At 62.7% G+C, this 917702-nt stretch carries 852 protein-coding genes, 6 tRNA genes, 1 other RNA gene, 12 pseudogenes and 2 riboswitches (2 of these 873 cut by a window edge); of the genes and pseudogenes, 423 read left to right on the top strand and 448 right to left on the bottom strand.

Translation table 11 applies throughout. The features are described from left to right. The 7 genes and pseudogenes from OHD62_RS06500 to OHD62_RS06470 all read left to right on the top strand — a co-directional run. Positions 1-112, top strand: partial view of a UPF0262 family protein gene (locus OHD62_RS06500; protein WP_263781644.1) — the 3' end only. The gene continues 374 nt to the left of window position 1, outside the view; only the last 112 of its 486 coding nucleotides appear in the window; its start codon lies off the left edge, out of view; it ends in the stop codon at positions 110-112. 48 nt (positions 113-160) lie between these two features. Further along, positions 161-571: a low molecular weight phosphatase family protein gene (locus tag OHD62_RS06495; protein ID WP_263781643.1), complete on the top strand. Its 411-nt coding sequence runs from the start codon at positions 161-163 to the stop codon at positions 569-571. Between the two features lie 200 nt (positions 572-771). Beyond that, complete coding sequence (gene infA / locus OHD62_RS06490) at positions 772-990, top strand: translation initiation factor IF-1 (protein WP_006329283.1); 219 nt, start codon at positions 772-774, stop codon at positions 988-990. A 90-nt stretch (positions 991-1080) separates the two neighbouring features. Further along, a complete protein-coding gene (locus tag OHD62_RS06485; protein WP_263781640.1) occupies positions 1081-1707 on the top strand; it encodes a Maf-like protein in 627 nt (208 codons plus the stop codon). A gap of 72 nt (positions 1708-1779) precedes the next feature. Next, positions 1780-1971 (top strand): DNA gyrase inhibitor YacG, encoded by a 192-nt coding sequence (gene yacG / locus OHD62_RS06480; RefSeq protein WP_263781639.1) that lies wholly within the window; start codon positions 1780-1782, stop codon positions 1969-1971. A 228-nt stretch (positions 1972-2199) separates the two neighbouring features. Further along, positions 2200-2275 (top strand) — tRNA-Phe (locus OHD62_RS06475). Between the two features lie 210 nt (positions 2276-2485). Then, positions 2486-3058 (top strand): annotated as a pseudogene (locus tag OHD62_RS06470) (tyrosine-type recombinase/integrase); the annotation flags it as partial. Here the strand turns inward: OHD62_RS06470 and OHD62_RS06465 are convergent. From OHD62_RS06465 to OHD62_RS06420, 10 genes and pseudogenes are all read right to left on the bottom strand, one after another. Further along, entirely contained in the window at positions 3009-3461 is a 453-nt protein-coding gene (locus OHD62_RS06465; protein ID WP_318528580.1) for a transporter substrate-binding protein, read from the bottom strand. The pseudogene OHD62_RS06470 and the gene OHD62_RS06465 overlap by 50 nt on opposite strands. 268 nt (positions 3462-3729) lie before the next feature. Continuing rightward, positions 3730-4437, bottom strand: coding sequence for an SDR family oxidoreductase (locus OHD62_RS06460; RefSeq protein WP_263781637.1), 708 nt, complete (start codon positions 4435-4437; stop codon positions 3730-3732). Positions 4438-4450: 13 nt separating this feature from the next. Then, positions 4451-5635, bottom strand: coding sequence for an MFS transporter (locus OHD62_RS06455; protein ID WP_263781636.1), 1185 nt, complete (start codon positions 5633-5635; stop codon positions 4451-4453). 107 nt (positions 5636-5742) lie between these two features. Then, complete coding sequence (locus tag OHD62_RS06450; protein ID WP_263781635.1) at positions 5743-6186, bottom strand: MarR family winged helix-turn-helix transcriptional regulator; 444 nt, start codon at positions 6184-6186, stop codon at positions 5743-5745. A 277-nt stretch (positions 6187-6463) separates the two neighbouring features. After that, a pseudogene (locus tag OHD62_RS06445) lies at positions 6464-6766 on the bottom strand (VOC family protein); the annotation flags it as partial. Positions 6767-7255: 489 nt separating this feature from the next. Then, positions 7256-7630 carry a hypothetical protein gene (locus OHD62_RS06440; protein WP_263781632.1) on the bottom strand — a complete coding sequence of 125 codons (375 nt, stop codon included), beginning with the start codon at positions 7628-7630 and terminating at the stop codon, positions 7256-7258. A gap of 235 nt (positions 7631-7865) precedes the next feature. Continuing rightward, positions 7866-8372 (bottom strand): ester cyclase, encoded by a 507-nt coding sequence (locus tag OHD62_RS06435; protein WP_263781631.1) that lies wholly within the window; start codon positions 8370-8372, stop codon positions 7866-7868. Positions 8373-8497: 125 nt separating this feature from the next. Beyond that, positions 8498-8971 carry a nuclear transport factor 2 family protein gene (locus OHD62_RS06430; protein ID WP_263781630.1) on the bottom strand — a complete coding sequence of 158 codons (474 nt, stop codon included), beginning with the start codon at positions 8969-8971 and terminating at the stop codon, positions 8498-8500. Positions 8972-9072: 101 nt separating this feature from the next. Next, positions 9073-9855, bottom strand: coding sequence for an SDR family oxidoreductase (locus tag OHD62_RS06425; RefSeq protein ID WP_263781629.1), 783 nt, complete (start codon positions 9853-9855; stop codon positions 9073-9075). After that, positions 9852-10178 carry a nuclear transport factor 2 family protein gene (locus tag OHD62_RS06420; RefSeq protein WP_263781628.1) on the bottom strand — a complete coding sequence of 109 codons (327 nt, stop codon included), beginning with the start codon at positions 10176-10178 and terminating at the stop codon, positions 9852-9854. The genes OHD62_RS06425 and OHD62_RS06420 overlap by 4 nt, the downstream gene beginning before the upstream one ends. 84 nt (positions 10179-10262) lie before the next feature. Here OHD62_RS06420 and OHD62_RS06415 point away from each other — a divergent pair. After that, positions 10263-10646, top strand: a pseudogene (locus OHD62_RS06415) (winged helix-turn-helix transcriptional regulator). Positions 10647-10702: 56 nt separating this feature from the next. After that, positions 10703-11074: pseudogene (locus tag OHD62_RS35695) on the top strand (alpha/beta fold hydrolase); the annotation flags it as partial. A gap of 282 nt (positions 11075-11356) precedes the next feature. Here the strand turns inward: OHD62_RS35695 and OHD62_RS06410 are convergent. The 10 genes from OHD62_RS06410 to OHD62_RS06365 all read right to left on the bottom strand — a co-directional run bounded on the left by OHD62_RS06410 (position 11357) and on the right by OHD62_RS06365 (position 23315). Further along, entirely contained in the window at positions 11357-12403 is a 1047-nt protein-coding gene (locus tag OHD62_RS06410) for an NAD(P)-dependent alcohol dehydrogenase (protein ID WP_263781627.1), read from the bottom strand. A gap of 168 nt (positions 12404-12571) precedes the next feature. Further along, a complete protein-coding gene (locus OHD62_RS06405) occupies positions 12572-13975 on the bottom strand; it encodes an FAD-binding oxidoreductase (protein WP_263781626.1) in 1404 nt (467 codons plus the stop codon). A gap of 32 nt (positions 13976-14007) precedes the next feature. Beyond that, positions 14008-15012, bottom strand: coding sequence for an ABC transporter permease (locus tag OHD62_RS06400; RefSeq protein WP_263781625.1), 1005 nt, complete (start codon positions 15010-15012; stop codon positions 14008-14010). Positions 15013-15037: 25 nt separating this feature from the next. After that, positions 15038-16564, bottom strand: coding sequence for a sugar ABC transporter ATP-binding protein (locus OHD62_RS06395; protein ID WP_263781624.1), 1527 nt, complete (start codon positions 16562-16564; stop codon positions 15038-15040). A gap of 110 nt (positions 16565-16674) precedes the next feature. Next, entirely contained in the window at positions 16675-17769 is a 1095-nt protein-coding gene (locus OHD62_RS06390; protein ID WP_263781623.1) for a substrate-binding domain-containing protein, read from the bottom strand. A 259-nt stretch (positions 17770-18028) separates the two neighbouring features. Beyond that, on the bottom strand, positions 18029-18739 hold the full coding sequence (gene rpiA, locus OHD62_RS06385; protein ID WP_263781622.1) for a ribose-5-phosphate isomerase RpiA: 711 nt from the start codon (positions 18737-18739) through the stop codon (positions 18029-18031). A 38-nt stretch (positions 18740-18777) separates the two neighbouring features. Further along, a complete protein-coding gene (locus OHD62_RS06380; RefSeq protein ID WP_263781621.1) occupies positions 18778-19611 on the bottom strand; it encodes a MurR/RpiR family transcriptional regulator in 834 nt (277 codons plus the stop codon). Positions 19612-19625: 14 nt separating this feature from the next. Further along, entirely contained in the window at positions 19626-20306 is a 681-nt protein-coding gene (locus OHD62_RS06375; RefSeq protein WP_263781620.1) for an HAD family hydrolase, read from the bottom strand. A gap of 19 nt (positions 20307-20325) precedes the next feature. Next, the gene (xylB, locus tag OHD62_RS06370; RefSeq protein WP_263781619.1) at positions 20326-21846 is read right to left on the bottom strand and encodes a xylulokinase; all 1521 of its coding nucleotides are present in this window, start codon (positions 21844-21846) and stop codon (positions 20326-20328) included. Between the two features lie 5 nt (positions 21847-21851). Further along, entirely contained in the window at positions 21852-23315 is a 1464-nt protein-coding gene (locus tag OHD62_RS06365) for an aldehyde dehydrogenase family protein (protein WP_263781618.1), read from the bottom strand. 295 nt (positions 23316-23610) lie between these two features. On the opposite strand from OHD62_RS06365, the gene OHD62_RS06360 reads away from it, so the two are divergent. Together OHD62_RS06360 and OHD62_RS06355 are read left to right on the top strand one after the other, a co-directional pair. Next, complete coding sequence (locus tag OHD62_RS06360; RefSeq protein ID WP_263781617.1) at positions 23611-24384, top strand: SDR family NAD(P)-dependent oxidoreductase; 774 nt, start codon at positions 23611-23613, stop codon at positions 24382-24384. A 126-nt stretch (positions 24385-24510) separates the two neighbouring features. Beyond that, positions 24511-24753 (top strand): creatininase family protein, encoded by a 243-nt coding sequence (locus OHD62_RS06355; protein WP_263781616.1) that lies wholly within the window; start codon positions 24511-24513, stop codon positions 24751-24753. Positions 24754-24879: 126 nt separating this feature from the next. Here the strand turns inward: OHD62_RS06355 and OHD62_RS06350 are convergent, their stop codons facing one another. Next, positions 24880-25341, bottom strand: coding sequence for an RrF2 family transcriptional regulator (locus OHD62_RS06350; RefSeq protein WP_263781615.1), 462 nt, complete (start codon positions 25339-25341; stop codon positions 24880-24882). A 114-nt stretch (positions 25342-25455) separates the two neighbouring features. Here OHD62_RS06350 and OHD62_RS06345 point away from each other — a divergent pair, with 114 nt between their 5' ends. The 4 genes from OHD62_RS06345 to fabF all read left to right on the top strand — a co-directional run bounded on the left by OHD62_RS06345 (position 25456) and on the right by fabF (position 30252). Next, on the top strand, positions 25456-26568 hold the full coding sequence (locus OHD62_RS06345) for an epoxide hydrolase family protein (RefSeq protein ID WP_263781614.1): 1113 nt from the start codon (positions 25456-25458) through the stop codon (positions 26566-26568). 198 nt (positions 26569-26766) lie between these two features. Continuing rightward, the gene (locus OHD62_RS06340) at positions 26767-27312 is read left to right on the top strand and encodes an MFS transporter (RefSeq protein ID WP_263781613.1); all 546 of its coding nucleotides are present in this window, start codon (positions 26767-26769) and stop codon (positions 27310-27312) included. Between the two features lie 403 nt (positions 27313-27715). After that, positions 27716-28909 carry an acetyl-CoA C-acyltransferase gene (locus OHD62_RS06335; protein ID WP_263782305.1) on the top strand — a complete coding sequence of 398 codons (1194 nt, stop codon included), beginning with the start codon at positions 27716-27718 and terminating at the stop codon, positions 28907-28909. Positions 28910-28947: 38 nt separating this feature from the next. Next, positions 28948-30252 (top strand): beta-ketoacyl-ACP synthase II, encoded by a 1305-nt coding sequence (gene fabF / locus OHD62_RS06330; protein WP_263782304.1) that lies wholly within the window; start codon positions 28948-28950, stop codon positions 30250-30252. 220 nt (positions 30253-30472) lie between these two features. On the opposite strand, the gene OHD62_RS06325 is transcribed toward fabF, so the two are convergent. The 6 genes from OHD62_RS06325 to OHD62_RS06300 all read right to left on the bottom strand — a co-directional run bounded on the left by OHD62_RS06325 (position 30473) and on the right by OHD62_RS06300 (position 36991). Next, positions 30473-31570, bottom strand: a complete 1098-nt coding sequence (locus OHD62_RS06325; protein WP_263781612.1) for an ABC transporter substrate-binding protein — start codon at positions 31568-31570, stop codon at positions 30473-30475. A 98-nt stretch (positions 31571-31668) separates the two neighbouring features. Next, complete coding sequence (locus OHD62_RS06320; protein ID WP_263781611.1) at positions 31669-32301, bottom strand: EthD domain-containing protein; 633 nt, start codon at positions 32299-32301, stop codon at positions 31669-31671. Positions 32302-32349: 48 nt separating this feature from the next. After that, on the bottom strand, positions 32350-33480 hold the full coding sequence (locus OHD62_RS06315; RefSeq protein ID WP_263781610.1) for an ABC transporter ATP-binding protein: 1131 nt from the start codon (positions 33478-33480) through the stop codon (positions 32350-32352). 1 nt (position 33481) lies between these two features. Further along, positions 33482-35215 carry an ABC transporter permease gene (locus OHD62_RS06310; RefSeq protein WP_263781609.1) on the bottom strand — a complete coding sequence of 578 codons (1734 nt, stop codon included), beginning with the start codon at positions 35213-35215 and terminating at the stop codon, positions 33482-33484. 64 nt (positions 35216-35279) lie between these two features. Beyond that, positions 35280-36305: an ABC transporter substrate-binding protein gene (locus OHD62_RS06305; protein ID WP_263781608.1), complete on the bottom strand. Its 1026-nt coding sequence runs from the start codon at positions 36303-36305 to the stop codon at positions 35280-35282. Between the two features lie 68 nt (positions 36306-36373). Further along, a complete protein-coding gene (locus OHD62_RS06300) occupies positions 36374-36991 on the bottom strand; it encodes a hypothetical protein (RefSeq protein ID WP_263781607.1) in 618 nt (205 codons plus the stop codon). A gap of 301 nt (positions 36992-37292) precedes the next feature. On the opposite strand from OHD62_RS06300, the gene OHD62_RS06295 reads away from it, so the two are divergent. Then, a complete protein-coding gene (locus OHD62_RS06295) occupies positions 37293-38342 on the top strand; it encodes a LacI family DNA-binding transcriptional regulator (protein ID WP_263781605.1) in 1050 nt (349 codons plus the stop codon). Between the two features lie 222 nt (positions 38343-38564). On the opposite strand, the gene OHD62_RS06290 is transcribed toward OHD62_RS06295, so the two are convergent. The 10 genes from OHD62_RS06290 to OHD62_RS06245 form a co-directional block, all read right to left on the bottom strand. Beyond that, positions 38565-39473: a 3-keto-5-aminohexanoate cleavage protein gene (locus tag OHD62_RS06290; protein ID WP_263781604.1), complete on the bottom strand. Its 909-nt coding sequence runs from the start codon at positions 39471-39473 to the stop codon at positions 38565-38567. A 32-nt stretch (positions 39474-39505) separates the two neighbouring features. Then, positions 39506-40378 carry an MBL fold metallo-hydrolase gene (locus OHD62_RS06285; protein WP_263781603.1) on the bottom strand — a complete coding sequence of 291 codons (873 nt, stop codon included), beginning with the start codon at positions 40376-40378 and terminating at the stop codon, positions 39506-39508. After that, positions 40375-41211 (bottom strand): alpha/beta fold hydrolase, encoded by an 837-nt coding sequence (locus tag OHD62_RS06280; protein ID WP_263781602.1) that lies wholly within the window; start codon positions 41209-41211, stop codon positions 40375-40377. The genes OHD62_RS06285 and OHD62_RS06280 overlap by 4 nt, the downstream gene beginning before the upstream one ends. 83 nt (positions 41212-41294) lie before the next feature. Next, positions 41295-41909, bottom strand: coding sequence for a glutathione S-transferase family protein (locus OHD62_RS06275; RefSeq protein WP_263781601.1), 615 nt, complete (start codon positions 41907-41909; stop codon positions 41295-41297). Next, positions 41906-43039, bottom strand: a complete 1134-nt coding sequence (locus tag OHD62_RS06270; protein ID WP_263781600.1) for an iron-containing alcohol dehydrogenase — start codon at positions 43037-43039, stop codon at positions 41906-41908. Before OHD62_RS06270 ends, OHD62_RS06275 begins: the two co-directional genes overlap by 4 nt. A 30-nt stretch (positions 43040-43069) precedes the next feature. Beyond that, complete coding sequence (locus OHD62_RS06265; protein ID WP_263781599.1) at positions 43070-43768, bottom strand: ATP-binding cassette domain-containing protein; 699 nt, start codon at positions 43766-43768, stop codon at positions 43070-43072. Further along, the gene (locus OHD62_RS06260) at positions 43765-44532 is read right to left on the bottom strand and encodes an ABC transporter ATP-binding protein (protein WP_263781598.1); all 768 of its coding nucleotides are present in this window, start codon (positions 44530-44532) and stop codon (positions 43765-43767) included. The genes OHD62_RS06265 and OHD62_RS06260 overlap by 4 nt, the downstream gene beginning before the upstream one ends. Next, entirely contained in the window at positions 44532-45392 is an 861-nt protein-coding gene (locus tag OHD62_RS06255; protein WP_263781597.1) for a branched-chain amino acid ABC transporter permease, read from the bottom strand. Before OHD62_RS06255 ends, OHD62_RS06260 begins: the two co-directional genes overlap by 1 nt. Positions 45393-45402: 10 nt before the next feature. Next, positions 45403-46278 (bottom strand): branched-chain amino acid ABC transporter permease, encoded by an 876-nt coding sequence (locus OHD62_RS06250; protein WP_263781596.1) that lies wholly within the window; start codon positions 46276-46278, stop codon positions 45403-45405. A gap of 21 nt (positions 46279-46299) precedes the next feature. Then, entirely contained in the window at positions 46300-47406 is a 1107-nt protein-coding gene (locus OHD62_RS06245) for an ABC transporter substrate-binding protein (RefSeq protein WP_263781595.1), read from the bottom strand. An 802-nt stretch (positions 47407-48208) separates the two neighbouring features. Here OHD62_RS06245 and OHD62_RS06240 point away from each other — a divergent pair. Further along, positions 48209-49276 carry a pyridoxal phosphate-dependent aminotransferase gene (locus tag OHD62_RS06240; protein WP_263781594.1) on the top strand — a complete coding sequence of 356 codons (1068 nt, stop codon included), beginning with the start codon at positions 48209-48211 and terminating at the stop codon, positions 49274-49276. Between the two features lie 47 nt (positions 49277-49323). Then, positions 49324-50229, top strand: a complete 906-nt coding sequence (locus tag OHD62_RS06235; RefSeq protein WP_263781593.1) for an allantoinase PuuE — start codon at positions 49324-49326, stop codon at positions 50227-50229. 35 nt (positions 50230-50264) lie between these two features. Here the strand turns inward: OHD62_RS06235 and OHD62_RS06230 are convergent, their stop codons facing one another. The 4 genes from OHD62_RS06230 to OHD62_RS06215 all read right to left on the bottom strand — a co-directional run bounded on the left by OHD62_RS06230 (position 50265) and on the right by OHD62_RS06215 (position 56564). After that, positions 50265-51167 carry an SMP-30/gluconolactonase/LRE family protein gene (locus tag OHD62_RS06230; protein WP_263781592.1) on the bottom strand — a complete coding sequence of 301 codons (903 nt, stop codon included), beginning with the start codon at positions 51165-51167 and terminating at the stop codon, positions 50265-50267. Between the two features lie 116 nt (positions 51168-51283). After that, positions 51284-53704, bottom strand: a complete 2421-nt coding sequence (locus tag OHD62_RS06225) for a GcvT family protein (RefSeq protein ID WP_263781591.1) — start codon at positions 53702-53704, stop codon at positions 51284-51286. A gap of 126 nt (positions 53705-53830) precedes the next feature. Then, complete coding sequence (locus tag OHD62_RS06220; protein ID WP_263781590.1) at positions 53831-55486, bottom strand: ABC transporter substrate-binding protein; 1656 nt, start codon at positions 55484-55486, stop codon at positions 53831-53833. A 190-nt stretch (positions 55487-55676) separates the two neighbouring features. Continuing rightward, positions 55677-56564, bottom strand: coding sequence for a LysR substrate-binding domain-containing protein (locus OHD62_RS06215; RefSeq protein WP_263781589.1), 888 nt, complete (start codon positions 56562-56564; stop codon positions 55677-55679). A gap of 171 nt (positions 56565-56735) precedes the next feature. Between OHD62_RS06215 and OHD62_RS06210 the strand changes: the two genes are divergently transcribed. From OHD62_RS06210 to OHD62_RS06170, 9 genes are read left to right on the top strand one after another with little or no spacing between them, the layout of a single operon-like run. Further along, positions 56736-58154, top strand: a complete 1419-nt coding sequence (locus tag OHD62_RS06210; protein WP_263781588.1) for an MmgE/PrpD family protein — start codon at positions 56736-56738, stop codon at positions 58152-58154. 7 nt (positions 58155-58161) lie between these two features. Then, positions 58162-59403, top strand: coding sequence for an FAD-dependent oxidoreductase (locus OHD62_RS06205; protein ID WP_263781587.1), 1242 nt, complete (start codon positions 58162-58164; stop codon positions 59401-59403). A 2-nt stretch (positions 59404-59405) separates the two neighbouring features. Further along, positions 59406-59672, top strand: a complete 267-nt coding sequence (locus OHD62_RS06200) for a sarcosine oxidase subunit delta (RefSeq protein ID WP_263781586.1) — start codon at positions 59406-59408, stop codon at positions 59670-59672. Then, positions 59669-62527 (top strand): 2Fe-2S iron-sulfur cluster-binding protein, encoded by a 2859-nt coding sequence (locus OHD62_RS06195; protein WP_263781585.1) that lies wholly within the window; start codon positions 59669-59671, stop codon positions 62525-62527. Before OHD62_RS06200 ends, OHD62_RS06195 begins: the two co-directional genes overlap by 4 nt. After that, positions 62528-63112 carry a hypothetical protein gene (locus OHD62_RS06190; protein WP_263781584.1) on the top strand — a complete coding sequence of 195 codons (585 nt, stop codon included), beginning with the start codon at positions 62528-62530 and terminating at the stop codon, positions 63110-63112. Further along, positions 63109-64017 (top strand): dihydrodipicolinate synthase family protein, encoded by a 909-nt coding sequence (locus tag OHD62_RS06185; RefSeq protein ID WP_263781583.1) that lies wholly within the window; start codon positions 63109-63111, stop codon positions 64015-64017. The genes OHD62_RS06190 and OHD62_RS06185 overlap by 4 nt, the downstream gene beginning before the upstream one ends. 10 nt (positions 64018-64027) lie before the next feature. After that, complete coding sequence (locus OHD62_RS06180; RefSeq protein WP_263781582.1) at positions 64028-64996, top strand: D-2-hydroxyacid dehydrogenase; 969 nt, start codon at positions 64028-64030, stop codon at positions 64994-64996. Positions 64997-65018: 22 nt separating this feature from the next. Next, entirely contained in the window at positions 65019-66560 is a 1542-nt protein-coding gene (locus tag OHD62_RS06175; RefSeq protein WP_263781581.1) for a trimethylamine methyltransferase family protein, read from the top strand. An 8-nt stretch (positions 66561-66568) separates the two neighbouring features. Then, the gene (locus tag OHD62_RS06170; protein WP_263781580.1) at positions 66569-68056 is read left to right on the top strand and encodes an N-acyl-D-amino-acid deacylase family protein; all 1488 of its coding nucleotides are present in this window, start codon (positions 66569-66571) and stop codon (positions 68054-68056) included. On the opposite strand, the gene OHD62_RS06165 is transcribed toward OHD62_RS06170, so the two are convergent. From OHD62_RS06165 to OHD62_RS06135, 7 genes are read right to left on the bottom strand one after another with little or no spacing between them, the layout of a single operon-like run. Continuing rightward, positions 68041-68706 carry a cysteine hydrolase family protein gene (locus tag OHD62_RS06165; protein WP_263781579.1) on the bottom strand — a complete coding sequence of 222 codons (666 nt, stop codon included), beginning with the start codon at positions 68704-68706 and terminating at the stop codon, positions 68041-68043. The two genes, OHD62_RS06170 and OHD62_RS06165, sit on opposite strands and share 16 nt — an antisense overlap. Then, complete coding sequence (locus OHD62_RS06160; protein ID WP_263781578.1) at positions 68703-69986, bottom strand: Zn-dependent hydrolase; 1284 nt, start codon at positions 69984-69986, stop codon at positions 68703-68705. The genes OHD62_RS06165 and OHD62_RS06160 overlap by 4 nt, the downstream gene beginning before the upstream one ends. Beyond that, entirely contained in the window at positions 69983-71149 is a 1167-nt protein-coding gene (locus OHD62_RS06155; RefSeq protein ID WP_263781577.1) for an NAD(P)/FAD-dependent oxidoreductase, read from the bottom strand. Before OHD62_RS06155 ends, OHD62_RS06160 begins: the two co-directional genes overlap by 4 nt. A 13-nt stretch (positions 71150-71162) precedes the next feature. Then, positions 71163-72473 (bottom strand): Coenzyme F420 hydrogenase/dehydrogenase, beta subunit C-terminal domain, encoded by a 1311-nt coding sequence (locus tag OHD62_RS06150; RefSeq protein ID WP_263781576.1) that lies wholly within the window; start codon positions 72471-72473, stop codon positions 71163-71165. An 11-nt stretch (positions 72474-72484) separates the two neighbouring features. Further along, positions 72485-73399 (bottom strand): nitrilase-related carbon-nitrogen hydrolase, encoded by a 915-nt coding sequence (locus tag OHD62_RS06145; protein WP_263781575.1) that lies wholly within the window; start codon positions 73397-73399, stop codon positions 72485-72487. Beyond that, the gene (hydA, locus tag OHD62_RS06140; RefSeq protein ID WP_263781574.1) at positions 73384-74814 is read right to left on the bottom strand and encodes a dihydropyrimidinase; all 1431 of its coding nucleotides are present in this window, start codon (positions 74812-74814) and stop codon (positions 73384-73386) included. The genes OHD62_RS06145 and hydA overlap by 16 nt, the downstream gene beginning before the upstream one ends. Before the next feature lie 24 nt (positions 74815-74838). Then, positions 74839-75189 carry a RidA family protein gene (locus OHD62_RS06135; protein ID WP_263781573.1) on the bottom strand — a complete coding sequence of 117 codons (351 nt, stop codon included), beginning with the start codon at positions 75187-75189 and terminating at the stop codon, positions 74839-74841. A 250-nt stretch (positions 75190-75439) separates the two neighbouring features. Between OHD62_RS06135 and OHD62_RS06130 the strand changes: the two genes are divergently transcribed. The 6 genes from OHD62_RS06130 to OHD62_RS06105 are packed head-to-tail and all read left to right on the top strand — an operon-like array spanning position 75440 to position 81640. Continuing rightward, entirely contained in the window at positions 75440-76747 is a 1308-nt protein-coding gene (locus OHD62_RS06130) for an MFS transporter (protein ID WP_318528581.1), read from the top strand. 10 nt (positions 76748-76757) lie between these two features. After that, positions 76758-77507 (top strand): SDR family NAD(P)-dependent oxidoreductase, encoded by a 750-nt coding sequence (locus OHD62_RS06125; protein ID WP_263781572.1) that lies wholly within the window; start codon positions 76758-76760, stop codon positions 77505-77507. A gap of 30 nt (positions 77508-77537) precedes the next feature. Then, the gene (locus OHD62_RS06120; RefSeq protein WP_263781571.1) at positions 77538-78563 is read left to right on the top strand and encodes an NAD-dependent epimerase/dehydratase family protein; all 1026 of its coding nucleotides are present in this window, start codon (positions 77538-77540) and stop codon (positions 78561-78563) included. Between the two features lie 12 nt (positions 78564-78575). Next, a complete protein-coding gene (locus tag OHD62_RS06115) occupies positions 78576-79511 on the top strand; it encodes a polysaccharide deacetylase family protein (RefSeq protein ID WP_263781570.1) in 936 nt (311 codons plus the stop codon). Between the two features lie 15 nt (positions 79512-79526). Further along, positions 79527-80861 carry a dihydroorotase gene (locus OHD62_RS06110; protein ID WP_263781569.1) on the top strand — a complete coding sequence of 445 codons (1335 nt, stop codon included), beginning with the start codon at positions 79527-79529 and terminating at the stop codon, positions 80859-80861. Between the two features lie 5 nt (positions 80862-80866). Next, positions 80867-81640 (top strand): SDR family NAD(P)-dependent oxidoreductase, encoded by a 774-nt coding sequence (locus tag OHD62_RS06105; RefSeq protein ID WP_263781568.1) that lies wholly within the window; start codon positions 80867-80869, stop codon positions 81638-81640. Between the two features lie 455 nt (positions 81641-82095). Here the strand turns inward: OHD62_RS06105 and OHD62_RS06100 are convergent, their stop codons facing one another. From OHD62_RS06100 to OHD62_RS06090, 3 genes are all read right to left on the bottom strand, one after another. Next, on the bottom strand, positions 82096-82437 hold the full coding sequence (locus OHD62_RS06100; protein ID WP_263781567.1) for a hypothetical protein: 342 nt from the start codon (positions 82435-82437) through the stop codon (positions 82096-82098). Positions 82438-82557: 120 nt separating this feature from the next. Next, on the bottom strand, positions 82558-84012 hold the full coding sequence (locus tag OHD62_RS06095; protein ID WP_263781566.1) for an NAD-dependent succinate-semialdehyde dehydrogenase: 1455 nt from the start codon (positions 84010-84012) through the stop codon (positions 82558-82560). Continuing rightward, on the bottom strand, positions 84009-84674 hold the full coding sequence (locus tag OHD62_RS06090; RefSeq protein WP_263781565.1) for an aminotransferase class III-fold pyridoxal phosphate-dependent enzyme: 666 nt from the start codon (positions 84672-84674) through the stop codon (positions 84009-84011). The genes OHD62_RS06095 and OHD62_RS06090 overlap by 4 nt, the downstream gene beginning before the upstream one ends. 257 nt (positions 84675-84931) lie before the next feature. Here OHD62_RS06090 and OHD62_RS06085 point away from each other — a divergent pair, with 257 nt between their 5' ends. The 5 genes from OHD62_RS06085 to OHD62_RS06065 all read left to right on the top strand — a co-directional run bounded on the left by OHD62_RS06085 (position 84932) and on the right by OHD62_RS06065 (position 89049). Beyond that, positions 84932-85621 carry an isochorismatase family cysteine hydrolase gene (locus OHD62_RS06085; protein ID WP_263781564.1) on the top strand — a complete coding sequence of 230 codons (690 nt, stop codon included), beginning with the start codon at positions 84932-84934 and terminating at the stop codon, positions 85619-85621. A gap of 136 nt (positions 85622-85757) precedes the next feature. Then, complete coding sequence (locus OHD62_RS06080; RefSeq protein WP_263781563.1) at positions 85758-86546, top strand: type 1 glutamine amidotransferase domain-containing protein; 789 nt, start codon at positions 85758-85760, stop codon at positions 86544-86546. Positions 86547-86587: 41 nt separating this feature from the next. Then, positions 86588-87064 (top strand): DUF4437 domain-containing protein, encoded by a 477-nt coding sequence (locus tag OHD62_RS06075; RefSeq protein WP_263781562.1) that lies wholly within the window; start codon positions 86588-86590, stop codon positions 87062-87064. A 219-nt stretch (positions 87065-87283) separates the two neighbouring features. Then, positions 87284-87676 carry an ester cyclase gene (locus tag OHD62_RS06070; protein WP_263781561.1) on the top strand — a complete coding sequence of 131 codons (393 nt, stop codon included), beginning with the start codon at positions 87284-87286 and terminating at the stop codon, positions 87674-87676. 65 nt (positions 87677-87741) lie between these two features. Beyond that, on the top strand, positions 87742-89049 hold the full coding sequence (locus tag OHD62_RS06065; RefSeq protein ID WP_263781560.1) for an MFS transporter: 1308 nt from the start codon (positions 87742-87744) through the stop codon (positions 89047-89049). A gap of 225 nt (positions 89050-89274) precedes the next feature. Here OHD62_RS06065 and OHD62_RS06060 read toward each other — a convergent pair whose 3' ends face one another. Next, positions 89275-89904 carry a TetR/AcrR family transcriptional regulator gene (locus tag OHD62_RS06060; protein WP_263781559.1) on the bottom strand — a complete coding sequence of 210 codons (630 nt, stop codon included), beginning with the start codon at positions 89902-89904 and terminating at the stop codon, positions 89275-89277. Positions 89905-90033: 129 nt separating this feature from the next. On the opposite strand from OHD62_RS06060, the gene OHD62_RS06055 reads away from it, so the two are divergent. The 3 genes from OHD62_RS06055 (at position 90034) to OHD62_RS06045 (ending at position 94954) form a co-directional block, all read left to right on the top strand. Further along, complete coding sequence (locus tag OHD62_RS06055) at positions 90034-91278, top strand: efflux RND transporter periplasmic adaptor subunit (protein WP_263781558.1); 1245 nt, start codon at positions 90034-90036, stop codon at positions 91276-91278. 293 nt (positions 91279-91571) lie between these two features. Then, positions 91572-94742, top strand: a complete 3171-nt coding sequence (locus OHD62_RS06050) for an efflux RND transporter permease subunit (RefSeq protein ID WP_263781557.1) — start codon at positions 91572-91574, stop codon at positions 94740-94742. Between the two features lie 26 nt (positions 94743-94768). After that, a complete protein-coding gene (locus OHD62_RS06045; RefSeq protein ID WP_263781556.1) occupies positions 94769-94954 on the top strand; it encodes a hypothetical protein in 186 nt (61 codons plus the stop codon). Here OHD62_RS06045 and OHD62_RS35690 read toward each other — a convergent pair. Beyond that, complete coding sequence (locus tag OHD62_RS35690) at positions 94917-95051, bottom strand: DUF1272 domain-containing protein (RefSeq protein WP_412177355.1); 135 nt, start codon at positions 95049-95051, stop codon at positions 94917-94919. The two genes, OHD62_RS06045 and OHD62_RS35690, sit on opposite strands and share 38 nt — an antisense overlap. A gap of 175 nt (positions 95052-95226) precedes the next feature. Here OHD62_RS35690 and OHD62_RS06040 point away from each other — a divergent pair, with 175 nt between their 5' ends. Together OHD62_RS06040 and OHD62_RS06035 are read left to right on the top strand one after the other, a co-directional pair. Next, positions 95227-96555 (top strand): LLM class flavin-dependent oxidoreductase, encoded by a 1329-nt coding sequence (locus OHD62_RS06040; RefSeq protein WP_263781555.1) that lies wholly within the window; start codon positions 95227-95229, stop codon positions 96553-96555. A 151-nt stretch (positions 96556-96706) separates the two neighbouring features. Next, positions 96707-98197, top strand: coding sequence for a DHA2 family efflux MFS transporter permease subunit (locus OHD62_RS06035; protein ID WP_263781554.1), 1491 nt, complete (start codon positions 96707-96709; stop codon positions 98195-98197). A gap of 64 nt (positions 98198-98261) precedes the next feature. On the opposite strand, the pseudogene OHD62_RS06030 reads toward OHD62_RS06035, so the two are convergent. From OHD62_RS06030 to OHD62_RS06020, 3 genes and pseudogenes are all read right to left on the bottom strand, one after another. Then, positions 98262-98706 (bottom strand): annotated as a pseudogene (locus OHD62_RS06030) (GNAT family N-acetyltransferase). Between the two features lie 100 nt (positions 98707-98806). Further along, a complete protein-coding gene (locus tag OHD62_RS06025) occupies positions 98807-99916 on the bottom strand; it encodes a PA0069 family radical SAM protein (protein WP_263781553.1) in 1110 nt (369 codons plus the stop codon). A gap of 99 nt (positions 99917-100015) precedes the next feature. Then, positions 100016-100291 (bottom strand): hypothetical protein, encoded by a 276-nt coding sequence (locus OHD62_RS06020; protein WP_263781552.1) that lies wholly within the window; start codon positions 100289-100291, stop codon positions 100016-100018. 221 nt (positions 100292-100512) lie between these two features. On the opposite strand from OHD62_RS06020, the gene OHD62_RS06015 reads away from it, so the two are divergent. Beyond that, complete coding sequence (locus OHD62_RS06015; RefSeq protein WP_263781551.1) at positions 100513-101286, top strand: SDR family NAD(P)-dependent oxidoreductase; 774 nt, start codon at positions 100513-100515, stop codon at positions 101284-101286. Positions 101287-101313: 27 nt separating this feature from the next. Beyond that, a pseudogene (locus OHD62_RS06010) lies at positions 101314-102088 on the top strand (hypothetical protein). On the opposite strand, the gene OHD62_RS06005 reads toward OHD62_RS06010, so the two are convergent. From OHD62_RS06005 to OHD62_RS05985, 5 genes are all read right to left on the bottom strand, one after another. Next, entirely contained in the window at positions 102019-102765 is a 747-nt protein-coding gene (locus OHD62_RS06005; protein WP_263781550.1) for an isocitrate lyase/PEP mutase family protein, read from the bottom strand. The pseudogene OHD62_RS06010 and the gene OHD62_RS06005 overlap by 70 nt on opposite strands. Positions 102766-103153: 388 nt before the next feature. Beyond that, on the bottom strand, positions 103154-103444 hold the full coding sequence (locus OHD62_RS06000; protein ID WP_263781549.1) for a putative quinol monooxygenase: 291 nt from the start codon (positions 103442-103444) through the stop codon (positions 103154-103156). 341 nt (positions 103445-103785) lie between these two features. Then, positions 103786-103932, bottom strand: a complete 147-nt coding sequence (locus tag OHD62_RS05995; protein WP_263781547.1) for an autoinducer binding domain-containing protein — start codon at positions 103930-103932, stop codon at positions 103786-103788. Continuing rightward, complete coding sequence (locus OHD62_RS05990) at positions 103933-104472, bottom strand: TetR/AcrR family transcriptional regulator (RefSeq protein ID WP_263781546.1); 540 nt, start codon at positions 104470-104472, stop codon at positions 103933-103935. 135 nt (positions 104473-104607) lie between these two features. Beyond that, entirely contained in the window at positions 104608-105159 is a 552-nt protein-coding gene (locus tag OHD62_RS05985; RefSeq protein WP_263781545.1) for a TetR/AcrR family transcriptional regulator, read from the bottom strand. Positions 105160-105376: 217 nt separating this feature from the next. On the opposite strand from OHD62_RS05985, the gene OHD62_RS05980 reads away from it, so the two are divergent. Beyond that, positions 105377-106045: an antibiotic biosynthesis monooxygenase family protein gene (locus tag OHD62_RS05980; RefSeq protein WP_263781544.1), complete on the top strand. Its 669-nt coding sequence runs from the start codon at positions 105377-105379 to the stop codon at positions 106043-106045. Between the two features lie 116 nt (positions 106046-106161). On the opposite strand, the gene OHD62_RS35685 is transcribed toward OHD62_RS05980, so the two are convergent. Next, the gene (locus OHD62_RS35685; RefSeq protein WP_412177345.1) at positions 106162-106500 is read right to left on the bottom strand and encodes a DUF7002 family protein; all 339 of its coding nucleotides are present in this window, start codon (positions 106498-106500) and stop codon (positions 106162-106164) included. Positions 106501-106601: 101 nt separating this feature from the next. On the opposite strand from OHD62_RS35685, the gene OHD62_RS05975 reads away from it, so the two are divergent. Next, positions 106602-106748 carry a hypothetical protein gene (locus OHD62_RS05975; protein ID WP_263781543.1) on the top strand — a complete coding sequence of 49 codons (147 nt, stop codon included), beginning with the start codon at positions 106602-106604 and terminating at the stop codon, positions 106746-106748. 122 nt (positions 106749-106870) lie between these two features. Further along, entirely contained in the window at positions 106871-107776 is a 906-nt protein-coding gene (locus OHD62_RS05970) for a LysR family transcriptional regulator (RefSeq protein ID WP_263781542.1), read from the top strand. On the opposite strand, the gene OHD62_RS05965 is transcribed toward OHD62_RS05970, so the two are convergent. From OHD62_RS05965 to OHD62_RS05945, 5 genes are all read right to left on the bottom strand, one after another. Beyond that, positions 107760-108464 (bottom strand): peroxiredoxin-like family protein, encoded by a 705-nt coding sequence (locus tag OHD62_RS05965; RefSeq protein WP_263781541.1) that lies wholly within the window; start codon positions 108462-108464, stop codon positions 107760-107762. The genes OHD62_RS05970 and OHD62_RS05965 overlap by 17 nt on opposite strands. 92 nt (positions 108465-108556) lie before the next feature. Then, positions 108557-109951 (bottom strand): dihydrolipoyl dehydrogenase family protein, encoded by a 1395-nt coding sequence (locus tag OHD62_RS05960; RefSeq protein ID WP_263781540.1) that lies wholly within the window; start codon positions 109949-109951, stop codon positions 108557-108559. 18 nt (positions 109952-109969) lie between these two features. Beyond that, positions 109970-111364, bottom strand: a complete 1395-nt coding sequence (locus tag OHD62_RS05955; protein ID WP_263781539.1) for an NAD(P)/FAD-dependent oxidoreductase — start codon at positions 111362-111364, stop codon at positions 109970-109972. A 34-nt stretch (positions 111365-111398) separates the two neighbouring features. Beyond that, a complete protein-coding gene (locus OHD62_RS05950) occupies positions 111399-112556 on the bottom strand; it encodes a patatin-like phospholipase family protein (protein WP_263781538.1) in 1158 nt (385 codons plus the stop codon). A 26-nt stretch (positions 112557-112582) separates the two neighbouring features. Beyond that, a complete protein-coding gene (locus OHD62_RS05945; RefSeq protein ID WP_318528582.1) occupies positions 112583-113365 on the bottom strand; it encodes a 3-hydroxybutyrate dehydrogenase in 783 nt (260 codons plus the stop codon). 271 nt (positions 113366-113636) lie between these two features. Between OHD62_RS05945 and OHD62_RS05940 the strand changes: the two genes are divergently transcribed. Continuing rightward, positions 113637-114548 (top strand): LysR family transcriptional regulator, encoded by a 912-nt coding sequence (locus tag OHD62_RS05940; RefSeq protein ID WP_263781536.1) that lies wholly within the window; start codon positions 113637-113639, stop codon positions 114546-114548. A 63-nt stretch (positions 114549-114611) separates the two neighbouring features. On the opposite strand, the gene OHD62_RS05935 is transcribed toward OHD62_RS05940, so the two are convergent. The 4 genes from OHD62_RS05935 to OHD62_RS05920 all read right to left on the bottom strand — a co-directional run bounded on the left by OHD62_RS05935 (position 114612) and on the right by OHD62_RS05920 (position 118023). Next, entirely contained in the window at positions 114612-115076 is a 465-nt protein-coding gene (locus OHD62_RS05935) for a DUF302 domain-containing protein (protein ID WP_263781535.1), read from the bottom strand. A gap of 44 nt (positions 115077-115120) precedes the next feature. Then, on the bottom strand, positions 115121-116323 hold the full coding sequence (locus tag OHD62_RS05930) for an MFS transporter (protein WP_263781534.1): 1203 nt from the start codon (positions 116321-116323) through the stop codon (positions 115121-115123). A gap of 93 nt (positions 116324-116416) precedes the next feature. Next, positions 116417-116917: a cupin gene (locus OHD62_RS05925; protein ID WP_263781533.1), complete on the bottom strand. Its 501-nt coding sequence runs from the start codon at positions 116915-116917 to the stop codon at positions 116417-116419. 191 nt (positions 116918-117108) lie between these two features. Next, entirely contained in the window at positions 117109-118023 is a 915-nt protein-coding gene (locus OHD62_RS05920; RefSeq protein WP_263781532.1) for a LysR family transcriptional regulator, read from the bottom strand. On the opposite strand from OHD62_RS05920, the gene OHD62_RS05915 reads away from it, so the two are divergent. The 5 genes from OHD62_RS05915 (at position 118016) to OHD62_RS05895 (ending at position 122103) form a co-directional block, all read left to right on the top strand. Then, positions 118016-119263 (top strand): patatin-like phospholipase family protein, encoded by a 1248-nt coding sequence (locus OHD62_RS05915; RefSeq protein ID WP_263781531.1) that lies wholly within the window; start codon positions 118016-118018, stop codon positions 119261-119263. The two genes, OHD62_RS05920 and OHD62_RS05915, sit on opposite strands and share 8 nt — an antisense overlap. Positions 119264-119492: 229 nt before the next feature. After that, positions 119493-119762 (top strand): DUF2282 domain-containing protein, encoded by a 270-nt coding sequence (locus OHD62_RS05910; RefSeq protein WP_263781530.1) that lies wholly within the window; start codon positions 119493-119495, stop codon positions 119760-119762. Between the two features lie 118 nt (positions 119763-119880). Beyond that, entirely contained in the window at positions 119881-120831 is a 951-nt protein-coding gene (locus OHD62_RS05905) for a DUF692 domain-containing protein (protein WP_412177344.1), read from the top strand. Continuing rightward, positions 120818-121603 (top strand): DNA-binding domain-containing protein, encoded by a 786-nt coding sequence (locus OHD62_RS05900; protein ID WP_263781528.1) that lies wholly within the window; start codon positions 120818-120820, stop codon positions 121601-121603. The genes OHD62_RS05905 and OHD62_RS05900 overlap by 14 nt, the downstream gene beginning before the upstream one ends. Before the next feature lie 11 nt (positions 121604-121614). Further along, positions 121615-122103 (top strand): DoxX family protein, encoded by a 489-nt coding sequence (locus tag OHD62_RS05895; RefSeq protein ID WP_263781527.1) that lies wholly within the window; start codon positions 121615-121617, stop codon positions 122101-122103. Positions 122104-122141: 38 nt separating this feature from the next. On the opposite strand, the pseudogene OHD62_RS05890 reads toward OHD62_RS05895, so the two are convergent. The 3 genes and pseudogenes from OHD62_RS05890 to OHD62_RS05880 all read right to left on the bottom strand — a co-directional run bounded on the left by OHD62_RS05890 (position 122142) and on the right by OHD62_RS05880 (position 125017). Beyond that, positions 122142-123487: pseudogene (locus OHD62_RS05890) on the bottom strand (chloride channel protein). 190 nt (positions 123488-123677) lie between these two features. Then, positions 123678-123977, bottom strand: a complete 300-nt coding sequence (locus OHD62_RS05885; protein ID WP_263781526.1) for a hypothetical protein — start codon at positions 123975-123977, stop codon at positions 123678-123680. A 134-nt stretch (positions 123978-124111) separates the two neighbouring features. Further along, the gene (locus OHD62_RS05880; RefSeq protein WP_263781525.1) at positions 124112-125017 is read right to left on the bottom strand and encodes a LysR family transcriptional regulator; all 906 of its coding nucleotides are present in this window, start codon (positions 125015-125017) and stop codon (positions 124112-124114) included. 172 nt (positions 125018-125189) lie between these two features. On the opposite strand from OHD62_RS05880, the gene OHD62_RS05875 reads away from it, so the two are divergent. Further along, the gene (locus OHD62_RS05875) at positions 125190-126266 is read left to right on the top strand and encodes a class I SAM-dependent methyltransferase (protein ID WP_263781524.1); all 1077 of its coding nucleotides are present in this window, start codon (positions 125190-125192) and stop codon (positions 126264-126266) included. A 48-nt stretch (positions 126267-126314) separates the two neighbouring features. On the opposite strand, the gene OHD62_RS05870 is transcribed toward OHD62_RS05875, so the two are convergent. Continuing rightward, on the bottom strand, positions 126315-126458 hold the full coding sequence (locus tag OHD62_RS05870; protein ID WP_263781523.1) for a hypothetical protein: 144 nt from the start codon (positions 126456-126458) through the stop codon (positions 126315-126317). A gap of 275 nt (positions 126459-126733) precedes the next feature. On the opposite strand from OHD62_RS05870, the gene OHD62_RS05865 reads away from it, so the two are divergent. The 3 genes from OHD62_RS05865 to OHD62_RS05855 all read left to right on the top strand — a co-directional run bounded on the left by OHD62_RS05865 (position 126734) and on the right by OHD62_RS05855 (position 129804). Beyond that, the gene (locus OHD62_RS05865; protein WP_263781522.1) at positions 126734-127372 is read left to right on the top strand and encodes a DUF1326 domain-containing protein; all 639 of its coding nucleotides are present in this window, start codon (positions 126734-126736) and stop codon (positions 127370-127372) included. A gap of 9 nt (positions 127373-127381) precedes the next feature. Beyond that, positions 127382-128245, top strand: coding sequence for a DUF2182 domain-containing protein (locus OHD62_RS05860; protein WP_263781521.1), 864 nt, complete (start codon positions 127382-127384; stop codon positions 128243-128245). Between the two features lie 113 nt (positions 128246-128358). Beyond that, the gene (locus OHD62_RS05855) at positions 128359-129804 is read left to right on the top strand and encodes an adenylate/guanylate cyclase domain-containing protein (protein ID WP_263781520.1); all 1446 of its coding nucleotides are present in this window, start codon (positions 128359-128361) and stop codon (positions 129802-129804) included. 329 nt (positions 129805-130133) lie between these two features. On the opposite strand, the gene OHD62_RS05850 is transcribed toward OHD62_RS05855, so the two are convergent. Both OHD62_RS05850 and OHD62_RS05845 read right to left on the bottom strand, forming a co-directional pair. Next, a complete protein-coding gene (locus OHD62_RS05850) occupies positions 130134-130388 on the bottom strand; it encodes a hypothetical protein (protein WP_263781519.1) in 255 nt (84 codons plus the stop codon). A gap of 136 nt (positions 130389-130524) precedes the next feature. Continuing rightward, a pseudogene (locus tag OHD62_RS05845) lies at positions 130525-130779 on the bottom strand (Ohr family peroxiredoxin); the annotation flags it as partial. On the opposite strand from OHD62_RS05845, the gene OHD62_RS05840 reads away from it, so the two are divergent. Further along, positions 130703-131140, top strand: coding sequence for a hypothetical protein (locus tag OHD62_RS05840; RefSeq protein WP_263782342.1), 438 nt, complete (start codon positions 130703-130705; stop codon positions 131138-131140). The pseudogene OHD62_RS05845 and the gene OHD62_RS05840 overlap by 77 nt on opposite strands. Positions 131141-131250: 110 nt before the next feature. Here OHD62_RS05840 and OHD62_RS05835 read toward each other — a convergent pair whose 3' ends face one another. The 3 genes from OHD62_RS05835 to OHD62_RS05825 are packed head-to-tail and all read right to left on the bottom strand — an operon-like array spanning position 131251 to position 135089. Continuing rightward, positions 131251-132153 (bottom strand): alpha/beta hydrolase, encoded by a 903-nt coding sequence (locus OHD62_RS05835; protein WP_263781518.1) that lies wholly within the window; start codon positions 132151-132153, stop codon positions 131251-131253. A gap of 22 nt (positions 132154-132175) precedes the next feature. Continuing rightward, complete coding sequence (gene fhuB, locus OHD62_RS05830) at positions 132176-134221, bottom strand: Fe(3+)-hydroxamate ABC transporter permease FhuB (RefSeq protein ID WP_263781517.1); 2046 nt, start codon at positions 134219-134221, stop codon at positions 132176-132178. Further along, positions 134214-135089 (bottom strand): ABC transporter substrate-binding protein, encoded by an 876-nt coding sequence (locus tag OHD62_RS05825; RefSeq protein WP_412177354.1) that lies wholly within the window; start codon positions 135087-135089, stop codon positions 134214-134216. The genes fhuB and OHD62_RS05825 overlap by 8 nt, the downstream gene beginning before the upstream one ends. Before the next feature lie 228 nt (positions 135090-135317). Between OHD62_RS05825 and OHD62_RS05820 the strand changes: the two genes are divergently transcribed. After that, entirely contained in the window at positions 135318-137474 is a 2157-nt protein-coding gene (locus tag OHD62_RS05820) for a TonB-dependent siderophore receptor (protein WP_263781515.1), read from the top strand. 686 nt (positions 137475-138160) lie between these two features. Here the strand turns inward: OHD62_RS05820 and OHD62_RS05815 are convergent. After that, positions 138161-139027 carry an alpha/beta fold hydrolase gene (locus OHD62_RS05815; protein ID WP_263781514.1) on the bottom strand — a complete coding sequence of 289 codons (867 nt, stop codon included), beginning with the start codon at positions 139025-139027 and terminating at the stop codon, positions 138161-138163. Further along, the gene (locus tag OHD62_RS05810; protein WP_263781513.1) at positions 139024-139440 is read right to left on the bottom strand and encodes a helix-turn-helix domain-containing protein; all 417 of its coding nucleotides are present in this window, start codon (positions 139438-139440) and stop codon (positions 139024-139026) included. The genes OHD62_RS05815 and OHD62_RS05810 overlap by 4 nt, the downstream gene beginning before the upstream one ends. A 113-nt stretch (positions 139441-139553) precedes the next feature. Here OHD62_RS05810 and OHD62_RS05805 point away from each other — a divergent pair, with 113 nt between their 5' ends. Further along, positions 139554-139910, top strand: a complete 357-nt coding sequence (locus OHD62_RS05805) for a hypothetical protein (RefSeq protein ID WP_263781512.1) — start codon at positions 139554-139556, stop codon at positions 139908-139910. A gap of 86 nt (positions 139911-139996) precedes the next feature. On the opposite strand, the gene OHD62_RS05800 is transcribed toward OHD62_RS05805, so the two are convergent. From OHD62_RS05800 to OHD62_RS05780, 5 genes are all read right to left on the bottom strand, one after another. Further along, positions 139997-141052 (bottom strand): ABC transporter ATP-binding protein, encoded by a 1056-nt coding sequence (locus tag OHD62_RS05800; protein WP_263781511.1) that lies wholly within the window; start codon positions 141050-141052, stop codon positions 139997-139999. Between the two features lie 26 nt (positions 141053-141078). Further along, positions 141079-141819, bottom strand: a complete 741-nt coding sequence (locus tag OHD62_RS05795) for a ribonuclease activity regulator RraA (RefSeq protein ID WP_412177353.1) — start codon at positions 141817-141819, stop codon at positions 141079-141081. Between the two features lie 90 nt (positions 141820-141909). Then, positions 141910-142788 (bottom strand): carbohydrate ABC transporter permease, encoded by an 879-nt coding sequence (locus OHD62_RS05790; protein WP_263781509.1) that lies wholly within the window; start codon positions 142786-142788, stop codon positions 141910-141912. Further along, on the bottom strand, positions 142785-143708 hold the full coding sequence (locus OHD62_RS05785; protein WP_263781508.1) for a carbohydrate ABC transporter permease: 924 nt from the start codon (positions 143706-143708) through the stop codon (positions 142785-142787). Before OHD62_RS05785 ends, OHD62_RS05790 begins: the two co-directional genes overlap by 4 nt. Before the next feature lie 2 nt (positions 143709-143710). Continuing rightward, on the bottom strand, positions 143711-144991 hold the full coding sequence (locus OHD62_RS05780) for an ABC transporter substrate-binding protein (protein WP_263781507.1): 1281 nt from the start codon (positions 144989-144991) through the stop codon (positions 143711-143713). A 348-nt stretch (positions 144992-145339) separates the two neighbouring features. On the opposite strand from OHD62_RS05780, the gene OHD62_RS05775 reads away from it, so the two are divergent. Further along, positions 145340-146044, top strand: coding sequence for a FadR/GntR family transcriptional regulator (locus OHD62_RS05775; RefSeq protein ID WP_245437190.1), 705 nt, complete (start codon positions 145340-145342; stop codon positions 146042-146044). An 83-nt stretch (positions 146045-146127) separates the two neighbouring features. Here OHD62_RS05775 and OHD62_RS05770 read toward each other — a convergent pair whose 3' ends face one another. Next, positions 146128-147114 carry an aldo/keto reductase gene (locus tag OHD62_RS05770; RefSeq protein ID WP_263781506.1) on the bottom strand — a complete coding sequence of 329 codons (987 nt, stop codon included), beginning with the start codon at positions 147112-147114 and terminating at the stop codon, positions 146128-146130. A gap of 290 nt (positions 147115-147404) precedes the next feature. Between OHD62_RS05770 and OHD62_RS05765 the strand changes: the two genes are divergently transcribed. Together OHD62_RS05765 and OHD62_RS05760 are read left to right on the top strand one after the other, a co-directional pair. Continuing rightward, complete coding sequence (locus OHD62_RS05765) at positions 147405-148562, top strand: mandelate racemase/muconate lactonizing enzyme family protein (RefSeq protein WP_263781505.1); 1158 nt, start codon at positions 147405-147407, stop codon at positions 148560-148562. An 86-nt stretch (positions 148563-148648) separates the two neighbouring features. Continuing rightward, complete coding sequence (locus OHD62_RS05760) at positions 148649-149545, top strand: NAD-dependent epimerase/dehydratase family protein (protein WP_263781504.1); 897 nt, start codon at positions 148649-148651, stop codon at positions 149543-149545. Between the two features lie 100 nt (positions 149546-149645). Here OHD62_RS05760 and OHD62_RS05755 read toward each other — a convergent pair whose 3' ends face one another. Beyond that, positions 149646-150239 carry a DJ-1/PfpI family protein gene (locus tag OHD62_RS05755; protein ID WP_263781503.1) on the bottom strand — a complete coding sequence of 198 codons (594 nt, stop codon included), beginning with the start codon at positions 150237-150239 and terminating at the stop codon, positions 149646-149648. Positions 150240-150405: 166 nt separating this feature from the next. Next, on the bottom strand, positions 150406-151104 hold the full coding sequence (locus tag OHD62_RS05750; RefSeq protein WP_263781502.1) for a GntR family transcriptional regulator: 699 nt from the start codon (positions 151102-151104) through the stop codon (positions 150406-150408). Positions 151105-151263: 159 nt separating this feature from the next. On the opposite strand from OHD62_RS05750, the gene OHD62_RS05745 reads away from it, so the two are divergent. The 3 genes from OHD62_RS05745 to OHD62_RS05735 are packed head-to-tail and all read left to right on the top strand — an operon-like array spanning position 151264 to position 154819. Beyond that, positions 151264-152511, top strand: a complete 1248-nt coding sequence (locus OHD62_RS05745) for an iron-containing alcohol dehydrogenase (protein ID WP_263781500.1) — start codon at positions 151264-151266, stop codon at positions 152509-152511. After that, the gene (locus tag OHD62_RS05740) at positions 152508-153995 is read left to right on the top strand and encodes an NAD-dependent succinate-semialdehyde dehydrogenase (RefSeq protein ID WP_263781499.1); all 1488 of its coding nucleotides are present in this window, start codon (positions 152508-152510) and stop codon (positions 153993-153995) included. The genes OHD62_RS05745 and OHD62_RS05740 overlap by 4 nt, the downstream gene beginning before the upstream one ends. Next, positions 153992-154819, top strand: coding sequence for an alpha/beta hydrolase (locus tag OHD62_RS05735; RefSeq protein ID WP_263781498.1), 828 nt, complete (start codon positions 153992-153994; stop codon positions 154817-154819). Before OHD62_RS05740 ends, OHD62_RS05735 begins: the two co-directional genes overlap by 4 nt. A 182-nt stretch (positions 154820-155001) precedes the next feature. On the opposite strand, the gene OHD62_RS05730 is transcribed toward OHD62_RS05735, so the two are convergent. From OHD62_RS05730 to OHD62_RS05705, 6 genes are all read right to left on the bottom strand, one after another. After that, positions 155002-155751 (bottom strand): ribonuclease activity regulator RraA, encoded by a 750-nt coding sequence (locus OHD62_RS05730; protein WP_263781497.1) that lies wholly within the window; start codon positions 155749-155751, stop codon positions 155002-155004. 22 nt (positions 155752-155773) lie between these two features. Continuing rightward, on the bottom strand, positions 155774-156937 hold the full coding sequence (locus OHD62_RS05725; protein ID WP_263781496.1) for a mandelate racemase/muconate lactonizing enzyme family protein: 1164 nt from the start codon (positions 156935-156937) through the stop codon (positions 155774-155776). Between the two features lie 33 nt (positions 156938-156970). Next, positions 156971-158068: an ABC transporter ATP-binding protein gene (locus OHD62_RS05720; RefSeq protein WP_263781495.1), complete on the bottom strand. Its 1098-nt coding sequence runs from the start codon at positions 158066-158068 to the stop codon at positions 156971-156973. A 10-nt stretch (positions 158069-158078) separates the two neighbouring features. Continuing rightward, a complete protein-coding gene (locus OHD62_RS05715) occupies positions 158079-158969 on the bottom strand; it encodes a carbohydrate ABC transporter permease (protein ID WP_263781494.1) in 891 nt (296 codons plus the stop codon). Further along, positions 158966-159925 carry a carbohydrate ABC transporter permease gene (locus tag OHD62_RS05710; RefSeq protein ID WP_263781493.1) on the bottom strand — a complete coding sequence of 320 codons (960 nt, stop codon included), beginning with the start codon at positions 159923-159925 and terminating at the stop codon, positions 158966-158968. The genes OHD62_RS05715 and OHD62_RS05710 overlap by 4 nt, the downstream gene beginning before the upstream one ends. Before the next feature lie 77 nt (positions 159926-160002). After that, complete coding sequence (locus tag OHD62_RS05705) at positions 160003-161484, bottom strand: ABC transporter substrate-binding protein (protein ID WP_263781492.1); 1482 nt, start codon at positions 161482-161484, stop codon at positions 160003-160005. Positions 161485-161695: 211 nt separating this feature from the next. Between OHD62_RS05705 and OHD62_RS05700 the strand changes: the two genes are divergently transcribed. The 5 genes from OHD62_RS05700 to OHD62_RS05680 all read left to right on the top strand — a co-directional run bounded on the left by OHD62_RS05700 (position 161696) and on the right by OHD62_RS05680 (position 166683). Then, the gene (locus OHD62_RS05700) at positions 161696-162406 is read left to right on the top strand and encodes a GntR family transcriptional regulator (RefSeq protein WP_263781491.1); all 711 of its coding nucleotides are present in this window, start codon (positions 161696-161698) and stop codon (positions 162404-162406) included. A gap of 50 nt (positions 162407-162456) precedes the next feature. After that, on the top strand, positions 162457-163623 hold the full coding sequence (locus OHD62_RS05695; RefSeq protein WP_263781490.1) for a mandelate racemase/muconate lactonizing enzyme family protein: 1167 nt from the start codon (positions 162457-162459) through the stop codon (positions 163621-163623). Positions 163624-163686: 63 nt separating this feature from the next. After that, positions 163687-165045: a mandelate racemase/muconate lactonizing enzyme family protein gene (locus tag OHD62_RS05690; protein ID WP_263781489.1), complete on the top strand. Its 1359-nt coding sequence runs from the start codon at positions 163687-163689 to the stop codon at positions 165043-165045. A gap of 102 nt (positions 165046-165147) precedes the next feature. Next, on the top strand, positions 165148-165474 hold the full coding sequence (locus tag OHD62_RS05685; RefSeq protein ID WP_095486584.1) for an NIPSNAP family protein: 327 nt from the start codon (positions 165148-165150) through the stop codon (positions 165472-165474). A gap of 9 nt (positions 165475-165483) precedes the next feature. Next, a complete protein-coding gene (locus OHD62_RS05680) occupies positions 165484-166683 on the top strand; it encodes a mandelate racemase/muconate lactonizing enzyme family protein (RefSeq protein WP_263781488.1) in 1200 nt (399 codons plus the stop codon). A gap of 128 nt (positions 166684-166811) precedes the next feature. Here OHD62_RS05680 and OHD62_RS05675 read toward each other — a convergent pair whose 3' ends face one another. Beyond that, entirely contained in the window at positions 166812-167765 is a 954-nt protein-coding gene (locus tag OHD62_RS05675) for a DMT family transporter (RefSeq protein WP_263781487.1), read from the bottom strand. Positions 167766-167858: 93 nt separating this feature from the next. Here OHD62_RS05675 and OHD62_RS05670 point away from each other — a divergent pair, with 93 nt between their 5' ends. Beyond that, a complete protein-coding gene (locus OHD62_RS05670) occupies positions 167859-168725 on the top strand; it encodes a LysR substrate-binding domain-containing protein (protein WP_263781486.1) in 867 nt (288 codons plus the stop codon). A gap of 333 nt (positions 168726-169058) precedes the next feature. Here OHD62_RS05670 and OHD62_RS05665 read toward each other — a convergent pair whose 3' ends face one another. Beyond that, positions 169059-169442, bottom strand: coding sequence for a hypothetical protein (locus tag OHD62_RS05665; protein ID WP_263781485.1), 384 nt, complete (start codon positions 169440-169442; stop codon positions 169059-169061). A 442-nt stretch (positions 169443-169884) separates the two neighbouring features. On the opposite strand from OHD62_RS05665, the gene OHD62_RS05660 reads away from it, so the two are divergent. After that, on the top strand, positions 169885-170229 hold the full coding sequence (locus tag OHD62_RS05660) for a hypothetical protein (protein ID WP_263781484.1): 345 nt from the start codon (positions 169885-169887) through the stop codon (positions 170227-170229). 73 nt (positions 170230-170302) lie between these two features. On the opposite strand, the gene OHD62_RS05655 is transcribed toward OHD62_RS05660, so the two are convergent. The 3 genes from OHD62_RS05655 to OHD62_RS05645 all read right to left on the bottom strand — a co-directional run bounded on the left by OHD62_RS05655 (position 170303) and on the right by OHD62_RS05645 (position 174838). Then, positions 170303-171025 (bottom strand): phytochelatin synthase family protein, encoded by a 723-nt coding sequence (locus tag OHD62_RS05655; RefSeq protein ID WP_263781483.1) that lies wholly within the window; start codon positions 171023-171025, stop codon positions 170303-170305. Positions 171026-171334: 309 nt separating this feature from the next. Next, entirely contained in the window at positions 171335-172627 is a 1293-nt protein-coding gene (gene rhaI / locus OHD62_RS05650; protein WP_263781482.1) for an L-rhamnose catabolism isomerase, read from the bottom strand. A 108-nt stretch (positions 172628-172735) separates the two neighbouring features. Further along, positions 172736-174838, bottom strand: a complete 2103-nt coding sequence (locus tag OHD62_RS05645) for a bifunctional rhamnulose-1-phosphate aldolase/short-chain dehydrogenase (protein ID WP_263781481.1) — start codon at positions 174836-174838, stop codon at positions 172736-172738. 209 nt (positions 174839-175047) lie between these two features. Here OHD62_RS05645 and OHD62_RS05640 point away from each other — a divergent pair, with 209 nt between their 5' ends. The 7 genes from OHD62_RS05640 to OHD62_RS05610 all read left to right on the top strand — a co-directional run bounded on the left by OHD62_RS05640 (position 175048) and on the right by OHD62_RS05610 (position 182184). Next, positions 175048-175851 carry a DeoR/GlpR family DNA-binding transcription regulator gene (locus OHD62_RS05640; RefSeq protein ID WP_263781480.1) on the top strand — a complete coding sequence of 268 codons (804 nt, stop codon included), beginning with the start codon at positions 175048-175050 and terminating at the stop codon, positions 175849-175851. Between the two features lie 55 nt (positions 175852-175906). Beyond that, a complete protein-coding gene (gene rhaS, locus OHD62_RS05635; RefSeq protein ID WP_263781479.1) occupies positions 175907-176902 on the top strand; it encodes a rhamnose ABC transporter substrate-binding protein in 996 nt (331 codons plus the stop codon). Between the two features lie 84 nt (positions 176903-176986). Beyond that, complete coding sequence (locus tag OHD62_RS05630) at positions 176987-178528, top strand: sugar ABC transporter ATP-binding protein (RefSeq protein WP_263781478.1); 1542 nt, start codon at positions 176987-176989, stop codon at positions 178526-178528. Further along, positions 178525-179502 (top strand): ABC transporter permease, encoded by a 978-nt coding sequence (locus OHD62_RS05625; protein WP_263781477.1) that lies wholly within the window; start codon positions 178525-178527, stop codon positions 179500-179502. The genes OHD62_RS05630 and OHD62_RS05625 overlap by 4 nt, the downstream gene beginning before the upstream one ends. After that, the gene (locus tag OHD62_RS05620) at positions 179499-180494 is read left to right on the top strand and encodes an ABC transporter permease (protein ID WP_263781475.1); all 996 of its coding nucleotides are present in this window, start codon (positions 179499-179501) and stop codon (positions 180492-180494) included. Before OHD62_RS05625 ends, OHD62_RS05620 begins: the two co-directional genes overlap by 4 nt. Further along, a complete protein-coding gene (gene rhaM / locus OHD62_RS05615) occupies positions 180494-180811 on the top strand; it encodes an L-rhamnose mutarotase (protein ID WP_263781474.1) in 318 nt (105 codons plus the stop codon). Before OHD62_RS05620 ends, rhaM begins: the two co-directional genes overlap by 1 nt. Further along, the gene (locus OHD62_RS05610) at positions 180808-182184 is read left to right on the top strand and encodes an FGGY-family carbohydrate kinase (protein WP_263781473.1); all 1377 of its coding nucleotides are present in this window, start codon (positions 180808-180810) and stop codon (positions 182182-182184) included. The genes rhaM and OHD62_RS05610 overlap by 4 nt, the downstream gene beginning before the upstream one ends. Here the strand turns inward: OHD62_RS05610 and OHD62_RS05605 are convergent. The 3 genes from OHD62_RS05605 to galE all read right to left on the bottom strand — a co-directional run bounded on the left by OHD62_RS05605 (position 182181) and on the right by galE (position 186367). Further along, a complete protein-coding gene (locus OHD62_RS05605) occupies positions 182181-184007 on the bottom strand; it encodes an alanine racemase (protein WP_263781472.1) in 1827 nt (608 codons plus the stop codon). The two genes, OHD62_RS05610 and OHD62_RS05605, sit on opposite strands and share 4 nt — an antisense overlap. A gap of 3 nt (positions 184008-184010) precedes the next feature. Next, positions 184011-185261 carry a D-amino acid dehydrogenase gene (locus tag OHD62_RS05600; RefSeq protein WP_263781471.1) on the bottom strand — a complete coding sequence of 417 codons (1251 nt, stop codon included), beginning with the start codon at positions 185259-185261 and terminating at the stop codon, positions 184011-184013. Between the two features lie 110 nt (positions 185262-185371). Next, entirely contained in the window at positions 185372-186367 is a 996-nt protein-coding gene (gene galE, locus OHD62_RS05595; RefSeq protein ID WP_263781470.1) for a UDP-glucose 4-epimerase GalE, read from the bottom strand. A gap of 277 nt (positions 186368-186644) precedes the next feature. Between galE and hemA the strand changes: the two genes are divergently transcribed. Beyond that, entirely contained in the window at positions 186645-187922 is a 1278-nt protein-coding gene (hemA, locus tag OHD62_RS05590; protein WP_263781469.1) for a 5-aminolevulinate synthase, read from the top strand. 27 nt (positions 187923-187949) lie between these two features. Here hemA and OHD62_RS05585 read toward each other — a convergent pair whose 3' ends face one another. Beyond that, positions 187950-189116 (bottom strand): pyridoxal phosphate-dependent aminotransferase, encoded by a 1167-nt coding sequence (locus OHD62_RS05585; RefSeq protein WP_263781468.1) that lies wholly within the window; start codon positions 189114-189116, stop codon positions 187950-187952. Positions 189117-189225: 109 nt separating this feature from the next. Beyond that, complete coding sequence (gene mscL / locus OHD62_RS05580; RefSeq protein WP_263781467.1) at positions 189226-189648, bottom strand: large conductance mechanosensitive channel protein MscL; 423 nt, start codon at positions 189646-189648, stop codon at positions 189226-189228. Between the two features lie 241 nt (positions 189649-189889). Here mscL and OHD62_RS05575 point away from each other — a divergent pair, with 241 nt between their 5' ends. Continuing rightward, positions 189890-193378, top strand: a complete 3489-nt coding sequence (locus OHD62_RS05575; protein WP_263781466.1) for a PAS domain-containing hybrid sensor histidine kinase/response regulator — start codon at positions 189890-189892, stop codon at positions 193376-193378. A 3-nt stretch (positions 193379-193381) separates the two neighbouring features. Here the strand turns inward: OHD62_RS05575 and OHD62_RS05570 are convergent, their stop codons facing one another. Both OHD62_RS05570 and OHD62_RS05565 read right to left on the bottom strand, forming a co-directional pair. After that, positions 193382-194041, bottom strand: coding sequence for a response regulator transcription factor (locus OHD62_RS05570; protein WP_263782301.1), 660 nt, complete (start codon positions 194039-194041; stop codon positions 193382-193384). A 156-nt stretch (positions 194042-194197) separates the two neighbouring features. Continuing rightward, entirely contained in the window at positions 194198-194635 is a 438-nt protein-coding gene (locus tag OHD62_RS05565) for a hypothetical protein (RefSeq protein WP_263781465.1), read from the bottom strand. Positions 194636-194745: 110 nt separating this feature from the next. On the opposite strand from OHD62_RS05565, the gene OHD62_RS05560 reads away from it, so the two are divergent. Both OHD62_RS05560 and OHD62_RS05555 read left to right on the top strand, forming a co-directional pair. Further along, a complete protein-coding gene (locus OHD62_RS05560; protein ID WP_263781464.1) occupies positions 194746-195096 on the top strand; it encodes a DUF952 domain-containing protein in 351 nt (116 codons plus the stop codon). After that, complete coding sequence (locus OHD62_RS05555; protein WP_263781463.1) at positions 195093-196169, top strand: quinone-dependent dihydroorotate dehydrogenase; 1077 nt, start codon at positions 195093-195095, stop codon at positions 196167-196169. Before OHD62_RS05560 ends, OHD62_RS05555 begins: the two co-directional genes overlap by 4 nt. Before the next feature lie 21 nt (positions 196170-196190). On the opposite strand, the gene OHD62_RS05550 is transcribed toward OHD62_RS05555, so the two are convergent. Together OHD62_RS05550 and OHD62_RS05545 are read right to left on the bottom strand one after the other, a co-directional pair. After that, a complete protein-coding gene (locus OHD62_RS05550) occupies positions 196191-196439 on the bottom strand; it encodes a hypothetical protein (protein ID WP_263782341.1) in 249 nt (82 codons plus the stop codon). A gap of 3 nt (positions 196440-196442) precedes the next feature. After that, entirely contained in the window at positions 196443-197801 is a 1359-nt protein-coding gene (locus OHD62_RS05545) for an MATE family efflux transporter (RefSeq protein WP_412177343.1), read from the bottom strand. 104 nt (positions 197802-197905) lie between these two features. Between OHD62_RS05545 and OHD62_RS05540 the strand changes: the two genes are divergently transcribed. Further along, positions 197906-198805, top strand: coding sequence for a histone deacetylase (locus tag OHD62_RS05540; RefSeq protein ID WP_263781461.1), 900 nt, complete (start codon positions 197906-197908; stop codon positions 198803-198805). Between the two features lie 103 nt (positions 198806-198908). Here OHD62_RS05540 and OHD62_RS05535 read toward each other — a convergent pair whose 3' ends face one another. Next, the gene (locus OHD62_RS05535) at positions 198909-199172 is read right to left on the bottom strand and encodes a DUF6460 domain-containing protein (protein ID WP_263781460.1); all 264 of its coding nucleotides are present in this window, start codon (positions 199170-199172) and stop codon (positions 198909-198911) included. Between the two features lie 283 nt (positions 199173-199455). Here OHD62_RS05535 and OHD62_RS05530 point away from each other — a divergent pair, with 283 nt between their 5' ends. The 4 genes from OHD62_RS05530 to OHD62_RS05515 all read left to right on the top strand — a co-directional run bounded on the left by OHD62_RS05530 (position 199456) and on the right by OHD62_RS05515 (position 203368). Then, on the top strand, positions 199456-201327 hold the full coding sequence (locus tag OHD62_RS05530) for an acyltransferase family protein (protein WP_263781457.1): 1872 nt from the start codon (positions 199456-199458) through the stop codon (positions 201325-201327). Positions 201328-201406: 79 nt separating this feature from the next. Continuing rightward, positions 201407-201480 (top strand) — tRNA-Gly (locus OHD62_RS05525). 327 nt (positions 201481-201807) lie between these two features. Then, the gene (locus OHD62_RS05520) at positions 201808-202635 is read left to right on the top strand and encodes an MBL fold metallo-hydrolase (protein ID WP_263781456.1); all 828 of its coding nucleotides are present in this window, start codon (positions 201808-201810) and stop codon (positions 202633-202635) included. Positions 202636-203071: 436 nt separating this feature from the next. After that, on the top strand, positions 203072-203368 hold the full coding sequence (locus OHD62_RS05515) for a hypothetical protein (protein WP_263781455.1): 297 nt from the start codon (positions 203072-203074) through the stop codon (positions 203366-203368). A 419-nt stretch (positions 203369-203787) separates the two neighbouring features. Here the strand turns inward: OHD62_RS05515 and OHD62_RS05510 are convergent, their stop codons facing one another. After that, positions 203788-204777 (bottom strand): LysR family transcriptional regulator, encoded by a 990-nt coding sequence (locus tag OHD62_RS05510; RefSeq protein ID WP_263781454.1) that lies wholly within the window; start codon positions 204775-204777, stop codon positions 203788-203790. A gap of 290 nt (positions 204778-205067) precedes the next feature. On the opposite strand from OHD62_RS05510, the gene chvE reads away from it, so the two are divergent. The 4 genes from chvE (at position 205068) to araD1 (ending at position 210260) form a co-directional block, all read left to right on the top strand. Further along, a complete protein-coding gene (gene chvE / locus OHD62_RS05505) occupies positions 205068-206132 on the top strand; it encodes a multiple monosaccharide ABC transporter substrate-binding protein (protein WP_263781453.1) in 1065 nt (354 codons plus the stop codon). 99 nt (positions 206133-206231) lie between these two features. Then, positions 206232-207764 (top strand): multiple monosaccharide ABC transporter ATP-binding protein, encoded by a 1533-nt coding sequence (gene mmsA, locus OHD62_RS05500; RefSeq protein WP_263781452.1) that lies wholly within the window; start codon positions 206232-206234, stop codon positions 207762-207764. Beyond that, on the top strand, positions 207761-209053 hold the full coding sequence (gene mmsB / locus OHD62_RS05495) for a multiple monosaccharide ABC transporter permease (RefSeq protein WP_263781451.1): 1293 nt from the start codon (positions 207761-207763) through the stop codon (positions 209051-209053). Before mmsA ends, mmsB begins: the two co-directional genes overlap by 4 nt. A gap of 214 nt (positions 209054-209267) precedes the next feature. Beyond that, a complete protein-coding gene (gene araD1 / locus OHD62_RS05490) occupies positions 209268-210260 on the top strand; it encodes an AraD1 family protein (protein WP_263781450.1) in 993 nt (330 codons plus the stop codon). 172 nt (positions 210261-210432) lie between these two features. On the opposite strand, the gene OHD62_RS05485 is transcribed toward araD1, so the two are convergent. Together OHD62_RS05485 and OHD62_RS05480 are read right to left on the bottom strand one after the other, a co-directional pair. After that, complete coding sequence (locus OHD62_RS05485) at positions 210433-211206, bottom strand: ABC transporter substrate-binding protein (protein ID WP_263781449.1); 774 nt, start codon at positions 211204-211206, stop codon at positions 210433-210435. Positions 211207-211288: 82 nt separating this feature from the next. Further along, a complete protein-coding gene (locus OHD62_RS05480; RefSeq protein WP_263781448.1) occupies positions 211289-212380 on the bottom strand; it encodes a 2'-deoxycytidine 5'-triphosphate deaminase in 1092 nt (363 codons plus the stop codon). A 79-nt stretch (positions 212381-212459) separates the two neighbouring features. Next, positions 212460-212537, top strand: a riboswitch (SAM riboswitch). 56 nt (positions 212538-212593) lie between these two features. Here OHD62_RS05480 and OHD62_RS05475 point away from each other — a divergent pair. Then, positions 212594-213784 (top strand): O-succinylhomoserine sulfhydrylase, encoded by a 1191-nt coding sequence (locus OHD62_RS05475; RefSeq protein ID WP_263781447.1) that lies wholly within the window; start codon positions 212594-212596, stop codon positions 213782-213784. A 21-nt stretch (positions 213785-213805) separates the two neighbouring features. On the opposite strand, the gene OHD62_RS05470 is transcribed toward OHD62_RS05475, so the two are convergent. After that, positions 213806-214963 (bottom strand): ceramide glucosyltransferase, encoded by a 1158-nt coding sequence (locus tag OHD62_RS05470; protein WP_263781446.1) that lies wholly within the window; start codon positions 214961-214963, stop codon positions 213806-213808. Positions 214964-215193: 230 nt separating this feature from the next. Here OHD62_RS05470 and apaG point away from each other — a divergent pair, with 230 nt between their 5' ends. Beyond that, complete coding sequence (gene apaG / locus OHD62_RS05465; protein WP_263781444.1) at positions 215194-215586, top strand: Co2+/Mg2+ efflux protein ApaG; 393 nt, start codon at positions 215194-215196, stop codon at positions 215584-215586. 72 nt (positions 215587-215658) lie between these two features. Here the strand turns inward: apaG and OHD62_RS05460 are convergent, their stop codons facing one another. The 3 genes from OHD62_RS05460 to OHD62_RS05450 form a co-directional block, all read right to left on the bottom strand. Continuing rightward, positions 215659-216693 (bottom strand): Hsp33 family molecular chaperone, encoded by a 1035-nt coding sequence (locus tag OHD62_RS05460; protein WP_263781443.1) that lies wholly within the window; start codon positions 216691-216693, stop codon positions 215659-215661. A 108-nt stretch (positions 216694-216801) separates the two neighbouring features. After that, entirely contained in the window at positions 216802-217713 is a 912-nt protein-coding gene (argF, locus tag OHD62_RS05455; protein WP_263781442.1) for an ornithine carbamoyltransferase, read from the bottom strand. Positions 217714-217730: 17 nt separating this feature from the next. Beyond that, complete coding sequence (locus OHD62_RS05450) at positions 217731-218930, bottom strand: aspartate aminotransferase family protein (RefSeq protein WP_263781441.1); 1200 nt, start codon at positions 218928-218930, stop codon at positions 217731-217733. Positions 218931-219288: 358 nt separating this feature from the next. On the opposite strand from OHD62_RS05450, the gene OHD62_RS05445 reads away from it, so the two are divergent. Further along, positions 219289-219807: a GcrA family cell cycle regulator gene (locus OHD62_RS05445; protein WP_263781440.1), complete on the top strand. Its 519-nt coding sequence runs from the start codon at positions 219289-219291 to the stop codon at positions 219805-219807. A 117-nt stretch (positions 219808-219924) separates the two neighbouring features. Here the strand turns inward: OHD62_RS05445 and OHD62_RS05440 are convergent, their stop codons facing one another. The 3 genes from OHD62_RS05440 to OHD62_RS05430 all read right to left on the bottom strand — a co-directional run bounded on the left by OHD62_RS05440 (position 219925) and on the right by OHD62_RS05430 (position 223267). After that, a complete protein-coding gene (locus OHD62_RS05440; RefSeq protein ID WP_263781439.1) occupies positions 219925-220932 on the bottom strand; it encodes a magnesium and cobalt transport protein CorA in 1008 nt (335 codons plus the stop codon). A 170-nt stretch (positions 220933-221102) separates the two neighbouring features. After that, complete coding sequence (phoU, locus tag OHD62_RS05435; protein ID WP_263781438.1) at positions 221103-221828, bottom strand: phosphate signaling complex protein PhoU; 726 nt, start codon at positions 221826-221828, stop codon at positions 221103-221105. Between the two features lie 173 nt (positions 221829-222001). Next, the gene (locus OHD62_RS05430) at positions 222002-223267 is read right to left on the bottom strand and encodes an ATP-binding protein (RefSeq protein WP_263781435.1); all 1266 of its coding nucleotides are present in this window, start codon (positions 223265-223267) and stop codon (positions 222002-222004) included. Positions 223268-223392: 125 nt separating this feature from the next. Between OHD62_RS05430 and ppk2 the strand changes: the two genes are divergently transcribed. Continuing rightward, a complete protein-coding gene (ppk2, locus tag OHD62_RS05425; RefSeq protein WP_263781434.1) occupies positions 223393-224301 on the top strand; it encodes a polyphosphate kinase 2 in 909 nt (302 codons plus the stop codon). Positions 224302-224367: 66 nt separating this feature from the next. On the opposite strand, the gene OHD62_RS05420 is transcribed toward ppk2, so the two are convergent. From OHD62_RS05420 to OHD62_RS05410, 3 genes are all read right to left on the bottom strand, one after another. Then, a complete protein-coding gene (locus OHD62_RS05420; protein WP_263781433.1) occupies positions 224368-225117 on the bottom strand; it encodes an enoyl-CoA hydratase-related protein in 750 nt (249 codons plus the stop codon). Between the two features lie 11 nt (positions 225118-225128). Next, positions 225129-225767, bottom strand: coding sequence for an acyl-homoserine-lactone synthase (locus OHD62_RS05415; RefSeq protein WP_097572863.1), 639 nt, complete (start codon positions 225765-225767; stop codon positions 225129-225131). A gap of 97 nt (positions 225768-225864) precedes the next feature. Continuing rightward, positions 225865-226596 (bottom strand): helix-turn-helix transcriptional regulator, encoded by a 732-nt coding sequence (locus OHD62_RS05410; RefSeq protein ID WP_263781432.1) that lies wholly within the window; start codon positions 226594-226596, stop codon positions 225865-225867. A 249-nt stretch (positions 226597-226845) separates the two neighbouring features. Here OHD62_RS05410 and OHD62_RS05405 point away from each other — a divergent pair, with 249 nt between their 5' ends. Further along, positions 226846-227691 (top strand): transporter substrate-binding domain-containing protein, encoded by an 846-nt coding sequence (locus OHD62_RS05405; protein WP_412177342.1) that lies wholly within the window; start codon positions 226846-226848, stop codon positions 227689-227691. 64 nt (positions 227692-227755) lie between these two features. On the opposite strand, the gene OHD62_RS05400 is transcribed toward OHD62_RS05405, so the two are convergent. After that, positions 227756-228169, bottom strand: a complete 414-nt coding sequence (locus tag OHD62_RS05400) for a tellurite resistance TerB family protein (protein WP_263781431.1) — start codon at positions 228167-228169, stop codon at positions 227756-227758. A gap of 167 nt (positions 228170-228336) precedes the next feature. On the opposite strand from OHD62_RS05400, the gene OHD62_RS05395 reads away from it, so the two are divergent. Then, a complete protein-coding gene (locus tag OHD62_RS05395; RefSeq protein ID WP_263781430.1) occupies positions 228337-229986 on the top strand; it encodes a lysine--tRNA ligase in 1650 nt (549 codons plus the stop codon). On the opposite strand, the gene OHD62_RS05390 is transcribed toward OHD62_RS05395, so the two are convergent. From OHD62_RS05390 to OHD62_RS05355, 8 genes are all read right to left on the bottom strand, one after another. After that, a complete protein-coding gene (locus OHD62_RS05390; RefSeq protein ID WP_263781429.1) occupies positions 229949-230788 on the bottom strand; it encodes a thermonuclease family protein in 840 nt (279 codons plus the stop codon). The genes OHD62_RS05395 and OHD62_RS05390 overlap by 38 nt on opposite strands. A gap of 10 nt (positions 230789-230798) precedes the next feature. Further along, positions 230799-231449 carry a helix-turn-helix transcriptional regulator gene (locus OHD62_RS05385; protein WP_263781427.1) on the bottom strand — a complete coding sequence of 217 codons (651 nt, stop codon included), beginning with the start codon at positions 231447-231449 and terminating at the stop codon, positions 230799-230801. 192 nt (positions 231450-231641) lie between these two features. After that, on the bottom strand, positions 231642-232316 hold the full coding sequence (locus tag OHD62_RS05380; protein ID WP_263781425.1) for a methyltransferase family protein: 675 nt from the start codon (positions 232314-232316) through the stop codon (positions 231642-231644). 132 nt (positions 232317-232448) lie between these two features. Continuing rightward, a complete protein-coding gene (locus OHD62_RS05375) occupies positions 232449-234668 on the bottom strand; it encodes a 3-hydroxyacyl-CoA dehydrogenase NAD-binding domain-containing protein (protein WP_263781423.1) in 2220 nt (739 codons plus the stop codon). A gap of 14 nt (positions 234669-234682) precedes the next feature. After that, positions 234683-235891, bottom strand: coding sequence for an acetyl-CoA C-acetyltransferase (locus OHD62_RS05370; RefSeq protein WP_263781422.1), 1209 nt, complete (start codon positions 235889-235891; stop codon positions 234683-234685). A 33-nt stretch (positions 235892-235924) separates the two neighbouring features. Next, positions 235925-237094 carry an acyl-CoA dehydrogenase family protein gene (locus OHD62_RS05365; RefSeq protein WP_263781420.1) on the bottom strand — a complete coding sequence of 390 codons (1170 nt, stop codon included), beginning with the start codon at positions 237092-237094 and terminating at the stop codon, positions 235925-235927. A 213-nt stretch (positions 237095-237307) separates the two neighbouring features. Beyond that, complete coding sequence (locus tag OHD62_RS05360; RefSeq protein WP_263781417.1) at positions 237308-239104, bottom strand: acyl-CoA dehydrogenase; 1797 nt, start codon at positions 239102-239104, stop codon at positions 237308-237310. 291 nt (positions 239105-239395) lie between these two features. Further along, a complete protein-coding gene (locus OHD62_RS05355; protein ID WP_263782299.1) occupies positions 239396-239854 on the bottom strand; it encodes a MerR family transcriptional regulator in 459 nt (152 codons plus the stop codon). Positions 239855-240331: 477 nt separating this feature from the next. On the opposite strand from OHD62_RS05355, the gene OHD62_RS05350 reads away from it, so the two are divergent. From OHD62_RS05350 to OHD62_RS05335, 4 genes are all read left to right on the top strand, one after another. Continuing rightward, positions 240332-244297 (top strand): peptidoglycan-binding protein, encoded by a 3966-nt coding sequence (locus OHD62_RS05350; protein ID WP_263781416.1) that lies wholly within the window; start codon positions 240332-240334, stop codon positions 244295-244297. Between the two features lie 192 nt (positions 244298-244489). Further along, positions 244490-245413 (top strand): sulfite exporter TauE/SafE family protein, encoded by a 924-nt coding sequence (locus OHD62_RS05345; RefSeq protein WP_263781414.1) that lies wholly within the window; start codon positions 244490-244492, stop codon positions 245411-245413. After that, positions 245413-246204: a TIGR02186 family protein gene (locus tag OHD62_RS05340; RefSeq protein WP_263781413.1), complete on the top strand. Its 792-nt coding sequence runs from the start codon at positions 245413-245415 to the stop codon at positions 246202-246204. The genes OHD62_RS05345 and OHD62_RS05340 overlap by 1 nt, the downstream gene beginning before the upstream one ends. Before the next feature lie 110 nt (positions 246205-246314). Next, positions 246315-247571 carry an Hsp70 family protein gene (locus OHD62_RS05335; RefSeq protein ID WP_263781411.1) on the top strand — a complete coding sequence of 419 codons (1257 nt, stop codon included), beginning with the start codon at positions 246315-246317 and terminating at the stop codon, positions 247569-247571. Positions 247572-247576: 5 nt separating this feature from the next. On the opposite strand, the gene OHD62_RS05330 is transcribed toward OHD62_RS05335, so the two are convergent. Continuing rightward, entirely contained in the window at positions 247577-248473 is an 897-nt protein-coding gene (locus OHD62_RS05330) for a LysR family transcriptional regulator (protein ID WP_263781410.1), read from the bottom strand. Between the two features lie 274 nt (positions 248474-248747). Between OHD62_RS05330 and OHD62_RS05325 the strand changes: the two genes are divergently transcribed. From OHD62_RS05325 to OHD62_RS05315, 3 genes are read left to right on the top strand one after another with little or no spacing between them, the layout of a single operon-like run. Beyond that, entirely contained in the window at positions 248748-251678 is a 2931-nt protein-coding gene (locus OHD62_RS05325) for a molybdopterin oxidoreductase family protein (RefSeq protein ID WP_263781409.1), read from the top strand. Beyond that, entirely contained in the window at positions 251675-252409 is a 735-nt protein-coding gene (locus OHD62_RS05320; protein ID WP_263781408.1) for a 4Fe-4S dicluster domain-containing protein, read from the top strand. The genes OHD62_RS05325 and OHD62_RS05320 overlap by 4 nt, the downstream gene beginning before the upstream one ends. Before the next feature lie 5 nt (positions 252410-252414). Next, the gene (locus OHD62_RS05315; RefSeq protein WP_263781406.1) at positions 252415-253350 is read left to right on the top strand and encodes a dimethyl sulfoxide reductase anchor subunit family protein; all 936 of its coding nucleotides are present in this window, start codon (positions 252415-252417) and stop codon (positions 253348-253350) included. A 13-nt stretch (positions 253351-253363) separates the two neighbouring features. Here OHD62_RS05315 and OHD62_RS05310 read toward each other — a convergent pair whose 3' ends face one another. Further along, positions 253364-254242, bottom strand: a complete 879-nt coding sequence (locus OHD62_RS05310; protein ID WP_263781405.1) for a LysR substrate-binding domain-containing protein — start codon at positions 254240-254242, stop codon at positions 253364-253366. 40 nt (positions 254243-254282) lie between these two features. On the opposite strand from OHD62_RS05310, the gene OHD62_RS05305 reads away from it, so the two are divergent. Next, positions 254283-255311 (top strand): quinone oxidoreductase family protein, encoded by a 1029-nt coding sequence (locus OHD62_RS05305; RefSeq protein WP_263781404.1) that lies wholly within the window; start codon positions 254283-254285, stop codon positions 255309-255311. 3 nt (positions 255312-255314) lie between these two features. Here OHD62_RS05305 and pdeM read toward each other — a convergent pair whose 3' ends face one another. From pdeM to OHD62_RS05280, 5 genes are all read right to left on the bottom strand, one after another. Then, positions 255315-256031, bottom strand: coding sequence for a ligase-associated DNA damage response endonuclease PdeM (gene pdeM / locus OHD62_RS05300; RefSeq protein WP_263781402.1), 717 nt, complete (start codon positions 256029-256031; stop codon positions 255315-255317). A gap of 100 nt (positions 256032-256131) precedes the next feature. Then, positions 256132-258666 (bottom strand): ligase-associated DNA damage response DEXH box helicase, encoded by a 2535-nt coding sequence (locus OHD62_RS05295; protein ID WP_263781401.1) that lies wholly within the window; start codon positions 258664-258666, stop codon positions 256132-256134. Positions 258667-258767: 101 nt separating this feature from the next. After that, positions 258768-259628: an NlpC/P60 family protein gene (locus OHD62_RS05290; protein WP_263781399.1), complete on the bottom strand. Its 861-nt coding sequence runs from the start codon at positions 259626-259628 to the stop codon at positions 258768-258770. Between the two features lie 40 nt (positions 259629-259668). Further along, the gene (locus OHD62_RS05285; RefSeq protein ID WP_263781397.1) at positions 259669-260019 is read right to left on the bottom strand and encodes a MarR family winged helix-turn-helix transcriptional regulator; all 351 of its coding nucleotides are present in this window, start codon (positions 260017-260019) and stop codon (positions 259669-259671) included. A 57-nt stretch (positions 260020-260076) separates the two neighbouring features. Next, positions 260077-261444 (bottom strand): leucyl aminopeptidase family protein, encoded by a 1368-nt coding sequence (locus OHD62_RS05280; protein WP_263781395.1) that lies wholly within the window; start codon positions 261442-261444, stop codon positions 260077-260079. A 118-nt stretch (positions 261445-261562) separates the two neighbouring features. Between OHD62_RS05280 and OHD62_RS05275 the strand changes: the two genes are divergently transcribed. Continuing rightward, a complete protein-coding gene (locus tag OHD62_RS05275; RefSeq protein WP_263782298.1) occupies positions 261563-262384 on the top strand; it encodes a tetratricopeptide repeat protein in 822 nt (273 codons plus the stop codon). A 122-nt stretch (positions 262385-262506) separates the two neighbouring features. Here the strand turns inward: OHD62_RS05275 and OHD62_RS05270 are convergent, their stop codons facing one another. The 9 genes from OHD62_RS05270 to OHD62_RS05230 all read right to left on the bottom strand — a co-directional run bounded on the left by OHD62_RS05270 (position 262507) and on the right by OHD62_RS05230 (position 271582). Beyond that, on the bottom strand, positions 262507-263523 hold the full coding sequence (locus tag OHD62_RS05270) for a type II secretion system F family protein (protein WP_263781394.1): 1017 nt from the start codon (positions 263521-263523) through the stop codon (positions 262507-262509). 12 nt (positions 263524-263535) lie between these two features. Then, positions 263536-264549, bottom strand: a complete 1014-nt coding sequence (locus OHD62_RS05265) for a type II secretion system F family protein (RefSeq protein WP_263781392.1) — start codon at positions 264547-264549, stop codon at positions 263536-263538. Between the two features lie 23 nt (positions 264550-264572). Then, positions 264573-266087 carry a CpaF family protein gene (locus tag OHD62_RS05260; protein WP_263781390.1) on the bottom strand — a complete coding sequence of 505 codons (1515 nt, stop codon included), beginning with the start codon at positions 266085-266087 and terminating at the stop codon, positions 264573-264575. A 29-nt stretch (positions 266088-266116) separates the two neighbouring features. Further along, a complete protein-coding gene (locus OHD62_RS05255) occupies positions 266117-267400 on the bottom strand; it encodes an AAA family ATPase (RefSeq protein WP_263781388.1) in 1284 nt (427 codons plus the stop codon). Positions 267401-267425: 25 nt separating this feature from the next. Then, a complete protein-coding gene (locus tag OHD62_RS05250; protein WP_263781386.1) occupies positions 267426-268166 on the bottom strand; it encodes a CpaD family pilus assembly protein in 741 nt (246 codons plus the stop codon). A gap of 14 nt (positions 268167-268180) precedes the next feature. Then, entirely contained in the window at positions 268181-269719 is a 1539-nt protein-coding gene (locus OHD62_RS05245; RefSeq protein WP_263781385.1) for a type II and III secretion system protein family protein, read from the bottom strand. Next, a complete protein-coding gene (gene cpaB / locus OHD62_RS05240; RefSeq protein ID WP_263781384.1) occupies positions 269716-270528 on the bottom strand; it encodes a Flp pilus assembly protein CpaB in 813 nt (270 codons plus the stop codon). The genes OHD62_RS05245 and cpaB overlap by 4 nt, the downstream gene beginning before the upstream one ends. Before the next feature lie 186 nt (positions 270529-270714). Then, positions 270715-271233, bottom strand: coding sequence for a prepilin peptidase (locus tag OHD62_RS05235; protein WP_263781383.1), 519 nt, complete (start codon positions 271231-271233; stop codon positions 270715-270717). A 169-nt stretch (positions 271234-271402) separates the two neighbouring features. Continuing rightward, positions 271403-271582 carry a Flp family type IVb pilin gene (locus tag OHD62_RS05230; RefSeq protein ID WP_263781381.1) on the bottom strand — a complete coding sequence of 60 codons (180 nt, stop codon included), beginning with the start codon at positions 271580-271582 and terminating at the stop codon, positions 271403-271405. 355 nt (positions 271583-271937) lie between these two features. On the opposite strand from OHD62_RS05230, the gene OHD62_RS05225 reads away from it, so the two are divergent. The 3 genes from OHD62_RS05225 to OHD62_RS05215 all read left to right on the top strand — a co-directional run bounded on the left by OHD62_RS05225 (position 271938) and on the right by OHD62_RS05215 (position 273735). Next, on the top strand, positions 271938-272360 hold the full coding sequence (locus OHD62_RS05225) for a pilus assembly protein N-terminal domain-containing protein (RefSeq protein WP_263781379.1): 423 nt from the start codon (positions 271938-271940) through the stop codon (positions 272358-272360). A gap of 159 nt (positions 272361-272519) precedes the next feature. Continuing rightward, positions 272520-273077, top strand: coding sequence for a TadE/TadG family type IV pilus assembly protein (locus OHD62_RS05220; RefSeq protein ID WP_263781378.1), 558 nt, complete (start codon positions 272520-272522; stop codon positions 273075-273077). A gap of 37 nt (positions 273078-273114) precedes the next feature. After that, positions 273115-273735 carry a TadE/TadG family type IV pilus assembly protein gene (locus OHD62_RS05215; RefSeq protein ID WP_263781376.1) on the top strand — a complete coding sequence of 207 codons (621 nt, stop codon included), beginning with the start codon at positions 273115-273117 and terminating at the stop codon, positions 273733-273735. 118 nt (positions 273736-273853) lie between these two features. On the opposite strand, the gene OHD62_RS05210 is transcribed toward OHD62_RS05215, so the two are convergent. After that, entirely contained in the window at positions 273854-274777 is a 924-nt protein-coding gene (locus OHD62_RS05210) for a phosphate/phosphite/phosphonate ABC transporter substrate-binding protein (protein WP_263781374.1), read from the bottom strand. 151 nt (positions 274778-274928) lie between these two features. On the opposite strand from OHD62_RS05210, the gene OHD62_RS05205 reads away from it, so the two are divergent. From OHD62_RS05205 to OHD62_RS05165, 9 genes are all read left to right on the top strand, one after another. Beyond that, positions 274929-276167 (top strand): phosphopentomutase, encoded by a 1239-nt coding sequence (locus tag OHD62_RS05205; protein WP_263781373.1) that lies wholly within the window; start codon positions 274929-274931, stop codon positions 276165-276167. Next, positions 276160-277050: a bifunctional DNA-formamidopyrimidine glycosylase/DNA-(apurinic or apyrimidinic site) lyase gene (mutM, locus tag OHD62_RS05200; RefSeq protein WP_263781372.1), complete on the top strand. Its 891-nt coding sequence runs from the start codon at positions 276160-276162 to the stop codon at positions 277048-277050. The genes OHD62_RS05205 and mutM overlap by 8 nt, the downstream gene beginning before the upstream one ends. 154 nt (positions 277051-277204) lie before the next feature. Continuing rightward, a complete protein-coding gene (locus OHD62_RS05195; RefSeq protein ID WP_263781371.1) occupies positions 277205-277978 on the top strand; it encodes an enoyl-CoA hydratase in 774 nt (257 codons plus the stop codon). Between the two features lie 279 nt (positions 277979-278257). After that, positions 278258-278524, top strand: coding sequence for a 30S ribosomal protein S20 (rpsT, locus tag OHD62_RS05190; protein ID WP_008872206.1), 267 nt, complete (start codon positions 278258-278260; stop codon positions 278522-278524). Positions 278525-279444: 920 nt separating this feature from the next. Further along, positions 279445-280917: a chromosomal replication initiator protein DnaA gene (gene dnaA / locus OHD62_RS05185; protein WP_263781370.1), complete on the top strand. Its 1473-nt coding sequence runs from the start codon at positions 279445-279447 to the stop codon at positions 280915-280917. Positions 280918-281117: 200 nt separating this feature from the next. Further along, positions 281118-282236: a DNA polymerase III subunit beta gene (gene dnaN, locus OHD62_RS05180; RefSeq protein ID WP_263781369.1), complete on the top strand. Its 1119-nt coding sequence runs from the start codon at positions 281118-281120 to the stop codon at positions 282234-282236. A gap of 188 nt (positions 282237-282424) precedes the next feature. Further along, positions 282425-283564, top strand: a complete 1140-nt coding sequence (recF, locus tag OHD62_RS05175) for a DNA replication/repair protein RecF (RefSeq protein WP_263781368.1) — start codon at positions 282425-282427, stop codon at positions 283562-283564. A 193-nt stretch (positions 283565-283757) separates the two neighbouring features. Continuing rightward, positions 283758-284513 (top strand): molybdopterin-synthase adenylyltransferase MoeB, encoded by a 756-nt coding sequence (locus OHD62_RS05170; protein ID WP_263781367.1) that lies wholly within the window; start codon positions 283758-283760, stop codon positions 284511-284513. Beyond that, positions 284467-285006: a GNAT family N-acetyltransferase gene (locus tag OHD62_RS05165; RefSeq protein ID WP_412177352.1), complete on the top strand. Its 540-nt coding sequence runs from the start codon at positions 284467-284469 to the stop codon at positions 285004-285006. The genes OHD62_RS05170 and OHD62_RS05165 overlap by 47 nt, the downstream gene beginning before the upstream one ends. Positions 285007-285050: 44 nt before the next feature. Here OHD62_RS05165 and OHD62_RS05160 read toward each other — a convergent pair whose 3' ends face one another. Further along, positions 285051-286052, bottom strand: coding sequence for a 2-hydroxyacid dehydrogenase (locus tag OHD62_RS05160; RefSeq protein WP_263781365.1), 1002 nt, complete (start codon positions 286050-286052; stop codon positions 285051-285053). A 158-nt stretch (positions 286053-286210) separates the two neighbouring features. On the opposite strand from OHD62_RS05160, the gene OHD62_RS05155 reads away from it, so the two are divergent. After that, positions 286211-286768 carry an SH3 domain-containing protein gene (locus tag OHD62_RS05155; protein WP_263781364.1) on the top strand — a complete coding sequence of 186 codons (558 nt, stop codon included), beginning with the start codon at positions 286211-286213 and terminating at the stop codon, positions 286766-286768. 80 nt (positions 286769-286848) lie between these two features. On the opposite strand, the gene irrA is transcribed toward OHD62_RS05155, so the two are convergent. Beyond that, positions 286849-287280, bottom strand: coding sequence for an iron response transcriptional regulator IrrA (gene irrA / locus OHD62_RS05150; protein ID WP_006337949.1), 432 nt, complete (start codon positions 287278-287280; stop codon positions 286849-286851). Between the two features lie 241 nt (positions 287281-287521). Between irrA and fabA the strand changes: the two genes are divergently transcribed. From fabA to OHD62_RS05130, 4 genes are all read left to right on the top strand, one after another. Continuing rightward, complete coding sequence (gene fabA, locus OHD62_RS05145; RefSeq protein WP_006337950.1) at positions 287522-288040, top strand: 3-hydroxyacyl-[acyl-carrier-protein] dehydratase FabA; 519 nt, start codon at positions 287522-287524, stop codon at positions 288038-288040. Positions 288041-288071: 31 nt separating this feature from the next. Further along, positions 288072-289292 carry a beta-ketoacyl-ACP synthase I gene (gene fabB, locus OHD62_RS05140; RefSeq protein WP_263781363.1) on the top strand — a complete coding sequence of 407 codons (1221 nt, stop codon included), beginning with the start codon at positions 288072-288074 and terminating at the stop codon, positions 289290-289292. Positions 289293-289307: 15 nt separating this feature from the next. Beyond that, positions 289308-290120, top strand: coding sequence for an enoyl-ACP reductase FabI (fabI, locus tag OHD62_RS05135; RefSeq protein ID WP_263781362.1), 813 nt, complete (start codon positions 289308-289310; stop codon positions 290118-290120). Between the two features lie 84 nt (positions 290121-290204). Further along, the gene (locus OHD62_RS05130) at positions 290205-291749 is read left to right on the top strand and encodes a putative bifunctional diguanylate cyclase/phosphodiesterase (RefSeq protein ID WP_263781361.1); all 1545 of its coding nucleotides are present in this window, start codon (positions 290205-290207) and stop codon (positions 291747-291749) included. 47 nt (positions 291750-291796) lie between these two features. On the opposite strand, the gene OHD62_RS05125 is transcribed toward OHD62_RS05130, so the two are convergent. The 11 genes and pseudogenes from OHD62_RS05125 to rimP form a co-directional block, all read right to left on the bottom strand. Next, positions 291797-292810, bottom strand: a complete 1014-nt coding sequence (locus OHD62_RS05125; protein WP_263781360.1) for a class I SAM-dependent methyltransferase — start codon at positions 292808-292810, stop codon at positions 291797-291799. 69 nt (positions 292811-292879) lie between these two features. Beyond that, on the bottom strand, positions 292880-295027 hold the full coding sequence (pnp, locus tag OHD62_RS05120) for a polyribonucleotide nucleotidyltransferase (protein WP_263781359.1): 2148 nt from the start codon (positions 295025-295027) through the stop codon (positions 292880-292882). A 279-nt stretch (positions 295028-295306) separates the two neighbouring features. Then, positions 295307-295618 (bottom strand): 30S ribosomal protein S15, encoded by a 312-nt coding sequence (rpsO, locus tag OHD62_RS05115; protein ID WP_274609724.1) that lies wholly within the window; start codon positions 295616-295618, stop codon positions 295307-295309. 151 nt (positions 295619-295769) lie between these two features. Next, positions 295770-296864, bottom strand: a complete 1095-nt coding sequence (corA, locus tag OHD62_RS05110) for a magnesium/cobalt transporter CorA (protein WP_263781348.1) — start codon at positions 296862-296864, stop codon at positions 295770-295772. 44 nt (positions 296865-296908) lie between these two features. Continuing rightward, positions 296909-297148, bottom strand: a pseudogene (gene truB, locus OHD62_RS35680) (tRNA pseudouridine(55) synthase TruB); the annotation flags it as partial. Between the two features lie 72 nt (positions 297149-297220). After that, positions 297221-297889: pseudogene (gene truB / locus OHD62_RS05105) on the bottom strand (tRNA pseudouridine(55) synthase TruB); the annotation flags it as partial. Beyond that, the gene (gene rbfA, locus OHD62_RS05100; RefSeq protein WP_263781346.1) at positions 297889-298317 is read right to left on the bottom strand and encodes a 30S ribosome-binding factor RbfA; all 429 of its coding nucleotides are present in this window, start codon (positions 298315-298317) and stop codon (positions 297889-297891) included. The gene rbfA and the pseudogene truB (OHD62_RS05105), both read right to left, overlap by 1 nt. A 111-nt stretch (positions 298318-298428) precedes the next feature. Then, positions 298429-300999, bottom strand: coding sequence for a translation initiation factor IF-2 (gene infB / locus OHD62_RS05095; RefSeq protein WP_263781345.1), 2571 nt, complete (start codon positions 300997-300999; stop codon positions 298429-298431). Then, positions 300996-301646, bottom strand: a complete 651-nt coding sequence (locus OHD62_RS05090; protein WP_263781344.1) for an RNA-binding protein — start codon at positions 301644-301646, stop codon at positions 300996-300998. The genes infB and OHD62_RS05090 overlap by 4 nt, the downstream gene beginning before the upstream one ends. Positions 301647-301684: 38 nt before the next feature. Then, positions 301685-303280 (bottom strand): transcription termination factor NusA, encoded by a 1596-nt coding sequence (nusA, locus tag OHD62_RS05085; protein WP_263781343.1) that lies wholly within the window; start codon positions 303278-303280, stop codon positions 301685-301687. Positions 303281-303329: 49 nt separating this feature from the next. After that, the gene (gene rimP, locus OHD62_RS05080) at positions 303330-303977 is read right to left on the bottom strand and encodes a ribosome maturation factor RimP (protein ID WP_263781342.1); all 648 of its coding nucleotides are present in this window, start codon (positions 303975-303977) and stop codon (positions 303330-303332) included. Between the two features lie 438 nt (positions 303978-304415). Here rimP and OHD62_RS05075 point away from each other — a divergent pair, with 438 nt between their 5' ends. Continuing rightward, on the top strand, positions 304416-304580 hold the full coding sequence (locus OHD62_RS05075) for a hypothetical protein (RefSeq protein ID WP_263781341.1): 165 nt from the start codon (positions 304416-304418) through the stop codon (positions 304578-304580). Between the two features lie 131 nt (positions 304581-304711). Here the strand turns inward: OHD62_RS05075 and trmB are convergent, their stop codons facing one another. From trmB to OHD62_RS04985, 18 genes are all read right to left on the bottom strand, one after another. Further along, complete coding sequence (gene trmB / locus OHD62_RS05070) at positions 304712-305443, bottom strand: tRNA (guanine(46)-N(7))-methyltransferase TrmB (protein ID WP_263781340.1); 732 nt, start codon at positions 305441-305443, stop codon at positions 304712-304714. An 11-nt stretch (positions 305444-305454) separates the two neighbouring features. Further along, complete coding sequence (gene metK, locus OHD62_RS05065) at positions 305455-306732, bottom strand: methionine adenosyltransferase (RefSeq protein ID WP_263781339.1); 1278 nt, start codon at positions 306730-306732, stop codon at positions 305455-305457. Between the two features lie 331 nt (positions 306733-307063). Then, entirely contained in the window at positions 307064-307483 is a 420-nt protein-coding gene (locus OHD62_RS05060; protein ID WP_006337983.1) for a helix-turn-helix domain-containing protein, read from the bottom strand. A gap of 139 nt (positions 307484-307622) precedes the next feature. Beyond that, positions 307623-309215 (bottom strand): apolipoprotein N-acyltransferase, encoded by a 1593-nt coding sequence (gene lnt / locus OHD62_RS05055; RefSeq protein ID WP_263781338.1) that lies wholly within the window; start codon positions 309213-309215, stop codon positions 307623-307625. A gap of 645 nt (positions 309216-309860) precedes the next feature. Further along, entirely contained in the window at positions 309861-310331 is a 471-nt protein-coding gene (locus OHD62_RS05050; RefSeq protein ID WP_263781337.1) for a VOC family protein, read from the bottom strand. Between the two features lie 12 nt (positions 310332-310343). After that, entirely contained in the window at positions 310344-311417 is a 1074-nt protein-coding gene (locus OHD62_RS05045; RefSeq protein ID WP_006337986.1) for a hemolysin family protein, read from the bottom strand. 27 nt (positions 311418-311444) lie between these two features. Next, positions 311445-311951, bottom strand: a complete 507-nt coding sequence (gene ybeY, locus OHD62_RS05040) for an rRNA maturation RNase YbeY (protein WP_263781336.1) — start codon at positions 311949-311951, stop codon at positions 311445-311447. A gap of 12 nt (positions 311952-311963) precedes the next feature. Continuing rightward, positions 311964-312956: a PhoH family protein gene (locus OHD62_RS05035; RefSeq protein WP_245437063.1), complete on the bottom strand. Its 993-nt coding sequence runs from the start codon at positions 312954-312956 to the stop codon at positions 311964-311966. Between the two features lie 83 nt (positions 312957-313039). Beyond that, positions 313040-314392 (bottom strand): tRNA (N6-isopentenyl adenosine(37)-C2)-methylthiotransferase MiaB, encoded by a 1353-nt coding sequence (gene miaB, locus OHD62_RS05030; protein ID WP_263782297.1) that lies wholly within the window; start codon positions 314390-314392, stop codon positions 313040-313042. A gap of 120 nt (positions 314393-314512) precedes the next feature. Next, positions 314513-315313 (bottom strand): lysophospholipid acyltransferase family protein, encoded by an 801-nt coding sequence (locus OHD62_RS05025; protein ID WP_263781335.1) that lies wholly within the window; start codon positions 315311-315313, stop codon positions 314513-314515. A gap of 184 nt (positions 315314-315497) precedes the next feature. Then, positions 315498-315992, bottom strand: a complete 495-nt coding sequence (rimI, locus tag OHD62_RS05020) for a ribosomal protein S18-alanine N-acetyltransferase (protein WP_263781334.1) — start codon at positions 315990-315992, stop codon at positions 315498-315500. Continuing rightward, entirely contained in the window at positions 315992-316669 is a 678-nt protein-coding gene (tsaB, locus tag OHD62_RS05015) for a tRNA (adenosine(37)-N6)-threonylcarbamoyltransferase complex dimerization subunit type 1 TsaB (protein ID WP_263781333.1), read from the bottom strand. Before tsaB ends, rimI begins: the two co-directional genes overlap by 1 nt. Positions 316670-316827: 158 nt before the next feature. After that, on the bottom strand, positions 316828-317934 hold the full coding sequence (locus tag OHD62_RS05010) for a DUF1513 domain-containing protein (protein ID WP_263781332.1): 1107 nt from the start codon (positions 317932-317934) through the stop codon (positions 316828-316830). Positions 317935-318382: 448 nt separating this feature from the next. Next, complete coding sequence (locus tag OHD62_RS05005; RefSeq protein ID WP_263781331.1) at positions 318383-319462, bottom strand: imelysin family protein; 1080 nt, start codon at positions 319460-319462, stop codon at positions 318383-318385. Continuing rightward, positions 319462-321069, bottom strand: a complete 1608-nt coding sequence (locus OHD62_RS05000) for a di-heme oxidoredictase family protein (protein WP_263781330.1) — start codon at positions 321067-321069, stop codon at positions 319462-319464. The genes OHD62_RS05005 and OHD62_RS05000 overlap by 1 nt, the downstream gene beginning before the upstream one ends. A 12-nt stretch (positions 321070-321081) precedes the next feature. Beyond that, positions 321082-321567 (bottom strand): bacterioferritin, encoded by a 486-nt coding sequence (gene bfr / locus OHD62_RS04995; protein ID WP_006338009.1) that lies wholly within the window; start codon positions 321565-321567, stop codon positions 321082-321084. Beyond that, complete coding sequence (locus OHD62_RS04990) at positions 321533-321844, bottom strand: (2Fe-2S)-binding protein (RefSeq protein ID WP_006338010.1); 312 nt, start codon at positions 321842-321844, stop codon at positions 321533-321535. The genes bfr and OHD62_RS04990 overlap by 35 nt, the downstream gene beginning before the upstream one ends. Before the next feature lie 59 nt (positions 321845-321903). Beyond that, positions 321904-323193 carry an imelysin family protein gene (locus tag OHD62_RS04985; RefSeq protein WP_263781327.1) on the bottom strand — a complete coding sequence of 430 codons (1290 nt, stop codon included), beginning with the start codon at positions 323191-323193 and terminating at the stop codon, positions 321904-321906. 436 nt (positions 323194-323629) lie between these two features. On the opposite strand from OHD62_RS04985, the gene OHD62_RS04980 reads away from it, so the two are divergent. Next, positions 323630-324883, top strand: a complete 1254-nt coding sequence (locus OHD62_RS04980; protein WP_263781326.1) for an NAD(P)/FAD-dependent oxidoreductase — start codon at positions 323630-323632, stop codon at positions 324881-324883. A 4-nt stretch (positions 324884-324887) separates the two neighbouring features. Here the strand turns inward: OHD62_RS04980 and OHD62_RS04975 are convergent, their stop codons facing one another. The 13 genes from OHD62_RS04975 to ffs all read right to left on the bottom strand — a co-directional run bounded on the left by OHD62_RS04975 (position 324888) and on the right by ffs (position 337762). Then, positions 324888-326165 carry a 4-aminobutyrate--2-oxoglutarate transaminase gene (locus OHD62_RS04975; protein WP_263781325.1) on the bottom strand — a complete coding sequence of 426 codons (1278 nt, stop codon included), beginning with the start codon at positions 326163-326165 and terminating at the stop codon, positions 324888-324890. Between the two features lie 172 nt (positions 326166-326337). Beyond that, a complete protein-coding gene (locus tag OHD62_RS04970) occupies positions 326338-327096 on the bottom strand; it encodes an ABC transporter ATP-binding protein (protein WP_263781324.1) in 759 nt (252 codons plus the stop codon). Next, on the bottom strand, positions 327093-327932 hold the full coding sequence (locus OHD62_RS04965) for an ABC transporter ATP-binding protein (RefSeq protein ID WP_263781323.1): 840 nt from the start codon (positions 327930-327932) through the stop codon (positions 327093-327095). Before OHD62_RS04965 ends, OHD62_RS04970 begins: the two co-directional genes overlap by 4 nt. After that, positions 327929-328849, bottom strand: coding sequence for a nickel transporter permease (nikC, locus tag OHD62_RS04960; protein WP_263781322.1), 921 nt, complete (start codon positions 328847-328849; stop codon positions 327929-327931). Before nikC ends, OHD62_RS04965 begins: the two co-directional genes overlap by 4 nt. Then, positions 328846-329913 carry an ABC transporter permease gene (locus OHD62_RS04955; RefSeq protein ID WP_263781320.1) on the bottom strand — a complete coding sequence of 356 codons (1068 nt, stop codon included), beginning with the start codon at positions 329911-329913 and terminating at the stop codon, positions 328846-328848. Before OHD62_RS04955 ends, nikC begins: the two co-directional genes overlap by 4 nt. A gap of 18 nt (positions 329914-329931) precedes the next feature. Next, positions 329932-331575, bottom strand: a complete 1644-nt coding sequence (locus tag OHD62_RS04950; RefSeq protein ID WP_263781318.1) for an ABC transporter substrate-binding protein — start codon at positions 331573-331575, stop codon at positions 329932-329934. Between the two features lie 252 nt (positions 331576-331827). Next, entirely contained in the window at positions 331828-333075 is a 1248-nt protein-coding gene (locus tag OHD62_RS04945) for a lytic murein transglycosylase (RefSeq protein WP_263781317.1), read from the bottom strand. A 29-nt stretch (positions 333076-333104) separates the two neighbouring features. Then, a complete protein-coding gene (recR, locus tag OHD62_RS04940; protein WP_263781316.1) occupies positions 333105-333710 on the bottom strand; it encodes a recombination mediator RecR in 606 nt (201 codons plus the stop codon). Positions 333711-333815: 105 nt separating this feature from the next. Then, positions 333816-334805, bottom strand: coding sequence for a cell wall hydrolase (locus OHD62_RS04935; protein WP_263781315.1), 990 nt, complete (start codon positions 334803-334805; stop codon positions 333816-333818). A 131-nt stretch (positions 334806-334936) separates the two neighbouring features. Continuing rightward, positions 334937-335356 (bottom strand): hypothetical protein, encoded by a 420-nt coding sequence (locus OHD62_RS04930; protein WP_263781314.1) that lies wholly within the window; start codon positions 335354-335356, stop codon positions 334937-334939. A gap of 15 nt (positions 335357-335371) precedes the next feature. After that, positions 335372-335695, bottom strand: a complete 324-nt coding sequence (locus tag OHD62_RS04925) for a YbaB/EbfC family nucleoid-associated protein (RefSeq protein WP_006199387.1) — start codon at positions 335693-335695, stop codon at positions 335372-335374. A 31-nt stretch (positions 335696-335726) separates the two neighbouring features. Continuing rightward, positions 335727-337559 carry a DNA polymerase III subunit gamma/tau gene (locus OHD62_RS04920; protein WP_263781313.1) on the bottom strand — a complete coding sequence of 611 codons (1833 nt, stop codon included), beginning with the start codon at positions 337557-337559 and terminating at the stop codon, positions 335727-335729. 106 nt (positions 337560-337665) lie between these two features. Next, positions 337666-337762, bottom strand: an RNA gene (ffs, locus tag OHD62_RS04915) — signal recognition particle sRNA small type. Between the two features lie 158 nt (positions 337763-337920). On the opposite strand from ffs, the gene OHD62_RS04910 reads away from it, so the two are divergent. From OHD62_RS04910 to OHD62_RS04900, 3 genes are read left to right on the top strand one after another with little or no spacing between them, the layout of a single operon-like run. Beyond that, positions 337921-338340, top strand: coding sequence for an HIT domain-containing protein (locus OHD62_RS04910; RefSeq protein ID WP_263781312.1), 420 nt, complete (start codon positions 337921-337923; stop codon positions 338338-338340). Positions 338341-338381: 41 nt separating this feature from the next. Beyond that, entirely contained in the window at positions 338382-339323 is a 942-nt protein-coding gene (gene nudC, locus OHD62_RS04905; protein WP_263781311.1) for an NAD(+) diphosphatase, read from the top strand. A gap of 25 nt (positions 339324-339348) precedes the next feature. Next, positions 339349-339651: a Dabb family protein gene (locus tag OHD62_RS04900; protein WP_263781310.1), complete on the top strand. Its 303-nt coding sequence runs from the start codon at positions 339349-339351 to the stop codon at positions 339649-339651. A gap of 43 nt (positions 339652-339694) precedes the next feature. Here OHD62_RS04900 and OHD62_RS04895 read toward each other — a convergent pair whose 3' ends face one another. Both OHD62_RS04895 and OHD62_RS04890 read right to left on the bottom strand, forming a co-directional pair. Further along, positions 339695-340558: a prephenate dehydratase gene (locus OHD62_RS04895; protein ID WP_263781309.1), complete on the bottom strand. Its 864-nt coding sequence runs from the start codon at positions 340556-340558 to the stop codon at positions 339695-339697. A gap of 24 nt (positions 340559-340582) precedes the next feature. After that, positions 340583-341311, bottom strand: a complete 729-nt coding sequence (locus OHD62_RS04890) for a 3-deoxy-manno-octulosonate cytidylyltransferase (RefSeq protein ID WP_263781308.1) — start codon at positions 341309-341311, stop codon at positions 340583-340585. 192 nt (positions 341312-341503) lie between these two features. Between OHD62_RS04890 and OHD62_RS04885 the strand changes: the two genes are divergently transcribed. From OHD62_RS04885 to OHD62_RS04850, 8 genes are all read left to right on the top strand, one after another. Continuing rightward, positions 341504-342178 (top strand): c-type cytochrome, encoded by a 675-nt coding sequence (locus tag OHD62_RS04885; protein ID WP_263781307.1) that lies wholly within the window; start codon positions 341504-341506, stop codon positions 342176-342178. A gap of 649 nt (positions 342179-342827) precedes the next feature. Then, complete coding sequence (locus OHD62_RS04880; RefSeq protein ID WP_263781306.1) at positions 342828-343466, top strand: hypothetical protein; 639 nt, start codon at positions 342828-342830, stop codon at positions 343464-343466. A gap of 463 nt (positions 343467-343929) precedes the next feature. Beyond that, complete coding sequence (locus OHD62_RS04875; RefSeq protein ID WP_263781305.1) at positions 343930-345807, top strand: extracellular solute-binding protein; 1878 nt, start codon at positions 343930-343932, stop codon at positions 345805-345807. Between the two features lie 14 nt (positions 345808-345821). Beyond that, on the top strand, positions 345822-347699 hold the full coding sequence (locus tag OHD62_RS04870) for an extracellular solute-binding protein (RefSeq protein ID WP_263781304.1): 1878 nt from the start codon (positions 345822-345824) through the stop codon (positions 347697-347699). Positions 347700-347729: 30 nt separating this feature from the next. Next, positions 347730-348827, top strand: a complete 1098-nt coding sequence (locus OHD62_RS04865) for a microcin C ABC transporter permease YejB (protein WP_263781303.1) — start codon at positions 347730-347732, stop codon at positions 348825-348827. Further along, a complete protein-coding gene (locus OHD62_RS04860) occupies positions 348827-349966 on the top strand; it encodes an ABC transporter permease (protein WP_263781302.1) in 1140 nt (379 codons plus the stop codon). Before OHD62_RS04865 ends, OHD62_RS04860 begins: the two co-directional genes overlap by 1 nt. Continuing rightward, positions 349963-351594: an ABC transporter ATP-binding protein gene (locus OHD62_RS04855; RefSeq protein ID WP_263781301.1), complete on the top strand. Its 1632-nt coding sequence runs from the start codon at positions 349963-349965 to the stop codon at positions 351592-351594. Before OHD62_RS04860 ends, OHD62_RS04855 begins: the two co-directional genes overlap by 4 nt. 38 nt (positions 351595-351632) lie before the next feature. Continuing rightward, a complete protein-coding gene (locus OHD62_RS04850; RefSeq protein WP_263781300.1) occupies positions 351633-352574 on the top strand; it encodes a 2-hydroxyacid dehydrogenase in 942 nt (313 codons plus the stop codon). Here the strand turns inward: OHD62_RS04850 and OHD62_RS04845 are convergent. Both OHD62_RS04845 and OHD62_RS04840 read right to left on the bottom strand, forming a co-directional pair. After that, positions 352571-352930, bottom strand: a complete 360-nt coding sequence (locus tag OHD62_RS04845) for a hypothetical protein (RefSeq protein ID WP_263781299.1) — start codon at positions 352928-352930, stop codon at positions 352571-352573. The two genes, OHD62_RS04850 and OHD62_RS04845, sit on opposite strands and share 4 nt — an antisense overlap. Before the next feature lie 98 nt (positions 352931-353028). Beyond that, positions 353029-353955 (bottom strand): methyltransferase domain-containing protein, encoded by a 927-nt coding sequence (locus OHD62_RS04840; RefSeq protein ID WP_263781298.1) that lies wholly within the window; start codon positions 353953-353955, stop codon positions 353029-353031. A gap of 104 nt (positions 353956-354059) precedes the next feature. On the opposite strand from OHD62_RS04840, the gene OHD62_RS04835 reads away from it, so the two are divergent. Continuing rightward, positions 354060-355070 (top strand): ligase-associated DNA damage response exonuclease, encoded by a 1011-nt coding sequence (locus OHD62_RS04835; RefSeq protein WP_263782295.1) that lies wholly within the window; start codon positions 354060-354062, stop codon positions 355068-355070. 1 nt (position 355071) lies between these two features. Next, the gene (locus OHD62_RS04830; protein WP_263781297.1) at positions 355072-356670 is read left to right on the top strand and encodes a cisplatin damage response ATP-dependent DNA ligase; all 1599 of its coding nucleotides are present in this window, start codon (positions 355072-355074) and stop codon (positions 356668-356670) included. A gap of 58 nt (positions 356671-356728) precedes the next feature. Here OHD62_RS04830 and OHD62_RS04825 read toward each other — a convergent pair whose 3' ends face one another. Then, positions 356729-357919, bottom strand: a complete 1191-nt coding sequence (locus OHD62_RS04825) for a hypothetical protein (protein ID WP_263781296.1) — start codon at positions 357917-357919, stop codon at positions 356729-356731. Positions 357920-358273: 354 nt separating this feature from the next. Here OHD62_RS04825 and OHD62_RS04820 point away from each other — a divergent pair. The 3 genes from OHD62_RS04820 to OHD62_RS04810 all read left to right on the top strand — a co-directional run bounded on the left by OHD62_RS04820 (position 358274) and on the right by OHD62_RS04810 (position 359675). After that, a tRNA-Thr gene (locus tag OHD62_RS04820) sits at positions 358274-358349 on the top strand. A gap of 91 nt (positions 358350-358440) precedes the next feature. Then, a complete protein-coding gene (locus OHD62_RS04815) occupies positions 358441-358599 on the top strand; it encodes a hypothetical protein (RefSeq protein WP_263781295.1) in 159 nt (52 codons plus the stop codon). A gap of 281 nt (positions 358600-358880) precedes the next feature. Continuing rightward, positions 358881-359675, top strand: a complete 795-nt coding sequence (locus tag OHD62_RS04810; RefSeq protein ID WP_263781294.1) for an FkbM family methyltransferase — start codon at positions 358881-358883, stop codon at positions 359673-359675. A gap of 289 nt (positions 359676-359964) precedes the next feature. Here the strand turns inward: OHD62_RS04810 and OHD62_RS04805 are convergent, their stop codons facing one another. The 6 genes from OHD62_RS04805 to OHD62_RS04780 all read right to left on the bottom strand — a co-directional run bounded on the left by OHD62_RS04805 (position 359965) and on the right by OHD62_RS04780 (position 367042). Then, positions 359965-360258, bottom strand: coding sequence for a GYD domain-containing protein (locus tag OHD62_RS04805; protein WP_263781293.1), 294 nt, complete (start codon positions 360256-360258; stop codon positions 359965-359967). Between the two features lie 162 nt (positions 360259-360420). Next, the gene (locus OHD62_RS04800; RefSeq protein WP_263781292.1) at positions 360421-361992 is read right to left on the bottom strand and encodes an indolepyruvate oxidoreductase subunit beta family protein; all 1572 of its coding nucleotides are present in this window, start codon (positions 361990-361992) and stop codon (positions 360421-360423) included. After that, positions 361985-364138, bottom strand: a complete 2154-nt coding sequence (locus tag OHD62_RS04795; RefSeq protein WP_263781291.1) for an indolepyruvate ferredoxin oxidoreductase subunit alpha — start codon at positions 364136-364138, stop codon at positions 361985-361987. Before OHD62_RS04795 ends, OHD62_RS04800 begins: the two co-directional genes overlap by 8 nt. Positions 364139-364180: 42 nt before the next feature. Continuing rightward, positions 364181-364663, bottom strand: coding sequence for a MarR family winged helix-turn-helix transcriptional regulator (locus OHD62_RS04790; RefSeq protein ID WP_263781290.1), 483 nt, complete (start codon positions 364661-364663; stop codon positions 364181-364183). Then, positions 364663-366234, bottom strand: coding sequence for a phytoene desaturase family protein (locus OHD62_RS04785; protein ID WP_263781289.1), 1572 nt, complete (start codon positions 366232-366234; stop codon positions 364663-364665). Before OHD62_RS04785 ends, OHD62_RS04790 begins: the two co-directional genes overlap by 1 nt. A 16-nt stretch (positions 366235-366250) precedes the next feature. After that, a complete protein-coding gene (locus tag OHD62_RS04780) occupies positions 366251-367042 on the bottom strand; it encodes a cyclase family protein (RefSeq protein ID WP_263781288.1) in 792 nt (263 codons plus the stop codon). Positions 367043-367163: 121 nt separating this feature from the next. Here OHD62_RS04780 and OHD62_RS04775 point away from each other — a divergent pair, with 121 nt between their 5' ends. The 20 genes from OHD62_RS04775 (at position 367164) to OHD62_RS04680 (ending at position 388552) form a co-directional block, all read left to right on the top strand. Continuing rightward, positions 367164-368738, top strand: coding sequence for a phytoene desaturase family protein (locus OHD62_RS04775; RefSeq protein WP_263781287.1), 1575 nt, complete (start codon positions 367164-367166; stop codon positions 368736-368738). Positions 368739-368853: 115 nt separating this feature from the next. After that, positions 368854-370380 carry an ABC transporter substrate-binding protein gene (locus OHD62_RS04770; RefSeq protein ID WP_263781286.1) on the top strand — a complete coding sequence of 509 codons (1527 nt, stop codon included), beginning with the start codon at positions 368854-368856 and terminating at the stop codon, positions 370378-370380. Between the two features lie 208 nt (positions 370381-370588). Continuing rightward, positions 370589-371596 carry an ABC transporter permease gene (locus OHD62_RS04765; RefSeq protein WP_263781285.1) on the top strand — a complete coding sequence of 336 codons (1008 nt, stop codon included), beginning with the start codon at positions 370589-370591 and terminating at the stop codon, positions 371594-371596. Beyond that, entirely contained in the window at positions 371589-372437 is an 849-nt protein-coding gene (locus OHD62_RS04760; protein ID WP_263781284.1) for an ABC transporter permease, read from the top strand. The genes OHD62_RS04765 and OHD62_RS04760 overlap by 8 nt, the downstream gene beginning before the upstream one ends. Further along, a complete protein-coding gene (locus OHD62_RS04755) occupies positions 372434-373315 on the top strand; it encodes an ABC transporter ATP-binding protein (protein ID WP_263781283.1) in 882 nt (293 codons plus the stop codon). The genes OHD62_RS04760 and OHD62_RS04755 overlap by 4 nt, the downstream gene beginning before the upstream one ends. Then, positions 373308-374138 carry an ATP-binding cassette domain-containing protein gene (locus OHD62_RS04750; RefSeq protein WP_263781282.1) on the top strand — a complete coding sequence of 277 codons (831 nt, stop codon included), beginning with the start codon at positions 373308-373310 and terminating at the stop codon, positions 374136-374138. Before OHD62_RS04755 ends, OHD62_RS04750 begins: the two co-directional genes overlap by 8 nt. Positions 374139-374223: 85 nt before the next feature. Beyond that, on the top strand, positions 374224-374823 hold the full coding sequence (locus tag OHD62_RS04745) for a VOC family protein (protein WP_263781281.1): 600 nt from the start codon (positions 374224-374226) through the stop codon (positions 374821-374823). Between the two features lie 166 nt (positions 374824-374989). Then, positions 374990-377284 carry a bifunctional salicylyl-CoA 5-hydroxylase/oxidoreductase gene (locus tag OHD62_RS04740; protein WP_263781280.1) on the top strand — a complete coding sequence of 765 codons (2295 nt, stop codon included), beginning with the start codon at positions 374990-374992 and terminating at the stop codon, positions 377282-377284. Then, entirely contained in the window at positions 377281-378054 is a 774-nt protein-coding gene (locus tag OHD62_RS04735; RefSeq protein ID WP_263781279.1) for an SDR family NAD(P)-dependent oxidoreductase, read from the top strand. The genes OHD62_RS04740 and OHD62_RS04735 overlap by 4 nt, the downstream gene beginning before the upstream one ends. Beyond that, positions 378048-378518, top strand: coding sequence for a MarR family winged helix-turn-helix transcriptional regulator (locus OHD62_RS04730; RefSeq protein WP_263781278.1), 471 nt, complete (start codon positions 378048-378050; stop codon positions 378516-378518). Before OHD62_RS04735 ends, OHD62_RS04730 begins: the two co-directional genes overlap by 7 nt. Then, positions 378515-379327: an enoyl-CoA hydratase family protein gene (locus tag OHD62_RS04725; protein ID WP_263781277.1), complete on the top strand. Its 813-nt coding sequence runs from the start codon at positions 378515-378517 to the stop codon at positions 379325-379327. Before OHD62_RS04730 ends, OHD62_RS04725 begins: the two co-directional genes overlap by 4 nt. Positions 379328-379536: 209 nt before the next feature. Beyond that, on the top strand, positions 379537-380685 hold the full coding sequence (locus tag OHD62_RS04720) for an acyl-CoA dehydrogenase family protein (protein WP_263781276.1): 1149 nt from the start codon (positions 379537-379539) through the stop codon (positions 380683-380685). 78 nt (positions 380686-380763) lie between these two features. Continuing rightward, positions 380764-381159, top strand: coding sequence for a RidA family protein (locus tag OHD62_RS04715; protein ID WP_263781274.1), 396 nt, complete (start codon positions 380764-380766; stop codon positions 381157-381159). Between the two features lie 414 nt (positions 381160-381573). Then, the gene (locus tag OHD62_RS04710; protein WP_263781273.1) at positions 381574-382302 is read left to right on the top strand and encodes a GntR family transcriptional regulator; all 729 of its coding nucleotides are present in this window, start codon (positions 381574-381576) and stop codon (positions 382300-382302) included. A gap of 169 nt (positions 382303-382471) precedes the next feature. Further along, positions 382472-383611: an aminotransferase class V-fold PLP-dependent enzyme gene (locus OHD62_RS04705; RefSeq protein ID WP_263781272.1), complete on the top strand. Its 1140-nt coding sequence runs from the start codon at positions 382472-382474 to the stop codon at positions 383609-383611. A 100-nt stretch (positions 383612-383711) separates the two neighbouring features. Continuing rightward, on the top strand, positions 383712-384503 hold the full coding sequence (locus OHD62_RS04700; RefSeq protein WP_263781271.1) for an ABC transporter substrate-binding protein: 792 nt from the start codon (positions 383712-383714) through the stop codon (positions 384501-384503). A 99-nt stretch (positions 384504-384602) separates the two neighbouring features. Continuing rightward, a complete protein-coding gene (locus OHD62_RS04695) occupies positions 384603-385280 on the top strand; it encodes an amino acid ABC transporter permease (protein WP_263781270.1) in 678 nt (225 codons plus the stop codon). Positions 385281-385327: 47 nt separating this feature from the next. Beyond that, complete coding sequence (locus OHD62_RS04690) at positions 385328-386605, top strand: cysteine desulfurase-like protein (RefSeq protein WP_263781269.1); 1278 nt, start codon at positions 385328-385330, stop codon at positions 386603-386605. Positions 386606-386826: 221 nt separating this feature from the next. Further along, positions 386827-387723: an ROK family protein gene (locus OHD62_RS04685; RefSeq protein WP_263781268.1), complete on the top strand. Its 897-nt coding sequence runs from the start codon at positions 386827-386829 to the stop codon at positions 387721-387723. 37 nt (positions 387724-387760) lie between these two features. Continuing rightward, complete coding sequence (locus OHD62_RS04680) at positions 387761-388552, top strand: inositol monophosphatase family protein (RefSeq protein WP_263781267.1); 792 nt, start codon at positions 387761-387763, stop codon at positions 388550-388552. 60 nt (positions 388553-388612) lie between these two features. Here OHD62_RS04680 and OHD62_RS04675 read toward each other — a convergent pair whose 3' ends face one another. Genes OHD62_RS04675 through OHD62_RS04655 form a run of 5 tightly spaced genes read right to left on the bottom strand, consistent with a single transcriptional unit; the run spans position 388613 to position 393899 of the window. Continuing rightward, entirely contained in the window at positions 388613-389443 is an 831-nt protein-coding gene (locus tag OHD62_RS04675; RefSeq protein WP_263781266.1) for a dipeptide ABC transporter ATP-binding protein, read from the bottom strand. Next, entirely contained in the window at positions 389440-390315 is an 876-nt protein-coding gene (locus OHD62_RS04670) for an ABC transporter ATP-binding protein (RefSeq protein ID WP_263782293.1), read from the bottom strand. The genes OHD62_RS04675 and OHD62_RS04670 overlap by 4 nt, the downstream gene beginning before the upstream one ends. A gap of 5 nt (positions 390316-390320) precedes the next feature. After that, positions 390321-391238, bottom strand: a complete 918-nt coding sequence (locus OHD62_RS04665) for an ABC transporter permease subunit (protein WP_263781265.1) — start codon at positions 391236-391238, stop codon at positions 390321-390323. 1 nt (position 391239) lies between these two features. Continuing rightward, positions 391240-392247 (bottom strand): ABC transporter permease subunit, encoded by a 1008-nt coding sequence (locus OHD62_RS04660; RefSeq protein WP_263781264.1) that lies wholly within the window; start codon positions 392245-392247, stop codon positions 391240-391242. Between the two features lie 59 nt (positions 392248-392306). After that, positions 392307-393899, bottom strand: a complete 1593-nt coding sequence (locus OHD62_RS04655; RefSeq protein ID WP_263781263.1) for an ABC transporter substrate-binding protein — start codon at positions 393897-393899, stop codon at positions 392307-392309. Between the two features lie 472 nt (positions 393900-394371). Between OHD62_RS04655 and OHD62_RS04650 the strand changes: the two genes are divergently transcribed. Together OHD62_RS04650 and OHD62_RS04645 are read left to right on the top strand one after the other, a co-directional pair. Then, a complete protein-coding gene (locus OHD62_RS04650) occupies positions 394372-396315 on the top strand; it encodes a long-chain fatty acid--CoA ligase (RefSeq protein ID WP_263781262.1) in 1944 nt (647 codons plus the stop codon). Between the two features lie 8 nt (positions 396316-396323). Beyond that, a complete protein-coding gene (locus OHD62_RS04645) occupies positions 396324-397037 on the top strand; it encodes a class I SAM-dependent methyltransferase (RefSeq protein ID WP_263781261.1) in 714 nt (237 codons plus the stop codon). Positions 397038-397096: 59 nt separating this feature from the next. Here the strand turns inward: OHD62_RS04645 and OHD62_RS04640 are convergent, their stop codons facing one another. After that, complete coding sequence (locus OHD62_RS04640; RefSeq protein WP_263781260.1) at positions 397097-397819, bottom strand: HAD family hydrolase; 723 nt, start codon at positions 397817-397819, stop codon at positions 397097-397099. Between the two features lie 4 nt (positions 397820-397823). Continuing rightward, on the bottom strand, positions 397824-399467 hold the full coding sequence (gene pgi / locus OHD62_RS04635; RefSeq protein ID WP_263781259.1) for a glucose-6-phosphate isomerase: 1644 nt from the start codon (positions 399465-399467) through the stop codon (positions 397824-397826). Positions 399468-399744: 277 nt separating this feature from the next. Here pgi and OHD62_RS04630 point away from each other — a divergent pair, with 277 nt between their 5' ends. Together OHD62_RS04630 and OHD62_RS04625 are read left to right on the top strand one after the other, a co-directional pair. After that, positions 399745-401238, top strand: a complete 1494-nt coding sequence (locus tag OHD62_RS04630) for a PLP-dependent aminotransferase family protein (protein WP_097574782.1) — start codon at positions 399745-399747, stop codon at positions 401236-401238. 198 nt (positions 401239-401436) lie between these two features. Then, positions 401437-403026: a trimethylamine methyltransferase family protein gene (locus OHD62_RS04625; protein WP_107649350.1), complete on the top strand. Its 1590-nt coding sequence runs from the start codon at positions 401437-401439 to the stop codon at positions 403024-403026. Positions 403027-403045: 19 nt separating this feature from the next. Here OHD62_RS04625 and OHD62_RS04620 read toward each other — a convergent pair whose 3' ends face one another. From OHD62_RS04620 to OHD62_RS04610, 3 genes are all read right to left on the bottom strand, one after another. Continuing rightward, a complete protein-coding gene (locus OHD62_RS04620; protein WP_263781257.1) occupies positions 403046-403444 on the bottom strand; it encodes a hypothetical protein in 399 nt (132 codons plus the stop codon). Positions 403445-403525: 81 nt separating this feature from the next. Next, the gene (chrA, locus tag OHD62_RS04615; protein WP_263781256.1) at positions 403526-404917 is read right to left on the bottom strand and encodes a chromate efflux transporter; all 1392 of its coding nucleotides are present in this window, start codon (positions 404915-404917) and stop codon (positions 403526-403528) included. Beyond that, positions 404914-405732, bottom strand: a complete 819-nt coding sequence (locus OHD62_RS04610; protein ID WP_263781255.1) for a sulfurtransferase/chromate resistance protein — start codon at positions 405730-405732, stop codon at positions 404914-404916. Before OHD62_RS04610 ends, chrA begins: the two co-directional genes overlap by 4 nt. A 270-nt stretch (positions 405733-406002) precedes the next feature. Here OHD62_RS04610 and OHD62_RS04605 point away from each other — a divergent pair, with 270 nt between their 5' ends. The 3 genes from OHD62_RS04605 (at position 406003) to OHD62_RS04595 (ending at position 407284) form a co-directional block, all read left to right on the top strand. Beyond that, positions 406003-406347: an ArsR/SmtB family transcription factor gene (locus OHD62_RS04605; RefSeq protein ID WP_263782292.1), complete on the top strand. Its 345-nt coding sequence runs from the start codon at positions 406003-406005 to the stop codon at positions 406345-406347. Next, entirely contained in the window at positions 406331-406798 is a 468-nt protein-coding gene (locus OHD62_RS04600; protein WP_263781254.1) for an SRPBCC family protein, read from the top strand. Before OHD62_RS04605 ends, OHD62_RS04600 begins: the two co-directional genes overlap by 17 nt. A 66-nt stretch (positions 406799-406864) precedes the next feature. Beyond that, positions 406865-407284, top strand: coding sequence for a GFA family protein (locus OHD62_RS04595; protein ID WP_263781253.1), 420 nt, complete (start codon positions 406865-406867; stop codon positions 407282-407284). A gap of 71 nt (positions 407285-407355) precedes the next feature. On the opposite strand, the gene OHD62_RS04590 is transcribed toward OHD62_RS04595, so the two are convergent. Beyond that, the gene (locus tag OHD62_RS04590; protein ID WP_263781252.1) at positions 407356-409161 is read right to left on the bottom strand and encodes an IlvD/Edd family dehydratase; all 1806 of its coding nucleotides are present in this window, start codon (positions 409159-409161) and stop codon (positions 407356-407358) included. 150 nt (positions 409162-409311) lie between these two features. Between OHD62_RS04590 and OHD62_RS04585 the strand changes: the two genes are divergently transcribed. Beyond that, positions 409312-409761 (top strand): SRPBCC family protein, encoded by a 450-nt coding sequence (locus tag OHD62_RS04585; RefSeq protein ID WP_263781251.1) that lies wholly within the window; start codon positions 409312-409314, stop codon positions 409759-409761. Between the two features lie 15 nt (positions 409762-409776). On the opposite strand, the gene OHD62_RS04580 is transcribed toward OHD62_RS04585, so the two are convergent. Then, positions 409777-410961 carry an Mrp/NBP35 family ATP-binding protein gene (locus tag OHD62_RS04580; protein ID WP_263781250.1) on the bottom strand — a complete coding sequence of 395 codons (1185 nt, stop codon included), beginning with the start codon at positions 410959-410961 and terminating at the stop codon, positions 409777-409779. A gap of 239 nt (positions 410962-411200) precedes the next feature. On the opposite strand from OHD62_RS04580, the gene OHD62_RS04575 reads away from it, so the two are divergent. After that, entirely contained in the window at positions 411201-411578 is a 378-nt protein-coding gene (locus OHD62_RS04575; protein ID WP_263781249.1) for a VOC family protein, read from the top strand. Positions 411579-411588: 10 nt separating this feature from the next. On the opposite strand, the gene OHD62_RS04570 is transcribed toward OHD62_RS04575, so the two are convergent. Beyond that, positions 411589-412593, bottom strand: coding sequence for an inorganic phosphate transporter (locus tag OHD62_RS04570; protein ID WP_263781248.1), 1005 nt, complete (start codon positions 412591-412593; stop codon positions 411589-411591). A gap of 3 nt (positions 412594-412596) precedes the next feature. Beyond that, positions 412597-413238 (bottom strand): DUF47 domain-containing protein, encoded by a 642-nt coding sequence (locus tag OHD62_RS04565; protein WP_263781247.1) that lies wholly within the window; start codon positions 413236-413238, stop codon positions 412597-412599. A 157-nt stretch (positions 413239-413395) separates the two neighbouring features. On the opposite strand from OHD62_RS04565, the gene OHD62_RS04560 reads away from it, so the two are divergent. From OHD62_RS04560 to OHD62_RS04520, 9 genes are all read left to right on the top strand, one after another. After that, positions 413396-414295, top strand: coding sequence for a LysR family transcriptional regulator (locus tag OHD62_RS04560; RefSeq protein ID WP_263781246.1), 900 nt, complete (start codon positions 413396-413398; stop codon positions 414293-414295). Between the two features lie 134 nt (positions 414296-414429). Next, positions 414430-414909: a formate dehydrogenase subunit gamma gene (locus OHD62_RS04555; RefSeq protein ID WP_263781245.1), complete on the top strand. Its 480-nt coding sequence runs from the start codon at positions 414430-414432 to the stop codon at positions 414907-414909. Continuing rightward, entirely contained in the window at positions 414906-416462 is a 1557-nt protein-coding gene (locus tag OHD62_RS04550; protein ID WP_263781244.1) for a formate dehydrogenase beta subunit, read from the top strand. Before OHD62_RS04555 ends, OHD62_RS04550 begins: the two co-directional genes overlap by 4 nt. A gap of 10 nt (positions 416463-416472) precedes the next feature. Continuing rightward, positions 416473-419385 carry a formate dehydrogenase subunit alpha gene (gene fdhF, locus OHD62_RS04545; RefSeq protein ID WP_263781243.1) on the top strand — a complete coding sequence of 971 codons (2913 nt, stop codon included), beginning with the start codon at positions 416473-416475 and terminating at the stop codon, positions 419383-419385. Between the two features lie 2 nt (positions 419386-419387). Then, positions 419388-420218 (top strand): formate dehydrogenase accessory sulfurtransferase FdhD, encoded by an 831-nt coding sequence (fdhD, locus tag OHD62_RS04540; protein WP_263781242.1) that lies wholly within the window; start codon positions 419388-419390, stop codon positions 420216-420218. Next, complete coding sequence (locus OHD62_RS04535; RefSeq protein ID WP_263781241.1) at positions 420208-420522, top strand: formate dehydrogenase subunit delta; 315 nt, start codon at positions 420208-420210, stop codon at positions 420520-420522. The genes fdhD and OHD62_RS04535 overlap by 11 nt, the downstream gene beginning before the upstream one ends. A gap of 111 nt (positions 420523-420633) precedes the next feature. After that, a complete protein-coding gene (locus tag OHD62_RS04530; RefSeq protein WP_263781240.1) occupies positions 420634-422187 on the top strand; it encodes an alpha/beta fold hydrolase in 1554 nt (517 codons plus the stop codon). 113 nt (positions 422188-422300) lie between these two features. Beyond that, entirely contained in the window at positions 422301-422663 is a 363-nt protein-coding gene (locus tag OHD62_RS04525) for a nuclear transport factor 2 family protein (RefSeq protein ID WP_263781239.1), read from the top strand. A gap of 41 nt (positions 422664-422704) precedes the next feature. Then, positions 422705-423019, top strand: coding sequence for a hypothetical protein (locus OHD62_RS04520; RefSeq protein ID WP_263781238.1), 315 nt, complete (start codon positions 422705-422707; stop codon positions 423017-423019). A gap of 45 nt (positions 423020-423064) precedes the next feature. Here OHD62_RS04520 and OHD62_RS04515 read toward each other — a convergent pair whose 3' ends face one another. From OHD62_RS04515 to OHD62_RS04485, 7 genes are all read right to left on the bottom strand, one after another. Continuing rightward, entirely contained in the window at positions 423065-424492 is a 1428-nt protein-coding gene (locus tag OHD62_RS04515; protein WP_263781237.1) for a gamma-aminobutyraldehyde dehydrogenase, read from the bottom strand. A gap of 41 nt (positions 424493-424533) precedes the next feature. Continuing rightward, complete coding sequence (locus OHD62_RS04510; RefSeq protein ID WP_263781235.1) at positions 424534-425349, bottom strand: ABC transporter permease; 816 nt, start codon at positions 425347-425349, stop codon at positions 424534-424536. Beyond that, on the bottom strand, positions 425339-426304 hold the full coding sequence (locus OHD62_RS04505) for an ABC transporter permease (protein WP_263781234.1): 966 nt from the start codon (positions 426302-426304) through the stop codon (positions 425339-425341). The genes OHD62_RS04510 and OHD62_RS04505 overlap by 11 nt, the downstream gene beginning before the upstream one ends. Beyond that, positions 426301-426537 carry a hypothetical protein gene (locus tag OHD62_RS04500; RefSeq protein WP_263781233.1) on the bottom strand — a complete coding sequence of 79 codons (237 nt, stop codon included), beginning with the start codon at positions 426535-426537 and terminating at the stop codon, positions 426301-426303. Before OHD62_RS04500 ends, OHD62_RS04505 begins: the two co-directional genes overlap by 4 nt. After that, positions 426534-427532 (bottom strand): ABC transporter ATP-binding protein, encoded by a 999-nt coding sequence (locus OHD62_RS04495; RefSeq protein ID WP_263781232.1) that lies wholly within the window; start codon positions 427530-427532, stop codon positions 426534-426536. Before OHD62_RS04495 ends, OHD62_RS04500 begins: the two co-directional genes overlap by 4 nt. 174 nt (positions 427533-427706) lie before the next feature. Further along, a complete protein-coding gene (locus OHD62_RS04490; RefSeq protein ID WP_263781231.1) occupies positions 427707-428861 on the bottom strand; it encodes an ABC transporter substrate-binding protein in 1155 nt (384 codons plus the stop codon). Between the two features lie 127 nt (positions 428862-428988). Then, positions 428989-429915: a LysR substrate-binding domain-containing protein gene (locus OHD62_RS04485; protein WP_263781230.1), complete on the bottom strand. Its 927-nt coding sequence runs from the start codon at positions 429913-429915 to the stop codon at positions 428989-428991. 89 nt (positions 429916-430004) lie between these two features. Here OHD62_RS04485 and OHD62_RS04480 point away from each other — a divergent pair, with 89 nt between their 5' ends. Together OHD62_RS04480 and OHD62_RS04475 are read left to right on the top strand one after the other, a co-directional pair. Then, positions 430005-430454, top strand: coding sequence for an RrF2 family transcriptional regulator (locus OHD62_RS04480; RefSeq protein WP_263781229.1), 450 nt, complete (start codon positions 430005-430007; stop codon positions 430452-430454). After that, on the top strand, positions 430444-431361 hold the full coding sequence (locus OHD62_RS04475; RefSeq protein WP_263781227.1) for an NAD(P)/FAD-dependent oxidoreductase: 918 nt from the start codon (positions 430444-430446) through the stop codon (positions 431359-431361). Before OHD62_RS04480 ends, OHD62_RS04475 begins: the two co-directional genes overlap by 11 nt. Here the strand turns inward: OHD62_RS04475 and OHD62_RS04470 are convergent. Then, the gene (locus OHD62_RS04470) at positions 431358-432134 is read right to left on the bottom strand and encodes a DeoR/GlpR family DNA-binding transcription regulator (RefSeq protein WP_263781226.1); all 777 of its coding nucleotides are present in this window, start codon (positions 432132-432134) and stop codon (positions 431358-431360) included. The two genes, OHD62_RS04475 and OHD62_RS04470, sit on opposite strands and share 4 nt — an antisense overlap. 436 nt (positions 432135-432570) lie before the next feature. Between OHD62_RS04470 and OHD62_RS04465 the strand changes: the two genes are divergently transcribed. Both OHD62_RS04465 and OHD62_RS04460 read left to right on the top strand, forming a co-directional pair. Continuing rightward, on the top strand, positions 432571-433458 hold the full coding sequence (locus OHD62_RS04465) for a phosphotransferase family protein (RefSeq protein ID WP_263781225.1): 888 nt from the start codon (positions 432571-432573) through the stop codon (positions 433456-433458). Next, positions 433455-435908, top strand: coding sequence for a GcvT family protein (locus OHD62_RS04460; protein WP_263781224.1), 2454 nt, complete (start codon positions 433455-433457; stop codon positions 435906-435908). Before OHD62_RS04465 ends, OHD62_RS04460 begins: the two co-directional genes overlap by 4 nt. Before the next feature lie 2 nt (positions 435909-435910). Here the strand turns inward: OHD62_RS04460 and OHD62_RS04455 are convergent, their stop codons facing one another. Beyond that, entirely contained in the window at positions 435911-436543 is a 633-nt protein-coding gene (locus tag OHD62_RS04455) for a class I SAM-dependent DNA methyltransferase (protein ID WP_263781223.1), read from the bottom strand. Positions 436544-436657: 114 nt separating this feature from the next. Here OHD62_RS04455 and OHD62_RS04450 point away from each other — a divergent pair, with 114 nt between their 5' ends. After that, the gene (locus OHD62_RS04450; RefSeq protein ID WP_263781222.1) at positions 436658-437575 is read left to right on the top strand and encodes a phosphotransferase family protein; all 918 of its coding nucleotides are present in this window, start codon (positions 436658-436660) and stop codon (positions 437573-437575) included. A gap of 112 nt (positions 437576-437687) precedes the next feature. On the opposite strand, the gene OHD62_RS04445 is transcribed toward OHD62_RS04450, so the two are convergent. From OHD62_RS04445 to OHD62_RS04430, 4 genes are all read right to left on the bottom strand, one after another. Continuing rightward, positions 437688-438161, bottom strand: coding sequence for a DUF805 domain-containing protein (locus OHD62_RS04445; protein WP_263781220.1), 474 nt, complete (start codon positions 438159-438161; stop codon positions 437688-437690). A 267-nt stretch (positions 438162-438428) separates the two neighbouring features. Then, positions 438429-439352 (bottom strand): DMT family transporter, encoded by a 924-nt coding sequence (locus OHD62_RS04440; protein WP_263781217.1) that lies wholly within the window; start codon positions 439350-439352, stop codon positions 438429-438431. A gap of 160 nt (positions 439353-439512) precedes the next feature. Further along, positions 439513-439767, bottom strand: a complete 255-nt coding sequence (locus OHD62_RS04435) for a hypothetical protein (RefSeq protein ID WP_263781216.1) — start codon at positions 439765-439767, stop codon at positions 439513-439515. A 116-nt stretch (positions 439768-439883) separates the two neighbouring features. Further along, a complete protein-coding gene (locus OHD62_RS04430; protein WP_263781215.1) occupies positions 439884-441176 on the bottom strand; it encodes an amidohydrolase family protein in 1293 nt (430 codons plus the stop codon). A 176-nt stretch (positions 441177-441352) separates the two neighbouring features. Between OHD62_RS04430 and OHD62_RS04425 the strand changes: the two genes are divergently transcribed. Then, a complete protein-coding gene (locus tag OHD62_RS04425; RefSeq protein ID WP_263781213.1) occupies positions 441353-443107 on the top strand; it encodes an ABC transporter ATP-binding protein in 1755 nt (584 codons plus the stop codon). Positions 443108-443267: 160 nt separating this feature from the next. On the opposite strand, the gene ilvD is transcribed toward OHD62_RS04425, so the two are convergent. Then, positions 443268-445112 (bottom strand): dihydroxy-acid dehydratase, encoded by a 1845-nt coding sequence (gene ilvD, locus OHD62_RS04420; protein ID WP_263781212.1) that lies wholly within the window; start codon positions 445110-445112, stop codon positions 443268-443270. A gap of 248 nt (positions 445113-445360) precedes the next feature. Here ilvD and OHD62_RS04415 point away from each other — a divergent pair, with 248 nt between their 5' ends. After that, complete coding sequence (locus OHD62_RS04415; RefSeq protein ID WP_263781210.1) at positions 445361-445834, top strand: VOC family protein; 474 nt, start codon at positions 445361-445363, stop codon at positions 445832-445834. Between the two features lie 45 nt (positions 445835-445879). On the opposite strand, the gene OHD62_RS04410 is transcribed toward OHD62_RS04415, so the two are convergent. Further along, a complete protein-coding gene (locus OHD62_RS04410) occupies positions 445880-447472 on the bottom strand; it encodes a peptide chain release factor 3 (RefSeq protein WP_263781209.1) in 1593 nt (530 codons plus the stop codon). Between the two features lie 142 nt (positions 447473-447614). Here OHD62_RS04410 and OHD62_RS04405 point away from each other — a divergent pair, with 142 nt between their 5' ends. Continuing rightward, entirely contained in the window at positions 447615-448682 is a 1068-nt protein-coding gene (locus tag OHD62_RS04405; protein ID WP_263781208.1) for an NAD(P)/FAD-dependent oxidoreductase, read from the top strand. 97 nt (positions 448683-448779) lie between these two features. Here OHD62_RS04405 and OHD62_RS04400 read toward each other — a convergent pair whose 3' ends face one another. The 3 genes from OHD62_RS04400 to OHD62_RS04390 form a co-directional block, all read right to left on the bottom strand. Further along, positions 448780-450153, bottom strand: a complete 1374-nt coding sequence (locus OHD62_RS04400) for an amidase (RefSeq protein ID WP_263781207.1) — start codon at positions 450151-450153, stop codon at positions 448780-448782. 111 nt (positions 450154-450264) lie between these two features. Beyond that, complete coding sequence (locus OHD62_RS04395) at positions 450265-451062, bottom strand: class II glutamine amidotransferase (RefSeq protein ID WP_263781205.1); 798 nt, start codon at positions 451060-451062, stop codon at positions 450265-450267. Positions 451063-451079: 17 nt separating this feature from the next. Further along, complete coding sequence (locus OHD62_RS04390; protein WP_263781203.1) at positions 451080-451334, bottom strand: DUF6356 family protein; 255 nt, start codon at positions 451332-451334, stop codon at positions 451080-451082. Positions 451335-451448: 114 nt separating this feature from the next. Here OHD62_RS04390 and OHD62_RS04385 point away from each other — a divergent pair, with 114 nt between their 5' ends. The 6 genes from OHD62_RS04385 to OHD62_RS04360 all read left to right on the top strand — a co-directional run bounded on the left by OHD62_RS04385 (position 451449) and on the right by OHD62_RS04360 (position 455958). Continuing rightward, a complete protein-coding gene (locus OHD62_RS04385) occupies positions 451449-451919 on the top strand; it encodes an Lrp/AsnC family transcriptional regulator (protein ID WP_263781201.1) in 471 nt (156 codons plus the stop codon). 84 nt (positions 451920-452003) lie between these two features. Beyond that, positions 452004-452489 (top strand): dUTP diphosphatase, encoded by a 486-nt coding sequence (dut, locus tag OHD62_RS04380; RefSeq protein ID WP_263781199.1) that lies wholly within the window; start codon positions 452004-452006, stop codon positions 452487-452489. Positions 452490-452502: 13 nt separating this feature from the next. Further along, positions 452503-453159 (top strand): HAD family hydrolase, encoded by a 657-nt coding sequence (locus OHD62_RS04375; protein ID WP_263781198.1) that lies wholly within the window; start codon positions 452503-452505, stop codon positions 453157-453159. Positions 453160-453230: 71 nt separating this feature from the next. Next, complete coding sequence (locus OHD62_RS04370; RefSeq protein WP_263781196.1) at positions 453231-454085, top strand: hypothetical protein; 855 nt, start codon at positions 453231-453233, stop codon at positions 454083-454085. Between the two features lie 80 nt (positions 454086-454165). Next, positions 454166-454963: an isocitrate lyase/PEP mutase family protein gene (locus tag OHD62_RS04365; protein ID WP_263781194.1), complete on the top strand. Its 798-nt coding sequence runs from the start codon at positions 454166-454168 to the stop codon at positions 454961-454963. Beyond that, positions 454960-455958, top strand: a complete 999-nt coding sequence (locus tag OHD62_RS04360; RefSeq protein ID WP_263781192.1) for a proline racemase family protein — start codon at positions 454960-454962, stop codon at positions 455956-455958. Before OHD62_RS04365 ends, OHD62_RS04360 begins: the two co-directional genes overlap by 4 nt. On the opposite strand, the gene OHD62_RS04355 is transcribed toward OHD62_RS04360, so the two are convergent. Together OHD62_RS04355 and OHD62_RS04350 are read right to left on the bottom strand one after the other, a co-directional pair. Next, entirely contained in the window at positions 455889-456659 is a 771-nt protein-coding gene (locus OHD62_RS04355; protein ID WP_263781190.1) for a sulfate transporter family protein, read from the bottom strand. The two genes, OHD62_RS04360 and OHD62_RS04355, sit on opposite strands and share 70 nt — an antisense overlap. Before the next feature lie 69 nt (positions 456660-456728). Further along, positions 456729-457631, bottom strand: coding sequence for a DMT family transporter (locus OHD62_RS04350; RefSeq protein WP_263781188.1), 903 nt, complete (start codon positions 457629-457631; stop codon positions 456729-456731). A 315-nt stretch (positions 457632-457946) separates the two neighbouring features. Here OHD62_RS04350 and OHD62_RS04345 point away from each other — a divergent pair, with 315 nt between their 5' ends. Next, a complete protein-coding gene (locus OHD62_RS04345) occupies positions 457947-458939 on the top strand; it encodes an adenosine kinase (RefSeq protein WP_263781187.1) in 993 nt (330 codons plus the stop codon). Positions 458940-459151: 212 nt separating this feature from the next. Next, entirely contained in the window at positions 459152-459829 is a 678-nt protein-coding gene (locus OHD62_RS04340; RefSeq protein ID WP_263781186.1) for a hypothetical protein, read from the top strand. A 75-nt stretch (positions 459830-459904) separates the two neighbouring features. Here the strand turns inward: OHD62_RS04340 and OHD62_RS04335 are convergent, their stop codons facing one another. Next, the gene (locus OHD62_RS04335; RefSeq protein WP_263781185.1) at positions 459905-462184 is read right to left on the bottom strand and encodes an NADP-dependent malic enzyme; all 2280 of its coding nucleotides are present in this window, start codon (positions 462182-462184) and stop codon (positions 459905-459907) included. Positions 462185-462317: 133 nt separating this feature from the next. Beyond that, positions 462318-463505, bottom strand: coding sequence for a glycosyltransferase (locus OHD62_RS04330; RefSeq protein ID WP_263781184.1), 1188 nt, complete (start codon positions 463503-463505; stop codon positions 462318-462320). A 158-nt stretch (positions 463506-463663) separates the two neighbouring features. Here OHD62_RS04330 and mutS point away from each other — a divergent pair, with 158 nt between their 5' ends. The 3 genes from mutS (at position 463664) to OHD62_RS04315 (ending at position 467509) form a co-directional block, all read left to right on the top strand. After that, positions 463664-466396, top strand: a complete 2733-nt coding sequence (mutS, locus tag OHD62_RS04325; protein WP_263781182.1) for a DNA mismatch repair protein MutS — start codon at positions 463664-463666, stop codon at positions 466394-466396. A gap of 86 nt (positions 466397-466482) precedes the next feature. After that, positions 466483-466947, top strand: coding sequence for a nuclear transport factor 2 family protein (locus OHD62_RS04320; RefSeq protein WP_263781181.1), 465 nt, complete (start codon positions 466483-466485; stop codon positions 466945-466947). A gap of 7 nt (positions 466948-466954) precedes the next feature. Beyond that, entirely contained in the window at positions 466955-467509 is a 555-nt protein-coding gene (locus tag OHD62_RS04315; protein ID WP_263781179.1) for a TetR/AcrR family transcriptional regulator, read from the top strand. A 6-nt stretch (positions 467510-467515) separates the two neighbouring features. Here the strand turns inward: OHD62_RS04315 and OHD62_RS04310 are convergent, their stop codons facing one another. The 4 genes from OHD62_RS04310 to OHD62_RS04295 form a co-directional block, all read right to left on the bottom strand. Beyond that, positions 467516-468274 carry an MBL fold metallo-hydrolase gene (locus OHD62_RS04310; protein WP_263781178.1) on the bottom strand — a complete coding sequence of 253 codons (759 nt, stop codon included), beginning with the start codon at positions 468272-468274 and terminating at the stop codon, positions 467516-467518. Between the two features lie 97 nt (positions 468275-468371). Continuing rightward, complete coding sequence (locus tag OHD62_RS04305; RefSeq protein ID WP_263781177.1) at positions 468372-469217, bottom strand: aldo/keto reductase; 846 nt, start codon at positions 469215-469217, stop codon at positions 468372-468374. Positions 469218-469308: 91 nt separating this feature from the next. Continuing rightward, a complete protein-coding gene (locus OHD62_RS04300; protein WP_263781176.1) occupies positions 469309-469701 on the bottom strand; it encodes a DUF305 domain-containing protein in 393 nt (130 codons plus the stop codon). Between the two features lie 42 nt (positions 469702-469743). After that, positions 469744-472248, bottom strand: a complete 2505-nt coding sequence (locus OHD62_RS04295; protein ID WP_263781174.1) for a heavy metal translocating P-type ATPase — start codon at positions 472246-472248, stop codon at positions 469744-469746. Positions 472249-472453: 205 nt separating this feature from the next. Here OHD62_RS04295 and OHD62_RS04290 point away from each other — a divergent pair, with 205 nt between their 5' ends. The 3 genes from OHD62_RS04290 (at position 472454) to murJ (ending at position 477887) form a co-directional block, all read left to right on the top strand. Next, positions 472454-473305, top strand: coding sequence for a glycosyltransferase family 25 protein (locus OHD62_RS04290; protein WP_263781173.1), 852 nt, complete (start codon positions 472454-472456; stop codon positions 473303-473305). A gap of 33 nt (positions 473306-473338) precedes the next feature. Next, positions 473339-476140 carry a [protein-PII] uridylyltransferase gene (locus tag OHD62_RS04285; RefSeq protein ID WP_263781172.1) on the top strand — a complete coding sequence of 934 codons (2802 nt, stop codon included), beginning with the start codon at positions 473339-473341 and terminating at the stop codon, positions 476138-476140. Between the two features lie 148 nt (positions 476141-476288). Beyond that, on the top strand, positions 476289-477887 hold the full coding sequence (murJ, locus tag OHD62_RS04280) for a murein biosynthesis integral membrane protein MurJ (RefSeq protein WP_263781170.1): 1599 nt from the start codon (positions 476289-476291) through the stop codon (positions 477885-477887). Positions 477888-477902: 15 nt separating this feature from the next. Here murJ and OHD62_RS04275 read toward each other — a convergent pair whose 3' ends face one another. Continuing rightward, the gene (locus tag OHD62_RS04275) at positions 477903-478070 is read right to left on the bottom strand and encodes a hypothetical protein (protein WP_263781169.1); all 168 of its coding nucleotides are present in this window, start codon (positions 478068-478070) and stop codon (positions 477903-477905) included. Between the two features lie 482 nt (positions 478071-478552). On the opposite strand from OHD62_RS04275, the gene trpS reads away from it, so the two are divergent. From trpS to OHD62_RS04260, 3 genes are all read left to right on the top strand, one after another. Further along, positions 478553-479620, top strand: coding sequence for a tryptophan--tRNA ligase (gene trpS, locus OHD62_RS04270; RefSeq protein ID WP_263781168.1), 1068 nt, complete (start codon positions 478553-478555; stop codon positions 479618-479620). 106 nt (positions 479621-479726) lie between these two features. Then, positions 479727-480218: a universal stress protein gene (locus OHD62_RS04265; protein ID WP_107649287.1), complete on the top strand. Its 492-nt coding sequence runs from the start codon at positions 479727-479729 to the stop codon at positions 480216-480218. Between the two features lie 153 nt (positions 480219-480371). Next, the gene (locus tag OHD62_RS04260; RefSeq protein WP_263781167.1) at positions 480372-480941 is read left to right on the top strand and encodes a NifU family protein; all 570 of its coding nucleotides are present in this window, start codon (positions 480372-480374) and stop codon (positions 480939-480941) included. 109 nt (positions 480942-481050) lie between these two features. On the opposite strand, the gene OHD62_RS04255 is transcribed toward OHD62_RS04260, so the two are convergent. After that, on the bottom strand, positions 481051-481668 hold the full coding sequence (locus OHD62_RS04255) for a L,D-transpeptidase (RefSeq protein ID WP_263781166.1): 618 nt from the start codon (positions 481666-481668) through the stop codon (positions 481051-481053). A gap of 226 nt (positions 481669-481894) precedes the next feature. On the opposite strand from OHD62_RS04255, the pseudogene OHD62_RS04250 reads away from it, so the two are divergent. The 6 genes and pseudogenes from OHD62_RS04250 to OHD62_RS04225 all read left to right on the top strand — a co-directional run bounded on the left by OHD62_RS04250 (position 481895) and on the right by OHD62_RS04225 (position 485639). Then, positions 481895-482259 (top strand): annotated as a pseudogene (locus tag OHD62_RS04250) (MerR family transcriptional regulator). Positions 482260-482319: 60 nt separating this feature from the next. After that, positions 482320-482727 (top strand): OsmC family protein, encoded by a 408-nt coding sequence (locus OHD62_RS04245; RefSeq protein WP_263781164.1) that lies wholly within the window; start codon positions 482320-482322, stop codon positions 482725-482727. A gap of 151 nt (positions 482728-482878) precedes the next feature. After that, positions 482879-482952, top strand: a tRNA-Cys gene (locus tag OHD62_RS04240). A gap of 138 nt (positions 482953-483090) precedes the next feature. After that, positions 483091-483591, top strand: coding sequence for an MmcB family DNA repair protein (locus OHD62_RS04235; protein ID WP_263781162.1), 501 nt, complete (start codon positions 483091-483093; stop codon positions 483589-483591). 236 nt (positions 483592-483827) lie between these two features. Beyond that, positions 483828-484574: an SDR family NAD(P)-dependent oxidoreductase gene (locus OHD62_RS04230; protein ID WP_263781161.1), complete on the top strand. Its 747-nt coding sequence runs from the start codon at positions 483828-483830 to the stop codon at positions 484572-484574. A 42-nt stretch (positions 484575-484616) separates the two neighbouring features. Further along, the gene (locus tag OHD62_RS04225) at positions 484617-485639 is read left to right on the top strand and encodes an RNA polymerase subunit sigma-70 (RefSeq protein ID WP_263781160.1); all 1023 of its coding nucleotides are present in this window, start codon (positions 484617-484619) and stop codon (positions 485637-485639) included. A gap of 100 nt (positions 485640-485739) precedes the next feature. Here the strand turns inward: OHD62_RS04225 and nhaA are convergent, their stop codons facing one another. The 5 genes from nhaA to OHD62_RS04200 form a co-directional block, all read right to left on the bottom strand. Beyond that, positions 485740-486924, bottom strand: a complete 1185-nt coding sequence (gene nhaA, locus OHD62_RS04220) for a Na+/H+ antiporter NhaA (RefSeq protein WP_263781158.1) — start codon at positions 486922-486924, stop codon at positions 485740-485742. 326 nt (positions 486925-487250) lie between these two features. Further along, on the bottom strand, positions 487251-487814 hold the full coding sequence (locus OHD62_RS04215) for an ActR/PrrA/RegA family redox response regulator transcription factor (RefSeq protein ID WP_263781157.1): 564 nt from the start codon (positions 487812-487814) through the stop codon (positions 487251-487253). A gap of 76 nt (positions 487815-487890) precedes the next feature. Then, positions 487891-489216 carry an ActS/PrrB/RegB family redox-sensitive histidine kinase gene (locus tag OHD62_RS04210; RefSeq protein ID WP_263781156.1) on the bottom strand — a complete coding sequence of 442 codons (1326 nt, stop codon included), beginning with the start codon at positions 489214-489216 and terminating at the stop codon, positions 487891-487893. Positions 489217-489279: 63 nt separating this feature from the next. Continuing rightward, positions 489280-491856 (bottom strand): ATP-dependent helicase HrpB, encoded by a 2577-nt coding sequence (gene hrpB / locus OHD62_RS04205; protein WP_263781155.1) that lies wholly within the window; start codon positions 491854-491856, stop codon positions 489280-489282. Positions 491857-491905: 49 nt separating this feature from the next. Beyond that, on the bottom strand, positions 491906-492796 hold the full coding sequence (locus OHD62_RS04200) for a DMT family transporter (protein WP_263781154.1): 891 nt from the start codon (positions 492794-492796) through the stop codon (positions 491906-491908). A gap of 26 nt (positions 492797-492822) precedes the next feature. Here OHD62_RS04200 and OHD62_RS04195 point away from each other — a divergent pair, with 26 nt between their 5' ends. Further along, the gene (locus OHD62_RS04195; RefSeq protein ID WP_263781153.1) at positions 492823-493512 is read left to right on the top strand and encodes a PIG-L deacetylase family protein; all 690 of its coding nucleotides are present in this window, start codon (positions 492823-492825) and stop codon (positions 493510-493512) included. Between the two features lie 121 nt (positions 493513-493633). Here the strand turns inward: OHD62_RS04195 and OHD62_RS04190 are convergent, their stop codons facing one another. Further along, positions 493634-494596 (bottom strand): PLP-dependent cysteine synthase family protein, encoded by a 963-nt coding sequence (locus OHD62_RS04190; protein WP_263781152.1) that lies wholly within the window; start codon positions 494594-494596, stop codon positions 493634-493636. A 349-nt stretch (positions 494597-494945) separates the two neighbouring features. On the opposite strand from OHD62_RS04190, the gene OHD62_RS04185 reads away from it, so the two are divergent. The 13 genes from OHD62_RS04185 (at position 494946) to OHD62_RS04125 (ending at position 506205) form a co-directional block, all read left to right on the top strand. After that, positions 494946-496277 (top strand): ABC transporter substrate-binding protein, encoded by a 1332-nt coding sequence (locus OHD62_RS04185; RefSeq protein WP_263781151.1) that lies wholly within the window; start codon positions 494946-494948, stop codon positions 496275-496277. Positions 496278-496507: 230 nt separating this feature from the next. After that, positions 496508-497455 carry a carbohydrate ABC transporter permease gene (locus OHD62_RS04180; protein WP_263782291.1) on the top strand — a complete coding sequence of 316 codons (948 nt, stop codon included), beginning with the start codon at positions 496508-496510 and terminating at the stop codon, positions 497453-497455. Beyond that, positions 497452-498402: a carbohydrate ABC transporter permease gene (locus OHD62_RS04175; RefSeq protein ID WP_263781150.1), complete on the top strand. Its 951-nt coding sequence runs from the start codon at positions 497452-497454 to the stop codon at positions 498400-498402. The genes OHD62_RS04180 and OHD62_RS04175 overlap by 4 nt, the downstream gene beginning before the upstream one ends. Then, positions 498399-498605 (top strand): hypothetical protein, encoded by a 207-nt coding sequence (locus OHD62_RS04170; protein ID WP_263781149.1) that lies wholly within the window; start codon positions 498399-498401, stop codon positions 498603-498605. Before OHD62_RS04175 ends, OHD62_RS04170 begins: the two co-directional genes overlap by 4 nt. 3 nt (positions 498606-498608) lie before the next feature. Further along, positions 498609-499715: an ABC transporter ATP-binding protein gene (locus tag OHD62_RS04165; RefSeq protein WP_263781147.1), complete on the top strand. Its 1107-nt coding sequence runs from the start codon at positions 498609-498611 to the stop codon at positions 499713-499715. Next, a complete protein-coding gene (locus OHD62_RS04160; RefSeq protein WP_263781146.1) occupies positions 499708-500727 on the top strand; it encodes an ABC transporter ATP-binding protein in 1020 nt (339 codons plus the stop codon). The genes OHD62_RS04165 and OHD62_RS04160 overlap by 8 nt, the downstream gene beginning before the upstream one ends. Positions 500728-500738: 11 nt before the next feature. Continuing rightward, the gene (gene dhaL, locus OHD62_RS04155) at positions 500739-501341 is read left to right on the top strand and encodes a dihydroxyacetone kinase subunit DhaL (RefSeq protein WP_263781144.1); all 603 of its coding nucleotides are present in this window, start codon (positions 500739-500741) and stop codon (positions 501339-501341) included. Continuing rightward, the gene (gene dhaM / locus OHD62_RS04150; RefSeq protein ID WP_263781143.1) at positions 501338-501727 is read left to right on the top strand and encodes a dihydroxyacetone kinase phosphoryl donor subunit DhaM; all 390 of its coding nucleotides are present in this window, start codon (positions 501338-501340) and stop codon (positions 501725-501727) included. Before dhaL (OHD62_RS04155) ends, dhaM begins: the two co-directional genes overlap by 4 nt. Positions 501728-501748: 21 nt before the next feature. Beyond that, entirely contained in the window at positions 501749-502051 is a 303-nt protein-coding gene (locus OHD62_RS04145) for an HPr family phosphocarrier protein (protein ID WP_263781141.1), read from the top strand. Next, positions 502035-503621: a phosphoenolpyruvate--protein phosphotransferase gene (gene ptsP, locus OHD62_RS04140; protein WP_263781140.1), complete on the top strand. Its 1587-nt coding sequence runs from the start codon at positions 502035-502037 to the stop codon at positions 503619-503621. The genes OHD62_RS04145 and ptsP overlap by 17 nt, the downstream gene beginning before the upstream one ends. Before the next feature lie 8 nt (positions 503622-503629). Continuing rightward, the gene (locus OHD62_RS04135; RefSeq protein WP_263781138.1) at positions 503630-504055 is read left to right on the top strand and encodes a hypothetical protein; all 426 of its coding nucleotides are present in this window, start codon (positions 503630-503632) and stop codon (positions 504053-504055) included. A 33-nt stretch (positions 504056-504088) separates the two neighbouring features. Then, the gene (dhaK, locus tag OHD62_RS04130) at positions 504089-505075 is read left to right on the top strand and encodes a dihydroxyacetone kinase subunit DhaK (protein ID WP_263781136.1); all 987 of its coding nucleotides are present in this window, start codon (positions 504089-504091) and stop codon (positions 505073-505075) included. A 110-nt stretch (positions 505076-505185) separates the two neighbouring features. Further along, positions 505186-506205: a nucleotidyltransferase family protein gene (locus tag OHD62_RS04125; protein WP_263781134.1), complete on the top strand. Its 1020-nt coding sequence runs from the start codon at positions 505186-505188 to the stop codon at positions 506203-506205. Positions 506206-506231: 26 nt separating this feature from the next. Here OHD62_RS04125 and OHD62_RS04120 read toward each other — a convergent pair whose 3' ends face one another. From OHD62_RS04120 to OHD62_RS04110, 3 genes are read right to left on the bottom strand one after another with little or no spacing between them, the layout of a single operon-like run. Then, on the bottom strand, positions 506232-507221 hold the full coding sequence (locus tag OHD62_RS04120) for a serine kinase (RefSeq protein WP_263781133.1): 990 nt from the start codon (positions 507219-507221) through the stop codon (positions 506232-506234). Then, the gene (locus tag OHD62_RS04115; protein WP_263781131.1) at positions 507218-507652 is read right to left on the bottom strand and encodes a lasso peptide biosynthesis B2 protein; all 435 of its coding nucleotides are present in this window, start codon (positions 507650-507652) and stop codon (positions 507218-507220) included. Before OHD62_RS04115 ends, OHD62_RS04120 begins: the two co-directional genes overlap by 4 nt. Next, on the bottom strand, positions 507652-507939 hold the full coding sequence (locus OHD62_RS04110; protein ID WP_006325244.1) for a PqqD family protein: 288 nt from the start codon (positions 507937-507939) through the stop codon (positions 507652-507654). The genes OHD62_RS04115 and OHD62_RS04110 overlap by 1 nt, the downstream gene beginning before the upstream one ends. A gap of 527 nt (positions 507940-508466) precedes the next feature. Between OHD62_RS04110 and OHD62_RS04105 the strand changes: the two genes are divergently transcribed. Both OHD62_RS04105 and OHD62_RS04100 read left to right on the top strand, forming a co-directional pair. Then, entirely contained in the window at positions 508467-510374 is a 1908-nt protein-coding gene (locus OHD62_RS04105) for a propionyl-CoA synthetase (RefSeq protein ID WP_263781129.1), read from the top strand. 134 nt (positions 510375-510508) lie between these two features. After that, entirely contained in the window at positions 510509-511591 is a 1083-nt protein-coding gene (locus tag OHD62_RS04100) for an acyltransferase family protein (protein ID WP_263781128.1), read from the top strand. Positions 511592-511648: 57 nt separating this feature from the next. Here OHD62_RS04100 and OHD62_RS04095 read toward each other — a convergent pair whose 3' ends face one another. The 6 genes from OHD62_RS04095 to OHD62_RS04070 all read right to left on the bottom strand — a co-directional run bounded on the left by OHD62_RS04095 (position 511649) and on the right by OHD62_RS04070 (position 519256). Continuing rightward, positions 511649-514048, bottom strand: a complete 2400-nt coding sequence (locus OHD62_RS04095; protein ID WP_263781127.1) for a polysaccharide biosynthesis tyrosine autokinase — start codon at positions 514046-514048, stop codon at positions 511649-511651. Positions 514049-514199: 151 nt separating this feature from the next. After that, positions 514200-515096, bottom strand: coding sequence for a UTP--glucose-1-phosphate uridylyltransferase (locus OHD62_RS04090; RefSeq protein WP_263781125.1), 897 nt, complete (start codon positions 515094-515096; stop codon positions 514200-514202). Between the two features lie 58 nt (positions 515097-515154). Further along, positions 515155-516123: a glycosyltransferase family 2 protein gene (locus OHD62_RS04085; RefSeq protein WP_263781124.1), complete on the bottom strand. Its 969-nt coding sequence runs from the start codon at positions 516121-516123 to the stop codon at positions 515155-515157. After that, positions 516113-517063, bottom strand: a complete 951-nt coding sequence (locus OHD62_RS04080; protein ID WP_263781123.1) for a glycosyltransferase — start codon at positions 517061-517063, stop codon at positions 516113-516115. The genes OHD62_RS04085 and OHD62_RS04080 overlap by 11 nt, the downstream gene beginning before the upstream one ends. After that, positions 517063-518058, bottom strand: a complete 996-nt coding sequence (locus tag OHD62_RS04075) for a glycosyltransferase family 2 protein (RefSeq protein ID WP_263781122.1) — start codon at positions 518056-518058, stop codon at positions 517063-517065. The genes OHD62_RS04080 and OHD62_RS04075 overlap by 1 nt, the downstream gene beginning before the upstream one ends. Before the next feature lie 25 nt (positions 518059-518083). Continuing rightward, positions 518084-519256, bottom strand: coding sequence for a glycosyltransferase (locus OHD62_RS04070; protein ID WP_263781121.1), 1173 nt, complete (start codon positions 519254-519256; stop codon positions 518084-518086). A gap of 164 nt (positions 519257-519420) precedes the next feature. Between OHD62_RS04070 and OHD62_RS04065 the strand changes: the two genes are divergently transcribed. From OHD62_RS04065 to OHD62_RS04045, 5 genes are all read left to right on the top strand, one after another. Then, positions 519421-520917: a lipopolysaccharide biosynthesis protein gene (locus OHD62_RS04065; RefSeq protein WP_318528585.1), complete on the top strand. Its 1497-nt coding sequence runs from the start codon at positions 519421-519423 to the stop codon at positions 520915-520917. A gap of 37 nt (positions 520918-520954) precedes the next feature. Then, positions 520955-521977: a phosphoribosyltransferase gene (locus OHD62_RS04060; protein ID WP_318528586.1), complete on the top strand. Its 1023-nt coding sequence runs from the start codon at positions 520955-520957 to the stop codon at positions 521975-521977. Positions 521978-522016: 39 nt separating this feature from the next. Next, the gene (locus OHD62_RS04055; RefSeq protein WP_263781117.1) at positions 522017-523096 is read left to right on the top strand and encodes a glycosyltransferase; all 1080 of its coding nucleotides are present in this window, start codon (positions 522017-522019) and stop codon (positions 523094-523096) included. A gap of 69 nt (positions 523097-523165) precedes the next feature. Continuing rightward, positions 523166-524608 (top strand): GMC oxidoreductase, encoded by a 1443-nt coding sequence (locus tag OHD62_RS04050; RefSeq protein WP_263781116.1) that lies wholly within the window; start codon positions 523166-523168, stop codon positions 524606-524608. Positions 524609-524621: 13 nt separating this feature from the next. Then, the gene (locus OHD62_RS04045) at positions 524622-525071 is read left to right on the top strand and encodes a hypothetical protein (RefSeq protein ID WP_263781114.1); all 450 of its coding nucleotides are present in this window, start codon (positions 524622-524624) and stop codon (positions 525069-525071) included. Between the two features lie 115 nt (positions 525072-525186). Here the strand turns inward: OHD62_RS04045 and OHD62_RS04040 are convergent, their stop codons facing one another. From OHD62_RS04040 to OHD62_RS04020, 5 genes are all read right to left on the bottom strand, one after another. After that, entirely contained in the window at positions 525187-526518 is a 1332-nt protein-coding gene (locus tag OHD62_RS04040) for a UDP-glucose dehydrogenase family protein (RefSeq protein ID WP_263781112.1), read from the bottom strand. Positions 526519-526600: 82 nt separating this feature from the next. Continuing rightward, positions 526601-527482 carry a family 16 glycosylhydrolase gene (locus OHD62_RS04035; RefSeq protein WP_263781111.1) on the bottom strand — a complete coding sequence of 294 codons (882 nt, stop codon included), beginning with the start codon at positions 527480-527482 and terminating at the stop codon, positions 526601-526603. A 154-nt stretch (positions 527483-527636) separates the two neighbouring features. Continuing rightward, positions 527637-528035 carry a hypothetical protein gene (locus OHD62_RS04030; protein WP_263781110.1) on the bottom strand — a complete coding sequence of 133 codons (399 nt, stop codon included), beginning with the start codon at positions 528033-528035 and terminating at the stop codon, positions 527637-527639. Between the two features lie 287 nt (positions 528036-528322). Next, on the bottom strand, positions 528323-529339 hold the full coding sequence (locus OHD62_RS04025; RefSeq protein WP_263781109.1) for a glycosyltransferase family 2 protein: 1017 nt from the start codon (positions 529337-529339) through the stop codon (positions 528323-528325). A 108-nt stretch (positions 529340-529447) separates the two neighbouring features. Beyond that, positions 529448-530635 carry a nucleotidyltransferase family protein gene (locus OHD62_RS04020; RefSeq protein WP_263781108.1) on the bottom strand — a complete coding sequence of 396 codons (1188 nt, stop codon included), beginning with the start codon at positions 530633-530635 and terminating at the stop codon, positions 529448-529450. Positions 530636-531117: 482 nt separating this feature from the next. On the opposite strand from OHD62_RS04020, the gene OHD62_RS04015 reads away from it, so the two are divergent. The 6 genes from OHD62_RS04015 to OHD62_RS03990 all read left to right on the top strand — a co-directional run bounded on the left by OHD62_RS04015 (position 531118) and on the right by OHD62_RS03990 (position 536995). After that, positions 531118-531270, top strand: coding sequence for a lasso peptide (locus tag OHD62_RS04015; RefSeq protein WP_263781107.1), 153 nt, complete (start codon positions 531118-531120; stop codon positions 531268-531270). A 170-nt stretch (positions 531271-531440) separates the two neighbouring features. Next, positions 531441-531740, top strand: a complete 300-nt coding sequence (locus OHD62_RS04010) for a PqqD family protein (RefSeq protein WP_263781106.1) — start codon at positions 531441-531443, stop codon at positions 531738-531740. 116 nt (positions 531741-531856) lie between these two features. Continuing rightward, positions 531857-532219 carry a lasso peptide biosynthesis B2 protein gene (locus OHD62_RS04005; RefSeq protein WP_263781105.1) on the top strand — a complete coding sequence of 121 codons (363 nt, stop codon included), beginning with the start codon at positions 531857-531859 and terminating at the stop codon, positions 532217-532219. A gap of 3 nt (positions 532220-532222) precedes the next feature. After that, a complete protein-coding gene (locus OHD62_RS04000; protein WP_263781103.1) occupies positions 532223-534145 on the top strand; it encodes a lasso peptide isopeptide bond-forming cyclase in 1923 nt (640 codons plus the stop codon). After that, a complete protein-coding gene (locus OHD62_RS03995) occupies positions 534142-535143 on the top strand; it encodes a serine kinase (RefSeq protein ID WP_263781102.1) in 1002 nt (333 codons plus the stop codon). The genes OHD62_RS04000 and OHD62_RS03995 overlap by 4 nt, the downstream gene beginning before the upstream one ends. Positions 535144-535150: 7 nt before the next feature. After that, positions 535151-536995 (top strand): ABC transporter ATP-binding protein, encoded by a 1845-nt coding sequence (locus OHD62_RS03990; RefSeq protein ID WP_263781101.1) that lies wholly within the window; start codon positions 535151-535153, stop codon positions 536993-536995. Between the two features lie 31 nt (positions 536996-537026). On the opposite strand, the gene OHD62_RS03985 is transcribed toward OHD62_RS03990, so the two are convergent. Continuing rightward, positions 537027-537422, bottom strand: coding sequence for a hypothetical protein (locus OHD62_RS03985; protein ID WP_263781100.1), 396 nt, complete (start codon positions 537420-537422; stop codon positions 537027-537029). A 481-nt stretch (positions 537423-537903) separates the two neighbouring features. On the opposite strand from OHD62_RS03985, the gene OHD62_RS03980 reads away from it, so the two are divergent. From OHD62_RS03980 to OHD62_RS03970, 3 genes are all read left to right on the top strand, one after another. After that, positions 537904-538581 carry a sugar transferase gene (locus OHD62_RS03980; protein ID WP_263781099.1) on the top strand — a complete coding sequence of 226 codons (678 nt, stop codon included), beginning with the start codon at positions 537904-537906 and terminating at the stop codon, positions 538579-538581. Between the two features lie 160 nt (positions 538582-538741). After that, complete coding sequence (locus tag OHD62_RS03975) at positions 538742-539950, top strand: polysaccharide biosynthesis/export family protein (RefSeq protein WP_263781098.1); 1209 nt, start codon at positions 538742-538744, stop codon at positions 539948-539950. A gap of 91 nt (positions 539951-540041) precedes the next feature. After that, positions 540042-540800, top strand: a complete 759-nt coding sequence (locus tag OHD62_RS03970; protein WP_107649203.1) for a class I SAM-dependent methyltransferase — start codon at positions 540042-540044, stop codon at positions 540798-540800. Here the strand turns inward: OHD62_RS03970 and OHD62_RS03965 are convergent. Next, a complete protein-coding gene (locus OHD62_RS03965) occupies positions 540790-542067 on the bottom strand; it encodes an O-antigen ligase family protein (protein ID WP_263781097.1) in 1278 nt (425 codons plus the stop codon). The two genes, OHD62_RS03970 and OHD62_RS03965, sit on opposite strands and share 11 nt — an antisense overlap. A 247-nt stretch (positions 542068-542314) precedes the next feature. On the opposite strand from OHD62_RS03965, the gene OHD62_RS03960 reads away from it, so the two are divergent. The 3 genes from OHD62_RS03960 to OHD62_RS03950 all read left to right on the top strand — a co-directional run bounded on the left by OHD62_RS03960 (position 542315) and on the right by OHD62_RS03950 (position 545580). Continuing rightward, positions 542315-543244, top strand: a complete 930-nt coding sequence (locus OHD62_RS03960) for a nucleotide-binding protein (RefSeq protein ID WP_263781096.1) — start codon at positions 542315-542317, stop codon at positions 543242-543244. Between the two features lie 180 nt (positions 543245-543424). Then, on the top strand, positions 543425-544177 hold the full coding sequence (locus OHD62_RS03955) for an SDR family NAD(P)-dependent oxidoreductase (protein ID WP_263781095.1): 753 nt from the start codon (positions 543425-543427) through the stop codon (positions 544175-544177). A 59-nt stretch (positions 544178-544236) separates the two neighbouring features. Next, positions 544237-545580 (top strand): glucoamylase family protein, encoded by a 1344-nt coding sequence (locus OHD62_RS03950; RefSeq protein WP_263781094.1) that lies wholly within the window; start codon positions 544237-544239, stop codon positions 545578-545580. Between the two features lie 143 nt (positions 545581-545723). On the opposite strand, the gene OHD62_RS03945 is transcribed toward OHD62_RS03950, so the two are convergent. The 7 genes from OHD62_RS03945 to OHD62_RS03915 all read right to left on the bottom strand — a co-directional run bounded on the left by OHD62_RS03945 (position 545724) and on the right by OHD62_RS03915 (position 553797). After that, a complete protein-coding gene (locus OHD62_RS03945) occupies positions 545724-547163 on the bottom strand; it encodes an aldehyde dehydrogenase family protein (protein ID WP_263781092.1) in 1440 nt (479 codons plus the stop codon). A 183-nt stretch (positions 547164-547346) separates the two neighbouring features. Then, complete coding sequence (locus OHD62_RS03940; protein WP_263781090.1) at positions 547347-547832, bottom strand: hypothetical protein; 486 nt, start codon at positions 547830-547832, stop codon at positions 547347-547349. A gap of 211 nt (positions 547833-548043) precedes the next feature. After that, positions 548044-548925: an ABC transporter permease gene (locus OHD62_RS03935; RefSeq protein WP_263781088.1), complete on the bottom strand. Its 882-nt coding sequence runs from the start codon at positions 548923-548925 to the stop codon at positions 548044-548046. After that, complete coding sequence (locus OHD62_RS03930; RefSeq protein ID WP_263781087.1) at positions 548922-549881, bottom strand: ABC transporter permease; 960 nt, start codon at positions 549879-549881, stop codon at positions 548922-548924. Before OHD62_RS03930 ends, OHD62_RS03935 begins: the two co-directional genes overlap by 4 nt. Before the next feature lie 76 nt (positions 549882-549957). After that, entirely contained in the window at positions 549958-551601 is a 1644-nt protein-coding gene (locus tag OHD62_RS03925; protein WP_263781085.1) for an ABC transporter substrate-binding protein, read from the bottom strand. A gap of 39 nt (positions 551602-551640) precedes the next feature. Beyond that, the gene (locus tag OHD62_RS03920; protein WP_263781083.1) at positions 551641-552417 is read right to left on the bottom strand and encodes a DUF427 domain-containing protein; all 777 of its coding nucleotides are present in this window, start codon (positions 552415-552417) and stop codon (positions 551641-551643) included. 21 nt (positions 552418-552438) lie between these two features. Next, positions 552439-553797 carry an LLM class flavin-dependent oxidoreductase gene (locus OHD62_RS03915; RefSeq protein ID WP_263781082.1) on the bottom strand — a complete coding sequence of 453 codons (1359 nt, stop codon included), beginning with the start codon at positions 553795-553797 and terminating at the stop codon, positions 552439-552441. 195 nt (positions 553798-553992) lie between these two features. On the opposite strand from OHD62_RS03915, the gene OHD62_RS03910 reads away from it, so the two are divergent. Next, entirely contained in the window at positions 553993-555807 is a 1815-nt protein-coding gene (locus tag OHD62_RS03910) for an ABC transporter ATP-binding protein (RefSeq protein ID WP_263781081.1), read from the top strand. A gap of 39 nt (positions 555808-555846) precedes the next feature. Here OHD62_RS03910 and OHD62_RS03905 read toward each other — a convergent pair whose 3' ends face one another. The 8 genes from OHD62_RS03905 to OHD62_RS03870 form a co-directional block, all read right to left on the bottom strand. Beyond that, positions 555847-558801 (bottom strand): nitrate reductase, encoded by a 2955-nt coding sequence (locus OHD62_RS03905; RefSeq protein WP_263781080.1) that lies wholly within the window; start codon positions 558799-558801, stop codon positions 555847-555849. 2 nt (positions 558802-558803) lie between these two features. Next, positions 558804-559133 (bottom strand): nitrite reductase small subunit NirD, encoded by a 330-nt coding sequence (gene nirD / locus OHD62_RS03900; RefSeq protein ID WP_263781079.1) that lies wholly within the window; start codon positions 559131-559133, stop codon positions 558804-558806. 5 nt (positions 559134-559138) lie between these two features. Beyond that, complete coding sequence (gene nirB, locus OHD62_RS03895) at positions 559139-561589, bottom strand: nitrite reductase large subunit NirB (RefSeq protein ID WP_263781077.1); 2451 nt, start codon at positions 561587-561589, stop codon at positions 559139-559141. Between the two features lie 15 nt (positions 561590-561604). Then, positions 561605-562846 (bottom strand): MFS transporter, encoded by a 1242-nt coding sequence (locus OHD62_RS03890; protein WP_263782290.1) that lies wholly within the window; start codon positions 562844-562846, stop codon positions 561605-561607. A 115-nt stretch (positions 562847-562961) separates the two neighbouring features. Then, positions 562962-563153, bottom strand: a complete 192-nt coding sequence (locus OHD62_RS03885) for a hypothetical protein (protein WP_263781075.1) — start codon at positions 563151-563153, stop codon at positions 562962-562964. A gap of 397 nt (positions 563154-563550) precedes the next feature. Continuing rightward, positions 563551-564348 carry an ABC transporter ATP-binding protein gene (locus OHD62_RS03880; protein WP_263781073.1) on the bottom strand — a complete coding sequence of 266 codons (798 nt, stop codon included), beginning with the start codon at positions 564346-564348 and terminating at the stop codon, positions 563551-563553. A gap of 10 nt (positions 564349-564358) precedes the next feature. Continuing rightward, a complete protein-coding gene (ntrB, locus tag OHD62_RS03875; protein WP_263781072.1) occupies positions 564359-565255 on the bottom strand; it encodes a nitrate ABC transporter permease in 897 nt (298 codons plus the stop codon). A 110-nt stretch (positions 565256-565365) separates the two neighbouring features. Continuing rightward, the gene (locus OHD62_RS03870) at positions 565366-566682 is read right to left on the bottom strand and encodes a CmpA/NrtA family ABC transporter substrate-binding protein (protein WP_263781071.1); all 1317 of its coding nucleotides are present in this window, start codon (positions 566680-566682) and stop codon (positions 565366-565368) included. Between OHD62_RS03870 and OHD62_RS03865 the strand changes: the two genes are divergently transcribed. Then, positions 566669-566800: a hypothetical protein gene (locus tag OHD62_RS03865; RefSeq protein WP_263781070.1), complete on the top strand. Its 132-nt coding sequence runs from the start codon at positions 566669-566671 to the stop codon at positions 566798-566800. The genes OHD62_RS03870 and OHD62_RS03865 overlap by 14 nt on opposite strands. Before the next feature lie 598 nt (positions 566801-567398). Here OHD62_RS03865 and OHD62_RS03860 read toward each other — a convergent pair. The 4 genes from OHD62_RS03860 to OHD62_RS03845 all read right to left on the bottom strand — a co-directional run bounded on the left by OHD62_RS03860 (position 567399) and on the right by OHD62_RS03845 (position 573504). Then, complete coding sequence (locus OHD62_RS03860; protein WP_263781069.1) at positions 567399-568289, bottom strand: adenylate/guanylate cyclase domain-containing protein; 891 nt, start codon at positions 568287-568289, stop codon at positions 567399-567401. A gap of 105 nt (positions 568290-568394) precedes the next feature. Next, positions 568395-569636: a CmpA/NrtA family ABC transporter substrate-binding protein gene (locus tag OHD62_RS03855; protein WP_263781068.1), complete on the bottom strand. Its 1242-nt coding sequence runs from the start codon at positions 569634-569636 to the stop codon at positions 568395-568397. Continuing rightward, positions 569633-570235, bottom strand: a complete 603-nt coding sequence (locus OHD62_RS03850; RefSeq protein ID WP_263781067.1) for an ANTAR domain-containing response regulator — start codon at positions 570233-570235, stop codon at positions 569633-569635. Before OHD62_RS03850 ends, OHD62_RS03855 begins: the two co-directional genes overlap by 4 nt. A gap of 392 nt (positions 570236-570627) precedes the next feature. Next, positions 570628-573504, bottom strand: a complete 2877-nt coding sequence (locus OHD62_RS03845; protein WP_263781066.1) for an ATP-binding protein — start codon at positions 573502-573504, stop codon at positions 570628-570630. Positions 573505-573895: 391 nt separating this feature from the next. On the opposite strand from OHD62_RS03845, the gene OHD62_RS03840 reads away from it, so the two are divergent. From OHD62_RS03840 to OHD62_RS03815, 6 genes are all read left to right on the top strand, one after another. Continuing rightward, positions 573896-575143 (top strand): ABC transporter substrate-binding protein, encoded by a 1248-nt coding sequence (locus OHD62_RS03840; protein ID WP_263781065.1) that lies wholly within the window; start codon positions 573896-573898, stop codon positions 575141-575143. 150 nt (positions 575144-575293) lie between these two features. Next, positions 575294-576163: a branched-chain amino acid ABC transporter permease gene (locus OHD62_RS03835; RefSeq protein ID WP_263781064.1), complete on the top strand. Its 870-nt coding sequence runs from the start codon at positions 575294-575296 to the stop codon at positions 576161-576163. Beyond that, positions 576160-577086: a branched-chain amino acid ABC transporter permease gene (locus tag OHD62_RS03830; RefSeq protein WP_263781062.1), complete on the top strand. Its 927-nt coding sequence runs from the start codon at positions 576160-576162 to the stop codon at positions 577084-577086. Before OHD62_RS03835 ends, OHD62_RS03830 begins: the two co-directional genes overlap by 4 nt. Further along, entirely contained in the window at positions 577083-577874 is a 792-nt protein-coding gene (locus OHD62_RS03825) for an ABC transporter ATP-binding protein (protein ID WP_263781060.1), read from the top strand. Before OHD62_RS03830 ends, OHD62_RS03825 begins: the two co-directional genes overlap by 4 nt. Then, a complete protein-coding gene (locus OHD62_RS03820; RefSeq protein ID WP_263781059.1) occupies positions 577871-578596 on the top strand; it encodes an ABC transporter ATP-binding protein in 726 nt (241 codons plus the stop codon). The genes OHD62_RS03825 and OHD62_RS03820 overlap by 4 nt, the downstream gene beginning before the upstream one ends. A gap of 127 nt (positions 578597-578723) precedes the next feature. Continuing rightward, on the top strand, positions 578724-578975 hold the full coding sequence (locus OHD62_RS03815; protein ID WP_263781058.1) for a hypothetical protein: 252 nt from the start codon (positions 578724-578726) through the stop codon (positions 578973-578975). A gap of 143 nt (positions 578976-579118) precedes the next feature. On the opposite strand, the gene OHD62_RS03810 is transcribed toward OHD62_RS03815, so the two are convergent. Then, on the bottom strand, positions 579119-580552 hold the full coding sequence (locus OHD62_RS03810) for an aldehyde dehydrogenase family protein (RefSeq protein WP_263781057.1): 1434 nt from the start codon (positions 580550-580552) through the stop codon (positions 579119-579121). A 219-nt stretch (positions 580553-580771) separates the two neighbouring features. Further along, positions 580772-582997: a diguanylate cyclase gene (locus OHD62_RS03805; RefSeq protein ID WP_263781056.1), complete on the bottom strand. Its 2226-nt coding sequence runs from the start codon at positions 582995-582997 to the stop codon at positions 580772-580774. 235 nt (positions 582998-583232) lie between these two features. Between OHD62_RS03805 and OHD62_RS03800 the strand changes: the two genes are divergently transcribed. After that, positions 583233-583757: an MgtC/SapB family protein gene (locus tag OHD62_RS03800; protein WP_263781055.1), complete on the top strand. Its 525-nt coding sequence runs from the start codon at positions 583233-583235 to the stop codon at positions 583755-583757. 22 nt (positions 583758-583779) lie between these two features. On the opposite strand, the gene betI is transcribed toward OHD62_RS03800, so the two are convergent. Next, positions 583780-584484: a transcriptional regulator BetI gene (gene betI / locus OHD62_RS03795; RefSeq protein ID WP_263781054.1), complete on the bottom strand. Its 705-nt coding sequence runs from the start codon at positions 584482-584484 to the stop codon at positions 583780-583782. A 46-nt stretch (positions 584485-584530) separates the two neighbouring features. Between betI and choX the strand changes: the two genes are divergently transcribed. Together choX and OHD62_RS03785 are read left to right on the top strand one after the other, a co-directional pair. After that, complete coding sequence (gene choX, locus OHD62_RS03790; protein ID WP_263781053.1) at positions 584531-585460, top strand: choline ABC transporter substrate-binding protein; 930 nt, start codon at positions 584531-584533, stop codon at positions 585458-585460. Next, a complete protein-coding gene (locus tag OHD62_RS03785; protein WP_263781051.1) occupies positions 585461-586534 on the top strand; it encodes an alcohol dehydrogenase catalytic domain-containing protein in 1074 nt (357 codons plus the stop codon). Between the two features lie 30 nt (positions 586535-586564). On the opposite strand, the gene OHD62_RS03780 is transcribed toward OHD62_RS03785, so the two are convergent. Genes OHD62_RS03780 through OHD62_RS03770 form a run of 3 tightly spaced genes read right to left on the bottom strand, consistent with a single transcriptional unit; the run spans position 586565 to position 589677 of the window. Next, the gene (locus OHD62_RS03780) at positions 586565-587440 is read right to left on the bottom strand and encodes a carbohydrate ABC transporter permease (RefSeq protein WP_263781050.1); all 876 of its coding nucleotides are present in this window, start codon (positions 587438-587440) and stop codon (positions 586565-586567) included. After that, on the bottom strand, positions 587437-588327 hold the full coding sequence (locus OHD62_RS03775) for a carbohydrate ABC transporter permease (protein WP_263781049.1): 891 nt from the start codon (positions 588325-588327) through the stop codon (positions 587437-587439). The genes OHD62_RS03780 and OHD62_RS03775 overlap by 4 nt, the downstream gene beginning before the upstream one ends. 57 nt (positions 588328-588384) lie before the next feature. Then, entirely contained in the window at positions 588385-589677 is a 1293-nt protein-coding gene (locus OHD62_RS03770; RefSeq protein WP_263781048.1) for an ABC transporter substrate-binding protein, read from the bottom strand. A gap of 321 nt (positions 589678-589998) precedes the next feature. Here OHD62_RS03770 and OHD62_RS03765 point away from each other — a divergent pair, with 321 nt between their 5' ends. Genes OHD62_RS03765 through OHD62_RS03735 form a run of 7 tightly spaced genes read left to right on the top strand, consistent with a single transcriptional unit; the run spans position 589999 to position 596337 of the window. Continuing rightward, on the top strand, positions 589999-591270 hold the full coding sequence (locus tag OHD62_RS03765) for an extracellular solute-binding protein (protein WP_263781047.1): 1272 nt from the start codon (positions 589999-590001) through the stop codon (positions 591268-591270). A gap of 45 nt (positions 591271-591315) precedes the next feature. Continuing rightward, on the top strand, positions 591316-592248 hold the full coding sequence (locus OHD62_RS03760) for a carbohydrate ABC transporter permease (RefSeq protein WP_263781046.1): 933 nt from the start codon (positions 591316-591318) through the stop codon (positions 592246-592248). Beyond that, positions 592245-593114, top strand: coding sequence for a carbohydrate ABC transporter permease (locus tag OHD62_RS03755; RefSeq protein ID WP_263781045.1), 870 nt, complete (start codon positions 592245-592247; stop codon positions 593112-593114). The genes OHD62_RS03760 and OHD62_RS03755 overlap by 4 nt, the downstream gene beginning before the upstream one ends. After that, complete coding sequence (locus tag OHD62_RS03750; RefSeq protein WP_263781044.1) at positions 593111-593851, top strand: PIG-L deacetylase family protein; 741 nt, start codon at positions 593111-593113, stop codon at positions 593849-593851. Before OHD62_RS03755 ends, OHD62_RS03750 begins: the two co-directional genes overlap by 4 nt. Continuing rightward, entirely contained in the window at positions 593848-594723 is an 876-nt protein-coding gene (locus OHD62_RS03745) for an ROK family protein (RefSeq protein ID WP_263781041.1), read from the top strand. Before OHD62_RS03750 ends, OHD62_RS03745 begins: the two co-directional genes overlap by 4 nt. Further along, positions 594720-595490: a GntR family transcriptional regulator gene (locus OHD62_RS03740; protein WP_263781040.1), complete on the top strand. Its 771-nt coding sequence runs from the start codon at positions 594720-594722 to the stop codon at positions 595488-595490. The genes OHD62_RS03745 and OHD62_RS03740 overlap by 4 nt, the downstream gene beginning before the upstream one ends. A gap of 55 nt (positions 595491-595545) precedes the next feature. After that, positions 595546-596337: a sugar isomerase domain-containing protein gene (locus OHD62_RS03735; RefSeq protein WP_263781038.1), complete on the top strand. Its 792-nt coding sequence runs from the start codon at positions 595546-595548 to the stop codon at positions 596335-596337. A gap of 135 nt (positions 596338-596472) precedes the next feature. Here OHD62_RS03735 and OHD62_RS03730 read toward each other — a convergent pair whose 3' ends face one another. Beyond that, positions 596473-597123, bottom strand: coding sequence for a LysE family translocator (locus tag OHD62_RS03730; protein ID WP_412177341.1), 651 nt, complete (start codon positions 597121-597123; stop codon positions 596473-596475). A 266-nt stretch (positions 597124-597389) separates the two neighbouring features. On the opposite strand from OHD62_RS03730, the gene OHD62_RS03725 reads away from it, so the two are divergent. Genes OHD62_RS03725 through OHD62_RS03715 form a run of 3 tightly spaced genes read left to right on the top strand, consistent with a single transcriptional unit; the run spans position 597390 to position 599046 of the window. Beyond that, positions 597390-597923, top strand: coding sequence for a hypothetical protein (locus OHD62_RS03725; protein ID WP_263781036.1), 534 nt, complete (start codon positions 597390-597392; stop codon positions 597921-597923). Continuing rightward, the gene (locus OHD62_RS03720) at positions 597920-598513 is read left to right on the top strand and encodes a hypothetical protein (RefSeq protein ID WP_263781035.1); all 594 of its coding nucleotides are present in this window, start codon (positions 597920-597922) and stop codon (positions 598511-598513) included. The genes OHD62_RS03725 and OHD62_RS03720 overlap by 4 nt, the downstream gene beginning before the upstream one ends. Continuing rightward, positions 598489-599046 carry a hypothetical protein gene (locus tag OHD62_RS03715; protein ID WP_263781033.1) on the top strand — a complete coding sequence of 186 codons (558 nt, stop codon included), beginning with the start codon at positions 598489-598491 and terminating at the stop codon, positions 599044-599046. The genes OHD62_RS03720 and OHD62_RS03715 overlap by 25 nt, the downstream gene beginning before the upstream one ends. On the opposite strand, the gene OHD62_RS03710 is transcribed toward OHD62_RS03715, so the two are convergent. Next, the gene (locus OHD62_RS03710) at positions 599027-600277 is read right to left on the bottom strand and encodes a hypothetical protein (protein ID WP_263781030.1); all 1251 of its coding nucleotides are present in this window, start codon (positions 600275-600277) and stop codon (positions 599027-599029) included. The genes OHD62_RS03715 and OHD62_RS03710 overlap by 20 nt on opposite strands. A 909-nt stretch (positions 600278-601186) precedes the next feature. Here OHD62_RS03710 and OHD62_RS03705 point away from each other — a divergent pair. The 5 genes from OHD62_RS03705 to OHD62_RS03685 all read left to right on the top strand — a co-directional run bounded on the left by OHD62_RS03705 (position 601187) and on the right by OHD62_RS03685 (position 603946). Beyond that, positions 601187-601444, top strand: a complete 258-nt coding sequence (locus tag OHD62_RS03705; protein ID WP_263781029.1) for a hypothetical protein — start codon at positions 601187-601189, stop codon at positions 601442-601444. Positions 601445-601595: 151 nt separating this feature from the next. Then, the gene (locus OHD62_RS03700; RefSeq protein WP_263781027.1) at positions 601596-601883 is read left to right on the top strand and encodes a hypothetical protein; all 288 of its coding nucleotides are present in this window, start codon (positions 601596-601598) and stop codon (positions 601881-601883) included. Between the two features lie 185 nt (positions 601884-602068). Then, entirely contained in the window at positions 602069-602785 is a 717-nt protein-coding gene (locus OHD62_RS03695) for a pentapeptide repeat-containing protein (RefSeq protein ID WP_263781026.1), read from the top strand. A gap of 442 nt (positions 602786-603227) precedes the next feature. Next, positions 603228-603533 carry a hypothetical protein gene (locus OHD62_RS03690; protein WP_263781025.1) on the top strand — a complete coding sequence of 102 codons (306 nt, stop codon included), beginning with the start codon at positions 603228-603230 and terminating at the stop codon, positions 603531-603533. A 149-nt stretch (positions 603534-603682) separates the two neighbouring features. Then, positions 603683-603946 carry a DUF982 domain-containing protein gene (locus OHD62_RS03685; protein WP_263781022.1) on the top strand — a complete coding sequence of 88 codons (264 nt, stop codon included), beginning with the start codon at positions 603683-603685 and terminating at the stop codon, positions 603944-603946. A gap of 169 nt (positions 603947-604115) precedes the next feature. Here OHD62_RS03685 and OHD62_RS03680 read toward each other — a convergent pair whose 3' ends face one another. The 3 genes from OHD62_RS03680 to OHD62_RS03670 all read right to left on the bottom strand — a co-directional run bounded on the left by OHD62_RS03680 (position 604116) and on the right by OHD62_RS03670 (position 605818). Further along, positions 604116-604808 carry an SOS response-associated peptidase gene (locus OHD62_RS03680; RefSeq protein WP_263781021.1) on the bottom strand — a complete coding sequence of 231 codons (693 nt, stop codon included), beginning with the start codon at positions 604806-604808 and terminating at the stop codon, positions 604116-604118. Between the two features lie 9 nt (positions 604809-604817). Next, positions 604818-605129, bottom strand: a complete 312-nt coding sequence (locus OHD62_RS03675; RefSeq protein ID WP_263781020.1) for a hypothetical protein — start codon at positions 605127-605129, stop codon at positions 604818-604820. Positions 605130-605191: 62 nt separating this feature from the next. Further along, a complete protein-coding gene (locus OHD62_RS03670) occupies positions 605192-605818 on the bottom strand; it encodes a hypothetical protein (RefSeq protein ID WP_263781018.1) in 627 nt (208 codons plus the stop codon). Positions 605819-605990: 172 nt separating this feature from the next. Between OHD62_RS03670 and OHD62_RS03665 the strand changes: the two genes are divergently transcribed. Continuing rightward, the gene (locus OHD62_RS03665; RefSeq protein WP_263781017.1) at positions 605991-606338 is read left to right on the top strand and encodes a hypothetical protein; all 348 of its coding nucleotides are present in this window, start codon (positions 605991-605993) and stop codon (positions 606336-606338) included. A gap of 222 nt (positions 606339-606560) precedes the next feature. Here the strand turns inward: OHD62_RS03665 and OHD62_RS03660 are convergent. Together OHD62_RS03660 and OHD62_RS03655 are read right to left on the bottom strand one after the other, a co-directional pair. Then, positions 606561-606636: transfer RNA gene (locus tag OHD62_RS03660), tRNA-Ala, on the bottom strand. A gap of 180 nt (positions 606637-606816) precedes the next feature. After that, positions 606817-607206: a TIGR02300 family protein gene (locus OHD62_RS03655; protein ID WP_263781016.1), complete on the bottom strand. Its 390-nt coding sequence runs from the start codon at positions 607204-607206 to the stop codon at positions 606817-606819. A gap of 193 nt (positions 607207-607399) precedes the next feature. On the opposite strand from OHD62_RS03655, the gene aroA reads away from it, so the two are divergent. From aroA to rpsA, 5 genes are all read left to right on the top strand, one after another. Then, positions 607400-608758, top strand: a complete 1359-nt coding sequence (aroA, locus tag OHD62_RS03650; protein WP_263781014.1) for a 3-phosphoshikimate 1-carboxyvinyltransferase — start codon at positions 607400-607402, stop codon at positions 608756-608758. A gap of 86 nt (positions 608759-608844) precedes the next feature. Continuing rightward, the gene (locus OHD62_RS03645) at positions 608845-609207 is read left to right on the top strand and encodes a hypothetical protein (protein ID WP_263781013.1); all 363 of its coding nucleotides are present in this window, start codon (positions 608845-608847) and stop codon (positions 609205-609207) included. Between the two features lie 24 nt (positions 609208-609231). After that, entirely contained in the window at positions 609232-609846 is a 615-nt protein-coding gene (locus tag OHD62_RS03640) for a hypothetical protein (protein ID WP_263781012.1), read from the top strand. A gap of 36 nt (positions 609847-609882) precedes the next feature. Beyond that, positions 609883-610530 (top strand): (d)CMP kinase, encoded by a 648-nt coding sequence (gene cmk / locus OHD62_RS03635; protein ID WP_263781010.1) that lies wholly within the window; start codon positions 609883-609885, stop codon positions 610528-610530. Positions 610531-610737: 207 nt separating this feature from the next. After that, on the top strand, positions 610738-612435 hold the full coding sequence (gene rpsA, locus OHD62_RS03630; RefSeq protein WP_263781009.1) for a 30S ribosomal protein S1: 1698 nt from the start codon (positions 610738-610740) through the stop codon (positions 612433-612435). Between the two features lie 108 nt (positions 612436-612543). Here the strand turns inward: rpsA and OHD62_RS03625 are convergent, their stop codons facing one another. From OHD62_RS03625 to OHD62_RS03615, 3 genes are all read right to left on the bottom strand, one after another. Next, a complete protein-coding gene (locus OHD62_RS03625) occupies positions 612544-613251 on the bottom strand; it encodes an SDR family NAD(P)-dependent oxidoreductase (RefSeq protein WP_263781008.1) in 708 nt (235 codons plus the stop codon). Positions 613252-613362: 111 nt separating this feature from the next. After that, complete coding sequence (locus OHD62_RS03620) at positions 613363-614154, bottom strand: capsular polysaccharide synthesis protein (protein WP_263781007.1); 792 nt, start codon at positions 614152-614154, stop codon at positions 613363-613365. Between the two features lie 154 nt (positions 614155-614308). Further along, positions 614309-615886 (bottom strand): 5-guanidino-2-oxopentanoate decarboxylase, encoded by a 1578-nt coding sequence (locus OHD62_RS03615; RefSeq protein ID WP_263781005.1) that lies wholly within the window; start codon positions 615884-615886, stop codon positions 614309-614311. Positions 615887-616117: 231 nt separating this feature from the next. On the opposite strand from OHD62_RS03615, the gene OHD62_RS03610 reads away from it, so the two are divergent. From OHD62_RS03610 to OHD62_RS03580, 7 genes are all read left to right on the top strand, one after another. Next, the gene (locus OHD62_RS03610) at positions 616118-616930 is read left to right on the top strand and encodes an ABC transporter ATP-binding protein (protein WP_318528590.1); all 813 of its coding nucleotides are present in this window, start codon (positions 616118-616120) and stop codon (positions 616928-616930) included. A gap of 49 nt (positions 616931-616979) precedes the next feature. Continuing rightward, the gene (locus tag OHD62_RS03605) at positions 616980-617774 is read left to right on the top strand and encodes a transporter substrate-binding domain-containing protein (protein WP_263781004.1); all 795 of its coding nucleotides are present in this window, start codon (positions 616980-616982) and stop codon (positions 617772-617774) included. Between the two features lie 208 nt (positions 617775-617982). Beyond that, entirely contained in the window at positions 617983-618648 is a 666-nt protein-coding gene (locus OHD62_RS03600; protein WP_263781003.1) for an ABC transporter permease, read from the top strand. Continuing rightward, on the top strand, positions 618648-619457 hold the full coding sequence (locus OHD62_RS03595; protein ID WP_263781002.1) for an ABC transporter permease: 810 nt from the start codon (positions 618648-618650) through the stop codon (positions 619455-619457). The genes OHD62_RS03600 and OHD62_RS03595 overlap by 1 nt, the downstream gene beginning before the upstream one ends. Before the next feature lie 92 nt (positions 619458-619549). Beyond that, complete coding sequence (locus OHD62_RS03590; protein ID WP_263781001.1) at positions 619550-620551, top strand: Ldh family oxidoreductase; 1002 nt, start codon at positions 619550-619552, stop codon at positions 620549-620551. 431 nt (positions 620552-620982) lie between these two features. Continuing rightward, positions 620983-621435 carry a DoxX family protein gene (locus tag OHD62_RS03585; protein WP_263781000.1) on the top strand — a complete coding sequence of 151 codons (453 nt, stop codon included), beginning with the start codon at positions 620983-620985 and terminating at the stop codon, positions 621433-621435. A gap of 190 nt (positions 621436-621625) precedes the next feature. Then, the gene (locus OHD62_RS03580) at positions 621626-622600 is read left to right on the top strand and encodes a complex I NDUFA9 subunit family protein (RefSeq protein WP_263780999.1); all 975 of its coding nucleotides are present in this window, start codon (positions 621626-621628) and stop codon (positions 622598-622600) included. A gap of 6 nt (positions 622601-622606) precedes the next feature. Here the strand turns inward: OHD62_RS03580 and OHD62_RS03575 are convergent, their stop codons facing one another. Both OHD62_RS03575 and OHD62_RS03570 read right to left on the bottom strand, forming a co-directional pair. Next, entirely contained in the window at positions 622607-623980 is a 1374-nt protein-coding gene (locus tag OHD62_RS03575) for a cytochrome P450 (protein WP_263780998.1), read from the bottom strand. Between the two features lie 70 nt (positions 623981-624050). After that, entirely contained in the window at positions 624051-624353 is a 303-nt protein-coding gene (locus OHD62_RS03570; RefSeq protein WP_263780997.1) for a hypothetical protein, read from the bottom strand. Positions 624354-624503: 150 nt separating this feature from the next. Between OHD62_RS03570 and gyrB the strand changes: the two genes are divergently transcribed. Next, positions 624504-626975 (top strand): DNA topoisomerase (ATP-hydrolyzing) subunit B, encoded by a 2472-nt coding sequence (gyrB, locus tag OHD62_RS03565; protein ID WP_263780996.1) that lies wholly within the window; start codon positions 624504-624506, stop codon positions 626973-626975. Between the two features lie 73 nt (positions 626976-627048). Here gyrB and OHD62_RS03560 read toward each other — a convergent pair whose 3' ends face one another. The 7 genes from OHD62_RS03560 to OHD62_RS03530 all read right to left on the bottom strand — a co-directional run bounded on the left by OHD62_RS03560 (position 627049) and on the right by OHD62_RS03530 (position 634708). Beyond that, on the bottom strand, positions 627049-627789 hold the full coding sequence (locus OHD62_RS03560; RefSeq protein WP_263780995.1) for an ATP-binding cassette domain-containing protein: 741 nt from the start codon (positions 627787-627789) through the stop codon (positions 627049-627051). A gap of 10 nt (positions 627790-627799) precedes the next feature. Then, positions 627800-628999, bottom strand: coding sequence for an alanine racemase (locus OHD62_RS03555; protein ID WP_263780994.1), 1200 nt, complete (start codon positions 628997-628999; stop codon positions 627800-627802). Positions 629000-629012: 13 nt separating this feature from the next. Next, the gene (locus OHD62_RS03550) at positions 629013-629981 is read right to left on the bottom strand and encodes an ABC transporter permease (RefSeq protein ID WP_263780993.1); all 969 of its coding nucleotides are present in this window, start codon (positions 629979-629981) and stop codon (positions 629013-629015) included. A gap of 41 nt (positions 629982-630022) precedes the next feature. After that, positions 630023-631084: a substrate-binding domain-containing protein gene (locus OHD62_RS03545; RefSeq protein ID WP_263780992.1), complete on the bottom strand. Its 1062-nt coding sequence runs from the start codon at positions 631082-631084 to the stop codon at positions 630023-630025. 65 nt (positions 631085-631149) lie between these two features. Continuing rightward, positions 631150-632211: a substrate-binding domain-containing protein gene (locus OHD62_RS03540; protein WP_263780990.1), complete on the bottom strand. Its 1062-nt coding sequence runs from the start codon at positions 632209-632211 to the stop codon at positions 631150-631152. A 32-nt stretch (positions 632212-632243) separates the two neighbouring features. Continuing rightward, positions 632244-633497 carry a M20 family metallopeptidase gene (locus tag OHD62_RS03535; RefSeq protein WP_263780989.1) on the bottom strand — a complete coding sequence of 418 codons (1254 nt, stop codon included), beginning with the start codon at positions 633495-633497 and terminating at the stop codon, positions 632244-632246. Further along, positions 633494-634708 (bottom strand): ROK family transcriptional regulator, encoded by a 1215-nt coding sequence (locus OHD62_RS03530; RefSeq protein WP_263780988.1) that lies wholly within the window; start codon positions 634706-634708, stop codon positions 633494-633496. Before OHD62_RS03530 ends, OHD62_RS03535 begins: the two co-directional genes overlap by 4 nt. Positions 634709-635050: 342 nt before the next feature. Here OHD62_RS03530 and OHD62_RS03525 point away from each other — a divergent pair, with 342 nt between their 5' ends. Further along, on the top strand, positions 635051-635962 hold the full coding sequence (locus tag OHD62_RS03525) for a hypothetical protein (protein WP_263780987.1): 912 nt from the start codon (positions 635051-635053) through the stop codon (positions 635960-635962). 71 nt (positions 635963-636033) lie between these two features. Here the strand turns inward: OHD62_RS03525 and OHD62_RS03520 are convergent, their stop codons facing one another. The 13 genes from OHD62_RS03520 to OHD62_RS03460 all read right to left on the bottom strand — a co-directional run bounded on the left by OHD62_RS03520 (position 636034) and on the right by OHD62_RS03460 (position 650940). Next, complete coding sequence (locus tag OHD62_RS03520; protein WP_263780986.1) at positions 636034-637554, bottom strand: hypothetical protein; 1521 nt, start codon at positions 637552-637554, stop codon at positions 636034-636036. Positions 637555-637750: 196 nt separating this feature from the next. Further along, positions 637751-638350: a short chain dehydrogenase gene (locus OHD62_RS03515; protein WP_263780985.1), complete on the bottom strand. Its 600-nt coding sequence runs from the start codon at positions 638348-638350 to the stop codon at positions 637751-637753. Next, on the bottom strand, positions 638325-638708 hold the full coding sequence (locus OHD62_RS03510; RefSeq protein WP_263780984.1) for a MerR family transcriptional regulator: 384 nt from the start codon (positions 638706-638708) through the stop codon (positions 638325-638327). The genes OHD62_RS03515 and OHD62_RS03510 overlap by 26 nt, the downstream gene beginning before the upstream one ends. A gap of 181 nt (positions 638709-638889) precedes the next feature. Next, on the bottom strand, positions 638890-640287 hold the full coding sequence (locus OHD62_RS03505) for an NAD(P)(+) transhydrogenase (Re/Si-specific) subunit beta (protein WP_263780983.1): 1398 nt from the start codon (positions 640285-640287) through the stop codon (positions 638890-638892). A 6-nt stretch (positions 640288-640293) separates the two neighbouring features. Then, positions 640294-640719: an NAD(P) transhydrogenase subunit alpha gene (locus OHD62_RS03500; protein WP_412177340.1), complete on the bottom strand. Its 426-nt coding sequence runs from the start codon at positions 640717-640719 to the stop codon at positions 640294-640296. Next, entirely contained in the window at positions 640719-641999 is a 1281-nt protein-coding gene (locus tag OHD62_RS03495; protein ID WP_263780980.1) for a Re/Si-specific NAD(P)(+) transhydrogenase subunit alpha, read from the bottom strand. The genes OHD62_RS03500 and OHD62_RS03495 overlap by 1 nt, the downstream gene beginning before the upstream one ends. A gap of 85 nt (positions 642000-642084) precedes the next feature. Then, on the bottom strand, positions 642085-642309 hold the full coding sequence (locus OHD62_RS03490) for an aa3-type cytochrome c oxidase subunit IV (RefSeq protein ID WP_263780978.1): 225 nt from the start codon (positions 642307-642309) through the stop codon (positions 642085-642087). A gap of 146 nt (positions 642310-642455) precedes the next feature. Further along, the gene (locus OHD62_RS03485) at positions 642456-642605 is read right to left on the bottom strand and encodes a DUF3096 domain-containing protein (RefSeq protein WP_097574483.1); all 150 of its coding nucleotides are present in this window, start codon (positions 642603-642605) and stop codon (positions 642456-642458) included. Positions 642606-642718: 113 nt separating this feature from the next. After that, on the bottom strand, positions 642719-643498 hold the full coding sequence (locus OHD62_RS03480; protein ID WP_263780976.1) for an N-acyl amino acid synthase FeeM domain-containing protein: 780 nt from the start codon (positions 643496-643498) through the stop codon (positions 642719-642721). Between the two features lie 148 nt (positions 643499-643646). Further along, positions 643647-645959, bottom strand: coding sequence for a putative bifunctional diguanylate cyclase/phosphodiesterase (locus OHD62_RS03475; RefSeq protein ID WP_263780975.1), 2313 nt, complete (start codon positions 645957-645959; stop codon positions 643647-643649). 143 nt (positions 645960-646102) lie between these two features. Further along, the gene (locus tag OHD62_RS03470; protein ID WP_263780974.1) at positions 646103-649582 is read right to left on the bottom strand and encodes an indolepyruvate ferredoxin oxidoreductase family protein; all 3480 of its coding nucleotides are present in this window, start codon (positions 649580-649582) and stop codon (positions 646103-646105) included. Between the two features lie 220 nt (positions 649583-649802). Then, entirely contained in the window at positions 649803-650348 is a 546-nt protein-coding gene (locus OHD62_RS03465) for a hypothetical protein (RefSeq protein ID WP_263780972.1), read from the bottom strand. Beyond that, the gene (locus OHD62_RS03460; protein ID WP_263780971.1) at positions 650329-650940 is read right to left on the bottom strand and encodes a CGNR zinc finger domain-containing protein; all 612 of its coding nucleotides are present in this window, start codon (positions 650938-650940) and stop codon (positions 650329-650331) included. Before OHD62_RS03460 ends, OHD62_RS03465 begins: the two co-directional genes overlap by 20 nt. A gap of 154 nt (positions 650941-651094) precedes the next feature. Between OHD62_RS03460 and OHD62_RS03455 the strand changes: the two genes are divergently transcribed. The 4 genes from OHD62_RS03455 (at position 651095) to OHD62_RS03440 (ending at position 655619) form a co-directional block, all read left to right on the top strand. Beyond that, positions 651095-652000 (top strand): branched-chain amino acid ABC transporter permease, encoded by a 906-nt coding sequence (locus tag OHD62_RS03455; RefSeq protein WP_263780970.1) that lies wholly within the window; start codon positions 651095-651097, stop codon positions 651998-652000. A 193-nt stretch (positions 652001-652193) separates the two neighbouring features. Then, positions 652194-652799: a TRAP transporter small permease subunit gene (locus tag OHD62_RS03450; RefSeq protein ID WP_263780968.1), complete on the top strand. Its 606-nt coding sequence runs from the start codon at positions 652194-652196 to the stop codon at positions 652797-652799. Then, positions 652796-654577: a TRAP transporter large permease gene (locus OHD62_RS03445; RefSeq protein WP_263780966.1), complete on the top strand. Its 1782-nt coding sequence runs from the start codon at positions 652796-652798 to the stop codon at positions 654575-654577. The genes OHD62_RS03450 and OHD62_RS03445 overlap by 4 nt, the downstream gene beginning before the upstream one ends. Before the next feature lie 19 nt (positions 654578-654596). Next, positions 654597-655619, top strand: coding sequence for a zinc-dependent alcohol dehydrogenase family protein (locus OHD62_RS03440; RefSeq protein ID WP_263780965.1), 1023 nt, complete (start codon positions 654597-654599; stop codon positions 655617-655619). A 153-nt stretch (positions 655620-655772) separates the two neighbouring features. Here the strand turns inward: OHD62_RS03440 and OHD62_RS03435 are convergent, their stop codons facing one another. Continuing rightward, positions 655773-656882, bottom strand: coding sequence for a TRAP transporter substrate-binding protein (locus OHD62_RS03435; protein ID WP_263780964.1), 1110 nt, complete (start codon positions 656880-656882; stop codon positions 655773-655775). 392 nt (positions 656883-657274) lie between these two features. Here OHD62_RS03435 and OHD62_RS03430 point away from each other — a divergent pair, with 392 nt between their 5' ends. Continuing rightward, positions 657275-658048, top strand: coding sequence for a gamma-glutamyl-gamma-aminobutyrate hydrolase family protein (locus tag OHD62_RS03430; RefSeq protein WP_263780962.1), 774 nt, complete (start codon positions 657275-657277; stop codon positions 658046-658048). A 19-nt stretch (positions 658049-658067) separates the two neighbouring features. Here the strand turns inward: OHD62_RS03430 and OHD62_RS03425 are convergent, their stop codons facing one another. The 5 genes from OHD62_RS03425 to OHD62_RS03405 form a co-directional block, all read right to left on the bottom strand. Continuing rightward, a complete protein-coding gene (locus OHD62_RS03425) occupies positions 658068-658463 on the bottom strand; it encodes a hypothetical protein (protein ID WP_263780960.1) in 396 nt (131 codons plus the stop codon). 83 nt (positions 658464-658546) lie between these two features. Next, entirely contained in the window at positions 658547-659533 is a 987-nt protein-coding gene (locus tag OHD62_RS03420; protein ID WP_263780959.1) for a 2-hydroxyacid dehydrogenase, read from the bottom strand. Then, a complete protein-coding gene (locus OHD62_RS03415; RefSeq protein WP_263782285.1) occupies positions 659530-660552 on the bottom strand; it encodes a LacI family DNA-binding transcriptional regulator in 1023 nt (340 codons plus the stop codon). Before OHD62_RS03415 ends, OHD62_RS03420 begins: the two co-directional genes overlap by 4 nt. Positions 660553-660619: 67 nt before the next feature. Beyond that, positions 660620-661504 (bottom strand): DMT family transporter, encoded by an 885-nt coding sequence (locus OHD62_RS03410; RefSeq protein WP_263780958.1) that lies wholly within the window; start codon positions 661502-661504, stop codon positions 660620-660622. A gap of 220 nt (positions 661505-661724) precedes the next feature. Next, the gene (locus tag OHD62_RS03405) at positions 661725-662132 is read right to left on the bottom strand and encodes a DUF2000 family protein (RefSeq protein ID WP_263780957.1); all 408 of its coding nucleotides are present in this window, start codon (positions 662130-662132) and stop codon (positions 661725-661727) included. Positions 662133-662161: 29 nt separating this feature from the next. On the opposite strand from OHD62_RS03405, the gene OHD62_RS03400 reads away from it, so the two are divergent. Continuing rightward, the gene (locus tag OHD62_RS03400; protein ID WP_263780956.1) at positions 662162-663019 is read left to right on the top strand and encodes an AraC family transcriptional regulator; all 858 of its coding nucleotides are present in this window, start codon (positions 662162-662164) and stop codon (positions 663017-663019) included. Between the two features lie 37 nt (positions 663020-663056). Here OHD62_RS03400 and OHD62_RS03395 read toward each other — a convergent pair whose 3' ends face one another. After that, the gene (locus OHD62_RS03395; protein ID WP_263780955.1) at positions 663057-663527 is read right to left on the bottom strand and encodes a MarR family winged helix-turn-helix transcriptional regulator; all 471 of its coding nucleotides are present in this window, start codon (positions 663525-663527) and stop codon (positions 663057-663059) included. A 220-nt stretch (positions 663528-663747) separates the two neighbouring features. After that, positions 663748-664482: an intradiol ring-cleavage dioxygenase gene (locus OHD62_RS03390; RefSeq protein ID WP_263780954.1), complete on the bottom strand. Its 735-nt coding sequence runs from the start codon at positions 664480-664482 to the stop codon at positions 663748-663750. 119 nt (positions 664483-664601) lie between these two features. Here OHD62_RS03390 and OHD62_RS03385 point away from each other — a divergent pair, with 119 nt between their 5' ends. The 3 genes from OHD62_RS03385 (at position 664602) to OHD62_RS03375 (ending at position 667001) form a co-directional block, all read left to right on the top strand. Beyond that, the gene (locus OHD62_RS03385) at positions 664602-665678 is read left to right on the top strand and encodes a CobW family GTP-binding protein (RefSeq protein ID WP_263780953.1); all 1077 of its coding nucleotides are present in this window, start codon (positions 664602-664604) and stop codon (positions 665676-665678) included. A gap of 29 nt (positions 665679-665707) precedes the next feature. Then, positions 665708-665884: a DUF1778 domain-containing protein gene (locus tag OHD62_RS03380; RefSeq protein WP_263780952.1), complete on the top strand. Its 177-nt coding sequence runs from the start codon at positions 665708-665710 to the stop codon at positions 665882-665884. Positions 665885-666026: 142 nt separating this feature from the next. Continuing rightward, positions 666027-667001, top strand: coding sequence for a WD40 repeat domain-containing protein (locus tag OHD62_RS03375; RefSeq protein WP_263780951.1), 975 nt, complete (start codon positions 666027-666029; stop codon positions 666999-667001). 11 nt (positions 667002-667012) lie between these two features. On the opposite strand, the gene OHD62_RS03370 is transcribed toward OHD62_RS03375, so the two are convergent. Beyond that, entirely contained in the window at positions 667013-667465 is a 453-nt protein-coding gene (locus tag OHD62_RS03370) for a hypothetical protein (RefSeq protein WP_263780950.1), read from the bottom strand. A gap of 158 nt (positions 667466-667623) precedes the next feature. Between OHD62_RS03370 and OHD62_RS03365 the strand changes: the two genes are divergently transcribed. Continuing rightward, positions 667624-669006, top strand: coding sequence for an aspartate aminotransferase family protein (locus OHD62_RS03365; protein ID WP_263780949.1), 1383 nt, complete (start codon positions 667624-667626; stop codon positions 669004-669006). A gap of 14 nt (positions 669007-669020) precedes the next feature. After that, positions 669021-670442, top strand: a complete 1422-nt coding sequence (locus OHD62_RS03360) for a glutamine synthetase family protein (protein ID WP_263780948.1) — start codon at positions 669021-669023, stop codon at positions 670440-670442. Positions 670443-670459: 17 nt separating this feature from the next. On the opposite strand, the gene OHD62_RS03355 is transcribed toward OHD62_RS03360, so the two are convergent. The 4 genes from OHD62_RS03355 to OHD62_RS03340 all read right to left on the bottom strand — a co-directional run bounded on the left by OHD62_RS03355 (position 670460) and on the right by OHD62_RS03340 (position 674833). After that, complete coding sequence (locus OHD62_RS03355) at positions 670460-671725, bottom strand: glycerate kinase (RefSeq protein WP_263780947.1); 1266 nt, start codon at positions 671723-671725, stop codon at positions 670460-670462. Then, positions 671722-672225, bottom strand: a complete 504-nt coding sequence (locus OHD62_RS03350; RefSeq protein ID WP_263780946.1) for a heme-degrading domain-containing protein — start codon at positions 672223-672225, stop codon at positions 671722-671724. Before OHD62_RS03350 ends, OHD62_RS03355 begins: the two co-directional genes overlap by 4 nt. 75 nt (positions 672226-672300) lie before the next feature. Next, positions 672301-673614, bottom strand: coding sequence for a guanine deaminase (guaD, locus tag OHD62_RS03345; RefSeq protein WP_263780945.1), 1314 nt, complete (start codon positions 673612-673614; stop codon positions 672301-672303). 1 nt (position 673615) lies between these two features. Further along, positions 673616-674833, bottom strand: a complete 1218-nt coding sequence (locus tag OHD62_RS03340; RefSeq protein WP_263780944.1) for a urate hydroxylase PuuD — start codon at positions 674831-674833, stop codon at positions 673616-673618. 137 nt (positions 674834-674970) lie between these two features. Between OHD62_RS03340 and OHD62_RS03335 the strand changes: the two genes are divergently transcribed. From OHD62_RS03335 to OHD62_RS03325, 3 genes are all read left to right on the top strand, one after another. Further along, positions 674971-675891 (top strand): LysR family transcriptional regulator, encoded by a 921-nt coding sequence (locus tag OHD62_RS03335; RefSeq protein ID WP_008872565.1) that lies wholly within the window; start codon positions 674971-674973, stop codon positions 675889-675891. A 123-nt stretch (positions 675892-676014) separates the two neighbouring features. Then, a complete protein-coding gene (locus OHD62_RS03330; RefSeq protein WP_263780943.1) occupies positions 676015-676959 on the top strand; it encodes an LLM class flavin-dependent oxidoreductase in 945 nt (314 codons plus the stop codon). Continuing rightward, positions 676956-678215 carry an LLM class flavin-dependent oxidoreductase gene (locus OHD62_RS03325; RefSeq protein WP_263780942.1) on the top strand — a complete coding sequence of 420 codons (1260 nt, stop codon included), beginning with the start codon at positions 676956-676958 and terminating at the stop codon, positions 678213-678215. Before OHD62_RS03330 ends, OHD62_RS03325 begins: the two co-directional genes overlap by 4 nt. Before the next feature lie 64 nt (positions 678216-678279). Here the strand turns inward: OHD62_RS03325 and xdhC are convergent, their stop codons facing one another. The 4 genes from xdhC to uraH form a co-directional block, all read right to left on the bottom strand. Continuing rightward, positions 678280-679257, bottom strand: a complete 978-nt coding sequence (gene xdhC / locus OHD62_RS03320) for a xanthine dehydrogenase accessory protein XdhC (protein ID WP_263782283.1) — start codon at positions 679255-679257, stop codon at positions 678280-678282. 72 nt (positions 679258-679329) lie between these two features. Further along, positions 679330-681666 carry a xanthine dehydrogenase molybdopterin binding subunit gene (gene xdhB, locus OHD62_RS03315; protein WP_263780941.1) on the bottom strand — a complete coding sequence of 779 codons (2337 nt, stop codon included), beginning with the start codon at positions 681664-681666 and terminating at the stop codon, positions 679330-679332. Between the two features lie 36 nt (positions 681667-681702). Then, the gene (gene xdhA / locus OHD62_RS03310) at positions 681703-683184 is read right to left on the bottom strand and encodes a xanthine dehydrogenase small subunit (protein WP_263780940.1); all 1482 of its coding nucleotides are present in this window, start codon (positions 683182-683184) and stop codon (positions 681703-681705) included. A gap of 3 nt (positions 683185-683187) precedes the next feature. After that, positions 683188-683562 (bottom strand): hydroxyisourate hydrolase, encoded by a 375-nt coding sequence (gene uraH / locus OHD62_RS03305; protein ID WP_263780939.1) that lies wholly within the window; start codon positions 683560-683562, stop codon positions 683188-683190. Positions 683563-683736: 174 nt separating this feature from the next. Between uraH and puuE the strand changes: the two genes are divergently transcribed. The 12 genes from puuE (at position 683737) to OHD62_RS03245 (ending at position 696135) form a co-directional block, all read left to right on the top strand. Further along, entirely contained in the window at positions 683737-685161 is a 1425-nt protein-coding gene (gene puuE, locus OHD62_RS03300; protein ID WP_263780938.1) for an allantoinase PuuE, read from the top strand. 10 nt (positions 685162-685171) lie between these two features. Next, complete coding sequence (locus tag OHD62_RS03295; RefSeq protein ID WP_263780937.1) at positions 685172-686035, top strand: bifunctional allantoicase/(S)-ureidoglycine aminohydrolase; 864 nt, start codon at positions 685172-685174, stop codon at positions 686033-686035. Beyond that, positions 686032-686535: an ureidoglycolate lyase gene (locus tag OHD62_RS03290; protein WP_263780936.1), complete on the top strand. Its 504-nt coding sequence runs from the start codon at positions 686032-686034 to the stop codon at positions 686533-686535. Before OHD62_RS03295 ends, OHD62_RS03290 begins: the two co-directional genes overlap by 4 nt. After that, positions 686535-687128 (top strand): nucleoside deaminase, encoded by a 594-nt coding sequence (locus OHD62_RS03285; protein ID WP_263780935.1) that lies wholly within the window; start codon positions 686535-686537, stop codon positions 687126-687128. The genes OHD62_RS03290 and OHD62_RS03285 overlap by 1 nt, the downstream gene beginning before the upstream one ends. A 64-nt stretch (positions 687129-687192) precedes the next feature. Next, positions 687193-687498, top strand: a complete 306-nt coding sequence (locus OHD62_RS03280; RefSeq protein ID WP_263782281.1) for a type II toxin-antitoxin system MqsR family toxin — start codon at positions 687193-687195, stop codon at positions 687496-687498. Between the two features lie 2 nt (positions 687499-687500). Next, the gene (locus OHD62_RS03275; RefSeq protein WP_263780934.1) at positions 687501-687920 is read left to right on the top strand and encodes a type II toxin-antitoxin system MqsA family antitoxin; all 420 of its coding nucleotides are present in this window, start codon (positions 687501-687503) and stop codon (positions 687918-687920) included. A gap of 89 nt (positions 687921-688009) precedes the next feature. Continuing rightward, complete coding sequence (locus OHD62_RS03270) at positions 688010-689995, top strand: CocE/NonD family hydrolase (protein ID WP_263780933.1); 1986 nt, start codon at positions 688010-688012, stop codon at positions 689993-689995. Positions 689996-690150: 155 nt separating this feature from the next. After that, positions 690151-691737, top strand: coding sequence for an ABC transporter substrate-binding protein (locus tag OHD62_RS03265; protein ID WP_263780932.1), 1587 nt, complete (start codon positions 690151-690153; stop codon positions 691735-691737). A gap of 16 nt (positions 691738-691753) precedes the next feature. Next, on the top strand, positions 691754-692713 hold the full coding sequence (locus OHD62_RS03260) for an ABC transporter permease (protein WP_263780931.1): 960 nt from the start codon (positions 691754-691756) through the stop codon (positions 692711-692713). 10 nt (positions 692714-692723) lie between these two features. Next, positions 692724-693548 carry an ABC transporter permease gene (locus tag OHD62_RS03255; RefSeq protein ID WP_263780930.1) on the top strand — a complete coding sequence of 275 codons (825 nt, stop codon included), beginning with the start codon at positions 692724-692726 and terminating at the stop codon, positions 693546-693548. After that, complete coding sequence (locus OHD62_RS03250; protein ID WP_263780929.1) at positions 693548-695203, top strand: ABC transporter ATP-binding protein; 1656 nt, start codon at positions 693548-693550, stop codon at positions 695201-695203. Before OHD62_RS03255 ends, OHD62_RS03250 begins: the two co-directional genes overlap by 1 nt. Before the next feature lie 92 nt (positions 695204-695295). Further along, entirely contained in the window at positions 695296-696135 is an 840-nt protein-coding gene (locus OHD62_RS03245; RefSeq protein WP_263780928.1) for an alkaline phosphatase family protein, read from the top strand. Between the two features lie 54 nt (positions 696136-696189). Here OHD62_RS03245 and OHD62_RS03240 read toward each other — a convergent pair whose 3' ends face one another. Continuing rightward, positions 696190-697194 (bottom strand): zinc-dependent alcohol dehydrogenase family protein, encoded by a 1005-nt coding sequence (locus OHD62_RS03240; RefSeq protein ID WP_263780927.1) that lies wholly within the window; start codon positions 697192-697194, stop codon positions 696190-696192. Between the two features lie 84 nt (positions 697195-697278). Further along, on the bottom strand, positions 697279-697725 hold the full coding sequence (locus tag OHD62_RS03235) for an SRPBCC family protein (RefSeq protein WP_263780926.1): 447 nt from the start codon (positions 697723-697725) through the stop codon (positions 697279-697281). Between the two features lie 260 nt (positions 697726-697985). Between OHD62_RS03235 and OHD62_RS03230 the strand changes: the two genes are divergently transcribed. Genes OHD62_RS03230 through OHD62_RS03220 form a run of 3 tightly spaced genes read left to right on the top strand, consistent with a single transcriptional unit; the run spans position 697986 to position 700655 of the window. Continuing rightward, on the top strand, positions 697986-698552 hold the full coding sequence (locus tag OHD62_RS03230; protein WP_263780925.1) for a sigma-70 family RNA polymerase sigma factor: 567 nt from the start codon (positions 697986-697988) through the stop codon (positions 698550-698552). Continuing rightward, positions 698549-699217 (top strand): anti-sigma factor, encoded by a 669-nt coding sequence (locus OHD62_RS03225; RefSeq protein ID WP_263780924.1) that lies wholly within the window; start codon positions 698549-698551, stop codon positions 699215-699217. Before OHD62_RS03230 ends, OHD62_RS03225 begins: the two co-directional genes overlap by 4 nt. Further along, positions 699207-700655, top strand: a complete 1449-nt coding sequence (locus tag OHD62_RS03220) for a S8 family serine peptidase (protein ID WP_263780923.1) — start codon at positions 699207-699209, stop codon at positions 700653-700655. Before OHD62_RS03225 ends, OHD62_RS03220 begins: the two co-directional genes overlap by 11 nt. Before the next feature lie 210 nt (positions 700656-700865). Here the strand turns inward: OHD62_RS03220 and OHD62_RS03215 are convergent, their stop codons facing one another. Further along, on the bottom strand, positions 700866-701888 hold the full coding sequence (locus OHD62_RS03215; protein ID WP_263780922.1) for a substrate-binding domain-containing protein: 1023 nt from the start codon (positions 701886-701888) through the stop codon (positions 700866-700868). 362 nt (positions 701889-702250) lie between these two features. Between OHD62_RS03215 and OHD62_RS03210 the strand changes: the two genes are divergently transcribed. The 5 genes from OHD62_RS03210 to OHD62_RS03190 all read left to right on the top strand — a co-directional run bounded on the left by OHD62_RS03210 (position 702251) and on the right by OHD62_RS03190 (position 708810). Beyond that, positions 702251-703606, top strand: a complete 1356-nt coding sequence (locus tag OHD62_RS03210; RefSeq protein ID WP_263780921.1) for an ABC transporter substrate-binding protein — start codon at positions 702251-702253, stop codon at positions 703604-703606. A 226-nt stretch (positions 703607-703832) separates the two neighbouring features. Then, positions 703833-704846, top strand: a complete 1014-nt coding sequence (locus OHD62_RS03205; RefSeq protein WP_263780920.1) for a carbohydrate ABC transporter permease — start codon at positions 703833-703835, stop codon at positions 704844-704846. Position 704847: 1 nt separating this feature from the next. Beyond that, the gene (locus OHD62_RS03200; RefSeq protein WP_263780919.1) at positions 704848-706002 is read left to right on the top strand and encodes a carbohydrate ABC transporter permease; all 1155 of its coding nucleotides are present in this window, start codon (positions 704848-704850) and stop codon (positions 706000-706002) included. A 4-nt stretch (positions 706003-706006) separates the two neighbouring features. Continuing rightward, positions 706007-707671 carry an alpha-glucosidase gene (locus OHD62_RS03195; protein ID WP_263780918.1) on the top strand — a complete coding sequence of 555 codons (1665 nt, stop codon included), beginning with the start codon at positions 706007-706009 and terminating at the stop codon, positions 707669-707671. A gap of 26 nt (positions 707672-707697) precedes the next feature. Beyond that, on the top strand, positions 707698-708810 hold the full coding sequence (locus OHD62_RS03190) for an ABC transporter ATP-binding protein (RefSeq protein WP_263780917.1): 1113 nt from the start codon (positions 707698-707700) through the stop codon (positions 708808-708810). A gap of 77 nt (positions 708811-708887) precedes the next feature. Here the strand turns inward: OHD62_RS03190 and OHD62_RS03185 are convergent, their stop codons facing one another. The 3 genes from OHD62_RS03185 to OHD62_RS03175 all read right to left on the bottom strand — a co-directional run bounded on the left by OHD62_RS03185 (position 708888) and on the right by OHD62_RS03175 (position 709731). Beyond that, complete coding sequence (locus OHD62_RS03185) at positions 708888-709133, bottom strand: DUF680 domain-containing protein (RefSeq protein ID WP_263780916.1); 246 nt, start codon at positions 709131-709133, stop codon at positions 708888-708890. Positions 709134-709245: 112 nt separating this feature from the next. After that, complete coding sequence (locus tag OHD62_RS03180; protein WP_263780914.1) at positions 709246-709452, bottom strand: DUF680 domain-containing protein; 207 nt, start codon at positions 709450-709452, stop codon at positions 709246-709248. Between the two features lie 72 nt (positions 709453-709524). After that, on the bottom strand, positions 709525-709731 hold the full coding sequence (locus OHD62_RS03175; protein WP_263780913.1) for a DUF680 domain-containing protein: 207 nt from the start codon (positions 709729-709731) through the stop codon (positions 709525-709527). A gap of 512 nt (positions 709732-710243) precedes the next feature. After that, positions 710244-710449, top strand: a riboswitch (cobalamin riboswitch). 113 nt (positions 710450-710562) lie between these two features. Between OHD62_RS03175 and OHD62_RS03170 the strand changes: the two genes are divergently transcribed. From OHD62_RS03170 to dhaL (OHD62_RS03100), 15 genes are all read left to right on the top strand, one after another. Beyond that, positions 710563-711810, top strand: coding sequence for an aromatic ring-hydroxylating oxygenase subunit alpha (locus tag OHD62_RS03170; protein WP_263780912.1), 1248 nt, complete (start codon positions 710563-710565; stop codon positions 711808-711810). A 77-nt stretch (positions 711811-711887) separates the two neighbouring features. Beyond that, positions 711888-712988, top strand: a complete 1101-nt coding sequence (locus OHD62_RS03165; protein ID WP_263780911.1) for a hybrid-cluster NAD(P)-dependent oxidoreductase — start codon at positions 711888-711890, stop codon at positions 712986-712988. 153 nt (positions 712989-713141) lie between these two features. Then, positions 713142-713570, top strand: a complete 429-nt coding sequence (locus OHD62_RS03160) for a PqqD family protein (RefSeq protein ID WP_263780910.1) — start codon at positions 713142-713144, stop codon at positions 713568-713570. Positions 713571-713631: 61 nt separating this feature from the next. After that, complete coding sequence (locus OHD62_RS03155) at positions 713632-714681, top strand: serine kinase (protein ID WP_263780909.1); 1050 nt, start codon at positions 713632-713634, stop codon at positions 714679-714681. Then, positions 714678-715430 carry a glycosyltransferase family 2 protein gene (locus OHD62_RS03150; protein ID WP_263780908.1) on the top strand — a complete coding sequence of 251 codons (753 nt, stop codon included), beginning with the start codon at positions 714678-714680 and terminating at the stop codon, positions 715428-715430. Before OHD62_RS03155 ends, OHD62_RS03150 begins: the two co-directional genes overlap by 4 nt. Continuing rightward, entirely contained in the window at positions 715430-716107 is a 678-nt protein-coding gene (locus OHD62_RS03145; protein ID WP_263780907.1) for a glycosyltransferase family 2 protein, read from the top strand. Before OHD62_RS03150 ends, OHD62_RS03145 begins: the two co-directional genes overlap by 1 nt. Beyond that, positions 716107-717597 (top strand): nucleotidyltransferase family protein, encoded by a 1491-nt coding sequence (locus tag OHD62_RS03140; protein ID WP_263780906.1) that lies wholly within the window; start codon positions 716107-716109, stop codon positions 717595-717597. The genes OHD62_RS03145 and OHD62_RS03140 overlap by 1 nt, the downstream gene beginning before the upstream one ends. Before the next feature lie 349 nt (positions 717598-717946). After that, complete coding sequence (locus OHD62_RS03135) at positions 717947-719425, top strand: sugar ABC transporter ATP-binding protein (RefSeq protein ID WP_263780905.1); 1479 nt, start codon at positions 717947-717949, stop codon at positions 719423-719425. Between the two features lie 22 nt (positions 719426-719447). Further along, the gene (locus OHD62_RS03130; protein ID WP_412177339.1) at positions 719448-720470 is read left to right on the top strand and encodes an ABC transporter permease; all 1023 of its coding nucleotides are present in this window, start codon (positions 719448-719450) and stop codon (positions 720468-720470) included. Positions 720471-720570: 100 nt separating this feature from the next. Continuing rightward, positions 720571-721557, top strand: coding sequence for a substrate-binding domain-containing protein (locus tag OHD62_RS03125; protein ID WP_263780904.1), 987 nt, complete (start codon positions 720571-720573; stop codon positions 721555-721557). A 57-nt stretch (positions 721558-721614) separates the two neighbouring features. Next, positions 721615-722385, top strand: coding sequence for an SDR family oxidoreductase (locus tag OHD62_RS03120; RefSeq protein ID WP_263780903.1), 771 nt, complete (start codon positions 721615-721617; stop codon positions 722383-722385). 22 nt (positions 722386-722407) lie between these two features. Then, a complete protein-coding gene (locus tag OHD62_RS03115) occupies positions 722408-723400 on the top strand; it encodes a dihydroxyacetone kinase subunit DhaK (RefSeq protein ID WP_263780902.1) in 993 nt (330 codons plus the stop codon). Between the two features lie 11 nt (positions 723401-723411). Then, positions 723412-724074 (top strand): dihydroxyacetone kinase subunit DhaL, encoded by a 663-nt coding sequence (dhaL, locus tag OHD62_RS03110; RefSeq protein WP_263780901.1) that lies wholly within the window; start codon positions 723412-723414, stop codon positions 724072-724074. A gap of 223 nt (positions 724075-724297) precedes the next feature. After that, positions 724298-726388 (top strand): bifunctional sugar-binding transcriptional regulator/dihydroxyacetone kinase subunit DhaK, encoded by a 2091-nt coding sequence (locus OHD62_RS03105; RefSeq protein ID WP_263780900.1) that lies wholly within the window; start codon positions 724298-724300, stop codon positions 726386-726388. A gap of 62 nt (positions 726389-726450) precedes the next feature. Then, on the top strand, positions 726451-727119 hold the full coding sequence (gene dhaL, locus OHD62_RS03100; protein WP_263780899.1) for a dihydroxyacetone kinase subunit DhaL: 669 nt from the start codon (positions 726451-726453) through the stop codon (positions 727117-727119). A 31-nt stretch (positions 727120-727150) separates the two neighbouring features. On the opposite strand, the gene OHD62_RS03095 is transcribed toward dhaL (OHD62_RS03100), so the two are convergent. The 6 genes from OHD62_RS03095 to OHD62_RS03070 form a co-directional block, all read right to left on the bottom strand. Next, complete coding sequence (locus OHD62_RS03095) at positions 727151-727897, bottom strand: FAD-binding oxidoreductase (RefSeq protein ID WP_263780898.1); 747 nt, start codon at positions 727895-727897, stop codon at positions 727151-727153. Next, the gene (locus tag OHD62_RS03090) at positions 727894-728505 is read right to left on the bottom strand and encodes a molybdopterin-dependent oxidoreductase (protein ID WP_263780897.1); all 612 of its coding nucleotides are present in this window, start codon (positions 728503-728505) and stop codon (positions 727894-727896) included. Before OHD62_RS03090 ends, OHD62_RS03095 begins: the two co-directional genes overlap by 4 nt. Positions 728506-728608: 103 nt before the next feature. Continuing rightward, complete coding sequence (locus tag OHD62_RS03085) at positions 728609-730147, bottom strand: DegQ family serine endoprotease (protein ID WP_263780896.1); 1539 nt, start codon at positions 730145-730147, stop codon at positions 728609-728611. Positions 730148-730345: 198 nt separating this feature from the next. After that, positions 730346-731065, bottom strand: a complete 720-nt coding sequence (locus OHD62_RS03080) for an MBL fold metallo-hydrolase (RefSeq protein WP_263780895.1) — start codon at positions 731063-731065, stop codon at positions 730346-730348. Further along, positions 731065-732231 (bottom strand): diphosphate--fructose-6-phosphate 1-phosphotransferase, encoded by a 1167-nt coding sequence (locus tag OHD62_RS03075; RefSeq protein ID WP_263780894.1) that lies wholly within the window; start codon positions 732229-732231, stop codon positions 731065-731067. Before OHD62_RS03075 ends, OHD62_RS03080 begins: the two co-directional genes overlap by 1 nt. 98 nt (positions 732232-732329) lie before the next feature. Next, positions 732330-733091, bottom strand: coding sequence for a L,D-transpeptidase (locus OHD62_RS03070; RefSeq protein ID WP_263780893.1), 762 nt, complete (start codon positions 733089-733091; stop codon positions 732330-732332). Positions 733092-733319: 228 nt separating this feature from the next. Here OHD62_RS03070 and OHD62_RS03065 point away from each other — a divergent pair, with 228 nt between their 5' ends. Beyond that, positions 733320-733943, top strand: a complete 624-nt coding sequence (locus OHD62_RS03065) for a LysE family translocator (RefSeq protein WP_263780892.1) — start codon at positions 733320-733322, stop codon at positions 733941-733943. 69 nt (positions 733944-734012) lie between these two features. On the opposite strand, the gene OHD62_RS03060 is transcribed toward OHD62_RS03065, so the two are convergent. Next, on the bottom strand, positions 734013-736853 hold the full coding sequence (locus OHD62_RS03060) for an autotransporter outer membrane beta-barrel domain-containing protein (protein WP_263780891.1): 2841 nt from the start codon (positions 736851-736853) through the stop codon (positions 734013-734015). Between the two features lie 341 nt (positions 736854-737194). On the opposite strand from OHD62_RS03060, the gene OHD62_RS03055 reads away from it, so the two are divergent. Together OHD62_RS03055 and xylB (OHD62_RS03050) are read left to right on the top strand one after the other, a co-directional pair. Next, positions 737195-738517 carry a tetratricopeptide repeat protein gene (locus OHD62_RS03055; protein WP_263780890.1) on the top strand — a complete coding sequence of 441 codons (1323 nt, stop codon included), beginning with the start codon at positions 737195-737197 and terminating at the stop codon, positions 738515-738517. An 81-nt stretch (positions 738518-738598) separates the two neighbouring features. Then, complete coding sequence (xylB, locus tag OHD62_RS03050; RefSeq protein WP_263780889.1) at positions 738599-740053, top strand: xylulokinase; 1455 nt, start codon at positions 738599-738601, stop codon at positions 740051-740053. Positions 740054-740085: 32 nt separating this feature from the next. Here xylB (OHD62_RS03050) and OHD62_RS03045 read toward each other — a convergent pair whose 3' ends face one another. Further along, positions 740086-740448: a nuclear transport factor 2 family protein gene (locus tag OHD62_RS03045; RefSeq protein WP_263780888.1), complete on the bottom strand. Its 363-nt coding sequence runs from the start codon at positions 740446-740448 to the stop codon at positions 740086-740088. Between the two features lie 111 nt (positions 740449-740559). On the opposite strand from OHD62_RS03045, the gene xylA reads away from it, so the two are divergent. Together xylA and OHD62_RS03035 are read left to right on the top strand one after the other, a co-directional pair. After that, positions 740560-741885 (top strand): xylose isomerase, encoded by a 1326-nt coding sequence (gene xylA / locus OHD62_RS03040; RefSeq protein ID WP_263780887.1) that lies wholly within the window; start codon positions 740560-740562, stop codon positions 741883-741885. A 202-nt stretch (positions 741886-742087) separates the two neighbouring features. Continuing rightward, entirely contained in the window at positions 742088-742297 is a 210-nt protein-coding gene (locus OHD62_RS03035; RefSeq protein ID WP_263780886.1) for a hypothetical protein, read from the top strand. A gap of 6 nt (positions 742298-742303) precedes the next feature. Here the strand turns inward: OHD62_RS03035 and OHD62_RS03030 are convergent, their stop codons facing one another. Continuing rightward, complete coding sequence (locus OHD62_RS03030; protein WP_263780884.1) at positions 742304-743284, bottom strand: GlxA family transcriptional regulator; 981 nt, start codon at positions 743282-743284, stop codon at positions 742304-742306. Between the two features lie 77 nt (positions 743285-743361). On the opposite strand from OHD62_RS03030, the gene OHD62_RS03025 reads away from it, so the two are divergent. The 7 genes from OHD62_RS03025 to OHD62_RS02995 all read left to right on the top strand — a co-directional run bounded on the left by OHD62_RS03025 (position 743362) and on the right by OHD62_RS02995 (position 751085). After that, positions 743362-744273: a 3-keto-5-aminohexanoate cleavage protein gene (locus tag OHD62_RS03025; RefSeq protein ID WP_263780882.1), complete on the top strand. Its 912-nt coding sequence runs from the start codon at positions 743362-743364 to the stop codon at positions 744271-744273. A gap of 37 nt (positions 744274-744310) precedes the next feature. Beyond that, entirely contained in the window at positions 744311-744940 is a 630-nt protein-coding gene (locus OHD62_RS03020; protein ID WP_263780881.1) for an HD domain-containing protein, read from the top strand. Further along, the gene (locus tag OHD62_RS03015) at positions 744937-746040 is read left to right on the top strand and encodes a carnitine 3-dehydrogenase (protein WP_263780880.1); all 1104 of its coding nucleotides are present in this window, start codon (positions 744937-744939) and stop codon (positions 746038-746040) included. Before OHD62_RS03020 ends, OHD62_RS03015 begins: the two co-directional genes overlap by 4 nt. 4 nt (positions 746041-746044) lie before the next feature. Then, complete coding sequence (locus OHD62_RS03010) at positions 746045-747208, top strand: acyl-CoA dehydrogenase family protein (protein ID WP_263780879.1); 1164 nt, start codon at positions 746045-746047, stop codon at positions 747206-747208. Between the two features lie 64 nt (positions 747209-747272). Next, a complete protein-coding gene (locus tag OHD62_RS03005) occupies positions 747273-749351 on the top strand; it encodes an acetate--CoA ligase family protein (RefSeq protein ID WP_263780878.1) in 2079 nt (692 codons plus the stop codon). Continuing rightward, the gene (locus OHD62_RS03000; protein ID WP_263780877.1) at positions 749344-750126 is read left to right on the top strand and encodes a carnitinyl-CoA dehydratase; all 783 of its coding nucleotides are present in this window, start codon (positions 749344-749346) and stop codon (positions 750124-750126) included. Before OHD62_RS03005 ends, OHD62_RS03000 begins: the two co-directional genes overlap by 8 nt. Positions 750127-750143: 17 nt before the next feature. Continuing rightward, positions 750144-751085 (top strand): alpha/beta hydrolase, encoded by a 942-nt coding sequence (locus OHD62_RS02995; protein WP_263782279.1) that lies wholly within the window; start codon positions 750144-750146, stop codon positions 751083-751085. Positions 751086-751089: 4 nt separating this feature from the next. Here the strand turns inward: OHD62_RS02995 and OHD62_RS02990 are convergent, their stop codons facing one another. The 5 genes from OHD62_RS02990 to OHD62_RS02970 form a co-directional block, all read right to left on the bottom strand. Next, complete coding sequence (locus OHD62_RS02990) at positions 751090-752748, bottom strand: FAD-binding dehydrogenase (protein ID WP_263780876.1); 1659 nt, start codon at positions 752746-752748, stop codon at positions 751090-751092. A gap of 17 nt (positions 752749-752765) precedes the next feature. Further along, the gene (locus tag OHD62_RS02985; protein WP_263780874.1) at positions 752766-753752 is read right to left on the bottom strand and encodes a Gfo/Idh/MocA family protein; all 987 of its coding nucleotides are present in this window, start codon (positions 753750-753752) and stop codon (positions 752766-752768) included. Positions 753753-753868: 116 nt separating this feature from the next. After that, on the bottom strand, positions 753869-754444 hold the full coding sequence (locus OHD62_RS02980; protein ID WP_263780873.1) for a YceI family protein: 576 nt from the start codon (positions 754442-754444) through the stop codon (positions 753869-753871). Between the two features lie 68 nt (positions 754445-754512). Then, positions 754513-755091, bottom strand: coding sequence for a cytochrome b (locus OHD62_RS02975; RefSeq protein WP_263780872.1), 579 nt, complete (start codon positions 755089-755091; stop codon positions 754513-754515). A 28-nt stretch (positions 755092-755119) separates the two neighbouring features. Beyond that, positions 755120-756010 (bottom strand): LysR family transcriptional regulator, encoded by an 891-nt coding sequence (locus tag OHD62_RS02970; protein ID WP_263780871.1) that lies wholly within the window; start codon positions 756008-756010, stop codon positions 755120-755122. 96 nt (positions 756011-756106) lie between these two features. On the opposite strand from OHD62_RS02970, the gene OHD62_RS02965 reads away from it, so the two are divergent. After that, positions 756107-757102, top strand: a complete 996-nt coding sequence (locus tag OHD62_RS02965) for an aldo/keto reductase (RefSeq protein ID WP_263780870.1) — start codon at positions 756107-756109, stop codon at positions 757100-757102. A gap of 57 nt (positions 757103-757159) precedes the next feature. On the opposite strand, the gene OHD62_RS02960 is transcribed toward OHD62_RS02965, so the two are convergent. From OHD62_RS02960 to infC, 8 genes are all read right to left on the bottom strand, one after another. After that, the gene (locus tag OHD62_RS02960) at positions 757160-757762 is read right to left on the bottom strand and encodes a nucleotidyltransferase family protein (protein ID WP_263780868.1); all 603 of its coding nucleotides are present in this window, start codon (positions 757760-757762) and stop codon (positions 757160-757162) included. Positions 757763-757801: 39 nt separating this feature from the next. Beyond that, a complete protein-coding gene (gene pheT, locus OHD62_RS02955; protein WP_263780866.1) occupies positions 757802-760210 on the bottom strand; it encodes a phenylalanine--tRNA ligase subunit beta in 2409 nt (802 codons plus the stop codon). Continuing rightward, positions 760207-760641, bottom strand: coding sequence for a GFA family protein (locus OHD62_RS02950; RefSeq protein WP_263780865.1), 435 nt, complete (start codon positions 760639-760641; stop codon positions 760207-760209). Before OHD62_RS02950 ends, pheT begins: the two co-directional genes overlap by 4 nt. Then, positions 760638-761723, bottom strand: coding sequence for a phenylalanine--tRNA ligase subunit alpha (pheS, locus tag OHD62_RS02945; RefSeq protein ID WP_263780864.1), 1086 nt, complete (start codon positions 761721-761723; stop codon positions 760638-760640). Before pheS ends, OHD62_RS02950 begins: the two co-directional genes overlap by 4 nt. Positions 761724-761819: 96 nt before the next feature. Next, complete coding sequence (gene rplT / locus OHD62_RS02940) at positions 761820-762221, bottom strand: 50S ribosomal protein L20 (RefSeq protein ID WP_263780863.1); 402 nt, start codon at positions 762219-762221, stop codon at positions 761820-761822. 93 nt (positions 762222-762314) lie between these two features. Continuing rightward, positions 762315-762518 (bottom strand): 50S ribosomal protein L35, encoded by a 204-nt coding sequence (rpmI, locus tag OHD62_RS02935; protein WP_006201248.1) that lies wholly within the window; start codon positions 762516-762518, stop codon positions 762315-762317. Between the two features lie 164 nt (positions 762519-762682). Beyond that, positions 762683-763324, bottom strand: a complete 642-nt coding sequence (locus OHD62_RS02930; protein ID WP_263780796.1) for a methyltransferase family protein — start codon at positions 763322-763324, stop codon at positions 762683-762685. A 149-nt stretch (positions 763325-763473) separates the two neighbouring features. Further along, positions 763474-764010, bottom strand: a complete 537-nt coding sequence (gene infC / locus OHD62_RS02925) for a translation initiation factor IF-3 (RefSeq protein WP_081482097.1) — start codon at positions 764008-764010, stop codon at positions 763474-763476. A 207-nt stretch (positions 764011-764217) separates the two neighbouring features. Between infC and OHD62_RS02920 the strand changes: the two genes are divergently transcribed. Further along, positions 764218-764982 (top strand): alpha/beta hydrolase, encoded by a 765-nt coding sequence (locus tag OHD62_RS02920; protein ID WP_263780795.1) that lies wholly within the window; start codon positions 764218-764220, stop codon positions 764980-764982. 48 nt (positions 764983-765030) lie between these two features. Here the strand turns inward: OHD62_RS02920 and OHD62_RS02915 are convergent, their stop codons facing one another. Further along, the gene (locus tag OHD62_RS02915) at positions 765031-766044 is read right to left on the bottom strand and encodes a 1-aminocyclopropane-1-carboxylate deaminase (RefSeq protein WP_263780794.1); all 1014 of its coding nucleotides are present in this window, start codon (positions 766042-766044) and stop codon (positions 765031-765033) included. A gap of 169 nt (positions 766045-766213) precedes the next feature. Between OHD62_RS02915 and OHD62_RS02910 the strand changes: the two genes are divergently transcribed. From OHD62_RS02910 to OHD62_RS02900, 3 genes are all read left to right on the top strand, one after another. Beyond that, positions 766214-766678 (top strand): Lrp/AsnC family transcriptional regulator, encoded by a 465-nt coding sequence (locus OHD62_RS02910; RefSeq protein WP_263780793.1) that lies wholly within the window; start codon positions 766214-766216, stop codon positions 766676-766678. Positions 766679-766870: 192 nt separating this feature from the next. Beyond that, positions 766871-767353 (top strand): DUF2852 domain-containing protein, encoded by a 483-nt coding sequence (locus tag OHD62_RS02905; protein ID WP_263780792.1) that lies wholly within the window; start codon positions 766871-766873, stop codon positions 767351-767353. 119 nt (positions 767354-767472) lie between these two features. After that, entirely contained in the window at positions 767473-768231 is a 759-nt protein-coding gene (locus OHD62_RS02900; RefSeq protein WP_263780791.1) for a M48 family metallopeptidase, read from the top strand. 245 nt (positions 768232-768476) lie between these two features. On the opposite strand, the gene OHD62_RS02895 is transcribed toward OHD62_RS02900, so the two are convergent. Further along, on the bottom strand, positions 768477-768695 hold the full coding sequence (locus tag OHD62_RS02895; RefSeq protein WP_263780790.1) for a hypothetical protein: 219 nt from the start codon (positions 768693-768695) through the stop codon (positions 768477-768479). Between the two features lie 111 nt (positions 768696-768806). Between OHD62_RS02895 and OHD62_RS02890 the strand changes: the two genes are divergently transcribed. The 6 genes from OHD62_RS02890 (at position 768807) to OHD62_RS02865 (ending at position 774517) form a co-directional block, all read left to right on the top strand. Continuing rightward, positions 768807-769466, top strand: a complete 660-nt coding sequence (locus OHD62_RS02890; RefSeq protein WP_263780789.1) for a phosphoribosylanthranilate isomerase — start codon at positions 768807-768809, stop codon at positions 769464-769466. An 87-nt stretch (positions 769467-769553) separates the two neighbouring features. Then, positions 769554-770804 carry a tryptophan synthase subunit beta gene (gene trpB, locus OHD62_RS02885; protein WP_263780788.1) on the top strand — a complete coding sequence of 417 codons (1251 nt, stop codon included), beginning with the start codon at positions 769554-769556 and terminating at the stop codon, positions 770802-770804. Position 770805: 1 nt separating this feature from the next. Further along, positions 770806-771645: a tryptophan synthase subunit alpha gene (gene trpA / locus OHD62_RS02880; RefSeq protein ID WP_263780787.1), complete on the top strand. Its 840-nt coding sequence runs from the start codon at positions 770806-770808 to the stop codon at positions 771643-771645. Positions 771646-771743: 98 nt separating this feature from the next. Beyond that, on the top strand, positions 771744-772670 hold the full coding sequence (gene accD / locus OHD62_RS02875) for an acetyl-CoA carboxylase, carboxyltransferase subunit beta (RefSeq protein WP_263780785.1): 927 nt from the start codon (positions 771744-771746) through the stop codon (positions 772668-772670). Between the two features lie 63 nt (positions 772671-772733). After that, entirely contained in the window at positions 772734-774059 is a 1326-nt protein-coding gene (locus OHD62_RS02870; protein WP_263780784.1) for a bifunctional folylpolyglutamate synthase/dihydrofolate synthase, read from the top strand. Positions 774060-774097: 38 nt separating this feature from the next. After that, a complete protein-coding gene (locus tag OHD62_RS02865) occupies positions 774098-774517 on the top strand; it encodes a VOC family protein (protein WP_263780783.1) in 420 nt (139 codons plus the stop codon). Between the two features lie 24 nt (positions 774518-774541). On the opposite strand, the gene OHD62_RS02860 is transcribed toward OHD62_RS02865, so the two are convergent. The 13 genes from OHD62_RS02860 to OHD62_RS02800 form a co-directional block, all read right to left on the bottom strand. Beyond that, on the bottom strand, positions 774542-774823 hold the full coding sequence (locus OHD62_RS02860; protein ID WP_263780782.1) for a cupin domain-containing protein: 282 nt from the start codon (positions 774821-774823) through the stop codon (positions 774542-774544). A gap of 130 nt (positions 774824-774953) precedes the next feature. Then, positions 774954-775277, bottom strand: coding sequence for a thioredoxin (gene trxA, locus OHD62_RS02855; RefSeq protein WP_263780781.1), 324 nt, complete (start codon positions 775275-775277; stop codon positions 774954-774956). 73 nt (positions 775278-775350) lie between these two features. Next, a complete protein-coding gene (gene addA / locus OHD62_RS02850) occupies positions 775351-778863 on the bottom strand; it encodes a double-strand break repair helicase AddA (RefSeq protein WP_263780780.1) in 3513 nt (1170 codons plus the stop codon). Then, positions 778860-781982: a double-strand break repair protein AddB gene (gene addB, locus OHD62_RS02845; protein WP_263780778.1), complete on the bottom strand. Its 3123-nt coding sequence runs from the start codon at positions 781980-781982 to the stop codon at positions 778860-778862. The genes addA and addB overlap by 4 nt, the downstream gene beginning before the upstream one ends. Beyond that, positions 781979-782683, bottom strand: a complete 705-nt coding sequence (locus OHD62_RS02840; protein ID WP_263782276.1) for a nucleotidyltransferase family protein — start codon at positions 782681-782683, stop codon at positions 781979-781981. Before OHD62_RS02840 ends, addB begins: the two co-directional genes overlap by 4 nt. Positions 782684-782703: 20 nt before the next feature. Then, positions 782704-784215, bottom strand: coding sequence for a tRNA (adenosine(37)-N6)-threonylcarbamoyltransferase complex ATPase subunit type 1 TsaE (gene tsaE, locus OHD62_RS02835; RefSeq protein WP_263780777.1), 1512 nt, complete (start codon positions 784213-784215; stop codon positions 782704-782706). An 8-nt stretch (positions 784216-784223) separates the two neighbouring features. Beyond that, the gene (locus OHD62_RS02830; RefSeq protein ID WP_263780776.1) at positions 784224-786788 is read right to left on the bottom strand and encodes a sensor histidine kinase; all 2565 of its coding nucleotides are present in this window, start codon (positions 786786-786788) and stop codon (positions 784224-784226) included. Between the two features lie 177 nt (positions 786789-786965). Beyond that, positions 786966-788366 carry an adenosylhomocysteinase gene (ahcY, locus tag OHD62_RS02825; protein WP_107649037.1) on the bottom strand — a complete coding sequence of 467 codons (1401 nt, stop codon included), beginning with the start codon at positions 788364-788366 and terminating at the stop codon, positions 786966-786968. A gap of 140 nt (positions 788367-788506) precedes the next feature. Beyond that, the gene (locus OHD62_RS02820) at positions 788507-788803 is read right to left on the bottom strand and encodes an HPr family phosphocarrier protein (protein WP_263780774.1); all 297 of its coding nucleotides are present in this window, start codon (positions 788801-788803) and stop codon (positions 788507-788509) included. Then, positions 788800-789201 (bottom strand): PTS sugar transporter subunit IIA, encoded by a 402-nt coding sequence (locus OHD62_RS02815; RefSeq protein ID WP_006325638.1) that lies wholly within the window; start codon positions 789199-789201, stop codon positions 788800-788802. The genes OHD62_RS02820 and OHD62_RS02815 overlap by 4 nt, the downstream gene beginning before the upstream one ends. Before the next feature lie 164 nt (positions 789202-789365). Beyond that, positions 789366-789812 carry an HPr kinase/phosphorylase gene (locus OHD62_RS02810; RefSeq protein ID WP_263780773.1) on the bottom strand — a complete coding sequence of 149 codons (447 nt, stop codon included), beginning with the start codon at positions 789810-789812 and terminating at the stop codon, positions 789366-789368. Positions 789813-789871: 59 nt separating this feature from the next. Continuing rightward, positions 789872-791656 carry a sensor histidine kinase gene (locus OHD62_RS02805; RefSeq protein WP_318528587.1) on the bottom strand — a complete coding sequence of 595 codons (1785 nt, stop codon included), beginning with the start codon at positions 791654-791656 and terminating at the stop codon, positions 789872-789874. 150 nt (positions 791657-791806) lie between these two features. Continuing rightward, positions 791807-792508, bottom strand: a complete 702-nt coding sequence (locus tag OHD62_RS02800) for a response regulator transcription factor (RefSeq protein ID WP_081609615.1) — start codon at positions 792506-792508, stop codon at positions 791807-791809. A gap of 341 nt (positions 792509-792849) precedes the next feature. Here OHD62_RS02800 and OHD62_RS02795 point away from each other — a divergent pair, with 341 nt between their 5' ends. The 4 genes from OHD62_RS02795 to OHD62_RS02780 all read left to right on the top strand — a co-directional run bounded on the left by OHD62_RS02795 (position 792850) and on the right by OHD62_RS02780 (position 796500). Further along, a complete protein-coding gene (locus tag OHD62_RS02795) occupies positions 792850-794460 on the top strand; it encodes a phosphoenolpyruvate carboxykinase (RefSeq protein WP_263780771.1) in 1611 nt (536 codons plus the stop codon). Positions 794461-794547: 87 nt separating this feature from the next. Continuing rightward, positions 794548-794985: an alternative ribosome rescue aminoacyl-tRNA hydrolase ArfB gene (gene arfB, locus OHD62_RS02790; RefSeq protein WP_263780770.1), complete on the top strand. Its 438-nt coding sequence runs from the start codon at positions 794548-794550 to the stop codon at positions 794983-794985. A 79-nt stretch (positions 794986-795064) separates the two neighbouring features. Next, the gene (lysM, locus tag OHD62_RS02785) at positions 795065-795538 is read left to right on the top strand and encodes a peptidoglycan-binding protein LysM (RefSeq protein WP_263780769.1); all 474 of its coding nucleotides are present in this window, start codon (positions 795065-795067) and stop codon (positions 795536-795538) included. Positions 795539-795882: 344 nt separating this feature from the next. Next, the gene (locus tag OHD62_RS02780) at positions 795883-796500 is read left to right on the top strand and encodes an alpha-ketoglutarate-dependent dioxygenase AlkB family protein (protein ID WP_263780768.1); all 618 of its coding nucleotides are present in this window, start codon (positions 795883-795885) and stop codon (positions 796498-796500) included. Positions 796501-796514: 14 nt separating this feature from the next. Here OHD62_RS02780 and OHD62_RS02775 read toward each other — a convergent pair whose 3' ends face one another. From OHD62_RS02775 to hisB, 10 genes are all read right to left on the bottom strand, one after another. Next, complete coding sequence (locus OHD62_RS02775; RefSeq protein WP_263780767.1) at positions 796515-796964, bottom strand: GtrA family protein; 450 nt, start codon at positions 796962-796964, stop codon at positions 796515-796517. A gap of 67 nt (positions 796965-797031) precedes the next feature. Further along, positions 797032-797991, bottom strand: a complete 960-nt coding sequence (coaA, locus tag OHD62_RS02770) for a type I pantothenate kinase (protein WP_263780766.1) — start codon at positions 797989-797991, stop codon at positions 797032-797034. A 24-nt stretch (positions 797992-798015) separates the two neighbouring features. Then, positions 798016-798342, bottom strand: a complete 327-nt coding sequence (locus OHD62_RS02765) for a phosphoribosyl-ATP diphosphatase (RefSeq protein WP_263780765.1) — start codon at positions 798340-798342, stop codon at positions 798016-798018. Between the two features lie 70 nt (positions 798343-798412). After that, positions 798413-799204, bottom strand: a complete 792-nt coding sequence (gene hisF, locus OHD62_RS02760) for an imidazole glycerol phosphate synthase subunit HisF (RefSeq protein WP_263780764.1) — start codon at positions 799202-799204, stop codon at positions 798413-798415. After that, positions 799204-800040 carry an arginase family protein gene (locus OHD62_RS02755; RefSeq protein ID WP_263780763.1) on the bottom strand — a complete coding sequence of 279 codons (837 nt, stop codon included), beginning with the start codon at positions 800038-800040 and terminating at the stop codon, positions 799204-799206. The genes hisF and OHD62_RS02755 overlap by 1 nt, the downstream gene beginning before the upstream one ends. Beyond that, entirely contained in the window at positions 800037-800786 is a 750-nt protein-coding gene (hisA, locus tag OHD62_RS02750) for a 1-(5-phosphoribosyl)-5-[(5-phosphoribosylamino)methylideneamino]imidazole-4-carboxamide isomerase (protein ID WP_263780762.1), read from the bottom strand. The genes OHD62_RS02755 and hisA overlap by 4 nt, the downstream gene beginning before the upstream one ends. Positions 800787-800788: 2 nt before the next feature. Then, positions 800789-801079: a DUF1330 domain-containing protein gene (locus OHD62_RS02745; RefSeq protein ID WP_263780761.1), complete on the bottom strand. Its 291-nt coding sequence runs from the start codon at positions 801077-801079 to the stop codon at positions 800789-800791. A gap of 11 nt (positions 801080-801090) precedes the next feature. Then, positions 801091-801741 carry an imidazole glycerol phosphate synthase subunit HisH gene (gene hisH, locus OHD62_RS02740; RefSeq protein WP_263780760.1) on the bottom strand — a complete coding sequence of 217 codons (651 nt, stop codon included), beginning with the start codon at positions 801739-801741 and terminating at the stop codon, positions 801091-801093. 1 nt (position 801742) lies between these two features. Then, complete coding sequence (locus OHD62_RS02735) at positions 801743-802216, bottom strand: DUF2628 domain-containing protein (RefSeq protein WP_263780759.1); 474 nt, start codon at positions 802214-802216, stop codon at positions 801743-801745. Between the two features lie 4 nt (positions 802217-802220). Continuing rightward, a complete protein-coding gene (hisB, locus tag OHD62_RS02730) occupies positions 802221-802820 on the bottom strand; it encodes an imidazoleglycerol-phosphate dehydratase HisB (protein ID WP_263780758.1) in 600 nt (199 codons plus the stop codon). A 227-nt stretch (positions 802821-803047) separates the two neighbouring features. On the opposite strand from hisB, the gene hslV reads away from it, so the two are divergent. From hslV to OHD62_RS02705, 5 genes are all read left to right on the top strand, one after another. Then, on the top strand, positions 803048-803599 hold the full coding sequence (gene hslV / locus OHD62_RS02725; protein ID WP_263780757.1) for an ATP-dependent protease subunit HslV: 552 nt from the start codon (positions 803048-803050) through the stop codon (positions 803597-803599). A gap of 71 nt (positions 803600-803670) precedes the next feature. Continuing rightward, on the top strand, positions 803671-804210 hold the full coding sequence (locus OHD62_RS02720) for a GNAT family N-acetyltransferase (RefSeq protein ID WP_263780756.1): 540 nt from the start codon (positions 803671-803673) through the stop codon (positions 804208-804210). 4 nt (positions 804211-804214) lie between these two features. Beyond that, positions 804215-804814 carry a DUF2585 domain-containing protein gene (locus OHD62_RS02715; RefSeq protein WP_412177338.1) on the top strand — a complete coding sequence of 200 codons (600 nt, stop codon included), beginning with the start codon at positions 804215-804217 and terminating at the stop codon, positions 804812-804814. 5 nt (positions 804815-804819) lie between these two features. Beyond that, positions 804820-806133 (top strand): ATP-dependent protease ATPase subunit HslU, encoded by a 1314-nt coding sequence (gene hslU, locus OHD62_RS02710; protein ID WP_263780755.1) that lies wholly within the window; start codon positions 804820-804822, stop codon positions 806131-806133. A 304-nt stretch (positions 806134-806437) separates the two neighbouring features. After that, a complete protein-coding gene (locus OHD62_RS02705) occupies positions 806438-807397 on the top strand; it encodes a DUF1402 family protein (protein WP_263780754.1) in 960 nt (319 codons plus the stop codon). A 9-nt stretch (positions 807398-807406) separates the two neighbouring features. On the opposite strand, the gene OHD62_RS02700 is transcribed toward OHD62_RS02705, so the two are convergent. From OHD62_RS02700 to OHD62_RS02690, 3 genes are read right to left on the bottom strand one after another with little or no spacing between them, the layout of a single operon-like run. Beyond that, the gene (locus OHD62_RS02700) at positions 807407-808642 is read right to left on the bottom strand and encodes an NAD(P)/FAD-dependent oxidoreductase (RefSeq protein WP_263780753.1); all 1236 of its coding nucleotides are present in this window, start codon (positions 808640-808642) and stop codon (positions 807407-807409) included. Continuing rightward, on the bottom strand, positions 808642-808956 hold the full coding sequence (locus tag OHD62_RS02695) for a MocE family 2Fe-2S type ferredoxin (RefSeq protein WP_263780752.1): 315 nt from the start codon (positions 808954-808956) through the stop codon (positions 808642-808644). The genes OHD62_RS02700 and OHD62_RS02695 overlap by 1 nt, the downstream gene beginning before the upstream one ends. Positions 808957-809008: 52 nt before the next feature. Next, positions 809009-810118, bottom strand: coding sequence for a fatty acid desaturase family protein (locus OHD62_RS02690; RefSeq protein ID WP_263780750.1), 1110 nt, complete (start codon positions 810116-810118; stop codon positions 809009-809011). Between the two features lie 174 nt (positions 810119-810292). On the opposite strand from OHD62_RS02690, the gene OHD62_RS02685 reads away from it, so the two are divergent. The 8 genes from OHD62_RS02685 to OHD62_RS02650 all read left to right on the top strand — a co-directional run bounded on the left by OHD62_RS02685 (position 810293) and on the right by OHD62_RS02650 (position 818362). Next, positions 810293-811324, top strand: coding sequence for a LacI family DNA-binding transcriptional regulator (locus tag OHD62_RS02685; RefSeq protein WP_263780749.1), 1032 nt, complete (start codon positions 810293-810295; stop codon positions 811322-811324). Between the two features lie 463 nt (positions 811325-811787). After that, a complete protein-coding gene (locus tag OHD62_RS02680) occupies positions 811788-812729 on the top strand; it encodes a sugar ABC transporter substrate-binding protein (protein WP_263780748.1) in 942 nt (313 codons plus the stop codon). A 210-nt stretch (positions 812730-812939) separates the two neighbouring features. Continuing rightward, complete coding sequence (locus OHD62_RS02675; protein WP_263780746.1) at positions 812940-814016, top strand: ABC transporter permease; 1077 nt, start codon at positions 812940-812942, stop codon at positions 814014-814016. Between the two features lie 2 nt (positions 814017-814018). Beyond that, positions 814019-814786: an ATP-binding cassette domain-containing protein gene (locus tag OHD62_RS02670; RefSeq protein ID WP_263780744.1), complete on the top strand. Its 768-nt coding sequence runs from the start codon at positions 814019-814021 to the stop codon at positions 814784-814786. Between the two features lie 81 nt (positions 814787-814867). Continuing rightward, a complete protein-coding gene (iolG, locus tag OHD62_RS02665; protein WP_263780743.1) occupies positions 814868-815869 on the top strand; it encodes an inositol 2-dehydrogenase in 1002 nt (333 codons plus the stop codon). 25 nt (positions 815870-815894) lie between these two features. Then, the gene (locus OHD62_RS02660; RefSeq protein ID WP_263780742.1) at positions 815895-816689 is read left to right on the top strand and encodes an SDR family oxidoreductase; all 795 of its coding nucleotides are present in this window, start codon (positions 815895-815897) and stop codon (positions 816687-816689) included. A gap of 107 nt (positions 816690-816796) precedes the next feature. Then, positions 816797-817030, top strand: coding sequence for a type II toxin-antitoxin system prevent-host-death family antitoxin (locus tag OHD62_RS02655; RefSeq protein ID WP_263780741.1), 234 nt, complete (start codon positions 816797-816799; stop codon positions 817028-817030). Positions 817031-817270: 240 nt separating this feature from the next. Then, positions 817271-818362 carry a 3-deoxy-7-phosphoheptulonate synthase gene (locus tag OHD62_RS02650; protein WP_263780740.1) on the top strand — a complete coding sequence of 364 codons (1092 nt, stop codon included), beginning with the start codon at positions 817271-817273 and terminating at the stop codon, positions 818360-818362. A gap of 10 nt (positions 818363-818372) precedes the next feature. On the opposite strand, the gene OHD62_RS02645 is transcribed toward OHD62_RS02650, so the two are convergent. Beyond that, entirely contained in the window at positions 818373-819482 is a 1110-nt protein-coding gene (locus OHD62_RS02645; RefSeq protein WP_263780739.1) for a Gfo/Idh/MocA family protein, read from the bottom strand. Positions 819483-819640: 158 nt separating this feature from the next. Here OHD62_RS02645 and OHD62_RS02640 point away from each other — a divergent pair, with 158 nt between their 5' ends. Continuing rightward, a complete protein-coding gene (locus OHD62_RS02640; protein ID WP_263780738.1) occupies positions 819641-820486 on the top strand; it encodes a MurR/RpiR family transcriptional regulator in 846 nt (281 codons plus the stop codon). Here the strand turns inward: OHD62_RS02640 and OHD62_RS02635 are convergent. Next, a complete protein-coding gene (locus OHD62_RS02635) occupies positions 820483-821373 on the bottom strand; it encodes an AraC family transcriptional regulator (protein ID WP_263782273.1) in 891 nt (296 codons plus the stop codon). The genes OHD62_RS02640 and OHD62_RS02635 overlap by 4 nt on opposite strands. Positions 821374-821511: 138 nt before the next feature. On the opposite strand from OHD62_RS02635, the gene OHD62_RS02630 reads away from it, so the two are divergent. The 9 genes from OHD62_RS02630 (at position 821512) to phnN (ending at position 831414) form a co-directional block, all read left to right on the top strand. Further along, positions 821512-822240: an SDR family NAD(P)-dependent oxidoreductase gene (locus tag OHD62_RS02630; protein ID WP_263780737.1), complete on the top strand. Its 729-nt coding sequence runs from the start codon at positions 821512-821514 to the stop codon at positions 822238-822240. A 211-nt stretch (positions 822241-822451) separates the two neighbouring features. Continuing rightward, positions 822452-824386: a bifunctional 5-dehydro-2-deoxygluconokinase/5-dehydro-2-deoxyphosphogluconate aldolase gene (locus OHD62_RS02625; protein ID WP_263780736.1), complete on the top strand. Its 1935-nt coding sequence runs from the start codon at positions 822452-822454 to the stop codon at positions 824384-824386. 35 nt (positions 824387-824421) lie between these two features. Continuing rightward, positions 824422-826266 carry a 3D-(3,5/4)-trihydroxycyclohexane-1,2-dione acylhydrolase (decyclizing) gene (gene iolD, locus OHD62_RS02620; protein WP_263780734.1) on the top strand — a complete coding sequence of 615 codons (1845 nt, stop codon included), beginning with the start codon at positions 824422-824424 and terminating at the stop codon, positions 826264-826266. A 42-nt stretch (positions 826267-826308) separates the two neighbouring features. After that, the gene (iolE, locus tag OHD62_RS02615) at positions 826309-827226 is read left to right on the top strand and encodes a myo-inosose-2 dehydratase (RefSeq protein ID WP_263780732.1); all 918 of its coding nucleotides are present in this window, start codon (positions 826309-826311) and stop codon (positions 827224-827226) included. Positions 827227-827291: 65 nt separating this feature from the next. Continuing rightward, a complete protein-coding gene (locus OHD62_RS02610) occupies positions 827292-827504 on the top strand; it encodes a DUF3329 domain-containing protein (protein WP_263780731.1) in 213 nt (70 codons plus the stop codon). 399 nt (positions 827505-827903) lie between these two features. Further along, positions 827904-828716, top strand: a complete 813-nt coding sequence (gene iolB, locus OHD62_RS02605) for a 5-deoxy-glucuronate isomerase (RefSeq protein WP_263780730.1) — start codon at positions 827904-827906, stop codon at positions 828714-828716. Between the two features lie 152 nt (positions 828717-828868). Further along, on the top strand, positions 828869-829576 hold the full coding sequence (locus tag OHD62_RS02600; RefSeq protein WP_263780728.1) for a DUF1045 domain-containing protein: 708 nt from the start codon (positions 828869-828871) through the stop codon (positions 829574-829576). 72 nt (positions 829577-829648) lie between these two features. Further along, positions 829649-830788 (top strand): alpha-D-ribose 1-methylphosphonate 5-triphosphate diphosphatase, encoded by a 1140-nt coding sequence (locus tag OHD62_RS02595; protein WP_263780727.1) that lies wholly within the window; start codon positions 829649-829651, stop codon positions 830786-830788. Next, entirely contained in the window at positions 830785-831414 is a 630-nt protein-coding gene (gene phnN / locus OHD62_RS02590; RefSeq protein ID WP_263780725.1) for a phosphonate metabolism protein/1,5-bisphosphokinase (PRPP-forming) PhnN, read from the top strand. Before OHD62_RS02595 ends, phnN begins: the two co-directional genes overlap by 4 nt. A 105-nt stretch (positions 831415-831519) precedes the next feature. On the opposite strand, the gene OHD62_RS02585 is transcribed toward phnN, so the two are convergent. The 3 genes from OHD62_RS02585 to OHD62_RS02575 all read right to left on the bottom strand — a co-directional run bounded on the left by OHD62_RS02585 (position 831520) and on the right by OHD62_RS02575 (position 835220). Next, positions 831520-832515: an ABC transporter permease gene (locus OHD62_RS02585; RefSeq protein WP_263780724.1), complete on the bottom strand. Its 996-nt coding sequence runs from the start codon at positions 832513-832515 to the stop codon at positions 831520-831522. Positions 832516-832590: 75 nt separating this feature from the next. Further along, positions 832591-834135, bottom strand: coding sequence for a sugar ABC transporter ATP-binding protein (locus OHD62_RS02580; protein ID WP_263780723.1), 1545 nt, complete (start codon positions 834133-834135; stop codon positions 832591-832593). Positions 834136-834257: 122 nt separating this feature from the next. Next, positions 834258-835220, bottom strand: coding sequence for a sugar-binding protein (locus OHD62_RS02575; protein ID WP_263780722.1), 963 nt, complete (start codon positions 835218-835220; stop codon positions 834258-834260). Between the two features lie 570 nt (positions 835221-835790). Here OHD62_RS02575 and OHD62_RS02570 point away from each other — a divergent pair. Together OHD62_RS02570 and OHD62_RS02565 are read left to right on the top strand one after the other, a co-directional pair. Then, positions 835791-836891, top strand: a complete 1101-nt coding sequence (locus OHD62_RS02570; protein WP_263780721.1) for a LacI family DNA-binding transcriptional regulator — start codon at positions 835791-835793, stop codon at positions 836889-836891. 293 nt (positions 836892-837184) lie between these two features. Beyond that, positions 837185-837430, top strand: a complete 246-nt coding sequence (locus OHD62_RS02565; protein ID WP_263780720.1) for a hypothetical protein — start codon at positions 837185-837187, stop codon at positions 837428-837430. Positions 837431-838798: 1368 nt separating this feature from the next. On the opposite strand, the gene OHD62_RS02560 is transcribed toward OHD62_RS02565, so the two are convergent. Beyond that, complete coding sequence (locus tag OHD62_RS02560) at positions 838799-839329, bottom strand: dihydrofolate reductase family protein (RefSeq protein WP_263780719.1); 531 nt, start codon at positions 839327-839329, stop codon at positions 838799-838801. A 108-nt stretch (positions 839330-839437) separates the two neighbouring features. Between OHD62_RS02560 and OHD62_RS35675 the strand changes: the two are divergent. From OHD62_RS35675 to OHD62_RS02545, 4 genes and pseudogenes are all read left to right on the top strand, one after another. Beyond that, a pseudogene (locus tag OHD62_RS35675) lies at positions 839438-839521 on the top strand (transcriptional regulator); the annotation flags it as partial. A gap of 263 nt (positions 839522-839784) precedes the next feature. Beyond that, the gene (locus tag OHD62_RS02555; protein WP_263780718.1) at positions 839785-841041 is read left to right on the top strand and encodes a flavin-containing monooxygenase; all 1257 of its coding nucleotides are present in this window, start codon (positions 839785-839787) and stop codon (positions 841039-841041) included. A 386-nt stretch (positions 841042-841427) separates the two neighbouring features. Continuing rightward, entirely contained in the window at positions 841428-843173 is a 1746-nt protein-coding gene (locus OHD62_RS02550; protein WP_263780717.1) for an adenylate/guanylate cyclase domain-containing protein, read from the top strand. A 317-nt stretch (positions 843174-843490) separates the two neighbouring features. Then, positions 843491-843637, top strand: coding sequence for a hypothetical protein (locus OHD62_RS02545; RefSeq protein ID WP_263780716.1), 147 nt, complete (start codon positions 843491-843493; stop codon positions 843635-843637). A gap of 22 nt (positions 843638-843659) precedes the next feature. On the opposite strand, the gene OHD62_RS02540 is transcribed toward OHD62_RS02545, so the two are convergent. After that, on the bottom strand, positions 843660-845531 hold the full coding sequence (locus tag OHD62_RS02540; RefSeq protein WP_263780715.1) for an adenylate/guanylate cyclase domain-containing protein: 1872 nt from the start codon (positions 845529-845531) through the stop codon (positions 843660-843662). Positions 845532-846244: 713 nt separating this feature from the next. Here OHD62_RS02540 and OHD62_RS02535 point away from each other — a divergent pair. Further along, the gene (locus OHD62_RS02535) at positions 846245-846703 is read left to right on the top strand and encodes a YHS domain-containing (seleno)protein (protein WP_263780714.1); all 459 of its coding nucleotides are present in this window, start codon (positions 846245-846247) and stop codon (positions 846701-846703) included. On the opposite strand, the gene OHD62_RS02530 is transcribed toward OHD62_RS02535, so the two are convergent. The 3 genes from OHD62_RS02530 to OHD62_RS02520 form a co-directional block, all read right to left on the bottom strand. Beyond that, positions 846700-848613 carry an adenylate/guanylate cyclase domain-containing protein gene (locus OHD62_RS02530; RefSeq protein WP_263782272.1) on the bottom strand — a complete coding sequence of 638 codons (1914 nt, stop codon included), beginning with the start codon at positions 848611-848613 and terminating at the stop codon, positions 846700-846702. The two genes, OHD62_RS02535 and OHD62_RS02530, sit on opposite strands and share 4 nt — an antisense overlap. A gap of 417 nt (positions 848614-849030) precedes the next feature. Beyond that, a tRNA-Arg gene (locus OHD62_RS02525) sits at positions 849031-849107 on the bottom strand. A 216-nt stretch (positions 849108-849323) separates the two neighbouring features. Continuing rightward, the gene (locus OHD62_RS02520; RefSeq protein WP_263780713.1) at positions 849324-850835 is read right to left on the bottom strand and encodes an ATP-binding protein; all 1512 of its coding nucleotides are present in this window, start codon (positions 850833-850835) and stop codon (positions 849324-849326) included. Positions 850836-851115: 280 nt separating this feature from the next. On the opposite strand from OHD62_RS02520, the gene rpmH reads away from it, so the two are divergent. From rpmH to yidC, 3 genes are read left to right on the top strand one after another with little or no spacing between them, the layout of a single operon-like run. Further along, positions 851116-851250, top strand: a complete 135-nt coding sequence (rpmH, locus tag OHD62_RS02515; protein ID WP_008833937.1) for a 50S ribosomal protein L34 — start codon at positions 851116-851118, stop codon at positions 851248-851250. Positions 851251-851266: 16 nt separating this feature from the next. Beyond that, positions 851267-851620 carry a ribonuclease P protein component gene (gene rnpA / locus OHD62_RS02510; RefSeq protein ID WP_263780649.1) on the top strand — a complete coding sequence of 118 codons (354 nt, stop codon included), beginning with the start codon at positions 851267-851269 and terminating at the stop codon, positions 851618-851620. 14 nt (positions 851621-851634) lie between these two features. Then, complete coding sequence (yidC, locus tag OHD62_RS02505) at positions 851635-853449, top strand: membrane protein insertase YidC (protein ID WP_263780648.1); 1815 nt, start codon at positions 851635-851637, stop codon at positions 853447-853449. A gap of 294 nt (positions 853450-853743) precedes the next feature. Here yidC and OHD62_RS02500 read toward each other — a convergent pair whose 3' ends face one another. Beyond that, positions 853744-855291: a DHA2 family efflux MFS transporter permease subunit gene (locus OHD62_RS02500; protein WP_263780647.1), complete on the bottom strand. Its 1548-nt coding sequence runs from the start codon at positions 855289-855291 to the stop codon at positions 853744-853746. After that, positions 855288-856577, bottom strand: coding sequence for an HlyD family secretion protein (locus OHD62_RS02495; RefSeq protein WP_263780646.1), 1290 nt, complete (start codon positions 856575-856577; stop codon positions 855288-855290). Before OHD62_RS02495 ends, OHD62_RS02500 begins: the two co-directional genes overlap by 4 nt. Here OHD62_RS02495 and OHD62_RS02490 point away from each other — a divergent pair. The 4 genes from OHD62_RS02490 to yihA all read left to right on the top strand — a co-directional run bounded on the left by OHD62_RS02490 (position 856576) and on the right by yihA (position 858692). Further along, the gene (locus tag OHD62_RS02490; RefSeq protein WP_263780645.1) at positions 856576-856854 is read left to right on the top strand and encodes a hypothetical protein; all 279 of its coding nucleotides are present in this window, start codon (positions 856576-856578) and stop codon (positions 856852-856854) included. The two genes, OHD62_RS02495 and OHD62_RS02490, sit on opposite strands and share 2 nt — an antisense overlap. A gap of 90 nt (positions 856855-856944) precedes the next feature. Next, the gene (locus OHD62_RS02485) at positions 856945-857259 is read left to right on the top strand and encodes a hypothetical protein (protein WP_263780644.1); all 315 of its coding nucleotides are present in this window, start codon (positions 856945-856947) and stop codon (positions 857257-857259) included. Between the two features lie 123 nt (positions 857260-857382). After that, a complete protein-coding gene (locus OHD62_RS02480; RefSeq protein WP_263780643.1) occupies positions 857383-858021 on the top strand; it encodes a CatB-related O-acetyltransferase in 639 nt (212 codons plus the stop codon). Beyond that, entirely contained in the window at positions 858018-858692 is a 675-nt protein-coding gene (gene yihA, locus OHD62_RS02475) for a ribosome biogenesis GTP-binding protein YihA/YsxC (RefSeq protein WP_412177337.1), read from the top strand. Before OHD62_RS02480 ends, yihA begins: the two co-directional genes overlap by 4 nt. A 115-nt stretch (positions 858693-858807) precedes the next feature. Here yihA and OHD62_RS02470 read toward each other — a convergent pair whose 3' ends face one another. Next, a complete protein-coding gene (locus OHD62_RS02470; RefSeq protein ID WP_263780642.1) occupies positions 858808-859539 on the bottom strand; it encodes a TetR/AcrR family transcriptional regulator in 732 nt (243 codons plus the stop codon). A gap of 145 nt (positions 859540-859684) precedes the next feature. On the opposite strand from OHD62_RS02470, the gene OHD62_RS02465 reads away from it, so the two are divergent. Beyond that, positions 859685-860869 carry an HlyD family secretion protein gene (locus OHD62_RS02465; protein WP_263780641.1) on the top strand — a complete coding sequence of 395 codons (1185 nt, stop codon included), beginning with the start codon at positions 859685-859687 and terminating at the stop codon, positions 860867-860869. 129 nt (positions 860870-860998) lie between these two features. Continuing rightward, positions 860999-862594: a DHA2 family efflux MFS transporter permease subunit gene (locus OHD62_RS02460; RefSeq protein WP_263780640.1), complete on the top strand. Its 1596-nt coding sequence runs from the start codon at positions 860999-861001 to the stop codon at positions 862592-862594. 125 nt (positions 862595-862719) lie between these two features. Here the strand turns inward: OHD62_RS02460 and msrB are convergent, their stop codons facing one another. From msrB to OHD62_RS02440, 4 genes are all read right to left on the bottom strand, one after another. Beyond that, on the bottom strand, positions 862720-863223 hold the full coding sequence (gene msrB, locus OHD62_RS02455; RefSeq protein WP_263780639.1) for a peptide-methionine (R)-S-oxide reductase MsrB: 504 nt from the start codon (positions 863221-863223) through the stop codon (positions 862720-862722). 270 nt (positions 863224-863493) lie between these two features. Next, entirely contained in the window at positions 863494-864051 is a 558-nt protein-coding gene (locus OHD62_RS02450) for a fasciclin domain-containing protein (protein WP_263780638.1), read from the bottom strand. Between the two features lie 223 nt (positions 864052-864274). Then, positions 864275-864991, bottom strand: coding sequence for an anti-sigma factor domain-containing protein (locus tag OHD62_RS02445; RefSeq protein ID WP_263782270.1), 717 nt, complete (start codon positions 864989-864991; stop codon positions 864275-864277). Beyond that, positions 864988-865527 (bottom strand): sigma-70 family RNA polymerase sigma factor, encoded by a 540-nt coding sequence (locus OHD62_RS02440; protein WP_263780636.1) that lies wholly within the window; start codon positions 865525-865527, stop codon positions 864988-864990. The genes OHD62_RS02445 and OHD62_RS02440 overlap by 4 nt, the downstream gene beginning before the upstream one ends. A 125-nt stretch (positions 865528-865652) precedes the next feature. On the opposite strand from OHD62_RS02440, the gene OHD62_RS02435 reads away from it, so the two are divergent. Continuing rightward, positions 865653-867149 carry an amidase gene (locus tag OHD62_RS02435; protein WP_263780635.1) on the top strand — a complete coding sequence of 499 codons (1497 nt, stop codon included), beginning with the start codon at positions 865653-865655 and terminating at the stop codon, positions 867147-867149. 102 nt (positions 867150-867251) lie between these two features. Further along, positions 867252-868145 (top strand): acetylglutamate kinase, encoded by an 894-nt coding sequence (argB, locus tag OHD62_RS02430; RefSeq protein ID WP_008872872.1) that lies wholly within the window; start codon positions 867252-867254, stop codon positions 868143-868145. A 37-nt stretch (positions 868146-868182) separates the two neighbouring features. On the opposite strand, the gene OHD62_RS02425 is transcribed toward argB, so the two are convergent. The 3 genes from OHD62_RS02425 to OHD62_RS02415 all read right to left on the bottom strand — a co-directional run bounded on the left by OHD62_RS02425 (position 868183) and on the right by OHD62_RS02415 (position 870853). After that, on the bottom strand, positions 868183-868581 hold the full coding sequence (locus OHD62_RS02425) for a RidA family protein (protein WP_263780634.1): 399 nt from the start codon (positions 868579-868581) through the stop codon (positions 868183-868185). A 133-nt stretch (positions 868582-868714) separates the two neighbouring features. After that, complete coding sequence (bchE, locus tag OHD62_RS02420; RefSeq protein WP_263780633.1) at positions 868715-870262, bottom strand: magnesium-protoporphyrin IX monomethyl ester anaerobic oxidative cyclase; 1548 nt, start codon at positions 870260-870262, stop codon at positions 868715-868717. Positions 870263-870376: 114 nt separating this feature from the next. Further along, on the bottom strand, positions 870377-870853 hold the full coding sequence (locus OHD62_RS02415; protein WP_107649228.1) for an Lrp/AsnC family transcriptional regulator: 477 nt from the start codon (positions 870851-870853) through the stop codon (positions 870377-870379). Between the two features lie 141 nt (positions 870854-870994). Between OHD62_RS02415 and phhA the strand changes: the two genes are divergently transcribed. Further along, positions 870995-871828 carry a phenylalanine 4-monooxygenase gene (phhA, locus tag OHD62_RS02410; protein WP_263780632.1) on the top strand — a complete coding sequence of 278 codons (834 nt, stop codon included), beginning with the start codon at positions 870995-870997 and terminating at the stop codon, positions 871826-871828. A 146-nt stretch (positions 871829-871974) separates the two neighbouring features. Here phhA and OHD62_RS02405 read toward each other — a convergent pair whose 3' ends face one another. From OHD62_RS02405 to OHD62_RS02395, 3 genes are all read right to left on the bottom strand, one after another. After that, positions 871975-873414 (bottom strand): GMC oxidoreductase, encoded by a 1440-nt coding sequence (locus OHD62_RS02405; RefSeq protein WP_263780631.1) that lies wholly within the window; start codon positions 873412-873414, stop codon positions 871975-871977. Further along, on the bottom strand, positions 873411-873581 hold the full coding sequence (locus tag OHD62_RS02400) for a hypothetical protein (RefSeq protein WP_263780630.1): 171 nt from the start codon (positions 873579-873581) through the stop codon (positions 873411-873413). The genes OHD62_RS02405 and OHD62_RS02400 overlap by 4 nt, the downstream gene beginning before the upstream one ends. A gap of 162 nt (positions 873582-873743) precedes the next feature. Then, positions 873744-874499 (bottom strand): GGDEF domain-containing protein, encoded by a 756-nt coding sequence (locus OHD62_RS02395; protein ID WP_263780629.1) that lies wholly within the window; start codon positions 874497-874499, stop codon positions 873744-873746. Positions 874500-874660: 161 nt separating this feature from the next. Between OHD62_RS02395 and OHD62_RS02390 the strand changes: the two genes are divergently transcribed. Next, positions 874661-875368, top strand: coding sequence for a pyrimidine 5'-nucleotidase (locus OHD62_RS02390; protein WP_263780628.1), 708 nt, complete (start codon positions 874661-874663; stop codon positions 875366-875368). A gap of 12 nt (positions 875369-875380) precedes the next feature. Here the strand turns inward: OHD62_RS02390 and OHD62_RS02385 are convergent, their stop codons facing one another. Continuing rightward, positions 875381-876220 carry an LOG family protein gene (locus OHD62_RS02385; RefSeq protein WP_263780627.1) on the bottom strand — a complete coding sequence of 280 codons (840 nt, stop codon included), beginning with the start codon at positions 876218-876220 and terminating at the stop codon, positions 875381-875383. Positions 876221-876454: 234 nt separating this feature from the next. Here OHD62_RS02385 and dapD point away from each other — a divergent pair, with 234 nt between their 5' ends. The 4 genes from dapD (at position 876455) to OHD62_RS02365 (ending at position 879739) form a co-directional block, all read left to right on the top strand. Further along, the gene (dapD, locus tag OHD62_RS02380) at positions 876455-877309 is read left to right on the top strand and encodes a 2,3,4,5-tetrahydropyridine-2,6-dicarboxylate N-succinyltransferase (RefSeq protein WP_263780626.1); all 855 of its coding nucleotides are present in this window, start codon (positions 876455-876457) and stop codon (positions 877307-877309) included. After that, positions 877254-877706 (top strand): DUF805 domain-containing protein, encoded by a 453-nt coding sequence (locus OHD62_RS02375; RefSeq protein ID WP_263780625.1) that lies wholly within the window; start codon positions 877254-877256, stop codon positions 877704-877706. Before dapD ends, OHD62_RS02375 begins: the two co-directional genes overlap by 56 nt. Positions 877707-877744: 38 nt before the next feature. Continuing rightward, the gene (locus OHD62_RS02370; RefSeq protein WP_263780624.1) at positions 877745-878488 is read left to right on the top strand and encodes a hypothetical protein; all 744 of its coding nucleotides are present in this window, start codon (positions 877745-877747) and stop codon (positions 878486-878488) included. A 153-nt stretch (positions 878489-878641) separates the two neighbouring features. After that, positions 878642-879739 carry a sensor domain-containing diguanylate cyclase gene (locus OHD62_RS02365; protein WP_263780623.1) on the top strand — a complete coding sequence of 366 codons (1098 nt, stop codon included), beginning with the start codon at positions 878642-878644 and terminating at the stop codon, positions 879737-879739. 3 nt (positions 879740-879742) lie between these two features. Here the strand turns inward: OHD62_RS02365 and OHD62_RS02360 are convergent, their stop codons facing one another. Further along, positions 879743-880783: a 2-dehydropantoate 2-reductase gene (locus OHD62_RS02360; protein WP_263780622.1), complete on the bottom strand. Its 1041-nt coding sequence runs from the start codon at positions 880781-880783 to the stop codon at positions 879743-879745. A gap of 129 nt (positions 880784-880912) precedes the next feature. Here OHD62_RS02360 and dapE point away from each other — a divergent pair, with 129 nt between their 5' ends. Both dapE and OHD62_RS02350 read left to right on the top strand, forming a co-directional pair. Further along, positions 880913-882112, top strand: coding sequence for a succinyl-diaminopimelate desuccinylase (dapE, locus tag OHD62_RS02355; protein WP_263780621.1), 1200 nt, complete (start codon positions 880913-880915; stop codon positions 882110-882112). 2 nt (positions 882113-882114) lie between these two features. Beyond that, complete coding sequence (locus OHD62_RS02350; RefSeq protein ID WP_263780620.1) at positions 882115-882708, top strand: transporter; 594 nt, start codon at positions 882115-882117, stop codon at positions 882706-882708. Here the strand turns inward: OHD62_RS02350 and truA are convergent. From truA to def, 6 genes are all read right to left on the bottom strand, one after another. Next, positions 882705-883460 carry a tRNA pseudouridine(38-40) synthase TruA gene (gene truA / locus OHD62_RS02345; protein WP_263780619.1) on the bottom strand — a complete coding sequence of 252 codons (756 nt, stop codon included), beginning with the start codon at positions 883458-883460 and terminating at the stop codon, positions 882705-882707. The two genes, OHD62_RS02350 and truA, sit on opposite strands and share 4 nt — an antisense overlap. Positions 883461-883479: 19 nt before the next feature. Beyond that, complete coding sequence (locus OHD62_RS02340) at positions 883480-883986, bottom strand: GNAT family N-acetyltransferase (RefSeq protein WP_263780618.1); 507 nt, start codon at positions 883984-883986, stop codon at positions 883480-883482. Continuing rightward, positions 883983-884918 carry a methionyl-tRNA formyltransferase gene (gene fmt, locus OHD62_RS02335; RefSeq protein WP_263780617.1) on the bottom strand — a complete coding sequence of 312 codons (936 nt, stop codon included), beginning with the start codon at positions 884916-884918 and terminating at the stop codon, positions 883983-883985. The genes OHD62_RS02340 and fmt overlap by 4 nt, the downstream gene beginning before the upstream one ends. A gap of 41 nt (positions 884919-884959) precedes the next feature. Further along, the gene (locus OHD62_RS02330; RefSeq protein ID WP_263780616.1) at positions 884960-885385 is read right to left on the bottom strand and encodes a type II toxin-antitoxin system VapC family toxin; all 426 of its coding nucleotides are present in this window, start codon (positions 885383-885385) and stop codon (positions 884960-884962) included. Continuing rightward, complete coding sequence (locus OHD62_RS02325; protein ID WP_263780615.1) at positions 885382-885669, bottom strand: plasmid stabilization protein; 288 nt, start codon at positions 885667-885669, stop codon at positions 885382-885384. Before OHD62_RS02325 ends, OHD62_RS02330 begins: the two co-directional genes overlap by 4 nt. 83 nt (positions 885670-885752) lie before the next feature. Next, positions 885753-886283, bottom strand: a complete 531-nt coding sequence (gene def, locus OHD62_RS02320) for a peptide deformylase (protein ID WP_263780614.1) — start codon at positions 886281-886283, stop codon at positions 885753-885755. A 104-nt stretch (positions 886284-886387) separates the two neighbouring features. Between def and OHD62_RS02315 the strand changes: the two genes are divergently transcribed. Next, positions 886388-887659: a DNA recombination protein RmuC gene (locus OHD62_RS02315; RefSeq protein ID WP_263780613.1), complete on the top strand. Its 1272-nt coding sequence runs from the start codon at positions 886388-886390 to the stop codon at positions 887657-887659. A 13-nt stretch (positions 887660-887672) separates the two neighbouring features. Here the strand turns inward: OHD62_RS02315 and OHD62_RS02310 are convergent, their stop codons facing one another. Together OHD62_RS02310 and OHD62_RS02305 are read right to left on the bottom strand one after the other, a co-directional pair. Next, positions 887673-888077, bottom strand: coding sequence for a GFA family protein (locus tag OHD62_RS02310; protein ID WP_263780612.1), 405 nt, complete (start codon positions 888075-888077; stop codon positions 887673-887675). 184 nt (positions 888078-888261) lie between these two features. Continuing rightward, entirely contained in the window at positions 888262-889071 is an 810-nt protein-coding gene (locus OHD62_RS02305) for a transglutaminase-like domain-containing protein (protein WP_263780611.1), read from the bottom strand. Positions 889072-889282: 211 nt separating this feature from the next. Between OHD62_RS02305 and OHD62_RS02300 the strand changes: the two genes are divergently transcribed. Together OHD62_RS02300 and sugE are read left to right on the top strand one after the other, a co-directional pair. Beyond that, positions 889283-889408 (top strand): hypothetical protein, encoded by a 126-nt coding sequence (locus tag OHD62_RS02300; RefSeq protein WP_263780610.1) that lies wholly within the window; start codon positions 889283-889285, stop codon positions 889406-889408. A 230-nt stretch (positions 889409-889638) separates the two neighbouring features. Then, the gene (sugE, locus tag OHD62_RS02295; protein ID WP_263780609.1) at positions 889639-889953 is read left to right on the top strand and encodes a quaternary ammonium compound efflux SMR transporter SugE; all 315 of its coding nucleotides are present in this window, start codon (positions 889639-889641) and stop codon (positions 889951-889953) included. A gap of 85 nt (positions 889954-890038) precedes the next feature. Here the strand turns inward: sugE and OHD62_RS02290 are convergent, their stop codons facing one another. After that, positions 890039-890467 carry a DUF6481 family protein gene (locus OHD62_RS02290; RefSeq protein ID WP_263780608.1) on the bottom strand — a complete coding sequence of 143 codons (429 nt, stop codon included), beginning with the start codon at positions 890465-890467 and terminating at the stop codon, positions 890039-890041. A 216-nt stretch (positions 890468-890683) separates the two neighbouring features. On the opposite strand from OHD62_RS02290, the gene OHD62_RS02285 reads away from it, so the two are divergent. Then, positions 890684-891739 (top strand): LLM class flavin-dependent oxidoreductase, encoded by a 1056-nt coding sequence (locus OHD62_RS02285; protein ID WP_263780607.1) that lies wholly within the window; start codon positions 890684-890686, stop codon positions 891737-891739. Positions 891740-891753: 14 nt separating this feature from the next. Here OHD62_RS02285 and OHD62_RS02280 read toward each other — a convergent pair whose 3' ends face one another. Together OHD62_RS02280 and OHD62_RS02275 are read right to left on the bottom strand one after the other, a co-directional pair. Further along, on the bottom strand, positions 891754-892611 hold the full coding sequence (locus tag OHD62_RS02280; protein WP_263780605.1) for a helix-turn-helix domain-containing protein: 858 nt from the start codon (positions 892609-892611) through the stop codon (positions 891754-891756). Between the two features lie 81 nt (positions 892612-892692). Next, positions 892693-893247, bottom strand: a complete 555-nt coding sequence (locus OHD62_RS02275; protein ID WP_263780604.1) for a carboxymuconolactone decarboxylase family protein — start codon at positions 893245-893247, stop codon at positions 892693-892695. A gap of 301 nt (positions 893248-893548) precedes the next feature. On the opposite strand from OHD62_RS02275, the gene OHD62_RS02270 reads away from it, so the two are divergent. Together OHD62_RS02270 and OHD62_RS02265 are read left to right on the top strand one after the other, a co-directional pair. Further along, complete coding sequence (locus OHD62_RS02270; protein WP_263780603.1) at positions 893549-894718, top strand: AI-2E family transporter; 1170 nt, start codon at positions 893549-893551, stop codon at positions 894716-894718. A 67-nt stretch (positions 894719-894785) separates the two neighbouring features. Further along, the gene (locus OHD62_RS02265; protein ID WP_263780602.1) at positions 894786-895787 is read left to right on the top strand and encodes an LLM class flavin-dependent oxidoreductase; all 1002 of its coding nucleotides are present in this window, start codon (positions 894786-894788) and stop codon (positions 895785-895787) included. A gap of 38 nt (positions 895788-895825) precedes the next feature. Here the strand turns inward: OHD62_RS02265 and OHD62_RS02260 are convergent, their stop codons facing one another. Then, positions 895826-896845: a LacI family DNA-binding transcriptional regulator gene (locus OHD62_RS02260; protein WP_263780601.1), complete on the bottom strand. Its 1020-nt coding sequence runs from the start codon at positions 896843-896845 to the stop codon at positions 895826-895828. Positions 896846-897063: 218 nt separating this feature from the next. Here OHD62_RS02260 and OHD62_RS02255 point away from each other — a divergent pair, with 218 nt between their 5' ends. The 3 genes from OHD62_RS02255 to OHD62_RS02245 are packed head-to-tail and all read left to right on the top strand — an operon-like array spanning position 897064 to position 900943. Continuing rightward, positions 897064-898650 (top strand): sugar ABC transporter ATP-binding protein, encoded by a 1587-nt coding sequence (locus tag OHD62_RS02255; protein ID WP_263780600.1) that lies wholly within the window; start codon positions 897064-897066, stop codon positions 898648-898650. After that, positions 898647-899978 carry an ABC transporter permease gene (locus tag OHD62_RS02250; RefSeq protein WP_263780599.1) on the top strand — a complete coding sequence of 444 codons (1332 nt, stop codon included), beginning with the start codon at positions 898647-898649 and terminating at the stop codon, positions 899976-899978. The genes OHD62_RS02255 and OHD62_RS02250 overlap by 4 nt, the downstream gene beginning before the upstream one ends. Continuing rightward, positions 899975-900943 (top strand): substrate-binding domain-containing protein, encoded by a 969-nt coding sequence (locus OHD62_RS02245; RefSeq protein WP_263780598.1) that lies wholly within the window; start codon positions 899975-899977, stop codon positions 900941-900943. The genes OHD62_RS02250 and OHD62_RS02245 overlap by 4 nt, the downstream gene beginning before the upstream one ends. A gap of 75 nt (positions 900944-901018) precedes the next feature. On the opposite strand, the gene OHD62_RS02240 is transcribed toward OHD62_RS02245, so the two are convergent. The 5 genes from OHD62_RS02240 to OHD62_RS02220 all read right to left on the bottom strand — a co-directional run bounded on the left by OHD62_RS02240 (position 901019) and on the right by OHD62_RS02220 (position 907675). Next, complete coding sequence (locus tag OHD62_RS02240) at positions 901019-901474, bottom strand: MarR family winged helix-turn-helix transcriptional regulator (RefSeq protein ID WP_263780597.1); 456 nt, start codon at positions 901472-901474, stop codon at positions 901019-901021. A gap of 93 nt (positions 901475-901567) precedes the next feature. Further along, positions 901568-902449 carry a UPF0280 family protein gene (locus OHD62_RS02235; protein ID WP_263780596.1) on the bottom strand — a complete coding sequence of 294 codons (882 nt, stop codon included), beginning with the start codon at positions 902447-902449 and terminating at the stop codon, positions 901568-901570. Continuing rightward, a complete protein-coding gene (locus OHD62_RS02230; RefSeq protein ID WP_263780595.1) occupies positions 902449-903990 on the bottom strand; it encodes a 6-hydroxynicotinate reductase in 1542 nt (513 codons plus the stop codon). The genes OHD62_RS02235 and OHD62_RS02230 overlap by 1 nt, the downstream gene beginning before the upstream one ends. After that, complete coding sequence (locus tag OHD62_RS02225; protein ID WP_263780594.1) at positions 903987-906782, bottom strand: molybdopterin-dependent oxidoreductase; 2796 nt, start codon at positions 906780-906782, stop codon at positions 903987-903989. The genes OHD62_RS02230 and OHD62_RS02225 overlap by 4 nt, the downstream gene beginning before the upstream one ends. A gap of 38 nt (positions 906783-906820) precedes the next feature. Further along, complete coding sequence (locus OHD62_RS02220) at positions 906821-907675, bottom strand: FAD binding domain-containing protein (RefSeq protein WP_263780593.1); 855 nt, start codon at positions 907673-907675, stop codon at positions 906821-906823. A gap of 290 nt (positions 907676-907965) precedes the next feature. On the opposite strand from OHD62_RS02220, the gene pncA reads away from it, so the two are divergent. Continuing rightward, a complete protein-coding gene (pncA, locus tag OHD62_RS02215) occupies positions 907966-908580 on the top strand; it encodes a bifunctional nicotinamidase/pyrazinamidase (RefSeq protein ID WP_263780592.1) in 615 nt (204 codons plus the stop codon). Positions 908581-908650: 70 nt separating this feature from the next. Further along, positions 908651-910033: a sodium:proton antiporter gene (locus OHD62_RS02210; protein WP_263782269.1), complete on the top strand. Its 1383-nt coding sequence runs from the start codon at positions 908651-908653 to the stop codon at positions 910031-910033. Here the strand turns inward: OHD62_RS02210 and OHD62_RS02205 are convergent, their stop codons facing one another. The 7 genes from OHD62_RS02205 to pncB form a co-directional block, all read right to left on the bottom strand. Next, positions 910034-910753, bottom strand: coding sequence for an ABC transporter ATP-binding protein (locus tag OHD62_RS02205; RefSeq protein ID WP_263780591.1), 720 nt, complete (start codon positions 910751-910753; stop codon positions 910034-910036). Next, the gene (locus OHD62_RS02200; protein ID WP_263780590.1) at positions 910746-911474 is read right to left on the bottom strand and encodes an ABC transporter ATP-binding protein; all 729 of its coding nucleotides are present in this window, start codon (positions 911472-911474) and stop codon (positions 910746-910748) included. The genes OHD62_RS02205 and OHD62_RS02200 overlap by 8 nt, the downstream gene beginning before the upstream one ends. Then, a complete protein-coding gene (locus OHD62_RS02195) occupies positions 911471-912433 on the bottom strand; it encodes a branched-chain amino acid ABC transporter permease (protein ID WP_263780589.1) in 963 nt (320 codons plus the stop codon). The genes OHD62_RS02200 and OHD62_RS02195 overlap by 4 nt, the downstream gene beginning before the upstream one ends. Continuing rightward, complete coding sequence (locus OHD62_RS02190) at positions 912430-913311, bottom strand: branched-chain amino acid ABC transporter permease (protein WP_263780588.1); 882 nt, start codon at positions 913309-913311, stop codon at positions 912430-912432. The genes OHD62_RS02195 and OHD62_RS02190 overlap by 4 nt, the downstream gene beginning before the upstream one ends. 218 nt (positions 913312-913529) lie before the next feature. Next, positions 913530-914831, bottom strand: coding sequence for an ABC transporter substrate-binding protein (locus OHD62_RS02185; protein WP_412177336.1), 1302 nt, complete (start codon positions 914829-914831; stop codon positions 913530-913532). A 153-nt stretch (positions 914832-914984) separates the two neighbouring features. Continuing rightward, positions 914985-916445, bottom strand: coding sequence for a hypothetical protein (locus OHD62_RS02180; protein ID WP_263780587.1), 1461 nt, complete (start codon positions 916443-916445; stop codon positions 914985-914987). 193 nt (positions 916446-916638) lie between these two features. After that, positions 916639-917702 carry the 3' portion of a nicotinate phosphoribosyltransferase gene (gene pncB, locus OHD62_RS02175; RefSeq protein WP_263780586.1) on the bottom strand. The gene runs 241 nt beyond the window's last position, so the window shows 1064 of its 1305 coding nt (coding positions 242-1305); the start codon falls outside the window, past its right edge; its stop codon occupies positions 916639-916641.

Genomic DNA, 917702 nt, shown 5'->3' with positions numbered 1-917702 from the left:
CAATGAAGGCTCGCAGACGCTGATGGACCGGCTTGCCGGCAAGATCGATATCGACTTCGATACGGCGCGCCGGCTGTTCACGCTGGTCTGCGTGCTGCACTGGCGGGGTTAGACCCTGGCCGCCGGCCCCGCGCCCCGCTCGATCCTGTTCGTGTGCGGCATGAATGCCGTGCGCTCGCCAATGGCCGAGTTGCTGGCGCGCCAGGCGCTTCCGGCCACGATCTTCGTCGCCTCGGCCGGGGTGCGCGCCGGTGAGCGCGACCCGTTCGTCGACGCCGTGCTTGCCGAGGACGGCCTGTCGCTGGGCGAGCGTCACCCCAGAACCCTGGACGATCTCGAGGACGACTATTTCGACCTGATCATCACGCTGGCGCCGGAGGCGCATCACGCCGCGCTCGAACTCACCCGCTCGCTCGCCGTCGACGTCGAATACTGGCCGACGCCGGACCCGACAAATGCCAGTGGCACGCGCGAGCAGGTCATGGCCGCCTATCGCGACGTGCGCGAGCGGCTGAGGGCACGGATATCCGGCCGTTTTCTGAAACCCGAGGCCAAAAACGCCACGGATTAAGCATGTTCACAAGCGAGCGATTATCATATAGGTTCCGCCCGAATTCCGGCTAGAGTCGGATGATTTCAGGTCTGTTCGACCTGAAATCTGAATCCGCCTCTAAATCAAAGAAGTAGAGCATGATGTCGTCCGAAAACCGATTCACACTTTTCGGCATCATGCTCTAGGCGCTGGAACTGCCATCCAAGCAAAGGTATCGAATGCCGAAGGAAGAAGTCCTCGAGTTTCCGGGTATCGTCACGGAATTGTTGCCCAACGCGATGTTCAGGGTGAAGCTTGAAAACGAACACGAAATCATCGCTCACACGGCCGGCCGCATGCGCAAGAACCGCATCCGCGTGCTGACCGGCGACAAGGTCCTGGTCGAGATGACGCCCTACGACCTGACCAAAGGCCGCATCACCTACCGTTTCAAGTAAGAGCGCCAGAGCATCGGACCGAAAAGTGCGCAGCGGTTTTCGGAAAAGTCCAATGCTCAAACGAAGAGATAGAGCCCGGCCGAAATCACGATGAGCATTTTGCAGAAGCTGGTGCTTGCTTCGGGTTCGCCGCGCCGGATCGAGCTCTTGCAGCAGGCCGGCATCGAGCCGGACCGCGTCCTGCCGGCCGATGTCGACGAGACGCCGTTGCGCGCCGAGCATCCGCGTTCGCTGGCCAAGCGCCTGTCGAAGGAAAAGGCCGAGAAGGCGCTGGCCTCGCTGAGCACCGAAGACGACTATGCGCCCGGTTTCGTGTTGGCCGCCGACACGGTGGTCGCCGTCGGCCGGCGTATCCTGCCCAAGGCTGAAACGCTCGACGACGCCTCCAACTGCCTCGGGCTGTTGTCCGGCCGTTCGCACCGGGTCTATTCCGGCATCTGCCTGATCACGCCGGGCGGCAAAGTGCGCCAGCGGCTGGTCGAGACCAGGGTGCGCTTCAAGCGGCTGCCGCGCGACGAGATCAACGCCTATGTCGCCTCGGGCGAATGGCGCGGCAAGGCCGGTGGCTATGCCGTCCAGGGGTTGGCCGGATCCTTCGTCGTCAAGCTCGTCGGCTCCTACACCAATGTCGTCGGCCTGCCGCTCTACGAGACGGTGGCGCTGCTCAGCGGCGAGGGGTTCAAGGTGCACGCCAACTGGATGTCGGCCCGGCCATGAGTTGGGAGGTGGCAATGAGTTTGGGGGCGGCAACAAGTTCGAGGCGGCCATGAATTCGAGGCGAGTACGAGTATGAGCCCGGACGACAAGGTGACGCCACTGCGCCCCAGGCGCCCCTGCCCCGAATGCGGCAAGGCGTCGGTGCGCGAAACCTATCCATTCTGCTCGACGCGCTGCAAGGACATCGACCTGAACCGCTGGCTGAAGGGCGCCTATGTCATTTCGGCCCGCGACGACGAGGAAGACACCGACGGCGAGAAATGAGGCTGTTTAGGCAGGCTTGCAGGGCTCCTGTCCGACCACGATCCCGTCCGAAAACCGGATGCCACTTTTCCGGATCATGGTCTGATGGGGCCGCCGATCTTTCCCGCCTGAAATCAACGTCTAAGCGCTGGACAGGCCGAATTCCCGTGCTATAACCCACGCGCTTTCAAGGGGCGCCCATGGCGCTTTCAAGAAATCCGGTGTGCGAGTCTTCGTTAGCCGGAACAGGCCCAGATAGCTCAGTTGGTAGAGCAGCGGACTGAAAATCCGCGTGTCGGTGGTTCGAATCCGCCTCTGGGCACCATCCCCTCCTCTCCCCATGCTCCCCTTTGCCAAAGCTTCTACGCTTCCATCTATGCAAACCATTGAAATCGTTATTTTTTCGAAGTGCATGGCGCACTTGGACGCGTCTCGACGGTTTTCAGCGTATTTGGTCCAACGGGGCGCGGGGATGGTATTTTCGTTGGTATTCGGCATCTTGATGGTATCGAAACAGCCAAAGGAGACGTGTCGAATGGCCCTTTCCGACGTGAAATGCCGAAACGCTCGCCCGGGTCCCAAACTCGTGAAACTGTCTGACGGCGCCGGTCTCCAGCTATGGGTGCAGCCCACAGGATCTCGCCTTTGGCGGCTCGCCTACCGCTTTGACGGCAAGCAGAAACTTTTGGCGTTGGGCAGCTATCCCCTTATCTCTTTAGCCGAGGCACGCGAGGCGCGCGATGATGCTAAACGTCTCCTGCTGACTGGCGTCGACCCTGGGCAGGAACGCAGTTTGCGCAAGGCCGGTTCGGCAAAAGACTCCTTTCGGGCAACCGCTGATGAATACGTTGACAAGCTGAAAAAGGAGGGGCGTGCCGACCGAACGATTACCAAGGTCAAATGGCTGCTCGACTTTGCCTATCCAGCCATCGGCGACAAGTGCATTCGGGAGATCGATACGGCCACCATCCTTACCGCCCTACGCCGCGTAGAGGTTCGCGGTCGATATGAGTCGGCTCGGCGACTGCGCTCTACCATCGGCAGCGTGTTTCGATACGCTATAGCGACCGCCCGCGCCGAGGCAGATCCGACGATCGCCCTGAGGGGGCGCTCATCAGTCCGGTGCAGATGACGTTGGGCGAGAACTCGATCCCCTCATAGGGCGTCGGATACCACAGCAGGCCGTTCAGCCGCTCGACCACCGGCAGGACCGCTTTTCTGCAATCGGATGTGTAGCAGCCGAATATGGTGGTCGCGCCGTCTTCGACCATCAGTTTCTTGGCGTACTGGCCATACGCCTTCGCATCGGAGCCTGGATCGTATACGACAGGCTGGATCGGACGGCCGTTCACGCCGCCATTCTGGTTGATCTCCTCGATGGCGATCAACGTGCCGCGCAATTGCGCCTGTTCGGATACGGATGTGAAGCCCGTCTGCGAGAAAAGGACTCCCACCAGCCACGGTTCGGATGTGTGGTCGGATTTCACGATTTTCACCCCATTGAGAAGCATGCACTCGTTCCCGACGGTGGTGCGGGGCCGCTATGCTTTGCGGTCCTGCTGACTCTTGCCTTTCTCAATCGAAGAAAATCGATCCCTGCCATTGACATGGAAAGACGATCGGCCGTGCCAGAGAAAAGGAGGGCACGGCCAATGGTCATGATTGGCGAGGATGTTGCTGGTGCTGTCGAACTTGAAGGTGCCTTGACGGCGCTTCATGAACTTTGCCGATCAGGCCGAATACCTCATCACGGCCCAGATACCGCCGGTTCCCGATAAATTAGCCCTCAGGATAGATGTACTCGGGCCGAGCGGCCGAGAGCGAAGCTTTGAGTTTGACGGTCCCTTCGTCTGCCAGCACTTCGGCGCCGCCGGCCTCCAGCACATCGTAGCTCTTGCGAGCAACATCGCGTGGATTGCTCTTGGGAACATCAACGCCTGCGGTCAGGTCGGTGTCGACAAAACCGACATGCAATCCAACGACCGCCGTGTTCTGCTCCTTCAGAGCAATGCGAGCATGATTTGTGTAGCTCCAGGCTGCCGCTTTGGACGCCGAATAGGGCGTCAAGATCGATGTGGCCTTCCACGACACATCCGATAGCACATTGAGAACCGCAGACTGAGGCTTTTCTGCCAAGACAGGCGCGAACGCTTGCGTGACGCGGACGATCCCGAAGAAGTTGACCTCCAACATCGTCCTGGTCACCGCCTCAACACGGTCGTCAAGTGCGTCGGATACGAGTTCCACGATACCAGCGTTGTTAACGAGGATCGACACGTCGGCACACTGGGCGGCAGCGCGGCGGATGCTCTCGGCATTCGTGACGTCAATCTGGACCGGGATTACCCCCGGCTCCGAGAACCCATCGAGCTTGCGCGTCCCCGCATAGACCTTGGCGGCGCCCCTCGCGAGCGCTTCTCTTGCGAGGGCAAGACCTATACCGCGATTGGCGCCGGTAATGAATACGGTTGCACCTTTAATCTTCATTTTGATACTCCTGTTATGTTGATTGAGTTGCAGTTCGGATGGGGCGGCCAGCGAGTCCGAATACGGGAATGGCGAGCCCGCTTACGGCAGCTGCAACAAGGAAGGTCGTGGTCAGGCCCTGTGTGTCCAAGATCACACCGCCGGCGAGCGGACCAAGCGCTATTCCAACCTGGAGGAAGGCAACCATCATGGCTGCGCCGCTCTCATAGCCATTGGGAGCGGCCTCATACATCCAGATCTGGCTGACGACGGGAACGCCGCCGAAAACGACGCCCCAGAGAAGCGCCCAGAGAAAGACCAAGGACAACGCCGAGCCCGTCATGGCCAGAAGCGCGATGACCAGAGCCTGCATCACGCAGAAGATCAGCATCGCACGCACATAGCCGGTTCGAGCGGTCCATTCTGCGATAAAGCCCCCTGCCAAACCACCGACGGCGTAGACAATCAGGACCGAGGAAAGCAGCCCGCTATCAGTTCGCGTGACCTGCGTAAGAAATATTTCGAGGAACGTGTAGGCGAGGAAATGGCCGCCCGCGAGAATGGTTATGCCTGCCAATCCGATGCGCGCCCGCGCCACCCGCAAAAGCGCCATGAATTCCGTGAGCGGTGCTGGCCGCTCGGTGGGGAGCTTGGGAAGCAACGCCATTTGGGCGATCAGAACCAGAATGCCGAAGACGGCCGCGCCCGCGAAAGCCAGCCGCCATCCGAAGATGCCGCCCAGATAGGCGCCAACCGGAACACCGACCACCGTGCCGACACCGATGCCGGCCGATATGATGGCCGTCGCCTTCCCGCCATGCACTTGTGCGACGAGGCGTCGTCCGGCGGCGATACCGATCGCCCAAAGACCACCGACCGCGATGCCGAGAAGAAAACGGGCGGCAAGGAATATGATGAAGTTCGAGGAAAGTGCGACAATGACGTTCGAGACAACGATCGCAGCTGTCAGAACCCAAAGCAGCAACCGTCGATCGAGTTGTCGGCTGCCGAGCAGCACCAAAGGTGCAGAACACGCCGCCACCGCACCGGGCACGGCCACTGCGAGCCCCGCTTGCCCCTCCGAGACACCCATGGCCAAGGCGATTTCCGTGAGCAATGCAACCGGCAGAAATTCAGTCGTCACGAGAAGGAAGGTGCCCGCAGCGACCGAGCCGACGGCGAGCCAGGCCGAGCGGGAGGTTGTTTCAGATGTTTGCATAGGAGGGTCCACGCAACTTCCTTCCAAATGACCCAAGAGATCCTCATAGAGTCACAATTGTGTAATTGCACATTTTTGGTCGCGACTATTACGATCACGGGTGCCGTTCAGTCCTCGGTATGAGAGAAGGACGTTACCGCCAAGCTTCTAAGTTGAACCGCGGCCTCTTTGCTGACCTGCCGCTCGAACGCTTCCTGTGCCGCCATCCACATGGGGCGACCTTGATCGAGTTTTTCGAGGCCGCGCCGCGAGATGCCGAGGACGACAGCCCGACCGATCTTCTCAGATCCATCTTCGATCCAGCCCGCGTCCTTCATAGGCTTAATGGTACGGACCAGCGTGGTTCGCTCCATTTCCATCGCGTTCGCCAGTTCCGCCACTGTCATCTCCGGTTTGTGATAAAGGAACGAGAGAATGGAAAACTGAGAAGACGTCATGCCCGACGGCGCAAGGTGCCGCTCGTAGAGACGAGTCAGATGCCGGGCACTACGACGGCTCGCCAGACAGTAGCATTGATTTGGACCGGTCAATTCAGTCATTTTGGCCGTCATTCGTCTCTCCAACCGGCAAGGAACAAACCGCAAGCTTGCAGCGCCGCCATATCCCAAAGTCCTGTTTTGATGACTCCAGCCTAAGCAGCGAGACCGATCCCGCGAGCGGATCGATACGGGGCACTCGCCAATTATCCGCTTTGAGCATTATTGCCTGCCCCGCCTGCCTCCATATTGTGCAATTACACAATAGCTATTCGACAGTGTCGTTTCAATAGCTTCGCACAGATATTTTTGTTGTCGCGGCGTGCCAAGCGCTGGGAGACTTGCATTGCCATCAGTCGGGTGTTGCGTTGTGGCACACGACTTCGATGTTGTGTCCGTCAGGATCAAGCACGTATGCGCCGTAATAGTTGGGGTGATATTGCGGCCGCAGCCCCGGCCTTCCATTATCTCTACCGCCAGCCTTGATAGCGGCCTCATAGAAGGCATCTACCTGGGGGCGACTTTCGGCTCTAAATGCAACATGCAGGCGCGGCTCATTGGGAACACCCTGGACGATCCATAGGCCAGGGGTTCCGTTTGGGCCGAGGCCTGCAAACTCCAGCCCTCCAGTTTCCTCCGCCGAGAACTCCTTCAGCCGTTGATGCAAAGGCCCTGTTTTAAACAAGTCGACCGGTCATATTGAGAATCGCGCATGATCTGGACCTGCCGCCGACCGGTAGCGGCAAGCCCGATCTCCACAAATCGGAGAGCGACAGCCTTCCGAAACTGCGTGCGATTGCGGTGCTTCATGCCCAGCACGGCTACCTCCCAGGTATTGACCACCAACGGCGCCACAAGCGAAACGTCGGTGCCTCGGGAGGTTCGCCACCCTGGATTGCCTCCTGCAGCACAGCGTGCGCCAGGCTCGGTCCTGTGAAAGCGTCCGCCAATGTTTGGCCACGCCATACGCAACGGCAGTGGCGTGGTCGATTCGTCGACAAGTCGACGCGTACGGTGATAGATCTTAGCGTTGGACATTATCGCCCTGGTCGACGGATGGCACGGTCTTCATTCCTGCGGTCAGACAGCGATGTATCCGTGTAATTACACATTAATGCGCGAGCGAACCTTTAAAATTGATCCCTTAGAGGAAGTGGTCGCCGCCAAGATCCTGTCCGATCTGAGTCCCGAGCTGCGCCGAGAGGGAGAGAACGGAAGCAAGTGGACTCATGGAGACGTTCACGCGCGGAACGCTGCCGTCATCATTGCGCTCGATCACGGCCACAGCCTGAAGCGACAGCCCGTTGCGGAGCATAGCGTCGTACTGGACGAATGTTCGACCCTGGACACTAGCGAGAAATGTCCCGGTCTGCGACGAGTATAGCTTCCCCACTGCCTCGACGACACGGCGAACGTTTTCCCTACCCCGAACGGACTTCCGCAGAACCGTGCCCGTGAGCTCCGCCTCAGATGTAAGGTCGTCCAGAAACGGGTGACGCGTGGTGTCGGTGCCGGACATGCAATGCTCCCTTCGCCATGATGAATGTTCTGCACTGGCCGAATAGCCTGCCAGAAGTGCATTGTCATATGTGTGTAATTGCACACATGTCAAGTCGATCTTGGGGGGCGACTTCTCTTTTTTCAGCTAGCCACACATCGCGACAGAATCGCGGGCAGCGCGATCCTGTCGCACAAGGAGGCGCTCGAAAGCCTTGAGATTGTTTATAACCCGCCGCCGAAATAATGCCCTTGAGCTAGTTCGCGGTCAATTGGCGCAGACCCGTTGCCCAGTCTTCCAGATGAAAGGTCCGTGCCACCCGGCCATCCTCGACGCTGTGAATGTCGATCGACATCACCTTGAACGCCTTCCCTGAGGGATCGACGCCAACGAATGGCTTGGCCGGCGTACCGGTGGCTTCCCCTCGCACGACGATTTGGTCGCCAGCGACCAGAATATCGCGAACCGCCCACTGCAGGTCCGGCACGATCTCACCCAATGCCTTGAACCCCGCAATGGCAGTATCGCGATCCACACAGTTGTCTTCCCCCGTGCAGGATCTGAAATCGGGGCTGGTGGTCTTCGTGAGCAGACTCTCGACGTCTTTCTTTGCCGGCTCGTTCAGCGCCTCGTACAGCGGCGCGACGATCGCACGCGCCTGGTCGAGCGACAGGGAGGATGATCCCTCAGAGGAGGTCTCTGCCGGCGCAGACCCCGCGAAGTAGAAGGTGAGGATAGCTGTCCAAATGGGAAGTCGGCACATTGTTGGAGACCTCGACAATTGTTGATGAGAAAATAAGACGATCCGAGCATGAAGCGGTAGCGGGGCGCCCTGACGCCACGACCCTGTCGGGAACCTCCATCGGCCGGAGCCTGCGGAAGCCTCGCTTAAGAGGCGCGAACCTTCGGACCCTTCAGTTGCTCCAGGACGGGATCGAGGCTGCCTATCGCATCGATAACAGCGAGCTGGTTCCAGTAGTCGCGCCAATTGACGATCTTCCGGTCCCTTACTGTCACAACGGATATGTAGCGATTGGCATATACTTTCCCGGTCTTCACACCCCTGCCATGCGATGCATATTCGAGGATGACCAGACCTTCCGTGGTCTGATGCACAATCAAACCACTCATTGAATCGATAAAGAGCCTGTCGCCGTAGTTGGAGAGGTAAGAGATGAAGGCGGAACGGCCATCTATCCTGTGAGGACCCATCGGGAACGCGCAGGGATACTCGAACGTGGCATCCTCCGCGAACATGTCCAGATAGTGCTGCCCTTCGGCAAAGGGAGCAAGCGCGCTCCTCATCAAGTCGAAGAAGGAATCCAGTGCTTCAAAGTTCTTGTACTTTCTCTCTTCGGACATACATTCCCACCTTATTCGAAGATTTGCGTTGAAAATCCGGGAGATTAAGCCCGCAGAAAATGACTATCGTGTCATGGTCCTATGGGTTTGCGACCGTGTCGCTACGCAGTTGGTACAGTTCCCCCATCGATGACATATTCGGTCCCGGTAATCGATCCGGCTCTGGGAGACACCAGGAAGGTGATCAGGTCCGCGACTTCTTGAGGACGGGACGGACGGCCAAGCGGCACGCCGCCCAGCGAATCCATGATGATCTTCTTGACGCCCTCGTAGTCCGTCTTCTGCTGCTCGGCGAGCCTCTCGGCAAAACGGACGGCCGCCTCGGTCTCGATCCATCCCGGCGACACCCTGACGACGCGCACACCTTTGGGTGTCACTTCCTTCGACAGGCTCTTGCTATAGGTCGAAAGTGCCGCCTTGGCGGCCGCGTAAGCTGTGGTCGATTCCGGAAGCGGCAGCTGGTGCTGAATGGAAGTTACATGGATAATGACGCCCGAACCCTGCGCCAGCATCGCGGGAAGCAGCGCACGATCTACCCGCACGGCGGTCATCAGATTCAGATTTATCGCAGCATCCCACAACTCGTCGCTCAACATCGCGTGGCCACCCGGAGGCGCTTCCGATCCGCCAACAACGTTGACGACAATGTCGATACCTCCGAGACGGTCCAAAGCGGCGTCCGCTGCGATCCGGCAGCCTTCAGCAGTCGTCAGGTCCGCTGCGACATAGCTGACGCCGTCGGGAGATGAGTCGGCAACGGAACGCGCCGTTGCAACAACCCTCGCCCCGGCATTGCGCAGCGCCTCGACAACCGCCGCCCCCACCCCTTTGGTGCCGCCTGTCACAAGCGCGCGACATCCGGCAAGCGCAAGGTCAAAGCTCACAGCGTGATCTCCAACGATGCGATCTTGTCGCCCCTGAGAGTGAAGGCGTATCTCAAGTCCAACGGATTTCCCGGAAAATCGCCAATCAGGTGAGCGGTTACAATGGTCCGCACACCTTCTTCCTCGATTGCGAAGGGGTTTGCGGTATAGGTGTACTTTTTTGTCGAATTTTCTTTCCATTGTTGAGTGGATTTTCGGCCGATGTAAGTATTCCCTTCATCAACAACGACCGCATCGTCGGTAAAACACTCATCTACCCTGCTCCTGTCGTTCTTGTCCGCCTCGTAGTACGCCGATATTTGCTTTGGTATTTCTATTGTCATTCGGTACGCCCTCTCTATCGATCCGAACAGTGGACTCTTCCTGCTTTGTTGTGTCAGCCATAGAATTAGTTGTATGCTCTCTGAATGACAAGAACATACAAAAAAGTAAGGTACTTACCTTCAAGTAAGGGAGAGCACACCCCGACGTCCGCTGCGAGGGGCGTTGAGCAGTCACTCAAGATCCTTGAGGGGCGCTGGAAGCTGGTTATTCTCTTCCATCTTTTTGGGGGCAAGATTTTGCGGTTTTCCGATCTTGAGCGCGCGATACCAGGCGTTTCGCAGAAATGCTCATTCAGCAGTTGCGGCAGCTGGAAGCAGATGGCGTAGTCCGCCGTATCGTTCATCACCAAGTTCCGCCAAAGGTCGAGTACTGCCTGACCGCGTGGGGGGCAGCATCTCTGTCCGGCGCTCGACGCCCTGCTAACATGGGCGACCAAACGGGACGGTGATCTGGGCGAAGAGAATTAACGCACAGCCAAGCGGGACGGCTTGATCGTTACCGCGTCAACGACCGCTCAGCTCGCAGAAGCATGGAACGGTGGACCGCGGACGCGGGCAGCGAAAGCCGTTACCGCGGACCGGTAGTTGTTGTCAGGGGTGAGGCGGACCCCTTCGTGACGGCGGAAATAGCAGCGGCGGTCGCCGCGCGATTCAACAACTCTATCGTCGAGACGGTGGCTGGCGCCGGTCACTGGTCGCATTTTGAATGCAGCTGGAGAAGTCGCGAATCTGATTCTCGACTTCGCTGCCCAGAAGGCTTGGCCATCGACCGCCTCCGACTGGAAGAACGCTTTTGCGGAGAAAATCGGCGTCGGCGTTCGGAGAGTCCTTTGCAGAAGCCGTTGTTCTGGAGGCGGCGACGAGCATATATCTGCAATACAAACTGCGCACTCTGAGCGGCGTTAGACAAGATGCTCGACATTCGAGCGACTGGCGGCGCATTCGAAAATGTTGCCTCTCGGCGCTGGCGGGGTCGTGCTGCGCTTCTTACACGACGGGCTGCATGGACTGGCAGGCGCTGTCCCGGCGGCAAGCCAACCTATGAGGGCATGAAGCTGGCAAGCTCCGCCTAACCGCTGGCGGCGGAGCATCGCACCCAATTTTGCCGCTCGTTCATGGACAAGCCCCGGGACGAGTGACAGCCGGCAAATGCGATCGTCGCGCCCCGCCGGGACAGACTATTCCGGCAACTTGATCTGCAGCTTCACATCGACCGGCCGTGCTTCGACCGCACGGTCGAAAGCCACGATCGTCTCCTCGAACGGGAAGGTGGCTGATATCAGCGGCTTCAGATCCACACGGCCCGATCCCATCAGCACGATGGCGCGGTCATATTGGTGGGCATAGCGGAACACCGTCTCGATGCGGATTTCCCTGGTCGAAGCGGTCGAGACGTCGAACGGGATCGGCACCACCGGCAGGCCGACCGCCACCACGACACCTCCCGGCCGCGGCAGTTCGAGCAGGCTTTCCCAGGCCTTGGGCGAGCCGGAGCATTCGAACACGATGTCGGCGCCCCATCCGTCGGTCAGGCGCTTGACTTCTTCGGCAAGATTCTTCTCGCGAATGTTAATGGGGATGACACCCTGATAGCCGGCGGCGATGTCGAGCTTGGGCTGTGCGAGGTCGGCGACAATGACGCGTGCACAGCCGCCGGCAAGCGCGGCGATGGCGACCATGGTGCCAATCGGCCCGGCGCCCAGCACGACGGCAGTGTCGCCGGGCACTATCTTCGCTTTGGCGGCCGCCTGCATGCCGACGGCAAAAGGTTCCACCATCGCGCCTTCTGCAAAACTGACATTGTCGGGCAACTTGAACGTGTAGTTGGCCGGGTGCACGACATAAGGCGTCAGCACGCCATGGACCGGCGGCGTCGCCCAAAACGTTACCGCCGGATCGATATTGTAGAGGCCGAGCCGGCTCGCGCGCGAATTCGGATCCGGAATGCCGGGCTCCATGCACACCCGGTCGCCGACCCTCAGGTTCGCGACACCCTCGCCAACCTCGACGACGGTCCCTGCGGCTTCATGGCCAAGCACCATGGGCGCGTTGACGACAAAAGGACCGATACGGCCGTGCGTATAATAGTGCACGTCCGAACCGCATATCCCGACGGTGTGAATCTTGATCTTGACGTCACCAGGTCCGACGTCCTGCGGTAGATCAATGTCGCGCATGGTGAGTTCGTGCTGACGTTCAAGGACGAGCGCGCGGACATCGGCCATTGTTCCAATCCTTTCCAAACTATTGTCGGTTAGCGTTGTGTTCGCGGTCCTCACGGCGAAATACAAGCACTCCCTCAGCCAAGGCAAGGACGTGGACGCGCATCGCTAAGCTCCCTGGGTCAGGCCACCGACGTATGCGCGTGCATTCCGGGGGGCTAAGCTGCAATATCAATCGGACACCAGACATCCCGGATTCATGATTCCCAGCGGATCGAAGGCAGCCTTGACCGCGGCAGCAGTCTTCTGCTGCTCCGGCGTCAGCCACTCCCAGTAGACCGCACGGCGGCTCCGGCCGACACCATGCTCGGCGCTGAAGGAGCCACCGAAGCCGCGAACGAGGCCGTAGAGGCCGTCCAGCAGCTCCGTGCCCCGTTCGCGCACCTCCCCGGCCGACAGGCCCGTCGGCGGCATGACGTTGAAGTGGATGTTGCCGTCGCCGGCATGGCCATAGGCGACAGGCTCCCAGCCGGGCCAGTTCGACAGAACGTAAGTGCGGGCGCTCTCGATCATCCGCGCCACGTCGCTCAGGCGCACGGACAGATCGGTGCGGATGTGCCGGCTGCGCTTTGCCTGCCCTTCCACAAGGTCTTCGCGGATCGCCCAGAAGGCGCGCGCATGGGCACGGCTCTGCGCGATCGTGCCGTCGCCGAGCAGGCCGGCCTCGAAAGCCTCGCCAAGCAGCGCCTCGATCAGCGCCCGGCCGTCGATGGCGGAACTGCAGCCAAGCTCCATGAGGACATGCACCGGCCACTCGCCTTCCAGCGGCACCCGCGTTTCGGGATTGCTCAAGGTGGCGAGCGCGATGCATTCGGAGCCGATCACCTCGAAAGCTGTCAAAAGGTCGGAGCAGACGCGGCGCGCCATGCCGAACAGCGCCATGGCGTCGGCGAAGGAACCGACGCCGAGATAGGCCGTCTCCACATTGGCTGGCCGCGGGAAGAGTTTCACTTCGACGCCCGTTACGATGCCCAGCGTTCCTTCCGACCCGATCAGAAGTTGCTTCAGATCGTAGCCGCGATTGTCCTTGCGCAGTCCGGTCATGCCTTCCCACAGGCTGCCGTCGGGCAGGACGGCTTCGAGCCCCAGCACGAGATCGCGCGTCATGCCGTAGCGCAGCACGTTGATGCCGCCGGCGTTCGTGGCCACATTGCCACCGATCTGGCATGAACCCTGCGCACCCAGCGCCAGCGGAAAGAGCATGTCCTCGGATTCGGCTGCATCCTTCAGCGCCTGCAGCACTGCCCCGGCATCGACCCGCAGCGTGAAGTTCACGGCGTCGATGCCGCGGATGCGGTTGAGCCGCTCGAGCGAGACCACGACGACGCTTGGCGGGCCATCAACGATGGCGCCGGCGACAAGCCCCGTATTGCCGCCTTGTGGGACGATCGGAACGCGGTGCTTGGCGCAGATGCGCACCAGCGCTTGCACCTCCTCGACCGATCTCGGCCGCAGCACGGCAAGGGCCGCGCCCTGATAGTCGTCCGTCCAGTCGCGCAGGTAGCGCTCGGCTTCCGGCGCCGTTCCGTCGATGAAGCCTGCGGCACCCAGAACGGAGCGAAGGGCTTCGAGCACGGAGCTGGTGGCCGATGGTGCGGCGGGCGGCATCAGCCGAAGTAGCGTACGCGGATCGCGTCGATGGCGACGGCGATAAAGATCATGAAGCCCCCGATCATGCCGACATAGAAGGACGGCACGGAGATGATGGCCAGGCCGACCTGGATGACGGTGAGCAGCAGCACGCCACCCAGCACGCCGATAATGTTGCCGCGCCCGCCAAACACGCTCACGCCGCCGATTATCGGCGCGGCGATGGCGTAAAGCAGGTAGCTGGAACCTTGGTTGGAGGTGATGGCCATCTGCCATGAGGCGAGCAGGAAGCCCGCGACCCCGGCGAGGAATCCGGCGATGGTGAAGGTGATGATCTTGATCCGGTCGACGCGGATGCCGGCCGAATTCGAAGCGACGGGATTGCCGCCAACCGCATAGATGCTGCGGCCGAGCACGGTGTTGCGCAGCAGCACGGCCATGGCGACGAGCGTGATGATGAAGACGACCGGCATGATGGGCCAGCCGCCGCCGATTGCGGCCTGGCCGATCCACACATAGGCGTCCGGCAGGTTGGTGATGGTGCGGCCCTGGGTCAGCGCCAGAAGAGCGCCCTGCAGGATGATCATCATCGACAGGGTCTGGATCAGCGACACCATCTTGAGCTTGGTGATGCAGAGGCCGTTGAAGAAGCCGATCAACGTGGCAACCGCGATCCCCACCAGCATCGCCAGCAGCCACGGCAGGCCGAGATCGGAATAGGCCATGGCACCGATCGCCGAGGAGAAGCCGAGGTTCGCGGGAAGCGAAAGGTCGATCTCGGCGACCAGCAGCGGGAGCGCGACCGCAAGCCCGATCATGCCGAGCACGGTGGCCTGCACCATGATGTTTTGCAGATTGAAGGTGGTGAAGAAGAACTCGTTGAACAGACCGAAGATGACGACCAGCGCGATCAGCCAGATCCACACGACGTTGTGCAGCACCCAGCCCAGCGTCGACTTCCCGCCTTGCCGCGGGGCGGCGGCCGTGGTCGGCTTTGCAACGGCTGTGGTCGTTTGGCTCATTGTGTCTTTCCTTGTCCGGCGGCTGTCATCCATCCGCCCGCTCTTTGGCTCCCTGGCGCAGGCGCTCGCTGGAGATCGCCTCGCCTGAAAATTCTTCGCGGATCGCGCCGTCCTCGAACACGCAGACTCGGTCGACGGCGCGCACGATCTCGTCGGTGTCGGTCGAGACGATAATGACGGACACGCCGGTGCGGGCAAGCTCGTCAATGATGCGCAGTACATCCTGCTTGACGCCTATGTCGATGCCGCGCGTCGGCTCGTCGAGGATGAGTAGGCGCGGCTTTGTGGCCAGCACTCGGCCAAGGCAGACCTTCTGCTGGTTGCCGCCGCTTAGCGTGTTGACCACCGCCGCGGGGCCAGCGGCCTTGATTCCCATGGCGCGGAAATAGCGGTCCGAAAGCAGCTTCTCTGCCTCGGGCCGCAGAAAACCGGCGCGCGCCACGACCGAAAGCGACGACAGCGAGATGTTTTCCCCGATCGTCATCTGCGCCACGAGACCGTCGCGATGCCGGTCGTCGGAGAGAAAGGCGATGCCCATGTCGAAGGCGTCACGCGGGGTGGCGGGCAGCGGGCGCTGCGTTTCCGTTCCGAACGCAATGGTTCCGGACTGGGTGGGCGCGAGCCCGAAGATTGCGCGCGCCAGTTCCTTGGCCCCTGCCCCCGGCAGTCCGGTGAAGCCGACGATTTCGCCGGGACGCAGGTCGAACGCCTTGACGCCGATCTTGCCGCTGGCCACGTCGCGCAGTCGCACCGCCGGCTCCTCGGCCGCGAATGCGTGGCGTTCGCGCTGAAACAGCACGAGGCCCCGGCCAAGCACCAGCTCCGAAAGCTGCTCGGACGTCAGGCTGCCGACATCCTCCGTGCCGCCGGCCAGCGCCCCGTCGCGCAGCACCGAGCAGGCGTCGCAGATCTCGAGAATCTCGTCATTGTAGTGCGAGATGAAGATGAAGGTGACGCCCTGCGCCTTCAGTTCGCGCATGAAGGTGAAGAGCTGGGCGCGGTCCTCGACGGTAAGTGCTGCGGTCGGCTCGTCGAGGATGATCACCTTGCCGCCGCTGAACATGGCGCGCAGGATGTTGAGCTTGCGGCGGGCAACCGCGTCCAGACCGCCAGCCATCGCCTGCGGGTCGATGCCCGTGCCCGCCAACATGCGTGAGGCATCGGCCCTGAGCTTGCGCCAGTTCACGAAACCGCCTTTGCTCGGCCAGATGCCGAGCATAAGGTTTTCCGCCGCCGTGACGTGATCGATGATCATCGGCTCCTGGGTAACCAGGAACACGCCGGCCTTTTCCATCTCCTTCACGTCGACATTCTCGATCGGCCGGCCGTCGAGATAGATGGTGCCGCTGGATGGGACGCGTTGACCGGATATCAGTCCGACCAGGGTGGACTTGCCGGCACCGTTCTCACCCAGAAGCCCGTGGATCATGCCGCGCCGGATTCCGAGCGACACATCGCGCAACGCCAGGGTTGAACCATAGCGCTTACTGAGGTTCTCGACCCTGAAGATAAACGGGTCTTCGCTGGGCTGTCTGGCGGATTCGGCTGTCAATTACGAACTCCCGATCGGTCGGGCTGCTATCATGCGGAGCGATCCCTCACGCCACAAGTGCCACGCCGGCGGGACCGGCGTGGCACGGGAGGACATCTTTGCGCGGATGATCAAGTGTAGGGAATGCCCCATTCCTTTTCGGAAATCGCACCCCAGTGACGCGCGTCACCGGAATTGGACCCGTCGATGACGAAGGGCGGGATGATGAGCGTCGGACCGGTCGCGCCGGCGACGATCTCGCCCTTCTCCCAAAAGTACTTCTTGTTCTCGTATGTGCCGATCGGAACGGCTTCGCCCTTCAGGGAGTGCTTGACGAGCATCTCGACCGCGATTTCGCCGTAGGCGATCGGGTCCTGCGAGACGCAGGCGTCCATGAAGCCTTGCTGGATCCACTTCAGCGCCACCGGTTCGCCATCGATGTTGACGAAGATGACGTGACCGTCTTCGCCGACCTTCTTCCAGCGGCCTTTCTGCTGGAGCGCGGTGACGATGCCGCGCGACGGCGAGTCCGACGGCGCATGGACAGCATCGAGATCGGGAAATTCGGAGAGCGTCGAAAGGGTCACGGCCAGCATCTGATCGAGCTGTCCTTCGGTCGGACGCGCCAGATACTTGATGTCGGGGTATTTCGCGAATTCCGCGTCCATGCCTTCCTTGCGCAGACGCCAGGCCACGCTCTGGAGCGCGCCGAAGCAGTTGAGCACGGTGCCCTTCGGGCTGCCATGCCTTTCGGTCAAGCGCTTGATGATCTGCTGTGCGGCCATGACGCCGCCGAGCTTGTTGTCGAAGCTGACTGTGATCGCCACGTCGCCGCCATCGGACGGGGTGTCGATGATCGCAACGGGTATCTTTTTCTGATTGTAGCGGCGGATGGCCGAGACGATCGCCTGGCTGTCGATCGGATCCGACACGATCGCCGAAGGCTGTTTCAGCATGAGGCTCTGCCACTGCTCGAGCTGACGCGTATTGTCGAAGCTGGCGTTAGTTGCCTGGAACTTCATCTTGTTCGCCCCGACAGCGCGTTTCACAGCCTCTTCCTGGATGACGAAGAAGTAGTAGTCGAGGCTCTTGTTGCTAAACGGGATGAAGCCGGTTTCCTGCGCCCAGGCAGGCTTGCCCACGAGAGCGCTCGCACCCATAGCCACACCCAGTGCGCCGCCCGCCTTCAGCAAGCCGCGCCGCGTCAGTCCGTTTAATCGATCCATCTGTTTTCCTCCCAGGATGTGATTTAGCTAGCAATACTAGCTTTGTGGAACCAAGGCAAGAGGGCAAGCTAGCCCTATCTCCAGGGATCTTCGATACATGAATTTGGCATCGATGGTTCCGGTGGTCTATAAAAATTGCATTGTTTTCATAGCATTAAGCCATAATCAAAAACGACCCGGCCCCTGCTTAGCTGATCACACCCTGATCCGGCGCCGGTCGATGGTATTGATCTAAGGATTGATCAAAATATAGACTTCACTACGCGTGACGCAAAGATACGTAGGTCGTACCGTCGAGGCGGCCGACCACCATTCCTCGCGACTCGCGTGTGAACAGGCCGTTCTCCACCACGCCGGGAATTCGGTTCAATTCCGTCTCCAGTTTGGCCGGCGACGGGATGACACCGCAGCGGCAATCAAGAATGAAGTTGCCGCTGTCGGTCACCACCGGCTGCCCGTCGCGCATGCGGCGTTCGATGATCGCATTCTTGATGCGGTGGTCTGTGAGCGCCTCGGCGACCATGCGTTCGGTTTGCTTCCAGGCGAACTGCACCACCTCCACAGGCAACGGGAAGCCGCCGAGCCGCTCCACGATCTTGGTTTCATCGCAGATGGTGATCATGCGCACGGACGCATGGGCAATGATCTTCTCCCACAGCAGGCAGGCCCCGCCGCCCTTGATCATGTTGAATTCGTGATCGATCTCGTCGGGGCCGTCGATCGTGAGGTCGAGCTCGCCGATCTCGTTGGGGTCGGTAAGCGCGATACCGACCTGGCGGGCGACGTCATTGGTAGAGCGCGAGGTGGTCGTGCAGGTGAGTTTCAGGCCGTTCGCGACATGCTTGCCAAGCTCGCGAACGAAGAAATGCGAGGTCGTACCGGAGCCGAGGCCGAGCTTCATGCCATCCCTGACGAATTCCTCGATCACACGGCGTCCGGCCGCCTTCTTGGCTTCGTCCTGTGCGCTCATAGTCGTCTTCCTTTCGGCGGCTCGCATGCGGGCAGTGTTCAGATCTTGTCTGTCTGCCAGGAATCGAGAGCCGGCAGCTGGTCAGGGAATTCGCTGCCGCTCGTCATGGCGATCGCCGTCACCAGCATGTTGACGACGAGGTGGTGGTTGAGGCGCGACGCAAGCGGCGTCATGATCTCGGTCCGGTCGTAGGGCAGCACCGCAATCAGCACGTCCGATACATGCGCGAGCGGGCTCCCCGCGGCGGTGACCGACAGCACGCGCGCGCCCCTGGCGCGCGATGCCGTCGCAACGTCAACCATCTGCTTGGTATGCCCCGACTGGGAAAAGATCAGCGCGACCTCATCCGGCCGCGAGGTCTCCGCATGCAGCCATTGCTTCTTGCGCCCGATGAGGGCCGCGCAACGCATGCCGAGGCGCTGGAACTTGTGCTCGGCATCGAGCGCCGTGATCTCGGAAATGCCGCTGGCATAGATGCCAACCCACGACACAGCGGACAGCAGCCTCGCACCGGCTTCGACCTCGCCGGGATTGAGATCTTCCAGCAGCCGCTGAATGGCGTTCAGCGAGTTGCGCGCCGTCTTTCGCACGACATTCTGGATCGAATCGCCTGGAACAATCTGCTCGTAGGCGAAGGGCGCGGACGGCACCAGGCTCTGGGCGAGGTTGAGCTTGAAGTCCTGGTAACCCTGGAAGCCGAAGCGTCGGCAGAAGCGCATAATGGTCGGATCGCTTACCGCGCACTGCTCCGAAAGGCGCGCCATGCTCATATGGATGACGTCGCCCGGATTGGCACTGACGAAGTTGGCCACCCTGCGCTCGGCCGAGCCCATCTCCCCACTCTCCTGCACGATGCGTTGCAACAGGCTCATCGCCACCGGCCTCCCTACCTGCCCTGAACAAGTCCGGAATTGGCTGCCAGATCGATCAGGCGGTCAAGGCGCCACTCGGACTCCACAGCCACCTTTCCGCCGCATCCCCAGGAAACCGCATAAAACGGCACGCGAGCCGCAGTAGCGGTCGCCTGATCGACGGCGGTGTCGCCGACATAGGCCCAGACGTCGCCAGTGATGCCCATGCGCTCGGCGACCGCGAGCAGATGGCTTGGGTGCGGTTTGCAAACGGGCGCCGCATCCGCGCCCACGACCGCGTCGAACAGCGGCGCGACGCCCAAGATTTCGAGTACCTTCAGCGACAGCCCTTGCGGCTTGTTGGTGCAGATGCCGAGGCGCACGCCAGCGCCGTGGAGCGCCTCCAGGTCCTCGCGGACATGCGGATAGAACAGTGTGCGTTCGGCAGGCTCCCGGTTGTAATTGTCGAGGTACTCCTTCACCGCCTCGTCCACCGTCGCATCGTCGCTCGGCAGGCCGAGAGCCACGAACATGTCGAGCAGCAATCTGCGCGGCCCAAAACCGATGAACGTCTCGATGAAGGCGACGCTCTGCGTCGGCCAGGCGCGACGTTCCAGCACCTTGTTCACGGCGGCGGCGATGTCGGGCGCGCTGTCGATAAGCGTGCCGTCAAGGTCGAAGACAAGCGCCTTGTAACTGTCCTTGCGTAGGCTCATGCGACGCCTCCCTCTGCCATCAACGGTCGAGTCCAGCCTTGCCGATCGCGGCAAAGCTTGGGGCCAGCGCGCCATAGAGGCCGCCATAAATCTTGAAGGCCTTGCGCAGCAATTCGCCCGCGGCCGCATCCGCTGTCTCGCGGGTGACGGGACGACACACCCGTGCCGCCTCGATTGCGCTCGGCCAGACCCCCACCCCGACGCCCGCGATCAGCGCCGCTCCAAAGGCGCCGCCTTCCGCCGCCCCTTCCGTCGTCACCACATCGCAGCCGAAGAGATCCGCCTGCATCTGTCGCCACAACGCCGAGCGTGCGCCGCCGCCGGAGGCCTTGATCACGGCCCGGCCGATGCCGACCTTCTCCATCAGCGCGTAGATGTCGAACAGCGAATGGGTCACGCCCTCCATGACGCTGCGGGCCATGTCCGCCGCGCCGTGGCGTGCGGTCAGCCCGACGAAACTGCCACGCGCGGAAGGGTCTGGATGCGGACACCGCTCACCGTTGAGATAGGGCAGGAAAAGCAGCCCCCGCGCGCCGGCCGGCGCGCCGGCCGCAATCGTTACCATCCGCTCGGCGGAAGGTGTATCGCCGCCAGCGAAGCCGCCGAGCAACATTCGCAGCCACTCCATCGCGCCGCCGGCGTTGAGCGAGACGCCCATGCAGTGCCACTTGTCCGGCGCCACGTTGCAGAAGACCTGCAGCCGGCCGTCCGGATTGGCCACCGGCTCGTCAAGCGCTGCCGCGAGGATGCCTGCCGTGCCGATCGTGGTCTGCAACTCACCCGGCGCGATAACCCCCGAACCGATTGTCTGGATGACGCTGTCCCCGCCACCGCCAACCACCGGCGTGCCGGCCGGGAGCCCGAACAGTGCCGCGCCGGACTTGCTGACACGCCCGCTGACGACATGCGACTCGTGGCACGGCGGCAGCAGCGACGGGTCGATGTCGAGCAGACCGAGCAGGCCGGTTGCCCAGACGCGCTTGCGGGTGTCGAACAGGCCGGTGCCCGACGCATCCGAAACCTCGGTCGCGAGTTCTCCCGTAAGCACCAGGCGGAGGTAGTCCTTGGGGTTCAGGACGTGACGCAGCCGGCCGAACAGTTCCGGCTCGTGGTTGCGCATCCACAGGATCTTGCCGCCGGTGTAGCCGACCAGCATGCGGTTGTTGGTGCGCGCCAGCAATCCCTCGAGCCCGCCCGCCCGCTGGTTGATCTCGTCGCACTCGGCCCCGTTGCGCTGGTCGTTCCACAGGATCGCCGGACGCAGAACCTTGTGCGCCGCATCGAGTGGGGTCAGGCCGTGCATCTGGCCGGAGAGACCGACGGCCGTGATCCCGACGTCCGGCCGCCGTGCGAGGATGCCGGCGACGGCCGCCCGCGCGCCCTCGACCCACAGCTGCGGATCCTGCTCCGTCCAGCCGGGATGCGGCTGCGACAGCCCATAGGTCTCGGTGCAGCTCGCCAGCACCTTGCCGTCCGCGTCGATGAGCAGCGCCTTGCAGCCTGACGTGCCGATGTCGATGCCGAGGAGGGCCTGCGTCACCACGCTCACCTCCCCTTCGGCTCGTCGTAGCGGATACGCACGTGCTTGAAGTTGAGGTATTCGAGCATGCCTTCGCGGCCGTGCTCATAGCCGACGCCGCTCTGCTTGCGCCCGCCATAGGGCGCGTTCATGATGCCGGCGTCGACATTGTTGACGGCCACGTTGCCGTAGTCGAGCCGGCTCGACAAATAGCGGATCTCGTCCATGTCCTTGGCATAGACGTAGGAGGCGAGGCCGAAGGGCGTGTCATTGGCGAGTTCCACCGCCTCGTCAAGCCCATCGAAGGCCATCACGCCGACGAGCGGCCCGAAGGTCTCCTCGGTCATCACCTTCATGCCGTGGGTGCATCCGGCAACCACGGTCGGCCGGAAGAAATAGCCGCTGGCGAAGGCGTCGCCCTCCGGCGCACTGCCGCCGGCGATGAGCTTCGCGCCCTTGGCAAGCGCGTCGGCCAGATGTTCCTTCGTCTTGTTGAGCGGCTCGGCGGAAGCCATCGCACCGACATCGGCATCCGGCCTTTCAATGCCATTGCCGATGACCAACCTGTCAGCCGCCTCTCCCAGGCGATCCACGAACGCGTCCGCGATCGGCCGCGCGACATAGATGCGATTGATGGCGATGCAGATCTGGCCCATGTTGCGGAACGAGCGGCGGACCGCGCCCTTCACCGCCGCATCGAGATCGGCCGAAGCCGTCACGATGAGGGGACAGTTTCCGCCGAGTTCCAGCGACAGCCGCTTAATGGTGGTGCACGACCGCTGGATGTGAAGGCCCACGGCACTGGAGCCGGTGAACGCGATCTTGTCCACCCCGGGGTGCTCCACAAGTGCCTGACCGACCTTGGACCCAGGACCAGTGACGACGTTGACGACGCCAGGCGGAATCCTGGCCTTCTCGACCATGCTGGAGATGGCAAGTGCTGTAAACGGCGTCAGTTCGGCCGGCTTGATGACGATGGTGCAGCCAGCGGCGAGCGCCCCGCACAGTTTCCAGCCGACCAGTTCCGCCGGGTAGTTCCAGGGCGTGATGGCGCCGACCACGCCGATCGGCTCGCGCACGACGAGGCTGTCGATGTCTGTCGTGCTGTTCGGGACGATCTCGCCATGGATGCGCACCGCTTCTTCCGCATAGAAATGACAGGCTTCGGCAAGCTTGACGATTTCACCCCTGGCCTCGTTGAGCGGCTTGCCCTGCTCGAGCGTCATGATGCGGGCCATGACGTTCGCCTCGGCAAGGATGATGTCGCCCAGGCTATGGAGTGCCTTCGAGCGCTCGACCGGAGCGACGCGCGACCAGTTCCTGAAAGCCTTGCGGGCAGCCGCGACAGCCAGGTCGACCTCAGCCGGCGTCGCGGCGGCGATATGGGCGAGCACCTCGCCCGTCGCCGGATTCTCAACCGGAATCCGAGCCCCTTCGCCCGCCTTCCAGGCACCGTCTATGAAAAGCTTCCCGGCAAGTTCCGTTATCAAGGACGGCTTCCTCTACCTGCCCCGCGCCTCCGGGGTCTGATCCACTGATCCTCATAAACTAGATTTACTAGTTAGCGCAACCTTCTTCCCGGCTACAGCTGAGATCAATCACCAGATGTTGTCTCTCTTCTCCTAAGCCTTTGCTTTTGATATGTGAATCAATTACGCTCCCAGCGATTGGCCAGGATTTCACTGTGTTTTCGGTTCTGTGATCGCTTTGCCAGAGGGCCAAAGCCATAACAACGCTGGCGAAAATGGTAGTTCTACTACTATGAGCAGGACCAAACGACGAAATATGGAGGAACCCTTGTCATACACATCCAAATTCGATCTGACGGGTCGAATCGCGCTGGTAACGGGAGCGGGCCAGGGGATCGGCGAGGCCTGCGCTACGGCTCTGGCGGAAGCCGGGGCCATTGTCCATGTCACCGACCTCGACGGCGCGCGCGCAAGGACGGTCGCGGAAAAGCTCGTAGTCCGTGGCCTAAAGGCCGAGGCGCATGAACTGGACGTCACGAAGAGTGAAGCCCTCCGCGCACTCGCCGACTTGCTGCCGCCCCTCGACGTGCTCGTCTCCAATGCTGGTGTCGTCTCCAACATACCAGCCGAGGATCTGACCGACGAGGAATGGGACCGAGTCATTGGCGTCAACCTGACCGGCGTCTTCAAGTGCTGCCGCGCCTTCGGGCGCAAGATGCTCCAGGCCGGCCGCGGTTCGATCGTCAACATCGGCTCGATGTCGGCCGACATCGTCAACACCCCGCAGCCCCAATGCCACTACAACGCCTCCAAGGCCGGCGTGCACCACCTGACTCGGTCGCTGGCCGTCGAATGGGCACGGCGCGGCGTGCGCGTGAACGCGGTGGCGCCGACCTATATCGAAACGCCGTTGCTCGCGGGCGTGGAGCAGGGCGATGGCACGGTCGATCGCTGGATCGACCTCACCCCGATGAAACGATTCGGCAGACCGGACGAGATCGCCTCCGTTGTCCTTTTCCTAGGGTCCGACGCATCGAGCCTGATGACCGGCAGCATCGTTTCGGCAGACGCGGGCTACACATCGATCTGAGCGGAGGCGCTTTCTAGCGTGGGTGCGCAACGACGGTATTCGAAAACTGCTGATGTTCTCCGGTCATGCGACCAACGATCCCTCGCTCCGCAGCGCGATCCCACAGTTGCGATACGAGTTTCCCGAATGCCGCTATGCGACGATGGGGTTATGGTATCCCGCCGAGCCCGCGACCTTTACCTGCGTGATGGTGAGGACATCCATGCCAATCGCGGCGAAACCTCGATTCTTATGCATCTGCGGCCGGAAATGGTCCGCCCGGAAAAAACCGAAGACGTCAGCGACATTACTCCGGCCGGCTTTTCTCCTCGCGATGCCAGCGACCACACCAAACGGCGTCGTTGGACGTCCTTCGGAAGCAACGGCTGATGACGGCGCGATGATGGTAGACACGCTGGTCCAGGATCTGGAGGCATGGATCGAAAGGCACTGGCAGAAGGTTGGCCCGAATTACCCGAAGCCCGAGCACACTCGGAAACCACCGGTCGCACGTGATCAACTGGCCTGGCGTGCTACCTGCTGTCGGCGGGCATCCAGCGCTCGAAGTTGGGCAAGACCATCAGCAAGCGTGCTTTGGCCAAGCTTCGCCATTGTAGCCTCCTGAGCCGAGGCAGAGATAGCCGAGAAGTACTCGCCAGCATTGCTGCTAACCATGCATACGCTAGGCACACCCTCTCTGGGAGCCCAGAGAGGCTTGTCCTTTGTCACTGCTTGATAGACGTCCCGCAGCGTGATTGCTGCCGCGGGTCTCGTCAGCCGCACTCCTCCAGTGTTTCCGCGCGCGGCTTCAGCAAGACCGGCATCGCTAAGCAGCACTAGCATCTTCCGGACGAAGCTCGGATTGGCGCCGAGGCTTCGCGCAAGCTGGCTGGAACTCAGCAGCCCCTCTCCTCGCTCCTGCGCGAGGGCGAGGCTCAGCATCATCTGCAGCGCGGTCGGAAAGCGAACGTCAATCATCGCCTCATTCAGTCTGAAAACTACCTTTCGCGCAATATGCAATTTTCATGGTTGCATTTAGTATGGCAATATGTGTCTATCATAGACACATATTGCCAAGAGAGATCGAGAACCATGGCCGAAGCATCCGGTGCCGAACAAAGTGATGAAAGTGTGCGGCCTTTCCGCATCGGCATATCGGACGAGGCGATCGGCGACCTGAAACGTCGTCTGGCGAATATCCGCTGGCCTCACAAGGAAACGGCGGATGGTTGGGTACAAGGCGTCCCCTTGCACAAGGCCCGCGAGGTCGCGGACTATTGGCTCAATCACTACGATTGGCGGCGCTTCGAGGCGCGAGCCAACTCCCACCCCCAATACATTACTCGCATCGACAACCCCGACGTTCATTTCTTTCATGTGCCTTCGAAGCATTCCGACGCCATACCGGTCCTGCTCATGCATGGATGGCCAGGCTCGATCGTGGAGTTCATCCGGCTGATCGAGCCGCTGGTCGATCCCGAGGCTTACGGTGGACGTGCGGAGGATGCATTCCACGTAGTCCTGCCGTCACTGCCCGGATGGGGCTTCACGGAGCCGCCGCGGGAGCAAGGCTGGACACACGCGCGCACCGCGCGGATGTGCGCGGCCCTGATGGTCCGCCTCGGCTACGGCAAGTGGGTCGCGCAGGGCGGGGACTACGGCGCGCACGTTCTGTCGGATCTCGCCGAGCACCCGCCGGAAGGACTGGCCGCGATCCACCTGAATTTGCTGTTTGCCATTCCGCGTGAGCTTGGCGAACATGCAACGGAGGAGGAACGGGAGGCGTTCGAGGCTTTCCGCTGGACACAACTCGAAGAAGGCGGCTTCTCGCGCTTCCAAAAAACGCGGCCGCAAACCCTCGGTTATAGCCTGACCGACTCACCTATCGGACAAGCGATGTGGATTTATGAAAAATTCCACCGCTGGACGGACAATACCGGGAATCCGGAAGACGCAATCGGCATCGACGACATGCTGGATAACATCTCGCTGCACCTGGTTCACCCAAAGCGGCGTCCTGTCCGCTCGCGCATTTTGGGAAGCGCGGAACTCAACTTTTGGTGGTGCGCCCATCAAATTGCCGGTGGCAGCCACTGTATTCAAAAACGATATCTTCAAATCTCCCCGCTCATGGGCGGAACAACGCTATCCGAATTTGATCTATTGGAACGTGCTGGAGAAAGGCGCGCACTTTGGCACGCTTGAGGCTCCGGATGCGATGGTCCGGGAAATGCGGGCTGCATTTGCAGGAATGCGTGGCTGAGGTCTAGCGGCCCGCCACACATTCTCCGCCGGTCTCCATCTGCAACCCTCACCTCACAATTAAAGACCCTAGTATGTGTTCCGAGAACTCAAGTATTTTCGCTGCATTGGCTTCATCGCAGCGTGCATTGCGGTGCGATCGTGAGCGATGATATCGCGTCGAAAGGCACACATCCGAAGGCGACCAGTCGCGCCTTATCGGGCGACATTGTGTTCCTGCTGGCCGGCCTGGCGGCACTCGGGTCCTTGTCGACCAACATCATCCCACCCGCGTTTCAAACAATCGGAGAGACGCTTGGTGTGTCGACGCCCGAATTGGGGCCGACCCTTAGCGGCTTCTTCATCGCATTCGCGCTTGGCCAGCTTGTCGTGGGGCCGCTAGCCGACCGTTTCGGTCGTGAGCGGCTCGTCCTCGGCAGCCTCACGGTGTTCGTCGCCGGCTGCCTTATATCCAGTGTCGCAAGCACTTTGTCCCATCTGATCTTGGGGCGGATTATCCAGGCGCTTGGCGCCTGCGGGCTGTCGGTCCTGTCGCGTGCGATCGCGCGCGATGTATTCGAGGGGGCTTCGCTCGCGAGAGCCCTTGCGGTTGTTATGACCGCAACAGCGGCAGCTCCCGGTTTTTCGCCGTTGGTCGGAAGCGTGCTGAACAGCCTGGCCTCCCATCACCCTGTCTTCGGTAGTTAACGTCAAAGTGTGCAATTACACATATACAAACAGCGCGGGCGTTGCAATGGCCTTCGGCAAAATGTCTCTCATGAATGTCAGCGCTTGCCTTGGCCGGTCGTTGACGACAACGCCCTAATGAAGTGTCGCTTAGATTGTGGTCAGCGAGAAGTTGAGCCTAAGCGGAGGCGCTACGCCAGACGGCTGACACTGACGGGGATAAGGCATTTGACAAAATGTGTAATTGCACTTATGCAGAATGCACTTGTGAGCGCTGCTCTCATGTGGCGGCAACCAAAGTAGCCTCGAACTCTACGCTCATGTCTGAAAGGCATGGTCGACGGCAGCCCCCCATGGCCCAGGTGCCACCGCTGGCGGCGTCGAAACCCGAACCCATAGGAAGCCTACCCTTATGTCCTCATCTATGTCCTCATCGCTCGATCCGGTCGTCATTGTGTCGGCGGTGCGCTCTCCTCTGGGGCGCTTTCTCGGCGATCTTTCTCCTCTGGTGGCTCACGCACTGGGCTCCCATGTGATCAGGGCGGCCTTGGATAGAGCGGGCGTTCCCATCGATCGAGTTGACGAAGTGTTTATGGGTTGCGTCCTCCCAGCTGGCCAAGGGCAGGCGCCGGCACGGCAGGCTGCGCGGGGCGCAACACTGCCCGACGCAGTTGGAGCGACTACGATCAACAAAGTCTGTGGATCGGGAATGAAGGCGACCATGTTAGCCCATGACCTGATTAGGGCAGGCTCGGCCGAGATGGTTGTGGCTGGCGGCATGGAATCCATGTCCAACGCACCATACCTACTCGCGAAGGCCCGTGGCGGTTATCGGGCCGGGCACAACCAGATTTTCGACCACATGATGCTCGACGGGCTTGAAGATGCCTATGAGCAAGGCCGTCCTATGGGCGATTTCGGCGAAGCCGCGGCCGAGGCATACCAGTTTTCACGCGCGGATCAGGACGCTTACGCCATCGAGACACTGACGCGCGCTCGAACGGCAATCAACACCGGTGCCTTCAAGGACGAGATCGCTCCGGTCTTGGTGCCAGCCAAGGATGGCAGCAAGTTTATCAACACCGACGAGCATCCCCTCAAAGTTTCGCCGGAGAAGATACCGTCACTCAAGCCTGCGTTTCGTCAGAATGGCACCATTACCGCCGCAAGCGCCTCGGCAAATGCCGATGGCGCTGCCGCCCTTATCCTGACACGCGGTTCCATTGCGGTGAGTGAGGGATTACCCATCCTTGCTGAAATCAAGGGCCATGCAACTCACAGCCAAGAGCCGGCGTGGTACACCACGGCCCCAATCCCGGCAATCCGGAAACTCCTCCAGAAAACCGGCTGGGATGTCAGCAATGTCGATCTCTTCGAGATCAACGAAGCATTTGCGGTAGTCGCAATGGCCGCAGCGAAGGACCTTTCAATACCTTGGGACAAACTGAATGTGAATGGTGGCGCGTGCGCGCTCGGGCACCCGATTGGAGCGACCGGCGCGCGTCTCATCGTCACACTGCTTCATGCCTTGCAGCGCCGCAACCTTTCACGCGGCATAGCTGCCCTATGCATCGGGGGTGGAGAGGCGACGGCAATTGCCATCGAGCGTCCGCGATAGACTTGCGATTCGCTGCAAAAGGAAAAGCTGGAGTGAAGATGCGGCGCATAGTTGTCACCGGTATGGGAGCGGTTAGCCCTCTTGCAGCCAATGTGGAAACGTCCTGGTCGCGGCTTCTCGCCGGCCATTCGGGCCTCAGAAGGCTTCCGGTCGAGATGGTCGCCGATCTGCCGGCGAAGGTCGGGGGCGTTGTTCCCACGCTGGAGGAGTCTGCGCGAGAAGGCTTCGACCCCGGCACCATCCTCGCTCCCAAGGACCAGCGAAAGGTGGACCGCTTCATCGTGTTCGGGTTAGCCGCGGCGGAAGAAGCGCTGGCCCAGGCGGGATGGAAACCGCTCTCGGAGGATGAACGTCTGCGTACCGCCGCGATCATCGCCTCCGGTATCGGCGGCTTTCCCGCCATTACCGAAGCGGTACGGATGGTCGACCAACACGGTGTTCGCCGCCTTTCACCCTTCACCGTCCCATCGTTTCTCGTGAACCTGGCGGCGGGACAGATATCGATCCGCCACGGTTTCAAGGGGCCGCTGGGAGCACCTGTTACGGCCTGCGCGGCGGGCGTGCAGGCCATCGGCGATGCAGCCCGTCTGATCCGCAACGACGAGGCCGATATTGCCGTTTGCGGGGGAACCGAAGCCTGCATCCATACTGTCAGTCTCGGCGGCTTCAGCGCAGCGCGCTCGCTTTCGACAAACTTCAACAACACGCCGACCGAGGCTTCGCGTCCGTTCGACACGCAGCGCGATGGCTTCGTTATGGGAGAAGGTGCGGGTGTTCTGGTGATCGAGGCTCTCGACCACGCGCTTGCACGTGGCGCTCAGCCGATCGCGGAACTGGTGGGCTACGGCACAACGGCCGACGCCCATCACATCACGTCCGGTCCAGATGATGGGGATGGTGCGCGGCGGGCAATCGAAATTGCCATTGCACAAGCCGGCGTAACCGCGAGCGACATACGCCACCTCAACGCCCACGCCACGTCCACGCAGGTGGGAGACCGGGCCGAGCTCGCAGCGATCAAACGGGTGTTCGGCGCAACCGGTGGCATCGCGGTCAGTGCGACGAAATCGGCGACCGGCCATCTGCTTGGAGCGGCCGGCGGCCTTGAAGCGATCTTCACGATCCTCGCGCTCAGAGATCAAGTCGCGCCGCCGACCTTGAACCTGAACGACCCCGACCCGGCTGGCGACGGAATAGATTTCGTGGCGAAGGAGGCTCGTCCGCTGGAAATGGACTATGCGATTTCCAACGCATTCGGCTTTGGCGGCGTCAATGCAAGCGTGGTGTTTCGGCGTTGGCACGACGGACCCATAGGTGAACGTGCAGGAGACTCTCGTGCTTGAAAACCGCGCTTTGGTTACCGGTGCCGAAAAATGCGCCGCCTGGCTTGGGGCGGCCGCGAAAGCCGCGCGGGATGCAAGCCGCACGCTCAGCCGCACTTCCGACGACAAGAGGACGACCGGCTTACGCTTGAACCTGACGCAAAAGGACTTCGTCACGTTCCTCAAATTCGAATCGTTGGCGAGCACCAGATCCCGTTTGACCAAGATCCCTCTTTCGCTGTTATGGGGTGAAATCGACCACGATCCTTTCATCCTTGCCGTTCTGCTCGATAGCGATGGGACGCTTTGCGGTGTTACTACCCTCGAAGGTGATATCGGCAATGTCCGACTTGAATGTGCCGATGGCCAGGATCGCATCGCGTAAGTTCGTGCCATTGACCTCTTTGCCCTCTTCCAGGACCTTCTTCATGGCATCAGCGATGATGAAGACCGAATTGTAGTATTCCCGCGACTGGACCTCGAAAAAGTCCACCTTGTATTCGGCCTTAAACTCATCGGCCAATGCCAGCGGAGTCTTCGAGACGACAGTGGTGTTGTACCAGCCTTCCGCGCCTGGCTTGCCGAAGAACGGCGTCGAGTAGGTATTGCCGACCACGGCGGGAAAATCCGGAATCAGGCTTATCTGCTCCGCGATAGCCGCAAAGTTCTGTGTCACCGCGATGTAGAGGACCTGCGCCCCGGAAGCCTTTATGGCAAGCAGTGGCGGCCGGTAGTTCGTCTGGCCGAATTCGGTTGGTTCATCGGCAACGATCTTGCCGCCCAGCGCCTCGAATGCCTTGGCGAAATCATCCCGGCCGGAGCGCCCCGCCGCCGCATTTTCATAGAGCAGCGCCGCGCTGGTGCCCAGCTTCTGCTTCGCGAACTGCGCCAGAAACTCGGCCTCGCCCTGGATCTGCGGAATGGTGTTGATGAGATACGGGCTGGCAGTTGCCAGTTGGTCGGATTGCGCACCCGCATTGACCAGCAGCACCTGCTTGCGGGCCGCCAGAGGGTCGACCGCAAGCGTCACCGATGAATATGCCGACATGACCACGGGGACGTTGTTGAGGTCGGTCAGGCGGTTGAAGCCCAGCACCGCCTGATCGGGACGGCCTGTGCTGTCCTCCACCACCGCCTTCAGCATCCTGCCATTGATGCCACCCTTGGCATTGATGTGCTTGATGGCAAGATCGATGCCGTTCTGCTGCTCGGTTCCGGTGGCCGAACCCGGTCCTGTCAGCGGCAGGAGCGTGCCGATCAGCAAGTCCTCCGCATAGGATTTCGTCGCGGCGCCGGCCACCAGCAGTGTGGCGGCAAGCGCTAAAGCAATCTTCTTCATGTCATTCCTCCCTTGGTTTGCACTTGCTGTGCGGAGGCAGACCCCTGCCTGCGCTGTAGAATTTTTCCGCGTAATGAACCGGTTCATTCATTGGCCGATCAAATGAGATAGTGCTCCGTGCTGTCGAATACCGCGATGGAATCGCCCCCACCCGCGATCACGACGTCATGGGCGCGATCGAGTATCCCGGGATCGTTGGCGGTGACGGTGACGATGCGCGAGACCTTGATCTGCACTGCTTCCCGCTCCTGCGTCGGCTCGGCGCCGGGCTTGGTCACAACATGATCGGTGACACCGATAACCCCCGGGAAGCCCGCAATCGCCTTGAAGATATCGCCGAGGTCGCGCGGATCGTCGCCGGTGAACAGAAACACCCTTTCGCCCCTGGCCGGCTCCCGCGGCCGGATGACAGGCGTCACGTCTGTAACGACGCGGGCGCTGGCCCCGATAAACAGCAGGGAGTCCACGTCGCAGACCTTTTCCTGTTTGGAATCGTAGCAGATCTGCCGGTCCGTCTCGTTCTCGAACCACATCTCGGCAAGCCCGTTCAAGTTCAGGCTGCGTGCCAGGTCGTTGGTGTGGGGCGAGTCGACGATGAAATGGTTTTGCAGATAGCGATTCACGCCGTGGAGTTGCGCGGCTAGTGGGCCGTGCACATTCAGCCAGTGGCTGTAGAAGGCGGCATCGCTGTGTTGCGATTTCTTCCGCAGGAAAGAACAGGCTCCGATCATTCGATTCTCCGTCATATTCAAGTGCAATGTCCGGCAGGACGGTGATCATCATCCGGCTGGCCGCGTGAACAACACCACCGAGGCCGGGTCGAAGCGCAACGCAACCGCATCGCCGAGCTTGAAGCCGGCCTTGGGGCTGCCATAAACCTGGAATGTCGCGTCGCTCGCCTGCACCTGGTAGCGGGTCAGGCTGCCGTTGAAGCCGCAGAACACGATCCGTCCGGCGATCTCGTTCAGTCCGGGAGCCGGCGCTGCGTTTTCCGGCGCGATTTCCACCACCTCGGGACGGACAGCCAGGCTGACCTTGTCGCCTGGCGAATAGCTGGCCGTCGCTGCGCATTCCACGCGCGATCCGGCATCGGTCTTGACCACGATCCTGTCGCCGGACACCCGTTCGACTTCGCCCCTGATCCAGTTGGTGGTGCCGACAAAACCGGCAGCAAACTCATCGACGGGATTGAAGTAGATAGTGCGCGGCGTATCGATCTGGACGATGCGGCCCGCATTCATCACCGCGATGCTGTCGGAAAGTTCGAGCGCTTCCGACTGGTCATGCGTCACATAGACCGTCGTCAGCCCCATCTGCTGCTGCAGGCGGCGCAATTCGTTGCGCATCTCCTCGCGCAGCGCCGCGTCAAGGTTTGACAGCGGCTCGTCTAGCAACAGGAGATCTGGCCTGCGCACGATTGCCCGCGCCAGCGCGACCCGCTGCTGCTGGCCGCCGGAAAGCCGCGTGGCATGACGCTCGGCGAGGCCGCCGAGACCTACTGTATCCAGCGCCTCCCCTACTGCCTTCCTAATCTCGTTCGCACTGAAGCGGCGGTCCTTCGAGACGCGCAGCGGAAAAGCCACGTTCTCGAATACATTCATGTGCGGCCAGATGGCGTAGGACTGGAACACCATTCCGAACTGGCGCCGGTCCATCGACACGTCGATGCCGGCGTCTGAATCGAAGACAAGCTTGTCGCCGACACGGATCGTGCCCTTGTCCGGACGCTCCAGTCCGGCGATGCAACGCAGCGTGGTCGTCTTGCCGCAGCCGCTGGGGCCGAGCAGCGTGAAGAACGCGGATTTCGGCAGCTGGAAGGATGTCGGTTGCAAGCCGATCCTGTTCGCACCAAGGACGCCGTAGACCTTCTCGAGGCCGGACACCGATAGGAAATTGCTGGGTTCTGCCACGCTAAACTCCAAACGTCATCGAGGTCTGGCGACGGCTGATCACGAAGAAAGCCACGCCGAACAATGTCATCAAAACAGCCCAGAGCAGCCCGAGCGCGGCGACCTCGCCGATCTGCCCGTTGCCCCACAGATCAAACATGGCCACCGAGATCGTCTGCGAGGACGGGCCGGCCAGCAACAGCGGCAACGACATTTCCTTCGACGCCAGCAGGAAGATGAACAGCCAGCCGGACGCCAGTGCGGGAGCCAGCAACGGAACAAGGATGCGCGACAGGATGGACCACCCCCGCGCGCCGGAAACGCGCGCCGCCTGCTCCAGCTCGGGATGTATCTGCAGCACGCCGGCATAGGTGTAGCGCATGCCGAACGGCATGTAGTGGATGATGAAGGCGAGCACGATCAGCCACATGGTGCCGTAAAGGGGGAACGGCAGCCGCAACGCCACTTCCAGCAACGCAACGCCCAGCACCACGCCGGGAAAGATCAACGGTATGACCACGAGCTGGTCGATCGCCTGTCCGCCCGGCGCACGGCGAGCGGCCAGCCAGCCGGCCAGCAGCGTGATGATCATCGTGACGGTAGCGCTGACCGCCGCAACGATCAGCGTCGTGGTGACCAGCGACAGATAGTATCGCGAGGTCAGCACCGTGCCGAAATTCTGCAGCGTGGCAAAGCTCAGCGCATGCAGCCGCATGGGCTGGACATAGGGCATGACCGACATCCAGATCATTGCAATCAGCGGCAGGAGCAGGGTCACCGCGAAGTTGAGCAGAATGATCGCGGAAAAGGCCCAGCGTGCGCGACCGAGCGCTATGGGGCGCGGGCGATAACCCTTGCCCGTGATGGTCGCGAAGCGCTCCGCATAGCGTGAGATGCGGCCGTAGAAGTAGAGCAGCGCGGAAATGATGAAGAGCATCACCACCGAAAACGCGCTTGCGAAGCCCACGCGGGGCGGCATCTCCTTGACCGCCTGGTAGACGTCTGTCGTCAGGACATTGACCCTGCCCGGCATGCCAATGAGAGCCGGAACCTCGAACGCCTCGAGGTTCAGGATAAAGGCGAACAGCGAGAATGCCAGGATCGCTGGAAAGGCCAGCTTCAGCGAAATGCGCATGATCGTCTGGATAACCGTGGCGCCCGACATGCGCGCCGCCTCTTCCATCTCCGCATTGGCCGCGCGGAATGTCGCCGAAAGCAGCAGGAAAGCGAGCGGCGCCCAGATGAACCCCTCGATGACAATCATGCCCGAAAGCGTGTTGACCTCGAAGAGCGTCTCGCTGCTGCCGGTCACGAAGCGGTAGATGTCGTTGAGCGGCCCCGCGCGGCCGAGGATATAGCTCCAGGCCGTGACATAGAGAATGAAGGGCGTGCCGAGCGACACGATGGTGGTGAACCAGGCCAGCCGCTTGAACGGCACGTCGGTGCGCTCGACCAACCAGGCAACCGCTCCCCCGAGAAACAGTGAAACCAGGGTCGAGGCCAGTGAAAAGACGATCGAGTTGAAGGCGGAAGTGAAGAACCGCCCTTCGCTCAGCAACAGGGCGTAGTTGTTGAGGGTGAAGAACTCCGTGCCGTCCGGCAGGCGTTCGGAAAAGCTGGAGCGCAGCAGCGTCCACACCGGCGGAAGCACCAGAAGCGCGATCAATCCGATGAACAGCCAGACAAGCACGCGGCCCGCCTCAAGGCGACGCCCCTGCGGCCGTTCACTTGCCGTGGTGGACAATGTACTCGTCATTTTCCTGCTTCGTCTCGAGATGTTGCGCCGGGTTCCGCAGCCGGGGAAACCCGGCGGGGCGCGTTTACTTGAACAGCTTGCGATAGATGCCGACCCACTTGTCCTTGTTCTCCGCAAACGTCTCGGACGAAATGACGGTCACCGCGAACTTGCCCTCCTCGGGCTTCAGCGTCGGATCCTTGGCCTTTACCCGCGGGCTTGCCGGGATATAGCCGGCATCCGCGATGACCTGCTGACCCTCGTCGGAGAGCAGGAATTCAAGGAACAGCTTGGCCGCGTTGGGATGCGGCGCGTTCTTCAGCATCTGCACCGTGCCGAACGTGAAGACGGAGGATTCCAGCTTGAGCCATTCGACCGGAGCACCCTGCGCAGCACTGATGGCGGCATGGTAATTCAGGATCGACAGCACCAGCGGATACTGCCCGGCAATGCCTTGATCGAGCACCACCCGCATATTGCTGGGCACGTTGGCGATCTGCTGCTGCGACAGCTTCTCCAGATAGGCCATGCCCTTCTCTTCGCCCATATAGCTCAGCACATTGCCGATGAAGCCGGGAGGTCCGGCAATCTCTTCCGAGCTCGACCAGGCCATCTTGCCCTTCCACTTCGGATCGAGCAGATCCTCGAAGGTCTTGGGTGCATCGGCGGCGCTCACCAGGCCGGTGTTGATGGCCGGTGAGGTCACCTGAACGATCTGACCGGTCCAGTAACCATTGGGGTCCTTCAACTCTGCCGGATAATCCGCCGCCTCCTGCGGCACGTATTGCCCGACAAGGCCGGCCTCCATGGCTGCCGAAAGCGGCGCCGTACCGTCGAAGACGTCGCCCTGGATATTGTTTGCCCGGCCCTCGTTCAGGATTCGCAGAGCCGCCTCCTGCGAGGCCATGGACACGGAATTGACGGTGATGCCGTACTTCTTTTCGAACGCCTCCTTGATGGGCGTCACGACCTGGCGAACGATCAGCCCGCTGTACCAGACGACCTGACCTTCCGCCTTGGCCGCGTCGATCAGAGCCTGATCCTCGGCCTTGGCCGTCATGGTCGCGGCCAGCAGGCCTGCGACGACAACGAGATTGTGCATGAACTTCATTGTTTTCTCCTCCACAAAATTCCCGTTATTTGACGCGCGGCGCCGCCTCCCGCCGCATGGATCGGGCGTCAGATCCAGCGCTCCCATGTCGTCCCGAACAGATGCGGGACGAATTCCTCCACGAGCCGCAAATGCCTGATAGGCGCTCCTATCGGATCTTCGACGGCAAGATGCGCGACGCGCACGCTCGACCCGACCAGGGCGAGATGATCGACGCCGCCGTTTTCCTTCTTCTCGGCAAAGATCCGCAACTGAAGGACGCCATCACGGCCTTCAAAGGCCTTCACCAGCCCCGCGACAAGGTCGGTCTGGATGTCCCCCGTGCCGAAAAAGCGCAGCAGGGTCAGGAACGGCGACGGCTCGATCGGCGCGCCCACCGGATGAATCTGCTCGGCAAGGATTCTCGCACGCGGAATCCTGCGCATCAGCCTTCTCGTCCAGGGCGTGAAGTTTTCCCGGGAAAGCCGGTGATATTCCGGCGTGTCGAGAACATCGACCGACGCCAGGTCATAGAGTGTCAGGAACCCCGGCTGCTCACCGCTGACCGACTGGAACCGGTTGCCAGAAAGGAACCCCGGCGCGGACATGCGGTCCTGCAGATGTTCGGTGTCATACCATTCGTTGAATTCTTCGATGAGCGGCGCCGACGGGCGCATCATGACGAAAAGAAGTCCGCCGGCGTTCATTATCGTCTCCTCCGCAAATGAACCGGTTCATTATATGAATGCGATATCGGTTTGGCAATGCAGGAGCGACAATATACCTTCGATAATTTGAAGCGACGATATCGAGACGACAAACCAAAGCAGATTCATAGGCTTGCCATGGCACGGCAGATCGCTTTGTAGCGTTAGCGCCGTTCGGCAATTTCATTTGCCGGCAGGCCGAAGCCTCACAAGGAGTGAAAATAATTGTACCCTTTCAAATAGCTGTTGCTTGCCGCTGGCGTTTGCGTACAACAATAGTGTGAAATGAGGCGACATACCCTTGACCGGCAACAGAGAACGGACGCTCCGGCCCAATCTTCAGGCAGACCGCAAGGCCACCATAGGCGATGTCGCAGCCCTTGCCGGCGTTTCGGTGGGCACCGTTTCCAATGTCATCAACGGCCGCGCCAAGGTCAGCGCGAAGCGCAAGGAGAAGGTTGAGGAGGCCATCAAGACGCTGTCGTTCAGCGGCAGCCTGCTTGCCAAGGGCATGCGCAGCCAACGCTATCCGGTCGTCGGGCTCTGCGTGCCCAACATGACGTCATCGAATTTCGTGCATATGTCCGACGCGCTGGAAGCCCACGCCACCGCCGCGGGGTTTGAGCTTGTCCATGTCATCACCCGGCACGATCCGGCCCGCGAAGAGGCGCGCATCGAACGCCTCATTGCCTCCCGGGCAAGCGGCGTCCTGATCCTGCCGACCCGACGTGGCGACATTCCCCTCGCCAAACTGGCCGCCTCTGCGATGCCCACGGTGATAATTAACCGTTTCGTCGAAAGTGAACTGGGGGCCGACCAGGTGCTCGTGGATCACAGGTCGGCGTTCCGACGGGCAGCCCTGAACCTTATCGAATGGGGCTATGAGCGGCTCATCGTGGCGACGCAGTTTCCGAACTTTGCAGTTGTCCAGCAGAATATTGCGGGAATGCGGGACGCCATTGCCGAAAGCAAACGTCCAGTCGCGCTCGAGATCATGAAATGCGGAAAGACCTCGGAAGAATTCCGGGATTTGCTGGCCGATGCATTGCCCAAGGCTGACCCGCGCTGCGCTCTGGTGGCCAGCGGCAGCCTGCTCGCGGCATGGGCGATCGAATCCATGCGCACGCTTGGCCTGCGCTACCCCGACGACGTAGGGCTCTTGTGCGCGGAAGAGCCGGATTGGGCGCAGGCGCTTTGGCCGACGCTGTCCTGCGTGCAACAGCCAACGCGCGACCTCGCGCAAATCGCCTGGGATCTTCTCGCGCGGCGCATGAGTGGCGAAGGCGAAGCTCCAATCACCATCCGATGCGATGCACGCATCAATTTTCGCGGCTCCGTGAAGTCGCGCTAGCTGCGATCTCACGGCAGGGCCATCCGACTGTTCGGGAAGCCGCTTCTTGCCGCTTTCAATGGCTTCAGAATTTGCGTCACAGTTATTGAGCCGTTTCAAGATCGTTCAGCCCTGAACAGCCGTTCGTCGTGTAATTCCGGACCTCGCCGCGCGCCTGGGACGGCGGCGAGGGCAACGGGCAAGCAGGCACAGTGCCTTGCGCGGGCGAAGGCGCCTTGCTTTTTATTGCAGGTGCAGGATCTGCTTGGCTTCGGCGGGTGTCGCCATCTCTATGCCGAACTCCTTGAAAATCCGGCCCATCTTGTTGATCTGCGCAGCGTTCGAGGCAAACGGCACGCCTGGGAACTCGAACAGATTGTCCTCCTGGCCCACCCGGATGTGTGTTCCCATCAGCGCCCCGTAGCTTGCGGCGCGAATGTTTCCGATGCCGGTCCCATGCGTAAACAATATGAGATCATCGCCGAACAGACGCTCCGCCGTACGCTTCATATACAGCAGGTGATCGATGTCCGACGGGATGCCGCCCAGAATGCCCGTCAGGAACTGCACGATGATCGGCTTCTTCACGTTCTTGGTGTTCAGGTGGCGTTCGAGGATGTAGAGATGGCCGACGTCGTAGCACTCGAACTCCATCGCAATATCGTTATCGATCAGGATGTCGATCATCCGTGCGATCTTCGCGAAGCTGTTGGACGTGATGATCTCGTAGCTCTTCGGACCGAAGGCGTCGCGTTCCCACTCCGTGTCGAATTTGGAGACGCCCTGGTTCTCCGCCTTGCGGAACAGGCCGTAGTTCATCGAGCCGACGATGACGGTGGCAATGTCCGGGCGAAGGTCAAGCACCGCCTCCAGGCGGGATTCCGCTGTCGTGCCGAGTGAAGCGGACATGTTGATGACGGCGTCGGTGTTTTCGCGGATGTGCGGCACGAACTCACGCCACGCCGAAATCGCGTTGGTCGGTCTGCCATCCGGTTCGCGGGCGTGCAGGTGAACGATGGCCGCCCCTGCCTTTATCGCATCGACGGATTGCGTTCGCATTTCCTCGCCTGTGACCGGCAACGCTTTCGACATGGAAGGTGTCAGAGACGCTCCGGTTATTGCGCAGGTAACGATGGTCTTGGTGTTTGCCATGGGACTTCTTCTCTCTTCTGAAAATACTTGGCTCAAGAGGCCGGCTCATAGGCGAAGCCATCGCCCTGACGTCGGATGAAACCGCAATGCGGCGGGGGGAAATGGCAGGGCATGACCAGCGCGCTGGCCTTGCTTGCTTCGTCGAGGAATCGCAGGCGCGTCGACTTGGCCTCGTCGGCGAGCACGCAGAATGCTGTGTTCCATGCCGGATTGAGGATCTGCACCGGGTGATGGAAAATGTCGGCGGAGAACACGCCGGCCTCCCCGCCCGAGCGCAGCCAGTAATTCAACTGACCTGGTGTGTGCCCGATCGCATCGGTCACCCTCAGGCAATCGGCCACTTCGGTCTGCCCGTCGATGAAGTCGGCAAGGCTGGCCTGCACGATGGGAAGCACGCTGTCGGCAAAGGACGAATCCCCGGCCCGTCCACTCTTGCTGAGATCCTTGAAATAATCGAAATCGCGCCTCGGCATCACGTAGCGCGCATTGGGGAAGGTCGGAGCCCAGCGGCCATCCTGGAGAAAGGTATTCCAGCCCACATGGTCTCCATGGAGATGCGTCATCACCACATGGGTGACTTTCTCGGCCTTGACGCCGGCGGCCTCGAGCCAGAGCGGAACCAGTGTGTTGAGCTGGTTCATGCGCGCCGCCGACCGGGGCTTGTGGTTACCCACCCCGGTATCGACCACGATGATGTTGGGGGGCGCGAAGACCACCCAGAGCTGGATGCCGATGACCAGCCTGTTCATGTCGGGATACCAATGCTGCGGTGGCAGCTCATTCTCGCGACGCGCGAAAACGGTGCGATCGAATTCCGGGAACACGATCTCCGGCTGATGCGTCGGTCCGTAGTATTCGACGATGTTGGCGACCTCGATGTCGCCGATGCGCCAGCGTCCGATCATGCCGCTTCTCCCGCCTGCAATCCTGGCAGCCGCGGTGCAAAAGATGCAATTTCCCGCGCTACGGCTTCCGGTGCCTGGTCCGGCATGTGATGCCCGGCGTCGATCACCACGAGCCGCGCGTCCACAACAGGGTCGAGCAGTTCCTGCACATAACTGGTCGTGCGCAAGGGATCCAAGCGGCCGCTGATGGCGAGAACCGGACAGCCGACCTCCGCGAGGTCCGCCCGCAGGTCCATTTCGGCCAGCATCAGGAAATGCGCACGAAGGCTTTCCGGATCGTTCGCCAGCCAGCGAGCCCGGAAGAGATCGAAATGTGCGTGATCCTGTGCGCGCAGCGATTCCGGATAGCCGCTCGCCAGGGATTCCTCGACAATGCCGTGGGTTCCGGCCTGTCGAAGCAGCTCCGCGCGAGCCTGCAATCCCGGCAGATTCTCGGGCGTCACGTTGAGCGCAGGGTTCATGAGGACAAGGCCGGCGCAGCGCTCGGGGTGCCTTGTCGCGAAGCTTAGCGCCACCGCCGCCCCGACCGCGCAGCCGGCCACGAGGGCCTTCTCCCCGATGCCAACGGCATCGAGCAAGGCGGCCAGGTCGTCCGCAAGCTGGTCGACGCGAATGCCCTCCTTCACCTTCTCTGACATGCCCGCCCCACGCATGTCGAAACGGAAGATCCGGAAGCGCTCCCGAAGCAACGGAACCACGCGATCCCACGACTCGATCATTCCGCCCATCTCGTGGACGAGGATCAGCAGCGGGCCGCCCGCGCCGTCAAACCTGTAGCGGAGAGCTACACCAGCCGCCTCGCACCAACTCCCAGTCATTTCAATTCCTTGCATTTACCTGAACCGGTTCATCTGTATTTTGGAAACTTGCATTGGTCTACAATCCCAAACCATGTTTCGATGAAGCGCCACGCTGCTCAGTAGATGTCGGCGAAGGCCGTCTCGATGAATGAAGGCCGCTTGGAAAATTCCTCGAACCAGACCGCCAGCCGGGGACGACCCTCGCGCCAGCCGAGCGTACCGAAGCGAAAATCCAGATAGGCCAGGGCACTCGCGGCAGCGACATGGGATAGCGTCAGTGCGCCTTCATGCAAGCCGGTGTTACGTTCCAGCGCGTCCAGCCCCGATGTTGCGCGCAGAGCGCTGGCCTGAATGACTTCCTCATCCCTGCGCCCGTCCGCCTTGCCGCGCTCGGTGTTCCACATCACGCAGGTTTCGATCAAGGCGTCGATCATCGAGTGCCGGGTCAGCACCTGCCAGCGCGTGGCGCCTGACGCCGGCACCAACGCGCCTTCACCGAATTCCGCGTCGAGGTATTCGCAGATCACTCGGGAGTCGTAGATAACCTGCCCATCATCGAGGATGAGCGCCGGTATCTTGCTCAACGGGTGAAACCTCATCACCTCGGCATTCGGCTTCGCGGGGTGCACCACCATCCGTACGCGCTCGATCCGGCCGGCGATCCCCAGCTCGTGAGCAACGATCATCACCTTCCGGACAAAGGGCGAGCGAGTTGACCAGAACAGCTTCATGTCAGCCGCGCCTCGCTGATCGCGCCCATCCAGACCGTGACCGCTGCAGCGCCAGCATCCGGCGAGCCTGTAGCGCGATCACCCAGATAAGACGCCCGGCCCACCCGAGGATACATCCCGGCGGTCTGCTGCGCACCGGTTTCAGCGGCCTGAACGGCCTCCCGCCAGGTCCCGTCCCGCCACGCGTGACAGGCAGGGATCAAGGCATCGAGCATGGTCCGATCACCGGCTTTCGCACCTCCAAGTTCGCCGATAGCCGCAACGCCCGCTTCGAAAGTGGCGCGCCACTGTTGCTCGTCAGGCTCGGCGACGCCGGAAAGGCTTTTCGACGCACGCAACAGCGCGGTGGCATAGAACGGGCCGGAGCTTCCGGCTATTGCGCGGCGAGTTCCGATCAGCCCGTTGAGCGCCTGGTTAGCCGCCCACATGACAGTCTCGCGTGTCTCGTCGCTGTCTTCCGCGATGAGCCGAGGGCCCCATTCGAACAGAGCCTGCAACAACACCTCGCTGTAGCCGATCTGGATCGGGGCGTTGCCGGGCCGTGTCACGTACTGCTCGAGGACATGCGTGACGGAATCGACCACCCCGTTTTCCAGCTGCCGGCGGTTAAGGCTTTTCATCGTCGACGGGTCGAGGATCGCGAACACCGGAAAAGGCACCTTGAGCGCACGCTCCCTGCGCGAAATGACGGAGACCGGGTTGCTCTCGTAGCCCGTCGCCGGGAGCGTGAGCACCGCACCATTGGGCACGACTTGCACGGGCTCCTCGCCGCCCATGAAGCGGTCCCAGGGATCCGCGTCCTTCATCGGAATGATCGCGGCCACGAACTTGGAGGCGTCGATCACCGAGCCGCCGCCCACGCCCAGCACAAAATCGCAGCTCTTTTCCCGGGCCAGACGGACAGCGGCCATTGCCGTCTCGTATTCGGGGTTTGCCTCCACCCCGCCGAACTCGTGAACCTCAAGCCCCGACAGCGCATCGAGCACCTGCGCATGCACCCCGTTGGCCTTGATGCTGCCGCCGCCATACATCAGCAGGATGCGCGAATAGCCCTGCACCAGATCGCCAAGCCGGGCGATCTCGCCCACGCCGAAGACGATACCTGGTGTGTTCCGCAAATCGAATTTCACAGCAACCTCCCCGGCGCACCCGCGCCCTGTTCAGAAATAGCTCCAGAGATTGATCGTCTCGGCCTCGGCCTTGCTGCCGTTGAAGACCAGCCGGCCGCTGTTGATGATCATGACATGATCGGCAATGGCCATGGCGGAGGCGATCTTGTGTTCGATCAGGATGGCCGAGACACCGAGCCTCGCGCAGATCTCGCGAATCTTGCCGAACAGATCCTCCACGAGGTCGGGCTGCAAGCCTACCGACGGCTCTTCCAGCAGGATGCAGCGCGGCGAGCCGAGCAGGGCAAGCGCGAAGGCGAGGATCTGCTGCTGTCCGCCGCTCATTTCGCCCGCGATCGAGTTCCTGAGCCTGGCGAGGTTCGGCAGCAATTCGTAGACGTCGTCCTTCTTGATCTTGCTGCCGCCAGGCGTGCAGTTGCGCTGCGCCACGATGTCGATGCTGTCCTTGACGCTGAGGTCCGGGAAAATACCGCGCCCCTCGGGAAGCAGCTTGATGCCGCGGTCGAGCCGGGCCGCTATCGGAAGTTTGTCGATGCGTTCGCCGTCGAGCAGGAGTTCGCCCTCCTGCACGGGGATCAGCCCGATGACGGCCTTCAGGGTGGTCGACTTGCCCGCCCCGTTATGTCCGAAGAAGGCCAGGATCTCGCCGTCATTGAGCGTGAAAGATACCTTGTCCAGGATGGATTTGTCGCCGTAGCCGGCGACGAGATTGCGCGCTTCGAGCGTCACTTGCCGGCTCCTTTCCCGAAATAGATTCGGCCGAGTTCCTCATTCGCGACGATTTCCGCCGGCGTCCCCTGCGCCATCAAATGCCCACGATGGAAGAACAGCACCTCGTCGGCGATGCGCTGGACAATCTGCGTGTTGTGCTCGACGACGAGCAGGGTCTTCTTCTGCTCCTTCAGCTTGTGGATCAGTTCGACCATGGCATCGAGCGCTCCCGCCGCCAGACCGGAAGTCGGCTCGTCGAGCAGCACGAGCTCGGCGTTGGTGGCCAGCACGCGCGCTATGCAGAGCAACTTCTTCTGCCCGTAGCTGAGGCTCGATGCGGCTGCATCCAGCTTGTGCCCCAGGCCGACCTGCTCCAGAAGCGCCGCCGCCTCAGCCGTCTTGCGGCGCAGCACGGCATTGGTGTGAAACGGCCTGAAGATCGCGGTCAGGGGATCGTTGGCGCTTTCGTCCTTGAGGCAGACGAGCACGTTTTCCAGCGCAGTCAGTTCCTCGAACAGTTGCAGGTTCTGGAACGTTCGGGCTATCCCCCGCCCGACGCGCTCGTGACGGGTCGCCAGGGTGATGTCCTCTCCCTTGAAGACCACGGAGCCGGTATCCGGTTTGATGAAGCCGGTGATCACGTTGAAGATCGAGGTCTTGCCGGCGCCGTTGGGGCCAACCACGCAGCTTGTCCGCAGCGGCTCGATGGCGAAGCTGCAATCGTCGAGCGCCACGAGGCCGCCGAAACGCTTGGTGACATTGGAAACGCTGAAATAGGTCATCAGAGCTTCCTCCCCGCTATGCCTTGCGGCCGCCACAGCATGAAGGCGATCAGGATCACCCCGTAGAAAAGCTGCCGCACGGGTCCGACGACGGTCGACGGGATGTCGACAAGGGCGAGAAGCTGCGGGATCGCGAGGAGCAGGAACGGACCGATGATCGAGCCCGCCAGCGTCCGTGCACCGCCCACGACCAGCATCGTGACCAGCAGCACCGACACGTGAATGTCGAACGACACCGGGTCGATGAAAGAGATGTAGGTCGCATAAAGCGCGCCGGCGACACCGGCATAGGCGCCGGAAACAGCCGCGACACCGACCTTGGCCCTCAGCACCTTGCGGCCCGCAGCCACCGCCGCGATCTCGTTCAGGCGGATCGCATGCAGGAGCTTGCCATGGGGCGAGCGCATCAGAAGCCAGAAGCTGGTCGCCACGATGATCAGGATGACCGTGACCAGAAGCGCGAACTGCTGCGACGAGGCGAAGCTGTAGCCTGCTATCTCTGCGATCGGAATGCCCATGAGGCCCGTAGCGCCGCCCGTGAGATCCTGCCAGTTGATGAAGACCGCGGTTGCGACCAGCTGGGTTCCGAAGGAGGTGATGATGAAATAGTCGCCTGCAAGCCGCAGCGAAGGGAGAGAGGACAGTACGTTGATGGCGGCGCATGTCAGGACCGCCGCCAGCAGAGCGAGGGGGAACGGTACGCCCGCCATCATCAGGAGAGCAGCCGTGTAGGCACCTACCCCCATGATAGCGGCCTGCGCGACCGAGAAGATGCCGATGACGCCGATCAGCAGATTGGTCGAAAGCGCCGCGATCGAGAAGATTTCGGCAAGGATGAGGAAGCTGAGAAAGTAATTCATCGTTTCGACCTCAGAACGCGCGGCTGAAACGGCTGCGGAACAGGCCTTCGGGCCTGAACAGGATGAACACGATAAAAATGCCGAAGACGGCGGCGACGCTCCAGCGGCCCGGCATGAAGGCCACCGACATCGACTGCACGACGGCGAGCAGGATCGACATGCAGAAGGCGCCCCGCAGGCTGCCGATACCGCCGGCGATCATCGCGATCACCGCGGTGAGTAGCACCAGCAGCGAGGTATAGGGCTGCAGGGCCTGGTCGACGCCGATCAGCACGCCCGGTACCGCGACGATGGCCGAGCTTATCGCCAGCACTATGGCAAAGACCTGCTTCGGAGCCAGACGCGTGATCTCGGCGAGGTCCGGATTTGAGGTCACCGCACGAATGCGCTTGCCGAGCGCCGAGTGGCGCGAGAACAGGATAAGCGCGGTGACGATTACAAGGCTTGAAACCAGGATCAGCGCCTGCGGGTAGCTCAGCGAGATGCCGCCGAGGCTGAGATGAGACAGGCGCCATGTCAGGTCGAACTGGACGATGTTCGGGGTGAACAGGATCGCCACGACGTTCTGCAGCACCGTGAGCAGGCCGATCGACGCGATCATCATCACCAGGGGCGATGCCGTGTTTCGGGCAAGTCGCTCATAGAGCAGCCGCTGCGTGAGATATCCGGCAACGCCCCCAAGGGCGACCGCCAGCGCGAGCGCGCCGAAGAATGGCACGCCGACGCCGACCAGCCACCATGCGAAATAGGCGCTGAACGTATAGATCCCGGCATGGGCGACGTGAAACGTTCCTGTCGTGGCGTAGAAATAGGAAAAGCTCACGGAGACAAGCCCGATGGCGCATCCGCTGACCACGCCATCGATGAACAACTGCAGATAAAGCATTGGCGGCGATTCCGTCTACACTCAGTCCGCAGACCGGGCTGTTTCAACGATGACGCGCTCCTTGCCCTTGTACTGAAGGATTTCGACCGGCCTGGATGCCGTGTTGCTTTCGAAAGTAACGTCGGCGACGGGCGATTCGAAGGTGCGTATGGCCAGAACGGCGTCGCGCAGAGCCGGCCCCGTTATGTCCCCGCCGTCGGCGATAACCTTCTTGGCCGCCTTCAGGATGATGTTGGTCGAGTTGAAATATTCACGCGCAAAGAAACCCATATCCTCGGCGTTGAACTGCTTCTTGAAGGCAGCCACCGTGGCTTCGTCCGGATAGCCGGACTGGATAGCCGTCTGGTACCAACCTTCAGTCGACGCATGGCCGAAAAACGGACGCGAGAACGTATTGCCGATCCCAGTAGGGAAATCTGGTATTTGGCCAACCTGATCGGCCATGGCCTCATGGCTCTGCGTAATGGCGATGTAGACGAAATCGGGCTTGGCGGCGGCGATCTTCAGCAAGGTCGAGCGATAGTTGGTCTGCCCGAACTCGACAGGCTCCTCCGCGATGATCTCGCCGCCAGCTTCCTGGAAATACTTGCGGAAGTCCGTGCTGCCATCGATGCCTGCCGCGGCATTCTCGTAGATGATCGCTGCCTTCTTGCCGACGTGCTCGATCGCATATTTGGCCAACACGCTCGCCTCCTGCCGCACCAGCGGAATGGTGTTGACCAGGAATGGCGACGCGTTTTCCAGCTTGTCGGTCTGGGCGGCGGGGTTGACGACGAGAACCTCGCGCCGGGTAGCCAGCGGCGCGATCGCCAGCGAAATCGACGAAAATGCGGTCAGAAGCGCCGGCACGCCGTTCAGATCGATCATGCGATTGAAGGCGAGCACGGCCTGGTCCGGCTTTCCCTGGCTGTCGTCGAACAGAATCTTGACCGGCACCCCGTTGATGCCGCCCCGGGCGTTGATCTGGTCGATCGCAAACTGGACGCCCTGCTGTTCCTCAATGCCTATCGGCGCGGCCGGCCCCGTCAAGGGCAACAGCGCCCCGAGCAGGACTTCCTTCGGTTGAGCAATGGCTGAAGCGCTGAAAGCGAGCAGCGCGCTGAAAGCGGTGACAATAAATTTGCGCATTATCTCCTCCATAAAATGACACTGGCAAAGCACGCCTGCACCACGAGGTCCCAGACGCCTGGGATCGCCGCCCGGGGGAGCCTCCCGCCCCGCGCGACAGCCATTCGAAGCTTCGGGGCAGACATTGATTGAATGATCGTGGACTGTCAATGAACCGTTTCAAAAAACTTAAAAAAGTCATACTAGAAGCTAAGGTCCGATGTCCAGGATAGCGTGAGCGCACAAATTCAGGTCCAAAATGGAACTTCCGGCGTAGAATTCATTGCAAAACGGCGGCCCTCAGCCGACAGGCGAGGGCCTCGCTTTCATATGTTCCGTCCAAAAAGGAACAGAATGAACGGTTTCAACGTGATACTTTTTTTGGACGTCTGCTTGTTGGCGGCCGGCTTTCGATCGCGTTGGATTCTTCTACCAGGGACAAATCCATGAGCTAGGTACACCTGAGCAGATTTTCGACAGCCCGCAAAAAGTCCGAGACGGCCGACTTCCTGCGTTCGGTGCTATGAAGTTGAATTTTAGGGCGACTTAAGAGCGTTTCGTCAGCTGGCCGACATGGCGGCGCCGTTCAGAGCACCCGTTGCATTGATAATACTCCAAGTGGCTAGATAGGGTCATGAGCCTCCCTCAAGTCTTCAAGTTAGACGGGAGGGCAGTTCGATTCCTTCACGAGGGCCAGAATTTCGGAGCCATTGCGCGGTTAGTTTTTGCTTGTGCATGCGCTGGCGGATTGTAGCTTGCTCTTGACTCGTTCAGCAGGGGTAGCTCGCGAGGTAACCGCCAGCATGTTTCCCAAGGACTAATCATGACTCTGAAGGCAGCGGCCCATGTGAAGGCAATGTCCGCTTTTGCCTTGGCAAATTTCGGCGGCTACGATCGGACCACCCTTGCACAGAACGAGAGCGCTTTTCCGCCCAGCCCTAGAGCGATTGCTGCCGGCAGAGACGCGATGGCTCGCAGCCATCTCTATCCTGACCCGGATTGGACGGAATTACGCGAAGCGATTGCGCAAGCCTATGGTGTCGAGCCGAATTTGACCTTGTGCGGTGCCGGTTCGATGGATCTAATAAGCTGTACCATCGCGGCCTTATCGGGATCGGGTAACGAGGTGCTAGGCACCTCTTACGCTTATAACTTCGTGGCCTCCGCCGTTGCGCGTGTCGATGCGCTCTATGTTAAGGCCCCTGAACGGGATTTCGCCGTTTCGGTTGACAACATTCTGACGACCGTCACGCCGGCAACGCGGATCGTCTTCGTCTGCAATCCCGGAAATCCGACCGGCACTGTCATTCGGAACGCTGAACTGCAGCGCTTGCGCGCCGGCTTGCCGGGGGATGTGCTGCTGGTTATCGACCAGGCATATGGCGAGTTCGATGATCAGGATCCACAACCTGTCTTTGCGCTTGTCGCGCGTGGCGATACCGTCGTGTTGCGCACGCTTTCCAAGGCCTATGGCCTAGCTGGCGCTCGCGTCGGCTGGGGATTGTTTCCGCCTTCGGTCGCGGCCGAGGTGCGCAAAATGCAGAATTCGAACCAGGTCACGACGCCAAGCCTCGCAATGGCCGTGGCGGCCATGCAGGACCAGGCCTATATGCGCGAAACCGTGGCCCAGACGGCCGGAATTCGCGATCGGTTTGCGCATGATCTGCGGTCTGCCGGCTACCGTGTTCCCGAAAGCCGAACGAATTTCGTGCTGATTGGCTTCTCCAGCACAGCCGCCGCGGAGGCAGCCGAGAGGACCTTGCGCGGCGCCGGTATCATCGTCCGCAGCTTGGGCGGTTACGGCCTCTCGGACTGTTTACGCGCGACGGTCGGTCCCCAAGAGATGATGGACAAGGCGCTGCGCATACTGATCGACATGCGCGGCGAATAGATCCGGCGACCGCATTTTTTGCGACTGCATCCTGAGGAGATTCGCGAATGCCGTACCTGCCCGTCCGTGATTTCATCGGCTATGGCGACAAGCCTCCGGCCGCTGAGTGGCCGGGCGGCGCCAAGCTGGCACTCAACATCGTCGTCAACTATGAGGAAGGCGCCGAATACAGCATCGGCGAGGGCGACAGCGTCTCCGAGGCGATCCTGTCGGACCTTGCCGTGTCCCCAGCGGTACCGGGCCTGCGCAACCGCAACATGGAATCGCTCTACGAATACGGCTCACGCGTCGGCGTCTGGCGGCTGGCCTCGCTGTTCCGGGAAAAGAACATCATTCCGACCTTCTACGTCGTCGGGCGAGCGCTGGAACTCAATCCAGCGGCTGGCAAGGCAATCGCGGCGCTTGGCAGCGATATCGTCTGCCATGGCTGGCGGTGGATCGATTATGCGCCGCTAAGCGAGGCCGAGGAGCGGAAGCATATCGCGATGACCGTCGACACCGTGCAACGGATCACCGGCATCCGTCCACTCGGCTGGTACACCGGCCGACCCAGTCTCAACACGCGGCGGCTGGTGGTGGAGCACGGCGGTTTCCTGTTCGACTGCGACGACTACAATGACGACCTGCCCTATTTTGTCGACGTCGATGCCAAGCGGCATCTGGTCGTGCCGCACAGCTTCGACAACAATGACAGCCGGTTCTCGCGCGGCTCCGGTCTGGAGACAGGCAGCCAGTTCTTCGAATATGTCAGCGATGGGGTGGACTGGCTGCTGGCCGAAGGCGGGCGCACGCCTCGCATGATGACCGTCTCGCTGCACTGCAGGCTGGCGGCCCGGCCGGGCCGGATGATCGGGCTCGCCCGCTTCCTCGACAAGATCAGGGCCAATCCCGACATCTGGATCTGCCGCCGCTCCGACCTTGCCCAACACTGGCTGGATCGGTTCGGCGGCTGAGACGATGTGCAACCGCTTTGGCCGCCGGCAACACCTTACTTGTTCGGAACCTCGTAAACCTTGCCGTGCCACGGAGCTGCATCGATCTGGTCGAGCGCCATCACGTAGAGCACCTTCTCATCCGGTCCAAAGGCGAAGTTCGGCATGGATGGTGACGGCACCGAAAGCGTGCGAAGCAGCTTCGCGTTCTTGTCGACGACGATGATCTTGCCTGGCGCGTCGAGCGAGCGCGGGCTCTGACCGATATACATCTCGCCGGCCTTGTCCATCTTGATGCCGTCAGGCCAGATATGCGGCTGGTTCGGGAACAGATCGTCGAGGCGCAGGAAGACACGGCGGTTGGTCAGGCTGTGGTCGGACTGGACGTCGAACTCGATGATCCTGTTATCCTCGGTCTCGACCAGGTACAGGTCTTTCCCGTCGTTCGACATGACCAGACCATTGGCATTGTGCAGGTCGCCGGCAACCTTCCTCACGCTGCCGTCCTTGCCGATATAGTAGGCCGAGGCATCGATTAGCGGTCCGCCCTTGCCGGACCCGGTGAAATAAATGCCGCCATCCCTGTCGGGTGCAAAATCATTCGGTCCGCTGAACGGATTGCCGTCCGTGTCCTTGTCGTAGGCTGGCAGCGTCTTGCCGTCGGCGGAGATGCGGCCGATCGAGTTGCTGTCGTAGCAAGTGACAAGAAACTCGCCAGTGGTCGTCGGCAACACCGCTGAAGGGCCACAACCGTCCATCTTCCAGAAGATTTCGTTCTTCTTGCCGTCCCACACGGTCACCGTTCCGCGGCCATATTCGACGTAGAAGAGCTTGCCCTGATACCAGATCGGACCTTCGGCGAACCACGCGTCTTCATTGATGACCTTGACGTCTCCCGCATGCGCGGAGGATGTGAGGGCCAGGGCAAACATGGTGCCCAGCAGATGCCGTTTGATCATGCGATTCCCCTTTGTTGGCAGGCGGTCGAAATCTTCCTTCTCCAGCCTCGCCGGCGTTTCCGGCCGGCTAACGGTTTTCGTCAGTTGATTCACCGGGCGAACGGATGGCCTAGCTTCTACGAGCGCAGCCGCTTGCCTTCGGGATCGAATGGCGGATGCGGCAGGAGGATCGCCTCATGCGGCTTTCCCAGTATGGCGACCGAGACCTTGTCGCCGGCCCTGGCCGAGCCTGCCTTGACATAGCCGAGCGCCAGGGACTGCTCGACGAAATAGCCGTAGGCGCCCGAAGACACCTGGCCGATCGGCGTGCCGTCGGCGAGGAAAATCGGTTCGCCGCCGGTCGCGTCGGCATCTCTGGCGTCGATCGCCAGCATGATCAGTTCGTCGCGTGCCGGCTTTTCGGCAATGGCGGCATAGGCATCGCGGTTGAGGAACGCGCCCTTGTCCATTTTGACAAGGCGATCGAATTTGACCTCCTGCGGCCAATATTCGGGCGAGTATTCGCGGCTCCAGCTGCCATAGCCTTTTTCGACGCGAAGCGACATCAGCGCGCGCGATCCAACCGGTCCGGCGCCGACCTCGTCGCCGGCCTTGAGCAGCGCGTCGTAAAGCTCGACCTGGTCGGCGGCCTTGCAATGCAGTTCCCAGCCAAGGTCGCCGGTGAAGGACACCCTGAGCGCCACCACATCGATGCCGGCAACGGTGATCCGGCGCGACCGCATGAAGGGGAATGCCTCGTTTGACAGATCCTCATTGGTCAGGCGCAGCAGCAGGTCGCGCGAACTCGGTCCCGCCACGTTGAAGCCGCAAAGGTCCTCGGTGCGCGAGCGGAAGGTCGTGCCCTCCGGCAACGGGACGGCCTTGAAGAACCTTTGGTGGAAGCGTTCTGCCATGCCGGAGCCGATGACCATGAATTCGTCGTCGGCGAGCCTGGTCACGGTGAAGTCGCCGGCAATGCCGCCGCGCTTGCCGATCAGCGGCGTGAGGCAGGAGCGGCCGATCCTTGTCGGCATGCGGTTGGCGAACAGCGCATTGAGCCAGGCCTCGGCACCAGTGCCCTTGACCTCGTATTTGGCGAAATTGGAGATGTCGATGATGCCGGCGCGTTCGCGCAGCATGCGCGCCTCGCGGCCCACCGGTCCCCACCAGTTCTGCCGGGTGAAGCCGATCGTCTCCTCGCGCGGCTCGCCCTCGGCGGCGAACCACAGCGGGTGCTCCCAGCCGAAATTGAGGCCGAAAACAGCGTTCATCGCCTTTTGTCTGTCGTAGGCAGGCCGGATCCGCACGGGCCGTCCAGCGGTGCGTTCCTCGTTGGGGAAATGGATCTTGAAGCGATGGCTGTACTGATCCTCGACGCGGGCCTTGGTGAAGGCCTTCCCGGCCCAGTGACCGAAGCGCGCCATGTCCCAAGCGAACATGTCGAGCGAAGGCTCGCCCTCGATCATCCACTCGGCTGCCAGCTTGCCCATCCCGCCCGACTGCGAGAAGCCGGGAATGATGCCGTTGCAGCAGAAATAATTGCTGAGTTCGGGCACCGGCCCGAACAGGACCGCGCTGTCCGGCGACCAGATCATCGGTCCGTTGATCACCTTTTTGACGCCGGCAGTGCCGACCGCCGGGACGCGCGCGATCGCGCGCAGCATGTTCTCTTCGATACGGTCGAGATCGTCAGGAAACAGTTCATGGCCGAAGTCCAGCGGCGTGCCGTCCTCGGCCCAGAACTTCATCTTGCGCTCGTAGGCGCCGATGAGCAGCCCCAGCCCTTCCTGGCGCAGATAGTACTCGCCGTCGCGATCGGCGACCGAGGGCAAGCGGCGGCCCATGGCGGCGATTTCCGGGATGGTCTCGGTAACGAAATACTGGTGCTCGGTCGGGATCAGCGGCAGTTGCAGGCCAGCCATCGCAGCGACCTCCCTGCCCCACAGGCCGGCGGCATTGACCACCCATTGCGTTTGGATGTCGCCCTTCGGCGTGCGTACGATCCAGCTGCCGTCGGGTTGCGCTTCGGTGGCGGTGACTGGCGTGAAGCGATGGATCTCGGCGCCGCGCTGGCGCGCGCCGGCGGCGTAGGCGGCGGTGACGCCGGACGGATCGACATTGCCGCCTTCCGGCTCGTACATGATGCAGCGTATGCCGTCGAAGTCGACCAGCGGGTGCAGGCGCTCCGCCTCGTCACGCGCGACTTCGTAGAAATTCATCTTGTAGCGCCGCGCCTTGGCTTCCTGGAGCCTCAGCTGATGCTCGCGCGCTTCGGTTTGGGCGAGGTAGAGGGAGCCGGGCTGGAAGATACCGCAGCCCTGCCCGGTCTCGCTTTCCAGTTCCTTATAGAGCGCCATGGTGTAATGCTGCAGGCGGCTGATGTTGGTGGAATCATGCAGGCCGTGGATGTTGGCTGCCGCATGCCAGGTGGAGCCGGAGGTCAATTCGCTGCGCTCCAAGAGAACGACATCCGTCCAGCCGAACTTGGCAAGGTGATAAAGGATCGAGCAGCCGATCAGACCACCGCCGATGACGACGGCTTGTGCATGGGTACGCATGTTTCTTCCCTTGTTCGGCGACTTTTATCTTGGCGTTTGATTTAGCTGACGGGGTCAATCGCAGTCGCCCGGCGAGTTCAGGGGCGCAACATGCGCCCCTGAGATATTTGCTGTGTCCGGCCCGGCCTAGGCCTTGTCGAGCCAGACCTTGTCCAGCTGCAGTTCGAATGTCTGATGCATGCCGAGGTTCTTCACATAGGGGGCGTGGTGCCGGTAGAGCGAACGCCAGAACGCCTGGATGAGGATGCCGGAGTCCTGTAGGATGAACTCGACGTCCTTCATCAGTTCCTTGCGCTTGTCGACATCCGGCATGGCCAGCGCCGCGTTGAGCTTCTTGTCGAATTCCGGGTTGGCGTAGCCCGACTCGTTCCAGGCCTCGCCGCTGCGATAGGCGATCGCCAGCACCTGGACGCCCAGCGGCCGCATGCCCCAATCGGTGGTCGACCACGGGTATTTCGTCCAGTCGTTCCAGAACGACGAGCCCGGAATGATGGTCCGCTTGACCTTGACACCAGCCTCGCGCATCTGCGCGGCAACGACGTCGGCGGGGTCCTTCACATAGTCCGCATCGTAGGAGATCAGCTCGAACTCGTGATCCATCTGACCGGCCTCGGTCATCAGCGCCTTGGCCTTGGCAATGTCGCGCGGCACTTTCGGCAGCTCATAATATTCCGGATGGATCGGGCAGACATGGTGGTTTTCCGCGACCTGTCCGAGGCCGCTGTAGCCGAGCTTCAGCACCGTCTCATTGTCGACCGCGAGCTGCATGGCGTTGCGCACGCGTTTGTCGTCATACGGCTTGTTGGTCACGTTGGTGCGCAGCACGATGGTTCCGGCCGTGACGACCGGCTCCTTGACCAGTCCCATGCTGTCATAGAGGTCGACCGTGCCGCCGACCGTCTGGTAGTTGCAATCGATCTCACCGGCCTCGAAGGCGCTGGCGATGGCGGGGTTGGACGCGTCCGATCCGTAGTCGGTCCAGTCGACGCCATCGAGATAGGGGTCGCCGCCGAACCAGGTGAAGTCCTTGCGCCGCCGCACCGAGGCCGACTCGCCGACCTTGTACGAGATCAGCTCATAGGGACCGGTGCCGGGCGTCTTGAGCATATCGGCGCCGTTCTTGTCGAAGTCGCGATGGACGATGATCGCCGGATAGTCGGCAAAGCCTGGAATGATGGTGACGTCGGACTGTTGGCATTTCAGTTTCACTGTGTGGTCGTCGACCTTGGTGATGGCACCGGCCGCCGCCTTCTTGGTGGCGGGATCGATGAGGGAGTTCATGCGACCGGCCATCGAATTGCCTTCGGCCGCCTTGTCGCACCAGCGCTCGATATTGTGGACGATGTCGTCGGCGTTGAAGTCGTCGCCATTCGACCACTTCACGCCCTTGCGCAGATGCAGTGTATATTCGATAGCGTCGTCGCTCACCTCCCAGCTTTCGACCAGATGGCCCTCGAAGGTGAAGTCGGTGGTATAGCGGATCATGTAGTCGTTGCACTGGCGCATGACATTGGCGATCTCGGACCAGTCCCAGGAGCGCGGATCCTTCATTTCCTTGATGATCATCTGCATCTTCAGGATGCCGCCCTTCTTGCCCGGCTCCAGGGCGGCGGCCTGCGCCGGCGACGAGCCGATCATTGAATAGGCGAACGCCGTGGAGGCGCCCATCGCGCTCGCCATGGCAAGAAACTCGCGGCGATCCATGCCGCCCTTCCTGACTTCGTCTGCGTAGCTTTCGATGACGGCCGGGACGCGGTCACCGTTGCTCTTGAAAATCGTCATTGTGATTCTCCGGTTTGGGCTTTCCGCCCGTTACATTCCCCTTGCGTGGAAGATGTTAGAGGCGATGCAAAAATCCCGGAAGGGCTTGAGCCCGGGCAAACCGCGGAATCCCGGCTTCTGAGGCCTAAAAAAACGATGCCATTGACCTGTCAAATTTTGAGTTTGGAAAGTCCCCAGCTGCGAAACAGCTTTAGGCGCTGTCTTCCTGTGCCCGCAGAAGAATCCATTCCCGCACCGTGCGCGCGATGTTTCCCTTCGAAAGCTGGTTCTCGGTAAGATAGTAATTCCAGGGACTCGCGGGTCGGATCGCGAAGGGTTCGACGAGCAGCCCTCGTCGCAGATACGCATGGGCAAGCGAACGCTGGGTCGCGACGAGCCCTGCCCCCATGGCGGCCAGTTCGAGCGCGATGTTGGACGCGTTGGTTGTCAGACCCTTGTCGTAATCCGTCATATCGACGCCAAGCGCTGAGGTGACAACCTGCCAGTATTCCTGGCGGCCATGCACGAAGATCCAGTCCACCTTGAGAATATCCTCAGGTGCCTTCAAGGCATTCTCTCCATCCAGCAATGCTGGGGCGCACAGCAAAACCAGTTCATCGTTCCAGAGCGGGACGCCGGCGGGCGGGCGGTCGTCGAAACGCCGTGTGGAAATCGTTATGTCGGCGATCTGCTCGGTGAGATCCTCCCAGATCGTGCCATGGAGCACGATCTCGATTTCGGGGTGCTTCTTTCGAAAGACCGCCATGCAACCGGCCAGCCAGTTTTCCGCCAGGCTCATCGGGCAGGAGACGACCACCGTGCGATTGCGCGACGAGGTCACGATCGCCTCCGTCGCCTGGTCGATCTGGTCGAGTGCCTGACGCAACGTCGGCAGGAACGCCTCGCCCATTTCGGTGAGCTTGAGGCTGCGCGGATAGCGGATGAACAACTGCCGGCCGATATAGTGCTCGAGCGAGCGAACATGTGTGCTGACCGCAGCCTGCGTATAGCCAAGTTCCTTGGCAGCCAGGGTGAAGCTGAGATGACGGGCCGAACTCTCAAAGGACCTGATATAGTTCAAAGGGGGCGGCGGCTTCATCGCAAACTCCTGCAACACGCATGGGACACGCTATCGCACGGGCAGGCAGCCGTTCAATTGCGAGAAAGCGTCAAGACATAGATATTTTTGGCCAAAGCCGCCAAACTAATCACGTGAAAGCTCGATGGACCCAATTTATTGATGTTGTGACTGCAGAGGGGAGTAATGCAAGTGGCTGTGCCGTCGCATCGGCGTGAAGGGCCTGACACGAGTACCAGCGTTGCCATTCGCCTGGCCGATTTCGTGTTGCGGCGCCCGCCGGCCGTATTCCCCGCACCTGTCCTGGAACAGGCACGCTATCTCCTGCTTGATACGCTCGGAATTGCCATTGCGGCCGGTCCGATGGAAGCAGGCCGGATTGCCCGCGACACCGCCGCGCTTCTCTACGGCTCGACCGACCCGCTGCATTCGGCACGCATGCTTTTCGACGGTCGCCGCGCCAGCATCGCCGGGGCCGCTTATGCAGCCGCGACGCAGATCGACAATCTGGACGGCCACGACGGATACAGTCCGACCAAGGGCCATATCGGAGTCGCTGTCGTACCGGCGCTGGCGGCGCTTGCGGAAGCGCGCCCCGATCTCGAGGGGCCGGAGGCGCTGGCATCTCTGGTGGTCGGCTACGAAATTGCCGGCCGTGCCGGCATCGCGCTGCATGCGACGGTCTCGGACTATCATACGTCTGGTGCATGGAATGCGCTCGGCGTGGCCGCGGTGGCGGCGCGCCTGCGGCGGTTCAACGACGGACAATTGCGCGAGACCCTCGGCATTGCCGAATATCATGGCCCGCGCAGCCAGATGATGCGCGAGATCGCCACTCCAACGATGCTGCATGACGGCTCCGGCGTCGGTGCGTTGACGGGCCTGTCGGCCGCAGTGCTCGCAGAACGCGGCTTCACCGGCGCGCCGGCGATCACCGTCGAAGCGCCCCAAGTCGCTCCGCATTGGCAGGATCTCGGCGCCTTCTGGCAGGTACTGCACCAGTATGTGAAGCCGTACCCGATCTGCCGCTGGGCGCATGCAGCGATTGACGCGACGCGCGGGATCTGCCTGGCGCATCATCTGATGCCAGCCGACATCAGGCACGTTCAGGTCAACAGTTTTCACTACGCCGCCACGCTGTTCGACGGCATGCCGGACACGACATCGAAAGCCCAATACAGCCTGCGCTTCGCCGTCGCGACCTTCATCATGCATGGCCGCATCGGGCTGGAGCACATTTCCGGCAGTGGACTGGATGACGGTGCGGTCGCCGAAATGCTGAAGCGCATCACCGTCTCGGAATCGGAACGCCATAGCGCCCGCTTCCCGGCCGGCCGCTGGGCCGATGTTGTGATCTCGACGACCGACGGCCGTTTGCTCGTTTCAGGTGATGTCCACGCGCGCGGCGGACCGGAGGCGCCGCTGACGGATCTGGAAATCGAGGCCAAGTACATGGAATTCGCGACGCCGGTGCTTGGACAGGGCCGCGCCGCGGCGATCCGCGACAAAGTGCTCTCGCTCAACGACCGCGACAGTCTCTTTTCCGATCTCTCGGCGTTGCTCTACGATCCTCCAGTGATCACCAAGATGCTCCAGCGGCCGGCCTGGTAGTCCCAAGATGCCGCTCAGGCTCCTGAAATACGGCCTCAGCCGGGACTATCCGGTCAGCGGCGACATTCCCGCAACGCCGGACCTCAAGCCCTCCTACGATGTGGTCATCGTCGGTGGCGGCGGCCACGGACTGTCATGCGCGCATCACCTTGCGAAATACCATGGCATAAGCAGTGTCGCGGTGATCGAGAAGGGTTACCTTGCCGGCGGTAACACCGCGCGTAACACCACGACGATCCGCTCGAACTACATCACCCCCGAAGGCATCGCCTTCTACAAGGAAGGCGTCGAGCTGTTCGAGACCCTGTCGCAGGAACTCGACTTCAACGTCATGTTCTCGCAACGCGGCCAGTTGACGCTGGCACACACGGAGGCGACCTTGCGCAGCTTTCATGCGCGCGCCGAGATGGGCAAGCATCTGGGTACGCGCACCGAAGTTGTCGACCAGAAGGCGGTCGAGGAACTCGTCCCAACCCTGAACATGGATTATGGCGGTTCGCTCGAAATCCTCGGCGGGCTTTGGCATGCCGACGGCGGTACCGCCAGGCATGATGCCGTTGCCTGGGGCTATGCCGCGCAGGCGTCGCGTCGCGGCGTCGAGATCCACCAGCGGACCGAAGTGGAAGGCTTCGAGGTCGTCGGCGACCGGGTCCAGGCCGTAAAGACGAACAGGGGCCGTATCGCCTGCGGTCAGGTGCTGATTGCGACCGGCGGGATGAACTACGACGTGGCGCTGATGGCCGGCGTCGAGCTTCCCATCCGCTGCTATCCGCTGCAGGCCATGGTGACGCAGCCGCTCAAGCCGTGGCTGCACACGCTGGTCTCTTCCGTCTCATTGCACACCTATCTGGTGCAGTCGTCGCGCGGCGAGGTCGTCATCGGCGGCGGGTCCGATCCCTACCAGCTCTACTCGACGCGCTCGACGCTGGACATGAAGGAACACCTCGCCGGGGGCGCAGTGCACCTCTTCCCGTTCCTGCAAGGCGTGCGGCTGCTCAGGCAATGGGCCGGGATCACCGACATGACGCCGGACTACAGCCCGATCATGGGTGCCAGCCCACTCGCCAATCTGTGGCTCGATTGCGGATGGGGGACATGGGGGTTCAAGGCGACGCCCGTCGCCGGCAAACGCATGGCGGAGACGATCGCCAAGGGGTGCATGCCCGACATCTTGAAGCCCTTCGCGCTCGAGCGGTTCGAAACCTTCCAGCTGCTCAACGAAATGGGCGCAACGGCGGCGAGCCACTGACCATGAAACTGCTGATTTGCCCGATGAACGGCCCGCGCAACATAGACGAGTTCCAGTCGTTCGGACCCGTCCGCGCCGAGCCGGACCCGGACCGAACCGCCGATGCCGACTGGTCGCGGCATCTGTTCCGCGCCGAGAACCGCAGGGGCATCGTGGTCGAGTGGTGGCGCCACGTGCCAAGCAATTACTTTTTTCTGGCCGAGCGCGATCTCGTCACCAATGAAGTCATCCGGACATTCGATCCGTCCGAACGCCGGGACCAATCATGAACCGGCTGCCTGCGCCCTGGGGAAGCCGGATCGATCGAAGCCGTCCCCTACGCTTCAGCTTCGAAGGCAAGGACTTCGAGGGTTATGCCGGCGACAGCATCGCCAGCGCGCTCGCAGCCTCCGGACAATGGGTGCTGTCGCGCTCCTTCAAGTATCATCGACCGCGCGGCATCCTCTCAATGACCGGCGCCGACGCCAACACGCTGGTGCAATTGCCGTTCGAGCCGAACGTCGCCGCAGATCGCACGCCGATCAGCGAAGGGTTGCGGGTCAGCGCGCAGAACGTCAACGGCACGCTCGAACGCGACGGCGACGCGATCATCGACAGGCTGGGACGCTTTCTACCGGTCGGCTTCTACTACCGCACCTTCATGGGGCCGCGCCGCGACAGCTGGCTGAAATTCTGGGAACCGATGATCCGCCGCAAGGCCGGACTGGGCGTGGTCGATACCACGGCCCCGCACCGGCATTTCGACAAATCGCACCTGCATTGCGACATGCTCGTGGTCGGCGCCGGTCCGGCCGGGCTGAATGCGGCAATCGCTGCCGCCGAGGCGGGCGCGGATGTCGTGCTCTGCGACGAGAACCCGGAAATCGGCGGATCGCTGACCTATGGCCGGCATGATCCGGCCATGCTTGCCGACCTGTCTTCCAGGCTGCGGGCATTGCCCAATCTGCACCTGCTGACCGGGACTGTCTGCAACGGATGGTACGAGGACAACTGGCTGCCGCTGATCCAGGGGGACCGGCTCTATCGCACCCGCGCCCGCACCGTGATCCTGGCCACCGGCTCGATCGAACAGCCTGCCATCTTCCGCAACAACGACCTGCCGGGGATCATGCTCGGTGGCTCGGCGCAGCGGCTGATCCGCCATTACGGCGTGCGCCCGGGACAAAAGGCCGTGGTGCTGGCCACCGGCGATGAGGGCTATTGCGTCGCGCTCGATCTGGTTGAGGCCGGCGTCTCGGTCATACTGGTCGCCGATCCGAGATCCGGCGGCGAGACAGGCACCTTCGAAGCCGAGTTGCACGGCAAGGGCGTGGCCATCCGGAAGGCCGTGACGATCGAAGCCGCCCAGGGGACCGCGGGAAATCGTCACCTTGCGCGGGTCCGTGTCGGCGGGCGCTGGATCGAGTGCGACCTGCTGGCTGTCTCGGCTGGCCAGGTGCCCGCCTGGCAGCTGCCTTGTCAGAGTGGAGCAAAAGTCGGCTATGACGCCGCTAGCGGATCGATGATGCTCAGCTTGCCGAAAACGCCGGTCCACCTTGCCGGCTCTGTCGCTGGAGACAGCGATCTACAGGGCGCGATTGCCGGCGGCCACCGCGCGGCCGTGGCCGCACTTTTGGGGCTCGGCCATGCTGTTGTAGAGGACAAAATATTCACCAGGCCTATGGCTACCAGCCCGGTCCATGTGCTGCCGATCGTTGCCGATCCGAAGGGCCGCGACTTCGTCGATTTCGACGAAGATCTGCAGGTCAAGGATCTCCAGAACGCGGTCAAGGAGGGTTATCGCGAGATCGAACTGGTCAAGCGCTTCAGCACCGTCGGCATGGGCCCGAGTCAGGGGCGCCATTCCGCGCTGGCAACAGCGAGGATCGTTGCCGAGGCGACCGACCGCACGGTGGCCGAAGTCGGCATCACCACTGCCCGCCCGCCGGTCGGACCGGAGACGCTTGGCGTGCTTGCCGGCCACCATGAACCGCTCGAGCGACGCACCGCACTGCATGCCAGGCATTTGGCGCTGAACGCCGTGATGAAGCCGGTAGGCGCGTGGTGGCGGCCGTATTTCTATGGCGATGCCGGCGCGGCCGAAAAGATGATCCGCGACGAGATCACGGCGGTGCGGCAAGGGGTTGGCCTGCTCGACGTGTCGACGCTCGGCAAGCTGGAACTGCGCGGGCCCGATGCCGGCGAATTCCTCGACCGGCTTTACACCATGGCGCATGCCAACCAGCCGGTCGGGCGTGTGCGCTATTGCCTGATGCTCAACGAGATGGGCTCGGTGGTCGACGACGGCGTCGCCTACCGCATGGCGGACGACCGGTTCTATGTGACCGCCACCACGGGCGCGGTGGCGCGTGTCTATGCCGACATGCTGTTCTGGAACGCGCAATGGCGCTTGCGGGTCGATGTCCTCAACCTCACCGGCGCGTTCTGCGGCCTGAATGTCACCGGGCCGAAAGCCCGGGCGGTGCTTGAGGCGCTGGAGAGCGACATCGATTTCGGGCGCGAGGCATTCCCCTATCTCAGCGGCCGCGAAGGCGTCATCGCCGGCGTGCCGGTGCGCGTCATGCGGATCGGTTTCACCGGCGAGCTGAGCTACGAACTGCATAGCCCATCCAGCCTCGCACCCGCCCTCTGGGACGCGGTGATGACTGCCGGCAAACCGTACGGCTTGAAGCCTTACGGTCTCGAAGCCTCGCGCATCCTTCGCCTGGAGAAGGGGCACATTCTGATCGGCCAGGACACCGATGCGATCACCACGCCGGACGAGCTCGGCTTTGGCTGGGCGGTCTCGAAGAAGAAGCCGTTCTTCGTCGGCAAACGATCGATCGAGTTGCGCGCAAGGCTGGGCCAGTCGCGCAAGCTCGTCGGCCTCCGATTTCCGGCCGATGCCATGGATCTACCCGGCGAAAGCTGCCTCATACTGCGCGGCAATGCTCCCGTCGGACAGATCACCTCGATCGGCTTCTCGCCGACGCTCGGCTGTACCATCGCGCTCGCCTACGTCCATGTCGACGACTCCACGGAAGGAAGCCTGGTGATGGTGAAGTGCCGGAACGGCAATCTGGTCGATGGGCCGGTGGTTGCTCACGCTTTCTTCGATCCCGCCAATGCACGGCAGGAGATGTAGATGGCGGCAAGTGCGGTGTTTCCCTTCATGGCCGGCGGCGCGGCGGACGGCACGAAGCTGCCCGCTGGTGCGTTGGCGCTGAGCGACCTGACGGCCAGTCCGCGTTTTGGCTTGAAGGGCGGCGGCAGCGCTGCCTGGCTCACGGCGCACGGCATCTCCTTGCCTGCGGTCAATCACATCGGCGCGTATCACGGCATGCGGATCTTGCGTCTCGGCAACGAGGACATCCTGCTGCTTGCCGAAGGTGCCGGCGAAGCGCTTGCCGAACTCAAAGCCGCCTGGGCGAACGAGCCGAAAGGCTATTCATCATGGCGCGAGGAAGGCTGGGCATGGCTGCGCATCTCTGGCCCGCACGCGCCGCAAGCGATGAGCCGGCTATGCGCGTTTGATCTCAGAGCCGATAGATTCGGTGTCGACGACATTGCGCAAACACGCGTCGGCCACATCGAGGCCGTCACATTCCGCTCGCAAGCAGGTTTCGATGTACTGTTCGACGTCACCGCATCGGCCTACTTCGCCAGGACGGCAGCCGCGGCGGCCAGACACTGCACAGATTTGCTGATCGATACGGAAGGACGCCCATGATCCGCCCGCAAGGAACCATCGCACCGATCCTGACGCCGTTCGAGGGCGATGGCCGCATCGCGCGTGACCTCTGGATAGGTCACGCCAAATGGGTGCTGGGCCAAGGGGCACATTTCCTGTCTCCCTTCGGCACCACCGGTGAGGCGCTGTCGCTCTCGCTCAATGAACGCACCCAGGCGCTGGAGTGGCTGGTCGAAGCCGGCATTTCGCCAAGCCGGCTGATGCCCGGTACCGGCGTTACCGCGCTGCCCGAAACCGTCGAACTGTCGGCGCACGCGGTAGGGCTCGGCTGCGCCGGCGTGATGGTGCTGCCTTCATTCTTTTACACCGCCGTCGGCGACGATGGCCAGAAACGCTACTACAGCGAACTGATCGAGCGGATTGCGAATCCGGCAATGAAGATGATCCTCTACCATATCCCGCAGAACTCCGGCGTGGCGGTGAGCCCGGGCTTGACGGCGCTTTTGAGCGAAACCTTTCCTGACACCGTCGTCGCCTACAAGGACAGCGCCGGCGACTGGAACAACACGGCGGCGGTGATTGCAGCGGCGCCAAAGGTTGCGGTGTTCCCCAGCTCTGAAGCGCAATTGACCAAGGGCCTGGCCAATGGCGCGGCAGGCTGCATCTCGGCCACCGTCAACCTCAACGCCGCGGCCATCCGCTCCCTCTATGATCGTACGCTGGCAGGAGAGGACGTCGCCGAGGCGGATGCAGCGATCAAGGCGTTCCGCAAGATCATCCAGGATGCCGGCCTGATCCCGGCGATGAAGGCCGTCATGGCGGTGCGCTCGGGCGACAGGCGATGGCTGAACCTGCGCGCTCCACATGAGAACGCGACGCTCGAGAGCGGCGAGAAACTGCTCGCAGCGCTCGGGCCTTCGGCCGATCACATTGGCCGGAGCTGAGACCGGCATCATGTCCCCTCGCCCAACCGTCATCCTGCACACCGACAAGCCGGCCGGCGCGTTGGCCGTGCTCGTGGAGACGCACCCGGACCTGCCGGTCCATCCCTGCGAGAGCTACGCGGCGCTTCCCGAGTTGATCGAGCGCGTGGCGGCGGAAGTGGTCTATTCCATCCGCTTCGATGGTACGCCGCGCTATCCACGCCAGGCCCTCGTCGAAAGCCCGACCGTAAAATGGGTGTCCATCGGCGGCTCCGGCACGGATCATCTGGGTCGCTGGGATCCGACGCGCGTTACGGTGACCAATTCCGCAGGCGTCGCCGCCGGCATGCTGGCGGAATATGTGTTCGGCGCCATGCTCTCCTTTTCGCTCGACCTGCGCGGCTTCGAACGCCGCCAGCAGGCTCGCCGGTGGGGCGGCGGCCGTGTCGAGCCGATCGAGGGCAAGACCGTGCTCATCATTGGCCTCGGCAAGACCGGTGAGGCCATCGCCAAGCGAGCACAGGCAATGGGCATGCACACACTTGGCATTCGCGCACGCCCCAAGCCGATGCCTTGCGTCGACGAGGTGCATGGTCCGGACGCGCTTCTGCCGCTGATTGGCCGCGCCGATTTCATCGTCTGCTGCGTGCCGTTGCTGTCCAGCACGCGCGGCCTGGTCGGTGAGGCGGCCTTCGCCGCGATGAAGCCGTCCGCCGTGCTCATCGACATTTCGCGCGGCGGCGTCGTCGAGGAAGCAGCACTTCTGGCCGCGCTCGACGTCAAACGGATCAAGGGCGCGGCGCTCGATGTCTTTGCGACCGAGCCGCTGCCCACAGAGCATCCGCTTTGGGGCTACGACAACGTCGCCATCACGCCGCATTGCGCGGCGGTCTATGACGGCTGGGACATCAAGTCGGTGCGCATGTTCGCCGACAATCTGGCGCGTTATCGCCGTGGCGAGCCGCTGGAGAATGTGGTCAGTCCGGAGCGCGGCTATTGAAGGCCGGGAAGGAATAAATTCGATGTCACAGGACAGGCGCGGCGGCGGCCGCAGATCGAAGCTGGGACGCAGCGGCGGCGGTATCGCGCAACTGCCCTGGCAACATGTGGAGAACCCCTACCCGCCGATGCAGTTGCTCGACGAAGAGCGGATGGAGCGGCTGCACGACACCTCGATGCGTATCCTGTCTGAACTCGGCATCCGCGTCATGAGCGAGCGCGTGATGGATCTGTTCGCTTCCGCCGGCGCCATCGTCGACCGCGAGGAAAAGACTATCCGTATCGACGAGAGCCTGGTGAACGAGGCGCTGCGTGCGGTGCCGTCCTCCTTCACGCTGACCAGCCGCAATCCTGAGAAGCAGGTGCACCTCGGCGGCAATTCGCTGGTCTTCGGCCTAGTGGCGGGTCCGCCCAATGTGCACGACCGCATCAACGGCCGCCGTCAGGGCAATCTTGACGATTACCAGAACTTCATCAAGCTGGCGCACCACTTCAATGCCATCCACATCATCGGCAACCAGGTGGTGGCACCGATGGAGCTGCCGGCCAATTCCCGCCATCTCGACACCTACCATGCCAATCTGACGCTGAGCGATCTCTCCTTCCACTGCACGGCGATCGGCCGCGCGAGGGCAATGGACGGAATCAATATGATGGCGATCGCGCGCGGCATCTCCGTCGAGGAGTTGCGCGCCTCGCCCGGCGTGACCACGATCATCTCGATCAACTCACCGCGCCTGTTCGACGACGCCATGGCCGAGGGACTGATCGCGATGGCCGAACATGGCCAACCGGTGACCGTCACGCCTTTCACCCTGATGGGCGCGATGACGCCGGTGACGCTTGCCGCAGCGCTTTGCCAGCAGAATGCCGAGGCGTTGTTCGGTGTGGTGCTGACCCAGCTCGTCAATCCCGGCACGCCGGTGATGTACGGCGCCTTCACCTCCAATGTCGACATGAAGTCGGGAGCGCCGGCCTTCGGCACACCGGAAAATGCCAAGGCCAACATCATCGCCGGCCAGTTGGCGCGACGCTACAATCTGCCCTACCGTACCTCCAACGCGAATGCCTCCAACGTCGTCGACCTGCAGGCCGCCTACGAGACAGAAATGGCGACGTGGGGCGCGGTGCTGGGTGGCGCCAATCTGATCTACCATGCGGCCGGCTGGCTCGAGGGCGGGCTCACCGCGTCCTATGAAAAGCTCGTGCTCGATGTCGAGATTCTGCAGAACATGATGGAGTTCCTGCGGCCGCTGCCGTTCCAGGAGGAGGATCTCGGTTTCGAGGCCATCAAATCGGTGCCAGCCGGCGGCCATTTCTTCGGCGCCGAGCACACAATGTCGCGCTACACCACCGCCTTCTACCAGCCCATGCTTTCCAACTGGCAGAACCACGGCGCCTGGGAGGAAGCCGGCGGCAAGGATGCGCTGGAGCGGGCGACGGAGCTCTGGCAGCAGGCCCTTCACGACTACGAAGAACCGGTGATGGACCCCGCGATCCGCGAGGAGCTCGACGCCTACGTCGCGCGCCGCCGCGAGGAGATCGCCGCCAATCCGGAAGGTTAGGACCTCCGATGCCCTATGATCTCGTCATCCGCCACGCGACGCTGATCGCCGGCGACGGCTCGAAACCTTTCGAGGCCGACATCGCCGTCACCGGCGACAGGATCGCCACCATCGGTCGGCTGGACGACGCGCAGGGCAGCGAGGAGATCGACGCCAAGGGCAAGGTGGTGGCACCCGGCTTCATCGACGTGCACACCCATGACGACGGCGCGCTTTTGGCGCCACGCGGCATGGACCCGAAGATCAGCCAGGGTGTGACGACGGCGATCGCCGGCAATTGCGGCGTCAGCCTTGCGCCGCTGCTGCTCGACAAGACGCCGCCACCGCCCTTCACGCTGGTCGGCGGCCGCGAGAATTTCCATTTCGATCGTTTTGCCGACTATGTCGCCGAGCTCAAACGGCGCGGCATCGCCACGAACGCGGCCCTGCTCGTCGGCCACACCACTTTGCGCCAGCGCTGCATGCCGGTGACCGACCGTCCGGCCAACGAGGCGGAGACGGTGGCGATGCAGGAAGCCGTGGAGCAGGCGATGGCCGAGGGCGCGTTCGGGCTCAGCACCGGGCTCGACTATCCGCCGGCGGTCAACTCCTCGACCGAAGAGGTCAAGGCGCTCGCCGCCACGGCGGCAAGCCTCGGCGGCCCTTATGTCACCCACACACGCAATTATTTCGAGACGATGGACGAGGCGATCGAGGAAGCCATCGACATTGCCGATCATGCCGGCGGCAAGCTGTTCATCTCACACCACCAGTGCACAGGCCGCGCCAATTTCGGCAAGAGCCGTCCGTCCCTGGAAAGGATCGACCGGGCGCGCGAGACGATGGACATCGGCATGGATGTCTATCCCTATGCCGCGAGCTCGACCGTGCTACGCCTGGAGCGCTGCGACACGGGCCTGAAGATCCTCGTCACATGGTCCGATCCGCATCCGGAGATGGCCAGGCGCGAGATCGCCGACATCGCGCGCGAATGGAACTGCAGTGAGCGCGAGGCGGGCCAGCGCCTGCTGCCGGCTGGTGCTGTCTATTTCCAGCTCGACGAGACGGATGTGCGCACCATCATCGCGCATCCGCGCACCATGATCGGCTCGGATGGCCTGCCGCACGACATCCATCCACATCCGCGCCTATGGGGCACGTTTCCGCGTGTACTCGGTCACTATGCCAGGGATGTCGGGCTGTTCAGCCTGGAGGAGGCTGTGTTCCGCATGACCGGTCTGCCCGCAAGGGAATTCGGCATCCAGCAGCGCGGGCTCCTGACTGAAGGCAATTTCGCCGACCTTGTCATTTTCGATCCGGCGACGATCATCGACACCGCCACCTTCGAGGAGCCGCGCCGGCCCGCTACCGGCATCGAGCATGTCTTCGTCAATGGCATATCCGTCTGGCGGGGCGGCAGGGCGACCGGAGCATTGCCGGGCGCGGTTCTCAAGCCCTCGGCCTCAAAGGTTGTCAGAGGCGCATGTGGCTGCGGCGTCGATCACAGAGCCTCGTAAATCCGGTCGACGGTTTCCAGCGTGTAGACAAATTCCACCGGCCGCGTGCAGCGCCAGCCGTCGAAAGGCTGGCCGGCGAGCGCCTTCAGCGCCTCGGGCAGGCGCAGGATGCCGCCGCCATAGAGCCGGTTGGCCATGTCGAGCATGCCGGTGCGGTGCATGGCCTCGCTCATGCTGCCGCAGGCCTCCTTGACCAGCCAGACGCGAAACCCCTGATAGACTGCGTCGAACACGCTCTCGGTCACGCAGCTGTCGGTCAGCACGCCGGTCACGATCAGGTTCTCGACCTTGAGATCGGCAAGCCGTTTTGAAAGGTCGGTTCGGCGAAAGGCGCTCGGCCAGTGCTTGTGGATGACGATGTCGCCGGGCAGCGCCGCCACCTCGGCGCAGATCGCGGCGCCATCGCTGCCGGCCACGGCGGAGCGGAATTCCTCGGTCAGGATTTCCTCCTGCCTAGCATAGCCGTCGCGTTCCTCCGGCGTCACCCAGGCCTGGGCATGGATGACCGGCACGCCCGCCGCGCGGGCGGCTTCGATCAGCGCGGCGGTGTTGGCGAGGACCGCGTCATAGTCGATCACCGGCCAGGCGGCACCGGGGCGGTACTCGTTCTGCAAGTCGATGACGAGCAAGGCGGTCGCGGCAAGGTTCATGGCTGTCCCAGGGGATTGTCGAAGTCGGTGACGAAGCGAAGAAGGAGACGGATCGCCTGATCGAGATCGGCGATCTCCATCGCTTCATGCGGGTTGTGGCTGCCGTTCTCGTTGCGCACGAAGATCATGATGGTCGCAATGTCGGCGCCGGCAAAGGTGGCCGCGTCATGCCCCGCCCCGCTCGGCACATGTGGCGCCCGCATTTGAAGTTCGGTGGCAGCGCGGTCCAGCCTCGCGATCAGCGCCCGCGACATGGTCGCCGGCTCCCAGGTGAAGCGTGGTCCGGCCTCGAAGCTGACGCCGCGTTTCGCGCCGACTTCGGCGAAGAGCGCGTGCAGCCTCGCCTCGATCCGTTCCAGGACAGCGGCCTCGGCGCTGCGCACATCGAGCGTGAAGCGAAGTTCGCCCAGGACGCGGCTGCCGCCGTGCTGGCTCGGATCGGATTCCACCCGACCGAAGGTGATGGTGGCTTCGTGACCTTCGCGCTCCAGCGCGTCCCATTCCGCTTCAAGGCCGGCGACCAGATCGGCAAACCCAAGCACACTGTCATGCCGGGCAAAGCGCGGCTCGGCGCCGGAATGGCCATAGGTCCCCAAGCATTTCGCGTCGACATAGCGGAAGCCGCCGGCAATGCCGGTGACGATACCGGCCGGCGCACCGGATGCGACAAGGCGCGGTCCCTGCTCGATATGCACTTCGATGAAAGCCGCGATCCGGCCGGCATCGATGCCCGGCACGCCGCGTCGCACGGCATCGGGGTCGAAACCCTCTTCCAACATGTGGTCGGCGAGCGTGCGTCCGCTGTCCGACCGCTTTACTTCGAGCGCCGCCGGCTGCAGCAGGCCAAGTGCGGCCTGGCTGCCGGGATAGGACAGCGGAAACCACACCGCTTCCTCGGCGCGCGTCGCCAGCACGATCAGGTCGCGCGGCAATTGGATGCCTTGCCCGAGCAGTTCGGCCATTACCGCCAGCCCGGCCACGACACCCGCGGCGCCATCGAAATTGCCGCCATGCGGCACGCTGTCGAGATGCGAGCCGATGACGATCGCCGGCAAATCCGGATTGCGGCCCTTCAGCGTCAAATAGAGATTGCCGGCCGCATCGACACGCGCCGTGGCGCCGAGCTTTTCCGCTTCATCGCGCACGAGATCATGCGCAAAACGCTCGCCAGCTCCGTAGGCGATGCGCGTGATCCCTGGCGCGTCAGTGGTGGCCTGCGCCAGCCTCTCCAGCAGATGCCCGGCCAACGTGCCGCCGGCTGTGAGGGTGCCATCGCTCATGAAGCAACCTGCCTGGTTTGAGACTCGTCGCCGCGCAGCCGATGTGGCGTGAGATCGTCCAACGACACACCCTGCCTTGCGACATCGTCTGGAAAGCCCTTGCCCGCGATCAGGCTGGCGCAGACGCGCGACAGCGCCGGCGAAGTCTTGATGCCGTAGCCGCCCTGCCCGACCAGCCAGACGAAATCCGGCACCTCGTCATCCGGTCCGACGACCGGCGAGCCGTCGGCAACGAAGGTCCGCAAGCCCGCCCATGAGCGCGACACCCGCTGCACATCGATCGTGGTCGCCCTTTCAAGACGCTCGGCGCCGATCGCGACGTCGATATCTTCAGCATAGGCATCCATCGGCTGAGAAAGCGTCGCATCGGCAGGCGAGACGAAGAGCTGTCCGGCATCGGGCTTGAAATAGAATTCGGCGCCGACGTCGTTGACCAGCGGCCACTCTGATATGTCGATACCGGCGGGCGCCGGGATATTGAAGGCCGTGCGGCGCTTAGGCTGCAGGCCGAGCGGGCGCACGCCCGCCATCAAAGCGATCTCGTCGCCCCAGGCACCGGCGGCATTGACGAGCGTTGGCGCAAGGAATGTTCCCGCCGGGGTTTCGACCCGCCACTGGCCGCCTCGCCGGTCGATCGCCTTGACGCCGGCATTGGTGACGATGCGCACGCCACGCGCACGGGCGCCGCGCAGATAGCCTTGATGCAGGCCGTTCACATCGATGTCCATCGAATGCGGTTCGACATAGGCGCCGGCGAGGTAATCCGCGCGCAGCACCGGCACGCGCGCAATCGCCTCGGCTTGTGTCATGGCGACAATCGAGGGCACCAAAGCCTGCGCGGCCTCGAGATCCTCGCGCAGGAGGTCGAGCTGATCGGCGCGCGCCACGGTGATCATGCCGCGCTTGCTGAGCAGCGGGTAATCGCAGAAGCCGGCTGGAGGTTCGGTCAGGAAAGCCCGGCTTGCCAGCACGATGCGGCGGATGATGCCGTTGCCGTAGTTCTCGGTAAAGCTCGCTGCCGAGCGGCCGGTGGTGTGGTAGCCGCAATGGCTTTCCCGCTCGAGCACGACCACCTTGGAAGTGCGGGACATCTCGAAGGCGGCGCCGGCGCCGGCAATGCCGCCGCCAATGATGATGATTTCGGTCTGCTCGGCGGCACTCATATCAGCCCATCCTTCAACATGACTGCCCAACCTTGCTTTCGCGCGGCACGGCAGGCGGCTCACCCAGGCGACCGCGGTGAGCGCGGCCGCGAGCGCCGCGCCCCTCGGCCAGGTTCTCCGCCAGCGAATTCTGCAGGGCGCAATCTTCAAGTGCGAGGTCGGTGACAAACGGCACCGGCTTGCCGGCGATCGCCATGCCTTTCAGCCGCGCCCAGACAGCGCGCCGCTTGCGCACCTGGTGCGACTGCAATTCGCTGATCTCGGCAATGCCGGTCTCGCGCTTGATCTCCAGCGCGCCGGTTTCGACTGCCGCGTCGAACAGTTCAAGGCCGCGCCTGGTGCGCACGATGATGCCGTTGAGCGCCTCGTCCTCGGCTGCCGGCCCACCATTCAGCCAGGCATCCGAAACGGCAATGTCCGCCACCTGGCCGATCGCGTCGGGACAGATCTTGCAGCGCGGCTGGATCATCCATTTGTCCTCGTCCTCCCACAGCTGCCGATAGGTAAGCTCGAAGGCGCGGCCGTCTCTGGTTTCGATCCGGTTGAGGCCGGGATTGCCGTAACCGCGATAACGGAACAACGCCAGTTCGTCCTCGGCGAGGCCAAAACGCTGCAGCACCTGTTCCGATTTCGACAGGTCCGATGCGCCGCCGCAAACGAAGGCCAAGGCACAGCGCATGTATTTGTCGACGCGCGGATCGAGCCGCGCCAGGTTGCGAACGGCGGTGATGTCGCAAGGCTTGGCAATCAGCGCGAAGGGTTCGCCGCGATCGAGGATGTCGCCGAAATCCGCCAAGGTCGCGGCCGGGCCGTAGCGCGAGCCCGCGCCCTCGAGCATCGAAGCAGCATCGAAGCTCAGCCGCCGTTCGCTGCGCATCGGCTGGGAACGCGATGCCGCGACATGCAGCACGAATTTGACACGCCCGGAGCTCAGCAGAAACTGGCCGAGCGCTGTCAGCACCCCGCCTCCAGAACCGATAAACCGCACGGTCGGATCTCCGGCGCGGCCGAGCACAAGCCTCTCGACCGGTCCCCAGACCGTGTCCATTAACGCGGTTTCGCCTGATTGGGCTTGCGGCGGACCTGCGATGCGCGTTCCCGGACAGACGGCGTTGATCCGCATCAGCGTCGGCCTGTCCAGCGCCTGCCTAGCCACCGGCCGCTCGCGGCCCTCCGGCGTCATCACCATTTCGATGGCATTAGGCGTGGCTATAGAACGGCAGAGGCCACAGCCGATGCAGAGCCCATTCTCGACGATCTCGCCGAGTGACAGCGGATCGGCCGCGCGCGGCATCGTGTCCTGACTGGCTTCGATGAGGCCCATCTCGCTCGATCTCAGACCGGTTCCGAAATGCGCCGGTACTGGTCGGGGCGGCGATAGAGCGCGAAGTTGAAATTCACCTTCCGGCAGGTCTCGATCAGATCGAGATCGGCGCGATGGACGATGATCTCGTCGTCGAGCGACATCGCTTGCGCGGCGATCTCACCGGTCGGCGCGATGATGCAGGATCCGCCTATCAGCGCCTGGCCGTCTTCAAGCCCGGCCTTGGCGGCGGCCGCCACCCACAGCGTGTTCTGGTAGGCCCCGGCCTGCATCGGAAGATGATTGTGGAACATGCGCAGATGCGCCAGCGCCGGCGCCTCGTCGAGCAGCAGCGGCGTGTTGTAGCCGATGAGCACGACCTCGGCGCCATTGAGGCACAGCATGCGGTAAGTCTCCGGCCAGCGTCGGTCGTTGCAGATCGCCATGCCGACACGGACGCCGCGATAGTCGAAGACGGGAAAGCCGAGATTGCCGGGTTCGAAATAGCGGCGTTCGAGATGCGTGGTGATGCCCTCCTGCGGCTCACTCGACCCCGGCACATGCATCTTGCGGTAGCGGCCAATGAAGCGCCCGTCCGGGCCGACAAGGTCCATGGTGTTGAAATGGCGCGTCCGGCCGTCTTCCCTGGCGATCTCGCAATAGCCGAGCGCGAGGCCGACCTTGAGGCGCGCGGCGGCATCGTAGAGGCGCTGCGTTTCGGGGCCTGGCATCGACTGTTCGAAGAAGGCGTCGATCTCCGCCTGATCGTCAATGCGCCAGCGCGGAAAGAAAGTGGTCAGCGCCATCTCGGGAAATACAGCAATCTCCGCACCTGCGGCGGTGGCCTGTTCCAGCAGATGGACGAGGCGATCGACTGTTTCGGCACGCGAGACGCTGCGCTGGATGGGTCCGGTCTGGGCAACCGCAATAGTCAGGCATCGAGCCATGGCGTCGTCTCCTCGATTGGTTTTCCGGAAAGAGTCGGATCGGCGGCGGTGCACGCTACGAATTGTCCGAACCCCGGCCGCACCTGCAGCTTGCCATCCACGACCACCGGCACGCCGCGCACCAGCACGGTGGTCGGCTTGCCGGTCACGCTCCTGCCCTCATAGGGCGTGAAGTCGACGCGCGAATGCAGCACCTGGTGCCCGAGCGTCCAGGTCGCCATGGGATCCCACAGCGCCAGATCGGCATCGAGGCCGACCGCTATCCGCCCCTTGGCATGGGCCAGACCATAGATCGCGGCGGCATTGCGAGAGGTGAGATCGAGATATCGGTCCAGCGTCAGCCGGCCGGTGAGCAGCCCTTCCGAGAAGAGCAACGGCAGGCGAGTCTCGATGCCAGGAATGCCGCTCAGCGTGGTGGTGAAGCCGGGCGTCCGCGATCTCGCGATCTTATCGGCGAAGAAATAGGGCGAATGGTCGGAGGACCAGAGATCGATGCCGCCTTCGATCAGCGCCTGCCACAGATGCTGATGGCTGCGCGGCGAACGCGGCGGCGGCGAAAAGACAAAACGCGCCGCATCGATGGCCGGGCGGTCGAGGTCGGCTGCGCCGATGAACAGATATTGCGGGCAGGTTTCGGCGATAGCGTCGACGCCGCGCGTCCTCGCTCGCGCCACCTCCTCGGCCGACTGCCAGGACGAGACGTGGACGATGGTCATACGCGCGCCTGTCATTTCGGCGAAGGCCAGCGCACGATGCGTTGCCTCGCGCTCCATCGTCTCGCTGTGGGCAACGACATGGTAGCGGATATCGGTGCGGCCGAGATCGATCAGCCGCTGGCGCGTGCGCCTTATCGCAGCATCGTTCTCGGCATGGACCATGACGATCCAGCCAAGCCTGTGGGCAGTATCGAGCACCCTGAAGAAGAGATCGTCGTCGACGGCAAAACCCTGATAGGTCATGAACAGCTTGACCGAGGCGATGCCGCGACCGGCGAGTTGCGAAAGCTGTTGCTCTACATCCGGGCCGGTGCCCATGGTCACCACGGCGTGCAGCCCATAGTCGATCACCGCGCGGCCTTTGGCGCGATCGAGCGCTCGATCAATGGCGCCGACAGTGCTCATCTTCCGACCCGGCATTCCGAACGGGACGATGCATGTCGTGCCCCCGAAGGCCGCCGAGATGGTGCCGGACTCGAAATCGTCCGCATTGCCGGCCCCGCCCCAGACCGGCTGGTCGAGATGGCAATGGGCGTCGATGCCGCCGGGCATGACCCAACGACCGCCGGCGCCGATCACGGATTTACCGGCCAGGCTGGTGCCAATGGCGGCGATGCGGCCGTCGTCGATGGCGATCTCGCATTCGGCCCACCCGTCGTCGAGCGCAACGCGTCCGCCTTTGATCACCAGCTCATGCATTTGGTTTTCCCACCCCAATCGGCGTCAGCCGACCGCCGCTGTAACCATGATCTCGACGCGATACTGGTCGCCGGCAAGTCGCGCCTCCACCGTCGCGCGCACCGGCATGGCGCTGCGATCGATCCAGGCATCCCAAGCCGTATTCATCATGTCGAAGTCGGCGATGTCGCGCAGCCAGATCTGGGCGCTGAGAAGTTTCGACTTGTCGCTGCCGGCCTTGGCCAGAAGTGTATCGATCTTGGCGAGGATCTGCCTGGTCTGCGCGGTGGTGTCGCCGGAAAGGTCGTCCGCCGTCAGGCCGGAGACATAGACGGTACCGCTATAGCGCAGCACCCGGCAGAAGCGTTGGCCATTATCAAGGCGTTCAATCGTCATCTCCTGGTCTCCTCTCGATCTTCGGCAGGCGACCCATCGTAGGGAGCGTGCAAAAGGACTGTAAAGCCTGTCGCACGGCACAACGCTGTTTTCCGCAACTGGGATGGCCAAAAAAAATGACGCCATAGCCGTGTCAATCTTCGCTTGTGGCATGCATCGCGAGGTGTAGCTTCCATCAGGGAGAGCAGCCGCCGGCCAGCGTGACTGCCAAGGGGAGCCGTCGCAATGCGTAAAAATCCGGCGTCGGTCAGTGATCCTGCTTGCGATCTCCGGCGCCCGTCCTAGCCGGCCGACGGCTGCATTCATGGGGTCGATCGCTCAATCCGCGATGCGCCTGTGGCGGAACGCCGAGCGCTCCCGCGCCACGCTGCCGATCATGGCAAGCGTCTGTCTCGCCTGTATCGGCAGCGCCATGCTGACGACTGCCGTCTCGTTCCACCTCGGCGAACCCGGCGTCGACCCCGACATCGTGCAGATCGTGCTGACCGCCTATCCGGTCGGCTTCCTGATCGGATGCCTGATGACGCGTCCATTGGTCGCCCGCTACGGGCATGAGCGGACCTTCCTTCTGATCCTGACAACAGCGCTGCTGTCGACTCTGGGCTTCGTCTTCACCGACTTCATGCCGGGCTGGTTCTGCTTCCGGCTGCTCGGCGGCATGTCGATGGCCTCTATGTTCGTCGTCTGCGAGAGCTGGATCAATCTCTATGCCGAACAGCACAATCGCGGCGCGCTGTTCTCGATCTACATGCTGACGACGGCGATCGCCGTGCTGCTCGGCCAGATCCTCGTCGCGCTGGTCGGCCCGCAATCTCCGCATCTGTTTCTGGTCGCGGCAGCGACGGTGCTTCTGGCCTTCGCGCCAAAGTTCGCTGGGTCGCGCTGGCCGACGCTGCCTTCGGTGCCGGCCGATCCGGTGCCGGCGCCCGGAGCGAAGGCGGACAGGCGACTCGGACCGCTGGCGCTTTTCAGGCTGGCGCCGGTGACGGTCGTCGCCATTTTCCAGGCCGGCATCACCAACATGAACATCTTCGTATTGACGCCTCTCTACGGCACGCAGATCGGACTATCGGCGGCGGCCACGGTCTGGCTGGTGACCACGATAAGCATCGCCGGCATGCTCGCGCAGACCCCGGTCGGCTGGCTGTCGGACCGGTTCGACCGCCGCCTGATGCTGCTGGCGCAAGGGCTGGTTTCGGTGACGACCTGCGCCGCGATCGCATGGGTCGGCACCCTTTCGGTGCCGCTGCTGTTCGTGCTGTTCTTCCTCTATGGTGCCACGGCGCTGACGATCTATCCGGTGGCGATGGCCTTTGGCGCGTCTCAGCTTCATAGCCGGCACATGGTCGCCGCCTCCGGGACGCTGCTTCTGCTCTACTCGATCGGCAATGTGGCAACGCCGGGTGTCGCAGCAGGGTTGATGGCGCATCTTGGGCCTCCCGCCATGTTCCTGTTGCTCGGCGGCGGCGCTGCCTTGGTCACGCTCGCAGCCTGCTACAATCTGTTGCGCCGGCCGGTCACGGCGCCGGTCATGCAAAGTGTCGAGGAACGGGTTTGAGGTCGCCGTGATGAACCGGCTTAAAGGCAGCGTTGTCCTGATCGCGGGTGCCGCAAGCGGCATTGGCGCCGCCATTGCCCGGCGCTGCGTTGCGGAAGGCGCCAGCGTGATCTGTGCCGACCATGATCCGGCGGCCGCGCAGGCACTTGCCGATGGGCTTGGCGCCGGGGCGGCCGCCTGCCGCTGCGATGTGACCAATGCGGAGTCGGCCAGGGATGCCGTCGACATGGCGAAGCAGCGCTTCGGCCGGCTCGACGGGTTGGTGCACAACGCCGCCGCACCATCGACGAACGCCACCGTCGTCGATCTCGACGAACAGTCCTGGCGCCGCGAGCTCGATGTCAGCCTGACCGGCGCGTTCCTGATGAGCAAGTACGCGGTGCCGTTGATCGCCGCGGGTGGCGGCGGTTCGGTGGTGTTCATCGGCTCGCAGTTCGGGCGGGTCGCGACCACCAGGGCCGTCGCCTATTGCGCCGCCAAGGCGGGACTGATCCATCTTGCCAAGGCCATGGCGGTCGACCATGCACCGGACGAGGTGCGCGTCAACAGCCTGTCGCCGGGCGCGGTAGCGACGACGCGCCTGCTGCGCAGATTTCCGGACTTCGAGGCGGCCAATGCAGGTCTTGGACCGGCCCATCTGCTCGGCCGCATCGCGGAGCCGGATGAGATCGCCGCGGCGGCGGCTTTCCTTTTGTCATCGGACGCGTCCTTCGTCACCGGATCCGACATGCTCGTGGACGGCGGTTATGCGACGCGCTGACCCTCTTCCATCCAAATCAAAGGAGTTCGCATGACGTTGCTCGTCACCGGAGGCACCGGCTTTGTCATGAGCGTGGTCGCGCGCGCGTGGCTCGACCGCGACCCGCAAGCCCGGGCCGTGATCCTCGACCGGTCCGGCCTCGACGCGGCGGCCGAAAGGCATTTCGCCCGGGTCCGAGACCGGCTCACAGTGATCGCCGCCGATGTCCTCGACCCGAAGGCCTGGTCCGCGACACTCGACAAGCATGGCATCACGGCAATCGTGCATGGCGCGACCATCACGCCAATCTCGCGCGGCAGCGCCTCGGAGGCAAAACGCCAGCCAGAGGCGGAAGACCCTGCCCGCATCGTCGATGTCAATCTGATGGGCACCGTGCGGATGCTGGACTGGGCGCGCGCGAGACCAGGTCTCAAGCGCTTCGTCTATGTCAGTTCCGGCTCCGTCTACCGTCACAATGGGCCCGACTGGGGTGGCGAGCCGCTGCCGGAAGACGGCTATGTCGCGCCGTTGACGCTCTACGGCATCTCGAAATTCGCCTCCGAGATGGTGACCAACCGCTATGCCGACCTGTTCGGCCTGTCGGCCGTCTCGGTGCGGCTTGCTTCGGTCTACGGCCCGATGGACCGCGCGACCGAGAGCCGCAACTTTCGCCATGTTCCCAACCGCGTCGCGCATATGGCTCTGGCCGGCGAGACGATCAGGCCGAACAGCCTGGAGCCCGTCGGCGACTATGTCGCCTCGACCGACGTTGCCGCCGCGATCCTTGCGCTGATCGATGCGCCGCGCCTCAATTACCGCCACTACAACATCGGCTCCGGATCCAGCCAGACCATCGGCGAGATCATCGGCTGGGCAAGGGAACGCGTGCCCGGACTGACGGCCGAGGTGACATCAGGAGAAGACGCCAATGTCGTCCAGGATGTGAGACTGAAAGGCGGCATGTGGGGGGCGTATGACATCGCTCGCATCCTACGCGACACCACATGGCGGCCGCGCCCCGGCAAGGAAGCCTTCCACGCTTACATGGACTGGATAGAAGCCAACGAAACGAGCTGAGAGGAACTTGCCATGACGCCGAGCGCTGCCTCGCAACCGCCCCAGTCGAGGGACTTCGTCGGCTATGGTCCGCATCCGCCCTTCGTCGTCTGGCCCGACGGCGTCAAGCTCGCCATCAACCTCGTGCTCAACTACGAGGAAGGTTCGGAATATTCCTGGCTCGAAGACGGCCGCAACGACAATTGGGGCGAGTACAATCTCACCTCCAGCCCGCCGGTGCGCGACCTCGGCACCGAGACGCATTTCGAATATGGCAGCCGCGCCGGTGTCTGGCGGCTGGCACGGCTCTTCGATCGCTACGACATCCCGATCACCATCTCCGCTTGCGCGGTGGCGCTGGAGCGCAACCCGCCCTTCGTCGAATGGATGAAGGCACGACGGCATGACCTGCTTGGCCACGGCCTGCGCTGGGTCGACTACACAACCATGGAGCGCGGCGAGGAAAAGCGTCATCTGCATGAAGCGATCGCGCTTTACGAGAAACTGCTGGAAAGACGGCCCCTCGGCTGGAACTGCCGCTCGCTGCCCAGCGTCAGCACGCGCGACCTTTTGGTCGAGGAAGGCGGCTTCCTCTATCACTCCGATCCCTGCAACGACGACCTGCCCTACTTCCTCAATCATAGGGGTACCGAAATCCTCGTCGTGCCCTATTCCAAGACGCTCAACGACAGTCGCTATCTGGTGGCGCCGGGCTACAGCAATCCGCGCGACTTCGCCGAGGATTGCCGCTCAGCGATTGACTACATGCTCGACGAAGCGGAAGAGACCGGCGGCCGCATGCTGACTATCGGCATCCATGCGCGCTGGATGGGCCAGCCCAACCGGGCGTCCGGGCTGCGCGAGGTGATCGAGCATGTGAAGAAAAAGCCAGCCGCTGCCTTTATGCGCCGCGAGGACATTGCCCGGTTCTGGCTGGAAAATCATGCCGGCTTCGAGCGGCGCAGCTGACGGAAGCAAGGCGGCATGTTCGAAACGCTGATCCGGGGAGCCACCATCGTCAACGCCGAAGGGTTCGAGCGGCGCGATGTCGGCATCACCGACGGCCGTATCGCAGCGCTTGTACAGCCTGGCGAGACGGCTTCGGCGAGAACCGTTTTCGATGCATCCGGTGCCTATTTGCTGCCCGGCCTGGTCGACGCGCACGCACATCTGCGCGAGCCCGGACTGACGCACAAGGAGGACTTTTCCTCCGGCACGCATGCCGCGGCCCTTGGCGGTGTGACGACGGTGCTGGACATGCCGACCGACGAGCCTTGGACGGCCACGGCTGAGCAGCTTATCGACAAGATGGCGATGACCGAAGACCGCATCCATGTCGATGTGGGCCTGCAGAGCGTCGTCAGCCGCGACCTGTCGCACATCCCTGCCCTGCTCGATCTCGCACCGGTCTCGTTCGAACTCTTCACCGCCGATGTGCCCGATGGCTTCCTCTTCGCGACGCTAGACGCCGTGGCCGAAGCGTTGAAGGCTTTCGCCGGCACCGAAACTTTGATCGGCATCTCGCCCGGCGATCAATCGATCCTGACCGGCAGCACAATGCGTGACGGCTCTGGCTCCATTGGCGCCTTTCAGGCCAGCCGGCCGCCGCTGGCCGAAGCCAACGGCATCGCCCGGGCGCTAATCGCCGCCGCCTCGGCCGAGACCAGAATTCATGTCCGCCAGATCAATTCCGAACTCGGCGTCGAGACGTGGAGCCGGCTGCGCGGCATGGCCGACGCCAGCGTCGAAACCACGCCGCAGAACCTGTTCTTCACCGCCGCGGATTACGAGGCGCGAGGCGGTAATCTAAAGGCTTCGCCGCCGTTGCGCGCGCCGCATGATGTGGATGCGCTGCGCGCCGCGCTGAGGGCGGGACTGATCGACATCGTCGCCACCGATCATGCCCCACACGCGCCGGCCGAAAAGGCGGCGCCCTACGCGGTTTTCGCCGACATTCCGGGCGGCATGCCGGGGTTGCAAACGCTGCTGCAGGCGATGTTGAAGCTGGTTGACGACGGTCTGATAAGATTGCCCGAGCTGGTGCGCCTGTGCGCCCGCAATCCGGCCGAGCGCTTTGGCCTCGGCCGGCGCAAGGGGAGGATCGCCACCGGCCATGACGCAGATATCCTCATCCTCGATCCGCGCCAGTCCAGCACGATCGCCAATGCCGACCAGGTGTCGCGAGCGGGCTACACGCCGTTCGACGGTTGGACCGTCGAATGGCGGCTGACAAGCGTCTTCCTGCGCGGTCGCGAGATCGTGCGCGAGGGAAAATTGATCGGCCCGAAAGTCGGACACATCGTCACCCGGGAAAGCTGAGGACCATGCCCCTGCTCACAGACAAGACCGCCGTCGTTACCGGAGGCAGTTCCGGCATCGGCCGCGCAATCGCGCTGAAATTCGCGGCCGAGGGCGCGAGCGTCGTCATCGCCGACACGGTCGAGCAGCCGATCGAGGGCGGTGAGAGCACCGTGGAGTTGATACGCTCGGCCGGCGGAGCTGCCGTTTACATCCGGACCGACATCTCCGACTGGAGCGCCGTTGATGGGCTGGTCGGTGCGACGGTCACGCAGTTCGGACGGCTCGACGTGATGGTCAACAACGCCGCGATCTACACCAGCACCAATCTGATCGACACCACGCCGGAACAATGGCAGCGCGTCATCGGCGTCAACCTGACCGGATTCTTCTACTGCTCTAAACGGGCGGTGATGCAGATGCGCGCCCAAGCGCCTGTCAACGATGTACGCGGCCGCATCATCAACATCTCCTCGCAGCACGGCATGGTGGCCTGCCCGGGCGACTTCCCCTATTCGGTGAGCAAGGGCGGCATCGTGCAGATGACACGGCAGATCGCCGTCGACCACGCCGACGACCTGATCGTGTGCAACGCCATCGCACCCGGCAAGATCATCACCGGCAAACCAGGCGTTGCCAACGACCCTGGCGCGCTCGACTATTCACACCGCCGCACGCCTTGGCCACGGCTCGGGCATCCGAATGACGTGGCAGGGGCCGCACTGTTCCTTGCCAGCGACATGGCAAGCTACGTCACCGGCATCAACCTGATGGTGGACGGCGGCTGGACAGCGGGCTGACCGAGGAGGACTACGTCCGCCCGTACCAGAGGGCGCATTCGATCGCCTGACTGGCAAAGCGAAGGCTGGGCGTCGAGGCGGCACAGGCAACTGGCATGAATGGCTTGGACGTCACGGGATCGAGGGTTTCGCCCAGTTAACACGGTTAGTTCCCAATGGCGGCAACACCACAGCCAGGTGCCGACCTTCGGGCAGCATAATCCCGAGACTGTAGTCCGCCGCTAGCTTCATGGCACCGAGGGCAGTCCCGTCATCCCCAGCGAACTAAAGCGGGATTTGTTAGCCACGCAAGCTCTGCCGCTACGCGCTCGACGATTTGCTCATCAGCGGATTCTTTCCGACGCCGCCCCCCAAATACGATCAGATCAGGATCAAGCATGCCAATGCAGCCGGCCGCCAGCCTGCCAATATCGGCGGCATGGCGTGCGACCGCCGCCATCGCCGGCAGTGAGCTTTCAAAGCATGCGCGAACAGATCCTTGGCCGAGTCTGAGGGGCGCCTTCCCCGACTGGCCAATCGACACGGCAACGCTCGATCAGCACCCGCGAGCCGAAGTTATATTCAAGCCCTTCACGAGAGGTTGACTCGCTACCCGACCACGGAAACGGCATGCGGCCGATCTCGCCGGTAGCACCGCCTGCGCCGCGATAGAAGCGCCCTTCGGTGATGAAGCGGAGGCCGACCTGCGCTCCAACCTGCAGAAAGGCAAAGGTCTGTTGGCATTGAGCGGCACCAAAATGCATCTCAAATGGCCGCGCAGTTGACGGTGTTTTCCACGGTGACGCCAAGCGGATCATCTTGACTCATGATGTCGCAGGCCGTTCAGGCCTCACCCGTTGCGTATCTAAGAATCGGGCGCTGGCTCGGTTGCGTACAGCAGGGCCAGCTCCTGTCTCGCGAATGATACGCGTCAAGCTTCACCCCACCTTCAGCCCGCCGAAGCAGGCATATTTCAGCTCCACATATTCCTCGATGCCGTACTTGGAGCCTTCGCGGCCGAAACCACTTTCCTTGATGCCGCCAAAGGGAGCAAGCTCGGTGGAGATCAGGCCTTCGTTGATGCCCACCATGCCGAATTGCAACTCTTCGAGGACGTGCCAGATGCGGTTGACGTCACGGGCGTAGAAATAGGCCATCAGGCCGTAGCGCGTGTCGTTGGCGAGGCGGATGACTTCCGCTTCGTCCTTGAAGCGAAAGACCGGGGCGATCGGACCGAAGGCTTCTTCCTGTGCCAGCCGCATCGGTGCCTGCATTCCGCTCAGCACGGTCGGTTCGAACCAGGTGCCGCCGAGGGCATGCGGCTTGCCGCCAGTCTCGATGCGCGCGCCGCGGTCCACGGCGTCGCCGACAAGCTCCGCCACTTTCGCCACGGCTTTCGCGTTGATGAGCGGCCCCTGCACGACCTCCGGCGCGCCGCCGTCGCCGACTTTCAGGCTGGCAACCTGCTCAGTCAGCTTTGCCACGAAGGCAGCGTGGATGCCGTCCTGCACATAGATGCGGTTGGTGCAGACGCAGGTCTGGCCGGAATTGCGGAATTTCGAGGCGATGGCACCGGCGACGGCGAGATCGAGGTCGGCGTCGTCGAAGACGATGAACGGCGCATTGCCGCCGAGTTCCAGCGACAGTTTCTTGAGCGTATCGGCGCACTGCCGCATCAACAGCTTGCCGACGGCTGTCGAGCCCGTGAAGGAGAGTTTTCGGATCACCGGGTGCTCGCAGAGCAGGCGTCCGATGCCGGCGGCATCCTTCGACGGCACAAGGTTGAGCACGCCGGCCGGAATGCCGGCCTGCCGGGCAAGCTCGGCCATCGCGAGCGCCGTCAGCGGCGTTTCCTCGGAGGGTTTGACGACCATGGTGCAGCCGGCGGCGAGTGCCGCCGCCGCCTTGCGGGTAATCATCGCCAGCGGGAAGTTCCAGGGCGTGATGGCGGCGCAAACGCCGATCGGCTGTTTCAACACGATGAAACGCCGGTCGCGACCGGCCGACGGGATGACGTCGCCATAGACCCGCTTGGCTTCTTCCGAGAACCAGTCGACGAAGGAGGCGCCGAAGGCGACCTCGCCGCGCGCCTCGTAGAGCGGCTTGCCCTGCTCGGCCGTGATCAGCCGGGCAAGGTCCTCGGTATGGGCGGTGATCAGGTCGAACCATGCGCGCAGCAGCTTGGCCCGTTCCTTGGCCGGGCGCTGGCGCCAGTCCACAAGCGCGCGCTCGGCCGCAAGGATCGCCCGCTCGACATCGACGGCGGCAAGATCGGCGACGCGGGCGAGAACCGCGCCCGTCGCCGGATTGGGAACCTCGAAGGTCGCGCCCGTATCCGCCCCGGCCCAGGCGCCATCGATGAAGGCCCGGTCGTGAAGCAGCGCGAGCGTCATTGTCCCCTCTCCACCTTTTCCAGTGCCGCCCGTAGGCTGTCCTTGAGGATGGCAATGCCTTCGTCGAGATGGTTGAAGGGGATGGTCAGCGGCGTCAGCACACGCACGACATTGCCATGCACGCCGCAGGAGAGCAGCAGCAGGCCCTTTTCGGCAGCGGTGTGCGTGATGGCTTTCACCAGTTCCGGCCAAGGCTGGCGTGTCTCGCGGTCACGCACGAATTCGATCGCCACCATGGCGCCAAGGCCACGCACTTCGCCGATGCAGGTGACGTCGACTGAAAGCGAGAGCGTCACGCCATCCTTCTCGTCGAGATGCTCGGGCCTGATGCCAAGCGTGACGGCCCGGCCGTTCTCCAACTTCGTTGCCAGATGCGTTATGTCCACCCTCGCCTCGCCGGCGAGCAGTGCCTTGCCGTCATCCGCCACAGTCGCCTTGAGGAAATTCATGCGCGGCGTGCCGATGAAGCCGGCGACGAAGGCATTGTCTGGATCGTCGTAGAGTGAGAGTGGCGTGCCGGTCTGCTCGATCTTGCCTGCCTTCAGCTCGACGATCTTGTCAGCCAGCGTCAACGCCTCGGTCTGATCATGCGTGACATAGACCATGGTGCGGCGGATCGACTGGTGCAACCGCTTGATCTCGGCGCGGAGGTCGGTACGCAAGGCGGCGTACCGACCGGCGCAGGTCTCCGGAAGTTCTATCTACCGATAGGGGTGAGGCGACCATGGCCGCAAAGCGAGCGGCGCGACCAGGGGTACCCACCTTCTCGGTCAATCCAAAGCGTCGCCGGTCTATCGATAGATAGATATTGACTCGGCGATGTGCCTCCGTTAGCTATCTATCGGTAGATAGCGTCCGACTATCTTTACAGACCATACGCTGCGCAGCCAGCGCTCGCCAAATCGCAAGGAGCTTTCAAATGTTCTTCGAACACAAGGTCAAAATGGAGATCAGCAGCAATCGGACCGCGCTCGTGCTTGTCGATATCCAGAACGACTTCCTCACTGACGGCGGCAAGTATTTCGTCATGATCGAGGAGCTGATGAAGAAGAACAACGTGAATGCCAACCTTGAGGCATTGCTTCGGGCTGCCAAGGACCACGGCTATCCGGTGTTCATGTCGCCTCATTACTTCTTTCCGCATGATCACAAAGGCAAGACCCGCCTGAGCCCCATGGAAGACCTTGCTCTTCACGGCGGCGTCGTAGCGCGCGAGAGCCCGCTTCACACGCACGACCTCCCGGGTAGCGGTGCGGACATTCCTGACCGATTCAAGCCATACATGGAAGACGAGAATACGACAGTCGTATCGCGCCACGTCACCTACGCGCCCACGAGCGACCTCGCCTATATGCTCCGTCGACGGAAGATCGAGACGGTTATCATGGCCGGTCCCGTAGCGAATCTCTGCCTCGAAGATCATATGCGCAACCTCATTCGGGACGGCTTCGAGACCGTGATGGTCCGTGACGCAGTCGCCGCAGCGGCGAACGAAGAAGGCTCCGGCCTCGACGCAGCCATGATCAACTGGCGCTTCATGGCCAACGCGGTGTGGACCACGGAAGAGGCCGTGCGCCGGATGGCCGAGGCGACCAAGGCGACCGCCTGAACTGATACGGCTCGCGCAGGCCGACACCGAAGAAACGACCATCGAACATGGCTCGCAGTCGAGACTTTGAGTTGCGCGTCCACCCGGCACTACCCGCAAGCAGACACCGTCAACTTTTCGACCACAGGAGATTCAAATGGGTAAAGGCACTATCCTCGTCATCGGTTCGAACGGGACCGAACTTGAAGCTAAGGGCGGCGGCACGATCACGATCGGTCAGTTCCTGAACGAAACCGCCGTCCCGCTGATGACTCTCGTCGCCGCCGGCTACGATTTCGTCCTCGCCACCCCGACCGGAGAGAAGCCGCATATGGACAAGGATTCCGATGCGCTGATCTACTTTGCCCAGGACAACGCGGCCCGGACGAAGGCTCGCGATTTCTTCAGCAACGATCCTGCCATGAACGACGTCCGCACGATCCGCTCCGTGATCGATGCCGGGCTTGAACGATTCGCCGGCGTCTTCTTCCCGGGTGGTCACGCGCCTATCGTGGATGTGATGCAGGACCCCGACGCCGGCGAAGTGCTGCGCTACTTCCATGGTGCCAACAAGCCCACCGCCGCGATCTGCCATGGCCCGATCAGCGTCTTGGCTGCGCTCGACAAGGCGCGCGAGTTCCGCGCGGCCCTGATCGATGGCAACGAGCTGAAGGCGCGCGAGCTGGGCAAGGACTGGCAGTACGCCGGTTATCGCATGACCGTCTTCTCGCGCAGCGAGGAGGAATATGCCGAAGAGAACGTCTTCCACAAGAAGCTGATCTTCAACATGCCCGACGCGCTCGAAGCTGCCGGCGCTAAGGTCGAGAACGCCGACAACTTCACCTCGTTCGTCGTTGTCGACCGCGAGCTGATCACCGCCCAGAACCCGATGTCGGACCACGAACTCGCCGCGAAGTTTATCGAGGCCCTCGAGAAGGCGGCCTGACACCACATCGCCGGCAGCAAACAATGCTCAGGAGAAATATTATGAAAACGTCACTTGTGGCCGCCACCCTCGCGGCGCTCGCATTCACGACGGCCGCCCAGGCGCAGGACACCTCTTCCTTTCCGCCAGCCAACGGGGGCACGTCGGTCTCCAACCCGGCCAGCCACTACTCCTTCACCGACACCGGCGCGAGGGGCGTGAACCCCAAGGCGGGCATCCAGGTCGCCAACGTCTGGGGTGATGTGACCAAGGGCGCTCACGGTGCTTTCTTCCGGTTCGATCCGGGGTTCGTGAGCAAGCTCCACACCCACACCTACGACTACTACGCGGTCGTCATCAAAGGGCAGCTGGAGAATTATCAGCCAGGACAGAAGCACGAGAAGCTTGGACCCGGCTCGTACTGGTATCAGCGCGGCAAAGAGGCTCACACGACCGCGTGCGTCTCCAAGCAGCCGTGCCAGATCTACATCGTCCAGCAGAACAAGTTCGACGCGCAGATTCCGCCCCAGACCGAATAAGGGACGCGCAATCCGCCAAACGTCTCCCGCCGCTTGGCCGGGGGCTCCACGCGGCGCGTTGCAACCCCCCATGGCACTGCGCCGTGTGCCGAATATGCCGGCGTGTCAGCGACCAACCCGGCCATCGCGCGAGTGATCGATCGTTGCGTTCGCCGGCATTCGATAAGCCTTCATCCGCAACGGCCAACGCCGACGGCAACACACGATTGGAATGAAATCATGACCGCCGAGAGCCTTTCCGAACGGAACAAGAGGACCGTCCTGGCGTTCTACAAGGAAGCGCACTTCGACGGTGACGTCGACGGCGCTATTACCCGCTATGTCGGGGACACCTACACCCAGCACACTGCCGGCTCCGAAGACGGCGTCGAGGGGCTGCGTGCCTTCATCAACGGCTTCCTGACCGCCTTCCCCAACGCCAAGGGCGATATCCGCCGCGTGCTCGCCGATGGCGACCTCGTCGCGGTCCACGCACATTGGACCGGCCTGGTCAGCGAGAACGGCGATGTCGGCATCGACATGTTTCGCGTCGAGAATGGCAAGCTCGTCGAGCATTGGGACGTGTTCGCCCCCGTCCCCACCACGTCCAAGAACGGCAACACCGTCTACTGACGCTCCGGTGAGGGCCGCTTCGGCGGCCCGCGACGCGGGCGTGCAGACGCGTAGGAGACAACAGCGTGGCCAATCGCAACACCAATTTGACCAACCCGCCGGTGGATGCAGTGGTCGACGCGATCAGCGCCGCGCCCGGCTTCTTCGGCTGGCGGGTCGTTGCCGCAGCTTTCACCGTCGCGGTGTTCGGTTGGGGCACCGGGTTTTATGGTCCACCCGTCTATCTCGAGGTCGTGCACCAAACGCGAGGCTGGTCGATCGCGCTCATCTCAGGCGCCGTGACCCTGCATTTCCTGGTCGGCCTCGCCCTCATCCCGAACTTGCCCGGCCTCTATCGGCGCTTCGGACTGCCGATCGTCACCTTCGCTGGCGGTGTCATCATGGCGCTCGGCGTCCTGGGCTGGGCCCTTGCGAACACGCCGTGGCAGCTCTACGCGGCCGCGGTCTTGTCCGGTATCGGATGGTCCGTCCTCGGCGCGGTTGCTATCAACGCTATCGTCTCCCCGTGGTTCGCCGCCAAACGCCCCTTGGCGCTCGGTGTCGCATTCAACGGGGGCAGCGTCGGAGGCGTGATCTTCTCTCCCTTCTGGGTCGCATTGATCGATAGGGTTGGCTTCCCTGCCGCGGCACTTGTGGTTAGCGCGGCGATGCTCGCCACTCTCGGCGCGCTGGCAGGTCTTGTGCTGACGCGGACGCCCGAGAGCCTGAACCAGGTCCCCGATGGCAGCCCGTCGACCGCTTCGGCCCTGCGCTCCGGCGCGACCGTTGAGACTTCCATGGCGGCCCCCCGATTCAACCTTTTCCGCGATCGCGCCTTTCTTACACTGTGCATCGGAATGACCTTGGCCCTGTTCGCACAAACCGGGCTCGTTGCGCACCTCGTCTCGGTGCTCGCACCCACGCTCGGAAGGCAGGGCGCTGGTCTTGCCGCCGGCGCCTCTGGCGTTGCTGCCGTCATCGGCCGGGTCGCCATCGGCTGGCGCGCATCGAGCACCTCGAACTGGCGCGCCATCGCGTCGTACAGCCTTGTTGCGCAAACGCTGGGATGCGGCGTTCTCCTTCTCGCTGACAGCCCAGCGCTTCTCGTGGTCGGCGTCGTGCTCTTCGGCCTTGGCGTCGGTAACGCCATCTCCGTTCCGCCGGTGATCGCCAATCTCGAATTTTCCAAGGAAGACGCTGCGCGGGCGGTGGCGCTGATCGTCGCCATCTCGCAGGGTGCTTATGCCATCGCTCCCGCCGTGTTCGGTCTCTTCCGCGAGCTTTGGTCCGACCAGATCATTTTCGTCGCGTCGGTCGCCATTCAGGTCGCCGCGATTGCCGCCTACCTCTTAGGCGCCGGGCGCGCCGCATCGCCGCACGACGCCATCGACTAGCAGCGCGGATCAGACGGGGAGCGGCGACGGCTGGCCGCGATCTCGGACCAGGGCGCGTGGATGTTGTCGCCAGCGCATGCCTGGCTGCGTCCCGCGTTACGCGCACGACCACCCTTCTTTGCCTCTCGGAGCATCGATCTTGAAAGGGCCTTTCGCGCCTGGTGCGTGGCCTGAAGGAGCACGCCACGCGACGTCCGTCGCGCGCAAACCAGCTCCGAAATCGTGTCAGGCCGCCACCCTTCTCGCTTCTGGCCAAGCTTCCATCGCAACCCGGCCGATGTTCTCAAGCTTTGCGCGGCTTGCTCCATCCCGGGCCTGAACGGCCATTCCGCGAACGATGGCGTGGATGAAGGCCGCAAGCGCATCGACGTCGATCGTGCTTGGCATGTCACCCTCCCTAATTCCCTTTCGGATGCGGTCGGCGAGGTAGATCTCGGATGCCGCGCGATACTCGACCATCATGTCACGGATCGGCATGAGGTCGGGCGCCTGATGCGTGCCCGACAAGGAGACCATGCAGCCGCGTGGCAAGTCCTCGCGTGTGAACTGTTCGGCGGCCGACTCGAGGAGATGCGCAAAGGCTTGCCGCGTCGTCACTCCGTCTTCCGACAGCGCGCTCTGGATCCACGTCTGCGCATAATCCATGAAGTTCTCGGTTGCCTCGCGGTAGAGGCGCTCCTTGCTGCCGAACGAGTTATAAAAGGTCGACGGGCTGATGCTCATCTTGGAGATGAGCTCCTCGAAGGTCGTGCCCTCGTAGCCATTGTCCCAAAACAGCTTCATCGCCTCGCGCAACACTGAAGGGCGGTCGAATGTGGACGGCCGACCGCGGCCGCGTTTTTGTGTCTCTGACATTTTTGGTGCTTTCACTCCAAAATTCGCTTGACTTGGTTTGGGCTCTCGCCATATTGGTGATTATAGGAGCAGTTACTCCAAAAATAAAGACCCCAGTTGAAATTCCTCGAACCACACGGCAGGCACACCATGAGCGACATTCTTTTGAAAACCCCGGTCGACAGCGCAGCGACCAATAAATCCAGCCACCGCAAGAGCTTGCGCTGGCAGCTCCCGCTTCTCACCGTACTCGTCGCCGGGGGTGTGGGCGGGTTCGCCTATTTCAGCCAGGACGTCTCCCAGGCCTCGGTCCCTCCCGCGGCTCCACTCGCGGCGGTGACCGTCAGCAACCCCCTGCAGCGGGACGTCGAAACCCGCCTCGGAGCGATCGGCCAGTTCTCGGCCATCAATCGGGTCGAGCTGCGCGCCCAGGTCGGCGGCACACTCTCCGAGATCCACTTTGAAGACGGGCAGATCGTGCGTGAGGGCGACCTGCTGTTTGTCGTCGATCCTCGGCCCTATGAGATTAAGCTCGGCCAGGCGAAGGCCGCACTCGAATCGGCCAAGTCGCGGTACAGCCTCGCGACCAACCAGCTGGAGCGGGTGCAAGCTCTCCTCAAGACCGGCAACTCGACCCGGGAAATCTATGACCAGCGCATTGCCGAGCAGCAGGCCGCACAAGCCGCGATCGACGACGCTCAATCGCGCATCCGCGACGCACAGCTCGACCTCGAATACACCAGGGTAACGGCACCATTCACCGGACGCATCGGCGCGCGGCAAGTCTCGATCGGCGGCCTGGTTGCGGGCAGCCGCGCCGCCACCAGCCCCACGACGCTGCTTGCGACGCTCGTCTCGCTCGACCCGATCTATCTCGACTTCGATATGAGTGAGCAGGACTACCTGACGTTCCAGCGCCAGCGCCAGAAGCAGGCCGGCCCGCTCGACAACAAGGTTGAGGCATCGCTGAGCGATGAAACCAGCTATGGCCTTCAAGGCGCGCTCAACTTCCTCGACAACACGGTCAACCGCTCGAGCGGCACGATCCACGCCCGCGCGACGTTCAAGAACCCAGACCTCTTCCTGGCGCCGGGACAGTTTGCCCGTGTTCGTATCGGCTTGACCGCTCCGGCTCCCGCGCTCCTCGTGCCCGACGCCTCGGTTCTTGCCGATCAGTCGTCGCATATCGTCCTCACCGTCAGCGACAAGAACGTGGTTGTGCCGAAGCCCGTGGAGCTCGGTGACTTGCGCGGCGGCCTGCGTGTCGTCCGCTCGGGCCTCGCTCCCACTGATAGGGTGATCGTCGACGGTATCCCGACGGCTCGTCCGGGCTCGGTTGTCGACCCGCGCGTCGAGTCGTCCAAGGTCGCCTGGAACAAGACCGCGACCGAATGAGGCCGCTGTGCAGCCGACAGGAGGCTGCACCGGGAAAGACAGTCTCGGCTCGTTCCGAGCTCTTTCAAGACGGAGGAACGTAGATCGCTCCTCCGCTTCCAATTTTCAAATCAGAGGAAAGCTCGCCGGCGTACAGCTCTATCGATAGATAGAGGATTGACACGCCTCCACTGACCCCTCTAATTGTCCCGGCAATCTATCGATAGATAGTTACGGTTTGGACTTCACGCGGTGTCGCCCGTGGTTGAACTTGCTCAAGCCTCGTCTATCCAACATCCAGGCTGAGTCAAACCATGAAGCTCGCGCATTTCTTCATCGATCATCCACGCTTCGCGACGGTGATCAATATCTTCTTCGTGCTGATCGGTCTGGCGATGCTGACGTCGCTGCCAGTCGCGCAATACCCCAACATCGTTCCGCCGACAGTGCAGATCACGACCGCCTACCCTGGCGCTTCCGGCCAGACCGTGGCGCGCACGGTCGCCACCCCGCTTGAGCAGGCGGTGAACGGCGTCGAGAACATGGATTACATCACCAGCCAGTCGACCGGGAACGGCCTCTTGACCATCACGGTCATCTTCAAGGTCGGCACCGATCCCAACACGGCGCTGATGTTGACTCGAAACCGGGTCCAGGACACGCTTTCACGACTGCCGCAGGAAGTGCAGCTCCAGGGCGTGCAGGTCAAGAAAACCATCCCAGCGCTCTTGCTCGGCGTGCATCCTTACTCGCCCGATGGTTCTCGCAGCGCCGAATATATCTCGAACTACTTCATCCTCCACGTCAAAGACGAGATTTCCCGACTGCCGGGCGTTGCAGACCTGTGGAATCTCGGCGAACGGCAATATGCCATGCGGATCTGGGTCGATCCCGACAAGGCCGCCTCCTCCAACATCAGTGCAAAAGAAATCCTGAGCGCGTTGCGCGCCCAGAACGCCCAGGTCTCGGCAGGCGTCCTCAACAAGCCGCCTGTGGCGAATCCAGCGGCCTATGAGATCAGCGTCGAGGCGCTCGGCCGTCTGACGACGCCCGAACAGTTCGGCGACGTCATCGTCAAGTCGGACACGCAAGGCCGGGTGACGCGGATCCGTGATATCGCCCGCGTCGAGCTTGGCGCGGCCGACTACGGCTCGAAAGCCTATGCCGACCGTTTCGACTCATCGCCGTTCTGGGTCATCGCTCAGCCCGGCGCAAACGTCGTCCAGGTCGAGAAAGCGGTGTGGGACAAGATGGCGGAGCTGAAGAAGAGCTTCCCGCCCGGCCTTGACTACATTAACATCTATGACCCGACGACTTTCGTCAGCCAGTCAATCGACGAAGTCGTGCACACGATCTTCGAAGCGATCGTCCTCGTCGTGATCGTGGTGTTCGTATTCCTGCAAAACTGGCGGGCGACGATCATCCCGGTGTTGGCCATCCCGATTTCGCTGATCGGCACGTTCACGATCCTCGCCGCCTTCGGGGTCTCGATCAATAATTTGTCGCTGTTCGGTCTGGTTCTCGCGGTCGGCATCGTCGTCGACGACGCAATCGTCGTGGTCGAAAATGTTGAACGCAACATGCAAGCGGGTATGTCGCCGCGCGAAGCCGCGCACCAGACCATGACCGACGTTTCGACGGCGCTGATCGCTATCGCACTGACACTCTGCGCAGTCTTCGTTCCGGCTGCATTCATTTCCGGGATCGGCGGCCTGTTCTTCAAGCAGTTCGCAATCACGATCTCGGCCTCGACCGTGATCTCCTGCTTCGTGTCTCTGACGCTGAGCCCCGCTTTGTGCGCCGTCCTGCTGAAGCCGCATCCGACCGGCGAGCACGCCAAGCCGCGTGGTCTTCGCCGGATCATGCCCGCCATATTCGGGCGGTTCAACCACGGCTTCGATTGGCTTTCGTCCGCCTACGGCAAGATGACGGCGCGCTTCGTCCGCGTCACCGCCATCATCGGCCTCGTGTACCTCGCGATGATCGGTCTTACGGGTTTCCAGATGTCGCGGATGCCAACGGGCTTCATCCCCGAGCAGGACATTGGATACCTAGTCGTAGTCATTCAGCTTCCACCTGGCTCAAGCCTTGCTCGCACGGATGAAGTTGTCCGGCAGGTGAACGATATCGCTCTCAACATCAAGGGTATGGAGCATACCTCGCCGGTGACCGGCTTCGACGTGACGACCAACACCGTCGCGCCCAACGCAGGTACGATCTTCGTCGCGCTGCCTTCGCTCTATGGAAAGAACATTCCGGGCGTGAACGCTGCGGCCATGCTCAAGATCCTTCGCGAAAAGGTCGCCGTCGTGAAGGACGCCTATGTTATCACGGTCATGCCGCCGCCCGTTCAGGGTCTCGGCTCAGCCGGCGGTTTCAAGCTGATGCTCGAAGATCGCGGCGGCCTTGGGCCACAGGCGCTTGCCAAAGCCGCCAACGATCTCGTGGCGGCCGCCAACAAGGACCCGGCATTCGGGGGCGTATTCACCCTCTACAATGCAGGCTCGCCGTCGCTGTTTGCCGACATCGATCGGTTAAAGGCAGAGAAAGTCGGTTTGACGCCGGCCGACGTGTTTTCGACGCTGCAGCTCTATATCGGCTCGCAGTACGTCAACGACTTCAACTACCTCGGCCGGACCTTCCAGGTCATCGCGCAGGCCGATGGACAGTTCCGCGGAACGCCGGACGACGTCGCCCATCTAAAAGTGCGCAACACCGCCGGCGAAATGGTCCCGATCGGTTCGGTCGCGACCTTCCGCAGCGAGACCGCGCCGTACCGCGTGCCGCGCCACAACCTCTATCCAGCAGCCGAGATCATGGGCGCGGCTGGAGCGGGCATCTCCTCGGGCACCGCGATGACGCGAATGGAAGATCTCGCCAAGCAGGTGCTTCCATCGGGTGTCGGGTTCGAGTGGACCGAGCTGTCGTATCAGGAGAAACAGCAGGGCACGCCTACGATCCTCGTCTTCGCAGCCGCCGCGTTGTTCGTCTTCCTCGTGCTTGCCGCACAGTATGAAAGCTGGAAAACACCGCTGTCGATCGTGCTCATCCTGCCCATGTGCCTTCTCACTGCAACCGCCGGCTTACAGCTACGCGGCATGCCGATCGACATCCTCGCGCAGATCGGCTTCATCGTGCTCGTTGGCCTCGCCGCAAAGAACGCAATCCTGATCGTCGAATTTGCCCGGCAAGAAGAGGCGCGGGGCGAATCGCCAGAACAGGCGGCGGTCGGCGCGGCGAAGACACGACTTCGTCCGATCCTGATGACCTCGTTTGCCTTCATCCTGGGTGTGTTGCCGCTTGTGACCGCGACCGGCGCCGGAGCCGAGATGCGGCAATCGCTTGGGACCGCCGTCTTCTTCGGTATGCTGGGCGTGACGATCTTCGGGCTCCTCTTCACGCCGGCCTTCTACGTGATGATCCAACGTTTCCGGGCAAACAATGCAGATGCGGTGGAGGAAGCCTCGGTTTCCCATTCCCCTTGACCTCGACCGGGACGGAGATCGGCGCGTTGCCGGTCTCTGTTACGGTGCTGGCCGCCGACGAGGCCGCCGCGCGGATTTCGGGCGAGTATTTCTACCATATGGAGCGCCGGGGCCCGAACTCGGAAACCCATGATCCCGCGCTTCAGGAACAGCTTCTCAGCCGCTATGCGAAACTCACCACCCTCCCCTTTCCATCCGAGATCGACCGATAACCGAAGACAGAGACATGGTGCACGCGAATAAGCAAATCAACGCCTCGCCATTGTCGAGCGAGAGGTCGCGATCGCAACACCCACATCCAGGTTTCATCACCAGCATACATCTCCCTCTTGTTCGCGCGGCCCGTCGCCCGCGCCTATCTTCCGATAGATATTGACAGACGATAGCGCCGCGCTTTAACAAAATGCACAGGTCTATCTATCGAGAGGTAGACAAAGAGCGTTGAGGGAGCGGTCGTCCGGCCGCGAGGAGGATTGGTCGCTGCATGAAACGAATGATCTTGAGTGCCTTCTTTTTCAATCCTCAGGGCGATCACCGAATTTCCTGGCGGCATCCCAATGCGCCGTCACGCGAGATCTACGACCTTCCCTATTTCCAGTCCCTCGCTGCAGTGAGCGAAGCGGCGAAGCTCGACGCGATTTTCGTCGCCGATCATGTCGGTATGTGGGACACGTACGAAAGCAACATCGCCCATTACGCCAATCCGCGCCTTGAGCCGATCACGCTGCTGTCGGCGCTTTCAGCAGTAACATCGCATATCGGGCTCCTTGCGACGGCCTCGGCTTCCTATACCGAGCCCTACAATCTGGCGCGCATGTTCGCTTCGCTCGATCATCTCAGTCATGGTCGCGCCGGCTGGAATGTCGTGACCTCGTCGATGGCTGAAGAGGCGATGAATTTTGGCCATGACGGCAACATCGACCACGCCAATCGCTATGAGCGCGCGGGCGAGTATGTCGACGTCGTCAAAGCCCTTTGGGACAGCATCGAGGACGACGCTATTTTGCTCGATCGTGAGTCTGGTCTTTTCGCCGATCCCCGCCGGATCCACCGGATCAACCACGCAGCCAAATATCTCAAGGTCCGTGGCCCCTTGAATGTGCCGCGCCCACCGCAGGGCCATCCCGTCATCGTCCAGGCGGGTTCGTCGGACGATGGCAAGAATCTCGCCGCACGACATGCCGACGTTCATTTTGCCGTCATACGGTCGGTCGAAGAAGGCCAGAAATATCGAGCTGATTTCGACACGCGGCTGGAACGTGCGGGCCGTGTGCCCGAGGATCTCAAGATCCTGCCGGGAATTCATCCCGTCGTCGCTTCATCGCGCGACGAGGCGAGGGAAAAGGAGGAATTTCTCCAGACCCTTGTTCCCGAGCGGATCGGCGTCGATCTCGTTTCGAGCTGGTGTGGAATCGACGTGTCGGGTTTTCCGATCGACGGTCCCCTGCCCCCATTGCCCGATATCGAGAGCTATGATGGCCAACGCTCCAATCTCGAACGGATGAAGGCATTCGCCGCGCAAGGCCTGAGCATCCGAGACGTCGCCCACCGTCTCATCAATGCCGGCGCGGTGCCATCGGTTACCGGCACACCAGCCGACGTCGCCGACCAGCTCGAGGAATGGTTCACGGCAGGCGCCGGCGACGGATTCAATCTGATGTTTCCCTTGCTTCCGGAGGATCTCGTGCAGTTCTGCACGCAGGTTGTTCCCGAGCTGCAGCGACGCGGCCTGGCGCAGTCGGAGTATGCGGGCGCCACGCTGCGTGACCGTCTGGGGTTGAGGAGGCCGCCAAATCGGTTCGATCGCGCGTGAGGTCGGCGTCGTTCATCCGGGAAGGATGGGGCGAGCGCCTCGACGCCATGGCGCCCTTCAGTGCGGACAATGTCGAATTGCAGGTGGCTGACGCCGACATGCCTGCGCTCCGTGTGGCGACTTGAGTAGCTGCGCGCCCGCCCCGCCGGACATGCCCGCCGCAGGTGCCCAAGCGCCCGTTGAGCGACAATTCTGTCCGGCCGAGAGCAGAAAGTTCGTCCTCATAGCGGCAATCCTGGCGTCGGCAATGGGCTTCATCGACACCACCGTTGTGGCGCTCGCAACGCCGGCGATCCGCGTCGACCTCGGCGCATCGCTCGTCGACGCGCAATGGATATCGAGCAGCTACATGTTGTTTCTGTCGGCTCTTGTCCTGCTCGGCGGTGCTGCCGGGGACGTCTTCGGTGCGCGCAATACATTCGCCTTCGGCATCGCCGTTTTCGCCGTTTCGTCGCTTGCCTGCGCCGCAGCCCCGGACGCATTGTCGCTCATCCTGGTGCGGGCAGCACAAGGCTTTGGTGCAGCCTTCATGGTCCCCGGCAGCCTGGCGGTCATCGCAAGGGCTTACCCGCCCAAGGAGCGAGGCGCCGCGATCGGAATATGGGCGGCGGCCTCGTCGCTGACCACGGCGGTTGGACCGCTGATCGGCGGCATGGTTCTTTCGCTCGACTCAAGTTGGGCATGGCGATCGATTTTTGCGTTGAACATCCCGATCGGCGCGCTCGCGCTCGTCATATTGCTCAGCCGTGTCCCCAGCGATGCCCGGCGCGACCGCCAGCGACTCGATCTGGTGGGCACCGTCCTAGTGACCGTCGCCCTCGGCGCGCTCGCCTGGGGCTTGACGGCGTCTGGGCCTGCCGGCGCCCCAGACTTGCTTGCCTGGCTGTCTCTCGGCGGCGGAGCGCTGATTTTTGCAATCTTCATCTGGTGGGAGCGGCGGGTGAAGGCGCCGCTCGTGAAGATCGGGCTCTTTTCCTCGCGCGCGTTCGCCGGAGCAAACCTCTACACGCTGGCTGTTTTCATCGCCCTCAATGCATTGCTCTTCTTCCTTCCGATGACCGTCATTTCCGCGTGGAACGTGCCCGAGTGGCAGGCGAGCCTGCTGTTCCTCCCGCTTGCGCTCGCCATTGGGGTCCTGTCGGGAACCGCCGGGCGGCTGGCGGATCGCATAGGGCCTCGTCTGCCCATGACCGTCGGCGCGGCGATCGTCGGTGTCGCCTTCGTGGGGGTTGCGATCAGCATGCCTTACAGAGAGTTCTGGATCCTGACCCTGCCTCTGCTGTCGGTGATGGGGCTCGGCATGGCCGCGCTCGTTTCGCCGCTCTCAACGGCGGCATTGGCGGCCGCTCCGGACGACGATTCCGGATTGGCTTCGGGCATCAACAACGCGGTGGCTCGAGCCGGCGGCCTCATTGCGGTCGCCGCGCTCGGCGCTGTGGCGTCTGCCGCTTATATGCGTTCTTCCGCCAGCGCTGGGGTCCCTGGCGATTTTGGCGTACGTCCGGTCGTGGCGCTTGAGCCGCTCGCGGAAGCCACCCGCGTTGCGGCTACGACGGTCGCGTTTCAATGGATCGCGGCGATCTGCGCGGCGCTTTGCTTTGCGGCGGCCGCGCTCGCGTGGATGACGCAGCCGCAGCGCTGAGCGCGAATTGCAGTTACGATGCTTTGAAAAGCGATAGTCTTGCGCCGAAGGTGTTCGCCTTGGGTCATTGAAGATCGTATTCGCTGAATCCGGTCAGCCGAGCGACGCGATCATAGAGGCGCCGTGCCGTCGCGTTCGTTTCGTGCGTCATGCAATAGACATTGGTGACGCCGATCTTCGCTGCTTCATCCTGCACCGCCTTGATCAGCGCGGTCCCTACCCTTTGCCGCGCGCGTCCGGGTCGGCGAACAGATCCTGAAGGTAGCAATTGTTCACAAGCGACCAGCAGCTGCGGTGATAGGGTAATGGACGAGCCCGATCGGCTTTTCGTCGATGATGGCGAGCAATCCCTTGGGTTCGAACTCGCCGTCGCTGAACAGCCGCCTCCAGGTCGTCTCATAGACCTCTTCGGACACGGTCGCCTTGTAGAAGTTCAGATATGCAGTCCATGGCCGGCGCCATTCGGAATGATCGGCTTGTTCGAACGGGCGGACGATCGTTGCGGACATATGTCTTCTCCTGTGATGAGTGTTGGGCGATCAGGCGCCCGCTCTTGCGGCAGGCCGAACCAAACCGGTCGACGCAACGCGGCTTGCTTGCGAGCCTTGATCAGAAGAGAGCGAGTTGGTCTCCCGCTTTCGGCGGCGGCTTGAAGAGATCAACGCGAAGCGGGCCAATCTTGCGATCGAGTCCGAACCTGCGGCGCGCCAGTCGAAATCGATCGACCAGCATGTTGGCCACCGGGCCCTCGCCGACCATGCGCAGGCCGAAGCGGGTGTCGTTTTCCTTCCCACCTCTCGATTGGCGCACAAGCGACATGACGCGTTCGGCGCGATCGGGCCGTTCGGCCGCGAGCCACTGCTTGAAGAGATCCTTCAACTCATGCGACAGGCGCAGCATCGAATAATGCGCATATCGGGCGCCGGCGTCGGCCGAGGCCTCTAGGATGCCCTCGATCTCGTGATCGGTGAGGCCGGGAATGATCGGCGCCACGCTCACGATAACGGGAATGCCGGCGCTTGAGAGCGCGCGAATGGCATCGAGGCGCCGGCCCGGCGTCGACGCCCGCGGCTCCATGGCCCGCGCCAGCTGACGATCGAGCGTCGTTATCGAGATCACCACGACGCTCAAGCCCCTCTCGGCCATCGGAGCAAGCAAGTCGATGTCCCGGGTGACGAGATGGTTTTTCGTGGTGATGCCGAGCGGATGCTGGAATTCGGCGAGCACCTCGATGACGCCGCGTGTGATCCGAAGGCGCTTCTCGATCGGCTGGTAGCAGTCGGTGTTCGCGCCGAGCTGGACGCGATCCGGCACGTAGCCGGGCTTCGAGAGCTCGGTCCGCAGAAGCGTCGCGGCTTGAGGCTTGAAGAACAGCTTGGTCTCGAAATCCAGGCCGGGCGACAAACCGAGATAGGCGTGCGTCGGGCGAGCGAAGCAGTAGATGCAGCCATGCTCGCAGCCACGATAAGGATTGACCGAGCGATCGAAGCCGATGTCGGGACTGTCGTTGCGTGACAGGATCGTCTTGGCGTTCTCGGCGGTCAGCGTCGTCTCGACACGCTCGTTCTCGTCCTCGTCGGCATATGTCCACCCGTCATCGACGCGTTCGCGCTGATACGGCTCGAACCGGCCGGACCCGTTCGAGCGCGACGAGCGGCCCCGCACCTCAATCTGATCACCGCGCAGCCCCGGGGTTGCCTGTTTGTTCTTGCCGCTCATTGACCCTCCGGAGCTCGATCTTCTCTCTGGTTGGAGTTTATCCGGGCCGACGCTGACTGCCGTCGGCGAGGCCGAAGGAACGGTCCGCTCAAGACGCTCTCAGCTTGTACCCTTGGCGTCGAGATCTTCCAATCGCACTCTCGCAAGGCGATCCTTGGCAGCGGTGAAGACGAGGTCGATCACCTTGCTGTCGTGGCCAAGCCTGAAGCACTCGACGACGACGCCGACCAGAACGCTTTCGCAGATGACCAGAAGGTCCGAATAGGAGCCGCCCGCCGCCTTGGTCTCGTTGATGATCTGTGCGACCACCTGCCGAGCGACCCGATTGTGCAGTTCGGTCCCCGCCTCGGCGGACAGCTCAGAATTCTTGGTCATTTCGGCTTCCCTCTCGCCCGGTCGAGGCAACTGCGCGTAACAGTGGCGGCTGTGGTGCACCAACCGACCGCTCTGCTTGATCCAGACCGCCGCGCGCTACCCGCCGGCAACATATTTCTATTCTCTCTATCGATAGATAGAGCTTGACGACGAATATTTCCAGCGATTAATCTTGGTGGTTCAATCGATCTATCGATAGGTAGATATTCAGGAGAGTTTTCATGCGCTTTCAGGATAAAGTCGCGATCATCACAGGTGGTAGCTCGGGCATCGGCAAGGAGGTTGCGACCCGGTTCGTCGCCGAGGGCGGCTCCGTGGTCGTCAACGGCCGAGACGCCAGGAAGGCAGCAATCGCCGCTCAGGAAATCGACCCGAGCGGCAAGCGTGCCGTCGTCCAGGTCGGTGATATCGCGCTCCCCGGCACCGGCGAAGCCATGGTAAAGGTCGCGCTCGAACGCTTTGGGCGACTCGACGTCCTGTTCAACAATGCCGGCATCTTCGGCCCCAAGCCGTTCCTAGAACTCACCGAAGTCGAATACGACCGCTTCATCGACACGATCCTGAAGGGCAAGTTCTTCGCCGCGCAGGCCGCCGCGAAGGCGATGAAGGACGCCGGCCATGGCGGCGCGATCGTGCATACGGGCTCGATGTGGGCCCTCCAGGCGATCGGCGCCACGCCGTCATCAGCGTATTCCGCCGCGAACGGCGGCGTCCATGCGCTCGTCAAAAACCTCGCGATCGAGCTGGCGCCTTACAAGATCCGCGTGAACGCGATCGCGCCGGGGGTGATCGAAACCCCGGTCTACAACACCTTCCTGACGCCGGAGCAGGTCAAGGCCGTCCTGCCGACCTTCAATGCGTTGCATCCGCTCGGACGCAACGGCCAGCCGGCTGACGCAGCCGAAGCGCTCCTCTTCCTCGCTTCTGGCCAGGCGAGCTTCATCACCGGCGTCATCCTTCCGGTCGACGGCGGCATCATGGCTGGCCGGCAGTGACCCGCACCCCCTACCTGCCCAAAGCCAATGCGTCCCGCGCGTGAACGCGGGACGCAGCACATCAACTCGCGCCCACGGAGCGCAGCCTCAATACGACGGAGAATTCCGATGGATAAGGTCGCCGAAAAGAAACTATTTACGCCCGTGCAGGTCGGACCGCTCACGCTGAAGCATCGCGTGGTGATGCCGCCGCTGAGCCGGCTGCGCGCGCAGCCGGGAACCGGCATACCGAGCGACCTGCAGCTTGAATATTACACGCAGCGTGCATCAGACGGCGGCTTGATCGTCACCGAGGCGACCGCGATCGCACCGTCGGCGCGCGGCTGTTACCACGCCCGGCCTCTACACGGACGAGCAAATCGCGGGTTGGAAGCGCATCACCGATGCGGTTCACGCCAAGGGCGCCTATTTCTTCAAGCAACTTTGGCCTGCCGGTCGCACCAAGCACATCGCGATTACGGGGTCGCAGCCGGTGACCGCTTCGGTCGATCCCGCTTACTGGAACGATACGAGCTTCGTCGTCGACACGCCGAACGGATTTGAACATCGCCGGCGTCGCCGGTCTCTGCGCGGTCCTCGCCGGCGTCGCGAAAGCCCATCTGCGCAAGCTCGGGACCTTTCGAGCAGGATCGGCGGACCGGACGAAGCCAAATTTGATTGTCGAGATCATGCGATCCCGGCGACCACTGGTCGGCTAGCCAAAGACCAGACGTTTTTCGACATCGCAATGAACTACGAAAAGACTTTGGCCACCTTCTTCTGGAGCGCTTCCATCGCCTCGATATACGGGATCGGTCCGTAACTCACGCGAGCGACGCCCAGTTTCGCGAGCTTGTCGTTGGACGGCACGCCTTCCATCACCATGACATTGACCGGCAGCGTCGCTTCGCTCGCGATCCGCTTGATCTGATCGGCGTCCGTCAGGCCGGGAATGAAGAAGCCGGACGCGCCGGCGGTCGCATAGGCCTTTTCACGTTGCAGGGCATCTTCGACATCGGCGCTGTTCCCGAGAAAGACGTCGGTGCGAGCGTTGATGAAGAATGGGATGCCCTTGTGCTCGGCCGCGCGACGGATTGCGGCGATGCGCTTGGCCTGCCGGTCGATGTCGTAAAGGCCTTTGCCTTTCACAACGCGGTCCTCGAAGTTGATGCCGATCACCCCGAGATCGAGAAGCTTCGAGATATTGGATGCGAGCTTTTGATCGTCGTCGCTGTAACCGCCTTCGAAGTCTACGGTGACGGGCACATTGACGCTCGAAGCGATCTGGCCGGCGACCTGTTCGGCAATCGCGATCGGAAGATCTTCGCCATCACCGTATCCCTGCGCGGCCGCGACAGACCAGCTGCTCGTCGCGATCGCCTTCGCTCCCGCTTCGACGATCGCTTTGGCGCTCCCCGCATCCCAGGCATTGTACAGAATCACCGGATTGCCTTTGACGTGAAGGGTGGCAAACTCCTTGGCTTTCTTGGCTTGGCTCACTGTGGTTCTCCTATCCTAGACCTCGCCAACCCGCGTGGGCGACACGCCCCATGCGCCGTGGCACACCGAATTCGTTTTGCCGAACCCCGCCGGCTGCGCCCTATCTATCGATAGATTGCCAATTGAGATTCTTTACGGACGGGCGGCCTTACTGTCAATCTCTATCTACTGGTAGAGCAGGTCCATGGCCGGCCTTTCAGATCCGCCGGCCTTGAATGAGACGATCAATCGATTATGCACCGGCGGTGAAGCTTTCACGAAACCGCTGGTGCCGCCCTCGAGGACCACGCCTCCACGCGGAGCTCGAGCAACGGGCTCGCGTCGCCGCGGACCTCGATGCAATCGTGGACGTCAAAATCTGCCTCGCCGACACGATCCTCGAACACGATCAAACCAAGATCCTGTACGGCACACGTTCTCTGCTCTCGAGCAATGGTACCGCGCGTTGGAGGACCAGCTCTTTGAAATGCGGTGTCGCCTGGTGATCGGCGAAGTCCTTTTCCTCGCCATAGTGTTCGTACAAGAAAAACTCGCCCGGCCGCTCGACAGACTGGTGCGCAATGAAGCCTCGGCAGCCAGGCTCGGCACGGCACTGCGGTACGAGCTCCTGCAGGATGTTCTCGATTTCGCTTTGATGTTCTTTTCTTGCGACCCAGCGTGCCACAACAATATAACTCATTTATTCGATCCTCCTGGCTTTACCATCTTGCCTTCAGCCCCCAATGGTTTCTCGCGTCGCAAGGTATTCACCTAATCATTTTTCGCCGCATTGCTTTTACAACGGTGCGGGTGCGGTTCGCGGCATCTAGTTTGTCTCGCGCCGGTCGAAGATGTTTCAGAACTTTCGAGCGCGTAATTCCCGATATCGCGGCGATGTCGAGATCCCTTTTCCTTCCGCGGCCCAAAGCGGACAATCCGCCTCACGCGGTGTAAGATGGACGTCGCCGTCAAGCGTGGCGCGGGGACATGCAGGAGCCGGCCGACAGCGTGGCCTGCCGCAAATGTGAGAGTATCCTTTGCCTATTTGCTGCACTCCGGATCCTGCCCACCAAACGAGATGGCGGCCATCTTTCCGTCGAGCGTCGGCACGGGAACGACATGGCCATGCAAGAGGCCGAACTCACGCGCTTCACCGCGAATTAGCCGCGCGGTGTTTGTGTCGCGCATTTAGCATGTCGATTCGATTGTTGAAGAGCTCAGCGCGGATGTCGCCTGATCGAAGGCGCCGATGTCGCCATAGGCACGAGCAAGAATCAACCCGCCCTCCAGTGTGGCGATGACGTGGTGAGCCCGCGCGGTCGCGCCAGGACCTCCAACGCGGCCTGCGAGATCCTCGATGCAGCGGCGGAAGAACGACTGCACCTCGGCCGTCACCTCCGGTGTCAGCGCGCCGGCCTCGGCGCCCAGAATGCCGCAGAGGCACATGCGCCCGTCGTGCTCGATCGTCTTTCTGACCGCTGCACGATAAGCGCTGATCGCATCTTCAGGGCTCTCATCGGGTTTTGCCTCGACAGACGCGAGGAATCGCTTCGCGTAGCGGCGGGCCACGGCCGCCGCCATTTTCGCCTTGGTCGGGAAGTGGTGATGGACACTCGCGCTCTTGATGCCGACCTCAGCCGCCAGGTCGCGGAAACTAAAACCGGCATACCCGCGATCTCGAATGTGGGCTTCGGCGAAATCCATCAAACGTTCGGCCGTTCCGCTCACGAAACCCTCCTGTCTATCGATAGATAGATCACTTGGGCGCGATTGGCTAGAGAAATTTGTCTCGTGAGACCCTATTGGAAGCGAACAACGCGCGTCATGGTTCGGGAAACGCCCCTGTTTCGGGTGCCGATTCGGCTACTTGAGACGCCGCGCCGCCGCCTTCACCGGGGCAGGCTTCCTGCTCCTGGTGAATTCCCTTGTGGCGTTGTCGTAGACACTGAAATCGTTCACCGCGTTGGCGACCACGAGGGCGCCGGTGATTGTGGAAAGCAACTGAGACGCCTCGTCCGGCGGCAAGCCTTCCTCGACAAGCTTGTCGTGGCACATCTTGAAGAAGCGCTTGACTTCGGCGGCCACCTCCGGGGGCAGATCCTGCGATGAAGCTCCGAGCACTGCGCACGGGCACATCCGATCCTGCGAGTGAAGCGTTCCGCGAAACGCCTTCACCCAGACTTTGATCGGGTTACTCTCCTTGACGAGTTCGCGCTCGATCAGTTCCGCTGTCTCGGCGGTGTAGCGCTTGATGACAGCTGCAGCGAGATCATCCTTGGTCGGGAAGTGGTAATGCACGCTCGAACTTTTCACGCCGACATCCGCGGCGATCTCGCGAAAACTGAAACCGTTGAAGCCGCCTCTCCGCATCCGCCGCTCGGCGGCGTCCATGATGGCGGCAGCGACATCACTCATCAGGCCTACTCCCATGGCTATCTCTCGATAGGTAGGGCTTTGAGAAACCAGAAACAACAACTTTAATCTATCTATCGATAGGACGTTGTGCTAGGGGCGATTCGGTCAGCATTCGAATGAGGAACGGTTCTGCCTAGCCAAGGGGTTGCGGACCGTGATCCGCCGGGACGGCGGCGTCTGTCCCCGATTGAAACTCCAAGCGAACGGGTTCAGCAGAATGTTCTCTGTTATTTTCGAGGTCCACCCAAAGCGCAGTGAATTCGAGCTTTACCTGGCTCTCGCCAAAGACCTGAAGCCAATCCTTGAGGGGATCGACGGTTTCATTGACAACGAACGGTTTGAGAGCAAGCGCCGGCCAGGGTGGATTCTCTCACATTCGACCTGGCGCGACGAAAAGTCCGTCGTTCGATGGCGCACAATCGCCAAGCACCACGAGACGCAACAACGCGGCCGCGACGAGGTTTTTCAGGACTACCACCTGCGTGTCGGCGAGGTCGTGTCCGATTCAAGGCCGCCGGACGGGGTAAAGCTCGTCGAGCAGCGACTGGACGAGACCGAGGTCGGCGCCGCAAAATTTGCTGCGCTGACTGAAATCTCTCCCGCCGGCCACCCCGTCCCCGAGAACCTCGCAGAGCTACTGGCGCTCGATCGACACCGCCCGGCCCTGCTGGACCATGACGTCGTCGCGAGCATCTACAACGAGGGGAAATTGGCGCTCCTTACGTCGTGGCGCGACCGCCGATCGGCGAAGGCGTTCGACGTCAGTCCTGCCGCGAGCGCTGGTGTGGTCAGGCATCGCGTCGTGCGCATCGTGCGCGACTACGGTATGTTCGATCGACGCGAGAGCCCGCAATACTACCCGGAGATTGCGCGCGTAGCTCAATAGGGCTTCCCTGGCGGCACCCGGAGACATCGGCCGGCGCAACGGCTTTTCGGCGCTCGTTCTTCAGGTGACGCCGTGCTCGCGACGGTCGCTTGCCGATGCCAATCCCAACGGATCGATTAGACGTCTCGCATCTCCAATAAGTAAGGAGTCTTGACGGGAATCGTGGTTCGGAAAAGAAGCTCCACCGGCGGACGACGGCGCGTTCCGGCAGGCCATCCGCACTCCAGCCAGGTGCCGTACGGCATCAATGTACCACGTCCGCGAGGCGCCGGTCGTCGGCGGGCGTTACCGCTATTTATGGGAGAGACAAAAGCTTCGGCGCCAAACCGGCCGAGCAGCGAGCTCGCGTCGAACGTCAGCAGGGCTTGCGGGCGATCACCGCATGCACGGCGCTGGCGCTCTATGGGCGATATCGACGCGCGACATGGCCGCCATGTCTGCAACCGAAAACTCACTATCCAGAGTGTGCAATTGTCCCGTCCGGCGATAGTAGCGGACCATCTCGCCGTCGACCTGCCCGAGCAGGCCGAAATCCGCAGGCTGAAAGGCGTATCTGATGCTCGCGGAGTTCACGAAGACGCTGACGACGCATGATGTCGAAAACGAAATCGTTCGTGCGCCGACGCATGACATCAGGCCGAGAGCGCTTCTTCAACCCATCGCGATCATCGACTTGATTTGGACCAAAGCAGACATTGACTAGCCATGCAACATAGCGTTCGGCCCCCATTGACGTTGCCACGCTTTGCCGAAACGGGTGCAATGCGCTAGCCTGCAAACATGCGCAGTCGCTGATAGATCATTTCGCTGAGGGGGCGAAAATTCATGGAGATGCAGCAGGTCCGCTATTTTCTGGCCCTGTCCAACACGCTTAATTTCACCCGAGCAGCGGAAGAGTGCAATGTCACGCAGCCGGCACTGACGCGCGCAATCAAGACCCTCGAAGACGAGTTGGGCGGGGAGTTGCTTCGGCGCGAGCGCCAGCACTCCCATCTCACCGAGCTTGGCCGGCGTATGCTGCCCCTGCTGCAACAATGTTACGATGCTGCCACCTCGGCCAAATCTCTTGCCAAGGCTGTGCAAAGCAGTGACGTCGCTCCGCTCAACGTCACCATTTCCAACAGCGTCAACATAGCGCTGCTGGTTTCGCCATTCACAGAGCTTTTCCGAGCCTACCCAGGCGTGCATCTTAAGATCAGTCGCGGTTCGCCGACCACTGTCATCGAAGCCCTCAAGAACGGCGAGGTCGAACTGGCGGTTGCCGGCCCGCTGGGACAGGCTTGGGATCGGCTCGACACATGGCCGCTTTTCCAGGAAGGGATAGAGCTCGTCGTGAATTCCGAACACCCACTTGCCCGTCGCAACGAGGCCGATGTCGCATTAAGCCAGTTAGCCGCGGAACCCGTGCTCAGCCGGATCGACTGGGAAACGAGCGAGGAGCTGTCGCGTTGCCTTTCAGAGAAAGGCCTGACACCGCGGACCGCGCATGAAGTCGAGACTGACCACGATTTGCTGGCACTGCTGGAGGCCAACGCCGGTGTTGGCTTCGTCTCAGTAACCGCACCGCGGTCGCCGAATATCCGTAGACTTAAACTGCGAGATGTCGATATCTCCCGAGTCGTAGCCGTCTACGCGGTCGCCGGCCGACATCGCTCCCCTGTGGCCACAACGCTACTCAACCTGCTGCGGTCGACCGACTGGTCGTCTTTTGGCGTCAGCGAGCCCGCCTGAGCGCCGCGATCAGATCTTCGATGCCCATCCGCCGACGGTAGTCGGGATCGACGAAGCGATCAGTGATGATCCCGTCGGTCCCAACGATGAAGGTTGCCGGGATCGGCAGGAACCAGCTGGCATTGCCCTGGTAGTTGGGGAGATCGAGGCCTAGCCCCATCAGCCGCTCCATCTCCGCCCCGACCCAGATCGCAAGATTGAGAGACAGGGCGTAGCCATTGTCCATATCGGTCAGGAAGGGAAAGGTGGCCCCGACCGCTGCCTTCATCGCCTTCGCGAATTTGCGCCGCTCGGGCATGATCACCACGACCTGGCCGCCCAGGGCCGCAATCTCTTGCTGAGCTTCGACAATGCCGATCGCGTTCAGACGGCAATAGGGGCACCAATGCCCACGTTGAAAGGTGAGCACGGCGGGGCCTCGCAGCAGCACGTCGCCCAGACTAACCAGTTTGCCCTCGTCGTCAGGCAGCAGAAACGCTGGCATGACATCACCGGGCACGGGCGCCATGGCGCCTGCCCCCTGTTTCTCCAGGCGCGCCACCAGGCGGTCAACCGCATCGGCGAAATTCGCGTCCAGGCGCCGCACCACCGCGGCAATCACCGCCAGCCGCTCGTTCAGAGAAGCATCAAGTTCAATGGCAGCCTGGATGGACTGTTCAAATGTCATTGCCTGGTCGTCGGTGGCCATTTCTGCACTTTCATCGATCTGACGCAGCCTATCATCGATGCCCCTCGGCCACGGCCATGCTTTTCCTGCATGGTTTTGATGCCTTGCGAGCATCAAGGCAGGCGAGGTTCGTATTCTGTTCGCCGCCTGACCTCAATTCGTAACAACATGTTCCTGATATCCAAAGAGAAGGTCAGGAAACCGTAGAACATGTCGGCAAGCTGCGATGCCGTGATGGCGTGCTTCATGGCAAGCGCAAAAAGATGGATCAGCTCTTCGCCGGCATGGCCGACAATATGGGCGCCAACGATCTTGTCCGTGGATTCCTCGACGATGATCTTCGACCACGCCACGGTCTCGGCATAAGTCCTCGCGGAGAGCCAGCCTTGCATGTTGTTAACATGGACCTTCACGCCAAGCCCTAGCTCTTTCGCCTTGGCCTCGGAGAGCCCGACACTGGCCAAGGCCGGCACCGTGTAAACAGATGCCGGTATCTGGCTGTACTGCGGCCGGTGTGTTGGCCCATCGACGATGTTGCGGCCAACGATGCCGCCCTCATAGGTCGCTACCGGCGAAAGCTGGGGAGAATTCCACACCGCGTCACCGCAGACATAGACGTCCGGATTCGAGCGCGAGCGCAGATGATCGTCTATTTCGATGCGGCCTTCGCAATGCACGATGACGCCGGCCCCGAGGTCGAGCCCCTCGACATTGGCCACGCGTCCGGCACAATTCACAACCCTGTCCGCGTCCACGGTGCACTCCGCGCCATCGGTGACAAGGCGACGCGCAACCGTCCGTCGACCTTCTCGATCTTCTTGACCCAGGCCAGGGTGCGGACATGCATGCCTATTTCGTTCGCTTTCGCCAACGATCTGAGCGACAGCATCGGCATCGAATGCCGCCAGGATATGTGGCAGCGCCTCCAGGATGGCCACATCGACGCCGGCGCGCGCATAGACTTGGCCCAGTTCGAAAGCGATGACGCCGCCGCCGATGAGGACGACCACACGGGGCAGCACCGGGTCGTTCAAGACATCGTCTGAAATCGTCAGATGCTCGGCGCCCGGAATTGGCAGCGAGCGCGGCTTCGAGCCGGTGGCGATGACAATGTTCCTGGCCTCGAGTTCGCGGCCATCGACTCGGATGGCATTGCTGCCGACGAATGCAGCCTCGCCGTCGATGACATCGACGCCTCGCATGGTCATCAATCCGAACAGACGAGATGGAATGTCCTTGATTATGTCCTTTTCCCGTTCGATCAGGGCTCGCCAGTCGAGCCTCGGCGTATCGACAGTGATCGCGTGCCGATCGGCCCGTTCGATCTCACCGAGCACATGGGCCGCAGCGACGAGCACCTTCTTCGGCGTGCAGCCGCGATTGGGACAGGTGCCGCCGAGGTCGCGGGCTTCTATCATCGCGACGGAAAGACCTGCGGCGCGCGGCGCGACCGTGACACCCATTCCGGCATTGCCGCCGCCAAGGATCACCACATCATACTTTTCCATCGCCCCGCCTCTGCCGTGCTAGTGAAGCTTGATCCGAGGTCTGGCGCGCCTGGCTATCATCTCGCCGATCGATGCAAGCGCAGTCTTGGCCGGACCGTGCACCGCATTGAGATGCATTTTGTGGAGCGAGCGATAGACGAGCCTTGCAAGCAGGCCTTCGATCTTCAGCCCGCCGATCAGGCTGCCGAACCCACCGTAGTCGGCCAGCGAGATGAGGGAGCCGTAGTCGCGGTAGCGGAATGCCGGCGCGGCCCGTCCCGTGAGACGCGCGGCAACCACCCTCACCAGATGATCAGCCTGCTGGTGGGCTGTCTGGGCCCGCGGCGGCAGGGCGAAGTCATGACCCGGCAGGACGCAGCCCGCGCAGTCTCCAATCGCAAACACATTGTCGTCTCCGACAGCCCGCAAGGTCTCGTCCACCATCAGGCGGTTGATGCGATCGGTCTCGAGGCCATCGAGCCCTTTCAGGAAATCCGGCGCCTTGATCCCGGCCGCCCAGACCACCAGCTCAGCAGGCACGAACAGTTTTTCACCGAGCCTGATGCCATCCTCCGTCACCTCGCTGACCCTGATGCCGCACCGTATCTGGACGCCGAGCTTGACCAGCAGGCGTGCCGAAGCACGCGCTATGTGCTCCGGCAGGGCCGGAAGGATCCGTGGCCCAGCTTCGACGATGGTGATGCGGATCAATCTTTCGAAGTCGACGTTGTCAAGATTGTGCGATGCAATCTCCCGCATCGACTTGTGCAGTTCGGCGGCGAGCTCGACGCCTGTAGCCCCGGCGCCGACGATGACGCAATGGAGCTGACCGGGCGAAAGCTGCTCGTATTGCGCGTTGGCGCGCAGACACGCGTCTAACATGCGCTTGTTGAGCCGGGCTGCCTGCTCCGCAGTATCCAGCGAAATGGCGTGACGCGCGGCGCCCGGCGTGCCGAAATCGTTGCTGACGCTGCCGACGGCCATGACCAGAGTGTCGTAGCCCAGCACACGCGGTGGGATGACCTGCCGACCGTCATCGTCGAAGCTGGGCGCGACAAAGACCTGGCGTTTGGCACGGTCGATGCCGACGACCTCGCCGATGCGGTATCGGTAGTTGTGCTTGCTGGCATGGGCGATGTATTCGACAGCGTCATGCGACGCGTTCAAGGCGCCGGATGCCACCTCATGCAGCAGCGGCTTCCAGATATGGGTGCGGTTGCGGTCGACGAGCGTGACGGAAAGCCGTCGCTTGCCGAACTTGCGGCCAAGACGCGTCGCCAGCTCCAGCCCACCCGCGCCGCCGCCGACGATGACCACGCGATGCAGCGACGTGTCCGCATGGGAAGGCGTCTCCGGAATCGTGCGGAACAGGGCGGCGTTGTTGGCAAGCACCGCCTCAGGGATCAGCCGCATGCCGGGGGTGATAATCTGCATCGGTATTCTCCATCGTTTTCGAGGCGCTGGTCCGTCACTCTTGCGATTCGTGGATAACGATGCCCTGCAGCATGTCGACTTCGCACTCCCACGGCTTTTCCGAGAGAACGCGCTGGCCATGTTCGTATCCCGCCTGCCAGCGCGTTCGGATTCCGGCGCGGGTGAAGTCGATGTCCTTGGTGTGGTCCTCGCCGTCCAGGCGTGGCGAAAGCAGCCGAACGAGATGCATGACAGAGGGGCAGCCATAGGATGCGAGTTCCTTGAACATCGGATCCTCGCGCCGTTCCTCGGGAACCAACTTGCCCATTTCGCGCACGACGTGGCGCAGACGATGCAGTTGCTCCTGGCGGGCAACGTGGCTTCTGCCGCGGCTGGCGTATTGGAGATCCTTCTGTCGTCCCATGACCTGCCAGATCGATTTCGGCTCCGTCGCGCGCGGCTGCCACATGTTTACGGCAAAGATCAGCGCGTCGCGCCGCGGACGCTCGTCCAGCACGACCTCGATGGGCGTGTTCGAATAGATGCCGCCATCCCAATAGGGCTCGCCGTCGATGCAGACCGCCGGGAAGGCCGGCGGCAAGGCGCCCGACGCCATGATGTGCGCCGCCGATAGCGGCATCAGACTGCTATCGAAATACTTGAGCTCGCTGGTGTTGACGTTGACCGCGCCGACCGTCAGCCGCGTATGGCGGCGGTTGAGGCAATCGAAATCGATCAGGTTGTCCAGCGTCCGCTTGAGGGGATCGGTGGTGTAGTAGGAGGCATTCTCCACACCGACTTCGCGATTGACCCCGAACATGGCGCTTGGGTTCGGTTCGAAGAAACCCGGTATGCCGCGCATCACCGTGCCCATATTGGCAAAGACGTTGCTCGGAACCGTCATCCGGAAGAACTCGTCGAGTGGGCTGCTGCGGCTGACGCCGTCCCAGAATTCGCGCAGCCTCGGCAGGCGGTTCTGCGGTTGGTTTCCAGCGATCAGCGCCGCGTTGATGGCGCCGATCGAGGTGCCGATCACCCAGTCCGGTTCGATCCCGCCCTCGACGAGCGCCTGGTAGACGCCGGCCTGATAGGCTCCGAGAGCACCACCGCCCTGCAGCACCAACACGGTCTGTCGCTTCACCGAACCGTCGGCCATATGGCCGGCCTCCGGCAAGGGTTCCGACGTCGAGGGATTTCGGGTGATCTTGTTCATGGCGTTTGCGCTCCTCGCTGCCGGTTTCAGTGGGCGGTCCAGCCGCCTTCGATCGGCATGATGGCGCCGGTGATCGAGGCCGCATCGTCCGAGGCCAAAAACACGCAGAGCGACGCAACCTGCTCGACCGTTACGAACTGCTTGGTCGGCTGTGCGGCCAAAAGCACATCCTTGATCACCTGCTGCTCGGTGATCCCGCGCGCCTTGGCCGTGTCCGGTATCTGCTTTTCGACCAGCGGGGTGAGCACGTAGCCGGGGCAAACCGCATTGACCGTAATGCCTTGTTCGGCGACTTCGAGCGCGACCGTCTTGGTAAGGCCTGCGACGCCGTGCTTGGCGGCGACGTAGGCGGATTTGTATGGCGAAGCGACGAGGGCGTGGGCCGAGGCGACATTGATGATGCGGCCCCATTTGCGTTCTTTCATCGCCTGCAGGGCGCGCCGGATCGTGTAGAAAGACGACATCAGATCGATCGCCACGACGGCCTCCCATTTCTCGATCGGAAAGTCGTCGATCGGCGCCACATGCTGGATGCCAGCATTGTTGACCAGGATGTCGATAGCCCCGAACTCGGCGATGGCCTTGTCCATCATGGCGGTGATCGCGCCGCCCTTGCTCATGTCCGCATTGTCGTAACGAATGGTCACTCCGTGGTCGGCGGCCAGTTTCGCCCGCAGGTGTTCGATCTCATCGGCATCGCCGAAGCCATTGAGAACGATGTTGCAGCCCTTGGCCGCGAAGGCTTCGGCAATGCCTTGGCCGATGCCGCTAGTCGAGCCTGTTATCAGAGCCGTCTTTCCTCTGAGCATCGTCATTTCCTTCTGTTGAGGCCGTGACCGAATTGACCAGCAAACGGCTGCGAGCACGGGCTTGCGCGCCCAGGTCTGAAATTCTGATCAAGTATGGCGAGCCGCCCAATGCAGCGGAAATGCCGTTGAGACATGGATTCGATAGCCGACGGTCTGACCGGTGCGGCGACGATGTCGCTCAGCAGGCCGGGTTGTTTGACGTAGGGGCAGCTAGTAAGATCGCACCGCAACACGGGTCGCGCCGTATGCCCGCCCGCCGAGGGGAGTTGCCGTGGAGATCAGCCAGGTCAGATATTTCTTGGCCGTTGCCAAGGAGCTGAATTTCACCAGGGCCGCCGAGCAGTGCAACGTCACCCAGCCGGCACTCTCGCGCGCCATAAAACTGCTCGAGGACGAATTCGGCGGGGCGCTTTTCCACCGCGAGCGCCGCTTCACCCATCTCACCGAGCTCGGACGCATGGTCGAGACCTATCTCGAAGGCGTCTTCGAGAACTCCCGCCAGGCCAAGCAGATTGCCGAGCAGTATGTGCATCTGAAGAAGACGCCGCTCAGGGTCGGTATCATGAGCACAATCGCTCCGGACGAGATCATAGAGCTGATAGCGGCCGTCCGTGGGCATCACCCCGGCGTGGAGCTTCACCTTTGCGATTCAGACGCCAAGAGCTTGCGGCGACGACTGCTCGAAGGCGACCTCGAGGCCGCCATCTATGCCTTGCCGTCGAACGTGCCCGATGAGGAAGTGCACTCACTTCCACTTTTTCAGGAGCAGATGGTGATGGCTGTCCATCTGAACCATCGCCTCGCCAACCAGCGCAGCGTGCGGGTGAAGGATATGAGCAATGAGAGCTACATCCACCGCAACAATTGTGAGTTTGCCGGCTACGCGGATGCCATTCTCGCCGAGCAGGGCGTCACCGTCAGCCCTGTCTACTGGAGCGATCGTGACGATTGGACACTCGCGATGATCGCCGCCGGGCTTGGCTTCGGTTTCATGCCCGAACATACCGCTAAGCACCCGGGCGTGGTGCCCTTGCCGATCACCGAGCCGGAATTCTGGCGCGAGGTCAATCTCGTCACCGTGCGCGGCCGCAGGCATTCGCCGGCAGTTGGCGCGCTGGTGCGCGAGGCCACACAGAAGAAGTGGTTCGGCGAGCGGGCAAAGGCACTATCCGCCGCCGAGTAGCATCGCTGCGCGAAACAACCCGCACCGCATGCCGAGCGGCAGAACTCCAGCCCATATCCGCACTCAGTTCTTCTTGATCGTCGAGGTCACGGACTGGATGACTTCGGTCGCCATTTTGAACTGGGCCTCGCGGTCGGCAATGCCATGGCGCTTGGCGATCCAGTCGAAGTCACTGTAAGCGGCATAAACCGCGCCATCCGCGGTCTGGTAGACCAGCACGCGCACCGGCCAGTCGAGACCGGCTTCGGGATTGGACGTGATGAAGGTCGTGCCAAGCGCGGGATTGCCGAACATTACCAGTCGCGACGGCCTGACATCGTTGCCCGCGTTGTTGCCAAGCTTTGCCTGGTCGATGACGCCGAAGAGCTTGATGCCCTTCTTGAGGACGTCCTTCTTGATGCGGGCGACGGTTTCCGCGACGGAATAGTCGCTCTTGACGGTGACGACACCATCCGAAGCGGCCGCCGGGGCGACGACAGCCATCAGCATAGCGGCGCCGGCAATCATGGTTTTCACGTAGCTGTTCATGTCAGTCTCCTTTGTTGGATTGCCTAGTTTTGATCTTTAAAGTCTCAGGTCTTTGGGGTTTGCAGCACGTGCGCCACCGCGATGGCGCAAGCGAGGACTGCGGCGAGCACAGCCACGCATGCGGTCCAGCCGATCCGGTCGTGGACCTGTCCGACGACGAAGCTGCCGACGAGCCCGCCCGCATAGTAGGAGGCGAGGTAGATGCCGCTGGCGGCGGCGCGGTCGCGCGACGCGGTCCGGCTGACATGGCCGGTGGCGATTGCCTGCGCCAGGAAGGTGCCGATGGCGACCAGCGCCATCCCGGTAAGCACCACCGGCAGGCTGCTCACCAGAAGCAGAATCAAACCCAGGATCGCCAGTGCGAGCGTTAAGCCGATCCCGATCCTTGGTCCGAGCCCCGTAGCAACCCGCCCGGCGAGCGGTGTGGTCAGCATGGATGGCAGAAAGACGAAATACACCAGTCCCAGCGCCATCGGCGACAGCGACAGTGGCGCGGCGACGAGTTGAAAGTTCACATAGGTGAAGGTGCCGATGAAGACGAAGAGGATCAGGAAGCCGACGGTGAAACAGGCGCGCAGCTCGGCGTTTTTCACAAGGCCCTTCCAGGCGGCGCGGGCAGGCTCGCTCTTGGCGTCAGCGCGCATCATTGCCGAGGTCTTCTGCAAGGTGAGCCAGACGAGGGCCGCGCCAATCAGATTGAGGGCCGCGAACGTCAGGAAGTTGGTGGAGATGCCAAACGTGTCGGCGACGGCAGCCGACATCAGCCGTCCGAAGAAGTTGCTGGCGACATTGCCGGTCACATAGGCAGCAAGTGCACTGGTCGTCTGCCGCGCGGAAAAGTGTTCGGCCAGATAGGCCATTGTCAGCGTGAATGCAGTCGACATGCACAGGCCTTGGGCGACTCGCAGCAGGGCAAAGATCACGATGCTGTCGGTGAGCGACAAGAACGTCGTCGGTATCGCCAGCATCGCAAGGCTGATCCAGATGCCATTGCGCCGATCGATGCCGCGCCCGAAGAGAGCGACCGCGATCCCAGCCGCCGCCATGCCGAACGTGCTGGCATTGACCGCGAAACCCATGGTCGCTCGACTGACGCCGAATTTTGTCACCAGCGAAGGCAGGATGGCCTGGGTGGCGAACAGATCGACAAGCGTGAGAAACGCGATCAGCGCTATCAGGCCGAAGCGCCAGCTGTCCGCGGCAACCATGCGAAGCCGCGTCGGTTCGGTGTGTTCGCTTGTCGTCATGGCAGGGAGCTCCCGTTGCGCACGTCCCCGGGCGATCACCCGAGGACGTGCTTTCAGATGCCGGTCATGAAAAGATCGCTGTAGAGTGGAGGATCACATCATGTGATCGTCGTGCATCGCAGGCGGCAGAACGTCGGCCGAATACAGCACAGCCGGAACCTTGCCGTTGTTCTTCCACCAATGGGCAAGCTGGCCAAATTCGGCTGTTACGTCGCCGGCCGGATGTTCGATGCCGACCTTGCAGGTGCTGCGATATTCGGTGATTGAGCCTTCGACGATCAGAATGTTGGCCGGGCGGACATTGTGCTCATGCCACGGCACGACGCCGCCGGGCTGAACGACGAGCTTGCGCAGGCGCAGCATGTTGCCTTTCCAGGCCTCGCCCTTGCTGCTCAGGTCGATCGCGGAGAGAACCGTGTCGACGACGCCGACCGGCTTGCTGGGATGTTCCTGGATGTCGGTCGTCGCGGCTTGGCCGGCAGGGCAGTCGCCGGCGAAAACCGGGGCCACAGAAAACGCAGCGGTCGCGGTAAGCAGTCCGAGTGTCAGCGCCAGATTCAGCGGCGCCCGCAATGCAAAAGTCTTGGAAGCCATGTTATTTCTCCTTTGTCAGTGCCCAATCGCATAGGCGGGGCATGAGTGGAGAGTGACGGCAGCCTAAAAGAAAGAGAAATGCTGACTGGCTCTTAAATCGATACCTGAAAATTATCATCGGCTGTCGCGAGTGCACCAAAAGGCGCACGACAGGACTTGTAGCGCGCCGCCACCATTTCTACAGTCTTTCTTCAGGCTGCCGTCTTGCGGAGCGCCTGAGGGATGGCGCTCTCCGGCCAGCCATGCGCCTTGACGCTGTTGACGAAGGCAGATGTCGCCGGCGAGAACCTGCGCCCGGCCACGACCACTAGAGAGACTTCCCGCCAGACTTCTGGGTCGATGACCGGCCTGACCTGCAAGCCCGGGATCACCGCGCTGAACTCCGGGATGAAGCAGATCCCTAGACCCCCGGAAACCATGTTCTGGATCCAGTCCTCGCGCTCGCTGGCGTAGGAGATCCTGAGCTTCACACCTCGATCTGTGCACAGACCCGCGAGGTGATCGCGATACTCGCAATTGAGCCGCCTGAGATAATTTTCACCATCGAGTTCGGAGATGGCCACGTTGTCATTGCGGGCCAGCCGATGGCCATTCGGGAACGCCAGGACGAAGCGCTCGCGGTAGAGCGGCGTGACATCGAACCGTTCCGGAAAACTGTTGCTGGACGCCATGATGGCGACGTCGATTTCACCGGATTCGAGCAGTTGCGAAAGCGAGGCGGGCACACCTTCCACAAGCTGCAATTGGATACCTTGCTGGCGCCTGTTGAAATCGGCCAGCAGGCCGGTGAAGCGGCGCGGTCCGATGGTGCACATGACGCCAACCTTGAGGTTGGCATTTTCCAGGCACAAGAATCTCGAGGCCTCCTGCCGCACTCCGGTCAATTCGTCGAGAATCTGCTGAAACCGAGGGCGCAGCAGCGCGCCTAGGTCGGTCAGGTGAGTCAGGTTTCGCTCGCGGCGAAACAGCAGGCCGCCGACCTCGTCCTCGAGCTGCTGGATCGCGCGCGACAGCGCCGGCTGGGTGACATTGCACCTTTCGCCGGCGCGCGTGAAGTTTCGCGTCTCGCACACGGCTAGGAAGTAGCGGATGTGATGAATGTCCATGCCGATTTGTCCCGAATTGCAAACGAGGCTTTTCGTAGCTTCGGAGCCTGCCGCAAAGCTTGTCTCGACGCCAATGCACTGCCGCTATGAAGTCGATAGCGGTCCGTCATGGCGTATTGAGAACGCGCGGCACGCCTCGTGTGCAGGAGGTGGTTCATCATATATCTCCTGGTTCCAGGCCGCGGTTCTGGCGACGGTGCGAAAGCAAGCGACACGCATCGCCTGGCCTAATCGGGCGAAGGATGCTGCGCGCGAATACTGTCAGCCAATGCAATCTGCCTATGGACTTCATGCCAGCTTGGCATTTCGTTCAAAGAAGAGGATGCGGCAGTCTCTCCACAAGTCGCCCTGCCGGCGAACTTGGGATGGAGATCAAGAGATGCACGCCCAGTTCGAGACGTATACTGACAAGGCCATCATTTCCGGGACCAGTTACCGACCGGAAGACCGCCAGTCCGTCGAGATTCTCGTTTCAACCGACGCACATGGCGCTTTCGTCTGGGGCGTGCTCGACCGGCTGCTGGACGAGCCGAACTGCACCTTCAACGCAGTCACCGCGTCCGGCTTTGGAGCGGTTGAAGCGGCGGTCTTTGCCTATGGCCTGGGACTCGGCGGCCGGCGCGGGGCGCGGACTGCACTCGCCAATTTCTGGCGGCGCGTCAGCCACGCCTCAATTTTCGTCATCGACAGAGCCAACCTCCTTCGATCGATACTGGAACAGTCAATCGAAATCGAGCAAATCCGCGACGAACGCTGCCCGGTGAAACTCGGCGTCCTGGCCGTTAGCGCCCGCACCGACGCCGTGAAGATTTTCACCGGTGAACAGTTGTCGATCAACGCGATCGTGGCGGCAGCCACTGTCCCCTTCCTCTCCTCGCCTATCGAAATCGACGGCGATACCTATTGGGGTGATGGCGAGCTCTCGCAGTCGCCGCCGGTTCGATCAACCGAAGCCCGCCATCGCCTGATCATCGCCGGCAGGCCTTCGGTGTTCGCGACGCCATGTCCGGATCGCAGCTTCGCAGCGAACCACTGCGCGACCAAATGCGCGCCAGTTCACACCATATTTGACAGTCGACATCATGCCGGGGCTCCGCTGCTTATGAGGCCCTGGATCGACTGGGGTGAGTTGACCGACATGCGCGACAGAGGGCGGCAGCGTGCAGCAGACTGGCTTGCGGCCGACCCTCTCCGCACTGATGAACTCCCGGCCATCAACTGCGAAAACCGATACGTCTAGGCGCCTCCCTCCGCCTAGCCGCGCCTGCTTCGCATACTCCCGAACGCAGGCGCCAAGCCCTCCGTGCCCCCGCCGGAGGGCTTTTTGCGTGCGGCCTCTTCAACATAGTGGCCGCGTATCAAATCCATGCCGAGACAGCATTTCAGCTCGGCATTCGGATCGGGGACACTGCTTGCAGACAGGTCGCAAGGCCAGTCTTTCCCTTGAAACGCAACCAGGAGATACGACTGTGATCAACACCAAGACCCTCATCGGATCGGCCCTCGCCACCGCCACTTCGCTCGCCGCCACAGCGGCCTATAGTGGCCCCGCCGCCCAGCCCAGTTTCTCGTTCGAGAAATGCTACGGCGTGGTCAAGGCCGGCCAGAACGACTGTCAGACCGCGACGCATTCCTGTGCCGGCACGGCCACAGCCGACAACCAGCCTGATTCCTGGCTCTACGTGCCCGCCGGCAGCTGCGCCAAGATTGCCGGCGGCAGCGACAAGCCGAAAGCCTGAACCATCCAGACTTAGAGCCAACCCTCTAGAAAGGAGCAGACCGATGTCCCGTGCGTTTCAGCCCCTCGCGATCCCCGCATCAGCGGGCATCGGTCTTCGCTCGCCTCACATCAGAGAAATGCTGACGCGAAGACCTTCCGCCGGCTGGCTCGAGGTTCATGCCGAGAACTACATGGGGGACGGCCCCAGCACCGAGGCGCTGGAACGGCTGCGCCAGATCTATCCGCTATCGGTGCATGGCGTTGGCTTGTCGTTGGGCAGTGCTAGAGGAGTTGACCGTGATCATCTGGAGCGACTGCGCAGGGTTTGTGAGCGCTTCCAGCCCGATCTGGTTTCCGAGCATCTCGCCTGGAGTGTCGCGGACGGTGCCTATCTGAACGATCTGCTGCCGCTACGCTATGACGAAGAGGCGCTGGGGATCGTGGCACGCAATGTCGCGGCGGTCCAGGACACGCTGAAGCGGCAGGTGCTGATCGAAAATCTGTCTGCTTATGTCGCCTTTGCGGACTCCTCGATGAACGAGGCCGAATTCCTGGCCGAGCTCGTAGCACGGACCGGCTGCGGTCTGCTGCTGGACGTCAACAACGTCCAGGTCTCGGCGCACAATTTGCAATATGACGCCAAAGCCTTCGTCGATGCGCTGCCAGCCGCGGCAATCGGCGAGATCCATCTTGCCGGTCACGCAACCAATCAGGTCGGAGCCGACACTGTGCTCATCGACGATCATGGCTCGCGCGTGCCGCCTGTCGTCTGGGCGCTCTATCAGCATGCCATAAGCCGGCTCGGACCGCGTCCCACGCTGATCGAATGGGACACCGATGTCCCGGTTCTCGATGTGCTCCTTGGCGAAGCCATGTGGGCCGACATGCTCACCGCTTCGATCATATTCAACCGCAAGCAGGCTGCGAGACAAGCCGAGGCAGCCAAACCCCGACCGATGTCCCTCACCCCCTTCGAAAGCGTGGGGACCAGCATGCCAGTGCTAGCAGCATTCGCTGCCGCCAAGGCCGGAGCAGCCATACCGGTAGCGTTGACGCCAATGGAAGGAGGATACGATGTTGCCGCTTGAAAACCTGCAGACCACCATTGCGCGCTCGGTGCTTGCCATGGAACCAATGGTCTCCGCGAAAACGCTGACCGCCGGCAAAGCCGATCCACTGGCCCGCCTGCGCATCTACCAAAACAACACGCGCAGTTCGCTCACCGCGGCGCTGATGGCGGTGTTTCCCGTCACCGTCCGGCTGATAGACGAACGCTTCTTCCGTTACGTGGCGAGCGAGTTCATTCGAAGCCATCCGCCGGTTGAATCGCGTCTTTCGCGCTATGGGGCCGGCTTCCCGCGCTACCTGAAGACGATCGACACGCTGTCCGACATGCCGATCGTCGCCGAAACGGCGCGGCTCGAATGGACCATAGCGGAGGCGCTCGATACAGCTTCGCTGCCGCCCCGCAGCCTCGCAGAATACGACAACACCGACCTTGGGCTGTCGCCGGATATCCTGCTCCAGCCCTCACTGCGACTGATCGTCTCGCACTGGTCGATCCTGTCGGTATGGATGGCGCATCAACAGGAGACGGTGGTCGACGAAAACATCACCTGGACAAGACGCCCCGAGCGCGTGGCGTTGTGGCGATCGGGGAACTACGTGCGGCTTTTTCTGCTCGACCGCGCGAGCTTCGCCTTCTGGCATTCGCTGAAGCACGGTTTTGGCCTCGAGCATGCCACTGGCCGGGCCTTGGCGCTCGACCCGGCCTTCGACCTAGTTTCAGCCCTTGTGCGTCTGTTCCGCGACAGGCTCGTCACCAACGTGCGGGTCGCCGCGAATTCCCCCTTAAACTGACGGAGACAGTCATGACCGCAATATCGGAGCAATCCTTGTCCAACCCGGCCGCCTTTGTCGGCCTCTACAAGCGTATTATCAGGCAACCCGAACACATTCCGTTTTCTCTGATCCAGTCCGCCGCACGTGTCGCGGTCGCACATGTCTTCTGGCAATCAGCGCAGTCGAAGCTGGCATCCTGGCCGGTGACGCTGCAGCTGTTCGCCAACGAATACAATCTGCCGCTCATCGATCCATCGATCGCGGCGCCTTTGGCGACGGCAGCCGAACTTACGGGCTCGGTCCTAATCTTCCTTGGACTGTTCTCACGCCTTGCGGCCCTCATGTTGCTCGGCGTCGTCTCTGTCATCCAGATCTTCGTCTATCCGGAAAACTGGGCAGAGCACCTGCTGTGGGCGTCGCTGTTGCTGCTTGTGCTGACGCGCGGGGCTGGCGTCCTCTCGCTTGATCGTCTGGCTGAACGCCTCTTCGACCGCGGGAGCGCCGGTTCAGAACGTTAGAAGCCGCGTGCTTCTGCGGCCGACCTTCCCAGCAGCGGCTACGAGCCCGCTAGGGCATCAACGCCTGCTCTGCGTCGTCGGATCGCCTCGGCGATGAACACACGCGAGAGTGCATGGTAAAGCGGCTCGCGCGAAACCAGTCGCGCCGTGCCATAGCCCAGCATCGCCGCGCACATCAGCGCAATGACATTGTCGTGGTTGCCGGTCATTTCGAGGATGATGACGAAGGCCGTCATCGGAGCCTGGACAACGCCGGCAAAATAGCCGGCCATTCCAAGCAGCGCAGCGGTGCCAGTGGCGGCGCTGAGGATTAGGCCAAGTGTGCTGCCAAGGCCGGCTCCTACGGCCAGCGATGGCGCGAAGATGCCGCCCGGAATGCCCGAAACCATCGAAAGGAGGCCAGCCGCGAATTTCTCAGCTGAGAAGAATGCCGGCAGCGGCATGCCTTCGATGGCTCCGCGCGCCTGCGCATAGCCGGTGCCGAAGGTGAGGCCATTCGAGGCTATCCCGATGGCGGCCACCGCCAGCCCGCAAATGCTTGCCACAACCAGTGTGCGCCAGAGCGGCTGCAACGCGTTCCAGCGCCGGATGCGGCGCAACGCCTTCAGCGCCAGCAGCGAAAACATCGCCCCCACGCCGCCGCCGATGATGCCGCAGGCAAGCACCAGCGGCCAGTCGCTGGCAAAGGCCACTGTTTCTTTGGCTACGCCGAAGTAAGTGTAGTTTCCGACCAGGCCCAACGAGGCGAGTCCGGCGAGGCCATTAACACCAGCCCATTGGTGCGGGATTCATAGGCGCGGCCCATCTCCTCGATAGCGAAGACAATGCCGGCAAGCGGTGTGTTGAAGGCCGCCGCTATGCCGGCCGCCGACCCGGCCAGGATCAGCCCGCGCGCCTGCGCTACGCCGCCCCAGCGCGCGACCTGCAGCATCAAGGAGGCGCCGACCTGCACTGTCGGTCCCTCCCGGCCAATCGAGGCCCCGCAGCCGAGACCGATGACGGTGAGCGCGATCTTGCCCACCATCAGCCGCAACGACAGGATGTGGCTGCGGTCATCGTCATCGCGCAGATGGCGCGCGGCGATAGCCTGCGGAATTCCGCTGCCCTGCGAGCGTGGAAAGAAGGAATGCGCAAGCCAGGCGCAAAGAACGAAGCCGAGCGGCGTCATGACCAGCGGCAGGTAAAAGCGCCAGCCGCCACCGCTGCCGATGACGGTATGGAACAGCGCCTGAGCCTGGTCGGCAAGCACGGCGAACAGCACGCTGATCAGTCCGATCGAAATGGCGCCTGCCCAAAAGACAATACGCGGCTGCCACACGCGTCGCGAAACCCACATCGCCTGCGAGCGCCGCAGCATCGGATGTCGTCGCGATTTACGTGCCATGCTGGATCCCTTGGTAATAGACCCGGCCTAACACACCCACCAAGCCGATCAACCTTGCTAAGCAGTAGCTAGGGCTGGCGAGGATCAGCAACCAGCGTAGTGACATGATTTCGATAGCGCAGGATCGATGGGACATCCAGCTGGCGCGCGGGCCGGCGGGATGGAAGCATTGACTGGGCGCGATGACTCCTCACATCGCCATTTTTTCACACTCGGCCTGGGCCTTCTTGGTCGATGTATCGACCATGTAGGTTTTGCCCTTGGCGTCGGTCATCATCATCATGCAATGCTTGATCGGCTTGGCCATTTTCATCATTTCGGCGCTCATCTTGGCGTCCGGCATCATGGTGCCCATATGCCCATCGGGCATGACGGCTGTCACTTGCCCGCCCTTCATCATGGACATCGTGCCCATTGTGTCTTCGGCAAATGCCTGCGAGGCGCAAAGAGTGGCAATGCTGACGGCGACAAAGATCTTGAACGAATACATTCGGAATACTCCCATTTTTTGAGGGGCACAGTTGCCCCATTCGAGGCTTCGCTGGAAATTAGGGTCAGTTACGTCGACACGAAGATGTGATCGTATGGCGCCTGTTTGCTGACGCTGAAGGCGGGACTGTGGACTTAAAGACCAGTCGATTCCGCTGTCATCGGTATGTGCCAGTCATACTCCATCACCGCCTTAGCAAATGCGGAGATGGCGGGCGAAGGCAGGCGATCCGCGACGGAGACCAGTGACACCTCGCGCACGATCTCTGGGTCGACGACCAGCCTGTGGCAGACGCCCGGCTGGCTGGCGGAGAATTCCGCGATGAAGCAGACGCCCATTCCCGCGGCTACCATAGCCAGGATCCAGTCCTCACGCTCGCTGCGATAGGCGCTCTTGATCTCGAAGCCGAGGTTTTGGCAGAGCTCGTCTATATGGTTGCCGTATTCACAGTTGATGCGCTCGAGATAGGGCTCGCTGCGCACGTCCGCGAGTTGTAGCGTGTTGCGCGTCTCGAATGGATGCCCTGTTGAAAAGGCAAGCCCGAAGCGCTCCGCATAGACCGGCTCCGCCTTCAACCGGTGGTCGAAGGGCTCGGGCCGTGCCAACAGCGCAATGTCCAGCTTGCCCTTCAGCAGAAGATCGGTGAGGTGGTCGGCGGCGCCCTCAATCACGGTCACCTCAATGCCCGGAAAGCGCTCGCGAAACGCGTTGAGGAAACCGATAAAGCGCAGCGGGCCGATGGTGCACATCACGCCCAGCGTCACCGGCGCTGTCTCAAGCGACAGGAAGTTTCTGGCGGTGCGTTTGGCGTGCTCCGAACGCTGCGCGATCTCGTCGAGGTGGCTTCGCATCAGCCTGCCGAAATCGCTTAGTTGGACATGGCTCTTGTCGCGATGGAAGAGCAGGCCGCCGAGTTCCGCTTCCAGCTTCTGTATGGCGCGGGTGAGCGCAGGCTGAGTGATATGCACCAGGTCCGCCGCCTGGCGAAAGTTGAGCGTCTGGCAGGCGGCCAGAAAATAACGAATTTCGTGCATTTCCATGACACATCCCCGCTGATGCCCGGCTTGCATCGCCGCAATCAGAACTCGGCATTATCGGCAGGTGCTATCCTTAGGTAAACTTTCTCCGCTGTCCATGGCGAGCCCATCCCGGCGGCGGGATCAGGCGTGCAGCCTTGGGCCGATATTTGGGATCGGGCCGGAGGAAAAGCCGATGCTGGAGCGCAACAAGGACAAGCAGCCCGACCAGGAAAAGCTGGAGGCCCTGCTGGGAAAGATGGTCGGCGATCTCGGTGCCATCACCACGGGGGCGGCCGTGCTGCTGGGAGACAGGCTCGGGCTGTTCTCGGCGATGAGCGAGGGCGGCAAGATGACCGCCGGGCAGCTTGCCGCAAACACCGGCACGCAGGAGCGGCTGGTCCGCGAATGGCTTTCGGCGCAGGCGGCCGCCGGCTATGTCGAATACGACGAGGCCAGCGACAGCTTCTACCTCAGCCCCGAGCAGGAACAGGTCTTCGTCAACGAGGACAGCCCCGCCTTCATGGCCGGCGCCTTCGAGGTCGTCTCGACGCTATGGCTTGACGAAGAAAAGGTGCGGCAGGCGTTTCGCACCGGCAAAGGGCTTGGCTGGCACGATCACAGCGCCTGCCTGTTTCGCGGCACGGAACGGTTCTTCCGCCCGGGCTACAACGCCAATCTGATCGGCTCCTGGCTGCCGGCGCTCGATGGCGTGGCCGAGAAGCTCGAGCAGGGCATAGACGTCGCCGACGTCGGCTGCGGCCACGGCGCCTCGACCGTGCTCATGGCCAAGGCATTTCCGAATTCGCGCTTCACCGGCTTCGACTATCATGCCCCATCAGTCGAACGGGCGCGCGCCGCAGCCAGAGAGGCCGGCGTCGCCGGCAACACCCGCTTCGAAGTGGCGGCGGCCAAGGACTTTCCGGGCACCTACGATCTCGTCGCCTTCTTCGACTGCCTGCATGACATGGGCGATCCGGAGGGTGCTGCCAGGCATGTGCACAAGGCGCTGAAGCCGGACGGCACCTGGATGATCGTCGAACCCTTCGCTCACGACAAGCTTTCAGCGAACCTCAATCCGGTTGGCCGCATCTATTACGCCGCCTCGACCTTCATCTGCACACCTGCCTCGCTGTCGCAGGAGGTTGGCCTCGGGCTCGGCGCCCAGGCGGGCGAGACCAGGCTGCGCAAGGTGGTTATCGGCGGCGGCTTCCGCCGCTTCCGCCGCGCCACCGAGACGCCGTTCAACATGGTTCTGGAGGCTCGCCCGTAGCCTGGTCAATCATCAATTTCCCTTTGGATTGGAGGAAGGCATGACCGCTTAAATGTCGTTCGGTTTCGCACCAAGCCCGGCAAGGAACAGGCATTCATCGGCGCGCGTAAGAAGGCGACGCTCGACGTCAAGGGCTTCCGCAAAGCCTCGCTCGTCAGGACCGGCGACCGAACTTTCTGCGTCGTCGGACATGGACAGTCTCGCCGCGGCCCCAGATGATCGGCCTTCTCGATACGATGCGCGATATGCTGGAGCATCTCGGCGGCGACCTCGGGATGACTGATCCCGTCTCCGGCACGTCCGTCGTCGAGATCCGGACCTGAAGCGGCCCAGCTGCAGGTTTGGTGTGCACCGCTCGGGCACCAGTGTGGGAGCCAGTCCATCAAAGTCAGCGGGGCGACGCACGAACTGCTGGAGCGCGACCAGTCTTCGACGTATAAGTAGACCCAATCTCCGGAGGATGAGCCATGAATGTAGTGCCTCAATGGCGGCTCGCAGGCGACTGGTTCGACATCTGCAGCTGCGACATCCCTTGCCCTTGCGAGTTCGCCCAGCGGCCAACGGGCAATCATTGCCAGGGCGTGCTCGCCTGGCATATGCGTGAGGGTCAGTATGGCGGCGTGAAGCTCGACGACCTGACGCTGGTGGCGCTCGGCGAGTTCGAAGGCAATCTATGGGCTGGCGAGGCAAAGGCCGTGATGGGCATGTATCTCGACGAGAAGGCGGATGAGCAGCAGCGCGAAGCCCTGCAGGTGATCTTCGGCGGCCACGCCGGCGGCTGGCCGGCGGGCTTTGCCGCTAATATCGGCGAGATGCGCGGCATTGAGTTCGTGCCAATCACTTTCGAGGTGGCGGGCGACCTGGCCACCTGGCGAGTCGAAATTCCTGGCCTGGTCGTTGGGCGCGCCGAGGCACTTTCCGGTCCCACCACACTACCTGGCAAGCGGGTGCAGACGATCAACCCGCCGGGTTCGGAGGTCGGCCCGGGCCAGGTTGCCACCTGGGGGCGTTCTGTCGAGGTGAGCACCAGAGGGTTCGGGCTCGACTGGACTGGCACGGCCCGCTCGAGCAAGCACATTCCGTTCGACTGGACCGGCCCGAACTAGGGCGTGACGATGGCTGAGGCGTTCCCCGGGAAATCGCGGCGGTTCACCCGGAATTTGCGCGGCATCCCGCTCGGTCTACTCGCATCGCTCGTCGGGCTTACCGCAGCGGCGTGGACGCTCACCCTCTACCAGACCTTCAGCATGGATATGCCCATGGGCATTGCCGTGCGCGGCGGTATGGAGGGTATGGAAGGCATGGCAGGCATGGCGATGGCCGGAATTGCCGCCGACGACTGGTCATTTGCCGGCGCCGCCGCTTTTCTCGCTGTGTGGACTGTGATGATGGCGGCCATGATGCTCCCAGCTGCGGCGCCCATGATATTTATGTTCGCGGCGGCGCAGGCTAGGCGCGAACAGCATGTGGCCATCCCGACGTGGACCTTCGTCGCGGGCTATCTGCTCGTTTGGGCAGCGGTGGGCCTTGTCGTATATGTCTTGGTCCAGCTCGGCAGCGACGTTGCAACGAGCCTCGATCCACCCCAGCGTTCGAAATGGGCACCGCTCGCACTAGGCGCCACGCTTGGCGTCGCCGGGCTCTACCAATTCACGACCCTCAAGCACATTTGCCTCAGCCATTGCCGTTCGCCGCTCGCTTTCGTTGTGCAGCACTGGCGCGACGGGCGTGTTGGCGCGCTCGAGATGGGGCTACGCCACGGTCTCTATTGCTTTGGCTGCTGCTGGGCGCTGTTTGCCGTGCTGGTCGCGACCGGCGTCATGAGCGTCGCCTGGATGCTGCTTTTGACGCTGCTCGTCTTCGTCGAGAAGCTGCTGCCCCGTGGCCGCCGCTTCGAAGGTAGTTTGGGCGTTGCTTTGGTGGCCCTCGGGATCGTTGTATCGCTAGGGGCGATCGATATGCCTTGGATGGGCGGCTAGACGAGCAGGAGCATAAGCATCTCTGCTGTGCCGGCAGACACTTTCGACGGCAATCCATTCGCATCGCGCTGGTTTTTTAGTAGGCTGTCGCGCGGCAAGGTTGAGGGTCCGGCGTGACGGTAGTCGACGATCGTCTTCTCGAAAGCAGGATGACCAAGGTGGAGCAGGCTCGAGCCTGGAGCCCACGCGTCATCTCGAAATTCGAGACGCTGATCAGAAGCGGCGACGACCACGCACTGTATCGGGTTAATCCGCTGAGCTTTGCTCGCGAACGCGCAATCGCCGAGCCTGAAGCAATAGACCTCTTCCTTCATGCCGCCCGCTGCGGCCTGTTCGACATGAGCTGGGATGTGCTGTGTCCCCAGTCCGGGATGGTGCTCGATAGTTTCGGCGCCCTGCGCACGCTCAAGACCCACTATGTCTGTGGCTTGTGCGATGTATCGGGCGACACCGACTTGGACGACTTCATCGAGGTCACCTTCTCGGTATCGCCGAAATTACGGCGCCTGCCGCACCACGATCCCGAGTCGCTCCCTGTCGAGGATTTTCACTGGAAGCTCCACTTCGGACATGACGGGCGGCTACCGGGGCAAGACGTTCGCTTTCTTGACATTCTGCGCGGCTTCGTTCGTGGCATGACGTTTCTGCCGCCCGGCACCGCCACAGTGCTCCGGGCCGACCTGGGTCCGGGCGCCCTTTCGGGCGTCAACGTGCAGACGCAGGCTGCATTCGCCGTGCCAATATCAGGTGATCCGGTGTCGGCACCGACAGTTCTGAAGATCGACTATGACGGCAAACGCTTCCTGCCGGCATTACCCGCCGTTCCACCCGGGCCGATCGTCATAGAGGTGGCGAATAGGGGGCCAGTGCGAGGTTCGTTGCTTGCCATCAACTGGCCGCCCGAGCTTGTCGCGTTGACCACCAAGCCTGCCCTCGATTTCGACCCCTATGTTTCCGGTGGGGCGCTGCTTGCGCGGCAAACCTTCCGCCAGCTCTTCCGGTCCGAACGCGTCGACGAGAAGGAGGGGCTCGGCATCCGGCAGATCACCTTCCTGTTTACGGACCTCAAGGGTTCGACCGCCCTGTATGAGCGCCTTGGTGACCTCAACGCCTATGCTTTGGTCCGCGAGCATTTCGCTCTGGTCAACGCGGCGGTTCAGCAACATTGCGGTGCGGTGGTCAAGACGATTGGCGATGCGGTGATGGCTGTATTCTCGCAGCCGTCAGATGCGATTTCGGCTGCACTCCACATCTTTGAAGAAATCGATCGCTTCAACGGCGACCATGACGGGCCGGGGATCATTCTCAAGATCGGCGCCCATTGTGGACCATCGATCGCCGTAACGCTCAACGACAACCTCGACTATTTCGGTCAGACCGTGAATGTCGCCGCACGCGTGCAGTCCCTGGCAAAAGCCGGACAGATCTGCATTTCCGAAGCGCTCTATTCCGCTGCTGGGGTCAGCGACATGCTTGCCGGCCATCGCGTCGAGGCTTTTGACGCGCCTCTTCGAGGTGTGGAGGGTGATGCAACTGTCTATCGCATTATGCGGGGATAGACACGATTGCGTGCCAACTCCCAAGGATCTGCTCGACCAATTTTGAGTAGATTCAAATCGCGGGCCTTGCGCTGAACAACCATTGCATTCGGCCGGTTTCGAACGTTCGCAACATCATGGCTCATCAACGATTTCGAGCACCTACGGGGCACATTCATGACTGACCGATGCCGGCCTGCTCGCCTGGAGGCTGGGGGAGGAGCGGCCCGGGGAGTCTCTGGGCCGGCATCGGTCACCGTCGGCACTATGTTGCCGGCGGGAGCTGCGAGTAGCTTGATGGGTACCGTTTGCCCACCATCGTCGTCAAACTACGCGGCGCCGTGAACGACTTACTGCATTCCGCGAAGGGCATTCACGTCGGCGCAGAACTCGGCGTAGGGTTTGCTCATCGCCGCGTCGTTGCGCATGGGCTTTGGCTTGGCCATGAAGGCCGCATTGAACTCGGGCATGGGCTTCAGGGTCTTCATCGACGCATCGGTGTAAAATGGTGCGAGGTTGTCTACGACATCGAGCGCGCCGGCAACTGCCGTTCTACCGAGAGCGCAGACGGCAAAGGCACCGAGACAGATCGCTTTGATATTCATGGTTTAGTCCTTCTCCTGGGTTGCACAGCTGTCCCATCGATAGCTGCTGGTAATTGTTCAGATTGATCGGAGATCGGCCGCAGCCGTGCCAACCGAAGCCGGCGTTGCTGCGAGACTGTTGGTGAGGCCAGGCCTCAACCACGGTGATGATGACGTCGATGTTTCCTCGCGTGGCCTTGGAGTACGGGCACGTCTGATGAGCCGCATCCGCCAGGGCTTGGGCAACGTCGCGCTCCAATCCTGGCAGGCTCACATTGAGGCGAGCCTGAAGGGAATAGGAGCCATTCTCCAGGCAAAGATCCACCTCGGCATCGATGGCCAGATCCGCAGGAAGAGCGACCTTCATCTTGCGGGCAGCAATTCCCATTGCTCCCTCGAAGCATGCCGACCAGGCTGGGTCCATTCTGTTCTTCTACAAGGGGGCCTCGAAGGAATTGCCATCCCAAGCCATGACAGCCATTGGGGTTCTTGAAAGCGTGGAGCAGGCCAGATCAACCCGCGACCTGATGCAGCTTACGGGCGGTCGTTCTGTCTACAGCGAAGAAGAGCTGGCCGCATGGAAAGCAACACCGGAGGCCCCGGTGAAGGTGATCAATTACTTGCTTGTCGCCTATATCGATCCGCCGATAAATATCAACGAGCTACGTGCTCTCGGAGTGGTGAAGCGCAACCCGCAACAGTCGATCTATGCACTAAGTAGCGACCTGCTACGGTGCTTGGTCAACCGGGCAAATCTCGGGTTCGATACGTAGTTGGGCATAGCCGGACTGGCTGCGTCGAACGCCGTGCTACCCCCGAGTGCAATCCGCCTCTGGGCACCATTTTCCAAAACTTTCCAAGCCTTCCCTGCGCCTTCAGCAAATCATCGCGACACGCCTTTGGCCGGAACGCTGGCGGGCGCCTTTCTCCTCACCGCAAATGCCGCCTGCACAGCACGGTTGACCGTGACCGGCAGGATCGACATGTGATTTTCGCCGGCATGCAGCTCGAAGCCGGCGCTCAGGCCGGGGATGGCGTTGAGACGCTCCGCCATCTGCTGCGCGAATTCGTCGGTGCGTGTCACCTTCTTCTGCTCGAGGCGTTTTGCCTCGTCCTCGGCACCAACCTGAAACGGCGCGAGCTTTTCGGTCTCGTATTCGCCGGCCGACAGGATCACGTTGGCCCGCAAGCCATCCGGCACCTCGAACGCTTCCAGGAAGCGGTCTATGGCGCGGTCCTCCCAGTAGATGGCGGGGCTGGCCGCAATCCAGGTCCGGAAGGCGAGCGGGCGCGTGAACAGGGCGTAGAGCGCGAAGAGACCGCCGAAAGAATGGCCGTAGAGCGCCTGCCGGCCGGTGTCGATCCTGGCGCGGCCCGCTACCCAGGGCTTCAATTCGTCCTCGATGAAGGCAAGGAATTTTTCCGCCCCGCCGGTCCTGACGTCCGGGCCGCCGTCATGGAAGGGCGGATAGGTCTTGCCCGGTGGCGGGCCGAGATCCCAGGAGCGCCTGAGCGGATCATAGGCGCCGGCGACGGGATAGCCGATGGCGACGATGACGCCCCAGCCGACATTTGTGCCCGAGGGATAGAAGGCCTGCGCACGCATGGCGTCCACCGCAGTGCCGATCACGGCATTGCCGTCGGTCATGTAGAGCACCGGCCAGCCGGCCTCGGGTGCCGGCCCCGGCGGCACATACAGGAAGACCCGCCAGGGTTCGCCGCCTTCGGCGGAAGCAAAATCGTGGATCGTGGTGTCGGCGATCAGCGCCGTCATCGACTTGGACATGGATATCTCCACAGGGACAGAGTCAGCGGCGGCGCAGCAGCCACATCAGCACCGGACCGCCGATCAGTGTGGCGACGAGCCCGGCCGGGATCTGGCGCGGGAAGATGGCGGTGCGGCCGATCCAGTCGGCGCAGACCATGATCAGCGCGCCGGCTAGCACGGCGCCTGCGGCTTGCGGCAGCGCGCGGGCCAGCCCGAGGCGCCGGGCGAGATGCGGCGCCATCAGGCCAATGAAGGTCAGCGGCCCGACGATCAGAGTCGAAGCGGCCGTGAGCGCCGCCACCATCAGCAGCACAAGCAGCCGGGTTTTGCGCACATCGATGCCAAGCGCCTGAACCGCGGAGGGGCCGAGCGGCAGCACATCCAGCCAGCGCATGAAGAGCGGGGCGAGAAGCAACAGGACAATGGCGATGCCGCCAGTCAGAAGGGCGGCATTCGCATCGACGCCATAGGTCGAGCCAGTGAGCCAGTTGAGCAGCAGCATGGCGCGCGGGTCGCCAGTGGCGGTCAGCACCAGGATCAGCGCGTCGAACAGCGCCGTGAGCGCAACGCCGGCCAGCAGCAGGCGTTCCGGCGCATAGGCGGCGCGACGTCCGATTGCCAGCGTCACCAGCAGCGCAGCGAAGGCGCCGACAGTCGCCGCCGCGGTCTGGACCAGACGCCCCGCGTCGGAGAAGGAAAACAGCGCCACCATCATGCCGAGCGCCGCCCCGGCGCTGATGCCCATCACCTCGGGGCTCGCCATCGGATTGCCGGTCAGCCGCTGCATCATCAGCCCGGCAAGCGCCAGCATCGCGCCGGCGACAAGCGCGGCCGACACACGGGGCCAGCGCCACGACAGCAGGGGCTGCAGCTGGTCGCCGAAGCCGACCGTCCAGCCATGCGGCCCCGGCCCGCAAAGCAAGGCAAGCCCGAGCAGCAGAAGCAGGGAGACACCGATTGCCGCCAGCACGAGGCCGGGCTGGCCTGTTCTGGGCAGGCGCTCGGCGGTGAGCGCCGGGACCTCCCAGCCCAAGGCAAGGCGCGGCAGCAGCCAGAGCAGCAGCGGGGCGCCGAGAAGGGCCGTGATCGCGCCGGTCGGCAGCAGATCGCCCTGCGGCCCGGTCGCCACTTGCACCGCCTGGTCGGCGGCCCACAGCAGGGACGCGCCGATCAGGGGGGCCATGATCAGCCTCTGGCTCAGCCGGCGCGCACCGCCGATGCGGGCAAGAGTGGCGGCGGCCAGGCCAACGAAACCGATCACGCCGACGGCGGCAACGACGAAGGCGGTGAGCGCGACGGCCGCAACCAGTCCGGCGAAGCGGTAGACACCCAGCGGCACGCCAAGGCTGCGCGCGCCTTCGTCGTCGAGGCCCAGCAAGGTCAGCGGTCGCACCATCAGGCCGATCGTCAGCGCCGCTGCGCCAGCGCGCGGCAACAGCCAGAGCGTGGTTTTCCAATCCTGCTGGCCGAGCGAACCGGCGCCCCAGATAAACAGGCTGGCCAGCCATTCGTGCCGCAGCACGATAAGAGCCGCGCCGATCGCACCGGCATAGAGGCTGACAACCAGCCCCGCCAGCACCACGGAAAGCGGCGACAGGCCCTTGTGCCAGGAAAGCGCGAAGACAGCGGCAAGGGCGATGAAGGCGCCGGCCAGCGCCACCCATTCGCGGCCGAAAGCGAGCAGCGAGGGCGCCAGAAGCGAGGCCAGCGCCAGCGCCAGATAGGCGCCGGCCGAAACGCCGATCGTTTCGGGCGAGGCGAGCGGGTTGCGCAAGACTTGCTGCAGAACCGTGCCGGCAAGCCCGAGGGCCGCGCCGCACAACAGGCTGACGACAAGCCTGGGCAAGAAGGCATAGTGGACGAGCACCTGCCGCATATCGTCGATGTCGGGGGCGATGAGCGATCGCAGCCAAAGTGCCGACGGCAGCTGTACGGTGAGATTGGAGACAGTTGCCGCCATCGCTGCCGTCGACAGCACCATACAGAGCAGGATCGCGCTCACCGGCTGATTGGCGAACATGCCGCGCTTCCACGTCCGGCCGGCCAGCTTGCCGTGCTCCGCCAAGGTCGCGGCGTCCTCAGCCACGGGCAGCCTCCCCGGTCATCGCCTTGGCCAGGACCCGTGCGAAGCGGCTGGCTGAAGGAAGCGCGCCGAACATCAGGACGGCGGGAAGACGCATGATCGAGCGGTTGCGCACGAAGGGCATGGCGTTCCAGACCGGGCTCTCGGTCAGCGTGCCACCGGCGCCCTCGGGCAAGGGTTCGAGATAGGCCAGGCGCGCATCGCTCGATGTCGCCAGCCCGTCGATGCCGACCGTCGAAAAACCCCAATAATTGGTCTCGCCCGTCCAGGCGTTGCTGAGCCCGATGCGATCGAACACGTCCTGAAACAGGCTCTTCTTGCCATAGACGCGCACATTGCGCGGATCCATGAAGTTGACGACATAGACGGGCCGCGCCGAAAGCGGCGCCAATTCCTGGCGAATTCCCAAAAGGGACGCATCCGTCGCTGCAATCAGCGCCTCGCCCTCCGCCTCCTTGCCGACAAGCCGGGCGAGCTGGCGCGTCGCCTCGATGGCGCGTCGATAAGGTTGCCCGTCCTCGGTGTAGATGCCGATCGTCGTCACCGGCGCGACGCGCTCGAGCAGGGGCTTGATGCCGTCGAGATACGGAATGGCAAGGATGATGTCGGGTCTGAGCTGCTGCAGGAATTCGAGATTGGGTTCGAGCAGCGTGCCGACATCGGCGACCTCCGCCGGCAGCGGCGGCTCGACCACCCATTTTTCCCAGACCTCGCGATCGGCGATCGCGACCGGCCTGACACCGAGCATCAGCAAGGTCTCGGTCAGTCCATCGTCGAGGCAGACGATGCGCAGCGGCTTCGCTTCGAGCGCCGAGCACGCAAGGCCGGTGAAGGGCAATACGAAAAGCCCGAGCGCGCCGCGCCGGGTCATTCGGCTGCGGGCGCGGAAGGCCGTCTTGATATGGCTCTCGGGCACGGTCCTTGGCCTCTCTCCAACTTCGGTCGGGCGTTCCAGAAACTGGCAGACGACGGCCGATGCCCGGTTGACTATGAAACATGAGTTTACTAGTCAACATTGAAGATGACAAAAAAAGTCAACAATTCGTCGCGCCGGCAGAGAACGATGCCGCGCGCTTCGCAGGCAGTGAGGATGATCGAGATGAGGTTGAGTGCAGTTCGTGCGGCAGATCGGCGCGATAGGGTTCCAAGCCGAGGTTTTCTGGCCGCAGCGACGTGCCTCTCGACCTTGCTTTGCGCACCCGGTTACGGCCTCGCGCAAGAAACCGCGACCGAGCTCAGCCCCATTGTGGTCGAAGGGCAGACCGACAGCCCGGTCGGCCCGGACGATGGCTACATCGCCAAGAACACCACCACCGGTTCGAAGACCGACACGCCGCTGAAAGAAATTCCGCAGTCGGTGTCGGTGGTGACCCGTAAGCAGCTCGACGATCGCCAGCCGGCGCAACTCGAGGATACGCTGTCCTATCTGGCCGGCGTCACCGCCTCCCCTTGGGGCGTCGACAACCGCTTCGACCAGTGCCTAATCCGCGGCTTCGACCTCTGCACATACGTGATCTACCGTGACGGGCTGCCGCAGAAGGCGATCGACTTCTCGGGTTTCAAGATCGAGCCCTACGGGCTGGAGCGCGTCGAAGTGCTGAAGGGACCGTCCTCGGTGCTCTATGGCGAGAACGAGGCCGGCGGCATGATCAATGCCATCAGCAAGCGGCCGACGGAGACGCCGATCTATGACGGCTACCTCAGCTACGGCAGCTTCAACACCGTCGAGGCCGGGCTCGATATCGGCGGCCCGATCGACGATGCCGGCGTGTGGACCTATCGCCTGACCGGGCTGGTGCGCAACGGCGAGATCGAAACCGACTATTCCCGCAACGACCGCATCTTCGTCGCGCCGGCGCTCAAATGGCAGCCGGACGCGCAGACCTCGCTCACCATCCTGGCCAACTACCAGTGGGACAGGCTGGCGCCGAACGCCTTTCTTCCGGTGGCCGGCGAACAGTATCCGGCGGAGTACGGCAAGCTGCCGCGGAATTTTTTCACCGGCTCACCCGGCTTCGACCGTTACGACGCCAACCATGGCTCGATCGGCTATCAGTTCAGCCATGAATTCGATGACAATTGGACGGTGCGGCAGAATTTGCGCTACTCCAGGCAGGATACCGACTACCGGCAGCTATACTACAGCGGCATGATCGACGATCGCACGATGGCGCGCACCGCCTTCACCGTGGACGAGACCGCGACCATCTTCAGTGTCGACAACCAGGCCGAGTACGACCGGACTTTCGGCGCGGTGCAGAACAAGCTCCTCGTCGGTCTCGACTACAATCGCTTCTCGGTCGACGGGCAAAACCATTACGGGGCGGGTCCGGATCTGGACATACTGAACCCCGACTACTCCCAGCCGATCACCATTCCCGACATCTGGGTCGATCGCACCCAGACGATCGGCCAGATCGGCCTCTATGCACAGAACCAATCCAAGATCGCCGATCACTGGCTGCTGACTCTCGGGGGCCGCCAGTCCTGGATCGACAACACCAATTCGGACCGGCTCGACAGTGCGGGCAGCTATAGACAGAAGGACCATGCCTTCACCGGCAATGTCGGCATCGGCTATCTCTTCGACAATGGCCTGACGCCCTATGTCAGCTATGCTGAATCCTTCACCACCAATATCGGCCAGACGCAGTCCGGAGCCGCGTTCCAGCCTTCGTCTGGAAAGCAATATGAGGTTGGCGTGAAGTACGAGCCGACCTTTTTTCCCGGATTCATCACCGCTTCGCTGTTCGACCTGCGCAAGACCAACATCGTCACCTATGCCGGCGGCCCCTTCCAGATACAGACAGGTGAGGTACGCCATCGCGGTCTCGAGATCGAGGCCAATGCCGATCTCGCGTCCGGCCTGAGCATGACCGCTGCCTATACCTATCTCGACGCTGAGATTACTAGGGATGATCCCTTGGTCATCGGCAACCGCCCATCGCTTGTGCCGGAGCATCAGGCCTCGCTGTGGGCCAATTACGAGGTCGGCCACGGCATGCTTGAAGGCCTAAGCGCCGGCGCCGGCGTGCGCTACATCGGCGCAAGCTTCGGCGACAACGCGAACACCGTGAACGTGCCCAGCTATACGCTGGTCGACGCCGCGCTGCGCTATAAGAAGAACGGCTGGCAGGCCGCGCTCAATGTCTCCAACCTGTTCGACAAGACCTATTATTCGACCTGCTATCCCGGGTCCGGCTGCATCTATGGCGAAGGCCGCGTCATCAAGGGCAGTCTCAGCATGAAATTCTAGGAACTGCGGTGGTTAGAATCCGCCTCTGAGCGCCATCACTTTCTCTTGTGATATCAATTGTTTACTGGATCGGTCTCGGCGCCCATACGAGGCTCCATGTCGCATTCATGTTGCAATAGCTCCCAAATTGGCGAGGCAAGGATGCGGCCTTCATTAAGTGGAACGGGACCGGGCCGGTGCAGACACCGCCGGGACTGTGTCTGAAATATCGAGATGGTGGCTGACTGATCCCTGCGCGCTATATAGGGCGGTATGGATACGATCTATACCTTGCTGCTCTTCGCTGCGGTCATTGCAATCATCTATCTAGCCGGCAGGTGGAACACGTCGGACGCCGACCACTATATGGGATTCGATAACCTGCGTCCGACCCGCAGGCGGAAAGCTCAGAACAGCGACAAGAACGCCAAAACGCAATGAGGCGGCGCCGGTCGACGAAGGTCAGATGCGCGGGTCACGCTCGACCAGTCGGCCATTCCCCGATCATGATGCTATCCTCTCATTTCGCTTGTTGAGGCACGCCGAGCGCGATGGGTCTCCTCCTGGCTGGCAATGACCCCGCACAGGAACGCGCGGACTGCGAAAAGCCGTTTCGGCTAAGGACACCTTTCGCTCAATCTCCGAGGAATAGGCTGACAAACTGAATCCTAGGGATCGGCGAGAACTCCGTTTGGCGGCTATCATTCTCAAACCCGATGAACACTCCTCTCCAGGAAATCCATGACGCGCGGCGCCTGATCTGGCAGAAAATGATAGCCGTCTTCGATAAGGCAGATCTCTGCATGGGGAGCTGCGCATTGCAGCCGTGCCCGCGTCTCCGCAGAATCAAGAAGGACATCCCGCCCGCCAATGACAGCAAGTATCGGTATCTTGAGCCGACCGAGCTGCTCGTCCGTCAGCCGGGGAATACTCACCACTCGCGGCCTGATCGCCCCAGCAACGGTTTCCATCAGTTCCGCCAGCGGTCGCATCACCTCCGGAAGCTCCTTTGGCGCGGGGCCAAACACCTGCTCTCGCATCTTGCGTTTTCCCCACGAGCCGAGAAGCAGGAGCGGCAGCGCCTTCAAAAGGAAGTTCTTCTGACGACCGATTCCAGCTGGGCTGATCAGCGCCAGTGCCTGAACAGCTCCGGGTCTCCGGCTCGCATAGTCGAGCGCAAGCCAACCGCCCAGGGAAGTGCCGACGATGCCGGCACGCTTTAGACCCAGGCCATTGAATACATCATCTAGCCACAAGGCGTGCGTATCACCGGTGAGGTTCGGCCTGACCCGAGCGCTCAAGCCAGCTTCGCCGATCATATCGACAGCAAACAGCCGGAACTCGGAAGACCATAGCGCAACATCAGGCATCCAGGATGCCGAATTAGCCTGAGAGCCATGAAGTAGCACAACCGGAGGAGCACCATCCGGTCCGCTCACCAGGACAAATGTTGAGCCAGCGCATGTCGGCAAATGCAGTTCGATTTTCGGGACCGGCCACTGCCTCAGAGTTTCCCTATATTTCTGCTCGACGGTCATTGCCGCCTTGTCACTCCGAAAGACGACGTCGTTCATGAGCGGCCGCCCAATTGCAGTTGCAGCATCTCCAGCAATTTGGCCGTGTCGGACGGACTACCGATCAAAACGACCTTCAGAGTCTTAGCGAGTGGGTCGAACGCTGTGTTGATGTGCAGCGGCGCCGTGCCGCCGGCCATCGCAGCTGAATTGAGAAACGCTGCCGTCCGCTCCGCACGTTCCGGCGACGTGTGGGGGATATCGACGATGCACGTTGTGCGTACATCCTTCACCTCACTGGAATGGCCGCTCTCGGTACCGGCAAAAGCGTCAAGTTCAGCCCGGGCTATGCGATAGGATTTCCCAATCCGCGTGGCCTGCAATCGGCCGTCGCGGATGTAACGGAGCACGGTCTTCGGGTGCAGGACCAGCTGTTCCGCCACCTGCTCCACTGTGAAAAGGGGGCTCGACATAACGTAGAAATCCTCTCATTGATTCCCTAATCATGCTACATCAAGGCGTGATATGGAACAATAGAGAATATTACGCCCTCGATGATTTCGGTTTGCAAAGGAGGTACGGGCAAATGTTGGAAGATGGCGGAACACGCGTGAAATCTCGTCTCCGTTCGGACTTGCGAACGGCGATGAAGTCCAGGCGAAAAGGCGAAGCCGCGCTTATTCGAGAGCTTGTCGCTGCGCTCGACAGTGCCGAAGCGGTTCCCGGCTCTGCCGAACTGACATCTCTGGTTCGCCATGAATTTCGCAGCGGATCGGCAGAGGTCGAAAGGCTTGTCCTGAACGACGACCATGTGCGCGATCTCCTTTTGATGGAAATCCAGAAGCGCGAACAAGCAGCCGCCGAGATGGAACGGTTAGGCGAAGTTAGGCGCGCACACACGCTTCGGACCGAAGCAATGATGGTGAAGCGGTATGTTGAGTGAACAGATACGCCGCAATTGGCGCGGTGCTCCGCGGGACGAAGGAGCACGCCCTTGGCGAGGGTGGCAGTATCGAGACGACAAGCGCTCTAGTTTATCCTGGTGCCGGTCTGGGCGTCGAAGAGATGCACCTTATGCATCATAATCTCCAACGTCACCTCTTGATCAGGTTTGAAGGGTGGCTGGTCCCGGATTTCGGCAATCAGATCGACGCCATTCGCACTTAAGGTAAGTTCCTGGGCCTCGCCGGTCGGCTCTACTACCTGAACCCTTGCGCTTGCGTGGTTCCCGCCGACAGCAATGTGCTGAGGGCGAATCCCGTATACTACCCCTTCCCTGTCACTTATCCGAGCGTCCTCGGACAAGGGCAAGCGCAGGCCCTGCTCGGCGGCGAAGGCGCCATTGTCAATTCGGCCCTTGACCAGGTTCATCTCCGGAGAGCCGATAAAGCTCGCAACGAAAAGGTTGGCAGGGTTCTCGTAGAGCTCGGAAGGGGTACCGATCTGCTCAACCTGGCCTCGGTTCAGCACCACTATGCGGTCGGCAAGCGTCATCGCCTCGGTCTGGTCGTGCGTGACGTAGATGCTGGTGCGCCCGAGCCGTTGGTGCAGTTTCTTGATCTCGGCACGCATCTTGACACGCAACTTTGCATCAAGATTGCTGAGCGGCTCGTCGAACAGGAAAGCAGCCGGGTCGCGCACGATCGCGCGGCCCATGGCGACACGCTGGCGCTGGCCTCCGGACAACTGGCGCGGCATGCGGCGCAGCAGATCCTGCAGGCCGAGGATTTCGGCCGCTGCCTTCACCCTCGAGACGATCTCTTCTCTGGGAACCTTGGCCAACCGAAGTGCGAAGCTCATATTGTCCGCCACGGTCATATGCGGATAGAGCGCGTAGCTCTGGAAGACCATCGCTATATCGCGCGACTTTGCGGGCATCTCGTCGACGACACGTCCGCCTATGCGGATCTCGCCCGTCGTCTGTTCTTCCAGCCCGGCGATCATACGCAGAAGAGTCGACTTGCCGCAGCCCGAGGGGCCGACAAGGACCACAAACTCGCCGCTGGCGATTTCAATGTTCACGTCGCGCAGAACTTCCACGGCGCCGAAGCTCTTGCCGAGCTGCTCTATCTCAATTGCAGACACCTATTTTCCTCCCGTGCCGGCCCTACTCATTTGCGCTGAGCGTGCCGCCATGCGCGGTATTCGGCCTCGCCCTCCGGGCTCAACGGGTAGTATTTCCGCAAATCCCCTCCTTCGGCCAAGCGCTTGCGGGAAAATTCTTCCCACTCGATATGCTCGCCGGCGAGCGCGACCAGCTTAGGCGCAAGGGCGATCGGCACGACGACCACGCCGTCGTCGTCAGCCACGATGACGTCGCCGGGTATGACGAGCACGTTCGAGCACGCGATGGGGACGTTGACGGCGAAGGGGACAATGTTGGTCTGGGCGTGGAAATTCGGCGTCACCTCCCTGACCCAGATGCCGATGTCCAAGGCCGCGGCCTGTGCAGAATCGCGGATGCAGCCGTCGACGACCACCCCGGCTCCGCCGCGGCCGGCGAAATAGGTGAGCATCATCTCGCCGAAGATGCCGCTGCCCAGATCGCCGCGCGCATCGACCACCACCATGTCGCCTGGCTGCGTGGGATAGAGAACGTGGCGATGGAGCTGGCGCTCCGGCTCCTCATACTCTGTTTCGTTATAGAGATCTTCGCGCTTCGGCATGCACTGGAGCGTGAGGGCGGGCCCTGCCGCCGTGCGGCCGTGCCTCAACGGCCGCGGGCCCCGGATATGCGGATCACGAATTCCCATCTTGTGATAGAGTTCGCTGGCCAGAGTCGCCGAACCGATCGCCGCAAGCGCGTCGACCAATTGCTTTGATGGCCGGGAAATGTCCTTTATCGCTGGTATTTGATCCGCTTCCACTCGTCATCCTCCGTTAGCTTGCTGAGGTCGCAGGAACTGGTCGCCGCAATTTTCATGGTCCTCCCTGCGCGCCGCTCAGCCGCGGACCGCACCAGTCGTCAGGCCTTTGACCAATAAGCCTTGGGCAAACCAGACAAACACCAAAGTCGGAATAACCATGAGGACGCCGGCCGCCGACATGGCTCCCCAGTTGATGCCGAACTGCGAAACGAAGTTGGTGAGCCCGACCGGCAGGGTCTGCGCGGCCTTGCTCGACGTCAGGGTCAGTGCCAGCAGCAAATCGTTCCAGGTGAAAAGGAAGGTGATCACCGCACTGGCCCCGATGCCAGGCGCGATCAGCGGCGTGACAATCTGGACCAGCGTGCGCATCGTGCCGGCGCCATCCGACTGGGCAGCTTCCTCGATCTCTTTGGGGACATCATGGATGAAGCCCAGCAGAAGCCAGATGGCGACAGGCAGTTTGGCAGCTGTATGGGCGAGGATCAGCGCCCAAATCGTGTCCAGCATTCCCATCGCCGCGAACACGGCGAAGAGCGGAATGGCGAGCGCGATGACCGGGATCATGCGCATGATCAAGAGGAGGCCGAAGATGAGCATGACGCCCGGCATCCTGAAGCGCGACAGGGCGTAGGCGCAGGGTATGGCCAGCAGATGGACGAGGATGACCGTCGCCACAGAAACGATCACGGTGTTCCAGACATAACCCATCGTGTCGTACTCCGTGAAAACGGAGACGTACTGCGTCATGGTCGCGGTCACAGGAATGATGTGCACCGGGACGGAGAAGATGTCGGCTGAACTGCGGATCGAGGTCAGGAACAACCATGCCAGCGGAAAGACGGTGAGAGCGACGGTCAGAGCCAGCGCCAGGTACTGACCAGTGACGCCAGCGGTGAGCCGGCGGCGGCGGCGCTTTGGCTTGGAACGCGCGCTGACGGTCGCGGCTTCGGTCATATCGCCCTCCGTTTTGCAAGCAGCCACGGCACTCCGTACAGGAGGCCGAGCACGAACAGCGACATCCCAAGCGCGATGTAGGAAACCGCCGCCGCGTGTCCGAAATCCACCGCCTGGAATGCCAGCAGGTAGGCATAGACGGTAAGCAGGTTGGTGGCGCCTCCCGGCCCGCCCTGCGTCATCAGCCAGACGACGTCGAAGGTACGGAACGTGTCTATGATACGCAACATCAGCGCGATCATGATGACCGGACGCATCAAAGGCAGAACAATGTGCCAGAAGCGCTGCCACGGCCCAGCGCCGTCCACCGTGGCGGCTTCGAGCGGCTCTTGGGGCAAGGATTGCAGGCCAGCCAAGAACAGCAGAACCATCAGGGGAGTGTTCTGCCAGACATCGGCGATAATGACCGAGACAAGAGCCCATGTCGGATCGTTGAGCCATGGGATATTGGGTAGATTGAACATGCGGAGCAAAGCGTCCACGAGGCCATACTGCGTGTTGAAAAGCCAACGAAAATTGAGGCCAACGACGGCGGGAGCGATCATCGGTGGCACCAGCAACAAGGTGCGAGCGAGCCGCATGCCTCGCAATTTTCCGTTGACCAGCACAGCGATCGCCATTCCAGCGACCACCTCGACCGTGATGGAGACGACGCTGAAGACGATCTGGTTACGGAGGGCTTGGTTGAACTGGCGGCCAGACAGTTCGTCTGTGTAATTTCCTGTCCCAATGAACGGCGCGGAGCCGCTCAAATCCCACCGGAAGAAACTCATGAGAAACGAGTATCCCAACGGATAGACGAAGATGGCGAGCATGACGATGAACGCCGGGGCGGCAAGAAGGTACCCTCTCTGCCAGGTGTAGGGCAGCGGCGAACGGCGCCGACGCCCCGACACCCGGTTTTGTGCGACAGACGACATCCTCAGTCGTAGGCTCCCGCCCGACGCATGGTGTCCTCTGCTTCCGCGGCAGCCTGATTGAGCGAATCGCTTGGAGAAAGCTGGTCCGTGAGCGCCTGTTCGATGGCCGAGAACATCAGGGTGCAGACTTTTGAGAAGCCAGCCAGCTTGGGCCATTCCTTGCCGTTCGCGATCGTCGTCTCGAGCTGCTGCAGCCATGTGGCCTGTGGCCCCTTGGCCGCCGCAATCACCTCCTTGGCGATAGCCTGACTGCTGGGGAAGTTGGTGAACTGGTCGAACTGCAGGCGCTGCGCCTCAGGGCCGACTGTATACCTGATGAACTCGACGGCGGGATCCTTGCGCCCAGACTGTCCGTTGAGGGCCATAGCGTGCGAGATAGCGCAGGAAATTGCCGCTTTGTCCCGCACGTAGGGCGCGGTCGACCACTTGCCGACGACGCGCGAGGTCTCCGGATTGGACAGGGTCGCGAATGCGCCCGGCCAATCAAAATTGGCGTAGACCGTGCCCGACGAGAATTCGGTCGAGTTTTCGTTCCACTGATATCCGACCGCGTCCGGCGGCACGATTTTGTGCTTCTGGATGAGGTCGCGGTAGAATGTGAGCGCCTTGATGCCGGCTTCGGAATTGAAAGCCGGTTTGTTGGCCTGATCGACCCAATCCCCGCCAGCCTGCCACAGGAGATCGCTGAAGGTGCGCTGGGCCGGATCACCCTGCCCCGGCACCACCAATCCATAGTGGCCATTGCCGGTGAGTTTCAGGCCGACATCGACGAGTTCTTCCCAGGTCTCGGCCGGCTTCAGGCCTTTCTCCTGGTAGATATCGCTGCGGTAATACTGAACGCGCGCATCCATGTTGCGCGGAATGGCCGCCAGATTGCCGGTCTTGGGATCGCGCAGATACTTGACCGCAACCGGATAAAAGTCGGCCAATTCGGACTCGCTGAAATAGCTGTTCAGCGGCGCAAAATGGTTGAAATAGGAATCTATCTGCGCCGTGTGGGTGCTGTAGACGTCGTATTGGCTCGATCGCGCGGCGCTCAGCGTGACGACTTTCGATGTCAGCGGCGTGAATTCCAGCAGGTCATAGCGAACCTTGATGCCGGTCTTTGCCGTGAAATCCTGGACAACCTTCTCCCAGTATTTGGGGTAAAGCGGGCCACCGGTGATCAGCAGCGCGGTAATCTCGTTCGCCTGCGCCCTGGCGACCCACGGCGCGGCGAGCGAGCCGGCCGTCACGGCGGCACTGGCCGCCAGGAACTTGCGCCTCGATACGTTTCCGGACATCACAATCTCCTCCTTGTTTGCGACTGGTCAGCCCTTCCGAGGGCCGGCCGATGACTTCCAACCTTTCTGGCAAATCCGCGGCGGCTTGCTCCTCCCGCAGCGAGACTGCCTGGATTACTCCCCGAACGACCCTTGCGAGCCTGCCGGGCGATTAGGCACCTTTGTTCCAACGCGCCTCGCGCGTCTGCGAAGCATATCGATCTCGGACGACCGAAGCCGGGGATGTGACGGTTGGACCCCCGCCATTCGATCCTCCCTTCACGCAGGCCGAGTTATAGGCTAGTGAGCACTATGGGATAAGTTGACTGCATATCTAGCTATCAGCCTATAAGCTTATCGGACAAGTGGATGTTAATGATGGATGCCATGGAGGTCAAGCTTCAAACTTTGCCCAGGCAAGTGGCGGGCGTGCTAGCACGTCGCATCGCCAGCAGCGGTGTCACCGGCGGCCAAGGACCGTCGGAGCAGCAGATCCTTCAGGAGTTCGGGGTTTCGCGCGCGGTGGCGCGGGAAGCGCTGAAGATCCTGGCGTCTCTCGACATGATCGAGATCGCGCAGGGACGGCGCGTGGTGCTGCGTCCGGCCGAAGAATGGGACTATCTCAGCCCATTGCTCATTGACTGGCTGCCACCCGAGCAGATGCGCGAGATATTGGCAGAGGCTCACGCGACGCGGATAATCATCGAGCCTGCCATCGCCGCCATCGCGGCCAAGCACATGACCAAGGAGAATCTTGAGCGTCTTGGCACTCTGCTGGCGGCGATGTCCGCCAGCGAGGACAATGCGGACGCCTATCTGAAGCTCGACCTGGATTTCCACATGGAGATTTGCCGGGCGGCCCAGAACAGGATCCTCGACCGCTTCATGTACTCGTCCCGGTGGTGGCAGATGGCGAGCAGACGCATCAGCAACCAGATGCCTCATGCCTTGCCCTCCGCGACTGAGATGCATAGGGCGATCTACGAGGCGCTCCTGGCGCGCGATGCAAAACGGGCGGAAGAGGCGATGCGCCGGCATCTGAAGATCACCACCGCTGTTGGCCTGCCTCCATAAGAAATCGCCAGCCGATGCTCCCGAGCGGCGCAGCCAGCAATCGGCTGGCCGCGCCGCTGCGCGCCGGGAGGACGCGGCCGATATCAGGCGCTTTTCGCTTGCTGTTCCTGACGCTGGCGCGCGCGGAAACCGAACATGTCGCCCTTGTCCTTGATTTCCGCCCAGACCGGTGCGGTGATCTTGTCTATGGCCGCGATGTCCGCGTCTGAAATCGTCCAGCCAACGCTCTCGACGTTTTCCTCCAGTTCCTTGACTGTGCGCGCGCCGACCAGCGGCGAGCTGACGCCAGGCCTGCTGGTAAGCCACTGGATCGCAAGCTGCGGAACCGTCTTGCCGTAGCGCGCCGCAATCGGCTTGAGGGTGTCGACGGCGTTAACCGCGCGCTCGTAGGTGCCCGGCTGGAACAGAACGGTGGTGCGGCGCTCATCGCCTTCGACGAATTTGGTGTCCGGCGACAGCAGCCCCGTGAGCAAGCCTTGGGCGAGACCGCTATAGGGCATCACGCCGATATTATGCTTGCGGCAATAGGGCAGAGTCTCAGCCTCAACCTCGCGCCACAGCATGTTGTAAGGCGGTTGGAGCACGTCGATGACGCCATGCTGGCGAGCGCTGTCCATGTCGGCGGTGCTGAAATTCGAAACGCCGACCGCCTTGATGCGGCCTGACGACCGCAACCGCTCCATCATCTCCATAGTCGGGCCGATCGGAAAATCCGAGTTCGGCCAGTGGACAAAATAGACGTCGACATAGTCCGTTTGCATCCGCTTCAGCGAACCGTCGAGCGCCGCCTCTATCGCCGCGGGTTCGAGATGGTTTGGCGCAACCTTGGTCGCAATGACCGCCTTGTCGCGGCTGCCGGCCAACGCCTTGCCGACGACTTCCTCGGCGTGGCCATGCCCATAGGCTTCCGCCGTGTCGATCAGCGTGATGCCAAGCTCCAGGGCGCGTCTGATCACCCGGATCGATTCCTCGTCGTCGGCCGCGCCCCAAAAGGCGCCGGACATACCCCAAGTCCCCAGACCGATCTCCGATACCTTGACCGGCGACGATCCTAACTGTCGCTGTTGCATCCTCTTCCTCCTGATTGGCGGCATGTACGGGCTGGCGCCCTGCTGGCATACAATTTATACGCTTATATACTCGTCTAACAAGTAGGCTCTGGCTATTTGTGCCGGTTGAGTGAGAATGCGAATTCCCCAGTTGATTCAATGGTATCTGTAATTTCAAGGCGGCATTCACGCAAAATCACGTTAAGGGGGTTTACGCTTCGTGCTCTTATCTTGTATGCTTATTGGACAAGTTTATTCAAGCGTGAGGCCGTGAATTTGAAGGCGTCGCGGGCCATCAAGGGGAGGGTTCGATGAAGATCGTGGACATCAAGACGGCGGTCGTTGCCTACCACGGCAAGGCGACCCTGATCCGTATCGATACCGACGCCGGCATCTCGGGCTATGGGGAGGCAAATCCCGACGCGGGCGCGGCCGCGATCGTCGGCCTTATTTCGGAATTGAAGTCGGAACTCATCGGACAGGATCCCCGCAACGTCGAATATTGCTGGGACAAGATCCGCCGCGACCATGTGTTTTCCGGTGCGCAGGCTGGCGTCTTTCTGATCGCGCTGACCGGGCTTGAAATGGCGCTGTGGGATGTAGCGGCGAAAGCCGCTGGGCAGCCGCTCTATCGCATGTTCGGCGGCAAGTTTCGCGACCGGATAAGGCTTTACGCCGATTGCGGCGACGGCGATGACGAATCGGGATCGCCGCAGGGGTGCGCGGCGCGTGCCCGCCGTATGGTGGCCGAGGGCTTCACGGCGGTGAAATTCGACATCGACAATCTGCGCCATCCGGCAAAGTTCGATGCAGTGAACCACACCATCAACGGCGCGGAGTTACGCTCCATGGTCGAGCGCGTTGCGACGGTGCGTGACGCGATCGGTCCGGACGTCGATCTCTGCATCGACCTGCACGCGCGCTATGACGTGCTCAGCGCCAGCCGCATAGCGTCGGAGATGGAGCGGTTCAATCTTCTATGGCTGGAAGAGCCTATTCCGGCTGAGAACGTCGAGGCCCTGAAACAGATCCGCATGCGGACCAAGACGCCGATCTGCGTTGGTGAAAACCTTTACCTGCGCTGGGGTTTCCGCGAGTTGTTGCAGAATTATGGCGCCGACGTCATCATGCCCGACGTACCGAAATGCGGCGGCCTCGCGGAAAGCCGCAAGATCGCGAATCTCGCTGAAATTTATTATGTGCCATTCGCACCGCATCTTGTGTCGACACCGCTCGGCACGATGGCAACATGCCATGTCTGCGCGAGCGTTCCGAACTTCCTCGTGCTGGAGTGGCACGCCCTCGAAGAGCGGGACGCGTGGGATGGTTATGTGCGCCTGCCGAATGGCGCCAGATCGATCGTCCAGGATGGCCACGTCGTCGTACCCGACACGCCAGGCATCGGCGTCGAGCTCAACATGGACGGCGTGCACAAACACGCCGTGCCTGGTTTCGGCATCTTTGAATAGCGGATGACCGGATAGCGTGCGCTGGGCGGAAATGCCTTTTGGCGAAGTTTCTGCCGCTCGACGCATAAGGCCGTTGGGAGGAAACCATGGGCAAGCGGATCGTCTTCACTGGTGGCAGCGGCAAGATCGGCCGCCACGTCATACCCTACCTGCTCGAACGCGGGCATCGGGTTTTGAACCTCGACCTGACGCCTCTCGATATGCCCGGTGTGGACACTGTCATCACCAACCTTGCGGATGCCGGCGAGACCTACAATGCGCTGACGCTGCATTTCGGATTCAACGAATATTTCGGCGGAAAGGGCCGCGGCCCGGTCGACGCCGTGGTTCATTTCGCGGCCCTTCCGCGGATATTCCTGCGGCCGGACAACGCCATGTTCGCCGCCAATGTGCAGTCGACCTACAATGTGATCGAGGCCGCCACCAAACTCGGCATCCGCAAGATCGTCACGGCTTCCAGCGAAACGGTCTATGGCGTGTGCTTTGCCGAAGGCGAACGCAACTTCACGTCATTTCCAGTGGAGGAGGACTACGATACCGATCCGACCGACAGCTATGGCCTTTCCAAAGTCCTAGGCGAGAAGATAGCGCGTTCCTTCGCTTCCCGCACGGGAAGCGATATCTACACTCTGAGGATCGGCGGCGTTGTCGAACCGCAGGACTACATCAGGTTTCCGGAGTTCCTGGCGGACGCCTCAAAACGGCGGCGCGACGGCTGGACATATATGGACGCGCGCGATCTCGGTCAGATCGTGCATCTGTGCATCGAGAGGGACGGTTTGGGGTTCCAGATCTTCAACGCCGTCAACGACAACATCGTTGCCGACACGCCAACGGCAGAGTTTCTCAAGAAGCATGCGCCCGGCACGCCAATTACGCGCTCCATGGATGTGTTCGAGGGGCCAATCTCAAATCGAAAACTGCGCGAGGTCCTGGGGTTCAGGCAGGAACATGATTGGCGAACGCGCCCAGCGGATTCATGACAGCGCAACGGTCGCCGATCGGGACTTGATGAATCGCGGAAATCGACGCGCTGTTGAGGGAACCGACGCATCCCCTCAGGGATGCGTCGAGGCAAAAGGTTCAAGCGTGGCGAATTTCCGTTCCCAGCACCTTCAGGCATTCGCGAATGAACGCCGCAAGCGCCGTCCAACCTTTGGCCGAAACCATCGTCCCATCCACATAGGCATCGGTGGGAGATAGATCGATGTAAGTGCCGCCAGCAAGCGTCACCTCCGGCTCGCAAGCCGCCAGCGCAGCCACCTTCTTGCCGCGGACGACGCCGTCGACTGCAATTAGAATCTGGACGCCATGGCAGATCGTGAAGATCGGCTTCTTGGTGTCGTGGAAATGACGCACCATCGCTTGCACGCGCTTGTCGGTGCGGATGTATTCGGGGCCACGGCCACCTGCGCAGTAGACAGCGTCGTATTGGCTCAGCTGCTTCTCAGCGTCGGAAAAGGTTTTGTTGATCAGCGCATTGTGACCGGGCTTTTCGGTGTAGGTCTGATCGCCCTCAAAATCGTGCAGCGATGTTTTAATCATGTCTCCGGCGCTCTTGTCGGGGCACACAACATGAACGGTGTGCCCCACCGCTTCCATTGCCTGCTGGTAGACGAAGATTTCATATTCCTCGGTGAATTCACCGGTCAGCATCAGGATCTTTTTACCTGGCATGGCTCTTCCTCTCGGTTTGTGACGGGGCAAGGCGCACTTCGCGTCTCGCCTTCTAGGGGATCGAAATCGGTGCAGAACGGGGACTCGGGGAGATAATATTCCTTGGCGTTGGCCTGGGTGATTAGCGACGCGTCGAGCTTGTCCCGGACAAGCGACATCGCAATGGCTACTCGAACGCAGGCAGGAGCCGGTCCCGCGAATTCTCGATGTGCACACGCATGGCTTTTTCGGCGGCGCCCGGATCACCCGCGGAAAAGGCGGCGAGAATCGCCTCGTGCTCGTCGAGCGCCTCTTCGGTCACCCGCGAGTGATACATCAGGCGGAAGATGTGGAAGTGGGTATGCTGGTGATTCAGTGTCTCGCGAATGAGCTCGTTCTGGGCAAACTCCACGATCTTGTCGTGGAAGATCGCATCCTGACGGGCGAAGTTCGAATAACGCAGGCGCTCGTCTTTCCCCACCCGCCGGGCCATGACGCCGGCCGCCGCCTGCAGCACGGCAAGGCGCTCGTCGTCCAGTGTTGCGGTGGCTTTGGCCGCGGCAGCGGGTTCAAGCAGAAGGCGCAACTCGTAAAGCTCGTCAAAGCGGCGGCGGGTGATTTGCGGGGCGGCCCGATAGCCGATCAAGTGGGTCTTCACCACCAGGCCCTCGCCCTCCAACCGGCCAAGCGCTTCACGAATGGGAGTATGCGAGACATCGAATTCCTTGACGAGATTGTCGACGGTGATGCGCGATCCCGGAGCAATTCTCAAAGACATCAGTTGTGCGAATATTGCCTCGTAAACGTCGCCGGCGAGGCTGTTGGCGCGCTGAATGCGGCCGGGCGGGCGGGCTTCATTATCAACCGTCAGGTCCGGGTTCTGCATGGTTTGCCTCTTGACAGAAGCACCCACTAGCATGATGCTCCGCGCAATTCAATACTATATCCTATACGATTTTATAAGGATGCACCGGAGCATGAAGGCCTTTCTCTGGAACAAAATTCATTCTCTTAGCTCCCAATTCGTCGTCGAAGGATCCTGTGCATGACGTTGTTCGCTGCCGCGCGCCTGCCGCGCGAGATTCTGTTCGGCAAAGGCCAGCGCCATGTGCTGCCTGCCGTTGCCACCAGGTATGGACGGCGCGCGTTTGTCTGCACCGATGAGCGTTTCGCGACGACAACGGAGTTCGCCGAGATTATTGCTGGCTTGCGCGCCGCCGCGGTGGAGACGCTGGTCTACGACCGAACGCTGCCGGATGTGCCTCGCGACAGCGTCGCCCACTGCATTGCGGAGGCGAAAGATTTCAAGCCGGACATGGTGATCGGGATCGGCGGCGGCAGTTGCTTGGACATGGCGAAATGCGCCGCGCTCTTGCTTAGCCATGGCGGCCGGCTTCAGGACTACTATGGCGAGTTCAAGGTACCAGGCCCTACCCTCCCCGTGATCGCAGTGCCGACAACGGCTGGAACCGGCTCAGAGGTGACCCCCGTCGCCGTGATATCCGATCCGGAGCGAACGCTGAAAGTGGGCATCTCGAGTCCTCATCTCATCGCCGCGGTGGCACTTTGCGACCCGGATCTGACGGCTACGTGTCCACCTTCCCTGACGGCGATCGCCGGTGCCGACGCGCTGACGCATGCAATCGAGGCCTTCACAGCGGCCAAGCGCGGCTCCGATCCTAATTTGCCGCAACAGCATGTCTTCGTCGGCAAGAGCGCCCTCACCGATCACTTCGCGCTTCTGGCCATCAGATTGCTGGGCCGCAGTCTGGAGAAGGCATATCGCGACGGATCGGACGAGAATGCGCGCGCCGACGTCATGATGGGAGCGCTGGCCGCCGGTTGCGCCTTCGGCACGGCCGGGACGGCCGCCGCGCATGCGGTGCAGTATCCGGCCGGCGCTCTCACCCACACTCCGCATGGGCTCGGCGTCGCCACCATGCTGCCCTATGTGATGACATACAATCTTGCGGCAGCAGCCCCCGAGATTGCTGAAGTCGGCACCGCCCTCGGACTGTCCGATCGGAGCAGCAGCGGACCTGATGCGCAGGCGCACGCCACCATAAGAGAGGTGAGCCGGCTGTTTGGTGCCATCGGCATCACGCCGACATTGGCTAAACTTGGCCTTCCTGAGGACAGGATCGACTGGACGGCCGAGCAGGCGCTCGGCATCGACCGGCTGATCAAGAACAATCCCCGCCCATTCGACCTCACCGCGATGCGACGACTGATCAGAGCCGCTTACGACGGCGACATGTCTGCAGCCGCGATGCGACAGGAGCTCGTCCAATGAACATTTCCGCAGATATATTCGACGAGGATGAAGGTGTGTCCGACTACGCCACGTTTTCTCATGGTCTCTACGTTGGTGGTCGTTGGCAGCCCTCGTCGGATGGCCGAGTCATCGAAGTGACCGATCCATCCACCGAGGCGGTGATCGCGGCGGTTCCCGACGCCACACTCGCCGATGCTGCCCTCGCCGTCGACGCGGCTGCGGAGGCAGCGGTCGGTTGGCGCGAAACTCCGCCACGCAGGCGTTCGGAAATCCTGCGGCGCTGCTTCGAACTGATGGGCGAACGAGCGGAGACGTTGGCAGCGCTGATCTCGCTGGAGAACGGCAAGGCGCTGCGCGATGCGCGCGGCGAAGTCGCTTACGCAGCGGAGTTTTTTCGCTGGAACGCCGAGGAGGCGGTCCGCATCAGCGGCGAGTTCGGCCTCGCACCCTCTGGCACAAACCGGATCATCGTTGATTACCAGCCTATTGGCATCTGCGTGCTTATCACGCCATGGAATTTTCCCGCCGCCATGGCGACACGCAAAATCGCGCCGGCGCTCGCAGCAGGCTGCACCGTGATCCTGAAGCCCGCCAGCGAGACGCCACTGACGGCCTATGCACTTGCAGCGCTCTATGAGGAAGCCGGCGTGCCGCCTGGTGTCGTCAATGTCCTGACGACCTCGAAGCCCGGGCCGGTGACGGCCGCCATGCTGGCCGACCCGCGAGTGCGAAAACTGTCATTCACCGGCTCGACCGGCATTGGCCGCATGCTCCTGGCCGAAGCCGCAAAACACGTCGTCTCGTGTTCCATGGAACTTGGCGGCAACGCACCCTTCATCGTCTTCGACGACGCCGACCTGGAGGCAGCGCTCGACGGTGCGATGGTTGCCAAGATGCGCAATGCCGGCGAAGCCTGCACGGCCGCCAACCGGCTTTACGTGCAGGCCGGCATCCATGATGCTTTCACGGATGGATTGCGCAAACGCATGGCTGCCCTCCACGTCGGCCCCGGCACACACCCGGAAACCGAATGCGGCCCGATGATCACCAGGAAGGCGGTGGACAAGATCGATCGGCTCGTCCAGGACGCAGTTGCCCGTGGCGCCAAGGTTCTGTGCGGAGGGGCGATCGCCGAAGGCAAAGGCTACTTTTACCCGCCGACGGTGCTTCGCGACGTGTCCCCTGACGCCATCATGGCCCACGAGGAGATATTTGGTCCGGTGGCTCCGATCATGCGCTTCGAGCGCGAGGCGGAAGTGATCTCGAAGGCCAATGACACCGAATATGGTCTCGCGGCGTACATCTATACTCGCGACCTGGCCAGGGGAATGCGTGTGGCATCGAAGATCGAGTCGGGCATGATCGCTCTGAACCGCGGCCTGATGTCGGATCCCGCGGCGCCTTTTGGCGGGGTCAAGCAGAGCGGACTGGGCCGCGAAGGCGGTCAGAAGCACGGCATTGCCGAGTTCATGGAGGCGAAGTACATCGCCGTGACACTGTGAACGGACCCAGGCCAAAGGATCCGTTTCGCATTCGCGATCATGTCGTCGAATTCGACGACATCGTCGCCGAGATCGTTCGCCGCAGCACTGAAACCAGGGCGAACATACCCATGGTCGCAGACGTAGCCTATGGACCTGATGCAACTGAAACCGTTGACCTGTTCTTCCCGAAAGGCAACAGCCACCGCCTGCCGGTGCATATGTTCATCCACGGTGGCTACTGGAGGATGTTCTCCAAGCGCGACTATTCCTATGTCGCCGAGACCGTTATCAACGCAGGTGCGATAGCGGTCATTGTCGACTACGCCCTCATGCCTGCCGTTAGGATGGCGACGATCGTGCACCAGGTACGCCGCGCCAAGCAGTGGGTGGCCGACCACATCGCGAACTACGGAGGCGATCCCGGCCTGTTGACCGTTAGCGGTCATTCAGCCGGAGCGCATCTGGCAACAATGCTTTTTGACGACGATAGCCGGCCATCTGGCATCAAAGCCGCACTGCTGCTTGGGGGCCTTTATGACTTGAAACCATTGCAGACCTCATTCCTTGCCAGCGAAATTGCGATCACAGACGAAGACGTCCGGCGGTTTTCGCCTATCAACCAAACCTGCGATCCATCAGTGGCTGTTGAAATCTCGGTCGGAGCCGATGAGACGCCACCCTTCCACAGCCAGGCCGCAATCTTCACGGACCACCTGAAAAAACAAGGACTGGATGTTTCACGCACGACCCTTGCGGCGGCCAACCACATGAGCAGCGTCCGCGACCTTGGCTTGGCTGGCACCGATGCTGCGTCATTGTTGGCCCGCCTCGTGGCCGTCTAAGACCTCGGTCGGTCAGGGTCGCGGCAGAACTTGATATCCGCAATGGCGATTGGGTCATCGCATCGAGGCGCGGCAGAGGCGGGCAGCCTGCCTGCGCACCGTCCGCACTGCGCTGAGCGCGTCGGCCAAAGGCTCCTTTGTCGGTTTTCTTGAGCCAGATCCCGCCGCGGGTAATCCATGCGCTAACTTGGGTTCTCCAGGCGGTTTGTTTTGCGCCACTCCTCGTACTCCCCGCGCGCATCGTCATGCAGCGGATAATAGCGTTGCAACGGCGCGCCCTGCATCAGCCTCTCTCGCGAGAACTCCTCCCAATCGTGATGCTTCTGTGACTCTTCGATTACCTTCGGGGCCATTGCGACGGGAAGCACCACCACGCCGTCGTCGTCGGCGACGATGATGTCGCCGGGGATCACCGTGACACCGCCGCAGGCAATCGGAACGTTGACGGCATTGGGATAGATGCTGGTCTGTACATGATAATTTGGCGTCCAGCCGCGCAGCCATAGGGGCAGATCGAGCTTTTCAACATTGGGCCGATCACGCATGCATCCATCGATGACGATGCCCGCACCGCCTCTGCCCTTGAAATACGTCGACATCATATCGCCGAAGACGCCCGAGCTCATGTCACCGCGCGCGTCGACCACGACCACATCGCCCTCCTGGGCGTGATAGAGCACGTGCCGGTGCAGTTGCGTCTCCGGATCGGCATATTCTCCCTCGTTGAAGAGGTCGGGCCGTTGCGGCAGGAACTGCAGCGTCAGCGCCGGCCCGACGATCGACTTCCCGTGGTTCTGCGCCACCGGTCCGACCATGTGCGGATTGCGGAAACCCATGTGGCCAAGCGTGCCGGCAACCGTCGCGGCGCCGATCTCCCTCAGCGCGTCGATCAGGTCTTTTGGCGGCCGCGTAATGTCGGGAGCATGTGTCATCGTGGACTCCGGTTGAAAGGAACTACCAGTTGGTAACGGAACCGTCGCGGCGCTTGAGGTGAGGCGCTTCCCAAAAACGAAAGCTCTCCGCCTGGACCGCCTCTTCGTTGACCTCAACGCCGAGCCCCGGCAGATCGCTGACCGGATAGTCGGGACCGTCGAGCCGTGGTTGCACGGGGAAGAAGTCGGAATTGTCAAAACCCAGCTTTCTTTCGGGCGCCCTGGTCTCGAGCCACGCAAAATTCGGGACCGCGGCGGCGAGATGCATGGTCGCGGCCGTGCACACTGGACCAAGGGGATTGTGCGGCATCAGGTCGACATAGTGCGCCTCGCTCCAGCCGGCGACTTTCATCGCCTCGGTGAACCCGCCGACATTGCAAATATCCAGCCGGTTGAACTGATGGATGCCGCGCTCGATGTAGGGCAGGAATTGCCACTTGCTGGCGAATTCCTCGCCGATGGCAAAAGGAATGTCGGTCATCCTACGCAGGGATTCGTAGGCCTCCGGTGTCTCGTCGCGTATCGGCTCCTCGAGGAAATCAAGCACGCCACGGCCGAGCTTGTTGCAGAAGCTCGCCGCCTCGGCCACCGACAGCCGATGGTGATAGTCGATGCCAAGGACGACGTCGTCGCCCAGCGCCGCGCGCGCCTTGTTTAGCATAGTTGCGGTGGCGCCGATCGACTCGCGCGGCTCGAAGATGTCCCTGCTGTTTTGCCCGACGGGAAAGAAGCGAATCGCCTGCCACCCCTGTGTACGCAGTTCGCGGGCTCGTTCGATGGCAACACCGCCCTCGGCTTCGTCTCCGGTCGAGGCGAAGGTGGGGATGCGGTCGCGCTGCTTGCCGCCCAGCAACTCGTATACCGGCACCCCCAGCGCCTTGCCCTTGATGTCGTGCAGCGCGATGTCGATGGCGGAAATCGCTGCCTGCAGAACGCGCCCGCCTTCGAAATACTGGCTGCGATAAACCTCCTGCCAGATGCGGCCAATCTGCATCGGGTCGCGGCCGATGAGAAACTCGCGATAGTGCTCGACCGCACCGGCCACGGCCCTCTCGCGACCACTCAAGCCGCTCTCGCCCCAGCCAAAGATGCCCTGGTCGGTCTCGACCTTGACGAGCATCTGGTTGCGCGTTCCTACCCACACTGGATAGGGCTTGATCGCGATGATCTTAAGCTTCGTAGTCATCCACGCCCACGTTCCACGCGCATCCGCCCTGTCTCAGTTGGCCTTGAGGGCCATTTCAGTTTCGCCGTCGAACAGATGCATCCGCTCCTGGTCGAACTCGAGCCAGATCTGCTCGTCAGGCGCGACGGCAATGTTCGGTGGCACGCTGACGTTGACGATGGCGCCGGAGAGGAACGCCTGCACGAAAGTGACGTCTCCGGTCGGTTCCACCGTATAGGCCTTGGCCGGAATGGCGCCAGGGACCGCGCTCTTGTGCAGCTTGATCGTCGAGTGTCGTGCACCGAGCACGACCTTCTTGGTCGTCGCTCTCTGGACCTTGCGGGCATTGGGTTGCGACAGCTGGAGGGTCCAGCCTTCCGCGCTCGTCAGAACGGTGTCGCCGTTTGCCGTCGATGCCTCCAGCGGAATAAGGCTCATCGCCGGGCTGCCGACGAAGCTCGCGACGAACATATTGGCGGGATGTGCGAAAACTTGCGCCGGCGAATCGTATTGCTGCAGATAGCCGCCGTTCATTACAGCCATCCTGTCTGCCATGGTCACGGCCTCGAGCTGGTCGTGCGTCACATAGATAATCGTCGCCTTCAGGTCCTGATGGAACCGCTTGATTTCGGACCGCATCTGCACGCGCAGCTTTGCGTCGAGATTGGAAAGCGGTTCGTCCATCAGAAACACCGCCGGATCTCGAACGAGGGCGCGGCCCAGGGCCACGCGCTGCTGTTGACCGCCTGAAAGTTCGCGCGGCTTGCGCTCGAGCAACTGCGTCATGTCGAGCACTCGCGCCGCTTCCCTGACCTTCTTGTCGATCTCCTGCTTGGGCAGCTTGCGCATCTGCAGCGGGAAGGCGAGGTTCATATAGACCGACTTTTGCGGATACAGCGCGTAGTTCTGGAACACCATTGCGATGTCCCGGTCCTTTGGGTCGAGGTCGTTGACGACCCGGTCGCCGATGAATATGTCGCCCGATGTAATCGGGATCAGCCCCGCGACGAGATTGAGCGTGGTTGTCTTGCCGCAACCTGAGGGACCGACGAGCGCAACGAACTCGCCGTCATTGACCTTCAGCGAAACGTCGTTGACAGCTTTGAAGCTGCCATAGGTCTTGACGAGATCTTTGAGGACCACGTGGGCCATCGGCAACTCCCTAGTGCTTGACCGCGCCTTCTGTAAGGGCGCGTACGAAGTATCGTTGCAGGACGAGGAACAGCACCACGACAGGCACGCTCATCATGAAGCTGGCCGCCATCAGACCTGGAAAGTCGGTCGTGTTTTCCGAGAAGAAGCGCTGGATGCCGACCGGCAGTGTCAGCTGGTCGTTCTTGGAGAGGAAGGTGTAGGCGTAGATGTACTCGTTCCACGCGCCGATGAAGGAATAGATCGCGGTGGCGATGATTCCGGGCGCCGAGAGCGGCATGACGATCAGGATAAAGGCCTGGAACCGCGTTGCCCCATCGATCCGCGCCGCCTGCTCGAGTTGTATCGGGATGTTGTCGTAAAAGCCCTTGAGCAGCCAGATCGCCAGCGGCAGGCCGAAGGTGAGATAGGTGAGAACCAGCGAGCCATGCGTGTTCACCAGCCCGATCGCCCGCATCAGGATGAACAGCGGCACGAGAAAGATCACCGCGGGGAACATGTTGCGCAGCAGCACAGCGAAGAACAGGAAGTTCCGGCCCGGGAAGGTGAAGCGCGAAAACGCGTAGGCCGCGGGGACTGCCACGATCACCGAAAGGATGGTCGTGGCGGTCGAGACGAAAAGGCTGTTCCAGAAAAAGCGGAGGAAGTCCTGGCCGACGCTGTTCTGCGGATCGAGCAGTTTCTGGTAGCTGGCAAGGGTAGGCTCGTCGGGCCACCATTGCGGCGGGAATTGCATTGCCGCGAAGCCGGACTTGATCGAGGTGAGCAGCATCCAGATCATCGGCAACGCGGTGTAAAGCAGCATGAACACAAGGAAGATTCGCCCGCCCCACCGCCATCCGTCGACGCGCATACGGCGACGGGCCTGGCTTCGAGGGGCTGGCTCGGCAATCGTGCTCATGCGCTCCCGTCCTTCCGCTCGTTGCCGCTCAGCGCACGGACGTAGAAGTAGCCGAGCGACATCAGGATGAGGAACAGAAGCACCGAATAGGCCGATGCCACCCCCCAGCGCTGGCGGCCAAAGGCGAGCTCATAAATGTGGGTGATCCAGATATGGGATGCGTTGGACGGCCCGCCGCCGGTCATGATCCAGGGGATGATGAAGGAATTGAAGTTGGCCACCGCCAGCAGCAGGATCGTCACCGTGGAGACGTTTCTCAAGTGCGGGAAGGTGACGTGCCAGAAGCGCTGCCATGCATTGGCTCCGTCGACTTTCGCGGCGCGCAGCAACTGGTCCGGGACTGTCTGCAGGCCGGCCATCATCATGATCATGGCGAACGGAAACTCGCGCCAGATATTGACGACGATCAGCGAGGGCAGCACCGTGCTGACGCTGTCGATGAAATTCGGTGGCCGGTCGGCCAATCCAAGTTGGACCAGCACCGCGCCGATGATGCCAAAGTCCGAATGGTAGATCCACTTCCAGATATAGGAAGCGGCGACTGCACTGATGACCCAGGGAATGATCAGGATGGCGCGCAGGACGCCACGGCCGATAAAGTCGCGATGGAGCGCCAGCGCGGTGGCAAACCCCAGGACAAAGGAGATGAAAGTCGATCCCAGCGTCCAGATAAGGGTGTTCCAGGTGACCTTCCAGAACACCTCACTGGTGAGGATCGCCGTGTAGTTGTCAATGCCGATGAAGTTCTTGTCGCGGAGCTGCAGGCCAGGCGGCGTGTTAAAGAACGACAGCTCAACTGTGTAGTAGATCGGATAGGCGATGACGATGAGCATCACGGCAATCGCAGGAAGCACGTACGCATAGTCAGCGCGATGCTCCCATATCTTGCGCAGCATACCGGACCTACCAGTTTGCAAACTTCGGCGAGCCTCGGCCTTCCCGGTCACGATCGTCACTTTGGCGTGCCCTTGTTCTTCGGAACGAACCGGCTGCACTTTCGGCGCAGCCGGTGAGATCGCGGGTCAGGTTTCGGTTAGAGTCCGCCGCCCATCAGCTCTTTGACCTTCTTGGCCGCGTCGTCGGCTGCCTGGTCGACGGTCATCGCTCCGGTCAGGGCATTCTGCAGCATGTCCGGGACGATGATGTTCATGATCTCGGGGGACTGCGGCAGCGCTGGGAACGGAATGCCGTATGGCAGCATCGAGGTGGTGACGTCGAGGAACTTGATGCTGTCCAGACGTTCCTTCATCCATTTGGTCTTGAAGCCGTTAAGGTTGCCCGGGTTCGAGCCGGCATAGGCCATCTTCAGAGACCATTCGGGGCTGGTCCACATGCAGATAATGGCCTTCGCAGCCGGTTCGTCCACCTTGCCGCCCTCGACATATTCGGGCTTCAGGATGTGGATGTTCGAACCGCCGAACACGACGGCGCGCTTGCCGTCGGGGCCGGTCGGAATCAGGCCGTAGCGCATATTGTCGATGACGGTCTGCGCCTTGTCCTTGTCGGTGCCCGTCGCCTTTTTCTGCAGGTCGAGCATGACGTTGTAGTCGGACGGGTGCGAGATCATCATGCCGAGCTGGCCGGCGAGGAACAGCGGCTGGTTGTCGGCCTGCTGGTTGGTGAGTGCCGAAACCGGAACCGACTTGTCGCGGACGTACATGTCGTAAGAGGCTTGCAGCGCGGCCTTGCTCTGCGGGCTGGCGAGCTCGATCTGCTTATAGGTCGGGTTCGCGGCGGCTTCGTCGAAGACGCCGCCGCCATAGGCCCACAGCTGAGGCATGAAGCGGTACGGCGTATTGCCGGCATTCTTGCGAGCCACGAGGCCGTAACCGGCAATGCCGAGCTTGTCATGGATTTGCTTGGAATACTTGACGACGTCGTCCCAGGTTGCCGGAGCCTTGTCGGGATCGAGGCCTGCACGCTTGAAGATGTCGGCGTTCCAGATGAACGCCATCGTCTCGTTGTTGGTCGGAATGCCGTAGGTCGTCCCGTCCCAGGTCACCGCCTTCATGGCGCCGGGCCAGAAGTCCTCGGTCGAATACCCCACGTCCTCGGGCTTGAGCGGCTCCAGATAGCCCTTTGAGGCGAACTCGGTGCCACCCAGGATTTGCAGGCGGACCGCCATCGGCGCGGCATTGCCAAGGAGCGCCGTGCGGAACTTGTCAAGAAGGTCGTTATAGGTGAGGGCTTGTTCCTCGAGCTGGATGTTCGGATAGGTCTTGCGGAAGGTCTCGAAGAAATCCTTGTAGTACTGGCGCAGGAGGTCGGGGTCGCCCTCGAACACGCCCTGATACCAGAAAGTCAGTCGCCCCTTGTAGTCGAGCGGGGTGACCTTGCCGCAATCGGCCGCCGTATCAAAATCCTGTGTGCCTGCAATGGAGCGCACATATTCCGGCGACCACTTGCTCAAGTCGACCGGCGCCGCACCGAGCGCCGATGCCGACATCAAAGATGCCATTAAAGCAGCGGAGACAGTGCCGCGCAGGACGGCACCGCCGAGTGTAATCCTCGTCATAGGTATCCTCCAGGTTTCTCTCCCATGCCGCTCTGCATCGAGGCGAGCGGTCTTTTGCTCGTCGGCTGCGAGACAGCTATTAAATGTATCCCTTCGAGCGCTTTGTACGTTTTCAGATCGTAGATTGTCTGTCAACGCGATAAATCGTACATTGTTTATGGAAACCGTGCGTGATATTGACAAAATTGTGTATCGATTGGGGGAGCCGGCCTTGGCCGAGACAAGTGATTTTAAAGCAGAGCCACCCGAAGGGATTGACCCTCTCGGGGCCTCCAGCGAGGGCGCCTCGCTTTATGAACTGATCAGGGAAGACATCATCGAAGGGCGGCTCGTCGCCAACGAACGGCTTGTGGTAACCGATCTCGCCCGGCGTCATGGCACCTCGACCAACCCCGTGCGCGAGGCTCTGCAGCTGTTGCGCGGCGAGGGCTTTGTCACCTTCGTTCCAAACCGCGGGGCGCGCGTCCGACCCATAGATCAGGACTTTGTCCGGGATATCTACGAGATCGGAGTCCTGATCGAGCCGGCCCTTACGCGATGGTTCGTGAATATGGCCACCGTCGAGGACATCGCCGAACTCGAACGTCTCCAGGGCCTGATTGAAGAGAACAACTTTGCCGACACATTCAGGCACAGTGAGCTGGATACCGCTTTCCACACCGTGATGTACCAGCGGCACTATAACCGCCATGCCGCCGAGCTTTGGTGGAAGCATCGTGAAGTGCTGCGAGCCGTGAGCCGGCGTTTCAATTTCACGCTCGCGCGGCGTGCCGCGATCATTCGCGAGCACCGCGAACTCATCGCGCACGTAAAAGCGGGAAATGCCGACGAGGCGGCCGAACTCATTGCGCGCCATGTCGAGGGTTCCGGCCGGCATGTCCTCGAACACATGCGCGCGCGCAACGCCGCTCGGGCTGGATAGAATCCAATCTGGAACATCGTTAGCCTGACCATCAGATAGAGGTAGTTGAGATGAAAATCACGAGCGTTCGGCCGTGGCTGATCAAATCCGATGCTTCTTATTGGGGAGAGTACCTGTTTGTCGAAGTGACGACCGATGAGGGGGTGAGTGGCTGGGGAGAGATCACAACCACTACCAGGCTCGCCAACCGCGCCCTCTGCACGATCCTTCGGCAGATCGGTGTCGCCGTGACCGGCGAGGATCCAGCGCGGATCGAGCATCTGTGGCACAAGATTTTCCGCAGCTTCACCTACATGGGCAGCCGCGGCGCCGCCGTCGAATGCGTGAGCGCCATCGATATCGCCCTCTGGGACATCCGGGGCAAAGTCCTTGGTAAGCCGATTTACGAGCTGCTGGGCGGACCGGTGCGCGATGAAATCGCGCTCTATACCCATCCCAACCAGGCCAAATTTACCAGTAAGGAGGCTGTGGTCCGCGAAATTCGCGACATCGTCGAGTCCGGACACACTGCGCTCAAGTTTGATCCTTTCCCCCACCAGGGCCACACCGCCGATGGCCTGTCCCGCGAACAGCGGGACGGCTACCTCGATGGCAGCATGACCCGCAAGGACGAGCGCAAGGCGGCCGAACTCACGGCGCTGATCCGCGAAACAGCGGGCCCCGACGTCGACATTCTCATCGATGCGCATGGCCGCTTCGACGTTCCCACCGCCATTCGCCTCTGTCGGAGCCTCGAGGAAGCCGGCCAGATTGACTGGTTTGAGGAGCCTTGCCCGCCCGAGAGCCTCAATGCCCTCAAGCAGGTGCGCGAGAAGGTCAGTGCCGCTATCTCGTGGGGCGAGCGCGGCCACACGAAGTGGGATTTCGTGCCGGTGCTCGAGAACAAGCTCGCTGACTACATCATGCCTGACGTCACCTGGACCGGCGGCATTACCGAACTCAAGAAGATTTCCGCCCTATGCGAAGCCTACTACATCCCGGTCTCGCCGCATGACGCCGCGGGGCCGATCAACGTGGTTGCGGGAGCGCAGGTGATGATGACCGTTCCCAACTTCTACAAGCTCGAAACGTCGGAGTGGAACCTGGGCAAATACGATCACCTCATCGACAGACCGCTCGACGTTTCGAACGGCAGCCTCAAGCTGACGTCGAAACCTGGTCTCGGTGTTGAGATGAACCGCGACTACCTGCAGGCCCACGAGATTGAGCTGGGCTAGCAACGCTTTATGCCGGCCCAGCGTGCGGGCGACAGGCCGCGCCGACTAGAACGAGGATAAGTCATGCCAAAGACGGGTGGAGCCGACGAGGCGCTCAATCGGGTGAACACGAACTCCAAGCCGTCCGACCTTCGCATCATCGACATGCGGGTCGCCGAAATCGTCGGCGCGCCATTCACCTCAGCGCTGCTCAAGATTTACACCAATCAGGGCATCGTGGGGCTTGGCGAGGTGCGCGACGGCGCCAGCGCCACCTATGCATTGATGCTGAAAAGCCGGCTGCTTGGCGAGAACCCTTGCGACATCGATCGCCTGTTTCGCCGCATCAAGCAATTCGGCGGGCACGGCCGGCAAGGCGGCGGCGTCTCGGCGGTCGAAATCGCGCTGTGGGATCTCGCCGGCAAGGCCTATGGCGTCCCCATCTACCAGATGCTCGGCGGCAAGTTTCGCGATCACGTGCGCGTCTATTGCGATACCGATGCCGAGAAACCGAGCGGCACCGAAACCGGAAAGCGTCTCAAGGAGCGCATGAACCGCGGTTTCACCTTCCTCAAGATGGACCTGGGCTTGATGCAGATCGCCCATGTCCCGGGCGCCGTGGCCGCGCCCGCCGGCGCGCTCGAAGGGTTTCACGCCAATCCACGCGGCCGTGGCGGCGCGCTCGAGGAGCGCAAGGCACGCAATCTCGCCTACGATGCGCAGAACGTGCAGCACCCGTTCACGGGCCTGCATTTCACCGAAAAGGGGATCGACCTGCTCGAGCAGTATATCCACGAGGTTCGCGAGGTGATCGGATACGAGATCCCGCTCGCCATCGACCATGTCGGCCACATCTCGCTGCAGGACGGCATACGCCTGTCGCGTCGTATCGAGAAATACGTTCCGGCCTGGCTCGAGGATGTGATCCCGTGGCAGTACACCGAACAGTATCGACGGCTGCAGGAGTCGACCACGGTGCCGATCTGCACCGGTGAGGACATCTATCTCAAAGAGGGCTTCGAGCCTCTGCTCAAGAGCGGCGGCCTCTCCGTTATCCACCCGGACCTGCTCACCAGCGGCGGCATCCTCGAGACCAAGAAGATCGGCGACATGGCGCAGGACCATGGGGTCGCCATGGCGATCCACATGGCCGAAAGTCCGATCGCGGCAATGGCTGCCGCACATGTCGCGACCGCAACCGAAAACTTCATGGCGCTCGAATACCACTCCGCCGATGTCGACTGGTGGGACGATATCGTCACCGGCCTTCCCAGACCGCTTGTGAAGGACGGCTTCATCACCGTTCCGGACAAGTCGGGTCTGGGGATCGACGATGTCGTCGACGAGGTGATCGCGCAGCATCTGCAGCCGGGTGTCACGGGGATATGGCAATCCACCGAGCATTGGGACAATGAATATAGCTGGGACCGGACCTGGAGTTAGCCCAGACCCCCTTCCCTCATTCCCCTAGGCTCACAGGGCCAACGACCGACCATTCGTGTCGACCTCTCCCAAGGGAGAGGCGAAGAAAGAACGGACGAAACCATGATCTACGAACTGCGTATCTATGACTGCCTGCCGGGCAGGCTGCCGGCTTTGCTCAAGCGCTTTTCCGACCAAACGCTGGCCATCTGGGAGAGGCATGGCATCCGCCAAGCCGGGTTTTTCACCACGGCGATCGGCGAAAACAGCAATCGCCTCACCTATTTCCTCGCCTGGGAATCGCTGGCCGAGCGTGAGGCGAAATGGGCGGCTTTCGTCACCGATCCGGCATGGCACAGGGCCCGGGACGAGTCTGAGCGCGACGGGCAGATCATTGCCAATATCAGCAGCCAGCTGCTCACGCCGACAGCTTTCTCGTCTGTGAAATAGGACTGCGCCATGAAGATCACCGACCTGCGCTGTGCCGTTATCGGCAAACACCCCATCGTCCGCATCGTTACCGACGAGGGCCTCTATGGTTTGGGCGAGGTCGAGTTCACCAAGACCTATCTCAAGCCCTTTGTGCTGCATTTCCGCGAGGCGCTGCTCGGCGAGGACCCGACGGACGTCGAGCGCGTGATGCTGAATATCCGCCAACGCGGCTCCTTCAAGCCCTATGGCGCGGCGGTTAGCGCTATCGAGCATGCGCTGTGGGACATTGCCGGCAAGGCCGCAGGCGTGCCGGCCTACAAACTGCTCGGCGGCAAGGTGCGCGACAAGGTGCGCGTCTATAACGGCTCGATCCGCCAGAAACGGACGGGCGACCGGCCGGAGGACTACGCCGCCGACGTCAAATGGATGATGGAGCAGCCGCAGAACTTCTTCATGATCAAGCAAGGAATCTCGTTCCACTCCAACATGAAGGACACCGTCGACGGCTTCCATTACGGCGTGACGCAGAAGAAGGCAGGCTATCACGGCGCCATGGATCAGGGCATGATCAGCGAGCGCGGTTTCAACCACATGCTCGACTGCGTGACCGCGATGAAGGAAGTGCTGGGCGACAAGGTCAGCCTAGCGCTCGACTGCGGCCCAGGTTGGATGCTGCCCGATGCTATCAAGTTCGCTCGCGCGGTCGAGAAGTACAATTTGATGTGGCTGGAGGACATGCTGACCGGCGACTATGTGCCGTGGGTCAATCCGCAGGCGTATCGGGAATTGACCACCTCCACGTCGACGCCAATCCATACCGGCGAGCAGATCTACCTGCGGCACAATTTCAAGGAGCTGATCGAGACGCAGGCGGTGCGCGTCATCGGCCCCGATCCGGCTGACGTCGGCGGCATTGCCGAGCTCAAATGGGTCGCCGAGCACGCCTATATGCATTCGATCCTGATGGCGCCACACGGCACCGCGAACGGTCTCCTAGGCCTCGGCGCGCTGATCAATGTGTGCGCCACCTTGCCCGCCAATTACGTGGCGTTCGAATATCCCAGCGCCTCCGATCCCTGGTGGGAGGACCTCGTAATTGGCCTGCCGTCGCAGATCGTGAAGGACAGCATGGTGGACCTGCTGGAAGCGCCGGGGCTGGGCCTCGATATCGATGCTGAAGCAGCCGGGAAACATCTCAGGGAAGAGGATGCGGGCTTCTTCGACTGAACCATCCTTCTTTGGCTACCCCGCCGCACGCGAACCGCTTCACGCAAATTGGCATCCGGAATGATCGCTTCGGGCCGAGAGCAGGCCGGCAGCTTCGGGCCGCGAGTGCACCGCGGCCCGGTGAAGGCTTATTCCTGGCGCTGTTCGCTTCGGTCGGCGTTGCTCCCGGTTACAGCTGCGGCGTGTGCTGATCGTCGGATCACAAGGCCACGCCACCCAACTGCTCCTGATGCGACTCCTATTCCGACCAGGACTGCCATGAGCCCGATGATCAGGTTCGCGCTAACCGGTTCGCCCAGGAAGACGACGCCGAAGATTGATGCTGTCACTGGATTAACGGCGACAGAGACGGCGACCAGTGTCGGCGCTGCGCGTCCAAGCGCGAACGCCCAGAGGAAGAAGATGAAAGCCCCGCAAACTATGGCCAGATAGCCGCTCGCAATCCACTGGAGTGCGCTGAGCACAACAAGTTGCGCGAAGCCCCCATTCCAAGCCGCGAGGATCGAAAGGCAGACTGCACCGATGCCCATGCCAAACGCCGCGAACGAGATCGGCGCGGAGCGGGACAGAAATGGTCGGGACCAGACATTGTAGAGCGCCATGCAGAATGCCGCCGCGATCATGAGGAGGTCTCCGCGCCATGCGCCTTGGGGAGCAGACGTCAGGCTCATGCCGAGAGCGGTCACCACTCCCGCCATTGCGATCAAGACGCCGGCGATCTTGCGCATCGTCGGCGGCTCAACCCTTAGAACAGCCCCTGCAATCATGGTGAGCAAAGGCAGTGTCGATAGCGCCAAGGCTCCGCGCGCCGCTGTCGTATAGATAAGAGCGCCATTGAAGAGCACGGGAAACAGGCCGAAGAACAGCAGACCCATGGCGGCGGCGCCGGGCCAGTCGCTTTTCGTCGGCCACCTGTCTCGTCGCCAAAGCGCCACGGCGACCAAGACCAGAAAGCCACCGCCGAATCGAACGGCTCCGATGGTGAGCGGATCGAGCGTGCCTGTGAGATATCGTGTTGCGCCGACCGCGGTGCCGCCAAGGGCACTGGAGAGAACCGCCGCCAGCACTCCCAGAATTTCCATTGCTGCCTGACCTCGTGGGCTCGAAGCCAGGGATAGCGGGCCGGCGCGCTAAAAGGAATCGAATAAGCTCAATAAGCTTGATAACGTTCCGTTATGAGCACCCCGAGTCTCGACCCAGAGCTTCTACGGGCTTTTGTCGCCGTTGCCGAGCACCTCTCGTTCACACGGGCAGCCGCGCAGCTCAACCGAACGCAGGCCACTGTCAGCTTGCAGGTGAGACGTCTTGAGGAGCGCCTCGAGGTCGCGTTGTTCCGCCGCTCGACTGCTCGCGTTGAACTCACGGTCGCCGGGGACGGCTTTCTGATCGATGCACGCCGCATTCTTGCCCTTAATGAACATGCGATTGCCCGTGTTTCCAATCAGAGAGTGGCTGGGCGCGTTCGCATCGGGGTCATGGAAGATTATGGCACCAAGGTTCTGCCGCGCCTCCTCGCCGATATTGCTGAGCTATTTCCGCTTGTGCAGGTCGAAATGGAAATCGGCCTCACCGCTCGGCTCCTGAAAAGGCTCGGCTCATCGTTCGATGCGGTCATGGCCATGCATGCGGAAGGTGCAACCAAAGGCGATCTGATATGCCGCGAAAGGGCGATTTGGGCAGCAGCGGACGGCCATGCTGTGGAAGAGCTCGATCCTCTGCCTGTAGCGCTATCGAATCCTGATTGCTTATTTCGCTCTTGGGCCGTCGAGGCGCTCAACAAGGCAGGTCTGCCGTGGCGATTGGCCTATGTCAGTCAGAGCCTGTCAGCCATAGAGGCCATCGTTGAGCAAGGCCTGGCGATAACCGTCGTCAAAGGCAGCATGCTCGCGCCTGGCTTACGCAGCATACATCCAGGCCGGCATATGCCGCCGCTGCCCGGAGCCGAGATTCGTCTTCATCGGTCCGAAACGTCCCCTGCCAGCGCCACACTGGTCGTCGATCATCTCGCGCATCGCCTCCGCTCAATGGCCTTGGGTTCATAATAAGCTTTGGTTCCCATGCGAAACTTTGGCTGAATTGCCTCGTACCTATCTGGAGGGAGTCCAGATGGTAATCTTAAGCTGGCTTGGCGTGCTGATAATTTTGTATGCCGTGACTATCGTCCCGCTGCCGTCGACGAATGAGTACCGATATCGAACGCAGGCGAGCGTGCCTGATCCAAAGGACAGGCATCTCCAGCGATTTGGCATTCTCCTCGCGTTGGGTAACGGGGTTTTGCTTTACGGGCTTTTTGGCGCGGAAGGGTTGTAGGTTCGGCGGCCAGATCAATTGGGACGCCGGATCACTCGGCGCCGACGTTCGACGGGCTCGCCCAGCTACGACCACACAGACAAAACACCAAGCGCAAGCCCGATGACGCCGAGGATGAATGAGACCACCGCGATGTGTGTGGGGACGCGGGTCGCAGGATCCGTTGCGTTCCAGTACCACCGAAGCTTCCCGAACCAGATGCGGCGGAGTTCGAATTCATAGGTTTCGCCAGGAAGGACCCGCAAGTCATCGCGGGCGTCGACGTCGATGTTGACGACGCCTGGCTCGTCATTGCCTCGGATGGCAACTATAGCGCTGCGGCCATTGACCTCGACTGAAACGATGTCATGACGCGAGATGCCGTGAGGTCTGTCGGCGTGGTTGATCCGCAAAATGTCACGGCCAATATCGCCTGTGGCCGCCTTTCCAACCATCAGCCTGATCGTCATGCCACGCCCGCCGTCTCTGGCCCCGCGTCTTCGTCGCCGACACATGACGCGGATCAAGAATTAGATATCGCTAATTCGTGGCGAAAATCCGCGTGTCGGTGATTCGAATCCGGCTCCGGACATCATTTTTCTTCCACGAATGCGCTGCATTCTGAAGCACTCAGACTGGCGATTCCGATGGGACAAGTCGCCTGGAGCAACGGTACGATTGAGGCGCAGATCAGAAAACGGTGTCAAGCCGACGTTAGAGCGACATGCGTCCACTTGGATGCACAAAGTACGCTCTAACACCTTGAATCTACGCATCGTGCTTTCCGAAAATCGATTCCGATTTTCGGGCCGATGCGGTAGAAGGTGTTGAGCACCGTGCCGGTCGCATTCGGCGCGCGACCGGTTGCGCTCGGCGAGGCTTGATGATTTGTTGCCACCATATGGAGAGCGAATGATGCGAGAGCCTGCCGGCCAAGACGAATATGGGTCGACCAACCCCTTCGACCCGGACGACTTTTCGACGTTGAACACGATGGGGCCTGCTGTGGGCAGCAACGACTTCGAGAAATACGCTGTCGCCGTGATCATCGTGTTCGGCGCACTTATCATCGGCGGGCTGATGGCCGCGGCGATGACTTTCGGCCACCGCAACGGCTTCCTTTTCGCGCTTGGCGGCGCAACGTCCGCCTGGATATCCGGCAACGCGCTGCTGCTCGACCGGCCCCGTATCTACGCCCTGTTCGTCGGCATTGCGGCGCTGATGCTGGTGGCATCCACCCTGACGCTGGTCATCTGACTCGACCGAAAGAAATTCAGTAGTCTATGGCCGGCACCGCCGGCGCAAAGACAGGCCCGAATACCTGCCGCCATCAGGGCTTGGCAGCAATCAGAACATAACCCCGCGTACGGTTGGCATTGTCCGAGTCTTGCGTGTTCATCGCGTTAAACAGGTCGGCTGTCGTCACCCAGACGGGGGGATATTTGTACCGAGCAACGTCGAGGATGAGGAAACGGTCGGTCTCGGCATCATAGGCGGCCAAGGGTGAGATGTGGCCACCTTTTTCCTGGCCCATGGCTTTGCGCAAGTAATTTGCGATGACAAACTGCCTTTTGGTCGCGAGATAGCTTCGGGCTTCCTTGCGGAAGGTGTCCAGGCTGCTGTCAGCAGCATGTCGCACTTCAACCTGCACGGGCTGCAACGCAAGAAGGCCACCCAATTCATCCAGGGTCATGCCCTGCTTCTTGATTGTCTCAACCGGAATGACCTGCTCGCTGCGGGCATTCAGAAGATTGTCCTGAGTGAAGGTGCTGTAGGGGTCATACTCGGGCACTGGTGGGGCTGGAACGCCAATGGCATTCAGAACCATGACACTGCTGGCCACCCCACAAAAAGCTTGGTTCTTCTGGGTGACGAAATTTATGGCCAGCGGAAAATAGGCTTCCCGGGCGTCGGCCTCGATCAGGAGCGTTTCACCGGCATCGGAAGCCGCCCCGATGAGATTTGCCGGCAGTGGCAACGTCTCGGCCCTGGCCTCCAGCGAGGCCAGTAACGTGGCAAACAATGCGAGTCGAATGACATGCTTCATGAACATCGTCGCGCTCCTAATGCATGTCGCGCAAAAGTGGCAGCGGTTTTGCGATAACGACATGCATGAAAACTAGAACTTAAAGCGCGGCGCATGAATCCTTTAAAACGCGGCGCGCCTTAGGCTGATCACCCATCGGCCTGACAGAACTTGCGCCCACGTTTGGCAACTGTCCAGAGGAGCTTCGGCGCAATGAGAGCCATCTGTGACCTCCTGACGTGACTAGGGCCGGACACCGCCTTTTTTGCACGGTAAAGGGGCTCGAGCGCCCATCCTTGAAGCGGATGGTCATGAAGCCTTCTCTAAATCTGGATATCAAACAATCCCGCCGCTCCCGCCGGCAACCGCCGGCCGTTCGGCCGCGACCTTGGCCCGATAGCCGGCGGCCCGATAGGCGGCGACCGGATCGATGGCGCCGCCCGTCTTCAGCCGCGCCATGGCAAGGATCGGCTCGACATCGGTGCGGTAGGCCACTTTCAGCGTCTGCGTCGCCATCAGTGCGTCGTTGGCGTCCTGGAACCCTTCCAGCGCCTTGCGATCGACCAGCAGCGCCTGCGCATAGGCGCGCTGCACCTCGACCGCCGAAAGCATCAGGCTTTCGATCGGATCGGTGACATTGTGGCTCTGGTCGAGCATGTGCGCGGGATCGAAGCCCTTTGCACCCGAAAGCTCGGCATCGACCAATTCGTTGAAGACGAGGAACAGCCGGTAAGGATCGATCGAGCCGGCGTCGAGATCGTCGTCGCCATATTTCGAATCGTTGAAATGGAAGCCGCCAAGTTTTTTGAACTGGATCAGACGTGACACGATCATCTCGATGTTGACGTTGGGCGCATGATGGCCAAGGTCGACCAGGCAGAACGCCTTGTCGCCTAATTCCCTAGCGATCATGTAGTTGGTGCCCCAGTCCTGCACGACCGTCGAATAGAAGGCCGGCTCGTACATTTTGTGCTCGGTGAACAGCTTCCAGTCCTCCGGCAGACCGGCATAGATTTCCCTCATGGCGTCGAGATAGCGCTCGAAGGCTCTCGCGAAATTGACCTGACCGGGAAAGTTCGAGCCGTCGCCGATCCACACCGTCAGCGCCTTGGAGCCCAGCGTCCTGCCGATCTCGATGCATTCGAGATTGTGCTCGACCGCCTGGCGGCGCGTTGCGGCATCGGCATGCGACAGCGAGCCGAATTTGTAGGAAAGCGTCTGGTCTTTCGCGTCGGAGAAGGTGTTGGAATTCATGGCGTCGAAGCCGAGGCCGAAGCGCGATGCGGCCTGCTTCAACCGGTTTGGGTCGGCCTTGTCCCAGGGAATGTGCAGCGAGACGGTAGGGGTCGCCCGCGTCAATTGCTGGATAACGGCGCAGTCCTCGATCTTGTCGAAGATGTCGCGCGGCTCGCCGGCGCCGGGAAAGCGGGCAAAGCGGGTGCCGCCCGTGCCGACGCCCCAGGAAGGGATGGCGACTGCGAATTTCTCGACCTTGTCGCGGATGGCATCGATGGCGATGCCGCGGCCGTCGAGCCGCTCGCCGAGCGAGGCGTAATCGCGCTCGAGGTTGGCCTTGCGCGCCGCGTTATTCTTCTCGACGACATCGGCGGAGATGATGGTTTCGGACAAGTGCTATTCCTCCCAAATGCGTTCCGTCAGCGCTGCCCCTCATCCGGCCCTTCGGGCCACCTTCTCCCCGTACAGTGACGGGGAGAAGGGAAGCGCTCCGCAGCTAGCTCATCGCGTAAAGCTCTGGGCGTTGCCGGCGTCGACATTGATGATGTTGCCGGTCGACTTGGCCGACATGTCGGAGGCGAAGAAATAGATCGCCTCGGCGATGTCCTCGGGGAACACCGAGCGCTTCAGCATAGAACGCGAACGGTAGTGTTCCTCCAGGTCGTCGGTCGACATCTTGTAGGCGGCGGCGCGCTGTTCTTTCCACTCGCCCGTCCAGATCTTCGATCCGCGCAGCACTGCGTCGGGATTGACGACATTGACTCTGATCTGCGCTTCCGCGCCTTCCAGCGCCAGGCAGCGGGCGAGATGGATCTCGGCCGCCTTGGCCGTGCAATAGGCCGCCGCATTGGGTGACGCGGCGAGACCGTTCTTGGAGGCGACGAAGACGACATTGCCGCCGATGTTCTGGGCGCGGAACAGCCGGAAGGCTTCGCGCGACACCAGGAAATAGCCGGTCGACAAGATGTCCATGTTCTTGTTCCACAGCGCCAGCGTCGTCTCCTCGATCGGCGCCGCGGACGCCAGGCCGGCATTGGAGACCAGAATGTCGATGCCGCCGAACTCGACCGAGGTTTCGGCAAAGCCCGAGATCACCTGCTCCTCCGAGGTGACGTTGATCAGCACCGGCCGGACGAAATCCTTGCCATAGGCCTTGGCCAGCTCGTCATTGGCGCTGGCGAGCGCGGTCTCGTCGATATCGGCCAGCACCACGCATGCGCCCTCGCGCAGCAGCCGGTTGGCTGTCGCCCGGCCGATGCCGCCAGCGCCGCCGGTGACCAGTGCGATCTGACCGGCCAGCGCCTTCGGTTTCGGCAGGCGCTGCAGCTTTGCTTCCTCGAGCAGCCAGTATTCGATGTCGAAAGCCTCCTGATCGGGCAGGCCGACATAGGAAGACACCGTCGAGGCGCCGCGCATGACATTAATGGCGTTGACGTAGAACTCGCCTGAGATGCGCGCCGTCGCCTTGTCGCCGGCGAAGGTGAACATGCCGACGCCGGGCATCAGATAGACCACCGCATTGGGATCGCGCACGGGGGGCGAATCCGCATGCTTGCACTTGTCGTAATAGGCCTGGTAGCCGACGCGATAGGCGGCCACATCATCGGCAAGACGCACGATGACGGCATCGACATCCGGATTGGCCGGATCGAACTCGATGACCAGCGGCCGGATCTTGGTGCGCAGGAAATGATCCGGACAGGAGGTGCCAAGCGCTGCCAGCGGCCGCAGATCCCTGGAATTGACGAATTCGAGCACGGCGGGTGAATCGTCGAAGTGACCGAGCTTGTGGCTCTTTTCCGAGATCAAACCGCGGATCCTCGGCATCAGCTTTGCGGCGACAGTGCGACGCGCCGTGGCATCGAGCGACTTGACGACTTCGCCGCCGAAGATCGCCACGCCTTCGGACCGGCGCTCGAACCACGCAATCGCCTGGTTGATCACCGAGATCGTCGTTTCGTAGCATTCCTTCGGGGTGTCGCCCCAGGTGAACAGGCCGTGGCTTGCCAGCACGACCCCCTTGGCCTCGGGGTTTTCGAGGCAGAATTTCTCCAGCCACAGGCCGAGCTCGAAGCCAGGCCGCTTCCACGGCAGCCAGCCGATGGCGTCGCCGAAGATCTCCCTGGTCAGCGCCTGCGAATCCTTGGCCGCGGCAATGGCGATAATGGCGTCGGGATGCATATGGTCGACGCAAGGCTTTGGCACGAAAGCGTGCAGCGGCGTGTCGATCGAAGCCGCGCGCGGATTGAGGTTGAAGGTGCAGTGGGGCAGATAGCCGACCATCTCGTCCTCATGGTCAAGGCCGCGATAAAGACCTTTCAGCGCCCGCAATTTGTCCATGTAGAGCGTGGCGAAACCGTCTGTTTTAATCGAGGCGCTGTCGCCGCCCGAGCCCTTGACCCACAGCACTTCCACGCTCTCGCCGGTCAGCGGATCCTTTTGCCAAATCTTGGAGGAGGTGTTGCCGCCGCCATAATTGGTGACGCGCTTGTCTGAGCCGAGCACGTTCGAGCGATAGACGAGAAGCTCCGGGTCGCTCATCCCCAAGGCTTTCGCATCATCCCAAAGATTGGCGAGGCGCGAGCCGGAGCGCTTGTCGAGCATTTGAATATCCTCCCGTGAGACGCGCAAATGATGCGGTCGATTGCCACCGCATAGCGGGTCAGTTGTAGACGAATGTCCACGGAAGCACCTGGCTTGTCAATCACAAACGATCAATATCGATCATATTGCACTGCACAATGAAATTACCTGATCGGAAATGATTGACACTGCGCGTTTTGGGTGCCTAGATGATCAGGCAGGGAGGAACCATGCACGAAAAAGAGCGCCACAGGATCATTCTGTCCGCCGTCCAGGAAAAGCCTGTGGTGACGGTGCAGGAGATGGTCAACCTGACGGACTCCTCCGAGGCGACGATCCGGCGCGATATCGCCGCACTTCATGTGCAAAAGCGGCTGCGCCGGGTGCGTGGCGGCGCCGAAGCAATCGCGCCGCCGCAGTTCATTGGCCTTGCCGGCAGGCCCTTCTCCGTCAACGAAACGCTCAATGCTTCGCAGAAGCGGGCGATCGCACGCGAAGCGGTGGAACTGTGCAAGGACGGCGAGCCGATCATCATCAATGGCGGCACCACGACCTTCCAGATGGTGCATTTCCTGACGGGCCGTCGCATGCCTATCTTCACCAATTCCTTCCCGATCGCCGAACATCTGCTCAAGCATTCGAAGAACACGGTGATGCTGTCGGGGGGCACCATTTACCGCGAGCAGAACATCATCCTGTCGCCCTTCGACAATGACGTGACGCGCAATTTCTATGCGCGCCGCATGTTCATGGGCGCGCAAGGTCTGGGGCCGCTCGGCCTGATGGAAGGCGACCCGCTGCTGATCCAGGCCGAACAGAAGCTGATCGATCAGGCCGACGAACTGGTGGTGCTGGTCGATTCCTCGAAGTTCCGCAAACGCTCCAGCCTGATCCTGTGTGGTCTGTCGCGCATCGCCACCGTCATCACCGACGACGGCATCGAGGATCGCGAAGCCAAGATGCTGGAGACCGCCGGGGTGGCGTTGATCGTCGCCGGCAAGACCGCGAAGGAAGAATCTTCACTGCAGGCCTGAGACACCCTCACGCCCGCAGCGGCGATGGAATGCAACGCTCAAGGGAGGATATTCGATGAGCTTTCTTAGGAAACTGATGGTTACGGCGGCATTTTCGGCCGCCATGTTTGTGAATGCCGCCTATGCCGAGAACGTCAAGATCGCGCTGGTGGTAAAGTCGCTCGGCAACGGCTTCTTCGACGCCGCCAACAAGGGCGCCGAAGAAGCGGCCAAGGAACTCGGCGATGTCGAGATCATCTACACCGGCCCAACCAAGGCGACCGCCGAAGCGCAGATCGAAGTGGTCAATTCGCTGATCGCCCAGAAGGTCAACGCCATCGCCATTTCGGCCAATGACGCCGATGCACTGGTGCCGGCGCTGAAGAAGGCGATGGAACGCGGCATCACCGTCATCTCGTGGGATTCGGGCGTCGCGCCGGAAGGGCGCCAGCTTCACCTCAACCCGTCCGACACCGGCCTGATCGGCGAGACCATCATCAAGCTCGCCGCTGACTACCTGCCGGAAGGCGGCGACGTCGCCATCCTGTCGGCGTCGTCCACCGCGACCAACCAGAATGCCTGGATCGAAGCGGCCAAGAAGGTGCTGCCGGAGAAGTTCCCCAAGATCAACCTCGTCGCCACCGTCTATGGCGATGACGATTCAGCCAAGAGCACGGACGAAGCCAAGGGTTTGTTGAAGTCCTACCCGAACCTCAAGGCGATCATCGCGCCGACCACGGTCGGCGTCGTTGCCGCCGCCCAGGTGGTGACCGACGAGAACCTGATCGGCAAGGTCAATGTCACCGGCCTGGCGCTGCCGTCGGAGTTCAAGAAGTTCATCGACAATGGCGCCAGCCAGGCGGTAGCACTGTGGAACCCGATCGACCTCGGCTATTCGGCCGTCTACCTCGCCCATGACCTGGCGGTGAAGAAGGAAGAAGCCAAACCGGGTGCGACGCTGTCGATCGGCCGCGTCGGCAAGGTGACGCTCGACGACACCAATTCGGCTGCGATGGCTCCGCCCTTCCAGTTCGACAAGACCAACATCGAAAAGTTCTCCAAGATCTATTGATCCTGGCGCTCTTTGACCTGGCGCGGCGGGAGCAAAATCCCGCCGCGGCTTTAAACCGACCTTGTTTCAGGGCTTGATACGGATATGGACACGACAGCCCAACCTAAATTGGCGAAGGAAGCACCTTTGCCTGCCGGCCCTCGGCTGACGCTGTCCGGCATTTCGAAGAGTTTTCCCGGCGTGCGCGCGCTGCATGAGGTCAGCCTGTCGCTCTATCCCGGCCAGGCGACCGCATTGATCGGCGAGAACGGCGCCGGCAAATCGACGCTGGTCAAGATCATGACCGGCATCTATCAGCCCGACGCCGGCACCATCAGCATCGACGGCCAGGCCATCACCTTGCCCAGCGCGCATGCGGCCTTCGGCCATGGCATCACCGCCATCCACCAGGAAACCGTGCTGTTCGACGACCTTTCGGTCGCCGAAAACATCTTCCTCGGCCATGCACCGCGCACTCGCTTCAAGACCATCGACTGGCGCACCATGCGCAAGAACGCGAAGGAAGTGCTGGAGACGATGGGCGCCGGCCATATCGATGCCGACACGCGCCTGAAGGATCTCGGCATCGCCAACAAGCATCTGGTCGCGGTTGCCCGCGCCATGTCGATCGACGCCCGTATCGTCATCATGGACGAGCCGACGGCGGCGCTGTCGATGAAGGAGATTGAGGAGCTCTTTCTGCTCATCGAATTCCTGAAGAGCGAAGGCAAGGCGATCCTGTTCATCAGCCACAAGTTCGACGAGATCTACCGCATCGCCGACCGTTACACGGTGTTCCGCGACGGCGAGATGGTCGGCGAAGGCCTGATCAAGGATGCCGGCCAGAGCCAGATCGTGCGCATGATGGTCGGCCGCAACGTCGACCACATCTTTCCGCAGCGCAAGGCCACGATCGGCGCGCCGGTGCTCACTGTCTCCGGCCTGTCGCATCCGACCGAATTCGACGACATCGGCTTCGAGTTGCACAGAGGCGAAATCCTCGGCTTCTACGGCCTTGTCGGCGCCGGTCGCAGCGAGGTGATGCAGGCGATATCGGGCATCACCCGCACCAGCAAGGGCACGATCGCCCTGGAGGGCAAAAACATCACGCCGAAATCGGCGGCGGATTCAATCGACGCCGGCATCGTCTATGTGCCGGAAGAGCGCGGCAAGCAGGGCGTGGTGATCGGCCTGCCGATCTTCCAGAATGTCTCGCTGCCGTCGCTGAAGCGCACCTCCAAATCGGGCATATTGCGGCTGGCGGAAGAGTTCGCGCTGGCCCGCGCCTTCACCGAGCGGCTCGACCTGCGCGCCTCCTCGCTCAGCCAGGACGTCGGCACGCTGTCGGGCGGCAACCAGCAGAAGATCGTTATCGCCAAATGGCTGGCGACCGCGCCCAAGGTGATCATCCTCGACGAGCCGACCAAGGGCATCGATATCGGCTCCAAGGCCGCCGTGCATGGTTTCATGGCCGAACTCGTCGCGCAGGGCCTGTCGGTGATCATGGTGTCGTCCGAACTGCCCGAAATCCTCGGCATGTCCGACCGCGTCGTCGTCATGCGCGAGGGCCGCATCGCCTCGGTCTACGACAATAAGGGGCTCGACGCCGAAACGCTGGTCAGGACAGCAGCGGGGATCGCGGCATGAAGAATTTGCTCAGATATCGCGAGATCTGGCTGCTGGCGGCAATCGCCGTGCTGATCGGGCTGATCTCGATGCGCTTCCCGGGTTTTGCCGATCCGGCCAATCTGCGTCAGGTGTTCAACGACACCTCGATCCTGATGATCCTGGCGCTGGGGCAGATGGTGGTGATCCTGACTCGCTCCATCGATCTGTCGATGGCATCCAACCTCTGCTTCACCGGCATGGTGGTGGCGATGCTGAATGCCGCGTACCCGGCCATCCCCATCCCGCTGCTGATCGTCGTGGCGCTGCTCGTCGGGCTGGTGCTCGGCGCCATCAACGGGTTTTTGGTGTGGCGGCTGAACATCCCCTCGATCGTGGTGACGCTGGGCACGCTCACCATCTACCGGGGCGCTACCTTCGTCATCTCCGGCGGCGCCTGGGTCAATGCGGACCAGATGAGCCCCGCCTTTATCGGCCTGCAGCGCGCGGCGTTCCTCGGCATTCCGGTCCTGTCATGGATCGCGCTGCTGGTCATCGCGCTGTTCTTCCTGTTGATGACGCGCACGGCGCTGGGCCGCTCGATCTACGCCATCGGCGTCAACCCGACCGCGTCGGTCTATGCCGGCATCGATGTCGGCCGGACAAAATTCATCGTCTTCTGCATTTCAGGCATGATCGGCGGGCTCGCCGGCTATCTCTGGATCTCGCGCTACGTCATCGCCTCCGTCGAGGTCGCCAACGGCTATGAGCTCAACATCATCGCCGCCTGCGTCATCGGCGGCATCTCGATCGCCGGCGGCATCGGCTCGGTCGGCGGCGCGGTGCTCGGCGCTCTGTTCCTCGGCATCATCTCCAACGCGCTGCCGGTCATCAACATCTCGCCCTTCTGGCAGATGGCGATCTCGGGCAGCGCCATCATCCTGGCAGTGGTGCTCAACGCGCGCGGCGAACGCCGGCAGGGCCGCATCATCCTGAAGAAGGCGGAAGCGGCATGACCGATACCCCTGCCCCGCGCCACATACCGGACCGGCTGGACAAGCCGCTCTCTTCAGCGATCTTTTCCTGGGAGGCGCTGCTGGTCGTGGTCGCGGTGGCGATCTTCGCGGTCAACAGCTTCGCCTCGCCCTATTTCCTCGACCCATGGTCGCTGTCGGACCTGACCTTCAACTTCACGGAAAAGGCGCTGATCGCTTTCGCCATGGCGCTGCTGATCATTTCCGGCGAGATCGACCTGTCGGTGGCAGCCATTATCGCGCTGGCGTCGACCATGATGGGCATGGCGGTGCAGGCCGGCGCAGGCACCCCGGTGCTGGTGGCGATCGGCATCCTCGTCGGGCTCGGCTGCGGCGCCTTCAACGGCCTGCTGGTGACACGGCTGGGACTTCCATCCATCGTCGTCACCATCGGCACGATGAGCCTGTTTCGCGGCATTGCCTTCATCATCCTCGGTGACCAGGCCTACAAGGGCTATCCCGCTAGCTTCGCCTTTTTCGGCCAGGGCTATGTCTGGTGGGTGGTGTCGTTCGAACTGGTGCTGTTCCTTGTCGCGGCCATCATCTACTGGTTCGTGCTGCACCGGACGAGCTTTGGCCGCCGTGTCTTTGCCATCGGCAACAACCCTATCGCGGCGCAATTCTCCGGTGTGCGCGTCGACCGCATCAAGTTCATCCTGTTTTGCCTGACCGGGCTGATGTCGGGCATCGCCTCGGTGCTGATCACCTCGCGGCTCGGCTCGACACGCCCTTCGATCGCGCAAGGCTACGAGCTGGAAGCCATCACCATGGTGGTGCTCGGCGGCGTCAGCATTCTGGGCGGCGCCGGCAGCATCCTCGGCGTCGTGCTTGCCGCCTTCATCATGGGGCTGGTCACTTTTGGCCTGGGGCTGCTCAACGTGCCCGGCATCGTCATGTCGATCTTCATCGGCCTACTGCTGATCATCGTCATCGCGTTGCCGATCCTCTGGCGGCGGCTGCGCGGGGGACGCTGATGCCTGAGAAATACGCGTTCAAGATGAAGCTCAAACCCGGCATGAAGGCCGAGTACAAGAAGCGTCACGACGAGATCTGGCCGTCGCTGATCGAACTGCTCAAACAGGCCGGCATTTCCGACTATTCGATCCATCTCGACGAAGATACAAACACCTTGTTCGGCGTGTTGTGGCGGCGCGATGACCACGGCATGGACGATCTGCCGAAGCATCCGGTAATGCAGCGCTGGTGGGCGCATATGGCCGATGTCATGGAAACCAGGGCCGACAACGAGCCGGTGGCGGTGCCGCTGGAAACCATGTTCCATATGGAATGACTGCTCTTCGCCACATCGCCGTCATCGATATCGGCAAGACCAACGCCAAGGTGGCGCTGGTCGATCTCGCCACATCAAGCGAAGTGACGCTGCGCCGTGTGGCCAATGTTGCTTCCGCCGATGGTCCCTACCCGCATCATGATGTCGAGGCCCTGTGGGCTTTCATCCTGGACAGCCTCGCCGCGATCCATCGTGAGCAGCGCATCAACGCCATATCGATCACCACCCATGGGGCGACGGGGGTGCTGGTCGACGCCGAGGGCGGCCTGGCGCTGCCAGTGCTCGACTATGAATTCGCCGGGCCTGACACACTCGCCCAAGATTATGATGCGATGCGTCCGCCTTTTGCCGAAACGGGAACGCCGCGCCTGCCGGCCGGCCTCAACATAGGCGCGCAGCTTTTCTGGCAGCAAAAGCTGTTCCCGGCCGAATTCGCCCGGACAGCCGCGATCCTTATGTACCCGCAATACTGGGCCTTGCGGCTGACCGGTGTCGCCGCCAATGAGGTGACCTCGCTCGGCTGCCACACCGATCTGTGGAACCCATGGCAAGCCGACTTTTCGTCACTGGTCGACAAGATGGACTGGCGTCGGCTGATGGCGCCGGTGCGACCGGCGAAGGACCGGCTCGGCCCGATCCTGCCTGCCCTTGCGCAACAGACCGGGCTCGATCCGCAAACGCCGGTATTTTGCGGCCTGCACGATTCCAACGCCTCGCTGCTGCCGCATCTCATCGCCGACCAACCGCCCTTCTCGGTCGTCTCGACGGGGACCTGGGTTGTGTCGATGGCGGTCGGCGGTACCAAGGTCGTGCTCGATGCGGCGCGCGACACGCTGGTCAATGTCAATGCGCTTGGCGATCCGGTGCCTTCGGCCCGCTTCATGGGCGGGCGCGAGTTTTCCCTACTGACCGACGGCAAGCCGCAGGACTGGAGCGATGCCGATGTCGCCGCCATGCTGGCGCGGAAGACGTTGCTGCTGCCGTCGACCCAGCAGGGCTCGGGGCCCTATCCGCGCCATGCCGCCCAATGGCTCGATGCCGAAGACATGACCAGCGCTCAGCGCTTCGTCGCCATCTCGTTCTATCTGGCGCTGATGACCGCGACCTGCCTCGAGCTGATCGGCGCCAACGGGCCGACGACAGTCGAAGGCCCCTTTGCCCGCAACAGGCTTTTTACCCGGATGCTGGCGGCCGCCACGGCACGCATCGTCATTGCGTCCGAAGCCGCAACCGGCACCAGCATCGGCGCCGCCTTGCTGGCGTCGGACCATGGCGTGGTCGGGAGCAAAGGCGAAAGGACCGGACCGCCTGACGACCCGGCTTGGATCGACTATGTTCGCTCCTGGCGGGCAGCGGTCGATGGGAGCTATTAGAGTATTCGCTTGCCGAATGCCGACATGACAAAGTTGACGGCGTCTTTGGCGATCCGTGGCTCGAACTCGGCCGTCAGCCCGGACACATCCATCGACAACAACCCGCCGGACAGCGCGATCGCTTCCATCGCCTGATGCGTCTCGCGCACGGTGAGGCCGCCGGACCCTGCTGCCCAGCCGGGAAACTCGGTGGCCGTGGGCGAATAGCTGACATGGAAGCCTTGCGTGCCGGAGGTGGCGATGCGGATCGCCTCGTGCATCAGGTCGCGCATGCCCGTGGCGTCGATATCGGTCATGGTGAAGGCAGAGACGCGCGAATCCTTCAGCACCCGGGCCTCGGCCGGATCGGCATGGCGCAGCCCGACGATGACGACGTTTTCCGGCGACAGTTGCGGCTGCAGCGCGCCGGGCTTGTGATCGAGGCCGAGCGCCCGCGCCAGCACCGAGCCTTCCGGCAGGTCGATGCCGTCCTCGTCTTCAGGCATCAGCGCGGCGATGGAATCGATCCAGATCAGGCCGAAGGAATGCGTGGCGCGTGCCGTCGCCGCCAGCGCCTTGTGGGCGATGCGGCGGTCATTGCCGACGGTCAGCCGGATCAGCCCGGATGGCGGCCGCTCGATATCGGCCAGTTCGACGACATCTAAATTCATCGCCTCCAGCCGCGCGCCGGTCGCTTCCCGGGCGAGGATGCCGGCTGCCGCGGGCTCTGCCGATATCGACACCATCTTGCGGCCGGAAAAATCCTCGACATCGTGCATCGGCGCCTTTTCGACATATTCCGAGGTCATCGCCAGCAGCATGGCGCCGTAGCTCATGCGAAAGGCCACGCGGTCGCCGACAGTGGGCTGCGGATCGGCGTCGGTTACGTCGAGAAGCAAATGGTCGCTGGAGGCGCCAAGCACCCGCACCCCCTTGGCGATCGGCGTCAGCCCCTCGATCAGCACGTCCTCGCGGCCGATATTGGCGATGGCGCGCAGTCTGTCGCCCTCGTCGGGAAACACCGGCTGGTTGCCGAAAGCGTCGTAGCCGGACTGGCCGATCGGCCGCGACGGCTTCAGCTTGACCTCGATGATGTCGCTGGTCAGGCGGCAGGCGTCGGGTTCGAGTTCATCCCAAGGTGTGTCGCGAAAGGTTTCGACGCCGCCCTGCAGGATCGCCTCGCCGACCCTGAGATTGTTGATGCCGGCGGGGAGCCTGCCTTCGAGCAACAGCGTCAGCGACGACGACGCTCCGCCCGAGATCCAGTCCAGCCTGGTCCCGGACAGACGCTCGGTTTTGTAGGCGTGGGCGACGAGCTGGCCGAGGTTTTCTTCCGTCGGCATGATGGCGCCGAAGCAGCCGAGATTGGTGCCGATGCCGGCGATGCGCACGCCCTTGAGCGCCAGGATCTGCTCGACGGTCGGCACGAGATCGTTCGGCCAGATGCCTTCCCTGAGGTCGCCGAGGTCGATCATCAGCGTGATGTCGTGGACGCGGCCCATGCGCTCGGCGATGCGCGATATCTCGCGTATGGTGGCGAGTTCGGATTGCAGGCTGATGTCGACGGTGCGCACCACCTCCTCGACGCGCGCGATCGGCGGGCTGCGCAGCAGCATGATCGGGGCGTTGATGCCGCTGTCGCGCAGCCTTCGGATGTTTTCGAAACGCGATTCGGCGATGCCGGCGACGCCGCCGCGCAGCATGGCGCGCGCAACCTGCGGCATGCCGCATGTGCCCTTGGTGACGCCGAAGACCTTGATGCCCGACAGGGCGCAGCGTTCGACGATCGTGCGCGCATTGCGCTCGATGCGGCCAAGGTCGATGGCGACTTGCGGTCCCGACATTGCCTAGTTCCTATACACCAGCCCTTGCGGGTCGATCTCCGGCTTGCGGCCGGCGACCAGATCGGCCAGGAATTTCCCTGAGCCGCAAGCCATGGTCCAGCCGACATGGCCGTGGCCGGTGTCGAGATAGAGGTTCCTGTAGCGCGCCTGGCCGATGATCGGCACCGAGTTGGGCATCATCGGCCTAAGGCCGGCCCAGAGTACGGCCTTCTTCTCGTCGAAGGCGCCGGGGAAAAGATCATTGCCGGTCCTGAACATGGCGGCAAAATCGCTCGGTCTGTGCGTTCGATCAAAGCCGGTGAACTCGGCGGTGGAGGCGAGTCTCAGACGATTGCCGAGCCTGGAATAGGCGATCAATTGGTCCTCATCGGCGCCGCCCATGGTCGGTCCCTTGCTCTCGTCGTCCAGCGGGACGGTCGCGGTGTAACCCTTCACGGGATAGACCGGCAGGTCGATGCCGTAGCGGCGGCCGAGCAGACCGCTTTCCGGCCCCATCGAGATCACCACGGCATCGCAGGCGACCGGGCCAGTTGGCGTCATCACCGCGCGCACGCGGTCGCCCTCGATGTCGAGACCTTCGACGGTGGTGTCATACAGAAATTTCACGCCGAGTTCCTCGGCGGCATGAGCGGCGAGGTTCTGGGTGAACAGGCTGGAATCGCCGGTCTGGTCGATCGGCGAATAGACGCCGCCAGCGATCTTCTCCTTCACGCCGGCAAGGCCCGGTTCCAGTTCGACCAGCCGGTCGCGGCCTACGATCTCGATCGGCAGGCCATGCTCGGCGAGATAGCGATAATTGTCGGTGCCGGTGTCGAGGCTGTGCTGCGAACGGAAAAAATAAAGGATGCCCTTCTTGCGCTCGTCATAGTGAATGCCGGTGTCGGCGGAGATGGCATTGATACAATCGCGCGAATAGAGCGCCAGGCGCAGCTTGACCCGGCTGTTGGCGCGCAGCCGCGCCTGCGTGCACTGCCTGAGGAAGCGCAGGCTCCAGGCGAGAAAATAGGGGTCGAAGCGCAGCCGGACCTTGATGCCGAGATCGTGGTTGTAGAGCGCGCGCAGGAACGTCTTCAGCGCGGCAGGCGAGGCCCAGGCGGTGGCATCGCCGGGCGATACCAGCCCGGCATTCGACTGGCTGGTGCCCCGCGCCGCCGCCTGATGGCGCTCGATGACGGTGACGTAGTGGCCATCGCTCGCCAGATAATAGGCGGCCGCCGTGCCGACCACGCCGGCCCCTAGCACCAGGATCTTCATGCTATCCCCCAAGGCTGGACGCGATGCAGCGCCTCCGCGCTCCGCCGCGAAGCCCATTCATAGCGCGTCCACGGCCAGCTTTCGAGCCCGCTGCCGAAGAACCAGCGGGGTCAGGCCCGCGCCGAGTTCTTGCCGGTCAGTATGCGCTCCCAGGCCAACGCGTCGGAAACAATCAGGTCGAGATCGTCGCGCTGTGGGGTCCAGCCGAGCTCACGGCGCGCCAGCTCCGAATTGGCGACCACCGCGGCGGCGTCGCCCGGGCGGCGTTCGCCCATCCGCACGTCGAAATCATGGCCGAAGACGCGGCGCACGCTGTCGATGACCTCAAGCACCGAATAGCCGTGGCTGTAGCCGCAATTGGCGACGAGGCTGGTACCGCCGGCGCGCAGCCGCTCGAGCGCCAGCCGATGCGCCGCCGCGAGGTCGCTCACATGGATGTAGTCGCGCATGCAGGTGCCGTCCGGCGTCGGATAGTCGGTGCCGAACACCTGCATGAAGGGGCGCTTGCCGAGCGCCGTCTCGCAGGCGACCTTGATCAGATGCGTGGCGCCCGGCGTCGACTGGCCGGTGCGGCCCCTGGGATCGGCGCCGGCGACGTTGAAGTAGCGCAGCGCCGTATAGCGCAAGCCGTAGGCGGCTGCCGCATCGCGCAGCATCCATTCGCTCATCAGCTTGGACAGGCCGTAGGGCGATTCCGGCGCCAGACGCGCATCCTCACGTACGGGTTCCAGCCCGGCGCCGCCATAGACGGCGGCGGTCGAGGAAAAGATGAAATGGGGCACGCCTTCGCGCACCGCAGTCTCGATCAGCGTGCGGGTCTTGCAGGTGTTGTTCTCGTAATAGCCAAGCGGATCGGCGACCGATTCGGGGACGACGATCGAGCCGGCGAAATGGATGATGGCGTCAATTTGATTGTCGCGGATGATCGAACCGACCAGCTCCTTGTCGGCGACATCGCCGACGACCAGCTTCGCCTCTGGCGCCACCGCCCATTCGAAGCCGGTCGAAAGCCGGTCGAGAACGACGACGCTCTCGCCCGCATCCAGAAGCTCCCAGACCATGTGGCTACCGATATAGCCGGCTCCGCCAGTCACCAAAACCGTCATCCCATGTCCTCGCATCTCAAGATTTATCGGAAACTGTCTCAACCACCGCCTTACTGGAAAGCCTGCCGCATGGCCATTAGAACCCTGGACGTTAAATCGGTAACAGTCGCTCCGGCCCGCGGCATGATACCGAAACAAAATTGATCCACATCAAGGGAATAGGCCACGATCCGTGGTCGTTAGGAACAGGTCCGGGGCGTGGCATTTTGACCAAACAGGTCCGGTGGACGCCGAATGGGGCAATGATTATTATCCCGCGCAAAATTGGGAAGCCGACATGAACTATCAGCGGTTCTTCGAGGAAGCGATCGATCAGCTCCATGCGGAGCGGCGCTACCGCGTCTTCGCCGATCTTGAGCGGATCGCGGGCAAGTTTCCGCGCGCCATCTGGCGTGCCAATGGCCGCGCCGAGGAAATTACCGTCTGGTGCTCCAACGACTATCTCGGCATGGGCCAGCATCCCGCTGTCATCGCCGCCTTCCAGAAGGCGGCCGGGAAGATGGGATCGGGCGCCGGCGGCACCCGCAACATTTCCGGCACCAGCAACCCGCTGGTTGCACTGGAATTGGAGCTGGCCGACCTGCACGACAAGGAAGCCGCGCTGGTCTTCACGTCCGGCTTCGTCTCCAACGAAGCGTCGATCTCGACCATCGCGAAGCTCCTGCCCAATTGCCTGGTGCTTTCGGACGAGCTGAACCACGCCTCGATGATCGAAGGCGTGCGGCGCTCGGGTGCGGAGAAGAAGATCTTCCGCCACAACGATGTCGCACATCTGGAAAGCCTGCTGCAGGCGGCCGGCCGCGAGCGGGCCAAGCTGATCGTTTTCGAAAGCGTCTATTCGATGGATGGCGATATCGCACCGATCAAGCAGATCGTCGATCTCGCAGAGCGCTACAATGCCATGACCTATATCGACGAGGTCCATGCCGTCGGCATGTATGGACCGCGCGGCGGCGGCATCACCGAGCGCGAAGGCCTGGCCGACCGTATCGACATTATCGAGGGGACGCTTGCCAAGGCTTTCGGCACGCTTGGCGGCTATATCACTGGCACAAGTGCTGTGATCGATGCCGTGCGCTCCTATGCGCCGGGTTTCATTTTCACCACGGCGCTGCCGCCGGCCATCGCCGCGGCCGCCACCACCTCGATCCGCCATCTCAAGCGCTCGCAGGCCGAGCGCGACGCACAGTCGCGCCAGGCGACGCGGACCAAGCAGGTTCTTGCCGCCGCCGGCCTGCCGGTGATGGAGTCCGCCACCCATATCGTGCCGCTGCTGGTCGGCGATCCCGAACTCTGCAAGATGGCCAGCGACCGCCTGCTCGGCGTCCACGGCATCTACATCCAGCCGATCAACTATCCGACCGTGCCGCGCGGCACCGAGCGGCTGCGCATCACGCCGACGCCGTTCCACTCCGACGCGCTGATCGCGGCACTGCAGGACGCCCTGGTCGAGACCTGGGATGCGTTGGGCATTCCCTACGGCTCGGCGGGCCGGCCTGCGGTGGCCACGAGCGACCGGATCATACCGCTCCTGGTGCCTAAGTCAGGCGGATAAAGTCAGGCGGCTGAAGCCGCCGCCTGCTCAAACCATCTTCATCCACTTTGCCAGCCGGTGCGCCGCTTCCTCGAGCTGATCGAGGCGGCGGTGGAAGCATAGCCTGAGGAAGGCTTCGCCACCGGGGCCGAAGGCGGTGCCGGGCGCCAGGCCGACATTGGCCTTGTCGACAATGTCGAAAGCGGCGGTGCGTGAATCGGTGATACCGTCAACAGTGAAGAACAGATAGAACGCGCCCTGCGGTACCGTGAACCGCGCTTTGCCGGTTGCACCAAGAATGTCGCATACGAGATCGCGCGCTGCCCGCGCCCGCTCCACCTGTTGGGCAATGAAGGCGTCGCCCTCATCGAGCGCAGCGACCGCGCCGCGCTGCATGAACTGGGCGACGCCCGAGGTCGAATACTGGATCAGGTTCTCGAACACCTGCTGCAGCGCGGGATGCGTCTTGATCCAGCCGACGCGCCAGCCGGTCATCGCCCAGTTCTTGGAGAAGCTGTTGACGAACAGGATACGGTCTTCCCCCGTCGCGATATCGAGGAAGGACGGAGCACGACCGTGACCATAGTGGAACAGCGAATAGATCTCGTCGGCAATGATCCAAAGGTTGCTGGCGCGGGCAAGATCGAGGATCGCCCGCAGGGTCTCATGATCGGCGGTCCAGCCGGCCGGGTTCGAGGGCGTGTTGATGAACAGCGCCTTTGTGCGCGGCGTAATTGCGGCCGCGATTTTCTCGACGTCGCAGGACCAGCCATTGCCGGAATGATCGAGCGTAACCGGTACCGGCACGGCTCCCGATATCGCCGCCGCAGCCTCGAAATTCGGCCAGGCCGGTGACAAATAGACAACCTCGTCACCCGCGCCAGCGAGCGCGGCGAGCGCCAACTGGATGGCATGCATGCCGGACCCGGTGACGATGAATTCCTCTTCGGGGAAAGTCCTGCCGAAATGCCTGGCATAGTAGCGGGCAAGCGCCTGCCTGAGATCAGGGATGCCCTTTTGCCAGGTGTAGAATGTCTCGCCTCCGGCCAATGCCTTCGATGCGGCGTCGGTAATGAATGCGGGCGTCGGCAGATCACCCTCGCCGGCCCAGAGCGGGATCATCCCCTCGCGCAGACGGCCGTAGTTGACGACGGCGACAATGCCGCTTTCGGGCGCGGCGCGGGCTTCGGCGCGCAAGCTCTCGATCAAGGTCATGGATGGATCCGGTTTCGTCTTCTGGACTGCTAGCGTGTTTTGCGGCAGCCGAAAACAGAAAACCCCGGCCGCGGGCGGCCAGGGTTTTGGTCCAGAAATCCGCCCGGCGCTATTTCCTGGCGAGCAGATCGCGAATTTCGGTGAGCAGCGCGACATCGGCCGGCGGCGGACCGGCCGGAGCAGCGGGCTTCTCACGCTCCAGCCGCCTGCGCAGATTGTTTACCGCCTTGACCATGAGGAAGATGATGAAGGCGAGGATGACGAAGTTCAGCACCACGGTGATGAAGCTGCCATAGGCGAAGACGGCGCCTTCGGTCTTGGCCGCCGCCAGCGAGTTGGAGTGAACGTTCGGGGAAAGTCCGAAGAAGTAGTTGTTGAAATCCAGGCCACCGAAAATCGCGCCGACGATCGGCATGATGATGTCGCCGACCAGCGAATCGACGATCTTGGAGAAGGCGGCGCCGATGATGACGCCGACGGCCAAGTCCATAACATTGCCCCGGGAAATGAATTCCTGGAATTCTTTCAGCATTCGACCCTCCTTGCCATGACCGGCCGTACTGCCGCCCCCACCCGCTTCGTCCGGCGCCGACCCATGGTCACCATAACAAAAACCTGCGGTTGCAACATGGGCAAAAGACCGGTTTCCACCGGCCAGGTTGTGCCCGAAACCGCTGATGTCATGCACCGAAAGCGGTGATGGACTTGCCCTTCAAGCTGTGATTGCCTCTCGATAGGCCGGAGGAAAACCGGCAAGGGAGGATTTCTGGGCCGTGCAGGGCTGGTTCATCGTCATCATCGCGATCGCCTATGTGACGTTGCTCTTCGCCATCGCCAGCCTCGGCGACCGGCGCTCGACGATGTCCAGGCCCGACCGGGCCCGACCGTTCATCTATGCGCTCAGCCTGGCGATCTACTGCACCTCCTGGACATTCTTCGGCTCGGTCGGCCTTTCCTCCGAACGCGGCCTCGAATTCCTCGGCATCTATATCGGTCCGGTGCTGGTCTTCGTGTTCGGCTTTCCGCTGCTGCAACGCATTGTCAGGCTGGCCAAGACCGAAAAGATCACCTCGATCGCCGATTTCCTCGGCGCCCGCTACGGCAAGAGCTTTGCGGTCGCGGCGATCGCCACGCTGATCGCGACGATCGGCGCGGTGCCTTACATCGCGCTGCAGTTGAAGGCGATTTCCGGTTCGGTCAGCCTGATGGTCGAGCACTACACCGGCTCGCCGCCCTCCTTCGATCCCTTCGTCAGCGACATCTCGCTGGTCGTCGCCATGCTGCTGGCGCTGTTTGCGGTGCTGTTCGGCACGCGCCACGCCGACGCCACCGAGCATCAGGACGGGCTGGTGCTGGCGGTCGCGGTCGAAACCGTGGTCAAGCTTGCCGCCTTCCTGGCGATCGGCCTGATGGTGACGTTCCTGATCTTCGGCGGCCCGGGCGACATGATCGACAAGCTCGCGCAGAATGAGCAAGTGCGTCACGCGATGAGCTACAACACCTCGCTCGCCACCTGGCTGGTGCTGACCGGCCTCAGCGGCTTCGCCATCATCATGCTGCCGCGCCAGTTCTACGTCACCATCGTCGAGAACCGCAGCGAGGCCGAGCTGCGCACCGCGACATGGGTGTTTCCGCTCTATCTGGTGGCGATCAACCTGTTCGTGCTGCCGATCGCGCTGGCCGGACTGTCGCTGGTCGGCAGCAGGACCAGCAGCGATCTCTACGTTTTGTCGCTGCCGCTGCTTAACGGCCACGACGTGCTGGCCATGGCAGCCTTCATCGGCGGCCTGTCGGCGGCAACCGCGATGGTGATCGTCGAGAGCGTCGCGCTCTCGATCATGATCTCCAACGACCTGGTCATCCCGCTCTTCGTGCGCCGCCTGCTCAAAACCACGACTTCGCAGAACGAGGACTGGTCGACGCTCATCCTCAATGTTCGGCGCGGCGCGATCTTCATCATGCTGTTCATCGCCTTCCTCTATTACCGCGAGAGCACCAACAACGCGCGGCTCTCCTCCATCGGCCTGATGTCGTTTGCAGCCATTGCCCAGTTCGCGCCGGCGCTGATCGGCGGGCTGGTCTGGCGCGGCGCCAATGGCAGGGGTGCTGCACTCGGCATGGTCGCCGGCATCCTCGTCTGGTTCTATACGCTGCTGCTGCCGTCGCTGGCCGCACCCGATACCGGTATAGTCGTCCATGGCCTGCTCGGTTTCGAAGCGTTGCGGCCGCAGGCTCTGTTCGGCACCGTCGCCGAGCCGCTGAACCACGGCGTCTTGTGGAGCCTGTCGATCAACACGCTGTTTTTCGTGCTCGGCTCGCTGTCGCGCGCGTCGGTGCCGCTGGAACGCATCCAGGCGGCGATCTTCGTGCCGCGCGATGCCGGTCCGATGCCCAGCCTGCGCCGCTTCCGCACCACCGTCACCGTCAACAACCTCAAGGACACCATTGCGCGCTACCTCGGCGTCGAACGCACCGAGCGCTCCTTTCAGTCGTTCGAAAAGAGCAGCGGCACCTCACTGCACGGCAACGAGCAGGCGAGCATGGATGTCATCCGCTTCTCCGAGCAGCTTTTGGCGAGCGCCGTCGGCTCGTCGTCGGCGCGGCTTATCCTGTCGTTGCTTTTGCGCCGCAACGATCGCGAATCCAAGGATGCCTTCCGCCTGCTCGATGACGCCACCGAGGCGCTGCAGCACAATCGCGACCTGTTGCAGATCGCGCTCGACCAGATGGAACAGGGCATTACCGTCTTCGACCGGGATTTCCGGCTGATCTGCTGGAACCGCCAGTACCGGGCACTGTTCGACCTGCCCGACGAGATGGGCCAGGTCGGGGTCTCGCTCGACCGCATATTGCACCACCTCGCCCAGCGCGGCGACATTCCGGCGGACCAGCGGGTGGCGATGCTCAACCGGCTGACCAGTTTCGTCAGCCCGTGGCAGATGGAGCTGAAGACCAGCGGCCGCATCCTTGAGTTGCGCTCCAATCCGATGCCGGATGGTGGCATCGTCGCCACCTATGCCGACATTTCCGGCCGCGTCGAGCAGGATCTGGCGCTCAAGCGCGCAAATGAATCGTTGGAACAGCGCGTCAAGGACCGTACCGTCGAACTGACCCGCGTCAACGAGGAGCTGGCGCAGGCGCAGATGCTGGCCGAGGAGGCCAATCTCGGCAAGACGCGCTTTCTTGCCGCCGCCGGCCACGACATCCTGCAGCCGCTGAACGCCGCCCGGCTCTATTGCTCGTCGCTGATCGAAAAGGCCGGCAAGGGACCTGCCGGCAAAGCCGCGATCAACATCGAATCCTCGCTGGAATCGGTCGAGACCATTCTCGGCGCCGTGCTCGACATTTCCCGCCTCGACGCCGGCGCGATGAAGCCGGACGATACCGCCTTCAGCCTCGACGGAATGCTGCGCCAGATCGGCAATGATTTTCGACCGCTGGCGGCAGAGAAAAGGCTCGACCTGACGATCATGCCGTCGTCGCTCAGCGTGATGACGGACCGCAATCTGTTGCGCCGCCTGATCCAGAATCTGGTGTCCAACGCCATCAAATATACCCGCCACGGCCGCATCCTGGTCGGGGTCAGGCGGCGCGGCGAACTGGCGGAGATTCAGGTGATCGATACCGGTATCGGCATTGCCGGCGACAAGCTGAACACGGTTTTTCACGAATTCACCCGGCTCGATGAAGGCGCGCGCGAGGCCGAAGGTCTGGGTCTCGGCCTCTCCATCGTCGACCGCATCGCCCGTGTCCTGCGCCTCGAGATCCGTATCTTCTCCGATCCGGGCAAGGGCACGCGCTTTTCCGTCATTCTGCCGGTCGCGGCCGTCGAGGCGCCACGCCGCGCCGTCGAGGCCAAACCGCCAATCCGTGCCGCTGCCTCGCTTGCAGGGCTGCATGTGTTCTGCATCGACAACGACGCCCGCATCCTCGATGGCATGCGGCTGCTTCTCGAAGGCTGGGGCTGCGACGTCGAACTTTTTTCCGGTTCGGAGGATTTCGAGGGATCGGGCCTGCGCCGGCCCGACATCGTGCTTGCCGACTACCATCTCGACGGCAAGACCGGCCTCGACGTAATCACGAGATTGCGCGCGATCCATGGTCAGGACATGCCGGCCGTGCTGGTCACCGCCGACCGCTCCAGCCAGGTTCGTACGGCCGCCGCCGGGCTGGACGTGCCGGTGGTCAACAAGCCGCTGAAACCAGCGGTGCTGCGTTCGATGATGGCCAGGGTCAGGCCATTGGCGTCAGCGGCAGAGTAAGCGTTAGCCGGCAGCTTGCAGCGGATCGCTGCCGATCTTGGAGAGCTGGATCACCGCCTGGGTGCGGCTGTCGACGCCAAGCTTCTGCAGGATCGCCGAGACATGCGCCTTGATCGTCGCTTCGGAGACGCCGAGTTCGTAGGCGATCTGCTTGTTGAGCAGCCCTTCGGCCAGCATGCCGAGTACGCGCGTCTGCTGCGGCGTCAGCGCCTGCAGCCGCTTGATCAGGTCGGAGATCTCGGGATCGCGCTCGACGCCGAGATCGATGCCGACGGGAGCGGCGATGTCGCCGGCCAGCACCAACTGCACGGCACTACGGATCTCCTCCATGCTGGCCGATTTGGAGATGAATCCGGACGCGCCGAGATCGAGCGCACGGCGGATCGTCACCGGGTCGTCATGCGCCGACACCACCACCAGCGGCACCGCCGGATGGATGCCGCGCAGCGAGATCAGACCGGAAAGGCCGCTGGCACCCGGCATCGACAGGTCGAGCAGCACCAGATCGACGTCCTCATTGGCCACGACCAGCGCCTTGGTGCTTTCGAAATCGCCGGCCTCGTGAATGGCGGCGACGTTGCCGATGCCGGCCAGCGCCTCCCTAAGGGCGCCGCGGAAAAGCGGATGATCGTCGGCAATGACGAACGTGTAGCCCGACGGCAAATGTCCCTCCCCGAATCCCATCGATGATTTTCTGCTTTTTCGGGACCAGTCGAACAATTATGCGGTGATGTCAGCTGTTTTCAAGCGGCAAAGGTCAAGCGCGGATTTTTCCCCAGACCAGCACAATCGCCAATCGGCGATTTTGGCCCAGCAGCTTCAGGTCTTTTGTGAATTGAGCTTGGCGCCATCGTCGCCATTGTCCTTGTCCATATCCTTGACGATGTCCATGAAGCCGCGCAGGAAACGCTCCATATAGCTCATCGTCTTGTTGAAATCCTCCTCGCTGGGCAGCGTAGATTCGAGGCGGGCGGACAGCGAGTTTTCGAGCTTGGCCACGCGCTCATCCAGCGCCTTCACCGAGCCTTGCAGCCGGTCGATCTCGTCCTGGAAGGCGGCGCGTTCATCGGCGGCCACCTTGCAGACGAGCTGGCCGGAGCGTTCCTCGCAGATCGACATCGCGCCGGTCTGTGTATCCATGCGGACATAGCCATTGGCCGACTTTTCCAGCTTGTAGCGATCGGTTTCCTCGGAAAAGGCTGATGCCGCGACGAGCGAAACGAGTGCTGCCGGGATCAAGACGTGCTGCAGACGCATGTTGTCCTCCATGGGCCAATCGGCGCAATCTATCACATGTTTGCGCCGGAAATGGGGAAGATCTCTGGCTCGCCCTTCCCCGCCTGGTCTGTTCGGACTATAGCGCAACCATGTCTCAGATTATCTACAAGATAGTGCCTGAAGCGCTTTGGCGCGAGGCCGAAAGAAACGGGAGCTTCACCGGCGCGCCGATCGATCTCGCCGATGGCTTCATCCATTTTTCCACCGCCGGGCAAGCCAGGGAAACGGCGGCAAAGCACTTTGCCGGCCAGAACGGGCTGCTGCTGGTCGCCATCGACGGCGCGCGCCTGGGTGAAGCGCTGAGATACGAGGTCTCGCGCGGTGGCGCGCTGTTCCCGCATCTCTACGGTCCGCTCGACCTCAAGGCCGTCGTCTGGGTGCAGCCATTGACGCTCGGCGCCGATGGCGCGCACCAGTTTCCCGCGCTGGAGGGCGAATGAGCGTGCTCGACCGGATCGGCCAGAAGCTCCTGTTCACGCTCGATCCGGAAGCCGCGCATGGGCTTTCGATCGCGGCGCTGAAATGCGGCCTGCCGGTTGCCGACCGCCCACCGCGCGACGCCAGGCTGAAGGTCAGCCTTTGCGGCATCGATTTTCCCAATCCGCTGGGCATGGCCGCCGGCTACGACAAGAATGCCGAGGTGCCGGACGCGCTGCTTGGCCTCGGCTTCGGTTTCGCCGAGGTCGGCACCGTCACGCCACTGCCGCAGGCGGGCAATCCGAAGCCGCGTATTTTCCGGCTGACGGCCGACGAAGCGGTGATCAACCGGCTGGGCTTCAACAATGAGGGTCACGAGGCCGCTGAACGACGCCTTGCCGCCCGCAGCGGCCGCGCCGGTATCGTTGGTGTCAATATCGGCGCCAACAAGGACAGCGCCGACCGCGTCAGCGATTATGAGCGCGGCATCGTCACATTCGCCAAATACGCCAGCTATCTGACGGTCAACATCTCCTCGCCGAATACGCCTGGCCTGCGCAACATGCAGGCGCGCGAGCAGCTCGGCGAGCTTTTGTCCCGGGTCATCGGCGCGCGGTCGGCAGCCGCAGTGCAGCCGCCCGTCTTCCTCAAGATCGCGCCGGATCTGGTCGAGGCCGAATTGGAGGACATCGCCGCCGAGGTCACCGAGAAGCAGATAGACGGCGTCATCGTCTCCAACACCACCATTTCGCGACTGAGCCTGCGCAGCGCCGGTGTTGCCGGCGAGACCGGCGGGCTCTCGGGGAAACCTTTGTTCGAACGCTCGACCATCGTGCTGGCAAAGATGCGCAAACTGCTTGGTCCGGACCGCGCCATCATCGGCGTCGGTGGTGTCTCTACCGCCGAGACGGCGCTGGAAAAAATCCGCGCCGGCGCCGATCTCGTCCAGCTCTACACCGGCATGATCTATGCTGGGCCTGCGCTGCCGGGCCGCATTCTTTCCGGAATGATCCGTTTCGTGGACAAAGAGCGACTCAAATCCATCCGCGATCTACGTGACAGCCGGCTCGACTTCTGGGCGTCGAAGCAACTCTAAACTGCGCTAAAAAGCTCAGTGTCAATTGCGACCGACGATCCGTTCGCAGACGGTGCCGCCGATAGCAGGAAACAACCCAAAAAGAAGCAACTGGGGAATTCCGCCGACGCCAAGAATTGCGGAGAGGATGAACGCGACGAGCAGTCCCAGCGCCGCGCCCAGGATATATGGCAGGTAACTTCGCACAGGCTTCCCCTGAACAAATTGGAGGGTCAGGCTGCTGGAAAACGTAACGAAATCGACCCGAAGTGCAAGCACCGCCGAGGACACTGCCTAAAACGCCGTCCGCACCCGCAGCCGCAGAATGGCGAGCAGGCTGAAGCCGCGTACCAGCAGGAAGACATGCAGCGACGCCCACAGGCCGTGATTGCCGAAGGCCGGCGCCAAGGTGAGCAGCGCGGCGCTGAAGACGAGGAAGGACAAAAGCATCATGTTGCGCATGTCGCGCGACCAGGTTGCGCCAATGAAGACGCCGTCCATCTGAAACGCCAGCACGCCGCTCAGCGCGGTGAATGCGGCCCAGGGCAGATAGATGTCGGCAACGGCGCGAACGTCCTCAGACGTCGTGATCAGGGCGACGAGATCGGTGCCGCCCCGCAAAAGGATCAAGGTCGCGGCGCCTGCCAGTCCAAACCCCCAGAACAGGGTCAGCTTGACGGCCTGGCGGAACGGCGGGGCGGCACGCGCGCCGATGGCGCGGCCGGCAAGCTGTTCGGCGGCGGTCGCGAAACCATCGAGGAAATAGCCGGCGATGAGGAAGAAATTCATCAGCACTGCGTTGGCGGCCAGCATCACCGTGCCAAATTGCGCGCCCTGGCGGGTGAACAGCGCGAAGGCCGCGAGCAGTGAGAACGAACGGATCATGATGTCGCGATTGAGCGACAACATGCGCAGGAAGGCAGCCATGTCGAGCAGGCGATGGCGCGGCAAAGCCGGGGCTGCGCGGAAACGCCTGACGACGATCGCGAGGCCAAGCAGCATGGCGACGAATTCGCCGGTGACGGTCGCCCAGGCGACGCCAGCGACGCCCCAGCCCAGCTCCAATCCGAGCAGGATGCAGAGCGCGATGTTGATGCCGTTGAGCACGAGCTGCAGCATCAGCCCGAGCCCGCCCTCGCCGCGGCCCAGCACATAGCCGAGGATGGCGTAGTTGATCAGCGAGAAGGGCGCGGCCAGCAATCTGATGCGGATGTAGACGCCCATCGCCTCTCTGACGCGCGGATCAGCGGCCATGAACCATTGCCCGGCAATGGCTAGTAATGGCGCAAGCGCGGCAAGCACGATACCGGCGACGATCGCAATCAGCACTGCGCGCCAGAACACCGCCTGCTCTTCCAGTTCATCGCCGCGGCCGAACGCCTGGGCGACAAGGCCGGTGGTGCCGGAGCGCAGGAAATTGAAGGTAGTGAAGACGACATCGAAGATCAGCGCACCCGCCGCCAGGCCGCCGAGAAGGGCGGCGTCACCGAACTGGCCGACCACCGCCGTGTCGACGATGCCGAGCAGCGGTGTCGTCAGATAGGCAAGCGTCATCGGCACCGCGATAGTGAGCACCGAGCGATTGGTGACGACGAAGGTTCTGGCGGTTGCTGTTGACGCCTGATCCAAGGAACCTCTTTCCTGCGGGAGCATCTTGATCGACCCGCCGATGTGCCCCAGTTTTGTCCTTCCGCGCAACCATCCACCCGCCATGGTCAACCGAAACCCGCCTGTGGCGCATCGCCGTAACCCATTCCATGCTTCCGATCGTCCATCACCCCGACTATGACGCTGGCTTCGCCGTCAATCATCGCTTCCCGATGAGCAAATATCCGCTGCTGATGGAAGCCTTGAGCGCGCGCGGGCTGGCCGGACCTGCCGCGCTCAACGTGCCGGAGGCAGCGCCGGCGTCATGGCTGAGGCTTGCCCATGCCGCCTCCTATGTCGATCAGGTGCTGGCCTGTGAGGTGCCTGCAAAGATCGAGCGCGAGATCGGCTTTCCGGTCGGACCGCGCGTTTCGCTGCGAGCCCAGCTTGCAACCGGCGGCACGGTGCTGGCGGCGCGGCTGGCGTTGCTGAACGGCATCGCTTGCAACACTGCCGGCGGCAGCCATCACGCACGGCGCGCGCAAGGCGCCGGTTTCTGCACCTTCAACGATGTCGCTGTCGCCTCGCTTGTGCTGCTCGCCGAAGGTGCCGCCCAAAACATCCTGATCGTCGATCTCGACGTGCATCAGGGCGACGGCACGGCGGACATCCTGAGGGATGAACCCCGCGCGTTCACCTTTTCCATGCATGGCGAGCGCAACTATCCGGTGCGCAAGATCGCCTCCGACCTCGATGTCGCCCTGCCCGACGGCACTGGTGACGTGGCCTATCTCGAAAGTCTCAGCGGTCTTCTGCCGGAATTGCCCGCCAGGGCGCGCTGGGACATTGTCTTCTACAATGCCGGGGTCGATGTCCATGCCGAGGATCGGCTGGGCAGGCTGTCGCTGTCGAACGAAGGCCTGCGCGCCCGCGACGACATGGTGATCCGCCATTTCCGGGCACTTGGCATCCCGATATGCGGCGTCATCGGCGGCGGCTATGCGACAGATGTGGCGGCACTTGCCGCGCGCCATGCCATCCTGTTCGAGGTGGCTTCGCGCTACGCCTGAAGTCTTTTTGGTTTGAGCATGATCTTTTCCGAACCGCAGGTCAGCGAAGCAAAAACCGGTTTCCACTTTTGGCTGACGCGGACCTTCGGTTCGGGATCAAGCTCTATTTCCTGTAGTTGGCGATCCGCAGCAAGATGAAGGCCGGAACGACGATCGCAGCACCCAAGAGTATATAGCCGAGGAAACGGTCGACGGCGTGGAAACCCAGGTTCCAGAGATCGAGGAAGAATTTTTGGATGCCGTAGAGCACATCCATTGGCGACCAGCCGAAGGCGTTCATGACGAGGCCGACGAGAAACGACACGACCAGCAGCTTCAGGAGCACCCGGAGCGGCGTGTCGCCGAGAAAGCGGTTCAGTGCGGACAAGGCCCGTCTCCAGATTCGGTTGCACCGATTCGCGTACAAGTGCAGAAATACGCAGTTGTGGCGCCAGCATCAAGCCGGGCGCTCAAATCCAGTTGTTGCCCGGACGGCAGCATGCCGGATTTGCCTGCTCGCTAGTCTTGACACCTATGTTGCAGTGCAGCAAAATCAGGTGTCAGAGGGTAGCCAGTTGATATCGATCAGCCAGACTCACTCGTATCGCCCGGCAATGGACGGACTGCGCTGTCTCGCCGTAACCTGCGAAAACCGCGAGTGGACTCCCTGAATGAAGTACAGGCGCGATATCGATGGCCTGCGGGCTGTTGCGGTTCTGCCGGTCGTCCTTTTCCACTTCGGAGTCACGGCAATTCCCGGCGGCTTTACCGGCGTCGATATCTTCTTCGTCATATCCGGCTACCTGATCAGCGGAAGCCTCCTGGACGACCTCGAACGGGGTCAGTTTTCGATCGTCAGCTTCTACTGGCGCCGTGCCCGGCGCATCCTGCCGGCTCTGGTCTTTGTCACGCTTCTCGCATGCATTGCGGCGCTGTTCATTCTTCTACCGTCGGACCTGCACGAATTCAGTCTCAGCGTGATAGCGGCTTCGACTTTCTGGTCGAACGTCTATTTTTGGAAAACGACAAACTACTTCTCCATCGATGCGGAACTGCGACCGCTGCTGCATACGTGGTCGCTTTCGGTCGAGGAGCAGTACTATATCTTTGCTCCGATCCTGATGTTCCTGATCTATCGCTATTTTGCGAAGCGCTGGCTGACGATACTGCTGCCGATCATTCTCGGCAGTTTCGTGCTGGCGGTCATGGCGACGTCGATGGCGCCAACCGCGGGATTCTACCTGCTGCCGACGCGAATGTGGGAACTCATGCTGGGCGCCGTGCTCATGCTGAAACGGCCGCCAGCCCTGGGCAGCCGATTGCTCATGGAACTCGTTGGATTGGCTGGATTTGGCCTTGTCGCCGTCGGATTCTTGACAATTTCGGAGAGCGACCCGTTCCCAGGCTACAACGCCCTGTATCCGTGCCTGGGGGCGGCCCTCCTCATCTACGCCGGGCAAAACGACCCGGCGACGATCGCTACCCGGATACTCGAAGTCCGACCGCTGGTCTGGATCGGTCTCATCTCGTATTCGCTGTATCTCGTTCACTGGCCAATCAATTCGTTCGTTCACTACCTTTCTTTGCGAAGTGTCGACTTGCCGACGGCAGCAGCGATGATGGTCGCAAGCCTCGCACTGGCTGCTTTTTCCTGGAAATATGTCGAGCAGCCGTTTCGGCAGAAAAGGACCTTCACCGCCCCGGTGCCCATCTTTGCCTTCTCGGCGGGCGCGATCGCGCTTCTTTGCGTCGGCGGCGCGGCCGGCGTAATCGGCAATGGCTTTCCGCAACGGTTTCCAGACTATGCCCAGCAGCGGATTCCTGTCGGGGACTGGCGAAATGGCACCTGCTTCAACGAGGGCTCCAGCCAGATAGAAAACTGGAACATCGAGGATTGCACGCGCACCCGAGGTTTCACCACCACTGTCTTGTTGTGGGGCGACTCGTTCGCCGCCCACTATGTTTCAGGCCTGGACGCCAACGCAAATAAAATTCAAGCCAACATCGTGGAATATACCTATGCCGGCTGTCCGCCGATCCTCTCCTATTTCTCCTATGCCCGTCCAAACTGCACGCGATTCAATCAACGTGCCTTGAAGGTCATTGGGGATGCCGGCATCCGGACGGTCATACTCAGCGGCCGGTGGACCGACTACGAGGCCAGAAGTTTCGATGGTCTCCAACAAACGATCGATACGCTTCGCGGCCTGGGTGTGCGCGTGTTCGTCATCGGCCAGTCTCCGGAATTCATAGCTGACGTCCGGAAAATCGCCTTCTTCGCAAAGCGCGGAAATCTCAGCGATACGTCCTGGCCGATGGCCATGGATCCCGACATCAACAACCGCGTGCGCCCCTTTACCAAAGGCGCCACCTTCATCGATCCGCTGACATTCCTTTGCAGCGCAGGACGTTGCTCCTACGCCGACGCAGGCCAGTTCCTCTATTTCGACTATGGCCATTTCTCGACAACCGGGGCCACGCTGGCAATTTCGAAATACTGGCCGACCTTTGCCGTGAACAACGCCCTTGCCACGGCGAAGTAACGATCGATCGGCTGGCAAAGCACGAGTGCACGCTTAACGATTGCCCAAGCGCTGGCTTGCGTGGTAACGAGGCTGCTATGCGGGTATGATGTAATGGTAGCTTGTCAGCTTCCCAAGCTGAACGCGCGGGTTCGATTCCCGCTACCCGCTCCACCTTGTGCTACAAGGGTTTGCGCCTGATTTTCAGGATAGTGAAGGCCTGTGGTTTTACGGGCTTTCGTCCTCTGTCTGGATCGTCGCCAGTGTGAAATGGTGGGGGATGGCTGGCGCCGCTTGGGAGATCTCCTGAAATTATGCGTCGGCCAGGCGGGTATTCTTGTCCGCAGCGCCTTGGTGATAACTGAGTCGCGGTTTCGGTGTGCATGGCCGGACGGCCAGCCGCTCCGGCGCTCGCGAAAACGTGACTGTCTCACCGATAGCCATCATAATCGCTAGCGCTATCGTGGCATGAGCGCGCCAATCCTGCCACGGGAAACAGCCATGCTCCGCCTATCCGCAGCCGCTCTGCTGACCCTGGCTTTCTGGCCGCTCGCCGCTTCGGCCCAGGAAGAGCCGCCACCGTCGAGATGCGTTGCGATCGCCGAAGCGCTGCCATCGGCCACCTATGCCAGCTTCACAGCGCCAAAGGCACAGACGCCTACACTAGCCCAGGCCTTCGTCGACGGCGACGTTACGATCACCTATGCCGGCCATTCGACCTACATCATCGAGACGCCCGCTGGCGTCAGGATCGCCACCGACTTTTCCGGCGTCTACGGCGCTGATCCGCTGCCGCGCGTGGTGACCATGAACAAGGCCCACCGCACCCATTATTCGGACCTTCCGGATCCCGCTATCGAATATGTGCTGCGCGGTTGGAATCCGGACGGCGGTCCGGCGCGCCACGCCATTGTCGTGGACGATGTCTACATCCGCAACGTGCCGACGGATATCCGCAATGGCGGCGATCTCGGCAAGGACGGCAATTCCATCTTCATCTTCGAAGTGGCGGGACTCTGCATCGGCCATCTCGGCCATCTGCACCATCGGCTGGAGGACGCGCATTACGGCGCCATCGGCCGGCTCGACATCCTTATGGTGCCTATCGACGGCGGCATGACGCTGTCGCTCGACCGGATGACCGAAATCACCACGCGGCTCTATTCCTCGATGATCCTGCCGATGCATCGCCATGCGACCCCGATCGGCGAATTCACAGGCAGGATGGGCGACGATTTCGCGGTGGAATTCCGCTCCAGCCGGTCGCTGTCGGTTTCGCTGAAGTCCCTGCCCGACCGGCCGACGATCATCATCCTCGACGGGGTTTGATGCCCTTCAGCCCGATTTTACAGCCAAGTCATTGGATTTAAATCGAAAGGACCAGCTTACCAAGCTGACCGCGGGTTCGATTCCCCCTACCCGCCCCAGCTTGTGCCACAAGGCTTTGCGCCTGATTTTGTGATCGCTGAAAAGATGGCCGGCGCTAGCGTGGGTTGGTAGACGTGACAGCAAGCCCTGGCGGCCAGCAGACGCTCCGGCACTAACGCCGGAAGCATTGTCCTTCATCCGTTCGACCGATGCGCGTAGTCGTTGAAAAATGAAACTTACAATTGCCGGGCGTAGCCGAGGGCCTGAATTTTGAGATGAAAAGCAGACACAATCTTTGCCGCACGTAGGACAACATAGGGTCGCTGCTAAGACCGCTTTTCTGGCCACGCTGACTTTCGTTCTCCTGCTAACACTTTCGCCTCCGTGGCTGTTGCAGATGGCTGGCATCGCCATCTCTCTCGGCCATGACAAGCTTGATCATGCCGTTGCGTTCGCCGTGCTGGTGACCATCGGATATTTTGCCTGGCCGAAGCATAGGGGAAAGCTGACGTTTCTCCTCATTCTGACTGGCGCCGCAATCGAAGTCGTTCAAGGGCTTCAAATGATTGGGCGCGATCGTGATGCCTGGGATTGGGCTGCCGACTGTGTCGGTATGGGTGTTGGTCTGCAAATAGGGAGCTGGATAAGCAACTTCACCGTCGCCCTGAGATACGACGAGCGAAAATCCTTGTAGCTCGGGAACGAGCCGCGGCACGGCCAATGTTTCGTAGTCGATCGATCCGCGAAACGCATTGGAAACGATGCCTGGTAACGGTTGCTTCAACCGCTTCTGGTAGATAGAAAGTGGCGGCTCCGGCCAGGGGTAGGGGTTGCCTGAAAAGCCGGAGCCGCCTGCGCGGCCACTGCGACAGAGACCGCGCTGTCCTATTCTGAGACAGCGCGGTCTACAATTAGTTAAAGCTAATGGGCTTGCCGCGCGACATCACTCCCCTGCTGACCTGTCAATCACACCAGATTCAACGCGTCGCAGCGGATGCGCCCCAGCCCTATCGCTGTGTTCAGCGATGGCCTACAACACTGCGGTGAACGCGACCGACGACGAAGAAAGTGCGGCGGCGTATCGCTACCGCGGCGGCTTTTCGCGCCGGCGCTTCATCCCACCTCGCGCAAAATAAAGTCGTGCAGCATCTTGGCCGCCGGCGACAGCACGCGGTTCTTCACGGTGATCAGGCTGTAGGGCCTGACCTCGATGTCGAACTCGGTCTGGACGACGTCGATGGCGCCGGCCAGTCCCTCGGGGTTCTGGATGAATTTCGCCACCTGGATCGACACCGGCGCGATGGCGTCGGACTGGGCGACCATGACCAGGGTCAGGAGCAGCGAGCTGGTGTTGAGGATGCGGTCCGGCAAGGCGATGTTGCGGTTCAGGAAATTGCTTTCCATCGCCTGGCGCAACGGCGAGCCGCCCGACTGGAAGACCCAGTCATAGGCGGCGGTCTCTTCCAAGCGCACCGCCTTGCCTTTGCTCAGCGGGTGACCGCGGCGCACGATCAGGCAGGCTTTCTCGACACCGATGACGCGGGACTCGAACAGCCGCGGATTGAGGTCGTCGGGGATGCGCGCGATGATGAAATCGTGCCGCGTGGCGATCAGCTCGCGCGCCAACACGTTGGAGGTCTCGACCTGCATGGTGATCTCGATGCGCGGATAGATGCGGCGGATTTCGCGAATCGCCGGCACCGCCAGCTCGATCGCCGGCGCCGTCACCGCGCCGAGAAACACCGAGCCGCCCTTGCCGGCCTTGAGCTCTGAAATTTCGCGGTCGACCTCGCGCATCTCGAGCAGGATCGAGCGCGCGCGCCTGGCCAATGCCTTGCCATAGGGCGTCAGCGTGATGCCGCGCGGCAGCCTTTCGCACAGCTTGACGTCGAGCACCGCTTCCATCTCGGCGATCATGCGCGAGGCGGCGGGCTGCGAGATGTTCAACACCTGCGCCGCGGCACTCACCCGGCCGTGATCGTCGAGTGCGACGATCATGCGCATGTGGCGCAGGCTGAGGCCGCTGCGCAACAAGGTTTCGCCGTCGCCCGGAACGTCGTCGTAACCGCCTGAAATTCCTTGCGGATTCCGCAATGCCGCCATGATCTTCGCCAGCTCCCGCCGATGCCCGGTCTGCTCCATTCATATACCAGTTTCGATATAGCAACCATCAGAGATCGCATTTGACAGTTATGTCAAAGGGACACACCCTTCGCACGTCCCGAGACGTGTCAGTCGATGACGAGAAAAATCGTATCGATTGAAATAAGCGTACCGGGGCCGATTGGGAGGATACCGGAGATCGATAGACGACAGCGGCGCTCGCGCTTCTGCTCGACTGCGCGGCCCGCGAAGCCCCGAGGTGTCGCGTCCATCAACCAGGGAGAGTTACTGTGAAAATCATCAAGACACTGGCCGCCGTGGCGGCCCTTGGTATCGCGGCCATGACGCTGCCGGCGCAGGCAGGCGAAGGCCTGGTCGGCGTGCTGATGCCGACCAAGACCTCGCAGCGCTGGATCAACGACGGCGACGCCGTCAAGTCCCAGCTCGAGGCTCTCGGCTACACCGTCGACCTGCAATACGCCCAGGACGACATTCCGAACCAGCTCAGCCAGCTGGAAAACGAAATCACCAAGGGCCCGAAGGCGCTGATCATCGCCTCGATCGATGGCACCACCATGTCGGACGCGCTGCAGAAGGCCGCTGACGCCGGTGTCGTCGTCGTTGCCTATGACCGCCTGATCAAGAAGACGGCCAATGTCGACTACTACACCACCTTCGACAATTTCGGCGTCGGCGTCATCCAGGCCAAATCGCTGCTCAAGGGTCTCGGCTATCCGGAAAAGAAGGGTCCGTTCAACATCGAGCTGTTCGGCGGTTCGCCGGACGACAACAACGCCTTCTTCTTCTACAACGGCGCCATGTCGGTGCTGCAGCCGCTTATCGATGACAAGACGCTGGTGGTGAAGTCCGGCCAGATGGGCATGGACAAGGTCGGCACGCTGCGTTGGCTGGCCGCGACCGCCCAGGCTCGCATGGACAATCTGCTCTCCGCCAACTACTCGGATGGCAGCCGCGTCGATGGCGTGCTGTCGCCCTATGACGGCCTGTCGCGCGGCATCATCGCCTCGCTGCGCGCTGTCGGCTACGGCACCGCCGACCAGCCGTGGCCCATCGTGACCGGCCAGGACGCCGAGACCGCTTCGGTCAAGGCGATCATCGCCGGCGAGCAGTATTCGACCGTGTTCAAGGACACCCGCGAACTGGCCAAGGCGACGGTCGAACTCGTCGACAAGGTGCTCTCGGGCGGCAAGCCAGACGGCCTCGACACCACGACCTACAACAACGACGTCAAGGTCGTTCCCTCGATCCTGTTGACGCCGCATGATGTCGACAAGTCGAACTACCAGGCGCTGGTGGTCGACTCCGGCTACATCAAGGCCGACGAGCTGAAGTAATCCCGGTTGCAAAGTCTGGGGTCCTGCGCAACGCAGGGCCCCTTTTCGTTAACCAGCGAGCCCGGTATGTTTGCCGATCTCGGAGGAGCTTAATTCCTGATGACCTCGACGATTTTGGAGATGCGCGACATCACCAAGACGTTTCCCGGCGTGAAGGCGCTGTCCAACGTCAATTTGCGCGTCGAAGAAGGCGAGATCCATGCCGTGGTCGGAGAGAACGGCGCCGGCAAGTCGACGCTGATGAAGGTGCTGTCGGGCGTTTATGCGTCCGGCACCTATGACGGCGCGATCGTCTACCGTGGCGAAGAATGCCATTTCAAAGGCATCCACGACAGCGAACACAAGGGCATCGTCATCATCCACCAGGAACTTGCGCTGGTGCCGATGCTGTCGATCACGGAAAACATTTTCCTTGGCAACGAACACGCCAGATATGGCGTCATCGACTGGGATGCCAACGAGACACGCACCAGCGCCCTGCTCAAGAAGGTGGGCCTCAAGGAGGACCCCAAGACGTTGATCACCAATATCGGTGTCGGCAAGCAGCAGCTGGTCGAGATCGCCAAGGCGCTCAGCAAGGAAGTGAAGCTGCTGATCCTCGACGAGCCAACCGCGAGCCTGTCTGAAAAGGACAGCCAGGCGCTGCTTGATCTATTGCTCGAATTCAAGCGGCAAGGCATCACCTCGATCCTGATCTCGCACAAGCTCAACGAGGTCAACCGGGTCGCCGACAAGGTCACCATCATCCGCGACGGGCGGACGATCGAGACACTCGCCAAGAAAGACATTTCGGAAGACCGCATCATCACCTCGATGGTCGGCCGCTCGCTCGACGACCGCTATCCGCCGCGCGAGCCCAAGATCGGTGAGGTCGTGCTCCAGGTGAAGAACTGGTCGGTCTATCATCCGATCCATGCCGAGCGGCAAGTGATCAAGGGTATCGACATCGACGTGCGCAAGGGCGAGGTGGTCGGCATCGCCGGGCTGATGGGCGCCGGACGCACCGAATTCGCCATGAGCCTGTTCGGCCGCTCCTACGGCCGCCACATCAGCGGCGAGGTGCTGCTCAAGGGCAAGCCGATCGATGTCTCCTCGGTGAGCAAGGCGGTGGAACACGGCATCGCCTACGTCACCGAGGACCGCAAGACCTACGGCCTCAACCTGATCGATCATATCAAGCACAACATCACGCTGGCCAATCTCGGCGGTGTGTCGCGCCATAGCGTGATCGACGATATGCGCGAACTCGCCGTCGCCAACGAATACAAGGCCAAGACCAACATCCGTTCGTCCAGCGTCTACCAGATGACGGGCAACCTGTCGGGCGGCAATCAACAGAAGGTGGTGCTGTCGAAGTGGCTGTTCGCCAATCCGGAAGTGCTGATCCTCGACGAGCCGACGCGTGGCATCGACGTCGGCGCCAAATATGAGATCTATACGATCATCGCGCGTCTCGCCTCTGAAGGTAAGGCGATCATCGTCATTTCGTCGGAAATGCCCGAACTGCTCGGCATCACCGACCGCATCTACGTCATGAATGAAGGACGCATCGTGGGAGAAATGGCGGCAAGCGACGCAAGTCAGGAAAAAATCATGCGCGCCATCGTCCGCGGAGAAGGAAAAGCATCATGAGCACCGAAAGCGCTCCCGGGCCGCAGAGCGGCGTCGCCCAAGATCTGCAACAGACACCTCGCGTTGCCGTCTCGGCGCTGGTCACCAATCTGCGCGAATACGGCCTGATCCTGGCGCTGATCGCCATCATGGTGTTCTTCCAGTTCACGACATCCGGAACGTTGTTCAAGCCGGTGAATTTGAGCAATCTGGTGCAGCAGAACAGCTTCATCATCGTGATGGCGCTGGGCATGCTTCTGGTGATCGTCTCTGGCCATATCGACCTCAGCGTCGGCTCCGTCGCCGGCTTCATCGGCGCGCTGGCGGCGATGATGATGGTAATCTGGCCGCTCGGCCCTTTGAGCAATCCGCTGGTGGTGTCGATCATCTGCCTGATCGTGGGCGGCGCGATCGGCGCGGCTCAAGGCTACTGGATTGCCTATCACCGAATACCGAGCTTCATCGTCACGCTGGCGGGGATGCTGATCTTCCGCGGCATCTGCCAAGCGCTGCTGGGTGGCGGGTCTTCCGTGGGGCCGCTTCCAGACGGCTTCAAGGCGCTCAGCTCAGGCTTCATTCCGGACGTGATCGGTTCGCTGACGCTGATCCCGCCGGTCGTGAACGCCGCCGGCAAGACTATCGTCGGCAGCGGGCTGACGCTGCATATGACAACGATCGTGATCGGCCTCGTCGCCGTGCTCGTCTATGCCTATTTCGGGCTCCGGGCACGGCGCAGCCGCGAGCGGCATGGCTACGAAGCCGAACCCTTCTCGCTGTTCGTCATCAAGACCCTGGTGACCAGCGCGCTGGCGCTGTTTCTGGTCTACCAGTTCGCCACCTATAGAGGCCTGCCAATCGTCCTCATGGTGATGGGCGTGCTGATTGCCCTGTTCGTCTTCGTCACCAAACGCATGACGATCGGTCGCCGCATCTACGCGATGGGCGGCAATGCCAAGGCGGCGCAGCTGTCGGGCATCAAGACCGAACGGCTGACCTTGATGGTGTTCATCAATATGGGCGTGCTGTCGGCGCTTGGCGGCCTGATCATCGCGGCGCGCCTGGGGCAGGCTGTGCCGGCGGCGGGGCTGGGCAGCGAGCTCGACGTCATTGCCGCCGTGTTCATCGGTGGCGCTTCGGCCATGGGCGGCGTCGGCCAGGTCATCGGCGCGGTGGTCGGCGGCTTCATCATGGGCGTCATGAACAACGGCATGTCGATCATGGGCGTCAATGTCGACTGGCAGCAGGTTGTGAAAGGCCTGGTGCTGCTCGGCGCCGTGGTCTTCGACGTCTACAACAAGAACAAGGGTTGAGCCGGGAAAAACCTGGCCGGACGAGGAAACCATACGGGTCACATCGCGGCTGCCGGCAAGAGGTCGGTGCGAAGAAGTCTCCTCAGAGACCAGGCCAGCGAGCGCAATCCGGACGAAGAATTTCACCCGTGGCGCGGACCTGGTCCGGGTCGCGCTTGGAAGCGCTTTGCCAAACCGGCAGGCCGCCAAGGCAAATGAGAGAGGGTACATCATCATGCTGATCTCCCAGATCCTCGACGACGCCGAGACGATCCGCGTCGTTGCCCGCAATGGCGGCAAGACCCGGATCATCAACGGCGCCCGCAGCGTCTATTCGCTGGCGATGGAGGCCGCCCGCACCGGCACCGGCCTCGAAGCGCTCATCGAACGCAAGGGCTACGGCGAGACGGTCGATCTCGATACCATCTACAAGAAGGGACGACTGGTATCGCCGATCAACCATCCCGATCCCGCGCATCTCCATCTCACCGGTACGGGCTTGACGCATCTCGGCTCCGCGGCGACTCGCGATTCCATGCACAAGAAGCTCAGCACCGACGGCGAGGAACAGCTCACCGATTCCATGAAGATGTTCCGCATGGGGCTGGAGGGCGGCAAGCCGGCCAAGGGCCAGACAGGCGTGCAGCCGGAATGGTTCTACAAGGGCAATGGCACGATGGCGGTGGCGCCGGGCGCGGCACTGATGTCGCCGGCCTTCGCGCAGGACGCCGGCGAGGAACCGGAAATCGCCGGCATCTACGTCATCGGCGACGACGGCGCACCGTTCCGCGTCGGCTTCACCCTGTCAAACGAGTTTTCAGACCATGTCACCGAGCGCGTGAACTATCTGTTCCTCGCGCATTCCAAGCTGCGCAACGCCTCGTTCGGACCGGAGATCCTGATCGGCGACCTGCCATCCGACATCAGGGGCTCCTCGCGCATCCTTCGCGACGGCAAACTGCTTTGGGAAAAGCCGTTCCTGTCGGGCGAGGCGAACATGTCGCACACCATCGCCAATCTCGAGCACCACCATTTCAAATACTCTGCCTTCCGCCAGCCGGGCGACGTGCATGTGCACATGTTCGGCACGGCGACGCTGTCCTTTGCCGACGGCATCCGGACCGAAGCCGGCGACGTCTTCGAGATCGAGGCCGGGGATTTCGGCCTGCCGCTGCGCAATCCGCTGGAGATAGAAAAGCCAGTGAAGGTGGCTGTGAAGGCGCTTTGAGTGGGTAATCTCCCCCCTTGAGGGGGAGATGTCGCCGAGGGCGACAGAGGGGGTCGTCTCGCGTAGAGCGCCGGCCTCCTGCGTCTGCGATAAAGAGCCGAGCCCGGCCGGACCGACTCCCTCTGGCCTGCCGGCCATCTCCCCCTCGAGGGGGGAGATGGCCGTTCCAACCTCAATAAATATCGAAGTCGAAGTACTTGGCCTGGATCTTCTTGTAGGTGCCGTCGGCGACGATGGCGTCGATGGCCGCGTTGAGCTTTTCGCGCAGCGCATTGTCTTCCTTGCGCACGGCGATGCCGGCTTCCGTCTCGGTGCCCTTGACGTCGCCGACCATCTTGCAGCAGCCGTCGCTCGCCTTCTTCATCCAGTCCATCAGCACGAACTTGTCCGAAAGGACGGCGTCGAGACGGCCATTCATGAGGTCGGTGATCGCCTCTTCCTGGGTCGGGTAGAGCTTTGCCTCGGCGCCGGCCTTGCCATAGACGTTCTGGGCATAGTCGGCCTGGGTCGTGGAGGCCTGCGCCCCCACCGTCTTGCCGGCGAGCGCCGCGGCTTCGGTCGAGTCGATGTCAGTGTCCTTCAGCGCCACCAGTGACAGCGGCGTGGTGTAATATTTGTTGGTGAAGGAGACCTGCTTCTTGCGCTCCTCGGTGATGCTCATCGAGGCGATGATGGCATCGAATTTCTTGGCCTGGAGCGCCGGAATCATGCCGTCCCAGTCCTGAGTGACGAGCTCGCATTCGACCTTCATCTGAGCGCAAAGTGCATCGGCGATATCGATATCGAAGCCGACCAGCTTGCCGTCCGCGGTGATGGTGTTGAACGGCGGATAGGCACCCTCGGTGCCGATCTTCAGTTTTTCCTGTGCCTGGGCCGACGACAAGCCAGCGCCGGCCACCAGCATGGCAGCAGCCGCTGCCGATATGATCCATCTCGAAATCTGCATTTTTGTTCCCCTTGTTCCAGGCTGAGCCACAGCCAAGCACGGCTCGCGGGATCAGGCAAGCACGGTATGGCTATGACGAGGATCAGCGCGCGGCGCGGAAATGCTTGGACAATTTCAGGCCTTGCGCCTGGTAGTTCGAGCCGAGATCGGTGCCGTAGAGCGCCTGCGGCCGCTTCAGCATATGCTCGTAGACCAGGCGCCCGACGATCTGGCCGTGATCGAGAATGAACGGCACTTCATGGCTGCGCACTTCGAGCACCGCCCGGCTGCCGGTGCCGCCGGCCGCCGAATGGCCGAAGCCCGGATCGAAGAAACCGGCATAGTGGACACGGAATTCGCCGACCAGCGGATCGAAGGGCGTCATCTCGGCGGCGTAGAGCGGCGGCACATGCACCGCCTCCTGGCTGACAAGGATATAGAATTCGTCCGGATCGAGCACGAGCTCGCCGGCGCCGCTTTTGTAGAGTGGTTCCCAGAAGTCGACGACATCCTGCGCGGCGCGCTTGTCGACATCGACCAGCCCGGTGTGATGCTTGCCGCGGTAGCCGACCAGCCCGTCCTTGTCGCCATTGAGATCGATCGACAGTGCGATGCCGCCGCCGGAAATGTTGGGCGGATCGGTCGCGACCAGCGTCTCGGCGCGATGCAGTTTGTGCAGCTCGCTTTCCGACAGCAGCGCGTTGCCGGTGCGGAACCGGATCTGCGACAGCCGCGAGCCGGTGCGGACCACGATTGGGAAGGTGCGCGGGCTGACCTCCAGATAGAGCGGGCCGGTGTAGCCGGCGGCGATCTTGTCGAACTCGTGGCCGCGATCGGTCATGACGCGGGTGAAGATGTCGAGCCGTCCGGTCGAGCTCTTCGGGTTGGCCGAGGCCGAAATGTTTTCAGGCAGCGCCAAGCTTTCGAGCAGCGGCACGATATAGACGCAGCCGGTTTCGAGCACGGCGCCCTCTGCCAGATTGATCTCGTGCAGCTTAAGCCGATCGAGCTTTTCGGCGACCTTGTGGTTCGGGCCCGGCAGGAAGGAGGCGCGCACTCGCCAGGCCTTGTCGCCGAGCCTAAGGTCGAGGCTGGCCGGCTGGATCTGATCGGCATCGAGCGCAGGCGCCTTCAGCGCGCCGGACTGGAACAGCGCGGAAATGTCCTGATCGGGAAGAATGCCTGTCTGCCGCAAAGGCTGCTCCAAGGGGCCGCTGGTACAAACCTCTTAATCATGCCGGCAATTGACGCAAGCGCGGCGCGGGTCTAAAGGGTCGTTATCCCGTGGTGATTTGGCCGGTCGGCTTGCAGCCACGTTAAACAAGTCGCTAAAGGACCGTCGGGCCGCAAGGCCGTATGGACCGGTTGCGACTTTCGCGGCCGGTTTTTTTGTGTCTGGAACCAAACGATGAGCACCAAGAAGCGTAACTGGAAGCCTCAAACCGCACTCGTGCATGGCGGGACGCTGCGTTCTGGCTTCGGCGAGACCTCCGAGGCGATGTACCTCACCCAGGGCTATGTCTACGAGACGGCACAGGCGGCGGAAGCCCGCTTCAAGGGCGAGGAACCGGGCTTCATCTATTCACGCTACGCCAATCCCACGGTCGACATGTTCGAAAAACGCATGTGCGCGCTGGAAGGTGCGGAAGACGCGCGCGCCACCGCATCCGGCATGGCGGCGGTGACCGCGGCCCTTCTGTGCAGCGCCAGGGCCGGCGACCATATCGTGGCGGCGCGCGCGCTGTTCGGCTCTTGCCGCTGGGTGGTCGAGACGCTGGCGCCGAAATACGGCATCGAGGCGACGCTGGTCGACGGCACCGACATCGCCAACTGGGAAAAGGCGATCAGGCCAAACACCAAGCTGTTCTTCCTGGAAAGCCCGACCAATCCGACGCTGGAGGTGGTCGACATCGCGGCCGTCGCAACGCTTGCCAACTCGATCGGGGCGCGGCTGATCGTCGACAATGTCTTTGCCACCCCCTTACAGCAGAAGCCCTTGCAGCTCGGCGCTCACATCGTCGTCTATTCGGCGACCAAGCATATTGACGGCCAGGGGCGGTGTCTGGGCGGCGTTATCCTGTCGGACAAGAAGTGGATCGACGAGAATTTGCACGACTATTTCCGCCACACCGGCCCCAGCCTGTCGCCGTTCAATGCCTGGACGCTGCTGAAGGGCCTGGAGACGCTGCCGCTGCGCGTACGCCAGCAGACGGAAAGCGCCGGGAAAATCGCGGATTTCCTCGCTGGGCGGCATGAGATCGCCCGCGTCATCTATCCTGGCCGCGCCGATCACCCGCAGGCGGCCGTCGTCAAAAAGCAGATGACGGGCGGCTCGACGCTGATCTGCCTCGACGTCAAGGGCGGCAAGCCGGCAGCCTTCGCCTTTCAGAACGCTCTCGACATCGTGCTGATCTCCAACAATCTTGGTGACGCAAAGAGCCTGATCACCCATCCGGCGACGACGACGCACAAGAATCTGAGCGACGAGGCGCGCGCCGAACTCGGCATCGGACCGGGCACGCTGAGGCTGTCCGTCGGCCTGGAAGATACGGACGATCTGCTCGCGGATGTCGAGCAGGCGCTGAAGGCCGCCAAATAGGGATCAGGGGCGGTTCGCCGGTCAGGCGCCTGACGGCGTCTCTTCCAGCTCGGTCAAATCCTTGGTCCGGATCGTCATCGCATTGCCGCGCCAGTCGACCGCGCCGCCCAGCCAGCCGCGCGCCCATATCGCGGGCAGCATGGCGTCACGCACGATCATCGCCGCGACCATGCGTGGCGACAGGTACCAGCCCTTGGCCCATGCTAGCGTGCATTCCGGCACATAGGCGACCGCCAGCACGCAGAGCGCGGTGGCAGGCAGGCTGATCCCGGCTTGAGCCGCCGCAAACAGCGCCAATAGCAGCGGCAGTGCCGCGCCGGTCAGGATTTCCGGCGCGAAGAATAGCGGGAAGGTGACGCGGCGCAGGCGCGCCCAGCGCGCCTGGCGCGACCAGATCTCGCCAAAGGCGCGCTGACCGAGCGGCTGCTCGAATGGCGAGGCGACAAGATTGACGCGCAATCCGAGCCCGTTGACCAGCTTGGTCGCGGCGGCGTCCTCGGCGATCTCGGCGGCAAGCGCGCGGATGCCGCCATTGGCGTCGAGCATCGGTTTCTTCCACAGCATGCTCTTGCCTTGGGCGAAGCCGAGGCCGAGCGCCTCGCCGGCATATTGCCAGCGCGCCTGCAGCGTGTTGAGGAAGGCGCATTCGACCTCCGCCCAGAAGCCGTCCGGCCGCGAGCCGATCGGCGTCGAGCAGACCAGGCCGGTGTCGGGCCGCCATGCGGCCATCAGGTGCTGGACATAGTCCCTCGGCATCAGGACATTGGAATCGGCAAGGATGACCCAGTGGTGGCGGGCCGCCTCCCAGCCCTTGACGCAATTGTTGAGCTTCGGATTGGCGCTGATGCGGTCGTCGCCGACCAGCAGCCGCGCCGGCACCTTGGGAAACCGGGCAATCGCCCTGTTTATCAGTTTGACCACCGGATCATCGGCATTAGCGACACAGAAGATGAGTTCGTAACGCGACCAGTCGAGCGAGAAGGCACGCGCAAGCGTTTCTTCGGTGAATGGCTCGACGCCGCGCGAGGGAATGACGATCGACACCGGCGGCGCCTTGCCGGCGGGCCGTGCGAGGGTGCGCGGCGGCTTCAGCCGGAAAGCGGCGAGCAGGATGCTTGCGAGATTTGAAAGAAGCAGGACGGTCGAAAACAGGGCGGCGGCTATGACGATCAGTTCCATCGAGATCTGGTCTTTCCGGAAAAGCCGGCCGGAAGGTGGCCGTTTTGAACAGGTCGACAGAGCGCCCGAGTCGCCCGGCACGGTTCGTGCACACCATCATTGTCATGTGTCACTTAAATGACATTGTTTGCCGGCACGTGCGCATAAAACCGGAAGGGACAGGCACCGCGCGCCGTTAACCTTATAAAGGAGCGCGTCGAAACTTCCGCTGGGACTGTTTGGAGTAGCTCATGTACCGCGCCGTCACGCGCAACATCGAAGTGCAAGTCAGGCCGTTCTATCTGGAGGATCGCTCGGACCCGTCGGAGAACCGCTATGTCTGGGGTTACCAGGTGACCATCGACAATCAGTCGGCCGAGTTCGTGCAGCTTCTGTCGCGCTATTGGCACATCACGGACGGCGCCGGTCGCGTCGAGGAAGTGCGCGGCGCCGGGGTCGTCGGCGACCAGCCCGAACTCAACCCCGGCGACAGCTATCAATATACGTCCGGCTGCCCGTTGCCGACGCCGTCCGGCATCATGGTCGGCCACTACACCATGCGCAACGCGCGGGGCGAGACGTTCAACATCGCCATCCCCGCCTTCTCGCTCGATTTGCCAGGGACCAAGCGAACGGTGAACTGAAACGGAAGTTCGTGCTGCCCCTCATCCGCCTGCCGGCACCTTCTCCCCGTGAGCGGGGAGAAGGAAGGTATTTCATTGAGCCGCAGCGAACTCCGCCGGGTCGAAGTCATACTGCTTCGAGCAGAATTCGCAGGCGACGTGAATGCCGCCATCCTCGGTGCTGTCCCTGATCTCGTCGGCGGAAAAACCTTCAAGAATACCGCGGATCTTATCCCTCGAGCATGAGCACTGGTCGGCGACCGGCACGCCGCCGAAGACACGGACGCCGTGCTCGTGGAACAGGCGATAGAGCAGCCGCTCGGCGCCGATCGTCGGATCGATCAGTTCGGTCGGCTCGATGGTGCCGAGCAGTGCCAGCAGTTCGCGCCAGGAATTGTCGGCCGGATCGTGGATTTCCTCGCGCGGATCACCATCGCCGCCCGGCAGGTCGGGCACGCGCATGCGTTCGGGCGACTGCGGCAGGAACTGCGCCAGGATACCGCCAGCGCGCCACTGCTCGCGGGCAGCGCCGTTACCGGGCGTCAACAGCTTGGCCACTGAAAGCCGGAGATCGGTCGGGATCTGTTCCGACTGACGGAAATAGGTGCGCGCCGCCTCCTCCAGCGTCTCGCCATCAAGCTGGACGATGCCCTGATAGCGCTGCGTATGGGCGCCCTGGTCGATGGTCAGCGCCAGCACGCCGCTGCCGAGTAGCGTCTGCTGCGACGTCTCGCCGGCGGCCGTCAGCGCCTCCAGCCGGTCGGCATCGAAACGCGCATAGGCCCGCAGTGCGGACGGCGTGGAAAAATCCGCGACCAGCATGTCGACCGGCCCATCGGTGCGGGTCTGCAGGATGAACTTGCCCTCGAACTTGAGCGAGGTGCCAAGCAGCACCGTCAGCACGCAGGCTTCCGCCAGCAGGCGGGCGACCGGCTCGGGATAGTCGTGACGGGAAAGGATCGCGTCGAGCATCGGCCCGAGCTGGACGGTGCGGCCGCGCACATCGAGCGGGCCGACCTCGAAGGGCACGACATGATCGTCGCCGGCGTAGCCGAATTCGCCGAGTTTGGGTTGATATTCAGTCAACTGACGGGTTTCCAACATGACAAAGCTCCGGGGCGCGGCCATGCCGCCCTCCGGGGCGCATGCGTCGAAACGCGCTCATTTTGCGTGATGCGCCTGAGATAGGCACCACGCATCCCCGGATCAAGGCGGGCCGGATCAAGGTGGCCGGGATCAAGCGCCCAGACACCAGGCCAGAACCGCCTTCTGGGCGTGGAGCCGGTTCTCGGCCTCGTCGAACACCACCGAATGCGGCCCGTCTATGACCTCGTCGGTGACCTCCTCGCCGCGATGCGCCGGCAGGCAGTGCATGAAGAGCGCATCGGGCTTGGCCTTCGCCATCAGCGCCGCATTGACCTGGTAGGGCAGGAAAACGTTGTGGCCACGGGCGCGGTGTTCCTGGCCCATCGACACCCAGCAGTCGGTGACGACGCAGTCGGCCTCGTGGACCGCCTCCTCGGGCGAGCGGGTGAAGTTCAGCTTGCCGCCATGCCGCTTCGACCAGTCGACATGCTTCTCGCCCGGCTCACTGCCTTCAGGCACCGCGACATTGAGGTTGAAGGCGAACCGGGCCGACGCTTCCAGCAGGGAATGCAGCACGTTATTGCCGTCGCCGGTCCAGGCGATTGTCTTGCCGGCCACCGGACCACGATGTTCCTCGAAGGTCATGATGTCGGCCATCAATTGGCAGGGATGGGTGTCATCGGTCAGCCCGTTGATGACGGGTATGGTGGCATTCTCGGTCAGCTCCAGCAGCCGCTCATGCGAGGTGGTGCGGATCATGATCGCATCGACATAGCGCGACAGCACCTTGGCGGTGTCGGCGATGGTTTCGGAGCGGCCGAGCTGCATCTCAGTGCCGGTCAGCATGATGGTTTCGCCGCCGAGCTGGCGCATGCCGACATCGAAAGAGACGCGCGTACGCGTCGACGGCTTGTCGAAGATCATCGCCAGCACCTTGCCTTCAAGTGGCTTCGTCCGCTCGCCGGCCTTGAGGCGCGCCTTTCGCACCACCGCATCGTCCAGCATGAAGCGCAGGTCGCTTGCGGAAACGGCGGAGAGATCGGTGAAATGGCGAAGTGACATCAGGACTGGTTCCAGGATTACTTCGCGGCAGCCGCGGCGATGGCGTCAGCCAGACCCCGGGCACCGGCGCGGATGCGGTCGAGCGCCTCATGGATCTCGGCATCGGTGACGGTGAGCGGCGGCAGCAGGCGGATAACGTTGTCGCCCGCCGGAACCGCCAACAGATGCTGGTCGCGCAGCGCCATGTTCACCTTGGTGTTGGGCATGACGCATTTGAGGCCGAGCATCAGGCCAGTGCCCCGGATGCCTTCAATGACGTCGGGAAACTCATCGGCGACACCCGCCAGGCCCTGCTTCAGCAACAACGCCTTGCGCTGGACATCCTCCAGGAAGCCGTCTTCCAGCACCACGTCAAGCACGGCGTTGCCGACCGCCATCGCCAGCGGATTGCCACCGAAGGTGGTGCCATGCACGCCGGCGGTCATGCCAACCGCTGCCTCGTCGGTGGCAAGACAGGCGCCCATTGGAAAGCCACCGCCAATGCCCTTGGCGATCGCCATGATATCGGGCGCAACACCGGACCATTCATGCGCGAACAGCTTTCCGGTGCGGCCGATACCGCACTGGACCTCGTCGTAGATCAGGAGCAGACCATGCTGGTCGCAGAGCTGCCTGAGCCGCTTCAACGACTGCGTCGGCACCGGACGGATACCGCCTTCTCCCTGTACAGGCTCGACCAGGATCGCGGCTGTCTCCGGCGTGACCGCCTTTTCGGCGGCATCGATGTCATCGAAACCGACCTGATCGAAGCCTTCGACCTTGGGTCCGAACCCTTCAAGATATTTGTATTGGCCGCCTGCCGCTATCGTCGCCAGGGTGCGGCCATGAAAGGCGCCTTCGAAGGTGACAATACGAAAGCGCTCGGGATGGCCCTTGACGAAATGGTAGCGCCGCGCCGTCTTGATCGCGCATTCCAGCGCCTCGGCGCCCGAATTGGTAAAGAACACCTTGTCGGCAAAGGTGGCTTCGGCCAGCCGCTCGCCGAGCCGTGTCTGCCCCGGGATCTCATAGAGGTTGGAGACGTGCCAGAGCTTGGCCGCCTGCTCGGTGAGCGCGGCAACCAGATGCGGATGGCCGTGGCCCAGCGAGTTTACGGCGATGCCGCCGGCGAAATCGAGATATCGCTCGCCCTTGTCGGTAACCAGCCAAGTGCCTTCCCCATGGTCGAAAGCCAGGGGTGCGCGGGTAAAGGTCTCGAAAAGCGCCGAACCGCTCATTATATGCGTCTCCGGAACCGGAAAATCAAAAAAGCCGCCAAAGCGGCGGCCTTTGCGGCTTATCGTGTTTTTCGGCCATGAAGTCAACGAAAACGTCGCGCAAGGACGCGCGGCAAGCCCCTCAGCGAGACGCCGGCTCATAAGCGACCGGGCAAGTTGGGGAAAACCGAAAAAACCGATTCGTGTTGCCCTCGGGACTCTTGTCACCGAGTCAGCGCATAAGGTATTTGTAGTCGAGAAATAACTAGATTTCGTGCGGCGGACCTAATCACCCGGTATATGTGGTGTTGTTTGCCCGGCGGGAGCCGGGTCGGGAAAGGATTCCGATCGCCGCACGCCTCAGCAGGAGCGCGGTCTCATGAACTGGACTGACGAGCGGGTCGAACTTCTTAGAAAACTATGGTCGGAAGGACTGAGCGCAAGCCAGATCGCCGCACAGCTCGGTGGTGTCAGCCGCAATGCGGTCATCGGCAAGGTGCACCGGCTGAAACTGTCGGGCCGCGGTCGATCGACGGCCACGCCGGCACGCCAGAAGAAGAGCGTACAGGGATCGAGCGTGCAGAAATCGGTGTCACGGGCGGCAAGCGCGGCGCGGCATATGACCACGTCGATCGGAGCGACCGCGTTGCAGGCGCAATTCGACGCCGAACCGGTGGCACGACATTACATCCGCCCGGTCGAGAACGTCGTCGTACCGATCTCGCGGCATCTGCAGCTCGTCGAATTGAACGAGCGGACCTGCAAATGGCCGAATGGCGATCCGCTTTCGGAGGACTTCCATTTCTGCGGCAATGATGCCGCCGAGACCGGGCCTTATTGCAAGTACCACTCCCGCATCGCGTTCCAGCCGGCTTCGGAGCGGCGGCGGCATAGATAGGCGATAGGCAGTGGGGAATAGGGAGTAGGGGAAAGACAGCGCTTCACAAGCGTCGTTTCGCCGATAACTCACTCCGTATTGCCTATTCCCTACTGGCTACTGCCTATTCCCTTACCCTCACAGCCAGCCATTCTTGCGAAAACGCCAGTAGAGAAAAGAGCAGATCGTGGCGATCGACACCAGCACGACCGGGTAGCCGTATTCCATCCTCAGTTCCGGCATATCATTGAAATTCATGCCGTAGATGCCGGCGAGCGCCGTCGGAACCGCCAATATGGCGGCCCATGAGGCGAGCTTCTTGGTGTTCGCCGTTTCCTGGCTCTGGCCCACCAGAAGGCTGGCTTCGAAGGCGAAGGCAAGCACTTCCCGCAGACTGTCGATCTTCTCCTGGACGGTGCGGATATGGTCGGTGACGTCGCGAAACAGCGGGTGCATGGCCGCATGGATCTGCGGCAGGTCGGCGCTGGTCAGCCGGCGGCAGACCTCCACCAGCGGCAGCGCCGCATTGCGCAAGCGCAACAGGTCGCGGCGCAGCATGTAGAGCCGCTCTATATCGGGGCCGGTCATCGGCCTTAGCAGGACCTTGTCCTCGATCGCCTCGACCTCGTCCTCGATCTGCTCGAGCACCGGCATGTAGTTGTCGACGATGAAATCGAGGATGGCATAGAGCACGAAGTCCTCGCCCTTGGCCAGCGAGTGCGGGCAGCTTTCCCAGTGCTGGCGCACTGCGGCATAAGAGGTCGATGGACCGTGCCTGACGCTGACGATGTAGCCGGCGCCGACGAACAGATGCGTCTCGCCGAAGGTGACGCGGCCGTCGATCAGTTGAGCCGTGCGGGCAACGATGAACAAGGCATCGCCATATTGTTCGATCTTCGGCCTTTGATGCGGATGCTCGGCGTCCTCGATCGCCAGCTCATGCAGATGGAATTGCGCCTGGACGCGGAGCAACAGGTTGCGGTCGGGCTCCAGCAGCCCGATCCAGACGACATGGCCGGGCTTTCCAGCCCAGTCGCCTGCTTCCTCGATCGGAATGTCGGCGATGCGCCGGCCGGCCGTATAGACGCTGGAAGCAATGATGCCCGATGTCGGCGGGGCCGGAGTCAGATTCCGAACGTTTTCCATCGCTACCTCCTGGAGGCATGGCCTCGGGTCAGGGCCAGGAACGTTCGGAGAAGCTTAGCTTAAAGCGCATCGCTTTTGAAAGGATTCATGCGACGTGCTTTAAGTTCTTGTTTTTATTCATGTCGTTATCGCAAAACCGCTGCACGCCCTCGGGGCAAACCCTAAGGCGTTCACTTCGCCGGCAGCGTTGCGGGAAGAACGACCTTGTCGGTCTTGTCGCCCTTTGGCCGGTCGGCCGGCATCTGGTCACCGGTGACGATGTAATAGATCGTCTCGGCGATGTTGGTGGCGTGGTCGCCGATCCGCTCAATGTTCTTGGCGCAAAACAGGAGATGCGTGCAAGGCGTGATGTTGCGCGGATCTTCCATCATATAGGTCAGCAATTCGCGAAACAGCGAGGTGTACATGGCGTCGATCTGGTCGTCGCGGTCACGCACGAAGCCGATCTTTTCCACCGAGCGCGACGCGTAGACGTCGAGCACTTCCTTGAGTTGCGTCAATGCCAGGTCGGCCAGTGCCTCTAGGCCACGGAACAGGCTGGTCGGCTGGCGCCCTTCGATGACGGCAACCACCCGCTTGGCGACATTCTTGCCAAGGTCGCCGACCCGTTCGAGGTCGGCCGAAATGCGGATCGCGCCGACGATCTCGCGCAAATCCGTCGCCATCGGCTGACGCTTGGCGATGATGACGATCGCCTTGTCGTCAATCTCGCGCTGTCCCTCGTCCAGAACCAGGTCGTCACGGATGACCTTCTGGGCGAGGCCTGGATCGGCGTTGACCAGGGCGGCGATTGCCTGTTCGACCATGCGCTCGGCATGCCCGCCCATCGCGGCGATGCGCTTCGACAGGTATTTCAATTCCTCGTCATAGGCGCTGACGATGTGCACGGACTGCATGGATGAAATGCCTTCCCATGGTCTTCTGGTTTCGAGTCGTTTCCTCGAATCCCCGCTGATACGCTAGCGGGATGACAGAAAAAAGAAAAAGACTGTTTAAGCAACGCGCTTAGCTGGACGTACAAAGCACGCCCCAACACCTTTTTCGAGCCTATGCAGTAGATAGTGCGGCGTCAGCGCGTCGGCAAATGGACCGAGAAGGCCGCGCCCTTGCCGACCTCCGACCTGATCGAGAGTTTAGCGTTGTGGCGCGTCAGTATATGCTTAACGATGGACAGGCCAAGGCCGGTGCCTTTCTGGGTCCGGCTGTTCTCGACATCGACGCGGTAGAAGCGTTCGGTGATGCGCGGGATATGCTCCTCGGCAATGCCGGGACCGAAATCCCTGATGGTGACGTCGATGCCCGGTTCGGGAGCGGCATCGCCGTGGGCGATCGACACCACGACGCGTCCGCCCGACTGTCCGTATTTGCAGGCGTTTTCCAGCAGGTTTTCGAAAACCTGGAAGAGTTCGTCCCGATCCCCCGGCACATCGAGCGGTCCTTCGGCGAAATCCCGCTCGATGGTGACGCCGTTTTCCCTGGCAAGCGGCCCAAGCGAATCGATGACGCTGTCCAGGATCTGGCGAAGATCGACCTCGGTTCCCGGCTTCAGATAGGGCTTCATCTCCAGCCGCGATAGCGACAAGAGATCGTCGATCAGCCGCGCCATGCGGCCGGTCTGGTTCTGCATTATCTGCAGGAACTGTTCGCGCGCCGCCGGATCGTTGCGGGCCGGCCCGCGCAGCGTCTCGATGAAGCCTGATATCGAAGCCAGCGGGGTGCGCAGTTCGTGACTGGCATTGGCGATGAAATCGGCGCGCATCCGGTCGATCCGGCGCGCCTCGCTCTGGTCCTTGAATACCAGCACATATAGATGGGTGCCGTGACCGACCGAAGAGGCGCTCACCCGGTAGGCCCGTTCGACCGGCAGCTTTTCGGTATAGTCGACGACATCCGAAGCGACATTTCCCGACAGGATGCTGTCCAGCAGAGCCTGCATTTCGGGCGCGCGGAATTTGAGCGACAGCGAAAGGCCCGGCGCAATGCCGCCAAAGGCGGCAAAGGCAGCAGCGTTGGCATGGACGATCACCGCTGTCCGATCGAAAATGATCAGCGGATCGGCAACGGCGGCCGCCAGATATTCGCCCGACAGCCGCTGCAGGCCGCTGGCCTCGATCGCCCCGGCGCTCTCGGCGGACTGACGCGCGACGTCGGTTTGCAGCATCGCGGCGGCAAGCAGTACCGCACAAGCCAGCAGCACCACATAGCCGGACATGCCTGCGAACCAATAGACCGACAGAACCGCGACGATGCCGGCAGCAAGCAGCCAGCGGCTGTTCCACAGCCGGATAGCGACGGTTTGCGCCACGCCTTGCTGCTCCGCGCCCATCTCAGCCATTGTCAGCCATACGCGTGCACCTCGTGCCCTGGCATCCTGTCGATCGGCCGGCCGGAAAACTTCCCGCTGGACCGCTATCGAAGCCCCCAATAGCATGAGTCCGGAAGCTGGAAAGGTTCGTTTCGATGAAAAAACCCAAGGAAAGTCCCGCAACATCAGCGTCCGGTCCGCTGACGATCAGGATCGACGGCAAGGAACGGGAGTTCGACATCGAGAATCCGGAGCTTCCCGACTGGGTCGAGGACAGCAAGCTGACAGCCGGCGGCTATCCCTACGACAAGAAAATGAAGAGCGAGGATTATGACGAGACGCTCGAGCGGTTGCAGATCGAGTTGGTCAAGGCGCAGGCATGGCTGCAATCGACGGGCAAGCGGGTGATGTCGCTGTTCGAGGGACGCGACGCCGCAGGCAAGGGCGGCACGATCTTCGTGCTGCGCCAATATCTGAACCCGCGCACCGCGCGCAACGTGGCGCTGACCAAGCCGACCCCGACCGAGACAGGACAGTGGTATTTCCAGCGCTATGTCGCGCATTTTCCGACATCCGGCGAGTTCGTCACCTTCGACCGTTCCTGGTACAATCGCGCCGGCGTCGAGCCGGTCATGGGCTTCTGCACGCCGGAACAGCACCAGAAATTTCTGGACGAGGTTCCGCATTTCGAACGGATGATCTGCAACGAGGGCATCCATTTCTTCAAATTCTGGCTGAACATCGGCCAAGAGACGCAGCTCGAACGGTTCCACGATCGCCGCTGGAGCCCTTTGAAGAACTGGAAATTCTCGCCGATCGATGTCGCCGGCATCACGAAATGGGACGACTACACCAAGGCGCGCGATCTGATGGTCGAACGTACGCACAAGGAGTTCGCGCCCTGGATCGTCGTGCGGGCCAACGACAAGCGGCGCGCGCGGCTGGCCGTGATCCGGCGCATCCTGCTGTCACTACCCTATGAGGGCCGCGACTTCGGCGCCATCGGCAAGGAAGACAAGAAGATCATCGGCGAAGGGCCGTCATTTCTGGGGAAACAAGCCTGAAGCACTGCCGCGCGCCCAAAGACGCGCGGCACGCTTCCATATTCTTGCCATCCCCCGAATGACTTCCTATGCCGCCAACCGGGCAATCCGCTGCAGCCGCTTCAGCGTGATGTCGTCCTGCAAAGCCTGCTGGAAAAGCGAGATCTCCCGATCGATGCGGTCGCAGAGCACGCCGGTGTCGCCTCTTAGCAGGTCACGCGTCTGTAACAGTGCGGCGACCGGCTTCTTGGCGAGTTGCCTGGCTCTGCCAAGTGCCGCTTCCTCGACACTGCCGCCTGCCACGATCTCCGTGACCAGGCCGAGCGCCTTGGCATCCTCGGCCCGGAGCGTGTCGCCCAGGCAGAAGAAGCGGAAAGCGCCGGCATAGCCGAGCTTCTGCGGCGCCAGAATGCTGGTCGCCGCGTCCGGCACGAGGCCGAAATCGACGAACGGCACCCGGAACGTGCTTTCATCAGAGGCGATCACCATGTCACAATGGAACAGGATGGTGCAGCCGACACCGACAGCGTCGCCATCGACACAGGCAAGGACCGGCTTCGGAAACGTCGCCAAAGTGCGGAACATGTCGGTGACGGCGGCGATCAACCGCTGATGCTTGGTGGCGTCGAGGAATTCGGAAAAGTCGCCGCCGAGGCAGAAGCAGCCGGCCAGGCCACGCAGCACCACGACCCGTACCTCATCGTCGACGGCGGCTTCGTGGAAAGTCCTCGCCAGGCTTTCATAGGCTCGCCTGTCCAGCACCGGCCGTCCATCATCCGACGACACTGTGACAATCAGCGTATGATTGCGGAATTCCGTTTGCGCGTGGACGTTCATGACCGCCTCCATCACGATGCCCGCCTCATCCCGAGCATGTCGGGATATCCCCTGGCCAGCACCGGCGCGTGATGGTTGCGGCGCGACCGCACCACGTCCAGCGTATGGTCGTTAAAGGTAAGCAGCGTGGCGACGACCTGCTGGTTGCCGTAAGTGCGCTGGTAGCCGAGGGGCGTGGCCAGAAAGTGCAGTTGCAACGCACGCAGGACCCACATCGGTTCGAATTCGATGATCACCTGATTGACATTGCGCTTCAGTCCCCACTCGACGAAACCGGCAATCAGCTCGGTGCCGACCGTCGAGACGCCGCGCTTGCCGTCACGAAAGCCTGGCGCCACCGCATAGCGTGTCAGCTCCCAGACATTCGGCCCCGAGGGAGGCGTGCCTTCATAGAGGTCTGCCAGCACATCGGTCAGAAGATGCGCCCGCGTCGTCGGCAACATCCTCTGATAACCGGCCAGTTCGCCGTTGCGGATGACAAGCTGATGTACCGCTTCGTCGTGGTCGAACTGGTCGATCTCAAGGCCATCGGGGCGCTTCAGATCGGTCCAGCCCATCTCCTCGACAAAGATCTTGTAGCGCAAGCGATGGACCGCCTCCCAAAGGTCGGGGCGTTCCATCAATTCCTGAGTGTTTAGGGAAAAAAGCATTCGCCGTCTCCTGGTTTTAAGAGGAAGATACGGCCGGGCTTTCCCGAGAAAATTACGCGATCACGTAGGCAAGAATTTCTAGGCCGGCGCGGCCGACCTAGCTAATATAGCCGCGCCTTATCGCTTCCGCGACCGCCTGCACCCGGTTGACGGCACCGAGTTTGCTCTTGGCGTTAAGAAGGTGTTTCTCGGAGGTATGTTCCGAGATGCCGAGGATTTGCGAAATCTCCCACTCGGACTTGCCGACAGCGGCCCATTGCATGCATTCGCGCTCGCGCGGCGTCAGTTCGATGTGATCGATGGTCTTGTTGGCCATCGTGTGGAGTTGCATGGCGCGGCCGACGGCATAGGTCGACACCAGCGACACCAGCCCGAACTCGGCTCCTGACAGTTCGACGGCCTCGCCGCCCAGCGATACCATGACAATCTGACCGTCCAGCGTGATCAACGGGAAGGCGAGCCCGTCGCGCAGCTTGAATTCGCCAGCGTCGCCCATCACTTCGCCGCTGCTCCTGTCGATGCGAATGCCTTGCGCAGCTTCCCGCCATTGGAACGGCGCCTGAAGCTGCTTCATGTGGCTGACGACGGGGTCATGGTCGACATAGTTGCGCGACACATAGCGCTCCAGCCATTCCACCGGCCACTCGCAAAGCAGCACATGATCCTTTTGCTGGCCTCTTGGCGTGCCTGGCTGCGGAACCGTCCCGGCCATGAGCGCCGTCAGGCCGAACTCAGAGGTTATGCCAAGCAGCTTTTCGCAGACCGCCGCCGCCGTGTTGGCGTGCTGCAGATCATCGATGAATTCCAGTGTGCGATCGAAATGGCCCATCGCAACATCTACCCCATGTTGCCTTCCACATTGAGACCGATAGTCCGGTGCTTGACTACACCTTGCCATCGACCCCGGATGCAAATTTGTTGCCTGCATTGCCCGCGGCCACCCCAGCCGAAGCGATGCAATCATTTGCAAGCTCACTAATCATATCCCTAAATCAGCTTGATGAAATCAAAAACCGTTGTGCCTGCGCCGTTTTCGTACGAAAAGCCAATTTAGATCGGAACAAAGCGGAGCTTGGGCGTGGCAATTCGGTGGATTTCCATCGTTTTGATGCTGGTATTGACGGGAGCGCAGTCGCTGACCGCACGCGCCGCGGAGCCACAAGTGCCGGTCTTCTGGGATGCCAAGGAGCGGCTGCCGAAGCCGGATCTTTCCAAATTGCCCCGGTTGCGTTTCCTGACAACCACCGATTTCCCGCCTTTCAACTTCCTCGACGGCGCCGGCCGGTTGTCCGGCTTCCATGTCGATCTGGCGCGGGCGATCTGCGCCGAACTCGGCATCGCCGACAAATGTCAGATCCAGGCGCTGCCCTGGGCCGAGTTGGAAGGCGCGCTGAAGAAGGGCGAAGGCGAAGCGATCATCGCCGGCATCGCCGCCACGCCTCAGTCGCGGTCGAAATATGCCTTCTCGCGCTCCTATTTGCAGTTTCCGGCACGCTTCATCATGCCGAAGACGAAAGCGCTCACGGAGCCGATTTTCGACAAATTGCGCGGCAAGCGCGTCGGCGTGCTCGCCGGCTCCGGGCACGAGCGGATGCTGCGCGACTATTTCGGCGCCGTCCAGGTCGTCCCGTTCGAGCGGCCGGAAGACCTCTATGCCGACCTCAAGGCCGGCAAGATCGACGCCGCCTTCGGTGACGGCATGCGTTTTTCCTTCTGGCTGGGCGGCCCTGATGCCGCGGGCTGCTGCCGCTTTGCCGGCGGCCCCTATCTGGCGCCGGAATATCTGGGCTCAGGCATGGCCATCGCCACCAGGGCCGATGATCCGGCACTGGCCGCGGCATTCGACTACGCGCTGCAGGAGATTTCGGTGAAAGGCACATTTGCCGAATTCTATCTGCGCTATTTCCCGGTCAGTTTTTTCTGATCCCGTTTTTGTTTCTACGCATGTCGTTGTCCCAAAACCGCTGCGCACTTTTGGGCGACATGCATTAGGTCAGCGTGCGGAGCCGGGCCTTGGCTGCGCGACCGATGGCTGCGACAGTCAGCGTATCGAGATCGAGCTGGCGGCGGATGAGCTGCAGCACGCGCACCTCCTCCAGCCGCATTTCGAGGTCGACGGCCGCCACTTCGAAGGCGACGGCGTAGGCCGTGTCGTGCAGCCGTTCGGGCAAGACCTCGGCGACATTGGCCAAAACGCCTTCCAGACCATCCTTTTCATGCAGCATCTTCTGGCAGGCCTGAGCGACCTCGACCAGCCGATCATGGTTGAAATCCTCGAACACCGGCCATGAGCGTACGACGTCGCCGATCCGTGCCAGTTCGACATCGGTCATGTCGCGGTCGGAAGCCGAGGTGATGACCATCAGGTAGATCAGGGCTTCATGCGGCGTTGGCAACGGCATTTTTTACTCCTTGAACGGGTTTCGAACGTAGGAACGCAGTATCGGCGCCGCAAGGAAAAAGAGCGAGCGATCGTTGACGCCCAAGAGTTGACGCCCAAGACAGGCACGCCTAGAGACCGGTTGAAAAATCTTGCGGCTTTGCCGGATGAACGACCTGGAACAGTGACATGGCGGGATCAAACATCATCGATCTCAATCCCGAGGTGCTTGCGGCAGCGGCCGAAAGCAAGGCGTGGCCTTTCGAGGAGGCCAAAAAGATCGTCGAGCGCTACAAGGGCGCCGACTTTCCCGAGTCCGTGCTGTTCGAAACCGGCTACGGCCCGTCGGGCTTGCCGCATATCGGCACCTTCGGCGAGGTCGCGCGCACTTCGATGGTGCGCCATGCCTTCCGCGTGCTGACCAAGGACACGGTCAAGACCAAGCTCTTGTGCTTCTCCGACGACATGGACGGCATGCGCAAGATCCCCGATAATGTCCCGGATCGCGCCGCGCTCGAGCCGCATCTGCACAAGCCGCTGTCGTCGGTCCCCAATCCGTTTGGCGGCGACTATGCGAGCTTCGCTGACCACAACAACGCGATGCTTTGCCGCTTCCTCGACACGTTCGGCTTCGACTACGAATTCGCCAGCGCAACCGAATATTACAAGGCCGGCCGCTTCGACGCGGTCCTGCTGCGCGCCGCCGAACGCTACGACCAGATCATGGCGGTGATGCTGCCGACGCTTGGGCCGGAGCGGCAGGCGACCTACAGCCCGTTCCTGCCGATTTCACCGAAGAGCGGCCGCGTGCTCTATGTCCCGATGAAGCATGTCGACGCCAAGGCCGGTACCATCACCTTCGACGACGATGGCACAGAAACCACGCTGCCGGTGATTGGTGGCAAGGTGAAGCTGCAGTGGAAGCCGGATTTCGGCATGCGCTGGGCGGCGCTCGGCGTCGATTTCGAAATGTTCGGCAAGGACCACCAGACCAATGCGGTGATCTACGACCGGATCTGCAACATTCTGGGCGGGCGGGCGCCGGAGCATTTCGTCTATGAGCTGTTCCTCGACGAGAACGGCCAGAAGATCTCGAAGTCGAAGGGCAATGGCCTGACCATCGACGAATGGCTGACCTATGCGCCGACCGAAAGCCTCGGCCTCTATATGTACCAGCGGCCGCGCCAGGCCAAGAAGCTCTATTTCGACGTCATCCCAAGGGCGGTGGACGAATATTACACCTTCCTCGCCGCCTATCCCAGGCAGGATTGGAAAGAGCGGTTGGGCAATCCGGTCTGGCACATGCATGACGGCAACCCGCCGGCAATTGACCTGCCGGTGCCCTTCTCGCTGCTGCTCAATCTCGTCAGTGCCTCCAACGCCCAGAACAAGGATGTGCTGTGGGGCTTCATCTCGCGCCATGTACCTGGCGTAACGCCTGAGACGCATCCCGAGCTCGACAGGCTGACGGGCTATGCGATCCGCTATTTCGACGATTTCGTGAAGCCGACGAAAACCTTTCGCGCGGCCGACAATGTCGAGAGCGAGGCCCTGGCGGGGCTGTCGCAAGCGCTTGCCTCGCTTCCGGCCGGGGCTACCGGCGAAGCGATCCAGAATGCGGCGCTCAACGTCGCGCGCAGGATCGAGCGCTACCAGGACCATTCGAAGCAGAGCCCGGAAGGCGGACCTGGCGTCTCCGGCGCCTTCTTCCAGATGATCTACCAGGTGCTGATCGGCCAGGAGCGCGGCCCGCGCTTCGGCTCCTTCGTCGCGCTCTATGGCATCGAGGAGACCCGGGCGCTTATTCAGAAGGCCCTGGCTGGTCAACTGGCGGCGTAGCCGTCGTCGCCGACGGATCGAGTATCGGCTGCGTGTCTGCCGGTGCGACCGCAACGGGAGCCGGCGCCGGCGCCAGGCCGGAGAGCTTTGGCGCCGGCCCGAAAATGCCCTTCCTCGCCGTGCGTGCCTTCTCGCCGGCCTCGACGTAAGGGCTGCCTTTGGCGGCGCGCGCCCAGCCGTTTTCGATCAGCCACTGGCCGATGTCCTGCTTGCCGACCCGGCATTCGGCGGCGATCAGGTCGCGACCACCCTCAGGCGGCACCGTGCAGACCACCGCCCGGCCGCGCAGAAAGGCGCGGAACGCGGTGCGCGCCCGGATACCGCAGGCCCAGGACTTGCCACCATCGGTGCAGGTTTCGTCCTGCTTGACGACGTCGATGCCGGAAACCGCGACCGAATAGCCCTTGGCCTCGATCACGCCGGCAGCCGGCGCGACCGGCTGGAACAGTTTTGTTCCGTTCCAGTCGTCGGGCATTTTCGTCTTGGGCGGCTTGGGCGGGCCGGCCAGCGCCAGCTCACTCAGCGGCGCGCGCGGCTCTACCCGCTCGAGTTCCTCGGCTTGAAGCTGCGGCTGTGCGACGATCTCGGGATCGACGGCCCGGGAATGCGCCTCCGGCTTTGCCGTCTGGTATTTCGGAGTTGCAGCGGCGGCAGGCGCGTCGGATCGGGCTTCGAGATCAGCCTGCGCCTGGTCGCCGGCGCTGGCGTCTTCGTCGTGACGAATGACGCGGCCGCCGGCGACGATCGCTGTCCCCATCGCCAGGACAACCAACATCGCGATGGCAGCTTGAAGCGGGCGCATCGGCGGGCCTCTACTGGCTTGCCCAGACAATCCGCGCCACCCATTCAACATCCCGCATGGGGATATCGCGGTCCGGATGGTCGGGATTGAGCGAGACCAGCACGATCGACTTCGCCGTCTGGCGGTCGAGCACCTTGGCCATGACCTCGCCGGCATTGGTCTTGACGACGACGCGGTCGCCCTTGCGGGTGGCGGCGCCCGGCTCGACGATCAGCACATCGCCGTTGCGGTAGAGTGGCAGCATGGAATCGCCCTGGACCTGCAGCGCATAGGAGGTTTCCGTCGCCCGCGCCGGCAGCTCGACCAGGTCCCAGCCCTGCCCCGCCGGAAAGCCGGCATCGTCGAAGAAGCCGCCGGCGCCGGCCTGGGCGAAACCGAGCAGCGGCACCGAAGACCTCTGAGCGGGCAGGAATTCGGGATTGGGTTTGCCACGGCCTTCGACCAGCCCGATGAATTCGTCGAGCGAGGCGCCGGTCGCCTCGATGATCTTGGCCAGCGATTCGGTCGAGGGCCAGCGCGGGCGCCCATCCGAGGACAGCCGCTTCGACTTGTTGAAGGCGGTCGAATCAAGACCCGCGCGCTTCGCCAGTCCCGAGGCCGAGAGCGAATAGCGCTCGGCCAGAGCGTCGATGGCGGCCCATACCCGATCATGCGAGAGCACTTTTTGCTCTGCCTCTTAGTTTGAACACCGGATGCATCCGAAAACCGCTGCACACTTTCGGTCCGGTGCTCCGCAACAGGAAAAAATACCTTCCCTTTCTAGTCTTCGATCGCCGGTTTGTCCACCGGCAGTCCGGACAGGGGCATGTGTCACCAAGCTGTTCAATCGCCGGTAGGACGGTGCGGACTGCGGTCACCATAAGCCGGGCACGAGCCGGTAGCGCACCCTTCGCGTATAGTCGGTATAACCGCCGAGCTCCGATCTCAGCATCTTTTCTTCGTCCAGGATGCGCAGCACGAGGATCGGCACGTTGAGCAGCATGAAGAGCAGCCCCCAATAAGAGCCCAGTGCCAGCGGCACGCCGACGACAAGGATCAGCACGCCGACATACATGGGATGCCGCACCAGTGCGTAGGGGCCGGTGGAGATGACGGTCTGGCCTTCCATCTTCTCAATCGTGGAAGAGCCGTAGCTGTTCTCACGGAAGACCACGAGATCGATCATAAGGCCGAGCGCCACGAGAAGGTTGCCGAACACCGAAACCCAGGCCGGGACATACGACCAGCCAAAGCGATAATCGAACACGGAGACGATCACCAGTGCGATAGCGCCGGCGAAGGCGAGCGTTATAAGCCCCTTCTGCACCGGCCGGTTCTCCGCGCCAGGCCCGGCCTTGATGCGCCGTTCCAGCAGCGCCGGGTCCCTGAGCGCGAGATAGACGCCGATAAGGTTGGTCGAGAGCGTGAAGACGACGAGGAAAGCCCAGCCCTGCCAGTAGGCCAGCGTTCCTGCCGGCACGAAGATGATGACAGCGAGCACGAGCAGGCCGACAATGGCCGACTTCAGGGTGCGGATGGCGAGGTTCATCGCTTGTCTCCCGGGTTAGACCGCGTGTCTCTCAACACGCTCCTGGTGTCGTCCCCAAAAGCTAGCCGGATCCCCCACCACGGCAAGGCGCCGTGGCTTTCATGCGCACGCGAAAGACGTCGCCAGACAGCGTCAGGCCGCTTTCTTCACCTCACCCTTCTGGTAGGGATCGAAGCGCTGGTAGAAGGTCTCGTCCTTCTCGGCCATGTCGAGCAGGAGCTTCGGCGTCTTGAACTCGGCGCCGTATTTCTTCTGTAGGCCCTTGGCGATCTTGACGAATTTCTTGGCGCCGATGCCGTCGATATAGGACAGAACACCGCCGGTAAAAGGCGCGAAGCCGAAGGCGAGTATCGAACCGACATCGGCCTCGCGCGGATCGGTAACGATGCCCTCCTCCATCACCCGCGCCGCTTCCAGCGCGATGGTGACCAGCAGCCGCTGCTTCAGCTCCTCATAGTCGACCTTTTCCGGCGCAAGCTGCGGATAGAGGTCTTTCAAGCCCGGCCAAAGCTTCTTCTTGGCCGGTTTCGCCGGATAGTCGTAAAAACCCTTGCCGTTCTTGCGGCCAAAGCGGCCATGCGTGTCGACCAGCGTGTTGATCAGCGCCATCTGCTTCGGGTCGACCGCCTTTTCGCCGAGATCCCTGATGGTCTGCTTCATGATCTTCTGCGCAAGGTCGATCGCCGTTTCGTCGGTGAGCGCCAGCGGTCCAACCGGCATGCCGGCGGCCTTTGCCGCGTTCTCGATCATCGGCGCCGGCACGCCCTCGATCAGCATCTTGTAGGCTTCCGACATGTAGCGCAGCACGCAGCGATTGACGTAGAAGCCACGCGTGTCGTTGACGACGATCGGCGTCTTCTTGATGGCGCGCACGAAGTCGATCGCGGTGGCCAGCGCCTTCTCGCCGGTCTTCTTGCCGAGGATGATCTCGACCAGCATCATCTTGTCAACCGGCGAGAAGAAATGAATGCCGATGAAATTCTTCGCCCGCGCCGAATTCTTGGCCAGCGCGGTGATCGGGATGGTGGAGGTGTTCGAGGCGAAGATCGCCGACGGCTTCAGCACGGCTTCCGCCTGTTCGGTGGCTGCCTTCTTGACGGCGGAATCCTCGAAGACCGCCTCGACGACAAGGTCGCAGCCGGCGAGATCGGCGTAGTCGGCCGTCGGCGTGATCAGCGACAGCAGCTTGTCTTTCTCTTCGGGTTTGGCGCGGCCTTTCCTGACCTGATCCGAGACCAGACTATCCGAATGCGCCTTACCCTTGGCGGCGGACTCCATGTCGCGGTCGAGCAGAACCACCGGTATGCCGGCCTTGGCCGTGACATAGGCGATGCCGGCGCCCATGAAGCCGGCACCGAGAATGCCGATCTTCCGGAACTTCGTTTCCGGCACGCCGGCCGGGCGGCGCGCGCCCTTGTTCAGTTCCTGCAGCGAGACGAACAGCGAGCGGATCATAGCCGCCGCTTCCCTGGTCTGCATGATTTCGGTGAAATAGCGCTGCTCGATGCGCAGGCCGGTGTCGAACGGCACCAGCAGGCCTTCATAGACGCATTTCAGGATCGCGGCGGCTGCCGGATAGTTGCCATAGGTCTCGCGACGCAGGATGGCGATAGCCGGCGGCCACAGATTGGCGCCGGCCACCGAGTAGATCGGGCCGCCGGGAAGCTTGAAGCCCTTCTCGTCCCATGGCTGGACGGCTTTCAGACCGTTCCTGATCATCGCCTTGGCGGCCTCGACCAGCTTCGTCGGCTCGGCAATCTCGTGGATCAGGCCCATAGACTTGGCCTTCTGCGGCGACAGCGTCTGGCCGGAGGTCAGCATCTGCAGCGCCTGCTGCTGGTCGGTCAGCCGCGGCACCCGCTGGGTGCCGCCAGCACCGGGGAAGATGCCGATCTTCACTTCAGGAAGCGCCATCCTGACCTTGTCGGAATCGGCCGCGACACGGCCGTGGCAAGCGAGCGACAATTCGAACGCGCCGCCCATGCAGGTGCCGTTGATCGCCGACACCCAGGGCTTTCCGCAAGTTTCCAGCTTGCGGAACAGCCCGGTCATTTTGCCGGCATTGTCGAACAGCGCTTTGGTCGCCTTTTCGGCGTCCTTGTTTTTTTCGGCAGCGAAGGTCGCCAGCATCCTCTGCAGCAAGGTGATGTCGGCGCCGCCGGAGAAAGTGTCCTTGCCGGAGGTGATCACCGCGCCCTTGATGGCGGCGTCGCCCGCCACCTTGTCGACAATGGCATTCAGTTCCAGCATCGCCTCTTCGGTGAAGACGTTCATGGAACGGCCGGGCATGTTCCAGGTGACCAGCGCGATGCCATCAGCGTCGATGTCGAAGGTGAAATTGGTGTAGCTCATCGTCTTTCTCCCGGTCAGACGCGTTCGATGATCGTGGCGGTACCCATGCCGGCGCCGATGCAGAGCGTCACCAAGGCAGTATTCAGGTCGCGGCGCTCCAATTCGTCGAGCACCGTGCCGAAGATCATGGCGCCAGTGGCGCCGAGCGGATGGCCCATGGCAATCGCCCCGCCATTGACGTTGATCTTGTCGTGCGGAATGTCGAAAGCCTGCATGTAGCGCAGCACCACTGAAGCGAAAGCCTCATTGAGTTCGAACAGGTCGATGTCGGACAGCTTCATCCTGGCACGCTTCAGCAGCTTCTCGGTGACATCGACCGGGCCGGTCAGCATCAGCACCGGTTCCGAGCCGATATTGGCGAAGGCGCGGATGCGCGCGCGCGGCTTCAGGCCGAGCGTCTTGCCTGCCTTCTTCGAACCGAGCAGCACGGCGGCCGCGCCATCGACGATGCCCGACGAATTGCCGGCGTGGTGGACGTGGTTGACCTCCTCCACCTCTGGATGCTTCTGCACCGCGACGGCATCGAAGCCACCCATTTCGCCGGGCATGACGAAGGACGGATTGAGCGCCGCCAGCGACTGCATGTCGGTCGAGGGCCGCATATGCTCGTCATGGTCGAGGATGGTCAGGCCGTTCTGGTCCTTGACGGAGATGACCGAATTCTTGAAGCGGCCCTCGCCCCAGGCCATGGCGGCGCGCTTCTGGCTCTCGACGGCATAGGCGTCGACGTCGTCGCGCGAAAAGCCGTATTTGGTGGCGATCAGGTCGGCCGAGATGCCTTGCGGCACGAACCAGCCAGGGAAGCCGACCGAGGGGTCCATGAACCAGGCGCCGCCCGAGGCACCCATGCCGACGCGCGACATCGATTCGACGCCACCGGCAATGACGATCTCGTCGGACCCCTGCGCGATCTTGGCGGCGCCGAAATTGATGGCGTCGAGGCCCGAGGCGCAGAAGCGCGAGATTTGCATGCCGGGCGCCTTGGTGTCGTAGCCGGCCTCGAAGGCGGCGGCGCGCGGAATGACGGCACCCGCCTCGCCGACCGGGTCGACGCAGCCGAAGATGATGTCATCGACGGCGCCGGTGTCGAGCCCGTTGCGGTCGCGGATCGCCTCGAGCACCTTGGCGCCGAGCCGCACCGCCGGCACTTCATGCAGCGAGCCATCCTTCTTGCCTCGGCCGCGCGGTGTGCGCACGGCATCATAGACATAAGCTTCGGCCATTTTTCTTGCTCCTTGGGTTTGCTGAGAAGTCGCTCAGAGAGAGCGCCCGATCAGCAATTTCATGATCTCGTTGGTGCCGCCGTAGATGCGCTGGACGCGGGCGTCGCGGAACATGCGGGCGATCGGATATTCATTCATGTAGCCATAGCCGCCATGCAATTGAAGGCATTCGTCGACGACTTTTCCCTGCAGGTCGGACAGCCAGTATTTGGCCATCGAGGCTGTCACCGGGTCGAGGCCGCCATTGATGTGGCGGGCGACGCAGTCATTGTAGAAGACGCGGCCGATGGTCGCTTCGGTCTTCAGTTCGGCGAGCTTGAACTGGGTGTTCTGGAAATCGATGATCGCCTTGCCAAAGGCCTTGCGCTCCTTGACGTAGTCGATGGTCAGCGCCAGCGCCCGCTCGATCATGGCAATCGCCCCGGTGCCGATCTGCAACCGCTCCTGCGGCAATTGCTGCATCAGCTGGACGAAGCCCTGGCCTTCCTCGTGGCCGAGCAGGTTCGAGGTCGGCACGCGCATATCGTTGAAGAACAGTTCCGACGTGTCGTTGGCCTTGAGCCCGATCTTGTCGAGGTTGCGGCCGCGCTCGAAGCCGTCCACCTCGTCGGTCTCGACGACGATCAGCGAGGTGCCCTTGGCGCCCTTCTCCGGATCGGTCTTGGTGACGACGATGATGAAATTGGCGAGCTGGCCATTGGTGATGAAGGTCTTGGAGCCATTGATCTTGTACTGGTTGCCGTCCTTCTCGGCGCGCGTCTTGACGCCCTGAAGGTCGGAGCCGGCGCCCGGTTCGGTCATGGCAATGGCGCCGATCAGCTCGCCGGTGGCGAGCTTCGGCAGCCACTTCTTCTTCTGCTCCTCCGAGCCGTAATGGAGGATGTAAGGTGCGACGATCGAATTGTGCAGCCCGATGCCGAAGCCGTCGACGCCGACATGGCCGATGGCCTCGATGATGGCGCTCTCATGCGCGAAAGTGCCGCCGGAGCCGCCATATTGCTCCGGCATCGAGGCGCAGAGCAGACCGGCGGCACCCGCCTTCAGCCAGCTCTCGCGGTCGACCATCTCGTTCTTCTCGAACTCGTCGTAGCGCGGCGCGATCTCTTCCGACATGAAGCGGGACGCCATGTCGTAGAGCATACCAACTTCATCCGCCGCCCAGGCGGGTTTTGGCAGGCCAAGGATTTCGGCGGGGCTGGTCATGCGTTCCCCTCCCCCTTGAGGGGAGGGTGGCCGCGAAGCGGCCGGGAGGGGTCGCTGGTGAAGTGCTCGACCTTTCCCTTCAACACTTGTGCCGAATGCATTTGCAATCTTCCTCCTGCCAGCGCTCCCATGGGAGGTCGGCGCACTGCCGCTAAGACCCCTCCCGGCCGCTTCGCGGCCACCCTCCCCTCAAGGGGGAGGGGAACGTCGAACCTAGAACGCTTCCGCCGGCAGCGCCATTAGCGTGTCCGCGCCACTGGAGATGCGGGCGAGATGCGCCGACGTCTCCGGCATGATCCGCTCCATGAAGAAGCGCGCCGTCACCAGCTTGTTGTCGTAGAAGGACGAAGCACCGTTGGCGCCGTTCGCCAGCTTCGCGCCGGCGGCCTTGGCCATCTGCGCCCACATGTAGCCCAGCGCTACGAGGCCGAAGAGATGCATGTAGTCGGTCGAGGCAGCACCCGCATTGTCGGGCTTGGCCATGCCGTTCTGCACCAGCCACATGGTCGCCGCCTGCAGATCATTGAGGCCCTTCTTCAGCGCCTTGGTGAAGGGCGCCATCTTCTCGTCGGTGCGGTTCTCCTCGCAGAACTCGCCGACCTCCTTGAAGAAGGCCTGCACGGCGCGGCCGCCGTTCAGGCCAAGCTTGCGGCCGACGAGATCGAGCGCCTGGATGCCATTGGCGCCTTCATAGATCATGGCGATGCGGGCATCGCGCACGAACTGGCTCATGCCATGCTCTTCGATATAGCCATGACCGCCGAACACCTGCTGCGCCATGACGGCGTGATCGAAGCCCTTGTCGGTGAGCACGCCCTTGACCACCGGCGTCATCAACCCGGTGTAGTCGTCGGCGGCCTGGCGATCCTTGTCGTCACCGGAGCGGTGGGCGATATCGGACTTGATCGCCGTCCACAGCGCCAGCGCGCGACCGGCTTCGTTGAAGGCCTTCATAGTCATCAGCGAGCGGCGGATGTCGGGGTGGACGATGATCGGATCGGCCTTCTTGTCGGGCGCTTTCGGCCCGGACAGCGAGCGGCCCTGCAGGCGATCCTTGGCGTAGGAGACGGCGTTCTGGTAGGCGACCTCCGAGAGCGACAGTCCTTGCAGCCCGACGCCGAGGCGGGCCTCGTTCATCATGGTGAACATCGCCTTCAGCCCGCCATTCGCCTCGCCGAGCAACGTGCCTTCGGCCTCGTCATAGTTCATGACGCAGGTCGAATTGCCGTGGATGCCCATCTTCTCCTCGATCGAGCCACAGGAGACGGTGTTCCTCTCGCCCGGACTGCCCTCGGCATCAAGCTTGAGCTTGGGCACGATGAACAGCGAAATGCCCTTCACGCCTTCCGGCGCGCCCTCGATGCGGGCCAGCACGAGGTGGACGATGTTGTCCGACATGTCGTGCTCGCCGGCCGAGATGAATATCTTCTGGCCCGAGATCTTGTAGGTGCCGTCGCCGTTGGCAACGGCCTTGGTGCGCAGCAGGCCAAGATCGGTACCGCAATGCGGTTCGGTCAGGTTCATGGTGCCTGTCCAGGCGCCCTCGACCAGCTTCGGCAGCCAGGTCGCCTTCTGCGCGTCGGTGCCATGGGTGATGATGGCCGCGATCGCGCCCTGGGTCAGGCCGGGATACATCATCAGCGACATGTTGGCCGACACCATATATTCGGCGACCGCGGTATGAACCGCGTAGGGCAGGCCCTGCCCGCCGAATTCCACCGGTGCGGCGAGCCCCATCCAGCCGCCTTCGCGATACTGGTCGAAGGCCTCCTTGAAGCCCTTCGGCGTCGTCACCGAGCCATCGTCATGGCGCACGCAGCCTTCCACGTCGCCGACGCGGTTCAGCGGCTGCATGACGTTTTCGGCGAGCTTGGCGCCCTCGGCGAGGATCGCCTCGACCACATCAGGCGTCGCGTCGGAAAATCCGGGAAGATTGGAATAGCGCTGGTAGCCCAGCACCTCGTTCAGCACGAACAGCGTATCCTGGACCGGCGCCCTGTAGATCGGCATGCTTTCCCTCCACCATGCGGACTTGGCCCCTAAATCAAGTCCTGCACGGCAGGCGGACCAATGTTGAAGTCGGGATAGCAAAAATTGACGTTTGCGTAAACGTCAATTTTTTGATGCGACAAATTTTCCCGACGCCTCTCGCCTAGCGTAGCGGCGTGACGCCTCGTAAGCCAGCGCGGAACGTGGAATGTCTTCGTGTGGGGTAATCTTGAAGCAACGCAAAGAACCGCGCGGCAAAGCCACGCGGCTCTCATTCGTCTGAAGGCCGTTCGCCGGAAGCCGGCGGGCGGATTAGCTGGCGACGCTAGCCTGCGGCGAACGCTCGATCAGCATCTGGCGCACAGCCGCCATCGAGTTGCTCAGCTCGCCGATGGCGTCCTCGATCAGCGCCCGCTGCTTCTGCAGGCGGGCAAGCTGCTTCTCCGACTTGTCGAGCGCCAGCCGCAACTGCTTGGTGTTGGAGCCGGTCGGATCGTAGAGATCCATCATCTGCTTGACGTCGCGCAACGAGAATCCGACCTTGCGGCCGAGCAGGATCAGTTTCAGCCGCGCCTTGTCGCGGCGCGTGTAGAGGCGCGTCGAGCCGTCGCGCTGCGGATTGAGAAGGCCCTTGTCCTCGTAGAAACGCAGCGTGCGCAGCGTTACTCCGTATTTCTTGGCCATCTCACCGATGCGAGCAAGGTCCTCGCCGGCTTCGACAGACATATCATTGGTATTGGCCGCGGCTTCGCCGGGCGAAACAAGTTTCATGGTCACTGGCTTTCCCCGTCTGGTGGCATCGCGGTCCGGGACCTTGCGTCGCCTGAGTGGAAGCGGGGGCGTGCTTCCAGTCGTGGTTTCAACAAATAAATCGCAAAAGACGCGGTCTGTGCACCTTTTACGTTTACGTCAATTCTATACCGATAGCCGTCTCACGACGCAAGGGCATTGTGCGGGCGGAACGTTATGCCGCATCCCCCGTCGCACGGACACCTCGCGCAAGGGCAGTCCCAACAACGTTGCAACTTCTTAAGCTTGGTTAACGCGTTGTTTACCACGTTGGGCGAAATGTGCGCATGTCGGTACCCCGTGTTTATCCTGTAGCGAATTTTTCACGGTTTTTTCGAAGCGCGGGTGAAATCCCGGGAAGTTCGCCTTCCACCGCAGCAAAGCCGCGCGGTCGCCTCGTTCCCGGCAGGACTTTTGGGAAACTGGCCTTAAGCCAGCAATTCTGAAACGGGCGCATTGATGAACAGCAAGCGGTCCTATCTCGATACACTCAACGCCGGCAGGCAGCGCCGGCCGCATACCACGCTTGAGGAGCTCAACCGTTCCCTGGAAACGCTGGAGCAGCGGCTGGAGCGCACGCGCGAGGACGCAAATACGCGTCCCGATCCGCGCCGACCGGCCGCGGAGTCGCGCTATGCCAGCGCCCAGCCCTATGGCCAGCAGCGCTGGTATGAGGAGCCGCGCCCCGCGCAGCAGCAGCCGAAAGGTACGGCGCCGGGCGCCTTCGACCAGAATTATCAGGCGATCGCCCGAGACATCGACCGCGTGCGCGGCCAGGAGGACGGCGTCGCCGTGGTCGGCAAGATCGCCGGCGAATTGCGCGGCCTGCGTGAAGAACTGCGCCACCAGATGACCGTCGGCTTGCAGCGCGAGTTCGATGCGCTGCGCAAGGATATCGAGCGGGCCTTCCATGCAAGCGCTCAGCCGGGCGGCCAGTCGGGTGGCGGCAAGGGCAGCGCCGAACTCGGCGTCGAGTTCGAACGGCTTTCCGGCGCCATCCAGACCCTGGCCGAAAAGAGCGACGACAGAAGCGTCAACATGCTTCGTCTCGAACTGGAGCAGGTCAAGGCCGCGCTCGATACGCTGGCGCGCGAGGAAAGCGTGCAAGCGGTCGGCCGCCGCTGGGACGAATTCGACCGCCGCTGGAGCGCTTTCGAAGATCGCGTCGATGCCGATCAGCAGAAGCGATCGGACGCGCCCGGCCTTGCGATACTGACCGACCGGCTCGAACAGATCAGCAATGCCGTCAACAATCTGCCGGAATCGCTGTCGCTGCGGTCGCTCGAAGACAAGGTCCGCACGCTGGCCAGCGCCGTCGACCATTTCGCCAGCCAGCAGGACAATCGCAGCAGCGGCACATTCGGCATGATCGACGAGCGGCTGGACGAGATTTCCCGCGCCATCGTCGCCTCGACCGTCGCAGCGCAAGCCAATTCATTCGACCCGGAACCCTTCGAACGCATCGAGAAACGCATCGCCTCGCTTGCCCAGCAGATCGAGGAGGTCGCGCAGGATCGCCCTGGCAATCAGGTCATCGACCAACTCAACATGCTGTCGAGCCGGGTAGACGACCTAGCCGGGCGCGCCAATCTGCCGGAGCAGGCGATGGAGCGTCTCGGCAAGCAGATCGCGCTCATTGCCGACAAGATCGACCGGGCGCCCGCCATGCCGGACGCCGAATATATTTTCCAGGGCCTCGAACAGCGTTTCGACGTGCTGTCCGGGATGATGGAACGCCGCCAGGGCGACGCGATCGAACAGGGCAACATGCTGTTTCGCGATCTCGAACGCCGGCTGGACGAAGTCGCTGACAGGCTGGACCAGCGCACGTCGCAGGTCGACAGCGCCGGTATCATGGACGCCATCGACGCGCGCTTCACCGCGCTCGCCAAGCGCATTGAGACACGTGCTCCCGATCCCGCCGGCGAGGCGGCGATCCGTGGCCTGGAAAGCCGGCTGGAAGATATTTCCAGCCGTCTGGATTCGTCCGCGGCGCAGGTCGCTGGTATCGACCCGGCGCTGATCCGCAGCCTGGAAGCGCAGGTCGCGGGCCTGTCGGCCCATCTTTCGAAGCCTGGCACACCACTGCCGGAATTCGAGGACATCAGCCCGCGCCTCAACGAAATCGAGAAGTCGCTGGCTGGAACCCGCGATTCCATCCTCACCGCGGCGCGCGAGGCAGCCGAGAACGCCGTGCATTCGCTGGCCGGCTCCAGCGCCAACGCCGCGGCCGTTTCCGGGCTCGCCCAGGATCTGAAGACGCTCGAAGCCCTGACGCGCCGTTCCGACGAGCGCAATTCGCGAACCTTCGAGGCCATCCATGACACGCTGCTGAAGATCGTCGACCGGCTGGGGTCGCTGGAAACCAGCGAGCCGACCGACGCGGTGAGTGAACTTCTGAATGCGCCGCCCGAGCCGGACAGTTGGCGCGGCGGGCGGCGGGCGAAGGTGGCCGTTCGGGCCGCGCCGTCGATGGATATCGACCAGCCACTGCCGCTGATGGGTGACATGGCCGAGCTCGAGAGCCGTGCCGCTGCCATCATGCGCAACGAGCCGAACCCGCGCACGCCGGCCGAAGCCGCCGCGGCGGCGGCCATGGCGGCGCTCGGCTCCGACAAGCTGCCAGAGCAGGACGAACAGGCCGGCGGCCGCAAGTCGATGTTCGGCGGACTGGCGCGTGCTTTCAAGAGCAAGAAGGAGGCGGACATTCCACCGCTTCCCGGCTCGGAGCCTGGCGTCGAGATACCAAGCGTCGACCTCGACGAGCCGCTCGACCCCAAGCTCGCCAACCGGCCGTTGGAACCCGGCTCCGGCGCACCCGACCTCAATGCCATCATGAAGCGCGTTCGCGATGAGCGCGGGACGGCCGCCAAGACCGGCGATGCCGGTGCGGCGAACTCGGATTTCATCGCGGCGGCGCGGCGAGCGGCACAAGCGGCCGCTGCCGAGGCTGAGGTTCTCAAGCGGCAGTCGACGAAGAGCGGCCCGGTTAAGGCGCTCAGAATAGGCGACCTGCTCAAGAAGCGACGCAAGCCGCTTCTGATGGGGACAACCGCTATCCTGCTGGCGATTTCCGGGCAGCAGCTGGGTAAGGCCTTTTTCTCCGACCCTGTCGAAATGGCCAGCAACGATGCGGCGCCGATCGTGGCGGCGCAGCCGGTGGAAACCACGTCGGCCGGCACCACCAGCGAGCCGAAGACGGCTGCGCAAATCGCAGATCAGGACAGCGAGTCGGCCCGCGCTGTCAGGCAGGCAGAGCCATCCGCATCCCAGACCAAGGACGACATGACGGCGCAGACCGTTCTCGGCGCGCCGGCCAACGCCGAAACCCCGATGGACTCCGTGTCCGAGGAGCCGGTCCCTGCTCCCACGGCTCCTGCTCCAATGGCTTCGGCGGCATCGCCTGATCCAATGGCCGCGACTCCAGAAGCGGCTGCGCCTGCATCCGTGCAACCCACCGCTGCCGACATCAAGCCAATGGCCACTGCGCCGGCGACCACGCCGACGGCCCAGGACATGACCGGCACGGTGCCGCCCGGGAATGCTTCGACGACGCCAGCCATTGCCAAGATCGACATACCGGCCGATGCCGGCCCGGCAGCCTTGCGCGACGCGGCGGCTGACGGCGACGCCAGGGCGTTGTTCGAGATCGGCTCGCGCTACGCCGAGTCGCGCGGTGTCAAGGAAGACATGGCCGCGGCCGCCAAATGGTACGAGAAATCAGCCGAACTCGGCTTCGCCCCGGCGGAGTACCGCATCGGCAATTTCTACGAGAAGGGCATCGGCGTGGCGCGCGACGTCAAGAAGTCGAAGACCTGGTACCAGCTCGCAGCGGAACAGGGCAATGCCAGCGCCATGCACAATCTGGCTGTGCTCTTCGCCATGGCGGCGGACGGCGTGACCGACAATGAATCGGCCGCCAAGTGGTTCCAGGCCGCCGCCGATCTCGGCGTCAAGGACAGCCAGTTCAATCTCGGCATCCTGGCGGCGAAAGGCGTGGGGATGAAGCAGAACCTCGAGGAATCCTACAAATGGTTCGCGCTTGTCGCCAAGACCGGCGACAAGGACGCGGCGGCAAAGCGCGACGAGATCGCCAACGCGCTCAGGCCCGAGCAGTTGGAGCGTGCACGCGCCGCCGCCGAACTGTGGAAGGCAAAGCCGCTCGATCCGGCGGCCAATTCGGCCGACATTCCCGAATCCTGGCAGGACGGCACGCCCCAGACCACCGCCAGCGTCGATATGAAAAAAGCGGTTCAGAACATTCAGCGCATCCTCAACAAGAACGGCTATGAGGCCGGCAACGACGACGGCGTGATGGGCGGGAAAACCAAGACCGCGATCATGGCCTTCCAGACCGACAACAAGATGAAGGCGACCGGCATGGTCGACGAAAAGCTGATCAAGGCGCTGCTGGCGCGCAAATAACGGCAGATGCGTCGTTTACACGATGCCCTTGCCATACATTTGCCTGTTAACTGATTGAGTTGTTTTTTGTTTCGGCGGCGCGGCGAGGTTTGACTTCGCTGCATCGCCGGCGCAAGAACAATTTAGCTTTTTTGGCGCAAGATGCCCGCAACGGTTGCATTCGCCGACAGGCATACTGATCGAGACTGACGGGTGGGCATCTATCTCCCGATCGCGGAAATTTCCGTCAACGTCTTCGTGCTGCTGGCCATGGGCGCAGCGGTGGGTTTCCTGTCGGGCATGTTCGGGGTGGGCGGCGGCTTCCTCATCACGCCGCTGCTGATCTTCTACAATATTCCGCCAGCGATCGCGGTCGCAACCGGCGCCAACCAGGTCATCGCCTCCTCCTTCTCCGGCGCATTGTCGCATCTGAAGCGCGGTACACTCGACTTCAAGCTCGGCGGGGTGCTGTTGGCCGGCGGCATCGTCGGCTCCACCGCCGGCATCTTTGTCTTTGGGTTCCTGCGCCGGCTCGGCCAACTCGACCTGTTCATCTCGCTGCTTTATGTCGTGCTGCTCGGCACAGTTGGCGGGCTAATGCTGGTCGAGAGCGTCAATGCCCTACGCGCCACCCGCAGCGGTGCGGCACCCGTGCTGAAGAAATCCGGCCAGCACAACTGGATCCACCGCTTGCCGCTGAAGATGCGCTTCAGGGCTTCGAAGCTATTCGTCAGCGTCATCCCGGTGCTTGGACTGGGCGCCGGCATTGGTTTCCTGTCGTCGATCATGGGCGTCGGTGGCGGCTTCATCATGGTGCCGGCGCTGATCTACCTCCTGAAAGTGCCGACTAACGTCGTCATCGGCACCTCGCTGTTCCAGATCATCTTCACCTCGGCCTATACCACACTGGTCCACGCCACCACCAACCAGACGGTCGACGTCATGCTTGCCTTCCTGCTGATGGCGGGCGGCGTCGCCGGCGCGCAATATGGCGCCAAGGCCGGCCAGAGGCTGCGCGGCGAGCAGCTCAGGGCGTTGCTGGCGCTGCTGGTGCTGGCGGTCGCGATCCGGCTTGCCATCGATCTTTTCGTGACGCCGCCCAACCTCTATTCGCTCTCCGCCGTGGACCTGAACTAATGGCGGGCTTGAGGGCGTTCATGGCCGCTGCCTTGCTGTCGCTGTCGGTCGCCGCTTTCCCGGCGATTGCACAGACGCCGCCGACCGAAAACATCCAGATCGGCCTGTCCACCGACAATGTCTCGATCACGGCCGGGTTTTCCGGCGCCGACCTGACCATTTTCGGCTCGCTGGAGAACGCCGACCCGCTTGTGGCGCGCCAGGGGCGATACGATGTCATCGTCGTTCTGGAAGGGCCGGCCCGGCCGGTCGTCGTGCGCCGCAAGGACCGGGTGCTCGGCATCTGGATCAATCTCGAATCCGAGACCTTCGAGAACGTTCCGGTGTCCTATTCGGTGGCGACGACGCGGCCGCTGCAGGACGTCACCGACCCTAACAGCTACAAACAATTGTCGCTCGGCGCCTCCAACCTCTACATGCAGCCGGCCGACGCCGGCGACAGCCCGGCGACGATCCAGGAATTCACCGCGGCACTGCGCGAGCGCAAATCGGCGACCGGCCTCTACAGCGAGAATGTCGGCGGCGTGCAGTTCCTGTCGCAGAACCTGTTTCGCGCCACCGTCAGGCTTGCGCCCAACGTACCGGTCGGCACCCACAAGGCCCGCGCCTTCCTGTTCAAAAGCGGCCTGTTCCTCAAGGAAAGCTCTGCGCAACTCGAAATCCGCAAGTCCGGCTTCGAACAGTCAATCTTCCGCGTCGCGCACGACTATTCCTTCCTATACGGCGTCTTCGCCGTGTCGCTGGCCATGCTGACGGGCTGGCTCGGAAGGCTCGTTTTCCGCAAGGACTGATCTTTTTCGAAAGACTGTTCCCCTTTCGAGCTTCATGGGTTAGACCGCGTGCCCCGGCCTGGCCGAAGCGCGAGCTGTCGCTCCCCAAATCAAGAATACAGGATCTTGCGATGCGACCAGCATTCGGCGGTATCGATTTCGGCACGTCAAATTCCACTGTCGGCATAACCCGCAACGGGCGGCCGTGCCTGGTGGCGCTGGAGGACGGCCAGGTGACGCTGCCAAGTGCCGTGTTCTTCAATTTCGAAGACAACCAAACCCATTTCGGCCGCCGCGCCATCGCCGAATACACCGACAGTGTCGAGGGTCGACTGATGCGCTCGCTGAAGAGCGTACTCGGCAGTTCGCTTGCCCATGAAAAGACGCGCATCAAGGCACGGTCGATCGGCTTCATGGAGATCGTGGGTATGTTCGTCGGCCATCTGAAGAAGCGGTTGGAAGAGGATGCCGGCGAGACGGTCGAGAGCGTGGTGCTTGGCCGCCCGGTGCAGTTCGTCGACGACGATCCGGAAGCCGATGCGAAGGCGCAGGGCGAGCTTGAGAACGCCGCCCGCACCCAGGGCTTCAAGCATATTGCCTTCCAGTTCGAGCCGATCGCGGCGGCGCTCGACTACGAGCAGAAGGTTGCGAAGGAAGAACTGGCGCTGATCGTCGACATGGGCGGCGGCACATCCGACTTCTCGATCGTGCGGGTGTCACCGCAGCGCGCCCGCTCGCTCGACCGCAAGGACGATATACTGGCCAGCCGCGGCATCCATATCGGCGGCACCGACTTCGACCGGCTGCTGAGCATCGCCCATGTGATGCCCGAGCTCGGCTACCTGACGCCTACCAAGGACGGCAAGCGCAATTTGCCGGCCAGCTATTTCATCGACCTGGCGACATGGCAGCGCATCAACCTCGTCTACACCACCAGGGCGATGACGCATCTCAGGCAGATCCGCTACGAGGCGGAACGCGCCGATCTGGTCGACCGCTTCATTCATATCGTCGAGCATCGCTACGGGCACGCGCTGGCCGCCTTGGTCGAACGAGCCAAGATCGAACTGACCGAGCAATTGTCGGCGCAGGTCGCGGTTGCGCTGCCGGGGGTGGAATTCGCCGCCGAAATTACGCGCGCCGGGCTGGAGGCAACCATCGCCCGAGACATCGGGCAAGTGGCCGCCACGGTCGAGCAGACCATCAGGGATGCTCAGGTGAAGCCGGCCGATATCACAGCGGTGTTCCTGACCGGCGGCTCGACGGCGATCCCACTGGCCAGGCAGCAGATCCTGGCACTGGTGCCGCAGGCTTCCGTCATCGAAGGCGACATGTTCGGCTCAGTCGGGCTTGGCTTGGCGCTGGACGCCCAACGGAAGTTCGGCTGATCCGCTCACGCTGATGCCACGGGTTTGGCACTAAGATGCGCCTTGAGCGCCATCTGGGCGAGACTTGCCTGCCGGTCGCGGTGAGTGATGATGGCGAAGTCGCGCCGCGGCAGGTCTATCGGCACCGAGCGTAGGCTGCCATCAGCAATCGCGCCGGCGACGACAAGTTCGGAAATGATGCTGGCGCCGGCGCCGGCTTCGACCGCCTGACGGATTGCCTCGTTGCTCGGCAGGACGAGGAATATCTGAAGATCCGCGAACGAGACCGCCTGGCGGCGCGCCAGATCCTCCAGCACCTCGCGCGTGCCTGAGCCGGCTTCGCGGATGATCCAGCGCAGCGCCCTGATATCGGGGGTGCCGTGCGGCGCTACAGCGATCTTTGGATGGGATCGCGCCACGACCAGCAGCAGCCTGTCGACATCGACCTTGGCGCGTCGCAACACGTCGGATTCGGTGCGCCCCTCGACCAGGCCGAAATCCGCCGTGCCATCGAGAACGTGGGTTTCGACCTGTCTCGTGTTGCCGATGGTGACGCTCAGCCTGACGGCGGGATAGGCTTCATGGAAAGAAGCCAGCCGGCGCGGCAGCCAGTAGCTGGCGATGGTCTGGCTGGCGGCGATGGAGAGGCTGCCTGATATCGTCTGCGAGACATGCTCCAACACATTGCTGGCGGTCGCCGCGCGCTCGAGCACAGCCTTGGCCTCGGGCAGGAACCGAAGCCCGGTCTGGGCAAGCTCGATGTTGCGGCCGACCCGGTTGAACAGCTGGACGCCATGCTGCTGCTCAAGGGAACGGATAGCGGCCGAAGCCGCCGATTGGGAGATGCCCAAAAGCCCGGCCGCCTTGGTCATGTGGCCGCGCTCGGCGACGGCAACGAAGATGCGCAACTGGTCCAGGGTCATGCTAGAATTAAGAAACAAATCCGATTGGAATTACAAGAGCAACTTGTTAGACAGATCAATTGGTTTGTTCTAAATTTTCGGACGAAATTGGAAAAATATCGCGGCATAACCGTAAAGGGCGGAAATTGATCGGGCGGTTCAAATCCCTATTTGCCCATTGGATGCGCGGGCTGCGGCGGCGGCTTGCGGGCGACCGCTATCATCCTGAAGAGCATTACATGCGTGGCCCCGGACCGAAGACGCTAGCCAAGATCCAGAGCCGTTCGGGCAGACCATGACACAACGACCGCCGCGCGGCGCCAATTCCGCACCGTCCCAACGGCCGCTCGCCGACACGCGCGCGCCCGACGAGGGTGACGGCGTCGATACTTCGCCAAGCGTCTCCGACAGCATCGCCAAGACCACCTGCTACATGTGCGCATGCCGCTGCGGCATCGATGTCCACATCAAGGACGGCAAGGTCCGCTATATCAACGGCAACAAGGACCATCCGGTCAATCGCGGCGTGATCTGCGGCAAGGGCAGTTCCGGCATCATGCAGCACTACAGCCCGGCACGGCTGAAGAAGCCGCTGCTGCGCACCGGTCCGCGCGGCTCCGGCGAATTCCGTGAGATCGAATGGGAAGAAGCCTTTTCGATCGCAGCGGAACGGCTTTCGAATATCCGCCGGACCGATCCGAAGAAGCTCGCCTTCTTCACCGGACGCGACCAGTCGCAGTCGCTGACCGGCTGGTGGGCGAGCCAGTTCGGCACGCCGAACTTCGCCGCCCATGGCGGCTTCTGCTCGGTCAATATGGCGGCCGGCGGGCTCTATACGATCGGCGGCTCGTTCTGGGAGTTTGGCGAACCCGACTGGGACAACACCAAATATTTCATGCTGTTCGGCGTCGCCGAGGACCATGATTCCAATCCGATCAAGATCGGCCTGGGCAAGCTCAAGGCGCGCGGCGCCAAGGTCGTCTCGATCAATCCGTGCCGCACCGGCTATAATGCCATCGCCGACGACTGGATCGGCATCAGGCCCGGCACCGACGGCCTGTTCGTGTTCGCGCTGATCCATGAGCTGCTGAAGGCCGGCCGCGTCGACCTCGATTATTTGCTGCGCTACACCAATGCCCACGTCCTCGTCATCCAGGAGCCGGGCGCGACCGATAACGGGCTGTTCGCGCGCGACGGCGCCGGTAACTCGCTGGCCTGGGACAGGGTGGCCAAGACCCCCGTCAACGCCACGAACCCCGATGCGAAACCGGCGCTGACCGGCAGCTTCACGGTCGACGGGCGCCGCTGCGTGCCGGTGTTCCAGCTGATCGCCGAGCGCTATCTGCACGAGAGCTATGCTCCCGACGCGGTCGCCGAACGCTGCGGCATTCCCGCCGACACGATCCGCCGGATCGCCGCCGAGCTTGCCCATGTCGCCTTCGAGCAGGCGATTGAATTGCCGGTGGCCTGGACCGACTGGGCCGGCCGCCGCCACGAAACGATCAAAGGCCGCCCGGTGTCGATGCACGCGATGCGCGGCATCTCGGCCCATTCGAACGGCTTTCACACCTGCCGCGCCATCCATCTCCTGCAAGTGCTGCTCGGAACGGTGGACGTGCCGGGCGGATTCCGCTTCAAGCCACCCTATCCCCGGTCGGCGCCGCCGGGACCGAAGCCCGCGGGCAAGAATGTCAGGCCGATGACACCGCTGGAAGGCATGCCGCTCGGTTTCGTCTGCGGGCCGGACGACCTGCTGGTCGATGAAGCCGGTACGCCGCTTCGCATTGACAAGGCCTACTCCTGGGACGCGCCGCTGGCCGCGCACGGCCTGATGCACACGGTGATCCGCAACGCCTGGGCCGGCGATCCCTACCCTATCGACACGTTGATGATGTACATGTCGAACATGGCCTGGAACTCGTCGATGAACACCGTCGAGACGATCGCCATGCTTACCGACTGCGACGAGGCCGGCAACTACAAGATCCCGTTCATCATCTATTCCGATGCCTATTATTCCGAGACCGTGCCATTCGCCGATCTCGTGCTTCCGGACACGACCTATCTCGAAAGGCACGACTGCATCAGCCTGCTCGACCGGCCAATCAGCCATGCCGACGGGCCGGGCGACGCCATCCGCCATCCCGTGGTCGAACCGGACCGCGACGTCAGGCCGTTCCAGTCCGTGCTGATCGAACTCGGCGCGCGCCTCGGTCTGCCCGGTTTCGTCGATGACGATGGCTCGGCCAAGTATGACGACTATGCCGACTACATCGTCAATCATGAACGCACGCCCGGCATCGGCCCGCTTGCCGGCTGGCGCGGCAAGGACGGCACTTCGATCGGCAAGGGCAAGCCTAATCCCGATCAACTGCAGCGCTACATCGACAATGGCGGCTTCTGGCACCACGACTTTGCCGCCGACCAGCGCTATTACAAGATGGCCAACCGCTCCTATCTCGACTTCGCCGTGCAGATGGGTTTCATCCCCGAAGCGGAGCCGATAGTCTTCCAGCTCTATTCCGAGCCTATGCAGCGCTTCCGCCTTGCGGCGCGTGGCCATGGAAGGGTGCTGCCGCCGGAAGCCGAGCGCAACCGCATCGAGACCTATATGGACCCGCTGCCGTTCTGGTACGCGCCGTTCGAGGAAGCCGTGGTCGACCTCCAGAAATACCCGCTGCACGCGCTGACGCAAAGGCCGATGCACATGTATCACTCCTGGGGCTCGCAGAACGCCTGGCTCAGGCAAATCACCAGCCAGAACCGGCTGTTCGTGCACCACCGGACGGCAGCGAGCCTCGGGCTCGTCGACGACGACTGGGTGTGGATCGAGAGCATCAACGGCAGGGTCAAGGGGCAGATCAAGCTGGTCGACGGCGTCAACGCAGACACGGTGTGGACCTGGAACGCCATCGGCAAGCGGCGCGGCAGTTGGGGGCTGAAGGACGACGCCGCCGAAAGCAATCGCGGCTTTTTGCTCAACCACATCATCGGCGACCAGACGTCTGCCGATGCGAACGGCAAGCGCTATTCGAACTCCGATCCAGTCACCGGCCAGGCCGCGTGGTTCGACCTCAGAGTGCGAATCGTCAAATGTGCGGTCGAGGAAGCCGGCTTCACTGAACCGCAGTTCGAGCGCTTCCGCCAGCCGCCGCATTTCGAACCCTCGCCCGACACGCTCCGTTTCGGCGCCGAGTTCCGCATGAAAAGAGAAGCCGCCGAATGACCTGCCTTCCCGCCCATACCGACAGGAAGCTCGGCCTGGTCATCGACCTCGACACCTGCGTCGGCTGCCAGGCCTGCGTGACGGCTTGCAAGGAGTGGAACACCGGCGGCCACATGGCGCCGCTGACCGACATCGATCCCTATGGCGGCAATGTCGACGGTGTCTGGTTCAACCGCGTGCACAGCTACGAGCACACGACCGAGATGGGCGGGCGCACAGTCAACTTCCCACGCTCCTGCCTGCATTGCGAGACGCCGGCCTGCGTCACCGTCTGCCCGACGGGTGCCTCCTATAAGCGCGCCTCGGACGGCATCGTGCTGATCGACGAGGACAAATGCATCGGCTGCAAATTGTGCAGCTGGGCCTGCCCCTATGGGGCGCGCGAATTCGACGGCGATGTCGGCGTGATGAAGAAATGCACGCTGTGCGTAGACCGCATCTACAACGACAATCTGGCCGAGGAAGACCGCGTGCCGGCCTGCGTCGCCGCCTGCCCGACCAGCGCCCGGCATTTCGGCGACCTCGGCGATCCCCTGTCGGCCGTGTCGCAATTGGTGGCTGAGCGCGGCGGCGTCGACCTTATGCCGGAGCTGGGCTATCACCCGACCAACAAGTATTTGCCGCCGCGTGCCCATACCCAACGCGCGGCATCGGTGCCAGCGCCGGCGCTCGAGCCGGTGCGGGCCGAGGGTGGTTTCCTCGGCTGGGTCGACCGCATGCTTTCGAACTGACATCCATGCATCCAGCCTTCTCGGTCGTCTTCTTCACCACCGCCACGGGCGCCGGTTACGGCCTGCTCGCGCTGCTCGGCGTGCTTGCCGGACTGGGCTTCATCGCACCTGATTTCTGGTTAGGCCTTATCGGCATGGGGCTGGCGCTCGGCCTGATCGCCGCCGGCCTGCTGTCGTCGACCGGCCATCTCGGCCGGCCCGAACGCGCCTGGCGCGCCTTCTCGCAATGGCGCAGTTCCTGGCTGTCGCGCGAGGGTGTCGCGTCTGTCGTCACCTTTGTCCCAGCCGGGCTGTTCGGGATAGGCTGGGTTTTTTTCGGCCATACAGGCGGCTGGGTGGCCGTTGCCGGATTGCTGGCGGCCATCGGCGCGGTCGTCACCGTCTGCACCACAGGCATGATCTATGCCTCGCTGAAGCCGATCGCCCAGTGGCACAGCCGCTTCACCTTGCCAGCCTATCTCATCTTCTCAGCGATGACCGGCAGTGTGCTTCTCAACGCGCTGCTGCAGGGCTTTGCCGTCGGCTCGAACATCCTTCAGGCAGTTTGCCTGCTGCTGAGCTTGCTTGGCTGGGGCTGGAAGCTGGCGACCTGGCGATACAATGATCGGCTGGAAATCCCGACCAGCGCCAACACCGCGACAGGGCTGGCCGGCGGCACGGTGCGATCGCTGGAATGGCCGCATACCGAGGAAAACTATCTACTCAAGGAAATGGGCTTTCGCATCGCGCGCAAGCACAGCTTCCGGCTCCGCCAGATCACGCAATTGCTGGCTTTCGCCTTGCCGGTCTTGCTGCTCGCCACAGTGTTCGCCCTGCCCTGGCCGATTGCGACGGCGCTGTCGGTGCTCGCGGCAATCGTCCAGTTCGCCGGCATGCTGGTCGAGCGCTGGCTGTTCTTCGCCGAGGCGAAGCATACGGTTACGCTCTATTATGGCCGGTAGAGCGCTCTCGCCGTCACGCCGGCCGTGGTCCGGAGGCCGCCGGCAAATCCTTCAGCAAAACATCGATCGCGGCATCGACAACTTGTGTCCTGCGGTCGTGAGCGTAGAGACCGTATTGGACTGTGAGCGGCTGGGGTAGGCCGACCGATGTCTTTAGCACCCGCATCGAAGCGGTGCGCACGGATTCGGGCGGAAGCAGCCCGATGCCCAGTCCGTTCTCGATCGCCGCCTGCAAGCCCGTGACGCTTTGGCTCGACAAGGCGATCCTGTGCTCCTGGCCGGCGTCGACCAGCGCCTCTATCATACGCCTGCGCCAGAGGCAGGGTGCGGCAAAGGCGACGAGATCAAGGGGCCGTTCCTGATCCAGCACATAATCCAGGGCACAGACCCATTGCAGTTCGACGTTCCAAGTCGTCAAGGCATCAGCGACCACGACAGACGTCGGGGCGATCATGATATCCAGCCCGTCCTCACTCCAGAGCTGTCCTAGCGAGACACTGTGCTCGACCACTGCGTCGAGGCTGATGTCGGGATAGGCACGATGAAGCCGGCCAAGTGCTGCCGAGAGCGCGGCAGTAGTAACCTCCTCGGCGAGACCGATGCGCACACCACCGCCGATGTCGGTCTGCCGCAGACGCGCCACCGCTTCATCGCCCAGAGCCAGAATGCGGGTCGCGTAACCCAGAAAGAGTTCCCCGTCGGCTGTCGGCACGACGCCACGGCCGGTGCGCTGAAACAATTGCCGTTCGAGCAGACCCTCAAGCCGACGCATCTGCATGCTTAGCGACGATTGGGTTCGGCCGGTCTGTGCGGCGACCCTGCTCAAGCTGCGTTGCCGGCAGACCGCCACATAGGAGCGAAGAAGGTCGAGGCCGATTTGTTCAGATATCATATTCCGTGAACTCTGATGTCATCGATATCAGTCTACAACGATGTCTTGCCATGCGCTATCTCCGACCCACGAGAGAGCAGTGCAAGGAAGAAGCCACGTGAAAGCGATCAGAGTTCACCGCCATGGCGGGCCCGATGTGCTCGTCTACGAGGATGTCGACATCGGCCAGCCCGGACCGGGCAAGGTCCGCGTGCGCAACAGGGCGGTTGGCCTCAACTTCGTCGACGTCTACTTCCGTACCGGCGAATATGCGCCACCCGGCCTACCGTTCACACCCGGCAATGAGGGCGCCGGCGAGGTCGTTGCGGTCGGCGAGGGCGTTTGCGGCTTCGCCGCGGGCGACCGCGTCGCCTATGTCGAGACGCTTGGCGCCTATGCCGAGGAGCGCATCGTGCCAACCCATTTCGTCGTGCATTTGCCCGACGCCATCGATTTCGAAACCGGCGCCGCGATGATGCTGAAGGGACTGACGGCGCAATATCTGCTGCGCCGCACCTTCCGCGTCGAGGCGGGCCATACCATCCTCGTGCACGCCGCGGCCGGCGGTGTCGGCCTCATCCTGACGCAATGGGCGAAGCATCTCGGCGCTACCGTCATCGGCACGGTCGGCTCGCCCGAGAAGGCCGAACTTGCGCGCGCAAATGGCTGCGACCATGTCATCGACTATCGCAGGCAGGACTTTGCCACGCGGGTGAAAGAGATCACCAATGGCGAGGGCTGCCACGTCGTCTATGACGGCGTCGGCAAGGCAACCTTCCCTGCTTCGCTCGATTGCCTGCGGCCCTTCGGCACCTTCGTCAGCTTCGGCACGGCGTCAGGACCGATCCCCCCATTCGACATCATGCTGTTGATGCAGAAAGGCTCGCTGTTCGCCACCTGGCAATTGCTGTTCACGCATCTCACCAAGCGCGAGGACGTTGTCGCCATGAGCGAGGATCTCTTCAATGTCGTCTTGAGCGGTGCGGTGAAAATTCCCGTCCACGCCCGCATGCCGCTTGCCGAAGTGGCCGAGGCGCACCGCCGGCTCGAAGCACGGCGAACGACCGGCGCAACAGTGCTGTTGCCGTAAGACTCAGCCCGGCCGCAGCATCGCATGCGAAATCGCGAAGATGCGTTCAGCGCCCAGCATGTAGGCCATAAGCGTCTCGCGGCGGAACAGCCCGGCATAGGCACGGTCGAGCACGTTGAGCGAGCCGGTATAGGCGCCGAAGGCCGGCATGATCATGCGGCCGCCATCAGCGGCAAAGCAGCGCCGCCGTACCGAGCGCCCACGCTGGACGATGCGGGCGCAAGGATGCAGGTGGCCAGCGATTTCGCCCTCAACCCTGACTGCGGAAGGCTCGTGCCGGAACAGCAACGAACCGATGGCAAGTTCCCGCACGGTCTCGCCTGGCAGGTCGGCTGGCGCGTCCGGGTCATGGTTACCGGCGACCCAGAACCAGTCGCGGCCGGCCATCAACGCTTCCAACCGCTCGCGGAAGCTTTGGTGCATGCGCTCGGCACCGCCGCCGTCGTGGAATGAATCGCCCAGGCTGATGACGATCGCCGGCTGATAGTCAGCGATCACCGCCTGCAGCCTGAGCAAGGTCGCACCAGTGTCATAGGGCGGGATCAGCGCGCCGCGTCGCGCCAGCGATGAGCCTTTTTCCAGATGCAGGTCCGACACCGCCAGGAGCCTAAGTTCGGGAAAATAGAGCACACCGCGCCGATCGCAGACCGCACGCTCGCCGGCGATGCCGACCATGTCGGCCTCGGCGATCAGCGATGCGCGCGCCAGCGAAAAATTCATCCCCTCGTCACTTTCAATCTTCTGTTTTGCGCGATTCCCTAGGGAAAGCGCTACGCGTTTTTCCCGGGAAAACCGCTACACACTCTTCCTGGAATTGCTTCTATCCTCGGCCCATGGCCTCCTCGACCAGATCGGCGGCTTCCATCAGCAGCGTCTCGTTGGCGCCGCCATTGACGGGTTCCTTGCCGATCTCCAGCATCACCGGTATCGCCAGCGGCGAAATCTGTTCGAGATGCTTATGCACGATTCGACCGCGCACGCGCGAGAGCATCTCGGCAAGTCTGCTGACATCGAGCAGCCCAGCCGAAGCGTCCGTGCGCGTCGCCTGCAAAAGGATATGGTCCGGCTCGTGGCTGCGCAGCACGTCGTAGATCAGGTCGGCCGACACTGTCACCTGGCGGCCGCTCTTCTCCTGCCCGGGAAAGCGCTTCTCGATCAGCCCGGCGATGACCGCGCAGGTGCGGAAGGTTCGCTTCAGCATCCAGCTGTCGTTCAGCCAGGCCTCGAGATCGTCGCCCAGCATGTCCTCGTCGAACAGCGCGCCGAGCGAGGGCTTTTTCGCCTTGAACAGCGCCGCCATGTCGTCCAGCGCCCAGACCGCAAGCGAATAATCGGTGGCGACAAAGCCTAGCGGCCGCGCGCCCGCGCGCTCCAACCGCCGGGTCAACAGCATGCCGAGCGTCTGGTGCGCCAACCTGCCCTCGAAGGGATAGGCGACCATGTAGTGCCGGTTGCCGCGCGGAAAGGTCTCGACCAGCAGGTCGCCGCGCTTGGGCAGCACTGATTTTTCCTTCTGCAGTCGGAGCCAGTCGGCCACCTGTTCGGGTAGCGCCTGCCAGCGGCTGGAATCGGCCAGCATGCCGCGCACCTGGTCGGCCAGATAGGTCGACAACGGAAACTTGCCGCCGGCATAGGAGGGCACGATGATGTTGGCGCCGGCGCCGTTGGAGACGACGCATTCGTTTTCGCGGATGCCCTCGAAGCGAAGAACCTTGCCGGCAAATAAAAAATTGTCGCCGGGCCGCAAGGTTTCGGCGAAATACTCCTCGATCTTGCCGAGCACCGGACCGCCACGCCCAGCCATGCCACGCCCCTGCCTGACATAGCGCACGTTGAGCTCCGGCATTTCGACGATAGTGCCGACATTCAGACGATATTGCTGCGCGACGCGCGGATGCGACACGCGCCACAGCCCATCGACCGTCCTGCGAATGCGGGCGTAACGTTCGTAGTTCTTCAGCGCGTAACCGCCGGTGGCGACGAAGTCGACGACCCGATCGAAGGTCTCGCGCTCCAGGGCCGCATAGGGTGCTGCGCCGCGCACCTCCTCGAACAACAGATCGGCATCGAAAGGCGCGCCGCACGCAACGCCCAGCACATGCTGCGAGAGCACGTCGAGCGCACCCTTGATCAATGGCGGCGTGTCCTGCGCACCGAGATAGTTGGCGTCGAGCGCCGCCCGGCACTCCAGCACCTCGAAGCGGTTGGCCGGGATCAGGATCGCCTTGGACGGCTCGTCCATGCGGTGGTTGGCGCGGCCGATGCGCTGCGCCAGCCGGCTCGCCCCCTTCGGCGCGCCGACATGCACGACCAGATCGACATCGCCCCAGTCGATGCCGAGGTCGAGCGTCGAGGTGGCGACGATGGCGCGCAATGCATTCTCGCCCATCGCCTTCTCGACCCGCCGGCGCTGGCCGACGTCGAGCGAGCCATGATGCAGCGCAATCGGCAGCGCGTCCTCATTGGCCCGCCACAATTCCTGGAACAGCAGTTCGGCCTGGCTGCGGGTGTTGACGAACAGAAGCGTGGTGCGATGCTTTTTGATCGCCTCGTAGATTTCGGGAATGGCGTAGCGCGCCGAATGGCCGGACCACGGCACGCGCTCCTGCGAGTCGAGGATGGAGATGTCGGGCTTCGCTCCGCCGGCGACGGTGATCAGCCCGGCCATGGCGGGGCTTTCTGAGTTCTTGGGCGGGTTCTGCCCAACCAGCCAGCGGCGCAATTCGTCGGGCTCGGCGACAGTAGCGGAAAGCCCGATCGTTTGCAGGCCAGGCACGTAGCCGCGCAGCCGCGCCAGGCCGAGCGCCAGCAGATGCCCGCGCTTTGAGGTCACCAGTGAATGCAGTTCGTCGAATATGACGTAGCGCAGATCCTCGAAGAAGCGCCGGGCATCGGGTGCCGCGATGAGCAGCGCCAGTTGCTCGGGAGTGGTGAGCAGGATGTCGGGCGGCACCAGCTTCTGGCGCTGGCGCTTGTGGGCGGGGGTGTCGCCGGTGCGCGTCTCGATGGTGACGGGCAGGCCGATCTCCTCCACCGGCTTGCCAAGATTGCGTTCGATATCGACGGCCAACGCCTTCAGCGGCGAGATGTAGAGCGTATGGATGCCGCGATGCGCCTGTCCCGGTTTCCGCCTCGGCCGACTGGCCAGCTCAGTCAGTGACGGCATGAACCCGGCCAGCGTCTTGCCGGCGCCGGTCGGCGCGATCAGCAGCACCGACTGCCCTGCCTGTGCCCTTGCCAGCAACTCGATCTGATGAGCGCGCGGCGACCAGCCCTTTTCCCCGAACCATTTGACGAATGGCTCCGGCAGGAGAACGGCGGCATTCCGGTCGGCAAGGCGTGGCTGCTCTGTCACGCGCCAGAGGTAGCGCGACGGCGCGCAATCGCCAAGCAGAATCGGAACAAAAGGTGATCGTTCTTTCCCTTCCCCCTTGTGGGGAAGGACAAGCTCTCTTCCTACGGCCGTCGGAACCCCGTTGGCCCACCATAGAGATAGCCGATACGGGCAACGGCATCCTTGAACCCCTCGCGCGAGACCAGCATGGTGTGGCCGTTGGCGTGGATCATGGTCTTCGCATCGGTCATTACAGCGACATGGCCTTTCCAGAACACCAGGTCGCCGCGCCGCAGCCTGGCAAAATCCGGGCCGGGATCGAGCGGCTCGCCGATGGTCGCCGCCTGCATGTCGGAATCGCGCAGCACTTGCTGGCCGGCCATGCGCATCGCCAATTGCACGAGGCCGGAGCAGTCGATGCCGAAGCCGGAGGCACCACCCCATAGATAAGGTGTACCGAGAAAGGCCTCCGCGACAGCGACATAGTCGGCGGCCGCTTCGCCGACTGGCCGCAAATGGCCCGATACGATCGCCTCGCCGGATGGCAGCAGCGCATAGTGCGTTCCGCGCGTTTCGGCAGCACCCGTGACCGTCACCGCCGATCCCATCGAGAGTTGTCCATTGATGGGAAACCGCAAATCCGGGCCGGGATAGAGGAAGGTGCGCGGCACCGAAACGACATGGGTCGGCGCATGGTCGCGCGCGCCAAGCACAGTGTCGGCGACATAGCCGACATAGCCGTCGCGCTCAGCCTGGATCCAGGCCCAGCCTTCGACGTCCTCGAAGACGAGGACATCGTCACCGAACAGGGCTTGGGTATTGACGCCGGCATCGGGGCGCGGCGCCTTGCGTATGTCGGCCACTGACGCAGTGATCCGCGCCGGCCGACCGGCGACGAAACGGTCCGCGGCAACCTCGCCCTTCAGCCGAGCGTCGGCGAGGTCGGAACGGAAGGCGTGGAGGCGGGCGTCACGGGCAGTCAAATCGGCAACTCTGTTCTATCTTGGCGTTTGATCTTTTGCCCTAGATGGGCAGTTCCAGGGCTCTGGCGATGATACCATCACCAAAGCGCTCGACAAAGAGCGCGCCTTCGACCGTGCGCTTGACCAGCACGTTGCGCTTGTCGAGTTCGTCGCGATGACGCGAGACCAGCTTCAGCGCGCCCATCGTGTCGAGCGCTCGGGTGATGACCGGCTTGGTGACGTTGAGCCGCGCGGCCAGCCCGCGCACCGTATGCGGCGGCGGATCGAGATAGATGGTGAACAGGATCGCCGTCTGGCGCATGGTGAGATCAGGCGCGCCTTCGCGCACCTGCGACAGCATCACCTGCTGCCACAGTCGCATGGCCTGGCTCGGACGCATCGCGATCGACATCCGGCCAACATGACGGCAAATTGTTTCGGTTCCGTTTCAGTCGCGAACCTTCGTTGGCTATGACCGAAAGCGTTTTGAGATCACATTCTCCAGCGCGCGGATGCCTTGCGCTTCGCCGCCGGCCGGACCGTAGGAACGATCGGCCGGGTTCCAGGCGAAGATGTCGAAATGCGCCCAGGAGACCGTTTTCTCGACAAAGCGCTTGAGGAACAGTGCCGCGGTGATCGAACCGGCGAACCCGTCAGTGGTGACATTGTTGATGTCGGCGATCTTCGACGACAGCTTTGCATCATAAGGCCGCCAAAGCGGCATGCGCCACAGCGGATCCTCGACCGCGATCGAGGCCGCCGCCAGTTCGGATGCCAGCGTGTCATCGCCGGTGTAGAAGGGCGGCAAGTCGGGCCCGAGCGCGACCCGTGCGGCCCCCGTCAGGGTCGCCATGTCGACCAGCAATTGTGGCTCCTCGTCATCGGCCAGCGCCAGTGCATCCGCCAGCACCAGCCGCCCCTCGGCGTCGGTATTGCCGATCTCGACGGTGATGCCCTTGCGGCTCGCCAGCACATCGCCGGGCCGGAAGGCGTTGCCGGCGATGGAATTCTCGACCGCCGGGATCAGCACGCGCAGCCGAACCTTCGGCCCGGCGGCCATGATCATCGAAGCGAGACCCAGGACATTGGCGGCGCCGCCCATATCCTTCTTCATCAACAGCATGCCCGATGACGGCTTGATGTCGAGGCCGCCGGTGTCGAAGCAGACGCCCTTGCCGACCAGCGTCACCTTCGGCGCGTTCTTTGGTCCCCAGATCATGTCGATCAGACGCGGCGCATCGGCCGAGGCACGGCCGACCGCGTGGATCATCGGAAAATTCTTCTTGAGAAGATCGTCGCCCTTGGTCACCGACACTTCAGCCTTGTACCTCTTGGCCAAGGTCCGAACAGCATTCTCCAGCTCGTCCGGCCCCATGTCGCTGGTCGGCGTGTTGACCAGATCGCGCGTCAGGAAAACGCCATCGGCGATGCGGCGAACATAAGCCGCTTCAGCGCCGGACGGCAGCGAAAAACGCAGCGCCTTGCCGGGCTTCTTGCCGTAGCGGGTGAAGAGGTAGCCGCCGAGAACCAGTGCAATGGCCGCAAGTTCCGGTTCGGCCAGTGCGGAGGCGAAATGCCAGTCGCCTTCCGGCAAGGCTCTCGCCAGCGCGCCGACAGCAAGTGCGCTGTCGCCCTCGCCGATGCCGAACAGCGCTCCGGCCAGCGCGCCGTTTTCGCCGGGCACGATCAGCGTCCTGCCCGCCTCGCCGGAAAAACCATTGGCTCTCGCCCAGGCGGCCGACGATGGCGCAAGGTCAGCTGCCTCAAGGCCGTCCCTAGCGACCAGATGCACCGGCAACGCGTTCTTCGGTTTCGTCTCGATGAGTTCTACAGGCATCAATGGTCTCCGGCTTTGAGTCGGCGTTTCTTAACTCTCCGTTAGGGTTAACAGAATATTTCTTTGGGAGGGAAGATGGCCACGCAATGGCCGCGCGCACGGATAGAGGCCGATGTTGATGCCGACCAACCGAATGATGCACGCCACGGGAAAACGGCTGATCACCACCGCGCTGATGGTGACGCTTGCAGCCAGTGTCGCCGGCTGCGGAACCAGCAAGCTCACGACCGGCTCGATCGCGCGTTCCAGCGGCAAACCGCTGGAAACCATGGCGGCTGGCGAATTGCACAATGCTACGGTCGCGCTCGGCCAATCCTATGCCAGGAATCCCAACGACAAGCGGATCGCAACGAATTATGCGGCGGCGCTGCAAATGGATGGCGACGCCGACCAGTCGCTCGCCGTGATGCGCAAGCTGGCGATCGCCTTGCCAAAGGACCGCGACGTGCTTGCCGCCTATGGCAAGGCGCTGGCCGCCAACGGCCAGTTCGAGCCAGCTCTCGATGCCGTGCGCCGCGCGCAAACGCCGGAATATCCGGACTGGAAGCTGGTATCGGCGGAGGCCGCCATTCTCGACCAGCTCGGCCAGAAGGACGAAGCGCGCCAGAATTACCGCAAGGCGCTGGACCTAAAGCCGAACGAACCCTCGATCCTTTCCAATCTCGGCATGTCCTATGTGCTGGAAGGCGATCTGCGCACGGCTGAGACCTATATGCGTTCGGCAGCCCAGCAGCCGAACGCCGACAGCCGTGTCCGCCAGAACCTGGCGCTGGTCGTCGGCCTGCAGGGCCGCTTCGACGAGGCCGAGAAGATCGCTTCTCAGGAACTGTCGCCCGATCAGGCGCAGGCGAATGTCGCCTACCTTCGCCAGATGCTTGCCCAGCAAAATGCCTGGAGCCAGCTCAAGGACCAGGACAAGGCAAAGCCCGCCACCAACTGATCGCGCGGCCCTCTGCATCGAACGATGCCAGCCCCGCCAACACTCAATTCGATATGCCGGAAATACCAAGACCGCGTTGCATCCGCACTGCGGCTTTCGCATGTATCGGCGCCTTGGCTCGGCTACTCGCTGCTGGTTTTCGGCTGGTCGCCGAAGATGCCTTGCTGGCTCACCTGGATGCCTGCAGGCCCCAGAATGATGGCGAACAGCACCGGCAGGAAGAACAGGATCATCGGCACGGTGAGCTTGGGCGGCAAGGCCGCCGCCTTCTTCTCGGCGGCGTTCATGCGCATGTCACGGCTTTCGGCGGCAAGTACGCGCAGTGCATGCGCCACCGGCGTGCCGTAGCGCTCGGCCTGGACCAGCGCCTGCGATACCGATTTCACCGATTCCAGGCCGGTGCGGCTTGCAAGGTTTTCGTAAGCCTGCTTGCGTTCCTGCAAATAGGAAAGCTCGGCATTGGTCAGAATGAACTCTTCAGCGAGCGCTACCGACTGTGCACCGATCTCGTCAGCGACCCTGCGGAGTGCCGCCTCTACCGACATGCCTGACTCGACGCAGATCAGCATCAGGTCGAGCGCGTCGGGCCAGGCCATCTGGATCGACTGCTTGCGCTTGGTGGCTCGGTTGTTGACATAGAGCACAGGCGCGTAAAAGCCCGCATAGGCAACGACGATGCAGACGAATATCTTGATCAAAAGCGGCTGCTCGGGCAATCCGCCCAGCACGAACAGGTAAACGGCAGCCAACGCGAAGCCGACAAAAGGCAAGACCAGGCGGAAGAACAGGAAGCGCGTCAGCGGGTTTTGCCCGCGAAAGCCCGCCACTTTGAGCTTCTGCAGCGTGCCTTCATCGGCCAAGGCGCGCCTCAGATCGAGGCGGTCGACGATGTTGCGCATGCCGATCGATTGTTCCTCGCGCAGGCCCTTGCGACGGCGATCGGCCTCGGCGGCCAGCCGCGCGCGCTGCTTGGCGCGCAACTCGTCACGCTCCAGCGCAACGGATCTCATGCGCGTCTTGAGCTGGTTTCCACCAAAGGCGGGCAGCAGCGTGATGGCGGTCGCAAACACGGCGATGGCGACCAGCATGGCAATCAGCAATGCCGGATCCGTAAGGGTCTTGATGACGTGTTCGGTCATGCGCTTTCAATCCTAGACATCGAAGTTCATCATCTTGCGCATCACCAGGATGCCGATCGACATCCAGACGGCCGAACAGCCAAGGATCAGATTGCCGGCGCTGGTGGTGAACAGCGGCATGATGTAGTTCGGGCTTGTCAGGTAGACGAGAAAGGCGACGATGAAAGGCAATGCGCCGATGATCACGGCGGACGCCTTCGCTTCCATGGACAGCGCCTGGACCTTGGCCTTCATTTTCTTGCGGTCGCGAAGCACGCGCGAAAGATTGCCAAGCGCCTCGGAAAGATTGCCGCCGGCCTGGGACTGGATCTGGATAACGATGCCGAAGAAGCTCGCCTCCGTGCAAGGCATGGTTTCGGCCATACGCAGGCTGGCGTCGGGGATCGACAGGCCCATCTGCTGCGAATCGACGATGCGGCGGAATTCGGTCTTGACCGGTTCAGGAGATTCGTTGGCGATCAGGCGGACGGCGTCGTTCAGCGGCAGGCCCGATTTTACCGCACGCACGATGATGTCGAGCGCGTTCGGGAATTCGTTGAGGAAGGCCTTGATCCGGCGAGCGCGGGAAAACGAGACGAACCAGCGCGGCAGGCCGAGAGCGCCGACCAGCAGCACGCCCGGCAAGACAAACAGCGGCGCGCCGATAAAATAAGCAAGAAACGTCAGGACGACGCCGCAGACGGCCGAATAGAGATAGAAGCGCTCGAGCGAGACCTTCATGCCCGCCTGGCGGATCTGGGCCTTCAGCGGCGGCTTCTTGACGATGCGCTGGTTGGATTTCTGCTTCTGTTCGAGTTCCTTCAGCGAGTCCTGCACCGATTTGCGCCGCTTGGCGGCTTCCGCCACGCGATCGCGCGAGGCGTTGACGACGGCACGATCCGTCTCGGCGGTCTTGATCGTCTCGAGCCGCCTGCCGACCTGCTTCTCCTCGCTGATCTGGTTGAACAGAAAAGCATAGGCAACCCCGCCAGCGCTGAAGCCTGCGAGCACGATGAATGCCAATACGGTGGCGTCAATTCCGAACATCGACCCTCGCCCCTGCGGATGCGTCAGTCAGCGCGTTTCTCCATCGCCTCGAGCGCATTGGCGAGACGCTGTTCCTCGCCATAATAGCGAGCACGGTCCCAGAAATGCGGGCGACCGATGCCGGTCGACACATGCTCGCCCAGCAGTCTGCCGTTCGCGTCCTCGCCCTTGATATTGTAGAGGACAATGTCCTGCGTGATGACGACATCGCCTTCCATCCCGATCACCTCGGTGATGTGGGTGATGCGCCGCGATCCGTCACGCAGGCGAGCGGCCTGTATGATCACGTCAATGGAACCGACCACAATTTCGCGCACGGTTTTTTGCGGCAGCGTGTAGCCACCCATCGCGATCATCGATTCTATGCGGTTCAGGCATTCGCGCGGACTGTTCGAGTGGATCGTTCCCATCGAGCCGTCATGGCCGGTGTTCATCGCCTGCAGAAGATCGAACACTTCCGGTCCACGCACTTCGCCGACGATGATGCGCTCGGGCCGCATGCGCAGGCAGTTCTTGACCAGATCGCGCATGGTCACCTCACCTTCGCCTTCGAGATTGGGCGGGCGGGTTTCAAGACGCACGACATGCGGCTGCTGCAGTTGCAGTTCGGCCGAATCCTCGCAGGTGATGACGCGCTCCTCGCGGTCGATATAGTTGGTCAGGCAATTGAGCAGCGTCGTCTTGCCGGAGCCGGTACCGCCCGAAATGACGATGTTGCAGCGGACGCGGCCAATGATCTTGAGAATCTCGGCGCCTTGCGGCGAAATGGCGCCGAACTTGACCAGCTGATCGAGCGTCAGCTTGTCTTTCTTGAATTTGCGGATGGTGAGCGCGGTGCCGTCGATGGCGAGCGGCGGTGCGATGACGTTGACGCGGGAGCCGTCAGGAAGACGGGCGTCGCAGATCGGGCTCGATTCATCGACACGGCGGCCAACCTGGCTGACGATGCGCTGACAGATGTTGAGGAGCTGCTGGTTGTCGCGGAAACGAATGCCGGTCTGCTCGACCTTGCCGTTGACCTCGATGTAGACGTTCTTGGAGCCGTTGACCATGATATCGGCGATGTCGTCACGGGCGAGCAATGGCTCCAGCGGGCCGTAGCCCAGCACGTCGTTGCAGATATCCTCGAGCAACTCTTCCTGCTCGGAAATCGACATCGCGAAATTCTTGATCGCGATGATGTCGTTGACGATGTCGCGGATTTCCTCGCGCGCGCTTTCGGGGTCAAGCTTGGCGAGTTGCGACAGGTCGATCGTGTCGATGAGCGCCGAGAAGACCTGGCTCTTGGTGTCGTAGTAGGTTTCGCTCTTTTCGCGCTGGACCTTTCTCGGCTCTGGCGCCAATGGCGGCGCCTCGACCGCACGGCGCGCGGGCGGCGGCGCAGGCGCGCCAACCGTGCCGGATGGCGGCGGCGCGGGCTTGGCAAGAACCGTCGTTTCCACGGCGTTTGCCGGTGCCGGGGCGGCCGGCGCAGGTGCCGGCTGACGGAATTCCGGCGTGAACCGGCTGCCGTCGTCACTGCCTCTCTTACCAAACATGATCGACTACCAATTCCGCCACGGAAGCATCACTTTTTGTTGCGCGAGAGCTTGCCAAGGAGATTGCCAAGGCCGGCTTTTTTTCTCACCTTGATTTCACTGCGCCCGGTCAGCACATGCGCAATCTCGTTGACCATGGCAACGACCGGGTTCTTGGCATCCATCTCGCCCAGCATGCGCCCGTTGTTGGCGGCGTTTCCAAACAGCAGCGGCTCGAAGGGAATAACCGACATCGGCGAGATGCCGAGCGAGTCGGCGAAGTCGGATGACGCGATCTCCGGACGCTTCGGCACGCCGGCCTGATTGATGATCAGCTTCGGCGGCGGATCGTTCGGTCGAAGCCTTTTGAGCATGTCGACGAGATTCTTGGTGTTGCGCAGATTGGCCAGCTCCGGCGTCGCCGTGATGACGATCTCGTCGGCCTTGGTCAGCGTGTTCTTGGTCCAGCCTGTCCAGACATGCGGAACATCGAGCACCAGAAGCGGCACGCTGCGCTGGGCGGTATCGATAAGCTGCGTGAAGGCGTCGGGATCGAAATCGTAGACCCGGTCGAGCGTTGAAGGCGCTGCAAGCAGCGACAGGTGTTCGGCGCACTGGGCAAGCAGCCGATCGAGATAGACCTCGTCGATACGTTCCGGTGAAAAGACGGCCTCGGCAATGCCTTGAGCCGGATCCTGATCGAAATTGATGTTGGCCGTTCCGAAAGCCAGGTCGAGATCGGCAACGACCACTTCCGACTTGAACAGGGACGACATCGCCCAGGCTACATTGTGGGCGATGGTCGAGGAGCCGACGCCGCCCTTGGCGCCGATGAAAGCAATCGAACGGCCGATCGGCTCGGCTTCCGGATCGACGAAGATCGACGATATCACGCTGACGATATCGGCCATCGACACCGGCGCAATGACATATTCCGAAATACCGGAACGGATGAGCTCGCGGTAGAGGCCGACATCGTTGTAGTGACCGATGACGACGACCTTCGAGGTTGGATCGCAATATTCGGAGAGCTGCGTGAGTTGTTCCAGCAGCTGCTTCGGCTCGCTGCGTGATTCCAGCAGGATCAGGTTCGGCGTCGGCGCCGATTGGTAGAATTCGATGGCGGTGGGGATGCCCCCCATATGGACCTTCAGATGGGCCTTGGCCATACGGCGGTCCTCGCCGGCGCGCTCGACCGGATTGGCAACGCCATCGGTCTCGCAAAATGCCTGGATCGAGATGCGCGGGATCGGCCGCAAGGCCTGCATCGCGGCGATATCCTGTTGCGAGGCTTCGCCGCTATCCAAAGAGGCTTCGTAGGCGAGATTGCTCATGTCCGCTGCTCCAACCCGCGATCGGTCAGTAGTCGACTTCTGTTTCCGGAACCGGCGTATAGAATGGGGCGTTTCGATATCCATCAATGACGACCCCGCGCCTCTCGGCATCGATGGGCGTCTGCTTGCGCGGCCCGATCAGATCGGCCGGATTGGCCATCTGGGCGGCAAGGTTGTTCTGATACGAGCAGCCGAAATCGGCATAGTGCTTGTTTTCCGACGTCTCCAGCAGGTCCTCGGGCCAGCGTCCGCATTTGTCGGTCTGGGCCCTCACCGAGACATAGGCGACGCGGATCGGCGCGGACGCTTCGGGCGAAACCGACTGGTAGGTGGTCACGACGATCCGGCTGCGGCTGATGCCACTGGCAATGGCAAGCCTGGCGAAATCGCGGCCGGCCGCGGTCGCGGCGATCTCGTTGGCCGAGCCACTCGGGATCGCGATGGTCAGGGTGGGAGCGGCACTCTTGTCGTAACCGTCGAGGAAGCCCAGCAGCGTGTCGCGTTGCGAGCGCGTCATGCCGCGATCGCCGGCGCCGACCGGAAGGTCGATCTTCTCGTTCTTCTCCGCGATCACGATCGGATGGTTGGTGCGATAATCGTCCGGAATGGCGCCTACCGTGACGCTGTCGCGCCTGAGGTCGGCGCAGCCGGCCAGCAATGCCGCGAACGCGACCGCCAGGACCGGGATGGCTGGCCGATAGATTCGCAAATGGCCGGACCACACCGCCGCGGTGATCGTCCTTGCCTTCGATGCTGACTGAGACATGTCCGCTTCCCCGCTTACTTGTAGATGAAGCCGACAACGCCGTGATAACGGCCATTGGGCCTGTCGGTCTGCATGGTGCCGTAGACGCGATTGACGCGGCCAAGGAACATGGCGGCGCCATCGCTGGCGGCGTTGAAATTGTCGTCCGGCTTGGCGAGATCGTTGCGCGCCACCGGCTTCACCAGATAGGGAGTGATGATGATGACGAGCTCGCTCTCGTTGCGGACAAAGTCCCTGCTGCGGAATAGCGTGCCGAGGACCGGTATCTTGGTCAGGCCAGGCAACCCCGATACCCCCTGACGAACGTCATCACGAACGAGACCGGCGATCATCATCGAACCGCCGGAAGGCAGTTCAACCGTGGTGTCCGCGAGGCGTTTGCGGATTGACATCAAAGTGAGACCGGGCAACGCGTCGCGCCCTTCGAGGGTTGTGGAGCCCTCCGACGTGGGTTCTGAAACCGACGTCCTCACCTTGAGGCTGATGCGGCCCGCTGAGAGCACCACGGGCTGGAACTCAAGCCCAATTCCATATTCGAGCTTTTCGTTGGTGTAGGTAACCTGGCCCGTCTGGTTGTCGTTGGAAACGTTGTTCGTTCGGGCCGTGATAAGATTGAATTCGCCGCCGACCTTGAATGTCGCTTTTTCACCCGAAACTGCCGTCAGCGTCGGTTCGGCAAGCGTCTTCATGACGCCGCTTTGTTCCATCGCGTTGATATAGGTTTGGAGTCCATTTCCCAGCCCGTCGCCCAGGCTCAAGACTGAATTCGCCGAAATTGGCTTGCCCAATCCGTAATTGGGCGAACTCAGCGCGCCGTAGCTGATGCCATTCAAGCTGCCTTGGCCGATCATGTTGACGCCGAGCTGCTTCATCACCGCGCGGCTGACTTCCGCAACCGTCACCTTCAGCGTCACCTGATCGTCGCCGATGATCTGCAAGAGGTTGACGATCTTGCTGACGCGACGCTCGGCGTCAGGATTGTCGATGGCGACGCCAGACTCGGCCGAACCGCCGGCCGCGGTCTGCGAATATTGGCCCGTGGTCGCCTCGCCGCCGGAGACGAAGATCTCCGCCAAGTCTTGCGCGCGCTTGGCATCCAGGGGGGTGTCAACGGTACCGGTCAGGACGACGTTGTCGTTCAGCAACTCGACCTTGATCTGCGACGTCGGGATGAAGCGCTGGATATAATCCTCGAGCCCGGCGACGTCGCGCTCAACCGCCAGATCCAGGCTGGCGATCTGTTCGCCATTGGGGCCGAAGACGAAGATGTTTGTCTCGCCAACCTGCTTGCCGAACAGATAGATGCGCCTGGCGGTGCGGGTCACCGCATCGGCAACCGTCGGGTTGGCGACGAGAATGTCATAGGCGTCGCTCGGCAGGTCGATGACCACCGATTTGTTCAATCCGAGCTTGACGCGCTGGGTGGCTGTCGAAGCCGTCACATCGGCATTCCTGCCCGCCGCATTCGCCTCGACGAGGCCATGCGTATTCGTTGCAAGGAGAAGGCCGATTGCCGCAGCCAGGGTGACCGGTAGTTTGCCGTTTAGCCTCATTTCCTTGTCCCCACTTCGGAAACTTCGCCCGACTTGATCAATCGCACCGTCCCGCGCCGCCCATTGCCGGAAACAAGATAATCGGCCTCGCCCAGATTCTTCTCCTGGGTGTCGGTGATCGACCGCAGCGCCAAGGTCAGGCGATCCGCCATCTGCTGGGCGACGGTGATGATTTCAGCCTGTTGCGGCGTCAGTTCCAGCGTGGCGGTCTGGCCGACCCTGGTCTTCTTGCCTTCCTCGTCTTCCTGGATGGTCTGGTCGATCGCCAGGACGCGGATGTTCTTGAGGATGGTTTCGGTCGTGAAGCCAGCGGGCGCGCCATTGGCGGCCTCGGATCTGCGGGTCATGATGACGTCGACGAAGTCGTTGGGAAGAATGAAGCCGCCAGCCGAAGTGTCGGCCGATATGGTTGTCGCGACCGCCCGCATGCCGGAGGGCAGGATCGACGACATGAAGCTTTGTCCCTCGCCGACCAGCTTCGAGCGCCGCAGCGGCTCACCAGCATACATCGCCACGCGAGCGACAGCGCCTTTCAGCTTCTCCAGCGCTTCGGGCTCGGCGGCGCGGGTGATGAAATTCGCGTTGATGCCGTTAGCCGGCCAGGACTCCCAACTGATGTTGTTTTCAAGCTGGTTCCCCATCGAAACGTCGCCGGATAGGACAAGGACGTCCTGCAGCGCGATCGCCGGCGCCTGGGGGGACTCGACGATTTGTGGCAGCGGCGGCGCCACCATGTTTTTCGCAACATATCCTGCGCCACCCGCCGCAGCCACCGCCACGCCTAGAATAATCAGTCGGGATGCTGGCATCTGTCCGAACCTCGCCCTTGGCAAACCACGTAGCCAAGCCGGACATTGCAGCGGCAATCGTCAAAACAAGGTTAATGTAATGCTTACGATCGTGATTAATTTAAGGTTTACATAAATTTGAGCGATCCGGCCTGGGACACAAAAAAGGCGGCCAGGCCGCCTCATGCGAACGCCCCGGAAAAGAAGCTAGGCCGCCAGCCTTGCGAGCGCCCATACCATCAACGGCGAAGCCGGATAGGTGAGCAGCCCACCAATGCCAAGTGCGATGCCATAGGGAACGCCTGATGTCTCGTCAGCGAAGTGGCGCAAGAACGGATTTCGACTCGTGATGGCTGCGAGTGGCGATTTCCGATAGACGAGAATGGCAAGCGTCAGCAGGCCGCCGATGAATGTCGAGGCCACGAGATATTCGACGAGATGGACGTTCAGCCCCATCCAAATGGCGGTGGCGGCCAGCAATTTGGCATCGCCGCCTCCCATGCCGCCAAGCGCAAACAGACCGAACGTCACGGCGAGAACGAGGCCGCCGGCGGCAAAATGCCAGCCATAGGTCGCCCAATCCATACCCGTCAATGGCGCAACCAGGGCGAAGACCGCCACAAGCAGCACCGGCACGCGATTGGCGATCGTCATCGACAGCATGTCGGAAATCGCGGCAAAAAGCATGCAGAACGGAAAGACAACGAAGATCAGGGCTTCAAGCATCGGCGTGGCGCCTGTGGGTCAGACTGTCTCTGAGGGCAAGCTGTAACTGGCCCCAGCCTAGGCATGTTGGATTAACGATTGATGAGGCCCGCAACTCAAAATTGGCCGGCACGACGAAAAAGGGCCGCCAATGAGGCGGCCCTTGCTCAAAAACGACGAGACGTCGTTATTACGGGGCAGTACCGGTGTTGACCGAGCTGGCGATCGTGGTGAACTTGCCGTTCAGCGCGGTGCCCAGCTGGCCGGCGCCGACCATGATGGCGAGCGCGATCAGAGCGGCGATCAGACCGTATTCGATAGCGGTCGCGCCGGATTCGTCCTTCACAAAACGTGCAATGAGGTTAGACATCGAGAACTCCTACTCCGAGTGTTACAGCAACTCCGTCAACTTCTCTTAACGGCTGATCGGATGCTGCCAATCTATGGAGAAGCTCTTTCAATCGGCTTAATAAACAGCCTTACCGATTCCTTTCCCGCTTCAAGGACATTGTGTGGTTAACCGTAAACTAAGTGACAGCCAGGAACCTGGGACGCAGGTCCGGGGCCTTGAAAGGCTTGATTTGGGGATTTGATAAAGGGGCGGGCCGCGCCAGGTGATCCCAATGCCCTTGCCCAGCACTTTCCACGGTCTCCATCCGCTTAACCGTTGGTTCACCAATCTCATTCATATTCCGTTGAACAGTACGCCGCCGTGGAGCGCTTCAATGACCGGGCCGAGATCGTCATTTTCGATTGCCGTGTTTCTGGCCGCCGCGGCCTTTGTCGTGCCGGCCAAGGCCGGCGCCGGCATCGAGGTCACGATGAACCAGGCAAAGATCGTCAAATTGTCGCGCCCCGCGGACACGGTCGTGGTCGGCAATCCGGCGATCGCCGACGCCTCCGTACAGGATGCATCGACGATCGTGCTGACGGGCAAGGGCTTCGGCGTCACCAACCTCGTCGTCCTCGATCAGGACGGCAGCCCGATCGTCGACGAACAGATCACCGTCGTGCGGCAGGCCGCGGCGTCGGTACGCATCTATCGACGCGCCGAGGTGCAGACCATGTCCTGCGCGCCCTATTGCGAAAGCTCGTACAAGAGCGAAGCGGAGAAGACCTCCGAAGCCGAGATGAACGCCAGTCGGTAGGCGAGCGGACCGTTCTCTTCTCCATTTCGCTGAAATATCGCTTCGGTTATCGGCCGGTTAAAATCTTTCCGAAGAATTTATCGGCCATCCAAACTGGACCTCAATGGATTTCCGCTAATGATCCTTCCGACACCGCGTCAGGATCGGCAGGAACAGAGTATGGGCAAAGCAGGACGAGCAGGCTTTTTCGGGCGCTTCGTTCGCGACCGGCGCGGCAGCACGGCGCTGGAATTCGCGATGCTTGCCATTCCGTTCGCCCTTCTCGTCTTCGCCATCCTGGAGAGCTGCATTTCATTTGCCGGGCAGGAAGTGATGGCCAACATCACCGACGATGTCGCGCGCCAACTGCGTACTGGCAAGCTAAGGCCGGCCGATGTGTCCGGGACCAAGCTGCGGGATATGATCTGCACCAAATTGGAGATCATGGTCGCCAAGGACTGCCCCGGATTGCTGGTGGATCTGCGTGAATACCCGACCTTCGCCGATGCGGCCAAGGCGGGCTTCAAGATCCAGGACCGCGACATCGTGCTGACGGGCACGGATCCAGTGACTTTTACGGTATCCCCGGGCCTGGCTGAATCAAGGAACATGCTGCGGGTTTTCTACAAATGGCCTGTCATGACCGACTTCATGGCGAAGTCGATGGCCAATCTGAAAGACGGCAACACGCTGCATTTCGCGTCGGTCACCTGGCAGAACGAGCCGTTCGACAACTGAAGCTCTATCGTTGCGTAAGTGGGAAGAGGACAGGGGCATGGTTCGTGCGGGGGCACCTATGGGAATCGCCGGGATCTATTGGAGAGCAAACCGGTTCTGCCGCGATCGGCGCGGCGTCGCGGCCATCGAGTTTGCCTTGATCGTGCCTATCCTGCTGATCATGTATTTCGTGACCATGGAAGCATCGCAGGCCATCGAGACCAGCAAAAAGGTCAGCCGCATCGGCAGCATGGTGGCCGATCTCGTCACCCAGCAGCAGTCCGTCAAGACCGCCGATCTCGATGCGATCATGCAGATCGGCAACTCCACCCTTCAGCCCTACAACCGTTCGACCCCGAAAATCGTCATCACCGCAATAAAGGTGACCAACGAAACGCCCCCGAAGGTGCAGGTCGTCTGGTCGCGCAAGATGGTCGATGGCGCCTTCAGCGCCGACGCAGCGAAGGACTCCATCACGACGGTTCCACCGACGCTCGAGATCAGGGATACCTTTCTCATTCGCGTTGAGAGCAATCTCGTATACGAGCCGATCATCACCTGGACGGCGGACAACGCAAATCGGCTAGGGTTTAGTTCTGTCTTCGCCAAAATACCAATGGGCGAAACTTATTTTCTCAGGGCCCGCAGGAGCCCGACGATCCCCTGCGGCGACTGCTGAAACAACATGGCCGCTAGATCAGGATGACGTTTGGTTGAATCGTCATCCTGATCTAACTCTTTGTTGGAGCATGATCTTTTCCGAAAACCGGTTCCCACTTTTCGGGATCATGCTCTAGCTATCGTTGATGGTCGCTGCCTGACACCAGGCGCACGACGGCCGCGGCCATTGAGTAATCCTGCGGACGGGCAATGGTGAACCCGCCGGAATGTTTCGCTTCCAGAAGATCGTAGATATCCGGCGATATCGATCTGAGGTTGGTGAGGAACACGGTGAGCCGCCGCTTGGCCTCTGGGTCGAGATCGCTGCGAACCGCATGGGGGCCATACCGCAGCAGGCCGGACCTCCACACGATCTGAAGCGCTGTCTTCGAAAGTCCTGCCGCTTCCAGCCTGGCCACGGTGCCGCCCGCAATCTCAGGCCCGTCGTCGGCGGCGGCCGGTATCCAGCCGAACAGGGCATCGGCCTCGCCATCGACCAGCATTGCTTCAGCCGCCGCAGCCGAACTGGCGCGCGTCAGGAACGGAGCGTCCTCGGCGACCTTGACGCCTTCAGCGGCCAATCCTGCAAGCGGCAAGAGAGAGCCGCCGACGCTGTCCGAGGGCGCCATGACGATGCGGTGCGCTTCCATCGACGCCAGATCGGGAACCTTGCCGTCCCGCGCCAGCAGAACCGATCGGATGCCGACGGCGCCGTCGGAATCGACCGGCGCCACGAGGGGTTCGACGCAGTTGCAGCGCTCGGACGCGGTGGCGTAGGCGGTCGCCGAATAGACCGCATATTCGATGCGGGCATCGGCCTGCGCCTCGATCAGCGCCGCATAGTCGCGGGCAACGACGAACTCCACCTTCATGCCAAGCGCCTTGGTGTAGGCGTCCGTCAACAGAGCCAGGCCCGGAACGGTGTTGCCGGCGCCGGCTTCGGCGACGATGCCGATGCGAAACGTACCGATATCATCCCGCCAATCGGCGCGCGCCGGGCCGAGCCAGGAAGCGCCAAGCAGCGCCAGGATGGCAGCGGAGGCCTTCAAGGCATGTTTCATATGTTCCCCCGCCGATTTCCATCGATGCCATTTGGCAACCGCTATGCCTCAACTATCGCGCCATGCCGTTGCCGTTTGGTTTCCGAATTGCCAATGGCGGCGCGGCCCCCTATGTCTTGGCTAACAGACAGAGAATAATGAATTCCTGATAATGGCGCGCGCCTTCCTTTTCGTTCTCGATTCCTTCGGCATCGGCGGCGCAGCCGACGCCGAGCGCTATGGCGACGCCGGTGCCAATACGTTCGGCCACATCGCCATGGCTTGCGCGGAAGGCCGCGCGAATCGGGAAGGCTTGCGCCAAGGACCACTTTTCGTACCCAACATGTTCTCGCTCGGGCTTGCCCGCGCGGCCGAGACCGCGACAGGGCTGAAACTCAGCAACGGCGAGTTGCCGCAGGCGACGGCCTTTCATGGAGCGGCGCAGGAAGTCTCCAGCGGCAAGGACACGCCGTCGGGCCATTGGGAAATCGCCGCCCTGCCGGTCCGCTTCGACTGGGGCTATTTCCCGGACACGGCCCCCGCCTTTCCTGCAGAACTGACCGAAGCAATCATCCGGGAAGGAAAGGTGCCGGGCATTCTCGGCGATTGCCACGCCCCGGGCACAGAGATCATCGAGCGGTTCGGCGAGGAGCACATCCGCAGCGGCAAGCCGATCTGCTACACCTCCGTCGATTCGGTGCTGCAGATCGCCGCCCATGAAACCCACTTCGGCCTGGAGCGGCTCTACGAATTCTGCAAGGTGGTGCGCGGGCTGGTCGATCCGCTGAACATCGGCCGCGTCATCGCACGGCCTTTCATCGGGGAAACCGCGGGCAGCTTCGAACGGACGCACAACCGCCGCGACTACGCCGTGCCGCCGCCGGAACAGACCTTGCTCGACCGGCTGGTGGCGCGCGGCAGCCGGGTCATCGCGGTCGGCAAGATCGGCGACATCTTCGCGCACCGGGGTATCTCGGAGGTGCGCAAGGCTGCCGGCAATATGGCGATGTTCGACAAGGTATTGGGCGCGATGGACGACGCCGGCGACGGCGATCTCGTCTTTGCCAATTTCGTCGATTTCGACACCGAGTTCGGCCACCGACGCGACGTCGCCGGCTATGCGGCGGCACTCGAGGCCTTCGACCGACGCCTGCCCGAAGCACTGGCCAAATTGAAGCAGGGCGACCTGCTCATCCTCACTGCGGACCATGGCAATGATCCGACATGGCGCGGCACCGACCACACGCGCGAACGCATTCCGGTGATCGGCACCGGACCGGGGCTGAAGGGCGGCGATATCGGGCTGCGAACAACCTTCGCCGACATCGGTGAAACCGTCGCCGAGCATCTCGGGCTGGTGCGCGGCCGTCACGGCACCTCCTTCCATGCAATGATAGGCGCCCATGCCTGAGTTGCCGGAAGTTGAAACGGTCCGGCGCGGCCTGCAGCCGGTGCTGGAAGGCGCACGCATCGCCCACGTCGAGGCGCGCCGGCCAGACCTCAGATTTCCGTTTCCGGAAAGATTTTCGGAGCGGTTGACCGGTAAGACGATCATGGCGCTCGGCCGCCGGGCCAAATACCTGACGATGCATCTGGACGGCGGTCCGGTGCTGATCTGTCATCTTGGCATGTCGGGTTCGTTTCGCATCGAAACGGCCGACGCCAGCGACCTGCCGGGCATGTTCTATCATGAGCGTTCGAAAAGTGCCGCACATGATCATGTCGTGTTCGATGTCGTCTCGCCGGAAGGCGTCCGATCGCGCGTGATCTTCAACGACCCGCGCCGCTTCGGCTTTATGCTGTTTTCGGAAGGGCTGGCCGACACGCATCCAATGCTGGCTGGTCTGGGCGTCGAGCCTACTGGCAATGCCCTGGATGGCGCGCTGCTCGCCTCGCTGCTGAAGGGCCGCAAGTCGCCGCTAAAGGCAGCACTTCTCGACCAGCGGCTGATCGCCGGGCTCGGCAACATCTATGTTTCGGAGGCCCTGTGGCGCGCCGGTCTGTCGCCGCTGCGCGAAGCAGGCACCATCGCCAAGGCCGGGAAGAAGGCTGGCGAGCAGGCTGAACGCCTCGCCGCGGCGATCCGCTCGGTCATCGCCGATGCGATCGCCGCCGGCGGATCATCGCTGCGCGACTATATGCAGACCGATGGGTCGCTGGGCTACTTCCAGCATTCGTTCGCGGTCTACGATCGGGAAGGAGAACCCTGCTCCAAGCCTGGTTGCGGCGGCCATATCGAGCGCATCGTGCAAAGCGGGCGATCGACCTTCTATTGCCGGACCTGCCAGCGGTAAGCTAATGCATGTCGCGCAAAAGTGTGCAGCGGTTTTGCGATAGCGACATGCATAAAGACAACAACCTAAAGCGCTTCGCATGTATCCGATTACACGCGACGCGCTTTAGGACCGGTCGACATTCATCGATTGCCTGGAACGAGGAGGCGAAGCCATGGCCTATGAAACCGTCATTGTGGAAACGCGCGGCAAGGTCGGGCTGATCACGCTGAACCGGCCGAAAGCGCTCAACGCGCTGAACTCCGAAGTTCTGAAGGAGGTGGTGGCGGCCGTGAACGGGTTCGGCGCGAATCCCGATATCGGCGCCATGGTCATCACCGGTTCCGAGAAGGCTTTTGCCGCTGGCGCCGACATCAAGGAAATGCAGGCGATCTCCTTTGTAGACGCTTACGTGCAGGACTTCTTCGTCGGTTGGGAAGAGCTCACGCGGACGCGAAAGCCCATCATCGCGGCGGTTGCCGGTTATGCGCTCGGCGGCGGCTGCGAACTGGCGATGATGTGCGATTTCATCATCGCCGCCGACAACGCCAAGTTCGGACAGCCCGAAATCACACTCGGAGTCATGCCGGGCATGGGCGGTTCTCAGCGCCTGACCCGCTTCATCGGCAAGTCGAAGGCGATGGACATGTGCCTGACCGGACGGATGATGGATGCGGCGGAGGCCGAGCGTTGCGGCCTGGTGTCGCGCGTCGTGCCTGCCGGCGAGTTGATCGAGGAAGCGCTGAAGGCGGCAGCCAGAATTGCGGATTTTTCGTTGCCGTCGGTGATGATGGCCAAGGAGGCCGTCAACCGCGCCTATGAAACGACGCTGGCCGAAGGGCTGCGGTTCGAACGGCGCCTGTTTCACTCCCTGTTTGCGCTGGATGACCAGAAGGAAGGCATGGCGGCCTTTGCCGAAAAGCGGAAGCCGAATTTCACCAATCGCTAATGCATGTTGCGCAAAAGCATGCCCTCGGGCTTGACCCGAGGTTTTTGCGACAACGACATGCACAAAAACAGGCCCCTAAAGCGCGTCTCATGAATTCGTTCAAACGCGACGCGCTTCAGGACCCCGGCAGTACCGGCCAAAAAGAGGGCGAAGCGGCGTTGACGCGCCGGAAAAGCTGAACTATAAGCCGCTCCAACCGAGGCGGCCGCGTGGCTGCCCGTTTGTTTTTTGCGCCCTGCGGCATCCCGCGTGCGCCCACCAGATCAGAAGAGAGGCATCATGGCCAACACCTCCTCGGCCAAAAAGGCAACGCGCAAGATCGCCCGCCGCGCGGCGATCAACAAGAACCGCCGCTCGCGCGTGCGGACCTATGTCCGTCAGGTCGAAGAGGCGCTCGCCTCGGGCGACAAGGCTGCCGCGCAGGCTGCCTTCAAAATAGCGGAGCCGGAATTGATGCGCGCCGCGACGAAGGGCGTCGTGCACAAGAACACGGCATCGCGCAAGGTGTCGCGACTCGCCCAGCGCCTTAAAGTGCTGTCGGCCTAATATACCTTTCCTGAACTTGTCTTCTTCAAGCCCGGCCGATCGCGCCGGGTTTTTTCGTTTGCCGGCAAGTACTTAAAAAAGAAAGCCCGCAAACGACACTGTGCGTGGATTTCGAAGTTCCAAATGCTTTGCCGGCATATACATGCCTGCTGATATTCGAAGTCCCCGAAAGGGCCTCCCTATAAAATATAGTATGTCACAAATTATCTATTAATTTCAACATGTTACAGACGGTCGTCCACAGCTTGTTCACATCGAGGGTGAGGGATCGTGGACAATTGGCTGTCAAGAAAATTATTTCAGAAAATTTCGCGCGGTGCGGTCTTTTTCATATTCGCCGGAAAAGGGTTTGAATCACAATGGCTTTGTCAAAATGTGCCGTTGCAGCATAGTGCCCGAACCCGTCTTCGCTAACCAGATTCCTTAAAAATCCGTTAGTCGTGGCCTTGCCCTATCCACAACGATTTCGTTAATGTCTCTCCATCGAGAGGGACGGGCCATCGGCCCTTAAACCCAGCCTGAATCGGCCAGCTGAAAATGGCGGAATTCATGACGTGGATCATTTCCGCGCAGGGTTTGGTTTGTCTCTCGATGCGGTAGGGGACTGGCGTAACTGTACATGGCAGGTCAACGACGCGCCGGCGTTTTCGCCGGGTGGAATTGCTTTGCCTTGGCATGACCAAAACGGGCTGACTCTAAGAGGTCGGCGCCGGTCCCTTGACAACGAGGTGACATTCATTGCCGGCGGCGGCGATGATGTCGCAGCGAAGACACGGTCGCCGGAAACATGGATGCAGGAGGCGTATCCCCGGCGGAAATAAAGGTACAAAAGGACAAGGAACTCTATCATGCAGAGCGGCATCGAAAGGGAGCTTACGGGCGACCTCCCATTTCCTGGAACCTTGATTGGAGGGGGCGACATGTCGGCTTCCAGCGACGCGGAACACAAGTTTGACCGGGTGAAGACCCAGTTGAAGGCGCGTCTGGGAACCGAGGTCTATTCGAGCTGGTTCGGACGCATGAAGGTCGCCGAGGCGTCCCGGGGCATTGTCCGCATCTCCGTGCCCACAGCCTTCCTGCGCTCGTGGATCAACGGCCACTATCTCGACCTCATCGCCGAGCTGTGGAAACACGAGGATCCGGAAATCCTCAAGATCGAGATCGTCGTGCGCACAGCTACCCGCCCCGGACGCAACGGCGTTGAGCCCGAAATGGCCCCGGCGCGCAAGATGACAAAGCAGGCGCAAACGGCGCTGGCCACGGGAACGGCAGGTCCAGGCAGGGTGGAGCGTGCCCCGGCACCTCGCCCAGGCATGCCGGCCGAGGCCGAGTTCAGGCACAATGTGCTCGGTTCGCCACTCGACCCGCGCTACACGTTCGGCTCCTTCATCGAGGGACCGTCGAACCGCGTGGCCTTCGCCGCCGCCAAGGCGGTGGCGGAATCGCAATCGAGCGCGGTGCGCTTCAATCCGCTCTTTCTCCACGCGACGGTCGGACTCGGCAAGACGCACCTCTTGCAGGCGATCGCGGCGGAATCGTTGAAGCAGAATCCGAAATCGCGCGTGGTCTATCTTACAGCCGAATATTTCATGTGGCGATTCGCCACCGCGATCCGCGACAACAACGCGCTGACGCTGAAGGAACAGTTGCGCGACATCGATCTCCTCATCATCGATGACATGCAGTTCCTGCAGGGCAAATCGATCCAGCACGAATTCTGCCATCTTATCAACATGTTGCTCGACAGCGCCAAGCAGGTTGTGGTTGCCGCCGACCGGCCGCCGTCGGAGCTGGAATCGCTCGAACCCCGCGTCCGCTCGCGCCTCAATGGCGGCGTCGCGCTCGAAATGTCGGCGCCGGATTTCGCCATGCGCATCGGCATGCTCAAGCTGCGGCTTGCCACCGCCAAGGCTGATGACGCGTCGCTCGACATTTCCGAGGAGATCCTCAACCATGTCGCCCGCACGGTGACCGGCAGCGGCCGCGAACTCGAGGGCGCGTTCAACCAGCTTCTGTTCCGCCAATCCTTCGAACCGCAGATCACCATCGACCGTATCGACGAGATACTCGGCCATATCTATCGTTCGGGCGAACCCAAGCGGGTGCGCATCGAGGACATCCAGCGCATCGTCGCGCGCCACTACAATGTGTCGAAGACCGAGCTCTTGTCCAACCGGCGTACGCGCACCATCGTCAAGCCGCGGCAGGTCGCCATGTATCTGTCAAAAGTGATGACGCCACGTTCCTTGCCGGAGATCGGCCGGCGTTTCGGCGGCCGCGACCACACGACGGTGCTGCATGCCGTGCGCAAGATCGAGGATCTTTCAGGCGTCGACAACACGCTGGCGCAGGAACTCGAATTGCTAAGAAGACTGATCAACGATCAGGCCTAACCGGCCCGAAAAACGCCTGCCGGCGAACTTCGCCAGCTTTATCCCCAGAAAGCCCGCGTAGCCGACCCGAACCGGTGGCGCGGGCTTGCGTTTGCGGGGTTTTTCCTGTCAGTTTGTGCAGATTCTGAGCCTGTTCAGACCTTTCGCGGGGCGCCGCTCGCCGGAGACCCGTTCATTCATTCAAGCGAGCCTGTTTCGTCATGCGTGTTATCCTGGAACGGTCAAATCTCCTGAAGTCCCTCAACCACGTTCATCGCGTGGTCGAGCGGCGTAACACCATACCGATCCTGTCGAACGTGCTGTTGAGCGCCGAGGGCGCCACTCTCGAAATGAAGGCGACCGACCTCGATCTGGAGGTGACCGAAGCCACGCCCGCCAAGGTCGAGCGCGGCGGGGCGACAACGGTTCCGGCGCATCTGCTCTACGACATCGTGCGCAAGCTCGCCGAAGGGGCGGAGGTCATGCTGAAGACCGACGAGGACGGCAACGCCATGACGGTCACCTCGGGCCGCTCGAGCTTCCGGCTCCAATGCCTGCCGCAGTCCGATTTCCCGGAACTTTCTGCCGGATCGTTCTCGCATATCTTCCGGCTGGATTCGGTGGCGCTGAGGGGGCTGATCGAGAAGACCCAGTTCGCGATCTCGACCGAAGAGACGCGCTACTATCTGAACGGCATCTATCTGCACACGCATGAGGCCGGCGGCAAGCTGAAGCTGCGTTCGGTGGCAACCGACGGCCATCGTCTGGCGCGCGCCGAGATCGATGCGCCGGCAGGCTCCGAAGGCATGCCGGGCATCATCATTCCGCGCAAAACGGTCAGTGAGCTGCAAAAGCTGGTCGACGATCCCGATGTCGCCGTCACCACCGAATTATCCGATACCAAGATCCGCTTCACCATCGGCAGCGTCGTTTTGACGTCGAAGCTGATCGACGGCACCTTCCCCGACTATCAGCGGGTCATTCCGACGGGCAACGACAAGAAGCTGATCATCGATCGCCAGACTTTCGCCGCCGCCGTCGACCGTGTCTCGACCATTTCTTCCGAGCGCGGCCGAGCCGTAAAGCTTTCGATCGCCGAGGGCCAGGTGACACTCGCAGTCAACAATCCGGATTCGGGCAGCGCCACCGAGGAATTGGCCGCGGACTATTCATCCGACCCGATCGAGATCGGTTTCAACGCCAAATATCTGCTCGACGTCGCCGCCCAACTGACCGGCACAGAGGCAAAGTTCATGCTGGCGGATGCCGGTTCGCCGACACTGATCCACGACATGGCCGATGAAACCGCGCTCTATGTGCTGATGCCGATGCGGGTGTAGCCGCGCTGCGTCGCCGATCGGCGACGCCACGATGACAATGAGTGCGGCAACTTCTAAAGCGCGTCGCGTTCGACCGGCCTCATGCGACGCGCTTTAGATTCTTGTTTTATGCATGTCGTTATCGCAAAACCGCTGCGTACTTTTGCGCGACATGCATATAGCGCGACATGCATATAGGCGGATAGCGGTTGCCGGAACAAACCCACATAAGTAAGCTAACACTTACCAATTTCCGCAATTATGCCGCGCTGTCGATCGGGCTCGATCCTGGGGCCGTGGTGTTTTCCGGCGACAACGGCGCCGGCAAGACCAATCTCCTGGAAGCGATTTCGCTGCTGACGCCGGGGCGTGGCCTACGCCGCGCCCCTTATGCCGATGTGGCACGCGAGGGCGGCGATGGTGGCTTCGCGCTGCATGCCCGGCTCGATGGGCCTGACGGCCCGGTCGAGATCGGCACCGGAATTTCGGGCGGCGACAACGCGGGCGATGGCGGCCGACGAGTGCGGATCAACGGCGCCGCGGCGCGCTCGGCCGACGATATGCTCGAATGGCTGCGCGTCGTCTGGCTGACGCCGGCGATGGATGGTCTGTTTCCTGGCCCGGCCGCCGACCGGCGGCGCTTCCTCGACCGCCTGGTGCTGGCGATCGATCCCGGCCACGGCCAGCGCGCGCTCGACTATGAAAAAGCGATGCGCGGCCGTAACCGACTGCTTACGGAAAATTCACGCGACGGCACCTGGTTCGACGCGATCGAGACGCAGATGGCCGAAACCGGCGTGGCGATTGCCGCGGCACGTGCCGAACTGGTGCGCCTGCTCGCCGCCATGATCGACAGGCTGCCAGGCGACGGCCCGTTTCCGCAAGCCGATATCGGCCTGTTCGGCGAACTGGAAGGCGAGGTCGCCAGCTCGCCAGCGGTCGATGTCGAGGAACGGTTTCGCCACACCCTTGCCGAGGGCCGCGATCGCGACCGCGCCGCCGGGCGCACGCTCGACGGTCCACACCGTTCGGATCTCGTGGTGCGGCACCGGCAAAAGGCGATGCCGGCCGAACTCTGCTCGACCGGCGAGCAGAAGGCGCTGCTGGTCGGCATCGTGCTGTCGCATGCAAGGCTGACGGGCGAGATGTCCGGCATGACGCCAATCCTGCTGCTCGATGAGATCGCAGCACATCTCGACGGCCGCCGGCGCGCCGCGCTGTTCTCGATCCTGGAAGAGCTGAACTGCCAGGCTTTCATGACGGGAACCGACGCGGCGCTGTTTTCCAGCCTCAAGGGACGGGCGCAGTTCCTGACAGTTGACCACGGCACGGTTGGACCAACGGTCTAAAGCGCGTCGCGTTTGACCGGCCTCACGCGACGCGCTTTAGCTTGTTGTTTTATGCATGTCGTTATCGCAAAGCCGCTGCGCACTTTTGCGCGACATGCATTAGATCTTGTTCATGCATATCGTTATCCCAACCGCTATGGGCGACATGCATTAGCCCCCTGACAAGATTTTTCCCTCACTATATGGTCCGGCGATGACCACAGCCGCCCTCACCGACCAAGAACTTGAACGCTACGCCCGCCACATCGTGCTGCCCGAAATCGGCGGAGCCGGCCAGCAGAGGTTGAAACGTGCGCGGGTTCTGGTCATCGGCGCCGGCGGGCTGGGTGCGCCGGTGCTCGAATATCTGGCGGCCGCCGGCGTCGGCACGCTCGGCATCGTCGACGATGACACTGTCTCGCTGTCAAACCTGCAAAGGCAAGTGATCCACGGCACCGACACAGTCGGCATGGCGAAAACCGGCAGCGCCAAGGCGGCGATCGCCCGCATCAACCCCCACGTCGCCGTGGAGGAGCATAATCTCAGGCTGACGGCGGACAACGCTCCTGCCCTCGTCGCCCGCTATGATGTCGTCGTCGACGGCTCCGACAATTTCGAGACACGTTATGCCGTGGCCGACGCCTGCGCGGCGGAAAAACGGCCATTGGTGCATGCCGCCGTCGGCCGCTTCGACGGCTCGGTGACGGTGCTGAAACCGTTCGAGACCGGCACGGACGGTAAGCCGAATCCGAGCTATCGCGATCTCTTTCCCGAGGCACCGCCGCCCGGACTGGTGCCGTCCTGCGCCGTCGCCGGCGTGCTCGGCGTGCTGACCGGTGTTATGGGCACACTGCAAGCCATGGAGGCGATCAAGCTGATCGCCGGCATCGGCGAGCCGCTTGTTGGCCGGCTGCTGCTCTATGATGCGCTGGCCGCGCGCTTCGACACGATCCGCTACAAGAAGAACTAGACCCGTGGAGCGAACCGTAAGCGTGTCCATCACGCAGCTTGCGGCCGATTGCGACCGTTGGGACGAGGTGCTGGCGCTTGTTATGCGTGCGTTCGCCGCGATGGACGGCGTCATCGATCCGCCATCCTCGGCGCATCGGCTCACCGTCGACAATCTCCAGGACAAGGCCGGGCGGGAGACAGTCTTCGCGGCGCTGAAGGGCGGCAGGATCATCGGCTGTGTGTTCGTCCTGGAGCGGACTGACGACTTCTATGTCGGAAAACTTGCTGTCGAGCCGGACCTTCAGGGTCAAGGCATCGGCAGGCGGCTGATGCAGGCTGTCGAGGCGCTTGCCCGCAAGCGCGGCAAGTGCGCGATCGAATTGCAGACGAGGATCGAACTGACTGGAAATCACGCGGCCTTCGCCCGCCTCGGCTTTCGCGAAACGCAACGGACGGCGCATGAGGGCTACAAACGGGCAACCTCGATCACCATGCGCAAGGAGCTTTCGTAAGCTTGCATCGACATAAGGTGCAAGTCGATCGCTGCGATGGCCGGTCACGCCCGCAGCGGCAGCACGCGGTCCGGCGGACGGTGACCATCAAAAAAAGCGCGGATGTTGATGATGACCTTCTCGCCCATGTCGATGCGGCCCTCGAGCGTGGCCGAGCCCATATGTGGCAAAAGCACGACCTTGCCCTTGGCGGCGAGCTTCAGCAATTTCGAGTTCAGCGCCGGCTCATGCTCATAGACATCGAGGCCGGCACCGGCGATCTTGCCATCCTGGATCAGCTTGACCAAAGAGTCCTCGTCGATGATGTCGCCGCGCGCTGTGTTGACGATGTAAGCGGTCGGTTGCATAAGCGCCAGCCGCCGCGCCGAAAGCAGGTGGAAGGTTGCCGGCGTCGATGGACAGTTGACCGAAATGATATCCATGCGGGCAAGCATCTGGTCAAGGCTTTCCCAGTAGGTCGCCTCCAACTCGTCCTCGACCGCCGGCAGTACGCGATGACGGTTGTGGTAGTGGATCGAAAGACCGAAAGCCTTGGCTCGCCTGGCAACCGCGGTGCCGATACGGCCCATGCCGAGAATGCCGAGGCGTTTGCCCCAGATACGCCTGCCCAGCATCCAGGTCGGAGACCAGCCGGCCCATTTCTTGTCGCCGGTCAGCACATTGGCGCCTTCCGCCAGCCGCCGCGGCACCGCCAGCATCAACGCCATCGTCATGTCGGCCGTATCCTCGGTCAGCACGTTCGGCGTATTGGTGACGGTGATGCCCTTCTTGGCCGCCGCCGCCACGTCGATCTTGTCGACGCCATTGCCGAAATTGGCGATCAGCTTAAGGTTCTCGCCGGCCTGGGCGATCAGCGCCGCATCGATATGGTCGGTTATGGTGGGCACCAGAACGTCGGCTTCCTTGACCGCCGCGACCAGTTCCGGCTGCGTCATCGGCCTGTCCTCGACATTCAGCCGGGCGTCGAACAGCTCACGCATACGGGTCTCGACCGGGTCGGGCAGTTTGCGCGTTATGACCACGAGAGGCTTCTTTTTGCCTGCCATTGTTCCCTCGAATCCCGATCTCGTTGAGACCTCTTTAACCAAGACCGGCGAAACTGAGAACCGATCACGGCGCCGGTCATCCATGTAACAAGCGGTGCCGCCGAAGACAAAGAAAAAGGGGCGCCGGGGCCGATGGGCGAGCGCCGAAAGGAACGAAAGTGTCTGGTTTCGCGTCGCTCCGCCTGACCATTTGCGCAGCATTTCTCGGCGCTCTGCTTTACGCCCCTATTGCGGTGGCGCAAAGCGCGGCGGCACCCGCACAGACGATCACGCTCGGGCCGAGCGGCCTGCCGCTGCCGCGCTTCGTCAGCTTGAAATCCGGCCGCGTCAACTCCCGCGTCGGACCAGGCGTCAACTACTCCGTCGACTGGATGTACATGAAGCCCGGCCTGCCGATGGAAATCATCCAGGAATTCGACACCTGGCGTCGCGTGCGCGACGCCGACGGCTCGGAGGGCTGGATCAACCAGTCACTGCTTTCGGGCCGCCGCACGGCGATCGTGGCGCCCTGGCAGCGCGGCAAGGGTGGCCGAATCAATCTTCTTGACGATCCGGACAAGAATGCCAGCGTCGTCGCCATCGTCGAGCCCGGCGTGATGGGCACGATCAAGTCCTGCGACGGCCAGTGGTGCGAGATGACCTTCGACGGCCACACCGGCTGGCTCGCCCAGTCGCTCGTCTGGGGCGCCTATCCGGGCGAGCGGGTCAAGAACTGACCTCTGGCCACGATCTCTTTCGACGGCCAGCGAACGAACAAGGCCAGCGAAGCAAATGCCACTCAGCGCTGGAACGCCGGTCAATCACAGCGTTTGGGGCGCAGCCTCACCACGATGTCGACATTGGCGATCTCCATGCCTTCCGGCGGCTCCGGCAGGTTGGAAACCGTGACGGGACCGCTGGCGATGTCGAAAATCCTGTTTTCGCCTTCGATGTAGAAATGATGGTGGTCGGAGGTGTTGGTGTCGAAATAGGTCTTTGAGCCTTCGACGGCCAGGATGCGCAGGAGGCCCGCCTGGGTGAATTGATGAAGGGCGTTGTAGACGGTGGCCAGCGACACCGGTACGCCAGCAGCGATCGCCTCCTCGTGCAGTTCCTCCGCCGACAGATGGCGGTCGCCCTTGGCAAAAAGCAGATCGGCCAACGCGATGCGCTGGCGCGTCGGCCTCAGGCCGGCTTCGCGAACCCGCTTGTCCACAGCGACATTTTCCTTCCGGCAGCCCAGATCCATCTATTCGTCGAAGCTCACAGTTCCGCCCCAAGACATGCCCAGCATGGCAAAAAACCAATATCAGCCGAAACTGGACACCTCCTGACATATATTCTGTCGGCCGAATACGATCAATAGCGCGCATTGACCCGGGCAGACGGGCAGGTTAAGCGCAAACGCCGGTTTCCGGCCTGAAACAGATTGTGTTAGGAAACCAACGACAAGGGCGCCCTACCGCCCGGAATGATTACGGGGACGATTGATGGCGGGTTCGAAATCCAGCTACGAATACGAGGAATTGCTTGCCTGCGCCCGCGGCGAGCTGTTCGGAGCAGGAAACGCCCAGCTCCCTTATCCGCCGATGCTGATGTTCGACCGCATCACCGAGATCAGCGAGACGGGCGGTGCCTTCGACAAGGGTTTCATTCGCGCCGAATTCGACATCAAGCCGGACCTGTGGTTCTTCGCCTGTCATTTCATCGGCAATCCGATCATGCCGGGGTGCCTCGGGCTCGACGCTATGTGGCAATTGACAGGTTTCTACCTCGGCTGGCTCGGCGAGCCGGGCAAGGGAATGGCGCTGTCGACCGGCGAGGTGAGGTTCAAAGGCATGGTGACGCCGTCGGTCAAGAAGGTGGAGTATGGCGTTGACTTCAAGCGCGTGATGCGCGGGCGGCTGGTGCTTGGCATCGCCGATGGCTGGCTGAAAGCGGATGGCGAGCCCATATACGCGGCAACAGACCTCAAGGTGGGTCTGTCAAAGCAATCGGCGGTCGCCTGATCGTCACCAGACACTCTGGAAGGAGCAGCCCATGAGACGGGTCGTAGTGACAGGCCTCGGCATCGTGTCGTCGATCGGTAACAATGCCAACGAGGTGCAGACCTCGCTCCACGATGCCAAATCCGGCATCAGCTTCTCCGATTCCTTCGCCGAACACGGCTTCCGCTGCCAGGTATGGGGGGCGCCGACGCTCGACCCCTCAGCCATGATCGACCGCCGGGCAATGCGGTTCCTGTCGCAAGGTGCCGCCTGGAACCATGTCGCCATGGATCAGGCGATCACGGATGCAGGACTTGGCGAGAACGACATCACCAATGAGCGCACCGGCATCGTCATGGGATCGGGCGGACCGTCGACCCGAACTATCGTCGAAGCGGCCGAAACCACCCTCAAGAACGGCAGCCCCAAGCGCATCGGTCCGTTTGCCGTGCCGAAGGCGATGTCCTCAACCGCCTCGGCGACGCTTGCCACCTGGTTCAAGATCCACGGCGTCAACTATTCGATCTCCTCAGCCTGCTCAACTTCGGCCCATTGCATCGGCAATGGCTACGAGCTGATCCAGTGGGGCAAGCAGGACATGGTCTTCGCTGGCGGCCATGAGGATCTCGACTGGACGATGTCGGACCTGTTCGACGCGATGGGCGCCATGTCGTCGAAATACAACGACAGGGCATCGGTCGCGTCCCGCGCCTACGACGTCGATCGCGACGGTTTCGTCATTGCCGGCGGCGCCGGCGTGCTGGTTCTGGAAGAGCTCGAGCATGCCAAGGCGCGCGGTGCCAAGATCTATGCCGAGATCGTCGGCTATGGCGCGACCTCCGACGGCCACGACATGGTGGCGCCTTCGGGCGAAGGTGCGGTGCGCTGCATGCGGCAGGCGCTGGCGACCGTTTCTTCGCCGATCGACTACATCAACACGCACGGTACCTCGACGCCGGTCGGCGATTCCAAGGAAATGGGCGCGATCCGCGAAGTGTTCGGCGAGAAGATGCCTTTCATCACCTCGACGAAATCGCTGACCGGTCATTCGCTGGGTGCGGCCGGCGTGCAGGAATCGATCTATTCGATCCTGATGATGCAAGGCGGCTTCATTGGCGAAAGCGCCCATATCGAGAACCTCGATCCGGAATTCGAGGGCATGCCGATCGTGCGAAAGCGCATCGATAACGCCAGGATCGACACTGTTTTGTCCAATTCGTTCGGTTTCGGTGGCACCAACGCAACGCTGGTTTTCCAGCGCTATTCCGCATAAGGGATTTTTCCGGCCATGGACGGATTGATGAAGGGCAAGCGCGGGCTTGTCATGGGTGTCGCCAACGATCATTCGATCGCCTGGGGCATCGCCAAGAAATTGTCCGAACATGGGGCGGAACTCGCCTTCACCTATCAGGGTGAAGCGTTCGGGCGCCGGGTCAAGCCGCTCGCCGACAGGCTTGGTACATCGCTGGTGGTGCCTTGCGATGTCGAGGACAGCGCATCAGTCAGCGCCACCTTCGAGACTTTGGGCAAGGCTTGGGGTGGGCTGGACTTCGTCGTCCATGCCATCGGCTTTTCCGACAAGAATGAACTGAAGGGTCTTTACGCCGACACCAGCCGCGACAATTTCGTCCGCACCATGGTCATCTCCTGCTACTCCTTCACCGAGATCGCCCGTCACGCCGCCAGACTGATGGGGGACAGCGGCTCGATGATCACGCTGACCTATGCGGGCTCCGTTCGCGTCATGCCGAACTACAACGTGATGGGCGTCGCCAAGGCCGGGCTGGAAGCCAGCGTCCGCTATCTCGCCAATGACTACGGTCCGCGCGGCATCAGGGTGAACGGCATATCGGCGGGACCGGTGCGGACACTGGCCGGCGCCGGGATTTCCGATGCACGCCATATGTTTTCCTACCAGCAGCGCAACTCGCCGCTGCGCCGCACTGTGACCATCGACGAGGTCGGCGGTTCGGCGCTCTACCTCTTGTCCGATCTGTCGTCGGGTGTCACCGGCGAAATCCACTATGTCGATTCCGGCTATCACATCGTATCCATGCCGACGCTCGACGAGTTGAAGCAGACCGACGGCGGCAGGGACTAGCCGGTCCAGTAAAAATATTAATATTCGCCGCAACTAATTTTAAGGATATGTCCGCTAGAAGGCCCCGTTACTGGGGACTTTGTAATGGCTGCTGCCAGCAATCCGACGCGAACACCGATATTCCGATTGCTCACTATTGCCAGCTCGGGCATCGGCAGTTTCATCCTCGGGCTGTGGGGCCTCAGATTCGGTTTCGGCGACGGCCTTGCCTCCATGCAGACCGGAACAATGATCGCCATCATAGCGGCCCTTTGCGCGCTCGCTTCGGCGGGAGCGGCGCTGTCCTTCTTTGCCGGCGTCGATGAATCGGCGGACTATGTCTTCAAGGAAACCCATTTCGACAAGCTGACCGGCCTGCTGGCGCGCCCGGCAATGGTCGGCAGGATTGCCGATGCCGCATCCGCAACGATGAAGACCGGCGAACCGGTGTTTCTCATCGACATCGATATCGACCGTTTCAAGCAGATCAACGACGCGATCGGCTACAGCCAGGGCGACGAGCTGATCGTCGCCTTCACCAGCCGGCTGAAGGCAGCAATGCCGGAGGGCGCGGTGATCGGGCGCATCGGCGCCGGCGAGTTCGCCGTGCTCATCACCGATCGGGAGATAGAAGGGCCGCTGGAAAGCGCCGTCGAGAAGCTCATCGAGAAGATGATGGAGCCCTACCAGCTCAGTTCCCACCTGCAATCGGTCAGCCTGTCTGTGGGCATCGTGGCAATGCCGAAGGATGGCGTCGATCCCGTGCTCGTCCTGCGCCGTTCCAATCTGGCGCTGCAGAATGCGCGCGCCAGCGGGGTAGGCAATTGGTCGGTCTTCCATTCCGACATGAGCCAGGTCGCGGATTATCGCCAGTGGGTCGAATCGGAATTGCACATCGCCTTCGACCGCGGCGATTTCGATCTCCACTACCAGCCGCAACTCGACCTTCCGAGCGGCCGTATCGTCGGCTACGAGGCGCTGATCCGCTGGCGGCATCCCGAACGCGGCATGATCCCACCCATGGAGTTCATTCCGATCGCCGAGGAAACCGGCATGATCGGCCCGATCGGCGAATGGGTGCTGCGCAAGGCCTGCAGCGATGCCCGCCATCTGCCCGAGGACTGTTTTGTTGCCGTCAACATCTCGCCGGTCCAGTTCATGACCAAGGATTTCGTCGGCATCGTGCGTGACACGATGGCGAGCACCGGCATCAGGCCGTCGCGGCTGGAGCTGGAAGTCACCGAGACGGCGATGATGCAGGACCGCGACCGCGCCGCCGCCATACTGCGGCAGCTTGCCGACATGGGCATCTCAGTCGCCGTCGACGATTTCGGCACCGGCTATTCCAATCTCAGCTATCTGATCGATTTCTCGTTCGGCAAGCTGAAGATCGACCGCTCCTTCGTCAGCCGCATCGACACCGATTCTAGCTCTGGGGCGGTGGTTTCGACCATTGTCGGGCTCTCGCGGGCGCTTGGCGTCAGCATCATCGCCGAAGGCGTCGAGACCGAAAACCAGGCGACGCTGCTTCGCGCGGCCGGCTGCGAAGTGGTGCAAGGCTTTCTGTACGGCCGGCCCGCGCCACTCGAGCTTGGCGAAGCGCTTACGATCCACGGGACCCGCGAACGGCGCGTCGCCAACCTGCACTGACTGGTATCCCTCAGCCGCTCACTCCCAATGCTTTTGCGCGACAAGCGCTAGCGGCGCGCGGCGAAGATCTTGAACATGCCGTCGCGGGCGGTCTCGGCGTGACTTGAGAAGGCGGCCGCCAACACCGGCTCGTAGGGAAGTTGACGGTTTGCCACCATGAACAGCCGCCCGCCCGGTTTCAGCGCCTTCGCCGCCGCGCGGATCATGCCGGCGCCGATCTCCGGCTCAGTCGCCCGGCTGCGGTGAAAGGGCGGATTCATGACAATTGCGTCGTAGCGGCGCTCAACCGCTTCGCTGAGAAGATCCAGCCAGAAGAAACGCGGATTTGCCGTTGTGCCGCCGACATTGCGCTTTGCCGCTTCGAGCGAGGCGAAGTCCGCCTCGTAAAGGTCGAGCTCCGATATGCCTGGCGAGCGTGCCGCCACCTCGGCTGCCATATAGCCCCAGCCGGCGCAGAAATCGGCAACGTTGCCGCGCAGGTCGTTGGGCAGATTCTCCACCAGGAGTTTCGAACCCGCATCGACCTTGTCGAAAGAGAACATGCCTGGTGCAGTGTGGAAACGGCCCTCGACCAGAAGGGCTGGATTGGCGGCGCGAAGCCCTGCCGCGGCCCCGGTATCAGCCGGCCGGCGAAGCCAGAAGGCGATGCCGTGGTGTTTTGGCAGATGGCCGTCGAGCGGTATCAGTTCGTCGATGCGCTTGCGCAGGCTGGCAATGCCGTCCTCCTTGCCACCGGCAACGACGATCAATCCGCCTGATGCCACGCGTTCCAGCGCCTCGGCGATGCGCAATTCGTTTTGTCCTCGATGACGGCCGGCAAGGATCAGCGCCATGTCAAATCCGCTGCCTTCGGCTTGCGGGGTGACGCTGAAACCCGACGCCTGCAAGACGCGAAAATGCGGCCGGAAGCCTTGCACCAAGTGAAGCGCGGCGTCGAAGCCCTGGGGTAGGCGAAAACCGGGTTCCGCACCTAGAAAGAGCACGCGCTCGCCCTTTCGCGGCAAGGCAATAGCCTCGGCCTCGAACGGATGGAACAGCGTCTTCAGCGGCTCGGCGGACATTCTGATGGCTCTATAAACGAAAACGGGCGCGACATCGCCGCGCCCGTTCGATTTGCATTCTCAGAACGTTCAGGCGGCGTTTTCTTCGCCTTCGGCCTTCTTGTCGCGGACGATTTCCTTGCCGGTGGCCTGGTCGACGACCTTCATCGACAGGCGGACCTTGCCGCGCTCATCGAAGCCCATCAGCTTGACCCAGACTTTGTCGCCTTCCTTGACGACGTCGGAGGTCTTGGCGACACGGTCGTTGGCGAGTTGCGAGATGTGGACGAGGCCGTCACGCGGACCGAAGAAGTTGACGAAGGCGCCGAAGTCGGCGGTCTTGACGACCGTGCCTTCGTAGATCTCGCCGACTTCCGGCTCGGCGACGATGGTGTGGATCCACTTCTTCGCCGCCTCGATCTCCTTGGCGTTGGACGAGGCGATCTTGACGGTGCCATCGTCCTCGATGTTGATCTTGGCGCCGGTCTTTTCGACAATCTCGCGGATGACCTTGCCGCCCGATCCGATGACGTCGCGGATCTTGTCGGTCGGGATGTGCATGACCTCAATGCGCGGCGCGAACTCGCCGAGCTCGGCACGCGCGCCGGAGAGCGCATGGGACATTTCGCCGAGGATATGCTGACGGCCGTCCTTGGCCTGGTCGAGCGCGATCTTCATGATCTCTTCGGTGATGCCCTCGATCTTGATGTCCATCTGCAACGAGGTGATGCCGTTGGCCGTGCCGGCGACCTTAAAGTCCATGTCGCCGAGGTGATCCTCGTCGCCGAGAATGTCGGAGAGAACCGCGAAGCGCTCGCCTTCCTTGATCAGGCCCATGGCGATACCGGCGACGGGCTTGGCCAGCGGCACACCGGCATCCATCAGCGCCAGCGAGGTGCCGCAGACGGTGGCCATCGATGACGAACCGTTGGACTCGGTGATCTCCGAGACGACGCGCAGCGTGTAGGGGAACTGGTCCGCGGTCGGCAGCATCGGACGAATGGCGCGCCAGGCGAGCTTGCCGTGGCCGATTTCGCGGCGGCCCGGCGAACCCATGCGGCCGGTTTCACCGACGGAATAGGGAGGAAAGTTGTAGTGCAGGAGGAACTTCTCCTTGTACATGCCGGTCAGTGAATCGACATACTGCTCGTCCTCGCCGGTGCCGAGCGTGGCAACGACCAGCGCCTGGGTCTCGCCGCGGGTGAACAGCGCCGAACCGTGCGTGCGCGGCAGGACGCCGACTTCGGAGACGATCTTGCGGACCGTCTTCAGGTCGCGGCCGTCGATGCGCGAGCCGGTGTCGAGGATGTTCCAGCGCACGACCTTGGCCTGGAGTTCCTTGAACACGCTGCCGATCTGCTCGGACGTGTACTTGGCCTCTTCGCCTTCGGCCGGCGCGAACGCGGTCTTGACCTTCGCCTTGACGGCGTCGACGGCGGCATAGCGCTTCTGCTTGTCGGTGATCTTGTAGGCTTCGCGAAGCTCGTCGCCAACGATCTTCAGCATCTCGGCTTCGAGCGCGGAATAGTCCGGCGCGGTAAAATCGCGGGGATCCTTGGCGGCGACCTCGGCCAGCTTAATGATCGCGTCGATCACCGGCTGGAAGCCCCGGTGGCCGAACATGACGGCGCCGAGCATCAGATCCTCGCCGAGCTCCTTGGCTTCGGACTCGACCATCAGCACGGCGTCGGCGGTGCCGGCGACGACGAGATCAAGCTTGGATTCCTGCATTTCGTCGACATGTGGGTTGAGCACATATTCGCCGTTGATGTAGCCGACGCGGGCGCCGCCGACCGGGCCCATAAAGGGCACGCCGGACAGCGTCAGAGCCGCCGAAGTGGCGACGATCGACAGGATGTCCGGATCGTTCTCGAGGTCGTGCTGGACGACGGTGACGACAATCTGCGTGTCGTTCTTGTAGCCGTCGGCGAAAAGCGGGCGGATCGGGCGGTCGATCAGGCGGGAAACCAGCGTTTCCTTCTCGCTCGGACGACCTTCGCGCTTGAAATAGCCGCCCGGGATCTTGCCGGCGGCATAGGTCTTTTCCTGGTAGTTGACGGTCAGCGGGAAGAAATCGAGGCCGGGCTTCGGCTCCTTCATCGAAACGACGGTGGCGAGAACCTTGGTTTCGCCGTAGGTGGCTAGTACTGCGCCGTCGGCCTGGCGGGCGATCTTGCCGGTTTCCAGGATGAGCGGGCGACCGCCCCATTCGATTTCCACTTTGTGGTGATTGAACATGTCTTGTCCTTAATATGCGGAAAAGGCCGCGCCGTTTCAGCGTGCGCGAATGACCCTTTCCCTTGGCTTCCTTTCTCGGGCAGCCACGGGCAAGACAACGGGAAGCTCGGGTAAATCCGGCGCGGTGGCCGCACGAGCGTCCTGCAATCCTGCCCCATGACCGTCCATGGGCGGTTTCGAGTGGCCCTCTGCACGCTCGAAACCGGATCTGGCCAATCGATGCGACTGGCAGAATGCGCGACCGGCGGACTTTCCGAAGAAAGCCCGCCGGTCAATTCGTCAACGGCGCAGACCGAGCTTCTCGATCAGCGTCTGGTAGCGCGCGTCATCCTTGCGCTTGAGATAATCAAGCAGGCTGCGGCGCTGGGAGACGAGAGCGAGTAGACCACGGCGGGAATGGTTATCCTTCTTGTGGTCCTTGAAATGATCGGTCAGGTTCTTGATGCGCTCGGAAAGGATGGCCACCTGGACTTCCGGAGACCCGGTATCGCCCTTGGCGGTTGCGAATTCACCCATCAATTCCTTCTTGCGCTCGGCAGTAATCGACATCGTGTTTTTCCTTATCTGTTTGAGGAAACGGGTCGCCCTCAGCCGGGATGTCGTCCAGCAGGGGCCGGTGCAAGCAAAGCGTCAGTGCGCGATGCTGCGGCGCATATAGTGCAATTCCCAGGAAAACACCAGCCCAATTCACAAGCCGGCTTTCTCACGGCTTTCGCGAGAGAAACGAAGACTTTCGCCTCCACTAAAGCCACTTCTTCCATTTGAAGAAGGCGACAAGAGAAACCGCGACAAGCAACATGAAGGCGAGCGCAGCCGGATAACCATAGTGAGCTTTCAGCTCCGGCATGTTCCATGGCGAGGTTTCGGGGTCGAAATTCATGCCCCACACACCAACGAGGAAGGTGAGCGGCATGAAGATGACCGAGACGATGGTCAGGTAGGAGATGACGTCGTTGGTGCGCGCCTGGCTCAGCGACAGATGCATCTCGATGAGGCCGGTCAGCATGTCGCGCTGGGTTTCGACCAGTTCGATGAGCCGAAGCGAATGATCGAGCGTGTCGTTGAGGAATATCTTGGTCTCAGCCTTCACATAGGGCACGTCGTTGCGGATCAGCGTCGCCAGCGCATCGCGCATCGGCCAGAGCACGCCTTTCAACACATTGGCGTCGCGCCGCAACTCGTGCAACTGCCGCATCTGGTGCTTGTGCGTCGTGTGCAGCATCTGGTCCTCGATGCCGTCGACCAGTTCGCCGGCGGTCTCGATCGGCGGGAAATAGCTGTCGACGATGGCGTCGATCAGCGCATAGGCGAGGTAATCGGCGCCGCGCGAGCGCAGGCGATTAGGCACCGAGCTTCCGATGCGCTTGCGCACGGGATCGAACGGATCGCCCTCGCGCTCCTGGAAGGTGACGACGAAGTTCCTGCCGAAGAAGACGGCGATCTGCTCATAGCGATGCGCCGTGACATCATCGATCATCCTGACGACGACGAAGGCATGGTCTTCGAAGAAATCCACCTTCGGCCGCTGGCCGGTGTTGACGACATCTTCCAGCGCCAGCGGATGCAGGCTGAAAATACGGCCGATCTCCTCGATCAGCGGGATGTTGGCAAGGCCGGTGCAGTCGAGCCAGATGACCGGCCAATTGTCGCAATGGGTGTTGAGGTCGTCGATGCTGGCATTTTCGATCGTCTCGAACTTGTCGGGCGCGATCAACGTCAGCCGCAGCTCGGACCGGCGGGCCGCCGGATCTGCAATCAGCGTGCCTGGCGATGCACCTACCGGCGGCCGCCGCGTTACGACCGGCGCCCGCTTCCTGACCGTCTCAGCCTTTGCCATGTGTCCCCCGGGATAGACGTCCGATTGAGATTAGACGATGGGATTCACCCGGCAAAGACCCGCTTCGGCTTGAACATGCCTTGCTCGATGGCGCCGATGGCGACCAGCTTGCCACGTGCCGTGGCGCAGGCTTCCTCGGCCTCCACCGGCGCGTCGCGGCCGCGGATGATGACCGGATTGCCGAGCCGGATTTTCGTCGCCGCATCGTCGCTGATGGCAATCTGCGGCAGGCAGTCGAGCGCCGCAGCGGTGTCGACCAGAAGTGCGTCGATGGCTGTGAAGTCGACCGGGAGATCGGGAGCCTCTGATGCAGCATCGGCCGTATCCGGATCCTCACCGCCCTGTTCGCCGAAACGCGCTGCTTCCAGTTCGGCGAGGGTGACGAAATCATCCTGCGTGAACGGCTCGACCTCGATCCGGCGCAGCTCGGCGATGTGGCCGAAGCAGCCGAGGTCGCGGCCCATGTCGCGGGCCAGCGAGCGCACATAGGTACCCTTGCCGCATTCGACCTCGAAAATGGTGTAGTCGGCGGCTTGCTCGACCAGGTCGAGACGGCCGATCTCGACCTCGCGCGGCGGAATGTCGACCGTCTCGCCGTCGCGGGCGAGGTCGTAGGCACGTTCGCCAGCGATCTTGATGGCCGAGAATTGCGGCGGCGTCTGCATGATGATGCCGGTGTACTTCGGCAGCAGTGCCCGAACATCGGCTTCTGCCGGCCGCTGCTCGGAACTCTTCGTCACCGGACCTTCGAGGTCATCGGTTGAACGCTCCTCACCCCAGGCAACGGTGAAGCGATAAATCTTGGCGCCGTCCTGGACATAGGGGACGGTCTTGGTCGCCTCGCCGAGCGCGATCGGCAGCATGCCGGAGGCGAGCGGGTCGAGCGTGCCGGCATGGCCGGCCTTTTCCGCCTGGAACAGCCATTTGATCTTGGAGACGGCTTCGGTCGAGCCCATGCCAACCGGCTTGTCCAGCACCAGCCAGCCAGAGACCGGCCGGCCTTTCTTCTTGCTGCGGCGCGCCACTATTTTTCGTCCTTGTCGTTGTCGATACCGAGATCATTGTCGCTGCCGAGGTCGCGCGCCACTTCGGGCGAGTGCAGCAATTCGTTGATCTTCTGGAAATTGTCGTAGCTGGTGTCGAGCCGGAAGCGGAATTCCGGCATGTACTTCATCTGCCTAAGCGCACCGGAAACGCGACCGCGCACGAATTTCGCGTGCTTGTTGAGCGCCTCGACCACGGCGTCAGTATCCTTGACGCCGAGCGGCGAGACGAAGGCTGTGGCGATCTTCAGATCAGGCGACATCCGTACTTCCGAGACCGAAACCACTGCATTTTCAATCAGCGGATCGGTGATCTCGCCGCGCTGCAGGGTTTCGGACAGCGCATGACGCACCTGTTCGCCGACGCGCAGCATGCGCTGGGATGGACCTGATGTAGTTGGACGGGGCATTTTTTCATGTCCTGAAATCGTGAGGCTAGGGATGGGACCAGGCCACATGTCTCATATGTTTTGGGCGGCAGCCTTTCGACCACCGCCCGGTCATTTCGACAGTATACGAACTCAGAGCGTCCGGGTCACCATCTCGACGCGGAAGCACTCGATGACGTCGCCGACGCGCATGTCCTCGTAGTTCTGGAAGGCCATGCCGCATTCCTGGCCGCCGGGAACTTCCGAAACCTCGTCCTTGAAGCGCTTCAGGGTCTTCAGCGTGCCTTCGTGGATGACGACGTTGTCGCGGATCAGGCGCACGCCTGCACCACGCTCGACCTTGCCTTCGGTGACACGGCAGCCGGCGATCTTGCCAACCTTGGTGATGTCGAAGATCTCGAGGATCTCGGCATTGCCGATGAAGGTCTCGCGGCGCTCCGGCGAGAGCAGGCCCGAAAGTGCTGCCTTCACGTCATCGACGAGATTGTAGATGATCGAGTAGTAGCGGATCTCGATGCCTGCCGCGGCGGCAGCCGCACGCGCCTGTACATTGGCGCGGACGTTGAAGCCGATGATCGCGGCCCCGGAAGTCTCCGCCAGCGACACGTCGCTTTCGGTGATGCCGCCGGCGCCGGCATGGACGATGCGTGCGCGCACCTCGTCGGTGCCGAGCTTGTCGAGCGCGGCGTTGATCGCCTCGATCGAGCCCTGCACGTCGCCCTTGATGACTAGCGGGAATTCCTTCAGGCCGCTCGTCTGCAATTGCGACATCATCTGTTCGAGCGAGCCGCGCTGGCCGGCATGCTTGGCCACCGCCTTCTCGCGCGCCAGGCGCTGACGATATTCGGTGATCTCGCGGGCGCGGGCCTCGTTGTTGACCACGGCGAAACGGTCACCGGCCTGCGGCGTGCCTTGCAGGCCAAGCACCTCGACCGGCATCGCCGGCGGGGCTTCCTTGACCTGCTCGCCACGATCGTTGACCAGCGCGCGCACCCGGCCCCATTCATTGCCGGCGACAAGGATGTCGCCCGGCATCAGCGTGCCGGTCTGCACCAGCACGGTGGCGACGGGACCACGGCCCTTGTCGAGCTGGGCCTCGATGACGACGCCTTCGGCGGTACGATCCGGATTGGCCTTGAGGTCGAGGATTTCTGCCTGCAGCAGGATCGCTTCGAGCAGCTTGTCGAGATTGGTGCCCTTGGTTGCCGACACTTCGACGTCCAGGACCTCACCGCCCATCGATTCTACAAAGACCTCATGGCGCAGCAGTTCCGAACGCACTTTCTGCGCATCGGCCTGCGGCTTGTCGATCTTGTTGATCGCCACGATGATCGGCACACCGGCCGCCTTGGCATGGCTGATCGATTCGATCGTCTGCGGCATCACACTGTCGTCGGCTGCCACCACGAGGATGGCGATGTCGGTCGCCTGGGCGCCGCGGGCACGCATCGCCGTGAAGGCGGCGTGGCCGGGCGTGTCGATGAAGGTGATCTTGTGGCCGTTCTTCTCGACCTGATAGGCACCGATATGCTGGGTGATGCCGCCAGCCTCGCCGGATACGACATTGGCGTTGCGGATGGCATCGAGCAACGAGGTCTTGCCGTGGTCGACGTGGCCCATGATGGTCACTACCGGCGGACGCGACTCGAGATCTTCGGGACGGTCGGCGATATTGAACAGGCCTTCCTCGATGTCGGACTCGGCGACGCGGCGAACCGTGTGGCCGAATTCAGTGGCGACCAGTTCGGCCGTGTCGGCGTCGATGACGTCGCCCGGCTTCAGGATCTGGCCCTGCTTCATGAAGAACTTGACCACATCGACGGCGCGCTCGGACATGCGCTGCGCCAGTTCCTGGATGGTGATGGTTTCGGGCAGGATCACTTCGCGCATGACTTTCTCGCGCGGCTCGTTGTGCATCGCGCGCTTGAATTTCTCCTGACGCCGACGCATCGACGACAGCGAACGGGCGCGCGCATCCTCCTCTGAAAGCGCGGTGTTGAGCGTCAGCTTGCCACGGCGGCGATCTTCCTCGCCCTTGGTGGGCTTGGCCGGACGTGCCACCTCGGGGGTGACCAGACGTCGTACAGGAGCACCGGCGCCGGCACGTTTCGGCTTGACGTCCTCGTCGTCGTCGACGGTCGCCAGTTCGGCGGCAAGCGGCGCGCGGCGGCGCGCCTCTTCCTCGGCACGGCGGCGGGACTCGGCCTCGGTCTGCAGCCGCGCCTCTTCCTCGGCCTGACGGCGCGCGGATTCCTCGCGCTCACGCTTGCGGCGCTCTTCATCCTCGGCGCGGCGCTTGGCCTCGTCGATGGCGCGCTGGCGATCCTCGACGTCGCGGACCTTGGAACCTTCGAGGGCCCGGCGGCGCGCTTCCATCTCATTGCGCGACAATTCGTTCAGCACCATGCCGCCGCGTTCGACCGGTTGCGGAGGTGGCGGCGCCTTGGGTGCTTCCTGCACGACAGGCGCTGCCGCGACCGGCGGCTTAGGCGTGAAGACGGACACAGGAGCAGCGGCCGGCTCCGGCTTGTCGCCGGGCAGCGAGAACTTGCGCTTCTTGGTCTCGACGACGACCGACTTGGTGCGGCCGTGCGAGAAATTCTGGCGCACCGTGCCCTGTTCCGTACCGGGGCGCTTCAGCGTCAAAGTCTTCTTCGGCGTAACACTCAACGTCTTGTCGTCGCCCGATTTCGTATCGCTCATTCCATATCCTCTGCGGCATCATCTTCGTCAGCAACGGCCGCAAGCATTGCCAGATCGTCCGGGGAACCGCCCCGATACCGGTCGAGCGCAACCATGCGCTTCTGGACCGCCCTGCCCGCGTCTCCCGCGAGAACGGCAGCATGTATCACATTTGTACCCCCCAATGCCAAGCTCAACTCGGCCTCGGAGAAAAGTTTGTAGGCAAGGATGACCGGCCCGCCGAGATGGACGGTTGCCCGGCGCGCCTGGCTGATCTTGCGCACGCCATCATCGGACGCCTCGGCCGCGTGGAGCACGAAAAGCGCCAGCCCGCCGCGCACCGCGCTCTCGACTTTCGTGGCGCCGAGCGCGATTGCGCCTGCCTTGCGAGCAAGTCCCAGCATACCCAGAGCGGATCTGGAAAGCAGCCCATCAACCATACCACCGAGATCGGTCGGCACGGCCACTTGCGCCTTGAAGGCGCGGGCAAACAGGTTTTTCGCTGCCGCCTTGTCGATATGTAGGCGGTCGGCCGTCACCCAGCAACCACGGCCGGGCAGGTTTTTCTTGATGTCCGGAACGACGGCCGAATCCGGGCCGACGACGAAACGGATCAATTCATCCGGTTCGGCCTGTCTGCGCGTGACGATGCAGGTGCGATCGTTCATCTCGTCCAAGGGCGGGTTGTGTGCGATGCGGTTTCACCTCACGCACCGACGGCTTCGTCAGCCGGCGCTTCCTGGGCCGCAACCTCGTCCTCGGTGATCCAGCCGGCCTTGAGGCGGGCAGCCAGAACCATCTGCTCGGCATCGGCACGCGACACGCCGTGATTGGCGAGCACGCCAGGGAATACCTTCGTCTCGCCGTCCTTGCGTTCCTTCCATCCGGTGAGATCGTCGGCGGCATAGCCGGCGAAGTCCTCGATCGTCTTTACGCCATCCTCGCCGAGCGTCACCATCATGGCTGTGGTGATACCGGGGATCTCGCGCAGTTCGTCCTCAACGCCAAGCGCCTTGCGCTTGTCGTCGTGCTCGGCCTCGATCTTCTCCAGATATTCGCGGGCGCGGGTCTGGATTTCCGAAGCGGTGTCCTCATCGAAGCCGTCGATCGAAGCGATCTCGCCGGCGTCGACATAGGCGACCTCCTCGACGCTGGTGAAGCCTTCCGAGGCGAGCACCTGGCCTACCATTTCATCGACATCTAGGGCTTCCATGAACAGCGACGAGCGCTCGACGAATTCCTTCTGACGACGCTCGCTCTCTTCCTGCTCGGTCAGGATGTCGATATCCCAGCCGGTGAGCTGCGAGGCAAGCCGCACGTTCTGGCCGCGGCGGCCGATGGCCAGCGAGAGCTGGTCGTCCGGCACCACGACCTCGATGCGCTCGGCGTCCTCGTCGAGGACGACCTTGGCGACTTCGGCCGGCTGCAGCGCGTTGACGATGAAGGACGCGGCCGAAGGCGACCACGGAATGATATCGATCTTCTCGCCCTGCAACTCGCCGACCACCGCCTGGACGCGGGAACCGCGCATACCGACGCAGGCGCCGACCGGGTCGATCGATGAGTCACGCGAGATGACGGCGATCTTGGCGCGCGAACCGGGGTCGCGGGCCACCGACTTGATCTCGATGATGCCGTCGTAGATCTCCGGCACTTCCATGGTGAACAGCTTGGCCATGAACTGGGGATGGGTGCGCGACAGGAAAATCTGCGGGCCGCGCTGCTCGCGGCGCACGTCATAGACATAGGCGCGGACACGATCGCCATATTTGTAGTTCTCGCGCGGGATCAGTTCGTCACGGCGGATGATCGCCTCGCCGCGGCCGAGATCGACGATGACGTTGCCGTACTCGACGCGCTTGACCGTGCCGTTGACGATCTCGCCTATACGATCCTTGTATTCGTCATACTGGCGATCGCGCTCGGCTTCGCGCACTTTCTGGACGATGACCTGCTTGGCCGACTGAGCGGCGATGCGGCCGAAATCCATTGGCGGCAGCTGTTCAGCGATGAAGTCGCCGAGCTGGGCGTCGGGGTTGCGCTCGCGCGCCGAGGAAATGGCGATCTGCGTGGCATAGTCGTCGACCTTCTCGACCACTTCCATCAGCCGCTGCAGCTTCATCTCGCCGGTGTTGGCGTTGATGTCGGCGCGGATGTTGGTCTCCTGGCCATAGCGCGAGCGCGCCGCCTTCTGGATCGCATCGGCCATGGCGGCGATGACGATCGACTTGTCGATCGACTTTTCACGCGCGACCGCGTCGGCGATCTGCAGCAGTTCAAGCCTGTTGGCGCTTACAACCATTTCTTTATCTCCCGAGCTTGTTGCCGAGCCTTTGCGCCCGGCAGCCCAATCACATTTCCTGTTCGGTTTCTTCCGTGGCGCCCGCTTCCACGCCCTCTGGCGCGTCGTCTTCGGGTTCGCCGCGGCGCTTTTTTGCTTCCTTGCGCGCCCTGTTGTCCTTCGACAGGGCATCGCGGATGAGATCGTCGGTCAGCACCAGCCGCGCATCGGCAATCGCGTCGTAAGGCACGTGCACCGTAGGCTCCTCGCCATAGGCGGCCTTGTCACGCTCGATCAGCACGTCGTTTTCACCGGCCTCGGCGATCTTGCCCTTGAAGCGTTTGCGTTCGGCAACGAGGACCGAGGTTTCCATCTTGATCAGATGGCCGGTCCAGGTCGCGAAGTCCGACTTGCGTACCAGCGGCCGGTCGATGCCCGGCGACGACACTTCGAGATGATACGCCTTTTCGATCGGATCATCGACATCGAGCGCTGGCGACACCGCGCGGCTGACCTCTTCGCAATCCTCGACGGTCATGGTGCCGTCCTCGCGTTCGGCCATGATCTGCAGCGTCAGCCCGTTCTGGCCCGACAGATGCACCCGCACGAGGCGGAACCCGATGCCGCGCAGCACTGGCTGCACGATCAGCGCGATACGCGCATCGATGCCGCTTTCGCGGATGATACGGTCGTCGGCCTGGCTTGCCGCTGCGGTCATTCGATCCTGTCGCTCTTTCCATGGGCAGTTGGCAAACCCTAAACAGGATTGCCACTGCCTTATTCTCAGCTTGCGCATCGGATTCAGCCGAAAACCACTTAGCGCTTTCGGTCCGATGCGCCGGGCAGGTAATAAAAAAGAGCGGGACCGGGTGGACCCACTCTTCGTCATACCGACCAAGAATTTGAGGCTGATATAGACGATACCGGCCGGCGTTTCAAGTCTGCTTAGGAGCCTGTGTGGGTCGGGCGGCAGACAGTCAGCCCGGCAATCCGGCAATCCGGCAATGATGTGCGGCTAATGGTGGAGGAGACGGGGCAGCCTTGCGCCTGGCGCAGGGCGACCATGCAGTAACACCGCTGTGATTGGAGATGCATCATACCTATCTATGTTGCATCGCACAAAAAGCGCGCGGTGGCGCGCGAAAGGTCTGATATCATGGGTAGCCGTAAACTGTTTTCCGCCATTGGCGAGATCTTCACCACATTCGGCAGCGCCGTTGCCGCGTCGAGGGCCGTCGAAGCTGGCCGCAAGCCGCGCGCCAACGATCTGCGCAAGCTCGGCATGGACCCAAGCGCCTTCGATAAAATCGGCCGCTTCTGAGGCAGCCTGCTTGCCGGCTTGATGCCTAAAGCGCGTCGACGCGTTTTGGATTGTTGTTTTTTGCGCGACGTGCAGTAGGCCAATTTGGCGTCTGAACGTCACGCGGTGACGGTGGTATTGCCGAACAGGCGCTATTTCCGAACGAAGGTGAGATAGGCCGGCCGCCGGCCCTCGCGAATGGCCTTTGCCTCGTAGCGCGTCCCCGGCCAGGCTTCATAAGGCTGATGCCAGTCGGCCGCCTCGCCGGCCTGCCACACGAATGCATCATGCGCCCTGCAGTTGAGCAGTGTCCAGTTCACATAGCTATCGATATCGGAAGCGAAGCGGAACTTTCCGCCAGGCTGCAGGACGCGCGCGAAACGGTCGAGATTGAGGGGACTGACGAAGCGGCGCTTCCAGTGTTTCTTCTTCGGCCAGGGATCTGGATAGAGAAGGTCGATGCCGTCGAGCGAGGCTTGCGGCAGCCAGTCGAGCAGGCGCGTGGCGTCGTCATCGTAGACCCGAAGATTGGCAAGCGGCCGTTCCCTGACCGCCATCATCATCTTGGCCATGCCGTTGACGAAAGGCTCGACGCCGATAAAGCCGGTCGCCGGAGACGCCGTCGCGCGATGCAACAGGTGCTCGCCACCGCCGAAACCGATTTCGAGGTGGATCGCGCCGACATCGGCTTCGAACAGGCTACGCAGATCGGCCGGCGGTGCCGCAGTCAGATCGAGCCGGTATGTCCTGAAGCCGGTTTCCAGTGCCGCCTGCTGCTGCGGACGGATGGTCTTGCCGCGCCGGCGACCGAAGAACGCTTCGGTCGCACGGCTTGGCCGGTCTTTCGGGTCCCGGTTTTCCGGATCCCGGTCTTTCGGATCCATGGGCGTCGCGGTTAGGCGGCGACCGGGTCGGCGACCGCGTCCTTGAGCGCCTTGGCCAGATCGGTCTTCTCCCAAGAGAACGACCCGTCACGGCCGGCCTTGCGGCCGAAATGGCCGTAAGACGACGTCTTGGCGTAAATCGGCTTGTTGAGATCGAGGTGGCGGCGGATGCCGGACGGCGACAGGTCCATTACGCTGCGCAGCGCCTGCTCGAGCCTCGCCTCATCGACCTTGCCGGTGCCGTGCAGGTCGACATAGACCGACAATGGCTGGGCGACGCCGATGGCGTAGGAAAGCTGGATGGTGCAGCGATCAGCGAGCTTGGCCGCCACGACATTCTTGGCGAGGTAGCGCGCCGCATAGGCGGCGGAGCGGTCGACCTTGGTGGTGTCCTTGCCGGAGAAAGCACCGCCGCCATGGGGGGCTGCGCCACCATAGGTGTCGACAATGATCTTGCGGCCGGTCAGGCCGGCGTCGCCATCAGGCCCGCCGATGACAAACTTGCCCGTCGGGTTGATGTACCAGTTGCAATTGTCAGCGATCTTGAGATCGCCAAGCGCCTCGCGGATATAGGGTTCGACAACCTTGCGGACCTTCTTGGAATCCCAGGTCGCATCGAGATGCTGGGTCGACAGCACGATCTGCGTTGCCTCGGCCGCCTTGCCGTCGACATAGCGGACGGTGACCTGGCTTTTGGCATCCGGGCCAAGCCGGCCGGCATCGCCACTGCCCTCATGGCGCGCGGCGGCCAGCAGTTCGAGGATCTTGTGGCTATAGTAGATCGGCGCCGGCATCAGGTCGGGCGTCTCACGGCAGGCATAGCCGAACATGATGCCCTGGTCGCCGGCCCCTTCCTCGCCCTGGCGGTCGGAGGCATTGTCGACACCCTGGCCGATATCCGGCGACTGGCCGTGCAGCAGAACGTCGATCTTTGCCGTCTTCCAGTGGAAACCGGCCTGTTCGTAGCCGATTTCGCGGATGGCCTTGCGGGCGACCGATTTGAACTTCGCCGGATTGACGATCGGATGGCCGGCGGCATCCTTCAGGATGTTGCCTTCCTTGTCCTTCTTGAGCAGTGTCTCGGGAACGCGCACCTCGCCGGCGATGACGACGCGGTTCGTGGTCGCCAGCGTTTCGCAGGCGACGCGGACCTTCCAGGGATCCATGCCGGTCTTCCTGGCCTCTCGATAGACCAGATCGACGATCTCGTCGGAGATACGATCACAAACCTTGTCGGGATGACCCTCGGCAACGGATTCCGAGGTAAAGAAGTAGTTCTGCCGCGTCACGGGTGTCCCCTCTTGAAAAAATATCGGCAGGCTGCCGATCTTGGCGCGCCACGTGTTAGCGGTGCCAGCCGCCGCTCGTCAAGCGGCGTGGCCGCTCTGGCGTGAATTTCAATGCTATTATCTTCGTATCCTCAGATGGCGGCAGGGCGGCGGCGCCGTCCCTCGTTTTAACGGGCTGAAGAAAAACGGCTTTGGGGATGCGTGTCGAGCAAAATCGATCCCCGTTCCGCCATGTCCACGGAATGCAAATTCCGCGATGCGTGCGGCCACAGGAATTTGCGTGCCCCGCTATGACGCCCCAGCCTTTTTCGACCTTCAGCGGCCTGCCGGATCAATCAACTTCGTCGACGGAAAGGGCTTTCACCAGCTCGATGATCTTGCGGCGAACCTTCACGTCGGCGATCTTGACGAAGGCACGGTTGAGCTGGAGACCTTCCGGACTGCCGCAGAATTCGACGGCAAAAGTCATCGATGTATCTTCGGCAAACCCGCGGTTACCCACGGCCTCCTGGCCTGGCGCATCCTCGAAGAAGAAGGCGACAGGCACGCCGAGAATCGAGGCGATTGCCTGCAAGCGGCTGGCGCCGACGCGATTGGTCCCCTTTTCGTATTTCTGTATCTGCTGAAAGGTTATGCCGAGGTTCTCGCCCAGCTTTTCCTGACTCATTCCCAACATGTTTCGCCGAAGCCTGACACGACTTCCGACATGGATGTCGATAGGATTCGGCTTCTTCTTGTTCTCTTCTGTCATTTTTTTCCTCGCCGAATTTTTCCGGCTTTTTCTATTTTTTCTTGCCCAAACAAAGCCGGCGGCAGTGCCCCAACACAACGCCCCACCGACTTCGAGAAATTTCAGGCGCTTACAGTATGAGTTTCTAATGTGTCGACTGTCAATTCACCCGTAGCCTTTGCCTTACATTCAATGCGCATGCCGCAAGGGCAAGCAGCAACATGATCAGCATTCCGTTAAAGCGTCTTTGACCGGAGGAGACGATGGCTTGATTGGAAATCGGCACGCGGACATCGATGGCGCCGCGCGCGTCGATCGCCAGCGCGTCGACGATGCGTCCGCGCGGATCGACCACAGCGGAAATGCCGTTATTGGCTGCGCGCAAGAGGGGCACCCCGTTCTCCACCGCACGAACCTGCGCCTGTCTGAAATGCTGGTAGGGGCCAGGCGTGTCCCCGAACCACGCATCGTTCGTTACGTTCACAATAAGCTCGGCTGACGTAGCGTCAACAGCTACCAGATCGGGAAAGATGACTTCATAGCAAATGAACGGAAGTGCACGGATGCCGCCGGGAAGCGTGATCGGATGCCGCTCATTGCCGGCAGCGAAATTCATCGGTCCGGCGACCAGTTGCTCGAGCCCGAAACGGCCGAGCAATCCGGCGAAAGGCAGATATTCTCCAAACGGCACCAAGTGAACCTTGTCGACGGCGTCAGCGATTTCTCCCTTGTCGTCGATGGCTACCACGGAATTGTAGTAGCGGGCGTCGGCACTCGCGGCCGAGCCGCCCTCCTCCCGGACGATGCCAGCGATCAGCAATTGGCCGTCGCCGAGCATATCTCCCAGCGCGGTCAGTGCATCGGGACGTTCGGTCAGAAGAAACGGCACGGAGGTTTCCGGCCACAGGATCAATTGCGGCTTGTCATGGCCAGGCTCGGGCGTCTTGGCCGAGAGCCCCATCATGGTGGCAAAGATGCGATCGCGCACCGAAGCGTCCCACTTCTCCGAGAGATCGACGGCCGGCTGCACGATACGGACATCGAGGTTCCGCTCGGCCGGCTTCTCCGGAGCAGCAAGCCTGACATAGCCGAAGCCGACATGAGCCGCCACGAGGAGAACAAGCAGTGCCGCACCCAGGCGCACATGCCGGCGTGCCACAAGCAAAGCCGGCAAAGCAAAAACGAAGACTGCCAGCGCGTTCATGCCGACCATGCCGGTCACCGATACGCTCTGCATCAGCAAGGGCACCGGCATCGCGGCATAGCCGATTGCATTCCACGGAAAGCCGGTGAAGAGGAAGCCACGCAGCCATTCCGCCAGGCCGAAGCCGAAGGCAAGGGCGGCGATGCGGCCGATATCGTTGCTCCACAGCAGCCGGGCGACCACCGTCGCGAAGCCGTAGAAGAAGGCGAGCGCCAGTGGAATTCCGACTACGGCGAAGGGAAGCGCCCAGGCGAAGCTGTCGGCCTCAACCAGAAGTGCCTGGCCGATCCACCACAGGCCGGCGAGGAAATAGCCGAAGCCGAACCACCAGCCGATGGCGAAGGCCGGCCGCAGACGCCTGAGCCAACCATCGGACGCTTCACCGGTCGCGCCGTCGAGCAGCCAGACCAGCAGCGGAAACGAGATGAAACAGACGGCGAAGAAGTCGTAAGGCGCCTGGGCAAGAACCGCCAGCGCCCCGGCAAGGAACGCCACCAGTGCGCGCCGCCAACCCCATAGCAGAATTATCCGGCCGGCCAGGCGCTCCATGCACACTTCCCGAGTCGCGCGAATCAGGAAGCAAGATTTATCAGGGAGCGGCCCGCGCACCAAACGGCGCCGACCTCGGGTCTGCCCGGCTTGAGTTTCAACTCATGGCCCTTTGCAGGTTCTGGCCAGGATGTCATGGTGCTGATCGCTACAGGAGGCATAACTCGATTGAAGCGATACTCGATTCTCTACGGCTTTCTCGGCATCCTGGTGGTTTCCGTCCCAAGTGCACTCCTGTTGCTCGCGCTGGTCCGGCCTTGGAACGGAGGCCTTAGCGCGTTGGATTTTTGGCCTGCTTTTTGTGTAAGTCATGGTCCAGGGTTGCTCGTTCTAGGCGTTTTCGTTTCCTTTTATTCGCTCAGACGTCACGCCAAATGGGCATGGGTCGCCGGTTTTTGTCGGTTGCGCTGTCCTGAATGTTGTTTTGTGGGGCAGCTTGGCGCTCTTTTCGACGCCACCGCCTAATGCGTGGGAACACTACACCGACTTAACTGGCGTACTTGCTGTTGCAGCTATTCCAAGTGTCGCAATTTCCGCGATCGCCGGTGCCCTTTTTGGTAGATTGCAAATGGCGCTCACAAGGACCGGCTAGGGCAGAACCGGAAAGCGTTCCCACCCATTGTCGCTTATTGCTGAATTCAGCCACTATCGGTGCCAGCCCTCGATCCGCAGGCCGCTCAGTTGTTCGGCCTCCTCGCGTGGAACGGAGCGTATGGTCTGCGTGAAGGTCCAGACATGGCCCTCGGGGTCGCGCGCCCGGTATTGCCGTTCGCCGTAGAACTGGTCGGCGGGTTCCTGGACGATCTCCGCTCCCGCCGCCCGCGCCTGCTCGCAATGGGTGTCTATCCCGTCTTTCAGGCGCACATAGACCGACTGCGTGTTCTTGCCGCCAAGCGAAGCCGGGCTGGCGACGTGGTCGGCCCATTCGGAATCGACGATGACATAGCCATCGCCGAAACGCATCTCGGCATGGACGAGCCTGCCATCAACCTCACTGACAATCATGCTCGGCTGGAAGCCGAAGGCCTTTTCAAGCCAGACCAATGCAGCCCGCGGATCTTTGTAGAAAATCCCCGAACCAAGGACCGAGTGCCTGAACGGGTCGTCGGCTGTCACGGCGGCCGTTTCTCAGGCTTGTTCGGCGCGGGCGGCGCGCCGACGGCGTTCGCCTTTCTGGGTCTCCACGATGCGCACGCGCTTGACCCGGCGCGGATCAGCATCCAGCACATGGAACTCGAAGCCGGGTATAGCCTGCACCACCTCGCCGCGGGCCGGAACACGGCCGAGCGTGTTGAAGATCATGCCGCCGATGGTGTCGACATATTCGCCATGCTCGCCGGCGGCGAAATCCTCGCCGATCATCTTGGTGACCTCATCGATCTCGGCCTTGCCATCGACGACGAACACGCCCTCCCCGGTCTGGGTGATCATCGGCTCGTCGTCGTCATGCTCGTCCTCGATGTCGCCGACGACCATCTCGACGATGTCCTCCAGCGAAGCGAGGCCGTCGGTGCCGCCATATTCGTCGATGACCAGCGCCATCTGGGTGCGCGTCGTCTGCATGCGCCCCATGAGATCGGAGGCGAGCATGGACGGCGGCACGAACAGCACCGGGCGGATCAGGTTCAGGTCGCCGATGGTGCGCGCGAGATCGACCTTGGCGAGATCGAGAACCGTCGCGACCGGCGTCTTCCTGGTCGTCCTGCCCTTCTTGACGCGGGCGATCTTGGTGATGTGGGCCAGCACGTCGCGGATGTGGACCATGCCACGCGGGTCGTCGAGCGTCTCGGAATAGACCGGCATGCGGGAATGGCCGGACTGCTCGAACAGCCCCAGAAGATCGCCGAGCGTCGTGGTGATCTCGACCGCCTCGATGTCGGCGCGCGGCACCATGACGTCCTCGACGCGCACTTCGCGCAAACGCAGGATGTTGTTGAGCATGGCCCGCTCGCCGGGCGAGAAAGATTCCGCGTCGCTCGTCGTCTCGGCGAGCGCGCCGGCGATCTCCTCGCGCAGGCTGGTGCCATTGCGCTGCCTGAACAGGCCGAGCACGCGATCGAACAGGGAAGGACCGGCAGGCGATGGCTCGCTGGCGATGCTGCCGGTCGTGGTACTCGGACTCGAGCCCTCTTCCGCCGTTTCGGAAGGCTTGGTCGCACTGCCGGCGTCGGGGCGGGCGGCAGTTTCTGGTTTGTCGTTCATCGTCGTCCGGTCAATTGGTCTTTTTAGTTACGCGTAGGGATCGGGAATGGCAAGCCTCGCAAGTGCTGAGCGCTCGATCGCTTCCATCTCCTCGGCCTCGACGTCGGTCTCGTGATCGTAGCCCAACAAATGCAGCAGGCCATGGATGACGAGATGGGTGATATGGTTCTCCAAGGACTTGTCTTCCAGGGTCGCTTCGCGGGCGACCGTCTCGGCGGCCAGCACGATGTCGCCCAGCATCGGCGGCAGCGGACCGCCCTTGTGAAAAGGAAAAGCCGGGAAAGACAAGACGTTGGTCGGCTTGTCCTTGCCGCGCCAGTTGGCGTTGAGACCGCGGATATGGGCGTCGTCGCAAAAGAGGATGCTGAGTTCGGAGCGGCCGGCAACGCCGGTCTCGGCAAAGGCGGCCAACACGGCGCGATCGACCAGCCGCGTCAGCGCGGCCTCATCGGGCCAGTCTCCCGCTTCGACCGATATGTCGATGTCGACGGGAACCGCATTGTTCTCGCCACCCGCTCTTTTGCTCTCAGCCATGCGGCCGCATCGTCAACTTTCGGCGTCCAGACCCCGGGCCAGCTTGCCGTCGCGGTCGTAGGCCTTGACGATCTCGGCGACCAGCGGGTGCCTGACGACATCGCCTTCGTTGAAGCGAACCGTCACCATGCCGGTGACGCCGTCGAGGATTCTCAGCGCCTCGACCAGACCCGACTTGGTGTTTGGCGGCAGATCGATCTGTGTCGGATCGCCGGTCACGATCATGCGGGAATTTTCACCGAGGCGGGTCAGGAACATCTTCATCTGCATCGGCGTGGTGTTCTGCGCCTCGTCGAGGATGACCGCGGCGTGCGCCAGCGTGCGGCCGCGCATGAAGGCCAGTGGCGCGATCTCGATCACCTCGGCGGCAATCGCGCGCTCGACCTTGTCGGCCGGCATCATGTCGTAAAGCGCGTCATAGAGCGGCCGCAGATACGGATCGACCTTCTCCTTCATGTCGCCGGGCAGGAAGCCAAGCCGCTCGCCGGCCTCGACGGCGGGGCGCGACAATACGATGCGCTCGACCATGCCGCGTTCCAGCAGCATCGCCGCATGTGCCACCGCCAGGAAGGTCTTGCCAGTGCCGGCCGGGCCGATGCCGAAGACAAGCTCGGACCGCTCCAGCGCGCGCATATAGGCGTCCTGGTTGAGCGAACGGGCATAGATCGTCTTCTTGCGCGTCGATATCTGGGCCGCGGACACCTTGCCCTTGCGCTCCAGCGTCGGCAGCGTCAGTTGATCGTCGGCGGCGATCGCCATGCGCACGGCGCCATCGACATCCGACTGGCCGATGTCGACGCCTTTCTGAAGAATGCCGTAGAGATTATCCAGGGCGCGCCGCGCCTGCTCGGCGGCGGAGGCGGACCCCTTGATGGTCAACTGGTTGCCGCGCGAGCGGATATCGACGCCGAGCTTCTGCTCGAGCCTGGCGAGGTTCTCGTCGAACTGGCCGTATAGGGCGCTGGCAAGCTTGTTGTTGTCGAAAGTCAGAACGATGTGCGCCATATCAGAGGCCCCTGAAGGTGGATTCTGGGGCAGATTCTTCACTTCCGCAGCGCTCAACCGTCTCTCCTCATCTGCCGAGACCCTCAGGCCAATTCGGCGAACAGGCTGTTGTAGCCCGTTTTCGTGATTCGTACCTGGATAATGTCACCGATTTCGCCGGCCTTTTCATCAACAATAACCGGCTGCAGCCAGGGCGAGCGGCCGACCTTCTGGCCGGCCTGGCGGCCCGGCTTCTCGATCAGTGTATCGATGGTGCTGCCGACCAGGCTCAAGCCGAAATCCTGCTGCTGTTGCAAAAGCAGCGCCTGAAGCCGCTGCAGACGCTCATCCTTGACCGCTTCCGGCACGTGGTCGGCCATCTCGGCACCCGGTGTGCCGGGGCGCGGCGAATATTTGAACGAGAAGGCCGAGGCATAATTCACCTCGCGCACCAGTTCCATCGTCGCCTCGAAATCCGCTTCCGTCTCGCCGGGGAAGCCGACGATGAAATCGCCGGAAAGCGCGATATCCGGCCGCGCGGCACGGATACGGTCGAGCAGCGTCAGGTAGTCTTTCGCCGTATGCCTGCGGTTCATCGCCTTGAGGATGCGATCCGAGCCCGATTGCACCGGCAGATGCAAATAAGGCATCAGCGCTGGCAGGTCGCGGTGGGCTTCGATCAGCTCGTCATCCATGTCGCGCGGATGGCTGGTGGTGTAGCGCAGCCGCATCAGGCCGGGGATCTCGGCCAGCCTGAACAGCAGCCGGCCAAGGCCCCATTCCTCGCCACTTTCGCCCTGGCCATGCCAGGCATTGACGTTCTGGCCAAGCAGCGTCACCTCGCGCACGCCGGCTGCCGCCAGCCGTTCAGCCTCGGCGACGATCTGCGCGACCGGCCTTGAAACCTCGGAACCGCGCGTATAGGGCACGACACAGAAGGTGCAGAATTTGTCGCAGCCTTCCTGCACGGTGAGGAACGCCGTGACGCCACGCTTGATGATCTCGGCGCGCCTGGGCTGCGGCAAATGATCGAATTTGTCCTCGATGGCGTAATCGGTCTCGACGATCTTTTCGCCGCCGCGCACCCGTGCCAGGACATCGGGCAGACGGTGGTAGGTCTGCGGACCGATGACCAGATCGACGGCCGGCGAGCGGCGAATGATCTCGGCCCCCTCGGCCTGCGCGACGCAGCCGGCAACGCCGATCAGCATCTCGCGCCCGGCCTGGGCTCGTTCGGCTTTCATCTCGCGGATGCGGCCGAGCTCGGAATAGACCTTTTCGGCCGCCTTTTCACGAATGTGACAGGTGTTGAGCAGCACCAGATCGGCCTCGCCGATGGCATCGGTCGCCACATAGCCGTCAGCCGCCAGCGCATCGGCCATGCGCTGCGAATCATAGACGTTCATCTGGCAGCCATAGGTCTTGACGAAGACCTTTTTGGCCACGGCAGACGGCATAACCGCAGATTCGGCGGCAATGTCGATGTCGTCCCGCTCTGTCGTGTTCAAGTCCATGCGGCGGCTTCTAACGCCTTTTGGTGATAAAAAACAGACGATTCTGGCTGATACTGTTCCCGCTCACCGGCTTGGGCGCGGGTCGGCGAGCGCCAACCGCATCATATTACGCACCTGGCTTTCCATCAGCCTTGCCGTTTCCTTGCGGTTGGAGCCCTTGGAAAAGGCAACCGGCTCGCCGAAATGCACCTCGACGTCGAGCCCGCCTTGCGCCATCAGCACCTTGAGGTGCGGCATCAGATCCTCATCGCCGATCCAGGCGGCGATCGGCCGATGCCGGCGGCCAAGCGGCATCCCGTGCAGCCGCGTATAGACGATCGCCACCGGCTGGATGAAGACCTGTTCCGCCGCGCCTTCGGAGATCGCCATCGAAGCGGCACCGAACAGGGTGCTCTTGAACGGCAGCACCATGTTGCCGTCACCGGTCGAGCCTTCGGCGAACAGCACCATGGCGTCGCCCTTGGCCATGCGGTTGGCGATCTCGCTCGCCTGATCGCCCGACGAACGCTTGCGCTCGCGCTCGATGAAGACGGTGCGCTGCAGCTTCGACAGCATGCCGACCAGCGGCCACCCTTCCATGTCGGCCCTGGCAATGAACTTCACATCAACCATGGAACCGAGCACCATGATGTCGGTCCAGGAGATGTGGTTGGACGCAACCAGCAACGGACGTTTGTCGGATAGCGCACCCTTGACGTGGATGCGCATGCCCAGCGCCCTGATGATCAGCCTGTGCCAGATCTTGAGGATGAATGTTTCCGGCCACCAACCGGTCTTCATCGACAGCATCTGCAACGGCACGAGGATCAGTGAGCCGGCGATGACGAGGCCCATCGCCAGGAAAATCCTGATTTTTCCGATCATGCGGTCCTGGCCCTGCCCCGGCTTCTAGTAGCGGTTCATCGTTTCACGGAAACGCTGAACCGCTCCATCTCTTTGTTTTCACGCAATTCCCTAGGGAAAGCGCTACGCGTTTTTCCCGGGAAAACCGCTTCACACTTTTCCTGGAATTGCTCTAGAACGACGCGCGTCCACCTTCGGGCCTGCGCTAGCGAAGATCGCGGCGCATGACAAGCGCGCCGGTGGGGCCGTGCTCCGGCGATCTATAGTAATTGGCGCGCTTGCCGACCTGGCGGAAGCCCAGCCGCCGGTAAAGCGCGATTGCGGCGACATTGGTCTCGTCGACCTCGAGGAACAGCGCTTCGGCGCGCTGCGCATGCAGTTCGCGCAGCACGGCATCCATCAATTGCCAGCCGAGCCCCTGGCGGCGGTGGGAACGCGCCACCGCGACAGTGAGTATCTCGCCCTCGCCGGCCGCCAACCGCGCCAGCACGAAGCCGACCGGCGGCTTGCCGCCCTGTCCGGTCTCGCGCGCAGCGTAGCCGAACACGGTGTCCTGCTCGAGCAGCGCGGCGAACTCGCCATCTGTCCAGGGGCGCACAAAATCCTCGCTATGCAGCACGGAAACGGCCGGGCTGTCAGCAATGGTCAGCGGTTCGAGCACATAATCCCTGCGGCGCGGCTGGAGAAAAGGAATGCGCATCAGTTTGTCTGCCTTGGTAAAATGAACCCGGCCTGAGGCTTTGCATCGGCTCCGCGCAAATAAAGCGGCTTTGGCTTTTCGCCCTCACCTTTGGCGGCCGCCAGCCGGGCATAGATGGCGATGTCGGCAGTGGCGCTTGTCGGGCCGATGTCGAAGGTGCGGCCCGCCGACGCAGCGATCTGCGTTGCCGCCGTGCCGGCAAGAACCGGAGAACGATCAGCCGCTATGGCGACGGCTTGCGAAAGCGTGACCACCGCCGGACCATAGCGCAGAACCGAGCCTTCGTCGTAAAATGCCGCGTGGATTTCCTCGCGCCCGGCGTCAAGGGCGGCGAGCGCCGCGCGGCCGGGAAATGTCGTCACCGCCTCCGCCGCCAAGGCTTCCAGCGTCGTCACCCCGATGGCTGGAATTTTCAGCGCCAGCGCCAGTCCGCGCGCCGCCGACACGCCAACGCGCAGGCCGGTGAAGGAGCCCGGGCCGATTGAGACGGCGATGGCGCCAAGGCCGGCATAGCTGGTTCCAGCGGCTTTCAGGGCCTCATCGATGACTGCCATCAGATGCTCGGCATGGCCCTTGCCGAGATCGAGCACCGAAAGGCCAAGCTCTTTGCCGGCCGCAGTGTCGTAGACGCAGGCGGCGCAAAGATTGGCGGCACAGTCGATGGCAAGCAACTTCATGAGGCGGCCGGTTGGGGCATGGGTTCGAAAAACAGTGGTTCCCCTCTGCCTGCCATGGCCGGTCCCCGCAAGGGGATAATGCATAAATCGTTTGACGGCTTCGCTTCGACCTCGCTGAAGGTAACGTTCAACGAGCGTGACTGTCAGGTGATCAAGAGCTACGCGACCTGCTCGATGCGTAACATGTGGTTGTCCCAGACATAGTCCGGCTCCGAGCGCGTCGCGCCGCCCGCTTCGACGATTTCGCCCGTGCCAGTCGTTGCCATGAAGCTCTTTCCATCCGGCGCCACGCCGCAGACCTCGACCAGTGCGCTGGTGGCAAGGATGCGACCGCTGGCTGTGTCGAGGATAGCCAGTGAATTTCCTTCGGGCGAGGACACGGCGACAGTGCCGGCGGCGGGATTAGCTGCGACCGAGCCGATATAATTCCTGAAGCCCGAGAGTACGTCCTGCGGCATGTCGAGCAATTGCAATTCCTTGCCGCGCGCGGCGCGCCCGACCAGCAGCGGACGATCGGTGCCCGGTCCCCGGTACTGGCAACCGAACCAGATCGTGCCGGATTGGTCGGCATCCATGTGGCGGATCGACAGTTGATGAAGTGCGGCCGGCAGTTCGTGCTTTTCGATGAGGTCGCCGGTTAGTCGGTCGACCAGCACATAGGACGGCTTCATTGTAGCGATGTTGAGTTCGGCGCGGCCGTAGTCCGGATGGGTCTCGATGCCGCCATTGGCGACGGCAATCGTTCGGCCGTCGCCCATCAGCAGAAGCTCGTGCGGCCCCATGCCATAGGTCGGGAACTCGCCTACACGCTTGAATTTTTCGCGCGCGTCGTAGACGCCGACGACGCCGGCGGCGTTGTCGAAATCGTTCTCGGTGGCGTAAAGCAGCGCACCGTCGGTCGAAAACGCGCCATGGCCGAAGAAATGCCGGCCGGGGATGCTGGCAATGGTGAGCGGCGTGTTGCTGCCGATGTGATCGAAGACCACGGCAAAAGTGCCAGGCTGCCTGGCAAAGACCACCGAGCGCTTCGACACCGGATCGAAGGTGACGTCATGGCCACGGTCGGGCAGGTCGATCGCATGCAGAAGCTTGCCGGCCTCGGACAGGATGGCGGCGCCGTAGCTGCCGTCACGCTTGACGAAGGCGGTGGCGAAAACGGCATCCGTGCCAAGCGTCATTGCCCAGGCCGACGGCGTCATCGCCGCGACAAAACCCGCGCCTGCGGCCTTGAGGAAATCGCGGCGGTCGATCAGCGGAGTCCTCAAGAGATGATCCTCAAGGGCATGATCTCGTTCCTCGACACTGTGATTTTGACAGATCGGAGGGCTTCTTGGCATCCAGTACCTAGCGATCGTTTGAATGGATCATCGCTGACGTTCGGGATTGGCTGAAGCCTACCTAACTTCGTCATCCTTGGGCGAAGCAGGAGCGAAGCTCCGTCGCGGGGACCCAGGGATCCATGCCGTAATCTCAGCCGAAGAGTGCGGCGGAGCAGAATTCTGCACCGAAGCAACGCTCTGAAGTCACGGCATGGATCCTGGGGTCTGCGCCGCGTCGCTTCGCTCCTTGCTCCGCCCCAGGATGACGAAGCGATGGGCGGCGTTTCGGCCAATCTCCAAAGTGTGCGATCCGTCAACGCAAGCGCGTCCGGCCTGTCAAAACTTCCGCGCCAAATAACTCGCCCAAAAAGTCGACGCCGTTTCGGGATCATGATCAGTCCCCATCCAGCGACGAAAAGCCGGCGGTCAGGCCGAATTCAGTGGTCAGCCTGGTGCCGATCAGCGTCGTCAGGCTGGATGTCACCAGCGAGAAATGATCGAGCTTCTGCCGCTGCGCCGGGTCGACGAGCGCCTTGGCGATCGGGCCTTCGACGGCCGAGGCGTCGGCGGCCCCGTTGACGAGCTGGATATGGATCGATTCCGCCATCCAGCGCGCGTCGGGCGGCAGCGCGTCGCCAAGTCGCGAGGCCTGGAACAGCGCATCCATCCCCGACAGATTTCCGGCCAGCGAACGCGTCGTGTTCCCGGACCGCCAGTAGATCGCCTGCTTCGGCTTGTCGGCCTCCGGACTGCCGCCGAAGAACCCTTTCAGGCGCACGTCGCGGACCATTTCCAGCTCATTGATGAAGACGCCGACCAGTTCGGTCACCGCTTCGGTGCCGTCACGGTAGAGCGCATTTTGCGGCCCCGGATTGGCCCAAAGCGCGGCAAAGCCGTCTGGCTTGTTCCAAGCGTCGCTGACATCGCCGGCCATGGTTTCGATGTTGCCGGCGACAGCCGCGCCATAGGCGCAACGATAGGGATCGTCCTTGCCGGCGAGCGTTTCCGCGCCATCGCCGTAAAGCACGAATTCCAAGGCACCGAGCCCTTGCATGGCGACGCTTTTTCCCGCCAGCTGTACCGGATCGGTGGCGCTCGGATCCTTCCCGGCCAAGGCCGCCTGTACCTGCTTCAGGCCGATGCTTTTGCGGTCAGGCCAGTAAAGCATGCGTTCCAGCCGGTTGTTCTCCTTGATCGGCCCGAAACCGATGATCTCGACCGCCGACCAGGCATCGACCGTGGCCGAGAACTCGGCGCGCGCCGCATCGAGCTCCTTTTGCGAGGGCGCGGTGCAGAGACTGCGCATCGAATTGGTCAAGGCTTCAGCGTGCTGATGCAGGCTGGCATAGGCTGGACGGACGAAGCCGTCTATTGCCCGCTGGATGACGTCGGAGGCCTTCACCGCAGCCGACGCCGGGAAGACGCCCAGCAAAGCCAATGGAACAACAAGAACCAGCGCGGAACGTTTCAGCATCAGAGCGACTCCAGGAATTTGACCAGTGCATCGCGGTCGGCGGCATCGGCGGCGGCAAAGCGGTCGCGCGCCTTCCGTGCCTCGCCACCATGCCAAAGGATGGCCTCGGCCAAGGTGCGGGCGCGACCGTCATGCAGGAAAAAATTGTTGCCGTTGACCGTCTGTGTCAGGCCGATGGCCCATAGTGGCGGGGTGCGCCATTCGCTGCCCGTCGCCTCGCCCACAGCCTGCCCATCGGCCAGATCCGGCCCCATGTCGTGCAGCAGGAAGTCGGAATAGGGCCAGATCAGCTGGAAGGCCTGCGCCTTGTTGGGTGTGCCGCGACGGGTGACGAATTTCGGCGTGTGGCAGGAAATGCAGCCCATGTCATAGAACAGTTTCTTGCCGGCGAGCACTTGCCGCGTATCGAGATCGCGCCGCGCCGGCACGGCAAGGTTTTGCGAGTAGAAGGTGACGAGGTCCATGACCGGCGGCGGCGCCTCGACCGGACCGAGGCGCTTCTGCACACCGTTCGGCATGGCAAGACATGCCTTTTCGGCAGCGGTGCAGTCGCCCTCGCTTTTCGGCATTTCGGGCGTCGAGATGCCAATGTCGCCCGAGAATGCGTCCGCCGCCTGCTCGCGGATCGATGGCGTCTGCGCCTTCCAGCCAAAGCGGCCGAGCGTCAGCTCGCCGCTCTGGCTGTCACGCACGATGTTCGGCCTGCCGGAAATGCCGTCGCTGTCGCGGTCATCCGGATCGGTATGGGCAACGATGTCGGCCGGCGCGATCTGCTCGATCAGGCCGAGGCCGATCATCGGCGGCGTCAGGCGCGGCGACAGCGTGGTGCGCGGATCGAGCGGGCCATAGCCAAGGCCGTCGACGGAATAGGTCGGCTTGCGCAGCGACACTACGGAGCCGTCGCCGAGCGTTACCTTCTGTTCCCGATAGTCGACATGCATCCTGCCTTCGCCCTTGAGGCCAGGCACCGCCAGTTCCTGCAGTTGCGAGCCGTAGACGGGATCGGGGAAATTGAGCGCCTTGTGGTCGGCAAGTGCTGCCTTCTCCTCCTCATTGCTCGCATCGCGCGCCAACCGCAGGAACATTGAGGTGGTGCGCGTGTCGCCTTCGGGCGGATGGCCGCGGCCGTCCTTCAGATGGCAATTCTGACAAGCCCGTTCGTTGAACAGCGGGCCAAGCCCGTCCGATGCCTGCGTCGAGGAGGGCGACGACACCCAGTTCTTGCGGAAAAGGGCGTTGCCGAGCTTGAACGTGCCTTCTTCCTCGAAGGTGATGTTGGCGGAGAATTGGGAAAAGGCGTCGCGGTTGACGTCCTTGCGCGACGTGCCGGCACCGCCCTGCATCAACTCGAATTGCTCGGGCTTGGAAAAATCTGCGGTCGGCCTGGTGACGGCGATGACGCGCGCCAGATCCTTCGGCGTCAGATCGGTGCGGCTGGCGGCTAGGCCCGCAGGTTCCGGCGGGCCGGCCAGTGCCGAGGCGGCAAACGACGCCAAAACGGCAAGCGAAAGCCCGCGAAGCAATCCAGATCGCGGGTCTTGGGGGGACGGCAGGCCGCAATTCCGGGCCCGCCGCAAGCGGCGCAAGAATGCTAGGGGGCGCCGCATTCCCGCATGTCCTTACTCCGACTCGTCCGCCGATGCGGCATTGAGCTGGCCGTATTTTTCCTCGCCGATCGAGGCGAGCAGGTCGAGCTGCGTCTCGAGGAAGTCGATGTGACCTTCCTCGTCGGACAGCAAATCCTCGAACAGTTTCATCGACACGTAGTCGCCTGCTTCTTCGCAAATTTCGCGCGACCGCTTGTAGGCGGTGCGTGCGTCATATTCGCCGGCAAGATCGGATTCGAGCACTTCCTTGACGTTCTGCCCGATGCGCAGCGGCGCCACGGACTGCAGGTTCGGATGGCCTTCGAGGAAGATGATGCGGGCCACGAGCCGGTCGGCATGGTGCATCTCCTCGATCGATTCCGCGCGTTCCTTCTTTGCCAGCTTGGCGTATCCCCAGTCTTCCAACAGCCGGAAATGCACCCAGTACTGATTGACGGCACCAAGCTCCAGAAACAGAGCCTCGTTAAGCCGCTCGATGATCTGCTTTTCGCCCTTCATGGGTTCTGCTCCCGTATTGGATGCGCAGGCCTCTGACGCGATCCAGGTGTGAAACGATATCCACGCCGCTCGCCTCCGAACGGGCGTGGTAGTTCTCGGTTACCCGAATGATCGTTTCGACCACATTTGGGAAGCAGCCGCAACAGCGACCGCGCTTCTGCATGGCATGATAGATCTTCGCCGGCACGATTAATTGCCAGGGATCCTGATCCAGCAGCCCGACGATCGTCTGCTCAATCTCCTTCTCGGTGATGATGTTGCAATGGCAGATCAGCATTCATTTGCTCTGGCTGACGGCGTTCCTCGGCGCCGTGTGGCTGGTATTGTTTTGACGTCTTACTGGAACACCTTGTCCGGCGCGTCGAGGCTGTCGGAGCCCTCGAAGGCGATGGCATTGAGTTTCAAGGAGCCTACGGCGCGTTCGATCGACTTGGTCTGGTCGATCAGGGCGTCGATCGCCGCCTGCACGGTGGCATTGCCCTCGGTGTTGCCTTCGGCGATCTGCTGGTCATAGGCCTCGCCGGCAACCGCCCGCGCCTTGATCGCCTCCATCTTGGCGACAGTGACATCCAGCTTGTCCGACAGTTCCTTGTCGATCGCCGGATCCGCCGCCTTGACCATGTCGTGCACCGAAGGCCCGGAAACGACCGTGCCGTCGAGGCGCGTGTAGCTGGCGAGATAGGCGGCGCGGATGCCGACGGCGTCATAGAGATGGGAGTTGTAGGTGTTGTCGGAGAAGCAGTCGTGCTCTTCCTCCGGATCGTGCAGCAGCAAGCCGAGCTTCATGCGCTCGCCGGCCAGTTCACCATAGGACAGCGAGCCCATGCCGGTGAAGATGGTCGAGATGCCGGCATTGGGTTCGCCGTCGACGAGGTTCTTGCGGGCGGCGCCGCCTTCCTTCCAGTCATTGACCATGTCCTGCAGGTCGGAAACCAGCAGGTCGCTCGCCGACTTCAGGTACTCGGCGCGGCGGTCGCAATTGCCGCCAGTACAGTTGGCAAGGTCGTAGTCCGTATAGGGCCGCTCGCCGGCGCCCGGGCCTGTGCCGTGCAGGTCCTGGCCCCAGAGCAGGAATTCGATGGCGTGATAGCCGGTGGCGACGTTGGCTTCGATGCCGCCAGCCTCCTGCAGCGTGCCGGAGAGGAATTCAGGCGTCAGCTTCGAGGCATCGACCTTCTTGCCGTCGATCTCAATCTCCTTGTTGGCGATCACATTGGCGGTGTAGAGCGAATTGGCATCGGACTCGGTGCCGTAGCTCTTGGCGACATAGTCGATCAGGCCCTCATCCAGCGGCCAGGCATTCACCTTGCCTTCCCAGTCGTCGACGATCTTGTTGCCGAAGCGGTAGACCTCGGTCTGCTGGTAAGGAACGCGCGATGCTTTCCAGGCCTCGCGGGCGGCGTTCAGCGTTTCCACCGACGGCTTGGCGAGCAGCGCGTCGACCGCCTTGTCCAGTGCCTGGGCGGTGGTCAGCGAATCCTCATATTTGGCCAGCGCGATGTCGGAATAGGTCTTGATGACTGCCTTGGCATCGGTTTCGGCCTTGGCCGGCAGCACGAACACCGCCGCCGTCAACATAGCGGTAGCGCAGATCGCAGCCAGCCTGCTGCCATTGCGTACTGTCATCATCGTTCTCCAGTTTCTTGGAAATTCAGTAAAAGGCGCACGCGCCAACCGGCCCCAAGGCATTCGCATGCCGTCAAAGGCAAGAGACGCCGCGCCATTGCGCGGTTCGCGTAAGAAAGACACCGAAATGCCTCCAATCGAAAGGGTTCAAGGCCCAGACATCAAAGGGATGCGCTTGACGCGCAAGCTTCCATAACACGATGAAGGCGCCCGAAGTCAACTGGCACCGGAGAGAAAAATCAATTGAAACAACAGTTTAGAATAATTCTAAACTGCAAATATCAACTTTAAATTGCCTCATGCTCCAGGTTTGCCGTGAGATCCCGATTGACAGGCGGCCATTCCGGGTGCGACCCGGACCAGGGCTCTTGCGGCGGCGCCAGACAATCGCCATGTCGCGGAACGTCCTAGAATCGAATGAGAAAATTGGGCTGCGATGAAGAACGGTGTGGTCATTGTCGGTGCGGGTCACGCGGGCGTGCAAGCGGCCGCCAGCCTGCGCGAGGAGGGTTACGACGGACCCGTAATCCTGGTCAGTGATGAGAACGAGCTGCCCTACCACAAGCCGCCGCTGTCGAAGACTTTCATCAAGGACCAGGAAGCCAAACCACAGCCGCTGCGTGGTGAGGCCTTCTACGCCGGCAGCACCATCGATTACCGGCCCGGCATCAAGGTCGACCGCATCGATGCCGCGGCCCAGAGGCTGGAGCTATCGGGCGGCGGCGCGCTGCCCTTCGACCGGCTGATCCTGGCGACCGGTTCGCGGCCGCGCATGCTGCCGTTGCCGGGTGCCGATCTTTCCGGCGTGGTGTCGCTGCGCTCACTCGCCGACGCGCGGCTGATCCGCGAACTGAGCGCGCAAAGTGAGGATGTTGTCATCCTCGGCGGCGGCTTCATCGGGCTGGAAATCGCCGCGACGCTCAAAGCAGCCGGCCGCAAGGTGACCGTTGTCGAAGCCGTCGACCGGCTGCTCGGCCGGGCGGTGGCGCCGGTCATCGCCAGCCATGTGCGGCAGCGGCTGGAAGCGGCAGGCGCGCGCATCCTCACCGGCACCACAATTGCCCGGCTGGAAGGGGAAAACGGCCACGTCTCGGCGGCGGTGACGTCGTCCGGCGAAAGGCTCCCGGCGCAAATGGTGATCATCGGCATCGGCGTGGTGCCGAACGTCGAACTGGCGCAAGCCGCCGGCATCGCGATCGCCAACGGCATCCGCGTCGACCCGCAGATGCGCAGCTCAGTGCCCGAAATCCTCGCCATCGGCGATGCCGCGTCCTACCGGCACTGGTTCACCGGCGCGGATGTGCGGCTGGAATCGGTGCAGAACGCCACCGACCAGGCGCGGCTTGCCGCGCGCACCATTCTCGGCCATGCGGACGCCTTTACGGCAGTGCCGTGGTTCTGGTCCGACATTGGCGACATGAAGCTGCAGATGGTCGGCCTGACCTCGGGCGGCGACAGCCATGTCGTGCTGGGCGACCTCGGCGAGAACAAGTTCTCGATCTATCACTATGCCGCAAACCGGCTGCTCGGCATCGAATCGGTCAACCGTCCCGGCGACCATATGCTGGGCCGCAAGATGCTCGGCGCCGGCTTCTCGCCGCCGCCGCAGACGGTCGCGGCGGGACCCGACGCGCTGAAGGCGGCGCTCGCCGCATTCCAACAGGATGAGCCGGCAAGAGCTGCGGGCTAGAAAATCACGCGGCGCGGACCTCGCGGATCGAGCTTTCCAGAATGTCGAGCGCCTCGTTCATGACGCCGTCCTGGATGGTGATCGGCGCAAGGAAGCGGATGACATTGCCGTAGACGCCGCAGGTGAGCAGGATCAGCCCCTTGTCGAGCGCCTTCAGCCGGACCGCATTGGCGATCTCCGCCGAGGGCAGGCCCTTCTTGACGTCGTTGAACTCGACCGCGTTCATGAAGCCCGGACCTCTGATATCGACGATCTCGGGCACGTCGTCGCGGAACGACTGCAGCCGCTGCTTCAGCCGGGCGCCCAGCGCATTGGCGCGGTCGCAGAGCTTTTCCTCGTCGATCACGTCGAGCACGGCATGCGCTGCAGCGACGCCGATCGGGCTGCCGCCATAGGTGCCGCCGAGCCCGCCGGGGTTCGGCGCATCCATGATCTCGGCGCGGCCGGTGACCGCCGCCAGAGGAAAGCCGCCGGCCAGGCTCTTGGCCATGGTGGTAATGTCGGCGGCCACTTCGTGATGATCCATGGCGAACATCTTGCCGGTGCGGGCAAAGCCGGTCTGCACCTCGTCGGCGATCAACAGCATGCCATGCTGGTCGCAGATCTTGCGCAGCGCCGTCATGAAGTCGCGCGGCGCCTCGTAGAAGCCGCCCTCGCCCTGCACCGGCTCGACGATGATGGCGGCGACACGGGCCGGGTCGACATCAGCCTTGAACAGCCGGTCGAGTGCCGCCAGCGAGTCGGCTACGGAAACGCCGTGCAGCGCCACCGGGAACGGTGCATGGAAAACGTCGGCCGGCATAGCGCCGAAGCCGACCTTGTAGGGCACGACCTTGCCGGTCAGCGCCATGCCCATGAAGGTGCGGCCATGGAAGCCGCCGGAAAAGGCGATGACCGCCGGACGGCCGGTGGCGTTGCGGGCGATCTTGATGGCGTTCTCCACCGCCTCGGCGCCAGTGGTGACGAAAATAGTCTTCTTGTCGAACTTGCCCGGCAGCATGGCGTTCAGCCGTTCGGCCAGCCTGACATAGCTCTCATAGGGCACCACCTGGTGGCAGGTGTGGGTGAAACGGTCGAGCTGCGCCTTGACCGCCCCGATCACCCTGGGATGGCGGTGGCCGGTGTTGACGACGGCGATGCCGGACGAGAAGTCAATATAGCGGCGGCCTTCGACGTCCCAGATCTCCGAATTCTCGGCGCGGTCGGCATAGATCTGCGTGGTCATGCCGACGCCGCGCGAGATCGACTGGTTCTTGCGTTCGGAAATGGCTGCGTTCTTCATTTTTTGCCCCTCGCCGGGCGGCGCCCGTTCTCGTTTGGATGACTGCTGAGACTGTTCTGACCTTATTTCATGTTTTCCTCAAGTTGGCACCGGCGGCAGGCGATTGGGCCTGTCGTTCGGCCTCGACGTGCCAGCTCACAAGACAGGTCTCTTTCCCAAAAGCAACGCGGCCTCAGTCGGCTCGCGCCGTCCGCACGAACCCCTCGCTCGCTCTGAGGAGGTTGCGTGTATAATCCTTGGCCACACGGTGCCCGACAAGCTGGCTCGCCGTGAGATTCTCGATCGCCTCGCCGCTCTGCATGACCATCAGCCGCTCGCACATATGGGTGATGATGGCGAGGTCGTGGCTGACCATCAGGAAGGTCAGCTTGCGCCGCCGCCGCACCTCTTCCAGAAGGTTGAGCACTTCCGCCTGCACCGAGGCATCGAGCGCCGAGGTCGGCTCGTCGAGCAACAGGATCGACGGCTCCAGGATGAGTGCACGGGCGATCGCGACGCGCTGGCGCTGGCCGCCTGACAATTGATGCGCATAGCGAAAGCGGAAGCCGGTTCCGAGGCCCACCTCGTCCAGCGCGCGTATGATGCGCTTCTCGCCGTCGGCAAAACCGTGGATGGCGAGCGGCTCCTGCAGCAGGCGGTCGACGGTCTGGCGCGGATGCAGCGAGCCGTAGGGATCCTGGAAGACCATCTGCACCTCGCGGTAGAAGGCCTTGTCGCGATTCTTGCCGAGGGTCTTGCCGTTGACGGTGATGCTGCCGGAGGCGATGGGCGCCAAGCCGGCGATTGCCCTCAGCAGCGTCGACTTGCCGGAACCGGATTCCCCGACGAGTCCATAGGACTCGCCTGACCTGACTTCGAGGCTGACGCCCTTAAGCGCGCGAAAGCGGTCGAAGATCACCTCCAGGCCGTCTACGGAAAGCGCCGCATTCATGCCGCCCACTCCGGCTTGCGGTCGAGCACTGGCAGCGGGTGGCGTTCGAAGCCGATCCTGGGCATGCAGTTGAGCAGGCCGCGCGTGTAGGGATGCTGGGCGTCGCGGAGCTCCGACGCCTTAAGTTGCTCGACCACCTTGCCGGCATACATGACGATCACCCGGTCACAGAAGGAGGAGACCAAGCGCAGGTCGTGCGAGATGAAGATCAGCCCCATGCCGCGCTCGCTGACCAGCCTGTCGAGGATGCCGAGCACGTCGAGCTGCACGGTGACGTCGAGCGCCGAGGTCGGCTCGTCGGCGATCATCATCTCCGGCCCGGCGATCAGCATCATGGCGATCATGGCGCGCTGCCCCATGCCGCCGGAAACCTCGTGCGGATGCAGATCGAAAACCCGCGCGGGATCGCGAATCTGGACGGCTTCCAGCATGGCGAGCGCGCGGTCGCGGGCTTCCGCCTTGGAGACCCTCTCATGCGTGCGCAGCGTCTCGACGATCTGGCGGCCAATGCTCATCACCGGATCGAGCGAATATTTCGGATCCTGCAGGATCATGGCGATGCGCTTTCCCCGCAGCGCCCGGCGTTCGCGCGGCGGCGCGGCAAGCAGGTCGATACCGTCGAAAGCAAGCGTCTTGGCCGTCACCTCCGCTTGCGGTGGCGTCAGGCCCATGATGGCACGACCGGTCTGCGACTTGCCGGAGCCGCTCTCGCCGACAATGCCCAGCCGCTCGCGGCCGAGCGAGAAGGAAACGCCGCGCACTGCCTGGACCTGACCGATGCGCGTCGGGAAGTTGATGCGCAGGTCCTCGACCTCCAGCAACGTCTTGCCGCTCATTGGTCGCCGCTCCGAGGATCGAGCGCGTCACGCAGGCCGTCGCCGAGCAGATTAAAACCAAGGCTGACGATGAGGATGGCGAAGCCCGGCGCACCCGCCACCCACCATTGGTCGAGCACGAAGCGGCGGCCTGAAGCGATCATCGCACCCCATTCGGGCAGCGGCGGTTGCGCGCCGAGACCGAGGAAGCCGAGGCCGGCGGCGGTCAGAATGATGCCGGCCATGTCCAGCGTCACCCTGATGATGAGCGAGGAAATGCAGAGCGGCATGATATGGCGAAGCACGATGCGGAACGGTGAAGCGCCCATCAATTGCACTGCCTTGATGTAATCGGAGTTGCGCACAGTCAGCGTCTCGGCGCGCGCAATGCGGGCGTAAGGCGGCCACGAGGTGATGGCGATGGCGAGCACTGCGTTTTCGATGCCGGGGCCGAGTGCGGCGACGAAGGCCAGCGCCAGGATCAGCTTCGGGAAGGCGAGGAAGATGTCGGTGATGCGCATCAGGATCGCATCGGTCCAGCCGCCGGCATAGCCGGCGACAGTTCCGACCAACAGGCCAATGGGTGCCGCGATGACGGCGACCAGGATGACGACGTAGAGCGTCCAGCGCGAGCCATAGATGATGCGCGAGTAGATGTCGCGGCCGAGGTCGTCGGTGCCGAACCAGTGGGCGGCGCTGGGCGCCAGCAAGCGCGAACCCTTCAGGTCGCCAAATGTCGGCGAATAGGGCGCCAGCACGTCGGCGAAAGCCGCGACCAACAGCAGCGCGATGATGATCAGCAGGCCGACAAACGCCAGCCGGTTGGCGGAAAAGCGCCGCCAGGTCACGTAGGCGCGGCCGAGCCTGGCCTGCATGCGCGAGGCCGGCCGCTCGCTGAGCAGCCAGTCGCGGCGGCTCTGGACGACCTCCGTGCTCATTCGACCTTGGTCCTTGGGTCGAGCACCCGGTAGAGCAGGTCGGAGAACAGGTTTATGGCGATGAAGACCGAGCCGATGACGATGGTGCCGCCGAGTACGGCGTTCATGTCGGCGTTCTGCAGCGAATTGGTGATGTAGAGGCCGATGCCCGGCCACGAGAACACCGTCTCGGTCAGCACCGAGCCTTCGAGCAGACCGGCATAGGACAGTGCGATGACGGTGACCATCGGCACCGCGGCGTTGCGCAGCGCATGGGCCCAGACGATGCGTCTTTCCGACAGGCCCTTGGCGCGCGCCGCGACAATGTATTCCTGGGAAAGCTCGTTCAGCATGAACGAGCGCGTCATGCGGCTGATATAGGCGAGCGAGAAATAGCCGAGTAACGAGGCCGGCAGGATGATGTGGCGAAAGGCGTCGTAGAAGACATCCCATTGCCCCTGCATCGCCGCGTCGAGAAGATAGAAGCCGGTGATCGGCGTAAAGGTGTATTCGTAGACGACATCAAGCCGCGCCGGGAAGGCGACCCATTGCAGCTTGGCGTAGAACAGCACAAGCCCAAGCAGGCCCAGCCAGAAGATCGGTACGGAATAGCCGATCAGGCCGATGATGCGCACGATCTGGTCGATGAGGCTGCCGCGCCTGACCGCGGCCAGAACGCCGAGTGGCACGCCGATGACCGAGCCGATCAGCGTACCCAGCGTCGCCAGTTCGATGGTTGCTGGGAAGGCGCGGCGAATGTCGGTCATGACCGGGTTGGTGGTCAGCACCGAGGTGCCGAAATCCCCATTCAGGGCATTCTTCACATAGATATAGAACTGCTCGATCAGCGGCAGGTCGAGCCCCATCTCGCGGCGTGTGCGCTCGACGACGTTGGCCGGCGCCCTGTCACCGAGCACTGCCAGCACCGGATCGATCGGGATAACCCTGCCGATGAAGAAGGTCACCGCGAGAAGGCCGAGATATGTGGTCACCGCAATGACCAGGAAGCGGCCGATCGACGACAGAACAGCGACGGCACGGGTACCGCCGCGTTCTGCCGTCGCCTGGTTCTCAGCCACGCTCATGCGGCGCGTCCGCCGGCATCACTCCTTGGAGACCGGGCCGACGAAGTTGGTGTCGAAGCTCGGGCCGAGGGCGAAGCCCTTGAGGTTCTTGCGCAGGCCAGCCACTTCCAGCTGCTGGTGGATGACGACGAAGGGGCTGGTGTCGAGGATCTTCTTCTCGAGATCCTGGTACATCGCGGCGCGCTTGGCCGAATCCTTCTCGAGCAGGGCAGCTTCGGTTTCTTTGGTCAGGTCCGGAATGTCCCAGGCATTGCGCCAGGCCAGTGTCTTGGTCTTGCCTTCATCCGAATTGTCGGGGTTCGAGGCGAAGGTCTGCGCATTGGAGTTCGGATCGAAATAGTCCTGGCCCCACTGGCCGATATAGATGTCGTGATTGCGCGCGCGGTATTTGGTCAGTGTCTGCTTGCCGTCGCCGGGAATGATCTCCAGCTTGATGCCGGCCTGCCCCAGCGTCTGCTGGATCGATTCCGCCATGCCGGTCACCGGCTGGATGTTGCGTACGTCCATGGTGACGCTGAAGCCGTCGGCGAGGCCGGCCTTGGCCAGCAGTTCCTTGGCCTTGGCGACATCGAGCTTGAACGGGTTCTCGTCCAATTCGCCGAGCACGCCCTTGGGCAGGAAAGTCTGGTGGATCTCACCGATGCCCTTGAGGATGGTGGAGCCCAGCGCGTCATAGTCGACCAGATATTTGAACGCCTGGCGAACCTCGGGCTTGGCGAGGTTCGGGTTCTTCTGGTTGAGGCTGATGTAGTACACCGTGCCCTTCGGCGCGCTGATCGAGGTGAGATCGGCGTTCTTGGCGATGGCGTCGAGGTCGTTCGGCTCGAGGTTGCGGGCAACGTCGATGTCACCGGCCTCGAGCGCCAGGCGCTGCGCCGAGCTTTCCTTCATATTGCGATAGATGACGCGGGCAAGTTTGGCTTTTTCACCGAAATAGTTGTCGTTGCGCTCCATGACGACAGCCTCGTTGGCGCGCCATTCGCGCAGCTTGTAGGCGCCGGAACCGGCATAGCCGGTCTTCAGCCAGGCATTGCCGAAATCATTATCCCATTTGTAGTCGGCGCTCGGCGTCACCGCCGCGACATGTTCCTTGACCAGCTTGGCGTCGACCACCGAGGCGACGGTCGCCGACAGGCAATTCAGGACGAAGCTCGGCGCATAGGCCTTGTCGACGGTGAACTGGAACGTGGCGTCATCGACAGCCTTGGCTTTTTCGGCGACATTGTCGCCGCTGATGCCGAACTGTCCGATGATGAAGGCCGGGCTCTTGTCCAGCTTGATGGCGCGCTCGAAGGAATAGGCGACGTCGGCTGCCGTGATCGGATTGCCCGAAGCGAACTTCAGGCCGGGCTTGAGCTTGAAGGTGTAGACCAGGCCATCGTCGGAAACCGTCCAGCTTTCGGCGAGATCGCCCTTGACCCTGGAGGTGTCGCTGAGGTCGAGGCGGACCAGAAGATCATAGGTGTTGCCGGTGACCTCGGCGGTCGACAGTTCGAACGCCTCGCCCGGGTCCATGGAGATGATGTCGTCGATCGCGAAGCCTTCGACCAGCGTGTCGGCGGGCGTGACTGCAAGGGCGGGCGCGCCGGCCAGAAGCAGCGCCGACATGGCCGCGCCGGCGAGCAAGATACGGGAGCGAAGAGCAAACTTTTCCATCATCATGGTGACTGTTCCCTGTTTTTGTTGACCTGAGTTCCCGGCTCAGGGCTGAAGCGTTCTTGTGCCGGCCGAACGATGGCCCCGGACCTGTTATCGCGGCAATTTTTGTCCAGTTGGTCCACACCATATCGGGCGACCGCAAACCCGGCAACGAGCATTTTTTCCAGCCGGTTACTGCGGCCAAAACGGCGGCAGCGAGCGACCGGGAATGCTCATCAACGGCAGTCACAGAACAGGAAATTCCTGTTTTTCCAGTTATTTAATCGTCACAACCAGATCGGCGTCGGGAAAACAGGTAGCGGCATGGCCGTTCTTCACCTGCCATTTGCCGATCGAGCGGCGCGTCTTGAACCCGGGCAGGCCGTCGGCGCTGCCGACGTCGTAGCCCTTGGCTTCCAATGCCCGTTGCAGGGCGGCGATATCAGACCTGTGTAGACCGCCGACCGCGCCCCAGCTGCCGGAGAAATTGCTGTCGCCATGGGCGATACGATCGGCGCCATGGCCGATGAACAGGGCATAGAGGTCGCTGGTGTTGTATTCCTTCAGCACGTAGAAATTCGGCGTGACGATGAAGGCCGGACCGCTGCGGCCGGCCGGCATCAAAAGAAATCCTTCCTTCTTCAACTCGCTCGCCGGAAACGCCTTGCCGCCGACGCGCTGGATGCCCATAGCGGCCCATTCGGAAATCCTCTTGCCCTGGTCGGGTCCTTCGAGCGAGCAGGAGACGCTCTCGGGCGCCGTCACTTCGAAACCCCAGCCACGGCCCTTCACCCAGCCATAGTGCACGAGATAGTTTGCGATCGAGGCCAGCGTGTCCGGTACAGAATTCCAGATGTCGGCGCGGCCGTCGCCATCAAAATCGACGGCGTGTTTGAGGAAAGATGTCGGCATGAATTGCGGCTGGCCGAGCGCGCCCGCCCAGGACGATTTCATCGCGCCGACCGGCGCCAGCCCGCGCTCGACGATTTCGAGTGCGGCCAAAAGCTCGGTGCGAAAGAACTCTTTCTTTGTCGACATGAACGCCTTGGTGCCCAGCACTTCGAAGGCGTCGTAGGGCATCTTCGCCGCGCCGAAGCCGGTCTCGCGGCCCCAGATCGCCAGCAGCACCTCGCCCGGCACACCGTAGTGCTTCTCGATCGCGGCAAGCGTCCTGGCATTGGCCGCCTCCCGCGTCCGGCCGCCTGATGTGACGGCGCGAACCGTCTTTTCGGCGAAATAGGCGCCAGGCGAACCGAACTCGGCCTGATGCTGCTTCTGCGGCGTCGTCGCCTTTTTTCCCGGCGTCACCAGGTCGGGCAGTTTGAGGTTCGGTTTGACGCCGTCGAAGGCGGCATCGAAGGCCTTTTCGGAGATGCCTTTCGCCTTGGCTTCGGGCCAGAGGTCGTTCTGCAGCCAGGCCCGGAACTGGTCGTCGATTTTTGCGGCGGAAGCTGGGGTGGCGAGGAGGGCGAGAAGCGCCGCCAGGAAGAATGCGAATGTGAATATGCGAAGGAATGCAGTCATCTCAGGAGCACCCTTCCCCGCCAATTGCGTCAAAACGCCGTCCGCGAGCGCAGCGCGGCGGCCAGCGTGCCCTCGTCGAGATAGTCGAGTTCGCCGCCGACCGGCACACCATGCGCCAGCCGTGTCACCTTGACCTGAAAGCCGGAGAGCTGATCGGTGAGGTAATGCGCGGTGGTCTGGCCCTCGACCGTGGCGTTGACGGCGAGAATGACCTCCTTGACCTCGCCACCGGCGACACGATCGACCAGCGAGCGGATGTTGAGCTGCTCGGGGCCGATGCCGTCGAGCGGCGACAGCGTGCCGCCGAGCACGTGGTAGCGCACATTCATGGCGGCCGCCCGTTCCAGCGCCCAGAGATCAGAGACGTCCTCGACGACGATCAGCGTGCCGGCATCACGGCGCGGATCGGTGCAGATCATGCAAGGGTCCGACGTATCGACATTGCCGCAGGTCGAGCAGATGCGCACCTTGTCGACCGCCTCGCTCATGGCGGCGGCGAGCGGCGACAGCAGCTGTTCCTTCTTCTTGATGAGATGGAGTGCCGCGCGCCTGGCCGAACGGGGACCGAGTCCAGGCACCTTGGCCAGGAGTTGGATCAGGCGTTCGATCTCGGGACCGGCGATTCGCTTGGACATCGCATCGGTTTAGGATTTTTCCGCGCGCTTTGGAACACTACAACCGCGTGTCCCAATCAACGGCAAGGACATTGCCGCCAAGGCGATCGCAAGAACCCTTAGCCGTCAGTTTTCGTCCAGCGGACGGGTCTGGCCGGCGATCATCGCACCGATGGCGTCGGTATTCTCGGGCGTCGATTCAAACGCCATTGTCGGCTCGGCCGGCGCCGCCTGGGATGCGGTGACAGTTTGTGCTGCGGCAGTGCCGCCGAAACGGGCCGCGTCCGGTTCCTGCATCGGCTCTTGCATAGCCACAACGGTCCCATTCTCGCGCGTCCCGTTCTCGCGGACCGCCTTCACCAAAGTTGCCTTTGCGGGCTTTGCCGGCAGCGACGCGGCTGCGGTCACATAGGTTGCCTGTGTCAGGGTCGCCTGGACAGGGGTTGCCTGGTCCGGGATTGTTCTGGACGACGTTGCCTTGGCCGCCCTTACCGGCGCGGCGGAGGCGACGAGCGTGACCGGAGCGGCAGGCGTCGACGTCCGCGGCGCAGCCTGGGCTACCGCGACCATCGGCTCGTCGGGCAGCGGCTTCCAGTTCCGTCCACGCTTTTCATAGAAGGCATTGCCGCCGGCAACCATGGTGTAGTGCATGTTCTTGTAGGGGAAACGCAGGCCGGCTGTGTGGAAGAACATCGTGTTCTTCAGCTTGGCCTTGCGCTCGCCCTTGAGCACGGCCTCGGCGGCTTCCTCGACATCGGGCATCGCCTTCGAATTCATCGGCCGCGTCATTACGCCCGGCGCGAACTGCCCGCGCTCGCCGACCACCTGGCAGATGGTGTTGCCGTGCTTGCCGGAGCGCAGCCGGTTCATGACCACCGTGCCGACGGCAATCATGCCGTCACGGCTCGACCGGTTGGACTCGAAAAACATCGCGCGCTCCAGGCACTCCTTGTCCTTCGGCGTGGAATTGTAGGCCCGGGTATTGAGGAAACTCGGCGTGATGGCATCGGTCAGGCTGGACATGCCATGCGAGGTGGTCTGGCTGCAGGCGGCCAAGAACAGCGGAGAAGTGACGACGCCGAGCAACAACGGCATCTTCCATGGGGTAGAGATCAAAAGTGTCCCCTCGTTTCTGCTGCCAGCCCGCCCCTGGTTGCGGCAAGAATGAGACACTTTCAGGCAAAAAGATGGCTAAAGCGTTATTGAGTGGAAAGTTGCAGAATAGACACACCCGATAAAGGGCAGATTTAACTGGCTGACGGCACGAGCCGTAGCCCGGGTTCGGCCTCTTCGAACTCCTCCGAAAACAGCCCGCGTTGCAGGAACAGCAGGCGCGCATCCCTTGCTTTCGGCGCAATCTGCCGCGGCCAACTGCTTTCGACGAACTCGGCCTTGGTGAAATCAGGGGTTGCCGCACAGGCAGCTTCGAGAAAATCGGCAATTTCCAGCACGATCGCGCGTTCGTCCCTCGAAAGAGCCGACGTGCCGGATTCGATCGATGGGCGATGGACGAAATCCTCGAAAAGATTGAGATAACCGCTGATCCCGACCAGATCCACGCCGTTGTCGCAATCGGCCAGGATTTCCAGGATCTCATAGATCCTGTTTCGGACGCGCTGCTCTATCAGCCTGGCCGAAGGGTCTGTGGTCACGGATGCCGCTGGCATGGCTGGATCCCGATCCTAGAAAGGCAGCTTCATTCCCGGGGGTATCGGCAATCCCGCCGTTAGCGCCTTGGTCTTCTCCTGCATGACTTGCTCGACCTTGTTCTTGGCATCATTGTGGGCGGCGAGCAGCAGATCCTCCAGGATCTCGACCTCGTCCTCCTTGAACAGCGACGGGTCGATCTTCAGCGACTTCATCTCGAACTTGCCGGTCAGCGTCACGCTGACCAGTCCGCCGCCGGCCTGACCGGTGGCTTCCAGCGTGGCGATCTCATCCTGCATGGCCTGGAACTTGGCCTGCATTTCTTTCGCCTTGCCCATCAGGCCGAGAAGATCTTTCATGGTCCGATCCTTTGCAGGTTCACACAGTTTGTCAGGGTTCGTCGTCGTCCGCCGTCGGCTCGACCGGCATTTCGGCCTCGACCGCATCGGCTTCCGGCGCGTCGGGAATACGCACGTCTATGATCTTGGCCCCGGGAAACCGCGCGAGGATGGCGGCGACGGTCGGGTCGCTCTTGGCATCGAGGAAGGCATTTTCGCGCCTGGTCGATTCCATTTCGGCCAGCGTCTGGCCGCCTTCTTCCTTCGACAGCGACACCAGCCAGTTGCGGCCCGTCCAGGCGCGCAGCTTGGCGGTCAGATCGTTGAGCAGCATCTTCGGCGCGTCGGCAGTCAGGCTGACATCGATGCGGCCGAGCTCGATGCGCACCAGGCGCACGCAGCGCTTCACCAGCACCTTGAAGGCCATGTCGCGATTGGCGTCGGCAAGGGCGACGATGTCGGCCAGCGATTTCACTGGCACCGGCGGGGTCTCGACGACCGGCTCAGGCGGCGCAACAAAGGCAGAAGGCACCGGTTCGGGCTCGACCAGCCGCATCGTCTGCGCACCGCCGCCGGTCGCCGGCATTCGCGTCTGCGCCACGGTGCTGGCGCCGCCGCCGTTGCCAGGGCCTGGTGGGCCAGAACTTGCCGGACCAGCGCTTGCCGGTGTCCCATTCGAACGCGGCGCGCCGTTCGGGACAGATGCAGCGCCCTCCAGCGACTTCAGCGCCTCGTCCAGCGTCGGCAGGTCGGCGGCATGCGCCAGCCGGATCAGCACCATTTCGGCGGCGCTGACCGGCCGATTGGAAGACTGCACCTCGGGAATGCCTTTCAGCAGCATTTGCCATGTCCGTGACAGCACCCTGACCGACAGCGTCCTGGCGAAGTCGGCGCCGCGCCGGCGCTCGTCCTCGGACAGCGAGGCATCGTCGAGGGCCGTCGGCACGAAACGCAGACGGGTGACGAGGTGATTGAACTCGGCAAGGTCGGTCAGCACCGCGGCCGGATCGGCGCCGATGTCATATTGGGCCCGGAATTCGGCAAGGGCGGCGGCTACGTCACCCTTCATCACATGTTCGAACAGGTCGACGATGCGGGCGCGGTCGGCCAGCCCCAGCATGGCCCGCACGGCCTCGGCAGTGACCTTGCTGGCGCCGTGGGCGATTGCCTGGTCCAGGATCGATTGCGCGTCGCGCATCGACCCCTCGGCGGCTCGCGCAATCATCGCCAGCGCCTGATCCTCGGCATCGATGCCCTCGAGGCCGGCAATGCGACCAAGATCAGTCTTGATTACCGCCGGGTCGATGCGCCTGAGATCGAAGCGCTGGCAGCGCGACAGCACGGTGATCGGTACTTTGCGGATCTCGGTGGTAGCGAAGATGAATTTGACGTGCGGCGGCGGCTCTTCCAGCGTCTTCAGCAGGCCATTGAAAGCCTGGGTGGAGAGCATGTGCACTTCGTCGATGATATAGACCTTGTAGCGGGCCGAGACCGGCGCATAGCGAACGCGCTCGATGATGTCCCTGATGTCGTCGATGCCGGTGTGGGAGGCGGCGTCCATTTCGATGACGTCGACATGGCGGCCTTCCATGATCGCCTGGCAATGCTCGCCGGGCACGGAAAGGTCGACCGAAGGCTGGTCGACAGTGGCGGTCTTGTAGTTCAGCGCCCGCGCCAGGATGCGCGCCGTGGTGGTCTTGCCGACGCCACGCACGCCGGTCAGCATCCAGGCCTGGGCGATGCGGCCGGTGGCAAAGGCGTTGGTCAGGGTGCGGACCATCGGCTCCTGGCCGATCAGTTCGGAGAAATTCGAAGGACGGTATTTGCGCGCCAGAACGCGATAGGCAACGGCCTTTTCGGTTCCCGAATTTCCGGCTTCGCTCATTCGCCCGTAAAGCTCCAGAGGCCACGTCTGCAAGGCGGCCGATTCCTGCCCATAGTTTCGCCCGCAGGGCTTGGCGCCGTCAATGTCGCGGGAGAAAGGCGAAGAGGCGGGAGGCTGGAACAATGACCCGTTCCGGGCTCGTTAGGGCTGCTTCCTTCCGGACCTGACCCGGTTGGCGAGTGGATCGTCCACCACCAACCTCCCGCTTTCCATATCGGCAATTCGGCGGCGAAATGCAAGGGCGCTCGAGAATCGTCGCGCAACTGGCCAATGATTCGCTTGCATGCCTCTTGCGGCCCCTTGGCAGCCGCTCTAGCGTTCATGAGTTTGAGAAAAACACTACAAAGCGAGGAAAACGCCGATGCTGCCGGGCCTCAAGGCCGGATTCACGCTGGATGCCCGTCTGGAGGCAGACAGCGAGCAGCTAATGTGGCTCGGGCTGTGCGAGTTGCGGGTGATGAACGATCGGCGCTGGCCGTGGCTGCTGCTGGTGCCGCAGCGGCCGGGCGTGGAGGAAATCCACGATATGACGCCGCTCGACCAGGCCATGCTGACCTTCGAGACCAATATGGTGGCGCAGGCGCTGAAGCGCGTGACCGGCTGCACCAAGATCAACACAGGCGCGCTCGGCAACATTGTGCGCCAATTGCATGTCCATGTCATTGCCCGCTCGGAAGGCGACCCCGGCTGGCCAGGCCCGGTGTGGGGGCACGGCATGCGCGAACCCTACCAGCGCTCGGACCTGCGCCGATTTGCCCAAACGATCAAGGCAGCGTTATAAGCCTGTCTGGTATCCACCCTTGAGTTTTGCCTGAGTCTTCCATGAGCTTCCGCCTGTTTGACGCGCCCTTGCGCGAGCCGAGCCAGTTCGTCGGCTTCGCCGGCAACACGATTGACCGGCAATCCGAAAACCGCGCCGACGATTCCGTCGAAAAGGCGCTCGCCGATCCATCGACAAGACTTTTGCTGATGCATGGCGGGCGGCTCTATCTGAAGCCCGGAAATGGCGGCTTCGACCCCTGGTTCGGCGCCAGGGAAAGCCAACCGCTGCAGGCATCGCTCGATCGTGGCGTGCTGCTCGGCTTTTCCGAAAGCGGCCCGGTGCTCGCCGTGCCCGCCGGTATCGAACCCGAACAATTGCCGGAGGCGATCAAGGCCATCGACTACCGCTCTGTCTATATGCAGGGGCTGATCGACGAAGCTGCTGCCGGGGCGCTGGCGCAAGGGGCAGCGCTGCTCGCCTGGCATGCAAGCCATCGCTTCTGCAGCAAATGTGGCACGGAGTCCGAGATGCGGGCCGGCGGCTACAAACGGCTTTGCCCGGCCTGCGGCACTGAGCACTTTCCGCGCACCGACCCGGTGGCGATCATGCTTACGGCGACGCCCGAAAAATGCCTGCTCGGCCGCGGTCGGCATTTCGCGCCGGGCATGTATTCCGCACTTGCCGGCTTCATCGAGCCGGGCGAGACGATCGAGGCGGCAGTGCGCCGCGAAACGCTGGAGGAAGCCGGCATCCGGCTTGGCCGCGTCATCTACCATGCCAGCCAGCCCTGGCCGTTCCCCTATTCGCTGATGATCGGCTGCTTCGGCGAGCCGCTCAATGACGACATCCAGGCCGACCTCAATGAGCTGGAAGACTGCCGCTGGTTTTATCGCGACGAGGTGCGTTCGATGCTCGCCAAGGAGCATCCCGGCAATCTGTTCACACCGCCGAAGGGAGCGATTGCCTATAACCTCATCCGTGCCTGGGCAGACAGCGCGTAACGCAAAGACATCGCAGGAGGAAGAAATGATCCGTCACACCGTCGTGTTCACGCTGAAGCACCCGCCGCACTCGATCGAGGAGAAACGGTTCCTCGCCGATGCCAAGAGAATCCTCACCGCGATAAAGGGCGTCACGCATTTCGAGCAATTGCGGCAGGTCAGCCCCAAGAACGATTTCCGTTTCGGCTTCTCAATGGAGTTCGCCGACCAGCGGGCCTATACCGGCTACAACGACCATCCCGACCATGTCGCCTTCGTTCGCGACCGCTGGGTTCCGGAGGTCGAGGCCTTCATGGAGATCGACTACGTGCCGCTGGGCCTGCTCTGATTTTGCCTTGTCGCGCATTTTGCGCGACCTGCATCAGGCACCGTCAATCCGCCACCTTCCATTGCTCGCGCGATTCGCTGGCGGGATAGACACCCAGGATCCGCATCTCGCGCGAGAAGAAGCGCAGTTCGTCAAGCGCGAGCTTGACCAGCGGATCGTCGGGATGGCCCTCGATATCGGCATAGAACAATGTCGCCGTGAAGGCGCCGAGCTGATAGCTCTCCAGCTTGGTCATGTTGATGCCGTTGGTGGCGAAACCACCCATCGCCTTGTAGAGCGCGGCCGGCACGTTGCGAACGCGGAAAATGAAGGTCGTCATCATCTTGGTGTCGGCTGAGGGGCGTTCGGCCCATTGCCTGTTCCTGGTCAGCACGACGAAGCGGGTGACGTTGCTGTCGGTGTCCTCGACATTCTCCTCGATGATGTCGAGCCCGTAGAGCGTTGCGGCCAAAGCCGGTGCAAGCGCCGCCATGGTGCGGTCCTTCACCTCGGCGAGATGCTTGGCGGCGCCCGCGGTGTCACCGGCGACGATCGCCTTCCAGCCGTTCTTGCGGATGTATTTGCGGCATTGGCCGAGCGCATGGATATGGCTGTGCACGGTCTTGATCTCGTCGCGCCTGACGCCCGGCAGAACCATGAGCTGGAAATGGATCGGCAGGAAATATTCGCCGACAATGTGCAGCTTCGATTCCGGCAAAAGGTGATGGATATCGGCGACGCGGCCGGCAATGGTGTTTTCGATCGGAATCATGGCGAGGTCGGCCTTGCCGGTCTCGACCGCATTGAAGGCATCCTCGAAGGTCGGGCACGGCAACGGCTCCATATCAGGGAACATGTTGCGGCTGGCGGTGTCGGAATTGGCGCCGGGCTCGCCCTGGAAGGATATTCTGTTGGTCTTTTCAGGCATGCCAAATGTCTCGGTTGAAATGTCTCAGGTTGAAAGGATGGTTCTGGCACGTTCAAGGTCTTCCGGCGTGTCGACGCCGAGCGGCAGCGACTGAACGATCTCGGCGTCGATGCGCATGCCGGCCTCCAGCGCCCGCAATTGCTCCAGTCTCTCGCGCCGTTCCAGTGGCGATGGCTTCAGTGCAACGAAGCGCTCAAGCGCTGATCGGCGGTAGGCATAGAGGCCGATGTGATGATAGAGCGGCCCCTCACCCCAGGGCGCCGTGGCACGGGTGAAATAGAGCGCCCGCAGCCGCGTCCCGGACAGCGGCGAACCGACAATCTTGACGACGTTGGGATTGGTCTTTTCCTCGTCGCGGACGATCTCGACGCCGAGCGTGGCGATGTCTACCGCCGCATCGTCGAAGGGCTTCAGCGCGGCATTGATCGTATCGGGATCGATGGTCGGCAGGTCGCCTTGTACATTGACGATGGTTTCAACCTTGCGCCCGGGGTCGAGCGTGGCCAGCGCCTCGAAGATGCGGTCGGAGCCCGATTCGTGGTCCGTCCGTGTCATCACAGCCTCGAAACCGTGCAGGCGCACCGCTTCCGCCACGCTTTGCGTATCGGTGGCGACCACCACCCGGCCAAGCCCGGCATCGGCGGCGCGGCGGGCGACATGGACGATCATCGGCGCGCCGGCGATGTCGGCCAGCGGCTTGCCCGGCAGGCGGGTCGAGGCCATGCGGGCCGGGATGAGGATCAGCGTGGACATGACTACGGCAAGCGTTCGAAAAGAGGATGGGAAAAGTGGCAAAAGGTCTCACTGGAAGCGCCCTTATAGGTGTTGCAACGCCGGAGCAAAAGACCTAGTTTCCGCGCGATTTGACCGGCTCCGAGGGCTGGGTCGAGATACCGACGGACGGAGTGGACGGATCGGTCCGCCGGAAAAGGGAGCCTGGGGCGTATGGACTCTTTCGAAATCAACAAGCTGATCGGCGGGCTGCTCGGAACCATCTTCGTGGTCTTCTCGGTCGGCATCGTGTCCGACTCGCTGTTCGCCTCGCCCGCGCCGGAAAAGCCCGGCTTTGCCATTGAGGCGACCGAGCCCGCCGAAGGCGGTCCGGCCGCTCCCGCCGCTGAGGCTAAGCCGATCGCCGACCTGCTCGCCACCGCCAATGTCGAAGCGGGTGCCGCCGTGTTCAAGAAGTGCCAGGCCTGCCACTCCGGTGAAAAGGGCGGCCCGAACAAGGTCGGCCCCGATCTGTGGGACCTGATCGACCGTCCGGTGGCCGAGCATCAGGGCTTTGCCTATTCGGCCGGCATGAAGGATTTTTCCAAGGGCGGCGCCGAGAAGTGGACCTACGACAACATCAATCACTTCCTCACCTCGCCGAAGAAGTTCATTAAGGGCACGGCGATGGGCTTCGCCGGCCTGCCCAAGGATGAGGATCGCGCCAACGTCATCGCCTACCTGCGCACGCTGTCCGACAATCCGAAGCCATTGCCAACGCCTGGCGCTTCGGCCGACGCGGCGAAGCCCGCTGAGGGCGCAGCACCCGCCAAGCCCGCAGAAGGTGCGGCGCCGGCGGCTCCTGCGGCACCGACCCCCGCCGCTCCGACGCCTGCCCCGGCCCAGTGACAAAATTGTAATCGAAGCATCCCTAGAAAAGCCGGGTTCAGCCCGGCTTTTTTCATGGTCGATCGGCTCCGAGAGCGCCCTAAGCCATTGATTTTACATGGGACGGAGTTTTCGACCTCATCCAAAATCGGCCATTTAGGGACCGATCTGTACACCGTGCTCCTTCACCTCATCATGGATCTCAGAGTCAGATACATCCCATATGCGCTTAGGCTCATGATAGTTAGAAAAGCCGCGACAAGGCCGGCCCATTCAGACCTCGATCTGAATAGGCCCTTCGAGGTCTCAAACGCTACCAAACACGTGAAAGCCGCAAGCAATATACACATGCCAAAGAGCCCTACAAAAATGCTCTTCGGATATATCGGACGCAACAGAAGGCTTGCTATGCCAATTGCGTAGGTGACAGCAACAATGGGGATCCGATGGTAGTTCATATCAAGGCGCCCGCTGCAGCACGTATCCAATCCATCCACGACTAGCACGCGTTGGTTGCACCTGAGTTAAGTATGGCAGAAGGACTTGAAACTAGGCCCGTAGGCGTGTGCGAGGTGTGCGCCGGATCGTCCGCGCCCGCCCTGCACAGGCCTAGGCGGGCTAGGCTACGAATTCGAGACTCATGTAGGATAGCGCTTCGCGGGAGAGAGCTATGCTGGACACAATTCAATCGATATTGACTGCGGTCGCCACCGGGGCGGGCATTTACTTCGCCTTCGATGGTCTCCACGCGTGGAAGCGTGAGATGACTGGCAAGCGCGACATCGAACTCTGCCAAAAAGTCATCGAAATGTTTTATGAGGCGGAGCACAAGATGAATGTGCTGAGGTCACCAATGTCCTACACCCAAGAGGGTGAGGGTCGAGCGAAAGAAGAAGGAGAAACTGAAGAGGAGACGCGCCGCCGAAATCATCTGTTTGTTCCAATTGCAAGATTTAATACCCAATCCGAATTTTGGTCGGAATTCTTTTCTTATCGATTTCGGATGAGAGCCTTGTTCGGTGATCCTGCGTCAGACGCATTTCGTCCTGCGGATGAAGCTATCCGAAGTTTTCGCGCAGCAGCAACGACGAACTACCAAGCGCAGTTCATGGATGAACGCGGCTTGAATCCGGAAACAAGGCGATCGTTCGAGAACCAAATATGGGCCGGTACGAGCGATCCTGACGTGATTGCCGACAAGATGAGGGAGGCGATTACTGCGATGGAAGCGATTTGTGTTCCAATCGTCCGCGCCACCAAACCGTCCGAATGGTTGAACCAGATGCATAAAAGATTGCGCTTGTTTTAATCTGGCCGGCCTCTCCCTCGCGCGCCCGCGACCCCCCGTGGACGAGTGGGCGCTATGTTTGCGCCGGCACAGCGGCCGCTTGTAGCGCGGGGCCCAGCTTGGCCTCCGCTTCCTTCGTGGCCTTGTTGCCCTGTTCGCCATCGTGCTCGGCTTGCAGGTCGCGCATGTCTTGGATCGATTTCGCGAACTGTTGATAGGCGAAGGTCAGGTGCTCTTCGGCGGTGTCGAGGTCTTCGATTTTTCGCCATTTTCACTGGCGGCCGTCCGACGGCCTCCCCAGTCCAGCTCCCCCGCCGGCCAAATAACGCAATTGTCATGGAAGCATCCATAGAAAAGCCGGGTTCTGCCCGGCTTTTTTGTTAGGAAAACCGCATATGCGGCGACAAAGCCGACCTGCGGCGGTTTTCATGGGCGTCAAATGATCTAGATTGCCCGAGGACGTGCATCGCGAAGAGGAGAACGCATGACGGTTGGCCGAACGCTTCTGAGGTCGTTGCTGGCAGCGGTCCTTCTGACCGCCGGATTGCAGGCGACCCGTGCGGATGAATGGCGCACCACCTCGTCGCTGATCGGCAACTCCAAATATGGCGACAATTTCCAACACTACGACTATGTCAATCCCGACGCGCCGAAGGGCGGCACGCTGAATTCTGTGGTGCTTGGCACTTTCGACAGCTTCAACCCGTATATCGTTCAGGGATCGCCAGCCGCCGGCCTCCTCCCATTCGGCGGTGGCCTGCTCTACGACACGCTGATGGAGCAGGCGACCGACGAGGGCAGCACCTCCCATCCGCTGGTCGCCGACGCCTACAAATATCCAGATGATTATTCCTCGGCGACTTACAGGCTAGACCCCAGGGCAAAATGGCATGACGGCCAGCCGATCACGACTGACGACGTGGTCTGGTCATTCCAGGTACTGAAGGCGAACAGCCCGATGTACAGCCGCTATTTCGAGAACGTCACCGACGCGGTCGCGATGTCCGATCGCGAGGTCGAGTTCCATTTCAATCAGAAGGGTAACCGGGAACTGCCGAAGATCATTGGCGATCTCGTCGTACTGCCGAAGCACTGGTGGGAAGGCACCGACGCCAAGGGCAAGAAGCGCGATATCACCCGGCCGACCCTGGAGCCGCCATTGGGTTCGGCTGCCTACAAGATCGCCAGCTTCAGGCCGGGTTCGGAAATCGTCTGGCAACGTGTGCCCGACTATTGGGGTGCCAAGCTGCCCGTGAAGATCGGCCGCGAGAATTTCGATACGCAGCGTTTCACCTATATCCTCGACGACAATGCTGCCTGGCAGGCCTTCACCAAGGGGGGGCTGGACGACATCAAGCCGGAAAACAGTTCAAGGCGCTGGAAGACATTCTACGATTTCCCGGCGATCAAGGCGGGCGACGTCATCAAAAAGGAATTCAAGACGACTTCACCTGAACCGATGCAGGCTTTCATGCTCAACCAAAGGCGGCCGCTTTTCCAGGATCGCCTCGTGCGGGCTGCCCTAACGTACCCCTTCGACTTCGAGACGATGAACCGCACGCTGTTCTACGGTTTCAACACCCGAACCAGCAGCTATTTCCAAGGCACGGAACTGGCCTCAAGCGGACTGCCACAAGGCAAGGAGTTGGAAATCCTCGAAGAGTATCGCGACAAGCTGCCGCCCGAACTCTTCACCCAGGAATTCAAGCTTCCGGTCTATGATTCGCCGCAGGCGGAGCGAAAATACCTGAAGCAGGCGGTCGACCTCTTTGCTCAGGCGGGCTGGGTGATCAAGGGCGGCAAGATGGTCAATGCCAAGACCGGCGAGCCATTCAAATTCGAGATCCTCGGCTGGAACGACACCGACCAGGTCATCTCCAGCCCCTATATCGCAAATCTGCGCAAGATCGGTGTCGACGCCACGCTGCGCATGATCGACCAGACCCAGTATATCAATCGCGTCAACAACTTCGATTACGACGTCATCATCGGGCAGCTTGGACAATCGGACTCGCCGGGCAACGAGCAGCGCGACTTCTGGAGCTCGAAGGCCGCCGACACGCCCGGTTCACGCAACTATTCCGGCATCAAGAACCCGGTGGTCGACGCGCTGGTCGACCGCATCATCTTTGCCACCGACCGCGAGGACCTCGTCGCCGCCACCCATGCGCTCGACCGGGTGCTGCTGTGGAACTACTATGTCGTGCCGCAATATTACCGGGCCGTGGTCTGGATGGCCTACTGGAACAAGTTCGGTATCCCCGAAAAACAACCCGCCTATAGCGGCGTCGATCAGAACTCCTGGTGGATCGATCCCGACAAGGAAAAGGCGCTGGCCGCGAAATACAAGGGCACGAATTGATGGGGCGCCAATTGATGGGGCGCCAATCGGCGCTGCCCCGCCGTGACTTCCTGGCGCTCGGCGCCGCGGCCGCGGCGGCAACGCTGCTGCCCGGCCGGGCCTTCGCCACCATCCCGACCGGGGTAAAACTGCACGGCCTGTCGGCTTTCGGTGATCTCAAATACAAGGCTGACTTCAGGCATTTCGACTATGTGAATCCGGACGCCCCCAAGGGCGGCCAGATGAATTTCGCGCCGCCCAACTCCACCTTGAATCAGAGCTTCCTGACCTTCAACACGTTGAATTCTCTGGTGTTGAAGGGGGATTCGCCGCCCCGTACCGAACTCTGCTTCGATTCGCTGATGACAAGCGCACTTGACGAACCGGATTCGGTCTACGGCCTGCTTGCCGAGTCCGTTACCCTATCGCCGGACCGCAACGGCTTCCGCTTCAGCCTGCGGCCGCAAGCGCGCTTCAACGACGGCTCGCCGCTGACCGCAGAAGATGTTGTCTTTGCGTTGAAGCTCTACAAGGAGAAGGGCCATCCGAACCTTTCCAAGGCGTTGCGGCATATGACGGAAGCGGTCGCGGTCGATCCCGCAACCGTCAACCTGACCTTCAATGGCGAACAGTCAGCGCAGAATATCCTCTCGGTCGCTGCAATGCCGATCGTATCCAAGGCCTATTATACGGCCAATGAGTTCGATGCCTCGACGATGAAACCGCCGCTCGGTTCGGGACCATACAAAATTGGGCGGGTGGTCGCCGGACAAACCGTCGAATACGATCGCGTTGCCAACTATTGGGGCCGCGACCTGGCAGTGAACCGTGGCCTTAATAATTTCGACGGCATCCGTATCGACTTTTATCTCGATCGCCAGGCAGCGTTCGAAGCCTTCAAGAAGGGCGACACGCATTTTCGCGAGGAATTTACCTCGCGGGTTTGGGCGACAGGCTACGACTTTCCAGCGCTGAAGGATGGCAAGGTCGTCAAGCGGGAGTTTCCCGGCGAGAAGTCGCCGGACATGCAGGCCGTCGCGCTCAACCAGCGCCGTCCGCAATTTCGCGATGCGCGCGTGCGGCGAGCGATCGCCAATTGCTTCGATTTCGAATGGATCCAGCGGGTTCTGTTTTTCGGCTCCTACGAGCGCTCGCAATCGAACTTCGAGCGGTCGGACTACAAGGCCGAGGGCCTACCCTCACCCGGGGAATTGGCCCTGCTCGAGCCGTTTCGAGCCGAGTTGCCACCAGAAGCCTTCGGCGAACCGGTTATGCAACCTGTCTCCGATGGTTCGGGCCACGACCGCAAGCTGCTGGGCGCCGCTTCGAAACTGCTTGCCGAGGCCGGCTGGAAGCGGGCGGGCAATTTTGTCGTCAATGAAAAAGGCGAACGGCTGCGGGTGGAAATGCTGGCCGAGGACGATGGGCTTGTTCGCATTTTTTCCCCATGGGCCGAGAATATGAAGGCGATCGGGATCGACGCTTCGATCCGGCAGGTCGATTCGACGCAATATGAAAAGCGGCAGAGCGATTTCGACTTCGATTTCAACCTGCTCCACTGGTCGATCGGAGCGACGCCTACCGCCGACGGCCTGGAGATACTCTATGACTCCCGGATGGCGAACACGCCGGGCCAGCGCAACTATCCCGGCACGGAAAGCCCTGCCATCGATGCGCTGATACAGGCAGCCGGCAAGGCGAACAGCCGGACTGAACTCATCACGGCGCTCAGGGCGCTCGATCGGGTCTTGCGCGCGCGGCTAGACTGGATTCCAACATACTATCTCGCGAATCACCGCGTCGCCTATTGGGACATGTTCGACTTTCCCGAGCAGAAACCCGATTTCGGCTTTCCGGTCGAAACGCTGTGGTGGTTCGACAAGGGCAAGGCGGCAAAAATTGGCAAAGCCTGAGATTTTGGCTCGAACAGGACAGAGAGCCTGATGGGCGCCTATATACTGCGCCGCATCCTGTTGATGATCCCGACCCTGTTCGGCATCATGGCGATATCCTTCGCCGTCATCCAGTTTGCGCCGGGCGGACCGGTGGAGCAGGTCATTGCCAGGCTGACCAACCAGGGCGGCAACGATCGTCTGGGCGGCGGCGGTGGCGGGGATACAGGCGGCAGCAATTTCGACGTCGCCGGCGACGTCGGCTCGAAATATCGCGGCGCGCAAGGGCTTGATCCGGAATTCATCGCCAAGCTGGAAAAGCAGTTCGGCTTCGACAAGCCACCGCTCGAGCGCTTCGGCATGATGCTGTGGAACTATATCAGGTTCGATTTCGGCGACAGCTATTTCCGCGACATTTCGGTGCTCGACCTGATCCTCGAAAAGATGCCGGTGTCGATCTCGATCGGGCTGTGGATCACGCTTCTGTCTTACCTGATCTCGATCCCGCTCGGCATTCGCAAGGCGATCAAGGACGGCTCGGCGTTCGATGTGTGGACAAGCGGCGTCGTCATCGTCGGTTATGCGATTCCCGGCTTCCTGTTTGCCATCCTGTTGATGGTGCTTTTCGCCGGCGGATCATTCTACGACTGGTTTCCGCTGCGCGGCATAACGTCCGACAATTGGGACCAGCTGTCGTGGCCGGCTCGGATCGTCGACTATTTCTGGCACATGGCCCTGCCGCTGACGGCGCTGGTGCTGTCGGCCTTCGCCACCACCACGCTGCTTACCAAGAACTCGTTCCTCGAGGAGATCCGCAAGCAATATGTGGTGACCGCCCGCGCCAAGGGCCTGTCGGAACGGCAGGTTCTCTATGGCCATGTCTTCCGCAACGCCATGCTGATCGTCATCGCCGGCTTTCCCGGCGCCTTCATCTCGGCCTTCTTCACCGGTTCGCTGCTGATCGAGAACATCTTCTCGCTCGACGGTCTCGGCCTGCTCGGCTTCAACTCGGTGCTGCAGCGGGACTATCCAGTGGTCTTCGCCAATCTCTACATCACCTCGCTCATCGGGCTGTTCATCGGGCTGCTGTCGGACCTGATGTACACCTGGGTCGACCCGCGCATTGACTTCGAGCGGAGAGACATCTGATGGCGGAAGCTGCCGCCGAAACGACGCCGGACCGGATCGCCCGGCCCCGGATGTCGCCGCTCAACCAGCGCCGCTGGCAGAACTTCAAGGCGAACCAGCGCGGCTTCTGGTCGTTGTGGATATTCCTCGTGCTGTTCGTGCTGTCGCTGTTTTCCGAATTGATCGCCAACGACAAACCGATCGTCGCCTCCTACAAGGGGGAAATCCTGTTTCCGGTTCTGGTGGCCTATCCCGAGGAGAAGTTTGGCGGCTTCTATGCGGTTACCGATTATCGCGACCCGGTCATCCAGGACGAGATCAAGGCCCATGGCTGGATGATCTGGCCACCGGTCCGCTACTCCTACCAGACCGTCAACAATGCCATTCCCGAGGCAGCGCCCACCAAGCCGTCCTGGCTCTATGACAAGAAGACCCTGTGCAACCAGTATCCGCAAGGTGCGGCCGATCCCAATTGCAATGTCGGCAACTGGAACTGGCTGGGCACCGACGACCAGGCGCGCGACGTGCTGGCGCGCGTCATCTACGGCTTCAGGATCTCGGTGCTGTTCGGCCTGATCCTCACCGCCGGCTCGGCGCTGATCGGCGTGTCGGCCGGAGCATTGCAAGGCTATTTCGGCGGCTGGACCGACCTGCTGTTCCAGCGCTTTATCGAGATATGGTCGGCGATCCCGGTGCTCTATCTCCTGCTGATCATCGCGGCCATCCTGCCGCCCGGTTTCTTCATTCTGCTCGGGCTGATGCTGTTGTTTTCCTGGGTGGCTCTGGTCGGCGTGGTGCGGGCCGAATTCCTGCGCGCCCGCAATTTCGAATATGTCAACGCGGCGCGCGCGCTCGGCGTGCCCAACCGCACCATCATGTTCCGGCATCTCTTGCCCAACGCCATGGTGGCGACGCTGACCTTCCTGCCCTTCCTGCTCAGTGGCTCGATCTCGATGCTGACCTCGCTCGATTACCTTGGCTTCGGCCTGCCGCCCGGTTCGGCTTCGCTCGGCGAACTGCTCAAGCAGGCCCAGCGCAACCTCAACGCGCCATGGCTTGGCATTTCCGGCTTCGTCGTCATCTCGCTGATGCTGTCGCTGCTGGTGTTCGTCGGCGAGGCGACCCGCGACGCGTTCGATCCGCGCAAGACGTTCCGATGAGCGAAGCCCCTCTCCTCTCCGTCAGGGATCTCAGCGTCGCCTTCACGCAAGAAGGGCGCCAGTCGATGGCCGTCGACCACATCTCCTTCGACATCGCCAGGGGCGAGACCATGGCGCTGGTCGGCGAGTCCGGGTCCGGCAAGTCGGTCTCGGCGCTTTCGGTGCTGAAGCTCTTGCCCTATCCGACAGCCAGCCACCCGTCGGGGCAGATCCTGTTCCAGGGCGCCGACCTGCTCGCCACCAACGAGAGGGAACTGCGCCGCGTACGCGGCAACAACATCACCATGATCTTCCAGGAGCCGATGACCTCGCTCAATCCGCTGCACACGATCGAGCAGCAGATCATCGAGGTGCTGAAGCTGCATCAGGGAATGGGCGACCGCCCGGCCAAGGCGCGCACGCTGGAACTGTTGAACGAGGTCGGCATCCGCGAGCCGGAAAAACGTCTCGACGCCTATCCGCACCAGCTTTCCGGCGGTCAGCGCCAGCGCGTCATGATCGCCATGGCGCTGGCCAACGAGCCTGAGCTTCTGATCGCCGACGAGCCGACAACGGCGCTCGACGTCACCGTGCAGGCGCAGATCCTTGAGCTGCTTGCAGGCCTGAAGAGCCGCAAGAACATGTCGATGCTGTTCATCACCCACGATCTCGGCATCGTCAGGAAGATCGCCGACCGGGTCTGCGTGATGACCAAGGGCAAGATTGTCGAGACCGGTCCGACCAAGGACATTTTCGCCAACCCGCAGCACGCCTACACCAGGCATTTGCTTGCCGCCGAACCGAAGGGCAAGCCGCCAGCCGCCAACGATGCCGCCAAGCCGGTGATGACCGGCAAGGACATAAAGGTCTGGTTTCCGATCAAACGCGGCTTTTTCCGGCGCACCGTCGACAATGTGAAGGCGGTGGACGGCATCGATGTCACCGTGCGCGCCGGGCAGACGCTCGGCGTCGTCGGCGAATCCGGTTCGGGCAAGACGACGCTCGGCCTGGCACTGGCCAGGATGATCTCGTCGACCGGGAGCATTCAGTTCAACGGACGCGACATCAACAAACTGACCTTCAACGACATGCGGCCGCTCAGGCGCGAATTGCAGATCGTCTTCCAGGATCCGTTCGGCTCGCTCAGCCCGCGCATGTCGGTCTCCGAGATCATCGAGGAAGGGCTGAAGATCCACGAACCGAAACTGTCGCCCGATCAGCGCGACAAGCGCATCGTTGATGTACTCAAGGAAGTCGGGCTCGACCCCGCCACGCGCAACCGCTATCCGCACGAGTTCTCCGGCGGCCAGCGGCAGCGCGTCGCCATTGCGCGCGCCATGGTGCTCAACCCGCGCTTCGTCATGCTCGACGAGCCGACCTCGGCGCTCGACATGAGCGTGCAGGCGCAGGTCGTCGACCTCTTACGCAGCCTGCAGGCGAAGCACGATCTCGCCTATCTGTTTATCAGCCACGATCTGAAGGTCATCCGCGCTCTTGCCAACGACGTCATCGTCATGCGCAATGGCACGATCGTCGAGGCTGGTCCTTCCGAGCAGATTTTTGGAAACCCGCAAACCGACTATACTCGGGCGCTGCTCTCGGCCGCCTTCAAGATCGAGACGGCGCCGGTCGGCATCGTCAGCGAGTAGGCCGCGAGGCTCGGACAACAGGGAAGAATACTCCGCAAATGGAAAAAGGCCGTATCCTGCTTGCCCTCACCGGTATTCATCCGCGGCGCTGGCGCGAGCTCTTGTCGGCGGAGCGCGAAGTCGTGCTTGAGCCGGAGGGCGCAAGCGACCCCTCGATCACCTATGCGGTGGTGTGGAAGCAGCGGCCGAACCTGCTGTCGTCGCTGCCCAATCTGCGCGCCATCTTTTCCATCGGCGCCGGCGTCGACCACATCTTCGCCGACCCCACCTTGCCTGACGTGCCGATCGTGAAAATCGTCGCCGACAATTTGACCCAGCACATGACCGAATATGTCGTCTGGCGGGTGCTCGACCACCATCGCCAGGGCATGCTCTATCGCTCGCAGCAGCCGAAGAAGATCTGGCACGAGCCGCCGCAGCGGCCGGCCGGCGACATCTCCGTCGGCATCATGGGGCTCGGCAATCTCGGCCGCGCGGCGGCGTCGGCGCTGCTGTCGCTCGGCTTTGCGGTCAATGGCTGGTCGCGCAGCGACCGGCCGATGCAAGGCGTCTCGACCTATTCTGGCGAGGCCGGATTGATCCCGTTCCTCAATGCCACCGACATTCTGGTGGTGCTGTTGCCGCTCACCCCGCAGACGCAAGGCATGATCAACCATGGTGTGCTGAAGGAGCTGCGCAAGCGCAACGGTCTCGGCGGCTCGGTGTTGATCAATGCCGGGCGCGGCCGGCTGCAGAAGGACGCCGACATCCTGCGCGCGCTGGAGGACGGCACGCTGAAGGAAGCGAGCCTCGACGTGTTCGAGGTCGAGCCACTGCCCAAGACCAGTCCGCTGTGGAGTCACCCGAAGGTGTTCGTCACGCCGCACGCGGCGGCGACCTCCGATCCCGTGCACCTGGTGCCGATCATGCTGCGACAGATGGCGGCGTTCGAGCGCGGCGAGAAGCTGGACAATCTGGTCGATCGCGACGCGGGATATTAGCTCGGCAGGGCGAACTTGTTCTGCTTGGCCGGCTTGCCGCATTCGCGGCGGGTGATCGACCGGTTCATGGCGTCGATGCGGCCGCTGGCCTGTTCGGCATCGCGCTGGGTCTTGGAACGGACATCGGGCGTGAACGGGCCGAAGCCTACCCCCGAATTGGAGAAGGAGGGCTTGGCGTCCTGCGGCAGGCGATATTGCTGCGCCAAGGCGTTTCGTTGCACCAGCAATTGGTCGCAAGGCACGCTATCGAATTGCAGGGAAGACTCGACGTTCTCATCCTGCCGTTCGGCCAGCGAAGAGCCGGCGCAGCCCGCCATTGCCAGGCAAGATGCCAAGATCACCAAGTTCCAGCGCATGGGCGTGCTCCGTATCAATGTTCCATCTTTCGGGCATGGGAATCGGACTTTTTCGCAGCCAATGCAACGATGGTGTGGCCTGTATACGAAAATCCTGTTCACGCATCACCCGGTGAAGCGAGCAGAACCGCGACCACGGCCAGCCCCTCAACCGGTTGGCGGCGATCCTGCCGGATGATGGTTGTTTCCGCCGACAGGGTCAAAAAGCCGTTGGCGGCGAGCACCCTGCGCACATAGATTTCCGAATGCGCGTAGCGCCGCGACGGTTGCAACGCGAAGTCGGTGGTGCCGGCGAGCGTCTCGACCGAGAACGCGAGCAGCCCGTCGCCTGCAAGCATTCGGGCGATCGTTTTCATCATGCCTTCGAGCGCGCCGACATAGATGAACACGTCGGCCGCCACTACCAGATCGGCTTTCGGCCCGGCATAGACAAAATCCTGCAGGTCCGCCTTGGCGAGATGATCATAGACGCCTTTGACCCGCGCCCTGCCCAGCATCCTGGCCGAGATGTCATAACCCTCCAGGCGATCGGCGATCGGCCGCAATTTCTGCCCCATCAGGCCGGTACCGCAGCCGAGATCGATCGCCAGCCGGAAGCGGCCTGGCCTTGCCACCCGGATGGCCTGGTCGAGAGACGCGGGCAGGAGGTAACCGAGCTTGTCGACCAGCGCCTCGTCGAAGGTTTCGGCGTAGTGGTCGAACAGCGCTTCGACGAAAGCGCTGGGTGGCAAGGCCGCGGCGGGCGCCTTGCCGATCAGTTGCAGCTTCAGCGCCGCGCCAAGCCGATCCACCGGCTCCAGCTTCAGCGCCATCGTCCAGGCTTGCGCTGCCTGATCGACGGCGCCTGCGGCTTCCTGCATCTCGCCGAGGCGGAACCAGCCCATCGCCCAATGCGGCGCCAATTCCAGCGCGCCGAGCAGCAGCTCGGCTGCTGCCGCATGATCGCCGGATGCGTGAAGCATTTCGGCATAGTCGGCACGACGATCGGTGTTCAGGTCGCCGGAAGAGGTCTGGAGCGGTTTCATGGACAATGTTCCGCCAGCAAATGAAACCGGCAGGCGTGTATGCTGGAGTCAGCAGTCTCTTGCAACAGGCTTCCCGCGGCGGAATTAGCAACTATCTTGGCGGGATGCGCGCCAGCGACCTGCTTCACCCCCGGCCCGAAGGCCTCTATTGCCCACCCGGCGATTTCTTCATAGACCCGGTGCGCCCGGTCAACCGGGCGCTGATCACGCACGGCCATTCCGATCATGCCCGTTCCGGCCACCGTTCCGTGCTGGCCACGAGGCAGACGCTCGACATTATGGGATTGCGCTACGGCGAGGGATTCGCCGGGACGACGCAAGCGGCGGCACTTGGCGAGACAATCGCGCTGAACGGGGTCACGGCCACCTTTCATCCGGCCGGCCATGTGCTCGGCTCGGCGCAGATCGCCGTCGAACACCAGGGCAGGCGCATCGTCGCCTCCGGCGACTACAAACGCCAGAAGGACGCCACCTGCGAGCCGTTCGAACCGATCAAATGCGATGTCTTCATCACCGAGGCGACCTTCGGCCTGCCGGTGTTCCGCCATCCGCCCGACAGTGAAGAGATCGCCCGGTTGCTCAAGTCGGCGGCGCAGTTTCCCGAACGATCGCATCTGGTCGGCGCCTATGCGCTCGGCAAGGCGCAGCGGCTGATGCGGCTGCTGCGCGATGCCGGCTACGACAGGCCGATCTACATCCATGGCGCGCTGGCCAAGCTCAGCGATTATTACCAGAGCCAGGGCATCGACCTCGGCACGCTGGAGCCCGCAACCGTCGAAAGCGGCGCCAGGCAAGATTTCGCCGGGGCCATCGTCATCGGACCGCCTTCGGCCTTCGCCGACCGCTGGGCGCGGCGCTTTCCCGATCCGATCTCATGCTTCGCCTCCGGCTGGATGCGCATTCGCCAACGTGCCAAGCAGGGCGGCGTCGAGCTGCCGCTGATCATCTCCGACCATGCCGACTGGGACGAGCTGACCGCCACGATCAAGGAGACGGGCGCCGAGGAGATCTGGGTGACGCATGGCCGCGAGGAAGCGCTGGTGCGCTGGTGCGAGCTCGAGGGCATAGCAGCACGGCCGCTGCATCTCGTCGGCTATGAGGACGAGGGCGATTGAGTTGAACCGCTTCGCCGAGCTCCTCGACCGGCTGGTGCTGACGCCGTCGCGCAATGGCAAGCTGACGCTTTTGACCGACTATTTCCGAAGCGTCGAGGATCCGGATCGCGGGCTGGCGCTGGCCGCGATCACCGGCGACCTTTCCATCGCCGCGGTCAAGCCGGCCATGCTGCGCACGCTGGTCATCGAACGCATGGACCCGGTGCTGTTCGGCTATTCCTACGATTATGTCGGCGATCTGGCCGAAACCGTGTCGCTGGTCTGGCCGCAACCGCCTGGGGACATCCCGAATCGTTCGCCGACGCTCGCCGAAGTCGTGGCAAAACTGCAGGCGGCGAGCCGCTCCGACGGACCGAAGGTGCTGGCGGGGCTGTTGGACAGCGCCAGCATCTCGGCGCGCTTCGCTATCATCAAGCTGGTGACCGGCGGCCTGCGCATCGGCGTCTCGGCGCGGCTGGCCAAGCAGGCGCTGGCCGACCTTGGCCAGGTCGACGTCGCCGAGATCGAGGAGCTCTGGCATGGGCTGACGCCGCCCTATGCCGGCCTCTTCGCTTGGCTGGAAGGCAAGGCCGAAAGACCCGAGAGGACGGCGCTGGCGCTGTTCAGACCGGTCATGCTGTCCAATGCGGTTGGCGACGGCGACCTCGAAAAACTCGATCCGGCAGACTATGCAGCCGAGTGGAAATGGGACGGCATCCGCGTCCAGGCGGTTTGCGATGGCGGCGTTCGGCGGCTCTATTCACGCACCGGCGACGATGTCTCCGGCGCTTTCCCTGACCTTGCCGAAGCCATGGATTTTTCAGCCGCGCTGGACGGCGAGTTGCTGGTCGGCGATCCCCAGGCGACCGGCACTTTTTCGGACCTGCAGCAGCGGCTGAACCGCAAGAGCGTGACGCCGAAGATACAGCAGCAATATCCGGCGTTCATGCGCTGCTACGACGTGCTGCAAATCGGCGACGAGGATTTGCGCGTCCTGCCGTTTCGCGAAAGGCGCGGCCGCCTAGAAAGCTTTGTCAAGACGCTCGACCCCAGCCGTTTCGATCTGTCGCCGCTGGTCGAATTCGCCGACTGGACGACACTCGAGGAATTGCGCAGCGCACCGCCCCACCCGATCATCGAGGGTGTCATGCTGAAGCGCTGGGATTCGCCCTATCTTGCCGGTCGGCCAAAAGGACCCTGGTTCAAGTGGAAGCGCGATCCGCACACGGTCGACGCGGTGCTGATGTATGCCCAGCGCGGCCATGGCAAGCGTTCGAGCTTCTATTCCGATTACACATTCGGCGTCTGGTCCGGTCCGGAAGGCGCGGAAGAGCTGGTACCGGTCGGCAAGGCCTATTTCGGCTTCACCGACGAGGAGCTGAAGCAGATCGACAAATATGTCCGCGACAACACGGTCGAGCGTTTTGGCCCGGTTCGTTCGGTGCGGGCCGATCGCAGACAAGGCCTGGTGCTGGAGGTGGCGTTCGAAGGACTCAACCGCTCGACACGGCACAAATCGGGCGTCGCCATGCGCTTTCCGCGCATTTCGCGGCTGCGTTGGGACAAGCCGGCGGCCGAGGCCGACCGCATCGAGACGCTGCAGGCGCTGCTCGATAGCTAGATGTCTATTTTAAGCATCGAATTTTGCCAAAACCGGTTCCCACTTTTGGGTCCGATGCTCATGGCACTATCGAGACGCGGATCTCGTAGATGTCGACCGATTTGCCCTGCTTGTCGAAGTCGGAATTGATAGCGATGGTGCCGGCGGCACCCGGACGCTTGTCGGGGAACCGCACATCAAACAGATATTCGTTGCGCTCGCGGCCGACTGCATAGCGCTTGCGGCCGCAGTCGCCGAGTTCGCCGAAATTGCAGTCGATGGAGATCTGCGTCTCCTTGCCTTCCTCGGAGCGCGCGAGGATGTCGAATGTGGCATGCTTGCCGGCGAGCTTATCCAGCACGCCTTGCCCGACGTCGAAGCTGATGGCCGAGCCGGAGGCGCCCGAACGGATGCGCAGGAAGGAACCGCTGTCGTCCTGCATGACTTCGGCCTTGGCATCCGAGGGCGCGCTGACGAGCGTGGGGTCGCTCGGCGAAAACACATTGATCCAGTCGCGCGCCTGATCCGGCTCGCCGGGCTTCTGCGGCGAGGCCGTGTCTGCCGGCGGCGCGAAATCGTCGTCGCCCACCGTCGGCGGCTCTTGCGGCGGAGACGTGTCAAGCTCGGCCGGTGTCTTGAAGACGCCGGTCTGCGCGGCGAAATACAGACCGATGCCAGCCGCCGCGAGCAGCGTCACGCCAAGGAAGATCGCCGTCAGCGGCAAGCGGCGCCCCACCACCCGCCGCTCATCGCGGTCGGGCGTCACCTCGGCCTCGTCGGTTCCGGTCGATGCAGGGGCCGACATGTCGATCTCCGGCACGCCGGGAAAAACCGCTTCCGGCATGATATCGGGGACGACCGGCAGCACGCGCGACTTGGGCTCGTCGGATGGAGGAGGTTCTACCGGCCCGTCGACAACGATGTCGGGCGACGGCGCTGGCTCGGCAGCTTCAGCCTCTGCCGGAAGCTCCACCGCCGGCGCTGCCTCCGGTGCTGCTGCCGCAGCGTTGTCTTCCGTCACCGCCGCAGCGTTGTCCGCCGGCGCGCTAATGTCGGGAACAGCCGGCAGGAATTCGGATTCGATTTCTGCGATCTTGGTCTGCACCGCCTTGCGGCGCTTGATGGCGACCTCCACCGTCACGTTCGGATTGGCCTGGAGGGCACGGTCAAGTGCCGCAAAGGCCGACCGATAGACCCTCTCGCGAAACGCCCGGTCCTCGGCATTGCCTTTTTCGAAAGCATTCCGGATCGCTTTTTCGATGGCGTCCAAGCCGGATCCCTCTGCACGTTCGCTCACATTGTCATGATCGTTAGCCGCAGGCGACCAATCAATCAACGGGCGAGCGGCCGCATTCTGCCTTGCCGACGCCTGCAAAGCCCATTTCGGCGGTTTTTCGGTAAAGAAATCAACATTTTTCGCCGATCTTTCTGCAGCACCGGCAAACAACCTGCTGGTGTGGCATCACGCGAACAATGACGGTTCGGCGGCACTGCCGCGTTTTGGGCAATGCATGGGATCGGTACGAATTGCCAAGTCCTGGCCTGAATTCGCGGCTGCCCATCTTGAATTCGCGGCGGGTTGAGTCTATCACCCAGCGCATCTTGGAGGCCTCGGGCTTCCCGGGCCGCTTTAGCTCAGTTGGTAGAGCACATCATTCGTAATGATGGGGTCGCGTGTTCGAGTCACGCAAGCGGCACCAGTTGTTTCATCCCGCGATAGCGCACTCTTTCGAATTGTCTTCAACGAGGCAAAGCGCTCTTTGATATCGAACACAGCACGCTGAAAGAGGGTTGACCAGACATCTGATCGACCTGGTCGAAAGCAACATCGAAGTCAAATTTGGCATGGAATTCTTCGCGCCGAGGCTGATCGTGCGTGAAAGCTGCCGCGCACGTGATGGGTCGGGCGATCAGGGAGTCGGCTCAACTGTTGAGGACAACTCACAATGAGTCTCCGGCAAGTGGCGGGCCAGTCGCCAAACCAGTGTGGCAGCGCTGGCGGCCATCTCCTTTCTTGACCTCGCCACAACGCTGATGCGCGGTCAACGCACACCATTGTGACTATCCAGAAGGGCATCCCTCGAACGGACGAAGACAGGCCCTGATTTAAGCGTAATTTCCCACGCTCGCTTCCCAAGTAGCATTGCGCATCGGAAGCTCTGTACGAAGTTCAAGCATTTATATGCAACGGAATGGTCAACCTTGGGCGGGGGGCAATCCGGAGGCAGAGAATGCTCATTACAGCAACGACGCCGATTGTTCAATTGGCAACAAAGCTTAATAGAAAGACCCAGCAAGCAGCACACATCTTGAGAGCCGAGGGATTTGGTCGGGTTCTCCAATTGTCAGCCTGGTCATTGAGCGAACCGGTTAGGTCGCTATGGCTCCGCCGCCGTGTTGGGACCGATGCAAGGCAGGCATTGTCCAAGCTCAAGGCAGCAGAGCGAAATCGGGGATTGTTTATCGATTGTGGTTCAAATATCGGCCAGGGATACAAATACTTTTCTCGGTACTACACACCCGACCACTACGACTACGTTCTGGTCGAACCCAACAAGAATTGCCTGCCGCACCTTGATGCCTTGCGTTCAGAAAATGCGACTATGGAGATCATCGTCAAGGCAGCAAGCGTCAAAGATGGTTATGCCGAACTATTTGGTCCCCCTCCGGAGCGGTCGGGGCCTACCCATCAAGGTTGCTCGATCGTCTATGGCCACAACGAAAGCTTGTATCAATCGCTACGATTTACTCCGGACCTTGTCGAAACGTTTTCGTTGTCACAGATGATCCGAGCGAAGCGCGAACTGTACGATGTGGTCGTTCTCAAACTCGATGTCGAAGGGGCAGAGTACGAGATCCTTGATGACATGATCCGGTCCGGAAGCCATCGCGATCTCTATGCCGCATATGTGGAATTCCACTCTCTCAAAATGCGGACTTCCGAGAGACAAAAGAAACGCGTCGCAGAATTCCAAATCAGGGATGCATTCCTCAAGGCGGGCACGCGCTTCCGCGAATGGATATAGCGTCCATGAATCAGAAGGACGGGCAAGCCAGTTATCTCGATATGACTGGCTTACCCGGAGCCCTGAGCGGCTCGCTGCCGAACCGGGGCGTTCAATTTTCCGGATCCGAGCCCAGTGACGCCACCGTCTTCAGCGCGCCGTCGAGCATTCCGCCTGCACCTTCGCGAGGTCACCAAAAACCCCGGCCTCGCGCGCGCCGGGGTTTTTGCTTGAGGGAAAACAGACAAGCCTGCCGCCGTTCGGCTCAGCGGCCGGCTTCAGTCGCCTGCGCAGGGCAGCACAGTGGCGATCAGGCCATCTTTGCCAGGATCTTGGCCATATCTGCGGTGTCGAAAGCCCTCAATGTCTGGGTTCTGATGTTGCCCAGCGATGCGATTGATAAGGCTAGTGCGGTCGCAGCAATCTCGTCGTCGGCTTCTGCAATCGCCACGACGTCATACTGACCAAGCGTCCACAACAGCGTGTGAACCTTGACGCCGCTCTTGCTGGCCATCGCCTTGAAAGCCTCGGCACGCTTCTGCGTGTCCTTGATGCTCTTGATACCTTGATCTGTGAAATTCGACAGCAATACATAGTAAGCCATTGGTTCCTCCCACAATGGGGAGCGTACGGGCGCTCACGGCGCGTCCGCCGTCTCCCAGAAATACGATAGCACGAGCCGGGCGGGCGAACCACAAGCGGCAAGGAAGACACGCGCAGCTGCGACGCTATTCATCGATCAGCTGGAGGATGCGGGATCAGTTCGCTATAGCGTCGCCACGGTTTTCAGCGCACCGTCGAGCATTTCGCCCTTCTCGTCCTTCAGCGCCGCCTCGCGCAGGCGGCGGATCCAGTCGGCGGCATCAGTGCGGCCCTTGAGCATATCCAGCGCCGACAGCACACGGTCGAACTTGGATTGCGCGCGGGCGTGGGTGTCGCTGTAGCCCTTGATCAGCCGGCGGCAGTTGAGGATCTCGACGGCCAGCGCGTAATCTTCCCGGACATGGGCAAGCGCCAGATCATACCAGCGCTCCAGATGGACGATCTCGACCTTGTGGCGCAGCAGGCGGCGACGCCAGCGGCGCAGGCCGCCGATGAACCAGAGCGCGGCAAAGCCGGCAAAGCTATCGGTGCGGATGTGGCGGCCGCGATTGATGCGGCGGTCGAGAAAGGCGGCGAGCTTCGGCCGGTTCTCGATATAGCTGCCAAGCCCCGCCGGCAACGTGGCGCAGAATTCCTCGATGCGCGGATGGAAATATTCGGTCACCTGCAGGACCGTCCCGTCCTTGACGCCGACCTCGCGGCGCACGCGTTGGTCGCGGGTCGAACGGGTCTTGAGATCGGCGACGCGGATCATGTCGTCGTAGCACATGGCGTTGGCCAGATGCTTTGCCGCTGATATCGACAGCGCATAACCATGCCTGGCACTGTCCAGCGCCACGGCCCGGTCCAGCCGGTCGAGATATTCGCCGCCATAGGCGATATCCTGATAGTCGACGACTTTTTTCAGACCGCGCAGCGCCATGTCGCTGACAGGAGCCGGCAAAGCATCGATGCGGGCAGCCAATTGCTGCCAGCCCTGCAAGAGACTTTGCGGACCGCTCACTTGTCCAATGACACCCGAACTGATCTCAGAAACGGTTGGCTTCCTAGGCTTGTCGCCAGACGGGTCAGCCCCGGCAATGCCGCGCGCGCGGTCATAGGCGGCGCCGAAAGCGGCGAGACTGGCCTTCACACCTCGACCGCCGGCTCCGATCGCCTGCTCGTAGCTCTCGCGGGTGAACGGCAGCGCGTCGGAGCCGGCGAGCGCGCCGAGCAGGCTGGCCGAGATCATCGAGCCGTTGTCGGCGGCGATCTTCTCCATATCGAAAGCGATGAAGCGCCTGGCCGCGGCTTCCGCCGTCGCGTGCACTTTCGAGGACGAAGCGCGGCCGTCGCCGGGCTCGATCTTTTCCGACACGGCGGCGATGCGGTGCGAGGAAGCGATCAGCGTGGTGCGCTCAGGCGTGACGAAGCCCCTGATGATGGCGCGGCCGGCCTCCATCAGTTCGGCGGCGATCAATATGTCGACGTCGCCCTGCGACGGCGACAGCGCAAAGACCGGCAGCCGGCCGGTGTCTCTGGCCATCTCGACATAGTAGATGGTGGCTCCGGTGCGCTGGGCGACGCCGGCGACCGAGGTCGATTGCGCGACATAACCGTTGCGCTCGGCGACGTCGGTGATCCAGTCGGCCAGCACGCCGCCGCCCTGCCCGCCGACCGCCAGCACGGCGAGCTTGATGACAGACTCGTCCGAAGCGCCGGCGGCAGGGCGAGATGACGGGACAGCGTCAAGCATCGGCGAAGGTCAGCCGCCGGCTTTCGCGGCGCCGTTGCAGCATGCCGATCGTTGAACGACGCGCGCTCTCGAGAAAGCGATCCCAGCGGCTTGGGTTGTGGACAACGTCGGCGCGGTAGAAGGACGGGCACAGCACCGCGGCATCCGCCACCTCGCCGCAATTGCCGCAGCCGACGCAGCTCTGGTCGATATGCGCCACCGGGTCGTCGCGCAGCGGATCGTCGAGCGACTTGACCGACAGCGACGGGCAGCCGGAAAGCCGCATGCAGGCGTGGTCGCCGGTGCAGATGTCCTCATCGACGCCGAATTTCGGCTTGACGATCCGCTCACCGCCCTTGATCGCCTTGTCGACCAGCGGCTTTTCGCGGCGCTGGCGGTTGAGCATGCATTCGGACGAGGCGACGATGACCTTCGGCCCTTTCTCGTCCGTCGTCAGTGCCTCGCGCAGCGTGTCCTGCATCTTGGTCACGTCATAGGTGCGGTCGATGTGGCGCAGCCATTTGACGCCCATGCCTTTCACCGCCTCGGTGATCGGGTGCTTCGTCGACTTGGTCTTGTTGCCCGCGCGGGACGAGAGAATGTCCTGGCCACCGGTGGCGGCCGAGTAAAAATTATCGACGATGACGATGACGCCGTCGTTCTTGTTGAATACGGCATTGCCGATCGACGAGGTCAGGCCGTTGTGCCAGAAGCCGCCATCGCCGACGAAGGAGATCGAGCGGCGCTTGGCGTCCGGCGAATTGAACGCCGAGGCCGAGGCCGGCCCCAGCCCGTAGCCCATGGTGGTGGCGCCGAGCTCGAAGGGCGGCATGATCGAGAACAGATGGCAGCCGATGTCGGAGGCGATGTGGTGCTTGCCAAGCTCCTGCTCGACCAGTTTTGTCGCGGCGAAGATCGGCCGCTCCGGGCAGCCGATGCAGAAGCCGGGCGGGCGGCCGGGAACGACATTGATCAGGTCGGCGGTGTCAACGCCCTCGCCTGATTTGTTCGGCGCCCGCACCTCGCCCGGCAGAAGATGCGGCGCCTCAGCGCGCAGGAAAGATCCGATGCCGTCAAGCATGACCTGGCCTGTGTATTCGCCGGCCATCGGCAGATGCTCCTTGCCGACCAACCTCGTGCCGCGCCCGGCCTTGTGCAGCATGGCGGCAAAGGCCTGCTCGATGTAATTGGGCTGGCCCTCCTCGACGACAAGCACGGCGTCCTTGCCTTCACAGAAGGACAGGAATTCGTCATCGACCAGGGGATAGACGGCATTGAGCACATAGAGCGGCACGTCTGTCACACCATAGGTGTCGGCAAGGCCTAGCCGCTGCAGCGCGCGGATGACCGCATTGTACATGCCGCCTTGCATGACAATGCCGACCGAGCCGTGATCCGAGCCGAAGAATTCGTTGATCTTGCGGCTCTTGATGAAATCCACCGCCGCCGGCCAGCGCTTCTGCACCTTCTCCTTCTCGTGCAGGAAGGAGGCGGGCGGCAGCACGATGCGGCCGGTGTCGCGGCGCGGCGCATCCAGCGCATCGGCCACCGACATTGGCGGGCGCTTGTTGTCCTTGGCGATGAAATGGCCGTGGACATGGCAGCAGCGGATGCGGACCTGCAGCATGACTGGTGTGTTGGAGGCCTCGGAGAGCTCAAAACCGTCCTCGACCGCCTTGACGATCGACGGCAAATTGGGGCGCGGGTCGAGCAGCCACACCTGGCTCTTCATGGCGAAGGCGTGGCTGCGCTCCTGCATGATCGAGGAGCCCTCGCCATAGTCCTCACCGACGATGATCAGCGCGCCGCCGGTGACGCCGCCGGATGCCAGGTTGGCGAGCGCGTCGGAGGCGACGTTGGTGCCGACCGTCGACTTGAAGGTCGCGGCACCGCGGATCGGGTAGTGCACCGAGGCCGCCAGCATGGCGGTGGCGGTGGCTTCGGAAGCGCTGGCCTCGAAGTGCACGCCGAGTTCGCCCAGAATGTCCTGCGCGTCGGCCAGCACATCCATCAGATGGCTTATCGGCGCGCCCTGGTAGCCGCCGACATAGCCGACACCGCATTGCAGCAGCGCCTTGGTGATGGCGAGGATGCCTTCGCCGGCAAACTCCTCGCCGGCGCCGAGTCTCAGTTTTTCGACTTCCTTGGCAAAAGACCGTTCGGCCATGGTGGCCTCCTTCCGTTGCCGCCCGGCAGGCGGCGCGTACGTCTAGATGTCGTGCTTGCGAATGTTGTTCAGCATCTTCTGCAGCGTGGCGATCAGCGCGGCATATTCGGCGTCATCGACACCATCGAACATGGCCTCGAAGGCGTCATGCATGGCCGGCCAGGCGCGTGTGAACAATGCCCGGCCATCGTCGGTCAGGAATACATGGCGGATGCGGCTGTCGGTGACCCCCTGCTCGCGCCGCACCAACCCCTGCCCTTCCAGAGTGTCGAGCGTCCGGCTCAAGGTCGACTGCTCGATCACGGTGTAGACGGAGAGGTCGTTGACGGTGACGCCGTCGGTGACCGACAGCACGGCGAGCGCACGTACCTGCGGGATGGTCAGGCCCTGCTTGCGGAAATCCTCGCGCAAGGTGGCGTTGTAGCGGCCCATGATGCGGTTCATCAGATAGGGCGCGAATTGCTGCAGGCCGATCTGGCCCAGGGTGGAGATGCGCTGGCGTTTCTCGGCAACCTTCTGTTCCATCACAGCCTCCCCGCCAGCAGGAAGCCAGAGCCGCCGCCCAGGCCGGCGCCAGGATGGGTGGAGGCGCCGATATGGTAGAGGTCCTTGATACCCGTCTCGTGGTTGCGGCTGGCCTTGAACGGCCGCCACAGGAACGACTGGTCGATGGTCGAGGAACCACCATAGGGGTCGCCTCCGACCAGATTGATGTTCATCGTTTCCAGATCGGCTGGCGAATAGGCGCGGCGTGCGATGATGCTGTCCTTGAACCCATCGATATGGTTGCCGAGGATCGCTTCGACGCGGTCGGCATAGGCCTCGCGCAGCTTTTCGGTCCATTGCCCGTCGGCCGGCGCCTTGAGCCTACCGGCGGCATCGCCTTTGATGTGGCGCGGCGCCTCGGGCAGTTGCAGCCACAGGATGGCCTTGCCCTCCGGACAGCGCGACGGGTCGAGCGCATGCGGCTGGCCGACGCAGATGGTCGGCACCTCCGGCAGCAGGCCGCGCACCGCCTCGTTGCAGGCCTTTGAGACGCCATCGAGTCCTGGCGTCAGATGCAGCAACGCGACCTTGTCCAGCCCTTCGCCGCGCCAGGCGGGCGGCCTGTCCAGTGCGTAATGGATCTGGAAATTGCCCTTGCCGTAGCGATATTTTTGCGTCGCTTCGACGGCGGCCTCTGGCGCGTCCTTGCCTAACAGCCGGCCGTAGAGCTGTGTCGGCGTGACCGAGCAGATGATGCTTTTCTTTGCCGTGACGGTTTCGCCTGACGCAAGTCGCACGCCCGTGGCCCGGCCTTCGCTCTGGACAATGGAGGCAACGTCGCCTTCAGTCCGGATCACGCCACCACGCTCCTTGATCAGCGCCTCGAAGGCGGACAGAAGATTACGCGCCCCGCCCTTGACGATCGGCGCACCGGCCGCCTCCAGCGCAAAGGCAATGACCTTGGCGATCTGGCCGGAAAACGCATCCTCTGGCCCGAGACCGGCGTGCAGCACCCAGGGCGCCCAAAGCGCACGGGCGGTTTCGGATTGGTAGCTGCTTTCAAGCCAGGCCCGCGCCGGCACCAACGCGTCGCCGAGGAAGGCGGCGAGATTGCGCGGACCACGCCGCCAGGCTTCGCCTGCCATAAGCTTCGTCGTCGGATAGGACCACAAGGCGCCGCCGAGCAGGCCGAACAGCAGGCCGGCATTGCGCTCAATGCCGCCGACATCTTTGCCGTGACGGTCGCCGTCGCCCAAGGCAATCGCGTTGAGCGCCGCGACATTGGCTGCACGGTCGGTGCTGAGCACGGCGTGGCTGCCGTCGGGGCGCAGCACGCCTGTAGGCGTGCCGCTGTGGCAGAACTCCAGACCGTGCCGCGCCAGATCCTTGCCCAGTGCGGCATAGGCCGGCGAGATGATGAACAGCACGAAGGTCGTCGCCATCACGTCATGGATAAAGCCGGGCGCGGTGATCTCCTCGGTGCGCATGCAGCCGCCGATGCGGTCGTTGCGCTCGAGCACCAGCACCTTCGCTCCCTTGCCGCCGAGCATCGCCGCGCAGACCAGCGCGTTGATGCCGCTGCCGACGATGATGTGATCGATGTCGCTCATCGTCGAGGCCTATGGCTTAAGCGCGCGGCACCAGTGCCAGCGCGCGGATCGGGCTGCCGGTGCCGTGCTCGATCTTGAGCGGCGCCGCGATCAGGATCGCGCCCTTGGGCGGCAGCCGGTCGAGATTGCAGAGGCTGGCCAGACCATAGCGGTTGGCCTTGTGCATCAAGGTGTGTGCCGGGAATGGCGGCTCCATGCCGCCGGCCTTGCCGGCATCGGTGCCGATCGTCTCGCTGCCCCAGCCCTTGATGTCCTTGCTGATCAGGAACTGGATAGCTTCCGCCGTCGGCCCAGGCGTATGCGGGCCGGTCTCGTTGGCATTGAGGAACTCGGCTTCCGAGCCGTTGCGCTTATACCAATCGGTGCGCATCACCACCCATTCGCCGGGATTGATCGCGCCATGCTTGGCCTCCCATGCCTTGATATGGTCGACGGTGAGCAGGAAATCGTGATCGGCGGCGGCTTCCTTCGAGCAGTCTATGACGTTGACCGGGCCGACGAAGTTCTGCGCCGGAATGGTGTCGGTGGCGCCGTCCGGATAGTCCTTGCCGGTGATCCAGTGCTGCGGCGCGTCGAAATGCGTGCCCGAATGCTCGCCGAGCTTCAGCCAGTTCCACGCCCACCACGGGCCATTCTTGTCATAGCGGGAGATCGAGTGGATCTCGACCTTCGGCGTGTCGACGGCAAGCTCCGGCGGCAGCTTGATCAGCGGCGTGTCCGGCCCGAGCGGCGCCGACAGGTCGACCACCTGGATAGCGCCGGAAAGAAGCTGGCCGGCGACCTCGCCGAGAAGTTTTTGCGTGTCCATGGTCTCTGTTCCCTCTTGGTGGATAGCTCTGAAGGCTCGTTGCGGCCCTTAATATCCTACTAGACGAAAACATATGCATCTGCAATTATCTTTAAGCATAAAGGAAATGGGTTGGGTGGGCGTGAGCGAGTTTGACGCCATATTCGTCGGGGCGGGCCACAACAGTCTGGCATGCGCCGCGCATCTGGCGCTCAAGGGTTGGAAAATCGGGATTTTCGAGCGCAACGAAACGATCGGCGGCGCCGTCCAGACCCGTGAATTCACGCTGCCCGGCTTCCGGCACGATTTCGGCGCGATGAATCTGAGCCTGTTTGCCGGCTCGGCCTTCCACCGGAAATATGCAAATGAATTGAAAACTCACGGGCTGGAGTTTGCTCCGGTGGCGGACTGTTTCGCCAGCGCCTTTCCGGACGGGAAATGGTTCGGCGTCAGCAATGACCTGGAAAAGACCGCTTCGCGGTTGGCAGCGTTTTCCGCGGCCGACGCCGCCACATGGCGCCGGTTGGTAGCCGGGTTCATGCCCGAGGCCGAACACCTGTTCAGGCTCCTGGGCTCGCCGATGAGCGGGCGCGCGCTGGCCGGCACGGCATGGAACCTGTGGCGCAAGAAGGGGTTTTCTGGCGCGCTCGATACCGGCCGGCTACTGCTGTCCTCGCCACGCGCCTGGCTGGAGGAGACTTTCGAGACGCCGCATGTCAGGGCGACGCTCGCCGCCTGGGGTATGCATCTCGACTTCGCGCCCGACATCGCCGGCGGCGCTGTGTTCCCCTATCTGGAATCGATGGCCAACCAGTGCTTCGGCATGGTGCTCGGCAAGGGCGGCGCCGATACCATCATCCGCGCCCTGTCGGGCATGGTCACATCAGCCGGCGGCAAGATCGTCACTGGCGCAGAGGTGGCCGAGATCACCATCGCCGCCGGCAAGGCGACCGGCGTGCGGCTTGCATCCGGCGACTTCCACATCGCCAGCAAGGCGGTCATCGCCGGCGTTGCGCCGAGGGCGCTGCCTGGCAAACTTCTACCCGATGGCTCCGGCGATGCCGGCTTCGACACGGCGATGAGAGGATTCCGCCACGCGCCGGGCACGATGATGATCCACCTGGCGCTGGACGATTTGCCGGACTGGTGCGCCGGGCCTGAGCTTCGGCAATTCGCCTATGTCCACCTGTCGCCATCGCTCGACGCGATGTCGCGCACCTATCAGCAGGCGATGGCGGGCCTGCTGCCGGACGAGCCGGTGCTGGTCGTCGGCCAGCCGACCGCGGTCGACCCTTATCGCGCGCCGGCAGGCAAGCATGTGCTGTGGGTGCAGGTGCGCATGCTGCCCGCCGAGATATCTGGCGATGCGGCAGGCAAGATCGCGCCGGGACGGTGGGATCTGGTCAAGGAGCAATATGCCGAGCGCGTGCTCGACATCATCGAGCGCTACGCGCCCGGTCTTCGGCAGAAGATCCTCGGCTGCGCGATATTCTCGCCGCTCGACCTCGAGCGCGAGAATCCGAACCTTGTCGGCGGCGACCAGGTCTGCGGCAGCCACCATCTGGCACAGAATTTTTTGTTTCGCCCGGCACGCGGATACGCCGGCTGGAACACGCCCGTCGGCAATCTGCATCTGACGGGTGCCGCGACGTGGCCGGGCGCCGGCACCGGTGCGGCCTCGGGCTACATGCTCGCGCAACAGCTTGGCGGGAGGTAGAACAGAGTTTCTTTAGGGGTGAAGGACGGGCGAGGCGCGGTCGCCCAAGGAGCCTGAACCCACTGATCAGTCTGAGACGCCGCGCAAAGAAAATACAACCAACAGGGGAACGACCATGACAATCAACAGACGCGAATTGCTCGGATACAGTGCCGCGGCACTTGGTGCGGCGGCCATCGGCCTGCCGCAGATCGCCAAGGCGGCCGGCGAACTGACCATCGCCTACAATGTCAACCTGCCATCCTGGGACCCGACCACGGGACCCTCGGCGGTCAACCCGACCATTCAGGGTCTCTACCAGTCGGTGTTCGACCAGTTCATCCCGCAGAAGCCGGACCTTTCCTTCGCGCCCGGCCTGCTCACCGAGTGGGGCTGGAACGACGACCGCACCAAGATCATGATGACGGTGCGCGAGGGCGTGACCTGGCATGACGGTTCGCCGTTCACGGCCGAGGACGTGGTCTGGTCGCTGCAGCGGGCGGGCGACGAAAAGACCGGCAATCCGATCCAGTTCGTCTGGAAGAACGTCAACAACTTCAAGATCGACGGAAACAAGATCACTGGAGATGTGGTGCAGTTCGACCCGGTCTATTTCAAGTGGATGTCGTTCCTGACCGGCTACATCATGCCGAAAGCCTACTACGAGAAGGTCGGTGCCGAAGGTTTCGAGAAGGCGCCGATCGGCACCGGCCCCTATATGGTCGACAAGTTCGAGCGCAACGCCTTCCTGCGGCTGAAGGCCAACCAGAACTACTGGGGCGGCAAGCCGGCCTTCGAGAATGTGACGATCAAGTTCGTCACCGACGCGGCGAGCCGCGTCGCCGAAATCGAGTCCGGTTCCTCGCAGGTGACGCTCGAAATCCCCTATGAGGAGTATGACCGACTGATCGCCAAGGACGGGCTTGCCGGTTCGTGCAAGAATGTCTCCGACATCGGCATGATCTTCTTCAACGACATCGAGGCGATGCTGGACAAGAACGTCCGCCAGGCGGCGGTGATGGCTGTAGACAAGAAGCTCTTGGTCGACCGCCTGCTGCGCGGCTACGGCCAGCCGATCGATACGCTGGAGACGCCGGAATACGCCGCCTACGATCCCTCCATCAAGGTCGAGCACAATCCGGAAAAGGCCAAGGAATTGCTGGCGGCCTCCGGCTATTCGCCGGAAAAGCCGGTCAAGTTCACGATCCAGACGACCAAGGGTTTCAAGCCCAAGGACTACGAGATGATCCAGGCGATCGTCGGCATGTGGCGCAAGGTCGGCATCGAGGCGACGATCGAGGTCTACGAGATCGCCAAGCACTACGAGCTGCGCGCCGCCGACAAGCTGGCGCCGGCCGCCTTCTACAATTGGGGCAACGCCATCGGCGATCCGACGACGTCGACCGGCTTTGCCATGTACGGCCCGAGCCCGCATTCGGTGTGGGACAGCCAGGATCTGATCGACATGATCAACCCGCTGTGGGGCGAGAAGGACGAGGCCAAGCGCATCGCCGGCTGGAAGGCCGTCGACAAATACATCGCCGAGCAGGCCTATGTGCTGCCGCTCATCCAGTATGCGCAGCCGATCGTGCATGCCAAGGGCGTCAATGTGGTGCAGCATGTGTCCGGTGCGCTGCTGCCGGCGCTGATGACCCCTGCTTGATATATGAGGAGGCACGGTGGCGTGTCTCCTCCAACGACGCAGACCCCCTCATCCGGCCCTTCGGGCCACCTTCTCCTCGCTGGGGAGAAGAGACTGGCTCAGCCGTTTGCGATCTCTTCTCCCCTCGGGGAGAAGGTGGCCGCGAAGCGGCCGGATGAGGGGGCAGTTCGTTCCAACGGCCACTGAAACGCACTAGGCTTACGCCAGAATGCTTCTGCAAAGATTTCTGATCCGCCTGCTGACGATGGCGATCACGCTGTTCGGCGTAGCCGTCGTCGTCTTCGTCGTCATTCGCGTCGCACCCGGCGACCCGATCGCGATGATGCTGCCGCCAGGTGCGACCGATGCCGACATCGCGAGGCTGCGCGCGCTCTACGGGCTCGATAGGACCATCGTGCAGCAGTTCTTCATCTGGCTGTCCGGCGTTGTCAGGGGTGATTTCGGCACATCGATCTCGCTGCGGCAGGACGTGCTGGGACTGGTCTTCAACCGGCTGCCCGCAACGCTGGAACTTGCCACCGTCGCGCTTGTGATGGCAGTGGCGATCGGCGGCACGGCGGCGATCCTCGGCGCGCGAGAACGCGGCACGGCGGTCGAAGCCGGCATCGACATCGCCAGCGGGACCGCGCTCTCCATTCCCGATTTCCTCTGGGGCCTTGTGCTGATCCTGCTGTTTGGCGTGCTGATCCCGGTGTTCGACATTTCCGGCCGCGTGTCGCCGCAGCTCAACTTGCCCTTCGTCACCCAGTTCTACCTGTTCGAGAGCATCCTGAGGCTACGCTTCGACCTGACCTGGGACCTCTTGAAACATATGCTGATGCCGGCCGTGGCGCTGGCCCTGCCGCTGGCGGCGATCATCTCGCAACTGCTGAAACAGTCGCTGAAGGAAGTGCTCGACCTCGACTATGTCGTGCTGGCGCGGGTCAAAGGTTTCTCGGAGACGCAGGTGATCCTGCGCGAGGCGCTGAAGAACGCGGCCCTGCCGACGCTAACGCTGGTCGGCGTTCAATTTACTTTCCTCATCGGCGGCACGGTCATCGTCGAGCGGTTGTTCTCCTATGAAGGTCTCGGCAACATGGCGATCGACGCCGTGATCAATCGCGACCTGCCGCTGATCCAGGGCATCGTGCTGGTCTTCGCGCTGCTGTTCGTGCTGATCAACCTCACTGTGGACATGATGTACGCGCTGCTCAATCCGAGGCTGCGCCATGGATGAGGCCCGCATCGCCCGGCGTGGCGTGGGACCAAGGCTGTGGCTTGCCGGCGGCTGGCTGTTGCTCGCATTGCTGGCGGCGATCTTCGCGCCGCTGGTCGCGCCGCAAGATCCGCTGGCGCAGGACCTGATGCTGGAGCGGCTGCCGCCGTTCTGGATGAGCGGCGCCGAGCCCGGCTATTGGCTTGGCACCGACAGCCTCGGCCGCGATCTCCTGTCACGACTGATCTTCGGCGGCCGCATCGCCTTCATCGTCGCCTTCGCCGCAGCTTTTGCCGCGTGCCTGGTCGGCTCGACACTGGGCCTGATCGCTGGCTATTTTGGCGGCTGGGCCGACCGCATCATCTCGCGCATCGTCGATATCTGGATGGCCTTCCCGCCGGTGCTGTTCGCCATCCTTCTGGTCGCCGTGCTCGGCACCGGCCTGAGTTCGGTCATTATTGCCATCGCGGTCATCGACTGGACGCGCTTTTGCCGGGTGATCCGTGCCGAGGCGATGGGCCAGTCGCGCATGGACTATGTCGAGAATGCCCGTATTGCCGGCTATGACCGCATCGGCATCATGCTGCGCGAAGTGTTGCCCAATGTGGTGCCGTCGATCGTTGCGCTGCTGTCGCTGGAAATGGGCATCGCCGTCATCGTCGAGGCGATCCTGTCCTTCGTCAATCTGTCGATCTCGACCGACGATCCGACCTGGGGCGGCATCATCGCCGAGGGCCGGCTGTCGATCCATCAGGCCTGGTGGGTGCTGGTGTTCCCGCTGATCACGCTGATCCTGACCGTGCTGTCGTTCAGCCAGTTCGGCGAGGCGCTGAAGGCCCGTTTCGATCCGGTGCTGCGATGAGCGCCGACTGCCTCGATATTCGAAACCTCAGCGCCGTGCTGGCGAACGGGCAGCGCGTGCTGCGCTCGGTGTCGCTCTCGGTCCAGCCCGGCGAGGTGCGCGCGCTGGTCGGCGAGAGCGGCGCCGGCAAGACGATGATCGGCAAGGCGGTGCTCGGCGTGCTGCCGTCCAGCGTGCGTATCGTCGAAGGCGACATGCTGCTGGAGGGCGAGGATCTCGGCCGACTTCAACCGAAGGCAAGACGCACGCTGATCGGCGCGCGCACGGCACTGATCCCGCAGGACCCGCTGACCGCGCTCAACCCGTCGCGCCGCATCGGCCCGCAGATGACCGACCGGCTGGTGCGCATTCTCGGTTGGAGCGGACAGAGAGCCGACGCTCGCATTCGCCAATTGCTGGACGAGGTGCAGATCCGCGACCCGGACCGGGTGCTGAAAAGCTATCCGCACGAGCTCTCCGGCGGCATGCGTCAGCGCGTGCTGATCGCCGCCGCTTTTGCCGCTGAGCCTCGGCTGATCGTTGCCGACGAACCGACCACGGCGCTGGACGTGACCGTGCAGAAGCAGATCCTGCGCCTCATTACGCAACTTCAGCGGGAGCACGGCACGGCGATCCTGTTCGTCACCCATGATCTCGGCGTCGTCGCCAAGATCAGCCAGAAAGTGTCGGTGCTCTATGCCGGCAAGGTGGTGGAGGAAGCCGACACGGCAGCGCTGTTTGCCGCGCCGCAGCACCTCTATACGCGGGCGCTGATGGCGGCGACACCGCGCTATACTGATCCGTTCGCCTCGCTGAAGCCGGTGGACGAAGCGGTGCTGGCAGGACTGGCAGCGGAGATCGCCGACGCCGACCAGGCCTGGAGGCCGCGCCATGGCTGAGCCGCTCATTTCCGTGCGCGGGCTGAAGGTCGCGCTGCCCGACATGACGCGCAAGCCGCTAATCGGCCGGGCACCACTCGCGGAAATCCTGAAGGGGCTGGATTTCGATCTGCCCAGAGGATCGGTGACCGGCATCGTCGGCGAATCCGGATCGGGCAAATCGACGCTCGGCCGCGCTCTGGTGCGGCTGATCGAACCCAGCGCCGGCAGCATCAGCTTCGAGGGCCGTGACATCAGCCATCTTTCGGAAGCCGAGTTGCGGCCGCTGCGCCGCAATCTGCAGATGATCTTCCAGGACCCGATGTCGTCGCTCAACCCGCGCCGCACCATCGCCAGCATCATTGCAGCACCACTCAAGCAGAACGGGTTTGGCGACAATCTCAAGGCGCGTGTCGCCGAGGCCCTGCAGCGGGTCGGCCTGCCGCAGAGCTTCGCCAGCCGTTACCGCCACGAACTGTCGGGCGGCCAGCGCCAGCGTGTCGGCATCGCGCGGGCGCTCGCGCTGTCGCCAAAATTCGTGCTGGCCGACGAGATCGTCTCCGGCCTCGATGTGTCGACGCAGGCGCAAATCCTGACCTTGTTGGAAAAGCTGGCGGCAGAAATGGGCCTGACCGTCGCCTTCATCAGCCACGATCTGTCGGTGATCCGGCGGCTGTGCCAGCAAGTCATCGTCATGCGCGAAGGCAGGATCGTCGAATCGAGCGCCACCGACGCGCTGTTCGACAACCCCAAGGATGCCTACACGCGCGACCTGATCGCGGCCATTCCGCTGCCGGAGATCGACGCGGACTGGCTGCGGCCGGCCACGAAGGCACCGGCATGAGGGTCGCTCAAATCTCATCCGCACGCCGAAAAGCGGGCCTCGGAGTGCATCGACAGGTCAGCCCGCGAAACGGAGGGTGACTGACATGAAGTACGCAATACAAGGCACGATGCTGGCAGCCGTCTTGCTGGGTTCAATCAGTGCGGCCTCGGCTGATTCGATACCCGGCATGCGCGGCCACGACCACACGGGCATCACGGTGCCCGACATGAAGCAGGCCGTCGATTTCTTCACCGAGGTTGTCGGCTGCAAGAAGGCGATGTCCTTCGGCCCGTTCGCCGACGATAAGGGCACATTCATGCAGGATTTGCTGGGCGTCGACCCCAAGGCGGTGATCGAGGAGATCACCCTGGTCCGCTGCGGCTACGGATCGAACATCGAACTGTTCAAATACACCGCGCCGGATCAGAAGGATTTGACGCCGAAGAACAGCGACATTGGCGGCTTCCACATCGCCTTCTATGTCGACGATATCGCCGCCGCTAAGGCATATCTCGACGCCAAGGGCGTCAAGACACGGATGGGGCCGTTGCCGGTCAAGGAGGGGCCGGCCGCCGGCCAGACCATCCTCTATTTCCAGGCGCCCTGGGGACTGCAGTTGGAAGCGATCAGCTATCCCGGCGGCATGGCCTACGAGAAGGGCGCCGAGACGGTGCTGTGGAGCCCCAAGAACCCGGAAAAGTAATTTCGGGAGCGTGCTTGCGGGATCAGCCGCAAGCACGCCACTGCCATGCGTCCGATTCGTTTCAATATGAAACTTTAAGCTTGAAATAACATATCTGTGGCGTGATACTGAAAAGTCGGGAGCGTCGGCCTTGCCGGCGGCCCAAGGCGAAAAGGAGATCGCAGGCATGAAGGTTGCGGTTCTCGGCGGCGGACCGGCTGGGCTCTACTTTGCCATTTCGATGAAGCTCCGCGACGCCGCCCATGAGGTGACGGTGTACGAGCGCAACCGCGCCGACGACACATTCGGCTGGGGTGTGGTGCTATCGGCCGAGACGCTCGACAATTTGACCAGGAACGATCCGGTCAGCGCCGTCTGGATCAAGAAATATTTCGCCTATTGGGACGACATCGCCGTCATCCATGACGGCGTGCGCACGGTCTCGACCGGGCATGGCTTCTGCGGCATCGGCCGCAAGCGGCTGCTCATCCTTTTGCAGCGGCGGGCACGCGAACTCGGCGTCAGGCTGGTCTTCGAGACCGATATCGCTGATCCCAGGCCCTATATGGAGAGCCACGATCTGGTGGTCGCCGCCGACGGGCTGAACTCGAAAGCGCGCAACACCTTCGTCGACATCTTCAAGCCGGATATCGACACCCGCAAATGCAAGTTCGTCTGGCTGGGTACCAACCAGAAATTCGACGACGCCTTCACCTTCATCTTCGAGAAGACGGAGCATGGCTGGGTGTGGGCGCATGCCTATCAGTTCGACAGCGAGACAGCGACCTTCATTGTCGAATGCAGCGAGCAGACCTGGGAACGTTTCGGCTTCGGCGCGATGACACAGCAGGAATCGATCGCCGTCTGCGAACGGATCTTCGCCAAGCATCTCGGCGGCCACGCGCTGATGACCAATGCCAATCACATCAGGGGCTCGGCCTGGATCAATTTTCCGCGGGTGCTGTGCGAGCGCTGGTCTTATGAGAATCTCGCCCTGATGGGCGATGCGGCAGCATCGGCGCATTTCTCGATCGGCTCCGGCACCAAGCTGGCGCTGGAAAGCGCCGTGGCGCTGGCCGATTATGTCAAATCGGAGCCCGACCTTGAAGCGGCGTTCCGCAAATATGAGGACGCGCGGCGCACCGAAGTGCTGAAGCTGCAGTCGGCGGCGCGCAATTCGCTCGAATGGTTCGAGGAGGTCGAGCGCTATCTCGGCCTCGATCCGGTGCAGTTCAACTATTCGCTGCTGACGCGCTCGCAGCGCATCAGCCACGAGAATCTCAGGCTGCGCGACGCCGAGTGGCTGGCTGGCGCGGAAGAATGGTTCCAGCGCCAGGCCGGCGCCGGCGGCAACAGCCTGCGTCGAGCACCGATGTTCGCGCCGTTCCGGCTGCGTGATATGGCGCTGCAGAACCGCATCGTCGTCTCGCCGATGGCGCAGTACAAGGCCGTCGACGGCTGTCCGACCGACTGGCATTTCGCCCATTATGCCGAACGCGCCAAGGGCGGTGCCGGCCTTCTCTATATCGAGATGACCTGCGTCAGCCCGGAAGGTCGGATCACACCGGGCTGCCCCGGTTTCTACGCGCCCGAGCATGAAGTGGCGTGGAAGCGATTGGTCGATTTCGTCCATGCCGAGACGGAGGCAAAAATCTGTGCCCAGATCGGCCATTCCGGCGCCAAGGGTTCGACCCGGCTCGGCTGGCAAGGAACCGATGTGCCGCTGCCATCCGGCAACTGGCCTGTCATGGCGGCGTCGGCGGTCGCATGGTCGCCCGAGAACCAGGTGCCGAAGGCGATGGACCGCGCCGACATGGATCTGGTGCGCGACCAGTTCGTCGCCTCGGCCGAGATGGCTGATCGTTGCGGCTTCGACATGCTCGAGATCCACGCCGCGCATGGCTATCTGCTCTCCTCCTTCATCACGCCGCTGACCAACCGGCGCACCGACGCCTATGGCGGTTCGCTGGAAAACCGTATGCGCTATCCCCTGGAGATCTTCCATGCGGTGCGCGCGGCGTGGCCGGCCGAAAAGCCTGTTTCCATGCGCATCTCGGCCAATGACTGGGTCGGCATCGAAGGCGTCACGCCGGCCGACGCGGTCGAGATCGCCAGGCTGCTGCACGAGGCCGGCGTCGACATCTGCGACGTGTCGGCCGGCCAGACCTCGGCGTTGGCGAAGCCGGTCTATGGCCGCATGTTCCAGACGCCGTTTTCCGACCGCATCCGCAACGAAGTCGGCATGGCGACGATGGCGGTCGGCAACATCTATGAGCCGGACCATGTCAATTCGATCCTGATGGCCGGCCGAGCCGATCTGGTGGCGCTGGCCAGGCCGCATCTTACCGATCCCTATTGGACGCTGCACGCGGCGGTGACGCTCGGCGACCGCGGCGTCAAATGGCCGGATCCCTATCTGCCCGGCCGCGACCAGATTTATCGACTGGCCGAGCGGGACGCGGCAGCGGGGCTGAAAGTATGAGCGCGGCCGGAGCAATCGCGGGAAGGCACGCGCTGGTCACCGGTGGCGGCTCCGGCGTCGGCCGAGCGGTTGCGCTGGTGCTGGCAGGCGCCGGCATTAACGTGACCATCTGCGGCCGGCGCGAGGCAGCGCTTGCCGAGGTGGCAAGAAAACACGACCGCATTTTCGGCATTGCCGCCGACGTCACTGATGAAGCTGAAATGGCTTCCCTTTACGAAAAGGCGGAAGCAGCACGCGGACCATTCGACATCGTCGTCGCCAATGCCGGCATGTCCGGCAGCGCGCCGGCGCATAGGACCTCCCTCGCAGACTGGCAACGCACGCTCGACGTCAACCTCACCGGGGCGTTCCTGACGGTGAAGCCGGCGCTGGCCGGCATGGCGGCGCGGAAGACAGGCCGCATCGTCTTCGTTGCTTCGACGGCCGGGCTGAAGGGCTATCCCTATGTCACGGCTTACGTCGCGGCCAAGCATGGCGTCGTCGGGCTGATGCGGGCACTAGCTGCCGAGACCGCGAAATCCGGGGTGACCGTCAATGCCGTCTGCCCGGGCTTCGTCGAAACCGAGATGCTGGAAGAGTCCATCCGGCGCATCATCGAAAAGACCGGTCGCTCAGCTGAGGAAGCCCGGACGAGCCTTGCCTCGACAAACCCGCAAGGACGCTTCATCCAGCCGGAGGAAGTCGCCGCGGCCGTGCTGTGGCTGTGCGGCGATGCCGCCCGGTCGATCACCGGGCAAACGATCTCTGTTTCGGGAGGCGAGACATGGTAGCTGGCCCTCTGCCCACGCGCTCCGGGCCCGGCAAGGACCGGCTGCGCCTGTGGATACGGCTGCTGCGCGCTTCGCGTACGATCGAAACGGAGCTGCGCGAGCGGCTGAAGAAGGAGTTCAACACGACGCTGCCGCGCTTCGACGTGATGGCGGCGCTCTACAGGTCGCCTGAAGGCATGCTGATGAGCGACCTGTCGCGTTTTCTTCTGGTCTCCAACGGCAATGTCACGGGCATCGTCGACCGGCTGGTCTCAGAAGGGCTGGTTGCCCGCGCGCGGCGCAACGGCGATCGCCGCACTTCAATGGTGCGGTTGACGGAGGAAGGGTCGAAAACCTTCGCCGTAATCGCCGCCGCGCATGAAGGCTGGATAGGCGAACTGCTCGGCACTGTCAGCGAAGACGAAGCACGGCGGCTGACCGGCATGCTGACCTCGTTCCGCAGCAATTGGGAGGGACGCGAATGACAAAAATGGCCGGCCGCAAGCCGAAGCATTTCCTCTGGCAGGTCGACGGCAAGGTCGCGAAGATCCGGCTGGACCGACCGGAGCGCAAGAACCCGCTGACCTTCGACAGCTACGCTGAATTGCGCGACACTTTTCGCGACCTCGTCTATGCCGAGGATGTCGATGCCGTGGTGTTCCTGCCCAATGGCGGCAATTTCTGTTCGGGCGGCGATGTTCACGATATTATCGGACCGCTGGTGAAGATGGACATGAAGGCGCTGCTCGCCTTCACCCGCATGACCGGCGATTTCGTCAAGGCGATGCTCAACTGCGGCAAGCCGATCATAGCGGCGGTCGACGGCGTGGCGGTGGGTGCCGGCGCCATCATCGCCATGGCGTCGGACATCCGCATCGCCACGCCGGAGGCGAAGACCGCATTCCTGTTCACGCGCGTCGGCCTTGCCGGCTGCGACATGGGCGCCTGCGCGATCCTGCCGCGCATCATCGGCCAGGGCCGCGCCGCCGAACTGCTTTACACCGGCCGAACCATGAGTGCCGAGGAAGGCGAGCGCTGGGGTTTCTACAACCGGCTGGTCGACGCCGCGGCACTCGAAGCCGACGCGCTCGACATGGCGGCGCGCATCGTTTCCGGACCGACCTTTGCCCATGGCATCACCAAGACCCAGTTGAACCAGGAATGGTCGATGGGGCTCGACCAGGCAATCGAAGCGGAAGCGCAAGCGCAGGCGATCTGCATGCAAACCGGCGATTTCGCGCGCGCCTACGAGGCGTTTGTTGCCAAGGGCAAACCGGTGTTCGAGGGGAATTAAGATGAACGCTTTTTCCCAAGGCACCCCCCTCTGGCCTGCCGGCCATCTCCCCCGCAAGGGGGGAGATCAGCTGATTGCATCGTTTTCGCCAATCACCGACGTTGCAGAATGGGCGGCAAGATCGAAGCTGCCAATCTCCCCCCTTGCGGGGGAGATGTCCGGCAGGACAGAGGGGGGTGCGCAGAAAGAAGGCGTGGAAGGAGTTTTTCATGCCTGACCGCTCCTTCCTCTCCTGGCCCTTCTTCGAGGACCGCCATCGCGCGCTTGCCGAGCGGCTGGACGCATGGTGCGCCAAGAACCTCCCGGTTGATCACCATGATGTCGACGCCGCGTGCCGCGAGCTGGTGGCGAAGCTCGGCAAAGATGGCTGGCTGAAACCAACCACGCTCGACACCGCAAACCCCGGCCCGCTCGACGTGCGCACGCTGTGCCTCACGCGCGAGACGCTGGCCCGACATGATGGGCTGGCCGACTTCGCCTTTGCCATGCAGGGGCTCGGCACCGGCGCACTCAGCCTGTTCGGCACGCCGGAGCAGCAGCAATGGCTGGCCAGGACACGCGCGGGCGAGGCGATTTCGGCCTTCGCGCTGTCGGAGCCGCGATCCGGGTCTGATGTCGCCAATATGGAGATGACAGCCACGCGCGACGGCGACGACTATGTGCTGTCGGGCGAAAAGACCTGGATTTCCAATGGCGGCATCGCCGACCTCTACATCGTCTTTGCCCGCACCGGCGAAGCGCCGGGCGCCAAGGGTCTCTCGGCCTTCATTGTGCCAGCGGAGACAAAGGGGCTGACCGTCACCGAACGGCTCGAGGTGATCGCGCCGCATCCGCTGGCGCGGCTGTCGTTCGACGGCGTTCGTGTTCCGGGCTCGGCGCTGATCGGCAAGCCGGGCGACGGCTTCCGCATAGCCATGTCGGTGCTCGACGTCTTTCGCTCAACGGTGGGTGCAGCAGCGCTTGGCTTTGCGCGGCGCGCGCTGGACGAAAGCATCGGCAGGGTGGCTGAACGCAAGCTTTTCGGGGCGCCGATGGCCGAGCTGCAGATGGTGCAGGGCCACATCGCCGATATGGCGCTCGATATCGATGCCGCCGCCTTGCTCGTCTACCGCGCCGCCTGGACCAAGGACATGGGCGCGGCCCGTGTCACCCGCGAAGCGGCGATGGCCAAGCTGTTCGCCACCGACAAGGCGCAAGAGGTGATCGACAAGGCCGTGCAACTGCATGGCGGCGATGGCGTGCGCAAGGGCCATATCGTCGAGAGCCTCTATCGCGAAATCCGAGCGTTGCGCATCTACGAGGGCGCGTCGGATGTGCAGAAGGTGGTGATCGCCCGGCAAGTGATGGGAGCGGCGTGAGGGCTGTTCAGGGAATTAGAGACTGGACTGTTTCGAATCGAACATTCGAGAAGCAGATTGAGTATCGGGAGGCCAGACATGCACACCATCCTGCAGCCGGAAGGCTGGGCCAAACCCATCGGTTACGCCAACGGCGTCGCGGCGCGCGGCCAGCTCGTCTTCGTTGGTGGCCAGGTCGGCTGGAACGGACAATGCCGGTTCGAGACCGATGATTTCGTTGGCCAGGTGCGGCAGACGCTCGCCAACATCGTCGCTGTGCTTGCCGAGGCCGGCGGCAAACCTGAGCACATCACCTCGATGACCTGGTATTTCACCGACAAGGCCGAGTATCTGGCCAATCTTAGGGGGATCGGCGAGGCCTATCGCGAGGTGATCGGACGGCATTTCCCGGCCATGGCCGCCATGCAGGTGGTGGCGCTTGTCGAGGACCGCGCCAAGGTGGAGATCCAAGCGACGGCGGTGATTCCGGACTGAGGCTCGACTTTGCTTGGCGTTGGTTTTTCAACGATAGGTAATTCGCCCAGAGTCTAGGTTAGGCGACCAATTTTCGAAGTTGGCGCCGCCCTCATCTGGCTGCCGCCATCTTCTCCCCGTGAACGGGGAGAAGGGCGCTCTCATCGCCCATTTCGCCAATCACCAGCGTTGCAAGAAGGACGCCGACATTGCGGCCGGCTTATTTCTCCCCGTTTACGGGGAGAAATGCCCGGCAGGGCAATGAGGGGTGGCGCCAACATTGCGAACGAATGACGTCTGACTTCGATCGGGCGTCATGCCTGCCGGCTGTGTGACTTGGCTCCCCGCATATTATGTGATCAGATGATCACACTGCTTTCGGCAGGTGAGTCTGCTTGCACATAGCTTTTGTCGGAACCCAAGGAAAGCGAAACCGTGGCTCTGGGATTTGAACCTGTATCGGGACGTGTGACCGTCCAGGACGGCGTCTATCAGCAGCTTCGGCATGCCTTGATGGTCGGCAGCTTCGATCCGGGACAGGTGCTGACCATTGCCTCGCTGGCGGAAGCCTTCGGCACCTCGAACATGCCGGTGCGCGAGGCCTTGCGCCGGCTGGCAGCGGAGAATGCGCTGGAGATCTCGCAGAACGGCTCGGCCTGCGTGCCAGTCGTCACCCGGGCGCGGCTCGACGACCTCTGCCGGGCGCGCCTCGCCGTCGAGGGCCTGGCGGCCGAGCTTGGCGCGCCGCGGCTGACCGCGGCAGAGATCGCGTCTCTGCAGCGGATCACCGACGATCAGCAGGCGATCGGTCGCGATGGCAGCATCTACGAGCTGATCGCCAAGAACCAGCAATTCCACTTCACCATCTACCGCGCCTCCGGCTCCGACGTGCTGTTTCAGTTGATCGAGACGCTGTGGCTGCGTTTCGGGCCCTATATGCGACTGTTGTCCAATCATGTCGCGCCTTTGATGCGCGCCGGCACGATGGAGCCATCGGGACGGCATGTCGCTGTTATCGCGGCTCTCAGGGACAAAGACATCGTCCGCGCCCGCGACGAGGTGGTGGCCGATATCACAGCCACCCAGGAGACGTTGCGTGCCATCTGCCCGGATGTGCCCGAGCCCAGGCCGGTCGATTTCGCCGGCTTTGGCAAGGCTTCCTGACACCGGCGCTGGGCTGACCGAAAAATCCGGGGAAAAGACACCGGGTCCCGGCGGCGCTGGACCAAGAAACAACCGCCTGATTTCGACCTGCGATCCGAATTTCTTAGACCGCAGCGGTTGATCCCTATCTAGTTTTGTGATCACTTGATCACAAGGAGCAAAACGCGGAATGTCAGGCTATTTTCTCTACCATTCGATCGGCACCTTTCCCGGCAAGGCCGAACGCATGGCCGCAGCGCTGGCTGAATTCTCCGGCATCTGGTCGGCGGAAGATGATAGCCAATGGCCGGCAGCACTTGGCGCGCGGCAGCGTTTCATCGATGCCTGGAGCCGGCTGATTGAGGCGCCAAAGGGAACGCTGACCACCACCGAGAATGTCACGTCGGCGCTTTACAGCCTGATCGGGGCCTTGCCGTCGAAGCGACTGGCGGGAAAACGCCTGCTGATCGCTGCCGACTGTTTCCCGAGCCTGCATTTCCTGCTTGCCGGTCTCGCCGAACGCTTCGACTTCACGCTCGATACCGTGCCGTTGCGGCCAGGCGAAAGCTGGGTGCGCGACGAGGATTTCGTCGCCCGTTGGCAGGAGGATGTCGGCCTCGCCTTGCTGACCTTCGTCACCTCAACGGCCTCGCACCGCTGCGATATCGCACGGCTTGCCGCGCATGGTCGGGCGATGGGAAGCATCGTCGGCGTCGACATCACGCAAGGCGTCGGCGTTATACCCTTCTCGGTAGCGGAGGCTTCGGTCGATTTCGTCGTATCGACATCGCTTAAATGGCTGTGCGGCGCCTCTGGTGCGGGCATCCTGCAGGTGACGCCCGACCTTTTGGCAACATGCCAACCTGAGCAGCGCGGCTGGTTCAGCCAGCCGAACCCGTTCTCCTGGGATTTGGACAGTTTTTCCTATGCAAGCGATGCCCGACGTTTCGACCATGGCACGCCGGCGATCCTTGCCAGCGTCGCATCGCTGCCCGGCCTCGAATGGGTGGAAAGAACCGGCGTCGACGCTATCGGCGCCCAAAACACGGCACTTGGCGAACGCATCATCGGTCATGCGCTGGACAATGGCTGGTCGGTCCGTTCGCCGCTGGACGCCAGCGAACGTGGCGGCAGCGTGATGCTGGCCCTGCCACAAGGCGTCGATCCGGCAAAGACCGTGTCGAGCCTGCGCGACGAACGGCTTTATTGCGATGCGCGCGGCCCAACGCTCAGGCTGTCGCCCGGCATGGTCACATCAGGCGACGCGGTCGATGCGCTGCTTGCGCGCCTGCAGAACCTCATCGGCGCGCGGCAACGGCGCGCATCCTGACTTCAGGCACCGCCTCGCCTGCAGCATCCGGGAGTTGGATGCTGAAAGCGGCGGAAGAGGAAATGCGCCACGCGAAGTGGCCGAACCAGAGGGAAGCACCATGTTGCATCGTCTAGGATTGATTGGCGTGATCATCGCCGCGGGCGTCGCCTTCGCGGCACCTGCCTTTGCCGACAAGATCATGGTGGGCGCCTATCCGGCGAACCCGCCATGGGAATACAAGACCGAATCCGGCTCGTTCGAGGGCTTCGAAATCGACGTCGCCAACGATGTCGCCAAGCGCATCGGCGCCGAGGCCGAATTCCAGGATCTCGGTTTCCAGGCGCTATTTGCGGCGACCGCATCGGGTCGCATCGATTTCGCCGTCTCGTCGATCTCGATAACCAATGAGCGGCTGCAGAACCAGGGCTTCACACAGGCCTATTACGACAGCGACGGCACCATAGTCGGCAAGTCCGACTCGACCATCAAGTCGCTCGACGACCTCAAGGGCAAGACCATCGGTGTCATCGCTGGCTCGACCGGCGAAGCCTATATGAAGGAAAATGCCGAAAAGCTCGGCGTCGCCGAGACCAAGAGCTACAACGCCCAGCAGGATCTGCTGCTCGATGTGCAGAACGGCCGCATCGACGGCGGCGCCGGCGAATTGGCCGGCTTCCTGTTCGCCATCAAGCAGATGCCCGCCCTCAAGATCCTGGTGCGCATCCCGACCGGCGAGCGTTTCGCCATGATGACGAAAAAGGGCCACCCGCTGCTGGAGAAGGTCAATGATGCCATCACCGCAATGAAGAAGGACGGCACGATGGCTTCGATCCATAAGAAGTGGTTCGGCGTCGACCCGGAAGCCGGCACCAGCACGGTGACCCCGGGACCGATCCCGCAGGCTCAGTAAGCCGGCTAATCGCCTCGACAGGCGCGCCGCGCCTTATCTTTCATCCCTTGGCAAGCCCGCTGCTGGTGGCGGGCTTGTCCATGCCATTGGGCCGACGCCATGGAACTGATCGATACGTTCTTCAACTGGGGCATTCTGGTCAGGTCGTTTCCGATCCTCATTCGCGGGCTCGGCAACACCATCCTGCTCGGCTGCGCCAGTATCGTGTTCGGCACCGTCGCCGGGCTGGCGATCTGCCTGGTGCGTCTCTATGCGCCGAAGCTGCTGAGGCGGCTGGCCATCGGCTATATCGACATCTTCCGGGCTCTGCCGATTCTGGTGGTGCTGATCCTGATCTATTACGCGCTGCCCTTTGTCGGCATCCGCCTGTCCTCCTTCGTCTCGGCGGCGCTGGCGCTGTCGCTGGTGCTTGCCGCCTTTACGGCGGAGGTCTGCCGCGCCGGCATCCAGAACATCCCGAAAGGCCAGTTCGAGGCGGCGGCGACGCTCGGCCTGCCGTTCTGGACCGCCATGCGCAAGGTGATCCTGCCGCAAGCGATCCGCGTCGTCGTGCCGCCGCTGACCAGCAACTGCGTCTCGGTGTTCAAGGATACCGCGCTCGCGTCGGTCGTCGCCATGCCGGACCTGTTGAAGCAGGCGACCGATGCGCAGGCGCTGATGGCCAACCCGACGCCGCTGATCGGCGCCGCGATCATCTATCTCGCCTTCCTGTGGCCGCTCGTGCGCCTGGTCGGCTACCTCGAAGAACGCAGCAAGAAACAGTCCGGCGCGCACTGAGCGTGGCGCCGCGATTCTGCCATCCCATTGAACTGAAGGAGACGTCCGTGAACCAGCACCAGACCCCAAAGGCGGACAGCGCCGCATCGTTCCCGGTCGATACGATCCGCGCCATGTTCCCCGCCTTGCAGCAGGCCGGCGACTTCATCTTCATGGACAATGCCGCCGGCGCGCAGATCCCGCAGAACGTGCTCGACGCGGTGACCAACCATCTGGTGGCGCACAATGTGCAGCGCGGCGGCCGCTATGGCCGCAGCGTCACCGTCGACCAGTCCGTCGCCGATGCGCGCGAAAGCGTGGCGCTGCTTATCAACGCCTACAGCTCGTCGGAAATCTGCTTCGGCATGAACGCCACCTCGTTCATCCGCCTGGTCAGCCTCGGCATTGGCCAGATGCTTCAGGAGCGAGACGAGATCGTCATAACCGACATGGACCATGATGCCAACATCGCGACGTGGCTGGCGCTGGAGCAGGCGGGCGCGAAGTTCAAATGGTGGCGCATGCGCGAGGACGGCAATCTCCATGTCGACGACCTCAGGCCGCTGGTTTCGGATCGCACAAGGCTCGTCGCCTGCACGGTGACGGCGCATTCGATCGGCTCGATCGTCGATGTCGCTTCCGTTGCCAAGATCGCGCATGCGGCGGGTGCGGACGTGTTCCTCGACTGCGTGCATTACGGGCCGCACGGATTGATCGATGTGCAGGCCTGGGATTGCGACTATCTGGTCTGTTCCGGCTACAAGAATTTCTCGCCACATATGGGCTTCCTGTGGGGACGCTTCGAAACGCTGAAGCGGCTGCCGACCTTCCGCGAGGATTTCATCCCCGACGAGCCTCCCTACAAGGTCGAGGCCGGCACCTTCATCTACGAGAATGTTTCGGGCATGGACGCAGCGGTGCAATATCTGGAATTGATCGGCCGCAATCTCGCGCCTTCGAACAATCGCTCGCGCCGCGAGAACATTGTCGCCGGCATGGGCGCCATCCGCGATTACGAGCTGGTGCTGGCGCGCGAGATGCTGAAGGTCCTCAAGGATTGCGACGCCACGATCTACGGCGTCGCCGACGAGGCCCGCATTAGCGAACGCGTGCCGACCTTCTGCTTCAACATCGGCAAGCTTTCGCCGCAACGCATCGTCGAAGAGATGGCCGAAATGCAGATTGGTATCCGCGATGGCCACATGTACGCGCCGCGACTGATGAAGCGCCTCAACCTGTCGATGGACAGCGGCGCCATCCGCGCCTCGCTGGTGCACTACAATACGGTCAAGGAGGTCCGCCGCTTCGGTGAGGCGCTGCACGCCATTGTCGCAAGGCTATCGTAGCGACCCAAGATTCTCCTCGCGGCCGGCATCGAAAGCGACTTGCCCTCATAGATCCTCGAAGGCAGGATCGGCAGAGACGCGCGCGTTCTTGGTGCGGCGAGCCTTCCGCTTCTCGCCGAGTATGCGCGTGACCGCGATATTCTCTTCAGCTGAACCGGAGAGCAGTGACTGTTTCGTAGTGACCGACCGTGCCCAGCGGATCGGCGGGAAGGAAGACCGACATGCTGATCGGAATTGACTGGGGCGGCACCAAGATCGAGGGCGTCGCCATGGAGCACGACGGCCGCGAACTTCTTCGTCTGCGGGAAGTGACGCCGCGCCATGACTATTTTGGCTGCATCCGTGTCATCAAGACCATGATCGATGCACTGGAAAGCCAGACGGGCAGGACAGGCTCCATCGGCATCGGCATCCCCGGCTCGCTCGAGCCCGTCAGCCGCCTTGGCAAGGGCGCAAGCTCGACGTGGCTTCTCGGGCGCCCGGTGGAAAAGGATCTACACGACGCGATCAAGCGGGAGATGCGGATCGAGAACGATGCCGATTGTTTCGCAGCCTCCGAAGCCATGGACGGCGCCGGCGCCGGGCACAATGTGATTTTCGCCGTCATTCTGGGGTCGGGCGCCGGGGCCGGCATCGCCGTCGGCGGCAAGGCGCACCATGGACCCAACAACAGTGGAGGCGAATGGGGCCACAACCCCTTGCCCTTTCCCGACGTGACGGAAATTCCTGGCAAGGCCTGTTATTGCGGACGGCACGGTTGCATGGAAACCTGGGTGTCCGGCCGCGCCTTCGAGGCGGAGTATGCCAGCCACACTAACGAGCAACTGAAGGCCAGCGAGATCATCGAGAAGAAGCGCGGGGGAGACCGCCTGTCGACCCTGCTCTGGGATCGCTACGTCGACCGCGTCGCACGGGGCCTTGCGACGGTGGTCAATTCGCTCGATCCCGACATTCTCGTCATGGGCGGCGGCATGTCGAATGTCGAAGAGCTCTACCAGGATCTGCCGCGCGAACTGGCAAAACGCACTTTCTCGACAGTTTTCTACACGCCGATACGCAAGGCCGTGCACGGCGATTCCAGCGGCGTCCGCGGCGCTGCCTGGCTTTGGAAGTCATAGGGCCGCACGGGCCGTATTCCCGCACGAGAGAGACGTCATGACCGACACATCATCCTTGAAAGACCGCTATGATTTTGCACTCGCTCTTATCCGGGAGGCAGGAGATCTGGCGCATAGCTATTTCAGGAACCGCGACGCCCTGACCATCAAGAGCAAGGGCCTGCAGGACATGGCGAGCGAGGCCGATCTGAACACCGAACTGCTGATCCGCGACCGGCTGAATGCCGGCTTTCCCCAAGATGGTTTCCTCGGCGAGGAAACCGGGAGCTCTGGCTTCGCGGCCAATCAAGGTATCTGGGTCGTCGATCCGATCGATGGAACGCAGCCTTTCGTCTCCGGCATGTCCAGCTGGTGCGTCTCAATCGCCTTTGTCAGGAACAGCGAGTTGCAGTTCGGTATGGTCTATGCACCGGCACGAAACGAACTCTTTGGCGGCGGCATCGACTTTCCAGCAACACTGAACGGCACGCAGGTCCAGCGTCATCCGGGCAAAACCATCAAGGATGGCATTGTTGGCGTCGGCTATTCTCCACGCGTCACACCGGACGAATTCCTGCCGATATTTGAACGGTTCCTGAAGAACGGCGGCATGTTCTATCGCGACGGCTCCGGAGCTCTGACGCTCTGCTACGTCGCCTGTGGTCGACTGCTTGGCTATATCGAGCCGCACATTAATTCCTGGGATTGCCTCGGCGCCATCGCGGTCATCCGGGCGGCGGGCCTGAGGACCAACGACTTTCTCGCAAACGATGGCCTGAACAGGGGCAACCGCGTGCTCGCTGGTAACGAGACGGTCTATACGGAACTTGAAAAAATCTACGACAACTGATCGGTGCTGCCTTCCTGGAGCAGCGGCGGAATCGAGGCCATTCCCTGATTGGCGGCCCGGTCAGGCGGCCTTCTTTTTCGCCAACCTTGCCTTGATCGAGGCGACATCAGCGCGCGGGGTCGCCGCGAACAGCGTCCTGGTGTAGCTGTGCTTGGGGTCTGAAAAAACCTCGTCGCGCGAGCCGTATTCGACCGCCTCGCCGAAATACATTACCATCACGTCGTCGGCGATATAGCGCACCACGGATAGGTCATGGCTGATGAAGACGTAGGTCAGCTGGAACTCGTCCTGCAGGTCGGCAAGCAGGTTGAGCACCTGCGCCTGCACCGACAGATCGAGCGCCGAGACCGGTTCGTCCAGCACCAAAAGGCTGGGGTTCAGCATCAGCGCGCGGGCAATGGCGATGCGCTGGCGCTGGCCGCCCGAGAACATGTGCGGGTAGCGGTTATAGTGCTCGGGTCCGAGGCCGACCTTCTTCAGCATCTTCATCGCGAGGTCGCGCCGTTCCTCGGCCGGCTTGTCGGTGTTGATGAGCAGCGGCTCACCGAGCACATCGCCGATCTTCTGGCGCGGGTTGAGCGAGCCATAGGGGTTCTGGAAGACGATCTGCACCTTGCGGCGCATCTCCTTCGACAGGCCGTCCTTGGCGATGTCGACCTTGTTGCCGTCGATGAAGAGCTCGCCTGATGTCGCAGGATCGATCAGCGTGATGATGCGGGCGAGCGTGGACTTGCCGCAGCCGCTTTCGCCAACGATGGCCAGCGTCTTGCCCTTCTGCACGGTGAAAGAAACGCCCTTGACCGCATGAACGGTGCGGGTCGGACGAAACAGGCCACCGCCGACATGGTAGTCGCGCACGATGTTCTTGCCTTCGAGAACCGTCACACTCATGAAGCTGCCCCCGTTGGCGACCCAGATCTCGCGGCAGAGGGGGCCGGCTCGAACAACATGTCGGAAACGGTCGGCAGCCGATCGCCGACAGCGTTTTCCGGCAGCGCCGACAGCAGCGCGCGCGTGTAGTTGCTCTTCGGCGCTTCGAAGAGCGACAGCACATCGGCCTCTTCCATCTTGCGGCCCTTGTACTGGACGATGACGCGGTCGGCGGTCTCGGCCACCACGCCCATATTGTGGGTGATCATGATCAGCCCCATGCCGTATTTGGCTTGCAGGGAGACCAGCAGATCGAGGATCTGCTTCTGGATGGTGACATCAAGCGCTGTCGTCGGCTCGTCGGCGATCAACAGCTTCGGATTGCAGGCGATGGCAATGGCGATCATGACGCGCTGGCACTGGCCGCCCGACATCTGGTGTGGGAACGAGCTCAGCCGTTCCTCCGGATCGGCGATGCCGACCAGCTTCATGAGTTCGATGGCGCGGGCTCGGCGCTGGGCGCGGTCCATGCCCATGTGAAAGCGCAGCACCTCCTCGATCTGGAAGCCGGCGGTGAAGCACGGATTGAGGCTGGCGATCGGTTCCTGGAAGATCATCGAGATGTCCTTGCCGACGATCTTGCGGCGCTCCGACGGGCTGAGCCCAAGCAGGTCGATGCCATCGAAGGCCATGCGGTCAGCCTTCACCGTCGCCGTATTGGGCAAAAGCCCCATCACCGCCAGCATCGCCACCGATTTGCCGGAGCCGGATTCGCCGACGATCGCCAGCACCTCGCGCGGCTCGATCGACAGGTCGATGCCTTGCACGGCCATGAACGGCCCGGCGGCGGTATCGAAGGAAACGGTAAGGTTCCTGATCTCGAGAAGAGGCATGGTGCTCACGACCTCTTCAGCTTGGGGTCGAAGGCGTCGCGCAGGCCATCGCCGATCAGGTTGATGGCCAGCACCGTGATCAGGATGGCAAGGCCGGGGAAGGTCACCACCCAGGGCGCGCGCAGGATGAACTCGCGCGCCGAGGCGAGCATAGTGCCCCATTCCGGCGTCGGTGGCTGCGCGCCCACGCCAAGGAAGCCGAGCGCCGCGGCCTCGAGGATGGCGTTGGAGAAGGACAGCGTCGCCTGCACGATCAGCGGCGCCACGCAATTCGGCAAGATCGTTCTCACCATCAGCCTCAGATGGCTGGCACCGGCGACTTTGGCGGAGATGACATATTCACGGTTCTTTTCGGACATCACCGCCGCACGGGTGAGGCGCGCGAAATGCGGCTGCAGCACCAGCGCAATCGCCAGCATGGCGTTGAACAGGCCAGGGCCGAGGATCGCCACAAGCACCAGCGCCAGCAGTAGCGACGGGAAGGCCAGGATAATGTCCATGATGCGCATGATCAGCGTATCGACCCAGCCGCGGAAATAGCCGGCGAGCACGCCGAGGACGATGCCGCTGGTCAGCGAGAAGACGACGACCACCAGGCCGATGAACAGCGAGAAACGCGCGCCGAAAATCAGCCGCGAAAGCATGTCGCGGCCGACCGCATCGGTGCCGAGCAGGAACATCGATTTGCCGCCCTCCTGCCAGGCCGGCGGCGCCAGCAGCGCATCGCGAAACTGTTCGTCGGGCGAATGCGGTGCGACCACAGGCGCGAAGATCGCCACCAGCACAAGCAAAGCGAACACGACAAGGCCGATAACGGCGCCGGTGTTCATCGAATAATAGTGCCAGAATTCAGCGAAGGCGCGTTGCCGGCCGCCGGGCTGAACGGAGGCAGCAGTGGCTTCGGCCGCGGACTGGTCGGTCATCTTACTGCACCCGTATGCGCGGATTGATGACGGCGTAGAGCACGTCGACGATCAGGTTCACCGCCATGACGATCAGCGCGATGATCAGCAGACCGCTCTGGACGACGACATAGTCGCGCTTGCCGATCGCGTCGATCATCCATTTGCCGATACCGGGCCAGGAAAAGATCGTCTCGGTGAGGATAGCGCCCGCCATCAGCGTGCCGACCTGCAGACCGATGGTGGTGACGACCGGGATCAGCGCGTTGCGAAAAGCGTGGAGCCCGACGACGCGGCGCGGCGCCAGACCCTTGGCGCGGGCGGTGCGGACATAGTCCTCGCCCAGTACCTCCAGCATCGCCGACCGCGTCTGGCGCGCTATGACGGCAAGCGGAATCGTCGCCAGCACGATGGCCGGCAGGACCAGGTGACTGGCAGCGGACCTGAAAGCGCCGCTCTTGCCGGAAATCAGGCTGTCTATGAGCATGAAACCCGTGGTCGGCTTGAAGAAATACTGCAGGCCGATGCGGCCGGAAACCGGCGTCCAGCCGAGATAGCCGGAAAAGAAGATGATCAGCAGCAGGCCCCACCAGAAGATCGGCATGGAGTAGCCGGTCAGCGCCACACCCATCGTCGCCTGGTCGAACCATGATCCGCGCTTGATGGCGGCGAAGATGCCGGCGGGAATGCCGAGGAGGACGGCGATGATCAATGCGATCGTTGCCAGTTCCAGCGTTGCCGGAAACAGCGCCTGGAATTCGCCGAGCACCGGCCGCTTGGTGGCGATCGATATGCCGAAGTCGCCGGTCAGGACCCTGCCTATATATTCGAGATACTGGATGACATAGGGCCGGTTGTAGCCAAATTGCTCGACAAGCTGCGCATAGCGCTCGGGGCTGACGCCGCGCTCGCCGGCCAAGGCGAGGATCGGGTCGCCCGGCAGAAGCCGAACGAAAGCAAACGCCGCCAGCGATATGCCGAACACGGTCGGAACGATCAAGGCGAGCTTATGGAGGAGATAGCGGAGCATCTTACTTCATAGAACGGCGGCGCTGGAAGTCCAGCGCCGCCGTTCAATTTCTCGTTGACTTATTCGGTGACGTCGACGCCGTCAAACCGATGAATGCCGAGCGGGTCCATGACGAAGCCCGAAACCTTCTTGTTCATCGGCATGAAGACCTTGGAATGGGCGATGGTCAGCCACGGGGCCTCACGCTTGAACACGACCTGAGCTTCCTCGTAGATCTTGGTGCGTTCGGCAACGTCCGTGGTCGCCTTGCCCTTCTTCAGCAGGTCCTCGAACTCCTTGTTGCACCAGATCGCGTAGTTGGACTGGCCGATGGCGTCGCAGCCGAGCAGGAACAGGAAGTTGTCCGGATCGCCATTGTCGCCGGTCCAGCCGAGCTGGAAGGCGCCATCACGATCTTTCTGTTTGCCGCGTTCGCGATACTCGGTCCATTCGTAGCTGACGATCTCGGCCTTGACGCCGACGGCGGCGTAGTCGGCCTGGATCATTTCAGCCACACGCTGGGCGTTCGGGTTGTACGGCCGGCTGACGGGCATTGCCCAGATCTTCATCGACAGATCCTTGACGCCTGCGTCGGCCAGCATCTTCTTGGCCGCTTCGGGATCATAGGGATCGTCCTTGATGTCCTTGTTGTAGGACCACATGGTCGGTGGGATCGGGTTGGTGGCCGGCTGGCCGGCGCCCTGATAGACGGCGTCGATGATCGCCTTCTTGTTGACCGCCATGTTGAGAGCCTTGCGGACCTCGACCTTGTCGAAGGGCGGCATCGTGGTGTTGTAGGCCAGGTAGCCGATGTTGAGGCCTTCCTGCTCGTCGACCTTGAGGTTCGTGTCAGCCTGCAGGCCGGCAATGTCGGCCGGCGCCGGGTACGACATGATATCGCACTCGCCTGCCTTCAGCTTCTGCGCGCGGACGGCCGGATCGGTCGTGATGGCGAAGATCAGATCGTCGATCTTCTGGCGGCCGCCATAGTAGCCGTCCCATGCCGCATAGCGCACGACCGCATCAACCTGATAGTCGACGAACTGGAACGGACCGGTGCCGATCGGCTTCTGGGTGAACTGCTGCCTGGTACCGGCCTTGTCGAGCTGGTCGGCATATTCCTTGGAGACGATCGAGGCGAAATCCATGCCGAGGTCCGGCAGGAAGGCGACTTCAGGCTTGTTCAGCACGAACTTCACCGTCAGGTCGTCGACCTTGACGATTTCCTTCAGGAGATCCGGGAAGCCCATGCCGGTGAAATATTCCCAGCCGGTGCCTTCGAGATAACTGTACCACGGGTTCTCCTTCTTCCACTGCCGTTCGAAGGAGAAGATCACGTCGTCGGCGTTGAGGTCGCGCGTCGCCGTGAAATAGTCGGTGGTCTGGAACTTCACGCCGGGCCGAAGCTTGAACGTGTACTCGAGACCATCGTCGGAAACCGTCCAGCTCTCGGCGAGGCCGGGCGAGATGGTGGTCTTGCCGTGGTCGAACTCGACCAGGCGCGAATAGATGGTGCGTGACGACGCGTCGAAGTCGTTGCCACCGCTCCACGGCGACGGGTCGAAACCGGCCGGCGCCGCCTCCGAGCAATAGACCAGCTGCTTGGCGTTAGCCATGCCGCTGATGACGCTTGCGGCCAGCAACGCGGCCGCAAAAGTCAGTTTCTTTTTCATTGAGCACTCCCTGATGTTCTTCCAAGCCCCTCTATCAGGCTCGCGAAGCGCGCATATAAGCACCGTTTTTCCGGCTTTGGAACTCCCTGTTTGCCTAACCCACCGTAAGCAGAAAATAATTCTTGGGTTTTCCCAAATTTCAGAAAAAAATAGCAAAACCTGCTAATCACGCTATTATTAACGACCGCATTTTTTTATTGATCGTCGATGTCGCGAACACAATAACCTACTGACTTCGAGTTCGCCGCCAGCATGTCGGGAAGCAGGCCCCAAGGCGTCGTCGCCGAAAGATTTCGACGGCAAATCTTTCCCGTCTTGCCCCAGGGGCAAGACTTGCACGGCCGCCGATAGTCGCAATACATAGATGATACACCGGATTTCTTGGGAAATCCGCAACGCCGCTGTCTCTGTCATCCGGGAGGTGACGCGGCATCAGGCCGAGACAACAAGAAGAACGACGAGGGAGGGACAGATGGCAAAATCCGCAAAGACACCAACTCCGACCAAGGCCAAAGCCGGAGCGAAACAGGTAGCAGGCGCGGACAAGCCAAAGGCGTCACCTGCCAAAGCCGTTGCCGCCAAGAAGAAGACTGCCAAAACAGTCGCAAAGCCCGCCGCGAAAGGTGCGACCAGGGCTGGCAAGACCATGCCGGCGGCGAAGCCCGCTGCCGCCAAGCAGGCAGCGGCAACAAAACCAGTGCCCGTCAAGAGATTGCCGAAAGCGCTGACAGCGCTCGCCGCCGGACTGCCGGAAAAGCCATGGCTCAAAAACTATCCGAAAGTCGTTCCGGCCGAGATCGGCCCGCTGCCCCATAGTTCGATCGGTGACTTTCTTGTCGCCGCCTGCAAACAGTTTGCCGGCCAGCCGGCCTTCATCTGCATGGGCAAGGTTATCACCTATGCGGAACTCGAGCGGCAGTCAGCGGCCTTCGGTGCCTATCTCCAGTCGACGGGATTGCAGAAGGGCGCACGTGTGGCGCTGATGATGCCGAACGTGCTGCAATATCCGGTGGCGATGATGGCCGTGCTGCGCGCCGGCTATATAGTGGTCAACGTCAACCCGCTTTACACGCCGCGGGAGCTTGAGCACCAGCTCAAGGATTCCGGCGCGCAAGCCATCGTCATTCTCGAGAACTTCGCCAACACCTTGCAAGCGGTCATCGCCAAGACGGCGGTCAAGCATGTCGTGGTAGCCTCAATGGGCGACATGCTTGGCGGGCTGAAAGGGACGATCGTCAATCTCGTCGTACGCCGGGTGAAGAAGATGGTGCCGGCATGGTCGTTGCCTGGCCATGTCAAGTTCAACGCGGCACTGAAGACGGGCGCCGGTACAAGCTTCAAGCCCGCCAAGGTCGCGGCCGATGATGTCGCCTTCCTGCAATATACTGGCGGCACCACCGGCATCTCGAAAGGCGCAACGCTGCTGCACAGCAATGTGCTGGCCAATGTCGCGCAAAATGCGCTCTGGATCGAAGACGCCTACGCGATCAAGCCGAAACCGGCGCATCTCAACCTTGTCTGCGCATTGCCGCTCTATCACATCTTCGCGCTGACGGTGAACGCGCTGATGGGCATGCAAATGGGTGGCCAGAACATTCTAATCCCCAACCCGCGCGACATTCCCGGCTTCGTCAAGGAGTTGCAGAAATACCCGACCCACATCTTTCCGGGCCTCAACACGCTGTTCAACGCGCTGCTCAACAATGAGGATTTCCGCAAGCTCGACTTCAAGCCGCTGATCCTGACGCTGGGCGGCGGCATGGCGGTGCAGAAGGGGGTCGCGGAGCGCTGGAAGGCGCTGACCGGCTGCCCGGTCACCGAGGGCTACGGACTTTCGGAAACCTCGCCGGTGGCCACCGCCAACAAATTCAGCGATGGCAATTTCACCGGCACGATCGGCCTGCCGCTGCCCTCGACCGAGATCGCCATCCGCGACGACGATGGCAACAATCTGCCGCTCGGCGAAGTCGGCGAAATCTGCATTCGCGGACCGCAAGTGATGGCCGGTTACTGGAACCGATCGGACGAGACCGCCAAGGTGATGACCAAGGACGGTTTCTTCAAATCGGGCGACATGGGCTTCATGGACGAGGGCGGCTACACCAAGATCGTCGACCGCAAGAAGGATATGATCCTCGTGTCCGGCTTCAATGTCTATCCGAACGAACTCGAGGAGGTCGTGGCGATGCATCCGGGCGTGCTCGAAGTGGCGGCGATCGGCGTGCCGGACGAGCATTCAGGCGAAGCGCCGAAGCTGTTCGTGGTCAAGAAGGATCCAACGCTGACCACTGAGGCGCTGGCCGCCTATTGCCGCGAGAACCTGACCGGCTACAAGCGGCCCAAATATATCGAGTTCCGCACCGAACTGCCTAAGACGCCGGTGGGCAAGATTCTGCGACGGGCCTTGCGGGGATAGGCGCGATTTTGGACGATTGCCTTGCCCGTGGTGAAGCGGTCGACCCGCGTTCCAGCCCTGACCCGGTCGAGTTCATCAGGGCGAACATGCGCCTGATGCCGGTGCCTTCGCTTGCCGAAATCCGGCTTTACACGGCCCATCCGGGGAGCGGCATCAGACGGCTCACCGATCCACAGGAAGGAGAAAACGAACCGCAGCCGCCCTATTGGGCCTATGCCTGGGCCGGCGGCGCGGTGCTCGCCCGCTATATAATCGACCGGCCGCAGACGGTGGTGGGTCGCCGCGTGCTCGACCTCGGCGCCGGTTCGGGCCTCGTCGGCATCACCGCGGCAAAGGCTGGCGCCAGCGACGTGGTCGCAGCCGAGATCGATCGCAATGGCGTTGCCGCGCTTGGCCTCAATGCCGTGGCGAACGGCGTTACGATCACGGTCATTGGCGAGGACATCACCAATGGGCCGCCGCCCGCCGTCGACCTCGTTGTGGCCGGCGACGTTTTCTACGACCAGCATGTCGCTGAACGGATCATGCCCTTCCTCGACCGCTGCCTGGCGGCCGGCATCGATGTGCTGGTCGGCGACCCTGGCCGCGCGTGGCTGCCCCGGTCACGGCTTCGCCTGCTCGCCGAATACATCGTGCCGGATTTCGGGGAAGCCAGGCACGCCGCAACGAAACCGAGCGGCGTCTTCTCGCTCCAGCCGGAGCGGCCCGAGTGCCCGCTCTAAGTCTTTGTTTTATGCATGTCGTTGTCCCAAAACCGCTGCACACTTTTGGGCGACGTGCATCAGGTCGTTTCCTTGACCCGTGCCGAAAGAAAATCGGGCAGATCGGCCACCGAATCCAGAATGACGTCGGCGATATGCGACAGCGACTCGCGTGTGCCGGTGCCGGAGAGCACGCCGACAGCCAGCCCGCAGCCGCCGGCCCGTGCCATCTCCAGATCATGACGGTTGTCGCCGATCACGGCGATCTCGGCCGGCCTGAGGCCGGTCAGGTCACAAAAGGCGAGGATCGTATCCGGCGCCGGTTTCGGATTGGCCACCGCGTCATAGCCATAGGCGGCGTCGAAAAGCTGTGCGACACCCAGCGTAACCAGCGTCTTTTCCGCGCCGCTGGTCGAATCATTGGTGGCAACGCCGAGCCGATAGGCTTTCTTGTGAAGGGCGCCAAGCGTCTCGACAATGCCAGGCAGCGCCACGGCCAATGCCGAACCCTTCATCGAGGTGATCTCGTTGAAATGCGCAACGGCGCTCATCTGGTCTTCATCGGACAGACGTGGAAACCACAATTCGACGACGTCGAGGTTCGAACCGGACGCGAAGATCGAGTCGGGCTTGAAGCGCTTGGCGGCAAAATCGAAGCCCGCCGCGGCAAGCAGCCTGTCGGCCTTCCAGCGGTCGCCCTCGGCCGCTTCCATCGCCATGAAATCGGCGATGCCCAGCCATGTCGCGTTGAAGTCGACAAGCGTCCCGTCCTTGTCGAACAAAATTCCCTTGATGTCGCCCAAGCTTTTACTCCGATACACGCAAATATTGGATATGCCCCACAAGGCCAGCCGTCGAAGCGTCCCGCTTTGCGGCACTCTCCTTGCCCTCCACGACAGGCAACAGTCCGGTCGCCAGTTCCTTGCCGAGCTCGACGCCCCACTGGTCGAAGGAATTGATGTTGAACAGCGTGCCTTCGACGAAGACGCGGTGCTCATAAAGCGCGATCAGCCGCCCGAACGTGTGCGGATCAAGCTTCTTGTAGAGGATCGTCACCGAAGGACGGTTGCCGGAGAAGACGCGATGCGGAGCGATCCTGTCGACATCGGCAGGCTTCATGCCCTTGGCCAGCATCTGCGCGCGCGCTTCGTCAAGGGTGCGGCCCTTCATGAAGGCTTCCGACTGCGCCAGGCAGTTGGCGAGGAGCAGATCATGATGATGCTTGAGATCGGGCTCGTGGCCGATCGCCGCGGCGAGGAATTCGACCGGAATGAAATCGGTGCCCTGGTGCAGCAGCTGGAAGAAGGCATGCTGGCCGTTGGTGCCGGGCTCGCCCCAGACCAGCGGACCGGTGGGCGTCGTCACAGCGCCGCCGTCGAGGGTGACGCTCTTGCCATTCGATTCCATGTCGAGCTGCTGCAGATAGGCCGGCAGCCTGGACAGCCGCTGATCATAGGGAATGACCGCGCGGGCGGGATATTTGCAGATCACCCGATGCCACCAGCCGATCAGTCCCAACAGCGCCGGCAGGTTTTTCGCCAGCGGCGCGGTGCGAAAGTGCTCGTCCATTTCGTGGGCACCGTCGAGGAAGGCACGAAAATTTCTCGGACCGACGGCGATCATCACCGGCAGGCCGATCGCGCCCCAGACCGAATAACGGCCGCCGACCCAGTCCCAGAAGCCGAAGACACGGTCAGCCTCGATGCCGAATTTCGCCACCAGATCGAGAGCGGTCGAGACGGCGGCGAAATGCTTGCCGACCGCTGCCTTGCCCAGCGCTTTCGCAATCCATTTGCGCGCCGTCTCGGCATTGGTCATCGTCTCGACCGTGGTGAAGGTCTTCGAAGCGATGATGAACAAGGTGGTTTCGGCGGACAGACCCTTCAGCGTGTCGTGGATGTGGGCGCCGTCGATGTTGGACACATAGTGCGCGCGCGGCCCGTCGTGATAGGGCGCCAGCGCCAGCGTCGCCATGGCCGGGCCGAGGTCGGAACCGCCGATGCCGATGTTGACGATATCGGTGATTGTCTTGCCGGTGGCGCCGGCCGCCTTGCCTGAACGCACGGCGTCGGCGAAGGCGCCCATGGCGTCGAGCACGGCGAGGACCTCGGTCTTGACGTCCTGCCCGTCGAGCACCACGCCCTTGCCGCTGAGGTTGCGCAGCGCCGTGTGCAGCACGGCGCGATCCTCGGTGATGTTGATCTTCTTGCCCTCGAACATCGCGGCCCGCCGGCCCTCGAGGTCCGCCGCTCCCGCCAGCTTCTCCAGCATATCCATCGTCTGCGCATCGACCGCGCATTTCGACCAGTCGAGCAGCAGGTCGCCGTCGGTGGCGGAGAATGTCTGGAAGCGCTTGGGATCGGCGGCGAAAGCCTCGCGCATGCTGCCGGACGCGCTCGCGCGGTGATCGCGCAACGCGGCGAGCTGTTTTTGAAAGGACGATTGATCCACTGCCAAACTCCGAGCCTTAACATGTCATCACTAAAGACCGGATGTTTCCGGCGCATGTCGTCGCGCCACTGTATTGAGCCGATTTTCCTTCGTTTCAATGGGCAGCGACGCCGCACTGCATCACACTGCTGTGTTGCAGCGCAGCAAAAAAATCGTGAAAGATCACTGGCATAAATCCCAGCGATCAGAAAAATTGATTGGCGCAACACCTTGTGCCACCGTTACATTCGACTGGTCCAGCCAAGCGAAAAAAGCTGGCCATCGAGGAACATCTTCCATGCCACAGCGAAACGATACGGCCATATGGTCTGGCCTGTTCCGAATTTCGGCGGAATCCGGCCAGACCTTGCAGGCACAGATCCGTCAGGCGATCGTCGCCGCCATACTGGACCGGCAGATTGCCGCTTCGATGCCGCTGCCGTCCTGCCGGATTCTGGCCGAAAAACTCGGTGTTGCCCGCGGTACCGTGGTGCTGGCTTTCCAGCAGCTGGTCGACCAGGGGTTCCTGGTGGCGCGCGAACGGCGCGGCCATTTCGTCAATCCCGACGTGCTGGCGACACCGGCCAAGCCGCACCAGAAGGCGCCCGACCAGGCCAATGAGATCGACTGGAAGGCGCGCCGACAGATCGCTGCCAGCGACATGCCGCCACCGGCCAAGCATGACAACTGGATCAAGTCGTCCTACCCCTTCGTCTACGGCCAGTTCGACCCGGCGCTGTTCCCGACCGCCGAATGGCGCGAATGCAATCGCATGGCGCTGGCTGTGCTCGAAATCCGCAACTGGGCCTCTGACATGGTCGACCGCGACGATCCGCTCTTGATCGAGCAGATCCAGGCGCGGCTGTTGCCACGGCGCGGCATCTTCGCCAATCCGGACGAGATCATCGTGACGCTCGGCGCCCAGAACGCGCTCTATATGCTGGCCACCCTGCTGATGACCAAGGGGTCCAAGGTGGCGATGGAAGATCCCGGCTACCCCGATGCACGTTCGATCTTCCGGCTGGCGGGTGCCGATATCGCGCCGGTTCCGGTCGACCAGTCCGGTATCGTAACCGCTTCTATCCCCAATGATTCCGGCTTCGTCTTCGTGACGCCCAGCCATCACTGCCCGACCATGGTGCCGCTGTCGGCGGAGCGCCGGCAGGATCTGCTCTCGCGGGCCAACCGCTACAACCAGATCATCATCGAGGACGGCTATGACAGCCAGCTCCTGGACGAGGCGCCGCAGCAGGCGCTGAAGAGCCTCGACCGGTCCGGCCGCGTCGTCTATGTCGGCTCGATGTCGAAGACGCTGGCTCCGGGGTTGCGGCTCGGCTACATCGTCGCCTCCGCCGGTCTGATCTCCGAGCTTCGCGCACTGCGCCGCTTTATGCTGCGGCATCCGCCGGCCAATAACCAGCGTGCGGTCGCGCTGTTCCTGTCGCTGGGCCATCACGAGGCGCTGGTGCGTCGGCTGTCCTCCGCCTTCGACGAGCGGCGCAAGCGTCTGGTCCATGCGATTTCCGCTTTCCTGCCGGAGTGGCGTTCGACCGACTCGGCCGGCGGCACATCGCTGTGGCTCGAGGGGCCACGCGGCACCGATTCGCGCGGCTTGGCCGAGGCCGCTGCCTCGCGCAGCGTCATCATCGAGCCCGGCGACCGTTTTTTCGACCGCACCGAAAAGCCTTCGCGCTTCATGCGCTTGGGCATTTCCTCGATCGCGCTGCAGCACATCGAGCCCGGCATCCGCGAACTGGCGACGGCGGCGGGCCGCAGGCCAGCGGCGGCCTGATTCCTTCTTGCGAACGGAGCCGGAACCGGCTCCGTTCCCATGGCGAGGTTCTTTAGCACTCTGGCATATGCGACGGGGTCGTCTGGCCCATAGGCTGTGCCAACGCCGGCGGCATAGTCGGCGGACAAAGGGGACGAAGCAGGCCGATGGTGGACCAACCGCCGCCTCCCGCTTCGCAGCTAAAGGTGGAGTGCCTCCATGTCAGTGGCTCTTGAGAAGCCGGATTCGCCCGCAGACCAGCGTTCGCGGCGATCAGGCGGACGCGAAGCGCGCCGCGCCATGCGGGCGGCGCCGCTTGCCGACGACATCAAGCCGGTGCGCGCCGGCCTCGAAGGCGGCAGCTACGGACCCCTCAGCGAAAACGACCGCGAGCGCATCCACGAAGCGGTGCTGACGCTGCTCGAGACGGTCGGCTTCGCCAACGCCATCCCCTCCTGCATCGAGGCGTTGACCAAGGCCGGCGCCACCTATGGCGACGACGGCCGCATCCGCTTCCCCCGCGCCCTCGTCCTCGACACCATCAGACGAGCGGCACGGCATTTCACGCTGCACGGCCAGGATCCGAAGCACGACATGCTGATCAAGGGCAAGCGCGTGCATTACGGGACGGCCGGGGCCGCCGTGCATCTGGTCGATGTCGAGAAGCGCGAATACCGCGAGTCGCTGCTGCAGGACATCTATGACGCCGCCCGTATCGTCGAAGGGCTGGACAACATCCATTTCTTCCAGCGGCCGATGGTGCCGCGCGACATTCCCGACCCGCTCGATATGGATTTCAACACGCTCTACGCCTGCGTGATGGGCACGTCGAAACATGTCGGTACCTCGTTCACGGTGCGCGAGAATGTCAAGCCGGCGCTCGACATGCTTTATGCGATCGCCGGCGGCGAGGAGAATTTCCGCGCCCGGCCGTTCGTCTCCAATTCGAACTGCTTCGTGGTGCCGCCGATGAAATTCGCCGAGGACGCCTGCGGTGTGCTCGAAGCCTGCGTCGAAGGCGGCATTCCGATCCTGCTTTTGTCGGCCGGACAGGCCGGCGCGACGGCGCCGGCGGCGATTGCAGGTGCGGTGGTGCAGGCGGTGGCCGAAGTGCTTGTCGGCCTCGTCTATGTCAACGCCATCAAGCCGGGACATCCGGCGATCTTCGGCACCTGGCCGTTCGTCTCGGATCTCAGGACCGGCGCCATGTCGGGCGGATCGGCGGAGCAGGCGGTGCTGACCGCGGCCTGCGCGCAGATGGCGCAATTCTACGACCTGCCCGGAGGTTCGGCCGCCGGCATGACGGATTCGAAATTGCCCGATATCCAGTCCGGTTATGAAAAGGGCATCACCGACGTGATGGCCGGTCTCGCCGGTCTCAACCTCGTCTATGAATCGGCCGGCATGCATGCCTCTCTGCTCGGTTTCTGCCTCGAAAGCCTGATCATCGACAATGACATGCTCGGCCACTGCCTGCGCTGCGTGCGCGGCATCGAGGTGACCGACGAAGCGCTGTCTATCGACACGATCGCCGAGGTTTGCCTGAACGGACCGGGCCACTATCTCGGTAATGAGCAGACGCTGAGGCTGATGCAGACCGAATATTTCTATCCGGCCGTGGGCGACCGCTTTTCGCCGAAGGAATGGAACGAGAAAGGCAGGCCCGACATCCTGCAGCGGGCGATCATCGAGAAGAAGCGCATCCTCGCCGAGCGCTTTCCCCGCCATGTGCCGAAGATGATCGACGACAAACTGCGTGCCCGCTTCGGCGAGATGATCAAGCTGCCGCGCGGCAATATGGGCGGTTGAAACCACCTCCGCGAGACAGTCAATCCGCGCTCAGCCCGTAGCGTTCGACGACTTCGGCGCTGATCAGCTTGGCATGCAGCGTCATCAGCACGATTTGTGCATCGAAGCTGTCGCCGGTCTCAAGTGCCGCCTCGATCCGGCGCTCCGCATCCAGCATGTTTTCACGGCCATTGGACCGTTCAAACGCTTCCGGCCCGGCAATACAATAGCCGAACAGCCGCGCCACCGATGGATAGGCCTGCGGTGGCGGCTCGTCGGACCAGTGGTCCTTCATCAGATTGACGATGGTAAGTTTTACGCCCTCCGGCACAAGAGCGGGATGCAGGTCGACGCCGCGCAACGCGGCGTCGAGTTGCCTGAGGTCAGCCGAGCGGCCGAACATGCCGAGGAAACCTGGGGAAGAGCGCCGTTGGGCCATGATGTTCCTATCCGTTTCCAGACATATGGCTCCGCTAGCCCCCTTTTACACGCGCAGGCTGGGTGCGGCGAAGTGCGGTCTCTATCCGCTTACGGCCAGCAACAAGACACCGGCGAGGACCGATCCCGCAAGCGTCGGCAGCATGCCGATCTTCAGCTTCAGGATGGCGATCATGGCGGCGCATGACAGGAGCGCCGCGCGCCAGTCGATCGACGAAAGCACCGGCACGTCCATTCCAAGACCCATGTCGCGCACATCGCCGAAGATGACGTGCAAAGCGAACCATAGAGCGAGATTCATGATGACGCCGACAACGGCGGCGGTGATCGCACTGAGCGCCGCCGACAGCGCCTTGTTGCCGCGCAGCGCTTCGATGTAGGGCGCGCCGAGGAATATCCAGAGGAAGCACGGGGTGAATGTGACCCACAGCGTGAGCAATGCCCCAAGCGACCCGGCAAGCAGCGGGCTCAGCAAACCGGGTTGGCGGAAAGCGGCTAGAAAGCCGACAAACTGCAGGACCAGAATGAGCGGACCGGGCGTCGTTTCCGCCAGCCCAAGGCCATCGACCATCTCACCGGGCGCGAGCCAGCCAAAGGAGCCGACAGCTGCCTGCGCGACATAGGCAAGGACTGCATAGGCACCGCCGAAGGTGACGACCGCCATGATGCTGAAGAACCTGCCGATCTCACTCCAAACGCTGGCGGATCCGGTGAACGCCCAGATCAGAAGCACAGGCCCGAGCCAGATCGGCAGCCAGATCGCCAAAGTGCGCGGCGCATGCCATCTCGTCGGCCTGGTATGGGTCAGTTCACCGCGCTCGAACATCAGGTCGACCGCGCCCTTGATATCGGGCGCATCGCCCTTGCCGTGTGCAGAACCGGAAAAAAGGTCCGGCGCAACGCGGTTGCCGATCCAACCTGTCAGGCCCGCAAGCAGGATGATGAGCGGAAACGGCACATTCAATGCGTAGATAGCGATGAAGGCGGCGAGTGCGATCGACACCATTGCCCGGTTCTTCAGGGCACGCCTTCCGATCCGGATGACCGCTTCGATGACGATCGCGAGCACGGCCGCCTTCACCCCGAAAAACAGCGCCTCCACAAGCGGCGCATCGCCATACAGCGCATAGAGGGTGCTCAAAGCGAGCATCACAACCGCGCCCGGCACGACGAACAGGATGCCGGCGACCAGGCCGCCGAGCGTCCGGTGCAGCAGCCAGCCTATGTAGACGGCAAGCTGCTGGGCTTCCGGGCCGGGCAACAGCATGCAGTAGTTCAATGCATGCAGGAAACGCTGTTCGCCGATCCAGCGTCTTTCCTCGACCAGTTCCCTGTGCATGAGCGCAATCTGCCCGGCCGGCCCGCCGAAGGAGAGCAAGCCGATTTTCGCCCAGACCTTCATGGCCTCGCTGAAGGTCGGCGCAGCCGGCGCCTGGGTGATCTCGCCCGTTTCTTCCGTAACCAGGGCGTTCATGATGGTTTGCCCGCGCTTGGCCAATTGTGCGTCTCCTCGGTGGCGTCACGGCACCAGCGGAAAAACGCGTCGTAAAGCAGCATGCCTGCCTGCAATTGTTCCAGATCGTCGCGAAACATCCGCGACAGACCAAGCGAGGCGGCCAGGAATCCGGCCGCTTGGGGAGCCAGATCGAGGCTTGCCGTGTCGGCCGCGCGCACAATCATGGCGAGACGGTCGAGCGGCTCGGATTCGAGTCCGAACTCCTCGATCATCGTGTCAAAGGTGCAGCGTTCGCCCCGGTGCGACCAAAACACATTGTCGATGTCGAAAGGCTCGGCCTGAAAGCGATCCGCGGCGGCCGCCACTTCGGCGGCCTCGACAAAGAGAAAAACCGCGCCCGGATCGATGAAACGCCGGATCAGCCAGGGGCAGGCGATGCGATCGACCTTCGGACGGGCCCGCGTCACCCATATGGTGCGGCCCTTTTCGTCGCGGGGCGGCATCTTGTCAGTGCGAACCAAGAGCCCCTTGGCCTCGCGCCAGGCCTCGAAGCCGCCTTCGAGGGATTCGGCGGCAATGCCCTCATGCCGCAGCCAGGCGGCCACGCCTTGCGAGAGCTTTTGCCCTTTCTGGCAGACGACGGCCACCCGGCTGCCAGCGAAATCGGCCGCCCAGGCCGGGACGGTTTTGAAATCACGCCGGCAGGATGCCGGCAGCACGCGTGGATCGGCGTCGTAATCATCATCGACGCGAACATCGACGATCGTTGGTGTACCCGGCAGACCAATCAGACGGGACAATTGCGGTACGGTGATAGCGGTTGTTGACGGCATGGCGTCCACCTCCTTGAAAGAGAAGCTTGGACGCGAACGTTGGGCTGACGCCTCACGGGGTCGTCGCGATGCACCCCTTGCCATGATCGTGGGTTTGTCGCGCCCGCTTGTCAAGCATCATCCGTCGCCCTTGTCCCATTCCGTCGCCAAGCGGTTCAGGAAAAAGGACACCGCTCGATTGCACTGGCATCTTGCGTTGGGTTGACAGGCGGATAGGTCGACTATATTTAACTCATAGGTTAATTAACTTCAAGGTTAATCGACATGCCAATAGACCACCTCTCGACGACATTCGCCACGCTGGCCGATCCGACGCGGCGCGCCATATTGGCAAGGCTGGCACTTGGCGAAGCGACCGTGAATGAGCTGGCAGCCCCCTTCGCCATGAGCCTGCCGGCAGTTTCCAAGCACCTCAAAGTGCTGGAACACGCCGGACTGATCACACGCGGACGGGAGGCGCAGTGGCGGCCGTGCCGGCTGGAAGCAGGGCCGCTGAAGGACGTTGCCGGTTGGCTGGAGCACTATCGCCGTTTCTGGGACGACAGTTTCGATCGCATGGCCGACTATCTCAAGGAAATCCAGACCAAGGGAGACCCGGATGGCCGCAAGAACTGAGACAGCCGAAGCACAGCAATACGCACTGGAGATTTCGCGCCTGTTCGATGCACCGGCGGATCTGGTGTTCGAGCTGTGGACGACGCCGGAGCATCTGGTGCGCTGGTGGGGGCCAAGGAATTTTTCCTCGACCACGGAAATATTCGAATTCCGCGAAGGCGGACGCTACCGCCACCTTATCCACGGGCCTGACGGCCAGACCTATGCCATGTCGGGGATCTTTCGCGAGATTGTCGTGGCAAAGCGCATCGTGTTCACATTTGCTTGGGACGAAGGCGACGTCCAGGGTCGATTTGAGACGATGGTGACGGTGACCATGGCCGCCGAGGGCGACCGCACACGGCTGACTTTCAGGCAGGAGCCGTTCGCCGACGTCGAAACCCGGGATTCTCATACTGAGGGCTGGAGCGAATGCCTGGACAAGCTACGCGTCTGTCTGGCGAGCATTTGAAAAGAAGTCTCACTCGGCGGCCTGTCGGGCGCAGCCAGCACAATTCAAGACCCACGAGGCAAGACGATGAAAAAGACTTATCACGGCAGTTGCCATTGCGGCGCGGTGCATTTCGAGGCCGATATCGACCTCGCCGAGGGCATCCGCAAATGCAATTGCAGCTTCTGTTGGAAGCTCGGCTACCGGAAGTCCTTTGCGGCTTATGAAGCCGTTCGGGTGACGGATGGACGCGACCGGATGCGGGAGTACAAGGCGAGCCCGTCCAACTGGCCTGAGGGTGACATCAACCACTATATGTGCCCGAATTGCGGGGCGAATTTCTTCTCGCGCGGCTATCTCGACTTCATGGGCGGCAATTTCTGGGCGGTGAACGTCGCTTGCCTCGACGATGTCAGCGACGAGGAGCTCGCCGCGGCTCCAATCATCTATGAGGATGGCAAGCGCAACCGGCAGATGGAAGCGCCTGCGATCACCAGCTATTTGTAGAGCAAGGATGCATGTGCGGCGGCTTGATCCGGATCAAGCCGCCGTTTGTGGAAGTTTCGGCGCTCTGGCGTTCAGTGATTGTCCCTCGGCACGCCGCTGGTGTGTGCGACATCCTGATATTTCACCGCCGGCTTCAGCACCATGCCAGCCGAGAACTGGTCGACCATGCCGCGCTGGATCTCCTGCCATGGCGTCTGGTGTTTGGGGTAGTGATAGCCGCCATTGTTTTGCAGTTCGGCGCGGCGGCGCGTGATCTCGTCGTCGGTGACGAGGATATCGGCGGTGCCCTTGCGCAAATCGATGCGGACGCGGTCACCGCTCTTCAGCAGCGCCAACCCGCCGCCTATTGCCGCTTCGGGCGAAGCGTTGAGGATCGATGGCGAACCCGATGTGCCCGATTGCCGGCCGTCCCCGATGCAGGCCAGCGCGTGAATGCCCTTCTTGATGAGATAGGCCGGCGGCTGCATGTTGACGACTTCGGCGCCACCGGGATAGCCGATCGGTCCGGCGCCGCGCATGAACAGGATGGTGTGTTCGTCGATGCCTTGCGCCGGATCGTCGATGCGGGCGTGGTAATCCTCCGGCCCGTCGAAGACCATGGCGTTGCCCTCGAAGGCCTCGGGGTCCTTCGGGTTCGACAGATAGCGCTCGCGGAATTCGGGCGAGATGCCGCTGGTCTTCATGATCGCCGAATCGAAGAGATTGCCCCTGAGATTGATGAAGCCAGCATTGGCTTTCAACGGCTCCGCGACGGTGCGGATGACATCGTGATTCTCGTTGACCGCGCCCTTGCAATTGTCGCCCATGGTCTTGCCGTTGGCGGTCATGGCATCGGGATGAGGCAGCAATCCGGCCTTCATCAGTTCGGCGACGACGGCGGGCACGCCGCCGGCATGATGGTAGTCCTCGCCGAGATACTCGCCCGTCGGCTGCAGATTGACGATGAGCGGTACCTCGAGGCCGATCTTCTGCCAGTCGTCATTATCGAGCGGGACGCCGAGATGGCGGGCAATCGCATTGAGGTGGATCGGTGCATTGGTCGAGCCGCCGATGGCCGAATTGACGACGATGGCGTTCTCGAAAGCCTTGCGGGTCATGATGTCGGACGGCTTCAGATCCTCATGCACCATGTCGACGATACGCTTGCCCGTCTCATAGGCGATCTGGCCGCGCTCCCGGTAAGGCGCGGGAATCGCGGCAGAGCCAGGCAATTGCATGCCGAGCGCCTCGGCCAACGAGTTCATCGTGGTGGCGGTGCCCATGGTGTTGCAATAGCCAGTCGACGGCGCCGAGGAGGCGACGATGTCCATGAACTCGTCATAGTCGATCTCGCCGGCTGAGAGGCGCTGGCGCGATTCCCAGACGATGGTGCCGGATCCCGTGCGCTTGCCCTTGTGCCAGCCGTTCAGCATCGGTCCGACCGAGAGCGCGATGGCCGGAATGTTGACGGTGGCGGCAGCCATCAGCAGCGCCGGAGTGGTCTTGTCGCAGCCGATGGTGAGCACGACGCCGTCAAGCGGATAGCCGTAGAGCACCTCGACCAGGCCGAGATAGGCAAGGTTACGGTCGAGTGCCGCGGTCGGGCGCTTGCCGGTCTCCTGGATCGGATGGCAAGGGAATTCGAAGGGGATGCCGCCCATCGACACGATGCCCTCGCGCACGCGCTTGGCCAGTTCGATATGATGGCGATTGCAGGGCGACAGATCCGAGCCGGTCTGGGCGATGCCGATCAGCGGCTTGCCCGACATCAATTCGGCGCGCGTCAGCCCGTAATTCAGGTAGCGCTCGAGATAAAGCGCCGTCATGCCCGGATTATCGGGATTGTCGAACCACTCCTGCGAGCGGAATTTTTTCTTTTTTGTGGGGGCGCCGGCCATCATGGTCTCCGTATTTGTATGACAAATCGATATGACAACGCGCGAGAGCAGGCAAGAGGCACGCGCGATCCGAACCCACACTTTGGTGCGATAGACATGTCCGCACCCCTACGCTAGGGCTTCGGGCCTGTCTTTTCCGGGGAGATTTTCATGGCTTTGGTGATCGAAGGCGAGGAGCGCATCGCCGCACCCCTGCAAAAAGTGTGGGAAGCGCTGAACGACCCGGACATTTTGAGACAAACCATTCCCGGTTGCCAGAGCCTCGAGAAGAAGTCGAATACAGAGATGGCGGCGACGGTGGTGTTGAAGATCGGGCCGATCAAGGCGACATTCAACGGCGAGGTGACCTTGAAAAACCTCAAACCGCCGCACTCCTACACCATCCAGGGCGAGGGCAAGGGCGGTATTGCCGGCTTCGCCAAGGGCGGCGCCGACGTTACGCTGACCGCCGACGGGGCAGAGACGACGGTGCTCAAATACGCGGCCAAGGCCGATGTCGGCGGCAAGATCGCGCAACTCGGCAGTCGGCTGATCGAATCAACCTCGAAAAAACTGGCAGGACAGTTCTTTTCAAGCTTCGGCGAAAAGGTGGGTGGCTGAGCCCCCCTTTAGCGGTTACTCGAACACGATGCTTGGCACCGCCGCTTCGGCCGCTCCGCGTTCCTCATTGACCCGGCCCCAGACCTTCGATGCGATGTCGCGGTAGATCTTGGCCTCGGCGCCGTCCGGTTTCGAGACGACCACCGGTGTGCCTGCATCCGAGCTCTCACGGATACCCATCTCCAGCGGCACTTCGCCGAGGAAGGTGACGCCGAGCCGCTCGGCCTCGCGGCGGGCGCCGCCATGGCCGAAAATGTCGTAGCGCTTGCCGGTGTCGGGGGCGATGAAGTAGCTCATGTTCTCGACGATACCCAACAGCGGCACGTCGACCTTCTTGAACATGTTGAGGCCTTTGCGCGCGTCGATCAGCGCCAGATCCTGCGGCGTCGAGACGATGACGGCGCCGGCAAGCGGCACCTGCTGGGCCATGGTGAGCTGCGCGTCGCCGGTGCCGGGCGGCATGTCGACGACGAGCACGTCGAGCGGGCCCCACTCGACCTCGCGCAGCATCTGCGTCAGCGCCGACATCACCATCGGCCCGCGCCAGATCATCGGTGTCTCCTCATCGACGAGGAAACCCATCGACATCACCTTCAGACCATAATTCTGCATGGGTTTCAGGATTTTGCCGTCGACGGTCTGCGGCCTGCCATGGATATTCAGCAGCCTCGGCATGGATGGACCATAGATGTCGGCATCGAGCACGCCGACCCTCAGTCCGTTGGCGGCGAGGCCAAGCGCGATATTGACGGCGGTGGTCGACTTGCCGACACCACCCTTGCCGGAGGCCACCGCAATGATCGCCTCGATCCCAGGCACGCCGCGCTTGCCTTGGCTGTGCGAGGCAGGCGCCTGCGGCGCCGGCCGGGCGGGTGCGGCAGGTGGCGCGGGCCTGGGTGCGGGCCGCGCCGGAACAGGGGCCTCCATGCCGCCACCCTTCTTCTCCGCCGTCAGCGCAACCACGGCGCCGGCAACACCAGGAATCGCTTTCACCACCCGTTCGGCGGCGGCGCGCAGCGGCTCCATTTCCTGGGCGCGGGCCGCAGGGACGGTAATGGAGAAAAAGACCTTGGCGTCGGCAATGAAAATCTCGGAAACCATCCCAAGATCAACGATGTTGCCGGTGAAGTCCGGCCCGTTGACCGTTTTCAGGCGCTCGATGACGGATTCCTTGGTGACGTTTTCCTGGAGGGCGGGCATCAGCTTTTTCCTCTGCTTTTGCGCATGAGATAATGCAGTTCCCGGGCAGAACCAAGCGGCGGAACGACACGCCGGGTCGCATGAGCCCGAAAACCTGCGTTGGCTTGTAGGGTTTTGCGGAAGCCGAACGTCCTTGGGAAGACGCACGCCGATCATGCAAGCAGCGGTCGCCAGAAGACGAAGCGGCCCTATTTCTTGCATGGCTTTCGATGTGCCCTCAGCAAGGAAAGGAGACTGTCATGCTCGCAAACAGCAACGCAACAGCCAACCTCGCGGTGAAGGATCTAGCCAAAGCCAAGACCTTCTACCAAGACATCCTGGGTTTGACGGAGGTTCACAATGAGGGCGGCGAACTGATCGTTTACAAAAGCGGCGACACCAGCATCAATGTGTACCATTCGGAATTCGCCGGCACCAACAAGGCGACGGCAGTGACCTGGATGGTCGGCGACGAGATCGGCAATATCGTCAAGGCGCTGAAATCGAAGGGCGTCGCTTTCGAGCACTATGAGATGCCAGGCCTGACGATGGAAGGCGATATCCATGTCGGCTACGGCATGAAAGTCGCATGGTTCAAGGATCCCGACGGTAACATCCTGAACCTTGTGGACAGATAGATTCGCTGCGTCACCTCGCCAGGTTAACCGCAAGGTAGGTGAGAGCCGAAATCGCGGCGGTGGCCGGCAAGGTCACGATCCAGGCGATGACGATGTTGCCGGCGATGCCCCAGCGCACTGCCGAGACGCGGCGGGCAGCACCAACACCGATGATGGCGCCGGTGATGGTGTGAGTGGTCGAAACGGGAATGCCGAGCCAGGTGGCGGCGAACAGCGTGACGGCGCCGCCGGTCTCGGCGCAGAAACCCTGCATCGGATTCAATCGGGTGATCTTCGAGCCCATTGTGTGAACGATGCGCCAGCCGCCGAACAACGTGCCCAGCGCCAGTGCAGACTGGCAGGTGAGCACGACCCATAGCGGCACGTGGAAACTTCCGCCAAGCATGCCTTGCGAATAGAGCAGCACGGCGATGATGCCCATGGTCTTCTGCGCGTCGTTGCCGCCATGACCCAGCGAGTAGAGCGAGGCGGAAAAGAACTGCATGATGCGGAAGGTGCTGTCGACGGCAAATGGCGTCTGGCGCACGAACAGCCAGGAAACGAGCAAGACCAGGAGCAGAGCCAGCAGGAATCCTGTCGCCGGCGACAGCGCAATGGCCGCAATGGTCTTGCCCAGACCAGACCAGACGATGGCGCCGGTGCCGGCCTTTGCGACCCCGGCGCCAACCAGGCCGCCGATTAGCGCATGCGAGCTGCTTGAAGGAATGCCGGCAATCCAGGTGACGATGTTCCAGACAATGGCGCCGACAAGGGCGGCGAAGATCACCGCCGGCGTGACGATGCTGGCATCGATAATGCCCTTTCCCACTGTTTCCGCGACGTGGAGGCCGAAGAACAGGAAGGCGATGAAATTGAAGAACGCCGCCCAGAACACTGCATAATGCGGCCTCAGCACGCGGGTCGAGACGATGGTGGCGATGGAGTTGGCGGCGTCGTGCAGGCCGTTGAGGAAATCGAAAAACAGCGCGACGGCAACAAGGCCGACCAGCAGCGGAAAGGCGATTGTCGCTTCCATCACCTATACATTCTCGATGACGATGCCGCTGATCTCGTTGGCGACGTCCTCGAAACGGTCGACCACTTTTTCGAGCTGACCATAGATCTCGCTGCCGATCAGATAGGCCATCGCGTCGCTGCGGCCATGGCGCTTGAACAGGTCTTTCAGTCCCTGTTCGTGCAGATCGTCAGCCCGGCCTTCGGCGCGCATGACCTCCTCTGCGATGGCATTGAGACGGGCGCTGTTGGCGCCGACCTTGCTGAGCAGCGGGATCGCCTCGGCGACCAGCTTTGCGGCATCGACGATGACGCCGCCCATTTCCTGCATCAGCGGGTCGAACTCTTTCTTCTCGAACAGCCTCACCGTCTTGACGGTCTTGTGCATCATGTCGATGGCGTCATCCATGGACTGGATCAGGTCCTTGATGTCGCCGCGATCGAAAGGCGTGATGAACGAGCGGCGCACAGAAAGCAGGACTTCGGCGGTGATATGATCGGCCTCGTCCTCGAGTTCGACGATCCTCTGGCACCAGCGATCGATATCCTTGCCCTGGAGGAGTTGTTGCAGCGCCTGGGCGCCGCCGACCACGGTACGGGAATGCTGCTCGAACAGATCGAAGAAGCGATCTTCGCGCGGCAGCAGCTTGCGGAACCAGCCCAGCATGTTCGATCTCCGTCGTGCCGTTTCATTCACATAACGCTGCATGACGCGGCGGGAAATAGTAAGCCGGCTGAAAGATGTGGATGCGGCGACCAATTGGAGGCGGCTTGCGGCGGAACGCAATTTCCCCGACCTTGTGCGAAAGGATCGGACAGATAGCATGATCGACAAGCTGGAATTCTTCATCGCGCTCGCCAAGGAAGAGCATTTCGGCCGGGCGGCGGAGGTGTGCGGCGTTACCCAGCCGACGCTTTCGGCGGGGATCAAGCAGCTTGAGGGCCAACTCGGCGTGATGCTGGTGCTGCGCGGCTCACGCTTTCAGGGCCTGACGCCGGAAGGCAAGCAGGTGCTGGAGTGGGCGCGCCGCATCGTCGGCGACAGCCGCACCATGCGCGAGGAGATGCGCGCGGCGCGCCACGGCCTTTCCGGGCGCATCCGCATCGCCGCCGTCCCGACCGCACTTGCCATGGTCGCGCGGCTGACGACGCCGTTTCGCGAAAAGCATCCGGGTGTCACCTTCTCGGTGCTGTCGCGTACGTCGATCGAGGTGCTGACGCTGCTCGGCAATTTCGACATCGACGCAGGCATCACCTATCTCGATAACGAGCCGCTGGGCCGGGTGACCAGCGTGCCGCTCTATGACGAGCGCTATCAGCTGATCACCGCCGTCGGAAATCCTTATTCCGACCGCGACAAAGTGACATGGGCCGAGATCAGCCAGTTGCCGCTCTGCCTTTTGACACCGGACATGCAGAACCGCCGCATCATCGACCAACATCTGGCCGAAGCCGGCGTTCAGGTGCGGCCGACCCTCGAATCCAATTCGATGATCGTGCTGTTTTCGCATATCCGCACCGGCAAATGGTCGTCGATCATGCCGCTCAACCTTGCGGAAACATTCGGCTTTTCCGAGCCGATCCGGGCGATACCAATCATCGAGCCGGATGCCAGCCACACAGTCGGGCTGGTGGCGACGCCGCGCGAGCCGCACACGCCGCTGGTGCAGGCGCTGCTGGACGAGGCGATGGCGCTGGCAGACGATTTCCGCAACCACCGCTAGGTTAGACAATGCAGGCTGACGGATTTCGATAGAAGATTTCTATCGAGCGACGAAACAGCTTTATTGATTCTGCGGGTTTCCTCTGATTTTGTAAAGACTTAGCGATAAATCGCTATCGACAGGGAGGGCGCTGCATGACGATGCAGCTAGCAAGTACCGAGATCCAATCGCGCACGGCGGCGATCATTCAGGAGTTGAAGGACCTCGAAGGTCCGCTGCTGCCGATCCTCCACGGCATCCAGGAAGAGTTCGGCCATGTGCCGCAGGAAGCGTTGCCCGTCATCGCCGATGGGCTGAACCTCTCCAGGGCCGAAGTGCACGGCGTCGTCACCTTCTATCACGATTTCCGCGCCCGTCCGGCTGGCCGGCACGTGCTCAAGCTCTGCCAGGCGGAGGCCTGCCAGTCTATGGGTTCGGACGCAGTCGCCACCAAGATCAAGCAGTTGCTTGGCATCGGTTTCCACGAGACCACCCGCGACGGCTCGGTGACACTCGAGCCGGTTTATTGCCTCGGGCTTTGCGCCTGTTCGCCATCGGCGATGCTGGATGGCGAGGTGATCGGGCGGCTCGATGACGAGAAGATCGAAGAGATCGTCGCGGAGGTGCGCTCATGATCCCCCGCATCTATATTCCCGGCGATTCCGGCGCGCTGGCGCTCGGCGCGGAAAAGGTCGCCAAGGCGATTGCGAGGGAGCTCGCCGAGCGCGGCGTCGAGGCCAAGATCGTACGCAACGGTTCGCGCGGCGCCTATTTCCTCGAACCGATGGTCGAGGTGGCGACCGCCAATGGCCGCGTCGCCTACGGCCCTGTTAAGCCATCGGACGTCAAAAGCCTGTTCGATTGCGGCTTCCTCACCGGCGGCCATCACAAGCGCTGGCTGGGCGCGCCGGACAAGATCCCGTTCCTGGCCAAGCAGACGCGGCTGACCTTCGCCCGCTGCGGCGTCATCGATCCGCTGTCGCTTGACCATTACAAGGCGCATGGCGGGCTGAGGGGCCTGCAGAATGCGGTGGCCATGGCGCCGGCCGACATCGTCAAGCAAGTCACCGAATCCGGCCTGCGTGGCCGCGGCGGCGCCGGCTTCCCGACCGGCATCAAGTGGAAGACGGTGCTGGATACGACATCTGACCGCAAATATATCGTCTGCAATGCCGATGAGGGCGATAGCGCGACCTTCGCCGACCGCATGATCATGGAGGGTGACCCCTTCGTGCTCATCGAAGGCATGACGATCGCCGGCATCGCCACCGGCGCCACCAAGGGCTTCGTCTATATCCGCTCGGAATATCCGCACGCGGTGGCGACGATGAACAGGGCTGTCGAGGTCGCCCGCAAGGCGGGCGTGCTCGGCGTCAATGTGCTGGGCTCGCCCAACGCCTTCGACATGGAAATCCGCGTCGGCGCCGGCGCCTATGTCTGCGGCGAGGAAACCTCGCTCTTGAACAGCCTGGAAGGCAAGCGCGGCGTGGTGCGCGCCAAACCGCCACTGCCGGCCATTCAGGGATTGTTCGGCAAGCCGACGGTGATCAACAACGTCATCTCGCTGGCCTCGGTGCCCATCATCATGGACAAGGGTGCGGCCTTCTACAAGGATTACGGCATGGGCCGCTCGCGCGGCACCATCCCGATCCAGATCGCCGGCAACGTTAGGCATGGCGGCCTGTTCGAGGCGGCCTTCGGCATGACGCTGGGAGAGATCGTCGACGATATCGGCGGCGGCACCGCTTCGGGCCGGCCGGTGAAGGCGGTGCAGGTCGGCGGGCCGCTCGGCGCCTATTTCCCGCGCGCTCTGTTCGACACGCCGTTCGACTATGAAGCCTTCGCCGCCAAGGACGGGCTGATCGGCCATGCCGGCCTCACCGTGTTCGACGACACCGCCGACATGTTGAAGCAGGCGCGTTTCGCCATGGAGTTCTGCGCCATCGAGAGCTGCGGCAAGTGCACGCCCTGCCGCATCGGCTCGACGCGCGGCGTCGAGACCATCGACAGGCTCGCGGCCGGCATCGAACCGGAGAAGAACCTCGCTCTGGTCACCGACCTCTGCAACACGATGAAGTTCGGATCGCTGTGCGCGCTGGGCGGCTTCACGCCCTACCCGGTGATGAGTTCGATCACGCATTTCCCCGAGGACTTCAAGCCGGCGCCAGCGCGCGCGGCTGCTGAATAGGAGCTGGCAGATGAACATCAAGGCCGACTTCCCATCACTGATCGAAGAGATCGACTTCGGAACACCGCAATCCAATGCGGAAAAGCAGGTCACACTGACGGTCGACGGCCGCAGCATCACCGTACCGGAAGGCACGTCCATCATGCGTGCGGCGATGGAAGGCGGGGTCGAAATCCCGAAGCTCTGCGCCACCGACATGCTGGATTCGTTCGGCTCGTGCCGCGTCTGCCTTGTCGAGATCGAAGGCCGCGGCGGCACGCCGGCGTCCTGCACGACGCCGGTTGGCGAAGGCATGGTGGTCAACACGCAGTCCGAGCGGCTCGACGCCATTCGTCGCGGCGTCATGGAACTCTACGTATCCGACCATCCGACCGGCTGGAACGAGAAGGCCGGAACCGGCGCCAGCGAGTTCGACACGGTGGCAAAGTCTGTCGGCCTCAGCGAGAACCGATACGGCGTCGAGGGCCGCAACCACGTCAAGCAGGAAAACGGTGTGGCGCCCGGCCATGGTTCGCTGGCGGTCGACTACATCGCCCGCGATGAATCCAACCCCTATTTCACCTATGATGCAGCGCAATGCATCGTCTGCTCGCGCTGCGTGCGGGCCTGCGAGGAGGTGCAAGGCACCTTCGCGCTGACCATCGAGGGCCGCGGTTTCGAATCGCGCATGGTCGCCGGCATGCACGAGGATTTCATCGCCTCCGAATGCGTGTCCTGCGGCGCCTGCGTGCAGGCCTGCCCGACCGACGCGCTGCGCGAGAAAACGGTCCTTGCCAAGGGCCTGCCGGAGCGCTCGGCCGTCACCACCTGCGCCTATTGCGGCGTCGGCTGCTCGTTCAAGGCCGAAGTGAAGGACGACGAGGTGATCCGTATGCTGCCCTACAAGGAGGGCAAGGCGAACCATGGCCATTCCTGCGTGAAGGGCCGTTTCGCCTACGGCTACGCCACCCACAAGGACCGCATCCTGTCGCCGATGATCCGCGAAAAGATCTCCGATCCCTGGCGCGAAGTGACCTGGGAAGAGGCGATCGCCCATACCGCCAAGGAATTCCGCCGCATCCAGTATCAGTATGGACGCACCGCGATCGGCGGCATCACCTCCTCGCGCTGCACGAATGAGGAGACCTATCTCGTCCAGAAGCTGGTACGGCAGGGCTTCCGCAACAACAATGTCGACACCTGCGCGCGCGTCTGCCATTCGCCGACCGGCTACGGGCTCGGCCAGACCTATGGCACCTCGGCCGGCACGCAGGATTTCGATTCCGTCGAATTCACCGACGTCGCCGTCATCATCGGCGCCAATCCGGTTTCGGCCCATCCGGTGTTCGCCTCGCGGCTGAAGAAGCGGCTGCGCCAAGGCGCCAAGCTGATCGTGCTCGATCCGCGCCGCACCGAGATGGTCAAGTCGGCGCATGTCGAAGCGGACTATCATCTGCCGCTGAAGCCCGGCACCAATGTGGCTGTGCTGACGGCGCTGGCGCATGTCGTTGTCACCGAAGGTCTGTTCAACGAGGCTTTTATCCGCGAACGCTGCGACTGGGCGGAGTTCCAGGACTGGGCGTCCTTCGTCGCCTTGCCGGAAAACAGCCCCGAAACCGTCGGCAAGCTGTCCGGCGTCGATCCCGAACTGATCCGCGGCGCGGCGCGTCTCTACGCCACCGGCGGCAACGGCGCGATCTATTACGGCCTGGGCGTCACGGAACACAGCCAGGGTTCGACCACTGTGATGGCGATCGCCAACCTTGCCATGGCCACCGGCAATATCGGCCGGCCGGGCGTCGGCGTGAACCCGCTGCGCGGCCAGAACAACGTGCAGGGCTCATGCGACATGGGCTCCTTCCCGCATGAACTGCCGGGCTATCGGCACATCTCCGGCGAAGCCGTGCGCGACATCTACGAGACCCTTTGGGGCGTGAAGCTCGACGACGAGCCCGGCCTGCGCATCCCCAACATGCTGGATGCCGCCGTCGACGGGACCTTCAAGGGCATCTACATCCAGGGCGAGGACATTCTGCAGTCCGACCCTGATACCAAGCATGTCGCGGGCGGTCTTGCGGCGATGGAATGCGTCGTCGTGCACGATCTCTTCCTCAACGAGACCGCGAACTACGCGCATGTGTTCCTACCGGGCTCGACCTTCCTCGAGAAGGATGGCACCTTCACCAATGCCGAGCGCCGCATCAACATGGTGCGCAAGGTTCTGGAGCCGAAGGCGCGCTACGCCGACTGGGAAGCGACGCAGGAGCTTGCCCGCGCGATCGGGCTGGACTGGAACTACCAGCATCCTTCCGAAATCATGGACGAAATCGCCGAGACGACGCCGAGCTTTGCCAACGTCTCCTTCGAGCTGCTCGACCGCGTCGGATCGGTGCAGTGGCCCTGCAACGAAAAGGCGCCGCTCGGCACCCCGATCATGCATGTCGATGGGTTCGTGCGCGGAAAAGGCAAGTTCATCCGCACCGAATATGTGGCGACGGACGAAAGGACCGGGCCGCGCTTCCCGCTGTTGCTCACCACCGGCCGTATCCTATCGCAGTACAATGTCGGCGCGCAGACCAGGCGTACCGAAAATGTGATGTGGCATGCCGAAGACCGGCTGGAGATCCATCCGCACGATGCCGAGAACCGTGGCATCCGCGACGGCGACTGGGTGCGGATGGCGAGCCGTTCCGGCGAAACGACGCTGCGCGCGCTGATCACGGACCGGGTGTCGCCGGGCGTCGTCTATACGACATTCCATCACCCGGACACGCAGGCCAACGTCATTACCACCGACTTCTCGGACTGGGCGACCAACTGTCCGGAATACAAGGTCACCGCCGTGCAGGTGGCGCCGTCCAACGGCCCGACCGAGTGGCAGAGGGACTATAACGAGCAGGCCCGCCAGAGCCGGCGCATCGCCCCGCTGGAAGCGGCGGAGTAGTCTTGGCCGCGCGCCGCAAAGCAACGACGCAGATATCGCGGCTGGCACACCGCGCCTCCGGCACCATGGCCGCGAACCGCATGGTGCCAGAGGAGACGCCGGTGGCGTTCTCCTTTGCCGGCACCACGCATGCGGTGATGATGGCCAGCCCCGCCGATTTCGAGGATTTCGCGCTCGGCTTTTCACTGACCGAAGGCATCATTGCCACGCCGGAGGAAATCGAAGCGATCGAGGTCGAGGATCTCGGCGCCGGCATCGATATCCAGATCCGGCTCAGGGATCAGGCCAACACGCGTTTTGAGGCACGGCGGCGCCGGCTGGCCGGACCGGTCGGCTGCGGGCTGTGCGGCATCGAATCGATCGAGGAAGCGATGCGGTCGGTCGATGCAGTCGGTTCATCAAAGCTTACGCTTGATGCCGAGGACATCACTCGCTCGGTAAAACTCTTGTCGAAGGTGCAGCCGCTGCATACCGAGACGGGAGCGGTACATGCCGCCGGCTTTTATGTTCCCGGCGAAGGCATCGTCATGGCGCGCGAGGATGTCGGCCGCCACAACGCGCTGGACAAGCTCGCCGGAGCGCTGGCGAAAGCCGGCATCGCCGGCGCGTCGGGCGCCGTCGTGGTGACGTCGCGTGTGTCGGTGGAGATGGTGCAGAAGACGGCCGCTATCGGCGCTGCCATTATCATCGCCGTTTCGGCGCCGACCGCGCTTGCCATCCGCACGGCGGAAGCCGCCGGGATGACGCTGGTGGCGCTGGTGCGCGGCGATGATTTCGATATTTTCACCCACCCGAACCGGGTGGTTTGCGGAGTTGCCAAGCATGTCGCATGACGAAGACCACATCACCAGCACCAGGGAAAAGCTGGTGCGCATGGCCAACCAGATCGCGGCCTTTTTCCATTCCAAGCCGCGCGAGGAAGGCATGGCCGGCGTGGCCGAGCACATCAACAAGTTCTGGGAGCCGAGGATGCGGCGGCAGCTCTTCGAGATGCTGGACAGCGGCACCGAGAATTTCGATGAGCTCGTGGTGGCCGCTTCGGCCAGGATCAAGCGGCCAAAGACGCCTGAACAGGCCGATATGAACCTTGGTTACACTCAGCCGACGCAAGCCGAGAGCGCGCCTCCCCTGAAATAGCCGGCCGCCAGAGGTCTTATATTTCAACCCTCTAAAGTTTGGCTGCCGCAAACGGCTCGGCTCTGCTATGGTTGACGACAGGAAAATCGTCTGGCCGGGCGGGACATTTGCGTGAGGCCGATCGAGACCAGATATGCCCGTAGCGGTGATGTGCGGATCGCCTATCAGGTGGTCGGCCAGGGATCGTTCGATCTCGTCTTCGTGCCGGGCTTCATCTCCAATCTCGACCTGCACTGGGAAGATGAGGGCTACAGCCGGCTGCTGAAACGGCTTTCGGCCTTCTCGCGGCTGATCTTGTTCGACAAGCGCGGCACCGGCCTTTCCGACCGCGTCGACACAAATCATTTGCCCAGTCTCGAAACCCGCATGGACGATGTGCGCGCGGTGATGGACGCCACCGGCAGCGGCCGCGCCGCACTACTTGGCGCCTCGGAGGGTGCGCCGATGGCGATGCTGTTCGCCGCCACCTATCCGGAACGGACGCGGGCGCTGGCGCTCTATGGCGGCTACGCGAATTTCCACAGATGGGTGATGCCGCCCGAACGCCTCGACGCCTTCATCGAGACAGCGGAGACGGCATGGGGCACCGGCGCTACCTTGCCCAATTTCGCACCGGGCCGGGTAGACGACCCGCATTTTACCCGGTGGTGGGCACGCTTCGAGCGGCTCTCGGCGAGCCCTACGGCCGCCGCGGCGCTGGCACGGATGAATGCGGGGATCGACGTGCGCGGTATCCTCCCGGCGATCAGCGCGCCAACGCTGCTCATCCACCGTCGCAACGATGTGCGGGTCGACCCGGACGCCAGCCGTTTCCTGGTGAAGAAAATTCCGAATTCCCGATTGATGGAAATCCCCGGGCGCGACCACCCGATCTGGACCGGCGACGTGGACAGGGTGGCCGACCTGATCGAGGAATTCCTGACCGGCGAACGCGCCGTGGCGGAAGCGGAGCGCGTTCTGGCGGCTCTGCTGGCGACGCGCATCTTCGACACCGCGCGGCTGGGCGACCGCATGTGGGGCGAACGCAACCTGCGCTTTCACGAAACGTGGCGACTGCTGGTCGGGCGCCATGGCGGCCGTTCGGCAGGCACGCATGGCGAGTTGATGGTCTCGCGCTTCGACGGGCCGGGGCGCGCGCTGCGCTGCGCGGCGGCGCTGCGCAACGCGGCGCAGGAAATCGGCGTGGCCAGCGCGCAAGGCGTGCATGTCGGCGAAATCGAATTGCGCGGGCCGCCGGTCGGGCTGACGGGGCGCGTGACGATGCAGCTTGCCGCCCATGCCGGCCGCGGCGACATCCTCGCATCGCGGCTGGTGGCCGACCTGGCAATCGGCTCGGGCGTTCATTTTGTCGATGCCGGACGAGTGAGCTTCGATGAACTGGACGAGCCGCTGGCGCTGGTCCTGGCGATGTCCGAGCAGCATTTGGAGCCTGCCTGCCACGCCAAGGCCAAGCCCGCGGAACCGGCGACGCTGACGACGCGTGAAAGCGAAGTGGTGAGCCTGATTGCCGACGGCAAGAGCAATGCCGCGATCGCCGCCGAACTTAGCCTGAGCGAGCACACGGTCAAGCGCCATGTCGCCAACATATTGCTCAAGCTCGACCTGCCGTCGCGGGCGGCGGCGGCGGCATTTTCCGCCAGGCACACTGGCCCGGACGGGCCATGAGAGCCATGGCGCTTTCGGGCGAAGCGGTCAGGGGGTCGTCGGCGCTATCTATTCTCCCATGAAGTCGGGCGGCGCTTTTGATCATCAATCGCCCGATATTGAAGGAGGAGAAAATGCTGACCAAGACTCAAGCCGTGGATGGCGCGGCGATCAAGAAGGCGATCGAAGGCCGTGACGGGAAGATGCTGGCGAGCTTCTATGCCGACGATGCGATGGTGCGGGTGATCGACCGCAACAACCCGCCGAGCAAGCCGCGCGAAATCCGCGGCCGCGCGGCGATCAGCACGTTCTGGGATGACATCTGCAGCCGGGCGATGACCCACAAGGTCGACACCACCATCGCCGACGGCGACAACCTCGCCTTCACCCAGGCCTGCGTCTATCCGGACGGCACCAAGGTGTTCTGCGCGGCGATGCTGGAGTTGAAGGACGGCCGGATCGCGCGGCAGACCGTCGTGCAAGCCTGGGACGAGTGATCAACCGCGGACTCAACCGCGATCATGGAGGAGAAGACCAGATGTTCAGCGCCAGATGGCAGATCGACGCCAAGTTCGGACACAAGCAGACCGTGCTCGAACTGTTGAAAAAGTGGGAACGCGAGATCGGCTCGCAAGTCGGCATCGCCGAACTGGAATTCCGGATCATGACCGGATCGATCGGCGCGCGGGAGGCGACGGTCGAGTCACACCATGAGGTCGAAAGCCTCGCCCAACTGGAGGCATTCTTCGCCAAGATCGGCAAGATCGACGCGCACGCCAAATGGGGCAAGGAGATGGAGCCCTATGTCGTGTCGGGCACCAGCCTGTGGAACATCTATCGCATCGTCGAGTAGCGGCGGACGCCCTTCTCCCCCGTTTACAGGGAGAAGGGAAAGGCGCTAGGCATGCGCCACCATCACATGCCGCACGGCGGTGTAGTCCTCCAAGGCATAGAGCGACATGTCCTTGCCGTAGCCGGACTGTTTCACCCCGCCATGCGGCATCTCGTTGGTCAGCATGAAGTGGGTGTTGATCCAGGTGCAGCCATATTGCAGCCGCGCGGCGGTCGCCATGGCGCGCGAAACATCCTTGGTCCACACCGATGACGCCAGGCCATAGTCGCTGTCGTTGGCCCAGCTCACGGCTTCCTCTACCTCGGAGAAACAGGTGACCGAGACGACCGGGCCGAACACTTCGCGGCGCACGATCTCGTCTTCCTGCAACGCGCCCGCCACGACCGTCGGCTGATAGAAGAAGCCGGAGCCCTCGCCCGGCTTGCCGCCGGTGGTGATCTCGATGTGCTTCAGCTCGGAAGCGCGTTCGACGAAGCTCGACACACGGTCGCGCTGGCGGCGGGAAATCAGCGGCCCGATCTCGTTTTCGGTGTCGTCGGGGCGGTTGTATTTGATGGTCGAGACGGCCGAGGAGAGGTCGGCGACCAGCTTGTCGTAGATTTTCTTGCCGGCATAGATGCGGCAGGCGGCGGTGCAGTCCTGGCCGGCATTGTAGTAACCGAAGGCGCGCAGGCCGTTGACTACGGCGCCAAGATCGGCGTCGTCGAAGACGATGACCGGCGCCTTGCCGCCAAGTTCGAGATGCGTGCGCTTGACCGATTTGGCGGCGGCCTGCAGCACCTTCTTGCCGGTGGCGACATCACCGGTGATCGAGATCATGTTGACCTTGGCGTGGTTGATCAGCGTGTTGCCGACACTATCGCCACGGCCGAGCACGACATTGACGACGCCCTCGGGCAGGATTTCCGCCAGGATTTTCGCCAGCTTCAGCGCCGTCAGCGGCGTCTGTTCGGACGGCTTGAAGACGACGGTGTTGCCGCCGCCGATTGCCGGCGCCAACTTCCAGGCCATCATCATCAGCGGATAGTTCCACGGCGCGATCGAGGCGACGATGCCGATCGGGTCGCGCCTTACCATCGAGGTGTGGCCGGGCAGATATTCGCCGGCGACCACACCTGGCATCGAGCGGACAGCGCCGGCAAAGAAGCGATAGCAGTCGACGATGGCCGGGATCTCGTCATTGAGCACGGCATTGATCGGCTTGCCGCAGTTCAGTGCCTCGAGTGTTGCAAATTCCTGGGCCTCGGCCTCGATGCGGTCGGCGATCTTGAGGAGATAGCCCGAGCGCTGCGCCGGCGTGGTGCGCGACCAGGTGACGAAAGCCTTTTCGGCAGCCGCCACCGCTGCCTCGATCTGCGCCTGGCTGGCCTCTGGCAGGTTGAGAATGGTCGCCCCGGTCTTGGGATTGAGGATCGGCTCCTCGGTTTCGGTGCCCTTCTCGAATTTCGAGCCGATCAGCATCTTTGTGTCCATGGACATCTCTCCCTTATGAACTCTCTCGTTCATTGTTTGGGTTATTTGCCCGAACCGGCGATCTGGTCGCCGTCGCGGGTCAGGTAATAGGCAACAAGGATGGGCAGCAGCGTCACCAGCACCACGACCATGGCGACGACATTGGTGACCGGGCGCTGGCGGGGACGGATCAGTTCCTCCAGCATCCAGATCGGCACCGTCTGCTGCTGGCCGGCGGTGAAGGTGGTGACGATGACCTCGTCGAAGGACAAGGCAAAAGCCAGCATGCCGCCGGCAAGCAGTGCCGTGGCGATGTTGGGCAGCACGACATGCCGAAAAGTCTGGAAGCCGTCGGCGCCGAGATCCATCGAGGCCTCGATCATCGAGCCGGAAGTGCGGCGGAAACGGGCGACCGCGTTGTTGTAGACGACGACCACGCAGAAGGTGGCGTGGCCAAGCACGATCGTCCAGAACGAGAACGGGATATCGGCCAGCGAAAAGGCCGAGCGCAATGCGATGCCGGTGATGATGCCGGGCAGCGCGATCGGCAGGATGACCAGCAGCGAAATGGTCTCGCGGCCGAAGAATTTTGTCCGCGACACGGCGGCGGCGCAGAGTGTTCCGAGAACGAGAGCAATGACCGTCGAGATGGCGGCGACACGGACCGACAGCGACAATGCCTCCCACACATCCGGACGGTTCCAGGTGACGGCGAACCATTGTGTGGTCAGCCCCGGCGGCGGCCAGACGAAGCTCTTCTCCTCGGTGGTGAAGGCGTAGACGAAGATCAGCAGGATCGGCAAATGCAGGAAGAGCAGGCCGACAGTGGCGGCAATCTTCAGGCCAAGCGGAGCCGAATGGCCGCGGTCAGAGCGCATCGAAGGCCCCCATGCGCTTGGCGCCCCAGAGGTAGAAGCCCATGATGACGATGGGCACAACGGTGAAGGCGGCGGCGAGCGGGATGTTGCCGGCGGTGCCCTGCTGCGAATAGACAGCCTGGCCGATGAACAGGCGCGACGTGCCGATGATCTGCGGGATGATGTAGTCGCCGAGTGTCAGCGAGAAGGTGAAGATCGAGCCGGCGACGATACCGGGCAGCGCCAGCGGAAACAGCACGTTGCGGAAGGTCTGGCCGGGCGAGGCGCCGAGATCGGACGAGGCCTCGACCAGATTGCCGGGCACGCGCTCGAGTGCTGCCTGCACGGGGAGGATCATGAAGGGCAGCCAGACATAGACGAAGACGATGAAGGTGCCGGTGGCGGAGACCGACAGCGAGTTGCCGCCGACGATGGGCAGAGAAAGCCAGCCATCGAGCAGCCACAGAATATGCAGTTTGGCGAGCAGCCAGGTGAGGATGCCTTCCTTGGCGAGGATCAGCTTCCAGGCATAGATCTTGACCAGATAGCTCGACCACAACGGCAACATGACGCCGAGATAAAACAGCGCCTTCCAGCGGCCGCGCGCATAGCGCGCCGCGTAATAGGCAATGGGGAAGGCGATGATCGCCGAGGCGAGCGTGACCAGTGCGGCCATCGTCACCGTGCGCAGGATGATGTCGAGATTGGCGGCCTGGAGCAGGTCGCCATAGGTCTTCAGCGTGAACTCACGGTTGATGAGGCCGGAGAACTCGTCGATCGAAAAGAAGCTCTGCAAGAGCAGCGCGAACAGCGAGCCGATATAGACAATGCCGAGCCACAGAACCGGCGGGAGCAGCATGAGCAGGAGCAGGAGTTGCGGCCGGCGCCAGAAGAGGTCCGATAGCGCGCCACGCAGGCCACCGCTGCGGGGAAGGACGGCTGGAGCCACTTTTGCCTGGGTCGCGGTCAACGTCATGGTTTCTTCGACAGGTCGCGTTCCTTCGCGCCCCCCTCTGTCCTGCCGGACATCTCCCCCACAAGGGGGGAGATTGGCAGCTTCAGCGCCGCCGCCCTTCCTTCAATGTTCGTAATCGGCGAAAGCAGGCGCGACATCCGATCTCCCCCCTCGTGGGGAAGATGCCCGGCAGGGCAGAGGGACGCGCCGTAGAGCGCTTCGTCGGACCTATTGGCCACAACTGCCTCGATCATGCCGGCTCGTCCATCAGATGCAAATGCTCGCGGTTGAAGGTGAGCACCACCGCCTCGCCTTCCCGGGGCAATTTTGCACCGGCCGGCACGATGGCGTGCAGCCTCAGCCCATCGGCATCGAGCGCCAGTCTTGTCGTGGCGCCGAGATAGTTGGTCGAGACCAGGCGAGCGGCAACGCCGTCGCCCTTCGCGGCCCGGCCGACGCGGATCGATTCGGGGCGCAGGCTGCCCCAGCGATGCTGGCCGGAATAACGCTGGACGAAATCCGGCGGCAGCACGTTGGAGGAGCCGACGAAATCGGCGACGAAGCGCGTGCGCGGGCGCTGATAAATATCCTCCGGCGTGCCGATCTGCATAATCTTGCCGTCATTGAAAACGGCGACACGGTCGGCCATCGACAGCGCCTCGCCCTGGTCGTGAGTGACGAAGACGAAGGTGATGCCGAGCGCCTTCTGCAGCGATTTCAGCTCTTCCTGCATGTTCTCGCGCAGTTTGAGGTCGAGCGCCCCGAGCGGCTCGTCGAGGAGCAGCACCTTGGGCTGATTGACCAGCGCACGCGCCAGCGCGACGCGCTGGCGCTGGCCACCGGAGAGCTGGCCGGGGCGGCGGGCGCCATAGCCGGGAAGCCTGACCAGCGACAGTGCCTCTTCCGCTGCCTTCTGCCGCTTGGGCTTGCCGACACCCTTGACCATCAAACCGTAGGCGACATTGTCGAGCACATTGAGATGCGGGAACAGCGCATAGTCCTGGAACACGGTGTTGACGTTTCGGCGATAGGGCGGGACGCCCTCGGCGCGCTCGCCGAAGATAGATATCGAGCCCGCTGTCGGCTGCTCGAAGCCGGCAATGAGGCGCAGACAGGTCGTCTTGCCGGAACCCGACGGACCGAGCATGGCGAAGAACTCGCCGGGCACGATGTCGAGATCCACCGCGTCGACAGCGCGTACGCTGCCGAAATGGCGCGAGACTTTCTGGAAGGAAACGGCGGAGGTCATGGGCTGTCCCGATAGGCCAGGCTCTTCAATTGGGGGCGCCTGCGCTGCCCCTCCTGCCGGCCTTCTCCCAGAAGGGATTAGCCGAAACGCTGGCGATCCCCCTCTCCCCATTCTTCACGGGGAGAGGACAAGGGTGAGGGGCAGCAATGAGCGATCAGCGAAGGTGGGGCGAAATCACCGCCCGCCGATAACGCCGATATAGTCCGACACCCAGCGGTAATAGGGCACGCACTGGTTGTTCCCGGTGGCGCATTTCGACACTGGCGTCTTCCAGAACTTGATCTTGTCGAAATTGTCGTAGCCGTTGGTCTTGCAACCTTCGTCGCCGAGCAGTTCGTTGCCCTTGCAGGCGGCCGGCACCACCGGCAGCGAACCGAACCAGGCCGAGACATCGCCCTGCACCTTGGGCGACAGCGAATGCTCCAGCCACATATAGGCGCAGTTCGGGTGGGCCGCGTCCGCCTCCATCATGGTGGTGTCGGCCCAGCCGGTCACGCCTTCCTCGGGAACGGTCGAAGAGACCGGCTTTTTGGCGGCAACCAGCGTGTTGACCTGATAGGGCCACGAGCCGGAGGCGACGACACCCTCGTTCTGGAAGTCGTCGACCTGGATGGCAGCGTCATGCCAGTAGCGACCGACCAGCGTGCGCTGGATACGCAGCAGGTCGAGCGCCGCCTTGTACTGGTCCTCGGTCAACTCGTAGGGATCCTTGATGCCGAGTTCCGGCTTATGGAACATCAGATAGTTGGCGGCGTCGGCGATGTGGATCGGGCCATCATAGGCCTGGACGCGGCCCTTGTTCGACTTGCCGTCGGGCAGGTTCATCTCCTCGAAGACGACATTCCAGCTCTTGGGCGCTTCCTTGAAAGTATCGGTGTTGTACATCAGCACATTCGGCCCCCACTGGTAGGGAACGCCGTAGTGGGCGCCATCGACTGTGAACCAGGGGGCGTCCTTCAGCCGGTCGTCGACCGTCTTCCAGCTCGGAACGAGGTCGGTGTTGATCGGCTGGACGCGCTTGCCGGCGACGAGACGCAGCGAGGCGTCGCCCGAGGCGGTGACAAGGTCGAAGCCACCCTCGTTCATCAGCGAGACCATTTCGTCGGACGTGTTGGCGGTCTTGACGTTGACCTTGCAACCGGTGTCCTTCTCGAAGGACGTGACCCAGTCGTAACCTTTGTCAGTCTCGCCGCGTTCAATGTAGCCGGGCCAGGCGACGATGTTGACCTCGCCTTCGCCCTTGCCCAACTCCTTGACCTGGGCGATGGCCTGGCCGGAGAAGGCCAGCGCGACCGTCAATGCAGTGCATGACTTCAGGAATGAATTCATCATCGATCTCCCATTTGAAAAGCCGCACTGTTGATGCCGGCTTTGGTTCCCTAGAAGGAAAGTGCTGCGAAAATCCCGGTTTCGCAAATTCATTTATCAGAACGCCGATATCGGTTTTACCGATAGATTATCGGCCGATCTTGTCCGGCCGCTGGCGGACCATTCGCTGCGACTGGGCCAGCCCGATAAAGTCGCGCGCGGCCTGTGGCAGGCCAGAGCCGCGGCGCCAGACCATGCCGACCTGGACGACCGGCAAGGCGCCGGAAATATCGCGCGATTCGATGCGATCGCCCTCCAGCGACCAAGGCCGGTAGACAAGGTCGGGCAGCAGCGCGACGCCCGCGCCGGTGGCGACGAGGCTGCGCACCGCCTCAACCGAGCGGGTGCGAAAGGCGACATGAGGCTTGGCGCCGATGGCGGTGAGCAGCTTGCCAGTGTTCTCTTCGATCTCGTCGACGGTCAGCATGATCAGCGGCTCCGAGGCGATGTCGCTGACGCCGATGATGTCGGCGCTGGCCAGCCTATGGCTGAGAGGCACCCAAAGACGATAGGCCGAGACTTCGAGGATTTCCGACTGCAGGGCGGTACGGTCGCGCAGGTTCGAGATGACCATGACCGCGATGTCGAGCTTGCCGCCAATCAGCAGATGTTCGAGGTAGTCGCCATTGTCCTCGATGGCCGACACTTCGACGCCGGGATAGGCGCGGCGGTAGCGGGCGAGAAGGTCCGACAGCACATAGCCGGCGACCAGCGAGGTGACGCCGAGCTGGAGGCGGCCGCCGGCCACGATCTGCTCGCCGAAGAAGGCGCGGCGCGCATCGGAAACGTCGGCCAGGATCTTGGTCGCGTGGCGCAGGAACTGGTGGCCCTTATGGGTGATGTTGAGGCCGCGCGGGTGGCGCTCGAACAGTTCGACGCCGAGATCGCTCTCCAGCTCCTTGATCGCCTCGGTGACCGACGATTGCGAAATCGACAGGTTCTGGGCGGCGCCCGAAACGGTGCCTTGCTCGGCGACGGCGATGAAGAACTGCAACTGGCGAATGGTAAAGGCCATGGCCGGACTAAACACGGCACAGGCCACGCTGGGAAGTGGGTCGATAGCGAAGGCTTGACGATCATAAGACTCGTAACTATTTAAGTTACATGAAACGAAACAGCAGACTTTCCTCGACCTTGCACATTCTCGTCCACATGGTCGAGACTCGGGAGCACGCGCTGACCTCCGAGCAGCTTGCCACCTTCATCCACACGAACCCGGTCGTCGTCCGCCGGACCATCGCCGGCTTGCGCGACGCGGGCATCGTCACATCGTCACGCGGCCATGGCGGCGGCTGGCAGCTTGGCCGCGCGCCCGAGAGCATCTCGCTGGCCGAGATCAGCGCCGCCCTCGGCGAAACGCTGCTGCCGTTCAGCAGCGAGCCGGAAAGCCCCGGCTGCCTTGTCGAGCAGGCAGTTATCGCGGCGCTCGATGATTTTCGCGTCGAGGCCGAAAGGCTGCTGGCGGAAAAGCTCAGCCACATCACGCTTGCCGACCTCGCCGCCGATTTCCGCCGTCGCTATGAACTGATTGGAGTGACCAGCCATGCAGTATGATTTGCCAGCCACGCAGTATGACTTGATTATCGTCGGCGGCAGCTTTGCCGGCCTGTCGGCCGCCATCCAGGCGGCGCGGGCACGACGTAATGTCCTGGTGGTCGATGCGGGGCAGCCGCGCAACCGTTTCGCCGAACACTCGCATGGCTTCCTGGGACAGGATGGACGCGCGCCCGGCGCCATCCTGGATGACGCAAGGCAGCAGCTGCTCGCCTATCCGACGGCCAAAATCGTCGCCGGATTGGCGGACAAGGCCGCTGTCGCCGGCCGCAGCTTCGAGATCACCACGGATCGCGGCGAGACATTCGGCGCGGCGCGGCTGGTGCTCGCCACCGGTGTGCGCGACATCCTGCCGGATGTTCCCGGGCTTGCCGAGCAATGGGGCAAGAGTGTGCTGCATTGCCCCTATTGCCATGGCTTCGAGGTGGCGGGCGGACCGCTTGGCGTGCTCGCAACCGGGCCGACGGCCATGCATCAGGCGCAGTTGATCGCTGACTGGGGCGATGTCACGCTGTTCGCCAATGGTCTCTTCGAGCCTGACGCGGAGCAGGCGCACGCATTGGAAAGGCGCAAGGTGAGATTTGAGCCGGCCGGCGTGGCCGAACTGCAGAAAGATGGCGTCGGTGGATTGATCGTCCACCTTGGCGACAGCCGTCAGGTCGGCGTCAAGGCGATGTTCACCGCGCCACGCAATACCATGGCGAGCCTGCTTGCCGAACAGCTCGGCTGCAGCTTCACCGAAGGTCTTCTCGGTCCGGTGATCACCGTCGATGAAAAGCAGCAGACGACAGTCCCCGGCGTCTATGCCGCCGGAGACGCGGCACGATCGATGCACAACATTGCCTTCGCCGTATCAGCTGGCGCCTTCGCGGGCGTATGCGCCCATCAATCGCTGGTTTTCAATTAGAACTCGGTCTGCCCGTCGGCAATGCTGAGCCGTGCACCGGCCTGGGACAGTGCCGCAGCAATATCGCGCGGCGGCTGCTGGTCGGTGGCGAGCTCGGAAAAGCCGTCGAAACCGCAGACCTGGACAAGACCCTGGCGGCCGAACTTGGTGTGGTCGGTGATGACTAGCGAACGCTGGCCACGCGACAGCACCATGCGGGCGAATTCGGCCTCTTCCAGATCATAGTCCATGACGCCCGTGACGGCATCGACGGCGCCTGTGGAGATCACGGCGTGGCTGACGGAAAAGCGGCTGACGAATTCGATGGCCGAGACCCCGAAGGCCGCACCCGAATCGCTGCGCAACTCACCGCCGGCCATGTAGACCTTGTTGCCGTTGACGGTGGCCAGCGTGCGGGCAATGTCGGAGGAGTTGGTGACGACCGTCAGCCGGCGGTGGCCGAGCAATTCGCGTGCCAGGAAAGACGTTGTGGTGCCGGTGTCGAGCATGATCGATTCGCCGTCGCGGATGGTCGTCGCGACCATGCGCGCGATCGTCCGCTTGGCGTCAGCGTTTTCGCGCATGCGACGCTCGAACGGGGCCTCGCCGACAATGGACGACAGGCCTACGGCGCCATGCATCTTCAGGATGGAGCCGTCATTGGTGAGCGGCTTGACGTCGCGGCGCACGGTTTCCAGCGAGACGCCCAGCCGGTCGGCCAGGCTGGCGATGGTGACTGTGCCCTCCTCCTGCAGGAGACGCAGGATCTCACCATGCCGCTTCGAATGGACCATCAGGCTTTCCGCTCGCACCGTTGTGTTGCTGACCGATTTTACGGCAAATACGCCCACACTTACAAGAAGCTTGCACTATTTCGGGCAAAACGACATAAAAAGCCACAGAATCTCGTTGACAGACCGGACCAGATGGCGCGAGATTGTGGTTGTGACAGGCTCGTAACTGCTACGGGAGAACGATGGCTGGGCCGCACAAAAATTCGCCTTTCCGAACGCCTGCAAAGCGCCCGGCACAGGGGAAATGGAGTTTTGGGAATCCGCGGGGGCGGACGCCGGCGTCGAAGAACCCGGCACAGGGGCTCGTCGGTGCGGTGCGGGATACCAATCCTGGCATCCCGCACCGACGAGATTTTCACATTGCCCCCTACCGCAGGCTGCCATCTTCGGGTCAGCCGTCGCCTTTTTGAACCTCCGCCAAACAAGGGATGAATCCTTGACTGCCGAAGACCGCATCCGCGCCCTGCCCTGCTGGACCGGCATGATCGAGATCGCGCCGCTGCCGGGTGGCTTGAGCAATGCCAACTATCTGGTCAAGGACTCGGCCGGGCGGCATGTCGTGCGCTTCGGCCAGGACTTTCCATTCCACCACGTCTTTCGCGAACGCGAGGTGATGACGGCGCGCGCGGCGCAGGCCGCCGGCTTCGCTCCGGCGGTCCGCCATTCCGAACCCGGCATCCTGGTGACGGAATATCTCGGCGCCAAGACCTTTGTCGCCGAAGATGTGCGGGCCAATATCGGCCGCGTCGCCGCCCTGATGCGCGGCTTCCACCGTGAAATGCCAAACCATGTCTCGGGCGCCGGCTTCATGTTCTGGGTGTTTCACGTCATCCGCGACTATGCACGCACGCTGGAGGAAGGCGGCAGCCGCAAGCTGAACGACCTGCCGCGCTTTCTGACCTTGGCGGACGAACTCGAACGGGCGCAGAAACTGCTGCCGATCGTCTTCGGCCATAATGATCTTTTGCCAGCTAATATCCTCGACGATGGCCACAAATTGTGGCTGATCGATTTCGAATATGCCGGCTTCAACACGGCGATGTTCGACCTTGCCGGCGTCGCCTCCAATGCCAGCATGAGCGACGAGGAATCCTTCGCCTTCCTCACCGCCTATTTCATGAAGGAGCCGGACGAGGCGATCCGCCGTTCGCACGCGGCCATGCAATGCGCGTCGCTGCTGCGCGAGGCGATGTGGAGCATGGTCTCCGAACTTTATCTCGATGCGCCCGGCATCGACTACGTCGCCTATACCGACGAAAACCTGACGCGGCTGGACGCCGCGCTGGAGAACTACAGAACAAAATACGGGATGCAGACTTCATGACCTTGCCCAGCCATGCCGAGGTCGTCGTCATCGGCGGCGGCATTATCGGCTGTTCGACGGCCTATCATCTGGCGCGCGACCACAAGGCCGATGTCGTGCTCCTGGAGCAGGGCAAGCTGACCTCCGGCTCGACCTGGCACGCCGCCGGGCTGGTCGGCCAGTTGCGCTCGTCGGCCTCGATCACGCGCGTGCTCAAATATTCGGTCGATCTCTACAAGGGGCTGGAGGCCGAAACAGGACTCGCCACCGGCTGGAAGATGACCGGGTGTCTCAGGCTGGCGACCAATGCCGACCGCTGGACCGAATATAAGAGGCTGGCGACGACGGCGAAAAGCTTCGGCATGGACATGCAATTGTTATCGCCGGCCGAGGTCAAGACGATGTGGCCGCTCCTGGAAACCGGCGATCTCGTCGGCGCCTCCTGGTTGCCGACCGACGGGCAGGCGAGCCCTTCCGACATCACCCAGTCGCTGGCCAAGGGTGCGCGTATGCATGGCGCCAGACTGTTCGAGGACGTCCGCGTCGCCGGCTTCGAGATGAAGGATGGCCGCATCACCGCGGTGAAGACAGCCAAGGGCGACATCGCCTGCGACAAGGTGGTGAACTGCGCCGGGCAATGGGCGCGGCAGGTGGGCGCGCTGGCCGGCATCAACGTGCCCCTGCAGCCGGTCAAGCACCAGTACATCATCACCGAAAAGATCGACGGATTGGCGACCGATGCGCCGACCATCCGCGATCCGGACCGCCGCACCTATTTCAAGGAGGAGATCGGCGGGCTGGTGATGGGCGGCTATGAGCCCAACCCGCAACCCTGGACGACCGACCTGCCCGGCGGCGACGTGCCCGATGACTGGGAGTTCCGGCTGTTCGACGACGATTACGATCATTTCGAGCAGCACATGAACCAGGCGATCGCGCGGATTCCGGCGCTGGAAAGCGCCGGCGTCAAGCAGATGATCAATGGACCTGAGAGCTTCACGCCGGACGGCAATTTCATCCTCGGCGTCGCGCCCGAATGCGCCAACATGTTCGTCGGCGCCGGGTTCAACGCCTTCGGCATCGCATCCGGCGGCGGCGCCGGCTGGGTGCTGGCGCAATGGGTGGTTGACGGCGAGGCGCCGCTCGATCTGTGGGTGGTCGACATCAGGCGTTTTTCGAGCCTGCACCGCGACCGGCAATGGGTCCGCGACCGCACGCTGGAAGCCTATGGCAAGCACTATACGATCGGCTTTCCGCATGAGGAATATCTTTCAGGCCGGCCGCGCATCGTCTCGCCACTCTATGCGCGGCTGCAAGAGCACCGCGCGGTGTTTGGCTCGAAACTAGGCTGGGAGCGGCCGAACTGGTTCGCGCCCGAAGGCGTCGAACCTGAGGACGTCTATTCGATGGGCCGGCAGAACTGGTTTTCAGCCGTCGGCGACGAGCACCGGCATGTGCGCGAAAACGTCGGCATCTTCGACCAGTCGTCCTTCGCCAAATACGAGATGTCCGGCGCGGATGCGCAGAAGGCGCTGGACTGGATCTGCGCCAACGACGTCGCCAAGCCGGTCGGCAGGCTGACCTACACGCAGCTTCTCAACACGCGCGGCGGCATCGAGGCCGATCTGACGGTGGCGCGACTCGGCGAGGAGAAATTCTACATCGTCACCGGCACAGGTTTCCGCACGCATGATTTCTCCTGGATCGGCGACCATGTCGGCAAGGAGCTCGACGTCACGCTGACCGATGTCACCGAGGATTTCGGCACGCTGTCGCTGATGGGGCCGCGCGCCCGCGAGGTGCTGGCTGCGGTGACCGAGGCGGATGTGTCAAACGCTGGCTTCCCGTTCGGCCATGCGCGCGAGATTACTGTTGCCGGCCGCACAGTCCGGGCTCTGCGCGTCACCTATGTCGGCGAACTCGGCTGGGAGCTGCATGTGCCGATCGCGGCGGCGGGCGAGGTCTTCGATGCGCTGATGGCGGCTGGCAAAAGGCACGATATCCGCCCGGTCGGCTACCGGGCGCTGGAATCGCTGCGGCTGGAAAAGGGCTACCGGGCCTGGGGCGCCGATATCACACCCAACGACACGCCCGAGGAAGCGGGCCTTGGCTGGGCGGTGAAGCTCAGAAAGAACACGGATTTTGTCGGCCGGCGGGCGCTTGAAAAAATCAATGGCGCGACGCTGAAAAAACGCTTTGCCGGCTTCACGGTCGACGACCCGAAAACCGTGCTGCTCGGGCGCGAGACTATCCTGCGCAATGGCGAGCCGGTTGGTTATCTCACCAGCGGCGGCTTTGGCTACACGGTCGGCAAGAACATCGGCTATGGCTATGTCCGCAATGCCAATGGCGTCAGTGACGATTTCCTCGCCTCAGGCGACTACGAGCTGGTGGTGGCGATGGAACGGACACCGGCACGGATACATCTCGAGCCGATGTATGATCCGGCCGGAGACAGGATCAAAGCCTAGATTCAGCTCACGCGCAGAACGAGGCCACGGCTGGGCACGGTATCCGTCTCACCCGGCATCGAGACATAGGGCGGCGTTTCCTCGGCGCGTGTTACGACGCCATTCGCCTCCAGCTCGGTGATCCGCCCGGCAAATCCTGCATTCCACAGCGTGTTCTTGACGGTCAGCACGATGACACCGCCCGGCCGGCAGATGCGGATCAGTTCGTCCAGCCCCTCCACGCCGACATGGCCCGAGGTGAAAACGCCGGCTGACACGATCCCGGCATAGGCACCGTCGGCGAAAGGCAGCGCCCCGCCGAGCGCCAGGCAGTGCAGCGCCGAATAGACGCCCTTGCGCGTGGCCTGGGCCAGCATGCCGGCAGAGATGTCGAGTGCCTGGACATCCGGATAGCCCGTAATGGCAAGCCATTCGCCGATGAGGCCGGTGCCGGCCCCGGCATCGAGGAGCGGTGCCGCGCCGCGCGGCAGATGGCGGGCCAGCAGGGCAAGGCAGATGGTCGGATGGCGATAACCGGCCGCCGACATGTCGGCATCGTAAGTGTCGGACCAGCTGTCATAGAGGGCCGCCACATCCTCGGGCCGCTTCGCCGCGTAGGCAGCGGCGAGCGCGCCTTTGTTTTTCTTGTCCGTCATTCAGTCCCGTCCGCCGACTCGTGGGCTCTTACACCATCCGAATGATAGCCAAATGGCGAAAATTGTGGAACCGTCGCCGCGAGAAAATAACGATGTGAAAAGAGGGGCGTAGCGATGGTGATTGACGAGGCACGCGCGAGGCTTGCGACCATTCCAGTGCTGGCCGGCTATGACGGGCCGCTGGAACGCCTCGGCGGCCTCACCAATCTCGTCTTCAAGGCCGGAGATGTCTGCCTGCGCATCCCCGGCAAGGGCACCGAGGAGTATATCAACCGCGCCAATGAGGCGATGGCGGCGCAGGAAGCCGCTAAGGCCGGTGTAAGCCCCGATGTGCTGCATGTCGACGGCAAGACGGGCGTGATGGTGACGCGCTTCATCGCCGGCGCGGAGACGATGTCGCCGGAAAAGTTCAAGATCCGGCCGGGCAGCCCGGCGCGCGCCGGCGAGGCCTTCCGCAAGCTGCATACGTCGGGTGCGATGTTTCCTTTCCGCTTCGAGCTCTTCGCGATGATCGACGACTATCTGAAAGTGCTGTCGACCAAGGACGTCACCCTGCCGGAGGGTTACCACGACGTGGTGCGCGAGGCGGGGACGGTGCGCGAGGCGCTGGCCAAGCATCCTGCGCCGCTCACCGCCTGCCATTGCGATCCGCTGTGCGAGAACTTTCTCGATACGGGCGAGCGGATGTGGATCGTCGACTGGGAGTATTCCGGCATGAACGATCCGCTCTGGGATCTTGGCGACCTGAGTGTCGAAGGACAGTTCGACGCAGCGCAGGATGAAGAGATGATGCGCGCCTATTTCGGCGGCGAGCCTTCGCCGGCCGAGCGCGGCCGTGTCGTCGTCTACAAGGCGATGTGCGACCTCCTGTGGACGCTGTGGGGACTGATCCAGCTTGCCAACAACAATCCGGTCGACGATTTCCGCGCCTATGCCGACGGGCGGTTCGCACGCTGCAAGGCCTTGATGGAAACGCCGGAGTTTTCAAGGCACCTGGCGGCAGTGCGAACGGGTTACAGCAATTCCACATGAGAGCGGTTCCAGAGTTCCAGCGATCCAGTAAAAAGCTTGAATGCTCTAAAAGCGCATTGCGATTGAGCGGGGCAGGCGACATGATTTGGAGCAAAGCGCTGGACGTCCGCCTCTAGTTGAAAACCCTCTCTATTTCACTCATTGTCACTGTAACGTCAGACTTTTTGCAGTACCAGACGATCAGCGCGATGGTGCCGATGGGGAATAATCCCGCAAGGAGCTGATGCCAACCGCTTCTGTTGATGTCATGCAGCCGACGAGTGGTCATGGCAAGTGTCGGCAGAAGGACGGCAAGATTCCAAAGGGATGAGATAATTTCATTATTCACAACAGCATCAGCTATTATCGCAACGACAGAGACAATGAAAATGAAGAGGTAGGAATACCAGAACTCCGAGCGGCTGGCTCTGCCCGTAAAAGTCACATAATTTCCGAAAAAGCTTGAAATAGCTTCAGTAAAATTCATCGGATGCGGTATGTCCCCGAAACGATTGCTGCCAACTGGTGGTGCTCTTAAAACGAACACCAATGGCAAGCCGATAAGGACCAAAACTATCAGCCAATGCCATATAGAAAAACTACCCATCATTCCCCCTCTACCGCAGTTTTCGCGGAAATATTGATCTTGCTTACCCTGCCAAGAATCAATTCCGGATTGCGCCCGGCAGGCAACTTACACCGCAAAATATCGATGTAAACATCGGACTTTTTGACCAAACTCTCCTGCTATTCAGAGCGATAATCAGGCGCCGCTAAAACGCGCCGCTTCGAAACGGCACCATGTGACGCGTTCTATGCTTTGTTTTGATGCAACCGTGGACGGAAAGCCGTTTCACACCGTCCTGGAATTGCTTTAGTTCACGCCCTTTGGCACGTTCTCGGGCGGCACCACGGTGTCGACCACCTTCTGGCGATGGAAGATGAACAGACCGGCCAGCACGATGACGCCTGAGCCGATCAGGATGCGTGGGCTGGGAACGTCGCCGAAGAACACCAGCCCGAAGACCACAGCCCACAAGAGCAGCGTATAGTGCAGCGGCGCCAGCGTCGAGGCCGGCGCCAGCTTCAGCGCCCTGGTGATCATCAGATGCGCGCCGCAGGAGACAATGCCGAGCAGCAGCATGGCGCCGAAATCGAGCGCGGATGGCGTCTGCCAGTTGCCAATGGTCAGCACCGCGCCGACCAGCAGCGTGCCGATGGTCTGCCAGGTGACGAGCGAGGTGTCGCTAGTGCCACGCAGCCGGCGGTTGAGGATGATGGCGAAGGCAAAGGAAATACTCCCGACCAGCGCAAAGATCGACGACAGTGAAAAAGCAGCCGACGATGGTTTCAGCATGATCAGCACGCCGCAGAAGCCGACCAGGATCGCCATCCAGCGGCGCCAGCCAACCTTTTCACCGAGCAGAAGATGGGACAATGCCGCGACATAGATCGGCCCGGCCATGTAGAAGCTCATGACGTCGGCGAGCGGCAGATAGACGACGGCGGCGTAGAACAGCGCGGTGTCGAGCGTCGTCATGACGACTCGCAAAACCTGCAATTCGATGCGCTCGACGCGAAACAGCTTGCTGGTGCCCTGATGCGCGATCATCGGGCCGAGCACGAAAAAGGCGCCGAGCGAGCGGATCAGCACGACCTGGCCAACGGAAAAGCTGGCGACCAGCCATTTGCCCATCGCATCGTTCAACGCAAACAGGAAATCGCCGGCCAGCATCAGCAGAATGCCAGCCAAAAGCACGTTCCTGATCGTCGAATTCTGGGCTATCGGCTGTGCCATGCCGTTTTCGGTTCCTCCCGCATGTATCGCCTCGTAGACGCAAGCAGCCGGCTTGACGAGCGGAAATCGGGAAACCCGGCCGGACCAGAGCCGGAAATCGGCTGGGCCTATGGCGCAGATCGGCTTGAATGGCCGCTTCTCGAGCTGGACCGGGTTCGCCCTACTTCGGCCGCGGCCGGATGATGACCGGGCGATAGATCACCGGCCTGTCCCAGGGGTCGAAAGCCGAGGCGCTTCGCAGCTCCGCGCGCCGATCGAGATCGATGCGCTGCAGGCATTCGGCGAAAGCGTCGTTCTTCTTGGTGAAGCCGTAGGACCGGCATTTCGCCTCATCGGCGGCGCGACGATCCTCCGCCGTCATGCAGCCCGCGCAGAGCACCGCCAGCGCGGCCACCGTCACAGTCCTTTGCCACATCGCATTATCCTCCTCGGACTAAAGTGGAGATTTATTGTAGACTTAATTGTGGCCAAGCGAAGCGGGGAGCCTTGATGCAGAGAGGCCGGCCTGTTGGGCCTAACAAGCCGGCTCGCCTATGATAAAAAACCGGCCACCTTGTGCCGGCGATTCACCTGCGCCGGCCTGCCGGCGATCGACAGCCGCGTCTCCTGCTTCGTCCGCTCCGCAACCACCTTGCCCCTGGCGATGACGCAGAGGCGCTCGGGGCGCAAGCGTATGGCCTCGACCGGATTGCCGGCATCGAGGACGACGAGGCTGGCGCGCTTGCCGACGGCGAGACCGAGATGGTCCAGACCCATGATGGCGGCGTTGACATTGGTGACCATGTCGAAGCAGCGCGCCATGTCGGCCGGGCTCGACATCTGGGCGACGTGCAGGCCCATGAAGGCGACGTCGAGCATGTCGGCGGTGCCGAGCGAGTACCAGGGATCGAGCACGCAATCCTGACCCCAACCGACGCGGATGCCCATGGCCAGCATTTCCTTGACGCGGGTCAGGCCGCGGCGCTTGGGGAAGGTGTCGTGACGGCCCTGCAGCATGATGTTGATCAGCGGATTGGGGATCGCCGAGACGCCGGCCTCGGCAATCATCGGCAACAGCTTGGAGACGTAGTAATTGTCCATCGAATGCATGGAGGTGAGGTGCGAGCCGGCAACCCTGCCCCGCAAGCCGAGGCGCTGCGTCTCATAGGCCAGCTGTTCGATATGGCGCGACAGCGGATCATCGGTCTCGTCGCAATGCAGGTCGACCATCAGCCCGCGCTTTGCCGCGATTTCGCATAGTTCCGTCACGGAACGCGTGCCGTCGGCCATGGTGCGCTCGAAATGTGGAATGCCGCCGACGATGTCGACGCCCAGGTCGAGCGCGCGGATGGTGTTGTCGTGCGCCGTCGGCGAGCGGTAGAATCCGTCCTGCGGAAAGGCGACCAGTTGCAGGTCGATATAGGGTGCGACTGTCTTCCTCACGTCGAGCAGGGCTTCGACCGCCAGCAGCCTGTCGTCGCAGATATCGACATGGGTGCGGATGGCGAGCAGGCCCATGGCGACAGCCCAATCGCAATAGGCGAGCGCGCGATCGCGCACCGCCTCATGCGTCAACAGCGGCTTCAACTCGCCCCACAGCGAAATGCCCTCCAGCAGCGTGCCCGACGCATTGATGCGTGGGATGCCGTAGGAGAGCGTGGCGTCCATATGGAAATGCGGATCGACGAAGGGCGGCGAGACCAGATTGCCACGGGCATCGACCGCCGTGCCCGCTGTGACGTTCAGTTCGGGCTCGATCGCCGCGATCGTCTCGCCGATGATGCCAATGTCGGCAATCGTGCCGTCGGGCAGCGTGCCGCCTCGGACGATAAGGTCGAAATCCATCTGTCGTCATCCTCTCTAGGAATCACCGTGCCATCGTGGCGCAAAAGACAGCTTGCCGCAGCCGTTTGTTTCAACAGGGGTAGAAGGTTCCATCCGGACGCAACTCGCTCTATAAGCCGCCTTTCGCCCCCGTGGCGAATCCGAAATTCGTCTCAGCCAGGCATGGGATCAGCCATTTGTTTCGCTTCTTCCGTTCGACGGAAAACCAGCGCCTTATCGCAAGGCTGGTGAGGGAATCCTTCCACGAGCACAAGTTTGGATACGGCGCCGCCATCCTGTCGATGCTGGTGGTGGCCGCAATGACGGGTGCCAGCGCCTGGATCCTACGCGAAATCACCAATGAGTTCGTGATCTACAAGAGAGTCGAGCGCGTCAACTGGATCGCTGCGGCGGTGGCCGCGATCTTCGTCGCCAAGGGCATCGCCAATTTCGTCCAGGCCTATTTCATGAGCCGGGTCGGCAACAGTATCATCGCCGAACGGCAACGCAAGATCTACGACCGTATCCTGGAGCAAGGCATCGAGTTCTATCATTCGACCTCGTCGTCCGACCTGATCACACGTATGACCAACAACGCGCAGGCCGCACGCAGCGTCCTTGACCTCGTCGTCACATCTTATGTGCGCGACCTGTTGACCTTGCTTGTCCTGGTGGGGGTGATGGTCTGGCAGCAGCCGGCGCTGTCCCTGATCTGCTTTGTCATCGGGCCTATAGCCATTTACGGGGTCAACCGCATCCTGAAGCGCGTCCGCAAGATCGCCGCGCAGGAATTCCGCTCGCTCGGCCAGATCGTGCAGGTGATGCAGGAAACGGCAATCGGCGTGCGTGTCGTCAAATCCTTCGGTCTCGAAGGCGCGATGCGCAAGCGCATGTACAAGGCGGTGTCCGATGTCGAGAACCGCGCCAACAACATTGCTACGCTGGAGGCTGCCACCAGCCCGGTGATGGAAACGCTTGCCGGACTGGCGATCGCCGGCGCCATTCTGGTCAGCGGCCTTCTGATCCTGCAGGGCGGCCAGATGCCGGGCAACATCATGGCCTTCATCGCGGCGCTGCTGCTTGCCTATGAACCAGCCAAGCGCCTGGCCCGCGTGCGCATCTCGCTGGAAACCGGCATCGTCGGCGTGCGCATGATGTTCCAGCTCGCCGACCGGCCGCTGACGCTGGCCGAAAAGCCGGACGCCAAGCCGCTGCGGCCGGGGCCGGGCGAAATCCGTTTCGACAATGTCAGCTTTGCCTATCCGGAAAGCCCGGCGGTGTTCGATGGGCTCGACCTGACGCTGGCGGCCGGCAAGATGACGGCGCTGGTCGGGCCATCGGGCGGCGGCAAGTCGACCATCCTCAACCTGATCATGCGCATGTACGACCCGCAGAGCGGCAAGGTGCTGTTCGACAGCCAGGACATCTCCTACGCCACGCTCGCCTCGGTCAGGGAAAAGATCGCCTATGTCAGCCAGGACACGTTCCTGTTTGCCGGCACGATCATGCACAACATCAGGCTTGGGCGTCAGGACGCCACCGACGACGAGGTGATCGCCGCTGCCAGGGCCGCGAATGCGCATGACTTTATAACCGCCTTGGCCAAAGGCTATGAGACGGATGTGGGCGAGAACGGCGCGCTGCTTTCAGGCGGCCAGCGCCAGCGCATCTCGATCGCGCGCGCCATGCTGCGCAATGCGGAGATCCTGCTGCTCGACGAGGCGACCAGCGCGCTCGACGCCGAATCCGAGGCACTGTTCCGCGACGCGCTGCAGCAGCTGACGGTCGGGCGCACGACGATCGTCATCGCGCACCGGCTGTCGACCGTGCACCAGGCCGACACAATCGTGGTTCTGGAGGCCGGCAAGGTGGTGGAAAGCGGCCCGCACAAAACCCTGCTCAAGCAGGGCGGGCTTTATCAGAAGCTTTATGAATATCAGCTGATGCCTTGAGGGTCGTGTCGGATGTGGGAGCCGAGCCCCCCTCATCCGGCCCTTCGGGCCACCTTCTCCCCGAGGGGAGAAGAGATTGTCAACGTCGGCGCCAGCCTCTTCTCCCCAGCGGGGAGAAGGTGACCGCGAAGCGGCCGGATGAGGGGGCTCGGCGCGAACCTCACTCCGGCACGCGCCGCACGGCGCCCTTGTCGGCGCTGGTGGCGAAAGCAGCATAGGCGCGCAAGGCGGTCGTCACCTTGCGCTTGCGCTTTTCCTCGGGCTTCCAGCCAGCGGTTCCCCTGGCTTCCATCACGGCGCGGCGGGCGGCCAGCTCCGCGTCGCTGACCGCAAGACGGATGGTACGATTTGGAATGTCGATCTCGATCGTGTCGCCTTCCCTGACCAGTCCAATCAGTCCGCCTTCCGCCGCTTCCGGCGATACGTGGCCGATCGACAGGCCGGACGTGCCGCCGGAGAAGCGACCATCGGTGACCAGCGCGCAGGCTTTGCCCAGGCCCTTCGACTTCAAATAGCTGGTCGGGTAGAGCATTTCCTGCATGCCCGGGCCGCCGCGCGGTCCCTCATAGCGGATGACGACGACATCTCCGGCCTTGATCTCGTTCGACAGGATCGCCTTGACGCTGGCGTCCTGGCTTTCGAACACACGCGCCGGGCCGGTGAATTTCAGGATCGACTCATCGACGCCAGCGGTCTTCACGATACAGCCGTCGAGCGCCAGATTGCCTTTCAGCACGGCTAGACCGCCGTCTTTCGAGAAGGGCGTTTCCGCCGAGCGGATGACGCCTTTCTCACGGTCGAGATCGAGCTCGTCCCAGCGGCGGTCCTGGCTGAAGGCGACCTGTGTCGGCACGCCGCCGGGTGCAGCAAGGAAGAAATCGCGGACATTCTGGCTGGTCGTACGCGAAATATCCCAATGATCGAGCGCCTCGCCGAGGCTTGCCGTATGCACGGTCGGCAGGTCGCGATTGATCAATCCGGCACTGTCGAGCTGGCCGAGGATCGCCATGATGCCGCCTGCGCGATGGACGTCTTCCATATGAACGTCGGATTTTGCCGGCGCCACCTTGCACAGCACCGGAACCCGCCGCGACAGCCGGTCGATGTCCTCCATGGTGAAGTCGACCTCGCCCTCATGCGCGGCAGCCAGTATGTGCAGCACGGTGTTGGTCGAGCCGCCCATGGCGATGTCGAGCGTCATGGCGTTCTCGAAGGCGCCCTTGGAGGCGATGCTGCGCGGCAGCGCGCTCTCGTCGTCCTGCTCGTAGTAGCGCTGGGCGAGATCGACAACGAGATGGCCGGCCTCGACGAACAGGCGCTTGCGATCGGCGTGGGTCGCCAGCGTCGAGCCGTTGCCGGGCAGCGACAGGCCCAGCGCCTCGGTCAGGCAATTCATCGAATTGGCGGTGAACATGCCCGAGCAGGAGCCGCATGTCGGGCAGGCCGAGCGCTCGATGACCTTGACGTCTTCGTCGGAAATCTTGTCGTCGGCGGCCGCAACCATGGCGTCGACCAGATCGAGCGCCTGCGTCTTGCCGGCGAGCACGACCTTGCCGGCTTCCATCGGCCCGCCGGAAACGAAGACGGTCGGGATGTTGAGGCGCAGCGAGGCCATCAGCATGCCGGGCGTGATCTTGTCGCAATTGGAGATGCAGACCATGGCGTCGGCGCAGTGCGCATTGACCATGTATTCCACCGAATCGGCGATCAGCTCGCGCGACGGCAGCGAATAGAGCATGCCGTCATGGCCCATGGCGATGCCGTCATCGACGGCGATGGTGTTGAATTCCTTGGCGACGCCGCCGGCCTTTTCGATCTCGCGCGCGACGAGCTGGCCAAGATCCTTGAGATGGACGTGGCCCGGCACGAACTGGGTGAAGGAATTGACCACGGCGATGATCGGCTTGCCGAAATCGCTGTCCTTCATGCCGGTGGCGCGCCACAGACCGCGGGCGCCGGCCATGTTGCGGCCATGGGTGGTGGTGCGGGAACGATAGGCGGGCATGAACTTTCCTTAGCTGGCTGGCCGCGCCGAGGGATGGCGCGGCGGCGCTGAATTCGGATCGCAGGCGTTATAGACGCCGCAGCCTGGTCTGGCCACAATTTTGCAATGCGCCAGATTTTCCCAGGAAAATTTGATGACACTGTCGGATTGCGGGCCGCCCGGCCGTCCTTGAGCAAACGGCAGGGCAAAACGCCAAGCCAGGCCGTTTCACTGTGATAGCCAACTGAAACAGCCCGAGGAGCAAGCAAATGCAAAAGATCACCCCCTGCCTGTGGTTTGACGACCAGGCCGAGGACGCCATGAACCACTACATCTCCATCTTCAAGAATTCGAAGGTGCTGAGCGTGATGCGCTGGCCCAAGGGCAGCGGTGATAATGAGGGAAAGGTGTTGGTGGTCTCATTCGAGCTCGACGGCGTTCAGTTTCAGGCGCTCAATGGCGGGCCGCAATTCAAGTTCACCGAGGCAGTCTCGCTCTCCATCAACTGCAAGACGCAGGAAGAAGTCGACCATTTCTGGGACAGGCTCATCGAGGGTGGTGGCGAGCCCAGCCAGTGCAGCTGGCTGAAGGACAAATTCGGCCTTTCCTGGCAGGTCGTTCCCGAGCAGTTGCCGAAGCTGCTGCTGGACCCCGATACGGAAAAGGCCGGCCGTGTCATGCAGGCGATGATGCAGATGACCAAGATCGACATCGCCAAGATCGAAGAGGCAGCCAGGGGGTGATCGAACGCGCTCGTCCCTTCTCCCACAAGGGGGAAGGGACGCAGCTCATGCTGCCTTGTCGCGGACCTGATAATCCTTCACCGCCGCAAAACGGATCGCCTTCCAGCGCTCGGCCTCGTAGTTGAGCGAGAAGGCGTGCTGGGCGAGGAATACCGGGTCGTTGTCGAGGTCGCGGGCGATATCGCCGCGATGCGCCTCGATGAAGCGCTGGACCTCGGCCTTGTCATCGGCAGAGATCCAGCGGCAGACGGAAAAGCGCGACATTTCGAAATCGACGGGCAGCGTGTATTCGAAGTTGAGTCGCTCCTTCAAAACGTCGAGCTGCAGCGCGCCGACAACACCGACGATTGCCGGCGAACCGTCCTCCGGCGAAAACAGCTGCACGACGCCTTCCTCGGCCATCTGATGCAATGCTTCCTTGAGCTTCTTGGCCTTCATCGCATCGCCAAGGCGGACGCGGCGCAGGATTTCCGGGGCGAAGTTCGGCACGCCGCGGAACAGTATCTCCTCGCCCTCGGTCAGCGTGTCGCCGATGCGCAGCGTGCCGTGATTGGGGATGCCGACGACGTCGCCGGCAAAGGCCTCATCAGCGGTGACGCGGGTGCGGGCGAAGAAGAATTGCGGCGCCGACAGGCTCATCGGCTTGCCGGTGCGCACCAGCCTGGCCTTCATGCCGCGCTCGAGCTTGCCCGAGCAGACGCGCACGAAGGCGATGCGGTCGCGGTGGTTCGGATCCATGTTGGCCTGGATCTTGAACACGAAGGAGGTCATCTTGTCCTCGGTCGCCTCGACCTTGCGGGTGTCAGCCTCCTGCGCGCGCGGCGGCGGACCGTAAGCGCCGAGCGCCTCGATCAGGTCGCGCACGCCAAAATTGCGCAGCGCCGAGCCGAAATAGACCGGCGTCAGATGGCCTTCGCGGAAGGAATCGATGTCGAGCGGACGGCAGGCTTCGCGCGCCAGTTCCAGTTCCTCGATAAAGGCCTCACGTTCGTTTTCCGGCAAAAGACCGGCAACGCGGTTGGAATCCGGGCCGTTGACCGGCGTCCGCTCCTTCTCGGCGTCGCCCTTGCGCACGGCATTCAATGCCAGGTGATAGGTGCCGGCAAAGGTCTTGCCGCGGCCGATCGGCCAGGTGATGGGTGCGGTGTCCAGCGCCAGCTTCTGCTCGATCTCGTCCAAAATCTCGAACGGGTCGCGGCTTTCGCGGTCCATCTTGTTGACGAAGGTGATGATCGGGATGTCGCGCAGCCGGCAGACCTCGAACAGTTTCAGCGTACGCGGCTCGATGCCCTTGGCGGCGTCGATGACCATGACAGCACTGTCGACCGCCGAGAGCGTGCGGTAGGTATCGTCAGCGAAATCCTCGTGGCCGGGCGTATCGAGCAGGTTGAAGACATTGTCCTCATATTCGAAGGTCATCACCGAGGTGACGACCGAAATGCCGCGTTCGCGCTCGATCTTCATCCAGTCGGACCGCGTCTGGATGCGGTCCTTCTTGGCCTTGACCTCGCCGGCAAGCTGGATGGCGCCGCCGAACAGAAGCAGCTTTTCGGTCAGCGTCGTCTTGCCGGCGTCGGGGTGCGCGATGATCGCGAAAGTACGGCGGCGCGATACCGCGTTTTCGATGTCTTCAGCCAATTTATGGAATCCTGTCTGTGGCGCGGGCTTCTAGCAGCGCTTTTGCGGCCTGTCGAACAGTTTTGGCCGAACAGGCCTTGCCCACACTTGAGATAGGATCGTCGCAATGGCATCAGAAGATCCGGTTCGGCAAAGGTCAGGCATGAGCAAGCAAATCATCGTCATCGGCGCCGGCATCATCGGCGCCTCCATCGCCTGGCATCTCACAAGGGCCGGGGCGGAGGTGACGGTCATTGCCGACAGCGCCGCCGGCGGTGTCGCCACGCCGAATTCCTTTGCCTGGATCAATGCCAGCTGGGGCAATCCCGAGACGTATTTCCGGCTGCGCACCCGCGCCATGACCGAATGGACCCGGCTGGCGCAGGACCTGCCGGGCCTGCCGCTCGCCTGGTGCGGCGGCCTGTGCTGGGATCTGCCGGAGGCCGAGCTCGAGACCTATGCCACGGAGCATTCCGCCTGGGGCTATGGGATCGAACGTGTCGACGGAGCGGGGGCGGCGCGTATCGAGCCCAATCTGGCCGCGCTTCCGGATTTCGCCCTTTATGTGCCTGGGGAAGGCGTTGCCGAACCTGTTGCCGCCACGGAAGCGCTGCTGGCCGATGCCGAGCGGCATGGCGCCCGCGTCCTGGCCGGAACGGTTGTTACCGCGTTGACACAGACTGACGGCAGCGTTGTCGGGGTGGATACGTCCGCCGGGCTGATTGCCGCCGAGGAGGTGGTGATCGCGGCCGGTGTCGGGTCGCCGGACATCGCCGCGACCGCGGGCGTAAAACTGCCGATCGAGACACCGCCAGGCCTGATCGTCCATTCACGCCCCTATGAAAAATTGCTGAACGGCCTGGTTCTGGCCGAGCGGCTGCATATGCGCCAGACCGCGGAGGGCCGCATCATCGCCGGCTCGGATTTCGGCGGCGCCGATCCCGGCATGGATGCCGAAGCCACGGCGCGCGAGCTCTTCGCGGCGACGAAAGCCATGCTGCGGGGCGCCGACGGATTGGAGCTGGATTTCCATACTGTCGGCTACCGGCCGACGCCGATCGACGGCTTTCCGATCATCGGCCGCGCCGAGGGCGTCGACGGCCTCTATGTCGCGGTCATGCATTCCGGCATCACGCTGGCGCCCGCCGTCGGCCTGTTCGTCACCCGGGAGATCCTCGACGGCGACCGCGATGCGCTGTTGGCGCCCTACGGATTGTCACGCTTCACTTAGCGCATGACCCCCCGGAAACCTCGGTTTCCGGAAAGGATCATGCGCCAACTCAAAGTGTTAGAGCGTCCTTTGCGCGTCCAGTTGAACGCGCGGCGCTCTAATAACCAGGTGGTCGGATAAAGCCGCCGGTCAGCGGCGCCATCGCCTTGGCGATGGCGAGCAGCCACGATTCCGACCAGCGTTTGCCAATGAGTTGCAAGCCAATTGGCAGGCCGTTGCGATCTTGCCCGCACGGCAGCGCAAGCGCCGGGTGGCCACTGTAATTGAACACCGCGCCACAAGCCGGCAGCATCCAATAGCTTTGCTCCTTGCCGTCGACCTCGATCGGCGTTCCCGGCGCGCAATGCGGGAATGCCGTGGTCATGGCGATGGGACACAGCAAGGCATCGCAGCTTTCGAAGAACCGGTCCCAGGCAAGGATCGAGCGGTCGCGGCGGGCAAGTGCCGCGAACCAGCGCGTGACCGAGGTCGGATGCTCGGGCGGCTCAGGCTGCGCGGCCTCCATCATCATACCGATAAGCGCACCGCCCTCGGCCAAATCGTCGTTCACGTCGAGTTCCGGCAATCTTGCTTCCTCGACGCTCGCGCCCGCCTGATGAAGCTGCCTTGCCAGATTTTCGACGGCGGCACTGATCTCGCTGGCCACCGGAAGTCCGGGAAAGGAGGGGGCAAAGACGATGCGCAAGGTCTTGAGATCAAGCTTCGGCATATCCTCTACCAGCACCGGCGCGAGATCGGTGTCGTGGCCATCCGGCCCGGCGATGATCCCATAGATCAGCGCCAGATCCTCGACGTTGCGGGCCAGCGGGCCGAGACAGGACATCAGCCGCACGCTGCGCGGCGCACCGCCCGGATCGGGAAAAGCACCGGCGAGCGAGATGCGGTGCTCGGTCGGCTTCAGACCATATACGCCACAGAAAGCAGCCGGCAAACGGATCGAATCCTGCATGTCGGTGCCGACCTCGAACGGCGTCATTCCGGAGCAGAGTGCCGCCGCCGCGCCGCCACTGGAGCCGCCGGCTGTCCGCGACAAATCCCACGGATTGCTGGTTCGGCCAAACAAAGGGTTGTCCGACTGCCAGTCGGAGAGCATCGTCGCAACATTGGTCTTGCCGAACAAAACGCCACCGGCCGCCTTCAGCCTCGCAACCACCGGGCTGTCCTTTCTCGCCACGTAGTCTGCGAATGGCGGAAAGCCGACCGTGGTCCTCATACCCGCCGTTTCGTGCATATCCTTCAGGGTGAAGGGCACGCCATGCAGCGGCCCGAGAATGTCGCCGCGCGCCACCGCCGAGTCGGCCTGTTTTGCGCGCTCGCGGGCTCCTACCCGGTCAAGCGTGACGACGGCGTTGACCGCCTCGTTATGCCTGTCGATCTCGGCCAGATGCCCGTCCAGCGCCTCCACGGCGGAAATCTTGCGGTCGCGGATCGCGGCCGCCAGTTCTGTGGTGGAGGAAAAGACGAGGTTCATGACGAATGCTCCGGCTTGCTGGCCGTGCTCTTGTCAAATGGAGGATTGCGGCCTGGCTTCAAGCCAGTTCAGCATTCGGCAATCAGAGGCGCTTGATCGGAATTGTGCTGCTCAACCAACTAGCGCCAGTTTCGCGACGGTCGCAGCGAAGGGGTGGATGCTCATGCCCGATGTCGTGATGGTGACGAAACTCGATGGCGGGATCGCCTGCCAGTCGCCGCCATCGCGGTCGAAGGGCTCGGAAACGATGCAACGCCCGCCGTTGCGGAAGACGGAGGTGTAGAGCGTCGGCGCATGGCCATCGCTGGCATGGCGCACGGCATAGAGCGCTTGCCCATCCGAGAAAGCGGCGGTTAGTTTCAAAGCCGGCTCAAGACCGGCGCGGCGCGAGGCTTCGACGACGCGGCTCGCGGCGCGTGACACAGCGCCCTGCGGGTCGTCAGGCAGACCCTCGTCGATCATTAGCAGGAAAAAGAGTTCGGAATCGGTGGTGCCTTCGCGCTGGTCGAAAACAGCGTCGGACAGCGAATTCTCCAATGCGCGGCGGATCTTTTCGAAGCCGCCGATCTGGCCGTTGTGCATGAACGACCAGCGGCCCGAGATGAACGGGTGGCAGTTCATGCGGCTGGTGGCGCCGCCGGTCGAGGCGCGCACATGGGCGAGGAACAGGCTGGATTTGATCTGTCGGCACAGGCTTTTCAGATTGGGATCGGACCAGGCCGGCAAGATATCGCGATAGAGGCCGGGCTCGGGCCGATCTCCATACCAGGCGAGCCCAAAACCGTCGCCATTGGTCGGCGATTTCGCCTCCTGGGCGCAATGGCTCTGGGCGATCAGCGAGTGGCAGGGCGCCGTGATGATGTCTTCGAGGAAGACCGCTTCACCAAGATAGGCCGCCCATCGGCACATTCGCTTCCACCCGTTCGTTATGCGCGATCCATCAGAGCTGCCGGCTCCTTGACCGCGTGTGAGCCTCTGTTGTGCGTCCGTTCGTACAGCTCACGGACGATTCGGCTGGCAGTAGTCTCAAACAGAAATGGCAAGAAAGCATGAACGAGCGCGGCGCCCGCAGCCATGGACAGGCGCGAACAGAACCACGCGGCAAAGGCCATATGGCTGAAATAGGTCTCGCCCACCTTGGCCGGGTGAGAGGTGAAGAGACTTGCAAGCCGTGTCGTCATGGTGATCCCTCCTGCCGGGATGAGCCCCGACGTTGAGTATCGTGCCACATGTCGAAGGTTCATCGATCTCAAATTGTCCTTGTTTCAAAGGTTTTTTTGGGACAAATATCCCACATGGCGCTGGAATTCGATGAAATCGATCGACGATTGCTGGCTGAGCTGCAACGCGACGGCACGCTGTCGGTCGACCAGCTTTCGGAGCGTGTATCGCTGTCGCGCAACGCCTGCTGGCGGCGGGTCAAACGGCTGGAAGAGGATGGCGTCATCACCGGACGGGTGGCGCTGGTCGATGCCGACAAGCTTGGGCTCGGCCTGTCGGTGTTCATCCTGATCCGCACCTCCAACCACGATCCGGACTGGTTGCGGAAGTTCCGCGCGGCGGTGACCAGTTTTCCCGAGATCACAGGCGTCTACCGGATGTCCGGCGACCTCGACTATGTGCTGCGCGCCCGCGTCGCCGACGTGAAAGCCTATGACCGGCTCTACCAGCGGCTGATCGCCAAGGTGGCGCTGTCGGATGTCTCGGCTTCCTTCGTCATGGAGGAGATCAAGGAGACGACGGTCGTTCCGGTGGAACTGCGTTGAGGTGGAACCACCTAAAAAGAAAGCCGTTGATAGCCTTGCGGCCGAGTTGACCGAATCGGCATTCGTGCCGATAGAAGTGGCTTTATGCGCGCAGCCCTTTATCCCACTTCCGTCATCGGCCCCTCCGTCGGTTTCGTCAGGTTGCCGCATGGCGAAGGCTTGCCGCTGCCGGCCTATGAAAGTGCAGGTGCGGCAGGCATGGATCTGCGCGCCGCGGTGCCTGATGATCGGCCGCTGCTGATCTTGCCGGGGAAACGCGCGCTGGTGCCGACCGGGCTGATCCTGGAAATCCCGGAAGGTGTGGAAGGCCAGGTCCGGCCGCGTTCGGGCCTTGCCTTCAAGCATGGCCTCACCTGCCTCAACACGCCGGGCACCATCGACAGCGACTATCGCGGCGAGGTGAAGGTGCTGCTGATCAATCTCGGCGACGAGGATTTCGCGGTGACGCGCGGCATGCGGATTGCCCAGATCGTCTTTGCATCCGTGATGCAGGCGACGGTCGAGGAGCGCACACTGGCCGGCGGCACGGCGCGGGGATCGGGCGGGTTCGGATCGACCGGCACGGCCTGATGAGCGTGGCGAAATGAAAATACCCAAACTCGTCATCTTCGATTGCGACGGGGTTCTGGTCGACACCGAGAACCTGGCCAATCGACGCCTCGCCGAATGGCTTAGCACCGCTGGCTATCCGGCCAGCTTCGAATATTGCCGCAAGAATTTTTCCGGCCGCAGCATGGTCTCGGTGCAGAAGGAAGTCGAGGCGACCGGCGTCAGCCTCGGCGCCGATTTCGTCGATCGCTGGAACGCCGGCCTGCCGGACCTGTTCGCGCATGGCATCGAGGCGATCCCTTACGTGCGGGATTTCATCGAGACCGTGCGCGCGGCCGGCATCGCCACCTGCGTCGCGTCCTCGGCACGCGTGTCGAAAATGCACATCACGCTCGGCCAGACCGGGCTTTTGCCGCTGTTCGAGCATGCGTTGTTCAGCTCGACCATGGTCTCGCGCGGCAAGCCGTTCCCAGACCTGTTCCTGCATGCCGCCAGCACGATGGGCTTCGCGGCCGCCGACTGTATCGTCATCGAGGACAGCGTCGCCGGAACGCAAGCCGGCATTGCCGCCGGCATGCGGGTGTTTTCCTATCACGGCGACCCGCATTCCGACCGCGACGGCCTCGCCGGGGCCGGCGGCATCCTGTTCGACGACATGCGCGAGCTGGCCGGCCTGGTGCCGATCCACTGAGCTGATTTTCGGCCCGGCTGTACGTCTGGATGGTCCATGCTAGCGTGCGCTTTGTCGAAGGGTGCCACTCCATGACCTCCATCCTGCTTCGCTTCATCTTTGCTTGCCTGATTTTGCCCTGGCTATGGGGAACGGCCGCCGCACAGGTCGTCCGCTTTCCCGACCTTGGCAGCGCCGTTCCCGGCCATAAGGACGTTACCTATCTCGACCTTGCCCGAATGGTCATTCCAGACTTGAAGATCGGCGCGGACGGCTCTTACGGCGGCACTTTGCCGATCGAGATGCGCGACATCAGCGGCTCCGACGACGGCGGCTCGCCGCCTTCGACAACAAACCTGCCCAATGCCGCCGTGCTTGGCATTAAGGCCGGCGGCAAGGACCGGCTGACGATGCTGTTCGACCTTGGGCAAGCCGAGGACAGCGCCGAGGGTTATGCGGTGCTGGCGCTCTACGATCTCACCAGCAAGCCGAAACTGCTCGACGCGGTCAACGTGGCCGCCGACCGGAGCACCTATTTCCGCGATCCCGGCAAGCTGTCGCTCAGCGCCGGCGACGACGCAGTCATGATCATGAGCACGCATTTCAATTCGAACCAGGGCTATGTCAGCACGCCGCTGATCATGGTCCGCAACGACAGATTCGAGCTCGTCGACACGATCTATACGTTCGACGAGAATTTGTGCGCCTACAAACGCACGCAGAACCTCGCCTTCAAAACTCTCGAGGACAGCCAGTCCTATGCCGCCATCAAGGCGACGGTCACCGACACGACCGCACCGAGCGGCGAAAGCTGTGACGACGCGCCACCCGAGGCTTCGTCGCGCGACATTTCCGTCACCTATCGTTGGGACAAGGCAGCGTCGCGTTACGCGAGGGACTCCGATGCGTTCGAGCGTTTGTCAGCAGAAAACGCCAAACGCTTCTGAACCAAACGCATTCGTTTGCCCGGTGCAGATCGGCACGCTAGAATCCCTTTTCACATCTTCGCATCTGAAGGGGAGCATTCATGGACAAGGGCAAGATCTTTCGTGACCTGCATGCCTCAATCTTCGTCATGCCCAATCCGTGGGATGTCGGCACGACGAAGCTGCTCGCCTCCTTCGGCTTCAAGGCGCTGGCGACGACCAGCGCCGGCTTTGCCTTTTCGCGCGGCCTGCCCGACGGCTCGGTGACCTTCGACGCCATGATCCATCACTGCCGCGAGGTGACGGCGGCGACCGCCCTGCCGGTCTCAGCCGATCTCGAAAAGGGCAAGGGCGACAGCGCCACAAGTGCCGCAGAGACCATCTTCGCGGCCGAAGCGGCGGGCCTCGCCGGCTGCTCGATCGAGGATCACACCGGCGAACCCGACAAGCCGATCTACGATTTCTCGCATGCGGTCGAGCGCGTCGCGGCGGCGGCGGAGGCGGCACGGGCGCTGAAGCGCGATTTCGTCTTCACCGCGCGCGCCGAGAATTTCCTGTGGGATAGGCCCGACATCGACGACACGATCAAGCGGCTACAGGCCTTTGAAAAGGCGGGCGCCGACGCGCTCTACGCGCCGGGCATCAGCGACATCGAGACGGTGCAAACCATCTGTTCGGCTCTGACCAAGCCGGTCAATGTCCTGGCCAGACCGGGCTTCACGATCGCCGATCTTGCGATGGCAGGGGTCAAGCGCATCTCGCTCGGATCGGGGCTGACCAACTTCGCCTTCGGCATGCTGGAAACGGCGGCGCGCGAGATCCAGCAGGACGGCACGTTCAGCTTCGGCCGCGCCGCCATGCCGTTCGGCAAGCTGCAGGCGCTGTTTGCTGAAAAATGACGCTCACCGTCGTCGACATGCACACCGGCGGCGAGCCGCTCAGGATCGTCACCGGCGGCTATCCCGCGATACCCAAGGGCACCATCCTGGAAAAGCGCGCCTATGTGCGCGATCACCTCGATCATCTCCGAAGGATCCTGATGTTCGAGCCGCGCGGCCATTATGACATGTATGGCGCGCTGCTGGTCGAGCCCGACCTGCCCGGCGCCGACCTCGCGGTGCTGTTCATGCACAATGAGGGCTATTCGACCATGTGCGGCCACGCCATCGTCGCGCTCGGCCGCTACGCCGTCGACGAAGGGCTGGTGGTCCGGCAGGAGCCGGTAACGACAGTCAACATCGAAGCACCGTGCGGGCTGGTGGTGGCTTCCGTGGAGGTCAGGGACGGCAAGGCGGGTGCGGTGTCGTTCGAAAGCGTGCCGGCCTTTCTGTTTGCCCGCGACCAGCAGATCGAGCTGCCGGGTTTCGGGATGATAGGGTTCGACATCGCCTATGGCGGCGCGTTCTACGCGCTGGCCGATTGCCGCCAATTCGGCCTGGAATTCGGCAGGAGCCGCGTGCGCGATTTCGTCGATGCCGCAACAGTGCTGACGGAGACGCTGAAGACAGAATTCCCGCTGTCGCATCCCGACCATGCCGATCTTGCCTTTCTCTACGGCACGATCCTGACCGACGGCAGGGACGCGTTTTCCGGAGAGGCGACGAAAAACATCTGCGTCTTCGCCGAGGCCCAGGTCGACCGCTCTCCGACCGGCTCAGGCGTCACCGCGCGGCTCGCGGCAATGCACGCCAGGGGTGAGATCGCGATCGGGCAGGCACGGACCTTCGAGAGCATCGCCGGCTCGCGTTTTTCCGGCAGCGTGACACGGACCGCAAAGGCCGGACCGCATGACGCCGTCGTCGCCCGCGTCGGCGGTCGCGCCTATTACTCGGGCCGGGCCGAATTCATCGTCGAGCCCGACGACGAGCTGGGGCGCGGCTTTCTGCTGCTTTGAATGGTACTCAGCCCCTCCCGCGCGGAAATCGCCTTGTGCAGATGCACCATCAAGGCGGCGGCGAAAAGCGGCGTCACAAGGTTGAGCAGCGGCACGGCGAGGAAGGCAGCGATAAGCAGCCCGGCCAGGAATACCGTGCCGGCATATTTCCTGCGCAAGGCCCTGGCTTCGGCCTCCGGGCGAAAGCGCATGGCGGCGAATTCGAAGAACTCGCGCCCGAGCAGATAGCCGTTGACGATGAAGAAGGCGGCGATGTTGATGCCCGGCACCAGAAGGAGCAGCAGAGCGACGATATTGCCTGCTATGACGACGCCGAAGAATTTTATCGCCAGCACCAGCGAGCGCAGCGCTGGCATGGCGCGTCCGGGTGGATCGCGGGGATAGTCGGTGCGCTCGACCACTTCGGCGACATCGTCGAGGAACAGGCCGGCAACGATCGCCGTCGCCGGCGCGATGAGCAGCGCCATCCCGAAGGCAAGAGCGATAGCGGCGATGATGCCGCCCAGCCAGCCGGCCCAGGACGGCAGGCCGGGTATCAGTGTCTCAAGCCACGGCAGGGCCAGCCATTCGACAAGGCTTGTCAACCCGAACCACAAGGCCACCAGCGCCAGCAAGGTCAGCCCCAGCGTCTTGATGAACACCGAGCGGAATTCGGGCGAGAACAGCCGGCTAATGGCGGCACGGGCGGCGTCGAGAATCACGTCTCCAACCCCTCATCGAGAAAGACGTTCCCGAGATAGGCAGGCTTGGTGGCAGGTGCAACCTTCTATCTATTGCGCAAGGCGTGTCTGCCGGGCGGGGATGGTCATGGCCGCCACGCCGGCGACGACGAAGGCCATGCCGAGCCAAGCTGTTGAGCCGAGGCTCTCACCGAGGAAGACGGCGCCGATGCCGACGCCGATCGGCACGCGCAGATAGGCTTGCGAGGTGGTGCCGACCGAGCCCAGCGTGTGGATGAGGCGGAAAAAGATCGAGAAGGCGAGCGCGGTTGAAAACACTGAAAGTCCAAGCAGCGCAAGGATCGAGGCCGTCGACGGCGAGAGTGTCCAAGGCCGGTCGAAAACCAGGCTCAGCGGTATGAGGATCGCTGCGCCGCAAATCATCGAGCCGGCGGCCGGCACCATGGGGTCGAGACCCCTGAAGTTGCGCCCGAAAATAGCGGCACCCGCGTAGCTGACGGTGGCAGCGATGACGGCAAGCTGCGCCCAGAGCTGATGGCCAAGACCGCCCAGCGCCTGGGTGCCGACGATGAGGCATATGCCCGCGATGCCCGCCCCGACGCCGAACAGTTTGCGCGTGGTCACGGGCTCGTGGCGGGTGATGAGCGCGGTCATGAGGAAGGTGAAGATCGGCGACGTCGCATTGAGGATGGTGGCAAGACCCGCATCGATGGAGCGCTCGGCGGCGGCAATCAGCGTAAACGGCACGACGCTGTTCAGGCAGGCCTGAAACATGAACCGGCGCCAGCTTGCCGCGTCCCTCGGCATGGCGAGGCCGCGCCAGCGGAGGAGCGCCAGCAGGATGCCGCCGGCGATCAGGGTCCGTCCCGCGATGAAGGTCACCGGGGGAATCGTCTCGACGCCGACCTTGATGAAGGAATAGGACGCGCCCCACAGAACGGCCAGCACGCCGAGCAAGGCCAGTTCCGTCGTCATGTTGATCTTTTCTGGCATTGCTTATCAGCGCCTTCGACAAACTTCGATTGGATCTGCTTCTAGGTCTTTGTTCGCATGATCTTGTCCGAAAAGTCTGCAACTTTTCGGGATCATGCTTCTAGCTGATGACCAACCGAAAATGTTTCGATGTGGATGCAACCATAGTCGTCAGTGTGGCGACTGATTTGGTCCAGTTCGATGCGATGGCTGCAGCAGCGGATCGCTGCCAAGGCCGTCGCGATGATTTTCGGGGTAGGCAAAGTTGCGGCAAATCGCTAGACCCGCCTGCGGCCGGCGTGGCAGAAAGCCGGTGGGTTTTTGGCGGAGATATTGATGCCGGACTATGACGTGCTTTGCATCGGAAATGCCATTGTCGACATCATCGCCCAATGCGACGAGGCGTTCCTGGAAACGAACGGCATCATCAAGGGCGCGATGAACCTCATCGACACCCAGCGCGCCGAACTGCTCTACAGCCGCATGGGCCCGGCGATCGAAGCCTCCGGCGGCAGCGCCGGCAACACGGCGGCGGGCGTCGCCTCCTTCGGCGGCCGCGCCGCCTTCTTCGGCAAGGTCTCCAACGACCCGCTCGGCGAGATTTACGCCCACGACATCCAGGCGCAAGGCGTCGCCTTCGACACCAGGCCGCTTCAGGGCGAACCGCCGACGGCACGCTCGATGATCTTCGTCACCCCCGACGGCGAGCGCTCGATGAACACCTATCTCGGCGCCTGCGTCGAGCTTGGACCGGAGGATGTCGAGGCCGACAAGGCTTCCGGTGCTGCGGTCACCTATTTCGAGGGCTATCTGTGGGACCCGCCGCGCGCCAAGGAAGCGATCCGGCAGACGGCGAAGCTGGCGCACGCCGCCGGCCGCGAAGTGTCGATGACGCTGTCGGATTCGTTCTGCGTCGACCGCTACCGCGACGAGTTCCTCGACCTGATGCGCTCGGGCACGGTCGACATCGTCTTTGCCAACAGCCACGAGATCAAGTCGCTCTACCAGACCGCCTCCTTTGACGAGGCGCTGGCGCAGATCCGCAAGGACTGCAAGATCGCCGCCGTCACCCGCTCGGAAAAGGGCTCTGTGATCGTGCGCGGCGACGAGACCGTCACCATACAGGCGACGAAGATCAGGGAACTGGTCGACACGACAGGCGCCGGCGACCTCTATGCCGCCGGTTTCCTCTACGGCTACACGCAAGGCCGCAACCTGAAGGCGTGCGGCGATCTCGGCTCACTGGCCGCCGGACTGGTCATCCAGCAGATCGGCCCAAGGCCGCGGCAGAATCTGCGCCGCGAGGCCGAGCAGGCGGGGTTGATTTAGCGATTTTTACCTCCGCCTTGATGGTGGATGTCGCCGCATAGCGGCGGCGGGTTTTGCCGTCGCACCGGACGGGCGAACCGCAACAATTGAAACACTTCAGTCGGATTTCGGCATTCGTCCGAAACAGCCGGGGGCGAAAAACCGCGCCATGGAGCGAACCCGACGGGACGGCTCCGCGGCCGAGGCCGCCAACCAACTGAAGGATCAGAAAGATGTTTACTCCCGTAACAGTCGACGCTTTCAGCGGCGTCGATCCCGGCGTGTTGACGCCGACGCAGCATGAGAAGCTGTACACCGGCGCCATGGCACGCACCCGTCAGGAAAGATCGGCCGCACCCGCCAAAGGCATGGCGCGCCTGACATCGATGTTCAGGATCGAACGTCGCCTCGCCGGCATCGTCCTGCTGCTGGCGACGATCATCGGGGCCATGGCCGTTACCGACGGCGCCCGCGCCGAAGATGGCAAGTTCAAGATGAAACAGGGTATTTCACAGGCGGTGAAGCAGAACTCGGCGCCGCCGCAGTATCGCCTCGCCCGACGCAGCGAAACCCTCAGGCCGACAGACAAACTGCCGCTCTTTGGCGACAAGATTCGCCCCAAGATGACGGGGAAACTCAACTGCGCGGTGACTGGCTGCAAAGCCAAGCCACCGATCCTCAAGCATAGACCCAAGCTGCATTGCAAGGTGTTCGGATGCAAACCTGGCAAGGACCATGACGGCCACCACGGCAATCACCATGGCCACAACAAGCATGGCTCCTGGTTCTGGGGCGGTGTGACGATCGTCGCTTCCGATCACGGTGGCTGCGGCTATGAATTCTGGAAATGGAAGACGACCGGCTGGCGCTACTGGCGGCATGCCTATCAGAGCTGCCGCGGCTGGGAATAAGCTGTCCCATCGCCATCTATCTGGCCTTCCCCCGCATGCGGGGGAAGGCTTTTTTGTCCGCGATGCGAACTTCGGTCAGGCCCCTGCAGTATACGCCGCGATGGCGGCCATATTCACAATGTCGCTGTCCTTGGCATTCAGCGAGACGATCTGCACCGGCTTGTTCAAGCCGACCAGCAGCGGGCCGATGACGGTCGAGCCGCCGAGTTCCTGCAGCATCTTGGTCGAGATCGAGGCCGAGTGGAAGGCCGGCATGATCAGCACATTGGCAGGGCCGGTAAGCCTGATGAACGGATATTGCGCCATGGCGCGCGCATTGAGCGCCACGTCGGCGGCCATCTCGCCGTCATATTCGAAATCGACGCGCCTTTTGTCGAGGATGCGCACCGCTTCCTGGACGCGTTCGGAGCGCTCGCCCTGCGGGTGGCCGAAGGTCGAATAGGCGAGCATGGCGAGTCTTGGCTCGTAGCCCATGCGGCGGGCAAAGCCGGCGGCCTCCTCGGCGATGTCGGCGATTTGCTCGGCATTCGGCATGTCGTGCACGGCGGTATCGGCGACGATCACGGTGCGGCCTCTCGCCAGCACGATCGAGGCGCCGATGACGCGGTGACCGGGCTTGGCGTCGATGACGCGGCGGATGTCGTCGAGCGCGGTCGAATAGTTGCGGGTGACGCCGGTGACGATGCCGTCGGCATCGCCCAGCGCCACCATGCAGGCAGCGAAATGATTGCGGTCGTTGTTGATCAGGCGCTGGCAGTCGCGGAACAGGAAGCCTTTGCGCTGCATGCGCTCGTAGAGATAGTCGGTGTAGACGCCGTTGCGGCGCGACAGCCTGGCGTTGATGATCTCGATGCCCTGCTTGTTGAGATCGATGCCGGCATGCCTGGCGTTCTCCTTGATGACGTCGTCGCGGCCGAGCAGGATGGCGGTGCCGAGCCGCTGGTTCACATAGGAGACAGCGGCGCGCATGACCTGCTCCTCCTCGCCCTCGGCGAAGACGATGCGCTTGGGCTGGCGGCGCACACGATCGTAGATGCGCTGCAGCGTCGAGGCGATCGGGTCGCGGCGGGCCGACAGCTCCTGCGCGTAGCGGTCGAGATCGAGGATCGGTTTGCGGGCGACGCCGCTATCCATCGCGGCCCTGGCCACCGCAAGCGGGATGGCCGAGATGAGGCGCGGGTCGAACGGCACCGGAATTATGTAACTGGGGCCGAATTTCGGCCGGTTGCCCTGATAGGCGGCGGCGACGTCGTCGGGCACGTCCTGACGCGCCAGTTCGGCGAGAGCGCGTGCCGCGGCGATCTTCATGTCGTCATTGATGGTGGTGGCGCGCACATCCAGCGCGCCGCGGAAGATGTAGGGGAAGCCGAGCACATTGTTGACCTGGTTCGGATAGTCCGAACGGCCGGTGGCCATGATGGCGTCGGTGCGGATTTTGGCCACTTCCTCCGGCGTGATCTCCGGATCGGGATTGGCCATGGCGAAGATGATCGGGTTCCTGGCCATCGACTGCACCATTTTGGTGGTCAGCGCGCCCTTGGCGGAAAGGCCGAGGAAGACATCGGCACCGTCGAGCGCCTCGGCCAGCGAGCGCGCCTCGGTCTTGACCGCATGCGCAGATTTCCACTGGTTCATGCCTTCGGTGCGGCCCTGGAAGACCACGCCCTTGGTGTCGCACAGGATGATGTTCTCGGGCGCGAAGCCCATCGCCTTCATCAATTCGATGCAGGCGATGCCGGCCGCACCCGCGCCGTTGCAGACCATTCTGGTGGTCTTCATGTCGCGGCCGGTGACTTCGAGCGCGTTGATCAGGCCGGCGGCAGAGATGATGGCGGTGCCGTGCTGATCGTCATGAAAGACCGGAATATCCATCAATTCGCGCAGGCGCTGCTCGATGATGAAGCATTCCGGCGCCTTGATGTCCTCAAGGTTGATGCCGCCGAAGGAAGGGCCGAGATAGCGCACGCAGTTGATGAATTCGTCGGCATCCTCGGTATCAACCTCGAGATCGATGGAATCGACGTCGGCGAAGCGCTTGAACAGCACCGCCTTGCCTTCCATGACCGGCTTGGAGGCCAGCGCGCCGAGATTGCCGAGGCCGAGGATGGCGGTGCCGTTGGAAATGACGGCGACCATGTTGCCTCGCGTGGTGTAGTCGAAAGCGCGGCTTGGGTCCTCGGCGATGGCAAGGACAGGCACCGCGACGCCCGGCGAATAGGCGAGGCTCAAATCGCGCTGCGTCGCCATCGGCTTGGTGGCGACGATCTCCAGCTTGCCGGGCCGGCCCATGGCGTGGAATTCAAGCGCCTCCTGGGCGCTGACGGAGGGGCCGTTGTTTTCGGTTTTCCTGGCCATGATGCTTTCGATTTCCTCGCCGGTGCAGCACCGCTTGAGACGGGTGCTTTTTGTGGAGTTCCGAATTAAGGCCACACGCCGCCGCTGTAAACCGCCAAGCGGTGCGGAATCGCGGTCGTGCGCACTCTCAGGCTCAGTCGGTCAAGGAGGCCGGCGCGGAAAGCTCGCGCGCATGGTCACGCACCGGGGCCCATCGCATCAGCGCAGAGGTCGGGGGAAATGGCCATTGCGAGAGCGGCGGGGCGTCGCCGCCCATGCGCCGCAGCAGCGCCGACAGATAGGTCATCAGCTCCAGCCGCTGCGCGCGCACCTTTTCCAGCGTGCGGGCACGGATCTCCTCGCGCGCGATGGCGCGGTCGCGCAGTGTCTCTACGGCTTTCCGGACTGCCGCGGGTTCCGGCTCGGCGATCAGGCAATAGTCCGGGTCGAAAAAGACGTCGCGCCCGCCAAGGCTTGGCGTCGAGACGATCGGCAGCCCGGCCATCAGATATTCCATGCTGGAGTACATCGCGCCTTCCGCCGCTGACAAGCATAGCCCGACCGCGGCCTGGTTGTAGACGCGATTGACTTCTTCCTGCGACAGGCTTGCTGTCATGCCGTCGACGATCGGATTGGCAATGTGGTGGAGCGGCGATTGCGCCTGCAGGCGGCGGATGAAGGCGCGGGCGCCGGAAGGCGGCAGTTCGCCGATCGACGTGGCGATATGGACCAGCCTTTCGACGTCGAAGGCGAGATAATGCCGCTTGGTGTGCGATATGCGGCCGGTGTAGACCGCGTCGAACTCGACCGGCACGTCCGGCAGCGGCCGGAATACGTCCTCCGATATCATCAGATTGTGGTTGGAAAAGATGGCTGTGCCGCCGACCGCGGCGATCAGGCGGCGCTCTTCCTCTGTGTTGCAGAGGAAGATGACCTCGTGATCAGGGCAAAGCCTGGCATACCAGGCGAGATCCCGGCCGATCTGGTCGACAACGGCAGGCCGCTCCAGGGTCCAGCTCGGCATCAGCAGGAATACGGCGCGCCGCGACGCCAGGCGCCGGCCGATGGCGGCGACGGAATAGAACGGGCGAGGCCCACCGACCGGGATGTACAACACCAGAGGGTCGCGGCTGACCACATGCACGGAAACCTGGATGCCGCCGTCGAGGTCGGACAGCGGACCACGGGACGGAAGGATGAAGGGAAACCGCTTTCGCGCCGAGAGCCTGAGCTTGTCGGCGGTCCGGTTGGCGCGGCGCGCTGCCTTGAGCAGCATGCGCTGCAACGGCGATCCGACGGGACCGATCATTTCTTCAAACGTCTCGTGCCTGTCCTTGTCCACTGCGCCCGCCCAAGCTCCGATCCCATCTGATCAATATTGAGCATTCCGGCGCGAGGCAATGTCGGCGCATTGCCCGTTGCCGCATTCGCGATCGCGGTTTCCCCCGTTTTTCAATCCGCCGGCATTAAACCATCCGGCCACATCTGCTAGAGCATGGCATGGATATGCGCACCCCAAAGGATATCGACGCCCCAGCGGCCGTGACGCCGATGCCGGCCGCTGCCGCCGGCCCCACGCCGATGATGGAACAGTATATCGAGATTAAGGCGGCAAACCCGGATTCGCTGCTGTTCTACCGCATGGGTGATTTCTACGAGCTGTTCTTCGACGACGCCGAAAAGGCGAGCCGGGCGCTGGGCATCGTGCTGACCAAGCGCGGCAAGCACCAGGGCCACGACATCCCGATGTGCGGCGTGCCGGTGCATGCGGCCGACGACTATCTGCAGAAGCTGATCGGCCAAGGGTTCCGCGTTGCCGTCTGCGAGCAGATCGAGGATCCGGCGGAGGCGAAGAAACGCGGCGGCAAATCGGTGGTGCGCCGCGACGTGGTGCGGCTGGTGACGCCGGGCACCATCACCGAGGACAAATTGCTGGCGCCGTCGGAATCGAGTTTTCTGATGGCGCTGGGGCGGGTGAAGGGCGGCGCTGAACACTCCTTTGCGCTGGCCTGGATCGAGATCTCGACCGGCAGCTTCCGTGTCGCCGAGACCACCGCCGACCGGCTGCTCGCCGATGTCTTCCGCGTCGACCCGCGCGAATTGATCGTTGCCGAGCCGGTGTTTTACGACCCCGAGCTGAAACCGGTGTTCGACGTGCTTGGCCGCGTCGCCAGTCCGCAGCCGCCCTCGCTGTTCGATTCGGCCTCGGCGGCGGCGCGCATCGCCCGCTTCTTCGAGGTGGCAACGCCGGACAGTTTCGGCACGTTTTCGCGCGCCGAGCTGTCGGCGATCTCGGGCGCGATCGCCTATGTCGAGAAGACGCAGAAGGCCGAGCGGCCGCCACTGTCGCGGCCCGAACGCGAGGAACAGGGCTCGACGCTGTTCATCGACCCGGCAACGCGCGCCAATCTGGAACTGCTGCGCACTTTGTCCGGTAGCCGCGAAGGCTCGCTGTTCAAGGCGATCGACCGCACGGTAACCGGCGGCGGCGCAAGGCTGCTTGCCGACCGGCTGATGGCGCCGCTGACCGACCCGGCGGCTATCGGCGCACGGCTGGATTCGGTGTCGTTCTTCCGCTCCGAGACCCGGCTCTGCCAGACGGTGCGGACAAGCCTGAAGAGCGTCGCCGACATGCCGCGCGCGCTGTCCAGACTGGCGCTCAACCGCGGCGGCCCGCGCGATCTCGGCGCGCTGCGCGCCGGGTTCGAGACGGCGCGCACCATTGCCGAACTGTTTGGAGAAACCACCCTGCCCCAGGAGCTGGCGGCGGCGCTGGCGGCGATCGAAGCGTTGCCGCATGCGCTGGCCTCCCATCTGACGCAAGCGCTCGGCGAAGAGTTGCCGCTGCTGAAGCGCGATGGTGGCTTCATCCGCTCCGGCTATCACGGCGAGCTCGACGAGATGCGGGCGCTGCGCGACGAATCGCGCAAGGTGATCGCCGGGCTGGAACGCTCGCTGATCGAGGAGACCGGCATCCGCTCACTGAAAATCCGGCACAACAATGTGCTGGGATACTATATCGAGGTCACCGCCAACCACCATTCGATCATGACCGGCAGCGACGGGGCGAAGGCGCGCTTCATCCATCGCCAGACCATGGCCAACGCCATGCGCTTCACCACGACGGAACTGGCCGAGCTGGAATCGAAGATCGCCAATGCCGCCGACCGGGCGCTGAGCATCGAGCTTGCCGCCTTCGACCGGCTGACGGCGGAGGCGGTGGGCGAAGCGGATAAAATCCGCGCCGGGGCCGAGGCGCTTGCCGTGCTCGACGTATCGGCAGCCCTTGCCCTGCTCTCGGAAAGCGAGGCGTGGTGCCGGCCGATGGTGGATGCAAGCCTTGCCTTCGAGATTTCGGGGGGGCGGCATCCGGTGGTCGAGCAGGCGCTGCGGCGTTCGGGCGAAGGCCCGTTCGTCGCCAATGATTGCGACCTGTCGCCGGAAAGCAATGCGAAAAACGGCGCGATCTGGCTGCTGACCGGCCCCAATATGGGCGGCAAGTCGACTTTCCTGAGGCAGAATGCGCTGATCGCCATTCTAGCCCAGACCGGCTCGTTCGTGCCGGCGACATCCGCCCATATCGGCGTCGTCGACCGGCTTTTTTCGCGTGTCGGCGCCTCCGACGACCTGGCGCGCGGTCGCTCGACCTTCATGGTCGAGATGGTCGAGACGGCGGCGATCCTCAACCAGGCGGGCGAGCGCGCGCTGGTCATCCTGGATGAAATCGGCCGCGGCACCGCGACCTTCGACGGCCTGTCGATTGCCTGGGCGGCGGTCGAATATCTGCACGAAAAGAACCGCTGCCGGGCGATCTTCGCCACCCATTTCCACGAGATGACGGCGCTGGCCGGGAAACTGCCACGGCTGCATAACGTCACCATGCGGGTTAAGGAATGGGAAGGCGACGTCGTCTTCCTGCACGAGGTCGGCAAGGGTGCGGCCGACCGGTCCTATGGCGTGCAGGTGGCGCGGCTGGCCGGCCTGCCGGAAGCCGTGGTCGGCCGGGCCAAGGAGGTGCTGCATCAGCTCGAAGCCGGTGAAGTTTCGGGCAAGGCGAACCGGCTGGTCGACGACCTGCCGCTGTTTTCGGTGGCGCTGAAGCGGGAGGCGCCGAAGCCGACCAGGAACGATGCGCTGGGTGAGGCGCTGGGCGCGATCAATCCCGACGAGATGACGCCGAGGGAGGCGCTGGAAGCGCTCTATCGGCTGAAGGGGATGGCGGGGAAGCCCTAGCACCGTTCGGCATCTTGACCTCATTGTACCGTTAGGTACAATGTTCCCATCGAGCCGTATTGCGGCCATTATCGATGGAGAACGTCATGAGCCGTCCACCGCTGCCGCCTTTCACGCTTGAGACTGCGGCGCAGAAGGCGAGGCTTGCCGAGGATGCCTGGAACAGCCGCGATCCGGAACGCGTTTCGCTCGCCTATACCGAGGACAGCGTGTGGCGCAATCGCGCTGAATTCATCACCGGTCGCGACGAGATCGTCGGTTTCCTGGCACGCAAATGGGCACGCGAGCTCGATTATCGCCTCATCAAGGAGGTGTGGACCTGGAACGAAAACCGCATCGCCGTCCGCTTCGCCTATGAATGGCACGACGACAGCGGCCACTGGTTTCGCTCCTACGGCAACGAGAACTGGGAGTTCGACGAAGCCGGGCTGATGCGCCGGCGCGTGGCCAGCATCAACGATCTGCCAATCAGCGAGAGCGAGCGCAAATATCACTGGCCGCTCGGCCGCCGACCCGACAACCATCCCGGCCTTTCCGAACTCGGACTGTAACGGGCGCATGCGACGGATAGCGCCCGATCGCGACAGCCTTCTGGCGATCCTGGCCGAGGTTTTTCGCGAGCATGGCTATGAGGGCGCCAGCCTGTCGCTGATCGGCGAGGCGACGGGGCTGGGCAAGGGAAGCCTCTATCACTTCTTCCCCGGCGGCAAGGAGGAGATGGCGGCAGCCGTCATCGCCCATATCGACGGCTGGTTCGAAACAAACGTGTTCGCGCCGTTGCAAGACATCGACGACCCCCGTGCCGGCATCGAGCGCATGCTGGAGGCCACAGATCGCTATTTCCGCTCCGGTCGCCGGGTGTGCCTCATCGGCGCCTTCGCGCTGGACGACGCCCGCGACCTGTTTGCCAAGGCGATCAAAAGCTATTTCGGCCGCTGGGTGGCGCATCTTGCCGAAGCGCTGACCCGCACCGGACATAGCCCAGCCAGGGCAGACGAACTAGCCGAAGAGACAGTCTGCGCCATCCAGGGCGCGCTCACGCTGGGACGCGCTTTCGACGATACGGCGGTTTTTTCCCGCGCGCTGCAACGGGCGCGGGCGGCGCTCGGCTAGAGTTTTTTACAAGGGCTCGAAGCGGAAGGCTGTTTCGGTGCAGGAAACCCTACCGACGCCCGGTGAATCGAGATGCGCTCCCGCGACGTAGCAGGCGTTGCCAGTTGCCATCGTCAGTATTTGCCGCCGGGTTGTCCTCGCCTGCTCCTGGTCGGCGTCGAATTCCCACGCGATCTCCGGATGGTCGAATTGAAGCGATGGTACATGCACAATGTCGCCCCAGATCAACAGTGTTTCGCCGTCGCTCACAAGGCGAAAGCAGGTGTGGCCGACTTCATGGCCAGGAGTGGCGATCGTATCGATATGCGCGCTGAGGCGCTGCCCAGGATCGAAAGGCTGGGCGCGGCCGTGGAAACGCTCCAGCCTTGTCTCCTCGCGAAACATGCCAATCTCAAGTCGCGGGACAAGCAGGCGCGAGAGTTGCGGGAAGCCGTCGCCACCGTCGGCAAGGATGAGCCCGTGGATATGATCGAGATGGGTGTGGGTGAAGGCAACAGTGCGCACCCGGTCGACGGCGATCTTCGCCTCGCGCAGCGCCTTGGGCAGATGCCCCATTGTCGGGTGCCAGGCGTTCGAAGCCCCTGTGTCGATCAGCGTGATTTCGTCGCCGTCATCGATGGCAAAGGCGTTGACGGACAACCTGAGCGCGCCGTCAATGAGTGGAACTTGCGATGGCAGATTATCGCCGAATACAATGTTTCCAGGCTGGCGCAGCCGCCTTGTTGGCATGTCGACATAACCGTCGCGCAGCGACGTGACCGTCATATCCCCGATTTTGTACGCCGTGTGATGATGCCCAGCTGAAATTCGTTCCAATGCTCACTCTCTATTCTTCTGAAAACCGGTTCCCAATTTTCGGAATCTAGATCATCTCCAAACCGCGTTTGCGGGTCGGTGGCGGGAAGGCGCGGTCGAGGTCGGCGAAATCTTGTGAGGTGAGCTTGATGTCGAGCGCGGCGACGTTCTGGCGGACATGGTCTTGCTTGCTGGCCTTGGGAATGGCGATGACACCGTCTTGGCGCATCGCCCAGGCAAGCGCGATTTGCGCGGCCGTGGCATCGTGGCGGGCAGCGATGGCTTCGAGCCTGGCGTTGCGCGCCAGCGTGCCCTGATCGACCGGCGAATAGGCCATCAGCGGAATGCCGCGCTGCCGGCTCCAGGGCGAAAGGTCGAATTCGGGGCCGCGCTGGGACAGATTGTAGAGGATCTGGTTGGTCTGGACGTTACCGCCGCCCGGCAAACCGACCAGTTCCTCCATCTCGTGGGTATCGAAATTACTGACGCCCCAGTGGCGAATCTTGCCGGCCTTCTTCAAGGCTTCGAACGCCTCGACGGTTTGGGCCAGCGGCACGCTGCCGGGCCAATGCAGCAGGTAGAGATCGATGCGGTCGGTAGCGAGGCGCTTCAGGCTGTTCTCGCAGGCGCGCGCCACGCCGGCGCGCGAGGCGTTGGACGGCAGTACCTTGGAGACCAGGAAGGTCTCGTCGCGGCGCCCGGCAATAGCCTCGGCCACCACCTCCTCGGCGCCGCCGCTGGCATACATTTCTGCCGTATCGATCAGCGTGACGCCAAGGTCCAGCCCGAGCTTGAGGGCGTTGACCTCATCGGCACGGCGGCGGGCGTCCTCGCCCATCTTCCACGTGCCCTGGCCAAGCACCGGAACGGCTTCGCCGGAGGGCAGCATGGTCGTTCTTATGACTGTTGGCATGGCGTGCTCCCGGCGTGATCGGCGCGCATCGCAGCACAACCGCCGGGAGAAATCCAGATGACGGTCCGGACTCCGATCACGGCTGGTGCGATCACTTCACCGGATGGGCGGCGAGCCAGGCCTGCATATACTTGATCTCGGCTTCCTGTGCGGTGATGACCGCTTCGGCCAGCTTGCGGATTTCCGGGTCCTTGCCGTTGGCAAGTTCGACCTTGGCCATGTCGATCGCCGCCTGGTGATGCGGGATCATGCCACGGGCGAAGTCGACATCGGCATTGCCGGAATATTCGATCGCCATCATATCGGTATGCATCTTGTCCATCGCCGCCTTATAGCCGTCGGTGGAAGGGCTATCGCCGCCCATCGCCATCGCGCCCATGTCGTGTTTCATCTCTTCGGACTGCGCCGGAACGCTTTCGAGAAAAACGGCAACCAGCATTCCCGCCGCCATCAGCAACAGCACGATCTTCTTGGCCAAGGTCATTCATCGTCTCCATTTTGAACAAATTCTATTTGGGGGGCTCACTCAGAGTTTCAACGTCCTGAGTCGCAGCGCATTGGCAATGACCGAAACCGAGGACAAGCTCATCGCCGCGGCCGCCAGCATCGGCGACAAAAGCGTCCCGGTAAGCGGATAGAGCACGCCGGCCGCGACCGGCACGCCAAGCACATTGTAGACGAAGGCGAAAAACAGGTTCTGGCGGATGTTGCGGATCGTTGCCTGAGCGAGCGTTCGGGCCCGGACGATGCCGTTGAGATCACCCTTGACCAGCGTGATCCCGGCGCTTTCGACCGCGACGTCGGCGCCGGTTCCCATGGCGATGCCGACATCGGCGGCGGCCAGCGCGGGCGCATCGTTGACGCCGTCGCCGGCCATGGCAATGCCGCCGCCCTTGGCACGCAATGCCTCGACCAGCGCGCTCTTCTGTTCCGGCAGCAGGCCGGCACGCACCTCGTCGATGCCGAGTTTGCCTGCGATGGCTTTCGCCGTGCGCTCGTTGTCGCCGGTCGCCATGATGATCTTCAGCCCGCGGTCATGCAGCGCCTTGATCGCCTCGGCCGTCGTCGCCTTGATCGGGTCGGCGACGGCAACGATGCCGGCCAGCTTGCTGGCGACAGCGACGAACATCACGGTCTTGCCCTCGACTTGCAGCGGCTCAACCCTGGCTGAAACAGATGCGGTGTCGATGCCGAGATCAGCCATCATCGCAGCATTGCCGAGCGCGACCTTCTTTCCCGACACCGTGCCGGAAACGCCCTTGCCGGTGACCGCCTCGAAGCCGCTGGCGTCAGAGACCTTCAGGCGACGGTCGCCAGCGCCCGTGACGATGGCCTCTGCCAGCGGGTGCTCCGAGCCTTTTTCCAGGCTGGCGGCGAGCGCCAGCAATTCATCTTCCGGCATGCCGTCGACGGCGACGACATCGGTCAATCGCGGCCGGCCTTCGGTCAGCGTCCCTGTCTTGTCGACGATCAGCGTATCGACGGAGGCAAAGCGTTCGAGCGCCGCCGCTTCCTTGATCAGCACGCCGGCATGCGCGCCACGCCCGGTGGCGGTCATGATCGACATCGGCGTTGCCAGACCCAACGCGCAGGGACAAGCGATGATCAGTACCGAGACCGCCGAGACGATGGCAAAGATCAGACTGGGCTGCGGGCCGAAGACCGCCCAGGCGATGAAGGCAATGATCGCGATCAACACCACGGCTGGAACGAAGTAGAAGGAGACGCGGTCGGCCAACCCTTGAATCGGCGCGCGCGAGCGCTGCGCCTTGGCGACGAGCTCGACGATGCGCGCCAGCGTCGTCTCGGCGCCGACCTTGTCGGCGCGCATGACCAGCGAGCCGTTCTTGTTGAGCGTGCCGCCTGTCAAAGCATCGCCTTCAGTCTTTTCGACCGGCAGCGGCTCGCCTGATATCATCGATTCGTCGACGGAAGAGCGGCCTTCGAGCACGATACCGTCGACCGGAACGGCATCGCCTGGACGGATGCGCAGGCGGTCGCCGGCCTTGACCGCATCGAGCGACACGTCGCTCTCGGAACCGTCCTCGGCGATCCGCCGCGCCGTCTTCGGCGCCAGGTCGAGCAGCGCGCGGATCGCCGAGCCGGTTTTCTCCCGGGCACGCAGTTCCAGCACCTGGCCAAGGAACACCAGCGCCACGATAACGGCTGCGGCCTCGAAATAGACCGGCACCGTGCCGCCATGACCACGGAACTGGTGCGGGAAGATATCCGGAAACAGCGTGGCGACGACGCTGTAGAGCCAGGCTGCGCCGACGCCGAGGGAAATCAGCGTCCACATGTTGGGACTGCGATTGAGAACCGAATCCCAACCGCGATGGAAGAAGGGAAAGGCGGCCCACAGCACCACCGGGCTGGCCAGCGCCAGTTCCAACCAGACCTTCGTCCGATCGTCGATAAGGTCCCGAAAGGTCAGACCGAACATCGGCGCCATGGCAATGACCAGCAATGGCGCGGACAGCACCGCACTTACCCAGAAGCGCCTGGTGAAGTCGACCAGCTCCGGGTTCGGGCCCTCATCGCCCGTCGGTATGCCCATCGGCTCCAGCGCCATGCCGCAGATCGGGCAGGAGCCGGGCTTGTCGCGGATGATTTCGGGATGCATCGGGCAGGTGTATTGCGTGCCTTTCGGCATTGCCCGCGGTTCCGGCCGGCCGCCGAGATATTTTGCCGGCTCCGCCGCGAATTTCTCCTGGCAACCAGCCGAACAGAAATAGAAGCCCTGGCCCTCGTGCCGGAGAAAGTGCTTGGCGGTAGCGCGGTCGACGCTCATGCCGCAGACGGGATCGGCGGCGGTCAGGTATTTCTCCGGCTCGGCGACGAATTTCTGGCGGCAGCGCTCGCTGCAGAAATGATGGAGCTGGCCGCCATGCTCGGCGGCCGGCTTGCCGGCGGCCGGATCGACGATCATGCCGCAGACCGGATCGCGGACGACGGCATCCGCGGCGGACGGAGTTGCCTTCGCCGAGCAGCAACCGCCATGCGCGTGATGATCGTGGCCGGAATGGGTCATGCGAAAAAGCCCCTGTGTCTCGATGCTGGAGCGGAGGTAGTGCTTCCAGTAACTGGAAGGTCAAGGGCCAGTTTCAATTTTCTGCACCTGCCCCTCATCGAACCGCATGAGCGGAAAAAAACGCACGCATTTGTGCCGGTGTGCTATGGACGCGACCACTTTTTGGCTAACGGCGTCGATCCTATCCAAACGAAGTGCCTTGCAAATGAAATGTCTGGTCATCAACCTCGATCGGTCCCGCGACAGGCTCGCCCATATGACGGTCGAGTTTGCCCGGATCGGCGTTGGGTTCGAACGCATTGCAGCGATCGACGCGCGGGATCGGCCCGACCTCGCCCTTATGCCGCTGCGCGTCAAGCGCAAATTGCCCCTGCGCATGACGAATGCCGAGATCGCCTGTCTGCTCAGCCATAGGGCCTGCTGGGCGATCATCGCGACCGGCGACGATGCCTACGGCGCCATCTTCGAGGACGATATCGTCTTTTCCGCAAAAGCCGGCGCTTTGCTTGCCGATACCGGCTGGATCCCGGCCGATGCCGATATCGTCAAGCTGGAGACCTTCTTCAAGAAAACCACGATCGGACGCAAGCGCGTTTCGGCAGGCCACGGCTTTTGCGTGTCCAGGCTCCATCGGACCCATATCGGGACGGCGGGCTACATCGTTTCAAGACAAGCCGCGCGCGACCTCGTCGCCGGCACCGAGGATATCGGTATACCGGTCGACCACGTCGTCTTCAATCCAAGTCTGGCAACGTCGTCCAGCAAGACCATCTATCAGCTCGTTCCGGCCCTGTGCGTGCAGGACCAGTTCCTGGGTGACCGGGCTGTCGGATTGCCGAGCATGCTCAAGCAAGAACGCGGCGAGCAGCGTGACGTCATCGAGATGATCAAAAGGCGCAGGAAGACCGGAATCAACAAAATCAGGACCGAGATCAAACGGATAGCGGAACAGATGTTCGACCTCTGCCGGCTGCGACAAGAGACAATCATCCCATTCGACTATCGCGGAGAACGTATCCGCCCGCCCCATACCCAGCGCCGCGAAAACGCGCTATAGACGCCGCCGAAACGGCGAGGCCGACCACCACTTATGGCAAAAATAACCCTGAAGCTCGACGAATTGATCGACAGCGAAGCCTTGCGCCGTGACATGACCGCGCTGACCGCGGCCACGGCAGGCAACGGCGCTGGGCAGGCTGTGCGTACCGGCGTTCTCCAGCTTCTCAAAGGCCGGCTCAACGAGGGCCGCACGATCGCCGAACGCATGCTGATGGAGGATGGCGGCGGCACCGCCTGCGCCGCCCGGCTGTCGCATCTCATGGACGAGATCATCCGAGCGCTCTACGATTTCGCCGCCAACCATGTCTACCGCGTAAAAAACCCGTCATCGGCCGAGCGCATGGCCGTCGTCGCGGTCGGCGGCTATGGCCGCGGCACGCTGGCGCCGGGATCCGACATCGATCTCTTGTTCCTGCTGCCTTACAAGCAGACGCCATGGGGCGAGCAGATCGTCGAATACATGCTCTACATGCTGTGGGATCTCGGGCTGAAGGTCGGCCATGCCACCCGCAACATCGACGAATGCCTGAGATTGTCGCGCACCGACATCACCATCCGCACCTCGATCCTGGAAGCGCGCTTCCTGTGGGGCGAGCAGAAGCTTTATGACGAGCTCCTGCTGCGCTTCGACCGCGAGGTGGTGCGCACGACCGGCCCCGAATATGTGCAGGCCAAGCTCGCCGAACGCGACGAGCGCCATGCCAAGGCCGGCGAAAGCCGCTATCTGGTCGAACCTAACGTCAAGGACGGCAAGGGTGGCCTGCGCGACCTGCAGACGCTGTTTTGGATCGGCAAATATTTCTACCGGGTGCGCACCGGCGAGGAGCTGGTCGACAAGGGCGTCTTCACCGATGCCGAGTATCGGGAATTCCAGAAGGCCGAGGATTTCCTGTGGGCCGTGCGCTGCCACATGCATTTCCTCACCGGCAAGGCCGAGGAGCGGCTGCATTTCGACATCCAGCGCGAGATCGCCGAGCGGCTGGGCTACACCACCCATCCGGGCCTGTCGGCGGTCGAGCGCTTCATGAAGCACTACTTCCTCGTCGCCAAGGATGTCGGCGACCTCACCCGCATCTTCTGCGCGGCGCTCGAGGAGGAGCAGGCCAAGCATGTGCCGGGTTTCAATCGCATCTTCCTCACCTTCTCGCGCCGCAAGCGCAAGCTTGCCGGCACCTCCGATTTCATTGTCGACAACCACCGCATCAACATCGCCGACGATCAGGTGTTCGAGCGCGATCCGGTCAATCTGTTGAGGCTGTTCTGGTTCGCCGATAAGCATGGGCTGGAATTCCATCCCGATGCGCTGAAGCTTCTGACCCGGTCGCTCGGCCTTGTCGGCAAGGCGCTGCGCCGCGACGAGGAGGCCAACCGCCTGTTCCTCGACATATTGACCTCGGACCGCAATGCCGAGCTCAATCTCAGGCGCATGAACGAGGCAGGCCTGCTGGGCAAGCTGATCCCGGATTTCGGCAAGATCGTCGCCATGATGCAGTTCTCGATGTACCACCACTATACGATCGACGAGCACCTGATCCGCTGCATCGGCGTGCTGGCCGAGATCGAGCGCGGCGATGGCGAAAAGGTCCATCCGCTCTCGCACACGCTGATGCCCGGCTTGAGGAAAAGCCGCGAGGCGCTCTATGTCGCGGTGCTCTTGCACGACATCGCCAAGGGGCGGCCGGAGGACCATTCGGAAGCAGGCGCCCGGATAGCGCGGCGCATCTGCCCGCATATGGGGCTCTCGCCAGCCGACACCGAAACGGTTGCCTGGCTGGTCGAGAACCATCTCGTGATGTCGATGACGGCGCAGACCCGCGACCTCAACGACCGCAAGACGATCGAGGATTTCGCGGCGGTCGTGCAGTCGGTCGAGCGGCTCAAGCTGCTGCTGATCCTCACTGTCTGCGACATCAGGGGCGTCGGCCCGGGTGTATGGAACGGCTGGAAAGGCCAATTACTGCGCACGCTCTACTACGAGACCGAGCTGTTGTTGACCGGCGGCTTCTCGGAAGTGTCACGCGCCAAGCGGACGGCCGCGGCGCGCGAGCTATTGGCCGAAGCGCTCGCCGAATGGCCGGAAAAGGCCCGCAAGCGCTATGTCGGCCTGCATTATGAGAACTATCTGCTGGCGGTCGATCTCGCCGACCAGCTCCGTCATGCCGAGTTCATTCGCGAGGCGGACGCGGCGGGCAAGAAGCTCGTCACCATGGTCAAGACCCATCAGTTCGAGGCGGTGACGGAAATCACCGTTCTGGCGCAGGACCATCCCCGCCTGCTGTCGGTCATTGCCGGCGCCTGCGCTGCGGCCGGCGGCAATATCGTCGACGCGCAGATCTTTACCACTTCGGATGGCCGCGCACTGGACACCATCCTGATCTCGCGGGAATTCGATCGCGACGAGGACGAGCGCCGTCGCGCCGAACGCGTCGGCCGGCTGATCGAGGACGTGCTGTCGGGCAAGAGCTGGCTGCCCGAGATGATCGAAAAGCGGACCAAGCCGCGGCGCGGCGCCAAGGTGTTTCGCATTCCGCCGCGTGCCGAAATCCGCAACACACTGTCGAACCGGTTTTCCGTGATCGAGGTCGAGGGGTTGGACCGGCCGGGCCTGCTTTCGGAGATCACCGGGGCGCTATCGGACCTGTCGCTCGACATCGCGTCGGCCCACATCACCACCTTCGGTGAGAAGGTCATCGATACCTTCTACGTCACCGACCTCACCGGCCAGAAGATCGACAGCCCGGCGCGCATCACCGCCATCCATAACAGGCTGGTCGCAGCGCTCGAGGGCACAGCGCCCGAGCGTGGCGGCAAGGCCAAGGCGGCTGCCGAGTGACTGTTACCATCACTTTGTCCCAACCTAGAGCGGATCAGCTTTTGGAAGAATCGCCGATCCGCTCTAACTATTTGTTTTTGCGCAATTCCGGACGGAAAACCGCTATGCACTTTTCCTGGAATTGCTCTAGCAGGCAGTCTCCGAACGCATGAGCCTCGTCAAGAAATTCGCCACCGTCGCGTCCGGCACGCTGATGAGCCGTGCGCTCGGCTTCGGCCGCGAGATGCTGATGGCGGCAGCCCTTGGTACCGGACCGGTCGCCGACGCCTTCAACGCCGCCTTCCAGTTTCCCAACACCTTCCGCCGGCTGTTCGCCGAAGGCGCTTTCAACGCCGCCTTCGTGCCGCTCTTCGCCAAGGAGATCGAAACCCACGGCACCGACGGCGCCAAGCGCTTTTCCGAAGAAGTGTTCGGCGTGCTGTTCACGGCACTGCTGGCGCTGACCATAGCCATGGAACTGGCGATGCCGCTGATCGTGCGCTACCTGGTGGCGCCGGGCTTTGCCGACACGCCAGGCAAATTCGAGATGACGGTCGAGCTTGCGACCGTCATGTTTCCCTACCTGATCTGCATGTCGCTCGGCGCCATGATGGCCGGCATGCTGAATTCGCTGCGCCGCTATTTCGCGGCCGCGGTGGCGCCGGTGTTCCTCAACATCATCCTGATCGGCGTGCTCGCCTATGCCTGGTACAAGGGGTCGGACGCCCGCACCGTCGGCTTCGGGCTGGCTTGGGGCGTGCTGGCGGCGGGGCTGGTGCAATTGGCGATCGTGTGGGTGGCGGTGCGCCATGCCGGCATCTCGATCGGCTTTCGCCGACCGAAGATGACGCCCAGCGTCAAGCGGCTGCTGATCCTGGCGCTGCCGGCGGCGATCACTGGCGGCATCACCCAGATCAACCAGCTGATCGGCACGGCGATCGCGTCGGCGCAGGACAGCGCTGTTTCGTCGCTCGCCTATGCCGACCGCATCTACCAGTTGCCGCTCGGCGTCGTCGGCGTCGCCGTCGCGATTGTGTTGTTGCCGGAACTGTCGCGGGCGCTGAAGTCGGGCAATCTGATCGAAGCGGCCAATCTGCAGAACCGCTCGGTCGAGTTCACGCTGTTCATGACCTTGCCGGCTGCCGCTGCACTGCTGGTGATGTCCGAGCCGATCGTGCGGCTGGTCTATGAGCGCGGTGCCTTCGCCGCCAACAACTCGACACCGATCGTGGCGGCGATCCTGGCGATCTTCGGCCTCGGTCTGCCGGCCTTCGTGCTGATCAAGGCGTTCACGCCAGGCTATTTTGCCCGCGAGGACACGCGCACGCCGATGATCTTTGCCGCCATCTCGGTGGCGGTGAATGTCGCTACGGCACTGACGCTGTTTCCGAAGATGGGTGCGCCCGGTATTGCGGTTGCTTCCGCCGTCGCCGGCTGGGTCAATGCGCTGATGCTGCTCGCCGTGCTGATCCGGCGCGGCCATTGGGGCCGCGACGTGCCGCTGCTCAAACGCATTCCGCGGCTGGTGCTGTCGGCGGCGGTGATGGCGGCGGCGCTCTATTTTGCCGAACACTGGTTCGCGGCCAGGCTCGGCCCTGGCTCACCGCTGGTCATCAAGGCAGTAACGCTGCTTTCGCTGGTTGCCGGCGGGGCGCTGCTCTACTTCGTCACCGCCTTCGCCACCGGCGGCGCCGATTTCGGCATGATCCGGCGGAATGTCAGGCGCAAGGGCTCACCGCCTGTCAGGGAACCGTCGTCAGATCCGTAAGCCGGAACTCAAACATCAGTCTTCGCCGGACAACTCGTCGTAGACAGAACGTGGCAGCGGGTTGCGCGCCTGCTCGCTCAACTCAATGCCGAACTCGGCCCGGAGCCGTGTCGCCGTCTCCAGCGGCGTTTCGCGATTGCGCCGGCGCTCCAGAGCTTTCTCATTGTTGATGGTGATGGTCATCCATTTCTCATCAGATCGTATGCAGAACATGTTCCACCCTATCATACATATCGATGTCGGCGCCGCCCCTCATTGTCCTGCCGGGCATTTCTCCCCGTAAACGGGGAGAAAGTAGCTGACCACAACGCGGCGCCTCTCTGGTAACGTTGGCGATTAGCGAAACCGGCGATGAGAGCGTCTTTCTCCCCGTCTCTATACGGGGAGAAATGTCCGGCAGGACAATGAGGGGCGGCGCCGACTTATCAATCCGAGACAGACGCACAAGCGCGACGCCCAACAACAAGGAACAAGCAATCCGGCCTGAAGCAATTGCTCCGCCGCGATCGCCTACAGCCCCTTGATCCTCTCATCTCTCTCGTCCATAAGCGCGCCGTCGCAAGACTTTCGCCGCGCGCGGTTTCCAGCCGCGAGATTGGCTCCGAAAAGTCTGCAACTTTTCGGAATCACGCTTTTACGGCCCTCCACAAGCCATGAGGACAATCATGACCGCCTTCAAGCCACTCGTCTTTTCCGGCGTCCAGCCGACCGGCAATCTGCATCTCGGCAACTATCTCGGCGCCATCAAGAAATTCGTCGCCCTGCAGGACACGTCCGACTGCATCTATTGCGTCGTCGACCTGCATTCGCTGACCGCGCAGCTCGTCTATGACGACCTTGCCGATCAGACACGCGCGATCACCGCTGCCTTCCTCGCCTCGGGCATCGACCCGAAGAAGCATATCGTCTTCAACCAGTCGCGGGTCATGCAGCACGCCGAGCTTGCCTGGATCTTCAACTGCGTCGCGCGCATCGGCTGGATGAACCGCATGACCCAGTTCAAGGACAAGGCAGGCAAGGACCGCGAGAACGCTTCGCTCGGACTGCTGGCCTATCCGAGCCTGATGGCTGCCGACATACTGCTCTATCGCGCCACCCACGTGCCGGTGGGTGAGGACCAGAAGCAGCATCTGGAGCTGACCCGCGATATCGCGCAGAAATTCAACAATGATTTCTCGGACCGCATCGCCCGCCTTGGCGTCGGCGTCGAAATGCAGGTCGGCGAGGAGACGGTGAACGGCTATTTCCCGCTGACCGAACCGGTCATCGGCGGGCCGGCGGCGCGCATCATGAGCCTGCGCGACGGCTCGAAGAAGATGTCGAAATCGGATCCGTCGGATCTGTCGCGCATCAATCTGACCGACGATGCCGACGCCATCTCGAAGAAGATCCGCAAGGCCAAGACCGATCCCGAAGCATTGCCGGGCGAGCTGGACGGCCTGACTGGCCGGCCGGAGGCGGAAAACCTGGTCGGCATCTATGCGGGTCTGGCCGAAATCTCTAAGGAGGCGGTGCTCAAGGAGTTCGGCGGCCAACAGTTTTCCGTGTTCAAGCCGGCGCTGGCCGACCTTGCCGTGGAAAAGCTGGCGCCGGTCGCCAGCGAGATGCGCCGTATTTCGGGCGACCGCGCCTATGTCGACGCCGTCTTGAAGGATGGCGGCGAGCGCGCCGGCGTCCTGGCCGAGGCGACGATGAAGACGGTGCGCGACATTATCGGCCTGCTGCAGGATTGATCCCTGACCTAACACTGCCGCTCTGACACTGCCGAAATGACCGGCCGCTTGCGGCCAGTCAGTGGCGGTGGCAGATTGCGGCCCACAAGATACCGAGTAGACAGACATGGTCTCCAAACGCCTTAGCCGCGAAGCCGGCCATCGCCGCAAGTTCCTGGCGATCATCGACGACACGCCGGAATGCGAGCGCGCGGTCGCCTACGCCTCGAAGCGCGCGCAGAGCACGAGCGGTGTGCTGGTGCTGCTCTATGTCATCGAGCCGGACGATTTCCAGCACTGGCTGGGCGTCGAGAAGATCATGCGCGAGGAGGCCACCGCCACGGCTCGCGCGGCCCTCGACAGCTACGCCAACAAGGTGCGCCAGAAGCTCGGCATAGAGCCGGAACTGGTGGTGCGCGAAGGCAAGCCGACGGAAGAGATCCACAAATTGATCGAGGAAGACCAGGACATCGCCATATTGGTGCTGGCGGCCGGCGCCGGCAAGGAGGGGCCTGGACCGCTGGTCGGCGCGGTCGCCGGCAAGGGCGCCGCCTTCCCGATCCCGGTGACCGTGGTGCCGCAGAATCTTTCGGACGAAGAGATCGATAGCCTCGCCTGAATATCAGCACATCTCAAGGGGCATCGCAGAATCCCTAGCAAAACATTCCGCCAGCCAGCCATTCCGGTGATGCGTTTCGCTTGAATGTCCAGCCGATAAAGCCTATTTAGAATTATTCCAAACTATCTGCCCGAAACGGGTATGGAGACGGCCATGTTCATCCAGACCGAATCGACGCCAAATCCGGCGACGCTGAAATTCCTGCCCGGCAAGGAAGTGCTTATCGAAGGCACCGCCGATTTCCGCGATGCCACCAGCGCTGCAGCGGCTTCGCCATTGGCCGGCCGGCTGTTCGAGATCCCGGGCGTCACCGGCGTCTTCTTCGGCTATGACTTCGTCACCGTGACCAAGGACGGCCCCGACTGGCAGCATCTGAAGCCGGCGATCCTCGGCGCCATCATGGAGCATTTCATGTCCGGCGCACCGGTCATGACCAAGGCCGGCCCCGCCACTGAGACCAGCCAGACCGGCGAATTCTACGACAAGGCCGACGAGGAACTGGTCATCACCATCAAGGAACTGCTCGACACCAGGGTGCGCCCGGCCGTCGCCCAGGATGGCGGCGACATCACCTTCCGCGGCTTCGAGAACGGCACCGTGTTCCTGCACATGAAGGGCGCTTGCGCTGGCTGCCCGTCATCGACGGCGACGCTGAAGCACGGCATCCAGAACCTTTTGCGGCATTTCGTTCCGGAAGTGCAGCAGGTCGAACAAGTATCCTAGAGACTCGGTCCAAAATTCACATTCAAGCAAAACAAAAAACCGGGCCGAATTGCCCGGTTTTCTGTTTTGGACGTCAGTTGTTGCCTAGACGGTCCGCGTGTGATTGGTCTTACAAAACGATGACCTTGGCGCCGACCGAAGTGCGGTCGTAGAGGTCGATAATGTCCTGGTTCATCAGCCGGATGCAGCCCGACGACATCGCCTTGCCGATCGAGAACCATTCCGGGCTGCCGTGCAGGCGGTAGCCTGAATCGCCGCCCTTGTTGAACAGATACATGGCGCGCGCGCCGAGCGGGTTCTTCAATCCCGGTTCCATGCCGCCGGCAAACTTGGCGAGCTCCGGCTGGCGCTTGATCATCGCTCCGGGCGGCGTCCATGTCGGCCATTCGCGCTTCAGCGCGATGCGGGCAGTGCCATGCCATTCAAAGCCTTCACGGCCGACGCCGATGCCGTAGCGCATCGCCTCGCCATCGCCCATGACGTAATAGAGGAACTTGTTCTGCGTATCGACGATGATGGTGCCCGGCTTTTCCCTGGTGTCGTAATCCACCACTTGCCGGCGGTACTTGAACGGCACCTTTTCGATCGGGATGCGCGGCAATTGATAGCCTGCATCGGTCATCGCGCCGTAGTCGTTGGTGAAGATCCGCGAGCCGATGGTGCTGCAACCGGCGATAGCGGTCGACAGCGCAAGGGCGGCGACAATTGCAAATGACTTCAAGCGCATAAAAAGGTCCGATGCCCCGCCCAAAATAGTGCGGCTCGTTACGGCCGCTTTGTCTCAATTATTCATGCTGGCATTTGCTTTGCTTGCCAAGCGCGCGATGCGTATATGCGAGAGCTTACGTGCCGGTAACCACGTTACTATGGCATTTCGGCAACAGGCCTCACAGGATTGTGAAGGAAAATCAATGGGGCAGTCGTGCGGGCTGCCGGAAGTCGAGGAAGTCACCATGAATGTCGGGGATGCCGCCCAGCGCTCCGGCCTGCCGGCCAAGACCATCCGCTACTATGAAGAGATCGGCCTGATTCGTCCCCGGCGCCGACAATGGCTACCGCGACTATACGGACGAGGACATCCACCGGCTGGCCTTCCTGCGCCGCGCGCGCAACCTCGGTTTTCCATCGACGATTGCCGCCAGTTGATGGCGCTGTACCAGGATCGCAGCCACGCCAGCCACGACGTGCGCGAGATCGCGGCCGCCCATGTCTGTGCCATCGAGGAGAAAGTGCGAAGCTGATCCACGCCTGCCACGGCGAGGACCGGCCGGACTGCCCGATTTTGGATGGCGACAAGGGCGCTTCGGCGTCGGTATAAGCGCTGCATGTCGATGCGTTCACGCCTCGTGAACGACGACAAGGAAGAGGACATCCCCACATGGTTTCCATGACCGTCGAACTGCGCACGGTGGAAGGCACGGAAGCCGCGATGGGCTGGGCCGGCGGACACACGATCGTCGTCGACCGGCCCGAAGGCAGAGCAGGCGGCATGGGCCTCGGCTTCAATGGCGCCCAGTTGCTGGCGCTGGCGATCGGCGGATGCTTCTGCAACGATCTTCGCTATGTCGCCGAGGACATGGGCGTGAAGGTCGGAAATATCGCTGTCACCGTTACAGTAAACCTCGAAGGCAAGCCTTTGCTGGCGACGTCGGCAACCATGACGGTTTCCTGCGAGACGCTGGACGGCTCGGATCCCAGGACAATCATCGACAGCGCCAACGCAATCACCGCGGTCGGTAACTCGCTGCGGCGGGGGGTGCCGGTAGAGATCGAGATGGTAGAGTAGTTGGAAGCACCTGAGGCCCGGAAGCGACAAAGGAACTGGCACGCCATAAAAGGGAAACCGAGCGCTAAGCCTTCGCGCCAGTTTTGCCAGCGCCATCTGGGCATCGACTAGGTTGACTAGGCGTTGATGGATTGGGCATAGAGGCACCAAGGGTCTGAGGGCGGGACGGTGACGCATCGGTCTGCAAAACCGACGGAGTGGGTTCAATTCCCACTCAGACCTCCAGCCAGCCCACTAGCGCTTATTTGTTCCGCTATACTACAGACGCATTCAAAACTCGGCGCCCATCCGTGTTTGTAAAGTACATAATCGCCCTATAAAAACGGGTTCAAACCGTGAACAAAATCTGGCATGATGTCCGTCATGCCCATCATTTCCCCGATTCCCCTCAATCCCCTGATCGACGGCCGCCAGTCGGAACGCGCCATGCTGGTGCGGCGCGGCGTGCAGCGGCTATTGCGGGAAATGGGCATGCATGTGCTGCCCGAACTGTCGCTGGCCACCGGCCGCCGTGCCGACCTCGTCGCGCTGACTCGCCAGGGCGACATCTGGATCATCGAGATCAAGTCCTCGATCGAGGATTTCCGGGTCGACCGCAAGTGGCCTGACTACCGGCTGCATTCCGACCGCTTCTTCTTCGCCACCCATCCCGGCGTGCCCTCGGAGATCTTCCCGGAGGAATGCGGCTTCATCCTCTCCGATGGCTACGGCGCCGAAGTCCTGCGCGATGCGCCGGAGCACCGCATGGCGGCGGCGACGCGCAAGGCGCTGATGCTGAGGATCGCGCGGGCGGGTGCCGCACGGCTTTTGGCGGCGGAACTCGCCGGAGTGTCGGTGCCGGCGCTGGATGGCGAGAGCGAATAAGGCCGGCTGACTCAGCCTGCCGGGGCTTCATCCTGTGGCGTTTGCGCCGCCCTCATCCCCCCGCCGGGACCTTCTCCCCGTGAACGGGGAGAAGGAGACAGCCGCGACCCTTGGCGCTGGCCTTGCCGATCGCCCGTGAAAGATTTTTGATTCCTCACCGATGATTTCCACTCGCCTCGGCTGTCCTTACCAACAGGCGCGCTGGAATGGTCCTGCGGCGGAAAGAGAGGTGATCCATGGGATCGTTACAAGGTCAGAATGTCGTCGTCATCGGAGGCAGCCGGGGCGTCGGCCGCTCGATCGTGGAAGCCGCGCTTGGCGAGGGGGCGACAGTGCTTGCCGTTGCTCGTGGCGCAGCCGCTCTGAAAGAGCTCTCCCGGGCGACATCAGGCGTGAAGACGCTTGCGGTCGACGCCACCAAAGAAACCGCGCCCGATGCGGTTTTCGCCGCGCTTGAACCAGACGTCCTGCTGATCTGCGCCGGCGCCCTCGCTCCGTCCGCGCCGGTCCAGGAACAGAGCTGGGAGGACTTCTCGGTAAACTGGGAAATGGACGTCAAGGCATCGTTCCTGTTCTGCAAGGCTGCACTCCAGGGCCGGCTCAAACAGGGGAGCCGGGTGGTTCTGATCTCCAGCGGCGCGGCATTCAGCGGCGGGCCGCCGAACTCTGGCGGCTACGCCGGCGCAAAACGCATGCAGCTGTTCCTCGCCGGTCATAGCCAGAAGGAATCCGACCGACTTGGTTTCGGCCTGCGTTTCATGGCGCTTTCGCCGGCACGCATCATGCCGGGCACCGGCGTCGGCGATCGCGGCATCGACGGCATTTCGGCCTATATGGGCATTAGCCCAGCGGACTTCCTGGCGAGCATGACCGACATGCAGACGCCGGCCGATGTCGCACGGGCTGTAGTCGCGCTCGCCACCGGCCAGGCGCAGGGCAGCTCCTTCGTGGTGAGCGGCAGCGGACTTGCTGCGGCGGCATGAGGCGCGCAGGATGCCAGCCGACTTCAGCACCGCGGGCTTCCTATGACAGACGCTCCTGGCCCTGTTGAGCCATTGGGCCGGCCGATCCTCGGTCGGCTGGCCTTCGAGCGCTTGACAGTGGCTCATCGCCGCGAGCTTAAGCTCCACTGCTACCGGATGATGGGCTCGCTGCACGAGGCGGACGACCTCGTCCAGGACACTTTCCTGCGGGCGTGGCGCGCACGGTCACAGTTCGACGGACGAGGCTCGGTTCGCGGCTGGCTCTACACGATCGCCACCAATAGCTGCCTCAACGCCATCAAGGTGAGGTCGACGGCGCATCGCATTCTCCAGCAACCCGAACGGCCGCCCTCCGACGGGCGGGCCGTCGGCGGGCCCGCCGAACTCACCTGGCTGGAGCCTTATCCGGACGCCGAGCTTCCGGACCTCGTTGATGGCGAGCCCGGTCCGGAAGCACGCTACGAGGCCCGTGAAGCGGTGCAACTTGCCTTCGTCGCGGCGATCCAGCTTCTGCCGCCCAGGCAGCGGGCCGCCCTGTTGCTTTGCGACGTGCTGGGGTGGTCTGCGGTCGAGACGGCGCAATTGCTGGGTGGATCGACCGCTTCGATCAGCAGCGCCTTGCAGCGGGCCCGCGCAACGCTTGGCGAGCGATACACTCACGGACGCCCCGTGCAGCGGTCACGGTCCAGTCCGGAAGAGGCCCTGCTGCTCGAACGCTACATGCGGGCCTGGCGGACCGCCAACCTCGACGGCTTCATCGAACTCTTGAGGGAGGAGGCCACCTACCACATGCCGCCATGGCGGGAATGGTACCGAGGGCGCAAGGCGATCCGCGATTTCATCGAGACCGTATGGAGCAATTTTGCCGGCTATCGCACGGTAGCCACCCGAGCCAACGGCCAGCCCGCTGTCGGGGTCTATGCACTGGACCATCGTGACCTTGTTTGGCGACCCCACTCGCTACATGTCATTGAGCCCGCCGACGGCAAAATCGCTTCCCTGACGATCTATGTGCCGCCGCTCGGACCCGAACTGTTTGCAGCCTTCGGCCTGCCGCCGGTCTAAAGCGCGTCGCGTTTGAACGGATTCATGCGACGCGCTTTAAGTTCTTGTTTTTATGCATGTCGTTATCGCAAAACCACTGCACACTTTTGCGCGACATGCATTAGTCCGCTTCCGCCTCGCCCACCGCCGGCGCCATCAGCAAGACCGCTGCGCCGAGGATGGCGGCGATGAACGAGCCTGCCAGGATGCCAACCTTGACTGCGTCCTGCAGCGCCACGTCGTTGGCGAAGGCGAGCAGGCCGATGAACAGGCTCATGGTGAAGCCGATGCCGCAGAGCAACGAAATGCCGACCATGTGCAGCCAGCCGGCATTGACCGGCAGATCGGCAAGGCCGAAGCGAATGGCAAGCGCGGAGGAGCCGAACACGCCGACCAGCTTGCCGGCGACGAGGCCGGCGGCGACGCCCAGCGTCAGCGGCTCGACCAGGGCGGCGGGGCTCAAGCCGGCGAGCGAGACGCCGGCATTGGCAAAGCCGAAGATCGGGATGACGACGAACGGCACGATTTTGTGCAGACCGTGTTCGAGCCGGTGCAGCGGCGAATGGTCGAGATCATGGCCGATGCCGGCGGAGCGCTCGAGCGGGATGGTCAGCGCCAGCGCCACGCCGGCGAGCGTGGCGTGCACGCCCGACTTCAGCACCAGCACCCACAGGATGACGCCGAACACGAGATAGGGCAGCAGGTTCATCACGCGCATGCGGTTGAGCACCACAAGTACTGCGATGATGGCAAAGGCCGCACCGAGATAAGCGAGCGACAGGCCGCTGGTGTAGAAGATCGCGATGATGATGACCGCGCCGAGATCGTCGATGATGGCAAGCGCGGTGAGGAAGACCTTCAGCGAGGCCGGCACGCGGCTGCCGAGCAGCGACAGCACGCCAAGCGCAAAGGCGATGTCGGTGGCGGTCGGGATCGCCCAGCCGGACAGAACGGCCGGGTTGCCGCGGTTGATGGCGACATAGACGAGAGCCGGAACCAGCATGCCGCCGGCAGCGGCGACGCCGGGCAGGACGCGCCGTGGCCAGGTCGAGAGCTGGCCGTCCAGCATCTCGCGCTTGATCTCCAGGCCGACCAGCAGGAAGAACACCGCCATCAGCCCGTCATTGATCCAGTGCGAGACACTGAGTGGGCCGAGATAGGCGTGAAGGGCGGAGAAATAGACTTCGGCCAGCGGTGAATTGGCGACGATCAGGGCAAGGGCGGCGGCCGCCATCAGGATGATGCCGCCGGCCGCCTCGCTGTCAAGGAATTCGCGGAAAATGGATTTTGGCCGCTCGTCCCGCATATGCCCTCCTTCCACCCAGACTCTTATTGCCGGATGATGCGCAGTCGTTGCCGGCGACGCAAGGCGCCTGCCTAGATTCGTATTGAGCTCACATTGGCAGATCGCATGCCTCGGAAATTGGCCGAAACACCTATCGCTTCGTCATCCTGGGGCGGAGCAAGGAGCGAAGCGACGCGGCGCAGACCCCAGGATCCATGCCGTGACTTCGGAGCGTTGCCGCGATGCAGTATTCTGCTCCGTTTGCATTCTTCGCTGGGGTCACGGCATGGATCCTTGGGTCTTCGCTCCGCTTTGCGTCGCTACGCCCAAGGATGACGACACTGGGCTCAGCGCGGGGCCCGCTTGGCGAGTATCCGCTGCAGCGTGCGGCGATGCATATTGAGCCGGCGCGCGGTCTCGGAAACGTTGCGGTCGCACATTTCGTAGACGCGCTGGATGTGTTCCCAGCGCACGCGGTCGGCCGACATCGGATTTTCCGGCGGTGCGGCGCGTTCGCCCGCCGTGCGGGTGAGCGCTGCAAAAACATCGTCGGCATCGGCCGGCTTCGACAGATAATCGACGGCACCGAGCTTCACCGCCGTCACCGCCGTGGCGATGTTGCCGTAGCCGGTGAGGATGATGGTGCGGGCATCGTCGCGCTTCTCGCGGATGGCGGCGACAACATCGAGGCCGTTACCGTCGGCAAGCCGCATGTCGACCACCGCATAGGCCGGCGGATTGGCACGCGCCTTGGCTACCGCCTCCTCGACGCTCTCGGCTGTCTCGACCAGGAAACCTCTGGTTTCCATGGCTCGGGCGAGGCGCGTCAGGAACGGCTTGTCGTCGTCGACGATCAACAGCGAGGTGTCCTCGCCTTCAACCATTGCGCCAATCGTTTCGTCGCCAACCATCGTCTCTGGAATTCCTGCTGCCCGATTTTTACGCAGATATAGTTTTGAAGCGCCAATGTCCAATTTTTAGCACCTGTCAGGCCGTGTCGAACATTGTGGCAGAAGCTGATTCAGGATTGAGGAAGACGCTGCGCGGCCACGCTATCTGCACGATGGCGCCCTCGCCCAGCCCGCTCGAATTGCGGAAATCGAGCGTGGCGCCCGAGCGCTCCAGCAAGGTCTTGGCGATGAACAGACCGAGACCGAGGCCGCCGCCGGCTTCGGTGCCCTGGCGCGTCGACATATAGGGCTCGCCGATGCGGTCGATGATTTCAGGCGGGAAACCAGGCCCGTCGTCAATGATCGAGAAGGTGACCGCGGCCTCATCCCAGCTCCAGCGTATGGTGACGCTCTTGCGGGCGAAGTCGACGGCGTTCTCGACCAGATTGCCAAGGCCGTAGATGACGCCGGGATTGCGCCGCCCAACTGGCTCGGGACCGATGCGCTCGCCAGGCCGAAGCTTGATCGAAATGCCGAAGTCGCGATGCGGAGCCGTCACCTCCTCGACCAGCGAGGTCAGCGGCAGGCGGGAGAGATGCGCCTCGCCTTCAGAGGACAGGCTGGTGAGCCGCTTCAGGATTTCGCGGCAGCGCTCGCTCTGCGAACGCAGCAGCGTCACGTCCTCGCGGTATTTCGGGTCTTCGCCGAGCGCCTTCTCCATCTCCTTGGCGACCAGCGTGATGGTGGCAAGCGGCGTGCCGAGCTCATGCGCCGCGGCGGCGGCAAGACCGTCGAGCGCCGACAGATGCTGCTCGCGCTGCAGCACCAGTTCGGTGGCGGCAAGCGCGTTGGCGAGCAGGCGCGCTTCCTCGGCCACCCGGAAGGCATAGATGGCGGTGAAGGCGACCGAGGAAAACACCGCCATCCACATGCCGGCGACATAGATGAACGGCATCTCCAGCGGTGCGCCCTCGTGCCAGGGCAGCGGCAGATGGAAGAAGACCAGAAGGCTCGCCGCCACCATCACCAGCGCGCCGAGGACCGCGGTCAGCCGCAGCGGCAGCGATGCCGCCGAGATGACCACGGGCACGGTCACCAGCACGGAAAAGGGATTGGTGAGGCCACCAGTCATATAGAGCAGGCCGGCAAGCTGTAGGCTGTCAAAGGTCAGTATGGCAAAGGCCGAGACCGGGGTCAGGCGATGCGCCGCCGGATAGCGGAAGGTCAGCAGCAGGTTCATCCAGGCCGAACAGGCGATCAGCGCGAAGCACAGGCTGACCGGCAGCGGGAATTTCAGCCCGTAAGCAACGACGAGCACTGTCAGGCTCTGGCCAACGATGGCCAGCCAGCGCAGCCTGATCAGCGTGTTGAGGCGCAGCCGCTGGCTTTGCTGGAAGTCGGGGGTACGCAGGATGTTGATCATGGCCAGGGATTATAGCCGGGAAAGGGAATGGTGTGATGGTCCATGGTGCCTCGATCTCCGCCTTTAGGTGCCACGTGGCTTGGCGCGGCTGGTGGCAGCAGCGAGCAACGGGTTCTCCGGCCAGACATGCCGGGGATAGCGGCCGCGCATGTCGGTGCGAACATCGGCCCAGGAACCCCGCCAGAAGCCGGGCAGGTCGCGCGTTGTCTGGATCGGCCGGTGCGCCGGCGACAAAAGCTCGAGCGTCAGCGGCACGGTGCCGCCGGCGACTGTGGGATGCCGGTCGAGGCCGAAAAGCTCCTGCACGCGGATTGCCAGTACCGGCCATTGCCCGTCATAGCGGATCGGCACATGGCTGCCCGACGGCGCGTCGAAATGGGTCGGCGCCAAGGCCTCGACCTTGCGTTGGAGCTCATGCGGCACCAGGGCCATGAGGCCGGCCGAAAGAACGCCCGGATCGATCGCGGCGAAGGACGCGGCGCCTGTAAGAAACGGCAGCAGCCAGTCGTCGAGACGGTCGATGAGGGCGGCATCGGACATGTCGGGCCAGGGCGCGCCAAGCCCGCGATGCAGCCAGCCAAGCCGCTGGCGTAGCGTCTCCGCCTCCTTGCTCCAGTCGAGCAGCGACAGCCCGTGTTCGCGCAAGGCGTCAAGGATGGCGCGGTCCGCATCAGCGCCTGATGGCGCCGGCAGCATGCGTTCGGACAGCGTGATGGCGCCGAGGCGAACGCTCTCGCGCACGCGCACCGCTCGCCGGTCGCGGTCGAAACTGGTTTCCCGGCGGGTCTCGATCCGGTCGGCCAGTGCTGCGCGGATATCAGCCTCGTCGACCGCAGCTGCCGCGGTGATGCGGGCGTTCTGCGCTTTGCCCTGCAGGTCGGCAACGACCAGCCAGATCTCGCCGGCCAGCGGATCGGCGGCGTCGAGCATGGCGCCGGAGCCATTGGCCAGCACGAAACGGCCGCGCTCGCCGCGCGCCCTGGCGACGCGGTCCGGCCAGGCATGGATGAGGAGCGCTCCGGCACCCTCCCCCTTGAGGGGAGGGTCGATCCGCGAAGCGGAGCGGGGTGGGGTCGGTTCGGGCACACCATCGGCGACCCCACCCCGTCTCCCTCGCTTCGCTCCGCTCAGCTCGCTCGCCGACCCTCCCCTCAAGGGGGAGGGTGAAGCCTGCCTTGCCAGCCGCTCGGCAAGCTGCCGCGCCGATGTGGCGCGCGGCGATCTTTCGCTGCGAAACCGCATCAGCCGCCGTTCGAGGTCGGCGCCGTCGCCGCCGAGCCCGCGCTCGGTGAGCAGCACGGCGAGCATGGCCGCCTCATAGGCTTGACCGGTCTTGGCGGCCTCGGCAACCATATGGGCGAGCCGCACCGGCAGCGCCAGCTTGCGCATCGCTGCACCCGCATCCGTCAGGCGCCCTGCCCCGTCGATGGCGTCGAGCGCGCGAAGCAATGCCCTCGCCTCGTTGAGCGCCGGGGCCGGCGGCGGATCGAGGAAGGAGAGGCTCGCCGGATCGGCGACGCCGAAGGCGGCGCAATCGAGCAGCAGGCCGGAAAGGTCGGCCTCGAGGATCTCCGGCGGGGTGAAGGCAGGCAGTGCTGAAGTCTGCTCGGCCCGCCACAGCCGGATGGCTACGCCAGCTTGCGTGCGGCCGGCGCGGCCGGCGCGCTGGTCGGCCGATGCACGTGAAACACGCACTGTCTCCAGCCGCGTCAGGCCGCTGGCCGGCTCGTAGCGCGGCAGGCGCGACAGGCCGGAATCGATGACGACGCGCACGCCGTCGATGGTGATTGAGGTCTCGGCGATCGACGTCGCCAGCACCACCTTGCGACGGCCCGGAGGCGCCGGCCTGATCGCCGCATCCTGCGTCTTGCCGTCAAGCATGCCGTAGAGCGGCACGATATCGGTGTCTACGCCGACCCTGCCCGCCAGTCGCTCGGCGGTACGTTCGATCTCGCGCTGGCCGGGCAGGAAGGCGAGCACGCTACCGCTTTCCTCGGCAAGCGCGGCGCGGATCGCCTTGGCCGTGGCGTCCTCGACAGCGATGCCGGCGGGCCGCTCGTCATAACGGATGTCGACAGGAAAGGCGCGGCCCTCGCTCTCGATCACCGGCGCTTTTGCCAGCAGCCGGGATACGCGCGCGCCGTCGAGCGTCGCCGACATCACCAGCAAGCGCAGATCGGGCCTGAGCGCACCCTGCACGTCGAGCGCCAGCGCCAGGCCGAAATCGCCGTCGAGCGAGCGCTCGTGGAATTCGTCGAACAGGACCGCCGAGACGCCCGGCAACTCCGGATCGTCCAGTATCATGCGCGACAAGACACCTTCGGTGACGACGAGGATTTTCGTCCGGGCCGAGGTACGGTTTTCCATGCGCATGGCATAGCCGACCGTTCCGCCGGGCTCCTCGCCGATGAGTTCGGCCATGCGGCGGGCCGCGGCGCGTGCAGCGAGCCGGCGCGGTTCGAGCAGGACGATCTTGCCCGTGCCGAGCCATGGTGCATCGAGCAGCGCCAATGGCACCAGCGTCGTCTTGCCGGCGCCGGGCGGCGCCACCAGTACGGCGCTGTTGTGCGTTGCCAGCGCTTCGCCGAGCGCCGGCAGCACGGCGGACACCGGAAGTTCCGGCAAAGACTTCGTCTTCATCGAGCCCGCATATCAGCGGCCGCGGCCAACGCGCAACCGGTCGGGCAACTCACAGCCTCGTGCGCGTGAACGGATTCCAGCGGACGGTGCCGAGCCGCACCTCCTCGCGCACCATGGTCAGCAGCCCAGAAGCGCCGACGACGGCGAGGCCGACGAGCGATAGTGCGTCCGGATATTCCTGGAAGAACAGCGCTCCGAGGATCACCGCCCAGACGATCTGCGAATAATGCGTCGGCGCAATGCGGTTGGCGGGCGCGTATTTGACGGCGAGCAACTGCAGCAGCTGCCCGCAGGAGGTGAAGGCGCCGGATATGACAAACCATACCAATTGCCTGGCGTCCGGCAGCGTGAACGAAGTGGCCGCGGCGCCGATGCCATTGAAGAGCAGGCCGTAGCCGATCAGCACACCGAGTATGGTCGTGCGCTTTTCCTGCTGGGCAAGCGATCGCATCAGGATAACGCTGGCGGCGGCAAGGAAAGCGACGCAGAAGGCGGCGAGATGGCCGAGATGCAGTTCGCGAAAGCCAGGTCTGACCACCAGCATGACGCCGGCGAAGCCGGCAATCACCGCCGCCCAACGCCAGGGGCCGACCTTCTCCTTGAGGATCAGGGTGGAAAGGATGGTGACGCAGAGCGGCGCCAGGAAGATCAGCGCGTAGGCCTCAGCCAGCGGGATGGTGGTGAAGGCATAGACGCTGAGCACGCCGGACGCGATGCCGGCCCAGGCGCGGGCCTGCACCGCCCAGGGCCGCTTGGTGCGCCAGAAATCGCGCCAGCGCTCACCGTTCGGCCTGGTGAAGAGCATGAAAAAGCCGGCGAACAGCGTCGAGAAGAAGCCGATCTCGAACACGGTGAACTGCCCGCCCAGGCTTTTGACAACGGCATCGTTGCACGAATAGCTTGCATAGGCGATCAGGGCGAGCAGGATTCCGTTCGTCACGTTCTTCCATTTCCAGGGAGAGAGCAGTGAAAATATTGGCGCTCGGTGCGCATCCCGACGACATCGAGATCTTCATGTTCGGTACGATGGCGGCCTATGCCACGCAAGGCGCAGAATTGATTTTTGCGATAGCCACGGATGGGGCCAGGGGCGGCCATGGCGATCCGGCAGCGCTCGCCCGCGCCCGGCGCGAGGAAGCGATGGCCGCGGCGGGCCTGCTTGGCGCCACGCCACACTTTCTCGACTTCCCGGATGGTGTGCTGATTGCCGATGCCACCCTGATCGCAGCCCTCAAAGCGCTGATCGGCGAGGTAAAGCCGGATCTGGCGATCACCCATGCGCCGAACGACTACCATGGCGACCATCGCGCGCTGTCGGATGGCGTGCGCATCGCGGCGTCTTTCGCAGTCCCTGTCTTGCATGCCGACACGCTCGGCGGCACCGGTTTTTCGCCGACGCACTATGTCGACATTTCAGGGCATTTCGATCTCAAGGCCAAGGCGATCCTGGCGCATCAATCGCAGGATCCCGAGCGCTTCGTCGAGGCGGCGCGCACGCAGAACGAGTTTCGCGCCGGCCAGTGCAATGGCGCGGCCGGCTGCTTCGCCGAGGCGTTTCGCTTCGAGCCGGTCTTCCCCTTCGCCGACATCCGCGCCCTGCTGCCGCCGGCGCCAGTGATCCGGCCAGTGACGGTGAGCACCAAGACGGTCAAATAAGCGGCTCGCAAGCGCGCTGAGAATTCTGACTGCTTTACGGCTCTCTCCGGCCTAGTGGTCAAAATCTGGAACCGTAGGCCCGCATTGGGTGGAAAGCGGACAGCAACGCCGCCCGCTCTTTTCAACACCAGAGGTCAGTTGACAGATATTTCAGGCCTGAATCACAAATCACGACGGCTACGGTCTTCCCTGATTCCTCGCCGGCAAGGAGGCGAAGTGCAGCGGCAACATTGGCACCGGATGAGAAACCGCCGAAAATGCCCTCACTGCGCGCGAGCAAATGGGCGGTCTGGCGCGCCTCATCACCGGACACTTGAAGGTAGCCATCGACAGGTACGTTCTTAAGGAAAGCCAGGTCAGGCATTGAATAGCCACCACCCTGGATCGGATGCTCGGCTTGTGTGATCTTCTCACCCGCTGCGGCAGCAGCACCCTCGGGCTCGACGATAAAACACTTGATCAGAGGGCTGCGCTCTTTGAGCGCCTTTGTGACTCCCGCATAAGTTCCGCCCGAACCGATGAAGTCCACGAATGCATTGACAGCTCCGTGGCTGGCGTCCCAAATTTCCGGTCCGGTCTTATGGTAATGCGCAAGCCAGTTTCCATCCCGATTGAATTGATCCGCGCGGAACGCGCCACGTTCTGCCGCTACCTTCTTGGCAGTCTGATCAACGAGCGCCAGATCGCCGCCCGACACTTGACCCGGCACTGACTCCGGCAACTGGTCGACGAGGATCACTTCTGCACCGAGCGCGCACATCATTCGCGCACGCTCTTCCGAGTTGCCTTTCGACATCACCGCAACGAATGGGTAACCCTTGATCGCGCAGATGATGGCAAGGCCCGTGCCCATGTTTCCGGAAGTTAGCTCGACGACCGTTTGTCCCGGCTTGAGAACACTGGAGCGTTCGGCCTCCTCGATTACTCCCAGCGCCGCACGATCCTTTTTTGAAAAGCCTGGGTTTAGGTATTCCAGCTTGGCAAGGATTGTGCCTTTTACGCCTGCCTGTTCCGTCAACCTGTCGAGTCGAACCAACGGGGTTCCTCCGATCGCATCAACGACAGAATTCAGAACCTCGGCCATACCCATTTCTCCGGTGCTCGTAGCCCGCATCCCAATACATACCCAATAGAACTACGCGATGTCTTAAGGAACTTCCGCAACGGGTCGGGAGAGGTATTCGGGCACCAAGCGTCAGATTTTGACCACTAGCCTGCAGAACTCAGTCTTTTCCGGCCAGCGGCCCGGGCCGATCGCGCCATGCTGCGGTGCAGCGACGAATTCGCTTGCCTTGTTTAGTAAAAATTGCATCACTAAACAAATTACTAAACATCCGGCGCTCGATCGCGTCGTCATGTTTAGGCCCCTGAGGAGGGGGGTCGAGGTTTCTTGAAACCGTCATCCGGACGCGTTTCGCAAATGGGAGGAAGGCATGAAATCGACCTTGAAACTGACGTTGGGTCTGGCCTCGGCGATGTTGGCGTCGACAGCCGCTTCGAACGTCGCGCATGCGGAAGATCTGACGCTTTGCTGGGCAGCCTGGGATCCGGCCAACGCGCTTGTGGAGTTGTCCAAGGACTTCACCAAGGAATCCGGCATCGGCATGAAATTCGAATTCGTCCCGTGGACCAACTATGCCGACCGCTTTCTCAACGAACTGAATTCCAAGGGCAAGCTGTGCGACCTGATCATCGGCGACAGCCAGTGGATCGGCGGCGCGGCCGAGAACGGCCACTACGTCAAGCTGAACGACTTCTTCGACAAGGAGAAGATCAGCATGGACGACTTCGTGCCGGCAACCGTCGTCGGCTATTCGCAATGGCCGAAGAACACGCCGAACTACTGGGCGCTTCCGGCGATGGGCGACGTCGTCGGCTGGACCTATCGCAAGGACTGGTTCTCCAAGCCGGAACTGCAGAAGGAATTCAAGGAAAAGTACGGCTGGGACCTCGCCGCGCCGACGACCTTCGACCAGCTCAAGCAGATCGCCGAGTTCTTCCAGAAGCGCGAGATCGACGGCAAGACCGTCTACGGCGCCTCGATCTATACCGAGCGCGGCTCCGAAGGCATCACCATGGGCGCCATGGATGTGCTCTACAGCTTCGGCTTCAAATACGACAATCCCGACAAGCCCTACGAGATGGAAGGCTTCGTCAATTCCGACAAGTCGGTGAAGGGCCTGGAATTCTACAAGGCGCTCTATGACTGCTGCACGCCGCCCGGCGCCTCGAACAGCTACATGGGCGAAGGCGTCGATGCCTTCAAATCCGGCCAGGTGGCGATGCATATGAACTTCGCCTTCACCTGGCCAGGCCTGCAGAAGGATGAGAATGTCGGCGGCGACAAGATCGGCTATTTCGTCAATCCCAAGGGTCCCGACGGCGACCAGTTCGCGCAGCTCGGCGGCCAGGGCATCTCGGTGGTCTCCTATTCCGACAAGCAGGAGGCCGCGCTCAAATACATCAAATGGTTCGCCAATAAGGACGTGCAGGCCAAATGGTGGTCACTCGGCGGCTTTTCCTGCCTCAACGCGGTGGTCAAAGACCCGGGCTTCCCGTCCAGCCAGCCCTATGCGCAGACCTTCCTCGATTCGATGGCCATCGTGAAGGACTTCTGGGCCGAGCCCAGCTATGCGTCGCTGCTGCAAGCGTCGCAAAAGCGCTTCCATGACTATGTCGTCGCCGGCCAGGGTTCGGCCAAGGACGCGCTCGATGGCCTGGTCAAAGACTGGACCAGCGTCTTCCAGGACGACGGCAAGATGTAACCGGGCAAGATGTAAGGCTCGTCCCGAGCCACGACCCCAGAGCCGGATTATTTCGGATCGAAGACCCGAAATCATCCGGCCCCGGACCAAGAGCGAGTGAGCATGATGTTGTCCGAAAACCGCTTAACACTTTTCGGCATCATGCTCTGGTCCCGTGCCGCCCTTGGCACGGGACACAGTTCAGATAAATTCCAGTGTCGAGACTTAAAGTGACCGAAGCGGGACTGACCATGCTCAATCGGACTGCGGACAGCGTTGCCCGGGCCACGCCTGAGCCGTTGGCCCGCAAAGTCCGGGGCATCAGCGACAAGGGGCTCGCCTGGCTGTTCATCTCGCCGACGATCCTGCTGCTGCTCGCCATCAACATCTTCCCGCTGTTCTGGGCGATCTATCTGTCTTTCACCAATTACCGTGCCAACCGCCCCAACGAAGTGGTGAAGAATGTCGGCCTTGCCAACTACAAGCGTATCCTCGGCGACCAGGACATCTGGATTGCCATGCAGACGACGGCACATTTCGTCTTCTGGACCATTCTGCTGCAGACGCTGATCGGCTTTACGCTGGCCTGGCTGATCGACCGCAAGTTCCGCGGCCACGCCTTCTGGACGACCATCATCCTGGTGCCGATGATGCTGTCGCCGGCGGTGGTCGGCAATTTCTGGCGCTTCCTTTATGAGCCACAGATCGGGCTGTTCGCCTACGCCATCTCCTTCGTGTCAGGCATCCCGCCGACCGATATCCAGATGCTCTCCAATGTGTCCCTGGCGCCGTGGTCGATCATCATCGTCGACACCTGGATGTGGACGCCCTACGTGATGCTGATCTGCCTCGCCGGCCTGCGCTCGATCCCCGAATATATCTACGAGGCGGCCGAGGTCGACCGCGCCTCCAACTGGCGGCAGTTCTGGTCGATCACGCTGCCGATGGCGCTGCCCTTCATCATGCTGGCGGTGCTGTTTCGCGGCATCGAGAACTTCAAGATGTTCGACATGGTCAATTTGTTGACCGGCGGCGGACCGGGCTCGACCACCGAGGTCGCCTCGATCACGCTGAAACGACAGGCCTTCGAAAGCTGGCGCACCGGCTATTCCTCGGCCTTCGCCATCATCCTGTTCGTCGCGGTGTTCGGGCTCGCCAACATCTACGTCAAGGCGCTGAACAAGGTGAAGCAGAGATGAGCCTGACCACAGCCCATTCGGTCGTTGCACCCTCGGCAAACTCGAAGCTTATCGCCGGCACGATCATCGTCGCCTATGCGCTGATCTCGATCGTGCCGCTGCTATGGATCTTTGCCACCAGCTTCAAGACGCCACCGGACTCGATCGCCTATCCGCCGAAGATCGTCTTCCAGCCGAGCCTCGAGGGCTACTGCAATCTGTTCACGACGCGCACAAGGCAGACCCCGGAATACATCAACTCACTCGGACCGGCGACCGGGTTGTGCGACGAGACCGTGCGCAAGCGCAACATGGTGATCGCCGGACCGTCCAACTTCATGCCGCGCTTCGTCAATTCGCTGATCATCGCCTTCGGCTCGACCTTCTGCGCGGTGTTCCTCGGCACGCTGTCTGCCTATGGCTTCTCGCGCTTCAAGGTGCCGCTGGCCGACGATCTTTTGTTCTTCATCCTGTCGACGCGCATGATGCCGCCGATCGCGGTCGCGATTCCCATCTACCTGATGTATCGCGAGCTCGGCCTCTCCGACACGGCGCTCGGCATGATCCTGCTCTATACGGCGGTCAACGTGTCGCTGGCAGTCTGGCTGCTCAAAGGCTTCATCGACGAGATCCCGCGCGAATATGAGGAAGCGGCGATGATCGACGGCTATACGCGGCTGCAGGCCTTCTGGCGCACAGTTTTGCCGCAGGCGACCACAGGCATTGCCGCGACCGCCATCTTCTGCCTGATCTTCGCCTGGAACGAATACGCCTTCGCCGCACTCCTGACCTCCGGCACGGCGCAGACCGCGCCGCCCTTCATCCCGACCATTATCGGCGAAGGCGGCCAGGACTGGCCGGCGGTTGCCGCCGGCACGACAATCTTCCTGGTGCCGATCCTGGTCTTCACCATCCTGCTGCGCAAGCAGCTGCTGCGCGGCATCACCTTTGGCGCGGTGCGTAAATGAGCCTGACCCAACCCGCAAAACGCAAATCGCGCTGGCCGGTCTGGGCAAGGCGCGGGCTGATGGAGAATATCGCCACCGCGATCATCGGTATCGGCTTCCTGATGCTGTTCCAGCCGTTCGCGCTGTCGCTCTATACCTATTCCTTCATCACCATGCTCATTGGCACGGCGATGTTCATCATCGTCTCGAAGTTTCCGGAGTAGACGATGGCTGAAATCCGCGTTGAGCATCTGAGAAAGGCTTTTGGCGACTTCGTTGCCGTGCAGGACTCCAACTTCGCCGTTGAGGACGGCGAGTTCTTCGTCATGCTGGGACCGTCTGGCTGCGGCAAGACGACGACGCTCAGGATGATCGCCGGGCTCGAACTGCCGACCGGCGGCAAGATCCTGCTTGGCGGCGAGGACGTCACCATGCGCCGCGCCCGCGAGCGCGACATCGCCTTCGTCTTCCAGCTCTTTGCGCTCTATCCGCATATGAACGTCAGGAAGAACATCGGCTTTCCGCTGCTGGCGCAAGGCATGCCGTCAGCCGAAATCCGCCAGCGGGTGGAAGAGACGGCGAAGCTGTTGCGCATCGACCATCTTCTCAACAAGTCCGTCTCCGGCCTTGCCGGTGGCGACCGCCAGCGCGTGGCGCTCGGCCGCGCCATCGTGCGGCGGCCGAAATGCTTCCTGATGGACGAGCCGCTCGGCACGCTCGACACCGAATTCCGCGATCTGATGGTCCATGAACTGCGCGAGCTGCATAACCGCATCCACGCCACCACGGTCTATGTCACCCACGACCAGATGGAAGCGATGTCGATGGCCGACAAGATCGCGGTGATGAACCACGGTGTCATCGAGCAGTTCGGCACGCCACGCGAGATCTACGACCGGCCGGCGACCATGTTCGTCGCCGACTTCATCGGCTCGCCACCGATGAATTTTCTGGGCTTCGGCGGCGGGCTCGCGAAAGGGTCGAAAGAGATCGTCGTGCAAGGCGCCAAGGTGGCGGTGCCGGAGGTGCGCGAGGACATCGCGCCGGCCGCGATGGCACTCGGCATCCGTCCCGAACACATCCGCTTCGACGACGCATCGAAATTGCGCGGCGCCATCTACGGCACCGAGTATCTCGGCACCACGCAGATCGTGGCGGTGGAGACGGCGGACGGCATCATCAAGGCGCGGGTGCCGGCCGAGATCCGACTCAACACGGGCGACCATGTCGGACTGGCGCTGAGCAGCGCGCGGCTGTCGCTGTTCGACAAGGGCTCCGGCCGGGCGGTCAGGACCGCAATCCATGACGCAGCGGTGGAGGCGCGTCATGGCTGACGTGCACATCAAGGGCGTGACCAAGAATTTTGGCGAGCACACCGCCATCGACCGGCTTGACCTGCAGATCAAGGACGGCGAGTTCGTCGTGCTGCTGGGACCTACCGGAGCCGGCAAGACGACGACGCTGCGCCTGATCGCCGGGCTGGAACGGCCCGACACGGGCACGATCCATATTGCCGGCCGCGATGCCACCATGCTGTCGCCGGCCGAGCGCGACACCGCCTTCGTCTTCCAGCAATATTCGCTCTATCCGCATCTGTCGGTCTACGACAATCTCGCCTTTCCGCTGCGCTCGCCGGCACGGCGCTTCCCCGAAGAGGCGGTGCGCCGCCGCGTCGAGGAGGTGGCCAGGATGGTGCGCATCCATCACAAGCTGGATAACCGCTCGACGAAACTTTCCGGCGGCGAGATGCAGCGCGTCGCCATCGGGCGTGCCCTGGTGCGCAAGCCTTCGATCTACCTGATGGACGAGCCATTGTCGTCGCTCGACGCCAAGCTGCGTGCCGACCTCCGGCTGGAGCTGAAGCGCATCCAGGCTGAGCTCGGCGCCACCATGCTCTATGTCACGCATGACCAGATCGAGGCGATGACCATGGCCGACCGCATCGGCATCCTCGCCGACGGCGTGCTGGTGCAGATCGGCACGCCGCGCACCATCTATTCGGAGCCGGCAAACCTGCATGTCGCCGCAAGGCTCGGCCAGCCGGCGATCAATTTGTTGCCGGCCGGGCTGCTGCCCGATGGCGACATGCCGGCGGGAACCAAAACGATCGGCGCGCGTACAGAACATCTGTCGATCGGCAAGGCGTCGAACGGCCATGCCGACGGTGTTGTCGACTGGGTCGAGCATCTGGGCGACCAGAACCATCTGCATGTGAGCGTGGGGACCAGGAAGCTGGTGACGCTGACCGACCCCGACACGCAACTGGAAAGGGGCGACCGGGTGACGATCCGATACCGGGCGCCACTGTTCTTCGACCAGGCCGGCAACAGGATTGCAAACCGATGAGCATAGAGGCGATGAGCAAGGTTGACCTCAAGGCGCTGATATCAGCTGCCGCCGATACGATTGCCGCCCACGCGGAGGAGCTGACCACGCTCGACCAGGCGATCGGCGACGGCGACCATGGGCTCAACATGAAGCGTGGTTTCGAGGCTGTCAGGGCCGAGGCCGATGCGTTCGCGGCAAAGCCCCTGCCCGACGCATTGAAGGCGATCGGCACCAAGCTGGTGATGACCGTCGGCGGGGCTTCGGGCCCGCTTTTCGGCACGCTGTTCATGGCGCTCGGCAAGGAGATTTCCTCAGAGCCCGATCGCGCCAATCTGGCGACCGCGTTCGGCAAGGCCATCGAAGCGGTGGCCGCGCGGGGCAAGTCGCAGGTCGGGCAAAAGACCATGCTCGATGTGCTGCAGCCGGTGCATGAGGCGCTGCTGCAACGCAGGACCGGGCCGGAAATCGTCGCCGCCGCCGACAATGCGGCCAATGCCACCGTGCCGATGAAGGCTTTGCGCGGCCGCGCCTCGTTCCTTGGCGACCGGTCGATCGGCCATATGGACGCCGGGGCGCGTTCGACGGCGCTGCTGGTACGGGCCGTTGCCGAAACAATCGAGGGGCACGCATGAGCAATGTCGGCATCGTCATCGTATCGCACTCGCCGCTGGTCGCCGAAGGCACGGCGGACATGGTGCGCCAGATGGTCGGCGACGAAGTGCCGCTTGCATGGTGCGGCGGAAACGGCCATGGCGGACTGGGCACAAATGTCGAGGCGATCATGGTCGCCATCGACAAGGCCTGGTCGGAGGCGGGTGTCGCCATCCTCGTCGATCTCGGCGGCGCCGAGACCAACAGCGAGATGGCGGTCGAGATGATCGGCGAGCCGCGCGCGCAGAAGATCATCGTCTGCAATGCGCCGATCGTCGAGGGCGCGGTGATGGCGGCGACGGAGGCTTCCGGCGGCGCCTCGCTGAGGGAAGTGGTGGCGACGGCACACGAATTGGCGCCATCGTGAACGAACAGGAATTTTGACAGCATGTCCGCATCCGCCGAAGCCACCGTCCTGATCACCCACGAGGTGGGCCTGCATGCGCGCCCTTCGGTGAAATTCACCAAGCTCGCCAAGACGTTTTCGGCTGAGATCGAGGTGGCGCTCGCCGCCAACGGGCCGTGGTTCGACGCCAAGAGCATCGTCAAGGTGATGGCGGCCAAGGCGCCGAAAGGCACGATGCTGCATATCAGGGCCAAGGGCGACGGCGCCGGCGAGGCAGTCGGCGCACTGGTCGAGCTGGTGCGGCGCGATTTCGACGAAGGCGCGGACCATGTCCGGACCGCTTAAACTGACAGGCATTTCGGCCTCGGCCGGTTATGCCGAGGGGCCGCTGTTCTACCTCGAACCGGTTGCCGCGCGCTACGCCAGAAAGGCGACGGCAGCGGATGAGACGGCCGCGCTCGAGGCGGCGATCGGCGTTGCGGCAGCCCGGCTTGCCGGACTGATGGAAACAACCAACGAGGAGGCGGCCGGCATCCTCGAATTCCAGGTCGCCATGCTGGAGGACGATGCGCTGACCGGTCCGGCCTTCGCGGCGATCGACGCCGGCCAGCCGGCCGACATGGCCTGGCGGCAGGCGCTCGATGCCGAGATCGCCGGCTACGAAACCTCGGACCAGGACTATTTCCGGGCGCGCGCCGCCGACATGCGCGATATCAGGGACCAGGTGTTGCGCGCATTGACCGAAGACGGCGAGGTCGTGGCACCTGCCGGCGCCATATTCTACGGCGAGGACATCGCGCCGACACGTTTCCTCGAAACCGACTGGAGCTCCGGCGGTGGCATCGCGCTGAAAGCCGGCAGTGCCGCCAGCCATGTCGCCATGCTGGCGCGCTCGCGTGGCGTGCCGATGGTCGTGGGGCTTGGTGCTTCGCCGGCTCATCTTGCCGGCATCGCACTGCTCGATGCCGAGCATGGCGGCATCGTGCTCTCGCCGTCCAAGGCCGAGATCGAGGCATTCCGCCGGTCGTCATCATCCTTTGCCGCGCGCCGTGACCAAGCGGAAACCTATCTGGCGCGGCCGGCCGCGACGAAAGCCGGCACGGCGGTGCGCGTACAGGTCAACATCGCCGACCCGTCCGATGTCGACGGCATCGATATCTCGACCTGTGACGGCGTCGGGCTGATGCGCACCGAATTCCTGTTCGGCAAGACGCTGCCGGACGAGGAAACGCAATATCTCGCCTACCGCAAGGTGCTGGAATGGGCGGGCGACAAGCCGGTGACCATCCGTACCGTCGATGCCGGCGGCGACAAGCCGGTGCCGGGCTTCACCGTTGAGGAAGGCAATCCTTTCCTCGGTCTGCGCGGCATCAGGCTGTCGCTGGCGCGGCTGGAGGTTTTTCGCGTCCAGATCCGGGCGCTGCTGCGCGCTGCCATGTATGGCAATCTCAAGGTGATGTTCCCGATGATCGCCGTCATGGACGAGTATCAGCGAGCCACCGCCCTGTTCGCGGAAGAGCAGGCCGGGCTTTCCGCGCGCGGCGTCGCGTCCAAAATGCCGCCGCTGGGCATCATGGTCGAAGTGCCATCGGTGGCGATCGCGCCGGAGGCATTTTCCGCCATCGCCTTCTTTTCGATCGGCTCGAACGACCTGACGCAATATGTGATGGCGGCCGCGCGCGACAATGCTTCGGTCGCGCATCTGAATTCCGTTCGGCATCCGGCGGTGCTCCGCCTCATCGCATCCGTCGCCGCGTTCGGCCAGGCGAACAAAATTCCGGTCAGCCTGTGCGGCGATGCCGGCGGCGATCCGGCCTCGATCCCGGCGCTGCTTGAAGCCGGCCTGCGCGACCTCTCCGTGGTGCCAGCCCAGCTCGCCATGGCCAAGGCGGCCATAGCGGACGTGTCCGTCTAGGCGCCGGGATGGCCGACAAGACGCCTGTGCCCGGTTCGGAAGAGGCGATCCGCGCCTACAAGACGATCCTGTCGCAGGTCATCGACCAGCGCCCGTCCGGCATGCGCCAGCGCCTTGCCGACGCGCTCGGCAAGCACCGCAGCTTCGTCACCCAGATCTCCAGCCCGGCCTATTCGATCCCGATTCCGTCAAAACATTTGCCGGCTATTTTTTCGGTCTGCCATTTCAGCCCGGCCGAGCGCGACCACTTCCTCGCAGCCTACCACCAGGCGCATCCGGGCAAGATGTCGGTGGCGGCGGGCATGCGCAAGACGCGGCACGTTTCGCTAATCGTGCCCGATTTCGGCGACGACAAGCAGAACGCCGCGCTCGACCGCGCGGTCAACGATTTCATCCAGAAGATCACCAGCATCACCGGCAAGGGCGGCGGCTGATCGTTTCATGCCATTTGTTTCGAGAGGACGGCCATGAAGAAATTTCTGAATTCGGTGGATACGGTGCTGACCGAAAGCCTCGACGGCTTCGTCGCCGCGCACTCCGACATCCTGGCGCTCGGCGACGAGCACAAATTCGTCCGTCGCAAAGCGCTCAAACCGGGCAAGGTGGCGCTGATCTCCGGCGGCGGCTCCGGCCATGAACCGCTGCATGGCGGGCTGGTCGGGCCCGGCATGCTCGACGCCGCCTGCCCCGGCCAGGTGTTCACGTCGCCGACGCCGGACCAGATGCTGGCGGCGGCGGAAGCCGTCAACAGCGGCGCCGGCTGCCTGTTCATCGTCAAGAACTATGAGGGCGACGTGATGAATTTCGACATGGCCGCTGAAATGTCGGAGGACGTCATGCAAGTGGTGACCAATGACGACGTCGCCGTCGAGAACTCATCCTACACCACCGGCCGACGCGGTGTCGCCGGCACGCTGGTTGTGGAAAAGGTCGTGGGCGCCGCCGCCGAGCAAGGCATGGCGCTGAAAGAGCTGAAAGCGCTGGGCGAGCGCGTCAACGGCGCGACGCGCTCGATGGGCGTGGCGCTGACCAGCTGCACTGTGCCGGCGGCGGGCAAGCCGACTTTCGATATCGGCGCCGGCGAGATGGAATTCGGCGTCGGCATTCATGGCGAGCCGGGCCGCCGCCGCGACACATTGAAGAGCGCCGATGCCATCGCCGGGGAAATCTGCCTGGCGATCCTGGGCGATCTGGGTGACAGGGCAAAAGGTCCGGCGCTGCTCTTCGTCAACGGCTTCGGCGGCACGCCGCTGATGGAGCTTTACCTGATGTATAATAGCACCCGGGCAATTTTCGAAAAGCATGGCGTGACGGTCACCCGCTCGCTGGTCGGCTCCTATGTGACATCGCTCGACATGGCCGGATGCTCGATCACGTTGACCATGCTGGACGACGAGACCACCGCATTGTGGGACGCGCCGGTGCATACGGCGGCGTTGCGCTGGGGCATGTAGTGGAAGCCGGCTCTGGCCAGCACTAGTCTGGGGCGACGCGCTGGCTTCGCCGATGCTTTTCTGCAACCATACCAGCGCTATCGTCACCAATCGCAACGCTGCCCGGATTGATGCTGCCACCGCTGACGCCCGCCGATGAAAAACTGCTGCTGAACTATGCCGATCCCGAGGCGCGGTCGGCCAGCGATCCTGCGGCAAAAACCCTGTCGGCCTTACTGGCCAATGCCGAGTTCCACGGCGTCCTGCCGATCATGCTGCGCAAGCTGCAGGAGCATGGCGACGCGCATCTGCCGCAGGATGCGGCGTTGCAGGAGCAATTGTCCGGCTTGCGCCAGAAGGCGCCAATCGCCATCGGCCAGTCGATGCTGCTGCAATATCACGGCGACCGCATCATGAAGGCGCTCGCTTCGGACGGCGTTCCGGCGCGGATCGTCAAGGGTCCGGTCTTTGCCCGAAAGCTCTACCGGCATGTCACCGACAGGCCGTTTACCGACATCGACATACTGGTCGAGCCGGCCAATCTGCCCCATGCGAATCGGGTTATCGCAGGATGCGGTTTCAAGCTTGCCGGCGATGAAGCGCGGTCGCGGGAGCTGCAGGAGTTCAAATGGCTCGAACAGGAGAATTCGAGCCTGCTGATCGAACTGCATGGTAATCTGGTGCATGATACCGGCATGCGGCGACGCCTGTCGCTCGGCTTCGCCGAATTGCGCGCCATCGACGGCGAGGCAACCGACACGCCGGCCGCACTTCTCACCATCGCCATCGTCCACGCCTGCGGCGGGCATAAATTCCATCGGCTGCAGCTCTGCGTGGACGTGCTGCAGGGCGTTCGCGCGCTCCAGTCAGCGGAATCGGAAGTACACCTGCTCGAGGCGGCGCGCATGACGGGCATCGAGCTCGAGCTGGCAACGGTGCTCAACGTGACCGGCCGGCTGTTCGACAATGCCCACGCCCTTGAACTGGCGGGACGGATCAAGCCCGATCTGGGCATCCGCTTGGCCAAGTGGCTGATCACCAGGAAAACCCTGCTGAACGTCAATTCCAGGAACAAGATGGGTTCGCGTCTCAGCCGCGACGCTTTCCGCTGGATCCAGCGGCTTGCCAGGGCAAAGCCGCACCTCGCCTGAGAAGACGGCTCGGCGTGGTTGTCCTTTCAACCCTGCTCCAAGGCGGAGCGGATCAGCGGCGCGGCATCGGTTGGCGTGGACCCCACTTCCAGCGTAAAGGTCGGGACGGTTGAGACCAGCCGGGCGATCGTCGCCAGCCGATGCTTTTGCAACGGCAGCAGGCCGGTCATTCCGGTCCTGACATTATCCGCGGCAAGCGCGGCCATCGCGTCGGTCCTGGCCATGGCCAGGAGCCTGGTCTGGCCATCGGTCGACCGCGCGAGGTGGAGAAGTGCCGCCACCGGTCTGATGCTGGAATCTTCGACGCGCATGATCTCGCCCAGCCGTTCGAGCGCAACCGCCTGCTCGCCATTGCGATCCCATGAAGGGCCGAGGCACGGCGCGACGAGCGGAACCATCTCGGCGGTCTTGCGATGGATCTTCACGGCACGCGGCAGGCCCCAGGCGGTGGCCTTCCCAGACACAACGTTCAGGATCATGGCGTCGTCCGAGCAGAGGCCGAAGCCTTGCGAGGCCAGCGCCAGCGACGTCGTGGTCTTGCCGGTGCCGCTCGGTGCATGGATCAGCACCAAGGCATCGCTGCCCGGCAAGGTCAGGCCGGCAGTGTGCAGCATGTGCTGACCACCCGCATCAAGTGCTGCGTCGAGGAGTAGCATCCAGGCGGTCCAGGTGATCCTAGTATCCAGGCGGACGTGGATCTCGGCCCAACCCTGGCTGGCGTGGATCGCCACCGTCTGGCGGCCGGGGAAAATCAGGTGGATGAGGTCGCCATTATCGATCATCCGGCAGCGGCCGTCCTCCGGCACCTCGCCATCGAAGGCGAGAGATCCGCCTGGCGCCTCGGCCAAGGACTGCGTCTCCACGATGCGGATCAGAAAGTCCGGCTCGATCGGAGCCGTCGTGCGCAGGCTTGTGAGCATCCTGTCGAAATCCCGCCAAAGGCCAGGGTTCTTGGCCGATATGCCGACGACCTGCCCGTTGAGGGCATAGCGACCCTGAGCCAAAGGTTCGGTCAAGCGGCACGCGCCTTTCCGGCCTCGGCGTGGTGACGGTAGATTTCGACCATGCCCGGAAGGCTGTCGCTGACCACCGGCCTGCCATCGAGGCAGACCCAGCAATGCGCCGCCAGGCTCGGCGCCTGCATCGACCTGGGATCGACGCCGAAGCGCAGATCGGGATCGAAGCCGGCAAGCCGGAGGAAGCGATGGGCGAGCAGGCCTTCCCTGAGGCATCTGCGATCGCGCATCAGCCAGGGATGCCTGACCGTGCGGTTGACCGCCGCCACGATGTAGGACGACGGCAGGCCACGATAGGGGGTCGATGACTGGAGCGGCGCCCATTTCAGCACGGCTTCGAAATCGCGTTGGCCGATCAGCACCGGCATCAGCCGCGCGCTTGCCCACAGGTGGGCTCGAAACAGCGCACGCAGAAGAGGTCCGTCAGCCATCACGCAGCCGGGGCGGCGAGGATGCCTTCCGCCACCAGTTCCTCGGCCAGCGCCGCCATGTCCTGATCGAGCGTATCCTTATCGACCTCGAACTCCTGGGAAAGCAGGCCCACGATCTGGTCGAGGCTGCGCGCGCCATCCACCTTGTCGAGAAAGGCCTCGGTGGTGTCGTTGCAGGTGTAGAGCTGACCGCTGCGCGCCAAAAGCACGACGGCGCCGTCGCCGACATGCTGGATCGAGGCATCGTCCGCCAGCCGCAGAACCATTTCAGAGGCAATTTCGACCATGGGCCCGCTCCAGACCACGCAGGATTGCGGCAGAGCAAATAGCGCGACAACGCCACGCTGTCCATTGTCGGGCGGTGCCCAGGAGGCAATCGCTTCAGGTTCCGACCGTTGCGCCGATGTGACTCCCCCAGAAATAGTCGGTGACAGCCTCATGACAAGTCGCGCTTCGGCATTGTCAGGCCGACAAAGGGATTCTAGGCACAGTGTTTCTTACCCTGGGTAAGGTAAAAGCCCTCGATGCTGAGGAGACAACAGATGCGTTATAACTGGGATCGGGCGCCGACGAGCTTCGAACGTCATCGCAAGGCGCTGGCGGCAGCAATATTGATCGCAGGCGGCGTCGGGCTCATGCTCGCGGCATTGCCGTTCTAGGACCTACTGGAGCCGCCGGCCTCAGGGGCTTGGCCGGTCACTTCGATGAAGCGGCGGTCGCGGCCAAGGCGAGGCCGCCGAAAGACAAAATTGCATATGGTTGCAAAAAACCGCATAGGCTATCCCCGGCAAATCGTTCCTGGGGAGGAAGCTGGATGGCGTCACGCTATCACGAGGTCTATGACGGCTGGAAACGGGACCCTGTACGGTTTTGGGCCGAAGCGGCCAAGGCCATAGACTGGTATTCCCCCTGCGACAGCGTCTTTGACGCGAAAGCCGGAGTCTATGGCCGCTGGTTCAATGGCGCCTCCTGCAACACCTGCTTCAATGCCGTCGACCGCCATGTCGCAGGCGGTCGCGCCGACCAGATCGCGCTGATCCATGACAGTGTCATCACCGGCACGGTAAGGAAATTCACCTATGCCGAACTGAAGCGCGAGGTGGTGGCGCTGACCTCGGTGTTGAAGAACCGCGGCATCCAAAAGGGCGATCGCGTCATCATCTACATGCCGATGGTGGCGGAAGCGGCCATTGCCATGCTCGCCTGCGCCCGCATCGGTGCAGTGCATTCGGTCGTCTTCGGCGGCTTTGCCTCGCACGAACTCGCCACCCGCATCGACGACGCCAGGCCGAAGCTGATCATCTCGGCCTCCTGCGGCCTGGAGCCCGGCCGCGTCGTCGCCTACAAGCCGCTGCTCGACAAGGCGATCGAGATGTCGAGGCACAAGCCCGAAGCCTGCCTCATCCTGCAGCGCGAGCAGTTGCGCTGCGAACTGAAAGAGCACTACGACATCGACTATGCCGACGCCGTTGCCCGCGAGCGGGCCGCGGGCGCCAATGTCGACTGCGTTCCGGTGCTTGCCACCGACCCGCTCTACATCATCTACACCTCAGGCACGACCGGCCAGCCAAAGGGCATCGTGCGTGACAATGGCGGCCATATGGTTGCCTTGAAATGGACGATGGAGAACGAGTTCGGCGTCAAACCGGGCGAGGTGTTCTGGGCGGCCTCCGATGTTGGTTGGGTGGTCGGTCATTCCTATATCGTCTACGGGCCGCTGCTGCATGGCTGCACCAGCATCCTGTTCGAGGGCAAGCCGGTGGGTACGCCCGACGCCGGCACCTACTGGCGAGTGATATCGGAGCATGGCGTCGTCGCGCTGTTCACCGCGCCGACCGCTTTCCGCGCCATCAAGGGACAGGACCCAAAGGGCGAATTCATCCCGAAATACGACCTTTCGAAATTCCGCACGCTGTTCCTCGCCGGCGAGCGGGCCGACCCGGAAACCATCAAATGGGCGGAGCAGAAATTGAACGTGCCGGTGATCGACCATTGGTGGCAGACCGAGACCGGCTCGCCGATGACGATAAACCCGGCCGGGCTGGGCCTGCTGCCGGTGAAATACGGCTCGCCCGGCGTGCCGATGCCCGGCTTTGACATTCGTGTGCTCGACGATGCGGGCCATGAAGTGCCGCGCGGCACGCTGGGCAATGTCGTGGTCAAGTTGCCGCTGCCGGCCGGCTGCCTGCCGACGCTGTGGAACGCCGACGACCGGTTCCGGCAAGCTTATCTCGACGAATTCCCCGGCTTCTACAAGACAGCCGATGCCGGCCTGATGGACGAGGACGGCTATCTCTATGTCATGGCGCGGACCGACGACATCATCAATGTCGCCGGCCACCGGCTGTCGACCGGCGCGATGGAGGAGGTGCTTTCAGCGCATCCCGATGTTGCCGAATGCGCCGTCATCGGCATCGCCGACCAGATGAAGGGCCAGGTCCCGCTCGGCTTCGTCGTGTTGAATGCGGGCGTCGCGCGCGACACCGGCGCCATCGAGAACGAAGTGGTTGCCCTGGTGCGCGAGCGGATCGGTCCGGTCGCCGCCTTCAAGACGGTGGTGACGATCAAGCGCCTGCCCAAGACACGTTCCGGCAAGATCCTGCGCGGCACCATGCAGAAGATCGCCGACAAGGAAGAATGGACAATGCCAGCGACCATCGACGATCCGGCCATTCTGGACGAGATCACCGCGGCGCTGAAAGGGCGCGGCATCGGGTTTTAGTTGCCTTCGGAACGCGACAAGGGGGAGCGCGGCGTCGGACGAAGTCAAGAATTCATCCCGCATTGCAATCGTCTGTTGTGCAATGCAGCAATAGACCCTAGACTTTGCGTGGGGGGCCATTCCGAAGGCACCGCATGGCTCAGCAAAAAACCACATTTGGCGGCGTCGACATCCTGCGTTTTCTCGCCGCCGTCATGGTGATGTTCTACCACTACGGCTTCTGGGTGTGGGCATTCCCCGAGGGCGTTTCGGCGCGCGCGACGGGCGGCGTGCCCCCGCATCCGGAAATAGGCGGGCTGGTCCAGTTCGGATGGGTTGGCGTCCAGATATTCTTCGTCATCAGCGGCTTCGTCATCGCCTTCAGCGCCGAGCATTCGACGCCGCTGCGGTTTTTCGAGGCAAGGGTGAAACGATTGGCGCCGGCCGTCTGGATCTGCGCGCCCGTCACCGCGATGGTGCTGCTCATGGTCGACCTCAGTTGGCCGACGGACGCTGTCATCAGGCTCGTCCGCACCGCTCTGTTCGTTCCGTTCAACCCCTGGGTCGACAGTGTCTATTGGACACTCGGCATCGAGATCGCCTTCTATGCCATCGTCTGGGTCCTGCTGCGGCTCGGCCGCTTCGACCTGATGGAAGCGGTGGCAATTGCGCTCGGCGCGATCAGCACGCTTTTCTGGTGCCTGTATTTCCCATTCGACTGGTCCGACCTTGCCGAGGCGCGCTGGCTCGATCTCGCTCTGGTGCATCACGGATGTTTTTTCGCCACTGGCGTGCTGTTCTGGCTGATGCGGTTCAAGGCCGTGACACCCACCCGCCTTGTCTTCTGCGCCCTGTTTCTGGCCGGCGGCGTGCTGCAGATCATCAGCGCGGTCGACGTCCGCAGCGTCAAGGTCGAAGCGGCGATGCCCTACGCGCCGCCGATCGTCCTGTTTCTCGCCGCCATGGCGCTGATGGCATGGTCGTTGCGACTTAATCTCTCCTGGAGCGGCTGGCGCCGGATCGGCCTGATGACCTATCCCCTCTACCTGATCCACGACGTGGTCGGCGCAGCCCTTCTTGGCGCCCTGGTGCGCGCCGGGGTGCCATATCTGCTGTCGATGATGGTTGTCGGAGCAACCATGATCGCAGCGAGCTGGCTGGTCGCGATCGAGGCCGAACCACGCATCCGCCTCCTGCTCGACCACACCATTTTCCGCTATCGCCTCAGGGCGGCGTAACGCGCCGGAGTGTTTAGCCGGGCTACGGGGGCAAGCGGGCGGGCCGCGGCGACCGCCTCAGGCGTTTGCCTTCTTCCGGGCTTCCGACTTTTCCAGATAGTAGGTCGAATATTTGTCGAAGAATTTTTCCGATCCGCCCATCGATCCATATTTCGCCAGCTTCTTCAGATCGACCTTGTTGAGGACGACGCCGACGATCTTGTTGGCGATATAGGGTTCCGAACTCAGCATGGACTGCACCATGGCACGCGGCGTGCGCCCCCACTCGGTGACGAGAATGAAGCCGTCGGCAAGCGGAGCAAAGGCCTTGGCGTCGACCACGGGGCCGAGCGGCGGCAAATCGACGACGATATATTCGAAGGTTTCCTTGGCGTTATCGATAAAACGCCGCATGCCGGACGACGACAGCAGCTCGCTCGTATGCGAAAAATGACCACGCAGGACCGCCGGGACGATCGCCAGCTTTGTCTGCCGGTCGATCTTGCCGACGGACTGCCAGGTCTGCCCGCTGACCACTGCTTCCATCAGCCCCTGCTCGGCCTCCATGCCAAGGCCGCGGCTGAGGCCGGGATTGCGCAGATCGCCATCGACCAGCAGCGTCCTCGATCCGTTGGCGGCAAGCAATCCGGCCAGGTTAGCCGCCACCGTCGACTTGCCCTCACTGGGCAGGACCGAAATCACGCCGATGACCCGGCTGCCTTGCCCTTCCATCACCACGTCGAAAGCGATCTTGGCGCTACGCAGCGTTTCGGAGAACATCGACGCCGGGGCGTCGACGGTCACCCGCATGCGCGCACGTTTTTCGGCGCTCGACAATGATTTAGTGGCATTTTGGGACTTGGCGGTTTTGGCATCCGCCTGCCCATCGTCGCGCTTGTCGTCCTTGGCGGCCTTGCTGCCGATGATCGGCAGGTAGCCGAGGAATTTGAGACCGACGCGATCGCGAACGTCCTCACCGGTCCTGAAGAACCGTTCCCTGAATTCGTTCAGCCCACCCAAGCCGGCTCCCAGCATCATGCCCAGCACAAGCGACAAGCCCAGCACAATGGAAGTGCGCGGGCTTGCGGCGGACTGCGGCATCGACGCATCCGATATGACGCGGATCTTGCCGACCGGGAAGGATTGCTGCTGGGAGGCTTCCTCATAACGGCCCAGGAACGTCTGATAAAGCGTCGCGAGCGCCGTTGCCTTCTGGTCCAGTTCCCGCAGCTTGACCTGCGACTGGTTGTCGATGGAACTCTTGCCGGCCGCCAATGCGACATTTGCGCGGAGCGCCGTCTCACGCGCGAGGGCGACCTCGTATTCGTTGCGATAGCCTTCGGTCAGTTGCTTCAGCTCGCCGAAGATCTGCGCCGATATATCGGCCTTTTCCTTGGCAAGCGCGACCGCCTGAGGATGCTGAGGTCCGAAATTGGCTTCGACATCCTGCTGCCGCTTGGCGACAGCGAGATAGCGGGTCTTGAGCGTTGCAATGACCGAGCTGCTCGGCTGGTCGCTCGATATGGCGGCATCCTTGAAGGCGTTGTCCGAGCCGCTTTCGATGATCGTCTTGTATTGTTGGTAGCGGGCGCTGGCGCGCGCGGTATCGGCCTGAGCGACAATGAGCTGGGCATTCAGGTCGGCCAGTTGCTTGTCGCTGATCAACTGGCCGTCATTGACGGACAATCCATGTTCGGCCCTGAACTTCTCGACGGCGAGCGCCGCGGCTTGCGAACTCTCGCGAAGCTCCGTCAGCCGGCCTTGCAGCCAGACCGCCGCCCGCTCGGTGGCATCGAAGCTGGCATCGAGCTGATCGGCGAGATAGGCGTCGGCATAGGCTTTGGTGATCGCGGTCGCAAGCGCCGGATCCTTCGCCGGATAGGCGATGGAGATCACAAAGCTTCGGCCGCTGCGCGCGGCTTGCACCTCACTTTGCAGTTTGAGGATTGCGTAATCGCGGCCTGACGAAGCGATCATCGCGTCACGCGTCGCCGGATCGAGCTGGCTGATGTCGACGCCGCCCACGACGGGGTTGGGGCGGAAATACCGGATCACGCCGCGCACGAAGCCGACGGCCTTCGCCACGGCCGATGTCGGAGGGCTCATGAAAGCATCGTTGTGATCAAGCTTCAGCTTGTCGACAACCACCGCCGCCAGCCTCGACGACTGGAGAATCTCGAGCTGGCTCAGAATGGCCGAGTCAGTCTGCATGCTGACCGATGCCGCCGAAATATCGTCGACGACCTTGTTCAAGCCTTCGTCGATCAGCACGCTGCTCGTGGCAATATAGGTGGGAGGCGTGGTCTGCAAATAGAGCACGCCCAGAAAAAGACCGATGGCGGCAGATACGGCAACCACCTTCGCCTGCCTCGCCGCCATGGCGAGCAGGCGCTCGACATCGATGAAATCTTCGGCGCTTGCCGCGTCAGAACTCGGCAATGGCTTCCTCTTGTCGAGAGGAAAGTTGGCATAATTCATCTTCGGTCCAATTCCAGTTTGCAGGTGCGATCGGGAGCATCAGCGAATATGCGATGCAAACGTCATGCCAGATATCGCGAGACCTGGCGGCCAAACGCTTCGGCTTGTCCTTGCGTCGCCATTATACGCTGATGCTCCCAAAAAATGGGCATTATGCGGCTTCGACCCGGCGCTCATGTGACCGGACGAACTCCTGAAGCATCTCGAAGATCGGCTCCTTCATGTCATCGCGCGCCAGCGCGAAGGCAATATTGGCCTGGATGAACCCTTCTTTCGAACCGCAGTCGAACATGCGACCGTTGAACGGCTGGGCAAAGAAGGCCTGGTTTTGCGAGAGACGGACCATGGCGTCGGTGAGCTGGATTTCATTGCCGGCGCCGCGTTGCTGATTGCTCAAAAGTGAGAAAATCTCGGGCTGCAGAATATAGCGGCCGTTTATGTAATAGTTCGACGGCGCATTGGCCGGAGCCGGCTTTTCGACCATGGCCGTCACCTCGAAGCCCGAGCCGACATCGGCGCCGCGGCCGACGATACCGTATTTGCTGGTCTCAGTCGGGTCGCAGCGCTCGACGGCGATGACGTTTCCACCGGTCTCGGCATACAGGTCGGCGACTTCGGCAAGGCATCCACGCCCGCCGAAGGACACCATGTCGGGCAGCAGCAAGGCGAAAGGCTCGTCGCCGATGACCTCGCGTGCGCACCAGACCGCATGGCCGAGACCTTGCGGCGACTGCTGGCGGATGAAGCTGGTGGCGCCGGCCACCGGAAGCAGGCTTTCGAGCGACAGAAGCTGCGCCTTCTTGCCGGTCTGCTCCAGGGTTCCGATCAGTTCGGGGTGCAGGTCGAAATAGTCCTCGATGACCGCCTTGTTGCGACCGGTCACGAAGACGATGTGCTCGATGCCGGCTTCGAACGCCTCGTCAACCGCATATTGCACGACAGGCCTGTCGACGACCGGCAGCATTTCCTTCGGCATGGATTTGGTTGCCGGCAGGAATCGCGTCCCAAGCCCCGCCACCGGTATGACTGCCTTCCTGACTTTCTTCATCGCATGTTCCTTCTGAGGAGATCGAATTCAACCTGTCGCAGGCCCTTGAAAACCATTTTCACCTGCCTGCACCCTTCACCTCCCCCGCACCCACGGCAAATTGCGCCGCAACCTTTCGCAGCCGGACGGCGATCGGCATGCCCATATGCCTGACCGCCGCCGGATCGCTGAGCGCCGTCCATATCGCTTTGAGCGGGGACCGCGCCTTGATGTGCTGGACCAGCGACAGGAACGACGCCGCCTTGCGCAGGCTGCGCGTGCGCCTTGCGAAAGCGGCCTCGGCCTTTGCGTCCATCGAATGCGTTCTGGCGAAGACGATATCGGCCTTGCGCATCGCCTCGACGTGATGAAGTTCGAGCACGCGGGAAATCGAGCCGGTGCGGATGTGGTAGACATAGCCGGTCGTCGGCTCGACCACGCATTTACCGCCCTTGGCCAGCGCACTGGCCAACAGGATGTAATCCTCGCCGATGATCAGGTCCTCATCATAACGAAGCCCGTTTTCGTTCAGGAACTGGCGCTGGAAGATCGGCTTGAGATAGCCGAGGTTGAACCTGGATTCGAAGACCACATTGCCGGCGATGTAGTCCGCCAGCGAGATTTCACTCAAGCCTTCGAAATAATCGGCCGGGAACATCGTCTCTTCGGCGACGCCGTCCTCGCGAACGACCTGGAGATTGTCGACGGCGATCTCGGCGCCGGCTTTCTCGGCGCGCGCAATCATGGCGCACATCCGCCCGGGATAGACGGCATCGTCGGAATCGAGCACCGCGACCCATCGGCCACGGGCAAGTTCGAGGCCGGCATTCCTGGCGCCGCCTGGGCCGCGGTTCGCGGGAAGGGCGACGACGCGCACGATATCTTGCGGCCAGGCATTCGCCAGGTCGAGCGTCCGGTCGTGCGACTTGTCGTCGACAATGATGACCTCGACGGAGACGTCGCGCTGGGCGATGGCGCTACGAACCGCCCGGTCGAGGGTCGCCTCCGCATTGTAAGCGGCAATGACAAAGCTGACGTCAGGCTGCACGCTTGCCCCCTTGCTGCGGCGAGGGCAGGCCATATTGGTGGATCTCACGCACGCCGACCAGACCGCTGACGACACCGACATGCATGATGCCGCGAAGCACGCTGCGGTTCCTGCGCACGGGATTGATGGCGACCGGGATCGCCGATGCGAAGCAATACACCGCCTTTGCCGAGGCGAGGCCGATCTCTTTCGCACGCCGGACACCGCCTGCGTTATGTCCGAGCAGGTGACCGTGCGTCTGTCCGAAACGAAAGCGGCGACGTCTCAGCCAGTCGAAGGCCGCCCTGGCGCGCGGCACCACTTCGTCAACCCAGGCCTCAGGCGAAAAGGCGATCCGGCCGCCGGCCTTGACCATCTGGTCGAAGAATTCGGTGTCCTCGCCGCCGGTCTGGCCACGCGCCAGGCTGAAGCGCCGACCGCGAAGACTGTCGGCGCTCATGCTGAGCAGGACGTTGCAGGTGTAGCCGGTGCGGATCTCGCCGCGCACCCAGACCGGCAAGGTCGAGTGGAAATCACCTTTCCGCATCCAGTCGGGCGCATCCGCCGCATAGACCGCCCGCACCGGGCCGAGCACGGCCGTGGCACCACTCGCCTCAGCCACGGCGACCAGTTCGGCCAGCCAGCGCGAAGACGCCGTTTCGTCGTCATCGATGAAAGCGGCGAAATCCGACGTGCTGGAGTCCAGGCAGGCATTGCGGGCGATCGAGATGTTGCGCGCCGGCGCATGCCGGTAGCGAATCGGCAACTTGAGCTCTTCCATCAGCCTCGTCACCAATGGCTCGGCCGTCGGCGCGTCGTCATTGTCGGCGACGATGATGCTGATATCGAACCCCGAAGGCATGTCCATGGCGGCCAGGGAACGAAGCGTGTCGGCAAGCTCCGGCCGCCGAAATGTGCAGACGCAGATGTCGATGCTTCTGTTTTTGCCGGCATTGCCCATCACGCCACCCCGCGCTGCGATCGAGGTCCAAGGAGTTGCAGCCAGAAGCCGACAGACCAGCCGAAATGCATGACCATCGCCGAGAGCCCGGCCAGCGCAATATGGGGATTGCGCTGACTGATGGCGGTCCACACGCCATAGCCGAGGCAGACCGACGCCCACAGCAGGAGCGGCACGGCCGCCAGCCAATGGACGAAGGAGAAGGCCGCGAGCAGGACCACCGGGAACACCAGAAGCGGCACCATCTGCCGGACCTTCGGGATCATGCGGTGCTTGAGAACGTTCCTTGCCCGGCCACGGCCATAACCGAGATACTGGAAATAGAGGCCCTTCAGCGACGAGCGTGGATAGTAGATCATCTGGGTCTTGCCGCTGATCCAGATCCGGTAGCCGGCCTGGCGGAGCCGGTAGTCGAGCTCGGCATCCTCGTTGTGACTGAACGTCTCGTCATAGCCGCCCACCGCCGTGAAGGCCGATATCCGCATCAGCGCATGATGACCGTGATCGACCCACTCTCCCACTGAGAGATGCCGGTGCTTGGAGCCGCCCGTGCCGAGCTTGGAATTCTGCGCCGCAGCGGCGGCTTTCTGCACGGTGCCGCTGCCGCTGGTCAGCATCGAGACGACCACCGAATCCGCGCCGGTGGCCAGCGCCTCCTCGACCAGCCGATCGCAATAGTCCGAGGGATAGCCGCCATGCGCATCGATGCGGATGAGATACTCAGTGCCTTCGCCGTAACGGGCGACGGCGAGATTGATCGCCGCGCTCTGCAGGCGCTTTTCGTTGTGGAGCAGGATGACGCGCGGATCCTTGCCGGCGATCTCCTCGACGATGGCCCTTGTGCCGTCGGTGCTGCCGCCATCGGCGACAACGATACTGGCGCCGAGCCTCTCGGCCGCCGGCCGAAGCTGATGAAGCAGCGCACCGATATGGGCCGCCTCGTTCAGGCACGGAATCACGATCAGGCTGGACGGAAGCATTTCGGTTTGCGTCATCGACCCGTGTCCATCTCCAGCCATGCTACGCCAGTGCCTCGGCGGCATAGGGATCGGGCACAGAAGCCAAGCCGCGAAGTTTCTCGACCAGCGCCCGGCAATCGCCGCGATCGTGGCTCCAGGTTCGCGGATTGCGGGCAAGAACACGCGCCCGCAGCGTCCCGAAACGATGCTCCTCCATATCGCCGAGGGCAGCTTCGAGCGCCTCGGGCGTCGCCTCGGGCAAAAGAACGCCGATGCCCTGTCGGTCGAGGAACCGGCCGGTTTCGGTGTTGCCCATCGAGATCGGCACGGCGCCGAAGCGGCAGCCCTCATAAAGGCGGTTGGGCAGCAGCCATTCGGAATTCAGCCCCTGTTCGAAAAAATCGATGGCCCAGGAAAAATGAACTTCCCCGTAGATCGCCGCCATGTCCTCCGGGTTCCGGTAGGGTCCGCCGAACGAGAGCCATGGCTCGGCTTCGACAAAGCCGTGAAAGTCCGGAAATTCGGACAATGCCGGACGGCCTCTGAGGATTATTTCGAACCGGCCGTCGAGGCGGCGGGAGAATTCGGCCAAAAGCTCAAGGGACCGGCGGCAGCGCAGCGCGCCGAACCAGCCGATTCGCCAAGGCGGCGCGACGGGATTCTCTGCCGCCATGCGATCATCCGGCGACACCGTGGCAGTCTCGAAATATTTGTTCTCGAGCAGTTCGACCGGTGCCGCGACCTGCCCGAACGGCTTGAAATAATTGGCGATGAAGGCCGGCGAACTCGTCACCAGGAGTTTGACATCCCTGGCCAGATAGCGCTCCGCGCCGCGCATCGCCTTGCCCAGCAAGTCGTCGCGCAGCACCAGCCGATGGATGTCGAGACACTCGTAAACGATCGGCACCGATGCCTGGAAAGCCGACCTGGCCCGCCGGGCAACTGCCAGCATTTCCAGGTTGCGCGCGATGATGAGGTCGGGCCTGGGCGTCGAACCAAGTTTCGAACCGATGGAAACCGCCGCTCTCGCAACCGCAGCCAGACGCTGACCGAATCGGCCGTCGCGCGTCGCGCCAAGGTCGATCGGCCGCAATCCCTCGACGTCGGCAACAGGGCTCACGGACCGACGGAAACCCGCCAAGGTAACCTCAGCGCCGCCTGCCTTGAGCATTATGATACGCCGGCGTACCGCCGGGTCGGAGACGTCGTGTACCAAGTACAAGACATGCAGCATGAAAACTCGACCGCTGTTGGCCCGCCCGCGAGGATGCTAGTACAGCTTTTGCTGCATCGCAACATTTTTGGTGCGACGTAGCAGAAATCCACGTTTTTTGTTGCACTGCAAAAATATTGCCGTAGTTTGGTGACCGGGCCGGCACAAGATCAGGGATCCTGAATTTGCAAGCCAATGCATTCGATCCGCCAGAGGGTTCTCTTCGCAGATCGGTCGGACGTGGCGCCATCGTCACGGCCTTGGCACAATCGGTGCGTGTTGCGACGCAGATCGTCTCCGTCATCGTCCTGTCGCGGCTTTTGTCGCCGCAGGACTTCGGCGTCGTGGCGATGTGCGCGCCGGTGCTCGCCTTCATCGCGCTGTTCCAGGATTTCGGCCTGACCCAGGCGACGATCCAGAAAAGCGGAATCAGGCATGAGGAGGTCAACTACCTCTTCTGGATCAATGTCGCGGTCAGCACGTTGCTCGCCTGTGTGCTTGCGGGTGCTGCCCCCCTGGTCGCGGCATTCTACGGCGAACCGCGGGTGGCAGGCCTGGTTGCCGCATTGGGGCTGCAGATCATCGCCTACGGCCTTGGCGCCCAGCACCTGGCGCTGCTGACGCGCCGCATGCAATTCGTTCGCCTGGCCGTCATCGACGTCGCGAGCGCCGTTGCCGGCCTTGCCGTCTCGATCGCCTGGACGTTTATCGACCGTTCCTACTGGGCGCTTTTTGCCGGCACGCTGACAGGAGCCGTGCTGCCGACGCTTTGCTTCTGGGCAAGTTCGCGTTGGCGACCCAGCCTGCCGCGCAAGGTCACCGGCATCAGCGCGCTGATCAATTTCGGCGCCGGCATCACCGGGTTCAATTTCGCCAACTTCTTCGCCCGCAACCTCGACAATGTGCTGATCGGAAAATACTGGGGCGAAGCGCAGCTCGGCCTTTATGACCGCGCCTACAAGCTGCTGCTGTTTCCGTTGAGCCAGATCACCAATCCGCTGTCGAAGGTGATGGTGCCCGCTCTTTCCAGGCTGAAGGACGAGCCGGACCGCTACCGCAGCGCCTATCTTCGCGTCATGCCGCTGATCTTGCTGGTGGCGCTTCCGGGTGTGGCCTTCGCCACCGCCATGTCCGACGTGCTCATCCCCTTCGCGCTTGGCGAACAGTGGCGGCAGAGCTCCGATATCTTCCTGGCGCTCGGTTTTGCCGGGCTGCTGCAGCCGCTCAACAATCCGGCGGGATGGCTTTTCGTCAGCCAGGGCCGCTCCGGCGATTTCATGCGCTGGGGCATCGTCACGGCCTTGACGTCGGTGCTGGCCTTCATCATAGGCCTGCCCTATGGCGCGCTCGGCGTGGCGATCGCCTATGCGGCCAGTGAGTATCTGAGAACACCTTTCCTGTGGCTCTATATCGGCAAGACCGGGCCGCTCAGGGCAAGCCATGTGCTGCGCGCGGCAACGCCCTTCGTGCTTGGCGCGCATCTGGCGCTTGCCGCTATCTGGCTCGCCAAGCCGCTGCTGCCCGAGCAGCACGTCATCGCCATGGCCAGCGCGGCGGTGCTGTCCTACATGATCACCATCGTGATCGCGCTGGCATTCGCTTCCGGCCGCGAGGCATTGCGCGAGGCCTTGAAGCTCTTGCCGGCACGGGTGCCCGCGGCTGCACCAAGCGAGGCGAAGTAACATGCACGGACATTCATACGAGGACCGGGTCTAATCCATGCACTACCGATCGATCTCCGACATGAACGATGCGATTGTCAGGAACCTCCACCGGCTGCCGCGCGACATCGACCTGGTGGTCGGCGTTCCCCGCAGCGGCATTCTGGCTGCCACGCTGGTCAGCCTGACGGCGAACATCCCGATGACCGACCTGGACAGTTTCCTCGCCGGAAAGATCTATACTTCGGGCGTCACCAAACGCCGTGCCGCGCTCGACCGCAAGGCCTCCGAAATGCGCAAGGTCCTGGTGATCGACGACAGCGTCAGCGGGGGTGCGGCCATGCGCGACGCACGCAGCCGGATAGAAGCCGCCGGCATCAAGTCGGATTTCACCTTCGCAGCGGTGTTCGGCCTGGTGCCGCAATACGAGGAAACCGATCTCGTCTTCGAAGTGGTGCCGCATCCGCGGATGTTCCAGTGGAACTTCATGCACCACAAATTCCTCGCCCAGAGCTGCGTCGACATTGACGGCGTGCTTTGCCTGGATCCGACCGAAGCCGAGAACGACGACGGGCCGGCCTATGAAAAATTCCTGAGCGAAGCGCTGCCTCTCCATGGCCCGACCCGCAAGATCGGCTGGCTCGTCACCAGCCGGCTCGAAAAATACCGCGCGCTTACCGAAGCATGGCTCGCAAAGCACGACATCCAATACGATCACCTGATCATGCTCGACCTGCCGAGCAAGGCGGAGCGGCAGCGGCTTGGCGTGCATGGCAGTTTCAAGGCCGATTTCTACCGCAACTGCGATGCCATCCTGTTCATCGAAAGCGAGCATCAGCAGGCTCTTAAAATCGCCGAGCTTTCCGGCAAGCCGGTGCTGTGTGTGGAAACGCATCTTGTAAATTATCCCGACGCGCTATCGCTGCCGGCACTTGGGCAGACGGCACGCAATCTCCCGGCCAGATTGCGGCAGATCAATTCGCCTGACGGACGCAAGACGGCCATCAAGAATGTCGCGCGCACGCTGCTTGGCGAACGCGGCTACGAGACGCTCAAGAACCGCGTCAAACGACCGGCCTGACCTCACCCAAATGCGAGATGCGACAAGGAGCCCTGTCCCATGAAAATCCTTTTTGCAGGCGGCAATGGTTACACCCCGCAGTTCAGTGGCGGTGTCCAGTCCAGCACGCATCATCTGGCCGAGCAGTTGCTCGAGCATGGGCATGAGGCGTCGGTGCTTGCCGCTCTGTTCGGCCAAGGCGTTTTCGGGCTCAAGGCGCGCGCCAAGATGAAGCTTCTGAGGCAGCGCGCGGTTATAGACAGCTATCCCGGCTATCCCGTGGTGCGGGCCTGGTTCCCCTGGGAGGCGGCACGGTTTGCCGTCGAGAAGCTGAGGCCCGATGTCGCCGTGGTCCAATGCCACAAGTCGGTTCCGATCGGCAGGGCGCTGCAAGCCGAAGGCGTGCCGCTGGTCGTCTACCTCAGGAATGTCGAGTTCCACGAGCTGGGCGGCGACCTGCGCGAGCTGCATTCGGCGCACTACATCGCCAATTCAGAGTTCACGGCACGCACCTACAAGGAAAAATTCGACATCGATTCGACGGTCATCCCGCCGACCATCAATCCCGCGTTCTACTCTACGCCGACGACAGGCGAATTCGTCACGCTGATCAACCCCTATGAGGAAAAGGGCTTCGAGCTTGCGGTGCGCATTGCCCAGGCATGCTCCGAAATCCCGTTCCTGTTCGTTGAAAGCTGGAAGCTCGACGATGATCATCGGGCGCGCATCGAGCAGACGATCGCGCCGCTCGGCAATGTCACGCTGGAGAGCCGCACCAGCGACATGAAGACGGTCTATGGCCGTACGAAGATCCTGCTTGCCCCGAGCAAGTGGGAAGAGGCCTGGGGCCGGGTGGCCTCGGAAGCCCATTGCAGCGGCATCCCGGTGGTCGGCTCGCGTCGCGGCGGCCTGCCCGAAGCGATCGGCTCCGGCGGCGTGGTGCTGGATTATGAGGCTCCGCTCGCCGACTGGGTGGCTGCGATCAGGCTGCTGTGGAACGACCGCCGGGAGTATGAACGGCTGTCGGCTGCGGCGCGCGCATTCTCCGAGCGCCCGGCCTTGAACCCCGAGCGCCAGTTCGCGACTTTCTTCTCGCTGCTCGACAAGGCCGCACAACAGCCTTCACGAAAGGCCGCATAAGGCTTTGGCGAAGGCGTCACTGCAGCGCCTCAATCCGCACGCGCTTGTGTCAAGAAAGGGTTTTATCTGATGGTGCTGGACATCAGACCGGAAAAAATCACCAACGACCATTTCGATCTCGTCGCCATCGGTTCCGGTTTCGGTTCGGCCTTCTTCCTGCACGGGTTCACGAAGCGGCGAAAGGCCCGCATTCTGGTTCTGGAATGGGGCCGGCACAACACCCATGAATGGCAGCTCGACCAGAACGCCAACACCGACATCGACGACGAGACGACCTACAAGACCAATTCCGACAAGCCTTGGAATTACACGATCGGATTGGGCGGCGGCACGAATTGCTGGTTCGCGCAGACGCCGCGCTTCCATCCGAACGACTTCAGGCTGAAAAGCCTCTATGGCATCGGCAATGACTGGCCGATCGGCTATGACGAGCTCGAGCCGTTCTATTGCGATGCCGAAGACGTCATGTCGATCTCCGGCGATCCCGACATGGCGGCGATGATGCCGCGCTCCAGGCCGTTTCCGCAGCCGCCGCATAACATGTCGGCGCCGGACCGGATGATGAAGGCGGCGCAGCCGGACCAGCACTTTGTCATGCCGACGGCGCGGGCGCGGGTGCCGACGGCGCAGCGAACCTCGTGCTGTGCCAATTTGCGATGCGGCCTTTGCCCGGTCGACGCGAAGTTCACCGTCAATAACGGCCTGATGCATGTCTTCGAGCATCCAGACGTTTCGGTCTGTCTCGGCGCCGAAGTGCGTCGTCTCGACCATGTCGGCGGATCGGTTCGTTCGGTCACATTCACCCATGACGGCAAGGAATACCAGGTCACCGGCGATCTTTTCATCCTCGGCGCCAATGCCATCCAGAGCCCGGCGATCATGCTGCGGTCCGGCCTGTCGGGCGAATTCGTCGGCCTCGGCCTGCACGAATCCTACGGATGGAATTTCGAGGCATACCTTGACGGTGTCGACAATTTTGGCGGCAGCACCATCACCACCGGCTTGAATTTCGGCCTATACGACGGTTCCCACAGAGCTGAGCATGCGGCGGCCCTCGTTTATTTCGAAAACCGCTGGCAGCACGGGATGCGCCCCGAGAAGGGACGTATCCGTCAGACGCTTCCCCTGGTCATTGTGACCGAGAATCTGCTCGATCCGGAAAATCTCGTGATTCTCGACAAGGATGAAAACGCCTTCGTCAGTTTCAAGGGCCCGTCCGACTATGCCACCAAGGGCATGGCGCGAGCGCTGGAGAAACTGCCGGCGCTTCTGGCGCCCCTGCCGGTCGAACAGATATTCGATCGCGGCATCCGGCCGACCGAGTCGCATGTCCAGGGAACGTTGCGGATGGGATCGAGCCCGGCGGATTCGGTCGTCGACCGGGACATGATCCACCATCAGCTCCGGAACCTGGTTGTCGTCGGCACCAGCACCTACCCAAGCTGCTCTTGCGTCAACCCAAGCCTGACCGCGGCAGCCCTCTCCTTGCGGGCGGCGAGCCGGATAGCATGAAAGGAGACGCCAGATGATCGAGGTTTCGCGACGTGCGGCACTGGCCATCCTGGCCGGCGGAGTCGCGTCGTCAGGTATCGCCTACGCCGCCGTTTCCTCGCTTTCGGACGAGGATCTGGTGCGGGTCACGCTCGAAAAATACTTCGGCAAGCTGAATATGCGCATCGAACATCTGCAGCAGTTCGTCCTGGAATTTCAGAACCGCAATCCGTGGATATTTCCAAACGAAAAGCTGGGCGATGCCGTCACTCTGCTTGAGAAACTGAAACTGGGCGCCGCACGCCAGCTGCTGCCAGAAGAGAAAAAGCAGGATCTCAGGCATTTCGACCGTTGGGTGATTGCCGAATTCCATATGCTGACCGACTACGCCTGGCGCAGTTCGCCAAACGACCCGATCCGGTTCACCGGCTGGCACCCATGCACCAACCCATTCGCCAATTTCGAGATGCGCCAGGACGCCTAAAGCGCGTCGCGTTTGAACGGATTCATGCGACGCGCTTTAAGCTCTTGTTTTTATGCATGTCGTTGTCGCAAAAACAAGAACCCGAAGCTCTACCCCCAGCCGTTACCGCATGGCCTCATGCCGCCATCCTGCCGATCGAGTGGTATTCGATGCCGTGGCGAGCGATGACCTTTGGATCGTATAGGTTGCGGCCATCGAAGATGATCGGCGTGGTCAGTGCATCCTTCATCGCGTCGAAGGACGGCGCGCGGAAGCTCTTCCACTCGGTGGCGATCAGGAGCGCATCGGCGCCACGCAGCGCTGCCTCCTTGGTCCCGCACAAGAGCAGATCGTCGCGCAGCCCGTAGATATGCTGGCATTCCTGCATCGCCTCGGGATCGTAGGCCTGCACCTTGGCGCCGGCCTTCCAGAGCGCTTCCATCAGGACGCGCGCCGGCGCCTCGCGCATGTCGTCGGTGTTGGGCTTGAAGGCCAGGCCCCACAGCGCAAAGGTCTTGCCCTTGAGATTGCCCTTGAAATAGCGGTTCACCTTGTCGAACAGAACCGACTTCTGAGCGTTGTTGCGCTCCTCGACCGCGCGCAGCAGCTTGGCATCGAATTTGACGCCTTCGGCGGTCTTGATCAGGGCCCGCACATCCTTTGGGAAGCACGAGCCGCCATAGCCGAGGCCCGGGTAGATGAAGTGGTAGCCGATGCGCGGATCGCTGCCGATGCCCTTGCGGACCTCCTCGATGTCGGCGCCGAGCTCCTCGGCCAGATTGGCCATTTCGTTCATGAAGCTGATCTTGGTCGCCAGCATGCAGTTGGCCGCGTATTTGGTGAACTCGGCGCTGCGCACGTCCATCACGATCATCTTCTCGTGGTTGCGGTTGAACGGGGCGTAAAGCTCGCGCATCACCGCCTCGGTGCTCTCACTGCCGGTGCCGACGATGATGCGGTCGGGCTTCATGCAGTCGGCCACGGCGGAGCCCTCCTTCAAGAACTCCGGATTGGAAGCGACGTCGAAAGCGAGATCCTCGCGACCGCGCGCCTTCAGCGTGGCCGCGATCTTGGCCTTGACTTTTTCGCAGGTGCCGACCGGCACGGTCGACTTGCCAACGACGATCTTGGGTGCGTCCATCTCCCGGCCAATGGTCTCGGCGACGGCCAGCACATATTTGAGGTCGGCCGAACCATCCTCGCCCGGAGGCGTGCCGACGGCGATCATCTGGATCTCGCCATGCTTGACCGCGGCGACGGCATCGGTGGTGAACTGGATGCGGCCGGCCGCGTGGTTCTCCTTGACCAGGTTTTCGAGCCCGGGCTCGTAAATCGGAATGAGGCCCTGATTGAGTCGTTCGACCTTTTTCGCGTCGACGTCGACGCACACCACCTGATGGCCGACTTCGGCAAGCACCGCCGCCTGCACGAGACCGACATAGCCAATTCCAAAGACCGTCAGATTCATTCGGTTTCATTCCTGTTCAAGGCTTCGGACTGTCTTCGGTCCGGCCGGTTCAGATGCGTTTTTCCAGGGCGTGATTTCACGACTAGTTCGTTATGCCGCATGCCAGCGATTCCGGAAACTGGCACGGTTGGCCCAGTGCGGTAAATGCGACGCGATCCACCTGCATGGTGAGCTTGCGACCCGGATCCGAGAATGGTCCCATCCAGCCTTTCATCGTATCGCTGCCCCAAAGGCTGAAGAATATCTTTTGCGCATGGGTGGGAAGCTTTGCCGGATCGGTAATCGTGTTCACAAGCTTGCCATTGACGTACCAGCGCAGCCTGTCCTTCTCCCAGACGAAGGCATAGTCGTTGAAGGCCTTGTCGGCGCCACCCTCGACATCGACCAGCTTCTCGTTTTTGCCCTTGCCGGCGATGTAGGCGTTGACCTGCACCTTGGACGTATCCTTGGTCAGGATCTCGAAGTCGATTTCATCCCATGGCTGCTTGTCGGAGGGACCGATATAGGAAAAGAAGGCCGCGTTGAGGCCGGATCCGGTGTCCGTCTTCATGCGCGCCTCATAGGTGCCGTAGCCGAAGCGCTGCTTGGTCTGGATCTCGGCGCAGGCAAAGTCGCGATCCTTCAGCTTGCGCTTCTCGAAGCCGAGCGTCAGCATGCCGTCGGAAAGCTTGACCAGGTTCTTGGACCAAATGCAGTTTTGAAAAGCGCCGTTGCTCCAGCCGTCGGCAATATACCAGCGCGAACGGTCGAATTTGCTGAAATCATCGACAAATGACGGTGCGCTTTGGATATCCTGAGAACGGGACGGGGCCGGGCCTGCGATCAGGCCGCCGAGAACGACCAGCACAAACGCGCCAAGCGAGCATAGCCGCCTCCCTTGCCTGGTCCAATGCGGGAACGGCATTCGGCCGGTTGTTGGGGTGCAGGTTGTTGGGGTGGACGTGTTCTTCGGATTCGCGCTCATACCAAACTCACCTTTGTGCTGTGCGCCCCCAACCCAAAGTCGATGTTCGAACCATGATGAAACAAGCTGATCTTGACCCTTCCTCCACTCCCGCGCCCGGCCTCTTGCTCCAGCGTCAGCCCGTTGCCTGCGGCGCCAGCCAGGATCCTGGCTTTCAGCTCGCACCGACGGCCGGCTTGGCGAAGGCAACCTTGGTAGTGGAGCCATGCTGAGCATTCTGGTCGAAGATTTCATCCAGCGAATGACGGATATCCTTCATTAATTCGTTCTGACGGTTGAGCGCTGCGATCCGGCGCTCGCAATTCAGGATCGACTTCGTCAATTCGCTGACTTCTGCTGAACTTTTGGAGGATGCGGCTCCATTCTCCATCGCCTCGACCAGGAAGGCCGCGTTAGTGGCTTTTGTGCGGTAGCGATTCTCAAGTCCGCTCTTTTCCGCCTCGACCTCGGCGGCGATCTGGTCAAACAGCTTTGCCAGGCGATCGAGGCGCGCAATGTCGGTCTGTCTGTCGCGAGCCGGATCCCTTGATCTGAAACCGAATATCGAAGCCATGCGCTCCTCGTCACAGGGAGATATGTTGGACCGTTTCGATCGGCCAACCAGAATTGCTGCACCGCAACATACAGTGCCATCCCGGGAGCGAGTAGGCAACCACCTAAAGCGCGTCGCGCCTGAAGAAATTCAGGCGCTTCGCGTTAAGCTTTTGTTTTTATGCAGGTTATACGCCAAAACTACCGCGCATCCGGGCGTCACGCATCAGACCGAAACTCGTGAATTCCGGTCTTGACGCATGTCGTTGTCGCAAAACCGCTGCCCACTTTTGCGCGACATGCATTTGCTTACGTCTCGCCGGCCGGGCTGGTTGCGGCCATCAGAAAACGCCGCGGCGGCACATGCTGGTGCTTCGAGATGAAGCCGAAGTGGCGGAACAGCGCCTCCAATTTGTCGGCAGCAACACCGCGAACGATGGGAATAAGATTGGACTGACTGGCCAGCGCATAGGCTGCGGCCGACGCCAGGCCCCGCTCTGCCTTCACGTCGAGGAAATTCCGTAGCCGGTATTTGTCGCGCACATGCCGCTCGTGCCTTCTGAGCACGGCTTTCGAACCTTCCGACAGACTGTCGATCGCCAGCAGCGCCAGATCCGCATCGGCCAGACGCTTGAGATCCTGAGTCTTGTGCCGGCCGCTTAGCGAATCGGCGCGAACGATCGCGCCATAGCCACACGACCTGATGACCTTGAACCGCGCGCCGCATGCGACCGCTCGCGCGTAGAGTTCATAGTCTTCGCCCAGACGCAGGTTTTCATCGTAGCGCAGCCCATGCCGATCGAGGAAGGCACGGCTGATCACCGGTTTGAGGAAGCCCAGTTCCCCTCTCCGCACACGGCGCCTGGAAATGTTGCCTTCGATGAAGCGCTCGAAATCGAGAAACTCCGGCTCGGCCGAAAACCGTGGGGCCACGATTTTCGAGACATCTGTCGCCGCATCGTCCCGGATCAGCATGATGTTGTCGGCGGCGAAATCCCAGTCGGCGCCAGCGAACAATTCGCGAAATCGGCCAGTGAGAAAAAAATCGTCGGCATCCAGAATGCTGATGAAAGGCGATTTGGACCTGGCTATCGCGGCGTTGCGGGCGAAGGAAGGGCCACGGTTGACGTCGAAGCGGATGATGCAAAGCCGGCCGCTGCCGTCGTCGGCCGCCTGAGCGGCTTTCGCCGTGTCGTCGGTGGAGGCGTCGTCGACGACGACGACTTCCGCCACCTCCGGTTCGCGCAAAGCCGATGCGATAGCGGCTGGGATTGTCCGCGCCGCGTTGCGGGCGGCGATGATCACGCAGACCTGGGATCCTGTCATGGCTTGGCCTCTCGATTGCACAGGTGGCTCCAAATTTCCTTGCCCTTCTCCCGTTCAACGCCCGATGTCATTCTCATCGACTGTCATTCTCATCAACTATCTGGCTCATCAACTGTCCGGCCGTTCGAAAATGCGCCGGCTGAGGTCGGCCGAAGCGGCCCAGCCGGCCTCGGCCAGATAGCGGACCGGCTCACGACCGCACAGTTCCCACAATACAGTTCGCCTCTGTGGCCATCTCAAGGACGACAGCCAAGGCGCAATGACCATGTTGAGTAGGTCTTCATCACCGATGCGCGACAGGACCCGGGTGGCCCGCTCCGACAGCAATGTTGCGGTACCGCCAAGAAGCACATCCGCGGCACGCAACCCAAGCAGCAGCGTGTCGGCCAGCCCCTGCTCCGCCGCATGGTCGAGCACATCCTGCTGATCCGCCTCGCCCAGGCGACTGGCGCTGGCGCGGACATCGCAGACATAGCCTGCGCAGGGTTCCCGGTTGAAGAGCGCCTTGGCCACGCTGATGCCGGAAAGAAGCAAGGTATCGGAAGCCGAAATGAACGGCACGTTCTCACCAGTGATCTCGACCGAGCGCTTACGCCGCAGAAATCCATCGGTGTCGCGTGGGCTCGGCGAACCGGGCTGCTGGAGCCGGTAGTGAAGATCGACGGTGGAAGGCTTCGACCCGCCTTCACGGATCATATGCTGTTCGCCAAGAAAACGAACCCACCACACAGAGCGGGACTTGCCCGCGACCTGGTAGCCGATCGACCGGAGCGCGTCGCGCGCTTCGGAGAAACCGGTCGGCGAGACCAGGATGTCGACATCCCCGGAAGGCTTCATGAAATGATCGCCATAGAGCAGATGCTGCTGGAACGGGCCCTTCAGAAAGACGAAATCGATATGCCTGTCATGCAGCACCTCATGGATCGCCATCGAATCCATGATGCAGGACGAGTTCATCGAGACCGTCCGCCTGCGATAGGCATCAAGCCATTGGGAAAGTTCGGGCCATTGGGAAAGTTCAGGCCATTCAGAAGGCTCGGGCGGTCGTTCGCTTGCCGGTGCGCGGCACAACGCCTTGAGGACGAAGGTCGCGACCTTGTTGAGCCTGGCAATATCCGTAATGCTGGAGACGGAAAGGGTGGGGCTGGAGACGGAAAGTGCCGCCATGGGCTTCTCGCCCATGGCGGCACGCGTATCGGCAGCAAAGAACAACCTCAGGCAGGCTTGGACATAGGCGGTTTCGTAGGCGCATTCGCCGGCGCGCAATCGTTCGTAGGAACTTTCCTGCAAGGCCATTCTGCGCGAAGTCTCCGAAAACAAGCTGCCGACGCGTATGCTGCAACTGCGAAGCAAAGCATCGCCAAAATCAATCGCGCCGTCCAGTTTTTCCTTTGCCGTCCCGTTTTTTGCATTCCGAGCGATCGTGAGCACGCGAACGAACGCACGGCTGCAATGTCAATCGGGTCGAACATTTCGGCCGACGCCCAACGAGGTTGTGCTCACCCGCTATGCGCCCGCCTAAAACAAGCTTATCGAAAAATTCTTTTATTGAAGTAAAATCAGATACTTAAAGAACCGACTCTCGAGCAAGCCATGCCCACGGATTCAGCGTGGGAAATCCTGCCACAATCGACGATGTAGCGGGCGCAACCCAAAATTGATTAACGCCCGGTAAATCAGGCTTGACTCATAAACGACACCATGCAGCTATTGCATTGCAGCATAAAAAATGCTGACGGCACTCGACAGGCCGTTTCCAGTTCTTATCGGAGAGTAAAATGGAACAGAATGTTGAAAAGCATGAGTACGAGACACCAAGCCTGACGGTTCACGGTTCGATCGAAACGATCACGCAAGGCAGCGCGGGCGCGACGGCTCTCGACGTAGCTTTCCCTGCACACACGCCTCTCGACCAGCTTACGTTCTCTTGAGCCTGTCTTTCTACACCGGAGCGGCGGGCCTGGATTGACGGGTCGAAAAGTGACGGGTTCGCACTCTGGAACCAAAGCATAAAAGCATTAGGAGAGTCGGGGTCACAAATTTCCGGCTCTTCCTTTTAGTCCCTGGAACTGCCGAAGCATATCGCAAAACGAGGTTTAGGATGAACCGGGACCGCTCCGGCCAAAACTACGTCAGTGCGACTAAGGATGCCGTGGCTTGCGAATTCGGCGGCGGGCTGGCGCTGCTCAATCTGAAATCCAACATCTACTACAGCCTGAACAGCGTCGGGGCCCACATATGGGAGCTGATTCAGGAGCCGAAGCCAATCTCTGAAATCCATAGCGCCGTGCTTGCGCGCTACAATGTCGACCCGGAGCGCTGCAAGGCCGATGTCGATGGATTGTTGAAGAGTCTGGCCGATTGCGGACTTGCGAGGCTCCATCATGAGGAACTTGTCTGATGCACGACCCCGAAAATCGGAATCGATTTTCGCTGGGGATCATGCACAAAACCGTCCAAAGGGACGCGCGGCGCTATAGAGTTCTCTCCTTGAGTGGCTCGGAGATGCTCTTTCTCATGCGCTGCCTTCTGGTGGTCGCGGCAGTCCGGCTGGGGCTGACGCTGTTCTCCTATAACCGTGTTCGCGCCATGGTGACGCGGCTGGATGCGCGGCGGTCTGCCAGCATTGCCGAGCTGCGGCGAGTCGCCTGGGGCGTCGCCGCGGCCGCCCGCCTTGTCCCGCGCGCAAGCTGCCTTACCCAGGCGCTGTCCGGTCAATACATTCTTGCCCGGCAAGGCAGCGCCTCGAAGATACGCATAGGCATAGAGCGGGGTACGGGCGCGCAGATGAAAGCCCATGCCTGGCTGATAAGCGGCAATCACATCGTCCTTGGCGGCTCGATCGGCAATTTCGCCCACCTTGTCGATCACGGTCGGTAGCCGATGAGCGGCGTGGCCGGAATTCTGCTCAGGCAGGGAGGCGCGCCGGCTGCCGCGGCAGACATCCAGCAAATGCTTGCGCGCATGCATCATCGCGCCCGTGATGGCAGCTCGTGGTGGATGGATACGAGCGCAGCTCTTGGTCATGCCTGGCTCAACACCACGGACGAACCCGGCCCCGGGCCCTTGACGATGGCCGGCGGCAAACTCGCCGTCACGGCGGACTGCCGGCTGGACAATCGGGATGAATTGCTGGCGAGGCTGGGTATCAGGGACCGGTCAGTCGCCGATGCCACGCTGTTGATGCGCGCCTATTTGCATTGGGGCGAGGCCTGTCCCGTGTATCTGCAAGGCGACTTCGCCTTCGCCATCTGGGACAGCGACCGCCAGGCGCTGTTTTGCGCACGCGATCCATTCGGGATCAAACCATTCTATTATCATTCGACGGAACGACGCTTCGTCTTTGCGTCGGAGATCGGACCGATCATGAGCGTCGACGGTGTCGGCGGGCGCCTCAGCGACCATCAGATTTCAGGCTTTCTGGCCGGCCTTCCCGACGATCCGCAATCCACGCCCTATACCGATGTCTTCCGCTTGCCGGCGCGCCACAGTCTTACCGTGACGGCGCAACAGATGGTGCTGCGCCGCTACTGGCAGATCGAGCCCTCGCCAAGGCCGATACGCTCGGATGCCGCCGAGGAATTCGCGCATCTGTTTTCGCAATCGGTGCGAAACAGGATGCGGGGGAGCCCTGCGGTCGGCGCGATGCTGAGCGGGGGTCTCGATTCCTCTTCGATCGCCTGCGTGGCGAGCCTGCACAATGCCGCGCAACAAAAGCCAAGACTGCCTACCTTCTCGCTGGTTTTCGAAAGAGGGTCGTCGATGGACGAACGGCCCTTTATCGACGCGGTGCTGAGACAGCAAGAGGTCGACGGCACCCTGCTTACCATCGGCAATTACGCACCCTTCGCCGAGTTCGAACGCGTCTTGCAAGAACAGGAGGGCACTTTCCTGGCCCCCGGCCTTACGTTGACCCGTGGCATCTACAGGGCCGCGGGCGCCAAGGGCGTCAAGATCCTCCTGGACGGCCATGGCGGAGACGAAGTCGTTTCGCAAGGCCATGGCTACCTGCACGAACTTGCCAATGCCGGCAGATGGATGGATCTCTGGCGGGAAGTCCGCAGCGCCTCCAACACTTATGGCGACGGCATTTGGAGTATGTATTTCAAATTCCTGGTCGCTTACGGGCCGGCCTGGCGCATCGCAAAACTCAAACATGCGGCAAATCGCGTTCTGGCCAGGATGCGGCGCCAGCCGGCGCGGGCGGTGAGCGGTCCGGGCTGGCGCGGCCTGGTCAATCCGGACCTTGCCAGGCGGACCGATCTTGTCGAGCGATTTCACCGGGCCGGATACATGCCGCCCTCCGTCAGCACCAGCGAGGCGTTGACCCATCGCTGGATCCTGTCGAACGGCCTCGTACCGCACGCCTTCGAGGTTCTCGACAAGGCCGCCGCCAATTTCGGCGTCGAGCCTCGCTATCCGTTCTGGGACAAACCGCTTGTCGAATTCTGCCTAGCGCTGCCGGGTGAGGAAAAGTTGAACAAGGGATTTGGCCGCTATGTGCTGCGCCGTGCCATGGAGGGGGTTTTGCCACCCGCGGTCCAGTGGCGGCGCGACAAGATCGATTTCACGCCCAGCCTCGTCAAGGGGATGATCGGCAACCACCGCGATCTTCTCGACAGCATCCTCGGCGCGGATGCCTACCGCATCGCCCCTTACGTCAACCTGCCGGAAGTGGCCGCAGCCTATGCCCGGATCTTGCGCCGGCCGGACGAAGCGGCACCGCTGGATGTCCAATATGTCTGGCGCTCGACCTCGCTGTCTCTCTGGCTGCGGCAAGTCCAACTCGGTGGGGGATATGCATGATGACTTGGAACACGCCGCTCGCCTCCGAGCCGGACCATGATCAGGCCCGCCCGGAACACAGGGCGCCAGAAGACAGGGCGCCAAGAGCGCGCCGCTTCTACAAAGCCTATGGCCTGACAATCCGTTCGGACGTGGCGCTGCCTGAACTTGAGCCCACCGAGCCGGCGGCGGCCGACGTGCTGATCACGGTCGGCCCGATCGATTTTCCTTCGATCGAAGCCGGAGCCGCTTTCCGGTTCGAATCAGAACAGCAATATCTGGCATGGCAAGCGGTCGGCGCATTTCTGATAACCGATGCCTGCCAGATCGATGTGGAGCCGGCTCCAGGCGTCGACGACCAGCTGATCGCGTTCCCGCTGCTGGGACCCGTCATGGCGCTTCTGCTGCATCAGCGCGGCTTGCTCGTCCTTCACGCCAGTGCCATCGCCGTCGGCGGCAAAAGTGCGATCTTCATGGGCGACAAGGGTGCCGGCAAATCGACGACGGCGGGCGCGATGATCCGTGCCGGGCATGGGTTGCTCACCGACGATGTCGTGGCGCTGGATCTGGCCGGCTCGGACGAGCCGGCGATCGTGCCTGGTTTTCCACAACTCAAGCTGGCTGCTGACGCAGCCGCAGCCATCCCGATCAGGCAGGCCGAACTGCGCCCGCAAGTGCATCCGGCAATCGACAAGACACAGCATCGCCTGCTTGGCGGCTTTTCTCGGGACAAGGTTCCAGCGACGAGAATCTACATACTCGAGCGCGGCGAAAGGGCGGCGATCTCGCCTTTGCCTGCGGTCGGCGCCCTGTCGGCAATCATCAGATTCTCTTACGTGACACGCTTTGGCCGCCCGGCCTTGGCCGGCGATTTCGCGGCCAGACATCTCAGGCACTGCGCGCGGTTGGCCGACCATGTCGGGGTGTGCCGCCTCGAAGTGCCGACGGGCCTCGGTAGGATCGGTGAAGCCGTGGATCTCATTGAACGGGATCTGGCGTCCGACAACCGTTCGCGGTGAACAGAACATGTCAAAGTCATCGATCTTTCGCCTGTCGCTGTTTCGAGAAGCCGCCGCATTCGGCGCCGTCATGGCGCAAATCGGCGGGCGGCGAACCTGGACGGCATTGATCTTCCTGATCCTGGGAAGCCTGACCGAAGGCATCTCGATCCTTCTTCTCATCCCGCTGCTGCATCTGATTGGGCGCTCCGACCAGAATTTCACAATCAAGCTTCCGGACAATGATCTGGTGCGCTGGCTGGCCCCCGACGGGACGCTGCAACTGGCGACCGTGCTTTGCGTGCTCGTCGGGCTCGTCACCCTGCAGGCCGCTTTCAACCGCTTCAAATCCGTCTACATGGCCAAGCTCCTCTATGATTTCGTCAACCGCCTGCGCATGAACCTGTTCGAGGGCATCGGAAGGGCGCGCTGGGGCATATTCACGCGCATGCGTAGTTCCGACCTCGATCATGCGCTCACCGGCGACATAGACCGGGTACAGGCCGCGGCCTTTTCGCTCCTGATGCTGGTGCAGACCGCCGTGCTTCTGGCGGGCTATCTTGTCGTCTCGCTCTTTATCTCTCCGGTGATGACCTCGTTCGCGGTGGTGATCGGCATCATCATGTTTGCCGCGCTTCAGCCATTTCGTGCCAGGGCCACCGCATTCGGTCGGGTTTTGACCACCAATCGCCAGGATCAGTACCGGACGGTCTCGGAATTCCTGGGTGGCATCAAGGTGGCCAAGAGCCTGAACGTCGAGGCTACCTATTTCGCGCAGCTTCAGTCGATCCTCGAGAAGATGAAGGCTGACAACATCAATTACGTGCGCAACAGCACGATCGGCACCGCATTGTTCCAGATCGCAAGCGTCGTCGGGCTGAGCCTGTTCATCTATGTCGCGCTGGTTCGCTTCAACCTGTCGCTTGCCGAGATCGTCGTTCTGCTTCTGGTCTTCATGCGCATCGCGCCACGCTTCATGGAATTGCAGACGCAAGCCCAGCAGGTTTTGATCAACCTGCCTGCCTATGCCTCTATGCGCAGCCTTCAGACACTTTTCGACGCCGAGCGCGAACCGGGCGATGCCGCGCCGCAGGAGAGCGGCAAGCTGTCGCTCGATATGGGGCTGAACATCCGCAGTGTTTCCTTTGCCTATGGAGATGGCACCGGCAAGACAGTCGTGAGCGACATCACCTTCGGTCTTCCCGCCGGCAAGGTCACCGCCCTTATCGGCCCTTCGGGATCGGGCAAGAGCACGATCGCCGACATGCTGCTCGGCCTGCTCGAGCCGACGGAAGGCAAAATTCTTGCCGACGGCGTCGAGATCGACGAAGGCAATCGCCGGCGCTGGCGCGATCAGGTTGCCTATGTGCCGCAGGACGTGTTTCTTCTGCACGATACGATCGCAGCAAACCTGCGGCTTGCCGCGCCGCAAGCGAGCAATGACGATCTCTGGACAGCGCTTCGATCCGCCCAGGCCGGCGACTTCGTCGAGCGGCTCGAACACCAGCTCGACACGGTGGTCGGCGACCGCGGCGTGCGGCTCTCGGGCGGCGAACGCCAGCGGATAGCCCTGGCGCGGGCGTTGCTTCGCAAACCGTCACTGCTCATTCTGGATGAAGCCACCAGCGCGCTCGATTGGCAGAATCAGTCGCTGATCGCCCAGTCGATCGACGGGCTGCGCGGCGCGATGACCATACTGACCATTGCGCACCGGCCATCGATGATCGCCTTCGCCGACTGGGTGGTCGCGATGGAAAACGGCCGCATGGTCGAGGTCGGGCAATATCAGAGGTTGAAGGAAAAATCCGGAAGCCGGTTGTCCAGGATGTTGTCAGGCGAGCAGTCCGACAGGGAACCTGCCGACGCGACCTGAGGTCCTGTCAACATCGCGAACTGACGCGAAGTCAGCGCAGGCTTCGCCTGGCGCTGAACTTCTCGCCATCGGCCGCTTCGGCCGAACTGAGCTTTCGTTCGGCGTCGCGAATCTTGTCGGCCGGCGTCGGGGCGTTTCTGGCAATCATGATGAAGACCAGCAGAAAATAGCCCAGTTGAATGACAATGGCGCAGCCGATGACACGAAAAAGCGTCGTGCTGAACGAGGCACCACCCAAGTAAGACCAAGCGACCACGATCGCCAGGGCGAAAATCATGCCGACGATGAATTTTGGTAATGACATACCCCACAGCCTGTCAAATCTGCTCGGGCATAAATCGATGATTGACCCACCCCGAGCCTCCCTTCGCCATGCGAGCTTATCAAATCGCCCGCTTTTCGGCCGGTTGCTTCCGGCCTTTCCCAAACTGTCCATACTCCGACAGAAACCAATTGCAATTCTATTGGGGCGTGCAATAGCCGGCAAGGCCAACCACAAATAAATTTGAATGAGCTGACCAGATCGACTCTGCCATGCTGCGATGCACACATCGGCATCAACGCCAGCGACCGGATATGGACTCCCTTCAGTAAGATCTACAATATTGATTAGTATTTTACGTTAAAATCCATCTATATTTTGCGTCTCTAGAGCGCGCTGATGCTCACAACTGCCGCATAAAGAGCCATTCGCCCGAAATCGGTCCCAAAAAAGCACTAGATTTTTCAAAGTTGCCCATATTATGTCACACGCATGCCATAAAGGGCAAATTTTGTGCAGGATCAGTTTATTATTTAGTCAATTCATGACGCGACTATTTCAGGCCGGCGGGAAATTGTGTGTTGCGCTGCACCATTTTTTTGGTATCGTGCACCGAACCATCCGTTCCACGTATGGAGACTAAAGCATGAGGGACATTGCCAAGCCGGCCAATGTGGATTTTTCGGAGGCTGGCATCGATTTTCCGCCACCAATCGGCGGTCTCATCAAGCGCAGCTTCGATATCGCCGGTTCTCTGATTGGGTTGATTGCTCTCAGCCCATTATTTTTGATGGTCGCGTTGCTCGTCAAATTTTCCGACGGCGGACCGATTTTTTACGGTCACAGCCGAATCGGCCGGGGAGGACGGATTTTCCCGTGCCTCAAGTTCCGCACGATGGTTCAGGACGGCGAACGGGTGCTGGCCGCACATCTTGCAGCTAACCCGGACGCCAAGGCCGAATGGATAGCGACCCGCAAGCTGAAGGACGATCCCCGTGTGACGCGTGTCGGCGCCGTGCTGAGGAAGCTCAGCCTCGATGAACTGCCGCAAATCATCAACATCCTGCAGGGGGAGATGAGCCTTGTCGGGCCGCGCCCAGTGGTGCGTGACGAATTGGAGATCTATGGCAATTCGGCTGTCTACTATCTGAAATCGCGCCCCGGTCTGACCGGGCTGTGGCAAGTCAGCGGGCGCAACGATGTTTCCTATGACAGCCGTGTCGCCTTCGACCGCCACTATGTAGAGAACTGGTCGCTGTTCGAGGACATTCGCATCATCATCAAGACCGTTCCTGCGGTCTGGATGTCGCGAGGTTGCTACTGACAGGGTCCCGCATCGGGCGAGCCTGTCTAGACGGCAAGCATTCTGCAGCAAACTCAATGGGCGGGGCCAAAGCGGATCGGAAAACGTTCAGTTGAAAACAAACATCTTCGAGATCTCCCGCGCCGGCATTCTTGCGAATCGCATGCGGCGGATACGGCTTGTGACCACTTGCCTCGCGCTGGTGCTTGCCGTCCCCCAATTTGCCGCAGCCGACGAGTACCGTCTCGGATCGCAGGACAAGCTAACCGTCCGCGTCGCCGAATGGCAGACCGTCGAGGGCACGTTTCGCGACTGGTCGGCCGTCAATGGAGAATACACGGTCGGTCCCGCCGGAACATTGTCGGTGCCGTTCGTCGGCGAAATGCCAGCATCCGGCAAGACCACGGCCGAGATCGCAGCCGCGATCGGCGAGGCGCTCCAGCGCAAGCTCGCTCTGGCGGACCGGCCGGAAGCCTCCGTCGAAATGGCGCAGTACAGGCCGTTCTACATCTCCGGGCAAGTCGAGACCCCTGGCCAATATCCTTACGTGCCCGGCCTGACCGTGCTGCGGGCGATGAGCATCGCCGGTGGAATCCGGCGGGGCGGGGATGGACAGCGCTATGACCGCGACCTGATCAATGCCAAGGGCGATTTCGATGTTCTTGACGACCAACGGGTCCGGCTGATCGTCAAGCGCGCGCGCATCGAAGCGGAACTGGCGGACAAGCCGTCATTCGAAGCACCGAAGGAAGTGGCCGACGATCCAAAGCTTCCCAGCATCGTTGCCGACGAGATGGCGATCCTGACGGCCGACCAGAAAAAGCTCAAGCTGCGACTGCAGGCGCTCGACGATCTGAAGGCGCTGCTGCAGAGCGAGATCGAATCACTGCAGAAGAAGATCGTCAACCAGCAGCGCCAGGTCGACCTGGCAAAGGAACAGCTGAATGGCATCGGCTCGCTGGCGCAAAAGGGCCTGGTCGTCAACACGCGGCTCTTGAATTCACAACAGACGATCGCCGACCTGGAAGGCCAGATCCTGGACTATGATACTGCCATCCTCACCGCCAGGCAGTCGATCAGCAAGGCCACCCAGGACGCCATCGATCTTGAAAACACCCAGAATGCGGGCCTGGCCGCCGACCGGCAGCAGACGGAAGCCGATCTGAACCAGGCAATGCTCAAGCTGAACATGCAAAAAAGCTTGATGTTGGAGGCCGTGTCGGGAAACCCCAGCGCCCAAATGAATGGCACCAACGAAGAGCCGGCGCTGACGTTTGCCCTGGTTCGGGTGGTCGACGGCAAGACCAGCGAAATCACCGCCGGCGAAGACACGCCGGTGCTGCCCGGAGACGTGATCAAGGTCAAGCTGGCGCCCTTGGCTGTTCAATAGGTTTTTCGACCGGCGTCGAACAGAGGAGTAATTACGCTGCAAGGAGATGTCGTGCTTTAGTTTGCAACTCGAATCCGAGGGGAACTTTGTCATGCACAGTGAAAGGGACGCAATCGTCGATCGAGAAAGAGAATTCCACAATCTCAGATTTGGTCAGGAGGAGGATCCAAGAGGAAGTCTGGACAAGTGGTATCGAACAATTCGCCACGGTGCTGAACGTCAAGACGAGGAAATAAAACGCCTTTCGAAAAAGGCGGACGTGCTCGAGTATGGTTGTTCCGATGGCGGGTGGTCCCTGCATTCCCTGCATCTGCCTGGTCTTTGCCGATCTCTGGCGGGGATCGATATTTCGGACGTAGCAGTAAACAAGGCGAACGAACGGGCGAGTAAGCTGGGAAGCACGAACGCTACATTCCTGGCGATGAATGCGGAAGCCATGTCCTTCGAGGACAACAAGTTCGACCTGGTGTATGGACGCGGGATCATCCATCACCTGGACCTGGATCGGTGTTTTTCCGAGGTGGTCCGTGTCTTGAAGCCGAACGGCGTGGCGTCATTCTACGAGCCGATGGGACACAATCCTCTCCTGAATGCCTATAGAAGGCGAACACCACTCATCCGCACCGCTGATGAACATCCTTTGTTAACTTCAGACTTTGCGTTGGCTCGCCGCTATTTCAGCAATGTCCAGGTGAAATATTTCGGCCTGTGCTCCGTAGGAAGCGCGCTGATGCCGCGAAGCATCTCGGAGACCGTCTACACAGTTGGCAAAGCTGTCGATTCAGTCGTTCTGACGCTTCCCTTTGTGAAGCGGTTCGCATGGTATGCGCTCCTAACCCTTAGGGCCTGATCTTAGCCCCTGCGGTTTCTGGTTCCGCGAGGTTGGCCGCAGTCCACCGGGGACGGGCGAAAGGCACCCTAAGCAGCTTGAAGTAGCTGTAATAGAGGAGGAAAGAGCCCGTGATGTAGGGGTTGAAGGTATCGATCTCGACGAAGGACCGGATGACCAAAAGCACCATCACGCCAGCAAGAATCACCGACTCGGCCTGCCATGTCCTGAATATCAATGCCGATATGTGGCCCCACAGCGTGCGTAGGATGATCAGCGAAATCAGCGTCGCCCCGACATAACCAAGCTCGACGAGGGCTTCGATATAGGTGTTGTGGAAGTGGAAGCCGCTGCGGGTGGTGATGTAGAATTCGTTCCAGAGCCGCTCGGCCTCGGCAAAACCCTGCACCCAATAGGCCGCATAGCCGACGCCGAGGATCGGTGATCGCTGCGCCGCTTCCCAACCCTGTTGCCATAGATAGGTCCGTCCGGTGAGCGTGGAATCCTTGCCAAAGAGGCCAAGGACGAAATCCAGAAGTCCCGCATTGACGGCAACCAGCGCGGCCGTGACCAGTCCGCATGCGCCGACCAGGAAAATCACCCGTCGATAGCGGAGCGAAAGCGTCTTGGACATGGTAAGCAAGGCCACCAGAGCGAGAACCGCCGGTATCGAGGCCGTCGAGGTGGCCGAATGTGCAGCGACCAGCAGATAGGTTGACAGAAAGACGACCGGCACCGTCAGTAACAGGCTCAGCCGGCCGCGTCTGAGAAAGACCAGATAGACAACGCAAAAGTAGATGCCGAGCGACGCGACAAAGCCGAGCTGGTTCTTGGAGCTGAACGCGCCGACGAAATTGTATGTTCCGTCGAGCCCGTCATAGGAATAACCGCCGACCGCGAGCGAATAGAGCAGGGCGAAAAAAATCCCGATCAAGGCGCCGATCGTCAATGTCCGAACGCTGACGGTGCGCGCGGCGATGTAGGCGCAGGCAATATGGGAACAATACTGGACCGCGGTCCTCACCGTGATGCCGGGGGCATCCGACCAGAACACCGAGAAACAGATGTAGAAGGCAAAAATCAGCGGAAGCCAGGCACTGGATAAGCCTCGCAGCACCCGCCGATAATCCACCAGGATAAGAGGCAGCCAGACCGCGTAATAGGCCAGGATCAGGATCGGGCCAAAAATGGTGGAATAGGAAAACGCCCAGATGGAAACGGCAACGGCAAAAGCGCCGTAGACCGAGTTCTTCTCCGGGTCGATCAACAGAGATTTTGGAATCTTCATCTCGGTAGCGGATTCCCGATCATGCAACTCCACGCAATTCAGCGCCGATTCGCCGCCGCGCCCCTTAGGGCATTTCCATTGTGCAGTGCAATATAACCCAACCTCCGCAGTCTGTCACCCAAAAGACTGTTTTTGGTCCAGCATCGTGCCGATCGACCGGCACTGGCGACCAGACGCGGGCTTGCCAACAAGGGACGGAAAAGAGAAACAGTTGGCAGACGCTGGTCACCCAAGCTGGAGGGAAATGATGGACAAACCTCGAATCTTCCTGGGTTCTTCAGGAAAGCAGAAGAAACTGCTGCAGGCGCTGACGCGCGGCCTCGAGGACATTGCGAATGTGGAGCCCTGGACGACATCCTTCAATCCCGGGACGACCACACTGGGGCGCCTCCTCGAGCTTACGCGTGAAGTCGACTTCGCCGCTTTTGTGTTCGCTCAGGATGACTGGACCAGTGTGAGCCAGCCGGCATCGTCTGCCGCGGCATCGGCTCAAGCTTCTCCGCGAGACAATGTGGTTTTCGAGGCCGGCCTTTTCGGCGGCGTCCTTGGAATGCGCCGGACGTTCATCCTCCATGCCAATGGCTCCAAGCTTCCAAGCGATCTGCTCGGCCTCACCTCCGTAAGGTATGGCGAAGCGACGACCGGCGCGGAAATGAGGGCGATCAACCAAAAGCTGCGCAACGCGATCGAGAATGAAGGTCGTATCGCCCGCATAGAGGGCCTTTGGTGGCAATTTTCTCTTTCGGAGCGAACCGCAAAAGAACCATCCGCCGTGAGTCTCCTGCGTATATCGAGAGACGGCGATGGTGCGCTGGAGGTGACCGGTCGCTCGTGGCAGGAGAATGGCAGTCTGTCGGCCCGATACTGGAGCGAAGCGGTGAAGGAGAGAAAGGAGCCTTCCGGCGTCTTCTACTTTTGGAATGGAGAACGGCCCTTGGACGTGAACGCGTCGCAGTTGTACGGGACAGGAGAGATCCGGCTGGAGTCCGCCGATCGCGCGTCCGGGTACTTCATCACGCGAGCCGACACACAGCCAAAACTGAACGCGCGCACCTCCGGTGTCTACTTGCGCGCCGATCCGGACGATCTGAGCATCCTGGACGGACGCGACAATCAACGGCGCGTGGAATTGATCGCGGAGCAGCTGAGCCATTGGCAATCGATCAAGAACGTCTGAACTCAACACGCATGGGAGTCGCTTTGACCCGTGTGCGACACCTTCAATCGCCCTTCGTGGCCCACTGAACCCGTTCGGGGCTCCAGATCCCAGCTTGCACTTGCCCGCTGTTGACTTCACATTCGCCGCCGATGGCGGCCGGCCGGCGCCTCCCGGACAAGAGACAGCAAGGAAGATCACATGCCGATGAGTTTCACGGGACGGTTTGCCGGACGCTCGGCCGTGATCACCGGCGGCGCCTCCGGCATCGGTCTCGCCGTGGCGCGAAGGATCGTTGACGAGGGCGGGCGCGTTTCGATCTGGGATCGCGACCCCGCCCAGATCGAGCGCGCCACCACTGTCGTTGCGAGCTTGCACGGCGTGACGGTCGACGTCGCCGATCCCGCAGCGGTCGAAGGCGCTGCCCGGCAGACGATCGAAACACTTGGGGCGATCGATATCCTGGTCACCAGCGCCGCCATCACCGGACCGAACATGACGATGTGGGAGTATTCCACCGACGATTGGCGCCGGGTCGTCGACATCAACATCAACGGCGTCTTCTACTGCAACAGGGCGCTGGTTCCGCACATGCTGGAACGCAATTACGGCAGGATCGTCAACATCGCCTCGATCGCCGGCAAGGAGGGAAATCCCAACGCATCGGCCTACAGCACATCGAAGGCGGCGGTGATCGGCATGACCAAGTCGCTCGGCAAGGAACTGGCCAAGACCAAGGTGACGGTGAACTGCGTCACGCCGGCCGCCGTGCGCACGGCGATCTTCCAGCAGATGAGCCAGCAGCACATCGACTTCATGCTGTCGAAAATACCGATGGCGCGCTTTGGCGAGGTCGAGGAGGTGGCGGCGCTGATCTCATGGATCGCTTCCGAGGAATGCTCGTTCACGACCGCTGCCGTCTTCGACGTTTCCGGCGGCCGGGCCACCTATTGAGGCAGACTGGACGCGACCTGCCGATAGGCTCTGCGCTGCCCGACCGGAGTCCTCTTCATTTGCCTGACGTTGAATCTTCCCTGCCCGATGAGGACCTGCTCGACCGCTTCCAGCGCGCAGCCTTCGACTATTTCCTGGAAACCGTTAATCCGGAGAACGGGCTGGTCGCCGACACGTCGCGGCCAAATTGGCCGGCAAGCATCGCTGTAATCGGCTTCGCGCTGTCCTGCTATCCGGTCGGGGTCGAGCGCGGCTGGGTGACACGCGATGCCGCCTCGAAGCTGACGCTTGCCGCACTGCGTTTCTTCTGGAACAGCCGGCAAGGCAATGGCGACGATGTCACCGGCCACAAGGGTTTCTACTATCACTTCCTCGACATGCGAACCGGCCTGCGTGCCTGGCGCTGCGAATTATCGATGGTGGACACGGCACTGCTGATGGCCGGCGTGCTGGTGGCCGGGGCTTATTTCCAGGGCGACAGCGAAGACGAGGTCGAAATCCGCGAACTGGCGGACGTGCTCTACCGGCGTGTCGACTGGCGTTGGGCGCAAGGCCGCCGTCCAACCTTGCGGCAAGGCTGGAAGCCGAAGAGTGGCTTTCTGTACTCTGACTGGGAGGGCTACAACGAAGCGACGATCCTCTATGTCCTGGCGATGGCCTCACCGGACAGACCGGCCTCGGACGACAGCTATGCCGCCTGGACGGCGACATATCAGTGGGAGAACATCTACGGCCACGACGTGCTCTATGGCGGGCCGCTGTTCATGCACCAGTTCTCGCATGCCTGGATCGACTTCAATGGTATCCGGGATGTGTTCATGCGCGAGAAGGGCTCGGACTATTTCGAAAACAGCCGCCGCGCGACCTACATTCACCGCGACTATGCGCGGCAAAACCCCCATGGCTTCGGCGGCTATGGCGACGGGCTGTGGGGTCTTTCGGCGGGTGATGGACCCGGCAACTTCCGTGCGCAGATCGAGCGGCGGCCGCGCAGATTTTCCGCCTACGCGGCGCGTGGCGCGCCCTTCGGCCCGGACGACGGGACGATCGCGCCGTGGTCCTGTCTCGCATCGCTGCCCTTCGCGCCGGAAATCTGCCTGCCGGCGCTGCGGCATCTCACAGAACGCCACCCCGAGGTGACCGGCAAATTCAGGATGCCGAGCGGCTTCAATCCGACTCTGGCGAACCGGCGAGGCTTCGGGCCGAGCGGCTGGGTGTCGGAAGGACACTACGGGTTGGATCAGGGCATCGTCGTGCTGATGATCGAAAACCACCGCTCGCGCCTGATCTGGGATCTGATGCGATCGAGCCCTCCTATCCGTCTAGGCCTGCGCAAGGCCGGGTTCAGCGGCGGCTGGCTGTCGCAGCCGGCGAGCCCTTCTGAGGTTGGTTATGTCGAATGATGGCCATGGCTTTGCCGGTCGACCACAGCGACAGCGGCCTGATCAAGGATCTATAGTGGCTTGGCCGCGGCGAGCCAGGTCAGGCCGGCATTTTTTAATGCCTTCCGGCCTGCCTGATCCGTGCGCGATACTGCCGAATTTGGTTAGCCGGCAAATGTATAGGCGGTTTTCACAGTGGTATAGAATTCCGCTGCATAGCGGCCTTGTTCGCGCGGGCCATAGCTCGATCCCTTGCGGCCACCGAAGGGAACATGGAAATCGACGCCTGCCGTCGGCAGGTTGACCATCACCATGCCGGCCTCCGAATTGCGCTTGAAATGCGTGGCGTGCTTGAGGCTCGAGGTGCAGATGCCCGAGGTCAATCCGAAAGGCGTGTCGTTGGCCACGGCGAGCGCCTCATCATAGTCCTTGACACGGATGACGCTGGCGACAGGCCCGAAGATCTCCTCGCGTGAAATGCGCATCGCGTTGCTGGCTCCGGTGAACAGCGCCGGCTGCAGGTAGAAACCGGGCGTTTCGCGATCGAGCCGCTCGCCGCCGAAAGCGAGATCGGCGCCTTCCTTGCGGCCGAGGGCGATGTAATCCTCGTCCTGTTTCAGCTGGCTGCCGTCGACGACGGGACCGATCTGGGTTTTCGCATCGAGGGCATCGCCAATGACCAGCTTGCTCATGCGGTCTTTCAGCGCCTCGACGAAACGATCGTGAATGGCGTCGGTCACGATCAGCCGGGACGATGCCGTGCAGCGCTGGCCGGTCGAGAAGAAGGCGCCATTGAGCGCGCAGTCAACCGCCGTGCCAAGGTCGGCATCGTCGAGCACGACGAGCGGGTTCTTGCCGCCCATTTCGAGCTGGAACTTGCGCATGTGCTCGACGCTGGCGGCGGCGACACGCTTGCCGGTGCCGACAGAGCCGGTGAAGGTGATGGCATTGAGATCGGGACTGTCGAGCAAGGCCTGACCGACCACCGAACCCTTGCCCATGACGAGATTGAGCACACCCTTGGGCAGGCCGGCGCGATGCAGGATGTCGACAATGGTCCAGGCGCTCTCAGGGACCAGCTCGGCCGGCTTGAAGACGATGGTGTTGCCGTGGGCCAGCGCCGGGGCGATCTTCCACGCGGGAATCGCGATCGGGAAATTCCATGGCGTGATGATGCCGACGACGCCAACCGCTTCGCGCGTGATCTCGACTCCGACTCCCGGCCGCACGCTCGGAACCAGTTCGCCCGACAGGCGCAGCGTCTCGCCTGCGAAGAAATCGAATATCTGGGCGGCGCGCACGGTCTCGCCGATGCCCTCGGCCAGCGTCTTGCCTTCTTCGCGCGCCAGAGACCGGCCGATTTCATCTTTCCGCGCGGTGATCTCGTCCGATGCCTTCCTCAATACTGCATGGCGTGTCAGCGGGCCGGAACGTGACCATGCCGCAAACGCCGCTTTCGCCGCAGCAATGGCTTGCCGGGCCTGCTCAGCGCCAGCGGAAGCATATTCACCGACGACATCGCCTGTATTCGAGGGATTGATATTTTTGGAGCCGGGCTCGCCCACCCACTCGCCATCGATGAGATTCTTTCGAAACAGGGTCATGGTCTTTCCTTGTGGTGGTTCACTGATGGGTCATTTAACACCCAGTCATCCATCGCCCAAGTCATTTATCAGACAAATAGCGGCAGAGTGGGGCGTGTCAAATCGCTCACCGGTAGCCTATGAAGCGAGCCGGTGAAACCCCGTTGCGTATCGCACTGGAGGGTCGGACGAGATCTGTGCCGGTCAGATCGCGAAGGACCAGAACAGGCAGGCCAGCGTCGCCGCGGCGAAGATAACAAAGAACAGGCTTCTCAGCAGGATATTGCGCCGCAGCTCATTCATGAAGAGATGGCAGGCCACGACGGCCGCGACGAAAAGGAAGCGCCAGTTCAGCAGCGCCGCCAGGACGCCGCCCTGACCGAAAGCCCATCTGGCCGCGAGGCAACCGATGATCGTCGCGAACAACACAATCACCGTCCAGAAGATGGCATCCGCAGCATTTGTCAGAACGATGCTGGCGGCCCTGATGGGCAGGATCATCATCAGCAGCGCGCTGAAGAAATACACGGCGGCAAGTGGGATGAAAATTCCGGCGTCGGCAATGTCGTCGAGGCGTTTGGCGCCGATCGCGCCATAGGGATAGCCATGCCTGGCCACTGCCAGGCTCAGCGCCATCAGCAAAGCCGTCAGCACGGCGACCAGCGCGAATGAAGTGAGAGCCTTGCTCATGCCGTTCCCTGTCCCACCGTTCCTGTCTACAGCGCCGCGCGTCCTTTGGACGCGCAAAGGACGCTGTAGCACTTTTGTTTTGCGCATGATCCTTTCCAAAAATCGATTCCGATTTTCGGGGTCACGCGCATACGAATCGAACAAGGACGTTGGTAGCCCACGGTCGTAAACGGCTGGTAAGCGTCAGGAGCAGCGGTGGGAGCGGTTCCGCCTACCTATCGCCGTTCTCAAAGGCGCCTATGCCTTGCGCGATGAGGTTTGTCGCCATGACCAGGGAAATAATCGCGCCGGAGTTGAAGACCACGACCCACCATTTCCCACCGGCGAGAAAGCCGTAGCCGTCGGCAATGGCCAGCCCCCAATCGGCGGATGGGGGCTGTATGCCCAGGCCAAGAAAGCTCAGCGTGGCGATGGAAAAGAACGCATATCCCAACCGGGTGACGAGCTCGATGAGGATCGTTTCCCTGACATTGGGCAGGATCTCCAGGAACATGATGCCAAAGGTACTTTCGCCGCCAAGCCGGGCGGCGCTGACATAGTCGCGCTCGCGCTGCTCGCGCACGGCGGCGCGAACGGTCCTCGCCACAAGCGGCGCATAGGCAATGCCGATCACCAGAATGACGGTAAAGTTCGACGGGCCGATCGCGACCAGCGTCATGGTGACCAGAACGATGAAGGGAAATGCCATGAGCGTGTCGAGAAGCCGCGCGCCGACGACGTCGACCAGTCCATCGAAATAGCCGAGCACAAGCCCGATGACAGTACCGCTGGCGACGCCGGCCAGTGTCGCCAGCGGCGCAACCAGGAGAATGTCGCGCGAGCCGACGACGATCCGGGACAGCACGTCGCGGCCGAGCTGATCGGTGCCGAACCAGTGCAAGGCGTCGGGCGGCGCCAGCATGGCCAGGAAGTCCTCGGCATAGGGATCATAGGGAACGAACAGATCGCCGAACACGGCACATACGACCCAGAACAGCAGAACCGTCGAACCGATCACGACAGACGGCGGCAGCTCCGGCAGAGCATTCCATATCCTGCCCGGCAGGCCGGTCGCCCTGCCTGCTGGCGCGGGAAACTCCACCAGCTCCATCATGACGGGCTCCGGCGGCGTTGTCGCGGATCGAGCAGGGCCTGCACGAGATCGCCCGCTGCTGCCGACAGCACGAAAATCGCCGCCATCACCAGAACGCCGGCTTCAAGCATCGGGAAATCCCGCCCCTTGGCGGCGTTCAGCACCAGATTGCCCAGGCCCTGGATGCCGAACAGCGCTTCGATCACCACAAGTCCACCCAGCATGTATCCGGTCTGGGTCGCAAGGACCGCGATGGTCGGCGTAAGCGCATTGCGCAGCACGTGCCGAACGATGATCTCGGGCCGCTCGAGCCCTTTCAGGACGGCGGTGCGGGTGTAGTCAGCGGCCAGCGCCTCGATCACGCCAGCCCGCGTCATCCGGGCGATGTAACCGGCGAGATTCAGCACCAGGGGAAGGGCCGACAGTATCAGGTAATAGCTGCTGGTCCAAAAGCCCGCGCCGTCCGGAGCGACGCCGGATATCGGAAACCAGTTCAGCCACAGGCCGAAGACAATGAGCAGGAGCAGGCCGGAAACGAAGTCCGGCACGATGCCGAAGGAAACGCCCGCGAGCACGATCAGCCTGTCGATGAAGCGGCCCTGATTGAGCCCGGCGACGATGCCGGCGCCGATGCCCAGCGGCAGCAGAAAAACCAGGATGACGCCGGCGAGGGCAGCGGAGCGCTTGAGGCTTTCCAGCACGAACGGCGCCACCGGCCCACGCATCGACAGCGACGTGCCGAAATCGCCGGTGACCGCCTTGCTGAACCAGCGCCAGTACTGAACGAGGACAGGCTGGTCCGCGCCCAGCCGCTTGTTCAGTTCCGCAACCGCTTGCGCATCGGCGAACGGGCCGAGCATGACGCGGCCGACATCGCCGGGCAGAACCTGCCCGGCAAAGAAGACCAGGATGCTGACCAGCCACAGCGTGAGCAGAAGCGTGCCCAGGCGCGCCGACAGAGTGCGGCCGGTCAGCATCAGTTCTTGCCGCCCTGCCCGGAGCCTGTTCCATCCCGATGGAATCGGAATGGAACCCTATCCCGGTGTCCGGGCATCATGCCTGCACAAAGGAAACGCGGTCGAGCAGCAGATGCGAGATCGCGGTGAAGCGCACGCCCTCAACCTTGGTGCTGGTTATCCGGCTGTATTGCGAGAAGTAGCTGATGATCAGCGGCGTCTCGTCGAGCAGCAGATTCTGGATCTTGCCGGCGACAAGGCGCTGGGCGTTGAGGTCTCGCGCCTTGGAGTAGTCGAGCAGCAAGCCATCGTAGGCCGGATTGTTGAAATGCGCGGCGTTCCAGCTTCCCGAACTCTTGAGCGTGGCGTTGAGGAAGATGTCGGGCGTGCCACGGTGGCCGAAATCGGTGATGCCGAGAACCGAATCCAGCCAGGGCGAGCTGCCGAAGGTGGCCGAGCCGTAGTAGGCGTCCTGCGGCAGAACGTTGAGCTTGATGTCGATGCCGGCCTTCTTGGCGAAGTTCTGGATCAGCACCGCGTAGTCGGGAATGTCATAGGCGCGCTCGGTGGTCAGCGTCACCTCGAAGCCGTTCGGCACGCCGGCCTCGCCGAGCAGCCGCTTGGCCTCGGCAATGTCCTGCTTGCGCTGCGGCACCGACGGATCAGCCGAGGGGAAGATCGGCGCGAACGGGGTGTCGTTGCCGGCGATGGCGCGGCCTTTCAGCAGGCCCTTGACCACCGCCTCGCGATCGATGGTCAGCGCCAGCGCGCGGCGGACACGCTTGTCGGTGAAGGGCGCCTGGTCGGTCCTGAGATGCACCTCGTCATGCGAACTCGCCTGGACGCTGAGGATCCTGAAATTGGGATTGCCCTCGATCGCCAGTTCCAGGCGCGTCGTGCTCGGGATGACGTCGAGCTGGCCGGCCTGCAGCGCCAGCACCTGGGCCTGCTCGTCGTCGAAGAACTTGATCTCGACCCGGTCGGGGAGTGCCTTGTCGCCCCAGTAATCGCGATTGCGCACGAAGCTCGCACCCTGCTTGGGACGGAAGGATTCGAGCTTGAACGGGCCGGTGCCGTTGAAATTTTTCTCGAAATCGCCGGCATAATCGGCCGGCAGGATGACGGCGTTATAGACGTCGGAAGAAACATAGAAGGGAAAGTTGCTGTTCGGACCGTCGAGATCGAAGGCCACCGTCTCGTCATCGACCAGCTTGGCGCCGCCCTTGGACAGGATGCCCTTATAGGCCGACAGCGCCGACGAGCCGTTGGCCGGATCGACAAGCCGCTCAAAGCTCGCCACCACGTCCTTGGCCGTGACCGCGCGGCCATCGTGGAATTTCACGCCCTGCCGCAATTTGAAGGTCCAGCGGCTGGCTGTCTCATTGGCTTCCCAGGACAAAGCAAGCTTCGGCTGAAGCCCGTCCTTCGGATCGTCGAGGATCAAATATTCGCCGACCTGGCTGATCACCCCGATGCTGGCCGGATCGGTGACCGAAACCGGATCGATCGCCTTGGTCGGCTGGCCGAGCCCGACGCGGACCGTACCGCCCGTGGTGGCGGCACGCGCCACGCCGGGAGCGCCAAGCCCTTGCGAGGCGGCAAACCCGGTGAGGCCGATCAGCGCGGCATATTTCAGGAGATCGCGACGCTTGAGAAAACCACCCTGATATTCGTCGACGGCGGCATTCCAGATGTCTCCCGACTGGTTACGAAATAAGTCGATATCGTTGCGTCTGGTCATGTTGAAACCCCTGTCTGAAATGACGATTGAAAGATGCGTCTATGTGACGGGCTGGCCGTCGAGATGGATGCGGTCGACGGCCTGCGGATAGAAGGCGATGAGCCCCTTGATCTTCGGCATTTCAGCGATCGGGTCGCGGTAGCTCCAGGCGATGTCCTGATGCACCGAGCCGTCCTTGAGCAGGCCGGACCAGTAAGAGGCGATGCCCTTGTAGGGACATCGCGTCGTTGTTACAGACGCCGTCAGCCGCTCCAGCCTGACATCGTCCGGGCGCAGGTAGAAACGCGTCGGCAAATGGGTCTCGAACAGCAGCACCGGACGGTGGCTGTCGGCGATCGGCTCGCCATCGAACCATATTTCGACATGGCTCGAACTCTGCAGCACGTCGATGCGTGCATAGGGGTCGCGGGCATGGACGAAGACCTCCTCATCCTCCTCGAACCACTGATCGACCGCGTTCCAGGTGAAGGCGATGCGGCCGGCCAAGGGCGACAGGTTCTCATCCGGGGGTGCTGCAAAAGACCAGGCCGCGTCGGCGGAACGTCTGTCACCCGTATCGAGATCCCAGTATTTCGTTTCGCCGCCGACCGCGTGCTGCTGCCCATGTCTCGACGGCTTCAGCAGCGACCGGTCGACCGACGCCGCCGGGAAGAAATAGACCGGCAGGAAATGGTTGGAGCGAAGCACCAGGACGTTGCGGCTGTCGGCGATGGTGCGGCCGTCAAATTTGACGCGGACGCGCTTGGGGCTATGCAGGACATTGACGAGATGCGGAGCCGTCGCTTCGCGGGGCTGGAGTTTTGGCGCGGCGGTCATGATGGTTTCCTCGATACGCGTTCAGGACACGGCGCGCGCGTTGTCGCGCAACTCGGCGAAGCGATTGGCGGGGCGGGCGAGACCGAAGCGATCGCGCAGCGTTCCCGGCGCGTATTCGGTCGGGAAGACGCCCCGGCGCTGCAATTCCGGTACGACCTGTTCGGCAAAGTTTGTCCAGTCCTCGGGCAGCAGCGGGAACATCAGGTTGAAGCCGTCGGCGGCGCCCGAAACGAACCAGTCCTGCAACTGGTCGGCGATCTGTTTGGGCGTACCGACAACAGTCGGCACCGAACCGCTGTTGGCGAGCTTGCGGGCGATCTCGCGCAGGCTGAGATTCTGCTTCGACCACTGCTTGACCCGGTTGAGCGACGTGCGCCCGCCGTTGAACGTGCTCTCGTCCGGCAGGGGCGGCAGCGGCCCGTCCGGCGGGTATTGCGAGAGGTCCACCCCGCTCCAGCTTGACAGAAGATCGATGCCGACCCGATCGGGAAGCAGGGTCTGGAGATAATCCTGCCTTTCCCGACCTTCGGCTTCGGAGGCGGCGACGATCGGCAGGATCCCCGGCAGGATCTTGAAGCTCTCTGGCTTGCGGCCATAACGGGCGAGGCGTTCGTCGATGTCCTCCCGGTATTTGATGCCGTCTTCCCTGGTGCTGAATATGGCGAAGTGCACGTCGGCATGGGCGGTGGCGAAATTCTTGCCGTCCTCCGACGAGCCGGCCTGGACGATCAGCGGATGACCCTGCGGCGGCCGCGAGACGTTGAGCGGTCCGCGGACCTTGAAATGCGGACCTTTGTGATTGATCGCATGGACCTTTTCGGGGTCGGCGAAATAGCCCGACGCCTTGTCGAGAAGCAGGGCCTCGTCTTCCCAACTGTCCCACAGCGCTTTGACGATATCGAGGAATTCGGTGGCACGCTCATAGCGGAATGCGTGCTCGATATTGCCATCGCGGCCGAAATTGCGGGCCTCCTCGTCCATTGCGGAGGTAACCACGTTCCACGACGCCCTGCCCTTGCTGATATGGTCGAGGGAAGCGAACATGCGCGCCACATTGTAGGGCTCGCTGTAGGAGCTCGATGCCGTGGTGATCAGGCCGATGTGTTTGGTCACGCCGGCAAGAGCAGACAGCAGCGTCAGCGGCTCCAGGCGGGCATTCGCGTAGTGGGCGATGCCGCTCTGCACCGAGTCCCAGATTGCGACGTGATCGGCGACGAAAATCGTGTCGATCCTGGCGCGCTCTGCCGCCTGTACGAGCTCGCGGTAGTAGTCGAAGTCCAGCACTTCCCGGCCCGGCGCCCTTGGATGGCGCCATGACATGCGGTGATCGCCCTGCGGGTTGAAAAAGAATGCGCTCAGGATCATGTGGTCTCGAGCCATGCCGGCCTCCTTCCAAATCCAGGCGGGAGACCAGCGCGCTGCCTCGATCGGCCACGACCCGGCAATCTCCCGATTGATGAAAGGTAGATTGCGTTCCGGCTTAATTCGAGTAATTTTATAGAGATTATATATTGCGAAAGCGGAAGCAATTGCCCTTGATGGCGGCGCGCGAAGAAAGTGGTTTCAGGCTCCCCAATGTCCTCCTCGGTTCTGAACGTAGAGCAGCTCTCCGTCACCTATGACGGGCGCAAGGGATCGCATCCCGCCGTCAATGGCGTGTCGCTGCGCATCGCAGAAGGCGAAGCGCTCGGACTGGTGGGCGAATCGGGATCGGGCAAAAGCTCGGTGGCGCTCGCCATCTTGCGCTACTTGCCAAGGAATGCCCGGATCGCGGCCTCGGCGCTTGAATTCCGCGACCGGGAAATCCGCGATCTGTCCGCCGAACAGCTGCGCAAGTTGCGGGGCGATCGTATCGCGGCCGTCTACCAGCACCCGGGCGCCGCGCTCAACCCAAGCATGACGATCGGCCGGCAGATCACCGAAACGATCCTGCGGCACCGCCCGGTTCGCCTTGACGAGGCGCGCGGGCGCGCCGCCGAACTGCTGAGGCGCGTCAGGGTAAGCAATCCGGACCGGGTGCTCGAGCTTTATCCGCACGAGCTTTCCGGCGGCATGCAGCAGCGCGCCAACATCGCCATCGCGATTGCGCTCGATCCGTCGCTGCTGGTGATGGATGAGCCGACAACGGCGCTGGACGCCAGCGTCCAGTCTGAGATCATTGCCATCCTGCGGGATCTTCGCCGGGACCACAAAACCAGCATTCTTTTGATCAGCCACGACATCAACATGATCCGCCGCACCTGTGACCGAGTGGCCGTGATGCAGTCCGGCACGGTGGTCGAAAGCGGCGCAGCGAACGAGGTGTTCGAGAACCCCGGTCATGCCTACACAAAGGCGCTTATCGCATCCATCCCGGCGTTGAACTACACGAAACGGGACGGAAGGCTGGCGGAGATTTCGGCGAACGCACCTGGCACGGCGCCGCGCCGGTCAGCTCAAGCTGCTCTGGGGGCGGAGCGTCCGATCGCGGTCGCCTGCAAAGGCATTAGCCATTCCTTCGGCGCCCAGGCGGTGCTTCACAATATCGACCTGCGGCTAGGCCAGGGCGAAACATTCGGGTTGATCGGCGAGTCCGGCTCCGGCAAGTCGACATTGGCAAGGATCGTCACCGGCCTGCAGCCCCCCAGTGCCGGATCCGTCGAGCTGTTCGGCAGACAAGTGGCGTCGCGCGTCGAGAACAGAAATTCCAGTGAACGCCGCGACGTGCAGATGGTCTTCCAGTCGCCTGATCGCACGCTCAACCCACGCCAGCGGATCGGCAGGATTCTCAGCCGCCCGTTGCGGCGGCTTGCCGGCCTGCGCCGCAGCGAAGTGAAACAGCGCATCGCCGACCTGCTCCAATCGGTCCGCCTCGCCGGCACCACGGCGGAACAGAAATCGCGATCGCTGTCCGGCGGCCAGCGGCAACGGGCGGCTATCGCGCGCGCCTTCGCCGGCGTGCCGAAAGTCGTCGTGCTGGATGAACCGACTTCGGCCCTCGACGTTTCCGTGCAGGCGACCGTTCTCAACCTTCTCAACGACCTGCAGCGCGACAAGGACACGACCTATCTGTTCATCAGCCACGACCTCAAGGTCGTGCGTTACATGGCCGACCGGATCGGCGTTCTGTATCGCGGCCGGCTGGTTGAGACCGGCTCCTCCGACCAGATCTTCCAGGGACCCAATCACCCCTATACGAAACTGCTTCTGGCGGCGTCCTGCGACGACACCGCGCCGAAGGTCTCCGTCCAGGCCGGGATTGTCACGGATGATGTTGCGAACCGCGGATGTTCCTTCGCTGACCGCTGTCCGTTGGCCCTTGCCGATTGCAGGGAGGCGGAGCCGCCCAGCCGTGAGGCCGGAGCAGGACATCTGATCGCATGCTGGCGACATGATGGGGAACTACTTTGACCCCGACAGACCGTTCGGTCCCGGAAGGCAGCGCGGCATTCACTCCGCCGCCTGAAGGCGGCGCGCATCGAGGATGGTCCTGATCTCGGCGCGGCAGGAGCCGCAATTGGTGCCCGCACCCAGAGCGGCGCCGATCGCCTCGACGCTGGCGCAGCCGCTGCGCACCGCATCCGCGATCTGATTGGCGCCAATTCCCAAGCACGAGCAGACGATGGCGCCGCGGTTGACGCCGTTGCCGCTCGGCCGCCCGGCGACGATCGCCATTCGCGCGCGCCGTTCGGCATGGTCCGCACCCAACTGCTCCACCGCCCAGCTGCGCGACACCGCGACTGGCCCAGGTGCAAGATAGAGCGCGCCGACCAGCCGGCTGCCTGTGAAGCGTGCGAAGCGATAGTGCCCACCGGCGACGTCATGATAAGCGAGCGTTTCGCCTTGCGCGTCGTCGCCGAAGAGCGAAGCGGCGAACATCGTCCAGTCCCGGCCGGCCTGCAGCGCAAGCTCTAGCCGCCAGCCGGCGGCGCAGCGGGCGAGGCTCCAATAGTCTGCGTCGATCGAAGCCGGCCGTTCGGCAAGCACCGCAAAGCCGAAGGCAGCGGCAGCGAAGCGTTCCATGCGGGCGGCAACGTTTTTTGAGGCCGGCTGACCTGAAATGACATCGGTGATCGGCGCCACCAGCGCATCGATGCGCGCCCGTGCGGCAAACTGATCCGTCCAGTGCATCGGCACGAAGACGGAGCCCGGTCGCTGCCGTAATGTCACTAGCGCGCGCAGCAGCGCCTCGCCATGAACGGTCGAGACGCGCACGATGTCGGCGTCGCCGATGCCGAAGTGCTGTGCATCCGAGGGGTGTATCTCGACGAAGGGCTCGGCCATGTGCTGAGACAGGCGCGGGCTTTTTCCCGTCCGCGTCATGGTGTGCCAGTGATCGCGCACGCGACCGGTATTGAGGACGAGCGGGAAGTCCGGGCTGGTGCGGGTTTCGACGGTTGGGCGGACGGCGATGAAGCGCGCCTTGCGGTCGGGTGTGTAGAAATTGCCGTTGGTGAAGAAGCGAACAGGCTGGCGCCCGATCGTGCCGACTCCCTCTGGCCTGCCGGCCATCTCCCCCTCAGGGGGGGAGATTCGCGGTGCCCGCGAACCGCTCATTCCTGCAACGTCCGAAATTGGCGAAGGCGGAGGCGATAGCTGATCTCCCCCCTTGAGGGGGAGATGGCCGGCAGGCCAGAGGGGGTCGTCTGCGACGGCCTCGGCCTCGTTGGGGCGGGTGGGAAAGGCCGAGACTTCATCACCGGCCCCACCCCGGCTCGCTTGTTTCGCTTCGCTCAACGCGCTCCCCGACCCTCCCCTCAAGGGGGAGGGTAAGGCCGGCGCCGGCCATTGGAATGGAGCCAGCGCATCGTACCCCTCCGCATCGACCCCAGCATAGGCGCCGATGTCAAAATCGCGGGCGCCGTCGTTCTCGAATCCCGACAGAACGGCGTGCTCGGCAAAAATCTCCGCAGGCGTGGCATGCGTAAATGCCTCGCCAAAGCCCATCCGCCGAGCCACTTCCGCGACAATCCACCAGTCTGGCCTTGCCTCGCCCGGTGTGGCAAGGAAAGCACGCTGGCGCGAGACGCGGCGCTCGGAATTGGTGACGGTGCCGTCCTTTTCGCCCCAGGCGGCGGCGGGCAGCCGGACATGGGCGTGGCGCACCGTGTCGGTCTCGGCCAACACGTCCGACACCACGACGAAGGGACAGGCCTTGATCGCCGCCTCGACGGCATCGGCGTCCGGCATCGAATCGACCGGGTTGGTGGCCATGATCCACAGCGCCTTGATGCGCCCGTCTGCCACCGCCCTGAACATGTCGACCGCTTTCAGGCCGGACTTTTCGGCAATCGTTGGCGCATGCCAGAAGCGCTGCACCCTCTCGCGATGCTCGGGGTTTTCGATCTCCATATGGGCGGCCAGCATATTGGCCATGCCTCCAACCTCGCGGCCGCCCATGGCGTTGGGCTGGCCGGTCACCGAAAACGGCCCGGCGCCCGGTTTGCCGACACGGCCAGTGGCGAGATGGCAGTTGATGATGGCGTTGACCTTGTCGGTGCCGGAAGACGACTGGTTGACGCCCTGGCTGTAGACGGTCACCGTCTTCGCGGTTGCCGCAAACAGGCTGTAGAAGCGGTCAAGCTCATCCTCGCTCAGGCCGGTGGCGGCGGCGATGCCGGCCAGGTCGAGCTTCGAGGCGGCGAAAAGGGCTTGCCCGAAGCCGGTCGTATGCGCCGTGATATAGGCGCGGTCCAGGGCATTGTGCTGGCCGAGATAAGCGAGCAGCCCAGTGAACAGTGCGACGTCGCCGTCCGGTGCAATCGCCAGATGCAGATCGGCGATATCAGATGTCATGGTGCGGCGCGGATCGACCAGCACGATCTTCATCTCGGGCCGTTTTTCCCGGGCAGCGGCGATGCGCTGGTAGAGCACGGGATGGCACCAGGCGAGATTGGAACCAACCAGCACAATCAGGTCGGCAAGCTCCAGATCCTCATAGGTGCCCGGGACAGTGTCAGAGCCGAAAGCGCGGCGATGGCCGGCGACCGACGAGGCCATGCACAGGCGCGAATTGGTGTCGATGTTGGCCGAGCCGACAAAACCCTTCATCAGCTTGTTGGCGACATAATAGTCCTCGGTCAGCAACTGGCCGGAGACGTAAAAGGCGACTGCGTCGGGGCCGTGCTCGGCGATGGTTTGCGAAAAGGTCGAGGCAACGCGGTCGAGCGCCTCGTCCCAACCGGTGCGGCGGCCGTGGATTTCCGGGTGGAGCAGCCTGCCGTCAAGGTCGATGGTCTCGGCAAGCGCTGAACCCTTGGAACAGAGCCGGCCGAAATTCGCGGGATGATCGGGGTCGCCGCGGACGGTGACCTCACCGTCCGCGGCGACCTTCGCCAGCACGCCGCAACCCACCCCGCAATAGGGGCAGGTGGTCCTCACCTCGCGCGCTTCGTCAATTTCCATGTTCAGGCCGCGCGGCTGGCCAGCGCTTCGAGCGCCAGGAATAGACGCTCGCCGTCGACCTTCACGGGAATGGTGCGCACCACGCCTTCGTCGGCGCCGAGCGCCTTGCCGGTTTCCAGCGAGATGACCCAATTGTGCAAGGGGCAGGTCACCGCCGCGCCATGAACGATACCCTGGCTGAGCGGCCCGCCTCTGTGCGGGCAATGATCGTCAATGGCATAGACCTGGTCGTCCGCCGTGCGGAAGATGGCGATTTTTCCCTCAGGGGTGTCTACGCAGCGCGCGCCACGGCGGGGGATGTCGGTGATGGAGCCGATAGCGATCCAGTTCATCTTGGTCACTCCGCAGCTTCTGCAAAACCGACTGAAGCCATCGGCCGGAATTCGTGCTTGTCCTTGCCGGAAACGCGCTCCGACCACGGGTCGACCTGGGCGAATTTCTGGCTGAAGACGAAGCGCTCGTAATAGGCCTTGCGTTTGTCGGCATCGTCCATGATCTGACGCTTGATTTCGGGGATGCCGATGCGCTTGGCCCATTTGTAGATGCGTTCTAGATAGCGGCCCTGCTCGCGGTACATCTGCGTCAGCGCCACGATATGCTCCAGTGCCTCATCCTCGGTCTTCACCAGGCCGAGTACTTCGGTGCCCTTGATGTCGAGGCCGGCGGCGCCAGCGAAGTGGATCTCGTAGCCAGAGTCGACGCAAATGACCCCGACATCCTTGCAGGTCGCCTCGGCGCAATTCCGGGGACAGCCCGACACCGCCATCTTGACCTTGGCCGGGGTCCATGAGCCCCACATGAATTTCTCGATGCGGATGCCCAGGCCGGTCGAGTCCTGCGTGCCGAAGCGGCACCAGTCCGAACCGACGCAGGTCTTCACCGTGCGCAGGCCCTTGGCGTAGGCATGGCCAGAGACGAAGCCGGCCTGGCCGAGATCGGCCCACACCGCCGGCAGGTCCTCCTTGCGGATGCCGAGCATATCGATGCGCTGGCCGCCGGTAACCTTGACCATCGGAATCTCGAACTTGTCGACCACGTCGGCAATGGCGCGCAGTTCGGCGGCATTGGTGACGCCGCCCCACATGCGCGGCACCACCGAATAGGTGCCGTCCTTCTGGATGTTGGCGTGGACGCGCTCGTTGACGAAGCGCGACTGATAGTCGTCGGCATAGTCGTCCGGCCAGTCGCAGACGAGATAGTAGTTGAGCGCCGGCCGGCATTTGGCGCAGCCGCAGGACGTGATCCACTCCAGCTCCTGCATGACAGCGGGAATGGTCTTCAGGCCCTTGGCCTTGATCAGTCGGCGCACCTCGTCATGGCCGAGCGTGGTGCAGCCGCACATCGGCTGGACGGTGGCCGGATTGTATTTGTCGCCGATGGTCAGCACCATCAGCTTCTCGACCAGCCCGGTGCAGGAGCCGCAAGAGGCGGACGCCTTGGTGTGCGCCCTGACATCGTCGAGCGAGGTCAGGCCCTTCGCCGTGATCGCGCCCGTGATCTTTCCCTTGCAAACGCCGTTGCAGCCGCAGATTTCCGCATCATCCGGCAAGGCTGCAACGGCCGCCATAGGGTCCAGCGGGGCACCCCCCTGGTATGACTGGCCGAAGATAAGCGTGTCGCGCATCTCCGATATGTCGGTCTGCTTCTTCTTCAGATCGTTGAACCAGGCGCCATCGCCCGTCTCGCCATAGAGCACGGTGCCGATGATGCGGTCATCCCTAAGCACCAGGCGTTTGTAGACGCCGGCGGCGGCATCGCGCAGCACGATCTCCTGGCGGTCCTCGCCCTCGGCGAAATCGCCAAGCGAGAACAGTTCGATGCCGGTGACCTTGAGCTTGGTCGGCGTGTCCGAATGGACGAAGGCGGCTGCCTCGTCGCCGGCAAGTTGGCTGGCGGCGACGCGCGCCATCTCATAGAGCGGCGCGACGAGGCCGTAGACCATGCCGTTGACCTCGGCGCATTCGCCCAGCGCGAAGATATCGGGGTCGTTGCTGCGCATGCCAGCGTCGACGACGATGCCGCGATTGACGGCAATGCCCGCCTCCTTCGCCAGCGCGGCGTTCGGCCGGATGCCGACCGCCATCACGACCAGCGTTGCCGGGATGATGGTGCCGTCGGCAAGTTCAATCTGCTCGACCTTGCCGTTGCCCGTGATCGCCTGGGTGTTGGCCTTGGTGATGACCTTGATGCCGCGTTCCTCCACCGCGCGTTGCAGGAGATAGCCGGCAGCCGGATCGAGCTGGCGCTCCATCAGCGTCGGCATGACGTGCAGCACGGTGACGTCCATTCCTTGTGCGTTGAGGCCGGCCGCGGCCTCGAGCCCGAGCAGGCCGCCGCCGATGACGACCGCCTTGGCCCGAGACTGGGCGGCAAGCATCATGGCCCGGACGTCGTCCAGATCGCGATAGGTCAACACGCCGGGCAGATTGTTGCCCGGCACCGGGATGATGAACGGCACCGAGCCGGTGGCGATGACCAGCTTGTCGTAGGGCTCGCTCACGCCATGATCGGAGGTGACGGTCTTTGCCTGCCGGTCGATGACGACGATCTTGTGGCCCTTGTAGAGGGTGATCTCATGCTTGATGTACCAGCCATCGCCATGGATGATGATCTCCTCATAGTCCTTTTCGCCTGACAGGACCGGCGACAGCATGATGCGGTCGTAATTCACCCTGGGCTCGGCGTTGAAGATGGTGACCTGGTAGCGGCCGGGCGCCTTTTCCAGCAGATGCTCCAGCATGCGCCCGGGGGCCATGCCGTTGCCGATGATGACGAGTTTTTCGGTCATGGTCCGCTCCCGGTCTCACTCAGCCGCGTAGGAAAGGGATGGAGCCTCAGTGGCCGCCGTGCGCTCCATGCGCCTGATGCTGAAATGCATCCAGGCAAAGCAGGCGGCGACGATGACGAAGAGCAGCATGAAGCAGCTCGACCACACGCCCGTAAGGTCGTTGAGCGCGCCGAAGGCGATCGGTAGGACAAAGCCGCCGAGCCCGCCGATCATGCCGACAAGGCCGCCGACCGCGCCGACATTGCCCGGATAATAGGCCGGAATGTGCTTGTAGACGGCTGCCTTGCCGAGGCTCATGAAGAAGCCGAGCACGCTGGCGACGGCGATGAAGGCAACCGGCCCGATGGAGAAGTGGAAGGCGATCGGCCCGCTGATGCCGTGCACGACATAGTCCGTGGGCGGCAGCGACAGGATCAGCGTGGCGACGGCCGAGACCGCGAAGGTCCAGTAGAGCACGGTGCGGGCGCCGATCCGGTCGGAAAGCACACCGCCATAGGCGCGGAAGACACTTGCCGGGATCGAATAGGCCGCGCCGATCATGCCGGCGGTCGCGATGCCGAAGCCGTAGACACCGATGAGGTAACGCGGCAACCACAGCGACAGCGCGACGAACGCCCCGAAGGCGAAGAAGTAATAGAAGGCGAAGCGCCAAACCTGCAGGTTCTTGAGCGGCGCGAATTCCTGCCAAAAACTTCTCGCCGGCGCCACCTTGCCGGCGCGGCGCTCACGGATGACCGGATCGTCGCCGGTGGTGAACCAGAAGACGGCGGCCATGACGACCAGGGCGGCGGCCCAGATCAGCGCTACCGACTGCCAGCCCCAGGAGAGCAGCACGAACGGCGCCAGGAACTTGGTGACCGCGGCCCCGACATTGCCGACACCGAAGATACCGAGAGCCGTTCCCTGTTTGCCGGCGGGGAAGAAGCGCGAGACATAGGCGACACCGACGGCGAAGGAGCCGCCGGCGAGCCCGACGCCGAGCGCTGCGATCAGCATCTGCTCATAGGTGTGGGCATAAGCGAGCAGGAAGGTCGCGACCGCCGCCGCAAGCATGGTGGCGGTGTAGACCAGCCGCCCGCCGTAGCGGTCGGTCCAGATACCGAGCACCATGCGCACGAGCGAGCCGGTCAGGATCGGCGTGCCGACGAGCAGGCCGAATTCCGTCTCGTTCAGCCCGAGCTCCTGCTTTATGCGGATGCCGATGATTGAAAAGATCGTCCACACCGCGAAGCAAACGGTGAAGGCGATGGTGGACATCACGAGCGCCTGCCGGGGAGCATCGTCCTGGCTGGGCGCGGCTGGGAGATTTGCGGTCAATGTCTGGCTCCGGTTTGCGGCGTGGGAGGCGCCGCGGATGTTTGTGGGTGAATGATCAGCGGCGCGGCATCGGTGCGTGCAACGAGACCGGGCTCGCCACGGTCAGGTCCTTGCTTTCCGTCTTGGCCCCGACGGGAAACAGCAGGAACGCGGCGGTGAACAGCGCCGCCGTCAGCGCGCTGCTGGCCAGAAAATCGCGGCGTGTGAAGTCCGCGAGGGACGCGCCAGTTCCGATCCGTTTCGTCATCGCCGTCTCCGGTTGGGCGCCGCTTGGGACCAGCGCCGTCGATCGCGTAAAACAAAAAAGCCACCGGCCAGGTCTTCGCGCGTCCGTCCATCCGGGATCGCGTATTGACCTGAGCGGCAGCTTTGCCTGTGGCGCCCGCCATTGGACGCCGTGTCACTTGGCCCTTGCGGACCTACATTCTGAAAAGCAGGAAGCGTGCCAATTCGACAGCGCTCTAGATTATCGAATGAAATCAATGTGAACCGCAGCCGTGCGATTTTTGACCAAGCCCGGCAGCGGATCAAAGATTAGTCAGAATGCCTTGCACAGCAGCATAATATTTGTGCAATGCGGCAGACTGCCCATTGCCGATGCAGATTGCCAACTGTCGATGATGACGCGTTTTGCGGTCTTGGCCTTACTCCGCGGCTTCGACGAAGCGGTGGCGTTCGTAGAGGAACTTCAACACCGCCTCGCGGCACCGCAGGAAGGTGCGGTCGGAAGAGAGTTCGACGCGGCGGCGCGGCCGGGCGAGCGGCACGGCAAGCACCTCGCCGATGGTCGCCGCCGGGCCGTTGGTCATCATGACGATACGGTCGGAGAGCAGCACCGCCTCGTCGACATCATGGGTGATCATGATCGTCGTCGAGCCGAGCCGTGAGTGGATGTCCATGACCGCGTCCTGCAGATGGGCGCGGGTCAGCGCGTCGAGAGCGCCGAAAGGCTCGTCGAGCAGCAGGATCTTCGGCTCCATGGCCAGCGCGCGCGCAATGCCGACGCGCTGCTTCATGCCGCCCGAAATCTCGGCGGGCCGCTTGTCCCTGGCATGCGCCATCTGCACGAGGTCGAGGTTGCGCATGATCCAGTCGTGCCGCTCGGCCTTGGTCTTGGTCGAACCGAGCACTTTCGACACCGCCAGATTGATGTTGTCGTAGACGGTGAGCCACGGCAGCAGGCTATGGTTCTGGAACACCACGGCGCGTTCGGGACCGGGGCTGTCGACCTCCTTGTCCTCGAGCAGCACGGCGCCAGCGGAAACCTTGGTCAGCCCGGCGATCAGGTTGAGCAAGGTCGACTTGCCGCAGCCGGAATGGCCGATGATCGAGACGAATTCACCCTTTTCGATGGTGAGCCTGATATCCCTGAGCACCTCGCTGACCTGGCCGCCGCGAGCGAAGGATTTGTCGATATGGTCGAGTTTCAGATAGGCCGTCATCGTCCTCTCCTCACTTTGCCGTGGTGCCGCGGGTGACGATGGCGCCGACCGCCGCGACCAGGCGGTCCAGGCAGAAGCCGGTGACGCCGATATAGGCGAGCGCGACGATGATGTCGGGCAGCCTGGACGAGTTCCAGGCGTCCCAGATGAAGAAGCCGATGCCGACGCCGCCGGTCAGCATCTCGGCGGCGACGATGGCAAGCCAGGACAGGCCGATGCCGATCCTGAGGCCGGTGAAGATGTAGGGCGCCGCGGCCGGCACCATGATCTTCAGGAAGAACTCGAACTGGTTGAGCCGCAGGATACGGGAGACGTTGCGGTAGTCTTCGGGGATGTTGCGAACGCCGACGGCGGTGTTGATGATCACCGGCCAGATCGAGGTGATGAAGATGACGAAGATCGCCGACGGGCTGGAGTCGCGGAACGCCGCCAGCGACAGCGGCAGCCAGGCCAGCGGCGGCACGGTGCGCAGGATCTGGAATACCGGATCGAGGCCACGCATCGCCCATACCGACTGGCCGACCAGCGCGCCAAGCGCGACGCCGACGATGGCCGCCAGGCCAAAGCCGATGGCGACGCGCTGCAGCGAGATCAGCACCCGCCACGCCAGCCCGATATCCTGCGGGCCATTGTCGAAGAACGGGTGGGCAATCAGATCGTAGGCCTCGTTCCACACCTGGCTCGGCGGTGGCAGGCTGGCGGTGGGCGACGAACAGGCGATCTGCCAGACGACGAGCATGAGGGCGATGACGATCGCAGGCGGTACCAGTGCGCTCGCCAGCTTTCCGGCGATCACGACCGGGTCGAAGCGGCGTCTCGCCTTGGCGGTGAAGGCAATGACCTCAGCTGGTTTGTCCGGCGAAGGGAACGCTTTCACTTTGGTGTCCTCGATGGTTTGGATGGACATATCTTCGCAAAACTCCGTGGGTCGGTTCTGAGCGACAACGGCGCGAGTGCCGTTGCGCGGGGGCGACGTTTGCGCGGGGAGCGACAAACGGCGCAATGCGCCGTTTGCGCTTAAGCCGATGCCTTGATCTTCAGGCTGTCGAGATAGGCCGACGGGTTCGCCGGATCGAAGGTCTTGCCGTCGAAGAAGGTCTCGACGCCGCGCGACGAGGACGCAGGAATGTCGCTTGCCGCGATGCCGAGGTCTTTTGCCGCCTCGCGCCACAGGTCCTCGCGGTTGACCTGATCGACCAGCGCCTTGATGTCGGTGGTCGGCGCGAACTTGCCCCAGCGGATGTTCTCGGCCAGAAACCAGCTGTCGTGGCTCTTATAGGGATAGGAGACGCCGCCCTTCCAGAACTTCATATAGAGGTCGGTGCCTGTGGCGACGCGGCCATTGCCGTAATTGATGTCGCCCTTGAGGCGGCCGATGATATCGGCGACAGGCACGTTCATCCATTGCCGCTTGCCGATGATGGCGGCCATCTCGTCCTTGTTTTCCATGGCCTCGCACCATTGCTGGGCTTCCATGACCGCCATCAGGATCGCCTTGGTGGCGTTCGGGTATTTCTCGATGAATTCGGCGCGCAGGCCGAGCGCCTTTTCCGGATGGCCCTTCCACAATTCGCCTGTGGTGGCTGCGGTGAAGCCGACGCCCTGGTGGACGAGCTGCTCGTTCCACGGCTCGCCGACGCAGAACACATCCATGTTGCCAACCTTCATGTTGGCGACCATCTGCGGCGGCGGCACGACGATGGTGGAGACATCCTTGTCCGGGTCGATACCGCCGGCGGCCAGCCAGTAGCGCAGCCACAAATCATGGGTGCCACCCGGGAAGGTCATGGCGGCCTTCACCTCCTTGCCTTCGGCCTTCTTGGCCGCGAACGCGTCTTTCAGCTTGGACGCGTCGAGGCCGACGCCGGTGCCGGCATATTCCTGCGCGACCGAAATGGCCTGGCAGTCGTAGTTCAGCCGCGCCACCAGCGCCATCGGCAGCGGCTGGTTGTTCTGCGTCACCTTGCCGGTATGCATCAGGTACGGCATCGGCGTCAGGATGTGGGCGCCGTCGATGCCATTGGCTTCGCCGCCGAGCATCAGATTGTCGCGCGTCGCGCCCCAGGAGGCCTGCTTGAGCACCTCGACATCGGGCATGCCGAATTTTTCGAACAGCCCCTTCTCCTTGGCGATCATCAGCGGAGCGGCATCGGTCAGCGCAATGAAGCCGAGCTTGGCGCCGGTCACTTCCGGGGCGGCAGTAGCCGCATAGGCGCCAGAGGGCAGCAGCGCACGCGCGGCCGCCAGGGTTGCCGCTGTGGCAGCACTTGCCATCAGAAAATTGCGGCGGGTCATGCCCTCGAGAGGGGCTTCAATCTTGATGCGTTTCGTCATCGTCGTCTCCCGTTGGGCACTGCTTGGGATCAGCGCCGTCGATTGCGTGTTCGGTCAAAACAAAAAAGCCGCCGGCCAGGCCGCGCGTCCGTCCATCCGGGATCGCGTTTTGACCTGAGCGGCAGCTTTGCCTGTAGCGCCCGCCATTGGACGCCTGTTCCGTGACTCCGAGAAGAGTCTGCCTATTGCAAAGCAGGAACCGTGCCAGTTTCGGAATGGATGGCAAACATCAATGAGATCAACGGCATGCCACAATCGTCGGCGCGCTGGCCCGCTGGGCGAGCAAGCCAAAGATTGTTCATTAGCGCAGTTGCACGCATAATTTTTGTGCAATGCACAAGAATGGCGCGAAAATGATCAGGCCTGCAGAACTGGGTTCTCGACACTGTGATCTTGACAGTTTGAGCACCTGTTGGTGGCCAAGATTTCATCGTTCGTTTGGCTGGCTCATCGCGAACGTTCGAGATTGCCCGAAGCCCACCCAACTTCGTCATCCCAGGCGCGAAGCAAGGAGCGAAGCTCCGTCGCGAAGACCCTGGGATCCAGGCCGTGACCTGGGCCGAAGAGCGCGGCGGAACAGAATTCCGCACCGTCGCAACACTTCGAAGTCGCAGCATGGATCCTGGGGTCTGCGCCGCGTCGCTTCGTTCCTTGCTTCGCCCCAGGAGGTTCAAGGTCGCTGAAGCGCCATCCCAACGGCTAACGAGTCCAGCCGGTCAGTTTAAGACAATTTCGTAGTGAAGAACCTGGGCGTCGCCGAGGGACGATCTACGTCCAGGCGAGATGACGCCGGAGCCGAAGAGGAGAATGTCTTCGCGGCGCACAAATACTTCATGGTCGGGTCCCATCGACACAAATGTGCCCGACGAGCTTCGCTCGACAAGCCGGGCCTTGCCATTCGAAATGGTGAAGGTCGCGTGGTGCCTTGAGACCCAGGGCCGCTGGACGACGATATTGCATTCCGGAGATCGGCCGATGGTCACGAATTCGTTGTGTCGGCAGAATCGCAACTGATCTTCATAGCGGATGACCAGATTGATCTGCGGCGGCGGGGCGGAGCGCCTATCGATAATGGTGCCCCGGCTGGCGATGCGCGTACTGAGGGCCCCATCGTCGCTCCTCAGAGTATAGACATCGAAGAGTTCTTGCTTCCCCTTGAAGGCCATTTTGTCGAGCAGCCGCAAGCCACTGCGGCTCCCCGCGGAAAGGGCTTCGAAGAAGCTCTGGCTGATCAGGACCTCCCCGGGGTTGGCCGTGGTGGACAACCTTGCGGTGACATTGACAACGTCGCCGAATACCGCGCCCCGCGCGCGAATGACCGCCCCGAAATGCAATCCGATACGGGCGCTCAACGGCCCTTCCGTCAGTTGGCAGCTGATCTGGCAGACGGCCCTCAGCGCCGCCTCCGAGCTCTCGAACAGACTGAGTACGTCATCGCCTTTCGAGTAAATGAAGTCACCACCGTGCCGAGCGACGATCTCACGCATCGCGTCCAGGCAATCCGAGACCTGCTGCAGAGCCGCATCGTCGCCGATGCGCTCGTAGAGGGGCGTGCTGCCCACGACATCAGCTAAGAGGACTGCGGCTAGAAGTCTTTCCTGATCCATCGATCTCGTATCCGCACCGAGAACTCAGTGTATATAACACACCAAAGTTGCCTTTAACTTATCTAATTGCGCGCCTGGGCGATCCGCCACCCCGGCACGTCGGAACTACTGCGCCAAGGAACCACCTGGTTTCTGCCCGGCGACATAGTCTTCGATCCGGTCTGGATCGAAGATCTGGCCGTCGAAGAAACCATCGGGACCAAGCACCAGGCTTGCGCCTGCCGAACCGACAGGGGTCGCGGCCTTCAGCGCGCCCTCGACCTTGGCGTTGGCGCCAGGCAGCGCGACGCCGAGCGGCTTCAGGGCCGCGCGGTAGAGGTCCGGCCTATAGCAGTCGCGGGCGATGGCGAGGTTTTCAGGCGTGTGCGCCAGTTGCCCCCAGCGCACCATCTGGGTGTAGAACCACAGCGCATGGCTCTTCCAGGGAAAGTTCGCGGCCTTGTCGAAGGGCACGAAGAAATCCTCGACCGTCCGCGCCGCGCCGCCGCCAAGCTGCAGATAGCCGGTCAGGACCGGCATTTGGATTTTCGCGGGCTGCCCGAGAAAGCGGGCCTCGGCCATCAACGCTGCCAGCTCGTCGCGGTTGGCCGAATCCTGGCACCAGCGGGCGGAGTGATGCAGCGCCCTGAGCAGCGCCGCCAGCGCCTCCGGATTTTCCTCGGCCCAAGTCTTGCGCGCGCCGATCACCTTTTCCGGGCTGTTGCGCCAGAGCAGCGCCTTGACGGTGGCGATATGGCCGGTGCCGGCAGCGACCGCGGCGCTGTTCCAGGGTTCGCCGACGCAATAGCCGTCGATGCGGCCGGCGGCTAAAGCATCGGCCATGAAAGGCGGCGGCACGATGACGATCTCGATCTGCCGCTCCGGATCGATGCCGCAGGCGGCGAGCCAGTAGCGCAGTTCGTAATTGTGCCCCGAATGCGGATGCACCACGGCGAAGCGCAAAGGCTCGCGGCCGGCGGCTGCCCGCTCGCGGATCAACGCGCCGAGGGCAGTCCCGGCGGGCGCCGGATCGAGGTCAGGCGCAGCGCCATGCGCTGCCATGCCGTCCCAGACGGCGTTGGAGACGGTGACGCAATTGCCGCCGAGGCCGAGCGAGAACGGCACGATGGTCTGCGAGGCAAGCGGCGTCAGACCCAGACTGCAGGCGAGCGGCATCGGCCCCAGCATGTGGGCGACATCGAAATGGCCGATGGCGATGCGGTCGCGGATGTTGGCCCAGGAGGTCTCGCGGTGCAGTGTGAGATCAACGCCCTCGCGCGCGGCAAAGCCCATCTCGCCGGCAGCGACCAGCACGGCGCTGTCGAAGAGTGGCATGAAGCCGGCGGTGATCTGGTGCGTCATGCTCATTCGTCCTCCGACGGCCCAAGCAGCCCGGCGGCGGTCACCAAGCTTTGGGCGATGTCGCTGATCTTGCGGTTCTGGTTCATCGCCGTCTTACGCAGCAGGGTGTAGGCGGCCTCTTCGCTCAAGCCGCGCGACTTCATCAATATGCCCTTGGCGCGGTCGATGACCTTGCGGTTCTCCAGCTCGCTGCGCGCCTCCTCCAGCTCGCGCGCCATGCGCGAGAAGGCGTTGAAACGGCTGACCGCCATGTCGAGGATCGGCTTGACGCGCTCTTGCCGCAGCCCATCGACGACATAGGCCGACACGCCGGCATCGACCGCCGCCTCGATCGAGGCCCGGTCGGAGCGGTCGACGAACATGGCGATCGGCCGCTTCACCGCGCGCGACAGCTGGAACATGTTCTCCAGCATGTCGCGATTAGGGTTTTCGAGATCGATGACGATGACGTCAGGCTCAATCTCGGCGATGCGCCGCGCAATGCCGGTCACGTCGTGGATGACAGTGACGCGCTCATGGCCGGCCTCGCGCAGCCCGGCCTCGATGATCGAGGCGCGGATGCGGTTTTCGTCGATCACCAGAACGGCGAGTGAGGTTCGGACCATGCCTGCATTTTGCCCAGACGAGGGGATTGTGCAATGCGGTATGATGACTGACGGCCGCACGTCGCTCGGAAATCAGAGCCTTTCTGCCCACGACCATGCCAAGGACAACACTGATTGGGCCGCGCCGGTGCACTCGCGCATTGCCAGTTCCGGATCGTCAACGGCCCGCCGCAGCGCTATGCGGCCGACATGCGCCGCGAGCTGCCGGGTTTCTCGGTCTTCGTGCCCGGCAATACGCTGGCGACGGGATACCCCCAGGGTGCCCATGGCAGTTATTCCAACGTCGCTTGCCTCAACCCCAGAGGTGCCGTGGTGTGGTGGTATATGATCCGCAGCGACACGGCAGCCGCTGCCGAGTTCGAGCCGCTCGGCCGCGGTCCGGTCTGCCGAGTTCAGTCAATCGATCTCAGTCTATCGAGAAGCTGGCGCGCAGAGACAAGATCCTGGCTTCCAAAACCCTCTGTGAACCGCTGGCAGATGTCGTCAAGCATCGAGCGAGCCCGGTTGCTCCGCCCGTGCTCGCCCCACATGCGCGCCAGGGGGATCGCAGCTTTCAGTTCCCAACTCTGGGCGGACTGCTTCCTGGCATGCTCAATCGAGCGGAGCAGCGACTCTTCGGCTGCCAGCAGATCTGGCCGCATTTGTGCCAGCAGGATCTCGCCTCTGGCTCTCAGTAAGTCGGGCAGCCACAACAATGCCCCGCTGACCTGCTCCGCGCGCCTCACGGCCTCGTTGATCGTGGCGAGAGCTTCGTCCAACCTTCCGGAGCGGGCTAGTCCTTCAGCCAATGCGCGCCACGTCGCCAAAGTTGTCACCTGGTACCGATTGGCGCCCATTATCTTCAGCGCCTCCTGCAAGATTTCGACGCCCGATGTCGGATCACCGCTTGCGACGATTAGTTCGCCTTTCAGCGCCAGGCCGACTGCCCGATGGGGGTCGAGGGAATATCTGGTGGCGTATGTGATTGCGCGTTCAGTGTACTCTGCCGCTCCTTTGAGGTCGCCGCTCCAATGGATAACCGGGATAGAATCGAGAAGAACAGAGCAATACAAGACGGGGTGACTGAAGCCCTCCACCCTATTGATCCCCTCACGTGCGACTTTATAGCCCTGATCCAGGAAACCGCGCAGCCATAGAGATCGGGCAAGATATGCGAGCCCTCGAACGTTGTAGTCGTAACCAAAGAAGTTCAGTTGCGCGGGAGTGACATCCGACGCGAGCTTGAGGCCGAGCTCGCAATGGAGCAGTGCAGCCGCTTGATCGCCAGTCAGGTGGTATGATGCACCCAGCATCCATTCGGCCAAGACCTTTTGCGCCGCACCGCCCGAGCTCTCGGCAACAGCGGCGCTTCGTTTGGCGACCGCCAGGGCGCCGCTGAAATCGCCTCGACGCGTGAGAAAAACATTGAGCCCGACAAGTAGGTAATGTTGATGCCGCCTATCCTGCAGAGCCTCGGAAAGCTCTATGCCGTGCTCGATCGCAGCCCTGACCTCTTCGCTGTTGTCCCACAGGTACATGGACGACAGCGCCAAAGCCTTCTGGAGCTCCAGTTCTCGTGGCGTCCCGCGGTCAGTCTCGTGCAGCGCATCGAGGGCTCGCCGACACCATTCCTGACACTCGGCGAGTAGCGAAAAGACAGCCAGAAACAGCGGGGCCGCGTGGGCAGCGAGCTCAACGCCGATGGAAAGGTCACCCGAGCGAGAAAAACTCCATGCCAGCGCTTGGCGGATGTTACCCATGTGCGGAGCATAAGCAGCTGCGTTGCGGCCATGAGAAACCAATTCTGGAGTTTGCTGCGCCTTGAGAAAATCGGTGAAATAGCGTGCGTGGCGCCTTGCGACTATTTCGGCCTCGCCGCTTTCAGCGAGTCGTGCGGCGGCATAGGCGCGCGTCGTATCCAGAAGCCGGAAATAGGCCGATCCATTTTCAGCAGAGATCCGCACGAGGGATTTGTCCGCGAGGCTTACGATAGCGTTGGTGACTGTCTGTGTCGTGCCGTCGGCTTCTCCTGCAACCGAATGCGCTGCCTCCAGCGCGAACTGGCCAACAAACACGGATAGTCTGCAAAGGACTTTCTGCTCGTATGCTGACAACAGGCGGAAGCTCCAGTCGAGCATGGCTTGAAGTGTTTGATGCCGAGGCAAAGCGCTGCGTCGGCCTTGCAGCAGAAGCTTGGCGCCGTCGTCGAGGAGATCTGCGGTTCCCTGGATTCCATAGGTGCCGACGCGGCTGGCCGCGAGTTCGATAGCCAGCGCAAGCCCGTCGAGTCGACGGCAGAGGCTCGCAACGATCAGGGCTTCGGAGTCGCCGAGGTTGGCTCGGTAGCCACTGGCTGCCGCCCTTTCCATGAAGAGCTGTACCGCCGGCGAAGCAAGCGCCTCGGCCGCAGAAGACGCATCGTCGGACGGACAATCAAGAGGCATGAGCAAATGCACGTTCTCGCCTTCAACGCGCAACGCCTCACGGCTTGTCGTCAACAGATGCACCGATGGCGCTCGGCGAAAGAGCCGCTCGGTCAACGGCGCGACGGCCTCGATCACGTGCTCGCAACTGTCCAGAACAATCAGGATTTCCTTGTCAGCCAGAAAGGCCAGGATTGACGGCTCTGGATCTGGCCCCTGAACAAAGCAGCCGAGTGCCGACGCGACGGCGCCCGAAACGACTGTTGGGTCGGTAAGCGAACCAAGATCGACAAAGCAGACCGAATTGTCGCCGAACTCCTGACCTAGCGCGTGGGCGACCGCCACGGCTACCGTCGTCTTACCTATGCCGCCTGGACCGACCACGCTGACAAAGCGCCGCGACAAGAGCATTGAGGACAATTTGGTGACGGTCTCACTCCGGCCGAACAGCAGTTGCCTGGGCGCCGGGAGACCCTGAGGCCCCGGAGGACTGACGGGGGTGGCGAGCAGGAGGTCGCCCTCTGCAATCGAGCGGTGAATTGGTGCAACGAAGGTGTAGCCCCTGCCAGGAACATTGACGATGTATCGGGATCCGTCTGTGCCGTCTCCCAAGGCCTTGCGCAGGGCGGCGATGTGCACGCGAAGATTGGCGTTCTCGACGAAGACGTCCGGCCAAACGAGATCGATCAACTCTTGTCCGCTCAAGACCTCCCCAGGCCGACGGGTCAACGCAATCAGAATGTCGAGAGCTCGGCCACCGATGGCGATCGCCACACCATCCTTGACGAGCGATCGCTCTACGACAGTCAAGCGGAATGGGCCGAAGAACAAGATTTCCCCATGGCCGGCTTCGCCCTCACTTGCCATGATTACCGCCCCAACCATCCGCAATCCATGCCAGAAGGTCGCGATCCCTCCCCTTTACATCCCTTTACAACTCTTAACACAGATCGACCCCTCCGCTAAAGCATAGTCGACACCAGTTTTGGGGTGCTGGCCGATGGCCCGGCAGAATTTCGACAGGCATGCTCGGAAATGGAACCTCATCGAGATTGCCCCGTCGTCGAAGGCGGGGGTTCACGACATGGTCACGCGTTCCGGGACACGACGCGCGATTACCGCCGACGATGGGGCGGATGGGTCGATGATCCTCTCGGTAGTTCCCATTGACTTCCGGGAAATCGACTCCGAGGATCCGCACTTTACCGCCGAGCAATCAGTACGTCAGTCAATGCCTTTTGGGCGTGAGGGATTCTTGATGAGCCTGCTCTGCAAGCGTTCGATTTCGGCGAGTTGGTCCGTGGTGTCCATTCTCGCGCTTTTGATGGGCACGGCGTCAGCGCAGGCGCAGTCGCTCGATCTGACGATCGGGGCCTTGCTCGAATCGACCGGTCCGCTGTCGGAAACGGGACCGTCGATAGAAAAGGCGGCAACGCTCGCCGTGCAGGTGGCGAACCAGGCGGCAAAGGACGCCGGGATCCCCGCCACGGTCACCTTCGTCGCGGCGGATTCCCAGGGCGATCCGCAGGCCGCTTTGTCTGCAGCTCGCACGCTGGTCGACAAGAACGCGTCCTGCATCTTGGGACCGGCGACGACACCTGAAGCGATCTCCGTCCTCAACGGCATCACGTTGCAGCGCAAGATCACGCTCTGGCCGCAAGCGTCGAGCACGAGATTGCGAGCCGTCAAGGATGACGGCACCATTTTTCGCACTGTGGCCGCCGCCGATCTCCAATCCAAGGCCCTGGTGCTGGCGATCGAGAACCATGCCGGCAAGGGCAAGAACGTCGCAATCATCTTTCGCAACGAACCTTACGGCGATGCCCTGTCCAAGACATTCACCAAGGATTGGGAAGGCAGGGGCGGCAAGGTGCTGACCACCGTCTCCTTCGATCCGCAGCAGGAGACCTTCGATTCGGAAGCCGGCCAGGCGCTGGCCGACAATCCCGACGCCTATGTAGTAATCGATTACCCTGAAACCTACGCGAAGCTTGGCGCCGCCCTGGTGCGAACCGGAAAATTTGATCCCAGGAAGTTGTTCGTAGCCGACACTCTATCGTTCGCCAAGGTACCAGGGACAATTCCGGTCGAGTCGATCAACGGCGCGTTCGGCGTTGCCGGCAGCTCGCCGAGGGGGACGGGGGCCTACGCTCTGTTCAACAAGCTTTGGGATGAGGCCGGTGGCGCAGAAAACGGCTCTTATACGGCCAACACCTTCGATGCCGGCATCCTGTGCTTCCTTTCGGCGGTCGCGGCTGGCTCGACCGAGCCTGGCGCCATCCGCGACAAGGTGCGCACCGTGAGCCAGGAGGGCGCGCGCCAGTTCACCATTGAAAACCTGGCCGACGCGGTTGATGCAGCCGCAAGCGGCGAGCCCATCGACTACGTCGGCGTATCGGGCTCGTTCCGCTTCGCTCCGAACGGCGATCTCACGACCGGCTTCTACGACGTCTTCCAGTATCGGGACGGCAAGCAGGTCACTGTCGAACAGGTCAACGTGAAGTAGGATTCGGTGGCTACTTTGGTTGAAACCGGGGAGGCAGCAATCGAAGATTCCACGCAGCCCCCGCGTTTCGCGAGACTGCCGCGTCCGGTCATCCTCCTGCTGGTTCTGGTGGCCATTCTCTGTGGGTTGATAGCGGTCTTCGGCCCAACAATGGCCGCGCAAGCCACCCTCAACGGTTTCGTCGCCGGCGGCTATATCGGGCTGGGGGCCATCGGCCTGACATTGGTCTTCGGCATGCTCAAAGTTGTGAACTTCGCGCATGGCGACCTGATGGTCTCAGGTGCCTATCTTACGATCCTGCTTGCCTGGCTCGGCGTGCCTCTGCCGCTGGGGATGCTGCTTGCGGTGACCGGAACTGCAGCGCTCGCGCTGGCTACCGAAAAGCTGGTGTGGCGTCCGCTGCGCAGGGCCGGCGCCGGCACGCTCCAGCTCTTTCTTTCCGCCATCGGCTTGGGGCTGGTCATCCGCTCCACCATCCAGTTCTTCGCCGGCAGCCAGGTGAGAACGCTCGGTGCCAACGTCGTGACATCCATTGCCTTTGGCCCGCTGCGCATGGGCACGCTGCAGGCAGTGGCCTTTGTGGTCGGCCTCGTCGCAATGGTGATCGTTGGCCTGGCATTGCGTTACACCAACATTGGCAAGGAGATGCGCGCCCTCGCCGACAACCGTGCACTGGCCGAGGTGTCCGGCATCAACACCAGCCGGATCATCGACATAACCTGGACTATCTCTGGTTGCCTCGCCGGATTGGCGGGCGTCCTCTATGCGACAGCGATTGGCAGCTTCAATCCGAATTTCGGCATCACGCTGCTGCTCGGCCTGTTTGCTGCGACCATACTCGGCGGCATCGGCAACGCCTACGGCGCCCTGGTTGGGGGCATTGTTATCGGCCTCTCGCAGGAATGGTCGACCCTGCTTTTCAACGCGCGCTGGAAGCCGGTGGTCGGCTTCACGCTGCTAATTCTGATGCTGCTTTTTATGCCGCAGGGCATATTCGGCCGAACGAGACGACGATCGTGAGCGTCGATTTCTGGATCAATGTCGGCGTGCTCGCCGGCATATACGGCATATTCACGCTGGGCCTGCAGCTCAACGCCGGCTTTACCGGCCTGCTGAACTTTGGCCAGGCGGGCTTCATGGCGATCGGCGCCTATAGCGTCGGCATCTTCGTGGTCAGCTGGGGCCTGCCGCTCTGGCTGGCCTTCCTGCTTGCCGTGGCGCTGGCCGTCGCGGCAGGCATGTTGGTCGGCATATCGGCGCTGAGGCTGCGCTCCCACCATTTCGCGATCGCTACGATCGGCTTCGCCGAAATCGTCCGCTATACCTTGCAGAACGCCGAGTTTTCCGGCGGCAACCAAGGCTTGATTGGTTTCGACGACGATTGGCGCTCCGTCAACGAATGGGCGCTTTCGAAGCTCGCTTCCGTCGAGCTCGATGCTTACACCCAGCTGCCCCTGCTCCTGGCGATATGGGCAACCTTCCTCGTCCTGCTGGTGACAATGGAGCTCCTGCAGCGCACGCCCTGGGCACGGGTGCTGCGCGGCATCCGTGAGGATGAGGATGCCACGGCGGCGCTAGGCAAGAACACGTTTTCTTACAAGCTGCAGTCGCTGGGTATAGCCGCCGCGCTGGCGGCGATTGCTGGATTCTTCGTCTCGCTCAATATCACGTACCTCTATCCGACCGTTTTCGACCCGACCTTTACCTTCTTCGGCTACGCGATCCTGGTGCTTGGCGGCTTGGGCAGTTATACGGGTGTCGCTCTGGGCAGCATCATCTTTTGGGTTCTCCTTGAGGGCACGCGTCTGATGGAGACGTCGCTGTCGGCCGGCCAACAGTCGTCTTTGCGCTTCGTCATAGTCGGGCTTTCCCTGATCCTGCTCAGCCGTCTGAGGCCGCAGGGCATTCTCGGCAACCGCAACGAGCTGAGGGCGGAGCCATGAGCGCACCGACGCCCATTCTTGAGGTGCGCGATGCGGTGAAGCACTTTGACGGATTGCGCGCCGTTGCCGGCGCAAGTTTCGACGTGGCACGCGGCTCGATCACGGCGCTGATCGGACCGAACGGCGCGGGCAAGACGACGATGCTCGATCTGCTGAGCGGCTTTGCGCGGCTGGATGCCGGCGCAATCCGCCTTGCGAACCGGAGCATCGCCGGAATGGCGCCACATCAGATCGCGCGCCTGGGGCTTGTGCGCACCTTTCAGCTCACACGGGTGCTTGCCGGCATCTCGGTACTCGACAACATGCTGCTGGCTGCACCCCGTCAACCCGGCGAGCATATCCCGTCGTTGCTGGCCAGCCCGCGACTCGCCAGACAGAGGGAAGCCCGCGCCCGCCTCGCCGCGGAAGAGCTTCTGGAGACGTTCGGATTGCGGCTCAAGGCGGCGGACTATGCCGGCTCCCTCTCTGGCGGTGAGCGCAAGCTTCTCGAGATCGCCCGGGCGCTGATGACCGAGTCATCGATCGTTCTGCTCGACGAGCCCATGGCTGGCGTCAGTCCGAGGCTCGGCCGCAGCATCCTCGACCGAATCGCGATTTTGCGGCAGGAGCGGGGTACGACCTTCCTCTTTGTCGAGCACGACATGGATGCGGTGATGAGCCGCGCCGACAAGGTTGTCGTGATGGCGCAAGGGCGCGTCATTGCAACTGGGACGCCCGCGGAGATCCGCGCTGATTCCATGGTGGTCGAGGCCTATCTGGGTGGCCTTGCGGGAGAAAGGGTGCCGTGACGAACGCTGTCCTTTCGACCTCTGCTCTCGTCGCGGGCTATGTGCCGCAGGTCGACATCCTGAACGGCGTCAGCATCACGGTGGCCAACAACGAGATCGTCACGGTCGTTGGCGCGAATGGGGCAGGCAAGTCGACGCTGCTCAAGACCATCATGGGGTTGCTGGCCCCCAAAAGCGGCAGCGTAACCCTCGGGTCGCTAGACATAGCCGGGTTGCGGCCGAGCGCCATCGTTGGACACGGGCTGGGCTACGTGCCGCAGCGCGAAAACGTGTTCGAGGCGCTTCCCGTCGAGGAGAATCTCGAGATCGGGTTGACGTCCCGGCGCGACCTGCCATTGCGGCCGCGCATGGAGGCTATGTACGCGCTCTTCCCGCGCCTGAGAGAGCGTCGCCGGCAGCTTGCGGGTAACCTGTCGGGCGGCGAGCGGCAGATGCTCGCCATGGCGCGGGCGCTGATACCGCAGCCGACGGTGCTGCTTCTGGACGAGCCCACGGCCGGACTCGCTCCACAGTTTGTCGACCTTATGTTCGAGCAGGTATCGGCCATCAACCAATCGGGGGTGACGATCTTGATGGTCGAGCAGAACGCCAGCAGGGCGCTGGCGATGTCGCATCGCGGTTACGCACTCGACCTCGGGCGCAACACCTATGAGGGCGCTGGTCCGGCACTGGCTCGCGACACCAGGATCGCCGAACTCTATCTTGGAGGTCTGCATGCGTGAGGCCTGGTGGGAACCGCCTTGCGATCAATGGCGATCCCGCAAAAGCGGCGGACGGCGGTTTCCGGGCTGATCCTGGCTTGGTCGACATCGACTTCGATGAGGCTGTGCCTGGCGGCGAGAATTGGCAATGTTCATTGAGGACACCAGCTTTTGTGCTGAGATCAAGGAACTCGTTGATAACTGCAATGCATTAGAGATGGGCTATCCGGCGGCAATGGCCGAACATGCCGACCCGGGCGGACTCCGGATTCGGAAACATCCGCAGCCATTCTTAATTCACGGCGTTCCTGTCGCCGCTGTCACGGAGATAGAGCTCCACCTTGACAATGTCCTCCACGCTGCCGCCTCGATGATGGCACGCATATTGGCAACATATTGACTGACTGATCCGCCATCTTGGCTGGCAACTAGGCGGCCCGAAAACGGCATCTTATAGAAATCACGAGGGATCGACGACTAGGACGCAGCTAAAGCCGCGTCCTTGACACTAGATAACGGGCGGCGTCTTCGCCGGCCTCAATCCTACTCCGCCGCCTCGTACCCCGCGATGCCCTTGATCTCGAGGAAATCCTCCAGCCCGTATTCGGCATACTCACGCCCGTTGCCGGATTGCTTGTAGCCGCCGAAAGGCAGGCTGGCGTCCCATTGGGGGTAGTTGATGTAGACGTTGCCGGTGCGCATGCGGGCGGCGACCTCGCGCGCCTTCTTGATGTCCTTGGCCTGGATATAGGAGGCCAGGCCGTAGACTGTGTCGTTGGCCTGTTCGACCGCCTGCTCCACCGTATCGTAGGGCATGATCGCCAGCACCGGCCCGAAGATTTCTTCCCTGGCGATGCGCATGTCGTGGGTGACGTCGGCGAACACCGTCGGCCTGATGTAATAGCCGCGGTTGAGTTCGGCGGGGCGGCCGGGGCCGCCGGTCACCAGCGTGGCGCCTTCGTCGATGCCGCTCTGGATCAGGTCTTGAATCTTGTCGAACTGGGTCTGGCTGACCACCGGGCCGAGCTTGACGCCGGGCGCGTCGGCCGGGCCGACGGTGAACTTTTCCGCCGCCACCTTTGCATGGGCGGCCGCCTCGTCGTGGCGGTCGCGTGGCACGAACATGCGCGTCGGCGCGTTGCAGGACTGGCCGCTGTTGCTAAAGCAGCCGGCGACGCCCTTGCTGACGGCGGTTGCGAGGTCGACATCGGGGAACAGGATATTGGCCGACTTGCCGCCCAGTTCCTGATGCACGCGCTTGACCGTGTCGGCGGCGGCCTTGGCTACCAGTATACCGGCGCGGGTCGAGCCGGTGAAGGACATCATGTCGACGTCGGGATGGCTGGCCAGCGCCTGGCCGACGCCCGGTCCATCGCCATTGACCAGGTTGAAGACGCCCTTGGGCACGCCGGCCTCGTCGAGGATCTCGGCGAAGATGATGGCATCGAGCGGCGCGATCTCGCTCGGCTTCAGCACCATGGTGCAGCCGGCGGCAAGGGCCGGACCGACTTTGCAGGTGATCTGGTTGAGCGGCCAGTTCCACGGCGTGATCAGGCCGACGACGCCGATCGGTTCCTTGACCACGAGGTTGTTGCCCTTCACGTGGCGGAACTCGAAACGCTTCAACGTCTGGGCCATTTTGGTCAGATGCGCGAGGCCGATACCGACCTGGCTGTCCCGCGCCATCTGGCGCGGCGCGCCCATTTCGCGCGACACGGCAAGCGCCAGATCGGCGCTGCGCTTCTTGTAGACCGCGATGATGCGGTTCAGCAGATCAAGCCGCTCGGCGGCCTCGGTAAACCCGAACGTGTTGAAGGCACGTTTGGCGGCTGCCACCGCCTTGTCGACATCGGCCTTGGTGCCTAGCGATATCTGGGCGAAGGCATCTTCGTTCGAGGGGTCGATGACGTCGAAGCGGTTGGGCACGACCGGATCGACCCATGCGCCGTCGATATAGAACTGCAGATTGTGTGACATGGTTTCTCTCCTTCGGGCCGCCGAAGTTCCTGATGTGATGAGATCGGTCGTCGTATCGTGCGAGAGATAAGGATGCGCCAAGGACGATGTCAAACGCAAGCGCCGGCGATTGAGCCAGGCGCGCTGGAGCGGTTCAATCGCCGGCGGCAGCGCTTCGCAGGGGGCTCCGCCGATCGAGAGCGCCGAGAACAAGGCGGCTCAAGCGCGCCACGGCGGCGTTTAAGCGTCTCGGCCACGTTTCTGAGGTGATACCAACTGCAGCCGCTCACCGGGGGCGCTCGGCGCGACGATGACCCGGTCGCGCCCCTGACCCTTGGCCTCGTAGAGCGCGTGATCGGCGGCATTTGTGAGTTCGGCCCAGCCCGCACCATGCTCCGGGTAAGCCGCGACGCCGAACGAGGCTGTGACGGTGCCAAGCGTGCGGCCACGATGCGTCAAATGAAGCTGCCTGATTGCCTGGCGTAACACTTCTGCCCGCCCGGCACCTTCTTCGACCGAGCTTCCCGGCATCACGAGGGCAAATTCCTCACCGCCGTAGCGCGAAACGACATCGCTGTCCCTGGCATGCTCGAGCAATGTGGCGGCGACTTGCTTCAAGACAAGGTCGCCGGCTTCGTGGCCAAACGTATCGTTGAACTGTTTGAAATGATCGACGTCGAGCATGATAACCACCAGCGGCTGAGCCGAACGCTCCACCCGACGCAGTTCGCGGCTGCCGGTTTCCTCGAGATATCGCCGGTTGAAGAGGCCGGTGTTCGGATCCCGGATCGATTGCTGCCGCAGCGTCTCGCGCAGGCGCAGATTGGCGAGCGCCAGTGCCAGCGTGTCGACGACGCCGCGCAGTATCTGCTGTCTTTCGGCCAGCCATTGCGGCTTCTCAGCCGCATTTGGCTCACACAGATGAAGGATGCCCAGCGTTTCGCCTTGCGCGGCCAACGGCATGCAGACATAGCCCTTGCCGCCGTTCTCGGTGATATGCGCGCAACGCGGCGTCAGCATGCCCGGGCCGGCGACATGCTCCTGGCCGCGTCTCAAGGCCCAGCAGTCTTCCGGCGCAAATTGAGCCGCGCTCGATCGAACATCGCCCCAATGCGCCATCTCCTCTACCAGGTTGCGCGACGCGCTGGTCAAGTGGACGGTTCCGCTCAAACCACCGAGGAATTCGGCCATGGCGGTGCCGACCACGGAGAAGGCTTCGGGGAACGTAACGCAGGCCTGCAGCAGTTCGCCGAGCTTCACCAGACGAGTCGTGGTCTCCGACTTCTCGTGCAACTCGCGGTTAAGGACTGCCAGTTGTTCGGCACGCTCGTTCACAACCCCTTCCGCGCGGCGCAGCTCGCTAATGTCGCTGAGCGTAAGGACGAGACCTCCGTCGGGACCGCTGAGCGGACTGCAGCTCGCGATCACCGGCACGTGCGAGCCATCCGATTTGGTCAGGCGCACTTCGCTTTGCTGTTGACGGCCAGTGGTCAAAGCCAACGCCACGGGAGACGTCCCAGCAGCGAATTCGCCTCCCCTCGCATCACGCATAGTCATGACCGAGCCCCATTCCTGCCCCTCGATCTTGTCGGCGCGTCGTCCAAGCATCGCTGCAGCTGCGGGATTGACGCTTGCAATCCGGCCATCGCCGTCGAGGACGGCGATGCCTTCAGCCGCCGTCTGAACGATATCCTCGATGTAGGCCTTCTGGGCGACCAGTTGGGCCCGCGAGGATTCAAGCTCGCCGGCCATCGTGTTGAAGCCATGCGCCAACTGCCCGAACTCATCCTTGCGGGTGTGATTTATGCGCGTCATGGCATCGCCTTTTGCCAGCGATTCCATGCCTCCCATCATGTCTGAGAGGCCGGCGCCGAAACGGCGCAGCAGCATCCATGCGAGGCCCGCCGCAACCAGTATGGCGGCTGCCGCGCTGAGGCCGACCAGCCAAAGCGTGTCGTTCGCGCGCCGTTCGGCGTCGCGCAGCAAGGGATCGTATTCCAGCAGCACGGCGCCGATGATCGTGCCCTCAGGATATTCGATCGGAACGGCTAATATGTCATTGATTTCATGAGGATCGATAAACCTGCGCGGGACGCCATCCTGCAAAGTCTTGCCAACTTCGTTGCCGGCGTCGTGATCGTACTGCACGCCGACGGGGTGTGCTTCGTCGGCAGCATGGGCCAGGAGAACCTTGTTGCGGTCGAGGATCAGGAAATCCCTGCGCGAGCTATGGTGCTGGTGCTCCAGGAATTCGCGCAGCGCGTCGGGTCGCTCGAACAGCGAAGGTGCGCCATCGGATGCTTTGAAGACGATCGTGTCGGCCAATTCCCGTGCGACGGCCGTCGCTTCGGTCAATCCCAGCAACCTGGTTGTGGCGATCTGTGTATAAATCGCAACGCCGCCAACCAGCCCGATCAAAGCTGCGGCGCTCACCATGCTGAGAATGATCTGGCTCTTGATGCGCACGTCACGGACCCGCTGGGAACGACGGCATCTTACATGCCAAATCGGGCCAGCATTTGGGTTCCTTCCCTATATGATTAAAAGCTTATTATCGTGCTAACAGGCGGTCCGGCGGCCGTCTCTTCGGCCGCTGCCGTCCGCAGTGAGTTGCCCGCCATGCAGCGTTCGGCGCAGTGGTCCCTTCCGGAACCCGACTCGCCCAAGCACGTTGTGGACGATCAGTCTCCCCAGGTTATTCATGGAACAACTCTTCGAAGAATTCGGCCATCCGACATATGTCCCGTTTCCGGTGATTGCAGCGAGGCTTCTGTTGGCGGCGGTCTTCGGTGCCGCAATCGGGTTCGAACGCGAATGGCGCAATCGGCCCGCCGGGCTGCGCACGCATATACTGGTCTGCGTGGCGGCGGCCACCTTTGGTATCCTGACCATCGAAATCGTTCATGTGCCAATGTTCGTGCAGGACTCCGTCAAGGTCGATCCGATCCGCGTTGTCGAAGCGGTCACCGCCGGCGTTGCCTTCCTCGCTGCCGGATCGATCATGTTTTCGAGGGGCGAGGTCCACGGGCTCACCACCGGCGCCGGCATGTGGCTGTGTGGCGCAATCGGCCTGGCTTGCGGGCTTGGCCTGTGGCAGGTGGCAGCGCTCGGCACGCTGTTGGTGCTTGTCGTGGCGGGCCTTCTCTATAGTTTTGCGGCAAAGTCCGGGATCGGCGAAGGGCAGGAAAAGCCGAAGTCCGACGAGGCCAAGCCGCGCAAGGGCTGACGAGTGGCTAAGTGTAGTTCGATCACGTCTCCCGATCGTCAGCGGGTCGGCGCAGCAGTTGCTCCTCTCCGTTGTTCAACAAAGAGCGGATACCGCTGAGCACCAGGGTAATGGCTTCGTCGCGTCCGACATCGTCTGTGGCCGCCTTGCGCAGCCAAAGTCCATCGATCAGGGCAGCGATCACGAGGCTTGCGTCGCGCAGGCGTGTCGCATCGAACATCCCGTCAAACACCGAAGCCAGATTCGAGCGCAGCCGCTGGTAAAACAGCCGCTGGAGCCGGGCATATTGCGGGTTTACGCCTGCCTCGGCGCAGACCGACAGCCAGGCGTTGGCGATGGGGCGGGTGAAAGCCGAGTCGGGAAAGTTTCCTTCGACGATCGCTTCCAACCGCGCCCACGCGGTCCGCGCCGCGCGCAGCCGCGCGATGACATCCTCCATCAGCAAGCGGTTATTGTAGCGCACCATGCCGAACAGAACCTCGTCCTTGCCCTTGAAATAATAGGCAAGAATGCCGGGCGACATGCCGGCTTCACGGCATATGCGGGCCGAGGTCATGCCTTGCAGCCCATGCTCGAGGAACACACGGTGCGCGGCCGCGATCAGTTCGACGCGCCGGATGTCCTCGATTTTCGTTCGCTTGCGTTGAGTCGCCATTCGTCTTTCTAGCAAATAAGATTTTTGTACGCTTATACAAGATTCTGTATTGACATACAGCTGGAAGGTCATAGCGTTGACCGGCAACTCGTCTCACGGAGAAAACTGGGGAACAAAAATGCGCACCACCGTCGTATTTGCTTTGCTTTCGGGCCTCATCGCCTCGCCCGCCATCGCCGGCGATGCGGCACAATGCCAGAAGGTTCGCATGGCGGATCTTGGCTGGACCGACATTGCCCTGACCAACACCACCGCCGAGGTGATCCTCGACTCTCTGGGGTATGATGCCTCGCAAACTCTGCTAGGCCTTGGCGTTGCCTATTCGGCCCTGAAGGAGAACGACATGGATGTCTTTCTGGGCAACTGGCGGCCGGTCCAGGACGAGGAATACAAGTCCTATTTCGATGAGGGGTCGGTCGAGGTGCTGGGCGTCAACCTGGAGGGCGCCAAATACACGCTCGCCGTCCCGCAATACGTTGCCGACCAGGGCGTCAAGAGCTTCGATGATCTCGCTGCCCACGCCGACAAGTTCGGCGGCAATATCTATGGCATCGAGGCGGGCTCGAACAAGCCGCTGCTCGACATGGTGGCAGCCAACCGACACGGGCTGGGCGACTGGCAGATTATCGAGTCCAGCGAGGCAGCAATGCTGACGCAGGTCTCAAATTCCATGGCAGACAAGAGCTGGGTCGTATTCCTCGGTTGGGAACCGCATCCTATGAATCTCGACTACAAGATAACCTACCTGTCGGGCGGCGACGTCGAGTTCGGGCCGAATTTCGGCGGCGCCACGGTCCGCACCATCGCCCGCAAGGGCTTTTCGGCAGAATGCCCCAACGCGGCCAAGCTGTTCGCCAATCTTGCATTCGATCTCACTTATGAAAACTATGGCATGCGGATGATCCTGGGGGAGGGAAAATCCGCCGACGAAGCCGCCCGCGAGATGATCAAGCGCAACCCGGACAAGCTGGCGAAATGGCTGGACGGCGTCTCGACCCTTGACGGCCAGCCGGGCTTGCCGGCAGTGAAAAGCGCCCTGGGCCTGTAGATGAACCACACGATGCTTGCAGCCGTGCTGGAACGCGCGGGCCAGCCGTTGCGCATCATGAGTGTGCCGCGGCCGGAACCGGGTCCCGGAGAAATACTGGTCCGTCTCGAGGCGAGCGGCATATGCCATACCGACGTGCATGTATGGCAAGGGCAGTTGCGGCCGGCGTCGGGGCAACAGACAGCAATTCTCGGCCATGAGGGCGTCGGCCGGGTGGTGCAGGTGGGCGCCGGCGTTACAGGCTGGCGCCTCGGCGAGCGTGCCGGCATCGCGTGGCTTCACGATACATGCGGCCACTGCGATGAATGCCACTCCGAAATGGAGTCCTTCTGCCAGCACCAGCGGGCTCATGGCTTCGATGTTGCCGGCACTTTTGCGGAATACGTCGTTGCCGACGCAGGTTTTGCCGCGCGAATGCCGGATCGGGGCGATGCCGCAGTGCTGGCACCGTTGATGTGTGCGGGCCTGACCGCTTTTGGCGCCGTGAGGCGGGCGGGAATTGCCGCGGGAGAAACTTGCGCCATATTCGGCTGCGGCGGCTTGGGCCTCTATGCGGTCCAGATCGCCCGGCGGCTCGGTGCAACTGTCGTTGCCGTTGACACCGATGAAGCCAAGCTCAACCTTGCAGCGTCGCTTGGCGCCGAGCACACATTTCTAGCCTCGCCTGGCCTCGCCAATAACTGGCCGGCGAACTTGCGTGCCCATGTCTGCATCAATTTTGCGCCGACGCCGGCAACCTGGGACTCCATGATCGCGGCAATCCGTCCGCGTGGCAGGATCATCGCGGCGGCTATGGTCTCGCAACCGGTGCCGCTGAGCCAGGAGTGGCTTACCGCGAGTGGGGTCTGGATAACGGGTACTAGCGTCGGCACGCGCGCGCAGATGCAGGAACTGATTCAACTGCATGAGGCGCAGCCGTTCGAGGCACAGGTAGAGCGCGTCACGCTCGCCGAGGCGACCAGCGCACTGCACCTGCTGAAAGCCGGAAACGCCGAAGGGCGGCAAGCTATTGTCTATGGATCCGACAAACACCCACCTCGCCGCGAAAAGGTCGCGGCGGATAGCGAGAGCTGACGGTCCGGCCTCCGCCGTGTCCCCCGCCAATCAGCCCTTGATGGCCGAGCCGACGATGGAGTCGACGAAGAAGCGCTGCAGGAAGACGAACAGGATGAGCGGCGGCAGCACGGCGAGCGTCGCGCCGGCCATCACCAGGCCGGTGTTGAGGGCGCCTCTGTTGTAGCTGAGCAGCCGGCTAAGGCTGATGACGATCGGATAATCCTCGGCGTTGCCCTGGAGCACGGTGAGCGGCCACAGATAGCTATTCCAGTGGTAGACGAAGGCGAACAGCGCCAGTGCCGCGATCGCCGGAGCGACGCTTGGCGCGACGATCTTGAACAGGATCAGCAGTTCCGACGCGCCGTCCATGCGCGCGGCGTCGATGAGATCGTCCGGCACGCCTAATATGAACTGACGCATCAGGAAGATGCCAAAGGCGTTGGCGAGATTGGGCACGATGATGCCGGCGAGGCTGGCATTCAGCCCGATCGAGCCGACCAGGCGATAGAGCGGGATCAGCGTCACGATCGGCGGCAGGAACATGGTGGCGATCAGCACGGAAAACAGCAGCGAGCGACCGGGAAAGCTGTATTTGGCGAAGGCGTAGCCGGCCATCATGCTGGTGAGAAGGATGCCGGCAGTGGTGATCGAGGCGATGACCAAGGAATTCCACATCGAGCGGCCGACATTGATGACGCCGGAGACTTTCTCGTAGGCCTCCAGGTTCGGGGCGCGCGGTATCCACACGGGCGGTACCTGCATCGTTTCGGCTGGCGTCTTCAGGCTGGAGAGCACCATCCACACCAGCGGGAAGGCCGACGCCACGGCGACCAGCAGCATCAGCGTGGCGAGCAGCGCCCGGCGTCCAGACTGGCGCCGGCGCGACAACCGGCGCGACGATCCTGAGAACCCTGCCGCGCTCATTCGTCGTCCTTCCGGTTGGCGAGGGCAAACAGCGCGCAGACGACGACCACCAGCGCCAGCATCAGCATCACCGCCATGGCCGAGCCCAGCCCGCCTTGCGCTCGCTCGATGCCGACGCGGCGGATGTGATAGGTGAGCACATTGGTCGAGCCGACCGGCCCGCCCTGAGTGATCAGCGCCACCGGCTCGAACACCTGCACCGCATTGATGATGCCAATGACGGCGCTGAAAAGCAGCGTGCGCCGCAACAGCGGCAGCGTGATGAAGCGGAACTGCTCGCGCCGGCTGGCACCGTCGAGCTTCGCCGCCTCGTAGAGGCTGCCGGGGATCTGCGTCAGCCCGGCGATCGCCAGGACGGTAAAGTAGCCGACCTGCTGCCAGACATTGAGGAAGACGATCGAGACCAGCGCCGAGCGCGGCGAGGACAGCCAGGGCTGCGGGCCGATCCCGACCAGGCCAAGCATCTGGTTGAGCGGCCCTTCGCTCGGCGAATAGAGTTTTGACCAGACCAGCGCCACGGCGATCATCGGCACCATATAGGTGGAGAAAAGCACCGTGCGCAGCGCCGTGCCGCCGGCAACGTCACGCTGATAGACCATCAGGCCGAAGGCGACCGACAGTGGCAGGATCAGGATGACGGACAGCGCGGTGTAGAGCGCCGTGTTGACGAGAGCCCCCTTGAAATCGCGTCCGACCGAGGTCGGGCCGAAGATCTCGCGAAAATTATCGAGGCCGACGAAGCTCGCATTGGCAAAGGGCGTCTGCGTTGACCAGTCCTGGAACGACAGCCAGACGGTGAGCAGCATCGGCAGCAGGATGAAAACGCCGATCAATGTCACGGCGGGCGCCAGCATGATGCCCGCCGAGGCACGATAGGTTCTGGTCATCTACTCCGTTCCAAAAAGCGCGGCGTTTGCAAAAAGCGCGGGCTGGCGAGCCCGCCACTACTTGGCGGCGCGCTCCAGGATCGAGACGGCGTCGGCCTGCGCATTCTTCTGCGCATCCTTGGCCGAGACCTGTCCGTACTGCAACGCTTCCAGCGTCTGCTGCAGCGATTCGCTGAACTCCTGGCCGCCCGGAACGACGGGGAAGGGCCTGGCGTCGGCGAGCACGCTGACATAGCCCGACAGGAATTCGGAGCCGAGCTTGTCCTTGTGCGCCTCAATGTCGGAGCTGCGCGAGGGCAAGATGCCCATCGACATCAGAATGTCGGACATGGCCGAGGCGCCGTTCTTGCCGGACTTCGGGCTGTTCAGCCAGGCCAGGAAATCCCAGGCCGCCTTCTGCTCGGCCGCGCCTGCGTTGGCGTTGACGACGGTCATCCAGGAATAGGATATCGAATGCGGCTTGTCGCCGCTCGGGCCGACCGGGATCGGCGCGGTGGCAATGTCTGCGAACTTGTCGCCCATGCCGGTCTTCAGCGCACTCTCCCACCAGTTGGCCATGATGATCATGCCGGTCTTGCCGGAAACGAAATTGTCGAGGAACGGTCCGGTGGTGTTGGCATCGGCGGTCGCCATTGCCGGATCGCTGGCGCCGGACTTGATGAGATCCTCATAGAGCTGGAAGGTCTCGCCGGCCTGCGGGCTGTCCAGCACCGGCTTGCCGTCCTTGACCAGCTCGCCGCCATTGGAGACCAGCAGCGAGGCGAAGGGATGGACGACGCCCGCCGCCCAGGAATTGATCATGCCGAAACCCTGTTGTCCAGCGTCCTTGTTGGTCAGTTTTTTGGCGGCGTCCTTGAACTCGTCCCAGGTTTTGGGTGCGGCCGCGATGCCTGCCTGCTTGAACAGCGCCTTGTTGTAGTTCAGCGCGTAGACGTCGATTTCGTTGGGAATGCCGTAGAGCGTGCCGCCGACCGAGGCAGCACTGACGACGCCCGCCGGCCATGCGCCCTTGACCTCGCCGGCAATCGCTTCGGGAGCCGGCGCGACCAGTTTGTCGCGCGCCAGTTCGGGCAGCCAGAGATCATAGATGCCGCCGATGGTCGGACCGTCCGAGCTGCCGCCCTGGGAGCGCAGCGTGGTCAGGAGATCGCTGAAGGGAACGGCCCGAACGGTGACGGCCACGTCCGGATTGGTCTTCGAAAAATCCTTGGCAGCCGCCTCCAGCAACGTGACCGTCTCCGGCGACCAATGGGTCAGATAGGAGATGGTGACCGATTGCGCCCAGCCGGTGGCGGGCATGACAGCCAGCGCCGCGGCCAATGCCAGTTTCGAAATCCAAGTCAAGGACATCCGGATCCTCCGCGCAGGGCAATAATGTCAATGACGTTATGACAAGTCGAAGCTTTCGCGCAAGCCCCATCTTCGCGAGGAGCCTCCGCCATGCTGGTGAAATTTCGTCCGGCATCGCGATCCTCAGATAAATCTGTTACTTTTCAATAGCATACCCTTGTAGCGGCGGCGCCCTTCCTGGTAGGCCCTGTCCAAGTGCCATTGAACACCTCTTGCGATTGGAGTCATGTCGTTATAATGACTCCAGAGATAAGCGAATGACTCTCTTTGCGGCCTGGAGCGCCGTGACACGCCAAGACAGATAAAAATGGGAGACTGGCAATGAGCATGCTTTCAATTCACCGGCGCACGATGCTGGGCCTGATCGGCGGCATTGCCGCCGCTTGCGCCGGCATCTTCACGGCCCTGCCGGCGAGGGCCGACGACACCGTGGCGCTGTGGAGCTGGCGCACCGAGGACGAGGTCGCGATGCGGCGCATCTTCGATGCGTTCGAGGCGAAGAATCCTGGCGTCAAGGTCGACATCCAGTTCACGCCGGATGCCGACTACCAGAACCGGCTGAGCACGGCGCTGCGCGGCGGCCGCGGGCCTGATATCGCGCAGCTCAAGGCCTATGGCGAATTGCAGCCCTTCATCGACGGCGGCTATCTCGACGCGCTCGATGACAGCGTGAGCGAACTGAGGGCCATGCCGGACGCTGCCCTTGGTGGTGCGCGCGGCCGCGCCGACGGCAAGGTCTATGGCGTGCCCTATTCGGTGCCGATGATGGGCGTGTTCTACAATCAGGAGATTTTTGCCGCGCAGGGCATAGATATCCCGAAGACCTACAAGGAGTTCGTCGCCGCCTGCGAGAAGCTGAAGGCGGCAGGGATCACGCCGATCGCCGCCGGCGGCGCCAACGGCTCCGCCTGGGAGCTGGAAATCGGCGTCGGCGTCGTTGGCCCGACCATCTATGGTCCTAGCTTCTACGACGAGATGATGAGCGGCAAGGCGACCTTCGAGGATCCACGCTATGTGGCGGCGCTGAAGCGCTTCGCCGAGTTGAAGCCGTACTATTCCGACGGCTTCGCCGGCGTCGACTACACCACCGCGACGCAGCAGTTCATCTCCGGCAAGGCGGCGATGTTCTTCGGCGGCTCGTTCGAGAACGGCAGCTTCAAGGCGCAGAACCCAAAGCTGAAATTCTCGATCTTCCCGTTCCCCGCCGATGATGCCGCGACCAAGCTCTACACCTCGGCTTTCTCCGATGGTTCCTATGGCCTCGTCTCCGAAAGCGCCAACAAGGAAGCGGCGATCAAGGTGCTGAACTTCATGGCTTCGGCCGAATTCGCGCAATTGTTTGCCGACGAACTCGGCTGGCCGCCAGCGCGTACCGATGTCACGGTGAAGGACCCGGTGCTGGCTCAGATGATGGAGATGGCGAAGAATTCGACGCCCTATCTGACGCTGGTCGGCTTCCGCTGGCAGACACCGACGGCCTCCTCGGTGCTGCAGTCGGAGATCATCGACATGGTCGAGGGCAATATCACGCCGGAGAAACTGGCGGCCGACATGCAGGCCGCCGTCGCCACCTGGTTCAAGCCCAAGCAGTGAAGACCAAGCCCAAGCGGTAAAGAACGGGGCCACACCGAGCAGCGCATGATCAACCCTCGCCGCATGACCAGCCTCCAGCGCACCCAGCAGCGCATGGCCGTGCTGTTCATCCTGCCGGCGCTGGCAGTCTATGCGCTGTTCGTCCTCTATCCCTTGCTGATGTCGCTGTGGGGCAGCTTCTTCACCTGGAGGGGGCTGCGCATGCAGGAGTTCGCCGGCCTGTCGAACTTTGCGCGCCTGTTCGTCTTTCCGAGCGGCGAACGTCTTTATGGGGCGCTCTGGCACAACGTCGCCTGGTTTTTCGGCATCATGCTGTTCCAGAACGGCCTCGGCCTGCTGTTCGCCTGGCTGTTGTTCTTGCGCGACAGGGGCGCGGCCTTTTTCCAGTCGGTCTTCTTCTTCCCGGCGGTGCTGAGCCCCGTCATCGTCGGCGCGCTGTGGCGCCTGCTGCTCGCGCCCGGCGGCATCGCCGAATGGGCGCTGAACGGGCTTGGCTTGCATCAAGGCAGCCTGACCGTGCTCGGCAACAGCCATACCGCGCTGGCGATGCTGATCGCCGTCGACGCCTGGAACTGGATGGGCCTGCCGGTGCTGATCTACACGGCCGGTCTGAGACAAATCTCCGGCCAGATCTTCGAGGCGGCAAGGCTCGACGGCGCCAGCAATACGCGCATGCTGGTCTCGGTCGCGCTGCCACTGCTGATGCCGGCTGTGGGCACGTTGACGACGCTGTCGTTCATCAACACCTTCAACCAGTTCGACATCGTCTATGTGATGCAGGGCGTGCAGGGCAATCCGAGCTATTCGACCGACACGCTGGTGACCTATTTCTACCGGCTCGCCTTCGGCGCCGAGGGCGCGGTCGGCATCACCGATATTGGTCTGGCGCTGGCGCTCGGTACGATGCTGTTCCTGATACTCAGCATCGGCACGCTGATGATGCTGCGCTTCTTCGACCGGCGCACGGTGCAACTATGAGCGCGCCCTCCATCACGCCAAAAGCCATCACGCCAAGAGCCATGATGCCAAGCCTGGCGCGGTTGCCCGGCTGGACGGTGCTGGTTTTGTGGACAGCGGCCGTGCTTTTGCCGCTCTACATCCTCGTCGTCTCCTGCTTCAAGACCACGGCCGAGATCTACGACAACAGGCTTGGCCTGCCGCAAAGCTTTGTCTTCGACAATTTCGTCAAGGCATGGACGCGCGCCGATCTCGGCCAGAATTTCATCAACAGTCTGATCGTCACCGGCGGCGCGGTGATCCTGACCATCGTCGTCTCGGCCATGGCCGCCTATCCGCTCAGCCGCTATCGGCTCGGCTGGAACGGCATCATGCTCGGCCTGTTCCTGTCCGGCATCATGCTGCCCATCCGGCTTGCCTCGGTCGAACTGTTCACCCTGATGCGCAATCTCGGCCTGCTCGATTCTTTGACCGGCCTGATCCTCGTCTATTCGGCGATCCGTATCCCGTTCGCCGTCTTCATCTTCGCCAATTTCATGCGGGTGCTGCCCTCCGAGCTCGACGAGGCGGCGCGCATGGACGGCGCCGGCGAGGCGCGCATCCTGTTCCAGATCATCCTGCCGATGGTGAAGCCGGCGGTGTCGATCGTCGCCATCTTCACGGCGATCGCGGTGTGGAACGACTTCTTCTTCCCGCTGATCTTCATCTTCGACGACCGCTACAAGACCGTGCCGCTGGCGATCAGCGTGTTCGTCGGCCAGTTCCGCACCGACTGGGGCCTGGTCTTCGCTTCGCTGGCGATCTCCATGGCGCCCATCCTGATCATGTATTGTCTGCTCGCTCGCCAGATTCGCGAAGGCGTCGGCGCCGGGGGAGGCATGAAATGATCGAGGACAAGGTCTACGCTGCACGTTCGATCCTGGTCGTGGGGGCACATGCCTTCGACGCCGAGGTGATTGCCGGGCCGCTGGCGGCGGCCGCCGTGCGCGGCGGCGCCGCTGTCGCCTTCCTGCATCTCACCATGGGCGAACAGGGCCATCCCTGCCTCATCCCCGAACACTATAGCGTGCAGAAGGAGGCAGAGGCCGTAAAGGCCGCCGCGCGGCTCGGCGTCGGCATGCGAACCTTCAAATTGCATGATGCCTTCCTGCCCGCCGACGACGAAACGGCATTCCGGGTCTGCGACATCATCCGCGAGCTGAAGCCCGAGATCGTCATCACGCACTGGCATGGCAGCTGGCACAAGGACCATCGCGCCGCCGCCCAGCTGACGCAAACCGGCATCTTCTTCGCGGCGCTGCCGACGATTGCGCGCAAGCATCCCGCCCACACGCCGCAACTACTGCTGTTTGGCGAGAACTGGGAAGATGATGACGGTTTTCGCCCAGAGCACCTCATCGATGTCAGCGACGGCTTCGACATCTGGAGCGAGGCGGTCAGGGAATATGAGCTGGCGCGCGGTCTGAGCAGCTTTCCCTATGTCGACTATTACAGCGCGCTCTACCGGCTGCGTGGCTGCCTGCGCGGCACGCGCCATGCGCAGGGCTTCGCGGCGGCGTCGCATTCGTGGAATGCCGGCAGCGGGCTGTTCGCGCCGCCGGCCGATCGGGGGCGCGGCCGATGACGCGCGTTCTGGCCATCGATCTCGGCGGCACCAATCTGCGCGCCGCGTTGCATTCCGGCAATGTGCGGGCGCTGGAAACGCTGAGTCGCGAAGCCGCGCCCGACAGTCTCGACGCCTTTGTCGCGCGCATCCGCGCACTATGCGCCGAGGCCGCCCCGGTCGAGGCGCTCGGGCTCGCCGTGCCCGGGCTGGCCGACGGTTCGGTCTGCCGCTGGATCCCGAACCTGCCCTGGCTCGACGGCGTCGACATCGCGGCCTTGTTTCCGGAGCTGCGCGTTGCGGTCGGCAACGATGCGCAGATCGCCATGCTGGCGGAAGCCGCCGACGGCGCGGCGAAAGGCATGTCGGACGCAATCCTGCTGGCGATCGGCACCGGCATCGGTTCGGCGGTGCTGGCCAATGGCCGCATCGTCGCCGGCGCGCATGGCGGCGCTTGCTCATTCGGCTGGGCTTGCGCCGATATCAAGGATCCGGGCGACGAGCGCAGCGGCTGGCTGGAGCGCGTCGCCTCGGGCCGAGCGCTCGATGTTCTGGCCCGCGAGATCGAGCTCTCCGACGGCGGCCAGTTGATCGAGGCCGCCCGGGCCGGCGAATTGGCAGCGCTTACGGTGCTCGAGCTGCCGTCGCGACGGCTTGGCATCGCCCTTGCCGGTGCTGTCGCCCTGCTCGATCCGCAGATGATCCTGATTTCCGGTGGTCTCGCGGACGCCGTGGACGTGATCGGGCCGCCGCTGCTTGCGGCGCTGCGGCGCCAGTTGCCGTCGCATATGCGCGACATCGTCCTGCGGCCCGGCGCGTTCGGCTCCCGCGCCGGCCTCGTCGGAGCGGCGCTGGCCGGGCTCGCGGGACCGCAGTGGAGGCAGATACGATGAGGGAGCCAAGCTTTCAGCAGCCCGACCGCAGACGGCCCGAGCCGCTCTGGTACCAGGTGGAAGAGGCGATCCGTGCCATCGTCAAGAGCGGCGAATGGGCGACGGGCGACCAGATACCGGCGGAAGACCGGCTATGCGCCCTGTTCGGCGTCAGCCGCATCACGCTGCGCCATGCCTTGCGCAACCTCGAGGAGCACGGATTGCTTCGGCGCGAGCACGGCCGCGGCACCTTCGTGCGCTCGACCACGCTTGTCGCAGGCACTCGCGAACTCACCAGCTTCACCCAGGAAATGAGCAATATGGGCGTGATCGCCGGCTCACGCCTGCTCGATTGCAGCCTGACCACCGCCAATGCCGCCGCGGCCGGCGCGCTGGAGATCGAGGAGGGCGATCCGGTAGTGCGCATCCGGCGGCTCAGGCTCGGCAACAGCGAGCCGATCGGCATCCAGACGGCGCAGCTTTCGGCGGTGCGCGTGCCGGGCTTCCTCGATGCCGGCCTGCTGCAGGGCTCGCTCTACGAAGCGCTGGAGCGCCACTACGGTATCGTGCCGGTCGCGGCGCGCGAGAACTACCGCGTCGGCGCCGTCGGGGCGGCGGACGCCGAGTTGCTCGACCTTGCGGCCGGCAGCCCCGCTTTCGTGGTCGAGCGCATCACCACCGACGAGCGTGGTCCGTTCGAATTCACCGTCTCCATCATGCGAGGCGACCGCTACGAGATCCGCTCGACGCTGCGCGCCGGCCGTGTCCCGTCAACCACAAGAAGCTGATCCCCAAGACCAGCGAACCTCAATCCCAAGCCGACACACAAACAGGAGTACCCAAGTGTCCGATCTCTATATTCCCCGCCTTGCCGCTCTCATCGAACAGGCATCGAAGGCCAATGCCGAAGCCTTTGGCGAGGCAGCGAGCCGCTTTGCCGACACGCTGCAAGGCGGCGGGCTGGTCCATCTGTATGGCTCGGGCCATTCGGTGCTGCCGGTGCAGGAGGTGTTCCCGCGCTATGGCAGCTATGTCGGCTTCAACCCGCTGACCGACCCGCGCGTGATGTGGCACAACGTGCTCGGTGCCGGCGGCGTGCGCGAGCTTCTATGGCTGGAGCGGACCGAGAAATACGCCGAGAAGTTCCTCGACCACCAACCGCTCAACAAGGGCGATTCGATCGTCATCTTCGGCCATAGCGGCCGCAACTCGTCCGGCATCGACACAGCGCTCTATGCCAGGAAGCGCGGCATCTTCGTCGTCGCGGTGACCAGCAAGAACAATCTGGACAAGCCGGCCACGCACTCCTCCGGCAAGCGGCTTGCCGACGCGGCCGATCTCGTCATCGACACCTGCTCGCCGATCGAGGATGCGATCGTGCCGGTCGAAGGCTGGAGCCGGCCGGTTTCCGGATCGTCGACCGTGCTTGCCATGATCCTGGCGCATGAGCTGATCGCCCGCACCGCCGAGGCGTTGTCGAAGCGTGGCATCGAACTGCCGGTGTTCGCCTCGCCGACGATCGCAGGCGTCACGCTGCACGACACCGATGTCATCTACGGCGTCTATCGCGAACGGATGCTGGAGGCGCAGAAGAAGCATCTTCCAGCTTTCCAGGCGACCATGCGCGGCGAGTGAGAAACGGCCTATGGGCGGGTTTCAGCGCAAACCCGCCCCACCGCTGCCAAGCAACCAAGACGCCGTCAGGGTCGCTATTCAGTCGGTAGCCGGCGTTGATGCACCGCGCAGCCAGCAATTAGCCGGACAGCGCCTTCATCCGCCCGCTCTTCGCGCCGCCCCCATTCCCTCGATCACGAGCTTCACGCCGAGAGCGCCAACGACGGCGCCGGCGGCGCGGTCGATCCAGTGCTTGGCCCGCAGGTAGATAGAGCGCGGTCTGCTGGACGAAAAGGCGAAAGCGACGATCGCATACCAGACGAACTCGTTGCAGAAGAGCAGCGGCGGCAGGATGAGGAGCATCCATAGCGGCGGGGAGGCCGGCAGCATGGCCGCGAACATCGATGCATAGAAGATGGCGGTCTTCGGGTTTGCGAGCTGCACCAGAAGCGCCCGCACAACCGCCTTCCGGAACGATCCCGGTCGCGCCGAGGCATCGCTGGCGATCTCGATCGGTTCGGTGGCGCCGCGCCAGATCCTGATACCGATCCACAGAAGATAGAGGCCGCCGGCGATGCGCAGCCCGATGTCGAGCCATGCGACCTGGACGAGAAGCGCGGTCAAGCCGGCGACGGCGATGGATGCGAAGATGAGGCCGCCGATACCCATTCCGATTGCGGCTGCGAGTCCGTCCGTGCGCTCGCCTGAAATCGCGATGCGGGAGACGACAACGAAGCTTGGCCCCGGGCTCATCGCGCCAAGCAGGAAAACACCCAGGATGGAAAAGATGGTCACAATCTCAGACAAGGCTTCTCTCCTGATTCGAGGCATTTCGTAAGGATCGCCGGTTCTTGCATAAGGTACTCGGATTGGTCATTGCCGATGTACCTCGATAGCGACGAAATATGACCGCTCATTCCGGCAGGACAAGGTCGCCGTTTAAACGATGTAACAATTGTTGTCCGCTCGCGCGGCGGTTGCATCGTATAAGGCTGGCCTGAGGACCATCGCATACCATACCGCGCATGACGGAACCGACACGAACGACAGTACGGCAAAGACTTTTTGCTTTCATGATCGCTGGCCTGGGTGGGCTGGCCGCATCGGCAATCTCGTTTTCGATGACGCTCTACGAGGCTGCCCATCCGCCAAAAGTGCCGGTCGTGCAGGCAGGCCAGCAGATCGATACCGGTCGCTGGTTCGTGACATTGCGAAGCGCACGTGTCGGAACCGTGCCGCCGACCGGCGTTCCTCCATCGCAACCCGTGCAGCTTGTGATGGTGGACATGGATGTGGTGAACCGCTCCGCCACTCCCAACAACGTGCTCTACCGCGTCGTTGCGATCAGCGCGCCGGCGCAAAAGCTGGAGATGCCGACGGCCTATCTCGACCGCGACAAATATCTGGCGGGATATTTCAATCCCAACATGCCCGAACGCCTGACGATGGCATGGGAGTGGCCGGCCGATGTGCCCGTGCCTGACAAGGTGACGGTAACCGTCACCGGCCAGATCTACAAGCTGCGCGATAATCTCTATGGCGCAAGCGGCTGGTACGACCGTGATCCCGTGGCGAGGGTCGATCTACCGGTGGAGAAGGTGCCATGATGCGCGTGGCGCGTTCGGTGCTGGCGCTGCTGTTTGCCGTCGCCGTGCTCTACGGCATGCAGCACACGCGTCCGCTCTATAGCGACATCACGTCGCCGATAGTCGCCTCGGGCGGCATGAACAGGCGTGTCGAGGCGAGCGCATTCGCGCTTTCGCTGGACAGGGTCAGGGTGGCGCGTGTTCTCAACGTCGAAACCTTCGGCAAGTCAAAGACCTACACCAGTTCCGGCGTCTGGCTTGTGGTCGAGGGCGAGGCCGAGGCGAAATTCGAGACCCTGGGCCTGACATCGGGCGAGTGGTTGAGCGGCAGCGGCGTGCGCTACGTGCTGACCGACCGGGTGCCGGCGACGATCGAGATGATGCCGGGCGATGTCTACCAGCCCGGCCTGCCACGCCACGTCCTGCTGATGTTCGAAGTGCCGGAGGATGCCGTCGCCGGCGGGACCGTCGTGGTTGCACGCACAAAATTGCTGCCGCTCGACGATGAGATCCGCATCGCCACGAACGTTTCCGGCAGGGACATCGAGCCCGAGCTGACCATCCGCCGCAACCACAAAGGACCGTCATGGACAGTTCTCCCGCAAAGGTGACGTCAGCGCGGCGAGGCTACTGGCCGAGCATGGCGGCGCTGGTGGTTGCCCTGCCTGCCGCGCTGGCTGCGCAGACGTGGGGGAGCATCAGGGACTGGCGTGCCCAACATGTGCGCCAGCCGGTATCCGCGACCTTGGGGCAACCGATCGACTATGCAGGCGCAAGCTGGACCGTGACCCGCTTCACCCGACTGACAGGCATCGAGCGAAGCACCGTCGTGCTCGCCGAATTCGAGGCTCGCGCGGCTGACCCGAAGGCGCTCGGCGCCATTCCTTGCGAGGTGCGGCTTGCCGACGGAAGCCGCGAATGGAAGCCAACCCTGTTTGCCGATCCGGTGCTCAGGCAGCAATATCCGGAGGCCGAGCAACGGTCGCTGTGCGGCGGCATCGCGTTCGCGGCGATGGAGCCCGGCCAACCGGCGCGGATGGTTGCCAGCTTTTCGATCCCAGCCGCGGCGAGCAGCCTCACCCTGTCGATCGCGCTCTATTCGGCACTGCCGAATTATCTCAGCGTCAGCGAGCCGCAGCCCTGAGGCCACTGGCTTCTCCCGCTCCAGCCACTGCAGTCTCGAGCACCGCTGCAAGCAGCGCGACCCGGACCGCGTCGAGCACTATCCCTCCATCGAGCTCGCTTGGGCTGCCGATGAACAGGCTGATTGTGTCGGCGAAGACCTGCCAGGTGCCGAGATCATGCGCTCCGATGAGCCTTGTCAGGCCAAACCATATCCAGGCGCCGGCCCACGAGATGGCCTGATAGGCAATGACGAAGGTGACAAGCGTGGCAAGGCCGGCACTGAGCGTCAGCTTGAGGCAGGTCCAGACCGGTGCGTAGCGGCTGCGATAGCCGCCGACGAAGTGGGCCGCGAAATCCTTCAGCCACTTCCGCCACGAGGTTGCGTGCGATGGCGCGGCAGCAGGGGCGGCCGGCGCGGAAAGTTCATAGCCGTTGATGATCGCCGCCATCACCAGCCAGACAATCGGCAGCAATGCGAAAAAGAACAGGTTCTGAAGCTGCTCTCCAAAAGGCAGCGGCCGGAATTCCACGGGAACGAACTCGGCGGCCGCGACTGCCGAAGTTACCGGCGCGAGCAAATCGAGGCTGAGTTGCTGCAGCGCTGCGCCGGCGCCAAGCCAGCGGATGAGCTCGTCTTTCCAGACACCGAGCGCGTAGAGACCGATGAAGATCCAGGTTGCGTCGGTCGCCACGATCAGCAGCCGCCAGTAGGGATGAGCGGCGCGCGCATTCAATCGCTTGGCGGCAAAACGGACCAGCCAGCATATGACGATCGACAGCACCACGCCGCTGGACTGAAGAATGGCAAAGATGTCCACGCTCTTGCCGAGATCGGCCTGGGCCAGCGCCATGCGCGAATACTCGCGGACCGTATCACCGAGAAAACCCCAGGCGGCATAGTAGGCGAAGAACGGCAGGATCGCGGCCGCGGTTATGGCAAGGGCCGGCTCGCGCTTCGTCTCGCTGGCTCCCTTGGCTGCTTTTTGTCGCAGCGCCGCCAGCGCCGGCATGTGCGGCCGCAGGATCACGAACATCATGACCAGCACCGCAAGCCTGGCGAGAACCACCAGGGACAAGACGACCATTCCGCCCAGCGGGAATTGGAGGCCGATCGCCACGGCGCCCTGAAGCAGCAGGTCGTGAGCGATCATGCCGATGCAGCCGATCAGCAAAAGCTGCGGCCAGCATTGGGCGAGCAACTGCACGGTCAGCGCCAGCGGCCGGAGGATGTCGTCAATCGTCGTGGTCATTGCGCTGGGCGGCCTTGCTTCAATCTGGATTTCAGGCGTCGTCTTTCGGAGGACTGTTGGCCGCCATCCCTGCAAATGCTGGAAGCAAGTTCAAACCCCTTATGCCTGATTTGATTGCCGGTAACGCAAGTTTACCGCACCTGGCCTTTCGGATTTTGCCGGCCTTTTGCGAGGGGCCGAGGGCCGCCTCAGGCAGCAAGGGCAGCGCTTGTCCATTTCAAATGACTGCACAGGCCGGTTCCGCCCCACACCAATTCCGGAGCCCATATTGCGGGAAGGCTCTGTGAAACGTTTCACTGAAGGATTTCGTATAGGATGATTGGACGGTTGCCATCAGGTCTTTTTGTGAGCGCGCCGCAGCATGGGGCATCTGCGGCGAAGCATGACTGACTGACGAGCGGGAAATTTTTCGCCGGCTGAAGCGTTACATATTTTGGGGCAATATGGGTGGGGTTTACATGGCATTCAAACGCAGTACGACGGATCATTTGTCCGATGATCCCATAATCCGCGGCGATATAGCGAACAGGGTTTCAACGGCGGTCGAGAGCAATGGCGTTCCGCAATTTGACAGGATGGGAACAGATCATCCCGAGGTGCATGAGGAGCCTGTCACACCTGACCGGTTCCCGGCTTCGTCTGTCAGATTGACCGCCTTGGTCGGTGTCCTTCTCGTCCTCGCGCTCGTGGCGCTTGGTCTCTTCGTGCTCTACTGAATGAGGGCCAGGGCAGAGCATCGCCGACGCAGCAGTCTATGGGTGTCCATCCTGCCGGCATCAGCCGGTCTCAGGATGACGCCTTGGACCTCGAACTTGATCCTGAGCCGGACCGGAAGGCCGAAAGGCGGTTGCTGGATCTGGTCAAGGCCATGCAGGCGGCGGCAAAGGTGGCCGAGAAAGGGGGTGTCCTATGAACGCCGCTGCGCCTGTCGCCTCGGATCGTGGCCTGATTACCGAGGCTGATATCGATCGCGGCTATGATGCATGCGCGATAGCCCGCGTTTGCGAACTGGCGATGGAGACAATTCCCGATCTGGGCAAAGACGCTCTTGTCTACGAAGCAGTTGGCGCCATCGTGAGGTTGTTGCGGATGGCGGGAGAGATGACCGGGGAATCGCTTAATGTCCTGGAGCTGGCAAAAACGAGACAGGCCGACACCAAAGCCTAATCAATTGCCCTTCGGACACTTGAAACCCGCTGCCTCACGGTGGCGGGCTCTTTTTACCGGCACTATTCGCCGTTGTTGCGGACAAAATGTCGTTGACGTAACGTTAGCCAGGCGCAATCATTTTCGGATTGTGCTGGGTGAGGGCGTTTCAATGAAACTCGTTGTCTTTGGCGTAGTAATGGTATTGGCCGCCACCGGAGCAGCTGTTGCGAAAGAGAAGAAAAAGGTGGCCACCGCTCAGGCTAGAACCTCGTGTTCTGCAGCTCATATGAAGGCTGGCAGCAAGCCGATCCCGAAACCGGATTGTAAATCGACACGCACCGTTGTTGCGCGACCATCAAATGGGGGCGCAAACTTCCTGGATCATTATAGTCCGCCTAATCCGCCTAATCCGCGCTTAGGGTATGAAACCAGTCCGTGGTTTTTTAACTGGCTATAATTGATGGCGGCTTCCGGGACCTTTTTCGGCCAGACTAATGCCGACACCGAGCGGGAGCAGCCGGACACCTACTGAAGAAAAAGCTGTAAATTTACAGGATTGGCCCGCTGCCTCACGGTGGCGGGCTTTTCATTTGGCGGATGTGGTAAGGTCGATTGTCGGCGAGTAGCAGAGGTCTAGCAACAATGACTTTGAGACGAACCAGAGCTTACGGCGCATCCGGCTTAGTTCTAGCGGTTTGCATTGTATTTGCTTGGCAGAACGCCGCTGCCGCTCAAAATTGCGACGCAGCAGCGACGCCTGGCGTCAATTGGCAGGACTGTAACAAAAAGCTTCTCATCCTAGCAGGACAGGACCTGAGCGGGGCGAACCTGTTGGGTGTTGATTTCACTTCGACCGACCTCAGGAACAGCAATCTCCTTGCGGCAAATTTTGAGAAGGCAACGCTTGTGCGTGCTTCCCTGGCCGACTCGACCGCCAAAGACGCCCGGTTCGACAGAATCGAGGCCTACAGGACCGACTTCAGCCGTATGGACGCGCAGGGCGCTGTGTTTGCGAGCGCGGAAATGCAGCGCTCGAATTTCCAGGGCGCCAATCTGACCAATGTTGATTTCACAAAGGCAGAATTGGGGCGTGCGCAGTTCCATGACGCCGATATCAGCGGCAGCCGTTTCTCGTTTGCCAATCTCGCACGGGCGGACTTCCGAGGAGCGACGTTCACCGCGCCGATAGACTTTGACCGCGCTTTTTTCTTTCTGACCCGTATCGAAGGCCTCGATCTTTCCAATTCGGCGGGTCTGTCCCAGTGGCAGCTCAACATGGCTTGCGGAGACGCCCGGACCGAGTTGCCTTCGGGCTTGACGAGGCCTGAAGATTGGCCCTGTCAATTCCAGCAGGAATAGTTGTCGGCAAGCGAACTGCGGCAACGCCGTAACGGTAAAAGTTCCGGAACCATTTCAGCACAAGCTAATTGGATAGCGGTCGCAGCTCTGATGCAGCAATTGCGGTGTGGTGGCAATTGAGAGGTTTGTCAGTGCAGCCATGATCGGGGACAGCGCCCTCTGTGCGGCGACCCCATCAACGGAGATCGCCATGCATGCCTCAGAAGACACTCGCCGATACCCTGGCCGCCCGCGAGACGGTCTATGTGAGCTGCGCGACATTCAGATGCCAACGGGTTTTGAACCTTTTGAGTGTTCACCAAAGGGGTTGGCCGAATTTTCCTAACAGCCGATCGGGTTATTGGTACGGCTAACCCCCGTTGGCGATATCGCCTTGCCCCGCCCATTAGCGGATATGATCACAGAAATAGGAAGTTTGCCATGCCGGGGGAGATTCGTTTGCATGCAAATGTTTCTTCAGACCGAGTTTTGTGAAGCTTTTCACCGTCCTCGCGCAATTGATTGGATACACACCTGGCGCAATTCCAGAGCCCCTGCGATTTCGCCGGGAGGCACTCAACCACCAAACTCCATGGGAGCTAACGTGTCGATTTTCAAAAGCCTTGGCCGGATTGGCCACGCTCTTAAGCGAGCCCGTCTCAGGAAAACTACAATTCAGACGCTGGATAGCTTGCCGCCTGAAATTCAGAAGGACATCGGCTGGGCAAAGTCGATCCCTGGCGCCGACCAGATACGGCTGCCGTTCTAGCCACGGCTCTCGGCAGGCACAGGTCTTCTGTGGTGCAGGGCGGTCGGCTGCTCCGGCTCGCCGTCCGACTGGTGGAACCATGCTGCCGACGGGTTTTGGAACCTATTGCGTCACACCGCATTGAGTCGCGCTTTGGGAGGTGGCGGCTTATGCAGGATCAGCGTTTCGACGAACCCGTTCAAATTGCACTCGGCAAATCCGGCAGCACGACTTTCAGAGTCGAGCGTGTAGCTCAGGCCGCGGATATCCTTCTCAACCGCTGGCCTGCGGTCACGGGAACGCGGCACATGGCGGCGCGAAAGGCTTGCCTGGCTGCACTGGAGGGCGTGAAGGAGGCGCGATTTGCCCGAGCGGCCTTCATCAACGCTGCGATAGAGGCAGACATTCTCGTTGAGCGGGATCCGCGTAGTTAAAGGTATCGCTCGCCATCGGCGCGGTGCGCGAAACAGAACCAATGCGGCGTCTGCTTTGGCTTAGCAAATCCCCAGCCGGCATGCCTGCCGCACTCGGCGCGCTCACAGACATGGTGCTGAACACCCGGCGCGGTGACATGTTCGGGAAGCCGAATCCTGGTCTCGTCGCTCATAGCAGTTTGATCGGCTCGATAAGCCCGGCATGGTCATTGGGCTGTTTGTCGATAGCGGCCGCATTGACCTCGCGGCCCACGCGGTAAAACTGCAGACTCCCATCGATGTCGTGGCTGAGAATGTCTTTGAGGTCGCCAACGGGCGTCTTAGGATCAAGCCAGGCGTCGTAGTAAGCGGGATCGAGGATAAGTGGTTGGCGGTCGTGGATCTGGTTCACCGGGGCCGCAGATGGTTCGGTGATGATGGTGCAACTGGTGATATCGAGGTTCGAATTGTATGCCCAAAGGCCCGCGAACGAGAATGGAGCGTGGCTTGGCTGGAAGATAAGCCAAGGGTCTTTCTTCCCGTCTGCCGGCGAAATCGTCCACTCGTAGTAGCCATCGGCTGGGATCAGGCAGCGTTTTGACTTGAACGCATCCCGGAATGCCGGTGTCGTGTCGACGCCCTCAATGCGGGCATTGAACATCTGTCCCTTGGGCTTCTCCTTCGCCCAGAATGGAACGAGCCACCAGCGGCCGGATCGGAGCCGATGATTGCTATCCTCGGCGGCCGTGACGAAAGGTACCTCGTCCGTTGGCGCGATATTGTAGCGGGGCGCGTCGTTGCGTCCGGTTTCAGCCGGCGCCGTCAGCCGATAGAGCCGGTGAATCTCCGACCATGGCAGATATCTCGTAAAGCGCCCGCACATGCCACCACTTTAGTTGCGAAGGATTTCCGGCACGCTGAGCGGCCCGAGTTCCAGAATTCGTTCGTAGGCGCCTTGGCGGCGCCATGTACCGCGAGCGCGTCCATTTTCTCGATCTAGCTTGGGATCGAACATCATGCCACCGAAGTGGTCAAGGAAGGTCTTCGCGGCTCCAGCGTCGGCGAAGCAATGCAGTCGCCACTGCTCCTGCTTGCCATCCTCCCAAACCGCCAGCACCGACCTCGCCCTGCATGACATTCGATGCTCCTCCAGAAAGCACTTGATCAGCGTGAAGTTGCGATCGACGCATAGATCGTCCGGCAAGGCTACCTGGTGAGGCATTTCCCCATCAACGAACGTTGGCGTTGGAATGCTACGGCTGCGCCTTACCATGCCTGGTCAAGAAAGCTGTCGGCCTGAAGGCGCATAGCAGCCAGTGTCAGGGCAATCGCCGTGTTGGCTGGTGGCTTCGCCATATGCAGCCGACCATCGGCGCAACGCCAAGCGGCCACGCTCATGTCGTCGTCTTCGTCGCGCTCGGGCTCGATGATGCGTGCATCGCAGGGCTCTTGGTCGACCTCGATTTTCCAGCTCTCAAGGGATTTCCGGGTAATTTCGGATACCTCAGACAAATTGCTGGTGAGATAAGGCAGGCCCAATTCGGCGGCCGCTTTCGGCGTCCCGGGTTCATTTACCCAACCCATGACGTAGCAGATGTCGATGTCGAGCTGGCGGTCAGGACCGGTAGCTGTTTCGAGGCGCTCGATGACCTTGGGATACAGTCGCTTTCGCTCTGGCCAGGTTTCCAGGTTAGCCGTCTTCACCTTCGGCTCCGCCGGCCCAATGCCCAAAGCCCTACGTCGAATGACCTCTTCTTGCGGCCATCCAGCACAACAGGCTTCGCAAGCAGCACGCTCGGCCTTGGCCCAGACATTGGCCGCTATTTTCTCGTCGTCACTCGGTTCTGCGTCGTCGGGAAATCCTTTGATGTCCCATCCCTCCATCGCGAACATGCCGTTCGCGGCCTCCTCGTATGAAATGCCGGCGCGTTCAAATACCGCCTCGGCAGCAGCTATTCCGCGAGCGATTTCTTCCGATCAATGACTAAGCGAAGTGGCATTTTCGCCTCCCTGTGGCTGTTCTGCCAACAGTGAACAAAAAGAGAACATAAGAGTCAAGAGCCTCTTGACCGACGCGGAATATGTTTCTCATTTCAGGGGCATGCCGGAAACCTATGCGCCCAAGCGAAGAGACTACCCGCTGTCAAATCTGAATGACGGCAGGCGGTTGGTGCGTGTGCGCTGCAGCTATTACAAGCGGGCGCACTGCTATTTCCCCGACGACCTGATCCAGATCTTTGGCGACGTGGACGTTGACTCTCTAGCCTGCCGAATGAAATGCGAAAACGGAAAGGACCATGGCCGGCTTGATGTGGAGGCGTTTTCTCCGACAGGGCGCGAAGCGGTCGGCCTTCGCATCCGCCGATTGGTTGCTATAAAGATCAATCGCGTCCCGGTATGGAGCGACGGCTAGTCTCGATGCGCTCTGATCTTACCGGACGTACCTTTTGAACCTTGAAATTTCACTTTGCTGAACTGGGGTGGGTGACATCCCGCGCCAAAAGGTCGATCGCCCGCAAGAAGCTTCGAGAGCCGAAAATGCGTCCGGGGGTGCCCCGGCGGTGCCCCGGAAGACTTTGAAAGGGGTGGCCAGAACCGGCCATCCTCTAATCATTTGAAATTATTGTAGAAAACTTGGTGGAGCCAATCGGAATCGAACCGACGACCTCTTGAATGCCATTCAAGCGCTCTCCCAACTGAGCTATGGCCCCACTCCCGGCAGTCAACCGGCGCCGTTGCCGGCGAAGAGATCCGGCGCGGGTTCTAAACCGCGCCGTTAGTGCAGGCGGCTTCTAACCCCGCCTTCCCCGAATATCAAGCCGTCAAGAGCCGCTTTTTCTCGACTGCGCAGGGAAAGCCGGCGAATGCAACTCGCACCCGCCCGGCCCGTATCAAACTTCGTCGTCGTCGTCGCCAACGCCGATCATGTCGGCGACATCGTCGTCCTCTTCCTCTTCGTCGGCGAGGAAAGTGTCTTCCTCGTCGTCGCCGAGGTCGACATCGTCCTCGTCATCGCCAAGATCGGGAAGATCGTCGGCCTTAACGTCCTCGTCCGCCTCCTCGAGCGAGACGACCTCGACGCCCTCTTCCTCCTCGGCGTCGACTTCCTTCTCGGCGACTTCCTCTTCCTCCTCGATGGCGGCGGCCTTGCCTTCCTCGAAATAGGAACGCGGATAAGTCTTGCCGGTATAGGGCGAGACGATCGGGTCCTTGTTCAGGTCATAGAATTTTCGACCCGTTTCCGGATCTATGCGTTTGGTGCCAAGTTCAGGTTTTGCCACAGCAAGCCTCGTCGATAAAAGGTTGGTCCCCTTAGCGGCAGTTTAAGGCGCTGTCAAAGCCTAAAGCCGGCGTCGCAAAACCCCGCATCGGACGGTCTCGCGCAAGGGGATGACCATTTCGACGCGCCATGGTACGAGACCGCCGCAACGAACGAAAAAAGCCGGTCCGCCGGTATTTCATCCAGGGAATACAATGTCGCATTCCGCCGCCGCCAAGCCGGCCACCGCCCGCAAATCGCCCGCCCTTTCCGGCACTGCCCGCGTGCCCGGCGACAAGTCGATCTCGCATCGCTCGTTCATGTTCGGCGGACTGGCCTCCGGCGAGACGCGCATCACCGGCCTGCTGGAGGGCGAGGATGTGATGCGCACCGGTGCTGCCATGAAGGCGATGGGCGCGCATATCGAGAAGCGCGGCAATGAGTGGGTGATCCGCGGCACCGGCAATGGCGCGCTGTTGCAGCCGGAAGGCCCGCTCGATTTCGGCAATGCCGGCACCGGCTCGCGCCTGACCATGGGCCTGGTCGGCACCTATGACATGGAAACAACCTTCATCGGCGACGCGTCCTTGTCCGGCCGGCCTATGGGCCGCGTGCTCGAACCCTTGCGCCAGATGGGGGTGCAGGTGCTGAAGGCGACGCCCGGTGACCGCATGCCGATCACGCTGCGCGGGCCCAAGCATGCCGCGCCGATCACCTACCGGGTGCCGATGGCCTCGGCGCAGGTAAAGTCGGCGGTGCTGCTTGCGGGTCTCAACACGCCCGGCGTCACCACCGTGATCGAACCGGTGATGACGCGCGACCATACCGAAAAGATGCTGAAGGGGTTCGGCGCTAATCTTTCGGTCGAGACCGACGAGCGCGGCGTGCGCCACATCTTCATCGAGGGCCAGGGCAAGCTCACGGGACAGACCATCGCGGTACCAGGCGACCCTTCCTCGGCCGGTTTCCCGCTGGTTGCCGCACTGATCGTGCCAGGCTCGGACATTGTCATCGAAAACGTGCTGATGAACCCGACCCGCACCGGGCTTCTGCTGACCTTACAGGAAATGGGCGGCAAGATCGACATCTTGAACCCGCGCAATGCCGGCGGCGAGGATGTCGCCGATCTGCGCGTGCGCTACTCCGAACTCAAGGGCGTCACTGTGCCGGCAGAGCGGGCACCATCGATGATCGACGAGTATCCGGTGCTGGCAGTGGCGGCGAGCTTCGCCGAGGGCGAGACGCTGATGCAGGGCCTGGAGGAACTGCGGGTCAAGGAATCCGACCGGCTGTCGGCGGTCGCCAACGGGCTGAAACTCAACGGCGTCGACTGCACCGAGGGCGAGGCGACGCTTGCCGTGCGTGGCAAGCCCGGTGGCAAGGGCCTCGGCGGACACCCGAATGGCCAGGACACGACCGTGCAGACCCATCTCGACCACCGCATCGCCATGAGCTTTCTGGTCATGGGTCTCGCCACCGAAAAGCCTGTGACCATCGACGATCAGGCAATGATCGCGACCAGCTTCCCGGAATTCATGGGGTTGATGAAGGGCTTGGGCGCGGAGATTTCTTAAACCTAGGATTGTCGTCAAATTTGGCTATCAACTCAATTGTTCTTTAAGGCCGGCCCGTCAAGGTCGAGCGAACAGTGGGGAGAGCCATGAACATCCTAGCCTCGATTTTGATTGCCATCGTAGCGGGTGTCGTTTTGATCATTGCAAAGGCCATATCCGTGGCCAAGATGATCAATGAGCGGAATTATTCATTCGTGCGCTTCGGTTTGATCGCGGCATTTTGGGCCGCACTTACCATTCCAAGTTTGGGCTCTTCCTGTGGACCGATAGGTTGCACATACGGTTTGCATTTCGGGTGGGTGCTTGAACTGATCAAAGTCGCAATGCCCTCAAATGCGATATTTTTCGTAGTGGGCGGCTACGCGATTCTCAGCGTGTTTTTTTTCAGCCATGCGCTGGGATGGATATTCTATCTGCTTAGGGCATTTGCGCGGCCCGTTTCGCGTTAATGATGGCGTTGTAACACGGGTGGCTTGAGCAAGTTGTTCCTGGTCAACGGAAAGCTTCGCGTAGCGAAGGGCGTGGGAGACGGCAAGGTCGCGTATTGGCGAGGGCCGCAAACTCCAGCGTCGATCTTGACTTCTGAGCAACTCGAAGAAATCCAGCGGCTCAACGGCACACGTCTGTTGCTGCCGTTTGTGTTTTTGGCCCTTGGTGCTGTTCTTGTTTTCCTGTTCGTAAAGGGCCAGATACCGCCTGAGATGCCGATACTCTTTGGCTTGATGGCCAGCATTTTATGCGTGTACGCGATTGTTAACGCGACACGGAAAATAGCGAAGATTTTGGACCGAGCTCCACGTCAGCTTGAATTACCGGCTCACGTCCCCGCTTCGGTGAGATTTACATCGCTATGGCAAAATCATAGCAGTTTCCACCTGATCATCGGGACCTGGTTTACCGGATTCGTCTTCGCTTCGAGCGTTTTCGGCTTGATCGCGAAACTCCTGGACCTCGAAAGCTACGACCCGACCGGTAGGCTGCATCCGATCGCGCTTCTATTTTTCGCCATTATTTCGTACGTCGTTTTTGCTACTTTTTTGAAAGAACGCCGCCGCAGAAAAAATGTTGCTCACCCTGAGCAGCATTAAGTTCCAAGCTTGACGTTGGCGATACCCGAGGTTCGTATGAAGCCCTTCACCATCGCCATCGACGGTCCCGCCGGTGCCGGCAAAGGCACCCTGGCCCGGCGGCTCGCCGACCATTACCGGCTGAACCTGCTCGACACTGGCCTCACCTATCGCGCGGTGGCGCATACGCTGATCCAGCACGCGCTGCCGCTCGACAATGTCTCGGCGGCTGAAACCGCGGCGCGACAGGTGGACCTCAACAAGCTGGACCGCGCTATATTGTCGGCACATGCGGTCGGCGAAGCTGCCTCGAAAGTTGCCGTGTTCCCAACCGTGCGGCGCATCCTGGTCGAAAAGCAGCGTGACTTCGCCAAGGCGCCACCCGGCGCCGTGCTCGATGGCCGCGACATCGGCACCGTGGTCTGCCCCGACGCCGACATCAAACTCTATGTGACGGCGAGCGCCGAGGTGCGGGCACAGCGGCGGCTGGCCGAGATCGAGAGCATCGGCGGCACCGCCAATTTCATCGAGATCCTCGCCGATATCATGCGCCGCGACGAGCGCGACATGGGTCGAGCGGACTCGCCGCTGAAGCCGGCCGCCGACGCGCACTTGCTTGATACGTCTGAAATGGCTATAGAGGCCGCGTTTCTGGCAGCAAGAGCGATCATCGACGACGTTCTCGCCAAAAGAAACAACGCCTGAGCCGGGTTTTCCCGCTGTTGCCGATTGCCGGCAGCGCAAAAGATACCCATATCGGGCACGAACCAGCCTGCCAGCATTCTTCATGCGCCGGAATTGCCGCTTAGGCGGCCAAGGGCTTTTTGGAAAGCCCGGAACGCCGGCAGGCCAACGCAACGCTAACCCACGGCGCCCGCCCCGCTTGAGATGCGAGGCATTCCAGGAGAAAATATGTCAGCTGCAAATCCCACTCGCGATGATTTCGCGAGCCTGCTCGAAGAATCTTTTACCGCCGGCCATTCCGGCGAAGGCCAGGTCGTCAAGGGCACGATCACCGCGATCGAAAAGGACATGGCCATCATCGATGTCGGCCTCAAGGTCGAAGGCCGCGTGCCGCTGAAGGAATTCGGCGTCAAGGGCAAGGACTCCACCCTGAAGGTCGGCGACACGGTCGAAGTCTATGTCGAGCGCATCGAAAACGCGCTTGGCGAAGCGATGCTTTCGCGTGAGAAGGCCCGCCGCGAAGAGAGCTGGGTCCGTCTCGAAGAGAAGTTTACCAAGGGTGAGCGCGTCGAAGGCGTCATCTTCAACCAGGTCAAGGGCGGCTTCACCGTCGACCTCGACGGCGCCGTGGCCTTCTTGCCGCGCAGCCAGGTCGATATCCGTCCGATCCGCGACGTCTCGCCGCTGATGCACAACCCGCAGCCCTTCGAGATCCTCAAGATGGATCGCCGCCGCGGCAACATCGTGGTGTCGCGCCGCACCGTGCTCGAGGAGAGCCGCGCCGAACAGCGTTCGGAAATCGTGCAGAACCTCGAAGAAGGCCAGGTGGTCGAAGGCGTCGTCAAGAACATCACCGATTACGGTGCGTTCGTCGACCTCGGCGGCATCGACGGCCTGCTGCATGTCACCGACATGGCATGGCGCCGCGTCAACCATCCGACCGAAATCCTCAACATCGGCCAGACGGTCAAGGTGCAGATCATCCGCATCAACCAGGAAACGCACCGCATCTCGCTCGGCATGAAGCAGCTCGAGAGCGATCCGTGGTCGGAGATCGGCACCAAGTTCCCGATCGGCAAGAAGATCAAGGGCACCGTCACCAACATCACTGACTACGGCGCGTTCGTCGAGCTGGAGCCGGGGATCGAGGGCCTCATCCACGTTTCGGAAATGTCGTGGACGAAGAAGAACGTGCATCCCGGCAAGATCCTGTCGACGACCCAGGAAGTCGACGTGGTGGTGCTCGAAGTCGATCCGGCCAAGCGCCGTATCTCGCTCGGCCTCAAGCAGACGCTCGAGAATCCGTGGCAGGCTTTCGCCAGCAGCCATCCGGTCGGCAGCCAGGTCGAGGGCGAGGTCAAGAACAAGACCGAGTTCGGCCTGTTCATCGGCCTCGAAGGCGACGTGGACGGCATGGTGCACCTCTCCGACCTCGACTGGACCCGTCCGGGCGAGCAGGTCATCGAAGAGTACAATCGCGGCGACATGGTCAAGGCGCAGGTGCTCGACGTCGACATCGACAAGGAGCGCATCTCGCTCGGCATCAAGCAGCTGGCCAAGGATACGGTCGGCGAAGCGGCGACCTCAGGCGAACTGCGCAAGAACGCAGTCGTCACCTGCGAAGTCATCGGCGTCAAGGATGGCGGCCTGGAAGTGCGGCTGGTCGACAGCGGCATCGAGACCTTCATCAAGCGCTCCGATCTCAGCCGTGACCGCGACGAGCAGCGCCCCGAGCGCTTCACCGTCGGCCAGAAGGTCGACGCCCGCGTCATCGCCTTCGACAAGAAGACCCGCAAGCTGCAGGTCTCGATCAAGGCGCTGGAAATCGCCGAAGAGAAGGAAGCGGTCGCCCAATACGGCTCGACCGACTCCGGCGCTTCGCTGGGCGACATCCTGGGTGCCGCGCTGAAGAAGCAGGGCAGCTAAGAACGCCTACACCGCGCCTTGCGCGCGGCCTCGAAGCAAAACCCCGCCGGATCGCTCCGGCGGGGTTTTTCTTTGGCCGGTGTCGGTCAGAGCCGAAGGCGGATACGCTCAGGCCCTGCCGTAGAGCGGCACCAGCGTGCCACTCATCGCCAGATTGGCCGGCGAGGCGAGATAGGCAATGGCCTCGGCGGCGGCTTCGAGGCTGACCCATCTGCCGAAATCTGCGTCGGGCATGTCAGCCCGGTTTGCCGGCGTGTCGAGGGTCGAGGGCGCAACCGCATTGACCAGAATGCCCTTACACTTCAGCTCTTCCGCCATCGCCAGCGTCATCGCCGCGACCGCCGCCTTGCTGGCGGCATAGGCGACCATGCCGGAGCCGCGCCTCGGATCGAGCCCGGCGCGCGCCGTGATGTTAACGATGCGTCCGGACGTCTCAGCCGCCAGCATCGAGCGTATCGCGGCGCGGCAGCACAAGAAGGTGGTGCGGGCGTTGGTGTCCATCATTTCGGCGAAGGACGCGGATTCGATCTTTTCCACCGGTGCCGCAGCAAAGCCGCCGGCCAGATGGATGGATGCCCACAAATCCGGAACGCCGTCATAAAACGCATCAACCTTGGCGGGGTCGGCGAGGTCGACATTATGCGCCAGCTTGACGCGCTCATGTGCCGGGTAGGGAAAATGCCCGGGCGCGGCGGCATGGGCGTTGGGCACATGGCAAATCGCGCCCTCACCCAGCAGTTTGCCGACAACCGCGCCGCCGAGCGCCCCGGTGCCGCCGGTGACCACAATATGCCTGCCGTCCAGTGTGTCCGTCATTTTCGACCGCTCCAGTCATTCTTGTACTTGCGCCGCGCCGGTGGCGAACCTCGCGCCTTTCGCGTCGTCACTCAACTGAAATTTCGTTGACGCTAGATCGTTCGGCCTAGATCAAGCAGCCGGCCATCCTTCGATGATCGCGTCCCATAGCAGGCGGTCCCCTGTCGCCGGCCGCGGGTTCCTGTGGGTCAGCTTGTGCAGCCAGAAACGATCGAAGACCGCGCGATGGGCGGCTTCATTGAATGGGGTGAAAAGCAGCCATTGCAGTTCGTGCGGCTGGTCCGCACTGATTTGCGGCATGCGCAGGAAATCGCGCCGAAGCCGCCGGTGCAGGAGCAGCGAGGCCTCGAAATGATAGGGGAACATGAAGTACTCATGAATCCTGTCATACTTCTTCCAGTAATCCGCCAGGCCGTGAAACACCGTTTCGACCAGCGGGTGTCCCTTGCGCGCGTGCATGAACCAGGTTTCCACCAGCCTCGGATGGCGGGTCGTCTCGCGCAGAATGTAGAAATCCTCGCGCTCGATTTCGGCTGGAACAGGCTGCCGCAGCAGGATCGTAGCGTCGAGCCATGTTCCGCCATGCCGATGAAGCAGGCTCAAGCGAATGAAATTGGAGAAATGCTGCCGGCTCATCAGGGCGCGTTTGTCCCAGATGTGGCCGGGCAGTTCGATATGGTTCTCGATGGTCTTGTCGTCGAGCACGACGAGCTGGCGATCGCCCCTGTTGCGCCGCACGGAGCGCAAGCATGCCTTGACCACCGGTGGCGCCTCGTCGGCGCCCTGCTCCCAAAACTGCCAGATCGGACCGAGGCTGCCGGCTGGCGTGCTGGCCGAGCACCATTGCGAATGGTCGACAGCAATGTGGCGAGCCCGCCAAAGGCTCTTGCGCGCATAACTCATGCAAAGCTTCGCGGCACGTTTGCGCAAAGGCCAAGGCAAGGCCAGTGAGGATGCGGCCCAGCGCGCCGGGGCGAGATACGGAGATGTCAGCGGATCGCGGTTCGGCTTGTGTTCGCTGGAAATCATCCGGCAGTCATGACATTTCCCGCCATGGTCAGTCGACGGTGATTTCGATGACATATGGCAGTCCGGTCGCCCGTGCACGCTTGAGTGCGTCAGCCAGATGGCCGATATCGGCGAGCCGTTCGGCGGCGATGCCATAGGCTTCGGCGAGCTTGCAGAAATCCGGCGGCGCGGGCGAGACGCCGACCGGCTCGACACCGACATCAAGCATCGAGGTTTCGATTTCACGATAGCCGCGATTGTTCCAGACCACGAAGATCACCGGCGCGGCCGCATCGAGCGCGGCACCCAGTTCCGGCAAGGTAAACTGGAAGCCGCCATCGCCGGTGAGGCAAACGACGGGCGCTTCGGGCACGGCAAGGGCGGCACCGATGGCCGCCGGCGGGCCGAAGCCCAGCGCGCCGAAGCCGGTGGCGGCATTGAACCAGCCGCCTGGCCGGTCGTGATCGTAGTAGAGATTGGCGGCGTAGACCGGCTGCGTCGAATCGCCGACGATGATGGCGCCCGGCAAGGCATCGCGGATCGTTTCCACCGCGCGTATCTGGGCGGTGAAGGCCGGGCTGAGTTCGGCGAGGGCCGCCTTTCGCGTTGCGGCGGCGCGAATCTTTCCGTCGCCCGACGCGGCGGGTCCGTCTAGCCGGCCGAGCAAGGCTTCGATCGCCTCGGCGCAATCCGCCTGGATGGAAACGGTGGCCGGGCGTCGGGCGAGCTGGTCGGCGCCGATGTCGATGCGGATCAGATTGGCCGGCGGGACAAAACCGCCGTCGCCATAGCCGTCATAGTCGGTCGGACCGAATTCGGTGCCGGCGGCGATGACCAGGTCAGCCTCTGCGATCAGCGCGCGCACCGCCTTCAGGCTGGGGCTCGCCGGCACGCCAAGGGGGTGGCGGTACAGCAGGCCGCGCGCATTGGTCGTCTGGACAACCGGCGCGCCGAGCCTTTCGGCAAGCCGCTTCAGCGGCGCCTCGGCCTTCTTGGCGCCGCCGCCGGCAAGGATGACAGGACGGCGGGCGGAAGCGCAAAGCTCTGCTGCCTCCGCTATCGCCGCCGCATCGGGCTCCGGCGGCCCCGCATTTGTCGGAAGATAGGAAATGCCGTCAGCCGGCTCGACCATGATGTCGGTCGGGATCTCGATATGGACCGGACCGGGACGTGACGACGAAAACAGGGAGAAGGCCCGCGCCAGCGCGCCGGGCAGTTCGTCGGCTCCGGTGATGCGATGCGAAAACAGCGCGACCTTCTCCATCATGCCGCGCTGATCGGGCAATTCGTGCAGATGGCCAAGCCCCTTGCCCAGCGTCGGCGTGGCGTTGACGCCCGATATCACCAGCATCGGCACCGAATCGGCGCGCGCCTGGCCCATGGCGGTAATGGTGTTGGTCAGCCCCGGCCCGGTGATAACGAAGGCGACGCCCGGCCTGCCGCTGGCGCGCGCGTAGCCGTCGGCCATGAAACCGGCGCCCTGCTCGTGGCGTGGCGTGACGTGGCGGATCTTCGACCGGGCCAGCCCGCGATAGAGCTCGATCGTATGCACGCCAGGAATGCCGAAGACGGTGTCGACACCGTGGGCTTCCAGCAAGGTGATGAGCGCTTCGCCGACTGTCGTCATTGCACGGCCATGGTCCGCGACCCGTATGTTTTACCCACCAAATGCTCCTGCGATGTCCCCTGCCGCCAATAACCACTACAGCAAGCTGTGATCAATGGTCCAAAAACCATGGTTGACGGAGGCAAGCGGAACGGTCCATCTTGAGAATGGGAATTCGGTACAGTGACGGTTAATGGGTAAAAGATTTCAGCAGCGACGGGTTCGGCCGTCCGACGAGGCGCCGGCAAGGTGATGGCGCCGGGCGCAGCACCCGCACTGAAACATATGGCGCAAAACAGCGCCGCCGAAGCCATCCATGTCGAAAACCTGCACAAGAAATTCGGCGAACTGCATGTGCTGAAGGGCGTTTCGCTGTCGGCGCGCGACGGCGAGGTCATCGCCATCATCGGCGGCTCAGGCTCGGGAAAGTCGACGCTGCTGCGCTGCATCAACTGCCTGGAGAACCCGACCAGCGGCATTATCCGCGTCAATGGCGAGGAGATCCGGCTGAAGGCTGACAGCCATGGCCATACCGTTCCGGCCGACCGCAAACAGATCGAACGCATCCGCTCCAAGCTCGGCATGGTCTTCCAGAATTTCAATCTTTGGAGCCACATGACGCTGATAGAGAATGTCATCGAGGTTCCGGTGCATGTGCTCGGCATCAAGCGCGAGGTGGCGATCGCCGAGGCCGAAAAGCTGCTCGCCCGCGTCGGGCTCGCCGAAAAGCGCGATGTCTATCCAGCCTATCTGTCGGGCGGCCAGCAGCAACGCGCGGCGATCGCCCGGGCGCTGGCCATCAACCCGCGCGTCATGCTGTTCGACGAGCCGACCTCGGCGCTCGATCCGGAGCTGGTCGGCGAGGTGCTGAAAGTGATCGGCGACCTGGCGCGCGAGGGCCGCACCATGGTGCTGGTTACTCACGAAATGAAGTTTGCCCGCGAGGTCGCGACGCATGTCGTCTACCTTTACAACGGGCTGGTCGAGGAAGAGGGGCCGCCAGAGCAGATTTTTGGCGCGCCCAAATCCGAAAGGCTCAAGCAGTTCATCCGCAACATCGGCTAGGCCTTGGGCGGACGAAAAACGGGAACAACAACAAACTGGGAGTCATGACATGAAAACTGTTTTGAAGACATTGGCCGCAGCGCTTCTGCTCGGCGTCGCCGCGATGGGCGTGGCCAAGGCCGATCCGGTCAAGATCGGCGTCGCCGCCGAACCCTATCCGCCCTTCGCCTCGCCGGACGCCTCGGGCAAATGGGTCGGCTGGGAGATCGAATTCATCGACGCCGTCTGCGCCGAGGAGAAGCTCGACTGCGTCATCACCCCCGTCGCCTGGGACGGCATCATCCCGGCGCTGACGACCAAAAAGATCGATGTCATCGCCGGCTCGATGTCGATCACCGCCGAGCGCGAGAAGACGATCGCCTTCTCGGACAAATATTACAACACCCCGACCGGCATCATCGGGCCGAAGGACCAGAAGTTCGGCGCCACGCCAGATGACCTCAAGGGCAAGGTGATCGGCGTCCAGGTCTCGACCGTGCATGCCGTCTACGCCAAGAAGCACTTCACCGGAGCGGCGGAAATCAAGGAATACCAGACCCAGGACGAAGCCAACCAGGATCTCGCCGCCGGCCGCGTCGACGCGGTGCAGGCCGATGCCATCGCACTTGGCGAGTTTCTGAAATCCGACCAGGGCAAGGCGTGCTGCGACATGAAGGGCAACGTGGCTCCGGACCTCGAAGTTCTCGGGCCGGGCGTCGGCGCCGGCATCCGCAAGGAGGACACCGAGCTGAAGGACAAGATCAACGCCGGCATCAAGGCCATCCGCGCCAACGGCAAATATGCCGAGATCACCAAGAAATACTTCGACTTCGACGTCTATGGTGACGACCCGCAGTCGAACTGACCGGCAAGCATAAGCTTGTGACCGCGCGGCGCCCTGCGCGCCGTGCGGTCTCGCCTGAACCCATCCACGCCGGCTCCGCTGACGAGAACGACCAGCGGCTGGCGCCAGCAATTCGGGGGCGACGCTGATCGACGCATTCCTTCCGGCCTGGGCGGCCGGCACCATCGAGCTTCTCTCGCCCACGCCGCCGGGCTGGGGCGGAACGCTTTTGGTCGGTCTGCTGCACACGATCGAGATCGCGATCGGCGCCACCTGCCTCGGCCTTTTGATCGGCATCGGCGGCGCCTATGGCAAGCTCTACGGCGGCCCGGTGGTGCGCGATCTCCTGGCGGTCTATACGACGGTGGTGCGCGCCGTGCCGGAACTGGTGCTGATCCTGCTGCTCTATTATGCCGGCACCGACCTGATCAACCAGGTGCTGGCGGCGATGGGTTACCAGCGCATCGACATTAGCGGGCTGGCGGCAGGCATCGCCGTACTCGGTTTCGTTCAGGGCGCCTATTCGACCGAGGTGATCCGCGGCGCCATCCTTTCCATCCCGCAGGGCCAGATCGAGGCCGCAAGAGCCTACGGCATGTCTCCCGGCCTGCTGTTGCGGCGCATCACGCTGCCGGCGATGCTGCCTTTCGCAATACCCGGCCTTGCCAATCTCTGGCTGATCGCCACCAAGGACACCGCGCTGCTCGCCGTGGTCGGCTTCTACGAGCTGACCTTGGCCACGCGGCAAGCGGCGGGGGTGACCAAAGCCTATCTCACGTTCTACCTGGCCGCGGGCGCGATCTACCTTCTGGTCACGCTGATCTCCAATCTGATCATCGGCCGGATCGAAACCCGGGCTCGGCGCGGTATGCCTTCGCTCAAGGAGGCACGCTGATGGCTGGTGAAGCGGCCCTCATCAACGTCGCCGCGCGAACGTCGCTGTGGCTGCAGCCGCATCGCATCGTGCTCATTCTGATCGCGCTTGGGCTGGTTCTGGCGGCCGCCTTCTTCATGCGATGGGACTGGCTGCCGCAATATTACGAAGCGGGATTGCTCGGCATCTGGCGTGCGCTGTGGATCCTCGCCGTCACCTGCGTGCTGGGCTTCCTGCTCGCCGTGCCGCTCGGGCTGGCGCAGGCCGCCGGTCCCTTCTGGTTCGCGGCACCCGCCAAGGTCTTCTGCACCATTATCAGGGGAACACCGCTGCTCTTGCAGCTGTGGCTGCTCTATTATGGGTTGGGTTCGCTGTTTCCGCAGTATCCCTGGATACGCGAATCCTGGATGTGGCCGTATCTGCGGCAAGCATGGCCCTATGGCGTGCTGGCGCTGACCTTATCCTTTGCCGGCTATGAGGGCGAGGTGATGCGCGGCGCCTTTGCCGGTGTGCCCAAGGGGCAATTGGAAGCCGCCCGGGCCTTCGGCATGAGCCGCTGGAAGGCTTTCCGGCGCATCTGGCTGCCGCAAGCCTTCTACCGGGCGCTGCCGACGCTGACCGGCGAAACGGTGCTGCAGCTGAAATCGACGCCGCTGGTTGCGACCATCAGCGTGATCGACATTTTCGCCGTCTCGTCGAAGGTGCGGCAGGACACCTACCTGACCTATGAACCCTTGCTGCTCCTGGCGTTGATCTATATGGCGATCACCGGCATCCTCGTCTTTGCCTTCGGCAGGATCGAAGCGCGGATTCCGAACAAGATCGGTTAGGGTTTTAGTGAGTAGTCGGTAGTGAGTAGTGCGCTGGCAACCACTTTCACTACTCACTAATCCCTACCTACTACTCACTAGAGGCAGTCGCTATGCAACTCAGTCTCGACCAGGCAACAGGACTGTGCCGGATGGCCGCGCTCGGCGCCGGCGCCAACGAGGAGAACGCGCAGTCGCTTGCCGCCTCCATCGTTGCGGCCGAAGCGGAAGGGCTCGCCACGGTCGGGCTCACGCATTTCATCGATTATCTGGAAGCGCTCGAGGCTGGCCGCATCGACGGCAAGGCCGAGCCGGTCGTCACCAGGCCGGCACTCGCGGTCTATCTCTCGGATGCGCGCGGCGGTCTTGCCCATACCGGCTTCGACCGGACGATCGACGATCTCGCCAAGGCGGCGCGCCTGTTCGGCGTCGCCATCTTTTCGCAGAAGAACGCCTATACATGCGGCGCGCTCGGCTATTTCACCGGGCGGCTGGCTGCCCAGGGGCTGGTCTGCTTCGCCGCGACCAACGGGCCGGCCGTGCTTGCCGGCTCCGGCTCGGTCAAGCCGGTCTACTGCACCAACCCGATGTCCTTTGCCGCACCCGCCGCCGACGGCGCGCCGCTGGTCATCGACCAGTCGTCAAGCGCCACCGCTTTCGTCAATATCCGCAAGGCGGCCGAGGACGGCAAGAAGATCCCGGAGGGCTGGGCGCTGGACGCCAGTGGCAACCCGACCACCGATCCGGCGGCCGCCATGAAAGGCGCCATGCTTGCCTTCGGCGGCCAGCGCGGCGCCAACATCGCGCTGATGGTGGAAGTGCTGGCGGCCGGTCTTTCGGGCGCCAACTGGTCGCTCGACGCGCCGTGGTTCAGCGGCGGGCCGGACAGTCCGGGGACCGGCCTCTTCGTGCTGGCCGTCGAACCGAAGCTGCTCGATCCGGATTTCGAAAAACGCATGAAGAGCCAGCTCGACCGCTTGCGGCGGCGCTACGGCGTGCATGTGCCCGGCCGCGCCCGGGCCGAAGCCGCGGAGAAGGCGGCGGCGCGCGGCATAACGGCGCCCAAGGCCGTGGTGCAGCGTATTTCCGAATTCGCCGAGCGCTATTCGGGCTGACAGAACCCTTCAGCATTGGATGAATGACCGCCGGCTTTCCAGCCGGAATATCGCCACGCACGTTTCTTCCGCTCTTGCTGAACCTTTTCCCGGCTGACGCGACAGATCCATGTCCAAGGCAAACTTAATTCGTCTTGGACTCGTTGCTTAAAGTGCCGCTCGATCAGCCATGACGAGATTGGCGGCGCCGTGTCGATGCCAGGGATGGGATGGGCGTACTTGCTTTGCGCCCTCCTGATACCGTCTCAGGTCAGGCCGCTCCGTCGGCTCCTGGCTTCGCATGAAGTCGCCCGGAAAACCCCGCTTCGGCGGGGTTTTCTGCTTTTCAGCACTCAAAGCAGAAACATGCTGTTCGTGGTCAACTTTTGTTCATTTGACATAGCCGGACCCGTCGGGCGTTTGCGAAGGATCGGCAAGAAAGAGGAGCCACGATGTCCGCAACTACCGAGAATTCCCGCAAAAGCCTTATCATCCCATCCCTTGGTGGCCTGTATTCGGCCTTGCATGATTCCGGCGAGACACTGCTGCGCGCCGTGGCCGGAATCTTTCTCACCATCCACGGCTCGCAAAAGATCACCGACCCGTTCGGCGCCGCCGAGATGGTCGAAGGCCTCGGCTTTTATCCCGGCGCCTTCTGGTCGCTGCTGCTGGCCTGCACCGAATTCTTCGGCGGCATCTTCATCGCCATCGGCTTTGTGACCCGTCCGGCCGCCTTTGCCGGGCTGTTCGTGCTTCTGGTCACCGTCTGGTTCCATTGGGTCACCATGGGCCAGGGTTTTTCCGGCGCCGAAAAGTCGCTGCTTTGGGCGGCGGTCCTGCTGTTCTTCGTCATCCGTGGCGGCAATCGCCACTCGGTCGACGCGCGCATCGGCAAGGCGTTCTGACCCGGCTTTGTTAGACGCAATTCCCTAGGGAAAGCGCTACGCGCTTTTCCCGGGAAAACCGCTTCACACTTTTCCTGGAATTGCTCTAAACCAAGCGCATGGGCGACGACACGTCGCCCTTTGCCTTTGGCGCGAAACGGACTATGAAACGGCTCAGCCAAGCCATCTGGAAAGCGCGCTGGAGCCAGACATGACCGAAATCCTGCAGACCCCCAAGCTCATCGTTGTCTTTGGCGGGTCCGGCTTTGTCGGCCGCCACGTCGTGCGGGCGCTGGCCAAGCGCGGCTATCGCATCAGGGTTCCCGTCCGCCGGCCCGATCTCGCCGGCCATCTGCAGCCGCTCGGCAATGTCGGCCAGATCCAGCCAGTGCAGGCCAATGTGCGCGTGCGCTGGTCGGTCGACCGCGCCGTGCAAGGCGCCGACCATGTCATCAACCTGGTCGCCATACTGCATGAGAGCGGCCGGCAGAAATTCACCTCCGTGCACGAGTTCGGCTCTCGCGCCGTCGCCGAAGCGGCACGCGCCGTCGGCGCCGGCCTCACCCATATTTCGGCGCTGGGCGCCGATCTCAATTCGCAATCGGACTATGCGCGCACCAAGGCGCTCGGCGAAAAGGCTGTGCTGGAGACGATCGGGGATGCCGTCATCTTCAGGCCGTCGATCAATTTCGGGCCCGAAGATGCCTTCTTCAACCGCTTCGCCAATATGGCGCGCTATTCGCCGGTGCTGCCGCTGATTGGCGGCGGCCAGACCAAATTCCAGCCGGTCTATGTCGGCGATGTCGCCGAAGCGGTAGCGCGTTCGGTCGAAGGCAAGGTCGAGGGCGGCCAGATCTACGAGCTCGGCGGGCCGCAGGTGCTGACCTTCAAGGAGTGCATGGAAGAGCTGCTGACCGTGATCGAGCGCAACCGGCTGCTGGTGCCGGTGCCGTGGTGGGTGGCGAACATGCAGGCATCGATCCTCGGCCTTTTGCCCAATCCGCTGCTGACCAAGGATCAGGTCCTGCAACTGCGCGAGCATAATATCGTCTCCGACAAGGCCGCCAAGGAAGGCCGGACGCTTGTCGGCCTCGGCATCCAGCCGCAATCGATCGGAACCATCCTGCCAAGCTATCTCTGGCGCTTCCGCGCCGCCGGTCAGTTCCAGCGCAAATCCGCAGCCTAATTCGCGTTACGAACGGCGCGGCGTGACCTGCATCGGCAGGCCGCCCTGCGGCTGCGTGGTCAGTTTCTGTACCGGCCACGGCTTGGTCTCGGCCGTGGTGTCGAAGCGGAAACGCGACAGCATGATGGCCAGCGCGATGACCGCCTCCTGCATGGCAAAGCTGGCGCCGATGCACACACGTGGGCCGGCGCCGAACGGCAGATACTGGAAGCGGTCGATCTTTTCGCGATTTCCCGGATGGAAGCGTTCCGGCATGAAGGCGTCGGGCCTGTCCCACAGCTTGCGATGGCGGTGGACGACCCACGGCATCACCAGCACGGCGGCATGCCGAGGGATATAGAGGCCGTTCCAGGTTTCGGGCTCGATCGGCTCGCGGTTGATCGACGGCGCCGGCGGATAGAGCCTCAGCGCCTCGTCGAAGGCGGCGCGGGCGAGCGGCATGGCGTCGAGCCATTTCGTCGGGTCGGGTTCGCGCGCCAGCACCGCATCGATCTCGCGCTCGATTTTTTCCCGCTCCCACGGCGCTTCGGCCAGGCAATAGAGCGTCCAGCCAAGCGCTCGCGCCGTGGTCTCGTGGCCAGCACCGATGAAGGTGATGATGTTGTCCTCGACCTCGGCCCGCGTCAGCCCGTCCGGGCCTTCGGCGCGCAGCAGAAGCGTGAGGAAATCCTGCGGCGCCGTGTCGGGATCGCGTTTCAGCCGCTCTTCGCGCAGCTTGACGGTGTCGGTGACGATCTTGCGGAAATAGGCCATGGTCTTGCGGCCGCGGATACGGGTCAGGCGCGGCAGCCATTCGGGCGCCCGCAACAGATCGAGCGGATCGACCCGGCCCATGGTCTCGAACAGGCGGTCGATCTCCTTGGCGAAACTGCCCGGTTCGCCCGCTATCTCGCCGGAAAACAGCGTCTCGGCCAGGATGTCGAAAGTGAGCAGCGTCATGTCATGGGCGATGTCCGAGGTGCCGCCGTCCTCGTAGCGCGTGACGAACTCCAGCGTGCGCTTCAGCATCGGCCCGGCGAAACCGAAGATATGGCGCGGCGTGAACACCGGCGCCATCGCCTTGCGCGAGCGCTTCCACACCTCGCCCTCGGCGGTCAGCAGGCCGTCGCGCAGGATCGGGCGCAGGATCAACTGGCGCACCGTCGCCATCTTGTAATTTTTCGCGTTGTCGACCAGCACGTGGCGGATGAGGCCGGGATCGTTGGCGATGACCAACGGCCCGCCGATGCCGGTCACCGATATCCAGGGTTCGTTGTAGGTCGGCTCGCCCCACAGTTCGAGCGGGTTGCGGTAGACGATGCGGATCATCTCCAGCGTCGAAGGCGGCGATTTGCGCGGCTTCGGCGCCGGCGGGACGAAGGGGGCGGGCTGACTGTCCATGGCGTGCTCCGCTGGCGACCTCAATGTAGTGACTGGCAAGGCAGGCGTCCATGTGACCGAACAGGCCGGCTTACTCATGCGGTAAAGAGATGAAATGTTTCGGCAAATGACCGGGCCGGGGCGGTTCGACTTGCGCTTGCTGTTTGCCTTGCTGCTGATCCTCTCGACGACCGCCGCTGCCGTGGCGGAGCGGCGCGTGGCGCTGGTCATGGCCGACGACGACTGTCGGCTGGCCCAGCCGCTGGCCATGCTTTCCAAGGCGCTCGACATGACGCTGGAAGCTCGACCGGAGCGGGCGGCTGGCGCCACGATACAAGTTCATGATCAAATTTCTCAGGGAGCGACTGGCAAAAGCAAAATAGAGCCGGATCAAGGCTCGCTTCCACCGCCCGGGCATTCCCGCCGGAAATGCTTGCAAACCTTGGAAAAACCGCCTTTTGCCACTATATCTAGGACATCAAAGCGGCGCGATTCGCAGCCATATTCTCGCGCTGGACAAGCGGCATCAATCAGACAGGTTTTCATGAGCGACCAGATCGACAACGCCACCGGCGCTGAGGCCGAATACGGCGCCGATTCCATCAAGGTTTTGAAGGGGTTGGATGCCGTGCGCAAGCGGCCAGGCATGTATATCGGCGATACCGACGACGGCTCGGGCCTGCATCACATGGTCTATGAGGTGGTCGACAACGCCATCGACGAGGCGCTGGCCGGCCATGCCGACCTCGTCACGGTGACGCTCAACCCCGACGGTTCGGTGACGGTTATCGACAATGGCCGCGGCATTCCGACCGATATCCACACCGGCGAAGGCATTTCGGCGGCCGAAGTGATCATGACGCAGCTGCATGCCGGCGGCAAATTCGACCAGAATTCCTACAAGGTGTCCGGCGGCCTGCATGGCGTCGGCGTCTCGGTGGTCAACGCACTGTCGGCCTGGCTAAAACTGAAGATCCGCCGCAACGGCCAGATCTTCGAGATGAGCTTCACACATGGCAATGCCGACGCGCCGCTGAAAGTCACCGGCAGCTACGAGCAGCAAAAGGTTGCCGGCACCTATGATGGGCGCAGCGGCAGCGAGATCACCTTTTTTCCGTCGTCCGAAACCTTCACCATGGTCGAGTTCGACTTCGCCACGCTGGAGCACCGGCTGCGCGAGCTCGCCTTCCTGAATTCCGGCGTGCGCATTGTGCTGACCGATGCGCGCCATGCCGACATCGTGCGCCACGAGCTGCATTATGATGGCGGGCTGGAAGAGTTCGTCAAATATCTCGACCGGGTCAAGAAGCCGCTGATCGACAAGCCGATTGCCATCAAGGCCGAGCGCGACGGCATCACCGTCGAAGTGGCCATGTGGTGGAACGACAGCTACCACGAGAACGTGCTGGCCTTCACCAACAACATCCCGCAGCGCGATGGCGGCACGCATCTGGCCGGTTTCCGCGGCGCGCTGACGCGCCAGATCACCGGCTATGGCGACTCCTCGGGCCTGACCAAGAAGGAAAAGGTGGCGCTGATCGGCGACGATTGCCGCGAGGGCTTGACGGCGGTGCTTTCGGTCAAGGTCCCCGATCCGAAATTCTCCTCGCAGACCAAGGACAAGCTGGTCTCGTCGGAAGTCCGCCCGGTGGTGGAAGGGCTGGTCAACGAGGCGCTCGGCACCTGGCTGGAAGAACACCCGACCGAGGGCAAGGTGGTCATCGAGAAGGTCATCCAGGCCGCCGCTGCGCGCGAAGCCGCGCGCAAGGCGCGCGACATCACCCGCAAGAGCTCTCTCGGCGTTACCTCACTGCCGGGCAAACTGGCCGACTGCCAGGAACGCGACCCGGCGAAATCCGAAATCTTCATCGTCGAGGGTGACTCGGCCGGCGGCTCGGCCAAGGGCGGCCGTTCGCGCCAGAACCAGGCCATCCTTCCCTTGCGCGGCAAGATCCTCAATGTCGAGCGGGCACGTTTCGACCGCATGCTCGGTTCCGAGATGATCGGCACGCTGATCACCGCACTTGGCACCTCGATCGGCAAGGACGAATTCAATGCCGATAAATTGCGCTACCACAAGATCATCCTGATGACCGACGCCGACGTCGACGGCGCCCACATCCGCACCTTGCTGCTCACCTTCTTCTTCCGGCAGATGCCGGAGCTGATCGAGCGCGGCCATCTCTATATCGCCCAGCCGCCGCTCTACAAAGTGACGCGTGGCAAGAGCTCGCAATACATCAAGGACGAGAGCGCCTTCGAGGAATTCCTGATCGGATCGGGGCTGGAAGAGGCGTCGCTTTCGCTTGGCTCAGGCGAAGTGCGTGCTGGACAGGATCTGCGCGCCGCCATCGACGACGCGCTGGCGGTGCGGCAGCTGATCAACGGGCTGCACACGCGCTATAACAGGGGCGTGGTCGAGCAGGCGGCGATCGCCGGCGCGCTCAACCCCGATGTGCTTGCCGATCTCGGCCGCGCCAACGCCATGGCCGACCGTGTCGCCAAGCGCCTCGACATTATCGCCGAGGACACCGAGCGCGGCTGGACCGGCCGCATGTCAACCTCGAACGAAGGCGTCGGCGGCTATGTGTTCGAGCGCACCGTGCGCAGCGTCAGGGAATTCGCTCAGCTCGATCTCGGGCTGATCAATTCGGCTGACGCCCGCCAGCTCGACCGCTATGCGCCGCGCCTAGCCGAAGTGTACGGGACACCACCGGTGCTGCGCCGCAAGGATGTGTCCGAGACCATTTCGGGACCGCTGGCGCTGCTCAACGCGGTCTTTGCCACCGGCCGCAAGGGCCTGACGATGCAGCGCTACAAGGGCCTCGGCGAAATGAACGCCGAGCAGCTCTGGGAAACGACGCTCGACCCGAATGTGCGCTCGCTGCTGCAGGTCAAGGTCAATGATGCGACGGACGCCGACTCGCTGTTCTCGCGGCTGATGGGCGACGAGGTCGAGCCCAGGCGCGAATTCATCCAGGACAACGCATTGTCGGTGGCCAATCTGGATATTTGAGCTGTCCGTCTGCCGGCGATTGCTCCCCTCGCACTGACTGCCGGCCGGGCGCCCAGAGAGCGTCCTGCTATTACTACTGCTGCAGGCCAGTGATCATCGCGATGATCTCGTTCTTGTCGGTCTTCGCGGTCTCACGCACGCCGATCTGCTTGCCGCGTCTCAGAACACAGATGCGATCGGAGAGTTTGAACACCTGATCGAGGCTATGGCTGATGATGAGCACACCGACATTGCGCATCTTCAGGGACTGAACGATCGCCTCTACCCTGGCCGTTTCGGCGACGCCGAGCGCCGCGGTCGGTTCGTCAAGCAGGATCAGCTTGCTCGCCCAATGCGTGGCCCGGGCGATCGCAACGCCCTGGCGCTGGCCGCCTGAGAGGTCGCGGATCGTAGCGTGGGCGGAAGGAATGCGCACATCCAGCTCCTTCACCAGCTTTTCCGTCTCCTCGATCATACGGCGGCGATCGAGCAGCCCGAACCGGTTCAGCGGCTCGCGACCGAGGAACATGTTCATGTAGACCGTCTGCTGGTCGGCAAGCGCCAGGTCCTGATAAACGACCTCGATGCCGTGGGCACGTCCCATGGTGGCATTCGACATCGTCACCGGCTTGCCTTCGATGGCGATCGTACCGGACGAGGGCGGGTGAACGCCCGAGACGATCTTGACCAGCGTCGACTTGCCGGCACCATTGTCGCCGACCAGGGCGACGATCTCGCCCGGAAAAACCTCAAGCGAAAAATTCTCGATCGCGGTGATGCCGCCGAATGTCTTGCGGATGTCCTGCAATTGCAGAACGGGGGCGGACGCGCTCATCGTTCTCCTCCTAAACCGGCCAGGCGTAAGGTTCGCCGAAGCCGTTCTCGATCGTTTCCACGGTAGGCTTGCCCTTCGAAATGCCGGAGACGCCGACGATATAGGCGCGGGTGACGAAAGCCTGGCCGCGAAAACCGAACACGGCGCTGTCGCCCGGTTTCGGCGCATTCGCGCCGGCGGTGTCGATCATGGCGTAGTAGTCGATCGCCGAGGGCGGTGGCACCTCGACGCTGCGCAGTGCTGAGGCCGCCGTCGTTGGCTCAGCCGAGACGATTGCCTTCACGTCGTAATCAGGGAAGATCGGGTCGATGTAGAAGCCGCCGCCCAGGCAATATGCCTTGCCGCCCGATAGATGCGAGACCTCTGTGAGGTAGAGCACCGCCGGCAGTTCCGGCAGGTCTTCCATCACATGCAGCGCCGTGGTGCCATGCAACCCGTTGCCGGGCTCGCACTGTGTAGCACCGGCCTCGGCGAGCGCTGACAACATGACACTGGAGGTGGTGCCCGGCGCGTTGATCTCGATCCCCTTGCGCCCCGCCCTGGCCAAGGCCTCGGCCGCCTTGGCCAGCGTCGCCAGATTGGGCGTCGGCAGCACTTTTCTGGTGGCATGGTCGAAGAGCAATGCAGGGAATGTGGTGATGCCAGCGAAGCGGCCGCCCTCAAACGCATCGACCCGGTCGGCGACATCAACGATGTCGGCGGCATCGAAGCCGCCTTCATGGCCGCGATAGAAGATGTCGCCCTCGGCCGCGATGCGGGCCAGCAGATTCTGCACGTAGCCGGCGGCCTTGGCGCCTGCGACCGCTTCTTCGGCCTTGGTTTCGTTGTAGACAGTCCAGTAGTCCGGCTTAAAGGTCTTTGCCGCGGCATTCGCCTCGAATTTGGCGATCTGCTGGAGATGGCCGAGATGACCAAGCTTCATGCCTGCCTTGTGCGTGGCGCGCGCGCAGGCCATGTCGACGGCGACTGCCCGGTCGATGCCGCCGCGCATCACCGCGCGGCAGAACGAGCTCGAGCGTCCGACCTGCTTGGTCATGGCGAAGATCTCGAGGCCGTTGCGGTCGGCCTCGTCCTTGAGGCTTCTCGCATTGGTCTCGACTGTGTCGAGGTCGAGTACATAGGCATTGGCTGGCAACTTGCCTTGCTGGTGCAGCCCGATCGCTGCCTCGATGAAGGCTGGGTTGCGGCGGCGCAGAACGTCGAGAAACATGGGGTGCCTTCCTTCAGCGGTTCTTTTCGCGCAGCGACACGGCGACTGCGGCGAGAATAATCAGGCCACGCACGATCATCTGGTCGGAGACCGAGAGGCCCATCAGGATCAGGCCGTTGTTCAGCATGCCCATCATGAGCGAGCCGACCAGCGCCCCGACGATCGACCCCTTGCCGCCATTGAGCAGCGTGCCGCCGACGATGACGGCGGCGATCACCGTCATCAGGTCGGTTTCGCCGAGCGTGTATTTCGCCGCCTGCAGGCGGCCGGCATAGAGCAGCCCGGCAAGGCCGGCGAGGCCACCGCTGATCGTCAGCACGGCGAGCCTGATCCTGGGCACGCTGATGCCTGACACGCTCGCGGCGCGGGCGTTGTCGCCGGTTGCCAGCACATGCGCGCCAAAGCGGGTCTCGCGGAACACCAGGTGGCCGATGGCGACAGCAATCACCGTCCACCAGATCAGCGAGGGGACACCGAGCAGCGAGCCGGAGCCGAAGAAGCCGGTGAAGGCCTCGTTGGTCACAGAGATTGAACGCAGGTCGGTCATCGAGCGGGAGACACCGGCGAACAGGCCGAGCGTGGCCAAGGTCACCAAGAAGGACGGCAGCCTGACATAGGCGACCAATATACCGTTGATGACGCCAATGAGCAGGCCGGCGCCGAGGCCGGCGACAATTCCTGCCGTCATGCCGTAAGCGCTGATGGTGACCGCGGCGGCAAGCGCGGCCACCGCCACGATCGAGCCGATCGAAAGGTCGATCTCACCGGCCGACATGACGAAGACCAATCCGACAGCCATGATGGTCACGGGTGTTGTCTGCAGCACGATATTCGACAGGTTACGAACGGTGAGGAAGCCACTGTCCCTCAGCACGATGGCGAAGAAGAGAAAGATCGCCAGAAAGCCGAGATAGACAACATATTGCTGCAGATTGAAGCGGCTGGCGAAGCTGCCACCGGCACTGATGTTGGCGTTGGACATGGTCATCCTCCGATGGTGAGCGCTTCGCCTTTGCCTCGGACCTATTTCATGGCGTCCGTGATAGCCTCGGGCACGTCCTTGTTGAGCGATTTCTTCCAACCTTCCTTCACTGTGTCCTTGGTCACGGCGATGGAATCGACAGCATAGAACGGTTCGGCCTTCACGCCGACGAGCGAGCCGGCCGAAGCGCGGGCCAGCGTCACGCCGATGGAGTAGGCCTCGTCGGCCACCAGCGCCGCGATGTTGCCGCCCTTGACCATGTCGAGCGCGGCGGGTTCGTTGAGGTCGAGCGTGACGATCTTGGTGTGGCTATTGCCGGCGGCGCGCAACGCGGATAGCACGCTCAAGGCAGGTTCGGCCCAGGTGACGTAGATACCGTCGAGGTCGGGGTGCTGGGTGATCATCGCCTGGGCGATGTCCTCGCTGCGCGCCGGGTCGGCCATGCCGGCCTCGGCGGTGATCTTCATGTCCGGATAATCCTGCTCGATGGTCTTCTTGAAGGCCCCGTCGCGCTGATTGGTGACGTAGAAGTCGGCATCATGGAAGATATAGCCGACCTTGCCTTTCTTGCCGAGCGCCTCGGCCATGGCAATGCCGGCCTTGCTGCCCATCTGGAACAGATCGTCGGAGACGATGGTGACGTAATCCTGGCCCTGCTTGTAGCCGGCCGGGCTATTGTCGACGAAGCCCAGCTTTACGCCGGCCTGCCGGGCCGGATCATAGACCGAGGCGGCGGTTGCCGGGTCGACCGGCAGCGACAGGATGATCGATGGCTTCTTGGCCATCACCGTCTCGACATCCGACTTCTGGCGGGAAGCGTCGAAACCGGCGTCGGTCTGCGCCACCACCTCGATGCCGAGCCGCTTGAACTCATCGCGCGCGCCGCTGTTGACGGCGTTGGTGTATTCGCTCATCTCGTGCCAGACGAGCGCCGCCGTGAACTTGCCGTCCTTGATCTGCTGTTCCTCGGCCGCGGTTAGCGTCAGCGTGCTCGCCGGCACCGGCTTTTCGCCATTCGGTCCGGTGGTGACGCCTTCGGCGGCGAAGGCGTGGACAGCAAACAGGCTCGCCAATGCGGTCATGATGCCCAATGTCTTGCGCATGTCATTTCCCCTTTTGTTATGGTTGAGAAAGCTCCGGCGCGGCCCGCCGCGCCGGAGCGGGTGGCCTACTTTGCCGCGTCGAGCACCGACTGCGGCGCGTCGCGGTTGAGCGAATCTTTCCAGCCCTGGGCGACATTGTCCTTGGTCACGGTGAGGGCCGGAGCGACGACGAAAGCCGGCGTCTCTTGGCCGAGCAGCGACTTCATGCCGGCGGCGGCCATGGCGCGGCCGAGCTCATAGGCCTTGTCGGCGACGAGAGCGGCGACATTGCCGCCCTTGACCATGTCGAGCCCCACCGGTTCCGCGAGATCGAGCGTGACGATCTTGGTTTTGGTGTTGCCGGAGCCGCGCAGCGCCGAAAGCACGCCGTCCGCCGGCTCGGCCCAGGTCACGTAGATACCGTCGAGGTCTGGATGCTGCAACAGCATGGCGTTCGCCAGTTCCTCGGCCCGGGCCGGATCGGAGATGCCTTGCTCGGCGACGATCTTGATGTCGGGATAGTCCTTCTCGATGGTGGTCTTGAAGGCCTGGTCGCGCTGGTTGGTGACGTAGTATGTGGCGTCGTGGAAGATGTAGCCCACCTTGCCCTTGCCGCCGATCGCCTTGGCCATCGCGTCGGCGGCCTGCTTGCCCATCTGGAACAGGTCGTCGGTGACGATGGAGGCGTAGTCGGTGCCTTGCTTGTAGTCCTTGGGCAGGTTGGACAGGAACACCAGCTTGATTCCATCCTTGACCGCCTGGCGGAAGGCCTCGGCCGAAGTGACCGGATCGAGCGGCAGTGACAGGATCACGTTCGGCTTGGCGGCCAGTGCCGTCTCGATGTCGCTGCGCTGGCGAGCGGCATCGAACTGGGCGTCGGTCTTGACCACGATGGCGATACCGGCGCGGGCGAATTCATCGGTGGCGCCGGCGGTCACCGCGTTGGTGAAGTCGGACGATGTGTGCCACAGAAGTGCGGCCTTGTAACCCTTGTCCTTCAGTGCCGTGATATCGGTATCGGTCAGCGCCACGCTGGAGCTCGGCGTGGCGGCTTCGCCCTGGGGGCCGACCGTCTGGGCCGAAGCCGCAGTGGCGGCGATCATCAGGCCGCCAGCGAGTGTGGCGGCAAGTATTTTCTGTATCAGCATCTCAGTTCTCCCATTTCTGCTTCGTTGATCATTCAGTCGGCCCTGCCGCAGTAGCGGGCCATGAAAGCGGCGAAGCCGACGATGCCTGCGAGGTATTCCTCGACATCGACGTGCTCTTCGAAAGTGTGGCAGTTTCTGATATCGCCGGGCGCGCAATAGACCGCCGGAATGCCCAGCCGATTGACGAAGAACGGCGATTCCGACCAGAAGGGCGCCCCTTCGATGACGCCGCGTCCCGTCATCGCCTCGGCCATTGCATTGGACAGCAGGCCGACCTCGGTCGTGGTTTCGTCGATTTCGGCCGCGGTGCCGCCGAGTGGATGGTCGCGACCGGCAGGATAAGCGAACTCGACCCTGATTTCCGGATCGGTGATAGCACCGCGTACGGCGGCTTCGATTTCGGTGGCGGCCGTATCAAGCGATTCACCCGGCAGCAGCTTGCGGATAAGCGACAGCGTGCAGCGTTCCGGCACGGCGATATAGCCGCCACCGGTGAGGCCGGTGATGAGCAGGAAACCGCGCCCGACAAGCTTGTGCTCAGAGCGGGCGGCCACCTCATCCGAATGCTCCCACAATGCCGTCATGGCGGCGTGCGCGGCGCGCAAGGCATCCTTGCCAAGTTCCGGCACGCCGAAATAGGCTGATTTGCCAGTGATGGTGATGTCGGTGATGAAGAAGCCGATCTGCGCCGCATAGACGGCAAGGCGGGTCGGCTCGACATAGACGGTAAAATCAGGCGCGGCGACCTCGCCGGCCTCGATGTGGCCAACGAAATGCTTGATGCCGGCGGAGAGGCCGGTTCCGGGCTGACCGCTCTCTTCATCGCCGACGAAGGCGAATGCCACATCGCCCTCGAGGCGGATGCCGGCCTTGTCGAGAAGCGAGAGTGCTGCAAGCGAGGCAGTGATGCCGGCTTTCAGATCGCCGGAACCGCGGCCCCAGACAGCGCCGTCGATGATCGGTGCGGCGAACGGGTTCTCGCGTTCGGTGCCCTGCCAATGTTCGCGCCAGCCGTCGACATGGACGGTGTCGGTATGGCCGATGAACAGCAGGCGCTTGCCCCGGCCTGCTCCCTTGCGCTCGCCCCATATGTTCGGCCGACCGGGACGGAACTCCGTCCTGTTGACGCTGCTCAGGCCAAGTTCGCGCATCTTGGCTTCGAGAAAGTCGACGAAATTAGCCTCGTTGCCGGTGATGCTCTGGCGGCCGACGGCGCCGCGGAAAAGTGTCAGCGCCTGGTCACGGTCGAGGGCTGCCCGCAGGCGGGCAACGAGATTGTCGGTCATAGCGCAACCTGCTTCAAGGCGGCCGCCTGGGCCGGCGGCAGTGAAATACGGCCATCTGGCGCGTCGACGCCGAACAGGGTGTTGTGCAGTTGGCCAAGACCGATCGCCGCGGCGCCGATGAGTGCTGCCCGTGAGCCCAGTTCGCTCGCCTCCACGGTGACCGGGTAGGGAAAGCACAGCGGAAGCAGAGCCCTTACCCGCGACAGTATCTCCGGCCGCAGGCCGATCGATCCACCCAGAATGATCTTTTCCGGATTCGCGATCGCGGCGATGGCGGCAACGCCCTGTGCCAGATAACGGGCTGTTTCGTCGAGCACGGCATGGGCATCCTTGTCACCCAGCGCCGCATTTTCGAAGATCGCCGGCACGGCAACTTGCTTGCCCGACAGGGACTTGTAGCGCTCGGTCATCGCATGCGTTGCCACCGCCCGCTCGAACGCACCAGTGCGCAGCGATTCCTCAGCGAAAGGATCTGCGCCGATCGGCATGAAGCCGATCTCGCCTGCGGCATGAGTGGCGCCTCGCACCAGATGGCCGCCCAGAATAAGCCCGCTGCCGACGCCGGTACCGAGCGCGATATAGGCCAGATTGTCGATGCCCTGACCCTGTCCGAGCCAGTTCTCTCCGAGTACGGCCAGATTGACGTCGTTTTCGATCATCACGGCGACACCCAAGGCTTTCTCGAACGCGTCAAGCACGTTCATCGTGTCGAAACCGGCGATGTTCGGCGCAAGCAGAATGCGGCCAGTCGATGGGTCCGGAGCGCCGGGTACTCCGACGACCGCAAGGCGGATTTTCCTGCGCGGAATCCGCTGCCTGGCCGCAGCCTGGAAAGCAAGCGCGGTGATCTGATCGACGACGAACTGGCCACCACGAGAATCCGTCGGTGTCGCGGCTTCCGCGAATATCTGGCAGGCAAGATCGGTCAGCGCGACGCGCACCTTGGTCCCGCCCAGATCGACCGCGATGATATAGGCGGCGTCGTGGACCAGCTCGTAAGTGACGGCGGTGCGCCCGACATGGCCGCTGGTGCGGCCAGTTTCCTGGACCCAGCCTTCCTGCTCCAGCCCCCGCACGATTTCCGAGATCGTCTGCTTCGACAGGCCGGTCAGCTTGGAGATGGAGGCACGCGAGATCGGCCCCCCTTGAACGATCGCCTCCATGACGGAGCGCTGTGAGAATTGGCGAGAGATGCGCGGCAGATCACTCACGTCGAACCTCAATTAATTCGTTCTATGACCGAACTTATTTTTCGAAATTGAGTTTGTCAATGATGTCATCCCGGCGTGCTGAGGGCTGCGAAGTCTAACCAGTTTGGATATCTGAGCCTGCTTGGTTTGAGGCATTGGCGCGCTCCGTCATTCCATGCCTCAAACCACAGCAAAATCATTTGCCGACCGGCCGGAACAGAAGGCCCTCCGGGACATTGTGACAGTATCGATCACAATGTCTCACAGGAGGATTTCATGGGACGCGGCATTTTGCTCTGGTTGCTTGGAATTCCGATTCCGATCATTATTCTCATCATGCTTTTCGCGCGATAGGGGGCGTCCATGCAGTCTACCCTATCGGTTGTCGACGGTTCCGTACCGACGGAATCATCCTCTCCCGCCGTCAGTTGGGGGCCGGTCATCGCCGGCGCCTTCGCGGCTTCGACGCTGACCTTCATCCTGATGCTGCTAGGATCCGGCCTCGGGCTGAGCATGGTTTCGCCATGGTCCGGTTCAGGCGCCTCGGTCACCACCTTCGCGGTATCCACCGCGGTCTGGCTGATCGTCGTGCAATGGCTGTCATCGGGCGTCGGCGGCTACCTTGCCGGCCGGCTGCGCACCAAATGGGTGGGTATTCATACCGATGAAGTCTATTTCCGCGACACTGCCCACGGTTTCCTTGCCTGGGCGCTTGCCACGCTGATCGTCATCGGCGTGCTTGGCTCGGCGCTTTCCGCAGCACTTGGCACCGGCGTCCAGGCGGCCTCCACCGTTGCATCGGGTGCCGCAATGGGTGCGTCCGCAGGTGCTTCGGCGAATGCCAGTGGGGCATCAGCCGACAATGCGACATCCTATCTTGTGGATTCGCTGTTCCGCCCGGCCGATGCGAGCAGGCTTGCGGCTGCCAGCCCGAATAGCGATGCTGCAGCACAGGCATCGCGTATCCTGATTGCGAGTGCTGCGGCAGGCGAAATCTCGGCCGACGACAAGACCTATCTGGCACAGCTGGTCGCGGCGCGAACCGGCCTGTCGGAAACCGATGCGCAGGCGCGTGTCGATGCACTGGTCGCCAAGGTGCAGGATACCAAGGTCAAGGCCCAGCAAGCCGCCGACACCGCCAGGAAGGCAAGCGCCACCTTCGCGCTTCTCGGCGCCCTGTCGCTCGTCATCGGTGCCTTTATCGCCAGTGCCGCCGCGGCACTCGGCGGCCGGCAGCGTGACGACGAAGAAGCGGTTCTGATGACCACTCGTTGATCGGCGCCCGAACGGCTTCGATCCTCTTCAATCCACTCCGGACTGATAGTCCGGAGTGGATTGTTTTTGACCTACCCTCCAGCAGGGGTTGTCGGCGGCACCTGGCTGGGCTCCAGTTTGCGGCCGAGATCGACGGCGTCGCGCAGCACGGCAAGATGCGAGCGTGGCGGAGTGCCGACGGATGCGGCGATCTCGACGCCGGTCGCCGCCAGCGACCAGTAGAGCGTATGTGTGAAGATGCGGCCAAGCGAACCGCGCAGCTCGACCTGAATATTCTCCACGCCGGGGCCGAAGTTCTCCGTCATCGGTCCGGAGATCGGGTCGCCCGTCAGCCAGCCATTGCCCGTGTCGAAGATGTTGGTCCAGCGCGTCGCGGCAAACACCGCGCCATGATGCACTGCCCGCAGCCGCTTACCCGAAGGGCTGTGCCCTTCCTCATAGAGCACTGTACCAGCAGCTCCCTCGGCAACCGGCGGGCATGCCGAAAACAGCCGTTCGGCAATGCCGCGCCTGAATTCGGCGAGATTGTAGCTCACCAGAAATTCGCTGTGCGTCAGCGGGCTGCCGAGCGTGACGAAATCGCTGATCTTCCATGGCAGCGGATGATCGGCGTCCCTGACGCGGAGCTGCCGATAGAGTTCCCATTGATCGCGCCGGAACCCGAAAAGGTCATCCAACCTGTCGGGCCACACAGAGCCATCTGACTTGAGCGTGGCGCTGTCGATGGCGCGGATCGCCTTCAGCCTGGCCTTGTCGCGGGCTGCTTCCAGCTTTCGCGGCCTGAAGTCGGCCCACAATATCTGCAGCAGATCATAGGCGATGATCGATCCCAGGCTGTGCGAGACCAGCACGATGCGGTCGTAGGCATCGTCCATCATGAGTCGCTTCAGCAGCGTCAGGCCACGGTCGCGGACAAGTGCCCGCTTCTCGACCGTCGCCGCTTCGGCACGCACATAGGCGGCGACATCGCCGAAATAGGGCAGGCCGAACCGGTCCACCGCCCAGATGACCAACGACGCCAGGATGGTGACGACCATGCCAGTGGTCCAGGAAATACAGCCTTGCCAGGCCGACGTCGCGAGGACGAGCGCCGCGGCGAGGACGGCAATGACGGCCAAAAGCGTGACGACGTAGAGCGCGCGGGCGTCGCGCGGAATGTCGGCGGGCTTGCGCCAGAGCAGGTTTGTCACCCAGGCCGCGAGCCGGCCCCGCGTCGTGCCTTGCGTGATGTCGGCCCAGTAAAGCTCGTAGAAATCGGTGCGGCGGCCATCGACATCGTAAGGGGTAGTGATCCGGCGAAGCTCGTGCGAGTTCGTCCGGCTGTCGGGCGTGATCCAGCTCTGGTTGATCTTCTCAGTCGAGGGGTCGGCCGGATCGGCGACATGGGCATAGAAAGGCGCGCGGGCGGGGTCATGGCTCCAAACAGCCTCGACAAAACCCCTCAGCGTGTCCATGGGCCGCTGTTCGCCCATGCCATGCACGATCACCACCGCCTGGCTAAGCTTGCGTGGCGCCTTGGCGGAGGCCGGTAGACTGGCCTTCCCAGGCGAGTCGATCATGGTCGGCGAAGCGACAGGCTGGGGGCCAGACACCAGTGCCTCCGTTGGTAACAAATCCCGTCCGTCGGAACAGAACTTGGCCATCGTAACGCGGAATCCAGCGCGAGCGCAAAAAGTGTCGCTAATATCTGTCGTAAATCGCCGGCTTCTGCGAGCGAGTTTTGCGACAGGAATCAGTTCAAGAGTTCAACGCTGGTGATTTTGTCGCAACACTTAGGGATTACGCGAATTATTCGACGATGATCACCTTGCCGGTGATCGCGCCTTCCACGCTCTTTGCGTAGGCGAGCCCGACCCTCTTTGATGAAACGGGTTCATGGCCGGGGAACCATTCCCCGTATCTCGGCACAGACACATCCAGCAGGCTAGGGCTCACGACATTGATGCGAAGGCCGCGCGGCATCTCGATCGCCGCGCCAAGAACAAAGCCGCCGAGCGCGCCGTTTGCTGCCGCCGCGCCTGCTCCCATCCTGATAGGATCACGATCGAGCACGCCGCTTGTTAGTGTGAACGAGCCGCCGTCACCGACGTTGCTCAGCCCTGCCAATACAAGATTCACCTGTCCCATGACCTTGTGGCGCAGCCCCAACATGAACGTCTCTTCGGTGAAGTCCGCCAACGGGCCGAAATGAACGTTCCCGGCAGTCGAAATGACGGCATCTACCTTGCCGCATTTGGCGTACATGGCATCGACCGAGGCGCGATCAGCCATATCAACCTGAATATCGCCGCTCGATCGTCCGGCCTTGATGATCTCATGGCGGGAGCCCAGTTCCTCACAGGCTACTTTTCCGATATCGCCTTCAGCGCCGACGACAATAATCCTCATGACACCCCTTCGCCAATTCATCATACCGTTTGAGCTTATAGGCAAGGAGTTCGGCGCAGCGGTCCAAGGCGGTCCGACGCTTTTCCAATTGCGCGGCGTGATCGAGAAGCGCTGCCCTGCGTTGGGATAGCGTTTCGTTGCCCTGCTGGTAAAGCCGCGCAAACTGGCGCATCTGCGCCATGGGCATGCCCGTCTCTCGCAGCGAGGACAGAAGAACAAGCCATTCGATATTTTCGGCCGAGAAGTCTCGCCGCCCGGCGCTTCCGCGACCGATTTTCGGGAGCAATCCCAACTTTTCATAGTAGCGGATGGTGTCGATACTCAATCCGCTTGTAGATGCAGCTTCCGAGATACGCATATCCTGCCTGTAGCCTGTGACGCTGCGTAGGCTAGCGAGCTGGAGTGGCTCTAGGTCAAGAGGGAATCGCTTTTTGTGCTGACTGGCCTTGTCGCGAAAATCCCGATTGAAGCGACAGGTTTGCGACTGAATTTTACGGCGTCGCAAAAACGAACATTCCGCGACAGTTGAGCAATCGGGCTCAGTGATCCATGGCCTTGACGATCTCCTCGGTCATCTTCTTGGCGTCGCCGAGCAGCATCATGGTGCCGTCCTTGTAGAACAGCGTGTTGTCGATGCCGGCATAGCCTGAGCCAAGCGAGCGCTTGACGAACAGGCAGGTGCGCGCCTTGTCGACATCGAGGATCGGCATGCCGAAGATGGGCGACGACTTGTCGTCGCGCGCGGACGGGTTGGTGACGTCGTTGGCGCCTATGACATAGGCGACGTCGGCCTGCGCGAATTCGGAGTTGATGTCCTCGAGCTCGAACACTTCGTCGTAAGGCACGTTGGCCTCCGCCAAGAGCACGTTCATGTGGCCGGGCATGCGGCCCGCGACCGGGTGGATGGCGTATTTGACGTCGACGCCATTGGCCTTGAGCTTGTCCGCCATCTCGCGCAGCGCATGCTGCGCCTGGGCGACCGCCATGCCGTAGCCGGGCACGATGATGACCTTCTGCGCGTTCATCATCAGATAGGCGGCATCGTCGGCCGAGCCCTGCTTGACCGTACGCTCGATGCCGTCATCGGCGGCGGCCGCCGTCTCCCCGCCGAAACCGCCGAGGATGACGGAGATGAAGGAGCGGTTCATGCCCTTGCACATGATGTAGGACAGGATGGCGCCCGACGAGCCGACCAGCGCGCCGGTGATGATCAGCGCCAGATTGCCGAGCGTGAAGCCAAGGGCGGCGGCTGCCCAGCCGGAATAGGAGTTGAGCATCGACACGACGACCGGCATGTCGGCGCCGCCGATCGGGATGATCAAGAGGATGCCGAGCACCAGCGACGCCGCCACGATCAGCCAGAAGATGAGTTTCGACTCGCTGGTGACCAGCAGCACGATCAGTACGATCAGCGCGATGCCAAGGGCGGCGTTGATGAAGTGGCGGCCGCCGATCATGATTGGCTTGCCCGACATGCGGCCGTCGAGCTTCAAAAAGGCGATGACCGAGCCGGTGAAGGTGATGGCGCCAATGGCGACGCCAAGGCTCATCTCGATGAGGGCCTGGGCATGGATGTCGCCCGCCGTGCCGATGCCAAAGCTTTCCGGCGCATAGATGGCGGCGGCGGCCACCATGACGGCGGCAAGGCCGACGAGGCTGTGGAAGGCGGCGACCAGCTGCGGCATTGAGGTCATGGCGATGCGCCGCGCGGTGACCGCCCCGACGCCGCCGCCAATGGCAAGGCCAAGCACGATCAGGCCGAAGCGACCGGCCGATGGGGTGGCCAGCGCAAGCGTGGTGGCGATGGCAATGCCCATACCGATCATGCCGTACATGTTGCCCTGGCGGCTGGTGGTCGGATGCGACAGGCCGCGCAGCGCCAGGATGAAAAGGATGCCGGAGACCAGATAGAGGAAGGAGGCGAAGTTGGCGTTCATGGCGCTCTACTTGTCCTTCTTCTTGTACATGGCCAGCATGCGCTGGGTGACGAGGAAGCCGCCGAAGATGTTGACCGAGACCAGCATCAGCGCGACGAAACCGAAGCCGGCGGCAATGCCGGAGGCCGCGATGCCGACGGCAAGCAGCGCGCCGACGACGATGACCGAGGAGATGGCGTTGGTGACGGCCATCAGCGGCGTGTGCAGAGCCGGCGTCACCGACCAGACGACATAGTAGCCGACGAAGATCGCCAGCACGAAAATGGCGAAGCGGAAGACGAACGGGTCGATGGCGCCGCCGGACAGCGCGTGCGCCGCGTCACCGGCCGCATCAGCGCTGCCGGGCGCATTGGCCAGGTTCTGCACCGCGAGCCGGACGGCAGCACTTGCCTGGTCGAGCTGGTCGAGGGCTTTCTGCAAGGTCTGGTCCATCACGCGATCCCCTTCGGCTTGGCAGCGGACTTGCCCGTGGCGGCTTTTTTGTCGGCGGTCTTTTTCGGCGCGGCTTTCTTCACCGACGCATCGGCAACCATCGTCGTCGCCGGGATCGCTGCCGGTTCGACATGCGGATCCACCGTCGCTTTAGCGAAGGCCGGATGCACCACCTTGCCACCGTCGGTCAGCATGGTTGCCTTGACCAGCTCGTCGTCGCGCTTGATGGCAAGCGTCTTCGTCGCCTTGTCGACCAGCGTCTCCAGGAAGGCAAAGAGGTTCCTGGCATAGAGCAGCGAAGCGGAGGCCGCGACGCGGCCCGGCACGTTGAGATGGCCGACGATCTTGACCCCATTGGCGGTGGTGACGACCTTGCCTGAGACAGCGCCCTCGACATTGCCGCCGCGCTCGACCGCGAGGTCGACGATCACCGAACCCGGCTTCATCGAGGCGACCATCGCCGCCGACACCAGCTTCGGCGCCGGGCGGCCCGGGATCAGCGCCGTGGTGATGACGATATCCTGCTTGGCGATGTGCTCGGCGGTCAGCGCCGCCTGCTTGGCCTGGTATTCCTTCGACATTTCCTTGGCGTAGCCGCCAGCGGTCTCGGCCGCCTTGAACTCCTCGTCCTCGACCGCCAGGAACTTTGCGCCGAGCGACTGCACCTGTTCCTTCACCGCCGGCCGCACGTCGGTGGCGGTGACGACCGCGCCAAGCCGTCTTGCCGTCGCGATCGCCTGCAGGCCGGCGACGCCGACGCCCATGATGAAGGCCTTCGCCGCCGGGACCGTACCGGCCGCCGTCATCATCATCGGCAACGCCCGGTCATATTCGGCGGCAGCGTCGATCACCGCCTGGTAGCCGGCGAGGTTGGCCTGCGAGGACAACACATCCATCGACTGGGCGCGGGTGATGCGTGGCATGAATTCCATCGAGAAGGCGGTGACACCAGCCCTGGCCAGCGCAGCGACGGCGGAATCGTTGCCGTAGGGATCCATGATGGCGATGACGGCGGCGCCGGACTTGTAGCCCTTCAGCTCGGCATCCGTGGGGCAGCGCACCTTCAGCACCACATCGGCCTTGGCTGCGTCGCCGACCTTGCCGATCGCAGCACCCGCCTTGGCGAACTCTTCGTCGGGTATGCGTGAGGCGGTGCCGGCACCGCTTTCGACAATGATGTCCAAGCCGAGGCTCGCCAGCCGCTTCACCGTATCGGGCGAGGCAGCAACGCGCGGCTCGTTCGCATCGAGCTCACGAGGGATGAAAACCGTCTGTCCCACCGCATGATCCTTTCGGCTGGAACCTGTTTGCGCAAAACGCCGGCCGGGTTGCCGGCGACGTCAAGGCAGGGGGTTTTGGAAAAATCTACCGGAGAATGAAGGCGCCGACGGCGAGGATCAGAACGAACAGGATGGTCGCCGAGAAAAAGCCGCCTGCAAAGAAGCCGAAAGCCATTGCCAAAAGCACGGCGGCGCAAAACAGCGACCCATATTTGGCGAGCATGACAAAGCCGGCATAGGTGCGGTCGTGCTCGGCATAGTCCATCTTCGCGCCCAGTTCGACAGGACCGGTCGGCGTGTGATCAGCCATAGGAATACCCCTTCGAAGACATCTTTCAGGCACATAGCGAAAAGCCGGGCCGAGGGCAATGGCGCTATTGCCGCATCGCCGGCGACAACAACCTCAAAGGAAAATTGAAGCCGCTGACGAAAGATCTTCCGCGACGGCCTGATGTCTCAACCGGCGAGATGCGGAAACAGGCCGAGCAGACCGACGACGATCAGATAGAGGGCGACGATATAGTTCAACAGCCGCGGCATGATCAGGATCAGCACGCCGGCGATCAGGGAAATCAGCGGGGTAAGCGCGAGCGTGGAGATGGTCATGTCGGTTCCTTTCGATAGGACGCCGCCGAAGCGGCCTGCAGCTTTACCGATGCCGCCTGTCAGAACGCCGAGGCGGTCGGAACGCTCCACGGCCATGCTGCAAAACGCCAGTTTCAGGCAGCTTCGCGATAATATTTGGCGGTGGGCAGGATGGTCAGCGGTGCGAGCTCACCGGCACTGGGCGCCTCGAACAGCATACGCTGCTCCATCGGCGTTGAACGGAAGAACGGGAAACGGGAGAAGGACCGCTCGCGGATGGCGCTGACGTTGGCGCGGTAGAGTACGACCTTGTAATTCAAGCCCGGATAGTCGCGCAACTCGCCAAGCTGCTCGGAACAGTAAATGCGCCGGTAGAAGCCGGCATGCTCCGGGCGGATGGTGGAGAGGCAATAGGGCGCATCGAAGTAAAAGCAGGCCATGCCGGCGAGTCGCAACGTCAGATAGGGAATCTGCGGATAGACCCTCGACCAGTCCGGATCGGCGGCGAAGCGGCTGGGATCGACGAAATGCGCGCCCGCCGCCAGCATAGGGCGCAATATGTCGCCATAGACCGTGGTGGACGGTGACTGCGGCGTGGCGCTGCAGGCATGGTGAATGCGCAGCGTGCTGACCAGAACACCGTCGATATAGATTCCGAACTTGGAGCAATTGGCCGCTTCGTCGAGCTCGTCATGCACAATATGGTCGGGATTTTCCTGGACCATATCGCTCAGACGATAGGATTTGTAGCGCAGGCGGTAGATGTCCTCGAGATCTTCGCCCTTGTCGCAGCGGCGGTACTCCGTCCGCTCCAGCATCGCCGAGACATTCCTGGCAAAGCTGGACATGGTGTCGGACGCACCACTCGCGTCCGCGCCCGCCGCCTGGCGAGGCGAAGTCAACTCAATACTCATGAACTCAATCCCCGCAAACTGCCGCCGCGATCGACATTACGGCAGGGTCCTGAGATGTAAAGATGAAAATAAGATGGAGATCATTTACCAGTCGTTAAGGTTAACAATTGGTAAAATTATACTAAAATACGAGATTTTTCGGCGAAAATCAGCGACGCGTCGCCTTCCTGGCCGTCTTGATGTCCTTGGCGAAGGGCCAGACCGTGCTCGACATTGTCTCGATGCCGGAGGCGCTGAGCGCCGAACCGAACAGGAAGCCCTGGACCAGGTCCGGCTTGACCTGCAAGGCCAGGATCTTGAGCTGTTCGAAGGTTTCGACGCCCTCGACGGTCACCGAAAGCCCCAGCGGCCGCGACAGATTGACGATGCCCTTGAGCAGTTCGAGCGAACGGCTGTTCTGGGTGACGTCCATCAGGAACGAGCGATCGATCTTGATCTTGTCGAGCGGCAGTTTGTGGAGATAGCTCAGGCTCGAATAGCCGGTGCCGAAATCGTCGAGCGCGATGCGCACGCCAAGCCGCTTCAATTCCTCGATATATTGACGCGTCAGCGACTTGTCGTCGAGCAGCGCCGTCTCGGTGACCTCGATCTCCAGGCGGCCGGCGGCCAAACCAGAACTGGCCAACGCATCGCGAACCTTCTGGATGACGTCACGGCTGCGGAAGTCCTTGGCCGAGAGATTGACCGAGACACTGGTCTGGGTCGGCCATTTGGTGCATTCGGTGCACGCCGCATTGAGGACGAAGGTGCTGATCTCGGAAATGATGCCCATTTCTTCCGCCAGCGGAATGAAGATGCTGGGCGAGATCGGCCCGAGATCAGGGTGGTCCCAGCGGCACAGCGCCTCGCAACTGGCGATGCGCATCGTGCTCATCGCCACAATCGGCTGATAGACCACCCGCAACCCCTTGCTTTCCACTGCGCTGCGCAGGTCCGCCTTCATCAGCTGACGATTGCGGAAGGCGGCATCCATCGATGCCTCGAACAGCCGCCAGCTGTTCTTGCCAAGTTCCTTGGCCTTGTAGAGGGCGAGATCCGCCTTGACGATCATGGCGTCGACATCGGTGTCCTTTACCCGCGACAACACCGCGCCACCGCTGGCCTGGATGCGCAATCCGTGCCCGGCGACATCGACCTCGCCCTGCAGGTCGACGAAGATCTCGTCGAGCTGGCCGATCAGATGGCTTTCGTCCTCGACACGGTCGAAGAAGATCATGAACTCGTCGCCGCCGAAACGGCTGACGGTGATGCCCGGTCCCGCCACCGCCGCCAGCCGCTCCGCGACGGCATAGATCAACCCATCGCCGATCGGATGGCCAAGCGTATCGTTGACGCTCTTGAAGTCATCAAGGTCGAGCACGGCGAGCCCGCACAGACGGTCGTGGTCGCCGGACGCCATGGCCTCTCCGACCAGTTCGTGGAAATAGGCGCGATTGGGCAGGCCAGTCAGGTTGTCGTAACGCGCCATGAAGCGGATCTTGTCTTCCGCCTCGACGCGGGCCGTCACATCCTCGAAAGTGATGACGCCCAGTTCCTGGCTGCCTTCGCGCGCCGAAAACTCGTAGTGCTGGCCGTTCGCGAGCGAGACGAGAACCTTGCGGTCGCGGCCCTCGCGCAGGGCGCGCGTAAGCTGGGCTTCGATGTAGCGGCAGTCTTTCGGCGCCAGCATGCCGCCGGCAACGCCGCGCATCAGCAGACCGTGAATCGAGCGTCCGAGCAGCGCGTCGGCAGACTTGAGCGACATCAGATGCGCGGCTTCCGCATTGGCCACCGCCACACGACCGTCGGGACCGAGCATGACAAGGCCATGCGACATGGTGTTCAGCGCCCGATTGAAGCGCTGGGCGATGCGGTTAGCCTTCTTTTCCTCCGACAGAGCGGTAAAGAGGACTTCGCGGACGACATCGGCGAACCGTTTGATCGCGAACAGGAAGGGAGCCGACATCAGACCGAGTATGACGTGGTAGACATCGCCACGCAGGATAAAGCCCAACGAGATGGGCCAGGTCATAGCCACGATGAAGATCATGACCATCCTCGGCGAGCCATAGTTGCGGCCGGCAATCGACGTGGCGGACGCCAGCGTCACGCAGACCGCTGCGATCTCGGCGAAATTGTCATGTGCGAGATAGATGCCGACGAAACAGAAGGCGGCCAGCATGAAACCATGCATGGAGCCGTAGAGAATGTAGTCATTCTCGCGGCGGTGCGCTTCCTCCCAAGTCTTGGGCGGCGGGGCGTGGCGGTATTTCCTGATGTTGCGCAGGCGCAGGAAGGCGACGGTAAGCAATCCGACGGCCACGGCGATGTAGGTCGGATCCCTTGTCTTCCAGTAGACCAGCACAACCAGCAAGGTCTGGGCGAAGAATCCGATCGAAAGCGTCAGCCCGTCGCGAAACAGAGTTTCCACGAACGGGATGTAGACGTCGACCGGGATCTCGTTTTTTCGTCTCAGATTCACGCCTGAATCCCAACCCTGGGGAGCCAAGCAGTGTCACATTCGCCTTAAGAAAGGTTTAGAGAGGCCGTTTCAGCGGCCGCCGCCAGTCCCTTGACCCTAGGGAAAGCACGGAAACTATCGATCAGGTAAACAAGCCGTATCGATCACTCCGCGGCCTGGAGTTCCGGCCGCACCGGGGCCTTTGCCAGACGTTCGAGCAGCCTCAGGCGCTCGCCCGCGGCCTTTTCGGCACTGGCTTGCCTGACATGGCCATAGCCGCGAATGAGCGCCGGCACGGAGGCAAGCGCTGTCGCGGCTTCGATCTTGCCAGGCGCAAGCGCTGCGGTGATCAAGTCCAGATCGGCCTCATACTGGGCAAGAAGCTGCCGCTCCATACGCCTCTCGGCGCTGTAGCCGAAGAGATCAAGGGTGGTGCCGCGCAGGCCTTTCATCGCTGCCAGCACGCGAAAACCCTTCATCATCCAAGGACCAAAGCTCGATTTCCGCGGCTTGCCGTCATTGCCGCGCCTGCCCATGATCGGGGGCGCGAGATGAAATTCGAGCTTCTCATAGCTCTGGAACTGCTTTGACAGTTCCGCGGCGAAGGAGCCGTCGGTATAGAGCCGCGCCACCTCGTACTCGTCCTTGATCGCCATCAGCTTGAACAGGTTCCGCGCGGCGGCTTCGGTCACATCGGTGGAACTGGGCACGGCCCTGGCCTCGGCCTGGCGCAACGCAGCCAGTCTGCCGGCATAACGCTTGCCATAGGCGGCGTTCTGATAGGCGGTGAGGAAAGCAACGCGGCGGGCAATGATGTCATCCAGCGTGCCTGCAATCGCGGCCGTCTGTGTGGCCTTGCCAGGTTGAGCAATGAGGCGGCGGACGAAATCCGGCTGATGGGCAGCACGACGGCCCCAGCGGAACGCGGCGATGTTCATCGCCACTGCCTCGCCGTTAAGCTCGATCGCCTTTTCGACGGCTTCGGCCGACAGCGGTAAACCGCCGTGCTGGAAGGCGAAGCCGAGCATGAACATGTTGGCGCCAAGCGAACTGCCGAATAGCGCGGCGGCGGCGCGGGTAGCGTCGAAAAAATGCGCCTTGTCGTCACCGGCGGCCGTGCGGATCGCCTTTTTCAGCCGTTCGACAGGTAGCGAGAAGTCGGCCGAGCGGGTGAACTCGCCAGGCATGATCTCGGCGGTGTTGGCAAGGAAGATGGTGTGACCCTCGCGCACCGCGGCGAGCACCTTCTGGGCGCCCGATACGACGAGGTCGCAGCCGAGCACGAGGTCGGCCTTCCCCGCCGAAACGCGGATCGCGTGGATATCGTCCGGGCTGCGGGCGATGCGGACATGGGTGAACACCGAGCCGCCCTTCTGGGCAAGACCGGCCATGTCGATCATGCCGCAGCCCTTGTCCTCGAGATGAGCGGCCATGCCGAGCACCGCGCCGATGGTGACGACGCCGGTACCGCCGACGCCGTCGATGATCGCCGCCCAGCCTTGCTCGCCAAGCGGGAATTCGGCCGGTGTAGGGACGCCGTCGAGCGGATCGGCCGTGCCGGCAATGCCTTCGGCCTTCCTGATCCTGGCGCCATGCACGGTGACGAAGGACGGGCAAAAGCCGTTGACGCAGGAGAAATCCTTGTTGCAGCTTGACTGGTCGATCCTGCGCTTGCGGCCGAATTCGGTCTCGACCGGCTGGATCGAAACGCAATTCGACTGCACGCCGCAATCGCCGCAGCCCTCGCAGACCAGTTCGTTGATGAAGACGCGCTTGTCGGGATCGGGAAACGTGCCGCGCTTGCGGCGGCGGCGCTTTTCGGCGGCGCAGGTCTGGTCGTAAAGCAGCACCGATATGCCCTTGACCGTCCGCAAATCGCGCTGGACGAGGTCGAGGTCGTCGCGGTGATGGATGGTGGCGCCGGCGGGGAATTCGACCTTGCCGGCATATTTGCCCGGCTCGTCGGTGACGATGGCGATGCGCTCGACGCCCTCGGCCCGCACTTGCCTGGCGATCATGTCCACGGTCAGGCCGCCTTCATGCGGCTGGCCGCCGGTCATGGCGACGGCGTCGTTGTAGAGGATCTTGTAGGTGATGTTGGCGTCGGTCGACAGCGCGAAACGGATCGCCAGCGCGCCGGAGTGATTGTAGGTGCCGTCGCCGAGATTCTGGAAGATGTGGTCGCGCTTCGAGAACGGCGCCTGACCGACCCATTGCGCGCCCTCGCCGCCCATGGCGGTGAAGCCGACGGTGTTGCGGTCCATCCATAACGCCATGAAATGGCAGCCGATGCCAGCGGCGGCGAGCGAGCCGTCCGGCACCTTGGTCGAGGAATTGTGCGGACAGCCGGAGCAGAAAAAGGGCGTGCGCGAGGCGATATCCTTGGTGTCGGCAAGCATCGCCTGGAACTGGCGCAATTTCGCCACCCGCGCGGCGATCTCCTCGGACGGACCGATGGCGCGCAGGATGCGTTCGCCGAGCGCAATGGCGATATCGTTGGGATCGAGCGCACCCTTGGCCGGGAACAGCCAGTCGCCGCGCTCGTCCCTCTTGCCGACAATGACCGGCTGCATGGCGGTGCCGTAGAGGTTCTCGCGCAGTTGCAGCTCGATCAGCGAGCGCTTCTCCTCGACGACGATGATGGTGTCGAGGCCGCGGGCAAAGTCGGCGATGTGCTTGAGGTCGAGCGGCCACGGGCAACCGACCTTGAACAGCCTCACACCGATGCGGTTGGCGGCGGCCTCGTCGACGCCGATGTCTTCCAGCGCCTGGCGAACATCGAGATAGCTCTTGCCGATGGTGACGATGCCAAGCTTCGGATTGCGGCCGCCTGAATAGACGATCCGGTTCAGCCCGTTGGCCTGGATGAAGGCGGAAGCGGCGGAGCGCTTGTATTCGTGCAGCCGCTCCTCCTGGCCGAGCATGTCGATCTCGTTGCGGATGTTGAGGCCGCCAGGCGGCATGTCGAAATCTGGGACGACAACGTTCAATCGGTCGAGGGAGGCATCGACCGAGGCCGTCGATTCGATATTGTCCTTGACGCATTTGATCGCCGCCCAGGTGCCGGCGAAACGCGACATGGCAAAGCCGTAGAGCCCGTAGTCGATGATCTCCTGGACGCCGGCCGGATTGAGGATCGGCACCATCGTGTCGACGAACAGGAATTCGGTGGCGTGCGCATTGGTCGAAGATTCGGCCATGTGGTCGTCGCCCATCAGGGCAAGTACGCCGCCGTGTTTCGACGAGCCGGCAAGGTTGGCATGGCGAAACACGTCGCCGGAGCGGTCGACGCCCGGTCCCTTGCCGTACCAGACCGAAAAGACGCCGTCATGCGTGCCTTCGCCCAGCAATTCGGCCTGCTGCGAGCCCCAGCAGGCGGTGGCGGCGAGTTCCTCGTTGAGGCCTGGCTGGAAGACGATGTCCGATCCGGCGAGCTGCGTCCTCGCTTTCCAGAGCTGCATGTCGAGGCCGCCCAGCGGCGAGCCGCGATAGCCGGAAACGAAGCCGGCGGTGTTCAGGCCAGTCCGGCGGTCGCGCTCGCGCTGCATCAAAAGCATGCGGATGACCGCCTGCGCGCCGGAAAGGAAGATGCGCTCCTTTCCGAGATCGAACTTGTCGTCGAGCGCAACTTCAAGCAGCGTCATCAGGCATTTCCTCTGCGAAGACCGCAGCTACAGGCGCGGCCAACGTCGGAGCTGGATGGTGCAGTGTTTCTTCCCTTGCCGGGCAGGTCAAACAAAATCGAAGCTACCAGGCAACGCGCAACGAACAATCCTGTTCGCGCCCGATGCTATAAGAAACGACATGCGGTTTGCCCAGCCGGCGCACGAAAATTCCAGCTTGGCCTGAACTGGCGAAGCGGCGTCAGATGCCCTTCGAGCAATCCGGCTTCGGCTCGTTCGGCAATTTGCCGCCGGGATGGCCGGCAAGGTCGGGATTGGCCGTATAAAGCTGGTCGATGACCAGCGGCCGATCTGGCAGGATCGACTGGTCCTCCGTCGACATCAATGTGGTGTCGATCTTCTGCAGAACTGCGCCATCGGAGCCCTTGATGCTGATGGCAATCGCATAGGGCTTGTTCTTGATAACGCAGGTCAGCGCCGGGCTCTCCAGGGTCACCTTGTCGAGCTTCGGCCAAACCTTCTGCTCAACTACCAATGGCGCGCCGCCGGCGGGATCCTGGAAGCTGGCGACCGCGACCTGGCCGTCCCCCATCGGCTGCAGGGGCCGCAGCGTCACGACATAGGTCGCCCTGGCGAGACGGTAGTTGAAGACGAACAGCTTGCCGGAAATCTCGAACAGCTTGCCTTCACCGTCCTTGCCGGTGTCGCGGCAGGCGCCGAGCGCAACAGCCGCAATCAGCGTGGCCGCCAGCAGGATCGAGCGATTTCTAGACATTGTTGACCTCATTGGCCACCGTCCGGCGGCGACGGTAATGGCGGCTCGCCTTCTGACGGTTGCCGCACACCGCCATGTCGCACCAAAGGCGGCTGGAATTGCGGCTTCTGTCGACAAACAGCCAGGTGCAATTGGGGCAGATCCTCAGCCTTGCGATGGTGTCGCCCTGCAGCAGCGACAGCGCCGAAACCGCCAGCGCCGCCTCGAAGGCGATCGGCGTCGCCGGATCGCCGAACGGCTTTCCCGCCGCACCGATTTCAGTCCGGCTGCCGGCCAGGCCATCAGCGCAGGCCCCCAGGAAGGCGGGCAGGTCGGCGGTGGTGACCGCACCCTTCGACACAGCGCCACGAAACAGCCGGTCGGTAGCCTCGCGGATCGACAATACGAGCGGCGCGATCTTGTCCGGCACCGGTGCTTCCAACCGCCTGCCGCCAAGCTCGGCGGCACGAAAGCCGCTTGCCGCGTCGGCGAAACGAGCGATCTCGCCCGGATCTTTAAACCGGTCGAAGGTTTTCTGAGGCTCGCCACGCAGCACGACAGTGTTGGCCGTATCGAGCGCAAGCAAGCCGCCAGTGAAGCGATGCGGGGTCCAGGAAACCGACATGAGCACAATTTCTAACCGATAAATCGCATTTGACAAGTTAGATTCTACGATGCAAACCTTCCTTGGACGCGGATCATCGCAGTCCATCTGTTGTTGTGCATGTCGTCGCCTAAAAACCGCTTGGCACTTTGGGCGACATGCTCTGGGATGCCGCATGCTGTATTTCTTCCAGCAGGTCCTGAATGGGCTGCATTCAGGCGCGCTCTATGCGCTGCTCGCCTTCGGCTATGTCTTGACCAATGGCATCCTGCACCGCACGAACCTCGCCTATGGCGGGCTGTTCGCCTTTTGCGGGCAGATGATGATCCTCACCGCGGCCTTCGGCTATCAAGTGCTGTGGCTGACCCTGTCCGCGGCGGTCGCCCTCGGCATTGTCGCTGCCTTCCTCTATGCGGCGCTGATCAGCCATGTCCTGTCGCGCAGCATCTTCGAGCCGCTGGCCGACCGCACGCCCAACGCTATCGTGGTGACGACGCTGGGCATATTGCTGCTCCTGTCTGAGGCGAGCCGCATCGCCGCCAATACCCACGATCTGTGGCTGCCGCCGATGCTGGCCCAGCCGATCGTCTTTGCGCAGAACGCCGGCTTCAAGGCGACGCTGACGCTCATCCAGTTGCTCGATTGCGCGGTCGTCGTGGCAACCGTCGCACTTGCCACCTTTGCCTTCGCGCGCTCAAGCTTCGGCCGGCGCTGGCGGGCCGTGTCCGACGATCCCAGGGCCGCGGCCATGTGCGGCGTCGACGTGCGCGCGGTGTTCCGGCAGGCGGTGCTTGCCGGCGGCTTTTGCGCGGCGCTGGCCGGCATAATGGCCGGCCTCTATTACGGCAATATCAGCTTCGGATCCGGACTGGTCTACGGGCTGAAGATCCTGTTCGTGACAGCGGTCGGCGGCTATCTCTCGCCGCCACGGGCGGCACTGGGTGCCGCCGCCTTCGGCATGGCCGAATCATTGTGGGCCGGCTATTTCCCGGTCGAGTGGCGCGACGCCTGGATGTATCTGTTCCTCGTCGCCATGCTGGTGCTGATCGGCGCCGGCCGCGACCAGAGCAAGATTGCCTGAACCGCTTCCGATAGACTTTGGTTGCATAACGTTCCGTCAGCCGGCCGTTTTCGCCCACCCTCGCCTCACAAGATTGTTTACCCGGCCCGCTCCGTGTTGACCCGCCGTGCCACGCACGGCATACCGTTGGGCCACAGCGACGCGCCGGAAACAAGAGGGAATCGGCGCGCCGCTGACATAAGGGAGGAAATGCATGGCAGGGCTGCTCGCTCTATCCAGAACCATTGATCGTGTGAACGAATTCATCGGCAGATGGGTGTCGTGGCTGATCCTGCTGGCAATCCTGGTCAGCGCCGGCAATGCCATTATCCGCAAGATGTTCGACATGTCGTCGAACGCCTGGCTGGAACTGCAATGGTATTTGTTCGGCGCCGCTTTCATGCTCGCCGCCGCCTACACGCTGAAGCAGAACGACCATATCCGCATCGACATCGTCTACGGCATGTTCCCGCGCCGTGTGCAGCACTGGATCGATCTTCTCGGTCACCTCTTCTTCCTGATGCCGTTCGTGACCTTGATGGTGATCTATTTCGTCCCCTATGTGTCGCTGTCCTTCCGCAGCGGCGAAATGTCGAACAATTCCGGCGGGCTGATCATCTGGCCGGCCAAGGCCATCCTGCTGGTCGGCTTTTTCCTGCTGGCGCTCCAGGGTATCTCCGAGATCATCAAGAAGATCGCCATCATGCGCGGCGACATGGACGATCCCAACCCGTTCATATCCGTGCATGAGCAGGCCGAACTCGAAGCCAAGGCGCTCGCCGACGAAGCGAAGGCGCTCGCCGAGGAGGTGCGCTCGTGATCGAGTTCATCGCCCAGAACATGGCGCCGATCATGTTCGCCTCGCTGATCATCTTCCTGCTGATCGGCTATCCCGTCGCCTTCTCACTCGCCGCCAACGGCCTGCTGTTCTTCTTCATCGGCGTGCTGGTGTCACCCTATTCGGGCGGTTCGATCAATCTCGCCTGGCCGCTGCTGCACGCGCTGCCGGACAATTTCTACGGCAGCCGGGTGATGTCGAACGACACGCTGCTGGCAATCCCGTTCTTCACCTTCATGGGCATCGTGCTGGAACGCTCCGGCATGGCCGAGGACTTGCTCGACACGATTGGCCAATTGTTCGGACCGATCCGCGGCGGTCTCGCCTATGCCGTGATCTTCGTCGGCGCGCTGCTTGCCGCCACGACCGGCGTGGTGGCGGCCTCGGTCATCGCCATGGGGCTGATCTCGCTGCCGATCATGCTGCGCTACGGCTACGACCGGCGGCTGGCATCCGGCGTCATTGCCGCATCGGGCACGCTCGCCCAGATCATCCCACCGTCGCTGGTGCTGATCGTGCTCGCCGACCAGCTCGGCCGCTCCGTCGGCGACATGTATGCGGGCGCCCTGATCCCCGGTCTCGTGCTGACCGGCCTTTACATGCTCTACATCCTGATCATGTCGATCGTCCGGCCGAAGTCGATGCCGGCGCTGCCATTGGAGGCCCGCACGCTCGGCCATGGCGTGCTGTCATTGCTGGCGGCGCTGCTGGTCACAGTCGCGATCTCCTACGCGGCCTACCGCTATCTGGCGCCGACGCATGGCGACAATGCCGACATCCTCGGCGCCAGCGCCGGCGTGATCCTGATCTATATCGTGGCGATCGCTGACCAGCGGCTGAACATCAACATGATGTCGAGACTGGCACAGCAGGTGATCATCGTGCTGATCCCGCCGCTGGCGCTGATCTTCCTGGTGCTGGGCACGATCTTCCTCGGCATCGCCACCCCGACCGAAGGCGGCGCCATGGGCGCCGTCGGCGCCCTGGCGATGGCGGCTGTGAAGGGACGGCTGTCGCTCGACGTGATCAAGCAGGCGCTGGCCTCGACAACCAGGCTGTCGTCCTTCGTGCTGTTCATTCTGATCGGCGCGCGCGTGTTCTCGCTGACCTTCTACGGCGTCAACGGCCACATCTGGGTCGAGCACCTCCTGACGTCACTGCCGGGAGGCGAAGTCGGCTTCCTGATCGGCGTCAACATCCTCGTGTTTCTGCTTGCCTTCTTTCTCGACTTCTTCGAACTCGCCTTCATCATCGTGCCACTGCTGGCGCCGGCCGCCGACAAGCTCGGCATCGACCTGATCTGGTTCGGCGTGCTGCTCGGCGTCAACATGCAGACCTCCTTCATGCATCCGCCTTTCGGCTTCGCGCTGTTCTACCTGCGCTCGGTCGCCGCACGCGTGCCCTATCTCGACCGCCTCACCGGCAAGCAGATCGCGCCGGTGACCACCGGCCAGATCTACTGGGGCGCGGTGCCCTTCGTCTGTATCCAGGTCATCATGATCGGACTGACCATCGCCTTCCCGCAAATGGTGATGCACTACAAGGGCACGTCAGTCGATCCGGGCACGATCGATTACCAGGTGCCGGAAGTGCCCGGCCTCGGTCTGTCACCGCCCGGGGCGCCGCCTCCGGCCAATGGCGGCACGGCCCCGACCGCGCCGGCACCGGACTTGTCGCAGCCGCCGAATTTCGGCGACGCGCCACCGGCCAAGCCGGCGGCGCCGGCGCCGGATCTGTCACAACCGCCGAGTTTCAATTGATGCCGACGGCGACAAAGCCATGAGAGCGGTGCGGCTGGAAGCGGTTGGGAGCATTGCGCTGCGCGAGGTCGCCAAGCCCACCCCCGGACCGGACGATCTCCTGGTGCGGATCGAGGCGTGCGGCGTCTGCGGCACTGACCGTCACCTTTTCCACGGCGAATTTCCCTGCACACCACCGGTGACGCCTGGTCACGAATTCTCCGGCATCGTCGAGGCGGTGGGCGGGGCTGTGTCGGGCTTCTCCGTCGGCGACCGCGTCACCGGCGATCCCAACATCGCTTGCGGGCGCTGCCTGCATTGTCGCGCCGGCCGGGTCAATCTGTGCAGCAATCTGAGCGCCATCGGCATCCATCGTGATGGCGGCTTCGCCGACTATGTCGTGCTGCCGCAGAAGCAGGCTTTCCTGCTGCCCGGCGACCTCAAACCCACGCATGGCGCGTTCTGCGAACCGCTTGGCTGCTGCCTGCATGGCGTCGATCTGGCCGAGATCAAGCCGGGCGCCTCGGTTGTCGTGCTGGGCGGTGGTGTGATCGGCCTGCTCACCGTACAGTTGGCGAAGCTCGCCGGGGCAAGGACCATCATCCTATCGACACGCCAGGCCTCGCGGCGCGCGCTTGCCGAGGAATTGGGAGCGACGGCGACGGTCGATCCGGGCGCAGGCGATGTCATCGAAGCGGTCGCCGGTCCGTCGGGCCTGATGCCCGGCGGCGTCGACGTGGTGTTCGAATGCGCCGGCGTGCGCGACACTGTCGAGCAATCCATGCGGCTGGCCAGGGCCGGCGGCACCGTCATCATCGTCGGCGTGACGCCGCAAGGCATGAGAGCGGCTTTCGAGCCCTTCGACCTTCTGTTCCGTGAGCTGAAGGTCCTCGGCTCCTTCCTCAATCCCTTCACCCACGGCCGCGCGGCTAAGCTCATCGCCACGGGCGCGATCGAGATCGACCGGCTGATCTCGAGGCAGGTGCCGCTTGAGGAGGCTGCGGCCGTGATCGCAAACCCACCCGCGCCGGGTGAGGTCAAGGTGCTGGTGGTGCCACGCTAGAGCGGCGGACTCAAATTGAATCGTACCGCCGCTCTATCTCTTTGTTTGAGCATCGGATTTCCCCCAAAACCGCTTCGCACTTTTGGGTCCGATGCTCTAGGCAAGATCGGGGCGTCACCTGTTCGAACGAACACATGGCGCCCCGAGCAAGGGTCAGAGCTTGCCGTTGCGCTGCTGGACCATCATGAAGGTGTCGTAATTGTATTCGGCCACCTGAGCCCAGAGATAGTGCTCCTTGCGGAACGCTTTGATCGAGTCCCAGATCTTCTTGAACGGCGCGTTCGTGGCCTCCATCTCGGCATAGACCTCGTTCGCCTTCTCGAAGCAAGCCGCCATGATGTCCTGGCTGAACGGACGCAGCTTGGCGCCGCCGGCCACCAGTCGCTTCACCGCCGCTGGATTGAGAGAATCATATTTCTGCAGCATGTTGGCGTCGGCCGCCTGCGCTGCGGTGTGCACCAGCGACTTGTAGGCCGGCGAAAGCTCTTCGTATTTCGCCTTGTTGAACATCAGATGGACCGTCGGTCCGCCTTCCCACCAGCCGGGATAGTAGTAATAGGGCGCGACCTTGTAGAAGCCGAGCTTCTCGTCGTCATAGGGACCGACCCATTCGGCGGCGTCGATCGTGCCCTTTTCCAGAGCGGGGTAGATGTCGCCGCCGGCGATCTGCTGCGGCACGACGCCGAGCTTCTGCACCACTTTGCCGGCAAACCCGCCGATGCGCATCTTGAGGCCGGAAAGGTCAGCAACGGTGTTGATCTCCTTGCGGAACCAGCCACCCATCTGCACACCGGTGTTGCCGCCAGGCAGGCCGAAAAGCCCTTGCGTGGCGAGAAACTCGTTGAACAGGTCGATGCCGCCGCCATGATAATGCCAGGCATTGATGCCGCGCGCGTTAAGGGAGAACGGCACTGCGGCTCCCAGGGCCCATGTCGGGTCCTTGCCCCAGTAATAATATGCCACCGTGTGGCAGGCCTCGACGGTACCGGCCGTGGTGGCGTCGGCGGCCTGCAGGCCGGGCACGAGTTCACCAGCGGCGAAGACTTGCACGGTGAAATTGCCGTCAGTCGCTTCCGACAGCATCTTGGAAAAGACTTCGGCGCCGCCATAGATCGTATCGAGCGATTTCGGGAAGGAAGACGCCAGACGCCACGTCACCTTCGGATTGGACTGGGCGATTGCCGGCGCGGCAAGCGCTGCGGTAGCGGCCGCGGCACCGACGCCGGTTACGCCGGCCTTGCGGATGAATGATCGACGATCCATGCACTTCCTCCCTTTTTGGATCAACAGACCGACATTCGGGAAATCCTCATCGCCCCGGCCGGCTTGGCCGAAACAATACACGGGCAAGGAGTCGAGTCCAGCACGGCAGCGGCATTTGGCGGCGGCATTTGCGGGAAATTCATGGCCTTAGCGCAGATCCTGCAACTATAGTCTAACGCACCGCATCGGCCCGAAAATCGGAATCGATTTTCGGAAAGCACGATGCGTAACTTCAAAAGCGTTAGAGCGTACTTTGTGCGTCCAATTGGACGCACGTCACTCTAATGCCGTGGCCCATGCGACGCGGCGAAACTTGCCATGGCAAAGCGCCTCGGGATCGCCTATTTTGCAGGCAGAATGGTTTTTCGAAGCAGATGAAACCCGGATCAAAAATGCAGCAGCCGCTCGTCGCCATCTCAACCGACGTTCGCCAGTTCGACAACTACACCTGGCATGCCGCCCCGCAGCAATATCTGGAGGCGGCGCTTTCGGGAGCCGGCGTGTTCCCGGTGCTGGTGCCGTCCTTCGGCGACCGGCTCGATTTCGACGAGTTGCTGTCCTCGGTCGACGGCGTCATGGTGACCGGCTCGAAATCCAATGTGCATCCCTCACTCTATGGCGGCGACGCCAGCGAGGCCAACGGTCCCTACGATCCGGCCCGCGACGCCACCACGCTGCCGTTGATCCGCAGGGCGATCGAGCGCGGCGTGCCGCTGCTCGCCATCTGCCGCGGTATACAGGAGATGAATGTGGCGCTGGGCGGCACGCTGGGCACCGAGATTCATGAGCGGGAGGGATCGCTCGACCACCGCGCGCCGGTGAGTGACAATCAGGACGAGCGCTTCGCCATCCACCAGACCATTTCAATCAAGCCTGGAACCTGCCTCGCTGGCGTGTTCGGCACTGGCGACATCAAGGTCAATTCATTGCACCGCCAGGGGATCGACCGGCTCGGTCCGAAACTGCAGGTCGAGGCGGTCGCCGCCGACGGTACAGTCGAGGCGGTTTCGGTTCGCGACGCCCGCGCGTTCGCGGTCGGCGTCCAGTGGCACCCCGAATACTGGGTCAAGTCGGACGACGTCTCGGCCAAGATATTCCGCGCCTTCGGCGACGCGGTGCGCCTGCATGCAGCGGCGAAAGCCGGCGCAAGGGCCGCGGCTGAGTAAATAATCCAATTGCCCGAAATCAGGGATCGGCAGCTGCCAGCGACAGCAGCGGCAAGGCCGGAGCGTAGGATTCGTAGCCATCGCCGTCGGCGACCGAGAACGTGACGATCGGATCGATGCCATCCGCACTGAAGGCAACGGTGCCGTCATCCTGCTCTCGCCAGAATTTTGCGCGCTCGATGCCGGGTAAAATCCGGCGGCAATTGGCGGCGACCGTCAACAACGACAGGCCATACGAAATTTCGGCGCCGCGCTTGACCGCACAAGACGCTTCGTCCCCATTGGCCACCAACCTGTAGTTGCCGGAGGATGGCGCTGGCACATTGGCTGCACGGCCCTCACCGCCACTGTCGTAAAACAACCGAACGCCGCCCAACAGCGCGGCCGCCGTAATCAACGCAGGAAGCGTTTTCATCTATCCGCACCCATGCACTTGGTGATGGATGCACAATCATTTCAAAGCGTTAAGCTGGCGTTAATAGGTGTGGCAGCCCTTGTTCAGCGCCGTGCTCTGACCTTTTCGGTCTCCGGCACGGGGGTGAGCGCCCGTCCCTCCGAGAACCAGGAAACCAGATTGTCGACACACAGATCCGCCATGCCGCGGCGGGTGTGCTCGGATGCCGAACCGACATGCGGCAAAAGCGACGTGTTGGGAGCGTCGAGCAGTGGCTGAGGCACGTTCGGTTCGTCGGCGAAGACATCGAGCCCGGCGGCGGCAATGGTTTTGTTGGCGAGTGCCGCGGCAAGTGCTGCCTCGTCCACCGTACTGCCGCGGCCGATATTGACGAAGACGCCGTTCGGGCCGAGCGCCGCAAGGATTTCGGCATTGACCGCCTTTTCGGTCGACGCGCCGCCTGGCGCCACCGAGATCAGCGTGTCGACCGCGCTGGCCAGACCTTTCAACGTCGGGTGGTAGTCATAAGACAAGCCTTCAACCCGGCGCCGGTTGTGATAGGCGATCGACGATAGGCCGAACGCCTCCAGCCGCCGGGCAATGGCCAGGCCGATACGGCCCATGCCGAAAATGCCAACCGCGCGGCCGCGCAAGGTCAGCCGGCTTAAGGGATAGTTGCCCTTACGCACCCAGTTGCCGTCGCGCAGCCAGGTCTCGGCGCGCGGCAGTTCGCGGATGGTGTTGATCAACAGTCCGATCGCCGTGTCGGCGACCTCCTCTGTCAGCACGTCGGGCGTGTTGGTGACCATGATGCCGCTCTGCGCCGCATGGCGGGCATCGACCGAATCGTAGCCGACGCCGAAATTTGCGATGATCTCAAGGTTTGGCAGCGCGTCGATGAAGGCAGCGTTGATGCCGCCGAACGAGGCGATGCCACGCACCGTCCGGCGCATATCATCGGTGACCAAGGATGGATCGGCGCGCTCGACCCTGACTGGCTGGAACGTCCGGTCGATGCGGCCGATCGCATGGTCGTTGAACTGGCCCGGCACCAGAATGGCGACGGGCAGCGATTGTTCGGCTTTTGTCATGCACGCTCCACCGGCTTGCCGGTCGACTGGCGCACATGCAGTTCCGGCTTGATCAGTTCCTGCGACGGCCGCACCGTCTGTCCGTTGAGCTTGTCGAGCAGCGCGCTGGCGGCGCGCCGGCCAACCTCGCGCTGGCCGTTCCAGACTGTGGTCAACGCCGGTGTCGCGATTGCCGCCTCCTCGAGATCGTCATAACCGGTGACCGAGATGTCGACACCCGGCACCAGCCCGGCCCGCGCTATGCCGTTCATCAGGCCGATGGCGACAAGATCATTCCAGCAGCAGGCAGCGGTTGGCTTGTCTTTTAGCGCCAAAAACTGTCCTGCTGCCTCGAAACCTGCCTGCTTGGTGCGCGGGCCGGCGATGCGCCAGGACGGCCTGACCTCGAGCCCGGCAGCCTCCATGGCGTTGACATAGCCCTGGTAGCGGTCGCGGCCGGTCGAGGTCTGGTCGGTGCCGCCGATCATGGCGATGCGCTTGTGGCCGAGCGAAATCAGATGGTTGGTGGCAAGCCCGGTGCCATAGGCATCGTCGCCGCGAAATACCGGCACGTCGGCGCCCTCGACGGTGCGCGCGATCAACACCGCTGGCAGGCCGTTTTCCTCGGCCATGATGATGTCTTCGGGCGGCGTGCCGATGGCCGGCGACATGATGACGCCGTCGGCACCGAGTTGCAGAAGCGTGTCGATGAAGGTGCGCTGCTTTTCGAGCTGGTCGTAATGGTTCGACAGGATGAAGGTCTGCCGGCTGCGGTCGAGCTCGCTTTCGATCGAGCGCAGTATCTCGGCGAAGAAGGGGTTCATGATGTCGTGGACGACGACGCCGACGATGCCCGAGCGCGAGGTGCGCAGGCTGGCGGCGCGGCGGTTGTAGATATAGCCGATGGCGCGGGCGTGTTCCTTGATGCGGTCGCGCGTGGCGCCTGCGACCAGCGGGCTGTCGCGCAGCGCCAGCGAAACCGTCGCCGTGGACACGCCCAGCGCATCCGCGATCGTCGAAAGCTTGATCTTCTGTGCCAGCCCTTCGCTCCCCGATCGTTTTTTTAAACTGTTTAAAAACGGCCTTATGCCATCGATCGAGAGCAAATCAAAGTTTTTTCGCCAGTGTTTCCGCCTCCGCGTCCAGTGCCGCATGATTGCGCAGGCGAAGCCGGTGTTCGCGATGGACGATATAGAGGCCACTGGCGACGATGACGGCGGCGCCAATCAGCGTCCAGCGGTCGGGAAACTGGCTGAAGACGAGCCAGCCGGAAATGATCATCCAGATCATCTGCGAATAGGGATAGGGGGCGAGCGCCGTGGTGGTCGCAAGCCGGTAGGCCTGCACCAGGAGCCAGTGGCCGATGCCACCGAAGACGCCCAGCATCAGCAGGATGAACCAATGCCAGCCGTCATGGGGCAGGGAAAATGAGAATGGCAGCAGGGGCAAAAGCACGACGGCCGGCCCCAGCGCCGAAAACAGGATGAGGCTCTCCGCGGTTTCCGTCGCCGCCAGGCGACGCGTCATGATGACGTAGAGGCAATTCGACAGTATCGAGCAAATGGCGAATACATGCCCGATGCCGAAGGCGCCGACGCCGGGACGGGTGATGATGAGAACTCCGACAAAGCCCGTCAGGATCGCCAGCCAGCGGCGCCAGCCTGCCCATTCGCCAAGCAGGGGGCCGGCGAGTGCGGTGATTATCATCGGCCCGAAGAAATAGATCGACGTGGTTTCCGCAAGCTGCAAGGTCTGCAGGGCGAGAACGTTGAAAATAGTCGATCCGAACAGGAACAGACCGCGCGCAACCTGCGCCTGCAAGTTGACGGGACGAAAGCGCACCGGCTCGCGCCATCCACGCAGAAAGATACCGACAAGCAGGACATGGACGGCAAAGCGAGTCCAGGCGACGATCAGCGCCGAGACCCCGGCAAGGACAAGATATTTGCTGCTGGTGTCGAGGAAGGTGAAGAATACATAGACCGAAAGCATGCAGAGGATCGCCGCCGGAGGCGTCGCGCTTTCGTCTTGTTTTGGGGGAGGACTCAATTTCAGGCCGGGTACTGAGATAGAGGCCTACCTTTGCGGGAATTGGGACCTGCCGGCAAGCCAATTGTCGCTTGATGCCGAGCCAAAGGGAACTGGTACAATAATAGCCGCCAACAGGCTTAGTTATTGTGCTGCAAGCTGTTACTGCGGATCAGGCACAGGGCTAGGCGTGCATGCGGGCGCCCTTGGTGATCTTGTCGACCAGCTTCTTGTCGGCGCGCAGCGCGATGCCGACGACCTTGGCGTCGTCAGGCGCGAATTTCGCAAAGACGGCGCGGTTCGCTGTGTCGTGGCCGGTCGAGAACATCTCCTGGACATAGAGTGACGTCATCACGCCGCGCTCAAGCGCGCGCCGATGGATCGCACCAAGCGTCGGTTGGTCGGCCGACAGCACGATGACCGGCTGGATCGAGAGCGGGTTGTAGATATTGCCGGCGCGGTCCCGGTAGGGCTCACCGATGATGTCGGGAAATTGTGCGACGATGCCGCTGGTCAGGAAGGCAGTGACATTGAGCTTCTGCCAGACGGGAAGGTCATCCCCCAGCACGATTGCAAATTTTGTATCGAACATGAGACAGTCACCAGAACATGATTGAAGCGATGCCACACGATCTAGGCCAGCAGGCCCGCCAGGGTCTTGAACGTTTGTGCGCCAACGCAGCCGACGATTGCATCGTCTCGGCGCCCGGAGCTGCCGGCATGGAGCGCATAGAGGCACGATTCCACGGCAGCGCCTTCGATCTCCACCGCCACGACACCTATGCAATCGGGGTGACGCTCTCTGGCGTGCAGCGCTTCCGCTATCGCGGTGCGATGCGGCACAGTCTGCCTGGCCAGGTCATCGTGCTCCATCCCGACGAATTGCACGATGGCGGCGCCGGCACCGAGGATGGTTTGCGCTACCGGATGCTCTATCTCGAGCCGTCGCTGATGCTGGACTGCCTTGGCGGCGCGTCACTGCCTTTCGTCAGGGATGCCGTGGTGAGCGACCGCGCTTTCTGCACGACGCTGCTGTCGGCACTGGCACCGCTGGACCGGGAACTGGACGAGCTGTTTGTCGTCGATTTCATGGCGCAGCTCACTCAATGCCTTCGCCGGCACGCCGGCCAGCCGGCTAAGCCGATGGCAAAAACGGCCTGGCGTGCCGCCAGCCTGGCGCGCGACTATCTGGAGGAGAATGCCGGACGCACGGTACGCTCCGAGGAGCTGGAGGCGATCACCGGGCTCGACCGCTATAGGCTGTCGCGGCACTTCCGCGCTACTTTCTCGACCAGCCCGCACCGTTTCCTGCTCATGCGGCGGCTGCAACGGGCGCGCCGGATGATCGAGGCAAACGAGCCGCTGGCGGAGATCGCGGTCGCCGCCGGTTTCAGCGACCAGAGCCATTTCATCAGGCATTTCAAGAAGGCGTTCGGCGTTACGCCGGGACGTTGGTCGGCGCTGATCCGCCGGAGCTAATGCATGTCGCCCAAAAGTGTAGGCAGCCAGTCGTTGATCAGTCGTCGAGGTCGGTGTCGTCGTCGAGGAGCACTATGTCCTCATTGGAAAGATTGGCCTCGATGCGGGCGAGCAATTTGAACAGCGCCTTCTGGTCCTTCTTGTCGAGGCCCTTCAGCGCCTGCTTTTCGGTCTTTTTCACCGATTTCTCGATGGCGTGAATGATTTCGCGACCGGTGTCGGTCAGGAAGATATGCGCCTGACGGGCATCGTTTACCGAAGCGCGCTTTTCGAGGAAGCCCTGCGCCTGCAGCCGGTTGATGGTCTTGGTGATGGTCGGCGGGCGCACGCCAAGGCGGCCGGCTAGATTGCCTGGCGTCTGGCCGTCCTCGCGATCGAGCGCCAGCATGATCTGGTCCTGGCCGGCATAGAAGCCGTGCGCCAGGAGTCGCGCGGCAAGTGCCGTTCGCGCCAGCCGTGCCGCCGAATGCAGCCGGCTCATTGTCGCAGTCTTGTCCGCCTTGGCCATGGTCATCCCTCTTGGGCCGAACCGGTGCGAGCAGCATAGAAGCTGCTGGCCGGCTGGCAATCGACGATCAAAAAAATCCGGCGCCGAGAAACAGCTTTGCCGGCAAGCATTGCGATGTCCGCCGTGGTGATGCCAGATGTTTATTTCAGTTAGATGACAAAGGACTTTGGCGGCCCGGGAGACTTTGCCGCGCGGCGACACACACCCCGAAACCGGCCGCTCAACCTGCCTTCACAGCGACGACCAACAGGGCTTGGTAGGAGGCGTCCGCCACCTCGCGCAGCGCCGCTTGCGACAGCGGTCCGGCCCGGCGCGCGATGCCGTCCCGAACATTCGGCGTGTCGCGCTTGCCGGGGCGATCATTGTAGGGCGCGATCCTGGCAAAGATGTCGTTGCTCAGGCTATCGGGGAAAAACATCTGACCGGTCATCACCGACTTGTCGTCGGGGAAGACCTTGAAGTGGATGTGGGTGGTGCGGCCGCGATACCAGCCGGGATAGATTGTAGCGAAGGAGACGATGCCGCTCTCGTCGGTCTTTTGCCAGCCGCGCAGAAAACTCTGACCAGAAGTGTCGATATCCTGGCCGTCGCCTTGCCCGGGATAACCGGAATAATGCCCTTGCGCATCACAATGCCAGATGTCGACGCGCGCGCCGGCAAGCGCCCGACAGGCAGCATTGACGACCTGCAGTCGCACATTGAGGCCAATGCCCTTTTTGCCCTCAGTGATATGGGTGCGTTCGAGCTTCGGGTCGAAATAGAACGGACCCTCGGTCACTTCCGGCGTGAGGGTGCAGACACCGGCGCCTGCGTCGAACAGGGCGAGACCGGCATAAGGCGAAGCTGGCGCGGCCGTGGCTGCGGCCGGCAGGAAGGCGCCGCCGCCGGCGGTCACGGCGATGAGGCCGAGCGCCTGACGCCTGCTCAAGGGCATTTTGGGTGGCTTGTCGGACATCTGGCCCCTCTCGCACCAGCCTCTTTGGCCCAGTGGTTTGCCGCGTGCAAAAGCCCGGCGCACACCCTATATGGAGCCGACAATCTCCTTTTCGAGGTCCAGATTCTTCGAGGCAAGACATGAGCGATGCACAGACGACGCAGATTCCCGTAACCGTCCTCACCGGCTATCTCGGCGCCGGCAAGACGACGCTGCTCAACCGCATCCTCTCGGAAAACCATGGCAAACGCTATGCCGTCATCGTCAACGAATTCGGCGAGATCGGCATCGACAATGAGCTGATCGTGGAATCCGATGAGGAAATCTATGAGATGAACAATGGCTGCGTCTGCTGCACGGTGCGCGGTGACCTGATCCGCGTCGTTGAAGGCCTGATGCGCCGGCCCGGCCGTTTCGATGCCATCGTGGTCGAAACGACCGGCCTCGCGGACCCCGTGCCGGTGGCGCAGACCTTCTTCATGGACGACGATGTGCGCTCCAAGACCAAGCTCGATGCTGTGGTGACATTGGTCGACGCCAAGCACCTGCCGCTGCGGCTGAAAGATTCCCGCGAAGCCGAGGACCAGATCGCCTTTGCCGATGTCGTCGTGCTCAACAAGACCGATCTGGTGACGCCGGAGGAGCTCGCCAAGGTCGAGGCGACCATTCGCGCGATCAACCCGGCGGCCAGGATCCATCGCACGACGCGCGCCGGCGTGGCACTGTCGGAGGTTCTCGATCGCGGCGCCTTCGATCTTGCCCGGGCTCTCGAGAACGATCCGCATTTCCTCGAGGCACATGACGATCATCATGATCATGACCACGACCATCACGATCACGACGGCCATGATCACCACCATCATGACCATGATGGGCATGACCATCATCATCATGATCACGCCCACCCTTCCGACATCCATGACGTGACGGTACAGTCAGTGTCGCTGCGCGGCGGCGAGATGGACCCGAAGAAATTCTTCCCGTGGATCGAGAAAGTCACCCAGATGGAAGGCCCGAACATCCTGCGGTTGAAGGGCATCATCGCGCTCAAGGGTGACGACGAGCGCTATGTCATCCAGGGCGTGCACATGATCATCGAGGGCGACCACCAGCGCGCCTGGAAGGATGGCGAGAAGCATGAGAGCCGGCTGGTGTTCATCGGCCGCGAACTCGACGCCGAGCGGCTGAGGAACAGCTTCGAGGCCTGCCAGGTGTAGCGGCGGGACTACTCGATAGGGAGCAGGCGATGCCCAGATCCACCGACAGCGAAACGGAGCCTGACGCCGAGATCGCCATCGATGCGGTCGAGTTGGTGAAGGCATCTGCTCCCGATTTCGCGCGTATCCTCGATCTGTTGGACCACCCGCCCAACCCCAACGCCAGGCTGCGGGCGGCGATAGCGGCCTTGCCAGATATTCTGTAACGCTTTCGTCCTGACACGAGGAGCCGATCGTGATCGGACATCCTCCAGCGCCTTGCGACTGCCAGCCGCTTGCCGGGGCGGGAAACGTCGAGTAAGCCCCCTGAGCCAACTTTCAATTTCGTCCTGTTGAACAACGACAATCATGCCCACAGTCGCCCCTCTAGATCTCGAAGGCCACTGCGTCGCTGCCGTCTTCCTCGACGACGTGCCGCATTTCGCGCTGGCCGACGGCACAGTCCACCGGCTGGACCATGGCCACAAGACCGTGCAAGCCAATGACGGGCTGCTCGCTGCCTTCCATGATGCGGCTAACGACCGGCTGATCACTGGCGGCGAGGACGGCAAGGTCTTTGCCATTGCCGCTGGCGGCAACGCTGCGGAATTGGCGAGCGCCGGCAAGAAGTGGATCACCAGCGTCGCCGCCGGGCCGCAAGGCGCCATCGCCTTCGCCTCGGGCAAGACCGCCTATGTACGCTTTGCCGATGGCAAGACGAAAGAGTTTGCGCATCCGCGCTCGGTCGAGGGACTGGCGTTTTCGCCGAAAGGCATGCGCTTTGGCGTCGCCCGCTACAACGGCGCGACGCTGCATTTTCCGGCGGCCGAGGGCAAGCCGGTCGAGCTCGAATGGGCCGGCGCGCACACCGGCATCACCTTCTCGCCGGACGCCGCCTTCCTCGTCACCACGATGCAGGAGAACGCCCTGCATGGCTGGAAGCTCGCCGACGGCAAGCACATGCGGATGAGCGGCTATCCCGGCAAGGTCAAAAGCCTGTCGTGGAGCGTCAAGGGCAAATGGCTGGCGAGTTCCGGCGCGCCGGCGGCGATCGTCTGGCCGTTTTCGAGTAAGGACGGCCCGATGGGCAAGGCGCCGCTGGAGCTCGGCACGCGCGGCAACGCCATGGTGACCACGGTCGCCTGCCATCCAAGCCAGGATGTCGTGGCCGTCGGCTATGACGACGGCATGGTAATGGCGGTGCGCTTTGCCGACGCCAAGGAGGTGCTGCTGCGCCGGCCGGGCAAGGGCGCCATCACCGCGATGATGTGGGACAGGCAAGAGCGCCGTGTTGTCTTCGGCAGCGCGGCCGGCGACTGCGGCGTCATCGATATCTCCGCCTAGTTCGAGAAAAGTTATTCGGCTCCACAGGATACCTTGCCTTTGAGTTCAACCGGCTTGCCGTCCTTGTCCGCGTCCGCCGCGGCGTCATAGATAGCCAGCGTATATTGGCCGTCATAGACGCCCTCGTCGCCGGCCTTGGTCAGGATCGTCAGTTCGACAGAGCTGTAGGTGTCTGCGACCTGGTGCTCGCGGTAGATGTTCAGCCGCAATTCCTTGCCGTCGAGCCAGTATTGCGCCAGGTTTGAATCCTCAAAGACCGTCTTGCGCCGACTGTCGCCGGCCGGTCGGGCCTTGATTTCGAGATCGCCGCGAAAATTGAAGGTCGGCCCGCCCATGCCCCTTGTAACGCCGGCCTCGACCTGAAATTCCACGGCCGTATCGTCGGCGGAACACCAGATGCCGCCGCTCGCGAAGGCCGTGCCGACCGACGACAGCAGCACTGTTACGCAGATGATTCCCCGCATTTTCTTCCCCCAAGCCACGAACCCTGTCCCATTGACGCCGGAAGGCGATCCGGGGTCAAGCATCAGTTCTCTTCAGTCGCTGAACTATTGCAGGGTCGCGCGGCCAATTGCGGTTCCGGATGCCAACTGGCTAGAATGACGCACGAGAGAGAACCCTCATGGATACGATCGACCATTCGAAGACCGCGGCCGGCGGCATCAGCGCCGCCCGCATCGCTGAGCTGCGCAAGGTAGAGGCTGCAGTCTTCCGCCAGGCGCGGCCGAAATCGGCGGCAAAGGTCGGCAACGGCCTGCCCGGCTTCTTCGGCGGCGTGCCGATGCACTGGATGAACGACTGGCCGACGCCGTTTCCAATCCTGGTCGAAAGCGCCAAAGGCGCCACGATCACCGATATCGACGGCAACCGGCTGGATGATTTCTGCCTTGGCGACACCGGCTCGATGTTCGGCCATTCGCCGCCGCCGGTCGCCCGCGCCATCCGCCGGCAGGCCGGACGCGGCTTGACCTACATGCTGCCCAGCGAAGATGCGCTGGCCATCGGCCCGCTGCTGCAACAGCGCTTCGGCCTGCCTTTCTGGCAGATCGCGACGACGGCGACCGACGCCAACCGCTTTGCGCTGCGTGTTGCCCGCGCCGTCACCGGCCGCGAGAAGATCCTGGTCTTCAACGGCTGCTATCACGGCTCCGTCGACGAGACGATGGTGCGGCTGGTCGACGGCAGGCCGGCCAACCAGCCTGGACTGGCCGGTGAATTTCGCGACCTGACAAGGGCGACCGAAATCATCGAGTTCAACGACCTGCCGGCGCTCGAGGCCGCGCTCCGGACCAGGGATATCGCCTGCGTCATCACCGAGCCGGTGCTGACCAATTCCTGCATGGTGCTGCCAGAACGCGGCTTCCACGATGCGCTGCGGCGGCTCACAAGTGCGGCTGGTACGCTGCTTCTGATCGACGAGACGCACACGATCTCGACCGGCCCCGGCGGTTACACCAGGGCATATGGGCTGGAGCCGGACCTGTTCGTATTGGGCAAGCCGATCGCCGGCGGCGTGCCGGCCAGCGTGTGGGGGATGAGCGAGGACGTTGCCACGCGCTATGCCGCCTATAACAAGGTGAAGGAGCCGGGCTATTCAGGCATGGGCACGACGCTGTCGGGCAATCCGCTGCAATTCGCGGCGATGCGCGCCACGCTGGAAGAGGTGATGACCGACGAGGCCTACAGCCATATGGATCATTTGGCGCGACGGCTCGACGCCGGGCTGACCGCCGTCATCGACCGCTACCGCCTGCCCTGGCATGTCGCCCGTGTCGGCGCACGCGTCGAGTTCATCTGCGCGCCCGGCCCGCTGAGGAATGGCGGCGAAGCGGAAGCGGCGCATGCGCCCGAACTCGAAGCGGCGATCCATGTCGCGCTGGTCAATCGCGGCGTGCTGATTGCACCCTTCCATAACATGATGCTGATCTCGCCGGCGACGAGTGCGGCCCAGGTGAACCGGCTGACCACCGCCTTCGCGGCGGTTGCGGCCAGGCTCACGGCGTGAGACAAGCTTGCAGCATGAGAGAAGCACGCAAGCCAGATTTGAGTTCCATAGTGACGTCGCCTTCGGGTTCCACGCCCGCCGAGGCGCGAACCTTTCTCGACGCCCATCCCGAGATCGAAGCCTTCGATATCGTGCTGACCGACGCCAACGGTGTCGGGCGCGGCAAGATCGTGCGCCGACACGAGCTGATGAGCATCTTCGAGGGCGGCCGGCACATGCCGATCTCGATCCTCGGCCTCGATATCACCGGCGAGGACGTGCACGAGACGGGGCTGATCTGGACGACCGGCGACGGCGATCTCAGGGCATGGCCGATCCCCGGCACGCTGGTGCCGCTGTTCGGTACGCAGCCGCCGCGCGGCCAGGTGCTGATGGCGATGTACCATCTCGATGGCCAGCCGATGTCGTCGGATCCACGGCTGGCGCTGGCCAGGCAGGTGGACATACTGGCGGCCAAGGGGCTCTATCCGGCCGGCGCCTTCGAGCTCGAATTCTTCCTGCTCGCCAACGACCGGGATGGCGACGGCAAAGTGCAGCCGGCGAACGCCGTGCTCGACGGCCGCCGCTCGGCCAAGACCGAGGTCTATTCCGTCGATCATCTGCACGGCATGGAGCCGCTGTTCTCCGACATCTACGCCGCGGCCAGGGCGCAAGGCATTCCGGCCGAGACTGTCATTTCCGAATATGCGCCGGGCCAGTACGAATTGACGCTCAACTACCGCAAGGATGTGATGCGGGCGGCCGACGACCTCGTCATGCTGAAGCGGCTGGTGCGGGCACAAGCGCGCCGTCACGGCGTCACCGCCTGCTTCATGGCCAAGCCGATCGAGAAATATGCCGGCTCCGGCATGCATTTCCACGTCTCGCTGCAGGACAAGGTGGGCCGGAACGTCTTTGCCGAAGCCGGTGGCGAGAGCTGGTCGCTGCCGTTGCTGCAGGGGCTCGGCGGTCTCATCCAGACCATGGCGGAATCGATGCTGGTGTTCGCGCCACACGCCAATTCATGGCGACGCTTCGTTTCGCAATCCTACGCCCCGGTGGCACCGACCTGGGGCGTCAACAACCGTTCGGTGGCGCTGCGCGTACCGGCGGGCGATGCCAAAAACCGCCGCATCGAGCACAGGCCATCGGGCGTCGACGCCAATCCCTATCTGGTAGCGGCGACTGTGCTGGCCGGAATCGTCAAGGGCCTCGACGAAGGGCTCGATCCCGGCCCCGAAACCACCGGCAATGGCTACGAATCGGCAATCACGCGCACAACGATGCCGGTGGACTGGCGTGCCGCGATCGAGGCGGCGAGAGCGTCGACTTTCCTGAAAGGCGCGCTCGGTGAAGATCTGCACCGGACATTCGTGGCGATCAAGCAATCCGAATATCTGCGCGTCGCGCGCACGGTCAGCGAACTGGATTACCACCTCTATCTGCACGAAGTGTGAGGGGAAGCCTCGCGACTTCAGCGAACGAGTATCGCCCGGAGATCGTTGACATTCGTGCCGGTCGGGCCGGGCACAAAGAGATCGCCTGTCGCATTGAACGCCATCCAGGCATTGTTGCCGGCAAGCATGGCCTTGGCATCGATACCTGCTGCTCTCATCCGCGACACCGTCGAACCGTCGGCAAAGGCGCCGGCATTGTCCTCCGAACCGTCGATGCCATCGGTGTCGGCGGCCAGTGAGTGGATGCCTTGTGTGCCGTTGATGCCGATGGCGAAGGCGAGCAGGAACTCCGAGTTGCGGCCGCCCTTGCCTTTGGCCCGCAAAGTCACCGTGGTCTCACCGCCGGACAGGATGAGCACCGGCTTCGGAAATGGCCGGTTGCGCGTTGCCACCTCTCGCGCGATGGCGGCATGGACGCCGCCGACCTCGCGCGCTTCGCCCTCGATGGAATCTGACAGGATGACCGCCTCGACGCCCTGGCGCCTGGCTTCCGCAGCCGCCGCTTCCAGTGATACACCTGCCGAGGCGATCAGATGCACTTCATTGCGCGAAAAGCGCGGATCGTCGGCGCGCGGCGCATCGGCAGCCGGAGAATTGATATGCGCCATGACGGAAGCCGGCAATTTCATGCCATAGGCGGCGATCGATGCCAGCGCATCCTCGCGGCTGCCGGCATCGGGAACGGTCGGACCGGATGCGACCATCGCCGGATTGTCGCCAGGGATATCGGATACCACCAGCGACACCACTTTTGCCGGATAGGCAGCGGCGGCCAGCCGCCCGCCCTTGATGGTGGAAACATGCTTGCGGATGGTGTTCATCAACGCGATCGGCGCGCCCGAGGCGAGCAGCGCCTCGTTGACGGCGATCTCGTCGGCCAGCGTCAGGCTGCCGGCCGGGGACGGCAGCAGCGCCGAGCCGCCACCCGAAATCAGCGCCACGACCAGGTCGTCCTCAGTCAACCCCTGGACCTTCGCCAGCAGGCGACGCGAGGCTTCCAGGCCTGCAGCGTCCGGCACCGGATGCGCTGCCTCGATGATCTCGATGCGCTCGCATTTCGCGCCATAGCCGTAGCGGGTGACGACCAGTCCATCGATCGGCCCGTCCCAAGCTTTCTCGAAAGCCGCCGCCATCTGCGCCGAGCCTTTTCCCGCGCCAACGACGATTGTGCGCCCCTTTGGCTTTGCCGGCAAATGATCCCTGATGGTTCGTTCGGGATCGGCGGCGGCGACAGCGGCATTGAAGATCGAGGTGAGGAAGGTTTTGGGGTCGATCTCTGTCATTTTGCTTCCGGCGGCAATGTCAGATCACGCCCGTCAAGGCCGAGATGCTCGCATAGCGCATCGATAACGACGCCATGGTCCTCGCGTTCGGGCAGGCCGGAGACGGCGATCACACCGACGACGCCGGCGCCCTTGACCGTTATGGGAAAGCCGCCGCCGGCCAGCACATAGTCTGCAATATCCAGCCCTTCGCCGACCTTGAAGCTGCGCTCGGGGCGCTGCTGCTCCAGAACCATGCGATAGGTGCTCCTCAGATAGCGCCGCACCACATTGATCTTGCGCCGCGCCCAGTCCGGATTGGAGGCATTCGAGCCAGGCATCGCGGCATAGAACAGCGGCCGGTCGAAGGTTCTGATATCGACGATGATAGGCAGGTCTTCCCTGAGCGCCCGATCGCGGATCGCCGAGCCGAGCTTGAAGGCGACGGCCTCGTCGAAGGCGGGGAAGACGAGCGTGGCTTCCTGTTTCTTGATCAGAGCGATGTCGTCCGCAACGGCCATGTCGTTTCCCTGTCAATTTCGCCGCACGCTTTGACCGATGGCTGCCGCCAGGTCAAGCGATCAGTAGGGAGAGTGCTAAGCCGCCATGTCGCTCTTCGCCGCCCGGCCTGCGACATAGACCTCGCGCACGGCGCGGTCGTCACCCATCGTCTGCAGGAGAAACAGTTCCTCCGCCAGAGTCTCAATGGTTTCCATCCTAAGCCGCATCGCTGGCGTGGCCCGCGCGTCGAGCACGACGATGTCGGCGTCGGTGTTCAGGTCCAGCGTGCCGACCATTTCCACGACCGACAGCGCCTCGGCATTGCCGCGGGTGAGCTGCCAGAAGGACTGGAACGGATTGAGCTTCTCGCCGTTCAGCGCGATGACCTTGTAGCCCTCGTCCATGGTGCGCAGCATCGAATAGTTGGTGCCGCCGCCGACATCGGTGGCGGCGGCGATACGAAGTGCCTTGTCACGCCTGCGGTGGCGCTGATAGTCGAACAGGCCAGAGCCAAGGAACAGGTTCGATGTCGGGCAGAAGACGGCAATCGAGCCCGAGTCCGAAATCGCATCGGCCTCCCGTTCCGACAGATGGATGCAGTGGCCGAGCAGACTCCTTGTACCCAGCAGCCCATAATGTTCGTAGATGTCGGTGTAGTCGCGCGACCAGGGGTAGAGATCCTGCGTAAAGGCAATCTCGGCGTGGTTTTCCGACAGATGCGTCTGCATGTGCAGGTCGGGATGCTCGCGGCAGAGCGCGCCCGCCATCTCCAGTTGTTCGGGCGACGAGGTGATGGCGAAGCGCGGCGTGATGGCATAAAGCTGGCGCCCCTTGCCATGCCACTCGGCGATCAGCGCCTTGGTGTCGTCATAGCCCGATTGCGGCGTGTCGAGCACGCCTTCAGGCGCATTGCGGTCCATCATCACCTTGCCGGCGATGTTGAGCATGTTGCGGTGATGCGACTCGGCAAAGAACGCCTCGGCCGAGGCCTTGTGCACCGAGCAATAGGCGGCGACCGTCGTCGTGCCATGGCGCACCATCTCGTCGAGGAACAACCTGGCGATGCGACGGCCGTGCTGGGCGTTCTGGAATTTTGTTTCCTCGGGAAACGTGTAGGTGTTCAGCCAGTCAAGCAGTTCGGCGCCATGGGAGGCAATGACCTGCATCTGCGCAAAATGCACATGCGCATCGATAAAGCCCGGCAGCAGCAGATGCGGCCGGTGGTCGATTCTTTTGACCCCTTGGCTGGCCTGTTTTTCGACCTCGGCATAGGCGCCGGCAGCGACGATCCGGCCGTCGCGGATCAGCAGACCGCCATCCTCCTCGTAGCGCCAGGCGGTATGATCGTCGATGGTCTCGGGCCAGCGCAAGAAGGACAGCGTGCGGCCGCGCAGCAGTATGGATGTCATGCTATTTCCCTGCGCCCTCGAACCAGCTCACCAGCAGCGCCCGCTCTTTATCGCTGATCTCGGTGACATTAGCCGGCGGCATGGCGTGGCTGCGACCGGCTTGCAAATAGATTTCGCGGGCATGCTTGGCGATGGCTGCGTCGGTGTCCAACACGACACCTTTCGGCGCCTGGTAGACGCCCTCGTAGACCGGCTCCTGCGCATGGCACATCGAGCAGCGGCCAAGCACAATATCGCGCACGGCTGGGAAATCCGCCGAAGCGATATAGACCTCTGCTGCCGAGGACGCCTTGGCCTCGCCGGTCAGCACCTTGGGCGCCGTCGACAGCCAGATGATGATGACGAACAGGATGGCAGCGGCGAGCCAGGTCCAGGTCGGGTTGCCCTTGCGCGCATGGACGGTGTTGAAATAGTGCCGGATCAAAACGCCGATGATGAACACCAGCGAGGCGATGACCCAGTTGAATTCGGTGGCGAATGCCAACGGGTAATGGTTCGAAAGCATCAGGAACAGGACAGGCAGCGTCAGGTAATTGTTGTGGAGCGAGCGCTGTTTGGCGATCTTGCCGTATTTCGGATCAGGTTTCCTGCCAGCGATCAGGTCGGCGACGACGATCTTCTGGTTTGGAATGATGACCATGAAGACATTGGCCGACATGATCGTGGCGGTGATGGCGCCGAGATGCAGGAAGGCGGCGCGGCCGGTGAACAGATGGGTGAGCCCCCAGGCGATGAACACCAGTACGCCATAGAGTACCAGCATCAGGCCGGTGTCGCTTTTTCCCAATGGAGATCGGCAGAGCAGATCGTAGACCACCCAGCCGACGCCGATGGTGGCCAGCGACAGCAGGATGCCTGTAGGCACCGACATTGGCAGCACATTCGGGTCGATCAGGAACAGGTCGGCGCCGGCGTAGTAGACGACGCACAGCATGGCGAAGCCCGACAGCCAGGTGGCGTAGGATTCCCATTTGAACCAGGTCAGATGTTCGGGCATTTCGGCCGGCGCCACCAGATATTTCTGGATGTGGTAGAAGCCGCCACCATGCACCTGCCATTCCTCGCCGAAGGCACCGACGGGCATGCCCGGACGCTGGCGCAGGCCAAGATCGAGCGCGACGAAGTAGAAGGACGAGCCGATCCAGGCGATGCCGGTGATGACGTGCAACCAGCGCACGGCAAAACTCAGCCAGTCCCAGAAAATCACGAAATCCATCATTGAAGTCGTCCCTGCCGATCAGGTGACTTTACGGTGTGGAGCGCAAACGGAAAGAGGCGAGGTGTACGATGACTTTCAAAAAAAATTGGAAAATACTAAGGTCATCTCACGCAGCCGCATGAGAGCCACGAAGCCGCATGGCCTATCTCGACAACATCGCCGTCTTCGTCCGCGTCGTCGAGCTAGGCAATCTCTCGGCGGCGGGTCGCGACATGCGCATTTCGCCGGCGGTCGCCTCCAACCGCATCAAGGAGTTGGAGAAGCATCTTGGCGTCAGGCTGTTCAACCGCACGACCAGGCAATTGATGCCGACCGAGCATGGCACGGTTTTTTATTCGGGCGCCAAGCAGGTGCTGGAAGCGATCACCGAGGCGGAAGCCGCGGTCAGCGCCTTGTCGGGCCAGCCGCGCGGGACCATTCGCGTCACGGCGCCCCTGGGTCTTGGCCGCAGGCTGGTGGCGTCAGGCATTCCCGATTTCCACGACAAATACCCTGATATCGAGGTACGGCTCAGGCTTTCCGATCACAATGTCGACATCATGAAGGAAGGCATCGATGTCGCCTTCCGGCTGGGCATCATCGAGGATTCCAGCCTCAGGATGCGCGGCATCATGGAATGCGAGCGGGTTCTGGTGGCGGCGCCGAAATATCTGGAGGCGCGCGGCGAACCGGCCGAGCCGCAGGAATTGATCGGCAAAAAGCACGACTGCCTGATGCTGCGCTATTCCGGTGCGCGCGAATATGTGTGGACGCTGCAGACGGCAGACGGGCCGCGGAAGTTCGAGGTGCACGGCCCCTACGACACCGACGATGGCGATGTGCTGACCGGCTGGGCGCTGTCGGGCCGCGGCATCATCAACAAGCCGCGTTTCGAGGTCGAGCCATTCATCCGCGACCGGCGGCTGAAGGTGATCCTCGCCAACACGCCGCCGACACCGGTGCAGTTCGCCGCGGTCTATCCGCACAAGAAGCTGCAGGATCCAAAGGTGCGGCTTTTGCTCGACTTCATGGCCGAACGCTGCCAGCGCCTGATCAAGGATATTCTGGCCGGCAAGTGAAGGGCTCCTGGCCCATTCGACGGGGTTGCCTTACACGGAGGCGGACTTAGGTTCGCATACACCGCCTATGGCGATGGCTGCGCGATCCATGGCGGCCGACCATCCCTGACGAGCAAGACCACAATGCATCTCGCCGTTTCGCTCAACATTGCCGCTGCAGCCGGGCAGGCCACCCAGCTGACTTTCAGCGACATAGCCAGCTTTGTCCGGCAGTTGGAAGCGGTTGGGCTGGATATGGTTGTCCTTGCCGACGGCGTGCCTGGCAACGGCGGATCGAGAAGCCCGTTCGAAGCAACGACCTTGCTGGCGGCACTGGCGACGGTGACAAGCAGGATCGGCCTCGTTGCAGCGACCTCGACGGTCGCGCACCAGCCCTACAATCTGGCGCGCCGCTTTGCTTCGCTCGACATTATCAGCCACGGCCGCGTCGGCTGGAACGCGACCATGGCTCAAGATCCGCGCGAGGCAGCCCATTTCAGCCGGCCGGAAGGGTTTTCGCCGGAGGAGTTCCGCCGGCGCGCGGAAGAATTCATCGGCATCGTCCAAGGCTTGTGGAAGGGCTGGGATGCGGATGCGCTGCTGTTCGACAAGGCCGGCGGTCGCTTCCACGACCCGGAAAAGATGCATCTGCTCGACCACAAGGGCGAGTTTTTCTCGGTGCGTGGGCCGCTCAATGTGGCGCGCTCACCGCAGGATACACCGGTGCTGGTGATGTCCGGCCTGGCGGAGGCCGACCACGATTTCGCCGCCCGTGCCGCCGACGTCATTCTGCTCGATGAAGGACCGTCGGCGGGCGCAAAGGCGGACGATCTGAGACGCCGGGCGCTTGTCGCCGGGCGCCGCGCGGACACGCTGAAAGTGCTGATCACCGTCGCCGCTCAAAGGCTGGAAGCGTCGCTCGGCCCCGAAGGCTGCGATGGCTTCAACGTGGTCTTGCCGGCTGACCTTTCGGCGCTCGACGATTTTGCCGACCGCGTGCTGCCGGAGCTTCGCCATCGGGACCTGCCACGGCCCGAAGGCACGACGCTGCGCGCGCATCTCGGGCTTGGCGGGAGCGACAGGCCATGAGCGCGAGCAAAAGGCAGATGAGGCTCGGCGCCTTTCTGTGGGCGACGGGCCACCACATCGCCGCCTGGCGCCACCCACAAGCGCATGTCACGGCGGGCGTCGACATCGACCACTACACCCAGTTGGCGCGCACGGCTGAAGCGGCGAAGTTCGACATGATCTTCTGCGAGGATGCGGCCGGCCTGCGCGAAGCCAATGTCGGCATCGCCAGCCAGACCTCGCGCTCGATCGGCTTCGAGCCTATCAGCCTGCTTGCCGCGCTCGCCGTCCAGACCGAGCGCATCGGCCTCGTCTCCACGGCGTCTACCAGCTACAACGAGCCCTACGGGCTGGCACGGACCTTTTTGTCGCTCGACCATCTGAGTGGCGGACGGGCCGGCTGGAACCTGGTCACCTCGGCCAGCCCCATCGAAGCCGCCAATTTCGGCTCGATGGGCCTGCGCCCGCATGCCGACCGCTACGAGCGGGCGCGTGAATTCGCCACCGTGGTCGCAGGCCTCTGGCAAGGCACGGATGGCCTCGACCATGACGGCCAGAGCTTTTCGGTGAAGGACGCACTGGATCTGCCGCGTTCGCTGCAGGGCGCGCCGGTGATGGTTCAGGCTGGCGCCTCGGACGTTGGCCGGGACCTCGCTGCCCGAACAGCCGACGTCGTCTTCACCGCGGCGCAGACTTTCGAGGAAGCGAAGGCCTTCTACGACGATCTCAAGGGGCGGCTGGCGGCCTATGGGCGCGAGCCGGACGACATCAAGATCATGCCGGGCGTCGCGCCGATGGTGGCCGAAACGGAAGCGGAAGCCCGCGAGAAATATGAGGAATTGCAGGAGCTGATCCCCGACGAGGTCGGCGTGGCGCTGCTCTCCAGCTATCTAAGCATCTCCGACCTCTGGCGCTATCCGATCGATGGACCGCTGCCGGAACTGCCGGAGAGCGAAGGGATGAAGAGTCGGCAGGCGCTGGTTGTCGAGCAGTCGCGCCGCGACGGTCTTTCCATCCGCCAGCTTGCCCGCCATTTCGCCGGCGCGCGCGGCCATTGGCGGATCGTCGGAACGCCTGCCCAGATCGCCGACGAGTTGCAGGCCCGCTTCGAAGGCGGCGCTGCAGACGGCTTCAACGTCATGCCGTCCTGGTTCCCCGGCGAGCTCGATGCCTTCTGCGCTCTGGTCGTGCCGGAATTGCAGCGGCGCGGGCTGTTCCGCGTCGAATATGAAGGCTGCACACTACGCGAGCATCTCGGCCTGAAGCGGCCGATGTAGGGGCGCACAAGTGCGCCGACATCCTCCGCCGCTGGCTCATAAAAACCCGGCTAAATAATCGAGGTTACTCGGCCATCGCCTTTCCGTGGAAGGCCGATGCCGACGGCGAAGCGCTATGGGAGACCAGCGCCGTCATGATCTCGGCGGCGGCGAGCGCGGCGATCACTTCCGGGCGCTTGTCCTTGACCGCATCGCCGCCGATCGGCGAGACGAGGCGAGCGAATTCCGCCTCGTTGCCTTCCGCTGACTTCAGGAACCAGTTTCTGAACGTCGCTTTCTTGGTCTTCGAGCCGATCATGCCGACATAGGCGGTATCGTTGCGCTTCAGCGCCTCGGCGACGATCAGGAAATCGAGAGCGTGGTCGTGGGTGAGGATGGCGAAGGCAGATCCTGCCGGCGCCTCGCGCACCACGGCCTCTGGCATCGGCGTCAGCTTGGTCTCGACCGTTTCCGGCATGCCTTCCAGCGCATCCGCGCGAGTCTCGACAACGATGGCATGCACCGGCAAAAGGGCGAGTGCCGAGGCCAGTGCCTGACCGACATGGCCGCCGCCAAAGAGGTAGACGTGAGGCAGATGCGCCTCCTCGGCTTCGGCGTTGCGGATGAGCGCGGCCTCCATGCCCGCGTCGAGCTGCCGTATCGACACCTCGACCCTGCCACCGCAGCATTGGCCGATTTCCGGCCCGAGCGGAATGTCGAGCGTAGCGCAAGTATCCCTCCCCCTTGAGGGGAGGGTGGCGGCGAAGCCGTCGGGTGGGGTCGGGTCGACTGGGCTCGACGTTCTGGCGGTGCCTTCTGCGATGACACCCTCTGGCCGCTTCGCGGCCATCTCGAGGGAGGAGAAAAGCAGCTGCCGCGCCTTGTCGATCGCCATGTATTCCAGCTGACCGCCACCGATCGTGCCCAATGCCGCCGATGCCGAGACCAGCATGAAGGCGCCCTTCTCGCGCGGCGTCGAGCCCTTGGTCGCCGCCACTTCGACCAGCGCGACCCGGCCCTGGCCGGCAAGGAAGTCTTTCAGGCTTTGCACTTTCGAGTTCATCATCTGCATTCCCAACTGGGAACTCTGGGAAATATAGAGTTTTTCGGCCTGATTTGCACGTTCTTGCCGGAGTCAGGCCCTGGCCTTCAGCCGCTCGATCGCCATCAGCACCTGTTCCGGCGTCGCTGGTGCGTCGAGGCGTGGGCACACCTTATGATCGGCAACACTCGCCACCGCGTCCGACAGCGCATGTAGCACCGACATGCCGAGCGGGAACGGCGGCTCGCCGACGGCCTTGGAGCGATGCACGGTCGGTTCATGCGCTTCCGGCCAGTCGGCCAGCGTGACGTTGAAGATCTTCGGCCGGTCCGAGGCCAGGGGGATCTTGTAGGTCGACGGCGCATGGGTGCGCAACCGGCCCTTGGCGTCCCACCAAAGTTCCTCCGTCGTCAGCCAGCCCATGCCCTGAATGAAGCCGCCTTCGACCTGGCCGAGGTCGATGGCGCGGTTCAGCGAGCGGCCGGTCTCGTGCAATATGTCGGTGCGTTCGACCATGTATTCGCCGGTCAGCGTGTCGACCGACACTTCCGAGCATGAGGCACCATAGGCGAAATAATAGAAGGGGCGGCCTTGGCCCTTGTCGCGGTTCCAGTGGATTTTCGGCGTCTTGTAGAAGCCCGCAGCCGATAGCTGGATACGGGCCATATAGGCCTGCTTGACGAGATCGGCGAAGGAGATTTCCTGATTGCCGATGCGCACCCGGTTGGGCAGGAACAGCACCTGATCGCGCGGCACCTGGTATTTTTCGGCGGCGAAATCGGTCAGCCGATCCTTGATCTGCCGGGCAGCGTTCTGCGCCGCCATGCCATTGAGGTCGGAGCCGGAGGACGCGGCGGTGGCCGAGGTGTTCGGCACCTTGCCGGTGGTCGTGGCGGTGATCTTGACCTGGTCGAGATCGATCTGGAACTCTTCCGCCACCACTTGTGCCACCTTGAGGTAGAGGCCCTGCCCCATCTCGGTGCCGCCATGGTTCAGATGTACCGAACCATCGGTGTAGACATGCACAAGCGCGCCGGCCTGGTTGTAATGCGTGGCGGTAAACGAGATGCCGAACTTGACCGGCGTCAGCGCCAGGCCGCGCTTGATGAAGCGGCTGTTAGCGTTGAAGGCTTCGATGGTCCGGCGACGACGTGTATAATCCGAGCTGGCCTCCAGCTCGGCGACGATGCGGTGGATGATGTTGTCCTCGACCGTCTGGTGATAGGGCGTGATGTTGCGATCACTCGTGCCGTAAAAGTTCTGCTTGCGGATTTCGAGCGGGTCCTTGCCGACGGCAAAGGCGACCTCGTCGATGACGCGCTCGGCGCCGACCATGCCTTGCGGGCCGCCGAAGCCGCGGAAGGCGGTGTTGGACACAGTGTTGGTGTAAAGCGGCGCCGACTGCGCATGCACCGCCGGCCAGAAATAGGTGTTATCGCAGTGGAACAGGGCGCGGTCAGTGACCGGGCCGGACAGGTCCGACGAGAAGCCGCAGCGCGCCGCGAACATGAAGTCGACGCCGAGGATGTTGCCATCGTCGTCAAAGCCAACCTCGTAGTCGACGAGAAAATCGTGGCGCTTGCCGGTGGCGATCATGTCGTCGTCGCGGTCGGGCCGGATTTTTACCGCGCGGTGGTGCCGTTTGGCAGCTATTGCGGCGAGCGCGGCGAACTGGTTGCCTTGCGTTTCCTTGCCGCCGAAGCCGCCGCCCATGCGGCGGATTTCCACCGTGATGGCGTTGCTCGGCACGCCGAGCGCGTGGCTGACCATATGCTGGACTTCGCTCGGATGCTGGGTCGAGGAATAGATGGTGACATCCTGGTCCTCGCCGGGAATGGCCATGGCGATATGGCCTTCGAGATAGAAATGCTCCTGGCCGCCGATGCGCATCTTTCCCTTGAGCCGGCGCGGTGCCGCCTTGATCGCCGCGGCGGCATCGCCGCGCTTCAGCGTCAGAGGCGGCGTGACGAGTTTGTCCTTTCGGGGATCGAGTTCGCCAATGTCGGTGACAAAAGAGAGTTCCTTGTACTCGACCTTGGCCAGCCTGGTGGCGCGGCGCGCCTGTTCGCGCGTCTCGGCGATGACGCAGAAGATCGGCTGGCCGTAGAACTGCACCTTGCCGTCGGCGAGCACCGGCTCGTCGTGACGGCCGGTCGGCGAAATGTCGTTCTCGCCGGGTACATCCTTGGCCGTGAGCACGTCGACGACGCCGGGGGCGGCGCGCACCGCCGACAGGTCCATCTTCGTGATTGTGGCGTGCGTGGCACTGGAAAGCCCGAGGCAGCCATGCAGCGTGCCTGCCGGTTCCGGCATGTCGTCGATATAGATGGCGGTGCCACTGACATGCTTGTGCGCGGAATCATGGCGCTGGTCGGTGGCGACGCCGCCCTTGATCTTCTGCGCTTTGAGGTTGGGGGTGTGCTTGGTCATTGAACAACCCCGGCCTTCAACATCATCGTTGCCATCTCACGCCGCCTCGTATCTTGAAACCTGGATCGGCGCCTTGGTGCCGGTGGTCTCGGCAAAGAAGCGCAGAAGAAGATTGCGCGCCGCCAGCGCCCGGTATTCAGCACTTGCCCGCATGTCGGTAAGCGGCGTGAAGTCCCTGGCGTATTCAGCCATCGCGGCTTCTACGGTTGCCTCCGTCCACGGTTTGCCGAGCAATGCCTTCTCGACCGCGAAAGCCCGCTTCGGTGTTGCCGCCATGCCGCCGTAGGCGATGCGGATATCGGCCACGCTGCCGTCCTTGGCTAGCGTCAGGCAGAAGGCGCCGAGGGCCGCGGTGATATCCTCGTCGCGGCGCTTGGTGATCTTGTAGACGGCAAACTTTGTGCCCTTGGCCGGCACCGGCACATGCACGGCCTCGACGAATTCGCCTGATAGCCGGTCCTGCTTGCCATAGGCGATGAAGAAATCTTCGAGCGGGATCGTCCGCCGCTTCTTGCCGCGACGCAATGTGAGCTGCGCCCCGAGCGCGATCAGCGGCGGCGGCGTGTCGCCGATGGGCGAGCCGTTGGCGATGTTGCCGCCGATCGTGCCCATGTTGCGCACCTGATCGCCGCCGATGCGGTCGAACAGCGGGCCGAGCGCCGGGATGCGCTTTGACAGCAGCGCGAAGGCGTCGCTGTAGGTAACGCCGGCGCCGATCGAAATGACGCCGTTCTCCTCGGAAATCGTGCACAGCCCTTCGAGATTGCCGATGAAGATCGCCGGCGCAATATCGCGCATATGCTTGGTCACCCAAAGGCCGACATCGGTCGAACCGGCGATGATGGTGGCGCCTGGCTCCTTGTCGAGCACGCTGGCCAGATCGTCGGCGTCGGCCGGCACGACCAGCCGCTGCTTGCCTGCGCCGATCTCGACGCGCGACCCGTCCCTCATCGCCGCGAGCCTGATCATGATTGCCTTGCGTTCCGCCGCCAGCGGATCCTTGGCCGCCTTGCCGTAGCTGGAGATGGCTCGTGCCGCCCGCACGATCGCCTCGTAGCCGGTGCAACGGCAGAGATTGCCCTGCAGCGCCTTTTCGATGGCCGCATCCGACGGCTCCGGCGAGCGCATCCATAGCGCGTAGAGCGACATGACGAAGCCCGGCGTGCAAAAGCCGCATTGCGAGCCATGGAAATCGACCATTGCCTGCTGCACGGGGTGCAGCCTGTCTCCATCGCAGCGCAGATGCTCAACGGTGACGACATGGGTGCCGTCGAGCGAACCGAGAAAGCGGATGCAGGCATTGACGCTCTCATAGATCAGCCTGCCGGCCGAAAACCTGCCGACCAGCACAGTGCAGGCGCCGCAATCGCCTTCGGCGCAGCCTTCCTTGGTGCCGCGTAGCGCACGGTTGAGTCTGAGCCAGTCGAGCAAGGTCGCGTCGGGTGCGACAGTCGTCAGCGCCACATCCTCACCGTTCAGGATGAAGCGTATCTCGTTGCGGATTCTGACTTTGGCCACCTCTCAGCTCCCCCTGTAGGTAGAATAACCGTAGGGCGAGATCAGCAGCGGAACATGATAGTGCACCGGCTCGGCCATGCCGAAGCGGATCGGCACGCTGTCGAGAAAGGCCGGCTCCGGCAGTTTTGCTCCCTGACGGCGCAGATAGTCGCCGGCGGCAAAGACCAGCTCGTACTCGCCGTTGCGGAAGTCAGCGCCGGCAAGCAGCGGTGCGTCGCAGCGGCCGTCATTATTGGTCACCACTGTCTTCAGATGCGTGCGCGTATCGCCGTCGAGACGGTAGAGTGCAATCGACAGGCCTGCCGCCGGGCGGCCGGTCGCGGTGTCGAGAACATGGGTCGTCAGACGCCCGCCATCGGCTTTCGACGTTTCTGCCACTGGCCGCCTCCCATCTCGGTACAATCGAACATAGTGATGAATTGTGCGCCAATTAAAGGCGATGCATAAGTCCCGGTCGAGCGGAGCCCGACAAAAACACTTTCAAAAATTTTCGGGGGAATGCGCAAGCAACCCTTTCGACTATCCTCATCACAACATCCGGCAGGAGCGACAATGCGTTACGAACGGGACATGCGCGGCTATGGGCCCAATCCGCCCGATCCGAAATGGCCCGGCGGCGCGCATGTGGCGGTGCAATTCGTCGTCAACTATGAGGAGGGTGGCGAGAACTGCGTGCTGCATGGCGACAAGGCCTCGGAAGCCTTCCTGTCCGAGATCGTGGGGGCTGCCCCTTGGCTCGGCCAGCGCCACTGGAACATGGAATCGATCTACGAGTATGGCGCCCGCGCCGGTTTCTGGCGGCTCCACCGCCTGTTCACCGAGGCACAAGTGCCGGTGACCTGCTACGGCGTCGCCACCGCGTTGGCGCGTTCGCCCGACCAGGTCGGGGCAATGCAGGAGGCCGGCTGGGAGATCGCCTCGCACGGGCTGAAATGGATCGACTACCGGGACCATCCGCCAGAGGACGAGCGCCGCGACCTGGCAGAGGCGATCAAGCTGCACTACGAGGTGACCGGCGCGCGCCCAACCGGCTGGTACACCGGCCGCACCTCGGTCAACACGGTGCGGCTGGTGGCCGAGGAGGGCGGCTTCGATTATGTGTCGGACACCTATGACGACGAGCTGCCCTACTGGTTCGAGCATGATGGAGCCGAAAAGCCGCAACTTATCATCCCCTATACGCTCGACGCCAACGACATGCGTTTCGCCACGCCGCAAGGCTTCAACTCTGGCGACCAGTTCTTTGCCTATCTGAAGGACAGTTTCGACACGCTCTATGCCGAGGGCAAAGAAGGGCGGCCGCGCATGATGAATATCGGGCTGCACTGCCGGCTCGTCGGCCGTCCGGGTCGGGTCGCGGCGCTGAAGCGCTTCGTCGATTACGTCAAATCGCACGACAAGGTGTGGCTGGCGCGACGCATCGACATCGCCAGGCATTGGCGCGAGATGCATCCGTACCGGCCCGCGGCATTGCGCCCGTCGAAAATGGAATTCGAGGCCTTCGTCCATGCTTTCGGTGGTGTGTTCGAGCATTCGCCCTGGATCGCCGAGCGCGCCTATGAGCTGGAACTCGGCCCGGCGCATGACAGCGCCGGCGGTCTGCACAATGCGCTCTGCCGGGTCTTCCGCGCGGCTACAGAGGCAGAGCGGCTCGCGGTGCTCAACGCCCATCCGGACCTTGCCGGCAAGCTGGCAAAGGCCAAGCGGTTGACGGCAGAGTCGGCGAAAGAGCAAGCATCCGCCGGGCTCGATGCGCTGACCGACAAGGAGCGCGAACTGTTCTCCAAGCTCAACGCCGCCTACGTCACCACTTTCGGCTTTCCCTTCATCATCGCGGTGAAGGGAAAGACCAAGCAAGAAATCCTGGCGGAATTCGAGACGCGCATCGGCAACAGCCGCGGCGCCGAATTCGATGCCGCCTGCAAACAGGTCGAGCGCATTGCGCTGCTTCGGCTGAGAGACATGCTGCCGCAATAGGTTTGAAACCATGGATACGATCAGGATGCCCGAGCGAACCTATTATGCGCCGCATGGCGGCCATCCCGGCCAGAGCGAGCTTTTGACCGGCCGCGCCGTCTTCACCGAGGCCTATGCCGTCATTCCCAGGGGGGTGATGCAGGATATCGTCACCAGCGCCTTGCCGTTCTGGGACAAGACCAGGGTCTGGGTCATCGCGCGGCCGCTGTCGGGATTTGCCGAGACGTTCTCGCAATATATCGTCGAGGTCGCGCCCGGCGGCGGCAGCGAGCGGCCGGAACCGGATGCCGGCGCCGAAGGCGTGCTGTTCGTGGTCGAGGGCGAGCTCAGCGTCTCGCTTGCCGGTAAAAGGCACGTGCTTAGGCCCGGCGGCTTTGCCTTCCTGCCGCCGGCAAGCGGCTGGACAGTGCGCAATGAAAGCGGGGCGGCTGTGCGCTTCCACTGGATCCGCAAAGCCTATGAGGCGGTCGCGGGCCTCGATACGCCGCAAGCCTTCTTCACCAATGAGCAGGATGTTGCGCCGAGCCCGATGCCCGGCACCGAGGGCCGCTGGGCGACGACACGCTTCGTCGATCCCGAAGACATGCGCCACGACATGCATGTCACCATCGTCACGCTGGAGCCCGGCGCCGTTATCCCCTTCGCCGAGACGCATGTCATGGAGCACGGCCTCTATGTGCTGGAAGGCAAGGCGGTCTACCGGCTCAACCAGGACTGGGTCGAGGTCGAGGCCGGTGACTATATGTGGCTGCGCGCCTTCTGCCCGCAGGCCTGCTACGCCGGTGGCCCCGGAAAATTCCGTTACCTGCTCTACAAGGACGTCAACCGGCACGCCAGGCTCGGCGGGGCGGGCGTTGGGGGTCACACGCGGTGACCCGCATCGTCGCCCGGCCGCTGACCCGCGAAAGCTTTGCCGAATTCGGCGACGTCATCGACATGGGCGGCGACAACCACTACCCGATCAATGGCGGCAAGGCCGAGCGCTACCACGATCTCGCCACCGCCGAAGCCCAGGGCCCGAATGCGCGCGTGCTGATCTCCATGGTGCGCGGCACGCCTTACGAATTGCCGCTGAAGCTGACCATGGTCGAGCGCCATCCGTTCGGCAGCCAGGCTTTCATCCCGCTTTCGCCGCGCCCGTTCCTGGTTATCGTCTGCCATGACGGCAAGGACGGCCCCGGCGAGCCGCACGCTTTCATCACCGCGCCCGGGCAAGGCATCAACTATCCTCGCAACCTCTGGCACGGCGTGCTGACGCCGATCGGCGAGTCCCAGGATTTCCTGATCGTCGACCGTGGCGGCGATGGCTCCAACCTCGAGGAGTGCCATTTCTCGCACCCTTACGAGATCCATCTTCCCGACGGAAACAGGTAATGACCGACATTTCGCTGATCGACCGCCTGCTCGATGTGATCGAGCATGACATCGTGCCCAAGACGGCCGCAGGCGTCGCCCATGGCAACAAGCTGTTCGGCGCGGCGATCCTGAGGAAGGACGATCGCTCGCTGGTGCTCGCAGAAACCAACAACGAGATCGAAAACCCGCTCTGGCACGGAGAGGTGCACTGCCTGAAGCGCTTTTATGAGATGCCCAAGGCCGAGCGCGTCGACACCAAGGACGCCATTTTTCTCGCCACGCACGAGCCGTGCTCGCTCTGCCTGTCGGCCATCACCTGGACCGGCTTCGACAATTTCTACTACCTCTTCAGCCATGAGGATTCGCGCGACAGCTTCGCCATCCCGCATGATTTGAAGATCCTGAAGGAGGTCTTCACCCTCGACCCCGGCGGCTATAATGCCGAGAATGCCTATTGGAAGAGTTTTTCCATTCGCAAACTCGTGCGGTCGCTGCCGGAGGCCGAACGCCATCGGCTGGAAGCGCGGATCGGCAGGATTTCCGCCCGCTATGACGAATTGTCCGGCGCCTATCAGGCAAGCAAGGCCGAGAACGACATTCCGCTGAATTGAGCTTTCCGAAGTTTCCTTGATCAACGCTTCTTGAATTGCCACCTTTATGGTGGCATATTGAGCTATCGAGAAACGCAGACCCACTTACGATCTTGATGCAATCAAGACGACATTTGGGTCTGTCGATACGTTGGCAATCACAACCTCCGCCCTGCGCGACGCCGTTGGCCTCGGCTTCGATCGCGCTGGTGTGGTCGAGGTGGTCGGCAGCATGACGCGGAAGATGTTCGTAAAATCGATGACGACATTCGCCGATCACCGGGTCTGGCAAGACGTCTACAATGTCCCGGCGCGCGACCTGATCCTCTACGTGAAATTCCAGGCAGATATCGTGACCGAATTCACGATCATGTCATTCAAGGAAAAATGACTATGGTGACGAGAGAAACCATCAAAGCAAGCACAATGATCTCCCCCGAGACAGGAGAGACGCTGACGCGTGGAGTGCGTCCGTTCATCGTGAACTATAAGGGCGAGAGCGTGACCGTCGACCTGCCTGGCTACTACCCGTCATCTGGAGGCGAGGGCGTACATGTGGGAGACGACATGCTTGCCGTCGATGCGGCTCTGCGCCTCCTCAAGGAAAAGATCGACGGCGTCCCTGCCCCGGCCACTATCCGGCGTGTGCGCACAAAGCTCAAGCTGTCGCAGCGCGAGGCGGGATCCCTGTTCAAGGTCGGTGAGAACGCGTTCGACAAATACGAACGAGGCTTGATCGAGCCAAGCGGCCCGACCATCCAGTTGATGACGCTGTTGGAAAAACATCCCGAATTGCTGGACGAGTTGCGCTGACCTCCGGATCCATGACAGGTCGCATATTCTGCTGCACCAGTCGCGAATAGCGATTGAAAGTCGCCTCGGTGCAAGGCGTTATGCCTGCCATGAAAACCGTCACCGAATTTCCCCGCAGGGTCGTCGAATTTCCCGATATGGGCATCGTCATGCCAGATGGCTGCCGGCTGTCAGCGCGGGTGTGGATGCCGGAAGACGCCGGCGAGGATCCGGTGCCGGCGATCCTCGAGCACCTGCCCTACCGCAAGCGCGACGGCACGATCTTTCGCGATCAACTGACGCATCCTTATTTCGCCGGCCACGGCTATGCCTCGATCCGCGTCGACATGCGCGGCAATGGCGATTCCGAAGGGCTGATGGACGACGAATATTCCGAGCAGGAATTGCAGGACGCCGGCGATGTCATCGCCTGGGCGGCCGCCCAGCCCTGGTGCAACGGCAATGTCGGCATGATGGGTATCTCCTGGGGCGGCTTCAACTGCCTGCAGGTGGCGGCCAAGCAGCCGCCGGCGCTGAAGGCGGTGATCAGCCTGTGCTCGACCGTCGACCGCTATGCCGACGATATCCACTACAAGGGCGGCTGCCTCTTGATCGAGAATTTCGGCTGGGCCTCGACGATGCTGTCCTATTCGTCGCGGCCACCGGACCCGCTGCTCGTCGGCGACAACCGCTGGCGCGACCTCTGGCTGACCCGGCTGGAGAACCAGTCCTTCCTGGCGCCGCTATGGCTGAAGCACCAGCATCGCGACGCCTATTGGAAGCGCGGCTCGATCTGCGAAGATTTTTCCGCGGTCAAGGCTGCAGTGCTGTCGATCGGCGGCTGGCATGACGGTTACCGCAACACCATTTCCCACCTCGTCGGCAACATCGAGGCGCCGGTCAAGGGCATTGTCGGCCCCTGGATCCACAAATACCCGCATTACGCCGCACCCAAGCCCGCCATCGGCTTCCTGCAGGAAGCCCTGCGCTGGTGGGACCGCTGGCTGAAGGGCCTCGACACCGGCGTCGAGGCCGACCCGGGCTACCGCGCCTATGTGATGGACAGCGTGCGCCCAACGCGCTGGCACCCGGAGCGACCGGGCCGCTGGGTAGCTGAAGCGGCATGGCCGTCGCCCGCCATAAAAATGCAGAAGATCGAGATCATCCCCGAAAGCGACAAGCCCGCGATCGTCGCCTCGCCGCAGTTCTGCGGCCTCGCCGGCGGCGAATATTTCCCCTTCACCTTCGGCCCGGAACTGCCAGGCGACCAGCGACCCGACGATGCACTATCGGTGTGTTTCGACCAACCGGCGTTGAGCGAGGCGATCGACATTTTGGGCGCGCCGGAGGTTCTGGTCAGGGTTGCCTCCGACCGGCGCCAGGCAAACATCGCTGTGCGGCTGTGCGACGTGCATCCCGACGGCGCTTCAGAGCTGATCTCCTACGGCGTGCTCAACCTGACGCACCGCGACTCGCATGAATTTCCGCAGGCACTGGTGCCGGGCGAGACGGTTTCGGCGCGGGTCGTGCTCGACCAGTGCGGCTACCGCGTGCCGGCCGGCCACCGGTTGCGCATCGCCGTCTCCAACGCTTATTGGCCGATGATCTGGCCTTCGCCGGAGCCGGTCTGGCTCGAGATCAAGGCCGCGACGCTGATGTTGCCGCTGCGCCCGCTGGCCAAAGGGGACGAGGTCTCGTTCCCGACACCCGAAGGAGCGACACCTTGGGCGACGGAGACGGTTCGACCCGCCAATTCCGAGCGTCACGTCGATCGCGACGAAAAGACCGGGATCGTCACGCTTGCCATAACGGACGATTTCGGCGAGGTGCGCGACCTGGAACATGGCCTCGTCCATGGCAGCGTCGCACGCGAGACCTGGGCGATCCATCCTGACGATCCCTTGTCAGCATCAGGCAAAACCCATTGGACGCAGACCCTGTCGCGAAATGGATGGTCGGTACGAACCGAAACATCGGCCGAAATGCGCTCCGATGCGGAAAACTTTGTCGTGAGCGCCAGAATCCTGGCCTATGAGGGTGAGATTTTGGTTTTCGAACGCAATTTCGAGGAGAAAATTCCGCGCGCCCTCGTCTGAGCGTTGATCATATTGGTCCAATTGCGACGTACGATTTACGCCACGGCATGTCGCATTCGGTCTTGCTTACCGCTTTCCCTTGCGGTCATTATTCTCCTCACAAGAAACAAGAAAAACGACCGTAAGGTCGTACCAACCAGAGTGAGGAACTCAACATGTCGAATGAACTGGACTATCTCAGCCGTCGCGTCGCGTTCGGCAAGCTCAGCCGTCGCGACTTTCTCGGCCGCGCCGCCGCACTCGGCGTCTCCGCCACCTTTGCCAATTCGCTGCTTTCAAGCGCAGCTCGCGCCGCCGGCCCGGTCAAGGGCGGCACGCTGAAGGCCGGCCTCGTCGGCGGCGAATCCACCAACAGCCTCGACCCGGCGCTGATGATGACGCAGGTGCCGTTCGCGTTCGGCAAATGCTGGGGCGAAATGATCGTCGAGCTGTCCCCCGACGGCAAGCTCGAGAACCGCATCGCCGAGGAGATCGGCTCGTCTGACGACGCCAAGGTATGGACGCTCAAGATCCGCGACGGCGTCGAATTCCACAATGGCAAGACGGTGACCGCCGAGGACGTCGCCGCCACGCTTGAACGCCATTCCGACGAGAAGTCGAAATCCGGCGCACTCGGCTACATGAAGGGCATCGAGACCATCAAGGCCAGCGGCAAGGAAGTGGTGCTAACCTTGAAGGAGGCGAACGCCGACCTGCCATACCTGCTCAGTGACTACCACCTGATCGTCCAGCCGAATGGCGGCAAGGACAAGCCCGATGCCGGCATCGGCGCCGGCCCGTACAAGATCGTGACCAACGAGCCTGGCGTGCGCCATGGCGGCGAGCGTTTCGCCAATTACTGGCAGGGCGACAAGATGGGCCATGCCGACCAGATCGAGGTCATCGTCATCAACGATGCCACGGCACGCACGTCAGCCTTGCAGGGCGGCCAGGTCAACATGATCAACCGCGTCGAGCCGAAGATCGTCGACCTGATCAAGCGTCTGCCCGGTGTCACCATCCGCAACCATGCCGGCCCCGGCCACTACGTGTTTATCATGCATTGCAACACCGCGCCGTTCGACAACAACGATCTGCGCATGGCGCTGAAGCTGGCGATCGACCGCGAGGAGATGCTGGACAAGATCCTGCGTGGCTACGGCTCGCTCGGCAACGACTTTCCGATCAACGCGTCCTATCCGCTGTTCACCGAGATCGAGCAGCGCAAGTACGACCCCGACAAGGCCAAGTTCCACTACAAGAAGTCGGGGCACGACGGCACCGTGCTGCTGCGGACCTCGGATGTCGCCTTCCCTGGCGCCGTCGACGCCTCCCAGCTCTTCCAGCAGAGCGCGGCCAAGGCTGGCATCAAGATCGAGCTCAAGCGCGAGCCCGGCGACGGTTACTGGAACGAGGTCTGGAACAAGCAGCCCTTCTCCGCCTCTTATTGGGGCGGCCGCTCGACCCAGGACCAGATGTATTCGACCGCCTATCTGTCGACGGCCGATTGGAACGACACGCGTTTCAAGCGCCCGGACTTCGACAAGATGGTGCTGGCGGCGCGCGCCGAACTCGATGAGACCAAGCGCAAGCAGATGTATCACGACATGGCTGTCATGGTGCGCGACGAGGGTGGCCTCATCCTGCCGATGTTCAACCAGTTCATCGACGCGACGGGTGCCAAGGTCGGCGGCTGGGTCGACGACCCGCATCAGGAACTGATGAACGGCTACGCTTTGGCGAAGTGCTGGCTCGAAGCCTGAGCCTGGCCTTGCGGATATGTCCTCACCCATCGTGAAACTGGTGGCCCAGCGCGTTGCGCTGGGCATCGTTCTCCTGTTGGCCGTTTCGGTCCTGATCTTCGCCGGCACACAGATCCTGCCGGGCGACGTCGCGCAAGCCATTCTCGGACAGTCGGCGACGCCGGAGTCGCTCGCCAATCTGCGCGAGCAACTTGGGCTTAATCAGCCAGCTTATGTCCGGTACTTCCAATGGCTCGGTGGCGTGCTGACCGGCGATCTCGGCACCGCCATGTCGAGCGGGCAGGACATTGCGACATCGATCAAGGGACGGCTGTGGAACACGCTGTTCCTCGCCTTCTGGGCGGCGATCGTGGCCGTGCCGCTGGCGATCATCCTAGGATTGATCGCGGTGCGCTACCGCAATGGCTGGGTCGACAAGCTGATCTCCGGCCTGGCGCTCGCCTCGACCTCGTTTCCCGAATTCTTCATCGGCTATGTGCTCGTCTATTTCTTCGCGGTGAAGTGGCAGATCTTCCCCGGCATCTCGACCGTCTATGACGGCATGCCCTTTGGCGAGCGCATGCAGGCGATCGCCCTGCCTGCCACAGCCCTGACGCTGGTGGTGCTCGCGCACATGATGCGCATGACGCGCGCCGCGATCCTCAACGTCATGCAGTCGGCCTATGTCGAGACGGCGGAATTGAAGGGCCTGTCGGCCTTCAATGTCATCCGCAAGCATGCCTTTCCCAACGCCATTGCGCCAATCATCAATGTCGTCATGCTCAACCTCGCCTATCTGATCGTAGGCGTCGTCGTGGTCGAGGTTATCTTCGTCTACCCCGGCATGGGGCAATATCTCGTCGACCACGTCACCAAGCGCGACGTGCCGGTGGTGCAGGCGGTCGGCCTGATCTTTGCCGCCGTCTATATCAGCCTGAACATCATCGCGGACATAGCGGCCATCATCGCCAATCCGCGTCTCAGACATCCGAAGTGAGGGGGCGGGCATGCTCGATATAAAACGCATCCCCATCCCCGCACTGATCGGCATCGTGCTGACGGCGCTGTTCGTGCTGGCGGCGATCTTCGCGCCATGGATCGCGCCGCACGGCAATGGCGAGATCGTCGGCGATGTCTGGGAACCGATGTCGGCAACCCATTGGCTGGGCACCGACAATCTCGGCCGCGATCTGTTGTCGCGCATGATCTATGGCGCCCGCATCACCCTGTTCATTGCCGTGCTCGCCACCGCGCTGTCGTTCTCGCTTGGCGCCATCCTCGGTTTCTCGGCGGCGGTTTTCGGCGGCTGGTTCGACACGCTTTTGTCGCGCCTTGTCGATCTCCTGATGTCGATCCCGACGCTGATCATGGCTCTTGTCGTGCTCTCTGTGCTGCCAACCAATCTGGTAACGCTGATCCTGGTCATGGGCGTTCTCGACTCGACCCGCGTCTACCGCCTGTCGCGGGCGGTCGCCGTCGACATCAACGTCATGGATTATGTCGAGGCGGCGAAGCTGCGCGGCGAAAACGAGGCCTGGATCATCTTCCGCGAGATCCTGCCCAATGCGCTGTCGCCGCTGGTCTCGGAACTCGGGCTGCGCTTCATCTATGCGGTGCTGTTCCTGTCGACGCTGTCCTTCCTCGGCCTTGGCGTACAGCCGCCTGACGCCGACTGGGGCGGCATGGTCAAGGAGAACAAGGACGGCATCGTCTTCGGTATAGCGGCAGCCCTCATCCCGGCGGCGGCGATCGCGGCACTTGCGATCTCGGTCAACCTGGTCGCCGACTGGGTGCTTAACCGCACGACAAGCCTGAAGGGAGGACGCGGGTGATGGCTGACAGCAAAGCGAAATCCGGTATCCTCCTCGATATCCGCAATCTGCGCATCGAAGCCACGGTGTTCCCGCCGGGTGAAGCGCCGAAGAACATCGTGCTTGTCCACGACGTCTCGCTGACGCTCGAGAAAGGCAAGGTGCTCGGCCTGATCGGCGAGTCCGGCGCTGGCAAATCGACGATTGGCCTGTCGTCGATGGGCTATGGCCGCGGCGGCGTGCGCATCACCGGCGGCGAAGTGATCCTCAACGGCCGCGACATTCTCAAGGGCGGCAAGGAGGGTTTTCGCAAATTGCGCGGCCGCGAGGTCTGCTATGTCGCGCAATCGGCGGCGGCGGCCTTCAACCCGGCGCATAGATTGATGGACCAGGTTGTCGAAGCCACTCTGCTGCATGGCACGGCGACGCGGGCCGAGGCCGAAAAACGCGCCGTGGCGCTGTTCAAGAAACTCAGCCTGCCGAACCCGGAAACCATCGGCGAGCGCTTTCCGCACCAAGTGTCCGGCGGCCAGCTGCAACGCGTGATGACAGCCATGGCGCTCTGCTCGGAGCCCGACCTGATCGTCTTCGACGAGCCGACCACGGCGCTCGACGTGACGACGCAGATCGATGTGCTGGCGGCGATCAAGGACGCGATCCGCGATACCCATGTGGCGGCGCTTTACATCACCCATGACCTTGCAGTCGTCGCCCAGGTCTCGGACGAGATCATGGTGCTGCGCCATGGCCGGCTGGTCGAATGGGGCGGCACGCGCCAGATTATCAAGGAACCGCGCCAGGAATACACCAATGCGCTGGTGTCGGTGCACGAGATCGAACACCAGGAGCAAAAGCCCGGCACGACGCCGTTCCTGTCGGTCAAGAACGTGACCGCCGCCTATGGCCGCAGCCATATCAAGGTGCTGAAGAACGTTTCCGTCGACATCTATCCCGGCCAGACGCTGGCCGTCGTCGGCGAGTCCGGCTCCGGCAAGTCGACGCTGGCGCGCGCCATCACCGGGCTGTTGCCGCCGGAAGAAGGCACCGTCACTTTCGACGGCAGGCCGCTTGCCAACAAGCTTGCCGACCGGCCCAAGGAGGATCTGCGCCAGCTGCAGATGATCTACCAGATGGCCGACGTGGCGATGAATCCGCGCCAGACCGTCGGCACCATCATCGGCCGGCCGCTCGAATTCTATTTCGGCATACGCGGCCGCGAGCGCGACAGACGCGTCGCCGACCTGCTCGACAAGATCGAGATGGGCAAGGGTTTCATCGACCGCTATCCAGCGGAGCTGTCCGGCGGCCAGAAGCAGCGCGTTTGCATCGCCCGCTCGCTCGCCGCCAAGCCGAAACTGATCATCTGCGACGAGGTGACTTCGGCGCTCGACCCGCTGGTGGCCCATGGCATCCTCGAACTACTGCTCGAACTGCAGAAGGAGGAAAGCGTCGCCTACCTGTTCATCACCCATGACCTGGCGACGGTGAAGTCGATCGCCGATTCGATCGCGGTGATGTATCGCGGCGAGGTGGTGCGCTATGGCGCCAAGAGCAAGGTGCTGACGCCGCCCTTCGACGCCTATACCGACCTTCTCCTGTCCTCCGTTCCCGAAATGGAGATCGGCTGGCTGGAAAAGGCGATCAAGGGACGGCGCATGGCGAGTGCGGGGAATTAGGGCGGCGGCCTCCTTTTCTCTCATCACGTTTGGGGCTGCCGGATCGGCCTGCTCCCAGGCACTGATCTCTGCAAGATCGCATGGAGCAGCCCGTGGCGCTTGAGACCAAACTCCTGCTCATCATCCTTGACGGCGTGCCCTATCGGAACTGGCGACGACTGATGGGCAATCTCGAAGGCTGGGTTCAATCGGGCGAGGCGCGCGTGTGGAAGATGCGTTCGGTGCTGCCGTCGACCTCGGCCTGCTGCTATGCCTCGATCCACACCGGAGTTGCGCCGCAAGTGCACGGCATTCTGTCCAATGAGAACCGGTTTCGCGTCGAACAGCCGGATATCTTTTCAGAAGTCGTCAAGGCCGGCGGCAAGACCGGCGCTGTCACCCATTCCTACTGGTCGGAATTCTTCCGGGCCTTTCCGTTCGACCTGGTCGAAGACATGGAGTTCGAAGAGCCGGGTGGGCCGATCACGCATGGCCGCTTTCACACCATGACCGGCTACAATCTGCGCAACCAGATGACGCCGAGCGACGTCGACCTGTTCGCGACGCTGACTATGCTGACCAGGCGCCACGGCATCGACTACGGCATCCTGCACACCTGCACGCTGGACTCCATGGGCCACCGCTTCGGCCATGATTGCCACGAGATGGATCACGCCTGCTATGCGATGGACGGCATGCTGGCCGCCTTCCTGCCGGGCTGGCGAGCAGCCGGCTATGAAGTGATCGTCACCGCCGATCACGGCCAGACGGATCGTGGCCACCATGGCGGCCATGACGATGAGATGCAGGATTTTGCCCTGTATTATTTCGGAGCCGGCAAAGGGCCGGAAGCCGGTACGCTGCTCGACCAATTGCAGCTGGCGCCGGCAGTGCTGAAGCGTCTCGGCGTGCCGGTGCCGGCAACGATGAAGGCCAAGCCGTTTCTCGACTGATCGGGGCTGCTTGCATTCTCTCCTGCAGGCGCCCGGCGACGCGCATATGGCTTATCAAAGGTCGACGCAAACCTTGCCGAAGTGCTTTTGGGATTCGTAATAGCTGAAGGCATCGGCGATTTCCTGCAGCGGAAAAGTGCGGTCGACAACAGGCTTCAAACGATTGGCCTCTATCGCCCGAATCATGTCCTCCTGGTCTGTCCTGCTACCGATGGAGATACCGCTGATCCTGATCTGATTGGAAAAGAGGGCTGGGATCGACACTTGTCCGGCAAAACCCGTCAAGACGCCGATCAGGGCGATGTGGCCGCCCATCCTGCAAGCTGTTATCGACTGCGCCAACGTGCCCGGCCCGCCAACCTCGATGACGTGGTCGACGCCGCGTCCGTCCGTCAGCTCCCTTGCCTTCTGGCCCCAATCCGGCACTGCCCTGTAATTGATGACAATGTCGGCTCCAAGCTGCTTGAGCCTTTCCAGCTTCTCCTGCGATGAAGAGGTGGCGATAATTCGAGCGCCGGAAATTTTTGCGAATTGCAGCGCAAACAGCGATACACTGCCCGTGCCAAGCACCAGCACCGTATCTCCTGATTTCACCTGGCCGCATACCATGAGGGCTCTCCAGGCGGTGACCCCGGCACAGGTAAGCGTTGCCGCCTCCCCATGCGTGAAGCCTGCTGGCGCCTTTGTGAAGGCATGCGAGGGCATGCACACATATTCGCGGGCATAGCCGTCGACATCATCTCCCAATTCACCCTTCTTGTTGGCCGGCGTCGGATCGCCGGCCAGCCAATCGGGCCAATATGTGCTGACGACGGCATCCCCGACCTTGAACTCGTGGACATCATCTGCGACCGCAATCACCTCCCCGGCGCCATCGGACAGCGGGATACGGCCATCGGCGGAGGGTTTCGTCCCCAGCGCCACCATGCTGTCGTGGAAATTCAACGAACACGCCCGGATCCTGACCAGCAACTCACCCGGCCCTGGTTGCGGACAATCTTCCTCGACCAGCTTGAGATTTTCCAAGCCTCCCGGCGCTTTCAGCCTAATCAGTCTCATGAGGAACTCCTTCCAACCGTGCAAGGCTCATGCACGGTCGCTTCGGGATCGCCGAATTTGTGTCAAAGGCCAATGGGCATGAACTCATTCCACGGTGTCAGGAAGCCCTTGCTCGCTCTCGATCAATCCCTTGAGGCTGTCGGCAATCAGGCCGGTCCAGGCATTCGTGCAGACGTCGAAACACTCGACCTCGGGAACGAGGCCAGCATGGGTGAACCGGATTTCGGTCTTGTCACCCTTCCTGGCGATGTCGAAAATCAGGTCCGTATTCTTCCATTCGCTCTTGTCCTTGAGGAAATTCATCTGGGCGTCGATGACGTGCCAGACGACTCTTCGACCCGGCACGAACTCCGTCGTCCTCTGCTTGCTGACGTGCATGTCCTTGTAGCGATAGGTCCATTCCTCGCCCAGACGGTCGGTACGACCCTCGATCTCCTTACCCCACCAGTTGCGTGGACGATTGATCGCGTCGAACGCCGCCATTGGCGGCTGATCCACGAGAATCGCTGTTGTAAAGCTGTTGCTGGCCATGACACTCACTCCTTCAGGCCGGGTTGTGGTTGCGAGCGGGACCTTATTCGCCCGGCGGCGGACCGGTGAGTTACAAAACTGTCGGGAATTCCTGCACTGCTGACGCGCGCCATCCGTGATCCCCCTAAAAACGGGGAGAACGGTACACTCTGGCAACGCCTCCGCTCTTCGGTTAGCTTTCGAAAATTCCTTGGCGGAGGATGAACCTTTTTGGACCGATCGGCGACAAAGCAAGCAGGAGCCAGGCGGCTCGACCGGCCATGACGGCAGCGACGGAGACCGATCGCGTGCTTGTCGACCGGGTCGCGAAGGGCGACCGTGCCGCCGTGCGGCTCCTGTTCATGCGCCACCACGCGCGGGTCTACCGCTTCGTGGTGCGCCAGACGGGATCGGAAATGATGGCCGACGACATCGCGAACGAGGTCTTTCTCGAACTCTGGCGCCAGGCGCCCGGCTTCGAGGGGCGCTCGGAAGTCTCGACATGGCTGCTCGGCATTGCGCGCTTCAAGGCGCTGTCGGTCCTGCGCAAGAAGAAGGAGGCCTGGATCGACGACGATGACGCGGCCCAGGTGCCGGATAGCGCCGATACGCCGGAAGTCGTCACCATGAAGCAAGACAAGGGCGCCGCCTTGCGAAGCTTCGTCGATGCCTTGCCGGAAGAACACCGCACGGTGATCGACCTCGCCTACTACCACGGACAGTCGGTGGCCGAGATCGGCGAGGTGCTCGGCATTCCGGTAGCCACCGTCAAGACCCGAATGTTCTATGCCCGCAAGAAACTCGGCGAAGCCTTGAAGGCCGCCGGTTACGACAGGGGGTGGCCATGAGCGCCGCTGAAAAGATGTCGCGCCGCGACGAGATGGAAACGCTGCTGCCGTTCTACCTGAACGGCTCGCTGGAAGGCTCGGAGCTCGAAGCCGTCGAGGAATGGCTGGCGAGCGATCCGGCAGCACTTGCAGCACTGGGCGAGGCGGAAGCCGAATTCTCCAGCACCGCCGCCGCCAATGAGGCGATCCGCCCGCCGGCCGATGCGCTGAGCCGCTTCGCCAAGACACTGGATGCCGAGGCCGGGCCGGCGCGCCAGCCAGCCTCATCGTCTTTCCTCGCCCAGTTGTGGGCCCGCTTCATGGCGGTGCCCGCCGGCGTCGCCTGGGCTGCGGCGGCGGCTCTGCTTGCTTTGGTCATGGTGCAATCGCTTGTGCAGCCCGGCGGCAAGGGCAGCGATTTCGAGATCGCCGGCGCGCAAGACGATCTGGCGAAAATGCCGTTCGCGCTGGTCAAGTTCAAGCCGGACGCGAAAATGTCCGACATCTCGGCCTTTCTCGGCCAGAACGAGCTGAAAATATCAGGCGGGCCGACCGCGGACGGCGTCTTCCGCGTCGCCATCCCGGCCACGACCGCCGCCGACTATGGCAAGGTGCTCGGCCTTATTGCCGCCCAGCCTTTCGCGGATGCTGTGATCGAGGGAAGGAAACCGGCCAGTGGCAGCTGAGGCGGTCATTCGATTTGCGGCAATCCTTGCGGCGGCGATCGCCGCCACGCCTGTTTTTGCGCAGAACACGAACCCGCCGCCGACGAAACCCGACTGTCTCGAGCGGGCGGCCGGCGCCGACTGCGCCAAGGACGGTACTGGCAAGCCCGGTGCAGATACCACCGCGACAGGCGCAGTCTTTCTTCCTGCGCTGATCGTCGATCTATTCCCCAATCCGGCGGGAGGTACTCCCTTGCCGACCCCCGATCCGCGCCGCGACCCGGCCAGCGGCGCGCTGCCGCCGCCAGTCCAGCCCACCGATGCGCAAGCGGTGCAAGTGGCCGCGCCGGGCGGTCCGATCGTTTCGCCGACCGATCTGGTCGCGACTGAGCCACCACGCGCCGTCATCGGCGATTTCGTACCTGACGAGGTGCTGGTGACGGTCGATGGCGATGCCGGCGCCGTCCAGCAGATCGCCGCCTCCTTCGGCCTCGAAGTGCGCTCCGAACGCCAGTCGCGACTGCTCGGCACCACGCTGGTGCGCTTCGGCATTCCCGACGGAAGACCGGTCGGTGTCGTGCTGGCGCAGCTTGCCGCCGACGGCCGCACCTTGCGGCGAGAGCCCAACCATGTCTATTCGCTGCAGCAGGCCGCCACCATCGTCAACTATGCCTTCGAGCGCATCGCGCTCGATGAGAAAGAAGCCAGCGGCGAGAATGTGCGCATCGCCGTTATCGACACCGGCATCGACGACACCAATCCGGCGCTGTCCGGCGTCATCGCCGACCAGTTCGACGCCATGCCCAACGTGCCGATCGAAAAGCGCGATCATGGTACCTCAATCGACGGGCTGATCGCCGGGGTCGGCGCGCTGAAGGGCATGGCGCCGGGTGCCAAGATCTACCACGCCCGCGCTTTCGAGGATGGCAAGTCGACCATGGACGTCATCCTGTCGGCGCTGGACTGGGCGGCAGGCCAAGATGTCCGCATCATCAATATGAGCTTTGTCGGACCCAAGAACGACCTTCTCGGCATCGCCTGCCGCAACGCAAGGGCGCTCGGCATCGTGCTGGTAGCCGCCGCGGGGAATAACGGGCCGAAGGCACCCTATGGCTATCCGGCCGCCTTCGACGGCGTCATCGCGGTGACCGCCACCGATGCCAGGAACGGGCTGATGCCGCAGGCCAATCGGGGCGCCTATGTCTTCCTCTCCGCCCCCGGCGTCGAAATGGTAGCGCCGAGCGGCGCCGGCTCGGATGTGGTCACCGGCACCTCATTTGCTGCTGCGATCGTGACCGGCGCGATCGCCAATCTCTTCCATGCCGCGCCCGACCGTTCCGCCGACGAGATCGAGAAGGCGCTGGCCGACACCGCCAAGGATCTCGGCCCCAAGGGTCGCGACAACGATTTCGGTTATGGGCTGCTGGACATCAAGGCGGCTGAGGCGGCCAAGGAATAAGCCTGGTTGAAACTTCTGCTTTTATGCGTGTCAAGTGGACAGCCGATTCTCTAAGTTGTTGATCAAATCAAAGGTCCGGACGCAGATGTGGGGTGGCCTTCGAATACTGTTCGATATTGCGCCGTGGTTTACGCTTGCCTTGATTTTTGCGGTTGTGGCCGTAACTGTTGTTCGCCGCATGCGCCGCTAAACGATCGGGGGAAGGAGGTCCTAGCCCGGCGCGCCGGCGACCGATCCCCTGACCACCAGGTCGACCGGCCAGACTTCGCCGCGCGCTCCCTCTTCCAGGCCCGATATCCGCGCCGCCAGGCGTTCGGCGACGCGCGCGCCGGCCAGGCGGATCGACGAGCGGGTCGTCGACAGCGGCACGGAAAAATTCTCCGGCTTCAGCCAGGGGAAGACGTCGTCATGGGCGATCAGCGACAGGTCGCCCGGAATGGTCAGGCCGAGGTCGCGCACCGCGCGCACGACGCCGAGCGCCATGATCAGGCTGGAGCAGGCGATCGCCGTCGGCGCATCGCTCTGCTCGAGCAGGCGTCTGGTCGCGCGGTAGCCGTTCTCCTCGGTCATGACGAGGGAGCAGACATGACGTTCGCCGAGCGTCAGACCACTGGCGGCAAGTGCCCGGCGCACGCCGCGCTCGCGATGGATGGCGAAGGTCTCGCGGTCGTCGCCGTTGATCAGCGCCAGCCGGCGGTGGCCGAGCTGGACCAGCAGCCGGGCCGCCTCATGGAAGGCGCCCTCATTGTCGATGTCGGTGAAGGGGTAGTCGAAATCGAAGCCTTCGCTGCGGCCATGGACGATGAAGGGAATGCCCAGCGTATTGACCAGCGCCACCCGCCGGTCGGCTGGCCGCGGCGAGGAGATGTAGACGGCGTCGACCTGCCGGTTGGCGACGATGCGCCGGTAGGTGGTCTCCTGGTCATCGGCGTCGGCCGGCGACAGCACCAGGTCGAGCTCGTGCGAACGGGCATAGTCGCCAAGGCCGGACAGGAATTCGACGAAATGCGGATCGATGTCGACGCTGGTTCCGGTCGGCAAGACATAGCCGATCATCCCGGTCTTGCCGGTCGCCAGCCGGCGCGCGCTCGGATTGGGGCGGTAGCCATGGCGCTTGGCGGCGTCCATCACCCGGCGACGCGTTTCCTCGTTGACCTCGGGGTAGCCGTTCAGCGCGCGGCTCACCGTGGTCTGCGAAAGCGACAGCATGTGGGAGAGCTGTTTGAGGTTCACGGGAGGCCTCCATGCCTCAAAGCGCTTTCAATTTTGAATTCCGCCTGCAATAAAAGCGGCGGAGCCGGCATCCGACAACCATAGGCAGTGTTGGCACCAGTTGCAGCAAAAATTGCTGCTGCACCGCCAAAAAAGCATGCTGCAGCGCACATTTTGTGCTCTTCACTGTGAAAACTAAATCGATTAGGCTGCCAACCCTCTTGACTCCTGGTCAATTAAATGGCGTGATCATGAAAGCCAAAGCGCTTTGGAAGACTTTGCGGAAGGTTGCGGTTCCCTCCCGACTGAGTCACAGTCCTGCAGCGCCGGCGGGCGGAATGGAGGTTTCGTCCGGTGTCTGTCACCACTGGGAGGAAATACCGATGAAGAAAATGCTTCTGCTGAGCGCCGCTTTTGCCACGCTTGCACTGGGCGCACCGGCGCAAGCCGAACTGAAGTTCAAGCCGGGCGAAGACCCCCGCTTCAACTGGGCGAACTACGAAGAGCTCAAGAAGGTCGACCTCAAGGGCGAGACGCTGACGATCTTCGGGCCATGGCGCGGCGAAGACGAGGGCCTGGTGCGCGGCGTTCTCGACTATTTCTCGGAAGCCACCGGCGTCGATCTCAAATATTCCTCCTCGGAGAATTACGAACAGCAGATCGTCATCGACACGCAGGCCGGCAGCCCGCCGAACATTGCCGTGCTACCGCAGCCCGGCCTGATCCAGGACCTGGCATCGAAGGGCCTGCTGACGCCGCTTGGCGACGACACCGCCAACTGGGTCAAGGAAAACTATGGCGCCGGCCAGTCCTGGGTCGATCTCGGCACCTTCAAGGACAAGGACGGCAAGCCGGGCTTCTTCGCCTTCCCCTACAAGGCCGACGTGAAGTCACTGGTCTGGTACTCGCCGGACAATTTCGAGGAAGCCGGCTACAAGGTCCCGAAGACGCAGGAGGAGCTCACCGAGCTTGAAAAGAAGATCATTGCCGACGGCGGCACGCCGTGGTGCATCGGGCTCGGTTCCGGCGGCGCGACGGGCTGGCCGGCGACCGACTGGGTCGAAGACATCATGCTGCGCACCCAATCGCCCGAGACCTACGACAAATGGGTGAAGAACGAGATCCCGTTCAACGATCCCGCGGTGGTCAACGCCATCGACATTTTCGGCAAGATCGCTACCGACGACAAGATGGTCGATGGCGGCGCCAAGGCGGTTGCCGCGACCGACTTCCGCGACAGCCCGAAGGGCCTCTTCTCGGTGCCGCCGAAATGCTATCTGCATCACCAGGCGTCGTTCATTCCGACCTTCTTCCCGGAAGGCACGAAAGTCGGCGAGGACGCCGACTTCTTCTACTATCCGCCCTACGCCTCCAAGCCTGATCTCGGCACACCTGTTCTCGGCGCCGGCACGCTGGCCATGATCACCAAGGACAGCAAGAGTGCCCGCGCGTTCATCGAATTCCTGAAGATGCCGCTCGCCCACGAGATCTGGATGGCCGAGGGTGGCTTCGTGACGCCGCTCAAGTCGGTCAACAAGGACGCCTATGCCAGCGACGCACTGAAGAAGCAGGGCGAGATCCTGGCCAACGCCTCGACCTTCCGCTTCGATGGGTCGGATCTGATGCCGGGCAAGATCGGTGCCGGCGCCTTCTGGACCGGCATGATCGATCTCGTCGGCGGCAAGTCCGCCCAGGATGTCGCGACCGACATCCAGAAGAGCTGGGACGCTATCAAGTAAGCCGATCGTTCGGCTTACCCGCCTTACTGGATCCGGGCCTTGAGGCCCGGCTCCGCCCGTCGGCCCAACTGTATTTTTCGTGAAGCATAGAATTCCGGCATGAAGCGTGGCCGGCCAAGGCGGAAACCTGCCTGGCACCCGCTCGCGCTTCACAACTTAAATCGGCGCACGATCCCGTCGACAAAGCCATTCCCGATTGGCGGATCATACGCAGGGAGAGGGACCCATGGCGGCTCAGATTTTTTCGGCCATATTCGTCATCATCATCGGCGTCGGCGGCTGCGTCGCCTATTTCTGGGGCGCCAACAAGCTGGTGGACATTGTTTTCCCGTCGCGCGGCGTCAAGGGTGCAGCAGCCATCGACAATCTGCGCCGGCAAGGAATGATCCGCCCCTGGCTGTTCGTTGGCCCGGCCATGATCATCCTCACCATCTACCTGATCTACCCGGTGATAGAGACGCTGCGGCTATCGTTCCTCGATCGCGGTGGCGCCAATTTCGTCGGCCTCGCCAATTATCAATGGGCGTTCGGCGACCGCGAGTTCCGCAACTCGATCCTCAACAACATCATCTGGCTGGCGGTCGTGCCGGCGGCCTGCACTTTCCTCGGGCTGATCATCGCCGTACTCACCGACAAGATCTGGTGGGGCACCATCGCCAAGAGCCTGATCTTCCTGCCGCTGGCCATCTCCTTCGTCGGCGCCAGCGTCATCTGGAAATTCATCTACGAATATCGCGGCGAGGGTCAGACGCAGATCGGCCTGCTCAACGCCATCATCCAGTATTTCGGCGGCCAGCCGCAGGTCTGGATATCACTGCCGTTCTGGAACAATTTCTTCCTGATGATCATCCTGATCTGGATCCAGACCGGCTTTGCCATGGTCATCCTGTCGTCCGCCTTGCGCGGTATTCCCGAAGAGACACTGGAAGCGGCCGTCATCGACGGCGCCAATCCGTTCCAGATCTTCTGGAAGATCATGGTGCCGCAGATATGGGGCACGATCGCCGTGGTCTGGACGACGATCACCATCCTGGTGCTGAAGGTCTTCGACATCGTGCTGACCATGACCAATGGCCAATGGAACAGCCAGGTTCTGGCCAATCTGATGTTCGACTGGATGTTCCGCGGCGGCGGCGATTTCGGCCGCGGCGCCACCATAGCCATCATCATCATGATCGCGGTCATTCCGATCATGGTCTGGAACATCCGCCAGGCGAACAAAGAGACGGGAGGGCATTGAGATGGCTGTCACGACCGGAAAGTCCTTTGTCGGCCGCTTCGGCGTCCATATCGCCGTGCTGATCTTCGTCGCGATCTGGACCGTGCCGACGCTCGGCATTCTCGTCTCGTCCTTGCGCGACAAGGACCAGATTATCGCTTCGGGCTGGTGGAATTCGTTCGCCAGCTCCAGCCAGACGGAAGCGGGCCGGCTGCCGCCTGCCTCGGCGCAGGTCGAGAAGGACGGCAAGTTCGTGCTCGAGGGCAACATTTTCGGCGATGGTGCCGCCCGCAACATCAGCGCCTTCGGCGTCAAGTCGGCCGCGCCGACGCAGTATACCGCCGGCACGACAGCCGACCTTGGCGACGGCGTCACCTTGCAGCTCAACGCCGACGGCAGCTTCGTCATGCAGTCCCCGAAGGCTTTCGAGGGCGAGCGCGGCCAGCGCGTCTACTACGCATCTTCAGCGCCGCCGAAATTCACCACCGACAACTACAAGACCGTGCTTTTTTCGGAGGGCATCGGCCGGTCCTTCATGAACTCGCTCACCGTCACCATTCCGGCGACCGTCATCCCGATCCTGATCGCGGCCTTCGCCGCCTATGCGCTGGCCTGGATGCGCTTTCCCGGCCGGGCGCTGCTGATCGCCGTCATCATCGGCCTGCTGGTGGTGCCGCTGCAGATGTCACTGATCCCGCTGTTGAAGCTCTACAACGGCGTCGGCTCCTTCTTCGGCGTGCCGTCAAAAACCTATCTTGGCATCTGGCTGGCGCATACCGGGTTCGGCCTGCCCTTCGCCATCTATCTCTTGCGCAGCTACATTGCCGGCCTGCCGCGTGAAATCATGGAATCGGCGCGCATCGACGGCGCCAGCGATTTCGAGATCTTCGTCAAGATCGTGTTGCCGCTGTCGTTCCCGGTGCTGGCCTCCTTCGCCATCTTCCAATTTCTCTGGGTATGGAACGATCTGCTGGTGGCAATGGTTTTCCTGGGTACCGAGGGCGACCAGATCGTGCTGACCGCCAAGCTCAATGCGTTGCTCGGTTCGCGCGGCGGCGACTGGGAGATCCTGACGACATCGGCTTTCGTGACCATCATCGTGCCGCTGATCGTGTTCTTCTCGCTGCAGCGCTATTTCGTCCGCGGGCTGCTCGCCGGCTCGGTGAAAGGAGGCTGAGACCATGCAATCGGCTCTGAAAGCGACCCCAAAACCCGACCTCGCCATCGAGCGAGACTGGTGGCGCGGCGCGGTGATCTACCAGATCTATCCGCGCAGCTACCAGGATTCCAACGGCGACGGCATCGGCGATCTCAAGGGCATCATCCGCAGACTCCCCTACATTGCCTCGCTTGGTATCGACGCAATCTGGATCTCGCCCTTCTTCAAGTCGCCGATGAAGGATTTCGGCTACGACGTGTCGGACTATTGCGACGTCGATCCGATGTTCGGCACATTGGCCGATTTCGACGCGCTGACGGCGGAGGCGCACAGGCTGGGCCTCAAGGTAATGATCGACGAGGTGCTGTCGCATACCGCCGACATCCATCCCTGGTTCAGGGAAAGCCGCGCGAACCGGACCAACCCCAAGGCGGACTGGTATGTCTGGGCGGACGCAAGGCCGGACGGCACGCCGCCCAACAACTGGCTGTCGATCTTCGGCGGCTCGGCCTGGCAGTGGGACACCAGCCGACAGCAATATTATCTGCACAATTTCCTGGCCGAACAGCCCGATCTCAACTTCCACAACCGCGCGGTCCAGGACGCGCTGCTCGACGTCACCCGCTTCTGGCTGGAGCGCGGCGTCGACGGCTTCCGCCTCGACACCATCAATTTCTACTTCCACAGCCAAGGCCTGGAGAACAATCCGCCGCTGCCGCCGGAAGAGCGCAACGACCAGACGGCGCCTGCCGTCAACCCCTACAACTACCAGGACCATCTCTACGACAAGAGCCGCCCGGAAAACCTCGGCTTCCTCGAACGCTTCCGCGCGCTGCTCGACGAATATCCGGCGACGGCCGCGGTCGGCGAGGTTGGCGATTCGCAGCGCGGGCTGGACGTGGTGGCGGCCTACACAGCAGGCGGCAAGCGCGTGCATATGTGCTACTCCTTCGATTTCCTGGCGCCCGAAAAGATCAGCGCGGCCAAGGTGCGCTCGGTGCTGGAAGCCTTCGGCAAGGTCGCCAGTGACGGCTGGTCGTGCTGGGCCTTCTCCAACCATGATGTGATGCGCCCTGCCTCGCGCTGGGCCGCGGACGAAGCCGACCAGACCGCGTATCTCAAAGTGATCTCGGCGCTCTTGATGTCGCTGCGTGGCTCGGTCTGCATCTATCAGGGCGAGGAGCTCGGGCTTGGCGAGGCGGAATTGCAGTTCGAGGATCTGCAGGATCCCTACGGCATCCGCTTCTGGCCGGAGTTCAAGGGCCGCGACGGCTGCCGCACACCGATGGTGTGGGACGGCGGCGCCCAAAATGCCGGCTTCTCGACGGCAAAGCCATGGCTGCCGGTGCCGGCCAAGCACCTTTCGCAGGCGGTCAATGTGCAGCAGGGCGACGACAAGTCGCTGCTTGAGCACTATCGGCGCTTCCTCGCTTTCCGCCGCCTGCATCCGGCGTTGGCCAAGGGCGATATCGACTTCATCGAAAGCGAGGGCGACACCGTCGCCTTCACGCGCCGCGAGGGCAATGAGCAGATCGTCTGCGCCTTCAATCTCGGCAGCCGGCCGGCGGAAATCAATCTCGGCGGCCGCTCGCTGCAGCCCTTGCCGGGACATGGGTTTTCAGGACAGACTGAAGCCGGCTCCATCCGTCTTGGCGGCTACGGCGCCTGGTTCGGGCGCATCGACTGAATTTGCAGGAATCACTGGAGGGAATCATGGCCGATGTCACGCTAAGGCAAGTGAAGAAATCATATGGCAGTCTGAACATTCTCCATGGCATCGACCTCGACATTAAGTCGGGCGAGTTCATCGTCTTCGTCGGCCCTTCGGGTTGCGGCAAGTCGACCTTGCTGAGGTCCATCGCCGGACTTGAGGAGATCACCTCGGGCGAGCTCAAGATCGATGGCGAGGTGGTGAACGACGTGCCGCCGTCGAAGCGCGGCATCGCCATGGTGTTCCAGTCCTATGCGCTCTACCCGCACATGACCGTCTACGACAACATGGCGTTCTCGATGAAGATCGGCAAGGAGAGCAAGGCTGAGATAGACAAGCGGGTGCGCCAGGCGGCTGAGATCCTGCAACTCACCAAATATCTCGACCGCTTGCCCAAGGCGATGTCGGGCGGCCAACGCCAGCGTGTCGCCATCGGCCGCGCCATCGTGCGCAATCCGAAAGTCTTCCTGTTCGACGAACCGCTGTCGAACCTTGACGCGGCGCTGCGCGTCGCGACCCGCATCGAGATCGCCAAGCTCAAGGAATCGATGCCTGCCACAACGATGATCTACGTCACCCACGACCAGGTCGAGGCGATGACGCTGGCCGACCGCATCGTGGTGCTCAAGGAGGGCCATATCGAACAGGTCGGCACACCGATGGAACTCTACAAGAAACCCGGCAATCTGTTCGTCGCGCAGTTCATCGGCTCACCGGCCATGAACATCCTGCCGGCCACCATCGACAAATCAGGCAATCCAACCATCGTCAGCCATGTCGGCGGACGCAAGGCGACGGTGCCGATCACCACGCCGGCGTCGGCGAAGGGGGCATCGGTGAGTTTCGGCGTGCGGCCGGAAGATCTGATGATCGCCACCGGCGCGGATTATCTGTTCGAGGGAACGGTGGACTATGTCGAGCAGCTCGGCGAGGTGCAACTGGTCTATGTCGACATCGGCCGTGCCGACCTGCCGCTGGTGACCAAGCTGCCCGGCAATGTCGAGGTCAAGCGCGGAGCGAAGCTGAGGCTGAGCGCGGATGCCGGCGACCTGCATATCTTCGACGCCGACGGCCATTCCTTCACACTCCACAAAGCGGAAGCAAAGGCGGCCTGAGACAGTTCAATCTGCGAGGCAAAAAACTAGAGCGGCGGGCAAGGCCAGCCGCTCTAGTTTTAGAAGCAAATCGACTGTTAGCGGCCGAAGAGATTCCGGTCGCTGCCCTGCGGAGCGGACTTCTGTACGTCGCCCGACGAATTGAGCAGCTTGTAGATCGGCGAGCTCGTGTTGCGCACCGAGGACGTCGAAGACGTCTGGGTGTTGTCGACGTTGACGGTCGCCTGCTTGTTGATGTCGGTCCCGCCAACATTGTCGTTGGCGGCATAGGCGCTGCCGGCAGCGATCAAAAGAGCGGCGGCAGTAAGAACAATCTTCTTCATTTTTGGTACTCCTGAATTCCAATAGAGCGGCAGGCTTGCCCGCCGCCTCCATTCTCTGATTTGACCACTCCCTTTTCCGAACCGAATGTTCGGGATCATGGTCTGAATCGGCTTAGTTGTTGCCGAAGAGGTTACGGTCGCTGCCATGCGTGACAGGCTTCTCGGCAGCAGGCTCCGACTTCTTGACGGAAGCCGTGTATGAGCTGTCAACTGCGGCGGCAGGCTGGTTGGCACCGTTGGAACCATAGTTGTCGCTACCGGCGAAGGCGCTGCCCGAAATGGCCAGAACGGCGGCGGCAGCAAGAACGATCTTTTTCATTCTAATACTCCAGAATTTTTGGGCCCGAGATCCGGAGCGGCAGGCAATCCTGCCGCCCTGCTGTCTGGGCTGTTAGCGGTTGCCGAACAGGTTGCGGTCGCTGCCCTGAACGATGGGCTGCTGATCAGCATGCGCCGACTTCTGGGTGGAAGCCGTGTAGGTGCTGTCAACTGCGGCGGCAGGCTGGTTTGCACCATTGGAACCATAGTTGTCGCTACCAGCGAAGGCGCTGCCGGTGATGGCCAGAAAGGCGGCGGCAGTAAGAGCGATCTTTTTCATTTTTTGGTACTCCAGATATCTTAGTTTGCTGTCCATCTAGCGGCGTGCCTCTGGGAGGATTTCGCGTCGTTCGGACAGCCCCGATGTGGGAAAGCCATCCGGCGGTTTCCAATCACGAAGTTGTTCCGCGTGGACCATGACTCTACATCTTGTAATTGTGCCACGGCCTTCTACCACCGAATTTTTTATCAATATTATCAACCGGTTGTCTTAAATTGACCCGTGCATCACCAAGTGTGTCGGAGCGCCAGTGTTCACACCGTCCTGCACGCACCGTCAACAGAAACGAACCGTTCGGTTCGATTTTAGAAACAGCTAATAGTCACTTTTGGAAACTGTTAACCTTTTTTGCCCCCGCCGCGGGTCGGATTCTACGATGACGGAAGCCGACAATGGCAGCCGGCAAATGGGGTTTCAGCCCTGCAGTTACCAGCTTGCAGGGTTTCTCCGGCCGTGTCGCGCCGCATGGATACGATGTCGCTTTCATGCCGACAGTCAGCCGGCCGTCGTGATTAGATCATGGCATCTCAGGTGCCGTCTCGTGACGACGAGGCGGAGAATTGGGAAGCCGGTCAAAGTCCGGCGCTGCCCCCGCAACGGTGGTGGAGTTCAAGTCGCAACGGGAGACCACTGGGCCTACAAGCCTGGGAAGGTGTCGCGATGAGTCCGCAAGGACAACTCCAGAGCCCGGAAACCAGCCCGAGGTGGTTGAACTCGACTGATCGCGGTGGGCGGTCAAGAGGTGGATGATGCATGTCCGGCCCGTCGTCGGCCTGCAAGCGATCCTTCCTCCATCACCACCAGTTCAGTCCTTAACTATGAGGACAGGACATGGATGCGCGCAACGATATGCTGAGGCTCTTGCAAAGCCGCAGGGAAGGCTTTTCGCTCGAACAGCCCTTCTACACCGATCCTGATTTCTTCAGGCTCGACATGGAGCTGATCTGGTATCGTGACTGGCTGTTCATCGGCCATGACTGCGAATTGCCGAAGCCGGGCAGCTACCTCACCGCCCAGATCGGCGACTATCCGATCGTGCTGGTGCGCGACCAGCAAGGCAAGATCAACGCCTTCCACAATTCCTGCCGGCATCGCGGCAGCCGCGTCTGCAACGCTGACAAGGGTACCGCGGCCAAGCTCGTCTGCCCCTATCACCAGTGGACCTATGAGCTGGACGGAAGGCTGCTGTTCGCCCGCCAGATGGCGGACGGTTTCGACAAGAGCCAGTTCGGCCTGAAACCGGTCGCCTGCGAAAGCGTCGGCGGCTACATCTTCATCTGCCTGGCCAAGGAGCCGGCGGATTTCGCGCCGATGCGGGCGATGATCGAACCCTATCTGTTGCCGCACCGGCTCCGGGAAACAAAGGTCGCCTTTGAATCGACCATCGTCGAGAAGGGCAACTGGAAGCTCGTCTGGGAAAACAACCGCGAGTGCTATCATTGCGCCGGCAACCATCCGGAACTGTGCAAGACATTCCCGGAAGCGCCGACGGTGACCGGCGTGCAAGGCGCCGACAACGATCCGGAGATGCTGGCGCACTGGGCGAAATGCGAGGCGGCGGGCCTGCCAAGCAAATTCCGCATCGATCCGGCCGGGCAGTATCGCGCCACCCGCGCGCCGCTGCTGCGCGACGCCATCAGCTACACGATGACGGGCAAGCGCGCCGTGAAGAAGAACCTTTCCGACAGCGTTGCCACGGACCGCATCGGCTCGCTGCTGCTCTACCACTATCCGACGACCTGGAATCATATCCTCGGCGATCACGCCGTCACTTTCCGCGTGCTGCCGATCAGCGCCACGGAAACCGCCGTTACCACCAAATGGCTGGTCCACAAGGATGCGGTCGAAGGCGTCGACTACGATCTCGCCGAGCTCACCCATGTCTGGACCGAGACCAACGACCAGGACCGCCGCATCGTCGAAGAGAACGCCTTCGGCATCCTGTCGCCGGCCTACGAGCCCGGCCCCTATTCGGAATTGCATGAAGGCGGCGTCATCCAGTTTGTCGAATGGTACGCCTCCTTCATCGGGCCACGCCTGGCCGAAGGTGGCCGGCCAGCGCTGCGCAGCGTCGCCTAGTGCATGTCGCCCAAAAGTGGGCAGCGGTTTTGGGATCACGAAATGCACAACACAAAAAGGATCGGGGGATGAATGCGATGACCGACCTTGGCCTCTACCGCCATCTCGACGAGATGGCGCCTTGGAACGACCGGCTGCAGGTGCTGGAGGTGATTGGCGTCAGCGACGAGGCGCCTGACGTGAAGACTTTCACCTTCCGCTCCGACAACCAGACCTGGTTCCGCTACAAGCCGGGGCAGTTCGTGACGCTGGAACTGCCGACCGCCGATGGGCCGCTGATGCGCACCTACACGCTGTCGTCCTCGCCGTCGCGGCCGTTCTCGATCGCGGTGACGGTGAAAGCGCAGGCCGGCAGCGTCGGCACGCGTTGGATGTTCGACAATCTGAAACCAGGCGTTCATGTGAAGGCCTATGGGCCGGCGGGCGATTTTTCGCTGCACAGCCATCCGGCGGCCAAATACTTGTTCATTTCGGCAGGCTCCGGCGTGACGCCGATGATGTCGATGCTGCGCTGGCTGAACGACTGCGCGCCATGGACCGATGTCGGCTTCGTCAACTGCGCGCGGCGCGCGGAAGAGATCATCTTCCGCAAGGAGCTCGAACTGCTGGGTAGCCGCATGCCGGGTCTCACGCTCGGGTTCATGATCGAGGAGCGCTCCAGCCGCGAAGGCTGGTTCGGCCATATGGGCCGGATCGACGCGATCAGGCTGCCACTGCTGGCGCCCGATTTCCGCGAGCGCGAGATCTTCTGCTGCGGCCCCGATCCGTTCATGCGCGCGGTACGGCAGATGCTGGACGCCGCAGGCTTCGACATGGCGAAATACCACCAGGAGAGCTTTGCCGCACCCGTCGTGGAGGAAGTACCGGCTCCCTTTGCGTCGCCGGCAGGAGGCGAGGTGGAGATGCCCGCCGCAGCCGCAACGCCGATCCGATTTTCGCTTTCGGATGTCGATGCCGAATGCCTTGCCGGCCAGACCGTGCTGCAGACGGCACGCGCCTCGGGCGTGAGGATCCCCGCCGCCTGCGAGTTCGGCCTGTGCGGAACCTGCAAGGTGAAGAAGATCTCAGGCAACGTCGAGATGAGCCATAATGGTGGTATCCTCGACCACGAGATCGACGACGGCTTCATCCTGGCCTGCTGTTCGAAGCCGCTGACGGCGATCGAGATCGAAGCTTGAAGGGTCTTTCGACCATCTGTCCCAGCGCGCCTGTTCCTTGGCCGGCGTTCTTTCTTGCCAAGAAAGGGCCAACTGGCTAGATGCTTTACCAGCGGCCGGGCGGACCGCGACGACCGGCGATCGTTTCCGCCGCGTCCGAGGTGGGGAAGAACGATGCAACAATTGGTCTACGCGGTGGCGAGCAAGGACATTGTTTTTGAGTCCTTCGACGGCGAAGCTGTCGTCCTCGACCTTTCGACAGGAAAATATTTCGGCTTCTCCGATTCGGGCAGCAGGGTCTGGGAAGCGCTGTCGTCCGGCGTTGCCGCCCATGCGTTGGTCGGGCAGACGGCAGGCACCTCAACGATAAGATTGGCCGAGCTCGAGAGCTTCATTGCACAACTGCTCGAATTCGGTCTGCTCGTGCCCGCGGCCGATACGCCCGCGCAACCCATTTCGGGCGCCCTTCTGGCAGAACTCGCCGGCACCAGCGAGCCGCTCAAGGTCGATATCCATGACGACCTTGCCGATCTCATCGTGGTCGACCCGATCCATGAGGTCGAGGAACCTCGCGGCTGGCCGGCGGTCAAACAGGCGTCCTGAAACAGAAGGAGCGGCCCGGTCGCCCCTTCGCCATATCGGGCGATACTGGAATATGCCAGCCATGCCGCGAGTCACCCTCCAATCCCTGCCGGACTATGCCCGCTATGTGCTGGCTGCGGCGGAAGGCGCTGCCGCGGGCTATGCCGTCACCACGAAGGTCGACTTGCCACAGCTGGAACTGACGACGCATCTGAGCCCTGGCCCGCTGGCTGCGGCCATCGATCACGCTTTTGTCCAGGCTCGGGATGATCGAACCGCAAGAGGCGACTGCCGCATTTTTGTTGCCGACCCCGACATTGAAGGCATTCCCGTCCCGGCGAGTTGGGGCCAAGCCTATTTCACGCATCATGCCTTTGCCACCAGCCTGGCCGATGCCGGACTGCGCGGCAACCACTATCACGACCTGGATTTCTGGCAGTTCTACGATCCCGAACGCCGCGTCGGCGTGCAGTTGATGGCATCGCCCGAGGCCTTTCCACCATGGGAGCCCGGCGCGCCGCTGCGCGCCTTCCTGCATTGGGAGTATGCGGCGCGCGGCATGCGGCTGGCCCATGCCGGCACGCTGGGCATCGATGGCAAAGGCATTCTGCTGGCCGGCTCGGGCGGAGCCGGGAAATCGGGAACGGTCGTTGCCGGCCTGCTCAACGGACTGGACAGCGTCGGCGACGACTATGTGCTGATCGATGCGGCCAAGGGCGTGAAAGCCCACCCGCTGTTTGCCACGCTGAAACAGGATCCCAAAGGCTTCCAGCGGCTCGGGCTAAAGCACAAATTGACGTCCTATGGTCCGCTGAACTGGCAAGGCAAGCATCAGTTCCGCATCGATGACATCGCGGCGCGGCCAGTGCCCGCAAGTCTGGACATCGTCGCGCTGCTGGTGCCACATATCGGCGGAGGTGAAGCAAGCTCGATCATGCCCGTTTCGCGCAAGGACGCCATGATTGCATTGGCACCGTCCGGAATCGCTCAGATGCCGGGCGAGCGGGAAAGCGGCTTTCGCTTCTTCAGCGACCTCACGCGCCTGTTGCCATGCTACCGTCTGTCGCTGGGGACGCGGCCGGAGGAGATCGCCGAGACGATTTCAGCGTTTCTCGCGCGGAGCACGTTATGAAGCTGAGCGTGATCATGCCTGTCTACAACCGCGAACACTATGTCGGTTCAGCGCTGCGTTCGCTGCTCAGGCAATGCGATGACGCCGATCTCGACATCATCGTGGTCGACGACGGTTCTACAGATGCTTCGGCAGCGGCGGTGCGCTCACTGAGCGAGCAGGCTCCATGCATCCGGCTGTTCCAGCAAGCCAATATGGGTGTCACCAAGGCGCGCAACGCCGGGCTGCAGCAATTGCTGCCGGAAACGCAGTTCGTATCGTTTCTCGATTCGGACGACATCTCGCCCATCGGCCGCTTCAGGGCCGATCTTGCCTGTTTCGCGGCCGATCCCGACCTTGATCTGACCTATTCGCGGATGACGCTTATAGACAGTATAGACGACGAGACGCTGGAACCGGCCGCCGACAGCCATTCCATAACCGTTCGCGGGATTCATCTGTCCGCCGGCATCTTCGCCCGAAATCTTGTCGAGCGGATCGGTGGCTTCGATGAGGACTTCAATCAGGCCGAGGACACCGACTACCTGCTGCGCGTCTTCGAGAGCGGTCCGAGATTCCTCATGCCCGATACTGTTGCCCTCTACTACCGACGCCATCCCGGCAACATGACCAAGGAAAAGAATGTGCCGTTTCGCGAATTCATGCGCGCTATCCACAAATCGATAAAACGGCGCAAGGCCAATCCTTCCCTGCACGCCGTCGACGGTATATTCGATTTCAAAGACCTCGCGCATTGGCGTTTCCTCTAATGTCCGGCTACAGCGTCGTTATTCCAGCCTTCAATGCGGCCACCACCATCGCCGAGACGTTGAGATCGGTCGTGGCTCAGTCGATCAAGCCTGACGACATCGTCGTCGTCGACGACGGCTCGACCGATGACATGGCGGCCGTGATCAATGCGCTGGACCTGAAGGTGCGGCTGCTGCGCCAGGAAAACGCGGGGCCGGGCAGCGCCACGACCAGAGGCATCGCCGCGCTGTCGACGCCATTCATCGCAACGCTCGACGCCGACGATTTGTGGTTGCCGACCAAGATCGAAGAGCAGCTTGCGCATTTTAGGCGGTTTGCACAGGTGGCGGGCGTGTTTACGCATTGGCGCAACTTCCGCCATGACCGGCCCGATGCGCCGGACGCAGGCGCCGTACCCGGCTGGTCGCGTTCGACAATGATGATCCGTCGCGAGGTCTTTGATGCCGTCGGGCCAATTGTCGATCCGCCGGGTGGCCGCGGCGAAATGATCGACTGGATCGCCCGGGCACGGGAGGCGGGCCTCGCTCTCGACATGCTGGACGAAGCGCTGACATTGCGTCGCATCAGGCCTGGCAGCCTGTCCTATGGTCGCGATGCCACGCGCGACCGTGGCTATCTCGAGGTCGCCCGGCTCGCCATGCAGCGTCGGGCGCGAAACAGGACGGAATCCAGCTGATGGCCACGGCGATCCGGCGTATCGGTCGCCGGTTTCCGGACTATGGCTGGTCGTGGCCGACCGGCAAGCTCGACCAATTGCTCAAGGCGGCGCTTCTTCCCGATGAGGAAGCGGCCGGCCAATGCGCCATGCGCTGGCTTGACGAAAACGACATCGACCTCGTCTCGTTTCGCGAGCACCGGCTGCTCGCCGCAATTTCCGACAGGTTCGGCAGGAAGCTTGCCGTCCATGCCGCCTACCCGCGCCTTGTCGGCCTGCAAAAGATGCTGTGGACCAAATCGCGGATGGCGATGCGCGAGGCCGAGCCGGCGCTTAAGGCGATGGTGGAGGCCGGATCGGCGGTCATGTTGATCAAGGGGGCCAGCCGCGTTGCCGTCGATGCGTCGGCGCAGCGCGGCCGGGTGGCGCATGACATCGACATATTGGTGCGCCCGCAGGACATGCTCGCCGCCTTCGACGTGCTGCGCGATCGCGACTGGCAGGTCGCCACCGGCGTCAGCCCGCAATATCTCAGGACCAGACTGTCGTCCGTGCGGTCGATGAACTTCTTCAAGGGCAGTTTCGGCGATATCGACCTGCACCAGTTCGGCTATGACGGGTCACAATCCAGCGCGGAGGACGATCTGGCGATCTGGCAGCGGGCGATAGCGGCCGAATTCAGCGGCGTCAGTGTCTTTGTTCCCTCGCCGGCCGATCGCATCGCGCTCGCCATCGCGCATGGCGGTCTTGACGCCCACACCCACAGCGACTGGCTGGTCGATTGTGCTGTGGCCATCGATGGCGGCGATGTCGACTGGGATGTCTTCCTCGATATTGCCGCCAGACGCGGCCTTGCCGTGGCGGCAGCGGTGGCGCTCTCCTATCTCGCGCTGGAGATCGGCATTGCCGTGCCCGAGGCGCCGCTGGCAAGGACAGTGGAGATGGCGGATCGCGCCGGCCTGTCGCGCTGGTCCTCGGTGCTGCAAGCCAAGCCGCGCACCGATTTCGGCGGCCTCGTCTGGCTGTCGCGCGGATTTGCCAAGCAGCTGCGCTTGAAACGCAAGAGAGGCCGGTTGCGGCAATCCGCGCCTGATGTCGTCTGGCGCGGCAAATCGGCGACGAATAAGACGAAGACGGCGCCAGCACCATTCGTGCTTTCACAGACGATTCCCTATCCCGAGACGACTCCCTATTTGGAAATGACTGGCGACCTGATGCTTGAGGTGACCGTCAAGATCGCCGTTCCGCCGGTCCGGCGCCGCATCGAAATGGAGATCAACGCCGCTGGGCGGCATATCGCCCGCTTGCGGTCCGTGGCGATCAGCCGCTCCGGTGGGGAAAGGGTGCTGCACTTTCGCGGCAAGGTGACGCTGGACGGTGCAAGCCAGGCTTTGGTGCTTGAGGCACGGCCGTCCCGCCAGTTCCGGCAATGGGACAATGAGGCGACTGTCGCCACCTATGGCGCGCTGCCGTTCCAGTTGCTGTCGGCGCATTTTTCGCCACTCGACTGAAGCCGCCCCGCGGGAACCGCAGGTACAGCCAAGTGGCCGGGTGACCCGGCATCCGCGTGGCAAGCGGCCCTGCAAAACGCTGATGCGGCCCTTTGATCCTGACTTCCAATAGTACGATCTGATCATGGCCTGATCCCGTTCAGATACGATCGTTGCGGCCATATCTATTTGTTTTTCAATGGATTTTTCTGAAAATTGCGCTTCATCTCGATGGGTCATGCTCTAAAATTTCCAACACGGCTTGACATTTGTCGACCTTAAATTGACTATTGTCACTTCGATGCCTTGGGCGGAGGTCACCAGCGTCGATCGGCTCCAAGAAATTGCCGAACACACGGGAGGAGAGAAGGTGGAGCTTTTGCTCGAGGTTGAAGGGCTGAAAAAGTCCTTTGGTGGCGTCGCCGCCTTGCGCGACGGCCGCTTTCAACTTCGCGCCGGCACGGTTCACGCGCTCTGCGGCGGCAACGGCGCCGGCAAATCGACCTTTCTCAAGATACTGATGGGCATCTTCAGCCGCGATGCCGGCTCGATCCGCCGCCGCGGCAAGGAGGTGGAATTCGCAAACCCAGCCGATGCACTGGCCTCAGGCATCGCCATCATCGAGCAGGAACTCAGCCCCGTTCCCCACATGACGGTTGCCGAGAACATCTATCTCGGCCGCGAGCCCAAGGCGCGGTTCGGCGGCATCGATTTCCGCGCGATGAACCGGTCCGCGCAAAGACTGCTGGACGATCTCGAATTCGATATTCGCGCCACGCAGTACATGATGAACCTCTCGGTCGCACAGATGCAGCTCGTCGAGATCGCCAAGGCGCTCAGCCACGACGCCGAGGTCATCTTCATGGATGAGCCGACCTCGGCGATCGGCGAGCGGGAAGCACAGCATCTGTTCGCCGCTATCCGCCGCTTGCAGGCGCAAGGGCGCGGCATCGTCTATGTTTCCCACCGCCTGTCGGAGATCTTCCAGATCGCCGATTCCTACACGGTCTTTCGCGACGGCGCCTATGTCGGCAGCGGCGCGCTTGCTGACATCGATCGACCCGGCCTGATCCGCATGATCGTCGGCCGCGAACTGTCGGAGGAATTCGCCAAGACCAACACGCCGACATCGCAACCAGGCATCGAGGTTGCCGCGCTCTCTTGCCCGAACAAAATCGAGGACATCTCGTTTTCGGTGCGCAAGGGAGAGATTTTCGGCATTTACGGCCTGATGGGAGCCGGTCGGACGGAGATCTTCAACTGCCTGTTCGGGCTCGACAGGCCTTCGGCGGGAAGCATCAAGGTCGACGGCACCGAGGTCAGCATTGCAAAGCCGGCGGATGCCATGGCGCACGGGCTGGCGCTGGTCACCGAAGACCGCAAGCTGACCGGTCTCAATCTCGCCGATTCCGTGCGCGCGAACATCTGCATGGCGAGCCTGCCTGAAATGAGCCCCGCCTTCGCCATGGATCGGGCGCGGGAGGCGGACGCAAGCCGCGGCATGCGGGAAAAATTCCAGATCAAGGCGGCCCGCGACACGATGCCGGTTTCCGGCCTTTCAGGCGGCAACCAGCAGAAGGTGGTGCTCGGCAAATGGTTCCTTCGCAATCCGAAGGTGCTGCTTCTGGACGAGCCGACCCGCGGTGTCGATGTCGGCGCCAAGCGTGAAATCTACCGGATCATCAGCGACTTCGCCTCCTCCGGCGGCACGGTGGTGATGATCTCGTCGGAAATCGACGAGGTTCTCGGCATGTCGGACCGGATCATGGTGATGCGGGCCGGCAGAAGTGCCGGAACCTTCAGCCGGGAGGAAACGGATGCCCAGTCGCTCGTCCATCTATCAACCTGAAGAGGGCAAGGGTGTTCGCTCAATGGCAGAGGAATCAGTGATGTCGGTTGGCGACAACAAGAGTGCAAACGGCTGGTTCGGTTCGGAGCAGCGCCGGCTGTTGATTCAGGAATACGGCATCTTCCTTGCCTTCGTGATCCTGGTGGCGGTTCTGTCAGTCTCCAACGAGTTCTTCCTGACGGCCGGCAACATCTCGAACGTGCTGCTGCAGACCTCGATCAACGGCGTTCTCGCCATCGGCATGACTTTCGTCATCCTGACGCGCGGCATCGATCTCTCGGTCGGCTCCGTCGTAGCACTTGCCGGCATCGTCAGCGCGAGCTTCGTGACCAGTTCCGCGACCGCGGGAATTTCCGGCGCGCCCTATCCGGTCGCCCTCGGCCTTGGTATCGGCCTGCTGGTCGGCATTGCCTGCGGCGCCGTTTCCGGCGTGATCGTGTCGCGGTTTTCGGTGCCGGCCTTCGTGGCGACGCTGGGCATGCTGTCGGCGGCACGCGGAATGACCCTCATCTATGGCGGAGGCCGTCCCGTCCCCGCACTGACGCCGGCCTTCCGCTGGATCGGCACAGGCAACATCCTTGGCATACCCGCGCCGGTCGTCATTCTCGCAGTCGTGTTCGCCGTCTCCTGGTGGATCCTCAACCGGACCCGCTTTGGCCGCTACATCTATGCCGTCGGCGGCAACCCTCACGCGGCCAGGACCTCGGGCATCAACATCACCCGCACGCAGTTCGCCGTCTATGTCATCTCCGGCAGTCTTGCCGGTCTCGCCGGAATGCTGCTCAGCGCCCGCACCGGTTCCGCCCTGCCCCAGGCCGGCATTGCCTATGAGCTGGACGCGATCGCGGCGGTGGTGATCGGCGGAACCAGCCTTTCTGGAGGCGTCGGCCGGGTGACCGGCACGCTGATCGGCGCGCTGATCATCGGCGTCATGAACAACGGCCTCGATCTGATGGGGATCCAATCCTACTACCAGCAAGTCCTCAAGGGCGCGCTCATCGTTGGCGCCGTGATGCTTGATCAGAAAAGAAACTACGGGGCCTAGGGCATCGGACCCAAAGGCCTCCTTCCGGTACCGGACCTGCAACACGCGCGTCCGTGAATGGCGAACCATGTCGGTCGCTCGCTCAAGTGGAGGTAACGAAATGAAAAGATTGATGATTGCGCTCGCATCCGCGACCGCTCTGCTGGCCTCGTCGGCCATGGCGCAGGAGAAGATCAAGATCGGCGCGGCACCTTACGGGTTGAACGCCGAGTTCATGCAGATCTGGGCGGCAGCGCTCCAGGAGCATCCGGCCGTCAAGAGCGGTGAAGTCGAACTGACGGTCTTCGACGGCCGCTATGACGCCCTGGTCCAGCAGGATCAGTTCAAAACGATGGCGACGCAGAAATACAACGCTATCATCTTCGCTCCGATCGACGTCGACGCCGGCGCCGCGGCGGTGCAGACGGCGGCCGATGCCGGCATTCCGGTCATCGGCTCGAACACCCGCGTCAATTCCGATCTGCTGACCTCCTATGTCGGCTCCGACGACACGATCTCGGGCTACATGGAGGCCAAGACCGTGCTCGACAAGATCGGCTGCAAGGGCAATGTGGTCATCCTCGAAGGGCCGATCGGCCAGTCGGCGCAGATTTCCCGTCTCGAAGGCAACAAGAAGGCGCTTGCCGAGTGCCCGGATGTCAAGATCCTCGAGGACCAGACCGCAAACTGGTCGCGCGCCGAAGCCCAGACGCTGATGGAAAACTGGCTCACCGCCCACCCGAACCAGATCAATGGCGTGATCGGCCAGAACGACGAAATGGCCCTTGGCGCCATCGAGGCGATCAAGGCCGCCGGCCTCGACCTGAAGAGCTTCACCATTGCCGGCATCGACGGCATCACCGATGCGCTTCACGCCGTCAAGGCCGGTGAGATGACCTCGATCCTGCAGGACGCGCGCGCCCAGGCTCAAGGCGCGCTCGACCTTGCCATCTTCGCGGCCAAGAAGGGTGACTACAAGCCGCAGTCCGACATCTGGGCAACCTACAAGGACATGCCGTGGAAAGACGGCAAGGAGAAGATCTACAATGTGCCGTGGACGCCAGTGACGGCGGAAAACGTCGACCAACTCCTGGCGACGCGCAAGTGATCCGGTCGTGGGGTGGGCTCTCCTGGCGCATCCCACGTTCCAACAGAGAAGAGAGCCATGACTGATTCAATCCAGGTTGATCTCAATTTTTCGCTGGGCGGCAAAGTCGCCCTGGTCACCGGCGGCGCCTCTGGCATCGGCAGCGCCATAGCATCGGCATTCGCCACGAAGGGCGCCACTGTCGGGGTGATCGATATCAATGAATCGGTTGCGCGGTCGAAGGCCGACGAGCTCGGCAACGGCGCGAAATCCTTCGTCTGCGACGTGTCCGATCCACGATCCGTGGACGCCGTGTTCGCGGCGGCGCAAGCGGCCTTCGGCCATATCGACATCGTCGTCAACAGCGCCGGCGTCGCCGTTCTTGCTCCCGCCGAGGAACTCAGCCTCGATGCCTGGGACAAGACCATCGATATCAATCTCAAGGGAACGTTTCTGGTCTCCCAGGCTGCTGGACGCGCCATGATCAAAGCCGGCAAGGGCGGCAAGATCATCAACATGGCCTCGCAGGCAGGCACCGTCGCGATCGACCAGCACGTCGCCTATTGCGCCTCGAAATTCGGCGTCATCGGCCTGTCCAAGACGCTCGCCGCCGAATGGGGCAAGCACGGCATCACGGTCAATACGATTTCGCCGACCGTGGTCTTGACCGATCTCGGCCGAAAGGCCTGGGACAACCCGCGCGGCGAGGCGCTGAAGCAGCGCATTCCGACCGGCCGCTTTGCCTTCCCGCAGGAGATCGCCGCCGCCGCCGTGTTCCTGGCATCGAACGGCGCCGACATGATCAACGGCGCCGACCTGCTGGTCGATGGCGGCTACACCATTGTCTGACCGGCGCAAGATTGGAGCAACAATGCAGCGGTTCATCAACAATCCCGACGAGGTCGTCGAGGATACGGTCAGGGGCTTCGTCAAGGCGCATGCCGACATCGTCAGGCTCGCCAGCAATCCCCGCGTCATCGCTGCCCGCCATGCGCCGGTCGGCGGCAAGGTCGGCGTGATCACCGGCGGCGGTTCCGGCCATGAGCCGGCCTTCATCGGCTACACCGGCCGCAACATGCTGGACGCGGTCGCGGTCGGCGAGCTCTTCTCGTCACCGACGGCAAAGAGCTTCCTCGACGCTGCCCGGGAGGCTAATGGCGGCAGGGGCGTCGTTTGCCTCTATGGCAATTATGCCGGCGACAACATGAACGTGAAAATGGCCATCAAGCTCGCCGCCAAGGAAGGCATCGAGATCGCAACCGTCGTCGCCAATGACGATGTCTGCTCGGCAGGACCGGACGAGCGAGAAAAGCGCCGGGGCGTCGCCGGCGAGATCTTCATGTGGAAATGCGCCGGCGCCCTGGCCGGGGAAGGCGCTGGCCTCGAGGCCGTACAGGCGGTGGCGCAAAGGGCTATCGACAATTGCCGTTCGATCGGCGTCGGCCTCGGCCCCTGCACGCTGCCGGCGGTCGGACATCCCAATTTCCTGATCGAGCCGGGCACGATGGAAGTCGGCATCGGTCATCACGGCGAACCTGGGGTGCGGGTCGAGCCGCTGAAGCCCGCCGCCGAGATCGCGCGGGACATGGTCAAGATCGTTCTCGATGATCACGATCTGGCGGCTGGAACCGAAGTTGCGGTGCTGGTGTCCGGCCTCGGCGCCACGCCGGTCAACGAGCTCTACATCCTCAACGACACGTTCGAACAGGAGATCGCCGGACGCGGCTTGACCATCCACAAGACCTATATCGGCAACTATTTCACCTCGCTGGAAATGGTCGGCGCGACGCTCACGGTGATGGCGCTCGACGCCGAGCTGAAACGGCTGCTGGATGTGGCTGTCGATTGTCCGGCAAGGCTTTAGGAAACAGGCGAATGCAGCAGTTTGAAAACGCTTCCGCTGGCGACATCGTGCTTTCGATCGCCGACCGGATCATCGAAAACCGGGCGTATCTGAGCGAGATCGACGGCAAGATCGGCGACGGCGACCACGGCGTCAACATGGCCAAGGGTTTTGGCATGGCGGCGGACAGGATCCGAGGCAACGACATGTCGCTGGCCGAGGCCTTCGACACGCTGGGCACCGTGCTGATGACCGAGATCGGCGGCTCGATGGGTCCGCTCTACGGCGTCATGTTCACGCAATTCGCGGAGACGATCGAGAAATCCTCTGCCATCGACGCCCGGACATTCAGCGCGATGCTCAGCAATGGTCTCGACGGCATCCAGTCGATCGGCTCGGCCAAGGTCGGCGACAAGACGCTGCTCGACACACTCGTCCCGGCCATTGAGGCCTTCGACGCCGCCAATACCGACGGCAAGCCGTTCCCGGAAGCCCTGGATGCGCTCGTCGTCGCGGCTGAAAAAGGCCGCGACAGCACCAGGGATCTCGTGGCCAGGATCGGCCGCGCCAGCCGCCTCGGCGAACGCTCGGTCGGCGTCCTCGATGCCGGGGCCACATCCTGTGCGCTGATCCTGAAAGCCCTGGCGCTCGGCGCCAAGCAGAAACTGCTGATATCGGCGACCGCCGGTCGCTGAATTGTGAAGTATGCTCCTCCCGAGCAAAGGCTCCCGGCTGACCTTCCAGCCGGGAGCGCGTTGGAGCATGATCCCGAACCGAAGGTCAGCAAAGCAAAAAGTGGAAGCCGGTTTTCGGAAAAGATCATGCTCAAACAATAGGATGGAATCCGACCAAGATTGAGAGTTCTTCCATTTGCGCTCATCTTGGCGATCGATCTTGGATTCGGGGAAACCGGGCAGCATGACGGTCAAGACATTATCGGCGCGGAAGAATGGAACAGCGCGGGCCGAGGCCGGCACCGAACCCATTCCGCTGCGCTACGGCGACGACCCGTATGTCTGGGCCTGCTGGCTCTACTATGAAGATCACATGACGCAAGGCGACATCGCCGAGATCATGGGCATCTCGCGGGCGACAGTGAACAGCTATCTGGCCGATGCCCGCGCCCGCGGCATCGTCAACATCTCGCTTGAGCCGTCACGGCTGAGCTCGCTGTCGATCGCGCAGGAACTCAAACGGCATTTCGGCCTGCATGACTGTCTGGTCGTGCCGAGCGACGACAATACGCGGCCGCTGATCGATCGCCTTGGCGGAGCGGCGGCGCAGGCGCTTGCCAAGCTGCTGAAATCCGGTGACACACTCGCCGTCGCCTGGGGGCGAACGGTGCTGGCGATCGCGGAGCAGGCTTCGGTGCCCGGCCTTCAGGACGTCACCGTCGTGCAGGCCACCGGCGGAACCGCCGCCAACTTTGCCTATACACCGGAACTCTGCGCATCAGCCATGGCCGGCGCGATCAGTGCAAGGCTGGTCAACATCACGGCGCCGGCGGTCGTTTCCACGGCCGAGATACGCGACATGCTGTTGCGCGAGACGCTGATCGAAAGCCAGTTCGATGCGCTTGCCAAAGCCAACAAGGCGCTGTTCGGGATCTCGTCGCTGCGGCCCAATTCGACGATCCATACCAGCGGCTTCTTCGAATCGGTTTCGCTGCAGCAATATCTCGCCAGGAATGCGGTGGGCGTGGTCGCCGGCCGCTTCATCGACGGTCAAGGCCATCCGGTGGCCGGCCCGCTCGACGACCGCACCATCGGCATCTCGCTCGACATGCTGAGAGCCATCGGCCTGCGCATCGCGGTTGCCGGCGGTTTCGACAAGGTTCCGGCAATCCTTGCGGCGCTGCGCGGCGGCTATGTCAATGTGCTCATCACCGACGCCGCGACCGGTCGCGGCATCCTCAATGCCGACGGCGTGACGGAGCTTGACCAGAAGCTCTCGCAACGCCCGAAGATCGACCACCGCGCGACCCTGCCCAGCAACTTCCGCACCCATATCAAGAAATTCCTCAATGACCCCAATGACGTCGTCGAGGAGATGCTCGACGGCGTGGTGAAGGCCCATGCCGCCTATCTCAGGCCGATCAAAGGTTCGCATCGCGCCCTCGTCGCCCGCACCGGGCCGAGGCCGGGCAAGGTCGGGCTTGTGATCGGAGGCGGCACCGGGCATGAGCCGTGCTTTCTCGGCTATGTCGGAAAAGGACTTGCCGACGCCGTTGCCGTCGGCAACATCTTTTCGTCACCGCCTCCCGGCACGATCCTTCAGTGCGCCAATGCCGCATCGGGCGGCCAAGGCGTGCTCTTCGTCTACGGCAATTATGCCGGCGACGTGATGAATTTCGACATGGCGGCCGAAATGGCGGCTGAACACAATATCGAGGTTCGCACGGTGGTGACGACGGACGATATCGCCTCGTCTCCGCTCGAGGACCGGGAAGGCCGGCGCGGCGTTGCCGGCAACTTCTTCATGTTCAAGGTCGCCGGGGCGGCCTGCGACCGCGGATTGTCGCTCGACGCCTGCGAGGCCGCGACCCGCAAGGCCAATGCACGAACCTTCACAATGGGCGTCGCGCTGGAGCCTTGCTCGTTGCCGCAGACCCGCCGCCACAATTTCGAGATCGGCCCGGACGATATCGAGATCGGCATGGGCATCCATGGAGAGCGCGGTGTCATCCGCGACAAGATGATGACTGCCGACGAGATCACCGACCGGGTGATGGACCGCATCTTTTCGGAGATGCAGGCGGCGCCGGGAGATCGTGTTGCGGTGCTGGTCAACTCATTCGGCGCAACGCCACTGATGGAACTCTACATTCTGTTCAGGCGTGTCGAGCAGCGGCTGAGCGCCAAGGATATCAAGATAGAAGCGAACTGGGTGGGGCATTACTGCACCTCGCTCGACATGGTCGGTGCATCCATATCGGTCCTGCATCTCGACAACGAGTTGATGGAACTGTTGCATCATCCCTGCGATACGGCCGTGCTGCGGATCGGCTGAGGATGAAAGACGGGCGTCTCCGTGAAAGACGGGGGCATTCTGCTTGAACCGGGAGGAACACCATGTCGGACAATGCGGCGCGACGCCTGAGCAGGATGTTCTATCGCATATCCATTGCGATCGAGGCGGGAAAGGACCACCTCTCGGACCTGGACGGCGCCATCGGCGACGCCGACCATGGCATCACCATGTCGCTCGGCTTCATGGCGGTGAATGCCGAACTCGCCAAACTCAACCTCGACGAAACGCTGCCGTCTGAGGTTTTCGCTGTTGCCGCGTCGGCCTTTCTCGATGCCGTCGGCGCATCCACTGGGCCACTCTATGCGACCGCGTTCCGCAGGGCTGCGCAAGCCCTTAAAAAGGACGAATGCCTGTCACTCGCCGACCAGGCGGCGATCGTCGAGGCGATGACGACTGGCATCAAGGAGCGCGGCAAGGGCCAGCGCGGCGACAAGACGATGCTCGACGCCTGGGTCCCCGCAACGGAAGCGGCTGTCAACGCGCGCGCCCGCGCTGCCGGAGGTGCGGAGATGTGGAACAGCATATTGGCGGCCGCCGAGGCCGGGGCGAATTCGACACGATCGATGGTCGCCGCCCGCGGCAGGGCGGCGAGGCTGGGGGAACGATCGCTTGGCCACATGGATCCGGGCGCGGCCTCGGCCGTCATCATCCTGCGGGCGATGAAGGACACGTTTGATGAGGGCGAGCGGGAAAAGGCGGTCCCCCGCTGAAGACGATGTGGTTACCGCTCCGATTGCCCGCTCAGACACCGTAGCGTTCGGTGCGGATGAGGCCTGCCGGAACGCCGGCATCGATCAGCGCCTGGGCGGCGCTCGACACGAAGGCGTTCGAACCACAGACGAAGGCCAGGCGTGGCGGCTCGGGCAGACGCATCATCGATTGCACCATCATCCGGGCGTCGACCCGCCGCGCATAGTCCTGCGGACGCCGGGCCGGTTCGCGCGTCAGGGTTAGCACCAGATCGAAGCCGTCCTGGCGCTCGTCGAGGCCGATCAGCTCGTCGCGAAAGATGACCTCGTCCCAGACCCGCGCGGAAAACACCAGTGCCGCGGGCACCAATGATTTGCGCGCGGCGCGATGGCGGATCATCGCCATCAGCGGCACCACGCCCGACCCGCCACCGACCAGGAGCAGAGGCCCACCGTCGCTGTCGGACCAGACGAAATGGCCGCCGAGCGGTCCGCGCAACTCGACCTCGTCGCCGACCGCCGCCACTTCATGGAAGAACGGCGAGACCTCGCCGTCGTCGAGTTTTTCGATCGCCAGCTCGATCGTCTCGCCGGTTTCCGGCGCCGAGGCGATGGAGTAGGAGCGGCGCGCCTGGTAGCCGTCCGGCGCCGTCAGCCTGACATCGACATGCTGCCCGGCGCGATAGGCAAAGGGCTGCGACGGCTGCAGGAAAAAGCTGGTGACGCGCGGCGTGCGCTTTTCGATGCGATTGATGGTGACCGTCTGCCAGGGCGACTGCGCCGCCGCTGCCTCGCTCATGGGTCGCCTGTGTAGCGCTGCTCGCGCCACGGATCGCCATAGATGTGGTAGCCGCGCAATTCCCAGAACCCCGGCTCGTCGCGCTCGGTGAACTGCAGCCCGTTCAGCCATTTGGCCGATTTCCAGAAATAGAGATGCGGAACCAGCAGCCGCGCCGGGCCGCCATGGTCCGCGGTGATCGGCTTGCCTTCGTAAAGCAGCGCCACCATCGCCTTGCCGGTGGTGAGATCCTTTGTCGGCACATTGGTTGTATAGCCGTCGAAGGACAGCGCCAGCGTGAAGGCGGTCGGCGGCTCGAGGCCGGCATCGGCCAGAATGTCGTCGACCAGCACGCCCTGCCAGGCCGTGTCGAATTTGGTCCAGGCGGTGACGCAATGGATGTCGCGGGTCATCTTGCTCATGGGCAAGGCGTTGAATTCAGCCCAATTCCACTTCTTGATCGGTCGCGGTCCGTGTTTCAGCGTGAACGACCACTCCTCGGTGCGCACGCGCGGCGTCGGCCCGGCCGACAGAACCGGGAAACCCTGTTCGAGATACTGCCCGGGCGGGATGCGCGCGTCAGTATCTGTCGGAGGCTTTCGTCCTGAAAAGAAGCCGCGGGTGACCATCGAGCAATCCATGTGCGCAGGTTGAAATCGACCTGCGCCAGTCTTCTCGAAGATGCTCTGACGGGCAACCGAAATCTTGGCCGTGACCCCGCGGCAATGCGCTTCAGCCCGCAGCGAAGGGCACGGCAACGAAGATCTGCGCGTCGCCGCGTTCGACAAGCAGGAGCACCGATTTCTTGCCCGACCTGCCGGCCTGCGCGATCGCCTGGTTCGCCTGCCTGGCGCTCCGCACCGGCGCCTGATTGACCGCGACGATGATGTCGCCGGGCTGGATACCGGAAGCCGAAGCCGCCTTGTCCGGATTGACCCGTTCAACCAGGGCGCCACGCTGGTTGAGCGGCAGGTTCATGGCCTGGCGGACATCAGGGGTGATATCCATCAGGCCGAGGCCGATCGCCGGCGCGCGCAGGCCCTGCGTGGAGGGCGCGCCGTCATCGCCGCCCGCCGATGCCGTCTTCACATCGTCGCCGTTGCGTCCGACATCGACGGAGATTTCCATGGTCTTGCCCTTGCGCCAGACATTGAGTTCTTCCCTGGCGCCGGGCGAAACGTCGGCGACGGCACGCGACAGGTCCTTGGGGTCCTTTATCTCGTGGCTGGCGAAGCTGGTGATGACATCGCCGGTCTCGATCCCGGCCTGGGCGGCCGGAGAGCCTTCAGTGACCTCGGAAACCAGCGCGCCGCTGGGATGATCGAGGCCGACGGCGCTTGCCACGTCCGGCGTCACCGGCTGGATCTGAACGCCGAGATAGCCGTACTGGATGGAGCCGCCCTTCATCAGCTTGGCGACCACCTTTTCAGCCTGGTCGGACGGGATGGCGAAACCGACGCCGACGCTGCCGCCATTCGGCGAATAGATCGCCGTGTTGATGCCGACGACATTGCCGGCGACATCGACCAGCGGACCGCCGGAATTGCCGTGGTTGATCGGCGCATCGATCTGGATGAAATCGTCAAACGGGCCGCTGTTGAGGTCGCGGCCGCGCGCCGAGACGATGCCTGACGTGACCGTGGTGCCGATGCCGAACGGATTGCCGAAAGCGAGCACCTGGTCGCCCGGCATCAGTCTGTCGGAATCGCCCCATTTGACGGTCGGCAAGGATTTGCCCGCCTTGACCTTGAGGACGGCGAGGTCGTTCTTGGCGTCGCGACCGACCAGCCTGGCGGGAAGTTCGGTGCCGTCGTCGAGCGTCACCTTGATGGAGGTAGCGCCGTCGATCACGTGATTGTTGGTGACGATGGTGCCGTCGGCGCCGACGATGAACCCGGAGCCGAGCGCCTCGGCGCGCTGCGCCTGCTGCGGCGGCGATTTCGGCATGGGTATCCCCTGATCGCCGAAGAATTGGCGGAAATAGTCGTCGAAGGGCGAGCCGCCATCGAAAGGCGAGCCATCGCTCATCGTCTCCGGCTGCGCCTTCATGACCGTGGTAACGGTCACCACCGCCGGCTTGTCAGCGGCTACGATCGGGGCGAACGAGCCGTTTGGAGCTGTTATCCCAGCGACAGGTGTCTGGGTTGTCGCAACGGCGTTGCTCGCGCCCATGTTGTTCGCACTCTCTGCGAAAGACATGACGAAGGGGGATATGATCAGCGCAGCGCCCAGCAAGGCCGCGACGCGATGTCTGCGAAGAATGTCTGACATGGTCGTTTGTCCGGGCGAGAGTTGATCTGGCGCCGCGGCCGGTTCTCCAGGAATCGCCATCGGCGTGTCGACGGTCGCGGTTGCCCGTCTCGCCTGGCATGGCAGCCGACCGATCGACAGCCCACCATCTAGGGCTCGGATCGGCCCGAATTAGGGTTTCAGGGCGACCTTACGAAGATTTAATATCCGGAAGAGCCGTTAGGCATCGCCGGTCCGGCGCAAGTAAGCCGTGGCGATCTCGCGCATCCGCTTGCCGTCGAAGCTTGGCCCGTGGCCGCCATGGCCGATGCTGACAGGCAGGTCGAGCAGCCGCTGCATCGTCCGGCGATAGGCGGCGCGGTCGGAATCCGGCAGGTCGTCGATCAGCATGGCGTCGTAGATGGCATCGCCGGCGAAGAACAGGCCGTCCGCCTCATCGAACAAAGCGATCGAGTCGGGAGAGTGGCCGGGCAGATGCAACACGCGGAATTGCCGATCGCCGAGATCGACGACGTCGCCCTCGTCGAGCGTGCGCGTCAGCGGCGCCGACGGAATTTTGTAATCGGCGGCTTTCCAGCCCGGCTCGGGCAATTTCGAGACGGCGCCTTCGAGATTGTGGAACATGTAGGCGTAGGTGACCGCCTCATCCATGGTTTCGAACGTGGCGGCACTCATCCTCGGTCCTGCCCGCAACGGGAATTCGTGCAGCGAGCCGACATGGTCCAGGTGGATATGGGTGGCGACGACGATGAGCGGCTTGCCATCAGGCATTTCGATCTGTGGCGCCAGCGGGCAAATCCCCATGCCGGTATCCACGAGCAGGTCGGCGTCGCGGCCGCTGAAATGCCAGATGTTGGCGCGCACGAAATCATGCACGAACGGCTCGGTGAGCATCGTCGTGTGGGCGTCGACGATACTCTTGCTGAACCAGTCGATCATCAAACGAAGGGCTTTCCGACCCTGTACTTTTCCGGGACCAGTCGTCTGAGATAGGCCATGCCCGCGTCCGAAAGCTGGTTGACGTCAGGCTTCATGAAATCGTCCGGCATGTGGCGCGTCTTCCCCGCGACATTCTTCAGCGGCACTTTCTTCAACACGGTTTTTTTGCCGTCATATTGCAGCGCCACCGAGCCGCCGCCCTCTTCCGCCACCTCGACAGCGAAAGCGCCAGCGTCAAAGGCTTCCTGCGCGTCAACGGCACTGATGGCGCCGACGTAGCCGCGCGGCATGTAGCCGAGCGCATCGACACGCGCCCGCTTGCCCGGCAACCCTTCGGCCAATGCGCGCTCGAGCGCAGCCGGCAGGTCGCTGCCTGAAAGCTTGACGTTGCCATGCGCGTCGCGCTCCAGCTTCTCCGGCGGCACCAGGCTTTCGACCAGCGCCTTGCCGTCGGCGGTGCTGACGCCTTCGGAGACGGCGACGATGCAGCGCTTGTGGCGGTCGAGCGTGGCGCGCACGTCGTCGATGAAAGCGGCGGCCGAGAACGGCCGCTCGGGCACATAAACCAGATGCGGGCCGCTGTCGGGATCCAGCTGCCAGGCGGCGGCGGCAGCGGTGAGGAAGCCGGCATGCCGGCCCATGACGATGCCGACATAGATGCCGGGCAGCGCGCGGAAATCGAGATCGACAGAAAGAAAGGCGCCGGCGACGAACTCGGCCGCGGAGATGAAGCCCGGCGTGTGGTCGTTCTCCTCGAGATCATTGTCGATGGTCTTCGGCGCATGGACGAAGGCCATCTTGCCGCCGGCGGCATCGGTCAGGATCTGCTGCGTGCCCGACGTGTCGTTGCCGCCGATATAGATGAAGGCGTCGGCACCGGCCTTCTTCAGGCCATTGAGGATGATCTCGCAATAGGCGGCATCCGGCTTGTCGCGCGTCGATCCCAGCGCGGCGCTCGGCGTTGCCGCGATCAGCCGCAGCCGGTCCTCGGGTATGGCCGAAAGATCGGCATAGTTGCCATCACGAATGCCGCGCACGCCGTGGATGGAGCCCAGAACCTTGGCGCCGGGATGCCGCTTGCGGATCTCGAGCGCGGCGCCAACCATGGTCTGGTTGATGACGGCGGTCGGGCCGCCGCCCTGCGCGATCACAAACGTTCCTGACATTCTTCGTTTCTCCCCAGCATTGGTCTCGCAGGCACATTCGCCTGTCTTGCTGGATCACGCAACGGGAGAGTCGATCGGCCGCAGCTGCGGTCGGAGGATCAGACGACGACGACCGGGTTCTTCTTGGAGACGCGGCTGTAGAGGTCGATGATGTCCTGGTTGATCAGGCGCACGCAGCCCGACGACATCGCCTGGCCGATGCTCCACCATTCCGGCGAGCCGTGGATGCGGTAGCCGGTGTCGCGGCCGTCCTGATAGATGTAGAGCGCACGCGCGCCGAGCGGATTGTCAAGGCCGCCGGGCTGGCCGCCTTGCCACTTCACCAGTTCCGGCTTGCGGGCGATCATTTCCGGCGGCGGGGTCCAGACCGGCCATTCCTTGCCGTACTGGATGTTGGCGCGGCCGGACCAGCGGAAACCGTCCTTGCCGATGCCGACGCCGTAGCGAATGGCGTCACCGCCGGGCTGCACAAGATAAAGCAACCGCTCCTGCAGATGGACGACGATGGTGCCGGGCGCCTCGCCGGTCGGATCGACGACGATCTGGCGGCGGAATTCCGGCTTGACCTTGAGATAGGGCACTTCCGGCACGTTGAAGCCGCCATCTGTGAGCGCGGCATACATGACGGCCGGGCTGGTGATGTTCTTGTCGACGCTGATGCTCGGGCGGATAGGGACCGAGCCCGTCGTCGTATCGTCAAGCTGGAGCGACGGCAGATCGAGCGTCTGGCTGCAGCCGGCAACGCCGAGCAGCGCCATGGCGCCGGCGCCGGTCAACACCGTGCGGCGGGAAAGCTGAACTTCGGTTTCGATTGCGTCGCCCTTCAACGGCGGCGTCAGACTTTGCGGCAACTCACGCATCTACCCAAACCCTACGCTATCGGCGGGAAACACGGTCCGGCCGGATAGCAGGCATTTTCACCAATCATGGTTGAAAAAGCGTGAAGGCGTGCTGGCTGGCCTTAACGCTGTTTGCTGTTGCATGTCCCGACACGCCGAACCGGGCATGCCGAAGATTTTCGACATTGCCTCTTTACATCCTCGCGCGCCCAAGGATTTATCCTTTTCTTTGCGCTCAAGGAGACAAATATGTCCTTCGAAAACTGGGCCGCCTTTGCCGCCGCCTCGACCATCCTTCTCGTCATTCCAGGCCCGACCATCCTTCTGGTCGTGTCTTATGCGCTCGGCCAGGGCTGGCGCACCGCACTGCCAATGGCGGTCGGCGTGGCGCTTGGCGACTTCACCGCGATGACGCTGTCGATGCTGGGCATCGGCGCTCTGCTAGCGGCCTCGGCCACCGTGTTCACGGTGCTGAAGGTGATCGGCGCCTTCTATCTGATCTATCTCGGCATCAAGCTGTTCCGCGCCGGCGGCGCGCTCCGGGCCGAACCGCGCACCGATGCGGTGTCGTCGGCCAAGATGATGGCGCATGCCTGGCTGGTCACCGCGCTCAACCCCAAGAGCATCACCTTCTTCGTCGCCTTCCTGCCGCAATTCCTCGACCGGCATGCCGATTTCTGGACGCAGATGCTGATCTTCGAGACGACCTTCCTGGCGCTCGCCTTCGCCAATGCCTTCGGCTACGCGCTGATCGCGGCAAGGGCGCGCAATTTCGTGCGCAATCCCCGGGCGATCCGCATCTTCAACCGCACCGGCGGCACGCTGCTGGTCGGCGCCGGCATCGCCACGGTGGCGATGCGCTCGGGCAATTGAGGCAATCTTCTTGCTTGACCATGATCTTATCCGAAAACCGGTTCCCACTTTTCGGGATCATGGCCTGCCTCACCATTTGACGCTGAAGCCGAGATTGCCCTCGAGGATGCGCCGCTTGTCGCCGCCCAGATTGGTGGTGTAGTCGCCGGTGGCGAAGATGCTGACCTTGTCCGTCACTTGGGCGACGAGGCCGCCGCCGAACTCGAACGATGTAGACTCGCCCTCGGTCGAGATATCGGTGCCGTCGAAGTTGACGTGGTCGGTGCCGCCGAAATCGTGCCAGAGATTGGCCTTGAGGTAAGGCTGCAGCGCCATGCCGTTCATGACGGTCTCGCCTTGCAGCCGCAGCCCCAGCCGGACGTTGACGCTGTCGTCGAGGTCGAAGGAGATCGACGAGAAACTATCCTGCGTACCGTCGAGCGACAAATGCTGCCAGACCAGTTGCGCCTGCGGTTCGAGCGTCCAGCCCTCGGCCAGTGCAAAGGGATAGCCGCCTTCGAGCGAAGCGGTGATGCCTGTTCCATCGACATCGATGCCGATGTCGCGGGACGAGTTCGCCGTGCCGCCGAAGAAAGTCCCCATCACGACACCGTCCAGATACCAGCCGCTCGGACCGATATGGGTCCAGTAGCCGCCGACGCTGGTGCCGTCGAGATCGATCCCGCCGACGGACAGATTGTTCCATCCCAGCGCCTGGCCGCGCACGTCGCCATTCATGCGGCCATAGGCAATGAACAGTCCGGCGCGGTTGATGCCTGACGCGCTTTCCCAGCCGAACGCGTCGAAGCCGGCCTGGATGCCGAACAACGTGCCGTCGAAGGACGGCGACACCGTCCCCGACCATGCCATATCAGCGTCCTGTCCGAAGATGCGGCCCCAGACGGGCGACAATTCTGTGTTCGACAGCAGGCTCTGCTCACCGCGCCGCTCGTGGAAGGTGCCAAGCGTTGCCATGGCCAGATGCTGGGCAATGGGCGGCACGGCCGAATAGACCGGCACCTCGATGCGATAGAGCTGGATCTCGGCTGCCTCCACCGGCGTCGCTCCCGGCGTCGGCGGCGCCGGCTGAACCGGTGGCGGGCCAGGCAGCGTTGGCACCGGAAGAACGGGCGCTTCGACTGGCACCGGCGGCGGCGGTGGCGGCGGTTCCGCCGGCGGGCTCGGCGGCGCCGGCGGCGGTCCCTCGGGCTCCGGATCAGCGATCTGTACCGGCGGCGTCGGATCGACGGGCGGATTGTTGATGTCGCCCTCGGTCGGTGGCGGCGTCGGCGGCAGCTCCGACTGCGGCGGCGGCGGCGCGGTCTCCGGCGGCACCGGTGGCGGTGGATCGGTAGGTTCGAGCTGCGGCGGCGCAGGCGCAGGCGGCGCAGGCGTCGTCAGCGTCGAGCGCAGGTACCAGTTCTCCTCACTGCCGGCGCTGACGCCGCCCTTGAACAGGTAGTATTCGAAGGCGCCGGCCGCGACCGGCGCGTCGAGCGCAAAGGTCGTGGCGCCTGACGTGGCGCCGTCGATCGCCTGGACGACCATGATGCCGTCCTGCGTGGTCGAAGCGCCCGCCCCGCCGAAATTAATAACGGAAATTCCGGTCGAACCGGACGCCGTTCCGCCCGACAGGATGAGTTTGTCGGAGCCGGAGCTGTCGTCGCCAAGCTCGGTCTGGATGAGCAGCAGACCGCCCAACCCGACATAATTGCCGGAAATCGTCAGGCTATCGGCAGCACCCGCGGGGCCATTGGTCAGGTCGATGCGGCCGGCATTGGTCACCGAAGCCAGTTGGCCCGATGTGAAGGCCTGGATCGCGGCATTGAAGCCACCACCGAACAAGGTGCTCGACGCGTCAACGTTGAGCGAACCTGTCCCCGTGCCGCTGTCGCCAAGCACCAGATTGCCGTCCAGCGTCAGTTCGGTGTCGTTGGTGGCCTCGATGTTTTCCCAGTTCTGGACCCTGGCGATGCCGTCCAGCGAGACATTGTCGAAGGTCAGCGCGTCGGTGCCGAGACCGCCGTTCAGCGCATTGGTCTCGCCAAGATTGGCATTGGTCAGATTGCTCAGTTCCGCTGTGTCGTTGTCGCCGCCGAGATCCACAGAACCGTAGATGATGCCGCCATTGTTCCAGACGAAATTGTCGGTGCCGAAACTCATCAGCACATCGCCGCCGACCGAGCCGCCGGTCACCGTCACGCTGTCGGTGCCGCCGCTGACGCTGATATTGCCACCGATCGTGCCGTTGGAAAGGATGATCGTATCGTTGCCGAAGCCGGTGACGAGGTTGCGGTCGATGGTACCGCCCGACATATCGAAGAAATTGTCGTCGAGCTTCATGTTGACGCGGCCGATGCGGCCGCCGGTCATCACCGCATGATCGCCATCGTCGAAGAAATCGACGATGCGTCCCGCCGACATGGTGAAGGTGTCGAGGCCGTCGCCCTGGTTCAGCGAGCCGATCTGGCCGCCGCTCATGTTGAAATCGTCGATGCCAGAGCCCTGCTGGACGTTGCCGGCAACGGTGCCGGCGCCGATGGTGAAGAAATCAGTGCCGTCGCCCTGATCGACGGCGCCGGTGATGGTGCCGGACTGCATATTGATGCGGTCGGTGCCGGCGCCAAAGGTAACGCTGCCGCTAACCTGGCCGGTGCCGCCGGCAGGAAAGGTCAGCGTGTTGTCGCCAGTAGTGTCAGTAAGGCTGCCGCCTGAATCGCCGCTGTCGCAGACGAAAGTGCTATTTCCGGCGGACGGGACCAGCACGCAGGCGGCGAAGGCCGCAGAGTTCGGCAGCCACGCAAACGACGTTGTGGCGAGAAGACATATTAGCCAAGGATGAAATACGGCGGATTTGTGCCAGTCTGAAGCAACCGTCTTTCCGGTGCCTCCAGCGTAACTGTCTGGAAGCCTGATTTCATGGCGCCGCATCGCGTGACTCCCCGAATTCGCGATTCGAAGCCCCCGCCCCAGCCGCAATGAAGCCACAATCCCTCCAGTTTTACAAAGGCTAATCTCCGTCTCATGGTTGATAAACTGCGAAGGATACTCGGATAGATCTTGCGCGATGCAAAGATGGCACATCTGTGGCACATGCTTTATGATCGTATTGGACCTAAGGCGTATCGCATTGGACCTGAGGCGCGTGACGTTTGAACGTATCTATGTGATGCGCTTTACTTCCCTGTTTTGTGAATCTCGTTATGCCGAAAGCGCTGCGTACTTTTGCACGACAGGCATTAAAGTCCGAGAAGCCAGACAGAGGGCATCACATGGCAGTCAAGGACGCATTCGGCTTGAGATTTTCAGGTGCGACGGAGGCCGGGTTCTCGCCCTACAGCCAGGCTGTCCGTGAGCTGCAATGCTTCATCGGCGACCCGATCGGCTCTGTCGACCGCGCGATCGCTGCAAATCCTGATTTCGTCATGGCGCATGTGTTCAAGGGCTATCTGTTTGGCCTCGCCACCGAGCGCGAGGCGACAACGGTGGCCAGGACCTGCCATGAGGCCGCATTGCCGCTTGCCGCAACAACGCGCGAACAGGCGCATGTCGCAGCGCTTGGCCATCTCGCATGGGGACGCTGGCATGAGGCCTCCCGGATCCTCGAAGATATCGCCATCGACTCCCCGCTCGACCTGGTGGCGTTGTTGACCGGGCACCAGGTTGACTTCTTCACCGGCAATTCGCGCATGCTGCGCGACCGCATCGGCCGCGCGCTGCCCTGCTGGCAGAGCGGCATGCCGGGTTACCATGCCGTACTGGGGATGCAAGCCTTTGGGCTCGAGGAGATGGGCGACTACGCGCACGCCGAAAAGCTCGGCCGCGCCGCGGTCGAGATCGAGCCGCGCGATGGCTGGGCCCAGCATGCCGTCGCCCATGTCATGGAAATGCAGAGCCGGCAAAAGGATGGCATTGCCTGGATGCGCGCCAACCCCGACGCGTGGACGCGGGAAAGTTTCCTCAAAGTGCACAATTGGTGGCATCTGGCGCTGTTCCACTACGATCTCGGCGAGACCGACGAGGTGCTGGCGCTTTATGACGGGCCGATCTACGGCGACCGCTCGGCCCTGGCTCTGAATATGGTCGATGCCTCGGCGATCCTGTGGCGGCTCTATCTCGGCGGCGTCGATGTCGGCAACCGCTGGGCGGCGCTCGCCGCCAATTGGCACAAGGCCGGCGGTGGCAACTATGCCTTCAACGATGCGCACGCGATGATGGCCTTCGTCGGCGCCGGCCTGGACGCGCGGGCAAGCGGCTTGCTCGAGGCGCAGCGCGAGGCGATGCGTGGCAATGACGACAATGCAGTCTTCACCCGGGATGTCGGCCATCCGCTGACACTCGCCATCAAGGCGTTCGGCGACGGCAACTATACCGAGACCGTGCGCCTGATCCGGCCGATCCGGGCGATCGCCAATCGCTTCGGCGGCAGCCATGCACAGCGTGACGTCATCGATCTGACGCTGATCGAGGCGGCGCTGCGTTGTGGCGACAGGGCGCTGGCAAGAGCCTTGACCGCGGAACGCGTGCTGGCGCGGCCTGATAGTCCGCTGTCGGCGTTGTTTTCGCGACGCGCGGCCGATTTGTCCGAGAATTGACCCGCGACCGATCTTGCCTTAAAAACTGGTCGAGCCATATTTTTCGAGACCCGAAAAAATTAATGGCGCTGGGAGGAAGTCATGTATCTCGGGCTCGATCTGGGCACGTCGGGCGTCAAGGCGCTGTTGATCGATGCCGGACAGACCATCGTCGGTTCCGGCCATGGTTCGCTCGAAGTGTCGCGGCCGCATCCCGGCTGGTCCGAGCAGAACCCCGACGCCTGGATCCGCGCCTGCGAAGAAGCAATCGCCGAACTGAAGGCTTCCCATCCAAAACAGCTTGCTGCGGTGAAGGGCATAGGCCTTTCCGGCCAGATGCATGGCGCCACCTTGCTGGATGCCGGCGACCAGGTGCTGCGCCCCTGCATCCTGTGGAACGACACGCGCAGCCATGCTGAAGCTGCAGCGCTCGACGCCGATCCGCGCTTTCGCGAGCTGACTGGCAACATCGTCTTTCCCGGCTTCACCGCGCCGAAGCTCGTCTGGGTGAAGAACAACGAGCCAGGCGTTTTCGCCAAGGTGGCAAAGGTGCTGCTGCCGAAGGATTTCCTGCGGCTCTGGCTGACCGGCGAGCATATTTCGGAAATGTCGGATTCGGCCGGCACCTCCTGGCTCGATGTCGGCGAACGGCGCTGGTCCGGCGAGCTGCTGGCAGCCACGTCGCTCGATGAAAAGCAGATGCCGTCGCTGACCGAAGGCACGGCGAAGGCAGGTGCCTTGCGCGGCGAACTGGCCTCGAAATGGGGGATGCAGGCCGGCATCCCGATTGCCGGCGGTGCCGGCGACAATGCGGCCTCGGCCTGCGGCATGGGTACGGTGGGTGAAGGCCACGCCTTCGTCTCACTCGGTACGTCGGGTGTACTGTTTGCCGCCAACGCCGCCTACCTGCCAAACCCCGCAAGCGCCGTGCATACATTCTGCCACGCACTGCCGAAAACCTGGCATCAGATGGGCGTCATCCTGTCGGCGACCGACTCGCTCAACTGGCTGTCTGAGATCACCGGGAAAAGCGCCGGCGACCTGACCGCCGAACTCGGCGATATGCTGAAGACGCCGAGCGGCGTCTCCTTCCTACCCTATCTCTCTGGCGAGCGCACGCCGCACAATGATGCCGCCATTCGCGGCTCATTTACGGGGCTTGCCCATGAATCCAGCCGCGCGGTGCTGACCCAGGCGGTGCTCGAAGGCGTCGCCTTCGCTTTCCGCGACAGTCTCGAAGCGCTGAAAAAAGCCGGCACGACGCTGACGCGGGTGACGGCGATCGGCGGCGGCTCGCGCTCGCGCTACTGGCTGAAGGCCATCGCCACCGCGCTTGGCTTGCCTGTCGACATTCCCGCCGACGGCGATTTCGGCGCCGCCTTCGGCGCGGCCCGGCTTGGCCTGATCGCGGCGACGGGTGCTGATCCGCTCAGCGTCTGCACGGCGCCGGACACCGATGCCACGATCGAGCCTGACACCGCACTCGGCGGCGCCTATGCCGAGGCCTACCACCGCTACCGGGCGCTTTATCCGGCGATCAAAGGCGCCACGGCGTGAGCGGTTTCTCACCCACGCCGTGGCTTCACGGCTCACTGCGCCGGCACCTTGTCGAGGAAGCCGGTGACGCTTTTCAAGCGGCCGTTCTCGATGATGCCGATATCGGTGCCTTCGATGACGGACTCAGTGCCCTCGGGCCCGAGATTCCAGGAGAAGCGGATCGTGTCGGCAAAGCCGTCCGGCTGGCCTTTCAGCGAGAAGCGGAAGCCGGCAAAGCGTTGCTGTACGCCATCGATCAGCGCGCCGACGCCTTCATGGCCCTCGCCCTGCATGATCGGATCGCGGTAGCTGACATCCTCGGTGAAGGTCGCCTTGAGTACGGCCTGGCGGCGGGCGGCGTCACTCTCGTTCCAGGCGGCGATGTAGTTTTGGGCGATGGTGTTGAGGTCGGTCATGGTCTGTCTCCTTAGTTGGGTGGCTTTGACATGACCTTTTTCACCCGAAGGAAGAACGAAACCAATTACGCCTGAGGTAATCAGGCAGAACTAGCTCGGAGAGGACAAATCATGAGCAGCGTATTTTTTGGCGACATCGGCAAGATCAAATACGAGGGGCCGGATTCGACCAATCCGCTGGCCTACCGATTCTATAATCCGGACGAAATTGTCGCCGGCAAGCGGCTGGAAGATCATCTGCGCTTTGCGGTGGCCTACTGGCACTCCTTCGCCTGGCAAGGTGGCGATCCCTTCGGCGGTCAGACCTTCGATCGTCCGTGGTTCGCCAAGGCCGGCGGCGTCGACACGATGGAACTGGCCAAGCTCAAGGCCGATGTCGCCTTCGAGATGTTTTCGCTGCTCGGCGCGCCCTATTTCTGCTTCCACGACGCCGATGTCAGGCCAGAAGGGAAGGATTTTTCGGAAAGTGCGGCGCGGCTCGACGAGATCGCCGACTACTTTGCGGGAAAGATGAAGCAGACCGGTGTCAAGCTGCTGTGGGGAACGGCGAACATGTTCTCCAACCGCCGCTTCATGTCGGGCGCCGCCACCAATCCCGATCCGGATGTGTTCGCCTATGCGGCGGCGACGGTGAAAAGCTGCATCGACGTCACCAAGCGGCTAAAGGGGGAGAACTATGTGCTGTGGGGCGGCCGCGAGGGCTATGAAACGCTGCTCAACACCGACCTTGCCCGCGAGCAGGAGCAGGCCGGCCGCTTCCTCAATCTCGTCGTCGACTACAAGCACCGGATCGGCTTCAAGGGCACGATCCTGATCGAGCCAAAGCCGCAGGAGCCGACCAAGCATCAGTACGACTACGATGTCGCCACGGTCTACGGCTTTCTCAAGCGGTTCGGGCTGGAGAAGGAGGTCAAGCTCAACATCGAGCAGGGTCATGCGATTCTGGCCGGTCATTCCTTCGAGCACGAACTGGCGCTGGCCAATGCGCTCGGCGTCTTCGGTTCGATCGATATGAACCGCAACGACTACCAGTCGGGCTGGGACACCGACCAGTTCCCCAACAATGTGCCGGAGATGGCGCTGGCCTACTATCAGGTGCTGCTGGCGGGCGGCTTCAAGACCGGCGGTACCAATTTCGACGCCAAGCTGAGACGCCAGTCGCTCGACCCGCAGGATTTGCTGATTGGCCATATTGGCGGCATGGACGCTTGCGCGCGTGGGCTCAAGGCCGCCGTCCGCATGGTCGAGGACAAGGCCCTGTCTGGTCCGCTCGCCGAGCGCTATGCCGGCTGGAACAGCGCGGAAGCCAAAGCGATGCTGGCGGGCAAGCGTACGCTGGAGGAGATTGCCGAGCGCGTGGTCAAGAAGAAGATCGAGCCGCAGCCCCGGTCCGGACGCCAGGAACTGCTCGAAAACATCGTCAATCGCTACGTCTGAGAAAAAGCTGTTTCATACCGTTTCAGGGGCGACCGGATAGCCGAACGGTCGCCCGGAACGGCTTTGCGCATGAGGCAGGACCGACGACAAGGTTCTGCCTCGCATCGCCCCTCAATCGCCTCGCTCTTGCCTTCAAACAGCCGTCACGGACCTCGTATAAAGTGGCTCATGGCGGGAATCAGGAAGAAGGAGGCGACCCGATATGCAGCACGAACGCGAAATCGACGCCCTGCTCTCATCTGGCGAGGCCGGATCGATCATCGACCGGCTGATGGCGCTGCCGCATTCCAAGGAAGGTGCGCGCGGCAAGAACGAATGGGATCGCGCGGTCGCCAGCCGCTTCGAGACCCATCTGGCGAGACAGATGCGCTCGCAGATCGACGGCGCCGGCAGCCGCCAAAACGCCGCGTAGCTGGAACTACGCCTGGCGCAGCCTGACCGGCGCCTCGCCGAAAGCTCTCGAAAACGCTCTCGAAAATGCCGCGGCGGACGAGAACCCCGTCCGCCCGGCGATATCGGCCATGGCAATGCGCGTGTCGACGACCAGCCGGCGCGCCGCGCCCAGACGCAGCCTGAGGTAGTAGGCGCCCGGCGTTTCACCGATCGACTTGCGGAAGATGCTCTCCAGGGTCCGCGCCGTCACGCCGGCGCGCTTGGCCACAGCGGCGATGGTCAGCGGCTGGTCGATATGCGCTTCCATCAGCCGGATCGCTTGCGCCAGCCGGGGGTCGTAGCCGTCGAGGCGGCCGAGCGAGACCAGCGGCTGGGCGTCGGTGGCGGCGCGCGCCTGATCGTAGATGAAGACGCTCGCCACATCGAGCGCCACCGCCATGCCAAGCCGGGTGCGGATCAGATGCAGCATCAGGTCAAAGGTCGGCGAGGCGCCGCCGGAAGTGAAGACCGGACCGTCGATGACGTAGCGGTCGGGCCGGACGTCGATGCCGGGAAAGGCGGCGGAAAAATCCTCCATGTCCTCCCAGTGGGTGGTGGCGCTGCGTCCCTCCAGCAGGCCGGCGCGTGCCACCAGCCAGGTGCCAGCTTCGACGCCGCCACAGGCGCGTGCGGCGCGCGCGGCGCGGCGCAGGCCGGCAAGGAGGGCCGACGTGGCATAATTCTGGGTGCCGAAACCGGCAACCACGACAAGCACATCGGTTGCTTCAGCAGCATCGAAGCGGCCGCTGACCGCAACCGGCAGGCCGCATGTGGTGACCGGCGCCTCTCCCGTCACCGAGACCAGCCTGAAGTCGAACAGGGTCTCGCCGGAGATGCGATTGGCGGCCCGCAGCGGGTCGACGGCGGAGGCCACGCACATGATCGACGAGCCGGAAAACACCAGAAACGTCACCTTGAGCGGCAAGCGCTCAGAGCGAAAGATATCGGGTTTTTCGCTTTTAATCATGAGAGCTTCGTAAAACGCAAAACAGTTTCCGGCAAGTCGGGCATTGTTGGGATCTGGTCGAATTTGGGAGAGAGACAATGCCGCTCGCGATGAACCGTGAGGTTTTCATTACCTGTGCCGTGACCGGGTCCGGCGGCTCGCAGGACCGCAGCCCGCATGTGCCGCGCTCGCCCAAGCAGATCGCCGATTCCGCCATCGACGCGGCAAAGGCGGGTGCAGCGATCGTCCATTGCCATGTGCGCGATCCCGAGACCGGCAAGCCCAGGCGCGACGTGCATCTCTACCGCGAGGTGACCGAGCGCATCCGCGCGGCAGACGTTGACGTGGTGTTGAACCTGACCGCCGGCATGGGCGGCGACATGGTGTTTGGTTCACCCGAAGCGCCGCTGCCCTTGAATGAAAAAGGCACCGATATGGGCGGCGCCACCAACCGCATGGAGCATGTGCGCCAGTGCCTGCCGGAAATCTGCACGCTCGACTGCGGCACGATGAACTTCGCCGAGGCCGACTATGTCATGACCAACACGCCCGGCATGCTGCGCGCCATGGGCGGCATGATGACGGCGCTCGGCGTCAAGCCGGAGATCGAGGCCTTCGACACCGGACATCTGTGGTTCGCCAAACAATTGGTCGAGGAACAGGTGCTTAAGCCGGATGCCTTGGTGCAGCTCTGCATGGGCGTGCCATGGGGAGCTCCCGACGACCTCAACACCTTCATGGCCATGGTCAACAATGTGCCGTCGACCTGGAACTGGTCGGCTTTCTCGATCGGCCGCAACCAGATGGCCTATGCTGCCGCCGCGGTGCTGGCCGGCGGCAATGTGCGCGTCGGGCTGGAAGACAATCTGTGGCTCGACAAGGGCGTGCTGGCGACCAACGCGCAGTTGGTCGAACGTGCGGCCAGCATCGTCACCAATCTCGGCGCCAGGATCCTTGGCCCGGAGGAAGTGCGCAAGAAGCTCAACCTGACCAAGCGCGCACCGCTTTGAAACAAGGCAGCCAAGAATCGGTTGGGAGGAGCCGCCGATGAAGACCGTGAAATTCACTGCCATGAAGGACGGCGACCGCGAGGACTACGCCTTCCTGACCGAGCACGAGATCGATTACGCGGCCAGGACCGGCGAGCGGCTGCTCGACGCGCTGGTGCAGCTCGACGAGGGCCTGTCGGGCTACAAGATCACCCGGCTCGGCCATTCGCTGCAGGCGGCGACGCGGGCCTGGCGCGACGGCGCCGACACTGACTGGATCGCCTGCGCCTTGCTGCACGACATCGGCGACATCTACGCGCCCTACAATCACGACGAATATGCAGCCGCCATCCTGAAACCCTTCGTGCGCGAGCAATGCACCTGGGTGGTGGAGAAGCATGGCGACTTCCAGCGCCTCTATTACGCCCACCATCTCGGCGGCAATCCGCATGCCCGCGACCGCTTCGCCGGCCATCCCTATTTCGACGATTGCGATGGGTTTTGCGAACGCTGGGACCAGTCGAGTTTCGACTCCGATTACGAGACGCTGCCGATCGAATTCTTCCGGCCCTTCGTACTCGAAGTGTTCGCGCGCAAGGCCTATGACGCGTCCGTGATCCGCGCCGGCGAGCGCGTGCCTCTTACCGACCCAGACATAGCGAACAAAAGAACCGGAGCTTCCGCATGAGCATCATCAACAAGGCAGCCGCCATCGGCGGTGGTGTCATCGGCGCCGGCTGGGTGGCGCGTCTGCTCCTGAATGGTATCGACGTGTCTATCTTCGATCCCGATCCCGAAGCGTCGCGCAAAGTCTCGGAAGTGATGAAGGGTGCGCGCCGCGCTTACAAGCAGATGCTGCCCGGCGGCCTGCCCAAGGAGGGCAAGCTGACCTTCGCCAAGACCATCGCCGAGGCGGTGGCGGACGCCGATTTCATCCAGGAGAGCGTGCCGGAACGGCTCGACCTGAAGCACCGTGTGCTGGCCGAGATCGACCTTTATGCACCCGCCAACGCCATCGTCGGCTCGTCGACCTCCGGCATCAAGCCGACCGACATGCAGGTGGCGATGAAGAAGCATCCGGAGCGGCTGGTTGTCGGCCATCCGTTCAACCCGGTCTATCTCTTGCCGCTGGTCGAGATCGTCGGCGGCGAGCAGACGTTCCCCGAAGCGATCGAAGTCGCCAAGGAGATCTACGCCTCGATCGGCATGAAGCCGGTGGTGATCCGCAAGGAGATCGAGGCCTTCGTCGGTGACCGCCTGCTGGAAGCGGCGTGGCGCGAGGCATTGTGGCTGATCAAGGACGGCATCTGCACCGTCGAGGAACTCGACGACATCATGCGCTATGGCTTCGGCCTGCGCTGGGCGCAGATGGGCATGTTCCAGGTCTACCGGGTCGCCGGTGGCGAGGCCGGCATGCGCCACTTCATGGCGCAGTTTGGGCCGTGCCTGAAATGGCCATGGACCAAGCTGATGGACGTGCCGGAGTTCAACGACGAGCTGGTCGACCTGATCGCCACCCAGTCGGACGATCAGGCGCATGGCCTGTCGATCCGCGAGCTGGAAAAGATCCGCGACGACAATCTGGTCGCGATCATGGAGGCGCTGTCGAGGCAGAACAAAGGCAAGGGCTGGGGCGCCGGCGCGCTGCACAAGGACTATACTAGGCAGCTGGCCAAGCTGGCGGCGAAGAAACCAACAGCCTCCAGGGCGGCCGAGAAGGCCAAGGCGACCAAGCCGGTGAAAAAGACTGAAAAGCCAAAGAAAAAGACTGGCAAGAAGAAAGGCTAAGACGATGGATTTCGGTCTTTCGGAAGAGCAAAAACTCATCGTCGAAACGACGCGCGCCTTCGTCGAGAATGAGCTTTACCCGCATGAGCGCGAGGTGGAACGCACCGGCGTGCTGCGCCGTGAGCTGATCGAGGAGATAAAGGCCAAGGCGATCGAGGCAGGGCTCTATGCCGCCAACATGCCGGCCGATGTCGGCGGCGCCGGGCTCGATACGGTAACCTGGCTGCTCTACGAGAAAGAACTCGGCCGGGCCAATTACGCGCTGCACTGGACCTGCGTGGCGCGTCCCTCCAACATTCTTCTCGCCGGCACACCGGAGCAGCGCGAGAAGTATTTGTTCCCCTGCATCCGCGGCGAGAAATGGGACTGCCTGGCGATGACCGAGCCGGGCGCCGGTTCCGACCTGCGCGGCATGAAGGCGACCGCTGTGCAGGACGGCGACGACTGGGTGCTGAACGGCACCAAGCACTTTATTTCCCACGCCGATCTCGCCGACTTCGCCATCGTCTTCATGGCCTCGGGAGAGGAAGAGACTTCGCGCGGAAAACGCAAGAAGATCACCGCCTTCTTTGTCGACAAGGGTACCAAGGGCTTTGCCGTGCGCGACGGCTATCGCAACGTCTCGCATCGCGGATACACCAACGCCATCCTCGAATTCGATGATTGCCGGCTACCTGGAGCCCAGGTTCTCGGCGAGGTTCACAAGGGCTTTGAAGTCGCCAATTCCTGGCTTGGCGCAACCCGCCTGCAGGTCGGCGCCACCTGTCTCGGCCGCGCCGAGCGAGCGCTTGGCCACGCCATCGAATATGCCGCGCAGCGCCAGCAGTTCGGCCAGCAGATCGGCAAGTTCCAGGGCGTGTCGTTCAAGCTCGCCGACATGGCGACCGAATTGAAGGCCGCCGACCTGATGGTGTTCGAAGCCGGCTGGAAGTACGATCAGGGCACCGTCACCGATCAGGACATGGCCATGGCCAAGCTGAAGGCCACCGAAATGCTCGCCTTCGTCGCCGACGAGGCGATCCAGATCCATGGCGGCATGGGGCTGATGGACGATTTGCCGCTAGAGCGCATCTGGCGCGACGCGCGCGTCGAGCGCATCTGGGAAGGCACGTCGGAAATCCAGCGCCACATCATTTCGCGGGCGCTGCTGCGTCCGTTCGGGGCCTAGAGCATGATCCCAAAAAGTGGAATCCGGTTTTTGGATAAGATCATGCTCAAACGAAAAGATGACCATGCACAAGCTTGAACGTCTTCTGCGGCCGAAATCGATCGCCGTGTTCGGCGGAGTGCAGGCGGCTGCCGTCGTTGCCCAGTCGATCAAGATGGGCTTTGCCGGCGAGATCTGGCCGGTCCACCCAACCAAGCACGAGGTTGCGGGCCGCAAGGCCTATCGTTCCGTGGCCGAGCTGCCCGGCGCGCCCGACGCTGCCTTTGTCGGCGTCAACCGGCATCTCACCATCGAGGTGATCAAGGCGCTGGCCGAACGCGGCGCCGGCGGCGCCGTCTGCTTTGCCGCCGGCTTCCTCGAAACCGAAGCCTATGACGAGGACGGCGAACGGCTGCAGGCCGAGCTCGTCGCGGCTGCGGGCCAGATGCCGATCATCGGGCCGAACTGCTATGGCCTGATCAACTATGCCGACGGCGCGCTGCTGTGGCCGGACCAGCACGGTGGCATCCGGCTGGCCAAGGATGGCAAGGGCGTCGCCATCATCACCCAGTCGTCCAACATCGCCATCAACATGACGATGCAGAAGCGCGGCCTGCCGATCGCCTTTCTGATGACCGCCGGCAACCAGGCGCAGACCGGGCTTTCAGAGATGGCGCTCGGGCTGATTGAGGACGAGCGCGTCACTTCGCTCGGCCTGCATATCGAGGCGTTCGATTCGGTAGCCGGCTTTGAAAGACTGGCGGCGCGAGCACGCGAACTGAAGAAACCGATCATTGCCATGAAGGTCGGCCGCTCCGAGCAGGCGCGGCAGGCGACGGTGTCGCATACCGCGTCGCTCGCCGGCTCCGACGCCGCGTCGGGCGCCTTCCTGAAGCGGCTCGGCATTGCGCGTGTCGATTCCATTCCTGCCTTCATCGAGGCGCTGAAGCTGCTGCACGTCACCGGCCCGCTGCCCGGCTACCGGCTGTCGTCGATGAGCTGTTCGGGCGGCGAGGCATCTGTCATGGCCGACAGTGCCGAGGGCCGCTGGGTGAATTTCCCTGTTCTGACCGACAAGCACCGCGCCCATGTCAAATCGACGCTCGGGCCGCTGGTCGCAGTGGCCAACCCGTTGGACTATCACACCTTCATCTGGAACAACGAGCCGGCGATGACGGCCACCTTCACCGCCATGGTGTCGGGCGGCTTCGACCTCAACATGCTGGTGCTTGACTTCCCGCGTCCCGACCGCTGTTCGGTCACCGACTGGTGGGCGACGCTGCGTGCTTTCGAATCGGCGCTGAAGACCAACAAGGCGCACGGCGCGATTGTCTCTTCGCTGCCGGAGAACCTGCCGGAGGAATACACTGCCGAGCTGATGGCACGCGGCATGGTGCCGCTGTTCGGCATCTCCGAGGCCCTGGATGCCGCCCAGGCGGCCGCTTTCATCGGCTGGGCGTGGCGCGAGCCGCAGGCCCAGCCCATCGACACGTCAGCCTCCGGCGCGCCGGCAGGCGATCACATCACGCCCGACGAGGCCGAGGCGAAAGCGCGGCTGATCGAAGCCGGGCTTTCCGTGCCCAAGGGCGAACGTGCCGGCAATGCGGTCGAGGCGGTGATCTCGTCGATGGCGCTCGGCTTTCCGGTGGCGCTGAAGGCGCTGGGCGTCACGCACAAATCGGAGGTCGGCGCGGTGCGGCTCAACCTTAGGGATGCCGAATCCGTCAGCGCTGCCGCCCATGATCTCTTGCCGCTCGGTTCCGGCCTCTATGTCGAGCGCATGGTGCGTGACGGCGTTGCCGAACTGATCGTCGGCTTCACCCGCGACCCGATGTTCGGCGCGGTGATGACGCTCGGCACCGGCGGCGTGCTGGTCGAGCTGCTGCGCGACAGCGTCACGCTGATGCTGCCGGCGACCCGCGACGACATCGAGGCGGCATTGCGCGGCCTGAAATTGTTCCCGCTGCTCGAAGGCTATCGCGGCCGGCCCAAGGCCGATGTCGCGGCGGCGATCGACGCCATAGCGGGCATTGCCGCCTTCGTGCAGGAAAATGCCGGCGAGATCGAGGAACTCGACATCAACCCGCTGATCGTCTGCGCGGAGGGTAAGGGCGCCTGGATCGCCGATACGCTGCTGGTGCTGGGAAAAAAGAAGCATGTCTGACGTCATTTCGACCCGCCGCGAAGGCACGATCCTCGAAGTCACGCTCGACCGGCCCAAGGCCAACGCCATCGACCTGAAGACGTCGCGGCTGATGGGCGAAACCTTCAAGGCGTTCCGTGATGATCCCGAGCTGCGCGTCGCCATCGTCAAGACCGCCGGCGACAAGTTCTTCTGCGCCGGCTGGGACCTCAAGGCGGCGGCCGGCGGCGACGCGGTCGACGGCGACTATGGCGTCGGCGGCTTCGCCGGGCTGCAGGAACTGCGCGATCTCAACAAGCCGGTGATCGCCTGCGTCAACGGCATGGCCGTCGGCGGCGGCTTCGAACTGGCGCTGTCCTGCGACTTGATCTACGCCTCCGATCACTCCTCCTTCGCATTGCCCGAAATCCGCGCCGGCACGCTAGCCGATGCGGCGACGATCAAATTGCCGAAGCGCATCCCCTATCATGTTGCCATGGATCTCTTGCTCACCGGCCGCTGGATGGATGTCGCCGAGGCGCATCGCTGGGGCCTGGTCAACGAAGTGCTGCCCAAGGAAAAACTCGAGGAGCGCGTCTGGGAGATCGCAAGGCTGCTCGCCAGCGGCCCGCCACTGGTCTTTGCCGCGATCAAGGAAACGGCAAGGGTTGCCGAAGCGCTGACCTTCCAGGATGCGATGAACAAAGTGACGCGCCGGCAGTTGGCGACGGTTGACGCGTTGTACGGCTCGGAGGACAATATAGAGGGCTTTCGTGCTTTTGCTGAAAAGCGCGATCCGGTGTGGAAGGGGAAGTGAACGGCAGTCCAGTGCCCATGGCCGACTACAAAACCCTTATCGACGCCGAGACCTGGGCCTTCATCGAGCGGACCAATTCCTATTATCCGCCGGATACGATCGACTACACGATCACCCAGCAGCGCGAGATCTACGACCGCATGTGCCGCGAATTTTTTGCCGGCTACCCCGATGGGGTGACGGCGGAAACCACCGCCATCGCCACGCCTTCGCACGCCATCCCGATCCGCATCTACCGCACGCCGGCGCCGGAAGCGGCGGCGATGGTGCTGTATTTCCATGGCGGTGGCTTCATCCTCGGTGGGCTGGACAGCCATGACGATGTCTGCGCCGAGCTTTGCGCTCGCACTGGCTTTGAGGTGGTTTCGGTGGACTACCGGCTGGCGCCGGAGCACCTTCACCCGGCCGCCTTCGACGATACCATCAGCGCCTTCGAATGGGCGGCAACCACCTACAAGCGGCCGATCCTGCTCTGCGGCGATAGCGCTGGCGGTAATCTCGCAGCGGCCGTCAGTCATGCGACGCGCGGCCATGCGCGAAAGCCTGTCGGTCAGGTGCTGATCTATCCCAGCCTCGGCAGCGACCGCTCACAAGCGTCTTACGTCACCCATGCCGAAGCGCCGATGCTGACCATGCGCGACCTCGAATTCTACAAGAATATCAGGACCGGCGGGGCGGACCGGACCGGCGACATCACCCTCTATCCGCTGGCTGACGCTAATTTTGCCTATCTGCCACCGACCGTGCTGATCACCGCCGAATGCGACCCGCTGTCGTCCGATGGCGAGGCCTATCGCGACCGCATCGTCGCGGCAGACGGGCGGGCATACTGGTTGGAGGAGCCCGGGCTGGTGCATGGTTATCTCAGGGCGAGGCATACGGTCGGCCGGGCGCGTGCGAGCTTTACCCGGACCGTCGAGGCGGTGTCCGCTCTGGGACGGGGCGAATGGATCTGGTGAGGGTTTATCCGACCGTCCGCGCGGCCGCGCGACCGGCGGCGCGGCCCGAAAAGATGCAGCCGCCGAGAAACGTGCCCTCCAGTGCTGCATAGCCATGCATGCCGCCGCCGCCGAAACCGGCGACTTCGCCCACCGCATAAAGTCCTTCAATCGGGTGACCGGAAGCGTCCAGCACACGACTCTCGAGATCGGTCTGCAATCCGCCCAGCGTCTTGCGGGTCAGGATGTTGAGCCGGACGGCGATCAGCGGCCCGTTCGCCGGATCGAGCATCTTGTGCGGCTTTGCCGTGCGGATGATCTTGTCGCCGAGATAGGCCCGCGCGCCGCGCAACGCAGCGATCTGCATGTCCTTGGAGAAGGGATTGTCTAGTTGCCGGTCGCGGGCGCGGATCTCACGCTCGACTTGGGCCAGTTCGAGCAGCGGTTCGCCGCCGGCCAGCGCGTTCATGCGCGCAACCAACTCCGGCAAATCAGGCTCGACGATGAAGTCCTCGCCCTTCTCCATGAACGCCTTGACCGGGCCTGGAATGCCTGACGTGGCGCGACCGATCACCTGGCGCCAGCTTTTGCCTGTAAGATCAGGGTTCTGCTCGGAACCCGACAGCGCGAACTCCTTCTGGATGATTTTTTTGGTCAAGATGAACCAGGAATAGTCGAAGCCTGTCGCCATGATGTGGCTGAGTGTGCCCAGCGTGTCGAAGCCGGGATAGAGCGGCACCGGCAGGCGTTTGCCGCGTGCATCGAGCCATAGCGAGGACGGGCCGGGCAGGATGCGAATGCCGTGGCCGGTCCACAGCGGCGCCCAGTTCTTGATGCCTTCGACATAGTGCCACATGCGGTCGCGGTTGATGACACTGGCGCCGGCCTGCTCCGCGATCGCCAGCATGCGGCCGTCGACATGATCGGGAACGCCGCTGATCATGCGCCGGGGCGACGAACCCAGTCGCTGCGGCCAGTTCTTGCGGACAAGGTCGTGATTGGCGCCGATGCCGCCGGAGGCGACGATGACGGCTTGCGCCTTGAGTTCGAAATCGCCTGAAATGTCGCGCGGGCTCTTGCGGCCGCGCTCGATATCGCTTGGCGTGAGTATGTCGCCGCGCACGCCGGTCACGACAGCGCCGGTCCGGACCAACTCGTTGACCCGGTGACGGAATTTGAAGCGGATCAACCCTTGGCTTTCAGCCTCGCGCACACGCTGGATGAAGGGTTCGAGCACGCCGGGGCCGCAGCCCCAGGTGACGTGGAAGCGCGGCACCGAATTGCCGGGGCCGATGGCATTGCCACCGCCGCGTTCGGCCCAGCCGACCACCGGAAAGAATTTTATGCCACGTTCGATCAGCCAGGAACGTTTCTCGCCGGCAGCGAAGCCGACATAGGCCTCGGCCCAGCGGCGCGGCCAGGAATCTTCCGGACGGTCGAAGGCGGCGGTGCCCAGCCAGTCCTCTAGTGCGAGGTCATAGGAGTCGCGGATGCGCATGCGCCGCTGTTCGGGCGAATTGATGAGGAAAAGGCCGCCGAACGACCAGAACGCCTGGCCGCCCAGCGACTGCTCCGGCTCCTGGTCGAGGATGATGATCTTCTTGCCGGCTTCGGCCAATTCGGTTGCGGCGACCAGCCCAGCGAGGCCCGCGCCGACAATGATCACATCCGCATCGTCAGGCATTTTGGATCATGGTCAGGCTAGACCTTCTCCCAGCCTTCCTTCTCGCCGGCGCGGAAGATGGCGTCGATGACCTTCTGGTTGAGCACCGACTCTTCCAACGTGAAGACGCGGTCCTTGCCGCCTTGTGCTGCCCGCGCGAAGGCCTCGACCTCCAGCCGGTACTGCTGCGTGCCGGGGAAGCGGAACACCTGCGCCTCTGCGTGGTTCTGATTATGCAGCTCGATGCGGTGATGGTCATAGAGCCCTGCATTGAACGGCGAGAAAACTTCGATGAACCCCTTCTCGCCGTGGAACACCATCACTTGCCGCGCAGCCATCTGCGTCGACAGATAGAAGGACAGTTCGAAGTCGCCGAAATCGGCACGGATCGAGGAATAGATGTCGGTGCCGAATTTCTTGTCCCGCTCGATCGTTGCCTGGACGCGCAACGGCTCCTTGCCGGTTGAAAAGCGCGTCGACACCGTCGGGTAGACGCCGATGTCGGGCAGCGCGCCGCCGCCAAGGTCGAGCTGGTTGCGCATGTTGGTGGGATCGACATTGTAGTAGGAGAACGCGCCCTGCACGTGGCGCAGCCGGCCGATGGCGCCGCTGGCGATGAGGTCACGCACCTTGATCCATTGCGGGTGGTAGACGACCATGAAGGCTTCGCAAACCAGCACCTTTTTGGTGTCGCGCAGCTTGATCAATGGCGGAATGTCCTTGGCATCGAGCGCCAGCGGCTTTTCGACCAGCACATGCTTGCCGGCTTCGATCGCCTTCGCCGTCCATTCGACATGCTGCGAGGTCGGCAGCGGGATGTAGACGCCATCGACCTCCTTGGACGCAAGCAGTTCCTCATAGGACCCGAAGGCATGGCGCGCGCCGAAGCGCTCGGCCAGCGCACGCGCTTTCGACACGTCGCGGCTGGCGATCGCCGACAAAACGCCATTCTCCGCCTCGACCATCGCGGGCAACAGATGCTCGCGGCCGATCTTGGCCGTCGACAAAACACCCCATCGGAACATCAGGCTTCCTCCATCTCGATTGCAGGAGTGGAGGTTTGCCTGAAATCGTCGGAAAAGCCAATGCGGGAGCGCTAGTTCCTCGCCTCACGAAGTGAGGAGAGGTGGCTCGGTGAAGGCTAGCCCCTCTTGCCCGTAAGCGTCATGTCGAAGTCGACGATGTTGGAGTAGATCGGCGTGCCGACATCCATGCCGTAGCGCGACCGCAGCACCTTGCCTGTGACGTGGAATTTTATCGTGCCGGCCTTGAGGCCGTCGAGCTCGGCCGTGAACTCTTCGGGAAAGGTCTTGCCGCGTGCCGTCAGCCGGCCGGTAACCAGGGCGGTGGTGTCGCCAGTGCGGTTCACGCTGGTCGAGCGGAACTGGATTTCCGGGCTGTTGGCGGCGTCGAACACAGCGTCCGAACGAAGGAAGGCGTCGATGCGGCTTTGGCCGGTGTCGACGCTTTCAGGGAAGATGGTGAAATTGACCTGGGAGCGCCCGACATCGCTGTTGTCGATGCGGATCGAGCCCTTGAAACGAGAGAAAGTGCCGTCGAGCCCGCCGCCACCGACCTTGCCGATTGAGAAATGGATGCTGGAACTGGCCGGACTGATCGTATAACTGCCGGCAGCATCGCTAAGGGCGACCGCCGCGGAAGCGGGCATGGCAAGGCAAGCGGCAACTGCCGCAAATCCGAAGATGCGTGCGTACATGGGGTTTTTTCCTTCTGGAGACGCGCATTGTCTGCGTCCTCGCCCCATCAACGAATGAGCCGCCCGCCCTATTCCATGTCACGGTCTGACGAAGGCGTGATCATACGACGAAGCACGCTGTCGCGCAGCCAGAAGTGGTGACGGAGCGCCGCCGCGACATGCAGCGTGACCAACGCGATGCCGGCATAGGCAAGATACCAATGCGCTGCCGCCCAGAAGCTCTCGGCCGCGTCCGATTCGCCAAGCGGCAGGTTCGGCATCACGAACAGGTTGAACGGCATGCTGGGGATCTCCAGCATCGAAACCGAAACCAGCGCCCAGCCGGACAGAGGCAGCGCGATCTGGAAAGCATAAAGCGCAAGGTGTGCGAGCGGTGCCGCCCGGCGTTCGAAAGGCCCGACAGAGCGCGGCAATGTTGGTACCGCATTGCCGAGGCGCCAGGCGATGCGCAGGATGATGAGGCCAAGCAGCAGGAAACCAAACGACTTGTGCAGCTGGATCAGTTCGAAGGCGGTGCGCTGGCTGGTGAGCCGCACCATGACGAAACCGAGCGCGAACTGACCGATGAAGATCGCCGCGATCAGCCAGTGAAGAACGATCGCCGCCCAGCCATAGCGGCTCGTGCTGTTGGTGATCGATGTGGGCATGGTCGGTAAACGCCGGCGAGATCGGTTTTCATCCGGCCGTCTTGAAGAAATCGACAAAGGCGCGCAGCGCCGGCCGCATCTGTCGGCGGCTTGGATAATAGACGAAGAAACCGTCGAAGGACGGGCACCAGTCCTCCAGCACGCGAATGAGCCTGCCGTCGGCAAGCGGCGCCCGGACATAATCTTCGAACAAGAAGGCAAGCCCGGCGCCATCGATGGCCGCCTGGGCGATCAGATGATCCTCGTCGAGGATCAGCGGGCCTTGAGCGGCGAACTCGATCTCCTCGCCGTCCTTTTCGAATTCCCAGCGGTAGAGGATGCCGCTGGAGAAGCGGAAGCGGATGCAGCGATGATCGGCAAGATCGTGCGGATGTTGCGGTTTGGGCATGGCCGCGAAATAGGAGGGCGCGCCGACGACGGCGCCGCGAAGATTGGGCCCAATGCGCACCGCGATCATGTCGCCCTGCAGGCTCTCGCCAAGCCGCACGCCGGCATCGAAACCGCCTTCGACCACATCGGTGAAGCGGTCCTCGATGACGATCTCCAGCACGATGTCGGGATAGGCCGATGCAAAGGCGCCGAGTCTGGGCGTCAGCGTAAGGTGGGCCGCGGTGCGCGGCACGGTCAGCCGCAGATTGCCGGCCGGCCGGTCGCGCGCCTCGATCGCTGTTTCCAGCGCCAGGTCGATCTCCGACAGTGCCGGCCGCAGCCGCTCCAGCAATTGCGCCCCTGCCTCGGTCGGCGCGACGCTGCGGGTGCTGCGCGCCAAGAGTCGCACGCCAAGTCGGGCCTCCAGGCTGGACACCGCATGGCTGACCGCCGAGGGCGCGATGGCCAGTTCCCTGGCGGCGCCGCGAAAGCTGCCGCATTGGGCGACGGTGGCCAGCACCGCCAGTTGCGAAAGATGAGCGCGATTCATTGATCTATTTCTTGGAACAGCCTGTGCGAATAAGAGACGATTATCGAACAAGGTTCAAGACATTACCTCAGTCGCATCGCAACAAGGAGACGCGTGATGCAAACCCGCAAGCTAGGAACAGAATTGAAGGTCTATCCCGTTGGCCTCGGCTGCATGGGCATGAGCTTCGCTTATGGCGGCCAGGCTGAGGCCGACGCGATCGCCACGCTCCACCGCGCCGTCGATCTCGGCGTCAATTTCTTCGACACGGCGGAAGTCTATGGCCCCTACGAGAACGAAATCCTGCTTGGCAAGGCGCTGAAGTCGGTGCGTGACAAGGTGACCATCGCCACCAAGTTCGGCTTCAGGATTTTGGAAGAGGGCACCGGCATGGAGCGCATGGCCGGTGTCGACAGCCGTCCCGAACACGTCAAGGCCGTCGCCGAGGCATCGCTGAAGCGGCTGGGCACCGAGGTCATCGACCTCTACTACCAGCACCGTGTAGACCCCAATGTGCCGATCGAGGACACGGTTGGCGCCATGGCCGAGTTGGTGCGCGAGGGCAAGGTACGGGCACTTGGCCTGTCCGAGGCAAGTGCGGCAACCATCCGTCGGGCGCATGCAGTGCATCCGATCGCAGCCGTGCAGAGCGAATACTCGCTGTGGAGCCGCGATCCGGAAGACGAGGTGTTTGCCGTCTGCCGCGAACTCGGCATCGGCTTTGTCCCCTACAGCCCGCTCGGCCGCGGCCTGCTGACCGGCGCCATCGCCAAACCCGAGGCTTTGGGCGATGACGACTGGCGCCGCAGCCTGCCGCGCTTCCAGGCCGACGCCATGGCGGCCAATGCGGCTGTCATCGCCACGCTGGAAAAGCTGGCGGCGCAAAAGGGCGTGACCTCGGCGCAGCTGGCGCTGGCCTGGGTGCTGCACCAGGGCGATTTCATCGTGCCGATCCCAGGCGCGCGAAAAATCCGCCATCTGGAGCAGAACACGGCGGCGGCTGATATCGTGCTGACCCCGGTCGAGGTGGCTGCGATCGGCGACGCGCTGTCGCCCGACAAGGTGGTCGGCAAGCGGTATACGGAGGAATTGCTGGCTTTGGTGAATGGGTGACCGTCGACGTCTGAGACCACCGAAAGGGGCGCTCAGGCGCCCCTTTTTGCACAAGTCCTACCAGGGCACGACAGTGATCTCCGGCCAGCTGGCTCGCGCCCGGGCGCCCTTTGTCTCGTGCGTCTCCTGGTTGTCCATCACCCGGTTCGGGGAGATGCGAAACGAGAAGATGTCGTCGAGGCCGAACGGCGCCACCAATTGGAGCTGGCCGTCATTGCCCATGTGGACGCCGACCGCATGGGTCCGCGAGGCGAAAAAGCTGAGCGAGTGGCTGGAGCTCGTATAGCGGGGGCAGGTTCGCCCGAACTTCAGGGGATACCATAGATGCACCCGCGCCTGATTGCGGATCTCGACCGGCAGCGGCAGGCCGGCGAAGACTGGCGCGGCGCGGGCGATCACTCCGTCCTCGGCTTCATAGGAGAGGTCACTCTCGTCGAAATAGAACAGGTCGACATCCCTGATGCCGTAACCCGATGGCTTTCCCGTCAGATGGTTCCAGACGCTGTTGTAGAGCGCGCCTGAGACAACCAGCCAATCGGGCAAATCGAGCGCGCGCGCCCGCGCCAGCGTCTCGCCGAGTAGAGGGTCGGCGGAGACGATGTCGAGAAAGGCCGTCCGTTGCCTTTCAAAGGAGAGCCCGGAATAGCGCAAATGGTCCATCGCCTGTTGGAAGGCGATTCGCCACCGGACGGCAATCCCTTAAGCCCTGAGCACGCCGCCCGTCTGCTTGCCGACATTCTCGACGATGCGCTTGGCCAGCGCCTCGAAATCCTCGTCGGTCAGCGTCTTCTCGACCGGCTGGATCGACACCTCGATGGCGATCGACTTGTTGGTGGCACCCAGCGCAGCGCCTTCGAAGACGTCGAAGACCGAGACACCGGTGATCAGCTTCTTGTCGGCGGCAAGGGCGGCGCGAACCAGCGTGCCGGCCTCGACCGCTCTGTCGACGACGAAGGCGAAATCGCGCTTCACCGCCTGGAAGGCGGAGAGCTCCAGCTTCGGCTTTGTCCGCGTCGGCTTGGCCTTCGGCTCCGGCACGGCATCGACAAAGACCTCGAAGCCGCACAGCGGTCCCGAAACATCCAGCCCCTCCAGCGTCTTCGGATGGAACTCGCCGAATGTGCCGAGCACCGTCTTCGGCCCAAGCTTGATCGTGCCGGAGCGGCCGGGATGATACCAGGCCGGGCCGCCGGCCTCGATTTGCAGCCGCTCGACCGGCGCGCCGCAGGCTTCGAGCGCGGCGATCGCGTCGGCCTTGGCGTCGAACACGCCGACCGGACCTGAATTGCCGGCCCAGTTGCGGCCGGAGCCGTCGAGCTTGGCCGTGCCGCGCCGCACGCCGGCGGCGACACGTCGCTGCTGGTCGGCGCCATCGCCCTCATAGGTGCCCGAGACTTCGAAGAGCGCGACATCGCCAATGCCCTTGTCGGCATTGCGCTGGGCGGCGGCGATCAGGCCGGGCAGCAGCGAGGGCCGCATATCGGACATGTCGGCGGCAATCGGGTTGGCAAGTTTCAGCGCCGTCTGGCCGCCGCCGAACAGCTCGGCGTGCTTTGCCGGAATGAACGACCAGGTGACGGCCTCCATCATGCCGCGCACGGCCAGCGCCCGCTTTGCCGTCCGGGTGCGAATCTGCAGCGTCGTCAGGATTTTTGCGTTGACCGCGTCATGAGCGCCGAGTGGCTGGGCCAAGATGTTGTCGACGCCGTGGATGCGCATCACCTCTTCGACCAGATCGGCCTTGCCGTCGACATCCGGCCGCCAGGACGGCACCTTGACGTCGATAACCTCGCCCGCGCCTTCCGGCTTGAAGCCGAGGCGGGTCAGGATACCGAGGCTCTCGTCCCTCGGCACCTCGATGCCGGTCAGCCTTTTCACTTCCGACAGCGGGAAGGCAATGATCTTCTCGACATGGCCAGCATATCCGGCCACCTCGATCTCGGTCGGCGTGCCGCCGCAGAAGTCGAGCACCAGCTTCGTCGCCAGCTCCACGCCGGGCACCATGAATTCCGGATCGACGCCGCGCTCGAAGCGGTAGCGCGCATCGGTGATGATGCCGAGCGTGCGGCCGGTGCGCGCCGTGGTAATCGGATCCCACAGCGCGGATTCGATCAGCACGTCGGTCGTGTTCTCGTCGCAGCCGGAATGCTCACCACCCATGATGCCGGCGATCGATTCGACGCCGTCTTCGTCCGCGATGACGCACATTTCGGGCGTCAGCGTGTACTCGCGGCCATCAAGCGCCTGCACCTTTTCGCCATCACGCGCCCGGCGCACGGCGAGGTTGCCGGCCACTTTCTTCGCGTCGAACACATGCAGCGGCCGGCCGCGGTCGAATGTGACATAGTTGGTGATGTCGACCAGCGCGCTGATCGGCCTCAGCCCAATAGCGATCAGCCGCTGCTGCAGCCATTTCGGCGACGGACCGTTCTTCACACCCTTGATCAGCCGCAGCGCAAAACCGGGGCAAAGCTCCGGCGCTTCAATCTTTACCTTGACCGGGCACATGCCGTTGCCGGCATGCGGCATGATCGCGCCGCCTGTGAGACGGCCGAGACCGCTCGCCGCGAGATCCCTGGCGATGCCATAGACGCTGGTCGCGTCCGGCCGGTTCGGCGTCAGATTGATCTCGATCACCGGATCGTCGAGATGCGCATAGGCGGCGAAGCTGGTGCCGACCGGCGCATCTTCAGGCAGGTCGATAATGCCATTGTGCTCGTCGGACAGTTCGAGTTCGCGCTCGGAGCACATCATGCCGTGGCTTTCGACACCGCGTATCTTGCCGACGGTCAGCGTCACGTCGATGCCGGGAACATAGGTGCCGGGCGCGGCGAAGGCGCCGATCAGGCCCGCACGGGCATTGGGCGCGCCGCAGACCACCTGCACGGGAGGCTTGCCGTCGCCGGTATCGACGGTAAGCACGCGCAGCCGGTCGGCGTCGGGGTGCTGCACCGCCGTCAGCACCTTGGCGATGACGAAGGGCTTCAGGCTGGATTTGTCGTCGACATGCTCGACTTCGAGGCCGATCGAGGTCAGCCGTTCGACGATCTCGGCCAGCGAGGCCTCAGTCTCGAGATGGTCCTTGAGCCAGGAGAGGGTGAATTTCATGACTGGGTTCCGTCTGGGTTAGACGACGATGGTCTTGGCACGCTGGTCTTGAGATGGCGCGGCAAGTCGTCCGGCATGTGCAGGAAAGGAAGCTGCTCGCGGACATGGGCATGGTGCGTCGGCCTGAAGTAAGCCGGCATGTCCATGGCCCCGAGCATGAAATAGATGTGGTTCGCCAGCCGCTCATCGACATAGGCGATGGGCGAGCCGCAGATGCCGCAGAAGGAGCGCGTCACCGGCCCGTTCTCGAACATCTTCAACGCTTTGCCGGTAAAGGCGACCTGGTCAGTCATGAAGCCGACAAAGGCCGATACCGGCGCGCCGCTGGCCCGCCGGCAATCGCCGCAATGGCAATAGCTGATATGATGCGGTTCGGCCGAGGCCTCGAACCGCACGGCGCCGCAGCGGCAACCGCCGGTGTGCGGCGTCATGTGCTCAAGCCCCCGAACAGCGTCGGCATGTCGAGCGGCCTGAAACCGTAATGCGACAGCCAGCGCACGTCGGCGTCGAAGAAGGCGCGCAGGTCCGGCATGCCGTATTTCAGCATGGCGATGCGGTCGATGCCCATGCCCCAGGCAAAGCCCTGGTACTCGTCCGGGTCGAGTCCGCCATGCCTCAGCACATTAGGGTGCACCATGCCGCAGCCGAGGATCTCCATCCAGTCGGAGCCTTCGCCGAACCGCACTTCGCCCGGGCGCGAGCGGTCGCACTGGATGTCGACCTCGAGGCTGGGCTCGGTGAACGGGAAGAAGGACGGGCGGAAGCGCATCTTGACCTTCGGCACCTCGAAGAAGGCCTTGCAGAACTCTTCCAGCACCCATTTCATGTTGGCGACATTGGCCGTCTTGTCGATAACCAGCCCCTCAACCTGATGGAACATCGGCGAGTGGGTGGCGTCCGAATCCTGCCGGTAGGTCTTACCCGGAATGACGATGCGGATCGGCGGCTTCTGCCGCTCCATGGTGCGGATCTGCACCGGCGAGGTGTGGGTGCGCAACAGCTTGCGCTCGCCCTTCTCGTCCGGCTGGAAGAAGAAGGTGTCGTGCATCTCGCGCGCCGGGTGGCCTTCCGGGAAGTTCAGCGCGGTGAAATTGTAGTAGTCGGTCTCGATATCGGGACCTTCGGCGATGGCGAAACCGAGATCGCCGAAGATCGCCGCGATCTCGTCGATGACCTGGCTGATCGGATGGATGCGGCCGCGCTCGGCCGGCGACTGGCGCACCGGCAGCGTTACGTCGACTTTTTCCGCAGCGAGCCTGGCGGTGATCGCCACATCCTTCAGCTCGGCGCGCCGGGCGGAAAGCGCCTCGGTGACGCGGTTCTTGAGGCCGTTGATCGCCGGACCCTTGAGCTGACGCTCCTCGGCGCTCATCGCGCCCAGCGTCTTCAGCATTTCAGAGACCGAGCCCTTCTTGCCGAGCGCCGAAACGCGCACGGCTTCGATGGCCTGCTCGTCGGCCGCCGACGCGATGTCGGCCATCAGGGAATTCTCTAGAGTTTCCATATCGCTCATGTTCCGGGCCCGATGGGAAGCAAAGAAAAACCCGCGCCAGCCGTGCCAGCGCGGGTTCCCCAAATCAGAATTGCGAATGCTTGGGAAGCGCTGGTCTTAAGCGACAGCGCTTTCAAAAGCGTTCGGCGTGGTGTTCTTGAGGTATTCGAGCGCGACCTTGGCCTTGACCACGAGTGCGGCGAAAGCCTGCGGCTCGTGGATGGCCATGTCCGACAGGATCTTGCGGTCGATCTCGATGCCGGCCTTGTTGAGGCCGTCGATGAAGCGGCCATAGGTCAGGCCGTGCTCGTGGGTCGCGGCATTGATGCGCTGGATCCACAGCGCGCGGAACGAGCGCTTGCGGTTCTTGCGGTCGCGGTAAGCGTACTGCAGCGACTTTTCCACCGCCTGCTTGGCGATGCGGATGGTGTTCTTGCGGCGGCCGTAGAAGCCCTTGGCGGCTTTCAGGACCTTCTTGTGCTTGGCGTGCGAGGTGACGCCTCTTTTTACGCGTGCCATGTCATGATCTCCTTAAAAGCAATTCCAGGAAAAATGCCCTGCGGTTTTCCGCTCGGAATTGCGTAAAACAAATGCGTGTCCGGACCGAATGCCCTAGAGGCCGTTCGGCAGAAAATTCTTGATGACCTTCTTGCCATCCGGTTCAGCCAGAACCATCGTGCCGCGGGCATTTCGAATGAACTTGTTGGAACGCTTGATCATGCCGTGACGCTTGCCGGCCGCAGCCGACAGGACTTTACCCGTACCTGTGATCTTGAACCGCTTCTTGGCGGCCGACTTGGTCTTCATCTTGGGCATTTTGCTACTCCGTATTGGTGGCGCACCATCGCGCTTCTTGTTCGCTTCGGGCCGACCAAAGCCCGAAAAGCAAATGAAACCGCCACGGCATGCCCTGCCGGGCGGTTTTCTTGGAACGGCGGTGCTATACGTCAAAGCCGGCGGCTGTGCAACACCTCAGGAGATCAGGGAATACGAAACAGCACAGGCAGCATGCCCGACTGCTGGGCGCCGTCGATCAGTTCGAAGAATGGCAGCGCCACCAGGAATACCAGCCCATCCAGCAGCGTGGTCCGCAACAGGCGCGGCTTGAAGCTGCCGGTGTCGCCTTCCTCATAGAGCGACAGCTTCGGCAAAAAGCGTGGCACTTTCGCCAGATAGGCCTGGTATGGCGCGCCGAGGACCTCCTTGAGATATCTCTCCTCGCGCAGGATGACAATGTAGAAGGCACCCGCGCAAAGTACGCCAAAGCCGACCGTGGCCGTGATCGAGCCCATCTGCGCGCCGACGCCGGCGGCAGCCAAGGTGGAGAAGACATAGAGCGGGTTGCGGGTGATCGAATAGGGCCCGCCGGTCACCACTTCGGAGGATTTGCGTCCGCCGATATAAAGCGTCGACCACAAGCGCCCGACGACGCCGAGAAAGATCAGCAGGACGCCGACCATTTCGATCGTTTCGTGCACTGGGGTGTCGGGAGGAAAGACCGACTGGCCGAACAGCAGCGCCGCGAACATCACCACGATCAGAACGGCAAGCACCAGCCTGCGCATATGCTGGTAGCTGCCAAGCCCGTGCTTGACTTGCTCGTATCTGACTTCATTGACCATGTCGGGAATCCGATCGTCGAGGGACTTAGCCGCGAACGTCTGGCCAAGAAAACAGGCGCCCCGCCGATCGCCGGGACGCCTTGCACCATGATTCAGGCGGATTTAATGCACGTCCCCCAAAACCTTGCCGGTTTTGGGACAATAGCCTTTTAACGGGGCGCCAGCACCATCATCATCTGGCGGCCTTCGAGCTTCGGTTCGGCTTCGACCTTGGCAATGGGCGCCACTTCCTCGCGAACCTTGTTCAGAAGCTGCATGCCGAGTTCCATATGCGCCATCTCGCGGCCGCGGAAGCGCAGCGTCAGCTTGACCTTGTCGCCTTCCTCGAAGAAGCGCCGGACGGCCTTCATCTTGGTCTCGTAATCATGGCTGTCGATGTTCGGGCGCATCTTGATCTCCTTGATCTCGATGACCTTCTGGTTCTTGCGCGCCTCGGCCGCCTTCTTCTGGTTGGCGTATTTCAGCTTGCCGAGATCGAGGATTTTTACGACGGGCGGCACCGCATTGGGCGATATCTCGACCAGATCGAGCCCAGCCTCTTCGGCGAGCAGCAATGCATCGTTGATGGAGACATCGCCTCGGTTCTGGCCTTCGGCGTCGATCAGCTGGACCCGGGGAACCCGGATGTCACGGTTTGAGCGCGGCCCATCCTTGGTGGGCGCCGCTGCTTTGAAAGGTCTGCGAATGGTCGTGTTCTCCTTGAGCCGTTTCGTTCAGGGTTTTCAGTTCAGATCTTCAGAACGCGCCAATGTGGTAAGCGCGCGGTCGGAGTCAATAGCACAGCATTCTCAGGAAATCACCTGATTGCAGGCCTGCACCAAGCAAAGAAACACCGACAGCACTTTTCGCGGCACCTCCGGCTGTGCCAAAAGACCGGCGTGAAGGAACCAGCCATGACCCCTCCGGTTTTTCTCGACGTCGACGGACTGACCATCGCTGCCCGGCAGACGGCAGGTGCCGCGCCCGGCATCGTCTGGCTCGGCGGTTACAAATCCGACATGCTGGGCACCAAGGCCGAAACCCTGTCCGACTGGGCGAGCCGGGAAGGCCGCGCCTTCCTGCGCCATGACTATTCCGGCCATGGCGAATCGGGCGGCGCCTTTGCCGACGGCACCATCTCGAAATGGCTTTCGCAAAGCCTCGCCGTCTTTCGCCGTTTCACTGAAGGCAAGCAGATCCTGGTCGGCTCCTCGATGGGTGCCTGGATCGCGCTGCGCATGGTCCAGGAATTGCGCAAGGCCGGCGAAAGCCGCATCGCCGGCATGGTGCTGCTGGCGCCGGCGCCGGATTTCACCGCCGAACTGGTCGAGCCGGTGCTGACCAAGGCGCAGAAACGCGATCTCAGGCAAAAGGGATTTTTCGAGGAGCCATCGGACTATTCCGCCGAGCCTTACATCTACACGCGCGCACTGATCGAGGACGGGCGCAACAACCTTGTGATGACCGGGCCGATCGACACGCACTGCCCGGTCCACATATTGCAAGGCCTGGCTGATCCCGACGTGCCGTCAAGCCATGCGCTGAAGCTGGTCAGCCTGCTTCCGGCCGATGACGTGACGCTGTCGCTGATCCCCGGCGGCGACCACCGCCTGTCGCGACCGCAGGATCTCGACATGCTGGTGCGGACAGTAGACGCCATGGCGCGGCAGGCCGGCTAACCGCCCTTCATCGCGGCCATAGATCGCAAAGGCTACAACTGAAGGCATTCAGCCGTTGCGGAATGTATAAGCATATCCGTTGATGGCTGGCGCGCCACCAAGGTGGGCATAGAGCACCTTCGATCCCTTGGGAAAGTAACCCTTCTCCACGAGATCGATCATGCCCTGCATGGATTTTCCCTCGTAGACCGGGTCCGTGATCATGCCTTCAAGCCGCGCGCAGAGACGGATGGCTTCCTTCGTCTCCTGCGAGGGGACGCCGTAGACCGGATAGGCATAATCTTCGATCAGGACGACATCGTCCTCATTGAGTTCCTTGCCGAGTTCGACCAGCGTCGCGGTGTTCTGCGCGATCTTGAGCACTTGCGCCTTGGTCTGCGCCGGGGTGCCAGATGCGTCGATGCCGATCACCTTGCGCTCCCGGCCGTCCTTGGCGAAGCCGACCAGCATGCCAGCGTGAGTCGAGCCGGTGACGGTACAAACGACGATGTAGTCGAAGGCAAAGCCGAGTTCCTTCTCCTGCGCGCGGACCTCCTCGGCAAAGCCGACATAGCCGAGACCGCCATATTTGTGCACCGAAGCCCCGGCCGGAATCGGATAGGGATTGCCACCCTTGGCTTTCACATCCGCGATCGCCTGTTCCCAGCTTTCCCTGATTCCGATGTCAAAACCCTCATCGACCATCTGGACATCGGCGCCCATGATCCGGCTCAAAAGGATATTGCCGACGCGATCGTAGACGGCGTCCTCATGGGGCACCCAGCTTTCCTGCACGAGCCGGCATTTCATGCCGATCTTCGCCGCGACGGCCGCCACCATGCGCGTATGGTTGGATTGAACGCCGCCTATCGACACCAGCGTGTCGGCGTTCGAGGCGATCGCGTCCGGGACGATGTATTCGAGCTTGCGCAGTTTGTTGCCGCCGAAGGCGAGGCCGGAATTGCAATCCTCTCGCTTGGCGTAGAGATCGACCTTCCCGCCGAGATGAGCGCCGAGCCGCTCCAGTTTCTCGATATGGGTCGGTCCGAAGGTGAGCGGATAGCGTTCGAATTTCTCGAGCATGAGAGTGCCCTCCCTTGTTCCAATTCACTGCGGTTGATGGGATGAACGCTATCATCTTTGCCCTGAAAAGGGCTCTCAAAGATCGAGCCAAAAATATCCAAAATATCGCTTTATGGCGCTGGAATGTCATATAGATTCGAAAACAAGTCCAAATGTGGAAGAATCTTCCATGCGCGCACTGCTCGACCGGATCGACCTGAAAATGTTGCGCCTGCTCCAACACAACGGGCGACTGACCAATGCGGAGCTGGCGCAGTCGGTCGCTGTCAGCCCGGCGACCTGTCACCGCAGGACGCAACGCCTGTTCGAGGAAGGCTACATCAGACATGTCAGGGCGATGGTGACCCCGCGGAAGGTCGACAGAGGCGCGCTGGTAATGGTTGGCGTGGTCCTCGACCGTTCGACCCCGGAGAGTTTCGCGGAATTCGAGAAGGCCGTCGCGAAACTGAAATTCATCCTCGACTGCCATCTGGTGGCAGGCGACTTCGATTATTTTCTGAAGATCAGGGTCGGTGACATGGCGGATTTCAACCGAATCCACGGGGACCAGTTGATCGCACTGCCCGGCGTTCGCCAGACGAGAACCTTCTTTGTCATGAAAGAGGTCGTCGATAATGCGCCCTTGGATTTTTGAAACGGACGGCTCCGAAGGATCAAACCATTATCGGTCCGGTCGTGCTTTTCCTCGAAATGCTCAAAAAGCGATAACCATTTCAGCCGCTTGTCCGGTTTTGGCTGACATTGTCTTGAATCGCCGTTTTTCCGTTCCCATTTCGATTCCACGCAGCCAGGTTTTGGCTGTTTCCAACTGAAGGAACGGGAGAAAATGAACACATCTGCATTGATCCGTCCGGCCTGGACGCCGGCGACCATCGCACTGATGGTGATCGGTTTCATGGTGTTCTGGCCGCTCGGCTTCGCCATGCTCGCCTACATCATCTGGGGCGACCGGCTCGACGGCTTCAAGCGCGACGTCAACCGCGCCACCGACGGCATCTTCGCCGGCTGCCGCCGCGGTTCCGACAAGGCCGCGCGCTGGGGCCACGGCTCCGCCCGCACCGGCAATGTCGCTTTCGACGACTGGCGCGAAAAGGAACTCGAGCGGCTGGCCGAAGAGCGCCGCAAGCTTGACGAGATGCTGAGCGAGTTCGACGACTATGCTCGCGAGTTGCGCCGCGCCAAGGACCAGGACGAGTTCGACCGCTTCATGGCGAACCGCAACAAGTCGACCGCGCCGACGACGACAACGGAAACGACCAAGCCGACCGGGACCCCCAAGCGCAAGGGTTCGAACCTGCTTGACGACTGAGACTTTGCGACAGGTCTCGGCATGATAGACGGCGTCGCGCAAGCGGCGCCGTTTCTTTTTTGTTCTCTTTTCGAGTTCCCTCCTCTAGTCGTTTTCCTCGAATCGCGTATCGTCCGGCCATGACCATCGGCTTCTTCCGCAACCTGACCAAGCCCAAGCCAGCGCCCGTCGTGGAGCGCGAGCATTGTGTCGCCGGCCGCACGCTGCCGCTCAAGATCGTCGAGAGCGACCGCGCGCGGCGGCTGACGCTGCGCATCGATTCCGGCGGCCGGGGCCTGCGCATTACCGTGCCGCCGGGCCTGCGCCGGGGCGAGGTCGAAAAATTCCTCGACCGCCATCAGGACTGGCTAGAGCAACGCTTGGCCAAGGTGCCAAACCGGCCGCAGGTGCGGCCGGGCATCAAGATCCCGGTGCGCGGCGTGCCACACCGCATTGTTCATGAGCCGGCCAAACGCGGCACCGTCACCCTGTCGCGCGACGAGCGCGGTCCGCTGCTGATCGTGCATGGCGAGCGCGTGCATCTGCCGCGCCGCATCGCCGATTTCCTCAAGCGCGAGGCCAAGCGCGAGATCGAGCGCCTGGTGGTCAAGCACACCGCGACGATCGGCAAGCGCGCCAAGGCGATCCGCTTCAAGGACACGTCGAGCCGCTGGGGGTCCTGCACCTCGGACGGCAATCTGTCGTTTTCCTGGCGCATCATGATGGCGCCGGCGCCGGTCATCAACTACCTCGTCGCGCACGAAGTGGCGCATCTCAAGGAGATGAACCACGGGCCGAAATTCTGGAAACTGTGCGGGCAGCTTTGCCCCGACACCGAGCGCTGCAAGGATTGGCTGAAACGCAATGGCGGCGCGCTGCAGGCGATTGTGTTCGACTGACGCGCTCGCTTCGTCATCCTAGGGCGGAGCAAGGAGCGAAGCGACGCGGCGCAGACCCTAGGATCCATGCCGTAACGTGCGAGCGTCGCAGCGGTGCAGATTTGAGAACCCATCACGGCAAGGACGGCCATTGCAGGAGCGCCGCCATTCTGGGCGGCCGCACGCGTCGGCGAATGTCACGGAATGGATCCTAGGGTCTGCGCTCCGCTTCGCGTCGCTCCGCCCTAGGATGACGAAATCAGGACTCAATCGTCATTCGCCGCATTGAGATCCTCAGGCCGCAAGCCTTCATCGCCATGGCGCGGCCATGGCAAAAAATTCCTCTCGAATTCATCGCCGCCGAAATAATCGAGCGCGCGGTGCGCCTCCGCGCCGTTGAAGGCGGCCTTGTCCATCAAATGCGCAATGACCTCGCGCGCCTGCGCGATCTTTTGCCTGAGTTGGGCGACGGTTTCGTCTGCCATGGTTTTGCTCCCGCCTCTATTGCCTTCAAGAGAAGCTAGCGCTTTCTGTCCGGGTGGCAAACAGCATGCTTTTTCTCGACTCTTTTGCCGTTTCGTGCCAATCCCCGCGCCATGGCGCTCGACATCAAGATATGCGGATTGAAGACCGACAAGGCATTGGCCGCGGCACTGGCCGGCGGCGCCAGCCATGTCGGCTTTATTTTCTTCGCCAAGAGCCCGCGCTTTATCGATCCCCCGGAAGCCGGCGGCTTGCGTGAAGCCGCGATCGGCAAGGCCAAGGCGGTTGCCGTGACGGTCGACGCCAGCGACGCGTTCCTGGACGAAATCGTTGCAGAAATGCGCCCCGACATGCTGCAGCTTCATGGTTCCGAAAGCCCGGCCCGGGTGGCCGAACTCAAGGCGCGTTACGGCCTGCCTGTCATGAAGGCGCTGCCGATCAGCGAGGCGGCGGATCTGGAGCGGATAAAGCCCTTCGTCGGCATTGCCGACCGTTTTCTCTTCGACGCGAAGCCGCCTAAAGGTTCGGAACTGCCGGGTGGCAATGGTGTCGCGTTCGACTGGCGCATTCTGGCCGGTCTTGACGCCGGCGTCGATTACATGCTTTCCGGTGGGCTCAACGCCGCCAATATCGGCGATGCCCTTCGGCTTGCCAACCCGCCCGCAATTGACATCTCGTCCGGCGTGGAAAGTGCGCCGGGCGTCAAGGATCCGGCGCTGATCGAGCAGTTTTTCCGGGCCGTCAGAGCCGCGCGGGATACACGCGCGGCCTGAAGGATAGAACCCAGAGCATGTCCTAGAAAAGTGGAAACCGGTTTTCCGACAAGGACATGCTCCAAAACAAGAAGTAGGAGATCGGCGATGGACAAGCCGGCGACGCCCAATTCCTTCCGCACCGGACCCGACGAACAGGGCATGTTCGGCATCTTCGGCGGCCGCTTCGTCGCCGAGACGCTGATGCCGCTGATCCTCGACCTGGAGCGGCACTGGAACGAGGTCAAGAACGATCCGGAGTTCAAGGCCGAACTGACCGATCTTTCGACCCATTATGCCGGGCGGCCGTCGAAGCTTTATTTCGCCGAAGGCCTGACCAGGCATCTTCGTGAGGTTTCCTCGGCCAAGGGCCGCGGGGGCGGCGCGAAGGTCTACTTCAAGCGCGAGGACCTGAACCACACCGGCTCGCATAAGATCAACAATTGCCTCGGCCAGATCCTGCTGGCCAAGCGCATGGGCAAGAAGCGCATCATCGCCGAGACCGGTGCTGGCCAGCACGGCGTCGCGTCGGCCACGGTGGCGGCGCGGTTCGGCTACCCTTGCGTGGTCTATATGGGCGCCACCGACGTTGCCCGCCAAAGTCCGAACGTCTTTCGCATGAAACTGCTCGGCGCCGAGGTGAGGCCGGTGACGGCCGGCCACGGCACGCTGAAGGACGCCATGAACGAGGCCTTGCGCGACTGGGTGACCAATGTCGAGGACACCTATTACCTGATCGGGACCGCCGCCGGTCCGCATCCCTATCCGGAACTGGTGCGCGACTTCCAGTCGGTGATCGGCACCGAGGCGCGCGCCCAGATCCTCGAGCAGGAGGGCCGGCTTCCCGACACCATCATCGCCTGCGTCGGCGGCGGCTCGAACGCCATCGGCCTGTTCCATCCCTTCCTAGACGACAGGCAAGTCCGCATCATCGGCATCGAAGCTGGCGGGCGCGGTCTCGACGGTATCGAACATTGCGCCTCGATGAGTGCCGGCGCGCCCGGCGTGCTGCATGGCAACCGCACCTATCTCCTGCAGAACGCCGACGGCCAGATCATGGATGGCCACTCGATCTCTGCCGGTCTCGATTATCCGGGTGTCGGCCCCGAGCATTCCTGGCTGCGCGATAGCGGCCGCGTCGAATATGTGCCTATTCTCGACGACGAGGCGCTGGAGGCTTTCAAGCTGACGACGCGCGTCGAAGGCATCATTCCGGCGCTGGAATCGGCGCACGCCATCGCGCATGCGGTGAAGATCGTGCCTGACATGGACAAGGACCAGATCGTCATCGTCAACCTGTCCGGCCGCGGCGACAAGGATGTGCACACGGTGGCCGACATGCTGGGCATGGAGATCTGATATGGCCACCCGCATCGACCGCCGCATGGCGAAGCTGAAAACCGAGGGCCGCCCGGCACTGGTCACCTATTTCATGAGCGGCGACCCGGACTACGACACCGCTTTGTCGATCATGAAGGCGCTGCCGAAGGCAGGCGCCGACATCATCGAAATGGGCATGCCGTTTTCCGATCCGATGGCCGACGGGCCGGCCATCCAGGCAGCCGGGCTCAGGGCGCTGAAAGGCGGCCAGACGCTGGTCAAGACGCTGAAAATGGCGGCGGAATTCCGCGCCGGCGACAATGAGACGCCGATCGTGCTGATGGGCTACTACAATCCGATCTACATCTACGGCGTCGACCGCTTCCTCAAGGACGCCATCGCCAGCGGCATAGACGGGTTGATCGTCGTCGACCTGCCGCCCGAGATGGACGAGGAATTGTGCATTCCGGCGCTCAAGGCGGGGATCAACTTCATCCGGCTGGCGACGCCGACCACCGACGACAAGCGCCTGCCCAAGGTGCTGCAGAACACCTCCGGCTTCGTCTACTATGTGTCGATGACCGGCATCACCGGCTCGGCACTGGCCGACACCGGCAAGGTGGCGGCGGCGGTCAAGCGCATCAAGGGCCATACCGACCTGCCGGTCTGCGTCGGCTTCGGCGTCAAGACCGCCGAGCAAGCCCGCGTGATTGGCGCCAATGCAGACGGCGTCGTCGTCGGCACCGCGATCGTCAACGCGGTCGCCAATGTGCTGGGGCCGAAGGGCGAGAAGACCGCCGATCCGGCCGAGGCGGTCGCCACACTGGTCAGCGGCCTTGCCCAGGGCGTGCGCGCGGCCCGCCTTGCTGCCGCCGAATAATATCCCTACGTCAGATTTTGTGCATGTCGTTATCCCAAAACCGGTTCCCACTTTTGGGCGACATGCACTAACTCTTCGTCAGGACAGGAGCCGAAGCGATGAACTGGATCACCAACTACGTCCGCCCGAAGATCAATTCGATGCTCGGCCGGCGCACCGACATGCCGGAAAATCTCTGGATCAAGGATCCCGAGACCGGCGAGATGGTCTTCCACAAGGATCTCGAGCAGAACCAGTTCGTCATCCCGTCCTCCGGCCACCACATGAAGATCTCGGCCAAGGAGCGGCTGAAATTCTTCTTCGACGATGGCAAATACGAGACGCTCGATAACCCCAAGGTCGTGCAGGACCCGCTGAAGTTCCGCGACGAGAAGCGCTACACCGACCGGCTGAAGGACGCCAAGGCCAAGACCGGGCTGGAGGATGCGATCATCAATGCGCTGGGCACCGTCGAGGGTCTGCCGGTGGTGGTGACGGTGCAGGATTTTGCCTTCATGGGCGGCTCGCTCGGCATGGCGGCGGGCGACGCCATCGTGCATGCGTTCGAGGTCGCCTTGCAACGCAAGCGGCCGCTGATCCTGTTCGCCGCTTCCGGCGGCGCCCGTATGCAGGAAGGCATCCTGTCGCTGATGCAGTTGCCGCGCACCACGGTCGGCGTCGACCGGCTGAAGGAGGCCGGCCTGCCCTATATCGTGGTGCTCACCAACCCGACCACCGGCGGCGTCACCGCGTCCTACGCGATGCTGGGCGACGTGCACATTGCCGAACCCGGCGCGCTGATCGGCTTTGCCGGGCCGCGCGTCATCGAACAGACCATCCGGGAAAAACTGCCCGACGGCTTCCAGCGCGCCGAATATCTGATGGAGCACGGCATGGTCGACATGGTGGTGTCGAGGCTGGAGATGCGCGAGACAATCGCGCGGCTGTTGAAAATGCTGCTCAATATGCCGCAGGAGCAGAAGCCGCTGGAACCGGAGATCCTGCCGCCAGCGACGATCCCAGCGGAAGCACGCCCGCAGGCGTGACGCGACTTTCTTAGCCGCGAACCGCGATTGCGCGCGTCGCCGCGCGCGCTTAGGATTCCCCCCATGACAACGCTTGCCGCCGACCGCGAAATCGAAGCCCTGATGGCGCTGCATCCGAAGGGCTTCGACCTTTCGCTCGACCGTATTTCGCGGCTGCTGGAGCGGCTGGGCAATCCGCAGGACCACCTGCCGCCGGTCATCCACATCGCCGGCACCAACGGCAAGGGCTCATGCGCGGCCTTTTCGCGGGCGTTGCTGGAAGCCTCCGGCCATCTCGTCCACGTGCACACATCGCCACATCTGGTGAACTGGCACGAGCGCTACCGGCTGGCTGCCGATGGCGGTGGCAGGCTGGTCGACGATGACGTCTTCGCCGAGACGATAGCGCGCGTCGCCAAGGCCAATGAAGGGCAAAAGATCACCGTCTTCGAGATCCTTACCGCCGTGACCTTCCTCTTGTTTTCCGAGCACCCGGCCGAAGCCGCCATCATCGAGGTTGGGCTTGGCGGCCGTTTCGACGCCACCAACGTCATCGCCAGGCCGGCAGTGTCGGTGATCATGCCGGTCTCGCTCGACCACGAAGCCTATCTCGGCGACCGCGTCGAGCTGATCGCCGCCGAAAAGGCCGGCATCATCAAGCGCGGCTGCCCGGTGGTCATCGGCGCGCAGGAGAGCGAAACGGCACTGCAGGTGCTGATCGAAACCGCCGAGCGGCTTGACTGCCCGACCTTCGTCTATGGCCAGGACTTCCTTGCCTTCGAGGAAAACGGCCGCATGGTCTACCAGGACGAGGACGGGCTGATGGACCTGCCGCCGCCGCGCCTGCCGGGGCGCCACCAGTTCGCCAATGCAGCCGCGGCGATCGCGGCGGTCAAGGCCGCCGGTTTCGAGATCAGCCACCGCGCCGCCGAAAAGGCGATGGCCAGCGTCGCCTGGCCGGGCCGCATGCAGAAGCTGGCGCAGGGCAGGCTGACCGATCTGGCGCCGAAGGGCGCCGACATCTGGCTCGACGGCGGGCACAATCCGGGAGCTGGCATCGTCGTCGCCGAAGCGCTGGCCGAACAGGAGGAGAAAAACCCGCGGCCGCTTTTCCTGATCGCCGGCATGATCAACACCAAGGACCAGGCCGGCTACTTCCGTGCCTTCAAGGGTCTGGTGCGGCATGTCTACACGGTGCCGGTGAGCCTCAGCGAGGCTGGCGTGCCGAATGACGAACTGGCGATCCGCGCCACCGAGGCCGGCCTGTCGGCCGAGCCGGTCAGCTCCGTCGCCAGCGCGCTGATGCTGCTGCGCGATACCTGGGACGGGCCGCCGCCGCGCATCCTGATCGGCGGTTCATTGTACCTGGCCGGCGCGGTGTTGGCCGAAAACGGCACGCCGCCGGTCTGAAGCGCCCGATTTGTCGCGATCAGCGTAAGGAGCCAATCATGATCGAGGTAAAGCAACTCGCCCATGTCTGCATCTTCGCCCATGACCTCGAAGCGACGCGGAGTTTCTACCGAGACGTGCTCGGCCTGGACACCCAGTTCAACTTCCTGCGCGACAGCAAGATCTTCGGCTTCTACCTCAATTGCGGTGGCCGCAGCCATGTCGAGGTGTTCGAGAAAGATGGCACGAGCCACAGCGAGCTTAACCAGATCAACCACTTCTGCCTTGAAGTGAAAGATATCGACGCGGCGATCACCCATATCAGGTCGAAAGGCATCGATGTCACGGCCAAGAAACACGCCTGCGATGACACATACCAAGCCTGGATCCGCGACCCCAACGGCGTGAAGATCGAGCTTTTCGAGTATACCGCAAAAAGCGCGCAATTCGTCGGCGGCGATCGCATCGCCGATTGGTAATCTCGGGCGCCGCCCCTTGGTGAACTACTTCAGTTCAATCTCGATGAAGGCGTATTCGCCCTCATTGGCGTTGATGACGTCGTGCTCGACGCCTTCCTTGCGGAAATAGGGCGCGCCCTTCTTCATCTCGGCGAAGGATTCGCCGTCCTTGGTCAGAAGCTTCAGCTTGCCGTCCATCAGCGGCACGATGACGTAGTCGTGGCCATGGCGGTGCCAGCCGGTGTTGTCGCCCGGCTGGAAGCGATATTCGGTGACGATGACGCGTTCATTGTCGATGAAGACGGTGGCCTTGGCGGATCCGGTCATGAGGTTCTCCTGTCTTGCCCAAGCAGAAGACATGGAGGCATCGCGCGCGAGGGCCAGAGGCGTCGAGCGATGACGCCAAAGAAAAGCCCGGCGCGAGGGCCGGGCTCCCTTAGTCCGAATTTCAGAACGATCAGACGAGATTGCCGTTGATCCAGTGCGACAGCGCCGTCTTGGGCGCAGCGCCAATCTTCACGTCGGCCCTTTCACCACCCTTGAAGATCATCAGCGTCGGGATCGAGCGAACGCCGAACTGCGCGGCGAGCTCAGGATTCTCGTCGATGTTGAGCTTGGCGATCTTGACCTTGCCGCCGAGTTCGTTGGCGATCTCCTCGAGCGCCGGCGCGATCATCTTGCAGGGGCCGCACCATTCGGCCCAGAAATCAACCACGACCGGCTCCTTGGCGTTAAGCACATCGGCCTGGAAATTGCTCTTGTCGACCTTGACGGTGGCCATGCGGAAATCCTTTCGATTTTTTCGTCGTACCAAATGTGGTGGTGATCGCGTCTTTGTTCAAGCAGGTGTTGTGTCACGCTGCCGTGAGTCGGGCAAGGGCATCATCCATGGCCGCGCCCGGCAGCTCGATCAGCCGCGGTGCCTCGGTGAACAGCAGCGCGGCAGAGACCTCGCGTCCGGGGTAAAGCGGCTGGAGCAAGGCACGATAAAGCGCAAGCTGGAGTACATAGGCCGGCGGGATTTCGGCCAGCGTTGCGGGTGCTGGCCGGTTGGTCTTGTAGTCGACGATCGACACCTTACCCGACATGACCGCCAGCCGGTCGATCTTGCCCGAGATGGAGCGCAGCTTGCCCTTCACCTCGAGGCTGCCCATGACCGCGACTTCAGCGCGTGAGGACGGCGAGAACAGCTCGCCAAAGCGGGGATCAGTGAGAATGGCGGTCACCGAGGCCAGAGCCTTGTCACGCTCCGCGTCGGGCCATTGCGCTCCGGCGCGTTCGAGATAGCGCCTCGCCGCATCCCGGCGTCCGGCCTCGGCGATGCCGGGCAGCATCTGCAGCAATTTGTGCAGCGCCAGCCCCCGCATCACGGCAAAGCCGGGCTCCGCCTCGGCATCCAGCACCGGCGAGCCGGTGTCGATCACGGCTTCCTTCGTCTCGTCGATCAAGGCCGAGGCGCCGGAGGGCGACAATGGGCGCGGCAGGTCCTCATAGGGCGGCAAGGGCTGGAACAGCGTCTTCGGCAATGGCCCGAATTGCTGCGTCTGTTGTGCCTCCTCGGCGGCCATATGTGCAACCGGAGGCAATTTCGTCACGTGGAAGCGGTGCACGGCCTCGCCGGTGGCCGGATGCTGCCGCTGCGTGCTTTCCGGCGCCCCGACCAGCGCGCGGCTGACGATCGAATGCCAGGTGCCGGTGTTCGGCGCCCGCTTGCCATGGTAGCCGCAGACGATCAGCCGGTCCTCGGCACGCGTCATGCCGACATAAAGCAGCCGGCGGTATTCGTCGTCGGCCAGTTCGCGGGCACGGACCGAAGCGGCCCGCGAAAAGCCATTGGCGACATCGCTGGCCGAGCGCCAGAGATAGCCCTTGCCATCCCAGTGTTCGCCCGAGCCATCGAACGGCATCAGTCGCGGCAAATGCTGGTCGCTGAAGGGGGCCGAGCCGCCATCGACCAGGAACACGACCGGCGCTTCCAGACCCTTGGCGGCGTGCACGGTCATGACGCGAACCTCGTCGCGGGTCTGGTCCATCTCCCGCTTGATCTCGGGGCCGGCGTTTTCCAGCGTCGACAGGAAGGATTCCAGCCCCGGCAGGCCGGTCCGCTCCTCGGCCAGGCAGAAGTTCAGGAACTCGTCGAGAATGTCGCCAGCTTCCGGTCCGAGCCGTGCGATCATCTTCCTGCGCAGACCGTTGCGGGCGAGAATGGCGGCATAGAATTCGAACACCGGCTTGAACGCCGCTTCGTTGGACCATGTGTCCAGTTGGGCAACGATTGCGGCCAGGGCAGTGCTCTCGCCGGCATGTTTTCTAAGCGAAGCGATCAGCGCGAGACCGGTCGGCCGCTCGCCCGCCAGCTTGAAAAGCGTCTCTTCCGAAACGTCGAAGATCGGGCTGCGCAGCACTGCGGCAAGCGACAGATCGTCCTGCGGCTGGATGAGAAAATGGCCGAGCGCGATCAGGTCCTTGACCGCGATATGGCCAGGCAGGCTGAGCCGGTCGGCGCCGGCGACCGGGATGTCGCGGCCCTTCAGCGCGCGCGTCAGCGCATGGACGAAGCGATCGCGTTTGCGCACCAGCACCAGGACATCGCCGGGCCGAAGCTTCTTGCCGCGACCTTCGATGATCTCGCCGCCGCCGATCCAGCCGGCAATGGTCGCCGCCACGTTTTCGGCAACGCGGACCGCCGGCGCGTGAGCGTGGTCAACGGCTTGCGTCCAGTCGTCGGGCTCGTCGACGGCTTCCGCACCGATCGATGGCCAGATCTCGACGTAGCCCGGCGCGTCGGTGCGGATCGCCTGATGGCTGAGCGGATCGGGATCGTGGCTGATGCCACGCCGCACGGCGGGGTCGGCAAAGACACGGTCGACGGCGGCGAGAACGTCGTCGGTCGAGCGGAACGACCAGGTCAGCTTGAGATCGGCGAAGGCGGCATCGGCGTCGCGCACCTTGCCGGCAAACAGCAGCCTTGAGTCGGCGAAGGAATCGGGTGCGGCTCCCTGAAACGAATAGATCGACTGCTTTTCGTCGCCGACCGCAAAGACGGTGCGGTGGACCCTATCGCGCGCGCCCTGCCCGGCAAAGAACTCTTCCGCCAGCCGCTTCACCACATCCCATTGGTCGGGACTGGTGTCCTGCGCCTCGTCGAGCAGGATGTGGTCGATGCCCTGGTCGAGCTTGTACTGCACCCAAGGGCCGGCGTCAGGCCGCGCCAGGAGATTGACCGTGCGGGTGATGAGGTCGTTGAAGTCGAGGAAGCCACGAGCACGCTTCAATTGCTCGTAGCGGGCGATCAGCCAGTCGGCGATGGTCAGCGCGGCGCTTGTGCCTTCCAGCATCCTGAACAGGGCCAGCCGATCGGAGATTTCGATGATGGCGTCGACTGCTGCCAGATAGCGTTCCGGCAGATCGGGCAACCGGTCGAGCAGCGCCTTCTTGAATGTCTTTGCCGGCTCATAAGGGGCGCCATCCGCGCGCAGGAAAGCCTTGCCCAACAGTTGCAGCCGCCGGATCGAATCGTCCTCGGCAAAGGCAAGACGGGCGTAGGGCAAAATGTTGTTCAGCACGATGCGGGCGTCGGCGGCTTCGGCAGCGCGAGTGAAGGTGGCGAAGTAGTCCGGCAGGAAACCCGGCGGCGGCCAGACGGACGATGCGATATCGTCGGCGGTCTGGCCGGTGCGGAACTTGAACTCGTCGAACAGCGCCCGGAAGCCATCGTCACCGGCCGCACTGATGAAGGCGCGCAAACCGTCGCGCTTGCGCACGATCTCTGCCAGCAATGCGTCGAGCCCAGCCTCGCCGCCACGTTCCAGCACGGCGGCGAAAGCCTCGGCCAGTCCCGCGTGTCCGCCAGCCGTGCCCGAAATCATGTCGCGGCGGGCGGCGGCGAACAGGGAAGCCTCCATCTGCGGATCGAGCATTTCGAAATGAGCAGGGATGTTGGCTTCCAGCGGAAACTGGTGCAGCACCGATTCGCAGAAGGCGTGGATGGTCTGGATCTTCAGCCCGCCCGGCGTTTCCAGCGCCTCGGCGAACAGCCGTCGCGCGCGGCGCATGGTGTTGCGATCGGGTTGGCGACCGTCCAGTGCTTCTATCCTTGTCGCCAGTTCCGTGTCGCCAAGCGCCGTCCATTCCGACAATGTCGAAAACACCCGGTTCGACATGTTGGCGGCGGCGGCACGCGTGTAGGTCAGGCACAGGATCTTCGACGGATCGGTACCCTTGAGCAGAAGCCTGATGACGCGCTGCGCCAGCACATGGGTCTTGCCCGATCCGGCATTGGCCGACACCCAGGCGGAATTTTGCGGGTCGGAGGCCCTGGCCTGGCTGATGGCGGTGTCGGTCGGGATCGGATAGGCCTTCTTCACGCCTCCCCTCCTTCGTCGTCGGCATCACCGCCGGCGGACCATTCGAGCACGCGGGCGAGATGGTCATAGTCGCCATCGGTCTCGCCCTCGCGGAACGGCAATGCGCGTGAGAGGTAGCCGGTCGCCGGGTCGGCATAGTGGATCAGCAGTTTTTCCAGCCGCGTCCAGGCCTCCTCGGCCAGATCAGTGGCGGTTCGCGGCTTGCGGTTGTATTCGAGGATGGATTCCTCGAACACCTCGCCATTCGGCTTCAGCCTGATGAAGGCCAGTTGCGATGGTTCGCGCGCCCCCAGATCCTTGAAGGCGCCGCGCCTGAGCAACGCACCCTCCAGCGCCAGTTGCGGCGCAAGCAGCGTGTGCGCCTGCGCCTTGGACGGCGAGGAGCCGGTCTTGTAGTCGAGAATGTCGGCCATGCCGCCGGCCAGCAGGTCGACGCGATCGGCATAACCCGATAGCGTCACGCCGGATTGGCCGACGCCGGTCTTTTGGGCGCGCTCCTCGGCATACCGGCGGACTACGGCATCGGCGCGGCCGCGCTCCCATTCGACGATGCCGGTGGCAAGCTTTTCGAAGCGCGGCCACCACACAGCCTCGACATCGGCGGGAAGCGCCGCCTCGGCAAAGCAGGCGCGGCCGGCGGCGACAAGGCCGTCCAGCGCGTCCGGTGCGCGCGGATCGGCCACCTCAGCCGAGAAAAGATGCAGGATGGCGTGGAACAGCGTGCCGCGTTCGGCGGCGCCCGGATCGCGGATGACCGGATCGAGCGGCATCAGGCCGAGTATCCTCCTGGCATAGATCGCGTAAGGGTCGCGGCGCAGCGTCTCGATCTCGGTGACTGAGAAATGGGCTGGCCGGACAGTCAGCGGCGGCTTCGGCTGCGGCCGCGGTGCGAAATCCCGCCTGTCGCCGGCATCGAGCGCACGCGCCCAGGCCAGCAATTCATCGCCGCGCCGGCTAAGCACCGCCGCATGGTCCTTGCCCATGAAGGTGAGGATGCGCTGCAGCCAGCGCGAGGGCACCGCTGGCGCATCGCCGGAGCGGGCGGAGCGCGCCAGCACCACTTTGCTTGCGCCCATCGCCATCTGGAAATCATGGGCGGCAAGGCCAATACGTCGTTCGGGCGGTTCGAGATCGATGCCCGTCTTCATCAACCGCGACATGAAGCGGTCGCTCTCCGGCTTGCGCGGCCACACGCCTTCGTTCAGCCCGCCGACGACCAGCGTGTCGACGCTTTGCAAGCGGGCTTCCAGCGCGCCCCAGATGGCGATATTCCGGTCGGTGCCTTGCGCCGGTTTGACCGTTTCGGGCGCGATCAGCGCCTCCATGACGTCAGGCCATTCGTCCGCCGCGAAGGAGAACGGCACCGCGGCGGCGACCAGCCCGCGCAACAACTCGGCAAGCTTTTCACCCGCATCTCCGGCATAGAGCTCGCTTAGACTGCCATCCTCGGCGCGGCCGAGATTTTCGAGAACGACGACGCTGGTCCGGCTCAGCGCGGCAAGATTGGTGTCGCCCTCGCCGCGAAGAGCGACCAATGGCGCCAGCGCGGCGGCAAGGCGGACAAGCAATTCGCGAGCGACCTCGATGCTGCGCACGGTCAGGCGCGAGAACCAGAAGGGGGGGCGGCTGCTGCCGCCGAGGCCGGTGAGACGAGCTTCGAACAGCTCCGGCAGTGTTGCGATGTCGGGACGTCCAGTGCCACCGCGCAGCGCCACCAGTTCGACGATCTCAGCGGCATGGCGGACACTTGTGCGCTCCAGGCCGAGGCCAAGCAGCGGGTGCTTGAGCAATGACAGCAGCGCGACCGGATCGCCGGGGCTGAAGGCGGCCTGAAGGGCAAGCCTGAGCAGGCAGGCGGCAGGCGTGTTGGCGAGCGGCGTGCCGCCGGAATCGTCGGCGACGACGCCGAAGCGCAAAAGCTCGACCGAGACGCGCCGTGCCAGTGCACGGTCGCCGGTGACGAGCGCCGCGCGCCGGCCGGGCTCTTCGACGGCGCGTTTGAGCGCGACGGCGATCGCCACAGCCTCGTCGCGTTCGCTGGCGGCTTCGAGAAGCGTCACACCGGCGAAGGCTTCGGCGATATCGCCGGCGGCAAAGCCGGCACGGGTCTCGGCCCACAATTCGGTGGTTTCGGCCGGTCGCAGCGCCTCGCCGACAAGGGCCGCGCGCAGCGCGAGCGGCCTTTCGGCGATGGCGATCTCCTCGACATCGCCGCGCAGCACGCCGATCTTGCCGATCAGCTTGGCCAAGCCATATTGCGGGTGGCCAAGCAAGGCCGGACGGGCGCCAGGCGCGACAATTGCCTGGAAGGACGGCTCATCCAGCATCGGGTCGAGGCCGGGCAGCACAACAGCGCCGCCTGGCAGGGCGGCGATCACGGCAAGCAGTTCGGCGGTGGCGGGAATAGACCCGGTGGAGCCGGCGGCGATCACCGGCCCGGTGGGCGGGTTGCGCTTCAGCCGCGCCGCTTCCAGCCTGATCAGTGCATTGCGATGCGCGGCTGGGTTGGAGCGGTTGCGCTCCTCCAGAATCTTCGGCCAGTTGTCGGTCACGATACCGAGGAAATCGAGCGTCACTTGCCACCAGCCGGCCAGATTGCCGGTCACCAGATCGGCAAGCCTGGTCCAGTCGGTGCCTTCCGTCTCGATCTCGTCCATCAGCCGGGCCAGGTCGCGCGCCAGCCAGATGGCATCGGCGGCGGAGGCCGGTACGACGATTTCCTCGTCGAAAAGGGCCGCGACATGCGCCGGCAGGCGACGTTTCCAGGCGCGCACCAGCGGCGCCAGCAGCAGCAGGCGCTCGATCGCGGCGATCGGCGGCGCCAGATCGAGGGCGGCAGACGCTTCGGCCTCGAATGCCGCTTCGTCCTCGTCGAACTCGCCAAGCGGGCGGATGACCGGCAGGATCGCCGAGCGACTGCCGAGCACATCGACGAAGACGCCGCGCAGCGCGCGCGCGGCGCGGCGGGTCGGCACATAGATGGTGACATCGGCCAGCGCCAGCGGGTCGCCGTCGAACCGGAAGCCCGGAACGAGCCGGCCCGACAGCAGGGTCTCGGCCAGCGTCGGCAGGAACGGCGCTCCGGGAGGGATCGAGAAAACGCGGCGGGAGCCGCTCATAAGGCTTTCGCTAGGACACCGGCGACCGCCGCTTCGGCGAGCGGAATGGCGTCGGGTGTGCCAACGGTGATCCAGTGACCCTGCATCGCCATGCCGAACAGGCGGCCGGCGGCAATGGCGGTATCGAAATAGGCGTTGAGCGAATGCGGCCCGGCCGGGGCATTCCTGAAGAGGCGCGGATGGACGATTGCCGCGCCCGCATAGATCAGGCCCGCTGGATCGCCCTTCGAACGCCGCAAGGCGCCATCCGGCGCCATCAGGAAATCGGTGCCGCCGCTATGTCCGGTCGCTGATTTGATATCCGCGAGCATCAGCAGAATATCCATTTTCGCCGCATCCCATGCAAGGGCGAGGCGAGCAAGGTTGGGCGCGCCGGCATCGATCCAGAAGGTGTCGGCGTTGACGATGAAGAAAGGGGCTTTGCCCAATTCGGGCAAGGCATGGACGATGCCGCCGGCGGAATCGAGCAGTCTTTCGCTTTCGTCCGATATGACCACCTTCGGAACGCCGCGGCCGGCGACATGCGAGACGATCTGTTCGGGGAAATAGTGGACATTGACCACGGCCTTGGTGACGCCTGCCTCGGCGAGGCTGTCCAGGCCCCAGTCGAGCAATGTCTTGCCCGATATCTTGACCAGCGGCTTCGGCATCGTATCGGTGATCGGCCGCATCCGCTTGCCAAGCCCGGCGGCAAGCACCATTGCGGTTTTGAGGTACGCCGTCACAGCGGCTGTTCCTCCAACAAGCCGTGCGCGACGTAGAAATCCCTCAAGCCCGCCAGCGCCGGATGCGCCAGCGCCCGCCTGAGATAGTCGCGAATGCGCGGCAAGTGCTTGAGATAATAGGGCTTGCCATCACGCTTTTCGAGCCGCACGAAAATGCCGAGAATCTTCGAATTGCGCTGCGCCGCCATGATGGCATAGGTCTCGACGAACGCCTCCTCGTCGAAGCCGCCGGTCGCGTGGCGCGCCGCGATGTAGGCATCGAGCGTCCGCTTCTCGATGTCGGGCGATACTGTGACGCGGGCATCCATCGCCAGCGAGGCAACGTCATAGGCGGACGGGCCGATCAGCGCGTCCTGGACATCGACGATGCCAAGGCGGTCATGGCCGGAACGATCGCCTCGCCAGATGATGTTGGGCGAATGGAAATCGCGCAGCATCAGCGTGTATTCCCGGCCTTTCAGCCGGTCGAGGACCGCATTCCATTCTTTTGTATAGCCGGCGCGCAAGGCATCGCTGGCGGGGGCACCTGATATCGCCGGCACATACCAGTCGACCAAAAGATCGGCCTCGATCAGCATGGCGTCGCGATCGAAGGGCGGCACATGATGGAAGATACCGGGCGCGGCCTCCATGCGATCGGGCCATGCCCTGGCATGCATCATGGCAAGCAGTTCGGCCGCGGCCGCATAGCGCTCGACCAACGGCTCGCCATGGTCGCCGAGAAATCCTTGCGAACCCAGGTGTTCGAGCAGCAGAAAGCCTTGCTCGATATCCTCGGCATGGATCTCCGGCACGCTGACGCCGGCGGCCAGCAATGCCTTGTCAATAGCGACGAAGGCAGTGACGGATTGGGCGGAATGGGCGATCACCGCATAGGGTTTGCCGTCGCGGACCGGTGGCCCGAGCACCAGCCTTGGCGAGTTCATCAGGACACGCGGCGGTACCCCGGCCAACGAGACGATCTCATAGGAGCGGGCCGAAGCATCGCCGACAAAATATCGTCTTTGCGCGTCGCCCCAGCCGGCCTGCGTTAGAAAATCGCGCATGGCCAGCGATCGCGCCGCGCGCTCGAAGGCAGCACCTTGTCCCGACAGTCTGGCCAGGCGACCCTCCCCCTGATGGGCAAGTTCGATCAGCACCGCGGTCTTCGGCAGATAGGATCCTGCCCGTTCCGGCCATTCGACCAGGGCGGCACCTTGCGCCAAAGCCTCGTCGAAGCCCAGTTCGTCCAACTCGAACGCGGCGGACAGGCGATAAAGGTCGAAATGATGGACGGGAACGCGCGCCTCATAACTCTGGACGAGCGTGAAGGTCGGGCTTGGCACGTCGAGGCCAGCATCCTCGGCCATTGTCCTGATCAGCGCCCGCGCCAAACTCGACTTGCCGGCGCCGAGATCGCCCTTCAGCGCCAGCACGTCGCCCGGCCGCAGCGACATGGCCAGATCCTCGCCCAGCCTTGCGGTCGCAGCCTCGTCGGCGAGAAATCGCTCCAGCACCGTGCCTGCCATCGAGCGCGCTACTCGGCCGCGGCGCGGATGCCGGACGGCGTGTCGGGAAAGGCACAGATGACGGTGGTGCCCTTGTCCTTGCCGGTCTCGATGCGGACGCTGCCGCCATGCAGTTCGACAAAGCTCTTGACGATCGACAGGCCAAGGCCGGCGCCGCGCCGGCGACCGCCATTGGTGCGCGGTTCGAAACGGCGGAAGACCGAATCGAGCAGATCCGGCGGCATGCCAGGACCGTCGTCATGAACGGAGAATTCCACGCCTTCGGCAAGCTGGCGGCAGGCGAGCGTGATGGTGCTCGCCTCCGGAGCGTAATTCGCAGCGTTGCTCAGCAGGTTGTAGAGGATCTGGCGGATGCGGATCTCGTCGCCATGGAAGGTTTTAGGCGCCGCGGCCGCGTCGATCTTGAGCCGGATCGAATGCTCCTCCAGCCGGTCGGCGACCAGCTCGGCGGCGGCAGCGATGGTCCGGTCGATGTGAACCTCGGAGATGTCGAGCTGCATGATGCCGGCGTCCACCGTCGCCAGATCGAGGATGTCGTTGACGATGGTGAGCAGAACCGAGGACGACGAGCCTACATGCTCGATATATTCGCGCTGCTTCTGGCTCAACGGCCCGGTCGACGGCAATGAAAGAAGCTCGGTGAAACCGATGATGTTGGTGAGCGGCGAGCGCAGTTCATAGGAGACGTGCTGCACGAACTCGTTCTTGAGCTGGTCGGATTTCTCCAGTGCCTCGTTCTTATCCTTCAGGGCCCGCTCGACATTGACGCTGTCGGTGACGTCGACAAAGGTCATCATCACCTGCCCGTTGGGCAGCGGGATCATCGCATAGCGCAGCACGGTGCCGTCGTTCAGCTCGGTCTGGCCATGGCGGTCGCGGCGCTCGTCGTCGAAGCCGGTGATGGCGGCGAGGAACCCGCCCCAGGGACTGTCGGCGGCCCGTTGATCGCAGAGATCGCGGATCGTGGAGACGTGGACGTTTGGCTTGGCGGTGTCGGCGTCCAGCCGCCAAAGTGCTGCGAATGCCGGATTCGACAGTCTGAGCCTGCCGTCGGGGCCGAACACGGCCACGCCTTCGGCAAGATTGTCGAGCGTCTCGCCCTGGACCCGCACCGCGGTCTGGTAACGGCTTTCGAGATCCATCTTTTCGGTCAGATTCTCGAATACCCAGGTGACGCCGCCCTTGGGCTGCGGATTGGCGACGACGCGGATGGTCTTGCCGTCCGGCAGATGCCACCAATGCTCCTGCGACTCGACCGCGCGATAGGCGCCGAGCAGGCTTTCCTTCCAGCGCCGCCATTCGGGCTGCTCGGCGATCTTGCCCTCGCTGCGCAACCGGTCGAGCAACAAGGCGTTGTCGGGAGCGCTGTGCAGGAAGCCACTGTCGAGGCCCCATAATTTCCTGAACGCCTGGTTGAAGAACCGCAATTTCTCGTCGGTGTCGAAGATCGCCACGGCGGTGTTGAGCTGGTCGAGCGTGTCGGCGTGGCTCTGCACGGTCCGTTCATATTCGCCGCGGATGGCTTCGATGGCGCTGGTGTCGCAGGCAAGACCCGCCGAACCGTCCGCGCCGGCGAAATCGGTCACGGCGAACATGCGCCGGTCGCCCTCGATCACGGTGGAAAGCGTCTGCTGAAAAACGGGACGCGATTTGTGCTGCGCGGCGATCGCATCGCGCGCCTGGCCGCCCAGGAATTCCTTGGCATCGCGAACGGCGACTTCGGCGCTCTGCGCCTCGACGGCCTCGGCATAGGCGCGGTTGACCCACTTCAGCCGTCCGTCGGTCGTGCGCAGCCACGACGGCATGTTGAGTGCGTCGAGAAGACCTATCATGGTGTCGTAGTCGGCGGCGAGGCGTTGGTTCTCGATCTTCAGCCTGGCCTCGCTGCGCTGCGTTTCCGAGAGCGAGACGAAGCGCACAAGCACATGTGCCGCGCTCTTGCGTCCATGCACCTGGAGCGGCGCGCCGACCAGGGATTCGATGACGAGATCGAAGGGCTTGGCCTTTTCGCGCAACCCCGCCACGGCATGTTCGAGCGCCGCCGCCGAGCGCGGCATCAACCAGCGGCCGAAGGCAAGGAAAGCGGCTCGGTCTTCCGGGGCGCCGCTCTCGAGCGGCAACATGCCGATGATTTCGGGCTTCTTGTTTTCCGAGGTCCATACGACCACGCGCTGGTCGCGCGTGTTGAGCAGCGCCTCGGACCGCTGCAGCGCCGCGTTGACATCGGCGATACGGGTCCTGAGCCGGAGATTCTCGGCCGAGGTGCGGGCCCGCTCGCGAATCAGAACGATGGCCGACAGGAGCGCAGCACCCATAACGCCGACGAACACGGCGAGCTGCATGACCTCGACCGTGCTGACCGGCAGCCCGGCCTTGCGCGCGCCGGCGGTTTCAGCGTGCGCCGCAAAAGCAAGCAGCGGCCCGGCAAGGGTGGAGGAAGAAAGCAACGTGGCGACGCGAATGCCAGCGCGCCACAAGAGGCCGCCGCTTCCGGCAGCGGAGCCCGTGATACCCGAATCGTTACGGCCGCCGGAAACGGCCTGTCCCGCGCAAGGCGGGTAATCCCCCGGCATGTCTTGGTCCTCTTCGCCGCGACCGGCCCGATGCGTGCGTCGGCCCTCGTCCCCGGACCGCGAATCAGCACCATAGCGCTTGCGCGAATCGGCGTGAAGAATCAAACCGCGCAAAAAATAAGCCGGGCGAAAAGTCAATCGCCCGGCTTCAATATCTAGTGGCAATTTGCGCTGTGGTTAATAGCGGTAGTGTTCCGGCTTGAACGGCCCCTGCGGGGTCACGCCGATATAGGCGGCCTGTTCGCCCGACAGTTCGGTGAGGCGGGCGCCGAGCTTGTCGAGATGCAGGCGCGCGACCTTTTCATCGAGATGCTTGGGCAGGACATAGACCTGGTTCTCGTACTGGCCGGGCTTGGTGTAGAGCTCGATTTGCGCCAGCACCTGATTGGTGAAGGACGCCGACATGACGAAGCTCGGATGGCCGGTGGCGTTGCCGAGGTTGAGCAGGCGGCCTTCCGACAGAAGGATCATCCGCTTGCCGTCCGGGAAGGTGATCAGGTCGACCTGCGGCTTGATGTTGGTCCACTTCAGATTGCGCAGCGAGGCGACCTGGATCTCATTGTCGAAGTGGCCGATGTTGCCGACGATCGCCATGTCCTTGAACGACCGCATATGGTCGAGGGTGACGACGTCCTTGTTGCCGGTGGTGGTGATGACGATGTCGGCGGTCGGGGCTGCATCTTCGAGCGTAACCACCTCGAAACCGTCCATCGCCGCCTGCAATGCGCAGATCGGGTCGACCTCTGTGACCTTGACGCGGGCGCCGGCGCCCTTCAGCGACGCCGAGGAGCCCTTGCCGACGTCGCCATAGCCGCAGACGACCGCGACCTTGCCGGCCATCATGGTGTCGGTGCCGCGGCGAATACCGTCGACCAGCGATTCCTTGCAGCCATACTTGTTGTCGAATTTCGACTTGGTCACGGAATCGTTGACGTTGATGGCCGGGAACGGCAGCAGGCCCTTCTTCTGCAGCTGGTAGAGCCGGTTGACACCGGTCGTCGTCTCTTCGGTGACGCCGCGGATCGCTTCCTTCTGCTTGGTGAAGAAGCCGGGTGAGGCCTTCATGCGCTTCTTGATCTGGGCAAACAGGATTTCTTCTTCCTCGCTGCCTGGATTGGACAGCACGTCCTCGCCGGCCTCGGCACGGGCGCCGATCAGGATGTACATGGTGGCGTCACCGCCATCGTCGAGGATCATGTTGGAGGTGCCGCCATCGGCCCACTGGAAGATCTTGTCGGTGTAGACCCAATAGTCTTCAAGCGTTTCGCCCTTGACGGCGAAGACCGGAATGCCGGCTTCGGCAATGGCCGCTGCGGCGTGGTCCTGGGTCGAGAAGATGTTGCAGGAGGCCCAGCGGATATCAGCGCCGAGCGCCTTCAGCGTTTCGATCAGCACCGCCGTCTGGATGGTCATGTGCAGCGAGCCGGTGATGCGCGCGCCCTTGAGCGGCTTTGCCTTGCCGAATTCCTCGCGGCAGGCCATAAGACCCGGCATTTCGGTTTCGGCGATCTCGATTTCCTTGCGGCCCCAGCCGGCAAGCGAAATGTCGGCGACCACATAGTCCTTGCTACCCGTCATGGCAGTGCTCCGATCAAGAATTGTTTTACGAGTGCGCCCGCGCCGGAAGGCGTCGAAGGGCGCGAAGTGCCGGCTTGACTAGCAGATCGCCGATCGCACGACAATGGGATATAAAGAAATCTTTATCCGTGCATGTCTTGTCAGACCTCCTCGCCGAAGCGAGAAGCCACCAGTTGCTCCAGCGCGTCGATGACCTCCGCGGCCTGCGGACCGCTGGCGGTGACGCGGATCGAGAGGCCGGGGCTCGCCGCCAGCATCATCAGGCCCATGATCGACGTGCCGCCGACCTTGACGCCATCCTTCTCGACACGGACCGTGGCATTGAAGCCGCTGGCGACCTGAACGAATTTCGCGGACGCGCGGGCGTGCAGGCCGCGCTGGTTAACGATCGGAAAGTCGCGGACGATCTCATCCTTTTCGGACGACAGCGCGTTCATTTGCTGCTCAGGAGCTGGCTGGCGACGTTGATATATTTGCGGCCGGCGGCCTGCGCCTCGTCGAGCGCGGCCGTCATGTTGTCGCCTTTGCGAATGCTGGACAGCTTGATCAGCATCGGCAGGTTCATGCCGGCAATGACCTCGGTGCGGCCGGACTCCATCACCGAAATGGCAAGATTGGAGGGCGTACCACCGAACATGTCGGTCAAAACGATGACGCCCGCTCCCGTGTCGACGCGGGCAACGGCATCGACAATGTCGCGGCGGCGCTGCTCCATATCGTCTTCGGCGCCGATCGCCACGGTCTCGAAATTGTCTTGTGGCCCGACGACATGTTCCACGGCATGGCGGAACTCGGCGGCCAGTTGACCGTGCGTTACAAGCACGAGTCCGATCATGCGTTGGTGGCTCCCGTCATCGCCGCTTCACAGGCGCATTTTATGCTCGCCGGCCATCCCAGGCGGCGGGAGCGCTATCTTGTCGACGCGAGGCGCGTTGACAAGCCCAAAATTGCGCCAGCCCGGACCATTTTGACGCATTGCAGCAAAAAATCGAAACCAGATCATAAAAAAGGCGCGATGGAGAGCCTCGCCATCACCGCCGGCAGGGCCGTGGCGGCGTTGCGCTCGGCAAGGTCGATGCGCGGCACCGGACAGCCTGCCACCGGCTCGCTGATTTCCTCTTGGAAACGGGCCATTTCTGCCTTTGGCACCAGCCGGACATGCAGGTCGATCACTCCACCCGGCTCGAACGGCAGCGGGCGCGGCATGAACCCGGGTACTTCGGCGAGACCGGCGATGGTCGCCGGCACGCGACAGACCAGCCGCCCGGCGTGGGCCATGGCGAGCAGCCTGTCGTCGCCGATAAGCCGCGAAAACAGCCCGCGCACACGGCAATGGTCCAGGAGTGTCAGCGCCAGCGTCGTCTTGCCCGAGCCGGACGGCCCGGTGATGAGGACGCCGCGCTCACCGATCAAGATCGCCGTGCCGTGAATGTTTTCAGCGTTCATGCTTTTGAATCAAGCATGATCTTGTCCAAAAACCGGTTCCCACTTTTTGGGATCATGCTTCAGCCTTCGGCCGGCAGCGTGACGACGAAGCGCGCGCCCTTGATCTCGCCGGGCTTGGTGCCCGGGATGTTCTCGGCGGTCAGCGTGCCACCATGAGCTTCGACGATCTGCCTGGATATCGACAGGCCAAGGCCGGAATTCTGGCCGAACGCCTCGCCGGCGGGCCGATCGGTGTAGAAGCGTTCGAAGATGCGGTCGATGTTGTCGGCCCGGATGCCGGGACCATTGTCGTCGATGGTGACGATGTTGACCTTGCCGGCACGCTCCAGCGAAATAGCGATGTGGCCGCGCTCCTCGGGAACGAAGGAGCGGGCATTCTCGATCAGGTTGGTGATGACCTGGCCGATCCTCAGATCATGGCCGGTGACAAAGTAGCCTTTGACGCCCTGCGGCAGCTTGGCGACCTTGAGCTCGATCTCGACCGACTTCTTGTTGCGCGTGGTTTCACGCGACACGGCGACGAGGTCGGTGATGAATTTCTTCAGATCCACGGTTCCCGCGTCTTCCCGCGCCAGCTCGGCGTCGAGGCGGGAAGCATCGGAAATATCGGTGATGAGACGGTCCAGGCGGCGCACATCGTGCTGGATGATCTCCATCAGCCGGCCGCGCGAATTGTCGTTCTTGGCCAGCGGCAAGGTTTCCACCGCGCTGCGCAGCGAGGTGAGCGGGTTCTTCAGCTCGTGCGAGACGTCGGCCGCGAAACTCTCGATCGCTTCGATACGGGCATAGAGCGCGTTGGTCATGTCGCGCACGGCGATCGACAGATTGCCGATCTCGTCCTGACGGTCGGAGAAGTCCGGGATTTCCTCGCGGTTCTTGACGCCACGCCGCACCCTGACCGCCGCAGCAGACAGCCGGCGCAGCGGGTTGGCGATGGTCGAGGCCAAAAGCATCGACAGGATGGCGGTGACGAGGGCAGCGATGCCGAAGACGCGCAGGATCGCCTTGCGCTCGGCCGCGACGATCTTGTCGATGTCGCCGCCTTCGGTCGACAGCATCAGCACGCCAAGCACAGCGCGGAAGCGCTGGATCGGCACGGCGACCGAAACGATCTGCTCGCCCTGTTCGGAAATCCGCACAATGGTCGACGGGCTGCCGGTGAGCGCCTTGACCACCTCCGGAAATGCCGCGCCATTGCCGCCCGGCTGCTCGTGGTAGACCGGCAATTCGGTGTTGCGGAAGAAGTCGAAGACGAATTTCTGGATGCGCTCGACAAGGTCGGGCTCTTCCTGTTCGACCGGCGGCAGGTCGTAGCGAAGGATCTGGCCGCGCGAATAGAGATGGCGGGAATCGAGCAACAGGTTGGCGTCGCGGTCGTAGATGCGGGCGCGCGTGCGCGTCGGCGAGATCAGCCTTCTCAGCACAGGCGCGACGCGCTCCGGATTGATCGGGAAATCCAGATTGTCGAGCTGGTCAGAGCCGGGGCCAAGGCTTTCGCCGGCTTGCAGTTCGAGCAGCTTTTCCGGATCGATGCTGATCGAATCGGTCTCGACCGTGGCCGAAGCCGCGATCGCGCCAGCGATGATCTCGCCCTGCGTCATCAAGCTTTCGACCCGGGCATCGATCAGCCCGTCGCGGAACGTATTGAGGTAGAGAATGCCGGTGACCAGCACGGCCAGGCCGGCTAGGTTGAGAAAGAGGATGCGCCGCGTCAGGCTGGAAAAGATATGATGGCCGAGGAACCGGCGCATCGGCACCGTGATTTTCGACAGGAATGCCGGCAGAATCCGCGACGGGCGCCTGGCAGCGCCCGCCCTTCTAATCCGCTCTACGTCCACTGCCATCGAATAGCAGTTCCCTGCTTAGTAATTAGTGAGTAGTGAGTAGGCAGTAGGAAAGAGAGAAATGGTTGGCTGAGATGGCGGCGATGCATGAGTGGCCGCTCGCACCATTCAAAACTGACTACCGACTATTCCCTACTGCCTACTGCCTATTCATGCTTCGCGGAACCGGTATCCGACTCCGTAAAGGGTTTCGATCATCTCGAAGTCATCATCGACGGCCTTGAACTTCTTGCGCAGCCGCTTGATGTGACTGTCGATGGTGCGGTCATCGACATAGACCTGCTCATCATAGGCCGAATCCATCAGCGCATCACGGCTTTTTACCACGCCGGGACGCTGAGCCAACGAATGCAGGATCAGGAATTCGGTGACGGTCAGCGTCACCGGCTCGCCCTTCCAGGTGCAGGTGTGGCGCTCCTGGTCCATGACAAGCTGGCCGCGCTCGAGCGAGCGGGCCTGCTGGTTGGGCGTCTTGGCCGCCGCCTCGCGGGCGCTGGCCCGGCGCAGCACGGCGCGGACCCGCTCGACCAGAAGACGCTGCGAGAAAGGTTTGCGGATGAAGTCGTCGGCGCCCATCTTGAGGCCGAAAAGCTCGTCGATCTCGTCGTCCTTGGAGGTCAGGAAGATCACCGGCAGGTCGGATTTCTGACGCATCCGGCGCAGGAGCTCCATGCCGTCCATGCGTGGCATCTTGATGTCGAGGATGGCAAGATTCGGCGGACGCGCCGCCAGACCTTCCAGCGCCGACGCCCCATCCGTGTAGGTCTCGACGCGATATCCCTCCGACTCAAGGGCGATCGACACCGACGTCAGAATGTTGCGGTCGTCGTCGACAAGCGCGATTGTTGCCATTTCAAGCGGCTCCCTCATGAGCTGTCCCTTCTTTAGGTAGAGAAGGGGCTTTTGCAGGACAAATTAGGTACAAAATGTGGCATAGGCTTCGTTCGCTGTCACCAGCGGCATGGCGGCGGCCACAACAGCACCTCGATATGGATTGGACGAACAGCGATCGCCAATCCTTTGGGCAACTGCCGAACTTTTCGCACATATAAACGATTTAAACAACTTTCAAAATTTTTAAATCGATTAATGATTTGATATCATTCGTCTTTTCTGGTTTTCACCCTTAAAGCCCTGTTCTGGGTTCCGGAAATTCGCCGGCCACGATGCGGCAAATCGAAGAAGGGACACTCATGTCGGAAGCCGGCAAACGCAATCCAGCATACCCGATCGATCGAATCGGCCTGAGGACCTCAGGCATGGTGCGCTACAATTTCGAGGCGCCCGCCCTTTATGAGGAAGCGATCCGCCGCGGGGAGGCCCGCCTCACCGCGCATGGCGCGCTCGTCGCCGAGACCGGACAGCACACCGGACGCTCGCCCAAGGACAAATTCATCGTGCGCGATGTCGCCACCGAGCCGCATGTGTGGTGGGACAACAACAAGGCGATCTCGCCGGCGCAGTTCGACACGCTGCTTGCCGATTTCCGCGCGCATGCGGCAGACAAGGACCTTTATGTGCAGGACCTGGTCGGCGGCGCCGACGAGAACCTGAAACTGCCGACCAGGGTCATCACGGAGCTTGCCTGGCACTCGCTGTTCATCCGCAACCTGCTGATCCGCCCGCGGACCGCCGAACTCGAGTACTTCGTGCCCGACATGACGATCATCGACCTGCCGTCTTTCCGCGCCGACCCGATCCGCCACGGCACCCGCACCGAAACGGTGATCGCCGTCGATTTCTCGCGCATGATCGTGCTGATCGGCGGCACTTCCTATGCCGGCGAAATGAAGAAGTCGGTGTTTACCGTGCTCAACTATTTGTTGCCGGCGAAGGGCGTCATGCCGATGCATTGCTCGGCCAATGAAGGTGCCGACGGCAACGCCGCCATTTTCTTCGGCCTGTCGGGAACCGGCAAGACGACGCTGTCGGCCGATCCCTCGCGTGTGCTGGTCGGCGACGACGAGCACGGCTGGGGTCCGCACGGCATCTTCAATTTCGAAGGCGGCTGCTATGCCAAGACGATAAAGCTTTCGGCGGAAGCCGAGCCGGAGATCTTCGCAACCACCCAGCGCTTCGGCACCGTGCTGGAGAATGTCGTGCTCGACGCGGCTCGCGTGCCGGATTTCGACGATGGCAGGCTGACCGAGAATACCCGTTGCGCCTACCCGCTCGACTTCATTGCCAATGCCAGCAGGACGGGGCGTGCCAACCATCCGAAGAACATTATCATGCTGACCGCCGACGCCTTCGGCGTGATGCCGCCGATCGCGCGGCTGACGCCGGCGCAGGCGATGTACCATTTCCTCTCCGGCTATACCGCCAAGGTGGCGGGAACCGAAAAGGGCGTGACCGAACCCGAAGCGACGTTCTCGACCTGTTTCGGCGCACCGTTCATGCCGCGCCATCCATCGGAATACGGCAATCTGCTGCGCGAGCTGATCGCCCACCACGGCGTCGATTGCTGGCTGGTCAACACCGGCTGGACCGGAGGCGCCTACGGCACCGGCAAGCGGATGCCGATCAAGGCGACGCGGGCGTTGCTTGCCGCCGCCCTCAACGGCTCGCTGAAGACGGCCGATTTCCGCACCGACGCCAATTTCGGCTTCGAGGTGCCGGTGGCGGTCGCGGGCGTCGATCCAGCCATTCTCGATCCGAGAACGACCTGGACCGATACGTCGGCCTATGACCGGCAAGCGGCCAGGCTGGTCGGCATGTTCGCCGTCAATTTCGAAAAATTCGAGATCCATGTCGACGCCACGGTGTTGGGCGCGGCACCGCGCCTGCAGGAAGCCGCCGAGTAAACGCTTCAGGCAGACTGAACGCGTTGCAAAGGCCCGACCCGGGGATCGGGCCTTTTCTTTTTCCATTTGCCGCGCCATGACTGCGGCATGAATGCCGACGACAAGATCATTATTGCCGACGATGCGGTGATCCATCCGGATGACCTGCACGAGGATTTCATCCGCTCTTCCGGCCCGGGCGGCCAGAACGTCAACAAGGTGGCGACGGCGGTGCAGTTGCGCTTCGATGCGGCCAATGCGCCGGGCCTGTCGGAACGCGTGCGCGCGCGGACCATAAAGCTTGCCGGCCAGCGCGCCACCAAGGACGGCGTCATCGTCATCGAGGCCGGGCGTTTTCGCACGCAGGAGCAGAACCGGGCGGACGCGCGGTCAAGGCTGACAGCGCTTGTGGCCAAGGCCGCCGAGCCACCGCCGCCACCGCGCAAGAAGACGAGGCCGTCGAAAGGCGCGGTCGAACGCCGCCTCAAGACGAAAGCCGGGCGGTCGACGGTGAAAAAGCTGCGTGGCCGGGTGGCTGACGATTAGCGAGACGCGGCCGAAACGGCTTCCAATTCAAAGTTGCAGATGGCAAGTTCGATATCGGCCACAGCAAGGGAGACCACAGATGGGCATGTTTGATTTCGTCAAGGGCGTCGGCAAGAAGCTTGGCTTCGGCGGCGATGAGGCGGAGCCGACCGCCGATACGCTGAAGAAGGAACTCGATTCGCACGACCTCGGCACCGATAATGTGGAAGTCGTCGTCAAGGGCGACACGGCCGTCCTGAAAGGCGTGGTCAAGGACCAGTCGATCTTCGAAAAGGCCGTCATCGCCGTCGGCAACACGCTTGGCGTGTCCAAGGTGCAGGCGGACGAATTGCAGGTCGCCACACCCGAATCCAACGCGCCCGCGACGCCGGCCAAGGAACCGACCTTTTATACGGTCAAGAAAGGCGACAACCTGTGGAAGATTGCCGAGAAGAGCTATGGCAAGGGCAAGGGCGCGAAGAACAACATCATCTTCGAGGCCAACAAGCCGATGCTGGCGCATCCGGACAAGATCTATCCGGGGCAGGTCCTGCGCATACCGGACCTCGACTAAGAGACCGTTTGGGAACTTTACTCCGGCGGCCATCTGATGGCGTTTTCTGCGCTTACTGCAGCGCCGCGCGTCTTGGACGCGCAAAGGACGCTGCAGCACTTTGAATCTGCGCATGATCCTTTCCGAAAATCGATTTCGATTTTCGGGGTCATGCGCGAAGCTCACGGACCCAAATGTCCGCTGCGCTCCGGTTCTCGAAACCACCACCATATGACTCGCCGGAGCGAATTTCGAAACAGTCTCTGAGCAATCGCAAACTCGAGAAGAACGGCGGCTTTCGGGTCGCCGTTTCTGTTTGTTGGTGGCATTGTTCGCCAGATGAACCCGATGAAGCGACCAAGCTGATGCTCGTTTTACCCAAAGGCGTTCGCCACATGCCCGGCTACCTGTCGCGCTCGGTGCAAGAGGCGCTGGTCGAGGAAGTGAGACGGGTCGTGCAGGAGGCTCCCCTGTTCGTGCCGGCGATGCCGCGCACCGGCAAGGAGATGAGCGTGCGCATGACCAATTGCGGGCCGCTCGGCTGGGTCACCGACAAGGAGCGCGGCTATCGCTACCAGCCGACGCACCCGGTGACCGGCACGCCGTGGCCGCCGATCCCCGATGTGCTGATGGAGCTGTGGCGCGCGGTGTCGGCCTATCCGCATGCGCCGGAGGCCTGCCTGGTCAATTTCTATGCGCAGGACGCGAAGATGGGTCTTCACCAGGACCGCGACGAGACCGATTTCTCGGCACCGGTCGTCTCCGTTTCACTGGGCGACGATTGCCTGTTCAGGGTCGGTCAGAATACGCGTGAAGGCGGCACGAAGTCGTTCAGGCTGAAGAGCGGCGATGTCGTGGTGCTTGGCGGAGAAGGCCGCCTCAGCTTTCACGGTGTCGACCGCATCTATCCGTCGACCTCGGCACTGCTCAGGAATGGCGGGCGGATCAATCTGACGCTGCGGCGGGTGACGCTGCCTGGCTAGCGTTTCACCGCCGGTCACTTGTCCTGGCGTGCCGTGGAGCGGCCGGAAAAGATCCAACGATCGAGAACGACAAAGTTGACCACGGGAATGAGAATGCAGGTGAGCAGTATCGGAACCGAGACGGGCAGGCCGAATTGCCCGACGAGAAGCGCTGGCAGGAGATAGGCAACGGCAAGGCCGCACCCGGTCAGCACAGCGAAACGCGGCGCCTCGAAGCGATGCGAACCGGCCGACATAAAGGTGAAGAACTTGTGGCCGAGATAGGAGAATATCGCCGCGACCGCATAGGCGGCGAGGGAGGCCATGGCCGGCGACAGATATCTCGACCCGGCACTGGTAAAGAGGCTGGCGCAAAGCGCGTAGACGACCGTAGCGGCAAGTCCGACCGAAGCAAATTTCAGCAACCGGCGCGGCGCAAATGTGGTGCGCCAGGCGGAAATGTCAGGCAGGCGCGTTGCAGGCATATTGGTCACAGACCGCTGGAGGTCGAAAGCTAATCGCGATAGGCTAAGGCGCCGTTAACCGACGCCGCTACAATTTCCTCAGCGCTACTTCCTCGACCAGATGATTGGCGCCCTTGCGCAAGATGAGGTCGGCACGGGCCCTGGTCGGCAGGATATTCTCGCGCAGGTTCTTCAGGTTGATGTTGGCCCACAGGCCTTCGGCGATGGCGCGGGCCGCTCCTTGCGAAAGCTGCGAATAGCGGTGGAAGAAGGAGTCCGGGTTGCGGAAAGCGGTCTCGCGCAGCCGCATGAAGCGCTGGATATACCATTGGTGGATCAGCTCTTCCTCGGCATCGATATAGATGGCGAAGTCGAAGAAGTCCGACAGGAACGGCACGATCTTGCCGTCCTTCGGCAGCTTGCCCGGCTGCAGGACGTTGATGCCCTCGAAGATCAATATGTCCGGCCGGTCGATGGTCTGAAACTCGCCCGGAATGACGTCATAGGTCAGGTGCGAATAGACGGGCGCGCGGACATTGCGCTGCGCCGACTTGATGCCGGACAGGAAACGCAGCAGCGCCCCGACATCATAGCTGTCCGGGAAGCCTTTTCGTTCCATCAGATTGTCGCGGCGCAGGATCTCGTTCGGCAAGAGGAAGCCGTCGGTGGTGACGAGATCGACCTTGGGGCTCGAGGGCCAGCGCGCCAGCAATTCCTTGAGCACGCGCGCCGTGGTCGATTTGCCGACCGCGACGGAGCCGGCAATGCCGATGATGAACGGCGTCTTGACCACATCCTGCGCGTTGAAAAAAACCTGCCGTTGCCGGAACAGGAGCTGACTGGCCTCGACATGCGCCGACAAAAGTCGCGACAGCGAGAGATAGATGCGCTTGACCTCTTGGAGATCGACCGGATCGTTCAGCGAGCGCAGGCGATTGATTTCATCTTCGCTGAGCGTCAGCGGCGTGTCGGCGCGAAACTGCGACCATTGCTCAGCCGAGAAGAAACGATAGGGCGAATACTTCTCGGTGGGAGCGAGCTGGTCCATCGAGTTTCCTGCCCTCCGCAGCAATTAGCCCCGGTCCTGCCGAGACGCCTTTTCGGCGATGCCCGAACGCCCGGTGCGGGCTTCGAGCTCGTTGAGCACGTCGCTTAGCGGAACACCTGCGATGCCGAGCACGACGAGCCAATGATACATAAGATCAGCACTTTCCGAAACGAGAGCCTTTTTGTCGCTGCGGACGGCCGCGATCACCGTTTCGACCGCCTCTTCGCCAAGCTTCTGCGCGGCCTTGTCGATGCCTTTGGCGAACAGCTTCGCCGTCCATGAATCCGGGTCGCCGGAATGGGCGCGTTCCCTGATGATTTTCTCCAGATCGGACAGCGAAAACTCAGCCATGCGCGTCATCTATCTGCTTGTTTAAGAATGATCTTTTCCGAAAACCGGTTCGCTCTTTTCGCGACCATGCTTACGACCGATCAACGGACGAGTCCAGCCGCATAGGCAGGCCGGCTCTGGCCATATGCGCCTTGGCCTCGGCGATGGAGTATGTGCCGAAATGGAAGATCGACGCCGCCAGCACCGCACCTGCGTGGCCGTCGCGAATGCCTTTGACCATGTGATCGAGCGTACCGACGCCACCGGAAGCGATGACCGGTGCGCGCACCGCGTCGGCTACCGCGCGGGTCAGGGCAATGTCGTAGCCGGCCTTGGTGCCGTCGCGATCCATCGAGGTCAAAAGGATCTCGCCGGCGCCGCGTTCGACCATCCGCTGAGCGAATTCGACCGCGTCGATGCCGGTCTTTTCGCGGCCGCCATGGGTGAAGATCTCCCAGCGGTCAGCCTCGCCCTTGCCGGAGACTTTCTTGGCGTCGATGGCGACCACGATGCACTGGTTGCCGAACTTGTCGGCGGCTTCGGTGACGAAATCCGGGTTTTTCACCGCCGCCGTGTTGATCGACACCTTGTCGGCGCCGGCCAGCAGCAACTTCCTGATGTCGGCGACCTGGCGAACGCCGCCGCCGACCGTCAGCGGCATGAAGCATTGCTCGGCGGTGCGGGCGACGACATCGAAGATGGTTTCGCGATTGTCCGATGAAGCGGTGATGTCGAGAAAGCAGAGTTCGTCGGCGCCGGCGGCATCATAGGCCTTGGCCGCCTCGACCGGATCGCCGGCATCGACCAGGTCGACGAAATTGACGCCCTTGACGACACGGCCATTCTTGACGTCGAGACAGGGGATGACGCGGGCCTTCAGCATCAGCGGCTCTCCACTGTTGCGAGCAGATCGGTGAGCAAGCGGCCGACCAGCGGCGGCACATCCGCCTGCGCATCGAATGCCGGATCAAAGGCCGAAATGGTCACGCCTGAGATGGGCAATGAACGCGCCATGACGCAGACCGCCTCGCGCAGCTGGTCCGGTCCCGGCCCACCCGGATGGGTATAGCGGTTGGCTTGCAGGTCCTGCGGGTCGTGAACATCCAGATCGAGATGCATATGCGCCCGGACCGAGCCTGCTGCCTTTAGCCGTTCAGCGGCTTTGGCTGCGTCCGGGCATTCCGTTCGAATGACCGGCAGCGTCTCCAGCAACAGCCTTTCGGCCGGGTCAAGGTCACGGGCATTGACCAGGACGCAGCGGGACGGATCGATGGCATGGAAGCCAGGAATGGCCGACGCCATTGGCCGCCAGCAAAGTCCGAGCACCGTTGCCAGCGCCATACCGTCGAGAAAGCCGTATATCGATGTTTCAGGCGTGTTGAGGTCGCCATGCTGGTCGGCCCAGATGATCGCATCGGCGTCCTCGCCGGCGACCGCGCCAGCGCAGGTCAGGCAGTTGCCTGCAAGAACGATGGGAAACCGGCCATTGTCACGGGCAGCCCGAACTTCGGTTGCAACGGCATTGCAGACCGCGAAGCCCGTTGCAATTTCGCGCTCCTGCGTGTCGCCGACCTTGCCGATATCCTTGACGGCGATGTCGTGACCGGCCAGCGTCATGGCTTCGACCAGCCCGCCGGTGACGAGTGCATCTGGCCCCTGGCCGCAGCCGCCGTGATAGTGGCCGCTGTCATAGGGTGCGAGGATGATCGAGAGTTTCATCGTCCCCTCGCCTTCTCCGGACCAGACGCCAGGATCGCCAGCGCCTCTGCCGGATCGATGCGGCCGTCATAGAGCGCACGGCCGGAGATGGCGCCTTCGAGTTTGCGCGCATCCGGCATGGTCATGCGCACGATGTCGGCGATCGAGGCGAGGCCTCCCGAAGCGATCACCGGGATCGACACCGCCTCGGCGAGATCGATGGTGGCGTCCCAGTTGATACCGGTCAGCACCCCATCGCGGTCGATGTCGGTGTAGATGATGGCGGCGATGCCGGCGCCCTCGAATTTTTTTGCCAGTTCGATGACGCCGAGGCTGGAGGCCTCGGCCCAGCCCTCGACCGCCACCTTGCCGCCCTTGGCGTCGATGCCGACGGCGATCTTTCCCGGAAACGCCTTGCAGGCCTGCCTGACCAGATCGGGATCGCGCACCGCGACAGTGCCGAGAATGACCCGGGCAAGCCCGCGGTCGAGCCAGTCCTCGATCTGCGCAATCGTGCGGATGCCGCCGCCGAGCTGAACCGGGTTCTTCGTCGCCTTGAGGATGGCGCCGACCGCCGCGCTGTTGACGCTCTGGCCCTTGAAGGCGCCATTGAGGTCGACAACGTGCAGCCATTCGAACCCCTGCTCTTCGAAGGCTCGGGCCTGTGCCGCCGGATCGTCATTGTAGATCGTCGCGGTCGCCATGTCGCCGTGCTTCAGGCGCACGCATTTACCGTCCTTGAGGTCGATGGCCGGGAACAGGATCACGATCAGGCGCCCTCGACGATGACGAAGTGGCCGGTCGATGCCGCCAGCCGGAATTTCAAGGCTTCCTTGTACTCAGGCGATTCGTAGCAGGCGAGCGCCGTTTCGTAGGACGAGAATTCCACTACCACATGGCGGTTGCCCGTCAGCCCTTCGGGATTCGTGTAACGCCCGGCCCGCACGGGGTACTTCGCGCCATATTTGGCGAAGGCTTTTGCGTTGGCCTCTATGTACTGCTTGTAGACGTCGGGGTCGCGGACATCGATCATCGCGATCCAGTAGCCCTTCTTGCTCATGATTTTCTCCTTCAGGGCTTCCACCTCAGGAAATTGGTGATCAGCGCCAGGCCAAGCGCCTGGCTCTTTTCGGGGTGGAACTGCGTGCCGGCGAGATTATCGCGGGCGACAGTTGCCGTGACGGGGCCACCATAATCGGCAACCGCCAGCACCTCATCCGGCTTCTGCGCATCCAAATGGTAGGAATGGACGAAATAGGCGTGCAGTCCCCCGGCGCCGGTCGGAATGCCGGAAAACAGCGGATGCTTGCGCTTGAGCTCGATCGTGTTCCAGCCGATCTGCGGGATTTTTAGGTTTGGATCGGCAGGTGTGATCTCCTTGACGTCGCCGGCGACCCAGCCGAAGCCTTTTGTCACCGTCTTTTCCAGACCACGCTCCGACATCAGCTGCATGCCGACGCAGATGCCGAGAAATGGCCGCCCCTTGGCGATCGCGACCTCCTCCACCGCATCCCACATGCCCTCGACGGCACGTAAGCCTGCCGCGCAATCGGCATAGGCGCCGACGCCGGGCAGCACGATGCGGTCGGCGGTACGGACGCGTTCGGCATCGGCGGTCAGGTCGATGGTCGCGGCAATGCCGGCTTCGTGCGCAGCGCGCTCAAAGGCCTTGGTGGCCGAGCGCAGATTGCCCGACCCGTAGTCGATGATGGCAACCCGCATGTCAGGGCTTTCCCGGAATATGGGTCAATCCCAGCGTCATGCCCATCTGCGCCGGCCGGGCAAGGGCGGCGTCCGGAACGATGCGCGGCATAGGCGCCTGTTCGTCGGCTCGAGCATCGGCTTCCAGCGCATAGCGCGTATCGGCATCGTCGAGCCTGTCGGCCTCGACCACGCCCCATTCATGCCAGCCACGGCGGCGCAGCGCCCCGATCCGCAAGGCCGCCCCTTCCAGCCCGACGTAGAGCGACACCAGCAGTGACAGCAGCGAGCCGGCGAGCCCGAGGCCCAACTTTTCGGCAAGCATCGAGAGAACGGCCATGACGACAAAGGCGAGCGCTGCTTCTATCCACAAGCGATGCCAAAGCAGCCACAGTGGCGGCACCAGGAAGCCGAGCCAGGAAAAGCCGTCCCGGACAAAGGCCGTATCGGGCTTCTCACTGCTACCCGGCGGTTCCATCACGACATAGATGGCCATCAGCCTATCCCTTCAGAGACCCCTTGGTGGAAGGAACCGCGTCCGGCTGGCGCGGGTCAGGTTCAAGGGCTGCCCGCAACACGCGGGCCACCGCCTTGAAGCAGGTCTCGGCGATGTGGTGATTGTTGGCGCCATAGTGGTTGGTGACATGCAGCGTGACGCCGGCATTCTGCGCCAGCGCGTGGAAGAATTCGCGCACCAGCTCGGCGTCGAACGTGCCAATCTTCGGCGACGAGAAGGAAACGTTCCAGACCAGGAAAGGGCGGCCGGAGACGTCGATGGCCGCCCTGGTCAGCGTCTCGTCCATGGCGAGATCGATCGAGGCATAGCGCATGATGCCGCGCCGCTCGCCCAACGCCTTGGCCAGCGCCTGACCGAGCGCGATGCCGGTGTCCTCGACGGTGTGGTGGTCGTCGATATGCAGATCGCCCTTGGCCTTGACCGTCATGTCGATCAGCGAGTGGCGCGACAACTGGTCGAGCATATGATCGAAGAAGCCGACTCCCGTCGCGATATCGGACTTGCCTGAGCCGTCGACATGGACCGATACGGAAATATCGGTTTCCTTGGTCTTGCGGCTTATCTCGGCGGAACGGGGCGCCATGATCTTGTCCTTGTCCCAGGTTTGCACGCTTTGGAGCTCAACCCGCTTGAAAACGAAAGCCTTCTAGCAGCATGATCCGGCGATTGCCAGTTGCCATGCGGGTCGGTATGGCGCCTTGCGGATGGCCGGTTTGCAATCGTTCACCCCATGCATACATATGGCCGATTAAAGTCACTCGTAACGCGCCAAATCGCCTTAATGGGATCGGCGCTGATCGGAGCAGCAAAATGTCGAATGAACTGACCATGCACGCCACGACCATCGTGACGGTGCGCAAGGGCGGCAAGGTGGTGATCGCCGGCGACGGCCAAGTGAGCCTCGGTCAGACCATCATGAAGGGTAACGCCAAGAAGGTGCGCCGCATCGGCAAGGGCGGCAATGTCATTGCCGGCTTCGCCGGCGCCACCGCCGACGCCTTCACCCTTCTGGAGCGGCTGGAAGCCAAGCTTGAACAATATCCGGACCAGTTGACGCGCGCCTGCGTCGAGCTCGCCAAGGACTGGCGCACGGACCGCTATCTGCGCCGGCTGGAAGCGATGATGCTGGTGGCCGACAAGTCGGTTTCGCTGGCGCTGACCGGCACCGGCGACGTGCTCGAACCCGAACATGGCGTCATGGCCATCGGTTCAGGCGGCAACTATGCGCTGGCCGCGGCGCGCGCGCTGATGGACAGCGACAAGGACGCCGAGGAGATCGCCCGCAAGGCGATGCAGATCGCGTCCGACATTTGCGTCTACACCAACAACAATTTCGTCATCGAAACGCTCGATGCCGCCTGAGGCGACCGACCATGATCCCGAACCGAAGGACCGCGTAAGCGAAAAGTGGGAACCGGTTTTCGGAAAAGATCATGGTCCAACAAAAAGATAGCTACGATTTTCGGCCGGTCACCGAGAAAGATCTGCCAATGATCGCCGGCTGGCTAGCCGAACCGCATGTCGCGGAATGGTGGGATGATCCGGAAAAAGAGATCGCCGAGATCGCCAAGCATATCGACTCGATTTCCGTCGAGCCATTGATCATCGAACTCGATGGCAGGCCGATCGGCTATCTGCAGAGCTACGATCCGCATCTGGAGGACGGCCATCCCTATAGCGACCAGCCGTTCGGCACGCTCGGCATCGACCTGTCGATCGGCAGGCCGGAACTTGTCGGGCGCGGCCACGGCTCGGCCATTGTGCGGCAATTCGCCGAACAGCTCTTCGAAGAGGGCGCGCCGCGTGTCATCATCGACCCGGATCCCGCCAATGCGCGGGCCATTCGCGCCTATGAAAAGGCTGGATTCCGGGCGATAGATCGGCGGCAATCGGAATATGGCGACGTCGTGCTGATGGCGATCGATGCCGAAGAGGGCGATGCCGAAGAGGGCGACGCGGAAGAGGGGCAATAGCAGAATGGGCACATCCGACGCCGACAAAACCCTATCGGCCTATGAAGACAGTTGGCGGATGGGGCTTCTGCTGGTGCTGGCCCTGGTCATCTTCCAGGCCGGCGTTCTCTACGGCATGGGCCATCCGCCGATCTGCACCTGCGGTTATGTGAAACTCTGGCATGGGGTGGTGCAGAGCTCGGAGAATTCCCAGCATATTTCCGACTGGTACACGCCTTCGCACATCATCCACGGCTTCCTGTTCTATGCGCTGGCGACATTTCTGTTCCCGCGCTCGCCGATCGGGCTTCGGCTGGCATTCGCGGTGGCCATAGAGGGCGGCTGGGAGCTGCTCGAAAACAGCCCGTTCATCATCGAGCGCTATCGCGCCGGCACGATTTCGCTCGACTACTACGGCGACAGCATCATCAATTCGGTGTCGGACACGCTGGCCATGGTGCTGGGATTTGTGATGGCGCGAAGGCTTCCTATATGGGTGGTCGTCAGCCTCGCCCTGATCTTCGAACTGGGTACCGGCTACTTTATCCGGGACAATCTGACGCTCAACGTGATCATGCTGCTGCATCCGTTCGAGTCCATCCGGCAGTGGCAAAGTGGAATTTGAGTAATATGAGCACATTTTCTCCCCGCGAAATCGTTTCGGAACTCGACCGCTTCATCATCGGCCAGAAGGACGCCAAGCGCGCCGTGGCCATCGCCTTGCGCAACCGCTGGCGCCGCCAGCAGCTCGAAGGCCAGATGCGCGAAGAGGTGATGCCGAAGAACATCCTGATGATCGGGCCGACCGGCGTCGGCAAGACCGAGATTTCGCGCCGCCTGGCGCGCCTTGCCGGTGCGCCTTTTGTCAAGGTCGAGGCGACCAAGTTCACCGAGGTCGGCTATGTCGGCCGCGACGTCGAGCAGATCATCCGAGACCTGGTCGAGATCGCCATCGGGCTGGTGCGTGAGAAGATGCGCGAGGACGTCAAGGCGCGCGCGCATGTCAACGCCGAGGAACGGGTGCTGGAAGCGCTTGTCGGCAAGACGGCGAGCCCAGCCACACGCGACTCCTTCCGCAAGAAGCTGCGCGACGGTGAACTCGACGACAAGGAGATCGAGATCGAGGTGGCCGACACCGGCAATGGCGGCATGCCCGGCTTCGAGATTCCCGGCATGCCGGGGGCCAATATAGGCGTGCTCAACATCAACGACATGCTGTCGAAGGCGATGGGCGGCAAGAAGACCAAGACGCGCAAGACGACGGTCAAGGAATCCTACGCGCTGCTGGTCGGCGACGAGTCAGACAAGCTGCTCGACCAGGATGAAGTGGTGCGCCGGGCGCTCGAATCGACCGAGAATGACGGCATCGTCTTTCTCGACGAGATCGACAAGATCGCCTCCCGCGAAGGTGGCATCGGCGCCGGCGTGTCGCGCGAAGGTGTGCAGCGCGATCTGTTGCCGCTGGTCGAGGGCACCACGGTGGCGACCAAATACGGACCGGTAAAGACGGACCACATCCTGTTCATCGCATCGGGTGCGTTCCATGTCGCCAAGCCGTCCGACCTGTTGCCGGAGTTGCAGGGCCGCCTGCCGATCCGCGTTGAGCTCAGGGCGCTGGAGAAGGACGATTTCGTCCGCATCCTGACCGAGACCGAGGCCAGCCTGATCAAGCAGTATATCGCGCTGATGAAGACCGAGGGCGTCGATCTAGTCTTCACCGACGACGCCATCGATTCACTTGCCGGCATCGCCGTCGATCTCAACGCCAGCGTCGAGAATATCGGCGCCAGACGCCTGCAGACGGTGATGGAGCGGGTGCTGGACGAGATTTCCTACGACGCGCCGGACCGCAACGGCACGGCCGTCACCATCGACGCCGCCTATGTGCAAAAGCATGTCGGCGATCTGTCCAGAAACACAGATTTGTCGCGATTCATCCTGTAAAAGACAGCGCCGGGCGGGCCGGCAGGCGAAGATTCAAGGTCTTAGAGCGAGCGGGCGCACGTCGCTCTAATGTGTGGCCAAATGGAAGCATCTGGCCAGCTTTTGCCTTGGCGGGCAAAGGGGCTCTCGACTCCCCTTCCGCCTTTACCTAGTTTGCCCGGCAACTACAGCGCTGCGTCGATTGGACGAACGAAGGACGCTGTAGCATATGATTTGGCGCATGATCTCCAGCGAAAATCGATTCTGATCGTCGCTGACGCGGACCTTCGGTTCGGGGTCATGCGCTGTTACAGGGCGGCGGCGCATGAAAAAACTGATCCTCGTCATTCTCGGACTGACGCTGGCGGCAGCCATGTTCGGCGCGCAAGCGGCCACTTTGGTGCCGCCGGGAAACCGCAACGCCGAGCAACCCGACATACCGGGCGCCTCCAGCCGGCGCACCCAGGCCACCAACACCACCTTCCAGGCGAAGTACCGCAAGGTCTATGCATTGCTCCAGAACGATGCCGGACTTCGCGGCAAGATCCGCCAAGCAGCGGCGGCCTATGGCATCGACCCAATGCACATCGTCGGCGCCATCGTCGGCGAGCACACCTACAATGTCGACGCCTACGACCGGCTGCAGACCTATTACGTCAAGGCGATCTCCTATCTGTCGAGCAAGCTGGCCTTCGCCTATGACGGCGAGGATATCACCGATTTCGTGCAACGGCCGCAATTCCAGAAATGCGCCGGCAAATCGGACAGCTACGATCTATGGGAGTGTCGCGAGCAGGTGTGGAACCACTCGTTTCGCGGCAAAACCGTCGGCGGGACAAGCTTTCCCAATGACCGCTTCGGCGCCACCTTCTTCCAGCCCTATTATGCCGGCCAGACCTTTGGCCTTGGCCAGCTCAATCCGCTGACCGCGCTGCAGATGAGCGATCTCGTGCACCAGGTTTCCGGCCTGCCAAAGCTCGACGTCAGCGATCCGAACGGGGTCTACAAGACCATCATGGATCCGGACCTCACGCTGGCTTACGTTGCGGCGACGATCAGGAAATCGATCGACGCCTACAAGGACATTGCCGGCTTCGACATATCGGACAATCCCGGCATTACAGCGACACTCTACAATGTCGGCAATCCCGAGCAGCGCGCCTATGCGCTGAAGGTCGAGAACGCCAAGCGCCGCGCGGCCGGTGAACCGGAGAAGCTGCCGGAGGAAAATTACTATGGCTGGCTGGTCAACGACAAACTGCCGGAGTTGAAAGCGCTGTTTTAGGTCTGCTTTTCAAGCCGCCAGCAGAGACTTCAGTTTGACCGTTTGCGAGCCGAGCGCCTCCGGCGCCGGCTTTGCCCGTTTGGTGATCAACATCTCGGCCAGCCTGATATCGCGCGCGACCGCATTGCCCGGGCCGATGCCGCTCGCCGCCACCAGTCTTCCGTCCTGCGCCAAATGGAACAGGATGAAGGCACCGTCGTCGAGGTCGCGTCGTACGACCTTGCTGCCCTCATCGGAAAGCCCCGATATCTGCAAGGTGAGACCATATTGATCCGACCAGAACCATGGCACGGCCGCGTGGGCCTCGCCGGCGCCGAGCATGTTCCTCGCTGCCAGCGCGCCCTGCTCCTGTGCGTTGCGCCAGGCCTCCAGCCGCACGCGGCGGCCGCCATAGACAGCGAGCGGAAATGAGCAGCAATCGCCGGCGGCAAAGATGTCCGGATCGCTAGTGCGTAGCTCGGCATCGACCGCGATGCCGTTGTCGATGGCCAGCCCGGCTTCCGCGGCGAGCGCGGTCACTGGCACGGCGCCGATGCCGATCACCGCGAGGTCGGCAACGATGTCGCTGCCGTCGGCAAGCGTGATGCGAACATCAGTGCCATCGTCGGCGATGGCCGCGATACCCTGGCTGGTGAGGATATTCACGCCTTCGGCTTCATGCGCCTGGTGGATGATCCCGGCGATTTCGGTCGGCACGCCGCGCATCAGGATGCGCGGCTGCGCCTCGACGACGGTGACCGAAGCCCCCAATTTACGCGCCGCCGCGGCGAGTTCGAGGCCGATGAAGCCGCCACCGATAATGGCGATGCGGTTTCCGGCGCTGAGGTGGGCGCGAATGGCGAGCGCGTCATTGAAGGTACGGAGATAGACGCAGCGCGGCCCGAGGCCGGGCATCGGCAATTTGCGCGGGGTCGAACCGGTCGCCAGCAGCAGCTTGTCGTAAGGCAGGGTCGATCCGTCCGATAGGCGCACAATATGGGCGGCTCGGTCGATCGCCACGGCCTGAACCGAATGGATATGCTTGATCGAGCGCTCGGCCAGCATCTCGTCGCTGGTGATCGCCTTGATCGCGGGCACATCGCCAGTCATCGCCTCCTTGGACAGCGGCGGCCGCTCATAGGGCAGATGCGGCTCGTCGCCGACCAGCGTCACCGGCCCTTCGAAGCCAAGATCGCGCAGTGTGAGCGCTGCCCGCCCACCGCATTCGCCAGCACCGATGATGATCATTCCCGCCTGCATGACCATCACCCGACCTGAATGAGGACTTTGCCGGCGTCGACCCTGACCGGATAGGTCCTGAGGTTGACGCAGACCGGCGCACCCCTGGCCTGGCCGGTCTTGTAATTGAAGCGGCCATTGTGCTTGGGGCACTCGATGATGTCGTCCATGACCAGCCCGTCGGCCAGATGCACCTTCTCATGCGAGCAAAGACCGTCCGTCGCGAAATACTCGTCGTCTGGACTGCGGTAGATGGCGAAGGTGCGGCCGCCATGGTCGAACCGCATCACATCCTCTTCGTCGATGTCTCCGGCCTCACAGGCCTCGATCCAGCCGCTCATCGGTCCTCCCAGCAGAATTTTTGTCGGTCAACTTGCCCGGCGCGGGCGCATGTCATTCCGCTGCCGTCGCGACGGCGGCGCTGTCGTTATGGAGCTCCTCGCGATAGGGCCTGGCGGTCGGCGGCAGCTCGCGTTTGAGGAAATAATCCTCGTTGCGCAACTGGCGCAGGAAGACGGGAAGCATCTCGCGATAGCCGGCCAGGATCGACGGCGTCGGCGCCGGCAGATCATGCTTGATCAGCTCGTGCAGCCTGGGCAGCGCGTGATAGGGCACCATCGGGAACATGTGGTGCTCGACGTGGTAGTTCATGTTCCAGTAGATGAACCGGCTGATCGGGTTGATGTAGACAGTGCGGCTGTTGAGGCGGTGATCGATGACGTTGTCAGCCAGGCCGCCATGCTGCAGCAAGCCCATCATGACATGGTGCCAGGCGCCGTAGAGCCTGGGCAGGCCAACCAGCATCAGCGGCAGGAACGAGCCCATGTAGAACGCCAGCACGATCGTCACGGCATAGATCGCCGTCCAGATGCGGGCGACGAAGATCGCCTTGGGCTGTTCCTGCTCGGGGATGAAAGTCTTTTCCGCCGGACTGACAATGCCGGCCGCGTTGCGCAGCATGTCGCTCATCGCATGCCAGGCATCCAGAATGCCGACGAAAGCCAGCACAACGCGGACCAGATCCGGCGGCCGCATGACGGAGATCTCCGGGTCGCGGCCGACGATGATGGTGTCGGTGTGATGTCGTGTATGGCTCCAGCGCCAGGTCACCGGATTGCGCATGATCATGAAGCAGGCGATCTGGTAGACCGCGTCATTCATCCATTGGGTACGGAAGGCGGTGCCATGGCCGCATTCGTGCCAGCGCGAGTCGGTCGAGGAGCCGTAGAGAACACCATAGACGAAGAAGAACGGCACGCACCACCACGTGCCCCAGAACCAGGCGCCGCCGGCGCCGCTCAGGATCAGCGCGGCAAGCCAGATGATGGTGTCGCGGATCGCCGGCCCGTCGGAGCGCTGCATCAGCTCCTTCATCTGCTTGCGCGGGATGTCGGTATGATACCACTCAGCCGCCGCCAGCCCGTTGTCGACGGCGAGCTTGGCGTCGCGGCCGATCAGGCTGTAGTCGCGCCGGGACGGTGCTGCGTCCAACATTGCGTGCATGGGAATGCCTCCACCAGCGCCCCCACGATCCGCCCGGCCCGTGACCAGGTCGCGATCGCAGGCGTCGCAGCCTAGACATAACGCCAAGCCATGATAGGCTCAATGTCACAAAGATAGTTTCTATCATTTCACATCAGAATGATGTAGACTGATTTGGCAAGCGGAGAGACAACCATGGCAAAACGGCCGACCATCACCGATCTGGCGCGCACCTCCGGCGTCAGCGTCGCCACCGTCGACCGGGTGCTGAACAACCGCCTGCCGGTGCGCGAGGAAACGGCGCGCCGTGTCTACGAGGCCGCCACCAGCATCGGCTATCACGCCGCCGGGCTGATCAAGCAGCGGATGCGCCAGGAACTGCCGGAATACCGGCTCGGGTTCCTGCTGCTGAGGGGCAATGATGTTTTCTACAGTGATTTCGCACGGGAGCTCGAACTGGCGGTGTCGCAATCGCAGCGCTTCCGCGGCGTCGCAACCATCGACTTTGCCAGCTCGCTGGCGCCCGACGAGATCGCTGCCCAGATGCGCAAGCTGGCGGCGAAATCCAGGGCCGTCGCCCTTGTCGGCCCGGACCATCCGACGCTGACGGCAGCCGTGGAGACGCTCAAGGCGAGGGGGCAACCAGTCTTCTCGCTGCTGTCCGACTTTGCCGCCGGCATCCGCGAAGGTTATGTCGGTCTCGACAACCGCAAAGTCGGTCGCACCGCGGCCTGGATGATCGCCAGGGCGGCGAGGAAGCCCGGCAAGGTCGCCCTCTTTGTCGGCAGCCATCGTTTCCATGGCCATGAATTGCGCGAGATCGGCTTTCGCTCTTTCTTCCGCGAGCATGCGCCGGAATTCACAGTGATGGAGACGCTGGTCAATCTGGAGGCCAACCAGGTGACCCATGATGCGATGATCGATCTTCTGGCGCGATACCCGGATCTTGCCGGCTGCTACGTCGCCGGCGGCGGCATGGAAGGCGCGGTCTCGGCGCTCAGGGCGGCGCGGCCCGTAAATATGCCGGTGGTTGTCTGCAACGAGATCAACGCCGAATCGCGCGCCGCGCTCGCCGACAACATCCTGACGATGGTGATTTCGACGCCGCTGGCAGCGTTGTGCCGCGAGCTTGTCGGGTTGATGGCGCATGCCATCGAGACGGGCGCAGCCAATGCGCCAGGCCAGACCTTCCTGCCCTTCGACATCTATCTGCCAGAAAACATCTAAAGCGCGTCGCGTTTGAACGGATTCATGCGACGCGCTTTAAGTTCTTGGTCTTATGCATATCGTTATCGCAAAACCGCTGCGCACTTTTGCGCGACATGCATTAGGTCAGACCGAACATCAGGGTTCAGAAAAGCGACGCGACACATCGACAATGATGTGAACCATCAATCTGATGGAAACTTGCATAGGTCTTTCGATCCGAAAGCCCCACCCTCTGAAAAATCCGGCATCCCACTTCGGAATCTCCTTGACGCCCTTACGCGAAATGGAATAAATATTTCACTAACTGGGCATTTTGGTTCTTTCGTTCCGGAACATCTGTTTCAAACAGAGGGCTTGGCGTTCCAGCCAGCACGAAAAACGCCATCCGGAGCAGAAGGCAAGCGGGAGAGATTCCCCGGGAGAGCGGGGATTCCGGGTAAATCGGTGCAGCCGGACACCAATTCTGTGGAGGAGAAATAAAATGAAAAAATTGCTTTTGAGCGTCGCCATCTCGGCGCTGATGTGTTCGTCCGCCTTGGCTGCCAAGGTCGGCGTGTCGATGGCCAAGTTCGACGACAATTTTCTCACCGTGCTGCGCAACGGCATGATTGAGCAGGCCAAGGCCATGGATGGCGTGGAATTGCAGGTCGAGGACGCGCAGAACGACGTCGCCAAGCAGCTCGACCAGATCAAGAATTTTGTCGCCTCGGGCGTCGACGCGATCATCGTCAATCCGGTCGACACTTCGGCCACCCAGGCGATGTCGGATGCCGCCGCCGCGGCCAAGGTTCCGCTGGTCTATGTCAACCGCGAGCCGGTCAATGTCGACACGCTGCCGGAGACCCAGGCTTTCGTCGCCTCGAACGAGGTCGAATCCGGCACGCTCGAGACACAGGAAGTCTGCCGCCTGTTCAAGGAAGCCGGCAAGAAGGAAGCCAACGTCTATGTGATCATGGGCGAGCTTTCGAACCAGGCCGCGGTGCAGCGCACCAAGGATATTGACGATGTGATCGCCACGCCGGAATGCAGCTTCATCAAGATCATCGACAAGCAGACGTCGAACTGGAGCCGTGACGAAGCCCAAAACCTGATGACCAACTGGCTGTCGACCGGCAAGCCGTTCGACGGCGTGATCGCCAACAATGACGAAAGCGCCATCGGCGCCATCCAGGCGATGAAGGCAGCCAACATCGACATGAAGTCGGTTATCGTCGGCGGTGTCGACGCCACCCAGGACGCGCTTGCCGCGATGCAGGCCGGCGACCTCGACGCGACCGTATTCCAGGATGCGGCCGGCCAGGGCGCCGGCGCCCTGGATGCCGCGCTGAAGCTTTCCAAGGGCGAGAAGGTCGAGCGCAAGGTCTACATCCCGTTCCAATTGGTCACGCCTGCCAACATCGACAAGTTCCTGAAGAAGAACTGAGGCAAGGCTTCGATACGGGGCGGCGCATCAAACCAGGAAAACAGCGCCGCTCCTATTTTCCTCTCGTCTCGGCGGGCGGGAGGATGAATGCGATTAGAGCGACGTGCGTCCCTTTGGACGCACAAAGGTAGGCTCTGAACTTGAGACCACGCATCGTGCTTGCCGAAAATCGGAACCGATTTCGGGCCGGTGCGGCCGGAGGAAAAGAACTTGGCACAGACATCTCATGGCGTCGGCGGACTCACCTATGATGCGAAGAAGCGCGCATGGCCTGCCGAATTCAACGTCTTCCTGGCACTCATCATCCTCGTCGGCGCTTTCGAACTGATCGGCCGGGTCTTTCTTGGCGACAGTTTCCTGTTCAACACCCGCGACAATGTCGATGCGATCTTCAACGAAGCGCGCCTGCAGATCATCATCCTGCAAGTGTCGATCGTCGGCATCATCGCCATCGGCGTGACACAGGTGATCATCACCGGCGGCATCGATCTGTCCTCGGGCTCGATCGTCGGCGCCACGGCGATGATCGCCATGAGCTTCGCCCAGGTGGCGACGGTCAACGGCAACCCGAACCCCAAGGCGATGTTCCTGGCGCAGGGCTGGACCGACCTGCCTGTCATCGTGCCGCTCCTCGTCGCGATCGGCTGCGGCCTGTTGGCGGGCCTGACCAACGGCCTGTTGATCGCCTATACGCGCATCCCGCCCTTCATCGCCACGCTCGGCATGATGGTGACGGCGCGCGGTATCGCCAAATGGTGGTCAAAGGGGCAGCCGATCTCGTTTCCCACCGACAGTTTCGCGGCAATTGGCAAGGGCCTGATGCCGGTCATCATCTTCATCTCGCTGGCGATATTGTTCCAGCTGATCCTGAGCTACACCAAGTACGGCAAGCACTGTTACGCCATCGGCTCCAATGAGGACGCCGCGCGTATGTCCGGCATCAACGTCAAGAATCACAAGATCCTCGTCTACGCCATCGCCGGCATCCTCGCCTCGCTCGCCGCCGTGGTGCTGTGCTCCAAGAACCTCACCGCCCAGGCCGGCATGGGCGTGATGTACGAACTCGATGCCATAGCCATGGCGGTCATCGGCGGCGTCTCGCTGTCTGGCGGCCGCGGCTCGATCATCGGCACGGTGATCGGCTCGCTGATCTTTGGCGTCATCATCTCCGGTTTCACCTTCCTGCGCCTCGACGCCTACTATCAGGAGATGGTCAAGGGCGTGATCATCGTCGGTGCAGTCGTTCTCGATCAATGGCGTCAACGCCGGCGAGCGATAGGAGCTTGACCATGTCGGACATTGTTCTGAAGACCGAAAACCTGACCAAGCACTATGGCGGCGTGCACGCGCTGGAAGGCGCGAATTTCGAGCTTCGCAAGGGCGAGCATGTCGCCATCATGGGCGACAATGGCGCCGGCAAATCGACGTTCGTGCGCCAGATCACCGGCGTCGAACAGCGCACCGACGGCAAGGTCTGGTTCGACGGCAAGGAAGTGAACTTCGCCGGGCCGATCGAGGCGCGTGAGGCCGGCATCGAAACGGTGTTCCAGAACCTTGCGCTCGCCGACGACCTCGACGTGCCATCGAACCTCTTCCTTGGCCGCGAAAAGGTGCTGTTCAATCTCGGACCGTTCTCCATCCTGGACCGCAAATATATGCGCAAGGCGACCGAGGCGGCGCTGGTCCGCACCGCCGTCAAGATTCCCAACCTCAACAACACCATCCGCCACATGTCGGGCGGCCAGCGCCAGTGCGTGGCAATCGCCAGGACCGCTACCTTTGCCTCCAAGCTGATCATCATGGACGAGCCAACGGCGGCACTTGGTGTGCAGGAGACGATGCAGGTCGAAAACATCATCCGCACGCTGAAGGAGAATGGCGAACCGCTGATCCTGATCAGCCACAATATGCGCCAGGTGTTCGACCTGGTCGACCGCATCGTCGTCTTCAGGCGCGGCCGCATCGTCGCCAATCTGCGCAAGCAGGACACCGACGGAAACGACATCGTTGCCTACATCACCGGCTCCAAGACCGGGGAGGCGGCGCTTGCGGCCTAGCGCCGTCTGTTCGTTAAACACCACCCGCGCCTTTCTGCCCGACGGCGCGGGCTCTCAAAGCACTCTTAAAGGGAATTCCAGATGACTATCCGTTTCGCTCTTCTCGGCGCCGGCCGTATCGGCAAGGTCCACGCCCGTGCCGTCGGCTCCAATCCGCAGGCCAAACTGGTCGCGGTGGCGGACGCCTTCGAGAAGGCTGCCATCGACCTGGCATCTGCCTATGGCGCCGAAGTGCGCAGCATCGAGGCCATCGAAAAGGCCGGAGATATCGACGCGGTCGTCATCTGCACGCCGACCGACACCCATGCCGATTTGATCGAGCGTTTCGCCAAAGCAGGCAAGGCGATCTTCTGCGAAAAGCCGATCCATCTGGACGTGAAGCGCGTGGAAAAATGCCTGGCCGTGGTCGACAAGGCCAAGGCCACCTTGATGGTCGGATTCAACCGCCGCTTCGACCCGCATTTCGCCGCCGTGCGCAAGGCGATCGACGACGGCGCCATCGGCACGGTCGAGATGGTGACCATCACCTCGCGCGATCCCGGCCCGCCGCCGCTCGACTATATCAGCCGCTCGGGCGGCATCTTCCGCGACATGACCATCCATGACTTCGACATGGCGCGCTTCCTGCTCGGCGAGGAGCCGGTGGCGGTCAGCGCGCATGCCTCGGTGCTGGTCGACAAGAAGATTGGCGAGGCCGGCGATTTCGACAGTGTCAGCGTCATCCTCGAAACCGCTTCCGGCAAGCAGTGCATCATCTCCAATTCGCGCCGCGCCACCTATGGCTATGATCAGCGCATCGAGGTGCATGGCTCGAAGGGCATGGTTGCGGCCGAGAACCAGCGGGCGGTGTCGATCGAACTGGCCAATGACAAGGGCTATACGCGCCCGCCGCTGCACGACTTCTTCATGACCCGCTACATCGACGCCTATGCCAATGAAATCGCCGCCTTCATCGCGGCCGTGACATCGGGCAAGAAGGCGGCGCCGAGCGGCAAGGATGGGCTTGTTGCCCTGGAGCTGGCCGATGCGGCGCTGAAGTCTGCCACCTCAGGCAAGACCGTGCGCCTCGACAGGGCCGGCTGAAACAGATCGGACAAGGAGCATAGCCATGAGCGATTCATCTGGTCGCAATCGTGAGACACGCGCCATAGTCACCGGCGGCGCGCAAGGCATCGGCTTTGCCGTCGCCGCAGCATTGGCAGACGAGGGCTGCCGCGCATTGGCGCTGATCGGCCGCTCGCAGGAGAAGGGCGACAAGGCGGTCGCCACCCTCAAGAAGTCAGGCGTCGACGCCATCTTCATCAGCGCCGATGTTGCCAAAGTGGCCGACTGCAAGCGCGCCGCCGAAACGGCGGTCGGTCATTTCGGCACAGTCAATGCGCTGGTCAATGCCGCCGCCACGTCGGCACGCGGGTCACTGGTCGAGACGAGCGAGGAGCTTTTCGACACGATCTTCGCGACCAATGTGCGCGGCCCCTTCTTCCTGATGCAAGGCCTGGTGGCGCATCTGCTAGAGAAAAAAGCGCCGGGCTCGATCGTCAATGTGCTGTCGATGTCGGCGCATTGCGGCCAGTCGTTCCTGACGCCCTATTCGACCAGCAAGGGCGCGCTGATGACGCTGACCAAGAATGTCGCCAATGCCTATCGCGGCAATCGCATCCGCTGCAACGCCGTGCTGCCGGGTTGGATGGACACCGAGGGCGAGGCGATCGTGCAGAAGAAATGGCACGATGCGCCGGATGACTGGCTGGAAAAGGCCGAGGCCGCGCAGCCGATGGGCCAGCTGGTGAAGCCGGACCAGCTTGCTCGGCTGATCAGCTATATGGTCAGCCCGCAGTCCGGCGTCATGACCGGGTCGCTGGTCGACTACGACCAGAACATAGCCGGCGTGATTGGCGAGTAGCAGCAGCGGCTGCCCGACGTGAGGACTCTAAAGTTCGCACGCCTGCCTGTTGCCGCAGCGTTGCCGTTTCCTCATAGTCATGTTGTCAAAACAAACATTGGGGTGGGATGATGTCTGCGCCCAAAGATAACTGTTGGACTGTTGCAGGGGCAAAAGCTCAGTTCGCCGAGATTGTCGAGCGGGCTCAGTATGCCCCGCAGACGATCATCAGAAACGGCAAGCCAAGCGTGATAGTCCTGTCGGCCGAAGAATGGCTTCGAAAGACCACGCGAAAGGGTACGCTTGCGGAATTCCTGTTGGAGTCGCCGCTGCGCGGCTCCGATATCAACCTTGAGCGCTAGCGGAACGGTCGCGTGTGATGAGAAATCTTCTGTCCATCAGAGACGTGACAAGCGCTTCGGCTTCGACTATATGAGCCTCATGATCAACCTGACCGCCACGTATTGGTACTTTAGGAGCTCGCTGGCGGCGGGAGGATTGCGCTCGATCTGAAGATTGCAGCATCAAAATCCGAACAGCCGCCAGACCTGGCGGCTTTTTTGTTTCAGCCGGCAGGTCTCCTAAACCAGGAGCAGAAAGCCGTGTTGACCACCACAGACGATCTTCGGGTCACCGAACTAAGGGAATTGAGCACGCCGGAAGAGGTGATGCGCGAGATACCGCGCACGCTGACGGCGACGCGCACCGTTGCCACGTCGCGCAACACCATCCATTCCATCCTGACGGGGGCCGACGATCGACTTGTTGTCATCGTCGGCCCTTGTTCCATTCACGATCCGGTCGCCGCCGTGGACTACGCCAGCCGTCTGGCGGCGCTGCGCGAGGCCCTGGCCGACCGGCTCGAGATCGTCATGCGCGTCTATTTCGAGAAGCCGCGCACCACGGTCGGCTGGAAGGGGCTGATCAACGATCCCGATCTCGACGGCAGCTTCAACATCGACAAGGGGTTGAGGATGGCGCGCAACGTGCTCTCCGCCGTCAACAATCTCGGCCTGCCGGCGGCGACCGAGTTCCTCGACATGGCCACTCCGCAATACATTGCCGATCTCGTCGCCTGGGGCGCGATCGGCGCGCGCACGACCGAGAGCCAGATCCATCGCGAGCTGGCATCGGGCCTGTCCTGCCCGGTCGGCTTCAAGAACGGCACCGACGGCAATTTGCGCATCGCCGCCGAGGCGGTGAAATCCGCCGCCCAGCCGCATCATTTCATGGCGGTGACCAAGGGCGGGCGCAGCGCCATCGCGACGACCACCGGCAATGAGGACTGCCACGTCATCCTGCGTGGCGGGATTCAGCCCAACTACGATGCGGCGAGTGTCGCGGCGGCCAGTTCGGAGCTCGGGCGGATCGCCATCGCGCCGCGGCTGATGATCGATGTCAGCCACGCCAACTCCGCCAAGAAGCCGGAGAACCAGCCAAAGGTGGCCGCCGACGTGGCCGGCCAGGTGGCAGCGGGCGACGAGCGCATCATCGGCGTCATGATCGAGAGCAATCTCGTCGCTGGCCGCCAGGACGTTGTATCAGGCAAGCCGCTCGTCTACGGCCAGAGCATCACCGATGGCTGCATCGACTGGGCGACCACCGAGACGGTGCTGCACGGCCTTGCGGACGCCGTCGAGCAACGCCGGTCGGCGCGCCGCGCCATGGTCGTCAGCCGCCCGGGGGCCGCCTAACGCGGAGGAGTTATCGCACCTCGATCCAGCGCTTTTCCTCGAACGAGCGCGCCATCGCATGCACGGTGCGCTCGATCTCCAGGCCCGCGTCGAAGTCGATGATCCGCGCCGGCTTGCCGGCCAGCTTGGTCAGCAGCTCCCGGCACTCGATTATCTTGAGGTCGTTGAAGCCAAGGCCGTGGCCGGGCGCCGGCAGGAAGGCGTCGTAAGGTCTGTGGTGCGGCGCCACCAGGATGGTGCGGTAGCCTTGCTCGGTGGGGCGGTCGGCTGTCAGATAGAGCTGGAATTCGTTCATGCGCTCCTGATCGTAGAGGATCGAGCCCTTCGAGCCGAAGATCTGGATGGCGATGCGGCCCTTGCGGCCCCAGGCTGAACGGTTGACCAAAAGCGTGCCGGCGACGCCGTTTTCGAGATGCATGAGCACGCTGGCGATGTCGTAGGTCTCGACCGCTCGGCGTCCCCCCGAGGCCAATTTGCGGTCGGCATAGGGCTTGGTCATGTCGCACATGACGCGGGCGACGCGGCCGAACAGCACCGAAACCAGCGACAGCGGATGCACGGCGAAATCGTCGAGCGCGCCGTAGCCGGACGCTGCCTCATGCTTCCAGAAGAACAGCGCCTCCGGATCGGCCATGAAATCCTCGTCCATCTCGATGCGCAGAAGGTTGACCTCGCCGATGATCTTCTCGTCGAGCAGCGCGCCGATGTGGCGGATGGCGGGGTTCTGGATGTAGTTGTAGCCGAGCGCTGCCACCTTGCCGGACTTTTTCGCCGCTGCCGCCATGGCTTGCGCTTCAGCGAAGCTAGGCGCCATCGGCTTTTCGCACCACAGATGCTTGCCGGCTTCGAGGATGGCGATGGCCATTTCCGGATGGAACTGGTTCGGCGTCGTCAGCGAAACGATTTCGACCTCAGGGTCGTTGACGACGGCGCGCCAGTCGCCTGAGCCCTTGGCGAAGCCGAATTCGGCCGCCTTGCGTTTGGCAAGCTCGTCATTGATCTCGCCGAGATGGACCAGCCTCGGCTTGGCCACATCGGGAAAGACGGTGCCTACCGCGTTCCAGGCGATGGCATGGCACTTGCCCATGAAACCCGTGCCGATGAGGCCCACTCCGACCATTTCGTCATCTCCAGATGCAAAGGGAAAACTGGCGTGGATTAACTAATCCATTTTCTTCACAAATGGAACGTGTGACTCATTTTTTATGGCCTTCTTGCACAAGCCCGCTATGATGAGGCAGGAGAGGGAATACCAGTATGGCCATGGGCGGAGCGACGATGGACGAACGGGTCCCCCGCGATTTCGAAACGTTGCGCGCGACAATCCTGGAGCGGCGCCAGAGCCTGCCCAAGCGTATCGCCCAGATCGCCGCCTATGCGCTCGACAACCCTGACGATATTGCCTTCGGCACCGCAGCCAGCATCGCCGCTTCGGCGGGTGTTCAGCCTTCTACACTGATCCGCTTCGCCCAGCAGCTTGGCTTCGACGGCTTCACCAGCCTGCAGCAGGTATTTCGCGAGCGCCTGCGCGAGCGCAATTCCTCCTATGACGAAAGACTTGCGGCATTGCGCGCCAAGGCCGAGGAAGGCGCCGGCCACCGGGCGATTTTCGATGGCTTCGTCGCCGCGGCCAGCACTTCGCTCAGCGACATTTCGCGCACGCTGAACGAAGCGCATTTCGAAGAGGCGATCGCCCTTTTGGCAAAGGCCGAGACGATCTATGTGCTGGCCAAGCGCCGCTCATACCCGGTCGCCTCCTACATCGCCTATGCGCTGGGCAAGCTCAAGATCCGCAACCAGCTGATCGAATCGGCCGCCGGCCTGAACGCCGAGATGATCGGCTTTGCCACGCCGGCGGATGCCGTTATCGCCATCAGCTTTTCGCCCTATGCGCCGGCGACCATCGAGGAGACGCGCGCCATCTCGGATCAGGGCGTGCCGATCGTGGCCATCACCGACAGCTCGTTTTCGCCACTCGCCCAGTTCGCCAAGGTCTGGTTCGAGGTCGCCGAGGCCGATTTCGGTGGCTTCCGCTCGCTGTCGGCGACGATGGCGCTGGCCATGGCATTGACCGTTGCCGTCGGTGAGAAGCGGCGCGACAGCGGCCGCAAGCGCAAGGCCTAAACGACCTCCATAGCCACTCCGCCTCCTGCCACGAGCCGCGCTGCGTCGCGGGCGGGCGGCGACCCGAACTGGCGGGCATATTCCCGGCTGAACTGTGAAGCGCTCTCATAGCCGACCGCGAAGGCGACCTGTGCCACGTTGCCTGGCTGGGCGACCAACAGATGGCGGGCCTCCAGCAGCCGGATTTGTTTTTGATACTGGATCGGGCTCATGGCCGTCGCCGCCTTGAAGTGACGGTAGAATGCGGCGTTGCTCATATGGGCAATTTCGGCCAGGTCCGCGACCCGGATTGGCTGATGGCAATGCGTCCGGATCCAGGCGATCGCCTGGCGAATCCGCGACAGATGGCCATCGGCGCGTGCCAGTTCGCGAAGCTTCCCGCCTTGCGGACCTTGCAGCAGCCGAAACAGCATCTCGCGCTCGAGCATGCCCGCCAGCACGGGGATCTCCGCAGGCCGGTCAAGCAGCCGCATCATTCGACGCAACGCGTCGAGCAACTCGTCATTGGCGGGCGAGGTGGAGAAACTGTCGCGACCGAGGGCCGGCTCGTGCTCGACGAGCAGCGCGGCGACAGCCTGCAGGTCAAGGGTGAAGCCGATAGCCAGGTAGGGACGCGTGGCGCTCGCTTCGACGATCTGGCTGATGCTCGGCGTGTCGACGGTGTAGATGAAATAGCTGGCTGGACTGTAGCGAAGAGCCCGGTCGCCGATCAGAACCGTTTTCGCGCCCTGCAGCACAAACAAGATCCCCGATCCCCACACGCCCGCCAATGGTGCCGTGGTCACTTCGCTGCGGCCGATCGAAAGGCGCGGGATCGCCGTTCCTGTTCGGCGCCCGCGCGCATGGCGGCTGGCGATATCGATCAACTCCCGCAGTGCCTCGCTCATGGCGCCAGCATCGCGCATCCGCGCCAGCCGCGCAACCACCGTGAGAGGATTAGGCAAGAGCTGGAGAGTTTCCGGCGCGCGGCGTCCGCCGCGTCGCGCCATTTGTGGATCTCCCACAAGGAACATGGAGACATCAAAATGACGACATCGAAAAGCGCTGTGGTGACCGGCGCCAACAAGGGCATCGGTCGCGAAATTGCCCGGCGGCTGGCGGCGATGGGCTTCAAGGTCTGGCTCGGCGCCAGGAATGCCGAACGCGGCATGGCAGCAGCGCAAGCCTTGCGCGCCGAAGGCCTGGACGTTCAATGGCTTGAGCTGGACGTTACACAGGACGAAAGCGTGGCGGCTGCCGCTAAAGTTGTCAGTGCGGAAAACCCCTGCCTTGATGTGCTGGTGAACAATGCCGGTGTCGCCATCAATTACGAGCTGGCGCCGAGCGAGCAGCACCTTGCCGATATTCAGGCCACCTATGACGTCAACGTCTTCGGCCCGATCCGGGTGACCCAGGCCTTCCTGCCGCTGCTGCTTGCCGCGCCCGCTGCCCGCATCGTGATGGTGAGCAGCTCCACGGGATCCATCGGACGCGCGCTTGAATCCGGCACTCCGAACCAGTCGGTCAATTTGATGGGCTATGGCAGCTCCAAGACGGCGCTGAACGCCATCACCGTGGCCTTCGCCAGGGAGTTCGCGTCAACAGGCGTCAAAGTCAATGCCGCAGCGCCCGGCTACACCGCCACCGACCTGAACGGGTTTAGAGGCCATCGCACGGTGCAGCAGGCGGCCGAAATCGTCGTTCACCTGGCGACCCTGGACGCCGATGGACCGAACGCCGGCTACTTCAATGACGATGGCCCGCTTCCCTGGTGATCGGCCTGGGACGCTGCGATCTGGGTGCAAAGCCCCGGGGATGAGACCATCCCCGGGCGCTTTTGATCGGCACTTTTCAGCCGGGGAATGCTCGTTCCATATTGACTATGGATTGGAATTATTATTTCATATTGCTGGCGCCACGCTGCCGCTCGCGCGTGTTATCCAAAACAACGTGTTGCCAAGACAACAAGGCCGATGGGAGGTACGTATGGGCGAAGCCGTGGACGCGAAACATGCGCCGCTCGACATTATCACCATCGGCCGCGCCTCGGTCGACCTCTATGGCCAGCAGATCGGTTCGCGCCTGGAGGACATCACCTCCTTTGCCAAGTCGGTCGGCGGCTGTCCGGCCAACATTTCGGTCGGAACAGCACGGCTCGGCCTGCGCTCGGCGCTGCTCACCCGCATCGGCGACGAGCAGATGGGCCGCTTCATCCGCGAGCAGCTGAAACGCGAAGGCGTTTCCGTCGACGGCCTGAAGACCGATCCCGACCGGCTGACCGCACTTGTGCTGTTGTCGGTCGAGGAGGAAGGTGTCTCGCCGATGATCTTCTATCGCACCGACTGTGCCGACATGGCGCTTTCGGAGGACGATATCGACGAGGCGTTCATTGCCTCGGCGCGCGCCATTGTCGTCACCGGCACGCATTTCTCCCGTCCCAACAGCGACGCCGCGCAGCGCAAGGCTATTCGCATCATGAAGGCCAGGGGCGGCAAGGTGGTGTTCGACATCGACTACCGCCCCAACCTCTGGGGCCTTGCCGGCCATGCCGAAGGGTTCGAGCGCTATGTCAAATCAGACCGGGTCTCGGCGCAGCTGAAGACGGTGCTGCCCGACTGCGATCTCATTGTCGGTACCGAAGAGGAGATCATGATCGCGTCGGGCGCCGACGATTGCCTGAGCGCGCTGAAGACCATCCGCTCGCTGTCATCGGCCACCATCGTGCTCAAGCGCGGCGCCATGGGCTGCATCGTCTATGACGGGCCGATCAGCGACGATCTTGAGGACGGCGTCGTCGGCAAGGGTTTCCCGATCGAGGTCTATAATGTGCTCGGCGCCGGCGATGCCTTCATGTCAGGCTTCCTGCGCGGCTGGCTCGGTGGCGAAAGCTTTGCCACGGCGGCGACCTGGGCCAATGCCTGCGGTGCCTTTGCCGTATCGCGGCTGCTCTGTGCGCCGGAATATCCGACCTTCGAGGAATTGCAGTTCTTCCTCAAGAACGGCAGCAAGCATCTGGCCTTGCGCAAGGACGAGGCGATCAACCACATCCACTGGGCGACGACGCGCCGGCGCGACATTCCCGCGCTGATGGCGCTGGCCTGCGACCACCGCGTCCAACTCGAGGACGTCGCCGCCAAGGTCGGTGCCGATGTCTCACGCATCCCCGACTTCAAGGTGCTGACGGTCAAGGCGGCGGCAAAGGTCGCCGCCGGCCGCGCCGGCTATGGCATGCTGCTCGACGAGAAATTCGGCCGCGACGCGATGTTCGAATTCGCCCGCCATCCCTTTGCCTGGCTTGGCCGCCCGGTCGAACTGCCAGGCTCACGGCCGCTGCGCTTCGAGTTCTCGCAAGATATTGGCTCGCAACTGGTCGAATGGCCTGTTGAACATTGCATCAAATGCCTGTGCTTCTATCATCCGGACGATCCGACAGCCTTGAAGGAAGAGCAGCAACAGAAGCTGCGTTCGCTGTTCGAGGCCGCGCGGAAAGTGGGCAGGGAACTTCTCATCGAGATCATTGCCGGCAAGCACGGCAAGCTCGACGACACGACGATCCCGCGCGCCCTGGAGGAACTCTATGCGCTGGGCATCAAACCCGACTGGTGGAAGCTCGAACCGCAGGCCTCGGCAAACGCCTGGGCCAGGATCGAAGCGGTGATCCTGAAGAACGATCCATGGTGCCGCGGCGTCGTGCTGCTCGGGCTGGAGGCGCCGCAGGATGAGTTGGAGGCGGCCTTTGCCGCCACCGCCAAGGCGCCCATCGTCAGGGGGTTTGCCGTCGGTCGCACCATTTTCATCAACGCCGCCGAACAATGGCTTGCCGGCAGGATGTCCGATGATGAAGCGGTGGCCGACATGGCATCGCGCTTCGAGAAACTGACCGACGCATGGCTTGCCGCGCGTGGCCGCAAAGCAGCATAAGAAGGCGCGGCATAAGGACTGCGGAGGAAAACATCATGACCAAGACAATCCGCCTGACGATGGCGCAGGCGCTGACCCGTTTCTTGTCCCGCCAGATGACCGAGATCGACGGCAAGAGGATGCCGATCTTCGGTGGTGTCTGGGCGATCTTCGGCCATGGCAATGTCGCCGGCATCGGCGAGGCACTCTACCAGGCTCGCGACGAATTGCCGACTTTCCGCGCCCACAATGAGCAGGCGATGGCGCATGCGGCGATCGGCTATGCCAAGGCCAATTTCCGCCGCCGCTTCATGGCGGCGACCAGTTCGATCGGCCCCGGCGCGCTGAACATGGTGACGGCGGCGGCACTTGCGCATGTAAACAGGTTGCCTGTCCTGTTTCTGCCCGGCGATGTCTTCGCCAACCGCCTGCCGGATCCTGTGCTGCAGCAGGCCGAGGACTTTTCCGACGGCACGGCAACGGTCAACGACTGCTTTAAGGCCGTGTCGCGCTATTTCGACCGCATGACGCGACCGGAGCAGATCATCCCGGCGCTCAATCGCGCCATGCAGGTGCTGACCGATCCGGCCGAATGCGGACCGGTGACGCTGTCGCTTTGTCAGGACGTGCAGGCCGAGGCCTATGACTATCCCGAAAGCTTCTTTGCCGAGCGGGTCTGGCACCAGCGCCGGCTGCGCCCTGACCGTGGCGAATTGGCCGCCGCTGTGGCGGCGCTGAAAGGTGCGAAAAAGCCCTTGGTGATTGCCGGCGGCGGCGTGCTCTATTCGCAGGCTTCCGGAGAACTGGCGAAGCTGGTGCAAGGCACCGGCATTCCGGTCTGCGAGACGCAGGGCGGCAAATCCTCGCTGCCGGACGATCATCCGCTCAACATGGCGGCGGTTGGTGTCACCGGCACTTCCGCGGCCAACCGGCTGGCGGAGGAGGCTGACGTGGTGCTTGCCGTCGGCACCAGGCTGCAGGATTTTACCACCGGCTCCTGGGCGCTGTTCAAGAATTCCGGCCGCACCATCATCGGTCTCAATGCCCAGGTCTTCGACGCCGGCAAGCACTGGGCGCTGCCGCTGGTCGCCGACGCGGCCGAAGGGCTAGCCGAGCTCAGCGCGGCGCTGAAGGGCTGGAAGGCGCCCGCAGCCTGGACCGACAACGCGGTGAAGGGCAAGACGGCCTGGCAGGCCGAGGCCGGCAAGGTGACGGCCTCGACCAACGCCGCCTATCCCTCGGATGCGCAGGTGATCGGCGCCGTGCAGCGCGCCATGGGGTCAGGCGTAATCTTGCTCCATGCCGCCGGCGGGCTGCCCGGCGAATTGCACAAGCTCTGGCAGGCGGGTGCGCCCGGCTCCTACCATGCTGAATACGGCTTCTCGACCATGGGCTACGAGATCGCCGGCGGGCTCGGCGTCAAGATGGCCAAGCCCGACGAGGAGGTCGTCGTAATGATCGGCGACGGCTCCTATCTGATGCTCAATTCCGAGATTGCGACGTCGGTAATGCTCGGTCACAAGCTCACCATCGTGCTGCTCGACAACAGAGGCTATGGCTGCATCAACCGGCTGCAGATGGCGACCGGCGGCGCCAACTTCAACAATCTCTTGAAGGACGCCCGCCACGAAGTTATGCCCGACATCGATTTCGCCGGGCATGCGGCAAGCCTCGGCGCCATTGCCGAGAAAGTGTCGTCGATCGCCGGGCTGGAAACGGCGCTGGCCAAGGCGAAAGACAATAGCAGGACGACCGTGCTGGTTATCGACACCGACCCGCTGGTGTCGACCGATGCCGGCGGCCATTGGTGGGATGTCGCCGTGCCGGAAGTCTCGGTGCGGCCGCAAGTAAACGCCGCGCGCAAGAAATACGAGGAAGCCTTGGGCGACCGGCAAGGTTGAGCTCAGGTCCGCCCTGCAACGATCTGACAGTGGAGTGACGACTTGAAAGCCAAACTCGGCATGTCCCCCATCGCGTGGTGGAACGACGATCTCGTGGAGTTGAGCGATGACGTGTCGCTGGAGGAGTGTTTGCGCCAATCGCGCTCGGCGGGCTTCACCGGCATGGAAATGGGCCGCCGCTTCCCCAACGACCCCAAGGTGATGCTGCCGATCCTGAGAGAGGCCGACGTCACCCTTTGCGGCGGCTGGTTCTCCGGCACTCTGGTTGACGAAGACATGGCCAGGAACAAGGACCGCATCCAACCGATGATCGATCTGTTCAAGGCCGTGAACGCGCCTTGCGTCGTCTATGGCGAGGTCGGCCGCTCGATCCAGGGCGACCGTTCGAAGCCGCTCGCCACCAAGCCAAAACTTTCCGGCGACGAGATGAAGGCCTACGCCAGGCGCCTGACCGAGTTTGGCGAATGGTGCGCCGAGCAAGGCATGCCGCTCTCCTACCACCATCACATGGCGGCGGTCGTCGAGACCGAGCCAGAGCTCGATGCCTTCATGCGCCATTCCGGCGAAGGCATTCCGCTGCTGCTCGATGCCGGCCATCTGGCCTTTGCCGGCGGCGATGTGCTGCGCGCCATCGACAATCACCACCGGCGCATCAACCATGTCCATGTCAAGGATGTGCGCATGGGCGTCATCGACAAGCTCGACCGCGCCAGGCAATCCTTCCTCGATGCTGTCGCGCTGGGTGCCTTCACCGTACCTGGCGACGGTTCTCTGGATTTCGGCGCCATCGTGCAAAGGCTAGCCGATCATGGCTATGAAGGCTGGTTCGTGGTCGAGGCCGAACAGGATCCAAAGAAGAATCCGCCGCTCAAGATGGCTGAAGTCGGCTACAAGGAATTGATGCGAGTGATGACCGCCGCAGGCTATACGGTCGAGACGCAAGGCTTTCCCAATGCCTGAACGCTGGATACCCAGCTATTGGCGGTCTACCTGAAGGTCGGTTTGGTGAGGTCTGGAGTGGCACGATGAAAGACAGTGAACACCCGTTCTTCCGACCGCTCTGGCGGCGCGTCGCCATCGTCGCCGTCTGCCTGATCTGGGCGGTGATCGAATTCGCCTCCGGCACGCCGTTCTGGGGCGTGATTGCGCTCGGCTTCGCCGGCTACGCCGTCTGGCAGTTCTTTTACCTCTACAAGCCGGCCGGCGAGGACAAGCCATCGGCCGAGCCGAAGGAATGAAGGAATAAAGCGCTCCATGGCGCGGAAGGCGTACGGATCAGACACTGCGCGCATGACGGATTGCGTGCGTTGGCGATTCGCTGAGACGCCTCTCGCTTCGTCATCCTGGGGCGGAGCAAGGAGCGAAGCGACGCGGCGCAGACCCCAGGATCCATGCCGCGACTTCCGAACACCCGCTGCGGTGCAGAATTCTGGTCCGCTGCGCTCTTCGATCGAGGTTACGGCATGGATCCTAGGGTCTCCGCGACGGAGCTTCGCTCCTGCTTCGCCCTAGGATGACGAAGTTGGGATGGCTTCGGCCAATCCCCAAGGTTTGCGATGGTCCATTCAGACGGCTGGTGAAATCTTGGCTTCAACGGGCCTCCGATCCGTCAATGTCGAGGAATAGGAGAGACAAGAATGTCGAAACTGCTGGTAAAGGCCAACAAGGGCCATGGCCGCGTCGCCCATGTCACGCCCAAAAGCGCCGGCTGGACCTATGTCGGCTTCGACCTGCATCGGCTGAAGCCGGGCGAGAGCGCCTCCGGCCAGACCGCCGACCGCGAGGTCTGCCTGGTGTTCGTCACCGGCAAGGGTAAGGCAAGCGCCGGCGGCAAGGATCTCGGCCTGCTCGGCGAACGCATGTCGCCCTTCGACGGCAAGCCGTGGTCGGTCTATGTCCCCCAGGGTTCGGACTGGTCGGTGAGCGCCGACACCGATCTCGAACTCGCCGTCTGCTCGGCGCCCGGACTTGGCGGCGGCCTGCCTGTCCGGGTCATCGCGCCGGACGATCTCGGCCAGGAGGTGCGCGGCAAGGGCACCAACACGCGCTACGTCACCAACATCCTGCCGGAGGGCAAGCCGGCCGACTCGTTGCTGGTGGTCGAGGTCATCACGCCAGGCGGCCATACGTCGAGCTATCCGCCGCACAAACACGACCGGGACAATCTGCCGGCCGAATCCTATCTCGAGGAGACCTATTACCATCGGCTCAACCCGCCGCAGGGTTTTGCCTTCCAGCGCGTCTACACCGATGCCGACAAGAATGGCGCCCGCGCGCTGGACGAGGCGATGGCGATCGAGGACGGCGATGTCGTGCTGGTGCCCGAGGGCTACCACCCATGTGCCGCCTGCCACGGCTATGACCTCTATTATCTCAACGTCATGGCCGGGCCGAAGCGGACGTGGAAATTCCACAACGCGCCGGAACACGAATGGCTGATGAAGGCCTGATCGATCGTTCCCAAGACCGTATTGATTGGTCCAGAGCGAAAAAATCGTCGGCTAATGATCCGATCCGGTTGGTTTGCCATGGAAAATGCTGCAAAGCTTCGTCAATTCGTCATGCAAATCGCCTATTGCAGCGGTGCTGACGAGGACTTTCGATGCGCTACGCGATCTATTTCACCCCTGGGCAGGACGAGAAGCTGGCGCGGATCGCCGCCAACTGGCTTGGCCGCGACCCGTTCGGCGCCGCGACCAGACCGGTCGAGGCGGTGGGCGATTTGTCGGCGGCAGAAGTCGCCTTTCATACCGCTTCGGCGCGCCGCTATGGTTTTCACGCCACGCTGAAGGCGCCTTTCCGGCTGGCTGCGAGCGAAACGGAAGCCTCGCTTCGCGCCGCACTCGACAGCTTTGCCGAAGCGACACCCGTGGTGATGATCCCGCGCCTTGTCGTCAGCCAGATCGACGGCTTCTTTGCGCTCGTGCCGGAGGCGCCACTGCCGGCGCTCAATCGCTTCGCCGGCGATGTCGTGCTCGCCTTCGACCGCTTTCGGGCGCCGCTGACCGAGGCCGAAATCGAGCGGCGCAGCCCCGATTCGCTGAAGCCGGACGAGTTCCGCAACCTTTGTCAGTGGGGCTACCCCTATGTCTTCGAGACTTTTCGCTTCCACATGACGCTGTCCGGCCGCGCCGGGCCACAGGAAAGCCTTCGTCTTCGCGCAGCAATAGACAGGCTGTTTTCGGACGTGCTGCTGCGGCCGGTGCCGGTGGATGCGTTGACGCTGTTTGTCGAAACTGAACCCGGTGCCCCGTTCATGGTGCTTTCCCATCATGCGCTCGGGCACCGGTCGGCGCGAAAGACTGCCTGATTTGTTTCAACCGCATTTGTACGACGCCAATTGCTGTCAATTGGCTGAAAAATGCTCCAAGGACTGCCTGAAATGACTGCCGAAACCGTTTTGAACAATGCCCGCATCGTGCTTGCCGACGAGATCGTCGAGGGTTCGCTGGTGCTGCGCGACGGCCTGATCGCCGGCATCGAACCCGGCGCCAGCCAAATTGGCGAGGACATGGGCGGCGACTATATCATCCCCGGGCTGGTCGAGCTTCACACCGACCATCTCGAAGGCCATTACGCGCCGCGGCCGAAAGTGCGCTGGAACCCGATCGCCGCGGTGCTTGCCCATGACGCGCAGGTGGCGACCGCCGGCATCACCACCGTGCTCGACGCCTTGCGCGTGGGCATGGATGAGGATGCCGACCTGACCTCCGCCGACATCCGCAAGCTGGCCGACGCGATCGAGGACAGCGTCGCGCAGGATCGGCTCAGAGCCGATCATTTCATCCATCTGCGCTGCGAGGTTTCGGCGCCGGATTGCCTCAGGGCTTTCGCCAATTTCGAGGGCGACGAGAGGGTGAAGCTGGCATCGCTGATGGACCATGCGCCGGGCCAGCGCCAGTTCGTCAATCTCGAGACCTATGCCTATTACTACCAGCGCAAGCTGAAGCTGACGGATCGCGACTTCCAGAAATTCTGCGAAAAGCGGATGGCGGAATCGGCGATGAACTCCGGCCCGAACCGCGTCTTCATCGCAGCCTCCTGCCATGAGCGCGGCATCGTGCTGGCGAGCCATGACGACGCCACGACAGGCCATGTCGACGAGGCGATCGAGCAAGGCGTGCGCGTCGCCGAATTCCCGACCACCGAGGAAGCGGCAAGAGCCTCCAAACAGGCCGGGCTCGGCGTGCTGATGGGCGCGCCGAACGTCATGCGCGGCGCCTCGCATTCGGGCAATGTCTCGGCCCGCACGCTGGCTGGCGACGGGCTGCTCGACATCCTGTCGTCCGATTACATTCCCTTCAGCCTGATCCAGTCTGCCTTCTTCCTCGGCGATGTGGTCGAGGGCATATCCTTGCCGCAAGCGGTGGCGATGGTGTCAAAGAACCCGGCCGAGGCGGTCGGCCTCAGCGATCGCGGCGTCATCGAACCCGGCCGGCGCGCCGACCTGGTGCGCGTGCGTGTCGATGACCATGTGCCAGTCGTGCGCACCGTCTGGCGGCAGGGTCGGCGCGTCGCGTGATGGTGTCGGCATTGATCGAGCGTGAATTGTCGGCCGAGGCGTTTCCGATCCGCGAAGGTGTGTTCGTCGCCGTCGTCGGGCCGAGCGGCGCCGGCAAGGATACTGTGATCGGCTATGCCCGCGCCCTGTTTGCCGACGAAAGCCGGCTGGAGTTCGTGCGCCGGGTCATTACCCGGCCGAGCGACGCCGCGAGCGAAGATCACGACACGCTGGCCGACGTGGCCTTTGCCGAGGCCGAGGCCGACGGCGCCTTCGCCATTTCCTGGGAGGCGCATGGCTTGCACTATGGCATTCCAGCCGAGGTCGACAGTTCGGTTGCCAATGGGCGCGTTGCCATTGCCAATGTGTCGCGCGCCGTCATCCCGAAGCTGCGCGAACGCTACGCCAATTTGGCGGTCGTCGAGATCACCGCGTCGCCGGAAATCCTGGCCGAGCGGCTGGCCATGCGCGGCCGCGAGTCGCGCGGCGAAGTGCTGGCGCGGCTTTCGCGCAGCGCCAATGTGGCCTTGTCCGGTCCAGGCATCACCTCGATCGACAATAGCGGGCCGCGCGAGGCCGCCGGCGAGCGTTTCGCCGAAGTGCTGCGCAAGGCGATGGCCTTTTCGGATATGTCCGGCTTGATTTGATTACCTCTCCCTTGGGAGCCGGGTTCGGGTGCGAAGAACTTGTTCTTGAGAACCTCACCCTGGACCTGCGGTCCGACCCTCCCCACAAGAGGAGGGTAAAGGCGGCTACTCCGCAGGCGCACCGGCCGCGCCCTTGCGGGTGGCGTCGAGCATCAGTCGCCGCGCGCGGAACACGCCCCATTGCTGGTCGACCAGCACGCCGATCAGGATCACCCCGCCCATCACAGCGAAGTTGAGCGAGGAGGGGATACCGAGCAAATTGACGAGGTTCTGCAGCTCCTGCAGCAGCACGGTACCAAGGAGGACGCCGATCAGCGAGCCTTCGCCGCCGCGCAGCGAAAAGCCGCCGAGCACGGCGGCGGCAATGGCGTAGAGTTCGTAGAACTGGCCGTGGCTGGCCGGCGAGATCGAGCGCGTGTACATGGCGAAATAGATCGCCGACAGCGCCGTCAGCACGCCGCAGATGACGTAGGCCGCCATGACGACGCGGCCGGTGCGGATGCCGGAATATTTAGCTGCTTCCTCGTTCTTGCCGATGGCATAGAGATAACGCCCGAACACCGAACGGTGCAGCACGACCCACATGACGATGGAAATGACGATGAGCGCGATGAAGCTGTTCGGCACGCCATAGCTGCGACCGGCGGTCAGGAATTCCAGTTCGGGAAAATTCTGGCCGAAGGCAAAGCCCGCCGTGCCGTCGGCGGTGTAGAAGCGCGCCACGCCGCGATAGATCAGCAGGCCGCACAGCGTCACCACGAAAGGCTGCAGCTTCAGCCGGGTGATCAGCCAGCCATGCACCAGGCCGATGATGGCGCCGAGCACGATGATCAGCACGAAGGCCAGTGGCCAGTCCATCTCGCGCACGGCGATAAAGTCGATGAACAGCGTACCGAGCAGCGCGACCACCGATCCGACCGACAATTCGATGCCGCCGGTGATGATGACGAAGGCCTGGCCGATCGAAAGTATGCCGAACAGGCCGATCAGGTTCGAGGTGTTGGCCAGGTTGATCGGCAGGAGGAAGCGCGGGTTGATGATCGCTACCACCGCTCCCACCACCAGGATCAGGATCAGCAGGCCAAGATCTTTCTTGCTCATCATTATCCCTCCCCTAAGCAGGTTCCGCAAAAGTGTTCCGCGGTTTTGCGATCAGAACCTGCGGCAAAACTAAACCTATTTCGGCTTCTTGCCGACGGCCAGCAGCAGCACGTTCTCTTGGCTGAAGTCGTCCTTGTCGAGAATGCCCGAGATCTGGCCCTCATGCATGACGGCGATGCGGTCCGAGACACCGATCACCTCCTCCATGTCGCTGGAGATCATCAGCACGGCGACGCCGGCATCGGCCAGCGCCCGCATCAGCCCGTAGATCTCGGCCTTGGCGCCGATGTCGATACCGCGCGTCGGCTCGTCGAGGATCATGACCTTGGGGTTCATCGCCAGCCATTTGGCGAGCACGACTTTTTGCTGGTTGCCGCCCGACAGCGTGCCGGTGCGCGTCGCCACCGACGGCGCCTTGATGCCGAGATTGCTTTTCTGTTTCTCGGCGGTAGCGGCCTCGGCACTGGCCGAGACCAGCTGATGTCTTGCATGCGCCGGCAGATTGGGCAGGGAAATATTCTCAGCGATCGACAGGTCGAGAAGAACGCCGGTCAGCTTGCGGTCCTCGGGGACGAGGAAGATGCCATTGGCCACGGCGTCGGCGGCCGATCCCAGCGCCAGTTCCTGTCCGTCCAGCTTAATGTTGCCGCCAAAGCGCTCGTCGATGCCGAACAGAACGCGCGCCAGCTCGGTCCGGCCGGAGCCGACCAGGCCGGCCAGCCCGAGAATTTCGCCATGCCTGACGTCGAGATCGACGGGCCGGTCGGGATAGGCGCCGGTGCGTACCGCCTTGGCCGACAGCGCGACGGAGCCGGGCGCATGCGCCGCCTCTGAGGCCTTCTCGCGCTCCTTGAGCATGCGCCCGATCATCAGCTTGACCATCTGGTCGTGATTGATGGCGCTTTTCGGCAAGGTACCGGCCAACATGCCGTCCCTCAGCACGACGACGCGATCGGCGACCCGCTCGACCTCGTGCAGACGGTGCGAGATGAAGATGACGCTGATGCCTTCGGCCTTCAACGCCTTGATGACATCGAGCAGCTTGTCGGTCTCGGCAAGTGGCAGGCTGGAGGTTGGCTCGTCGAGGATGACCAGCCGCGCCCTGATCGACAGCGCCTTGGCGATCTCGACCATTTGCTGCTGGGCAAGCGACAGGGCCGAGACCGGCGTGTCGGCCGAGAAATTGGCGCCCACGCGTTTGAGCAAGGGCGCCACCTGCGTGCGCAGTTTTGGGCGGTCGACGAGCTTGAGCGGGCCACCGCGCAGCGGCTCGCGGCCGAAGAAGATGTTGGCGGCAACGTCGAGATTGTCGAACAAATTGAGTTCCTGGTGGACGAAGGCGATGCCGGAACCGAGGCTGCCTTCGACGGTCAGCCCGTCATGCGCGACGCCGTCGACCGTGATGGTGCCGCTGTCCGGCCGCGTCACGCCGCCGAGGATCTTCATCAGCGTCGATTTGCCGGCGCCGTTTTCGCCGACCAGGCCGATGACCTCGCCGGGCCTGACCTCCATCGAGAAGCCGTCCAGCGCCACCACGCCGGGATAGGTCTTGCGCACGCCCTCCAGGCTCAGGAACGGAGCGGTCGTCGCTGCAACGATGGTTGTGTCGGAATAATTCATCACGCCTGACAGCAGCCGGTAGGCCCCAAAACGAGCCCTTGTGCAGACTGACGGGCCTCGCGAGGCCCGTCAATACGAACGCCGGCTCAGGGCGGACCGTGAGCCGGCGCAACTGCTTTGTCTTACTTGCCCGCCATCGTCTTGAGTTCCGCGGCGTAGGCGTCGACATCGTCCTTGCCGATGATCTTGGTCGGGATGATGATCAGCCCGTCGGCCGGAATGCCCGACTTGTCGCCCTTGAGATAGGCGGCCATCAGCTTCATGCCCTGATAGGCCCATTCGAAGGGCTGCTGCACGACGGTGGCAGCGACCGTGCCTTCCTTGACGCCGCCCAAAGTGATCGGGTCGTCGTCGAAACCGACGACGGTGATCTGGCCAAGCTTGCCGGCATCGCGCAGCGCTTCATAGATGCGCGGCGTGTTGTAGGAGTAGAAGCCGACCATGCAGGTGACGTCGGGGCTGGCGACCAGCGCGTCCTCGACATTCTTCTTGGCGCGGGCCTGGTCGATATCGTCGCCGCGCACGTCGACCAGTTCGATCTTGGTGCCGGCGAGCCCGGCCTTCATGCCCTCGATGCGTTCCTTGGCATTGTCGGCGCCGAGCAGGCCGACGAAGCCGAGACACTTGCCGCCGTCGGGCATCGCCTTCTTGGCGATCTCGGCCGCCTGCTTGCCGGCATCGACATTGGACGAGCCGATATAGGCGACGCGCTTGGTCTGCGGGGCGTCGCTGTCGGTGGTGAACAGCGCCGTTTCCGAAGCGATCTTGTTCAGCCCGTCGGTCGAGGTCTTGGGATCGACGGCCGACACCATGATCCCCTTGACGCCTGCGGTCACCAGGTCGTCCATCAGCCGCTGCTGGATGGCGACCGACGACTGCTCGGGATATTTGAGCTCAAGATTATAGTCGGGCAATTCGCCCTGCGCCTTCTTCACGCCGGCTTCCGCCGCCTTCCAGAAGTCGGACGCGCCGTTGACGACGAAGGCCAGCGTCGGCTTGTCTTGGGCGCGCGCGATTGCGCTCACCGACAGGCCAAGCAGCAGAGCCGCCGCGGCGACGGATGCAGTTCGCATTACAGATTTCATGTTCAACCTCCCATTTGGCACAGTCATTTCTGATTTGACTTGTCGATTGCGGCTTGGACGCCTCCTCCTCAAGGGTTGCGGCAGCGAAAGAACCGCACCAGCCGCGATCGAAACTCTAGACACACATTTGGCGTTCGTAAATAGTCCGATTTGTCTGACATTTTCGTGATTGTGTGGCGCCCCTCCCCGGCCTTGGCCGGCCGCTTCGGCACGTCACACTGTGGTTTGCAGCGTCCTCCTCGACCCCGAGACGGACATGCGAATTGACATTAGACCGCTTGCGGCTACTAGTAAATAACTATTAGTTATGAGATGGAAATCGTCCGCTGGGCGCGAGCAGCGGAATCGTAAGGGGGGAGAACACTGGCGATCGGCTGAGCTGCCGCAGCGCAGCAAAATTGCGGATAAACGTGTAGGCCTTGTTAGCCCGTGACGGCCAGCGTACGGTTAGCGCCACCCACTAATAATGATCAACACGCTGCATTCTCCATAAATGCGTCACGCCGGGCCGTCTTGCCGTCGCGTGTGGCCTTTGCTTAAGAACAGGCCGGGATTGGGAAACATGCTGCCATGAGCGAACCGACGGATGCCCTCGAAGCCACCAGGCGGCGCAAGCCGGCGGGCAAGAATCCGAAGGGCCGAGTCACCATGACCGACATCGCCAGGGCCGCCGGCTGCTCGCAGGCGACGGTCTCCTTCGTGCTCAACAATACGCCAGGCATCAGGCTGTCGCAGCAGACCCGCGAACGGGTGATCGAGGCCGCGCGGGCTCTCGGCTATGCGCCTCCCGCCTTTTCGGCGCTGCGTGCCCCCGTCGCGCCGTTCGAAGGATTGGACGGGGTTATCGGCTTCGCCGTCGACCAACTGGCGACCAGCCCCGAGGCGGTGGTCGCCATCGAGGGAGCACGCCAGGCTTCATGGAATGCTGGCAACGTACTGCTGGTTGCTCAGACGATGGGCGATGCCGTCATGGAACCGCGCGCCATCGCGGCGTTGGCCAAGCGGGGCATTTCGGCGCTGATCTACATGACCATCTTCACCCGTGAGATATCGGCCCCCGATTTTCTCTACGGCCTCGATATCCCGGTCATCCTGCTCAATTGCTATACGTCGGACTATGCCTTCCCCGCCGTGGTGCCGAGCGAGATCGCCGGCGGGCAGAGTTCGACCCGGCATCTGATCGGCCATGGCCACCGGCGCATCGCCACCATCACCGGCGAGCCCTGGATGCAGGCGGCGCAGGACCGGCTGAAGGGCTACCGCCGGGCGCTCGCCACCGCCGACATCCCGTTTGATCCGGAACTGGTGGTCGAAGGCGACTGGTCGGCAAGTGCGGGCTATGCGGCGACGGTCAAGCTGCTCGCGCTGAAGGACCGGCCGACCGCCATCTTCTGCCAGAACGACCGCACCGCCATCGGCTGCTACGAGGCGCTGAAGGAGGCCGGCCTGCACATTCCACAAGACATCTCGGTCGTCGGCTATGATGACGAGGAGATCGCCCGCCATCTCTTCCCGCCTTTGACGACATCGATCCTGCCGCATATGGCGATGGGGCAGTGGGCGATCGAGCAGCTCGAGGTACCCGCGCCACCAGGCCGGGGCCGCTACCCCATCACCAAGCTCGAATGCCCGCTGGTCGAGCGGGACTCGGTTGGGACCGTGGCGGAATGACTGCGCATTCGCAAGGCTGGCAACCGGCTGAGGCCCTGCATCCACCCGCGCTGAATTGCGAAGTTGCTGTTGGATCGCCTTGGCGATTCTAGGCGAGACCCGGCTGCAAACGGCATCATCCTGTTCTCATCGTCTGGCAGCTCTCGTGGCTTCCTGGCGCAAGTTTTGCCGATTGGCATACGGTTCGCGCCGCTCTGGCTGTGGCAAAACCCTGAATCCAAGGGAACAATCGAAACAATCACGGTGGACCCTACGCCAGATCCGCAGCGGCAATTCGCTAGGAGTAGATTGCAATGACTTCCCAGCATCGCCCTGGCCCACCGCGCGACGTTCTCGTTCTCGATCCGAGTCGCCCGACGACAATCCGGGCGGCCGATCAACTGAGCAAGGCCGGCTACACGCCGTTCGAGGGGATGAGCGCATCCTTCTTTCTCGAGTGCGTATTTCTGCGCGGGCAGGACGTGTCAGAGTATGAAGTATCCGGGAAATCTGGTCTCGCCGGCAAAGCGCGAGGTCTTGTCGTCATGGCAGAAAGGTGAATTATTTTATTGCAAGGGAAATCGCTTTCGTCACCGGCGCGAGTTCAGGCCCTGCAAGGCGATGGCAGCTCTGAAGCCCCCTCCGGCTCCAAATAACTCTCGATCCAGCCTCACTTGCCGGGACCTACCCCTACGGCATTTTTGTCACAGATCGATTCAGATCAGCTTATCCACAGCGAATGATATTGCTTCAGTGTTTTCGCTATCGCTAATGTACCGTCCATTGTGTGCCTGACGGACGGGGTATTGGGGCAGACACGCAAAGGCCGCCGTCTGTGACAAACGGCGGCGGCCTATCAATTTTCTCGCAGGCCTGCCAGGGCCGCGGCCTGCCGGCCATGGCCCGCGCAGCAAGCCGCGAAGTGTCGACGGCGGACGCAGCACCAACGATGGGCGGGTAGAGCTAGCGGGCCTGCTTCATGAAATCGTGGCGACGTGCGCGAACATGTGCCAGCAAGTTCGTTTCGTTGATAACCCCGGCTTGAAAGAGGGTCAGCGTGGTCGAGGCCAGAATCTCACCATCTATCGAGGTGCTGTACCATTTGGCGTCAGCGGTTACCTGGTCGATTACCCTTTTGCACATCGCGCGGTCTTCAGGTCTCAGAGTCTTTCCCCCTGTTTCATGATGTAGTCGCGAAAGACAAACACTCGTTTCCGCGGCTTACGGCAAGCCCAAGGGCGGAGCAGCGGCCCGGCTCCTGTCAAACAGTATGGAGCCGGGCCTTACCGGAGGGCTTTGCGGGGGGCTCCGGCTGGCGAAGATGTATGCGTTAAAGCTAATATCAGCGAAGCATGCAAACGAAGGAAGGCGGAGCCCTGCGTTTTGCGGTGTCACTGACATCATGGCAAAACGGCGCGCCCTGGAATATCCGAAGCTTGGTCGGCCCACCGAAACGCGCTGTTAACATCGTTTGCGCGTGACAGGATGCCGGCCGCAGTTCCAAAGTGTAGGATGCTGCCCGCTGTCAGCCGCGGAGGCGGAAATGAATCTCCTTCGAATTGCGATCTTGTGCACGGCCATGATCGGCCTGGCAGGAATGCCGGTCGTTCGCGCCGAGGATCAGCCTGTTCCGCCGGTCAATGTCGACCCGAACGGTGCAGCAACGCCAGAGCAGCCTCCCGTTCATTGCGAGGGACAAAACTGTCTCCCACCGGCCGAGAACCCTGTCCAGGAGTGCAAGGGGCAAGATTGCACGCCGGCTCCACTAATTGAACAGACACCGGCCTGATCGAACAGGTCAAGTGAGCAGCATCAGCCTGGCCGCGGCTCGCAAGTGTTTCCTCGCGGAATCGCGAGGTGGAAACACTTAGCGGTTGAACCGGTCATGCGCCGCTCCCGCGGCGATTTCCACCCGGTGAGTCGCGGGATTAGGCAGGAACGTAGGTCAACCTGACCACATCATCGCCGATCCGATCATTGGTCATAAGGCGGAGCGGCGGCCGGGGCCTGGCGAAATATGGCTTGCCGTGACCAAGGACGACGGGGTGCAGATAGATTCGATACTCATCGATCAGGCCAAGCTCGGTGAGGCTTTGCGCCAAATTCGGGCCAGCAACTTCGATCTCCCCGTCGCGCTCGCCCTTCAGCTCGCGGATCGCGCCCTCAAGATCATCGTCAACAAGCCTGGCGTTGGGGCCGACCGACTTCAACGAGCGCGAGACGACCCATTTCGGCTGGTTCCGCCACGCCGCCGCGAAGGCGTGTCGTTCTGCATCCCATTCAGGATGATCGTCATCCCAGTAACGCATGATCTCATACATTTGGCGACCGTAGACACTGCCCGCCTGCCCCTGCGCCTCCTCGATGAAGTGGCGGAAGAGCGTGGGGCTTGGCCCAAACGCCATATGGTCGACGTAGCCGTCCAGGGACTGATTCATTCCGAACACGAGCTTGGCCATCCCCGCCTCCTTTCCTCACGCGCGCGTCTGCGCAGTTCTGATTGTGTTATGCAATCGGTTTTAAGTAGCTCGACTGATTTTATACTGCAATTGGTTTTTGGAGTGCGCATGAACGCCCAACGCTCGGGCTGCCCGATCAATTTGACTGTCGAGGTGTTGGGCAATCGCTGGAGCCTGATCGTCATCCGCGACCGAACACCGCTCCCTCCATGAGGACGAACTTCTTCCCCTACAGTCTAGCGTAACAGATCGTAGAAACTAGCGTAACAGATCGTAGAAAATTGTAGCCCCGGTGGAAATGGCGCGCCGGAAAGGATGAACCTGGGCACCGCTAAGTCATTGCGGGGACTTTATAATTTATGAAGCGCTTGTCATGCGTGCAAGCAACGCCGTGCTGAAAACGGGCCATTTACTGATTTCACAACGTACAATAGGGTGACATCAGAGGGGGCGGAATGACGAACGGAACGGACATTCTTGACGCCGTCGTCATCGGTGCCGGTTGGGCGGGGTTAGGCGTCAGTCATGCGCTCACGCAGCGCGGTTTGCGTCATAGAGTGCTGGAGCGAGGTCGCATCGGTGAGACCTGGCGGACCCAGCGCTGGGACTCCTTTCGGGTAAACACACCTAACAGCCAAACGGTCATGCCCGGGGATAGCTATGTCGGCCCCGATCCCGACGGTGCGATGACAAGCAGCGAGTTTGTCGCGCTGTTGGAGGACTATGCGGACCGGTATGGCCTCCCGGTGGAAACCGGTACGCCGGTGACCGACCTTGTTGCGAGCGACGGCCTGTACCGGCTGGCCATTCCGGGCGGCGCCGTGTGGGCGAGGAATGTGGTGATCGCCAGCAGCAACCAGAATTGCCCGACGCGCCCGACTTTCTCTGCCTTGTTGCCACCCGAAGTCCAACAGATTGATGCATCGGCCTACCGCAACGCATCTGCTCTCGACAGTGGAGCCGTGTTGGTGGTGGGTAGTGCCCAGTCGGGCGGCCAGATCGCCGAGGACTTGGTCCGGGCGGGGCGAACTGTGTTTCTTGCAACGGGCCGAGTCGGCCGGCTGCCGCGAATGTACCGAGGTCGTCACATCTCGGTCTGGATGGTTCTTACCGGACTGATAGATGTGACGCGGAGCGAAATCCTTCAACAGGGACCCATCCTAGGAAGGCCGCTGACAGGAGCGCTCCATACGATCAGCCTGCAGTCCCTCAGTGCGCAAGGCGTTGTCTTGCTGGGTCGGCTCACGGGCGTCGACGACGGCCGCCTCTCGTTCAGCGACGATGCGGAAGCGCATGTTCGCCTTGGAGACGAGGGCTCCGCTAGAATTCGAAACCAGATCGACGACTACATCGCGCGCAACGGGATCGATGCCCCCAGCGCTGAGCCGGATCCGGCCGAGGTGATTGCCGCGGTCCTGCCGAATCCAGCAATCCGATCACTTGACCTCGCCGCGCGAGGGATCACAACGGTGATCTGGTGCACCGGGTTCAGAGGGGATTTCGGCTGGGTGCGCGTTCCCAATGTGCTCGATGCACAAGGCCAGCCATTGTACGAGAACCGGTTCACGAGCGCCCCTGGCGTCTATTTTGCCGGCCTGCCTTTCGCGATCTCGCGGCGGTCGGGCACAATATTGGCAATCGCGGAGGAAGCAGCCCTGTTGGTCGAAGATATCCAGCGTCGTTTAGACGCCGCCTCCGACGTCCCGATTTAGTGATGCAGACTCTAAGCGAGTATATGCGCGCGTTCGTAGGGCATCTCGCTGTTACATCGCGGTGACAAAAACACCGCCACGGTGGCGTCAACCGGTTACCAAGGGCAGCGAATATCTCCGGCTTCTGGGAGTGGCGTGTCAGCGTCCCCAGAGGCTGCGTGGGCGCGTCGCCGGTTGGCTGTTAGCGCGGCGACTGGATCGCTCCACGCCTCGCAAGCGGGATAGCGAAATCTCGTGAAGGCAAGGTCAAGCTGCGTTCTTCGTTCTGAATCGGCGACGGGCGGCAGCTGGGAGAGATGGATGCCATGCACGTTGGGCGTCTGGAAGTTGGCGGGGCATGGGCGGCGCGAGGCAGCCCGCGCGCACGCGCCTGGCCGGGCGGTGCAATGACCGCGCAGCGCCGCCTCGCAGCGATCCTGGCTTGCGACGTGGTCGGCTATTCGCGCCTGATGGAGCGCGACGAGCGCGGCACGCTCGAGCGGCTCAAGACATACCGCAAGGACCTCCTCGAACCGCTGGTCTCTAAGCATCAGGGCCGGATCGTCAAGCTCACCGGCGACGGCATGCTGTGCGAGTTCGCGAGCGTCGTCAACGCGGTGACCTCGGCGATAGCGATCCAGCAGGCTTTGGCAGAACACGAGGCGGAGACGCCCGAGGAAGAGCGGATTCGCTTCCGCATTGGCGTCAATCTCGGCGACGTGGTCTGCGAGGAGGACGGCGACCTCTACGGCGACGGTGTCAACATCGCCGTCCGCCTCGAAAGCATCGCCGATCCCGGCGCCGTGGTCGTCTCGGGCACCGCCTACGACCACCTTCAGGGCAAGCTCGACGGCGGCTTCACGCCGCTCGGCGACCTGCGCCTCAAGAACATCGAGCGGCCTGTGCGCGCCTATCGCGTCGAGACCGACGCCAGCGCCTCGGTGGCTGCACCGCCTCCCCTGCCCGCGAAACCCTCGATCGCGGTTCTGCCTTTCACCAACATGAGCGGCGACCCCGACCAGGAATACTTCGCCGACGGACTGGTGGAGGACATCATCACGGGATTGAGCCGGGTGAACTCCTTCTTCGTGATCGCCCGCAACTCGTCCTTCACCTATAAGGGGCGGGCGGTGGACCTGCGCCAGGTCGGGCGCGAGCTGGGCGTCCGCTACGTGCTCGAAGGTAGCATCCGCAGAGCAGGATCGCGGGTGCGTATCAGCGGGCAGCTGGTGGACGCGATCAGTGGGCACCATGTCTGGACCGACCGTTTCGAGGGCGACGTGAGCGACATCTTCGACCTGCAGGACAAGGTGACCGAGAGCGTCGTCGGTGCGGTCGAGCCGAGCATCCGGCTGCAGGAGATCAAGCAAGCGCGCATGAAGCCGACCGACTACATCGGCGCCTACGACCTCTACCTTCGTGCGCTGCCGCGATTCTACAGCATGACGCGCGAAGGCTTCGCCGACGTGCGCCGGCTCACCAACGAGGCGCTCAGCATCGACCCAGGCTTCACCCTGGCGAAGGCACTCGGTGCCTATATCCGCAGCCTGTCCGTAAGTCAGTGCTGGCACGAGCCCGACGATATCCGCGTCGCCGTGCGCATGGCCCGCGAGGTGCTGGCGGACGCGCGAGACGACCCGACAAGCTTACGCTTCGCCGCGCAGGTGATCGCCTACAGCGCCAAGGATTACGAGACGGCGCTGGACACGATCGAACGGTCGTTGCTCCTGAACCCCAATTCGGCGCAGGGCTATACGGGCAGCGGCTGGGTGAACGCCCATTCCGGCCGCCCCCTCGTCGCGATCGAGCACTTCCACAGGGCAATGCGGCTGAGCCCGGTCGACCCCGAGAAGGGCATCGCGCTCTCCGGCATCGGGATGAGCTACCTGATGCTCGAACGCTACGAGGAAGCGCTGGCTTGGGGAGAACGAGCGCTGCGCGAGATGCCGAATTACGGCTCCTCGCACCGGGTGGTGATCATGGCGCTGGTCAAACTCAATCGCCCGGACGAAGCGCAGGCGGCGGCACGGCGGCTGATGGAGGCGTTCCCGACCTACACGCTCGGCCTGCAGAGGCAGATCAACCCGTGGCGGGACAAGGTATTCGCCGAGCGCTACGTCGAGGCGCTGGGTATTGCCGGCGTGCCGGAGTGATCGTCGCGTCGCCGCTGCCAGCGTAGAATCGGCGACTGCTGGTGTTCGCAGTTTTACACCGAAGTGGCGCGCCGGACGAGATGAAACTGGGCACTCCTATGTCATTGTTTCTCCTATATAATATCCGAAGGGCCAATCTGGTTCGGCGGCACTGCCCAATCGGCCCTTTAACCGTCACCAGGTCGGAGATAGGATGGCTGTGAACATTGTGCAGCCAGCACCTTCAACAATCGTCAAGACCTTCCCGCCACGCGGTCCAATGCAGCAGTTCCGATTTGCGGACAGCACTGCCTTCGGTCAAGCTCGGAGAAATCCTTGTGAAGCTCGCCGGCCTGGAGAACCCGCCGAAGCAGTTCGTGGCGGGCGGTAACGCCATATCAACGGTGGTCCCTGTTCTGGAGCAGCGCCTCACTGAGTTGCATGCCTATGAAGAGCTGTCCAAGTCCACGGGCGGATCGTTCTAAAACCGCGACGCTGACAGGAACGTCAGGCCGTCTCCGGGGCTTTGGCTCTCGCCAGGTCCTGCAGGAACTCTTCCATCAAGGGCTTGTCGCCGAACCGGCGATAAGCCCTTTCCGCTTCCAGCGAAAATGCCGGATGGGCCTCAACAAGGCTCGCCATGGTTGCCTGCGCCTTTTCAAGCTCTCCGCTTCCACCCTGCAACGCGGCTTGGATGAGAAGGCAATTCGCATCGCGGGGCGCTCTGACAAGACACTCGCTGATGACCGTGGCCGCCTCTTCGCGGCGGCCATCGGCATAAAGCGCCTGACCATGCACATAGGCATAGTATTCCGGTGCCATGGGGTGCAGTCGGCGCGCCCGCTCCGCATTGGCGACAGCGTCCGGATAGTCTCCGAACCGGACCTGCGCTTTGGCCAGCGCCATCATACTGTCGGGGTCGTTGGGGTTCAGTTCGACCGCGCGCTGCGCCGCCTGAAGTCCGCCGGAATAGTCCGCCTGCAGTGCGAGTCCGAAACTGATCACCTGATATCCAAAACCGAGATTGGGATCGAGCCGCACGGCCTGCCGCGCTTCGCTGAGGCCCAAATCCAGCTCGGGCGCGGCGGCCTGACCGCCGGGCCTTTGCGCCACTTCGGCGATATAGGTCAACGCCAGGCCTGCGCGGGCTGCGGCATAAGCAGGGTCCATTTCCAGGGCGCGCTGATACAGGCCACGGGCTTCGAGAATAGCGTGCTGGTCAGTGGCGCCGTGCCGGTAACGGCCTCGGGCCTGCAAAACGAGATCATAGGCCTGCAGATTATCCGTCGGCCGCAGCGCCGCCGCTGCCGCTTCGCTTCGGCCGATATAGGGCGCGAGCTGGGCAACGATTTCCGTGGTGAGTTCGCTCTGGACGGTGAAAACGTCGGCAACCTTCCTGTCGAAGCTGCGCGACCATAGGTGTGCCCCCGTCCCGACATCAATCAGCTGCGCCGAAACGCGGAGCTGGTCGCCTTCCCGGCGCGCGCTGCCTTCAACCACGTAATCAACGCCAAGCTTTGCCCCGAGCTTGCGTACATCCATCTCCTGACCGCGCACGGCATAAGTGGAATCGCGGGCGATGACCTGAAGCTCGGGATTACGGGCGAGCGCCGTGGTCACGTCCTCGGTCAGTCCGTCCGCAAAGTAAGGCTGGTCAACGCTGCCGCTCATGGTCGCGAACGGCATGACGGCAATCGAGGGTCTGGGGTCTTCACGGGTCTGGTCGAGAGAGAGTGCAGCCGGGATGCGGCTCACCATCGCTGCCAGCGGAAGAGGTGAAATCTGGGTGCCGATGAGAATGAGAGCGATGGCAGCAACGCCATAAGACCAGCGCGCCGCGCTGCCGCGCAGGACATGTGGCACCTGCCGCCAGATCGACCAGGGAGGGCCTGCTCGCCTCACGCGGTACACTTCAAGCATCTCGGGAATATTCTTGGCGCGCCTGCGGCCGACTCGGGCGAACCGATCGCCGCGATTGCGCTCGGCAGCCATCACCACAGCGCCGCTGACGAATATCTGACCGGGCTCGGTCATGGCCTCAAGCCGGGCCGCGACGTTCACCCCATCCCCATAGACATCCCCTTTGTCCTCGATGACATCACCGAGGTTGATGCCGATGCGCAGCTTAAAAGGCCCATCGTCAAAGCCCTGCTGGATGGCAAGCGCCGCATCAACGGCTTCGTTCACGCTCGGGAACATTGCAAGGAAGCCGTCACCCGTCGTTTTGAAGGTGGTTCCACCATGGCGGGCAACGGTGGGGTCGATCAGGTTGTCAAAGACGGTACGCAGCTCTGCATAAGTGGAAGACTCGTCCTCTGCCATCAGCCGGCTATAGCCGACGATGTCAGCGGCCATGATTGCCGCGAGCTTGCGTTGCATTTCAGTCTCCCAACGGAGTGGCCTGGCACGGGGCCGGGCACCGCTGACATATAGTGCGCCGCGATGATTCAGATTAGTCCCGCAATTCGGGATGCGGTTATCAATACAGCTCACAAATGCGTGAATATTGAGACTGGTCCGTCAGCGGTCGGTCCGACGGCATCTGCTTCGGCTGGAGCCGCCCGTCGCCTCACCCGATGACGGCGACGCGATACAGATGGGCAGCTTCTGCCTTGTATTCTAGAGCCTCGTTTCTCCGCGCAAGGGATCGTCACTCGCAGGAGCCGAGACGTGTGGCGGGTCGGAGCGATGCCGACCGCCCGGTCCGCGGCCATGAATAGTGAAGGAGCGCACGTCTGATGAGGGCGCGCAGATTGGGCAGCCGTTGGACTGGTGAGCGATTGGGATTACATTTGGCGCGCCGGACGAGATGAAAATGGGCACCACTATGTCATTGCCGCGCCTATTGATTTCCGAAATCGTCGCTCGGAATGGAAGGTTCGCCCTGCGCGCCATAAGCAGACGAAGAATGGAGCCCGGCACCGCTGCAATGGGCGCCGGCCCTCCCCACACTCGAACTCCGAAAATCCCCGAAATGTGTTGCGGCCAAGCGCTACAAGAGCGATAATCAGTGCCCGAACGGAATGACGCAGACGGCTTCGTTTGCCGCGGGGCTGGTAGCGGCCCGAGAAGGGCAAATCAGGGAGTTCGCCATGCACAATGTCTCTCGGCGAAAAGCCATTCACCTCGTTCTGGCGGTCGCAGCCGCCCTGTCTGCGACCTCGATGCCCTCTTTTGCCACGGAAGCGGTGCCGCTGGCGATCAAGGGTTATGACCCGGTCGCCTATTTCACCACCGGAAGCCCCACGCGCGGGCTGCCGGAGATCGAGTACGAATGGGACGAGCACCGCTACCTCTTCGCGAGCGCCGAGCATCGCGAGCTTTTCAAGGCCGATCCAGTTCGCTACGCGCCGCAGTTCGGAGATTTTTGTGCAATGGCGCTGGCCTTGGGCGAGGTGGACGAGGCCAACCCCGAGTACTGGCTGATCAGCGACGGCAAGCTTTATATTTTCGGCAAGCCGGCCCCGATGGGACCCGCGCTCTTTCAGCAGGAGCTTGCTGCGAACATCGCGAAGGCCAATCAGAACCGCGCGCTACTTCAAGAACATTAGCGGTTCATTCTCTCGGCCGGGGGCATGTCGCCAGTGACAGGGTAGAGGCCGGCCTTGCGGAATCCGTCGCGCAGATGTTCGAGATCGCCAGAGCTTAGAAACTTGTTTCCGAACTCCTGCGGATCGAAGGTTGGGTCGATGCGGCGTATTATCGTCACGACACGCGCAGCGTCCTCCGCTCGGTTGTGTTGTGCATATGCGGCCGCCAGTAAGATACGGCTGAAGTTCGCGTCTGCGGTTGTTCGAAGATTAAGTTCAGCCTGTTCGATCGCCGCGTCGTAGCGCCCTTTCAGATAGTAGGCCAGGCTCAGCGCAAAGCGATCGATCGCATTGAGATCGGGGTCGATACGCTGCGCCTGCTCCAAGGCCTCGATCGCCGCATCCGTCTGTCCCAGCCACAACAGGATGGTGCCGCGCCCGGCGAGGCCGTGGGCATCGTTTGGATTGATCGCAATGGCGCGCTCGATCTCCGCCTCTGCCTCGTTGTATCTCTGACGAAAGAGGTGGATGTGGCCGAGAGTGATGCGCGCGCGCACTTCGGAATCATCAAGTCTCAGCGCCTTGATTGCCAGTTCCTCGGCACGGCTCAGGAAGGCGGTTGGCGATTCCGCCCAGCCCATCGAGCTGGCAAGGTGATAGGTTTCGGCAAGTGCCGCATAGGCAGCAGCGTAGTTCGGGTCAAGCTCGATAGCGCGTTTGAGCAGGGCGCGCGCCTCCACATTGTTTGCGTGCGTCGGGCGCTGCAATGCCGGCCTGGCGCGCAGCACGTAATCATAGGCTGCGAGATTTTCGGTTGGCTTTGCGAACACCCGATTTTGTTCGATCTGCGTCACGCGAATCGCCAGGACTCTGACAATGTGAGTGACAATGTTGTCCTGCAGCGCAAACACGTCCGCCAGCGCCTCCTCGAAGCGTCCAGACCAAAGCACTCGTCCCTGCCTTGTGTCGACGAGTTGCGCGATGACCCGCACACGGTCGCCGGTCTGGCGAACGCTGCCTTCGACCAGATAGCTGACGGCGAGACCGCGGCCGATCTCCTCCGGGCTTGCGGGCGTTCCCTTGTAGGGGAAGACAGCGTTCCACGACATCACGGTCAGCGCGGAGAACCGACCCAGTGCGTTGATAATATCCTGCGTCAACCCATCCGCGAAATGCTCACGAGCCGAATCGTCGCTGTGGTTCAGGAACGGGAGAATGGCGATCGCGGGTTTCGTGCCAACTTCAGCACTTTTTGTGAATGGATCGCCAGAGCGCAGACTGCTGAGAAATTTCCACTCAGAGCCAAGACCGGTCCACAGCGCGCCTACAATAAGCAAAATCATCAGAGCCAGAGCGGCGAACAATCCCCGGCGCCAGCCGGCAAGCGCCGGAGCGGCCGAGGCGTCGAGCCGCACGCGAAAGGCGCGCACCGGCCGAGCGATGTTCTTGAGCTTCTGTTCGCCGATGTCCTCAAAGGCAATGTCGAGCTTGCCTTGCGCGTCTTCCTGCACGCGGCCCGAGACGCAGATGCCGCCAGGCTCCGCGAGCCCCTCCAAGCGAGCCGCCACGTTGACGCCATCTCCGAAAATGTCATCACCCTCGATGATGATGTCGCCGACATTGATGCCGACGCGGAACTCGATACGTTGTCCTGCCGGCGCCGCGACATTGCGTTCCGCCATGCCGCGCTGGATCTCGACGGCGCAGCGCACGGCCTCGACCACACTCGCGAACTCGACCAGCATCCCATCGCCGGTGGTCTTGACAATCCGCCCGCGGTGTTCGTTGATCTTTCGGTCGACCAGAGCACCCCGATGCGCCTTCAGCTGGGCGAGCGTACCTTCCTCGTCGTTGCCCATCAGCCGGCTGTAGCCGGCGATGTCGGCCGCTAGAATGGCCGTAAGTCGCCGCTCAACATGCTCGATTGACAATCTGACTCTCCCAGCGCGGAGTAGCCCACCACATCGGCAGCAAGAATGGCAGTAAGCTCGCCATCCACGACGGCGTTTTTTAAGACCACTTATGCCCGAGGAATGCACCGTAGCAGAAGTCGGCCGCATTGTATCGCCGCAAGGCCCCTGCTGTGCAGGCACCGGAAGGTCTGGAATGGATCGATATCGTTGAAAAAGTCGAACGGTGCCCCGCGAGATGCCGTTTGCCCAACGTTGGCGGAATGACTTTCCGGGGACGTGCGGTCTACGAAATGAACTTGCGCCGAAACCGCGCGCTCTCGCCATTCCGAGAAAGTCATTTCAGCGCACTATAGACCAAGTAACGTCTGCGGATTTTTTCAACGATATCGATCAAACCGGACGTCGCGCTACACGATTTTGGAATGTACATCCAATTGGCGCGCCCGAAGAGATTCGAACTCCTGACCCCCAGATTCGTAGTCTGGTGCTCTATCCAGCTGAGCTACGGGCGCGCAACAGGCCATGCTTTGCATAGCCCCCGCGATCCGATCGTGACGACCGGCCGCGAATGTGGAGTGTTCCCTAGCGACTGAATTTCGGAAAAGCAAGCCGATCCGGCAAAAGTTTTGCTGTTCGCGCACTGGCCGGTTCTTTGTTCCGCGCAATTGCGGACGAAAACCGTTGCGCACTTTTCCTGGAATTGCTCCCGATCAGGGAATTGCTCCGGATCAGGCTGGGCGGCGCAGACTGCTGCGGGCCTGGTCGAGCCGGACCGGCTGGTCGGGAATGGTCACCGCGAAGGTGGTGCGGCCGCCAACGCTTTCGACAAGCTCCACCGTGCCGCCATGGGCGCGGATCAATTCATAGGCGATCGCCAGGCCAAGCCCGGTGCCGCCGCTGCGGGCCGAACCGCGGAACGCGGCGAACAGGTTTTCGCGCGCCTTCGGCGGCAGGCCTGGTCCAGTGTCGGTGACGATGATGCGGCTGACGCTGCCCAGGCGCTCGGCAGACACCGCCAGCCGGCGTACCAGAGCGCTCTCCTGGTCCGCCGCCATCGCCTGCACGGCGTTGCGGCAAAGATTGGTGAGCACGCGGAAAAGCTGATCGGAATCGGCATCGACCTCGAAGGCCAGATCGACGGCATTGACGAATTCGATGCCGCCTTCGGTGTCGAGCAGGCCGTGGACGTCATCGACCAATTGGCGCAGTCGCAGCCTGCGGCGCGAAGGCGGCGGCTCCTGCGTGCGGCCATAGGCAAGCACGCCTTCCGAATAGGAAACGGCACGATCGAGCGCGCGCAGCAGTTTCGGCGCGAAGGCCTGCACGGTCGGGTCCTTGACCAGGCGCAGGCGGTCCGAAATCAGCTGCGCCGAAGCCAGGATGTTGCGCATGTCGTGGTTGATCTTCGACACGGCGAGACCGAGGTCGGCGAGGTGCTTCTGCTCGGCGAGCATCTTCTGCAAGCGCTCCTGCATCTGCGAGAGTTCGCGCTCGGCGACGCCGATCTCATCCGCTCGGGCTGCAGGACGGATAATGCGCCCGGGATCGTCGGGCGCCTCTGAGAAGGACAGCATCGAGCGCGTCATCGTGCGGATCGGACCGATCATGATCAGGTCAATGGCGGCATAGACCAGCATGGCGGTGAACAGCGAGATCAGCAGCGAGACGAAGGCGACGTTGCGCGAATAGATCAGCATGGCCTTGCGCAGGCTGTGATCGGGCATGATCAGTTCGAACTCCTTGTCGCTCTCGCCGACCGGGCCGAACACGCGCAACATGCGGTTGCCGCCGAAAAACAGCGTATCGAGGGCGCCCGTCATGCCGCTGACCATGCCGACATTGGCGATATCGATGTGCTCGTCGACATGCGGCGGCATCTCGGCCACGACGAGAAGCCGCGAGACGCCGCCGTCGCGCACGGCGATCGCCTTGGCGCCGATCGCCATCAGCACGTCGTTCTGGGCGGCGCGCGACAGCGAGGCGGGATCGCCCTGCACCAGCACGATCGACACGGCGGCAGCGGTGCTCAGCCGCTCCTTCAGCCAACTCACCCGATAGCTGGCGATCCAGGGCAGAAAGATCAGGATCTCGGCAAGGAGCACGAAAACGATGGTGAGCAGCAGCAGCTTTGTCGACAAGCCACGCGACAAGGGCACCGCACGGGGCACGGTGCGGGACACCGTCCCGGCGGCGGTCTTCGCCGGATCGACCGTTTCATCCGCGGATGGGACTTCGCTCATGCTGCTCTTGTCTTCACGATCACTTGATCAGCTGAGATTAGGCGATTGCAGCTTTTTTGCCAAATTCATCCTTGGTCGAAACATCGGACCAGACCGTCAAGACTTCGGCCGTCGGCCTGACGGCGCTGGATTGACTTCCAAAATCCTTCTTTCTATAAGCCCGCTCACGCTCGGGCCATTCGTCCCGGCGCGGTTTCGATCGCGCCAAAACCGGCCCGGCAAAGCTCCTGTTACAGAGTGACAGAATCAAGAAGGGCCGCACCCCGCGGTATTAAAACAAATGAAGCGTACCTACCAACCGTCCAAACTCGTCCGCAAGCGCCGGCACGGTTTCCGTGCCCGCATGGCCACCAAGGGTGGTCGCGGCGTCGTCGCAGCCCGCCGCAACCGCGGCCGCAAGCGGCTCAGCGCCTGAACGGAAGACGAGATCGTTGCCCGCCACCGGCAAGCCAGTGGGACCAAATCCCAAGCGGCTTCTGAAGCGCGCGGAATTCCTGGCCGTCCGGCGTGGCGAAAAGCGCCGTGGGCGGCTTTTTCTCGTCGAGGTTCTCGACCGCGGCGACGATCTGTCGCCGCGCGTCGGCTACACCGTCACCAAGAAGGTCGGCAACGCCGTGGTGCGCAACCGTGTAAGGCGGCGGCTCAGGGAAGCCATGCGCACGCATGCGGCAGATGACATGGCGCCTGGCAATGACTATGTCATCGTCGGGCGCGAAGACGTGCTTGCCATTCCGTTCGGCCAATTGAAGGCCGAACTCTCCCGCCGATTGCGCGGAACACGATAGGCCAAGGGCTTTCGATGGAAAACAACCGGAACTTCTTCATCACCATCGCGCTGTCGGTGCTGATCCTGACGCTGTGGCAGGTGTTCTATATGAACCCGCGCGTCGAAGCACAGCGCGAGGCGGCCCGCATCGAAGAGCAGCGGGTGGCTGAGCAGAAGAAGGCGGCCGAAGGCGCCAATCCCGGCGGCACGGGAACGCCGGTGCCGCCGCAGGGCGCCATTCCCAGCGCGCCCGGCGGCGAAGTCGTAACGGCGGCCGGCCGCGATCAGGCTCTGGCGGCGACGGCACGCGTCAAGATCGACACGCCAAGCCTCGAGGGCTCGATCAACCTCACCGGGGCACGCCTCGACGACCTCAAGCTCAAGCACTACACGGAGACGGTCGACAAGAACTCGCCGGAGATCGAGTTGCTCAATCCGTCGGCGCTGCCTAATGGCTATTTTGCCGAGATCGGCTTTGTCGGCAACGACAAGACCGGCGCGGTGCCAGGTTCGGACACGGTGTGGAAGGTTGACGGCAATGCGACGCTCACGCCGTCGAGCCCGGTGACGCTGACCTATTCGAATGACAAGGGCCTGACCTTCAAGCGCACCTTCTCGGTCGACAACGACTACATGTTCACGGTTTCCGATACGGTGCAGAATTCGGGTGCTGCCGCCGTCTCATTGTTCAACTATGGCCGCGTCACACGTTTCGACAAGCCGGCCGTTGCCAGCATCTATGTGCTGTTCGAAGGCCTGATCGGCTTCACCGGCGAGGAAGGCCTGCAGGAACACAAATACGCGTCCATCGAAAAGGACAGGGAATTCAAGCCAGGCAAGTCGACCGACGGCTGGCTGGGCATCACCGACAAATACTGGGCGGTGACGCTGGTGCCGACCGAGAAGCAGCCGTTCCAGCCGCGCTATGCCTATTTCGAGGATGGCCGGCACCGCTATCAGTCCGACTTCCTGACCGACCCGATCAATGTCGAGGCCGGCCAGTCGGCGACCGTCGAGACCGAGGTCTTCGCCGGCGCCAAGGAGGTTGGCAAGATCAATGCCTATGCCGAGGACCGCCACATCAAGCGGTTCGACCTGTTGATCGACTGGGGCTGGTTCCATTTCATCACCAAGCCGATGTTCTGGCTGATCGACACGCTTTACAAATTCTTCGGCAATTTCGGCCTGGCGATCCTCGCCACCACCGTCATCGTCAAGGCCATCTTCTTCCCGCTCGCCAACAAGTCCTATGCGTCGATGGCGAACATGAAGAAGGTGCAGCCCAAGATGCTGGAGATCCGCGAGAAATATGCGGACGACAAGATGAAACAGCAGCAGGCGATGATGGAGCTCTACAAGACCGAGAAGATCAACCCGATCGCCGGCTGCTGGCCGGTGGCGCTGCAGATCCCGGTCTTCTTCGCGCTCTATAAGGTGCTCTACATCACCATCGAGATGCGGCACGCGCCGTTCTTCGGCTGGATCCAGGATCTGGCCGCACCAGACCCGACCTCGATCTTCAACCTGTTCGGCCTCATTCCAATCACCCTGCCGCACATGCTGATGATCGGCGTCTGGCCGCTGGTCATGGGCGTGACGATGTTCCTGCAGATGCGCATGAACCCGACGCCGCCGGACCCGACGCAAGCTGCGATCTTCACCTGGATGCCGGTCATCTTCACTTTCATGATGGCGGGCTTCCCCGCCGGCCTGGTCATCTACTGGGCCTGGAACAACCTGCTGTCGATCCTGCAGCAAGGCGTAATCATGAAGCGCCAAGGCATAAAGATCGAGTTGTGGGACAATCTGGTGGCCCTGTTCCGCAAGAAACCCTCGCCCGCGGAATAGCGGGCACCCCGACCCCCATATCGAATTTGCAAAGACCCCGGTTCGTCCGGGGTTCTTTGCTATGGGAGATCACATTTCGCCGGCGGCGAAACTTTGGCTTGCCACGCTCCGTTGCTGCTCAGGTGCCATACTACGGTGACGGCTTCCGGCGCGCTGGCGCCGGTGCTTGGGAGGCCGTACCGGCGACCGGGGTCCCGTCATCCTTCGCGGGACCCCGGTTTCTAGATTGACGTTTCGAGCCCTGCGCGGCCGCGACTTGCCCTGACGGATAGGCAAGAGCGCGCTTCCGAAGCGTTATTCCACGACCGCGCTGTGATCGACCTTGGCCGGCGTGGAAGGCTTGCGCAACAGCAGAACCAGCGGGATGGCGGCAAGCGACAGGATCATCATCAGCTTGAAGTCGTTCATATAACTGATGATCGTCGCTTGCAGCGTGACCACGCCATCAAGCGCGGCGCGGCCGGCGGCACTGTAAGGGTTCATTGTCTCAGAGATCGCCGGGTTGCTGAACGCCTGATTGTAGGGCGTCACATAGGTGGCGATGTTTGCGTGGTTGATCTGCACGTTCTGCGTCAAAAGCGCAGTAACGACCGATATGCCGACGCTGGAGCCGATGTTTCGCGACAGATTGTACAGCCCCGTCCCTTCCGCACGCCGCTCCGGCGCCAGCGTAGCGAAGGTGATGGTGGTGAGCGGAACGAACAGGAAGCCGAGCCCCGCGCCCTGGATGAAGCCGGTGCTGATGATCGTCCATTGCGATACGTCCGGGGTCCAGCCGGTCATGTCATACATCGCCCAGGCGGTGACCAGCAGGCCGGTCAACAGCAGCCAGCGTGTATCCACCTTGCCGACCAGCCTGCCGACGAGGAACATGCAGGCCATGGTGCCAAGTCCGCGCGGTCCCATGACGACACCGGCCGTTACCACCGGATAGCCCATCAGCGTCTGCAGATAGGGCGTCATCAGCGCCAGCGAGGCCAGATAGGTGATGCCGATGATGAAAATGAAGACCATCCCGACCGCGAAATTCCTGTCGAGGAAAAGCCGGGGATTAACGAACGTATTGCGGGCGGTGAAGGTGTGGACGAGGAAGATGTAGAAAGCCGACGCGCAGATCAGCGCCTCGACGATGATCTCGGATGACGAGAACCAGTTGAGCTGCTCGCCGCGATCGAGAAACATCTGCAGCGCCGCGATGGTGATGCTGAGCATGCCGAAGCCCAGCCAGTCGAGCCTTGCCTTGATGTCCGTCTTGGTTTCCTGGACGAACATCGACACGCCGGCGAAGGCCAGCATGCCGATCGGGACGTTGATGTAGAAGACCCAGCGCCAGCTGACATTTTCGGTCAGCCAGCCGCCTATGACCGGTCCGAGCACCGGTCCGACCATGACGGAAACGCCGAACAGCGCCATGGCCGAGCCGCGCTCTTCGACGTTGTAGATATCGAGCAGGATGCTTTGCGACAGCGGCACAAGAGCCGCGCCGAACAGGCCCTGCAGCAGCCGAAAGCCAACGATCTGCGGCAGCGACTGCGCGAACCCGCAAAGCACGGACGCGACCACGAAGCCGGTGATCGAGGTCAAAAGAATGCGCTTGCGGCCAAAACGATTGGCAAGGTAGCCGGAAGGCGGCGTCATCACGGCCGCCGCGACGATGTAGGAGGTGAGCACCCAGTTGATCTGGTCGGCGCTCGCCGAAACGCTGCCCTGGATATAGGGAAGCGCCACGTTGGCGATGGTCGTGTCCAGCGCCTGCATGATGACGGCCAGGATAACGCAGGCGGTGATGGCGCCGCGATTGGCGACCACCGATGCGCCACCTGTCGCGGACGCGTTGGTCATGACTTCTGCTCGAACCTGTCGATGAGGTTGGTGACGAAGTCCGGCAGGCCGCGCGCATGGCCGGTGTCGATGCCGACGACGACGCTCATTCCGCCCCGCAGCGGCGGTTTGCCCTGGGGATCGTCAATGGTCACGCGCATGGGGATGCGCTGCACGACCTTGACCCAGTTGCCGGTGGTGTTCTGCGCGGGCAGCAGCGGGAAGCTCGACGACGAGGCGGGGCTGATGCTGGCGACCGTGCCGTGCCAGACCGCGCCCGGATAGGTGTCGACGCTGATGGTCGCCGTCTGTCCCGGCCGGACATAGGTCAGCTCGGTTTCCTTCGGCTCCGCCGCGATCCAGAGATCGGTCGCCGAAACCAGGCTGAATGCCGGCTGCGAAGCCGGCAAATACTTGCCGACCTGGAGCGCGTCGACATTGGTGACAATGCCGTCGAACGGCGCCTTGACGACGGAATCGCCGAGGTTGCGCTGGGCGTCGTCCACGGCCGACTGGGCCTGGAGGTAGAAGGGGTTCTTCTCCACGGGCTGGTTGGCGTCGTCGCCGAGCTGGGCAAGCGTCGCCTGAGCCTGGGCCTTGGCGACGGAGACTTTCTGGCGGGCGGCAACAAGGTCGTGCTGGGCGCTGTCGAAACTTGCCTTGGAGGCTGTGGAGGTCTTGAGCAGATCCTGCTGGCGCTGGAAGGCTGCCTCATAGTAGGGAATATCGGCCTCGGCCTGCTCGATCTGCGCCAGCGATTGCTGGTAACTCGCCTGCAAGGTCAGCACCTGGTTGCGCACCGTGCCGAGCTGGGCCTGGGCGGCGGCGAGAGCGGTTTCGAAGGAGGCCGGCTTCAGCCGAAAAAGCACCTGGCCCTGTTTCACCGCCTCGTTGTCGTGCACGTCGATCTCAACAACGGTGCCGGAGACATCGGTGGAGACACCGAGCGACTGGGCCTGGATGTAGGCATTGTCGGTGGTCATGACCTGGCCACCGACAACGTAGTAATAGCCGCCGACGACCAGCGCCACGGGGAGCAGAGCAAAAAGGATCGGCCGTGTCAGGCTGCGCCTTGGCTTGACCGGAGCGAGAGGCGCCACAGTGACCGCGGCTTGCTGCGGCTGCGGGGACGGAGCCTCCAGCGCCGACGGCTCGAGGGCAACCGGCGCTTCCAGTTCGTTATCATCAATGACAGTGTTGGCTCGCCTCTGCTCGCGCTCGCTGTCCAGCCGGATTATCTGGTCGCTCGCCCGATCCGCGGAAGGTTGATCCCCGGACGGCTTCTTTGGTGAGGTTGATTCAGCCATGTATTTTCTCCCGGTCGATGGCTGGCTGGGTGCAAGCCTCGAGCAGATTGGATTTGATCAGGGTCAGGGTTTGCAGCTGATACTGCTGGGCGTCGGACGCGCGCCAACGCGGCTCAAACCGCTTTCCAAGCAGGCGCGCGACATCGTGCAGCACGAAGCTGATGTTGGGTGTGGAGGACATGGCAGGGATAGCGGAGTCGGCGAGCAACTTTTCGTGAGCATGCTTATTATCATCATGCACATAATCCTGCTGGACGCGGTGCGCAAGATGGATTAGGCCGCCTGGAGCAAATGTCACATCGGCGGTGGCGCAAAGGAAGGACCGGTAAGGGGCCGGTGAAAACAAGGGGCCGGTGAAAAGATGACGATGAACTGGCTCAGAATCGCGACCGTGGCTGTCCTGTCGAGCTGTGCGTTTCCGGCCGCCGCCAAGGAGGCCGTCAGCTGTGGCGGGGCCGCGATGCTGGGCGGCGCGCAATTGAACTGCAGCCATGTCGAACCCAAGGCGCCGCCGCAGTTCTGCAGCTTTAGCTGGGCTTTGCACATGCCGACCGGCGATCAGAAGATCGTCGAGGGCAGCTTCCTTTTGCCGCCAGGCGCCGCGAATGTCAGCGTCTACCAGGGCAGTGGTTTCGACCGGTCGATGTCCGATCCGATCGTGATTTGCCGTGGCACGAAGTGAACATCGAAGCCATGCAGGGCGCGCTCATCGGGCGATTGGTGCTATGGGGCGGATCACGCTATTTTGAAGGGCGCTTGCGGATTTCGCCTGCGCGCGACTGCCAACCACTCGACGGACCTCGACATGGACGGACCCAACCCCAACATCAAGCATCCGATCCCGATGCACACGCGCGTCGGCTTCCTCAAGGGACTGGTCAACGCACCGAATATCGAGATCGGCGACTTCACCTATTATGACGATCCGGACGGACCGGACAAATTCGCCGAGCGGTGCGTGCTGCATCATTATCCGTTCATCGGCGACAAGCTGATCATCGGCAAATTCTGCGCCATCGCCGAGGGCGCGCGCTTCATCATGAACGGCGCCAACCACGCCATGTCCGGCTTCTCGACCTACCCGTTCAACATCTTCGGTCATGGCTGGGAACAGGGTTTCGACCCCAAGACGTGGTCGAAGGAAATACGCGGCGACACGGTGCTCGGCAATGATGTATGGATCGGCATGGAGGCGGTGATCCTGCCCGGCGTCGAGATCGGCCATGGCGCCATCGTGGCGGCGAAATCGGTCGTCACGCACGACGTGCCGCCCTATGCGATCGTCGCCGGCAATGCGGCCAAGGTGGTGAAGATGCGTTTCGACGACAAGACGATCAGGCGGCTTTTGATGGCGGCCTGGTGGGATTGGCCAGTGGACAAGATCAGCCGCAACCTCAACGCCATCCGAGGCGCCAATATCTCTCTTCTGGAGGCAGCGGTTTGAACGCGCCAGGCAACACGACAAGTGACAAGACCGTGATCGGCACCGAACTGTTCACGCAAGCGTGGATCTTCATCCGCGGCGTGCCGTCGATGAAGTTCCTGCCGCCGGAAGGGCCGCCGGAGATCGCCTTCGCCGGCCGTTCGAATGTCGGCAAATCATCGCTGATCAACGCACTGGTCAACCAGAAAGGGCTGGCGCGCACCTCCAACACGCCGGGGCGAACGCAGGAGCTCAATTATTTCGTGCCGGACGGGTTTTCGGGCGAAGGCGCCGACCTGCCGCCAATGGCACTGGTCGACATGCCGGGTTACGGCTATGCGAGCGCGCCGAAGGAAAAGGTCGACGACTGGACAAAGCTGGTCTTCGACTATCTCAAGGGCCGCGTGACGCTGAAGCGCGTCTATGTGCTGATCGACGCCCGCCACGGCATAAAGGCCAAGGACGACGAGGTGCTGTCACTGCTCGACAAGGCGGCGGTGTCCTACCAGATCGTGTTGACCAAGACCGACAAGATCAAGACGGCCGGCGTGCCGCGATTGATCGAAGAGACATTGGCGAAAATCAAGAAGCGGCCGGCCGCGTTTCCGTTCGTTCTGGCGACATCGTCGGAAAGAAACGAGGGCCTCGAGGATTTGCGCACCGCGATCGTGCTCGCCGCCAACGGCGGCTAGAGCAATTCCAGGAAAAGTGTGTAACGGTTTTCCGTCCGGAATTGCGTCAAAACAAAGAGATAGAGCAGTTCTTCGTTTCCGTTAAACGATGAACGGCTCTAGCGCAAAAAACAGGTTAGCGCTTGGCCTCCAGTGCAATCATCTGGTGGCTTTCTTCCTCGGCAAGCCTTTCGGTGCCGTAGGCCTTCAGGAACATGCCGACGCCTGACCTGACGATGTGGTCGATTTCGTCCGGGCTTGGAGCCTTGGTGCGGTAGGCGAATATGCACTGGCGGAAAAGACCGGCCAGGCACAGTTCGGTGAACTGATAGGCGGCAAGATCGACATCGTCGATCTTGAGCAGGCCGCGCTCGATGGCGGCATTGAGAAAGGCCACGACCTTGTCATGGCCGCGCTTCGGGCCGCGTTCGTAAAAGCGCGCGCCCATGTCGGGTATCCTGTCGGACGCGCCGATCACCGTGCGCTGCGCCTGGATGACCTTGGCCGAGGTGATCTTGAGGGACAGCACCTTGCCGAACTTCACCAGCGTCTCACGAAGATCGTCGGCGCGGTCGAGCATATCGTACATGTTCTTGAAGATCGTGCCGCGCTCTTCCTCGATCAGCGCCTCGAACAGCTCTTCCTTGTTGGCGAAATAGACGTAGATCGTGCCCTTGGAGACGCCGGCCTCGCGCGTGATGTCGTTCATCGACGCCGCCTCAAAACCCTTGTCGATGAAGACACGGCGCGCGCCCTCGATGATCTGACTGCGTTTGACCGGGTCCTGCCCGGCCGCCGGGCGGCCACGACGCAGGCCGTCCAGCACATCGCACTGGTCCTTGCCGGTGTCGGATAGTGTTTCGCCCATAAAAGTCACACCTCGCAAAATAATTCGAACCAACCGGTTCGATTGCCCTTGATATGGGCCCGTTTTAGCGCTAGGTCAATGCCCAGATCGAACCGAACGGTTCAGTGTAACAGATTTTCCTCATATAGACCTACTGAGAGATATCATGTCCTCGAACGCGCCCGTTACCGCCGAAGTCCGCCCATTCCCCAATGCCAAGGTCGCTCCGGCGACCGAAGCGCCGGAAGTGCCCGTCCAGCCCGCAATAAGCGCCCCGGCCGAGGCGCCAGCCAAGAAGAAGCGCTCGGTGCGCTCGCTTCTGCTGCCCATCATCGGGCTTGGGCTGCTCGGCGCCGGCGCCTGGTACGGCTACAATTACTGGACCGACGGCCGCTTCATGATCTCAACCGATGACGCCTATGTCCAGGCCGACATGGCGTTCATCTCGCCAAAAATTTCGGGCTATGTCGACCAGGTCAAGGTGAGCGAGAACCAGCTGGTGAAGGCCGGCGACCCGCTGCTGACCGTCGATGACGGCGACTATAAAATAGCCGTCGCTCAGGCAGAGGCGCAGATCGCCACGCTGAGCAAGACGCTCGACCGCATCGACGCGCAGACCGAGGCGGCGCGGGCCTCGCTGCAGCAGGCGCAGGCGCAAAAGACTGCCGACCAGGCCGCGACCGACAATGCAGCGCGTGCCCAGCAGCGCGCAGCACAGCTGCTCAAGACACATGTCGGCACACAGGCGCAGCTCGACGACGCCCAGACCGCCCTCGATCAGGCCAAGGCAGCACTTGTCGGCGCCGACGCGCAGATCGCCGCCGCGCAAGCCAATATCGGCGTGCTTCAGGCGCAGCGCGCGGAATCGGCGAGCACACTGGCCTCGCTGCAGCTCAGCCACGACAAGGCCGCGCGCGACCTGTCCTTCACCGTGCTCAAGGCGCCCTATGACGGCGTCGTCGGCAACCGTTCCGTCGAACAGGGCGACCTGGTCAGCCCCGGACAGAAACTTGCCGTTATCGTGCCGATGGACAAGCTCTATATCGTCGCCAATTTCAAGGAGACGCAGCTTGGCCGCCTGGTGCCTGGCGAAAAGGTCCGGATTTCGGTCGACGCGATCGACGGCCACGATTTCGAAGGCACGGTGTCGTCGCTGGCGCCAGCCTCGGGTGCGGTGTTCTCACTGCTGCCGCCGGAAAACGCCACCGGCAACTTCACCAAGGTCGTGCAGCGCGTGCCGGTGCGCATCGACGTGCCGGCGGATGTGCTGAAGACAGGCAGGCTGCGCGCGGGTCTCAGCGTCATCGTCGCCGTCGATAGCCGCACGGCGCCCGCCGCGACGACCAACTAGTACTTTGGGGGGCGGCTCAGTGGCCTGTTGAGCGCTGAGCCGCCCTGCCTGCCAGTTATTTGTTTTGACGCAATTCCGGACGGAAAACCGCTGCGCACTTTTCCTGGAATTGCTTAGGGAGGCCATGACATGGCAACCGCAACCATTACCGCCGGATCGGTGCCGGCCATCCCGGCTCAGACCGATCACATTCCGATCCGCCGCGTCATCGCCTTCCTGGCGATGGTGTTCGGCATGTTCATGGCGATCCTGGATATCCAGATCGTCTCGGCCTCGCTGGCCGAGATCCAGGCGGGCTTGAGCGCCAGTTCCGACGAGATCCCGTGGGTGCAGACCGCCTATCTGATCGCCGAAGTGGTCATGATCCCGCTGTCGGGTTTCCTCAGCCGGATGCTGTCGACACGCGTGCTGTTCACCATTTCGGCGGCAGGCTTCACCGCGGCCAGCGCTCTTGCCGCGACCGCGACCAATATCGACCAGATGATCGTCTACCGCGCCGTGCAGGGCTTCATCGGCGGCGGCATGATCCCGAGCGTCTTTGCAGCCGCCTTCACCATCTTCCCGCCGTCGCGCCGCGCCATCGTTTCGCCGATGATCGGCCTGGTGGCGACGCTGGCGCCGACCATCGGCCCGACCGTCGGCGGCTATATCAGCCACGCCATGTCCTGGCACTGGCTGTTCCTCGTCAACGTCGTACCCGGCATTCTGGTGACGACGGCCGCCTGGTCGCTGATCGACTTCGACAAGCCCAATCTCAAGCTGTTCAGCAAGTTCGACTGGTGGGGTCTTGCCGGCATGGCCGCCTTCCTGGGCTGCATGGAATATGTGCTGGAGGAAGGCCCCAACAATGACTGGCTGCAGGATCAGGGGGTGTTCATCTGCGCCATTGTCATGACCGTCGGCGCGGTGCTGTTCTTCTGGCGCGTCTTCACCGCCGAGGAGCCTATCGTCGATCTGAAGGCGTTCAGCAACATCAATTTCGCTTTCGGCTCGCTGTTCTCCTTCGTCGTCGGCATCGGCCTTTATGGCCTGACCTATCTTTACCCAGTGTTCCTCGGGCGCATCCGCGGCTACGATTCGATGATGATCGGCGAGGCGCTGTTCGTCAGCGGTCTGGCCATGTTCTTCACCGCGCCGATCTCCGGCATCCTGTCGAGCAAGATGGATCCGCGCATCATGATGATGATCGGCTTCTTCGGCTTCGCCACGGGAACCTGGTGGATGACGCATCTGACCGCCGACTGGGATTTCTATGAACTGCTGATCCCGCAGATCCTGCGCGGCTGTTCGATGATGCTGTGCATGGTGCCGATCAACAACATTGCGCTCGGAACCTTGCCACCAGAGCGGCTGAAGAACGCGTCGGGCCTGTTCAACCTGACCCGCAATCTCGGCGGCGCCGTCGGCCTGGCCGTCATCAACACGGTGCTGATCGACCGCAATGCCTTCCACTACGCCAGGCTCTCCGAGCATGTGCAGTGGGGCAGCGCGGCCGCGCAGGAGAAGCTGCAGAACATGACGCTCAACTTCGAACAGACCGCCGGGCTCGACGCCTCCAAGGCGGCGATCTCCAAACTGTCGGGCATGGTCCAGCAGCAGGCGTCGCTGCTGTCATTCATGGACGTGTTCTTCATGCTGACGGTGTTGTTCGCCACGCTGGGACTCTTCACCCTGTTCATCCGCAAGCCTGCCGCACAGGGCGGCGGTGGCGGCGGAGGCCATTGAGGCGCGCTGGATCCCCCGCCTGGCGCCCTCGCGCATGACCCCGAAAGCAATTTTCGGGGTCATGCGCAAAATCAGTCGTTGCAATGTTCTCACGCGCTCCGACAAAGTCGGGGTCGCAGTTATCCTCAGGCCGTGGCCGGCTTGAAGCTCAGCGCCACGCCGTTGATGCAGTGGCGCAGGCCGGTGGGCGGCGGGCCGTCGTCGAAGACATGGCCGAGATGGCCGCCGCAGCGCCGGCAATGGACCTCGGTGCGGGTCATGCCCAGGGACCTGTCCTGTGTCGTGCCGACGGCGTTGGGAATTTCCTGCCAGAAGCTCGGCCAGCCGGTGCCGGAATCGAATTTGGTCTCCGAGGAATAGACCGGCAATTCGCAGCCGGCGCAGGCGAAGATACCCTTGCGATGTTCGTTGAGCAGCGGGCTGGTGCCGGGATATTCGGTGCCTTCCTTGCGCAGCACATTGTAGGCCGCATCGGACAGGATGGCGCGCCATTCGGCGTCGGTCTTGGTGACCTCGAAAGTTTCGGCCGCTCGCGCATCCGGCGATCCGCCCATGCGCAGCATTGCCGCCGTTCCCGCCAGCAATGCCACGCCAGCGGCACCGCTCCAAAGAAAGTCGCGACGGGTCATCACCATTCCTCTATCTCTTTGTTGAGCATGATCTTTCCGAAAACCGGATTCCACTTTTCGGGATCATGCTCTGTTCCCTTGCCAAATTCGACCGTCACACGGAAATCAAAAGCCGGTGACGGCCAGCTCCTGGAAACGGGCACTCCGCACCGGCTCCAAGCCTGGAGCAACGATGCGGAGTGTACGCTTGCCGACGGCGCAGGTCACGGGAACACACCCACGCGATCGGCGAGGAGCCTTGGCCATACTTCGCTGGCAGCGGGCCTTTCGTTACATCTTCGGCAGAAGAACCTTGTCGATGACGTGGATGACGCCATTGGACTGCTCGACATCGGCGATGGTGACGTTGGCGACATTGCCGTTCTCGTCGGTCACGGTGACCTTGCCGCCGTCGGTCTTGAGCGTCAGCTCGCAACCGCCGGCCGTCTTGACCTTGTGGGCACCGCCATCGTCCTTGACCATCTTGGTCACATCCGCGGCAAGCGCCTTGGCACCGACGACGTGGCAGGTCAGGATCTTGACCAGCTTGTCCTTGTTTTCGGGCTTGAGCAAGGCCTCGACGGTGCCAGCCGGAAGTGCTGCAAAGGCTTCGTTGGTCGGCGCGAACACGGTGAAGGGGCCGGCGCTCTGCAGCGTTTCGACAAGGCCGCCGGCCTTGACGGCCGCGACCAGCGTCGTGTGGTCCTTCGAATTGACGGCGTTCTCGACGATGTTCTTGGTGGCGTACATGGCGGCGCCGCCGACCATCGGATTCTGGGCATAGGCCGCGGTGGCAAGAGCCGAAACGGCGACCGTACCGGCAAGCAAAAGGGTGGCGAATTTACGCATTGTTTCAATCTCCTCAGGTTATTGTTCGCCTCTTTCGGGAACACAGGGAGATACGAGGTGTAATCGGATGAGTTTCGGCGCTCAGCAAAAAATTTCATTTTATCGCAAACGCAAGCAGGATTTTTGAACGAACGACACCTCGCAATTTATGCTTGCGAGAGCGCGACGCAACAGAAGATAGACTTAGAATCTATGAATCTCAGCGGAAATGGGACTAGAGCCGTCAGATGCCCTTCAGATCACCCGCCGCGACCACGGGACCGGTCGGCTGGCCAGTCGGCGAACCGCCAGTCGGCTCGACGCTGACCGCGAGCACGGCGCCTTGCGCAAGCTTCTGCTGCACGGCTGGCGACACTGTGAGGTGCGTGGCCGCGCCGGCCGGGATGACGCCCATCGAGACCGGCTTGTTGTTGCCCTCGATCATCCACAGCTCGAAATCCTTGCCGGCGGCGCGCTCGCCCGAAACGTGGGAGAGGCCGACATCGTGCCTGGCCGCATCATAGACGACGAGATATTTGACATCGCTGCCGTCAGCGGCCAGCGAGGCGACAAGCCGCTCCTGCTCAACCGGCGGGCTGACATAGGGGACGGCGATATAGATCGCCAGCGCTGCCAGCGCCGCGGTGGCAAGGCCGCGCCAAAAACCGAGACTCGCCCAGAGGCCGGTCCGAGGTTCGGCGGACCTGGCTGGCGTCGAGGCAAACAGCCGCCGATCGATGGCCACCTTGACGGAAGCTGAAGGCTCCACCGCCGCATAGGCGTTGGCGAGAGGCGAAAAGTATACTTCCCAGGTATCGACGAGGCGGGCGAAGGTGGATTCAGTATCGACGCGACGGGACGCAATCTGGCGCTCATCGTTCGCCAGAACGCCAAGAACGTATTCGGCGGCAAGCAGGTCGTCGCCTCCACGTTCCGGTCCGTTGTCCTCTGCCAGCGTCATCTTTCCAGGCATTCTCTCAGTTTCAGCAGACTGCGCCGCAGCCAGGTCCGCATCGTGTTCAACGGCACGCCATGGCGCTCCGCCAGTTCGGCATAGCTTTCGCCATTCAAATAGGCGCCCCGGACGGCCGCCGCCCGGTCTTTTTCCAATTCATCGAGACAATGATAGATGCGCTCGGCTTCACCGCCCGCCACAACCATGGCCTCCGGTCCCGGCGCCGGATCGGCCACGTCGAGCGCGGCGTCGATATCTGCGGTGGGCTTGCGGCGCGCCCTGATGCGATCGATCGCATGATTGCGCGCTATGGCCACCAGCCAGGAGATCGGGCTCAGATCCGAGACAGCAAAGCGATCCGCCTTCGTCCATATCTTGACGAAGACCTCTTGCAGCGCCTCTTCAGCTTCTCCCCGGTCATTCAATACACGAAGGCAGACGCCGAAAAGTTTCGCGCTGGTCTGCCGGTAGAGCAGATCGAACGCGGCCCGATCCTTCATCGAAGTCCGGACAATCAGCTTGGTGATGTCCTGCGGCGTCATCGGCTGCCAAATTAGAAGATTGCAATGTATTTGCAACGGCCGAACGCTTCCATACGCCGGCATTTGTACTTCGATTGCCAAGGAAACTGCCGCAAGCTAGCTTTGCCAATGGTGGGGACGCAGGAATGTCGGTCGAACAAGCCCTGTGGGAGCATGATGCAACCGGCCTGGCCAGCCTAGTGCGCAAGGGCGAGATTTCGGCGCCGGAGCTTGTCGATGCGGCAATTGCCCGGGCCGAGGCCACGCGTGCGGATATCAACGCCATCGCCGAGCCGCTTTATGAGGCGGCGCGGGTGCGGGCGAAAACCATCGACAGCAATCTGCCGCTCGCCGGCGTGCCCTTTGCGATCAAGGATCTCGGCATCGCCATAAAGGGGGTGCCGACGCATTCTGGCAGCCGCATTCCTCCCTTCACCGCCGACTTCAACTCGGTGATGACCGAACGCCATCTGGCCGCCGGCCTTGTCCCGATCGCCACCAGCACCTCGCCCGAACACGGGCTGAGACTGATGACTGAATCGGCCGCTTTCGGCATTACCCGCAATCCGTGGAACACGGCGCATACCAGCGGCGGCTCGTCTGGGGGTGCCGCGGCGCTGGTCGCGGCCGGCGTCGTGCCTGTGGCGCATGCCTCGGACGGCGGCGGGTCGATCCGCGTTCCGGCCGCCTGCACCGGGCTGGTCGGGCTGAAAACCGCGCGCGGCCGCGTGCCGCTGACGCCGCTGGTCACCGAAAGCTGGTACGGCCTGGTCGTCGACCACGGGCTTGCCCGCTCGGTCCGGGATTCGGCCCTGCTGCTTGATCTCACCCACGGACCCGATCCGCTGTCGCCCTATGCGGCGCCACCGCCGAAGGGCACGTTTGCCGCCGCGGCAGTGCGCGACCCCGGCAAGCTCAAGCTCGCCGTCTATCGGAAATCGCCGCTTGACCTGCCGATATCGGCCGAGACACAGACGGCGCTGGACACGGCCGTGGCGCTGGCGCGCGAAGGCGGCCACACCACCGAGGAGATCGACCTGCCCTATATCGATCGCGATTTCATGGCCGATTTCTGCAAGACCGTTGCGGCGGCGGTGGCGGGCATGATGCGCCTTGAAGGCGCGCGCGTCGGTCGCTCCGTTTCCGGTGACCTCGAACGTGCCACGCGTGTGATCGGCCGGCTCGGTGAAATCGCCTCGGCCGGCGAGATCTATGCCGGCCTGCAGCGGCTGCACGCCACATCGCGCCGGCTGATCAGCGAAACCGCGCAATATGACGCCGTGCTGATGCCCATCATTGCCCACCCGCCGCTGGCCTGCGGCGCCATGGATCCGAAGGGTGCCGATGAGTTCATCGAGAATATGCTGGACAGGCTGCATCTCACCCGCCTTTTGAAGTTCAAACCGCTGCTCGGCCAATTGATGGACAAGAGCCTGTGGTTCACCCATTGGCCGGCGATCCAGAATGTCAGCGGCCAGCCGTCGATCGCGCTGCCTGTCCATGTTACCGAGGCCGGGCTGCCACTCGGCATCCAGGCCGCCGGCCGCCCCGGCGACGAGGAGACACTTTTGTCCTTCGCCGCGCAGATGGAGAAGATCTCGGGGTGGCTGACGCGGCGGCCGCCGCTCAAGGTGCCGGCCTGACGGCAGGGCGATTTCATCATTGTGACAGCAAAGCCGTTTGCGGCCTGCCGTAATTCCGGCTAAGACGCCGCCGTCCTTTCCAGTAAGCCGGGAACCATGTCGATGACGGACATCGCCGCCACCGCCGAAATGCAGGCCGCGCTGCTTTCGCGGGCGTTGCCCTATATGCAGCGCTACGAGAACAAGACGGTGGTGGTGAAATATGGCGGCCACGCCATGGGCGACATTGAGCTCGGCAAGGCTTTTGCCCGCGACATCGCGCTGTTGAAGCAATCCGGCGTCAACCCGATCGTTGTGCATGGCGGCGGGCCGCAGATCGGCGCGATGCTGACCAAGATGGGCATCGAATCGAAGTTCGAGGGCGGCCTGCGCGTCACCGACCAGAAGACCGTCGAGATCGTCGAGATGGTGCTGGCCGGCTCGATCAACAAGGAGATCGTCGCGCTGATCAACGCCGAGGGCGAGTGGGCGATCGGCTTATGCGGCAAGGATGGCAACATGGTTTTCGCCGAAAAGGCGCGCAAGACCATGATCGATCCGGACTCCAATATCGAGCGCGTGCTCGATCTCGGCTTCGTTGGCGAGCCGGTCGAGGTCGACCGCACATTGCTCGACCTTCTGGCGCGTTCCGAAATGATCCCGGTGCTGGCGCCGGTGGCGCCCGGCCGCGACGGCCACACCTACAACATCAATGCCGACACCTTTGCCGGTGCTATCGCCGGTGCCTGCCAGGCGACACGCCTGCTATTCCTCACCGACGTGCCCGGCGTGCTCGACAAGAACAAGAAGCTGATCGACGAATTGACGGTCGCCGAGGCGAAAGCCCTGATCAAGGACGGCACGGTGTCTGGCGGCATGATCCCCAAGGTCGAGACCTGCATCGAGGCGATCGAGCGCGGCGTCGAAGGCGTCGTCATCCTGAACGGCAAGACGCCGCATTCGGTGCTGCTCGAACTGTTCACCGAACACGGCGCCGGCACGCTGATCGTGCCGTGAGTGGCAGCGGCCCCTTGGTCGCTCGCCCGCCAGCCGATCAGCTGGGCTGGGGAAGGCGCGCGATGACCTTTATTTCAAAATCGAAGCCCGCCAGCCAATTCACCCCCACTGCGGTCCAGTTCGGGTAGGGCGGTTCACCGATCGCCTTCAGCCGAACGGCGTTAATCGCGTTCCACTGCGCGGCTGGATCGGTGTGGAAAGTGGTCACGTCAACGATGTCGTCAAACGTGCAGCCGGCGGCCTTCAGCACTGCCGCGAGATTGTCGAAGGCAAGCTGGACCTGCTTTTCAAAGACCGGCTCGGGCGACCCGTCCTCGCGGCTGCCGACCTGGCCCGAGACGAACAGAAAGTCGCCCGAGCGGATCGCCGCCGAATAGCGGTTGATCTCGTAGAGGGCCTGCCGACCGGCAGGGAAGATCGCGTCGCGTTTGGTCATTATTCACTCCGTTTCAAACAAGGCAGGCCGGGGCGGTCATTGACATACGCCCCGTATCCCCGAAGTGGGTGCATACGTTCCGTATGTCAATACGCATACGTTGCGTATGTTTTATGAAATTGGCCAGAGCCGGTCAGGCGCCCGGCGAAATCGTAATCCCTGGCGCTGTCAGCTTGCGCGCCGGGTGCACGAACACCATCGATTCTTCTTCCCCGTCCTGCGGCGCGCCCCAGAATTCGGCAAGTGTCGGGCCGTCCTTCAGGCGGCCGTCGCGAGCAAGAAAGCCCCAGACTTCGCGGAACCAGACGCGGCGGCCCATCCGCGTGTACCAGCGCATCGAATGGCGCTGCTCCGGATCCTTGTGGAACAGGATGCGCGCCAGGGCTTTCGGCCGCGACTGCACCGCCAGTTCGATCAGCTTGACGCTGAAGAACAGCATCCAGGGCTTCAGCCGGGTCATCTCCAGAACCTGGTGCTTATAGTCCCAGAGGCGGGCATCCGGCTGGATCACCTTGCGATCCCTGGCGATGCGGAAGAACGGCGTCCAGCGGTGCGGGGTCACATAGAGCGCCTGGATCTGGTCCGGATCGTAGGCGATGAGCTGGCGGAAGCCGCGCCAAAGATCGCGAAAACCCTCGTCCTCGAAGCCCGCCACCCAGGTCGCCATCGACAGGATGCCGTGCTTGCGCAGCAGCCGGATCGCCTCGCGGTCGGACGAGGTGCTGCCGCCTTTGCGGATCAATTGCAGCGTCTGTTCGTCGGTGTTCTCCATGCCGAGCAGCCAGCGGATGACGCCTGCCTTGCGGTAGAGATGCAGGCTGTCGGCATCGCGCACGATGTCGTCGGCGCGGGTCGAACCGACGATCAGCACCGGCACGTTCTCGGCGATCATGGCATCGAGGAAGGCGCGCCAGGCCTTCTTCGAAGACGTCGGGTTCTCGTCGGCAAGGTTGATCAGTTCGACGCCATGCTCCCGGTGCAGCCAGGCGATCTCTTGCGCAAACCTTCTGGGATCGCGGTGCCGCCAGCGTGTCCAGAAACCGCGCTGGCCGCAATAATTGCACAGATGCGGACAGCCCCGCGAAAACTGCATGACCACGGCGCGCTTACCGCCCCAGTAGCTGTAACGGTTGTGCTCGATCAACTCCCAGCCGACGCGGTATTCGTCGAGATTGACGATCGTCCTCGCCGGTTGGGTGGCGAAGGGGCGGTGCAAATCATCGCGAAAGGCAATACCGGCGACATCGGAAAGCGGCTGGCGCTTTTTCAGCGCCTCAACCAGCGCGACGATGGTCGCCTCGCCCTCACCGCGCACGATGATGTCGAAGACGTCCGTTTCGGCAAGGATGTCGCGCCAGTGATAGGTCGGGAACACGCCGCCATAGATCACAATTGTCGCCGGGCCGAGATCCTTGATCATGCGCGCGATCTGCAACGCCGTCGGATGCGCCGAGGTCGAACCGGAATGACCAATCAGAATGCAATCGGGATGGTCGCTCAAGGCGTCGTGGACAAGCGTGGCGAGAGGCATCGGCCCGAACTCGGCGTCGACCAGCCGCACCTCATGACCGGCGTCGATCAGTGGGCCGCCCAGCGCCAGCAGGCCGAGCGGCGGCAGATGGTCGTCGGGTACCCGGCTGCCGATGGCGGTATGCGGCGGATTGATCAGGACGATTTTCATGACGGACCTTTCGCGATGACGGTCCGCATGTCCTAGTCGGCGATCTGGATCCGGAATTGACCCCTTTCAGCAGTTTGCGTGCAGCTTTTCCGCAGAAATGCTCCGCGACGGCTGCTACTTCCTGAGATGGCCGAGCGGGACATGGCCCGGCCCCTTGATATTCTGCAGCACAAGCTGCGTGTGGACGTCGCGCACGCCGGCGAGCCGCATCAGCCGGTGCATGACAAAGGCATTGAGCTCGTCGACCGACGGCACCATCACATGCAGCAGGAAATCGTGGTCGCCGGTCATCGTCCAGCATGACGAGACCTCGTCCATGCGCTGCACGGCGGCAATGAAGCTTTCCGGCGAGCCATCGCTGTGGCTGACCAGGCGCACCTGGATGAAGACCTCGACCATCAGACCGACGGCGCGGCGGCTGAGCACGGCGGCAAAGCCCTTGATGATGCCGGCGCTTTGCAGGGCCTCGAATCGGCGAGCGCAAGGTGTCGTCGACAGGCCGATCTGCTCTGCCAGTTCGGATACCGGCTTGCGCCCGTCGCGCTGCAGGATATCGAGCATCTTGATCTCGAAATCATCAAACTGAGGCATTTTCACTCTCCGACAGCTCCTAAGTGGTAAGTTTTACCTCAAACCCTGCGTTTGGGCCATCATCAAGGCTGATTTGCCTCGCCGGATTTGCGTAGTCTTTGGCGAGAAGCCCACTGGCCATGATTGCGAAGGAGAACAGCCATGACGATGAGCGTTGCCGATTACGCCAGGGAATGCGCGGCGCAAGGGCTGCGTGGCGACTATTCGGTCTGCTGTGCCGATTTCACCGTGGCGCAGGAGTACAACTACAGCGCCGACGAACAGGCGGTGTGGCGCACGCTGTGCGGCCGCCAGACGAAACTGACGCGCAAGCTCGCGCATCATTCCTATCTCGACGGCGTCGCCGAGCTTGGTCTTCTCGACCGGATCCCGGATTTCGGCGCGGTCAGCAAAAAGCTGCGCAAGCTCACAGGCTGGGAGATCGTCGCCGTGCCGGGTCTCATCCCCGCGGCACCGTTCTTCGACCACCTCGCCAACCGCCGTTTCCCGGTCACCAACTGGCTGCGGACACGTCAGGAGCTCGACTACATCGTCGAGCCGGACATGTTCCATGATTTCTTCGGCCATGTGCCGGCGCTGACGCAGCCGGTCTTCGCCGATTTCATGCAGATGTATGGCGAGAAGGCAGAGGATGTGATCGCGCTTGGCGGCGACGAGATGATCACCCGGCTCTATTGGTATACGGCCGAGTACGGGCTGATGCAGGAGGCCGGCCAACCGCTGAAAGCGTTCGGCGCCGGACTGATGTCGTCCTTCACCGAACTGCAATTCGCCGTCGAAAGCAGCGATGCCCACCATGTCCCCTTCGATCTGGAAACGGTGATGCGCACCGGCTACGAGATCGACAAGTTCCAGCGCGCCTATTTCGTGCTGCCGTCCTTCGACGCGCTGCGCGACGCGTTCCAGACCGCCGACATGGCCGCTATCGTCGGACGCAACAGGGGCAAGCCTGCGCTCGACCCGGCAACCGTCTGAAAGCTCAGCCGGCCTCTGCTTTCAGCCGGGCAAGTGGCGCTGGCCGCCGCAGCCGTGCTGGTGCGCATCGCCATATACGGCTTTTGAGCTGACGGCTGTGCCTGCGCCGTCCAGCGCCGGCACGCCCTGTCATGTGAGCCGAACCATCACACAGCGATCACCTTGCTGAGGTGATCACCCAGCCGGCAGGCCAATGCGGTGATCGTCGTCGTCGGGTTGCATTCGCCCGACGTGCAGAACACCGAGGAGCCGCCGACATAGAGATTGTCCATGCCGTGCACCTTTGAATTGGCGTCGACCACGCTCTTGGTCGCGTCGGTGCCCATGCGGGTACCGCCCATATGGTGGTGGCCGGCCAGTTCCTCATTCGTCGGATAATCCCCGCCATTGACGATCCAGTCGGCGATGCGGACCCGTCCGAGATTCTTCTGAACAAGCGTCGTACCGAACAACCTCAATCCCTCCAGCAGGGTGCGGTGTTCCATCTCCGACTTCTTCCAGTGCAGTTCGATGCGCGGCACACCAGCATGGTCGACATCGGTTTTCGACAGTTCGATCTGGTTCGACGCCTGCGGCGCCTGCTCCCAGGCGACATAGAGCTGAGCGGCGCAGCGCAGATTCTGGCTGAGCTGATAGGCCACCCATTCGGCCATGTCGGGCGCGGTGCAAGCGAGATCGGCGACCAGGCTTTTGATGCCGGCATAGGGCGTCTCGATCAGCCGGATGCCGAAATTCATGATCTTCAGGCGTTCCATGGCGGCGAGCGTCGGCGAGAAGAAGGCCTCGTTGGTGGCATCGACCTCGAACTCGCTGTAGTCGGCGAGGATGGCATTGCCGCCTTCGAAGGTCGGATGCTCCATCCAGTAGCGGCCGAGCGCGGCGGCATTCGGCACCACACCGCCGTTCGAGCGCTGGTTCGACCACAGAAGTAGCCGTGAGTTCTCCAGCCCGCCGGTGCAGACGATGAAATAGGCGGCGGTGAAGGACCCGGCATCCTGGCCGTTAGACCATAATTTGGCGCCGGTCACCCGTCTGCCGTCGCCGGCAAGTTCGGTGGCGTAGGTGTTGAGCACCACGGCGATGTTTTTGCTCTTGTCGAGTTCGTCGGCGAATTTTTCACCGAAGCGCACGGCCGGGCTCTTGATCAGCTGCACCCAGCGAATGTCGTCCGAGATCGGCACATCCGGCCGGAAGTCGGGCAATTCGAGAATGTCGTGGACTTCGGACAGATAGGGCTCGATGTCGGCGCGGCTGATCGGCCAGCCGGTATCCGGCGCCCAGGCCTTCGGCTCGAAATCCTGTTTGTCGAGCACCCGGCACCAGCCGGCCCAGTGATTGGAGCTGCCACCCAGGAAGCGCAGCCGGGTGATGTCGAGATCGAAATAGGGATCGCCGACCGTGGTGCCACGGTAAAAATCCTGCGAATCATCGCTGAACTCGCGGGAACCAGCCTCAAGCACCACAACCGGAACGCCGGCGGCGCCAAGCTTCCTGGCGATCGTGGTGCCGGCCGGCCCAGAGCCCAGAATGCAAACCTTGGGGTTGAAATTGGCCGCTCGGAACGTCTCGTAGCTGTCGAAGATCACGCGAGGTCGCTCCGCTTCAGGATCCAGCCATTGATCTCGACGATTGCGTCCGGATCGGCATTGGTGGAGGTGGCCTCGGGCAATCTGCGGAACAGCGACAGGGTCGGCAACGCGATCAGCGCCTGCATGATCATGCGGCGCGACATCTTTTTGGTGAAGAAACTCATGATACGTCTCTCGATTGGGGCTTCGCATGGCTTTCCCTCAACGGCACATGCTCGCCAAGAGAGGCCAAATCCATGCCAAACCTAGCCAGGAACCTGCTTAGAGCGCGTAAACGGATGGCCTGATTTTGAATTAGGTTAGGATTGTCTTAATGGCGCGACCGTTCAGGCAGCCTCGGAGATGTCCAGGATGGTCAGATTGCGACCGCGGTGCTTGGCCTGATAGAGGCGCTGATCGGCGGCGCGCATCAGCTCCGACACGGCGACATTCTCGCCGCAGAGGGTGCCGCCGATACTGACGGTGAGGGGTATGACCCGCTCGTCGACCGGCCGGAAGCGGATCAGTTCGACCTCGCGGCGGATGCGCTCGGCGACGCGTTTGGCTTCCTGGTCGGTGGCGCCGACCAGGAACGCGGCGAATTCCTCGCCGCCGATGCGGCCGAGCACGTCGTCACTGCGTACGCCACGTTCGATGGCGGCGGCGATCAGAAGCAGCGCGTCATCGCCGGTCAGGTGGCCGAAGCTGTCGTTGATCTTCTTGAAGTGATCGGCATCGATGATCAGCAACGCACCTCGATCGGATTTGCGCCGCGAGCCGTCGAGCGCGGCAAAGAAGCTCTCGCGGTTGAGCATGCCGGTCATGTCGTCGCGGCTCGCCTTTTCCGAGAGGCGTCGGTGCGCGGCGGCGAGCTGGGCATGGGCGCGGGCGAGATCGCGGTGAGCGCTTTTCAGCCTCTCGCCTTGCCAGAACGTGTAGGCGCCGGCGATCCAGGCGAGAGCCAGTGGACAGACCGTGGATGTCAGCCAGATGGTGCGGTTGATCGGAAAGCCCATGGCCGGGACGACGATCAGCGTCAGCAGGAGCGAGGCCGCGAGGGAGGCGAAAGCGACGGCGGCGGACTTCAGAAATATGCGATTCATCGCTTGCTCCCACTGGACCGTCTCTGTGCCAGCAAGCCCTGAATGCCACCTTTCGGCGATGCCTAAAATTTGAATCGTGGCGCCACTTTCGCCGCCCGAGACGCGCATAAGTTGTGGATAAAGCCTCTGCCAAAGGCATCGTTTCGTGCCATAAGGATCGCATGACCACGCTCCCCGACCCCGCCCGTTTTGCCCATGTCACCGACTGGGTGTTCGACCTCGACAACACGCTCTATCCGCATCATTCGAATCTGTTCTCGCAGATCGACGTGAAGATGACAGCCTATGTCGGAGAATTGCTGACCCTGCCGCGCGAGGATGCACGCAAGCTGCAGAAGGAACTCTACCAGGAATACGGCACGACGCTGAACGGGCTGATGACGCGCCATGGCATCGACCCCGACGACTTTCTCGAGAAGGTCCATGACATCGACTATTCCTGGCTGGTGCCCGATCCGGTTCTCGGCACCGCGATCCGCCAGCTTCCCGGCCGCAAGTTCATTTTCACCAACGGCGATCGCAAGCATGCCGAACGTACCGCGCGCCAACTCGGCATCCTCGAGCATTTCGACGATATTTTCGATATCGTCGCCGCCGGGCTCACGCCAAAGCCGGCGCGGCAGAGCTATGAGAAATTCGCTGAACTCCACGCCATCACCGGCCACAACGCGGTGATGTTCGAGGATCTGGCCCGCAACTTGTCCGTGCCGAAATCGCTGGGCATGACCACGGTACTGGTGGTGCCGCGCAATTTCGAGCCGACCTTCTCGGAAATCTGGGAACGCGACCCGGCCAATGAGGACGATGTGGATTTCGTCACCGACGATCTTGCCAGCTTTCTCACCACGATTGTCGAAGTCATCGCTTGATGTGGATAGTGTTCAGAGCTTGTAGAAGCGGCTGATAATTTCCCAGGCCTCGTCGGCGGTATCGACGAAATCGATGATGTCCTGGTCGCCGGGCGTGATCGTGCCTTGCTCGGCGAGGAAATCGAGGTCGATAGCCTTTTTCCAGAAAGCCTTGCCGAAGAGGATCACCGGCACGCGCTCCATGCGACCGGTCTGGATCAGCGTCAGCGTCTCGAAGAATTCGTCCATCGTGCCGAAGCCGCCCGGGAATACCGCAACCGCCTTGGCGCGCATGACGAAATGCATCTTGCGGACGGCAAAATAGTGGAAGTTGAAGCAGAGTTCGGGCGTTACATAGGCATTCGGCGCCTGCTCGTGCGGCAACACGATGTTGAGGCCGATCGACGGTGCGCCGACATCGTGGGCACCACGGTTGCCGGCTTCCATGACGCCAGGCCCGCCGCCGGTCACCACGACGAATTCGCGATAATAGGAAGCAGCCGACTGCTGCGAGCAGAGGCGGGCAAACTTGCGCGCCTCCTCGTAGTATTTGCTGTTTTTCTCGAGGTTCTTCTTCTGCGTCTCGTTCTTGGCCGCCCAGGCTTCCCCGCCGGGCTCGGGAATGCGCGCGCCGCCGAACAGGATGACCGTCGAGCGGATGCCGCGTTCGGCCAGGATCATCTCCGGCTTCAACAGTTCAAGCTGCAGCCTGACCGCGCGCAATTCGCGCCGCGTCATGAAGTCGGGGTCGTTCCAGGCCAGCCGGTAGGTATCGGCGCGCGTTTGCGGCGTGTCCGGCACGCTTTTCGACCGCTCCAGATCCTCATCCGAATGCGGCAGCGGCGTCCATCCCGCCTTTTCCATAGGATTCATATTGTTCTACCCGTCCAACTCTTCACTTGCGCCGTCCCATGACGCAGCCGCGATTGACCCTCACCAAGCCTTCACATAAGCAGGTTCCGCAAAAGTGTCCCGCGGTTTTGCGACAAGAACCTGCTAATGCAAAGACCTAAGCAGACAAAGCGTGCGAAGTCTGGTCGGGGTCCGGGCGACTTTCAAAACAGGTTAAGGCGTGGCCCCTTAACAGCGTGGTAATGGAGCGAATTCATGTCGAAGCCGGATCTCGCGAGCCTCGAAAAGACCATCGAGAAAGCCTTCGAGGAACGCGACGCGATTTCGACCGCGACCCGCGGCGCGACGCGCGACGCCATCCAGTCGGCGCTCGACCTGCTCGACCGCGGAACGTTACGCGTCGCCGAGCGCCAGGCCGACGGCAAATGGCATGTCAACCAGTGGCTGAAGAAGGCGGTGCTGTTGTCGTTCCGGCTCAATCCGATGGAGATCATCAAAGGTGGCCCCGGCCAGGCCGTGTGGTGGGACAAGGTGCAGTCGAAATTCGACGGCTGGAGCGCCGTCGATTTCGAGAAGGCCGGCTTCCGCGCCGTGCCGTCGTCGGTCGTGCGCCGCTCGGCTTACATCGCGCCGGGCGCCGTGCTGATGCCGTCCTTCGTCAATGTCGGCGCCTATGTCGACAGCGGCACCATGGTCGACACGTGGGCCTCGGTCGGCTCCTGCGCCCAGATCGGCAAGAACGTGCATCTGTCGGGCGGCGTCGGCATCGGCGGCGTGCTGGAGCCGATGCAGGCCGGTCCAACCATCATCGAGGACAATTGCTTCATCGGCGCGCGCTCCGAAGTGGTCGAGGGCTGCATCGTTCGCGAAGGCTCGGTGCTCGGCATGGGCGTCTTCATCGGCCAGTCGACCAAGATCGTCGATCGCGCCACCGGCGAGATCTTCTACGGCGAGGTGCCGGCCAATTCCGTCGTCGTCGCCGGTTCGCTGCCGGGCAAGCCTTTTCCAAACAACGAGCCCGGCCCCAGCCTCTACTGCGCTGTCATCGTCAAGCGTGTCGACGCCAGGACCCGTTCGAAAACCTCGATCAACGAATTGCTGCGCGATTGATCTTTCCGCAAGAGAGCTGACCCGATTGTCCGACAGACCACAATTTCTATGGCTCTTCTTCAGTCTCTCGGGACGGTTGAGCCCTAGTGCGTATGCCTTGACGGGGTTGCTGGTCATTCTTGCGCAGTTCTTTCCGCTCTACCAGATTGCAAGGGTTGAGGCCGGTTCCGCCGCCGGCGAGACTTGGGCGCTGGTTTTCTGGATCGTCCTGCTGGTTTCATCCTGGGCGTCCTTTGCAGTGACGGCAAAGCGATTCCATGACTTCGGCAAGCCAACCTATTTCGCGCTGATCTCGCTGATCATCGGTCCCATTCTCCTCATTATCCTGGCCTGTTTCGGTAGCGACCCTGGACCCAACCGCTATGGCAAACGCACCAATGCACCCGCCGAACCCTGAGCATCGCCGAACCCTGAAGATCGATCGAGTGTCTCGCCATGCGCTACCGCACGCTTGATTCGAAACTGATCATCGAAACCGCCGAGCGGCTGGAAGAGCGCGTCGCCGAGCGTTTTCCCAATGCAGGCCTGCGTGGCGTCGCTGCCGAACTCGTGTCGCTATCACGCGACCTGGCGAGGTCGGCGAAGGCGCTGGAAGCGCCGATCTGGTGGCTGCGCGGCGTCATTGTCGCCGCCATTGTCATCGGTGCGCTGATGTTCCTGTTCGTCGGCACCATCCTGCCGCTCGGCCGCATCTCGCGAACCCACGATGCCATCCAGTCGGTGCAAGGCATCGAATCGTCGGTCAACATGATCCTCCTCGCCGCGCTCGGCTTCCTGACCCTGGTCCGGAGCGAAGAGCGCATCAAGCGCAAACGCGTGTTTCGCGAGCTTCACGGTTTGCGATCGCTGATCCATGTCATCGACATGCACCAGCTCACCAAGGATCCGGCCGCTCTTTCAACCCATTTCAAGCCGACGGCGCATTCACCTGCGCGCATCACCAACGCCGCCGACCTTGCCCGCTATCTCGACTACTGCTCCGAAATGCTGTCGATCACCGGCAAGATCGCCGCGCTCTTTGCGCAGTCGGTGAACGATGATGTGGTGATCAACGGCGTCAACGACATCGAGAACCTGGCTTCCAACCTGTCGCGAAAGATCTGGCAGAAGATCACGTTGATCGAAAGCGCTGCCGGGAAGCAGCGGTCACGCTCCGGTCGCGTGGAACAGAGACTCTAAGCGAATCTTAATCAGCCTGGTCCAGCATGCCCGTGGAGACTGTGTCGACCGACACGGAGCGCTCGACTGGCACACGACGGAGCCCTGCCCAAGCCGAGGACGCGCGACGAGCGAAGCGCCGGCGCCCGGCTGTTCGCCTGGTTCTCTTCGCCGATGAGCGTGGAACCGGACGCTGTCCGTGCGCGGCTTCTCGACACCACCTTCGACCGCAAATTCGCTGTCCTGTTCGGCACCATCAGCGTCCTGGTGCTGGCGCTCAGCGCTGTCGCCACCGGCGACTGGTGGCCTTATGCCTGGATCGTGGCCGACCTCATCCTTTTTGCCTTCCGCTTCGTGTTGATGCGGCAATGCGAGCAGGCGCGCGGGCGCGGGACAACGGGGCCGCTGGCAGCCCTCATGGCCGCCGGCGGCGCATGGTCGGTCATTTTCGGCCTCGGCTGCTATGGCTGCATCGCCAGCGGCCACACGGCGCTGGCCGTGCTTGCTGCCCTGAATGTCGCAGGCGTCGTTGGAGTGGTGTCGTCACGCAACGCAGCGACACCACGCTACGCCATATTCGTGATGCTGGTCGTAAGCCTCCCTTACGTGGCCGGCGCGCTGTTTTCCCCGGCGCCCGGAATGTTCGTCGTCGGAATTCAGATGCCGTTCTACGTGGCCGGCGTGATCATCGTGCTGCTTCAAAATCACGCGATCAACGCGCGCATGATCCGCGCCGAACTGGACAATCGCGATCTGGCGATCAAGGACGCGCTGACCGGGCTGCCAAACCGCATCTTCCTCCAGGAAAGACTGCGCGATATGTGCAGCGAGCTCGCCGCGCCGGCGGCGAATGGCGGCAGGCCGTTCGCCGTTCTCAGCATGGACCTCGACGGCTTCAAACAGGTCAATGACCGCTTCGGCCACGCGATCGGCGACATGCTGCTGCGCAAGGTTGCCGAACGATTGAAACGCGCCTTCAGGCCGGTCGATGTGGTCTTTCGCATTGGGGGTGACGAATTCGTCATCCTGCTGCCCGCCACATCCGAGATCGAGGCCACCTATCTGGCAAAACGCGCCATCGAGAAGATCTCGGGGCCGTTCGACCTTGGCGTCGGCACCGCCATACGCATCGGATTGAGCATTGGAAGCGCCTTCGCGCCTGTCGATGGCGGCGATCCGGAAATTCTTCTCAGCTGCTCCGATCATGCGCTCTACGAAGCCAAGCGTACCGGCAAGGGCCGGTACTGGGCGCATCGGCGGGCCACGAACTGACGATCAGGCCGACTGGGCGGCCTTCGCCGGCATGATGGCATCCGGTGTCAGGCCGGGCGATCCATGTTTCTCCTGCTCTGCCTCACGCACCAGCGCTGTGATCCGCTTTATCAGCGGCGTCGGCGTGCCCGCTTTGTCGGCCAGGCGCAGGATCGCACCCTGCAGTTCGTCGATCTCCGTCGCCCGGCCGTGCTGCAAATCGTCCCACATCGACGAGCGCGCCGCGGCGTCGATTGCAAGCATCCGCCGCGCCAGGACCTTGAACAGCCAGTCGGGCAGGCGCAGCACCTTTGGCAGCAGCGCCGGGCGCAAGCCGGCGATCCGCGCCGGTTCGATGCCTGAGGCCTTCATCGCCGCCAATGCCTCTTCGATCTGGCCGGCCAGGATCAGGCGCCAGCGACGATCGGCAAGTTCCGTTGCCAGTGGCAAGCCTGACAGCGCCACCAGCGCATTGTTCAGATTCATCAGCAGCTTGCCCCACTGCACCGCTTTCATGTCGCCATGCGTGGTGACGGCAAACCCATCGACATCCAGCAGGTCGGCAAGGCCGGCCGTCCCCTCCTCGATCATCACCTTGCCTTCGCTGGCGCGATGCACGCGAAGCGGTAATTCGCCATCCGGTGACTGGATCACGTTGAACGGCACCATGCCGGCGAACACGCGCCGCTGGCCAAGCCCGGCCCGCAACCTCCCGGCATTGCTGACGCCGTTCTGCAGGCTGACCACTATCGCATCCGGACGGGCATGGGCGGCAATGAGCGCCGCCATATCTTCGGTCGCACCGCTCTTGACCGTTACCAGGACGATATCGGCGCCGGACATGGCGGCCGCCGGATCGGCGGTGACGGTGAGTGCCTCCGGCGCTATGCGGCGGTCGCGGCCATCGAGGTCGCTGACTCGCAAGCCATCCTTGCGCAACGCCGCCTCGATGCGCGGCCGCGCCAGAAGAATCACCTTGCGCCCGGCGAGCATCAGACAACCGCCGGCATAGCCGCCGATACTGCCGGCGCCGGCAATAGCGATCGTTTTTTCTTCCCTGGCCATGCGATAAACTCACCCTGGCCTGCAACTATACGACATGAAAACCATAATGTCGGCGATATCGTCGGCCATTGGCCTGGCCTTCATGTCCGGCCGTGACAGGCCTTACGCTTTCGACTATCGCTTTTGCCCATGACGTTGCCGACCGATCCTGCTGCAAATCTCGCCGCCCTCATCCGCTGCGCCTCCGTGACGCCCGCCGAGGGCGGTGCGCTGAGCGCGCTGGAAGACATGCTGAAGCCGCTCGGCTTTTCCGTCGAGCGCCCGGTGTTTTCGGAAGGCGGCACGCCTGATATCGAGAACCTTTATGCGCGGCGCTCCGGCAATGGCCCGCATTTGATGTTCGCCGGCCATACCGATGTGGTGCCGGTTGGCAATGAGTCCTCGTGGACACACCCGCCCTTCGCCGCCGAGATCGCCAAGGGCGAGATGTATGGCCGCGGCGCCGTCGACATGAAGGGCGGCATCGCCTGCTTCATCGCGGCGGTGGCGCGCCATGTCGACAAGACAGGCGGCCCGAAGGGCTCGGTCTCGCTGCTGATTACCGGCGACGAGGAAGGGCCGGCAATCAACGGCACGACAAAGCTGCTCGAATGGGCCGCCGCCAAGGGCGAGAAATGGGACGCCTCGATCGTCGGCGAACCGACCAATCCCGAGGCGCTCGGCGACATGATCAAGATCGGCCGGCGCGGCTCGCTGTCCGGCAGCATCATCGTAAACGGCCGGCAGGGCCACGCCGCCTATCCGCAGCTTGCCGACAACCCGGTGCGCGGACTGATGAGCCTGATCGATGGCTTGCTGCATCCCGTCTTCGACAAGGGAACAACGGATTTCCAGCCGACCAATCTGGAGGTCACCTCCGTCGACGTCGGCAATCCGGCCACCAATGTCATTCCGGCGAAGGCGACCGCCACCTTCAACATCCGCTTCAACGATACATGGACGGCCGAGACGATCCAGGCGGAGATCCACAACCGTCTCGACCAGGCGGCGAAGCGCAAGAAATACCGGACGGGCAGGAAGACGCCTGTCGACTACGAACTCGTCTGGCGCGACAGGCCGAGCCACGTCTTCCTGACCCGCAACGACCGGCTGATCGAAGCACTCGGCGGTTCGGTCAAGGCGGTGACCGGCAGGAGGCCGGCGCTTTCCACCTCCGGCGGCACGTCCGACGCGCGCTTCATCAAGGACTATTGTCCGGTGGTCGAATTCGGGCTGGTCGGCAAGACCATGCACATGGTCGACGAACGCGTCGCACTTGCCGACCTCGAGACGCTGACGCAGATCTATCAGCGTTTCATCGAAGACTGGTTCGAGCGAGGCCTGCCCTGATCATGCTTTCGTCAGATGAAACCTATGCTTCGCTAGCCGGCGCCTGGCGGCTGATGCTCGGCAAGGCCGATGGACTGCGCCAGCTCGACCTTTCGGCCGACGGTTTCTGGAATTCCTTTTTCGCCATCGTCGTGGCGGCGCCGGCGCTGGTCGTCGGCTGGGTCGGCATTGCCAACGAAATCGGCGATCCCAATGCCTTCGCGGGACGCTTCAGCATGCTGATCCGCCTGGCGACGGTCGATGTCGGCGCCTGGGTGCTGCCGCTCGTCGGCCTTGCCCTGGTTGCGCCGCGCGCGGGCATTGGCAGCCGTTTCGTCCACTATGTCGTCGCCAGCAACTGGGCGTCGGCGATTATCGCCTGGTTGATGCTGCCGTCGGCGCTGATCAGGCTTTTCCTGTCCTCCACCAACGAGGTGGCCGGACTGGTGTCGCTGCTCTTGTTTGCACTGTCGATGGTGCTGACCTGGCGAATGACCAATGCGGCAATAGGCAAGGGAGCGGCCGTCGGCACCGCTGTCTTTGCCGGGATGTTCGTGGCCTCGCTGGCCGTTCTGTTCGGCCTGCAGGCGCTGCTCGGCATCAGCGCGCCGGATTAGCCGATCTTAGGATAGTCGACACCGACGAGGAACAGCCCGTCGGGCGGTGCCACCTGGCCACAGGCGGCACGGTCCCGCGCGTCGAGCGCCGCCTTCAGGTCGGCAATGGTCCAGCCGCCTTCGCCGACGCGTTTCAGCGAGCCGACCATCGAGCGCACTTGATTGTGCAGGAAGGAGCGCGCCGATGCCTTCACTTCAATCAGGTCGCCCGAGCGGCTAACATCCAGCCGATCGAGTGTGCGCACCGGGCTATCGGCCTGGCATTGGGTCGAGCGGAATGTGGTGAAGTCATGCCGCCCCAAAAGCACCTTTGCCGCCTCGTGCATGGCGCCGGCGTCGAGACGCTTCGGCACCCACCAGACTTTGCCCTTGTCGAGCGCCGCCGGGGCGCGCCGGTTGACGATGCGGTAGAGATAGTGGCGGCCGGTCGCCGAGAAACGCGCGTCGAAGCCATCGGCGACGGCGGCCGCCTTCAGGACGGCAATGCGTGCGCCGGCGGCCTGCAGATGAGCGTTGACGGCATCACGCACCTTGTCGTCAGGCCAGGCTTTGGCGAGATCGACATGCGCCACCTGGCCGGTCGCATGCACGCCGGCATCGGTGCGGCCGGCGCCGCGCAGCGAGACCTCCTCGCCGCAGAACTTCTCGATCGCCTGTTCGATCGCCTGCTGCACCGAGGGCTGGTCGGCCTGGCGTTGCCACCCGGCATAGAGGCTGCCGTCATATTCGATGTCGAGGCGAAAACGCGGCATGCCTGTTGTTGCGGCTCGCCTAGGCGGCGAGCGCAGTGAAAGCCGAAGCGTAGGCCAGTTTGCCGGCCTCGGGCGCCTCACCCCAGGCCAGCGCCTGCAGCGCCTCGCTCTGGTATTCGCTTTCGAAGTCTTTGGCGCGCGCGTGGCTGTAGCCGAAGCGCCCATAGTAAGCCGGATCGCCGAGCACCACGGCCAGCGTCTCACCGGCTTCCTTCAGGCGGATATGCGCCTCGCGGATCAACGCGCCGCCAATGCCGGTGCCATGGAAGGACGGTTCGACCGCCAGCGGCGCCAATGCCACCGCCGGGAAGCTCTTGCCACCGTTCTGCACGAAAAGCCTGGAAAACAGGATATGGCCGACCACTTGCCCATCTTCGTCCGCCACCAGTTCGACGACGGCATCGCCGCCCGTGACCAGCGCATCGACCAGCCCGGCCTCCGCCTGCTGGCCGAATGCGTGTTCCTCGACGAGGCGGATCGCCTCGCGATCCCGCGGCGTCGCCGCGCGTATCGACATCATGCTCATGAGAGTCTCATTCCTTTTTCGATCTTGGCCCCGCGCAGAAACTCCTGCGCGGCGGCAGGCCTTCCGCCCGCCCGTTGAACTTCGACCAGCTGAACGGCGCCTGACCCGCAGGCGACCGTCAGCCGGTCATCGAGAATTCCTCCCGACTCGCCGACGCCATCCGAGAGCGTCGAGCGAAGCAGTTTCAGCCGCTCCAGGCGGCCGCCAATGTCGACCTCGCACCACGCGCCCGGAAAGGGCGAGAGGCCGCGAATGTGATTGTGGACTTCGCCGGCAGGCCGCGTCCAGTCTACGCGTGTCTCCGATTTATCGATCTTTCGGGCGTAGGTCACCCCCGCCGCTGCCTGTTGGGTAAATGTCAGACAATTTATCCCCAACTGCGCGAGTGCTTCCACCATCAACGAAGCGCCTATCGCCATCAGGCGGTCATGCAATTCACCGGCCGTCATATCGGGTGCGATGGCGCATTTTTCAACCAATGCCACCGGACCGGTGTCCAAACCCTCTTCCATGCGCATGACCATCATGCCGGTCTCGGCGTCGCCTTCCATGATGGCGCGCTGGATGGGGGCGGCACCGCGCCAGCGCGGCAGGAGCGAGGCGTGGCCGTTGAGGCAGCCGAACCTGGTGGCCTCCAGAACGGCCTTCGGCAGGAGCAGCCCATAGGCGACGACCACGGCGAGATCGGCTCGCAGAGCGGCGAATGCCTGTTGCTCGACCTCACTCTTCAGCGATGTTGGCGTGCGGACCTCGATGCCCAACCGTTCCGCCTCGCGCTGCACCGGCGACGACGTCAGCTCCAGTCCGCGCCGGCCGGCGGCGCGCGGCGGCTGCGTGTAGACGGCTGCCAGCTCGTGCCCGGCCTCGGTGATCGCGCGCAGCGTCGGCACCGAGAATTCAGGCGTACCCATGAAGATGACGCGCAGGGGCATTTTTCCTTGATCCTGGCCTCTGCCTGCCCCGTCAAATCGGCTCAGGCACACGCTTCAAACGGGTTTACGAGCTTCAGGTCAAGCCCGTCGAAGTCTCTGATATTGCGGGTTGCAAGCGTGGCGTCATGCGACAAGCAGATTGCGGCGATCATCGCGTCAGGGAGGCTGATCGGGCGGCAATGTTGCTCCCGGGCGGCGCGAAGCTTCCCAGCCAGCCGGGGGACCGAGCCGGCAAAATCCACGATACGACCGGCAAACTGCTGCAAAATCAGATGGTCGAGCACGCGAACATAACGGTCCGATCCTGTCTTGTTCAGAAATCTTTCGGCGCCGAAAGATTGCTCCATAATGACGGGCCCACACATATAGAGTTCAAGAAAATCCTGTTTGCGAAACCAAGCAGAGACATTCGAATCTGGCGCGGACTTGCTGGCTTCGGAGACAATGTTGGTGTCGAGGACAATCACTCGAAATCCTCGACCGGGCGATCGAAGTCGCGTTTCCGTTCCGCCTCGATTTCGTCCATTAATTTTGCGAACTCATCGTCGATCGCGTTTTCAGCGGCGAATGCCGAGCGAATCGCGTCCCACGCTGAAAGACCCGGTTCCGGCTTGGCTTCTCTTTCCGCGACCAGGCCTTTGCGCAACAGATCGATCGCTTTGCCCGACAGGCTCTGGCCTCCCTTGTGCGCCGCCTGCTCGATCTCGCGCTTCAAGGGTTCGGGGATATTTCTGATCAGCATATCGCCCATCGGCACCTCCAAGATGATATCAATGATATCAACTTGGGAACCAATGCTCAAATGGATTCTGCGCCGGTTGCCCGAATGATGCCTTACCCTACCAGCTTGCCCGGCGCCTTCTCCCTGGCGAGCTTCTTGAACTTCTTCACCACCATGTCGCGCTTCAGCTTCGAGATGTGGTCGATGAACAGCACGCCGTTGAGATGGTCGATTTCATGCTGCAGGCAGGTCGCCATCAGCCCTTCTGCCTCGATCTCCTGAAACTTGCCGTCGCGATCGAGATACTTCACGCGGACGGCGGCAGGACGCTCGACCTCGGCATAGTAATCCGGGATCGACAGGCAGCCTTCCTCGTAGACCGAGCGCTGATCGGAGCTCTCGAGGATCTCCGGATTGATGAAGAGATGCGGCGCCGGCGTCTCGTCCTCCTTGGCAAGATCGATCACCAACATGCGCAGCGGTTCGCCGATCTGGATTGCCGCCAGGCCGATGCCGGGCGCGTCATACATGGTGTCCAGCATGTCGCCGGCCAGCTTGCGCAAAGAGGCGTCGACACGCTCGACGGGTTTCGAAACCTGGCGCAGAACGGGATCGGGAAGGATGATGAGCGGCTTGATCGACATGGCGTCTCACCTAAGACGTCATGCGAAAAGCGTCAACCGGGGGCGATTTGATCTCGTTCACGTTTTGATCTGTGTCAGCGGGCCGAATCATCTATGCTGGCCACATGAATGACCTGACATCAATCCTGTCCGAACCCGTTGCCCGGCTCGGCGCCACCACGATCACGCTCGGCCACGCTCTGGCGTTCGGCGCGGTCCTGTTTCTCGGCCTGTTCCTGGCGCTGGTCGTGGCGCTCTGGCGGTCGGCCAAGGCGCGTGCGGTGGCAGCCGCGGAAGCCGCCGACCACGCCCGCGATGCCGAGGCGCGAATGGCCGGCATCTTGGCAAGCCAGGCCGAAATGCAAGGACGCATGGGCGCCATCGCCGAGGTGTTCGGGGCGCGACAGGCCGAACTGACGCAGTCGATCGGCCAGAGGCTTGACGCCATGACCGGCCGACTCGGCCAGACCATGACCGAGCAGACCAAATCGACGCATGAGAGCCTTGCCAAGCTGCAGGAGCGGCTGGCTGTCATCGATACGGCGCAAGGCAACATTCAGTCGCTCGCCGGTCAGGTCGTGCAGCTGCAGGCGATTCTTTCCAACAAGCAGACGCGTGGCGCTTTCGGCCAGTCGCGCATGGAGGCGATCGTCGCCGACGGGCTGCCGCATGGCGCCTACGAATTCCAGGCGACCTTGTCGAATGGCAGCCGACCCGACTGCCTGGTGAAGATGCCGAACGGCGCGCCCGCGCTTGCCGTCGACGCAAAGTTTCCTCTGGAGGCCTGGAATGCCATCCGCGCCGCCGATGGCGCCGATTTGCAGAAGGTCGCCGCACAAGCCTTCCGCCGCGACATCGAGATTCATGTCCGCGATATCTCGGAAAAATACCTGATCCAGGGCGAGACGCAGGACAACGCCTTCATGTTTGTGCCGTCGGAATCGGTGTTCGCCGAGATCCACGAGAATTTCGAGGCAGTGGTGCAAAAGGCGCACCGCGCCCGCGTCATCATCGTCTCGCCATCACTGCTGATGCTGTCGATCCAAGTCATCCAGGCGATCCTCAAGGATGCGCGCATGCGCGAGCAGGCGCATCTGATCCAGGGCGAAGTCGTCCGGCTGATGGAGGACGTTGCGCGCGTCGACGAACGGGTGCGCCGGCTGCAGACGCATTTCACCCAGTCGGCCAAGGACATCGACGATATTCTCGTCTCGACTTCGAAGGTGACCAGGCGCGGTCAGAAGATCGAGGCGCTGGAGTTTGGAGCCCAGCCGGATGGCGATGCCGGCCCGGACGCAGCGTCACGGGCTCCCGCCGCGAAGGTAGAACCCGGCCCGCGTGTCGCCGATTCGAAAACCGGACAGCTCAGGCTGAGGGTTGTCGAAGGCGACGACTGAGGTGCCGGCTGGCCTACTGTTCCTCGACGGTCGTCATGCCCTGAAATTCCGGCAGCCAGTGCAGCGCCGAGCGATGCCAGTACTGGGCTCTGGGCACCAGTTCGTCACGTTGGCGTGCCGTGCCGACCCTGATGCCGTAGACCTTCGGCCCATCGCCGACCGACGTGGCGTAGAGATGCGAGCCGCACTCGCCGCAGAAGCCCTGTGCACGCTTGGCGCCGCTCGCTCCGGTCTTGACGTAGACCTTGGGTGTGCCTTTGGTGATCCTGTAGTCGTCCTCCGGCACTCGTACCGACACGCGAAAGGCAGTGCCGGTCAGTTGCTGGCAATCGGTGCAGTGGCATATCGAGGTCTTTTCCGGGTCGACCTCCGCCTGATAGGTGATGGCACCACAATGGCAGCCGCCGTCGATTTTCATCTTCGCTCCTCCAAAGCCTTTCTTAATCCTAGCGGAGCAAGGCCGCGAGGCAGAGCTGGACCTGATGCGGATCAGGTCAGCTTGCACCTATTCGATGTCTGGAGCTTAGCGGCCAACACACCGAAGCTCCACAGCCATTCGCAACGGGCGAGCCATCCAGTCGTCAAGATCGTTGCACCGACGCCTACTCTATGACTTCGTCGGTCCACACCTTGAAACCGGCGAGCGTGCCGGGCCCGAAAATATGGGTCAGCGGCACATCGGCCGCATCACGGCCGGAAGCGATGAGGATACGGCCGATGCGCGGAGCATTGTTGCGCGGATCGAAGGCGTGCCAGCGGCCACCGAGATAGACCTCCATCCAGGCGCAGAAATCCATGCTCGCCCACGGCTTCGGCAAGCCGATGTCGCTGATGTAGCCGGTGCAGTAGCGGGTCGGGATATTGAGCGCCCGACAGAAGGCGACAGCGAGGTGGGCAAAGTCGCGGCAGACGCCGCTCTGCTCACGATAGGCTTCGCTTGCTGTGCGCGTCGGCCGCGCATTGCCGTAGTTGAAGACGATGTGGTTGTGGACGAAGTCGCAGACCGCCTGGACGCGCGGGATGCCTAGCGGGGTGTGGCCAAACAGTCGCCACGCGTCGTTTGCCAGCAGATCGCTTTCGCAAAAGCGGCTGGGCAGCAGGAACAGTAGCGTGTCCGACGGCAGGTCGCGCACCTCGTGCTGCCAGGCGATCGGATCACCGACCTCGAAGGTGCCGGGATCGCGGATCACCGCATCGGTGCCGAATGAGAAGCGCCCGGGCGGCGCGACAAGACGATTGCACCAATTGCCGAAACTGTCGCGGTAGCTTTCGATCGGCACCGGCGGGTTCGAGGTGAGGAAGTCCGGCCGCTCGAGATCGGAGGCGCGCGAATAGTGGACGTTGAGCATCGCGATCAGCGGCGTTTCCTGCGGAAAGTCGAAGCTCATCTCGCAGCCGATGTGGATTCGCATTGTCGTCCTGACCGGCCTGCCTGATCATCATCCGGAGAAAGCCGGATAGATGCTGCAGTACAAAGAGGACCATGGCATGGACCGGGACCATTGACGAGGAAAATGGAAAAGCGTTGACAGCCCCTCAACTGGCGCACCGGAACGCAACAGCCTCTTGCGGTCGGGCCAATCTCTTGTTTCACTTCACCGCCACCAATTGGAGGAACGAATCATGGCTAAAGGTGCGATGAAGGCGGGTAAGGAAGCCCGCAAGCCGAAGAAGGACGCGAAGAAGCCCGTCGCGGCCCCGGCGCTCAAGGCGCCGCCGGTCAAGGCGATAAGGCTCAAGGACAAGTAGAGACCGGCCAATCCGTTTCGGCGCAGATTTCAAACCGGCGGCATGAGCAATGCTGCCGGTGTTTTGTTGATTGGACGGGCGAAGCTCCCTATATCGAAGCTGCGAGGACGACCTCGCGCCTTCCCCGAACAATCTGGCCGGGACGACCCGCCATCCAGTGTTGCTGGTGCGCGTCGTTATCCCAAACCGCTACGCACTTTTGGGCGACACGCAGCAATGGAGCGTACCCGATGTCGTGGATTTTTCTGTTTTTCGCCGGCCTGTTCGAGATCGGCTGGGCGATCGGCCTCAAATATACCGACGGCTTCTCGAAACCGTTGCCGACGATCCTGACCGTAGCCTCGATGATCGTCAGCCTGGGTTTGCTCGGCCTGGCGCTGAAGTCATTGCCCGTCGGCACCGCCTATGCGGTATGGACCGGCATCGGCACGGTCGGCACCGCGTTGCTCGGCATCTGGCTGCTTGGCGAGCCGGCGACGGCGATTCGGCTGGGTTGCATCGCGCTGATCGTCTGCGGCATTATGGGACTGAAACTGGCAGCCTGACTTTCAAGTCCGCCGGACAAACACCTTCAGGGCCGCTGTGAGGCGACCCTGAAACTTGAAGCCAGATTGCTTCGAGCGTTTGAGGCTAGCGGGCGGAGAAGCCCGGAGGCGTCCTGCCAGTGCGCTGCTTGCGCGCCGCATAACGCGCGTCGCGCTTGGCCTTGCGTTCGGCCTCGTCGGCGAGCAAACGGGCGATACGCTCGTTCTCTTCGGCTTCCCGAATCTTTGCTTCTGCCAGCGCCGCTTCTTCAGCAGCGATACGTGCCGCTTCGGCCGCTGCCTCGCGCTCGGCCTTTTCGGCCGCTTCGCGGGCCAGCTTTTCCTGCTTCAGCTTGGCCTTTTCAGCCTCGCGTATCGCACGCGCCTCGAGGATTGCCTTGCGTTCAGCCTGTCGTGCCAGCACCGCTGGATCGTCTGCTGCCGGCTTTGACTTGAAGCGCTCCAGAAGCGCCTTCTTTGCCTCGTTTGCGGCATTGCGCCGCTCGAAAATGTCTTTTTCCCTGTAGATAGCCAATTCCACTTCCCTGAAGTCAATTTGCGAGGCTTACATACGCGCGAATACCGAGAGTTCAAGCGCCAAAACAGTATGCCAGCCATGAAATTGTGAGCTGTTGCAACCGGGAGACGTTCGTTGCAACGGACATGCACTGTTCACAGTCCGCCCCTCTGGCGGCGCAGCAGGCGGATCGCTACCTCTAGCGCGACAATCAAGTCACCGGGATGACATCACATGGAACTTGGTCTCTACACCTTCGCCGATGTCAGCCCGGAGCCGGGTCCCCGCGCCGTCGGCCCGCATGAGCGGCTGCGCAATCTGATCGAGGAAATCGAGCTGGCCGACCAGGTCGGCCTCGACGTCTTCGGGCTGGGCGAGCATCACCGCCCCGATTACGCCGCCTCGGCGCCGGTCGTTGCCCTGGCGGCGGCGGCCGAGCGCAGCAAGCGCATCAAGCTGACCAGCGCCGTGACCGTACTGTCCTCCGACGATCCGGTTCGCGTCTTCCAGCAGTTTGCGACACTCGACCTGCTGTCCGGCGGCCGCGCCGAGATCATGGCCGGGCGCGGCTCGTTCATCGAATCCTTTCCGCTGTTCGGCTACAATCTCGAAGACTATGACGAGCTCTTTGCCGAAAAACTCGACCTGCTGCTCGCCATCCGCGATCAGGTCAAGGTGACATGGTCGGGTAGTCTGCGGGCGCCGATCAACGATCGTGGCGTCTATCCCCGGCCCTTCCAGGACAGATTGCCGATCTGGATCGCCGTCGGTGGTACGCCGCAATCTGTCGCCCGCGCGGGCGTGCTCGGCCTGCCGTTGGCGCTGGCGATCATCGGTGGCGAGCCGGCCCGGTTCGCGCCGCTATTCGACATCTACCGGGATGCGGCCAGGCGGGCCGGCAACGATCTGGGAACACTGGCCACCAGCCTCAACGTACACGGCTTCATCGCCGAAACGACGGACCAGGCAGCCGACGATTTCTATGGACCGCAGGCCGAGGTGATGAACCGTATCGGCCGCGAGCGCGGCTGGGGCCCGACATCACGAGCACATTTCGACCAGTCGCGCGGCCCGAACGGCGCGCTGTTCGTCGGCAATCCCGAGCAGGTGGCCGAGAAGATCGTTGCCCAGCACAGGATATTCGGCAACGACCGTTTCTTGCTGCAGATGGCGATCGGCATCATGCCGCATGCCAAGGTCATGAAGGCAATCGAACTCTATGGCACCAAGGTGGCGCCGATCGTGCGCAAGGAGACGGCCGAGGCTGCCGCGGCAGCGCCCGTCGTCTAAACGGTCGGCGGGACCTATCCGCGATGCCCGGCCGTTGCGGGCTGCGGGTTCCCGGCGGTCGCCATCATCTCGGCATGATGGATCTCGGTCGCCTCGTCCGCCGGGAACATGCATTCGATGCGCAGTTCCTGAGCGGCAACGGTTTGGGGCGTACCCACCGTGGTGACCATCGAAAAGTAGTTGAGAACCCGATCTCCCCTAACGAAACCAATTGGAATGGTGGGCATGAAGCCGATCGCCACCGGGTTTTTCCATTCGTTTTTCACGTCTGGATAAGCGAGCAACTCTGCCAGCAGGTCCTTGGTCTTCTCGTCAACGATGCGGCCGATGGATTCGCGATAAACACGCTCGAACAAACTCCTCGCAACATCCTGCCAATTGGCGACAAACGGGCGCATGCCCTGAGGATCGAACATAAGGTGGAGAATGTTGCGCGGCCCCTGGCGAGCGGCCATGTCGATGAAACAGCCGAAGAAGCGCGACGCAGCTTCATTGGTCATCAGCACGTTCCAATATCGATCCATGACCACGGCTGGAAAGGGCTCATGCTGTCGCAACATGCGCGTCAAGGCATTGGTCACGCTCGTCATCTCGGCGGAATCCCACGCGCTCTCCGAAAACATCGGCGCATAGCCTGCTGCCAGCAGCAATGTATTACGGTCGCGCAAAGGGATATCGAGCGCCTGGGCTATCGCCATCAACGTCTGGCGACCGGGAACGCTGCGGCCGCTTTCGACGAAACTGATTTGCCTTTGCGAAAGGCCCGCATCGAACGACAGATCGAGCTGGCTTCTGCCACGCAGGTCACGCCAGTGGCGCAGGAGCACGCCCAGGTTCGGCGTGATGTTCGTTCTGGGATTCGCCGATTTCATGGATCATATCCTCGCAATCCCCACGTACCCTACACGGCTATCCGACGGCGCATGGATGGCATCCATGCGCCGTCGATTGATTCAGGCCGCCGCGGACCACGCCTGGGGCTGGAGGCGTTCTTCGATCGGCGTGCCGGCCATGTTGGTGGTGGTTGCCGCCACGGTGGAAATGCCGACACCTGTCACCACTTCCAGGATCTGGGCCTTCGAATAGCCCGCCGACGTAAATGCGTCGATGTCCGCATCGCTGACGTTGCCCCTGTTCTCGATCAACGCCTTTGTCAGCGCCGAGAGTGCCGCATATTTCGGATCTCTCGGCAACCCGCCTTCACGGATCGCCTTGACTTCGCTTTCGGCAATCCCGTCTTCAATGGCGAAAGTCGAATGCGCGGCAACGGTCCATGGGCATTTGATCGTGACCGCGTTCGTAAGCAGCAAGACCTGCTTTTCGATCTCGTTGAAGCTGCCGCCGTGAAAACTGCCGAAGATGCCGACGAATCCATTGAGAAGAACCGGATTGTTCGCCATCGTCGCCAGAGCATTCGGAAGGAAGCCAAATCTCTCTTCCAACGCCTTCAGCGCAGGTCTGGATTTCTCCGGCGCCGATTCGATTGTCTGAAGGTTGAATCTTTGCATTGTAACATCCTCTTTCAGGATCAGTTTCCGATTGCACACACCTTCGCATGCGCCACGGCAGGGCTCGGTCGTTGCTTCCTTTTGGCGTCGCGAAAGTCTGCCTGTCTTAAGCTTGTCGAAGGCGTGGTCTCAATTACACGCCATGTAATATTTCGATCGGTACCCACTGCCGTCCGATTCCTGCCGAGCCCTTGCAATCAAGCCGCGTTCCTGAAGCCGGCTCATGGAACCTACGCCCGGAACTCTGCGTTTCATGCGGGCAATCGCCGATCGCGGAGGACGCCGGCTCGAGGGGGTGATCATGAAAACCGAACTCACTGCCTTGGGCGCTGTGGTTGCCGACACGGCGGATCCGCGCGTCGAGACGCGCGCGGATACGCGCCTGATGCGCTCATTGCTCATCGGCATCTTCATCCTGATGGTGGTCTACGCGCTCTATTTCGGCCGCGCCTTCTTCATGCCGGTGATACTGGCCTTTCTGCTGGCATTGACGCTGACGCCGATCGTGCGCTTGCTGCGCAAGCATGGCGTGCCCGATGTGGTGTCGGCGACACTGCTGGTGCTGCTGTCGCTGTTCATCCTTGCTGTTGCCGGCTATCTGCTCAGCGGCCCCGTCATCGACCTCATCAACAACAGCTCATCGATTGGCCTGCAGCTTACGGAACGTCTGGAGCAGTTGCGCCGTCCGTTCGAAAGAATCATGCAGATTTCGCGAGAGATCGAAGGGCTGACCCAGACATCGCAGGAGCCGGGCGTACAGAAGGTCGCCGTGTCTCAATCAGGCATCCTGTCGTCAGCCGCCAGCAACATCCTGTCGGCAGGCACAAGCCTGACCATCATCTTCGTGCTGTCGCTGTTCCTGCTCGCCTCGGGCACGATGTTCTATGAAAAGATCATTCAGTCGTTCGCCAGCCTCAGCGAAAAGAAACGGGCGCTGCGCGTCGTCTATGACGTCGAGCGCGAGATCTCGCACTATCTGCTGACCGTCGCCGCCATCAACTTGGGCCTTGGTACGGTGATCGGCCTCGGCCTGTGGGCGCTCGGCATGCCCAACCCGCTGGTCTGGGGCGCAGCGGCGGCTCTGCTCAATTTTCTGCCCTATGTCGGGGCGCTGATTACCCTCATACTTGTCACGATCATCGCGCTGATCAGCTTCGACACCATCCCCTACGCGCTGCTGGCGCCAGCCTTCGTACTGTTGTGCGATATCGTCGAAGGCCAGTTCGTCACGCCGATGGTGGTCGGCCGCCGCCTCGAGATCAACGCGGTGGCGATCTTCATTGCCATCGCCTTCTGGTCCTGGCTATGGGGCTTCGTCGGCGCGTTGATGGCGGTGCCGCTGCTGGTCGTCATCAAGGTGTTCTGCGACCATTTCGACGGCCTCAGCCATGTCGGCAATTTCCTGGCGGCGCAACCCCCGGCAGTAGTCGCGGAGGACGACATCGCCGACACCGGACCTGCAAAGGGCTGATCAATTTTTTGAATTTGCGGCCGTGGCGGGGGCTTCCTACATCCGATCCTTCCACAGGATTCCGCTCATGACCGTTCTTTCCGTTCTCGACCTGTCGCCGATCGTCGAAGGCAGCAACGCTTCGCAATCGCTCGCCAATTCGCTCGATCTCGCTCGCCATGCCGAGCGGCTGGGCTACAGGCGCTACTGGCTGGCCGAGCACCACAACATGCCAGGTATCGCAAGTGCGGCCACTGCGGTCGTCATCGCCCATGTCGCCGGCGGCACCAAAACGATACGCGTCGGCGCCGGCGGCATCATGCTGCCAAATCATTCGCCGCTGGTCATCGCCGAGCAGTTCGGCACGCTGGCCGCTTTGCATCCGGGTCGCATCGATCTCGGCCTAGGCCGAGCCCCCGGCACCGACATGGCGACAGCGCGCGCATTGCGCCGCAACCTTGATGCCGGCGCCGACAATTTCCCGCAGGATGTCGTCGAGCTGATGGGCTATTTCCAGCCGGCCGAAGAGGGCCAACGCATCCGCGCCGTGCCCGGCGAGGGCGAAAAGGTGCCGGTCTGGATCCTGGGCTCCAGCCTTTACGGCGCGCAGCTCGCCGCGCTGCTCGGTCTGCCCTACGCCTTCGCCTCACATTTCGCACCGGCCGAACTCGACCATGCGCTAGAGATCTACCGCTCGCGCTTCCAGCCGTCGGAGCAGCTCGACAAACCCTATGTCATGCTTGGCCTCAACGTCTTCGCCGCACCCACCGACGCCGAGGCGCGGCTGTTGTTCACCTCGCTGCAGCAGGCTTTCGTCAATTTGCGCACCGGCCGTCCCGGCCGATTGCCGCCGCCGGTCGAGGGATACGAGCGCGACCTCGATCCGATGGCCAAAACCATGCTCGGCCAGGCGCTGTCCTGTGCCGTTGTTGGTTCCCCGGAAACCGTCCGGCAAGGCATCGATGCGTTCGTGCGCCGCACTGGCGCCGACGAGCTGATGGTCACGGCGCAGATGTTCGATCATAGCGCGCGAGTGCGCTCCTTCGAGATCCTGGCCGAAGCCCACAAATTGCTATCGGAAGCGGCCTGACGCTGCTGCCCAAATTGGCGCGAGATTTGTAGGGTACGCTACGCGCTGACACTTTGCGCGACCGCTCCGAGCGGCCGGCATGAATTGCGGATCATCAGGCGGCCCTTGAGCGTCAGCTTGCGCGGTGGCGCGTCCCGGTTGCCGGCGAGCCGGTCGAGCAGCAGATTGGCCGCCTGTTCGCCGATCGCCTGCACCGGCTGGGAAACCGTGGTCAGCTGGGGCTGGAACACATCCGACCAGGGGAAATCGTCGAAACAGGCGACCGAAATATCCTGAGGGCAGGACAGCCCGATGTCGCGGATCGCCTTCATGGTACCGATCACCATCGGATTGTTGGCCGAGAAGATGGCGCTCGGGCGGTCGTGCAGCGACAGAAGCTGCATCGTTGCGTTGTAGCCGTCGACTTCGTGGAAATTGCCGAAACGCACGAGCTCGCTCTCGACCGGCAGGCCGGCGGCCTGGAGTGCTTCGCGATAACCCGCCATGCGGTCATGCATGGGCGAGATGTCAAACGTTCCGGTTATGTAGCCGATGCGCCGGTGGCCGAGATCGATCAGATAGGTGATGGCATCGAACACCGCGCGCTGATTGTCGAGCACGACGGTGTCGGTATCGACACCCTCGCAAACGCGGTCGAGCAGCACCACCGGCACATTGGCGCTTTCGACTATGCCTTTGAGGATCGCGCCGTCGCCGACGCGGGCGACGATCAGTCCGTCGACCATGCGGTCGAGCAGCAGCCTGATCTGGTCGTCCTGCGTGTTCAGATCCTCGTCCGTGCAGCACAGCATGACCGCATAGCCGGCGCGGTCGAACGCCTGCTGGATGACCGAAACGACGTCGGTGAAGAACGGATTGGTGATGTGCGGAACGGTGAGGCCGATGGTGCGGGTCGTGCCCATCTTCAGGCTGCGGGCGATCGCGTTGCGCTTGTAGCCGATGTCGCGGATCGCCTGTTCGATGCGCTGGCTGAGCTCGGGGCTGACGGTCGCGGTGCCGTTGATCAGCGCCGAGACGGTGGCCACCGAAACACGTGCTGCTTCGGCCACATGCAGCATGGTCGGAGCCGTGGACTTTCGCTGCTTTTTTCGCCCTGACGCCGTCATTTTCGAAACGTTTCGTCGCCCTTTTTCTGCAATACCTACGGAATCTTGTGTAATTGCGCAAGAATTGAAATGCATCAATCCTGTGCCATCAGATACCGGCTTGACACGATCGAAACGTTTAGATTAGCGTTCGGAAGGTTCGACGACGACGGAGGGAGGCCGTTCTTGTCATGGAGCACGCTAACCCCATCCCGTCCGGGGACGTTGCGGCGACCGGTCGTCCGGCTGTCGTCCTAAGCGCCGAGCATGTCTCCAAGACGTTCGGCGGCATCGCCGCCCTTGTCGATGTCGACTTCGATCTGAGAAGCGGCGAGGTCCATGCGCTGATGGGGGAAAACGGCGCCGGCAAGTCGACGCTGATGAAAATCCTGTCCGGCGTCTACACCGACTATGACGGCACGGTGAGCGTCGATGGCCAAGCGGTTCGGTTTACCGGCGTCCGCGACGCCGAGGATGCCCGCATCGCCATCATCCATCAGGAACTCAACCTGGTTCCTGAACTCAGCGTTGCCGACAATATCTTCCTGGGGCGCGAGAAGCTGATCGCCGGGCTGGTCGTCGACCGCAAGGCAAGCAGCCGTGCCGCCGGCGCGTTGTTGCAGCGGCTCGGCATCGAACTCAACCCGGAAGTGCGTGTCGGCGCCTTGCGCGTTGGCGAGCAGCAATTGGTCGAGATCGCCAAGGCGCTGTCGATGTCGGCGCGCATCCTGATCATGGACGAGCCAACCTCCGCGCTGTCGCCGGCGGAATGCCAGAGGCTGTTCCGGATCATCCGCCAGCTCGCCGACAGTGGCGTGGCGATCGTCTACATCTCACATCGCATCGACGAGGTCATGCATCTGGCGAGCCGCGTCACGGTGTTTCGCGACGGACGCCATGTACTGACCGAGGATATGGCAAGGCTCGGCGAAAACGCCATCATTTCGGCGATGGTCGGGCGAGACCTGCTGGCCTCCTCACAGGAAGAACGCAACACCGGTGGCAAGACCGTACTGTCCGTCAGCGGCTTGTCGTTGTCAAAACCGGACCGCCACGGCTGGCGCACGGTGCTCGACGGCGTCAGCTTCGATCTTGCCGAAGGCGAGATCCTGGGCATAGGCGGGCTGCTTGGCTCGGGCCGAACCGAAATCCTGGAAACGATCTTCGGATCCAGCGGCGGGCGCGCAGGCGGCGATATCAGGCTCGACGGCGAGCCGGTGGGGATCCGTTCGCCGCGCGACGCCCGCCGGCTGGGCATCGCGCTGGTGACCGAGGACCGCAAGACGCAAGGCCTGCATCTCAAGGCATCGATCACCGACAATGTGGCGCTGCCGCTGGTCGGTGCGCTGGCGCGGTTCGGCATCCGCTCGTTTGCCGGCGAACAGGGGCTGGCCCGGCATGCGGTCCGGGCGCTCGGCATACGCTGCGAAGACATCGAGCAACAGGCCGGCACGCTGTCCGGCGGCAACCAGCAGAAGGTCGTCATCGGCAAATGGCTGGCGACAAGGCCGCGGGTGCTTTTGCTGGACGAGCCGACGCGCGGCATCGATGTCGGCGCCAAGCGGGAAATCTACGATCTCATCTTCAAGCTGGCGCGAGAGGGCCTCGCCATCGCCGTCATCAGCTCGGAATTGCCCGAGCTTTTGCATCTATCCGACCGTATCCTGGTCATGGCTAACGGCCGCCAGACCGGGATTCTTTCCCGCGAACAGGCCAGCGAGGAGGCAATCATGCGGCTTGCGGCACCACGCCGGTCGATAGCGAGGCCCGCCGCATGAGCGTTCTCAACCTGTTGTCGCGGACCAAACTCTATTGGGGGCTGATCGCCATCTTCCTGATCGGCGTACTCGGCTCGCCGATCAGTTCGAAGGGCAACAACATCTTCCTGTCCTACGGCAATTTGCTCGACGTGCTGCGTCAGGTATCGACCACCGGCCTGATCGCCACCGGCATGACGGCGGTGATCATCACCGGCGGCATCGACCTCTCCGTCGGTTCGCTGATGGCGATCTGCACCGTGGTCTGCGCCATGCTGCTGACGGTGCCGGGCGTGACGCCGGGAGTCGTGCTGGGCGTCCCGACCGTCGCCGTGGTGGCGCTTTGCCTGGGCATCTTCGTCACCCGTTTCATCTTGCTCAATCTGGCAAAGTCGCGCGCCGGCCCGGAGGCCATGCGCGATGTCAGGCTGGACAGCGTCCGCGGACTGGTCGCGCCCGGCATTGTCGGAGTGATCCTCTGTTGTCTCGCGCTGTGGTTCCTGCTGCCGCAGATCAACACCAAGTTCGGCGTGCTCGGCGTGCTCATGGTGGCGCCTTGCGTCGGTCTGTTGTTCGGCGCGCTCAACGGCTTCATCATCGTTGCCGGGCGGCTGCAGCCGTTCATCGTCACGCTGGCGATGATGGTGACGGCGCTCGGCATTGCCCGGCTGACCGCCGGCCAGAACAATGCGGTGCTGCCGGTCTATACCGGGTCGAACGCCACCGCCGATTTCGAGATGCTGCGCTCGCTGGTGTTTGGCGTGATCCCGATGCCGGGCCTGTTCTTCCTCGGCGCGATCCTGATTTATGGCGCGGTGCTGCGCTTCACGCCGTTCGGCCGCTATGTCTACGCCATCGGCGGCAATGAAGAGGCGGCGCGGCTATCCGGCATCGCCGCCGGACGCGTCAAGATCGCCACCTATGCCGTGTCGGGCCTGCTCGCGGGCATCGCGGCGGTGCTCTATGTCGCGCAGTATCGGCAGGGCAAGCCCGATGCCGGCGCCGGGCTGGAGCTCGACGCCATCGCCGCGGTGGTCATCGGCGGCACCAGCCTGATGGGCGGTCGCGGCAGCCTGATCGGCACATTCTGCGGCGTGCTGATCTTCGGGCTCTTGTCCAACATCCTGCAGCTCCACAACATCAATTCGAACCTTCAGCTCGTGTTGAAAGGGATGATCATCATCGGCACCGTGCTCGTGCAAGAGCGCAACGCCGCTGATCTTCTCTTCTATCTGCGCCTGCTATTTGCCCCTTTGTCGGGTGGGCAGACGGCGCACAAGGAAACGGCCGCGGCAAAGCGACCGTCAAAAGAGACCCCGTCTCTAAATCTTGGAGGAAACAAGAAATGAAACGACGTGACATGCTGAAGCTTGCCGCCGTCAGCGCGGCCCTGCTGACCACCACCGCGCTACTGACCAGCGGCAGCGCCTTTGCCCAGGACAAGAAGTGGAAGATCGGCTTTTCGCAGGTGACCACCATCGAACCCTGGCGCGCCCAGTTCAACAAGGACATACTGGCGGAAGCCGCCAAGCATCCGGAAGTCGAGCTGATCGTCACCGACGGCGAGGACAAGACCGAAAAGCAGGTTGCCGATGTCGAGAACCTGATCCGCCAGGAAGTCGACGCGCTCTTGGTATCTCCGAAGGAATCGGCAGGCCTGACCGGCGTCGTGCAGCAAGCGATCGACGCCAAGATCCCGGTCTTCGTGCTCGACCGCAATGTCGACACCAAGGACTACACGCAGTTCGTCGGCGGCGACAATGCGCTGATCGGCCGGGCCGCCGGCGAATACGCCGTCGAGCTTCTGGGCGGCAAGGGCAAGGCATCAGGCAATGTCGTCGAGATCTGGGGCGGCATGGGCACGCAACCGGCGCATGACCGCCATGACGGCTTCCATGAATTCACCGACAAGGAGCCGGGCATCAAATATCTGCTCGACCAGCAGTCGGGCGACTGGAAGCAGGACCAGGCCTACAACATCATGGCGACGGCGCTGCGCAACAATGAGAAGATCGATCTCGTCTACGGCCACAACGACCCGATGGCCTACGGCGCCTATCTTGCCGCCAAGGATGTCGGTCGCGAGAAGGACATCAAGTTCATCGGGATCGACGGGCTTCCCGGCGAAGGCGTGACGCTGGTCAACAATGGCGAACTGACCGCGACCTTCACCTATGTGACACCGGGCGCCGAGGGGCTGCGGCAGGCGATCAAGTTCCTGAACGGCGAGAAGGTGGAGAAGACCATCACCTTGCCAACGGAGAAGATCACCAAGGAGAATGCCGCGCAGATCCTGAAGGACAACGGCCTCTGAGCCGAGGCACTCCTGCCGGGGCCGCCCGGCAGGAGTGCTATTTCCCAAGCGCCGGCAAGCAGTGCGTCGCAAGGTTTACGCCAGCTTGGCCAAAAGCTTCATGAAGGTGGCGACCTCCTTGGGCGAGAGCGGCGCCAGTGTTTCCTCGGTGATGTCGCGGGCAAGCGGGATCAGGCGCTCGATGGCGTCGCGGCCTTGCGCGGTCAGATTGACCAGCAGACGCCGCTTGTCGACCTCATGCTTGGAAAGCTCGACGAGGCCCCGCGCCTTCAGCCGGTCGATGACGCCTTTGACGGTTGCGGCATCCATGGCGATCAGCGTGCCGAGTTGGTTCTGCGATGTCTCGCCGACGTCGCGCAATTTGGCCAGAGCGGCGAACTGCGGCGGCGTCAGGTCGGCGATGTGCGCGGCGAAGATCGAGACATGGCGCTGGTGCGCTTTGCGCAGGATGAACCCAACCTGCTCCTGCAGGTGATAGTCGTGCTCGGGCTCCTCGAGCTCGACCAGCTTGAGCAGGTTTTCCTCGCTCACGGCAGTCCGTCCCAAGCCTTGATGCCTTTTGTGACGAAGCCTTGGCTGGGCAACGCCTTCGCGGCAGGCCTGCCTTGGTGAAGGATTGAAAACTCAGGCATGGACAACTTCCTTCCCTAGGATTTTGTTGGGCGCGGCAAGCGCCATGGAACCACTGATGCGGCTTTGGCCGGCCAGGAAAAGTGCAGCGGCGGCAATCAGGCTATTTCGGCGAAAATCATCGGCGACAGCGAGCCCGCTGTCCAGTGCAGCAGCAATTTCGATTGGTGAAAGCGGACCAACAGCCGTCGTGACCAGACGCTCGCCCAGATCGCTGTCGGGCACCAGTTCGCGCGCGGGCACGCACCTGATGGCGGGGTGGCCGGGCAGGTCGACGGCGTTGGCAATCAGGGTGGCAGCGGCGTCCGCTTCGGCTCCCGTCCGCGCCAGCACGGTGACGGCATCGGCAATGCCAAGCGAAAACGAACGGCCACGCCAGCCGCTGGTCGCGACGCCGCCAATCCCGTCCTCTGCGCGGATGGTGATGCGGTCAGCGAGACCATGCGCCGTTCCAGCGATGGAGAGGGTCATCGACCGGCCTGCATTGAGATGAATGGCGCTGTCGCCGCCATTGTTGACATAGGCGCGGTCGAGTTTGCGCCCGGCAAGCAGCGCGGCAAGAATTTCGTCGGCCACCGAACCCGCAACGGCAGCCATCGGCGTAATGAAACTTTGCGCCAGTGGTAAGACCGCCGCCTCCATGCGGCGCGCGGTCGGGCCGACGAAAGCGCGCGGATCAAGGCTCGCCGGCTTGCGTAGTTCGGTAAGTTCGTCGACCAGTTCCACGAGAATGGTCTGGAAGCGCGTCACCGCTTGGGCGTAGGCAGCAGCACATTCGCCGGCATCACCAAAGGCTTCTACGATCAGGTCGATCGGGCCATGATTGAGATGCAGCCGCTTGCCGTCCTCCAGCCAATGCGCCTGCGGGCCGTTCATCACGTGGCTCCATTCGCGGCGGCGCGCCGCAATTGCGCCAGCGGCGGCCAGGGATTGCCCGCCGGCGCACCGGTGCCACGACGCGGGTTGAGATACTCGCCGCCCTTGGCAAGGATATCCTCGACGCTGCGTATCTCGGCTTCGTAGCCACCGAGCCTGACATAGTCGTCGCGGCGCAGCGTGAACTCGATCGGCGCCACCAGCGCAGGCGTCGGCACATAGCCGAAGGCGCCTTCCGGCACCCGGGTGACGTCGACCATCAGCGTGATGCCGCCGCCCGGCCAGACATAGACCGGCGCGCCGCCCACAGTGACGTAAGTCTTCAGGCCTTGCACCGAACGGGTCAGGTTGACCGGGTTCTCGGTGACGCCGGCGCGCAGCGAACCGCCGGCGCCGCCGATGAACAGCACGGTGCACAGCGCCGGCTCGCAATTGTCCTCGATCAGGCCGACCGATTTCTGCAGCCGCTCCGGAAACGGCTTCTCAACCGGCTTCAGCTCGTCGTCGAGCTCGTAATAGGCGAACTGCTCGCCGGTGGTCGAGACCATCAGCATCGACAGGCCGGGGCGCGCACCTTTCTTGGCATTCCACTCGCCGAGGATCGACAGCGGGTCGGAAATGCTGGTGCCGCCCCAGCCGAGCCCAGGCTCGGACACTTTGAAATAGCGACCGGGCGTCGAACGGCGGCCAATGATTTTTATCCCGGTGTCCTGCCAGCCCAGCACCTTGCCGGCCTGATGCTCGGAGACGACGCCGGTGATGTGGTCGTCGACCACCACCACCTCGTCGACGAGGCCGCGCCATTGGGTGGCGAACATGCCGATGGTGGCCGAGCCGCAACCGACGCGCATGCGGTGCTCGAGCTTGCCATCGATGACGGGTGGTTTGCCGGCTTCGACGATCACCACAGCGCCGCCGTCGATGGTGAGTTCGACCGGCTTGCGGCTGCACAAATTGAGCAGCGCGTCACAGGTGGCGCGCCCTTCCGCCTTGGAGCCGCCGGTGAGATGATGCACGCCGCCCAGCGACAGCATCTGCGAGCCGTACTCGCCCGTCGTGACATGGCCGATGGCCTCGCCTTCGGAACGCACCGTCGCCGTCTCAGGGCCGATATGGCGGTCGGTGTCGATCTTCACCTTGACGCCGCAATAGGAGAAGATGCCCTCGGTGACCACGGTAACGAGATCGACGCCCTCGACCTGCTGGCTGACAATGAAGGGGGCCGGCTTGTAATCGGGATAGGTGGTGCCGGCGCCGATGGCGGTGACGAAGCGACGGCCGGTGTTGACCAGCTCGCCGTTCCAGGCCTCGCCTTCGGCGATAAAGGGTACGACCGCGCCGCCGGTCTCGGCCGCATGGTCGAGGATGGTCAGCGGATCCATGCGCACGATGCGGCCGCCGGCATTGCCGTAGCGGTCGCAGGCGCCGGTACGGCCATCAGCGATGTAGCACATGACCGGACAGGCATCGCAGCGGATCTTCTCCGCCACCTGCTTCTCGCCGGGGTCGTGGGTTTCGAAACGTTCGGCGAGCTCGCTCATTGGCGTGCCTCCTTGTCGCGGATCGCCGCGCGAATGCGGGTCGGCGTCGCCGGCACCTTGGTGACCAGCACGCCGGTGGCATGGCGGATGGCGTTGAGGATCGCCGGCGCCGTCGGGATCAGCACATGCTCGCCCAGCCCCTTGGCGCCAAAGGGTCCTTCCGGATCCGGAACTTCGACCAGAATGGTCTCGATCGGCGGCACGTCGCCGATCGTCGGGATCAGGTAATCGTGCAGGTTTTCGGTACGGCCGGGGATGTATTCCTCCATCAGCGCCATGCCGATACCCTGTGCGATGCCGCCTTCGATCTGGCCTTCGACCAGCAGCGGATTGATCGCCTTGCCGACATCGTGCGCGGCGGTGATTTTTATGAGCTTCACGGTGCCGAGCTTGAGGTCGACCTCCAGTTCGGCGATCTGCGCGCCATAGCCATAGACGGCGTAGGGCTTGCCCTGGCCCTTGGCATCGAGCGGCAGTGTCGGCGGGTCGTAGCTTTCCTCGGCGCGGAAGACGAAACCGTCGGCGTCGGTTTTCAGCGTGGAAAGATCGATATGCCGTGTCGCTTCGCCCTCACGGATGATCAGGCTTGTCCCATCGAGGGCAATCGCCGCCTTCTCCGATACATTGGCGAAGCGCAGGATCGCGTCGCGCAAGGCACGGCCGGCCTTTTCGGCGGCCTTGCCGGTGACGAAGGTCTGGCGTGAGGCCGAGGTCTTGCCGGCGTCGGGCGTTATCGCTGTGTCGGCGCTTTTCAGCCGGAACTTTTCCAGCGGCAGGCCAAGCGCGTCGGCGCATATCTGGGAAATGACCGTATTCGAGCCCTGGCCGATATCGACCGCGCCCTGATGCAGGACGACCTCGCCTTCAGCCGAAATGCCGACCTTGATGGTCGAGGGGTTGGGCAGCGAGGTGTTGCCGCAGCCATACCAGCAGGAGGCGACGCCGACGCCGCGTCTTTTTGCTCCGTTCGTGGCATTGAACGCCTCCGCATCGGCAAGCGCGCGCGACCAATGCGGCCGCAGTGCTTCAAGGCACTCGGCAATGCCGACTCCGGCTTCCAATTTCTGACCGGTAACCGTTTCGGATCCGTTACGAAGGCAGTTTTTCAAACGAAAATCGAGCCGATCAATGCTCAACTTTTCGGCCAGCTCGTCATAGAGGGTCTCCTGAATGATCGTCGCCTGCGGCACGCCGAAGCCACGGAAGGCGCCCGAGATCGGACCGTTGGTGTGGATGGCGCGGCCTTCGGCGCGATAGTTCGGCGTCAGATAGGGGCCGGAAGCATGCACCGGGACGCGATTGGCGACCGTCGGTCCCCAGCTGGCATAGGCGCCGGTGTTGAAATCGCCTGTAAAGACCATGCCGGAGACAAGCCCATCGGCATCGGCGCCAATGGTCGCCTTCATCTCGGCCGGGTGGCGCTTGGTGGTCGAGATCATCGATTCATTACGGGTGTAGGCAAGTGCGGCCGGCCGTCCAGTCTTCATCGCGACGAGGCCGATGAGAGGCTGCAGCGAGACATCGAGTTTCGAGCCGAAACCGCCGCCGGTGGCGGTCGGCACGATACGCACCTTGTCGACCGCGAGCCCGAGCACCTTGGCCGTCTCGTCGCGGTCCATATAGGGCGCTTGCGTGCAGGCGACGACGACCAGCGTGTCGCCATCCAAATAGGCATAGCCGGCTTCCGGCTCGATATAGGCGTGCTCGACATAGGATGTCTCGATGACGCCGGAGACAGTCACGGCGGCGCCGGCAAGGGCGGCCTCCGGATTGCCGCGCTCGACAAAGCCGGAGGTGAGCAGGTTTGCCGGCCGGTGCTGGTGGATCAATACCGCGCCGTTGGCCTGCGCTTCGTCAGGCTGCAGAAAATGCGGCAGTTCTGTCCATTCCACTGGAAAGTCCGCAAGGTCGAGATCAAGCATCGCCTCGCGCTCGCCGGCGACCAGCGCTACCGCCTCGCCGCGAAAGCGCGCAAAGCTCTCGGCCAGGGCGGGCTGGTCGGTAAAGGGGCCGATGACGCCGAAACAGTTTTTTCCGGGAATGTCGGCGGCGGCGAAGATGCCGACGATGCCGGGATGGGTCTTCGCCCAGGCATCAAGATCGCCAAATGTGAAACGCGCATGATAATACGGCGAGCGGACCACCAGCACGGCAAGCGCGTCGGTCGGAAAAGAATCGCCACCGAATTTCTCACCGCCTGTGACCTTGGGCAGGCCGTCGAGGCGGATTGGCGACGAGCCTACGGCGGAGCCGGATTGCGGCATGCGGTGGTCGAGACTTTCGGCATGGCGCGAGGCGTCCATTACCGCGGCGATGATCTTGCGGTAGCCGGTGCAGCGGCAGAGGATGCCGCCCAACGCGTCCTGCACTTCGGTTTCGCTCGGGCTCGGCTCCCTGTCCAGCAGCGCCGTTGCTGCGACCAGTAGACCTGGCGTGCAGGCGCCGCATTGCGCCGCGCCATGGTCGAGGAACGAAGCCTGCAGCGCAGATAGCCTGCCGTTGGCCAGCCCCTCGACGGTCGTCACCGTGGTGCCGGCCACGGAGGCCGCCGGCATCAGGCAGGCGCAGACGGGTTCGCCGTCGACCAGCACGGTGCAGGCGCCGCAGTCGCCGGCGTCGCAGCCGATTTTGGTGCCGGTCAGGCGCAATTCGTCGCGCAGCACCGAGGAGAGCCGGCGCAGCGGCGGCACATTGACCGAAATAGCGGCGCCATTGACCTCGAACGCGATGTCGGCGCGTTCCACGCTCATGCCGGGCTGAGTTTCGCTCATGCCGGGCTGAGCTTTGCTCATGCCAGGCTGAGTTTTGCTTATATCAGGCTGGGCTTCGTTCATGCCGCCGCCTTGTCGTCCAGAGCCACGGCGCCAAGTACGGCACGAACAACGATCTCGCGTGCGGCATCAATCCGGTATTCGGCGCTGCCGCGCACGTCACCGATTGGCGACAGCTCGTCGATCGGTGCCGACTGGATCGCAGCGGCCAGCGCATGATCAACTGGAAGGCCACGCAAGGCTGCTTCAACCCCTGAGAGGCGCTTGGCAACCGCCGAGCAGGAGCCGACGGCGACGGCGGCGTCACTGACGATGCCATTCTCGATAACGAGGCGCGCCGCCACCATGGCAATGGAGATGACGAGATAGCGCCGCGCGCCGAGCTTCACGAAAGCCGACGTACCGGTGGCCGCGTTTTTCGGCACGCGAATGGCCGTGACCATTTCGCCCGGCCGCAATTCGGTGCGGCGGTTGCCGAGGATGAATTCTGGCACTGGCAGATGGCGGACCGTCGCCGCCGAACGCAGTTCAACCTCGGCGTCGAGCACGAGCAGCGCCGGCACGCCGTCGGCGGCGGGTGAAGCGTTGCAGAGATTGCCAGCGATGGAGGCGACGTTCTGGATCTGCACGGAGCCCACTTCGCGTGCCGCCTGCTTCAGCGCATCGAAAGCCGCAGGCAGCGGATGGCGGACAAGATCCGTCCAGGTCGTGCGCGCGCCGATGACCCAATGGGCGCCGGTTTCGGCGATGCCGCGCAATGCCGCCAGACCGTTGATGTCGAGGACACTGTCGCGAAAAGGCCTGGCGCCCTGTGCCGGGTAGAAATCGGTGCCGCCGGCAAAGATGCGCCACGAAGCCTCGCCAAGCAAAGCGAGTGCTTCGTCGACGGTGGTGGGTTTCGCGTAACGGATCACGCTTTGCCTTCCAACAAGAGGGCCTTCCCAGAAAAGAAGCCTTTCCGAGGAATTTGCCGGCGCCCGAACCGGGGACAAATTCATTCGTATGCAAATGATATCAAGTCGGCGGGAATTGTCAAAGCCAGAGTTTTGCGCCGACATCCGCATCGGCACTGCGGACAAGCATTTGTTACGCCGTCGAGGTTGACGCGGACGACCATCTAGTCAAGTTTCTGCATCCGGTCGCGCCAGCGGCCTTTCTTCCGCCGGAACCCACCGGAGCCCGAGACTGACGAGAAGGAGGCACCATGGCCGACGAAGCGCTTATTGTCATCGACCTGCAGAACGATTTCTGCCCCGGCGGCGCGCTGGCGGTGGCCGGCGGCGACGAGATCGTGCCATTGGTCAACGACCTGATCCGGCGGACCGAGCATGTCGTGCTGACGCAGGACTGGCATCCCGCCGGCCATTCGAGCTTCGCCTCCAGTCATCCCGGCAAGCAGCCATTCGAGACGATCGAGATGCCTTACGGCCATCAGACGCTGTGGCCGGACCATTGCATCCAGGGCAGCCTCGGCTCGGACTTTCATTCGGGGCTGGCCTGGACCAAGGCGGAGCTGGTCATCCGCAAGGGGTTCAGACCGGCGATTGATAGCTATTCGGCCTTCTTCGAGAACGACCATACGACGCCGACCGGTCTTGCCGGCCATCTCAGAGAGCGTGGCATCGACACGCTGACCCTGGTTGGTCTTGCGACCGATTTCTGCGTCGCCTTTTCGGCGCTCGATGCGATCAAGCAGGGTTTCAAGACGACGGTGCGGCTCGACGCCTGCCGCGGCATCGACCTCAACGGCTCTGTCGAGGCGATGCTGAAGCGGATGCGCGAGGCCGGCGTCACGCTTGAAGACCATTTGTCGGACTGACCGAACCGTGGGGCGTCCAGGGGGCTTCACCCGATTGGCTTCGGCGGCAGGCGGCGTGGCGGCTGCCGCAATGCTGTTTCCGGGATCGGCAATCGCCGCCGAAAACCACGAACTGCCGGGCGCAACAATGTCGTTGTGGTGGGCACTGCCTTTCGTCGGGCTGCTGCTGTCGATCGCCACCGGGCCGCTGCTCTTCCATCATGTCTGGGAGCACCATTACGGCAAGGTCACCACTTTCTGGGCGGCCCTGGTGGTCGTGCCACTGGCAATCGCCTTCGGCATGCCCTCTGCCACGGAAGCGGTGCTGCACGCGCTGCTCACCGAATACATGTCGTTCATCATCCTGCTGTTTGCGCTGTTCACCATTTCGGGCGGCATTCTCGTTGCCGGCAACATCCATGGCACGCCGCTAGTCAATGCCGGATTGCTGCTGATCGGCGCTGTCCTCGCCTCGGTCATCGGGACGACCGGCGCCTCGATGATCCTGATCCGGCCGATCCTGCGGGCCAACGACAACCGGCCGTTCAACGCCCATGTCGCCATTTTTTTTATCTTCCTGGTGTCGAACATCGGCGGCTCGCTGACGCCGCTCGGCGACCCGCCACTGTTCGTCGGCTTCCTGCGCGGTGTCGACTTCTCCTGGACGGCCGCGAATCTCTGGCAGGAGACTTTGTTCGTCGGCGGCGTCGTGCTGGCCGTCTTCTTAGGTATCGACATCATCCTGCATCGCCGCGAGGACGGCGCGCCGAAGATCAAGGATCCGACGCCGGACACGAAGGTGCGCCTCCGCGGGCTGGCCAACATTCCACTGCTGGCAGGCGTGATAGGCGCGATCCTGCTTTCCGCCCTGTGGAAGCCGGGCGTGAGTGTCTCCGTGATGGGGGTCAGCCTCGAACTGCAGGATTTTGTGCGCGACGCCATCATCCTGGCGCTCGCCTTGCTGTCGCTTCGCGTCTCGTACAAGAGCCATCGCGAAGCCAACGGCTTCAACTGGGGCCCGATCGCGGAAGTGGCGAAACTGTTTGCCGGCATCTTCATTTGCATCGTGCCGGTGGTCGCCATCCTGAAGGCCGGTCATGACGGCGCGCTGGCGCCGCTGGTCTCGCTGGTCACCTCGCCCTCGGGCCAGCCCAACGACCTCGCCTATTTCTGGCTAACCGGGGCGCTGTCGTCGTTCCTAGACAATGCCCCGACCTATCTGGTGTTCTTCGAACTCGCCGGCGGCGACCCGCAGTATCTGATGACGGAATTCGCTTCGACGCTGGCGGCAATCTCGGCGGGTGCCGTTTTCATGGGCGCCAACACCTATATCGGCAACGCGCCGAACTTCATGGTCTACGCCATCGCCAGGCATCGCGGGGTCAAGATGCCCGGCTTCTTCGGCTACATGGCGTGGTCCGGTCTGGTGCTGATCCCGACCTTTTTGATCGCCGGGTTCCTGTTTTTTGGTTGATCAACCGACACCGACATAGCGGCGGACCGCCGACGGATCGGCGCGCAGTTGCTCGACATCGACCGTCTCGCGGTTGCGGCCGTTCTCGATGAAGGCAACACGGTCGGCGACCGACAGCACGGCATCGACCCGTTGCTCGACGAGAATGGTGGAAACGCCTGATACACGCAGCTTTGCCACCGTTTCGCGGATTTTTGCGATCATCGACGGCATCAGCCCTTCGGTCGGCTCGTCGAGCAGCAGCACCTGTGGTTCGAGGCACAGTGCCCTTGCCATGGCCAGCATCTGCTGCTCGCCGCCGGACAGCGTGCCGGAGCGCTGCCTCAGCCGCTGGCGCAGCAGCGGGAAAAGGTCGAGCACGTTTTCGCGCGTTGCCTTGCCCTTGTTGCGCGTCATCAGGCCGATCTCGATATTTTCCGCCACCGTCATCTCGGCGAACAGCCGCCGACCTTGAGGTACATAGGCGACGCCGGCCTTCGGCACTTCATGCGCCGGCAGCCCGGTCAATTCCTTGCCGTCGAGCCTGATTGAGCCGGCGCTCGCCGGGACAAGGCCCATGATCGCCTTCAGCGTCGTCGTCTTGCCGGCGCCGTTGCGGCCGAACAGGCAAAGCACCTCGCCCTTGTTCAACGCGAGGTCGAGGCCGTAGAGCACCTGGACCTCGCCGTAGAAGCAGTCGAGCCCGGAGATGGTGAGCGCCGTGGGCCGTGCTTCAGCCATGGGTCGCTCCGAGATAGGCATCCTGGACCTCGGTATTGGCGCGGATCTGCTCGGGCGTGCCTTCGGCCAGGATCCTGCCGGCGTTGAAGACGGTGATGCGGTCGGCAAGCTGCATGACGACCGGCATATTGTGCTCGATCAGAAGCACGGTGGCGCTTTTGGCGATCTCGCGCACCAGTTCGATGAAATTGTCGATCTCGCTGTCGGCCAGCCCTTGCGTTGGCTCGTCGAGGATCAGCAGGCGCGGTTTGAGCGCCAGCCCCATCGCCACTTCGAGCAGCCGCTGGTGGCCATAGGACAATTGCCCGGCCAGCATATGGGTGCGGTCGGCAAGGCCGGTGCGTTCGAGAGCCGCCATAACGCCGGCCTGCACCGCGCCCTTCGAGCGGCCGTCGGTCAGCGTGCGCTGCACCGGCAGCGCGACATTGTCGTAGACGCTGAGATTGGCAAAGACGCTGGTGATCTGGAAGGTGTAGGCGACGCCAAGCCGCACCCGGGCATAGGCCGGCAGATTGGTGATGTCGGCGCCATCGAAGACGACCATGCCTGAGGATGGCTGGATGCGACCGCTGACCAGGCTGACGAAGGTGGTCTTGCCGGCGCCGTTGGGGCCAATGACAGCGCGGATCTCGCCCGGCATCAGCGCGAAGTCGACATTGTCGACGGCGCGCAGGCCGCCGAAATTGCGCGACAGGCCCTTGGTGGTCAGCAGCGGCATCATGGCAGCCACGCGAGCCAGCGGTGACGGATGGTACCGAGAATGCCTTTCGGGAAAAACAGCACCAAAAGAATGAGCGCGATGCCGACGATCAGCAGATAGGCCGAGGTGTAGCCGCTGGTGATGTCGACGACATAATACATGAACAGCGTGCCGATCAGGGGCCCGAGCGTGGTGGCGCCGCCGCCGAGCAACACCCATAGCAGGGGCAGGATCGAATATTGCACGGAGGCAAAGCTCGAGCCGACATAGCCGAACAGCAGTGCGTAGGCGGCACCCGAAGCCGCACAGATGGTGCCGGACATGATGACGGCGGCGAGCTTGTTGGAAAAGGTGTCGTAGCCCAGCATCTTGGTCCGCTCCTCGTTCTCGCGGATGGCAACCAGCACGCGGCCATACCTGGAACGAACGACGGCGAGCGTGATCAGCAGGACGACCGAAAACAGTGTGAGCGCGCTCATGTAGCGGACGATCGGGTTGGTGAGGTCCAGCGATGTCGCGCCGAAGGTGAGCACTCGCGCCGGCTGCGGCACCACCATGCCCTGGTCGCCGCCGGTCCATGAAGCGAAATAGAGGATGACCAGGTAAAAGACCTGCGCGAACATCATGGTGACGATCATGAAAGCGACGCCGGAGGTGCGCAGTGCCAGGACGCCGATCACCAAGGAGAGAACCGCGCCGCAAACCACGCCGGAAGCGAAGGCGGTCGGAACGCTCCAGCCGAGATGGATGACGGCGAGACCCGCGCCATAGAGTCCGGCGGCAAAGAACATGGCGTGGCCGAGGCTGAGCAGACCGACATAGCCAAACAGCATATTGTAGCCCATGGCAAAGACAGCCAGCACCATGATGCGGGCGAGCAGGCCGTGATGATAGTCCGGCAGGACGAAGCTCAGGGCAAAAAGCAGCGCGATGACGCCGAGATGCAGTGCATAGGGTTTTGCCGGCGAAGCATCCTTCATCGCGACGCCGTTCCGAACAGGCCTTGCGGCCGGAACACCAGCACCATGGCGACCAGCAGGGTGGCGATGATCTTGGCCAGTGTCGGCGAGAAGAACACCGAGATGATGCCGTCCGACAGGCCGATGAGCACAGCGGCGACAAGGGTGCCGCGCAGCGAACCGAGGCCGCCGATGATGACGACGATGAAGGAAAGCAGCAGCGGATCCTGACCCATTAGATAATGCGCCTGGCTGATCGGCACGATCAGCACCGCGGCCACCGCCGCCAGCATGGCGCCGAGCGCGAAGACGCCGGCATAGACCCGGTCTACCGGAATGCCGAAAGCCTGCGCTGTTTCGCTGTCATATTGCGTGGCGCGCATGACCAAGCCGATTTTCGTGCGCGTCAGCACGAACCAGGTCGCCAGAAGCAGAAAGGCCGATGCCGCGATGATCGACAGCTTGTAGCCGGAATAGCCGAACCAAGGCAGCAGTATGCGATAGCTGAAGGGCGGCTCGACCGGCCGCGCCTCCGGACCGTAGAAGGTCAGCGCCAGTTGCTGGATGATGTAGAGCATGCCGATGGTGGCGACGATGGTGGCTTCGGGATTGTAGTTCAGCCGGCGCAGTACCAGGCGCTCGGCGACCAGGGCGATGGCGCCGACGATCAGCGGCGCCAGCACCAGTGCGGCCAGGAAGCCGAGCGCCGGATGGCCTGATATCGCCGTCGAGATCGCCCAGGCCAGCACCGCGCCCAGCATGAAGAATTCGCCGTGGGCGACATTGACGACGCGCATGACGCCGAACACCAGCGACAGGCCGAGCGCCGTCAGCGCCAGCACGGCGGAAGTGACGAAGCCTTCGAGGGCGGCGAGGAGAAGGTGGGGTCCGAAGTGCATCGGCTAGGCACCGGCGGATGCGCGAGGCACCCCCCTCTGTCCTGCCGGACATCTCCCCCGCAAGGGGGGAGATCGGATTTCACCGCGGGTTTCGCCAATCAGCGGCGCCGGTTGATGCGTACTGCCGCACGAACTGCCGATCTCCCCCCTTGCGGGGGAGATGTCCGGCAGGACAGAGAGGGGTGACTTGGCTCCCACGCTTGCAAGCAAAGCTGTGTCTACAACGACTGCGTCGTGTAATCCCCTTCCGGCTCGTAGAGGCCGTCCTCGATCTTGGTCTTGTGGACGACATTCAGCCGGCCGCCTTCGACCTTGGAGATGTTCTGGATGCCGAAGCACTGGTGGATCTTGCCGTTGAAGGTCTTTGGCCCCTGCGGATGCTCTGGCCCCTCGGCAAACTCGGTCAGCGCCTCGGTCGCCTCGACCAGCTTGGCGCGGTCTTCCGGCCCCTTGTAGCCGGCGTCCTCCATCGCCTTCTTGACGACATAGAGCGTTTCCCAGCAGCCGAACATGTGCGCGGCGGTGGAGACGTCCTTGGGATCGCCGACGGCAGCGCCATTGTCGTCGATGCCGACGGCGGCGCGGTAGGCCTTCTGCGCGGCGGAATCGTCAGGCTGGGCATAACGCGGCGAGCCTTCCCAGAAATGGCTGCCGTCGAGGAATTCGAGGCCGGGGCTGTTGATGTCGGTGGCTTCGAGCGAATCGATGAAGCCGAACAGCTGCGGCCGGTTGGAGCCGTAGAATTCGCCGAGCTCCTTGACGAAGGTAAGCACCGCCGGGCCGACCATGACGTGGTAGATCACCTCGGTCTCGGCCGGGATCTGCGGGAAGTATTTGGTGAAGGAGGATTCCGTCGGCGGGATGGCGATCTGGGCGATGACCTCGGCTCCCTGCGCCTTCAGCGCCGGCGGCAGGTAGTCGCGATGGTCGTAGCCGAAGGCGAAATCGGGAAAAATCTGTGTCACCTTCTTGCCGGCGTTCGCCGCGATCCACGGCGCCATCGCCTGGATCTGGCTCTTCACGTCGGTGATGCCGGGCTGGAAGACGTAGCGGTTGAGCTTGGTCGAGGCGACGTGGTGACCTTCGCTGACGACAAAGTAAGGCATCTTGGCCTCGCCGGCGGCGGGCGCCGAGCCAATGACGACGTGTGAGAACAGCGTACCGAAGACGATGTCGGTCTTGTGCTGGGTGGCGAATTTGCCGACCACCTCGGCGCCACGGCCGGGATCGGTACCGTCATCCTCGATGATCACCTCAACCGGGCGGCCGTTGATGCCGCCAGCGTCGTTGATCGCCTTGATCGCGGCTGCCGTGGTCTTCTCATACCAGCGGCCATAGGCGGCGCCGATGCCGGTGCGGTGCGACTGGAAGCCGATCTTGATCGGCGCCGAGCTCTGTGCCTGGCTGTATCGGACGAACCCGGGGGCGACGGCGAGACCGGCGCCTGCGGCCAAACCTTTCAGCGCCGTGCGGCGGGTAAGACCGGTTTTCGAGAGATCGAAAGTCTTGCTCTTGTCCATGATGCCGTTCCCCTTGTTCAGCGTTCCGAGCGAAAAGTCAGCTCATTTCCGGAAGTCGAAAAATTGCATGTGTACAAACTAAATCACCAAAGTCCGGACACGGCAATGCCGGTTCCCTAGGGTAATCCCGGTTTATTTTCCAGCGCAAAAGCCTCAGCCAACCGTCGGCGTGGCAAGCAGCCACAGGCCGAAAACCGTGTAGGCGATCATCAGCACGGTGAGCGGGAATTGGCTGATCGCGGCCCGGCTGGGAACGGGGTGCAACCGCCAGGCGAGGCCATGGGCGACAAGCACGGCAAGCATGTGGCCGGCGATGATGACGCCGGCCTGCAGATTCCACAGCCACCACGCCGAGTCGGCGCCGGCGACCACGCCGGCTTCGATCTCCATGTCGGCGGTGCCGAACAGGTTCCAGCCCAAGGCGAACGGGTCGGAAAGGGTAGTAACCGCATACTGGCCGTCAACGAGAAGCGCCGTCAGATAGTGCGCAAAATGATAGGCGAGCGCGATCGGCACGATCGACCAGACCAGCAGTCCCGCCGCCTCAGGGAAGGTATGCTTGCTGCCGACCAGACGCTGGCCAAGGCCAACGGCAAGCATGAAAGCTGCCGCAAGCAGGACAAACGTCAGCACAAGCCCGAAACTGCCGATGCCCATCAGCGCTGTGCGGCCCGGAAACTCCAGCGGATTGATGCCGAACCAGCCCAGCCAGGAGAAGGTTCTCGACAGGCCGTCGAAGGATACCGAAGACAGGGCAAGCAGCAGGAAAGCGATACCGCTCGACGGCAACGGCGCGGCATCGAGCAGCTTGGCGCCCGGCCAGCAGAGATCGAGCCGGCCGTCATCGTTGCGCTCGTCTTCGGTGCGCCCAAGGAAGGCAAAGCGTGCCACCATGGCGAAGAAGACTGTCAGGAATTCGCCACGCCGGCTCCAGTCGGGGTAGCCAAAGACCAACATGCCGGCAAAGCTCAGCAGCCAATAGAGGCCGGCTACCGAGGCCAGACGCGCCGGATCGTCGGGCGCCGGGTCGATCAGTTCGAACCAGGCGAAGGCGAAGAACAGTATGACGGCCGGCCAGCAGCCGAGCCATGCGGGAAGGCGCGGCTCCTGCGTTTCGTCGCCGCGTCTGCCGATCAGGCGGGTTGCCAAGCGCCAAGGCCCGTACCAGGGGTTCAGCCAGGACCAGAGATCGCCGAGCAGGCCTTGCAGGAGGGCCAAGCCCACCCAAAGCAGCGTCCATACGACCAGTGGCAACGGGTTGGAAAGCGGATCGCGGCTACCGAACAGGCCGGCGGCGATGAGGACTGCAAAGCCGGCAAAGGATATCAGGCTGATGATCGTCCTGAGACCATCGCCAAAGGCGAAAAGCGGCAACCGCCGGCGCCAGAAGCGGTCGAGCGCGTCGGGCGGCAGCAGGGCCAGCACGAGGAAGCTGACGGCAACCGCAAGTGCACCGCCGGCGACATAGTAGCCCGTCGGCAAGAGCAGGACGTGGCCGCGGTCGGAGGCGTGGGCGAAGGCGGGGGTGGGCGATACGAAACACAGGGCTGTAAGCAATAGAGCCAACGAAAGACGATGGCGCTCTACGGCGCTCCCCTCTGTCCTGCCGGACATCTCCCCCACAAGGAGGGAGATCGGCAGTTCGCTCGATCGGCGCCTTCCATGCGACGTTGGAGGTTGACGAAGGTGTGGATGACCGCCAATCTCCCCCCTCGTGGGGGAGATGTCCGGTAGGACAGAGGGGGGCGCGAAGGAACTCAGCCTATCCAACTTTGCTGCCCCTGCGTGGCGACGTCAGCCCCGGCACTCAAACCTTGACCAGCTGCTCCACGCGGTCTTTTTCGCCGAAGATCCTGAGATAGCGCTCGATCTCCCTGGGATCACCCGTGGCCTTGGCCGGGTTATCCGACAGCTTCACCGCCGGCCTTCCATTGGCTTCGGTGACCTTGCAGACCAGCGATATGGCATCGAGGCTGTTGGTTTCGGTCGGCGCACAGCCCTCGAAATCATTGGTCAGATTGGTGCCCCAGCCGAACGACATGCGCACCTTGCCGCGAAAGTGTCGGTAGGTTTCCTCGATGGTCTCGACCTCGAGCCCGTCGGAGAAGATGAGCAGCTTCTGTTTCGGGTCCTTGCCCTTCTCGCGCCACCAGGAAATGATCTTCTCGCCGCCCTCGATCGGCGGCGCGCTGTCGGGTCGGAAGCCGGTCCAGTCGGCGACCCAGTCCGGCGCGTCGCGAAGGAAGGAAGCGGTGCCGAAGGCGTCGGGCAGCACGATCAAAAGGTTGCCGCCATAATAGCGCTGCCAGTCCTGCAGCACCTTATAGGGCGACTGTTTCAATTCCTTTTCCGACTTGGCGAGTGCGGCGAACACCATCGGCAATTCATGCGCGTTGGTGCCTAGCGCTTCGAGGTCGTTGTCCATGGCAAGCAGCACGTTGGAGGTGCCGGTGAAGGCCTCGCCGATGCCCTCCTTCAGCGCTTCGACGCACCAACGCTGCCAGAGGAAGGAATGGCGGCGGCGGGTGCCGAAGTCGGAGATGCGGATGCCGGGCAACGCTTTCAGCCGCTCGGTCTTGGCCCACATCTTGGCCTTGGCGCGGGCATAGAGCACATCGAGCGCGAAAGGCCCGAAGGCTCGCATGGCCGCGCGTGAGCGCAACTCATTGATGATGGCGAGCGCCGGGATCTCCCACAGCGTCGTGTACATCCACGGACCGCTGAAGGAGAGTTCGTACTGGCCGTCGCGCCTGGAGAGCTCGTAGTCGGGCAGGCGGAAATTCTCCAGCCAGGCGAGGAATTCCGGCTCGAAGATCTGCTTGCGGCCGTAGAAATTGTTGCCGCCAAGCCAGATCATCTCCTTCTTGGAAA

The organism is Mesorhizobium sp. YC-39 (genome assembly GCF_025753795.1).
GTDB lineage: Bacteria > Pseudomonadota > Alphaproteobacteria > Rhizobiales > Rhizobiaceae > Mesorhizobium.
Note: the sequence above shows the minus strand (reverse complement) of the source record. Positions and strands in the feature narration are given on the sequence as shown.

Coding starts and splice junctions, on each gene's coding strand:
- OHD62_RS03615 (WP_263781005.1), bottom strand. CDS start 615,886: ATGACGACAGTCGGCGAAGCGCTCATCACCTTGCTGGAAGCCCACGGT.
- fmt (WP_263780617.1), bottom strand. CDS start 884,918: ATGCCCCTGCGCGTCATCTTCATGGGTACGCCTGAATTCTCGGTGCCG.
- OHD62_RS05750 (WP_263781502.1), bottom strand. CDS start 151,104: ATGCAGAACCCGGACCTGACGGTTGATAATGAAGCCCGCCCGCCCGGC.
- OHD62_RS03270 (WP_263780933.1), top strand. CDS start 688,010: ATGAAAACCGTCACCGAATTTCCCCGCAGGGTCGTCGAATTTCCCGAT.
- OHD62_RS03580 (WP_263780999.1), top strand. CDS start 621,626: ATGACCGAAATCCTGCAGACCCCCAAGCTCATCGTTGTCTTTGGCGGG.
- OHD62_RS06115 (WP_263781570.1), top strand. CDS start 78,576: ATGACGCCGAGCGCTGCCTCGCAACCGCCCCAGTCGAGGGACTTCGTC.
- OHD62_RS05045 (WP_006337986.1), bottom strand. CDS start 311,417: ATGAACGACAAACCAGAAACTGCCGCCCGCCCCGACGCCGGCAGTGCG.
- miaB (WP_263782297.1), bottom strand. CDS start 314,392: ATGCCGTCTGCCGTGGCCAAAAAGGTCTTCGTCAAGACCTATGGCTGC.
- OHD62_RS05850 (WP_263781519.1), bottom strand. CDS start 130,388: ATGAATATCAAAGCGATCTGTCTCGGTGCCTTTGCCGTCTGCGCTCTC.
- OHD62_RS06080 (WP_263781563.1), top strand. CDS start 85,758: ATGGGTAAAGGCACTATCCTCGTCATCGGTTCGAACGGGACCGAACTT.
- OHD62_RS03075 (WP_263780894.1), bottom strand. CDS start 732,231: ATGTCAGGAACGTTTGTGATCGCGCAGGGCGGCGGCCCGACCGCCGTC.
- OHD62_RS05075 (WP_263781341.1), top strand. CDS start 304,416: ATGGGTAGCCGTAAACTGTTTTCCGCCATTGGCGAGATCTTCACCACA.
- OHD62_RS03045 (WP_263780888.1), bottom strand. CDS start 740,448: ATGACCGACCTCAACACCATCGCCCAAAACTACATCGCCGCCTGGAAC.
- OHD62_RS03865 (WP_263781070.1), top strand. CDS start 566,669: ATGCGTTTCGTCATCGTCGTCTCCCGTTGGGCACTGCTTGGGATCAGC.
- OHD62_RS05225 (WP_263781379.1), top strand. CDS start 271,938: ATGACCGGGCCGAGATCGTCATTTTCGATTGCCGTGTTTCTGGCCGCC.
- OHD62_RS05930 (WP_263781534.1), bottom strand. CDS start 116,323: ATGACGACAAGCGAACACACCGAACCGACGCGGCTTCGCATGGTTGCC.
- OHD62_RS03125 (WP_263780904.1), top strand. CDS start 720,571: ATGAAAAGATTGATGATTGCGCTCGCATCCGCGACCGCTCTGCTGGCC.
- OHD62_RS06345 (WP_263781614.1), top strand. CDS start 25,456: ATGGCCGAAGCATCCGGTGCCGAACAAAGTGATGAAAGTGTGCGGCCT.
- OHD62_RS04300 (WP_263781176.1), bottom strand. CDS start 469,701: ATGACCTTGGCCAAGAAGATCGTGCTGTTGCTGATGGCGGCGGGAATG.
- OHD62_RS04520 (WP_263781238.1), top strand. CDS start 422,705: ATGTTCAGCGCCAGATGGCAGATCGACGCCAAGTTCGGACACAAGCAG.
- OHD62_RS06165 (WP_263781579.1), bottom strand. CDS start 68,706: ATGAACCTTGCCGCGACCGCCTTGCTCGTCATCGACTTGCAGAACGAG.
- OHD62_RS06350 (WP_263781615.1), bottom strand. CDS start 25,341: ATGATTGACGTTCGCTTTCCGACCGCGCTGCAGATGATGCTGAGCCTC.
- OHD62_RS04145 (WP_263781141.1), top strand. CDS start 501,749: ATGTCCGCATCCGCCGAAGCCACCGTCCTGATCACCCACGAGGTGGGC.
- OHD62_RS02995 (WP_263782279.1), top strand. CDS start 750,144: ATGGCCGACTACAAAACCCTTATCGACGCCGAGACCTGGGCCTTCATC.
- OHD62_RS05950 (WP_263781538.1), bottom strand. CDS start 112,556: ATGAACAAGATCACCCGAAATCCCTCGACGTCGGAACCCTTGCCGGAG.
- corA (WP_263781348.1), bottom strand. CDS start 296,864: ATGGCAAAGGCTGAGACGGTCAGGAAGCGGGCGCCGGTCGTAACGCGG.
- OHD62_RS03035 (WP_263780886.1), top strand. CDS start 742,088: ATGCAGCACGAACGCGAAATCGACGCCCTGCTCTCATCTGGCGAGGCC.
- OHD62_RS03555 (WP_263780994.1), bottom strand. CDS start 628,999: ATGTTTCTCGACGTTCTGCGCCGCCGCAACCCAGCCTTCATCGAGGCA.
- OHD62_RS05980 (WP_263781544.1), top strand. CDS start 105,377: ATGTTCTCTGTTATTTTCGAGGTCCACCCAAAGCGCAGTGAATTCGAG.
- OHD62_RS04320 (WP_263781181.1), top strand. CDS start 466,483: ATGAGCCGTCCACCGCTGCCGCCTTTCACGCTTGAGACTGCGGCGCAG.
- OHD62_RS03255 (WP_263780930.1), top strand. CDS start 692,724: ATGCTCGATATAAAACGCATCCCCATCCCCGCACTGATCGGCATCGTG.
- OHD62_RS03845 (WP_263781066.1), bottom strand. CDS start 573,504: ATGGCAAGTGAGGGCGAAGCCGGCCATGGGGAAATCTTGTTCTTCGGC.
- OHD62_RS05410 (WP_263781432.1), bottom strand. CDS start 226,596: ATGGGCCATTTCGATCGCACACTGGAATTCATCGATGATCTGCAGCAC.
- OHD62_RS06095 (WP_263781566.1), bottom strand. CDS start 84,012: ATGACGCTCGCGCTGCTTCACGACCGGGCCTTCATCGATGGCGCCTGG.
- OHD62_RS03540 (WP_263780990.1), bottom strand. CDS start 632,211: ATGCTGATACAGAAAATACTTGCCGCCACACTCGCTGGCGGCCTGATG.
- OHD62_RS05485 (WP_263781449.1), bottom strand. CDS start 211,206: ATGCAGATTTCGAGATGGATCATATCGGCAGCGGCTGCTGCCATGCTG.
- OHD62_RS03815 (WP_263781058.1), top strand. CDS start 578,724: ATGTTCATTGAGGACACCAGCTTTTGTGCTGAGATCAAGGAACTCGTT.
- OHD62_RS04315 (WP_263781179.1), top strand. CDS start 466,955: ATGCGACGGATAGCGCCCGATCGCGACAGCCTTCTGGCGATCCTGGCC.
- OHD62_RS02555 (WP_263780718.1), top strand. CDS start 839,785: ATGACGAACGGAACGGACATTCTTGACGCCGTCGTCATCGGTGCCGGT.
- OHD62_RS03410 (WP_263780958.1), bottom strand. CDS start 661,504: ATGCTTTCGGTCTATGTATTCTTCACCTTCCTCGACACCAGCAGCAAA.
- OHD62_RS05230 (WP_263781381.1), bottom strand. CDS start 271,582: ATGTCTAACCTCATTGCACGTTTTGTGAAGGACGAATCCGGCGCGACC.
- OHD62_RS04475 (WP_263781227.1), top strand. CDS start 430,444: ATGCAGTATGATTTGCCAGCCACGCAGTATGACTTGATTATCGTCGGC.
- OHD62_RS04040 (WP_263781112.1), bottom strand. CDS start 526,518: ATGAATCTGACGGTCTTTGGAATTGGCTATGTCGGTCTCGTGCAGGCG.
- OHD62_RS02775 (WP_263780767.1), bottom strand. CDS start 796,964: ATGCCTGCAACGCGCCTGCCTGACATTTCCGCCTGGCGCACCACATTT.
- OHD62_RS02245 (WP_263780598.1), top strand. CDS start 899,975: ATGAAACGACGTGACATGCTGAAGCTTGCCGCCGTCAGCGCGGCCCTG.
- OHD62_RS04625 (WP_107649350.1), top strand. CDS start 401,437: ATGTCAGTGGCTCTTGAGAAGCCGGATTCGCCCGCAGACCAGCGTTCG.
- OHD62_RS03440 (WP_263780965.1), top strand. CDS start 654,597: ATGAGAGCGGTGCGGCTGGAAGCGGTTGGGAGCATTGCGCTGCGCGAG.
- OHD62_RS06485 (WP_263781640.1), top strand. CDS start 1,081: ATGAGCATTTTGCAGAAGCTGGTGCTTGCTTCGGGTTCGCCGCGCCGG.
- OHD62_RS03765 (WP_263781047.1), top strand. CDS start 589,999: ATGAGCATGCTTTCAATTCACCGGCGCACGATGCTGGGCCTGATCGGC.
- OHD62_RS04225 (WP_263781160.1), top strand. CDS start 484,617: ATGACAGACGCTCCTGGCCCTGTTGAGCCATTGGGCCGGCCGATCCTC.
- lnt (WP_263781338.1), bottom strand. CDS start 309,215: ATGGAGCGCCTGGCCGGCCGGATAATTCTGCTATGGGGTTGGCGGCGC.
- OHD62_RS02570 (WP_263780721.1), top strand. CDS start 835,791: ATGAGCGAACCGACGGATGCCCTCGAAGCCACCAGGCGGCGCAAGCCG.
- OHD62_RS02820 (WP_263780774.1), bottom strand. CDS start 788,803: ATGAACGCGCTGTCGTCCGAAAAGGATGAGATCGTCCGCGACTTTCCG.
- pnp (WP_263781359.1), bottom strand. CDS start 295,027: ATGTTCAATCACCACAAAGTGGAAATCGAATGGGGCGGTCGCCCGCTC.
- OHD62_RS02865 (WP_263780783.1), top strand. CDS start 774,098: ATGATCGAGGTAAAGCAACTCGCCCATGTCTGCATCTTCGCCCATGAC.
- OHD62_RS04810 (WP_263781294.1), top strand. CDS start 358,881: ATGCTCATTACAGCAACGACGCCGATTGTTCAATTGGCAACAAAGCTT.
- OHD62_RS04670 (WP_263782293.1), bottom strand. CDS start 390,315: ATGCCTCTTCTCGAGATCAGGAACCTTACCGTTTCCTTCGATACCGCC.
- OHD62_RS03850 (WP_263781067.1), bottom strand. CDS start 570,235: ATGGTCCGAACCTCACTCGCCGTTCTGGTGATCGACGAAAACCGCATC.
- OHD62_RS05880 (WP_263781525.1), bottom strand. CDS start 125,017: ATGGAAATGCACGAAATTCGTTATTTTCTGGCCGCCTGCCAGACGCTC.
- OHD62_RS05350 (WP_263781416.1), top strand. CDS start 240,332: ATGAACAGCAAGCGGTCCTATCTCGATACACTCAACGCCGGCAGGCAG.
- OHD62_RS03925 (WP_263781085.1), bottom strand. CDS start 551,601: ATGACCAGACGCAACGATATCGACTTATTTCGTAACCAGTCGGGAGAC.
- OHD62_RS02560 (WP_263780719.1), bottom strand. CDS start 839,329: ATGGCCAAGCTCGTGTTCGGAATGAATCAGTCCCTGGACGGCTACGTC.
- OHD62_RS05875 (WP_263781524.1), top strand. CDS start 125,190: ATGCTGGAGCGCAACAAGGACAAGCAGCCCGACCAGGAAAAGCTGGAG.
- OHD62_RS03155 (WP_263780909.1), top strand. CDS start 713,632: ATGCCGCGAGTCACCCTCCAATCCCTGCCGGACTATGCCCGCTATGTG.
- OHD62_RS04760 (WP_263781284.1), top strand. CDS start 371,589: ATGGATGAGGCCCGCATCGCCCGGCGTGGCGTGGGACCAAGGCTGTGG.
- OHD62_RS04835 (WP_263782295.1), top strand. CDS start 354,060: ATGCGCGCCAGCGACCTGCTTCACCCCCGGCCCGAAGGCCTCTATTGC.
- OHD62_RS02680 (WP_263780748.1), top strand. CDS start 811,788: ATGAAAAAATTGCTTTTGAGCGTCGCCATCTCGGCGCTGATGTGTTCG.
- OHD62_RS04105 (WP_263781129.1), top strand. CDS start 508,467: ATGGCGTCACGCTATCACGAGGTCTATGACGGCTGGAAACGGGACCCT.
- OHD62_RS06375 (WP_263781620.1), bottom strand. CDS start 20,306: ATGAGCCTACGCAAGGACAGTTACAAGGCGCTTGTCTTCGACCTTGAC.
- OHD62_RS05870 (WP_263781523.1), bottom strand. CDS start 126,458: ATGTCCGACGACGCAGAAAGTTCGGTCGCCGGTCCTGACGAGCGAGGC.
- OHD62_RS04010 (WP_263781106.1), top strand. CDS start 531,441: ATGAACCGGGACCGCTCCGGCCAAAACTACGTCAGTGCGACTAAGGAT.
- arfB (WP_263780770.1), top strand. CDS start 794,548: ATGAATGCCGACGACAAGATCATTATTGCCGACGATGCGGTGATCCAT.
- OHD62_RS05625 (WP_263781477.1), top strand. CDS start 178,525: ATGAAGAATTTGCTCAGATATCGCGAGATCTGGCTGCTGGCGGCAATC.
- OHD62_RS03340 (WP_263780944.1), bottom strand. CDS start 674,833: ATGATGGATTTCGTGATTTTCTGGGACTGGCTGAGTTTTGCCGTGCGC.
- hslV (WP_263780757.1), top strand. CDS start 803,048: ATGTCGAATGAACTGACCATGCACGCCACGACCATCGTGACGGTGCGC.
- OHD62_RS06025 (WP_263781553.1), bottom strand. CDS start 99,916: ATGAGCGGCAAGAACAAACAGGCAACCCCGGGGCTGCGCGGTGATCAG.
- nhaA (WP_263781158.1), bottom strand. CDS start 486,924: ATGCGGGACGAGCGGCCAAAATCCATTTTCCGCGAATTCCTTGACAGC.
- OHD62_RS05780 (WP_263781507.1), bottom strand. CDS start 144,991: ATGTCCGGAAACGTATCGAGGCGCAAGTTCCTGGCGGCCAGTGCCGCC.
- OHD62_RS03230 (WP_263780925.1), top strand. CDS start 697,986: ATGACGGCAGCGACGGAGACCGATCGCGTGCTTGTCGACCGGGTCGCG.
- OHD62_RS05675 (WP_263781487.1), bottom strand. CDS start 167,765: ATGGAAATTCTGGGAGTGCTGGCGGCGGTTCTCTCCAGTGCCCTTGGC.
- OHD62_RS04035 (WP_263781111.1), bottom strand. CDS start 527,482: ATGAGCGCGAATCCGAAGAACACGTCCACCCCAACAACCTGCACCCCA.
- OHD62_RS02350 (WP_263780620.1), top strand. CDS start 882,115: ATGCTTTCGTCAGATGAAACCTATGCTTCGCTAGCCGGCGCCTGGCGG.
- OHD62_RS03575 (WP_263780998.1), bottom strand. CDS start 623,980: ATGGACAGTCAGCCCGCCCCCTTCGTCCCGCCGGCGCCGAAGCCGCGC.
- OHD62_RS04525 (WP_263781239.1), top strand. CDS start 422,301: ATGCTGACCAAGACTCAAGCCGTGGATGGCGCGGCGATCAAGAAGGCG.
- addB (WP_263780778.1), bottom strand. CDS start 781,982: ATGAGCGGCTCCCGCCGCGTTTTCTCGATCCCTCCCGGAGCGCCGTTC.
- xylA (WP_263780887.1), top strand. CDS start 740,560: ATGAGCAGCGTATTTTTTGGCGACATCGGCAAGATCAAATACGAGGGG.
- OHD62_RS03905 (WP_263781080.1), bottom strand. CDS start 558,801: ATGGAAATTGACGAAGCGCGCGAGGTGAGGACCACCTGCCCCTATTGC.
- OHD62_RS06275 (WP_263781601.1), bottom strand. CDS start 41,909: ATGAAGCTGTTCTGGTCAACTCGCTCGCCCTTTGTCCGGAAGGTGATG.
- OHD62_RS03150 (WP_263780908.1), top strand. CDS start 714,678: ATGAAGCTGAGCGTGATCATGCCTGTCTACAACCGCGAACACTATGTC.
- OHD62_RS06200 (WP_263781586.1), top strand. CDS start 59,406: ATGAAACTGCTGATTTGCCCGATGAACGGCCCGCGCAACATAGACGAG.
- OHD62_RS06020 (WP_263781552.1), bottom strand. CDS start 100,291: ATGACCAAGAATTCTGAGCTGTCCGCCGAGGCGGGGACCGAACTGCAC.
- OHD62_RS06070 (WP_263781561.1), top strand. CDS start 87,284: ATGACCGCCGAGAGCCTTTCCGAACGGAACAAGAGGACCGTCCTGGCG.
- OHD62_RS05720 (WP_263781495.1), bottom strand. CDS start 158,068: ATGGCCCACGTGGTCCTCAAAGATCTCGTCAAGACCTATGGCAGCTTC.
- OHD62_RS05600 (WP_263781471.1), bottom strand. CDS start 185,261: ATGAAGATCCTGGTGCTAGGGGCCGGCGTGGTCGGCACGGCGGCCGCC.
- OHD62_RS02910 (WP_263780793.1), top strand. CDS start 766,214: ATGCGCGCACTGCTCGACCGGATCGACCTGAAAATGTTGCGCCTGCTC.
- OHD62_RS02800 (WP_081609615.1), bottom strand. CDS start 792,508: ATGGCAACAATCGCGCTTGTCGACGACGACCGCAACATTCTGACGTCG.
- OHD62_RS05790 (WP_263781509.1), bottom strand. CDS start 142,788: ATGACCGAAGCCGCGACCGTCAGCGCGCGTTCCAAGCCAAAGCGCCGC.
- OHD62_RS02205 (WP_263780591.1), bottom strand. CDS start 910,753: ATGGCTGAAGCACGGCCCACGGCGCTCACCATCTCCGGGCTCGACTGC.
- OHD62_RS04695 (WP_263781270.1), top strand. CDS start 384,603: ATGGAACTGATCGATACGTTCTTCAACTGGGGCATTCTGGTCAGGTCG.
- trxA (WP_263780781.1), bottom strand. CDS start 775,277: ATGGCCACCGTCAAGGTCGACAAGAGCAATTTCCAGGCCGATGTGCTT.
- OHD62_RS03240 (WP_263780927.1), bottom strand. CDS start 697,194: ATGAGACTGATTAGGCTGAAAGCGCCGGGAGGCTTGGAAAATCTCAAG.
- apaG (WP_263781444.1), top strand. CDS start 215,194: ATGTACCGCGCCGTCACGCGCAACATCGAAGTGCAAGTCAGGCCGTTC.
- OHD62_RS05340 (WP_263781413.1), top strand. CDS start 245,413: ATGGCGGGCTTGAGGGCGTTCATGGCCGCTGCCTTGCTGTCGCTGTCG.
- OHD62_RS05840 (WP_263782342.1), top strand. CDS start 130,703: ATGGCCAGATCCGCAGGAAGAGCGACCTTCATCTTGCGGGCAGCAATT.
- OHD62_RS03260 (WP_263780931.1), top strand. CDS start 691,754: ATGTCCTCACCCATCGTGAAACTGGTGGCCCAGCGCGTTGCGCTGGGC.
- OHD62_RS05460 (WP_263781443.1), bottom strand. CDS start 216,693: ATGGCCGCGCCCCGGAGCTTTGTCATGTTGGAAACCCGTCAGTTGACT.
- OHD62_RS04255 (WP_263781166.1), bottom strand. CDS start 481,668: ATGCGCTTGAAGTCATTTGCAATTGTCGCCGCCCTTGCGCTGTCGACC.
- OHD62_RS03780 (WP_263781050.1), bottom strand. CDS start 587,440: ATGAGCGCGGCAGGGTTCTCAGGATCGTCGCGCCGGTTGTCGCGCCGG.
- mutM (WP_263781372.1), top strand. CDS start 276,160: ATGCCTGAGTTGCCGGAAGTTGAAACGGTCCGGCGCGGCCTGCAGCCG.
- trpA (WP_263780787.1), top strand. CDS start 770,806: ATGGCCACCCGCATCGACCGCCGCATGGCGAAGCTGAAAACCGAGGGC.
- OHD62_RS04610 (WP_263781255.1), bottom strand. CDS start 405,732: ATGCCGTCAACAACCGCTATCACCGTACCGCAATTGTCCCGTCTGATT.
- choX (WP_263781053.1), top strand. CDS start 584,531: ATGCGCACCACCGTCGTATTTGCTTTGCTTTCGGGCCTCATCGCCTCG.
- OHD62_RS03605 (WP_263781004.1), top strand. CDS start 616,980: ATGAAAACTGTTTTGAAGACATTGGCCGCAGCGCTTCTGCTCGGCGTC.
- OHD62_RS03335 (WP_008872565.1), top strand. CDS start 674,971: ATGGCCTATCTCGACAACATCGCCGTCTTCGTCCGCGTCGTCGAGCTA.
- OHD62_RS05305 (WP_263781404.1), top strand. CDS start 254,283: ATGTCTTGCCATGCGCTATCTCCGACCCACGAGAGAGCAGTGCAAGGA.
- OHD62_RS03370 (WP_263780950.1), bottom strand. CDS start 667,465: ATGCGGGGAATCATCTGCGTAACAGTGCTGCTGTCGTCGGTCGGCACG.
- OHD62_RS02360 (WP_263780622.1), bottom strand. CDS start 880,783: ATGGCCAGGGAAGAAAAAACGATCGCTATTGCCGGCGCCGGCAGTATC.
- OHD62_RS04660 (WP_263781264.1), bottom strand. CDS start 392,247: ATGCTCCGCTATCTCCTCCATAAGCTCGCCTTGATCGTTCCGACCGTG.
- OHD62_RS04015 (WP_263781107.1), top strand. CDS start 531,118: ATGGAACAGAATGTTGAAAAGCATGAGTACGAGACACCAAGCCTGACG.
- OHD62_RS04570 (WP_263781248.1), bottom strand. CDS start 412,593: ATGGAAGCGACAATCGCCTTTCCGCTGCTGGTCGGCCTTGTTGCCGTC.
- OHD62_RS02870 (WP_263780784.1), top strand. CDS start 772,734: ATGACAACGCTTGCCGCCGACCGCGAAATCGAAGCCCTGATGGCGCTG.
- OHD62_RS04020 (WP_263781108.1), bottom strand. CDS start 530,635: ATGGCCTTGCAGGAAAGTTCCTACGAACGATTGCGCGCCGGCGAATGC.
- OHD62_RS03965 (WP_263781097.1), bottom strand. CDS start 542,067: ATGAAGATTCCAAAATCTCTGTTGATCGACCCGGAGAAGAACTCGGTC.
- hrpB (WP_263781155.1), bottom strand. CDS start 491,856: ATGAAGACGAAGTCTTTGCCGGAACTTCCGGTGTCCGCCGTGCTGCCG.
- dapD (WP_263780626.1), top strand. CDS start 876,455: ATGTCGAAGCCGGATCTCGCGAGCCTCGAAAAGACCATCGAGAAAGCC.
- OHD62_RS06205 (WP_263781587.1), top strand. CDS start 58,162: ATGCCGCTCAGGCTCCTGAAATACGGCCTCAGCCGGGACTATCCGGTC.
- rpmI (WP_006201248.1), bottom strand. CDS start 762,518: ATGCCCAAGATGAAGACCAAGTCGGCCGCCAAGAAGCGGTTCAAGATC.
- OHD62_RS02890 (WP_263780789.1), top strand. CDS start 768,807: ATGGCGCTCGACATCAAGATATGCGGATTGAAGACCGACAAGGCATTG.
- OHD62_RS04555 (WP_263781245.1), top strand. CDS start 414,430: ATGACGATGCAGCTAGCAAGTACCGAGATCCAATCGCGCACGGCGGCG.
- OHD62_RS05025 (WP_263781335.1), bottom strand. CDS start 315,313: ATGATCGGAAAAATCAGGATTTTCCTGGCGATGGGCCTCGTCATCGCC.
- OHD62_RS04455 (WP_263781223.1), bottom strand. CDS start 436,543: ATGACGGACAAGAAAAACAAAGGCGCGCTCGCCGCTGCCTACGCGGCG.
- OHD62_RS02610 (WP_263780731.1), top strand. CDS start 827,292: ATGAAAGACAGTGAACACCCGTTCTTCCGACCGCTCTGGCGGCGCGTC.
- phoU (WP_263781438.1), bottom strand. CDS start 221,828: ATGCAGTCCGTGCACATCGTCAGCGCCTATGACGAGGAATTGAAATAC.
- OHD62_RS03025 (WP_263780882.1), top strand. CDS start 743,362: ATGCCGCTCGCGATGAACCGTGAGGTTTTCATTACCTGTGCCGTGACC.
- OHD62_RS03140 (WP_263780906.1), top strand. CDS start 716,107: ATGGCCACGGCGATCCGGCGTATCGGTCGCCGGTTTCCGGACTATGGC.
- OHD62_RS03755 (WP_263781045.1), top strand. CDS start 592,245: ATGAGCGCGCCCTCCATCACGCCAAAAGCCATCACGCCAAGAGCCATG.
- OHD62_RS02550 (WP_263780717.1), top strand. CDS start 841,428: ATGACCGCGCAGCGCCGCCTCGCAGCGATCCTGGCTTGCGACGTGGTC.
- OHD62_RS05335 (WP_263781411.1), top strand. CDS start 246,315: ATGCGACCAGCATTCGGCGGTATCGATTTCGGCACGTCAAATTCCACT.
- OHD62_RS06220 (WP_263781590.1), bottom strand. CDS start 55,486: ATGACGATTTTCAAGAGCAACGGTGACCGCGTCCCGGCCGTCATCGAA.
- OHD62_RS04485 (WP_263781230.1), bottom strand. CDS start 429,915: ATGGCCTTTACCATTCGCCAGTTGCAGTTCTTCATCGCCGTCGCCGAG.
- OHD62_RS04575 (WP_263781249.1), top strand. CDS start 411,201: ATGCTCGCAAACAGCAACGCAACAGCCAACCTCGCGGTGAAGGATCTA.
- OHD62_RS02810 (WP_263780773.1), bottom strand. CDS start 789,812: ATGAACGCTGAAAACATTCACGGCACGGCGATCTTGATCGGTGAGCGC.
- OHD62_RS06285 (WP_263781603.1), bottom strand. CDS start 40,378: ATGATCGGACGCTGGCGCATCGGCGACATCGAGGTCGCCAACATCGTC.
- dhaM (WP_263781143.1), top strand. CDS start 501,338: ATGAGCAATGTCGGCATCGTCATCGTATCGCACTCGCCGCTGGTCGCC.
- OHD62_RS05330 (WP_263781410.1), bottom strand. CDS start 248,473: ATGACCCTGGACCAGTTGCGCATCTTCGTTGCCGTCGCCGAGCGCGGC.
- OHD62_RS04055 (WP_263781117.1), top strand. CDS start 522,017: ATGAAAATCCTTTTTGCAGGCGGCAATGGTTACACCCCGCAGTTCAGT.
- argF (WP_263781442.1), bottom strand. CDS start 217,713: ATGTCACTTCGCCATTTCACCGATCTCTCCGCCGTTTCCGCAAGCGAC.
- OHD62_RS02370 (WP_263780624.1), top strand. CDS start 877,745: ATGCGCTACCGCACGCTTGATTCGAAACTGATCATCGAAACCGCCGAG.
- dapE (WP_263780621.1), top strand. CDS start 880,913: ATGACGTTGCCGACCGATCCTGCTGCAAATCTCGCCGCCCTCATCCGC.
- OHD62_RS05005 (WP_263781331.1), bottom strand. CDS start 319,462: ATGCTGAAACGTTCCGCGCTGGTTCTTGTTGTTCCATTGGCTTTGCTG.
- mmsA (WP_263781452.1), top strand. CDS start 206,232: ATGACCTCGACGATTTTGGAGATGCGCGACATCACCAAGACGTTTCCC.
- OHD62_RS04885 (WP_263781307.1), top strand. CDS start 341,504: ATGGACTCTTTCGAAATCAACAAGCTGATCGGCGGGCTGCTCGGAACC.
- OHD62_RS04385 (WP_263781201.1), top strand. CDS start 451,449: ATGGCGCTGGAATTCGATGAAATCGATCGACGATTGCTGGCTGAGCTG.
- OHD62_RS04860 (WP_263781302.1), top strand. CDS start 348,827: ATGGCGGAAGCTGCCGCCGAAACGACGCCGGACCGGATCGCCCGGCCC.
- OHD62_RS02425 (WP_263780634.1), bottom strand. CDS start 868,581: ATGACCAAACGCGACGCGATCTTCCCTGCCGGTCGGCAGGCCCTCTAC.
- OHD62_RS03065 (WP_263780892.1), top strand. CDS start 733,320: ATGTCCTTCGAAAACTGGGCCGCCTTTGCCGCCGCCTCGACCATCCTT.
- OHD62_RS03505 (WP_263780983.1), bottom strand. CDS start 640,287: ATGAACGCCAACTTCGCCTCCTTCCTCTATCTGGTCTCCGGCATCCTT.
- OHD62_RS04370 (WP_263781196.1), top strand. CDS start 453,231: ATGACCTCCATCCTGCTTCGCTTCATCTTTGCTTGCCTGATTTTGCCC.
- ntrB (WP_263781072.1), bottom strand. CDS start 565,255: ATGTCCATCCAAACCATCGAGGACACCAAAGTGAAAGCGTTCCCTTCG.
- OHD62_RS04780 (WP_263781288.1), bottom strand. CDS start 367,042: ATGGACACGCAAAAACTTCTCGGCGAGGTCGCCGGCCAGCTTCTTTCC.
- rhaM (WP_263781474.1), top strand. CDS start 180,494: ATGCCTGAGAAATACGCGTTCAAGATGAAGCTCAAACCCGGCATGAAG.
- OHD62_RS04435 (WP_263781216.1), bottom strand. CDS start 439,767: ATGTGGCAAAGGACTGTGACGGTGGCCGCGCTGGCGGTGCTCTGCGCG.
- OHD62_RS04215 (WP_263781157.1), bottom strand. CDS start 487,814: ATGGTTGGCGACGAAACGATTGGCGCAATGGTTGAAGGCGAGGACACC.
- OHD62_RS04880 (WP_263781306.1), top strand. CDS start 342,828: ATGCTGGACACAATTCAATCGATATTGACTGCGGTCGCCACCGGGGCG.
- OHD62_RS06075 (WP_263781562.1), top strand. CDS start 86,588: ATGAAAACGTCACTTGTGGCCGCCACCCTCGCGGCGCTCGCATTCACG.
- OHD62_RS02815 (WP_006325638.1), bottom strand. CDS start 789,201: ATGATCGGACTCGTGCTTGTAACGCACGGTCAACTGGCCGCCGAGTTC.
- OHD62_RS02480 (WP_263780643.1), top strand. CDS start 857,383: ATGGACGGACCCAACCCCAACATCAAGCATCCGATCCCGATGCACACG.
- OHD62_RS04050 (WP_263781116.1), top strand. CDS start 523,166: ATGGTGCTGGACATCAGACCGGAAAAAATCACCAACGACCATTTCGAT.
- OHD62_RS04480 (WP_263781229.1), top strand. CDS start 430,005: ATGAAACGAAACAGCAGACTTTCCTCGACCTTGCACATTCTCGTCCAC.
- OHD62_RS06190 (WP_263781584.1), top strand. CDS start 62,528: ATGGCGGCAAGTGCGGTGTTTCCCTTCATGGCCGGCGGCGCGGCGGAC.
- OHD62_RS04290 (WP_263781173.1), top strand. CDS start 472,454: ATGAAATGTCTGGTCATCAACCTCGATCGGTCCCGCGACAGGCTCGCC.
- rimP (WP_263781342.1), bottom strand. CDS start 303,977: ATGACCGCAGCGGCAAGCCAGGCCGACGACCGTATCATCCGCGAAAGC.
- rpsT (WP_008872206.1), top strand. CDS start 278,258: ATGGCCAACACCTCCTCGGCCAAAAAGGCAACGCGCAAGATCGCCCGC.
- OHD62_RS04230 (WP_263781161.1), top strand. CDS start 483,828: ATGGGATCGTTACAAGGTCAGAATGTCGTCGTCATCGGAGGCAGCCGG.
- OHD62_RS06460 (WP_263781637.1), bottom strand. CDS start 4,437: ATGAAGATTAAAGGTGCAACCGTATTCATTACCGGCGCCAATCGCGGT.
- OHD62_RS03945 (WP_263781092.1), bottom strand. CDS start 547,163: ATGACCCTGTTTCGAAAGAATCTCATCGATGGCGAGTGGGTGGGCGAG.
- OHD62_RS05440 (WP_263781439.1), bottom strand. CDS start 220,932: ATGGAAAACGTTCGGAATCTGACTCCGGCCCCGCCGACATCGGGCATC.
- OHD62_RS03935 (WP_263781088.1), bottom strand. CDS start 548,925: ATGATGGAGCTGGTGGAGTTTCCCGCGCCAGCAGGCAGGGCGACCGGC.
- OHD62_RS04365 (WP_263781194.1), top strand. CDS start 454,166: ATGGACAAGGGCAAGATCTTTCGTGACCTGCATGCCTCAATCTTCGTC.
- OHD62_RS02400 (WP_263780630.1), bottom strand. CDS start 873,581: ATGAGTTTCTTCACCAAAAAGATGTCGCGCCGCATGATCATGCAGGCG.
- OHD62_RS02230 (WP_263780595.1), bottom strand. CDS start 903,990: ATGAGCGAGCTCGCCGAACGTTTCGAAACCCACGACCCCGGCGAGAAG.
- OHD62_RS02305 (WP_263780611.1), bottom strand. CDS start 889,071: ATGCGAATCCACATCGGCTGCGAGATGAGCTTCGACTTTCCGCAGGAA.
- OHD62_RS02255 (WP_263780600.1), top strand. CDS start 897,064: ATGGAGCACGCTAACCCCATCCCGTCCGGGGACGTTGCGGCGACCGGT.
- OHD62_RS04500 (WP_263781233.1), bottom strand. CDS start 426,537: ATGATCGAGGCAGTTGTGGCCAATAGGTCCGACGAAGCGCTCTACGGC.
- OHD62_RS05620 (WP_263781475.1), top strand. CDS start 179,499: ATGACCGATACCCCTGCCCCGCGCCACATACCGGACCGGCTGGACAAG.
- OHD62_RS04655 (WP_263781263.1), bottom strand. CDS start 393,899: ATGAAAAAGAAACTGACTTTTGCGGCCGCGTTGCTGGCCGCAAGCGTC.
- mmsB (WP_263781451.1), top strand. CDS start 207,761: ATGAGCACCGAAAGCGCTCCCGGGCCGCAGAGCGGCGTCGCCCAAGAT.
- OHD62_RS04945 (WP_263781317.1), bottom strand. CDS start 333,075: ATGACTGCATTCCTTCGCATATTCACATTCGCATTCTTCCTGGCGGCG.
- tsaB (WP_263781333.1), bottom strand. CDS start 316,669: ATGAAGTTGCTTGCCATCGACTGTGCCGCCAATCTTTGCGCCGCCTGC.
- OHD62_RS04180 (WP_263782291.1), top strand. CDS start 496,508: ATGCTCAATCGGACTGCGGACAGCGTTGCCCGGGCCACGCCTGAGCCG.
- OHD62_RS04190 (WP_263781152.1), bottom strand. CDS start 494,596: ATGGCCGAGGTTCTGAATTCTGTCGTTGATGCGATCGGAGGAACCCCG.
- OHD62_RS04745 (WP_263781281.1), top strand. CDS start 374,224: ATGAAGTACGCAATACAAGGCACGATGCTGGCAGCCGTCTTGCTGGGT.
- OHD62_RS03365 (WP_263780949.1), top strand. CDS start 667,624: ATGGATACGATCGACCATTCGAAGACCGCGGCCGGCGGCATCAGCGCC.
- OHD62_RS06015 (WP_263781551.1), top strand. CDS start 100,513: ATGCGCTTTCAGGATAAAGTCGCGATCATCACAGGTGGTAGCTCGGGC.
- OHD62_RS04505 (WP_263781234.1), bottom strand. CDS start 426,304: ATGACGTTGACCGCGACCCAGGCAAAAGTGGCTCCAGCCGTCCTTCCC.
- OHD62_RS03185 (WP_263780916.1), bottom strand. CDS start 709,133: ATGAAGAAGATTGTTCTTACTGCCGCCGCTCTTTTGATCGCTGCCGGC.
- OHD62_RS03750 (WP_263781044.1), top strand. CDS start 593,111: ATGATCGAGGACAAGGTCTACGCTGCACGTTCGATCCTGGTCGTGGGG.
- OHD62_RS06280 (WP_263781602.1), bottom strand. CDS start 41,211: ATGCAAGGAATTGAAATGACTGGGAGTTGGTGCGAGGCGGCTGGTGTA.
- OHD62_RS03015 (WP_263780880.1), top strand. CDS start 744,937: ATGAGCATCATCAACAAGGCAGCCGCCATCGGCGGTGGTGTCATCGGC.
- OHD62_RS05740 (WP_263781499.1), top strand. CDS start 152,508: ATGAACATTTCCGCAGATATATTCGACGAGGATGAAGGTGTGTCCGAC.
- OHD62_RS03295 (WP_263780937.1), top strand. CDS start 685,172: ATGGATACGATCAGGATGCCCGAGCGAACCTATTATGCGCCGCATGGC.
- argB (WP_008872872.1), top strand. CDS start 867,252: ATGACGGACATCGCCGCCACCGCCGAAATGCAGGCCGCGCTGCTTTCG.
- OHD62_RS04950 (WP_263781318.1), bottom strand. CDS start 331,575: ATGATGATGGAAAAGTTTGCTCTTCGCTCCCGTATCTTGCTCGCCGGC.
- OHD62_RS02905 (WP_263780792.1), top strand. CDS start 766,871: ATGAACACATCTGCATTGATCCGTCCGGCCTGGACGCCGGCGACCATC.
- OHD62_RS03465 (WP_263780972.1), bottom strand. CDS start 650,348: ATGAGGTCAACAATGTCTAGAAATCGCTCGATCCTGCTGGCGGCCACG.
- OHD62_RS02580 (WP_263780723.1), bottom strand. CDS start 834,135: ATGAATTATTCCGACACAACCATCGTTGCAGCGACGACCGCTCCGTTC.
- OHD62_RS05000 (WP_263781330.1), bottom strand. CDS start 321,069: ATGCGGCGCCCCCTAGCATTCTTGCGCCGCTTGCGGCGGGCCCGGAAT.
- OHD62_RS06320 (WP_263781611.1), bottom strand. CDS start 32,301: ATGATCGGAGCCTGTTCTTTCCTGCGGAAGAAATCGCAACACAGCGAT.
- OHD62_RS04415 (WP_263781210.1), top strand. CDS start 445,361: ATGCAAAAGATCACCCCCTGCCTGTGGTTTGACGACCAGGCCGAGGAC.
- OHD62_RS04210 (WP_263781156.1), bottom strand. CDS start 489,216: ATGATCAACATCCTGCGTACCCCCGACTTCCAGCAAAGCCAGCGGCTG.
- OHD62_RS05445 (WP_263781440.1), top strand. CDS start 219,289: ATGAACTGGACTGACGAGCGGGTCGAACTTCTTAGAAAACTATGGTCG.
- OHD62_RS02900 (WP_263780791.1), top strand. CDS start 767,473: ATGACCATCGGCTTCTTCCGCAACCTGACCAAGCCCAAGCCAGCGCCC.
- OHD62_RS04795 (WP_263781291.1), bottom strand. CDS start 364,138: ATGGCCGAACGGTCTTTTGCCAAGGAAGTCGAAAAACTGAGACTCGGC.
- OHD62_RS05520 (WP_263781456.1), top strand. CDS start 201,808: ATGCTCCGCCTATCCGCAGCCGCTCTGCTGACCCTGGCTTTCTGGCCG.
- OHD62_RS05935 (WP_263781535.1), bottom strand. CDS start 115,076: ATGAACAGCTACGTGAAAACCATGATTGCCGGCGCCGCTATGCTGATG.
- nudC (WP_263781311.1), top strand. CDS start 338,382: ATGAGCTTCCGCCTGTTTGACGCGCCCTTGCGCGAGCCGAGCCAGTTC.
- OHD62_RS05215 (WP_263781376.1), top strand. CDS start 273,115: ATGGTTCGTGCGGGGGCACCTATGGGAATCGCCGGGATCTATTGGAGA.
- OHD62_RS03745 (WP_263781041.1), top strand. CDS start 593,848: ATGACGCGCGTTCTGGCCATCGATCTCGGCGGCACCAATCTGCGCGCC.
- OHD62_RS02315 (WP_263780613.1), top strand. CDS start 886,388: ATGAATGACCTGACATCAATCCTGTCCGAACCCGTTGCCCGGCTCGGC.
- OHD62_RS05035 (WP_245437063.1), bottom strand. CDS start 312,956: ATGGCGCACATCGTTCTGACTTTCGACAACAACAAGCTTGCCAGCGCC.
- OHD62_RS03330 (WP_263780943.1), top strand. CDS start 676,015: ATGCATCTCGCCGTTTCGCTCAACATTGCCGCTGCAGCCGGGCAGGCC.
- betI (WP_263781054.1), bottom strand. CDS start 584,484: ATGACCTTCCAGCTGTATGTCAATACAGAATCTTGTATAAGCGTACAA.
- OHD62_RS04900 (WP_263781310.1), top strand. CDS start 339,349: ATGATCCGTCACACCGTCGTGTTCACGCTGAAGCACCCGCCGCACTCG.
- OHD62_RS05955 (WP_263781539.1), bottom strand. CDS start 111,364: ATGCAGATTATCACCCCCGGCATGCGGCTGATCCCTGAGGCGGTGCTT.
- OHD62_RS05565 (WP_263781465.1), bottom strand. CDS start 194,635: ATGCGTCTGCAGCACGTCTTGATCCCGGCAGCACTCGTTTCGCTCGTC.
- nikC (WP_263781322.1), bottom strand. CDS start 328,849: ATGAGCACGGAGGTCGTCCAGAGCCGCCGCGACTGGCTGCTCAGCGAG.
- OHD62_RS05530 (WP_263781457.1), top strand. CDS start 199,456: ATGAAGTACAGGCGCGATATCGATGGCCTGCGGGCTGTTGCGGTTCTG.
- OHD62_RS04340 (WP_263781186.1), top strand. CDS start 459,152: ATGTTTACTCCCGTAACAGTCGACGCTTTCAGCGGCGTCGATCCCGGC.
- OHD62_RS02280 (WP_263780605.1), bottom strand. CDS start 892,611: ATGAAATCGGCGAATCCCAGAACGAACATCACGCCGAACCTGGGCGTG.
- OHD62_RS04700 (WP_263781271.1), top strand. CDS start 383,712: ATGTTGCATCGTCTAGGATTGATTGGCGTGATCATCGCCGCGGGCGTC.
- OHD62_RS04680 (WP_263781267.1), top strand. CDS start 387,761: ATGACCGACACATCATCCTTGAAAGACCGCTATGATTTTGCACTCGCT.
- OHD62_RS04685 (WP_263781268.1), top strand. CDS start 386,827: ATGCTGATCGGAATTGACTGGGGCGGCACCAAGATCGAGGGCGTCGCC.
- OHD62_RS05925 (WP_263781533.1), bottom strand. CDS start 116,917: ATGGCTTCCAAGACTTTTGCATTGCGGGCGCCGCTGAATCTGGCGCTG.
- OHD62_RS03625 (WP_263781008.1), bottom strand. CDS start 613,251: ATGACGGACACACTGGACGGCAGGCATATTGTGGTCACCGGCGGCACC.
- OHD62_RS02565 (WP_263780720.1), top strand. CDS start 837,185: ATGACTTCCCAGCATCGCCCTGGCCCACCGCGCGACGTTCTCGTTCTC.
- hisH (WP_263780760.1), bottom strand. CDS start 801,741: ATGCGGGTTGCCATCATCGACTACGGGTCGGGCAATCTGCGCTCGGCC.
- OHD62_RS04135 (WP_263781138.1), top strand. CDS start 503,630: ATGGCCGACAAGACGCCTGTGCCCGGTTCGGAAGAGGCGATCCGCGCC.
- OHD62_RS05315 (WP_263781406.1), top strand. CDS start 252,415: ATGCATCCAGCCTTCTCGGTCGTCTTCTTCACCACCGCCACGGGCGCC.
- aroA (WP_263781014.1), top strand. CDS start 607,400: ATGTCGCATTCCGCCGCCGCCAAGCCGGCCACCGCCCGCAAATCGCCC.
- OHD62_RS04170 (WP_263781149.1), top strand. CDS start 498,399: ATGAGCCTGACCCAACCCGCAAAACGCAAATCGCGCTGGCCGGTCTGG.
- OHD62_RS02585 (WP_263780724.1), bottom strand. CDS start 832,515: ATGAGCAAGAAAGATCTTGGCCTGCTGATCCTGATCCTGGTGGTGGGA.
- OHD62_RS06255 (WP_263781597.1), bottom strand. CDS start 45,392: ATGAATTACTTTCTCAGCTTCCTCATCCTTGCCGAAATCTTCTCGATC.
- OHD62_RS06175 (WP_263781581.1), top strand. CDS start 65,019: ATGTCACAGGACAGGCGCGGCGGCGGCCGCAGATCGAAGCTGGGACGC.
- OHD62_RS05515 (WP_263781455.1), top strand. CDS start 203,072: ATGGCTGGCATCGCCATCTCTCTCGGCCATGACAAGCTTGATCATGCC.
- OHD62_RS04265 (WP_107649287.1), top strand. CDS start 479,727: ATGGTCTCCAAACGCCTTAGCCGCGAAGCCGGCCATCGCCGCAAGTTC.
- OHD62_RS06125 (WP_263781572.1), top strand. CDS start 76,758: ATGAACCGGCTTAAAGGCAGCGTTGTCCTGATCGCGGGTGCCGCAAGC.
- OHD62_RS03715 (WP_263781033.1), top strand. CDS start 598,489: ATGGACAGTTCTCCCGCAAAGGTGACGTCAGCGCGGCGAGGCTACTGG.
- OHD62_RS05680 (WP_263781488.1), top strand. CDS start 165,484: ATGAAGATCACCGACCTGCGCTGTGCCGTTATCGGCAAACACCCCATC.
- OHD62_RS05915 (WP_263781531.1), top strand. CDS start 118,016: ATGTCCATGCCGATTTGTCCCGAATTGCAAACGAGGCTTTTCGTAGCT.
- OHD62_RS04110 (WP_006325244.1), bottom strand. CDS start 507,939: ATGGTCGAAATTGCCTCTGAAATGGTTCTGCGGCTGGCGGACGATGCC.
- rimI (WP_263781334.1), bottom strand. CDS start 315,992: ATGCGCATTCCTTTTCTCCAGCCGCGCCGCAGGGATTATGTGCTCGAA.
- OHD62_RS05475 (WP_263781447.1), top strand. CDS start 212,594: ATGAGCACCAAGAAGCGTAACTGGAAGCCTCAAACCGCACTCGTGCAT.
- OHD62_RS05900 (WP_263781528.1), top strand. CDS start 120,818: ATGTTGCCGCTTGAAAACCTGCAGACCACCATTGCGCGCTCGGTGCTT.
- OHD62_RS03460 (WP_263780971.1), bottom strand. CDS start 650,940: ATGTCGGTTTCCTGGACCCCGCATCGCTTCACTGGCGGCTTGCTTGCG.
- OHD62_RS03350 (WP_263780946.1), bottom strand. CDS start 672,225: ATGGCCGTTGCGGACGACATCGCTCTGATCAAGAAACAGGAAGCCACG.
- OHD62_RS05375 (WP_263781423.1), bottom strand. CDS start 234,668: ATGAGCTACACCAATTTCACCTTCGACATCGACGCTGATGGCATCGCG.
- OHD62_RS03685 (WP_263781022.1), top strand. CDS start 603,683: ATGCAGGATCAGCGTTTCGACGAACCCGTTCAAATTGCACTCGGCAAA.
- OHD62_RS03395 (WP_263780955.1), bottom strand. CDS start 663,527: ATGGCCAAGGCGGACAAGACTGCGACAATGAGCCGGCTGCATTCGGCG.
- OHD62_RS04755 (WP_263781283.1), top strand. CDS start 372,434: ATGAGCGCCGACTGCCTCGATATTCGAAACCTCAGCGCCGTGCTGGCG.
- OHD62_RS02365 (WP_263780623.1), top strand. CDS start 878,642: ATGAGCGTGGAACCGGACGCTGTCCGTGCGCGGCTTCTCGACACCACC.
- def (WP_263780614.1), bottom strand. CDS start 886,283: ATGTCGATCAAGCCGCTCATCATCCTTCCCGATCCCGTTCTGCGCCAG.
- OHD62_RS03980 (WP_263781099.1), top strand. CDS start 537,904: ATGAGGGACATTGCCAAGCCGGCCAATGTGGATTTTTCGGAGGCTGGC.
- OHD62_RS03070 (WP_263780893.1), bottom strand. CDS start 733,091: ATGCGTGAGTTGCCGCAAAGTCTGACGCCGCCGTTGAAGGGCGACGCA.
- OHD62_RS06310 (WP_263781609.1), bottom strand. CDS start 35,215: ATGACGAGTACATTGTCCACCACGGCAAGTGAACGGCCGCAGGGGCGT.
- OHD62_RS05195 (WP_263781371.1), top strand. CDS start 277,205: ATGGCCTATGAAACCGTCATTGTGGAAACGCGCGGCAAGGTCGGGCTG.
- OHD62_RS03810 (WP_263781057.1), bottom strand. CDS start 580,552: ATGTCACACAATCTGCAGTTCTATATCGACGGCGCATGGGTCGATCCG.
- OHD62_RS02700 (WP_263780753.1), bottom strand. CDS start 808,642: ATGGTCATGCAGGCGGGAATGATCATCATCGGTGCTGGCGAATGCGGT.
- OHD62_RS05395 (WP_263781430.1), top strand. CDS start 228,337: ATGGCGGGATCAAACATCATCGATCTCAATCCCGAGGTGCTTGCGGCA.
- OHD62_RS06240 (WP_263781594.1), top strand. CDS start 48,209: ATGACTCTGAAGGCAGCGGCCCATGTGAAGGCAATGTCCGCTTTTGCC.
- msrB (WP_263780639.1), bottom strand. CDS start 863,223: ATGACCCGTCGCGACTTTCTTTGGAGCGGTGCCGCTGGCGTGGCATTG.
- OHD62_RS05450 (WP_263781441.1), bottom strand. CDS start 218,930: ATGAGCGGTTCGGCGCTTTTCGAGACCTTTACCCGCGCACCCCTGGCT.
- OHD62_RS04125 (WP_263781134.1), top strand. CDS start 505,186: ATGCTGCCACCGCTGACGCCCGCCGATGAAAAACTGCTGCTGAACTAT.
- OHD62_RS03825 (WP_263781060.1), top strand. CDS start 577,083: ATGAGCGCACCGACGCCCATTCTTGAGGTGCGCGATGCGGTGAAGCAC.
- OHD62_RS03425 (WP_263780960.1), bottom strand. CDS start 658,463: ATGAAAACGCTTCCTGCGTTGATTACGGCGGCCGCGCTGTTGGGCGGC.
- OHD62_RS03180 (WP_263780914.1), bottom strand. CDS start 709,452: ATGAAAAAGATCGTTCTTGCTGCCGCCGCCGTTCTGGCCATTTCGGGC.
- sugE (WP_263780609.1), top strand. CDS start 889,639: ATGTCGTGGATTTTTCTGTTTTTCGCCGGCCTGTTCGAGATCGGCTGG.
- OHD62_RS05245 (WP_263781385.1), bottom strand. CDS start 269,719: ATGAGGCTAAACGGCAAACTACCGGTCACCCTGGCTGCGGCAATCGGC.
- OHD62_RS03700 (WP_263781027.1), top strand. CDS start 601,596: ATGAAACTCGTTGTCTTTGGCGTAGTAATGGTATTGGCCGCCACCGGA.
- OHD62_RS04080 (WP_263781123.1), bottom strand. CDS start 517,063: ATGGGCAATGCCGGCAAAAACAGAAGCATCGACATCTGCGTCTGCACA.
- OHD62_RS05280 (WP_263781395.1), bottom strand. CDS start 261,444: ATGCCTGTAGAACTCATCGAGACGAAACCGAAGAACGCGTTGCCGGTG.
- OHD62_RS04535 (WP_263781241.1), top strand. CDS start 420,208: ATGTCGCATGACGAAGACCACATCACCAGCACCAGGGAAAAGCTGGTG.
- OHD62_RS05995 (WP_263781547.1), bottom strand. CDS start 103,932: ATGCGCGACACAAACACCGCGCGGCTAATTCGCGGTGAAGCGCGTGAG.
- OHD62_RS04980 (WP_263781326.1), top strand. CDS start 323,630: ATGAAGAACGGTGTGGTCATTGTCGGTGCGGGTCACGCGGGCGTGCAA.
- OHD62_RS04965 (WP_263781323.1), bottom strand. CDS start 327,932: ATGAGCGGCAAGACGTTGCTGGAGGTCGAGGACCTGCGCATCAACTTC.
- OHD62_RS03380 (WP_263780952.1), top strand. CDS start 665,708: ATGCCCAGATCCACCGACAGCGAAACGGAGCCTGACGCCGAGATCGCC.
- recR (WP_263781316.1), bottom strand. CDS start 333,710: ATGTCCAAGCGAATCGCCGGTCCCGAGATCGAACGCCTGATCCAACTC.
- OHD62_RS05865 (WP_263781522.1), top strand. CDS start 126,734: ATGAATGTAGTGCCTCAATGGCGGCTCGCAGGCGACTGGTTCGACATC.
- OHD62_RS04245 (WP_263781164.1), top strand. CDS start 482,320: ATGGTTTCCATGACCGTCGAACTGCGCACGGTGGAAGGCACGGAAGCC.
- OHD62_RS05640 (WP_263781480.1), top strand. CDS start 175,048: ATGCACGAAAAAGAGCGCCACAGGATCATTCTGTCCGCCGTCCAGGAA.
- OHD62_RS06300 (WP_263781607.1), bottom strand. CDS start 36,991: ATGAACGCCGGCGGACTTCTTTTCGTCATGATGCGCCCGTCGGCGCCG.
- cmk (WP_263781010.1), top strand. CDS start 609,883: ATGAAGCCCTTCACCATCGCCATCGACGGTCCCGCCGGTGCCGGCAAA.
- OHD62_RS05160 (WP_263781365.1), bottom strand. CDS start 286,052: ATGGCAGGCAAAAAGAAGCCTCTCGTGGTCATAACGCGCAAACTGCCC.
- OHD62_RS03435 (WP_263780964.1), bottom strand. CDS start 656,882: ATGGATCGTCGATCATTCATCCGCAAGGCCGGCGTAACCGGCGTCGGT.
- OHD62_RS03740 (WP_263781040.1), top strand. CDS start 594,720: ATGAGGGAGCCAAGCTTTCAGCAGCCCGACCGCAGACGGCCCGAGCCG.
- OHD62_RS06235 (WP_263781593.1), top strand. CDS start 49,324: ATGCCGTACCTGCCCGTCCGTGATTTCATCGGCTATGGCGACAAGCCT.
- OHD62_RS05320 (WP_263781408.1), top strand. CDS start 251,675: ATGACCTGCCTTCCCGCCCATACCGACAGGAAGCTCGGCCTGGTCATC.
- OHD62_RS02860 (WP_263780782.1), bottom strand. CDS start 774,823: ATGACCGGATCCGCCAAGGCCACCGTCTTCATCGACAATGAACGCGTC.
- iolG (WP_263780743.1), top strand. CDS start 814,868: ATGACTATCCGTTTCGCTCTTCTCGGCGCCGGCCGTATCGGCAAGGTC.
- OHD62_RS05820 (WP_263781515.1), top strand. CDS start 135,318: ATGAGGTTGAGTGCAGTTCGTGCGGCAGATCGGCGCGATAGGGTTCCA.
- fabB (WP_263781363.1), top strand. CDS start 288,072: ATGAGACGGGTCGTAGTGACAGGCCTCGGCATCGTGTCGTCGATCGGT.
- OHD62_RS03870 (WP_263781071.1), bottom strand. CDS start 566,682: ATGACGAAACGCATCAAGATTGAAGCCCCTCTCGAGGGCATGACCCGC.
- fabF (WP_263782304.1), top strand. CDS start 28,948: ATGCGGCGCATAGTTGTCACCGGTATGGGAGCGGTTAGCCCTCTTGCA.
- OHD62_RS02745 (WP_263780761.1), bottom strand. CDS start 801,079: ATGAGCAAGAAGGGCTACTGGATCGCGATGATCGATGTCCGCGACCCC.
- OHD62_RS04395 (WP_263781205.1), bottom strand. CDS start 451,062: ATGTGCCGATGGGCGGCCTATCTTGGTGAAGCGGTCTTCCTCGAAGAC.
- OHD62_RS02190 (WP_263780588.1), bottom strand. CDS start 913,311: ATGCACTTCGGACCCCACCTTCTCCTCGCCGCCCTCGAAGGCTTCGTC.
- OHD62_RS03515 (WP_263780985.1), bottom strand. CDS start 638,350: ATGAGGATTATTGTCGTCGGCGCTGAAGGCGATATCGGAAAAGTAGCC.
- OHD62_RS06435 (WP_263781631.1), bottom strand. CDS start 8,372: ATGTGCCGACTTCCCATTTGGACAGCTATCCTCACCTTCTACTTCGCG.
- dnaN (WP_263781369.1), top strand. CDS start 281,118: ATGCGTGTTATCCTGGAACGGTCAAATCTCCTGAAGTCCCTCAACCAC.
- OHD62_RS05630 (WP_263781478.1), top strand. CDS start 176,987: ATGGACACGACAGCCCAACCTAAATTGGCGAAGGAAGCACCTTTGCCT.
- OHD62_RS04735 (WP_263781279.1), top strand. CDS start 377,281: ATGAGCGCGGCCGGAGCAATCGCGGGAAGGCACGCGCTGGTCACCGGT.
- OHD62_RS04115 (WP_263781131.1), bottom strand. CDS start 507,652: ATGGCTGACGGACCTCTTCTGCGTGCGCTGTTTCGAGCCCACCTGTGG.
- OHD62_RS04310 (WP_263781178.1), bottom strand. CDS start 468,274: ATGACGGTCACGTCGCTGCGCGACGGTTATGTCGACATGCCAACAAGG.
- xdhC (WP_263782283.1), bottom strand. CDS start 679,257: ATGAACTCGAAAGTGCAAAGCCTGAAAGACTTCCTTGCCGGCCAGGGC.
- OHD62_RS04460 (WP_263781224.1), top strand. CDS start 433,455: ATGACCTTGCCCAGCCATGCCGAGGTCGTCGTCATCGGCGGCGGCATT.
- OHD62_RS03010 (WP_263780879.1), top strand. CDS start 746,045: ATGGATTTCGGTCTTTCGGAAGAGCAAAAACTCATCGTCGAAACGACG.
- OHD62_RS05255 (WP_263781388.1), bottom strand. CDS start 267,400: ATGAGCAATCTCGCCTACGAAGCCTCTTTGGATAGCGGCGAAGCCTCG.
- OHD62_RS03990 (WP_263781101.1), top strand. CDS start 535,151: ATGTCAAAGTCATCGATCTTTCGCCTGTCGCTGTTTCGAGAAGCCGCC.
- OHD62_RS04875 (WP_263781305.1), top strand. CDS start 343,930: ATGACGGTTGGCCGAACGCTTCTGAGGTCGTTGCTGGCAGCGGTCCTT.
- OHD62_RS04360 (WP_263781192.1), top strand. CDS start 454,960: ATGACGCTCACCGTCGTCGACATGCACACCGGCGGCGAGCCGCTCAGG.
- OHD62_RS05895 (WP_263781527.1), top strand. CDS start 121,615: ATGACCGCAATATCGGAGCAATCCTTGTCCAACCCGGCCGCCTTTGTC.
- OHD62_RS06360 (WP_263781617.1), top strand. CDS start 23,611: ATGGAGGAACCCTTGTCATACACATCCAAATTCGATCTGACGGGTCGA.
- OHD62_RS04375 (WP_263781198.1), top strand. CDS start 452,503: ATGAAAATACCCAAACTCGTCATCTTCGATTGCGACGGGGTTCTGGTC.
- OHD62_RS04595 (WP_263781253.1), top strand. CDS start 406,865: ATGAAAAAGACTTATCACGGCAGTTGCCATTGCGGCGCGGTGCATTTC.
- OHD62_RS03490 (WP_263780978.1), bottom strand. CDS start 642,309: ATGGCTGATCACACGCCGACCGGTCCTGTCGAACTGGGCGCGAAGATG.
- OHD62_RS03165 (WP_263780911.1), top strand. CDS start 711,888: ATGACCGACCTTGGCCTCTACCGCCATCTCGACGAGATGGCGCCTTGG.
- OHD62_RS04990 (WP_006338010.1), bottom strand. CDS start 321,844: ATGCTGATCTGCCATTGCAACATCATCACCGAGAAGGAGATTGAGCAG.
- OHD62_RS03545 (WP_263780992.1), bottom strand. CDS start 631,084: ATGCGCAAGACATTGGGCATCATGACCGCATTGGCGAGCCTGTTTGCT.
- OHD62_RS02385 (WP_263780627.1), bottom strand. CDS start 876,220: ATGAATCCTATGGAAAAGGCGGGATGGACGCCGCTGCCGCATTCGGAT.
- OHD62_RS03890 (WP_263782290.1), bottom strand. CDS start 562,846: ATGTCCACCATCGCCTTCACCGTTTGCTTCGCGGTGTGGACGATCTTT.
- OHD62_RS05715 (WP_263781494.1), bottom strand. CDS start 158,969: ATGAGCACGATTGCCGAGCCAGCCCCTCGAAGCCAGGCCCGTCGCCGT.
- OHD62_RS03360 (WP_263780948.1), top strand. CDS start 669,021: ATGAGAGAAGCACGCAAGCCAGATTTGAGTTCCATAGTGACGTCGCCT.
- OHD62_RS02340 (WP_263780618.1), bottom strand. CDS start 883,986: ATGAGCATGATGTCGATACGCGCGGCGACGCCGCGGGATCGCGAGGCG.
- OHD62_RS03760 (WP_263781046.1), top strand. CDS start 591,316: ATGATCAACCCTCGCCGCATGACCAGCCTCCAGCGCACCCAGCAGCGC.
- OHD62_RS03170 (WP_263780912.1), top strand. CDS start 710,563: ATGGATGCGCGCAACGATATGCTGAGGCTCTTGCAAAGCCGCAGGGAA.
- OHD62_RS03485 (WP_097574483.1), bottom strand. CDS start 642,605: ATGACCATCTCCACGCTCGCGCTTACCCCGCTGATTTCCCTGATCGCC.
- OHD62_RS06215 (WP_263781589.1), bottom strand. CDS start 56,564: ATGAAGCCGCCGCCCCCTTTGAACTATATCAGGTCCTTTGAGAGTTCG.
- OHD62_RS05400 (WP_263781431.1), bottom strand. CDS start 228,169: ATGCCGTTGCCAACGCCGCATGAAGCCCTGATCTACCTGATGGTCATC.
- OHD62_RS02720 (WP_263780756.1), top strand. CDS start 803,671: ATGGTCCAACAAAAAGATAGCTACGATTTTCGGCCGGTCACCGAGAAA.
- OHD62_RS05090 (WP_263781344.1), bottom strand. CDS start 301,646: ATGAACGATCGCACCTGCATCGTCACGCGCAGACAGGCCGAACCGGAT.
- OHD62_RS06290 (WP_263781604.1), bottom strand. CDS start 39,473: ATGGCAAACACCAAGACCATCGTTACCTGCGCAATAACCGGAGCGTCT.
- OHD62_RS06160 (WP_263781578.1), bottom strand. CDS start 69,986: ATGAGCGATGGCACCCTCACAGCCGGCGGCACGTTGGCCGGGCATCTG.
- OHD62_RS05555 (WP_263781463.1), top strand. CDS start 195,093: ATGAGCGTGCTCGACCGGATCGGCCAGAAGCTCCTGTTCACGCTCGAT.
- OHD62_RS05765 (WP_263781505.1), top strand. CDS start 147,405: ATGAAGATCGTGGACATCAAGACGGCGGTCGTTGCCTACCACGGCAAG.
- OHD62_RS05420 (WP_263781433.1), bottom strand. CDS start 225,117: ATGAACGTCCACGCGCAAACGGAATTCCGCAATCATACGCTGATTGTC.
- OHD62_RS05945 (WP_318528582.1), bottom strand. CDS start 113,365: ATGCTCAGAGGAAAGACGGCTCTGATAACAGGCTCGACTAGCGGCATC.
- OHD62_RS06495 (WP_263781643.1), top strand. CDS start 161: ATGAATGCCGTGCGCTCGCCAATGGCCGAGTTGCTGGCGCGCCAGGCG.
- fabA (WP_006337950.1), top strand. CDS start 287,522: ATGGCGGGTTCGAAATCCAGCTACGAATACGAGGAATTGCTTGCCTGC.
- OHD62_RS02735 (WP_263780759.1), bottom strand. CDS start 802,216: ATGGCCATCTATGTCGTGATGGAACCGCCGGGTAGCAGTGAGAAGCCC.
- OHD62_RS03725 (WP_263781036.1), top strand. CDS start 597,390: ATGATCGCTGGCCTGGGTGGGCTGGCCGCATCGGCAATCTCGTTTTCG.
- OHD62_RS05540 (WP_263781461.1), top strand. CDS start 197,906: ATGCTTCCGATCGTCCATCACCCCGACTATGACGCTGGCTTCGCCGTC.
- dut (WP_263781199.1), top strand. CDS start 452,004: ATGCGCGCAGCCCTTTATCCCACTTCCGTCATCGGCCCCTCCGTCGGT.
- rplT (WP_263780863.1), bottom strand. CDS start 762,221: ATGGCACGCGTAAAAAGAGGCGTCACCTCGCACGCCAAGCACAAGAAG.
- OHD62_RS05835 (WP_263781518.1), bottom strand. CDS start 132,153: ATGTCCAAGTCGATGACGGCGCTGATCGCCGACACCACGATCCACGAT.
- OHD62_RS03085 (WP_263780896.1), bottom strand. CDS start 730,147: ATGTCAGACATTCTTCGCAGACATCGCGTCGCGGCCTTGCTGGGCGCT.
- OHD62_RS03080 (WP_263780895.1), bottom strand. CDS start 731,065: ATGATCGACTGGTTCAGCAAGAGTATCGTCGACGCCCACACGACGATG.
- pncA (WP_263780592.1), top strand. CDS start 907,966: ATGGCCGACGAAGCGCTTATTGTCATCGACCTGCAGAACGATTTCTGC.
- OHD62_RS03455 (WP_263780970.1), top strand. CDS start 651,095: ATGCTGTATTTCTTCCAGCAGGTCCTGAATGGGCTGCATTCAGGCGCG.
- OHD62_RS35690 (WP_412177355.1), bottom strand. CDS start 95,051: ATGAAACCTGGATGTGGGTGTTGCGATCGCGACCTCTCGCTCGACAAT.
- OHD62_RS06465 (WP_318528580.1), bottom strand. CDS start 3,461: ATGCTTCTCAATGGGGTGAAAATCGTGAAATCCGACCACACATCCGAA.
- OHD62_RS05380 (WP_263781425.1), bottom strand. CDS start 232,316: ATGAACCTCGCCATCCGCACCCTGAAGTCGGCCATTGTCGGCCTGCTC.
- OHD62_RS05960 (WP_263781540.1), bottom strand. CDS start 109,951: ATGGAAAAGTATGATGTGGTGATCCTTGGCGGCGGCAATGCCGGAATG.
- OHD62_RS04350 (WP_263781188.1), bottom strand. CDS start 457,631: ATGCCAGAAAAGATCAACATGACGACGGAACTGGCCTTGCTCGGCGTG.
- OHD62_RS02460 (WP_263780640.1), top strand. CDS start 860,999: ATGGCAACCGCAACCATTACCGCCGGATCGGTGCCGGCCATCCCGGCT.
- OHD62_RS05210 (WP_263781374.1), bottom strand. CDS start 274,777: ATGAAACATGCCTTGAAGGCCTCCGCTGCCATCCTGGCGCTGCTTGGC.
- OHD62_RS03450 (WP_263780968.1), top strand. CDS start 652,194: ATGGCAGGGCTGCTCGCTCTATCCAGAACCATTGATCGTGTGAACGAA.
- OHD62_RS05785 (WP_263781508.1), bottom strand. CDS start 143,708: ATGTCGTCTGTCGCACAAAACCGGGTGTCGGGGCGTCGGCGCCGTTCG.
- OHD62_RS02660 (WP_263780742.1), top strand. CDS start 815,895: ATGAGCGATTCATCTGGTCGCAATCGTGAGACACGCGCCATAGTCACC.
- OHD62_RS03480 (WP_263780976.1), bottom strand. CDS start 643,498: ATGAGTATTGAGTTGACTTCGCCTCGCCAGGCGGCGGGCGCGGACGCG.
- bchE (WP_263780633.1), bottom strand. CDS start 870,262: ATGAAAATCGTCCTGATCAATCCGCCGCATACCGCCATCGGCAGCCGG.
- OHD62_RS03785 (WP_263781051.1), top strand. CDS start 585,461: ATGAACCACACGATGCTTGCAGCCGTGCTGGAACGCGCGGGCCAGCCG.
- trpS (WP_263781168.1), top strand. CDS start 478,553: ATGACCGCCTTCAAGCCACTCGTCTTTTCCGGCGTCCAGCCGACCGGC.
- OHD62_RS04955 (WP_263781320.1), bottom strand. CDS start 329,913: ATGAGCGTGGCTGAGAACCAGGCGACGGCAGAACGCGGCGGTACCCGT.
- OHD62_RS06440 (WP_263781632.1), bottom strand. CDS start 7,630: ATGTCCGGCACCGACACCACGCGTCACCCGTTTCTGGACGACCTTACA.
- OHD62_RS05805 (WP_263781512.1), top strand. CDS start 139,554: ATGTTGGAAGATGGCGGAACACGCGTGAAATCTCGTCTCCGTTCGGAC.
- OHD62_RS02250 (WP_263780599.1), top strand. CDS start 898,647: ATGAGCGTTCTCAACCTGTTGTCGCGGACCAAACTCTATTGGGGGCTG.
- OHD62_RS04075 (WP_263781122.1), bottom strand. CDS start 518,058: ATGACGCAAACCGAAATGCTTCCGTCCAGCCTGATCGTGATTCCGTGC.
- OHD62_RS05260 (WP_263781390.1), bottom strand. CDS start 266,087: ATGTTTGGTAAGAGAGGCAGTGACGACGGCAGCCGGTTCACGCCGGAA.
- OHD62_RS02265 (WP_263780602.1), top strand. CDS start 894,786: ATGACCGTTCTTTCCGTTCTCGACCTGTCGCCGATCGTCGAAGGCAGC.
- OHD62_RS06225 (WP_263781591.1), bottom strand. CDS start 53,704: ATGCGTACCCATGCACAAGCCGTCGTCATCGGCGGTGGTCTGATCGGC.
- OHD62_RS02390 (WP_263780628.1), top strand. CDS start 874,661: ATGACCACGCTCCCCGACCCCGCCCGTTTTGCCCATGTCACCGACTGG.
- dhaL (WP_263780901.1), top strand. CDS start 723,412: ATGCAGCAGTTTGAAAACGCTTCCGCTGGCGACATCGTGCTTTCGATC.
- OHD62_RS04785 (WP_263781289.1), bottom strand. CDS start 366,234: ATGAGCGACATCGATCACATCATCGTCGGCAGCGGCATCAACGCGCTG.
- OHD62_RS06455 (WP_263781636.1), bottom strand. CDS start 5,635: ATGCAAACATCTGAAACAACCTCCCGCTCGGCCTGGCTCGCCGTCGGC.
- OHD62_RS02595 (WP_263780727.1), top strand. CDS start 829,649: ATGACTGCCGAAACCGTTTTGAACAATGCCCGCATCGTGCTTGCCGAC.
- OHD62_RS02275 (WP_263780604.1), bottom strand. CDS start 893,247: ATGCAAAGATTCAACCTTCAGACAATCGAATCGGCGCCGGAGAAATCC.
- OHD62_RS02445 (WP_263782270.1), bottom strand. CDS start 864,991: ATGACGCTGGCAGAGGACAACGGACCGGAACGTGGAGGCGACGACCTG.
- OHD62_RS03680 (WP_263781021.1), bottom strand. CDS start 604,808: ATGTGCGGGCGCTTTACGAGATATCTGCCATGGTCGGAGATTCACCGG.
- OHD62_RS04005 (WP_263781105.1), top strand. CDS start 531,857: ATGCGCTGCCTTCTGGTGGTCGCGGCAGTCCGGCTGGGGCTGACGCTG.
- OHD62_RS05170 (WP_263781367.1), top strand. CDS start 283,758: ATGACCACAGCCGCCCTCACCGACCAAGAACTTGAACGCTACGCCCGC.
- iolB (WP_263780730.1), top strand. CDS start 827,904: ATGTCGAAACTGCTGGTAAAGGCCAACAAGGGCCATGGCCGCGTCGCC.
- OHD62_RS04715 (WP_263781274.1), top strand. CDS start 380,764: ATGCACACCATCCTGCAGCCGGAAGGCTGGGCCAAACCCATCGGTTAC.
- OHD62_RS05665 (WP_263781485.1), bottom strand. CDS start 169,442: ATGACGATCAGGCTGATGGTTGGAAAGGCGGCCACAGGCGATATTGGC.
- lysM (WP_263780769.1), top strand. CDS start 795,065: ATGGGCATGTTTGATTTCGTCAAGGGCGTCGGCAAGAAGCTTGGCTTC.
- coaA (WP_263780766.1), bottom strand. CDS start 797,991: ATGGACCAGCTCGCTCCCACCGAGAAGTATTCGCCCTATCGTTTCTTC.
- hemA (WP_263781469.1), top strand. CDS start 186,645: ATGAACTATCAGCGGTTCTTCGAGGAAGCGATCGATCAGCTCCATGCG.
- OHD62_RS05655 (WP_263781483.1), bottom strand. CDS start 171,025: ATGTTCATGAAGCATGTCATTCGACTCGCATTGTTTGCCACGTTACTG.
- OHD62_RS02715 (WP_412177338.1), top strand. CDS start 804,215: ATGGGCACATCCGACGCCGACAAAACCCTATCGGCCTATGAAGACAGT.
- OHD62_RS02635 (WP_263782273.1), bottom strand. CDS start 821,373: ATGAGCGAGGCACTGCGGGAGTTGATCGATATCGCCAGCCGCCATGCG.
- OHD62_RS03235 (WP_263780926.1), bottom strand. CDS start 697,725: ATGGCCAGCAACAGCTTTACAACAGCGATTCTCGTGGATCAGCCGCCA.
- OHD62_RS05610 (WP_263781473.1), top strand. CDS start 180,808: ATGACTGCTCTTCGCCACATCGCCGTCATCGATATCGGCAAGACCAAC.
- OHD62_RS04730 (WP_263781278.1), top strand. CDS start 378,048: ATGGTAGCTGGCCCTCTGCCCACGCGCTCCGGGCCCGGCAAGGACCGG.
- OHD62_RS05545 (WP_412177343.1), bottom strand. CDS start 197,801: ATGCTCCCGCAGGAAAGAGGTTCCTTGGATCAGGCGTCAACAGCAACC.
- OHD62_RS06105 (WP_263781568.1), top strand. CDS start 80,867: ATGCCCCTGCTCACAGACAAGACCGCCGTCGTTACCGGAGGCAGTTCC.
- OHD62_RS05985 (WP_263781545.1), bottom strand. CDS start 105,159: ATGAGTGATGTCGCTGCCGCCATCATGGACGCCGCCGAGCGGCGGATG.
- nirD (WP_263781079.1), bottom strand. CDS start 559,133: ATGAACTGGATCGCTATCGGCTCCATCACCGACATCCCCCGCCGTGGC.
- OHD62_RS06170 (WP_263781580.1), top strand. CDS start 66,569: ATGCCCTATGATCTCGTCATCCGCCACGCGACGCTGATCGCCGGCGAC.
- OHD62_RS02930 (WP_263780796.1), bottom strand. CDS start 763,324: ATGGTCAATGAAGTCAGATACGAGCAAGTCAAGCACGGGCTTGGCAGC.
- OHD62_RS06335 (WP_263782305.1), top strand. CDS start 27,716: ATGTCCTCATCGCTCGATCCGGTCGTCATTGTGTCGGCGGTGCGCTCT.
- OHD62_RS06450 (WP_263781635.1), bottom strand. CDS start 6,186: ATGACGGCCAAAATGACTGAATTGACCGGTCCAAATCAATGCTACTGT.
- OHD62_RS06185 (WP_263781583.1), top strand. CDS start 63,109: ATGATCCGCCCGCAAGGAACCATCGCACCGATCCTGACGCCGTTCGAG.
- OHD62_RS02685 (WP_263780749.1), top strand. CDS start 810,293: ATGGCAAAACGGCCGACCATCACCGATCTGGCGCGCACCTCCGGCGTC.
- OHD62_RS06250 (WP_263781596.1), bottom strand. CDS start 46,278: ATGCTTTATCTGCAGTTGTTCATCGATGGCGTGGTCAGCGGATGCGCC.
- OHD62_RS04930 (WP_263781314.1), bottom strand. CDS start 335,356: ATGCCAGCGGCATCCGTGACCACAGACCCTTCGGCCAGGCTGATAGAG.
- OHD62_RS04440 (WP_263781217.1), bottom strand. CDS start 439,352: ATGGCACAGCCGATAGCCCAGAATTCGACGATCAGGAACGTGCTTTTG.
- OHD62_RS02225 (WP_263780594.1), bottom strand. CDS start 906,782: ATGAGCAAAGCTCAGCCCGGCATGAGCGAAACTCAGCCCGGCATGAGC.
- OHD62_RS03195 (WP_263780918.1), top strand. CDS start 706,007: ATGCAATCGGCTCTGAAAGCGACCCCAAAACCCGACCTCGCCATCGAG.
- OHD62_RS02705 (WP_263780754.1), top strand. CDS start 806,438: ATGAAAAAACTGATCCTCGTCATTCTCGGACTGACGCTGGCGGCAGCC.
- OHD62_RS04750 (WP_263781282.1), top strand. CDS start 373,308: ATGGCTGAGCCGCTCATTTCCGTGCGCGGGCTGAAGGTCGCGCTGCCC.
- OHD62_RS02520 (WP_263780713.1), bottom strand. CDS start 850,835: ATGAGCGAAGTCCCATCCGCGGATGAAACGGTCGATCCGGCGAAGACC.
- OHD62_RS03190 (WP_263780917.1), top strand. CDS start 707,698: ATGGCCGATGTCACGCTAAGGCAAGTGAAGAAATCATATGGCAGTCTG.
- truA (WP_263780619.1), bottom strand. CDS start 883,460: ATGCCGCGTTTTCGCCTCGACATCGAATATGACGGCAGCCTCTATGCC.
- OHD62_RS05760 (WP_263781504.1), top strand. CDS start 148,649: ATGGGCAAGCGGATCGTCTTCACTGGTGGCAGCGGCAAGATCGGCCGC.
- OHD62_RS02755 (WP_263780763.1), bottom strand. CDS start 800,040: ATGAAACTCTCGATCATCCTCGCACCCTATGACAGCGGCCACTATCAC.
- OHD62_RS03400 (WP_263780956.1), top strand. CDS start 662,162: ATGCCACACGATCTAGGCCAGCAGGCCCGCCAGGGTCTTGAACGTTTG.
- gyrB (WP_263780996.1), top strand. CDS start 624,504: ATGAGCGACCAGATCGACAACGCCACCGGCGCTGAGGCCGAATACGGC.
- OHD62_RS02200 (WP_263780590.1), bottom strand. CDS start 911,474: ATGATGCCGCTGCTGACCACCAAGGGCCTGTCGCGCAATTTCGGCGGC.
- OHD62_RS03930 (WP_263781087.1), bottom strand. CDS start 549,881: ATGCTGACCGGCCGCACTCTGTCGGCGCGCCTGGGCACGCTTCTGCTC.
- hslU (WP_263780755.1), top strand. CDS start 804,820: ATGAGCACATTTTCTCCCCGCGAAATCGTTTCGGAACTCGACCGCTTC.
- OHD62_RS04590 (WP_263781252.1), bottom strand. CDS start 409,161: ATGGCCGGCGCCCCCACAAAAAAGAAAAAATTCCGCTCGCAGGAGTGG.
- OHD62_RS02970 (WP_263780871.1), bottom strand. CDS start 756,010: ATGAATCGCGCTCATCTTTCGCAACTGGCGGTGCTGGCCACCGTCGCC.
- ppk2 (WP_263781434.1), top strand. CDS start 223,393: ATGAAAAAACCCAAGGAAAGTCCCGCAACATCAGCGTCCGGTCCGCTG.
- OHD62_RS05415 (WP_097572863.1), bottom strand. CDS start 225,767: ATGCTTTTTTCCCTAAACACTCAGGAATTGATGGAACGCCCCGACCTT.
- OHD62_RS02640 (WP_263780738.1), top strand. CDS start 819,641: ATGGACGAACGGGTCCCCCGCGATTTCGAAACGTTGCGCGCGACAATC.
- OHD62_RS02210 (WP_263782269.1), top strand. CDS start 908,651: ATGCTGTTTCCGGGATCGGCAATCGCCGCCGAAAACCACGAACTGCCG.
- OHD62_RS02795 (WP_263780771.1), top strand. CDS start 792,850: ATGTCGGAAGCCGGCAAACGCAATCCAGCATACCCGATCGATCGAATC.
- OHD62_RS02485 (WP_263780644.1), top strand. CDS start 856,945: ATGAACTGGCTCAGAATCGCGACCGTGGCTGTCCTGTCGAGCTGTGCG.
- OHD62_RS02310 (WP_263780612.1), bottom strand. CDS start 888,077: ATGAAAATCGACGGCGGCTGCCATTGTGGTGCCATCACCTATCAGGCG.
- OHD62_RS02670 (WP_263780744.1), top strand. CDS start 814,019: ATGTCGGACATTGTTCTGAAGACCGAAAACCTGACCAAGCACTATGGC.
- OHD62_RS03560 (WP_263780995.1), bottom strand. CDS start 627,789: ATGAGCGCGTCCGCCCCCGTTCTGCAATTGCAGGACATCCGCAAGACA.
- OHD62_RS02630 (WP_263780737.1), top strand. CDS start 821,512: ATGACGACATCGAAAAGCGCTGTGGTGACCGGCGCCAACAAGGGCATC.
- OHD62_RS03430 (WP_263780962.1), top strand. CDS start 657,275: ATGCAGCAGCCGCTCGTCGCCATCTCAACCGACGTTCGCCAGTTCGAC.
- OHD62_RS05370 (WP_263781422.1), bottom strand. CDS start 235,891: ATGGCCGAAGCTTATGTCTATGATGCCGTGCGCACACCGCGCGGCCGA.
- OHD62_RS05365 (WP_263781420.1), bottom strand. CDS start 237,094: ATGACCAGCCCCGCCGAAATCCTTGGCCTGCCAAAACCCGCCTGGGCG.
- OHD62_RS05325 (WP_263781409.1), top strand. CDS start 248,748: ATGACACAACGACCGCCGCGCGGCGCCAATTCCGCACCGTCCCAACGG.
- OHD62_RS05470 (WP_263781446.1), bottom strand. CDS start 214,963: ATGGAACTGATCGTCATAGCCGCCGCCCTGTTTTCGACCGTCCTGCTT.
- OHD62_RS02765 (WP_263780765.1), bottom strand. CDS start 798,342: ATGGCTGAGTTTTCGCTGTCCGATCTGGAGAAAATCATCAGGGAACGC.
- OHD62_RS03955 (WP_263781095.1), top strand. CDS start 543,425: ATGCCGATGAGTTTCACGGGACGGTTTGCCGGACGCTCGGCCGTGATC.
- OHD62_RS05745 (WP_263781500.1), top strand. CDS start 151,264: ATGACGTTGTTCGCTGCCGCGCGCCTGCCGCGCGAGATTCTGTTCGGC.
- hydA (WP_263781574.1), bottom strand. CDS start 74,814: ATGCATGAGCTGGTGATCAAAGGCGGACGCGTTGCGCTCGACGACGGG.
- OHD62_RS02285 (WP_263780607.1), top strand. CDS start 890,684: ATGGAACTTGGTCTCTACACCTTCGCCGATGTCAGCCCGGAGCCGGGT.
- OHD62_RS04630 (WP_097574782.1), top strand. CDS start 399,745: ATGCCACAGCGAAACGATACGGCCATATGGTCTGGCCTGTTCCGAATT.
- infB (WP_263781345.1), bottom strand. CDS start 300,999: ATGAGCGATACGAAATCGGGCGACGACAAGACGTTGAGTGTTACGCCG.
- OHD62_RS04400 (WP_263781207.1), bottom strand. CDS start 450,153: ATGAACCTCGTCTTTTCCTCCACCACAGAACTGGCGGCCGCGATCCGC.
- OHD62_RS03835 (WP_263781064.1), top strand. CDS start 575,294: ATGGCCGCGCAAGCCACCCTCAACGGTTTCGTCGCCGGCGGCTATATC.
- OHD62_RS04095 (WP_263781127.1), bottom strand. CDS start 514,048: ATGAATTATGCCAACTTTCCTCTCGACAAGAGGAAGCCATTGCCGAGT.
- OHD62_RS05205 (WP_263781373.1), top strand. CDS start 274,929: ATGGCGCGCGCCTTCCTTTTCGTTCTCGATTCCTTCGGCATCGGCGGC.
- OHD62_RS02690 (WP_263780750.1), bottom strand. CDS start 810,118: ATGCACGCAATGTTGGACGCAGCACCGTCCCGGCGCGACTACAGCCTG.
- OHD62_RS06035 (WP_263781554.1), top strand. CDS start 96,707: ATGCCCGCCGCAGGTGCCCAAGCGCCCGTTGAGCGACAATTCTGTCCG.
- OHD62_RS05685 (WP_095486584.1), top strand. CDS start 165,148: ATGATCTACGAACTGCGTATCTATGACTGCCTGCCGGGCAGGCTGCCG.
- OHD62_RS04600 (WP_263781254.1), top strand. CDS start 406,331: ATGGCCGCAAGAACTGAGACAGCCGAAGCACAGCAATACGCACTGGAG.
- OHD62_RS04705 (WP_263781272.1), top strand. CDS start 382,472: ATGTCAGGCTATTTTCTCTACCATTCGATCGGCACCTTTCCCGGCAAG.
- OHD62_RS03840 (WP_263781065.1), top strand. CDS start 573,896: ATGAGCCTGCTCTGCAAGCGTTCGATTTCGGCGAGTTGGTCCGTGGTG.
- OHD62_RS03910 (WP_263781081.1), top strand. CDS start 553,993: ATGTCCTCCTCGGTTCTGAACGTAGAGCAGCTCTCCGTCACCTATGAC.
- OHD62_RS06055 (WP_263781558.1), top strand. CDS start 90,034: ATGAGCGACATTCTTTTGAAAACCCCGGTCGACAGCGCAGCGACCAAT.
- OHD62_RS05275 (WP_263782298.1), top strand. CDS start 261,563: ATGCCGACCAACCGAATGATGCACGCCACGGGAAAACGGCTGATCACC.
- OHD62_RS03885 (WP_263781075.1), bottom strand. CDS start 563,153: ATGACGAAACGGATCGGAACTGGCGCGTCCCTCGCGGACTTCACACGC.
- OHD62_RS02300 (WP_263780610.1), top strand. CDS start 889,283: ATGGCTAAAGGTGCGATGAAGGCGGGTAAGGAAGCCCGCAAGCCGAAG.
- OHD62_RS06325 (WP_263781612.1), bottom strand. CDS start 31,570: ATGAAGAAGATTGCTTTAGCGCTTGCCGCCACACTGCTGGTGGCCGGC.
- OHD62_RS02185 (WP_412177336.1), bottom strand. CDS start 914,831: ATGGACAAGAGCAAGACTTTCGATCTCTCGAAAACCGGTCTTACCCGC.
- OHD62_RS04985 (WP_263781327.1), bottom strand. CDS start 323,193: ATGACAGTACGCAATGGCAGCAGGCTGGCTGCGATCTGCGCTACCGCT.
- OHD62_RS06230 (WP_263781592.1), bottom strand. CDS start 51,167: ATGATCAAACGGCATCTGCTGGGCACCATGTTTGCCCTGGCCCTCACA.
- OHD62_RS04165 (WP_263781147.1), top strand. CDS start 498,609: ATGGCTGAAATCCGCGTTGAGCATCTGAGAAAGGCTTTTGGCGACTTC.
- OHD62_RS03390 (WP_263780954.1), bottom strand. CDS start 664,482: ATGTCCGACAAGCCACCCAAAATGCCCTTGAGCAGGCGTCAGGCGCTC.
- OHD62_RS02495 (WP_263780646.1), bottom strand. CDS start 856,577: ATGGCTGAATCAACCTCACCAAAGAAGCCGTCCGGGGATCAACCTTCC.
- OHD62_RS06150 (WP_263781576.1), bottom strand. CDS start 72,473: ATGGGCCTCATCGAAGCCAGTCAGGACACGATGCCGCGCGCGGCCGAT.
- OHD62_RS04295 (WP_263781174.1), bottom strand. CDS start 472,248: ATGACCCATTCCGGCCACGATCATCACGCGCATGGCGGTTGCTGCTCG.
- OHD62_RS03690 (WP_263781025.1), top strand. CDS start 603,228: ATGCAAATGTTTCTTCAGACCGAGTTTTGTGAAGCTTTTCACCGTCCT.
- hisB (WP_263780758.1), bottom strand. CDS start 802,820: ATGGCGCCCCGTTCCGCCGAGATAAGCCGCAAGACCAAGGAAACCGAT.
- xylB (WP_263780889.1), top strand. CDS start 738,599: ATGTATCTCGGGCTCGATCTGGGCACGTCGGGCGTCAAGGCGCTGTTG.
- OHD62_RS05560 (WP_263781464.1), top strand. CDS start 194,746: ATGTCTCAGATTATCTACAAGATAGTGCCTGAAGCGCTTTGGCGCGAG.
- rpmH (WP_008833937.1), top strand. CDS start 851,116: ATGAAGCGTACCTACCAACCGTCCAAACTCGTCCGCAAGCGCCGGCAC.
- dhaL (WP_263780899.1), top strand. CDS start 726,451: ATGTCGGACAATGCGGCGCGACGCCTGAGCAGGATGTTCTATCGCATA.
- mutS (WP_263781182.1), top strand. CDS start 463,664: ATGGATATGCGCACCCCAAAGGATATCGACGCCCCAGCGGCCGTGACG.
- OHD62_RS04160 (WP_263781146.1), top strand. CDS start 499,708: ATGGCTGACGTGCACATCAAGGGCGTGACCAAGAATTTTGGCGAGCAC.
- OHD62_RS02500 (WP_263780647.1), bottom strand. CDS start 855,291: ATGACCAACGCGTCCGCGACAGGTGGCGCATCGGTGGTCGCCAATCGC.
- OHD62_RS05705 (WP_263781492.1), bottom strand. CDS start 161,484: ATGACGAGGATTACACTCGGCGGTGCCGTCCTGCGCGGCACTGTCTCC.
- OHD62_RS04275 (WP_263781169.1), bottom strand. CDS start 478,070: ATGACCATCACCATCAACAATGAGAAAGCTCTGGAGCGCCGGCGCAAT.
- OHD62_RS05510 (WP_263781454.1), bottom strand. CDS start 204,777: ATGGCGGCATTGCGGAATCCGCAAGGAATTTCAGGCGGTTACGACGAC.
- OHD62_RS06260 (WP_263781598.1), bottom strand. CDS start 44,532: ATGACCTATTTCAGCGTTTCCAATGTCACCAAGCGTTTCGGCGGCCTC.
- OHD62_RS03590 (WP_263781001.1), top strand. CDS start 619,550: ATGCAACTCAGTCTCGACCAGGCAACAGGACTGTGCCGGATGGCCGCG.
- OHD62_RS02895 (WP_263780790.1), bottom strand. CDS start 768,695: ATGGCAGACGAAACCGTCGCCCAACTCAGGCAAAAGATCGCGCAGGCG.
- OHD62_RS05825 (WP_412177354.1), bottom strand. CDS start 135,089: ATGACCCGGCGCGGCGCGCTCGGGCTTTTCGTATTGCCCTTCACCGGC.
- OHD62_RS04060 (WP_318528586.1), top strand. CDS start 520,955: ATGCACTACCGATCGATCTCCGACATGAACGATGCGATTGTCAGGAAC.
- OHD62_RS03880 (WP_263781073.1), bottom strand. CDS start 564,348: ATGACGGCCTATCTGAAACTCGACCATATCGACAAATCCTTCGCTCGC.
- rbfA (WP_263781346.1), bottom strand. CDS start 298,317: ATGCCCCGTCCAACTACATCAGGTCCATCCCAGCGCATGCTGCGCGTC.
- OHD62_RS02540 (WP_263780715.1), bottom strand. CDS start 845,531: ATGCAACGCAAGCTCGCGGCAATCATGGCCGCTGACATCGTCGGCTAT.
- OHD62_RS02780 (WP_263780768.1), top strand. CDS start 795,883: ATGCTCGTTTTACCCAAAGGCGTTCGCCACATGCCCGGCTACCTGTCG.
- OHD62_RS05965 (WP_263781541.1), bottom strand. CDS start 108,464: ATGGCCACCGACGACCAGGCAATGACATTTGAACAGTCCATCCAGGCT.
- OHD62_RS03705 (WP_263781029.1), top strand. CDS start 601,187: ATGAACGCCGCTGCGCCTGTCGCCTCGGATCGTGGCCTGATTACCGAG.
- OHD62_RS04895 (WP_263781309.1), bottom strand. CDS start 340,558: ATGCCTGAAAAGACCAACAGAATATCCTTCCAGGGCGAGCCCGGCGCC.
- OHD62_RS05165 (WP_412177352.1), top strand. CDS start 284,467: ATGCGCTGGCCGCGCGCTTCGACACGATCCGCTACAAGAAGAACTAGA.
- OHD62_RS06145 (WP_263781575.1), bottom strand. CDS start 73,399: ATGGCTCGATGCCTGACTATTGCGGTTGCCCAGACCGGACCCATCCAG.
- OHD62_RS05060 (WP_006337983.1), bottom strand. CDS start 307,483: ATGACAGAAGAGAACAAGAAGAAGCCGAATCCTATCGACATCCATGTC.
- infA (WP_006329283.1), top strand. CDS start 772: ATGCCGAAGGAAGAAGTCCTCGAGTTTCCGGGTATCGTCACGGAATTG.
- OHD62_RS04650 (WP_263781262.1), top strand. CDS start 394,372: ATGGCAAAATCCGCAAAGACACCAACTCCGACCAAGGCCAAAGCCGGA.
- OHD62_RS03145 (WP_263780907.1), top strand. CDS start 715,430: ATGTCCGGCTACAGCGTCGTTATTCCAGCCTTCAATGCGGCCACCACC.
- OHD62_RS05235 (WP_263781383.1), bottom strand. CDS start 271,233: ATGCTTGAAGCCCTGATCTTCGTTGTCTTTCCGTTCTGCATGCTTTTT.
- pdeM (WP_263781402.1), bottom strand. CDS start 256,031: ATGAATTTTTCGCTGGCGCGCGCATCGCTGATCGCCGAGGCCGACATG.
- OHD62_RS04740 (WP_263781280.1), top strand. CDS start 374,990: ATGAAGGTTGCGGTTCTCGGCGGCGGACCGGCTGGGCTCTACTTTGCC.
- OHD62_RS03210 (WP_263780921.1), top strand. CDS start 702,251: ATGAAGAAAATGCTTCTGCTGAGCGCCGCTTTTGCCACGCTTGCACTG.
- OHD62_RS04390 (WP_263781203.1), bottom strand. CDS start 451,334: ATGACGACACGGCTTGCAAGTCTCTTCACCTCTCACCCGGCCAAGGTG.
- OHD62_RS02235 (WP_263780596.1), bottom strand. CDS start 902,449: ATGAACGGCCCGCAGGCGCATTGGCTGGAGGACGGCAAGCGGCTGCAT.
- OHD62_RS03470 (WP_263780974.1), bottom strand. CDS start 649,582: ATGACGCTGCTTGAAGTTGCGCTCGACGACAAGTTCGATCTCGGAAAG.
- OHD62_RS03525 (WP_263780987.1), top strand. CDS start 635,051: ATGCAGTCTACCCTATCGGTTGTCGACGGTTCCGTACCGACGGAATCA.
- OHD62_RS03970 (WP_107649203.1), top strand. CDS start 540,042: ATGCACAGTGAAAGGGACGCAATCGTCGATCGAGAAAGAGAATTCCAC.
- OHD62_RS03510 (WP_263780984.1), bottom strand. CDS start 638,708: ATGCGTATCTCGGAAGCTGCATCTACAAGCGGATTGAGTATCGACACC.
- OHD62_RS04260 (WP_263781167.1), top strand. CDS start 480,372: ATGTTCATCCAGACCGAATCGACGCCAAATCCGGCGACGCTGAAATTC.
- OHD62_RS04805 (WP_263781293.1), bottom strand. CDS start 360,258: ATGGCTTACTATGTATTGCTGTCGAATTTCACAGATCAAGGTATCAAG.
- OHD62_RS04030 (WP_263781110.1), bottom strand. CDS start 528,035: ATGGCTTCGATATTCGGTTTCAGATCAAGGGATCCGGCTCGCGACAGA.
- tsaE (WP_263780777.1), bottom strand. CDS start 784,215: ATGGCAGGCACGGTGCTGGAGCGATTTCTCGCCGACGAGGCTGCGACC.
- OHD62_RS06355 (WP_263781616.1), top strand. CDS start 24,511: ATGCCGCTATGCGACGATGGGGTTATGGTATCCCGCCGAGCCCGCGAC.
- OHD62_RS02695 (WP_263780752.1), bottom strand. CDS start 808,956: ATGAGCGGCTGGATCGAGGCCTGTGAGGCCGGAGACATCGACGAAGAG.
- OHD62_RS04855 (WP_263781301.1), top strand. CDS start 349,963: ATGAGCGAAGCCCCTCTCCTCTCCGTCAGGGATCTCAGCGTCGCCTTC.
- irrA (WP_006337949.1), bottom strand. CDS start 287,280: ATGGATCTGGGCTGCCGGAAGGAAAATGTCGCTGTGGACAAGCGGGTT.
- OHD62_RS06110 (WP_263781569.1), top strand. CDS start 79,527: ATGTTCGAAACGCTGATCCGGGGAGCCACCATCGTCAACGCCGAAGGG.
- OHD62_RS04920 (WP_263781313.1), bottom strand. CDS start 337,559: ATGAGCGAAGCCGGAAATTCGGGAACCGAAAAGGCCGTTGCCTATCGC.
- OHD62_RS06430 (WP_263781630.1), bottom strand. CDS start 8,971: ATGTCCGAAGAGAGAAAGTACAAGAACTTTGAAGCACTGGATTCCTTC.
- puuE (WP_263780938.1), top strand. CDS start 683,737: ATGCGTTACGAACGGGACATGCGCGGCTATGGGCCCAATCCGCCCGAT.
- OHD62_RS03055 (WP_263780890.1), top strand. CDS start 737,195: ATGGCAGTCAAGGACGCATTCGGCTTGAGATTTTCAGGTGCGACGGAG.
- OHD62_RS02965 (WP_263780870.1), top strand. CDS start 756,107: ATGCAAACCCGCAAGCTAGGAACAGAATTGAAGGTCTATCCCGTTGGC.
- OHD62_RS03915 (WP_263781082.1), bottom strand. CDS start 553,797: ATGGCTCGAGACCACATGATCCTGAGCGCATTCTTTTTCAACCCGCAG.
- OHD62_RS03610 (WP_318528590.1), top strand. CDS start 616,118: ATGGCGCCGGGCGCAGCACCCGCACTGAAACATATGGCGCAAAACAGC.
- bfr (WP_006338009.1), bottom strand. CDS start 321,567: ATGAAGGGCGAAAAGCAGATCATCGAGCGGCTTAACGAGGCTCTGTTT.
- cpaB (WP_263781384.1), bottom strand. CDS start 270,528: ATGCCAGCATCCCGACTGATTATTCTAGGCGTGGCGGTGGCTGCGGCG.
- OHD62_RS02980 (WP_263780873.1), bottom strand. CDS start 754,444: ATGTACGCACGCATCTTCGGATTTGCGGCAGTTGCCGCTTGCCTTGCC.
- OHD62_RS05645 (WP_263781481.1), bottom strand. CDS start 174,838: ATGCTCGACAAGCGCTCCGGCTCGCGCCTCGCCAATCTTTGGGATGAT.
- OHD62_RS04515 (WP_263781237.1), bottom strand. CDS start 424,492: ATGGACACAAAGATGCTGATCGGCTCGAAATTCGAGAAGGGCACCGAA.
- OHD62_RS06135 (WP_263781573.1), bottom strand. CDS start 75,189: ATGACGATTGAACGCCTTGATAATGGCCAACGCTTCTGCCGGGTGCTG.
- OHD62_RS03105 (WP_263780900.1), top strand. CDS start 724,298: ATGACGGTCAAGACATTATCGGCGCGGAAGAATGGAACAGCGCGGGCC.
- OHD62_RS05730 (WP_263781497.1), bottom strand. CDS start 155,751: ATGACACATGCTCCCGACATTACGCGGCCGCCAAAAGACCTGATCGAC.
- OHD62_RS03595 (WP_263781002.1), top strand. CDS start 618,648: ATGGCTGGTGAAGCGGCCCTCATCAACGTCGCCGCGCGAACGTCGCTG.
- OHD62_RS03800 (WP_263781055.1), top strand. CDS start 583,233: ATGGAACAACTCTTCGAAGAATTCGGCCATCCGACATATGTCCCGTTT.
- xdhB (WP_263780941.1), bottom strand. CDS start 681,666: ATGACCAAGCACACCCCCAACCTCAAAGCGCAGAAGATCAAGGGCGGC.
- OHD62_RS03130 (WP_412177339.1), top strand. CDS start 719,448: ATGGCAGAGGAATCAGTGATGTCGGTTGGCGACAACAAGAGTGCAAAC.
- OHD62_RS06380 (WP_263781621.1), bottom strand. CDS start 19,611: ATGAGCCTGTTGCAACGCATCGTGCAGGAGAGTGGGGAGATGGGCTCG.
- OHD62_RS05690 (WP_263781489.1), top strand. CDS start 163,687: ATGCCAAAGACGGGTGGAGCCGACGAGGCGCTCAATCGGGTGAACACG.
- OHD62_RS03995 (WP_263781102.1), top strand. CDS start 534,142: ATGATGACTTGGAACACGCCGCTCGCCTCCGAGCCGGACCATGATCAG.
- iolD (WP_263780734.1), top strand. CDS start 824,422: ATGACCAAGACAATCCGCCTGACGATGGCGCAGGCGCTGACCCGTTTC.
- OHD62_RS05695 (WP_263781490.1), top strand. CDS start 162,457: ATGAAAATCACGAGCGTTCGGCCGTGGCTGATCAAATCCGATGCTTCT.
- OHD62_RS05220 (WP_263781378.1), top strand. CDS start 272,520: ATGGGCAAAGCAGGACGAGCAGGCTTTTTCGGGCGCTTCGTTCGCGAC.
- dnaA (WP_263781370.1), top strand. CDS start 279,445: ATGTCGGCTTCCAGCGACGCGGAACACAAGTTTGACCGGGTGAAGACC.
- OHD62_RS03670 (WP_263781018.1), bottom strand. CDS start 605,818: ATGTTCGCGATGGAGGGATGGGACATCAAAGGATTTCCCGACGACGCA.
- OHD62_RS02435 (WP_263780635.1), top strand. CDS start 865,653: ATGTCGGTCGAACAAGCCCTGTGGGAGCATGATGCAACCGGCCTGGCC.
- OHD62_RS02960 (WP_263780868.1), bottom strand. CDS start 757,762: ATGGACCATTTGCGCTATTCCGGGCTCTCCTTTGAAAGGCAACGGACG.
- OHD62_RS04450 (WP_263781222.1), top strand. CDS start 436,658: ATGGTGATTGACGAGGCACGCGCGAGGCTTGCGACCATTCCAGTGCTG.
- OHD62_RS06305 (WP_263781608.1), bottom strand. CDS start 36,305: ATGAAGTTCATGCACAATCTCGTTGTCGTCGCAGGCCTGCTGGCCGCG.
- OHD62_RS02415 (WP_107649228.1), bottom strand. CDS start 870,853: ATGCCTCAGTTTGATGATTTCGAGATCAAGATGCTCGATATCCTGCAG.
- OHD62_RS04620 (WP_263781257.1), bottom strand. CDS start 403,444: ATGGCCCAACGGCGCTCTTCCCCAGGTTTCCTCGGCATGTTCGGCCGC.
- OHD62_RS04720 (WP_263781276.1), top strand. CDS start 379,537: ATGCCTGACCGCTCCTTCCTCTCCTGGCCCTTCTTCGAGGACCGCCAT.
- OHD62_RS04770 (WP_263781286.1), top strand. CDS start 368,854: ATGACAATCAACAGACGCGAATTGCTCGGATACAGTGCCGCGGCACTT.
- dhaL (WP_263781144.1), top strand. CDS start 500,739: ATGAGCAAGGTTGACCTCAAGGCGCTGATATCAGCTGCCGCCGATACG.
- OHD62_RS06100 (WP_263781567.1), bottom strand. CDS start 82,437: ATGATCCGCTTGGCGTCACCGTGGAAAACACCGTCAACTGCGCGGCCA.
- OHD62_RS06400 (WP_263781625.1), bottom strand. CDS start 15,012: ATGAGCCAAACGACCACAGCCGTTGCAAAGCCGACCACGGCCGCCGCC.
- OHD62_RS02805 (WP_318528587.1), bottom strand. CDS start 791,656: ATGGCAGTGGACGTAGAGCGGATTAGAAGGGCGGGCGCTGCCAGGCGC.
- OHD62_RS03250 (WP_263780929.1), top strand. CDS start 693,548: ATGGCTGACAGCAAAGCGAAATCCGGTATCCTCCTCGATATCCGCAAT.
- OHD62_RS03355 (WP_263780947.1), bottom strand. CDS start 671,725: ATGACAGAGATCGACCCCAAAACCTTCCTCACCTCGATCTTCAATGCC.
- OHD62_RS03775 (WP_263781049.1), bottom strand. CDS start 588,327: ATGACCAGAACCTATCGTGCCTCGGCGGGCATCATGCTGGCGCCCGCC.
- OHD62_RS03620 (WP_263781007.1), bottom strand. CDS start 614,154: ATGAGTTATGCGCGCAAGAGCCTTTGGCGGGCTCGCCACATTGCTGTC.
- OHD62_RS06040 (WP_263781555.1), top strand. CDS start 95,227: ATGAAACGAATGATCTTGAGTGCCTTCTTTTTCAATCCTCAGGGCGAT.
- fabI (WP_263781362.1), top strand. CDS start 289,308: ATGGACGGATTGATGAAGGGCAAGCGCGGGCTTGTCATGGGTGTCGCC.
- OHD62_RS04470 (WP_263781226.1), bottom strand. CDS start 432,134: ATGGTCCATTCGAAGCGGCATGGTGAGATCCTGCGTCTCCTGCAGGAG.
- OHD62_RS05970 (WP_263781542.1), top strand. CDS start 106,871: ATGGAGATGCAGCAGGTCCGCTATTTTCTGGCCCTGTCCAACACGCTT.
- OHD62_RS06060 (WP_263781559.1), bottom strand. CDS start 89,904: ATGTCAGAGACACAAAAACGCGGCCGCGGTCGGCCGTCCACATTCGAC.
- OHD62_RS02920 (WP_263780795.1), top strand. CDS start 764,218: ATGACCCCTCCGGTTTTTCTCGACGTCGACGGACTGACCATCGCTGCC.
- pheT (WP_263780866.1), bottom strand. CDS start 760,210: ATGAAATTCACCCTCTCCTGGCTCAAGGACCATCTCGAGACTGAGGCC.
- OHD62_RS03160 (WP_263780910.1), top strand. CDS start 713,142: ATGCAACAATTGGTCTACGCGGTGGCGAGCAAGGACATTGTTTTTGAG.
- OHD62_RS04445 (WP_263781220.1), bottom strand. CDS start 438,161: ATGGGTAGTTTTTCTATATGGCATTGGCTGATAGTTTTGGTCCTTATC.
- OHD62_RS03200 (WP_263780919.1), top strand. CDS start 704,848: ATGGCTGTCACGACCGGAAAGTCCTTTGTCGGCCGCTTCGGCGTCCAT.
- OHD62_RS06245 (WP_263781595.1), bottom strand. CDS start 47,406: ATGCGCAAATTTATTGTCACCGCTTTCAGCGCGCTGCTCGCTTTCAGC.
- OHD62_RS04925 (WP_006199387.1), bottom strand. CDS start 335,695: ATGAAAGATCTTCTCGGCCTGATGGGCAAGGCGAAAGAAATGCAGGCC.
- ahcY (WP_107649037.1), bottom strand. CDS start 788,366: ATGACGGGTAGCAAGGACTATGTGGTCGCCGACATTTCGCTTGCCGGC.
- OHD62_RS02465 (WP_263780641.1), top strand. CDS start 859,685: ATGTCCTCGAACGCGCCCGTTACCGCCGAAGTCCGCCCATTCCCCAAT.
- OHD62_RS03940 (WP_263781090.1), bottom strand. CDS start 547,832: ATGAGCAAGGCTCTCACTTCATTCGCGCTGGTCGCCGTGCTGACGGCT.
- OHD62_RS02830 (WP_263780776.1), bottom strand. CDS start 786,788: ATGCCGGGGGATTACCCGCCTTGCGCGGGACAGGCCGTTTCCGGCGGC.
- OHD62_RS03030 (WP_263780884.1), bottom strand. CDS start 743,284: ATGATTAAAAGCGAAAAACCCGATATCTTTCGCTCTGAGCGCTTGCCG.
- OHD62_RS04025 (WP_263781109.1), bottom strand. CDS start 529,339: ATGACAGGATCCCAGGTCTGCGTGATCATCGCCGCCCGCAACGCGGCG.
- OHD62_RS04490 (WP_263781231.1), bottom strand. CDS start 428,861: ATGAATTCATTCCTGAAGTCATGCACTGCATTGACGGTCGCGCTGGCC.
- OHD62_RS03005 (WP_263780878.1), top strand. CDS start 747,273: ATGCACAAGCTTGAACGTCTTCTGCGGCCGAAATCGATCGCCGTGTTC.
- guaD (WP_263780945.1), bottom strand. CDS start 673,614: ATGACATCCATACTGCTGCGCGGCCGCACGCTGTCCTTCTTGCGCTGG.
- OHD62_RS03090 (WP_263780897.1), bottom strand. CDS start 728,505: ATGGTCACCCGCGGCTTCTTTTCAGGACGAAAGCCTCCGACAGATACT.
- OHD62_RS05585 (WP_263781468.1), bottom strand. CDS start 189,116: ATGACCTTGATCGAGAGCTTGCGCGCCGAAGCCCGCGCCGCGCCCGAA.
- OHD62_RS04970 (WP_263781324.1), bottom strand. CDS start 327,096: ATGAATGCGGCGCTTTCCGTAGACGGCCTGGAGGTGATCTTCGACCGC.
- OHD62_RS02625 (WP_263780736.1), top strand. CDS start 822,452: ATGGGCGAAGCCGTGGACGCGAAACATGCGCCGCTCGACATTATCACC.
- OHD62_RS03855 (WP_263781068.1), bottom strand. CDS start 569,636: ATGAGCATGACGCACCAGATCACCGCCGGCTTCATGCCACTCTTCGAC.
- OHD62_RS03720 (WP_263781035.1), top strand. CDS start 597,920: ATGATGCGCGTGGCGCGTTCGGTGCTGGCGCTGCTGTTTGCCGTCGCC.
- OHD62_RS06120 (WP_263781571.1), top strand. CDS start 77,538: ATGACGTTGCTCGTCACCGGAGGCACCGGCTTTGTCATGAGCGTGGTC.
- OHD62_RS06050 (WP_263781557.1), top strand. CDS start 91,572: ATGAAGCTCGCGCATTTCTTCATCGATCATCCACGCTTCGCGACGGTG.
- OHD62_RS02975 (WP_263780872.1), bottom strand. CDS start 755,091: ATGCCCACATCGATCACCAACAGCACGAGCCGCTATGGCTGGGCGGCG.
- hisF (WP_263780764.1), bottom strand. CDS start 799,204: ATGCTGAAGGCCCGCGTCATCCCCTGTCTCGACGTCAAGAATGGCCGT.
- OHD62_RS02575 (WP_263780722.1), bottom strand. CDS start 835,220: ATGAAATCTGTAATGCGAACTGCATCCGTCGCCGCGGCGGCTCTGCTG.
- OHD62_RS02180 (WP_263780587.1), bottom strand. CDS start 916,445: ATGTCCGGCAGGACAGAGGGGAGCGCCGTAGAGCGCCATCGTCTTTCG.
- OHD62_RS05250 (WP_263781386.1), bottom strand. CDS start 268,166: ATGTCTCAGTCAGCATCGAAGGCAAGGACGATCACCGCGGCGGTGTGG.
- OHD62_RS05125 (WP_263781360.1), bottom strand. CDS start 292,810: ATGTCCGCCGAGCCGCTGAAGACGCTGTTCCATCCGTTCGAGGCCGAG.
- OHD62_RS03265 (WP_263780932.1), top strand. CDS start 690,151: ATGTCGAATGAACTGGACTATCTCAGCCGTCGCGTCGCGTTCGGCAAG.
- OHD62_RS03115 (WP_263780902.1), top strand. CDS start 722,408: ATGCAGCGGTTCATCAACAATCCCGACGAGGTCGTCGAGGATACGGTC.
- phhA (WP_263780632.1), top strand. CDS start 870,995: ATGACGATGAGCGTTGCCGATTACGCCAGGGAATGCGCGGCGCAAGGG.
- OHD62_RS04070 (WP_263781121.1), bottom strand. CDS start 519,256: ATGCTGCATGTCTTGTACTTGGTACACGACGTCTCCGACCCGGCGGTA.
- ybeY (WP_263781336.1), bottom strand. CDS start 311,951: ATGGCTGAGAGCAAAAGAGCGGGTGGCGAGAACAATGCGGTTCCCGTC.
- OHD62_RS05885 (WP_263781526.1), bottom strand. CDS start 123,977: ATGTATTCGTTCAAGATCTTTGTCGCCGTCAGCATTGCCACTCTTTGC.
- OHD62_RS03500 (WP_412177340.1), bottom strand. CDS start 640,719: ATGGACCAGACCTTGCAGAAAGCCCTCGACCAGCTCGACCAGGCAAGT.
- OHD62_RS04000 (WP_263781103.1), top strand. CDS start 532,223: ATGAGCGGCGTGGCCGGAATTCTGCTCAGGCAGGGAGGCGCGCCGGCT.
- OHD62_RS04725 (WP_263781277.1), top strand. CDS start 378,515: ATGACAAAAATGGCCGGCCGCAAGCCGAAGCATTTCCTCTGGCAGGTC.
- OHD62_RS03420 (WP_263780959.1), bottom strand. CDS start 659,533: ATGACAAAAGCCGAACAATCGCTGCCCGTCGCCATTCTGGTGCCGGGC.
- OHD62_RS04585 (WP_263781251.1), top strand. CDS start 409,312: ATGGCTTTGGTGATCGAAGGCGAGGAGCGCATCGCCGCACCCCTGCAA.
- OHD62_RS03550 (WP_263780993.1), bottom strand. CDS start 629,981: ATGTCCAACGCCAACATCAGTGCCGGTGGCAGCTTCGCCAGCCGCTTC.
- OHD62_RS04890 (WP_263781308.1), bottom strand. CDS start 341,311: ATGTCCACGCTGATCCTCATCCCGGCCCGCATGGCCTCGACCCGCCTG.
- OHD62_RS03860 (WP_263781069.1), bottom strand. CDS start 568,289: ATGGATCAGGAAAGACTTCTAGCCGCAGTCCTCTTAGCTGATGTCGTG.
- OHD62_RS05355 (WP_263782299.1), bottom strand. CDS start 239,854: ATGAAACTTGTTTCGCCCGGCGAAGCCGCGGCCAATACCAATGATATG.
- OHD62_RS04175 (WP_263781150.1), top strand. CDS start 497,452: ATGAGCCTGACCACAGCCCATTCGGTCGTTGCACCCTCGGCAAACTCG.
- OHD62_RS04510 (WP_263781235.1), bottom strand. CDS start 425,349: ATGCGCTCTGACCGCGGCCATTCGGCTCCGCTTGGCCTGAAGATTGCC.
- OHD62_RS04765 (WP_263781285.1), top strand. CDS start 370,589: ATGCTTCTGCAAAGATTTCTGATCCGCCTGCTGACGATGGCGATCACG.
- OHD62_RS03535 (WP_263780989.1), bottom strand. CDS start 633,497: ATGACCGACAATCTCGTTGCCCGCCTGCGGGCAGCCCTCGACCGTGAC.
- rpsA (WP_263781009.1), top strand. CDS start 610,738: ATGTCAGCTGCAAATCCCACTCGCGATGATTTCGCGAGCCTGCTCGAA.
- OHD62_RS04235 (WP_263781162.1), top strand. CDS start 483,091: ATGCCCATCATTTCCCCGATTCCCCTCAATCCCCTGATCGACGGCCGC.
- OHD62_RS02470 (WP_263780642.1), bottom strand. CDS start 859,539: ATGGGCGAAACACTATCCGACACCGGCAAGGACCAGTGCGATGTGCTG.
- OHD62_RS02440 (WP_263780636.1), bottom strand. CDS start 865,527: ATGACGCCGCAGGACATCACCAAGCTGATTGTCCGGACTTCGATGAAG.
- OHD62_RS04845 (WP_263781299.1), bottom strand. CDS start 352,930: ATGCGCTGGAACTTGGTGATCTTGGCATCTTGCCTGGCAATGGCGGGC.
- OHD62_RS05430 (WP_263781435.1), bottom strand. CDS start 223,267: ATGGCTGAGATGGGCGCGGAGCAGCAAGGCGTGGCGCAAACCGTCGCT.
- OHD62_RS05130 (WP_263781361.1), top strand. CDS start 290,205: ATGGCTGCTGCCAGCAATCCGACGCGAACACCGATATTCCGATTGCTC.
- OHD62_RS05975 (WP_263781543.1), top strand. CDS start 106,602: ATGCTCGCGGAGTTCACGAAGACGCTGACGACGCATGATGTCGAAAAC.
- OHD62_RS03695 (WP_263781026.1), top strand. CDS start 602,069: ATGACTTTGAGACGAACCAGAGCTTACGGCGCATCCGGCTTAGTTCTA.
- OHD62_RS06180 (WP_263781582.1), top strand. CDS start 64,028: ATGTCCCCTCGCCCAACCGTCATCCTGCACACCGACAAGCCGGCCGGC.
- ptsP (WP_263781140.1), top strand. CDS start 502,035: ATGTCCGGACCGCTTAAACTGACAGGCATTTCGGCCTCGGCCGGTTAT.
- OHD62_RS02325 (WP_263780615.1), bottom strand. CDS start 885,669: ATGGGCGATATGCTGATCAGAAATATCCCCGAACCCTTGAAGCGCGAG.
- araD1 (WP_263781450.1), top strand. CDS start 209,268: ATGCTGATCTCCCAGATCCTCGACGACGCCGAGACGATCCGCGTCGTT.
- OHD62_RS03275 (WP_263780934.1), top strand. CDS start 687,501: ATGGTGACGAGAGAAACCATCAAAGCAAGCACAATGATCTCCCCCGAG.
- OHD62_RS05660 (WP_263781484.1), top strand. CDS start 169,885: ATGATGCGAGAGCCTGCCGGCCAAGACGAATATGGGTCGACCAACCCC.
- OHD62_RS05670 (WP_263781486.1), top strand. CDS start 167,859: ATGAGCACCCCGAGTCTCGACCCAGAGCTTCTACGGGCTTTTGTCGCC.
- OHD62_RS04800 (WP_263781292.1), bottom strand. CDS start 361,992: ATGCTTGACGCTGTCCCGTCATCTCGCCCTGCCGCCGGCGCTTCGGAC.
- OHD62_RS05360 (WP_263781417.1), bottom strand. CDS start 239,104: ATGCCGATCTACAGGGCGCCGGTCCAGGATACGCTGTTCGTGCTGAAC.
- OHD62_RS05725 (WP_263781496.1), bottom strand. CDS start 156,937: ATGACTACGAAGCTTAAGATCATCGCGATCAAGCCCTATCCAGTGTGG.
- OHD62_RS04405 (WP_263781208.1), top strand. CDS start 447,615: ATGAGCAAGCAAATCATCGTCATCGGCGCCGGCATCATCGGCGCCTCC.
- OHD62_RS05770 (WP_263781506.1), bottom strand. CDS start 147,114: ATGCAACAGCGACAGTTAGGATCGTCGCCGGTCAAGGTATCGGAGATC.
- OHD62_RS04665 (WP_263781265.1), bottom strand. CDS start 391,238: ATGACCGACCAGTCCGCGGCCGAAGCCACTGCTGCCTCCGTTCAGCCC.
- OHD62_RS06085 (WP_263781564.1), top strand. CDS start 84,932: ATGTTCTTCGAACACAAGGTCAAAATGGAGATCAGCAGCAATCGGACC.
- accD (WP_263780785.1), top strand. CDS start 771,744: ATGAACTGGATCACCAACTACGTCCGCCCGAAGATCAATTCGATGCTC.
- OHD62_RS03770 (WP_263781048.1), bottom strand. CDS start 589,677: ATGTCCTTGACTTGGATTTCGAAACTGGCATTGGCCGCGGCGCTGGCT.
- OHD62_RS02450 (WP_263780638.1), bottom strand. CDS start 864,051: ATGCGTAAATTCGCCACCCTTTTGCTTGCCGGTACGGTCGCCGTTTCG.
- OHD62_RS04840 (WP_263781298.1), bottom strand. CDS start 353,955: ATGAAACCGCTCCAGACCTCTTCCGGCGACCTGAACACCGATCGTCGT.
- OHD62_RS02535 (WP_263780714.1), top strand. CDS start 846,245: ATGCACAATGTCTCTCGGCGAAAAGCCATTCACCTCGTTCTGGCGGTC.
- trpB (WP_263780788.1), top strand. CDS start 769,554: ATGGACAAGCCGGCGACGCCCAATTCCTTCCGCACCGGACCCGACGAA.
- OHD62_RS03060 (WP_263780891.1), bottom strand. CDS start 736,853: ATGCGGCGCCATGAAATCAGGCTTCCAGACAGTTACGCTGGAGGCACC.
- OHD62_RS04285 (WP_263781172.1), top strand. CDS start 473,339: ATGGCAAAAATAACCCTGAAGCTCGACGAATTGATCGACAGCGAAGCC.
- OHD62_RS03095 (WP_263780898.1), bottom strand. CDS start 727,897: ATGAGCGAGGCAGCGGCGGCGCAGTCGCCCTGGCAGACGGTCACCATC.
- OHD62_RS04185 (WP_263781151.1), top strand. CDS start 494,946: ATGAAATCGACCTTGAAACTGACGTTGGGTCTGGCCTCGGCGATGTTG.
- OHD62_RS02395 (WP_263780629.1), bottom strand. CDS start 874,499: ATGAATCGCATATTTCTGAAGTCCGCCGCCGTCGCTTTCGCCTCCCTC.
- OHD62_RS04495 (WP_263781232.1), bottom strand. CDS start 427,532: ATGACCTCCGCCGTTTCCTTCCAGAAAGTCTCGCGCCATTTCGGCAGC.
- OHD62_RS05755 (WP_263781503.1), bottom strand. CDS start 150,239: ATGCCAGGTAAAAAGATCCTGATGCTGACCGGTGAATTCACCGAGGAA.
- OHD62_RS04675 (WP_263781266.1), bottom strand. CDS start 389,443: ATGAGTGTGACGGTTCTCGAAGGCAAGAACATCGTGCGCGACTACCAT.
- OHD62_RS04975 (WP_263781325.1), bottom strand. CDS start 326,165: ATGAAGAACGCAGCCATTTCCGAACGCAAGAACCAGTCGATCTCGCGC.
- nusA (WP_263781343.1), bottom strand. CDS start 303,280: ATGGTTGTAAGCGCCAACAGGCTTGAACTGCTGCAGATCGCCGACGCG.
- ilvD (WP_263781212.1), bottom strand. CDS start 445,112: ATGCCCGCCTATCGTTCCCGCACCACCACCCATGGCCGCAACATGGCC.
- OHD62_RS02990 (WP_263780876.1), bottom strand. CDS start 752,748: ATGCCTGACGATGCGGATGTGATCATTGTCGGCGCGGGCCTCGCTGGG.
- OHD62_RS03710 (WP_263781030.1), bottom strand. CDS start 600,277: ATGACCACGACGATTGACGACATCCTCCGGCCGCTGGCGCTGACCGTG.
- OHD62_RS06155 (WP_263781577.1), bottom strand. CDS start 71,149: ATGAGTGCCGCCGAGCAGACCGAAATCATCATCATTGGCGGCGGCATT.
- nirB (WP_263781077.1), bottom strand. CDS start 561,589: ATGACCGAAAAACTCGTCATCATCGGCAACGGCATGGCCCCCGGGCGC.
- fdhF (WP_263781243.1), top strand. CDS start 416,473: ATGAACATCAAGGCCGACTTCCCATCACTGATCGAAGAGATCGACTTC.
- OHD62_RS04045 (WP_263781114.1), top strand. CDS start 524,622: ATGATCGAGGTTTCGCGACGTGCGGCACTGGCCATCCTGGCCGGCGGA.
- galE (WP_263781470.1), bottom strand. CDS start 186,367: ATGACGGTTTTGGTGACTGGCGGAGCCGGCTATATCGGTAGCCACATG.
- OHD62_RS03645 (WP_263781013.1), top strand. CDS start 608,845: ATGAACATCCTAGCCTCGATTTTGATTGCCATCGTAGCGGGTGTCGTT.
- rhaS (WP_263781479.1), top strand. CDS start 175,907: ATGAGCTTTCTTAGGAAACTGATGGTTACGGCGGCATTTTCGGCCGCC.
- OHD62_RS05810 (WP_263781513.1), bottom strand. CDS start 139,440: ATGTCGAGCCCCCTTTTCACAGTGGAGCAGGTGGCGGAACAGCTGGTC.
- OHD62_RS04550 (WP_263781244.1), top strand. CDS start 414,906: ATGATCCCCCGCATCTATATTCCCGGCGATTCCGGCGCGCTGGCGCTC.
- pheS (WP_263780864.1), bottom strand. CDS start 761,723: ATGAGCGATATGGAAACTCTAGAGAATTCCCTGATGGCCGACATCGCG.
- OHD62_RS04560 (WP_263781246.1), top strand. CDS start 413,396: ATGATCGACAAGCTGGAATTCTTCATCGCGCTCGCCAAGGAAGAGCAT.
- OHD62_RS05815 (WP_263781514.1), bottom strand. CDS start 139,027: ATGAACGACGTCGTCTTTCGGAGTGACAAGGCGGCAATGACCGTCGAG.
- OHD62_RS02600 (WP_263780728.1), top strand. CDS start 828,869: ATGCGCTACGCGATCTATTTCACCCCTGGGCAGGACGAGAAGCTGGCG.
- OHD62_RS03375 (WP_263780951.1), top strand. CDS start 666,027: ATGCCCACAGTCGCCCCTCTAGATCTCGAAGGCCACTGCGTCGCTGCC.
- OHD62_RS02655 (WP_263780741.1), top strand. CDS start 816,797: ATGATGTCTGCGCCCAAAGATAACTGTTGGACTGTTGCAGGGGCAAAA.
- OHD62_RS03225 (WP_263780924.1), top strand. CDS start 698,549: ATGAGCGCCGCTGAAAAGATGTCGCGCCGCGACGAGATGGAAACGCTG.
- OHD62_RS03405 (WP_263780957.1), bottom strand. CDS start 662,132: ATGTTCGATACAAAATTTGCAATCGTGCTGGGGGATGACCTTCCCGTC.
- chrA (WP_263781256.1), bottom strand. CDS start 404,917: ATGAACGCCCTGGTTACGGAAGAAACGGGCGAGATCACCCAGGCGCCG.
- OHD62_RS05285 (WP_263781397.1), bottom strand. CDS start 260,019: ATGTCGATCGCGATGCGTCCGAGCCAGGCCATGCGACTGTGGCAGCAG.
- OHD62_RS02840 (WP_263782276.1), bottom strand. CDS start 782,683: ATGGTGCTTGCCGCCGGGCTTGGCAAGCGGATGCGGCCGATCACCGAT.
- mscL (WP_263781467.1), bottom strand. CDS start 189,648: ATGCTGAAAGAATTCCAGGAATTCATTTCCCGGGGCAATGTTATGGAC.
- OHD62_RS04335 (WP_263781185.1), bottom strand. CDS start 462,184: ATGGCCAGGAAAACCGAAAACAACGGCCCCTCCGTCAGCGCCCAGGAG.
- OHD62_RS05775 (WP_245437190.1), top strand. CDS start 145,340: ATGTTAATGATGGATGCCATGGAGGTCAAGCTTCAAACTTTGCCCAGG.
- OHD62_RS04910 (WP_263781312.1), top strand. CDS start 337,921: ATGCTGCCGGGCCTCAAGGCCGGATTCACGCTGGATGCCCGTCTGGAG.
- OHD62_RS04565 (WP_263781247.1), bottom strand. CDS start 413,238: ATGCTGGGCTGGTTCCGCAAGCTGCTGCCGCGCGAAGATCGCTTCTTC.
- OHD62_RS04850 (WP_263781300.1), top strand. CDS start 351,633: ATGGAAAAAGGCCGTATCCTGCTTGCCCTCACCGGTATTCATCCGCGG.
- OHD62_RS03175 (WP_263780913.1), bottom strand. CDS start 709,731: ATGAAAAAGATCGCTCTTACTGCCGCCGCCTTTCTGGCCATCACCGGC.
- OHD62_RS05265 (WP_263781392.1), bottom strand. CDS start 264,549: ATGTTCGGAATTGACGCCACCGTATTGGCATTCATCGTGCTCGCAGGC.
- OHD62_RS03960 (WP_263781096.1), top strand. CDS start 542,315: ATGGACAAACCTCGAATCTTCCTGGGTTCTTCAGGAAAGCAGAAGAAA.
- OHD62_RS06390 (WP_263781623.1), bottom strand. CDS start 17,769: ATGGATCGATTAAACGGACTGACGCGGCGCGGCTTGCTGAAGGCGGGC.
- OHD62_RS05920 (WP_263781532.1), bottom strand. CDS start 118,023: ATGGACATTCATCACATCCGCTACTTCCTAGCCGTGTGCGAGACGCGA.
- OHD62_RS04870 (WP_263781304.1), top strand. CDS start 345,822: ATGGGGCGCCAATCGGCGCTGCCCCGCCGTGACTTCCTGGCGCTCGGC.
- OHD62_RS04100 (WP_263781128.1), top strand. CDS start 510,509: ATGGCTCAGCAAAAAACCACATTTGGCGGCGTCGACATCCTGCGTTTT.
- OHD62_RS06420 (WP_263781628.1), bottom strand. CDS start 10,178: ATGACAATAGAAATACCAAAGCAAATATCGGCGTACTACGAGGCGGAC.
- OHD62_RS02985 (WP_263780874.1), bottom strand. CDS start 753,752: ATGTTCCGATGGGGTGTTTTGTCGACGGCCAAGATCGGCCGCGAGCAT.
- OHD62_RS06000 (WP_263781549.1), bottom strand. CDS start 103,444: ATGAGTTATATTGTTGTGGCACGCTGGGTCGCAAGAAAAGAACATCAA.
- OHD62_RS03920 (WP_263781083.1), bottom strand. CDS start 552,417: ATGACCGCCGCGCCAAAACTCCAGCCCCGCGAAGCGACGGCTCCGCAT.
- OHD62_RS04790 (WP_263781290.1), bottom strand. CDS start 364,663: ATGGAACAGAAGGTTGCCGAGAAACGCCAGCGCATCTCCACCCTGGGC.
- OHD62_RS03205 (WP_263780920.1), top strand. CDS start 703,833: ATGGCGGCTCAGATTTTTTCGGCCATATTCGTCATCATCATCGGCGTC.
- OHD62_RS02950 (WP_263780865.1), bottom strand. CDS start 760,641: ATGACGCCGCACACCGGCGGTTGCCGCTGCGGCGCCGTGCGGTTCGAG.
- trmB (WP_263781340.1), bottom strand. CDS start 305,443: ATGGATCCGAAAGACCGGGATCCGGAAAACCGGGACCCGAAAGACCGG.
- OHD62_RS03020 (WP_263780881.1), top strand. CDS start 744,311: ATGAAGACCGTGAAATTCACTGCCATGAAGGACGGCGACCGCGAGGAC.
- OHD62_RS02270 (WP_263780603.1), top strand. CDS start 893,549: ATGAAAACCGAACTCACTGCCTTGGGCGCTGTGGTTGCCGACACGGCG.
- OHD62_RS03285 (WP_263780935.1), top strand. CDS start 686,535: ATGACCGACATTTCGCTGATCGACCGCCTGCTCGATGTGATCGAGCAT.
- OHD62_RS04580 (WP_263781250.1), bottom strand. CDS start 410,961: ATGCCCGCCCTCCAGGAAAACGTCACCAAGGAATCCGTCATCGAGCGC.
- OHD62_RS03000 (WP_263780877.1), top strand. CDS start 749,344: ATGTCTGACGTCATTTCGACCCGCCGCGAAGGCACGATCCTCGAAGTC.
- rpiA (WP_263781622.1), bottom strand. CDS start 18,739: ATGAGCGCACAGGACGAAGCCAAGAAGGCGGCCGGACGCCGTGTGATC.
- yacG (WP_263781639.1), top strand. CDS start 1,780: ATGAGCCCGGACGACAAGGTGACGCCACTGCGCCCCAGGCGCCCCTGC.
- OHD62_RS03585 (WP_263781000.1), top strand. CDS start 620,983: ATGTCCGCAACTACCGAGAATTCCCGCAAAAGCCTTATCATCCCATCC.
- OHD62_RS03120 (WP_263780903.1), top strand. CDS start 721,615: ATGACTGATTCAATCCAGGTTGATCTCAATTTTTCGCTGGGCGGCAAA.
- OHD62_RS05270 (WP_263781394.1), bottom strand. CDS start 263,523: ATGACCGAACACGTCATCAAGACCCTTACGGATCCGGCATTGCTGATT.
- OHD62_RS05905 (WP_412177344.1), top strand. CDS start 119,881: ATGCTGACGCGAAGACCTTCCGCCGGCTGGCTCGAGGTTCATGCCGAG.
- dhaK (WP_263781136.1), top strand. CDS start 504,089: ATGAAGAAATTTCTGAATTCGGTGGATACGGTGCTGACCGAAAGCCTC.
- OHD62_RS05860 (WP_263781521.1), top strand. CDS start 127,382: ATGGCTGAGGCGTTCCCCGGGAAATCGCGGCGGTTCACCCGGAATTTG.
- OHD62_RS04865 (WP_263781303.1), top strand. CDS start 347,730: ATGGGCGCCTATATACTGCGCCGCATCCTGTTGATGATCCCGACCCTG.
- yidC (WP_263780648.1), top strand. CDS start 851,635: ATGGAAAACAACCGGAACTTCTTCATCACCATCGCGCTGTCGGTGCTG.
- OHD62_RS05390 (WP_263781429.1), bottom strand. CDS start 230,788: ATGCGCCCGCTTCAAGCTGCCATCGCGATGTTGGTTGTCCTGGCGATG.
- OHD62_RS03385 (WP_263780953.1), top strand. CDS start 664,602: ATGAGCGATGCACAGACGACGCAGATTCCCGTAACCGTCCTCACCGGC.
- OHD62_RS02195 (WP_263780589.1), bottom strand. CDS start 912,433: ATGAAGGATGCTTCGCCGGCAAAACCCTATGCACTGCATCTCGGCGTC.
- OHD62_RS06410 (WP_263781627.1), bottom strand. CDS start 12,403: ATGGCCGATGTCCGCGCGCTCGTCCTTGAACGTCAGCACGAACTCACC.
- OHD62_RS03325 (WP_263780942.1), top strand. CDS start 676,956: ATGAGCGCGAGCAAAAGGCAGATGAGGCTCGGCGCCTTTCTGTGGGCG.
- OHD62_RS02260 (WP_263780601.1), bottom strand. CDS start 896,845: ATGCTGCATGTGGCCGAAGCAGCACGTGTTTCGGTGGCCACCGTCTCG.
- OHD62_RS02645 (WP_263780739.1), bottom strand. CDS start 819,482: ATGGTCGGAGTGGGCCTCATCGGCACGGGTTTCATGGGCAAGTGCCAT.
- OHD62_RS04430 (WP_263781215.1), bottom strand. CDS start 441,176: ATGGATTTCGACCTTATCGTCCGAGGCGGCACGCTGCCCGACGGCACG.
- OHD62_RS04345 (WP_263781187.1), top strand. CDS start 457,947: ATGCCGGACTATGACGTGCTTTGCATCGGAAATGCCATTGTCGACATC.
- OHD62_RS05605 (WP_263781472.1), bottom strand. CDS start 184,007: ATGTCGGGACCGCAAGTCGCCATCGACCTTGGCCGCATCGAGCGCAAT.
- OHD62_RS06195 (WP_263781585.1), top strand. CDS start 59,669: ATGAACCGGCTGCCTGCGCCCTGGGGAAGCCGGATCGATCGAAGCCGT.
- OHD62_RS02490 (WP_263780645.1), top strand. CDS start 856,576: ATGTATTTTCTCCCGGTCGATGGCTGGCTGGGTGCAAGCCTCGAGCAG.
- OHD62_RS04090 (WP_263781125.1), bottom strand. CDS start 515,096: ATGAAGAAAGTCAGGAAGGCAGTCATACCGGTGGCGGGGCTTGGGACG.
- murJ (WP_263781170.1), top strand. CDS start 476,289: ATGAGCCTCGTCAAGAAATTCGCCACCGTCGCGTCCGGCACGCTGATG.
- OHD62_RS04305 (WP_263781177.1), bottom strand. CDS start 469,217: ATGCCAACAGTCATAAGAACGACCATGCTGCCCTCCGGCGAAGCCGTT.
- OHD62_RS02915 (WP_263780794.1), bottom strand. CDS start 766,044: ATGCTCGAGAAATTCGAACGCTATCCGCTCACCTTCGGACCGACCCAT.
- OHD62_RS05310 (WP_263781405.1), bottom strand. CDS start 254,242: ATGATATCTGAACAAATCGGCCTCGACCTTCTTCGCTCCTATGTGGCG.